Here is a 698,068-nt window from a genome sequence, read left to right as displayed (position 1 = left end):
CGGTCTCATACGTTCATGTCCCAGTGACCGCTGGTTCCTCCCGCTCGCTGGTTCGCGTCCCAGGAGGGGACGTACGTGTGGACTACAGCCGCCAAAACCAATGGGCCGATCTGGTCAGCTACGATGGAATAACGCGTTACCGAAACGATGGGCAAGGGTACCAGTTGCTCCCTCCCGGAGGTATGCTTCCATCTCAATCCTACTGAAAGCGGCCTGACTGGTTTCCACCCAAATCCGACCGTCAGCTTGCAGGTGCCGATCTCAATGCCCGGCGCACCTTAGCTTCGAACCCTTTGCCGTACTTGTCGATCAGTCTCAGTTGCGCGGTCTCATGCCGTTTGATGAACGGTGCAGCGGTTCGAACAACCTGGCGCTCTAGATCAGCGCAGGTCCGCTGCGGCCTCACTCGCGACACAGCGGTCTCAATGTCGCGGGCCGTGGACAGCGCGATGCGGCGTTGATCCTTCTGAAATGTAAGAACATCCTTTTGGAGCGCCTCGTAGACGATCTTTGTCCGAGCGTCCGGACGGCCGCTTGGTCGCCATTTTGGCTGAGTGGCATCGAGCCTCAACCCTACGCTCGATGAACCGATACTACACGAACGTGGACCCGGCACGTATCGCATGTTCTTGGTGAACGACACCCTCATCGCTCCCGCTGTACGTTTCCTACCGATAGGGTTCAGCGGACCTAGGCGAGCAATATCTCGCTCTATGCCAGGGAGCGTGTGCCCTCGGATCGTGAAGTACTTCGTACTCTCGACTAACTCGACGGCGTCACTCGACGTCGGTAGGCCGATCAGAAAGATGCCTGCGAGGATGCGACGAATCCACATTTCGAAACCATCCCTTCGTAGTATGCAGAGTATGAACTACTAGACGCCAGAGTTAATCCAAGAGGATCGCCCAAAATATTTACATGATGTCGTTCTGATGTCGTAGGGTCAGGGTCATTGTCCCTTAGCCACAGGCATGGGGGGCGCGCCTGAGATGCTCATCTCACCCATCCGGCAGCGGCGACCTGACTGAAAGCGGACCGGCAGCAAACCACCCAAAACCGTCGCAGTCTGCCGAGATCGTGTGGCTTCATGTATCGTGGCCGATGCGTCGACCGTGGCTGGCGACCTGTTCCATTAGATCGGCGATCGGGTCGGCCGGATCTACCGTTAAGGCGGCCTCTACGCTCGACAGCCTTGCATGGACGAACGGCGCCGCCTTATGTGCAGCGTCCACGCGCGTCGCCGTGTCGTTTGCTTCTTCGCGCATGACGGACAGCATGTAGTCTAGTGGCGTGATCCCGCCCGCAGCAACCGCGGCCACCTGCTCGGCCGTACGTTTGTTCTGAGTACCTGCGGGCCTGCCTGCGCCTGGTCGCCGACCACCTCGCATCACGACGCCCCGCGGCCCTTGTTACGGTTTAGCTCTTCCTCGATCGCTGCCAGACGCGGCCCTAGGTCGGCCGTTTCGATCGCCTTCCGCTGCGCTTCGATGATCGCGACAAGGCTTTGCGCCTCGGCCGGGGCTATCTCACCGGATGCGGTTGCCTCGATGATGCGGGCCAGCGCCGCCTTCACGCCTTCTGCCGTGTCGGCTGGGGGAAGGTCGAGGATTACGATGCGAGGCTCGGGTGCGGGCTTTGCATGGAGATACGGTGCAGCTTTCTCGGCCGCCCACTGGCGCACCTCGGGCGTGGCAGTCTCGTCTCGTAGCTTTTCGACCATGAACTGGATCGGCGACAGGCCGTCGCCCATCGCCTCCAGCAGCTCGGCCGTGCGCTTCCCACGGCTACCCGCCGGCCGCCCCGCGCCTTCCCTGGCACCACCCGCCGCCATCAGTTGCGGCCCGATACGGAAACGAGCGTCAGGGGGCACGGGGCCGTTTCCTGTCCGGGCGGCGCCGTGATCCGGCGCAGCATCAGGAGCATGTCATCCGACTGGCGCGGCGGGAGGCCGTTCGCTTCCAGCAGCTCGTCGACTGCATCATCCGATGTCGTCGCCTCGGCATAGGCACGTACCACAATGAGGCGGGCTGGCACCCTGCCGATGATGGCCTCGGCGCGGGCAATACGGGCGGTTATGCTAGACATGAGTTCCTCCCACGCTCCAACTTTCCATAGGCGGGATGGGCCAATAGGTAGGCGCTTTGGGGTCCATGAACCCCACGAGCACGACATCAAGCGGCCCAACCGTCACGCCAGAGAGGCGCGCGGCTTCGGCGATGTCCTCCGCCTGATGCCCGTCACGGGCGTAGCAGGTCCACCATGCCTCCCCATAGGCAGGTGGACGATCTTTGATACCCGATTGCTTCTCGGCACGGACCACACGGTTGGAAAGGCTGTTCATCGCGAACGCTCCACCGTCACCTCGAGCGGCTTGCGCCGGTCGTCTTGGCTCCCCTCCACCATCGCCACGTTGCCCCCTGTAGCCACAGCGCCCGATGTGGCAACCGAACGGCGATAGACTTGGCCGAGAAGGCGCAACGTGTCCTCTTCGCTCTTTCGCGTGGTCGGCTTCGATAGAAGGATCCTGGCTCGCCCCGGGTTGAGGAGCGCATCCGCTACAAGGTCGTCCACGGTCGCAATGCCGGCGGAGCGAAGATCCGCCACCGTCTTCGCGCCTACGGCACCGGCAAAGGCTGCGAGCGGGCCACCCGCCACAAAACCACCGACACCGCCGGCCGCGGTCGGGGCGTTCGATAGAAGCCGCGCGAGGATGCTCGGCTGCCCGTCGCCCTTGCCGGCCGAATAGAGGTTCTGGGTCGTATCGGATCCGCCGGGCATCTTCACGGACGATAGCGAGCGGTTGGCCTGCTGAAGATCCGTGGCGATGGCCTGCATGGTGGCAATCTCGTCGCCGCTGAAGCCTGCCGCCTGCAGCGCCGCGGCGTTCTTGCGCATGAACGTCTGGAACTGGTCGGCCTTGATCGTTCCCAGCCCCGACGTTCCGGCTTCCGTGTTCCCGACGAGTTGGAGGCGGATGTGGTCGGCAACCGCTTGCCGAAGTCCCTTCTGCGCTTCCTCATCCGAGCCGATCGCCGCTCGAAGCTGACGCATCCGGCCTGTGGCGTCCTGCGCACCGAAGATGCTGCCCACCGTGCGCGTCACGTCGCCAGGATCTTCGACCTGGAGAAGCCGACCGAGCGCGCCTTTGCTCATCTCAGCTTGTACGGCTTTCTGGCGTTTCACCACGTTGCCCATCGCGTCTGAGATACGGCCTGCGTCGGCGAGGGTGCGGTCCAACTCGGGGAACGAGCGCAGCGCGTCCGCATGGGCACGGCGCCACCGATCGACCTTGCCGGGGTCCAGCGTGCCATCCTCGCGCATGGCGACGGCCCGCAGGCGGTCTACGGCATAGTCCTGAAGGATCGGCAGGGCTTCGCCGTCCCCGACCGCACGACGGAACTGCGCAATCGCCTCGGCGCTGTCGGCACGTGGGTAGAAAATCCGGCCGGGAACCGTGCTGTTCGCGGTCGCATAGGGGCCGGTTGCGGTCGAACGCTGGCGGATCGGGCCGAGCGTGCGATTGTCGAAGGTCTCGGCACGGTTGCGGGTGGCGTCGCGCGCTACCGTTAGGCGACCGAGGGCGGCGTCGTCGAAGTTGGGGACAAGATCATCTCGCGATAATCGCGGATCGCGCGCAACATCTCGAGGTTGGCCTCGCGTTTGGCCTTCTGCTCGAGGTGAGCCAGAAACGGCAGGCGATCGACCTCCGCCATTTCCTGCAAAACCTCGTGGACCGTCTCCCCCGGCCGCTTGGAGCTCTGCTCGCTCTGCAATCCATCGTTCCTGTTCACGACGCAGCGCAGCTGCCAACGTGTTTTCTACCCGCATCTCGCCGCGGGCAACGGCGCCCTGTTCCTGCAGCGCCTTGTTGAGCGTCACCCGCTCGAGCTGCTGCTGGATCGCGTTGTTGGCCCGCGAGAGGCGAGCATAGGCGGGCGTCTCGCCGTTCGCCAGACGCTCGGCCCGCATCTCGCTCTTGATGCGGCTCTGAAGGTCCGTGACCTCGCGGAACGGCATGACCTCGCCGTATTGCTCGATCACGTCATAGATGGCCGCCTCCTCACCGCTCGGCGGCTTGGCCGACAGGGTGAGGTTGCCGCGCTCGCGTGCGGCCTGGCTGCGAATGCCGTCCGTCCCGATGACGAGTGAGCCGTCCGGATCGACCGCCGACCACAGCGCACGTTCCTCGGCCTTGGCACGGGCTCGCGCCGCCTCGAGGGAAGCCCGCACACGCTCGCCGGATGCCTCCGGCCCCGTTCCCTGCCCGATGCTTACCGCGCGGTCCTGCGCCCCCCTGCGGGCGTCTGCAATCGCTTGCTCGGCCGTGTCGTCGATCGACCGCAGGCGCGAGCGTAGGGCCTCGGCCACCTTCTCCGGAGCGCCGCCTTGCTGGAGACCGTCCAGAGCGCCAAGGCGCGCTTCGTTCTGGTCTGCGCGCCGCTGGGCGAAGGCTTCAGGCCGCTTCACCGCCGCGCCTCGCTCAAGCGCCAGCAAGCCCATGTCGCCCGTCACCTGACCTGTGGTCGGCTGGGAGCCGGGAACGAGCTCGTCAGGCATGTCGGCGAGCTGGTCGCGCGCGCCCTCAAGGTCGGATGCGCTGCGCTGGAGCCGCTGGGCTGCCAGCCGTTCGCGGCCCGCCTGCGTGGTCGGGGCGAGGTAGTCGCCGACCGCCCGCCCCGTCGTGCGCAGAAGCCCGGGGATGCCGCCCGCGGCTGCGAGCGTGCCACCGGCTGCGATACCGCCAGCGAGGCCCGACACGGGGTCGTAGGCATCCGGCGTCGCTTCCATGGCTGCCTGAGCGCCCGCGCCGCTGCCAGCGCCGACGATGGCATTCCCCGCCACCTCGCCCACGCTGCCCGATCCACCGAGGATGCGGGTTGCCATGGCTTCCGCCTGCGGGGCCACGATGCCGGCACGAGAGGCCGCACCGAGCGCGCCGACAGGGGCAACGGCATAGCCCGCACCCTGACCGGCCGCCCGTGCCAAGCGGTCGCCTGTATCGCGCGCAACCGTGTTCTGCGGGTCCAGCTCCGGACGGATCGCCCCCAAGGTCTCGGCGATGTGGCGCGAGCCGCCAAACGACGTGTCGGGGATCTGGTCCACCTCCGACCCGGTCGCCGCGTTGTATCCGCGGATGCCGATATTCATCGCGCCGCGCATCAGGTCCACCGGAGCGCCTGCCACGGTATAAAGGGCCTCGTTTGCGCCGGCCGCCGCATTCATCGCGGCGCCGCCGAACTGGCCCGCCTCGAGTGCGCTCGGCTGCGGCTCTTGCTCACGCTTGGCCGTAACCCCGATGGATGACGCGATTTCGTCCACCGTCCGGTTTTGATCCTCGGGCGACAGTTGCAGAAAGCTGTCATCCACGCGGACGCGGCGTCCCTCGATGTTGAGAACGGGCATTAGTCCTCCATGCTCCAAGAGACGCCGGCAGAGGATTTGCCGCCGCTGCGCCGTTCGCTGGTCGGGTTCGCAGTCACGGGCACATCGCCAAGCTGCGTCGCACTGCCAAGGCCGAGTTTCAGCGCCTCGAGGGCGCGAGTGCGCGCGGCTCGCTTCTGGGCGAGCACTTCCTTGCTGTCGCCCGGCTGCGGCAGGAACATCGGGGCGTAGATTTCAAATTCCTGGTTGGTGATGGCGGCGCCCGTGTCCTTGCGTAGGATCGCCGTCAGGAACTCGCGCCCCGCCTGGTTGCCGACCTGAAACTCTGGGCTGGTCAGATAATTGCCGCCGATCGGCACGCCGTTGGCGAACCGCTGCCCCGCGCTCGACAGGGCATCCTCGTTCTGGTCGATGGTCGGAAGGGCCGCACTGCCGCGCTGGTAGTAATTCAGGTCCTTGGATTGGCCTTCCGTCAGCTTCATGCCGGCGCCACCGATCTGCACCGTCCCGTCCGGGCCGATTGTGATGCCTTGGCTGTCCTTTGCCGCCTTCGAGCCACCCACGGGCACCATGGATCCCGTCGCCGGGTCCCAATAGCCGCGGCGTTCCTGCCCAGTCTCGTCATCATAGTAGGTTTGAAGCGTTGGCGGCTTGGCACCGACGCCGATGAACTTCGCGAACTCAGGATTGCTTTGGGCAAGCTGAAAATTGCGCTGATCGGCCGTCAGGTTATCGCCGCGTCCCTTCGCCAGCCGCTCGCGCAAGGCCATCTCGCGGTCGAACTGTTGCTGTTTCATCGCCATGCCGAACGCCTCGCCCACGTCGAGACCGGCATCCACCTGGTCGGCGATGTGCGGGTAATTCTGACGTAGGAACGCCTTCGTCTTGTTCTTCTCGGCCTTGGCCTCCTGAAGGCGAGCCGCACCCGTCAGGGCCTCGCCGACGCCTTCGAAGGCCCCGCGATCCGATCGGCGCGTGCCGTTGTTCGCCAGAAGCGCGAGACCCGCTTGCGTCAGGGGGTTCATCAGGCGGTCGTTGAACGTCTGCGGCGCCTGCGGAACGGCCGGTTCCCCCGACACGGCGGGATTGCGTGCCAGCGCCGCAGGGTCGCCACCGCCGAAGCCGAGGAAGTCTTGGATGCCGTCAAAAATGCCCATGGTTTCCATTCCCTCCAATCACCAGAAACCGCCTTTGCCGCTCTTCTCGGCCTTGCCGATGGCGTCTCTCGTGCTCTTGCTGATGCTGGGGCCGTTCTCGCGACTGCGACTGGCGAGTGAGCGATCCAGATCGGCGCGTTCGCGTGCAGTTGGGGCGTTGGGGCGATCCGGCAGCGAGTTGGCGTAGCCGTTACCGGCACGGCTCTGCGGCGAAGGCCCGATGAGGCCGCGATTGATGGCCCCGTTGGCGATGGCACCGCCGAGGAGGCCACCCACAGGACCCGCCACGGCACCGCCCAGGAGGCTACCGGCGACCACTGCGGCACGCTGGCCCCACGACTTCGATGCGGGCTGCGCGGGCTCGTTATAGGTCGCAGTGGGCGCGGTCTGAGGCGCGTAGCTGGTCGGTTGCGTCGGCTGGGCCGGGCGGGCGGTCGGGGTTGCGATGGCAACACGATCCGGAACCGCGGCAACGCGGGGCGCAGGGCCGACCGTGCGAGAGACGGTGATCGGTTCGGGCCGCTGCGCAAAGGTCGGCGCCGGTACGCGGTCGGGCAGGCCGCCTGCGGGTGATAGCGGGCTGGTGGTCGGGCTCACCTTGGACGCGCCTAGAAGGCCCTCGAGGGAAGGTCGCTCGAGGCTGCGGGGCGAGCCGACGCGGCCAGCAAAGCCGGACGACACGGGCGCCGGGCCGGTCGCCGTGCTGGTCGGCATGGTGGCGGCTGCGGCAGGGGTCACGCCCAACAGGCCAGCACGGGCCGAGACGGATGGGGCAGCCGGGGCGGGACGGTTATACCGATCGGCGACACTCGGTCCCCACTGGCGCGCGGGCTCCATCGGGCCGAGACGGTCGCGCAGGTTGGCTTCCTCCTGCGGCGTCGGGGCGAGCCCGGCCGTGACGCTCTGCGGAGCCACACGGGAGCCCTTGAGGCCTGGCTGTGTCTCTGCGTAGCGATCCAGCATGGACCGGGGCGCCTGCATGGGCATATGCCCGCCGAAGCGGGAGGGATCGGGCGCAGCTCGCGCCGAGGCCACGCCGTTGGCCACACCCGGCACCAACTCGCGCGGGGCAGGCGTCGGGGTCGGAACCATGCCCGTGACACGTCCACCACGCGGCGAGGGCTGATAGTCGGCCAGGAGGCCGCCACGGGGCGCCGCGGTCGGGGTCGGGACGTTGCTACCGAGCAAGCCGCCGCGAATGGCGCGCTGGGCACCCGTCTGCTGCGGCGCTGCGGCGTAGGCGGTCGCCGTTGTCGGCGCCTGCAAGCGGGACGGATCTACACGGGCATAGCCTCGCGCCGTGCCAATCGCCCGGTTCTTCGGATCGGTGAAATACTGGTGTCCGGTCGTGGCGGCGACCTTGCTAAGGCCCTTCGGAAGGTTCCGGGTCGCGCTGGGGGTCGCGTAGAACGTGCCCCGATGGATTGGCCCCTTTTCCTGCACCTCGCGCCATGCCTGTTCGGCGAGGTCGCGATAGGCGTTGACGCCCTTCGGAAGCGCCTTGCCATAGGCGTTGAACTCGCGACGGACGCCAACGACATCCTGCGGCGTCTGGCCGGTAAGGGCTGCGCGGTTCGCGATAACGGATGCGATACCGAGGAAGTCGTCATAACGCGCTTGGCGGGTGCCGCTGACGCCTTCGCCGAGCATCACGTCGATAACGGATCGGGCGGTCATGCGCGGCCCTCCGTGTTCGTGTAGGTGCCGACCTGAGCGCATCGCTGGGCGCACAAGGCCATCGCAGCCGCCGCGCCGAACGAGGCCGCAGCCGACCACAGAAGCTCCACGCGCACCTCATAGGGGGATTGCGACAAGGCCGCTTCCATCCCCTCGAGCGAGTAGGCGAGCGCCTTATCATCGGCCTCCCGGTGGATCTCCACGAGGTCGGCCATGGCCGTAGGCGACTGCGCCGCCGCTATCATGCCATCGATGTAATCGCGGATCTCGGGCGGGAACTCGACGGGGCCGAAGACGGTCCCTGCGCCACACATCTGCGAACCATCAACCCATGGGAGCCGGACACCCAGCATCAGGCAGCGCCCGGACAGGTGTTAGACGGGCGAAAATCGCCCTTGCGGAACACGCCGGGGAAGGTGCGGCCCATGCGGTCGAGCTTCTCGGCGACCGCGATGATCGCAAACTCGCCAGGCGCCATACCAGCACGGTTGGCAGCGTCGAACAGTTCCTCGCGGAACTCGCGATCGACGTTGGCACCGTTCAAGAACAGTCGGGCCGAAGGCATGATGTGGTCCTCCATCGTTGGGAAGACCACAGCACGAACTAGCCGCCGTGGGGACTATACATGTGTGACGGCAGGTGCCTCAGCACCTTATGCTGACAGGATGGGGCGTTGAGCAGCCGTGTCTGCTTGGCCTACTTCATGTTGGCGTCGAAGATCCGGTCGAACTCCCCCGTCGCCTTCGTCAGGTGCAGCCACTGGTCGACATAGGCCTTGAACGCGGTGTCGCCGCGCGGCAGCAGAAAGCCCATCTCGCCATACTGGAGCGGCTGGTCGGGGTTTACGGCGCAAAGACCGGGATGCAGCTTTTCCTGTAACTTCACCTCAACGGACTCGGCCACCATGACGTCCGCACGCTTCTCGGCAATCTCCTGCCAGATAACCCGGTTATCGGGAAAGAGCTGGATCTGCGCGTTGGCGAGGTTAGCGCGGGCGAACTTTTCGTTGGTGCCCCCGGGGTTCACGACGACGCGCGTCGTCGGCTGGTTGATCGCCTCGGTGGTCTGGTACTTCGAGACGTCCTCGCAGCGCACGATAGGCGCTTTGCCGTTGACCAGGTAACCCTCGCTGAAGAAGGCTTCGCGCTGGCGCGGCAGTGTGACCGAGATGCCGCTCATGGCGACGTCGCACTTGGACTTGAAGTCCGCCATCAGGTCCGACCACTTGGTCTGGATGAAGACGGCCTCAGCATCGAGCGACTTGGCGAGCGACCGGCCGAGGTCGATGTCGATACCAACAAAGTCGTTCGCGCCGTCGGGGCGGTAGGAGAACGGGCGGTAATCGCCTGTCGTACAAACGTTCAGCACCTTGCGCGTAACCACGTCGTCAAGACGAGACACCGGCTCGGCTGCAGAGGCGTAGGCTGACATGCACCCGATCGACCCTGCCAAGCCATACAGGATCGTCATTCTGATGCCTGCCATGTCCGTACCTCAAATTGCGGCAGCCCTTTGCTGCGGCTTACAGGGTAACGAGAGGAAGACCTGGGTCAACGCCATGGTTTGATATCCGCTTTCGATCTGTTCGAAACACAGCAGGCTCTCACACGCCTTCTCAGAAGCGGATATGCGCTATGGCACGGTACAGCTCTCACTACCGACGGCCGCCGGGGAAGGAGCCTCGATACAGCTTGGGGGAGGACAGGCGCTTGGTGGCGGAGCGCGACTACCAGTTCAGCCTTTATGCCGTGAACGTTATAGCTTCGAACGGGTTGACCGGGCGTCACGTCCTAGCAGTTCCCGTCGCGATCAGCGCGGTGTCCGTAACCGTTGGCGTCGTGTTGACTGAGGAAGACTCCCGCAAAGCCGACCTCGGCGACTTCGAGGATATCGCTTCGCTCGCGAACGCAGTGCAAGGCGGGTTCAAACGGTTTCGCACGTTTCCAGCCAACGAGTTGGGCCGCTTCGTTCTGTAGGGACGCAACCCAAACGCTAGCCGCGTACGTCGGTGTTCCAGCAAGCGGACGTCTAAGCACTCACAATCGAACTTCCATGCGGGTCGGTCCATGCCGTCGGTTGGCCATTCACCGACAACAGGAAGGCACCTTGCGTCGGAGCGTCTGCTGCTGTGAACCCGAGATGGGGCATGACGCCAGGAGCCTCGTTGCAGATCCAAATGTCCGATAAGGTGGACGCACGGTCGGCGAAGGTCCTGCGGTCCTCGTCGGCAGTGACGTAGGCGAGAACGGCTGTATGGAAGACGACCAGCGTAGCGTCCTGTGGTGCCTGTCGGCATAGGGCCTCGAACTCGGGACCCAGCAGGTCGCCTTGGACGAGCTTCGGCTCCTCCGCAGCTACGATGTCGAGCGCGAGACGAAGTCGGTTTCGGCGCTCGATCTGTTCGGGCCAGACGAGCGTTTCGAGCCATGCCGCCTCGTCCGGATCGGCAGCATCCAGCGGGTTGAGATCAAGCCCGGCTCGCCAAACGATCTGCGGTAGCGCTTTGGGGACCTCGATCGTTTCGCCTGCCGCACATGGGAAGACGGGATAGGGTTTTGTATGTTCCGCAGGCCGGAGACTCCGCGAGGGGTAGTCGTATCCGTAGCGGTCGGGGAACAAGCAAAGCCCGGCGGACGCTCCGACCTCTAGCAGTGCTAGGGGTTGCGGTAAGCTTGCCAGTATCGGCAGAAGCACGGCGCATCGCCCCGGTTCGTTGGTTTGGGTCGACCGTTCCAGCATTACGGACCGAACCGCATCGGAGCGATCCAGAAGACCCTTGCGGAACTCAGCATAGTTCGACGGAACGCCCAGGACGTGCCGATAGGCAGCGAAGAGAAGGTTAGGTTGCTGCTTGGATGTTGGCATGCCCGCGATTAGGGAGAGGACCGTCTCGTCCATCGCCACCCCCATGGCGAGGTGCTCATACAACGGAGACCTGCCGCTTGCCTCTCGAACCGCGAAACGCTGGTAGCGCGAGGACAGCTCGCTTCGATCTGCACCAACCATCATGGTCACAGGCCTCGTGCCGATCACTGAAGACGAAGGACAGTTCTAGCATCGGAACGCGAAAAGCGGACAGGCCGGAAACCACCCGGTCGAGCCGATTGACGCGGACGGAAGCGGACGCCTAGAAGCGGTCCATCCGCTATCGACCCCTTTCCGACATCCGCATGTCGAACGGCGCTTCTCGAATACGGACATTCCCGCCTTATCGTGCCGCTACCAGCCCAGCACCCAACACCAGCAGAACGGCACCCAACAGAGGCGCGGCGACCTGTTGAAGGTTGAAGCTGGGCGCCCGGGCAAGGTCGACGGCCAAGCCTATGATAAGTTGGCTTGCCACAAGGGTTGCGATGGTCGCAGTCGGCCCTAGGCGTTGATAGCCGTGGATGCTGGCGAAGACGAAGAACGAGCCAAGCAGGCCCGGCAGGACATGGAAGGGCCGGAACGCTCCGACCGCCTCGGCGATGCCCGCGAACCCGTCGCGGACAAGGAGGAGGGTCAGGAGCGCCGACAGGCCAACCGCGGAGTTCGTCGCGAGCACGACTACGATGCTCGACGCTGATCGCACCATGTTCGCCATCAGGAGGTTCTGCGCGACGAGCGCGCCTCCCGCGATGACGAGAAGGCCTATCACCGGGTTGATCACCTTACGTCCGGCTCGCCGGACCCGAGCGTAAGCTGAAGGAAGGCCAGGTCGAGCCAACGCCCGAACTTGGTGCCGACCTGCTTCAGGTGTCCCGTCTTCTCGAAGCCGAGCCTCTCATGGAGGCGGATGGAGGCTACGTTCTCTGCCTCGATGCCGGCGACCATGACATGCTTCCCACATCCGCGAGCCCGTTCCATCAGCACCGACATCATGGCAGCACCGACGCCCTTCCCACGCTGGTCGGATCGCACATAGACCGAATGCTCGACGGTATGCCGATACCCGTCCCAGGCCCGCCAATCACCGAACGAGGCGTAACCGGCGACCGCGCCGTCTCCGTCGATCGCGACGAGGACGGGATAGCCCACCTTGTTGCGGTCGCCGAGCCAAGCCATCCGGTTGGCCTCGTCGACCTCGGCCTCGTTCCAAATCGCCGTCGTGTTGAGCACGGCGTCGTTGTAGATCCGGGTGATGCCGGGAATGTCGGCGGGGGTGGCGTCGCGAATGTCCATCTTGCTCTCCTGTCGCTATGGTGACGATTATGTCTATCATAGTGGACGGATCAAGCAAGCTCGTTCAGTCGGCTTGTCTCATTTGGTGGACAGAACCGCCACAAGGTAGGTGCAGTCGGCGTTGCTCCCGTTGACGAAGGCGCAGTCAGCGGGCGGGCCGAGTTCGAGGCAGTCACCCGCAGACATATGGTGCTGGACTGTTCCTTCCACGAAGGTCAGCTTCCCCTCGAGCACGTGAATGAGTTGCCGTAGGAAGGCAAAGGCTGACCGAGGCATCGGAACCGTCTTGCCGGGCGGCAGCGTCACTCGAACAAGCTCCAAGGGCAGGTCCGAATGTGGCGAGACATGTCGCCGAACGTATCCTGTCTCGGGGTCTGTCCAGACGGGTTGGTCTGCCACCTTCAGAAGGCGACCTGTGTTGGTTTCGGCACGGGCGATCAGGGTCGAGATGGTCAACCCGAAGGCCCCCGAGAGTTTTCCCAACAGGTTAGCTGTCGGACTGCTCTCGCCCCGCTCGATTTTATGGATCATGGCACGGGAAACAGCGGCGCGCTGGGCGAGTTCGGTCAGCGACCAGCCTCGGTTCTCGCGCTCGAGCTTAATCCGGGAGCCTAGATTGGTGTCGATGTCAGCTACGTTCATAGCGACACTATATTAGACAACTGGACACATCGCCATATTGCAGTGCGATCCGCAGCGATGGTGTCAGCTATCGACCTTACGAGCCCAGAAGCGGACTGACTGTTTTCCACCCCGTCCGGTCTTCAGAAAGCATGGAAGCGGACATCTGAAAGCAGTCGGACGGGTTTCGACCCTTGATTGCCATTCCCACATGTCTTGCGGTTTCTCAGAAGCGGACGCAAAGCTGACGGAGGTGGCAGTCGTCTCGCAGGCGACGTTGGCGCAGGCTTCGCTACCCGCGATCGCCGGGGCGATGGACATCTACGCCGCGTCCCGGCGCATCCGCGGCAGCGGACGGATCGCTTTGGCGAGAGGGCGGAACCTGGGGCCGGCTACGAACATCGGCGGGAAAGGATCGAAGAGGATTCCGTTGTGGTGGGCTTCATGCCGCCCGAGGTCCGATGTTCCAGTCGCTTTCCCTTCTGCCCCTGCTCGCCATCTTCGCAGCAGCTGCCGGCGCCATCTGGATCGCGGGCGTCCAGCTTTCCAACACGACCGACATTCTCTCGCAGCGGTTCGGCTTGGGCCAGGCGCTGGGCGGGGTGATTCTGCTGGCGATCGCCACCAACCTGCCGGAGATCGCGATCACCGCCAGCGCCGCGGCGTCCGGCAATGTCGGCGTCGCGGTCGGCAACATCCTGGGGGGCATCGCGATCCAGACGGTCGTGCTGGTCGCGTTGGACGCCTTCGGGGTGAAGGAGAAGGTGCCGCTCACCTACAAGGCGGCGAGCTTGACGCTCGTCGTCGAGGGACTGCTGGTGGTCGCCGTTCTGATCGTTTCGATCATGGGAACGCAGTTGCCCGCATCGCTCATCTACGCCCGCATCGCGCCGGACGCCTTGGTGATCGCGCTTTTGTGGATCCTCGGCGTCTGGCTGATCGGACGGGCCCACAAGGGTCTGCCCTGGCACGACAGCGCGGGCGACGCACCGGACACCCAGGACCAGCCGAAGGGCCATTCGAAGCGCAAGACCGAGCAGGATGCGACAGCCAAGGGCAAGAGTACGGCACGCACCGTTGCGGTCTTCCTGATCGCGGCGGTTGCGACGCTTGCGGCGGGCGTCGTCCTGGAGCGTGCGGGCGACGGCATCGCCGACCATATCGGCATGAGCGGGGTTCTGTTCGGCGCAACGGTGCTGGCGGCCGCAACCTCGCTGCCAGAACTCTCGACGGGGCTGACCTCGGCGCGGGCCGGCGACTACCAACTGGCGATCAGCGACATCTTCGGCGGCAACGCCTTCCTGCCCGTGCTCTTTCTGCTGGCGACATTGATCTCCGGAACGGCGGTGCTGCCCCAGGCGCAGGCGACCGACATCTATCTCGCCGGGCTCGCGGTGCTGCTCACCAGCGTTTATCTCGCCGGCCTGATCTTCCGTCCCAAGCGGCGCGTTCTGGGCATGGGCATCGACTCGCTGGCGGTTCTGGTGCTCTACACCGTCGGGATCGCCGGATTGTTCGCAATCGCACTCCTGGGCGGGCAGTCCGGCAGCTAGGCGTCGAGGCAGATGCCCCATGCCGTCGCGACGGCGTTCCGCTATCGGCCTATCCGAACCGCCTGGATCACATGCGGCTGAGTGATCCATCTGTCGTGGTCGACCGTACCGGCGCGCGCCATCGGGTCCGACTGCTAAACCGAGATATCGAAGCGACGCGCGAGGCGATGCAGTCCGAGAAGGGCGAGGATGCCAGCCAGCCCCCAGAACGCCGTGCGGTGTCGGTCCGTGAACATCTGGATGCTGCGGGGCTTGGCGCGATCGTCAAAGCGTCCGTGCGAGCCGTAGTCGCCCTTCACAGGCTCAAACAGGTTGCTCGGGGCGTCAGCGGCCTTCGGCTCCTGCGTGAGCTGTCCGGAGTAGCCGCTTCGGGCGAGGTAGCGGTCCAAAAGCCCAGGCGCGATCCGGTTGGCGAGAATGGCCTGGACGGTCGGGTAGCCGACCCAGACGTTGCGCCGGTTGTGTTCGGCGGCAAAGCGGATCGCGCGCGCCGGAACCTCGGGCTCGAAGATCGGGGGCACGGGCTGGGGGCGACGGCCCATCTTGTTCAGAGCCCAGTCGAACTGCGGCGTGTTCACGGCCGGCAGATCCACCATGGTGATCCGCACGTTCAGCTTGTCGTGGATGATCTCGGACCGAAGCGAGTCCGTAAACCCGCGGATCGCAGCCTTAGCCCCGCAATAAACCGACTGAAGCGGGACGGAGCGGTAGGCCAGTGCCGACCCAACGTTCACGATCACACCCCGGTCGCGCGTGCGCATGCGCTTGAGAGCCGACATCATACCGTGGACCTGGCCAAGATAGGTGACCCGTGTTCCGCGCTCGACCTCTTCGGGCGTCAGCTTGGCGACCGGCGAGAACACGGTCGCCATGGCGACGTTGACCCAGACGTCGATGGGTCCGAGTTCGCGTTCCGTCCGCTCGGCGGCGGTCTCGACGGCCGCCGCGTCCGCAACGTCGGTTGGGATGGCGAGAGCGCGGACACCTTGTTCCCGTGCGTAGGCGGCGGCCCGCTCGAGCCGTTCGGGATCGCGCGACAGAAGGGCGACGTCGTAGCCCGCCCGGGCGAACTCGTCGGCCGTCGCCCGCCCTACACCGGCGCCCGCGCCTGTCACCACAACGATCTTGCTCAAGGTTCCATCCCCCACACCCGAAGTCGCCGATCAACTTGCCGTTCGACCGGATGCGGCAATGGTCGGCCGTCAAATTTAATGTCGCGCCCCGGTCGCCCCCTCGTTCATCCGACTGCTCGTCAGGCTGGCCGCACTCCCTGTACGCACGTGCTAGTCACGCTTCTGTTTGAGCGCATGCGTCGGGTGCTGGTCGTCCGCTTTCCCCGCGGTTGCGCCGATGGCGGACTAGATGCTTTCCATCCGGTTAAGCCGATCGGTGCTGGGGAAGCGGAAGGCCGGAATCAGTTCATCCGCTACCGACCCTTCTCTAACGTGAGCCAAACAAATCCCAACGTACGGAAAGCTGCCGTGCGATCAAAAGATCGGACAAACCGGCCCATCAGCATGCAACATTAAATTGCGCGACAGCATCTTGTGGGCTGTCTAGATCGCCACATGTCGGCCACGTTACATTCTCGTAAGGTTGGGGACATATGGAAAGCACTGCATTGTTGATCGGCTTCATCGTGATGTCGATCGGCTCGCTCGGCATCTACGCCACTGGCTCGAAGACCAGCGCGATCCGGCATCACACCCAGATCCATTCGCTGGTCCCGTTCATCGCTGGTCTGCCCCCTGAAAAGTGGTCCTCCCTGAAGTAGGCTTTCGAGCCGATGGAGGATGCCCAAATGGGACAGAAGAAGCACAAGCCGGAAGAGATCGTTGCCAAGCTGAGGCAGGTGGACGTTCTGCTGTCTCAGGGCCGCCCGGTAGCCGAGGCGATCCGCACGATCAGCGTGACGCCTTTCACGTATTATCGGTGGCGCAAGGAGTTTGGCGGGCTGAAGTCGGACCAGGTGAAGCGTCTGAGGGACCTGGAGAAGGAGAACGAGCGCCTGCGCAAGGCGGTCTCGGATCTAACGCTGGAGAAGCTGATCCTGAAAGAAGCTGCATCGGGAAACTGGTGAGCCCCTCTCGGCGCCGTCGCTGCATCGACCACGCCGTGCGCAAGTTCGGCGTGTCGGAGCGGCTGGCCTGCCGGGTTCTGGGGCAGCATCGATCGACACAGCGCAAGGCACCCAAGGGGCGAGCCGACGATGCGGCGCTGACGGCTGACGTCATTGAGTTGGCAACGCAGTATGGGCGCTACGGGTATCGCCGGATCGCCGCCCTGCTGCGCGACGCCGGATGGCTCGTGAACGTAAAGCGCGTCGAGCGGATCTGGCGGCAGGAAGGCCTGAGGGTGCCGGCCAGGCAGCCCAAGCGCGGACGGCTCTGGCTGAACGACGGATCCTGCGTTCGGCTTCGGCCAGAGTATGCCAACCATGTTTGGTCCTACGACTTCGTCGAGGGTCGAACCCATGACGGCCGTAAGTTCCGGATGCTGAACGTGATCGACGAGTTCACCCGGGAGTGCCTGTGCATCCGGATCGACCGGAAGCTGCGATCTACCGACGTCATCGACGTTCTGTCGGACCTCTTCATCCTCCGCGGCGTGCCGGGGCATGTTCGCTCCGACAACGGTCCCGAGTTCATCGCCAAAGCCGTTCGCGAGTGGATCGCGGCGGTCGGGGCCAGGACCGCGTTCATCGAGCCGGGCAGCCCCTGGGAGAACGGTTATTGCGAAAGCTTCAACTCCAAGCTCCGCGACGAACTCCTCAACGGCGAGATCTTCTACAGCCTAGCCGAAGCCCGGATCGTCATCGAGAGCTGGCGCTGCCACTACAACACCAAGCGACCGCACTCCTCGCTCGGCTACCGGCCACCCGCTCCAGCCACCGTGCCGTGGCCGGCTGCGCCACCCCAACCTGCTTCGCCGGCCACCTCTACCGTCGCCTGCAAGCCCACCATGCATTAGATTGAAACCGGGCCACCTAACCGGGGCAGGCCAACTAGCGGGCGATGGTTGGTCGGTCATGATCAACTACTCAGGCAACGAAGCGCCAGCATCGGCGCTGGTCGACAAGATCGGCACAGCGGGTGGGCAAGCCATCGCGGTCAAAGCCGACGTCAGCCGGCCGTCCGAGGTCGGCGCGTTGTTTGACGAGACGTCTCGCGCCTTCGGCGGCGTCGATGCCATCGTCAACAACGCGGGCATCATGAAGCTTTCTCCCCTCGCTCAGACAGAGGATGATCTCTTCGACCGACATGTCGCGATTAACCTGAAGGGCGTCTTCAACTGCCTGAGGGAAGGCGCGCGTCGCATACGCGAAGGCGGACGGATCGTGTCCTTCTCGTCCAGCGTCGTCGGCCTCTACCAACCGACTTACGGCGCTTATGCTGCCACCAAGGCGGGCGTCGAGGCGATGACCCACATTCTCGCGAAGGAACTGGGTCCCAAGAAGATCACGGTCAATGCGGTTGCCCCAGGGCCGGTCGCCACGAAGCTCTTCCTGGATGACAAGACCGAGGAGCAGATCGCGACGGTAGCCAAGATGATCCCGCTTGGTCGGCTGGCGGAACCCCAAGACATCGCTGCGGCCGTCGCCATGCTTTTAGGGCCAGACAGTCACTGGATCACGGGCCAGGTCATCCGTGCCAATGGCGGCGCGATCTGAGGGGGGACGAGACATGACACTGATCGCCCTTGTCACCGGCGCATCGAGCGGCTTCGGCCAAATGATCGCGCGCGACCTCGCTCAAGCAGGCCATACCGCCTATGCCTCGATGCGCGGCACAGCCGAGAAGAACGCCGGCAAGGTGAAGGAAAATGCTGCCTTCGCTAGAGAACACGGTGTCGACCTGCGGTCGATCGAACTCGATGTGCAAGACGAGGCGTCGGTCCGGGCGGCTGTAAAGGAAATCATCGACCGGCACGGTCGCATCGACGTGCTCGTGCACAACGCCGGCCATATGATGTACGGGCCGCTCGAAGCGTTCACGCCGGATCAATTGGCACAGCAGTACGACGTCAACGTGCTCGGCACGCAGCGCTTGAACCGTGCTGCGCTCCCGCACATGCGTGCAGCCGGTTCCGGGCTGGTTGTCTGGGTGTCGAGCACCAGCGTCGCCGGGGGAGTGCCGCCGTTGCTTGGACCCTATTTTGCAGCCAAGGCAGGGATGGATGCGTTGGCGGTTTGCTATGCGAAGGAACTCGCGCCACTTGGGATTGAGACCGCCATCGTTGTGCCTGGCGCGTTCACGTCAGGCACGAACCACTTTGCGAATGCTGGTCATCCCGACGACGCGTCGGTCGCCGGCGAGTACGATGTTGCACTGCCCGAGCGCTTTGCAGAACGGATCCAAGACGGACTTGCGAACACCGTCCCCGACGACGCTGATCCAAGTGCGGTAGGTCGGGCGGTGGTCGACATCGTCGCGGCACCGCAGGGTAAGCGTCCCTTGCGCACCTATGTGGATCCTGCCGACGACGGCGCGGCGGTAACTTTCCAGGTGATGGATCGAGTTCGCGAGCAGTTCCTGCACCGGATCGGATTTGCGGAACTGCTGCACCCAACGGTCGGGTAGATTGGTCGGGATCGCAGCCAGCGACATTGCCGTCCTCAATTGTCATCGGCGGACGTCGTCATGTCCGTCGATGATGTTCACTTGCTCGGCTGCCGACCCGAGAGCGGACTGAACTGGCAACCGCCTAACCCGCATCAGCACCAGCAGCCGCCAGCATATGACCTCAACCGCTCATGCTTTGTACCGCTTGAGCCAATGCGCGTAGGGCGAAGGAAGCGTCGCCTAAGGACGCCTGCTCAATTCCGAAGGCCATGACCGCGATGCTGTTGTGGATCGCAGAAGCCTGTTCGAGACCGACATGGTCGGGCGGACGCCGCTCAAGCGGCTTGGGCAGTCCGCGGACATCGCTCGGGCGGTCGCGTTCCTCGCCTCCGACGATGCCGCTTAGATCACCGGCGACCGCTTGGCGGCTTCGGGCGGGTTCACCGGCTGAGGCTCAGTTCTGCACCATTCGCATACGGCGATGTCTGCTTTCTTCCGGACACCGTTCCGAAGCGGACTGGCAGGTTTCCACCCATTAATGACGGCGAGCGATTTGCGATATCTACGAAAGCCGGCCACCAAAATCGCAGTGACACCTATCCACGCGGGTGGTACACACGACCTTGGAAAGCAGCGTGTAAGTTGTTGTTTTTGCTGGTCGGTACTCGGAAAAGGGGCAATCCTTTCCTGGCACCAATCCTCTCTCATACGATGAGATGCAGGAGTTTCCGCAGAGACGATGGCTTCCAAGCATCTTTTGGGGGTGCGCGAGAGCCAAGCGATTTGTCTGCCGACATTTCGATAAAACATCAGCGCTTCGCGAGCATGTCGCGACTGATCTCGTCGTCTCTCGCGGCCGACGTGGCGAGAGCATGACCAGGAATGCGATCGAGGTTGATCGTCTGCCTCCGGCAGCCTTCGCTGAATCAAGCTTGTCGCTGGATCCTTTGATATCTGATCGCTGGTAAAAGGTTGTGCGGTCGTTGGTGGGCTAACCCGTCCAGCATCACTTTGGACACCGTTGGAACCGCGTCGTTGAATCCGCAGGACTGGCTTGTCGGTAGCGCGGTCGACGGTGGCGAGATGCGCCGACCTTCGGCCAGATCTCAGTCCCTCGTGATGGCGGAGAGGATAACCGAGCGCTACGCCGTCTTGGCTTCGACATTCGAAGCGGCCAATCGTTGGGCCAATCGGATTGCGGCATGGAGCGCGCCCGGATCGGCGATGCCCTGGCCTGCGATGTCGAAGGCCGTCCCATGGGCGGGCGTCGTGAACACGGTGTCGAGACCGGCCGTGACCGTGACGCCGCGATTGAACCCCTTCAGCTTCGTCGCGATCTGACCCTGGTCGTGATACAGGGACACGACCCCGTCATACGCGCCGCCGAAGGCCTTCACATAGACGGTGTCGGCCGGAAACGGTCCCTCGCAGCCGATGCCGTCCTCCCGCGCGGCGGCCTCGACGGCCGGACGGATGACCTCGATCTCCTCCCGTCCAAACAGGCCGTTCTCGCCGCCGTGCGGGTTCAACGCCGCGACCGCGATGCGGGGGCGCTCGACGCCGGCCCGGCGCATCATCCGGTCGCACAGGCGAATGGCGTCGCGGATGGCAGGCCCCGTCACGCCGTCCAGCGCCTCGCGCAGCGAGACGTGCGAGGTGACGCGCGACATCCACCAGCCTTCCAGGACGTTCATCTCGCTGAAATAGGTCGTGTGGCCGAGGAGATGGGCGAACATCTTGTGCTCGTCGGGAAAGCGCCAGCCGCCGTCGAACATCGCCCGCTTGTTGAGCGGGGCGAACGATACCGCATCGACCTCACCACCTTGGGAAAGCTCCACCGCGCGCGCCAGGGTCTCGCCGGTCAGTCGTCCCGACTCCGCCGAGGCCAGTCCCTGCGGGAACAGGGCGGGGTCGGTATTGGCGAGGTCGAGGATCGGCACCGTGTTCTCGTCCTGCCAGTTTACCGCCTTCGGCGAGGGGACCGCCTCGAGGCGGACTGAAACGCCGGTCTGCGCGAAGGCACGGTCCATGACGCGCCGGTCGCCGACGACGACGAGGCGCGGGTCGCCCGGCCCCCGCGGATGGGCCAGGACCCTGGCGAGGATCTCGGGGCCGATGCCGGTGCAGTCGCCCGGCGTCACCGCGATCACGGGTTCGGTCATGTCGGCTTCCTTCAGCTGTCGGCCAGCGCGTCGAGAACCGCCTGCCCGCAGGCGCGCGTGTCGGCCGTGCCCTTGAGGTCGGCCGTCCGGGTCGCGGGGTCGGCGAGTGTCCGCTCCACGGCCCGAACGATCGCGCCCGCCGCCTCCGCGTGTCCGAGGTGCTCCAGCATCATCGCGCCGGTCCAGATCTGCCCGATCGGGTTGGCGATGCCGCGACCCGCGATGTCAGGGGCCGAGCCGTGGACCGGCTCGAAGAGCGAGGGAAAGCGGCGTTCGGGGTTGATGTTGGCGGAGGGCGCGATGCCGATCGTGCCGGTGCAGGCGGGCCCGAGGTCCGACAGGATGTCGCCGAAGAGGTTGGAGGCGACCACCACGTCGAAGCGGTCCGGCTGCAGCACGAAGCGCGCACACAGGATGTCGATATGGTCCTTGTCCCAGCGCACGTCCGGATACTGGACTGCCATCGCCTCCACCCGCTCGTCCCAGTAGGGCATGGTGATCGAGATGCCGTTGGACTTGGTGGCCGAGGTCAGGTGCCGCTTCGGTCGCGCCCTGGCCAGCTCAAAGGCGAAGCGCAGGATGCGGTCGACGCCGATACGGCTCATCACCGTTTCCTGCAGCACGATCTCGCGCTCGGTGCCGGGGAACATGCGCCCGCCGACCGAGGAATACTCCCCTTCGGTGTTCTCGCGCACGACCATGAAGTCGATGTCGCCGGGCTCGCGTCCCGCCAGAGGCGAGGGCACGCCCGGCATGAGGCGCACCGGGCGCAGGTTCACGTACTGGTCGAACTCGCGGCGAAACTGGAGGAGCGAGCCCCAGAGCGAGACGTGGTCCGGCACCTTGGCGGGCCAGCCGACCGCGCCGAAGAAGAGGGCGTCGTGCGAGCCGATGCGGCTTTTCCAGTCAGCCGGCAGCATCTGCCCGTGCGCGAGATAGTAGTCGCAGGAGGCGAAATCGAAATGGTCGAAGGCAAGGTCCAGCCGGAAGCGCCGGGCCGCGGCTTCGAGAACCCGCACGCCCTCCGGCATGACCTCGATGCCGATCCCGTCGCCCGGTATGACCGCGATGCGCTGCGTGCTCATGCCCGCCCTCCCGTCACGCGTTGTCGCCGAGGATCGCCGCCACGGCGGCCGCCGTGACGGCGTCGGTCGTCGCCTGCCCGCCAAGGTCGGGCGTATGCAGCGCGGCATCGGCGGTGATGCGCTCCACCGCACGCATGAGGCGCGCGGCGGCAGCCCCCTCGCCGATGTGCTCCAGCATCATCGCGGCCGACCAGAAGGTACCGACGGGGTTCGCGATCCCTTTCCCGGTGATGTCGAAGGCAGAGCCATGAATCGGCTCGAACATGGACGGGCTGCGCCGCTCGGGATCGAGATTGGCTGTGGGCGCGATTCCGATCGACCCCGCGAGCGCTGCCGCCAGATCCGACAGGATGTCGGCATGCAGATTCGTCGCGACGATCGTGTCAAGGCTCTGCGGCTTCATCACCATGCGCACCGTCATGGCGTCCACCAGCATCTTGTCGTGCGTGACGTCGGGAAAGTCCCGCGCCACCTCGGCGGCGATCTCGTCCCAGAGCACCATGCCGTGGCGTTGGGCGTTCGACTTGGTGACGATGGTCAGACGCTTGCGCGGACGTGCGCGCGCCGTCTCGAAGGCGAAGCGCATGATGCGCTTGACCCCCGCCCGCGTGAAGATCGAGACGTCGGTCGCCACCTCCTCCGGCAGGCCCCTGTGAGAGCGCCCCCCCTGCCCCGCATATTCGCCTTCCGAGTTCTCGCGCACGATCACCCAGTCGAGGTCACCGGGATCGAGCGCGCCGAGCGGCGAGCGGATTCCGGGCAGGACGCGCGTCGGCCGGACGTTGGCGTACTGGTCGAGCGGCTGGCAGATGGCGAGGCGCAGACCCCAGAGCGTCAGGTGGTCGGCGATGTCGGGTGCGCCGACCGCGCCGAAGAGGATGGCATCGAAGCGGCGAAGCTGGTCGGCCCCGTCGGCGGGCATGAAGGCCCCCGTCCGGCGGTAGCGCTCCGATCCCCAGTCGAAGGGCTGAAGGTCGAGCGCGAAGCCGCCGTCGCGTTGCGCCGAGGCTTCCAGGACACGACAACCGGCGGCCACGACCTCGATGCCGATGCCGTCGCCCGGTATGACGGCGATCCGGTGTTGGCGCATGCCCCTGTCTCCCTTTTGGCGCCGCAAGGCTCGCTTGCCACGGGCTATGCTGTCAACCATTATTGTTGACAATTTACAGATAGACGATCATGCCGTTCGACGGGAGGAACGGCGATGCAGCGAACGGGAAGCGTATCGGGTGCGACGGAGGCGTTGATGCCGGGGTTCCGCGTCGAGCGGATCGATACCGGCGGAGCCCTGATCCAGACGGCGATCGGCGGCGCCGGACCGCCGCTTCTCCTGATCCACGGCAACCCGTTGACCCATGTCAGCTGGCATCGCGTGGCGCCTCGGCTGGCCGAGCGCTTCACCGTCGTCGCGCCCGACCTTCGCGGCTACGGCGACTCGTCCAAACCCGACGGCGGCGAGGACCATGCAGCCTACTCGTTCCGCGCCATGGGCGAGGACATGGTCGCGGTAATGCGGCATCTCGGCTTCCGGCGTTTCGCGGTGGCAGGGCACGACCGGGGCGCGCGCGTCGCCTTCCGGATGGCGCTGGACGGTCCGGACCGCGTCCAGCGCATGGCCGCGCTCGACATCGTGCCGACCTACGAGCTTCTCTCGGCCGTCACGCTGGGCTGGGGGCTGGAGAGCTACCACTGGTTCTTCATGGCGCAGAAGGCGCCCTTCCCCGAGAAGCTGATCGGGGCGGACCTCGACTATTACATCCACTACAAGCTGAACAAGCGCGGCGTCGGACTCTCGATCTTCGATCCGCGCGCCTTCAGCGAATACGCCCGCTGCACGACCGCGGAGCAGATCCACGCGGTCTGCGAGGACTACCGGGCGACCGTGACGCTGGACTACGCGATGGACCGGGCCGACCGGGAGGCGGGGCGACGGATCCGCTGCCCCGTGCTGGCGCTCTGGGGCTCCAACAGCCATGTCGGCCGCCATCTGAGGCCCGACGAGGCCTGGGGACGCTGGGCGGACGACTATCGCGGCTTCGCGATCCCGACCGGACACTATCCGGCCGAGGAGCGGCCGGATCTCGTCGCGCCCGCCCTTCTCGACTTCTTCTCGGGCGGCGAGCCGCGGGGCCCTTAGGCCGCGGCCAGCACCTCCGCCTCGATGGCGCCGAGGATGCCGCGCGTCATGTCGGCGGTGCCCCCGGTACCGCGAATGTCGCGGGTGCGGGTCGACGGATCGGCCAAGGCCGCCTCGATGCCGCGCCCCATCAGCCGGGCCGCCTCCACGGCTTCCGGCACGCCCCGGTCGTGGCCGAGCCATTCCACCATCATGCGGGCGGACTCGATCATCGCGTAGGGGTTGGCGATGCCGCGTCCCGCGATGTCGGGCGCCGAGCCGTGCGTCGCCTGCGCCATCGCGATCTTGCCCTCGCCGATGCACAGGCCCGGCGCCATGCCGAGCCCGCCGACCAGCCCCGCCGCCTCGTCGGTCAGGATGTCGCCGAACATGTTGGTGGTGACGATGACGTCGAAGCTCTGGGGATCGCGGATCAGGCGCATGGCCATCGTGTCGACGATCACCTCGTCGCAGCGCACGTCCGGAAACTCCTCGGCCACGCGCCGGCACTCCTCCGCGAACATGCCGCAGCCGAGCTTGAATACCGTGTTCTTGTGCACGAAGGTCAGATGCCTCGCAGGGCGCTGGCGCGCGATCTCGAACGCGGCGCGCGCGACGCGCGCGGAGCCGCGCCGCGTGATCACGCGCACCGAGATCGTCATGTCCTCCGAGGGGCGGAACTCGCCCGAGCCGGCCACGACGTTGCGGTCCGGCTGGAAGCCCTCGTTGTTCTCGCGCACGATCACGAGGTCGACGTCGTCGTAGATCGCGCCGAGACCCGGAAAGCTCCTCGTCGGCCGCACGTTGGCGAAGAGGTCGAAGTGCTTGCGCAGGATCGGATGCGGATTGATCGCCCCTTCGACCTTCGGATAGGCCTGATGCCCGATCGGGCCGAGAATGAAGCCGTCGAGCTTCGACAGCGCGTCCAAGGTGCCGTCCGGCATGGTGGAGCCGTGCGTGTCGAGGGCGCGGCGGCCGATCGGCATGGGCCGCCAGTCGATCGCCAGGCCTGTACGCGCGGCGGCGGCACGAACGACCTCGACCGCGGCCGGCACGATCTCGTGGCCGATGTCGTCGCCGTCCAGGATGCCGATCGTCAGGTGATGGTCAGCCATGTCCGCTTCTCCGTCATGCCGCGCAGAGGCGCGCGATGGCCCCGGCGTCGCCCGTCCCGGCAAGCGCCCAACCGGCCTCGATGGCGCGGGCCGCGGTATCCGCCCCAACGACCGGTTCGGCCTGTCGCCGGAACTTCTCGGTGATCGCCTCGTCCGAAAGGGGCCGTTCGAGACTGCCGATCGCGTGCTCGACGTGAAGCTCGATCCGCTCGCCGTCCTCCAGCGTGACGGCGATCCGCACGGCGTCCTCCTCGATGCCCGGCTCGACCTTGGCCTGGACGCGGTCGCGAAGGGCGATGATCTCGGGATCGCGCGCCCGCTCGTCCGTGAAGGCCGTGGGCGTGCCGTCGCCGTGAAGCAGCGCGACGGCCGCCGCGTGGTAGACGCTGAACTTCGATTCCAGGCCGGTCTGCGGGGTCCGCTTGCCCGTCAGCTCCAGCACGAGATAGTGCGTGCCGAGCTCGACCGAGCGGATCCGCGTCACCCGTTCGCCCAGGCGCTCGCGCAGCTGCGAGCAGCCGTCGATTGCGGGATGGATGACGATGCCGCAGGCATAGGGCTTGTAGCTGTTGAGCTTGGCCTCCCAGCGCGTCCCCAGATCGTCGACGATCTCGCCGTAGTCCTGCTTGGTGGACAGGACGTTGGCCCAGCCGCGCGGCGCCTCGATGGCCTGGAGCGAGGAGTCGAAGTTGGCCTTGGCGAGAAAGGCCGCCGCCGCCCCGTTCTGCGCCGCGCGCCCGGGATGGAAGCTCTTGCACATCGTGCCGAACATCTCGCGAAAGCCCGACGACTGCGTCGCGGCGATCCCGTAGGCCCAGGTCATCTGCCGCTCGTCGAGGTCGAGAAGCCGGCCGACGGCTGCCGCCGCGCCGAAGACGCCCGTGGTTCCCGTGATGTGCCAGCCCCGGTCGTAGTGCTCGGGATACACGGCGTTGCCGATCCGGCACTCGACCTCGACGCCCGCCACCAGCGCGGCGAGGAAGGCCTCGCCCGTAACGGGCCGCGCCTCCGCGACCGCCAGGATCGCGGAGGCGACCGGGCCGGCGGGATGGATGATCGTCTTCAGATGCGTGTCGTCGTAGTCGAGGACATGGGACGAGATGCCGTTCATCAGCGCGGCGTGGAGCTCGTCGAGCCGCTCGGAGCGCCCGAGGACCTGGGCCCGCGCCGGCCCCGAGAAGGGGGCGAGCGCCGCGATCGCGCGGTCCACCGTCTCGTGCCGGGCGCCGCCCAGCGCGCAGCCCAGCCAGTTGACGAAGGTGCGCACGCCCTCGCGCCGCACCGCTTCGGGAATGTCGTCCGGGCGCAGGGCTACCGTCCAGGCGGCCAGGCGCCGGGTGATGTCGGTATCGGTCATGCAGAATCCTTGAGAACATGCGCGCGGCGCCGATCCGTCGGGCCGCCGCGCCGGCTTTGGCCGAATGTCAGTTAACGGTGACGAGGCGCCGGGCGAGTTCCGAGACGTCCGGCAGGTCTTCCAGGCGCCGGACGAGATCCACGATCTCGTCGGCGCGGGCCGCGCTCATCCCGGCGAACTCGGCGTTCTCGCGGAACTTGCCCGCGACCTCGTCGTAGCTCATCGGGAAGGCAGGCGAACCCTTGCCGAAGTCGGCGCGGCCCGAGATGCGACGGCCGTCCGCCAGGTCGATATCGATGATCGTGGTCATGAGGTGGTATCCGGCCGCCTCCGCCTCGTCGTCCACCACGAAGTCGACGCGCTCGATCATGCGCTTGACGTCCTCGCGCTCCACGGCCGCGTCGGTGAACTCGTTGAGGCCCGCCCGCCCGTCGAGCAGCAGGATCGCCATGCAGAACTCCATGGAGAACTTGGCCTGGAGCTCGTCCTTCGGGCGATGGTGGATCAGCGCATTCGGCATGTTGGAGTTGGTGCCGACGCGCACGTGCGCCACGTCCTCGGCGCGGATGCCGTGCTCGCGTATCAGCCTCAGCATCTCGGTCATGCCGGGATGGGTGAGCGAGCCGGACGGGTGCGGCTTGATCGACACGCCGGGGTCGAGGAAGGTCCAGGGACTGCCGAGCTTCCCGTGGATGGCGCCAAGATCGTAGCCGCCGCCCGCCGCCGAGAAGAAGCCGCGCGGCGCCTCGAGGATGCGGCCCGTCGCGGTCCAGCCGAGCTCGGCGAACTGTGCGGCCGCCACCCCGTTCTCGGCCGCCTTGCCGGCGTGGAAGGGCTTGGTCATCGTGCCGAAGTTCTCGCGCAGGCCCGCCGACTGCGAGCCGGCGATGGAGAGCGCGCGGCGCGTCGTCTCGACATCGAAGCGCGACAGGCTGGCGGCCGCAGACGCCGCCGCGAAGGGGCCGCAGGTCGCCGTCGCATGGAAGCCGGTCTGGTAATGGCGCGGGGCTATCGCCTCGGCGATCTTGCACTCGACCTCGACGCCGAGATGGTAGGCGAGCATGAAGTCACGACCCGAGGCACCCGTCACCTCCGCCATGGCGAAGGCGGCCGGCAGGGCCGGCGCGGTCGGATGGGTGAGGAGCCCGTAGACGCGGTCCTTGGCGACGGCCAGCTGCGTGTCGTCGTAGTCGTCGGCGTGGATGCCGACGCCGTTGGCGAAGGCGGCAAAGCGCGCGGCGACGCGGCGGCCGCCGCCGATCACGGTCGCCGGGCCGTCGGCAAGGCCTAGACTGTCGAGGTGGCGACGCACGAGCTCGCCGCTCTTGGCGACCGAGCCGGACAGGGCGAGGCCGAAGCCGTCGAGGATCGACTTCTTGCCGACCGCCAGAAGGTCGGCCGGCAGCGTCTCGAAGCGGGCGCCGACGACGAACTCGGCGACGTATTTCGTGAGCTCGACGTCGACCGGCATGGTCTGGTTCATGGCCTTCCCTCCCTGTGATGACGGGAAAGCCTTGCGAAATTACCTGTCGATTGTCAACAGTCTATGATTTTACGCGGCAGGCGGTCGCCCGCGTGGGCGCCCCTTCGGCTTGGCAAGCGGCTCCGCAGCCGTGGCGTCACCCGGCTGTCCGGCCTGGCGCGTGCGCACGATGCCGTTGAGGATGTGGCCCCGGGCCGCCTTCAACGCCGCCACCGGGTCGCGCCGCTCCAGCGCAACCACGATCGCACGATGTTCCTCGTTGGAGATGTGCAGGACGTCGGGGCTGGCGAGCGCCCGGTAGCGCTGGATATGAAGCTCGCGCACGAAGCTCTGATACAGAAGCTCCAGTCGCTTGTTGCCGGCCATCTGCGCGATGCGGCGATGGAACTCGAGGTTGACGGGGTAGTAGACGTGCACGTCGCCGAGCTCGACGATCGCGTCCATGCGGTCGGTCAGCGCCCGCAACTCGGCCAGGTTCTCGTCGGTGATGCGCTCGGCCAGCATCATGGCGATGCAGCCGAAGACGCCGGCGCGCGCCTCCGACAGGTCGAGGGCCTCGTCGTTGGTGAGCGCGCGGATGAAGAAGCCGCGGTTGGGGATGATCTCGATCAGGCCGATCGCGGCGAGCGCCGAGCAGGCCTCGCGGATCGGGCCGCGGCTGACGCCCAGGCGCTGCGACAGAGCGTTCTCGTTGACCCGCTCGTTGGGCTGCAGCTCGCCATCGATGATCATACGCTCGATCTCGGCCTGGACGACGTTGGCGAGAGAGCGGGTGCGCAGGAAGTCGATCGCCGCGAGGTGGGGCTGCTGGTTCAGGCTGTCCGACATCGGGCTGGGACCTGGCTTGGGAGACGGATGGCCGACTGGCCGGCCGTCCCGCATAGCAACATTCCGCGGCGCGCGCACCTCGCCCGGCACGGCCCTTCCGGCGGGACCGCGCGTCAGGCGCGCGGCCCCACGCGCTCGCCGCCCAGCACCGGTACCCGGTTCGCGACGAAGACCACCGTGAACGAGGCGATCAGGAGGATGATGCCGAGCACGCAGATCGCCCCGAGGTCTCCGCTCTCGTTGAGATCGTAGATGATTACCGAGACGAGCTTGGTGTTGGCGGTGGTGAGGAGGATCGTCGCCGACAACTCGCGGATCGTCCCGACGAAGACGAAGCACCACGCCGCGATCACGCTGGTGCGCAGGAGCGGTGCGGTGATGTCCCACAGCGTCCTCAGGCGCGAGGCGCCCATGATCCGCCCGGCCTCCTCCAGTTCGGGATGCACGCCCTGGAAGGCCGAGGACATCTGCTGGTAGCCGGCCGGCAGCTCGATCGTCATGAAGGCGATCAGCAGGATCCAGATCGTACCGTAGAGCTGGAAGGTCGGGTTGGCGTAGGCGAGAAACAGCGCGACGCCCAGAACGATGCCGGGAATGGCGACCGGCGCCGTGGCGAGCACGCCGAGATACTGGGCCCCCGGCAGCGAGCGGCGCGTCACGAGATAGGACACCACCAGCGCGATGGCGGTCACGACGGTCGCCGTCATAAAGCCGAGCAAGAACGTGTTGCGAAGGGCCAACTGCGTGGCGGAGAACTCGAACAGGACGAAGTTCCAGTGGCGAAGCGTGAGCGTTTCGAAGTTCAGCGCGTCGCCCACCGTGCCGGTGAAGGCCGTCTTTACGATCGCCGCATAGGGCAGGAAGATCGTCAGCGACAGGATCACGATCACGAAGGCGACGGCGACCGGCTTCCAGCGGCCGAGCTGGGTGACGCGCGGCGTGCCGCTCTTGCCACCGAGCACCGTGTAGCCACGGCGCCCGAGGATCGCCTTCTGGGCCCGCAGGAGCAGGATCGTGAGAAGCAGGAGCGGAATAGCCGCGGCGGCGGCGAGCCCCGGCTTGGGCGGAAACTGGAACAGGCTCCAGATCTTGGTGGTGATGACGTGGAAGCCGGCCGGCAGCGCCAGGATCGCGGGCGAGCCGAACATGGTGAGCGCCTGGAGGATGGCAATCAGCGTGCCCGCCAGCATGGCCGGCAGAACCATGGGAATGGTGACGCGGCGCAGCGTCGTCATGGCGCGGCCCCCGAGGATCGAGGAGGCATCCTCGAGGTCGGAGGGCACGCGGTCGAGCGCGTTGGCGACCAGCGTGAAGACGAACGGGAAGGTGAAGCAGGCGATCGCGAAGACGAGGCCGGAAAACGAGTAGATGTTGACGAGATAGGCGGAGGCCTCGAGCCCGAAGAGCCAGCGGTAGACGATGTTGACGAGGCCGCTGTTGGGCGCGGCGATGATCTCGTAGGCGATCGCGCCCAGAAACGGCGGCGTCACGAACGAGGCGGTCACGAGCGGCCGGATCCAGCGCCGGCCCGGCAGATCGGTGCGCGCGACGAGCCAGGCCATGGGTGTCGCGATCAGGCAGGCCAGTATGCCGACCGCCAGCGCCATGCCGATGGCGATGGCGTAGGAGCGCAGCATGGTCGGGTCGGTGACGAGCTGCGTGTAGTTGCCGAGCGTGAAGGTCGCCCGCCGCCCGCCCGTGCGGAACGAGTACCAGACCAGCCAGAAGAGCGGCAGGATGACGAGGACGCCGAGAAGAGCGGCGAGAAAGCCGAAGGTCGGCCAGGACAGATCGATCCCGCGGCGCGGACGCTCGGCGGTTTGCGTATCGGTGAGAACAGCCATCGTGCCCCTCGGGTCCGTTCGAAGATGGAGTTGGCGAGGCCGCGCGGCTCGAACCGCGGCCCCGAAGGCCCCGCCGGGTTCGGCGGGGCCTCGGCGGCGTCGAGAGGTCAGGTTCCGAAGTAGCGCTCGTAGTTCGACTTGATCGTGTCGATCTCGGGCTCCAGCGCCTCCGGGTCGCTTTCCAGGAGCTTGATGTCCTTGAGCGGCGTGCGGCCGGCCTTCTCGACGACCTCCGGATGGAAGGAGCGCAACCCGCCGAAGTCGCTGTTCAACTGCTGCGCCTCCTTGGAGAAGAGGAAGCTGTAGAAGAGCTTGGCGGCGTTGGGATGGGGCGCTTCGGCCAGCACCGCCGCGTTGCCGACGGCCAGCGGCGTGCCCTCGGCGGGGTAGACGATCTTGATCGGCACGCCCTCTTCCTGAAGGCGGAAGACGTTGTACTCGTTGCCGTCGATCTCGAGGGCGCGCTCGCCCTGCGCGAGCTTCTTGGGCGGCTCGGTCGAGGACTGGACCTGCATGACGTTCTGCGCGCCGAGCTTCTCGAACCACTCCCAGCCGAGCGCCTGGCTGAGGGCGTAGGTCGCGGTCATCACCGTGCCGCTGTAGCCCGGATGCGCCTTGACCATCTTGTCCTTGTACTTCGGATCTAGGAGGTCGGACCAGGTCTTGGGCGCGTCGGCCTCGGGCATGAGGTCGGTGCGGTAGGCCAGAACCGAGAGATGCGCGCGATAGGCGGCGAATTGCCCGTCCGGGTCCTTCTCCTCGGCCGGCCAGGACGTGGCGACCACCTCGGGCACCATCGGCTCGAGCCAGCCTTCGCGCTTGAAGTACTGGAAGTGGACCGCGTCCGACGTCTCGATCACGTCGGCATTGTAGATGCCGCTCGTGTATTCCTGGCCGATGCGCTGGAACACGCGCTCGGAGCCCGCCCGCTCCACCTGGACCTGGATCTCGGGATACCTCTCGCGGAAGAGGCCCGCGAGGCGCTCGGCGACCGCGACGTCGGTGGCGGTGTAGAAGACCACGCGGCCCTCGCCCTTGGCGGCGGCTTCGAGCTCGGGCGTGACCGTATAGGGCTCGGGTGCCTGGGCCTGCGCCAGGGGCGCCCACCCCACGGCGGCGACGAGCCCCGCCGCCAGAAGTTTCCAGTGGTTCAGCATGGTGTTCCTCCCTCGGTGTCCTGATGGGTGGACGGGTGCGGCTCTTGGTGCCCGCTTTCCGGCCGTGACGGTCTGCTCTTTGAAACTGACTTAGCGGGCCAGGGCGCGGCAGCGCTCGGGCGGGAAACGCACCCAGACCTGGTCGCCCGGCGGAACGGCGAAGTCGACCGGCGCAAAGGCGCGCACGGTCTCGCCGTCGCCGAGCGAGACGAGGTAGTCGCGGTGCGAGCCGAGATAGATCTGGCGCACGACGGTGGCCGGCGCGGTGTTGGTCTCGATGCCGTTCGGCTTGGTCCGGGACAGATGGATGTCGTGCTGGCGCACCGACACCGCGGTCTCGCCCTCGCCCGCGACCGTCCCGCTCCGGCACTGGAGCGCCAGTCCGTCGGGCCGGACCACGGTGGCGACGTCGCCCCGGCGTCCCTTCAGGATGTTCGTGCCTCCGATGAAGCGGGCGACGAACTCGGTTTCGGGACGCTCGTAGATGTCCTCGGGCGAGCCGGCCTGTTCGATCCGGCCGTCGTTCATCACCACGATCAGGTCGGCCGTGGTCATGGCCTCCGACTGGTCGTGGGTGACGTAGACGGTGGTGTAGCGGAACTCGTCGTGAAGACGCCGAATCTCGAAGCGCATCTCCTCGCGCAGGTTGGCGTCGAGATTCGACAGGGGCTCGTCGAGAAGAAGGATTTCCGGCTTGATCACCAGCGCGCGCGCCAGCGAGACGCGCTGCTGCTGCCCGCCCGACAATTCACCGGGATACCGGTCGGCGAGCTGCGACAGACGGGTCGCGGCCAGGATCTCGTCGACGCGCCGCCGGATCTCGTTCGCAGGCAGCTTGCGCAGCTTCAGGCCATAGGCGACGTTGCCGAACACCGTCATGTGCGGCCACAGGGCGTAGGACTGGAAGATCATGGACATGTTGCGGTCTTCGGGCGGCACGGTCGCCCCGGCCGACGAGACGATCTTGCCGCCGACGCGGATCTGCCCGCCGTTGGCCGGCACGAAGCCCGCGACGAGGCGCAGCGTTGTGGTCTTGCCGCAGCCCGACGGGCCCAGGAGGCACACGAGGTGGCCCCGCTCGACCGCGAGATCGATGCCCTTCACGGCTTGAAACGAACCGTAGTTCTTGGTCAGACCGTCGAGTTCCAGAAACGCCATCGTTCCTCCCCAATGGCATCCCGCGCTTCGGCGGGCACACTCGAACGCTAGAAGCCAATCTGCAGATTGTCAACAAAATGCAATTAGGCGGCTCGTTGACGTTCCCGTGTAACGTGCCACCGGACGAGCGGCGCGACGCAGAGATTGGTGATCACGGTCCGCGATAGCTGAAAGCAGGCGATCGGGGCGGCCAGGATACCGAGCGCCCCAGCCGAGGCGACCATCTCGCCAAGCCCGCCCGGCGCAGCGCTCAGGACCGACGACAAGGGATCGAGCCCGGTTCCCCAACCGACCAGCGGGACGAACAGGAAGAAGGATACCAGGAACAGGACCGTGCCGGACACAAGGCCCCCGAGCGCGATGCGCGGCAGGCGGCCCAAGCGGTCGAGGCGCAGCCGCAGCCCGAGCGTCGCGCCGATCGCGACCTCGGCGGGGGCGAGGACGATGTCGGGCACGGGCGGAATCCGCAGTCCCGTCGCAGCCACCGCCAGCACCAGAAGCATCGGCGTCAGGACGAAGGCGTTGATGACGCCGAGCCGTGTCGCGGCCCACGCGATCGCAAGCGAGGCCCCCAGAAGCGGCAGGAGCGCCGTCAGATCCGCCGCAACGAAGGGGTGAGCGGGCGCGGTGCCGTGCGCGGGATGGCCGGTCAGCGCCAGCCAGAGCGGGATGAGGGTGATCACGATCGCGACCCGGAGCGTATGCACGAGCGTCACAGCTTGCTCGTCTGCCGCGATCTCGCGGGCCAGCGTCGCCATCTCGGCCAGACCCGCCGGCAGGCAGCACAGGAGCGCGCTCGTCCGGTCCACACCCGCCAGACGCGCGGCGGGCCGAGCGATCAGCGCGCCGGCCAGATTGGCAAGAACCGCGACAAGGATCATCGTCGGCGCCATCCGCAGCAGCACGTCCAGCACCGAGGGGTCGAGCAGCGCCCCGATCGACAGACCTACCGCCATCTGTCCGGCGCGCCGGACGAGCCGCCCGCCCGGCATGACGGCCCAAAGGTTGGCAATGAGCGCCCCACCCGCCATGCCGCCGAGGATCAGGGCGAGCGGCAGGCCGAGGGCGCGAAACAGGAGCGCGGCCAGCGCCGCAGCCGCTCCGGTGACGACGGCGAGCGCGACGGTCCGGAGCACCCTCACGCGCGTCAGACCATCAGCGCCCCGCCGTTCACGTGCAGCGTCTGTCCGGTGACGTAGCGCATGTCGGGCCGCGTCAGCGTGGCGACGGCGGCCGCGACCTCGTCGGGCGTGCCGCGCCGGCCGAGCGGGTTGGTGCGCGCCGCGTGATGGGCGGGCTCAGCGCCTGCGCGGCGCGTCTCGATCAGCCCGGGCGCGACGGTGTTGACGGTGATGCCGGCGGGGGCGAGCTCATGCGCCAGCGCCTTGGCGAAGCCGGCAAGCCCTGCCTTGGCGGCGATCACGTGGGCCCGGTGGGCCGCGCCGGTGTGGCCCGTCAGGCCGCCGATCATGACGATCGAGGCGGCCGGACTGCGCTTGAGGGCCGGCAAGGCTGCCTTCACAAGAAGAAACACGCTGTCGAGCCCGAGGGCGAGGACCTGTCGCCACTCCCCGAAGCTCATCTCCTCGATCGTGGCCTCCGGTCGAACCGCCGCGTTGGCCACGACGACGTCGAGCCGGCCGAAGCGCTCCAGCGCCTGGTTCACCATGGTCTCGGCCATCGCAGGGTCCGTCAGGTCTCCCAGGGCGACCTCGGCCCGGCGGCCCATGTCCCGGACGAGGCGAGCCGTTTCCTCGACGCTCGTTCGATCGTTTGCGGCATGAACCAGGACGTCAGCGCCGTCGCGCGCGAGGCGCTCGGCGATAGCCCGTCCGATATTGCGCGAGGCGCCGGTCACGAGGGCGGCGCGTTCGCTGGCGGGTTCGGTCATGCGGCGGATCCTTGGTCGGCACGAAGCGCGGCGATCGCGGGAGCGCCGTCGACGAGGAGGCGGCGCACGCGGTCCAGCATCCGGTCCGGCTCGGCGATCCCGCCATAGGCGGCGTTGCGCAGGAACTTGCGTTCGACATCGGCGCGCGACAACGGCGCGTCGGCTCCGCCACGCATATGGTCCTGGCGCATCTCGCGCAGCGAACCGTCGGATAGCTCCAGTTCGACATGCCCCGTGAAGCGCGCGGGATAAGGGTCGGCGGGATCGATCTCGTAGCTCACGAGCGAGGCGACCCGCAGGAGGTCGGGGTCCCGGATCGCCTCTGGCGTGAAGTCCGGAAGGTCGGCGTGTCCGCGCACGAGCCCGAGCGCGACGCCGAACGGCACGCTGAACTTGGCGGCGTAATCGGTGGGTGGGCGGCGCTTGAGGGCAAGCGGCTCCCAGAGGCGGTGCACGTAGCCGTCGGACGTCCGGCAACGGATCGCGCGCACATCCCGCCAGTCCTGCCCTTCAGCGCGCAGCCGGGCGGCACAGTCGATATAGGGCTGGACCATGGTGCCGCAGGGATACGGCTTGAAGGTGATGCGCTCCGAAACCCAGCGTGTTCCGAGGTCTCCCAGAAGCTCGCCGACCAGAGGCTCGATCGAGGGTGCGAAGGCGTGGAAGAAGCCATGCTCGCCTTCAAGGACGCGGCGCGGACCGACGAAGCCGGCGCCCGCCATTCCTGCCGCGCGCAGGCCCGACTGTGCCGCCCAGCCGGCGTGCATGCGCTTGGTCCAGCTTCCGTCGCCGAGATACTCGATGATGCCCGACGCCGTGGATCCGGCAATGCCGAGGCCGCGCGCCAAAGCGGCGGCGTCCTGGCGCAGAGCGACCCCGACCGCGAAGGCGCTGGCGAGCGCCCCGAGCACGGCGGTCGGGTGAAACCCGGCGCGATGGATGGCTTTCGGCGCCGCCAGTCCGAGCCGACAGAGAAGCTCGGTTCCCGCCGCGATGCCGAGAAGGATGCGTTCGGGCGACAGACCGTCGCGCTCGGCCACGGCCAGAACGGCCGGCACGATCACGGCGCCCGAATGAACCGGGCCACCCTCGAACGTGTCGTCGAAGTCCTCGCCGTGCGCGGCCGTGCCGTTCAGGAGAGCGGCATCGGCGGCGGTGAGGCGCTGGGCGTGGCCGATGGCCGTCGAGTGCCCCGGCTCGGACGAGCGCAGGATCGCGCCGACATAGTCGCTCTGCCGCGCGGCGAGGCACAGGCCGGTCACGTCGACCAGAAGAAGATCGGCCTTCTCGCGCACCGCCTCGGGCAGGTCCGGGACGGAGAGCGTCGCGCCCCATTCTGCGATGAGCTGCGACAGGCTGCGCGCCTCGTCGATAGGAGCGGCATGGGCCAAGGTGGACATCAGGACAAGGTCTCCGCAGAGGCAGGCATGCGACGCGCGCGCCAGCCGTCGCGCAGGTCGCGGCCCAGCGAGAAGGCGACGAAGCCGAACGCCACCAGAAGCAGTCCGATCGCGATCGGATCCTCCAGGAAGATCCCGTGATCGCCGCCCGACAGAAGAAGCGAGCGCCGGTAGGAGGACTCCACCATGTGGCCGAGAACGACACCGAGGATCAGCGGCAGGAACGGGAAACCGGCGATGCGCATGAGGTAGCCGACCGCGCCCATGGCCAGCGCGAAGCCAACGTAGAACAGCGAGTGGTCCAGCGTGTAGACGCCCGACAGGATCAGGGCGAGGATGAAGGCCGCCAGAAACGGGCGCGGCCGGTTCACGAGCCAGACGCAGGCCGGCAGCAGCAGGATGCCGAAGGCGAGCTGGGCGACGATCGCGACGAACGAGCCGAGATACAGTCCGGTGACGACGTCGCCGTTCTGCTCGAACAAGCGCGGCCCCGGTAGGAGGCCGTGGATCAGGAAGCCGCCGAGCAGCACCGCCGTCGAGTTCGAGCTCGGGATGCCGAAGCTCAGAAGCGGGATCAGCGTCGTAGAGGCCACCGTGTTGTTGGCGGTCTCGGGTGCGGCGACGCCCTCCTCCGAGCCATGGCCGAAGAGCTTCGGGGTCTTCGACCAGCGCTTGGCCTCGTTGTAGGACATGAAGGCGGCGATCGAGCCGCCGCCGCCTGGCGTCAGCCCCTCGAACAGGCCCATGATGCAGCCGATGGCCTGCGAACGCTTCAGGCGGTTCATGACGGCACGCGTGGGAAGCCGCACGCGCACCTTCTCCTTGAGCTCGCCGAGATCGGGTGCGCCGGACTGGATCATCAGTTCCGACAGGGCGAACACGCCCACCATGACGAGCACCGGCTCGATGCCGTTGAGAAGGTCCGGGATGCCGAAGGTGAAGCGGTTGACGCCGGCGATCGGGTCGGCCCCGACGGTCGCGATCATCAGCCCGACGATCGCCGCAGCCAGTCCCTTCACCAGCGAGCCGCCGGACATGGAGGCGATGACGCTGAGGCCGAGGACGCCGAGACCGAAGTAGCTCGTCGGCTTGAAGGCGAGCGCGAGCCAGGACAGGGGCTCGGTCATCGTGACGAGCATGACGAGGCCGAACATCGAGCCGAGGAAGCCCGACCAGAGCGAGATGCCGAGCGCCTCGCCGGCCCGGCCCTGCCGCTTCATCTCGTAGCCGTCGATCACGGTCGCGGCGGCCGAGTTGGTGCCCGGCGTGCGGATCAGGATGGCGGGGATCGAGCCGCCGTACTCCGCGCCGATATAGACCGAGGCGAGGAGCACGATCGCCGTCATCGGCTCCATCGTGTAGGTGAACGGCAGCAGCAGGGCCATGGTGATCGAGGCCGAGATGCCCGGCAGCGCACCGCCGAGAATGCCCCAGACGAGACCGGCGATGGCCGCCGGTATCACCAGGGTCGTGGTGGAAAGCGTGAAGATCTCGGCGATCGTGTCCATGACCGCTCCCTAGAACAGGACGCCCATCGGCTGCGCGACGCCGAGGAGCCCGTTGAACAGAAGCCAGAAGCCGAGTCCGCCGCCGATCGCGACCGCGGGAACGCGCCAGTCGCGGGCGGCGCCCTCGAACAGGGCGATGGCGGCGATCGTGACTGAGATCGCCAGCGGATAGCCGAGGATCGGCAGGAGAACGAGGTAGGCGGCCCCGATCAGAAGGAACCCGAAGGCCCGTCGGATCGAGGCCGTGTAGTCGTCGCCGGTCTCCTCCTCGTCGTTGGCCAGCGCATCCGCACGCCGCACGCGCAGGCCGACCAAAGCCCGGACGACGAGCACGAACGCCAGAAAGGCCAGAAGCGCGGCCAGGTAGACCGGCAGGCCGCGCGGGCCGAACTCGTCGTCGAGCATCGATGAGGGTATCGTCTCGGCCGCCGCGAAATACGCCGCCGCCAGCGCCAGCAGCACCAGGCCGCTGATCAGATCCGCTTTCATGGCTGTGCCTTCCGCCCGAGGGCCCCGTTACTGGATCACGCCGGAGGCGCGAAGAAAGCCCGCGGTCTCGTCGGCGAAGCCGTCGACGAACTGCGGATAGCTGTCGTGGCCGATGAAGTTCGAGATCAGGCTCTCCTCCTCGTAGGCTCGGCGATACTCCGGATCGTCGAGCGTCGCCTTGGCCGCGCGATCCCAGATCGCGGCGACGTCCTCGGAGAGGCCCTTGGGCGCGGCCAGTCCCCGGAACTTCTGGAGAACGACGTCGTAGCCGCTCTCCTTCACGGTCGGCACGTCCGGAAACGCGGGAAGGCGCTCGGGATTGAACGTGGCGAGAAGCCGGATCTGGCCGCTCTCGATCTGCGATCGCAGCTCGGGAACCTCGCCGATGCCGATGTCGAGCGTGCCGTTGAGGACGTTGATCATCATGTCGCCGCCGCCCTCGTGGCTGACCACCGCGGCCTGGACGCCGGCGGCGGCCTTGAGCTGCTCCGCCGCCTGGCGCTCCAGCGAGGCCGGGTTGGCCGCGCCCCAGCGTCCGCGCTCGGTCCGGGCGTGCTCGATCACGTCGGCCAGCGTCTGATAGGGACTGGACGCGGCCGTGTAGACGACCTCGGAGTCGGTAAAGAAGTTCACGACCGGCTGGAGGTCCCGGAAGGTCGTCGCTGACGACGACAGGAGCGACGTGTATATGTAGGTCGGCGTCGTGGCGTAGAAGACGCTGCCGTCGGGGGGCGACGACGCCAGCCGCGCCATCGCCTTGGCGCCGCTGCCGCCCTGCACGTTCTCGACCACGAAGGTCGCATCGATCTGCCGCGACAGGTACTTCACGAGCTGGCGCAGAAACACGTCGCTGCCGCCGCCGGGGCTGGAATGCGTCACCAGCGTGACCGTGCGATGCGGATAGGGTTCGGCCCGTAGCGCGACCATTCCGGCGGCCATTTGAACGGCGACCAGCGCGCCGACGATCAGTTTGCGCATGCGACCCTCCCCTGACGCGATCTGCCGTCGCGTTCGAGCGAAAATGCGCTTCGACAAAGTTTATTGTCAAGTGTCGACTATTTACAAAAAATGCAGACCGGCGCAGGCTTCCGATGCCGAGAGCGTTGCTGCCGGACACACGGCCGGGATACGCTCGCGGCATCCGGAAACTGGACGGTCGGATCGCTCGCATGAACTCTGAACATCGTCGTATTGCTCGAACGCTCACGGGGTCCCTGCTCCTGGGCGCCGCCATGCTGGCGGGCCCGGCCGAGGCGCGCATCGTCCGTTTCGAGATCCTGGAGACCGTACCGGCCTTTGGCGGGCGCTCCTTCGGCGACGTCGGTTCCTACGAGCTCGTCCGCGCCCGGGCGATCGGTGAACTCGACCCGAAGCATCCCCGCAACGCGGTGATCGCCGACCTCGATCTCGCGCCGACCGAGGGCGACGGCATGGTTGGCTATTCCACCGAGGTCGAGATCCTGAGACCGGCGGATCCGGCCAAAGGCAACCATCGTCTGTTCTTCGAGGTCCTCAACCGCGGCAACAAGCTGGCCCCCGGCAACTACAACGACGCGCCCTCCGGCAACGACATGCGCAAGCCCGAGGCCGCCGGCAACGGTTTCCTGATGGAGCGAGGCTACACGATCGCCTGGGCGGGCTGGCAGAGCGGCAAGAACGTCGCGGACGGGAACGGCCGCATGAAGGCCGCCCTGCCGGAAGCCCGCGAGACGGGCGGAGTGGTGATCGCGGCACCTGTGATCATGTCGCAGATATTCAACAAGACGGAGGGCGGCGACATCCCGCTTCTGTTCGACGTGCGCGACCCCGAGGCGAGCGACACGCGGGTTCTCGTTCACAACCACGCGGGCGAGACGCCGATGGAGGTGCCGCGCGAGGCTTGGTCCTTTGCCGGTCCCCGCACCCTGCGGATCGATCGGCGTCACGCCTCGCTCGCGCGCTTCGATGCGGGCGCGCAGTACGATGTCGTTTATACGGCCGTGAACCCCGATGTCAGCGGCATCGGCTTTGCCGCCACGCGCGATGTCGCCTCGTTCCTGCGCAACGACGGGACGGCGTCCAATCCCGTCGCCGGGACGATCCGCTACGCCCTTTCGCACGGCACCTCGCAGAGCGGGCGCATGCTGAAGGGCTTCCTGCGTCTCGGCTTCAACGAGGACGAGGACGGGCGCATCGTCTTCGAAGGCGTCAACCCCAATGTGTCGGGCGCACATGCCATCGCGCTGAACGAGCGCTTCGGCGACGCCAACGCGACGGGGCGCGCCTACGAGCGCTTCGCCAACGCGGCGATCGAGTTTCCTTTCACCTACGGGACGCTGACCGACGCCGAAACGGGCGCGACGGACGGCATCCTGAAGGTCTGCAGCGCCAACGATACCTGTCCGAAGGTCTTCCATACCGACGGCGGCAACGAGGCCTGGGGCAAGGCTGCGATGCTGGTGACCACGGACGGACGGGGGCACGACATCGAACTGCCGGAGGACGTGCGCTACTACTACTACGCCAGCGTCGAGCACGATCCCAAGACGACGATCGACCGGGGCTACTGCCAGCAGCAGACCAACCCGAACCGCTGGCAACCGCTGGCGCGCGCCCTTCTCGTGGATCTCGATCTCTGGTCGACGGCGGGCGTCGCACCACCGGACAGCGCCTACGCACGGGTCGCCGACGGAACCCTGGCACCCACGCTGCCGCGCGAGGCGATCGGCTTCCCCGCCATCCCCGGCGTCAGCTACAACGGTACGATCAACCGGATCGGCGTGCAGGACCGAACGCAGCTGCCCTACACCTATCGCGAGGGCACCGGCTACACCGTCCTAGCGCCCCGGACGGACCGCGACGGCAACGACCTCGCCGGCATCCGCAGCGTGGATATCGCGGTTCCGCTGGGCACCCATACGGGCTGGGGCCTGCGCCGCGAGGGATTTGCCGCCGGCGAGGAATGCCAGCTCAACGGCCAGTTCATTCCCTTTGCCGCAACGCGCAGCGAGAAAGAGGCCTCGGGCGATCCACGCTTGTCGATCGAAGAGCGATACGCCAGTCCCGGAGCCTATGTGCGCGCCGTCGCAGAGGCGGCCGAGGATCTCGTCGACCGTCGCTTCCTGCTGCCGGAGGATGCCGACGGCCAGGTGGCGGCAGCGGCCCAGCGCATCGGCGGCGGACAGTTGCCGCGCCAAACCAAGGTCGGCCTGGCTCCCTGATGGGGCGAGCGCCGGCATCGGCGGCCATCGTCGCACCGCCATCGTTCAACGCCGGATCGGCCTCGATCCGGTGAAAAGATGCAAGCCGACGCGAACGGCGTGTCGGATGAGCGCCGCCGCGTTCAAGCCGAACGCTCAGGCCGATCGCCCGGTTCAGGTCGAGAACCCGGTAGGGGAATCTCGGCAGGAACCGGACGGGCGATCGATTCCATCAGAACGCTGGCGCACGCTCTCGTCCGGGCGCGAGCCCTCTCGTACGCGCAGGGCCGGATCGTCGGCGCGCAACGCCGCCGAGCCTCCGAGACCCCCTCGTGTGCGCTGCGCGTGCCGGTCGTTCGGGAACCGGTCGCCTCAACCAGCCGAGCGTTCGCGTCCCGCCTCCGTGAACGTTCGTGCCGTTCCCTTGCAGCTTCGCTTTGCGGCATAGAGCGCGTCGTCTGCATGCCGCAGAAGCCTCTCCCGGTCGCCTCCCGCCTCGCTCGACCACGCGATCCCGATCGTTCCGGTGACACGGGCGATCTGCCCCGCTTCGCTCACCACGATATGCAGATCGCGCAGCAGGCGCTCGACCATCGGCATGAGGTCGGCCCGACCGACCGACTGCGGCACGATCACGGCGAACTCGTCGCCCCCGAGCCGGGCGGGTAGGCCATTGTCGTGGCCAGACTGCCGCAGCCGGTCGGCCACGCGGCGCAGCACGTCGTCGCCGGCGGCATGCCCCAGCGCATCGTTGACGCCCTTGAAGCCGTCGAGATCGATCAGGAGAACGGCGAGTTCGCCGCCTCTGTCGCGCGCCTCGCGAAGGCGCTGGTCGAGCACCCGGTGAAACTCTGCCCGGTTCGCGAGTTGGGTGAGATCGTCGGTCCGCGCCTGACGACGCAGACGCTCTTCCAGGCCGTACCGCTCGGTGATGTCCTGAAGCATCCCGATCAACGCCACCGGCTGCCCCTTCGACAGCTCGATCTCGCAGGACACGCGCACGCGGCGCGGACGGCCCTTCGCCGTCACGAAGGCGGCGTCCATCTCGAACGGCTCACCCGTGTCGAGCGTGCGCTTCACGGTTTCCAGGAACAGGCTGCGATCAGGCTCGGGAAAGAAGCTCATGATCTCCGCGTTGGGCACGCCGCCGGCTGCGGGAAGCTCGTGAATCGCGAAGATGCCGTCGGACCAGGACGTGACGTTCGCGACGATATCGTAGCGCCAGGATCCCATCTCGGCCAGGCGCTCGGCCTGCTTGAACTGCCGACGCTCGCGCTCCAGGCGCTCGTTCGCCAGCCGCCGCTCCTCGGCGGCCTGGCTGGCGCGGACGGCCACGGCGCGCGCTTCCACCAGCGCCTCGGCAACGCACGCGAGTTCCGCCAGAACATCGATGTCGGCCGGCTGCGGCACTCGGGGCCGGTCATCGAGCACGCACAACGTTCCGATCGTCACGGGTTCGCCGTCCACCTGGCGAACCCGAACGGGCACACCCGCATAGAAGCGGATATGGGGCTCGCCCACGACAAACGGGTTGCCGGCGAAGCGCGGATCGAGCCTCGCGTCCGCGATCGTCAGCGGCTGCTCGCTCTCGAAGACCACCGTGCACAGGGCCGGCCCGCGTTCGGTCCACGGGGCCAGCGGCCCGCAGCGAGCCTTGAACCATTGGCGCTCGGGGTCGATCAGGGTCACCGACGACATGCTCGTGCCCAGCAAGCGCTGCGCCAGCCTGGCGAGCGCATCGAACTCGCGTTCGGGCGGTGTGTCGAGAAGGGCGATCTCAGCAAGGGCCTTCTGGCGAAGCGCCTCGCGCTGGCTGTCGGACATGGTGGGCGATCTCTCCGGCCAACCCCAGAACCGCCGCGGCGACGCGGCTTTCATCCCGGATAGCACGCGATGCTTAACGGACCCGTGCCGCGGGACACGGGGAAGCGGTCGCATACCACCGCGCCGGAGCCTTCGGCTCGACGGGAGGAGCGTTCCACGCCATACGCTGCGGCTGCGCCATTCCTCGCGACCTCCTGCCGGAAGACAAAGACCACACCCATGACCGCCACGCTTCTGTTCGACATGGACGGCACGATCGTCGAAACCGACCATCTGCATTTCGAGGCCATGCGCAGCGTCTTCCTGCCCCACGGCATCGACCTCGACTGGGAAACCTACCGGACGCGGATCATCGGCGTCGCCAACGTGGCGACGGCGGCCAGCTTCCTGCCGGATCTGTCTCCTGCGGCCGGCGCGGCGGTGCTGGATGCCAAGGAAGCGGCCTATCGCGCGCTGGTGCAAGACCTCGAAGCCGCGTCCGGCCTTCTTGCGCTCCTGGATTGGGCGGATCGGGCCGGCATCCGCTGCGCGGTGGTGACCAATGCGCCTCGCGCCAATGCCGAACTCGTGCTGCGCGCGCTGCGTCTGGAGGACCGCTTCGCGTGCCTCGTGATCGGCGATGAACTGGCGAACGCCAAGCCGCATCCGCTGCCCTACCTGACGGCGATCGAGGCGTTGGGCGGCGATCCCGCCCGCTCGGTCGCCTTCGAGGATTCCGCCGCCGGTGCCCGTTCGGCCCATGCGGCGGGGGTCGGCGTGGTGGGCCTTCTGACCTCGGTCGAGCCCGCAACGCTCCAGGCCGCCGGCGCGCGTGTTCTGGCGCGCGACTTCAACGATCCCGAACTTCTGGCCTATGTGCGCGAGCGCACCGGCGTTCTAACCGCCTGAAGCGGCGGGCGGCGCGCGGCGGTGGGCTCGAGCGCACCGCCGCCCGCCGCGAGGTCTCCTCTTGTGCTCGCGATCAGTACATCGGCATGCCACCGGTGACCGGGATCACGGCGCCCGACAGGTAGCTGCCCTCGGCCGAGGCGAGGAGCACGTAGGAGGGCGCCAGCTCCGCCGGCTGACCGGCGCGGCCGAGCGGCGTATTGTGCCCGAGCGTTTCCAGCGTGTCGGGATCCTTCGCGATCGGCTGGATCGGCGTCCAGACGGGACCGGGCGCGACCGCGTTCACGCGGATGCCCTTGGGCGCCAGGAGGTTCGACAAACCGATCGTCAGGCTCGATACGGCACCCTTCGTCGCCGCGTAGACGATCATGCTCGGCGTCGCCACCTTCGCCTGCACGCTGGTCGAGTTCACGATCGACGAGCCCGGCTTCATGTGCGGCACGGCCGCCTTGGCCAGGCGGATCATGGCGAAGACGTTGGCCTGGAATGCGCCTTCCATCTCCCGGTCGTCGATGTCGCCGAGATCCTCGTTTGTGGTCTGGGCCGCGGCGTTGTTGACGAGGATGTCGATCGCGCCGAATTCGGCGACCGTTCGCTCGACGAGCTGTCGGCAATGCTCGCGGTCCCGGATGTCGCCGGGCAACAGAAGGCAGCGCCGTCCGGCCTTCTCCACCCAGGATCGGGTGTCGTCGGCATCGACCTGCTCGTCGGGCAGATAGGAGATCGCGACGTCGGCGCCCTCGCGCGCATAGGCGATCGCGACCGCCTTGCCGATCCCGGAGTCCCCGCCCGTGATCAGCGCGACGCGCCCGTCCAGAAGTCCCTTGCCGTGGTAGCTCTCCTCGCCATGGTCCGGCTTGGTACGCATCGCGTCCTCGAGGCCGGGGCGCGGCTGCGTCGCCTCGCCGGGAAAGCGTGTGGGATGGAGGGTACGGGGATCGTCGGTCATGGATGCCGGTCCGTTGCAGGAGGATGCCATGCGAACGGAACCGGCGGGATTTGGCTCCCGAACGACCGGACGAGCGGCTCCGCGACGACCGGACGCGCAACCGACGCGCCCGGTCGTTCAGCCGTCCGGGGGTCGGCTAGGTCAGCTGCCCGCCATCGACGTTCAGGATCGCGCCGGTGATGTGGCGGGCGGCGGGGGCCGCCAGAAACGCAACGGCCGCCGCGACGTCCTCGGGGGCTCCGAAGCGGCCGAGCGGGCTGAGGCCACGCTGGAAGTCCGCGAAGGGGCCGTCGGCGGGGTTCATCTCCGTGTCCGTGGAACCCGGCTGCACGAGGTTCGCGGTGATGCCGCGTGGTCCGAGTTCGCGGGCCAGACCCCGCGTCAGCGTCTGCAGCGCCGACTTCGTCATGAAGTAGATCGTTCCGGTGTCGCCCACGATGCGATCGGCGCCGCCGGAGCCGATCGTCACGATCCGGCCGCCGTCGGGGAGGTGCGGGATGGCGGCCTGGCTCGCGAGAATGGCGCCCCGCACGTTGACCGCGAACAACGCGTCGATCGTCGCGACGTCGACATCCGCAATCGTCGCATAGGCGGCGATCGCGGCGTTGTTGACCAGGATGTCGAGACCACCGAGCGCGCCTGCGGCCTCGTCCACCGAGCGTCGCACCGCGGCCGGATCGGCGGCGTCGGCCTGGATCGCCACGGCCTTGCGGCCCTTGGCCTCGATGGCGCGCACGACCTCGGCCGCGCGATCGGCCGATTGGCCGAAGGTGATCGCCACGTCGGCTCCGCCATCGGCCAGCGCATGGGCGATGGCCGCCCCGATACCGCGGGAGCCGCCGGTCACGAGCGCCCGCTTGCCTGTCAGCTGAGTCATCGATTCGTCTTTCTGTAGTGATCGATGCACAATTCGGTATCGAGGTTGCCGAGACGCGTCAACAGAATTAAATAACGGTCGATGCAAAAAAGCCGTGACCCCGCGACCGGATGCGATGCCGCGCCCCGCCGGCGCGGGCGCCCGCGCGCCTTCGACCGCGATGCGGCTCTCGCAAAGGCCGTACGCCTGTTCTGGACGCGGGGTTTCGAGGCGACCTCGATCGCCGACCTGACCACGGAACTGGGCATCGGATCGCCCAGCCTGTATGCGGCCTTCGGCTCGAAGGAGGCGCTCTACGCCGAGGCGCTGCAGCGCTACGTCACCGACAACGAGGACTTCGTATGGGCCGGGTTCCGTGGCGCCCCCACGACACGCGAGGCGGTTCGTGCCTTTCTTTCGGACTCGGCCGCTGCCCTGACCGGTTGCGTCGCCGACATTCCGCGCGGCTGCATGGTGACGCTCTCGCAGGTCGGCAGCGAGGGATACGACGCGCTCGGCGGCCTCGTGCGGCACGCGAGAGCCCAGACCCTCGAGCGTCTCCTGGACCGCATCGACACCGGCATGGCGGCGGGAGAGATCCCGGCCTCGGTGGATCGCCGGGGGCTCGCGCGCTTCGTCCAGACCACGCAGGCCGGCATGTCGATCCTGGCGCGCGACGGCGCGACGGGACCGGAACTTCAGGCTGTCGCCGATATCGCCATGGAGGGTTGGGACGCCCGTGTGGCGGCGGCCGAGACCCGGACCTGATGGCGCCCCGCCGCGCACCAACCCCTGAGGCTTCCCGGCTGCCGGCATACCGGCGGCGCGTTCTTCGGTGATCGTTCGGCGGCGCGAGGCCGAAACGCGCGATAGGTTTCGGCCCGGGATCGAGCCGGAACGTCCCGCCATGGGAATGGAACGCAAACCCGGCACGAGCGACCTCGCGAAGCGACGTCGGCAGGGATGCCAGCCCGGTTCAAGGTCGCGACCGATCGGTCGGATCGAGCCAACACTGTGACAGTTCGTTGCAAGGACAACAACCAATCGACCGTGCCGGGGTTGCGCGCCATTCAGGAAAGGCGCACATACGAGGCGTCGATAGACGGCCGGAACTTTTGACCCCGCGTTGCTGTGTGCAGCGCCTGCTTCCAAACTTCTTTCTGAATACTCGATCTGCAACGGACGGCAACGCGTGCCAGCCGACGAGAACTTTCTTCCGAAAGGTGTCCCATGCCAACGGGAACCGTAAAATTCTTCAACCACGGCAAGGGTTTTGGCTTCATCGCGCCGGACGACGGCAGCAAGGACGCCTTCGTGCATATCAGCGCGATCGAGCGGTCCGGGCTGACCGGTCTGCAGGAGGGCGATAAGGTCAGCTTCGAACTGGTCGCAGACCGGCGCACCGGCAAGATGGCGGCCGAAAACCTCCAGTCGCTTTCCTGACCGCCTCGCGGAGCTCCGGCTTCGAGATGGCGAACCCCGCGTCCTGTCTCTCGCACGCCGGCCACGGATGGACCGGTGGGCAGGACGGATTCAAGGCGCGGACCTGACCGACCCGAGGCCCCGTTTCCGCGAGGAAGCGGGGCCTTCTTCGTATGTTGCCGTCGCGTTCGTCGCGGCGGCTCGACAAGGAACCGACGATGGACCGTTCGACGACATCGAAAAACGAGGCCGAGCGCCTTTTCCCGTCCCACGATCACCGGTCCGAGAAGGGCTCGGCCATGCGAACCATCGCCGCACAGACGGCGGCGACGCAGAGCAAGTCGGCACGGCTGAAGGCCCTGCGTCTGGCGCGCGATGCGACGATCGTCGTCGCGCCGGACACCAAGAAGCGCGCGGCGAAGCGCAAAACCGGCGCCTGACGAAACGGGCAACTCCCGCACCGTCAGGCGAGTCTCATGCCGTTGCGTTGAGACGCTTCGGCGTCAGGACTTGCGCTGTTGCCGCGCGGCGTATCGCGCGTCGCGCTTGGCCTTCTGCGCGGCCTGGTCTGCCAGGGCCTTCGCGATCAGGCGGTCCTGCTCCGAGGCGGCCGACTGCGCCGCCAGTTCCGCGGCGGCGACGCGCTCGGCCTCCTGCTCGGCCTTGAGCCGCGCCTGCTCTTCCGCACGCTGCTGCCGCTTGGCCGCCTCGCGCTCCTCGCGGGCCGCCACGACGGCGGCGCGCTCGGCGCGGCGGGCCTGAAGGGCGGGGTCGTTCTGCTTGGCCTTCGCCTTTTCCAACAAGGCCGCCTTGGCGTCCTTTGCGGCCTGACGCCGGTCGGTAAAGTCCGTGTCGATCTTCAATTTCTCGTCCTGATGTTGAGCGGGTCCGGACGCTATCGCATCCGAACCGAGTTCGCGAAAGAGGGCTTGAGCGGGAGACCGGGGCCGCCCGCTCGCGCGTCAGGCGTTGCGCGCCGTCATGTAGGTGTCCAGCTTGCGGCGCGAGGGTCCATAGCGCTTGATGATCGTCTTCGCCTCGCCGGGCGGAATACCGTACTTCTTGGCAAAGGCTTCCGGCTCGTAGGGTTCCTCGTTCGAGGCGCCCTTGCCCGGCTTGGCCGGGTTCTTGTTCTGGTTCGACATGGCAGCGAGTGCCTTTCTCCGCGTCAGTTCGCGGAAGGGGAGGAAGGGTCCGGCAGCGCCTCTCGATCCTCGTGCTGGCCGCCGTCCGCAGCGGTCTTGGCAGCCTTGGCGGCGGCCTTCTCCGCCTTCTTGGCGGCCTTCGCCTTGTCGCGCTCCTGGCGCTCGAAGTTGTAGTTCGGCGTACGCATCTGAATCGGTCCTTTCGTGCCGGAAACTGTCATATGGGTACGATCGCGCGGCTTTGCTCGCCGACGCGCCGACTTAGTGGTCGAGGGCGTCGACGCCTCTCATGCGCAGGGTCGCCAGATGTCGGCGCGCACGGACCATCATGAGCTCGGCTTCGAGCTTGTCGGGCGCGGGATAGAACTGCTCCGCACCGTCCACGGTCACGACGACATGCCAATGGCCCGAGATGCAGCGGATCGTGGTGGCAGGAGAGACCATGCGCGTCGCCTTGTCGGTGGGATCGGGCGACGGATCGCGGGACCACCGCTCTAGCCTGCCAGGCTTGCGCCAAACGACCGGCCTTTTGGAGGCGCGGCTGGTCCGTGTTCCGCTCGCCGACCGTCTTCACGCGTCCTTCACCAAGCTCGCGATAACGTCGAGGCTTCAGCAACAGGGACGCTCCAATGCCCAGGTTCGACGTCGATGCTCTGGTTCATCCGGCGTTCTCGATCGTGCTGGGTTCCGACGGCTCCTTTGTGTTTGCCAATATCAACGAGGCACTGTGCGCCTTGACCGGCCTGACCAAGGCGATGGTCGTCGGGCGCACGGCGACGGAATTCGCCTGCGCGGAGGATGCCGCTGAGTTCGAAGACAACTACCGGCGTTGCTTCGCATCCCGAAAGGTCGAGGAATACGAGGAAACCACGCAGATGCCGCACGGCCGGCGCTGGTGGCGCACGACGCTCACACCCGTTCTCGACGAGCAGGGCCGCATGGTCGAGATCCTGGGACTGTGCACCGACATCACGGCGCGCAAGCTGGCCGAGACCGAGTTGCACTCGGCAGCCTTCTCGGATCCCCTGACCGGCGTCGGCAACCGGCGTCGCTTCGACCGCGACCTCGATCATGCGATGGGACGGGCGGCGGCGACGCGCAAGCCGTTCTCGATCATCGTGGCCGATCTCGACCGGTTCAAGTCGATCAACGATCGCTTCGGCCACGGAACCGGGGACGAGGTCCTGCGCCAGGCGGCCCAGCGCCTGCGCCAGGGGATGCGGGAGAGCGACCAGTTGGCGCGGATCGGCGGCGACGAGTTCACCGCGATCGTGTCGGCGGCCACCACGGGCGCCGTCGCGGTGACCATGGAGCGGATCCAGCGCCAGTTCAGGACGACCCTAGCCTGCGGCGGCATCGCGGTGCCGCTGACCGTCAGTCTGGGGGCCGCGACATGGGCGGCCGGAATCAGCGCGACCGAGTTGCTCGCCGCGGCGGACGGCGCGATGTATGCGAGCAAGCGGCAGGCCGCGGGGTAGCGCGGGGCGCCCTGCCGGGCACGGCCTGCGCCGCGCCGATCATGCCCCTTCGAGGGCTGGGCCCTGGCCCGCCGTCAGGCCCGCTCCCACACCTCGCGCGCCGCGGGCAGGTCGGCGAGCGGTGCCTGCGGACGCGGCCCGATCTGTCCGATGATGTGACCCGCCGCGACCGCGCCCAGGCGGGCCGATCGCGCATGATTGAGGCCGGCCGTGTAGCTGCGCAGGAAGCCGGCCGCGAACAGATCGCCCGCCCCGGTGGTGTCCACCACCGGATCCACGCGGGTGGCCGGATAGCTGACCGCCTGCCCGCCCTCGACGACCGTGCAGCCCTGGGCGCCGCGCGTGACGATCGCGATGCGGCGCGCGTCGCGCCCGATGCGCGCGACGGCGTCGTCGAAGTCCTCGGTCTCGTAAAGCGCCAACGCCTCGGCCTCGTTCGAGAACACAATATCCACGGTTCCCGAGCGCATCAGTTCGAGGAACTCGCTCCGGTAGCGGTGGACACAGAAGGCGTCGGACAGGGTCATCGCGACCTCGCGGCCGTGCGCGTGCGCGAAGCCGGCGGCGCGCAGGATCGCATCCTTGGCGCGCGGCGGATCCCAGAGATAGCCCTCGAAATAGGTCACGCGGGCGCTGGCCACCGTGGCCTCGTCGACATCCTCGGGTCCGAGCTCGGTGCACGCCCCCAGATGGGTGTTCATGGAGCGCTCGCCATCGGGCGTCACGAGGATCATCGAGCGGGCCGTAGGCGGACCGCCGGCAGGTAGCGGCGGCGTGCGGTAGCCCACGCCCAGCGATCGGATGTCGTGCGTGAAGATCTGGCCCAGCTGGTCCTCGGCGACCTTGCCGATATAGGCGCCCGTGCCGCCCAGCGAGACAAGACCCGCCACCGTGTTGCCAGCCGAGCCGCCCGACATCTCGATCGCCGGCCCCATGGCATCGTAGATCGCCGAGGCCCGGGCCGCGTCCACCAGCGTCATCGCCCCCTTCTCGATCGCGTTGTCGGCCAGGAAGCCGTCGTCGGTCCGCGCCAGGATGTCGACGATCGCGTTGCCGATCGTCAGGAGGTCGATGGTGGGGTTCAAGAGCTGTGTCCCGATGAACGGTGAGGGTCGGACCGGCCGGCGGCCTGCGATCCCATTCGCTCTACAGGAGCAGGCCTGCGCATCAAACCCGAAACGCGACCGCTTGCCGTCGGGCGGGTCGCCTCCCACCTCCCGCCGTGACGACGATCGGAGGGTTTCCGGCTCATGATCTTGACGAGTGCCCTTGGGGCTCTTCGCGACCTGTTCAGGCCCGAGTTGCGGGGCGTCTTCTGGAAGGCGCTCGGCCTGACGGCCCTGGTGCTCGTCGCGCTGTGGTTCGCCGTGCGCTGGCTGTTCGCCAGCGAGATCATTCCCTTCTTCGCGCGGTTTTCGCCCGACATGCCGGCATGGATCGATAATGCCGAGGGGTTTGCGGCCTTTGCGGCAGGGCTGCTTCTTGCGTTGCTTCTCGCCTTCCTGATCGCGCCGGTCAGCGCGGTGATCGCGGGACTGTTTCTCGACGACGCGGCCGACGTCGTGGAGCGCGAGGCCGGCCTGCCGCCCGGCCGGGCGCTTCCCTTCGTGCGGGGCCTCACGCTGTCGGTGCGCTTCTTCGGCATCGTGATCCTCGGCAACCTCCTGGCCTTCGCCCTGCTTCTGGTGCCGGTGGTCAACCTCGGCGCCTTCTTCGTGATCAACGGCTATCTTCTGGGTCGCGAGTATTTCGAGTTCGCGGCGCTGCGCTACCACTCCGAGGAGGCCGTGCGGGCGCTGCGGGCCCGTCATGGCCCCCGGGTCTTCCTGGCGGGGCTTCTCCTGGCCGCCTTCCTGGCGGTGCCGATCCTCAACCTTCTCACGCCGCTGTTCGCCGCCTCGCTGATGGTCCGGCTGCACGGTCGCATCGCGCGGCGCGACCGGTTGGAACTGGCGCCACCAGGCGATACGGCTGCGCTCTTGCGGTCCGCTAGCCGCCCGGACGCTTTGCGCCCGGCGGCAGGGGCTGGGGGCCCGGCGGGGCATCGGGAAGCGTGACGAGCGAGGCGGGGATCTCGCACCATCGCTCGTCCGCGCGGCACAGATCGGCGATCACGCAGGACGGGCAGTCGGGCTTGCGGGCCTTGCACACGAAGCGTCCGTGCAGGATCAGCCAATGATGGGCGTGGCGCAGGAAGCCGTCCGGAATGATGCGCAGGAACCCCTCCTCCACCTGTTCCGGCGTCTTGCCCGGGGCGAGCTTCAACCGGTTGCCGAGGCGCAGGATATGGGTGTCGACCGCCAGCGTCTCGCGGCCGAAGGCGGTGTTCAGGATGACGCTGGCCGTCTTGCGGCCCACCCCCGGCAGCGCCTCGAGGCTCGCCCGGTCCTCCGGCACCTCGCCGCCATGCTGATCCCGCAGGATCTCCGACAGGCGCTGGACGTTGCGCGCCTTGGTGCGGAAGAAGCCGACGTTGCGGATGATGTCGCGGATCGTGTCCTCGCCGAGCGCGGCCATGGCGGCGGGGTTGTCCGCCCTGCGGAAGAGCTCGCGCGTGGCGCGGTTCACCCCCATGTCCGTCATCTGCGCCGACAGCACCACGGCGACCAGCAGCGTGAACGTGTTGCTGTGCTCCAGCTCCGAGGTCGGGTTCGGACGCTGCACGGCAAGGCGCCGGAAGATCTCCGCGATCGCGTCCGCGGTGTAGGGGATCGGCGGATGGGTCCGACGCGCCCGGCTGCCCGTCGCCTTTGCGGCCCTCGTGCCCGCCTTTCGGCCGGCGGAGGTCGCCTTTGCCGGCGCCTGTGCGGTGACCGCCGGGCTGCTACCCTTGGCCGCGCGTCGTCTCGGACCCTTGCGTTCGGGATCGGGGGGCGCTTGTGTCACGAAACCGCCTCCGGTCCTGGTCTGATGGGTCGGTGGCTATGAAGCGAATCTTGGCAAACGAGGCAAGGCCCGTGAACCCCGGCTTCCCCCCATCCGAGACGGCCGACGAGACCATGGCGGCGGACCGGCCGCTGTTCGAGGCGATGCTGACGCCCTACCGCTCGCTCGGCCGGCGCGGCTTCAACACGGTGATGCTGCTCGTCGGGCTCACGAGCCTCGCGTCGGGCATCGTCTTCGTGTCCAACGGCGCCTGGCCGATCATGGGCTTCTTCGGGCTCGACGTCCTGCTTCTGTGGCTGGCCTTCCGCGCGAGCTACCGTTCGGCGCGCGCGCGCGAGGAGGTGCGCGTGTCCCGCACCGAGCTTGCGATTCGCAAGATCTCGCCTGCCGGGCAGGTCCGCGAGGCGCGCTACAATCCGTTCTGGACGCGGTTCCACGTCGACCGGCACGAGGAGATCGGCGTGACGCGGATGGCCGTCACCGGACGGGGCCGCACCACCGAGATCGGCGCTTTTCTGAACCCGGTCGATCGGGAAAGCTTCGCGGAAGCGTTCGGGCAAGCGCTGGCCGAGGCCAAGCGCAGCTGAGAGCGGCGGGCGAGGTTGCTTCCGCTCGCCTTCCCCCACCGGATCTGCCAGAAGCGGCGCCATGACCGCGCGCGCCACCTTGCCCCTCGCCCATATCCTTCTCGCGCTGGCGGTGGTGGGCATCTGGGGCACCAACTTCGTGGTGATCCGCGTCGGCCTCGACCATTGGCCGCCCTTCCTGTTCGGCGCGCTGCGCTTCACGCTCGCCGCGCTGCCGCTCGTGTTCTTCGTGCCGCGCCCGCGCGTGCCCTGGCGGGTGCTGGCGGCCTACGGCGTCCTGATCGGCTCGGGTCAGTTCGCGCTCCTGCTCTTCGCCATGCAGGGCCATATCTCGCCCGGCCTCGCCTCGCTCGTGCTCCAGTGCCAGGTCTTCTTCACGATCGGGCTGGCGCTCGCGATCTCGGGCGAGCGGGTGCGCCTCTACCAGATCGGCGCGCTGCTTCTGGCGGCGTCCGGCATCGCGGTGATCGCGCGCCACACCGACGGCGCGACCACGCCGCTCGGCCTGTCGCTGTGTGTTCTCGGCGCGTTCTGCTGGGCCTGCGGCAACATCGTGGCCAAGCAGGCCCGTATCGCGAACCTCCTCCATTTTGTGGTCTGGTCGAGCCTGTTTTCGGCGCCGCCCCTCCTTGCGCTCGCGCTCGTGTTCGAGGGCCCGCGGATCGTCGGGTCGAGCCTCGTCACCGCCGACCTCGGCGACTGGGGCACGCTTCTCTGGCAGACGGTCGGCAACACGCTCTTCGGCTATTCGGCTTGGGGCTGGCTTCTGTCGCGACATCCGGCCGCCCTGGTCACGCCCATGGCGCTGCTCGTGCCGGTCTTCGGCATGGGTGCCTCGACGCTGCTGCTCGGCGAACCGTTGCAGCCGTGGAAGCTCGCGGCCGCCGGACTCGTCATGAGCGGCCTCGTGATCGGCTTGCTTCTGCCGCGCTTCGTGCCGGCGCGCGCCTGACGGAAAACGGGTGGCGGTCCGGCCTAGCGCCCGAGCATAGTGGCGCGACACCGTTCGCACCGAGGGCCGTGACCATGACGCTCCAGTTCACCGATCCGGCTGCCGGCACGCCGTTGGAGGCGCTCGCCCCGCAAGACGACTACGAGATCGTCCGCCGCACGCTGGAATTCACGTCCGAGCGCTATCGCCGGCAGCCGACGCTCGCCGAGACCGCGCGCGCGGTGCGTGTCGGCGAGGCCCATCTCGAGGCCGTGTTCCGCCGCTGGGCGGGTCTCAGCCCGAAGGCCTTCCTGCAGGCGGTGACGATCGACCACGCGCGACGCCTGCTCGGCCAGGGCCTGCCGCTCCTCGACGCCGCGCACGAGGTCGGTCTGAGCGGCCCCTCGCGCCTTCACGATCTGTTCGTGCGCTTCGAGGCGATGAGCCCGGGCGCGCACAAGGAACGCGGCGCCGGGCTGGAGATCACCTACGGCTTCGCCGACGGTCCCTTCGGGCGCACGCTCGTCTTGTGGACGGACCGGGGCCTGGCGGGCATCGGCTTCTCGGACAGCGAGCATGGCGGCGACGAGGGAGCGCTCCGCGACATGCTCGGCCGCTGGCCGGCCGCCCGAAGCCGGCGCGACGACACGGAGGCCAGGCTCTGGGTCGCGCGGGTCTTCGAGCCCGCGGCCTGGCGCGCCGAGGCACCGCTGCGCATCGTCCTGATCGGCACGAACTTCGAGGTCCGGGTCTGGGAGCGATTGCTGGCCGTGCCGCTTGGAGAGGCCACGACCTATGGACGGCTGGCCGCCGAGATCGGCAGCCCGAAGGCGGCGCGGGCCGTCGGCGCGGCGGTCGGGCGCAACCCGATCTCGTTCGTGGTGCCCTGCCACCGCGCCATGGGATCGACCGGCGCGCTGACCGGCTATCATTGGGGACTGACGCGCAAGCGCGCCATGCTCGGATGGGAGTTCGCGCTCGCGCGGCCGGCCGCTGCGACCCGCCCCTGATGCGCTACTGGAGGTAGCGCTCCGCGAGGCGCGCCCAGAGCGCGGCGCCCACGGTCAGCGAGGCGTCGGCAAAATCGTACTTCGCGTTGTGCAGCATGGCGGAATGGACGCCGTTGCCGAGCCGCAGGAACGAGCCCGGCTTGTGCTCCAGGAAGTAGGCGAAGTCCTCGCTGCCGGGGATCAGGGCGCAGGTCGACACGCTCGCCTCCCCGACCAGTTCGGTGGCGACCTCGCGGGCAAACGCCGTCTCGGCCTCCGCGTTCACCACGACGGGATAGCCGTGCTGGTAGTCGATCTCGACGCTCGCGCCGTAGCCCGCGGCATGCGACGTGGCGAGGTCGCGTATGCGCGTTTCCAGAAGCGTGCGCACGGCGGGATCGAACGAGCGCACGCTGAGAAGGAGGCGGGCCGTGTCGGGAATGACGTTGCTGGCCTCTCCGGCATGGATCGCGCCCACCGTGACGACCGCGGTCTGCGTCGGATCGACCGAGCGCGACACCACGGTCTGCAGCGCCATGACGAGCGAGCACGCGACCATCACGGGATCGATCGAGAGGTGGGGCCGCGAGGCGTGACCGCCCTTGCCGCGCACCGTGATCGCGACTGTGTCGCCAGCGGCCATGATCGGCCCGGCGCGCGTGAGGATATGCCCCTCCGGTGCGCCGGGATGGTTGTGGAGGCCGAAGATCGCGTCGAAGGGAAAGCGCTCGAGCAGCCCGTCCTCGATCATAGCGCGGGCGCCGCTGGGGTTCCCGCCCTCCTCGGCCGGCTGGAAGATGAGGTTCACGGTTCCCGAGAAGCGCCGCGTGCGAGCCAGGTATTCGGCCGCGCCGAGCAGCATGGTCGTATGGCCGTCGTGGCCGCAGGCATGCATGCGGCCGGGAACCCGGCTCGCGTAGGGAAGCCCGGTCTCCTCGGTGATCGGCAGGGCATCCATATCAGCGCGGATGGCGATGGAACGCTCGCCCGAGCCGCTGCGGAGCCGCGCGACGACACCGTGGCCGCCGATCCCGCGCACCACCTCGTAGCCCCACGCCTCGAGCTTGCCTGCCACGAAGGCCGCCGTTTCCCGCTCGTCGTAGGACAGCTCGGGATGGGCATGCAGATGACGGCGCGTAGCGGTGAGGTCGTCGCGTGCGGCCTCGAAGTCCTTGAGGCGGGCGAAATCGTTGGATCGGGACATGAAAGGCTTTCGAGGCGACGACCCCGCCCGCATGGCGGGGCGTCGGCAGGGATCAGATGAAACGACCGAGGAAGGCGCGGGTGCGGGGGTGCTGCGGGTTGCCGAGAACGGCCTCGGGCGGTCCCTCTTCCACGATATGGCCGCCGTCCATGAACACCACGCGGTCGGCCGCCTCGCGGGCGAAGCCGATCTCGTGGGTCACCACGATCATGGTCATGCCGCGACCGGCCAGATCGCGCATGGTGGCGAGCACCTCGCCGACGAGTTCGGGATCGAGCGCCGAGGTCGGCTCGTCGAACAGCATGAGGCGCGGGCGGATGGCGAGGGCGCGAGCGATCGCGACGCGCTGCTGCTGGCCGCCGGACAGTTGCGCGGGGTAGCTGTCGGCCTTGGCGCCCAGACCGACGCGATCCAGAAGCTCGCGGGCATGCCGGACGGCCTCGGCCCGGCGCTCGCCATGGACGCCGATCGGCGCCTCGATGATGTTTTCCAGCGCCGTCATGTGCGGGTAGAGGTTGAACTGCTGGAACACCATGCCGATCCGGCGGCGCTGCAGCGTGGTCGCCCGCTCGCTGAGCGCTTCGAGCCGGCCGCGATGCCAGCGGTAGCCGATCTGCTCGCCGTCCACCTCGATCGAGCCGCGATCGATGGCTTCAAGGTGGTTGAGGCAGCGCAGGAAGGTCGACTTGCCCGATCCCGAGGGTCCGAGGATCACCACGGTCTCGCCCGGCGCGACGTCAAGGTCGATGCCTTTCAAGACCTCCAGCCGGTCGAAGGCCTTGTGGACGTTGCGCGCGCGAACCACGGGTTCGACGGCGGCGGGGGACGCGGCGAGCGCGCTCATGGGCGGGTCTCCGCGATCGCGAGGGAGGGCGTGGTGGCGCTCGGCTCCGGCGCTGCGGCGCGGCGCGCGGCGCTGCGGCCGACGCCCCGGGCGTAGTAGCGCTCGATATAGCCCTGCCCGACGTTCAGCACCGAGGTGATCAGGAGATACCAGACCACGGCGACCAAGAGCATCGGCACGATCTCGAAGGTGCGGTTGTAGATCGACTGCACGGAGTAGAGGAGATCGGCCATCGCGATCACGCTGACGAGCGAGGTTGCCTTGATCATCGAGATCAGCTGGTTGCCGGTGGGCGGCACGATGGAGCGCATCGCCTGCGGGATGATGATGCGACGCAGGGCCCGGCCCTTCGTCATGCCGAAGGCGGCCGCCGTCTCGGCCTGACCCTTGTCCACCGACAGGAGGCCGCCCCGGATGATCTCCGCCATGTAGGCCGCCTCGTTCAACGCCAGGCCGACGATCGCCGCCGTGATCGGGGTGATCAGGTCGTTGGTGTCCCACGAGGCGAAGGTCGGGCCGAACGGGATCCCGATCGAGATCGTCGGGAACAGGGTCGAGAGGTTATACCAGAAGATCAGCTGGACCAGCAGCGGCGTGCCGCGGAAGAACCAGATGAAGAGCCCCGCGAAGCCCGTCGCCAGACGGTCGCCCGACAGGCGCATGACGGCCAGCGCGAGCCCAAGCGCCACGCCGATCAGCATCGCCACCACGGTCAGCCAGAGCGTGACGCTGAGCCCCTGCATGACGGTCGGATCGAAGAACCAGTGCGCGACCACTGGCCAGCCGAAATTCTCGTTGCGGGCGACCACCACCACGGCGTTGACGGCGATCAGCAGCACGAGCGCCCAAAGGGCGAGGCGGCCGACCGGGAACGGGCGGTGGGCTTGCGAGACGTCGCGCGACGAGGGGTCGGCCAGCGGCGGGGAGGAGACGCGGCGGCTCACTTCGGCAGGTCCCCGCCAAGGTTGATGCCGGGCTCCTTGATCATGTTGTTCTCCAGGCCCCACTTGGTCATGATCGCCGCATAGGTGCCGTCGGCCATCAGGACCTTGAGGGCATCCAGAAGAAGCGGCCCGAGCGGCGAACCCTTGGCGACCACGGCGCCCTGGTAGATGTCCTCGAAGCCGTTCGAGGCGCCGACCCCCGCCAGTTCCAGCTGGCCGTTGGCCTGGGATACGAAGTAGGTGAGCGGGGCCTGCGAGGAGAAGAAGGCATCGGCGCGCTTGGAGCGGACCGCCAGGATCGAGCTCGGTTGGTCGGTGTAGGACTGCACCTCTACCGGCTCCTTGCCGCCCTCCTGGCAGATACGGCTCTGCGCCTGGATCACGCGCTCGGCCGATCCGCCCGCCATCACCGAGATGCGCTGGCCGCAGGCGGTATCGAGCGAGACGATGCCCTTCGGATTGCCTTTCTGGACGCCGAAGACCACGAACTCCTGCACCCAGTCCACGAAGTCGTTGGCAGCCTGCCGGCTCTTGTAGTCGCCGGTCGGGCCGAAGGCGAACTGGTAGCGTCCCGAGTTGACGCCCGCCAGCAGGGCCGGCAGGCCGCCCACCGTCGCGTGATCGATCCGGACGCCCAGAAGCGCGCCGAGCGCTTCGGACAGGTCGGCGCTCGCCCCGGTCATCTCGGTGCCGGTGACGATCTCGTAGGGCGGAAACGACCCGTTGTTGACCGAGATCATCTTGCCCGCCGCCCGGATCTCCTCGGGCAGGCGCGCCCGCAGGGCCTCGTCGACCTTCGGCATGGGAACGGAGGCGGCGTCCTGGGCGACCGCTTGTCCGATCCAGAGGACAGACAGGAGGGCGGCTGAGGCGGCGATATGACGTGTCATGCGCGGAGGCTCCTGGTTTGGCGACGGGATGCGCCGAAGGACGGGGTGGTCGGGATGGGGCGCGCGATCAGGCCGCGGCGCGTTGCGGGGCGATCAGCTCGTCGCCGCCCGGGAAGAGCTCGGCCGGCGACAGGAGGCGCGGCAGGATGCCCTGCGCGTGAAGCTCGGCGGCGAAGTCCGCGATCATGGGCTCGTTGGCGGCAAGACCGCTCCGGTTCCAGTCGGCCGGCAGGTCGCGCGATGAGCGGCTCAGCTCCTCGATGATCCAGGGCGTCGTGTCGGCGTACTTGCGGCGCTTGGCGAGCCACACGCGCTGGGACTCGTCGACGAGCTCGCTGAGCTCCGCCGCGACCCACGGGTGCTCGGCAAGGACCTCGGCCTTGACGCCCAGGAGATGCATGCCCGGCACGTAGCCGACATCGTGGAAGTAGTCGCGCTCGGCGGAGCGATAGTCGGCGACCACCTGCCGGAAGCCCGAATGCGGTCCAAAGAAGCCGTCCGGCATGAAGGGCGTGAACACGGCATCGAGCTCGCCTTCCGCCAGAAGCTCCATCATCGGCCGCTCGCCGGGCGCCGCTTCGATCCGTCCCGGGCGGCCGAAGCCGTCGAGGCGATCGGTGATCGGGTGGGCTTGGGTGAGCCGCCCGGCGAACCAGCGCGCGTCCTCGACACCCACGCCCTCGCGGCGAAGGGCGGCGCGGGTCCAGGTGTTGCCCGAGTCGCGCCAGCCGGTGACGCCGATGCGCTTGCCGCCGAGCTCGGCCAGCGAGCGCAACGGGCTGTGCTCGCTCGTGATCACGCAGCGGTGCCGGAAGCCGCGCATCACGAAGTTCGGCAGGCCGACGACGCTCGCATCGCCCTCGAAGCGCATCTGCGCGTAGCGGCTGAACGACATCTCGGCCGCGTCGAAGGCCGGCTCGCGGCCAAGGTGGGAGACCAGCGTTCCCACGCGCTCGACAGCTAGATCGAGGCGCGGCGAACGCACGTCACCGAGCGCCAAGGGGGTCAGATAGTCCCAGTCGCGGACGGCGAGGCGGAGCGTGACGGGCATGCGCGTTCTTTCTTCGGCAAGGTCTTTCCTCAAGGGCTAAATGTTCGGATAATCCCTATCAAATCGAATTTAGTACCTGAACATTAATTCCGGATCGTTTGATGAGCAAAACGGCATCTGCCTCGTGGTTTGCGGAAAAGATCGGCAACCGCACCATGAAGGGCATCGCGCAGGAGACCCGTTCCCTGATCCGCGTCGGCACCCTGCCGGTGGGAACCAAGCTTCCGGCGATCCGCGACCTTGCCTTCGAGCTCGGCGTCAGCCCCGCCACGATCTCGGAAGCGTGGAGCGATCTGCGACGCCAGAAGATCATCACCGGGCGGGGGCGCAACGGAACGTTCGTCAGCGCCGACAGCGTCGTGGCCAAGCCGGAGCGGCTGGCGAGCGCCGGGCACTACGGTCCGGACGTTCTGGACCTCTCGGTGGCAAGCCCCGACACGGCGCTGCTGCCGTCGCTCGCCGGCGCGCTCGCGCACGGCGCACGCGCCGAGGGCCTGAACAGCTACGAGCGCAACCGCATCCTGCCGGAGCTCGAGGAAGCCGTCCGGGAAAGCTGGCCCTACGATCCCGGCGCCTTCCTGGTGACCAATGGCGGCTACAACGCGGTCTATACGCTTCTTCACGCCCTGGTGCGGCCGGGGTCGGCGGTGGCGATCGAGGACCCGACCGCCATGCGCCTTCTCGACATCCTCGAGGATCTCGGCGTGGAAATCCTGCCCGTCGCCTGCGATGCGCAAGGTCCCCTGCCCGCCTCGCTGGCGAACGCGCTCGCCCGCAAGCCCGCCGCCTTCCTGTTTCAGCCCCGCCTTCATTCCGTAACGGGCCGCACGGTCAGCCGCGAACGCCTCGATGTCCTGGCGGGCGTTCTGGCCGGCACCAGCACGCTGATCGTCGAGGACGACGGCGTCGGCGACATCTCGACGGCTCCGCGGCAGACGCTGGGCGCGCGGTTTCCGGACCGGGTGATCCACATCCTGTCCTATTCCAAGACGCTCGGTCCCGACCTGCGGCTCGCGGTCCTGTCGAGCTCGGCGGCGATCGTCGAGGAGATCCAGTCCTACCGCTCCTTCAGCTCCGGCTGGACGAGCCGCATCCTCCAGGGCGCGACGGCTTGGCTCCTGCGCGATCCAGAAACGGAGGCGTGCCTAGCGCGGGCGCGCGCGATTTATCGGGAGCGGCGCGAGCGCGTCGCCGCGGCCCTGGAACGGGGCGGCATCCGGATCGAGCCGGCGGGAGACGGCCTTTGCGTGTGGATGCCGGTCGCATCCGAATCCTATGCGCTCGTCACGCTGGCTGCGCGCGGCATCGCAGTTCATGCGGGTGCGAAGTTCTCGGTCGCCCCGACCCCGTTCGTACGCGTCGCGACGGCCCGGCTGGCGGCGAACCATGAGAGGGTCGCCGACGCCCTGCGCACGGCCGCTCGCAGTTGAGCGGGGAGCCCGAGCGCTAGGGCGCGCCGGACCCGGCCTCGTCCTGGAACTCCAGGATCACGGCATCCACCAGAAGCGCGTCGCCGGGCGCGACGCGGATGGTGCCGACCGTCGCCGACTTCCCGGCTCGCAGGACGTTCTCCATCTTCATGGCCTCCACCGTCGCCAGCGGCTGACCTGCGGCGACCCGCTGCCCTTCCGCCACGTGAAGCGCCGTGAGCGTACCGGGCATGGGGCAGATCAGAAAACGCGAGAGATCGGGTGCCGGGCGCTGGATCATGTGGCGGCGCAGGTCCGCGACCCTCGGCTCCAGAACCGAGACGCGATGGCTGGCGCCCCCGGTCGTCAGCCGCCAACGTCCGCGCTCCCGGGCGACCCGCACCGTCGTCGTCGTGTCGCCGGTCCGGGCCATGCACAGCGCGGATCCGATCTCCCAGTCGATGCGCAGGGGCAACTCCACGCCGTCGATCCGCACGGCATCCGTGTCGACCTCGACGGCATGGGCGACATCGCCGAGCGTCACGTGCCATTGCTTCGGCGCGGCAAGGCTTGGACCCAGCTGTCCGCTGATCAGGCGATCGCGCTGGTTGAGGCGCGTCTGGAGGACGGCCGCGACGCCGGCCAGATGCCGCACGCCCTCGCGCGAGACGGGCGCGCCTGCGAAACCGTCCGGGTATTCCTCCGCAATGAAGCCGGTGGTGAGACGTCCCTCGCGGAAGCGTTCGTGCCGCATGAGAGCCGCGAGGAAATCGATGTTGTTGCCGACGCCCTCCAGCTCGAACCGGTCCAGCGCATCGGCCTGCCGGTCGATCGCCACCTGCCGCGTCGCGCCATGGGTGACGAGCTTGGCGATCATCGGATCGTAGAAGGGCGAGACCTCGCTTCCTTCCGCGACGCCGTCATCGACGCGCACGCCCGCCGCGGACGCGGGCGGACGATAGCGCGTCAGGCGGCCGGTGGACGGCAGGAAGCCGCGATAGGGATCCTCGGCATAGACACGCGTCTCGATCGCCCAGCCGTCGAGCCGCACGTCGTCCTGTCCGAACGCCAGCGTCTCGCCGGCGGCCACGCGGATCATCTGCTCCACGAGGTCGAGGCCGGTGACGAACTCGGTGACGGGATGCTCGACCTGGAGGCGCGTGTTCATTTCCAGGAAGTAGAAGCTCGCCCCCGTCGGGTCGGCGCCCGACACGATCAGCTCCACCGTTCCGGCGGAATGGTAGCCGACGGCCTTGGCGAGCGCGACCGCCTGCTCGCCCATGGCGCGGCGCATGGCCGGTGATACGAAGGGTGACGGGGCCTCCTCCACCACCTTCTGATGACGGCGCTGGATCGAGCATTCCCGCTCGCCGAGGTGGAGCACCGTGCCGTGCCGGTCGCCCAGCACCTGGATCTCGATATGGCGCGGGCTCTCGATGAAGCGCTCGATGAAGACGCGGTCGTCGCCGAAGCTCGCCTGGCCCTCGCGGCGCACGGCATCGAAGCCTTCGCGCAGCTCCGCCTCGCTCCAGGCCAGGCGCATGCCCTTGCCGCCGCCGCCCGCCGAGGCCTTCATCATCACGGGATAGCCGATCTCGCTCGCGATGCGGGCTGCCTCGTCGGTGGTCTCGATCTCGCCGAGGTGGCCCGGCACGACGTTGACGCCGGCCGCGGCCGCCAGCTTCTTGGACTGGATCTTGTCGCCCATCGCCGCGATCGCGTCCGCCGAGGGACCGACGAAGACGATGCCGGCCGCCTCGCAGGCCCGCGCGAAGCTTTCGCGCTCCGACAGGAAGCCATAGCCGGGATGGATGGCATCGGCCCCCGTCTCCTTCGCCGCGGCCAGGATGAGGTCGGCCCGCAGATAGCTGTCGGCGGCGGGCGCGGGCCCGAGGCGCACCGCCTCGTCGGCCAGGAGGACGTGGGGCGCACCCGTGTCGGCGTCGGAATAGACCGCGACCGTCGCCAGCCCCATGCGCCGGGCGGTGCGCATGATGCGGCACGCGATCTCGCCCCGATTGGCGACCAGGATCTTCTGAAACACGACTGTCTCCGGATCTATTCGGCGGCGTCCTCGCCGACGGGGGGCATGTTGTGGCCGAGAAGGCGCAGCACCTCGGCCGCCGCATCCACGAGGTTGGTGCCGGGTCCGAAGATGGCCTGGACGCCGGCGCGGCGCAGCAGGTCGTAGTCCTGCGCCGGGATGACCCCACCGGCGATCACGCGGATATCGGCGCGCCCGGCCTGCGCCAGACAGCGGACGAGTTCGGGGATCAACGTCTTGTGGCCGGCCGCGAGCGACGACACGCCCACGATGTCGACCTCGCGCTCCACCGCCGTCGCGGCGGTCTCCGCCGGCGTCTGGAACAGGGGTCCCGAGACGATCTCGAAGCCGAGGTCGCCGAAGGCCGAGGCGACGAGGTTCGCACCCCGGTCATGCCCGTCCTGACCCATCTTGGCGATCAGGATGCGCGGTCGGCGACCCAGGCGTCGCTCCGTGGCGGCGACGGCGCCGGTCAGGCGCGTCCAGCGGGCATCCTCGCCGTAGGCGCCGCCGTAGACGCCCGCGACCGGGGCCGGTCGTGTATCGTAGCGTCCGAACACGTCCTCCATCGCCGACGAGATCTCGCCGAGCGTGCAGCGCGCGCGGGCTGCCTCGACCGCGAGCTCCAGGAGATTGCCGGTGCCGCTCGCCCCCTCGCGAAGGGCATCAAGCGCCCGGTTCGCGGCTTCCGGATCGCGTGCCGCCTTCACGGCCGCGATGCGCCGCACCTGCGCCTCGCGCACCGCGACGTTGTCGACGTCGAGGATCTCGATCGGCGCCTCGCCGTTCAAGCGAAACTTGTTGACCCCGACCACGACGTCCTCGCCCCGGTCGACCCGGGCGGCCCGCGCTGCCGACGCCGCCTCGATCATCGCCTTCGGCCAGCCGTCGGCAACGGCCCGGGACATGCCGCCCTCGCGCTCGATCCGCTGGATCAGCTTCCACGCGCCGTCCACGAGCGCCTTGGTCAGGCTCTCCACGTAGTAGGAGCCGCCCAGCGGGTCGACGACGCGGGTCATGCCCGTTTCCTCCTGGAGGACGAGCTGCGTGTTGCGGGCGATGCGCGCCGAATGGTCGGTCGGCAGCGCGATCGCCTCGTCGAGCGCGTTGGTATGAAGGGACTGCGTGCCGCCGAGCATCGCCGCCATCGCCTCGATCGTGGTGCGGATGACGTTGTTGGTCGGATCCTGCTCGGTGAGCGAGACGCCGGATGTCTGGCAGTGCGTGCGCAGCATCTTGGAGCGCTCGTCGCGCGCGCCGAGCGCGGTCATCGCGCGGTGCCACAGGATGCGGGCGGCGCGGAGCTTGGCGATCTCCATGAAGAAGTTCATGCCGATCGCGAAGAAGAACGACAGGCGCGGCGCGAAGCGGTCGATGTCGAGGCCCGACGCGATGCCGGAGCGCACGTATTCCATACCGTCGGCGATCGTGAAGGCGAGTTCCTGGAGCTGCGTCGCCCCGGCCTCCTGCATGTGGTAGCCCGAGATCGAGATCGAGTTGAAGCGCGGCATCTCGGCGGCCGTGTAGCGGAAGATGTCGGAGACGATCCGCATGGAGGGTTCGGGCGGGTAGATGTAGGTGTTGCGGACCATGAACTCCTTGAGGATGTCGTTCTGGATGGTCCCCTCGAGCCGGGCGCGCGGCACGCCCTGCTCCTCGCCCGCCACGATAAAGAAGGCGAGCACCGGGATCACCGCCCCGTTCATGGTCATCGACACCGACATCTCGCCGAGCGGGATGCCGTCGAAGAGGATGCGCATGTCCTCCACCGTGTCGATCGCCACCCCCGCCTTGCCGACGTCGCCCGTCACGCGCGGATGGTCGGAATCGTAGCCCCGGTGCGTGGCGAGGTCGAAGGCGACCGACAGTCCCTTTTGCCCCGCGGCGAGGTTGCGCCGGTAGAAGGCGTTCGACTCCTCGGCCGTCGAGAAGCCCGCATATTGCCGGATCGTCCAGGGGCGCCCGGCATACATCGTGGCCTTCACGCCGCGCCCAAACGGGGCGAAGCCCGGCAGGCCGGGGTCCCACCCCGCCGTGTCCTCGGCCGAGTAGAGCGGCTTGACGGCGATGCCCTCCGGGGTGTGCCAGGTCAGGTCGCGCTCCCCTGTCTCCTTGGCCGCGAGCGCCTTCCAGTCCTCAATGTCCGGCACGGGACGCCTCCATCAGTTCCACGAGCACGCCGCCCATCTCGCGCGGGTGCAGGAAGACGACCCGCGTGCCGTGCGCGCCGAGACGTGGCTCGCCCAGGGGGCGCGCGCCCATGGATGCGGCATCGCGGATCGCCGCGTCGAGATCAGCCACCTCGAAGCAGAGATGGTGCTGACCGCCGGCCGGATTGCGGTCCAGAAAGGCGGCGATCGGCGAGGCGTCGCCGAGCGGCTCGATGAGTTCGATCTGTGTGTTAGGCGCATCGACGAAGCAGACGCGCACCCCTTGCGCGGGCAGATCGAAGCTGGCCCCCACCGCGCTCGGTCCGAACAGGCGCGCGTAGTGTTCCCGGGCGCGCGCCACCGAGGGCGTCGCCACGCCCACATGGTTCAAGCGTTCGAACATCGCAGGGCCTCCCCTCCCCAGGCGGTTCATAGCGGAATGTTGTCGTGCTTCTTCCACGGGTTCTCGAGCCGCTTGCCGCGCAGCTTGCGCAGGGCCAGCGCAATGCGTCGACGCGTGGAATGAGGCATGATCACCTCGTCGATGAAGCCCATCGAGGCCGCGACGAACGGATTGGCGAAGCGCTCCTCGTATTCGCGCGTGCGCGCGGCGATCTTGTCCGGATCGCCCGCATCCTGGCGGAAGATGATCTCCACCGCGCCCTTGGCGCCCATCACCGCGATCTCGGCGGTGGGCCAGGCGTAGTTGAGGTCGCCGCGCAGGTGCTTGGAGGCCATCACGTCGTAGGCGCCGCCATAGGCCTTGCGGGTGATGACCGTGATCTTCGGCACCGTCGCCTCGGCATAGGCGAACAGAAGCTTCGCCCCGTGCTTGATGATGCCGTTGTGCTCCTGCGCGACGCCCGGCAGGAAGCCCGGCACGTCCACGAAGGTCACGATCGGGATCTCGAAGGCATCGCAGAAGCGCACGAAGCGCGCCGCCTTCTTGGAGGCGTTGATGTCGAGAACGCCGGCCAGAACCAGAGGCTGGTTGGCGACGAAACCGACCGTGCGTCCCTCGATGCGACCGAAGCCGATCACGATATTGGCGGCGTGGTCGGGCTGCAGCTCGAAGAAGTCGCCCTCGTCCGCGACCTTCACGATCAGCTCGCGCATGTCGTAGGGCTTGTTGGAGGCCGCCGGCACCAGCGTATCGAGCGAGGGCTCCAGCCGCTCGGCAGGATCGAGCGTCGGACGCTCGGGCACGCCGGAGCGGTTGCTGGCCGGCAGGAAGTCGAAGAAGTCGCGCGTGGCGAGCAGCGCCTCCACGTCGTTCTCCAGCGCCATGTCGGCGACGCCCGAGCGCGTGGAATGGGTGCCCGCCCCGCCGAGATCCTCCTGCGAGACCTTCTCGCCCGTGACCGTCTTCACGACGTCGGGCCCGGTCACGAACATGTAGGACGAGTGCCGCACCATGAAGATGAAATCGGTCATGGCCGGCGAGTACACCGCGCCACCGGCGCAAGGGCCCATCACGAGGCTGATCTGCGGCACCACGCCCGACGCCAGCGCGTTGCGCTGGAAGACCTCGGCATAGCCCCCGAGCGAGGCGACGCCCTCCTGGATGCGGGCGCCGCCGGAATCGTTGAGACCAATGACCGGCGCCCCGACCCGCATCGCCGTGTCCATGATCTTGCAGATCTTGCCCGCGTGGCGCTCCGACAGGGAGCCGCCGAAGACCGTGAAGTCCTGGCTGAAGACGAAGACCAGCCGGCCGTTGATCGTGCCCGATCCCGTCACCACGCCGTCGCCGGGTATGCGCTGCTCGGCCATGCCGAAGTCGGCGCAGTTGTGCTCGACATACATGTCGAGCTCCTCGAAGCTGTCCTCGTCGAGCAGGATCTCGAGGCGCTCGCGAGCCGTCAACCGACCCTTCGCATGCTGCGCCTCCACACGCCGCGTCCCGCCGCCCGCCCGCGCCTCGGCGCGCTTGGCCTCGAGTTTGGCGAGGATCTCGATCATGCCCGGCTCCCGCGACGATGCTCCCGGCATGGTTCTTTCAACACGGCGGCCGATATGCAAACGCCAATTTGCGGGAGGCGGCGCCGCATGGGTCGCGGGACCTGCGAGCGCGTCGCTCGGCCGATCCTCCTCCGCTTCGGCGTCCAGGCCGGGCGGGACGCGATCCGTAGCCGCCGAAGCGATCGCCTCAACGGCAGCCCGATCGTCACACGCTTTCTTCAGTCTACGCGCGCATGGTCGTCGCGGGTGCGCGGAACGAGGCTCATGGTGAATCCGCAGAGCGGCTACGAACACGTCGTCCGGCGGGTCACGCTGCCCGCGGCCGTGCTCGTGGGGCTCGCTCTTCTGTGCCTTCTGGCCATGCTGTGGCTGGTTGCGGGTTACCAGACCGCGGTCGCCCAGCAGGAACAAGCGCTGCTCGCCAGGGGCGCGCTGACGGTCCGTGGCGAGCAGATCGAGAAGGTCGCGCTCGACTACGGCACCTGGGACGAGGCGGTGGAGAGGCTCGTCGACCGTCCCGACCCCGAATGGGCCGACGAGAACATCGGCGCCTCGACCCTCGCCACCTACGGGCTCGACATGATCCTCGTCGTGACGCCCGGCGCCGAGGCCAGCTACGCGATGGTGCGCGGTGCGCTGACGGACCAGCCGGTCAACGAGATCCTGTCGGGCGGCTTCGACAGGCTCTTGAGCCAGCAGCAGCGTCGCGGCTCGCAGGGCTCGACCGTCGGACTGGTGCTCGCCGACGCACGCCCGGCGATCGCGGCGATCGTTCCGATCCGCCCGCAGGAGCCTGGTGCCGACGATGGGACGCCGCGCCACCATCTGGTGTTCGTGGACGCCATCGACGCGGCGCTGGTGGAAACCTTTGCCCATACCTATCGCCTGCCGAGGCTGCGGATCGCGGACAAGCCGTCCGGAACGGCTTCGGTGCCGCTCGTCACCGCCGACGGCCAAGAGGTTGGCGCCCTGGCGTGGGAGGGCGCCCGTCCCGGCGACCGGCTGCTGCAGATCGCCGTGCCCGCCTGGGCCGCGGTCGCGCTCGCGGTCGGCGCGCTGGCGGCGCTGTTCCTGCGCCAGACCCGCTCGGCAGCCCGCGCCATCGCCGACAGCGAACACCGAGCCTCGCACGACGCGCTGACGGGTCTGCCGAACCGCGTTCTCCTGTTCGAACGTCTCGACCGGGCGTCCCGAAACCTGGCCGAGGGTGGCGAGGGGTTTGCGGTGGCGTATCTCGACCTCGACGGGTTCAAGGCGGTCAACGACACGCTCGGCCATGAGGCCGGCGATCGGGTTCTGCGGGAGGTCGCCGGCCGTCTTCTGGCGGGCCTGGGTGCGCGAGACTTCGCGGCTCGGCTCGGCGGCGACGAGTTCGCGGCGATCCTGCCGGGCCTCGGCCGGCCAAACGAGGCTCTCGCCTTCGGCCGCCGGATCATCCAGGCGATCGAGCAACCCATCCCGCTCGGTGCGACAGGTTCGGCGCGCATCGGCGCAACGATCGGCGTGACCTTCGCACCGGCCGACGGCGCCGATCCGTTGACGCTCCTGCGCAACGCCGACGGAGCGCTCTACGCGGGCAAGCGCCAGGCCAAGGGCGAGGTCCGCTTCCACGCCGCGACGGTTCCGGATCGACGGAGCGCATGAGGAGTCGCGCATCCACCCCTTGAAGCTTGGCGAAAGCCTCGCATAGTCGCCCGAACGCGCCGTTTCCCGGAGACCCATCGTGACCGTCACGATCTACCACAACCCCGCCTGCGGCACCTCGCGCAACACGCTGGAGATGATCCGTCGGTCCGGCGAGGACCCGCAGGTCGTCGAATACCTGAAGACGCCACCCAGCCGGGACGTGCTGGCCGAACTCCTCGACATGATGGGGCTGCGTCCGCGCGACATCCTGCGCCAGAAGGGGACGCCCTATGCCGAGCTTGGGCTGGGCGACCCGAAGCTGTCGGACGAGGAAATCCTGGCGGCGATGGTGGAGCATCCGATCCTGATCGAGCGGCCGATCGTGGTAACCGGGAAGGGCGCTGCACTGTGCCGGCCATCGGAAACGGTGCTGGGGCTTCTCGACGAGCCGGTCGCGCAGTTCCGCAAGGAGGACGGCGAGGTCGTGACAACCGCCGGCCCGAACGGTTGAGGAAACGGCTCGGACAGCCGTTCCGGCTGGCGGCGCCCGCGTGGTGACGTCGTTTCCGCGCCCGATTTCGCGGCGCAAACCAGCCTGGGGCCCTTCCCTGACGGATCAAAGTCGAACACAAGAACGCGGGCGAGCGCGGCTGTCGCGGCTGTCGCGTCGGATATCCCTCTTATGACACCCCCCTCCCCGCCCGATGCGAATCGGAATGCCGTGGTCGGTCCCGCAATCACCGACCCCGAGCGGCTCGCCGCCCTCGAGGCGCTGGACATCCTGGACACGGCGCCCGAGGAAAGCTTCGACAGCATCGCGGCGATCGCGAGCGAGGTCTGCGCGACGCCGATCGCGCTGGTCAGCCTGGTCGATCGGGACCGGCAATGGTTCAAGGCGCGGGTCGGCTTCCAGCCCGACCAGACGACGCTCGACCGTTCCGTGTGCGCCCATACGCTGAACCAGCGCGAGGTTCTGGTGATCCCGGACCTGACGCTCGACCCTCGCACCGCCGCCAATCCGCTCGTCACGGGTCCCGAGGCGATCCGCTTCTATGCGGGCGCGCCGCTCGTGACCGACGACGGCCACTCGCTGGGCGCGCTGTGCGTCATCGACACGGTGGCCCGGCCCGACGGCCTGACGGCCCAGCAGACCCACGTGCTCCACCACCTGGCCCGCCAGGTCGTGACGCAGATCGAGATGCGGCGCCTGATCTCGCAGCGCGACGATCTCGTGCGGTATCTGCGGATCGCGCGCGACGACGCCGCCGAGGGGCGTCGTCGGCTCGTGTCCCTGTTCGACAACGCGCCGAGCTTCATGGCCCTCCAGCGCGGTCCGGAGCACATCTACGAGATGGTGAACGCCGCTTACCGCGAGGCCGTGGGCGGCCGGGATCTCATCGGCCTCACGGCGCGCGAGGCCCTACCCGACGCCGCCGAACAGGGTTACGCCGACCTTCTCGACCGCGTCTACCGGACCGGCGAGGCCGTCGCCATGAAGGCGGCGCCGTTCTCGTCGCAGCCCGACCCCACCCGGCCGGCAATCGAGCACTTCCTGGACTTCGTCCACCAGCCCTTCGTCGAGGAAGGCCACGTCACGGGCATCTTCACGGTCGGATACGACGTGACCGAGCACGTCCATCAGGTCCGCCGGCAGGCCGCGCTTGCCGATCTCGGGGAGCGGCTGCGCATGCTGAGCGAGCCCGAAGAGGTCACCCACGTCGCCGCCGAGATCATGGCCCGCGCCCTGAACGCCACGCGCGCGGGCATCGGCACGGTGGATCCCGAGCGCGAGACCGTGCTCATGCACCCGAACTGGTGCCGCGAGGACGCGGTCCCGGTGGAAGGGTCGTTCCGCTTCCGCGACTACGGCTCCTTTATCGACGAGCTGAAGCGCGGCCAGACCGTGATCGTCGAGGACGTCGCCACGGATCCGCGCACGAGCGCGAGCGCCCATGCTATGGCGGCGATCGGAATCCGCGTTCTCCTGAACTTCCCGGTGATCGAGCGCGGCCGCTTCGTGCTCGTCGCCTTCGTGCATTTCGCCGAGTTGCGCGCCCTTTCGCCCGAGGACCTTCTGTTCGTGGAGCAGGTGGCCGACCGCACCCAGACCGCGTTGTCCCGCATCCAGGCCGAGCAGCAGCAGCGCACGCTCAACCAGGAACTCGCGCACCGCATGAAGAACTCGCTGGCCATGGTCCAGGCGATCAGCTCTCAAACGCTGCGCCAGGCCACCAGCGTCGAGACGGCGCGCCATGCCATCGAGAGCCGCCTGGGAGCGCTGACCCGCGCGCAGGACATCCTGACGCGAACCTCCTGGGAGGAAGCCGATGCGGCCGACGTCGTGGCGGCGGCGATCGGTCCTCACCAGGGCGAGGAAAACCGGATCTCGCTCCACGGCGCGCGCTTTCGCCTGACCTCGCAGCAGGCGCTCGGCCTGTCGCTCGCGATCCACGAACTGGCGACCAACGCCGTCAAGTACGGTGCGCTCTCGAACGAGACGGGGCGCGTATCGGTCTCGTGGGGCGCCGAGGACGGGGCCTTCGCGTTTCGGTGGGTGGAGACCGGCGGGCCGCCCGTCGTGGCGCCCGACCGGCGCGGTTTCGGATCGAAGCTCCTGGAACGGGTGGTCGCGGCCAACTTCGACGGCACCGGACGTCTGGACTTCGCCCCGTCGGGCCTTTGCTTCGAGCTGGGACGCGGCAAGGCCGGCTCGAGCAGCTGACGCGCGGCCGCTGCCGTTCGTCCGACGCGCCAGTCACGGGTCAGCCAAGACGTTGCCGCGCCGGGACGGGACCATAGATGGGCTCTTCTGAACGCATGTCGGCCTTCGGGGGGTGTCTTGTTCTGGACGGATCATCAGCTCTCGCAACTCCACTCGGTTCTGGTCGCGCGGGAACTGCGCTCCGTGCTCGGCGCCAGTGGAACGGACGAGGCCATCGACCTTCTGGGACAGTCGCTGGAGGCTTCTTGGCCCGGCGGCGGCCATGATCTCGATCTGGCCTTGTGCACGACACGCTGCGCCCGCATCGTTCGGCGCGACGGACGCAGCGAGATGGCCTCCTGCGCATCGCGCTTCGGTCTTCCCTTCGGCCTCGCGGCGCGTCTGATGACGGGATGGTACGTCAGCCTCGATCCCGATGGGCGCGGCCTGCGCTACGCACCGCTACAACCGGGTGCCTCCCCGCGGCGCTGGAAGGCGGCGGCCGCGCAGAATCGTAGACGGGCGGCGAACGAACCGGGACTGGCTCCGGCGGCGTCTCGAGCGGTCTAGGAGTTCCCCCCCAAGGTTCTCGCGGCAGATCGGGACTCCTGCGGAACGGGCGGATCGAACACGCGTCGAACCGGCGGATGCGAGCGGCGGCCGAAGCGCCGGCGTCCGGTCGAGGCTGGCGCATTTTAGATGGGGCCGCAGTGCGGGACGCACCATGGCCCCACTCGCGGATCGGGTCGGCGACGAGGGCCATGTCGTGGGCACCGACATCGGCAGCCAGGGGCTGGTGACCTAGCACGAGCGCATGCGACACCACGGCCGCCTTCCGGCATTGGGCGAGCCGGCGTCGGCCCGGCGGCCGGATCGCCTTCGCTTGCTGATGCGCCGCAAGCGGGAACGCGATGGACCATGCGCCCGTGAAGGAAGCCGGACCGGCGCCCGGGGACGCACCGCATCTCGGCTTCGCCGATCCCGGTACGATCCAGGCAACCCTGCAGGCAGCCGGCTCCCGCCGGGTCGAGATCACACCCTCGGACGCTCAGAAATCCGGCGGCGGCGCGGCGTACACGCTCGCGGTCGTCACACGCGCCGGTAGGCTCGGCTGCATCCTGCGGGATCGCCCGGACCGGCGGCGCGATGCGGACGAGCGGGTGCGCGCCATGCTTCGGAAACGCGAGGCCGAGGGTCGCGTCAGCCTCGCGGCCGCGACCTGGATCGCGACCGCCGAGACCACCCAGCGCCGGCCGGACCGGACAGGAGCTGCCTTCCCGTGTCAGGCGCCGCAGCTGACCAGCATCTCGCTCCGCTCCCAGAGCAGCCGGGCCCGCTCCGGATCGATCGCATAGGATCGCACGCCGTCCCGGATGCCCTCCCCCTCGCGCGTCGCGGCGACGTGGCAGTCCTCGCAGTAGCGGCCGCCCACCTCGTCGGCATCGGCCACTACGGCGGCCCATACCGAGGTCGCCGCCCCTTGCGGGATCGTCTTGAACGCGAAGCGCGACTGACCCGTCGCCCGCGAGGCGGCATCCAGCTGGTCCACCAGGGCCGCCATGGCCTCCGACGTCAGGTGGCGACCGAGCTCGGTCTGGATGCCGCCGGGATGCACCGCCGTCGCGCGGATGCCGCTTGCGCGATGACGCCGGTCGAATTCCACCGCGAAGAGGGCGTTGGCGGTCTTCGACCGGCCATAGGCGATCCACGGATCGTAGGGGGTCCGCTCGAAGTTCGGGTCCTCGAGATCGACGTCGCTGAAGCGGTGGCCGGCCGAGGACAGCACGACGACGCGTCCGCCCTCGCGCATCAGGGGCACGATCCGGTTCACCAGGACGAAGTGGCCGAGGTGGTTCGTGCCGAACTGCGTCTCGAAACCGTCGGCCGTGCGCCCGAACGGCGGTGCCATGACGCCCGCATTGCAGATCACCGCGTCGAAGAGATCGCCCTCGGCGAGAAGACGCCCGGCGGTTTCGCGCACGCTTCGCAGATCCGCCAGATCCAGTGCGATCAGTCGAAAGGTCCCACCCCCTCGCGCGGCTGCATCCCGGACCTCCCCGGTCGCGTGCACGGCCTTGTCGAGGTCGCGGGCGGCACCCACGACATCGGCACCGCGCAGCGCCAGCGCCCGGGCGGTTTCGATCCCGAGGCCCGCCGAGACGCCGGTGACGAGGATGCGCCGGCCGCCGAGATCCACGTCGGCCAGGACTTCGTCGGTGGTGGAGGTCGCACCAAAGGAAGGGGTGGTCATAGCGGGCTCCTTGAGATGGGACAGCGAGGCGACGACGCTCCGTCCGCCTCGTCGCCCATATGGCGAGACGAGCCGTCGGCCCCGTGCTTGATCGGATCGAACTCTTGCCTATTCCTATCAGCGGGCTTGCAGGACCGCGCCGGATCGCCGATCCTCTCGACCATGCAGGACATCCTCGACCGCCTGATCCATCGCGCGCGGCGTCACGCCGACCCCACGCGCACGCAGACCGTGCTGCCGCGCGTCGGCCTTGCCGTCCGCACCGAGCCGGGGCCTCCCTCGACCGGCCTCTACCAGCCCATGGTCTGCGTCGTGCTGCAGGGCGCCAAGGAGGTGCTGATCGGGGAAACGGTGCTGCGCTACGACGCCGCGACCTCCTTTGTCGCCTCGCTCGACCTGCCCGCCAGCGGTCGCATCGTCGAGGCGACGCCGGACAAGCCCTATATCGGCGCCGGTCTGACGCTCGACCGCGAGGCGCTGGGCGCGATGCTCGCCGAGGCGCCGTCGCTGCCTCCTTGCGACCCGGCCGCCGGCTTCGGCGTCGCTCCCATCACGCGCGAGCTTCTGGAGGCCTGGGCCCTCCTGCTGGCGCTTCTCGATACGCCGGCCGACATTCCGTTTCTCGCCGCATCGCGCGAGCGGGAGGTGCTCTACCGGCTTCTGCAGGGGCCGCACGGCGCGATGCTGCGGCAGATCGGACGCGAGGACAGCCGCCTGTCGCGCGTGCGCCGATCGATCGAGTGGATCGCGCGCCACTACGACCGGCCCTTGCGGGTCGAGGCCCTGGCCGAGATCGCGGGCATGAGCGTCCCCTCGTTCCATCGCCACTTCAAGACGGTCACCGCGATGAGTCCGCTGCAGTACCAGAAGCGCCTGCGGCTCCAGGCCGCCCGTCGTCTTCTGGTCAGCCAGGGCGAGGCCGGCCGCGCCGCCTACGCGGTCGGCTACGAGAGCGCCTCGCAGTTCAGCCGCGAGTATCGGCGCCTGTTCGGCGCGCCGCCCGCGCGCGACGCGGCCCGGCTGCTGGCGGGAGGCGGCGAGCAGCCGGGCACCGCGATCTGAGCGCGACGACGCCTACCATGTCACGAGCGGCGCCTGTCGCAGCCAGCCGTCCGTCTCGACCTGATCGAGCACGAAGCGCGCGACGTCGTCGCGCGAGACCGATCCGCCATGGACGTCCGCCAGATCGGTCAATGCGCGCACCGAGCCGCGAGCGGGCTTGTTGTTGAGGATGCTCGGGCGCACCAGAACCCAGTCGAGACCGCTCGCCCGCACGATCGCCTCCTGCCGGTCCTTGTCCCGGTAGACGCGGCGCAGGAGCAACGGGACGATCACGCGGTCGAACAGCACGCCGCCGTGCCCCCGGCTGTCGCCCGCACCAAGCCCGGTGATCGCGATGAGCCGCGAGACGCCGGTTGTGGTCATCGCCCTGGTGAGCGCGCGCGTGGCCTCCGACAGGAGCGTGACCTCCCGGAACGGGCTGGCCGGGGTTCCGAGCGCGCTGACGACGCCGTCCTGACCCTCCAGAGCCCGGACGAGCGCGGCCTCGTCGCGCGCGTCGCCGACCACGATGCGCGCGCCGCCGGCGAGGTCCGCCGCCTTCTGGGGTGAGCGCACGAGCGCGGTGACCTCGAAGCCGCGCTCGATCGCTTGCGCGACGATGCGGCGCCCGGTTCCACCGGTCGCGCCGAGAACGAGAAGCTTGGGACGCGCGAGACGGCCCGGTTGCATAGGATTGTTTGGCATGCGGATCACTCCTGTTGATGGGCGCTGGGGCTGCCCGGTTTGGGTGGGATCAAAGCCGGCCTTCGGCCAGAAGCGAGCGCGTGCGCTCCAGCGTCGACACCAGCGCGGCGCGGTAACCCCGGTCGCCGTTCAGCATGGCCTGCTCGGCCGCCTCCTCGGGACCGTTCGGCGTCCGGTCGCGCAGGCCGAGATAGCCGTAGAAGCGCAGGTGCAGCGTACCGTCCGGGTCCTCGAACAGCTCGTTGACGATCGCCCCCTCGCGCGGGCCCCCGGCCTGGAAGAAGGTGACCTTCCGGTTCGGCTCGAAGGCGATGATCTCGCGAACATCGGTGCCGGCGATGGTCGCCTCGCGAACGAGATGGGTCGCGCTTTCCTCGACGACCTCGCAGCGGGTGCAGAAGCCGTCGGGCAGAAACAGCCGCGCATCGCGGGCCTTCAGAACCAGCCCGGCCCAGGCCTGGCCGCGCGTGAGCGGCACGGCGCCTTCCGGGTTCACGGGAACGGTGGCGGTTGCGTGGATCATGGGTCTCGTCCTTTCAAGCGGGCGGCGGATGGGCCGGTCGGCCACGCTGGCTGACGGGACGAAGATGTGCGATCCACTTTCGAGCCGACAGTCGGCATTTTGGGACCAACCGTCTCACAGGTGGAACACGTGGACCTTCTCGCCCTGTCGGACTTCAACCTCGTCGCGCGTCATGGCGGGTTCGGCCGCGCCGCGCGCGCATCCGGCCGGCCGAAGGCGACGCTTTCGCGCCGCGTGGGCGAGCTGGAAGCGGCGCTGGGCCTGCGCCTTCTGGAGCGGGGCGGGCGGGTGCTGGCGCTGACCGAGGAGGGGCGCGCCCTGTTCGAGCGGACCGGCGCGCTCCTGACCGAGATCGACGAGACGGCATCGGCCATCGCCTCGGGCGCGCAGCGCCCGCGCGGACGCCTGCGCATCAGCGCACCGCTGCTCTTCTCCCAGACGGCGATGGGCCCGCTCGCCAGCGCGTTCGCGCTGAAGCATCCCGACGTGCGGCTGGAGGTGACCACCGACGACCGGGCGGTGGACATGGTCGAGGAGGGCTACGACCTCGTGATCCGGGTGGATCCGGCGAGCGATGCGGGTCTCGTCGGCCGCGTCTTCCTGCGCGACCGGCTCGTGGTCGTGGCGGCACCCAACCTCGTGCCGCCGGCCGCGAACGCCGCCATGCCGGCTGTGCTGCGCGGAACGGCCGGCGGCCCTGCCTCCTGGCCGCTCAAGGGCGCGCGCCAGGCACTCGCGATCGACCCGGTGCTCCGCTTGTCCTCGCTGGTCATGGTGCGCGATGCGGTGAGGGCGGGCGTCGGGATCGGACGGCTTCCGGTCTCGCTGGTCAGCCGCGACATCGAGACCGGGCGGCTCGCGCTCTGGGGCGAGGCCGACGCCCCGGAGATCGCGCTTTGGGCGCTTTATCCCTCGCGGCGTCTGCTGAGCGCGAAGGTCTCGGCCTTTCTCGACCACCTGCGCGACGCGTTTCCGAACGGGCGTCCCGAGGAACTGGCGGCGTTGGCGGAGAGTTGAGGCGCGGCGCTAGAGCACGGCGCGACGCGGGGCATCCGCGCCCCGGCGCTTGCAGGTGGCGCTGGCCACGCGCTGCCCGAGCGTCAGCGCGGCCGCGAGCGCCGACTCGTCCGCGCCGTCCAGACCCGCGCGATCGAGAAGGCCCTGATCGTGGAGGCCCGCCAGAAGCCCCGCCATGAAGCTGTCGCCGGCCCCCACCGTATCGACCACCGTCGTCGGAATGGCATCGATCGAAAGCCGCCGTCCGCGCGCAAAACCGGCGACGCCGCGCTCGCCGAAGGTCACGGCGACCAGCGCCGCTCCCTGACCCAGCCAGCGTTCTGCGACCGCATCCGGAGCGAGGCCGGGATGCAGCCAGTCGAGATCGGCCGCGCTGATCTTGACGATATCGGCGCGTGCGAGGATCCGGGCCATGCGGTCGCGATAGGCCGCCTCGTCGACGACGAGCGAGGGCCGTATGTTCGGATCGAACGTGACGAGCCGCGCGCCGCGCGCCTCGCGGTGCAGAAGCGTCTCGTAGGCGGCGGCGGCCGGCTCGCGGATCAGCGAGATCGAACCGAAATGAAGGCAACCGACATCACGCAGAGCCGTCTCGTCCGGCACGTTCGTCCAGGCGCGGTCCGCGGCCTGCGCGTCGTAGAAGGCGTAATCCGGCTCGGCGGTGTCGAGGCTGACGAAGCCGAGCGTCGAGGGAGCCCGGCGCCGCTCGACCCAGCGCGTGTCGACGCCGCTCTCGCGCAGGCCCTCGACCAGCGTCTCGCCGAAGAAGTCGGCGGATATGCCGCCCAGAAAGCCGGTGGGCACATCGAGGCGGCCCAGCGCCCGAGCGACGTTGTAGGGCGAGCCGCCCGGGCAGGGACGGTAGCCCGCACCCTCCTCGCGCAGCGCGACCGGCACGAAGTCGATCAGCGCTTCGCCGCAGCACAGGATGGTCTTGGTCATGGCGGGCCGGTCCGGAGAAGCGATGGGCACGGGGGAAGCGAGCGCGGCGCGCTCAGCTCATGACGTTGCCGCCGTCGACATTGTAGCACTGGGCGACGATGTAGCCGGCGTCCGGACCGGCCAGGAACGCGGCCATGGCGGCCTGTTCGGCGGGCGTGCCGAAGCGACCGGCCGGCACGGCGGCGGCGACGCGCCGCTTCACCTCGCCCGGCGCAAGCCCCTCGGCCTCGCCGAGCTTGGCGTCCACCACGTCCCACATCGGCGTATCGACGACGCCCGGCGCGATGGCGTTGACGTTGATGCCGTGGCGGATGAGATCCAGCGCGCAGCTCTGCGTGATGCTGATCACCGCCGCCTTGGTCGCGCAGTAGGCGACGGACGGCCCCTCGCCGCGACGCCCGGCCTGCGAGGCGAAGTTGACGATGCGCCCGCCCCGGCCCTGCTCCACCATGCGACGCGCCACAGTCTGCGTCATGAAGATCAGGCCTTCGACGTTCACCGCGAAGACGCGCGCGGTGCGCTCGCGCGTCATCTCGAGGATCGGCTGCGCCTCGTAGATGCCGGCGGCGTTCACGAGGATGTCGATGCCGCCTGCCCAATCCACGGTCCGCGAGACCGTCGCCTCGATGCTCTCCGCCCTTGTGACGTCGAGCGCGAGGCCGAGGCCGTCCGGCCCGAAGGCTCCCGCGACGCGCGCGCAGGCGGCCTCGTCGAGGTCGGCGACGACGACCCGCGCGCCCTCCGCCGCGAAGCGCTCGCAGACCGCCCGGCCGATGCCGCTCGCACCGCCCGTGACGATGGCGACCCGGCCCGCAAGCTTGCCGTTGGAGCCGGCGCTCATCGGGCCGCCGCCTCTTCGAAGGCGCGCGCGGCCGCTGTGGTGTCGGGGTCGGCGAACAGCCCTTCCGCCACCGCGGTTCCGAAGGTGAAGGTATCGCAGCCCGCAGCGGCCAGCCGCGCCGCGTCGTCGGCGCTGCGAAGGCTCGCCACGAGAAGGCGCGTCCCGTCGCCGGCGGTGGCGAGGATCGCGCGCATCTCGCGCATCACGGCCACGCCGTCGCGGCCCGCGTCGTTGATGCGGCCGAAATACGGGGCGACGTAGTCCGCGCCGGCGGCCGCCGCCGTCAGCGCCTGGTGCGAGGCGTAGACCGCGGTCACCGTGGTGCGGATGCCGAACGCGTGCATCTCGCACACCGCGCGCATCCCGTTCTCGGTGACCGGCACCTTCACGACGACACGGGGATCGATCGCGGCGAGCGCCCGACCCGTCTCGACGAGCGCCCTGGTCTCCGTACCCCAGGCCTGCGCCTGCACCTCCTGGACGGGATAGCGCAGCACGGTTTCCACCAGCCCGGCAAGCACCGACAGATCCGAGCGCAGGCCGGACCGCTCCAAGATGGTCGGGTTCGTGGTGACACCGTGAAAGAGGCCCGTCGGCAGCCAGCGGGCATAGGCCTCGCGATCCGCCGTATCGAGAAACAGGCGCAGCCCTGTTCGGCTGGAGGGCAGGGCGCGATGGGCCATGGCGGTGTTCCGTCCGTGAAAGGGCACGCGGTCACAGGGACCGCAGGTGTAGACATCTGCCTTTTCGAATAGGCATATGTCAATCATCCCCGAGCCGAAGGCGAACGATGGCCCGACTTCGAAAACCTGCCGTTCCGCTGATCGCGGAGGACGCCACCATCCGCCTTCGCGCGGCCTGGCTCTACTACGATCGCAAGATGACGCAGCGCGAGATCGCCGAGGAGCTCGGCGTCGGGCGCACCACGGTCACGCGCCTTCTCGACGAGGCGCTGAAGCGGGCCGAGGTCCAGGTCTGGATCAACGAGGGCGGGCGCGAACGCACCGACCTCGCGCTGGAACTCGAGCGCCGATTCCAGCTCGACGAGGCGATCGTCGTGCCCCATGCGCCGAGCGAGGCGGATGCGGCGCGCTCGGTCGGGCTCGCGCTCGGCAAGTTCCTGTCGGAGGGTCTTCTCGACGGCCAGTCGATCGGCGTCGGATGGGGGCGCACGCTGACGGCGTCGCTGGCGAGCCTCAGGCCCGCCACCAATGCGAGGTCGCGCGTCGTGTCCCTGTGCGGCGGCGTGATCGAGGCGCCGGACGACAACCCGACCGACTTTTCCTGGCGCCTGGCCAGCCGCCTCGGCGCGAGCTGTCTTCTGTATCCCGCGCCGCTTCTCGTGGATTCGCCCGCGACGCGCCGGGCGTTGCGCGAGCGTTGCGGTCTCGATCGCGCCGAGCGCATCGCAGGCTCGCTCGACGTCGCCCTGTTCAGCGTCGGCGAGGTGGGCACGGCCTCCACGGCCCTGTCGCGCGCCGTCCTGCCCGCGAGCATCTACGCCGAACTCGTTGCGGCGGGCGGGACGTGCGATCTCATGTGCAACATCCTCGACGCGGAGGGCCGCACGCTCGACCATCCCGTCATGGACTGCGTGATGTCGGTCGACCTGGAGGCTCTGGCCCGGGCGGGGCATGTGGTGATCGCGACCGGCGGGCCGGGACGCGCGCCCGCGATCCGCGCCGCGATCCGCCGCGTCGGCTGCCATACGCTGGTGACCGACGAGGGCGCGGCCCTCGCGCTCCTGCAGGCGGACTAACGGTGCCCCTCCCCGAACCGCACCGGCGCTCCAACTCCCTCGCCGGTCCGCGGTTCGAGCGCCGGACGAAGAGGAGGATCGCATGATCGATAGTCGGGACCGACGGCATCTGGAACGCTGCGTCGAGCTGGCGGCCGAGGCCCTGGCGGCCGGAAACGAACCCTTCGGCTCGATCCTGGTGTCGGAGGACGGCGAAACGCTTCTGGAGGCGATCAACGAGGTCGGCGGCGGCGACGCCACGCGCCATCCCGAGTTCGCCATCGCGCGCTGGGCGGCGGGCGAACTCTCGCCGGATGAGCGGGCACGGGCCACCGTTTATACGTCGGGCGAGCATTGCCCGATGTGCTCAGCCGCCCACGCCTGGGCGGGTCTCGGCCGCATCGTCTACGCGTCGTCGGCCGCGCAGCTCACGGATTGGCAACGCGAATTCGGTGCGGCGCCCTCGCCGGTCGCCCCGTTGCAGATCCGGGACGTCGCGCCGGGCGTACCCGTGGAGGGACCGGTCGCGGATCTGGCGGAGCGGGTGCGCGACCTGCACCGCCGTTCCAGCGAGCGGCCCTGACGCCGGCGCGGCGCGTCATCCGAAGCGTTCGAGATCGCGCGCGGCGGTTTCCAGGATTTCGTTCGCGGCGCGGCGCGCGGCCGCGCCGTCGCGCATGCGCAACGCTTCTACCAAGCGCCCGTGCACCTCGACCGTATGGAGATGCGACTCGACCGAGCGGTTGGCGCGGTCCAGCGCCCGCGTCAGCGCGGCGTCGATCACGCCCGACAGCTGGATGAAGACGCGGTTGCCGCTGGCGCCAAGAAGGATGCGGTGGAACTCGGCGTCGGCCGCCGTGAAGGCGTCGTCGTCGCCGGGCTCGGCGTCGCGCATCGCCTCCCAGGCCGCGTGAAGCGCGGCGATGTCGGACAGGCTCGCGCGCCCGGCGGCAAGCTCCGCCGCAAAGGGCTCCACCGCGCGGCGGGCCTCCAGAACCGAAGCGAGCAATTCGGCGTCCACCACCGCGTCGCCCATCCAGTCGAGAAGGTCGGCGTCGAGGAGGTTCCAGTCCGCGCGGGGCCGAACCAGCGTTCCCGTGCGCGCGCGCGACCGCACCACGCCCTTCGACTCCAGCGTCTTCAGCGCCTCGCGCACCACGGTGCGGCTGATCGAGAACGCCGTGCACAGGTCCTGCTCGCGCGGCAGGGTCGAGCCCTCCGGATACTGCCCCTCGACGATCGCGCGGGCGAGCGCCGCGACGAAGTCGCGCCCGACACGGGGCCGCGGGCGGGCGGGCACAGATGCGGCGGTGGCAGGCGTCATGCGGCGGGTCCCGTCCTTGTCCCGTCGTTGTGGCCGATTTCTCCGTATCAGACAACGCGTACGATAAGTCATACATTACGATTGACTCGTCAGACACGGTAACGCTACGACTGGGATCGCGTCGAGGGAGAACGGGCGCGAACCATCCGGGAGGCAGGCATGAAGTTCTGGAAGCAGACGTTGTTCGCGGGCGCGGCCCTTCTGGTCGCCCTCGGATCGGCCAGCGCCGCCGACGTCAAGATCGGCTTCGTCGTGAAGCAGCCCGAGGAGCCGTGGTTCCAGGACGAGTGGCGCTTCGCGCAGCAGGCCGCCAAGGAGAAGGGCTTCACGCTCGTCGAGATCGGCGCCGAGGACGGTGAGAAGGTCCAGGCCGCGATCGACAATCTCGGTGCGCAAGGAGCGCAGGGCTTCATCATCTGCACGCCCGACGTCAAGCTCGGCCCCGGCATCGTCGCCAAGGCCGCCGCCAACGATCTGAAAGTGATGACGGTCGACGACCGGCTCGTCGACAACTCGGGCCAGCCGCTCGAGGACGTGCCCCACATGGGCATCTCGGCCACCAAGATCGGCGAGACGGTCGGTCAGGCGATCGCCGACGAGGCCAAGGCGCGCGGCTGGGACATGGCGAAGGTCGGCGCGATCAAGGTCTCCTACGACCAGCTCCCGACGGCGGTGGACCGAGTGGCGGGCGCGACCTCGGTGCTGGAGAAGAACGGACTACCCGCCGGCAACATCTTCAACGCCCCCCAGGCCAAGACCGACACCGAGGCCGCGCTGAACGCGGCGACGACGGTCGTCAACGCCCATCCCGAGATCCAGCACTGGGTCGCGGTGGGCCTCAACGACGAGGCGGTTCTGGGCGCGGTGCGCGCGACCGAGAGCGTCGGCATTCCGGCCGCCAACGTGATCGGGGTCGGCATCGGCGGCGCGGACTCGGCGATCAACGAGTTCAAGAAGCCGAGCGAGACGGGCTTCTTCGGGACCGTGATCATCAGCCCGAAGCGCCACGGCTACGAGACCGCCTCCAACATGTACGAGTGGATCGCCGACGGGAAGGAGCCCGAGAAGCTCATCCTGACCAGCGGCCAGCTCGCCAAGCGCGGCGACTACCAGGCCGTGCGCAAGGAGCTCGGCATCGAGTAGCGCCAAGCGATCCCGCGCGGCGGCGGACCCACGGGCCCGCCGTCTCCTTTCACCCGGGACGGACGGGCCGGATGTCTCTCGAGTTCAACGGGCTTTCCAAGTCCTATCCCGGCGTGCGCGCGCTGAAGGGCGTCGGCTTCTCGGTTCCCGCCGGTCACGTCCACGGCCTGATGGGCGAGAACGGCGCCGGCAAGTCGACGCTGATCCGCATCCTGTCGGGCGACACGCGCGCCGACGAGGGGCAGATTCGCATCGAGGGCGCGGAGCAGCGCTTCGGCTCGGCGCGCGACGCCTTCGATGCCGGCGTCGTCGTGGTGCACCAGGAGCTCCAGCTCGTTCCCAACCTGTCGGTCGCCGAGAACCTGAGGCTCGGCCGCACGCCCTCGCGCTTCGGCGTCGTTCGCTTCCGCACCCTGTTCGAGGAGGTCGCGCGCACGCTCCGCGAGATCGGCGTCGCGATCGACCCGGCTGCCAAGGTCTCCAGCCTCTCGATCGGCGAGCGGCAGATGGTGGAGATCGCGAAGGCCGTGATGATCGACGCGCGCGTGATCGCGCTCGACGAGCCGACCTCGTCGCTCTCCTCGCGCGAGAGCGAGATCCTGTTCCGCCTGATCGACCGGCTGCGCGCGGCCGGCAAGGTCATCCTCTACGTCTCGCACCGGCTCGACGAGATCTTCCGCCTCTGCGACGGCTGCACGGTGCTGCGCGACGGCGAGCTGGCCGCCCATCACGCGACCATGGAGGGCGTGACGCGCGAGCGCCTCGTGTCCGAGATGGTCGGGCGCGAGATCAGCGACATCTGGGGCTGGCGCCCCCGGCCCGCCGGAAAGGTCCGGCTGGGCGTCGAGGGCCTGTCGGGCGAGAAGCTGCCGGAGCCGCAGCGCTTCGAGGCGCGCGCCGGCGAGATCCTCGGCTTCTTCGGCCTGGTCGGTGCGGGGCGCTCGGAGCTGATGCGCCTCGTCTACGGTGCGGACACGGCCTCGGGCGGCACCGTCACCGTCGACGGCGCGCCCCTGCCCCTGTCCGATCCCCGCGCCTCGATCCGCGCGGGTCTCGTCCTGTGCCCCGAGGACCGCAAGGCCGACGGCATCGTGCAGGGACGCTCGGTGGCCGAGAACATCGCCATCTCCTCGCGCCGCCACCACTCGCCGCTCGGCATCGTAAGCCCCGCGCGCGAGGCCGAGACGGCGGACCGCTTCATCGCGAGCCTGCGCATCCGCACGCCCTCGCGCCGCCAGGACATCGTGAACCTGTCGGGCGGCAACCAGCAGAAGGTGATCCTCGCCCGCTGGCTGTCGGAGCCCGACGTGAAGGTGCTGATCGTCGACGAGCCTACGCGCGGCATCGACGTCGGCGCGAAGTCCGAGATCTACGAGATCCTTTACGCGCTGGCCGAGCGCGGCATCGCGGTGGTGGTCGTGTCGAGCGAGCTGCCCGAGGTGATCGGCATCTGCGACCGCGTCCTCGTCATGTGCGAGCGGCGCATCGCGGCCGAGTTCCAGCGCGGCGCCCTCACCGAAGCCGCGCTGCTGGCCGCCGCCCTGCCCGACCGCGACACGCCCCGCCAAGCCCAGACGAGCTGACCCATCATGACCACGACGATCAAACGCGTCCTTCTCGGCGAGCAGGGGCTGCTCGTCCTCTTCGTCCTCGCCTTCGCGCTCGTGTCGCTGACGGTTCCCAACTTCCTGACCGAGCGCAACATCCTCGGTCTGCTTCAGTCGGTGGTGACGATCGGCATCGTCGCCTGCACGATGATGTTCTGCCTCGCCTCGCGCGACTTCGACCTCTCGGTCGGCTCCATCGTCGCCTTCTCCGGCATGGTCGCAGTGATGGTCTCGAACGAGACGGGCTCGATCCCGCTCGGGCTCCTGGCCGCGCTCGCCGCCGGCGCCCTGGTCGGCCTCGTCAACGGCGTCGTGATCGCCAAGCTTCACATCAACGCGCTGATCACGACGCTCGCCACCATGCAGATCGTGCGCGGCCTAGCGCTGATCGCCTCGGACGGGCGGGCCGTCGGCATCAACGACCCCGCCTTCTACGCGCTGGCGCTGAGCCGCTTCCTGGGCGTCCCGACGCCGGTCTGGATCATGGCGATCCTGTTCGCGGTCTTCGCCTTCGTGCTCAACCGCACGGTGTTCGGGCGCAACACGCTCGCCATCGGCGGCAACCCCGAAGCCTCGCGGTTGGCGGGCGTCGACGTCGACTGGGGCCGCATCGGCATCTTCGCGCTGCAGGGCCTCGTCTGCGCGGTGGCGGGCATTCTCCTCGCCTCGCGCATCACCAGCGGTCAGCCCAACGCCGCGACGGGGCTGGAGCTCTCGGTGATCTCGGCCTGCGTGCTCGGCGGCGTGTCGCTGGCGGGCGGGCGCGCGACCATGAGCGGCGTGATCGTCGGCGTCCTGATCCTCGGCATCGCCGAGAACGTCATGAACCTCCTCAACATCCAGGCCTTCTACCAATACGTCGTGCGCGGCCTGATCCTCCTTCTGGCCGTGCTCCTCGACAACCTGCGCTCGCGCGCGCTCGGCCGGCGGTAGTCCACATGGGGACGCTCACGCTCGGTGCAGACGGGCTGGCGGCGCGTCTGTCGCCGCAAGGCGGCCGCGTCCTTTCGCTGGACTGGCACCGTGACGGACAGGCCGTTCCGCTTCTCCACCCCGATGAGCGGACCGGCCCCGGCACGCGCTCGACCTTCCCGCTCGTCCCCTTCGGCAATCGCCTTCCTGGCAACAGCTTCCGCTTCGGATCGCACGACTACACGTTCGCGCCCAACACCGAGGACCCGTCCTATCTCCACGGCGACGGATGGCTCGGCGCGTGGCAGGTCGAGGCGCTGGACGGCGCATGCGCCGAACTGGTCTTCCGGCACGACGGCTCGCCCTTTTGCTACGAGGCGCGCCAGAGCTTTCGCATCGCGGACGGCGCGTTTCACCTCGCGCTCGATGTGCGCAACACGAGCGAGCACCCGCTGCCCTTCGGCCTCGGCTGGCATCCCTTCTTTCCGCGCACGCCGGACACGCGGCTCGAGATGCGGGCGCAGGGCTTTCGCGAGGAGCGGTCCGGCCATCTGCCGGGCGATGCCGCCCCGCGGCCCGTCGACCTCGACTTCTCGGCCGCCGCGCCCTTGCCCGATCGCTGGGTCAACAACGGGCTCGAGGACTGGGACGGGCGGGCGCGCATCCTGTGGCCCGAGCGCGCGGCCGGCCTCGGTGTCGAGGCCGACCCGCTGTTTGCCCACGCTTTCCTGTTTCTCCCGGACCGGGCCCGCGCGCCGAACGCCGAGTGGTTCTGCGTGGAGCCCATGAGCCATCGCGCCGGTGCCCACCATCACGCCGACGGCGGCGGGCTCCTCACGCTCGCCCCCGGCGAAAGCCTGTCGGGCTCGATCCGCCTCTCGCCCTTCTCTCTGCCGCCGGGGAGCCCGAGCCGCCCATGAAGATCACCAAGCTTACGACCTTTATCGTTCCCCCGCGCTGGCTGTTCCTGAAGATCGAGACCGACGAGGGCATCACCGGCTGGGGCGAGCCGGTGGTGGAAGGGCGCGCGCTCACCACCGAGGCCGCCGTCCACGAGCTCGCCGACTATCTCGTCGGGCGCGACCCGATGCTGATCGAGGACCACTGGAACGTCCTCTACCGCGGCGGCTTCTATCGCGGCGGAGCGATCCACATGAGCGCTTTGGCCGGCATCGACCAGGCGCTCTGGGACATCAAGGGCAAGGCTCTCGGCCAGCCGGTCCACCAGCTTCTGGGCGGTCCGTGCCGCGACCGCATCAAGGTCTATTCCTGGGTCGGCGGCGACCGGCCGGCCGATGTCGCGCAGAACGCCCGCGAGGCGGTGGCGCGCGGCTTCAAGGCGCTGAAGATGAACGGCTGCGAGGAGCTCCAGATCGTCGACACGTTCGACAAGGTGGAGCGGGCGGTCGCGGCGGTCGCCGCCGTGCGCGAGGCGGTCGGCCCCCATATCGGCATCGGCGCGGACTTCCATGGCCGCGTCCACAAGCCGATGGCCAAGGTGCTGGCGCGCGAGCTCGAGCCCTACAGGCTGATGTTCATCGAGGAGCCGGTCCTGTCGGAGAACCGCGAGGCGCTGGCAGAGATCACCAAGCACTGCTCCGTGCCGATCGCGCTCGGCGAGCGGCTCTATTCGCGCTGGGACTTCAAGGGCGTGCTTCAGGACGGCTATGTCGACATCATCCAGCCCGACCTCAGCCATGCCGGCGGCATCACCGAGTGCCGCAAGATCGCGGCCATGGCCGAGGCCTACGACGTGGCGCTCGCGCCCCATTGCCCGCTCGGGCCGATCGCGCTCGCCGCCTGCCTCCAGATCGACGCCGTCAGCTACAACGCCTTCATCCAGGAACAGAGCCTCGGCATCCACTACAACCGGGGCAACGACCTCCTCGACTACGTCTCGAACCCGGAGGTCTTCGCCTACGAGGACGGCTTCGTCGCGATCCCGCAAGGTCCAGGCCTCGGCGTCGAGGTGAACGAGGAATACGTGGTACGGCGCGCGGCCGAGGGGCACCGCTGGCGCAACCCCGTCTGGCGTCATGCCGACGGTTCGTTCGCGGAGTGGTGATCGACATGGCGGGACGGCTTTCAGGCAAGCGCATCCTGGTGACGGGCGCTGCCCAAGGGATCGGCGCGGCGATCGCGACGGCCTTCGCGCGCGAGGGCGCGGCGCTCCTCCTCGTCGATCAGGACGAGGCGCTTCTCGCCGAGACCGCCACCGGGCTGCGGGCCGCCGGCGCCTCGCTCATCGACGTCGCGGCCGATATCACCGACGCGGACGCGATCAACCGGGCCGTGGACGAGGCGCGCGCGGCGATCGGCCCCCTCAACGCGCTCGTCAACAATGCCGGCATTAACGTCTTCGCCGAACCCCTCGCCTCCACCGACGCCGAATGGGACCGCTGCTTCGCGGTGAACCTCAAGGGCGCCTGGAACTGCTGCCGCGCCGTCCTGCCGGGCCTGATCGAGGCGGGCGGCGGCGCGATCCTCAACATTGCCTCGACGCACGCCTTCACGATCATCCCGCACACCTTCCCCTATCCGCTCGCCAAGCACGCGCTTCTGGGGATGACGAAGTCGCTCGGCCTCGAATATGCGGCACGCGGCGTGCGGGTGAACGCGCTCGCCCCCGGCTATGTCGCGACGCAGAAGGTTCTCGACTACTGGGCGTCCTTCGCCGACCCCGAGGCGGCCAGGGCGGCGACCCTCAGGCTGCATCCGGGCGGGCGCATCGCGACGCCGCAGGAGATCGCACTCGCCGCCGTGTTCATGATCTCCGACGAGTGCCCGTTCATGAACGCCACCTGCCTCACCGTCGACGGGGGTCTCAGCGTCCAGCAGCATCCCGCCTGACGTTGCGTCTTCCCGAGCGGAACGTCGTCTTAAGACTCCAGACGATACAATTCGTCGCGATTTTTGAAGACAAGCCGCCGGTCGGGACGACGTCATGAAACTCAGCATGAAGCTTATCGCCTGCGTCGGGGCGGGACTTGCGGTGACGCTGCTTCCGAGCGCCGCCTACCTGGCGAGCACCGCACGCGAGAACGCGGTGGCGAGCGCGCAGCGCACGATTCTCGGCGAGGCGACCAGCGCGGCCCGCGTCGTGGAGACCGAGCTGTATCAGTATGCCGGCGGCCTCGGCTCGGCCGCCATGCTGCTGGGCGAGCGTCACGCCGGCGGGGAGCTCGGCCGTCCCGAACTCCTCGCCTCGCTCAAGCGCAACCTCGAAGTTTTCCCGACTGCCTTCGGAAGCTGGTTCATCGAGAGCCCCAAGGCCTTCGACGGGCGCCAGGAGGACGTGCGCGACAACAAGGAACTCGGCGCCAACGCCAACGGCATCCTCGCCGCCTACTGGACGCGCGACAACGCCACGACCATGAGCTTCTCGACCTTCAAGGACGACTACCAGGCCGCGTGGTGGACGGCGTCCGCCAACTCCGGCAAGCTCGCCATCTCCCCGCCCTATGTCGAGAGCTCCACCGGACGCGGCGTCCTGATCTCGTCGCTTTCCGCGCCGCTCTCCTCGGCCGGCAAGATGATCGGCCTCATCGGGCTCGACGTCGATCTGGGTGGCCTGTCCTCGCGCCTCCTGGCGCTGAAGCCCTTCGACGTCGGCTCCGTCATGCTTCTGTCGGGCAAGGGCGACTGGATCAGCAACCCGGATGCCGGCCTTCGCGCCAAGCCCTATGGAGAGGGCCCGGGCCGTGCCGAGCTGCAGGCCGCCATCCAGTCCCGGACCGCCACCACCGCGCAAGGCTTGGTCGCCGCGGACGGGACGGTCTTCCAGCGCCTCTTCCTGCCCTTCGACATGGCCGCGCTGAACAGCAGCTGGATCATGGTCGTCGACGTACCGGAGGCGGCGATCGTCGGTCCGGCGGACCGGGAAGCCCTGACGATGTTCGCGGGCATCGCCGCCTGCCTCGTCGTGGTGGTGGCGCTTCTCGCCCTGTTCAGCCGGCGCGTGATCGCGCGGCCCTTGCGCAACGCCGTGGAGGCGGCGAACGCGATCAGCACGGGCGACCTGTCGCGCGAGATCGTGGCCAAGGGCGGCGACGAGGTGTCGGAGCTTCAGCGCGCCATGGCGTCGATGACCGCCAAGCTGCGCGAGATCGTGGCCGACGTGACCACCTCCGCCGATCTCGTGGCCTCGGGTGCCTCGCAGTCGGCCTTGACCGCCGAGCGCCTGTCGTCGGGCTCCACGGAGCAGGCGGCGGCCTCGGAACAGGCCTCCGCCGCGGTGGAGCAGATGACCGCCAACGTACGCCAGACGTCCGACAACGCGACCCAGACCGAGCGGATCGCCGGCGCGGCCTCGTTGAACGCCGAGCGTTCCGGCGAGGCCGTGGCGAAGTCGGTCGAGGCGATGCGCACAATCGCCGACAAGATCACGATCGTGCAGGAGATCGCCCGCCAGACCGACCTTCTCGCCCTGAACGCGGCGATCGAGGCGGCGCGGGCGGGTCCGCACGGCAAGGGGTTCGCCGTGGTGGCGAGCGAGGTGCGCAAGCTCGCCGAGCGCAGCCAGGCCGCGGCGAGCGAGATCGGCACCCTGTCCTCGCAGACGCTGCATGTGGCCGAAGAAGCCGGCGGACTTCTGCAGCAGCTCGTGCCCGACATCCGGCGCACGGCCGAGCTTGTGGCCGAGATCTCGGCGGCGTGCCGCGAGCAGTCGGTGGGCGCCGAGCAGATCAATCAGGCGATCCAGCAGCTCGATCAGGTGACGCAGGCCAATGCCGGCGCCGCCAACGAGATGTCGGCGACCGCCACGCAGCTCTCCGCCGAGGCGGCCCGCCTCACCGAGCGCGCGGGCTTCTTCCGGGTCGGAGCGACCGCTCGCGCCAAGCCCGTGCCGCAGGCAGCCGCGCGCGAAGCGACGGTCCGTGCGCTTCAGGACAAGGTCGCAGCCTTCGGCGAGCGGCACCGCCCGGCAGCACCGGCGCCCGCTCCGGCCGCGCCCGCCAAGGGCATTGCGCTGGACCTCGACGGGGACGGCGACTTCGAGCGGATGAGCGCCTGAGGCGGACGGGCCGGTCCGCCGCGCCCTAGTTCGCGGTCTCCCGCTCCCGCAGGAGACCTGACGCCATCAGGCGAAACGCCTCGTCGGCGCGCGGCAGGACGTCCCCAGGCTCCGGGCTCGCCGCGACCCAAAGCGCGGCGTTCAGCGCAGCGCCGTTCAGAAGCCGTGCGGCGGCCTCGACGTCGACCGGCCGCAACACCCCCTCCCCGACCAGCTTCGCCACGGCCTGCCGCGTCAGGTCGAGGCAGGTGTTCTGGCTCGGCCACTGCGAGGGATCGCCCAGAAAGGCCGGCCCGTCGAGCAGCACGATGCGCCGCACCTCGGGGTCGAGGGCCATGGCGATATAGGCCGACCCCTCCGCCAGAAGCGCCTGCCACGCATCGGGCGCCGAGACCGCCGCCTCGCGGGCCCGCGCGGCCATCTCGCCATCGATCTGGGCCACCACGGCGGCCAGCAGTCCGCGCTTGTCGCCGAAGTTGTGGTAGAGCGCGCCCCGCGTCAGCCCGGCGTCGGCCGTCAGCTCATCCATCGAGGCGGCGGCAAAGCCCCGCTCGCCGAAGGTCCGTCGCGCCGCCGCCAGAAGCCTGGCGCGGTTCGCTTCCATGGTTTCAGCACGCGGGCGCGGCGGCATGTCTTCGATCCCCATCGCATACGGACCGTATGTGAATTGACATACGGATCGTATCTGAGTAAATCACATACGTCCCGTATATCACAGTGCGGACCGATCAGAAGCACCGACGTCGCGTCGCCGCGATCCCGCCCGCACGCGACCGCTCGAAGGAGACTCCGTCATGACCCAGCGCAACGCGATCTTTCCGGCCGGCCGCCACGCTCTTTACGAAAAGCACGGCTACTCCGCCGCGATCCGCTCCGGCGATCTCCTGTTCGTCTCGGGCCAGGTCGGCAGCGGGATCGACGGCGAACCCGTCGTGGGCTTCGAGGCGCAGGTCGCACAGGCCTTTCGCAACCTCGAAGCGGTGCTCGCGGCCGCCGGCTGCAGCTTCGACGACGTGATCGACGTTTCGACCTTCCACACCGACCCGCAGACGCAGTTTCCGGCCATCATGGCCGCCAAGGGCAAGGCCTTCCCCCAGGCCCCCTACCCCACCTGGACCGCAGTCGGCGTGACCTGGCTGGCGGGCTTCGACTTCGAGATCAAGGTGATCGCCCGCATCCCCGCGACGAACTGAGCCGGGACGGCTTTTCGTCCTTACCTGAGGGCGGTCGTGTCGCACCGGGGCGGGCGGTCTTGACCGGGCCGCTCGCCGGGGTTCATCGATAGGCGGTCGCGTCCGGGAGCGGTATTCGCAAGACCTGGACGCGCGCGGTTCGGAGGGCGTCGCATGCGGGTCGTTGTCCTGGGCGCCGGCGTGATCGGCGTCACGTCGGCCTGGTATCTGTCGCGCGCGGGGCACGAGGTCGTGGTTCTCGACCGGCAGGACGGTCCCGCGCTGGAGACGAGCTTTGCCAACGCGGGCGAGGTGTCGTTCGGCTACTGCAGCCCATGGGCCGCGCCCGGCATCCCGCGCAAGGCGATCCAGTGGCTGATGATGGAGCATGCGCCGCTGGTCCTGCGGCCCAAGCTCGATCCGGCCATGCTGCGCTGGATGGCGCAGATGCTCCTCAACTGCACGGCCTCGGCCTATGCGCGCAACAAGAGCCGCATGCTGCGCCTGTCGGACTACAGCCGCCTGTGCCTCGCCGAGCTGCGACGCGACACCAACATCGTCTACGACCAGCGCATGAAGGGCACCCTTCAGCTCTTCCGCACGCAGGCGCAGCTCGACGCCTCGCTCAAGGACCAGAAGGCGCTTCGCGCCGACGGCATTCCCTTCGAAGTCCTCGACCGGGACGGCTGCATCCGCGCCGAGCCGGCGCTCGAACACACCAGCGCGACGTTCGTGGGCGGGCTCCAGACACCGCAGGACGAGACCGGCGACTGCTTCAAGTTCACCAACGCGCTGGCCGAGATGGCGCAGAACCGCGGCGTCGCCTTCCGCTGGGGGACGAGCGTGCGCCGCATCCGGGCCGAGAACGGGCGCGCGAGCGGCGTCGAGACCGAGACGGGCACGGTGGAGGCCGACGCGGTGGTGGCGGCCCTCGGTTCCCACTCGCCCCGGCTCGTCGCCGAGCACGGCGTGCGCCTGCCGGTCTACCCCGTGAAGGGCTACTCGCTGACGATCCCGATCGTGGACGAAGCGCGCGCGCCCGAGTCCACCGTGATGGACGAGACCTACAAGATCGCGATCACGCGGCTCGGCACGCGCATCCGCGTCGGGGGCATGGCGGAGATCTCGGGCTTCACCAACGACCGGCCCGAACGGCGGCGTCGCACGCTGGAGCATTCGGTCGGCGATCTGTTTCCGGGCGGCGATCTGTCCCGCGCCGCCTTCTGGTCGGGCCTTCGACCGATGACGCCGGACGGCACACCGGTGATTGGGGCGACGAAGCTCAAGGGCCTCTTCCTGAACACCGGCCACGGCACGCTCGGCTGGACCATGAGCTGCGGCTCGGGAAAGCTCCTGGCCGATCTCGTCTCGGCGCAGGCACCGGAGATCGACGCGCGCGATCTCGGCATGGCGCGCTACGCCCGCTGAAGTCGGGGCCGCGACCCGCGTCGCGGCCCCGCAGGCCTGCGCGTCAGAAGTCGAAGTTGTTGATGTCGGCCTTGGTGAAGACCTTCGGAGCGCCGAGCAGGATCTGGCTCTGATTGACGATCTGGAGGTCGCCGAGGCGGCCAGCCTTGAACGTCGTGTCGCCGGGCTTCAGCGTGCCGTCGGCCACCGCGCGCATCGCCATGCCCGCGGCGTAGCCGAGGTCCACCGTCGACCACAGGATGGTGGACTTGATGCAGCCGCCGTTGACGTAGGGCTTCATGGCGTTGGGTAGCGCCAGGCCCACGACCGAGACCTTGCCGCACAGATTGTTCTGCTGCACGGCTTCGGAGGCCGCCGGCGTCGCGACCGAGGTCATGCCGAGGATGCCCTTCAGCTCGTCGCCGTACTTGTTGATCAGGGTCTGGGACTGGTTGAAGGACAGGATGTTGTCCTCCTGCGCCTCGACCGTCTCCAGGAACTTCAGCTTGGGGTGGCACTTGGCGGCATAGCCGCTCATCTCCGAAATCCAGCGCGACTGGTTGGGCGTCGTGAAGGTGGAGGTGACGATGGCGAACGAGCCCTCCTCGCCGATCTCGGAGGCGAGCTGGTCGATCATCGCCTTGGCGACGCCGTTCGGCTCGGCCTGGTTGACGAACCACTGGCGGGCGTCGGGTTCGGCTTCCGCATCGTAGCCGACGACGTTGATGCCCGCTTCCAGCGCGCGCTTCAGCACCGGGGCGATCGCCACCGGGTCGTTGGCGGCAAACAGGATGCCGTCGACGCCGGACGTGATGTAGTTGTCGATGAAGGTGATCTGCTCGTCGATATTGGCCTTGGTCGGACCGTCGGTCGTGACGGTCATGGAGCCGATCTCCTTGGCCGCTTCCTGGATGCCGGCCGCGGTGGAGGCGAAGTAGCCGACGCCGACGAGCTTCGGGATGTCGACGACGCGCAGCGGCTTGCCCTTGCGGTCGGGCGCGTTGGTCGGCATGCCGCCGTTGTATTCGCCGGGCGAGACGGCCGCGACGGATGCGTCGCAGCTCAGCGGGTTGGCGGGCTGGTCGTCACCCCCTGTCCAGGCGGTCTGCGCCATGGCGGGTGCGGTGAGAAGGCTGGTTCCGACGAGGAATGCCAGAAGGGTGCGCATGCGGTTGTTTCCTCCCTGTTGATATGGATGGCTTCGGGCGGGCGGCCCCTTCCCAGGCCGCGCCCCGTCCTCAGTCGCTGGCGTAGCGGCTGAGGAAGTTCGAGATCAGCACGGCGGCGATCAGAACCGCGCCGATGATGACGATGGTGCCGTCGCCGCGCACGCCCGACAAGGCGAGGCCGTTCTTGAGCACCTGGACGAGACAGAGGCCGAGCAACGTGCCCACCACGAGGCCGCGCCCGCCGAAGATCGACGTGCCGCCGAGCACCACCGCCGTGATGACGTCGAGCTCGATCCCCGACCCCATGTCGGAGCGCGTGGTCGACACGCGGCTGACGAAGACGAGGGCAGCCAGCGCCGACACGAAGCCCGACGCCGAGTAGATCAGGAGCTTGGTGCGCGTGACGTCGATGCCGGAGAATTCAGCGCCCCGCTCGTTGTTGCCGATGGCGTAGGTCGCCCGGCCGAAGGCCGTGAAGCGCAGGACGAAGAAGCCGACGAGCGCGGCGACGAGAAGCAGCCAGAGCTGGGTCGGAATGCCGAGGACGCTGCCCTGCCCCAGCACGAAGAACCACGAAGGATAGCCGCGGATGGACTGCGCCTGGCTGATGCCCTCGGCCAAGCCCCGGTAGAGCGCGAGCGTCGCCAGGGTCGCGATCAGCGGCGGCACGCGAAAGCGCGTGATGATGACCCCGTTCACGAAGCCCGCCAGCGTTCCCACGACGAGGGACAGCCCCATGGCGAGCGGCAGCGGCAGGCCGAGCGTCTTCCAGAACACGCCCACCAGGATCGCGCACAGGCCGAGGATGGAGCCGACCGACAGGTCGATGCCGCCTGTCACGATGACGAAGGTCATCACCACCGCGATGAGCCCGACCTCGGTCATCAGCCGGCCTTGGTTCAAGAGGTTGGCGCCGGTGAAGAAGCGGTCGTTGTTGAAGGCGAGGATCGCGAGCGCGACCGCGAGGATGAGGGCGAGGAGCGTCTCGTGTCGCAGCATGGAGCGCAGGGTCATGGATCAGCTCCCCTTCAACCGGTGCGCCCGCGCCGCGCCATGTCGATCAGCACGGTGGCGAGGATCAGGATGCCCTGGACGGCGCGCAGCCAGTAGGCCGACACGTTGAGGAAGATCAGCGCCGAGCCGATCGCGGCGAACAGGATCGCGGCGAGCGCCGCGCCCGTCACGGTTCCGATGCCGCCCAGGATCGACACGCCGCCGACCACGGCCGCCGTGATGATCAGGAGCTCCAGCCCGTTCGGCACGGTGGACTGGATGACCTGGAGCTGCGTGGCGAAGAGGATGGCCGCGACGCCCGCGATGAGGCCGTGGATCGCGAAGACCTTCACGATCGTCCGCTTGTAGGGGATGCCCTCGGCCTCGGCCGCCTCGCCGTTGCCGCCCACCGCGTAGATCGAGCGCCCGAAGGCGGTGTTGCGCAGGAGAAAGGCGGCGATCGCCGTCATCACCACCATGAACCACACCGGCGAGGGCACGCCGAGAAGGCGGAACTGGGCAAGCTGGAACTCGGGCGGCAGGCCGGAGATCCAGGCGCCGCCGGTCGCCGTGATCAGGCCGCCGCGCAGGATCGAGAGAACGGCGAGCGTCGCGATGATCGAGGGAACCTTGAGATAGGCGATCAGCGCGCCGAGCCCGGCGTTCCAGAGCCCACCGATCAGCACCGGCAGAAGCCAGGCGACCCAGACCGGGTAGCCGTTGGTGACGAGCAGCCCCGAGATCGTGGCCAGCACGCCGATCAGCGCACCAACCGAGACGTCGATATGGCCGGAGATGATGACCATCGACATGCCGATCGCGGCCACCGCGACATAGGCGTTGCCGACGAAGATCGAAGTCAGGTTGTTGGGCGCGACGAAGCGCGGGTTGAGCCAACCGACCACGAGGAAGATCGCCAGGATCGCGAAGAGGAGCAGAAGTTCCTGTCCCGAGCCCGACAGGCGGCGCGCGAGCGTGGGCCCTCTCATGCCGCGTGCCCCGTCATCATGGCGGCGCCCACCGTCTCGGGCGTCGCCTCGGCCCGGTCGAGGACGGTCGAGACGCGCCCCCCGTTCATCACGAGCACGCGGTCGCTCATGCCGAGCACCTCGGGCAGCTCGCTCGATATCATGACGATGGCGAGCCCCTGGGCCGCGAGCTGGTTCATGAGCTTGTGGATCTCGGTCTTGGCGCCCACGTCCACGCCGCGCGTCGGCTCATCGAGAATCAGGATGCGCGGGTCGGTCGCCAGCCATTTGGCGATCACGACCTTCTGCTGGTTGCCGCCCGACAGCTGGGCGACGATCTGGCCGGGCCCGCGGGCGCGGATCGCGAAGCGGCGGATGGCGTCCTCGGCCAGTTCGCGCTCACGCGCCGTGTCCACGACGCTGCGCCGCGTGAGCCGGCCGAGGATCGCCATGGACACGTTCTCGCGGATCGATTGCGGGCGCACCAAGCCATGCTGAGCCCGATCCTCGGGCACGTAGGCGATGCGATGGTCGATCGCCTCGCGCACGCTGCCGACCGTGACAGGCTTGCCGTCGATCCGGATCTCGCCCGCGGTCGGAGGCGTCACGCCGAAGATCGTCTGCGCCAGCTCGGTGCGGCCCGAGCCGACGAGCCCGGCGATGCCGAGGATCTCGCTCGCCCGGACGCTGAACGAGACGTCGCGCACCTTGGCGCCGTGGGTCAGCCCGCGCACTTCGAGAACGGTATCGCCGACCGGCACCACCTCCTTGGGGAAGAGCTGGTCGATGTCGCGCCCGACCATCATCGACACGAGGCTCGCCTCGCTCACCTCGGCCGTCGGGCGCGTGTCGATGGTGCGCCCGTCTCGCAGCACCGTGACGCGATCCGAGATCTCGAAGATCTCGTTCATGCGGTGGCTGACATAGACGATGCCGACGCCTTGCGCGCGCAACGAGCGCACGACGTCGAGGAGGCGGCGCACGTCGGCCTCGGCGAGGGCTGCGGTCGGCTCGTCCATGATCAGGACGCGCGCGTCGCGCGACAGGGCACGCGCGATCTCGACGCGCTGCCGGTTGGCGACCGACAGGCGCGACACCGTCTCGTCGACGTCGAGGTCGGGGCAGTCGAGCCGGTCGAGAAGGGCTCTGGCGCGCCGCCGCATCTCGCTCCAGTCGAGAAGGTCGCCGGCGCGGCGCGGCGCATGGCCGAGAAAGATGTTCTCGGCCACCGTCATGGCGGGAAAGAGCAGGAGCTCCTGATGCACCACGGCGATGCCGGCCGTCTTGGCGTCGGCGGGGCTGGCGAGGCGCGTGGCCGTACCGTCGATCTCCACCGTGCCGCGGTTGGGCTGATGGGCGCCCGACATGATGCGGATCATCGTCGACTTGCCGGCGCCGTTCTCGCCCATCAAGGCATGAACCTCGCCGGGATAGAGGTCGAACTCGACGCCCTTGAGAACCGAGACGGGGCCGAAGGACTTCTCGATGCCCCGCAACGCGACCGAGGGGACGCGCTCAGACGGCAAGGAAGCCTCCGTCGATCGGCAGCGTCGTGCCCGCGATCATGGCGGCCGCATCGCTCAGAAGGAACAGGATCACCTCCGCGACATCAGCCGTCTCGGCGAAGCGGCCGACCGGCGTGCGGGCGAGCATCGGGCCGCCCTTCTCGGGCGCCTCCCAGGCGACGCGGGCGAGGTCGGTGAGCGTGATGCCGGGGGCGACCGAGTTGACGCGGATGCCGTGGGGTCCGAGCTCGTTCGCCATGACGCGCGTCAGCCCGTCCATCGCCCCCTTCGAGGCGCAGTAGGCGGCATGGTCGCGAAAGCCGAGAAACGACGAGATCGAGGAGACGTTGACGATGGCGCCCGGCTGACCGCGCCGCACGAGGTCGCGCGCGAAGACCTGCGAGACGATCGCCGCGGCGCGCACGTTCACGGCCTGGACGCGGTCGAAGCTCTCGTCGTTCATCTCGAGGAAGGGCTCGAGGATGTTGATGCCCGCGCAGTTGACGAGAAGATCGGCCGGCAGCGCCTCGCCCGCCGCGGCGCGCGTCGCGGCGGCATCGGCGAGGTCCACCGCGATGCCGCGTGCCCCGACCGCCTGCTCCAGCGCGGCAAGGTCCTCGGCCGAGCGCGACAGGGCGACGACGCGCGCCCCACGCTCAGCCAGAAGCTCGGCGGTGCGCCGGCCGATGCCCTTGCCCGCGCCCGTGACGATCGCGGTCCTGCCCTCGAAACTCATGCCATGCTCCTCCCTCGGTCGCTCCTCCCCAGAACCGTCCGCTGACGCGCGTCAGTCGGGCAGACGGTAGAAGCGCCGGGCGTTGATGCCGAAGATCTTCTCCATGGCCTCCGGCCCGAACCGGTGGCCGAGAAGCGTTCGGGCGGCGTTCGCGACCTCGCCGTAGCTTGCGGCGAGCGTCGCCACCGGCCAGTCCGAGCCGAAGAGCAGGCGATCCTCGCCAAAGCACGCCGCCACGTGGTCGACGTAAGGGGCGAGATCCTCCAGCGCCCAGTCGCCGCGCGCCTCGGTCACCATGCCCGACACCTTGCAGGAGACGTCGGGAAAGGCGGCCAGCGCGGCGATGTCGTCGCGCCAAGGATCGAGCGATCCGGTCGCGATCGCAGGCTTCGAGAGATGGTCCACCACCGCGCGCAGGCCGGGCGCTTGGCGAAGAGCCTCGGCGACGTGCGGCAGGTGGCGCGGAAAGGTCAAGATGTCGAAGGCGAGCCCGCTTTCGGCCACGCGCTTCAGGTTGTCGAGGACGCGCGGGCGCAGGATGAAGCGGTCGTCGTCGAGATCCTGCAGCATCGGCCGAAGACCGACGAAGAACGGGTTGCGACTGTAATGCGCAAGGCGCTCCGCGAAGTCGTCGGCCTCCATGTCGAGCCAGCCGACGACGCCCGCCACGAAGGGCGTTTGCGCCGCGATCTCGAGCATGAAGTCGGTCTCGGCCTCGGTGTCCGCCGCCTGCACGATGATCGTGCGCCCGATGCCGGCGCGCCGCAGGAGACGCTCGAGGTCCTCCGGCATGAAGTCGCGCAGGAGCGGCTTCACGTGGTCACCCATCCAGCCGTAGTCGCCGCGCGAAAGGCGCCAGAAGTGCTGGTGGCTGTCGATCGCGGTTGTCGGGACGGGCGTGCTCACGGGCGGCCCGCCGGCCGACTCGGGAATGCCGGCCGTCTTCCGGTCGGGGCAGACAAGAGATACGCGCGCTGCGGCATGGCATGTCCCTGGTGCGGCACCGACTCAACCCGGTGGAATGAGTCCCTCGTCCGCGAGGCTGGTCCAGAGCGCGTCCGGAATCAACTGCTCGAACCACGCGACGTTCTGCCGAACCTCCGCCGCGCTCCGGGCGCCGATCACGACGTTGGCCGCAGCCGGGTGTCGCAGCGGGAACTGGAGCGCGGCGGCGGCCAGGGGCACGACAAAGGCCGCACAGGCCCGCTCCAGCGCCTCGACTTTCGCCACGATCTCGGCGGGCGCGTCGACGTAGTTGTAGGTCCGGCGCCCCGCGGGGGAGGCGAGGATGCCGGAGTTGAAGACGCCGGCCATCACCACGGCGACGTCTCGCTCCAGCGCCTTGGGCAGGAGGGTCTTGGCGGCCGATCCGTCGAGCAGCGTGTAGCGGCCGGCGAGCAGGCAGACGTCGAGGTCGGCCTCCTCCATCGCCTCGACGATGGCTTGCGTCTCGTTGACGCCCAAACCGAAGCCCGCGATCAGGCCCGCCGCGCGCAGCTCCGCCAGCGCCCGGAAGCCGCCGCCCCGGGTGAGAGCGTTCCAGTGGTGGTCGTGAAGCGCGCCGTGGGTGACGCGGCCGATGTCGTGGACGAAGAGGATGTCGAGCCGGGACAGGCCCGTGCGCTGCCGCGAGTCGTCATAGGAGCGCAGGATCGCGTCGTAGGAGTAGTCGAAGACCTCGCGGAACGGGAGGCCGTTGTGCCAGCCGGAATCGAACTCGTTCCTGGGCGGCGGCGGCGGCAGCGTGCGCCCTGGCCGCTCGAAGGTCATCAGGCGTCCGACCTTGGTGGAGACGGCGAACGAGGACGGGTCTTCCTCGCGCAGCCGCTCGCCCGCGAGGTGCTCGCAGCGCCCGAGCCCGTACATGGGAGCGGTGTCGAAGTGGCGGATACCGGCCTCCCAAGCCGCGTCCAGCGCGGCGCACGCGTCGGCGAGCGCGACCGGAGCGTAGAGCCCGCCGAGCGGGGCGGTGCCCATGCCGAGCGCCGTCAGCTCGACGCCGGCGCGTTTCAACGGTCGCTTGTCGGATGCCTTCATCGGGTATGGCCCTGCGGATGGTGCGTTCGAACGGGAAGCCTCGGGCGATGCATCAGGCCGACTGGCGCAGAAGCTCGCGATACTCCTCGCGCGTCGGGATGCGCGGGTTGGTGCCGTGGCAATGGTCCTTCAGCGCCTCGCCCGAGACGCGGTCCATCATCGGCTCGGTGACGCCCATGGCCGAGAGGCCCGGCGGCAGGCCGATGTCGCGCGACAGATCGGCGATCACCCGGTCGGGCTCGCCGCCGAGGATTTCGGACAACACGCCCCATTTCGCGCCGATCGCCTCGCGGTTGAATCGCAGGACGGCCGGCATGAGCACGGCGTTCAGCGTGCCGTGATGAAGGTTGAGCTCACGCACCGCGCCGAGCGGATGGGTCAGCGCGTGGACGGCACCGAGCCCCTTCTGGAAGGCCATGGCGCCCTCCAGCGCGCACATCATCATCTCCCAGCGCGCCTTCGCGTTCGAGCCGTCGCGCACCGCCTCGCGGATCGCGCCGAAGCCGCGCTTCAACCCGTCGATCGCGATGGCGTCGGCCGGCGGGTTCACGGACGGCGCCATGAAGGTCTCAAGGCAGTGCGAAATGGCGTCCATTCCGGTAGCCGCCGTCAGAAAGGGCGGCAGGCCGTAGGTCAACTCGGGGTCGCAAAGCGCAACGGTGGGCAGCATGTGCGGCGAGACGATGCCGAGCTTGCGCCCTTCCGCCGTGATGATCACGGCGGCGCGCCCGACCTCCGACCCCGTACCGGACGTGGTCGGCACGGCGACGAGCGGGCATATGCGACCATGGATGCGCGCGGCGCCCCCTTCCACGGCCGTATATTGCACCAGCGGTCCCGCATGTCCGGTCAGGAGGCGAACCGCCTTGGCGAGGTCGATCGACGACCCCCCGCCCAAAGCCACGAGGCCGTCGCAGTTCTGGTCGCCATAGACGCGCAAGGCCGCTTCGGCGGCCGCCTCGGTCGGATTGGCGGGCGTCTCGGAAAACACCGCGGGGCGCCGGGTGAAGAGAGCGAGCACACGGTCCACGAGCCCGCTCGCCAAAAGGCCGCGATCGGTGACCAGGAGCGGACGCTCGACGCCGAGTCCGCCCAGGATGTCCGGCAGCTTGGCGATCGCGCCCTCGTCGAACTCGATGCGGGTCAGATAGGTGATCAGGGCCATGCAAGTACGCTTTCGGGTCATCAAGGGCACGCCCACCGGCGCAGGGCGTGCCCCTGCCGCGCCGGGGCGAGCGGGAGGAAAAGGTCGGTCGGAGGCAGGCGGCAGCGATCGCAACGAGGCGCCCGCGCGGTCGGCATTCCCAAGATTTTCGGTGATACGGCGTGCGACGGACAGGCAGCCCGATCTCGGCCTGTGTCGGCGGCCTCCCCTCCACCTCACGGCAACACGTATCGAATTGCTGGACGAATCGTCAACCGATGGATCGGTGCCCCCCCCCCAACCGGCCCGAACGCGTCGACCCCGACTCGCATCGATCGTGCAGCCATACTTGCCAGGACCAGCAGGCCAAGGAGCTTTGCCCGTTCAGCTCGAAGCCGACGCTGAGGGCCGGTGCCACGGCGTCCTGCGCACGCCGGTTCGCAAGGTCTTGGAGTAATAGGCCGATGAGAACCTCGTGGAGGCGTTTTCCAGATCGGGAGCCTGCGTTTCCCGGATCTCCCTTGAGGAGGTCGAAACGGATGGACCGATGCGGCGAGCGCCATCAACCGCCAACCCGAGGATCCGGACATCCGTGAACCTCGTCACGGCGCATCTCGACCGGATGCTGGAGTTGTCCGATCCCGCCTCCGCCGATCCGGCCGAGATGACCAGACAGGACGCCGCGTTCGTGCGCTCCGGCGCCGCCACGGCGGACAGGCGGAACGCGCCGCGACGATCCATCACGAGGCGTCGTACCCAGCAGTGAACATGACCGACGAGAAGGATGCTTCCTTGAAACGATGAGAAGGCCGGCGCCGGACCGTTCGCGGCATCCGCTCCCCAAGCCCTCTGGATGTCGGCAGGGCGAGCGATAGGCCTCGTCCGTTCGATCGGGGCCTCGCCTGCGACCCTTACGACTGCGGACACGCTCCGGGCCGGGCAGCCTCTCGGCCGCGCGACGAGCGCTCAGATCCCGTCGCCGCGATGGCGGATCGCGACGTCGATCGCCGCGTTCGGCACCTTGAGCCGTCGCCGGATCACGGCATAGGAGCATCCCTCGTCCAGCATCGAGACGATGAGATGCTGCTCGTGCGCACTGCGCCCGCCTCGCTCGCGCCGGACGCCGAACGGGCGGAGGGACAAGCCGAGGAGATGGCGGAGCATAGAGGACCTTCGTGGGTTCGCGAAGACGGCTCCATGCCTCAGGAGCATGACAGGCGGATGAAACCCCGGCCCGCTTTGGTCGCTCGGTCAGGACGCGCGCAACCGCCGCTCGCCCGCCTCCTGCAACAGGTCCGCAAGGCCGGTGCGCTGCGGATCGTGGGCGCACAGCATCAGGAGGTTCGCATGGCGGAAGCGCGGATCGCCCGTCACCTCGCGCCCCGCCCAGGGCGGCAGCGTCACGGTCTGCGTTTCGGACTGGAGTTCGACCTCCGCCCAGACCAGGCCTTCGAGTCGTCCCTGGAACACGTCCACCTCCCAGGCCTGCCCGGCATGCGGGACAAGGAAGCGGGTCTTCTCGATCACGGAGCCGCTGCAGACATGGGCAAGCATATGCTCGGCGTCGGCGACCGGGATCTCGTACTCGAATTCCGTGCGGCTGATGCCGGAGCGCGCGCCCTTGACGGTGAGCCAGGCGCGCTCGCCGTCGAGCCGTACGCGCACCTTGCCGTTGCTGCCCTGGCTGACCAGGCCGTCCCGCAAGGCCCGGCGGCCTGTCGCCCGCTCTCGCCAACCTTCGCCGGCGACCAGGAACTTGCGCTCGATTTCCAGATGCATGCCGTCTTCAATCCCGTGTCGACCGAAACGCTAGGACCGGTCCGCGTTCCTACCACGACAGCGGCCGCATGGGACCACCCTTCCCTGTGATCCCCAACCGCCCCGGCGGCAGAACGCCGGTCGCCGGGGGACGATCCCCGCACCGGACGAAAACGCTGGCCGTCATTGTGACGAAGGCGGACCGCGGATCCGGCGCGACGCTTCGGCTTGGCGACCGCGACGAAGTGGCTGAGGACATCCTTTTCTGGTTCCTCGGCGCGTTCGGCCGTCGTTCTCCGCCGTCTCCCGAGCACCCGAGCGCTGTGGCCCCCATCGCCGGACCCGGCGTCGCCGACCGATCCCGAACCTAAGGGTCGGCCGGGGAATGCCCCGCTCCGGCCGGGCGACGAAGCACGGGTTGGTGTGGCCCTCTCGGCCGGGCCGACGAGCTGGAAACCTTCACGTGTTCGTGCGCCCGTTGACAAAGGCCGATCGAATAAGACACCTTGCTAATACGTTTTAGCAATGTTGCAGCGCGACATGACCGACTTAACAACCCAGTCCGAGACGAAGCGAGCGCCCACCAGCGCCGATGTCGCTCGCCTGGCTGGCGTGTCGCAGACGACGGTCTCGCAGGTCCTGAACGGCAAGGCCGGGGTCGCCCGCATCGCCTCCGAAACGCGCGACAAGGTTCTCGAAGCCGCGCGCCAGCTCGGCTACACGCCGAACCACGCCGCCCGGTCGCTGCGCGAGCGCCGGACCAAGCTGATCGCGCTGATTCTGCCGACCATCGACAACCCCTACTTCTCGGATGTCGTGAACGCGGCGCAGGAAGCCGCCCGCGAGGCGGGATATGCCGTTGCCGTGATCCCGATCCGGGCGGGCGAGGAGTTCCGGGTCTCGACCTTTCTGCAGGGCGCGGCCTGCGACGGCATCATCGTGGCGGGCCACGACAACTGTTCCTCGCCCGAGCTCCAGATCCTGCGGGCGCGCGGTCTGGCGGTCGCCGTCCTGCAGGAGCGCAGCCCCGACCCGGCGATCAGCTCCGTCAGCGTCGATCTCGCGGAGGGCGGGTATCTCGCGACGCACCACCTGGCGGGGCTCGGCCACCGCCGCATCGGTCACATCACGGAACGGCTTCGGCCGGCGGCCGACGGGCGCAGCCGTATCGACGGCTACCGCCGCGCGCTGGCGGAGGCGGGCCTGTTCTTCGATCCGGCGCTTGTGGTGGTCACCGAAAACTCGATGGCGGGCGGGGCCGCAGGTCTCGACCGACTGCTGGAGGCGGACGGCGAGCCGGCGACGGCCGCCTTCGTGTACAACGACCAGCTTGCGGTCGGCGTCCTGGCGCGGCTGCGCGAGCGCGGCCAGCGCGTGCCGGAGGACTTCGCGGTGGTCGGCTTCGACGGCCTCGCCATCGGCGCCTTCACGGCGCCGCCCCTCACCACCGTCGACAGCCCGCGCGGCGCGCTCGGGCGCCTGGCCGCCGAGACGCTGATCCGCGCGATCGAGACCGGCGCGGACGTCGGCGAGACCCACCGACTGCCCGTGCGCCTCGAGGTGCGCGGCTCCTGCGGGGCGCGCGAACGCCCCGCGCCCTAAGGCAACAACGCACGACCCGCCGAGGGAAGCGGCGGGCCATGCCCCTTCATCTGAACGCTTCGGGAGGAAGCCCATGACCCAACGGATCGATCGACGCACCATCCTGAAATCCGGCCTCGCGCTGGGCGCGGGGTTCGCCACGGGCGGCCTGGCCCGGCCGGCCCTTGCGCAGAGCCGCGAGATGACGCTCGCGGTCTGGGGCAGCGACGCCGAGGTCGCCGCCTACAACGCGGTGATCGCCAAGTATCAGGCGGCCAACCCCGGCACGACGATCCGCCTCGACGTCATGCCCTTCGCCCAGTTCTACCAGCAGGTCGACACGCGGCTCGCGGGGCGCCAGGCGCCCGACCTCTTCCGCGTGACCTACCAGCAGGTCGGGCGCTATGCGACCGGCAAGGCCGCCGTCGACCTCAGCCCCTATCTGGACGCCAACACGGGCGATGCCTTCACGTCGGCCGTCTGGAGCGCGGTCTCGGTGGATGGAGCGCCCTTCGCGCTGCCCCACCACACCGACACGTTCGCCCTCTACTACAACGCCGACGCGCTGGATCAGGCGGGCATCGCGCTCCCGACCTCGATGGAGGACGCCTGGACTTGGGCGAAGTTCATCGAGAACGCCAAGCTCCTCAAGGAGCGGCAGGCGGGAAGCTATCCCTTCGCGATGAGCTGGCAGAACGGCGCCGTGCACCGCTGGCTGGTCTATCTCTACCAGCACGGCGGCCAGCTCCTGAACGACGACCTCTCGGCCTCCGCGATCCAGGAGGCTGCCGGCGTCGAGACGATCCGCTGGACGCAGAGCTGGTTCCAGGAGGGCCTCGTTCCGCCCTCGACGTCGCTGAAGAGCTCGGAGCGCATCCAGAACCTCTTCGTGAACGGCACCATCCCGATGATGCTGAACGGTAACTGGCAGATCCCCTTCGTCCAGCAGCAGGCGAGCCGCTTCAAGTGGGGCGTCACGTATCTTCCGCGCGACAAGGCGATGGCCGACGATCTCGGCGGCACCTGCGTCGCGGTCTCGCGCGACGCCAAGGACCCGGCGGCCGCGGCCGCCTTCCTGCGCTTCCTGACCGACGAGGCGAACATGCGCGACTTCGTGAACGAGGCGCAGTTCCTGCCGGTGCGCCGTTCGCTGGTGGATGCGGGCATCGACTACAAGCTGCGGCCCGACGAGATGCGCGTCTTCGTGGACATGACGAAGACCATTCCCGAGCATCTCGTGCGCACCGTGACGCTGCCGACCTGGGGCCGCTTCAACCCGCGCTTCGCCGACCAGCTCGACCTCGCCTTCACGTCGGGCCAGTCGCCCGAGGAGACGGCCGAGACCATCGCGGCCGACGTCGACCGCGTTCTCGTCGCCTGACGCGCCGCGCTCTCGCAACACCCCTCGGAGGCTCGTCCATGACGCAGGTCACCAGCATCGGCATGGAGCGGGCCGGGGTCCGCTCCACCGGGCGCCAGAGCGCCCGGTGGCAGCGCTTCAAGACGCGCGCGACGCCTTACGTCTTCATCGCGCCGAACCTCGTCCTGTTCAGCGTCTTCATCTTCTTTCCCCTGTTCTACGCCTTCTTCATCAGCTTCCACGAGTGGTCGCTGATCGACACGCCGCTCTACACCGGCACCGAGAACTACGAGCGGCTGCTCACCGACCGGCAGTTCTGGCAGGCGCTCGGCAACACGGTGCTCTACTCGCTCGCCACCGTGCCGACGAGCCTGGCGATCGGCCTGGCCGTGGCGATCGGGCTCAATCGCGAGCTCTTCGCCCGCACGCTTCTGCGCAGCGCCTTCTTCCTTCCGGTGGTCATCTCGAGCGTCGCGACGGCGGTGATCTCGGCCTGGCTGTTCAACGACAACTACGGCGTCATCAACGCCATCCTCGGCCATCTCGGCATCCGTCCCATCGCCTGGCTCTCCACCACGCAATGGGCCCTGCCCTCGATCATCATCACGACGCTCTGGACGCGCATCGGCTTCTGCATGGTGGTCTATCTCGCCGCGCTCCAGTCGATCTCGCCCAGCTACTACGAGGCCGCCCGCATCGACGGGGCGACGCGCTGGCAGCAGTTTCGCTACGTCACGTGGCCGCTCCTGCGCCCGACCACGTTTCTGCTCCTGATCCTCAACGTCATCCACTCCTTCCAGGTCTTCGACCTGATCTTCGTGATGACGGGCGGCGGGCCGGGTTTCTCCACGACGATGCTCGTCCAGTACATCTACCAAGCCGCCTTCGTGACCTCGGAGATGGGTTACGCCAGCGCCATGGGCGTCGTGCTCTTCGCCCTCGTGCTCGTGTTCACGCTGATCCAGTGGCGCGTGAACCGCCGCACCGAGCAGTTCATCTGAGGAGCGCGCCATGATCGTCTCGAACGCAAGTCCCCATACGCGCCGCATCGAGCGCTTCGGCCTCTGGCTCCTGCTCGCGGCCGGCGCCCTGGTCATGCTCTTCCCGGTCTACTGGATGTTCGCGACCGCGATCCGCCCGGCCGACCAGATCTTCTCGGGCGAGACCAGCCTTCTTCCCACGGGCTGGGTGTGGAGCAACTTCCGCGCCGCCCTCGACGCCATGCCCTTCCTCCACTGGGCCTGGAACTCCACCGTGATCGCGGTGGTCGCGGTCGCCATCACGGTAAGTCTCAACCTGCTGTGCGGCTACGCCTTTGCGAAGTTCCGCTTCGCGGGCCGCGACCTCCTCTTCATCGCGGTGATCAGCGCGCTGATGATCCCGATCCAGGTCATCATCGTCCCGCTCTTCCTGCTTCTGGCCGACATCAACCTCCTGAACAGCTACTGGGGCGTGATCCTGCCACGCGCGGCCGAGGCCTTCGGCATCTTCATGGTGCGCCAGTTCATGCTGGGCATTCCCGACGAGCTTCTGGAGGCGGCCCGCCTCGACGGGGCGAGCGAGTTCCAGATCTTCCGGCGCATCGTGCTGCCGCTGTCGAAGCCGATCATCGCGGTCCTGATCATCTTCACCTTCATGTGGCGCTGGAACGACTTCGTCCTGCCGCTGATCGTTCTGACCGACCAGGACATGTACACGGTGCAGCTCGGGCTGAACCTTCTCAAGGGCCAGTACAACGTCGATTGGACGAGCATCATGTCGATCGCGCTCCTCTCGCTCGTGCCCATGCTCGTGATCTTCGCCTTCTTCCAGCGCCAGCTCATCCAGGGCATCGCCGGCACCGGCCTGAAGTAACGCGTCCCCTTTTTCCGCATCGCATCCGAAGGAAATCAGCCATGTTCAAGGTCACCATGATCGGCGCCGGCAGCGTCGTCTTCGTGAAGAACCTCCTGACCGACATTCTCGACTTCGATCAGCTGCGCGAGGTCACGATCTCGCTCCACGACATCGACCCCGAGCGCCTCGAGACGGCCGGCATGATGGCGCGCTGGACCGCGGCGCAGTTCAAGGCGAACCCGCGGATCGAGCTGCATGCCGACCGGCGCGCAGCGCTGGAAGGCGCCGACTTCGTGATCAACATGGTCCAGATCGGCATGCACGAGGCGACGCTGATCGACTTCGACATCCCCCGCAAGTACGGGCTGAAGCAGACCATCGCCGACACGCTCGGCATCGGCGGCATCTTCCGCGGCCTGCGCACCATCCCCTTCATGACGGCGCTGGTGGCCGACATGCGCGAGCTTTGCCCGGATGCGCTGCTGCTCAACTACACCAACCCGATGAGCATCCTGACGCAGGCCGTCTACGAGGCGTATCCGGAGCAGAAGGTCGTCGGCCTCTGCCACAACATCCAAAACACCGCGCGCGACCTCGCCGGCTATCTCGGCGTGCCGGTGGACAGCCTCTCCTACGACTGCGCCGGCGTGAACCACATGTGCTGGTTCATGAAGCTGCGCATCGGCGCCGAGGACGCCTATCCCCGCCTGTGGGAGGCCTCGCGCGATCCCGAGATCGTGGCCAAGGACAAGGTGCGCTTCGAGCTGATGCGCGTCTTCGGGCGGTTCATCTCGGAATCCTCCGAGCACAACGCCGAATACACGCCCCACTTCCTGCGCTCGGACCGGGAGATCGAGCACTACGACGTGCCGGTGGACGAGTACGTGCGTCGCTCCGAGCGCAACCTGCGCCGCTACGCCGAGACGCGGCGCAAGCTGCTCGCCGGCGAGCCCTTCCCGATCGAGCGCTCGGTCGAGTACGGCTCGCTGATCATCCACGCCATGGTGACCGGCGAGGCGCGCGTGATCTATGGCAACGTGCGCAACACGAACCTCATCACCAACCTGCCCGAGAATGCCTGCGTCGAGGTGCCGATCCTTGTCGACCGCAACGGCCTGCGTCCGGTCCATGTCGGCGAGCTGCCGCCGGAACTGGCCGGCTACTGCGCGCCGCACGTCTTCGTGCAGGACCTCACCGTCAAGGCAGCGCTTGAGGGCGATGCCGAGCGCGTCCACCGCGCGGCCGTGCTCGATCGCAACACGGCGAGCGTCCTGTCGATCCGCGACATCCGCTCGATGGTGGACGAGATGATCGAGGCGCATGGCGATGCCATGCCCGCCGGCATCGCCCGCGCACGCCGCGCCGCGGCCGCCTGAGACGCCTCATCGACCCGGGCCGCCGCGATCGACGGCCCGGCACGGGAATCCAACGGGAGGAGAAACAACCATGGCCGACGTCGCGATCCGGGACGTGCGCAAATCCTACGGCGCGGTGGCGACGATCCACGGCGTGTCGGTCGATATCAACGACGGCGAGTTCGTGATCCTGGTGGGCCCGTCGGGCTGCGGGAAGTCGACGCTGCTGCGCATGCTGGCGGGGCTCGAGGAGATCACCGGAGGCGAGATGCGGATCGGCGGGCGCGTCGTCAACGACCTGCCGCCGAAGGACCGGGACATCGCCATGGTGTTCCAGAACTACGCGCTCTACCCGCACATGACGGTGGCCGAGAACATGGGCTTCTCGCTCATGCTGGCCAAACTCACGAAGGCGCAGATCCGCGAGAAGGTCGAGCGCGCGGCCAAGATCCTCAGCCTCGAGACGCTGCTCGACCGCTACCCCCGCCAGCTGTCCGGCGGCCAGCGCCAGCGCGTCGCCATGGGCCGGGCCATCGTGCGCGACCCGGCCGTGTTCCTGTTCGACGAGCCCCTGTCGAACCTCGACGCGAAACTTCGCGTCCAGATGCGCACCGAGATCAAGGCGCTGCACCAGACGCTCGGCACCACCACGGTCTACGTCACGCACGACCAGATCGAGGCCATGACCATGGCCGACAAGATCGTCGTGATGCGCGACGGGCGGATCGAGCAGGTCGGCGCGCCGCTCGACCTCTACGACCGCCCGGCCAACCTCTTCGTGGCCGGCTTCATCGGGTCTCCGGCCATGAATGTCGTCGAGGGACGGGTCGAGGGACCCGAGTTCGTCGCGCCCGGCCTTCGCCTCCCGCTTCCCCCACAGGCTGCAGCGCTCGGCAACCGCGAGGCGCGCTACGGCATCCGGCCCGAGCACTTCCGGCTCGCCGCCGACGGGCTGCCGGCGGAGATCGTGGTGGTGGAGCCGACGGGCTCCGAGACGCAGGTCGTGGCCAAGCTGGGCGAAGCCACCGTGTCCTGCGTCTTCCGCGAGCGCATCACGGCTCGCCCCGGCGAGCGCATCGCGATCGCGCCGGAGGTCGAGCGCGTCCACCTCTTCGACGCGGCGAACGGCGAGCGCCTCGCCGCGTGAGGCGGACCCGCTAGCGCTCGCCCCGAATGAAGGGCTGCATCAACGCCTGGGGCACACGGGCGCGGCGCGCGGTGATGCAGAGTGCGGCGATCGACAGGAGGTAGGGCATCATCAGGAAGACCTGATAGGGCACGGCCTTGCCGATCACGGTCTGCAGACGGAGCTGGTAGGCGTCGAACAGGGCGAAGAGCAGCGCGCCCAGCACCGCCCAACCCGGCCGCCAGGCCGCGAACACAACGAGCGCGATGGCGATCCAGCCGCGCCCCTGCACCATGGTCGGAAAGAAGCTGTTGAAGGCCGACAGGGTGAGGAAGGCCCCGCCCATCGCCATCAAGGCGCTGCCCACCACCACGGCGCCGATCCGAATCCCAACGGGATCGAGCCCCTGCGCCTCGGCGGCGTGCGGGTTCTCGCCGGTGAGGCGGATCGCCAGGCCGAGCGGGGTGCGCGCGAGCACCCAGGCCAGCACGAGCGCGAAAACCAGCGCCAGATAGGTCGGCGCGGTCTGCGAGAAGAGCGCGGGCCCTACGAACGGCAGGTCCGACAGGCCCGGCACGGCGATCGGCTGGAAGGGCTCGATCGTGGGCGGCGTCGCCTGCAGCGGCACGACGAGGCGGAAGACGTAGTAGCTGAGGCTGGAGGCGAACAAGGTGATGCCGAGGCCGGTGACGTGCTGCGACAGGCCGAGCGGTACGGTCATCAACGCATGCAGGAGCCCGAAGAGGGCGCCCGACAGGGCTGCGGCGAGAAGGCCGACCCACAGGTCCGCGCCGTTGAACACCGCGAGCCAGCCCACCATCGCCCCGAAGGTCATGATGCCCTCGATGCCGAGGTTGAGGACGCCCGCCCTCTCGCACAGGAGCGCGCCCAGCGTCGCGAAGACGAGCGGCGTCGCGATGCGCAGCACCGCGGCCCAGAGACCGGCCGAGGCGAGGATGTCGAGAGAAGCGCTCACCGGAGGCGGACCCGAAAGTTGACGAGAAGAAGGGCGACGAGCATGGCGAGAAGCGAGAGGGACACGGTGACGTCGGCGATGAAGCTCGGCACGCCGAGCGCCCGGCTCATGGAGTCGGCGCCGACGAACATCGCCGCCGCAAACAGCGCGGCCACGACGGCGCCGAGCGGCTGGAGATTGGCGAGCATGGCGACGACGATGCCGCTGTAGCCGTAGCCGGGCGACAGGTCGGTGGTGACGGTGCCGCGCACGCCCATCACCTCGACGGCGCCCGCCAGCCCCGCGAGCCCGCCCGACACAAGGGCGGCGAGAAGCAGCGTGCGCACGAGCGGAACGCCCGCAAAGCGCGCGGCGCCGGGGTTGAGGCCGGCGGCGCGGACCTCCAGTCCGAACACGGTCCGGCTCATCACGACGTGGACGAGGATCGCCGCCCCGAGCGCGACGACGAGGCCGAGATGGAGCCGCGAGCGGGCGAGGATCTTCGGCAGGGTGGCGTCGGCGGCCACCGGCACCGACTGCGGCCAGCCGAAGGCCATGGGATCGCGCAAGGGCCCCTCAATCAGCATGGAGACGAAGAGGATCACCACGAAGTTGAGGAGGAGCGTGGTGACGACCTCGTCGACGCCGAAGCGTAGGCGCAGGAGCAGCGGGCCGATCAGGAGCAGGGCGCCGGCCAGCGCCCCCGCCAGCATCAGCGCGGGGATCAGGACAGGCGCGGGGAGCCCGGCGAGAAGACCGCCGCTCGAGCCAAGCGCGGCGACCGCGATCGCGCCGAGATAGAGCTGCCCCTCCGCACCGATGTTCCAGATGCGCGCGCGAAACGCCACCGCGACGGCCAAACCGGTCAGGATCAGCGGGGCGGCGCGCGTCAGTGTCTCGGTCGCGGCGAGGCGCGAGCCGAAGGCGCCGAGCGCGATACGTCGATAGGCGTCGAGCACCGGCGCGCCGGCCAGCGCCAGGAGCAGGCCGGACAGGGCGAGCGCCAGGGCGACCGCGCCGATCGGGGCGAGGACGAGAAAGAGGACGGGGCGGTGTTCGCGGCGTTCGATGCGCATCAGGCCGCGCGCTCCCACTCGCCGGCCATCATGAGGCCGAGGGCGCGCGCATCCAGCGTGTCGGCCGGGACGCTGGGTCCCAAGCGTCCCTTGTGGATCGCCTGCACGCGATCGGAGAGCGCCAGCACCTCGTCGAGATCCTCGGAGATCAGGATCACGGCCGCGCCCTGTCGGCGGGCCTCCAGGATCTCGCCGTGGACGGCGGCGATCGCGCCCTCGTCGAGGCCGCGCGTCGGCTGGGCGGCGACCAGGAGGCGCGGCACCCGGTCGAGATTCCGGCCGAAGATGAGCTTCTGCATGTTGCCGCCCGACAGGAGGCGCGTGCGGCTGTCGGGCGTGCCGCCGCGCAGGTCGAAGCGCCGGATCAGTTCGTCCGCGAAACGCCGGGCGGCGCCCCGCCGCACGAAGCCAAGGCGCGAGAAGCGCGGCTCGCGCACGCGCTCCAACACCGCGTTCTCCCAGATCGGCAGGTCGCCCACCGCCCCGTCCGCGTTGCGGTCCTCCGGGATGCGGCCGACGCGGGCCTCCACCAGGGCGCGGGCACCCAGCCGTCCGGCGTCCTGCGCGAGAATGCGCAAGCTTCCCCGGTCGGGCGCGGCCAGCCCCGACAGGAGACGGGCGAGCGCCGCCTGCCCGTTGCCGGACACGCCGATGATGCCGAGCGTTTCGCCGGAGCGCACGGCGAAGGAGACGCCCGTGAGACGCCGCACGCCGCCGAGCGTCAGGTCGACGCCGCTCGCCTCGGCGACCACCGCGCCGACGTCCGCCCCCTCGCGCTTCGGCCGCGCGACGCGGCGTCCGACCATGAGCTCGGCGAGCTCATCCTTGGTGGTCTCGGCCGCACGCCGCTCGGCGACGACCCGGCCTGCCCGCAGCACGACGATGCGGTCGGCCGCGCCAAGGACCTCGCCGAGCTTGTGCGAGATGAAGATCAGCGACAGGCCCCCTGCCGCCATGCGGCGCAGCGTTGCAAAGAGCCGCTCGCCCTCGCCCTGAGTCAGGACGGCGGTCGGCTCGTCGAGGATCAGGACGCGCGCGTCGTTGTAGAGCCCTTTGAGGATCTCGACGCGCTGGCGCTCGCCCACCGAGAGGTCGGCGACGCGCGCATCGGGATCGACCGCAAGGCCGAAGCGCTCCGCCAAGTCCGCAAGCTTGCGGCGCGCCGCGCGCCGCGCGGAGCGCCAGGCAAGAAGCGGTTCGGTGCCCGCCACGACGTTTTCGAGAACCGTGAGATTGGGAGCCAGCGCGAAATGCTGATGCACCATGCCAACGCCGGCGCGGATCGCGGCGCGCGGGCGACCGGGCGGCAGTTCCTGCCCGTCCACCAGGACGCGGCCCGCATCCGGCATGTAATGGCCGAACAAGATGTTCATGAGCGTCGTCTTGCCGGCGCCGTTCTCGCCCAAGAGCGCCAGCACCTCACCTCGGCCGAGCTCGATCGAGACGTCCTCGTTGGCGAGCGTCGCGCCGAAGCGCTTGGTGATCCCTTCGAGGCGCAGGGCGGGAGTCGCGGTCATCGAAGGCTCGCCAAGGGGAAGCGGTGCGCGAAGGGCCGCTCGCGCGCAAGGGCGTCGGCCAGATCGAGAAGGCGAAGGTCGGAGCCGTTGGGGCCCATGATCTGCACGGGCAGCGGCAGACCGTCTCCGTCCGTCCCGAACGGCACCGTCGCGGCCGGCAGGCCGGCGACGTTGGCCAGCACTGCGCCCGGCGCGAAGCGCGTCATGCGGCGCCATTGCGCGTCGACGTCGGCGTCATCGGTCGGAAAGGCGCCGAGCGGCGGCGGGGCGCTCGCCAGCATCGGCAGGAGAAGCGCGTCGAAGCGCTCGAACAGGAGCGCCATGCGGCGGGCGATGCGCGCTCCGGCCTCGATCGCGCGCAGCACCTGCGCCCCGCCGATCCTGCGTCCCCGCTCGGCGGCGGCGGCCGAAAGCGGCTCGACCTCGTCTTCCCGAATGGCGAGCGCCTCGAAAAGCCCGGCGAGCGAGGCGCAGACGATGCGGTCGAAGACCGTGCCGGCCTCTCGGCTCGCCTCGTCGAGCGTCGTCGGCTCCAGCGTCTCGACCGCGTGGCCGGCGGCGAGCAGATGCCGTGCGGCCGCGTCGACGGCCGCCGCGCGCTCCGGCGCGACGCCCGGCGTCTGGACGAGTGCGATGCGCATCCGCGGCGTGGCATCCGCAAAGGCCACGTCCGGCATGGGCCCCAACGCCCGACCGCCGGCGGCCTGCAACGCGGTGCGAAGATCGCGCACGGAGCGCGCCACGACGAGCTCGGAGGCCAGGCCCGCCAGATGGTTGGCGAAATCGGGCCCTTCCGGCGTCGCGCCGCGCGAGGGCTTCAAGCCGACGAGGCCGCAGCAGGCGGCCGGCACGCGGATCGAGCCGCCCGCATCCGTCGCATGGGCGATCGGCACGATGCCGAGCGCGACGGCTGCCGCCGCACCGCCCGACGAGCCGCCAGCCGTGAGCCTCGGGTCGAGCGGGTTGCGCGCGGGCGGAAAGGCCTGCGGTTCGCTGCTCAGCGACAAGCCGAACTCGGGCACCGTGGTGCGGCCGAAGGGTACGAGGCCGGTCCCCCGCAGCCGCGCGGCGAAGTCGCTGTCCTCGGCGGATGCCGCAAGGCGCGCGGCGAGCGCGCGCGATCCCGCATGGACGGGGATGCCGGCAAACGGGCTGCCGAGGTCCTTTACGAGAAACGGTACGCCCGCGAACGGCATGGCATCGAGGGCGCTGGGGTCCTCGGCCCGCAGGCGGTCGAGCCGCTGCGCCGCCGCACGTCCCGCCGCCTCGTCAAGGAGGGTGATCGCGCCGAAGTCGGCCAGGCGCGCCGCAGCATCCAGCGCCGCCTCCATCGCCTCGACGGCCGAGATTCGTCCCTCGCGCACGGCAGACCCGAGCGCGGTGGCGTCGCCGCCGGCGAGGGACTCGTCGGCGGATAATGGCATCGCAGGAGACGGCATGGCTGGGCGGCAGGCGGTCAGCCCGGCTCGCTCATGTTCATCGGCACCTCGAACGTGCCCGCCTTGATCGCGGCGCGGCGCTCCTCCATCGGCCCGACCGCTTCGGTGGGCACCTGCGCGGTGTCGAACTGGATGTCGTTGCCGCCGGTCTTCATCAGGCTGAAGGGCGTGTAGTTCTTGCCGGTCGGCTGTCCGGCCGCCGCATCCGCGATCGCCGCGTCGAGAATCGGACGGAAGTTCCAGATGGCGTTGGCAAAGACCGTGCCGGGATAGCGCGGCGTGTAGTCGATCAGCGAGCCGACCGCCTTGACACCACGCTCCTTGGCCGCGTCCGCCGTGCCGATGCGCTCGCCGAACAGGATGTCGGCGCCGGCATCGATCTGGGCGAGGCCGGCTTCGCGCGCCTTGGGCGGGTCGAAGAAGGTGCCGATAAAGCCGACGAGATGCTTGGCGTCGGGCCGCACCGCCGTGACGCCCGCCTGGAAGCCGTTGATCAACATGTTGACCTCGGGAATCGGGATCGCGCCGACCGAGCCGAAGACGCCGCTCTGGCTCATCTTTCCGGCCAGCATGCCGGCGAGATAGGCCGCCTCGTGATTCCACGTGCCGAAGGTGCCGAAGTTCTCGCCCGCCGGCTCGCCCGACGAACCCATCAGGAACGCGGTGTCGGCGTATTCGCCCGCCACCTGGCGCGCCTCGCTCTCCACGGCATAGGACTCGCCGACGATGAGCTTGGCGCCGCCTTCGGCGTATTCGCGCATGGCACGGCCGTAGTCGGGCCCCCGCACGCCTTCCGAGAAGACGTACTCGATCTTTCCATCTTTGGCGGCGGCCAGCAGCGCCTGGTGAAGGCAGGAGTTCCAGGCGTTCTCGACCGGCGAGGCGTGGATGCCGGCAACCTTCAGCGGCGCCTGCGCGAAGGCGCGAGGCATGGCGAGCGCCAGGCCGACACCCGCCGATCCCAGAAGAAACCCGCGCCGTCCGATCGATCCCGTTGTCATCGCCATCTCAGCCCCTCGTCACACGCCCCCGGATGAAGGGCATGTGACGGATTGCCTTTAATCCTGTCAATCGGCAAGGCTGCCGGAGAAATGAACAGGAACAATCAGCCGGCGGCGTGCGGCACGTAGCTCGACGGGTCGACGACGCCCTCGCGGCCGGGGATCGACAGCCGGCTCGTCTGCGGCTCGGCGCGCGCCAGAACCTTGCCATCGCGCACAACGAGAAGGCGGCGCGCCTTGAGGCGGATCGCCTCGATCGGGTCGGCGGCCTGGAGCAGCACGAAGCTCGCCGGCGCGCCGACCGCGAGGCCGTAGCCCGCAAGGCCGATCGCACGCGCCCCGTTCACGGTCACCGCGTCGAAGGCCGCGCGAAGCCCCTCGCGCGAGGTCATCGGCGCGACGTGCACGGCCATGTGGGCGACCTCCAGCATGTCGCCGGAGCCGAGCGCGTACCAGGGGTCCATGACGCAGTCGTGCCCGAAGGCGACATTGACGCCCGCTGCCATGAGCTCGGGCACGCGCGTCATGCCGCGCCGCTTGGGGTAGGTGTCGTGGCGCCCCTGCAGCGTGATGTTGATCAAAGGGTTGGCGACGACGTGAAGCCCGGCCTCACCGATCAGCGCGATGAGCTTCGAGGCGTAGTAGTTGTCCATGGAGTGCATGGAGGTGAGGTGCGAGCCCACCACGCGCCCCTGCAGTCCGTGGCGCACGGTCTCGGCGGCAAGCGTTTCCACATGGCGCGAGAGCGGGTCGTCGCTCTCGTCGCAATGGAGGTCCACCGGCAGGCCCCGCTCGGCGGCGATCCGGCACAGCGCCTCCACGGACGCCGCGCCCTCAGTCATGGTGCGCTCGAAGTGCGGGATGCCGCCCACCACGTCGAGCCCCATGTCGAGCGAGCGCGCCAGAAGCGCCACCGCGCCGGGGCTGCGGTAGTAGCCGTCCTGCGGAAAGGCGACGAGCTGGAGGTCGAGATAGGGTCGCACGCGCTCGCGCAGCTCGATCATCGCCTCGGCCGTGCGGAGCGTCGGATCGCTGACGTCGACATGGCTGCGGATCGAGAGCAACCCTTGCGAGACCGCAAGATCGCAGTAGCGCAGCCCCCGCTCCACCATGGCCTCGACGGTGAGAAGCGGCTTCAGCTCACCCCAGAGCGCGATGCCCTCCAGAAGCGTGCCGGAGCGGTTCAGGCGCGGCAGGCCGAGCGAGAGCGTCGCGTCCATGTGGAAGTGCGGATCGACGAAGGGCGGCGACAGGAGGCGCCCCGCCGCCTCGACGCGTTCAGCCGCCTCGCCCTCGATCCGGGGCGCGATCGCCGCGATGCGCCCGCCCGATACCGCGACGTCCATGCCGGTGCGGCCATCGGGCAGCGTCGCGCCCGCAACCAGAAGATCGAACATCGCAGCCCCTTTTGCCCTCGATCGCCGTTCATCCCGATGACGGGACCGGCCTTTCCTTCGCGCGGAGGTGCACAGGACCGCGCCGGCAAGGTCAAGTCCCCTCGTCCGCCATCCCCTCAGACCACCGTTCCGTCCGGCTGATCGCAGCAACCGACGGACGCGTCGCCGTATGCCATCGGATCAAAATGTCGTGCCCGACCGTCTCGTTCGCTTCCGGACAGCCGAGAACCGGGCAATGACATTGTTCGAGCCTTGAGGGGCGCCATTCGCATACATTATAACATTGCGTGGTAGGTTTTGACGCGCCCCCCGGCGCGGGAGGAGGTGGCATGGCAGACCGCGAGTCGGACGATGACCTGTCGCCCTCGGGCGCGCTGCGCCAGCCGCTGCGTCTCGCGCTGGCCGACTCCATCGCCGACTCGATCGCCGAGGCGATCGCCACCAACAACCTGCGGCCGGGCGAGCGGATCATCGAGACGTCGTTCTCGGAGCGGCTCGGGGTCAGCCGCGTGCCGATCCGCGAGGCGCTGAAAGTGCTTCACGCGCAGGGCATCGTCACCGGGGGCAGTCATCGCGGCTACAAGGTCGCGACGTTCGACGCTCGTGTGACGCAACAGATCCTCGAGGCTCGTCTCCAGGTGGAGACGCTTCTCCTTCGCGATGCGCTCGCCAACTGGGCGGCGGGGCTGGAAGATCCGTCGGCGCTTCGAGGACCGATCGACGACATGCGGCGCGCCGCGCGCGTCGGCGACGTGCGGGCCTCGCTGCAGGCCGACCTCAACTTTCACCGCGTCTTTCGCAACGCCGCCCGCAATGCGATCGTCGGCACGCTTTGGGACACGATCGCGCGTCACGTGCTGATCGTCTTCAACTTCGAGCGCTATCGCGACAAGGATCTGCGCGCCGTGGTCCGGCAGCACGAGGCGTTTCGCGACTGGATGCTCGGGCGCATCGGCAAGCCGACCGACGAGGACGAGATCCGCAACGCGCTTGAGGACCACATGCTGATGATCGAGCGCGGCCGCCGGCGGCACGTCGCGCACTGATACCCACTCCATCCGGGCATCGAGATCGAGGGCGGACGCCTCGGCTGTTCAGCCGAGCGCCACCTCGCGCCGATGGACGCCCCCCTTCTGGGAGCGCGCGACGACGCGCACGCCCGCGCCCGGCCCCTCGGCCCGCACCAGCCATTCCATCGGCTTGGCGACGGCGCTCCACTGCTGGCCCCAGGGCGACCAGGGGTAGAGCCGCTCGTTGCGCCCGGCCAGATGCCCGAGCTCGACCTTGGCCGGGTTCATCACGACCTCGCCGCCCTCCACCTCCAGCGCCACCTCGACGGGCCTGGCCGCCTTGTTCGCGATCGCGACGTCGGACAGGTTGGTCGGCAGATAGCCGTGGTTCGCCACCACGGCGCGTATCTTGAAGAGATCGGCGCCGAGCGGCTCGACCTCCAGAGTGTCGATCTTCACGTGGGGGGCGGCGGCGGCGTGGCGCAGGTTGAACAGGGCGTTGGCCCGCGCGATGCCCTCCAGAAGCGCCGGCGGCGGGTTGCGGTAGCTCCAGATGTTGACCATGCCCCCGATCTCGATGGCCCCGAGCTGTGGATGGTGAAACGGGCGCCAGTCGCGCCAGGCCTTCTCGCCCATGTGCTCGCGCACATAAGCGTAGACCTTCTGCTGCACCTCCTCGTTGCGCGGGTAGAGGTTGTAGTAGCCGACCTTCTCGACGCCGGCCTCGCGCTCGAGGTCCCAGAGTTCGGTGCCGAACGAGATGATGCCCATCTCCTCGTAGGTCCAGTCCATCAGCCCGCCGCGCCGGACCTGGGTCTTGTCGGGCGTGAAGTCCTCGTAGATCGAGACCGTGGGATAGCCGGTTAGCTCGGTGCCGACGCGGCCGATCTCCTTGTAGAGCGTGATGTCGCGCGCGCTCATCGCACTGTCGGGCTTGGTCATCGAGGGGCGCATGATGATGCCCCCGTGCGTGTGGTAGGCGCACATCCCGCAAATGTTGGGATGATCCAGGATGAAGCGCGCCATGGCGGCCGCCTCGGGCTCCGACAGCGGATGCTCGCCCGCGCCGTATTCCTGCGGCGACCAGTTGGTCGGGAAGTTGCGGTTCATGTTGCCGTCGAACGGCTTCTCGATCGCGACGTTCGCGCCATCAAAGTCGCGGATCGTGCCTTCGGGGTAGAGGCGGAAATAGTCGCCGCCCTCCTCGCCGGGCGCGCGCTGCACCATGATGTCGGGATTGCGGGCGCTCTTCTTCCACTCGCCCTTGGGATCGGGCACGCGCATCCAGACCAGGAAGCCGTCGCCGTCGATGTCTTCCGGGATCAGCCCGGCATGGCGGTCGGCGCCCGGCATGAAGCGGCCGTTGCCGCACCAGTTGTAGTAGGGCGGCTGGAGCGAGAGCTCGGCGCCGTCCGGGTTGATGCGCGGCAGGACGTAGAAGACCTGGGTGTCGAGAAGGCGCGTGGCCTCCTCGTCCCGTCCGTAGTTCGTGAGTAGGTGCCAGATGGCGTAGAGCGCGGTCGCGCTGGTCGCGTGCTCCTCGGCGTGGATCTGGGCGTCGATGTAGTAGCCGGGCTTGTCCAGGGCGGGCCCGGTGTCGGGATTGGTCATCTCCATGACCCAGACCTCGCGCCCCCCGAACGAGCGCGCGAGCGAGCGCAGCGTCGCCAGCTTGGGGTAGCGGGCGGCCAGCGCCTGGAGACGCTCGGTCATCTCCTCGTAGCTGTAGTAGCGGTCGAAGCGGATATCGGGCTCGGCGGTCATGATGGGTCTCGGGGGCAGAGGTCAGGGGGCGGTGCGGATGCAGGCGCTGAACTGGCCTGGCGAGACGGGCCTCAGCTCCGGCACGATGCTGGCGCAGTCGGCGATCGCCTGCGGGCAGCGCGTGCGGAAGACGCAGCCCGACGGGGGCGAGATCGGGCTCGGTATGTCGCCGGTGAGGATCGTGCGCTGCGGGCGGCGGTCGGGGTCCGGCTGGGGCACGGCCGAGAGCAGCGCCTGCGTGTAGGGGTGGTTGGGCGCGGCATAGAGCGTGCGCGTCGGCGCGACCTCCATGATGCGGCCGAGATACATGACGATCACCCGGTCCGAGATGTGCTCCACGACGGCCAGATCGTGGGCGATGAAGAGCATGGTAAGGCCGAGCGCGTCCTTGAGGTCCTGCAGGAGGTTGATGACCTGCCCCTGGATCGACACGTCGAGCGCCGAGACCGGCTCGTCGGCGACGATGAAGTCGGGCTCGACGGCGAGCGCGCGCGCGATGCCGATGCGCTGGCGCTGGCCGCCGGAGAACTCGTGCGGGAAGCGGTCGAGATAGTCGGCGGATAGACCGACCTGTTCCAGGAGCTGGACGACGCGCCCCTCGCGCTCGCGCGCCGGCACGATGTCGTGAACCGAGAGCGCGTGGGCCAGCACCGTGCGGATCTTCTCTCGCGGGTTGAGGCTGGCATAGGGATCCTGGAACACGATCTGCATGCGCTTGCGCATGGCGCGCATCTGCGGCCGGCCGAGAAAGCCGAGATCGGTGCCCGCAAAGCTCACCGAGCCGGCGGTCGGCGTTTCCAGGCGCAGGATCGTGCGCCCGACCGTAGTCTTGCCGGAGCCCGACTCGCCCACGAGCCCGACGACCTCGCCCCGGTTCACCGTGAAAGACACGTCCTCCACCGCATGGACGTGGCGCTGCACCCGGTTGAGGACGCCGCCGCGGATCGGGAAGTACTTGCGCAGGCCCGCGACCACCAGAAGGGGATCGGGCGCCGCGTGCGGCGCGGGCTTCGCCAGCGCGCTCATGCTGCGGCCTCCGCCAGCTCGAGTTCGCGCCAGCGGAAGCAGCGAACGCTGCGCCCCTCCCCAGCCGCCTCCAACGGCGGCTCGCCTTCCGCGCAGCGGGCCAGGGCGTGGGCGCAGCGCGTGCGGAAGCGGCAGCCGGCCGGCAGGCGGCTCAGCGGCGGCACGTAGCCCGGAATCGTCTGGAGGCGGGAGCGCTCCGTCGACGCGCCGAGGCGCGGGATCGCGCGCATCAGGCCGGCCGTGTAGGGCATCAGGGGCCGCGAGAAGATCTCGCGCACCGAGCCGGTCTCGACCACCTGGCCCGCATACATCACCACCACGCGGTCGGCCATCTCGGCGACGACGCCGAGATCGTGCGTGATGAAGACGATCGCCATGCCGAGCCGCTCCTGCAGGCTGCGCATGAGGTCGAGGATCTGCGCCTGGATCGTCACGTCGAGGGCCGTGGTCGGCTCGTCGGCGATCAGGACGCTCGGCTCGCAGGCGAGCGCCATCGCGATCATGGCGCGCTGTCGCATGCCGCCCGACATCTCGTGAGGAAAGCTGTTCGCCCGGCGCTCGGGCTCGGGGATGCCGACGAGGCGCAGCATGTCGACGGCACGGGCGCGGGCCGCCGCGCGCGGCAGGCGCTGGTGCTCGCGCACGACCTCCGCGATCTGCTCGCCGACCGTGTGGACCGGGTTCAGCGAGGTCATCGGCTCCTGGAAGATCATGCCGATGTCGTTGCCGCGCACGCCCCGCATCTCGCGGTCGGACAGGTTCACGAGGTCGCGCCCGCGCAGGCGGATGCTGCCGCGCGAGATCCAGCCGACCTTCTTGGGCAGGAGGCGCATGATGGAAAGACTCGTCACCGACTTGCCGGAGCCCGACTCGCCGACGATCGCGACCGTCTCGCCGGCGCGAAGCGAGAAGCCGACCCCGTCCACGGCGCGGACCTCGCGCCCCTCCCCGATCGAGAAGCTGGTCTGGAGGTCGTCGACCTCGAGAAGCGGTGGCGCAAGGGCGGCGTCGGATCGGCTCAACGGAAGGCTCCCTGATGATCTGGCGTCAGATACTGGCCGCTCGCGGGAGCGGCGCATAGCTCGCCGGCGGCATAGACCGGCCGCCCGCCGAGAACGGTCGCCGCGACCCGGCCCCGAAAGCGGCGATCGGCGTAGAGGTGCGCGACGTCGCGCGCCTTGGTTCGCATCGCGCCGAGCGGGAAGCGCGTCTCGCCCGCAAGGTCCACCAGCGTCAGGTCGGCGTCGAAGCCCGGCTCGACGCGGCCCTTCGTGGGCAAGGCGAAGCGCCGGGCCGGCTCGGCACTCAAGAGCCGGGCGAGGTCGGGAAGCGAGAGCTGCCCCACGGCCACGGCGTCGAGCAGCGTCGGCACGAGGATTTCCAGGCCCGGCGTGCCCGGCGGGGCGCTGGTGAAATCGCCGTTCGCCCGTTCCTTGTCGGCGAGGCTGAAGGCGGCGTGATCGGTGGTGACGAAGCCGATCGTCCCGTCCCTCACCGCCTCCCACAGCGCCGCGCGGTCCGCGGCGGCGCGGATCGGCGGGTTGACGCGGCCGAAGACGCCGGCCCGCGCGACGTCCTCGTCGCCGGTGAACAGGAGGTAGTGCGGGCAGGTCTCGGCGGTGAAGTCCGAGGTCCCGCGAAAGGCGCGCAGGACCCGCACCGTCGCGGCCGACGTCACGTGGGCGATGTGGAGCTTTGCGCCCGCCTCCATGTTCATGGCGAGCAGCCGGGCAACGGCGACGCTCTCGCACAGCGTGGGACGCATGCGCTCGTGGGTTGCGGCGCCTCGCGGATCCAGCCCCTGCGTGGCCGCCGCGAAGTGATCCAGAAGCTGCGCGCTCTCGGCATGGACGATCACCGGCAGCCCGGTGCGCGCGCAGGCCCGCAGCGCCTCGAACTCCTCGCCCTCGTCCGGTCGGGCCAGGCCTGAGAACTCGGTCTCGCGGCCCGCCGGCATGGCGGTGGTGAAGATCTTGAAGGCGATCGCGCCGGCCTCCCGGATCGCCTCGATGCTTGCGTCGTCGAGGCGGCCGGGCGCGGCGATCATCGCGAAATGGGCGAGCGAGCGTCCCCGGAAGTGCTCGACGCGCGCCCGCACCCGCTCGCCGGAGTTGCAGCAGGGCTGCGTGATCGGCATCTCGAACAGCGCGGTGATGCCGCCCGCGACCGCGGCCGCCGTCTCGCTCTCCACCGTGCCGCGCTCGGGAAAGGCCGGCGCGCGCACGTGGACGTGGATGTCGATCGCGCCCGGCAGGACGTGGAGGCCGGCGGCATCGAGGGTCTCGCGAGCCTCCGCCGCCTCGCCCGGCGGGAGGAGCGCGGCGATGCGCCCGTCCCGGATCGCGACGTCGGCGGGCCGCACGCCCGCCTCGTCCACGACCTCGCCGCCGCGCACGAGCATGTCGAACGGCCCGCTCAATGGAGGCCGAGCTCGCGCAGGGCGGCGGCGACGCCGTCGAGATGGGTGAGGTGCATCGAGGCGAAGTTGGGCGCCAGCACCACGCCGTGGCCGCCCGCGCGATAGGTCGCGAGCACCGAGCGGTAGGCGATGTCGGGCGTGCACTGGGCGGTTTCCGCCCGCGTGCGCGGCGCGTCGACGCCGAGCCCCATATAGACCTTGGCCCGCCCCTCCACCCCGCGCAGCGCATCGGCGCACTGCCCGAAGACGTAGGTGTCGGGGTCCATGCCGGTCTCGATCAACCGCTCGAACGGAGCCTCCTGCAGTCCCAGCAGGCGGTACAGAACGGCGGTCGCCTCGCCCGGTTCGAAGTCGCGCAGGATCGTCTTGCGGAAGAAGCCGAGCTCCTTGGCAAAGACCTCGCCGGCCTGGTGCTGGTAGGTGATGGGCTTCACCCAGTCGGCGTAGAGCGTCTGCTCGGCCCAAGGCCACTGCGCCTTGCGGAAGATGTTGAAGTGGTTGCGGTTCCAGACGTTGAGCCCGAACGGCAGGGTCGGACGGCACCACTTCACGAGGCCGTAGAGTTCGCGGTCGAGGTCCTTGTTGCGCTCCAGCCAGAAGCGCTCCCAGATCAGGGCTTCGGGATGGGCGAGGAGCGTGCGCAGGAAGGTGACGAAGGTGCCGTCGGCAAAGCTCTTGCCGGCCGCCGCCTCCTGGCAGAAGTCGTAGAGGCGCAGGAGCGCCTCGCGGCAGCGTTCCGCGTCGACGCCGCGCTCCGCCGCTTCGCGCCGCGAGTGGGTGGAGAAGTCGCCCGGTGCCCCGCCCTGGATCAGCGTGTCGAGCGGCGAGTTGCGCTCGTTGCACCACATCAGGCCGTCGATCGGGTAGCGGCGCACCTGGTCCTCCACCATGGAGAGGATCCAGTTGCGGTAGCCGGGATGGCTGGTGGAGGGCTCGGCCCCGAGACGGCCGAAGAGGTCGACCTCCATCGCCTGCGGCAGGTTGGGAATGTCGACCGTGCCCGCCGAGCCGTGGCCGGAATACTTGAAGAAGGGCTCCATCAGCTCGACGAAGACCTTCATGCCGCGCCGGTGCGCCTCGGGCAGCACCATGGCGAGGATGTCGCGTCCCTCGAACTCGGGATCGCGCGTGCGGTAGTCCGCCATGAACGTGTCGCGATAATAGGCGGGATCGGGCTGGAAGTAGGCCCCGCCCCGCAGTGCGTAGGGCTCGGGCACGCCATGGTCGGGCCAGCCGTCCAGCGCGTGGCTGATCGAGCGGCCGGTCTTGAGGCCGAGCCACGATACGGTGCCCAGCATCAGGACGTTGACGCCGACGCGGGTCTGCAGCGTGTCGAGCACCGCATCCACGCCCTCGTCGAGGAACGAGATGGGGCTGACCTGGATGCCGACGAACTTCTCGGCCGGATCGGGACGCAGCGCGCTCATGCGGCCTGCGCCTTCAGGCTCTGAATGAAGTCTACCATACGCGCGATCGCCTCGCGGATGCGCTCGATCGGCTGGAGAAACGAGACGCGGACGTAGCGGTCGCTCTCGTCGCCGAAGAGCGCGCCCGGAAACAGGAGCACCCCCGTCTCGCGCAGCAGGCGCTCGCAGAAGACGGGGGCGGACAGGCCCGTCGAGGAGACGTTGGTGTAGAGGTAGAAGGCACCGCCGGGATGGCCGAACGAGAGGCCCATGCGCCGGAACGCCTCGGTCAGCGCCGCGCGCCGCTCGGCATAGGCCGCGATCATCGCCTTGATCGGCTCGGACGGACCTTGAAGGGCCGCGAGTGCGGCGTGCTGCGAGATCGTGCAGGCGTTGATCGAGAGCGTGTGGCGCGGCTCGGTCATCTTCGCGACGAAGTCGGCGGGCGCGGCAAGGTAGCCGACGCGCCAGCCCGTCATGGCATAGGTCTTCGAGAAGCCGTTCAGCGTGACCGTGCGCTCCCGCATTCCGGGCAGCGTCGCGATCGAGAGGTGCTCGTTCCCCTCGTAGATGATCTCAGCGTAGATCTCGTCGGAGACGACGATGAGGTCGTGCCGCTGCGCGATGGCGGCGATCTGCCGGATGGCGTCCGGCGGCGTCACCGCGCCGGTCGGATTGTTGGGCGAGACCAGCACGAACAGGCGGGTGCGCGGCGTGATGCGCCGCTCGATCTCGGCGGGGTCGAGCGCGAAGTCGTTCTCCTCAACGGTCGGCACCGGCACGGGCACGCCGCCCGCCAGCCGCACCGCGGTGTCGTAGGTCGTGAAGCGTGGCGAGGTGACGAGAACCTCGTCGCCCGGTGAGACGAGCCCGAGCATCAGAAGCGTGATGGACTCCTGGACGCCCGCCGTCACCACGATCTCGTCGGCACCGTAGCGGAGCCCGTAGAGCGTGGCCAAATGCTCGGCGATCGCCGCGCGCAACGCCGGCATCCCGGTGGGCGCGGTGTAGTGGTGCTGGTTCTCCCGAATCGCCCGGATCGCGGCCTCCGCGATATGGGGCGGGGTATGGAAGTCGGGGTCGCCCCGGCCCATGGCGATGACGTCGGGCTGCGTTGCCGCGATGGCGAGCATCTTGGTGCGGAAGGACTCGTCCTCCTCGCGGATGCGGGGAGCGATGCGGTCGAAGAGCGTGCTCATGGCGTTCAATGCATCCGCTGGCCGGCGATGAAGGTCATCGCGACGTTTCGCAAGGCGAAGAGGTCCTGGTCGGGCTTGCCCGGCACGACGATGAGGTCGGCGGCCTTGCCGGCCTCGAGCGTGCCGACCTCGTGATCCATGCGGCACACGCGCGCCCCGCGCTGCGTGATGGCGCGCAGCGCGTCCAGCGGCGAGCGGCAGACGCCGACGCGCACCATGAAGTCGAGCTCGGGCGCGATCTGGTCGTGCTCGACGGCGGGGCTTCCCGCATCCGTGCCGAAGGCGATCGGAACGCCCGCCTCGGCCGCCGCCTTGAGGCCGGCGAAGCGCTTGGGGTCGGCGACCGCCTTCTTGCGCTCATTGATCTTCCATTCGGGAATGGCGAACCGCCGCGCGATCGCCTCGTCGGCCTGCAGCACGAGGGCCGAGAAGGTGGTGACGATCGGCAGCTTGCGGTCGAGAAGCACCTGGATCGTCTCGTCCGACATGGAGCCGCCGTGCTCCACGCAGTCGATGCCGAACTCGGCGACGCGCCGGATACATGCGTCGTAGGTCGCGTGGGCGGTGATCGGCAGCTTGTTGCGGTGCGCCTCGTCGATCACCGCGTGAAGCTCCTCGTCGGTGAACTCCAGCGTGTCGTGGCAGGCCATGATCTTGATGAGGTCGGCGCCGCCGCGCACCTGCTCGCGCACGGCGCGGCGCATCTCGTCGGCGCCCGACGCCTCGCGGCAGACCCAGTAGGTATGACCGCCGGTCTGGATGATGCTGGCGCCCGACACCTTGAGCCGGGGGCCGGGCACGATGCCCTGCGCGACCGCCTGCTTGGTGAAAAGGTTGGCGTCGTGGACGCCGAGGTCGCGCACCAGCGTGACGCCCGCGCGCAAGCTCTTGATCATGTTGCCGGCCGCCTTGTAGGCGCGGATCTCCGGTGCGTCGTGCATCGACTGAAAGGACAGTTCGTGGATGCCGTCCCAGGACAGGTGGGCGTGGCTGTTCACGAGGCCCGGCATGATCGTCTGGCCGCCGGTGTCCTCGGGCTCGAGCCCGCCCGTGTCGCCGAGCCCCGAGCGCTCGCCGATCCGCGCGATGCGTCCGCCCCGGATCTCCACGAAGCCGTCCTCGATCACCGTGTCGTCGTGGCAGGGGATCACGCGTCCGAGGAGGATGCGGTCGGGCGCGTGGCGCTCGAACATCGGCTTGATGATCGTCTGGTAGTGCCAGCTGGCGGGTTCGGGCATGGGAGGGGGCCTTCGGGTTCGGATGGTACGGGATGAGAGGTCAGGCGAGCGCGACGACGCGGCGCTCGATCGGATGGGCTGCGAGGAAGCGGCTCGGCACCTCGGTGCCCGCCTCGCTCGCGATCAGCGTGTTGATGGTGCGGAAGCCGTCGCGGCCCGGCCGGTAGACGCCGGGCTCCGACGAGAAGACCATGGCGGGCTCGACCGGGGTCGGATCGCCCGGCGCGAGCCAGGGACCCTCGTGTCCCTCGACGCCCATGGCATGGCCGATGCGATGGCGGATCGCCTCGCCGAGCCCCGCCTCGCGCAAGGGCTCCATGGCGCGGCGGTTCACCTCATGGCACGGCGTTCCGGGCTTCAGCGCCTCCTGCGCGGCTCGGTCGCTTCGCTCCATGGCGTGCGCGACGCGCGCCTGCTCGGGCGTGAGATCGCCCAGAAACAGCGTCGCGCCGCTCTCGGCATGGTAGCCGCCGAGGCAGGCGCCGATCCCGGCGATCAGCGTTTCGCCGGCCTCCGGGCGCTTCAGCGAGGTGGCGCCGTGCGGCAGCGCCGCGCGCGGGCCGGAATGGACGGAGGCCGTGATCGCGAGCCGCGTCCCGGCAAAGCGCGCACCGTGCGATGCTTCCAGAGCTTGCCGCGCATGGCCCGTGCAGTCGGCGAGAAGGTCGAGTTCGGTCCCGCCGTCCCGGACGATCGCGCCGGCCTGCGCCAGAAGGCGTTCGAGGCAGAGGTCGGCAAAGCGCGCGGCCTCGCGCACCAGCGCCAGCTCCTCGGGCGTCTTGCGAGCGCGAAGGGGCGCGGCGAGGTCGACGAGGCGCAGCTCCCGCACCTCGCCCTCGCAGGCGCGCAGAAGGCTCGCATCCAGCGCGTCCACCGCGAGGCGCAGACCCGCAGCGCGCCGGCACATCCAGAGCTCGGCCGGCACCTCGCCGGGATATTCCTCGTAGGTCTCGACCCGGAAGAGCGCCGCTTGGGCCGCGTTCTCGCGCTCGAGGTCGGGCACGAGGAGTTCGCGGCGATCGGTATCCAGCCGCACGAGCACGCCCATGGGCCGCTCGTTGGCGTGGAAGTCCCAGCCCGTCAGGTAGCGCACGTTGCCGGGCCGCAGGAACAGGGCGGCGTCGAGCCGCTCGGCTGCGATGCGTGCGCGCAGGCGATCGAGAACGCCGCGCCGGAACGCATCCCCGAGCGGCTCCAGCGCAGCACTCACAGCCGCTCCTCGCGATAGGGGCCGATCTCCTCCAGTGTGGAGCCGACGCCGAGCTCGCGGCCAAGCGCCTTGAGATCGGCCAGCACCTCGTCGTCGAGCGGAACGCCGGCGCCCGACTTTCGCTCGACGCGCCGGGCCTCCTGCTCGCCCGGCAAGAGAACTTCCGTGAAGCCCGGACGCGTGGCACGGCTCTTCACCATGTCGGCGAAGCGGTCCATGCGCTCGCGAAACTCGGGCAGCGGCATGAACCATTCGATGTCGATCGCGGTGAGCGAGTGCGAGACGTCGAGGCGGCCCTGGTCGCTGTAGGGCATGAGGCCGAAGCCGCCGCCCCCGATCACGCCGGTCAGGACGTCGGTCATGAAGGCGAGGCCGTAGCCCTTGTACTCGCCGATCGCGAGGAGCGCGCCCTTCATGGCGGCGTCGGGGTCGTCGGTCTCATGGCCGTCGGGCGTCAGCGCCCAGTCGCGTGGCATGCGCTGTCCCTCGCGCGAGCGCCAGAGCATCATGCCCTTGCCCGCCGTCGTCAGCGCGAAGTCCATGACCACCGGAAAGCCGAGGCCGGTCGGGGCGGCGATGCCCCATGGATTGGTGCCGACCGCCCCCTCTCGCGCACCCCAGGGCGCCATCTCGGGCCCGGCATTGGTGATGGCGATGCCGATGCAGCCGGCTTCCTCCGCCTGGCAGGCGTGGACCGCCGACGAGCCGTAATGCGTCGAGTTGCGCACGATCACGGTGCCGATGCCGTTGGCCTTGGCCTTCCGGATTGCGAGCCGCATCGCCTTGGCGGCGGCCACGGTGCCGAGGCCGTTGTTGGCGTCGAGAAGGGCGAGCGAGGGCGCGTCCTTCACGGTGTCGAGCGGCGCGCGCGGGTTCACCAGCCCCTGGCCGATGCGCTCCTGGTAGCGGCGCAGGCGCCGGACGCCCTGCCCGTGGCCGGGATGGAAGCGCAGCTCGGAGAAGACGAGCGCGCCCGCGAAGATGGCGGCGTCCTCCGCCGTCAGGCCGAGCGCCTCGAACCCTTCTGCCATGAAGCGCTCGAGGCTCACGCGTTCGACCGTGGTCATCGTGATCGCCATGGCGGGTCAGGGCTCCAGGTCGAGAAGGGTGCTGATGTTGGTGCCGGCGGCCTCGAAGGCGCCGAGCCGCTCATTGGGGGCGGTGAGGAGGATCGTGAGGCCCGGCCCGTAGCCCGCGCGCGGTCCGTCGCCCTGCCCGACCACGCCGATGCCCATGGCGCCCCGCAGGTAGCCGTGGTTGTAGCGGCTGTCGGTGTCGGCCACCGCGACGACGTCGCCGAGCCGCAGATCGTTGAGGCCGAAGCGCTCCAGCTCCGCTTTGTCGCTCGACTGGATGTGGAGGCTTCCCCCTTCCGAGGTGAGACCCGCGCCCGCGCCGACCAGATGGGGCGGCACGATCGCCGTGACGCCGATCTCCAGCCGCCCGTCGTTGCCGACCCGCGTCGGCAGCGTCGACAGGAGGCGCGGCGACAGGCCCTTGAGCTGGATCTCCGGGTGATCGTCGAGCTTCAAGCCCGTGCCGAGCGCCCGCACCACGATCGCGTCGCCGACAGCCATCAGGAGCCGGCTCTCGCGCGGAAAATGGACGATCAGCTGCTCGGCGAAGCGGCCGGACTTGGCGGTGACGACGCCGCGCGTTCCCGCCGCCCGCCCCGTCATCACGACCGCCTCGTTGCCGACGCAGGCGAACACGTTGAGACCGCGGTTCTTCAGGTCGTCCGCGCCCCGGATCGAGACGCCGGGATGGATGCAGTCCGCCGCCCAGCCGAAGGCGCGGTCGCCCACCGACACGTTGTAGACGATGCCGCCGAAGGTCGGCAGCAGGAAGGGCCGCCCCTCGGCCGAGAGCCGGTAGGGCTCGGCCGGCAGGCCTGGAAAGCTCGGATGGACGATCTGGCCGCCCGCCGACACGCAGACGAGATCGGCCTCGTTGGTCCGCACGCTCATGCCTGTTCTCCGATGCCCAGGAGCGCGGCGATGTTGGCGCCCGGCTCGATGCGAAAATCGAGCTCGCCGCCCACCGCGCTCATCAGGGTGAGGATGCCGGGGCCATGGCCCGTCATCACCGAGTCGCCGTGGATGCAGAGCGCGATCGTGACCGCGCCCTCGCGATACGAGCGGCCGAAGCGATGGTCGGCGTGGCGGATGCCGATGAGGTCGCCGAGCCGCATCCGGTCGACGCCGAGCTCCGCCATCAGCGCGCGGTCGCCGCTCATGAGGTCCTGGTCGACATATTCGGAGTTGAGCTCGGCGCCCGAGCCCATGATGCGGATCGGCAGCTCCATGGCGACCGGCACGACCAGCGTCCCGTCGTCCCGTCGCTCCAGCCCCAACGCGTCGAGAAGGCGCGGGCTCGTCTTCTTCACGTCGATGCCCGGCAGATCGCGGAAGGCGAGGCCCCGGCCGTGGGCGCGGATCTGGATCGCGTCGCCGATGTTCAGCCGCTCCAGGACGTCGGGCTCGAAATCCACGAGAAGGCGTGCGTGTTCGCCGGTCACCGTGCCGACGGCGCCCTTGGCCAGCCCCGAGGTCACCACGGCCTCGTTGCCGATGCAGCTGAGATAATGGAGCGCGAAGTCGGCGCGCTCGTCGGGATGCGCGATCGAGACGCCGGGCTCGACGTGGTCGCCGGCCCATCCGAAGGCACGGTAGCCGACGCGGGCGTTGAAGGCGATGCCGAACATGCCGGGCAGCATCTCGCCCCGTCCGTCGGGATGATGGACGTAGCCGCCGGGCCTGAGCGAGGGCTGCGAGACGAAGCCACAGACCGCCATCTCCACCAGCGCGTCGCGGTTCGAGACAACGCCCCGCCCCGCCGTTTCGTCCGAACCACCGCTCGGAAAACTTGAGATCCCCTCGCTTGACAACGTCCCCGATCCCTCGTCACTATCACCGTCAGAATGTATACATTCAAACAGTGATCACACGCAGCCGAGGTCGTCAAGCGGTCTTGGCAAGGGATCGAAAAGGCTCCGGAAGCCCCGTGCAAGGGGCCTTCCGGGCCGGAAAAGAGCCGAGCCTTTCATGAGTTACGCCGAGCTGCTCGACACGATGGGACAGGTCAACGACCTGCTCAACGCCGAGTCCATCCTGAAGTGGGACGCCCGCACGATGATGCCGTCTGGCGGCACCGAGACGCGCGGCAAGCAGATCGCGACGCTCGCGGTCTTCGCCCGCGACCTCCTGGTCGCGGACCAGACGCGCCGGCTTCTGGACGGGGCGGAGCGCGAGACGGCGGGTGCGGGCGAGGACAGCGTCGAGCGCACGATCGTCGCCCAGGTGCGCGAGGCGGTGGACTACCATCTCGCCATTCCCGCCGACCTTCAGCGCCGCCGGGCGGAGCTTGGGACCATCGGTCAGCGCATCTGGGCGGAGGCGCGCGCCCGGTCCGACTTCCAGCTCTTCCTCCCGGTCCTGGAGGAGACGGTCGAGATCAACCGCGCCATGGCCGAGGCGATCGGCTACAGCGAGCACCCCTATGACGCGCTGATGCACCGCTTCGAGCCGGGCGAGACGGTCTCGACGCTCCGGCCGCTCTATGCGCGGTTGCGCGAGGTGCTGGTGCCGCTCGTGTCGGCGATCGCGCGCGTCGAGCCGCCGCGCTTCGACTTCCTGGAGCGTCATTATCCGGTGGAGAAGCAGCACGCCTTCGCGCTCAAGCTTGCCGAAAGCGTCGGCTACGACTTGGGGCGCGGCCGGCTCGACGAGACGGTGCATCCGTTCGAGGTGTCGTTCACGCGCAACGACGTGCGCATCACCACGCGCTTCTACCCCGACTACATGCCCGCCAGTCTCTTCGGCGCGTTGCACGAGGCGGGCCACGGCCTCTACGAGCAGGGCGTCGACGAGGCCTACACGCGCACGCCGCTCGCGACCGACCTCGTCGGCCTCTACGCGGTCGGCGGCGTCTCGTTCGGGGCGCACGAGTCGCAGTCGCGCCTGTGGGAGAACCATGTCGGGCGCTCGCGCCCCTTCTGGCAGCGCCACTTCCCGCAGGCCCAGGCGACCTATCCAGAGCAGCTCGGCGACGTGTCGGCGGAGGAGTTCTACCGCGCGGTGAACCGCTGCCGACCGGGTCTCATCCGGGTCGAGGCGGACGAGCTGACCTACGACCTCCACATCATGCTGCGCACCGAGATCGAGGCCGCGCTGATCGACGGCTCGCTGAAGCCTCGTGATCTGCCCGAAGCCTGGAACGCGGCCGTGAAGCGCGATCTCGGGCTCGACGTGCCGAGCGACCGGCTCGGCTGCCTCCAGGACGTCCACTGGTCGTCGGGCCAGATCGGCACGTTCTGCAACTACACGATCGGCAACGTCATGGCCGGCCAGCTCTTCGAGGCGGCGCAAGCGGACGGCGAGGTCGCGGCGGGTCTCGAGCGCGCCGACTACGAGCCGCTGCGCCGCTTCATGGGCGAGCACGTCCACCGGCACGGGCGGCGCTACGGGCGCGACGAGCTCCTGCGCCGCGCGACCGGCCGGGCGCTCGATCCCGAGCCGTACCTGCGGCACCTTTCCGCCAAGTATCGCGAACTCTATGCCCTGGGAGACGCCGCGTGAGCCTTGCCGACCGCCTCGCCCGCCGCGTCAAGCTGAAGGACGCCCATCTCGTCACGCGCATGGCCGACATTGCGGCCACGCTGCCCGACGTGATCCGGCTCGGCCGGGGCGACCCCGACCTCGACACGCCCGCCCATATCGTGAAGGCGGGCCAGGAGGCGCTCGGGCGCGGCGAGACGCATTATGGCCACCCGCTCGGCCTGCCACCCTTACGCGAGGCGATCGCCGACGACATCCGCCGACGCGGCGGGGCGGACTACGGCGCCGATCAGATCGTGGTGACGCCGGGCGGCCAGCACGCCATGTTCGTGATCGCCCTGGCGCTGCTCGATCCCGGCGACGAGATCGTCGTGCCCTGCCCCGGCTACAATCCCTACTCCCAGGCGGCCGAACTGGCCGATGCCACCGTCGTCTCCGTACCCATGACCATGGAGACGAACTTCACGCTGACGGCCGAGATGGTGCGCGCCCATCTGACGCCGCGCTCCAAGATCCTCGTCCTCATCAACCCCAACAACCCGACCGGCACCGTGACGCCGCCGGACGAGGTGGCCCGCATCGCGGAACTCGCGATCGAGCACGACCTCATCGTCGTCTCCGACGAAATCTACGCCCGCCTCACCTTCGGCAACCAGCGCGTCCAGCCGGTGGCGGCGCTGCCCGGCATGGCGGAGCGCACGATCACGCTGTCGGGCTTCTCGAAGGCCTATGCCATGACGGGCTGGCGCATCGGCTACTTCGCAGCGCCCCGTGCGCTCGTGCCGGCCATGAGCGAGATCAACCACGCCTTCGCGATCTCCACCGCCTCGGTCTCGCAGCACGCCGCGCTTGCCGCCCTCACCGGCCCGCAGGACTGCGTCGAGGACATGCGCCGCACCTATGACGAGCGGCGCCAGGCGCTGTGCGAGGGTCTGCGCTCGCTCGGCATCCCCTATGCCGAACCGCAGGGCGGCTTCTACGTCTATGCCGACGTGTCGGTGACGGGCCTGCCCGCCACGACCTTCTGCGAGCGGCTGCTGCGCGAGGGCCGCGTCCTGGTCTTTCCCGGCCAGATCTACGGCGACCACACCGACGACTTCGTGCGCATGTCGCTGACCCAGCCCGTGCCCCGCATCCGAGAGGCGGTCGCGCGCATGCGTGGCGTGATCGCCGCGATCCGATCCGAAACCCGAGCTCCGGCCGCCTGAAGAGGGTCCCTGAACGTGAAGTCCGACAATCCCAACGTCCGGTCGATCAAGCACATGGCGTTTGCCGTGCGCGACGCGGCCGAGGCCCTGAAGGCCTACGCGCAGTTCCTCCACGTGCCTGCCGACACGGTGCTCACGGACTACCCGAAGTCCAAGAACCGCGTCGCGCTCTTCAACCTGGGGGGCATCGAGTACCAGCTCTGCCAGTCGCTCGAGAAGGGCGGCCGCTTCGACCAGTGGATCGAGGAGCGCGGCGCGGAAGGGCTCCATCACATCTGCTACGAGGTCGATTCCATCGACGCGGCCCTCGACCATGCGCAGGCGCAAGGGGCCAGCCTTCGCCTGTGCAAGGCGTGCGGCGTGAAGGGCTCGCATCCCCATCCCGAGGGCTACGTCGCCTTTCTCGACAACGACGCCGGCGGCGTCGAGATCGAGTTCATGCAGGTCTACACCCCCGAAGAGCTCGAGAAGTACAATGCTTACAAAGGCATCTGACGCTCCCGCGCAGGCCCGCACCGTCACGGTCGGCACGGCCAGCGCCGCGCCCGGCGAGGTGGTGCGCGGCGTGATCCCCGTCACCGAGCTCGCTGGCGGCACCAAGGTCGAGATCCCGCTCGTCGTCGTCAACGGCGTGAAGCCCGGCCCCGTCTTCTGGGTCGATGGCGCGATCCATGGCGACGAGCCGGAGGGCCCGCTTGCCTGCCAGATCGCGCTTCGCGAGGTGGACCCGCAGCTGCTGGCTGGCACGCTGGTCATGGTGCCGGTGCTCAACGTTCTCGCCTTCGAGGCCGCCAACCGCGGCAACCCGGGCGACACCTTCTCCTTCGACATGAACCGCATCTATCCCGGCCGCGCCGACGGATACCTGTCGGAGCGCGTCGCCTGGGCGCATTCGCAGTGGATGAGCGAGGTCGCCGACTTCGAGATCTCGATCCACTCGGGCGGCGCCCACTCCTATCTCGCCAAGGCGATCTTCGTGGACGAGACGCCGGCCTCGGTGGAACTGGCGCTCGCCATGGGCGAGGGCTGGGGCAACATCATGTCGAACTTCCTGCCCAAGGGCTCGCCCATGGCGCAGATGAAGGCGATCGGCAAGACCGGCATCACCGTGGAGCTGGGCGGTCGCTCGGCCACCGGCCCGGAGGCCTTCGCCCATGTGGGACGCGAGCTCGCCAACTCAATCCTCAACATCCTCAGGCACTACAAGATGTATCCGGGCGAGGCCGTCTACCCCTCGCCCCGCTACAAGGGCCAGCAGGAGGCACTGCTCGCTCCCGCGTCCGGCATCTTCATCCCCGAGCCCGGCGCGAAGTTCCTGACGCTGATGAAGAAGGGCGATCCGATCGCCACGATCCGCAACGTCTTCGGCGACGAGATGGGCAAGCTCGTGGCCCCCGCCGACGGGCTGATCTTCGGCCTGCGCGCCTTGCCCAACGTCAACACGGGCGACTGGTGCTGCTTCTACTGCAAGGTCGAGGGAACGCGCGACTGATGGACGGGGCGGGCGGCACGGCACCTTCGATGCGCGACTTCGTCGGCTATGCCGACCGCCCGCCGAGCATACGTTGGCCGGGCGGGGCGGGCCTGGCCGTCAACTTCGTGCTCAACTACGAGGAGGGCGCGGAATATTCGCTCGACGACGGCGACGGTCGCTCCGAAACGGCGCTGATCGAGATCGCGCAGCCGCGCGTGCCGGTGGGCGAGCGCGATCTCGCCTCCGAGAGCATGTACGAATACGGCAGCCGCGTCGGCTTCTGGCGCCTCCACCGCATGTTCCGCGAGCGCGACCTGCCGCTCACGGTCTTCGCCGCGGCGCTCGCGCTGGAGCGCAACCCGCAGGTGGCGGCGGCGGTGCGCGAGAGCGGCTGGGACGTCGTCTGCCACGGGCGGCGGTGGATCGAGCACTATCTCATCGACGAGGCGGCCGAGCGCCGCGACATCGCCGAGGCCTTCGAGAGCGTCGCGCGCACGACCGGCCGACCGCCGGAAGGCTGGTACTGCCGCTACAGCCGCTCGCCCCGCACGCGCCGCCTCCTCGTCGAGCACGGCGGCTTCCGTTACGATTCCGACGCCTACAACGACGAGATCCCCTACTGGACCGAGGTGTCCGGCCAGCCCCACCTCGTCGTGCCCTACTCGCTTGTCACCAACGACGCGAAGTTCCTGCAAGGCGGCTGGGTGACGGGGCGCGACTACGGCGAGTTCCTGATCGAGAGCTTCGACACGCTGCTGGCCGACAGCCGCGAGGCGCCGCGCATGATGTCGGTGGGCCTCCACCCGCGTGTCGTCGGCCATCCCGGCCGCGCCTCGGGCCTGACGCTGTTTCTCGACCATGTGGCGCGCTCGCAAGGCGCCTGGGTCGCCCGGCGCGGCGAGATCGCCGCCCACTGGCGCGCCGCCGTGCCGCCTGTGCGAACAGCGGAAAGGGCCGCGTCGTGACGCGCGCCGTCGCCTGTGCGCCGCTGACGGCGGAGGCCTTCCGGCCCTTCGGCGCCCTGATCGCGCCGCCCGGCACGGTGGGCGAGCGTTGCCGCTTCGACGCGCTTCTGCATCCCGAGCCATCGGAGCAGGACCTCGCCCCCGTCTTCCATACCAACCTCGTCGCCCCGGTCGCGCTGCCGCACGAGATCGCGGTTCTGGAGCGCCACCCGCACGCGGCTCAAGGCTTCGTGCCGCTGGATGCGGGGCGCTTCCTCGTCGTGGTGGCGCCCTCGACCCCGAGCGGCAAGCCGGACCTGTCCGCCGTTCGCTCCTTCGTCGCGCCAAGCGGCGTCGGCGTCGTCTACGGACGCGGCGTCTGGCATGCCGGTGCCCGCGCCCTCGGTCGCGCGGCGAGCTTCGCCGTCCTGATGTGGCGCGGACGCGCCGACGACGACGTGTTCCTACCCGTTCCACCGATCCGCATCGAACCGGAGCCCGCCTTCGCATGAGCGGCACGCTGCTCCTCACCGGCGCGGGCGGCTTCGTCGGCGCGCATCTGGCGGAAGGTCTCGCCGCGCTCGGCTGGCGCGTGACCGCGCTCGATCGCGCCTTCGACGCCGCGACGCGTCGCCGCCTCGGCGCCGCGCGGCTCGTGGTGGGCGAGGTCTCGGCCGCCGCGATGGAGGGCGCCGGCCACGGCTTCGACGCGCTCATTCACGCCGCCGCCCTGACGACGCCCCCTGAGGCGCTCGGCCTGTCCGTCGCGGCCTTCGTTCGGCTCAACCTCGAGCCGCTCCTGTCGGCGGTCGAGTTCGCATCGCGCGGTGGAGCGCGGCGTCTCCTGTTTCTGTCGTCGTCCGGCGTCTTCGAGGCGGGAGGCGAGCCAAGCCGGCCGCTCGACGAGAGCGCGACGCCGGATGCCGCCCATCCCTACGGCGTCGCCAAGCGCATGGGCGAGCTGGCGATGGAGACGCTGCTGCCCGCCGGCGTGATGGGACTGACGCTGCGGCTCGGCCCCGTCTTCGGTCCCCACGAGGCGCCGCGCGAGAGCCGCGCGCGGCTGTCGCCGGTGACGACGTGGATCGCGGAGGCGTCCGCCGGTCGCTCCCCCTTGGTCGAGAACGCGCTGTCGCGGCGCGACTGGACGTTCGCGCCGGACCTTGCGCCCGCGATAGACCAGCTTCTCCGCGCCGAGACGACGGGCCTCCTGCACCTTACCTCGGGCGAGGCGATGGACGATGCCGCGCTCGCCGGACGCATCGCCCGCCATCACGGACTGGGCGCCCGGATCGCGGAGGCGCCACTTGCTCCTCCGCGCCGACCCATGGTCTCGCGGCGCGGCGAACTCGCGGACTTTGCCTGGACGCCGATCGAGACGGGCCTTGTCTCGCTTCTCCCGCGAAAGGCCGCCGCATGACCGGAGGGGTCCTTCGCATCGTCCTCGTCGGCCTCGGCGCGCGCTCGCGCTACTGGCTCGACGTCATCGAGGCCGACCCTGAGGCGTGCGTCGTCGCCCTGATGGACCCGGTTGCCGAGCGGCGGGAGGCGGCGGGTGCCCGCTGCCCGGGTGCTGCGCTTCTCGCCTCGCTGGACGAGATCGCCGGTATCGAGGCCGACGCGGTGCTGCTCGCGACCCCGCCCGGCGGACGCGCGGCGCAGATCGAGGCCGCCTGCCGCGCCGGTCTTGCGATCCTGGCCGAGAAGCCGCTCGCCGACACGCTGGCGGAGGCCGCGCGGCACGTGGCGACGGCCGAGGCGGCGGGCGTGCCGCTGATGGTCGGGCTGAACTTCCGCTTTCTCGCGGTGACGGAAGCCACGCGTCGGCTCTTCGCGTCCGAGGTGGGCCGGCCGGCCTTCTCGCGCTTCACCTACGAGCGCTGGCGCGACGGCCACCAGGCCCATCTCAACAAGTACCCGCTCGAGATGGCGCAGCCCATGCTGTGGGAGCAGTCGATCCACCATCTCGACCTTCTGCGCCACGTTTACGGCGCGGAGCCGGTGCGCATCTATGCCCGCACCTTCAACCCGCCCTGGTCGATGTACCGCGACGACGCCAACGTCTCGGCGCTGGTCACCTTCGGGAACGGGATCGAGGTGAACTACCAGGGCACCTGGGCCGCGAACTGGCGCCGCCCCGCCTTCGAGTGGCGCCACGAATGCGAGCGGGGCGTCGTGCTCCAGCGCGACCAGTTCGGCGAGCTCAGCTTCGCGCGGCGCGACGACGAGCGCGAAACCGCGGTTCCCCTGCCCCCCTACCGGCAGTGGATCGACGACGCGGCGGCCCTTCTCATCGCCTTTCGCCGCGCGCTCGCCGGCGAGACCGCGCTGCCCTGTTCGGGCGCCGACCACCTGCGCTCGCTGCGCATGGTGGAAGCCTGCATCCTGTCCTCGCGGAGCGGACAGGCGATCCCGATGGACGATCCCCGGCTCCTCCCGCCGGTGGCCGACCGCATGCCCCATGCCAACCCGACAGCTTGAGAAAGGACGCCGATCATGACCTCCCGCCGTCTCCTCCTGGCAGCGCTCGCTGCAGGCGCCCTGGTTGCGCCGCCGGGCGCCAGAGCCGCGCCCCCCGAAGACACGATCATCGTCGGCATCTCGGCCGACGCCTCGACCTTCGACCCGGCGGCGATCTCCTCGCGCGACAACTCCAACATCGCCAAGCACATCTTCGGGACGCTCTACGAGGTCGATCCCGAAGGCCAGATCGTGCCGCAGATGGCCGAATCCTATACCGAGGCGCCGGACGGCCTGTCCTACACCTACAAGCTGAAGTCCGGGCTCACCTGCGAGGACGGCGAGGCGCTGACGGCCGGGGATGCGGCCTATTCCTTCAACCGGGCGGCCGACCCGAAGAACGCCTTCACCGGCAACACGCCGGGCTTCGTGTTCACCTCGATCGACTTCAAGAGCGCGGAAGCGGTCTCCGACAGCGAGGTGAAGATCAACATCGGCACGAAGAACCCGGTGTCCTTCGGCCTGATCTCCGAGGTCTTCATCCACTGCAAGGATAGCTACGAGAAGATGAGTCTGGCCGACGCCGCGGCCAAGCCCGTCGCCTCCGGCCCGTATCGCCTCGCGGCCTGGGATCGCGGCAGCCAGGTGAAGCTGGAGCGCTGGAAGGACGGCGAGGCGAAGTTCAAGACCATCACCTGGCGCATCATCCCCGAAGCCTCGACCCGTTCGGCCGAGTTGATCGCCGGAAACGTCGACATCATTACCAACGTCGCGCCCGACCAGATCGGCGCCATCGACGCCTCAGGCGCCGCCGAGGTCAAGAAGGTCCAGGGCACGCGCCGCATCTATGCCGGCTTCAACCAGCGCGCCGACTTCGCCTCGACGCCGGGCGGCGCCGCCGTGCAGAAGCCGGAGGTGCGCCGCGCCCTGCAATACGCGATCGACGTGCCGGCGATCTGCCAGCAGCTTCTGAACTTCGAGTGCACGCGCGCTACCGGCCTCGTGAACCCGCCCAACGACAACAAGTCGCTGACGCCCTACCCCTACGACCCCGACACGGCCGAGAAGATGCTGGACGAGGCCGGCTATCCCAGGGGGGCCGACGGCACGCGCTTCGAGCTGAAGTTCCAGGCGCCGCGCGGCCGCTACCTCAACGACGCGAACGTCGCGCTCGCGATCGGCCAGTATCTCAGCGACATCGGCGTCAAGACCGAGGTCGAGCTCATGGAATGGGCCTCGGTCTACGTGCCTCTGATCTCCAAGCACGACGCCGGCCCGCTCTTCCTGCTCGGCTCTGGCGGTGGAACCTGGAGCCCGCTCTACGACATGACCGACCTCGCGACGCCGGAGTCGGGCACGAACTACACGAACTGGTCGGATCCGCGCTGGTACTCGGGTTGGCCCGAGATCGCCGCCGCCAAGACCGACGAGGAGCGGCGCCCGATCATCGATCGCATGCTCAAGGTCTTCTACGACGACGGCCCCTGGCTGCTTCTCTACTTCCAGCCCGACTTCTACGGCGTTTCCAAGCGCGTCGACTTCACGCCGCGGCGCGACGAGAAGCTCTACCTCTTCGACGTCGGCCTCGCGAAGTAGCCATCCTGTCCGCGCGGGGGATGGGGAGGTCCCCCGCGCGGTTCGACCAGCAGACGTCTCGACCCCTTCTGACCAAGGATTGACGACCGTGCGCAGCCTTCTTCCCGCATCCCTTCTGTTCCTCCCCCTCCTGGCGGCGCCCGTTTTCGCAGCCCCGCCCGACGACACGCTGGTGGTCGGCCTGTCGGCCGATGCCTCCTCGTTCGATCCCGCGCAGATCTCCTCGCGCGACAACGCCAACATCGCCAAGCACATCTTCGCGACGCTCTTCACCGTGAACTTCGAGGGCGAGATCAAGCCCTATCTCGCCGAGTCCACCGAGGTCAGCGCGGACGGGCGCGCCTACACGTTCACGATCAAGCCCGGCCTAACCTGCGAGGACGGCGAGCCGCTGACGGCGGACGACGTCGCCTATTCGTTCAACCGGCCGGCCGACAAGTCCAAAAACTTCACCGGCAACTCCGCCGGCTTCGTCTACACGACGCTCGGCTTCCGGTCGGCCGAGGCGCTGGACGAGCGACGCGTGCGCATCAACCTCGCCGCCAAGACGACGCTCGCGCTCGGCATGATGGCGCAGGTCTACGTCCACTGCCGCGACAGCTACGAAAAGATGACGCTCGACGAGGCGGCGATCCGCCCCGTCGCCTCGGGCTCCTATCGCCTCGCGCGCTGGGATCGCGGCTCGCAGATCGTGCTGGAGAAGCGCCAGGAGCCGGCGAACTTCTCGAAGATCGTCTGGCGCATCATCCCCGAGGCCTCGACGCGCACCGCCGAGCTGATCGCCGGCAACGTCGACCTCATCACCAACGTCGCGCCCGACCAGATCGGCGCGATCGACGGCTCGGGCACGGCGAGCGTCGCGAAGGTCAACGGCACGCGGCGCATGCAGGTCGGCTTCAACCTGTCGGAGGCGGCGAAGAGCCTGCCGGGCGGCCGGGAGATCCAGGACCCCAAGGTCCGCTGGGCCCTGCAATACGCCGTGGACGTTCCGGGCATCTGCACGCAGTTGCTCGGCACCGAGTGCCGCCGCGCGACGAGCCTCGTGAACCCGCCCAACGACGATCCGACGCTCCAGCCCGTGCCCTACGACCCGGACATGGCGGAAAAGCTCCTCGACGAGGCCGGCTATCCCAGGGGCGCCGATGGCGTGCGCTTCCGCACCACGCTTCAGGGTCCGCGCGGACGCTATCTCAACGACGCCAACGTCGTGCAGGCGATCGGCCAGTACCTCACCGACATCGGCGTCGAGACCGATGTGGAACTCCTGGAATGGGCCTCGGTCTACTCGCCCCTGCTGCGCGCCAAGAAGATGGCGCCGCTCTTCTTCCTCGGCCAGGGCGGCGTCACCTGGAACCCGCTCTACGACATGAGCCTTTTTGCGACCCCCGACGCCACGACCAACTACCAGAGCTGGAACGATCCGCGCTGGTACGCCGACTGGAAGGTCGCGCTGGAGGCCGATACGGTGGAGGCGGCGCGCCCGGCCATCAACCGCCTGCTGAAGCTCTTCTACGAGGAGGGACCCTGGCTGCAGCTCTACTTCCAGCCGGACTTCTACGGCGTGTCGCACCGCATCAGCTGGCAGCCCCGGCGCGACGAGGAGATCGACCTCTTCGAGGCGAGGCTGGCTCCGTGAGGGTCGCCCCTCGCCATGAGGGACGGGTCTGATGGGCACCTTCCTCCTTCGCCGCCTTCTCCAGAGCCTGATCGTGATCGTGGGCGTCACCGCGATCACCTTCGTGGCGCTCCAGATCGGCGGCGACCCGACCTATCTCTACGTCTCGGAGCGGGCGAGCGAGGCGGAGATCCAGCAGACCCGCGCCGCGCTCGGCTTCGACCGCCCGCTGCCCGAGCAGTACCTGTCCTTCGTCGGGCGCCTTGTGCAGGGCGACTTCGGCACCTCGCTCGCCTTCAAGCGCCCGGCGATCGAGCCGGTGCTGGAAGCGCTGCCCGCCACGATCGAGCTGACGCTCTTCGCGATGCTCTTCGCGATCGGGCTCGCCATCCCGCTCGGCGTCTTCGCCGCGCTCAATCGCGGCACCTCGGTGGACGGCTCGATCATGACGCTCGGCATGCTCGGCCAGTCCATTCCCTCCTTCTGGCTCGGCATCATGATGATCATGATCCTCGGCCTCCAGCTGCGCTGGTTCCCGATCTCGGGCCACGTGCCCTTCCTGATGCCGCTTCTGGAGGGACATGTCGTCGAGGCCTTCCGGCAGCTGCCGCAGGCGCTCTACTACCTCGTCATGCCGGGCGTGGCGGTGGGCTTCTACTCGCTGTCGCGCAACGCTCGGCTCGTTCGCTCCTCCATGCTGGAGGTGCTCGGCCAGGATTTCGTGCGTACCGCCCGCTCCAAGGGCCTCTCGGAATGGCGCGTCGTGGTGCATCACGCCTTGCGCAACGCCTGGCTGCCGGTGGTCACCATGGTGGGCCTCGAGTTCGGCTTTCTTCTCGGCGGCGTGGTCGTCGTGGAGATGGTCTTCTCCTGGCCCGGCATCGGGCGGCTCATCTTCAACGCCATCAACCAGCGCGACATTCCCGTGGTCCAGGCGGCCGTGATCGTGCTGGCCCTGGTGTTCATCACGCTGAACCTCGTGGTGGACCTCGTCTACGCCCGCATCGACCCGCGCGTGAAACTGTGAAGGGGTTCGCACCATGACCGTCGAGGCCCTTCCTCCGGCGACCATCGAGGCGCAGGCGCCCGCCCCCTCGCTCCTGCCCCCGCCGACGCGCCGGCAGGCGCTGCGGCGTGCCGTGCGCTCCATGGTCGGCGCCCGCTGGCCGCTGGTCGCCGTCGCGATCCTCGCCGTGGTGGTCTTCGCCGCCGTGTTCGGGCCGCAGGTCTCGCCCTTCGACCCGAACCGCCAGAACATCATGCTGCGCCTGGCCGACCCGATGACCGAGGCCCGGCGCGGCGGCACCTATCTCCTGGGCACCGACGGGCTCGGCCGGGATGTGCTTTCGCGGCTTCTCTACGGCGCGCGCATCTCGCTGCTGGTCGGCATCTGCGCGATCCTGGTGGGCGGCACGATCGGCACCGTCGCGGGGCTGCTGGCGGGCTATTTCGGCGGCTGGGTCGACGACGTCGTGATGCGGCTCGGCGATATCCAGCTTGCCTTTCCGTTCATCCTTCTCGCCATCATGTTCCTCGTGGTGCTGGGCCCCGGCGTCGTCAACATCATCATCGTGCTCGGCATCGGGCAGTGGGTGACCTATGCCCGCATCGTGCGGGCGCAGACGCTGTCCTTGCGCGAGAAGGAATATGTCGAGGCGGCGCGCGCGCTCGGCGACCGCACGGTCTCGGTGATCTTCCGCACGATCCTGCCCAACATCGTCGCCCCGCTCACGGTGATCGCCTCGTTCAACGTGGCAAGCGTCATCCTGTCGGAGGCCTGGCTGTCGTTTCTCGGCCTCGGCGTGCCGCCGTCGGTTCCCACCTGGGGCTCGATGCTGGCGGAAAGCCGCGACCAGCTTCTCGCCAACAAGTGGTGGCTCGCCTTCTATCCCGGCATGGCGATCGTCCTGACCGTGCTGTCCTTCAACATCCTCGGCGACTGGTTGCGGGACTTCCTCGACCCCCGCCTCAAGACCACCGGCTGACGGGAGACCCCATGCGCATCGGCATCATCGGCGCGAGCTTCGCACGCGCCGCCTATCTTCCCGCGCTCCGGCACGTCGAGGACGCCGAGATCGTCGCGATCGCGTCGGGCCGGCTGGAAAGCGCCACGGAAGCCGCCCGGGCCTTCGCGATCCCCCGCGCGACCGACGACTGGTGCGCCATGCTGGCCGAGGAGCGGCTCGACCTCGCGCTCATTGCCACGCCCGCCGACCTCCATGCGCCGATGACGCTGGAAGCGCTGGCGCGCGGCGCCCACGTCCTGTGCGAGAAGCCGACCGCACTGGACGCCGGCGAGGCCGAAGCCATGCTGGCGGCGCAGCGGGCGGCCGGGCGGCTCGGCATGATCGACCACGAGCTGCGCTTCAACCCCAACCGGCGCCACCTCGCCCGCCTCATCCGGGAGGGCGAGCTCGGCGAGATCCGTCACGTCAATATCAGCAACATCGGCTCGTCCTGGGCCGATCCCGCCAGCCGGCCGAAGAACGACTGGTGGTCGCTGAAGAGCCATGGCGGCGGCCGGCTCGGTGCCAACGGCTCCCATCAGGTCGACCTCCTGCGCTGGTGGCTCGGCCCCGTGCGCTCCGTGGTGGGCCAGGCGCTGACCGTCGTTCCCGATCGGGTCGACAAGCGGACGGGCGAGCCGTGGCGGGCCGATGCCGACGACCTCGCCCATCTCACGCTGGAAATGGCGAACGGCGCGCTCGCGCAGGTCTTCATGAGCGGCGTCGCGGCGTCCAACATGGGCAACCGGACCGAGGTCTTCGGCTCGCGCGGAACGGCGACGCTCGACAACGAGACCGAGCGCCTTCTGGTCTCGCGCGGCGGCGGGCCGTTCCAGGACGAGACGCAGGACGACCCCGACGCGGCGCTTCCCGGTCTCAACAAGGGTATCTGGAACGTGTCGGTGGTGGCGGCGCTGCGCGAGCTGACATCGGCGATCCGCGACGGCCGCCCGATGCGCGAGGGCGCGACGTTTGCGGACGGCGTGGCGAACCAGCGCGTTCTCGATGCCGTCCAGCGCTCCACCCGTGAGCGGCGATGGATCGACTTGGCCGAGGAGCCGCGATGAGCGCGACCCGACACGAGCCGCAGACGGTTCTCCTGACGGGCGCCGCACAAGGGCTGGGCGCCGCGATCGCGCGCGATCTGGCCGAAGCCGGTGCACGGCTCCTTCTGATCGACCGCGACGCGACGGGTCTCGAGACGGTCGCGCGCGACTGCGGACCCGAGACGCGCTTCGCGGTGGCCGACCTCTCGGACGCCGAGAGCACGCTGTGCGCCCTGCGCGCGTTCGGGGACGCGGTCGGCGAGATCGACACGCTGATCCACAACGCCGCGATCCTCAACCCGATCGCCTTCGAGCGTGAAACGCTGGAGGGCTTTCGGCGCACGCTCGATGTCGGCCTCCAGGCCGCCTTTCTCCTGACACAGGCCGTGTGGCCCGGCATGGCGCGGCGTGGCGGGGGCATGCTGGTCTACGTCTCGTCGCGCTCCGGCATCATGGGCTTCGGCGACGAGGCCGCCTATTGCGCCGCCAAGCACGGGTTGGAAGGCTTCTCGAAGTCGATGGCCGAGGCCGGCGCGCCGCACGGCATCGCCTCGGTCACGATCACGCCCGGAATGCCGATGCATACCCCCATGTCGGAGCGCAACTACGCGCCCGAGATGAAAGAGCGCTGGGTCGAGCCGGCGCGCCTCGTGCCGGCCTTCCGCCATCTCTCGGTTGAACGCCCGCAGGGGCTCAGCGGGCAGAGGCTCGACGCCTGGGCCATGTCGCAGGAGCTGGCGGGTGCGCCCTAGGCGCCGATCTCGGCCAGACGCCGTTCCTGCGCGGCAAGAAGGCGCTCGACGTCGGCGACGTCGGCCGTCGAGAGCGCCGGTCCAGGCGCGCGCAGCTTGGCCGAGCCGAGCACGCCGCGCTTGGCGAGCACGTACTTGCGCACGGCAAGGCCCAGCCCCTGCTGCTGCTCGTAGCGCGCGAGCGGCAGATAGGCCGCAAACAAGCGGTGCGCCGCCTCGCGCTCGCCAGCCTCGAACAGACGGCAGACGCCGACCATCATCTCCGGGAAGCAGAAGCCGGTCATCGCGCCGTCCGCGCCGCGCTCCATCTCCTCGGGCAGGAACAGGCCGCCATTGCCGCACAGGATCGAGATGCGGCGCATGCGGCCTGCATCGGAGGCGGCGCGCAGGGCGCCGATCTTGGCCAGACCCGGCCAGTCCTCGTGCTTCAGCATCACACAAGTCGGCACGTCGCGCACGATGCGCTCGATGACGCCGGGCGCGATCTGGACGTTGGTGGTGAGCGGATAGTCCTGCAGCACGAAGGGCGTGTCGCCCAGCGCCTCGCCCACCGAGCGGTAGAAGCCGTGGATCTGGTCGTCGGTGCGCAGCGTCCAGGGTGGCAGCACCATGACGCCGGCCGCGCCCGCCCCCATCACCGCGTCGGCCAGCTCGCGCATGGGGGCGAGACCCGGCGCCGACACGCCCACCACGACAGGCAGGCGACCCTGGAGGCGCTCGAGCACCCGCTCCACCACCTGGCGCGACTCGGCGGCGGTGAGCTTGGGCGCTTCGCCGAGCTGGCCGAGCACGGTCAGGCCGTCGACGCCGGCCTCCTCGTAGAAGTCCACCATCCGGTCGATCGAGGCGATGTCCACCTCGCCGGTATCGGTGAACGGCGTCACCGCGATCACGTAGACGCCCTTGGCCCGCTCGTTCAGTCCGACAGTCATTCGCCCCTCCAGTTTTATAATTGTATACAAATTACGAAGGGAGGCTCCGGTTGTCCAGCACGGATCGTCGGCGGACCGACGCCTACCAGATCCCGCCCGCATCCGGAACGGAACCGATGGCTAGGCGCGCGGGCGGGTCGGTGGATACCCGATCGAAGGCGCAGTCGAACAGCGTGTCGCTGCCGAGCGGCATGACGCGACACTGCGGACGCAGGGCCTCGGACAGGCGCGAGATGGGATCGAGCAGCAGACCGGGCGCGCCCGAGCCGATGACGATCGGCGCCACCGTGACGTGGAGCCGGTCCACCAAGCCCGCCTGAAGGAAGTGGCGGATCGTGGCCGCCCCGCCCTCGACGAGGATCGTGCGCAGCGACCGCCGGGCAAGGGCCGCCAGAAGCGCGCGCGGGCAGAGCCGGCCGTCGCCGTCGCGCGGCAGGCAGAGACTCGTTGGCTCGTCCACCGGCGTGCCCCCCTCGGCGCGCACGAGAATGGCGCCGCCCTCCCCGGACAAGCACTTGGCGCCGGGGGGAACACGTCCGCTCGGGTCGATCACGACGCGCACCGGCGAGGGTCCCTCGACCTCGCGCACGGTCAGGCGCGGATCGTCCGCCACCACGCATCCCGCGCCGACGATCACGGCGTCCGCCAGGGCGCGCAGGCGATGAAGATGGGCGAAGCCGTCCGCGCCGGAGATGGGAATGGCGTCGCCGTCCACCGTGGCCACCCGTCCGTCGAGGCTCTGGCCGACCTGCGCGACCACAAAGGAACGCCCATCCCGGCGCGCGATCGGCTCATAGAGCGTCCAGGCCGGATCCTGCCCGTGGTCGCGTTGCGGCGTCTCGCCTCGTCGAAGCGCAAGCAGGCCCCGCCATACGGCCTCGTCGACCCGGAATGAACTCGCGGTCACGAGGCGCCGTCCGCGCGCTGGCTCATCGCGCGCACGAAGCGTTCGCGAAACTCGCTCATCGGGAAGCTCGGTCCCCCGGCTTCGGGAACCATGCCGGCGCTCAGGCCCCAGCCGTCGACCCGGCGCAGCACAGCCGGGTCGGCGGACAGGATATGAAAGGGCACGTCGCGCGAGGCCCCGGGGCCCGTGACGATCTCGGCCGGCTGGTGGTCGCCGAGGACCACGGCGACGGCACCGCGACCGAAGCGCGCCATGAACGAGCCGACGGCCTCCAGCGCGTAGTCGATCGTCAGCGCGTAGTTACGACGAACCTTGGCGGGATCGCGCCACAACACATCGGGCGTCTCGCCGGAGCGGGCTTGAGCATCGAAGATGCGCCCGTCTCCGACCGCTTCCCAGGGCACCATGCGGGGGACCGGCGTCCAGGGCGCGTGGCTGGAGATCAGCGCCGCCTCGATCATCACGGGCTCGCGGGAGGCCGCCATCACGTCGCCGATCCGCCGGAGGGTGAATTGGTCGGGCATGGTCACCCAGTTGAACGGCGGTCCGCGATAGTCGAGCTCACGCGCGGCCAGAACCTCGTCGTAGCCGAACCACCGAGCCTCCGGCCACGGCATGGTGATCGCCGGCATCGCGGCGACGGTGCGCCACCCGGCAGACCGGAACAACTGGTTGAGGCTGTCGCGCCGGCTGCCGATCAAGCCGGCATAGCGGGCCTGATTGTCGACCCAAAGGCCCGACAGGAGGGTGCCGTGCGCGAGCCAGCTTTGCCCGCCTGACACGGGCGAGCTCATCCAGCCGCTGCGGGCGCCGATCCCGGCCTCTGTCAGCTCCGCCTCGACCGTCTGGAGCCGGCGCAGCGTAGGCCCGGCATAGTCCGGCGCCTCGACGACGCTGCGGCCGTAGGATTCCACGAACAGGACGAGGACGTCGTGCCCGGAAAGGGCCGAGAGCAGGCCAGCGGGTGGCCTGTCCTGAAGCGGATCGTCGCCCAGTTCATCCGCGAAGGCGGCCTGCGCGGCGAGCGAGCGGCGCACGTCGCTCGTCTTGGCGGCGAGATACGGCTCGAGAGCGGCCGAGAACGGCCATCGGGTCGCTCCCGCGGGCGCGGCGAGAAGCAGTGCCGAGGCCGCGACCCCCAGGCCGATTCCCCCGAAGCCGAGGCTCGCCCGGGTCCGCCGGCCCAGCCGGCGAAGGCCGGTCAGGCCCCAGGCGGCGAAAGCCAGCGCCAGGAGGAAGGCGAGAAGCGCCCCGCCGACCGCGAGCGCGGCCGCCGTCGGTCCGAGCGTGCCGGACAGGAGCTGCCAGCCGGCGGCCACGATCAGGCCGTCGGTGACCGGATCGAAGGGCCGCGAGAAGGCAAGAAGCGTTCCCCAATCCGCCAGCTTCAGGACCGCCACCGCAGCCGCCAGCGCGAGAAGCAGCGCCGCGAACAGCGCAAAGGCGCGACCGCGCAGGAGCGCCAGAAGACCGGCCGCCCAGAACCACTCTACCGGGACGCGTCCCCACTCCACTATGCCGGGACGCTCCGGCAAGGCCAGGGCCGCCAGAAGGATCGCCAGACCGATCAGGGCGCGGACAAGGGCTCCGGCGCTCGTGCGATGTTCCACGCCGGACGCGAACGGCATCGCGGTCTCGGCCCTCGCCTCGCGTTTCACCGCTCCGGCTCCTCCAGGCGGGCGTAGACGTCGCCCGACCGCGTGTTGCGCCCGGCCTCCTGCGCGAGCGCCGCACGAAACGCGGCCGCGGGCAGCCATTCGGCACGGCGATAGCGAAAGCTCTCGCCGACCACGAGATTGAACCGGTAGGTCCCGAGCGCGGCGAGGCGGTCGAGGCAGCGCTCGGCGATGTCGAGGGTTGCGGGCGTATACTCGAAGGCGAGCAAGCGGAGCGGGCGCGACAGGCCGGCCAGCACCTCGGCCTCATGACCCTCCACGTCGATCTTGCAGAAGGCCGGCTCGCCGTATTGCGCGATCAGCCGGTCAAGCGTCGTGACCTCCACCTCGACGCGCTCGGCCCATTCGACACCTCGAAACCCCCGGTCCTCGCCGACGCGCCGGCGCCAGTCGGCCGATAAGGTTGAGACGGTCGGATGGCGCGGCGCGATGGCGAGTTCCGCGCGTCCGGCCTCGGCCCCCACCGCGCGGCGGTCGAGCCGGATCGGACCGTTCGCGACGCGACGCTCCAGAAAGTCGGCCAAGCGCGGTTGCGGCTCAAAGGCGACGACGCGGGCACCGGCCCGCGCGAGGGCTTCGGAGCGGTTGCCCACATGGGCCCCGATGTCGAAGGCGAGGTCGCCCGGTCGCACGAGCGTGCGGCAGAAGCGCTCCAACGCGCGCCGTCTCCAGAACTGGCCGCGATAGATCAGGATCGAGCGCCAAAGGCCCAGCGTGGCCGGCCGGATGCCGAGGCGATGCAGGACGGTCGCGGTCATGCGGGCCGGCGCAGGAGCGCTGCGACGTCCACCGCAAAGGACCACGCGAGCATCGCCAGCGCGACGGCGGCCAGCGCGTTCGAGATGTCGGGGGATACGGCCGGCAGGAGCACGAGGCACAGAAGCGCGATCTGGAGAACGCAGACCGTCTTGCGCCGCAGCGACGGACCGAGCGGGCGTCGCAGCCGCGCGTCGGCGGCCGCCCACAGGCAGAAGCCGTAGCGCATCAGCCCGATCAGCATCACGAAGGCCCCGGCCTTCTCGCTCGCATAAGCCAGCGCGCAGAGAACGAGAATGAGATAGGCGTCGGTTTCCATGTCGAACCGCTCGCCGAACGACGACGCGAGGCCGGTGCGCCGGGCCAGCCAGCCATCCAGCCCGTCCAGCGACAGCGCGATCACCGTCGCGGCCGCCAGTCCCCAAAGAAGCGGCTCGCCGCCCGAGCCGTCCAGATGCTCGGACTCCCAGACGAAGGCGCCGATCAGTGCCGCCATGCCACCGCGCAGAACCGTGACCACGTTGGCCGGGCCGAAGCGGGAATGGGGATGGGCATCCAGGAAGCGCAGAACCAGAAACCCGATCGGCAGGAACAGGAACAGCGCCGCCGGCAGGAGCGGCCAGCCTGTCGCGAGGTTCGTCGCCAGCGCGGCGCTCGACAGCAAGACCAGCGCGGCGGTAGCCGACAGGGTTGCGAGCGCTCCCGCGAGCGGCGAGGCGCCGAGCCGCAGGGATGGAAGGGCAAGCGCGCCGCGTCGCACCGGCGCCTGATAAGGATCGGCGACCATGTCCCTTACCCGTGGTTGGCGGCGATGGCCGGCCAGTCGAGGAGGTGGCCGCCGCGCCGGGTCTTGGTCACGAGATAGTTCCGGTTCTCCGCCGTGATGGCACCCAGAACCGCCGTCCGGGCGCGCACCTCGATGCCGGCCGCTTCCAGGGCGGCGATCTTGGCGGGATTGTTGGTCAGCAACTCCACCGCGCCGATGCCGAGCGCGCGCAGCATGGACACCGCCGCGCCGTAGCGCCGTCCGTCCGCTTCGAAGCCGAGTTCGGCATCGGCGTCGATCGTGTCGAAACCGGCGTGCTGCAGCCCATAGGCCCGCATCTTCGCGGCCAGACCCGTCCCGCGCCCTTCCTGATCGAGATACAACAGGACGCCGCCGCCCCGCTGCGCGATGAGCTGTAGCCCCTCGCGCAACTGGTCGCCGCAGTCGCACTTCAGCGAGGCAAAGAGATCGCCGGTGATGCAGGAGGAATGGATGCGCACCGGAACGGGCCGTGAGACGTCGGGCTCGCCCACCACAATGGCGAGCTGGTCGCGCTGGGCAAGGCCGCCCCGAAAGATCACGAAGCGCGTTTCCGCGGTCACGTCGCGCAGCGGAACACGCGTGCGCGCGATCTCGCTGAAGCGGGCCTCATGTGCCATCGCCTCGCGCAACTCGTCCGCGCCGAGCGAAAGGCAGCCGGCGAAGGCCGGGTCGCCCGGCAGCGCCTGCCGGCACAGGAACGCGGGTAAGAGCAAGGCCAGGCTCGCGAGGTCGGCGAGGCACGACCATTCCGGCGCCGGCCGCCATTCGACGTCGCTCGCCGCCTTCGTGCCGTAGGCGAGGCGAGAAACGGTCTCGAAGTCCGCTGCGCCGATCGCGAGCGCCACGGGCCCCAGCGTCGACAGGCCGAGCGAGCGGGCGCGATACGCGGTCAGGTACAGGCTCACACGATCGGGGCCGGAGCCGCGAAAGCGGCGAAGGTCGTCCGGCGCAACGCAGTCCAGCGCCAGAACGGCAACGGTTCCGGTTTCGAATCGCAGGAGAACTGGCCGGCCGTATCGCAGCTCGGCGACCGCGCGCTCGCTGTTGATCTTCGCCGTCTCGCTGCGACGGTCGGCCCGGTCGAACAGGATGTCCGAACTGCCCTTCGCCATGAATCGTTACTCCTGCGACCCGAAACCCGCCGGGCCAAACCGATGGTTCGCTCAGCCAAGTTGTGACAGCTAGACGACGCAGACGGCTTATCCAGATAGCCAACTAAACGACTTCGCGAGCAGGAGACGCTCGGTCGCAGGACCGGGTCGAAAAAAGGAGCATGGGGATCACCGCCGCGCATAGCAGACACCAGGCGCCGCTGGTCGACGCCTCGGACCGGGCGACGGCGCTCTGGATCGTCGCGGCCGGACGCGCCGAGTTCCGCACCAGTGCACTCACGCCGCCCGATGCGGCGAACTGCCGGATCCGCAGCCTGTTCGGCGCGATCAGCCGGGGCACGGAACGGCTCGTCTTCGGTGGCCTCGTGCCGCCCTCGGAGCACGAGCGCATGCGTGCTCCGATGCAGGACGGAGACTTCCGGTTTCCGGTGAAATACGGCTACAGCCTCGTCGGTCGGGTGGAGACCGGCCCGGAGGCGCTGCAGGGCCGCGTGGCCTTCGTCCTGCATCCGCACCAGGATCACATCTTCGTGCCAGCCGATGCGGTGTACCTCGTGCCGGACGACGTGCCGCCCGAGCGGGCCGTGCTCGCCCCCTTCATGGAAACCGCGCTGAACACGGTATGGGACGCCCGGGTCGAGTCCGGCGACCGCGTGGCCGTGGTCGGTGCCGGGCTTGTCGGCTGCCTCGTCGCCTATCTGATGTCCCGTATTCCCGGCACTGAGGTCGCCCTCGTCGACCCGGACACGGCGCGCCGAACGCGTCTTGCCGGCTGGCCCTGCCCGGTCGAGGCGCCGGACGACTCTCCCACCGATCGCGACGTCGTGGTGCACGCGTCCGGTCACCCGTCCGGCGTCGCGGTGGCTCTGGGTTGCGCCGGCTTCGAAGCGCGGGTCGTGGAGGCGAGCTGGTTCGGCACCACGCCGGTGGAGATGTCGCTCGGCGGCGCCTTCCACGCGCGGCGCCTCAGCCTCGTCTCGTCGCAGGTCGGCCATGTCCCGGCGCACCGGCGAGCCCGATGGTCGACGCGCCGTCGCCTCGAAACGGCGCTCGCGCTTCTCGCCGATCCCGCGCTCGATCGGTTGTTCTCGGGTGAAACGATCTTCGGGCAACTCGACCGCGACTACGCCCGGATCCTCGCCGATCCGGGCACCCTGTGCCATCGCATCCGCTATCGCGCCTGACGAACGGGCCGTCGCACCCCTCCCCTCCCAGACACAAGGCCCAGAATGTACGCCGTCGAAGTTCGTGACCACATGATGATCGCCCACAGTCTGGCCCGGCCCGTCTTCGGACCAGCGCAAGGCATGCACGGGGCGACGTTCGTGGTGGATGCCGCCTTCTTCACCGCCGACGTCGACGAGGACGGCCTCGGCGTCGACATCGGCCTCGCGACGACGGTGCTGCGCGAGGTCATCGCGCCGCTGAACTACCAGAACCTCGACGAGCTTCCCGTCTTTCGGGGCCGCGTCACCACCACGGAAGTTCTGGCGCGCCATGTCTTCGACGCGCTGGCCGAGCGGATCGCGAAGGGCGACTTCGGCCCGGGCGGGCGGCGCATCGAGCGCGTGCGCGTGACCCTGCATGAGAGCCATGTTGCCCGTGCCTGGTACGAGGCTGCGCTTTGAGCCAGGGCGCGGGGCGGCGTCTCGTCTTCGCGATACCGGGCGATCTCTCGGCACCCAGCGGCGGCTACGGCTACGATCGCCGCATGATCGAGGCCCTGCGCGCGATGGGTTGGCAGGTCGATGTTCTCGGCCTTCCCGCATCGTTCCCGTTTCCGAGCGAGCAGGACCTCAGCCACAGCGCGGATCTCTTTGCCGCCTTGCCCGACGAAGCGCTTGTTCTTGCCGACGGGCTCGCCTTCGGTGCCCTCCCGGATCTCGCCGGCAAGGAGGCGCATCGCCTCCGGCTTGTCGCGCTCGTACATCATCCGCTCGCGCTCGAGGACGGGCTGCCGCCCGAGAGCGCCGGGCACCTTCGCTCGAGCGAGCGCGAGGCGCTTCGCCACGCGCGAGCCGTGGTCACCACCAGCACGACGACGGGCACGTGTCTGGTCGCCGAGTTCGGCGTTGCGGCGGACCGCATCCACGTCGCGCCGCCGGGCACGCGGGTCGCGGCAGACGGACCGTCGCGGACCGACGGCACGGCCGAGCCGCGGATCCTCTGCGTAGCGGCGCTGATCCCGCGCAAGGACCACGCCGTCTTGGTGGACGCGCTCGCCTCGCTGCGCGACCGGCCCTGGCGCTGCCGGATCGTTGGCAGCGATACGGCGGATCCGGACACCGCGCGCCGCGTGCGTGAGCGGATCGCGCAAGCTGGGCTCGCCGAGCGGATCGTCGTCGCGGGGGCGGTCGACGACATCGAGGCCGAGTACGAGAGCGCCGATGTCTTCGCGCTGCCGTCCCGCTTCGAGGGCTACGGGATGGCCTTTGCGGAAGCCATGGCCCACGGGCTTCCCGTGGTCGGCTGCGCGGGCGGCGCGGTGCCCGAGGTGGTGCCGGCCGAGGCCGGCTTCCTCGTGCCGCCGGGAGACAGGGAAGGCTTTGCGACGGTGCTGGCGCGGCTACTGGCGGATCCGTCCTTTCGCGCGCAGCGGTCGGCCGGCGCACGAGACGCCGCGCGAGCGCTGCCGACTTGGGCGGACTCCGCCGCCATTCTGTCGAGAACCCTGGAGTCGGTCCGATGAGCGGTTTCGACACGCGATGGCTGGACCTGCGCGAACCCGCCGACCACGCGGCCCGCGACCCGTTCCTGCTGGACGCGGCCGGCGCGTATCTCCTGGCGGGCGGCGAGGCACCGCTGGCGGTCGATCTCGGCTCGGGAACCGGCTCGACGCTGCGCGCCTTCGGCTCCCGCGCCAAAGCCACCCGCTGGCGCCTGGTGGACAACGATCCGCGCCTTCTGGAGGCGGCCGTCTCGCGTCTTCCCGATGGCGAAGCCGTGGAGCGCGTCGAGGCGGACCTGACGCATCTCGCCCCGGACGTGATCGACGGAGCCCGGCTGGTCACGGCCTCGGCGCTGTTCGACCTCGCCTCGCGCGGCTTCGTGAACGATCTTGCAGCGCGGCTCGGCGAGCGGCGGATCGCGCTGTACGCGGCGTTGAACTACGACGGTGGCATGCGCTGGGAGCCGCCGCATCCGGTGGATCGCGAGGTCGTTGCCGCCTTCAACCGGCACCAGACCGGCGACAAGGGTTTCGGTCCGGCTCTGGGGCCAGGTGCGATGGAGGCGCTGCGCGAGGCGTTCACCGAGCAGGGTTTCGACGTGCGCGTCGCCCCGAGCCCCTGGCGTCTTGCCGCCGAAGACGAGGCGCTTCACGCGCTGTTCGTCGACGGCGTGGTGTCGGCCGTCGCGCAAACCGACGAGGTCGCGTCATCGCGCCTCGACGACTGGGCGGCCCGGCGCCGCGAAACGCCGCCGCTCTGCAAGGTCGGCCACTGGGACGTCCTGGCGTTGCCGCGCTGAGTATCAGGCCGTCGCCTCGGCCCGCCGGCTGCGCCGAAAGCCCCAGCGCAGCACGACCAGCAAGCCCGGCGCGGCCCCGACAAGCGAGGCGAGACCGTAGACGAGACTGGCCGCGACCGCCTGATCGGCCCCCAGGCCTGCCACCGGCAGGATCGCGGCGGCAGCCCCCTCGCGCACGCCCCAGCCGCCCACCGACACCGGCAGGAGCATGGACAGAAGCACGAGCGGAACCAGAAGCACGACCGCCACGGGATCGAGCGGCGCGCCGACCGCCGCCCCCGCCAGCGCAAAGGCCGCGAGATAGCCGCCGACGACGACCAGCGAGCTGGCGATCTGCAGGATGGGCGCGCCGCGGCGGAGGAAGACCGCGGCCAGGGCCGGTCCAAGGGCACGCAGGCGCTCCGCGGCGCGTCCCCTTCGCGCCGAAAAGGCCAAACCGGCCAAGATCAAGAGAAGCAGGCCGCCCGGCGCGACGAGGCCCGGCCACCCTCCCGGCAGGCTGCGCCCGTAGACGAACGGTGCCAGGACAACGCCGCCGAGCGCCGCACCCAGGAGCACGACCTGCCCCGACAACCGCTCCAGCACCACCGCCTGAAGGGCGCGGCCCGTTCGGCTCTCGTCCTCGCCCTCACCTCCATGTCGCGAGCGCAGAACGCGCACCGCATCGCCCGCGACCCCGCCCGGCAGGATCTGGTTCAGGAGGCTGGCGAGATAATATTCCGCGACCGCCCGCCCGAGCGGAAGGTGCTGGCCAAGCCGCCGCGCGGTGAAGCGCCAGCGCAGGGCCGACACGACGACCTGGACCTGGACCGCGAGCACCGCCAGCGCGAAGGCGACGGGATTGAGGGTGGACAACAGGCGTGCGACGCCGCTCGCATCGACGAAGCGAACGGTCAGGACGAGCACGAGGAGGCCCGCGCCCGCTTGCGCGAGCGGCAGAAGCGGGTGCAGGCGCCGCAGCGCGCCGGTCGGGGTCGCAACTCGATTCACGTCGTCCTCGCCGAAGGCACCGGTCCCGTGCACTCGCCCATTCTTCGCAGGGCGTTATAGAGCGGCCGGTCTCGCCGTCGCCCGTCGCCCCACCAGTCGGCGACGAAGCCCGGGCGTCGCGTCCTATCGTCCCGCCTTGCGGCTCGGCCTTCTCGGGGGGCGGCAGCGCGACAACGGTACCCCATATGGTTCGGCATGACCCAGATCACCGTCTGGCACGATGGATCGTGCCCGCTGTGCCGCCGTGAGATCGCGTGGATCCGCCGCCTCGACCGGCGCGGCGCGATCCGCTTCGTCGACGCCGCCGCGGCGGAGCCCGCTGCATGCCCGATCGACAGGGCGGAACTCCTGGCCCGCTTCCATGCCGCGGAGGATGGCCGTCTTCTCAGCGGGGCTGCGGCCTTTGCCGCCATGTGGCGCGCCGTGCCCCTCCTGCGCCCGCTCGGCCTCCTGTTCCGCGCCCGCCTGCCGCTCGCGCTCCTCGAGCACCTGTATCGCGCGTTTCTGCGCTGTCGCCCGCGGCTGCAGCGGGCCGCGCGACGCTGGGAGCAACCATGAGACCGATACCCGACGATCCGAAACCGGGCCAGGAAAGCGTCTGGCACTATCCCAGGCCCGCGATCGCCGAGCGGACCGAGGCCCATGTCGTGATCGAGCATCGCGGGCTCACCATCGCCGACAGCCACCGCACCGTCCGCACGCTCGAGACCAGCCATCCGCCGAGCTACTACATCCCGGTCGCGGATATCGCCGAGGGTGTGCTGCGACGCGCGCCCGGACGATCCCTTTGCGAATGGAAGGGAGCGGCCGTTTATTGGGACGTCCTGGCGGGCGGAGACGTCCTCGCCGGTGTCGGCTGGAGCTACCCGGAGCCGACCGCCGCGTTCCGCATCCTGCGCGACCACGTCGCCTTCTATCCGCGCCCCTTCGATCGCTGTCTGGTGGATGGCGAGGTGGTCCGGCCGCAGCCCGGCGACTTCTACGGCGGATGGATCACGAGCCGCGTGGCCGGGCCCTTCAAGGGCGCCCCCGGCACCATGGGCTGGTAGGCCGGGACGATCGGCTATCTCGCGTCCGGTCGGGAACGAACAGGCCGCGCAAGAGATTGGCGTGCGATACGTCTTCCTTATCCGGCGGCCTTCGCGCCCCGGAGGCAACCAAGGCCTTCCCATGCTCAAGCCCCCGCTCCGCTACGATCCCGCCGTCGAGGTGACGGAGGGCGACGAGGATGAGACGGCCCAGGGGCTGATCGACGCCTTTCGCGGCATCGTGACGAAAACGCACGAGGATCTCGGGACCGCCCAGCGCGGCGTGCATGCCAAGAGCCACGCCCTTCTGGAAGGCGAGCTGCGGGTCCACGACGACCTCGCCGACGAACAGGCGCAGGGCATCTTCGAGCGCGGACGGCGCTATCCCGTCCTGGTCCGCATGTCCGCCATCCCCGGCGATCCGATCCGCGACAGCGTATCCCTGCCGCGCGGCTTCTCGATCAAGATCATCGGCGTCGACGGCGAGCGCCTGCCGGGATCGGAGGGCGAGACGACGCAGGATTTCCTGATGGCCACCGGCCCGGCCTTCCAGGCCGCGCGCCCCGAAGGATTCCTTGCCAACGTGCGGCTCCTGGCCAAGACCACCGACCGTGCCGAATGGGCCAAGGAGGCGCTGTCGAAGGTGCTCCAGCCGATCGAGCGGGCTTTGGAGGCCGTCCATCTGGAAAGCGCCACGTTGAAGGGCTTCGGCGGCTATCCCGCGACCAATCCGGTCGGCGACCGCTATTATACGCAGGCCCCGCTGCGCTTCGGCGACTACATCGCCAAGTTCGACATCGTGCCGGAGTCCGACACCTTTCGCGCGCTGACCGACCAGCCGATCGACGAGAGCCGGGGGGAGAACGCCATCCGCGAGAGCCTTCTCGACGTCTTCGCGCGCGAGGGGGGCGCCTGGACGCTGCGCGCGCAGCTCTGCCGCGACGCCGAGGCGAATCCGATCGAGGACGCCTCGATCCCGTGGCCAGAGGAGGACAACCCCTATATTCCGCTCGCCACGCTCTCGGTTCCCGCGCAGACGAGCTGGTCCGAAGCGCGAGCCGAGACGATCGACGGACGTACGGCGTTCCGCCCGTGGCACGGGGTCGAGGCACATCGGCCCCTGGGCGCGGTGATGCGGGCGCGACGGATCGTGTATCCCGCCGTCCAGGACCTTCGCAGCCGCCTGAACGGCTGCCCGCTGCACGAGCCGAGCCGCCTGCCCTCGCTCGACTGACCGTTACGCCAGGGGCCGCGCCGTTGCGGCCTCGGGCGGATGACCGAGCGCGTGCAGGACGCCGCGAAGCTCGGCGAGGCCCCGCATGCGACCCGTCGCAGGGTAGCCGGGCGTGACCTCCTTCGCGAGGTCGTCCAGCATGCGGTGTCCGTGGTCGGAGCGGAACACGATCGTCTCACCGCGACCGCGCCGGCGGTCTTCCGCCACGAGCTCGCGCAGCACCGCCACCATGTCGGTGTCGCCGTCGAGATGCGCCGACTCGTGGAACGTGCGCGGGTCCGCCTCGCGCCGCGTGTTGCGCAGGTGCGCGAAGTGGATGCGGCTCGAAAAGCGCCGCGCGATCGCCGGCAGGTCGTTCTCCGGCCGTACCCCGAGGCTGCCCGTGCACAGGCACATGCCGTTGGCCGCGGAGGGAACGGCGTCGAAGAGCGCGGCGTAATCCTCGGCGGTCGAGGCGACGCGCGGCAGGCCGAAGAGCGGCCGCGGCGGATCGTCGGGATGAAGCGTCAGCTTGACGCCGAGCGCCTCGGCGGCCGGCACGACCTCCTGAAGGAATTCCACGAGATGGCGACGCAGGCGAGCGGCGTCGACGCCCTGGTACTGGGCAAGCTTGTCGCGGAAGCCGGGAAGGGTCATGGGCTCGGTGGTCGAACCCGGCAGGGCGCTCGCGATGTTGCGCGTGAGGTCGGCGATCTCGCGCTCGTCCATCGCTTCGAAGCGGGTCCGCGCCCGCGCCCGCTCTCCGTCCGTGTAGTCGCGCTCGGCGCCCGGCCGCTCGAGGATGTGGAGTTCGAAGGCCGCGAAGGTCTCGATGTCGAAGCGCATCGCCGTCGCGCCGGTGTCGATCACGTGATCGAGTTCCGTGCGGCACCAGTCCACGACCGGCATGAAGTTGTAGCAGACCACGCCGATGCCGGCCTTCGCGACGCTCTCCAGGCTCGCGATCCAGGCCTCGATCTCCCGCTTCGCTTCCCCGCCCGTTCGCTTCACCGCATCGGGAATGGGGATGCTTTCCACCACGCTCCAGCGCAGCGGCAGGCGCCCGGGCGGTGTCGTCTCGATGAGGTCGCGCCGCGCCTCGACGTCCGCCTGCGTCCAGACCGCGCCGATCGGCACCTCGTGCAGCGCCGAGACGACGTCGGTCGCGCCGACCTGTCGCACCTCGTCCAGCGTCACCGGTGCCTGCGGTCCGAACCATCTCCAGCCTTGGCGCATGCGTCGTCGTCTCCTGTCCGGCGCGCGGCGCGCGGACCGTTTCAGCAAAAATACTGGGGGAAGCGTCCCTTCAGCTCGTCGACGTCGGGAATGACGGCGTCGAGGTGATGCATCATGGCGGCGCGTGCGCCCGGCCCGTCGCCTTGGGCGATGCGGGCACGGATCACCTCGTGCTCGCTGATCACGTGGTCCATGCGGCCAAGCACCGGCAGCGTCAGGCGGCGGGCACGGTCGATCTGAACCTTGGTCTGGGCCAGCAGAACCCAGATGCCGGGGTGCCCGCTGAGATCCGCGATCGCGGCGTGGAAGCCCTCGTCGGCCTCATGGAAGCCGTCGTTGTCGCCGGCGGCGGCCGCCGCCTTCTGGCGCGCGATCGCCGCGTCGATGCGGCTCATGCGGGCCGGCGCGCCGCGCTCGGCCGCCTTCTCGACCGTCACCCCCTCCAGCGCCTTTCGCACCAGAACCGCTTCGGGGATCGCGTTCACCGGCACGCGGGACACGAAGGTCCCGCTCTGGGGCCGCACGTCCACCAGTCCGATCTCGGCCAGCCGGATCAAGGCCTCGCGGACCGGCGTGCGGCTGACGCCGAAGCGCTCCACGAGCGACCGGTCCGCGAGCGCGGTTCCGGGCGGCAGCTTGAGGGCGACGATCTCGTTGCGCAGCGCGTCGAAGATCTGCGTCGCCGACGTCACGCGCCGCAGGACGATCGGTGCGGCGGGCGCCGCATCGTCGTCGGATCGGGATGCGCTGCGCGACATGACGGGTCCGTTATCGATCCTGTTTGACATTCTAATATACCAGTTGCTACATCGTGCCAAGGTCGCAGCCCGATGGGAAGATGGGGCGCAGGTCTTCGGGGAACTTCGCATGGCGCTTCATCCAGACCGGCTCCTGCCCATCGAGCCCGAGGCGCGAGGCATCGCGCGCCGCCTCTTTGCCGAGGTCGAGACGTTGCCGATCGTCTCGCCGCACGGCCATACCGAGCCGGCCTGGTATGCCGAGAACCCCCGCTTCCCCGACCCGGCCGCGCTCTTCGTCGTGCCCGACCACTACATCTTCCGCATGCTCTACAGTCAGGGCGTGCCGCTGGAGGCGCTCGGCGTCCCGCGCGCCGACGGCGGAGCGGTGGAAACCGACGGCCGCGCCATCTGGCGGCTCTTCGCCCGGCACTACCCCTTGTTTCGCGGCACGCCCTCGCGCCTCTGGTTCGAGCATTCCATGCAGGCCGTGTTCGGGATCGAGGATCGCCTGTCGGACGCGAACGCCGACGCGCTCTACGACCGTATCGCCGAGGCGCTCGCGAGCGACGCGATGCGTCCGCGCGAACTCATGGAGCGGTTCCGCATCGAGGTGATCGCGACCACGGACGCAGCCTCCGACGACCTTCGCCATCACGATGCGATCCGCCAAAGCGGCTGGAACGGCCGCATCCTGCCGACCTATCGTCCCGATGCGGTGGTGGATCCCGACAGGCCCGGCTTTGCGCAGGCGCTGGCCGGTTTTACCGCCCTGGCCGGCGAGCCCGACACCTGGGAGGGCTATCTCGCCGCGCATCGCGCGCGCCGGGCCTATTTCCGCGAGCGCGGGGCGACCGCGACCGACCACGGCCATCCGAGCGCGCGCACCGCCGACCTCGCACCGGCCGAGGCGGCCCGCCTCTTCGACCGGGTCCGCGCGGGCGCGGCGGATGTGGGCGAGCGCGAACTGTTCCGCGCCCAGATGCTCACAGAGATGGCGCGCATGAGCCGCGACGACGGGCTCGTCATGCAGATCCATCCCGGCTCGCGGCGCAATCACAACCCGCTCGTCTTCGAGCGCTTCGGCTTCGACAAGGGCGCCGACATCCCGGGGCCGACAGACTACGTCGAGGCGCTGCGTCCGCTCCTCGCAGCGGTGGGCAACGACCCCGGCGTCACCGTGATCCTCTTCACGCTGGACGAGACGGCCTATGGTCGCGAGCTTGCCCCGCTCGCCGGTCACTACCCCGCCCTGCGGCTCGGGCCGCCCTGGTGGTTCTTCGACAGCCCCGAAGGCATGCGGCGCTTCCGCGAGGTGGCCACCGAGACGGCGGGCTTCCGCAACACGGTCGGCTTCAACGACGATACGCGCGCCTTCCTGTCGATCCCCGCGCGGCACGACATGGCGCGGCGCGTCGACTGCGCCTACCTCGCCCGCCTCGTCGCCGACGGGCGGCTCGACGAGGACGAGGCGCACGAGACCGCGCACGAGCTCGCCTACGGCCTCGCCAAGCAGGCCTACCGACTCTGACCTCAAGGGAGCCGGCCCCTTTGCCGGTGCGATCTGGGAGGATTTGCCAATGACCATCACCCGCAGGCGCTTCATGACGACGACCGCGGCGACTGCTGCCGGCGTCACCGTCTTCGGCGGCCGCGCCTTCGCGGCGCTGCAGGCGCCCTCCAGCCCCGTCACGATCACGGTCGCGGACGTGGCGGGCAACCTCGCGCTCACGCAGGCGGCGATGGAGCGCTACACGGAGGCGAAGCCCGAATGGGCGAGCCGCATCGCCTTCACCAAGGCGCCCGCGCCCGAACTGCCCGGCAAGCTGCGGGCGCAGCAGGCGGCGGGGCGCGTCGATATCGACCTCGTGCTGACCGGCACCGACGCGCTCTCGGCCGGGCTCGACCAGGGCATCTGGACGGACCTGTCGCCCTACATGGCGGACCTGCCCAACCTCGAGAGCATCTACATTCCCCAGGCCTTCAAGATGCAGGGCATGGCGAAGAACCACGGCGTGGTGGTCTCCTACTACCCGTCCGGTCCCCTGATCGAGTACATGCCCGACCGCGTGCCGACCCCGCCCAAGACCGCGGACGAGCTCCTGGCCTGGACCAAGGCGAACCCCAACAAGTTCATCTACGCCCGCCCCGCCAACTCCGGCCCGGGCCGCACCTTCCTGATGGGGCTGCCCTACCTTCTGGGCGACAGCGACCCGCGCGATCCCGAGAAGGGCTGGGACAAGACCTGGGCCTACCTCGAGGCGCTGGGCCAGAACATCGAGTACTACGCGTCGGGCACGACGCAGACCATGCGCGAGTTCGGCGAGGGGACGCGCGACATCGTTGTGTCCACCACGGGCTGGGACATCAACCCGCGCGTGCTCGGCACCGTGCCGGCCGAGGCCGAGGTCGGAACGCTGCAGGGTTTCCATTGGGTGACCGACGCCCACTACATGGTGGTGCCGAAGGGCGTCGCGCCCGAGAAGCTCGCCGTCCTCCTCGACCTCATGAACTTCATGCTGACGCCCGAAAGCCAGGCCTACGCCTATGACGAGGGCTACTTCTATCCGGGCCCGGCGGTGAAGGATGTGCCCCTGTCCATGGCGCCCGAGTCGAGCCAGGCGGCGATCCAGGAGTTCGGCCGGCCGCAATACGACGAGTGGATCGCGGGCAATCCGATGGAGATTCCGCTCGACGCCGACAAGCTCGTCGCCGCCTTCCGCATCTGGGACGAGCGGATCGGCGCCAAGAAGGGCTGACGCTCTTCCCGTATCGCGGCGGCCCGCATTGACGCCGGCCGCCGCCCTTCCATGCCCGCCGCCCGGAGGCCGTTCGCGATGAATGCCCATTCCTCACCGACCCAGCCCGCCGGGCGGACCGCCTCGCCGCATGCCGACGGCGGCCGCCTGGAGCTCGTCGGCCTGCGCCGGGCCTTCGGCTCCTATACGGCGCTCGACGGGATCGATCTTGCGGTCGAGCGCGGCGAGTTCATTGCACTTCTCGGGCCGTCGGGCTGCGGCAAGTCGACGGCGCTCAACTGCATCGCGGGCCTTCTGCCGCTGACGGGCGGCGAGATCCGTCTCGACGGACGCCCGATCCACGAGCTGGAGCCCGAAAAGCGCGGCTTCGGCATGGTGTTCCAGAGCTACGCGCTGTTTCCGCACATGACGATTCGGAAGAACGTGGGCTTCGGTCTCGCCATGCAGGGCGTGCCGCGCGCCGAGGCCGACGCGCGGGTCGATGCCGCGCTCGACCTCGTTCGCCTGCGCTCCCAGGCCGACAAGCTGCCGGGGCAGCTCTCGGGCGGCCAGCAGCAGCGCGTGGCGATCGCCCGCGCGATCGTGATCCGCCCGCCCGTCGTCCTGATGGACGAGCCGCTCTCCAACCTCGACGCCAAGCTGCGCCTGGAGATGCGCGCCGAGATCCGCGCCATCCACGAGGCCATCGGCTCCACCACGATCTACGTCACGCACGACCAGGACGAGGCGTTGTCGCTGGCCGACCGCATCGTCGTCATGGCGAACGGCGTGATCCGGCAGGTCGGCGCGCCGGAGGACCTCTACGAGCGTCCCGCCCATGGCGACGTCGCCGACTTCATGGGCTTTCGCACGCGCATTCCCGCGCGCGTCCTCGATGCGGACGGCACGGTCGAGGCGGCGGGTGCGCGGCTGACGCTGCCGCCCGCGCGCGGGCATGCGCCGGGCTCGGCCATCTCGATTTCGGTGCGCCCGGAAGATCTGGTGGCCGGCACAGCGCAGGGCCTGCCGGCCGAGGTGCGCTCGATCGAATATCGCGGCCGTGCCTGGTTCGGATCGGCGGCGCTGGCCGACGGCACGCTGGTCTTCTTCCGCTCCGAGGGGCGTCTGGCGAGCGGACAGCGCGCGTCCTTGAGCTTCGATCCCGCGCGCACCCTCGTTTTTCCCGCCGAGGCCGCATGAGCCGCGCCGTTCTCGCATCGCCGCCTACGCGCGTCGCGCGGCCCTCGCTGCGGCTGCGTCTGGCGGCCCGGGGCATCGACGGCACGACGCTTCTCGTCCTTCCCGGTCTTGCGGCGGTGCTCGCGCTCTTCGTCTACCCCTTCCTCTACGGCGTCGTGGACTCGATCACGCCGGCGCAGGGCGCCTGGTACGAGAACTACCGGCGCTTCTTCTCCGACCCGTTCCTCTACGACACGATCGCCGCCACGCTCTGGCTGGCCCTGCCGGTCACGATCGTGAACCTTGCGCTCGCGGTGCCGATCGCCTTCCGCGTCCGGCTGATGCGCCGTCAGCGCCTTCTCACCACGCTCCTCGTGCTGCCGATCACGCTCGGCACGGTGCTGGTGGCCGAAGGGCTCCTGAACTTTCTCGGTCCGCGCGGCTGGTTCAACCAGTCCCTGATGCTGATCGGGCTGATCGACGCGCCGCTGCGTCTCACCAACAACTACTGGGGCGTCTTCGCCTCGCTGCTGATCACCGGCTTTCCGTTCGCCTTCCTGCTGACGCTGTCCTACGTCTCGGGCATCGACCCCGCGATCGAGCAGGCGGCGGCCACGCTCGGCGCCAACGCACGCCGGCGCTTCACGCGCATCTTCCTGCCGCTTCTGGTGCCGGGGCTCGCGGTCACCTTCTGCCTCGCCTTCGTGCAGGCTTTCGCGGTCTTCCCTTCGGCGGTGCTTCTTGGCGCACCGGCGGGTCCCACGCGCGTCATCTCGATCGCCGCCTATTCGGCGGCCTTCGAGCAGTACGACCATTCGCTGGGCTCGGCGATCGCCATCATCATGGGCCTCGTGCAGCTCGTCGTGGTCGTGGCCGTGCTCGGCCTGCGCGGCCTGTTCTATCGCGGCCCGGCCGGCGGAACGAAGGGGTGAGGCGATGATTCGCGATCAAGGCATCGGCTCCAAGCTCTGGCGCACCGCCGTCTGGGCGATCGTCGCCCTCTTCATCCTCAATCTCGCCGGCGTCATCGCCACCGTGGTGACGAACTCGTTTGCCACGCGCTGGCTCGGCACCTGGCTGCCGGTGGACTGGACGACGCGCTGGTACTTCTCGGCCTGGCGCGAGTTCCAGCTGACGGAGGTCCTCTCGGTCACCTTCCGCATCGTCTTCCTGGTCACGCTCCTGTCGGGCCTCATCGGCATCACCACGGCCTACGCGCTGGCGCGGCGCGACTTTCCCGGCAAGCGCTTCGCAATCCTCCTGTTCCTCCTGCCGCTTCTCGTTCCCCCGCTCACCTACGGCATCCCGCTCGCCACGCTTCTCTACCAGGTCGGCCTCGGGGGCACCTTCTGGGGCGTCGTGATCATCAACCTCGTGCCCTCGATCCCCTTCGTGGTGCTGGTGATGATTCCCTTCATCGAGCAGATCGACCCGCGCATCGAGGCGGCGGCCCGCGTCTTCGGCGCGGGCACGACGAGCCTCTTCACGCGCATCCTCCTGCCGCTTCTGCTGCCGGGCATGCTGGCGGCGCTGCTTCTCGTGCTGGTGCGCACGATCGCCATGTTCGAGCTGACCTTCCTGGTCGCCGGCCCGACCAGCCAGACGCTGGTGGTCTCGCTCTACTACGCGGTCTTCGCATCGGGCGTGCGCGCTTCGCAGTCGATCGACGCGATGGCGGTGGTGTACATGATCACGACCCTGTTCTGGCTCGTCCTGGCCCTGCGCTTCGTCAACCCGACGCAGATCGTGGCACGCGCCAAGCAGTCCCAGCCCGTGCATTGAGGCCTTGATGACCCGCCTGTCGAATACGACGCTCGACCGTCTTCCCGCCAAGGTGGCCAGACCGAGCTATGATCGCGCGAGCACCCGGATCGGCATCGTCCATCTCGGCCTCGGCGCGTTCCATCGCGCCCATCAGGCGGCCTACACGGACGCGGTTCTAGCCGGCGGCGACCTGGCCTGGGGCATCTGCGGGGTGTCGCTCCGCTCGCCCGAAACGCGCGACGCGCTCCAGCCGCAGGACGGGCTCTACACGCTTGCGGTCCGCGACGGCTCCGGCGACCGGTTCCAGATCGTCGGCGCGATCCTCGAGTCGCTGGTCGCGCCCGAGGACCCGGAGACCGTGCTCAAACGCATGAGCGCGCCCGAGACCCGCATCGTCTCGCTCACGGTCACCGAGAAGGGCTACTGCCACCTGCCTGCCACGGGGGAGCTCGACGAGGCGCATCCCGACATCCGCCACGACCTCGCGCAGCCCGAGCGCCCGAAAAGCGCGGTAGGCTTCCTGGTGGAAGCGCTGGCGCGCCGCCGTCGGGCCGGCATCGCGCCCTTCACGGTCCTGTCCTGCGACAACCTTCCGGCCAACGGGCAAACGGCAGGGCGTGTCGTGGCACGCTTTGCGGCGCTGCGCGATCCCGAGCTCGGCCGCTTCGTCCAATCCGAGGTCGCCTTCCCGTCCTCCATGGTGGACCGCATCGTGCCCGCCACCACCGACGCCGACCGCGCGCTCGTCGCCGAGGCGCTTGGGCAGGAGGACCGCTGGCCCGTCATGGCCGAGCCCTTCACGCAATGGGTGGTGGAGGACCGCTTCCCCGCGGGTCGACCGGCCTGGGACGCCACCTTCGTCGAGGAGGTCGAGCCCTTCGAGCTGATGAAGCTGCGTCTTCTCAACGGCTCGCATTCGACCTTAAGCTATCTCGGCTACCTCGCGGGCCACGAAACCGTCGCGGATGCGATGCGGGCGCCGGGCTTCGAGGCGCTCCTGCGGGGCTTGATGCGCGAGGAGGCCTCGCCGACGCTGCCGCCCCTGCCCGGCTTCGATCTCGCCGCCTATCGCGACCAGCTCATCGACCGGTTTCGGAACCCGGCTCTACGCCACCGCACCTGGCAGATCGCAATGGACGGCTCGCAGAAGCTGCCGCAGCGCCTGCTCGGCACGATCCGCGACCGGCTGGCCGCCGGGCAGCCCTTCGACCGTCTGGCGCTCGGCGTCGCGGCCTGGATGGTCTACGTGCGCGGCGCCGACGAGCGCGGCGAGGCGATCGACGTGCGCGACCCCCTGGCCCGGGATCTGGCGGAGGCGACGCGCGGGTGCCGCGAGGCAGCCGATCTCCTGGCGGCGTGCCTGCGCTTCGAAACCGTGTTCGGGCGCGACCTGCCGGCTTCGCCGGAATTCCGTGCGACGGTCGAGCGGGCGCTCGACGGACTTCTGCGCGACGGCGCGGCTCGGACCGTGGAACGCTTCGGAACGGTTTGACCGATCGCCGTCATGCCGAGCTCGGGGCATTCGGACCTTCGAGACCACAAAACCGGCTTTGCAACCATGGATTGCAATTTCGGTCCGATCTATTGTAGCGCGTGGAGCACCGCGACGCGGCAAGCCTGATCGGCTCGTGCCAACGCGTCGCTCCTCGGGACCCTGCCGATGCCGCCCGCCGCGATGCCAAGACCGATCTCACCGTCCCGCAGAGCCCTGTTGGCTTGGCTGATCGTGGCATCGCCCACCACCGCGGGGGCGATGTGCCTCGAAGTGCTTCCGCCGGCTTGCGCGTCCCGCGCAACCGGATTTGCCGCTCAGTTCGAGATCGACACCTGCCGCTAGGAGGTGACCGCCTTCCAGTCCGCGACCGCCGCGCTCGCGGACTGCCTTCAGGAAGCCGCCAACGAGGCCATCAGCACGGCGAACCGCGCGACCGACCGCTCCAACCAGACCGTGAAGGCGTTCAACGAACGTTTGCAGCGCAGCCGGACCGTGCCACAGGCGGACTGAGCGTCTCGCCGATTCAATCCTCACAGGACGAGCACGCCGCCCAGCGTGACGAGCGTGATGAACACCCAGCCGACGGCGCCCAGAGCCAGCGGTCGCAGGCCCTTGGCCCGCAGCTTGCCGATGTCCGTGCTCAGACCCATCGCGGCCAGCGCCATGGCGAGCAGAAACGAGGTCGCGGGCACGATCACCTCCCGTGCGCCCGCCGGCAGCGCGAAGAGGCTGTTGGCGACCACCATCGCGATGAAGCCGAACACGAACCAGGGCATGGGCGCGCGAGCGCCCGCCCCGCCCCGTCCGCGCGCGGCCATGGTCCCGATCAGGAGGATCATCGGCGCCAGGAGAAGGACGCGGCTGAGCTTGGCGACGGTGCCGAACTGCCCGGCCTCCTCCCCGCCCTGGAAGGCGGCGCCCACGACCTGCGCCACCTCGTGCACCGAGGCGCCCACCCACAGCCCGTAATGGGCGGCGTCCAGACCGAGTGCCGAGCCGGCGAGCGGCAGGAGCAGCATGGACAGCGTCCCGAACACCGTCACGCAGGCGATCGCATAGGCGACATCCTCGTCGCGCGCCCGCGTCACCGTGTTGGTCGCGATCACGGCCGACGCTCCGCAGATCGAGGTGCCCGCCGCGATCAGCTCCGCCAGCCCCCGCTCGACGCCGAGCAGGCGCCCGGCGAGCTTGATCGCCAAGAACGTGGAGACCAGCGAGACGACGATCAGCGCGAGCGCACCGAGCCCAAGATCGCCGATCTGCCGGACGGTCAGCTGCAGGCCGAGCAGCACGATCGCAAAGCGCAGGATGCGCCGCATCGAGAAGGCGACGCCGTCGGCACTGTTGGCGATGGGACCCACGACGTTGCGCAGCGTGATGCCGATCACCATGGCCACCACGAGCGGGCTGAGCGCCGGCATCTGCAGAAGGCGGGGAACGAGGATCGCGGCGGCGGCGACCGCACCGGTGAGCGCGACGCCTGGGAGAATGCGCGAAACGGACGCAAAGGCGTCGCCGGTGTGTCCGGCATGGGTCTGGATCGACATGGAAAGCCTGCCACCGAGCGGGGGAGCGTCGCAAGGCCAACACCTGCGGCGGATGGCCGACTATCGGCTTGTCCAGCACGTTTGATCCAATTAGTTCTTCTTGTCGGAACGATTTGTTCTTCCGAACGAAGCTTCATGACATTCGAGCAGCTCCGCATCTTCGTGGCCGTGGCCGAGCGCCTCCACGTGACCCAGGCCGCCAGCCATCTCAACCTGACCCAGTCGGCGGTCAGCGCCTCGATCGCGCAGCTCGAGGCGCAGCATGACGTGCGCCTCTTCGACCGGATCGGGCGCCGTATCGAGCTGACCGATGCGGGCCGCCTCTTCGTCCCGGAAGCACGTGCGCTTCTGGAGCGCATGGCGGAGACGCGTCATATCCTCGACGAGTTGGCCGACGAGGTGCGCGGCCAGATCCGCATCCATGCCAGCCAGACGGTCGCGAGTTACTGGCTGCCGCCGCACCTCCTGGCCCTTCGCACAGCCCACCCCGCGCTCGACATCGCGCTGACGCTCGCCAACACGACCACCGTCGCGGCCGCCGTCTCGGACGGATCGGCCGATGTCGGCTTCGTGGAAGGGAGCGTGCGCGAGGACAACCTTCTGCAGCGCGTCGTCGCGCGCGACGAGCTCGTGCTGGTGACAGGTCGTGCGCACCCGTGGGCCGAGGCCTCGGCGATCGAACCCTCGCGCTATGCCTCGCAGGGCTGGATCCTGCGCGAGCCGGGTTCGGGAACGCGGGCGGAGTTCGAGACGCATGCGCAGGCCGCCGGTGTCGCGCGTGAGGACTTGCGCGTCCTTCTGGAGCTTCCCTCCAACGAGGCGGTCTTGAGCGCGGTCGCGACGGGTCTGGGCGTCAGCGTCCTGTCGCGGCGCGCGGTGGCGAGCGCGGTCGCGGCGGGCGAGGTCGCAGCTTTGCCCGTGGACCACCCGCCCCGGCCGTTCACGGCGCTGACCCATCCCGAACGCCATAGAACGCGGGCCGTCGCGACCCTTCTGTCCCTGGTTTGCGCCTGAGACGTCCGGTCTATCCCGTCTCGCCAAGGGTCAGGGACCGATCCGTGAGCTGGCGCCAGATGTCTCGTTCGAGCCCACCCGTCGCGCCCAGCAGGCGGATCACCGTCACCTCCAGATCGCACGCGGGAAGGTGGTCCGACAGGTCGGCCAGCCGCCCCTCCTCGATCGCGCGCCGGGCCAGCGACATCGGCACCCAGGCGGGCGCGACGCCGGCCAGCGCCATCTCGCAGGAGGCGAAGGTCAGCGCCGTCTCGACCCGCGCCTCGAGCCGCAGGTCGCGGCGCAGCCGTGCCAGAACCGCCCGCTCCATGACCTGCCCCAGGAAGACGTCGGCGGGATAGCTGATGAAGGGCAGCTCTCCGGCTGCCAGGCGCTCTAGGAGCCACGCGACCCGGTCCGCCGCCAGAACCGGGACGAGCCGTTCGTCGCCGATCACCGCCGCCTCGACGAAGTCCGAGCGCACGGAATGGCTCGAACCCGGCAGCCGGTAGACGACCGCGATGTCGGCCTGGCGCGAGAAGAGCTGCGTCAGGCATTCGTCGAGGTTGGCGGACCGCAGGCGGAAGGAGGCGTCGGGCGCCGTGCGCTGCGCCCGCTCGATGATCAGCGACGTCATGGTCGCCGTCAGCGCGTGCTGGCTGACGATCATGATCCGGTTGGCCGAGAGCTTGGCACCCTGCTTGAGGTCACCGACGAGCTGGCGCAGGGCGTCCGTCAGCTCCTCGATCCGCGCGCGTTGCGCCTCGGTCGTCGGGCGCAGCTGCACGGGCTTGCGCGTACGGTCGAAGAGCTCGACGCCGACATGCTCCTCGATCTGCTGGATGCGCCGCGAAAAGGCCGACTGCGTCACGAAACGGCGCTCCGCCGCCTCGCTAAACGATCCCGTCTGCGCGACCGCCAGAATATCTTCGAGCCACTCCAGCCGCACGACCGCTCAATCCCTATGCAACATGCAGATCACGCATGTTTCATCCGCAAATTCGCATTTGTCGATCCGCTTTCGATCTGAAACAGTCTCCTTGTTCAAGTTTGGGATACGCGTCGCATGAACCTTGCCCGTTTTCCTCGCATCTTCCTGGCGCACCTGCCGACACCGCTCGAACGCATGGACCGCCTGAGTGAGGCGCTGGGCGGCCCCGAGATCTGGATCAAGCGCGACGACTGCACGGGCCTGTCGACCGGCGGCAACAAGACGCGCAAGCTCGAGTTCCTGATGGCCGAGGCGGTAGCGCAAGGGGCGGATCTCGTGATCACGCAAGGCGCCACGCAAAGCAACCACGCCCGCCAGACCGCCGCCTTCGCCGCCAAGCTCGGCATGGGCTGCCACATCCTCCTGGAGGACCGCACCGGCTCCAGGGACCCCAACTACAACCGCAACGGCAACGTCCTCCTCGACCACCTGCACGGTGCGACCACCGAGACGCGTCCCGGCGGTGCCGACATGGCGGCGGAGATGGACGCGGTCGCCGAGCGGCTGCGGGGAGAGGGCCGCCGCGTCTACGTCATTCCGGGCGGCGGCTCGAACCCGACCGGTGCGCTCGGCTACGTCAACTGCGCCTTCGAGCTCGTCGGCCAGCTCAACGACCGCGCGCTGCCGGTGGACCACCTCGTGACGGCGACGGGCAGCGCCGGCACCCATGCCGGGCTGATCACGGGCCTCAAGGCCATCAACGCGCAGATCCCGCTTCTCGGCTTCGGCGTGCGCGCGCCCAAGGAGCGCCAGGAGGCCAACGTCTTCGATCTCGCATGCCGCACGGCCGAGAAGCTCGGCTGTCCCGGCGTGGTCGCGCGCGAGGACGTGGTCGCCGACTGCGACTACGTGGGCGCGGGCTACGGCGTGCCGCGCGAGGACACGATCGAGGCGATCGCCCTGTTCGCGCAGCTGGAGGGCATCCTCCTCGATCCCGTGTATTCCGCGAAGGCCGCCGCCGGGCTGATCGACTACTGTCGCAAGGGCCGTTTCGCGAAGGGCGAGCGCGTCGTCTTCCTCCACACCGGAGGCTCGGCCGCCCTGTTTGGCTACGACGGAGCGCTGGACGCCATCCGTCCCGCCGCACCGGCGGCCTGAGAGGCTCGATGACCGCGCCCGTCCGTCGACCCGTCGGCATCCTGGGGGGCATGGGCCCCGAGGCGACGGTGCTTCTGATGCAGCGGGTGATCGCGGCCGTGCCCGCGCAGGACGACGCCGACCACGTTCCGCTTCTGGTCGACCAGAACCCGCAGGTGCCCTCGCGCATCCGCCACCTGATCGAGGGAACGGGCGAGGATCCCGGACCCGTGCTGGCCGCCATGGCGGCCCGCCTGCAAGCGGCCGGCGCGCAGGCCATCGCCATGCCCTGCAACACGGCCCATCACTTCGCGCCCGCGATCCGGCAGGCGATCTCCGTACCGTTCATCGACATGGTGGCGGAGGCGACGGCGATGGCGCGCGAGATGGCGGGCGCGGGCGGTCGCGTCGGCCTTCTCGCCTCGCCGGCGGTGCGCCGCACCCAGTTGTTCGAGCCGACCTTCGCCAAGGCCGAGCTGACCCCTGTCTATCTGGCGGACGACGACGCGCTTCTCGCGGTGATCCGCCGCGTGAAGGCGGACGGGCCGAGCCGGGCGGCGCGGGACGGGCTGGCGGAGGCCTCCGCACGCCTCGCCGGTGAGGGCGCCCGCATTCAGATGATCGCCTGCACCGAGTTTTCGCTGATCGCCGACGCGGTCGCGCCGGAGGCAGAGGCCTTCGACACGCTGGACTGCCTGATCCGCGCGATCGTCGGCTTCGCCGCGCCGGATGTGCGGGTCCGTAGCCCGAGGGGAGAGCCGACGTGACGACGGACACCACCGAGACCGCGCCCTGGCTCTGGGACGAGCCGACCTGGCGCGGGAAGGTCGACAAGGTGCGCGCCGGACGCTCGCTCGCCCCCGAGCGCTGGCCGAACGGGGCGCGCATGGCGTTCGCGGTCTCGTTCGATTCCGACCACGAGACCTTCGAGCTCAAGAACGGCGGCCGCTCGATCGGGCGCATGAGCCAGGGCCAGTATGGCGCGCGTCGGGGCGTGTGGCGGATCCTGAAGGTCCTCGAGCGACACGGCGTGTCCGCCTCCTTCTTCGTTCCCGCCGTCTCGGCGCTGATCAACCCGGACGAGATCCGCGCCGCGCGCGACGGCGGCCACGAGATCGGGATCCACAGTTGGATCCACGAGATGAACTCGGGCCTCGATCACGCGACGGAGCGCGATCTTGCCCTGCGCGCGGCCGACGTCCTGGAACGGCTGTCGGGCGTGCGGCCGGTCGGCATGCGCACGGCGTCCTGGGACTTCAGCCCCCATACGCTCGCCATCGTGCGCGAGATGGGCCTTCTCTACGATTCATCGCTGATGGCCGACGACGAGCCCTACGAGCTTCTGGAGAACGGCGAGCCGACGGGCGTCGTCGAGATTCCGGTGGAGTGGATCCGCGACGACGCCCCCTACATGGCGATGGATCGCGGCGGCGGGGCGCGGCCCTATGGCGGGCCCGCCATGGTGGCCGACATCCTGCGCCGCGAGCTCGACGTCGCCCATGCCGAGGGTGGCCTGTTCCAGATGACGCTCCACCCGCACCATGTCGGCCATCGCTCCCGGATCTTCATTCTGGAGGAAACCATTCTCCACGCCCGCGAGAAGGGAGACGTCTGGTTCTGCACCCATGCGGAGCTCGCGCGCTACTGTGCTGAAGAAGGCGGGCTCGCCCTCCCCTGATGCCGCGTCGCCTCCCGGACGCATCCCATCCGCCCTCCGCTCACCAGAAAGGTCGCACCGCATGAACCGCACGACACGAGGACTGGCCTTCGCAGCCGTTGCCGTCATGGCGCTGGTCGCGACCGGCGCGCAGGCGCAGACCAAGGACACGCTGACGATCGACCTGCCCGGCGAGGCCGCGACGCTCGATCCCCACCTCCAGTGGAACACCGAGAGCTACACGATCTACCGCAACATCTTCGACAACCTCCTGACGCGCGATGCCTCGGGCGAGATCGTGCCGCAGATCGCGACCAAGTGGACCTACGACGACGACACGACGCTGACCTTCACGATCCGCGACGACGTCACCTTCCAGGACGGCTCGAAGCTGACGGCCGAGGACGTCGCCTTCTCGGTGAACCGCATCATCGATCCGGCGCTGAAGAGCCCGCAGCTCTCGCAGTTCGACCAGATCCGGTCCGCCGAGGTGGTGGACCCCACCACCGTCCGCCTCACGACGAAGACGGCCTATCCCGCGCTTCTCGCCCAGCTCGTGAAGCTTTCGATCGTGCCCAAGAGCTATGTCGAGAAGGTCGGCGACCAGGAGTTCAACCTGAAGCCGCTCGGCAGCGGGCCTTACAAGCTCACCGAATGGCGGAAGGGCGTCGAGACCGACCTTGCGGCCTACGACAACTACTGGCGCGGCAAGCCGCCCTTCCCGCGCGTCGTGTTCCGCGCCGTGCCGGACGTGTCGACGCGCATCGCCGACCTTCAGACCGGCAAGGCCGACCTCGCCCGCGAGGTTCCGCCCGACCAGGCGGCCAGCCTCCAGAACGGCGCCGACACGCAGCTTCTCTCCGCGCCCACCGAGCGCGTCGGCTACCTCTACCTCAACGCCCAGGCCGGTCCAACCAAGGACGTGCGCGTGCGCCAGGCCATCGCCTATGCGATCGACCGGCAGGGCCTCGTGGACGCGCTGCTCGAGGGCTACGGCAAGCCCGTCAACATCGTCGGGGCCGAACCCGTCTTCGGCTACACGGCCGAGGTCGAGGGCTATCCCTACGATCCCGACAAGGCGATGGAGTTGATCAAGGCGGCCGGCGCCGAGGGCGCGACGGTCGAGTTCCTGACCTCGCCGTCCTACAACCGCGCCATGGTCGAGGCCATCCAGCAGATGCTGAGCGAGGTCGGCCTCAACGTCCAGATCTCCTCCAGCGACCAGGCGACCTTCCTGAAGCGGCGGCAGGGCGAGGCCGAGAATGCCGGCGGCATGGCGTTGGGCCTGTGGTCGTGCGCCTGCCAGGACGCCGACGGCATCATCTTCCCCCTGTTCCGCAGCGGCGGCATCTGGGCGAAGTACGAGAACTCGAGCTACAACGCGCTGGTCGACGAGGCGCGCAGCATCCTCGACAAGGACAAGCGCCTCGCCCTCTACCGCCAAGCCTACGAGATCCTGCGCGAGGACGTGCCGGGCATCGGCCTCTTCCAGGTCTATGCTCTCTACGGCGCGTCCAAGAAGCTCGAGTGGCAGCCCACAGCCAACGAGGCCATGTTCGTCATGGACATGAGCTGGAAGCAGTAGGCGGCGGCGCGCGACCATGCTGAGCTACGCCGTCCAGCGACTGATACAGGCGATCATCGCGATCTTCGGCGTGCTCACGATCGTCTTCGTCGTGATGCACCTGTCGGGCGACCCGACGCTGCTTCTGGTGCCCCAGGACGCCTCGGCCGAGATGATCGCCGAGCTGCGGCGCCAGCTCGGCTTCGACCGGCCGATCTCGGTCCAGTATCTCGACTATCTCGCGGGGCTCTTCCGGCTCGACTTCGGCCTGTCGGTCGTCCAGCGCGTGCCGGCGCTCGACATCGTCCTGTCGCGCCTGCCCTACACGATCCAGCTGGCGGCTGGCGCGCTTTGCATCGCGATCGGCGTCGGCATTCCCGCCGGCATCGTCATGGCGACCCGGCGCGGCACCGCGATCGAGCGGTTCCTCACTGCGGTTGTGGTGACGGGCCAGAGCGTGCCGACCTTCCTGTCGGGCATCCTCCTGATCTTCGTGTTCGGCGTCACCTTGCGCTGGCTGCCGACGTCGGGCTCGGCGGAATGGTCGGCCATGATCATGCCCTCCGTCGCGCTGGGCGCGCTCTCCATGTCGACGTTCGCGCGCATGACCCGTATCTCGATCGTCGACGAGCTCTCGAAGGACTACGTGCGCGCCGGGCGCGCGCGCGGCCTGTCGCAGCGGCAGGTCGTCCTGCGTCATGTCCTGCGCAACGCCGCGATTCCGGTGATCACGATCGCGGCGCTCGAGATCGGCAACCTTCTGGCCGGCGCGGTGATCGTCGAGACCGTGTTCGCCTGGCCCGGCATCGGACAGCTCGCCATCCAGTCCATCCAGTCGCGCGACTTCCTGGTCGTGCAGGTGATCGTGCTCCTGATCTCCTTCGTCTACGTCATGACCAGCGTTCTCGCGGATTTTGTCTATGTCGCGGTCGACCCGCGCATCCGGCTGGCGCGGTAGGGCGCCCGCATGACCGTCCCCGCCCTTGCCCTTCGCCGCCGCGCCCGACGCGTTCCCCTTTCGGTCGTCGCGGTCCTGGCGATTCTCGCCCTGATCGTCGCGCTGACGGTGCTCGCGCCCTACGTCGCGCCCTTCGATCCCAACCGGCAGACGCTTCTCGCACGCCTGAAGCCGCCGGGCTTTTCGTATCGCGGGGCGACCTACTGGCTCGGCACCGACGATCTCGGTCGCGACCTCCTGTCGAGGACGCTCACCGGCGCCGGCGTGTCGCTCGGCGTCGCGATCCTGTCGGTGGTCGTCTCGACGCTGGTCGGCGTCGCGCTCGGCATGCTGGCCGGTTGGTTCCGCGGCTGGACCGAGACCGTGATCATGCGCCTCGTCGACATCATGATGTCGATCCCCGCGATCCTTCTCGCGGTCCTGACTGTCGCGGTGCTGGGGCCCGGCTTCCTGAAGCTCGTGCTCGTGCTCGCCCTCACACGCTGGCCGCGCTACACGCGCGTCGCCTATGCGCAGACGCTGCAGGTGGCCAACCTGCCCTTCATCAAGGCCTCGGAGCTGGCGGGCGCGGGCGCGGGCCGCATCCTCTTCCGCCACGTCCTGCCCAACATCGCCGGGCCGATCCTGATCGTGATGACGGCCGAGTTCGGCCTGATGATCCTGTTCGAGTCGGGCCTCTCCTTCCTCGGCCTCGGCATCCAGCCGCCGTCCGCTAGCTGGGGCTCGATCATGAGCGTCGGGCGCCAGTACATCGAGCGCGCGCCCTGGATCGTCGCGGTTCCCGGCGTCTGCCTCTTCCTGCTCGTGTTTTCCGTCAACGTCGTGGGCGACTGGCTGCGTGACCAGCTCGACCCGCGCTCGCGAACCCGCTGAAGGACCGCCCGATGGAGTTCCAGAACAAGACGATGGTCGTGACCGGCGCCGCCGGCATCTTCGGCGGCTGGATCGCGCGCTACTTCGCCGAGCGCGGCGCCCGGCTCTGCCTCAGCGACGTGCGCATGGACGCATTGGAGAAGCGCGCCGCCGACCTCGAACTCGACGCTGCGACGACGCTGCTGCACGCGACCGAGCTCACCGACGACAGCTCCATGCTGGCGCTGGTCGGCCTCGTGCGCGAGGCGTGGGGCGCGCCCGACATCCTCGTCAACAATGCCGGCATCTACACCCGCTTCGACCTTCTCGACATGGCGTTCGAGGACTGGGACCGCGTGATGGGCATCAATCTGCGCGCGCCCTTCGTCCTGTCGCGCGAGATGGCCAAGCTCATGATCGCCGAGAAGCGCGCCGGCTCGATCATCAACATCTCATCGGGCGCGGCGCGCAAGATGAACCTGGGCTCGGTGCCCTACTGCCTTTCCAAGACCGCGCTGGAGCGCCTGTCCAAGGGCTTCGCGCTGGAGCTCGCCCATCACGGCATCCGCGTGAACGTGGTCGAACCGGGCTTTGCGCCGGGCAGCGAGGTCTCCGCCCTGAGCGAGGCCTATGTCGCCAACATGCTCGCCAACATCCCGCTCGGCCGCGCGAGCGGGCCGCAGGATGCCCCGTCCGCGATCGCCTATCTCTGCTCGGATGCCGCCGCCTTCATCACCGGCGCGGTGCTCAGCGTCGACGGCGGCAACTCGATCGGCACCTATCGCCGGCCCGAGCCGGCCGCGGCGACCTGATGGACGCGGGCGCGCGGGCGCAGACCGATCCGCTCCTGCGGGTCGAGGATCTCACCGTCGAGATCGGCGGCGCGAGCGTCGTGGACGGCGTGAGCTTTGCGGTGGAGGGCGGTCGGGTGCTGGCGCTCGTCGGCGAGTCCGGCTGCGGCAAGTCCCTCACCTCCTTTGCCATGCTCGGCCTGCTTCCACCCGCCGCGCGCCGCACCAAGGGGCGCATCCGGCTGGAGGAGACCGACCTGTCGGCCCTGTCGGAGCGCCAGTTCCGCCGCATCCGGGGGCGCGACATCTCGATCATCTTCCAGGAGCCCAGCGCCTCGCTCGACCCGTTGAGCACGGTCGGCTCGCAGGTCGCAGAGGCCTACCGGGCCCACCACAAGGTGTCGCTCAAGGAGGCCATGGCGGCGGCCCGCAGCATGCTCGCCGATGTCGGCATCCCCGATCCCGACCGGCGCCTCCACCAGTATCCGTTCGAGCTGTCCGGCGGCATGTGCCAGCGCATCATGATCTCGATCGCGCTGATCTGCGCCCCGCGCGTCCTCGTCGCCGACGAGCCGACCACCGCGCTCGACGTCACCATCCAGGCCCAGATCCTCGACCTCATGAAGCGGCTCGTCGCCGAGCGCGGGACGGCGGTCGTGATCATCACCCACGACATGGGCGTGGTGGCCGACATCGCCGACGACGTGGCGGTGATGTATGCCGGGCGCGTCGCCGAGATCGCGCCGGTGGATCGGCTCTTCGCGCGCCCCCAGCATCCCTATACCGCGCTGCTTCTGGCCAGCGTTCCCAAGCCCGGCCACCCGCCCAAGGCCGATCTCGCCACGATCGAGGGCATGGTGCCCGCCCCGCACGAGTTCGGCGCCGGCTGCCGCTTCACCGAGCGCTGCCCGCTCGCGGACCGGCGGTGCCGCGAGGAGCAGCCCCCGCTCTTCGAGCGCGGGACCCGCCATCGATCGGCCTGCTGGCACGCCGACCGCATCGCCGAGATCCGGGACATCGCCGCATGAGCGCGGCCGGCAACGTTCTCGACATGCAGGGCGTCGAGGTCCGCTTCGGCGGGCGCGCCTCGCTCCTGGGATCGGCCGGGCCGGTGGTGCGGGCCGTGAACGGCGTCGACCTCGCCATCCGCCGGGGCGAGACGGTCGCGCTGGTGGGCGAGTCGGGCTGCGGGAAGTCGACCCTGTCCAACGCCATCGTCGGCCTCCAGCCCGCGCAGGCCGGCACGATCCGTGTCGGCGGCGAGGAGGTGGTGGGGGCCAGCGCACGCCAGCTCCACGCCATCCGCCGACGCGTCCAGATGATCTTCCAGGACCCCGCGCTCTCGCTCGACCCGCGCTCCACGATCGGCGCGACCGTCGGCGAGCCGTTGCGCGTTCGGGGCATCGCCCGGGGACAGGCGCTGCGCGAGCGCGTCGGCGCGCTTCTCTCGCAGGTCGGCCTTCGGCCCGAGCACGCCGACCGCTATCCCCACCAGTTCTCCGGCGGCCAGCGCCAGCGCGTCGTGATCGCGCGCGCCCTGGCGCTCGAACCCGACCTCGTGATCTGCGACGAGCCGGTCTCGGCGCTCGACGTCTCGGTGCGCGCGCAGATCCTCAACCTTTTTACCGCGCTGCAGGCGCGGACCGGGGTCTCCTACCTCTTCGTCTCGCATGATCTCGGCGTCGTCCGGCACATTTGCGACCGCGTCGTGGTCATGTATCTCGGGCGCTTCGTCGAGATCGCGGAGCGCGACACGTTCTTCGCCGCGCCCAAGCACCCCTATACGCGCGCGCTGATGGCGGCGGTTCCCGAGGCCGATCCGGTCGTGCAGCGCGCCAAGCCGCGCTTTGCGCTGTCGGGCGAGCTGCCGAGCCCGACCGACATCCCGTCCGGCTGCGCCTTCCGCACGCGCTGCCCGCTCGCCAGCGAGATCTGCGCCAACGTGCGGCCCGAGCTGACGCCGCGCCCCGACGGCGCGCTCGTCGCCTGCCACCATGCCTGAGACTCCGACAGCCGTGACCCGTACCACGACAGAAACCATCGCCCTTCCCGGCCTCCGCGCACCGGCCGAGATCCGCGTCGACCGCTGGGGCATTCCCCATATCCGCGCGGACAGCGAGGCCGACCTCTTCCTCGCGCAGGGCTTCAACGCGGCGCGCGACCGGCTCTGGCAGATCGACCTGTGGCGCAAGCGGGGCCTCGGGCTTCTCGCCGCCGACTTCGGCCCCGGATACCTCGCGCAGGACCACGCGGCCCGCCACTTCCTCTACCGCGGCGACATGGACGCCGAATGGCGGAGCTATGCCGACGACACGAGAGCCATCTGCACGGCCTTTGCGGCCGGCGTGAACGCCTTCGTCGCCCTGTGCGGGCGAGAACCGCATCGTCTGCCCCCGGAATTCGCCACGTTCGGCACGAGGCCGCAGCGCTGGGAGCCCGCCGATGTCGTGCGCATCCGCTCGCACGCGCTGACGCGCAACGGCGTCTCGGAAATCCTGCGCGCCAACGTCAGCGCGATGGCGGGTGCCGAGACCGACCTCATGCGCTTCGAGATCGACCCGCCGGTGACCCCGCGCCTTGCGGGCGGCGTGACGGCCGCCGACGTGCCGCTCGAATGCATCCGCCTGTTCAAGCTGGCGACCGCGCCCGTCACCTTCGAGCGCGAGCGCCTCGACGCCACGCTCGCCGATGCCTGGGTCTGGACCGAGGTCACGGACCTCGGCGACATCGTCCGCCGCGCCGCCGAGGAAGGGTCCAACAACTGGGCCGTCCACCCGTCCCGCACGCGGAGCGGACGGCCGATCCTTGCCAGCGATCCGCACCGCGCCCACGCCGTGCCCTCCTTGCGCTACCTCGCCCATCTGGAGGCCCCGAGCCTCAACGTGATCGGCGCGGGCGAGCCGAGCGCTCCCGGCCTCTCGATCGGCCACAACGAGACGCTGGCCTTCGGCCTGACGATCTTCGGCGCCGACCAGGAGGACGTCTGCGTCTACGAGACGAAGGACGGCGATCCCGACCTCTACCGCTACGGCGACGGCTGGGAGCCGATCCAGCGCATCCGCGAGCGCTTCGCCGTGCGCGGGTGCGACGACCAGCACCTCGCCCTGTCCTTCACGCGCCACGGGCCGGTTCTGCACGAGGACGCAGGCCGCCGCCGCGCGGTGGCGCTGCGCACCGTCTGGCTCGTGCCGGGCTCGGCCGCCTATCTCGGCAGCCTCGCCTACATGCGTGAGCCGACGACCCGGGGCTTTGCCGCTTCGCTCGGCCATTGGGGCACCCCTTCCGTCAACCATGTCGCGGCCGATACGAGCGGCGACATCGGCTGGTTCACCGCCGGCTTCACGCCGCGCCGGCGCAACTGGCACGGCCTCCTGCCGGTGCCAGGCGACGGCACGCACGAATGGGACGGCTTCCTCGCGCCGGACGAGCTTCCCCGCGCACTGAACCCCGAGCGCGGCTTCGTGTTCTCGGCCAACGAGATGAACCTCCCGCCGGACCGCCCGGCGGATGCGCCCACCATCGGTCACGAATGGGCCGACGCGAGCCGTGCGCGGCGGATCGAGAGCGTCCTGCAGGCCGATCCGAGCCACACGCTGGAAGCCTCCATGGCGCTGCAGACCGACGTGCACTCGCGGCCCGCCGCCGTGCTCGTCCCCCTCCTCCGACAGATCGACGTCTCGGGGGAAGAGGTCGCCTCGGCGATCGCGCTCCTTGCGGACTGGGACCACCGGCTCGAGGCGGACAGCGCGCCGGCTGCCCTGTTCGAGGTCTGGTGGATGAAGCATCTGCGGCCCGCCGTTCTCGCGCGCGCCGCCCCCGACCCGGCGGTGCGCAAGCTCCTTCTACCGGGCGACTTCGACCGCATCCTCACCCACCTCCAGCGCGCCGAGCCGCTCTGGACGGCGCCCGAGCGCGACGCCCTGCTCCTTGTGACCCTTGCGGAAGCCTTTGCGGAGTGCCGGCGGCGCCTTGGCCCCGACTCCTCGCTCTGGCGCTGGGGCACGCTGCATCGCGCCCTGTTCGAGCACGAGGCGAGCGGCGTGAAGCCCGGCCCCGACACCAGCTGGGACGTCGGCCCCCTGCCGCTCGGCGGCAGCCGCTCGACGCCGATGCACGCCGCCTACCGGCTCGACGACTTCGTGGTGAACGCCGGCGCCTCGGTGCGGCTCGTCATGGATGTCGGGGATTGGGATGCGTCGGTCTGCATCAACGCGCCGGGCCAGTCCGGCGACCCCGCCTCGCCGCATTACGGCGACCTCGCGCCGCTCTGGGCCGAGGGCGCGTTCGTGCCGCTTCTCTACAGCCGCGCGCGCGTCGACGAGGCGACGCGCCACCTCGTCCACCTCGTTCCCGACGATGGGGGCGGCGCATGAGCCTCTCGGTCCAGGCCGCAACCGTCGACGAGGCCCGCCTTCTCGCAGACATCCACGCCTTCGTCGGGATCGAGACGCCGAGCCGCGACGCGGCCGCCGTGAACCGGCTGGCGGATCTCGTCGCCCGCAAGGCCGAAGGCTCCGGTCTTCTCGTGGAGCGGCGGCCGGGCACGATGGGGTTCGGCGACCATCTCGTCCTGCGCACGCCCCGCCCCGCTGGCGAGCGCGCACCGCGCGTCCTGATCCTCGCCCATATCGACACGGTGCACGCGGTGGGGACGCTGGCGGAACGCCTGCCCCTGCGCCGCGATGGCGACCGGCTCTACGGCCCCGGCGTCTACGACATGAAGAGCGGCGTCGCGATGGCGATCGAGGCCATGCGCCTCGCCACGGCGCACGGCCTGCCCCATCCGGTCGATCTTCTCATCGTATCCGACGAGGAGGTGGGATCGAAGAGCTCGCGCACCGCGATCGAGGAACTGGCCCAAGGAGCGCTCGCCGCGCTCGTGGCCGAACCGGCGCGCGACGGCGGCAAGATCGTCACGGCGCGCAAGGGCGTCGGCCTGTGCGACATCACGGTTCGGGGCCGCGCCGCCCATGCCGGGGTGCGCCCCGCCGACGGGCGCTCCGCGATCCGCGCCGCCGCGCGCCTCGTCCTCGACCTGGAAGCGATGAACGACGCCGCGCGCGGCATCACCATCACGGTCGGCACGATCCGGGGCGGCACGGGGCGCAATACGGTTCCCGACGAGTGCCGGCTCGAGGTCGACCTGCGCCTGCCCGACATGGCGTCGGCCGACGCCATCCTCGAGCGCATCCGCGCCCTGAAGCCCACCGATCCCGACATCCGCTACGAGATCGCGGCCGACCTCAACCGTCCGCCCTTCGCGGCCAGCCCCGCTGGCCTGCGGGTGTTCGGCGAAGCGGCCCGTATCGCGGATGAGCTCGGCTTCCCGCTGGAAGGGGTCGCGACGGGCGGCGGTTCGGACGGCAACTTCACCGCCGCCCTCGGCATCCCGACGCTCGACGGTCTGGGCGCCGACGGCGCGGGCGCCCATACGCTGGACGAGCATATCCTCGTGTCCAGCCTCGTGCCGCGAACCGCGTTGCTCGCCAACCTTCTCCTGCGGCTGCCGGGCACGGCCTGATCGACGGCTCCGCAGAGGGTCGTCGCTTCAGTCGCGCACGGGCGCGTGCGCGGAGCCCTGCGACGTCACGGAGCGCTCGATGCGCTCGCGGTCCAGAACGCCCGAGCGGCGCAGCTCGGCCTTCAGCTTGTCGATCGGCGGCGCGTAGAGAAAGCCGAACGACACGCAGTGATCGCGTCCCTCCACCGCATGGTGCAGCCGGTGCGCCTGAACGAGGCGTTTCGCATAGCCCTTGTGGGGAACGTACCGGAACGGCCAGCGCTGATGCACCAGCCCATCATGGGCGATGAAGTAGAGGAGGCCGTAGAGCGTGATCCCCCACGCGACCGCCAGAACCACCGGCGACAGGTAGTGGCCGAGAAAGAAGAGGCCGATCGCGAACACGCTGAACACGACCGCATAGAGGTCGTTCTTCTCGAACAGGCCCTCGGTCTCCTCGTGATGGGACTGATGCCAGCCCCAGCCGCTTTGCCCGTGCATGACGAACTTGTGCATGCCCCAGGCGAACCCTTCCATCGCGACCACGGTCGCCAGAACGATCAGGGCGTAGAGGAGCATGTCGAGGGTCATGGCAGCTCTGCTGTTGGGTCGTCGATCGGGACGAGTCCCGCCGGGCCACGATATGGCAAGGCTGGGCGCCCATGCCAAGCATAGTCCGCGCGCCCGATCCGCGCACGTACGGCCTCGCCGGCATCGCCCGATCGTGACCGCGCTTTCCGCGCAGCGCCTCATGCGCAGGTCGGAAGGATCTCCGGTTCGACAGGTCGTGCACCGGAAGGAGCGGCAATCGTAGCTGGGTGCGGTTGATCCGCATTCCAAACCGGTCCCGCGTCACCTATGCCTGAACGGGACGGTCGCCGGCTTCCGGATCGTCGACGCTTGCAGGATCGCGTATTGGCCCGTATCGCCGTTGTCTGCCCCGCCTTCTTCAGCCACCTGCGCGCCTTCGAGGCGCTCGGCGAGCAACTGGAGACGCTGGGGCACCATGTGGTCTTCCTGCTTCCCGAGGGGACCGAGCCGATGGTCCACAAGCCCGGCTTCGAGGTGGCGGGCGTCCCGCTGCCGCCCGGCTACGATCCCGAGGCGACCATCCGCCGCGCGGCGCGTCCGCGAGGGTTGCCCGGCATCCTGCGCACCGTCGGCGACAGCGCCGCCGTCACCGACGCCCTGTGCCGCCATGGGCCTGCGATCCTGCGCGAACGCGGGATCGACGCGATCGTCGCCGACGAGTTGGAGCCGGCCGGCGGCCTTCTCGCCCGCCACCTGCGCCTTCCCTTCGCGTCCATGGCGGCTGCGCTCCCGATCGAGCGCGATCCGTCCATGCCGCTCCCGTTCCTCGGCTGGTCGTACGACCCCACCGAGCGCGGCCTGGCGCGCAACCGCGGAGGCGAACTCGTGGGCGGCCTGTTGCTGGGCCGTCAGCGCCGGGTCATCCGCCGCTGGGCGCAGCACTTTCAGCTCGCCGAGATCCGCGACGACAGGGACTGCCTGTCGGACCGGCTCCGTTTGGCCCAGACCGTCGCGAGCTTCGATTTTCCCAGACCCGCGGATACGCTGCTGCGGCCGGTCGGGCCGATCCGCTCCACGACGCCCTCCCCCGGTCAGGCGTTCGGTGCCCCGCGCCAGTGCGATCGCCCCTTCGTGTTCGCCTCGCTCGGCACGCTCCAGGGCCACCGCTTCGAACTCTTCCGGTTGATCGCGGCGGCCTGCCGGGACCTTGGCGCGGAGCTCCTGATCGCCCACTGCGGCGGTCTCGATCCCGCGCAGGCCGCGCGTCTCGACGCCGACCATGTCGTCGACTTCGCCGACCAGATGGCGGCGCTCCGGCAGGCCGACATCTGCATCACGCATGGCGGCCTCAACACGGTTCTGGACGCCCTGGCGACACGAACGCCGATGCTGGCGCTGCCGATCGCGTTCGATCAGCCGGGCGTGGGCGCGCGCATCCGTCATCACCGGGTCGGCGAGACCCTTCCGGCCGGCCGGGCGACGCGGGCCGGCATCCGGACCCGGCTCGAACGCCTTCTCGCGGAACACGACGGCTTCGTGGCGGCCGCCGCGCCAATGCGCGGCGACATCGCGCGCGCGAACGGCGCCCGCAACGCCGCCGTTCTCATCGATGCGCTGGTTGCGCGGCGCTCCGATGCGGTTTCAGTGCCCGGCTTGGCCGCTGCCCCGCCGGTTGGCATAACGCCGCACGGCGCTGCTCTCGGCTAGATCTTGGCGTAGGTTGGCACTCATGGTTGACATCACCGCCGTGCGCGGCTCCGAACCCGACGTGTCGCGCGAACGTGGCGCGGCGAAGCGACCGGTGCTTCGTCCGTTCCAGGCCGCGATCGGGCTCACGCTCGCCATCGGCGTCCTGGTCTCGTGGATCGCGATCCATATCGGCACAGTGTTCCTCCTCGATCTCTCGTGGACCACGGCGCCGCTCGTCCCCGTGATCGTCGCGGTTCAATGCTGGCTGACCGTCGGCCTCTTCATCGTGGCCCACGACGCCATGCATGGATCGCTCGTGCCCGGCCATCGCCGGGTGAACGCGGGCATCGGCGCGTTTATCCTGACGATCTACGCCGGCTTCGCATGGCGCAAGGTGCGCAACGCGCACATGGCGCATCACGACGCCCCCGGCACCGCGGACGACCCGGACTTCTTCGTGGACGAGCCGGAGCGCTTCTGGCCCTGGTACCGCACCTTCTTCGCGCGCTACTTCGGACGGCGCTCGATCCTATTCGTCAGCACCGTGGTGACGGTGTACATCCTCCTGCTGGGAGCCCCGATCGCCAACGTCGTCCTGTTCTACGGAATGCCGTCGCTTTTGTCCTCGCTCCAGCTCTTCTACTTCGGGACGTTCCGGCCGCATCGGCATGAGGAGAGCGGCTTTGTGGATCGGCACAACGCGCGGTCCAACGAGTTCGGCTATCTCGCCTCGCTCGCCACGTGCTTCCATTTCGGCTACCACCACGAGCATCATGACCAGCCCTGGGTGCCCTGGTGGGGCCTGCCGGCCGAATGGCGGCGGAATGCGCAAGCGGCCGCCGACCGCCGCTAGGCGCGGAGGCGATCGTATCGAGGACGCCAACCGATGCGGCCTCGCCACCGACCCGGATCTGCCGCAGCGACGACGCGGGTGGGCCTGCCCATGGGCCTCGAAGGGTCCGGAACAAGCGTTCCTTGAGATGGGTCCGCCGTAAGCGGCGCTCGCAGTCGTTTCTTCGGCGCCCCGCCGGGCGTGTTGTGGGAACCGGAGACCGGAAAAGGCGGGATCGCGACGCGAACCGTTGGCCCCGCGGCTCGATGAATGCGCCCGCTACCGTGCGGGGGCGGCTTGCCCGTCGCGGCCACCATCGTCGCCGAGGCGCGAGAAGCTGTTGGCGAGAAGCGCGCCCGAGATGTTGTGCCAGACGCTGAAGATCGCGCTGGGCACGGCGGCGAGCGGCGAGAAGTGCGCGCTGGCCAGCGCGGCCCCCAGTCCGCTGTTCTGCATGCCGACCTCGATGCTGATCGCCTTGCGCTTGGCGAGCGACAGGCCGCAGGCGCGGGCCGCCAAGAACCCCAGCGCATAACCGATCCCGTTGTGCAGGATGACGACCGCGAAGATCAGAAGGCCGGAACCGGCGATGGCGGCCTGGTTGACCGCCACCACCGCCGCAACGATCAGGACGATTCCGGCGACGCTGACGAGCGGGAGCGCCGGTTCAGCGACCCGAACCAGCGAAGGCGCCAGCTTCTGAAGCGCAAAGCCGAGGGCCAGCGGCACCAGAATGACCTTCACGATGCTGAGGAACATGCTCATGGCATCGACCGGAAGATACTGGCTCGCAAAGAGCCAGACCAGGAACGGTGTGACGAGCGGTGCGAGCAGCGTGGTGACGCTCGTGCAGGCCAGGCTGAGCGCGACGTCCCCCTTGCCGAGATAGGTCATCACGTTGCTGGAGGTGCCGCCGGGACAGCAGCCGACGAGGATGACGCCCGCCGCCACCTCGGGTGGCATCGGAATGACGCGCGTCAGGAGCACCGCCACCAACGGCATGATCAGGAACTGTCCGAGCACCCCGACACCGACATCGAAGGGGCGGCGGGCGACCTCGCGGAAGTCGTCGAGCGACAGGGTCAGCCCCATGCCGAACATGATGATGCCGAGCAGCGTCACGATATAGGGCGCGACCGGGCTGAACACGGGCGGCAGGAAAAAGCCGAGCGCTGCGAACACGATCACCCAGATCGCAAACGTTCGTCCCACGAACGCCGACACCGTACCCACAACACCCATAAGGCGACCTTTCCATTTCGTTCGGCTGCAGTACCCGCCGGTACGCCAGCATGCAAGCCGTTCATCGGAGGCGCCCGCGTCGTTCCATACCTGTGCCGACGGAAAAGGCGTGCCGTCCGGGAACCCTGCCCCATGTGATGGACGCGCACCGCGTCACCGAACGCGGCTGTCGTGATGCCGTTAAGGACTTTTGGATGTCGCAAGCCTTCGCGCAGACGCCTGCGCCCCCTGCCGCAACCGCCGACCCGGCCGCGGTGGACGCGCTGGCCGCCACCGCGCCCCAGACCGTGGACCAGGCGGTGCGCGTCGATCCCGCCTTCGTCCTGTCGAAGATCGAGACCTGGGTCGTCGGCTTTCAGCGGCTTCTGCCCAACATCGTCGTGGCGGTTCTCCTGTTCGCGGTCGCGTTCGGCGTCGCCTGGGGCGTCGAGCGCGCGTTCCGGCGCTGGGCGGACCAGCACGAGCGCTCGAATCTTGGAGCCGTGCTCGGCTCGTTCGTCAAATGGATCATCATCCTCTTCGGGGGCCTGCTGGCGCTGACCATCGTCATCCCCTCGCTGAACCCGGGCGACCTGATCGCCGGGCTCGGCATCGGATCGGTCGCGATCGGCTTCGCCTTCAAGGACATCCTTCAGAACTGGCTGGCGGGGCTCCTGATCCTGATCCAGCGCCCGTTCGGGGTCGGCGATCAGATCGTGGTCAACGGCTACGAGGGCACCGTGGAATGGATCGAGACGCGGGCCACCATCATCGCCATGTACGACGGGCGGCGTGTGATCATCCCGAACGCCAACGTCTATTCCAACGCCGTGACCGTCAACACGGCGCGCCCGACGCGCCGCTCGCAGTACGATGTCGGCATCGGCTACGGCGACGACATCGATGGCGCTCGCCGGGCGATGCTGGAAGCGATCGCGAAGGTACCGGGGCTTGAAGCCGAGCCGGCGCCGGAGGTGCTGGTCTGGGATCTGGCCGGCTCTGCCGTGAACCTGCGCGTGCGCTGGTGGACGCAGTCGAAGCGCACCAACGTGGTGCACGTCCAGGCCGCCGTTCTCGAGGCCATCAAGGCCGCCCTCGACAGCGTCGGCATCGACATGCCCTACCCGACGCAGGTCGTCCTGTTCCACGACCAGACCGAGGAGACCGACGGCGTTCGCGGCGAGCAGCGCGAGGGCTGGCCGAGGCGGCCCGGGCGCGAGCCGCCCCGGCCCGTTCGCCTGGTCCGCTCGCCGCGTGGGGGCGATCCCTCCGACGGACCCGCGCGGCAAGGCGCGGTCGACGGTGGCGGAGGCCATCCGTGACCTCTCGCTGGTTCTGGCAGCTGCGGCGCCTGTCGCGCCGCATCTGGGTGCGCGCCACCCTGTTCTCGCTGGGCGGCGTCCTGACGGCTCTCGCCGCGACCGTGCTGAGCCCCTACATCCCGAGCGACCTGCCCACCAAGATCGGCTCGGACGCGGTCGACAACATCCTCGGCATCATCGCCTCGTCGATGCTGACAGTGACAACCTTCTCGCTGTCGACCATGGTGTCGGCCTATTCGGCCGCCACCTCGAACGTGACGCCGCGCGCCACGCGCCTCGTGATCGAGGACAAGACGACCCACAACGTCCTGTCGACCTTCATCGGCTCGTTCCTGTTCAGCCTCGTCGGCATCATCGCGTTGTCGACCGGGCTCTACGGCGACCGCGGCCGCGTCGTTCTCTTCGCAGTGACAATTCTCGTGATCGCAGCGATCGTGGTGACGCTGCTGCGCTGGATCGACCATCTGTCGAGCCTCGGGCGCGTGACGCAAACGACGGAGCGCGTGGAAGCGGTGGCGCTGGAGGCGATGCGCGAGCGTGCTCGCGAACCCTATCTCGGCGGCTCGCCGCTTCGGGATGGCTCGCAGATCCCCCGCTCGGCACGGCCCGTCTTCGCCGGCGAGGTCGGATACGTCCAGCATGTCGACGTCGGCGCCCTGTCGGCGTTGGCCGAGCAGGGCTCGGGCCGGATCTTTCTGCGCGCCATCCCCGGCGACCTGGTCGATCCCACCGCACCGATCGCCCTGATCGACGGGATGCAACCGAAGGACTCGCCGGCGCACGTGCGCGGCTGCTTCACGATCGGCGACATCCGCTCCTACGACCAGGACCCGCGCTTCGGCGCCTCGGTCCTGACCGAGATCGCCAGCCGCGCCCTGTCGCCGGGCATCAACGATCCCGGCACGGCGATCGACGTCGTCGGGCGGGCGGTTCGCCTTCTGACCGTCTGGGGCGAGCCGCCCGAGAGCGAGGGCGAGGTCGCGCATCCACGTGTCTTCGTGCCCCCGATCCTGATCGGCGACCTCTTCGACGACCTGTTCACTCCGATCGCGCGGGACGGCGCGTCGACGGTCGAGATCGGGGTGCGTCTCCAGAAGGCGTTTCGAACGTTGGCCCGCTACAAGCGCGAGGGTTTTGCCGAGAACGCCCGGCGCCACTCGCGCGAGGCCTTGGAGCGTGCGGAGGCCGGGCTCGCCATCGACGCCGACAAGCGGCGTTTGAGGGCGCTGGCCGACGAGGTCGGGGTCGCATAGCGCCTCGGCCGCTGCAAACCTTTCATGATGCCCGAGACCGAAAGTCCAAGCTTGACCACCTCAACACTGAACAAGCCCGTCTTCCTGATCTCCAGCGCGACCATCGTCGGGCTGGCCCTCTTCGGCGCCCTCCTGCCGCAGGATGCGACGCGCATCTTCTCGTCCGCGCAGGGCTTCGTGCTCGAGACCTTCGGCTGGCTCTACCTGCTTGCGGTCGGCATCTTCGTGTTCGCGGTCCTGTTTCTGGCGGTCAGCCGCTACGGCAACCTGAAGCTCGGACCCGACGACGCCGAGCCGGACTACCGCTACCTGTCCTGGCTGGCGATGCTGTTTGCGGCGGGCATGGGCATCGGGCTCATGTTCTACGCCGTGGCCGAGCCGATCCTGCACTACTCCGTTCCCCCGGAGGCGGCGCCCGGAAGCTTCGACGCGGCCCGGCAGGCGATGTCGATCGTCTTCTTTCACTGGGGCATCCACGCCTGGTCGATCTACGCGGTGGTCGGCCTGTCGCTCGCCTACTTCTCGTTTCGCTACAACCTGCCGCTCACGATTCGCGCCGGCCTCTACCCATTGATCCGGGACCGCATCCGCGGACCGATCGGCGACGCCGTCGATATCTTCGCGATCTGCGGGACGATGTTCGGCATCGCGACGTCGCTCGGCCTCGGCGTCCTCCAGATCAACGCCGGATTGAACTACCTCCTGGACGTGCCGCAGACCGCTCTCGTTCAGGTCGGGCTGATCGCCGTCGTGACGGTGCTCGCGACCTTGTCCGTCGTGTCGGGCCTCGATGTCGGCATCCGTCGCCTGTCGGAGGGCAACCTCCTGATCGCGATCGCCTTGATGCTGTTCGTCCTCGTCGTGGGGCCGACGGAGTTCATCTTTCGGGCCTTCGTGCAGAACGTCGGCACCTATCTCAGCGGCTTCGTCGAGCGCACCTTCAAGCTCTATGCCTACGAGCCTCGCGACTGGGTCAGCAACTGGACGCTGTTCTACTGGGCGTGGTGGATCTCGTGGTCGCCCTTCGTCGGCATGTTCATCGCTCGCATCTCGCGCGGGCGGACCGTCCGGGAGTTCGTGGTCGGCGTCCTGTTCGTGCCGTCGGCCTTCACGTTCTTCTGGATGACGGTGTTCGGCAACACCGCGATCTCGCTCGACATGGGCGTGGCCGCGGGCGCGATCTCGCGCACGGTTGGGTCCGACATCTCGATCGCCCTGTTCCAGTTCTTCGAATACCTTCCGCTCTCGGCGATCACCTCGACCCTCGGCGTTCTGCTTGTCGCGATCTTCTTCGTCACCTCGGCCGACTCCGGCTCGATGGTGGTGGACACGATCGCCGCGGGCGGCTCCACCGACACGCCGATCTGGCAGCGGATCTACTGGTGCGCCCTCGAGGGTGCCGTCGCCGCCGCCCTGCTTCTGGCCGGCGGCCTGACCGCGCTCCAGACCATGACGCTGATCAGCGCCCTGCCGTTCACGATCGTGCTCCTTCTCCTGGTGTTCGGTCTCCTGAAGGGCATGCGGGCGGACGTCGCCCGGCGCGACGAGCACCGCTACGCGCAGCCCGCCATCGCGGTGCGCTCCGCGAACTGGCAGACGCGGCTCGCGGGCATCCTTCACCAGCCCAGCGAGCGCGACATCGCGGGGTTCATCAAGCGCACGGCGCTCCCGGCCCTGCGCGAGGTCGAGCGCGAGCTCTCGCAAGGCGGGCTTTCCTGCGGCGTCGAGACAGCCGACGACGGGTCGGCGACGCTGACGGTGCGGGCGGAGGGAACACGCAACTTCGTCTACGGCATCGCACCGGTCAGCCACCCCGCCATGGTGTTCTCCGCAACCGACGCCTCGCGTCCGGACGCACGCCGCGAGCATGTCTGGGCGGCGCGCACGGTCTTCTCGGATGGCTCTCGCGGCTACGACGTGGCCGGCTTCTCGCGCGAGGACCTGATCGCCGACGTGCTCGCACAGTTCGAGCGCTACCGCGTTCTCACCAGCGCTCCCAGCACCGCGCTCTACGTCTCGTCGCCCGATCCGCAGCCCATTGCTTGAGGGTGTCGGGCGGCGTCGCCCGGCCCCAACGCCTCCGGGAAGACACCAGACTACCGGGCGGTGCAGCGGGGCGCGAAGGTCAGGACCGGCCACCGGTTGGCGCGAACGGCCTGCTGCCGGATCCATCCCGTGAAGCTGGACACCTTGGCCCGGCACCAGTTCCCGTCGGATGCGGTGGTGCATTCGTCGACCACCACGCAGGTCCCGGCCGGGATGGTCGCCAGCACCGAAGCGTCGGGACGCGCCTCCTCGCGGGCGTTCAGATCGACCAGAACCGCGACGCGGGCCGTCTCGTCGACGCCCGTCGCGACCGGAACCTGCCGATCCTCGGATCGGGCGCAGGACGCCGTATATCCGTAGTAGACGCAAGACGCGTCCGTGGCGGTCTGGGTCGGTGCAGCTGCCGCCCTGGACGCCAGCCGCTCGAAGACGACGGTCTTGCCTCCGGCCGCGGCGGTCGTCGCGCGCAACTCGATGCGACAGGCGCCTCGTCCGGCAGCGCGGGATCGAGGGTCTGCCATGCTCCGTTAAAGGCGGCCACGAAATCGGACTCGCTTTGAGCCAGCGCGGGCGACGCGCCCAACCCCAGCGCCGTCACCACAACACTGCCCCACCCCCGACGCATGCCGTGTCCCCTATTTGATCACGAGCCAAAGAGTGAACGCGTCGCCTTTCCACCGGGCACCCCTTCACGATATCCATTTTCTCGCGAACGGCTTGTCCGCGGTGCTCCTCAGCGAATTCCTGCCGTTCGGTGTCGGGTGTGGCTTTGCATGCCCAGCAGCATGCGGGCCTGACGTGCTGATAGACGGTATGTGTCAGACACCGACGCGAGGGTTCGGAAGCGCATCGCCCATCAAACCGCGATGAGTCAGGGGTCTGCCACCTGCCCGACATCACGCATGCTGTCTCGGAGACCGAGGCGTCGCAAGCCAACGCTTCGCATCGTCGCTGGCAGGAGTTCACGGTCGACGGGTCACGGCCGAGTAGTCCCCTCCTGATGAGCCAGATCGCGACCAAGCCTGCAAATGACACAAGCCCACGCTTACCCGATGTTTGAGTGCGGGAGGTATGCTCGCTCCTGGTCCTGATTTAGCCGCGCGTGGCGCTTGCGCGGTGTTCCGTCGATGAGTTCGGGCGAGCCAACCCGCCATGACCAAACTCTCCGGGTCTGAACGAGTTTGATATCGAGCGACGCGCGATCGCGCCTCGAGCCCCTCAGGCCCGCGGCAAGACAGGCCCTCGCCCGCCGTTACTCCGCGAGGGCTTGCCGGACCGCAGCGCCTGCCAGACGGGCGGTCGCCAGAAGCTGGTCGAGTCCGTGACCGTTGCGGGCCTTCGCGGACAGGCCGAACATCGTGGTTGCGACGAAATCGGTGATCCGGTCCGCCGCCTCCGGATGACGGACGGCCACGAAGGCCCGGATCGCTGCTTCGGCCTCGATATTATAAGCGCAGGCCGCCTCGCGGGCCTGGGCGTCGCGGCAGCGCATGCCTTCCACCACCAGGCATCCGGTCGCATCTCGATCGGCGGCATAGCGGCGCGCCGCCTCCTCCAGCACGGCCTCCAGGCCTTCGGCAACGGGGCGGTCGCGCCGCAGAAGCCGCGCGAAGGGAACGGCTCCGTCGGCGGCGTAACGCTCCAGAACCCGCTCGTAGAGGCCGAACTTGCTGCCGAAGGCGGCGTAGAAACTCGGCGGCCTGATGCCCAGCGCCTCGGTCACGTCCGCGACGCCCACGGCGTCGAAACCGCGTTCGTGGAAGAGCTTCCGCGCCATCTCCACCGCCGCATCGGGCTCGAAGCGGCGAGGCCGACCTCGCGTTCTATCCTTTTTTATAGTCGACATTACAAAAACATTGACCGCTGCTCTCGTCGCCCATTATGTAGCGACCATTAATTTAAACACCAGGAGGGATCCGGTCCATGTTCCACGGTCAATCCGTACTCGTGCTCGGCGGCAGCCGTGGCATCGGCGCCGCGATCGTTCGGCGTTTTGCAAAGGACGGCGCCGCCGTCACCTTCACCTATGCCGGCTCGCGCGAGGCGGCGGAGCGGCTGGCGAGCGAGACCGGCAGCCGGGCGGTTCACACCGACAGCGCCGACCGGGATGCCGTGATCGCGACCGTCCGCGACAGCGGGCCGCTCGACGTCCTCGTGGTCAACTCGGGGTTCGCCATCTTCGGCGACGCGCTGGACCAGGATCCCGACGAGATCGACCGGCTGTTCCGCGTCAACGTTCACGCTCCCTACCACGCCTCGGTCGAGGCGGCCCGGCGCATGCCGGAGGGCGGCCGAATCATCGTGATCGGATCCGTCAACGGCGACCGCATGCCAGTATCCGGCATGGCCTCCTACGCGCTCAGCAAGTCCGCCCTTCAGGGTCTGGCACGAGGCCTTGCGCGGGACTTCGGACCGCGCGGCATCACCGTCAACGTCGTGCAACCCGGACCGATCGACACCGACGCCAATCCGGCCGACGGCCCGATGCGCGACCTCATGCACAGCTTCATGGCGATCAAGCGCCACGGTCGTCCCGAGGAGGTGGCGGGCATGGTGGCCTGGCTCGCCGGTCCCGAGGCCGGCTTCGTGACCGGCGCGATGCACACGATCGACGGCGCCTTCGGCGCCTGACCCCATAGGCGCGGCGCTCAACCCTGCGCCGCCGCCCTCATCTGCTCCCGGAACCGTTCGTGCAGCATCGCCAGAAATGCGCGCACGGCCGGATTGGTGCGGCGGCTTGCCGGCCAGAGCGCCGTGATGTTGTCGCGCAGAACCCCGAAGCGCGGCAGAACCGGCACGAGTTCGCCACGAGCGACGTAAGGAGCCGTGACGAAGGTCGCGGCCATGCCGATGCCCCCTCCCGCGGCAAGCACCGATACCAGGGCCTCGCTGGCGTCGACCGACAGGCCGCCGCTGGGCGTGCGCTCCACCACGGCGTCCCCGATCCGGAAGGGCCATCTCAGGATCTGGCCGGTACTCTGGTATCGCAGCGTCACCGTCTCGTGCCCGGCGAGCTCGTCCGGGTGCCGGGGCGTTCCGCGCGCGGCGAGATAGCCGGGCGAGGCGAAGCAGCATAGCTGGTGCGGCGCGAGCTTGCGCGACAGCAGTCTCGTGTCGTCGAGTTCGCCGATGCGCACCGCGACATCGATCCCCTCCCCGACGATGTCGACCATGCGGTCGCTCAACCGCAGCTCGATCTCGACAGCCGGATGGCTGCGGCGGAAGGCGGGCAGCGCGGGCGCGATCACATGCAGCCCGACCGGCAGGGACGCCGCGATCCGAAGGGATCCGGCCGGCTCGGCACGCGCCGCCATCGCCGCCTGCTCGATCTCCTCGGCTTCCCGCAACAATCGAACCGCCCGCTCGTGCAGGCCGCGCCCTTCCGGTGTCAGAACCAGCGAACGCGTGGTCCGCGTGAAAAGCGGAACGCCGAGATGGGCCTCCAGCCGCGCGATGCTCTTGCTGACCGCGGACGGCGAGATCGCGAGCGCATGGGCGGCGGCGGTGAAGCTGCCCAGTGAACCCGCACGGGCGAAGGCCGCGAGCCCCGCTAGACGCTCGAGAGCAATTTGTTCCTTCATGGCAGAAGTGAACCGCCATCGAACCCCATAATCAAGGGCCGACCACCGGGCTAGCTTGCGCTCGTCATCCATTCCCAAACGGAGCGATCCATGAGCGGGATCATGAAAGCCGTTCGCCTGCATGCGTTCGGCGGCCCCGAGGTGCTGCGCTACGAAGATGCGCCGATGCCGAACGTGGCCGCCGGCGAGGTTCTGGTGCGTGTCCATGCGGCGGGTCTCAATCCGCCCGACTGGTACTTGCGCGAGGGCTACCGCGCACTGCCGCCGGAGTGGCAGCCGCACCCGGACTTTCCCCTGATCCTCGGCTCCGACGTTTCGGGCATCGTCGAGGATGTTGGCGAGGGCGTGAGCGACGTCGCGGTGGGAGACGCGGTCTATGCCATGGTCCGCTTCCCGGAAGCCGCGATGCGGGGCGGCCAGGCCTATGCCGAGTATGTCAGCGTGCCGGCGAGGGAACTGGCGCACAAGCCCGCCGCCATCGGCCACTTGGAGGCGGCAGCCGCGCCCATGTCGCTTCTCACCGCCTGGCAGTTCTTGATCGACCTCGGTCACGACGCGCCGAACCCGTTTCAGGACCATCCCCACGCACCCGTACCGCTCGCCGGCCGTACGGTGCTCGTCAACGGTGCGGGAGGGGGCGTCGGGCATCTCGCCGTGCAGCTCGCCCGATGGCAGGGCGCGCGGGTCATCGCGGTCGCCTCGGCCAAGAACGAGGCGCTCATGCGCGATCTCGGTGCCGAGGCGTTCATCGATTACGGCCGGACCCCACCCGAAGACGTTGTCCGCGACGTCGATCTCGTGCTCGACGCCGTCGGCGGACGGGGCGCGGCCCGCTTCCTGAAGACGCTGAAGCGGGGCGGCGCTCTGTTTCCCGTCTTTCCGCTCGGCTTCGACGCGCAGGACGAGGCGAAGCGGCTGGGCGTCACCGTCTCGTCGACGCAGGTCCGCTCCAGCGGTCGCCAACTCGCCGAGGCCGCTCGGCTGCTCGACGACGGCACCATCCGGATCGTGATCGACAGCGCCTTCCCGCTCGCCGAAGCAGCTCGCGCGCACGAGCGTGCCGAGCGTGGCGGCATCCAGGGCAAGATCGTTCTGGCTGCGGCGTGACAGATCGAAAGCAGGCCCCCGGGAACGACGCGATACTGATCGTCATCGGATACCTGCGTGTCGCGCCGGCGGATGCGCGGGCCTTTCTCGGCGACATGGCTGCCTTCGCACGGGAGACGCGAGCCCGTGACGGCTGCCTGTTCTTCGCCCTCGCGCCGGACGGGGAAGCGGAAGGGCGCATGCTCGTGATGGAGCGCTGGCGCGACCAGGCGGCACTCTCGGCTCATCTGGCCGCCGAGGGCACCGTCGCCTTTCTCGCTCGCTGGCAATCCCGCATGACCGGCGAGGTCGAGACGTTCGACGCCGCCAACCAACGCCCGCTTCCGGCCATTTGAGGCCGTGCGGGGCGGCGACGTCGACCCGCTAGCGTGCGGCCCGGTCGAAGGCGTCGCGCGCCGCCTCGACCCGGCGCAGGTTCGCCTCCGCCCAGATCCAGACGCCGCAGAAGGCCGCGCTCAGGCTCGCTCCCAGATCCGTCAGACGATAGTCGACGCGCGGCGGAACAACGGCATGGACGGTTCTCGTCACCATCCCGTCGCGCTCCATCTGCCGCAGCGTCTGCGTCAGCATCTTCTGACTGATCGCTCCGACGTGGCGGGACAGCTGGGTGAACCGCAGCTCGCCATGCTCGGCCAGAACCTCCAAGACGATCAAGGTCCACTTGTCGGCCACGCGCCCGATCAGGTCGTTCACGAGCGCCTCCACCTTCGGATCCGTCTCGGTGGGCGGGGTGGTCTCGGCGCCCCTCGGCAACTGGTGCGCGGTCATATCGTCAGACGGAAGGCCGGACATGCCAACGCTCTCCTTTGGGTGCGTAGGGATATTTCAGGTGCCGTCTTTCTGGCAAGCGCCCGATCCGCCAGTTGAGGGGCATCGAACCGAACCACAAGGAGCGATCCATGAAGCAGACCGGAAACACCCTTCTCGTCACCGGCGGCGGCTCCGGCATCGGGGAGGCGCTGGCCCAGCGCTTCCATGACCAGGGAAACACCGTGATCGTCGCGGGGCGGCGGCGGGACGCGCTGGAGCGCGCCTGTGCCGGGCGCGAGCGCCTTCACGCGATGGAGCTGGACATCGAGAGCGCCGACGGCGTCGCCGACTTCGCCAGCCGCGTGCTCGCCGAGCATCCGTCCCTCAACGTTCTCGTCAACAATGCCGGCATCATGCGCTTCGAGAGCCTGGACCGCTCGCGCGACCTCGCCGACGCGGAGGCGACCGTCACCACCAATCTCCTGGGGCCGATCCGGCTGACGAACGCGCTGATCGACCATCTCGTGACGCAGCCCGATGCCGCCATCGTCAACGTCACCTCGGGCCTGGCCTTCGTGCCGCTGGTCGCGACGCCCACCTACAACGCGACGAAGGCCGCCATCCATTCCTATACGATCGCGATGCGCGAGGCCCTGAAGGGGCGCGTCGAGGTGATCGAACTGGCCCCGCCCGCCGTCCAGACCGCGCTGACGCCCGGCCAGGAGAGCCGCGCCGGCTACATGCCGCTCGACAGCTTCATCGACGAGGTCATGACGCTGTTCGCCCGGCAGCCGACGCCGCAGGAGATCCTGGTGGAGCGGGTGGGTTTCCAGCGCTTCGCCGAGGCCGAGGGGCGCTTCGACGAGACGCTCGCCCGGCTCAACGAGATGGCCACCAAGGCCCGCGAAGGCTGAAGCGCGAGCCGGCCCGCCGGTGCCGCGCGGTTGTTGTCCGGCGACATCGCGACGGCGCCGGCGCTCACGCCCTTCCGGCATGGCGGGCGCTATGAGCCGGTTCGGCGCGTCGGCTTGGCAACGCGCGCGGCCGCCGCCAGCCGTGCGAAGCGCCGTTGTTCGTGCGCGTCGAACGCAAGCTGCGTTTGCCGGTGAAGCCCTACGGCCCGTCGGACGCGTTGCAGGGCGATCGCCTCCAGCTGGTCGCAGGAGGGTTGGGGCGGGATCGCGAGAAGCGACGCCTCGATCGCCCGGGCGTAGGCCTCGGCGATCTCGACATGGGCTTCCTCGTGAGCTCGTGCATAGGCGGCGAACCCGCTCCATTGACGGCGCAGCTCGGCATCCTCGCTCGATGTCGCCTCGCGCCACCGCGGCAAGGTGATCGCGGCGTTGACCCCGAACCGTACGCGCCGGAAACGGCAACCGTCACCGTCGCGGCTGGGCTTGAGATCCACGGGCCGAATGCGGATCCCGGCCATCGCAACGGCTTTGCCGCCGTCGGGTCCCTTGCGGCGAAGCTCGCGGTCGAGTTCGCGCGAGGTGGAGCCGGAGATGTCGTAGTAGCGTGTCGAGACCTGCGAGGTCGTCGTGCAGCCGCTCGCGAGGAGACCCGTCGCCACAAGCGCGGCGAGACGTATCCGCAAGCGCGTTGCCTCCTGGGCGCGTGGCGCCTCGTCTCGAAGCCGTTTCATACCGAACAAGACCACGCTCCGGGTTGAGGGGAACCGGAACGCAGATTGACAGCGCAGGACGGATTTCAATCCGCCGCGTGGCGCGACGCCGGAGCCCTGTTGCCGCAGGTCGCAGGCCGGAGCCCGGTGTCCGTGCCGCACCGATGCACGCCTGCGGCCGCCGCGTCGTGAACCGGATCGGCGCGCCCGGCTCGAGGCGCGGGCGGTGCCGACCGGCGGTGTTCGCCGTTCACGGCAAGACCCCTCATCCGCCCGCCAAGCAGGTCGGGCGACCGGTGTCACGGCGCCTCGTCGGCGATCGCGCAAAAGCGATACGACCTCCCTCAATCCTGCGCGGTGGGCCGAACGACGATGCTGCCGATCTCGACATCGGCGGGTTGCTCGAGCGCGAAGGCGATCGCTCTGGCCACGGCGTCCGGCGAGATGGCGAGTTCCCGTTTGCGACGGTTGATTGCGTCCCGGACGGCGGGATCGGTGATCGAGTCGTCCACGAAGGTCGTGTCGATGAAGCCCGGCGAGACCTCGGTGACGCGAAGGCCTGGCACGCATTCCTGCCGCAAGGCCTCGGTCGCCGTGCGCAGCGCGTTCTTGGTGGCCGCGTAGACGCCCATCGTGGGCACGATCTTCAAGCCGGCCGTCGAGACGACGTTGACGACATGGCCATTCCCCTGTGTCCTGAAGAGCGGAAGCGCCGCCGCGATCCCGTAGAGCGCCCCCTTCAGGTTGATGTCGATCATGGCTTCCCAATCCTCGACCCGCAGCGCGTCGAAGCGGGAGATGGGACCAACGCCGGCATTGTTGACGATCGCGTCCAGCCGACCGAACCGGTCGCGCGCGAGGCCGACGAGACCGTCGAGATCCGCTCTCCGGGTCACGTCGACCCTTTGGAAGGCGGCGTGTCCGCCCGCAGCCTCGATCTCAGCGGCGACCGCGGCGATCTCGGTTTCGCTGCGGGCTCCCAGAACGAGGCAGACCCCGCGGGACGCCAGATGCAGCGCGGTGGCCCGGCCGATGCCGCGTCCGGCCCCGGTTACGGCGACGATCCTGTTCGCGATGGTCATGGCGGTCTCCTTCGTGGTTGCAGGGAGAAGGCTATACCAGCGGCTCTGGCGGCCCTATGTTCGAATGACCGGTTTCTTGTCGCGATCCGCCACGATGATCGATCCCTTCTCCGATATCCTGTCGCTCCTGGGCACCCGAAGCGTGCGCGGCACGAGCCTCGATGCGTCCGGCGCCTGGGCCCTGGCCTTCGATGGACGCGCACGGCTGAAGTTCGTCGCGGTGACGCGCGGCGGATGCTGGCTGCTCGTGCCCGGCCGCGAACCGGAATGGATCGGCGAAGGCGACGTCGTTCTTCTCAGCGACACGCGCTACGCGGTGGCGAGCGATCCCGATCTCGAACCGGTCGACGGCATGGAACTCTTTGCCGGTCCGGACCGAAACGCCGTTAGGTTGGGAGATGGGTCGCAGACCGAGATGATCGGCGGCGGCAGCGGTTTTGCGGAAGGCTGCGCCCCGTTCGTACTCGAGGCCCTGCCCCGGTTCCTGCGGATCGACCGGGGCTCGCCCAGCGCGCAGGCGGTTGTTCGAACCCTGGCGTCGCTTCGGGCCGCCGTGCAGGACCAGAGCCTTGGAAGTTCGTTGATCGCGGCGCGTCTCGCCGACATCCTCGTGGTGGAGGCGGTTCGCGCCTTCGTGGCGGATGGTTTTGGCAACACGATCGGGTGGATCGCCGCCTTGGCGGATCCTCGGCTGGCCAGGGCGATCGCCCTGATGCACGGCGATGTGGCCCGTCGCTGGACCTCTCCCGTTTTGGCGCGCGAGGTCGGCATGTCGCGCTCCGCCTTCACGTCCCACTTCACGCGTCGCGTCGGACGCCCGCCGATGGACTACCTCACGCACTGGCGCATGGTTCTGGCGCGGCAGAAGCTGGCGGCGGGAACCAGCGTGGCCGATGTCGCGCAGGATGTCGGCTACGCGTCCCAGAGCGCGTTCACCCAGGCCTTCAAGCGCACCGTGGGCCGAACGCCGCGATCCGGCCCCTAGGGAACCGCGGCGTTCGCGAACCTCCGCGGATCTGTCTTTGGAGCGTCAGACGTCTTCGGCAGTCGTCCACGATTGTGGGAAAGAGGGTCGCGCCGTTCGAGCCGCTTGGGCGAAGCCAGATCTTGCCGTCCCTCTTGCGTCGCGACGGCCGGGCAACCGGGCGCGAGCGGAAACGCGGAGCCCTGCATTCGGGCATCCCCATCCCCTGCCGAACAAACAATTCCCGTCCAGCGTCCACGGCAGAATAATTTGTCTATTCAGTATGTAGATTGAGTGGTCAATTGATCCGCACATCAGACCTGCGGAGCCTCGTCATGCCCAAGACAGAATCCCATCCCGTCACCCTCGGTTTCAGGGCGCCGGACTTCTCGCTCCCTGGGCCGACGGGTCAGGAGGTCGCGCTGGCGGACTTCGCCGATCGCCCGGCGCTTCTGGTCGCCTTCATCTCCAATCGCTGCCCGTTCGTGCTCCTTTTGCGCGAAGCGTTCGCCACGTTTGCGAACGAGTATGCCGAAAAGGGGCTCGCGGTGATCGCGATCAACTCCAACGATCCCGTCGCCCATCCTGAGGAGGCGCTGGAGCGCCTGGGCATCGAGGCGCAGGAGCAGGGCTACCGCTTCCCCTACCTGAAGGATGCCTCCCAAGAGGTGGCGAAGGCTTACCAGGCCGCCTGCACGCCCGACCTCTTCCTGTTCGACGGCGAGCGGCGCCTTGTCTACCACGGCCAGTTCGACGACGCGCGTCCCGGCAACGGACGGTCCGTGACGGGAGCCGACCTTCGCGCCGCCGCCGACGCGGTGCTGCGCGGCAACCCGCCGCTGGCGCATCAGGTCCCCTCGATCGGATGCAACATCAAGTGGGCGGAGAACAACGCGCCCGCCTCGATCTCCGCCGCCGCCTGACCGCCGCACCGAAGCCGGGAGGGTTCCATGGCCGCCACATCGAAGGACCGATCGCTGCCCGACGGCGAGCGCCTCGCCTGCGACGTGCTCGTCGTGGGAGGTGGTCCGGCTGCCGCATGGGCCGCGGTCTCGGCCGCCGAGGCGGGCTCCCGCGTCGTTCTGGCCGACAAGGGCTATCTCGGCACGAGCGGGGCCACCGCGCCGTCCAACACGGGTGCCTGGTGCGTGCCGCCCGGCGACGCGCGCCAGGCGGCGGTCGAGGCGCGCTGGAAGCGCACGGCCGGGCTCGGCGACCGGCGCTGGATGCTGCGCTGCGTTGACCAGAGCTACGAGAACCTCACGCGGCTCGTGGAGTGGGGCTATCCATTCCCAAGCGACGAGGCCGGCAACCTCTATGTCGCGAACCTGCGCGGCCCCGACTACATGCGCTTCATGCGGCGCGAGGTGTCGCGGCGCGGCGTGCGCATCCTCGACCATCACCCGATCCTGGAGCTTCTGGGAGACGGCCACGCGGTGGCCGGCGCGCGCGGCCTTTCGCGGCGCAGCGGGGGAAGTTTCGAGGTTCGGGCGGGGGCGGTGGTTCTCGCCAGCGGCGGTTGCGCCTTTCTGGAGCGCATCCTGGGCGGCACCGGTCTCACGGGTGACGGTCTTTTGTTCGCGGCCGAGGCGGGCGCGACGCTGTCGGGGCTGGAGTTCACGGGCAAGTACACGCTCGCCCCGCACGGCTCGTCGCTCAACAAGGGTCTGCCCTTTCGCTGGGCGAGTTTCTACAACCCGGACGGCACGCCGCTGCGCGGGCCGGACGGAGAACCCGTCACCAACGGCATCGGCGCCGCCGAGCGGATGATCGCCGATGCGCTGCTGGCCGGCGAGGTCTTCGCCTGCCTCGATCTGGCCGACCCGTCGATCGAGGAGGCGCTGCGCCGGGGTCAGCCGAACTGCTTCACCCCCTATGAGCGCAGGGGCATCGACCCGTTCCGGGACCGGTTCCGGGTCGACCTCAAGTTCGAGGGCACGGTGCGGGGAACCGGCGGCATCCGGATCGCCTCGTCGGACTGCTCGGTCGGCATTCCCGGTCTGTTTGCGGCGGGCGATGCCGCAAGCCGCGAGAACGTGACGGGCGGCGTGTCGGGCGGCGGCGCCGTCAACGCGTCCTGGGCCATGGCGAGCGGATGGTGGGCCGGCCGGGGTGCGAGCCTGTCGGCCCGTCGCCCCGCCGCGCAGGCCACGCGCAGCCTTGATCCGCTCGGGCAGGCCGGTCTTCGCCCGCTCGGCGAGGCGCGGCCGGTCGATCTCGACCGGCTGGCGCAGCGGGTGCGGGCCGAGATCGCCCCGCTCGGGCGCAACTATCGCCGCGGAGCCGCGCCGCTGGCCGAGGGAAGGCATGCGGTGGAGGCCGCCTGGCGCGAGATCGCGGAGCATCTGCGACCCGAAAGCCGCGAGCGCCTGCGCGCCCGCGAGATGGCGGCCGTAACCGCGGTCACGCGCTGGACCCTGGCGGCCGCCGAGATGCGCACCGAGAGCCGCGGCGCGCATCGCCGCAGCGACCATCCCGAGACCGACCCGGCGCTGGCCCGGCGCATCGCGGTGGGTGGCCTCGACGCGGTGCGGGCGCAATGGGAGCCGCAACCCGAGACCCGCCTGGAGGAGGCCGCGTCATGATCGAGGTCGTGTCCGAGGACCGCTGCATCCGCTGCGATATCTGCGAGCGCGTTTGTCCCGCCTTCGTGTTCGATCGCGATGCGTCCGGCCTGCCCGTCATCGCCCGGCAGGACGACTGCCAGACATGCTTCCTGTGCGAGATCTACTGCCCGACCGACGCGCTCTTCGTCGCCGAGGCCGCCGACGGTCCGACCGGGATCACCGAGGCGGAGGTCGAGAGGCGCGGCCTGTTCGGAGCCTATGCCCGCGCGCTCGGCTGGAGCCGGGGCCGCGCAGGGGGCGCAGACCAGGACCCCACTCATCGGTTGCGCGCGGCGCAGAACTGAACCGTCAAGGACACCCGTCATGGACCGCATCGACGTCAGCGACCTTCGCAAGACCTTTCAGCTCAAGCCCGGCCAGAGCGTCACCGTGGACGGCCGGCGCAGCGATCGCGTCGATGTCCTTGGCGGCGTCGACCTCGCCATTCGCAAGGGCGAGTTCATCACGCTGGTCGGGCCGTCGGGCAGCGGCAAGTCGGTTCTGCTCGACGTGATCGCGGGCCTGACGGAAGCCTCGAGCGGTGTCGCGCGGATCGACGGCAGGGCGGTGACACGGCCCCACGCCGGAACGGCCTACGTGTTTCAGCAATATGCCCTTTTCCCGTGGCGCACGGCGATCGAGAACATCGAATACGCCATGGAGGTGCGCGGGCTCGGCCGCGTGGCGCGGCGGGACCGGGCGCGCGAGCTTCTCGACCTCTTCGGCCTCGGCGGCTTCGAGGACCGGTATCCGTCGCAGCTCTCGGGCGGGATGCAGCAGCGCGTGGCGATCGCCCGGGCGCTCGCCAACGACCCCGAAGTGCTCCTGATGGACGAGCCCTTCGCCGCGCTCGACGCCCAGACCCGCGATCTTCTCCAGGCCGAGCTCCTGCGCATCTGGGAGACGATCAAGACCACGGTCGTGTTTGTCACCCACTCCATCGACGAGGCCATCTTTCTGGCCGATCGGATCGTGGTGATGACCGCCCGGCCGGCGCGCGTGAAGGAGATCATCGAGATCGACCTGCCCCGTCCGCGCGCGATCGAGATCCGCAACGGCGACGCGTTCAACGGCTACCGCGCCCGCGTCTGGGACGCCCTGCGCGACGAGGTGCGCAAGGCGCAAGGGGACTGGTCCCTCGCCGCGCGGCTCGCGCATTGAAAGGAACCGCCTTCATGTCCCTGGTCTCGCTCAAGCCTGCCGTCTCCCCCTTTGTCGGCACGCGCCTGCGCTTTGCGCCGGCCACGTCGCGGCTGCGCCGCGCGGCGGGGCGGATCGGCCTTGGCCTACCCGCGATCGTCGCCTTCGCCCTTCTCTGGGAGGCGGCGCCACGGCTCGGCTGGATCAACGCCCTGTTCTTTCCCCCGCTCAGCCGCGTTCTGGCCGCGCTCGGCGAGATGATCGCCAACGGAACCATCGCGGAGCATATCGGCATCAGCCTTCAGCGCGCGGCGCTCGGCTTCCTGCTCGCGGTGGTCGTGGCGGTGCCGCTCGGGCTGGCGATGGGGCGCTACCAGGTCTTCGAGCGCATGAGCGACTTCCTGGTCCAGACGCTGCGCAACACCTCGCAGTTCGCCTTGATGCCGGTCTTCATCCTCGTTCTGGGCATCGGCGAGGCGTCCAAGGTCGCCATCACCTTCTATGCCGCCGTGTTCTTCCTTCTGGTCAACACGATCGTGGGCGTGAAGTCGGTGGATCCCCTGCTTCTGAAGGCCGCGCGCTCCATGGGCACGTCGGACTGGGACCTCTTCCGCAAGGTGATCCTACCCTCGGCCGTTCCCTCGATCGTGGCGGGTGCGCGGCTCGGCGTGAAGACGTCGCTGTTTTCGGTGATCGCGGCCGAGATGCTGGCCGCGCAGTCCGGCATCGGCTTCCTGATCCAGCATTCGTCGCTCATGCTGGAAACCGACCGCATGTATGCCGGCATCCTGACGCTGACGGCGACGGGCCTTGTGCTGAACTACCTCCTTGTCGCCCTCGAGGCGCGCGCCACGCGCTGGAAGAGCAGCGACGGCGCCGGTCCGGCCTGAACCGACCACGCAACATTACCCCCGCTTCCCCCTCCCCGCCCGGCCCGATGGTCCGGGCGGACCGAACCCGCACGCTCTGCAACAAGGACCCTGTGCCATGCCCATCGCATCCCTTCATCGCCGCGCCCTCCTGCGCCTGATGGCCCTGTCCCTTGCGCTCGGCGCGGCCGGCGCCGGGCCGGTCCTGGCGCAAGAAAGCAAGCCCGAGGTGATCCGCATCGGCTCCACCGCGCCCGGCCATCTCAAGTTCATCCTGTTCCGTAACCAGAAGCTCCTGGAGAAGGAGTTCGAGAAGGACGGGATCAAGGTCGAACTGACGACCTTCGACGGCGGCTCGGCGGCCTCGTTCGCGCTCGGCTCGGGTGCAATCGACGTCACCTATATCGGCAACAACCCCTCGCTGCGCCTCGGCGCGAGTGGAGCGGACGTGAAACTCGTCGGCCTGTCGAGCTGGGTTCCGTCCAACGAGACGCTGATCGTGGTGCGGCCCGACTCGACCGTCCGGACGCTCGCCGATCTCAAGGGCAAGCGCGTCGCCTACCTGTCGGGAACCGTGCGCCACTCGACCTTCGCCAAGGCCCTGGCGGCCGAAGGCGTCTCAATCAACGACGTCCAGAGCCTCAACATCGGCATCGAGAATTCCGGGCCGGCCCTGGTGCGCGGCGACGTCGACGCCGTCGTGGAAAGCACGGGACCGGCGCAGAAGCTCGTGGACGCCGGTCAGGCGCGCGTCCTCTTCGATGCCGCGACGTCAGGGAAGCCCGAGTGGGCGGTTCCGCACCTCATCAGCGTCAACGGGGCCTTCGCCCGCGCGTATCCGCGCATCGTCGAGCGGCTCCTCAAGGTCGACATCGAGGCCGCGCGCTGGGCCGACGCCCATCCCGACGAAACGGTCGCGATCTTCGTGAAGGAGACCGGCAACAGCGAGGGCGCGGTGCGCTCGACCTATGCCGAAGGCCGGTTCTATCAGAACCCTGAGATCAGTTCCCAAGCCGTCGATGCCTTGAAGGGCGAGGAGCGCTTCATGGCCGAGGCCGGCCTCCTGAAGGGCGAGGTCGACTACGACAGCTGGATCGACCGAAGCTTCTTCGAGGCGGCGAGCGCGCAGGCGACCGCGAGCAACTGACAGCCGTTCCCGGCTCCGTCGACGCGTCATAGCCGGCCCGGTCCGAACGGGCCGGCCCTGTCCACGGGGCCAAGGAAACGGTCGCGAAGCGGATAGGGGCACTGTCGCGGACCGGCGCGCGAGCGCGTCGTGCCGATTTCGTACAGGCGCGCGCAGGCGGGGCCGAAACAATGATCGGTCGCGGTCGGTTGGGCTCAAAGCCGGCACCTTTTTGAAACCGGCGAATCACCGGCGCGGCCCTGCCCTGCCGCCGCGCGGACGACCTCGCGCGTTTTTGTGTGAGGGCGCGCGAAACGCCATTCAGCTTCCGTGGGCGCGATGCTAGTTCTGGCGCGTCGGTCGGCTTCGCGGGGAGGCGAAGGCTGCCGGCGGGCAACTCCCGGATACAAGGCCACCAATGGCCGACCGGGGGCGGCGGGGCGACGCGCTCCGCCCTGCTCGGTCGAGATGCAACGGGAGGGAAACCAGGCAGCCAACCGCAGCCGTCGTCGCCGCTCTTCTTGCGGCCAGCACCCTGTCCGCCACGGCGCAGGAGGTGTCCGACGACATCGTCAAGATCGGCATCCTGAACGACCAGTCCGGCGTGTATGCCGACTTCGGCGGCCGCTGGAGCGTCGAGGCCGCCAAGATGGCGGTCGAGGACGCGGGCGGCAAGGTGCTCGGCAAGGAGGTCCAGGTCGTCTCCGCCGATCACCAGAACAAGCCGGACATCGCCTCCAACATCGCTCGGCAATGGTACGACACCGAGCAGGTCGACGCGATCATGGAACTGACCACCTCGTCGGTCGCGCTCGCGGTCCAAGGCCTGTCGCGCGAGAAGCAGAAGATCAACATCGTCACCGGCGCGGCCACCACGGACCTGACCGGCAAGCAGTGCAGCCCCTACGGCTTCCACTGGGCCTACGACACCCATGCGCTTGCGGTCGGCACGGGCGGCGCCCTGGTGAAGGCCGGCGGCGACACGTGGTTCTTTCTGACCGCAGACTACGCCTTCGGCTATTCGCTCGAGGAGCAGACGTCGAACTTTGTGAAGGCGAGCGGCGGGCAGGTGCTGGGCTCCGTCCGCCACCCGCTGTCGAACACGGACTATTCCTCGTTCCTGCTGCAGGCGCAGTCCTCGGGTGCCAAGGTGATCGGCATGGCCAACGCCGGGCTCGACACGGCGAACGCGGTGAAGCAGGCGGCCGAGTTCGGCATCGTCCAGGGCGGACAGCGCCTCGCGGCCCTCCTGTTCACGCTCGCCGAGGTTCATGGGCTCGGGCTCGAGGCCGCCCAGGGCCTGTCGCTGACGGAAGGCTTCTACTGGGATCGGGACGACGCGTCGCGCGCCTTCGCGCAGCGCTTCTTCGAGCGCACGCAGCGCATGCCGAACATGATCCAGGTCGGCACCTACTCGGCGGTCGCCCAATACCTCAAGGCGATCGAGAAGGCGGGCACCGACGCCACCGAACCGGTCGCCGCCGCGCTGCACGAGATGCCGGTCAACGACGTCCTCACCCAGAACGGGCGTGTCGGCCAGAACGGGCGCATGATCTACGACATGTACCTTCTGGAGGTGAAGAAGCCTTCCGAAAGCACCAAGCCCTGGGACTACTTCAAGGTCCTGGCCACGGTGCCGGGAGACCAAGCCTACCTGGATCCGGCGCAGAGCGGCTGTTCGTTGGTGAGCCAGTAGCCGCAGCGGTTCGCTCGGTTATGGCCATGCCGCAGACGGCAAGCCCATCCGACACCTTGGTCGCCGGCGGGATCGTTCTGTCCTGCCGGGGACTGAGGCGCGACTTCGGCGGCTTCACCGCCGTGAAGGACGTCGATCTCGACATCCGCCACGGCGAGATCCATGCGTTGATCGGCCCGAACGGCGCCGGCAAGACCACGGTCTTCAACCTCCTCACGAAGTTCCTTCAGCCGACGGCGGGTACGATCACCCTCTTGGGCCACGACATCACGCGCCTGAAGCCGGCCGCGGTCGCGCGCATGGGTCTGGTGCGCTCGTTCCAGATCTCGGCGACCTTTCCGCATCTCACGGTCTTGGAAAACGTGCGCGTCGCCCTGCAGCGGCAGGCCGGACTGGCCACCCAGTTCTGGCGTCCCGCCAGCGCACTCGACCGCCTGAATGCCCGGGCGATGGAACTGATCGGGGCGGTCGGTCTCGCCGACGCCCGGGACCAGCCGGCCGCCGATCTGTCCTATGGCCGCAAGCGCGTTTTGGAGATCGCGACGACGCTCGCCTTGGAGCCGCGCGTGCTTCTTCTCGACGAGCCGATGGCCGGCATGGGCGCCGAGGACGTCGACGTGGTCGCCGGCATCATCCGCGACGCGGCGCGCCACCATGCCGTGCTCATGGTGGAGCACAATCTCAAGGTCGTCGCCGATCTTTGCGACCGGGTGACCGTGCTTCAGCGAGGCGAGATCCTGGCGGCCGGCGACTACCGGACGGTGGCCGGCGACGAGCGCGTGCGCACCGCCTATATGGGAACCGACGCCCATGCCTGAGACCCTCGAGCCGCTGCTCCATGTGCGCGGCCTACAGGCCTGGTACGGGGAAAGCCATGCGCTGCACGGCGTCGACTTCGACGTCTTCCCCGGCGAGACCGTCACGCTGGTCGGGCGCAACGGCGTCGGAAAGACGACGACGCTGCGCGCCATCATGGGCATCCTGCGCAAGCGCACCGGCACGATCCGCTTTCGCGGCGCCGACGTGACCCGCGTTCCCCTTCACAGGATCGCCCATCACGGCATCGGCTTCGTGCCGGAAGAGCGCGGCATCTTCGCCAGCCTCTCGGTGGAGGAGAACCTCCTGCTTCCGCCGGCGGTCGCACCCGGCGGCATGACCGTGGACGAGATCTACGACCTCTTCCCCAACCTTCAGGAGCGCCGCCGCAGCGCGGGCACGCAGCTCTCGGGCGGCGAGCAGCAGATGCTGGCCATCGCGCGGGTTCTGCGCTCCGGCGTTTCCCTGCTGTTGCTCGACGAGCCGACGGAAGGGTTGGCGCCGGTGATCGTCCAGCGCATCGGCGAGGTGCTGCGGATCCTGAAGGGCCGCGGCATGACGGTTCTTCTCGTGGAGCAGAACGTCCGCTTCGCCGCCAAGGTGGCGGATCGCTTCTACCTCATGGACCACGGCCGCGTCCTGGACGGCTTCCCGGTCGCGGAACTGGCGGAGCGCAACCGGCAGATGACCGAAACGCTGGGGGTTTGACCGCGCGATGACGATGGTTTTCGGCATTCCGATCCAGGCCTTTCTCGGTCAGCTCCTCGTCGGGCTCATCAACGGCTCGTTCTATGCGATGCTCAGTCTCGGCCTCGCGGTGATCTTCGGGCTCCTGCGCATCATCAACTTCGCCCACGGCGCGCAGTACATGCTCGGGGCCTTCGCGGGCTTTCTGCTTCTGTCGGTCGCCGGCATCGGCTTCTGGCCGGCGCTGGTGCTCGCGCCGCTCCTGGTCGGCCTGCTCGGCATCGCGGTCGAGCGCCTGGCGCTGCGGCGGCTCTACGACCTCGACCCGCTCTACGGTCTCCTGTTCACCTTCGGCCTCGCGCTCGTGATCGAGGGTGGGTTCCGCTACCTCTACGGCTCGTCCGGCCAGCCCTACGCGCCGCCCCCGCAACTGGCCGGCGGCACCAACCTCGGCTTCATGTTCCTGCCGAACTACCGCGGCTTCATCGTGGTCGTCTCGCTCGTGGTCTGCCTGGGCACCTGGCTCCTGATCGAGCGCACGCGGCTCGGCGCCTATCTACGGGCCGCGACCGAGAACCCGGTCCTGGTGCGCGCCTTCGGCATCAACGTGCCGCTGCTCCTACTGCTGACCTATGGCTTCGGCTCGGCGCTGGCGGGACTGGCGGGCATCCTGGCCGCGCCGGTCTATCAGGTCAGTCCCCTGATGGGCTCCAACATCATCATCGTCGTCTTCGCCGTGGTGGTGGTCGGCGGCATGGGCTCGATCGGCGGGGCCATCGTCACCGGCTATCTCCTCGGCCTGTGCGAGGGGCTCACCAAGGTCTTCTACCCGGAAGCGTCCAGCATCGTCATCTTCGCCATCATGGCGGTGGTGGTGCTGGTGCGCCCGGCGGGTCTGTTCGGAAAGGTGGCCTGATGGTGGTCGACACCACGCTCGCTCTGCCGGCGCGTCGACCCGCTGCGGCGCTTCGAACCGTCGCGTTGCTCGCGGCGCTCGGCCTTCTCGCGGTCGCGCCGTTCGTGTTCTACCCGATCTTCCTCATGAAGATCCTGTGCTTCGCCCTGTTCGCCGCGGCGTTCAACCTTCTTCTCGGCTACACGGGTCTTCTGTCGTTCGGGCACGCGGCCTTCTTCGGGGGCGCGGCCTATGTCACGGCCCACGCGGTGAAGGTCTGGGGACTGTCGCCGGAGCTTGGCGTGCTCGCCGGCGCGCTTGCGGCCGGCGTTCTGGGCCTTGCGATGGGCTACCTCGCCATCCGGCGGCAGGGCATCTACTTCGCCATGGTCACGCTGGCCTTGTCGCAGATGGTGTTCTTCGTCTGCCTGCAGGCGCCCTTCACCGGCGGCGAGGACGGATTGCAGGGCGTGCCGCGCGGTCGCCTCTTCGGCCTCGTCGATCTCGGCGATCCCGTGGCGATGTACTTCTTCGTGCTGGCGGTTTTCCTGTTCGGGATCTTTGCGGTCTATCGCATCGTCCATTCCCCGTTCGGCACGATCCTGCGATCGATCCGCGAGAACGAGAACCGGGCGATCTCGCTCGGCTACTCGGTGGGCGCCTACAAGCTGGCCGCCTTCACTATGTCGGCGGCGCTGGCGGGACTGGCCGGCGGCACCAAGGCGCTGGTGTTCCAGTTCGCCACCCTGACCGACGTCACCTGGCAGATGTCGGGCGAGGTCATCCTGATGTCGCTGCTCGGCGGGATCGGCACGATGCTGGGACCGGTCGTCGGGGCTGGGCTCGTCGTGGTCATCCAGAACAGCTTCGCGACCTCGGCCTTTCCGATCACGGTGATCACGGGCCTGATCTTCATGGCCTGCGTCCTCCTGTTCCGGCGCGGCCTCGTCGGCGAGTTCCTGGCGTCGCGGATCGCACGCCGCCTGGGGCTCGGCCATGGCTGAGCGCTGGCACGGCGAGTACGACTTCGTCGTGGTCGGCGGCGGCACGGCCGGCTGCGCGCTCGCCAACCGCTTGTCGGCGGATCCGGCGGTGACCGTGCTGCTCCTGGAGGCCGGCCGGCGCGACAACCATCCCTGGATCCATATCCCGGTCGGATACCTGTTCTGCATCGGCAACCCGCGCACCGACTGGTGCTTCTCCACGGACGCGGAGAGCGGGCTGAACGGCCGCACGCTCAACTATCCGCGCGGCAAGGTGCTCGGCGGCTGCTCCTCGATCAACGGCATGATCTACATGCGCGGCCAGTCGGCGGACTACGACGGATGGCGGCAGATGGGCTGCACCGGCTGGGGCTGGGACGACGTCCTGCCCTTCTTCAAGCGCTCCGAGGACTACCATGCTGGCGCGGACGAGATGCACGGCGTCGGGGGCGAATGGCGGGTCGAGGCGCAGCGGTTGCACTGGGATATCCTGGATGCGTTCCGGGCCGCGGCGGAAACGGTCGGCATCCCGCGAACGCAGGACTTCAACCGGGGCGACAACGAGGGCTCGTCCTATTTCAAGGTGAACCAGCGACGGGGCGTGCGCTGGAACGCGGTGAAGGCCTTCCTGCGTCCCGTCCGCCACCGGCGGAACCTCCATGTGCGCACCGGAGCGCACGTCCGCCGTCTCGTGATCGAGGAGGGCGCGGCGGTGGGCGTCGAGTTCGAGTTGGAGGGTGCCCCCCTGCAGACCGTGCGGGCGCGCCGCGAAACGGTGCTGTGCGCGGGCGCTATCAACTCGCCCCATATCCTCGAGCTGTCCGGCATCGGACGTGGCGAGGCGCTGCACGCGGCCGGCCTGTCCGTCACGGTCGAGCGCCGCGAGGTCGGCGAGAACCTTCAGGACCACCTGCAGCTGCGCTGTGCCTACAAGGTCACCGGCGTGCGGACCCTGAACGAGCGGGCGAGTTCGCTTCTCGGCAAGTCCGCGATCGCGCTCGAATACGCCGTCCGACGATCGGGGCCGATGTCGATGGCGCCGAGCCAGCTCGGCGTGTTCACGCGATCCGACCCCTCGTTCGAGACGCCCAACCTTCAGTATCACGTCCAACCGCTCAGCCTGAACCGGTTCGGCGAGCCCGTGGACGCCTTTCCGGCCTTCACCGCCAGCGTGTGCAACCTGCGACCCGAAAGCCGCGGCAGCGTCCATGCCCGCTCGCCCGACCATCGCGCGCAGCCGGCAATCCGCCCGAACTACCTCGCAGCCGTTCGCGACCGGCAGGTCGCGGCCGATGCGATCCGCCTGACGCGCCGCATCGCGGCGGCCGAACCGCTGCGCCGCTACCAGCCCGAGGAGTTCCGGCCGGGTCCCGCCTTCCAGACGGAGGAGGAACTCGTCGAGGCGGCGGGCGCCATCGGCACCACCATCTTCCACCCGGCCGGGACCTGCCGCATGGGGGCGGACGAGGCCTCGGTCGTGGATCCGCAGCTTCGCGTGCGCGGCGTGCGCCGCCTGCGCGTGGCGGACGCCTCGGTCATGCCGCGCATCGTGTCCGGCAACACCAACTCGCCGACGCTGATGATCGCCGAAAAGGCCGCGGCGATGATCCGCCAGGCCTGGCCGTGACCGCAGCGGAAAAGGAAACAGCATCATGAAGCCGCAACGCGTCGCCCTGGTTGGTCTCGGCAACATGGGCAGGCCGATGGCCGTCAATCTGGCGAAGGCAGGCCACGACGTCATGGGATTCGACCTGTCGGATGCAGCGCGCCGGCAGGCAGCCGATGCGGGCATCGCCGTGGCCGCCTCGCTCCGCGAGGCGGGTCAGGGCGCGGAAACCCTGATCACGATGCTGCCAGCCGGCTCCCACGTCCTGTCGGTATGGCAGGACGCCTTTACCCATCTGTCACCGGGCGCCCTGATGGTGGACTGCTCGACGATCGACGTGGCCAGCGCTCGCGCCGCGCACGAGCTTGCCGCGATGCATGGGAATCCATCGCTCGACGCACCGGTTTCGGGGGGCACGAAGGGGGCGGCTGCGGCGACGCTGACCTTCATGGTGGGCGGCCGGGTTGAAGCCTTCGAGCGGGCGCGCCCGGTGCTGGACGCCCTCGGGGCACGAGCCGTCCATTGCGGCGAGGCTGGCGCGGGTCAGGTCGCCAAGATGTGCAACAACATGATCCTCGGCGTGTCCATGATCGCGGTCGCCGAAGCGTTCGTCCTGGCCGAGCAGCATGGCCTCTCGGCGCAAGCCCTGTTCGACGTGGCCGCGACCTCGTCCGGTCAGTGCTGGTCGCTGACGAGCTACTGCCCCGTGCCCGGCCCCGTACCGGCCTCGCCCGCCAACCACGCGTATCGGCCCGGCTTCGCGACGGCGCTGATGCTGAAGGATCTGCGCCTTGCCAAGGAGGCTGCCCGGACCGCCGGCGCCGCGACGCCGCTCGGCGCCCATGCCGAGGCGATCTATGCCGCCTTCGACGCCGAAGGCGGTGGCGGCGACGACTTCTCGGCGGTCATCAGGCATCTGCGGCGCCAGATGACCTGACGCGGCGCCTCCGGGCCGCGCCGTACGAGCCGGGCGTCGCCGGGTCCGGTCACGCCGTCCGCGGCGCGCCGGCGGCTTCACAACAACCTGTAGTGCGCGGCGCGCGCGATCATCTGCGCCCGGTTGCGGGCGTCGAGCTTTCGCGCCGCCGCGTTGAGATGCATCGTCACGGTCGGAACCGAGCGGTGGATGCGCGCCGAGATATCCTTGGCCGAAAGACCCTCGGCCGAGAAGCGCAGGCATTCCCGCTCGCGCGGCGTGAGGTGTACGGCGCGCGAGCGCCGCTCCGCCTCGCCGAACAGCGGCTCGATCGCCGCGTGCACGGCGTGGGCCAGCAACGTGAAGCGGGGCAGGATTTCGGCACCGTCGCGGTCGAAGTCGTCCTGCGCGTCGTAGCGGATCCCAGTGAAGGTGGCGCAATCGCCGGCCCGCAGATGGATCGGCACGGTCAGGCCGCAGGTGATCGCGGTGTCGTGGACATAGGAGACGACCGGCTCGTGGCGTGCGTCGAGCGCCCGGTTGAGCACCGTGCGGCCGTTCTTGCGGTAACTCCAGACGAAGGGACGCGGGCTGTTGAGCGCCAGATGCTGCACCGGATCGATCTGGTAGAAGCCGCTCGCCGACCAGAGATCCACCATGTCGAGCGGCACGTCGCGCATGCCGAAGAAGGAGGGTGTGATGAGCTCGCCGTCGTGCGTGTAGGCGACCGGCGCGTAGTCGTAGATCAGGGCGCCGAGGCCGAGCGCGGACATGACGGCATGCGCGACGTCGAGCTTCGCCGCGATCGTCGGCGCCTCGTCCAGCGCCGTCTCCAACTCCCAGGCATCGAAGGCCATCCGTGGCCGCCTCAATCATTGCCGAACATTGAGGCATGTTCACATCTTGTGCGGCGACGAGCAAGCGGGCAGTCTCCGACCCTATCAGTTTTGATAGCTTTCGCACGACCGAAACGGCGTCCTAGTCTCGAACAAGGGCAACCAGCGCAGGCGACGAGCGGGCATGTGGCGTGAGATCGAACCGGACGAGGTCCGGCGCGTCGAGGTCGAGGGTGGCAGCGTCGTCACCTATTCCTTCGGTTCGGGCGAGGAGACCGTTCTTCTCCTGAACGGCGGGCCGGGCCTGCCCTGCGACTACCTGCGCGATTCCCATTCCTGCCTCGTCGACCACGGTTACCGCGTGGTCGCCTTCGACCAGCTCGGAACCGGACGCTCGGACCGGCCGACCGATCCCGCGCTGTGGACCATCACCCGCTATGTCGGCGAGGTGGAGGCCGTGCGGCAGGCCCTCGATCTCGGCCCCGTCCACCTCGTCGGCCAGTCCTGGGGCGGCTGGCTCTCCGTCGAATACGCGCTGACCCACCCGGAGGCGCTGCGCACGCTGGTGCTCGAGAACACGGCGGCCGACATTCCCCATCTCGTCGCCGAACTCGGCCGCCTGCGCGAGGCGCTCGGCTCCGAGACGGTCGCCATGATGCAGCGCCACGAGGCGGAGGGGACGCTCAACCATCCCGAGTACCAGGCGGCGATCACGGTCCTGAACTACCGGCACGTCTGCCGCCTCGCCGAATGGCCAGCCCCGGTGCGCCGCTCGTTGGGCGACTGGAACATGGGTCCCTACGAGACGATCCAGGGTCCGAACGAGTTCACCTATACCGGCAACCTGAAGGACTGGAACCGCATCCCCGACATGCATCGGATCACGGTTCCCACCCTGATCACGGTCGGCCAGCACGACGAACTGACGCCGGCCTGCGCCATGCGCATGAAGCTCGCCTTGCCCGACGCCGAACTGCGTGTCTTCCCCAATTCCAGCCACATGCCCTTCTTCGAGGAGCCGGCCGCGTTCTTCCCCGTGCTGGTCGACTTCCTCGCCCGGCGCGGCGGGCGAAGCCGAGCCGCCGACCTTGCGGGAGCCACCTGAGCCCGCCCGATGCATCGCTATCGCTTCGTCCTGTCGCGCCCCTTCCAGTTGATCCCGGTCCTGATCGGCATCAGCCTCGTCACCTTCGTGCTCGTCCGCTCGATCCCCGGCGATCCGGCGCGGCTGATCCTCGGCACGCGGGCGACGCCGCAGGCGCTGGAGCGCGTGCGCGCACAGTTCGGCTTGGATGAGCCGCTCTGGCTCCAGTACCTTTATTTCCTGCGCAATCTCGGGCGCGGCGAGATGGGGCGCTCGATCCTCTACAAGGTCGACGTCCTCGGCCTGATCCTCCAGCGCATCGAGCCGACGCTGGTGCTGGTGGCGGGATCGGTGGCGCTGTCGCTCCTGATCTGCGTGCCGCTCGCCACGATCGCCGCGCGGCGGCAGGGCTCGGCCACCGACAGCGGCGTGCGGCTCGCCTCGACGCTCGGCCTCGGCCTGCCGAACTTCTGGCTGGCGATCATGCTGATCATCCTCTTCTCGGTGACGCTCGGCTGGTTTCCGGTGTCGGGCTACGGCAACACGATCGCCGAGAAGCTGCACCACATGGCCCTGCCCTGGCTCACCGTCGCGCTCTCGCTGTCGGCCGTCCTCACGCGGCAGCTGCGCGCCTCGCTGATCGCCGAGATGCGGTCCGACGTCGCGCTGGCGGCCTGCGCGCGCGGCCTGCCCGAGGCGGTGATCTTCCGGCGCCACGTCCTGCCCAACTCGATCCTACCGACGCTCAACCTCCTGGCGGTCAACATCGGCTGGCTGATCGGGGGCACCGTCGTGGTGGAGCAGGTCTTCGCCATCCCCGGCATGGGTCAGCTCCTGGTCCGGGCGATCTTCTCGCGGGACTACATGGTGGTGCAGGGCGTCGCGATGGTCTTCGCGCTGGCCACCGTCCTCGTGAACTTCCTCGCCGACGTCCTGACCGTGACGGCCGACCCGCGGGTGCGCCTGTGAGCGTCGTCCCCGTCCCGGCCCCCTTGCTCGTTCCCGCCCGGACGCGCCGCGGCGCAGGGACGCCGCTGCCGCTCGTCGCGGGCCTCGCGCTGCTGGCGGGCTTTCTTCTCCTCGCGCTCCTCGCCCCGCTCGTCGCGCCCTACGATCCGATCTTCCAGGATGCCGCCGCGCGTCTTGCCCCGCCCTCGCTCGCCCATCCCTTCGGCACCGACAACTACGGCCGCGACATCCTCTCGCGCATCATCTGGGGCACGCGGATCGACCTGCAGCTCGCCGTCTTCGGGGTGGTCTTCCCGTTCCTCATCGGCACGGTGGTCGGCACCGTGTCCGGCTATTTCGGCGGACTGGTGGACAACATCTTCATGCGCGTCGTCGACGTCGTCCTCGCCTTTCCGTTCCTCGTCCTGATGCTGTCGGTGATCACCATTCTCGGACCAGGTCTCCAGAGCTTCTTCATCGCGATGGCGCTGGTCGGCTGGGTGTCCTATGCGCGGCTCGTGCGGGCGCAGATCCTCGTCCTGAAGAGCAGCGACTTCGCGCTCGCCGCCCGCTCGCTCGGCTTCGGCCATGCCCGCATCATGTTCCGCCACCTCCTGCCCAACGCGCTGACCGCGTCGGTGGTCTTCGCCATGTCGGACTGCGTGCTCGTGCTCCTGTCAGGCGCGGCGATCAGCTATCTCGGCCTCGGCGTGCAGCCGCCCGCCGCCGAATGGGGGATCATGGTGGCCGAGGGGCAGGCCTTTCTCGCGCGCGCCTGGTGGATCTCCGCCTTTCCGGGCCTTGCGATCGTGCTTCTCGCCTTCAGCTTCAGCCTCGTCGCCGACGGGCTCGGCGACGTCCTCGGGCGGCGCGCATGAGCGGGGCGGGTTCGCATGCGCTGGAGGTCGAAGGCCTCACCGTCACCGCGTCCGGCCCGCTGGGCGAGCGCCGGATCGTCGATGACCTCTCCTTCCAGCTCGCGCGCGGCGAGATCCTCGGGCTCGTCGGCGAGAGCGGCTCGGGCAAGACGGTCGCCTGCCGCGCCCTGATGCGGCTCCTGCCGCCGGCGCTCGCCGTATCGGCCGATGCGATCCGCCTGAAGGGCCGCGAGGTCGCCAATCTGTCCGATGCGCAGTTCGCGCCGCTGCGGGGCCGCGAGATCGGCATGGTCTTCCAGAACCCGGCGAGCCACCTCGATCCGGTGATGCGGATCGGCGAGCAGATCGCCGAGACCGTGCGCCTGACGCGCGGCCTCGGCCGACGCGACGCGCGCCTGGAAAGCGTCGAACTCCTTCGGCAGGTGGGCATCCCCGACCCCGAGCAGCGCGCAGGGGCCTTCCCGCACGAGTTTTCCGGCGGCATGCGCCAGCGCGCGATGATCGCGGTCGCTCTCGCCTCGGATCCCGACATCCTTATCGCCGACGAGCCGACCACGGCGCTCGACGTGACCGTCCAGGCCCAGATCCTGCGCCTCCTTCTCGACCTTCGCGACCGGCGCGGCCTCGCGATCGTCTTCATCACCCACGATCTCGGGGTGGTGTCGCAGCTCTGCGATCGCATCGCCGTGCTCTATGCCGGCCGGCTCTGCGAGATCGGGCCGAAGCGCGACATCCTGATGCGGCCGCGCCATCCCTATACGGCCGGCCTCGTGGCGTGCCAGCCGGCGCAGAGCACCGGCGCAAGGCGACTTCGCACCATCGAGGGTCAGCCGCCGGGCGCCGGCGAGATGCCGTCCGGATGCCGGTTCCATCCCCGCTGCCCTCGCGCGGGCGAGGACTGCGGCACGCGCCAGCCGCCGCTCGTCGCCATGGGTGCGGAGCGCCGCGCGGCATGCCATCATCCCCTCGGGCACGGCATCCTGGAGGGCACGGCATGAGCCAGCCCGACATCATCCTCGAAGCCGACGATGTCGTCGTTCGCTTCCCCGGCCCCGGCGCGGGGCTCCTCGGCCTCCAGCGGCGCAGCGTCCAGGCGGTGAACGGCGTCTCGCTTCAGGTCCGGCGCGGCGAGACGATCGGGATCGTGGGCGAATCGGGATCGGGCAAGTCGACGCTCGGCCGCGCGCTTCTCGGCCTCGAGCCGATCTCGGGCGGCCACGTCCTGCTCGACGGACTGGCGGTCTCGGACGGTCGGCGGGCTGACCTGAGGATGCTGCGCCGACGCACCGCCATGGTGTTCCAGGACCCGGCGAACTCGCTCAACCCGCGGCTTACCGTCGGCGAGACGCTGGCCGAGGTCCTGCGCGTCCACGGCAAGGCGCCACGCGGCGGAACGGCGCCTCGCATCGCCGAGCTTTTAGCGATGGTCGGCCTCGATCCGGCGCTGGCAGGCCGGCGCCCGGCCGCGCTCTCGGGCGGTCAGTGCCAGCGCGTCGGCATCGCCCGGGCGCTCGCCGTCGAGCCCAGCCTCGTCGTCGCCGACGAATGCGTCGCCGCGCTCGACGTCTCGATCCAGGGACAGGTGATCAACCTCTTCCTCGACCTGAAAGAACGGATCGGGCTGACGCTGATCTTCATCGCGCATGATCTGGCCATCGTGCGCCGGCTCTGCGACCGGGTGGCTGTCATGTATCTCGGCCGGATCGTCGAGGAAGGTCCGACCGAGAGCGTGTTCCGCGAGCCGCGCCACCCTTACACGGCGGCCCTGATCGCCTCGATCCCCGAGATCGACCCCGACATCGCGCTGCCGCTGGCGCCGATGGGCGGCGAGCCGCCGAGCCCGCTCGCCCCTCCGCCCGGCTGCCCGTTCCATCCGCGCTGCCCCTATGCTGAGGATCGCTGCCGCACCGGCCCGGCGCCCGCCCTTCGCCGCGTCGACGACCACGGCTGGGCCTGCATCCTCGAGCCCGGCACCCTCCCGGCGCCGGTCCGCGAACCGCCGACCTCCCCTCCCCTAACGACCCGCGAGGCTTTTCCATGTCCCGACCCCGCATGACCCGCCTTCTGGCCGCGACGGCGCTCGCCGCCCTGTCGCTTACCGCCTCGATCGCGGAGGCCGCCGGCGTCCTCACGATCGGCCGGCGCGAGGACTCCACGACCTTCGACCCGATCGCCTCGGCGCAGAACGTCGACAACTGGGTCTATTCCAACGTCTTCGACGTGCTGGTGCGCGTCGACAAGACCGGTACCAAGCTGGAGCCGGGCCTTGCGGAAAGCTGGACCGTCTCGGACGACAAGCTGACCTACACGTTCAAGCTGCGGGACGCGAAGTTCTCGGACGGCTCGCCCGTCACCGCCGAGGACGCGGCCTTCTCGCTCTTGCGCATCCGCGACGATCCGACCTCGCTCTGGTCGTCGAGCTATTCGATCGTCGACACGGCGACGGCCAGCGACCCGCGCACGCTCGTCGTCAAGCTGAAGGAGCCGTCGGTCCCCTTCCTTGCCTCGCTGGCGCTGCCCAACGTCTCGGTCCTGCCGAAGGCCGTGGTGGAGGCCAAGGGCGAGGAGTTCGCCTCCGCGCCGATCGGGTCCGGCGCCTTCTCGGTCAAGGAGTGGGTCCGCGGCGACCGCGTGATCCTCGAGAAGAACCCGAACTACTGGGAGGCCGACAAGGTCAGCCTCGACGGCGTCGAATGGATCTCGGTGCCCGACGACAACACGCGCATGCTGAACGTGCAGGCGGGACAGCTCGACGCGGCGATCTTCGTGCCCTTCTCGCGCGTCGAGCAGCTGAAGCAGGACCCACAGCTCAAGGTCTCGCTCGACACGTCGACCCGCGAGGACGCGCTGCTCATCAACCACGAGAAGGGCAAGCTCGGCGAGATCGCGGTGCGCCAGGCGCTGGACATGGCGATCGACAAGCAGGCGATCGTCGACGCCGTCACCTTCGGCATCGGCGAGGTGGCCAATTCCTACATCCCGAAGGGCGCGCTGTACTATTACGCCGACAACCTGCGCCGCCCCTACGATCCGGAGCGCGCCAAGGCGATGCTGGCGGAGGCGGGCGCTTCCGACCTTGCCCTCGACTACAACGTCAAGGCCGGCGACGAGGTGGACGAGCAGATCGCCGTCCTGATGCAGCAGCAGCTGTCCAAGGCGGGCGTCACCGTCAACATCAACAAGGTCGACGCCGCCTCGCAGTGGGACATGTTCATCAACGGCGATTTCGACGTCGCCGTCGGCTACTGGACCAACGACGTCCTCGACCCCGACCAGAAGACCACCTTCGTGCTCGGCCACGACACGAACATGAACTACATGACGCGCTACAGGAACGACATGGTGAAGGACCTCGTCGCGAAGGCACGCACCGAAGCCGACCCCGCCAAGCGCGAGGCGATGTATGTCGAGCTGCAGAAGATCGCCAAGGACGAGGTCAACTGGATCGACCTCTACTACAGCCCCTACATCAACGTGACGCGCGCCAACATCGACGGCTTCTACCAGAACCCGCTCGGCCGCTTCTGGCTGGAGGACGTGCGCAAGAACTGAGATGATATGGCGGGCTCCGTCGGCTTCCTGTCGGCGGAGCTTGGGATGGTGTCATGACGCAGCAACCGGCGTTTCCATCGGTCACCGAACTGGGGCGCGCCCTTCGCCAGGGCACCACGACGTCGGCGGCGGTCGTGCGCGAGGCGCTCGAGCGCATCGAGGCGCTCGACGGGCGCCTCAACGCCTTCGCCGACGCGATGGCCGAGGCCGCGCTCGCCGAGGCGGAGCAACGCGATGCCGAGCGTCGAGCCGGCCGCGTCCGTGGCCCGCTTCACGGCATCCCGGTCGCGATCAAGGACATCATCGACGTCGCAGGCACGCCGACCGGTTGGGGCACGCGTGCCCACCCGCCGCGGATCGCCGCGCGCGATGCCGAGCTTGTTCGGCGCCTGCGCGAGGCGGGCGCCGTCATCCTCGGCAAGACGAACTGCCTCGAATACGCCTACGGCGTCGCCCACCCGGCGGTCGGGCAGACCAACAATCCGCTCGATCCCTCGCGCACGGCCGGCGGCTCCAGCGGCGGCTCGGCCGCGGCCGTGGCGGCGGGCATCGTGCCGCTCAGCATCGGAACCGACACGGGCGGCTCGATTCGAATTCCGGCGAGCTACTGCGGCATCGTCGGCCTGAAGCCGAGCCTCGGGCTGGTTTCGCTCGACGGCGTCTTTCCGCTCTCCCCGACGCTCGACCACGCGGGGCCGCTGGCGCGGTCGGTAGCCGATGCCGCACTCGCGCTTGCCTGCCTCACCGGCCGGCCCATCACGCTGCATCCGGTTCCCCTGCAAGGCCTGCGGATCGGCCTCGTGCGCCACCATTTCGAGGCGCCCGTGGTTTCAAGCGGTGTCCGCGCCTCCGTCGATCAAGTGCTCGCTCGTCTGGAGGAAGCCGGGGCGACCCTGACGCAGATCGACCTCCCCGGCATCCGGGAGGTCAACCAGGCACTGGTCGAGGTCCTGCTACCGGAAGCCGCGCTCGTTCATGCCGAACGGCATGCCGCCAATGCCGCAGGCTATGCGCCCGGCACGCGTGCCCAAATCGAGGCAGGATTCGCCTCGCGCGGCATCGACTACCTGCGCGCCCTGACGCTGCGCCGCGCGATCACGCTCGAGGCGGACCGCTGCTTCGACCGGGTCGATGTCCTCGTCTCGCCGAGCGTTCCCTTTGTCGCGCCTGCCGAAGACCCGCCGTTCGTCGAGGGCGAGGAAGGCGAGCTGTTGGCCAGCGGCCTGGCCAACATGACGGGCCAACCGAGCATCAGCCTTGGCTGCGGATGGAGCGAGCAGCTGCCGGTCGGGCTCCAGCTGACGGGCCGCACCGGTTGCGACGCGCGCCTTCTCTCCATCGCCTCGGCGATCGAGACCATCGGTTGAACCGGTCGGTCCCGATCGCTGCCCTCCTGTCCGCGATGACGGCTTCGGCGGCCGGCGGTTGCCGCCCTGACGCGATCCGTCACGCCATACGGTTCTGCCTCACCGATGGAGCTGCAGCACGAGGGCGTCGCGCGCGCCGACGCGCACCTGCAGTTGTGCCCCGCTACCGGCGCCGGCATGGCACGCCAGCAGCGAGGCCTGCGCCACCGGCAGCGGCCATGCGACCGTCGCCTGGCTGGCATCGACGCCGCTCAGGCAAAGTTCGGCGTCCTGTTCCTCGCGGGTGGAGTTGACGACCCATAGGAAGGACCGGCCGTCGGCGTCTCGGTGCAGTCGCGCCTGGAGCGCCGGGTTCGACGAGGCGACCTGCGGCCGGCGGCCGGCTTCCTCAAGCAGCGCGGCAAAGAAGGCCCGGTTGGCCTCGCCGCCCTGATGGAAGTAGCCGATGCCCGGGTGCGTGCCCACCAGGAGCGTGCGTCCCCGCCCGAAGCGGTTCTCGACGGCGGCGATCCGGCCATCCTCGAAGCGGCCGCGCACCGTGCCGGTGGTGGGGCGATAGCTTTGGAGGAAGCCGCCGCCCTGGATCGCGCGCCCGTCGACCTCGAGCCGGATGCGGTCGCCGATATCGGGCATGAACTCGACCTCGTCTTCCACGGCGCCGAAGACCGCGTCGAGGCCGTTATTCGGCTGGCGCGTTCCTACCTTGCCGCGATCGCCGAAATAGCCGGGCGTCGCTTCCGAGACGAGCGTGCCGCCCGCCTCGACCCAGCGCGCGAGGCGCCCGGCATGCTCGGCCGTCAGCATGATCGGATAGGGCGCATAGATGACGTCGTGGTCGTCGAGATGGTCGATATGCAGCCAGTCGGCCTGGATGTTGCTGTCGAAGAAGGCGCGATAGGCGCCCCACATGGCGTCCCGGTAGGTGCTGGGGCAGTGGTCGTGGTTGAGAAGGTAGTCCCAGGCCTGCGCCTCGGGCACGACGAGAAGACCGACGTCGCCCCGCACGGGGCGAGCCGCGAACAGGGCCCGACGCTCGGGCGCGTTGGCCCATTTCGCCAGGCTCGAGGCCATATCGGAGCGCGGCGTGCGCGAGCCGTCCATGCCGTAGGAGCCGAAGGCGCCGAAGAGCGGTCCGTCGAGCAGCGGGCGGTAGCGCAGGTTGAGGACGCCCGTGGCGCCGGCCGCGAACGAGGTCATCGTGAGAAGGCGGATGTCCTCGGGCTCCATCACCCGGCCGTCCTCCTTGTCGCGCCCCACGACCTGCGGCTGCATCCAGAGCGGTCCGCCGGGACGCTCGGCGTGCCACCAGGGCTTGCCGCGGCTGGCGGCGCGCGTGAGGTCGGGACCGAAGAAGTTCTGCCACGGCTTGAAGCCACGACGGCTCGGCACCCAGGTCAGGCCGTAGAGCTCGACCTTGGAGGCCGCAAGCCAGTCGTCGGACCCGTTGGCCGCCATGTTGGGGATGGCGCCGCCCACGCCGTGCGCCGCAATCAGACAATCCGCGTCGACGGCGCGGATCGTGTCGATCTTGAACTGCATCTGCCCGTAGTAGGTCTCGCGCTTGAAGGCGAGCCAGTCGAGGTTCTGCGGATAGGCCGCCACCTCCACAGGTGGGTCGACATCCTCCCATTCCGCATAGGAGTAGCGGTACCAGGCCTCGGCCAGCGCATCGAGCGAGCCGTATTTCGCCTCCAGCCAAAGGCGGAAGTCGGCCTTCATGGCGGGCGAATAGTCGACGTCCGAGGCGTAGTTGACCTCGTTCCAGACGTCGTATCCCAGCAGCCCGGGATGCCCCTTGTAACGGGTGGCGAGCGCATGGAGGAAGGCGCCCACCCGCTCGCGCACTTGCGCGTCGTTCATCGACAGGGCGCCCGCCCCGCCGCCGTTATTGGCAAAACCCCCGGTCGCGGCGCTGACGCCCATGTTGGACGATAGCGGGCGGCCATCGGCGCGGATTTGACGGGCATGGGCAAAGCGCCGGTAGGCCCAGTCAGGCACCGCATGGCTGATCTCGGCAATGATCGTGCGGATGCCGTGCCGGGCGGCCAGATCCATCTGCCGGTCGTAGTCGTCCCAGTCGTAGACGCCCGGCCGGCGCTCGATCGCGCTCCACATGAACCAGTGCCGGAAGACGTTCAGACCATCGGCGGCAGCCGTTGCGTAGTCGCACTCCCAGTCCTCGCGCGGCGGGTTGGACTTGCGGAAGTAGACGGCGCCGAAGGGCACCTGGGGCAGCGTGTCGAGGGGCATGGAACGGGTCCTTCGGGACAGTCGGGAGCGTTCGGGCGACGCGCGGCGGCGCCCGTCGTGGGACGATCGCAGGCACAGACGGCGGCGGAGCTAGCTGCCGGCCGGCGCCTGCAGCGTGCGGATCAGGGCGGAATGGTCCTTGTCGCCGTCGCCGCGCTCGATCGCGCTGGTCATGAGCTGCGCGGTAGAGGCGGTGTTGGGCAGAGCGATATCGAGCGCGCGAGCGCCGTCCATGGCGAGCCCCATGTCCTTGCGATGGAGCCGGATGCGAAAGCCGGGATCGAAGGTCTCCCGGATCATGCGCTCGCCATGCAGCTCCAGGACGCGCGAGGACGCAAAGCCCCCCATCAGAGCCTCGCGCACCTTGGCGGGGTCGGCCCCGGCCGCGCGCGCGAAGGTCAGCGCCTCGGCGACCGCGGCGATGTTGAGCCCGACGATGATCTGGTTGGCGACCTTGGCGGTCTGGCCGTCGCCCACGCCGCCGACATGGGTGATGGTCTTGCCCATCTGCTCGAACAGCGGACGGGCCCGCGCAAAACCCGCCTCGCTGCCGCCCGCCATGATCGTGAGCGCGGCGTTCCGGGCGCCGACCTCGCCGCCCGACACGGGCGCGTCGACATAGGTGCCGCCGCCCGCCTCGATGCGCTCGGCAAAGCCCTTGGTCGCGATCGGCGAGATCGAGCTCATGTCGATGACGAGCGCGCCGGGCTGCAGCGCGGAGGCGACGCCGTGCTCGCCGAACAGCACCGTCTCGACGTCGGGCGTGTCGGGCAGCATCAGGATCACCGCCTCGGCACCCGCAGCCGCCGCCGCCGCGCTGTCGGCGGCCCTTCCCCCGGCCTCCACCAGGAAGCGCGAGGCCTCCTTGACGCGGTGGAGCGCCAGCTCGTGTCCGGCCGCCAGGAGATGGCCCGCCATGGGGCGTCCCATGACACCGAGGCCGATAAAGGCGATCCTCATGCCGCCACTCCCTCGCGCCATGCGTTCATCCAGGACAGGCCCGCCGTGGTGGTCGTGGCCGGCTTGTATTCGCAGCCCACCCAGCCCCGGTATCCCAGCCGGTCCAGCGCGGCGAGGACGAAGGCGTAGTTGATCTCGCCCGTGCCGGGCTCGTGCCGGCCCGGATTGTCGGCGACCTGCACGTGGCCGATCCGGTCGAACAGGCGCTCGAGCGTGGCGACGAGGTCCCCCTGCATGACCTGCGTGTGGTAGACGTCGTACTGAAGGCGCAGGTTGGCCGAGCCCACCCGGTCCATGATGAGCTCGGCATGGTCGGTCGTGGACACGAAGAAGCCGGGGATGTCGCGCAGGTTGATCGGCTCCATCACCAAGGCGATGCCGGCGTCGCGAAGGCGCGGCGCGGCATAGCCGAGGTTCTCGACCAGCGTGTCTTCCAGGCGGTCGCGGTCGGCACCCGCCGGTGCGATGCCGGCGAGGCAGTTGACGGTCGGGCAGTGCAGATCGCGGGCGTAGCGGATCGCCGTGTCGACGCCTTGCCGGAACTCCTCGACCCGGTCCGGCAGGCAGCCGATGCCGCGCTCGCCGCCCGCCCAGTCGCCAGCCGGCAGGTTGAACAAGGCCTGCGTCAGCCCGTGGCGCTGCAGCCGGTCGCGGATCTCGGCGGCGGGCATTTCGTAGGGCGAGACGTATTCCACGGCGCGGAAGCCGTCGCGCGCGGCCGCCTCGAAGCGGTCCAGAAACGGCAGCTCGGCATAGAGAAAGGACAGGTTGGCGGCAAATCGGGGCATGGTTCTCGCGGTCTCAAGCGGTGAAGCGCGTGCGGTGGAGCATGCGCTTGCGGCGGGGATCGGGGCTCGGCACGGCCGAGATGAGGCTTTGCGTGTAGGGCTGACGGGGACGAGTGCAGATCTCGTCGGCGGGCCCGATCTCGACGAGCTTGCCCCGGTGCATGACGCCGACGCGGTCGCAGAAGTACCGGACCACCGAGATGTCGTGCGAGATGAAGAGGAAGGAGAGGTCGAGCCGGCGCTGGATGTCGAGAAGAAGGTCGAGGATCTGCGCGCGGATCGACACGTCAAGCGCGGCGGTCGCCTCGTCGGCGATCACGACCTTGGGCTCCAGCGCCAGCGCGCGGGCGATGCCGATGCGCTGGCGCTGGCCGCCGGAAAAGGCGTGCGGATAGCGCTCGGCCGCCGCCGGATCGAGACCGACGAGCTCCAGAAGCTCGGCGACGCGCCGCTCGATGCGCTGCCGGTCCCAGCCGCCCGCCACCCGCAACGGGTCTCCGACGATCTGGCGCACGTTCATGCGCGGGTTGAGCGAGGCGAAGGGGTCCTGGAACACGAGGCGCACGTCGCGGTGGAATCGGCGAAGCCCCCGTTTGTCGAGCGCCGTCACGTCGGTCTCGCCGCCCGCGCCGCGATAGATGACCTGCCCCGCGCTCGGCTCGGTGATGCGCAGGATCAGGCGCCCGAGCGTCGTCTTGCCCGATCCGCTCTCGCCGACGATGCCGAGATTCTCGCCCGGCATCAGGTCGAAGCTGACGTCGTCCACCGCCTTGACGGGGTTGGCTGCCGCGCTTCCCCACCAGCTCGCCGCCGCGCCATAGGACTTGCCGAGACCGCGTACCGAGAGAACCGGCTCGCGCTCCTTCGCCGGTCCGCGACGCCCGTCCACCTCACGGCTGGTCTCCAGCCGCACCGTGGCGTCGAGTAGCCGGCGCGTGTAGCTGTGCCCGGCATCGTGAAAGATGTCGTCGACGTCGCCCGTCTCGACGATCCGGCCGAAGCGCATGACCGCCACCTCGTCGGCGACTTCGGCGACCACGCCCATGTCGTGGGTGATCAGCAGCATCGCCATGCCGCGCGCGACCTGGATGCGCTTCACAAGGTCGAGGATCTCGGCCTGCGTGGTGACGTCCAGCGCCGTGGTGGGCTCGTCCGCGATCAGGACGTCGGGATCGGCAGCCAGGGCCATGGCGATCATGGCGCGCTGGCGCATGCCGCCGGAGAACTCGAACGTGTAGCGGTCGATCATGCGTCCGGGATCGGGGATCTCGACCTGGCGGAGGAGCTCGACCGCGCGCTCGCGGCCCTCGCGCTTCGACACGCGCCGATGGAGCCGCACGGCCTCCACGATCTGCGAGCCGATCGTGTGGACCGGCGAGAGCGAGCTCATCGGCTCCTGGAAGATGAGGCCGATACGTCCGCCCCGGATGGCGAGAAGCTCGGGGCTGCGCTCGGTGAGCTGCGCGATGTCGATCTCGCCCCCGCCCTGCCGGGGCAGGAGGATGCGCCCGGACGTGATCGCGGCGTTGCGGTCGAGGATGCGCAGGAGGCTGCGCGCGGTGACCGACTTGCCCGACCCGCTCTCGCCCACCAGCGCCAGCGTCTGGCCGGCGACGAGGCGGAAGCTCACGTCGCGCACGGCGTGGAGGATCTGGTTGCGCAGGCGGAAGTCGAGGCTGAGCCGTTCGACGCGCAGCACCGAGCCGTCGTCGAGAACGGGGTGACCGGTTTGCGAGGCGGCGCCTGTGATCATCATGGCCTTCACGTCTCGTAGGGATCGGCTGCGTCGCGCAGGCCGTCGCCCAGGAAGTTGTAGGACAGGACCGTCACCACGACGGCGAGCGCGGGCCAGACGAGAAGCCAAGGTGCGCCAGCGATGGTGCGCACGTTCTGTGCGTCTTGCAGAAGGACGCCCCAGGAGACCACCGGCGCCTTGAGGCCGATGCCGAGGAAGCTGAGCGCCGTTTCGGCGACGATCATGGTGGGCAGCGCGAGCGTGACGACGGCGAGGATGTGGCTCGTCAGCGAGGGGAGGATGTGGCGGAAGATGAGGCGCCGCTCGTTCGACCCGTCGAGCCGAGCGGCGACCACGAAGTCCTCGCCGCGCAGGGCGAAGAAGCGACCGCGCACCTCGCGCGCCAGACCCGTCCAGCCGAACAGGGATACGATCAGCGTGATCACGAAGTAGACGGTCAGCGGCGACCAGGTGAGCGGGATCGCGGCCGCCAGCCCCAGCCAGAGCGGGATCGTCGGCATGGACGAGATGACCTCGATCAAACGGCCGATCGCGAGATCCACCGTGCCGCCGTAGAAGCCGGCGAGCGCGCCCAGCGTGACGCCGAGAACGAGGCTGATGCACACGCCCACCACGCCGATCGACATGGACACGCGCGTTCCGTAGATCAGCCGGCTCAGGAGGTCGCGGCCGAGCTTGTCTGTGCCGAGCAGGTACATCGTGTCGGTGGAGCGCAGCGGCCCGACGAGATGCCGGTCGAGCGGGATGAGGTTCCACAGGCGGTAGGCCGGGCCCTTCACGAAGAAGCCGATCGGCACGATCTTGGCGGGGTCCGCCACGTAGGAGCGGCGCAGCGAGGCGCGGTCGACGCTCATCGTGTAGCCCGCGACGTGCGGCTGGAAGCGGCTGCCGCCATCGGGCTCGGGAACGAACCAGCCGAGCGACTGGGGCGGGGCGTTGGTGTATTGCGGCCGCGCCGTATGGGGCAGCCCCGGCGCCAGGAACTCGGCGAAGATCGCGACCAACAGCAGGAACAGGATCACGAAGCCGGCGCCGACCGCGAGGCGGTTGCGCGCGAAGCGCTGCCGGATCAGCGTCCACTGGCCGGCGACGGCCGCCTCGTCCGCGCCGCCGCGCGGCTTGATGGTGGTGACGGCGGGCGCGGTCTCGGCCGGGCCCTGAACGAAGACGTGCTCGGCCATCAGTTGAACCGGATCCGGGGGTCGAGAAGGGCGAGAAGGATGTCGGACACGAGCATGCCGACCAGCGTCAGAACGCCCATCAGGAGGATGAAGCTGCCGGCGAGGTACATGTCCTGGCTGATGAGGGCCCGCAGGAGCAGCGGTCCCGCGGTCGGCAGGTTCAGGACGATCGCGGTGATCGTGACGCCCGACACGAGCTCCGGCAGGACCCAGCCGATCGCCGACACGAACGGGTTGAGCGCGACGCGCACGGGGTATTTCAGGACGGCCCGGCGCTCGGGCAGGCCCTTGGCGCGCGCAGTCACGACATAGGGCTTGTTCAGCTCGTCGGTGAGGTTGGCTCGCAGGATGCGGATCAGCGCCGCCGTGCCGCTGGTGCCGATCACGACGATCGGAATCCACAGGTGCAGCGCGAGGTCGCCCGCCTTGGCCCAGCTCCAGGGCGCGTCGACATATTCGGGCGAGTACAGGCCGCCGACGCTCTGCCCGAAGTAGCGGTAGCTCATGTACATCAGCGTCAGGGCGAGGATGAAGTTGGGCACCGCCAGGCCGATGAAGCCGAGAAAGGTGAAGGCATAGTCGCCCACCGAATGGCGGCGCATGGCCGAATAGATGCCGATCGGCAGCGACACCGCCCAGACGAACAGGAGCGAGGCCAGCGAGATCGCGAGCGTCGAGCCCATGCGCTCCCAGATCAGGTCCGCCACCGGCCGGTTCCACTCGAACGAGAAGCCGAAGTCGCCGCGAAGCAGGATCCCCGAGATCCACTTCCAGTACTGGACGAGCACCGGATCGTTGAAGCCGTAGATCTCGCGCAGCCGGTCGACCTGCGCGGGATCGACGTTGGCGCCCGACTCCTGCATCGAGGCGATCATCGAGGTGACGTAGTCGCCCGGCGGCAGCTGGATGATCAGGAAGGCGATCACCGACATGCCGATCAGCGTCGGGATCATGTAGAGGATGCGCTTGACGACGTAGGCGCCCATGCCCGCCTCCCCTCAGGCCCAGGTCAGATGGACGGCTTCGAGTTCGCGAAAGCCCGGCACCTCGATCCGGACGCGTCCGCCCTCCGGCACGGCCTCGAGCGCCTGGCCGCCGACCAGCGCGCGGACCTCCGCCACGTGGCGACCCTCGGGCACCGCGACAGACAGCGTCTGCGGCCCGACCGGATAGGCGTGGCGGATCGGTCCCTTCATCATCATCGGGTTGGTGAGGTTGTGAAGGAGGACGAGGAGCCCGTCCGCCTCCTCGCGCACGGCGATGTCGAGCATCGCCTCGACCTCGACCTCGACGTCGCAGCGCTTGCCCAGCGCCCAGCGCACGGCATTGGCGATCAGGCGCCCATGGTCGGCGGCCAGCACCTCCCAGAAGATCGCGCCGATGTTCCAGGGGATGAAGACCGTGCGCCCGCCGCCCGGGTGGGTGCGTGCCACCACCGCCGCGCCGCGCGGCGCCTCGCGCGGGTAGACCTCCTCCATCGGCAGGTCCGGAAAGTCGGGCACGTAGAGGAACGGCGTCTCCACCCCCTCGCCCACCGGCTCGACCGCCATGAGATGCGTGCCGCCGATGATGCGCGCGGCGCCCTCGAAGCCCGCCGAGATCAGATGAGACCCGTTGATCGCGACATAGGTGTTCTTGACGGGACCGCGCGTTGTCTGCGTCCGGCGCACGCCGAGGAGCGGGCCCAGCGCCAGCTCGGCGCGCGGCTGGTTGTCGGGCGTGCGGGTTCCGCTTTCGAAGGCCGCGACGACGCTGCCGCCGCGCGCCACGTAGTCCTCCAGGAGGCGCACCTGATCGTCGCCGAGACAGGCGGCGTTGGCGAGGATCACGACGCGGAAGCGGTCGAGTTCGGCCGCCGTCATGCGCTGGTCGGAGATCATCTCGAAGGGCAGTCTGGCCTCGAACAAGGCCATGTAGACGCCGAAGTCGTCGGCCTCGGCGCTCTTGCGCGTGTCGAGGCCGTGGTGGCGCAGCGTGGTGGCCGGGTCGAGGATGGCGATCTCGGCCGTCGGCCGCATCCGCGAGGCGACCGGCTCCAGCGCGGCGTGGAGCGCGAAGCTCTGCGACACCGGCTCGATCCAGCGCGTGTCCGGCACGACGCCGTTGAACTTGGTGAACCAGGGCAGGAGCCCCTGCGTCGTGCCGTTGTCGATCCAGGCGCGCATCTCGGGCCCGGTGGTCACCGAGTCCTTCCAGCGATGCTCCTCCTCGGGACCGATCGAGGTGATCAGGACGGTGGGGCGCTCGGGAAAGGCGCCGCGGATGCGCTTGCCGTTGCGCCCCGCCATCCAGACCGGCTCGGTGCCCCGCCGCCCCTGGTCGTCGATGCACAGGAACGGGCAGTAGCGCTCGATCATGCCGAGGTCGAACTCGGTGAGCGAGACCGAGCCCATGTTGGGAATGAAGCTCGTATGGGGCTTGATCGCCTTCATGATCTCGTCCCACTCGACGACGAGGCGGCTGAGAACGCCGCGCCGCCAGCCGGTCCAGGCGAGCCAGGCGGGGTCCTCGACGCTGGTGGTCAGCGGCAGCTCGTGGCCGGTCTCCTTCCGGAAGCTCAGGCGGCAGCTGTCGCAGTAGCAGACGCCATGCCCCTGCCAGCGGTTGGCGAAGATCGCGTCGATATCGTAGCGCGCCGTGATCTCCTGGACGATCTTCGGCATGAAGACGTGGTTGTAGCCGGAATAGGCGCAGGTCACCCAGACGTCGGGATAGGCCCAGTGGCGGCGCGGACGCCCCTTCGCATCCACCGCGATCCACTCGGGATGCGCGTCGGCGGCGTCCTGGTGGATGGCGTGCGGATCGACGCGCGCCATGACGTGCATGTCGAGGCCGCGCGCCCCTTCCACCAGCGCGCCGAACGGGTCGCCGTCGCCGATGAAGCGGCTGACGTAGTGGAGCGGGATCTCGGAAGGGTAGTAGGCGATATAGCCGCCGGCCGAGAGGCAGACCGCGTTGGACTGCGTGCGCTTGAACGTCTCGATCCAGAAGGCGGGATCGAAGCGCACGGGATCGTCCTCGGCCAGCGTCAGCTGCGTCCAGCGCGTGGCGGAGCGGTACCAGTCCTTCGTGCGCAGGGTCGAGGAGGCTTGGATCCGGCTGTGCAGCATGAGGGGTCTCGCGGGATGGCGGGCAAGGTCGGGGCGTTCGCCGCAGGCAACGAGGCTTGCGGCGTGGGCGAAGGCATCGGGAAAGCCCTTGCTTCAGGCCTTGAAGAACTGCTCCGGCCGGGCCGGGCCGGGCGTCGGCCAGCCGAAGGAGTTGGGCATCTCGGGCGGCAGGTTGCGCACGTCCTTGCGCACGATGCCGTAGCCGTCGGCCGGCAGGCTGACGCCAAAGGTGAAGAACAGGTCGGCGGCGTTCTCGAGGATCTTGGCCATGATCTCGGTCTGGCGCGCGGGATCGCCCGTCGCGGTCAGGTCGCGATAGAGCTGCTGCTGCGCCTTGACCGCCTCGGGAGGCTCGACCGCGCCGTCGCTGGTGGGCTGCGTGAAGTAGAGCGACCAGCCCGGCGCGTAGAAGCAGTTGTTGTTGACGGGCACATAGAAGCGCGCGTCGAGCATGGCGGCGATACCGGAATTGGCGCCGAACTGGTGGGCCGTGGCATCATAGCTGCGGCCGCGCCGAACGCGCGTTTCCCAGAGCGAGCGGTCCATGGTGCGCATCTGCGCGTCGATGCCGACCGCCTGGAACATCGGGATCGCGAGCTCGAACATGTCGATGAAGGTCGTGCGCGTCTGGTCGATCTCGAAGATGATCGACAGGCGCCGCCCCGTCTCGTCGAGCCGGTAGTTGTCGCCGTCGCGGTTCGGGACGATCGCGTCCAGCATCGCGTTGGCCTTGTCGGGGTCGTACTGCGTCCACTGGGTCGCGAGGCGCTCGTTGTAGAGCGGGTCGCCGGGCCGGATCGAGGGTTGGGCGGGCGCGCCCTCGCCGATGAACACGGCATCGATCATCGCCTGCCGGTCGATCGCGATCGACAGGGCTTGGCGGAACTCCAGCTTGTTGAACAGGGCGTTCCGCACCGGGTCCTGGTGGTTCAGGTTGAGCTGGAAGGCCATCACGTTGGCGGCGGTCTCCTTCAGCGTATAGAGACCGTATCCCCCGCTCTCCTGCCCGTCGAAGATGACGGGCTTGTTGGCGGGCGTCGCGATGTACTGGTCCATGATGTCGATCTCGCCCTGCAGGGCCTTCAGGAGAAGGACCTCCGGGTCGGCGACCATCTGGTAGACGATGCGGTCGAAGTAGGGCAGCTGCGTGCCCGCCGTGTCGACTTTGAAGTAGAACGGGTTGCGAACCGCGACGGCCTGCTCGGTATTGGTGCCCGGCGCCTCCAGGAAGACCCAGGCGTTCAGCGTCGGCCGGTTGCCGTTCTGGTAGAAGGTGTTGTCGTCGGCCATGCCGATCTCGCGCTGGAACAGGGCGATCCAGCTCTCCAGACCCTGCTCCCGGGCGAGCTTGTCGGCGTCCGGATTGTAGCGGATGTGGAAGCGCTCGAGATAATGCTTCGGGGTCCGCGTCAGCTGGTCCTGCTGCGCCCAGGCGAGCTGCTGCACGAACAAGCCGTTGGGCGAGGCGAAGCGCACCTTGAACGTCGCCTCGTCCACGATCTCGAGCGTCGCCGGCTTACCGTCGGCAAACCACCAGGAATTGCTGCCGAGGTTGGCCTGGGGATCGGTGAAATAGGCGTCGTACCAGAAGCGCACGTCCTCGGTCGTGAAGGGCTGGCCGTCCGACCACTTGTGGCCGCGCCGCAGGTTGAACGTGTACTCGGTCGCGTCCGCATTCACGGACCAGGACTGCGCGACGTTCTCGGTGAGGCCGGACCAATCGGGGTTGAAGCGCACGAGCGGCTCGTAGCCCTGGTAGCGCACGAGCATCGAGTAGGAGCCACCGCCCACCAGCGCGTGGCGCCAGTCGCCGCCCTGGCGTCCGACCTCGCTGAGCGGGGTGATCACGAGCGGCACCTGCGGCAGGCGTTGCGCGAGCGCGGGCAACTCTCCCGACGCGATGCGCGCCTCGAGAAAGGCGGAGTCGGCGGATCCTTGCGCCCATGCGCCGCGCGGCAGGGCGATGGCCCCCGCCAGGGCCAGTCCGGACGCGATGAAGCCTCTGCGGTCGATCCCCACGGTGGCATTCCTCCCTAACAGCCTTATGGCTTCGTTATTAACAGCAAGGTTGCAACCGTCGTTTTGTTAGGTAAAGCGTTATGTTGCCGTTATGAGGATCGCGCGTTCCTGCGACTGCGGCGGGAGGCTCGACCGCATGCCGAAGATCACGCTGGGCACGATCGCCCAAGCGACCGGGCTTTCGAAATTCGCGGTCTCCCGAGCCCTGTCGGGCAAGGATGGCGTCAGCGCGGAAACGCGCCTGCGCGTGCGACGCGTGGCGGATGAGATGGGCTACGTGCAACCCGTCGCGCAGGACGAGACGCCGGTCGTCGGCGTGGTCTTCAACAATGCGGAGATCATCAACTCCGAGCTTCACCTGCGCATCCAGGGCGGCGTGCAGGCCGAGGCCGCGCGGCGGGGATACGAGGTGCGCAACTGCTGGTCCTCGGACCGGCGCGAGATCCTCGCCTTCGCGCGCAGCTGCCGGGGCATCGCGCTGGTCGGACGGCACGAGCGCGACACGATCCTGGCGGTCGGCGCCCTGGGTTTGCCGGTCGCGCGAAGCGGATGGGTGGAGCCGCTGGACCCGTTCGACGTCGTGTCGGGCACCGATCACGAGGCGGGATCGGCGGTGGCCCACTATCTCCTGGGCCTGGGGCACCGGACCATCGCCTATGTCCACGGCACGCCCGGCTACCGAGGCCGCGTGGAGCGCTTCTACGGACTTCGCGAGGTTCTGGAGCGCCATCCCGACGTCGCCTTTCGCGAGATGACGTTTCAGTCCGAGACGCGATTCCTGGAGCACCTGGAACTCGCGCATGCGGACTGCTTCTATCCGACCGCCTTCTTCTGCGCGCATGACGGCATGGCGCTCACCGTGATGTCGGAGCTTCTGCGGCTTGGCCTGCGCATCCCCGAGGACGCGTCCGTGGTCGGCTTCGGCGACTATTCCGCGGCGACCCAGATCTGGCCGCCGATGACGACGGTCCGGGTCCAGGGCTACGAGATCGGGGCCGGCCTCGTGCGCATGCTGGACGACCGCCTCAACGGGAGGCTGCCCGCCGACATCCCGTTCCGCCTGCAGGTCGCCTCGACGCTTGTGATACGCGACTCCGCAGGGCCGGCAGCCCACCGGGCGCGCGGGTAGAGCGGCCCCGCGCCATCTCTTTCCCCATCGGTCCGGGTGGCGTGCGCCCGTCCGGCAGCCCGGTGCACCATGGTTTCAACCAAGAGCTTGTGCGGTCGAGTGGGAGGCGTTCGGGGGAGCGGGTTGGGCTGGCGCCGGACGTGGTCGTGTGGCCGCCAACCCTAGGTGGCGATCGCTGCGGCAACCGCCCAGAGGCGCGCGTCTCTGGAGCCGTCTCGCTGCATCGGATCGTCCCGACCCTTCGTCCCGGAACGGTCCGGTCGCGCAGGCGCTGCTGGAGGAAGGCTCGGTGCCTCCCGTGCCGCTCAGGCCGCATTCTCCTCCTCGATCGCCAGATCGCGCAGGAGACCGTGAACCTCGTCGCCCGTGAGGTGTGCCGGGTCGAAGCCGCTGGATGCGCCGATCGCGCCGTAGCGACCGGCGTCGCGCTCCGAGGCGCCGACGAAGCCCATCGCCCAGTTCGGAAAGCTTCGCGCTTCGATCCGATCCAGCGCCAGAAGCGATACGTCGCCGTGACGCTCGTCCTGCTGGATGCGCTCGAAGGCGGCTTCGACGGCGCTCAAGGGACCCTCCAGCACCTGTGCGAAGCAGCCGGTATTGAAGAGCAGCGCGCCCGTGATCCCGTCGCGCCGGTTGTTTTCCTGACTCTTGGCCAGAATGTCGCTGATCTCCCGGTCGAGATCGGCGTCCGAGCGACCGACGTGGTTTCGGCTGTAGTAGACGAGACGGTGCAGGGCGGCGCTCATGCGGCGGTATCCTCGAGTGCGGTAACGGGATCGGGTCGCGTCAGGAAGTCGCCAATCTGCTCCGCGGCCATGGGCCGTCCGGTCAGGTATCCCTGGACATGCGTACAGCGCTCGCCGCGGATGCGGGCGAGCTGTTCGGCGGTCTCGACGCCCTCCGCCGTGATGGCCATGCCGAGGCTGGTGCCCAGTCCCGCCACCGCGCGCAGGATCGCCTCGCTGTCGGCGCTCGCGCCCGCCACGAAGGACCGGTCGATCTTGATCTTGTTGAACGGGAACTTCTGCAGGTAGCTCAGCGACGAGTAGCCCGTGCCGAAGTCGTCCATGGAGATCATCACGCCCAGGTCGCGCAGGGCGTTCAGCGTCCGGATGACGCTGTCGGTGTTGTCGAGCAGCGCGCCTTCGGTGATCTCGAGCTCCAGGCGTCGGGGCGGCAGGTTTGCCCGCTCCAGGGCCGCCTTGACGGTTTCGAGCAGCGTGTCGGCCTTGAACTGGAGCGGCGACACGTTGACCGCGACGGTTCGCTCGCCCGGCCAGGTGGCGGCCTGCAGGCAGGCCGTGCGAAGGACCCATTCGCCGATCTTGACGATCAGCCCGTTCTCTTCGGCCAGCGGAATGAAGGCGAGCGGCGGAACGTTACCGCGGACCGGGTGGCGCCAGCGCAGAAGCGCCTCGAAACCGATCACCTCGTCGCTCGCGAGATCCAGGAACGGCTGGTAGTGAAGCTCGAACTGCTTGAGTGCGAGCGCACGCCGCAGATCGATCTCCATCTCGCGGCGCTCGTGCAGAAGCGTATCCATGCCGGGCTGGAAGAGCCGGGAGCGGCCCCGTCCCGCCCGCTTGGCCTCGTAGAGCGCCAGGTCGCCGTTGCGCAGGACGTCCCGCGCCTGGCTCAGATCCCCCCGCAAGGCGGTTCCGACGCTAGCCCCGATGTTCACCGTATGGCCGTCCAGCACGTAGGTGCGACCGACGAGATCCACGAGCCGAGCCGCCAGCCTCTCGGCGTCGGCCGGCGTGCGCGCCCCGTGCTGCAGGACGACGAACTCGTCGCCGCCGAGGCGCGCCACCACGTCGCCCTTTCGGCAGGCGCTCACGATGCGATCGGCCACCTTGCGCAGGAGGCGGTCGCCGACCGCATGGCCGAGCGTGTCGTTGACGATCTTGAAGCGGTCGAGATCCAGGCAGTGGATCGCAAAGGGCGCCGCATCGGCCTCCTGCGACAGCATCGCGGTCAGGTACGTCAGGACGGTGCGGCGCTTGCTCAATCCCGTCAGGTCGTCGATGTCCGGGCGCTCGACGGCGAGAGCGTCATGCGATGCCGCCGCGCGCAGCATGACCACATATTCCCCTTCTCCCATCGGGAGAAAGCGGCTCTCGAAGGCGGTTGCGGCCTGCGTGACAAGGACCCTTGGCGTCCCGTCGCGCGTGCCGTGCTCGCCCCGCTCGCAGTCGGGAAAGAGATCGTGCAGCGCGGAACCGACGATCCCGCCACCGAAGGCGGCCTCGGCCGCTGCGTTCGCGTACAGGATCGTGCCGTCGGGCCCCAGCGACAGAACCGGATCAGCCAGAACCTGGAGGATGCGTTCGAAAGAGGGGGAGGCCGCGCCGGGCGGCGACCGAGAAGCGAGCGAGGGAAGCATCGTCGACTCACATGGAAGAGACTGACGATACTCTGGGTCCCATACGTTAATACCGCGAAACACGGACAGGAATCGTCACCACAACATCGCGGTCGCAGCCAATCATTCTCCGAGAAGCGGCGTTTGTTGGGATCAACATCAATAACGAAGCGTCAATGCGGTGAATCCAAACCGATCCGTCCCGCGACACGCGACCAACCGTAGCGGCCTATGCTTCGATGCGCTCGCGGCAGGAACCATTGCTCGTTCGCTTCTTTCCCATGGTCTGCGAGGCGGACGGTGCGATGCGTCCGCGCACTCGGCACGTCCGAGAGATCGAGGGGCCTGATCATGAGCGAACAAACCCTGTCCCGCCGCACCGTCCTCGGCGGCGCGGTGCTGGGCGCCGCAGCGGCGACGTTGACCGGGCCGGCCACCGCGCAGTCCGCCCCGGCCGGCGCGGCCGACGGCGCCCCCCACCTCAGCGATCCGCGCTCGAAGTACACGAGCGAGCCGTTCCCCGAACAGAAGCAGCCTTGGCCGGGCCTTCAGTCGCAGATGACGCCGGTGCCGGACTGCGGCGAGACCAGCTATCGCGGCTCGGGCCGGCTTGCGGGTCGACGCGCACTGGTGACGGGCGGCGACAGCGGCATCGGCCGGGCCGCGGCGATCGCCTTCGCGCGCGAGGGCGCGGACGTCGCGATCAACTACCATCCCGACGAGGAGCCGGACGCGCAGGACGTGGTCCGTCTCATTCAGGAGGCAGGTCGAAAGGCCGTGGCCCTTCCCGCCGACATCCGCACGCTGGAAGCCTGCGAGGGCGTGGTGCACCGCGCGGTGGAGGCGCTCGGCGGCCTGGACCTCCTGGTCAACAACGCCGCCTATCAGCAGTCGAAGGAGGATATCCTCGAGATCTCCGACGAGCAGTTCGTGCGGACCTACGAGACCAACGTCTTTCACGTCTTTCGCTTCTCGAAGGCGGCCATCCCGAGCCTTCCGCCCGGCGCCTCGATCATCAACACGATCTCGGTCAACTCCTATGACCCGGGCGAGGAACTGATCGACTACGCGTCCACCAAGGCGGCGATCCTGAACCTGACCAAGGGCATGGCCAAGCAGCTCGCCAAGCGCGGCATCCGCGTCAATGCGGTCGCACCTGGCCCGGTCTGGACCCCGTTGCAGGTGGCGGGCGGACAGATCGAGGGCACGATGGGCGAGTTCGGCCAGGACACGCCGCTCGGGCGTGCCGGTCAGCCGGCCGAGCTCGCCTCGCTCTACGTCACGCTGGCGGCCGACGATGCGAGCTTCTCGACCGGCACGGTGGTGGGCGCTCATGGCGGCAAGGGAAGCCCCTGAGGTCGGATCGCACGCCGGCACCAGACCCGGGAAAGGCGGAGCGCGTTGATGAGCGGACCCGCAACCGCGAGAACGTCGTCATGTCCCGCCGCTTCTGGAAAATCGTGTTGTCCGCCGTCTTCGTCGCGGCGGCCGCCCTTTATGCCTACGGCTGGTTCACGCCGGACACGCCGACGGAACTGGCCCGTACGGGACGCTGCGAGGAGTACCGGCGAGCCGGCGAGCGGCTCGAGGCGGGCCTGGACAGCGAAACGGCGGCCGATCCGGGAGAGGTCGAGATGGTGCTGGCCGAATGCGAGCGGATGGGTCGCTGACCCGGACGCTCAACCCTTGAGCTTGCGGGCGGACCGGTCGAGCGCGGCGAGCAGTTCGAGCGTATCCTCGTCGACGAGGCCGTCGAGATGATCGAGTTCCGTGCTCGAGGCCTCGCCCGGACCGGCAATCGGCAGGCTCGAAGCAGGATCGAAGAAGTAGGCCGGCTCGACCGCGAAGAACGCGCTCAGTCGCAGAAGCACCGCCGCGGAGGGAAGCGTCTCCCCGGTCTCGATCGCGCGCAGGCTCTCCGGCGTCACTCCGATGCAGGCCGCCAGTTCTCCGCAACCCAGCGCGTGTGCCTCCCGAAGCGAGCGCAGACCGCGTGCGACCGCGCCCGGACCATTCCCCTCATTCATCGCTTTTCGATACCAGCTGAACCGTGGATCGTTCCTATCATCGCCTTGCGGCGGCTATAAGTCCGCAACGGCCTTTCCCAGACGCCGCGTCTCCGGCGCCGCGGCGAGCTTGGGCGTGAAGCCCTCGAAGTAGGTTTGCAGCTCGCCCGAGGCGCGCAGCAGGTCGACGATCTCGTCGGGATGCAACGCGGTGTTGCCGAACCAGGGATACTTCTCGCGCGAGAAGCATTCCACCAGCCAATCCACGAAGACGCGGTGCCGCGCCGTCTTGATGACCTCGGGGTGGATGGCAAGCCAGACCTCCACGCCCAACTTCATGTCGAGATTCACGGGTACCAGATCGGCCCCAATCGCGATTGCGTAGTTCGGCAGCATGCCGATCCCCGCCCCCTTGGCCACCGCCCAATAGTGCGCGCTCGAGAAGTTGGTGCGCAGCGGCACCATCTTGCGGGCGATCTCCTCGCCGAAGAGCGGCGCGAGCCGATAGCCGGCGAATTGCTCGGTTTCCTGTTCGACGACGCGATGGTTCGCCAGGTCGGCGAGCGAGGTCGGCAACCCGTGCGCCTCGACATAGGAGCGGCCGGCGAACATCGAGAGATGCACGAAGCCGAGACGCTTCTTGATGAGGTCCGGCGCGGTCGGCTCGGTGAGCTGGATCGAGATGTCGGCCTCAAGGCGCAGCACGTCGACCGAGCGCAGCGCGCATTCGAGGTTGAGGTTGATGTCGCGGCCCTCGCCCCGAAGGAAGTCCACAAGCTGCGGGATGATCCAGAACGTGCCGATCCCCTCGGTGACGGCGAGATGGATCGCGCCCGACATCGTATCGCTGGTGGACTGGGCGACGCGGCACATGTCGGCGACCGAGCGCTGCACGTCGCGCGCGGCGGCGACCAGGCGCCGCCCCTCGTTGGTGAGGCGCGTGCCCTCCGCTTCCCGGTAGAACAGGCGGAAGCCGAGCTGGTCCTCCAAACGCTCGATCGTGGCACGCAGCGTGTTGATCCCCTTGCCGAGCTCTGCGGACGCCTGCCGGAAGCTGCGGCTGTCGGCGACGGCCAGAAAGACCTTGACGCTGTCCCAGTCCACGTTCTGGGGGAGGTGTTCCATTGGCTGAACGCCCTGTGTTCGGATTGGGAAAATCCACGACGGCTTCGGTTCGATAGCTTCAACGGCGTCCAGGAAGCCAAAGGGGACGCCGATGTCGACGGTCTATCAGGAAAACTTACATTCCGATCCTTGCCACACGGTCCCGCCGGTCGCGGCGCCGCGCTTCGATACGTTCGATCCCCAGGGCGAGCGGACCGGGATTGCGGTCGTCCACGGCCTGGACGACTTCCTCAAGATCGCCGCGATCCGCTCGGCTGTTTTTCTCGGCGAACAGACCTTCCCCTTCTCGGAGCAGTTCGACGGCAACGACTTCGCCGCGACCCATCTCCTCTACAGCGTTCGGGGCGAGCCGGCCGGCTGTATGCGCATCCGCTTCTTCGGTGACTTCGCGAAGATGGAACGCCTTGCCGTGCGCAAGGAATACCGCCGCTCGACGATCGCCTTCGACCTGGTTCGCGCGAGCGTCGACCTGTGCCGGGCCAAAGGATACCGCAAGTTGTACGGCCATGCCAAGGAGGAGCTCCTGCCCTTCTGGAAGCGCTTCGGCTTCCGGATGAAGGACAACGGCGCCCCGTTCGACCTGGCAGGCTATGCCGTGCTCGAGATGATCGACGAGATCGAGCCCGCCGAGGACGCGGTCGCGATCGGGGGCGATCCGTACCTCACCGTGCGCGCCGAGGGTCAGTGGCACAAGCCCGGCGTGTTCGAGACCTCGAACGGCATGGCGCGCGCATGACCCAGTTCGAGGAACGCGAGGTCGACCGCCTGCTGGTCGCCGTTGCGGCTTGCCGAGACCAGGCGGACGAACTGCGCCTGTGCTTCGCCAAGCGCCTCCTGGACATGTGCCTTCTGGAGATCGCGATGATGGGCAACGCCCTGCCGCGCGAGAGCGAGCTGAGCCCAGCTGAGACCCTGAACGCCCTCCTTTCCACCAAGCTGCGCCTGACCTGGATCCGGGACAACAAGGCGGTGATCACGTCGTGAGCGTCTGCGCCATATCGATAACCGAAGCCGTCCGGCCGGCGGACGATCCGTTCGTGCTGGGCCTCGTGACGATCGACGCCCGCACCGGCGCGCTCGATGCCGATATGGGCTTCCTCCGCTTCTGCCACGGTTCGAACAGTGCGCGGCCCCTGAACAACGTCGACGATCTCCTGCAGATGGTGGTGCCCGAGGAACGCCTTACCGTTCAAACGCGGATGCTGGGCGCCGAACCCGGCGCTCGGGATCTCACGTGCCGCCTGCAGGGAGCACTCGGCGGCCCTGCCACGATCCGCTTCATCGTCTCGCGACGCACCGAAGCCGAGGCCTCGAACGGGACGGCGACCTATGTCGCGGTGATGATGCCGGAGCCGACCGCGACGGCCTCGCCTCTGGAGCGTATCGCGCTTCTTCTGATTGAGGCGGAGGGCTTGGCGCGAGGCATTGGAAACAGTCTCCTGTCCAAGCTCATCCGGGCCGTTCTTCTGCAGGTCGGCCTGGATGCCGGCCACGGCCTCCTGGGATCGCGCGGGGCGGCGAACGACACCGCAAAGCACTGATCGTACCGTATCGGGCTTCGCCCCGGCATCCCGTGCGGGGCCCCGGAGGAAGTCAGCGTCCGGCATCGCCATGGCTGCGCTTCGGAGGCACGGTTGACTTTTCGGTCGATCGATCCCGACAAGGGGCATCCTCCAAGAACCGGCTGCGCCGGATCGTCCCGCCCGAATGGAGCCGTCATGGCAGACCTCCGGTCCCACCGCCTCGCCCGTCGCCTCGTCCTGGGGCTCGCCGTGGTGGTGATCGCGCTCGCCGTCGTCGGCTCCGTGCTGATCGCGCTCGAGTTCCTACGCCAGCCCTGAGAGGCCTTATTGCGAGCCTTGGCCGCGCATCGATGCAGCGCACCATAGGCGATTCAGGTTTGATCAAGGCGACGGCGCGACACTTCTCCCAACAAAAACAAGGGAGAACGCACATGCTCGACACCTGTGGCGCCGGTTACTCCGAGACGATCCGCCTGACGCGCGACGAGGCGGTCCGCCTGGAAGGCCGGGAAGCAGCTCGGCGGCGCGTGAACCGACACGACAACCCTTATCGCTCGCGCAGCGCCGACGGCATCTCCTGGCACGCCGGGTACGATGCCGAGATGGCCGGCGAACGGCGCTGAGGCGCGCCGCGGGTCCTTCCGCTCAGGCGCGCTCCCCGCGCCGCCCGCCCGCCAGCGTGATGATCGCCACGATGATGATGCCGGTCAGGAGCAGGCGCAGGCCCGCGCCGACACCGAACGTGTTGAGCATGGTCACGAGCAGGTAGAGGAAGAGCGAGGCGCCCCACAAGCCCGCGACGTTGGACCGTCCGCCCGAGACCGACGAGCCGCCCACCACCACCACCGCGATCGACGCCAGGAGGTATTCCTCGCCCATGTTGAGCGAGGAGCCGCCCGAGAAGCCCGACAGGACGGCGCCGCACAACCCCGCCAGAGCCGCCGACAGGACGTAGGTGAGGAAGCGCACCCGGTCGACCCGGATGCCCGCAAGTCCCGCGGCGCGGCTGTTCTGCCCGATCGCCGAGACCGAGCGTCCGTAGACCGTCCGGTGGAGCAGCACCGCCATCAGGGCGGACAGGATGAGCGTCGCGATGGCCAGATAGGGCACGCCGAGGATCCGACCGGTCGCAAAGGCGGCAAAGCCTTCGGGCGGGCGCACGCGCAGGCCGCGCCCGTAGCTGATCGCGGTGGACTGGACGAGGAAGCTTGCCGAGAGCGTCGCGATGATCGGCGGAATCGAAAGAAGACGGATCAGGGCGTAGTTGAAGCAGCCGACGGCAACGCCGACGCCGAGCGCGCTCGCCAGACCCAGCGCGATGCGCGCATCGCTTTCGCCCATCACCACCATCGAGACCGTGCCCGCCAGCGCGATCGTGGCGGGAATCGACAGGTCGACGTTGCCGGGACCGGCGGTGATCACGAACATCTGGCCCAGGCCGACGATCACGTACATCGTCGCGAACGTCAGCGCGGTGGACAGGATCTGCCCCGCTCCGACGCCGCCCGTGAAGGTGAGCGTCGCGGCGAGGATCAGTGCGGCCCCAATGAACGAGAAGGCCCATGGGGCGGAGCCGATCGCACGCGGGCGGGCCGTGCTCATGCCATCCTCCGCTCGGTCTGGTTGACCAGCGCGCGCAAGGCCAGGACCACGATCAGGATCGCCCCCTGCGCGCCGATCTGCCAGTCCGGCGAGATGCGCAGGAACGACAGAAGCGAGCCGGCGAGCGTCAGCGTCAGCGCGCCGATCACGGCGCCGACGGGCGATACGCGCCCACCCGTGAACTCGCCGCCGCCCAGGATCACGCCTGCGATCGAGAGCAGCGTGTAGCGCAGCGCGATGTTGGCGTCGGCGGACGTCGTGAGGCCGACGAGGCAGAGACCCGACAGGACGCCGAAGAAGCCGGCGAGCGCATACATCGCGACCTTGACGCGCAGGAGCGACCAGCCTGCGCGCCGGAGCGCCTGCGGATTGCCGCCCGCCCCTCGCAGCACGACGCCCGCGGACGAGCGCACGAGAAAGAGATGAACCAGAAGCGCCAGTGCCGCGCTCGCCAGGATCGCGAAGGGCACGACGGGCGTCTTCAGCTTCACGAGGCCCGACAGCCAGGCGGGCGCCGAGCCGCCCGGCGAGGGCAGGAGGAGGACCGCCAGCCCCAGCCAGACGAAGCTCATGCCGAGCGTCACCACGATCGAGGGCAGGTCGCGCCAGTGGATCAGCGCGCCGAGCCCCGCATACACCGCTATGAGCGCGAGAAGCACGCCGGTGCCCAGCAGAGGCGTTGCGGGCAGGAGCGTCGCGCCGACGCAGGCAACCAGGCTGACAAAGGCGCCGATCGACAGGTCGAGGTCGTTCACGGTGATCACGCAGAGCTGCGCGATCGTGGCGAGCGCGATCGGCAGCGCGAGGTTGAGCATCAGGTTGAGGCCGAGATAGCTCATCGCGCGCGGCTGGATCAGGAAGATCACCGCGAGGATCAGAACCAGCGAGACTGGCGGCAGGAGCGCGCGCAGCAGACGGGGGCTCATGCGGCCTCGGCAAACGAGGACTGGAGGATGCGTTGTTCCGACAGTTCGGCGCGCGACAGGTCCGCCACGATGCGCCCCGAACGGAAGACGTAGATGTGGTCGCAGCTCTTCAGCTCGTCGAACTCCGTGGTGTACCAGATGAAGGTTCGACCCTTCTGCGCCTCGGCGCGGATCAGCGAGTAGACCTCCTGCTTGGTGCCGATGTCGACGCCGCGCATGGGGTCGTCCATCAGGACGATCTCGGCGTCCGACGCGAGGGCGCGGGCAAACAGCGCCTTCTGCTGGTTGCCGCCCGACAGGGTCAGGATGTTCTCGCCCATGGCCGGCGTGCGGATCGCGATGCGCTGGCGCCAGCTCTCCTCGAGCGCCCTCGCCTTCGCACCGTCGATGAGGCCGAAGCGCGTGAGCTGGGCGAGCGAGCGAATCGTGACGTTCTCGCCGATCGACCAGAGCGGAAAGACGCCGTCGCTCTGCCGGTCGCCGGCCACGAACGCGGTGCGGGCCGCGACGCGCGCCCAGCGGGAGCGGTGGTACGCGGCGTTCTGCAGGAGCACGAGAAGCGCCGTCTGCCCATGACCGGCCAACCCGGCCAGGCCCACGATCTCGCCGCGCCGCGCTTCGAGCCGCACCGGGCCGCCCTTGGGCGTTCCGGCCTCGGCGACGACGGGCGCGGCGCTGCGCCCGGCCGCCGACCCGGCGACCTCCTCGTCCCCGCCGCCCGCCACGTGGCCCATGCTCTCCACGAGGCTGTGGCGCGTGAAGTCGGCGGCCGCGCGTAGGTCCACCACCCGCCCGTCGCTCATCACCGCGATGCGGTCGCAGGCCGACAGGATCTCGCCCAGGATGTGCGAGATCAGGATGATCGTACCCCCGCCCTCGACGAAGCGGCGCACATAGGCGAGAAGCTGCGCGGCGACGCTCGCATCCAGCGAGGAGGTCGGCTCGTCGAGGATCACGAACCGCAGCCTTTCCCCGGCCGCAAACACGCTCGCGATCTCCACCATCTGGCGCTGACCGAGCGACAGGTCCGAGACGAGGTCGTCGGACCCGATGCCGTGGCCGGGGAAGATCGCGTCGAGACGGTCGCCGATGAGCCGCGCCGCCCGCCCCCGCCAGCCGAAGCCGCGCAGCGAGGGCTGGCGAACCCGGGTATTCTCGAGAACCGAGAGGTTCGGGCAGAGCGAGAGTTCCTGAAAGACGCAGCTGATGCCGGCCTCGCTCGCCCGCGCCACGCTGTGGCGTCCGGCCCCGTCCGCGCCGTCGATCTCGAGTTGCCCCTCGTCGGGCCGCAGGTTGCCGGCCAGAACCTGCATCAGCGTCGACTTGCCGGCTCCGTTATGGCCGGCCAGTCCGAGACACTCGCCGGCCCGAAGGTCGAGGTCGACCCCGTCCAGCGCCCGGACGGCACCGAAGCTCTTGCGCACGCCCCGAAGGCGGACGATGGGCGGCGAGGTCGCGGACATGCAAGTCGGTCTTTCAGGAAGGGGTCTTGGCGACGCCCCGGACGCCTCGTCGGCGTCCGGGGCCCATGCATCGGATCGGCGCCCTATTTCGCCGAGCCTGCGATCACCGTCTTGGCATCGTCCTGCGAGTACTCGACGTTGGCCACGCCGCCGGCCTCGGTGGTCTCGAGCGACTTCTCGAGGCCGGCCTGGTCGATCGACAGGAAGGGCACCACGAGATCCTTGGGCACCTCCTGCCCGTCGAGGATCTGCTGGGCGACCCAGAAGGCCAGCGTCGAGACGCCCGGCGCGATCGAGACCGACATGGTCTCGTAGTTCGACGCGTCCTTCTGCGCCTTCCACCAGCGCAGTTCGTCCTCGCGGTTGCCGAGGATGATGGTGGGCGTCGGGCGTCCGGCGGCCTTGAAGGCCTCGGCCGCGCCGAAGCCGTCGCCGCCCTGCGTCACGACACCGACCACCTCGGGCAGGCTCGGCAGCACGCCGGCGACCGACTTCTGCGCGACGGTCTGCGTCCAGTCGCCCTGGACCGCCGAGACGATCTTGAACTTCGGGTGCGCTTCGACGCCCTTGGCGATGCCCTCGTGAATCTCGGTATCAACCGAGGTTCCCGCCAGACCCCGAATTTCGAGAAGGTTGCCGCCGTCGGGATAGCGCCCGGCGAGGTAGTCGAGTTGTCCTTCGCCCATCTTGCGGAAGTCCACCGCCACGCGCCAAGCGCAGGGCTCGGTGACGATGCCGTCGAAGGAGACCACGACGATACCCGCGTCGCACGCCTCCTTGACCGCGCCGTTGAGGGCGGTCGGCGAGGCGGCGTTGACGACGATGGCGCTGTAGCCCTGCAGGATCATGTTCTGGATCTGCGCGGCCTGCTCGGTCGCCTGGTTCTCGGCCGTGGTGAAGGCGTCGGCGCTCTTCACCAGTCCGTCGGCCACCGCCTTGTCGGTGATCTTTTTCCAGCTCGCGAGCATGGCCTGGCGCCAGGAGTTGCCGGCGTAGTTGTTCGATAGGGCGATGGTCTTGTCGCTCGTGTCGGCCGCGGCCGGACCGGAGGCCGACAAGGCCAGCGCGGCGGCCGACAGGGTGATGGCGATGGCGGTCTTCACGGTGTTCCTCCCCAGGATGAACCGACTGCTCCAGCCGGCGGTCGCCGCAGCGATCCTCCCGCCGCGTCGACGCTCATGTGTGGCAGGTGGTTGCCCGCTGTCCAAGTCCCGATCCGCAAATCTTTGACGCGAAATCACTGATCGTGCGCCCGGCGCAATCGGTTGCCGAGAAGCGGATCGCGCGTCTCCTTGCTCACGCGCCCGCCCCGGTCACGGTGGGTCCGGACGAGAGGCCGCCGCCACGAGGCGCTTCCGGCCGCGCTCGGGAATGCTATGACCGGCGCGCCCAGAAGCGGAAGGCCCTCCGGATGAACCACCCCGCCCCGTCCACCCGCCTGCCGCTCGACGTTCTCGGCGTCACGCACGGCTTCGGCAGGACGCCCGTTCTGGTGGACGTGTCGTTTCGTGTTCGCGCCGGCGGGGTCGCCGCACTGGTCGGACATTCGGGATCCGGGAAGACGACGCTCCTGCGCATTCTGGCCGGCATCGAGCGTCCCGTGAGCGGCCGGGTGGAGGCCGGAGGCCGAATTCTGTCGGGGCCCGGTGCCTTCGTGGAGCCGGAGGACCGGGGGATCGGCTTCCTGTTCCAGGACTATGCGCTGTTTCCCCATCTTAGCGTCACCGACAACGTTCTGTTCGGCCTCCGCCGCCAGGAACAGGCGGCTGCGCGGCGCCGGGCGGGAGACATGCTGGCGCGCCTGCGCATCGAACACCTCGCGGAGCGGTTCCCGCATATGCTGTCGGGCGGCGAGCAGCAGCGCGTCGCGCTGGCCCGCGCCCTTGCGCCCCGTCCCGGCATCATGCTCCTGGACGAGCCCTTCTCGAACCTCGACCGCGCCTTGCGCGACGGTGTGCGCTCCGAAACGCTCGCGCTCCTGCGCGAACTCGGCACCACGGTCGTGATGGTGACGCACGATCCGGAGGAGGCCCTGTCGGCCGGCGAGCACGTGGTGCTGCTGCGCGCGGGACGCGTGGTCCAGGCCGGTACGCCGACGGAGCTCTTCGAGCAGCCTGTGGATGCCCATGCGGCGGAGTTCTTCGCCAGTTCCAATCGCATCCGGGGGATCAGCCGGGACGGCCGGCTCGCGACACCGCTCGGCACGTTTCCGGCGCCCGGTCTTGCCGACGGCGTGCAGGCCGTGGCCCACGTGCGGCCTCATGTGTTGCGCCTGTCCGCCTCGGGCGAAGGCGTCGAGGGACGCGTGACGGGGCGCCGGCTTCTGGGCGAGGTCGAGGAACTGAGCGTCGCGGTGCCGGGACTCGCGCCGGACCTGCGCGTTCGCTCCACGGAGCGCAGCCGACTGACCGTGGATTCCACTGTAAAGATCACGGCCTGCGTCGAACAAGTCTTCGTGTTCGCCGACGATAGCGCATCCTAGAAGCATTCCAGACAGCAACACGCCAGCAGCGACGGACCCGCAGCAAACGCTTGCCAAGCAACCTCTTTCGGTCGGGCTCGCGACCGCGGAGCCGAAACCTGCGAACATGTCGGCCGGTACTTGTGCGCCCCACGGCTTCCACTTGGTCCCGACCGATAAGTTGACCATACGCCTCATCTATGAGCATGGCGCCTGCCGATCCAGGACGCGATCGGTGAACGGAAAGGGTGGGGTTGCGATGGGCATGCAGACATACGGAAGCGCGCTGATTGGTCTGGCGCTCCTCGGGGGCGCGACGGGCGGCGCCGCAGCGGCCGAGCTCAACCTCTACACCACCCGCGAGCCGGGTCTCGTGCAGCCGTTGATCGACGCCTTCACGAAGGCAAGCGGTACCCAGGTCAACACGATCTTCCTGAAGGAGGGCCTGGCCGAGCGCGTGACCGCGGAAGGCGACCGCTCGCCGGCCGACCTTCTGATGACCGTGGACGCGGGCGTGCTCGTGGATCTCGTCGAGCGTGGCCTGACGCAGCCCGTCCGGTCCGCCACGCTGGATGCCGCCATTCCCGAGACGCTGCGCGACGACGACGGCCACTGGTACGCCCTGTCGATGCGCGCCCGCGCGCTTTATGCCGCCAAGGATCTCGACCTCGCGTCGATCACCTACGAGGATCTCGCCGATCCGAAGTGGAAGAACCGCATCTGCATCCGTTCGGGGCTGCATCCCTACAACGTCGCGCTGACGGGCTCGTTTATCGCCCATCACGGGGCGGCCGAGGCCGAGACGTGGCTGACCGGCCTCAAGGCCAACCTCGCCCGGCCGGCCGGCGGCGGCGACCGGGACGTGGCGCGCGACATCACCGGAGGCCTGTGCGACATCGGCGTCGCCAACTCCTACTATGTCGGCTTGATGCGCAGCGGCAAGGGCGGCCCCGAGCAGCAGGCATGGGCCGAGGGCATCAAGATGATCCTGCCGACGTTCCGGGACGGCGGCACGCAGGTCAACATCACGGGGGGCGCCGTCGCCCGCCATGCGCCCAACCGCGACGAAGCCGTGCGCTTTCTCGAATACCTGGTTTCCGACGAGGCGCAGGCGATCTACGCCCGCGCGAACTTCGAGTATCCCGTCAACGCCAAGGCGAGCGTCGATCCGCTGGTCGGCGAGTACGGCGTGCTGAAGCCCGACACGATCGACATCGTGGAGGGCGTCGCGTTCCGCAAGCAGGCAAGCGAGCTCACCGAGAAGGTCGGGTTCGACGGCTGATGCGGCAGGCAAGGGCCGGGACCGTGCGTCCCGGCCGCTTCGGTCGATGACCCCGTCCCGCCCCTTCGCCGTCCGGCTCTCCGGCCCGACCGGCTGGCGGCTCGCGTCGTTCCTGGTCGCGGGGCTCCTTTGCCTGCCGGTCTGCGCGCTGGCGCTCGTGGCGACCGGTGGAGGCGGCGACCTGTGGCCGCATCTCGTAAGCGCCGTCCTGCCCGGCGTCGCCTTCAAAACCCTTGCGCTCCTGGCCGGTGTGGGCGTCACCGTCGGCGTTTTGGGAACCGGAACCGCCTGGCTCGTCACGGCCTACGACTTTCCCGGTCGCCGCGTCCTGGAATGGGCGTTGCTGCTGCCGCTGGCCGTTCCGACCTATGTCGTCGCCTACAGCTATCTCGACATCCTTCACCCGGTGGGCGACGTGCAGCGCATCGTGCGCGGTCTGCTCGGCTACGGCAGCCCGCGCGAGTTCCGCCTGCCCGACATCCGCTCGCTGCCCGGTGCGGTGCTCCTGCTCGGCCTCGTGCTCTACCCCTACGTCTACCTCACGACGCGCGCGTTGTTCCTGACCCAGGCGGCCAGCCTCGTCGAGGCGTCGCGCACGCTCGGCCTGTCGCGCGGGCAGGTCTTCGGGCGTGTCGCCGTGCCGCTCGCGCGCCCAGCGATCGCGGTCGGCATGAGCCTGGCCCTGATGGAGACGCTGAACGACATCGGCGCCTCGCAGTTTCTGGGCGTCCAGACGCTGACGGTCTCCGTCTACTCCACCTGGGTGAACCGCAACGATCTGGCGGGTGCCGCTCAGCTCTCGCTCGCGATGCTGGCCGTGGTGATGCTTCTGGTATGGGCGGAGCGCCACGCGAGACGGCGGCAGCGCTTCGCCGCGGCGGCGCAGAAGCCGCGAGCGATGCAACCGGTGCGGCTCGTGGGCGCGTCGGCCGCGGGTGCGGCACTGGCCTGCGCGCTGCCGGTGCTGCTCGGCTTCGCGGCGCCGGCCGCCTATCTCCTGTCGGAAGCGGTCAAGCGCGTCCGCTTTGCGGGCGTGTCCCCCCGCATTCTGGCGGAGGTCGGGAACACGGTCGCGGTTTCGCTCGCGGCGACGCTCGCGATCGTCGGCTGCGGCCTGCTGTTCGGCTATGTGGGACGCAGTTATCCCGGGCGCCGGTCGGCTCTGGCGGCGCGTCTCGCCAGCCTGGGCTATGCCGTGCCCGGCACCATTCTGGCGATCGGCCTTCTCGTGCCGGTCGGTGCCTTCGACCGTCTGGCCGCCCGCATGGTCGAGCAGGCGACGGGGGTCTCGCCGGGCCTCGTTCTGCTCGGATCGGGAGCGGCGCTTGTTCTGGCCTACACGGTCCGCTTCGCGGCCATCGCGGTCGGCGGCATCGAGGCGGGTCTCGGACGAGTCTCGCCGTCGCTGGATGGGGCGGCACGCGTTTTGGGCCACGGTTCGGCCGCCGCCTTCCGCCGGATCCACCTGCCGCTGACCCGCACGGCGATCGCATCCGCAGGGCTGCTCGTCTTCGTCGACTGCATGAAGGAGCTGCCCGCCACGCTGCTTCTGCGTCCCCTGAACTTCGAGACGCTGGCGACCCATCTGTATGGCGAGGCGGCCCGTGGAACCTACGAGGAAGCGGCCGTCGCCGCGCTCGTGATCGTCGGGGTCGGCATGCTGCCGGTCGCCGTCCTCGCCCGGCTCGGGTCCGCACGCGCCGCACCGAAACCGACGGTTCCTTAGCGGCGACCCATAATTTTATCGCACCATATGATCTTATCGCCAAGTTTATCCCGGATAATGCCAGGGTCGACCAACTTGGAGTGGATCAGCATGAGCCTTCGCGAGATCGCGGCGGAATACGAGGCCGGACGCATCAGCGCCGAGGAAGCGCTGGAACTGGCGGGATGCGTCTCGCTGGTGGCGATGTACCAGCTTCTGGACGAGGAATCCGCTCACACAAACCAAAGCGAGCAACCGCTGGCCCGATCGGCCTGAGGGTCGATGCCTGGTGTGGGAACGGGATCTGGCGGGTGGTGGAACTAGCTGGCGGCCGCGAGCGGGCGCTGCGGCTGCTCCATATGGAGAAACGATCCGTCGAACTGGCCGAACCGGACCAGCCCGTCCCAGTCGAGGACGACGACGCGTCCCTTCTCCATCCGGATGAGGTTCTGGGCCCGCAGGGCCTGCGCCGCCTTGTTGATGCTGACGACGGTCAGACCGAGCACCTCGCCGATCAGTTCCTGCGACATCGGGAAGTCGAACCCGCCGTCGATCACGAGGTCCACTGCCGCATGCCGCAACTGCATCTCGCACAGGAAATGGGCGAGCCGGGCCTCGGCCCCCAGCTGGGCGTTGCGGAAGATCGCGGCACGGAAGAGAGCGGCGTCGATCAGGCTTTCGCGCCAGAGCGCGGCGGCCAGGTGAGCCGAGGCATCGCACAGTCGGCGCAGGTCGTCGTGGGTGACAAAGGCGATGCGCGCGGCGCTGACGGTCTCGATGTCGTGATCCATGCTCCGGATATGGAGGCTCTGCAGGTCCGGCATGTCGCCGGGAATATGCACCGACAGGATCTGACGCTGACCGTCGGCTCCGTATTGCGAGCGAACGACGATGCCGCGGACGATCAGGCAGGAGTGCGTGGGCCGGTCGCCCTCGCGGATGAACGCATGGCGGGCCGCCATCTCCTCGGTTCGCCACGGCACGCCCGTGAGGAGTTCGTGTTCGCTGCGGCCGAACGGCAGATGGGCCGACAAACGAAGCGCCAGCAGGCCTTGAGCATTGTCGTTCACAGGTTTCATGGGATGGTCCTGAGATCGCTGCCGGCCGCCGGGTTGCTTAGCCAACTCCCATTATCGGGCAACGAGCCGTTCTGTCGAGACGCCTGCCTCGAAAGGCGCATACGGCCGCAGGGGAACGGCCTTGGCAGTTGCGCGATGCGGGAACGGCCGGTCAGTCGACCGCCTCCGGCCCAATCCCGACGATCTCGGCCTCGGCGCCGTTGATCTTGAAGCGGTCGCCCTCCTCCTTGCCGATCAACTGGCGGGCGAGCGGCGAAAGATAGGAGACGAGACCGCGTGCGGGATCCGCCTCGTCGATGCCGACGATGCGATACCGCTGGATCGGACCGCCCGCTCGCCGCAGCGCGACGTCGTGGCCGAACTGAACGGTCTCGCCCTCCGGGTCGGGCGTGGCGACCTGCGCGGTGGAGCGGCGCGCACGCCAGTAGCGCAGATCGCGGTTGAGCATGGCCATCGCGATCTTGTCGCCCGCGGCACGGGCCTCCTCCAGCGCGGCCTCGTGGGTCGACAGCGCCTCCTCGATCAGGGCCAGTCCCCGTGCCGTCACGAAGTTGGGATCCGTCCCGAGGTCGCGCTCGGGCAGCGCCTCGACCTGGTCCTCGTTCGGTTCCTTCACGAAGGCTACGCTCATGGTGCCCTCCTCGCGGCACGCGGGTTCCGGGTCTTCGCCCGATGGTTCGTCATATAGGAAGCCGGACCTCGATGACCCGTTCGTCCGTCGCGGTCACGAATGCCGGAGAATCAACCAGGCCGTGCCGAGCGCGGCGCCGATCCATACCGCGACGATCGCCACGAGGCCGGCCCGGCTGCGCGGCCGCCCGTCGCGTCGCAGCGCTTCGGCTCGGAACTCGGCCATCAGCGGTTCGGGAATCAGTCGGATCGCGATGAGAATGCCGAACGGAACGATCAGGAGGTCGTCGAGAAGCCCGAGAATGGGGATAACATCCGGGATGAGATCGATCGGCGACAGCGCGTAGGCGGCGACCGAGCCGGCGACGAGTTTGGCGATCCAGGGCGTGCGGGCATCGCGCGCCGCCAACCACAAGGCGACGACGTCGCGCTTGACCTGGTGCGCCCAGAGGCGCGCTCGTGCGATCCGCTCGTTCATGTGCGCCCCCGTGGCTCGGGATCACGGCGCAGACCTTGCGGGCGTTCGCCCGGTCGGCCCGGCACCTCGTCTGCCCCGGCTACTCCTCCTCGGGGTCGCGAACCTTGGTCTCGGCACTGATGCTGAGACGCTGGTAGACGCCGAGGCCCACGATCAGCAGGCAGCCCGACACCAGGAGCATGGTTGGATAGACCATGAGGCGCGGGTCTTCCTTGCCGGCCTCGAACACGGTGACCAGCGCTTCCAGAAGCACGGCGATGATGATCGTGGAGATGAACTTCGTGAGGCTGCGACGCGCCTCGCCGGCGTTTCGCATCTCGCGTCCCCGGATCGCCTCCTCTTCGAGGAGATACTTGCCGACGTCGAACACGGCGATCGCGATCACGGTGTAGCCGACCGCCTCGAGCGCCGTCGCGCCGATGTTGCGCTCGGCGGTGCGGAAGCTGTCCCAGACGCCCGAGCCGGCATAGACGATCAGGGCACAGGCCAGGATCATCAGGACCGCGCTCGCCAGCCCGAAGGCGATCCGTGTGACGACGTCGAATGCTCGCATGCTGTTTCCCTCGCGCCCGCGCTAAGATTGCTCACCCACCGCCATACGCAAGAGGCCGCAGGACCCACGGCGGTCCTGCGGCCTCTCCTGCTCCGCGCCCTCGACGCATGGACTCCGGCGCGCGGATAGGAAGGGTTGGCTGGATGCCGCTAGCGCGCCACGCTGCGCTCGGCCTGATGCCGCTCGCAGGCCGCCCGCCGGTCGGCTTCGATCTCGTGCGAGGCCCGCGCCCAGAACTCGAACTCGCGGCCATAGGGTCGCCCGGCTTCCTCCCACAGGAAGTAGGCGCGCTCCCGGACGATCGGCGTCAGATCGCCGTCGCTCGGCTCATGCATGTGTTCTCCTCCGCAGATCGACGGTCAGGCCGATCCGCACGGCTGCCCGTCTCGATCCCGGTCCGGTCCCGACCCACGCGTCAGGCCGGAACGAAGACATAATAACCGGTCTCGCGCAGGACCTCGCGGAAGGTCGAGCGCTCGGCCGCGGGCAGAAGGTTGGCGATATCGGCGACCTTGCCGTCGAAGACCCATCCCGAGCCGTGCAGAAAGGACGGCAGGACACCGCCGTCCGGCACCGCACAGACCGAGACGATCTCGCCGCTCCGGCGAAACAGGTTCAGGATGTCGGCGCCGAACCGAACCACGTGACCCGCGCCGGCCGCCGCTAGCGCTTCACGGCGTCGCGCACCGCGTCCTTGGCCTCGCCGGCCTTGCCCTGAATCTTGCCGGCGGTCTTCTCGGCCGTGCCCTCGGCCTCCACGCGGTCGTTGCCGGTCACCTTGCCGAGCGCCTCCTTGACGGAGCCGACGACCTGCTTCTTGGCGCCTTCGATGCGGTCCTTGTCCATGCTGATCTCCCAAGCCTCAAAGGGGTTGTCCGGTCGGCTGGCCTCTGCGCGGCCCGCCCTCGCCTGCTGAAACATGTGGTGCGGGCCGGTGGCTTCCGAAGAGGCGGGTGCATCAGAACACCTGACGTGCACGCTTCTTTTTTGCGAAAAGTATCTCCGAGGTCACATTCCCTCTCGCCCTTACTTTCGGCGAGCCGGCCCACGTCGCTCGGGCTCGGTGCCCACGATGCCGCGTTCGCGCGCCCAGACGATCGCCTCGCTCCGTCGGTGGACGCCGATCTTGGCGTAGATGCGCTGGACGTGATTGCGCACCGTGTTGCGCGACAGGAAGAGCTTCTCGGAGATCTCGAAGTCGTCGAGCCCTTGCGACACGAGGCCGAGAACCTGCCGCTCCTTGGCGGTGAGGTCGACGAGACTGGAGCGGCTCTGCCCCGCCGGCTGAGGCGATCGCATGTTGGCGAGCTTTTCCATGACGCTGCGGCTCAGCCAGGACGTGTCGGCCAGGGCCTCCTCGATCGCCTTGACGAGTTCGAGTTCCGAGGTCTTGCGGACCGTGATGTCCTGGAACACGTCGAGCACGCAGACCTCGCCCCCGATCCGGACGGTCTCGGCCGATACGAGGCAGTCGATGATCGCGCCCTCCTTCGTCTTGAGCTTGGCCTCGTAGCCGCGGAAGCTGCCGGTCTCGACGAGCTCGCGCTCCTGGCGCCGCCTCGTGGCGGCCGTGTCCCAGAGTTCGATCTCGGCGGTCGAGCGTCCGACGACCTCCTCGATCGTCCAGCCCGTTTCCTTCAGGAAGGCTTCGTTGACGTCGAGAATGCGAAAGCCGTCGAGCGTCGAGATCTTCATGGGGACCGGCGCCAGGCGGAAGGTCTTGGCGAACTTCTCCTCGCTGTTGCGCAGGGCGATCTCGGCTTTCCGCCGCGGCTCGAGATCGGCGAAGGTGAACAGCATGCAGCGCTCGTCCCCCATCTCGATCGGCTGGCCGGCCGTGATCACGAGCTTGGTCTCGGCGCCCGGCAGTGCCAGGGAGGCTTCCATCTGCGGCACGGTCTCCCAAGCCGCGAGGCGCTCCTTGCCGATCTCGCGCTTGTCGGCTCCCGCCATCACGTCGAGCTCATAGACGGAGCGGCCGACCACGCCCTCGCGCGCGTAGCCCGTCATGTCGAGGAAGCCCTGGTTCACGCGGATGAAGCGCAGGTCCGAGATGCGGCAGATGAGGGCGGGCGCGGGGTTGGCGTTGAAGGCGCTCTCGAAGCGCTCGATCGCCTGCATCTCGTCGGTCGCGTCGGTGACGATCAGGACGAGGCAGTCGGGCGCCCCGTCCGCATCGGTGAGTACGAGCGAGCGCACGCGGTGCACCCATTCCGGCTCCGCGACGCCCGCGCGCGCGACCTCCACCACGACGTCGGCGAACATCTCGCCGGCCACCACGCGATCGGACGGGTAGGCGCCCTCGTCGAGCACGTGATGGTTGCGGTAGCGCAACTGGTACCGCCGGCGGTACTCGTCGACATCCCGCCCGAGGTCGGCGATCTCGCGCGCCCCGTGCATGGTGAGCGCCGCCCGGTTCGCCCAGGCGATCGTCTGGTCCGGATCGATCAGGATCACGCCCTCGGTCAGGCCGGCGATGATCTGTTGAAGCTGCTGGCGCTCGACCTTCTGTCCGGCGAGTCTGTCAGCCATTGCTTGCACTCCGTTCAGGGGTGAGCGTCACGGTTCGGGCAGGCTCTCCAAGTCGCCTCCGGTCCCGGCCAGCCGAGCACCGGACGCGAGTTCGCCGGCCTTCGCCGGGAGTTCGATCGCCCGGACGCCGTTGGCGCGGCGCCCGTCTCCGGTCACCATCACGCCGTGGCGCAGGAACGTCGCCTCCAGACTCTGCCGGTCGTCCTCCCCGATCGGCCGATCGCGCTCGAACTCGAAGATACGCGAGATCGGCACGCCGGACCGCGTGGAAAGGTATCGTGCGGTCCAGGCAAGGAAACCCCGGGCCGCCCGGCAGGTCCGGCCGTCGATCAAGACGGGTCCGCCGCCGCAGCGGAGAAAGGGTCGTAGGTGCCCCGGCCGTGTTCGGTCCAGACGGTCTGATGGTCGAAGCCGTCCATCCAATGGGTCCAGTCCTCGCTGTTGAGATCGTGCGGGTTGTCGGTGCGCGGCCGGCCCTCGCGTGCGGCCTGGGCGCCCGCACGGATCACCGGAGCGCAGGCGGGCATGGGTGCGTGATCGGTTGGAATCGTCGTCGTCATGAAAGGCCGCGCTCCTGATGAGGGTTGGGGACGGGTCCACGTTGCGTCTGCCCGATCGCAGCCAGCGCATCCCGCTCGCGATCGCCCGGCCAACGGTCCGACAGACAGCGTCCACACGGGCGCACGGCCGATCGATCGCGCACCAAATAGGCGCCCGGAAAGCGTCTGGTTAGACGCATCAGCACCAGTTCGGTTGGTGCAGAATGCTCTTTGCGGCCTCGCTTCGCGACGTCGCCGAAGCCTTGTCCCTGGAACGAACCAGGGGTCCGGTGCGGTGCCAACTCGGCATTTCCAGCGGTGGACGCGGCCCGCCTTTCCCATATGTCGCGTTTCAACCGCCCGACCGGGGCGGACGAGAACACGGGAATGATCCGATGAAAGCCATGGTAGTGCGCGCGCCCGGCGGCCTCGAGCGCATCGAGCGCGAAGACAGGCCCGACCCCGGCCAACCCGGACGCGGCGCGATCCGCGTCGCGCTGCATGGTGGTTCCATCAACTACCACGACCTGTCGGTCGCCAAGGGCCTGATGAAGGCGGACGACCGGCGCGTGCTCCTTGCCGACGGCGCGGGACTGGTGGAAGCCGTCGGCGAAGGCGTCACGGAGTTTCGGACCGGCGACATGGTGGTGTCGTGCTTCTTTCCGGACTGGCAGGCAGGTCCAGCCCGCGTCGGCGACTTCGCCCGCACGCCGGGCGACGGCATCGACGGCTTCGCGCAGGAAACCGTGGTTCTGCCCGCCACCGCCTTCACCCATGCGCCGAGGGGTTACGACGCGGTGGAGGCGGCCGCGATCACCACGGCCGGCCTCACCGCCTGGCGCGCGCTGGTGAGCGACGGCGCGCTCAAGGCTGGCGATACGGTTCTCCTACTAGGCACCGGCGGCGTATCGATCTGGGCGCTGCAGATCGCCCGCCTGTTCGGGGCGCGCGTCGCGATCACGTCATCGTCCGACGCGAAGCTGGAGCGGGCGAAGGCGATGGGCGCCGAGTTCACGCTGAACTACAAGGCCGAGCCAGAATGGGGCCGGCGCATCCGCGACTGGACGGGTGGGGCGGGCGTCGATCACGTGGTCGAGGTCGGCGGGCCAGGAACGCTTGCCCAGTCCATCGAGGCCGTGCGGATCGGCGGCCATATCTCGCTGATCGGCGTTCTCACCGGCTTCTCGGGCGAGATCCCGACCGGCGCCTTCATGACCAAGCAGGCCCGGCTTCAAGGCCTGATCGTCGGCAGCCGCCAGCAGCAGCAGGACTTCGTCAGAGCATTGGAGGCCAACGACGTTCGCCCGGTGATCGACCGCCGCTTCGCGCTCGACGATCTCGCCGACGCCTTCCGCTACGAGGAGGGCGCCGGGCATTTCGGCAAGATCGGCGTGGAGTGGTGATCCGCTCCACGCCCTGAGGCGGGTCTCAGGCGAGGCGCGCCTTCGCCCCCTCGGCCAGCGTGCCGAGGATCATGGCGCATGACGTCGCGCCGGCATCCAGAACACCGCGCGAGCGCTCGCCGAGCCGGCTCGCGCGGCCGACCTTGGCGACGAGGTCGACCGTGGAGTCGCGGCCCCGCTCGGCCGCCGCCACCAGCGCGTCGAGCGCGTCGGCGAAGGACCGGCCTTCGCCGGTCGCAGCATCGAAGGCGTCCACCGCCGGCACGAACGTGTCGAGCAGCGTCTTGTCGCCGACCTGGGCGGAGCCGATCGACTGCACGCCCTCCAGCCCCTTGTGCAGCATGGCCGAGAACAGGGCGGCATCGATCGCGTCCTGGCCCTCGATGGCTTCGGCGAACTCGGTGAAGGTCATGCCGTAGAGCGGCCCCATGGACCCGCCGATCTCGCCCATCAGGACGTCGCCGAGCTGCGCCATGGCCTGCGACAGCGTCGCGTCCTGACCGGCGAGGCGCTCGGCCGCCATGCCGAAGCCCTTGGCCATGTTCACGCCATGATCGCCGTCGCCGATCTTGCCGTCGATCTCCGAGAGATAGGCCCGGTTCTCGACGATCCGCGCGGCCATCGCCTCGACGATCGCGCCGCCCCCGGCATTGGGAAAGCTCTGCATCGGTCCCGTCTCCCTCAACCCGCGAAGCCGGGCGCGCGCGCCTCGGCGTCCAGAAGCCGCTTCAGCTCGTCGTCGAGCGCCACGACGGTGAGCGTCGCGCCGACCATCTCGAGCGAGGTGAAGTAGTTGCCGACATAGGTGCGGTGAATCGTGAGGCCGCGCGCGCGGATCTCCTCCTCGATCGTGTCGTTCAGGATGTAGAGTTCGTTCAGCGGCGTCGCGCCGAGGCCGGAGACGAGCACGGCCACCTCGGTTCCCGAGGCCAGGTCGTGGTCGTCGAGCACGATGCGCGCCATGTCGCGGGCGACCTCGGCCGCCGTCTTCAGCGGCTCCACGCGGATGCCGGGCTCGCCGTGGTGGCCGATGCCGACCTCCATCGTGCCGGGTTCGATCTGGAAGTTCGGATGACCGACGGCCGGCAGCGTGCAGGGGCCGAGACCCACCCCGATCGAGCGGCAGCTGTCGATCGCCTTCTGGGCGGTGGCGCGCACCTCCTCGAGGTTCGCCCCTTCCGCCGCCTTGGCGCCGCCGATCTTCCACATGAAGATTTCGCCCGCGACGCCCCGGCGCTTCTCGCGCTCGGCTGCGGGCGCCGAGCAGACGTCGTCGTTGGCGACTACGACCGCGACCTCGATCCCGTCCTTGGCTGCGAGCTTCTGCGCCATCTTCACGTTCATGTTGTCGCCGGCGTAGTTGCCGTAGAGGCAGACGACGCCCGCCCCGCCGCTCGCCTCCTTGATGGCGTCGTGGAAGCTTTTCGCGGTCGGCGAGGAGAAGAGCTCACCCACCGCCACCGCGTCCACCAGCCCGCGGCCGGTGTAGCCGATGAAGGCCGGCTCGTGGCCCGAGCCGCCGCCCGTCACGACGCCGACGCGTCCCGCCTTCGGCGCAGCCGTCGAGACCACGACGCGCCGGTTCCGCTCCGACAGGCGCACGAGGTCGGAATGGGCCTTCACGAAGCCGCGGACGGTGTCGTCGACCACCTGATCGGGGTCGTTGATGAAGCGCTGCATGGGACTGGGGTCCGTTCAGAAAAGGGGCTTTGGGGGGATCAGAGGATCGTGTAGCCGCCGTCGACCACGAGGTCGGCGCCGTTGATCATGGCGGCGGCGTCGGAGGCGAGGAACAGGGCCGCGGCCGCGATCTCGTTGGGGAAGGCGAAGCGGCCGGTCGGGATGCGCTTCTTGGCCGCCTCGCCCTTCTCGCCCGCCCAGGCGGCCTTGCCGAGTTCGGTGAGGACGACGGTCGGCGAGATCGTGTTGGCGGTGATGCCGTGGCGACCCCATTCGGCGGCGAGCGTCTTGGTGAGGCCGATCACGCCGAACTTCGAGGCGCAGTAGGCGACGTGCTCCTCGATCGCGACCGTGCCGGCCTGCGAGGCGAGATTGACGATGCGCCCGCCTCGACCAGCCGCGATCATGCGGCGGCCGGCGGCCTGGCTCACGAGGAAGGTGCCCTTGAGGTTGATCGCGATGGTGCGGTCCCACTGGTCGAGCGTCAGCGCCTCGGCGGGGGCCAGCGCCACGATGCCCGCGCTGTTCACCACGATGTCGAGCTGCCCGAAGGCATCCGCCGCCGCGCCGACCGCCTCCTCGACGGAAGCGGGGTCGGCGACGTCGCAGCGAAAGGCGCGCGCGTCATGCAAGGTCGCGGCGGTCGCCTCGGCGGCCTGGAGATTGTTGTCGAGCAGCGCGACGCGCGCGCCCTTGGCACTCAGCGCCTGCGCGATGGCCTGGCCGATCCCCGAGCCGCCGCCGGTCACGAGGGCGACCTTGGCTGCCAGCGAGAAGTCGAGATCGATGGAAGGGGCGGCGTCGCTCAACGGGAGGCTCCGGGCAAGAATGGGAACGGCTAAGGGGTGCGGCAGCCGGGTCGCCCGGCCGCCGCAAGGTCATGCTACTGGCGCGACTTCAGGAGTTCGTCGGCGTTGGCGGTCGTGACCGGGGTCCAGGGCACGAGGTAGGTCTTGGCCTTGCCGTCTTCCCAGCCCATCGAGGGGTACTGCTTCCAGATCGCCGACTGGGGCTGGTAGTCGGGCTTCACAGCCTTGATCGCGATGTCGAGCGCGCCTTGCGCCTGTGCGTTCGCGTCCTGCAGGATCGAGGCCATCTCGCCCGCCTTCACGGCGTTGATCGCATCCGTCACGCCGTCGACACCCGCGATCGCGAAGTCCGAGACGTTGAGGCCGGCGGCCTTGATCGCCTCGATCGCGCCCAGCGCCATCTCGTCGTTCTGGCCGATCACGCCGTTGATCTGGCCGGGATGCGAGGTCAGCCAGTTCTCCATCAGGGTCTGGGCCTCGGCGCGCGACCAGTTGCCGGTCTGCTGCTCCAGGACCTTGACGTCCGGGCAGGCGGCCAGCGCCTTCTGGTTGCCCTCGAGGCGCTGGATCTGACCGCTCTGGCCGATCGGACCCTCGATGATCACGACGTTGCCCTTGCAGCCCATCTTGTCGAGCACGGCCTTGGCCTCGAGCTCGCCCGCCTCGACGTCGTTGGAGCCGACATAGGAGGTGAGGACGTCGGAGTTGACGCGGGCGTTCGAGCCAACCACCGGGATGCCGGCGTCGACCGCCGCCTGCACGGGCGCCGCGCCCGCCTCGATGTCCATCGGCACGAAGATGATCGCGTTATACTTCTGCGTGATCATCGTGTTGAACTGCTCCTGCTGGACCAGCGCGTCGTAGCGGCCGTCGAACACGGTCACCTCGACCTCGCCGCTCTGCACGGCGGGGTGCTTCTGGAGCGCGGCGGTCCAGATCTGCATGAACTCGGCGTTGAGGCCGTAGACGGTCGCGCCGATCTTCAGCTTCTCCTGCGCGAGAACCGGCGCCGACAGCGCGGTCGCGAGCCCGAGGGCGAGCAGCAAGGTCTTCATGTGAGGTATCCTCCCTGTGGAACCGTCGGGGCGGCCCGGAATGGCGCACGCCCCCCCCTTCGGCCCGGCGGCGGCCGGGCGAAACTCTCCGATGCGTCAGGCCGCGTGGCTGCGCTTCTGGTCCAGCATCACCGCGCCCACGATCAGGGCTCCCTTCAGGATCTGCTGGTAGTAGGACTGGATGCCCATGAGATCGAGGCCGTTGTTCATGACGCCGATGATGAGGGCCCCGATCAGCGTGCCGGTGACGCGCCCGACGCCGCCCGACAGCGAGGTGCCCCCGATCACGACCGCCGCGATCGCGTCGAGCTCGTAGGCGACGCCCGCCTGCGGCAGGGCCGAGCCGGTGCGCGCCGACAGGATCATGCCGGCCAGGCCCGAGAGCGCCCCCGAGATCACGTAGACCAGGAAGCGGATGCGGGCGACGTTGATGCCGGACGTCTTGGCGGCGTGCGGGTTGCCGCCCACCGCGTAGATGTAGCGGCCGAAGCGGGTGGACGAGAGCAGCCACCAGGAGGCGGCGAAGACCACCGCCAGGATCACGACGGGCATGGGCACGCCGAGGATGTTGCCGGTGCCGATCCAGCGGAAGTCGGGGACGAGGCCCGGCACGGGCCGTCCGCCGCCGTAGATCAGGGTCATGCCGCGCGCCGCCGACAGCATGCCGAGCGTCGCCACGAAGGCGGGGACGTTGAAGCGCGAGACGATCGCGCCGACGATCGCGCCGCTGACGACGCCGACGCCGATGCCGATGGCCAGCGCCAGCACCACGGGATAGGGCCCGCCCGCCACGCTCGCGTTCGCCGTGGTGGTAACGAAGCTCGCGCTGACGATGCCCGCCAGCGCCACCACCGAGCCGACCGACAGGTCGATGCCGCGCGTCAGGATGACGAAGGTCATGCCGATGGCGAGGATGCCGTTGATCGACGTCTGCAGGAGGACGTTGGAGATGTTGCCGGCGGTCAGGAAGTAGGGGCTGGCGACCGACAGGACTCCGACCAGGATCAGGAAGGCGATGAAGATGCCGTATTCCTGGATCAGGAGGCGACGGCGCTCGGCGCCCAGCGCCGGGTCGGCGGCTTTCGCGTTGATGTCGGTCACGTGGCGGTTCCCTATTCCGGCGGGCGCGGCGCGTCGTTTGAGGTTCAGGTCGAGAGGTGGACGAGCGACTGCGCGCTCGCCTCGCCACGCGCGAGGATGCCGGCCGAGCGCCCTCCGCGCATCACCATGACGCGGTCCGACAGGCCGAGAACCTCGTCGATCTCCGAGGAGATCATGGCCACGGTTCCGCCTTCGGCGGCGAACTCGCAGATGATGCGGTAGATCTCGCGCTTGGCCCCGACATCGACGCCGCGCGTCGGCTCGTCGAGGAGGAGGACGCGAGGCTTGCGCAGGAACCACTTGCCGAGCACGACCTTCTGCTGGTTTCCGCCCGACAGGCCCGACACCGGCATCGTGTCGCGCGCCGCCTTGATGCGGAAGCGCTCGATCATGGTCCGGCTCGCCTCGGCCTCCTCGCGCCCGCGCATGGCGAAGGCGGGGCTCATCTCGGGCAGGCTTGCCAGCGCGATGTTGCCGCGCACCGTGTCGTGGAGGTTCAGCCCGCTGTTCTTGCGGTCCTCGGTGACGAAGGCGAGACCTTCCGCCATCGCGTCCGCCGGGCGGCGCACGGTGACCGGCGCGCCGTCCAGTGCGATGCGCCCCTGCGCCTTCGGGTCGAGGCCGAACAGCGCGTCGAAGATCTCGGTGCGCCCCGAACCCATCAGGCCGTAGATGCCGAAGATCTCGCCCTTGCGCACGGAAAACGAGATGTCGTCGATGCGGCCCGGGCTGCTGAGGCCGTCCACCGAGAGCCCGACGGTCTCGCTCGGCGTGTTGGTCTTGATGTACTCTTCGCCGAGCTCGCGCCCGACGATCATGCGAATGAGGCCGGGACGGTCGGTCTCGGTGAGCTTGCCGCTCGCGACATAGGCGCCATCGCGGAACACGGTGTAGCTGTCGGCGATCTGGAAGATCTCGGACAGGCGGTGCGAGACGTAGACGATCCCGCGCCCCTGCCCCTTCAGCCGCTCGATCGCGGCGAAGAGGTGCTGCGCCTCGCGCTCGCCGATGGCCGAGGTCGGCTCATCCATGAAGATGACCTCGGCGTCGTGGCTCAGCGCCTTGGCGATCTCGACGAGCTGCATCTGGGCGACCGACAGCGTCGCCATGGCTTGGCGCGGGTCGATCGCAAAGCCCAGCTCGTCGAGCAACGCCTGGGCCCGCCGGTTCATGGCCCGGAAGTCGATGCCGCCGAAACGGCGCGAGGGCTCGCGGCCGAGGAAGATGTTCTCGGCGACGCTCATGTGCGGAACCGGGCTCAGCTCCTGCTCGATGATCGCGATGCCGGCCTTCAGGGCATCGGCGGGACTGGAGAAATCGACCGGCTGGCCGTTGCGCCAGATCGTGCCGCCGTCGCGCTTCTGTATGCCCATGACGATCGTGAGGAAGGTGGACTTGCCCGCGCCGTTGCCGCCGCACAGGGCGTGCACCGAGCCGGCCTCCAGCTCGAAGCGGCCGTCGCGCAGCGCGGCGACGCCGCCGAAGGACTTGCGCAGCCCTTCCACCTTCAGAAGCGGGGTTGTCATGGCATGTCCTCCCGGAGCCCGAACCGTGAGCCCCCGCCGACTGATTCCCTCCCGGATGCCGACTTCGACAATATTCGATTGACGTCGGAATATGTCAATCGGCTAATCTGCAGCTTGAACAGATGGTCGGCGGGTGGTCCGCTTGCCGAATCGCCAGGCCGCTCCGACACTCGCGCGATGACCCGACTGACCGCCGATCTGCTCGTCGACATTCTGCGCACCGTCGCGCTGCGCCTCGACGAGGCACGCGACGCGCTCGGCGAACTCGATGGGGCGATCGGCGACGCCGATCACGGACGCACCATGTCCGAGGGCTTCGCGGCGGTTGCCCGCGACACGCAGGCCGCGGCCTCGCGCGGCGTCGCGGCGGCGGAGCTGCTGGCGATCGCCGCCCGCTCGTTTCTGGATGCGGTCGGGGCGACGGCCGGCCCGCTCTATGCCGGCGGGCTGGCGGAAGCGGGACGACGCCTGGCAGGTCGGGATGAACTCGACGACCGGGCGCTGATCGATCTGCTGGCTGGCCTGGCGGATGGCATCGCGCGGCGCGGCGGCGCAGCGCCCGGCGACAAGACCATGATGGACGCGTTCGGCCCGGCGGTGCGGGCGGCGAGCGCCGCGCTCAACGAGGGATCGGGCGTTCAGGACGCGCTGGCGGCCGCCTCGCTGGCCGCGGCGGACGGGCGCGAAGCGACGCGGGCCATGACGGCCTCGAAGGGCCGCGCGGCGCGTCTGGGCACGCGAAGCCTCGGGCACGTGGATCCGGGCGCGGCCTCCGCGGCCATCCTGGTCGAGGCGATGCGCGAGGCGCACGCGGCGATCGTCCGCCGGAGCGGGACGCGCTGATGGCCCGCCCCTCCGGACGCCCTGCGGGCGAGCAACCGGTGATCCCGCTGCGCTTCGGCGACGACGCGCTGCTGTGGGCCTCGTGGCTCTACCACGAAGAGAACATGACGCAGGGCGACATCGCCGCCGAGATGGGCATCTCGCGCGCGTCCGTGAACAGCTACCTGGCGGAAGCGCGTGCGCGCGGCCTCGTGACGGTCGAGATCGAGCCGCGCCAGTTCCGCGCGCTGACGCTGGCCGGGGCGCTGCGCGAGCGCTTCGGGCTGGAGGACTGCCTCGTCGTGCCGACCACGGGCGGCGAGCGCTCGCTGATCGCGCGCCTCGGCGCGGCCGGCGCTCAGACCCTCGCACGCCTCGTGCGCTCGGGCGACACGACCGCCGTGACCTGGGGGCGCACCGTCCTGGCGCTAGCCGAAGCGCTGCGCCTGCCGGGCCTGACCGACCTGCGCGTCGTGCAGGCGACCGGTGGCACCACCGCCAAGATCCCGTGGACGCCGGAGGCCTGCGCCTCGCGCCTGGCCGAGGCGATGGGGGCGCGCTGCATTCCGTTGTCGGCCCCGGCCATCGTGTCGAGCGCGGCCATGCGCGACATGCTGCTCGCCGAAACCGTGCTCGCCGAGCAGATGACCGTTCTGGCGGAGGCCAACCGCATCGTCTTCGGCATCTCCTCGCTGCGTCCCGAGAGCACGATCCATACGAGCGGCTTCTTCGAGGGCATCGAGCATCATCACTACGAGGAGCGGGCGATCGGCTCGATCGCGGGACGCTTCATCTCGGCCTCGGGCGACGTGGTGGGGGGTCCGCTCGACGGACGCACGATCGGCCTCGACCTCGCGGCGCTGCGCGCCATTCCCCAGCGCGTGGCCGTGGTGGGCGGGTCCGACAAGGTGCCGGCGGTGCTCGGCGCCCTGCGTGGCGGTTACGCCAGCGTTCTCGTGACCGACGCGGTGACGGGTTGGGGCGTCCTGGCCGCCGACGGCTGGACCGAGCCGCCGCGGCGCGAGGCGCTGGCCGCCGCGCCGCGTGCCCTGCCCCTTCGCACTCAGACCAAGAAGCTCCTGAACGATCCCCGTCAGGCGGTGGACGAGGCGCTCGAAGGCGCCTTCGCCGCCCACCGCGACCTGATCGCCCCGGTCCCGCGAGCGCCCCGCGCCGTGCGAGCCGTTCACGGACCGCGCCCCGGGAAGGTCGGAGTCCTGATCGGCGGCGGTGCGGGCCACGAGCCGGCCTTCTGGGGCTATGTCGGCGCGGGCCTGGCTGATGCGGCGGCGGTGGGCAACGTCTTCGCCGCCCCGCCGCCGGCCCCGATCCTGGCCGCGATGCGCGCCATCGACGGAGGCGCCGGCGTTCTGTGCGTCTACGGCAACTTCTCCGGCGACGTGATGAACTTCGACATGGCCGCCGAGGAGGCGGCCGAGGCCGGCATCGCGGTTCGCTCCGTGGTGACCACCGACGACGTCGCCTCGGCGCCCGCCGACGCGATCGGCTCGCGGCGCGGGGTCGCGGGCAACGTCTTCGTGTTCAAGGTGGCGGGCGCCGCGGCCGACCGGATGATGTCGCTCGCCGAATGCGAGGCCGTGACGCGGCGCGCGGCCGCCCGCACCGTTTCGATGGGCGTCGCGCTGGAGCGGGGCTCCATGCCCGAGACGCGGCGACCGAGCTTCGCGCTGGGCCCCGGTGACATGGAGATCGGCGTCGGCGTCCACGGCGAGCCCGGCGTCTCGCGCGAGGCGTTGGCCAGCGCCGACGCGGTCGCCGACCTTCTGGTGGACCGCCTCTTCGACGAGATGCGCCTCCGTGAGCGCGACCGGGTCGCGGTTCTCGTGAACTCGCTCGGCGGAACCCCGGCCATGGAGCTCTACGTCGTTCACCGCCGCGTCGCGCAACGCCTTCGGGCGCGCCGCGTCGAGGTCGTCTCCTCGCTTGTCGGCCCCTACTATACCTCGCTCGACATGGCCGGCGTCTCGTTGTCGTTGATTCACCTCGACGACGAGCTCGCCGACCTTCTGGCCCATCCGTGCCGGAGCGCGGCCTTGAGCGTGCCGTGAGGCGGCGCGAAAAACATGACACCCGCAATCTTGTTTGCCGCGACCGGTCACGCTAGGGAGCCGTTCGCCCGCCCACCCTCCGTTTGAGGTTCGCCCCTTGGCTTTCCCGTCGACGTTTCTGGCCGCCTCGAGCCTCGCGCTCGTCCTTCTCGCGGCGGTCCGGCCTGCCTCGGCGGAAGCGACACGCTACCCCCTGACGATCGAGAACTGCGGCATCGAGGTCACCTTCCAGAAGGCGCCGGAGCGAGCGGTCGGCCTCGGCCAGAACAGCGCCGAGATCCTGCTTCTTCTGGGCCTGGCGGACCGTATGGTGGGTACGGCCTTCTGGCCGAGCCAGGTCCTGCCCGAGCTCGCCGAGGCCAATGCGAAGGTCAAGCTCCTGACCGTCGAGTTCCCGACCTTCGAGTCGATCCTGGCGGAAAACCCGGACTTCGTGGCCGCCGCCCTGCCCACGCTGCTCGGCCCCGACAGCAAGGTCGCCAAGCGCGAGGACTTCGAGCGCGTGGGCGTGCCGACCTACCTGTCGCCCAGCACGTGTCTGGCCAAGCGGGAGGGCACCGACGCCTACGGCGCACGCGAACGGCTCTGGAACACGAGCGACCTCTACGCGGAGATCGACGAACTGGCGCGGATCTTCGACGTCCAGGATCGCGGACGCGCGTTGATCGCGGACTTCAAGTCGCGCGAGGACGCCCTGCGGGCCGCCTCGCCGGCCGGCGGCGAGAAGAAGCTCTCCTACCTGTTCTGGTTCTCCAGCCCCTCCCCGTCCGCCGATGCCTATCTCGGCGGCAAGAACGGCGCCTCGGGCTTCATCGCCGATATCCTGGGCGGCACCAATGCGATCCAGACCGAGGCGGAATGGCCGGCGCTCGGCTGGGAAAGCATCATCGCCGCCGCGCCCGACGTGATCGTCGTGGCGAGCCTCGATCGCAACCGCTGGGCGCTCGACAAGCCGGCCGCCAAGATCGAGTTCCTCAACACCGATCCCGCGACCAGCCAGATGCCGGCGGTGCGCAACAAGGCGATCGTGGTGATGGACGGGCAGGCCATGAACCCGACCGTGCGCACGATCTACGGCGCCGAGCAGGTGGCCGAGCAGTTGAAGGCGCTCGGTCTGCGCCAGTGAGCCTTGGGGCCGGCCCGCTGCGGGGCGCGGCGACGCTCGCCGGCCTCCTTCTCGTCTCGCTCGGCGCGGTCGGCCTCGTCATCGGGGTGAGCGTCGGCATCGGCGACCTGCCGATCCCGCTTTCGACGACCGGGCTCGCGGTCACCAACCGCCTCGGCTGGACCACGGCCGAGCTCAACCGTATCCACGAGACGGTGATCTGGGACTACCGCCTCAGCCGGGCGCTGGTCGCCGCCTTCTGTGGCGCGGGCCTTGCCATGTCGGGCGCGATCATGCAGGCGCTGCTGCGCAATCCGCTGGCCGAGCCCTACGTTCTCGGCATCTCGGCGGGCGCTTCGACCGGCGCGGTCGCGGTGGTGATCCTCGGGATCGGCGCGGGCGCGGTCTCGCTCTCGGCCGGGGCGTTCCTGGGCGCGTTCGCCTCGTTCTTCTTCGTGGCGCTTCTGTCGAGCGGGACGCGCGGCGGGGCGGACCGCACGATTCTGGCCGGCGTCGCCGCTTCGCAGCTCTTCAACGCCGCGACCTCCTATGTCGTCACCACCTCGGGCAACGCGCAGCAGGCCCGCGATGTCATGTTCTGGCTGCTCGGCAGCTTCGGCGGCGTGCGCTGGCCCGAGTTCGCGCTGGTCTCGGCGGTGATGGGCCTCGGCCTCGCGCTCTGCCTCTTCTTTGCCCGCGTTCTCGATGCCTTCGCCTTCGGCGACGAGGCGGCCGCCGCGCTCGGCGTCGATGTCGGACGCGCACGGCTCGGCTTCTTCGCGATCACCGCCGTGATGACCGCGACGGTGGTCAGCATGGTCGGGTCGATCGGCTTCGTCGGCCTTGTCGTGCCTCACGCCGCGCGCTTCGTCGTGGGCCCGGTCCACGGGCGCCTCCTGCCGGCCTGTGCGGTGGCGGGCGCGATCTTCATGGTTCTCGCCGACATCGCCTCGCGCGTCCTGATCCCACAGCAGGTGCTGCCCATCGGCGTCGTGACCGCGCTGGTCGGCGTGCCGGTCTTTGCCGCGATTCTCTTCCGCCTGCAGCGGGCGCCATGAGCATCCGAGCCAAAGGCATCTCGTGGCGGGCCGGAAAGCGCCAGATCCTCGATCGTGTGTCGCTCGAGGCCGAGCCCGGCCGGGTGCTCGGCCTGATCGGGCCCAACGGTTCGGGCAAGACCTCGCTCCTTCGCATCCTGGCGGGGTTGCGCCGCCCGGATGCGGGCCAAGTCGAGGTGGACGGCGAGGACCTGCGCGCGCTTGGACGGCGTCGCCTCGCCCGGCGCATCGCCTTCGTCGAGCAGCACGGGGCGACCAACGCGGACCTGCGGGTTTGCGACGTCGTGAAGCTCGGCCGCTTCCCGCATCGCTCGCCCTTTTCGGGCTGGACGGGCGCCGACGAGGCGGCGGTCGCGGACGCGCTGGCCCGCACCGGCCTGACGGACAGGCGCTTCGACCGGTGGCAGAACCTTTCGGGCGGCGAGCGGCAGCGTGTCCATATCGCGCGCGCGCTCGCCCAGACGCCGAGCGAGCTGATCCTCGACGAGCCGACGAACCACCTCGACGTCCACCACCAGATCGGCCTCCTGCAGCTCGTCGCCGGGCTCGACGTGACCTGCATCGTCTCGCTGCACGACTTGAACCATGCCGCCCTGTTCTGCGACCGGGTGGTGGTCCTGAGCCGGGGCCGGGTCGTGGCCAGCGGGCCGCCCGCCGAGACGCTGACCGAGACGCTGCTGCGCGAGGTCTTCGCGGTGGACGCCCGCGTTGCGACCTCGCCCCATCATGGGCGGCCCCACATCCATTTCCTGCCCTTCGCCAAGGGCGAGATCGAAACCTAGAGGCACCCCGATGCTGAGCTTCACCCCCCGCTTCGTGTCGTTCGACTGCTACGGGACCTTGATCCACTTCGGCATGGCGGCCCTCGCGCGCGAACTCTTCGCCGCGCGCATCCCGGCCGGGCGGATGGATCGCTTCCTTGCCGACTTCAAGGCCTTTCGCCTCGACGAGGTGTTGGGCCCCTTCAAGCCGTATCGCGAGGTGATCGGCGACGCCCTGGCGCGCACGGCACGGCTTCACGGCATCGCGACCGACGAGCACGATCTCGACGCGCTCTACCGCGCCATCCCGACCTGGGGGCCGCACCCTGACGTTGTGCCGGCGCTCGCCCGCATCGCCCAGGCGATCCCCGTTGTGGGTCTGACCAACTCGATGGCGGACCTCATTCCCCCCTCGATCGCGGCGATGCAGGCGCCCTTCCACCGCGTCGTCACGGCCGAGGAAGCCGGCGCCTACAAGCCACGCCGCCAAGCCTTCGACTACATGCTGGACACGCTCGGCGCGCGACCCGAAGAGGTGGTGCACTGTTCCTCATCGCATCGCTACGACCTGATGACGGCCTCGGATCTGCGCATGGGCGCACGCGTGCTCGTGGAGCGCGGCCATGAGCCGCCGGCCACCGGCTATGCCACCCACACGGTGAACGGCATCGACGGCCTCGCCAGACTTCTGGGTCTGGCCTGATCCGAGCGGGCGAGGATCAGCTCGCGATCCGCTCGCCCGTGCCCGTATCGAACAGAAGAATGCGCTCGCGCCGGAAGCGCAACGCGATCCGGTCGCCTGGCTGCGCGGCGACGCGGTCGCGAAAGACGCCCACCGCGTCCGCGTTGCCGAGGCGACAGAAGACCTGTGTCTCCGATCCGGTCGGCTCCACAACGGCGACCGTGGCCTCGGCATCGCCGCCGCTCCCGTCCGACAGCTCCATGTGCTCCGGGCGGATGCCGTAGGTGACGCGTCGGCCGGGCTGGAGACCGACGGCGCCCTCGGGCAGCGGCAGGCGCGTGCCGTCCGCTATGCGGAAGGCGGGTGCCCCGTCACCCGACGCCACCTCGCCGGCGAAGAGGTTCATGGCGGGCGAGCCGATGAAGCCGGCGACGAAGAGGTTGGCCGGACGGTCGTAGAGGTCGAGCGGCGCGCCGACCTGCTCGACCCGTCCGCCGTTCATCACCACGATCCGGTCGGCCATGGTCATGGCCTCGATCTGGTCGTGCGTGACGTAGACCATGGTGGTCTTGAGGCGCTGGTGGAGTGCCTTGATCTCGGTGCGCATCTGGACGCGCAGCTTGGCGTCGAGGTTCGAGAGCGGCTCGTCGAACAGGAACACGGCCGGGTCGCGCACGATGGCGCGGCCCATCGCGACGCGCTGGCGCTGGCCGCCCGAGAGCTCGCGCGGGTAGCGATCGAGCAGCGTCTCGAGGTCGAGGATCGCGGCGGCGCGCCGCACGGCCTCGTCCTTCTGCGCCTTCGCCGCGCCGGCAAGGCGCAGGGAGAAGGCCATGTTCTCGGCCACCGTCATGTGCGGGTAGAGCGCGTAGTTCTGGAACACCATGGCGATATCGCGCTCCTTGGGCGCGAGATCGTTGACCACGCGATTTCCGATCGCGATGTCGCCGTCGGTCACCTCCTCGAGCCCGGCGATCATGCGCAGCAGCGTCGACTTCCCGCAGCCCGACGGGCCGACCAGGATCACGAACTCGCCGTCGCGGATGTCGACGTTGACGTCGTGAAGGACGGGGTGGTGGCCGTAGCTCTTGCCCACATCCCGGAGCGCGATCGATGCCATCGAGGTCAACCCTTTACAGCGCCGGCGGTGAGGCCGGCGACGATGTGCTTCTGGGCGGCGAAGAAGACGATCACGGTGGGGGCGATCGTCAGCGTGATGAAGGCGAGCACGAGCTGCCAGTCGGTCGAGAACTCGCCCTGGTAGATCATGATGCCGAGCGGCCAGGGGAACTTGTCCTGGCTGTTCAGCATGATGAGCGGCATGATGTAGTTGTTCCAGCTGTTCACGAAGGAGACGATCGCGACGGTGGCCAGGATCGGGCGCGACAGCGGCAGCGTGACGAACCAGAAGAAGCGGATATAGCCCGAGCCGTCCACGAAGGCGGCGTCGAAGAGCTCGCGCGGCACGTTGCGGAAGAAGTTGCGGAACAGGAGGATGCTCATGCCGAGCCCGAAGGCGACCTGCGGCAGCACCACGCCGAGATAGGTGTCGAGAAGGCCGAGGTCGCGGATGCGGATGAAGAGCGGCAGGATGGCGGTGGCGATCGGGAACATCAGCCCGACCAGGAAGTAGTTCATCAGGAAGGCCGCCCCGAAGAAGCGGATATGGGCGAGCGCGAAGGCCGCCATGGCCGCGACCGAGACGGTGAGGACGACGGTGAGCGAGGCGATCAGGAACGAGTTGCCGAGCATGCGCCAGTAGCGACCCGAGGACAGGATGTCCCAGTAGTTCGCCCATTGCCATTCGGCCGGCAGGCCGAACGGGTTGACGCGCAGGTCGCCGAGACTCTTGAAGCCGCCGACCGCGGTGGTGAGCAGAGGCACCAGCACCACCGCCGCCATCAGGAACAGGCTGGCGTAGAGATAAAGACCGCCCACGAAGCCCGGCCGGCGCCGGCTCGCCTGATAGGTCGGTTCGGAGAGCGCGGCGTCAGTCATGGCGCATGAAGATCCGTCGGTAGCCGAAGGCGAGGGTGACACAGATCACGAAGAGCACGACGCCCACCGCGCTGCCGAAGCCGACCTGCATGCGCGTCACGCCGTAGGTGTAGAGGAAGGTGACCATGGTCTGCGTCGAGTTGGACGGGCCGCCGCCGGTAAGCGGCATGATCATGTCGAAGAGCTGCAGCGAGCCGATCACCGAGAAGAAGACCGACAGGCGGATGGTCGGCGAGAGCAGCGGCAGGGTCACGAAGCGGAAGCGCTGCCAGGGCGTCGCGCCGTCGAGGTCGGCCGCCTCGTAGAGCGACTTGTCGATCGACTGGAGCCCGGCGATGAAGAGCATCATGTGGAAGCCGAAATACTTCCACACGACCACCGCGAGCACGGCGTAGATCGCGTAGTCGCGGTCGGCGAGGACATAAGGCGTGGCAAAGCCGAGAAGGCTCGCGACCGAGGCGACGAGACCGTAGTCGCCATCGTAGATGAAGCGCCAGATGAGGCCGGCCGCCACGTCCGCGAGCACGTAAGGCAGGAAGAAGACGAGGCGGAAGGCGGTGGCGCCGGGAATGCGGTGCGACACGAGCGTCGCCAGCCACAGCGCCAGCGGCAGCTGCAGAAGAAGCGACACCACGATGATCAGGACGTTGTTGGTGATCGCGGTGCGGAAGGCACCGTTGCGCCAGAGCACCTCGAAGTTGCGGGTGCCCACGAAGTTCTCAGGCGAGCCGTAGCCACTCCAGTTGAACAGCGAGTACCAGGCCGCCTCGCCCATCGGCAGGATCACGAAGAGCGTGAACAGAAGCAGCGCCGGCGGCAGGAACAGCACCAGCACCGGCACGACGCCGCCGATGTTGCGGTAGCGCGCGCCTTTCGGGCGCCGCTTGACGGGGCTCAACGGGTTGGCCGCACGCGGCAGCGCTCCGGTCACGTCGGTCATGGCGCCTCCTGGGTGGATCCGGGATCGAAGGCGGGGACGGGCCAGCCCCTCCCCGCCGGGCAGGCTGCTACTGCAGCTCGAAGGCGTCCTGGATCTCCTGCGCGGCCTCTTCAGGTTCCATCTGGCCCGACACGACCTCGACGGTCACGTCGTTCACCACGCGCCCGACCGAGGGGCCGAGGTCCTGGTCGAGGAAGAGCTGGTGGAAGGGCGAGCGGGCGAGCTGCTCGGCGAAACCCTTGACGATCGGATCGGTGAGCGAGGCCTGGGCGCCGGCCGCGGCGGGGATCAGCATGCCGTTCTCGGCCATGGTCTTCTCGGCCGCCTCGCTCGTGAACCAGCGGGCGAAGTCGATGGCTTCCGGCTTCGCGTTGCGCGACACGGCCCAGCAGTTGACGCCGCCGAAGGTCGCCTCGGGCGCGCCGGCTCCCCCGTCCACGACGGGGAAGGCGAAGGTGCCGAGCTGGTCGCGGGGGATGCCCTTGCCGTCGGCGGCCGCCTTGGCCTGGCGGTTGGCGGAATCGTCGAAGGTCAGGAGCATGGCGGCGCGACCATCGCCGAACAGGGCGAGCGTGTCCTGCCAGCGCGTGCCGAGATACCCCGCCTGGAAGGGCTCCGCCGCGCCGAGTTCCTTCAACTTGGCGAAGGCCTGGACGAAGGGCTCGGCGGTGAAGCCACCGTTCTCGCCGGCCTTGGCCGCCGTGAAGGCGGGCTCGCCGCCGAGGCGCAGCGCGAGATAGGACCAGTAGAAGTGCAGCGGCCACTTGTCGCCACCCCCGCCCGCGATCGGCGTCACGCCGGCGGCCTTGAGCTTGCCGACCGCGCCCATGAAGTCGTCCCAGGTGCGGATCGCCGTGCCGTCGACGCCGGCCTTCTCGAACAAGGCCTTGTTGTAGAAGAAGCCGACCATGGACATCTTGAGCGGCACGCAGAGCGCCTGGTCGTCGATCGTGACGCCGTCCACCGCGGCCGGCAGATAGCTCTTGGCCCAGGCGCCCCCGTCGGCTTGCATGGGTGCTGTGAGATCCTGCACCGCGCCGGCCTCGCGCTGCGCCTTCAGGACGCCGCCGGTCCAGCTATAGAAGAGATCAGGCGCGTCGTTGCTCTGAAGAAGCGTCGGCAGCTTGGCCTTGAAGGCCTCGTTCTCCAGGAACTGCAGTTCCACCGTGACGCCGGGATGCTCGTTCTGGTACGTATCGGCGAGCTGGCGCCAGATCGCCGCATAGGCGGGGTTGGCCTCGACGTGCATGAGGCGCACCGTGGTCTGCGCCTGCGCGCCCGCCGCCAAAAGCAGCGTCGCCCCGGCAAGAGCGGTCGCGGTGAGACAGCGCGCCAAGCGCGAACGGATGCCCTTCGTCATGCCATTTCCTCCCATCGCCGGCGCGGTGTTTTTTCGCCTTGCGGATTAAATAGGGCGCGTTGAGCTACGCATGTCAAGAGCTTCCACGCCGCATGCGCCGAGGTTGAACGGTCGCCCGCACCGAAGTTTGGGCGTTGACAGGCGGGACGCGAGCCCTCTTATTTCCGCGATCCGAAATTAATCATGGTTCGGCATGAAGACCGGCGATCCCGAACTGATGCGGGAGATCAACCGCTTCCGCATCCTCGACCTCGTGCGCCGGCACGGGATGATCTCGCGCGTCGAGATCGCGGCGCGCGCCGAGCTCTCGCCCACCACCGTCTCGGCCATCACCGGCGCTCTCATCGAGGACGGCATCATCCAGCCGGTCTCGCTCGGCGGCATCCACGAGCCGGCGCGCGGCCGCCCCCGCGTCATGCTGCAGCTGAACCCGGACGCGGCGCGCGTGGTGGGTCTGGCCCTCGGGCCGCAGGGGATCGTGGCGGCGGTCACGAACTTCCGGGGCGACGTTCTCGCCAGCCTCCAGCTGCCCTTGCGCGTGCGGCGCCAGCCCGTGCCGGTCGTCGCGGACCTTGCCGAGGATGCGGTGCGCCGCGTCGTCGTGGAGGCCGGCCTGACGCTGGACGAGGTCAGCAACGTCTGCGCCACCCTGCCCGGCATCGTCGAGACCAAGACCGGGCTCGTGCGACGAACGCCGCTTTTTGCCGAGGGCGACGTCCTGTTCGGCGAGGCTCTGTCGACGCGCCTCGGCGTGCCAGTCGCGGTGGAGAGCGACGCCGCCGCGCTCGCGCTCGCCGAGCACTGGTTCGGCAACTGCCGCGAGATCGACGACTTCGCTCTGATCCTCCTCGACCAGGCGATCGGGCTCGGCATCCTCCACGACGGGCAGCTTTTCCGCGGCGCGCACGGCCTCAGCCACGACATCGGCGGCCTCGTGATCGGGACGAACCCGGGCGGCCACCTCGTGCGGCTCCTCGACGTCGCCTCGGAAGGGGCGGTGCTCGCCGAGCTCGATCTCGATCCGGCCTCGCGCGACGCCGCCCGCGCCGGCTTCGGCCTGCGCCACGTGCTCGACCGGATGGGCTGCGGCGAGGCGGGCGTCCTCGGCGCGGTGGAGCGGGCCGGACGGGCGGTCGGCATCAGCGCCGCCAACGTCGCGACGCTCTTCGCCCCGCCCCGCATCCTCCTCACCGGCTCGCTCCTGCAGCTGGGGGCGGCGCTGGAGCGCGAGATCGCCCGCACCTTCTCGGACGTCCTCGCCGAGCCGCTCGTCGGCGTCACGGAACTCGTCTTCCAGCCGCCGGGCGAGCCGGAGCGCCTCGGGCGCGGCGCGGCGGCCGTGGCGCTGCGCGACCTCTACGGCTCGCCCTTCAACACCACGGGACCGGCGCGCCCGCTCGCCCGGCCCTGACACAACGCGAAACGATCTCGGGAGGATCACCCCACCATGCGACCCGTCGGCATCGGCATCATCGGATGCGGTAACATCAGCGCGGCCTACCTGAAGGCCGCGCGCGGCTTCCCCGTCCTCGACATCCGCGCTGTAGCCGATCAGCGGCGCGAGGCGGCAGAAATGCGCGGCGCCGAGTTCGGCATTCCTGCAAGAAGCGTCGAGGACCTCCTCGCCGATCCCGCGATCGAGATCGTCCTCAACCTCACGATCCCCGCCGCGCATGTCGAGGTCGGCTTGCGGATCCTCGCCGCGGGCAAGCACGCCTACGGCGAGAAGCCGCTCGGCATCGATTATCGCGACGCCACGCGCCTGACGGCGGAGGCGGACCGTCGGGGCCTGCGCCTCGGCTCGGCGCCCGATACGTTCCTTGGCGGCGCGCACCAGGCCGCGCGGCGCTTCGTGGACGAGGGACATCTCGGCCAGATGGTCGGGGGCACGGCCTTCATGATGGGCCCGGGCCACGAGCGCTGGCACCCCGATCCCGACTTCTACTACAAGCCGGGCGGCGGGCCGATGCTGGATATGGGCCCCTACTACATCACCGACCTCGTGAACCTTCTGGGTCCCGTCTCGCGCGTCGTCGGCCTGTCGCCCGAGCCGCGCCGCGAGCGCACGATCACGAGCGAGCCGCGCCGCGGCCAGTTGATCCAGGTCGAGGTGCCCACCCACGTCGCGGGCGCGCTGCAGTTCGCGAGCGGCGCCGTGGTCACCATGGTGATGAGCTTCGACGTCGCCGGCCACAAGCATCTGCCGCTCGAGGTCTACGGTACGGAAGGCTCGCTCACCGTGCCCGATCCCAACCACTTCGGCGGCGCGCCGCTGTTCCTGCGCAAGGGCGGCGAATGGGAGGAGGTCGCGGTCACCGAGCCCTTCGCGGACGGCAACTACCGCTCGATCGGCTTGGCCGACATGGCGAGCGCGATCCGCCGAAACCGGCCGCACCGGGCGAGCGGCGCGCTGGCGCTCCACGTCCTCGAGGTCATGGAGGCCTTCGCGCGCTCTGCCGAGACGGGCGCGGCGATCACGATCGAGACACGGCCCGAACGGCCGGCGCCGCTGAGCGCCGACCCTTCGCTGACAGGCATACTGGAGGAGACAATCTGATGAAGCAGGCACTCATCGTCTGGGGCGGCTGGAGCGGGCACGAGCCCGAGCAGTGCGCGGCTGTCTTGGGCGACATGCTGCGCGAGGAGGGCTTCACGGTGTTCAGCGAGAACACGACCGAGGCCTTCGCCGATCCCTCGATCCACGACCTGTCGCTGATCGTCCCGTTGATCACCATGGCCAAGATCGAGAAGGAGGAGCTGACCAACCTCACCGCCGCCGTGCGGGGCGGGGTGGGCCTCGGCGGCTACCACGGCGGCATGGGCGACGCCTTCCGCGACCAGCCCGAATACCAGTTCATGGTGGGCGGGCAGTGGGTCGCCCATCCCGGCAACATCATCGACTACACGGTCGACGTCACGCGGCCGGACGATCCGGTGATGGAGGGGATCGCGAGCTTCCCCTACCGCTCCGAGCAGTACTACATGCATGTCGACCCCTCGAACGAGGTGCTGGCCACCACGCGCTTCACGGGCGAGCACGCCGAGTGGATCGACGGCGTGGTGATGCCGGTGGTGTGGAAGCGCCGCTACGGACAGGGGCGCGTCTTCTACTCCTCGCTCGGCCACGTCGCCTCGGAGTTCCAGGTGCCGCAGATGCGCACCATCCTGCAACGCGGACTGGTCTGGGCCGCGCGCTGACCGCAGCCGGACGGGGGTGGACCCGACCCGCCCCCGTCCGGCGTCAGCCCCGCCATTCCCTGCGAAGAAGGGCGTACTGCATCGTGTTCTCGTAGACCGGCCGCCCCTTGGCGTCGTCGACGAAGGACACGAACTCCAGAAACACGCCCTCGCGGCGCATGCAGAGCCGCTCGCACAGGCGCTGCGAGGCAACGTTGTGGTCTTCGACATAGGCGTAGAGACGCCGCGCGCCGCGCTCCTCGAACAGGTGCCGCACCAGCGCTTGGGCCGCCTCGGAGGCGTAGCCGGCCCCGGCGAAGGCGGCGTCGAAGTTCCAGCCGATGCTGAACGTGTCGGGCGGCTCGGGCACCGCGAAGAGGTCGCCGATCAGCTGGTCGGTGTCGCGCAGCGCGACAGCGATCGCCTCGTCGTTCGCCGCGCGCCGCTCCGCCTCCGCGTGCGCGGCATCAAGGTCGGGTAGGCGCAGCGAGGCGAAGCACGTCGATCGCGGCTCGCGCAGATAGGCGAGAAGCCCGGCCGCGTCCTCGCGCCGGAAGCGGCGCAGGATCAGTCGCTCCGTCCGGATCGGCTCCATTTTGCCTCGCTCCCCGTGCCTGTCGGCCGGAGCCCGTAGCGCACGTCCCCGACCGGCGACAAGCGACGGTCGCTTCATCGCTACCACGTGCCCGAGACGCGAAATTCCAGGCGCTCCTCGCGGCCCGTCGTGCCGGTGCGGCTGCGGTGTTCGATGCGCGCGGTCCAGTCCTTGGCCACATCCACCAGAAGCGCGGGCGTGACGCTGCGCGTGCGCTCCACCGCGTTCGTGCCCGGCACGCGGCGCCGCTCGCCCTCCCACCGGATCTGTGGGCGAAGGCGAAGGCCGCCGAGGTCGATGCTGCGCTCGAGGCGCAGGCCCGAGACGAGCGCGCCATAGGGGTCCCGGCCGCGCTCGCGGGTGATCTCGGCTCGTCCGTAGGGGTTCACCAGCCAACCCGAGACGCGACGCTCGACGCCGAAGCGTGCCGTGCCGAAGGCTGCGCCCCCATCCCCACCGGTCGGCGCCATCGTGCCGGCGCTGAGGTCCAGGAACGAGGACGCAAGGAGCTGGAGCGAGCCGTAGGCGGCGACCCCGGCCAAGTCGGCCTCGCGCTCGCCGAAGCGGCGCTGGTCGATGCTGGCCGCGACGCCTGCGATACGCCCGCCCCGGCCGATCCCGTCGAAGCCCGCCGTCAGCGACAGGTCGCTTTCGCCGACCCGGCCGCCCGGCGCAAGCGTGACCGAGCCGCGGCTCCAGCTGCCCTCGGCGTCCGTCGCCAAGCCATCGCTGCGCAGGTGCATCTCGCGCCGGGGCGCGGCGCGCGGATCGAAGAGGGTGCGTCCGAAGCGCTCGTCCGCCGGATCGGGCGTCAGCCTGTCCCAGCTTTCCATGCGCTGCTCGTCGTCGCCGGCCTCCAGTCGCAGGTCGATGTCGAGGCGCGGCGGATCGACTTCGGGGTCGCGGATGCGCTCCAGACGCTCGCCGAGGCGCTCGGCGGCGGCGCGCGCAGCGTCGGCGGCGGGCGAGGCGCCCGCGTCCCCGCCGAAGAGGAGGGCCGGAAGCGCAAGAACAAGCGAGCGGAACCCAAAACGGCGCCTCCCGCGCCGGGCCCGTGCTGCGGGGTGGGACAAAGGATCCCTCCATCCAGACAGAACAAGCGCTCTTTTCGCACCGCAATATGACGGGAAGCTGACCTTACGGGTTCGCCTCTGGCGCGCGTCGGCGCGAGGTTGTGCGCTCGCGCAGGGCGTCCAGCGCGTCGGCGTTGAGGCGGCCCCAGCGGTAGAGCATCTCGACCGGCTCGACGAAGCGCGTGCCCAGCGCCGTCAGCCGGTACTCGACCGCCGGCGGAACGGTGCCCGCGACGTGGCGCGTCACGAGCCCGCTCGCCTCCATCTCGCGCAGCGTCTGCGTCAGCATCTTCTTGGAGATGCCGGGCAGCGAGCGCTGCAGGACGCCGGTGCGCGCCGCGCCTGCATGCCGCGCATGGAGCGTGTGGAGCACCATGCTCGTCCACTTGGTGGCAAAGAGTTCGAGAACGCGGCGCGGCGCGCAGTCCTCGCGCCACGCCTCGTCGGGCGTTCCGGGTCGCATGCGTGGATACCTCCGGGTGCCTATGTCCCCATTCGGTTCCGTCTAGCCGCCGGCGTCCGGGCTGCCTAGCTCGGGCGGAACGCGAACCCATACACAACCGAGCCCAGACGGAGACGGACAGCATGACCAAGACAGCCCTCGTGGTGGGTGCCAGCGGCATCGTGGGCAGCGCGACCGCCGCGCTTCTCAACGAACAGGGCTGGCGGGTGCTGGGTCTGGCCCGACGCCCCGCCAGCCAGAACGGCATCCTGCCGGTGGCGGCCGACCTGCAGGATGCCGCGGCCACAACAAAGGCGCTGCGCGACGTGCGGCCCGATGCCGTGTTCATCACGACCTGGGCCCGGCAGGCGACGGAAGCCGAGAACATCCGCGTCAACGCCGGCATGGTGCGCCACCTTCTCGACGCGCTGCGGCTTGGTGGCACGACGCGCCACGTGGCGCTGGTGACGGGCCTCAAGCACTATCTCGGACCCTTCGAGGCCTACGGAAAGGGCGAGCTGCCCAAGACGCCGTTCCGCGAGACGCAGGGCCGCCTGCCGGTCGACAACTTCTACTACGCGCAGGAGGACGAGGTCTTCGCGGCAGCCACGCGCGACGGCTTCCGCTGGAGCGTCCACCGCCCACACACCGTGATCGGCCAGGCGGTCGGCAACGCCATGAACATGGGCACGACGCTGGCGGTCTACGCCACGCTCTGCCGCGAGACGGGGCGCCCGTTCCGCTTTCCGGGTTCGGAAGCGCAGTGGGAGAGCCTCACCGACATGACGGATGCGCGCCAGCTCGCCCGCCAGCTCCTGTGGGCGACGCAAACGCCGGCGGCCGCCAACGAAGCCTTCAACATCGTCAACGGCGACGTCTTCCGCTGGAACTGGATGTGGGGCCGCATCGCCGAGTGGTTCGGGATCGAGGCCGCCCCCTTCGACGGCACGGTGCGCCCGCTCGAGGACCAGATGCGGGACGACGCGCCGGTCTGGCGCCGCATCGCGACACGCGAGGGTCTGGCGGAGCCCGATCTGTCGCGCCTCGCCTCGCCCTGGCACACGGATGCCGATCTCGGCCGTCCCTTCGAGGTCGTGACCGACATGGGCAAGAGCCGCCGGCTCGGCTTTCTCGACTACCAGCCCACCGACGACAGCTTCTTCGACCTCTTCGCCAAGCTGCGCACAGACCGCCTCATCCCCTGACGGGCGAGGCACCTCACCACACAACGGGATGGGGGCGTCCCGTTCCGACGTCGACGAAGCCCTCCGGCGCGAGCGGCGAGGGTGCGACGAGCACCCAACGCCAGGGCGCGCAGGTCAGCGTCGCAAAGGCCAGGCGCTCGGGAAAGCCCGGGCTCCAGCGCGGCGAGAAGGTCGGCTCGTACATCCAGTCGATCGTCTCGGCCGCTTGGTAGAGAGCCTGCATCTCCCGGTCGAGCTCTTCCGGCGGGCGCGCCGTCATCAGGCCGCCGACCTCGTAGCGCACCCGCGCCAGCACCTCGCCGTCCCGCACCAGGGCCCAGCCGCCGCCCATCTCGCGCAACGTGTTGACGGCAAGCGCCATGGCCTCGTCGCAGGAGCCGACGGTCCAGATGTTGTGCTTGTCGTGGCCCATCGAGCAGGCGAGCGCGGTGCCCGGCGTGCGCGGGCCGGTGCCGAGCCAGAACATCTTCGCGGTTCGCCCCTCGCCCGAGAAGCGGTCGACGATCGCGAACTTCGTGATGTTGCGCGCGGCGTCGCGCTGGACGTGGCCGTCGGCGACGGGCAGTTCGGCCGTGATGAACGCGTCCGACCAGTGGAAGGGCCGCAGAAGCGCGGCCTGCATCGTCGCGCGACCCGGCTCGGCGTGAATCGCGAAGTCGGCCGCCGTGATCTCGCGGTCGATGCGCACCGTCCGGCGCGTCCAGTCCGGCCACGCGATCTCGGGAACGGCCACGGTCATGCGGCCGTCCCGTGCGACCTCGCGCCCGTCCGCCCAGACCGAGGCGATGATGAAGCTTTCGACATCGGACAGAAGCACCATGTCGGCGTAGCGCCCCGGCGCGATCGCGCCGACCCAAGGGGTCAGGCGCATGTGGCGCGCCGGGTTGATCGTGACGAGCTGGACGGCGATCTCGGGCGCGAGGCCGTTCCGGATGGCGAGGCGCACGTTGTGGTCGGTCGCCCCGATGCGCATCGTGTCGGAGGCCGAGCGGTCGTCGGTGCAGAGCGCGATCTGGCTCCAGTCGGCGAGGCCGTCGGCGACGAGCGCCTGGATGATCTCGGGCAGCGAATGGGGGCGCAGCTCTAGGAACAGGCCACGCCGCAACTTGTCGCGGACCTCGTCCGGCGTCCAGGCCTCGTGGTCCGAGGCCATGCCGGCGGCCGCGAACGCGTTGATCTCGGGCGCGCCGCGCATGCCCGCGGCATGGCCCTCCACGACGCCGCGCGCCTCGAAGGTCGCCCGGATCATGCCCCAGAGCCGCTCGTGCGAGGGGTTGGCGGCGTCCCAGACGGCGGGCCAGTCCATCACCTCGTCGAGGCCGGGAACCAGCAGCGTGTCGCGCAGGAAATCGCGCTGCTCCTCGTAGCCGTAATGGCCGCCGCCCCACTCGTAGGCGGTGGGCGGCACGGCCGAGCCGGGCAGCGGGAAGATCTTGGCGGGGCTCCCGGCACGGCGCGCGGCAAGCCAGAAGTCGAGGTTGCGCGCGCCGTCGACGTTCGAGAACTCGTGGCTCGCCTCGCAGGTCCAGGTGCAGCCGAAGGGCAGGACGAGGGCCGCCTCGCGGTCGGGCGTCAGGTGGCTCGACTCGATATGCTTGTGCACCTCGCCGAAGCCCGGCACCGCATGACGGTCGGGCTCGTGGACACGCTCGGCCGCTTCGCCGGGCCAGGAGCCGGCACCGCCGACATAGGCGATGCGCCGGGCGCGGATGACGATCTCCTGGTCGGCATGCCAGCGCCGCGTGTGCACGTCGAGCAGCCGACCGACCCGCAGGACGCGGTCAGCCGGACGCTTGCCCAGCGCCACCAGCGCGAGATCCTGTCGGATGCGCACCTCGTCGGACGCGTGGATGAGGAGATCGTCGGGCAGTTCGGGCGGCTGGGTCATGGGAAAGGCTTCTAGCCGCCCCGCAACGCCGCGCACAATAACGCGACAGGCTTGTCCTTTGCGGAAAAAATACGCTAGTCCGTTCGCGGCCCTGACCGTTTCCCCACCCATTCCGGAGACCCGCCATGATCCGCACGCCCCTTCGCCTGGCCCTAGCCGCTTCCGCGGCCCTGGCGCTCACCGCCGGCGCGGCGCAGGCGAAGACGCTGACGATCTCCTGGTGGGGCTTCAACGGCGAGAAGCTGGATCAGATCGTGATCCAGCCCTTCAAACAGCAGTGCGGCTGCGACGTCGTGTTCGAGACCGGCAACAACGCCGACCGCCTTGCCAAGATCCGCATTCGCGGCGGTGCGGGCGTCGATGTCGCCTACTTCTCCGACTCCTTCTCCCAGATCGGCGTCACGGAAGGGCTGTTTCAGGAGATCGACCCCGCCAAGGTTCCCAACATCGCGGGCCTCTACGACATCGCCAAGGCGCCTCAGGGTCCCTATGGTCCGGCCTACACGATCGGGCGCGTCGGCATCGTCACCGACACGGCGCGCGTCACGACGCCGGTGACCTCGTGGGATGACCTGTGGCGCGAGGACATGGCGGCCAGCCTGACGCTGCCCGGCATCACCACGACCGCCGGCCCGATGGTGGTCCTGAAGGCAGGCGACCATGCCGGCGAGAACGCGTTCGACAATCCGGACGCCGCGTTCGAGGCGGTGGACGCACTCAAGCCCAACGTCGTGAAGACCTACAACACCGGCTCCGAGATGATCAATCTCTTCTCCACCGGCGAGGTCTCGGCCGCGGTCGCGCAGGACTTCACGCTCGGCCAGATCCAGGCCGCCGTCCCGACCGCCGCCTGGGCGGACCTCAAGGAAGGCGCGATCGCCACCGTCAACACGGTGAACATTCCCAAGGGCGCGGCCGAGCCGGAGCTCGCGCTCCAGTACATCAACTTCATCCTCTCGCCCGAGGTGCAGCAGAAGCTCGCCGAGCAGGGGGTGGACGCGCCCGCCGCCAAGGCCGTCGAGCTGACGCCGGAGCAGGCGCGCCTCTGGACCTACGGCGCCGACGTCGTCGCGAAGCTCCAGGTGCTGGACTACGCCAAGCTGAACGCGGCCAAGAACGACTGGATCGACCGCTGGAACGAGATCTTCGGCGGCTGAGACCCATTCCATGAAGCGCTTCAGCGGCTGGCTTCTCGCCTCGCCCGGAACCCTGTTTCTGGTCGCGATCCTCGTCGTCCCGGTGCTCCTGACGCTCCTTGCGACGCTGACGGGGCCGGACGGGCCGCTCGCGCCCTACCTCGCCTTCTTCTCGAGCGGCTACCGGCGGCGGGTCGTGTGGCGCACGCTGCAGGTGGCCGGCATCACCACGCTGATCTCGCTCGTGATCGGCTTCCTCGCCGCCTATGCCGTGTCGCGCTGCCCGCCCTGGCTGAAGTCGGCGCTGGTGGTGGCAGCGGTGTTTCCGCTGCTCACCGGCGTCGTCGTGCGCTCGTTCGCCTGGCTCATCATCCTCGGCAAGAACGGCATCCTGAACGACACGCTCCTGCGCCTCGGCCTCCTGGAGCGTCCGCTCAGCCTTCTCTACACGCAAGGGTCGGTGATCGCGGCGATGGTCTACCTCTTCGTGCCGCTGATGATCCTCACCATGGTGGGCGTCTTCGAGCAGATCCCCGACGACGTCGTGCAGGCTTCCGCCTCGCTCGGCGCCACGCCGCTCTCGACCTTCTTCGGGGTCACGCTGCCGCTCGCCGTGCCGGGCCTCATCGTCGGCGCCGTTCTCGTCTTCACAGGCTCCTTCACCGCCTACGCGACGCCGCAGCTGCTCGGCGGCGAGCAGCAGATGATGATGGGAACGCTGATGTACCAGCAGGCCATGGTGCGCTTCGACTGGACCGCGGCCTCGACCATCGCGGCGATCATGCTGGTGATTACGCTTCTCGCCGTTCTCCTGATGACGCGCCTGGCCCGGCGCCTTAATCCGGCGGCGGTGTGAGCCGATGACCCGCCGCGTCCACCCGGTTCTCGCCGTCTTCACGGCGCTGGTCTTCCTGTTCCTGCTCGGGCCCCTGGTCATTGTGGTGGGCGCCTCGCTCAGCGACACCACCTACCTCACCTTCCCGCCGCAGGGCCTCTCCCTGCGCTGGTTCGAGAACATCTTCGCGATCGCGGCCTTCCGGCGCACGATCGTCACCAGCCTGCAGATCGCGTTTCTCGCGACCGCCCTGGCGCTCCTGATCGGCGTGCCGGCGGCCTATGCGATGAACCGCTACCGTATCGCCCTGCCCTCGTGGCTCTCGACGCTCTTCGTCCTGCCGGTGCTCGTCCCCGAGCTCGTGCTCGGCTTCTCCCTCCTGCGCAGCCTCGCGGTGGGGCTGGAAGCGCCGATCTTCCTGTCGCTGCTTCTGGGGCACACGCTGCTCGTCCTGCCCTATATCGTGAGGATCGTGGGGGCGAGCCTTGCGTCCTTCGACTTCGCGATCGAGGAGGCGGCGATCAGCCTCGGCACGCCGCCGCTGAAGGCCTTCGGAACGATCGTCCTGCCGAACGTGCGGCCCGCCGTCATGGCGGCCTTCATCCTCGCCTTCATCACCTCGATCAACGACGTGTCGATCTCGATCTTCCTGACGGGGCCGGGCATCTCCACCCTGCCGATCCAGATCCTTGCCCATGTCGAGCAGTTCTTCGACCCGACGATCGCCTCGGTCTCGGTTCTGCTGATGGCGCTCACCGTCGCCGTCATGGCCGTGGTGGAGCGCACGCTCGGCCTCACCGTCCTCGCCAAGTAAGGGTTTTCGTCTTGGCTCAGCCGCTGTCCATCCGGAACGTCTCGGCGCGCTACGGCGCGACCACCGTCCTCAAGGACCTCTCGCTGGAGGTGGCCGAGGGCGAGCTCGTCTCGCTGCTCGGCGCCTCGGGCTGCGGCAAGACCACGACGCTGCGTCTCGTCGCGGGCTTCCTCGAGCCGAGCGCCGGCGAGATCCGGCTGGGTGCGCGCGACCTCACGCGCCTGCCCGCGCACCGGCGCGACATCGGCCTCGTGTTCCAGAACTACGCCCTGTTTCCCCATCTCGACGTCGCCTCCAACGTCAGCTACGGCCTGAAGCAGCGCGGCGTCGACAAGGCGGAGCGAGAGCGGCGCACATCGGCCATGCTGGAGCGCGTCGGCCTTTCCGCCTTTGCCGGCCGGATGCCGGCCGCCTTGTCGGGCGGTCAGAAGCAGCGCGTCGCGCTCGCCCGCGCGCTCGTGATCGAGCCGCCGCTCCTGATGTTCGACGAGCCACTCTCCAACCTCGATGCCAAGCTGCGTGTCGACATGCGCGTCGAGATCCGCGCCCTGCAGCGCGCCAACGGCACCACGGCCCTCTACGTCACGCACGACCAGGAGGAGGCCTTCTCGATTTCGGATCGCGTGGCCATCATGCGCGACGGGCGCATCCTCCAGCTCGACCGGCCGGAGGTGCTCTACAGCCGGCCGGTGGACAGCTTCGTCGCCCGCTTCGTCGGCTTCGAGAACCTCGTGCCCATGACGGTTCACGAGCGACGCGAGCGCGACGTCGTGGCCCGCACCGCCGACGGCGGCACGCTTCGTCTCGACCCCGAGCGCCTAGGCGCGATCCCGGACCGCTTCGTGCTCGCCACCCGCCCCGAAGGGCTCGGCGTCGAGACCGGCGAGGGCGAGGGCCTGCCCGCCGATCTCGGGCTGCGCACGTATCTTGGCCGCGCCTACCAGTACCAGTGCGGCACGGCGGCCGGGCCGCTGCTCGCGAACGGCGCGCTCGACCGTCCGCTCGAACCCGGCACCCGCGCCCGCCTCGTGCCGCGTCTCGAGCAGTGCGCCATCCTGCCGGCGAGCGCGTGAGCACAACGCTCCTTCACGATGCCCGCATCCTCACGATGGATGCGGCGGGCCGCGAGATCGAGCGCGGCTGGCTGCTGGTCGAGGGCGACACGATCCGCGCGCTCGGGTCCGGCGAGGCGCCGCCGCGGACGGAGGCCGAGCGCGTCGACTGCGCGGGCGATCTCGTCATGCCGGGCTTCGTCAACGCCCATGCCCATCTCGCCATGACCCTGTTCCGGGGTCTGGCCGAGGACATCGACGACCGACTCTACCGCTACATCCTGCCCCTGGAGCGCCGCTTCGTGACCGCCGAGGTGGTGCGCGCGGGAACGGCGCTGGCGGCGGCCGAGAGCATTCGGGGCGGCGTCACAACGCTCGCCGACATGTACTATTTCGAGACGCAGGTCGGACGCGTCCTCGCCCACGCCGGCCTTCGCGGCGTGGTGGGGCAGACCATCGCCGACTTCGCCGCCCCCGACCATGCCGACATGGAGGCGGGCTGGCGGCGCGTCGCCGACCTCGTCGCCGAGTTCGAAGAGCATCCGCTCGTCACCCCCTCGCTCGCCCCCCACGCGCCCTACTCCACAGGGCTTGCGACCCTGGAGCGCGTCGTGCGGTGGAGCGCCGACCATCCGGCGCTGCCCGTCCAGATGCATCTGGCCGAGAGCGATCTCGAAGTGCGCTGGGCGCGCGAGAACCACGACGCCACGCCGGTCCGGGCGATTGCGCCGACCGGCGTGCTCCGGGCCAACCTCCTCGGCGCCCACGTCATCCATGTGGACGAGCGCGACGTCGCGCTCCTGGCCGAGAACGGCGTGCGCGCGGCCACCAACCCGCGCTCCAACGGCAAGGCGGGGCGCGGCATCGCGCCGGTGGAGCGACTGCGCGCCGCCGGCATCCCGGTCGGCATCGGCACGGACGGACCGATGAGCGGCAACACGCTCGATCTCTTCGCACAGCTCGCGCCCGTCTCGATGTTCGCCAAGCTTCTGGCGGGCTCGCGCCGGCCGCTGCCGGCCCGCGACGTCGTTCGCATGGCCACCGTCGAGGGCGCCCGCGCGCTCGGACTGGAGGCGAGGATCGGCTCGCTGGAGCCGGGCAAACAGGCCGACCTCCTACGGGTCGACCTCTCGGCCGCGCGCCTCCAGCCGATCTACGACACGCACGCCGCGCTGGTCTTCGCAGCCACGCCGGCCGACATCCGCGCGACCATGGTCGCGGGCCGCTGGCTGATGCGCGACCGCGTGGTGGAAACGGTGGACGAGGCGAAGGCCGTCGCCGACGCGCGGCAGATCGCCCTCGCCTTCGGGGCCGAGATGCGGCGCATCGACGAGGGGACTGCGCCGTGACCCCCCGTCCGGTCCTCGTCGACACCGACCCCGGCCTCGACGATGCGCTGGCGATCCTTCTGGTGCTGGCCCATCCCGGCTTCGCGCTGCGCGGCGTCACCACGCTTGCCGGCAATATCGGCCTCGAGCGCACCTCGGCCAATGCCGGGGCGCTTCTGGCGCTGGCCGGCCGGCACGACGTGCCGCTCCATGCCGGCGCCGCCGCACCCTCGGTGCGGGCGGGCATCGACGAGGCGGCGATCCACGGCGCGGACGGGCTCGGGGGCGTCGCGCTGCCGGCCCCCGTTCCTGCGCGCACGGGATCGGCCGCCCGTTTCCTGGCCGAAACGCTGCGCACCGAGGCGGCGGGCACGATCGACCTTCTCTGCCTCGGGCCGCTCACCAACCTCGCACGTCTGCTCGAAGAGGCACCCGACGCCGCGCGACGCATCGGACGGGTCGTCGCCATGGGCGGGACGATCCGCGAACCCGGCAATGTCGGTCCGATGTCGGAGTTCAACCTCGCCTACGACCCGGAGGCCGCCGACGCGGTGCTGCGCGCCGGTCTCGACCTGACGCTCGTGCCGCTCGACGCCACGCGCCGCGTGCGGGCCTCGCGCGACACGGTGCGCGATCTCCTGGCGCTGTCCTCGCCGCTGGCCCGCAAGGCCGGCGAGATCGTGGAGGCCTACTTTCGCGATGCGGCGACGCGCGAAAGCCGCCCGTTGCACGACCCCTGCGTCCCGCTTCAGCTGCTGCGCCCCGACCTGTTTCCGGCGGAAACGCTGCATCTGCGCGTGGATCGTTCGGACGGGCCCGAGGCCGGTCGCCTCCACGTCGATCCGACCGGAGCACCCGCCAACGTCGCGCTCGGTGCGGACGGCGAGGCGGCGCTCGCCCTCTTCGTGCAGAGCCTTCGCTAGGCCGGCAGCTCGCGCTCCACCAGCGCGGTCCAGAAGCGCGCACCGGTGAGGAGCGCCGCGTCGTTGAAGTCGTAGGCCGAGTTGTGGTGCAGTGCCCCGTCCACCGCCGGGCCGTTGCCGAGCCAGACGTAGGCTGCGGGAACGCGGCCGAAGAAGGCGAAATCGTCGCCGGCGGTGGACGGCGGGAACGCGGTGCGCACGCGTCCGCCGGTCGCAGCCCTGGCGGCTTCCAGCGCCGATGCCGTCGCCTCGGGCTCGTTCACCACGGGCGGGATGCGGCGGATGAATCGGTAGTCGGCCGCAATGCCGAAGGTCATGGCCACGCCCTGCGCCAGTTGACCGATCTCGGCCTCCAGCTGGTCGCGAACCCCGGCCTCGTAGGCGCGCGCCGTTCCCCCGATCCGCACCTCGTCGGGAATGACGTTGAGCGCCGCGAAGTTTCCCGCCTCCAGCGCGCAGGCGCTGACCACGGCCGGCTGGAGCGGGTCGACGCGGCGCGCGACGATCGTGTGAAGGGCACTAAGGAACTGCGCGGCCGCCGTCACCGCGTCGCGCCCGAGATGGGGCTTGGCGCCATGCGTGCCGACGCCCCGGAAGGTGACGGTCCAGCTGTCGGAGGAGGCGAGCTGCGGCCCGGCCACCACCGCCATCTCGTCGGTCTCCAGACCCGGCATGTTGTGAAGGCCAAAGGCGCGCGCCACGGGAAAGCGCTTGAACAAGCCATCCTCGACCATCGCCTTGGCGCCGCCCCGTCCCTCTTCGGCGGGCTGGAACACGAAGTGCACCGTGCCGGAGAAGCGGCGCGTTCGGGCGAGATGCCGGGCGGCCGCAAGCAGCATCGCGGTATGCCCGTCGTGGCCGCAGGCATGCATGCGGTTCTCGGCGGTGGAACGCCAGGGCGGCGTGCCGACCTCGGGCATGGCGAGCGCGTCCATGTCGGCTCGCAGCATGATGGCCCGCGTCCCCTCGCCCGCCTGCAGGGTGCCGACGAGGCCGGTCCGCCCGAGGCCGCGCGTCACCGTGATCCCCGCCTCCTCCAGCTGCGCCGCGACGATCGCACTCGTGCGATGTTCCTCGAAGCCGAGCTCGGGATGGGCATGGAGATCGCGCCGGAGCGCGGTCATCGCCTCGATCTCGAAGCCGTCCCGGTCGCCGCCGTCCATCATGACTGGTTCCTTCCGCGCCTGTTCGCTAATTCCTTGCAGCCGTTCCCCAGCCGGAGAGCAAGCCCTGTCCGCACCGCCATCCATTCCCGATCCGCATGAATTCTGGCAGGAACTCCACCCGCCCGGCACGTTCGAGGCCGCGCCGTCCAGCGGCCATCGCGGCGCCTATCCCGCAAGCCTTCCCGACGGGCGGCAAATCCTCCTGCCGATCCGCGTGCTGCCGGGCGACGGCTCCAGGGCGGTCGCCTCGCTGATCGTGAACCAGGCGAGCTTCGCGGTCGAGGACGCGCTGGCGGACGCGGTGGCCGACCTTGCAAGGCCTCTTGCGCCCGAGGTCGTGGTGGGCGTTCCGACGCTCGGCCTCCCGCTGGCGAACGGGGTCGCGCGCCGGCTCGGCCACGCGCGGATGGTGGCGCTCGGGACCTCGCGCAAGTTCTGGTACGACGAGAAGCTCAGCCAGCCGCTGCGCTCGATCACCAGCCCCGGCGCCGGCAAGACGCTCTACCTCGACCCGCGTATGCTGCCGCTGATCGAGGGCCGGCGCGTCCTCCTGATCGACGACGTCCTCAGCACCGGTGCCTCGATCGGCTCGGCCCTGCGCCTTCTGGAGGCGGCGGGCTGCCGGCCGGTCGCGGTCGGGGCGGCCATGCTGCAGGGCGAGCTCTGGCGCGACGTCCTGGAAAGCGTGGCGCCCGGCCTGCGGGTGGTCGCCGCGCTGCGCTCGCCGCGCCTCGCACGCCGAACCGACGGCCGCTACGAGCCGGCAGCCTGACGGGCGGTGCGTTCCCAAGCCGATCGGGATCCCGGCTGCGCCGATGCGTCACCGGCCTTGCAGGAGAACCTTTCCCTTGCGTCCGGGCCTGCGGGTGGCCGCGAGGGCGTCGGCGTAGCGATCGAGCGGGATGATGGCCTCGACCGGAAGCGTGAGCCGGCCCTCTGACGCCTCGGCGACGAGTTCCTCCAGGAGACCGCCGATCGTCTCCGGCGACAAGCCCGACTGGGCGGCCCAGAAGCCGCGCACCGTGATCTGCTGAAAGATCGCGACCGATGGATCGAGGCGGATCGGTTCTCCGCTCAGCGCGCCGAAGATGACGATCTCGCCGCCCTCCGCGACCAGCCGCGCCAGTTGCGCCGGGCCGTCGCCACCGATCGAGTCCAGTCCCGCGCGGACCCGGCCGTCGCCGATCAGATCGCGGGCGCGGGTATCCCAGTCGGGCTACTCGGTCGACACGACACGGGTGATGCCGACGGCGGCCAGCTCATCGACCGCGGCATCGCGGCGAACGAGACCGAGAACGTTGATGCCCTGCTCTGCGGCGAAGCGCGACACGAGACGTCCCACCGCGCCGTTGGCGCTGTTCTGAACCAGCCAGTCGCCGCGCCCGAGCCCCAGTGTCGCCAGCAGCATCCGGGCGCTGAGCGGCATCGCGATGAGCTGGCAGGCGGTCTCGTCGGCGATCGCATCCGGCACGGGGCGCGCCTGCCGGGCATCCACCAGATAGCGGTCCGCCCAGGTCTGGCGCGCGCCGCCGGTGACGCGTTGGCCGACCCGAAGGTGATCCACGCCGTCGCCGAGCGCCTCCACGATGCCGAGCGCCTCGGTGCCCCCGACCGCCGGAAGCGGCGGCTTGTGACCGTAGGTCCCCGCGATCGTCATCAGGTCGTGGTTGTGGATCGGGGACAGGACCATGCGCAGCCGCGCCTCGCCCGGCCCGGGAGCCGGCGGTTCGCGCTCGGACAGGCTCAACACCTCGGCGGGGTCGCCGAAACGGTCGAAGACGAGGCTGCGCATGATGCAAGGTCCCAGTTCGGATGTGCGATGCCCCACAACTAGGTCGCAACCACCGATCGGGGATCCGCTGCCGCGACGGCACGGCTCGTGCGTGACGAAGCGGTCGGCGGAGCGGTCGCGCGCCGGACCCTGCACATGTCCTGTTCGTGCCTCGCAGGCGGGCTAGCGTACGATCTCCGGCGAGAGAGGCTCGATCCGCACCGTATCCCCCTCGCGCGAGCTCTGGAGCGCCGCGAGGCCGCAGAGCACGGACATGGCGCCCGCGCGCGAGCCCGCGCGCTGGCGGAGGCGGTCGTTGGAGCCGGGGCGGAAGATCATGTCGCGCATGCGGTTGTCGCCGCCGTAGTGCCCGCCGGGCTCATGCGGCACCCAGATGCGCTCCACCCCGCCGCCGAAGCTCTTGACGAGCAGGATCTCGTCGGCCGGCGGCTCGCTCCAGGGCTGCTTCTCGTACTGCCGCATCTCGATGCGGCCGCGATGGCCGTTGAAGGCGATATGGTGGCCCTCGATCGGCATGTAGGTGTTGAGTGAGTAGGAGACCTGGACGCCGCTGGCGTAGCGGATCGCCGCGGTCATCGTGTCGGGGATGTCGATATCCTCGCGGAAGACGCAGGCGTCGCGATGGTAGCCGTCGACGCTCGACGGGTCTTCATAGAGCGTGTCGAGGAACGGGTCGGCGGCAAGGTCCATGTAGTAGTCGCACGCGTCCTTGTGCGGGCAGGTGCGGCAGCGCTCGCCCCGGAACGGGCCGTTGCGGCCGTAATGGAGAAGCTGGCCGAAGCCCTTCACCTCGGCCGGATCGGAGTCGAGGTACCAGTTCAGAAGGTCGAAATGGTGGGTCGCCTTGTGGACGAAGAGCGAGCCCGAATGGCGCGTGAAGGCGTGCCAGCGCCGGAAGTAGTCGGCCCCGTGCCGGTTATCGAGGTACCAGTGGAAGTCCACCGAGGTGACCTCGCCGATCGCGCCCTCCTCGATCAGCTCCTTGATGCGCGCGGCGGTCGGCGAGAAGCGGTAGTTGAAGGAGACGTCGACGCGCCGGCCGGTGCGCTGCTCCGCCTCGCGGATGCGCGCGACCTTCTCGCGCGTCGTCGCCATGGGCTTCTCGGAGATGACGTCGGCTCCCGCCTCCAGTGCGCGCACCACGATATCGTCGTGCGTGTCGTCGGGCGTGCAGACGATCACGAGCTCGGGCCGCAGCTCCGAGAGCATGCGGTCGACATCGTCGTAGAGCGGCGCATCCGACCCGATCATCGCGCGCGCCCGCTCGGCGCGCATGAGGTTCAGGTCGCAGATGCCGACGAGTTCCACGAACTCGCTCCACCCGTCGAGGAGCTCGCGTCCCCACATGGTGGTGCCGCGATTGCCCGTGCCGACCAGCGCGTAGCGCGTGCGCTTCCTGCCCATGTCCATGCCCTTGCGCCCTCTCAGCAAACCGTCCGGTAACGCTCGACGCAGGTGCGCACCACCTCGCCGATCGGCCGCGTGCCCCATCGCGTCGAGAAGATCTCGACCTCCTGCGGTCCATGGAAGCCCGCCGTCTCGATCAGGGCGCGGAAGCGCCTGAGGTCGATCACCCCGTCGCCCATCATGCCGCGGTCGTTGAGCGGGTCCGTGGTGGGCACCAGCCAGTCGCAGACATGGTGGGCGAGAATGCGCCCGCCCCGGCCCGCCCGCTCGATCTGCGCTTCCAGCTCGGGGTCCCACCAGACATGGTAGACGTCGATCGCGACGCCGACGCCGCTCCCGAGCTCGTCGCACAGGTCGAGCGACTGCTTGAGCGTGTTGATGCAGGCGCGGTCCGCCGCGTAGGTGGGGTGGAGCGGCTCGATCGCCAGCGGCACGCCGGCAGCGCGCGCATAGGGCAGAAGCTCGGCCATGCCGTCCGCGACCATGGCGCGCGCGCCCGGCAGATCGCGCGAGCCCGGCGGCAGGCCGCCCACCACCATCACGAGGCACGCGGCGCCGAGCGCGGCCGCCTCGTCCACGGCGCGCCGGTTCGCCTCGAGCGCGGCAAGCCGACCCTGAGCATCGGCGGCGGGAAAGAAGCCGCCCCGGCAGTGGCCGGTGACGCGCAGCCCGTTGAGCGCGACGATGCGCGTGGCCTCCGCCAGGTCACCGACATATTCGCGCCAGGGCGAGATGGCGGTGACGCCCTCCGCAAGGCACGCGTCGACGATCGCGCCGAAGCTGCCGCCCTGGCGCAGGGTCGCGAAGTTGATGGACAGCCCCTCGACGCTCATGCGACGCCCCGCAGCTCGAGAAAGCGGCCCATGCGCCGCGCGGCGAGATCGGGCTCGGCGAGCGCGCCCGCCCGGTCGGCGAGGCGGAAGAGCTCCGAAAAGTGCAGCGTCGAGCGCGCGCTCTCCTGCCCGCCCACCATGGTGAAGTGGCTCTGCAGCCCGTTCAGCCAGGCCAGGAAGACGACGCCCGTCTTGTAGAAGCGGGTGGGCGCGCGGAAGATGTGGCGCGACAGGGCGACCGTCGGCTCCAGCGTGTCGTGAAACTCGTTGAGAGAGCCGCGGCTGAGGCTGGCCAGCGCCTGCGAGGCGGCGGGCGCGATGGCGTCGAAGATGCCGAGCAGGGCGTCGGAATGGCCCTCCTCGTCGCCCGCGATGAGCTCGGCATAGTTGAAGTCGTCGCCCGTATACATGCGCACGCCCGCCGGCAGCCGGCGGCGCATGGCGATCTCCTTGTCCTTCGACAGGAGCGAGATCTTGATGCCGTCGATCTTCGCCGCGTTCGCCTCGATCATCGCGAGGCACGTGTCCATGGCTCGGCCATGGTCGCGCGAGCCCCAGTACCCCTCCAGCGCGGGATCGAACATCTCGCCGAGCCAATGGATGATGACGGGGCTTCGCACGCCGGAGAGAACGCGGCCATAGACCTCGAGGTAGTCGTCGGGGCTCCGCGCGGCGGCCGCGAGCGCCCGGCTCGCCATCAGGATGACGCGCCCGCCCTCGCCTTCCACGAAGCCGGTCTGCGCCTCGTAGGCGGCCGCGATGTCGCCCGGCGACAGCGCGGGATCGGGCGCCAGATGGTCGGTGCCGGCCCCGCAGGCGATCAGGGCATCGTCGCGCGAGCGCGCCTCCTTGAGCGAGCGGCGGATCAGCTCCTGCGCGTCCGGCCAGGACAGACCCATGCCACGCTGGGCCGTGTCCATCGCCTCGGCGACGCCGAGGCCGAGGTCCCAGAGCCGGTGGCGGAATCGCAGCGTCGCCTCCCAGTCGATCGCCGGCTCGAGCCAGGGGTCGGAGGGCGCGAGCGGATCGGCGACGACGTGGGCGGCGGCATAGGCGACGCGGTTGAAGTCCGCGGCGCTGCGGCGCTCGAGCGGAACAGGCGTGCCGGCGAGACGGTAGGGCTCGACGCGTCCCGCGTCGGTGGGAAGGCGGATCTCGGTCACGGGAGCGCCCCTCAGGCCGCCATCTGCCGACGGGCGAGCGAGGGCACGTCGAGCCAGCGCCGCTCGCGCCAGGACCGAAGGCCCAGCTCGGCGAGCTGGACGCCCTTCACGCCTTCCATCAAGCCGTAGGACCAGGGCGCCCCTTCCGCCAAGTGGCGCACGAACATCTCCCACTGCGCCTTGAAACCGTTGTCGTAGCTGACCGTATCGGGCACCTCGTCCCAGGTCCGGTAGAAGTCGATCGTCTGCGGCTGGTCGGGATTCCAGACGGGCTTGGGCGTGTTGACGCGATGCTGGGTCCAGCACTTCGTGAGCCCCGCCACCGCCGAGCCGTGCGTGCCGTCGACCTGGAAGGTCACGAGGTCGTCGCGGCGCACGCGCACGGTCCAGGATGAGTTGATCTGGGCGATCACACCGCCTTCCAGCTCGAAGGTCGCATAGGCCGCGTCGTCGGCGTCCGCCTGGTAGCGCTGGCCGCGCTCGTCGGTGCGGCTCGGGATGTGCGTCGCGCCCAGGCAGGAGACGGCGCGCACCTCGCCGAAGAGGTTGTCGAGCACGTAGCGCCAGTGGCAGAGCATGTCGAGGATGATGCCGCCGCCGTCCTTGGCGCGGTAGTTCCAGGACGGCCGCTGGGCGGGCTGGAGGTCGCCCTCGAAGACCCAGTAGCCGAACTCGCCGCGCACCGACAGGATCTGCCCGAAGAAGCCGGCGTCGCGCAGCATGGCGAGCTTGCGCAGGCCCGGCAGGAAGAGCTTGTCCTGCACCACGCCGTGGCGCACGCCGGAACGCTCGGCGAGCTCGGCCACGGCGAGCGCCTCCTCCATCGTGTCGGCGATGGGCTTCTCGCAGTAGACGTCCTTGCCCGCCTCGATCGCCTTGGCGATGAGGCCGGCGCGCATCTGCGTCGTGCCGGCGTCGAAGAACAGCGTGTCGTCGGGGTTGCGGAGCGCGGCGTCGACGTCGGTGGTCCAGCGCTCGACGCCGTGGCGGCGCGCGATCTCCTCGATCTTCGCACCGTTGCGGCCGACCAGGATGGGATCGAGCGAGACGCGCTCGCCGGTGGATAGCTGGACGCCGCCCTGGTCGCGGATCGCGAGCACCGAGCGCACCAGATGCTGGTTGTAGCCCATGCGGCCCGTGATGCCGTGCATGATGACGCCGATGCGCTTCATCGCTGATCCTCCCTGGCGATCGATCGCCGGGATCCGACGTCGAACTTGTAACCGTTTGGTTATTTGTTGGGCGCAGGCGGGCGTCTTGTCAACCGGCCTTACGATGTCGATCGGACATGTTTGTCAGGCGCGAACCGAGGCGAGCACGGTCGCCACGATATGGTCGCCCCACCGGTCGAGCTCGCCCCTGGCCTGCAGGTCGCGCCGGAAGATGGCGGACAGCGTGTAGCGGTTGGAGCGGTGGAACCATGAGAGCGAGGCGATGGTCATGTAGACCGTGACCGGGTCGAGGTCCGGCTTGAAGACGCCGCGCTCGGCCCCGCGCGCCAGGACGCCCGCCAGTTCCGAGATGAAGTTCGAGTGCATCTCCGCGATGCCTGGCGCCTGCCGGAGATAGCGGGCGTGATTGAGATTTTCCGTCGAAAGGATGCTCAGGAATTCCGGGTGGTCGAGGTAGTAGTGCCACGTGAAGAGCGCCAGTTCGCGCAGGCCCTCCTCGGGCTCGCGGCGCGCGAGGTCCAGCCGTCGCTCGGCCTGGCGGATATGCCGGTAGGTCTCCTCCAGAACGGCGAGGTAGAGCCCGTCCTTGTCGCCGAAGTAGTGGTAGATCATCCGCTTGTTGGTCGCCGCGCGGCGCGCCACGACATCGACGCGCGCGCCCGCCAGCCCCTTCTCGGCGATCTCGCGCCGTGCCGCCTCCAGGATCGCGGCGCGGGTCTTCTCCGGATTGCGCGCGAGGCGCTGCGCGCGCGAGGCGGCGGGCGGCTTGTGGTCGAATTTCGTTTCGGCTTGATCGACGTCGCCCAACCGGCGCCCTCCTGCTTGACATCGCCTTGGATCGATGCGCACCCTTGTAACCAATCAGTTATAAGCCGGCAACAAAGCCGGTGCGCAACCAACGAAAACCGGTGCGCCGTGCCCCGCAAAGCGGGGCCGCCAAGGGAGGAATGCGATGATCCAGTCCGTGACGCGGCGTGCCCTCCTGCAGGGCGGTGCGGCTTCGCTCTCGCTCCTTGCGCTGGGTGGAGGCCGCGCGCTCGCGCAGGACAGCCGCCTGCGCTTCCTGTGGTGGGGCAGTCAGGAGCGCGCCGACCGCACGCAGGTCGCGATCGGCGCCTACAAGAGCGTCGCGCCGGGCACGCAGATCGTCGGCGAGTTCGCCGGCTGGTCGGACTACTGGCCGCGCCTCGCCACGCAGGTCGCGGGCCGCAACGCGCCCGACCTCATCCAGATGGACTACCGCTACATCTTCGAATACGCGCGGCGCGGCGCCCTGATGCCGCTGGATGAGGCGGTCGGCGGCGCGCTGGCGATCAACGACTTCGGCCAGGCCAACATCGACTCGGGCCGTGTCGACGGCAAGCTCTACGGCGTGAACCTCGGGGTCAACTCCTCCTCGATCTGCTTCAACGCCAAGATGTGGGAGGATGCCAAGGCTGAGCCGCCCGCCCCCGGCCAAACGTGGGACCAGATCACCGAGAGCGCCAAGCGCTTTGCCGCCAACCGCGCTCGACCCGGCGTCTTCGCGCTGGCCGACGGTGGCGGCACGGAGCCGGCCTTAGAGCTGTGGCTGCGCCAGCGCGGCAAGGCGCTCTACACGAACGATGCCAAGCTCGGCTACGACGCGGCCGACGCCGCGGCCTGGTTCCAGTTGTGGGCCGACCTGCGCGAGGCCAAGGCCTGCGTGCCCGCCGACGTCCAGGCGCTCGACCAGCTCAACATCGAGTCCAACGCGCTCACCACCGGCAAGGCGGCCACCGCCTTCATGCACTCCAACCAGTTCGTGGGCTACCAGAAGCTCAATAAGGCGAAGCTGACGCTCGGTCCCTATCCGCGCCTGTCGGCCGAAGCGCCGTCCGGCCACTACCTCAAGCCATCGATGCTGATCAGCCTTTCGGCCAACGCGCCCAAGGATCCGGCGCTGGCCTTCGCCAACTTCCTGGTGGCCAACCCCGAGGGCGTGAAGGCGCTCGGCGTCGAGCGCGGCGTGCCGGCCTCCGAGTCCATGCGCGCCGTCCTGACGCCGAGCCTCAGCGAGACCGACCGCGCGATGGTGGACTATATCGCGCTGATCACGCCGGAGGCGGGCCCGCTTCCGCCCTCGCCGCCGCCGGGCGCGGGCGAACTCGCCTTCGTGCTCAAGCGGCTCAACGAGGAGGTCGGCTTCGAGCGGACGGCGCCGGAGGCGGCCGGCGAGGCTCTCGTCAACGAAGCGAACGCCATCCTCCAGCGGGGCTGAGCGGTGAGCGTCCAGACCGGGGAAGCCGGCCTGCCGAGCGCATCCGTGCCCCGTGCGCCGGCGTCCGTCAGCGCGCGGGCCCGCCGGCTCTCGGGCAACGGGGCGGCCTATCTCTTTCTTCTGCCTTGGCTCGTCGGCTTCTTTGGCCTGACGCTCGGTCCGGCGCTGGCCTCGCTCTACCTCTCCTTCACCGACTACGACCTCATCCGCTCGCCCAACTGGGTGGGTGCTGCGAACTACGTGCGTATCGCGACCGCCGACCCGAAGTTCGCGGCCGCAATGCAGGTGACCTTCCTCTACGTCGCGCTGTCGGTGCCGCTGAAGCTCGTTTTCGCGCTGCTCGTCGCGATGGCCTTCAACCGGGGCCTCAAGGGCCTCACGGTCTACCGCGCGATCTTCTACCTGCCCTCGCTGCTCGGCTCTTCGGTCGCCATCGCCGTGCTGTGGCGCCAGCTCTTCGCCTCCGACGGGCTCGTGAACCTCGCGCTCTGGAAACTCTTCGGCATCGAGGGGCCAAGCTGGGTCTCGAACCCCGACTACGCCCTCTACACGCTGGTCGTGCTGGCTGTCTGGCAGTTCGGCTCGCCCATGATCATCTTCCTCGCCGGGCTTCGCCAGATCCCCGCCGACATGTACGAGGCGGCCGAGATCGACGGCGCCTCCAAGACGCGACAGTTCTTCCGCATCACGCTGCCGCTCCTGACGCCCGTGATCTTCTTCAACGCGGTGATCCAGACGATCGACGCGTTCAAGGCCTTCACGCCGGCCTTCGTGATCTCGGAAGGCACGGGCGGGCCGATCAACTCGACGCTCTTCTACACGCTCTACCTCTACCAGGAGGCCTTCGGCTTCCTGCGGATGGGCTACGCCTCGGCGCTGGCCTGGATCCTCGTCCTGATCGTCGCCCTGTTCACGGCCTTCTCGTTCCTGTCGGCTCGCTACTGGGTGCACTATGACGACTGACGCCGCCCCGCTCCGTGCCCTGCCTCCGCCCAAGCCCGTCCGCCGCCGCTTGGCGCTCCAGTCGGTTCTGATCCACGCGGCGCTGATCGCCGCCTCGCTCCTGATGCTCTATCCCATCCTGTGGATGGTGTCGGGCTCGGTGCGCCCGGCGGACGAACTCTTCGGCACCACCTCGCTCATCCCCTCGGCGGTGGACGTCTCGTCCTACGTGCGCGGCTGGACCGGGCTGCAGGTGAGCTTCGGCCGGTTCTTCTGGAACTCGCTCGTGATCTCGGTCTTCGCCACGCTCGGCAACGTGGTGGGCTGCTCGCTCGCCGCCTTTGCGTTCGCGCGGCTGCGCTTTGCGGGCCGAGACTTCTGGTTCGCGCTGATGCTGGGCACGTTGATGCTGCCCTACCACGTCGTCCTGATTCCCCAGTACATCATGTTCCTGGAGATGGGCTGGGTGAACACGGCGCTGCCGCTCATCGTGCCGAAGTACCTGGCGACCGATGCGTTCTTCATCTTCCTGATGGTGCAGTTCTTCCGCGGCATCCCGCGCGAGCTGGATGAGGCGGCGATCATGGACGGCTGCTCGCCCTGGCGGATCTACTGGCGCATCATGCTGCCGCTGTCGCTGCCCGTTCTCGCCACCGCCGCGATCTTCTCCTTCATCTGGACTTGGGACGATTTCTTCGGGCCGCTGATCTACCTCAACGACATCGACACCTACACGGTGCAGCTGGGCCTGCGCTCCTTCGTGGACTCGACCGGCGCTTCGGACTGGTCGTCGCTCTTCGCCATGTCCAACCTGTCGCTCATCCCCGTCTTCCTGTTCTTTCTCTTCTTCCAGCGCCTCTTGATCGAGGGCATCGCCACCACCGGCATGAAGCGCTGAGCCACGGGACCGCCATGACCATCCGCTTCGCCGTGATCGGCATCAACCACGACCACATCAACGGACAGGTCGGCTGCCTCCTGGCCGAGGGCGCCGAGTTCGCGGGCTTTTGCGCTGCCGAGGACGACCTCGCCGCCCCGTTCGCCGCGCGCTACGGGCAGGCACGGAGGGTGGACGACCCGCGCTGGATCCTGGACGACCCCTCGATCGACCTCGTGGTGAGTGCCGCCGTGCCGGCCGACCGCGCCGCGATCGCCGAGAGCGCGATGCGGGCCGGCAAGGACGTGATGCTCGACAAGCCGGGCATGACCACGATGGACCAGCTGGAAACGCTGCGCCGGACGCAGCGCGAGACCGGCCGCATCCTGTCGATCCTGTATTCCGAGCACTTCGAGAACCGCGCGACCGTCAAGGCGGGCGAGCTCGTGCGCGCGGGCGCGATAGGACAGGTCGTCTCCACCGCCGGCTTCGGGCCGCACCGCATGCGCCCCGCCGGCCGCCCCGGCTGGTTCTTCCAGCGCGAGCGCTACGGGGGCATCCTCGTCGACATCGCCTCGCACCAGTTCGAGCAGTTCCTGTTCTTCGCCGATGCAGAGGAGGCCGAGATCCTGTCGGCGCGCGTCGCCAACCGGGGACACCGCGAGCATCCAGGCGTGCAGGACACGGGCGACGCGCACCTGGCGACGCGCGACGTCAACGGCTTCATCCGCGTCGACTGGTTCACCCCCGAGGGCCTGCCGGTCTGGGGCGACGGGCGCCTCTTCATCACCGGCACCGAAGGCATGATCGAGCTGCGCAAGTATGTCGACGTCGCGGGGCGCCCCGGCGGGGACCACCTCTTCCTGACGGATGCCAAGGGCGTCCGGCATGTCGACTGTTCGGCCGAGCCCCTGCCCTACGGGCGCCAGCTCATCGCCGACATCCGCGACCGCACCGAGACCGCCATGCCGCAGGCGCGCTGCTTCAAGGCCATGGAGCTGGCGCTTCGGGCGCAAGCGATGGCGGAAGGAGCCCGCGCATGAGCCGGCGCTACCGGGTCGCCGTGGTCGGCTGCGGCATCGGCCGCTCGCATATCGAGGAGGGCTACCAGCCCAACGCCGCGCTGTTCGAGGTGGCCGCGCTCTGCGACCTCGACCCGGCGCGCCTCGGGTCGGTCGGCGACGCGTTCGGCGTCGAGGAGCGCGTCGCCGACTTCGACGCGCTGCTCGCGCGTCCCGACATCGACATCCTCGACATCTGCACGCCGCCCGCGCTCCACCGCGAGATGATCCTGAAGGCGCTCAATGCGGGCAAGCACGTCGTCTGCGAGAAGCCGCTGGTCGGCTCGCTCAAGGAGGTGGACGAGATCATCGAGGCCGAGACCCGCGCGCGCGGACGCCTCATGCCGATCTTCCAGTATCGCTACGGCGACGGGGCGATGCAGGCCAAGCGCATCATCGAGGCGGGCATCGCCGGCAAGCCCTATGCGGGCGTCGCCGAGACCTTCTGGCGGCGCACCGCCGAGTATTACGACAATCCCTGGCGCGGTCGCTGGCGCACCGAGCTCGGCGGCGTCCTGATGACCCACGCCATCCACATCCACGACCTCGCGACCTTCCTTCTCGGCCCGGTCGCCCGCGTCTTCGCGCGCACCGCCACGCGCGTGAACGCGATCGAGGTGGAGGACTGCGTGTCGGCCTCCTGGCTGATGGAGAACGGGGCGCTCCTCTCGGCCACCGCCACGCTCGGCAGCGTGGACGAGGTCAGCCGCCTGCGCCTCCACTTCGAGAACGTGACCTTCGAGAGCGCCCACACGGCGTATTCGCCGGGCGACGGTCCCTGGACCGTGCTTCCGGCCGACGACGAGACCGCGCGGCGGATCGAGGACGCGCTGGCGGGCTGGGAGCCGGTCGGTCGCCGCTTCCAGGGGCAGATGAAGGCCTTCCACGCCGCGCTGGACGCCGGTGGCCCGCCGCCCGTGACGAGCCTCGACGCGCGGCGCTCGCTGGAGCTCGTGACCGCGATCTACGAGTCGGCGGGAACGGGCCGCGACGTGGCGCTGCCGCTGGGAGCCGACCATCCGAAATACGCGAGCTGGCGCCCGGACGGGACTTGAGGGAGAGACACATGGCGACCAGCATCACGCTCGACCGCGTGGAGAAGAGCTTCGGCGGGCTGCAGGTCATCCACGGCATCGACCTCCAGATCGAGCCGGGCGAGTTCACGGTGTTCGTCGGACCGTCGGGCTGCGGAAAATCGACCCTTCTGCGCATGATCGCGGGGTTGGAGGAGATCACGGGCGGCGAGCTGCGGATCGACGGGACACGCATGAACGAGGTGCCGGCCTCCAAGCGCGGCATCGCCATGGTGTTCCAGAGCTACGCGCTCTACCCGCACATGAGCGTCTATAAGAACCTTGCCTTCGGGCTCGAGACGGCAGGCTACAAGAAGGCCGAGATCCGCGAACGCGTCCAGCGCGCGGCCAACATCCTGCAGATCAACCCGCTGCTGCAGCGCCGGCCGAAGGCGCTCTCGGGCGGCCAGCGCCAGCGCGTCGCCATCGGACGCGCCATCGTGCGCGAGCCCAAGATCTTCCTGTTCGACGAGCCGCTCTCGAACCTGGACGCCGAGCTGCGCGTCCAGATGCGCGTCGAGATCGCCGGCCTCCACCAGACGCTCGGCAACACGATGATCTACGTGACGCACGACCAGGTCGAGGCGATGACCATGGCCGACAAGATCGTGGTCCTGAAGGAGGGTCGCATCATGCAGGCCGGGCGTCCGCTCGACCTCTACAACCGGCCCGCCAACCGCTTCGTCGCCGGCTTCATCGGCAGCCCCAAGATGAACTTCCTGAAGGCGCGCCTGCTGCAGGACGATCCCTCGCGGCGCACGATCGACGTCTCGGGCCTCAAGCTGACGCTGGAGGCGCCGGTCGAGGCGCGGGCGGGCGAGGAGCTGACCTTCGGCGTGCGGCCGGAACACCTGCGCGCGGGCGATGGCCGGGCCGGTCTGGGTTCGGCGCGCGTCCAGCTCGTCGAGCACCTGGGCGGCTCCACTGTCGTCTATGCCGCCATGCCCAACGGCGAGACCTCGACCGTCGTCCTCGACGGCCAGCAGCCGATCCGCTCGGGCGAGACGATCCCCCTCGCCTTCGATCCGGCCAAGGCGCACCTTTTCGGCAGCGACGGTCGGCGCATCTGACGCAACCCGTCTCGTCGCCGACCGTTTGCGGGCGAAAGCCAGCAGCGGAGTGCGAGACGATGGTACCTTCGATCCTGATGGGCGTGGCGGCCGGCGCCCGCTCCCTGACGCCGTTGGCGGTCTCGGCCTGGCTCGCGCGGCGCGGCGAGCTGCCGAACCGGGGCCGGCTCGCGCGGCTTCTGGGCGGCGACGCGGCGGTCGCGGGCGCGACGCTCCTGGCGGTCGGTGAGATCCTCGGCGACAAGATGCGCACGGCGCCCGATCGCATCGTCCTGCCCGGCATGGCGGCGCGCCTCGCGACCGGTGCGGTGGCCGGCGCGGCGCTGGCGCCCCGGCGCACGCAGGATCTGGGCGCGATCCTCGGTGCCGTGACCGCGCTGGCCAGCGCCCACATCACGTTTCGGGCCCGAATGCGCGCGATGCGCGAGGTCGGGCAGCGCCCGAGCGGCGCGGCCGAGGACGCGCTGGTCCTGGCGCTGGCGCTCGGGGCGGCGGCGCTGGCGCGCCGTCGCCGCTAGCGGTCGCTCAGACCTCCATGTCGTTGCGACGCGAGGCGAAGCGCAGCGCCACCAGCGTGCAGATCGCGCCCGACAGGAGATAGGCGCCGGCCGCCAGAAGGCCGAACTGCGAGGCGAGAACGAGGCCGGCCAAAGGGGCGAGTCCCGCGCCGAAGATCCACGCGAGGTCCGAGGTGAGGGCCGAGCCGGTGTAGCGGTAGTGCGGCTGGAAGTTCGAGGCGACCGCACCCGAGGACTGGCCGAAGCTCAGGCCCAGAAGCGCGAAGCCCGACAGCATGAAGAAGGCCTCGCCCGCCAGTCCCGCGTCGAGAAGCTGCGGCGCGAAGCCGCTGAACACCGCGATCGCGACCGCGCAGACCTGCAGGAGACGCGCCCGGCCGAACCGGTCCGACAGGTTGCCCGAGACCATGATGGCGATCGTGAACACCACCGCGCCCGCGCTTTCCAGAAGCAGGAAGCGCGACGGCGCCTCGCGCGTGTAGAGGAACACCCAGGAAAGCGGGAACACGGTCACCATGTGGAACAGCGCGAAGCTGGCGAGCGGCGCGAAGGCGCCCGCCAGAACCGTGCGCCCTTGAGCGCGCAGCGTCTCGCGGATGCGCACGGGCTTCAGCTCGCGCTCGTCGTAGAGGCGCGTGTATTCCGGCGTCACCACGATGCGCAGGCGCGCGAAGAGGGCCACGACGTTGATCGCGAAGGCCACGAAGAAGGGGTAGCGCCAGCCCCAGTCGTAGAAGTCGGCCGCCGACAGGTTGCCGACGAAGAAGGCGAACAGGAGGCTCGCGACCAGGAGCCCGATCGGTGCGCCGAGCTGCGGGATCATGGCGTACCAGCCGCGCTTCTCCTTGGGCGCGTTGAGCGCGAGGAGCGGCGCTAGGCCGTCCCAGGTGCCGGCCACCGCGATGCCCTGCAGGACGCGCAAGGTGGTCAGGACCACCGCGGCCCAAAGACCGATGCGCTCGTAGCTCGGCAGGAAGCCGATCGCCACCGTCGAGGTGCCGAGCATGAACAGCGCCAGCGTGAGCTTGGCGCTGCGCCCGTAGGTCCGGTCGATGGCGTTGAAGATCGAGGTGCCGAGCGGGCGCGCGGCAAAGGCCAGGGCGAAGATCGCGAAGGAGTAGAGCGTGCCGGTGACCGGGTCGACGAACGGGAAGACCAGGCGCGGGAACACGATCACCGAGGCGATCGCGTAGACGAAGAAGTCGAAGAATTCCGACGTGCGCCCGATGATCACGCCGATCGCGATGTCGCCGGAGCGCACATCGCCGTGATGGCGTGCGTTGATGAGCCGGGCGTCCCGCTCGGCCGAAGCTTCAGTGTGCGTCATATCATCCATCGCGGTCGGAGCCCGGACGCGCCGGGTCGCGAAAAACGGTACCTTTTCCCACATAGCTTATCACGCGGGTGGATCGACCCGTGGCATTGGGCAAATTGTCCAATGTCGCAGCGCAGCAAGGAGGTTTAGCGCGCCCCCATGACCCAAGCTCGCCACAGATCCGTCTGGAAGCGCCTCGGCGCTCCTCTCGCTGGCCTTCTCCTGCTGCCGCTGGCCGGCTGCAACATGGTCGTCATGGCGCCGGCCGGTGACGTCGCCGCCCAGCAGCGCGACCTGATCCTGATCTCGACCGGCCTGATGCTCCTCGTGATCATTCCGGTCATGGTGCTGACCGTCCTGTTCGCCTGGCGCTACCGCGCCGCCAACAAGGACGCGGCCTACGATCCCGACTGGGACCACTCGACGCGCCTCGAACTGGTAATCTGGGCGATCCCGCTCCTGATCGTCATCGCGCTCGGCGCCTTCACCTGGATGGGCACCCATCTTCTCGACCCCTACCGCCCGCTCGGGCGCGTGGCGGCCGACCGGCCGATCGAGGCGAACGTCGAGCCGCTTGAGGTCGAGGTCGTGGCGCTCGACTGGAAGTGGCTCTTCATCCTGCCGCAATACGGCATCGCGACGGTCAACGACCTCGCGGCGCCGGTGGACCGGCCGATCCGCTTCAAGCTGACCGCGTCCACGGTGATGAACGCCTTCTACGTGCCGACGCTCGCCGGCATGATCTACGCCATGCCCGGCATGGAAACGACGCTGCACGGCGTGATCAACCACCCCGGCACCTATGACGGCTTCTCCTCGCACTACAGCGGGGCGGGCTTCTCGAAGATGCGCTTCAAGTTCCACGGGGTCGACCAGGCCGGCTTCGACACCTGGGTGAACGAGGCGCGCACGAGCGGCCAGACGCTCGACCGCACGACCTATCTGGAGCTCGCCGAGCCGAGCGAGGGCGTTCCGGTCATGCGCTATGCCGGTGTCGACCCCGCGCTCTTCGACGCGGTGGTCAACCTGTGCGCTGAGCCGGGTCGCATGTGCATGAGCGAGATGATGGCGATCGACGCGCGCGGCGGCCTCGGGCTTGCCAGCCTCAACGCCACGCTTCCGCTCGTCGACCGGACCGGAGCGCCGCGCGGCGCCACCGTGCTCGGTCCCGCACCCCGCTTCGTCGCCTCGATCTGCACCGAGGAAGAAGCTCTCGCCGCGCTGCGTGACCGCCCGAAGGACGAGGTGCGCGACCGCTTCACCGCGATCCTAGGCCTCGGCCTTCCCAGACCGCTCTCCGCGCTGGGCAACGAACCCGTCATCAGCCGCGCCGACGCGCCGCTCGACCTCCTCAGCTCGCTGTGATTCCCTGCCATGGCTCTTGAAACCTCCCCTCCCGTCAGCCCGATCTTCGGGCGCCTGACGCTTCAGGCCTTCCCGCTCCACGAGCCCATCGTGGTGGGCGCCTTCGCCGGCACCGCGCTGATCGGCGCCGCTGTCCTGTTCCTGATCACCAAGTACAAGCTCTGGGGCTACCTCTGGAAGGAGTGGTTCACGAGCGTCGATCACAAGAAGATCGGCATCATGTACATGGTGCTCGGCCTCGTGATGTTCCTGCGCGGCTTCTCCGACGCCATCATGATGCGCGCCCAGCAGGCGATCGCCTTCAACGGCTCGGAAGGCTACCTGAACGCCCATCACTACGACCAGATCTTCACGGCCCATGGCGTGATCATGATCTTCTTCGTGGCGATGCCTTTCGTCACGGGTCTCATGAACTACGTCGTGCCGCTGCAGATCGGCGCGCGCGACGTCTCGTTCCCGTTCCTCAACAACTTCTCGTTCTGGATGACCGCGGCGGGCGCCATCGTCATCATGATGTCGCTGTTCGTCGGCGAGTTCGCCCAGACCGGCTGGCTCGCCTTCCCGCCGCTCTCGGGCATCGAGTCCAGTCCGTATGTCGGGGTGGACTACTATCTCTGGGCGCTGCAGGTGGCGGGCGTCGGCACGACCTTGTCGGGCATCAACCTGATCTGCACGATCATCAAGATGCGCGCGCCCGGCATGACCATGATGAAGATGCCGATCTTCTGCTGGACGTCGCTGTGCACGAACATCCTGATCGTGGCGTCCTTCCCGGTCCTGACCGCCGTCCTGACCCTTCTGACGCTCGACCGCTACGTGGGAACGAACTTCTTCACGAGCGATCTGGGCGGCAACTCCATGATGTACGTGAACCTCATCTGGATCTGGGGCCACCCGGAGGTCTACATCCTGATCCTGCCGCTGTTCGGCGTCTTCTCGGAGGTCACCTCGACCTTCTCGTCCAAGCGCCTCTTCGGCTACACCTCGATGGTCTACGCCACCGTCGTGATCACGATCCTCGCCTACCTCGTGTGGCTCCACCACTTCTTCACGATGGGTTCGGGCGCGAGCGTGAACTCGTTCTTCGGCATCACGACGATGATCATCTCGATCCCGACGGGCGCCAAGATCTTCAACTGGCTGTTCACCATGTATCGCGGGCGCGTGCGCTTCGACCTGCCGATGATGTGGACCATCGCCTTTATGCTCACCTTCGTGGTGGGCGGCATGACGGGCGTTCTCCTGGCGGTGCCGCCGGCCGACTTCGTGCTGCACAACTCGCTGTTCCTGGTGGCGCACTTCCACAACGTCATCATCGGCGGCGTCCTGTTCGGCGTGTTCGCGGCGATCAACTACTGGTGGCCGAAGGCCTTCGGCTACAAGCTCGACACGTTCTGGGGACACGTCTCGTTCTGGTGCTGGACGGTCGGCTTCTGGGTCGCCTTCATGCCGCTCTACGTGCTCGGCCTGATGGGCGTGACGCGGCGCATGCGCGTCTTCGACGACCCCTCGCTCCAGATCTGGTTCGTCGTCGCGGCGGTGGGCGCGCTTCTGATCGCGGCGGGCATCGGCGCCCTTCTCGTGCAGATCGCGGTCTCGATCTGGCGCCGCGACGCGCTTCGCGACACCACGGGCGACCCGTGGGGCGGGCGCACGCTGGAATGGGCGACCTCCTCGCCGCCGCCGGACTACAACTTCGCCTTCACGCCCGTTGTGCATGACGGCGACGCCTTTGCGGACATGAAGGCTCGCGGCTACCAGCGTCCGCTGGACGGCTACCGGCCGATCCACATGCCCTCGAACACGGCCACGGGCGTCGTCCTGTCGGTGCTCAGCGTCGCCTTTGCCTTCGCCATGATCTGGTACATCTGGTGGCTGGCCGCGCTCAGCTTCGTCGCCATCGTCGGCGCGGCGATCGTCCACACGTTCAACTACCACCGGGACTACCACATCCCGGCCGACGTGGTGTCGCGCACCGAGGCGCAGCGGACCGACCTCCTGGCGGCGGGAGCGCGCGCATGAGTTCGGCGACCGTAACCACCGTCGACGCCAAGGGCGAGGTGGCCTTCCACCTCGTCGAGGAGCCGCATCACGAGGAGGGTCACTCCACGCTGCTCGGCTTCTGGATCTACCTGATGAGCGACTGCCTCATCTTCGCGATCCTGTTCGCCACCTTCGGCGTGATCGGCGGCAACTACGCCGCCGGTCCCGGCCCGAGGGATCTGTTCGATCTGGAACTCGTCGCCCTCAACACGGCGATGCTGCTCTTCTCGTCGATCACCTACGGCTTCGCGATGCTCGAGATGGCGCGCGGCCGCAAGAACGCGACGCTCGCTTGGCTGGGCATCACGGGCGTTTTCGGCGCCGCCTTCCTCGGCATCGAGCTCTACGAGTTCCACCACCTGATCGAGATCGGCGCCACGCCGCAGCGCTCGGGCTTCCTGTCGGCCTTCTTCGCGCTGGTCGGCACCCACGGCCTTCACGTGTTCTTCGGCTCGATCTGGCTGGTGACGCTGATGGTGCAGGTCTCCCGAAAGGGCCTGATCCCGGCCAACCAGCGTCGCCTCATGTGCCTGTCCATGTTCTGGCACTTCCTGGACGTCATCTGGATCGGCGTCTTCACCTTCGTTTATCTTCTGGGGATGCTGCGATGAGCGCTCCGGCCAACGACACCAAGATCGCGCAAGAGCACCGCGCCGCCAACGAGCACGACGGCGACGCCGCACACGGCTCGCTGAAGGGCTACATGACGGGCTTCGTCCTGTCGGTGCTTTTGACCGCAGTGCCCTTCTATCTCGTGATGGAGCGCCCGCTCGAGAGCACGGCCTGGATCGGCTTCCTGGTGGTGGCCTTCGCGGCCGTCCAGGTCGTGGTCCACATGATCTTCTTCCTCCACATGAACGCCCGCGCCGAGGAAGGCTGGACCTTCATGGCTCTGATGTTCACGCTGGTCGTGGTGGTGATCACGCTGAGCGGCACGTTGTGGGTCATGTACAACCTCAACACCAACATGATGCCGGGCGACATGCACGACATGAGCCAGATGCCGTGAACGGGCGGGCGGCGGGCGGCCGCGCCAAGCGGTTCGCGCTCGCCGCCCTGATGCTCGTTCTGGTCGCCGTGCTGACGGCGTTGGGCCTGTGGCAGGTCGAGCGCCGCGCCTGGAAGCTCGACCTGATCGCTCGGGTCGAGGCCCGCGTCGAGGCCGAGCCGGCCGCGCCCCCCTCGCCCGAGGCCTGGTCCACGTCCTCGCCCGCCGAGGCCGAGTACCGCAACGTCCGCCTCGAGGGTCGCTTCGAGTCGGTCCGGCCGGCGCTGGTTCAGGCGGTGACCGAGCGCGGCGGCGGCGACTGGGTCCTGGCGCCCTTCCGCACGCGCGAAGGCTTCGCGGTGCTCGTCAATCGCGGCTTCGTGCCGGTCGGCACCTCGGCCGAGGCCATCGCCCCGCCGCCGGAGGGCGACACGACGGTGACCGGCCTCCTGCGGCTGACCGAGCCCGAGGGCGGTTTCCTCCAGAGCAACGATCCGGCCGCCGACCGCTGGTACTCGCGCGACGTCGCGGCGATCGGCGCCTCGCGCGGCGTCTCGGGTCTGGCCCCCTACTTCGTGGACGCGCGCACGGGAGCCGAGGGCGTGCCGTCGGGCTCGGCCGCGGTTCGACCGGTCGGCGGCCTGACGGTCCTGCGCTTTCCCAACAACCACCTGGTCTACGCGCTGACCTGGTTCGGCATGGCGGCGCTGGCGCTGGTGGGCCTTGTTCTGGTTCTGCGCTCGGACCGCCGGACGGCGTCGGAGCCGCCAGCATGACCGCCTCCGACGCCGTTCGGGGCCGCGACGCGCCGGTGGTGGCGCCGATCCGCGAGAGCGCCAACCGACAGAACCTCCTTCTTCTCACCCAGCTGCGCTGGATCGCGGCGCTGGGTCAGGTCGCGACGATCCTCGCCGTGCGCTTCGCGATCGGCATCGACCTGCCGCTCGCCCCCATGGCCGTGGTGATCGCGACGCTGCTGCTCGTCAACGCGGCGAGCGTCCGCAGCGTGCGCGGCGGGCGACCGGTCTCGAACGGCGAACTCTTCCTGCAGCTTCTTCTCGACGTCGCGGCGCTCACGATCCAGCTGTCGCTCAGCGGGGGCGCCGACAATCCGTTCGTGATCCTGTTTCTCCTGCAGGTGATCCTGGGTGCGGTGCTGCTGGAAGCCTGGTCCGCCTGGACCCTCGTCGCGATCACAGGCACGGCCTTTCTCGGCCTGATGCACGACCGGATCGCTCTAGCCGCGTCGCCGGACCTCTACGCGAAGGGCATCCTCCCTTTCCATGTCCAGGGCACGTTCATCGGCTTTCTTCTCGCCGCCGGGCTGCTGGTCTTCTTCGTGGACAAGATCAACCGCAACCTGCGCCTGCGCGACCGGCGGCTCGGCGACCTCGCGCGCCAGGCGGCGGAAGAGGAGCACATCGTGCGCATGGGCCTGCTCGCGTCGGGGGCCGCGCATGAGCTCGGCACACCGCTCGCCACGCTCGCCGTGATCCTCAACGACTGGCGACACCTGCCCACCTTCCGCGACGACCCCGTGACCGCGCAGGAGATGGAGGACATGCAGGCCCAGCTCGACCGCTGCAAGTCGATCGTGACCGGCATTCTCCTGTCGGCCGGCGAGGCGCGGGGCGAGCACATCGTCTCCACCAGCGCGAGCCACTTCGTGGACGAGCTCGTCGCCGAGTGGCGCGCCTTCCGCTCGCCGCGCCGGCTCGACTATCTCAACCTCTTTCGGCCCGATGAGCGCATCCTGTCCGATCCGGCGCTGAAGCAGGTGATCGCCAGCCTCTTCGACAACGCCTTCGAGGCCTCGCCCAACTGGATGCGCGTCACCGTGCGCCGCGAGGAGGAACGACTCGTGCTCGACGTCGAGGACGCGGGTCCGGGCTTTTCCGAGACCATGCTCGCCGAGTTCGGCAAGCCCTACCGCTCCAGCAAGAACCGCGCGGGCTCGGGCCTCGGCCTGTTTCTGGTGGTCAACGTCGTGCGCAAGCTCGGCGGAACAGTGGAGGCCGGCAACCGGCCGGACGGCGGCGCGCGGGTGACGCTGGCCCTGCCCCTCGATCGGCTGCGCGCGGAGGACCCCGATGGACGACGCTAACACCTCGCTCCTGATCGTCGAGGACGACCCGACCTTCTCGCGCACGTTGAAGCGCTCCTTCGAGCGGCGCGACTACACGGTCCGCGTCTGCGCCGGCGTCGGCGAGATGCGCGCGGCGATCGAGGCCGAGACACCGGACTACGCGGTGGTGGACCTGAAGCTCGGCGACGGTTCGGGCCTCGAGTGCGTGAAAATCCTTCATGAGCACGACGCCGACATGCGCATCGTGGTGCTGACCGGCTACGCCAGCATCGCGACCGCCGTCGAGGCCGTGAAGCTCGGCGCCTGTCATTACCTCGCCAAGCCCTCCAATACCGACGACATCGAGGCCGCCTTCGCGCGCGCGGAAGGCTCGACCGACATTCCGCTCGGCACGCGCGCGACCTCGATCAAGACGCTGGAATGGGAGCGCATTCACGAGGTCCTGGCCGAGGTCGACTTCAACATCTCGGAGGCCGCGCGGCGCCTCGGCATGCACCGGCGGACCCTGGCGCGCAAACTCGGCAAGAGCCGCGTCTCCTGAGCGGTCCCACGGCTTGGGTGAGCGCTCGCCCAAGCGTCAGCGCTCGCCCAAGCGTCAGCGCTCGCCGAAGCGTCAGCGCTCGCGCAGCGACTCCTCGATGTTCCGCGTGACCGGCGCGACGAGATACTGCAGCACCGTGCGCCCCTCCGTCGGGATCACGACCTGTGCGTCCATGCCGGCGACAAGGCGCGGGCGGAGGTCGGCCGGAAGGCTGGCGGCGTCCATCGTCACCTCCACCGCATAGGCGGGCGGCTGGCTCGGATCGCTTCCCGCCACCGTGTCGCGCGACACGAAGCTCAGCCTCCCCGTCAGCTTCTCGGCGCGGTAGCGCGTCAGCGCCCCGGCATGGATCTCCACCGCCATGCCCTCGTGGATGCGGTCGATGTCGCCGGGCGTGACGCGGGCGCGGATGCGCATGTCCTCGCCCTCGGGCACGACGTCGAGGATCGGCTCGCCGCCGCGCACCACGCCGCCCACCGTGAAGACGCGGCTGCCCTGGACCGTGCCGGCCACCGGCGAGCGGATCGCCGAGCGCGCCAGCATGTCGAGCGCGACCTGCCGTTCCTGACGGAAGGCCGCGATCTGGCGCCCGACCTCGATCAGCGCGCCGGACGCCTCCTGCCGGTAGTCCTTGCGCAGGGCCTCGCGTTTCAGGGCGATCTCGGCCAGGCGGTCCTCGCCCTTGACCTTGTCGTTGCGGCTCTTGCGCACGGTCGCGTCGAACTGCGCCTTCTGGCGCTCCAGCGTCGTGACGCGGCTCAGCGCGACGAGGCCCTTCTCGTAGAGGGGCCGCACGCTCTTCAGCTCCTTGGCGAGGCTCGCCAGCTGCTCGCTCGCCCCTTGCGCGTCGAGCTGCACCTGCGCGATCTCGTTGCGCACCTGCTTGGCCTGCGCATCGAGAAGCTCGAGCGATCCCGCGAGCACCTGCCGGCGGCTTTCGAAGTCGCGATGGTTGTCGTCGATCGCGCTGCCCTCGAGGCCCCGCATCAGCGTCACGGCCTCTTCGGGAAGCACCATGTAGTCGGCCATGTCGCGCTGGGCGACGAGCCGGGCCTCGGTGGCGAGCGCACCGGCGAGCCCCTTGGCGGCGGCTGCGGCGGCCGCTTCCGAGCGCGTCGTGTCGAGCCGCAGAAGAAGCTGATCGGCCTCCACCCGGTCGCCGTCGTGCACCAGGATCTCGGCGACGATGCCGCCCTCCAGGTGCTGCACGGTCTGGCGGTGCGACTCCACCGCGAAGGTGCCGTTGGTGACCACCGCCGAGTTGATGCGCGCGAACGCGGCCCAACCGCCGCACAGGCCGACCGACAGCGAGAGCACGAGATAGCCGGCCTTGAGCGAGCGCCGCCAGTCGGCGTTGGGTGGGGGCGCAGGTGTGAAGGCGGTACCCGAAGCGGGTGCGAGCGCGGCGCTCATCCGCCCGTTCCCGTACGCGGCAGGTCGAGCACCGCGGGCTGGGGCGCTGCGGCCTCGCGCAGGCGCGGCAGGCGGCTGAAGATGCGCTCGCGCGCGCCGATCGCCTGCACGACGCCCTCGTTCAGGACGAGAAGGTCGTCGCAGTAGCCGAGCAGGCTGATGCGGTGCGAGACGACGATCACCGCCGAGCCCGCGTCGCGCATGCGCTGAAGCGTGCGGCCGAGCACCTGCTCGGCGCCGGCGTCGAGGTTGGAGTTGGGTTCGTCGAGAACGAGAAGACGTGGCGTGCCGTAGACCGCGCGGGCCAGTGCCACGCGCTGGCGCTGGCCGCCCGACAGCGTGTGGCCGCCCGGGCCGCCGAGGCGCGTCGCGTAGCCCTCGGGCAGGCCTCGCACGATGTCGTGGATACCCGCCATGTCCACGGCTGCGAGGACGCTGTCGGCGGTCGCGGCCGGGTCGAAGCGGCTGATGTTCTCGGCCAGCGTGCCCGGCAGGAACTCCACGTCCTGCGGCACGTAGCCGACATGGCGCCCGAGCTCGTCGGCGTCCCAATGCGCGAGATCCTGCTCGCCGAAGACGACCGTTCCGCGCCGGGGCCGCCAGATGCCGGTGAGAAGACGCGACAGGCAGCTCTTGCCCGCCCCGCTCGGTCCCACGATGCCCAGGATGCGGCCGGGCGCGAGCGTGAAGGACACGTCGTTGATCACCGGGCGCTCCATGCCCGGCGGGCCGCCGACGAGGCGGGTGACCGCGAGCGTCCCGGAGGGCGCAGGCAGGGACAGGGGCTTGGGCGCCGCCTCGATGCCGCGCAGAAGCGCGTCTAGCCGCCCCGCCGCCATTCGGAACGACTGGATCTGGCTCCAGTTGCCGATGAGATGCTGCAGCGGCCCCTGCGCGCGCATCATGATCATCAAGACCACGAACAGCACCGACAGGTGGATCTGGTCCACGAGAAAGAGCGTGCCGCCAAGGCCGTAGACGATGATCATCTGCCCGTTCTGGACCATGCGCGGCACGAGGCCGATCGCGCTGGCCCGCGCCTGAGCGAGCCCGCGCCATCCGAGCCCGTCGCGATGCAGGGCGTACCAGCGCTCGGTGAGGGCCGGCAGCATGCCCATGGCGCGCACGGTCTCGGCGTTGCGCGAGACGGCGAGGCCGAACTCGTTGGCCTCGAGGTCGAGGCGGCCCGCCGAGGCGAGATGCCCCGAGACCCAGTAATGCGTCGCGACCGACATGGCGGCGGAGAAGGCCAGGAGGCCGAGGATCAGGAAGCCGAAGGCGGCGTTCACGAAGAACATCGCCACCACGAAGAGCGGCGACCAGAAGGCGTCGATCGCCGCCGACAGCGAGGGTCCACCCAGGAAGCGGCGCACGGTCTGGAGGTCCTGAAGCGCCTGGGCGGAGGAGCCGCCGTCAGGCGTTCGTCCGCGATTGAACGCATCGAAGCAGGTGCGCGTCAGGCGCGCGTCGATCTCGGCGCCCATGCGCTCCAGCACCTGCGCGCGGATCGACTCCATCAGCGTGTAGGTCGCCGTCACGATCACCGCGATCGCGACCAGCGTCAGGAGCGTCGAGGCGTTGCGGCTGGTCCCGACGCGCTCGATGATGCTCATGGGGATCAGCGACATCGCCATGAACAGGAACGGCAGAAAGAAGCCGAAGGCGAGAAGGTTGAGATAGCCCGACGAGAGCGAGCGCAGGATGGCCAGAAGCGGCGACGACAGGACGGGCTTCACGCGGCACACCCCGCCCCGTCGGCGCACGGCCGGGTGCGTCGAGACCCTTCGGCCCCGCCCACCCTGCCCATCCCGGCTTTCCGGGGCTCGCGCATGCCCGCTCCTTTTTCCCGGCGGTTCCCGATCCCGAGGACGCCGCGGCTTTCGGGATCGAACCGCTGCGCCGCCTCGTTGAGGGACCGGGCCGATGCCGGTTCGAGCGGGTAAAATTGCACACGGGGAGTAAAGCTCTGTTTAAGCAGGCCGATACGCGTGCAACCGCCGCCGCGCGCCGACTGTCGCATCGCCGGACGGGTGCGATCGCCGGCGCGGCGCTTCTGGCGAGCGGGGGAGCCGGCGCGCAGGCCGGCGAGCCGGCGCTGCGGCTGACGGTGGAGCCGCAGGAGAGCGTTCTCTTCAGCCACGGGCGCGATGCCTGCGAGCCCTGGGATATTCCCGACACGCCGACCCGCGCCTTTCGCGACGCCGCCGGCACGATCCACGTCTTCCAGAGCCACCACCGGGCGCGCGCCCTGACCGGCCGGAGCTTCGGCGCGCTCGCGCATAGCTGCCGCGTGGCGTATCAGGCCGCCGGGCTCGACGACCCCGCCTCGTTCAGCAACCGGAGCTGGATCGCCGCCACCTACACGCACGACGGGCGGACCGTCCACGCCGTGCTGCACGACGAGTATCGCGGGCATCTGGCGGGGCGCTGCGATACGAGCGAGGCCGACGCCTGCTGGTACAACACGTTGACGGCGGCTGTCTCGCACGACGGAGGCGCGCGTTTCGAGCCGGCCGAGCCGCGCCTAGTCGCAGCCCTTCCCCAGCGCGCGGACGAGACGCGCGGGAGGCGCGCGGGCTTCTTCGAGCCCACCAACATCGTCCCCGTCACGGGCGGCTTCGCGATGATGGCGAACGTCGTGGCACCCGAGCCCCAGCGGTCCGGCAACTGCCTGCTGCGCACCGACGATCTCGCGGATGCCTCGCGCTGGCGCGCCTGGCACGACGGGGCGTACCGGACGCGGATCGCCGACCCGTATCGCGAGGATGCGGACCCGGCCGCCCACCTCTGCGACCCGATCGATCCCACGCACCTGCCCTGGCCGGTCACGAGCCTCGTGCGCCACGAGCGGTCGGGGCAATGGATCGCCACCATGAAGGGACGGCGCGCCGACGCGCACGGGCGCGAGCGGACCGGGGTCTTCGTGTCGACCAGCGTCGACCTTCTCCACTGGCAGGGGCCGACCCTCGTCCTCGAGGCTCCGCTCATGGGCAGCGGGCAGCCTTGCGCGCCGGACCAGCCGATCGGCTATCCCGCGCTGATCGACCCGGAGAGCGCGGACCGGAACTTCGCGACCGTCGGCGACCGGCCGATGCTCACCTTCGTGCGCAGCCGCCTCGAGGGCTGCCGGATCGGCACCGACCGCGACGTCGCGATGCGTCCCGTCCGGATCGAGCCGGCGGACTGAGCGAGACTCACATGCGGGTCTGCACGCCGTTGCGCTCGATGAAGCTCTTCATGCGGTCGTAGCGCTCGGGGAAGAGTTGCTGAAAGCGCGCGAAGCGCGCGGGCGCCAGGGCGTCGGCGAGCGTCTGGCGCTCGAACTCGGCGGGCGAGTAGATCGGCAGGTCGAAGGTCTCGGCGAGTTCGCGCGAGCGCGTGTCGTAGGAGAAGAGGACGCCCGGCACGCCGGTCGCCACCGCCGGCAGGACCGCATGGACGCGGTAGCCGAGCGCCGCGTCGAACTGCGGCGCGTAGACGTCGTAGTCGCCGGGCGCCCCGACATAATAGAGGCGGCTCTCGTAGAGCGCCTTGAGGCGCGCGCCGGTCACCTCGTCGAACCAGTTCTCGGCGACGAGCTTGGCGGTGGCGCGCTCCATGTGGCGCGGCGAGCGGAAGAAGAAAGCCTTCTCCTCGGGCTCGCCGTGGCAGGAAAGATAGAGGTCGCTCGACAGGTCGAGCTTGGCGATGATGCGCTTCTGCGTGGCGATAAAGGCGGCAGGGTCGACCGCATAGGTCGAGCCGACCTCGCGCCGCAGCGAGAAGGTGACGCGGCGCGGCCCGCCCGGCGCATGGCGCAGCGTCATGTCGCGGTCGCGCGCGCGAAAGATCGAGGGGCAGCCGACGATCTCGAGGTTGTGGATACCGTTGCGGTGGAGGGTCTCAGCCGAGAAGGCGCCGCGCACGCCGATCTGCGTGCGCTCGGCGATCATCTGCCAGAGGCGGCGCCCCTCGGGCGGCAGCGCGATCGGGCGCTCGGTCTCGGCCTGCGCGCCGACCCCGATGCACAAGACCGGCAGGTCCAACGCCTCGACCCAGGCCGGGAAATGGCCCCAGTCCATCGCCTCGTGGATGTAGTTGGAGCCGCGCAGGAGGATGAAGTCGCACCGCTCCTTGACGCGCCGGACGCCCTCCTCGGTCACCGGCTCGTCGATGTTGAGCGAGAGGCCTTCCGAATAGTCCACGACGCGCAGCGTAGAGTCGTACACGCAGATGTCGCCGGTGTTGTAGTAGTCCTCGAGCGTGCGGCTGAACGGCGTGTCGAACCAGACCGCCTCGTGGTTGTTGAGCCGCCGGCCGGAATACTTCACCAGGGCTGCGCGCATGACGAAGGCCTTCTTTGCTTGACGTTGAGGCGCGATGATCGCGCGCAATGATTAAGAACCGGGGACACGGGCGGGAGATCGCTCAGGCGACGCTCCAAAGGCCGGGCTCGGTCGCCGGCCGGCGGCGGCGGTGCGGGTCGGGCCCGTGCAGGATGCGCATCGCCTCCGGCACGCAGACCGTGGCCATGTCGTAGCGGCGCAGCACGGTCTCGCGCGCAAGACGCCCGCGCTCGGCATGGGCCGCCGGGTCGGCCAGAACGTCGGCGACGCGCCGCGCCAGCTCGTTCTTGTCGTGGAAGGGCACGAGAATGCCGTTGCGCCCGTCGATCACCTCGCGCACCGGCGGCGTGTCGGAAGCGATCACCACGCAGCCCGCCGCCATGGCCTCGAGGCACGACCAGGACAGAACAAAGGGATAGGTCAGGTAGACGTGGGCGCGCGACACGCGCAGGACGTCGAGATAGCGCGCGAACGGCAGGTGTCCGAGAAAGTGGATGCGCGACAGGTCGATCTCGCCCGCCACCTCGCGCAGGAAGATCTGGTGCCAGGTCTCGCTTCCGGGCGGCCGCTGGCCATAGGACACGCCGAAGCCGCCGACGACGAGAACGCGCGCGCCGGGGCGCCGGCGCAGGATCTCGGGCAGCGCCCGCATGAAGACGTGGTAGCCGCGCAGCGGCTCGAGGTTGCGCGCGACAAAGGTCACGGTTTCCTCGCCGGCCCGGATCGTGGTGCCGTCGTCGAGCCGCAGGACGGCCTTCGGGTCGGGCGAGACGAGCCGCGTGTCGACGCCCTCGTGAACGGTCCGGATCTTGTCGCGCCACTCGCGCGGGAAGGTCGAGCGCTGCCAGCTGGTGGGCGAGATCGCGAGGTCGCAGTCGCTGAGCGCCAGGAGGCTGGCGGCGTTTCGCGCGTGAAGCCCGACCAGTCCGTCGAGCCCGAGACCGGGGAACTCGGGATCGAAGTTCACGTCGGAATCGTGGGAGCGGTAGAAATACTCGCCGTAGGAGACAAGGCGCGCCTCGGGAAAGGCCGCCCGTAGCGGCAGGGCCTCGCCCCAGCCCGAATGGGCCACCACGACGTCGGGACTGAAGCCCGAGGCGCGCAGCATGGTGCAGACATAGAGCGTCTGCTCGGCGCGCCGCGCCTCGCCGTCGAAGCGGCGGGCGAAGGGGTGGGTCGAGGCGAGCGAGGCGGCCGGCAGCGTGTAGCGGTGCAGCGTGACGCCGGGCAAGGGGCGCGAACCCTCCGCGCCGATCGCCCGCACCTCGTTGGCCGGGTCGGAGCCCAGATGCGTCGCGACGTGCCGGAACTGGGCCGGGAAGTTGTTGTGAACGAAGAGGTACTTCATGCCGCGGCGGCCGCCGGCGCGGCCTCCTCCTCGGCGGGCGGCGACGGGGGAGCGAACTCGGTCCAGTCCGCGACCGAGGCGAGGTCGAAGAGGCCGCTTCCGTCGAGCGCGAAGTTCATGGCCGCCAGGTTCGCCAGGACGATGTCGGCCGCGGAGCCCGGCGCGGCGGCTGGTACCGCCGGAACGGCCATCCGCTCGGCCTCGACCAGCGGCAGGCGCTCGGGCGACAAGTGCCGCCGCGAGAAGAGGATCGCGCCGGCCAGATCCAGCGGCAGGAAGGAGCGGCCCGCCAGCGCCGCCACGGCGCCCTCGTCGAGCGCGGCGAGACGCGCGGCGTCGACCACGAGGTCGGGCGCAGGCCGGCCCTCGGGGTCGCGCAAGGGCACGAGGACGTTGGAGATGCGCAGGAGATCGAGAGCGGCCGACAGCTTCACCGCGCCGGCGCGCGTCATCAGAAGCGTGTTGCGCACCGCTTCCATCTCGGGCGACAGCGCGCCGGTCGCCGGGTCGGCGCAGACCGGCATGCCCCAGGGTCCGACAAGCGCCGCCTCGGCCACGAAGCTGATCGCGTCGATCGGCCGTCCGCCCTGCCGGTTCGACAGGACGAAGGGATAGGTGCGCAGGGCCAGCGGTCGGTAGCCGGCCCGCCAGCGCCCTTCCCCGTCCACCGCCGCGCGCGCGAGAAAGCCCGGATGCACCACGGCGCCGAGACGCGGCATGCCGCCGAGGAGGCGGACGGTGAGCGGCAGGTGGTGGGCTGTCAGGTGGAACTCGGTGTCGTTGACCGGAATCCAGCTCAAGCCCGCCGCGAAGCCGAAGTGCTCGGCGGGACGGAAGCGGGCCTCGGCGACCGAGGCGAGCGGCTGCAGCGTCATGGCGCTCATGCCCGCGCACTCTCGCGCGCCACCGCCTCGCGCGCGGCGGCCAGGAGCGTCGCCGCGCGAAACAAGGACAGGCGGTGGAGCGACAGGATCCGGGCGGCGGCCAGGCCGAAGCGGGCGAGAACCGGCTGAAGACGCGGCGTATCAAAGGCGGAGGCCCGGACCACCGCCAGGCCCTCGACGTCGCAGTGCCGCCCGTGGCCCAGATCGAAGCGCAGCGGCCAGGGCTCCAGCAGCCCGAGTTCGCCCAGCATGCGTCCGATCGCCGATGTGCGGCCGAGGTCGCGCTCGAAGATCGAGAGCGCCCGAAGGCGCAGTTCGGCCGCACTGGTGAGGCGACCGTCGCTCGCGGTGATCGGCGCGCCGGCGTCGCTCGGAAGGTCCGCCCCCGCAACGTCGAGAAGGCACGGATTGTCGCCGTCCAGGGCGGGAGCGGCCGGCAGCACGAAGGGATAGGCCTGAAGCAGGAGCGGCAGCACGGCCAGGCGATCCTGCGTGCCGGCCGCAAAGCCCGACCCGTCCTCCTGGAGGCTGCGCAGGCAGCTCAAACGCGGCCCCTCCTCGCCGCTCTGCCAGACCAGCGGAAAGACCGGCGCGAGGCGCTCCGCTTCGGCGAGGACAACCGGCACGAGCGCGGCGCGGCGCGGCAGGGGATAGCTGAAGGGCGAATAGATGCGCGCCGCCATGCGCTGCCCCGTCAGCGGTTCGGCACGCTCCGAGATCACGGCCGCTCCTCCGGCCGGCAGGGCACGAAGGCGGTGAAGGGCGTGGACGCGTCGCCGCCGCGAAAGCCGATCGCCGCGTCGAGATCGGCCAGCAGCAGCGTGCGGCCACCAAAGGCGTATTCGACGCCCGCTCCCGGCTCGGCCTCGCCATCCGCGAGATGCGAGCCTTCCACAAGGTCGAGGTGATGGGGACCGGGCGCCCACAGGCCGATCACGGGCGGCGAGAACGGAAAGCTCGCGCGCACCTCGCGGCGGATCGCGGCGAGATCGGCGGGCCTCACGTCCTCGCGGATCTCGCAGTCGATCGCGGTGTGAACGTGGAACTCGATGAGGTCGGCCGCCTCCAGCGCGACCTCGTCGCAGACCGAGGCGACGTCCCGCCCGCGCCGCTCGATCTGCAACTGAAGCGGATGGGCGCCGAAGCGCGCAAGGCCACGCAGCGCGTCGTGACGGCGCTGGTCGAGCCAGCCGCGCGCCAGCATCCAGGACAGGGCGGCGGGGTCGCGGCCCTGCCGGCGACGATCCGCGCCCATCGCCTCGCGCGGGCTCAGCGCGCAGGCACCCTGCTTCAGGAGAAGCGTTCCGCCCTCCAGGCGCACGTCGAGGACGCGCGGGTCCTGGTCGGAGCGCAGCGCGACCGGGAAGCCGAAGCCGACGCAGCCGTCGCCGAGACCGGCATCGGCCAGATCCTGCCGGAAGACGTCGACCCGCCCACCGCCGACACAGGTTTCGTCGTGGAAGGCCAGCACGCGCGCCCCGGCGAGCGGTACGCGGTCGCTGTGGATCCAGCCCTCGACGCGCGCGCGGGTCGCCAGATCGATATGGCCCCGAATCACTCGGCCGCCTCGAGAACGGGAGCCCGGCGCGCCGGAGCCCGAGCGAGGGCCGGCGCGCGGGCAAACGCGGCGCAATACTGGCGCGCCATCTCGGCCGCCGTGATCACGGGCGGCAAGCCGGCGCGCAGCACGGCGGCGTTGCGCGGATCGGCGGCCAGGCGCATGGCCCGCAGGAGGTCGGCCGCGTCGCCGAGGCGGAAGTGGAGGCCCGACACGCCGTCGGGCACCTTCTCGGCCATGCCGCCGATACCGGTGCAGATCACCGGCGCGCCGGCCCCGTAGGCCTCCTGAATGACGACCGGCGAGTTCTCCCACCATTTCGAGGGGATCACGACATAGTCGCACTCGCTCATCAGGCGATGGACCGAGCGGTTGTCGTAGGCCCCGGCATAGGTGAGGAAGGGATGCCGCTTGAGGCTCGCCTCGAAGCGCTCGGTGAACTCGGGCGTCTGGCCGATCAGGTTGCCGTGGATGCGCAGGCGCACGGTGGCCGAAAGCGCCTTGTCCTCGGCGATGAGGTCGGCGGCGTCGAGAAGGACGTCGACGCCCTTGAACGGGTTGATCTGCCCGAAGAAGCCGAAGGTCCAGGTCTTGCCCTGCTTGAGGGGCCGGTCGGGCGTGCCCGGCGCGAGCAGCCCGTTCTCGATCACGCTCATGCGCGCCATGTCGAGGCCGAAGGCGCGGAAGCGCTCGGCCAGGAACCGGCTCGGCGACACGAAGCCGTCGAAGTCGCCGAAGCTGTCGAGCATGGTCTCCCGGCGCATCGCGAACTGCGTGCGCATGAGCTCGGGGAAGCAGGTCCCGCAGCTCTCGTTGGAGGCGCCCTCGCACAGGATGCGGGCCTGGCGGGTGATCATCTGCCCGTGGTTGTGGCAGATGGCCAGGAACTCGTGGATCGTCAGGAAGGTGCGCATGCCCGGCATCGCCTTGACGGCGCGCAAGGCCCCCAGACCCAGATGGTAGAAGTGGTGGAAGTTGGCGAGCTCCACCCCCTCGCGGGCGAGGATCGCGACGAGCTGGTCGGCCACGCTGCGCGGCGCCAGATGGTAGAAGTGGTCGTAGCGCTCCGCGTCGTGGAAGACCGCGAACTCGTGCTCGTCGGCAAAGGCGAGGCGATGGCGCGTGGTGGAGGCGCAGGCGCCCACGTAGATCGCATCGACCCCGATCTCGCGCAGGCCCCGGAACAAGGCATAGGCGGAGATCTCGGCTCCGCCCTTCGAGAGCGAGGGATGGCTGTGCGAGATCACGGCGACCTTGGGTGCGCGCGGCGCGGGCGCCCGGTTCTGTCGTTGGCGGTCGGCGAAGATCACGGCTCCCCCCTTCCTCGCCCGGCCAGAAGGTCGCGGTCGATCAGGTCGGCCAGGCGCGAGGCGGCGGGGCGCTCCAGGCGCAGGGCGCAAGCCAACAGGGTGCGGTCGCGCGCGGGGTCGCGCGGCAGGCCGTTGTCGGCGAGAAGGCCCCGCGTCAGCGCCGGCGCATGGGCCGCGAAGGCGAGATAGCTGTCGGCGCTCCAGCCGAAGCAGGCCGCGCCCAGCGCCCCGTCCACCCGGTCCGGCCGCCCGGCGTCGTCGAGGACCTCGAGACGGTCGATGCCGTGGCCGCGACGACCAAGGCTCGACTCCGCCGCGCGCCAGCCCGCGGCGGACAGGACCAGGCCGCGCCCCACGTGAACGAAGCGCTCCGCGCCGAGCCGCGCCAGAAGAAACGGCAGTTCGGGCAGGATGTCGTGACCGTGCAGCACCGCGGCGAAGGAGAGCGGCTGCTCCACCTCGTCGCGCAGGTCCTCGAAGCGTGCGAGCGCCTCGGCTCGCGCCCGACCCGCATCCGCGACGAGGCAGACGCCGATCGCGGGATCCACGTCGGGCAGGTGCCGCGCCAGACGGTCGAAGGCGAGGTTGAGGTTGCCCGCCTCGCCCGGCAGCCGCAGGACGACGAGGCGCGGGCTCGGCGCTTCGGCCAGGAGCGCCGGCTCGCGCACGGCCGACCGCAGGTTGCGGCGCTGGGCGACGAGAAAGGCGTCCCAGAAGCTTTCGTGGCGGATCGAGGGAAAGAGGCGCAGCACCTCGTCGCCGTCCGCGACCGGGTCGAGGCGACGCAGGAGCTTGGGCTCGACGCGCAGCACCGCGCCCGCGCCGTCCTCGTGAACGACGCGCAGGAGCGGAGCACCGCTCGCATCCGCCGGCAGCGCGCCCAGGAGCGCCGCCGAGAAGCCGGCGCGCGCCGTCACACCGCCTGCGCCGAAGACCGACGCCAGGTCGGGCCGCGGCCGGAAGCTTGCGGAGGCCTCGTCGGCGGTCAGAACGCAGTCGCCGACGCGCATCTGGAAGGTCTCGATCCGCTTGGCCGGGCTCACCGCCCAGCCCTCCGCCAGACATCCGAAGCCCGGCACCATCAGGAGACGGTCGACGCCGGCTTCCACCGCCAGCCCGCTGGCGGCGGCCGCTCCGCCAATCCAGTTCGCACCCGAATGAAGGACGCTGGCGAGCGCCTCCGCCTCGCCGCCGACCGCCAGCGGCTGGGCCTGCGCGAAGGCGGCCAGAAAGGCGTCGGCGCGCAGGACGCGGGTTCCCGCCGACACGCGCAGATGAAGCTGGCCGGACGGGCCGAGATACACGAAGCCGTCGCGCAGGACCGGTGGCGGCATCCAGCCGCTATCGAGCAGTCCGACGACGCCGACACAGGTGGAGTTGAGGTCCGCCCGCTCGTAGTGCAGAACCGCGCCGCCGGCCGGCAGCTTCTCGCGGTCTACGACGACGGCGGAGAAGTCCGTCTCCGTGCGCCGCTTCATCCAGCCGACGAACCAGACCTGCCCCTCGCCGGCGGGATAGATCGCCTCGATCTGCCCGGCCTCGCCGTCCGACAGCGGTCGCAGCGGACGCTCCCGCAGGGCGAGCGCCTCGGCGCGCAGCCCCGCGAGCCGACGCAGGAGACGGTCGCCGCGCGTGCCTTCGCGCCCGGCATCGGCGGGCCGAAGCGAGCGAAGCGTCGTCTCGCGCCAGCTGTGCACCAGTTCGCCGACGGTCGGATCGCGTCCGGCGGGCGGCATGAGCCGCGTATCCGTGCCCGCGATGCGGATGCCGACGCGCAGGGAGCGGCGGCGGGCCGACAAGCGAGCGAGCCGCGCGAAGACGTCGGTGGCGAACTGGAAGCCGGCGCGCGTTTCGAAGCCCAGGCGCCGGTCGAGAACCGGATGGGGCGACGCGCTGGCCCCCAATACGAGCGCGTCGTCGCCGACCGTCAGCTCGAGCTCGGTCGCCGCGCGCGGCGCGTCCGGCGACAGGACCCAGCCGCGCATGCCCTCAACCGGATCGATCGCCTCGATGCGACCGCACCAGCGGCTCTCGCCGGCTTCGGCAAGCTCGCTGGGCGCGTAGGCTGACGGGGCGAGGACCTGGAGCATCGATGGGGTTCGGCACGCGGATCAAGGGCACCCCGGCGCGAGGCGCCGGGCCGCAGGAACTCAGGACAGGGCCGGCTCGGCCGACAGGATCTCGACCGAGGCGCCGGCGGCCATCTGCAGCTCGGCCCTGGCGCGCACGTCGAGGATCAGGAGGTGGTCGGGGGTCAGAGGGTAGTCGGTGACGGGCGCGTCGGCGACGTCCTCGACGTGGGTCCCCTCGGCCACGCGCAACGACGCGCGGGTTTCCGTGTGAAGCGCCACGACCTTCAGGACCGGACCGGCGGCGATCTCGGCCAGCGCCGTCTGGAACTCCGCCGGCGAGCGCACCGTGCGCGACGACAGGCGCACATCGGTGCCGGCATAGGATTCCAGAAGCGCGGCGGCGATCACGCCGCTCTTCTCGGCCACCACCGCTTCCTCGCCGGCATTGCGGCGCAGGAGGCCGCGCTCGTAGACACCGAACGACCAGAGAATGCGCAGGAAGTCGAAGTCGCCCTGCCCGATGCGGCCATGCTTGAGCGCCCATTTCAGGGCAGCGAGCCGCGCGCGGACCTCGGCGCGGGGCAGGCCCGCGACGCCCGTCGTCTCGCCGGCGACGCGCGCGCCGGTCTGCAGAAGCATGGCATCGCTGCCCTCGAGCTTCAGGACCACCTGCCCGACACGCTCGGGCAGCACCGAGATCGGAAAGCTGAAGCCCAGGTGTCCGTCGCCGATGCCGGCATCGGCCAGATCGCCACGAAACGTGTTCACCTTGCCGGCGCCGACGCACTGGTCGCCCTGGAAGGCCAGAAGCGTGTGCTCGCGGATACGGCCGTCCGACGTGTGGATCCATCCCTGGATCGTATCGGGGGTGGCGAGCTCGATGCTTCCGCGGATCATCTTCCCTAACCTCTCGGACGAAATTTGCATCAAGATTACGCCCGATGTCTTACACATCCGTAACGCTGCGATACGATCTCGTCATGACCACTCGCCACGCCATCGCAAGTCGGGGCGAAGCTGAGCGACGAAAGAGTTCGTTATCTTTAGCAAATCCATGCATCAACCAACGGCCTTTAAGCTGTCGTTTGCCTCGCTGCGCTCGAAATATCTCATTAACTTGAAGATCTTCCGCTCTTCGTTTCTTCTGCATGAGACGAAATGCGGGGACCATTGGGCGTGGACGCGAGCGAGCGACGTGCGATCTTGAAAGTGGAGCGGGGTCTGTCCTCGCTGACCTATCGCGCCGATGCGGGGTCGCTCGGCGACGGGCCGGTCGCGGAGGTCGTCGCGGTCTCGCCGGGTCTGCGTCTCGTGTCGGCGCCAGGCGAGCCGGACGCGCTTCTTCGCACGCCGGGGCGCGTCCTCGTGATCGCGGCCGATCAGCCGGGCACGATCGAGGTGGTCCTGCGCGCGGCGCGAGCCGGCGCCACGCTCGCCGCGACGCTGGAGCTGACGCGCATGGGCGCCGAGGCCGAGCCGTCGCCCGAGCCTCGTCTGCGGCCGAGCCTTGCGGAAGGCGGCGTCGAGTTCCTGCTTCGCGCCCACGTTTCCCTGCGCGGCGACCTGGCGGCGCCTCGCGGTCATTGGATCTGCGGTCCCGATGCGCCGGGTCGCATCGAGGGCCTGGAGATGCGGGCGGTGGGCGAGGACCTGCCGATCGAATACCAGGTGGCCGTGGCGGGACGCGGCGCGGGCTGGTCGAACTGGACGCCGGCCGGCGCCTATGCCGGCACGCGCGGCAAGGCGCTCCCGCTGATCGGCCTTCGCGCCCGGCTCACGGCGGCGGCGGCTCCCGGCCTGGCGCTCCGTGCGGACGGCGCCTTTCTGGGCGCCTCGCTCGTCACGCGGCGCGGCCGCGACGTCGAGCTCCTGGGTCCCACGCCGCTCGACCCGCTGGTCGGCCTGCGCCTCGATTTCGTCTCCGCGCTGGAGCCGGTCGCCGGATCGCCCTCGATGCCTCCGGTTCGCCAGCCGAGCCGCCTGCGCGTGTTCCGCCGGCCCCAGCCGGAGCGGGAGGCCGCCTGAGCGACCATCGGACTCCCGCGCGGCGATCTCTCCACGACCCGGCACGCCCCGAGGTCGTGAATGGCTGAGATCTATACCGCCTCGGAGTCCGCGAGCCTCGGAGCGCTCTCGCCCGAGGCGAGCGAGCATATCAACAGCGTGCTGGCCGAGCTCGGCCTCGGCGGCAGTCAGGCCGTCGCGATCCAGACCGACAGCGCGGGCCTATCGGTGGCGCCCGGCGTCGACGCGGTGGTGGCGATCCCCTCGGCCGGCGAGACCAGCGTCGTTTCGGTGAGCGACGAACCGGTGGCCGTGATCCTGGCCGGCGGCGGCTCGGCGCGCATCGAGGGCGTCGGCGACGTCACCGTCCATGCCAGCGACGCCGGCAACGCGATCGAGTTGGGCGCCGGCAACGCGACGGTCTGGGGCGGTGCGGGCGCCGACAGCCTGTCGGGCGGAACGGCGGGGGGCAACCATGCGCTGTATGCGGTCGGCGCCGGCGACACGCTGGCGGGCGGCTCGGGTTCCGACACGCTCTGGGGCAGCGAGACCGGCGGTTCGCTGCTGCTTGGCGGCGCGAACGGGGGAACGGAGATCCGCGCCGGTGCGGGCGGCGGCGACACGATCCGCTCGAGCGGCGCGCAGGACACGATCTACGGCGGCCATGCCACGATCTACGCCTCGGGTCATTCCGCGCAGGTCCATGCCGACGGCGACACCGTGCATTCCAGCGGCGACGGGACCACGATCGACGGATCGGCCTCGGCACAGGCCCTGCACGTCGACAGCGTCGGGCGCTTCGCCACGATCCTGGGCGGTGCGGGCAACGACACGATCATGCTGCACGACGCACCGGGCGCCCACGTCGCGACGGGAGCGGGCAACGACCACCTCGCCGCCTCGATGCAGGGACAGGCGACCCTCGACGGCGGCGCGGGCGACGACAGCTTCCTGCTCTACGGCGCCACGGACAGCGTGATCGGCGGCGACGGTTCGGACCATTTCGCGATCCTCGGCCATGGCACGGGCTACGACACGCTGGACGGCGGGGCCGGCGACGACACCGCCTGGTTCCGGGACCGCGACCACACCAGCGCGCAGATCAACCATTCCGGCCTGTCGACCTTCGTTTCGTTCGACGACGGCTACTCGGCCTCGCTCACCGGCATCGAGCACCTCCAGTTCCGCGACACCGTTCTGTCGTCCTGATCGCGGACGCCGGCTGCCGTCCCGCGTGGGCTCGGTGCCCGCTGCGACTTTGCGCCCGCTTAACCTTTGCGCGCCATGATCGGGGCGTCCCGTCACACCCGAGCCGCCATGTCCGCCCTGCCCGAGCCCGCCGGAACCCGCGACAGGCGCGCCGAAGCTCTGGCTGCCCGCTCGGCAGGCGACCATCTGCAGGCGCTGGCGCTGTTTCGCGAGGCCGGCGACCGCTGGAGCCGCAACGATGCGGGCCTGGAGCTTCTCGCGCTCGGGCGCGTCGACGAAGCCGAGCGCGAGGCGGTGCTGCTCCTGCGCGAGGCGGCCGACTTCGCCCCGGCGCACCGAACGCTCGCGCTCGTGGCACGGCGGCAGGGACGGCACGAGGAGGCGTTGCAGCGCTTTCGGGCCGCTGCGGTCCGCGCGCCGGACGACCTCTGGAGTCGCCAGGACGCCGCCGCAGAGCTGCGCGCGTTGGGTCGGCTCGACGAGGCGGAGGAAGCGCTGCGCGGGCTGGCGTCGGCGACGCCGCTGCCTCACGCCGTGCGCGAGCTCGGACGCGCGGCGCGCATGCGCGGCGACGGCGAGGCCGCCTTGGCGGCGTTTCGCGTCGCATCCGAGCTTCGGCCCGACGACCCCTGGTTCGAACTGGATCGCGCAGAAGCGCTGGTCGCGCTCGGTCGCGCCGACGAGGCGTGCGAAAGGCTGGCAACGCTGGCCGGGCGGCAGCCGCGCTTTGCGGGCGCGCCGCGCCTTCTGGCCCGCATCGCACGCGACAACGGCGACGGCGCGGGCGAGATCGCGTATTGGCGGCGCGCTGCCGCGATCGATCCGGCCCATTCCCTGGATCTTGCGGACGCTCTGCTTCGATCGAACGAGCTCGCGGAAGCGGTTACGCTGGCCGCGCGTCATCTCGTAGGCCATCCCCGCGCGCTGCGTGCGCTGCAGATCCTGGTGCGCGCGGCCCAAGAGGCGGGCGACCTCGACCTGGCTCTCGCCCATGCCCGAGCGGGCTGGGCCCGCGGCCATGGGCCGTTGCAGGCGGGCCTGGAACTCGCCGCCACGCTGCGCGCGGCGAGCCGCATCGCAGAAGCCGAGGCCCTGTATCTCGATCTGGCCGGGCGCGAGGACGCTCCGCCCGAGGCTTTCGTGGAACTCGCGCTCCTGGAGCGCCGCAGCCGGGGAATCGAGGCGGCGCGGACGCGACTGGCCTCGGCGCTGAAGCGGGCACCGGGCCATCCGCGCGCGCTTCTGTGCCTGGGCGACCTCCTGCGCGAGACCGGCGAGATGGCGGAGGCCGAGGAGGCCTACCGGTCGGCGCTTCTGGCGCGACCCGGTTTCGGCTGGGCGCTGGCGGGACGGGCGCAACTCGCCGAGGCGCGCGGCGATAGGGCAAACGCCGACGCGCTGTGGCGCGAGGCGATCGAGGCCGAGCCGGCGGAAAGCTGGTTCGCAGTCGCCTTCGCCGCGCGGCAGCGCGAGCGTGGCGCCTTTCGCGAGGCCCTGGCGCTTCTTGCGACAGTTCCGGACAGCTCGCCGCGCGCGCCCGAGGCGGCGCTGGGTCGAGCTCATGTCCTGCGCGCGCAAGGCGACGGACCCGGCGCGCTCCTCGCCTTCGAGGCGGCCGCGCAACGCTGGCCGCAACAGGCGGAAGCCTGGGTCGAGGCGAGCGAGGCGGCGCTGCGCCTGGGCCAGGCCGATCGCGCCCTGCACCTCCTGACGGGCGGCGAGACGGCGTGTCCGGATCACCCGGCATTCCCGGAAGCGCAGGCGCGCCACGCCGTGTCGCGTGACGATCTCGGCGCGGCCGAGCGCTACCTGGAGCGAGCCGAAGTGCTGGACGGTGGGCGGATCTGGCCGCAGATCGCGCGCGCGCGGCTGGCGGCGGCCGGGGGTCGCCCGGCCGAGGCGCGGGCGCGCTTGGCCGCGATCCGGCGCCGCTTCGGTCCGCGCGCCGAGACCGAACTCGCGCAAAGCGAGATCGAGCGCCAGTGCGGCCGTCCGGAGCGCGCGGAAGCGCGGCTGCGGGCCGCCCGGCGCCGTCATCCCGGCCACCCGCTCCTGGCGGCCCAGGCCGTGCTCACCCTGGTGGAGGCGGGCCGTCTCACCGCCGCCGCAGCCCTGTTGCCGCTGCTACCCGGCGCCACGCCGGCGGAGTGCGGGCGCCGTCACTTCGCCGCCGCGCAACTGGCCGCGGCGCATTGGGACTTTCCGCGTGCGATCAGGGAGGGCGAGGCCGCCGTGCGCCTCCTGCCCACCGACGGCTGGGTGCGAAACCGCCTCGCCCATGCCGCGCTTCTCGCGCTCGATACGGAGCGCGCGACCTCGGTCCTGGCCGACCTCGCCGCGCTGGAAGCGGGCGCCAACGCCCTGCGCGGCCAGTCCGCCAACCCGTCGCAAACCCATTACGGGCAGCTTCTCGACGAGTTCCGGCTCGATGCGGACGCGCTATCGGCCCTTCGCGACGCGCTGGTCCGGCCCGGCCAGGAACGCCTGGCCGCGATCGACGCGGTCGTCCGCGCCTTTCCCGACAGCACGGCGCCCGCCATCCTGCGCTTCATCGAGGCGCGCCGCGCCGGCGCGCTTCCGGCCATGCTCGGCTCCGGCGACGGGGGCGTGCCGCGCCGGATCCACCAGTTCTGGACCGATCCCGAACCGCCTGCGGACGTATCGGCCTACATGGAAAGCTGGCGTCGGCGAAATCCCGGCTTCAGCCACCGGCTCTGGGACGACGCTTCCGCGCGGCGCTTCATCGATCAGGAGGCTGCACCCGAGGTGGGCCTGGCTTTCGGGCGCGCACGCGAGCCCGCCATGCGGGCCGACATCTTCCGCCTCGCCCTTCTCGCACGCGAAGGCGGCGTGTGGGCGGATGCCGACGACCGGTGCCGGCGGGGCATCATGCCCCTTCTCGAGCGTGGTGCGGGTCTGATCTGCTATCAGGAGGATCTCGGCTCGCTCGGCAACAACTGGCTCGCGGCCCGGCCGAACCATCCGGTGGTCGTCGAGGCGCTCCGCGCGGCGGCCGCGGCGGTGAACCGGGGCGATAGCGACATCCTTTGGCTCGCCGCGGGCCCCGGCCTCCTAACACGCATCGCCGCCGGCGTCGTGGCCGCCGGGAACCCGGATCTGGTTGTCCTGGATCGGGCCGCGTTTCTCGACCACGTCGCGATCCATTGTCTGGCCGCCTACAAGAGCAGCGACCGGCACTGGAGCCGCACGGCGTTTGGCGGGCGTCGCCGCCCGCGGGGCTGACCTCTAGGCGGCGCGGTCGGACGCTTGCGATCCGAACAGGGCGTGGGCACGCGCTTCCAGACGCCGACGAGTGGCAAGCGGAACCTGGCGGCGCGACTTCGCACGCGGCAACGCCATCTCGGCGACCGGGGCGAAGTCTCCCGTTTCGCGCTCCGCCGCGTTGTCGAACGGCAGGTCTTGCAGGTTGTCGACGAAGCTCTCGGCCGGCACGCCCTCGGCTAGAAGCAGCGTGTGCCGGTCGAGCTCCACGTGAAGATAAAGAAGCGGATCCGGCCCCAACGGCTCGCGCAGGACGCCGACCCCGTCCACAAGGGCCGCGGCATGGATCAGCACGCCGTCGAGGCCGATCGCGTGGTGGGGCGAAACAAGAAGGTCGCGGCGCGGCAGGCTCTCGCCCAGAGTGCCGGCGCGAATGCGGATCGGTTGCACGCGCAAGGGGTCGAGGCCACGGACAGCCAGCGTTTGGCGCCCGATCCAGCGCACGCGCTCCACCGCGCCGTCCGCCGTCACGACGAGGTCGCCGGGCTCGAGATCCTCGACCGGGCGCTCGCCGCCCGGCGTTGCCAGCCGCGTGCCGGGCCGGAAGCAGACCGGCGCGGCCATCTCGATCGGGACGGGTCCGTCGGCCAGCGTGGCGACGAGGCTCGGCGCGGGCGACGAGCCGCCGACACCGAGGCCGTCACTCGTGCCGCTGACGCCTGATCCACCGCCGCCCGACCCGAACGCCGCAGGCGAGCCCGCGCCGGTGTCGCTCGCGCCCGTGGCGCTGGCGATCGCCTCGGTGGCGGCGCCGGATGGCGACGACGATGCGGACCCGGACGACGACGATTCGCCCGACGCCGTCGTGTCCGAGCTTGCCTCGCCGGACGCTTCGCCGCCGCCGCCCGATCCCTCGCCGCCGGAACCGGAGCTTGGGTTCGAAGCCGCCGCGCCCTCGCCGGACGCACCGGCCGCTTCGCCGCGCGAACCGGATGCCTCGCCGCCGCGCCCGGCCGCGGCGGCGGCACCGTTCCCGCCTGCGGCCGCGGAGCCGCCCGCCGCGGACAGCGACGCGCCGCTCGGCATCGCACCGCCAGGAGCTAAGTTGACCGCAGGGCCGGCCCCGCCCGCGCCGACAGGCCCCCCCGCGCGCAGCCCGGATACGGCCTGCGCACCGTTCGCGCCGCTTCCACCCGCTGCCGCAGAGGCCGCCTCGCCGCCAGCCGACGGGGAACCATCGCTGCTTCCGGTTTCGTTCCGCGCCTCGCCCACGCCGTCGTCGGCCCGCCCGGAGCGCGTCTCGGCGCTTGAACGCGCCGTTGCGGCGGAGGCGGCAGGCGTTGCGGCCGTGGCCGCGATGCTGCCCGACATGGCGACGCTCGCGGCCGCCGAGCCGGCGCCCGACGCGGGCGATCCCGAGGAGCCGGAACGCTCGCGCCCCGCGCCGCCCTCGTCGTGCGGGGAAATGTCCTCGTCGGGATGGCTCATGGCGGTCTCTGGGCGGCGGGCGCGAAAGCAAGGCTGCGGGACGAGCGTGGTGCAGCGCGCGTCCGTCCGCAAGCGGAAGCTCGCGACAGGGCAAGCAAAGCGTGAAGAGCAAGGCCGCCGGTCAGCCCCCCGCCAGCCGCCGATGCGATAGGTACCGCTTGCGCACGACCATGGCGCCAGACCCGAGGGAGCGGACGTTCGAAGCGGCGCTATGGATTGGACCGAACTCCTGCGCGCCGATCCGATCCTGGCCGATCCCGCGCGGCACGCCGAAGCGCTGATCCGCAACGCCTCGCGCCTCCTGCGTGAAAGCCGGCCCGATGCGGCCGCCCGCCTTCTCGACCGCCGGCTGCGCATCGCGCCGCCTCCCGCACCGGCCGAACGCGCGTTGGCCGCCTTGGCGTCGAGCCTTGCGGGCCGACGCCTCGACGCGGAACGGGCGCTCAGCGGCGCGCTGGCCGCCGACCCGCTGGACCCGGCCGTGGGCCTCGCCGCCCTGCGGCTCGCGCCGGGCGACAGCGAGCGACGCGAGGCGGCCCGCCGCCTTCTGGCGGGTCCGGCAACGCCCGACGACGCGCGCTTGGCGGCGTTGTCGGCGCTGTTTGCGACCGGTCAGGATGCCGTGGCTGAGCTTGCGCTTCGCGACGCGGAGCTGTCGGGATGGGTGGCCTGGCGCGGCGAGGCACGGCCGGTCCTCGCCCTACTCCATCAGGACGGGGAAACCCACCACCTCCTGCACGCCGAGCCGGGACCGACCTTCGCACCCGCTGGCAGCGCGTTGGCCCTTGTCGCGGGCCGCATCGGCCGGCCGCTGTCCGGCTTCGAGCTTCGGCACGGCAGGACGATCCTCGACAAGGGGACCGTCAGCGCACGAAGCCGGCACGGTGCCCCGTTGCCCGTCGCCTGTGCCCCGTCGGCCACGCCCGCGCCGCGCCCGCTGCGCATCGTGATGCCGGTCTTCGGCGACCCCGACAGCGCGGCGGACGCCCTTGGCGCGGCGATCCGCGAAGCGCGGCGTCTTGCGGACGCGGCTCTTGTCGTGGTGGACGATGCCTCGCCGGACCCGGCGCTGCGGGCGCTTGTCGAGGCGCTGGCCGAACGCGGTCTGATCGAGCTGCGGCGCACCGCCGTCAACCTCGGCTTCACGGGCGCCGTGGCGCTCGGTCTGGACGGGATCGGGGAGCGCGACGCGCTGATCCTCAACAGCGATGCGATCCTGCCGCGCGGCGCGCTGGAGAGGCTTCGAAGCGCCGTCTACGCCGCCGCCGATATCGGCAGCGCGACGCCGCTCTCCAATAACGGCGAGTGGACCAGCCTGCCGCGTCTCGGGGCGCCGGGCCCCCTTCCCGCGACGGAGGAATCAAGCCGGCTCGACGAAGCGGCACGTCGCGCGGCGACGCCGCCGGTGGACCTGCCGAACGGCATCGGCTTTGCGCTCTACCTGCGCCATGACGCGCTTCGGGCCGCCGGCGGCTTCTCCGCCGTCTACGAGCGCGGCTATTTCGAGGATGCCGAGCTGACGCTGCGCCTGCGCGCCGCCGGTTTCCGCAACGTCGCGGCGGCGGATCTCTTCGTCGCCCATCATGGCTCGCGTTCCTTCGGCGCCGACAAGGGACCGCTCGTCGCGCGCAACCTGCGGCACCTCCGGCGGCGCTTCCCGGACCTGCGCGAGGAGTCGGCCGCCTTCCGCCGAGCCGACCCGCTGGCGCCCGCGCGCGCCGCCGTCGAGCGCGAGGCGCCGCCGGGCGGTTATCCGATCCTGGTCGTGGCGCCCGCCGGCAGTGCGCTGGCCGCCGAGCGCCTGGCCCGCCACGAGGCGGCGGGGCGCGCCGCCGTTCTCCTCTCGTGGCGCCGTGTCGGTACCTTGCTGAGAGCCGAGTTGCGCGGCACCGGCCTGGCGGCGCCCCAGTCCCTCGCCTTCGAGCTGCCGCGTGAGGTCGCGGCGTTGCAGCGCTGGCTTCGCGCGCTCGATCCCGAGCGCCTGGAGCTCGGCGGTGGGCCGCCGCCCGAGCCCCTGGCGGAGACCGTGACCGCGATCCCGAGCGCCGTCACGCTTCTGGCCGGCGACCTGGTCGGCCATGGCGGAGCGGACCTGCCCCTGCTGGACGGGTTCGAGGCGTGGCACGAGCGCCTCGGCGACCGTTGGCTCGAGGTCGTCGCCTCCGATCGCGCCACGCTGGCCGCGCTGGGGCAACGGCTGCGGGGACAACCGGATGCCGCGCGCATCGAGCTCGATCTGGCCAAGGCCGTCGCGCCGCCGCGGCCAACAAGCCACCGCACGCCCCCCGTTCTGGCGCTCGTGATGGGCGTTCCCTCGCCGCGCTCGCATGCCTTCGCGCTGCGCCTGGGAGCCGCCCTGCGCCTGCGGCTGGGTTCCGCGGCGTGTTGCGCGATATTGGGACCGAGCGCCGACGACCTGGCGCTGATCCGCGCAGGCATGGATGCGCAGGGCGCGGTGACCCCGGAGGAATTCCCCGACCGCCTGCGTGCGGCGGGCGCGCGAGCGCTTCTTCTGCCGCCCGCCGACCCGTCGCTCGCCTTGTTCGATCGGCTTGCCGCCGAAACGGCGCTGCCCGCCGCGCGCCTCGACTGGAGCGAGGGCGCCGAAGTCCCGTCCGACCCATCCCTACTCGTGCCGAGGAACCAAGGTGAACCCGATATCGTCCGCGCCGTCGTCGATTGGTTCGCTGGTCGCCTCGCGCCGTAGGCGCCGGGCCGGCGGCGCGCCCGACCCCGAGTTGAGCCTGGCCGGAGACCTTCGGCTCGCGGTCGCGCGCACGGGCGAGTTCCTGATCGAGGGCCACGCCGCCGATCCGCTCGATCCCGAGCGTCGCTTCGTGGTGGAACTCGTCCTCGACGGCGTCGCAAGCACCATCGCGCGCGCCGACCTGTTCGTGCCGGGTCTGGCCTTGGCCGGCGCGGACGGTCCGGCGGTCGGCGACGGGTGCTACGGCTTCGTCTTCGCGCTGGACGGCGCGCAGCTTCCCCACGTCGCCGTCGCCGAGGTGCGCCTGGCCAACGGCGCCCCGCTGCCCGGCTCGCCGATCCGCCTCCACGAGGGTGAGCCTTTCGTTCCCGCGGATCGCCCCTGGGGCTTGGCCCGCTGGCGGGGCGGGCTTGAGATCGAGGGCTGGGTTTCCCGAGAGGCCGCGCCCTTTCCGGCGCGCGTCGAGGCACGGATCGACGACGAGACGGTGGCCGTCGCGCGCGCCGACCGATGGCGGAGTGTCGAGCGCGGCGGGGACCTTCAAGCCGAGCCGGGCTTTCGCCTGCGCCTTCCCGAGGAATGGGCCGATGGACGGCTGCACGAGGTGGAGATCCGGGTCGCCGGCCGTCCCCTGCCCGGCGCACCTCTCCCGATCCTCGCCGCTCCCGACGGCCTTGCCGCCTTCTTCGAGGGCCGAGCGGAAACCGACGCAGAGCGGCCTCGTGCCGAACGGTTCGATCGCTGGTTCCCCCGTTCGGTGCCGTTCGCGGAGTTTGCACGATGGGAGGCGCGCTTCCCGCCCGCCGTGCCGGAGCTCCCGGCACAGATGCGGATCGCGGTCGCGGTGATCGGCGAGGATGGGGCAGAGGAGACGCTTCAGGCCCCCGACCTCCTGCCGCGTGCCGACTGGATCGGCGCCGTCCTGCCCGAACGCGAGGGACGCTTCGAACCGGGCGACCTTCTTCACTTCCTGCGCGACGAGGGCGCGAACTGCGAACTCCTGGTCGTGATGCGCGCGGGAACGCTCGCGCGGCCGGGCGGAGCCGAACGCCTTCTCTCCGCCCTTGTCACGGACCCGGACGCGGCCCTCGCCTATGGCGACGCGTTTCTCGTGCTCGCCGACGGGAGCGAGGCGCCGCTGGCGCTCACCGCGCCCGACCGGGAGCGGATGCTGGAACAGGGGGCCGTGGGCAACGCGCTCGCCCTTCGCCGAGCCGGCGCCATCCAGGCGCTGGAGCAGGGCAGCGCCACGCTCGACGACCTGTTTCTGTCCCCGCTCGAGGGCGCTTCGAGCCGAAACACCCATCGGCACGTTCCCGGCTTCGGCTTCGCGCTGCCGCTCTTCGGCGCGGGGGCAGCGGATCAGCTCGCGTCGGCCGCGCGCCGCATCCTGGCGCGGGAGGACACCGCGGCCGATGTCGAGCCGCGCGCGGACACGACGCTGCCGGCGGTGCGCATCCGCCGCGCGGTCGCGATGGACGCGACCATCGTTCTCGACCTCGGCCATGGCGATGCCGCTGTGCTGGAGCGAGCGCTGGACGCGCTGGAAGCCTCGCGCCGGGTCGCGCGCGTCGCCCTGTCCGTCTCGGCCTGCGCCCTCGACGAGGCGAGCGCCCGGAGCCTGCGGCTCGGCGGCGTCGCGGTGGAATGCGCGCCGGCGGGCGTGTCGTCCGCACGCCGGCTCGCCGGCGCGCTGATGCGGGCGGAAACCGAGGCCGTGTGCCTCCTCGACGCGCGGCTGCGTCCGCTGGACGACGCGTGGCTTGCCGAGCTCCTCGGGCGTCTCGGCGACCCCGGGACCGGTCTCGTCGCCCCGCTCATCACGGACCGCGAGGGCTTCGTTCTCCAGGCCGGCCTGCGCCTGTCGCTCGGGCGTGCGCCGGAGCCGCGCGGATGGGGGTGCGGTGCGCAGGATCCGGGACCCGGCGACGTCCTGCGCGTCGCCCATCAGGTGGCGGCGATCCTGCCGGAGGCCTTTGCGACACGGCGCGCCGACTTCACGGCGCTGGGCGGGTTCGACCCGGTCCTGTTTCCGTGTCGCTTCGGCGCGGCCGACTACGCGCTGAAGCTTCAGGCCCTGGGGCGACGCATCGTCGTGTCGCCCGACGCACGGTTCTGGCGCGAGGGCGCGGGGGTGTCGCCTTCGCCGCTGGAGCGCGCGGCGCAGATGCGCGAAGCGGCGCGGCTGGAGGCGCGCTGGGCTCATGCGGCGGCGTGCGATCCGTTCTGCAACCCGCTTGTCGCGGGCGATGGCGATGCGCTGGCCTGGCCGCCCGGCGATCCGGCGCCGCGCTCGGGCGCGATGCGCCCGCCCCGGCCCGTTCCGCCGGGCTGGTGAGGCGTCACACGGCGCGCGCCGTCGGCAGACGCATGCGGCGGCGGAACTCGGCCGGCGTGCAGCCGAACTGGGCGCGGAACGAGCGGTGGAACTGCGACACCGAGCCGAAGCCCGTCTCGAAGGCGATCGCCGCCAGATCCTTCTTGGTGGACAGGACGAGGCTCTGCGCCGCCATCAGGCGGTGGCGTCCGATATAGGCCTGGATCGTCAGCCCGAGCGCGGTGCGAAAGCGCGTCATGGCGTAGTTCGGATGGAGCGCGACGGCCTCGGCGACGTCCGTCACCGAGATCGGCCGATGGGCGTTGTCGGCCACGAAGCCCATCATCTCCAGGACCTTGCGCGGCATGACGCCGGCCGCCGGCCGCGCCCGCGCATGCTCTCCCGCCAGAAGGTCGCGCCATCCCGACACGTCGAGCCAGCGCAGGATCAGGAGCACCTCGGCGGCCAGCAGCTCGCCGATGCCCGGCGGCGCCGGCGCGCGCACGCCCTCGACGAGGCGCTGGAAGCGCGATGCCTCGAAGCGCTCCGGATCGGCCGCGACCAGGAGCCCGCCGGCCAGCGCCGCCGCGCGCAGGGGCTCGGAAAGCGGCGCGGCCAGAAACATCTCCAGCGGCAGGTAGATGCAGACGTAGCGCGAGCCCGGCTCCACCGCAGTCGTGCGATGGGCGATCGCGCCCCAGAACAGGGCGAAGTCTCCGGCGCGGATCGTCGCCTCGCGTCCGCCGTGGAGGTAGGTCGCCGCCCCTTCCAGCATGAAGTTCAGCTCGATCTGGCTGTGCGCGTGCGCGGCCGACATGACGTAGACGTCCTGGCCGGTCGAGACGATGAAGTCGTGCCCGGGCACCACGAAGCTGTCGAGCGGCAGAAAGGTCGGGGCATCCGGTTCCCGCGCCGCCGCGTCGTCCCCCCTCATTCGCCATCTCCCCCGCCCGCGATCGCCGCGCACCGAAAACCTTAGGATCTGCGATATCTATCGCGTCCCTCGCGACGACAGGCAAGCTTGGGCTGCTACGATCCGGCTTCCAGGAATGCCGGACGCGACACGATCCGGCGACCGATCGGGACGGAACCCATGCGTTGCCAGGCACTTGCGGCGGCTCGCCTCGCTGCGCCCTTGCGGCCTCGCCTTCTTCCGCCCGCCAACGCGACAAGGGAGGATGACATGACGCAATCTCTGGGACCTGTCCGGCGCGCGGCCCTTGCCGGCGCCGCCCTTCTGGCGACGGCGGCCAGTCCCGCCCTCGCCCAGGCTCCTGCGGTCTCGGGAGAGATCACGATCTGGAGCTGGAACGTCGCGGCCGAGGCGCTGCGTGCCGTGGTGCCCGCCTTCAACCAGCGCTACCCCGATGTGAAGGTCACCGTCGAGGACCTCGGCAACCAGCCCGTCTACGACCGGGGCCTGGCGGCCTGCGCGGCCGGCGGCGCCGGCATGCCCGACGTCTACACGGTGGAGAACCACGAGTCCGAGGTGTTCTGGGCCCGCTTCCCGGACTGCTTCCGCGACATCAAGGCGATGGCGCCCGACCAGCCGGCGCTGCTCCAGCGCTTTCCCGCCTTCAAGCTCGCCGACCTCACGATCGGCGAGAAGGTCTATGCCGTGCCCTGGGACTCGGGGCCGACTGCCGTCTTCTACCGGCGCGACATGTACGAGAAGGCCGGCGTCGACCCGGCCGCGATCCAGACATGGGACGACTTCGTGGCAGCCGGCCAGAAGGTGGTTGCGGCCAACGGCGAGGGCGTCAAGTTCGCCTCCACCAACGCCGACTCCTCCTGGTTCCGCATGCTCGCCAACCAGAACGGCTGCGCCTACTTCGACGAGGCGGGCGAGAACGTGACCATCAACCAGCCGGGCTGCGTCAGCGCGCTGGAAACCGTCGGCAAGATAGCCAAGGCCGGCTTGTTCCAGGCCGCCGACTGGGGCGAGTCGCTCCAGGCGATCAACGGCAACAAGCTGGCGAGCGCCGTCTACGGCGGCTGGTACGAGGGCTCGGTGCGCGCCGCCGCCCCCGACCAGAGCGGCAAGTGGGGCGTCTACCTCATGCCCGCGCAGGAGCCGGGCGGCAACCGCGCCGCCAACATCGGCGGCTCCTCGCTTGCCATCCCCGCCGCCTCGAAGAACCCGGAGGCCGCGCTCGCCTTCGTGAACTTCGCGCTCGGCCAGCCCGCCGAGCAGATCGCGCAGTTGAAGAGCAGCGGCCTCGTGCCGACGCTGCCCGAGGCCGTCGACGACCCGTTCGTGAAGGAGCCCCAGCCCTACTGGGGCGGCCAGCCCATCTGGCAGACCATCATCGGCACGCTTCCCGACATCAAGCCGGCGCGCGGCACGCAGTACTTCGCCGAGGCCGACAACGTCTTCATGACGGTCTACACCGACTTCCTGAACGGCCAGGGCGAGGCCAAGGCGGTGCTCGACCAAGCCGCCGACGAGATCTCGGGCGCGACCGGCCTGCCGATCAAGGATTAGCGCTTCCGCCCGCCCGGCGTTTTCGCCGGGCGGGCCGCCTGCCCCTCGCCCGTCGTCTCTCCGCCAGGATCGGCCACAGCCCATGCGCAGCGGCACGCTCACACCCTACCAGTTCCTCGCGCCCTACCTCCTCGTCTTCGCGGTCTTCTGGTGCTGGCCGCTCGTGGAGTCGGTGATCCTGTCGTTCCAGAACACACGGGTGAACCCCTGGGTGTTCGACCTCGACATCAACTGGCGGCGCCTCTGGCTCGACCGGCAGTTCCACAACGCGCTCGGGAACACGCTCTTCGTACTCGTGGTACAGGTGCCGGTCATGCTGGCGCTGGCGACCGCCCTGGCGCTCGCGCTCGACGCGCCGTACCTGCGCGGACGCGCCCTCTTCCGCTTCGCCTTCTTCGCGCCGGTGGTGGTCAGCGAGGTCGCCTATTCCGTGGTCTTCCGCCTCCTGTTCAACGGCCAGTTCGGCGCCGTGAACGCAGGGCTGGAGGCGATCGGCCTGCCGCGCCTCGACTGGCTCTACCGCGACGGTCCGGCCATGGCGGTCGTGATCCTGGCCGTCACCTGGCGCTGGACCGGCTACAACGCGATCATCCTCCTGGCCGGCCTCCAGTCCATCCCGAAGGAGCTCTACGAGGCCGCGCGCATGGACGGGGCGAGCGCCTGGTCCCGCTTCCTCCACGTCACCCTGCCCCAGCTCGCCCCCGTGATCGTGTTCTGCCTCGTCCTGTCGGTGATCGGCACGATGCAGCTCTTCGCCGAACCCTGGCTGATCACGGGCCAGAGCAACCGGGGGCCAGGCCAGGGAACCGAGATGCTGGGAACCTATCTCTACAAGCAGGGCTTTGCGAACCTCAACTTCGGCTATGCCTCGACGATCGCCTACACGATCGCGCTGATGGCCGGACTGATCGCCGCGCTCAACATCCTCATCGTCGGAAGGCGCGCGCGATGAGCGGCGCCATCCAGGCCCGGGCCCGGCGGCGCGACGGGTGGATCTCGCTGGCGCTCCTGCCGCTGGCCCTTCTCTGGCTCGCGCCGCTTTATCTCATGGGCGTCTACGCCTCGCAGTCGGACGCCGCGATCTTCTCGGCCTCGACACCGCTCCTGCCGGGTGGCGAGCTCTTCGCCAACGTCGCGCGCGTCACGCAGATGGTCGGCTTCGACCGCGCGCTCCTGAACTCGGTGGTGGTCGCGGTGGTCTATGCCGCGCTCTCGACCCTTCTCACCGCGATGGCGGGCTACGCCTTCGCGCGCTACGACTTCGTCGGCAAGCGGCCGCTCTTCGGGCTGCTGGTGGCCACCCTCACCGTCCCCTATGCGGTAGTGATCATTCCGCAATACGTCCTGGTGGCGCGCGACCTCGGGCTCGCCAACACCTACGCGGCGGTGATCGTGCCCCCGCTCTTCAACGCGCTCGGCGTCCTGTTCATGCGGCAGACCTTCGTGTCGCTGCCGCAGGAGATCCTGGACGCGGCGCGGATGGACGGCGCGGGCGAGTTCCGCATCTTCTTCCTGGTCGCCCTGCCGCTCGTGCGCCCCTCGCTCGCCGCGCTCGTGATCATCCTCTTCCTCGCCTCGTGGAACAACTACCTCTGGCCGCTCTTGGTCGCGACCGAAGCGCAGGCGCGCACCGCGCCGGTCGCGCTCGGCGGCATCCTCTCGGCCTCGTCCGGCATCCCGCCCTGGGGCGCGATCATGGCCGGGGCGAGCGTCCTGACCCTGCCCATGATCGCCGTCTTCCTCTTCCTCCAGCGCCACTTCGTGTCCGGCATCACCGCCGGCGCCGTGAAATGACGCGCCCGAACGCCGTGGAAACCAGCCCCATGTCCGACACCGCCACGCCCCTTCGCTGGGGCATCATCGGCACGGGCGCGATCGCCAGGGTCTTCTTCGACGCGATCGAACAGAGCCGCGCCGGACAGCTCGCGGCGGTCGCGACGCGCGGCGCGCCGTCGCCGGAGATCGAGGCGCGCTTTCCCGGCGCGCGCATCGTCTCGGGATACGACGCGCTTCTCGCCGATCCCGCGATCGACGCGGTCTATATCGCAACGCCCCATCCGACCCATGTCACGCTGGCGATCCGCGCCGCGGAGACGGGCAAGCACGCGCTGGTCGAGAAGCCGCTCGGCGTGAACGCGGCCGAGGCCGAGGCGGCGATCCATGCCGCACGACGCGCCGGGACCTTTCTAGGCGAAGGCTTCATGTACCGCTTCCACCCGCAGGTGGCGCGGCTGCGCGAGCTGATCGAGCAACGCGAGGTCGGCGAGATCGGCCTGATGCGCGCAAGCTTCGGCTTTCGCGCCGAACTGCCGGAGACGCACCGGCTGCTGGCCGACCAGCATGCCGGCGGCGGCATCCTCGATGTCGGGGGCTACGCGATGTCGATGGCGCGCCTCGTCGCGGGCGCGCGGGAGGGCGCGGACTTCGCCGACCCCGTCACGGTCGCGGGCGCCGGGCGGCTCGGGCCGACGGGCGCGGACCTCGTCGCCTCGGCGAGCCTCCTGTTCGCCAACGGGCTCGTGGCGGAGGTCAGCTGCTCCGTCGCGCTCGCACAGGAGAACCGCGTCGAGCTGCAGGGCACGCACGGCCGCATCCTCCTTCTCAACCCGTGGATGGCGGGCGGCAAGTCGGCGGACGAGGCCATGATCGTGGTGGAGCCTACGGGTGGCGCGGCACGGCGCATCGTCGTGGAGCACGGGCAGAATACCTACGCGCGCGAGATCGACGCGGTGGCGGACGCCGTCCGCGCGGGCCGCTCCGAGTTCGCGTCGCCCGGACCGACCCATGCCGACACGCTCGGCAACATGCACGCGCTCGACCGCTGGCGCGCCTCGATCGGCCTCACCTATTCCTTCGAGCGCCTGGAGACGGGCCGTCCGCCCTTGTCCGGGCGTCCGCTCAAACAGGCGAGCCGCCGGTCGATGCCCGAGCGCCGGATGCCGGGCGTCGGGCGCCCCGTCTCGGCGGTCGCGCTCGGCACCGCGAGCTTCACCGGCGCGACCCAGGCCTTCGCGGTCATGGACGCGTATTTCGAGGCGGGCGGCGCGCTGTTCGACACGTCGTTCTGGTACGGCGCGAACGGCTTGGCGGACCGGCACCTCGGCGCCTGGATGGCGTCGCGCGGCGTGCGGGACGCCGTCTCGCTGATCGCCAAGGGCGCCCACACGCCGCTCTGCTACCCCGATGTGATCGGCCGCCAGCTCGACGCCTCGCTGGAGCGCCTGCGCACGGGGCGCACCGAGATCTACATGATGCATCGCGACAACGAGGACGTGCCGGTGGGCGAGTTCGTGGACGCGATCGCGCGCGAGATCGCGGCCGGGCGGATCGGAGCCTACGGCTTTTCGAACTGGAGCCTCGGCCGCTTCGACGAGGCGCGCGCCTATGCGGAGGGCAACGGCCTGCCGCTGCCGACCGCGCTCTCCAACAACTTCAGCCTCGCCGAGATGCTCCACCCCGTCTGGGCGGGCTGCGTGTCGGTTTCCGACGACGCGTCCAAGGCGTGGCTCGCCGACGGACGCGTCGGCGTCTACGCCTGGTCGAGCCAGGCGCGCGGCTTCTTCACGGAGCGCTCCGGCCCCGAGCGGCGCGACGACCCGGAGCTCGTCCGCTCCTGGTACGGGGCACGCAACTTCGAGCGCAAGCGCCGCGCCGAGGAGATCGGCCGCCGCACCGGGCGCAGCGCGACGCAGGTCGCGCTCGCCTACACGCTGCACCAGCCCTTTCCCGTCGTGCCGCTGATCGGCCCGCTCACGGTCGCCGAACTCGACGACTCGCTCCAGGCCCTCGACCTCGCGCTCACCCCCGACGACGTGCGCTGGCTCGAAGCCTGACCCGACCCATGCCCGAAAGCCTTGCCATGACGAAGCGTACCCTTGGCGTCTGCTACTATCCCGAACACTGGCCGGAAGCGTGGTGGGCCGACGACGCACGGCGCATGGCGGCGCTGGGTCTCACCTTCGTGCGGATCGGCGAATTCGCCTGGAGCCGGCTGGAGCCGCGACGCGGCACCTTCGAGTTCGACTGGCTGGAGCGGGCGATCGATACGCTTCATGCCGCCGGCCTGCGCGTCGTTCTCGGCACGCCGACCGCGACCCCGCCGAAATGGCTCGTCGACGAGATGCCGGACATGCTGCCGGTCTCGGCGGAAGGGCGTGTGCGCGGCTTCGGCTCGCGCCGGCACTACGACTTCAGCCACGCGGGCTATCGGCGCGAGTGCGCGCGCATCGTCGAGGCGCTGGCCCGGCGCTTCGGCGCGCACGAGGGCGTCGCCGCCTGGCAGACCGACAACGAATACGCCTGCCACGACACGACGCTCTCCTACTCGCAGGCCGCGCTCAACGGTTTCCGCGACTGGCTGGGCGCCCGGTACCAGTCGCCCGACGCGCTGAACCGCGCCTGGGGCAACGTCTTCTGGTCGATGGAGTATGCGAGTTTCAACGAGATCGAGCTGCCGAACGCGGCGCTGACCGAGCCTGCGCCCGCCCATGTCATGGACTTCCGGCGCTACGCCTCCGAGCAGATCGTGCGCTTTAACCGGTTGCAGGCCGATATCATCCGGCGCCACGCGCCCGGGCGCGACGTGATCCACAACTTCATGGGCCGCACGCTCGGCTTCGACCACTTCGACCTCGGCCGCGACCTCGACGTATCGAGCTGGGATTCGTACCCGCTCGGCTTTCTCGACCAGTGGGCCGACAGGCCGGCGGAGTTCAAGCGGCGCTTCCTGCGCGCGGGCGACCCCGACATCCAGGCCTTTCATCACGACCTCTACCGCGCGACGTCCGGCGGGCGCTGGTGGATCATGGAGCAGCAGCCCGGCCCCGTGAACTGGGCGCCGCACAACCCGGCCCCGCGCGAGGGCATGGTGCGTCTGTGGACGCATGAGGCCTTCGCCCACGGGGCCGAGGTCGTCAGCTACTTCCGCTGGCGGCAGGCGCCGTTCGCGCAGGAGCAGAACCACGCGGGCCTGCTTCGGCCCGACAGCGAGCCCGCGCCGGGCTTTGCGGAGGCGGAGACGGTGGCGCGCGAGATCGCCGCGCTCGATCTGCCGGAGGCGACCCAGGCCCCGGTCGCGATCGTCTTCGACTACCCCTCCGCCTGGGCCTGGGAGACGCAGCCGCAGGGGCGAAGCTTCACCTACTTCCGCCTCGTGCACGAGCTCTACCGGAGCCTGCGCCGCCTCGGCCTCTCGGTGGACTTCGTGGAGGCGGCGAACCCCGACCTGTCCGGCTACAGGCTCGTGCTGGTGCCGGGGCTCTTCTCGTGGAACGAGCGGCTGCGCGCGGCGGTCGCAAGTGCCGAGGGCGAGGTCGTCGTCGGCCCGCGCTCGGGCTCGCGCGACCCGAACTTCGCGATCCCGACGTCGCTGCCGCCCGGCCTGCCCGGCCCCCTCGCCGCCTTGAAGGTCGCGCGCGTCGAGAGCCTGCCGCCCGGCGCGAGCGTTCCCGTCGCGGGCGAGAGCGGCGCCTTCGGCACGTGGCGCGAGTTCCTGGTCGGCACCGGAGACTTCGACGTCCGCCTTCGCACGGAGGACGGCGAACCGGCGCTGGTCGGCTCGGGCACGCTCTCCTACCTCGCCGCCTGGCCGGACGCCGACCTCGCGGTCTCGATCCTACGGGGCGCGGCCGAGCGGGCCGGTCTGCCGGTGCTCGATCTGCCGCCGGGCCTGCGCGTGCGGCACTCGGGCGGGCTCGTCCATTGCTTCAACTACGACGAGGCGCCGGTCCATCTGCCGGATCACGGCCTGTCCGGCGAGCCGGTTCTCGGCACGCACGATCTGCCGCCGTCGGGCGTCGCAATCCTGCGCGAGGGGTGAGCGGCGGGCGCGCGCCGAAAGACACCTCGTCGTGAAGGCCCTTGCGCACGAGAAGCGGGGCCAACACCTCCTCCCGCATGCTCCGCATGCTCCGCACGCTCGCCCTTCTCCCGCTCCTCCTCGTCCCAGCGCTGCCGGCGCTCGCGCAGGCGCCGGCCGCTCCGCCCGCGGTGGTGCGGCCCGACGCCTTCGCGGGCGCGGTCGAGCGGGCCCGCACCCTTCCCGCGCTTCAGACGCTGCTCGTCTCGGTGAACGGGCAGACGCTGGTGGACGAGGGATTTGGCGGCGTGCGCACGGACCGCGCCCACAACATCAAGTCGGCCTCGAAGTCCGTGGTCTCGGCGCTGGTCGGCATCGCGATCGACAAGGGGCTGATCCGTGGCCCCGACCAGCCGATCGCCGACTTCCTGCGCGCCGACTTTCCCGCCGAGCCCGACCCGCGCCTCGAGCGCGTGACGGTGGGCCAGCTTCTGTCGATGCAGGCCGGGTTGGAGCGCACCTCGGGCGGCAACTACGGCGCCTGGATTTCGTCGCGCAACTGGGTCCGCGACGCGCTGGCTCGACCCTTCGTCGACGAGCCGGGCGGGCGGATGCTCTACTCCACCGGCTCGACGCACCTTCTCTCGGCGATCCTCCAGCGCGCCTCCGGTCGCTCTGCGCTGGCGCTCTCGCGCGAATGGCTCGGCCCCGCCGGGATCCGCGTCAGCGACTGGGAGCGCGATCCGCAAGGGGTCTATCTCGGCGGCAACCAGATGGCGATGGCGCCACGCTCGCTGCTCGCCTTCGGCGAACTCTACCGGCGCGGCGGCACGGCTGCGGACGGGACGCGCGTCGTCTCGCGCGACTGGATCACCGAGAGCTGGACGCCGCGCACCACCTCGGCCTTCCATTCCGGGCGCTACGGCTACGGCTGGTTCATCGACCGCTTCGCCGGCCACGAGGTGCGCTACGGCTGGGGCTACGGCGGGCAGATGATCTATGTCGTGCCCGATCTCGGCCTTACGGTCGCCGTGACCTCCGACGAGTCGGCGCCTTCTGCGCGCAACGGCTACGTCCAGGAGCTGCACCGCTTGCTTGCCGAGGCCATAATCCCCGCGGTCGCCGGTACGCCGCCGGCGGGCGGCTGAGCCGATCGACAAAACGGCGCACGCTTGGAAACAAGGTCGCACGCCACCATTTAAGGGTTTCGCAAGGAGATCCTGATGGCAACCTACAAGAAGACCCAAGAGGCCGTCGCGGCGCTGACGCCCGAGCAGTACCGGGTGACCCAGCAGAACGGCACCGAGCGTCCCGGCACCGGCCCGCTTCTCGACAACAAGGCACCGGGCATCTACGTCGACATCGTGTCGGGCGAGCCGCTGTTCGCCTCGGCCGACAAGTTCGACTCCCATTGCGGCTGGCCGAGCTTCACCAAGCCCATCGAGCCCGCCAACGTCGCCGAGCTGCGCGACACGACCTACGGCATGGTCCGCACCGAGGTGCGCTCGACGCACGGCGACAGCCATCTCGGCCACGTCTTCGACGACGGCCCGCGTGACCGCGGGGGCCTGCGCTACTGCATCAACTCCGCCTCGCTCCGCTTCGTCCCGCGCGAGCGCATGGAAGCCGAGGGTTACGGAGAATACCTGTCTCAAGTGGAGGAAGTCGCATGAGCACCGAGCGCGCCGTTCTGGCCGGAGGTTGTTTCTGGGGCATGCAGGATCTGATCCGCCGTATGCCGGGCGTCGTGTCGACGCGCGTCGGCTACTCCGGCGGCGAGGTTCCCAACGCCACCTACCGCAACCACGGCAACCATGCCGAGGCGATCGAGATCCTGTTCGATCCCGCCAAGCTCAGCTACCGCCAGCTTCTGGAGTTCTTCTTCCAGATCCACGATCCCACGACCCCCAACCGGCAGGGCAACGACCGGGGCCCGAGCTACCGCTCGGCGATCTACTTCGAGAACGACGAGCAGCGCCGGGTCGCCGAGGACACGATCGCCGACGTCAACGCCTCGGGCCTGTGGCCCGGCAAGGTCGTGACGGAGTTGGAGCCGGTCGGCGACTTCTGGGAAGCCGAGCCCGAGCACCAGGACTACCTCGAGCGCATCCCGAACGGCTACACCTGCCACTTCGTGCGGCCGAACTGGCGCCTGCCGCGCCGCGAGCAGGCGGCCTGATCCGGGCAAGCATCGCCGTTCACCCATCACCGACACCCCGCCTCGCGCGGGGTGTTTTCGTTTGCGAGGATCGCAAGCAACAAAAAGCCCGCTCGGGGGAGGACCGAGCGGGCTCAAAGGTTGCGGGTCGTTTGGGAGGAGGATGACCCGCGCCCTTTTTGTGCCACCACGCTCCTCGCCGCACCAGCACCGCGAATGCATGGCTGCCATGCGCCCCTCAAACGGCGGACGACAGGTCCGCGCGAGTCTCGCGTGATCTCGGCGGCAACCAGCCGAGCGGACAGGCCACCCGACCTGCCATGCCCGTGATGGGATCGCCGGTTCCCGGCCGGCGTTTGGGAGGGGAGATGCGCCCCCATGGCTCGCGCCATCGCAGCCGACGACGGTCCCCTGATCGAGCCGTCGTATCTGCGAGGGTGGCCACCTCGACCAGCGCGAGCGCTTCACAAACCGGCGAACGAGCGGGTTCGGCCGGCGACGAAGGTGAGGTGGACCACCAGCCGCTTCCATCGATGGCGCGGCCCGGGCACGGAGGAGACCGCGTTTCCCGGCATCCACCTCGCCTTTTGCCGGTGGGCCTTCGTTCGCCCTGGGGCCAAGACGCTTGACGTCGAAGCCGGATTGGTCGCAATCTCGCTTCCGAGCGCGGGCGTAGTTCAGCGGTAGAACGCCAGCTTCCCAAGCTGGATGTCGTGGGTTCGATCCCCATCGCCCGCTCCAATTCTCGATCGCATGACGACGCTCTTCCGCCCGCCTCCCTTCGAAGGGCGCGTCCGCTTCGCTTTCGCGTCGGGCATCTCGATGCGCCTGAACCGTCAGGCTTAAGCAATTCTTTCCAAATCTGTTGCCCGACCGGCGCGTTGGCGTAGTCTCCCAAGATGTTGCGGCGTGACCTAAGGGGAGGATGATGGCAAAGCTGACGACGTTCGAGCGTCTCTACCGTGCGGCGACCAAGTATCTTCCGCCGCGCTACGCCGCGCGGATCGATCACATGCGACCCGCCTACCGGGCGTCCTGGGGCGGCCCCTTGAACGGACAGGTCCAGCGGCAGGCACTGGTTCGACAGATCTTCCGCGTCATCGACTTCGACGAGGTCATCGAGACCGGGACCTTTCGCGGCACGACCACGGAGTTCTTCGGCTACCTGTCGGGCCTGCCGGTGCACTCGATGGAGACCGTGGAGCGGTTCCATGCCTATGCCGTCCAGCGATGCGAGACGCTGCCCAACGTTGAGATCGCGCACGAGGACTCGCGGACGGCCCTGCGCCGCCTGGCGGCCCGACCGGACAACCGGCGCACCTTTTTCTACCTCGATGCCCATTGGCAGGAGGACGTGCCGCGGCACGAGGAGCTGCGGATCATCCACGCGCGCTGGAGCGAGGCCGTGGTGATGATCGACGACTTCGAGGTTCCTGGCGACGAGGGCTATGGCGTTGCGCTTTATGGCGGACACCGGCTGACGGCGGAGTATCTGCCCGCCCTGCCGGGTTGGCGGCGCTTCTATCCCTCGACCCACTCCGACGCCGAGACCGGCGCGCGGCGCGGCTGCATCGTCCTGGCGACCGAGGCGCTCGCGCGCCGCCTCGATGCCGTCCCGCTTCTCGTGCCGGTCGACCGGCCCGCGGTCGCGGCGGCCTGACAGCAGCGCGCGGTCAGGACGCGGCGGCGAGGGTCCGCACGAAGCGGATCGTACGCGGATCGGCCGCCTGGCGGAACAAGCGGTCGGGGGAGCCCTCCTCGACGACGACGCCGTCCTGCAGGAAGGCGACATGGTGGGCCATGCGGTCGGCCAGGCGCAGGTCGTGGGTCGCGATCAGCATGGTCGTCCCCTCGCCCGCCAGCGCGCCGAGAACCTCGACGACCTCGGCGGCGAGCTCGGGGTCGAGCGCGGAGGTCGGCTCGTCGCACAGGAGAAGTTTCGGCGAGGCGGCCAGAGCGCGGGCGATCGCCACGCGCTGCTGCTGGCCGCCGGAGAGCATCGCGGGATAGCTGTCCGCCTTTTCGGCGAGCCCGACCTTGCCGAGCAGCTCGCTCGCCCGCGCCCGTGCCGTCTCCGGCGTCCATCCGAGCACGACCACCAGCCCCTCCATGACGTTGCCGAGCGCCGTGCGATGGGGAAAGAGCTGGAAGTTCTGGAACACCATGCCGGTGGAGCGCCGGATCGCCAGAACCTGACGACTGTCGAGACGGCGACCGGGCTCGAAGCGGATCGGAGGACCGTCGAGCTCCAGCTGACCCCGATCGGGAACCTCCAGGAGGTTCAGGCAGCGCAGAAGCGTCGACTTGCCCGAGCCCGACGGTCCGATCAGCGCCGTGACCGCACCCTTTCGCACTTCCAGGTCGATGCCGCGCAGGACCTCGTTCGTGCCGAAGCGCTTGTGGATACCCGAGACGCGGATCATGCGCGCGCCTCCGCGAACGCGCCGGTGCCCGAGAAGCGGCGCTCGAGGCGCGACTGAAGGGCGGACAGGACCGACGAGATGGCGAGGTAGAAGAGCGCGGCCTCGATATAGAGGATGAGCGGCTCGTAGGTCACGGCGACGATGCGCTGGGCCTGCTGGAAGAGTTCGGGCACCGTGATCGCGGCGGCGAGCGATGTGTCCTTCACGAGCGAGATGAAGGAGTTCGACAAGGGCGGGATGGCGACGCGCACGGCCTGGGGCACCACGGTGCGCCGCAACGCCTGGGCGCGCGTCATGCCGATGGCGTAGGACGCCTCCCATTGGCCCTTCGGGATCGACGACAGCGCGGCGCGGATGATCTCGGACGTGTAGGCGCCGACGCTGAGCGAGAAGCCGATCAGGGCCGCGGGAAAGGCGTCGATCAGGATGCCGGCGCTCGGCAGGCCGTAGAAGATCACGAAGAGCTGGACCAGAAGCGGCGTGCCGCGAATGAACCAGACATAGAAGCGCGCGATCGCCGCAACGGGCGCGGGCGCGAAGAGCCGCGCCACCGCCGTCAGGAAGCCGAGCGCGATGCCGCAGACGAACGACAGGATCGCCAGCGGGATGGTGAAGACGAGCCCGGCGCGCAGGAGCGGCCAGGCCGAGTTGAGCATGAGCTCCAGAAAGGGCGGCAAGGTCCGGCGTATCCCTCGGGCGGGCGACGGCTTCGGCCGCCGCCTCAAATGTTGGGTCCCGCCGCGATCAGCGCGAGACGTCGGCGCCGAAGTAGGTCTGCGAGATACGCTCGTAGGTACCGTCCGCCTTGATCTCCGCCAGGGCCTTGTTGATCGCCGCGACGAGATCGGGATTGTTCCGCTGGACGATGATGCCGGAAGCGGCCGCCTCGTCCTGCGAGGCGACCGCCTCGACCGGCGCATCGGGCTTCTGCTTGCGGAAGTCGAGGAACGACAGGTTGTCGTTGATCGTGGCATCGGCACGCCCGGTCAGCACGAGTTGGATCGACTGGTCGAAGCCATCGGTGCCCACCAGCGTGGCGCCGGCGCCTTCCGCGATGCGCCCGTAGTTCGACGTCAGCGACTGCGCCGCGCGCTTGCCCTTGAGGTCGGCGAAGTTCTTGATGTCCTCGTTGCCCTGCTTCACGATTAGCACGGCACGCGAGACGATATAGGGATCGGAGAAGTCGAAGCGCGCCTTGCGCTCCTCCGTGATGCCGACCTGGTTGATCACCGCGTCGTAGCGATCGGCGGCAAGGCCGGCGATCAGACCGTCCCACTTGCCCTCCACGAACACCGGCTCGACGCCGAGACGCTTGGCGACCTCGCGCCCGATCTCGACGTCGAAGCCGACCAGTGCGCCCGAGGCGTCGTGATAGGTGAAGGGCGCGTAGGTGCCCTCCGTGCCGATGCGCAGCGCCTTGGCCGACTGGATGTCCTGAAGGCTGCCGGCCATGGCGGGGCCCGCAAGGGTGGCAAGGGCGACGGCGGCAAGAAGGGCGAGACGCTTCATGGGAGGCTTTCCGGCTCGTTGAATGGCCGGACACTTGGGACAGCGCCCGCCGATCCTCAAGGAACGGCTTGGCGCCGAACCGCCGATGGCGGAACGTTTTTTCCCATGCCCATCCGGCGCAAGCCGCTCTCCAGCGAGACCGGCCCTCTCAAGAGCCGTCAGCAGTTGGCCGCGATGCCGGCCGCGTCGTTGGCGCCGCGCGCGGTCTGGCAGGCAGCGCCGCGTGCCAGGTCGTTGAGACCGTTGCGCGTGGCGTCGAGCGCCCGCGAGCCGGCCTCCTGGGCCCGCTCCAGCGTCGGCGCGGCGGCGTCGCGCACGTCGCGCGCGGCCGCGGACGCCGCATCGCCCACCTCGCGGCCCGCATCGCGAAGGGCCTCGCCGGCCTCGCGCGCCTCGTCGGCCGTGGTGCGCTGGACCGGGGCGGTCGTCGTCGCCGCGGTGCCGGCGGCGGGCGCGGTGCTCGTCTCGTCGGTGCAGCCTGCGAGAAGGGCGAGCGTCAGGAGAAGGGGCGCAATCGGGCGCATGGTGCGTGTCCGTTGATGGAAAGCGAAGGGTCGCCCCTAGATGGTGAGCCGTTCGGAGGTGACGAGGGGGCGGCCCGCCCGCGTCGATCACGAGGGCTTGCACGACGGCCCGCCGCATCCGCCCACCCTTCCGCGCGCCCGCAACCCGCGAAAAGGCCGAGGCAGGCGAACCCTTTTGGCTGTCGGATGTTGAGGGAGCCAACCATTCGAGGCGAGAAGGATCCGATGTCCGTGTCGAGGAATGCCCTATCGCAGACCCGGTCGATCGAGATCGTTCACGAGGGGCGCGCGCTGCGCGGCACGCGGTACGGACCCGACGAGCCCCGGGCTCACATCCTGTTCGCCCATGGCTTTTCCGCTAACCGCATGGGTTCGGGCCGGATGATCGTGGACTTCGCCCGCCGGCTCGCCGCGCGCGGCTTCGCGCTTTCGGCCTTCGACCGAGCCGGCCACGGCGAAAGCGACGGCGCCTTCTTCGATGTCGCCGTGCCCGACGAGATCGCCCAGCTGTCCGCCATGGTGGACAGCGTTCCGGGACCGTTGCATCTGGTGGGTCATTCGCTGGGCGGCATGGAACTGGCGACGCTGGCCGGCCGCAGGCCGGAGACGGTCGCGAGCCTGACGCTCTGGGCGCCGGCCGCCGCCAGCGCCGACGAGGTCGCACGGGGAGAGATCCTCGGCCGCCCCATGGGGCGAATCGATGACGACCATCCGTTCGACGTCGAGGGACAGGCGCTGGGCCCCGCCTTCGCGGCGGGCTTCCAAAACTACGATCCCTTCCAGGGCCTCGATGCGTATGCCGGGCCGGTTCACCTCCATCACGGCGAAAGCGACGCGGTGGTCCCGCCGCGCTATTCGCATCGCTATGCCGAGATCTGGCCGCAGGCCGAGCTGACGCTTTATCCCGGCGCCGATCACGGCTGGTCGCAGCTGGATACGCGCCGCGCCCTGATGGCCCACAGCGTGCGGCAGATCGAGGCGGCAACGCGCTAGCGGGTCGTGCCGGCTTCAGCGAACTCTGCGGCTCCGGCAGGTCCAGGGGGACCGGCTATGCCGTCTTTTGCCGATGCGAGCGACGGCTTGCAGAAAGGTTCGGGGGACAGCGACGGGTCGCAATCTCCTTGACGACCAGCGACCCCGCGGCACCCTGCCCCGGGTCGCCGGGCGCAGACGGTTCACCTTTCCCGCGTATGAAGAGGCCCTGCTCTCGTCCCGCCCGGGCCGGGTGCCCCGATCGCTCGGCGGAGGTCGCTTGGACTATCTCCTTCTGAAATACATCCATGTGCTGGGCGCGATCGTGATCCTGGGAACGGGAACGGGGATCGCCTTCTTCATGCTGATGGCGCACCGCACGCAGGACGCGGCCTTTGTGGCCCGGACCGCAGGCGTGGTCGTGGTGGCCGACCTCCTGTTCACGGCCAGCGCCGTCGCGATCCAGCCGGTCACCGGGTATCTTCTGGCGGACATGATGGGCGTTCCGCTTGGGAGCGGCTGGCTCGGCCTGGCGCTCGCGCTCTACGTCGTGGCCGGCGCCTTCTGGCTTCCGGTCGTCTGGATCCAGATGCGGATGCGCGATCTGGCCCGATCGGCCGCGGCCTCGGGTCAGGCGCTCCCGCAAGCCTACCATCGCCTCTACCGGATCTGGTTCCTTTGCGGCTTTCCCGGGTTCGGCTCGGTGATGGCCATCCTGTGGCTCATGATCGCGCGGCCCGCCCTATGACCGACACGGAGCGCAAACCCACGGTGGCGATCCTCGGCGCCTCGGGCCTGATCGGCGAAGCGCTTTGCGGGTTTCTGGCAGCTCAGGGCTACGCACCCATTCCGGTGGCGCGGCGCTTTACGCCCGTTCAGCAGGAGGCGTGGCGGGGCCGTCTGCTGCGCTGCCCGCTGGTGGAGGCCGACGAAACCAGCTTGCGCCGGTCGCTCGCCGCGACACGGGCGGACGTCGTCATCAATTGCGTCGGCGTCCTCCAGGACGCGCCGGGCCTGTCGGCATCCGATGCCAATCGCGGCTTCGTGGAGCGACTGGTGAACGCTCTGGCGGATTGGGACGGACCCTCTCCGCTCCTGGTGCATGTGTCGATCCCGGGTCATACCGACGAGGACCGGACGGACTTCAGTCTCGCCAAGCGGGCCGCCGAGGCGGCGATCCGACGCTCGGGCTTGTCCTATGTCATCCTGCGACCCGGTTTCGTCGTCACGGAGGCGGCCTATGGCGGCAGCGCCCTGATGCGGTCGCTGGCCGTTCTGCCGTTCGGTCTTCCCCGGAACTTGGCGGATCGCCCCTTCGCCGTCACCGACGCCCGGGATATCGGTCGGACGGCGGTCGTCCTGCTCGAGGCGTGGCGCGCAGGACGCCGCGATTGGCAGGCGAGCTGGGATGTCATGGACGACGGCGGGACCCGCGTCGGCGATGTCGTTTCCGCGCTCACGGCTCGTCTGGCCGGACCGACCCGCAGGCTCCGGGTCCCGAACGCGATGCTGACCCTGGCCGGCTTCGCCGGCGACGGAGCCGCGCGCCTGGGCTGGCGTCCGCCCGTCCGCTCCACGGCGATCGCGGAGATGCGGCGCGGCGTCGCCGGCGACGCGACCGCCTGGCGGGAGGCGACCGGCCTGACGGCAGAACCGGGCGCCGCGGTTCTGCAGGCGGTCGCGGCCACGGTGCAGGAGCGTTGGTTCGCGCGCCTCTACATGCTGAAGGCTCTCGTCCTCGGCGTTCTTGTCGTCTTCTGGATCGTGTCCGGCGCCATCGCGCTCTCGGTCGCCTTCGATGCGGCCGTGCGCATCCTCACCGACCACGGCTTCGCCGCGCCGTTCGCAAGGGCCGTCACGGTCGCGACCAGCCTCATGGACATCTCGATCGGCGTCCTGATCGCCAACCGGCGAACCTGCCGCCTCGGCCTGGCTGCCGGCATCGCGCTGTCGGTCTGCTACATGATCAGCGCCGCCGTCCTGACGCCGGACATGTGGATCGAGCCGCTTGGAGCGCTCGTGAAGACGGGACCGGCCATCGTCCTGATGATGGTGGGGCTGGCTCTTCTGGAAGACCGGTAGCCGATCGGCACGACGCACCCTTGCGAGCCGGGCGTTCGCCCGGCTGGGGGCATCGCGTTCCGGCGAGACAGCGGTCCCGCAGATCGCGACGCGATCACGAAAGGGTTCCGGCGGGTCAACGGATCGGAAACCATCGCTCCCTAGCCTCGGCGTCCATGACACGCCGCCCGACGCTTCTTCTGCCGCTTCTCGCCGTGCTCGCGCTGTCGGGATGCGCCTCGGCACCCCGCAACACGGCCAACAGCTGCGCGATCTTCGAGCAGCGCTCCGGTCTCGTGACGAACTGGCGGCGCGATGTGACGCGCGCGTCCAACGAGTTCGGCGTGCCCGTCGCGGTGCTGATGGCGACGATCCAGGCCGAGTCGAACTTCGAGCCACGCGCCCGTCCGCCGCGTCGCTGGATCCTCGGCTTCATTCCCGGCAAGCGCCCGTCCACAGCCTATGGCTTCGCTCAGGCGCTCGACGGCACCTGGGCGGAGTACCAGCGCCGGACGGGCCGCACCGGCGCACGCCGCGACCGCTTCTCCGACGCGGTTCACTTCATCGGCTGGTATCATGCCGACAGCCATCGGCGGCTCGGCATCGACCGAGGGGACGCCTACCGCCTCTACCTCGCCTACCATTCCGGCCATGCCGGCTTCGAGCGGCGGGTTTGGGAGGGGCGGCCCGAGGCGCTGCGCGGCGCCAGACGGGCCGCCGACATGGCCCGCCGCTACGCGGCGCAGTTGCCGCGCTGCTGAGCCGCGCTTGGCATTCCGGCGCACCCGGTGTTCTCTCTCCGGGAGAGCGGCCGGGCCCCGGCCCGCAGGGGAGGACGAGCATGGCCGAGACCGAGCGACGCCTGACGGCGAAGGACTTTCCGCCCGAGATTCTGGAGCTGTACGACGGCTACGCCCACGGGCGCGTCACCAAGCGCGAGTTTCTGGACCGCGCCGCCAAGTTCGCGGTGGGCGGGCTGACGGCGGCCGCGATCCTTTCCGCGATGAGCCCGAACTACGCGCTGGCGACACAGGTCGAGTTCACCGACCCCGATATCGTGCCGGAATACGTCACCTACCCCTCGTCCGACGGCCACGGCGAGGTGCGCGCCTATCAGGTTCGCCCGGCCAAGGCGGCGGGCAAGGTGCCGGGCGTCGTGGTCGTGCACGAGAACCGGGGACTCAACCCCTATATCGAGGACGTCGCGCGGCGCGTCGCCAAGGCCGGCTTCGTGGCGCTGGCCCCGGACGGCCTGTCGTCGGTGGGGGGCTATCCCGGCAACGATGAGCGGGGGCGCGAGCTGCAGTCGCAGGTCGACCCGGAGAAGCTCATGAACGACTTCCTGGCCGCGGTCGACTTTCTCGCCGCGCACGAGGCGACGACGGGCAAGGTCGGCATCACGGGCTTCTGCTACGGCGGGGGCGTCGCCAACATGGCGGCCGTCGCGCGGCCCGATCTGGCGGCGGCCGTTCCCTTCTACGGACGCCAGCCGCGCGCCGAGGACGTGCCGCGCATCCGGGCGCCGCTCCTGATCCACTATGCCGAGCTCGACACGCGCATCAACGAGGGTTGGCCGGCCTACGAGGCGGCGCTCAAGGCGAACAGCAAGACCTACGAGGCCTACGTCTATCCTGGCGTAAACCACGGCTTCCACAACGACTCGACGCCGCGCTACGACGAGGCGGCGGCGAACCTCGCCTGGGACCGCACGATCGACTGGTTCCGCCGCTACCTCGCCTGAGCGGGCATCAGACCCGCTCGATCGCCGCCGCGATGCCCTGGCCGACGCCGACGCACATGGTGGCGAGCGCGCGGCGCCGGCCCGTCAGGGCCAGTTCCAGCGCCGCCGTGCCGATGATGCGCGCGCCCGACATGCCGAGCGGATGGCCGAGCGCGATGGCCCCACCGTTCGGGTTCACGCGCGCGTCGTCGTCCGAGATCCCGAGCTCGCGCAGCGTCGCGAGGCCCTGCGATGCGAAGGCCTCGTTGAGTTCGATTACGTCGAAGTCGGCGGGCGTCAGCGCGAGCCGTCGCATGAGCTTCTGCGAGGCGGGCGCGGGGCCGATGCCCATGATGCGCGGGGGAACGCCGGCCGCCGCCCCACCCAGCACGCGGGCGATCGGCTCGAGCCCGTGCCGCCTTGCCGCCGCCTCGCTCGCCACGACGAGCGCCGCCGCTCCGTCGTTGACGCCCGACGCGTTGCCGGCCGTCACCGTGCCGCCCTCGCGGAACGGGGTGGGCAGCCTGGCCAGCGCCTCGATCGTCGTGGCGCGGGGGTGCTCGTCCGTGTCCACCACCTTCGGGTCGCCCTTGCGCTGGGGGATGACGACCGGAACGATCTCGCGGGCCAACCGCCCGTTCGCCTGGGCGGCCGCGGCCTTCTCCTGCGAGCGCAGGGCGAAGCGGTCCTGATCCTCGCGGCTGACCCGGAAGTCCTCGGCGACGTTCTCGCCGGTCTCGGGCATGGAATCCACGCCGTACTGCCGCTTCATCATGGGGTTCACGAAGCGCCAGCCGATGGTCGTGTCGTGGATCTCGGCATGGCGCGAGAAGGCGCTCTCCGCCTTCGGCATGACGAAGGGCGCGCGGCTCATCGACTCCACGCCCCCCGCGATCACGAGATCCGCCTCGCCGGCCCGGATCATGCGCGCGGCCGTCAGCACCGCGTCGAGGCCCGAGCCGCAAAGGCGGTTGATCGTGGTGCCGGGCACGCCGGCCGGCAGGCCGGCCAGAAGCAGCGACATGCGCGCGACGTTGCGGTTGTCCTCGCCCGCCTGGTTGGCGCAGCCGAAGACGACGTCGTCCACCGCCTCCCAATCCACGGAAGCGTGCCGTTCCATCAGGGCTTTCAGCGGCACGGCGCCGAGATCGTCCGCCCGGACGGCGGAGAGCGCGCCGCCGAAGCGGCCGATCGGCGTGCGCACGAAGCTGCAGAGAAAGGCATCCGCCATGGTCAGAGCTCCGGGGCGACGAGGTCGCCGATCCCGTCGGGCAGCACGAGTTCCGCGCCGGTCCGCGCCTGCAGCTCGTCCACGCCAAGCGTGGGCAGCTTCTCGCGCAAGATGAAGCGCCCGCCCTCGATATCGACGACCGCGAGGCTCGTATAGACGCGCGTGACGCAGGCGACGCCCGTCAGCGGCAGCGAGCAGCGCTTCACCAGCTTCGGCTTGCCGTCGCGCGTCACATGGTCGGTGAGGACGGCGACGCGCTTGGCGCCATGCACGAGGTCCATCGCCCCGCCGACCGCCGGAACGCCCTTCGGGCCGGTCGACCAGTTGGCGAGGTCCCCCGTCTCGGCCACCTCGTAGGCGCCGAGGATCGCCACATCGAGATGCCCGCCGCGCACCATGGCGAACGAGTCGGCATGGTGGAAGAAGGCCGTGCCGGGCTTCTCGGTGACCGCCTTCTTGCCGGCGTTGATGAGGTCCCAGTCCTCCGCGCCCTCGGGCGGCGCCTCGCCGAAGCCGAGGATGCCGTTCTCGGTATGGAAGATCGCCTCGCGGCCGGGCGGCTGGAAGCGCGCCACCATCTCGGGCAGGCCGATGCCGAGGTTGACGTAGGCGCCGTCCGCGATGTCCTGCGCGGCCCGCCAGGCCATTTGAGCATTCGACAGACGCGCGCTCATGCGGCGACCTCCGGGTAGCGCGCGCCCGCGCGGTTCAGCAGCTCCTCCTGCGCGGGATCGGGCACCTCGACGACGCCCGCCACGAAGATGCCGGGCGTGACCACATGCTCGGGGTCGATCGCGCCGGGCTCGACGATCCGCGAGACCTGCACGATCGTGCGCGCGGCGGCCATGCACATGAGAGGGCCGAAGTTGCGGGCGGCCTTGCGGAACACGAGGTTGCCGAGCCGGTCGCCCGCCTCCGCCTTGACCAGCGCCACATCGGCCTTGAGCCAGCGCTCCTGGACGTAGGTGCGCCCGTCGAACTCGGCCGTCGGCTTGCCCACGGCCAGATCCGTGCCGTAGGCGGTGGGCGTGTAGAAGGCGGGAATGCCGGCGCCGCCGGCCCGGATGCGCTCGGCGAGCGTGCCCTGCGGCACCAGCTCCAGCTCGATCTCGCCGCGCTGGTAGCGCTCCGTGAAGACGCGCGGGTCGGCCGAGCGCGGAAAGGAACAGACGAGCTTTGCGACCATGCCCTGCTCGATCAGGGCGGCAAGGCCCACGTGGCCGTTGCCGGCATTGTTGTTGACCACCGTCAGGCCCGTCGGCGAACCGGTCGCGAGGAACCGGTCGATCAGGGCGTGGACCAGCTCGATCGGCGCGCCCGAGCCGCCGAAGCCGCCGATCATCACCGTGGCGCCGTCCGCGATTGCGGCCACCGCCTCGCTCAAACTCTCGATCGTCTTGTCCAACGTCTCGCCTCCCGCAGCTCGCCCTCGGGTCCCGATCTAGCCCGTTGATGCCCTGTCTTCACGCGCAAACGGAACGCTGGCCGCGTTTGTGCGCGCGGTGTAGACAGGTGTTCGCATGGCGAACAATCGCGACCATATCGAGTCCCTGGCCAAGGGCCTGCGCGTGCTCGAGGCCTTCGGCGCTGAGCGACCGCGCCTGTCGGTCAGCGAGGCGGCGGCGATCGCCGGGCTCGACCGGGCCGGTGCGCGGCGCTGCCTCCTGACCCTGCACGACCTCGGCTACGCCGACTACGACGGAAAATACTTCTCGCCGACGCCCCGTGTCCTGCGCCTCGGCCTCGGCGCACTGGCCGCGCTGCCGCTTCCCCAGATCGTCCAGCCCTGGCTCGACCAGCTTTCGGAGCGGATCGGCCAGTCCACCTCGGTCTCGGTCCTCGACGAGACCGAGATTGTCTACCTCGCGCGCGCCGCGCAGCGCCGGCTCATGCCGGTCGGGCTGATGCCGGGCTCGCGCCTGCCGGCGCACTGCACCTCGATGGGACGAGTGCTTCTGGCGAGCCTGCCGGAAGCGGAGGCGCGCGCCCTCGTCGAACGCTCCGACCTTTCGCCCCGCACGCCGCGCAGCCTGACGGCGCCGGACGAGATCATGGCGCGGGTGGGCGAGGCGCGTCGGCTCGGCTACGCCGTGATCGACCAGGAGGTGGCGATGGGTCTTCGGGCGCTCGCCGTGCCGCTCCACTCGGCGCACGGGCGCGTCGTCGCCGCGCTCAACACCGGGTTCGCGGCGGGCGACGGGCACCCGGACGACGCGGTGGCGCAGACTCTGCCGGAACTCCTGCGGGTGCAGGACGGCCTACGGCGCGTCCTGCGCTAGATCGCCTGGAACCGCGCGCCATCGACGAGGTCGGTCGCGATGCGCAGCGCGGCGCCGGCGGCTTCCGCCATCTGCGGCAGCACCATCCATTCCAGCGTCCAGGCCGCGCCAGAGCGCTCGTTCTCGTGAATCAGCGACTGGGCGAGCAGCCCAAGCAGCCCGGCGTTGAGACGGCCGAGCGCCACCAGCGCCTCCGCGCCCACCGGGTTGCTCTTGTGTGCCATGGCGGACGACCCACCGCCGCTCGCGAGGCGGATCGCCCCGCGATCGGTCTGGGTGAGAAGCGCGAGATCCTGCCCGACCTTGCCGAGCGTGCCGGCCAGAAGCGCGAAGAGCTGCGCCACGTCGAGGATCGGCGTGCGGTCGCTGTGCCAGGGTGCGGCATCGAGCAGGTCAAGGCGCCGGGCGAGGTCTGCGCGCAGCTCCCGGACGCGCGGCCCGAAGCTGTCGCCCGTGCCGACCGGGCCGCCGAGCTGGATGGGAAGGCGCGACGCCCGCTCGTCTAGGCGCCGCGCGGCCTCGGCCAGCGGGGTGCGCCAGGTCGCGATCTTGTCGGCGGCCGTGAAGGGCAACGCGGCCTGCATGCGCGTCTGCGCCATGACGGCGACCGACCCGTCACGCTCCGCAAGCCCGTCGAGCGCGCCGAGAAGGGTGTCGAGGTGCGTGCGCAACTCCCCGAACACCGCCTGGATCCGCAGCATCAGCCCGGTGTCGACGACATCTTGGCTGGTCGCGCCTTGATGAACGAAGGCATCATGCGGCACGCCGACCGCCGCGCGCAGCGCCCGCACGAGGGCGGGCACGGGCACCCCGTCGCGCGCCATGCCTTGGCGGATATCCTCCGCCGCCCATGGCCAGCGCAAAGCATCCGCCGTACGACCGATGGCGCTCGCCGCCTCCGCCGGGGCGAGCCCGAGCGCGGCCTGCGCGGCGGCGAGCTCGCGCTCGAAGCGGAGCATGGCCGCAAGCTCGGCGTCGGCCGCGAAATGCCGCGCGATCGCGGGATCGCCGGTCAGGCTCTCGACCAGCGGCCGGTTCATGGGCGTCATCGGCCCTCCTTCTCGAGCCATCGGGCTCACATGTCGAGGAACACGGTCTCGCGCTCGCCCTGGAGCCGGATGTCGAAGCGGAACGCGGCGAGCCCGTCGCGCTCGGAGCGTTCCGCAATGAGGGTGGCGCGGCGGTCCGGCTCCGGAATGCGGTTCAGGAGCGGGTCGGCGGCATTCGCCTCCTCCTCGTCGGAGAAGTAGAGGCGCGTGTGGAGGCCGACGTTGATGCCGCGCGCCACGATCCAGACCGTGATGTGCGGCGCTTGGAGGCGCCCGTCGGGATAGGGCACGCGGCCCGGTCGGATCGTCTCGAAGCGGAAGCTTCCGTCCTCGGCCGAGAGCGGCTGGCGGCCCCAGCCCGCGAAATGCGGGTCGGCCTGCCCGCGGGTCTCGGCGGGCGAGGGGTGGAACCCGGCAGCGTCGGCCTGCCAGATCTCGACCAGCGCGTCGCGCACCGGCGCGCCCGCCCCGTCGGTGACGCGGCCCTCGACGAGGATGCGCTCGCCGCGGGTGTCCGGCCCGACCAGCACGAGGCCGAGATCGTTTCGCCAGACGCCGGTGATCTCCACCCAGTTCGGGTTGGTGCCGATATGGACGTAGGGACCGGCCGTCTGCGACGGGGACTCGGGAAGGTAGTCGAGCGGCAGCGTCATCCGTTTCCCTCCGGCCGGTTCTCGAACATCGTGGCCCGGCGGCCGCGCAGGACGATGTCGAAGCGATAGGCGAGCGCGTCCATCGGGATCGTCGCGCGCCGGTCGAGGAGCGCGACGAGCTGCTCGATCGCGGACGCGTCGGGGATCGTGCGGACGATCGGGCACTGCCAGATCATCGGATCGCCCTCGAAGTACATCTGCGTGACGAGGCGCTGCGCGAAGGCGTGACCGAAGACCGAGAAGTGGATGTGCGCCGGGCGCCAGTCGTTGACGCCGTTCGGCCAGGGGTAGGCGCCCGGCTTCACCGTGCGGAAGGCGTAGCCGCCCTCGTCGTCCGTGATGCAGCGCCCGCAGCCGCCGAAGTTCGGGTCGAGCGCTGCGAGGTAGCTCTCCTTCCTGTGGCGGTAGCGTCCGCCCGCATTGGCCTGCCAGAACTCCACCAGCGCGCCGCGCACGGGGCGGCGCGCCTCGTCCAGCACCCGGCCCGAGACGACGATGCGCTGGCCGATCGCCTCGCCGCCGTCCTTTGCGAAGTTGCGGATGAGGTCGTTGTCGAGCGGCCCGATCATGTCGTGGCCGAAGACCGGGCCGGTCTCCTCCGACAAGGTGGTCGGCAGCGACAGGAGCGCGTGGCGCGGCGCGCGCAGGATCGAGGTCTTGTAGGCGGGGGTGAGCGCCGGCGGATGGCGCTCCCGGTCGCGCTGGAAGTAGCTCATCGCCCGCTCTCCCCGGTCACGTCCCGCATCGTGCCCTCGGCCGCCATCTCGGCAAAGGTGCGCTTGGCGATCTTGATCGCGTGGTTGGCTGCCGGCACGCCGGCATAGACCGCGACATGCATCAGCGCTTCGGCCACGTCCGTCTCGCTCGCGCCGGTGTTGCGCGTGGCGCGCACGTGCAGGGCGACCTCGTCGTCCTGGCCAAGCGCGGCGAGCAGCGCGATCGTGACGAGCGAGCGCTCGCGCAAGGTGAGGCGGTCGCCCGCCCAGAGCGTGCCCCAGGCGCCCTCCGTGATGAAGCGCTGGAACGGCGCGTCGAAGGGTGTGGTCGCCTTTTCGGCGCGCTCGACATGCGCCGCGCCGAGCACGCGGCGACGCACCGCCATGCCGGCCTCGAAGCGCGGGGTCTCGGAGGTCGTGTCGCTCACGGGTGGCTCCTTTCGAAATGCAAGGCCAGGAGCCTGGCCGTCTCGGCCGGTTGCTCCGCCGGGGGAAGGTGACCGGCGCCTGCGACGACCTCGAAGCGGCTTGCTGCGATGCGGTCCGCCGTCGCGCGCACGAGGTCGGGCGGGGTGGACTGGTCCTCGTCGCCGACGAGAACGAGGGTCGGTGCCCGGATCGCGGCAAGGCGCTCCGTCAGGTCGGCGTCGCGAATGGCCGCGCAGGTCGCCGCGTAGCCGGCCGACGGCGTCCGGGCGAGCATGTTGCGCCAACCGGCCGCTGCGTCGGGCTCGCGGGACAGGTAGCCGGCGGAAAACCAGCGGCGGATCACGCCGTCCGCGATCGCGGCCGTGCCGCCCGCCTCGACCGCGGCGATGCGCTCGTTCCACATCGCGGGCTCGCCGATGCGCGCGGCCGTGTCGAGAAGCGCGAGCGCCGCCACACGGGCCGGCGCACGCGCGGCGATCTCCTGTGCGACGAGACCGCCGACCGAGAGTCCGACCAGGTGGACGCGGCCCCAACCCAGATGGTCGAGAAGCCCGAGCGTGTCGTCCGCCAGCCCGCTGATCGCGTAGGGGCCGGCGGGCGCATCCGACAGGCCGTGCCCGCGCATGTCGGCCAGAAGGCATTCGAAGCGGTCGGCCAGCCGTTCCACCACGGCGTCCCAGATTCGCATGTCGGTTCCCAGCGAGTTGAGGAACGCGACGCGCGGTCCCGCACCCTTGATCCGGTAGTGAACCAACCGTTGTTCGACGCGCGCGAACGTCATTCCTTCGTCCTCCTTGCCCCGACCTGCGTAGGGGACGAGGATCGCTCATGTAAATTGACGTTTCGGGCCGAACTCATAACCGGGAGGTTCAGATGGTAGCGCTCGACCCCGCCGTTCGCTTGCGGCACCTTGCGACCTTCGTGGCGGTCGCGCGTGTCGGATCGGTGTCGCGCGCCGCCGAGCGGCTGCACGTCACGCAGCCCGCCGTGTCGAAGACGCTACGCGAGCTGGAAACGCTGCTGGGCGCCGCGCTCTTCGATCGGGCGCACCGCACCGTGACCCTGACGAGCTTCGGCCTGCTCTTCCTGCGTCACGCGGAGGCGGGACTGGAAGCCTTCGACGAGGGCGCGCGGGCGCTCAAGGCGGCACGCGATCCGGCCTCGCTGCCGCTGCGCATCGGTGCGCTGCCGACCGTCTCGGCGCGCCTGATGCCGATGGCCATGCAGCGGTTTCTCGCCGAGGGCGTCGGCGCGGTGCCGCGCGTCGTGACGGGACCCAACGACTACCTGCTGGCGCAGCTGCGAGAGGGCCAGCTCGACGTCGTGATCGGTCGCATGGCCGACCCGGAGGCGATGGACGGCTTCCTGTTCGAGCCGCTCTACTCCGAGCCGCTGTGCCTGGCGGTGCGCCCGAACCACCCGCTTCTCGCCGCACCGGCCTTCCGTCCGGCGGCGATCGCAACCGCTCTCGTGCTCGTGCCGCCGCCGGGCTCGGTGATCCGCTCGGTGGTGGACCGCTTCCTCCTGTCGGCGGGCATCCCGGCGCCCCTGCGGGTCGTGGAGACCGTGTCGCTCGCCTTCGGGCGCGCCTTTCTTCTGGATACGGACGCGGTGTGGATCATCTCGGAAGGGGTCGTGGCGCGCGATCTGGCCGAGGGCACGCTGCGGCGCCTGCCGCTCGACATGGCGACGACGCGCGGCGCGGTCGGCGTGACGCGCCGCGCGCGCGTCGCGCTTCCCGCCTCGGCCGAGATCTTCCTGGCCAACCTCCATGAGAGCGCCCGCATCGTGATGGGCCCCGCCTGAGGCGGGTTCAGTGCAGCGAGCCGACCCCGACATAGCGTTCCACCAGCGAGGGTTCGAAGGCCGCCGCGCGCCCATGCCAAGCGAGCCGGCCGCGTTCCAGGACAAGGATCGTATCGGCAAAGGCGAGCGCCGACTCGACGCGCTGCTCGACGAGAAGGATCGTCATGTCGCCACGCGCCGCAAGCGCGCCGAAGGCCGTCATCAGCTCCTCGCACACGATCGGCGCCAGGCCCTCGAGCGGTTCGTCGAGGAGCAGGACGCCGGGTCGTCCGAGGATGGCGCGGGCGGTCGCCAGCATCTGCTGCTCGCCGCCGGAGAGCTGATGCCCGAGATTGCGCCGCCGCTCCCGCAGACGGGGGAAGAGCGCGTAGGCCTCCTCGACGGCGCCGCGCTCGCGCCCCTTCAGGCCGACCAGCAAATTCTCCTCGACCGTGAGCGAGCGGAAGACGTCGCGCCCCTGCGGCACGTAGCCGAGCCCGCCCAGCGCGCGGCGCGAGGTGGGCAGCGATTCCATCGCGTCCTGGCCGACGCGGATGCGCCCCGACCGTTGGCGCGTCAGGCCCATGAGGCTGGCGAGAAGCGTCGTCTTGCCCATGCCGTTGCGCCCGAGGATCGCGAGACGCTCGCCGGCCGCCACGCGGAACGACACGTCCTCCAGGATCACGGTCGGGCCGTAGCCGGCGACGAGCCGGTCCACCTCAACCTCCAGCGCGGGCATCGGCATAGCTCCCGAGATAGGCCTCGCGCACGCCCCGGTCCGAGGCGACGGCCGAGGCGGGGCCGGCGAAGATCACCCGCCCCGCCGCCAGCACGACGACCTCGCGCGCGAAGCGGAACACGAGGTCCATGTCGTGGTCGATCATCAGGACGGCGAGCTCGGCCGGAAGCTCGGCCAGCGCCTCCTCGATCAGCCGCGTCTCGTTCTGCGGCACGCCGGCGGCGGGCTCGTCGAGAAGCAGAACGCGCGGGCGCAGCGCCAGGGCGATCGCGAGTTCGACGAGGCGCTGCTGGCCATAGGCGATCTCGGCCACCGGGCGGCGGCCAATCTCGGCCAGGCGCAGGCCGGCGAGCAGCGCATCGATCTCCGTTGTCAGCGCGGGGTCGCGCTCGTAGTGGCCGAACATGCGACCCGAGCGGTTCTCGCGCTGCAGGATCGCGAGCGCCAGATGGTCGCGCGGGCTGAGGTCGGGAAAGAGCCGCGTCACCTGGAAGGAGCGCACGAGGCCGGCGCGCACGCGCTCCACGGTCGGCGCTCGCGTCACGTCGCGACCGTCAAGCGTCACGGTTCCCGCATCCGGCAGAAGCTGTCCGGTGACGAGGTTGATCAGCGTGGTCTTGCCGGCCCCGTTCGGCCCGATCAGCGCGGTGCGCGCGCCCGGCTCCAGCGCCAGGTCGACGCCATCCGTGACCGCAAGGCCACCGAACCGCTTGCGGAGCCCCCGGATCTCCAGAAGCGCGCTCACGGGCGCCGCCCTCGCGCGGCGAGCGAGCCGTAGAGGCCGCGCGGGGCGAAGAGCACGACCGCGACGAGGAGCGCGCCGACCAGCGTCAGCCAGTGAAACGGATTGGCGGCCGAGACGACATGCTCGAACCACAGGAACACGAAGGTGCCGACCAGCGCGCCCCAGATCGTGCCGACGCCGCCCAGCGCCAGCATGACCAACGCCTCGGCCGAACTCGTGAAGGACAGGGAGTCGAGACCGACGACGCGCGTCGAGACGGCGGCCAGCGCCCCGCCGAGGCCGGCCACCACGCCCGACACGACATACAGGCGCAGGAGCACCGGATAGACCGGCGACCCCATGGCCCGGACGCGCACCGGGTCCTGCCGGATGCCCTGCACGAGGAGACCGAAGGGCGAGCGCACGAGACGGCGCAACACGAAGACCGTCAGGACCAGGACGGCGAGCGCGAGCCAGAAACCGGTGCGCCCGAACAGGTCGAAGCGGTAGAGCCCGAAGAGCGGGCTGGGGCGGATGCCCGAGAGCCCGTCCGAGCCGCCGGTCCAGCCGCTCGCCTTGTTGGCGATCTCGACGGACAGCTGCACCACGGCGATCGAGAGCACGAGCTGCGGCAGGCCGTGCGCGCGCAGGATCACCGCGCCCGAGACGAGGCCCGCCAGCGCACCGCAGACCGCGCCAACGAGGAGAAGGAGCAGCGGGTCGCCGACGCCGAAATGCACCGACGCGATGCCCGCCCCGTAGGCGCCCGCCCCGAACAGCGCGGCGTGGCCGAGCGTCGCGACGCCGCCGTAGCCCGTCACGAGGTCGAGCGAGAGCGCCAGCAACGCCAGCGCGATCAGGCCTGTCAGGAACGACAGGCTGGTGGGAAACAGCCAGTAGCAGGCCACGCCCGCGAGAAGCACGACCAGCGTGCCCGCGCAGTCGGCGAGAAGCCCGGTGCCGGGCCTCTCCCGACCGCCGGAGCCAAGGCGCGGCAGCGTCAGGCTCATGCGGCGCGCCCCATCAGGCCGCGCGGAAAGACGAGGATCACCGCGATCACGGCGAGGTAGAAGAAGAACTCGCCGAAGTCCGGCATGAGATAGCGGCCCGTCGTGTCCACCGCACCCAGGAGAAGGCTTGCCAGAAGCGCACCGGGGATCGAGCCCGCGCCGCCGACGCAGACCACCACGAGAAAGGTCACCATGTAGCGCAGCGCGTAGTAGGGCTCGATCGGCAGGAGTTCGGCACCGATGACGCCGCCGAGCGCGGCCAGGCCCGTGGCGAGCGCGAAACTCACCGCATAGACGCGCTCGGTGCGCACGCCCAAGGCGGCCGCCATGGAGGCGTTGTCGACACTCGCCCGCAGGCGCACGCCGAAGCTCGTGCGCTCCACCAGGAGCCAGAGCGCGGCGGCGATCGCAAGGCCGCTGAGGATCGCGAAGATCCGGTGGGCCGAAACGGTGCGGAAGCCGAGGTCCACCGGCGCGCGCAGCGTATCGGGCAGCGGAATCGTCTTCAGCGTCGGCCCGAGCAGCCAGTTGGCGATGCCGATGATCAGGAAGGTGATGCCGATCGTCATCAGGACCTGCGTCAGCTCCGGCCGGCCGTAGATCGGCCGATACAGGAAGCGCTCCAGCGGCAGGGCGAGCGCCACGGTGAAGAGAACGGCGCCCACGAGCATCAGCGGAAAGGGCACGCCCATCGACGTCCCGAGCCACGAGGCGGCATAGCCGCCGACCATCGCGAAGGCCCCGTGCGCGAGGTTCACCACGCGCATCAGCCCCATGGTCAGCGACAGGCCGATCGAGATCACGAAGAGCACCATGCCGTAGGCCAGCGCATCCACCGCGATCGACAGCACGAGCTGCATGTCCCCTCCCCGTGCTCGGGCGCGTCCTACTTCGTCCAGCCGAGATCGGGCGTGTCGGCGAAGCTCTGGATCTCGCGGTTCTCGAAGCCGTCGCCCGCCTTGGCCACCTCGCGCAGGTAGATGGTCTGGGTGGGCGAGCGCGTCTCGGGATCGATCGTGACGGGACCGCGCGGGCTCTCGAAGCGCATCCCCTTCACCGCCTCGACTGCGGCCGCCGCGTCCTGCTCGCCGCCGGTCGCCTCGATCATCTTCGCGATGACGCGCATGCCGTCGAAGGCGCCGACCGCGGGGAAGGTCAGGAGCTTGGGGTCGCCGATCGCCTTTCCGGCCGCCTCGACGAAGCTCTTGTTCTCCGGGCTGTCGTGGGCGACCGAGTAGTGGAAGGTCGTGAGGAACCCTTCCACGCTCGCGCCCAGCGCCGGCAGGTCGGACTCCTGCGTCAGGTCGCCGGTGGACAGGAAGGTGACGCCCGCCCCCTTGAGCCCGTTGTCGTTGTAGGCGCGCGCGAAGGCGAGCGTCGGCGGCCCGGAGGGCAGGAACGCGAACAGCGCGTCGGCGCCGCTCGCACGCACCCGCTGCATGATCGGCGAGAAGTCGTTGGCGGCGAGCGGCATGCGGATCTTCTCGACGATCTGGCCGCCCTTGGCCTCGAACGCGGTCGAGAAGGCGCCTTCCGCGTCGGCGCCCGGCCCGTAGTCGCTGACCACAGTGACGACGCGCTTCAGGCCCCGCTCGGCCGCGACGGCGGCCATGGGCGCCGAGGTCTGCGGCAGCGTGAACGAGGTCCGCACGATCAGCGGCGACTGCTTGGTGATGGCGGAGGTCGCGGCGTTGAAGATGACGAGCGGCGTGTTGGCCTCTTCCAGAAGCGGAGCGATGGCGAGCGCGTCGGGCGTGAAGTAGACGCCGGCGAGATACTGGACGCCGTCCGAGACCACGAGTTCCTGGGCGAGCGTGCGGGCGCGCGCCGGATCAGCCGCCGGAAGGTCGCGGTAGACGACCTCGATCTCGTCGTCGCCGACCGCCTGGCCGTTGAGTGCCATCCAGGCGTCGATGCCGGCCTGGAAGTTTCGCCCCTGGTTGGCGAAGGGCCCCGAGAAGGGGCCGATCACGCCGACCTTGATCGTGTCGGCGATGGCGCCTGTCGTGAGAAGCGCGAGGGCGGATGCGGCCAGGAGGCCGAGCGGCAGGCGTGTCACGGTACGGAATCCTCCCAGAAACCCCAGACGGCGTCCCGAATCGGGCCCTGCTCGCCCGCCTCGCGCCGTTCTCCGACGATCAGGTAACCGCCGGCAGGTCGCGCCGTCTAATCACCTTCGCCCGCTCTAGCATAACCCTCGGGTCATGGGTGAGTGCCGAGCGAATCGTCGGCGAGATGACGGAAGGCGAGCGGCGCGGTGCCGACCCGCGCCCGGAAGAAGCGGCTGAAATAGGCGGCGTCGCGAAACCCGAGGCGGTAGGCGACCTGTGCGACCGGCAGGGCGGTATAGGCCAGGAGCCGCTTGGCCTCGACCAGTCGCCGGTCATGGATGAGGCGTGCGGGCGAGCGGCCGGTGACGCGCCGGCAGGCCCGCGTCAGATGCGAGGGCGAAACGCCGATCTCGCGCGCGTAGCGGCTCAAGGACCCGGCCTCGGCATAGCTTGCCTCCACACGTGCGAGGAAGCGGCGCACGATCGGCACCAGCGGCTCGCCGCTTCCCTCCTCCCCCGCATCCGCACGGCGCGCCACCCACAGGGCGAGAAGGGCGGCACGGGCCGAAAGGGCGGCCTCGCGCCCGGCGGCGAGATCCCCGTAGTCGCGCAGAAGCGTTTGGGCGAGAAAGCGCGCCTCGTCCCAGTCGCCGCCCGGCAGCGCGGCGTCCAGCGTGAGGAACCGGCCGAGGCGCCCTAGAACGGCCGGCGCGAGCGCCAGGCCGTTCTCCAGGATCGCGCTCGGCACGCTCACCACGATCCCGACCGTATGCGGGGTGAAGTCGTAGGCGTGAACCACCAGCGGCGGAACCCAGGCGAGCGCGGGCGCGACGAGTTCCAGGCGTCGGCCCTCGGCGCTGGCGCTCGCGCGCCCTTCCGTCACGAGCAGCGCCTGGAAGAGATGGGAATGGCGATGGGGGGCGATGCGCCAGCCGAGCCCCGACGAGCGACTGGAGATCGTCTCAGCGTGGACGCCCGCCCGCAGACGCTGCCCCTCGGCCTCGCCATAGAGGGCATAGACCGGGATCGGAAGCAGGTCGGAACGCACGGAACACATGGGAAGGCCGCCAAGGATCGAATTGTCCAAGTCTTTGCTTGAAACCGCCTGTACGGCAAGGCGCAACGCGTCGCTAGGATCCAAACCCGACACGCGGCGCGGGAGGCGCGAGCCGCAACGGATGCGAGGAGGCGGTCAGCTGTGCGAACGCAGGTCGCGATCATCGGCAGCGGTCCGGCGGGACTTCTGCTCGGCCAGCTTTTGGGACGGGCCGGGATCGACACGATCATCCTGGAGCGCGCGACGCGCGAGCACGTCCTGTCTCGCATCCGCGCGGGCGTCTTGGAGCGCGGAACGGTGCGCCTTCTGGAAGAAGCCGGCGTCGGCGAGCGGCTGCATCGCGAGGGCCTCGTCCATACCGGCGTCGAACTCGCCTTCGACGGCGACCGCCTGCGCCTCGACCTCGAGGATCTGACGGGCGGGGCGAGCGTGACGGTCTACGGACAGACCGAGGTCACGCGCGACCTGATGGAAGCGCGCGAGCGGGCCGGTTGGTTGACGGTCTTCGAGGCGCAGGACGTCGAGATCCACGACGTCGAGACCCCGCGCCCTTCCGTTTCCTTCACGGCGCAGGACGGACGGCGCACCCTCGCCTGCGACTTCGTGGCGGCCTGCGACGGGTTTCATGGGATCGGCCGCCGCACCGTGCCGGAGAGGGTGCTGCGGTGCTTCGAGCGCGTATACCCCTTCGGCTGGCTCGGCCTTCTGACGGATGCGCCGCCGGCGACCCATGAACTCGTCTACGCCAACCACGCGCGCGGCTTCGCGCTCCTGTCGATGCGCTCGCCCACGCGCTCGCGCTACTACGTCCAGGTGCCCCTGGAGACGCGCGTGGAGGAATGGAGCGACGAGCGCTTCTTTACGGAACTGCGCCGGCGACTTCCCGACGCCATTGCCGACGGACTTCCCACCACGCCGTCGATCGAGAAGAGCGTCGCGCCGCTGCGCTCCTTCGTGGCCGAGCCGATGCGCTTCGGCTCGCTGTTCCTGGCCGGCGACGCGGCGCACATCGTGCCCCCCACCGGAGCCAAAGGGCTGAACCTGGCCGCCGGCGACGTCCACTACCTTTCGAACGGTCTGATCGAGCATTACCGGGAGCGGAGCGACGCCGGGCTCGACCGCTACTCCGAGCGCGCCCTGGCCCGCGTATGGAAGGCCGAGCGCTTCTCGTGGTGGATGACGTCGATGCTGCACCGCTTCCCCGAGATGGACGCCTTTGCCGAGCGCATGCAGCGCGCCGAGTTCGACCATGTGGTGAGCGTGCGGAGCGCGGCGGCGAACGTGGCGGACAACTATGTCGGCCTGCCCTTCTGACGACGCGGGACGACGGGCGGCTTTCCAGGACGGCCGGTGCGCGTCAAAGCTCGGCACCTGATGCGAACGGGAGGAACGGCATGGATATCAGCCTGATCATCGCGGGCCGCGACGAGGCGGCCGCCGGCGGGGCGACCTTCGAGCGCGAGGATCCCGTGACGGGTGCGGTCGCGACGCGCGCCGCATCGGCCCGCAAGGCCGACGTCGACCGGGCGGTCGAGGCGGCCGCGCAAGCCTTTCCGGCCTGGTCGCGCACGGGCCCGACCGAGCGGCGCCTGATCCTGAACCGCGCGGCGGACCTCCTGGAGACGAAGACCGCGCGGTTCATCGAGGTGGCACGCGCCGAGACCGGCGCGACCTCGCCCTGGATCGGGTTCAACGTCATGCTGGGCGCCCGCATCCTGCGCGAGGCAGCCAGCATGACGACGCAGATCAAGGGTGAGGTCGTGCCCTCCGACAAGCCGGGGACGCTGAGCCTGGCGTTCCGCCAGCCGGTCGGCGTCCTGGTCGGCATGGCGCCCTGGAACGCACCGGTGATCCTTGCCGTGCGGGCGTTCGCCATGCCGCTCGCCTGCGGCAACACGGTGGTGCTCAAGGCCTCCGAGACCTGTCCCCATACGCACCGCATGATCGTCGAGACGCTGCACGAGGCCGGCCTGCCGGCAGGCGTCCTGAACCTCGTCACCCACGCCGCCGCCGACGCGCCGGAGGTGGTCGAGGCGCTGGTGGCGCACCCCCGCGTCAAGCGCATCAACTTCACCGGATCGACGCGCGTCGGCCGCATCATCGCGATGGAGGCGGCCAAGCACCTGAAGCCCGTGCTGCTCGAGCTCGGCGGTAAGGCGCCGCTGGTCGTGCTCGACGACGCCGACCTCGAGGCGGCCGTGAACGCGGCCGCGTTCGGCGCCTTTCTGAACCAGGGCCAGATTTGCATGTCGACCGAGCGCATCATCGTCGACGAGCGCGTGGCCGACCGCTTCGTCGAGCTCTTCGCCGCCAAGGCCGCCACGCTCCCCTTCGGCGATCCGCGCGAGCCGGTGGTGCTCGGCGCGGTGGTCTCGCGCCGGGCGGCCGAGGCGGTGGGAGAGCTGGTGGAGGACGCCGTGCGGGCGGGCGCCCGCGTGGTAGCGGGCGGCGAAGGTGCCGGCACGATCCTGCCTGCGACCGTGGTGGACGGCGTGACGCCGCAGATGCGGCTCTTTCGCGAGGAGAGCTTCGGCCCGGTGGTGTGCGTCGTGCGCGCCCGCGACGCCGACCACGCGGTGGAGCTGGCCAACGACACCGAGTACGGCCTGTCGGCCGCCGTGTTCGGTCGCGACGTCTCGCGGGCGATGGAGGTCGCGCGGCGGATCGAGAGCGGCATCTGCCACATCAACGGCCCGACGGTGGGCGACGAAGCGCAGATGCCCTTCGGCGGGACCAAGGCGTCGGGATACGGACGGTTCGGCGGAACCGCCGCGATCGCGGAGTTCACCGAGTTGCGCTGGATCACGGTCGAGGACCCGAACCAGCACTACCCGTTCTGAGGCGCGGCGATCAAAGGTCCGTGGCGTCGGGGGGCGTGTCGCCCTCCAGGGCCCCGTCGCCCGGGGGCGGCGCGACCGGATCCGGCCCTTTCAGCATCGTGCCGTTCACGGTGACCGAGCCGTCCGCCATGGCCTCCACGATCCATTCGAGGCGCCCGTCGTCGCGCGGGCGCCCGATGCCCTTGGCGAACTGGATCACGCCCACCGCCTGGTAGAGCTCGGGCTGCGTGGCGGCCGCGGCCTGCAGGGTCGTGAGGGCCTGGTCGAGGCCGCCGACATCCACCGCGATCCGGGCCTCCGGCTTGGAATCCTGGACCGTGAACGCGCCGCTGAAGGCGATGTCGTAGTCCCGGGCGCGGATCGAACCCGGCTTCAGGACGCTGCGCATGTTTTCGAGGTTGAAGGCGGCGGTGACGCGGGCCTGCGCCTCGGGCGACAGGGGCGGATCCTGCCGGAAATCGACCTCGCGCAGCGCCAGATCGGCGGGCGCCGCCAGGTCGAGGCCCGATATGGCGAAACCGAACGTCAGCTCGTCCGGCAGGAGCGTGGCGGACCAGGACGGCAGGAAGGCGCTCGCAACGTCGATCCCCGACAGGGCCATGTCGATGTCGAAACCGGCATCGCGTCCGATCCCGGAGAAGCGCAGATCCTGCCGCGCCTGCCCGATCGTGAGGTCGCCGTAGAGCGAGGAGACGTGGAACGCCTCGGCCGACGTGGAACCGGTCAGGCCAGCCCACAGCGGCAGAACCTCGCGCAGGGCGGTCTTGAGCTCGGCGCCGAAGGGACCGGCCAGGGCGCCCTTGGGATCGGCTTCGAGCGCGGCGGCGTTGCGCAGCACCAGGGCGTAGAGATCGCGGATCGCGACCGTGCGCACGCCCTCGGCGCGCCCCTCGCTCCGCACCCCGGTCGCGGCCACGTCGAAGCCGAACGAGGAGAACGGCGTCCCCTCGCCCTGCGGGACCTGGACCGTGGTTGTCTGCTGGAACCCGTCGTAGCTCTGCCGGAACTCGACGTCCGCCCCGCCCGCCGCATTCGCGCGGGCGCTCGTCGTGAACGAGGTGGACCGGATCGCGGCAACGGAGCTCGACAGGGCATCGCGCTGTTCGTTGCGCGTGCCTTCGGCCCGCAGTTCACCCTGCGAGAAGGCGGCGAGTGCCGGCGAGAAGACGCCCCGGAAGCTTTGGCTATCCTGCCGGTAGAGAAAGGTCTGCGTTCGTCCCTCGACCGTGGGTGCGGCCTCGACCTCGATCGCGTCGTCGCTGGAAACGTCCCAGTCGCCGTCGGGCCGCTCCGCGAGCCGGTAGCGCAACGGACGGAATTGCACCGCCGATCCGGCAAGATCGGTGAGAAGCGGCGCGGGGTCGATCACGAGGCGCTGGCCGGTCGAATCGGCCTCGAGGCGCAGGAGGCCGCGCTCGAAGGGAACGGCCGTGAGGTAGGTCTCCAGCGTCCGGCGCAACGCGGCGACGGCTTCCGGCACCTTGGCCGCCTCGCTGCCCGCCGAGGCGACCGCGGCCGGCGTTTGTGCCGGCGCCGGGGCCGGCGCGAGAAGCGTCAAAGCGAAAGCCGATACGAGCCGATGCCGAACCATCGCAAAACTCCCGGTTGCCTCGGCTCCGACCTATACGCGAAGGAGCGGGCGCCCCCAAGCCCGTCCCGGCGGCCTTGGGGCCGCCGGAACCGGTTCGCGGATCTTAGTTCAGCTGGCTCGGGGAGTAGTAGCCCGAATCGATGACCACCTTCTGGAGGTTGTCCTTGGTCACCAGAACCGGAGTGAGGAGCTGCGAGGGCACCACCTTGGCACCGTTCTCGTAGGTCGTCGTGTCGTTGACGGCAGGCTCGCGGCCGTTGCCGATCGCGTCGATCATGTCGACCGTCGTGTTGGCGAGCTCGCGCGTGTCCTTGAACACCGTCGAGGTCTGCTGGCCGGCCAGGATAGCCTTCACCGAGGGCAGATCCGCGTCCTGGCCCGAGATCACGGGCATGGGCTTGTCGCCCGAACCGTATCCGACCGCGGTGAGCGCCGAGATGATGCCGATCGCCAGGCTGTCGTTGGGCGACAGGATCGCATCGACCTTCTTGTCGCCGTAGTAGGACGACAGGAGGTTGTCCATGCGGGCCTGGGCGATCGCCGGATCCCAGCGCAGCGTGCCGATGCGCTCCATGCCCTTCTCGCCCGAGACGAGAACGAGCTTGCCCGAGTCGATATAGGGCTGCAGCACGCTCATCGCGCCGTTGTAGAAGAAGGTCGCGTTGTTGTCGTCGGGCGAGCCGCCGAACAACTCGATGTTGAACGGACCCTTGCCGTCCTTGAGGCCGAGCGCGTCGGCGATCGAGGTGCCCTGCAGCACGCCGACCTTATAGTTGTCGAAGGTCGTGTAGTAGTCGACGTTCGGTGAGTTGCGGATCAGGCGGTCGTAGGCGATGACCTTGATCCCCTTGTCGTGCGCCTGCTGCAGAACATCGGTCAGCGTCGTGCCGTCGATCGAGGCGATCACCAGGACCTTCACGCCAGCCGACACCATGTTCTCGGCCTGGCTGAGCTGGGTCGGGATGTCGTCCTCGGCATACTGCAGGTCGGTCTGGTAGCCGCGATCCTTCAGCGACTTCACGATGTTGTCGCCGTCCTGGATCCAGCGCTGCGACGACTTCGTGGGCATGAGCACGCCGACCGTACCCTTGTCCTGCGCCTGGGCGGAAGCCCCGGCCAGCATGAGACCGAGGGCCGCGCCCGCGAGCAGCATGTATCTGCGATTCATGTGATCCTCCCCGGCCCCCAACGGCCTACGGGTGACATACGTACCTCACGTCTCGCGACTTAAACAAGGGGTGGTCCCCGGCCGCCCCCAGACGGCGCGCACGTGTCGCGGTTCGCGCTTTCGGCCAGGTCGTTTGCCGGCGCTGCGGGGCACCTGCCCCTTCATATCGGTTCGATCGCTCAACTCGGAAGCCGCGACTTAACGCAACGACAACCGGAATGCGGTTAGACATCGAGGCGCAACGGGGAGCTTTGGCTGGTGGCGAAGAACGCGGGACGCGCTGGAATGCTTCGCCGGACCGCGAGCTTGGTTTCGGGTGGGCTCCTGCACTTCCGGAACTGCAACAGCGGCAACGTCGCCGTGGTGGTCGGCCTGTGCCTCGTGCCGCTTCTCCTGGGCGTCGGTGCGGCGGTCGATACGGCGCGGGTCCACAATGCCCAGACCAAGGTCCAGGCCGATCTCGACTTCGCGCTGATCGCGGCCGTCAACGAGATCGGCACCGAGGACAAGGCCCGAATCTCGGCCAAGCTCGAGGACTGGTTCCGCAGCCAGCAGACCGCCGACGAGGGCGTCTTCACGATCGAGGACGTGCGCGTCGACCTCGATCAGGACACCGTGAAGGCGACCGTCACCGGAAGCGTGCCGACGACGCTGATGGGGCTGGCGGGATACGAGTCGATGCTGGTCGAGGTCACGAGCAGCGCGCTCGGCGCCGACAAACCCCATATGCAGATCCTCTTCGCGCTCGACAAGTCGGCGTCCATGCTCCTGGCGGCGACGCCCGAGGGCCAGGCGAAGATGATCAGCGACGTCGGCTGCGCCTTTGCGTGTCATGTCGACGAGGGTGGCACGGAGGGAACGGGCTACAGGACGCGCTACGACTACAGCCGGGCCCACGACATCCTGCTCCGCGTGGACGTCGCGCGGCAGGCCCTGTCCGATTCGCTCGGCGTGATCGAAGCGGCCGATCCGGCCAACGAGCGCATCAAGGTCGGTCTCTTCAAGATCGGGACCCACGCCGAAAAGGTCCTGGAGCCGACCTTGACGTTTCCGGTCGTGCGCCAGCGCCTGGCGCAGGACGCCTACGGGATGACCGGCAGCACGTCCGACGAGATCACCGACTTTCAGGAATCGCTGCAGGGCCTGACGGGTGCGGTGGGCGCCAGCGGTGACGGAAAGCTGCCGGACAGTCCGGAAAAGCTCGTCCTGCTGGTCACCGACGGGGTTCATTCCCAGCGGGCCTGGGTCCACGGGGACACCGACAAGACCTCGCCCTTGAACCCGAAATGGTGTGCCGGCCTGAAGTCGGCCGGCGTGACGGTCGCCGTGCTCTACACCGAATACCTGCCGATGCCCCGGGACTGGGGCTACAACGCCACGGTCGGCTCCACGATGGACGCGGCCAACTGGAAGGTGAACTGGAACGGCGACCGGCGTGCCGGCATCCCCGGCTCCATCACGCGCCACGACTACATTCCCTACGCGCTCAAGGACTGCGCCTCCTCCGAAGACCTGTTCCTGTCGGCCGCCTCGGAGAGCGAGATCCGCAAGGGCATTCGGGACCTTCTGCGCAGCTTCCTGTCCGCGCCGCGCCTGACCCAGTAGGAGCGGCGCCGATGACCTTCCCTCCCCCGCCGCATGCCGAAACCCGGACGACGAGGCGTTGGACCTGGCTTCCCGATCGCTTCCGCCGCGATCGCTCGGGCGCCACCGCGATCGAGTTCGCCCTGGTCGCGATGCCGCTCTTCCTGACGATCTTCGTGATCCTGGAATGCGCCCTGCATTACTTCGTGGGCACCAGCCTCGACATGGCGGTGCAGCGCACCTCGCGTCAGATCCGCACCGGACAGGTGCAGGCGCTGGCCCTCGATCAGGCCGCCTTCAAGTCCGCCGTCTGCCACGAGATGAAGGACCTCTTCGGCTGCCGCGAGAAGCTGCGCCTCAAGGTCGACGTCGTCGCCGATGTCGGCGACCCGACGGAAAGCGATCCGACCGACCGGGATGGAAACCTCGTCGTGGAGGACAGCTTCAACACGGGCCGCAGCGGCGACGTCCTCCTCGTCCAGGCCTTTCTTCCCTGGCCGGCCTTCGCGCGCCTCGTATCGCTTTCGGGCGAGCGGACCAGCGAAGGGGACTACATCCTGCGATCCTCGACCTTGTTTCGAAACGAGCCCTTCTGATGCCGCGACGCGCCGCTTCCCTCGCGCGGGCCCTTCGGCGGTGCCCGTCGCGCTTCGCACGGGCCGAGCGGGGCGTGGCGGCGATCGAGTTCGCCCTTCTGTTTCCGCTTCTCCTGATGATCGTCGCCGCGTCGGTGGACATCAGCGAGGCGCTCTACGCGCGGCGAAAGACGATCCAGATCGCGGCCAATCTCGCCGGCTTCGTGGCCGACCAGAACCAGTGGTCCGGCCGCGAGGTCGACGACCTGATCGGGGCGGCGCGCTTCATCATCCGCCCCTTTCCGGCCCGGGATCTCGCGGTCACCGTGTCGGTGCTGCGGGTCGGCGAGGACGGCAGCGTCAAGGTGTCGGCCTCGCGCGCCATTGGCGGCGAACCCCTGCGCGCGGGCGACGCGCCCCCGATTCCGGTGCCCGCCGCGATCCGCAAGCCCGACGTCGATCTCGTTCTGGCGCAGGTCGACTACAGCCTTGAGACGCCCTTCTCGACGCTCTGGCCGGTGATCGCGGTCCACGACCGCTTCGAGTTCTCCCAGCATTACTTCGCTCGCCCCCGCCGGAGCGACAAGGTGACGATCGACTGAGCGGCGCGCAGCGATCGGTCTTCAGGGCTTGCCGAGGACCTTGCGACGCGCGGCCGCCTTTCGGTTGGCCCGCTCGATCCGCGCGTCCTTGTCCTGCTCGGCCTGGAGGCGCGCGGCGCGCAGCCGCTCCGTCTTCTCGCGCGCGGTCTCGCCCGGCTTGGCTCCCGCATTCCGGTCGTCGGTCATCGTCGTCCCCTTGTCGGCAACCCGTTGCGCCGCGTCTGCGGGCATCGCGCAGGTTCCAGCGCTTCGCAAGCCCGTCGCGGGCTGCGGGTGCTCCCGGCGCCGGCCCGGCGCGGAGCCGGCCGTTTCTCGGCCCGACGAGTTGACGCCCCTCCCAGTCGCACCACCTTCCGACGACCGACGGAGGGGGGACGAATGAGCATCGATGCAGGCGCGAGGGGCGGCTCGGCCGCAGACCTCTTTCCGACCCATGTGCATGGGCGGCCCGAGGTTCGCGAGTTGCCGCCCGCTCCGCTCGACACCCGGCGCCTGATCGGACCGGGCATCGTGGCGGCCGGCGTCGGGCTCTCGTCGGGCGAGTTCATCCTGTATCCCTACATCGCGAGCCAGGTCGGCCTGATGTTCGTCTGGGCGGCGCTGGTGGGCGTCGTCACGCAGTTCTTCCTGAACATGGAGATCGAGCGCTACACGCTGGCCACCGGCGAGACCGTGCTCACCGGCTTCAGCCGCTTCTGGCGCCACTGGGGTCTGGTCTTCGCGATCATGACCTACTTCGCCAACCTTTGGCCCGGTTGGGCGACCTCCTCGGCCACGCTCCTGTCCTATATCGTCGGCGGCGAGCCGCGCTGGATCGCGATCGGGATGCTTCTGGCCATCGGTCTCATCCTGACGCTGGCGCCGGTCGTCTACGTGATGCTCGAGCGGCTGCAGATGGTGAAGGTTGCGGCCGTCGGGGTTCTCATCCTGATCGCCGGCATCTTCGTGATCACGGCCGAGGACTGGGCGGCGCTGCCGCAGATCGCGACAACCGCCTGGATCCCGACCGAACTCGGCTTCGCGCTGCTTCTGGGCGCGCTGGCCTTTGCGGGCGCGGGCGGCGGGCAGAACCTGTGCCAGTCCAACTGGATCCGCGACAAGGGCTTCGGCATGGGCTCCTACGTCCCCCGGATCACCAGCCCCATCACCGGCGCGCCCGAGGCCATGCCCTCGACCGGCTTCGTCTTCGAACCGACGCCCGGCAACATGGATCGCTGGCGGCGCTGGTGGCGCTTCGCCAACTGGGAACAGGCGCTCACCTTCGTCCTGATCACCTTCGTCACTATCACCTTCACCTCGCTTCTGGCCTACTCCACCGTGTTCGGCGAGGAAGGGCTCGCCAACTCGGTGGCCTTCGTGCAGCGCGAGGGTCAGGTGCTGGGCGAGCGCGTCGGCCCGTGGTTCGGCGCCCTGTTCTGGTTCATCGGCGCCTTTTCGCTCTTTGGTGCGGCCACCGGCATCGTCGACTACACGAGCCGTTTGGCAGCCGATGTCCTGCGCACCTCCTATCTGCGCGGCGCCAACGAGAGCCGGCTCTACTTCGGTCTCGTCTGGGGTCTCGTGGCGGTGGGCATCCTGGTTCTGCTCGGAGGGCTGACGCAGCCGCTCGTTCTTCTCGTGATCTCGGCCTGCACGGGCGGAACGATGATGTTCATCTACTCGGGCCTGCTGATCCGGCTGAACCGGCGCCTTCTGGTTCCTGCGATCCGACCGAGCGGCTTCCGCGTGGCGACGCTGATCTGGGCCTTTCTCCTGTTCGGCATCCTGTCGGTCCTGACGATCGGTCAGCAGCTGCCGAAGCTCTGGGGTGCCGGCTAGGGTTCGGCCCGGCGCCGCGCCACAGCCGAGCGAAGGGCCGCAGTTCCGCTGCGGCCCTTCGCTCGTTCGGGAGCGGTCGGCGCGCGTGCATGGCTGCTTCCCGCTCGGCTCCGCTGGAAAGCGACGCGTCCCGCGCCACCCTTGGCCTCGACGCACGTTGCAGCACGAGACGCGGGACGCGGGTCCCGCCTTCGAGCCTTTCCGGGGAGTCCCTCATGGCCATGACGATCGCCGACCTTCTGGTGGAAACCCTCGGCTCGGCCGGCGTGAAACGCATCTGGGGCGTCACGGGCGACAGCCTCAACGCCATCAACGACAGCCTGCGCCGCCACGGCGGCATCGAGTGGATGCATGTGCGCCACGAGGAGGCGGGGGCGTTCGCCGCCGGCGCGGAGGCCGCGATCACCGGCGAGCTCGCCGTCTGCGCGGGCTCCTGCGGCCCCGGCAACGTCCATCTCATCAACGGCTTGTTCGACTGCCACCGCTCGCGCGTGCCCGTGCTCGCCATTGCCGCGCACATCCCCTCCTCCGAGATCGGCCTCACCTACTTCCAGGAAACCCATCCGACCGAGACCTTCCGCGAGTGCAGCCACTTCGTGGAGCTCGTCACCAACCCCGAGCAGATGCCCGAGGTCCTGACGCGGGCCATGCGCGCGGCCGTGGTGCAGCGCGGCGTCGCGGTGATCGTCCTGCCGGGCGACGTCGCGCTGAAGGAGGCACCCGAGGATGCCAAGGCGCACTGGCCCCGGGTCTCGGCCCCGCGCCTCGTGCCGGCCGCCGCCGACATCGACCGGCTCGCCGCCCTTCTCAACGGCTCGGAGCGGGTGACGCTTCTGTGCGGAGCGGGCGTCGAGGGCGCCCATCGCGAGGTCGTGGCGCTCGCCGACGCGCTGCAGGCACCGATCGTCCACGCCTATCGCGGCAAGGAGTGGATCGAGTGGGACAACCCGTTCGACGTCGGCATGACCGGGCTCATCGGCTTCTCGTCGGGCTATCATGCGATGATGGAGTGCGACACGCTCCTCATGCTCGGCACCGACTTTCCCTACCGCAACTTCTATCCGACCGACGCGCAGATCGCCCAGGTCGACCGCGACCCGCAGGCGATCGGCCGGCGCGCGCCCATCGACATCGGCATCGTCGCCGACGTGCGCGAGGCGGCCGAGGCGCTCGCGCCCCGCATCGCGCCGGGACGCTCCAGCCGCTTCCTCGACAAGGCGCGCGCGCACTACCGCGACGCGCGAAAGGGCCTCGACGACCTCGCCACCGCGCGTGGCCCCGGCGAGCCGTTGCATCCCCAGTACGTCACGAAGCTCGTCGACGAGATGGCGGCCGGCGACGCGGTCTTCACGGCCGATGTCGGAACGCCCGCCGTCTGGGCGGCGCGCTACATCCACACCAACGGCCGGCGCCGCCTCATCGGCTCGTTCAACCATGGCTCCATGGCCAATGCCATGCCGCAGGCGCTCGGCATCCAGGCCGCCCTGCCCGGCCGGCAGGTGGTCTCGCTCTCGGGCGACGGCGGCTTCGCCATGCTGATGGGCGACCTCCTGACGACGCGCCAGCACGACCTGCCGATCAAGATCGTCGTCTTCAACAACGGCTCGCTCGGCTTCGTCGAGATGGAGATGAAGGCGGCGGGCTACGTCGACACCAACGTCGCGCTGACCAACCCGGACTTCGCGGCGCTGGCCCGCAGCGCCGGGCTGCTCGGCCTCAAGGTCACGCAGTCCGACGAGCTGCGCCCCGCGCTGGAGGAGGCCTTCCGCCATCCCGGCCCGGCGCTCGTGGACGTGCACGTCGCGCGCCAGGAGCTCAGCCTGCCGCCCAAGATCAAGGCCGAGCAGATGAAGGGCTTCAGCCTCTACATGCTGCGCGCGGTGATGAGCGGGCGGGGCGACGAGGTTCTGGAGCTCGCGCGAACCAACGTGCTTCGCTAGCCGGGCCCAGACAGGCGCGGGAACCCGGACTTGCGATCGAGCGTCTTTCCTTGAAACCCGAGGAGAACGCCATGACCCCATCGCGCGACAACCCCATTCTTCCCGAAGCGGTCGGCGAGGACGGCTTCATCGCCGACAATCAGGACAAGGCCCCGGCCGGTCGCCCCCAGCATGACCGGGACGACGACGTGTCGGCCGAGCAGGGACGCGTCATGAGCGAGGACGAACGCCTGGACGAGGCGCTGGAGGAGACGTTTCCGACCTCCGATCCGATCGCGCCGAGCCGCATCGACGGTCCGGGAAACTAGCGCGCGATCAATCTCGTGCGGCGGCCCGTGGACGTCGATCCGGGCCGCGCTATCCTCCCGTGAAACCGGGAGGATTGTGATGAGGCGGTGGATTCTGTTGGCACTGGCGGCGACCGGGCTTTCGGGCTGCGTCACCGAGGATCCGGGCTACTACGACGGCGGTCTCTACCGCCCCGGCCCGGTGATCGTCGAGGACTACCGCGGCTACGACCGCTATCCCGGCCCGCGCGTCTACCGCGACTATCCCGACTACCGCGACTATCGCGGACGGTACGACCGGCCCTATCGCCGCCCGCGTGCCGAGCGCTACGACCGCTACGACAACCCGGTGCTCTACGACCGGCGCGACCCGCGACGCTACGACGACCGCCGACCGTTCGACCGACCCGTCGCGGCCCGGCCCCGGCCCAACCGCCCGCCGGTGGTCGCCGACGTTCCGGTGCGTCCGGCGCCCACCGAGGTGGTGCGGACGGATCTTCCCGACCAGCCGCGCTATCGCCAGTTGCGCGAGCGACAGGCCTTGGAGCGGCAGGGCGCGGGACCCCGCCCCTACATCCCCCCGGTACCGGTCGACTGAGAACTTCCGAGCCGCATGACGTTTTTGCAACCCCGGATTGCGAAAGACGTCGCCTGCGTTGGTGGATCGGCGGGCCGCACGCCTTGTAGGTTGCGCCCCTGCCCGGCGGCCCCCTGAACGGGGCCGCAGCCCGGTCCGCCTGATGCGAGGGATGCCTTGGAACTGGTCCGCCTGTTCGACAACTCATCGCATGGCGGCTTCGCGCTCTCTCCCGACATCGACAGGGTCCTGAAGGTCGTCCGCACCCACCTGCGGATGGACGTGTCGTTCGTCTCGCGGTTCGAGGGAAGGGAGCGGGTGATCGGTCGCGTCGACGCGGAAGCCGCGGCGCCGATCGCGCCCGGCGATCGCGGTCATGAGAGCGAGACCTATTGCGGGCATATCGTGAGCGGCCAGCTGCCGGAGCTGATCCGCGATACGGCGCAGGTTCCCGGAACCGCGTGTCTGTCGGCCACCGGCGAACTCGGGATCGGCGCCCATGTCGGCGTGCCGCTCGTCCTGTCGGATGGCAGTGTCTACGGCACGTTCTGCTGCTTTCGCTACACGCCCGACCTCACGCTGAGCGAGCGCGACGTCGAGACCATGCGTGCCTTTGCGGATCTTATCGCCCATCGTATCGAGCGCGAGGAGGAGGAGCGGCGCGAGAGCGAGGCGAAGCGCCGGCGCATCAACGAGGTCCTGGCGGCCGGGGGCCCGGCGATCGTCTACCAGCCGATCGTGATGCTGGACGACCTGCGCGTGGTGGGCGCCGAGGCCCTCGCGCGCTTCTCGCAGGAGCCGCGCCGTACGCCCGATCGCTGGTTCGGCGAGGCGGCCGAGGTCGGCCTCGGCACGGAGCTGGAGCTTGCCGCGATCCGCAACGCCATCGAGGGGTTCCGCCCCTTCTGGCGCGAATGGCCGTTCCAGTTGGGCGTCAACTGCAGCGCCCAGGTGGTCACCGATGGCGGCCTGGAGGCGATCTTGCGCGAGGCACCGAGCGACCGCATCGTTCTGGAACTCACCGAGCACGACAAGGTCGAGGACTACTGGCTCCTGAACGAGGCGCTGGATCCGCTTCGTGCGCTGGGCGTGCGCATCGCGGTGGACGACGCGGGGTCGGGCTATGCCAGCATGCGCCACATCCTCACCACCCGTCCCAACATCATCAAGCTCGACATCAGCCTGACCAAGGACATCGACCGCGATCCCATGCGGCGTGCGCTGATTGCGGCCTTGAACACGTTTGCGGACGGGTTCGACGGTCGCCTGGTGGCGGAAGGGGTGGAAACCGAACGCGAACTCGAAACCCTGCGCGAACTGAAGGTCCAGGCCGCGCAGGGCTATCATATCGGCCGCCCGATGGCGGCCGGGGAGTTCCGCCGCTTCCTGGCCCAGCGCTAGGCGGCTCGCCCCTAGTTCGAGGCCGGCTGCTCGATGCGCCAGAGCGACGTCGGCAGGCTGGCCGGGGCGTCCGGCTTGAAGAAGCTCATGTCCTGGATGCGTGAGGTGGTCACGTAGACCGTCCCGTCTGGGCCTTCCGACATCGTGTCCGGCCAGCGCAGCTGCCGGTCCTGGACGAGGATCTCCGGCCGGGAGTCGGCGCCGGCCTCCACGTCGCGGATCTTCACCGCATCGTCCTGTGGCGCGGTCACGTACATTCGCCCGCTATCGCGCCCGATCCAGAGCCCGTCGGCGACCCCGTTCTCGCCCCAGGCCTCCACGGCGCCCGAAACGTCCCGCCCGGCCAGTCCATCGCCGAGCAGGGCGGTCGTCGCGATGCGGTAGAGCTTGGTGCCCTTGATCGCCTGCCAGTAGAGATACCGACCGTCCTTCGACAGCGCGATGCCGTCGGCCGAGAACTCGACGCCGCGTCCATCGGGCCGGCGGAGCGGCTGGCCGTCGGCCTCTACCACGAGACCCTTCTCGACCTGCGTGGAGGGGTCGCCGTCCAGGACGCGCACCGCCTGTCCGCTTTCGAGATCCACCACGAGAAGCGCGCCCTTCGCGCCCGAATCCGTGATGAAGGCGTGGCGCCCGTCGGCGGTGAAGCGCACGTCGTTGAGGTAGGAGCCTTGCGGGGCCGCGGTCTCGTCGAAGCGGATCGTCTGGACCACCGTGTTGGTGGCGAGGTCGATGCCGACGAGCTTCGCTCCGCTGGGCACGAGAAGCGCCTGGGCGGGCGCGCTCGCGTCCAGCACCCAGAGCCGGTTCTGCCCATCCGCCACGACGCTCTGGACGCAGACGAAGTGCTCGCCGGCGGCCAGCTCGTCCTTTCGGGCGTTGCGCCAGCTGTTCCACGCATCGTCCGGGTAGGCCTTGATCGAGCCGTCCTTGCCGACCTCCGCGACCGAGACCGGGGAGTCTTCGGTCCAGCGCGGGAAGTTCACGAAGATGCGGTTGTCGGCGGAGACCGTGACGCCCGTCACCTGATGGGGGAAGTCGGCGACCTTCACGACCGAGGCCGCAGGTTGACGCGCGGTCGCGTCCTGGGCCGAGGCCCAACCGCTCGAGACAAGGAGGGCCGCGCCCGCAAGCAGGGCGACCAGGCGGCGATCGGACATGAGGATCCTCGTGGCTTGAAGGCAGTCGCGCGACCAACACCGGGGCCCACCGGTTGGTTTCGGACCCGACGCAGCGGGGTCCCCAGCAAAACCGTAGGCGACCAAACGTCTCCCGCACGGCGCCTGCCACGAATCCGCCGCGAGCCGGGCGCGCCATGAAGCGGCCGACCCGTTTCCGAAAGAACCCGCCCATGACCCCGAGCCGTCGCAGCGCCCTGTTCGGCCTCGCGCTCCTGCCGCTTCTGCCGCGCCTCGCGCTGGCCCAGGCAACCACGTCCCCTGCCCTGCCCGAGCCGCCCGACCTCGGCCCCGACTATCGCGCGGCCCGATCGAGCTTTCGAACCCATCTTCTGCGGCGTGGACCGGCGCCCGACCAGGGCGATGCCCTGAGCGCCCCACCGGGCGCCGAGGGCCTGACCTATCGCTCGAACGGGCGCGACCTCGTCGCCTGGGCGAGTCCCGCCGGCAACCCGACCGGCCTCAGGCCGGCGGTTCTCGTTCTGCATGGCGGCAACGCCATCTGGCACGGACACTGGACGGATCTCGCCGCTCCGTTCGTCGCGGCGGGCTATCATGCGCTGATGCCCACCCTGCGCGGCGAGAACGGGCAACCGGGCGACTTTTCGGCGTTCTACGACGAGACCGACGACGTCCTGGCGGCGGCCGAGGCGTTGCGCGCAAGGCCGGGAGTCGATCCGGCGCGTGTCTTCGTCAGCGGCCACTCGGTCGGCGGAACGCTGACCCTTCTCGCCGCGCTTGCGGGGACCTTCCGGGGCGCGGCCGCGCTGTCGCCGGCGCCCGACACGCGCCTCTTCTTTCAACGCTTCGCCCAGGACGTCCGCTTCGACGCCTCCGATCCGCGCGAGGTCGAGATGCGCTCCGCCGTGTGCTTCGCGTCGGGTTTCCGCTGCCCGGTCCTGATGTCCCACGGCGACCGCGAGACGCGCTCCAGCGCATCGATCGACCTGACCGTCGCGCGCGCCCGGGCGGCCGGTCTGCGCGCCGAACACCGAGTCGTTGCGGGCGACCACATGGGCTCGATCCCAGCCGGCATCGCGGAGGGCCTGCGCTTCTTCGCGTCGCTGTGAGGGAGCGGCTTGCCTGCCGGCCATCTCGCAGTGCACAAGGCCAGGCGACACGGGGGCGATCGGAGCGGGCGACATGACGGTTCTGGTGACGGGCGGCGCGGGCTACATCGGCAGCCACATGGTCTGGGAGCTTCTGGATGCCGGCGAGGAGGTCGTCGTGCTCGACCGTCTGTCGTCGGGCTTCGAGTGGGCGGTGGCGCCGGAAGCGACGCTCGTGGTGGGCGACGTCGGCGACGGCGAGCTCGCCGCCCGCGTCATCGCCGAGCACGGCGTTACCGAGATCATCCACTTCGCCGGCTCGATCGTGGTGCCGGAATCGGTGGCCGACCCGCTCGGCTACTATCTCAACAACACAGTGGCCTCGCGCGCGCTGATCGAGAGCGCGGTGCGCGGCGGCGTGAAGCATTTCATCTTCTCGTCCACCGCCGCCGTCTACGGATCGCCGAAGTCGATGCCGGTGACCGAGGATCAGCCGCCCGCACCGGAATCGCCCTATGGCACGTCGAAGTGGATGACGGAGCTGATGCTGCGCGACACCGCGGCCGCCCATCCGCTCACCTTCGCGGCGCTGCGCTACTTCAACGTGGCCGGGGCCGACCCGAAGGGCCGGACCGGCCAGTCCACAAAGGGCGCGACCCATCTCGTCAAGGTCGCGAGCGAGACCGCACTCGGCAAGCGTCCTTATCTGGAAGTGTTCGGCACCGACTACGACACGCCGGACGGCACGTGCGTGCGCGACTACATCCATGTCAGCGATCTTGCCAAGGCCCATGCCAAGGCGCTCGGCTACCTCAGGGCTGGCGGCCCCTCGATCGTCGCCAACTGCGGCTACGGCCACGGCTACTCGGTGCTGGAGGTGCTGGAAACGGTTCGCCGGGTGGTCGGCGCCGACTTCGAGGTGCGGCGCTCGGGCCGGCGCGCGGGCGACGCCACCGCGATCGTGGCCGATGCGACCACCGCTCGCACGCGCTTCGGCTGGGAGCCGGAGCACGACGACCTCGAGGAGATCGTCGGTCATGCGCTGGCCTGGGAGCGAAGCCTGGCCACGCGCAACGCGCGCTAGCGGACCCGCCCGTCGGCAGGCGCCGCCGAGGCCACCGTCATCGGCCGCCATCGCGTGAAGCGATCGGTCGGGGGCGGAGCGGTCGGCATCTCCAGCCGCAGGTTGTAGCGCTCGACGTCGCCCGCCTCGCGCCAGAAGCGCAACCGGGTGCCCGCGAGGTCCTGGCTGAACGTCCGACGCGCGGTCACGGCTTCCGCGACCTCTGGCGGCAGGTTCCAGCGCAGCCCGTCGAACACCGTGCGCAGCATCGCCAGCGCCTCGCGAGCCGCCTCGTCGCCCTTGGCGGGGTCGCGGATGTTGAGCTTCAGCCGGATCTCGCGAAGGCTGCCCTCGGCATTCCCTCGCAGCATCAGAAAGGCATTGCCGGCGCGGCTCTCCCCCTCGGTTTCGCCGAAGCGCCGCTCGCCCATGCACTCGCCCAGCTCGGGGCCGATCTGGCTGTCGGTCCACCCACTCATGGCCCAGCCGCTCCCGGCCAGCGCCGCGCAAAGGTCCTGTGGCGTCACGTCGCTCGGAATACGCAGCAGGGGCCTGGGCGCGGCCGCCAGATCACGAGTCCAGACAAGGGCGGGCGCCGCGCTGCGCGCGGGCTGGGGCGGCGGCGGGGCGACCGGCAGGATCACCGGCGCGGCGACGACCTGCACCGGGTCTTGGTTGCCGGGTGCCGGATCCGGCTCCACGAAAACCAGCGCGCTGACCGCCGCGATGCCCAGCATCGCCAACGGCACCAACGCCCGCAGGCCCATCCAAAAGGCGGTCTCAAGGCCGGGATCGCGGGGATGCGGCATGTCAGGTTTGCGGACGCGCGGTCATGAGCCGAGAAAGCACCGCCAAACGTGACGAAACCGTGGAGGACACGTCACCGGGCGCGTGAATATCGTGCCCAGAGATCGGGCCTGCGCTCGCGCGTCAGCCGTTCGGACTCGGCCTGCCGCCAGCGCTCCACCGCGCCGTGATGGCCCGACGTCAGAACGGGCGGGATCGCCATCCCCTCCCACACCGCCGGGCGCGTGTAGTGCGGATGCTCCAGAAGGTCGCCCTCGAAGCTCTCGGTCTCTCCCGAACCGCTGTTGCCCATGACGCCGGGCAGGAGGCGCACCACCGCGTCGAGAAGCACGAGCGCCGCGATCTCGCCGCCCGACAGGACGACGTCGCCGATCGACACCTCGCGCAGGGACCGGCGCTCGATCACGCGCTCGTCGACGCCCTCGAAACGGCCGCACACGAGAACGACGCCGGGCCCGGCGGAAAGTTCGCGCACGAGGGGCTGGCGCAGCGGCTCTCCGCGCGGGCTGAGGAGAATTCGGGGGCGCTCGTCGCCGGCCGGGCTCGCATGGTCGATCGCGCGCGCAAGCACGTCGGCGCGCAGCACCATGCCGGGCGAACCGCCGGCTGGCGTGTCGTCCACGACGCGGTGCCGGCCCTCGCCGAACTCGCGGATCGCGACCGTCTCCAGGTCCCAATCGCCGCGCTCCAGCGCGCGGCCCGCGAGCGAGATGCCCATGGGTCCGGGAAACATCTCGGGGTAGAGCGTCAGGACCGACGCGCGAAAGGCCGTGCTCAGCTGAAGGGCTCCTCGGAGGCGACCTCGACGATCTTCAGGCGCTGCTCGACGACGGTGACGCCCTTCAGCGTCTCGCGCCAGGCGGCGATATGCGCCGTCTGGCCGTGGGCGGCCAGCGTCTCGCGGCTGTCCCACTCCTCGTAGATCCGGACGAGGCCGGGCTCGGTCAGGTCGTCGGCGAAGGCGTAGATGTGGCAGCCTTCCTCGGCGCGCGTCGCGGCGATCGTGGCGCGCGCGGCCTCGCGTACCGTGTCGAGATCGGCGGGCGACAGGCGCAGGAAACCCGAGACGATGATCATGGAGGATGCTCCGGCTGCTTCAGGAAAACCAGCTTCGGGGTTAGGCGAGGCCGCCCGCGCTGTCCAGCGGCGCTTTCTAGTCCTCGTCGCCCTCGCGAGCCTCCACGGCGTCGCGAAGGCCGGCGGCCACGGGCTCGACCAGGACGAAGCCAAGGTCGAGGTCGACCTCCGGCACGGCGGCTTCCGTGAAGGGGATCATGACGCTGGGCTTCTCGCCGTCGCCGATCTCCAGGATGTCGCCGCCGCCGAAATCGTGGACGGCTAGGATCTCGCCGATCACCTCGCCGGTCGTCAGCCGCACGTCGAGACCGACGAGGTCGGCCTGGTAGAACTCGTCCTCTCCCTCTTCCGGCAGGACCGAGCGGTCCACGAAGAGCTCGCGCCCGTTCAGGAGCTCGGCGGCGTTTCGGTCCGCGACCTCGCGGAAGCGCACCACCACGACGTTCTTTTGCACGCGGGCCGAGACCACGGTGAAGCGGTTGCCCTTAGCATCCGTCAGCGGTCCGTAGGCGCCGACATCCTCGGGGTCGGCCGTGAAGGAGCGCACGCGCACCTCGCCGCGCACGCCATGCGCCCCGCCGACGGTGGCCAGAAGCACGGGATCGGCGAGCGGGGAAGCATTGTTCACGACGGCGACAAACCTTGGCAGGAAGGGAACGACGATCCGGCCTTGTGCGGCGTCGCGCCTCTGCGGTCAACCGACCGCCGCCAGCCTCGTGCGTGGTGCGCCGGCCTCCATCTGGGGCAGGACGTGGCGGCCGAAGGCTTCGATGAAGCGCTCCTGCTCGCGACCGACCTGATGCACGATGATCTCCGCAAAGCCCATGGCGGCGAGTTCGGCAAGCCAGGCCGCCTGCCGCCCGAGGTCGGACGAGACGCGCACGCAGGTGCCCACGTCCTCCGGCCGCACGAAGCGCGAGGCGGTATCGAACTCCTGGGGCGAGCGCAGGTCCCAGTTGACGTCACCCTCCAGCATGTTGGCGGCCCACTGGTCGTGGGCGTCGGCCAGCGCCGCCGCCTCGTTCCGGTTCCAGCAGACCTTGGTCTGGAGGAAGACCGGCTTGTTCTCGCCCCCGCCCTCGCGGAAGGCCTCCACCACGGGGCGCAGCTTGCCGGGCTCGATGCCGACCGTCACCAGTCCGTCGGCCCAGGCGGCCACGCGCCGCGCCGTGTCGGCGGTCACGGCCCCGCCGACCAGAAGCGGTGCGCGTTCGGGCCGCGACCAAAGCTTGGCCTCCACCACGGTGACCAGACCGCGATGGGTCACGGTCTCGCCCTCGAAGAGCGCGCGGATCACGGCCGCGCATTCGGCCAGGCGCTCGGTGCGGGTGGCCTTGTCGGGCCAAGTGAGGCCGGTGACGCCCTCGTTGAGAAGCTGCCCGGAGCCGAGCGCGAGCCAGAGGCGCTCGGGAAACATCTCCGCCAGCGTCGCCGCCGACTGCGCCAGCACCGCCGGATGGTGGCGGTAGCCGGGCGCGGTGATGATGCCGAACGGGAGTTGGGTCGAGGCGAGCGCCGCCCCCAGCCAGGACCAGGCATGGCCGCTATGACCCTGCCGCTCGCTCCAGGGCTGGAAGTGCTCCGACGACATGGCGCACTCGAAACCGGCCGCCTCGGCCTGCCGGACGTAGCCGAGCAGCGCGGACGGGGCGAACTGCTCGTGGGAGACGTGGTAGCCGAAACGGGTCATGCCGGATCCTTCGGTGCGCTGACGGGGCGCCGCCGAAAGACCAGAGGCAGCTAAGGGTTCCCCCGATGCGTCGACCTGCGGCCATACGCGCGGGGGACGCCCCCCGCCTCCCCTCTAGTGCGCGGCGCCACCAGGCGCGATCGCATCCAGCCGCGCGACCGCCTCGGACGGCAGCGGCAGATCGCCAGCGGCGAGGTTCTCGCGAAGATGCGCCACCGACGAGGTACCGGGAATAAGAAGGATGTTGGGCGCGCGCTGAAGGAGCCAGGCGAGCGCGACCTGCATGGGCGTGGCCTGGAGCGAGGCCGCGACCGCGTTCAGCTCCTCCGACTGGAGCGGCGAGAAGCCGCCGAGCGGGAAGAAGGGCACGTAGGCGATGCCGTCGCGCGCCAGCTCGTCGATCAGCGCGTCGTCGCCGCGATGGGCGAGGTTGTACTGGTTCTGCACGCAGACGATCGGAACGATCTCCCGTGCCTCGGCAACCTGCTTGGACGATACGTTGCTGACGCCGACATGACGCACCAATCCTTCGCGGCGAAGGTCGGCCATGACGCGCATCTCGCGCTCGACCGAGCTGTCGTCGGGGTTATGGCCGTCGCCGAAGAAGCGCATGTTGACGACCTCCAGCGTGTCGAGCCCGAGGTTGCGAAGGTTGTCCTCGACGGCGCGCCGCAGCTCGTCCTCGGACGCCGCCGGCAGCCACGAGGCGTCCGCGCCGCGCCGCGCCCCGATCTTGGTGACGATCACGAGGTCGCGGTTGTAGGGCGACAGCGCCTCGCGGATCAGCTGGTTGGTGACGTGCGGTCCGTAGAAGTCGCTGGTGTCGATATGGTCGACGCCGGCCTCGACCGCCGCACGCAGGACGGCGAGCGCCGCCTCGCGGTCCTTGGGCGGACCGAAGACGCCGGGACCGGCGAGCTGCATGGCGCCGTAGCCGAGGCGGCGGACCGGGCGGTCGCCGAGGGGAAAGCTGTCGTGGGAAACGGTGGAAGACATGGAAGCGTCGCGTCCTTCGCTTGCGGTGTGAGCGATAGATACGCGAGACGTAGGCGTTCGATTAGCCGGCCCGATCCGTACGGGCCGTGCGCGGAGGCGCACAATGACGGGTGAACTCGCCGATCTCGACATCTTCGTCGCCGTGGCGCGCGCCAAGGGCTTTCGCGAAGCCGCACGGTTGCGTGGGTCGAGCGCCTCCGCCCTCAGCGAGGCGGTGCGCCGCCTGGAAGGAACGCTCGGCGTGCGCCTTCTTCATCGCACCACGCGCAGCGTCGCGCCGACCGAGGCGGGCGCGCGGCTGCTCGCCCGGCTGGAGCCGGCGCTGCGCGAGGTCGGCGAGGCGCTGGACATCGTCAACACGTTCCGCGACCGGCCGGCGGGCACGCTTCGCCTCAACGTGCCGGTGGTGGCGGCCCGCATCATCCTGCCGCGGATCGCGGCGCCGTTTCTCCAGCGCTATCCCGAGATCCGGCTCGAGATCACCGCCGAGGACACGTTCGTGGACCTGCCGGCCGCGGGCTGCGACGCGGGCATCCGCTACGGCGAGCGGCTCGATGGGGACATGATCGCGGTGCCGATCGGTCCGCGCCGCCAGCGCACGGCGACGGGCGCCGCGCCGGGCTATCTCGCGCGCTGCGGCACGCCGCGCCATCCGCGCGACCTCCTCGCTCACCACTGCCTGACCGGGCGCTTCACGAGCGGCGTCCTGGCCCCATGGGAGTTCACTCAGGACGGCGAGACGATCGCCATCGAGCCGCGCGGCCCGCTGGTGGTGAGCACCGGCACCGCGATGGATCTGGCGATCAGCTCGGCGGTCGCGGGGCTCGGCGTCGTGCATCTCTTCGAGGAGTGGCTCCAGCCGCTGTTCGACCGGGGCGAGCTGGTGCCGATCCTCGAGGACTGGTGGGACGCCTTCCCCGGGCCCTTTCTCTACTATCCCGGACGCCGGCTCGTGCCCGCGCCCCTGCGCGCCTTTCTCGACTTCGTTCGCGAGACGAACGAGGGGGACTGACAAGCAAAAGGGGCCGGGCGCCTCTCGGCACCCGGCCCCGACCTGCGCGAACGCGGTTCGGCTTACTCGGCGTCGCCGGCCGCAGCCTTCTCGGCCGCCGCACGGGCGTCTTCCTCGCGCTGCTTGCGCTCGGCCTCGCGCTCCTGCGCCTTCTTGCCCGGCAGGCCCTTGGTCGGGTTCTGCTTGGCATCGCGCTTGGCGAGACCCGCCTGGTCGAGGAAGCGCAGGACGCGGTCGGTCGGCTGCGCGCCCTGGCCGAGCCAGTGCGTGATGCGCTCGTTCTTGAGCGTCACGCGCTCGGCGTCCTTGGGCAGCATCGGGTTCCAGGCGCCGACCGTCTCGACGAAGCGGCCGTCGCGAGGCGAGCGGGCGTCGGCGACGACGATGTGGTAGTAGGGGCGCTTCTTGGAGCCGGCACGGGCCAGGCGCATCTTCAGGGGCATCTTAGGTCTTCCTTCTCGTGTTGCTATCCCGGCACCGTCCGAGCGTGCCGTGGGTCTTGGGGTTCGGGGCGTGTCGCCCCTCGTTACTTCTTCTTGCCCGGCAGGCCGGGAAGTCCTGGAAAGCCGCCGCCGGGAAGGCCGGGCAATCCCTTGGCAAGGCCCGGCGGCAAGCCAGGCGGAAGCCCGCCGCCGCCAAGGCCGCCGAGACCGCCCTTGCCCATGGCCTTGGCCATCTCCTCCAGCTGCTTGGGGTCCATCTTGGAGAGGTCGGGCATGCCGCCCATGCCTCCGCCCGGCAGGCCCATCTTGGAGCCCAGCCCGCCCATCAGCTTGCCCATGAGGCCGGCGCCCTTGCCGCCCTTGCCGCCCATGGCCTTCATCATGTCGGCCATCTGGCGATGCATCTTGAGCAGCTTGTTGATGTCGGCGGAATCGGTGCCGGAGCCGGCCGCGATGCGCTTCTTGCGCGAGTGCTTGAGCGCGTCGGGATTGGAGCGCTCCCACTTCGTCATGGAGGAGATGATGGCCAGCTGGCGCTTCAGGAGCTTGTCGTCGAGCCCGGCCGCCGAGATCTGGTCCTTCATCTTCGCCATGCCGGGCATCATGCCCATCAGCCCGCCCATGCCGCCCATGCGCTGCATCTGGCGCAGCTGGTCGGCGAGATCGTCGAGGTCGAACTTGCCCGACTGCATCTTCTTGGCCATCGCCGCCGCCTTTTCGGCGTCGATGGTCTCGGCAGCGCGCTCGACGAGGCTGACGATGTCGCCCATGCCGAGGATTCGGTCGGCGATGCGGCCGGGATGGAACTCCTCCAGCGCATCCATCTTCTCGCCGACGCCGATCAGCTTGATCGGCTTGCCGGTGACGGCGCGCATCGAGAGCGCAGCGCCGCCGCGGCCGTCGCCGTCGACGCGGGTCAGGACAATGCCGGAGATGCCGACGCGCTCGTCGAAGGAGCGCGCGAGGTTCACGGCGTCCTGGCCGGTCAGCGAATCGGCGACGAGCAGGATCTCGTGCGGGTTCGAGCGCTGCTTGATCTCGGCCATCTCGGCCATCAGCGGCTCGTCGATATGCGTGCGGCCGGCCGTGTCGAGGATCAGGACGTCGTAGCCGCCGAGCTTGGCGGCCTGGGCGGCGCGGGACGCGATCTCGACGGGGCCCTGGCCGGCGATGATGGGCAGCGTCTGGACACCGGTCTGCTCGCCGAGCACGCGCAGCTGCTCCTGCGCGGCCGGGCGGCGCGTGTCGAGCGAGGCCATCAGGACGCGCTTCTTCTGGCGCTCCGTCAGGCGCTTGGCGAGCTTGCCGGTGGTGGTGGTCTTGCCCGAGCCCTGGAGGCCGACCATCATGATCGTGACCGGGGCCGGCGCGTTGAGGTCGACGGCCACCTGCTCGGATCCGAGCGTCTCGACCAGCTCGTCGTGGACGATCTTGACGACCATCTGGCCGGGCTTGATCGACTTGACGATCTGGGCACCGACCGCCTTCTCGCGCACGCGGTCCGTGAACGAGCGCACGACCTCCAAGGCGACGTCCGCTTCCAGAAGCGCCCGGCGGACCTCGCGCAGCGCGCTCGCGACGTCGGCATCCGACAGCGCGCCGCGGCCCGTGAGGCCGTTCAGGATGGACCCGAGGCGGTCCTGAAGGGAATCGAACATCGGCTTCCTTTCCATTCTCGAAGCACGTTCCGAGAATGGTGGCGGGTCGCGCCCATTCCAAGCACCAGCCAACGGATCATCGCATCCGCGGGCGACACTCGCTGGCGGATGGGGACCTCCACGCGGCTCCCAGAGGAAGGGACGTGGTCGGTGGCTCGCGGACGGAACGGTCGCAAGAATGCGGGCATGAAGACGAGATCGTGGAAAAAGTCAACCACGGCCGGCGCGGCGGTCCGGAAAGGTGGCGCTTTTTTAAGGCCGACGCTGTACATCGGATGCAAGGGGCGAAGAGCCTCGCTTCGAACCGCCGTCTGGCCCACGACCGATGACCGTCATCACGTTCCCACCCGAGCGCCGCAGCGCCCGTCCCGATTCAGGGACCGGGTCGCCTTCCGCTGCGCGCGGTGGCGGGCGGCGCGACGATGCCTGGTGCGACGAACGCGCCCGGCTGCGTCTGCTGGCGGCGCTCCAGCGCTCGCTTCTGGAAGGTCTTCTGGCCGACCGATCCGCGGCAACCGCGGTGCTCCGCGCCTTTCGGTAAGCCTGCCCTTGGTAGCTGGAGCGGGGCGTTCGGCGCCGGCGGATGATGCTTCGAGTGCCTTGCGAAATCGCCGCGTCGTGATATGAGAACGATCGTTCGCTCTCACTCCCGAGTCGCCGGTTGTCCTTGTCCGTCCTCCCCGAAGCCGAGGCCCCCAGCGGTCTGGAGGCGCGTCGCCGCCAGATCCTGAACGCCGCGCGTCTTTGCTTCAGCCGCTGGGGCTTTCACGGCGCCTCGATGGGCCAGATCTGCGCCGAAGCGCGCATGAGCCCTGGCGCGCTCTACCGCTACTTCCCGTCCAAGGACGCGATCATCGAGGCGATCGCCAACGAGGAGCGTCTTGGTGCCCAGGCCTGCATGGCCGAGATGGAGGGCGAGGGTCCCCTGGCGGAGCGGATCGTGCGCACCTGCGTCAGCTATCTGGAAGCGGCTCGCGATCCCGAGACCGGCGGCCTGATGGTCGAGATCTGCTCCGAATCGCTTCGCAACACCGCGGTCGGCCAGCGTTTCGCCGAGATCGAGGCGACCGTGCGCGGCGCGATCCGCGCGGCGATCATGGGCGGCATGCGGACCGGCGAGGTCGATCCCGCGATCGATGTCGACAAGGTCGTCACGATCCTCTTCGGCCTGGGCGACGGCCTTCTGATGCGCCTGCAGATGGACCGGCACGTCCGGCCCGCCGAACTCCAGCCGTATCTCCTGCGCATCATGAACGTTCTTCTCAAGGAGCCCGCGCAATGACGCCCGCCTCCCGACTTTCGCGCGCCGCGTGGCTCGCGCTTCTCGTCTCGGCCGCAGCTCCCGCGATCGCCGAGGGTCCCGTCGCAGCCCCTCCCCCGCCGGACGCGCCGAGCATCTCGGTGGTGAAGGCGCGCACCGGCGAGCTCGTCGCCAGCACGGTCGTGACCGGCACGCTGACGCCGCGCGAGACCGTGACGGTGGGCGCCGACGTCGAGGGTCTGCGCATCGAGGAACTCTTCGCGGACGAGGGTGACCGGGTCGCGAAGGGCCAGGTGCTGGCGCGCCTTGCGACCGACATCGTGGACGTCGACATCGCACAGGCGGAGGCGAAGCTCGCACGCGCCGAAGCCGCGATTACCCAGTCGCGGGCCCTCGTCGACGAGGCGCAGTCCGCACAGGTGGAGGCCGCCGCCGCGCTGGAGCGCGCCCGGTCGCTTTCGGGCAAGGGCATCGTCGGGCAGGACATCCTGGATGCGCGCGTCTCGGCGGCGGCCGCCGCCAACGCCCGCCTCGCCTCGGCCCAGCAGGGCATCGCGCTCGCCGAAGCGGACCGGGCCAGCGCCGAGGCCGAGCGCCGCGAGTTCCTGTTGCGGCGCTCCAAGGCCGAGATCAAGGCGCCGACCGACGGGCTGGTGCTGCAGCGGGAGGCCCGGCTGGGTGCGATCGTGTCGAGCGCGGGCGGCGCCCTGTTCGAGCTGGCCCGCGGCGGCGAGATCGAGCTCGACGCCGCCGTCAGCGAAACGGCGCTGGGTCGCCTCCAGCCCGGTCAGCCGGCCACGGTCTCGCTGGGCGGCGCGGCCACGGTCGAGGGCCGCGTGCGCCTCGTCTCGCCGCGCGTCGACCGCGCGACGCGCCTCGGCTCGGTGCGCGTCACGCTTGACCCCTCGCCGCTCCTGCGCTCGGGCGCCTTCGCCCGCGCCTCGATCGAGACCGCGCGGGCCGATGGGCTCGTCGTGCCGCGCAGCGCCGTGGTCAGCACCGGCACGCGCGACACGATCCAGGTCGTGCGCGAGGGCCGTATCGAGACGCGTGAGGTCAAGCTGGGCGTCCAGTCGGGCGCCGACGTCGAGGTGACCGAGGGCCTTGCGGCGGGCGACGAGGTGGTGGCCACGGCCGGCACCTTCGTACGCGACGGCGACGCGGTGCGTCCGATCCCGGCCGAGGCGGTGGAAACGGCGGAGGCCGCGCGATGAACTTCAACATCTCGGGCTGGGCGATCCGCAACCCGGTTCCCTCGATCCTTCTGTTCGTGGTGCTGGTGGTGCTGGGGCTCGTGTCCTTCGCGAGCCTGCCGATCACGCGCTTTCCCAACATCGACGTGCCGATCATCTCGGTCACGGTGACCGAGAGCGGGGCTGCGCCCGCCGAGCTGGAAACGCAGGTCACCAAGCGCGTCGAGGACGCGGTGGCCGGCGTCTCGGGCCTCAAGCACGTCACGTCCACGATCACCGACGGCCAGTCGGTGACGGCGGCCGAGTTTCGCCTGGAGATCAACACCGACCGCGCGCTGAACGACGTCAAGGACGCGATCGCCAAGATCCGCGCCGACCTGCCGCGCACGATCGACGAGCCGATCGTCCAGCGCATCGAGGTCGAGAACCAGTCGATCGTGACCTATGCGGCGAGCGCTCCGGCGATGACGCCCGAGCAGCTCTCCTGGTATGTCGACGATACGGTGATCCGGGCGCTTCAGGGCCTGCGCGGCGTCGGCCGCGTCGAGCGCATGGGCGGCGTCGACCGCGAGATCCAGGTGCGCCTCGATCCCGACCGGCTCGCAGCGCTCGGCATCACGGCGGCGACCGTCAACGCGCAGCTGCGCCTCACCAACGTCGATCGTTCGGGCGGGCGCGGCGAGTTCGGCGGCCAGGAGCAGGCGATCCGCACCCTGTCCTCGGCCGGCACCGTCCGGGCGCTGGCCGAGTCGCGCATCGCCCTGCCGGGCGGGCGCCAGGTCCGCCTCGACGAACTCGGCACGGTCGAGGACACCGTGGAGGAGCCGCGCTCCTTCGCGCGCCTCGACGGCCAGCCCGTGGTCGCCGTGTCGGTCTACCGCGCCAAGGGCTTCAGCGACACGGGCGTCGCCGACCTCGTATCGGCGCGCATCGACGAGCTGGTGACGGCGCGGCCCGACGTGCGCCTGTCGCGCATCGACGACAGCGTGACCTACACCTACGGCAACTACGAGTCGGCCATGGAAACGCTCGCGGAAGGGGCGTTCCTGGCGGTCGTCGTCGTGCTGCTCTTCCTGCGCGACTGGCGCGCGACGGCGGTGGCGGCGATCACGCTGCCGCTCGCCGCCATCCCCGCCTTCTGGGCGATGTCGATGCTCGGCTTCTCGCTGAACCTCGTCTCGCTTCTCGCGATCACGCTCGTCACCGGCATCCTGGTGGACGACGCCATCGTCGAGATCGAGAACATCGAGCGCCACATGGGCATGGGCAAGCCGCCCTATCGCGCTTCGGTGGAGGCGGCCGACGAGATCGGCCTCGCCGTGATCGCGATCACCATGACCATCATCGCGGTGTTCGCGCCGGTCTCCTTCATGGGCGGCATTCCCGGCCAGTACTTCAAGCAGTTCGGCCTGACGGTCGCGGTGGCCGTGTTCTTCTCGCTGCTCGTCGCCCGCCTCATCACGCCGATGCTGGCGGCCTACTTCTTTCGGCCGCACCGCCATCACGGCCCCGGCTTCCGGCGTCTCGCCTGGCGCTATCTTCTCACGCTCGGTCCGCTCGCAGGGCTTGCCTGCGGCGCGCTCTTCGCGCTCGCCATCCTGCCGAACTCGCCCGGCACGCCGGGCCCATTGCGGGAGCTGGCGGGTCGCCTGCCGCCGGTGGACCTTCAGACCGCCGCCGAATGGTCGCGCGCCCTTCTTGTCGGGGCCGGCGTCCTCGTCGTGCTTCTCGCCTACCTCAACAAGCCGCACGCGGCGGAGCGCCGCGACGGCCCCCTGATGCGCGCCTATACCGGCTTTCTCGCCGGAACCGTGCGCTTCCGCTGGCTGACGCTGGCCGCCGGCATCGGGCTCTTCGTCCTATCGCTTCAGGCCATCCCCCTCCTGCCGACCGGCTTCATCCCGAAGGAGGACGCCTCGCGCATCGTGGCCTCGCTGGAGCTGCCGCCCGGCACCACGCTGGAGACGACGCGGCGCATCACCGACGAGGCCGCCCGCAGCATCCGCGAGCTGCCCGAGGTGCGCTCGGTGCTGGTGATCGGCGGCTCCTCGCCCACCGGCACGCTCGAGGTGCGCCGTGCGGCGATGACGATCAACCTGACGCGCAAGTTCGAGCGCGAGCGCTCGCAGCAGGATCTGGAGCCGGTGGTCACCGCACGGCTGGCCGCGATCCCGGATCTGCGCTCCTACTTCGTCAACGACCGGGGCGAGCGCGACCTGTCGGTCGGCCTGCTCGGGCAGGACGGCGACAAGGTGTCGGACGCGGCCTCGCGCCTCGAATCCGAGATGCGGCGCGACCCGATCTTCTCGAACCCGACCGCCATGGCCTCGTTCGCGCGGCCCGAGATCCGCATCGTGCCACGTCTCGACGAGGCGGCCGACCTCGGCATCGCGCCGGACGCCATCTCCGAGACGGTGCGCGTGGCGACCATCGGCGACGTCGGGGCGAACCTTGCCAAGTTCAACGTCGGCACGCGCCAGGTGCCGATCCGCGTCCAGATCGAGGAGCGGGCGCGGCGGGATCTGGCGAGCGTTCGCGACCTTCGCGTTTCCACGGCCTCCGGCGGCTCGGTGCCGCTGGAAACGGTGGCCGCGATCGACTTCGGCCAGGGCCCGTCCACGATCGAGCGCTACGACCGCGAGCGCCTCGTCAAGGTCGGCACCGCCATGGCGCCGGGCCACGAGATCGGCGAGGGCACGGCGCGCATCATGGCGGGCGAGACGGTGCGCGACCTGCCGGCCGGCGTGCGCATCCAGCCGGTCGGCGACGCCGAGATCCAGGGCGAGATCTTCACCGGCTTCGCCATGGCCATGGGCGCCGGCATCATGATGGTGCTGGTCGTCCTGATCCTCCTGTTCGGCTCGGTGTTCCTGCCGATCACGATCCTGGCGTCCCTTCCCTTGTCGGTCGGCGGCGTGGTGGGCGCGCTGCTGCTCACCCAGAACGCCGTCTCCATGCCGGTCGTGATCGGCATCCTGATGCTGATGGGCATCGTCACCAAGAACGCCATCATGCTGGTGGACTTCGCGGTGGAACAGGAGCGGCACGGCATGTCGCAGCGCGAAGCCGTGGTGGATGCGGGCCGCAAGCGCGCCCGGCCCATCATCATGACGACGCTCGCCATGGCCGCCGGCATGGTGCCCGCCGCGATGGCCACCGGCGAGGGCGGCGAGTTCCGCGCGCCGATGGCGATCGCGGTGATCGGCGGTCTCCTGGTCTCGACCGTCCTGTCGCTCGTTTTCATCCCGAGCCTCTACACGATCATGAACGACCTCGGACACCTGGTCGGGCGCTTGTTCAGCCGCTTCATGAAGCCGAACCGCGCCGACGGCACGGCGGACGAGGCACCCGCGCCGGCCCAGCCGGTCTGGACGCCGGATCCGTCCATCTCCTGGAAGCGCGTCACCGAGTTCGGCCCGCACGCCAACGACGGCGGGGGCATGGTGCGGCCCGCCGCCGAGTAGGGCCAATCAAAGAAGCGAGGCGCCGATCAGTCCGGCGTCTGCGCCCAGCACCGAGCGCACCACGAGCGGCTCGGCGGTGCGCCGCAGGATGCGGGCCCGTACGGCCTCGTCCAGCGCCGCCACGAGGCGATCGGAGTTGGACAGGCCGCCGGCCACCGGCACGGCGCCGGCGCCCGTCAGGTTCACCACCATGGCGAGCGGTCCCGACACGAGGTCGAGATAGAGCTCCACCGCCTCGGTTGCCGCGCGCTCGCCCCGGTCCCAGGCCTCGACCACGGCCAGGCTCGTGCGCCGCGCACCGTTCAGGAAGCTGTCGAGCCGCTCGAGCCCCCGCGCGCTGCCCACCGCATCGAGGCATCCGGCCTGCCCGCAGCCGCAAGCGAACGGCTCCAGCGCGCGTGTCCCCACGAGCCGCCGGCCCATGATCGGCCCGTGGCCCCATTCGCCTGAGACGCCCCCCGCCCCTTCCACAATGCGCCCGTCCACCACGAGACCGCCGCCGACGCCGCTTCCCAGGATCACGCCGAAGACGATGCGCGCGCCCTGCGCCGCGCCCCGGCTCGCCTCGGCGAGCACGAAGCAGTCCGCATCGTTGGCGACGCGCACGGGCCGGCCGAGCTCAGCCTCCAGCTCGGCGCCGAGGCGCCGGCCGGAGATGCAGGGAATGTTGGCCACCGTCGCGACGCCGCTCTCGGGATCGGCGACGCCCGCAATCGAAAGGCAGAGGGGGACGGTGGCGGGCGCCGCACCGCAAAGCTCGGCGAGGCTCGCCGCAAAGGCCGGCCAGTCGCCGGTGGCGGTGGCGACGCGCCGCTCGCCAACGAGGGCGCCGGTCGCATTGACACTCGCGAACTTGATGAAGGAGCCGCCGATATCGGCGCACAGGCGGCGGGCGGAAGCGGGTTGCGTCATGTCGGGGCTTCGGGCAAGGGCGGCGGATCGGGCGAGACGAAATCCGTCCTAGCGGGAAGCGCCCGCCCGTGCCATCCGCGAGGCCCCTCGATGCGCCGCCCCCTTCTGGAAATCTGCGTCGACACGCCGGAAGGCCTGGCGGCGGCGCTGCGCGGCGGGGCGGACCGGATCGAGCTCTGCTCGAGCCTGGCGCTCGGCGGCCTGACGCCGACGCCCGGCCTGATCGCGCTGGCCGCGCGCGCCGACGTGCCGGTCTACGCCATGATCCGTTCGCGCTCCGGCTCGTTCCGGTACTCGGCAGCCGAGCTCGACGCCATGCGCCTGGAGATCGAGGCCGTGCGCCGCGCGGGGCTGGCGGGCGTCGTGTTCGGCGCGAACCACGCCGACGGCCGGCTCGACCGCGATGCTCTATCCGCGCTTCTGGCCGCGTCCGACGGGCTCGGTCGGACGTTGCATCGCGCCTTCGACCTCGCGCCTGATCTCGGCGAGGCGCTGGAGACGGCCGTCTCGCTCGGCTTCGAGCGCGTCCTCACCTCGGGCGGGGCGTTGCGCGCGCCGGACGCCGTGCCGATGCTCGCCCGGCTCGTACAGCAGGCGGCGGGACGGATCGCCGTCATGCCGGGTAGCGGCGTTCGCGCGGGCAACGCGGCGGCCCTCCTTCGCGAGACCAGGGCGTCCGAGATCCACGCCTCGGGCCGCCGACCCCTCCCCTCCGATCCCGAGATGGCGCGCTGGGGCTTCGACGTCGCCGAGCCGGCCGATACGTCCGAGGACGAGGTGCGACGCCTTCGTGCGGCGATCGACGCGCCCTAGGCCTCCACCGTCAGGGCCTCGGGCGCGGCGTCCGTGGTCGCGGCGGGCGCAGGCCGCGGCACCAGAAGCGCCAAGCCGAGCGTCGCCAGCGCGATCAGGAAGACACCGAGGAAGGTGAGGTGCAGCGAGTCGCCCAGCGCCAGGCGCGCCGCCCCTTCGGTGGCGAGCGTTCCCGCCTGCTCCAGAAGGCGGCGGATCTCCTCGAAGCCGCCCGCCGGGCCGCCGCCGGTGGCAAGCGACAGGCTGAACACCGCGCCCAGCGCGCTTGCGCCCAGCGTCGAACCGAGGTTCCGCGCGAACACGTTGGAGGCGGTCGCCGCGCCCCGCTCGCTCCAGCCGACGCTGCCCTGGATCATCACGATCGCGGTGGTGTTCAAAAAGCCCATGCCGAGGCCCATCACCACCGAGCCGAGCGCCGGCACGAGCGGCGACATGCCGGGGCTGAGGACGAGAAAGGCGATCGCGCCGACCGGGAGGAGGACGGCGCCGAAGACCAGCGTCGGGCGCAGGCCGAAGCGCTTGAAGTTGCGTGCGGCGATGGTCGCGCCGACCGGCCAGCCGAGCACCATCGCGGTCAGCGTGAACCCCGCCACCAGTGCCGACTGTCCGAGAACGCCCTGCACGTACATGGGAAGGAAGGTGGTGAGACCGATCACCGACATGCCGCTGAAGAGGGTCGCGGCGTTGACGGTGAGGATCGAGCGGCGCGACCAGAGGCGCATGTCCATCATCGGGTCGGCGGCCCGGCGCTCCTGCGCGAAGAACAGGACCAGCGCCAGCCCGAACACGGCGGCCGAGATGCCGGCGACCGTCCAGTCCTGCGTGCCGCCTTCCGTCAGCGCTACCATGAGCGCGGCGACGCTGAGGGCGAAGAGCCCGGCGCCGAGCGCGTCGACGCGCCGGCGCTCGTGCACCATGTCCTCGCGCAGGAACAGGAAGAAGCCGGCCGCCGCCAGGACACCGATCGGCAGGTTGATCCAGAACACCCAGGCCCAGCTGAGGTTGGCGACGATGAGACCGCCCGCGAACGGGCCGACCACCGAGGACACGCCCCAGACGCTGGCGAGGAACCCCTGGATCTTGGCACGCTCCTCCATCGTGTAGAGGTCGCCGATCACGGTCAGAGCGACAGGCTGGATCGCGCCCGCCCCCAGGCCCTGAATGAAGCGGAAGGCGATGAGGCTCGTCATCGACCAAGCCAAGCCGCACAGGACGGAGCCGACCAAGAACACGAAGATTCCAAACAGCAGCACGGGCTTGCGGCCGAACGTGTCGGCGAGCTTGCCGAAGACCACGGTGGTCGCGGTCTGCGTCAGAAGGAAGGACGAGAAGACCCAGGCATAGAGCTGGAGGTCGCCAAGCTGGCCGGCGATCTGCGGCATGGCGGTCGAGACGATGGTCGCCTCGATGGCGATCATGGCCATGGACGCCATCACGGCGGCCAGGATCAGCGGCCGGCGGCGGACGGTGGATTCGGCATTCATGCGGACGGAACCGATCGATCGGGCCGCGACGGGCGCGGCAACGGCGTCGCCATCGCCGGCCGCGTGCCGGACGACGGGGATCGTCAGGGGCGCAAACTAATGCGCTTCCCGGTCGGGGAAAAGACGGGACGGCCGATGAAGCGTCAGCGCGACGACGCGGCGTCCGCCAGAAGCGAGGACGCCGCCTCGCGCTGTGTCGCGGGAAGCGTGCCGAAAACGAGCGCTGCGACAAGGCCGAAGGCGGCGAGCGTCAGCGCACCGTCGCGCCAGCGGCGCACCGTCTCGCGGCGCGGGCGAGGTGCACGGCGGCGCAGAACGGTGTCGGAGGCAGGATCGATCGACGTCATGACGCCCATCCTACGACCCGCACGCCGCTGCTGCGAGAAACGCGAGGCCGGCCTAGACCGCTGCGCGCGCAACGCGCATCGCGCGCGCAGCGATGATTGGAGCAAACTCGTCTCAGGCCGCGGTGGGCCGCGCCAGGGACGCGAGGAAGTCGCGCGCCGCCGCGGCGTCCATCTGCGTCAGCCCGTGGCCGGCGGGAACGGTGCGATGCAGGACGCGCGCGCCCGCCGTCTCGAGTTGCCGCGCCAGGCGCTCGCCCTCGCCCGCCGGCATGATCGGGTCCATCGCACCGGACAGGACGAGCACGGGCACGCCAGCGAGGTCGGCGGTGGGCGGCTCGCGCAGCGGCACCATGGGGCGGATCAGCACCGCGCCCGACACGGTGCCGGGATGAAGGAGCATGAGAGCCGCCGCGATGTTGGCGCCGTTGGAAAAGCCGAGCGCGACCGGCGCTGGGAGACCGTAGGCCTCGCGCGCCTCCGCCACGAAGGCTTGGAGTTCGCCCGCGCGCAGGCGCACGTCCGCCTCGTCGAATACGCCCTCCGCCAGGCGACGGAAGAAGCGCGGCATGCCGTTCTCAAGCACCCGTCCGCGCGGCGACAGGAGCGCCGCACCCGGCGCGACCATCTCGCCGAGCGGCAGAAGGTCGGTCTCGTCGCCGCCCGTCCCATGCAGAAGAAGAAGCGGGGCGTGGCTGCCACGGCCGGCTTGGAAGCGGTGGATGTGGGAGAGCTCGATCATGGGTCTCGTCCGTCTTGGGAATCGAACCGGACGGGCGGACCCGTCCGGCGATGTCATCGCATCCTATGCGGCGCGGCGCCCGTCCAGCCCGAGATCGGGCAGCACCGCCTCGATCTCGGCGCGGTGCGCTTCATAGGGCGCGGGAAGCTTCAGGCTCGTGCCGAGGCTCTCCAGCGGCTCGTCCACCGCGAAGCCGGGAATATCGGTCGCGATCTCGAACAGGACGTGGCCGGGCTCGCGGAAGTAGACCGAGCGGAAGTAGTTGCGATCCTTCTGCTCGGTGGTGGCGATGCCGTGGTTCTCGGCGAGCCTGCGCACCATCGCGGCTTCCGCCGCGTCGTCGGCGGCCCGGAAGGCGATATGGTGGACGCTGCCCGCGCCCGGCCGGGGCTTCAGGAAGCCGCCGACGGCGCGGATGTCGACCACCCCGCCGACGCCGAGGTCCGGCACCGCGAAGCGGGTCGTCGAGCCCTCGCGGCCGATCTCGCGGAAGCCGAAGACGTCGGTGAGGATCGCACCCGTCGCGCCGACCTCCTCCAGGAGGAGGCTGACGGAGTGGAAGCCGCGGATCGCGTGCTCGGACGGAACCGCGCCGTCGCTCCAGCCGGGCTCGCGTTCGGCGCCCGGCACCGCCACCAGGGCCATGCGCATCCCGTCACCATCCTGGAACGAGAGGACGGTCTCGCCGAAGCGGCGCACGATCGCCTGATGCTCGACGCCGGTCTCCAAGAAGCGGTGCGTCCAGTAGCCGATCGAGCCCTCCGGCACGCGAAACACGGTCTCCTGCGTTTCCCCGACGCCGAGCCGGCCGGGGGCCGCGTTCTCCCAGGGGAAGAAGGTCAGGACCGTGCCCGGCGCGCCGGCGCCGTCGCCGTAGTAGAGGTGGTGCGTCGAGGGATCGTCGAAGTTCACGGTGCGCTTGACGAGCCGCAGCCCGAGAACGCGCGTGTAGAAGTCGACGTTGTGCGCCGCCGAGCGGGCGATCGCCGTGACGTGGTGCAAGCCCTGGGACATGACGCTTCTCCGTGTGGTGCGAGCCGCATCGGCATCGCCTGACCCGAAAGCTATGCGCAATGACCGGCTATTTGAATGCGGGTGGCGATTGCGTTTTCGCAATGGCATGATTGCCGCGTTCAACGCGGTGGAACGTGTCATGGCCAGTCCGATCGATGCCCTCTCCTGGGACGACCTGCGCCTGATCCGGGCGGTCGCGACGGAGGGCACGCTTCCGGGCGCGGCCCGTGCCCTGCGGCTCGACCATTCCACGGTGTTCCGCCGGTTGCGGCAGGCGGAGGCGGCCGCCGGGCTCGCCCTGTTCGAGCGCGACCGGCAGCGCCTCGTGCCGACGCTGGCGGGGGCCGAACTCACCGCGCTGGCGCTTCGGCTCGGCCAGGAGATCGACGCCGCCTCGCTTCGCATGGCGGGCGCCGAGCCGGCGTTGGAGGGCGAGATCCGCCTCACCACCAACGACTCGCTGCTGCTTCACCTCCTGACGCCCGCCTTTGCGGGTTTCCGCCGGCGCCATCCGCGCATCCGCCTCGACGTCCTGATCGCCAACCAGGCGCTGAACCTGTCGCGGCGCGACGCCGATGTCGCGGTGCGCGCCACGGACCGGCCGCCCGACACGCTGGTGGGCCGCAAGGTGGCGCGCATCGCCTGGGCGCTCTACGGCGCGCGGGACGGGAGCGGCGACACGGGGGGCGACTGGGTGGCGCTCGGCGAGACGATGGGAGCGCTGAAGGTGGTGCGCCGGGCGGTGGAGAGGGTGCCGGAAGCGCGGCTCGCGTACCGCGTCGATTCGGTGCTGGCGCTGGCGGCGGCGGTGGAGGCGGGCCTCGGCGTCGGCCACCTCCCCTGCTTCGTCGCCGACGTGCGTCCGGGCCTCAGACGCCTCGGCGCGCCCGAGCCGGAGTTCGCGACCGACCTCTGGCTTCTGACCCATGCGGACCTGCGCCGTGCGCCGCGCGTGCGCGCCCTGCTCGACGATCTGGCGACCGCCATGAGCGAGCGCCGCGCCCTGATCGAGGGCGAGGAGCCGCAGCCGGCGGCGCCTTGAGCGGACGCGAAAAGGCCGGGCGCTGGGGCCCGGCCTCTTCATGCTCGATCGGGAGACGCGTTACTCGGCGGGCACCGGGACCGGCGCGTGCGCGTCGTACTCGGGGGCCGGGCCGTGGCCGGCGAGCGCGGCGTGAAGCTGCGCCTCGTCGAGTTCGCCCTCCCAGCGCGCCACGACCAGCGTCGCCACCGCGTTGCCGACGAGGTTGGTGAGCGCGCGGCACTCCGACATGAAGCGGTCGACGCCTAGAATCAGCGCCATGCCGGCGACGGGCACGGTCGGCACCACCGAGAGCGTGGCCGCCAGCGTGATGAAGCCCGCGCCCGTGATGCCGGCCGCGCCCTTGGACGAGAGCATGGCGACGAGGAGAAGCAGGATCTGCTGGCCCCAGGTGAGCTCGGTGTTGGTGGCCTGCGCGATGAACAGCGCGGCCAGCGTCATGTAGATGTTGGTGCCGTCGAGGTTGAACGAGTAGCCGGTCGGGATCACGAGGCCGACCACCGACTTCTTGGCGCCGGCGCGCTCCATCTTCTCCATCAGCGTCGGCAGCGCCGCCTCCGAGGACGAGGTGCCGAGCACCAGGAGGAGTTCCTCCTTGATGTAGCGCAGGAGCGCGAAGATCGAGAAGCCGTTGTAGCGGCAGACCGCGCCGAGCACCACGATCACGAAGAGCAGCGAGGTCAGGTAGAAGGTGCCTACCAGCATGGCGAGGTTGGCGATCGAGCCGACGCCGTACTTGCCGATCGTGAAGGCCATGGCGCCGAAGGCGCCGACCGGGGCGGCCTTCATCAGGATGGCGACGAGACGGAACATCGGGGCCGCCACCGCCTGCAGGAAGTCCTGCACCGGCTGGCCGCGCTCGCCGACCATGCCGAGCGCGATGCCGAACAGGACCGAGAAGAACAGGACCTGCAGGATGTCGCCGGACGCGAAGGCGCCCACGATCGTGGTCGGGATGATGTTCTGGAGGAAGCCGACCAGCGTCTGGTCGTGGGCCTTGGTGGCGTAGTCGGCCACCGCCTTGCCGTCCAGCGAGGCGGGGTCGATGTTGAGGCCGGCGCCGGGATGCACGACGTTGGCGACCACGAGGCCGACGATCAGCGCCAGCGTCGAGAAGGTCAGGAAGTAGGCCATCGCCTTGCCGGCGACGCGGCCGACCTTCTTGAGGTCGCTCATGCCGGCGATGCCGGTGACGATGGTCAGGAAGATCACCGGGGCGATGATCATCTTCACGAGCTTGATGAAGGCGTCGCCGAGCGGCTTCATCGCCTCGCCGTAGGACGGGTAGAAGTGGCCGAGCGCGATGCCGATGGCGATGGCGACGAGCACCTGAACGTAGAGCTGCGCGTAGAGCGGCTTGCGCCGCGGCGGCTCGGCGGTGGCGTGGATGGGCATGCTGGCGGCCATGGTCTTCCTCCCTTTGCGGTTCTTGGAGCCGGCATGCCGGCACGAGCCGTCCGGCGAGGCGGACGCGGGCTCTGATGGACCGTGTTGCAAACGGCGTGCCAGTTGGTTCCCGCAGGGTAGATATGCCGAATTGCCGGGACTCCCAACGGAGCGGAGACAGACAGACGCGCCCGCTTGTGTGGCCAGCCGCTCGACAGTTCGGACCGTTGTGCGATAATCCACACAGATGATATCTCCTCCCATCGCGCTCGCAACCGCTCGCCTGCGAGCGCTTCCGGCTCGCCGGATCGTCGCGTCCGTGATGCTGGTTGCCGTCGGGGCCCTTTTGACAGAGGGCGCGGGGCGCTTGGCGGAGCGTCGCGCGGTCGCGGCGGTGGTCGAGGAAGGGCGCGCCGCCTGGCCGCTGGCGTCGGCCGCGCTGCTGGCCGAGATCGATCGCCAGCGCACCGTGCCGGTGGTGCTCGCGCAGGAAGGCAGCATTCGTGCCAGCCTGCGCCTGCCGCTCGCCGGCAACCTCTCGGCCGTGAACGAGAAGCTCCGCCTTCTGGCCGAGCAGACGCAGGCGCAAGTCATCTATCTCCTGAACCGGGACGGCCGAGCGGTGGCCGCGAGCAACTACCGCGAGCCCGACAGTTTCGTCGGCTCGGACTACCGCTTCCGCCGCTACTACGCGCAGGCGATCGCAAACGGCTCGGCCCAGCAGTACGCGCTCGGCACGGTGAGCGGGCGCCCCGGCGTTTATCTCTCGCAGCGGGTCGACGAGGGCGACACGCCGCTCGGCGTCGTGGTCGCCAAGGTCGAGCTCGACAACGTCGAGGCCGCCTGGGGGCGCACCACTCGGCCGACCTTCGTCACGGACGCGCGCGGCGTGGTTCTGGCCACGAGCGTTCCGGCCTGGCGCTTTCACACCGTCGCGCCGCTTTCGGCACCGGAGGCGGACGCCGCGCGCGACGATCTCCAGTTCCCCGATGCCGACCTGTCTCCCCTGCCCGGCGCCGAGCGCCTCGCGGACGGGACATGGCGCCTGCGCGCCGTCGCCGAAGCGGGCCGCTTCGCCGAGACCGTCGCCCCGCTCGATCGGGGACCCGAGAGCTGGCGGCTGCACATCCTGTCGCCGCTCGACGGCGCGCGCCGTGCGGCCGGCATTCCGGCGCGGCTCGTCACGGCGCTGACGCTGCTTCTGCTGGCGCTTGCCGCCTTTCTTCTGGCCCGGAGACGGCGGCGCGAACAGGAAAAGCGCGACGCGCTCGCCCGCACCGCGCAGGCGCTGGAAGCGGCGGTCGCCGCACGCACCGCCGAGCTCACCCGCGCCAACGGCCAGCTGGAGCGCGAGATGCGCGAGCGCGCCGAGGCACAGGACCGCATCATTCGCCTGCGCGACGACCTCGCCCAAGCCAACCGTCTGGCGACGCTCGGCCAGATCACGGCGGGCGTCGCGCACGAGATCAACCAGCCGCTTGCCGCGATCCGCGCCTATGCCGAGAATGCCCGGCGCTTCCTGGAGCGCGCGCAGAGCGAGACCGCGCGCGAGAACCTCGGCCACATCGTCGGCCTGACCGAGCGCGTCGGCTCGATCACCGACACGCTGCGCTCGATCGCCCGCCGGCCGGCTGGCGGCCGGTCGCGGGTCGAACTGCGCGAGGCGGTGGACGGTGCGATGCTGATGCTCTCGACGCGCCTCGCCGAGCAGCGCATCGAGGTCGTGCCTCCGGATGCGACAGGGTCGTTCGCGGTGGAGGCGGACCGGCTGCGGCTCGAGCAGGTTCTGGTCAATCTCCTGCGCAACGCGATGGACGCCCTGCGCGGGCATCCCGCGCCGCGCATCGCGATCACGCTCGGGCGGGGCGACGGCCGGGTGCGCCTTGGCGTGAGCGACAACGGACCGGGCCTGTCGCCGGAGCAGATGGACCGCCTCTTCACCCCCTTCTCCACCACAAAGCCAGACGGTCTCGGCCTCGGTCTCGTGATCTCGCAGGACATCGTGTCCGAGTTCGGCGGCCAATTGTCGGCCGGTCCTGCGCCCGGCGGCGGTGCCGCGTTCCTGATCGAGCTGCCGGAGGCCGGACGCCCATGAGCGATGCGATGGAAACCCGGGTCCTGTTCGTGGACGACGAGGCGCACTTGCGCGCGGCCACGCTTCAGACGCTCGCGTTGGCCGGGTTGGTGGCGATGGGCGCCGCATCCGCCGCCGAGGCGCTGGAGCGGGTCGCGGAGTCCGAGCCGACCGTGGTCGTCACCGACATCCGCATGCCCGGCACCGATGGCATGGCGCTGTTCCGTCGCCTTCACGCGCTCGACCCCGACCTGCCGGTGATCCTCGTCACGGGCCATGGCGACGTCGAGCTGGCCGTGGGCGCGCTGAAGGAAGGGGCCTACGACTTCATCGCCAAGCCGTTCGCCGCCGACCGGCTGGTGGAGAGCGTGCGCCGCGCGGCCGAGAAGCGCGGCCTCGTTCTCGAGAACCGCCGGCTGCGCGAAGCCGCCGCGGCAGTGGACGAGGACCTGCCCCTGATCGGAGAGACGCCGGTGATCCAGCGCCTGCGCCGGACGCTGCGCCAGATCGCCGACACGCAGGTCGATGTCCTGGTGGAGGGCGAGACGGGATCGGGCAAGGAGGTCGTCGCCTCGCTGCTGCATGCCTGGAGCCGGCGGGGGTCGCACCCGTTCGTGGCGTTGAACTGCGGCGCGCTGCCCGAAAGTGTGATCGAGAGCGAGCTCTTCGGCTACGAGGCGGGCGCCTTCACGGGCGCGGCCAAGCGGCGCGTCGGGCGCATCGAGCATGCGAGCGGGGGCACGCTGTTTCTCGACGAGATCGAATCCATGCCGCCGGCCCTTCAGGTTCGCCTGCTCCGGGTTCTGGAAACGCGCAGCGTCGAGCCGCTCGGCACCAACGAGCGGCGCGAGCTGGACCTTCGCGTGGTGGCCGCCGCCAAGGTCGACCTCGGCGATCCCGCGCAGCGCGGCGCCTTTCGCGAGGACCTCTACTACCGGCTCAACGTCGTGACGCTGCGCATCCCGCCCTTGCGCGAGCGGCGCGCCGACATCCCTCTCCTCTTCCACCACTTCCTCGCCCGCGCCGCGCGGCGCTTCGCGCGTCCCGTGCCCGAGGTCGGCGCGAGCGTGCGGCGAACGCTCGCCGAGCACGACTGGCCCGGCAACGTGCGCGAACTCTCGCATTATGCCGAGCGCGTCGCCCTCGGCCTCGACGAGGAAGCCGAGAGCGCGGAGCCCGCTCTGGACGTCGGCGGCTCGCTCGCGGAGCGGGTGGAGCGCTTCGAGGGCGAGGCGATCCGCGAGACGCTGCGCCGGCACCGGGGCGAGGTGCGCGCCTCGCTGGAGGCACTCGGCCTGCCGCGCAAGACCTTCTACGACAAGCTCCAGCGCCACGGCATCGACCGCCGCTCCTTCGAGGCGTGACGCTCACACGCCCTTGATCGCGGGGGCAAGAGCCCAACCTTGAACCGGTTCGGGCGCCGTCGGCGGCTCGTCCGCCTTCCGGAGATGCCCATCATGACGAGCGCGCGATTTCTGAGCGGCGAGGGCGAGATGGCGGACCGCATGCGCTCGGCCGACTGGACAGCGACGCCGTTGGGCCCGCCGGCCGGATGGCCGAGGCCGCTCAAGACCATGGTCTCCCTGATGCTCGCCTCGCGCCAGCCGATGTTTCTCGCCTGGGGACGCGAGAACGGGATCATGCTCTACAACGATCCCTATATCGCCCTCCTCCAGAGCAAGCATCCGACCGCCTTCGGGCAGCGCTTCCGCGAAACCTGGGGCGAGATCTGGGACGAGATCGGACCGTTGGTGGACCGCGTCTTCGCCGGCGGATCCGTCCACTACGACGATATCGCCCTGCAGGTGGAGCGCAACGGCCGTCTCGAGGAGGCGCATTTCGCCTTCTCCTACACGCCGGTCTACGGCGATGACGGTGAGGTGGCGGGCCTGTTCGGCGCCTGCAACGAGACGACCTCGCAGATCCTGGCCGAGCGCGCCAAGATGGAGGCGCTGCAGGCCGCCGAGGAGGCGAACCTCGCCAAGTCGCAGTTCCTCGCCAACATGAGCCACGAGCTGCGCACGCCGCTCTCCGCCATCATCGGCTACAGCGAGATGCTGATCGAGGAGGCCGAGGAGGGTGCGGTGGCGGGTGACCTCGTGCGCGACATCCGCAAGATCGAGAGCAACGCGCGCCATCTTCTCGGCCTGATCAACGACGTGCTCGACCTCTCGAAGGTCGAGAGCGGCAAGATGGATCTGTATGCGGAGACCTTCGACGTCGCCGAGATCGTCGCGGACGTCGCAGCCACGGCCCGGGCCCTGGCCGAGAAGAAGGACAACCGGCTGGAGATCGAGCTGGCCGGCGAGGTCGGCACCATGCACAGCGACATCACCAAGCTGCGCCAAGTGCTCCTGAACCTCCTCAGCAACGCCGCCAAGTTCACGCAAGCGGGCACGATCACGTTGCGCGCCGAGCGCCTGGGCGGCACGCTCGTCTTTTCGGTCTCCGATACCGGGATCGGCATGACGCCCGAGCAGCTGGAGCGCTTGTTCCAGCGCTTTGCGCAGGCCGACGCCTCCACCACGCGCCGCTTCGGGGGAACGGGTCTCGGCCTGTCGCTGACCAAGGCGTTCAGCGAGATGCTGGGCGGTCACGTCTCGGTCGAGAGCCGACCCGGCGAGGGCAGCACCTTCCGGCTCACGGTCCCCGCACAGCTGCCGGACACCACCGACCGCGACGCGGCGCCCGGAGCCGCCCAGCTGCCGCAGGGCACCGACACCGCGGGCCGCCATACGGTTCTCGTGATCGACGACGACACGGCGCAGCGCGAGCTGATGACGCGCTTCCTGGCGCGCGAGGGCTTTGCCGCGATCACCGCGCCGGACGGGCAGACGGGCTTGGCCATGGCCAAGGAGATGCGCCCGCGCGCCATCCTCCTCGACGTCATGATGCCCGGCATGGACGGGTGGACCGTGCTCGCGCGCCTCAAGGCCGATCCCGAGCTCGCCGAGATCCCCGTGATCATGGTGACCTTCGTCAGCGAGCGGGCGCTCGCCTCCTCGCTCGGAGCCTCGGACTACGTCGCCAAACCGGTGCAATGGGACAGCTTCCGGCTCGTCATGGACCGGTTTCGCGAGGAGGCCGGCGACGTCCTGGTGGTGGACGACGACGAGGACGCGCGCGAGCGGCTGCGGCATGCGCTGGAGCGCGACGGTTGGAGCGTGTCGGAGGCCGGCAACGGCCGCGAGGCGCTGGACCGCGTCGAAGCGGCGCGCCCGCGCGTCATCCTGCTCGACCTCACCATGCCGGTGATGGACGGCTTCAGCTTCCTGGACGCCCTGCGCAGCCGTCCCGAGCACCGCGACATTCCCGTGATCGTCCTGTCGGCCCGCAGCCTGACGCGCGAGGAGCGCACGCGCCTGGAGGGGGCCGACCGCGTGATGACCAAGGGCCTGGTCAGCTTGAGCGAGGTCGCCTCGAACGTCCGGGCGGTAACGCAGTAGGCGGGGTCGCGCAGCCGATTTTACGCCGCCGGCGCGCGGCGGGTGAGCGCCCCGACTCCGGCGTCCAAACGCTCGGGTCGGCCGATCAGGAAGCCTTGCGCCATATCGCATCCGATCATCCGGACAAGCTCCAGCTGCGCCGGCGTCTCGACGCCTTCCGCCAGGATCTCAATCCGCATGTCGCGCGCGATCTGGGTCATGCCGCGCAGCACCGCCAGCGAGTGACGGTCGGTGTCGGCGGTGGACACGAAGGCGGGGTCGATCTTGATGCGGTCGAGCGGAATGTCGCGCAGATGCGCGAGCGACGAGTTGCCGGTGCCGAAATCGTCCATCGCCACGCGGACGCCCAACCGCCGGATGGCCTGAAGGATGCCGGAGACCTGGGCCCCATCCTCCACGACCGCCGTCTCCGTGATGTCGATCTCGAGGCGCGAGGCCGGCAGTCCGCTGCGGTTGAGCGCCTGCGTGAGATGGGCGAGGAAGACCGGCGAGCGCAGTTGCACCGCCGAGACGTTCACGCACACGCTCGCCCCGTCGCCCCAGAACGCGGCCTGGCGGCAGGCCTCGTCGAGGACCCAGCGCCCGATCTCGATCATCTGGTCGGTTTCCTCGGCCAGCGGGATGAAGCGCGCCGGCTCGATCACGCCCTGCAGCGGATGCTCCCAGCGCAGCAGGGCCTCGCGACCGACCACCTGGTTCTCGCCGAGCGCCAGGATCGGCTGGTAGACGAGATGGAACTGGCCGCGCTCGGCGGCGGTACGCAGGTCGTTCTCGAGCATCTGCTGCTCGGCCACCGCTTCCAGCATGCCGGTCCGATAGCTGGACACGCGTCCCCGGCCACGCCGCTTGCTCTCGTAGAGGGCGATGTCGGCCCGCTGCATCAGCTCCGTCGCGTCACGCGCGTCGGCCGAGCCGCAGAGCCCGATGCTGCACCCGATCGAGACGCTGAACCCATCGACCACGAAGGGCCGCGCGACGGCTTCGACGATGCGCGTCGCGATCTCGACGGCGCGCCCCGGCTCCTCGTGCAGGAGAACCGCCAGTTCGTCGCCGCCCAGCCGCGCGACGAAGCCGTCCGCGCCGACAACCGTCACGAGGCGCTGCGAGACCTGCACCAGAAGCGCGTCGCCCGCCCCATGGCCGTAGGTGTCGTTGACGGCCTTGAACCGATCGAGATCCACCATGAGGAGCTGGAAGCGCTGCTTGGGGTGGAAGTTCTCCTCCATGCGCTGCTGCAACGCGCGCCGGTTGGCAAGCCGGGTCAACGGGTCCTGGAACACGAGCTCGGCGATGCGCCGCTGCGCTTCCCTGTCCTTCGTGACGTCGTCGAAGGTCATCACCACGCCGCCCGTCGCCACCGGTCGAAGCTCGATCTCCATGGTGCGGCCGGTGTCCATCACGTAGTCGAAGACCGTCTGATGGGTTCCGCTCATCCAGTCTTCGGCCCGGCTGCAGGCAAGCCTTCGCCGCTCGGGCGTCCAGCCCTTCGCGTCGCCGATCGCGCCGATCAGCTCGCCCGGCGACATGCCGAGGCGAAAGATGGCGGCATCGACCTCGAAGATCTCGGCGTAGCGCTGATTGAAGAGCTGCAGGCGGCTGAGCTCGTCGAAGTACAGAAGCCCGTTCGACATGTTCTCGAGCGCGGTCGACAGGATCGCCGAATGGGCGCGTTCCTGCGCGTCGAATCGCTTGGCAGCGAGAATCGTGACGAAGGCCCCGAGAAACAGCACCGCCGCGCCGATCGCGGTGAAGAGGCTGAGAAGGATGCCGTGGTCCGCGCTCGCCGGCACATCGCCGGTTGCGGTCAGCGTCGTGCCGGCCAGCGAGACGAAGTGAACGCCGGTCACCGCCAACGTGAACAACGCGCAGGTCTGCCAGCGTGAGCGCCCGATCGCGGGCCGGCCGCGTGCGAGCGCCAGGCAGGCCGCACCCAGCGTGGCGGCGGCGAGGCCCGTGGCGATCGGCGTCTCGTGCAGGCACCCCTCGATCGCGGCCATGCCGGTCTGGTGCATCGCCCCGATGCCGAGCCCAGCCACGGCGCCGAGCCCGGCGCGCGCGGCCGGGCGCTCGACACGGACCGACAGGGCGAGCGGCACGCCGACCGCCACGATCGCCGCCAGCGCCGACAGGAGCGTGGTCGCCCCGTCGAAGCCGAGCAGCAGATCAGGCCGGTAGCCCAGCATCGCGATGAAATGCGTGGTCCAGACCGTGACGCCCGCGACCAGAGCCAGCCCCGGCAGCCAGAGCCGCTGGTAGCGTGCGCGTGTCCCGCCGGCCGTGCGCATGATGTCGGCCAGAAGCCAGCCGCCGACGAGGCAGATGGCGAGCGCGGCCGCGACGAAACCAAAGGAATGGTCGGCGGCCAGGGAGATGAGCGGGGCAATCATGACGGCTGAAGGCTAAACGAGCGAGGTAACCAAGCCCTTCAAAAGCGTGGTTGACCAAAGGTAAGCCCGCTCGATGATCGGTCGGCCTTATTCTTGCGCAGATCGGATTTCCCGTCCGGCACCAAGCGGCGTAGTATGGGCGCGAACGGTCGGGCACGGCAGGACGAGCTTCGAGAATCCGCAGATGCTGAATGCGCCCTTTCCGGCAGATCGACGCGAGACCGCGCGCGGACCGCGAATCCTTATCTACAGCCACGACACGTTCGGGCTCGGCCACATTCGGCGCTGCCGTGCCATCGCCAATCGCCTGGCTCCTGGCCTGGAGCAGGCCTCGATCGTGATCATCTCGGGCTCGCCGATGATCGGCAGCTTCGAGTTCGGCGACGGCATCGACTTCGTGCGCGTTCCCGGCGTCGTGAAGCTGCCGGACGGCAGCTACTCGACCTCCAGCCTCGCGCTCGACCTCGAGGAAACCGTGGCCATGCGCTCGGCCGTGATCATGGCCACGGCGCGCAGCCTCCAGCCCGACATCCTGATCGTCGACAAGGAGCCGACGGGCTTTCGGGACGAGCTTCTCGACACGCTCGCCTACCTGCGCGCGGCCGGCACGCGCATCGTGCTCGGCCTGCGCGACATCCTGGACGAGCCCGAGGTGATCGTGCCGGAATGGCGCCGCAAGGGGGCGCTCACGGCGCTGGAGCGCTTCTACGACGAGATCTGGATCTACGGCCTGCGCGAGATCCACGAGCCGCTCGCGCCCTTCGACCTGTCCGACGCGGTCGCCCAACGCATCAACTACACCGGCTACATCCGCCGCGAGCTGCCGCCTCGGCCTCAGACCACACGCTACCCGCGCCTGACGCGCGAGCCCTTTGCGCTGGTGACCACCGGCGGCGGGGGCGACGGCGAGGAACTGATCGATTGGGTGATCTCGGCCTACGAGGCGGACAGCGACATTCCGCTCGGCGCGCTGCTGGTGTTCGGTCCCTTTATCCCGCGCTCGCGCCGCGCGGCCTTCATCGAGCGCATCGCGCAGCTGCCGCGCGTCGACGCGATCACCTTCGACACCAAGATCGAGTATTTGATGCAGCGATCCGAGGGCGTGATCGCGATGGGCGGCTACAACACGTTCTGCGAGATCCTGTCGTTCGACAAGCGGGCGCTGATCGTTCCGCGCCGCACGCCGCGCCTCGAGCAGACGATTCGGGCCGAGCGGGCCGCCGAGCTCGGGCTCGTCGCCATGCTGGACGGCGCCATGCTGGAGCCGGGCGGACGGCGCGATCCTCGGGTCATGGCCGAGGCGATCCGCGCTCTGGCCCGCCAGCCCCTGCCCTCGGCCAGCTTCCCGCCGGGACTGCTCGACGGCCTCGACCGGATCGAGGCGGCGACGCACGCCCTGCTGCAACGCGAGCGGCCGCGCGCCGGCTTGAGCGCCGTGCGCGCATGAGGGCCGAGACCGATGCCACGCTGCCGGCCCCGCCCGTGCGACGCCTGCCGATCGTGGTGAAAGGCTATCCGCGCCTGTCGGAAACCTTCATCGCGCAGGAAATCCTGGCCTTGGAGCAGGCGGGCTTTGCGGTGGAGATCTGGTCGCTGCGCGAGCCGACCGACGGGACGCTTCACGAGTTGCACCGGCGTATCCGGGCGCCCGTGCGCTACCTGCCGGAATACCTCTACCGCGCGCCGCTGCGCGTCCTGCGCGGCCTCCTCCATGCGTGCCGCCTGCCGGGCCGGGGTGCGCTTCTGCGGGCGGCGCTGCGCGACGTCAGGCGCGATCCCACGCCCAACCGCATGCGCCGCCTCGGCCAGGCGCTGGTTCTGGCGCGCGAGCTCGACCCCGCGCTCGTCCACATCTACGTCCACTTCCTCCACACGCCGGCCTCGGTGGCGCGCTACGCGGCGCTCCTGCGCGGCGGGACGTTCAGCTTCTCGGCGCATGCCAAGGACATCTGGACCACCACGGACTGGGAGAAGCGCGAGAAGATCGCGGCCAGCCGGTTCGGCGTGACCTGCACGCGCGAGGGCTTCGAAGAGCTGCGGCGCCTGTCGCCCGCCGACGACCCCGAGCGCGTGCGCCTGGCCTATCACGGGCTCGACCTCGACCGCTTTCCCGCTCCGCCCGAGCGCGCAAGCGGACGGGACGGACGCGATCCGGCCGATCCCGTGCGGATCGTGACGGTCGGCCGCATGGTCGCCAAGAAGGGGTTCGGCGATCTGTTGGACGCCCTGGCGCGTCTTCCTTCCGATCAGCACTGGCGTCTCGTCCACATCGGTTCGGGCGAGCTCAAGGCGGCGTTGAAGGCGCAGGCGGACAGGCTCGGGCTGCGGGATCGCATCGAGTGGCGCGGCTCGCAGCCGCAGGACGCGGTGATCGCGGCGCTGCGCGAGGCCGATCTCTTTGTGCTCGCCTGCCGCGAAGGGGATGCGGGCGACCGCGACGGGCTGCCCAACGTCCTGATGGAGGCGGCCTCCCAGCGGCTCGCCATCGTGTCGACGCGCTATGCCGGCGTGCCCGAATTCGTCACCGACGGCGAGAACGGCCGGCTCGTCTCGCCCGCCGACCCGGCGGCCCTGGCGCGGGCGCTCCGCGAGACGATCGCCGATCCCGCACTGCGCGAGCATCTGGGCCGCGCCGCCTTCGAGCGCCTCCAGCGCGACTTCTCGCTCGACACCGGCATCGCGACGCTGACCCGCCTTCTCGACGAGAGCCTGACGGCCCTCCCTCCCGTCAGGCCTTGACGACGCGGGCAAGATCGAGCCCGCGCTTGGCGAAGGCGTTGCGCGTGTCGAGGCCGAGCCGCATGTGCTGCGCGACCAGCGCGTAGTCCACGTCGTCGTGGTCGGTGGCGACGAGCACGGCATCGAAGCCGGCCAGCGCCTCCGGCGTCAGGTCGACCGAGCGTCGGCCCGCCAGCTGCACGTGCTCGCGCGTCGGCCCGATCTCCGGCACATGCGGGTCGTGGTAGCTCGTGCGAGCGCCGCGATCCTCCAGGATCTCGATCAGGCGGAACGAGGCGCTCTCGCGCGTGTCCTCGACGTTGCGCTTGTAGGCGACGCCGAGCACGAGGACGTGCGCCCCGTTGAGCCCGCGCCGGAAGCGCCGGTCGAGCGCCTCGGCCAGACGGTCCACCACATGGCGGGGCATGGCGGTGTTGATCTCGCCGGCCAGCTCGATGAAGCGCGTCGGCACCTCGAACTCGCGCGCCTTCCAGGCGAGGTAGAAGGGGTCGATCGGGATGCAGTGCCCGCCCAGGCCCGGTCCCGGCTGGAAGGGCATGAAGCCGAAGGGCTTGGTGGCGGCCGCCGCGATCACGTCCCAGACGTCGATGCCCATCGCGTCGTAGACGACCTTCAGCTCGTTCACGAGCGCGATGTTGACGGAGCGGAAGATGTTCTCGGTGAGCTTCACGGCTTCCGCCACGGACGGGCTGGAGACCGGGACGGTGGAGGCCATGGCCGCGCCGTAGAGCGCGACGGCGAGCTGCAGCGCATGCGCGCCGTCGCCGCCCACGATCTTGGGAATGTCGCGCGTGCCGTAGTCCGGGTTGCCGGGGTCCTCGCGCTCGGGCGAGAAGGCGAGGAAGAAGGTCTCGCCCGAGCGCTCGCCGCCCCGCTCCAAGATCGGCTTCACCACCTCGAGCGTCGTGCCGGGCCAGGTGGTGGATTCCAGCACGACGAGCTGGCCGGGGCGCAACGCTTCCGCGATCTGGCGGCTTGCGCGTTCCACGAAGGCCAGGTCGGGCTCGCGCTGGCGCGTGAGCGGAGTCGGCACGCAGATCAGGACGGCGTCCGCCTCGCCGAGCCGCGCGAAGTCCGCCGTCGCCTCGAACCGGTTCTCGGCCAGAGCCTCTTGGAGCGCATCGGACGCGATGTGGCGGATGCCGCTCTCGCCCCGGTTCAGGAGCGCGACGCGGCGCTGGTCGATGTCGAAGCCGAGCACCGGAAAGCCCGCGCGGCATAGCGCCAGCGCGAGCGGCAGGCCGACATAGCCGAGCCCGATGATGCCGACACGCGCGGTGCGCCCCTCGATCCGCGCCAGCAGATTGGCGGCATGCGGGTTTGTCGGGGACTCGCTCATCGCGGCGCCTCCTCGTGTGCGGGTGGGAGGGCGAAGGCGGCGTGGGCGTTCACGAACCGCGCGCCGGGATGGGCGCCGAGGTAGGCGAGAAGCTGCTCGACGAAGCGCCAGACCGCCGGGTCGTGGACGAGATGGTGGGTGAGAAGACCGACCGGCTCGTCGCGGGCGAGGTCGCGCGCGAGGCGCTCCAGCGTTTCCGCCTCGTCGGCCAGTCCCCGCCCGCCGTGCCACAGGATCGGATCGCAATGGGCGTTGGCGACGGCGAGTCCGTCGCGCGTGGCGCCGGACCGTGCGCCGAAGGTCGAAAGGCCGCGATAGCCGACGGCAGCCAGCTCTGGCACGAGCGCCGCGTCGATGCGGTTCCAGGGCGGCACGAGAACCGGCAGCACGCGATCGCCGAGGAGTTGGCGGAGTGCGGCAAGGCCCTCGCCGAGCTCGCGAAGAATATCGGCGGGGGGGCGATAGCCGAGCTCCCGCCGCTTCTCGCCCGCCGGCGCATGGTTGAGATGGGCGATGCCGTGGACAAGGATCGCCGCGTCCTCGCCCTGGAGCCGTTGCGCGAGCGCGTCGGTTGCAAGGCGTGGGCTGACGGCGAGGGCCAACGGCACGCCGAGATGGCGGCGGAGGGCGAGAAGCCTGTCCAGCGCCTCGGTCGGCTCGGCCGCGTCGTCGTCGCGCCACCAGAGCGCGGCCGGCCGCCGGGTCGCTGCCCTTTCGTCCAGAACCCGGCCGAGCGCGGCCCAGCCTTGCGCGATCCGACGCGCCCGCCTGGCCGCCTCCTCGACCAGCAGGACGCTGCGCGCGACGCCGTTCGTGTTCACCGGCACGCCGGCACCTTGCGGGAGCGCGCGAGCCGCCTCCACCGCGCCGTGCAGCGCCTCGGGCGACAGTTCGGCGGCGGGCAGCAGCACCGCGCGGCCCGCGGCAGCCAGCCCTTCGGCACGCAGACGCTGTTCCTGCTCCGACCCCTCCTCGAACGGCACCAGCACGGCCGGCGTTCCCGCGCCCGCCAGGTCGAGAACCGTGTTGTATCCGCTCTGGCTGACCGACACGGAGGCGTGCGCCAGCAGATCGCGGAAGTCGGGCCTCGCCCGATCCACCACGAGGCGGGAATGGGCAGCGCCCGCCAGCTCCCGGAAGTCCGCCTCCGGCACGCCGTGGCCGACGAGAATGCGCCAGCGCCCCGAACCGTCGAGGCGCGAGGCGACGACCGCGGCGCGAAACAACGTCAGGCCGGCGATGCCTCCCCCGCCCGAGACCACGATCTCCTCCCCGCGCCTCGCGCTCGCCGGCGCGGCGTCGCCGCTGACGTAGCCCGTATAGAGAAGCCGCGGACGCAACCCCTCGCCCACCGGCCAGGAGCGCTCCAACGGAACCGCGGCCGGGTCGCCGTGAACGAGGACACCATCGAAGCGCTCCACGACGATGCGCTCGGCCTGGAGCGCCTTGTCCGGCCGGGAGGGCGGGTTCAGGATGTCCCGCACCGAGGCGAGAAGCGCCGGGCGCTCGGGCCGTGCCCAGACGGCCGAGACCAGCGCCTCGAACTCGCCCGCGAGCGATCGGCGACCGAACGGATAGGTTTCCGTCATCACGACGTCCGGATGGACGCGCCGGAAGGCGGCGAGCAGCGCTTCGCGCCGGTACGCGCGCAGCGCGTCGTCCAGCATCCGGCCGTCCTCGCCCCACAGCGTTCGGAAGTCGGCGTCGCGACAGTGGACGGGCGGCAGCTGCACGAGTTCGACGCCCGCAAGGTCCAGGTTCGGCACCGGCCGTCCGCCGCTTGCCACGCACACGTCATGGCCCGCCGCAGCCAGGCCCCGCCCGAGAAGCGCGGCGCGGGCGAGATGACCGACCCCCAGAAGATGGGTCACCGCGATCAGGACGCGCATACGGGGCTCCGCGAAAGAAGCGGCGCGAGCGTCTGCGACAGGCGACGCGCGGCGGCGTCGAAGCCGTGGACGCTCTCGGATCGCTCGCGCGCCCCGGCTCCCAGGCGGCGAAGCCGGGCGCGGTCGAGCGCAAGGTGCTCCAGCGCGAGGGCATAGGCGTCCGCATCGCCGGCATCGACCAGAAGGCCCGAGACGCCGTCCTCCACCACCTCGGGCACGCCCCCATAGCGCATGGCGAGCGCTGGTCGACCGTACCGGGCAGCTTCCAGGTAGGTCATGCCGAAGGCCTCGTTGACGCCCGGCCAGGCGAGCAGGTCGGCCTCCCTGACCAGCGCGGCGAGCCGGTCGGGCTCGGTGACGAGCCCATGGAAGCGCACGCGTTCGGCCAGCGGCGCGAACGCCGCCTCCACCTCGCCGCGCGCCGCGCCGTCGCCGGCCACGTCCAGCACCCAGTCGCATGGCGCGCGCCCGAGCGCGTCGGCGAGGATGCGATAGGAGCTGAACTTGTCGCCCGGCCGCATCATGGCGACCGTCACGAGACGCAACGGCCCGTTCTCGGACAAGGGCGCGGGGTCGCTTGGGCCGGTCTCCCCGACAAAGGGCGCAAGGCGCACGATGCCGTTTCCGCCGCCGCGGAGCCGGCGCAGCCCCTCCTCGTCACGCCGGTTGAGAACGAGATGCAGGTCCGCGGCGCGCACCGCGTCCGCGGCCCGGCGGTGAAACAGGTCGAACGGGCCGCCCGCCCGCTTGTCCGCATGCGAGGCCTCGACGAGGACATAGGGAATGGCGAGCCGGCGCGAGACGACGGGACCGATGAGGTCGGGCGCCTTGTAGTAGCTGTGGTAGGTCAACCAGAGGCGGGGTCGCCGCGCCTCGGGAAGCGGCTCCAGCGCGCCGTAGACCCGCTCGGCCTCGTCGGCGCCGGCCGCCAGAAGCGCGTTCTGCGCCGTGCCATCGCCGGAAAAGGAGCGAAACCGGCTCGCCAACTTCGGCGCCAGGCCCGCCCGCTCGAGCGCCGCGAGCAGCAGCCGCGCCACCGTGCGGTCGCCCGAGGGCACGGGATCGTCCGGCGACTTCAGGGGCGCGTAGAAGCTGAGGGGCGGGCGAAGCGCCGGTGGATCGGATGGCATCGCTGGGAGCCGCGAGGTCCTCGAGAAGATTCGCCCCCGGCCTAACGCGGCCCCTGCCGGGCCGCAAGCGTCGCGCCCCCGCTCGGCTCCCGCTTGACGCGGCAGACGCTTCCTGCGCTCCTCCCGCTCTTACGTCTTCCTGCCTTCGGAGCGGTGCCGAGCGTTCATGGCCACCTCCCTTTATCGCTACGTCTGGCGCCACACGCGCCGGGAACAGATCTGGATGCTGGTGGTGGTGCTCCTGTCCATCATCCCGCTCTTCCTGTCGTTGAACCTGCCCAAGCTCATCATCAACGGCCCGATCCAGGGCGAGGGCTTCGAGGGCGCGGGCGCGAGCGTGCGCTACTTCACCCTGACGCTCCCGCTGCCGGGCTTTCTCGGCGGCTCCGACCATCTCGTGCTTCTCGACGGCACGTCCCTGGAGCGGATGGAGGCGTTGTTCGTCCTGTCCACGCTGTTTCTGTTCTTCGTGATCGTGAACGGCGCCTTCAAGTTCTACCTCAACACCTACAAGGGGCGGCTCGGCGAGCGCATGCTGCGGCGCATGCGCTACGAGATGGTGGACCGCGTGCTGCGCTTCCCGATCCGCCAGTTCCGGCGCGTGCGGCCTGCCGAGGTCGCCTCGATGATCAAGGACGAGCTGGAGCCGATCGGCGGCTTCATCGGCGACGCCTTCGTCCAGCCGCTCTACCTCATGAGTCAGATCCTGACCGCGATGGTGTTCATCTTCCTGCAGAGCTGGACGCTCGGGGCCATCGCGCTCGGCGTGACGCTGTTCCAGGCGGTGCTGATCCCGCGCATGCGCCGCCGGCTCCTGGTGCTCGGGCGCGAGCGGCAGCTCACGGCGCGGCGCCTTGCCGGCACGGTCGGCGAGATCATCGAGTCGATGCCGACCATCCGCACCAACGACACGTCGAACATCGTGCGGGCGCGCATCTCCGAGCAGCTCGGGCGGATCTTCCTGATCCGCTTCGACATCTACCAGTGGAAGTTCTTCGTCAAGTTCCTGAACAACTTCCTGTCCCAGGCGACGCCCTTCATCTTCTACATGTTCGGCGGCTACTTCGCGATCAAGGGCGAGATCGATATCGGCGAGCTGGTGGCGGTGATCGCGGCCTATCGCGAGCTGCCCTCGCCACTCAAGGACCTGATCGACTGGGACCTGATGCGGCTCGACGTCGACGTGAAATACGAGCAGGTCGCCCAGCAGTTCGAGATCGGCGGCCTCGTCGACCCGGCCGTGCAGGCGGCGGGCGCTGCCGGCGTCGCCCGGCTCGCGGGCGGCTTCCGCCTCCTCGACACGACGATCCGCGACGACACGGGCGCGGTGCTGGCCAGCGGCGTGACGCTGGACCTGCCGCTGCGCGAGCGCGTGGCCGCGATCGGCCCGCTCGGCGAGGGCGCGGAAAGCGTCGCCGAGGCGCTGGTGGGCCTGGCGCCTCCGGCGAGCGGCGAGATCGAGCTGGCCGGCCGACCGCTCGGCGCATGGCCCGAATCGGTGACCGGCCGCCGTCTCGCCTATGCGGAGGCCGCTCCCTACTATCCGCAGTCGACGCTGCGCGAGGCCCTGCTCTATCCCCTGATGCACTATCCCGCGCCCGGCATGCATCCGCCCGAAACGCGCCTGGAGGCCCAGATGCGGCGCGAGGCGGCTGCCTCGGGCAACACGACGCTGGACGCACGCGAGGACTGGGTGGACCGCTCGGTCCTGCCCGCCAGCCCCGATCGCGAGATCGCGCTGATCGAAGAGGCGATCGCGATCGTGGACCTCAAGCGCGACATGCGGCGCCTGGGTCTGGCCGGACGCGTGCCTGCGGCCTACGAGGCCGAGGCCGGCGAGCGGGTGCTGGCCGCGCGAACGCTGTTGGCCGCGCGGCTCGCCGAGGAGGGTCTGAGCGGCGCTGTGGAGCGCTTCGATCCCGGCAGCTTCCTGCGCCACGCGACGATCCTGGAGAACATCGTGTTCGGCGCCTCGCGCGAGGACGAGGCCGCCGCGACCCGCCTTCTCGTGCGCTCCGACGCGCGGCGCGTTCTTCAGCAGACCGGGCTCGGCGACACGCTGGCCGAGATGGGCCTCCAGATCGCCACCACGCTGGTCGAGCTGTTCGGCGAGATCGGCTCCGACAATCCGCTTCTGCGCCGCATGGACATCATCCGCCCCGACGAGATCGACTTCTACCGCCAGCTCGTGATGCGGATGGGCACGCCGGACGGCCCGATCGAGACCGGCGAGGATCGGGGCTCGCTGATCCGCCTCGCCCTCTCCTATATCGAGCCGCGCTACCGCCTCGGTCTCGTGGACGACGCCCTGCGCGCCCGCATCGTCGAGGCCCGGAGCCTGTTTCGCGAGATCGCCTCGCCGCTCGTGCGCGAGAGCGTGGTGTTCCACGATCCCGATCGCTTCAACCCGGCCGCGACGCTGCAGGACAACATCGTCTTCGGGCGCGTGGCGGACGCCACGCCCAAGGCCTCGGCGCGGATCGACGAGATCCTGGGCGAGACGATCGGGGCGTCTGGCCTGGGCGCCGTGGTGCTGCGCACCGCCTTCGAGTTCGACCTGGGCGCGGGCGCCAAGCGCCTCAGCCTCGGCCAGCAGCAGAAGCTGACGCTGGCGCGCGCGCTTCTCAAGGCGCCCGACTACCTCGTCGCGAACCGATGCCTGTCGGCGCTCGACGCCGATACGCAGGCCCGAATCGTCGCGGCCGTCCTGAAGCGGGCGGCCGACCCCGCGCGGCCCTTCGGCCTGTTCTGGGTCGCCTCGGCGCCGGGTCAGGGCGAACCTTTCGACCGCATCGTGCGTTTTGAACGCGGACGGGTCGCGGGCGACAGTCTTGCGGAGCCGCTAGACCCCGTCCTATCGTCACCAGCGGACGCGCGATGACGGCCGGAGGCGGCCGGTCGCGACGGAGCCTTGAGCAGCCATGAGCCTTCTTGCGGACGAGGTCGAAATCCTGCGGCGCGTGCCCCTGTTCCAGGGCATCGAGCCGAGCCGGCTGAAGCTGATCGCCTTCACCTCGCAGGCGATGCGCTTCTCGGTCGGCGACACGCTGTTCCACCAGGGTGACATGGGCGACAGCGCCTATCTCATCCTGTCGGGCGAGGTGGCGGTCCTGGCCAGCTCGCCAATCGGCGACATCGAGCTGGCGCGCTTCGGGCGCAACGACATCGTGGGCGAGATCGGCATCCTGTGCGACATCCCCCGCACCGCCAGCGTGCGCGCCCTGACCGACGCCTCGACGCTGCGCATCGGCAAGGAATGCCTGTCCGACATGCTGGACGCCTTCCCCTCCATGGCGCGCGTGATGTTGCGCGAGATGGCGATGCGGTTGAACCGGACCTCCTCCGAGCTCGTGGCGGCTCGCGCGGCGGCGGCTCTGGCTACGTGACGCACGCGCCGGCGGGTCTGCGACTCGAGATCTGGGGCGCGCGCGGTACGCTTCCCGTGGCGCCCGACGATCCCTCACGCTTCGGCGCCAAGACCTGTTGCGTCTCGGCGGAGGCGGGCGATCGGGTGCTGATCTTCGACGCGGGAACCGGCATCGTGCCGCTCGGCAACCGGCTGCACGCCGAGAAGCGGCGCGAGATCGACCTCTTTCTCGGCCATGCGCACTACGACCACGTGATGGGGCTGCCCTACTTCGCGCCCTTCTACGATCCGAGCTGCCGCGTCCGCATCCACGCCGGGCACATGCAGGATGGCAAGACGTGCCGCGAGCTGCTGGTGGACTTTCTCCGCCCCCCGTTTCATCCGGTCGGCCTCGAGAAGTTCAAGGCCGAGATCGACTACGTGACCTTTCATCCGGGCGACCGTCTGGCGCCGGCGCCAGGCGTCGCGATCGAGACCGCGCCCTTGCGCCATCCCAACGGCGCGGTCGCCTATCGGGTGGAGACCGGCCATCGCTCGATCGTCTATGCGACCGACCACGAACACCTGCCGGGAACGCGCGACGAGACGCTGGAGCGCTTCCTCGCCGGCGCCGATCTCCTGGTCTACGACACCACCTACACCGACGCGGAAATGCCGCTTTTCAAAGGGTATGGACATTCCTCCGTTGAGGAGGGGATTCGCCTCTGCCGCCGGTCCGGCATCGAGCGGCTCGTCCTGTTCCATCATTCCCACAAGCGGTCCGATGCCGACCTGGCGCGGATCGAAGCGCAGGCGCAGGCCGACTTTCCCGGTGCCGTCGCCGGCCGTCCGGGCCTCTGCTTCGATCTGGCACCCGTGGCGGACCGCTTGCCGGCCTAGAGGCTGTCATGGTTCTGAACACGTCCAAGATCCTGGAGGTCGGCGACTGGCTCCTGCGTCAGGCGCTGGCCGAGAAGCCGCCCGAGGTCATGCTGGAGGCGCTCGCCCGCAAGCTCAACCACGTCGGCATTCCGATCGACCGCTGCCGCATGGCCTGGTCGACCCTCCATCCCCTGTTCGAGGCCGAGACGGTGCTGTGGACGGCCGATCGCGGCATCTCCACCAACCGCTTCCCGCATCAGGAGGAGGACACCGACGAGTGGCTGCGCAGTCCCATCAAGTGGATGCTGGACCACAGCGAGACGTTCATGCGCGCGCGGCTCGAGGGCCACGGCCCCTTGCCCTTCGATCTCTACGAGGAGCTGCGGGCCGACGGCTACACGGATCTCATCGGCCTGCGCACCGAGATGTTCACGGAGCGCTCCGTCCTGCCGCTGCGCGCCGACGATCTCGGCCTCTACGTGACCTGGGCGACGCGCGCGCCGGGCGGCTTCCACGACACGGTCGTGGAAACGCTGCGCCAGCTGCAGCGCTACATGGCGCTCCTGTGCAAGCTCAACATCTACCCGCGCCTGATCACGAGCGTCGCCGACACCTATCTCGGCCCGACGATCGCCCATGAGGTCTTGAGCGGCCGCATACGCCTTGGCAGCGGCAGCCAGGTCCGGGCGCTGGTGTGGTTTTCGGACCTGCGCGACTCGACGGGGCTGGCCGAAGACCTCGGCGAGGATCGCTACCTCGCGCTTCTCAACGACTACTTCGACTGCGCAGGCCGGGCGGCGGTGGAGGCCGGCGGCGAGATCCTGGCCTTCATCGGCGATGCGGTGCTCGCCATCTTCCCGATCCGCGAGGGCGAGACGTCGGAGAGCGAGGCGAGCGACCGGGCGGTGGGGGCGGCTCGTGCGGCGCGCGCCGCCTGCCAGATCGTCAACCGGCGCCGCGAGGCCGCCGGCGAGGTGCCGTTCGAGTTCGGGGTGGCCATGTGCATCGGCGACGTGCGCCTTGGCAACATCGGCATCCGCCAGCGCCTGAGCTTCTCGGTGATCGGTCCCTCGGTCAACGAGGCTGAGCGCATCGAGAAGGAAACCAAGCGCCTCGGCATCCCGGTGCTGGCGACCGACGAGGTCGCCTCCTGCGACCCGGCCCAATGGCAACCGATCGGCCGCTTCACGCTGCGCGGCACCCACCACGAGACGGCGCTCTACAGCCTGCGCCTCGACGACGCGGGAGCTCAGTCCGACAGGGGGTCGAGCGCGTCGCGCAATCCGTCGCCCAGGAACGAGAAGGCGAGCACCGTCGCCATGACCGGCACCATGGGCAGCAGCAGCCAGGGGTAGAGAACCACCGCCTCGATGTTCTGCGCCTCGGTCAGAAGCACGCCCCAGCTCGTGATCGGCGCGCGCAAACCGAGGCCGAGGAAGCTCAGCGCCGTTTCGGCCAGGATCATGGTCGGGATGGCGAGCGCGGCGGATACCACGATGTGGCTCATGAAGTTCGGCAGAAGGTGGCGCGAGATGATGCGTGCGGGGCCTGCGCCCATCATCTCGGCAGCGGCCACGAAGTCCTCCTCGCGCAAGGACAGGAGCTTGGAGCGCACCGCCCGCGCCAGGCCCGGCCATTCCAGGAAGGCCAGGATCGCGGTGATCAGGAAGTAGACGAGAAGCGGGTCGAGCGTCACCGGCAGCGCCGCCGAGAGCGCCAGCCAGATCGGCAGGTGCGGCAGCGAGCGCAGGATTTCCGTCGCGCGCCCGAGCCAGAAGTCGGCCCAGCCCCCGAGATATCCGGCCAGGCCCCCGAACAGGAGGCCCAGCACCATGGTGAGCGTGACGCCGACAAGGCCGATCGTCAGCGAGATGCGCGCGCCGTGAACGAGGCGCGAGAACATGTCGCGCCCGAGCCGGTCCGAACCCAGAAGAAAGGCGGTGCCGCCCTCCGGCGCGCAGTAGAGGTGACGGTCGCCCGCCCAGATCCCCCAGAAGCGGTAGGGCTCACCCCGGCAGAAGAAGCGCAGCGGCATCGGCCTGGAGCGATCCTCGCGGTAGCGACGCTGCAGGGTGTCCATGTCCAGCGTGCCCTCGCGCGCATAGACAAAGGGGCCGAGGAAGCGCCCCTCGTGGACGAGATGGACGCGCTGCGGCGGCATGAAGATGTGGCGCGTATCGCGCGTGGCGACGCCGGCCGGCGCGACGAACTCGGCCGTGGCCGCCACGAGATAGGCCAGCACGAGGAAGACGAGCGACGCGACCGCCAGCCGGTGCCGTCGCAGTCGCCACCAGAAGAGGCGACGCTGGGAGGCCCGCGCATAGGCCGTGCTGACGCTCGTATGCTCGCCCGCCAGACGCTCGGGATCGAAGGGCTTCTCGGAAACCCAGTGGGGCAGCGCCTCGCTCACGGGGCGCGCTGCCCGGTGAGGCGCACGCGCGGGTCGATCAGCGCCAGCGCGAGGTCGGAGACGAGCATGCCCACCACCGTCAGGATCGCCAGGAACATCAGGAACGAGCCGGCCAGATACATGTCCTGGCTGCGCAGCGAGGACAGGAGCATCGGCCCGGTGGTCGGCAGCGACATGATCACGGAGATGATCACCGAGCCCGACACGATCTGCGGCAGCAGGTCGCCGATGTCGGAGACGAAGGGGTTGAGTGCCGAGCGCAGCGCGTATTTACGCAGGACGAACCCGTCCGACAGCCCGCGCGCGGTGGCGGCCACGACATAGGGGCGCCGCAGCTCGTCGAGGAGGTTGGCGCGCAGGCGCTGGATCATCGCCGCGGTTCCCGACAGGCCGATCACCACCACCGGCACCACGAGGTGGGCCAGCACCGAGCCGACCTTGGCCGCCGACCAGTCGGCTTCCGCATAGGTGGGATCCATCAGCCCGCCGATCGAGATGCCGAACAGCCAGTTGGAAAGATACAGGAGCACGAGGGCGAGCAGGAAGTTCGGCGTCGCCAGCCCGAGATAGCCCGCCAGCGTCAGCGAGCGGTCGGCGGCGCTGTGCTTGCGCCGCGCGACGAAGAGCCCGAGCGGAAAGGCCACGAGATACACGAAGAGAACCGTCGCGAAGTTCAGGACGAGCGTCAGGAACACGCGGTCGCCGATCACGTCCGAGACGGGCGCTGCGTATTCGAACGAGTAGCCGAAGTCGCCTTGCACGAAGCCCGAGATCCAGTGGAGGTACTGGACGGGCAGCGGCTGGTCGAGGCCGTACTGCTCGCGCAGGAAGGCGACCTTCTCCTCGGCCTGCGTCTCGCCTTCGGCGCGAAGCTCGCCGATGTAGTTGGTGAGGTAATCGCCGGGCGGAAGCTGGATGATCGCGAAGATCAGGACGCTCGCGACCAGAAGCGTCGAGACCATCGTGCCGAGGCGGAACAGGAGGTAGCGCAGCATGATGGCCTATCGCGTTCCCACGGCCAGCGTCGTCGGATCGGCGAGAAAGAACGTGTCGGGGCGATAGGAGCCGAAATACGCACCCGGCTCGAAGTTCCAGCGCCCGGTGCGCGGCAGGTTGTGAAGGCGCCGCGCGGCGACGATGATCTGGTCCACGTCGGCCACGATGCCGATGCGGGGGACCTCGTCGGCGTCGAGCCGAAGCATCTCCTGCCAGACCTGTTGCTTCTCAGCCGGGTCGAGCGTCCGGCGCCAGCTTTGGTTCAGGGCCATCTGGCGGGCGGCGAAGGCGAGCGAGGGCGCCTCGCCGAGCTTGCCGCCGCTCTCGTGGTGGAGGCCCCAAGCCGGCCAGGAGGGTTGCGAGGAGTCGGTCGGGGCGAGCGCCGCCGGGCTGTCCTCGGCGCGCGCGGCGCCGTTCTCGAGCCCGGTTCCCACGGTCATCAGCGGCGAGCCGGCCGACAGGCGCGAGGCGAGCGAGTCGCGCTCCACCGCCTTGAACAGCATGCGCACGCCGATGCGACGCCAGTCCTCGGCGATGAGCTGCAGGACGTCGGTCTGCTCGCCGTCCTCGCCCGCGAACTCCACCACGAGGTCGAGCGGGCGCCCGTTCGCCATCCGCCGCGTTCCCGCCCCGTCGCGCGCCGTCAGGCCGAGCCCGTCGAGAAGGCGGTTGGCCTCGTCCGGGTCGAAGCGCGCCCAGCGCGTGGCGAGATCCGGCTCGAAGAGCGGCGAGGCCGGCAGAACCGTGTCACCGGCCGGGCGCGCCAGGCCGTAGTAGATCGCCTGCGCGATGTCCTCGCGGTTGATCCCGAGCGAAAGGGCGCGGCGGAAGTCGGCGGCCTGCAGCAGCGCGCGCCAGTCGGCATCTGCGGTGTTGAGGTCGGGAAACAAGACCATGCGCGAGCCCCGACCGCTCGGCCAGCGCAGGACATCGTAGTCGGAGCGCTCCTCGGCGGCCTTCACGAAGGCGTAGTTGCCGAGCGTCAGAGCCGTGGTCTGGAGATCGGTCTGGCCCGACGACGTCATGGCGGGGATGAGACCGGCGCTCGCGATCCCCATCGACACCTCGTCGATATAGGGCAGCTGCCGCCCCTCGCCGTCGACGCGGTGGAAGAAGGGGTTGCGGCGAAACAGGAAGCGATCGGCGGGCGGGCGCGTCGCCAGCACCCAGGGCTGGAGAGAGGGCAGGTCGGGGTCGGTGTTCTTGTAGCTCTGGTCGTGCTTGAAGTGCAGCGCCTGCCAGTTGCGCTGTCCCTCGTCCTTGATGCGCTGCTCCAGCGCCGCCGCGTCGGCGTAGCGCGCGTGGAACTGCCGGAGGTAGTGGGCAGGCCGGAAGATCTCGAGCGGCAGCGAGGCGGCGAGCGAGGGCAGGAAGTCCGGGTTCGGCGCGGCCCATTCGTAGCGGATCGTCTCGGCATCCGGGAAGGTGACCGTCGGGCCTTGGCCGTCCACCAGAAGCTGACGCGGCAGGCCGTTCTTGCCGAGTTTGGGATCGTTGGCGACGTCCTCCCAGTAGTAGCGGAAGTCCTCGGCGGTGAAGGGCTCGCCATCCGACCAGCGATGGCCGGGCCGCAGATGGAAGGTGAAGACGCGTCCCTCTTCGACGTCGACGCTGCGTGCGACGTCGGGCTCGATGTGCCCCTCGGGCGTGTAGCCGACGAGACGGGCATAGCCGAACACCACCATGCGGCGCGTGTCGCGCGCCTGCGTCTCGATGAGGCGCAGCGTCCCGCCGTAGCGGCCGGGCTCGCGGTTCATGGCGGCCAGATCGGTGCGCAGCGGCTCGGCGGGCAGGCGTTCTCGCATCGGCGGCAGCGCACCGCTCGCGACGTCGCCAGCCAGAAGCGGCGGCTCGGGCGGGACCTGCGCCAAGGTCAGGCTGGGCGCGAGAAGTCCGGCGAGAAGCGCCAGGGCCGGCAGCAGGCAGGACATCCTGTTCGCATGTCCCGGCAGGGGTGGCCGGAAGCGGGTCGGGCGCGGCCGGGACCGCATGGAACTCACGGCTCGCATGGCGCCAGAACTCCCGCAAGCGGGCGCGCGCCGAGGTCGCGCCGCCCGTCCTCAAAGGCCTGGACGAGGTGTCCGCCGCCCAGATCGATCAGGTCCGGCTCTCCCGTCCCGTCGCGCGCCACGAAGGGCCAGCCCCAGGCTGCGCGGTCGCGGGCGCGGCCGGGCTCGAAGGCCGAAAAGTCGATGGGTCGCGCGGGGTCGGGCTCGGGGATCGAGGCGATCAGACGCCGCGTATAGGGATGAACGGCGCCCGAGAACAGCGTCTCTCGCGGCGCGACCTCGACCACGCGCCCCTCCGCCATGACCACGATGCGGTCGGCCAGATAATCCACGACGGCCAGGTTATGCGACACGAAGAGGTAGGTCAGGCCCAGCTCGCGCCGCAGGTCCTGCAGGAGGTTCAGGACCTGCGCCTGCACCGAGACGTCGAGCGCGGAGACCGGCTCGTCGAAGAGGATCAGCTCGGGTTCGAGCGCCAACGCGCGCGCGATGCCGATGCGCTGGCGCTGGCCGCCCGAGAAGCCGTGGGGAAAGCGTGAAAGATGCGTCTCGGGCAGGCCGACGAGGGCCAAAAGCTCGCGCGCCCGCTCGCGCCGCGAGCGCGACGTTCCGATGCCGTGGATCTCCAGGGGCTCGGTCAGGATGCGCTCGACGCTCATGCGCGGGTCGAACGCGAGATAGGGGTTCTGAAAGACGTATTGGACGCGCCGCCGCCAGTTCTTCAGCGCAGGGCCTCGCAGCGCCAGAACGTCCTCCATCGCGCCGTTCGCGCCCCGCATCGCCAGGCTTCCCCGGTCCGGACTCTCGTCGCGCCCCAGGATGCGCGACAACGTCGTCTTGCCGGAGCCGCTTTCGCCGACCAGTCCCAGGCACTCGCCGCGCCGGATCACGAGGTCGACGGCGCGCAGGGCATGGTGCGGCGGACCGCCCCCGAAGCCGTGCGAGCGGAAGGTGCGGTCGAGGCCGCGCGCCTCCAGAAGCACCTCGCCCTCGAGCCCGTCCCCGCCCCTTCGCCGGAAGCCCGCGACGGCATCGGCGACCTTGATCTCGCGCAGCGGCCGAAGACGCTCGCCGCGCGAGCCGCCAAGGCGCGGCACCGAGCGCATCAAGGCCTTGAGATAGGGATGACGCGGATCGCGAAAGAGGTCCGGCACCGAGCCGCTCTCCATCGCCGCGCCGTGGTGCATCACCACCATCTCGTCGGCCATGGTCGCGACCACACCCAGATCGTGGGAGATCAGGAGAAGCGCGGTCCCGTGCTCGGCCTGGATGCGGCGCAGAAGGCGCAGGATCTCGGCCTGGACGGTGACGTCGAGCGCCGTCGTCGGCTCGTCGGCGATGATCAGCGCCGGCCGGCACACGATCGCGATCGCGATCATGGCACGCTGGCAGAGCCCGCCCGACAGCTGGAAGCTGTAGGCGGAAGCGGCCCGACCCGGGTCCGGAAAGCCGGTCTCGCGCAGCGCCTCCAGCGTCGCGGCGCGCACGCCTGCGGCGTCGAGCTCCGGGCGATGGCGGCGCAGGACGTCGCCGATCTGCTCGCCGATCGTATGCATGGGCGAGAGCGCGGCGGTGGGCTCCTGGAAGACCATGGCGATCCGGTCGCCGCGAATGGCCTGGAAGGCCGGCGCGTTGCGCGGCAACGCGGCCAGGTCGACCGGCGCGCCGCTCCCCTTCGGATCCCGGAACAGGATGCGCCCGGTGAGACGATGCGCCACGCCCGGCAAGAGGCCGAGAATCGTCTGCGCTGTCACCGACTTGCCGGATCCCGACTCGCCGATCAGCGCCAGCGTGCGACCGGGTCTCACCGCGAAGGACAGGTCGTCCACCGCGCGAAGCCGCCCTTCCAGCGTGCGGAACTCGATCGACAGGTTCTCGACGGCCAGAAGCGGGGGCATGCAACCCTTGAAAGCCAGGCAGGTGCCGAACGGACGGCCCGGCACGTCCCATCATGGCAGACGCCGCCCCCGTCAGGGAAGCTTCAAGTCGAGAAGCAGCGTCTCGTTGTACAGAAGATCGACGTCGCGCGCCTCGACGCCGTTCGCGGCGCGAAACCAGCGCGCGAGCGGAATGGGCTCCGGCCGGCCGCCCGCCCCGGACGACGGAAGGAAGCGACGGTCCACCGCAAGCACGCCCTCCTCGACCAAGAGGTCGGCCAGGGCCTGCGCGTGGTTCGCCAGCATCGCCGCGTCGCCGCAATGCAGGAGGTCGTGGTGCAACACGTCCTCGCCCTTGCGCTTCACGTGAAGAAGGACGAGCGCCGCCGCCGCTTCGTCCGCCGCGGCGACGACGGCAGATCGCAGGCCGAGCCCCTCGTGGTCGGACAGGCGTTGCCGGGCGTCGGCATCCAGAAGCGCAGGGTCGGACAGGAGGCGCAGCGGCGCGACGCGACGCGGGCTGCGGGGCGAGAACACCTCGCGCTGCTCGTCCAGCACCTGGAAGCCGAGCGCGCGGATGCGCCGTCCCGTGGCGCGGCGGGCGGTCAGGGTCACGTAGGTCGTGTCGGCGCGTTCCATGCCGGCCCGCAGCAGCGCCTCGCCGATGCCGGTGCCCCGATACGCGCGTTCGAGATACCAGGCACCGAGGTCGCAGAAGAGGCGCGGACCAAGACGCGTCGCTCGCCGGCTGTAGATCGTGGCCATGAAGCCGACGATGCGCCCCGTGTCCTCCACGAGCCAACCGCGCTCCAGCTCGGCCGGGCGCCAGGGATCGTCGAGGACGCGTCGCCAGCGCTCCGGCGCGATCTTCGGATTCATGAGGCGGTGAAGAAGGTCGGCGACGGGCTCGATGTCGCCGACGCCGGCCGGACGGACGACGGGCTCAGCCACGGGCGACCTCGAGGCCAAAGACCTCGGCCGCGGAAACCGGCCGGGCGTGGCGCAGGAGATGGGTGAGGAAGCGCTCCAGAAAGTCCCAGGTCGCCTCGTCATGGTCGAGGTGATGGGTGAGAAGACCGAAGCAGGCGGCCCGGTCCTTGGTTGGGTGTTCCAGCCAGAGACGCGTCTCGGCCAGGAGCTTCGCCTCGCCCGCGAAATGCGCGCCGCCCTTCCAGCGCAGGACATCGAGATGCGCATGGGCGACCCGGACGTCGCCATCGCGGCGCTCCGCGTCCGCGCCAAACGCGCTGAGACCGCGAAAGCCGAGGTCCGGCAGCGCCTCGGCGATGCGCGGCTCGATCCGGTTCCAGGGCGGCACCATCACGGGATGAAAGCGCGGACCGAAGGCCGCCTGCAACGTTTCGCGACCCATCGCCAGGTCGCGAACGAGGTCCGGCGTTTCGCGATCGCCGCCGAGTTCCACGGCCCGGCCGCCGGGGAGCGCCGCGTTGCGATGGGCAAAGCCGTGCTGGAGCACCGCGATCTCGCCCCCTGCGTCACGCAACGCCCCGGCGAGCCGGGGGTCGAGACCGGCCGGGATCACGGCCAGCGCAAGGGGCGCCCCGAACCGTTCGGCAAGCGCGACGAGGCGTGCGAGCGCGGGCGTCCAGCGAACGGCGTCGTCGTCGCGCCACCACAGGCGCAACCGCCCGTTCGCGCGCGCGCGCTTCTCCAAGGCCTCGTCCAGCGCGGCCCAAGCCTCGTCCATGCCGCGCTCGCGTCCTTCACATACCATCACCCCTCATGGCAGACGGCTACCGGTTCCATCAACCCGAGGAGACGGGGAGTGCCCTTGCATCCCGGCACGAGGCGACGACATGAGGCCGGACGGTTGAAAACCGGGCCTCGTCCGCGTCGATCCTTGCGCCGTTGTTGCAGGGTTCGGCAAAGTATGGCTCCTGCCGCAGAAGCCAATCCCGGGAACGGTCGATGAAATCCGTGTCGCAGCCCTCCGGCCTCGCCGAGACGTCCCGCCAGCGCCCGCAACGCATGGGCGACTTGGCGACGCTGCCCGTCTTCTTCGACCTCAAGGGCCAGCGCGTCGTCATGAGCGGCGGATCCGACGCCGCGGCCTGGAAGGCGGAACTCCTGGCAGCATCCGGCGCGTTGGTCGACCTGTACGGCCCGGCCGACGAGATCGGCGAGGAGATGCGCACCGTCCTCGCCCTGCCCTTTCCCGATGGCCGGATCCGCCACCATGACCGCTCCTGGAGCCTCGACGTCTTCGCGGGCGCCGCGCTGGCCGTCGCCGACTGCGAGAGCGACAGCGAGGCCCAAGCCTTCTTCTGCGCCGCGCGGGCGGCTGGCGTGCCGGTCAACGTCATCGACAAGCCGCGCTTCTGCCAGTTCCGCTTCGGGACGATCGTCAACCGCTCGCCGGTGGTGGTCGGCATCTCGACCGATGGCGCCGCGCCGATCCTCGGCCAGGCGATCCGCCGCCGCATCGAGACGCTGTTGCCCGCCACCCTCACCGGCTGGGCGCGCATGGCGGCGCGCGTGCGGGCCGAGGTGATGGATCGTCTGGCGCCCGGTCCCGCGCGCCGCACCTTCTGGGAGCGCTTCTCGGACGACGCCTTCACGCGCCGCCTTCCGGATGCGGAGGCGGAAGCCGACGCGCGCCGTTTCGTGCAGGACCTCGCCAACCGCCCGCAGGCCGGCGGGCGCGTGACGCTGGTGGGGGCCGGGCCGGGCGATGCGGAGCTTCTGACGCTGAAGGCCGTGCGCGCGCTCCAGGCCGCCGACGTGATCCTGTTCGACGACCTCGTGTCGGACGACATCCTGGAGCTTGCCCGGCGCGAGGCCAAGCGCATGCTGGTCGGCAAGCGCGCCGCGCGCGAGAGCTGCCGCCAGGAGGACATCAACCGCCTGATGGTGCAGTTCGCGCAGGCAGGCAAGCACGTGGTGCGCCTGAAGTCGGGCGACGTCTCGGTGTTCGGGCGCTCGGGCGAGGAGATCGCCGAACTGCGCGCGAAAGGCATCCCGGTCGCGATCGTGCCCGGCATCACCGCCGCCTCGGCGCTGGCGGCCGGCTTCGGCGTCTCGCTGACCCACCGTGACCGCGCCCAGTCCGTGCGCTTCGTGACGGGCCATTCGCAGAAGGGCGACCTGCCGGAGCAGACCGACTGGCGGGCGCTTGCCGACGACCACGCCACCACGATCTTCTACATGGGCGGACGCATGGCGCCGCGCATCGCCGCCGAGTTGATGGCTCACGGCCTGCCGCCGGAAACGCCGGTGGCGGTCGCAGCCTCGATCTCGCGGCCCGACGAGACGCGCGCGGTGGGTCGCCTGGATGAACTCGGCGCGATCGTCGCGCGGATCGGCGTCGACCGTCCGATCCTGATCGGCGTCGGCCGGGTGTTCGGCGACGTCGAGGCCGCGGCTCTCGTCGGGCACGGCGAAATCGACCGGGGCGAGGCACCGAGCTCGCGCCTGTCGGATCGCGCGGCCGGCTGAAGCACGGCGCGGCGACGTCCGGTCAGCCGAGCCCCCAGTCAGCCGAGCGCGCGGCCCGCCGCCAGAAGTCGCTGGAGACCCGACTCCACGGTCGGCAGATCGAACCCCTCGTCCAGCGAGACCGCTAGGAGGGCGGAGCCGTCGCGCGTCACGCCCGTATGGAGGAACTGGCCCGTGGTCGGATCCGGCCCGGCCATCTGCAGAAGGCGCTCCTCGCCGGCGTCGCCGAGCTGGACGTTGCGCGCCAGGCTCATCACCACCCGCTCCGACCCTTCCGCCGCGGTGAAGGTGACCAGTCCGGACTGACGGAAGGCGAAGGAATAGCTGCCGTCGGGCGAGGCCGGAAGCGGCAGGCCGAGCTGCGCGGCAAAGGCCGCGATCGTGTCCCGGCTGGCGGTCGACAGCGTCATGCCGCGCCCCGCTGCGACTCGGCCTGCCACGCCGCCTCTTCGGCGTTCACCAGTTCCTCGTTCATGGCCCCGAGCGCCGCGCTCTGCTGAAGGCGGGCCTGAGGCGAGGGCATGATCTCGTCGGACAGCTGGCGGTGCATGTCGTGCAGGCCGTTGGCGAAGGCGACCTGCGTGGAAAGCGCGCATTGCGCATAGGGTTGGAGGAGCTGCCGCGCATCGCCGGAACTGGCGGACGGGCGCGAGGCGTAGGAGAGCATCAGGCCCGCGATGTCCAGCGCGGCTCCCGACTGGCACGTCCGGCACTTCACGACAGGCTTCATCGCCTCCTGGCGGCTCTCGCGCGCACGGCAAGCCGGACACTTGGTCTTGGAATAGTCGGTTGGCTGGTCGTTGGGCTGCAGAAGCCGATCGGTGGTTCGCGCGAGATCCTCGGCCATCTCCAGCGTGGTCGACATCTTCTTCAGCTTGCCGAGTTCGGTGAGAAGCCCGTGCAGGTGCACCGGATCGGCCGAGGGGCCGGTGGCGGCCAGATCCCGACCCGCCGCCTCCATGAAGGACGCGACGATCTCGTCGAAGTTCTTGAGCGGGTCGAAGGCGCGGAACGCGTCGAACAGGCGGCCCATGTCGGGCGTCTCGCGGGCCATCTGCCGGTAGGCGTCGCGAAACAGGGCCGGGTCGGTCTCCATCGTCGCGCTGGCGCGCGCGGCGACCTCGGCGGCCGCAAAGCCCGCCCGTACGTCACGGCCCAGGTCGCCGCGTCCGTAGGCGGCATGCGCCTGGTCGAGCAGAGCCTGGAAGGCCTCGTCCGCGCCGCTTGCGGCGAAGAAGTCGCGCGCGATCTCCAGCGCGGCGAACTGGTGGGTCGAGTCGGGATCGAAGCGCTGCAGGAGACGCAGCACGTCCTCGGCGGTGGCCGATCCGCCGCCGCCTCCGCCTCCGCCCCCTTGCAGGAACTCCTGCATGCGGGTCAGATCTTCCACAAGACCCTGCAGCTCGCTCTCGCGCGGCATGTCGGGCAGCTTATCGTAGTAGTCGGCGATGCGCGCGATGGCCTCGAGGTTGGCACCCTGACCCTGCCGCACCTGGCGCTGTCCAAGCGTCTTCTTGTCGGCGCGATGCGCCACCGACATGCCGATCTCCTCCTTGGCGTCTTCAAGCTTGGAGGCTTCCGAAGACGTCTCGACCACCTCGCCGCGATAGTTGCCCTGCACGGCCCGCATGACCTCCGCGCCGACCGGCGAGGTCGCGCTGAGTGCGGCGACGTTCTGGCGGGTGGTCTCGATGGCTCCGGCCATGGCTTTGTCTCCTGAAAGGCGGCCTCGACACGAAAAAGGCCGGCGCAGGGCACCGGCCTCATCCTATCAGGCGACGTCACCGCGGCGCGAGCGCCCGATCCCGGGGCACTGTGCCGAACGAGACCATCAGGCCACGTTGCGGGCGATCGACTTCAGCGTGTCGGCGACCGACTTCAACATGTTGGTGCGCAGGTTCGAGACCGCCGACCAGGTGTTCATCGCCATCTGCATGGCGAACATCTTCTCGGTATCGGACAGGTTGGCGTTCTTCTCGATCGCCCGGATGTCGTCCTCGATCTTCGACATCTGGTCGCCGAGTTCCTTCTGGCGCCAGATCAGGTCGAAGCCGTCACGGTTGACATACTTGCCGTCGGTCGCGAGATCCGCGCCGGTCCGGGGCTGACGGTAGAGATCCGCGGTCGCGCCCGCGCCCCAGGTGGCGGTATTGCTCATCGATCCATTCCCCCAAAGAAAGAAGATCGGCGGGGCTCTTGAACATCCGGCGTCGATCGTGCGCTCATCGCTACCATGACAACCCTGGCGTGATCAAGCGCCCGTGCCAGCTGTTGCAACCTTGCGTAAGTACCGGGCGCGGCACCGGCCTGCATCTTCGCTCTCACGTCTTGGCGAAGATGGTCGAGGCGCTCCGCGTGACGACGTGCCTCTGCGGAACCTTCCGGTCCCAACAGCCGCTCGGCCAGGTCGTTCATCGCCACCGGCGACGCATCGTCGGACATCACAGGCCCTCCTCCAGCCAGAGCGCCTCGAGGCGCGGTCGGTTGACGATCAGGATCGCACGATCGCGCACCGCAATCCATCCGGACCGCTCCCAGGACTTCAACGCCCGGTTGACGTTGGAGCGGGCACCCCGCGCCATCATGCCGAGGTCGCTCTGGGTGACGAAGGCGCCCACCATCGGCACCTGGCGGCCCTCGAAGGGCACGGTCGAGCCGAGGTCGTCGCACAGGCGCAGCAACGCCTGCGACAAACGCCCGTTCAGCGTCTTCAGACCGAGCGAGCGCGTGAGCGCGATATAGGAGCGGTAGCGGCGGGCCACGGTGCGACCGAGCGCGAGTGCCATCTCGCCGCCCTGCGCATCGAGATCGCGAAGCTCAGCCGCAGGCACGCGGAACACCGAGGACGTGCCGACGGTCGTCGCCATGTCATGATGCGTGCCGCCCGCAAAGACGCCGAGCTCGCCGAAGCTGTCGCCCGGCGGCAGGATCGCGAACAGGACCGCCGAGCCGTCCTCCAGAAGGTAGGACAAGCGAACGTGGCCCGAGCGAACGAAGTACAGATGGTCTGCGGCGTCGTCCTGAAGGTAGATGAACTCGTTGGGCCCATAGAGGCGCACGCTGCCGATCTGCGAGAGGCGCGAGGCGACGACGGGCGACAGGGCGGAAAATTCCGAGCCCTGCCGGAAGCCGATCCGCTCGCGCGCGGTGCCGGGCGGGCGAGAAACGTTCACGAGCCCAACGGGCGCATCGCCCGTCGCGCATGCGAACGCCAGTTCGGCTTCTCTCCCATGGGCGCTTCGAAGTCCCCACCCGTTCGCGGCCGCTTACCCGCCGCTGCGGCTTTACCTTAAGTCATTTTGCGCGCCAAGCGTGCAATCCATGCTAGTGAGCGACCGGGGAACCGCGTATAGGTTTCCTGAACGTGACGATCCGTATCCCCACCCGCCCGGCGGGTCGCGACATGATGTCGTGGAAAGAGGGACTGCGAGACGGGGGGCTTCATGACCGACGCGGCCGGCGATCCCATTATCCTCAAGATCCTGACCGGCGTTCAGTCGGGCGTGGACGTCTTTCTGGTGGACGGCGAGTACCTCCTCGGATCGGGCGACGACGACGACATCCAGATCTTCGACGTCAGCCTCCTGCCCGGCCACGTGAAGCTGCGCGTCGGGAACGGCAAGGTCACGCTGGCGGGCGGCGCGGGTGCCGCGCGCACCCAGACCGGCGTCCAGCTCGCCGCCGACGGGGAGCCCGTGGAACTCGAACCGCTCGACGTCGTATGGGTCGGCACGACGCGCTTCACCACGGGGCTCGCGAGCGCGAACTGGTCCTCGCTCGGCGAGGGCGAGACGCCGACTCCCGTGAAGGTCCGGCGTCCGGGCCTGCGCCTTCGGCGCGGTCGCGCGACCGATGGCGGGCAGCCCACCGAGCGGCGTCCCGCCGCGATACGTTGGGGTCTCCCGATCGCAGCCGGCATCGCCGTGGTGGCGATCGGCGCGGCGGCCGTGTCCACGATGGGCGTCGGTCCGGGCGCGGCCGGTGCCCAGCCGCAAAGCCGGCCGACGCTCGAGCGCGTGGAGACCGCGTTGCGCGCCCTGCCGTTCGCGCGCGACGTTGCGGCCCGCCAGGAGGTCGACGGCGCGGTGTTCGTGACCGGCTTCGTCGAGACGCCGGCGGAGCGGCGCGCCGTCCTGCAGGACGTGCGCACCGCCGACGAGGCGGCGCGCGTGCGCGTCGGCGTCCTGGAGTCGATGCGCGCCGAGATCGCGCAACTCCTGAAAAGCGAGGCGGCCGGCGTCGACTTCACGCTGTCGAACCGCGCCGAGGCGACGCTGACCGGTACCGTGCTCGACCCCGCCGAGGCGCAGCGCATCACGGGGCTCGTGGAAAGCAGCATCATCGGCCTGCAGAAGGTCTCGTCCGAGATCCGCACGCGCGACACGCTGCTGGTCGACATCCAAACCCTGGCGGATCGATCCGGGATCGCGCCGCTGACCCTTCTGCGCCTCGACGGCTCGCTCGCCGAGATCAGCGGCGTGCTTCCGTCCGAGAAGGTGGATAGCTGGGTCGGTTTCCTGCAAGCCTATTCCAGTCAGTACGCCAAGCTCATCGCCCTGCGTTCGCTCGTGCAGCTCCAGAACCCCGACGGCTCGCTGCGTCCCGCGCCCGGCGGCCCGGCGCTGGTCCTGGGTGATGCTCCCCTGGCGGCCGGCGACGTGCGCATGGATCCCGACCGGCTGGTTGCCGGCGATTACAGGCTGGAAGACGTCTTCGCCAACCGGGCCGCGGCGGTGCCGGACGCCGCGACCCTGGCGCAACCCGCCAGCGGACGCCCGCTCGACCTCGCCTCGGTGATCGAAGGCGGCGGCCCCGTCGAGCCCGGCCGCGCCGTGCGCCGCATCGGCACGCCGTTCCTGGAAGACGCGTCCAACGCAGGCGGCGCACAGACGGCCGCCGCACGGGCCGTTTCCGCTGACGCGATCGCGGAGCAGTCCGCCACCGCCGCGTCGCAGGCCACCCCGCGCCTCGTCGCCGCCGAACCCACGGATCCCGGTCAGATCAACAACAAGGCGGTGCGCGACCTGATCGGCGCCTGGAGCTCCAAGGGCATGCCCGGTGTCGGCGACGGCCCGCGCATCGGCCGCGCGCTGGAAGCGCTGCGCCTCGCCCGCCCCGAGACGACGCTCGAGGAGCGCTATGCGCCGATCCAGCGGCGCGAGGATGCCGAACCGCGATCGGCCTGCTGGCGCGGCGCCGAGATCACCACCGAGAACGTGTCCGGCGTCCTGTTCTGGCTCGACCTCCTATCGGTGAGTTCCGACCTGACACTGCAGAGCGTGGCGGTGGAAACGCGGCCGCTGGTCTTGGAGGCGGCGCTGAACCCGAGCCGCGTCGACGACTGCGCGTCGCGCGCCGGGCTGTCGGTCGATTCGGTCTACCTCGACGAGGTGACGCGCAACCCCGACTTCGTGAACTTCATCACGCGGGACCTGGCGCGCTACGACCTCGACATCGCCGGTGCGAACCTCGGCAGCGTCAACCGCTTCGTGCAGCTGCGCGGCGGGCGCAAGCTCCACGAGGGCGCCGCCCCCGACCGCAACAGCCGCATCGCCAGCGTCGGCGAACTCGGCGTCGCGGTCGCGCGCGGCGAGGACGTCTCGGCTGTGATCTTCGGCACGAACGTCAACTGGATCGTGCGGTAGGAACCGGTCGGCCGGGAAGCCATGCCCGCGCTTCGGGTCCCCGCACGGGTGGTCCCGCACGCCATCCGGTGGGTATCCGACCGGCGCCCTGCCCCGCTTCGCAGCACGAGGTCCTATGACGAACACACTCGCCGACCTGATGAACGAGATCGGACCGCTCGACGACGCGATCGATTCCGTCACGGTTCTTGGGGACGCTCGCTGGATCGTCCGCTTTCCGGAACTGGACGTCGAGATCGAGGCGGACGAGGCGACGGGGCGCGTCATGCTGTCCACGGTGCTCGCGCCGGCGCCCGCCGACCGCCGGGGTGATGTCTACGAGACGCTTCTGCTCTACAACCTCGCCTGGCGCGAGACGGGCGGCGTGCGCATGGCGCTAAACGGCGCGGACGGGCCGGTCGTGCAGATCGCCGACGTGCCGATGCAGGATCTGAGCGCGCGCCTCCTGGTGACCGTGGCGCGCAACCTCGTGCGACGCGGCGCGATCTGGACGCAGTTCCTGCTCGGGCGCGTTCCGCCCGCGGCCCCCGCACGTCCTTCCCCGCCCGACCCGTCCGAGATCGCGCACTTCCTGCGCCTTTGACCGCCCGCCCCTTCGAACCGCCCCTCAACGCAAGGTGTTTCCTATGAGCCAGATTCGCAGCGGCGCGACGCTCAACGTCTCGACCAGCACCATACAGGAAGCCCAGAACTTCCTGTCCAAAGCCGCGGATGATCGCAAGAATATCTATGGCCGGCAGGACAGCAGGACCGGAGAGATCACGCTCTACGCCAAGTCCGGCACTTCGACGCGCCATCTCATCCGCGACAAGACCAGCCAGGCCATGGCCGGCCTGCGGGGCCAGACCGGCGCCTCAGCCTCGCACTTCACCACGAAGCAGGCGCTCGGGCGCGAGGGCGTCCAAAAGCTTCTCGAGCGCGCGCTGCAGCCCGGGACGATGGGCGGATCGTCGACCCTTCCCCAGCGCGGCATCGATGAACTCTTCAAGGCGCTGACCGCGCATGTCGAGGGCAACGGCTCGGCGCTGCGGGCGGCTGATCTAGCGGCCTCGATGCCGACGCTCGACCGTCTGGCCGTGGTGCGCGGCGCCGCCCAGACCCTTCACGCCGCAGCCTCGGAGCCCAAAGGCGCAAGGATCTCCGACATCGGTGCTGCAGCGATCCGGGAGGGGGCCGACGCGCTACGCGCTGCGCTTGTCGCCGGTCGCCAGCCCACGGGGGCCGATCTGGCGGACGCGCTAAGGGGCGGCTTCGCCGCGCAGCATCCCGACCGGGCCGACCAGATGTCCTTGATGCTGCGCTCGCGCGGAGACCTGAAGGAGGGCGTCGCGAGCGAGGTCCGGGCCGAACTAGACCGCATCATGCCCGGCCATGGTTTGACGGCCGACCAGATCGGCGCGCTGGCCAACGAGGCGGTTGACATCGTCGGCGCCGAGGCGTGCGGCGTACGGGCGGTACCCGGAAGCGAGACGCAGGTCAAAGGCCCGAGGTTTCGGGACAACAACGGCGTTGAACAGGACATAACGTTCACGATCCCAGCGTTCACGCAGGGCGACAAGACCTTTTCGCCGCAGAACTACGTCACGGCCGGCGGCTTCGGCCATATCCTGACCATGCGGGAGCCGGGCGGCGCCCAGCTCATCATGAAGGTTCCGATCGTTCGCAACGAGAACTCGGACCAGACGCTGTCGCCGACGCCCGAGCACATGAACAAGGCCCGGCAGGCCGCGCGCACGGAGATCGAGAACCACCTACGCGCGGAGGGCAGCGGGCACGACAACGTCCTTCGGATGGTCGGCGCGATGGAGTTGCCGGACGGCAACATCGGCATCCTCCTCGAATATGCAGACGGTGGGTCGGTGGACGACCTTCAGAACGCCATGAACGACCCGAGCATCCGTGCGAGCCCAGGCATGAACGTGCAGAGCGGACAGGTCAGCGACGCCGACGTCGAGACCATGACGCTGACGGTGGCTCACGAGATGCTTCTTGGGCTGCACCACCTTCACGAAACGCAGAACGTGACGAGCACGGACAGCAAGCACGCCAACACGCTTCTGGTAAGCCAGGGCACAGCCGACAACGGCCTGCCCATCATGGCCGTCAAGCTCAGCGACTTCGGAACGCTGGCGCCGGGCAGCCGGTCGGTACCGCTCTCGCAGGCCAACCCCATCGACTCCCCCGCCTACATGGCACCCGAGTTCGATGTCGCCCAAACGCAGTTGAGGCGCGAACAGGGGACGCAGCAACGTGATCTCAAGAACGACATCCTGCCCCATCTCGACGGACGCATCCAGAATCAAGAGGGTGACATGCTGTTCGACGCGATCGGAGAGGCGGCGGGTCGCAACGCCAGCACCGCCACGATCAGCGAGAAGGTGGACATATGGGGGACCGGCGTTTCCCTGGTCAACATGATGAGTGGTCAGAACGTCGATCCGAACGCGCTGGCCGCCTTCGCCGGATCGCCGGCCGACGCGATCCAGCCCGGCGTAAACGGTGCGGTGGCGCCGGGCGCCCTGTTCACGTCGTTTGCCGCCAGCCCAGCGACGATCAACTTCATGAACGATTTGATGCGCGGCTCGCCGGACCAGCGGCTCGACGCCTTCGCCGCACTGAGGCACCCGGCGCTCCGTCAGGCCGGCGTCGTCAGCAACGAGAGCAAGGTGCTGATCGGCACCGTCAACGAGATGCGCAACGCGCTGCGTTCGAACGATCCGAACCGCATCGCGCAGGCGCGGGCCAACGTCGATCTGGCGCGCGCGGAACTTGATGCCAAGCGTCAGGCCATAGCCCAGCCCTTCGTCCCGCCCGCCTTCCGTACTTCGGTCAGCCTACCCGCACCGCCGCTCGCAGCCAGCAATCCACCGTCCCCCCTTGGGGTGCCGGCCAACCCGGCACCCCAAGGGAATAGCCTGCGACGCGAGATAGACGATCTGATCTCCGCCGTGCGTTCGGGCGACAAGCAGTCGATCTCGGCTGCCTCGCTGGCTCTCAGCGAAGGCATCGACCTTCACAAGGGTCCGGTGCCGGCCATCCCCACAGGGCAATCGTAGGGCTGTAGGGGTGGATCTCCTGCCGCGCTGCCGGGCGCGGCGGCCTCTTGTCCCCGGAACCGAACGGCCGCCGCCGCGACGCCCATCGCTCGCGCTGGATTGAGCAAACAGGTCCAGCGCGATCGACTCCCGGTTGGCAGTCGGCGCCTTCACCCTCAGGGCTTCACCACGATCGCCTCGCGCGGCACGCCCCCGCCGTCCACCTGCGCCGAGCGCAGGAGGCGGGTGATGTTCTCGAGTTCGTTCGAGGTGCGCGTGACGCGCGGCGTGATGAGCACGAGGAGCTCGTTACGCCGGGCTTCCTTGGTCTTCTGACGGAACAGGTTGCCGATCACCGGCAGGTCGGCGGCCACCGGCACATCGGTGCGGGAATTCTCGACGCGGTCCTGGATCAGTCCACCGAGCAGCACCGTGCGTCCCGACTGGACGAGGATCTGGCTCTGAAGGTCGCGCGTCGCGATGGTGGGCGTCAGGTCCTGCGACTGGCTGCTGCCGACCGGGGTCGAAACGGACTGGCTGATCTGCAGGTCGACCGAGTTGTTGGCGTGGATCTGAGGGGTGATCTCCATCACGACGCCCGTGTCCACGACCTGGATCTCGCGCGTGACCGTGATGTTGCCGAGGTTGTTGGAGGACTGGGTGGCGGTGGCGAACGGGATCTGGTCGCCGATCACGAGACGCGCCGTGCGCTTGTTGAGAACGGTGAGGTAGGGCGAGGACACGACCTTGACGTTGGTCACCTCGCGCAGCGCCGTCAGCACGGCGTTGACGCTGATGTTGCCGATCGTGCCCGAGAAACCGACGATCCCGCCGTTGGTCGGGGACACGGCGGAGGGGATGCCCGAGCCCGCCCCGATGCCGTTGGACTCGAGGAAGAACTGGACGCCGCGCTCCAGCCGGTCGTTGAGACCCACCTCGATCACGGTCGCTTCGATCACGACCTGCGCTTCGGGCACGTCGAGCGCCTGAACGATCTCGCGGATCTGGTTGTAGATGCGGTAGCTCGAGTAGACGAGCAGCGTGTTGGTGCGCGTGTCGGGAACGATGCGGATCTCTCCGGCGGTCGGCTGCGCGACCTGGGGGGTAGTTCCCTGCGAGACCCCGCCGCCCTGGATCGCGGCCCCCTCGCCGGCTTCCACGTCCTGGCCGGCGGCGACGCGCCCCCCGGTCGTTCCGTCCCCCTGCACCACGCCGCTTGGTCCGGGCGAGACGCCGATGGCCGGCGGAGGCGCCAGCGTCGTGCCGGTTCCCGTGTCGAGATCGCCATCGGACAACGGCCCCTCGCCCGCGCCCGGCAGACGCGCACGCGGAAAGAGCCGGCTGTTGGGGCTGGAGCGCTTCACGTCGGTAAGCGCGGCGCGTTGCTCGGCGCGGTTGCTGCCGGCCGGCGTCTCGACGCCGGAACCGAAGACGCGGCTCACCTGAGGCGCGATCTCCTCGGCGCGAAGATGCGTGAGGGGAATGACGCGCAGGGACGAGACGTCGGTGGTGGAACGATCGAGCTGCTGCACCAGGAGGCGGAGGCCGTTCATCTGCTGCGGGTCGGGCGTTCCCACGAGCAGCGCGCGCTGCGCCTCGAGCGGCAGAACCGTGACCGGCGGCTCGTCGCCGCGGATCGTCGAAGCGTAGAAGGCGGTCACCCGCTCGGCGATGGCGGTCGGCTCGCTCTGGCTGAGCGGCAGGATCGCCACCGTGCCGTCGCCGACCGCCGACTGCGAGATGGTGCGCAGGAGGCGCTCCACGCCGTCCGCGTCGTCGGGCGAGGCGCGTAGCACCACGGTGTTGGGCGAGGACGAGGTCTGAAGCACGACGCCGCCCGGCACCAGGGCGTTGCCGAGCTGGACGACCTGCGCGGCATTGCCCTTGCCGAGCTTGACGATGCGCGTCACGTCCTCGCCCGCCGCACCGATCGCGGCGTTCGCGACGAGACCCTGGATCACGGCCGCCGAGCCGACATGGTAGACGCCGTTGATGTTGCGGATCACGAGGTCGTTGCGGGCCAGGAGGTCGCGCACGACGTCGATGACGCGGCTCTTGGGGATCGGGGTCTCGGTGCGGAAGGTGATCGTGCCGGGAAGGTTGTCGGGCGCCACGTAGTTCAGACCCAGGGCGCCGCCCAGCAACTGCTGCAGGACGAAGTTGACGCTGGCGTTCTGGAAGTCGACGGTGATGCGCTCGTTGGGATCGAAGCCGGTCGTGTTGCTGGTCTTGAGCTCGTTAAGGTCCTGGGTGAGCTGGACGGTGTTGGGCGCGTACTCGACGCGCTGCGGTCCGACAAAGCCGGTGAAAGGCTGCGCCGTGCGCGCGACGCCCGCGGCGTTGATCGCGCGCACGTCCACCACGGGGCCACGCCGTTCCGGCGCGCCGTTCTCTAGGCGCGGCTGGCCGCTCGGCCCGGCCACGTCCTCGACGGCGCCAAGGCCCGATCCGTTGCATCCTGTCAGAGCGAGAAGCGCAAGGCCGGAGACGGCGGTCAGGACGCGGCCTGGGGCGGCGGGGTGAGGAGGTATCGGGGCAGTCTTCACAGGTCCGTCACCTCCGCCAGAGAAATACGAGTCTGGCGGAAGGGGGATGCGGGACCCGATCCTTGCCGGAACGTCGAAACTTTCTATCAGAGCGCGAGCAGCTCGTACCAGCATCTCGCGCCCCGTCATCAACAAGGATGACGTAGCGTTGCACGGGTGCCGCATGTTTTCTGCGGGTCGAGCGCAAGCAAGTCACGGCCGTTATGCTGCGCTGCGGAAGTCAAGACACTCTCTTGTCTGTTCGATGATCTCCACCGTCCATATCGATCACGCCGTGCGGCAGACGCTGGCGATAGAGCGTGTCCTCGTGCCGGGAAACCCAGGCCAGAACCTCGGCCACCGCGTCGAACAGCTCGTCGGGAACGGGCTCGTAGAGGTCGGCGTCGGCATAGAGCGCGCGCGCCAGCGTGACGTTTCGGAACACCGGAACGCCCGCCTCCTCGGCCTCGCGGCGCAGAAACGCGGCGATCGCGTTCTGTCCCTTGGCGGTCACGGTCGGCAACGGCGTTTCGCCCGCCTTGTAGTGCAGCACGACCGCGAAATGGGTCGGGTTCACGACCAGGGCCGTCCCCTTTCGTGCCGCCGCGCCACCGTCGCTCATGGCAAGTTCGTGGGCGAGCTGCTTGCGCTTGCCCTTGATGTGCGGGTCGCCCTCGCTTTCCTTGTACTCCCGCTTCACCTCGTCCTTCGACATCATCAGGCTCTTGGTGTGGGAATGCTTCTGGTAGGCGAAGTCGGCGGCTGCCACGATGATGAAGGCCACCGCCGAATAGGCGAGCGTTTGGAACAGGATCGTCGAGGTGACGTCGGCGATGCAGGGGATGCCGCATTCGAGCGAGTTCATGAAGGGCCCGATCGCCCCGCGCAGGACGATGAAGAGGAGCACCGACAGGAAGACGATCTTGAGGATCGATTTCAGGAGGTCGATCACCTGCTTCATCGAGAAGATGCGCTTGAAGCCGGCGGCGGGGCTGATCTTGTCGAGGCTCGGCGAGATGCTCTGGAACGAGAAGAGCGAGCCGAACTGGACGTAGTTCGCCGCGATGCCCGCCAGGATCACGACGCCGAGTGCGGGCAGGAGCAGAAAGGCACTCTCGCGGAAGGCGTAGAAGACCGCCGGCAATGCGACCGTGCGAAAGTCGCCGGTGGCGAGCTGCGCCATCTGGTCGAACATGCCGACGAAGGCTTCCGTGATGTTGCCCCACTGCACCCAGACATAGGCGACGACGGCGAGCAGCGAGATCGTGGTGACGACCTCCTGGGAGCGCGCGACCTGCCCCTTCTCACGGGCGTCGCGCTCCTTCTTGGGTGTCGGGAGTTCGGTCTTCTCGCCGCCCTCGCTCATGGGACGACCTCCTGCGGTGGGGGAACGGAAGGAGCTGCCGGTGGTCCGGCCGGCACCTCGATCGGTCGGGCGCGCGGCTCCGTCGGCCGCGTCTCGCCCTCCGCCGGCACGGGAGCCGAACCGGAGAACTGCATCACCGCGTAGAAGCGGTCGATATAGGGACGGAAGGTTCCCAGCTGCTCGACGCCGTAGGGAAGCAGGCGCGAGAAGTAGAAGATCAGGATCAGGATCGCGAGCGCGCTCTTGATCGGCATGGCGAGAATGAAGACCTGCACCTGCGGGGCAAAGCGACTGACCATGGCGAGCGCGAACTCGGCCAGGAACATGACCGCTACCACGGGCCCTGCGATGATCACCATGATGCGCAGCGCGTTGTCGGCGACCGCGAGGGCCAGCGTCGGGAATTCGGGACTGAGGATCGGCACGCCGCGCGTGGCCGGCCAGAGCTCGTAGCTCTGGTAGAGGAGCCCGAGGATCGGCAGCATCGCGCCGGTCGTATAGACGTAGGTCAGGAAGGCTTGGGAGAAGAGGATGCCGAGCGGCGAGGTCTCGTGCCCCTGCAGCGGGTCGATCGAGGCCGCGATCGCCGCGCCCCGCTGGTTGTCGATGAAGGCGCCCGCCGACTGAACGGCCCAGAAGATCCAGCCCACGATGTAGCCGAGCACGAAGCCGATCGCGTATTCCTTGACGATCAGCAGCGCGAACGAGGGAACGGTCCGGTCGAAGGCATCGACATAGGCGTAGTTGATGGGAACCGCGATCACCGAGAGCGAGAGGATCGCGGCGGTCTTGGGCAGGCGCGGCACGGCGGTATCGGCCAGGAGCTGCGAGACCTGCAGAAAGGCGTAGATGCGCGGCAGCGTCAGGATCAGCGCGATGATCTCGCGGTCGAACAGCGAGAAGTAGAGCCGGGCGATATCTGCGACGCCGTTCATGGCCGGCCCGTCATGTCATGCTCGGGAAGCCGTCGAAGAGCTTGATCGAGAAGTTCACCATCTCGGAGCCGAGCAGACCGGCCATGGCCGCGATCGTCGCCGCCACCGCGATCAGCTTGATCGCGAAGGAGACGGTCTGCTCCTGGATCTGCGTGAGCGCCTGGAGAAGGCTGATGAGGATGCCCACCACGGACGCCACGATGATCGGCGGCATGGAGAGCACCATGACGAGGAGCATGGCCTCCTGGATCTGCTGCAGCGCGACGTCAGGGGTCATCGGCCGGTCTCCGCGAGGTCAGACATAGCTCTTCACGAGGCCGAGGATCAGGCGCGACCAGCCGTCGATCATGACGAACAGGAAGAGCTTGAAGGGAAGCGAGATGGTGAGCGGGCTCACCATCATCATGCCCATCGCGAGCAGGATGTTGGAGACGATCAGGTCGATCGCGATGAAGGGCAGGTAGAGAAGGAAGCCGATCTCGAAGGCCTCGCGCAGCTGGGTCACCGTGAACGAGGGCAGGACCACGGCCATGCTGGTCTCGGTGAGCTGGCTCGCGAGCTCGGGTGGCCAGAGCGAGCGGGCAGCCTCCAGGAAAAACATCTTCTCGCGCATCGAGGCGTGGCGGTTCAGGAACTCGGTGAGCGGTCCCGAGCCTGCGTCGTAGGCCGCGCGGATGCCGGCGGCCGAGCCCATGTCGAGGCTCGGCTGGGCCGACAGGATGTTGAACGTCTCCACCGCCACGGGCGCCATGATGTAGCCCGACAGGATGATCGCGAGCGCGTTCAGCGCCATGTTGGGCGGGATGTTCTGCACGCCGATGGCGTTGCGTACGAGCAGGAACACGACCGACAGCTTGATGAAGCTCGTCGCCACCACCGCCAGGAAGGGAAACAGCGCGGCCGCCGCGACGATGAAGATGAGGTTGAGCGGATCGATCACGCGGGTGCGGCCTTGCCAGTCAGCGGGTGGGCGCGGCCAGGCGCGTGATGCGCACGCCGATGCGGTCGTCGATCCGCACGATGTCGCCGGTGCCCACCGCATCGCCGTTGATGCGGATCGTGACCGCGACGCCCGGCTCGGTGGAGGGCGGCGAAAGCGGCACCACGGTTCCGCGGGTCCAGCTCTGGAGCGTCGAGAAGGGCACGGCGACGCGGCCGAGGTCGAAGTCGACGCCGAGCGTCAGGTCCTCGATCGACAGGCTTTCGGGTGTGGCCCCGTCGTCGGCGGGCTGGTCGGACATGGCGGGATCTTCCTGGTGCTGGGCGGCTTCAAGACCGTCGAACAGGGTGCGCGGACGCTGGCGCGGGATGGGAAGCGCGCCGGACGAGGTCCAGCCGCCTTCCGCTTGCGTGAACACGAAGCGGAACTGACCGGCGCGCAGATGGAGCTGGTCGGCCGGAAGGGCCGGCAGGACCGCGACGTCACCCGGCTCGATGCGGCGCAGCTCATGCAGCGTGAGATCGATCCGGCCCGCCGTCAGGTCGACCGGCACCTCCAAGGTCCCGGCAAGCGGCCCCGACGACACGGGACCGTCGGCGGACCTAGCGAGAAGGCGCAGGAGATCGCCCCGCCGCATCCCGACATGGGCGGCGACCTCCGAGGACGCGACCCCGTGGAGCGTCACCGCGAGCCATTCGAGCCCCGGCTCGCCCAGCGCCGACAACGGACCGTCGTCACCGATCCGGGGAAGCGTCTCGACGTCCAGACCGCTTGCCCGTCCAAGCGATCCCAGCATGCCGAGCACGATCGCGCCGCGCAGCTCGGCCGGCAGGGCGCCGAGGTCAGCCGCATCGAGTTCGACGCCCGTGATCTCGCGAAACGGAAACGCGCGCGCGCAGACCAACGCCATGCCGCCGCCCAGCGCTGTGGACAGATGAAGGCGCACGCACCAGCTTTGCGGCGGCGGCGCATCCGTCAGGTCGTAGCGCAGCCGGACGCCGCCGCTGCCCAGCGGCCTCGCCTCTCCGGCCTGCGCCACAAAGCGGTTCCACAGGAGGAGACCGCCGTCGCCGTCGGCGGGCGCCAGGAACTGGTCGGGTCGATACAGCGTCACGAGCGCTGGCCGGGCTGTGCGAACAGATCGAAGACGCTGGGGCGGGACGGCACGCCATCCGCTGCGTCCCGCTCCGCCGCGCCGGCAGCCTCTTCCAGAACGCGTACCATGCGCTTGGGGAAGCGCTGGCCGAGACGCTCGGCCAGCGCCTGGGCGGCCGCAAGAAACAGCGCGTCCTGGGTTTCGTCGGGATGGCGGCTCAGCGTCACGTCGAGCCGTCCGTCCTGCAACGTCAGCGAGACGCCGGTGACCACACCGGCGGCTTCGCCGGGACGCAGCGCCTCGAAGCTCAAGGTAAGCGGGCGTCCCGGGACGGGCGACAGCTCGGCTCGCAGCGCGCCTTCCACCATGCGGGCGATGCGCTCGCTCTGTGCCAACGCGTCGGCCCGCCGCTCCGCCGATCCATCGACGAGGGCAGGCAACGCGGCGACGGTGCGTCCGGGTTCAACGACCGCCACGAGGCGGGGATCGAGCGCGGGAGCGCTGTCGCCGTTCGAGTTCGCATCGGCACGCTTCAGGCTCTCTCCGAAGCGGCGCAGGCGATCGCCCTCCTCGCCCCCGCTTCGTCCGTCGCCCAAACCGGTGCCGGACTGGAGGTTCTCGCCGGTCGTGTGGAAGCGCTTCAGGCCGCCCGTCAGATCGCGCTCGCCGTCGCGCCGGTGCGCCTCGGCGCTCTCGCGGCGCTCCGTCGCCGCCGTATCAAATCCCGTGATGCGGGTCATGGGCGGCTCCTCAGGACACCGGCTTGCGGGGACGCGAGAACATGTCCTCGATCTCGATCTCCTCGGCCATGGCCCGTTCGGCGTCGCGCGCCTGAACGAGGTCGTCGGTGAGGATCGTGTACTTGTCGCGCACCTTCACGGCCGCCTGGTAGACGCCGCTCTGCGTCTCGGCCTCGTCGCGCAGGCGCGCCTCGACGTGGACGGCGCGCTCGCGCGTGTCGGTCAGCACCGTGTGCTCGCGCACGAGCGCGACCACGCGCCCGTGCGTCGCGTCGATCTCGGCCAGATCCACCACGCGGCCGAGGATGTCGGCAAAGATCGCGTCCTCGCGCGTCTCCATCGTGCGCTGGCTCTCGGCGACGGCGGCCTCGGCCTGCCGGGTCTCTTCTTCCGCTTCCCTCACCGCGGCACGGCGGCGCTGCAGTTCGCGGAACGCCTGGTCCTGCTTGAGATCCTTGACCCGCAGGAGCACCTTCATCTGCCCGATCATGGCGATCCCCCGATCATCGTGGCGCTCCGGTCATCGCGTCACCGCCGAGAGCTTGTCGAGAACGCTCTGGAAGCTGTCGAACTCGTCGGTCGCCTGCTGCAGGAAGGCGTTGATGTGCTTGTACTTGGAGATCGCCAGGTCGGCGTCGGGGTCGGCGCCGCGCTTGTACTCGCCCACCTTCACCAGGAGCTCCACGTCGGCATAGGTCGCGAGCCACTGGTTGATGCGGCTCGCCATCTGGCGGTGCTCGCGCGTCGTCACCGCGTTCATGACGCGGCTCTTGGAGGCCAGCACGTCGATCGCGGGATAATGGTTGGCCGAGGCCAGCTTGCGCGACAGGATGATGTGGCCGTCGAGGATCGAGCGCGTCTCGTCGGCCACCGGCTCGTTCATGTCGTCGCCCTCGACCAGCACGGTGTAGAGCGCGGTGATCGAGCCCTTGTCGTTCATGCCGACCCGCTCCATCAGCTTGGGCAGGTTGGCGAAGACCGACGGCGGGAAGCCGCGCCGCGTCGGCGGCTCGCCGGCGGCCAGCCCGATCTCGCGCTGGGCGCGCGCGAAGCGCGTGACGGAGTCCATCAGGAACAGGACGCGCTGGCCCTGGTCGCGGAAGTATTCGGCGATGGCGGTGGCGGTGAAGGCCGCCTTGGCGCGCTCCATCGAACTCTTGTCGGAGGTCGCCACCACGATCACGGACTTGGCGAGGCCGTCCGGCCCAAGGTCGTGCTCGATGAACTCGCGCACCTCGCGGCCGCGCTCGCCGATCAGCGCGAGCACCGTGACGTCGACGTCGGCGCCCTTGACCAGCATGGAGAGAAGCGTCGACTTGCCGCCGCCGGCGGCGGCGAAGATGCCCATGCGCTGCCCCTCGCCGCAGGTGAGGATGCCGTCGAGGGCCCGGAGCCCCAGCGGCAGCGGCTTGTCGATGACGCGCCGCTTCATGGGATCGGGCGGGTCCTGATAGACCGGATAGTAGGCGAGCGGCTGGAAGGGCGTGTCGAGCCCGTCCACGAAGTTGCCCATGCCGTCGAGGACGCGTCCCTTGAGGCCGGGACCGACGCCGATCTGCTGGACGCGGCCCGTGCGGTGGACCTCGGTCTGCGGGCTGACGCCTTGCGTCTCGCCGATCGGCGACAGCAGCGCCTCCTCGTCGAGGAAGCCGACGCACTCGGCATACAGGCGCGTGCCAGCGCGCCGGTTCACGAGTTCCACGATCTCTCCGACCTGGATCTCGGCGACCGCCGCGTGGATGATCGTTCCGACCACCTTGCGCACGCGGCCCGTCACGCCGAAGGGCTGGAAGCGGGCGATCTCGGTCGCGATGCGTGCGGGCGTCGCCCCGATCCGGCGCGCGATGCGCTCGCGGCGCTCGGCGGCGAGTTCCGCCATGCCGGTCAGCTCGGCGCGGATCATCGCGCCTCCTCCCGAGCCTGCGCGCGCAGCGCACCAACGCCGCGCAACGCCCGCTCGAGGTCGCCCACCGCACGGCCGAGATCGCCTTCAACGCGCCCGATCGCGGTTTCCACCACGACGTTGGGGCTTTGCAGCGTGTCGTCCCCCAGGACGTCGACGAGCTGCAGCTCGGGAAACTCGGCACGAACGCGCTCGGCCACGGCGCGAAGCTCGCCGAGCTGCGCGCGCGAAACGCGTAGCTCGGCCTTCTTCTCGCGCCGCATCTGCGCGAGCGCCGCCCGCATCATGGACTCGGCCTTGGCGCGCTCGTCGAACTCGGCCACGAGCTTGCGCACGCCCTGCATCACGAGATCCGCCAGTTCGCCCTCGACCTCATCGAGCCGCTGGTCGAGCGTCAGGCTCTCGGCCAGAAGTCGTTCCGTCGCCTCCAGACGCGCCGCCGCCAGCCCGTCCTCGTAGCCGCGCCGCCGCTCGGCCTCGAAGGCATCCGCTGCCGACGCCTCGATCGCGGCCGCGCGCTGCTCGGCGGCGGCGACAAGGGCGACCGCCGTCTCCAGCGTCTCGACGTCAGCCCGGCGCAGAAGATGGGCGCCCGAGGCGAGACGGAAGCCGAACTCGGCTAGCCGATAAGTGCCGACCACGACGGGACCCTCCGGCGCACGAGCTTGACGAGATGCTGCTCCAAGGCTTCGGGCAGCGGCGGGGCCAGGTCGAGATCGAGGCCGTGGCGGGCGGCGGCGAGCGCCGCGAGCGCCGGATCGGCGTTGCGCGTGCAGGCCAGAAGAATGCCCGAACCGTGTTCCACGACCGCGCGCGCCCCGTCCGCCTCGTCCGGGCCGCAGGCGCGGTCCCAGAACGGGTCGCCGGCGTCCAGAAAGGCGAGCGAGGGGTGCAGGGTCGGAACCTCCTGCGTGGCGGCGTTGTAGTTTTCCGCCCCCAGGAGCGTCCGGACGCGCGCACGATCGGCCCGCAGCGCCAGGCGCAGGATGCGCCGGTGCCAGACCGCCGCCGAAACAAGGCGCGAGACCTCGGCGACTTCGGCGCGCGGGGCCGTGGCGATCAGAAGCGCGAACCGCCCTCCGGCGCGGTGGGCGACGTGCGCCAGACGCGCGCCGTCAAGGCCGGGAACCGCCCGACGGCGCGCAACGGCGTGCGCGAGCGGAGCGGCGAAGTCGGGATGGCGGGCAAGCGCGAGAACATCGACGCCCGCCATCGGCCCCCAGTAGCCCGGCAGTGGGTCGGCGTCGTCGAGCGGATGGGCCAGCGAGGCGGCCAGACGGCAGCCGAAGTGGAACAGGCGCGCCTGCGTCCGCTCGTCCCCCCACGGACCCGCCTGAAGCTCTTCCCCCTCCCGCTCCGCCATCTATCGCCTCAGGACGGCTCCAACAGCGCGGTGCCGGGCTCGACACCGGTCTTGGCGCGGGCGCGGCGCGGACGCTTGCGAAGGTAGTAGACGAAGCCGGCCACGCAGCCCGCGAGCGCAAGGCCGCCGACGCCGAGGATGCCGTAGGCGATCGTCCAGAACCGACCGGCATCGGCCTGCCGGATCGACAGGCCCGGCAGGATCTCGACCATGCGCTCGTCCACCTGCAGGGGCTGCACCTCGGTCGGCGCCGCCTCGGTGAGGACGACCGTGACGGCGGCGTAGTCGAGCCCCTCGATCGCGCTCGACACGAGACGGCGGATCTGCGGCACGAAGAACTCGAGATCGACGTTGGGCTCGTGCTTGATGAAGACCGCCGCCGAGGAGGGGCGCACGGGCTGACCGAGCTGGGGCTCTTCGGGCAACACGACATGGACGCGCGCCGACACCACGCCGTCGATCTGCGACAGGGTCTGCGCGACCTCCTCGCCGAGCGCGTAGATGTAGCGCACGCGCTCCTCGAAGGGCGACGAGATGATGCCGGACTTCTGGAACACCTGCCCGATCGAGGTGCGCGTATTGCGCGGAAAGCCCTTGTCGTTGAGCAGCGCGATGGCGCGCAGCATGTCGTCCTTCTCGACAAGTACGGTGAAGCCCTCGCCGATGGCCTGCTTGTCGGCCGAGATGCCGTTCGCCATCATCACGGCGAGCATCTGGTTGGCCTCGTACTCGGTGAGATTGGTGTAGAGGTCGGTCTTGCAGCCCGCGAGCAGGAGCAGCGCGCCGAGCGCGAGCCCGGTCGCCGCGCGGGCGGTCTGGCGTCCCCGCACCCTTACTGACCCTTCATCAGCGTGTCGAAGACCTGGGTGGTCTTGCCGGTGAGCTTCGAGGAGAGATCCACGAGAAGCGTGAAGTTGGTCAGCTCGAGCTGCATCTGCATGAGCGAGCCGGCATCGGTGCTGCCGCGGCTCATCACGTCGCTGACGCGGCCCTCGCTCCGGTCGAAGACACCGCGCAGCTTCTGCATGCCCTCGAGGATCATGTCGCCGCTGGCGGGCGGCGGAACGGCGCCCGGCACGCCTTGCAGCCCGAAACCCTGACGCGCCCGGTCAAGAGCGCCGGCCGCGTCGACCTGCCCCGTAGCCGCCACCGGAGGTTGCGAAACCACGGGCGCCGGCGCGGTTGCGGCCACGGCGCCGTTCTGGCGCTGCATCGCGTCCTCGAAGAGCTGCACGCGGTCGGCAGCCGGCACCGGGGCCGTCGTCGAGGCGAGCGGCGTCGGGGTCGCGACCGCGGCCGTGGAAACAACCGGAAGCACCATGGGTCGAACCCTCTCCGTGGGAAGACAACGAGCGGCCTGACCCGTCCCGCGTCTGAAGTGACCTTACGAAATGCACGCGATCATTGCAAAGCCAAATCGCGGCCGTTAGGGCGCCGGCAAAATCCGACCAGTGGGAAGCGTTACGATTGCGCGTCGTCCAGCGTCGCCTGCGCCAGGATCCGGAACGCGGGCTCGCGCGCGCGGGCCGCCACGTCTCGCAGGAGGCGCTCGGCCTCGTCCCGCTCGCCGGCCTTGAGAAGCGCCAGACCGAGATAGGCGGAGGCGGCATCCGAGGGCGGCATCGCGCGAAAGTGACGCACGGCCGGACCGACCTCGCCGGCCGCCAGCGCCACCAGTCCGATCCCGATCGCGCCCGCCTCCTCGGCCGGGCGAGCGGCGAGCGCGCCCTCGAAGATGTCGCGCGCCTCGCCGAAGCGTCCGGCCGTCAAAGCCAGAAAGCCGATCTCGACGAGAAGCCGCGTGTCGTCGGCATCGAGCAGGGGATCGGCGTGAGGGTCGAGCATGGCGATCATCCGGGTTCGATGGAAGGTCTTAGCGCGGGCCGAGCTGCATCAGAAGCAGGACGCGCTGGGCGCCGCGCAGATCGTCGCTAGCCCCCTCTTCGGTGCGGGCAATACGCGCCGCGGCCGACAGGAGGCGCTGGGCGTCGGCCAAATTGCCCGCCTCAAGCGCCGCCAGTCCGGCCACCGCGCAGGCACGGGGCGTGCGCTCGCCGCGGTCGAGGCAAAAACGCGCGAACGCGCCCGCATCCTCGAGATCGGGACGACCCAGCGCGAGCACCGCCAAGCCGAGCGCGCCCTCGCCGGCGCGCGCCGGATCCTCCATCAGCGCGCGCAGGATTGCGGCTGCCTCGCCCGCGCGCCCATCCGTTTGCGCAGCCCGCGCCTGAAGCCAGCCACCCACCGGAACCGTATCGGCGCCGTCCAGCGTCTCCACCAGCCGGTCCGCGCGCGCGAGAAGTTGCGCGGATGCGGCCTCGGCTGCCGGCGCCGGGGCGCCGGGCTCGGGCGGCAGACGCAGGAAGGCCTCCCGATAGGACTGCTGCAAGCGCTTCTCCTTCTGCGATCGCGGCGATGAGCGGCCCGGTCTGTAGCGTGTCCGCAAGCGCGCGTGACCATCAACCGGCCACAGCTGTATCATACGTCACACCGTCCAACGTGATTTGGCGTCACACGTCCTCAACATCCGACCAGCAAGGGCCCGGACGATGGCATGACCTCCTTCCTGCTCCCGCCTGCCGGCCCGGCGCCCACACGGGTCGAGGCGTCGGCTTCCGTCGAGCCGGCCGCCGACGGCGTGGGCGCGGTCGAGCGGAGCTTGGATGAAGGCGCGCCCGATCTCGATCCGGTCCTGCGCGAGATCGCCCGCGTCGCCGCCGAGCTTGCTGCCCAGCCGCTCGTGCGCGACGACGCGGCGGCGCTCTACATCCTCGAACGCATGGCGCATGCCGGCGACATCGAACAGTTCGAGGCGCTGGCGGACGCGTTGCAGCGGCACCTGGCCGCGCCGCGGGCGGCGGACGCCGCGCCGCGCTCTGCGCCGCCGGCCCCCTCGCGCGTGTTCCTGAAACTCTAGACGCAACCCCACGACCATCCGGAGACGCAGATGTCCAAGATCGCCATTCCGCCGTCCCAGGGCTGGGGCTCCTTCTTCAGCACGGTCGAGACCTATCCGAAGGCGGATCCCGCCGGGGACCAGCCCGTCAGCGAAGGCAGGGTCCAGCCGATTCCGGAGATTTCGCGCGCCGACGGCGCGACCTTCCTGAGCTGGGACAAGGCCAGCCAGGAGTTCTACCTGCGAACCTTCAGGGCACCAGACTACGAGATGTCGCTGGACGTGCAGGAGAGCGGAAAGCCTTCGGTCCGGTACGATGTCCGGCTGCTCAACGGCGACGTGCAGTCCAAGCCGCGGGGCGTGCCCAGCAGCGCCTGGGCGAGCGCGCCGGCCGGCACGGTCTCGAAGGTTCCCGCGATCGACACGCTCACGGCGGCCGAGTTCAAGACCTGGCAAAAGGATGCGCAGGCCGCCTATATCGACCTCGTGAGCCGGACAAGCGTACCCGGCATCGCGCTCTCGACCGGAACCGCCAACCAGTACGAAGAATTCCTGATCGTCGACCGGGACGCGAAGGGTGGCGGCGGCAAGCTCGTCAGCCGCACGGCCACCGGTCTCGGGCTGCAGCCGACCGCGGGCATGGAGCTGGATCTGGGCGGCGGCAGGCCAACCGGCAGCAATCCGAAGGGAGCTGTCGACGGCCAGATCGACATTCCCTACTACCACCTGCCCGGCTCCGCCTCGGGCAACACCGGCGCGCTGATCAGCGCGGGCGCCGAGCAGCTCTTTCCCGGCATCGACGGCATCACCACGAAGCTGCCGGCCAGCACGCGCCCCGCGGAGATGAGCACCGATCCCACCACCATCGCGGACGTGCGCCTCTTTCTGGAGGGCGCCGACGGCAAGGGCGGCTTCAACAGCTGGCATACGGCCTACCAAGTCGAGTACGTGAACCGGTGGGGCGTGGGGGCGACGCGGCCCAAGACGCTGGAGATCCCCAAGTCGACCACCAACGCGGCGGGCCAGCTTACCACCATCCCCCTGATGACGGCCGTGCTCTCGGCCGGCGACCCGCCCCGCCTCTACCGTGTCGAGGCGATCACCAAGCAGGACTTCGCGCTGATGCCGAAGGCCGACCAAACGGCGGTGGCGGCGACGGTCTTCTTCCTGAAGTACAAGCAGACCGAGCTGAACCTCACCACCGACGCCACGGATGCCAAGGCGCAGCTCACGGCCCTGCGCACCAACCTGAACGATAACCTCTTCAAGACCACCGGCACCAACCCGACGGGCGCTGACGTACGCCAGGTCTTTCTGGACCAGTTGGCCATGCTGGAAACCAAGATCAACGGCAGTGCGGTCCACTCCAAGGGCGAGATCAACGACGCCGTGAAGGCGCTGAGCGAGCGCGCCACCCGTCTCAGCACCTTCTTCGACGCCCGGAACAAGGCGGAAGGCAAGTCGCCGAATGTTAATCTGAAAGTTGACGCCGGCTTCCTCACCACGCAGTTCAAGACCAATGTCATGAGCCTGGACGGCGGCGCGACGGTGCGCAGCGGCTTCGACGTCATGTTCCAGCAGGAGAAAACGATCCGCGATATCGCGCGCTCGCGCGAGGTCGCCGCGACCGGGACGATGCTGGCTGCGGACGGCAGCCGCCTTCCGGTCACAACGGACCCGAGCCTGTCGAACGGCGTGCGCGTCCTGACGAGCGGCACCGGCAAGCGCCTGGACGCGCCGACCCTGATCTACCTGTTTCAGGACAGCTACAACCGGCAGCTCCAGGCCGAGGTCGCGATCGAGACGGAATACGTCAAGCAGGTGAACGCCCTCCTGAAGGCCTACGCCGTGATGCAGGACACGGTGAACCGGACGCTGGGTGCGTTCGACAAGACCAAGGACGACGACGGCAAGGACATCGAGAAGGCGCTCGAAGGTTTCCCGTACGCATACTACTACGATGAGCTGACGGATCAGCGGGAGATCGACGCCCGCACGGCCATCCTGATGTTCGACAGCGCGGGGTTCGGCGCAGAGCATCCGGTGGAGACGCTTCAGAAGATCAATCGTCCCACGCAGCAGCTCTTCAGCGGCGCAACGCCGACCGCGGGCGGCGAAGCGGTTCTAGCGTCCGACACCCACCAGCAGTGGACGACCTACGGCACGCGCCTGTCGGATGCGGTGACGCAGCTCAACCAGGAGAGCCAGACGCGGATGAACGACATCAACAACATGGACAAGCAGCGCAACCGGCACTACGAACTGGCCAATAGCGCCCTCGCCAAGATGAATGACGCGCTGCAGGGCATCCTGCGCGCCTCCGCCTGAACCCCCGCTCCAAGGTCCGGCTCCGCCCATGCGCATCAAGCCGCTCGATGTCGGCGTCGAAACGGTCACGCTGTGGCAGGTCGACGACGAGGTGCATCTTCCGCAGGAGGCTCGGGTCGGCCCGCGCTTCCTGCCGGAATACCGCGCGCTCGACTCGATCCTCAACCGGCCCTCGCTCGATGAGCGCCTGCCCGAGCTGCTCCAGCCCACCGCGCTCGACCCCGAGTTGCTCCAGCCCGCGACACTGGCGGACACGCGCGCCGCTACGCAAGCCCTGATGCGCGAGGCCGCCGGCCTGCCCGGCCAGCCGCCCGAGGCGCGCGCCGCCTTCGCGGCCGCCGCCGAGCTTCTGTCGGCCGACACCGCGATGGACGCCGAGGTGCGCGGCGCCCTCGCCATGCTCCTGCGCGGATGAGCGAGGGCCCGCCCGAAGGCCCGTCCCCGCCCGCCGGTCCCGTTTCGCCCCCGCTTTCGACGCGCCAGCGCGACTTCCTGCTCCTTAACATCTTCGTGCAGATCCAGCACGGCTACCGCGAGCGTGCGGGGGTGCTGGCCGAGGCGCTGCACCACCTGGGCGACCGGGGACCGGACGTCCTGCTGGCACGCGCCGTTCTCCACTTCCTCGGCGGGCGCTGGCAGCCGACGCTATCCTGTCTCGACGAGCTTGATCGCATCGCGCCCACCGAGCGTTTTGGCTTCTATCGGCTAACCGAGCGCCAGCGCATGCGCCGCTACCTGCGTTCACGCTGCCTGTTCGAGCTGAACGACACCACGCGAGCGCGCGACGCGCTAGAGAGCTACCTGCGACACGGTGCGAGCGCCGAAGACGAGGGAGACGGCGAAGGACATTAGGGCGATGTCGCCGTCGGGCGTTCGATGGGCACCGTCATCTTCGCGCAGGTGTCATCTTCAACACACCCGCCCGGCCCGCATCCGGTTACCTGTGTAGCGACTGGAACCGGCGAGGCGTCGCGATGAGCATCCTGAGAGGCTACTTTCCCGAAAGCGGCGAGGCGCAGAACGTCCTGGAGGCGGCCAACGCCTCGTTGGCCGAGGCCCTGGCCGGCGGCGACCTGGACGAGCGCACCGCCAGCGTCGTGGAGCACCTGAAGGCCGGCCTGACGCCGCGCAACATCCTCGGTCTCACCGAGGCCCATCTCGACGCCCTCGTGATGCAGGCGAGCCAGTTCATGGCCTATGGCCAGCTCGAAAAGGCGCGCGACATCCTGCTTCAGGCGCACCAGCTCGATCCTCTCTATGCCAAGGCGCTGTTCGCGATCGGCACCACCTACCAGATGGAGGGTGACCTGCGCCGGGCTGCCCACTTCTTCATGCACTTCCTGGCGCTCGACGCCACCAACGGCGACGGCTACCTGCGCCTTGGCGAGTGCCTGATGGCGGCCGGTGAACTCCCGGAGGCGCGCGATGCGCTGGGCGCTGCCAAGGCCTTCGCGCTGGAGGGCAAGGGTCGGCCCGAGACCGTCGCGCAGGCCGACCGCCTCCTTGCCGTCCTCGATGCGCCTCCCCCGCTGTCCTGAACCCCACCTGTTCGCCCGCCCCCTTCACCGTCCTTCGAGAGCCACGCCATGACCAATGTCAGCAACCAGGTTTCCCCCTCCCGGATCGACACGAGCGCGATCGACAGCATGCGCGATGTTGCGCGCACCGGCACGCAGACGCCCGTGGGCAGCGGTATCAACGGCGGCGACGGCACCCTGCCCCCGCCGACGCCTGAGGCCGCGCTGGCGGAGTTCAATTCCGTGATGGCGGCCATGGGCATCACCATGTCCACCAAATCGTCGGAGATCCTGATCGCCGAGGTCGCGGTGTCGATGCGCGACACGCAGAGCGCCAACGAGAAGGGCAAGATCGAGCTCGATCAGAAGACCATGAAGGGGCTTCTGGCCGACCAGCAAGCCAAGATCGAGGAGGCCGAGCGCAAGCAGGCCGAGGCCAACGAGAAGAAGGAAAGCGCCAGCACGGCCGACAAGATCAAGCTCGCCTTCGAGTGGCTCGGCGCGGCGATCGCGGTGGCGGTGGCGGTGGTGATGATCGCGACCGGCGTCGGTGCGGTCGTGGGCGCCCTGCTGCTGGCCGCCGCCCTGACCGCGATCGTCATGGCGATCGACTCCACTATGAAGATGACCGACGAGAACGGGCTCGGCATGGTGGGCCAGGGCGAGATGGCGCGCGGCCAGTCGCTCAAGGACGCCAAGAAGGCGGACATGATCTTCGGCATCACCATGGCGGTGGCGGGCGCGGTGTTCTCAATCGCGGGCGGCGGCGCGGGCGTGGCCAACGCGGCCAAGCAGGCGGTCCAGGCGGGCGTCCAGGCCGGGCGCATCGTCTACGACATCACCGGCAGCGCTCTCCAAGCCACCAAGGCCGCGCTCAGCGTCTCCAAGGACGTCTTCATGGCCTCGCTCAAGGCCGGCCAGGCTAGCTTGGAGCTTTCGATGAAGATCACGCAGAAGGCGCTCGACGCAGCGCAGGACGTTACCGCGCTCGGCACCAGCGCTTCCAACGTCGCTAGCAGCATCCAGCGCAACCAGGCCTCGATCGCGGAAGCGGGCGTCAAGCGCGCGGAGGGCGAGGCCAAGGAGATCGACGCCCTGATGATGCAGATCAACGACATGCTGGATCAGGCTTTCGCTCGGCTCTTCGCCGCCGGCAACCAGTTCTCGCAGATGATGGACTCCATCATGGAGGCCAAGCAGGACCGCGCGGCCACCCTCACCAACTTCAAGTTCAGAGCCTGAGACGTCCGCGTCGAGCCCGACCGCCCGAACTCTCTTTTCCGAATCGGATCATCCATCGCCATGACGAACATCTCCGGCACCAACAACTTCTTCGTAAACATCCAACCAGGCCAGACCGGCGGGAACCAACCGGTTGGCGGCAAGTCGACCGACGGCACGGCTGGTCAGACCGGGGCGGGCAACATCTCGGGCGCACGCGAGATGCCCAACTCGGAGAGCACCTCCACCTCCGTCGCGCCCACCTACACCCCGCCCAACCCTAAGCTGGACGATCCGACCGGCACCGAAGCACGGCTGGAGAACGCCCGCAGAGCCCTGATGGAAAGCAACAACGCGGCTGCAGGTTCGGGTGCGCCGAGCGGCGGGGCCACGACCAAGGAGCTTTTCCGTCTCATGATCGAGACCCAGGCCAACCAGCGCACTGCCGCGCTGCAAAGCCGCACCCTCGGCTACGAACAGGCCCAGGCCCACTCCCTGGCCCAGGCAGCCGAGATGACCAACGCGGCCGACGACATGGAAGCGGGCGCAGAGAAGGCCATGATCATCAGCGCGGTGGTCGGCGGTGTCGGTATGGCCATGTCGGCCGGCTCGGCGATCGCGCAAGGGCGACAGGTCACCAAGATGGCCCAGACCGCCCGGATGGGCGCGGCCGACGAGGTGCTCGACACCACGTCCAACCTGGGACAGAAGTTCGCGGTCGACACCAAGCGCTTCGACGTCACGGCCTCGGTCGGCAGCCTCGGCCAGACGGTCGGCGGCATCGGCTCCGCGCAGGCGAACGCTCAGGACAGCACCTCGCAGGCCGACGCCAAGCGTCACGAGGCCAAGGGTTCCGAGGAGGCCGCCCAGTCGAGCGCGGCCCAGCAGCGCGCCGACATGGCCAAGGAAGTCCAGCAGGCCATGTCCGAGATGATCAACCAGATCATCAACCAACTGAAGGAGATGCAGGAAGCCAAAGTTGACGCGATGCGGGCGATCACGCGCGGCTGACGCATCGCCGGCGCAGGAGAACGACGGGCATGGCGGACGGCGTCTTCGAGGCGACCATACGGCAATTCTTCACCAAGCATGAACTCGGCGCGCCGCGCTTCGACCAGACCGGCATCGTCCGGCTCCAAATCGGCGACCTAGCTGTCAACCTATCGAGCGATGGGCACCGGGGCGTGATCGTACAGGGCCGGATCGGCCTCCTGTCGCGCGAGCGCAGCCGGCGTGCGGCGCAGTTGCGCGACGTGCTGCGGTCCAATACCGGGCTTCTGCTCGTCAACGCCGCTGGAACCTTCATCTCGTCGGGTCCGGGCGCGGGAACCGAGAGCCTGATGGCTCGAGCCCTTCATCGAGCCGACGGCCCTCCGGGGGGCGCCAGCCTGGACGAGGCAATCGAGGATGTGCTGGCGTTGATGAGTCACCATGCCCCGATCCTGGAGCGCTGGGACGGTCCGGCGGCGGGCGAGGCACTAAGGCGTGGCAGTGCGCCCGAACCCGAGGAAGCGATCATCTTTCGCCTCTGACGGCCCCGCGTTGAGACGCAGGGAACAGTTGGCGCGCGGGCGCGCCGGGCGGAGCCCCTTGAATTGGTGAAAGCCTTGCGCAAGGCTCACTTCGCTCGGGGGCGTCATGAGAAGGACGGTGTGGGGGACATGAGCATGACGATGGTAGCCGAGCCGAGGGATCGGGATGGCACGATTGAGGGCGGGAGTTGGGAGGACGCGATTCTGCGTGGCGATCTGCGGCAGACGCTGGGCCTCAAGACGCAGGACCTGGTCTTTGGCCTCCGCATCGCGCATGCGCACCAGGAGCGGGGCGACCTTGCGGGGGCGTTGCGCCTATTCGGCGCATTGGTCCTTTGCGATCCGACCGATCCGCAGTTCCAGCACGGTCTGGCGCAGTGCGGTCTGGCGGCAGGTCATTTCGCCTTGGCCGTGCAGGCGGCCTCCGCGATGATCGCGAGCGATCCGCGCTCGCCGGCGGGCTTCCTGATCTCGGGTCTTGGCTGCGCCGGGCTGGGCGAACGCGAGGCGGCGCGTGAGGACCTGGACCATGCGGCGCAGCTCGCCCGAGAGATGGGCGACGTCACGGTCCTCAAGAGCGCAGAGCGCGCGCTGGCCGCGCTGGCGGACCGGACGGCGTTGGATTAATCGGAGAAAACAAGGCGGGATATCCGGCATGTCGCTCGATGCTACTGGAACCGGAACGGCAGGGCGTGTGGGGGGGATCGTCCAGGAAGGCCGTGCCCTGCAGAGCTCCTCGCTTGGTGCCGTCTTTGCGCTCGACGCGGCCGAAAGCGCGCTGCTTCTTGAGCTCGTCGGCGAGACCCTGCGGGCGGAGGGTATCGAACCATCGACAATTCTTTCCGCGCTTGCGCGCGGACAGGGCATCGGCGCATCGCTCGGCCTGTCAGCGAACAGTCTGGAAGTTCTTTACGCGCGGGCACACGGGTGGTTCCATATCGATCGGCTAGATCGTGCCGAGGCGTTGTTTCGCGTTCTATGCATCGCCGATGGATCGGTTGCCGACTACTGGATCGGGCACGGCGTCTGCCTTCGGGCACGCGACGACGTCGCAGGTGCGCTGATCGCCTTCCAGATGGCGGCCGTGCTGCGTCCGGACTGGGCCGTATGCCAGTTCCACCTCGCCTCGCTTGCGGTCCGACGGCGTGACGCCGCCGCGACCGCCGTTGCGCTGAACAGGTTCGAAGCGCTCGCCAACGTCGACACGCCGTCCGCCATGCGCACGGAGGCCAAGCGCCTGCGCGCGGCGATCGATCTGGGGCGGGACGCTTGATCCATCTCATCCCGGCAGAGGAGCTACGCGCTCTGTATCAGCTCATCGGCCGTAACATCGCCGGCGAGCTTCCTCTTCCTTTCGAGCCGGCGGCTCGCATTCGGACCCGCCCCGAAACACCCGGCGCGGACGTCGCCGCGCCCGGCAGACCGAGACCAACGGATGCGGACACAGAGCACGACGTGCCGTCCGCGGATGTCTCGATCACTCCCGTTCCGCCGAAATCTGCGGCACTCATGTTGGTCGGTCTGCGCGCGCCGCTCGCCGCAGCCGCCGACATCTCCTCGCCCGAACGCCCCAGCATGCCGGACGGCCGCATCCCCGCGTGGCCGATCGCAACGGCCATGCAACACGAAGGGGCGCCGATGCTCCCACCCGGCCCGCATCGGGCGCAAGGCGCCGGGAGTCCTGCATCGCACCCCCGGACCGCAGCGGACGCGCCCGGTGCCGCGCTGTCGATGGAGCGTGCCGTTGGTTGGAGCGATAAGACGTCGCCGGCAGATGGGACGTTGAGGGACGGGACGCATCGCAGCGCTCTTGGGCGTGTCGCTGGCGCGTCTTCCAGGGGTGAGGCGCTTCCCGGCGAGGTGGTCGCCGACAGCGCATCCCTCGCCACTCGCCGCCCCGGCGAAACGCATCTCACCTTCCTTCAGGTCCAACAGGCCGAGATGACCAGTGGCGAGGGAGGTATAGCCTCAGTGCTTGCGCAAGACGCGTCACCGGCGGCGGGCGAACGCGACGAGATGCGCTGGTTGAGCGCGATCGTTAGCGCCGTTGCGACCGGCGAGTCCTGGACGGCGGAGGCCATGAGAGATGCGGGCGGCCGCGCCGAGCAGCAGAGTGAGCGTGCCGGGGTCATCGCGTCGTTCATCCTGAACGCTGCCATGCTTCCCGGCTGGCCGCCCCCCCGGCCCTTCGAACCGGTCGCGGACGCCCGGCAGGTCACCGCGCTCGGACTGATCCTGTCCGAGCTGAGCCCCGAGGAGAGCGATCTTGGCGAGCGCCTCTTGCGCCTCCTGCGCAACCCCGCACTTTTGGAGCGGCTTCTACGCCGCCTCCTGCCCGCGTCCCGCCGCGCGCGTCTCCTCGCTGCGTTGACGCTTGTGCTGACACGGCTCGCCGCCCTGCTGGAGTTGATCGAGCAGATGACGGCCGAGGCCGACGACGATGCCTTGCGCGGCGGCAGCCGCACCCACCTGCGTTTGCGGTGACCTCCCGTCTTCCGCAACCCCATGGTCCTGAACGGCACAGCGGCCGGCGAGCGACCTGTTCTATCATATCCCGTCACGCTTCGCCCGAAGACCCAGGACGCCCATGTCATCGATCTCGTCGGTCACGACAGCCCTTCCCCCCTACCTTCGCGGCGCCGAGACCACGGCACCGATAGCGAACGCGAGAACCGGCGACAGCGCCGCATCGGCACTTCCCGATGCGACCTCGATCGCCGATCTCTTCTCCTCGCTGGGCCTGTCTGGCATGCGGGCGCCGGGCTCGGCCGGCGCTTCGAGCATCGCGATCGCCGAGGTCATGCTCGCCCTCGACCGGACAATGGGCGAGGCGCGCGGCCGGCGCGCGGTGTTGCAGGCGGCTGCTGCAGGCGTGGCGGCAGGTGCATTCAATCCGCTGCTATTCTTTCAGCGCGTAGAAGAAACGCGGCTCACGGTGACCGCCCGGGAAACCGAAAAGGGCACCAAGGAAACACGCCGCGGCGAGCTTCAAGGCGACGCCGACACGCTCGACGGGCAGATCGCTTCACAGACGCAGGCCGTGGAGGATGCCGAGCAAGCGCTGGCCAGCGCCGGCTCCGACGAGGCCAAGGCGACCGCGCGCACCGCGTTGAATGCGGCGCGCACCACGCTCGGCACTCTTCAAGGCGCGCGCAGCGAGATTACGGGTCAAATCTCCGCGATCGACGGGGAGATCGCAGCGCTCGCGACGGAGATTCACAGCCTACGGCAGAGCATCGCCACAGATTTGGCGGCGGGAGATCAGTTGGTGGCGCTGTCGCAGCTCGTTGCCATCGCGATCACGTCCGTTGGCCGCAATCAGGCCAACGCGCGCGATATCGATGCCGCTGGGGAAGCCCTACGGCTGGACGCTCTATTCGCCGCCGTGCTGGAGACTGCCGAGACGAGCAACGAACCGAGCGAGGGAACGCAAGCGGACCGCGACGGCGAGGCTGCGGCACAGAAGCGCACGGAGGTCCTGGCTGCGGCCCTGCGCAACGCGATTGTGGACCTTCTCACTGCGCTGAGCGACATCGATCCCGACGCCATCGCCCATCCGCCAGAGCAGACCGGTCGCTCGCGTCTGCGTTTCGAGGCGTAAGGACGGTCGGCATCGGCCGGTGGATGCAGCGTCTATCACAAAAGCGGGCGCTTGACTTAGGGTAACGTCCTTGCGAGTCAACCTGATTGACGGTTCGCGCGTAGCGCGCGCGCATCGGGACCCGAACATGACGGGTTCTCGTCTGGAGACCTGCGCATGACACGCTTCCTTCAGGTCCTGTCCAAGCGCAACGACCTGCTGCTCGCCTTCCTGCTCGTCTGCATCGTCTTCATGATGATCCTGCCGCTCCCGGTTGTGATCATCGACATCCTGATCGCGATCAACCTGTCGCTCTCGGCGATCCTCCTGATGGTCGCGATCTACCTCAAGGATGTCACGCAGCTCTCCGCCTTCCCTTCGATCCTCCTGATCACCACGCTGTTCCGTCTGGCGCTGGCGATCTCCACGACGCGCCTCATCCTGCTCCAGGCCAATGCCGGCCACATCGTCGAGACCTTCGGCAAGTTCGTCGTGGGCGGCAACCTGATCGTCGGCATCGTGATCTTCCTGATCCTGACGATCGTGAACTTCATGGTGATCACTAAGGGCTCGGAGCGCGTGGCCGAGGTGTCGGCGCGCTTCTCGCTCGACGCCATGCCCGGCAAGCAGATGTCGATCGACTCGGACATGCGCGCCGGCCAGATCGAGATGGACGAGGCCAAGCGCCGCCGCAACAAGCTGGAGAAGGAATCCCAGCTCTACGGCGCCATGGACGGCGCCATGAAGTTCGTGAAGGGCGATGCCATCGCGGGCCTCATCATCATCGCCGTCAACATGATCGGCGGCATCGCCATCGGCACGATGCAGCGCGGCATGGCGGCGGGCGACGCGGCCCATCTCTACACCCTGCTCACCATCGGCGACGGCCTGATCCAGCAGATTCCCGCGCTCTTCGTCTCGATCACCGCCGGCTTCATCGTCACGCGCGTCGCCTCGGAGGAGAACGACAACCTCGGCTCCGACATCGCGAGCCAGCTCGTCTCCGAGCCGAAGGCCCTGATGATCACGAGCGCGATCATGCTGATCTTCGCGGTGATCCCGGGCTTCCCCGCGCTGGTCTTCCTGGGTCTGGCCGTTGTGACGGGCGGCGGCGGCTTCCTGGCCATGCGCATGGCCAAGTCCGCCGCCCAGCCCCAGCGCTCGGGCGAGATGCCCGCGCTGGCCGCGGCCCTTGCGCCCCAGGGCAAGGCGCCCTCGCTGCCCGACGACGACGATGGCCTGCCCGTCGAGCCCGTGAACTTCGCGCTCACTGTGCCGCTGATCGTCGACATCGCCGCCTCGGTGCGTAACTCGATCCGGCCCGACAAGCTTGACCGCGAGGTCGCGCGCGTGCGCCGCGCCCTGTACTTCGACCTCGGCGTGCCCTTCCCCGGCATCAACCTGCGGCTCAACGAGAACCTCAAGGACGGCGAGTACCGCATCCTCGTCAACGAGATTCCCGTGGCGGCGGGCGCCTCGCGTCCCGGCTGGTTCATCGTGCGCGAGACCGAGACGAACCTTCGCATGTTCAACGTGCCGTTCGAGCGGGGCGAGGACTTCCTGCCGAACACGCCGAGCCTCTGGGTGCAGATGAAGCACCTGCCGCTTCTGGAGAAGGCGGGCATCCAGACGATGACCCTCTCCAACATGCTGACCTTCCATCTCGCGCACATCCTGAAGGCGCACGCGGCCGAGTTCATCGGCGTCCAGGAAACCATGTTCCTGATGAACCAGATGCAGAAGAACTTCGGCGAGCTGGTGCGCGAGGCCACGCGCCTCCTGCCGGTCACCACGATCACCGACGTCCTACAGCGTCTCGTCTCGGAGGAGATCTCGATCCGCGACATGCGCACGATCCTCGAGGCGCTCGTCACCTGGGGCCAGCGCGAGAAGGACCCGATCGTCCTGTCGGAGCACGTGCGCGGCGCGCTGTCGCGCTACATCACCCACAAGTTCTCGGGCGGCCAGAACGTCATCCCGGCCTTCCTCCTGTCCAAGGAGATCGAGGACGCGGTGCGCGGCGCGGTGCGCCAGACGAGCGGCGCCTCCTATCTCGCGCTCTCGCCCGACATCCACCGCGAGATGATCACGGCCATGAAGCAGGTGGTCGGCACGCCCGGCGGGCGCGCCATGTCGCCCGTGATCCTGACGCCGATGGATATCCGCCGTTTCATGCGCAAGATCGTGGAGCGCGACTTCCCGAGCCTGGCGGTCCTCAGCTACCAGGAGCTCTCGCCGTCCGCCAACATCCAGCCGCTGGAGCGCATCAAGCTCGGCCATGCCGGCGCGCAGCTGACCGCGGCCTGATCCCGTGACCGCGACCGGCGGCGCCCTGCGCCGCACGGCGGGCCTGCGGCCTGCCCCGCTTCTGGCCGGCGCGCTTCTCGTCGCGCTCGCGCTCCAGGCGCTCGTTGCGTCCGAGGGTGCGCCGCTGCCCGTGCGTGCGCTTCTCCCCCTCTGCGGCCTCGCGGCGCTCGGTGGCGCGCTCACCGGACGCGGCGCGCTCCTGCGTTGGGGCGCGCGGGGCGCCGGTCTTCTTGCCGCCCTCGTCCCGCTGGCCTTCGTCGGCGGTGCGCCGCTCCCCGAACTGGCCGCGCGCCTGCCGGTCTGGCCGCAGATCCTCGTGCTGCTTCTGGCCGGGCGCATCCTGTCGCTCGACGCCGAGACCCGCTTCCGCCTGTTCTGGAACGCGCCCTTGCGCGAGGGCGCGGCCCCGCGCACCCAGTCCACCACCGCTGCGCTCTGCCTGGGCGCTGCGCTGACGCTCTTCTTCTACAGCCTCGTGGGACGCGTGGCGCCAGGCGCCGCGCTCGATCCCCTCGGCGTCACGCTGCGCGCCTTTGCGGGACCGACCTATGTCCACGTCGCGATCATCGCTTTGTTCTTCGTGCTTCTGGCCGCCCTTCTCGACGCTGCGCTCGCGCACCTGACCGATCGCACGCTTCTGAGCCTCGCGCGCCGCCGCCTGGCCACCGGCGGTCCGTCGCCGCGCCTGTCGCCCGCCGAGGTCGCGGGCGTCGTGCGCACGCTGCCGGGGCGCCCGGCGGAAAGTCGCACCTCGGCCTATCTGCTGGAGGCCTGCGCCCTGCCCGGCGCGCGAACGGAGCGCGAGACGCTGGAGGGTTTCCATGCCGCCTCGCGCCGTTTCCTGCGCGCGCTTCTCGCCTTCCTACCGCTTCTAGGCTTCGTGGGCACCGTGATCGGCCTTGCCGTCGCGATCGGAAGTCTCGGCACGAGCGGCCCGGACGCCTCGGCCGTCGACATCGGTTCGAGCCTTGCCGGTCTCTCGATCCAGTTCGAAACGACGCTTCTGGGATTGGCGACGGGCCTCGTCGCCTCGCTGCTCATGGCAATCCTGGAACGCCGCGAGGCGGAGCTGCGCCACCAGTGCCAGCGGCTGATCGAGGTGTTGGTGCGCCGCGATGGATAAGGAGGACGCAGAGGGCGAGGACGCGGCGATCCGCTCGGTGCCGCTGGCCGACCTCTTCCTCGCGCTCGGCGCCTCGTTTCTCTTCGCCCTGTTTTTCGCCAAGCCCGAGCTGCAGCTGACCCGGGCCGCGCCCGCCGACCCGCTCGCGGCGCTCCTCCACGGCGCGGTGACGCTGGGAGGCGCCGAGCCGCTCGTGATCCTGGCGGGGCCCGAGGGCGCCCGTCTGGCCGAAGGCCACGCCGCGCCGACGCCTTTGGCCGCGTTGCGCCCGGGCGCTCAAATCCTCGAGGCCATCCGTGCGGGCGTTGCCAGCGGGCGAACCGCACTGGTCGCGATCGAGCCGGGCGGCGAGGAGGCCGCGTTCCTGCTCGACCCGCTTCTGGCCAGCACGCTGGCAGAACCCGTCAGGCAGCTGCGGCTCGACGCGTCCTGCGGCTTCCGGCGGGGCGCACCGCGCGCCGGCGCCGACTGCCTCGCAGCGCTCGGCGGGGGCTGACCGGCGATGCTGCGCTTCGAGTTCGCGGTGGTGGCGGATCTCACCGCCAACGTCCTGTCGGTCTGCCTCGTCGTTTTCTTGACGCTTCTGCCGCTCACCGCCGCGCCGCGCCAGCCGGCCGCGCCCTCCGCGGCCGAGCGTCTCCTGCGCATCACCGAGCGTCGGCCGCTCACCGGGCCCGACATGGTCCGCCTGCTGCACGAGCGCAGCGCACCGGACGCACCGGCCTCGCTCGATCTCTTCGCCGACCGCATCGAGCTGCGCGGAGCGGGCGCCGCGCCTCGGGCCCTGTCCCCCGATCAGCTCGACGGCGATACGACCCCGCTGCGGCTCTTCGTACTCGACCCTGCGCTCTATCCCGCCGTCCTCAACGTGCTCGGGCAAGCGGGCCGGATCGACGCCGAGATGTCGGTGCCCGACGCCCTGCGCGACCCCGCCCGCCCGCGTCTCGACTGGTCCGGCGACTTCCGCCGGCTCGACGCCGACGCCCTCGATCGCGCCGCCTTCGAGCGCGAGCTCGCCCGCATCCTCGACGCCGCCCCGCCGCGCGTCGGCCGGGGCAATGAGGCAGCGGCGGCGGGCGCTGGCGCGGCGGGCCTTGCGGCGCGGATCGGCGACCGTCTGGCCGCGATTGTCGATCTCGGCCTTCGCGTCGGCCTCCCGCTCGGCGCGATCGCCTGGCTTTTCGCCGCCGAGATCCGCCGCCGACGTCGCGCGCTGGCTGTGCCGTTCGGCATGGAAGCGGAGCGCGCGTCGCGGTAAGGTCGCCTTATACAGGGATGAACGGAGAGGAGAGACATCATGGTGGGAGCGGTCGGGGGCAGCGTTGCGCAGCCCATCGTCTCGAACCGGATCGAGGAGCGCCTCGGCGATCCCCTGGAGCTGGGTCCCGCGACCCGAGCCCAGCGCTCCGACGAGACCAAGGCCGAGGTGAAGTCCGACAAGGCCGTCTCGGACTTCGGTGACTACCTCAACCAGTCGAGCGTCATGCTCCTGTCGCGTGCGCAGGAGTCGAACCGCTTCGACCCGGTCGAGGAGATCGGCCGCAACAGCGTCTACGGGATGCCGGCCGACAAGCAGCAGATCTGAAGCCGGCATCGCGGTCCGGGGACGTTCTCCGGGGCGCTCGGGAACGCGGGGGGCGATCCGGTGGTTTGTCGAGCGGGCCTTCCTGAAACGGCAGGCCGCCTCGATTCGGCGTCCCAGGCAGATCCGCTCCATGTCCTCTTCCCTCCCCGTTCTCGTGATCGGCGCCGGTGCCGGCGGCCTCGGCGCGGCGCGCACGCTCCACGATGCGGGCGTCCCGGTGCTGGTAATCGAGGCGCGGGACCGCATCGGCGGACGCGCGCATACCGTGCTCTCGCCCCGGGGCGATCCGATCGACCACGGCTGCGGCTGGCTCCATTCGGCGACCGAGAACCCGATGGTCGCCATCGCGCAGCGCGAGGGCTTCACGATCGACCGCTCGACGCCGCCGTGGCAGCGCCGCTCCGCGACGCCGGGCTTCGGGGAAGCGGACCAGGCGGCCTTCGGGGCGGCGATCGACCGGTTCGACGAGCGGCTCGTCGAGGCGCGCGGAGACGCGGACCGTCCGGCGTCCGCCATGCTGGAGCCGGGCAACCGGTGGAACCCGCTGATCGATGCGGTGAGCACCTGGTACAGCGGCGCCGAACTCGACCTCGTCTCGGCCGTGGATCTCGATCGCTACGATGACAACGGCCGGAACTGGCGTGTGCGCGAGGGCTACGGTCGGCTCGTGGAAACGCTGGCCCGCGACCTCGACATCCGTCTTGGCGTGCGCGCCGAGACGGTGCGTCACGACGGCCGGACGGTCCTGGTCGAGACGAGCGCGGGAACGATCGAGGCCTCCGCCGTGGTGGTGGCGCTGCCGAGTGCGGTCCTGGCCGCCGGCGCGCTCCGCTTCCATCCGGCGCTGCCCGACAAGATCGAGGCGGCCGATGCGTTGCCGCTGGGCCTGGCCGACAAGCTTTATTTCCAGCTGGAGGACGCGGACCGCTTCGAGAGCGATCGCGCCGTCTTCGGTCGAACCGATACGCGTCGCACCGCGTCCTATACCCTGCGCCCCTATGGCTTGGCGCAGGTCGAATGCTACTTCGGCGGCGCGCTCGCGCAGGATCTCGAGCGGGACGGCGAGCCGGGCTTCGTCGAGTTCGCACTCGACGAGCTATCGGCGCTCTACGGATCCGACATGCGCCGTCGTCTTACGGCCCTCCCGATGACGCTCTGGGGACGCGAGCCCGAAAGCCTCGGCTCCTATTCCTATGCGCGTCCGGGCATGGCCCTGATGCGCGAGCGGCTCGGCGAGCCGGTCGACGAGCGGCTGTTCTTCGCCGGCGAGGCCGTGTCGCCGACGCATTATTCCACGGCGCATGGCGCCTATCTCACGGGGATCGAGGCCGCGCGGCGGATCGTTGCCGCGCGGCATGGCGAGATCGCGGCCTGAGATCGGGGGAGCGTTCGGGGCCCGAACGCTCGCCGCTTTCCGGTCCGGGGCGCCGTGTCCCGCGCGAGGGTCGACGTCGTCCCTTGCCCGGAACGCGCGTCAGGCCGCCTTGAGGCCGTGCTCGGGCTCGCTGGCCTCTTCCATGGCGCGCATATAGGTCTCGAGCAGCGTCTCGTGCTCGTCGCGCTCGTCCTGGTTCTGCTTGCGCAGCTTGATGATCTCGCGAAGGATCTTGACGTCGTAGCCCTCGCCCTTGGCCTCGGCGAAGACCTCCTTCTTGCCTTCGGTCAGCTCCGAGATCTCGATCTCGAGCTGCTCGATACGCTCCACGAAGGACCGGATGCGCCCGCCCGCCATGCCGACCGTATCCATTTCCATAGCCGTCTCCTGAACTGCCTCTGTCTGGCAGGGGTGGTTATCGAGCGGAACGGTCAATGCTCCGTTAAACTGACCGCGACGCTTGGCGACCTTCCCGGGCCGGACGTGGTCGGCCATGAGGCGTCGACAGACCGTCCCCGGGGAAGGGCGATGTCGAGCCACGAGGGGACTGCCGCCGCATGAAGAGACCGATCACGTTCTTCGTTCACCACCAGGGACGGGGACATGCCAACCGCACCATGGCGATCGCCGCCGAGTTCTCGCGCGACCGTCCCGTCAGCGTTCTCACCGCCGGTCCTCACCTCTTCGACGGGTTCGAGCGCGATATCGAGATCGTAGCGCTGCCCAACATGATCGGCGCGGGGGTGCCGACCGAGCGTCTCTACGCCGAGCCGACGCCGCAGGTCATGCATTGCGTGCCCCTGGGCCTGCGCGAGATGCGCGCGACCATGCGCGCCATCCTCGACCATCTCGACGAGCGCGAGACCGGCCTCTTCGTGGTGGACGTCTCGGCCGAGATCGCGCTCCTGTCGCGCATCGCCAGCGTTCCCGCGGTCCAGATCCGCATGCACGGCGACCGCTCCGATATCGGCCATGTCGGGTCCTACGAGGCGAGCGTCGGCATGCTCGCCCCCTTCGACGAGCGCATGGAGCAGGACGACTATCCCGCCCACCTGCGCGCCAAGACCTTCTACTCCGGGGGGCTTTGCACGACGCGCGAGCCGGTAGTGGAAAAGGCGGACGCGCGCCGCAAGCTCGGCCTCGACCCCACGGCCGAGATCGTCGTGGTGGTGACGGGCGGCGGCGGCTCGGGCACCCCTTACGCGCCGCTGACGGTGGCCGCGCGCGCCGCGCCCGACACGCTCTTCCTGACCCTCGGGCCGACCCATCGCGAGGGCCACGAGACCGATTTCTCGAACCTTCGCGAGCTCGGCTGGGTGCGCGGGGTGACCGACTATCTGGCGGCTGCCGACATCGTGGTGGCCTCGGCCGGCGACAACACGGTTCACGAGATCGCGCGCGTCGGACGTCCGCTCGCCGTCATGCCGGAATGGCGCTACTTCGGCGAACAGACGCGCAAGGCGGAAGCCCTGGTGCGGCTGGGCGCCGCGGTCACGCGTCCTGCCTGGCCGGGCGATCTCGCCGGCTGGCAGTCGCTTCTCGAGGACGCGCGGCGCCTTGATACGGACGCGATCCGCCCGCTCTACGCGCCGGAGGCAGCGGCGCGGGCCGCGGGCTGGCTCGAGGGACTGACCGACGAGCTCTGGGCGGGTGCGACCTCGGACGCACGGCCGGCCATCGCCGCCGTCGGCTGATCGACGATCAGCTGAACAGCTGCTCGCCGCCCCGGCGCGAGGCGTGGACCTCGGCCTCGCTCGGGCGGCGCAGCACCTCGATCGCAACCGCTTCCGGCGACCAGCGGACGAACTCGGCGTCCCGGAACTGGCCGAGCCAGTAATCCATGCACCAGCGTCCGTGCTTGCCGTGAAAGCGCCGGGCGTTGGCGAGGATCGAGTCGAACTGGTGGAGCGGAGGCACGTGCACGGGGTGATGCTGGTGGTAGGCTCGGGCGCCTGCGGTCCAGAACACCGGCACGCCGGCCTGGCCGAGCCGCGCGGCGAAGTCGGTCTCCTCTGCGCCGTAGCCCGTGAAGCGCTCGTCCATGCCGCCAAGCGACAGATAGCGGTCGCGCCGCAGCGCGAAGGACAAGCCCCAGAGCTCGCCATGGTCGCGCTCCTCGCGCACGCCCTCGGAAGGGATCGGCGGCTTGGCCGGATGGACGCGGCCGTCGCGGTCGAGCGCTCCGTAGTCGAGCGGTCCATCCGCCACCGCCCCCGCCGGCAGGTAAAGAACCTCGCCCAGAAGCAGCGCGTCGCGCTCCCGCATCTCGCTCTCGTAGCGCTCGACCAGCGTTGCCGACGGAATGCAGTCGACGTCCAGGAAGATCAGCGTTTCGCCCCGAGCCGTATCGGCCGCTCGGTTGCGGGCGGCCGCCAGCGGCATCGGATCGCCGTCGGCGCGCACGTGCCGCACCGGGACGTCGTCCAGATGCGGCAGGTCCGCGGCGGGGTCCTCGCCCATCCAGCAGATCACGACCTCGTCGGGCCGGCGCGTTTGTTGCGCGAGGCCCTTCAGGAGGTTGCGCAGATGCGCGTGCCGCCCGCGCAGAAGCGTCAGTACGGAGACGGCCATGACACAAGCGCCTTCGTTGCGGGAAGCGCCTTGCCGGAGGGAAGCGCCTTCGCGGACGGGAGCGCCTTGGCGCGGAAGTGGGCGACGCCCTCGATGATGCCGCGCGCATGGGTGGCCCGCGCGACATAGCTGTGGCCGAGGCCCGGCAGTTCCGGCAGGCCGTCCGAGAAGTTGCCGACGATGATCGCCTGGGGGATGGCGCGCAGCATCTCGATGTCGTTGCCCGAGTCGCCCGCCACGAACACGGCGTCGCGACCGAGCCCGTAGAGCCGGCGCACCCAGTTCACCGCCGTCCCCTTGGAAGCGCGCAGCGGCAGGATGTCGAGATAGCGCCCATGGCTGTGGATCACCGAGCAGCGCAGCCCCGCCCGCTCCAGCCGCGCGTGGACGCGCGCCGCCGTTTCCGGGTCGCCGTCCGAGAAGTAGGACAGCTTGTGGCGTCGCTGCTCCAGCGCCGCCTGGGGCCGGATGCCGGCCATGTCCCGCAGCGTTTGGGCGACGCGCTCGCGCTCCCAGCCGCGCGAGACCAGCGCTTCCCAGGACCGATCGGCGCGGTAGGTCGTGCCGTTCGCGTCGAGATGGTAGATCTCCGAGCCGACCGAGGTGATCATGACCTGCGGCCGCGGAGCCTCCTGCTGTTCCAGGATCGCCATGGCCGAGTGGAACGAGCGGCCGGTCGCGACCCCGAAGGCCAGCCCGTCCTGCTTCTCGCGCCAGCCGTTGAAGGAGCGGATGCCGTCCTCGCAACCGACCAGCGTGTTGTCGATGTCGCAGACGAGAAGCTGTTCGGGCCGCTCCGCCGGCGCCTGCGGCGCCTTCGGCGGTGCCTTCAGCGAGCGCAGAAGCTCGCCGTAGCGCCGGGCATGGCGCGGCCAGTCGTAGGCCGCGACGGCCCTTGCGCCGGCCGCCGAATACCGATCCCAAAGGGCGGGGTCGCGCAGGATGGCCAGGCACGCGCCCGCGATCGCCGCCGGCTCGCGCGGGTCCACCAGCTCGCCGTTGCGGCACATCTCGATGATGTCGTTCGGCCCGCCGCTGTCGGTGGCGACCAGCGGCAGGCCGGCCGCCGAGGCTTCGAGCAGCGTCAGGCCGAAGGGCTCGTTCAAGGCCGGGTTGACGAAGAGGCCGCGCCGCTGGCGCGCATAGGCGTAGATCGCCGCGACCTCCTCGGGCCGGTGGGTCTTGGGATAGGCGACATGGCCGTAGAGGTCGTACTGGTCGACGAGGCGCAGCATCTCCTCGACCTCGCCCCGCATCTCGGTATCCAGCGCGTCGAGCCCGGCTCGGTTGCCGGCCATCACGACGAGGTTGGCGCGTGCACGCAGTTCGGCGGACTCGCCGAAGGCCCGCACCAGCGCCGGCAGGTTCTTCTTGCGCACCGGCCTGGCGAGCGCCAGGATCACCGGCTTGGCGGGATCGATCAGGAAGCGCCCGATCTCCTGCTCGAGGCGTCGCGAGCCTGCGGCGCCGCCGAAGCCGTCGAGGTCGCTGCCCGGCGGAATCACGCGGATGCGGCCCGGATCGTAGGCCGCGTAGTCGGCGTACTGCACCTCGGCCTCGTCGCGCGAGGAGGCGACGACAAGGCTGGCGCGACCGAGCGCGGCCTCCTCGATCGCGATGCGGCGCTCCAGCGCGTCGTCCCCTTCGCCCATCACCGCGCGCTTCACGCGGCCGAGCGAATGGGCGGTGAAGACGAAGGGTATGCCGAGACGCTCCTCGATCACGGCCGCCACCGTGCCGGCATCGGCATAATGGGCGTGGATCATGTCGGGACGCTCGTCCTGCTGCTCGATCCACCGCACGAGGGCCTCGGCGAAGCTCGGCGTCTCGCGCCAGAGCTCCTCCTTGGGCAGGTAGGCCGGATCGGCGGTCGCCAGGCGCAGGATCGTGACGGCGTCCGAAACGCGTTCTTCGCCGGCCTCGTAGCCGGGACCGGGCGCACCGCTGAAGGCGCGCGTCGCCATGACGACGCGCCGCGCCTCGCCGCCCGACACGCATGCGTTGACGAGGTCGAGGAGATACCGGATATGCCCTCCGGTATCGGCGGTGATCCCGTAGTCCACCGTTCCGGCGCGCAGGCACCCCTGCAAGGCGATGTGAAGCACGTACATCGGCGCCCGTTCCCCTCGAACTTGGATCCGCGGACTCGGGCCTGCGGAACAACACTGAACCGTTGGGACCCTCGGATGCTTCGAATCGCTCAAGTCGCGCCTAACATTTTTCCGGTCCCGCCCCTCGACCACGGCGGCACGGAAAGAATCGTGCAAGATCTTTCGGTCGCCTTGAGAGACTTGGGGGTGGAGGTAACGCTGTTTGCCCCGTCGGACAGTGCGACAGAATTGAACCCTGTGGGTAACTTACCGAGCCTGCACGCGCTTGAGACTCGATATGGCTCGGTTCCTCCTTCGATTCCGGCGGTTCTCGAGGCGGCTCAGATGGAAGGACTTCGCTGCCGGCTGGCCGAGTTCGACATCGTTCATTGCCACGGCGAGTTCATGCACGCGGTGATGCTGGGCGAGCGACGGCCGCGCAGCCTGACGACGATCCATTGGCGCGTCGACGAACTCGACCGCGAGCTCTTCTTCGCCGCCTTTCCGGACCTGCCGGTCGCCGCCATCTCGCGCTCGCAGGAGAGCGGCATCCCTCCGGCCAATCGAGCCGGCGTCGTTCACCACGGCATCGCCGAGAACCGCTACGCGCCGGGCGCGGGAGACGGCGGCTACCTCGCCTTCGTGGGTCGGATGACCGACCAGAAACGACCCGACACCGCGATCCGCGTGGCCCAGGCCGCCGGGCGCCCGATCCGGTTGGCCGGCACGGTGGATGTCGGCAACCCGCGCTACTTCGATACCTACGTGCGCCCGCTCCTGTCCGACGAGGCCGTGTATGTCGGCCCGCTCGGCGACCGCGGGAAGGGTGATCTCCTGCAGGGCGCGGAAGCGCTCCTGTTTCCAGTGGACTGGCCCGAGCCCTTCGGCCTCGTGATGATCGAGGCCATGGCCTGCGGCACGCCGGTGATCGCCTGGAACAAGGGTTCGGTGCCCGAGGTCGTGGAGAACGGGGTGACGGGCTTCGTGGTGGCGTCCGAGGCGGAGGCCGTGGACGCGATCGCCCGGGCCCGGCAGCTCGACCGCCACGCCATCCGCCGCCGCTTCGAGACGCGCTTCACGGCGCGCCGCATGGCCGAGGACTACCTCGCCATCTACCAGCGCCTTGCGGCCGGGGGCGCAGGCTGATGCGAACCGCGCTGATCGCCTGGGACTACCCGCCCTCGCCGAGCGGCTTGTCGACCGCCGCGCGCGAGATCGCCGAAAGCCTAGCAGCCGCCGGCGCCGAGGTCACCGTCTTCACCACCGACCGTACGGGCGCGTCGCAGGAGGGCCCGATCCGCATCCTCGGCTGTTCGGTCAGCCCTTCGAGCCGACTGGGCGGCCTGCGCCGTTGGGCGGCCGCCGGGCACCTGGCCGCGCCGCTGGCGATTCGCCGAGCGGTTCTGCGCGAGCATCGGCGGCAACCCTTTGCGGTGGTCGAGGCGACGAACTGGTATGCGCCGGCGGTTCTTCTCGCTCGCCATGTACCGCTGGTGACGCGCAACTCGACGCCGGCCGCCTATTCCCGCGCGCCGGGCGGCTCGCTCCGCGACCGGCTCGACGGGCGCTTCGCCGACCGGCTGGAGCGCGCGCAGGCACGCGGGTCGATCGGCCTTCTGTCCAACACGGCCGACCATGCGCGCCGCGTCGCCGCCGAATACGGCCTCGACCCCGCCGTTCCCCATGCCGTGGCCGGTCTCAGCCTTCCGCCCGCGATGCTCCGGCGAGGACGCGAGGCGGGCTATCCCGAAGGCGAGGGACCGGTCCGCGCGCTGTTCGTCGGCCGCGCCGAGCACCGCAAGGGCTTCGACATGATTCTCGGTGCAACCGCCCGTCTCGACGCGGAAGCCCGGTCCGGCGCCCTGCCCCCGTTCCGCATCGCCTTGGCCGGCGTGCCGCCGGAGGATCTGCCCGGCGATCTCGCCCCGTCCACGCGCGAGCGCCTCGAGCCGCTCGGGCGCGTGCCGGAGGAACGGCTGGCCCAACTCTACGAGGACGCCCACCTCGTGCTCGCTCCCTCGCGCTACGAGAGCTTCGGCCTCGTCTACCAGGAGGCGATCGCCTTCGGCCGCCCGATCGTGGCCTGCACCGTGGATGCGAGCGGTTCGCTGTTCGTGGGCGACACGGGCTCCGGGCCGCTGGCGCGCACCGACACGAGCGAGGCGCTGGCCGATGCGATGCGCCCGCTTCTCGCCGAGCCGGGCGAGCGGCGGCGCCTACGCGCGAACGCCCTGCGCGCGGCCGGCCGCTTCACGCGCGAGACGCTGGGAACCGAGACGCTCGCGCTGTACCGAGCGGCGCTGGAGCGTCAGGGCCGGAAGGGCTGAAGCAGCGATCCGCGCTCGAAGAGGCGGCCCTCGCCGGGCGCGATCTCCTCGTAGCGCTGCGAGCGCCGTTCCACATGCTCGCGGCTCAGCTGGTGGCGGATCGCCCCGCTCAGCGCGATCGTGGTCTGCGCCCAGCCGTCGACGACGGGCCGCTCGTGGACGCGGCCCGCGAACCGTACCTCGCGCCGGTTCAAGCGATACTGGACGTCCGGCCAGAGATCGGCACGCGCGCCGTCCACGAAGTTCTTGCGCGGCAGGCCGATCGAGCGGACGCCCTCCCCCGCGGCCTCCGGCAGGGCGCGAAGAAGACGGCGAACGCCGCGCCCGATCGTCTCGTCGGCGTCGAGCTGCAGGACGAAGGGATAACGGGCCATGACCTGCGCGGCGTTGCGCTGCGCGGAGAAGTCGTCGCCGAGCGGGCGGTAGCGTAGCCGCACGATGCCGTCGTCGCGTGCCTCCCCCTCGCCGTCCACCAGAACGACGACGTCGTCGGTCCAGTCGGCATGAAAGGGGACCCCGGCCAGAACCGCTGCCAGCTCGCCCGCCCGACACAGGATCGCGAGGCTGGCCTGGAAACAGGCCGCGTCCGGGAAGTCGCCGAGATCGGCGTCGGCGGCCTCGATCCCATGCGGCCGCACGAGAGCGTCCCGGCCAGCCGCATCCAGGGCCCGGACGAGCCTGGCGCGCCGGGAAGCGGCGATGCGCAGGGTGTAGAGCGAGAGCGCGAAGGGATCGTCGGAACGACTCCAGAAACGATCCTGCAGAAGCCGGGTCGCCAGCTCGGCCTCGAAGTCGGCGGCATTCGCGCCCTCGGCGCGAAGCGTTCCGCAGGACTGGCACTCGGCCTCGAAGCGGCGCCACGAGCCGTCGCCGTAGCGCAGGCGGCGCTGCGTGGGCGCCCACCAGCGCGCACCGCAGACCGGACACCGCTCGCCGCCTAAGCTTTCCGCCATCCCGTGCCGTCCTTCCCTCCGGCCGCCGCAGGGCCACCTTGTTCCCACGCGCTGGTGACAGGCGCAGCCTTCAGACGCAACCGAGGGGACGGCGCGCATGGACCAGATTTCCCGGCCGACCGATCGATCGGCCAGCCCGACGTCGCGCATCGACGAGGCGGCGCAGCGCATCGCGTCGGCGGCCCGCGTGGAGGACGCGCCGGAAGCCGGCGTCGCCGTGCTGCGCGAGGCCGGGCTCCTCCATCTTGCGGCCGAGGAAACCGCGGACGGCTATCGCTACGAGCTGCCCTGGCGTCTGGCGCTGCGCCTTCTGGCACGGATCGGCGGGGCCGATCTCAGCCTCGGCCGTCTGTTGGAGGGTCATCTCAATGCCCTGCAGCTCGTCGCGCTCTATGCCGACGCCGCGCAGAAGCAGCGGGTCCTCGCCGCGGTGCGGGCGGGAACGCTTCTGGGCGTCTGGGGCGCCGACACCGAGCCGCGCTTTGCGGTCTCGGGCGCGGGCGAGTTGCGGCTGACCGGCGCCAAGCGCTACGCCTCGGGCCTCGGCCTCGTCGGTCTGGCGCTGGTTCCCTACGAGGACGAAGCCCGCGTCTCCCACCTCCTTCTCGTGCCGGTCGACGATCCGGCGCGCCAGGACGCGGGTGCCTGGCACATGAGCGGCATGCGCGCCTCGCGCTCGGGGACCTACCGCTTCGAGGACCTGCGGGTGGACGAGACGGCCGCGCGCGTCGGCCGTCCCGGCGACTACCGGCGCGAGCCCTTCTTCGTGGGCGGCATCTGGCGCTGCGCCGCCGCCCAGCTCGGCGCCGTGGAACGCCTGGTCGAGATCCTCGTCGCCGAGCTGACGGCCAGCGACCGTCTCCAGCACCCCCTGCAGTCGGCCCGGGTCGGCCAGGCGATCATGGCCGCGCGCGACGCCCGGCTGAATGTCGAGGCGGCGGCGGAAGCGGTGGAGACCGGGTCTCTCGACGCGGAGCTTGCGGTGTCGCTCGCCGCCCTTTCGCGGTTGCGCGTCGAGACGGCGGGGCTCGAGGTCATGCAGCTGGTCGAGCGCGGGCTCGGCCTGTCCTCCTTCCATGCGGACCATCCGGCCGAGCGCGTTATGCGCGATCTGGCGGTGTATCTGCGTCAGGCCAATCCGGACGCGCTGCTTCTGGACCAGGCGCGCCGCCTGAGCCGGCGTCTACCGGACCTCTTCCGCTGATGCGCTACGGTGAATGGGTCGAGCGCCAGAACGGAGCACCCTTGGCGGATCCGCTCGATCTCGTCGGACCCGGCGGCCTCGTCGTGATCGCGCCCCATCCCGACGACGAGAGCATCGGGGCCTCGACGATGATCGCGGCAACGGCCGCCTCCGATCGCTCGCTCGGCCTCGTCGCCGTGACCGACGGCGAGGGATCGCATCGCGGATCGCCGTCCTGGTCCGCCCCGCGCATTGCGGAGCGACGGCGCGCGGAGCAGGCGGCGGCGATGGGCGAGCTCGGCGCGGACCGCGCACGAGTGCTGCGCCTCGCGCTTCCCGATGGTGGCTCGCGCTGGGCGGACGGGTTCGACGGGGCGGCGCGCCGGGTCGCGGAGTTCTGCGCCGAGCTCGGCGCGACGGCGCTGCTGACGACGCCCGTCTTCGATCCCCACCCCGACCACGAGGCGGCCGCCGAACTGGGTGCCCGTGTCCAGGCGCTCCTGCCGCAGATTCGCCTTCTCCTTTATCCCGTCTGGTCGCTGCGCCACGGGAACGACGACGATGTGCCGGCGGACGCGCTCCACCCCTTTCGCCTCGCCGCGCCGCTGGACGCCAAGCGGCGCGCGATCGCCCGGCACGAGACGCAGAACGGCGGGGTGATTCACGACGACCCGACACGCTTCGCCCTGCCGGACTGGTTTCTGGCGCATCACCTGTCCGGATCGGAATCCGTCTTCTGGTCCCCGATGCCGGGCTCGCCACCCGGGGCGGAGCATTTCAGCCGCCTGTACCGGGGCGGGCGCGACTTCTGGGGCGTGCGCGACCAGCCCTACGAGGTCGCCAAGCGCGAGGCGGCGGCAGCGTTCCTCGGTGACTGGCGGGGCGCGCGGGGACAGGAGCTGGGATGCGGCGAAGGCTTCCTCGCCGCTCGCCTTCTCGGCGCAGGCGCGGTGCGCGAGATGCTCGGCATCGATCTCGACCCGACGATCATCGAGCGCGCGAACCAGACCCACGGCTCGCTTCCCGGCGCGCGCTTCCGGCAAGGACGGATGCCGGACGACTTCCCGGACGACCCTTTCGACCTCCTGGTCGTGTCGGAGATGCTGTATTTTCTGAACGAACCCGAGATCGCGGATCTCGTGGAGCGCATGTCCCGCCGCGCCCGGCCCGGGGCGCGCTGCCTTCTCGTGAACTATCTCGGTCCCACCGAGACGCCGCTCGGCGGCGATGCCGCGGCCGACTTCCTGCGCGCGAGCGCGTCCGGACGCTGGCGCCCCCTCAGGTCGGAACGCCGACCGGACGGATTTCGCCTCGACCTTCTGGAGCGGTGCGCCTGAGCCTGTCGCGCAACGCGACGAGCCCGGGGTGAAGGCGCGCGAGTTCGGAGCGTCGCAACCGGGGACGGCGGAGCCTGGGGCTGGCGTCCTCGGCGCGCAGCCAGACATCGCCGGACCGTGCGTCGCGCAGCGCCTCGATCTCGCCCGGCGGCATTTCAAGCTCGTGGAGAAGCAGGACGCGCGCCGCCGCGTCCGCTTCGCGAAAGGCGCGGCGCATGCGAACGCGCAGCTCCAGCTGTTCCGCCGGCTCCAATGCCTCGTCCACGAGCGGATCGCTTTCGCGACGCGAGCGAGCCAGTTCGTCCGACAGTCCGCCCCGCGCACGCCCGTCGAGCCGAGGCGAGGTCCAGACCAGCGGGTCGCCCGCAAAGCGCACGCGCAGGCCGCGGGCACGGACGCGGCGCAGGAGTTCCCGGTCCTCGCCCGAGGCCACGTCGGGAAGGCCGCCGGCGTGCTCGTACGCGCCCGCCCGCAGGCCGAAGTTGGCGCCGCCGATATTGCCGTGATGGGGCCAGGGGTTGTCGGGGTCGGGATCGATCAGCGCCTCGGCCTCGCGGCTGGCGGCGCGCGACTCGCGCAGGATTCGCTCGGCCTCCGGATCGCCTTCGGGTAGAAGCGCGGCCTCTTCGGGCACGAAGCCGATGCCCCCGCACACGAGATCGAAGCCTTGCGCAAAGAACGCCGCGTAGCTGGCGCGCCAGAGCGGGCGCACCAGCGTGTCGGCATCGAGCGACAGAAGGTGGGCCTGCGGGCTCAGCGCCGCGGCGCAATCCAGCGCGAGGCGGCGCGCGAGCGGGGCGGAACCGTTCGCACCGCGCCAGGACAAATCGATCAGGAGAAAGGGCCGCCGCCGCGTGGCGAGGTATCGGCGGGCGAGATCGGCGCTGCGGTCGCGCGAGTTGTTGACGGCGACCACCACGGCGTCGCCGGATCCGAGCTCGCCGTCCAGCGCCTCCAGCGTGCGGCCGAGGCGCTCCTCCTCGTTCATGGCGGGGATGGCCACCACCATGGGTGCGCGCAGCATGTCGCCGCCGCGCAGGAGCGAGACCTGGGCGACCAGCGGATGGTCGCCCAGGCGATCAGGATGGAAGCGGGGCGGCGCGCCGCCCCGTTCCGCCGCTTCCCTCACGCGGACGGCTGGGTCAGGACACCGTCGACCCGGCGCCACAGGCGCTCCGGATTCGCGTTCTGCAGAGCCGGCGGCAGGAGGTCGTCGGGCATGTCCTGGTAGCAGACCGGACGCAGGAAGCGCTCGATCGCCTTGGAGCCGACCGAGGTCGAGCGCCCGTCGGCGGTGGCCGGGAACGGTCCGCCATGAACCATAGCATGACCGACCTCGACGCCCGTGCCGAACCCGTTGACGAGGATGCGTCCGGCCTTGCGCTCCAGAAGCGGCAGGAGCGGACGCACGGCCTCGTGGTCGCCGGCCTCGATATGGAGGGCCGCCGTAAGCTGGCCTTCCAGGCGCTCGGCGACGCGGCGCATCTCGGCCTCGTCGCGGCAGCGCACGAGCAGCGACGAGGCGCCGAACACCTCCTCCTGCAGCATCGGGTCGGCCAGGAAGCCCTCGGCGTCCACCGCGAAGAAGGCTGCCTGGCCCCGAAGCTTGCCGCCTTCCTGGCCGCGGGCCACGGTCTCGACACCCGCATGGCCGGTCAGTTGAGCGACGCCGCGCTCGAAGGCCTCGTGGATGCCGGGCGTCAGCATCACGCTGGCCGGAAGCGCCGCGAGCGCTTCGCCGGTCGCCCGCACGAAGCGGTCCAGCGCGGGACCCTCGACCGCGATCACGAGGCCCGGGTTGGTGCAGAACTGGCCGGCGCCAAGCACCAGCGACGCGGCAAAGCCCTTGGCGATGGTCTCGGCGCGCGCCTCGAGCGCCTGCGGGAAGAGGAAGACCGGATTAATCGAGCTCATCTCGGCATAGACTGGGATCGGCTCGGGCCGCGAGGCCGCGATCTTCATGAGCGCCGTTCCGCCGCCGCGCGAGCCGGTGAAGCCGACGGCCTTGATGCGGTGGTCGGCGACGAGGCCCTGGCCGATCCGGCGGCTCGAATCGAACAGGAGCGAGAAGACGCCCTCCGGCATGTCGCAGCGCTGGGCCGCCGCCAGCACGGCGCGTCCCACCAGCTCCGACGTTCCGGGATGGGCCGAGTGGGCCTTGGCGACCACCGGGCAGCCGGCGGCCAGCGCCGAGGCGGTGTCGCCGCCCGCCACCGAGAAGGCGAGCGGGAAGTTGGAGGCGCCGAACACGGCGACCGGCCCGATCGGAACGTTGCGCAGGCGCAGGTCGACGCGCGGCAGCGGCTGGCGCTCCGGCATCGGGGGATCGACGCGCGCATCGAGATAGCCGCCGTCGCGCAGGACCGAGGCGAAGAGGCGCAACTGGCCCATCGTGCGGCCGCGCTCGCCCTCGATTCGTCCGCGCGGCAGGCCGCTCTCGGCGCAGCAGCGCTCGATCAGCTCGTCGCCCAGCGCCAGGATCTCCTCGGCGATCGCCTCCAGGAAGGCGGCACGACGCTCGGCAGGCAGGGCGCGATAGGGATCGAAGGCCTCGTCGGCCAGCTGGCAGGCACGCTCGAGATCGGCCTGCGTGGCGCCGCCGAAGGCGGGCTGCAGCTTCTCGCCGGTCGCCGCCTCGACGCCGTAGATCGAGCCTTCCGCTCCGCGCGCGATCTGGCGACCGATGATCTGTTCGCCCTGGATGGTCATGGCGCAGGTCCTTCCGTGTTGCAACGGTGTGACGCGCGGCCGCGTCCGGGCCGCCGTTGATGGCCCTTCCGATACAGCGAACGCCCGCGCGTGGAAACCGCCGAACCGGGCCCAGGGTCGAAATTGTCCGAGGAATGGAGCCGCGCAACTGCGTCCCGGGGGCAACGCTGTTCCCCGCTCGCGACACCACCCCCTTGAACACGGCGCGCAAAGGCCACCTAAACCGCTCCGATGGACCTGATCTCGCTCCCCACGCCCCTTCCGTCTTCCCCATCCGGCGGTGCCGCCTTGCCCTGGCGGGAGGCGCTGCCGGGCCTGCGGATCCTGCGGCGCGGGCTGGAGCCGGTACGCGCCATCCAGATCTACGGGCAGCGATGCTCGGGAACCAACGCGCTCGCCCGTCTCGTGGAGCGCAACCTCGGACCCGACCTCTTCTTCGAGCGCTACGGCTTCAAGCACTGGTTCGTGCCCGATCAGGTCCTGTTCGGCGCCGACGTTCTGGTCGTGGTGATCGCGCGCGATGCGTTCGACTGGTTGCGCAGTCTCCATCGCCAGCCGTGGCACGTTCACCCCGACATCAAGCGCCTGGACTTCTCGGGCTTCATCCGGTCCGAGTGGCACAGCGTCTGGGACGATCACGTCGGGGGCATCGACGAGCGGCACCCGATGCGGGCTCGCGAGATGCTGCACGAGCGCGATCCGCTGACCGGATCGCGCTTCGCCGGCCCGCTGGCCAAGCGTCGCGCCAAGCTGGCGCACTGGGCAGGGCTCGAGGAACGCGCGCCCAACCTCGCTCTCCTGTCCTACGAGACGCTGCGGCGCGCGCCCGAGCAGGTCGTGCGCCATCTGGGGGTGGCCGCGGGCCTTGAGCCGGCCGTGCCGTTCCAGCCGGTGGACTCCTACAAGGGGCAAGAGATCCGCCCCTTCCGCCCGACCCCCTACGATCCCTTCCGCGACGAAGACCTCGCCTGGATCGAGGCACGCCTCGATCCGGATCTGGAGGGTCTCTACGGCCTGCCGCACGTCTTCGCGGGCCGCCCGTCATGAACCGCTTCGGTCGCGGCACGCTCGCGGGTCTGGCCGGCGGCTTCGCGGTGCTGATCCTTCTGGTGGCGGCCACGGCCTGGCTCGTTCTCCGCACGCAGGAGGCGGGTCGGCTCGCCAGCCATTCGCTCCAGGTCGAACTCGCCGCCAACGAGGTGCGCACCCTCACCGAGCGGGCCGAGACCACGCAGCGCGGCTTCCTGCTCGACCCGGACGAGACCTTCCTGCAGGCCTTCGAGAACACCGCGGCCGAACTCGAGCCGGCGCTCGACAGGCTTCGGCTGCTTGTGGCGGACAACCTCAACCAGATGGGTCGCGTCGAGACGCTGCAGGCTGCGGCGCGGGCTCACATCGACTTCCTGCGCGGCGAGATCGCGGAGCGGCGCGCCCAGCCCTCGCTTCCACCGAACTTCAGCCTCGCGCGCAATCTGCCGCCCGTGAGCCAGGTGCGCAACGAGATCGCGACGCTGATCGAGCGCGAACGGGGCCTCTTGGCGGAGCGCACGGCACGCGAAACCGTGAACCTGCGCTGGTCGGTGGCGGTGATCGCGCTCGCCCTGCCGGCTCTCCTGGCGCTGGCGGGGGCCACGATCTGGCTGACGCGACGCAACGTGCAGGCGCTGGGCGAGACGAGCGAGCGTCTGCGCCTTCTCAACGACGACCTGGAGGGGGCGGTCGAGGAACGCACAGCCGAACTCGTGCGCGCCAACGAGGAGATCCAGCGCTTCGCCTATATCGTCAGCCACGACCTGCGCTCGCCGCTCGTGAACATCATGGGCTTCACGGGCGAGCTTGAGGCTGCCACCGGCGCGCTCGGCGAGATGGTTCGCCGCGTGGAAGCCGAGGCACCGGACCTCATGAACGAGGAGGCCCGGCTGGCCGCGTCCGAGGACCTGCCGGAGGCGATCGGCTTCATCCGCGCCTCGACCGCCAAGATGGATCGCCTGATCAACGCGATCCTGCGCCTGTCGCGCGAGGGGCGACGCACCATCAACCCGGAGCCGATCGACATGGGCGAGCTCGTGCGCGGCGTGGAGGCCAGTCTTCAGCATCGTCTCGGCGAGACGGGCGCGCGCGTCGAGATCGGACCGTTGCCGACCGTGGTCAGCGACCGGGTCGGCGTCGAGCAGATCGTCTCCAATCTCATGGAGAATGCGGTCAAGTATCTGAAGCCGGGACGCCCCGGCCTCATCCGCGTGCGCGGCCATGTGGAGGGCGAGCGCGCCGTATTCGAGTTCGAGGACAACGGCCGCGGCATCGACCCCAAGGATCACGAACGCATCTTCGACCTCTTCCGACGCTCGGGCATGCAGGACCAGCCGGGCGAAGGCATCGGCCTTGCCCATGTGCGCGCCCAGGCCTACCGGTTGGGTGGAACCGTGAGTTGCCGGTCGGCTCTTGACGAAGGTGCGACCTTTCGCCTTTCCATGAGGCGAATCTCTCCGTCCGGCGAAGCATCGAGGCCGTCATGAGCGCACAGCAATCCGTGACGATCGTCATGGTCGAAGACGACGAGGGCCACGCCCGGCTGATCGAGAAGAACATCCGGCGCGCCGGCGTGAACAACGCGATTCGCCACTTCACGGACGGCACGAGCGCGCTGCACTACCTGTTCGAGGCCGCGGACGGGCCGGCGCGCGGACATCCGGTCCTGGTGCTGCTCGATCTCAACCTGCCCGACATGAGCGGCATCGACATCCTGCAGCGCATGAAGAGCGAAGCCAGCGCCCTGCGCCGCACGCCGGTCGTCGTGCTCACCACCACCGACGACAAGGTCGAGATCCAGCGCTGCTACGATCTGGGCGCCAACGTCTACATCACCAAGCCCGTGAACTACGAGAGCTTCGCCCAGGCGATCCGACAGCTCGGCCTGTTCCTGTCGGTCATGCAGATGCCGGCGGTCGATGCCTGACGATACGGCGTGGCCCGCCGCGCGCATCCTCTTTATCGACGACGACGAGGGACTGCGCGAGCTCGTGCGGCGCGCGCTCGGACGTCGCGGCTACGAGATCGTGGGCGCGGGCGGCGGCCTGGAGGGCTTGAGCCGCCTCGACGACGACCCGTCCTTCGATCTCGTGGCGGTGGATCACTACATGCCGGGCCTCGACGGTCTCGAGACGCTGGAGCGCATCCGCGAACGGCCTGACGCCCCTCCGGTGGTCTACGTCACGGGCTCCGACGAGAGCCGCGTCGCGGTGGCGGCCCTCAAGGCGGGCGCTGCCGACTATGTTGTGAAGGCGCTCGGCGACGATTTCTTTGATCTCCTCGCCTCCTCGTTCCGTCAGGTCCTCGACCGCGCGGCGCTGGTGCGGGCGCGCGACGAGGCCGAGGCGCTTCTGCGCGTCAGCCACGAGCGCCTGGAGGCCCTTCTCAAGGAAGCCAACCACCGCGTCGCCAACAGTCTCGCCATCGTCTCCGCCTTCGTGCGCATGCAGGCCGGCGAGACCGACAATGCGGAAACGCGCGCCGCTCTGCGCGATACCCAGCAGCGCATCGGCGCCATTATCCAGGTTCACCGCCGCCTCTACCGCTCCGACGACATCGGCACCGTGGACATGGCGGACTATCTCGAGGCGCTCGCCGCCGAGCTCGAGGCGACGTGGTCGACCCCCACGTCGGTCCGGGCGATCCGCGTTGATTGCGCGCCGTTCCGCCTCGCCACGGACCGCGCGGTCTCGGTGGGCGTGATCGTTGCCGAACTTGTCGGCAACGCCTGTAAGTACGCCTACGGACCGGAGGAGGCCGGCGAGGTGCGCATTCGCGCCGAAACCGACGGGACCCGCTTTCGCCTGACGGTCGAGGACGATGGCGGTGGCCCCGCAGCCGCGGCCGGGCGCGGCTGCGGCACCGGGATGGGAAGCAAACTGATTCGCGCCATGGCCCACGCTCTGGGCACGGAACCGCAGGTCGAAAGCGAACGGGGTTACAAGGTTATGTTGGACGCCGTTCTTTAAGGCAAGGTTATGGATCGCAACAAACGTTGTTCTATGTCATGGTCCTCACGTCGCGACTGTGACACCGATGCCTCCTTGGAGTTGCCATGACCGATAAGTCCTCGTTTCGGCTGGACGAGCAACTCTGCTTCGCGGTGTATTCCACGGCGCATGCGTTCAATCGCCTCTACAAGCCCAAGCTCGACGCCCTGGGAATCACCTACCCGCAGTTCCTGGTGCTCAGCATCCTGTGGCGCTCCGAGCCCCAGACGGTCGGCAGCCTCGGAGAGCTGCTGCTTCTCGACTCCAGCACGTTGACGCCGCTCCTGAAGCGCCTCGAGGCGGCGGGCTTCGTGCGCCGCACGCGCTCGACCCGCGACGAGCGCGTGGTGGACGTGACGCTGACCCCCGAGGGCCAGTCGCTGCGCGACCGGGCGTGGGCGATCCCGCCCGAGATCGCGGAAGCGACCGGCGAGAGCATGACCGAGCTCGGGCGCTTGCGGCAGGCGATCCTGCGCGTTCGCGATTCGCTGAACGCCTCCAGCATCGGTTGACGCCTGCCTCGGCGGGCCGCCCTCGCGACCGGGGATGACGTGTCCCGTCCGGGCGAGCCGTCGAGGAACGCAGCGGCGCTACTCCATCCCGGCCCGCTGGGCCGGCGCCGCTCCCGCACGAGCGAGCGGGCATGCTGGGTGCTATCCAAGGCCCGCAACAGGCACTAGAAGGCGCGGCCAGACAACGCGCCGCTCACCCCTTCGGGAGGACCTTCCTTGACCGCTCTGTCCCAAGCGACCCTTCGCGACCTGTCCTGCCGCACGCCCGGCTACGACCGCAGCCGGATGGGCGGCGGGATCGTTCACTTCGGCGTCGGCAACTTCCACCGCGCCCACCAGTGCGTCTATCTCGACGACCTGTTCGAGGCGGGCGGCGACCTGTCCTGGGGCATCACGGGCGTCAGCGTGCGGGCCGAGGACGGAGCGGCATTCGCCGACATGCAGGCGCAGGACGGCCTGTTCACCGTGACCGAGGTGGACGAGGGACACCGCCAGACACGGGTGGTGGGATCGATCCATCGCCTCGTCGATCCGGGCGAGCGTCCGGGCATCTTGCGCGCGCTCGCCGACCCGCAGACGCGCATCGTCTCGCTCACGATCACCGAGGGCGGCTACTACCTGTCGGGCGACCACCCGAACCTCGATCATCCCGATCTTCTGGCCGATGCCGCCAATCTCGCCGAGGCGCGCACCGTGTTCGGCCTGATCCTCGCCGCCATCGCCGACCGTCACGCGTCGGGCGCGCCGCCGGTCACGGTCCTGTGCTGCGACAACCTTCCCCACAACGGCGACCTGACGCGCCGCCTCGTGCACGGGTTGGCCGAACGGGTCGACGCGGGACTGGCGGCCCATGTCGCGCAGGCGATCCGCTTTCCGAACTCCATGGTGGACCGCATCACGCCCGCCACCAACCGTGCGCAGATCGAGAGCCTGGCGGCGGACGGTATCGAGGATCGTCGACCGGTCTTCTGCGAGCCGTTCATGCAATGGGTGATCGAGGACACGTTCTCGTCGGGCCGCCCGGAACTCGAGCGCGTCGGCGTCACGTTCGTCGAGGATGTGACGCCCTACGAACTGATGAAGCTGCGCATCCTCAATGCGGGCCACGCCACGATCGCCTATCCCGCGGCGCTGATCGGGCTGACCTACGCCCACGAGGCGATGCGCGACGATCTCGTGTCGCGCTTCTTCCGCGACGTCGAGGAGGGCTTCCTCCTGCCGGCCTCGCCGGAGATTCGGGGCGTCAGCCGCGAGGACTATCTGGCGAGCGTCACCCATCGCTTCGCCAACCCGGCGATCGGCGACACGATCCGTCGCCTGTGCCTCGACGGCTCCAACCGGCAGCCGAAGTTCGTCCTGCCGGCGGTGCGCGAACTCCTGGCGCAGGGGCGGGACGTATCGGGTCTCGCGCTCGTCAGCGCTCTCTGGTGCCGCTACTGCGCGGGCACGTTGGAGGACGGCTCCGTGGTGGAGCCGAACGATCCGAACTGGGATCTCCTGAACCGCACGGCGCTGGAGGCGCGCGACAACCCGTCCCGCTTCCTGGAACTGCGCGACGTCTTCGGTGACCTTGGATCCGATCCGGTCTACGCGCCGCTCTTCTCGGGCTTCGTGCGATCGCTCTGGGAGCACGGCGTCGCCCCGACGATCGAGGCTTATCTGCGCGTTCGCCAGAACGCGCGCTGATCTAAGTCCGGCCGGGCACCGGGCGGCGTCGAGGCCGCCCGTGTTCGAACGGGGCCCCTGCCGGATGTTCAACCCCTATGCTCCTCGCAGGTCCCGCCCGACGCAGCAACCTCGCGTGCGATTCCTCGCGGCACGAGATGTCGAACCTCGGGATGCGGCATTTGACGGAAAAACTTGAGGATTGCCGACATCCATCGGGAACCATGCCCGCATGACAGGCTTTGGCGCAGATGACCAGGACGCGCCAACCCTCATCGAACAAAAAGCGGTGGACCTGCAGGCGCTTAGGCATCAGACAAGTGCGTCGCGAGCGGGCGTCTACCCTCCCCCTTCGCCCGCTGACGCGCCTGCGCCCAGGACCCGCATCGTCCTATCCCGACCGCGCCACCTCATGACGCTCTTGCATCTGTCCTATGTCAGCCGGCTGGCTCCCGAAACCAGCATGGCGGACCTTCTCGACCAGATCGGACACTTCCGTGCCAAGAACCTGGCGGCCGGCGTCAGCGGCTGCATCGCCTTCGAGGGCGACCGGATCATGCAGATCCTGGAGGGACCGGAAGCAGCCGTGAACGAGCTGTTCCGGATCATCTGCAACGACCCGCGCCACGTCGAGGTGATCGAACTCGAGCGCAAGCCGATCGAGGCGGTGAGCTTCCGGGATTGGGGAATGGTACGCCGGCCCATCGCCGACGTCGTGTTTCTGTCCCAGCTGACCTGAGCGGCGGGACCGGGCGCCGTTCGACAGCCTAGCCGGAACGCCGGTCGGGACCGACGCCTCAGGGCAGCAGGATCGCGGCTGCGACCGTACCAACGGCCCCCAGCAAAGCCAGCGCCGTAACGTTCACGAACAGGGCAACCATGGTCTCGATGCGCATTGCAGGGGTTCCTCTTCCCGACTGGCGAGAGGCATAGCGTCGTCACGTTTCGGCCATGTTTCAACGTCGACCGCCCGACGGCGTTCCCCAGGAATTTCCTTAAAATTTCGTTAAGTTTGCCGCGGCGGACCTCAGGGGGACGGTCGCCGGAACCCTTCGGCGGCGCGTACCAGGTCGGCCGCGTAGGCGCTCTCGACCCGGCCTCTTGCCAGAGCGTCCGCCCCGAGTTCCTCGACCGCCTCGCCGCCGCGCATGACGAGCGCACGCTCGCACATGTGGTCCACCACCGCGAGGTCGTGACTGACGAACAGGAACGTCAGGTCGCGCTCGCGCCGCAAGCGCGCCAGAAGGTTCAGGACCTCGGCCTGGATCGAGACGTCGAGCGCCGAGGTCGGCTCGTCCAGAAGGAGGATCGGGGGATCGAGGATCAGCGCGCGCGCGATGGCCACGCGCTGGCGCTGTCCGCCCGAGAGCTGGTGCGGCAGGCGGAAGCGGAAGGACGCGGGCAGGCCCACGTCCTCCATCGCCGAGACGACGCGCCGGTCGCGGTCGTCCAGGCCGTGGATCGCGAGCGGCTCGGACAGGATGCGGTCGAGCGTATGGCGGGGATGGAGCGATCCGTAGGGGTCCTGGAACACCATCTGGACGCGCGCGGCGAAGGCGCGCCCGCGCACGCCCTTGATCTCCTCGCCGTCGATCAGGATGCGGCCGCCCGTGACCGGTGCGAGGCCGCAGATCGCGCGCAGGATCGTCGACTTGCCCGAGCCCGATTCGCCCACCAGGCCGAAGGACGCGCCGGCGGGAACCTCGAGCGAGACGCCGCGCACGGCTTGGACGCGCGAGCGGCCCGTGCCGAAGCTGACCGACAGGTCCTCGATCGCGATGCGTGGGATGGCGTTCATGCGGTGGCCCACGCGGTCTGGCGCTGCAGGACGGGCAGGTCGGCTTGGCCGCCGCCGATGCGCGGGAGGCAGGCGAGAAGCCCCTGCGTGTAGGGATGCCGCGCCTCGTGGAGACGGCCGGCCTCGATCTCCTCGACGATGCGCCCGGCATACATGACGAGCACGCGGTCGCAGAAGGTCGAGACGAGGCGCAGGTCGTGGCTGATGAACAGGAGGCCCATGCCCCGATCGCGCACGAGCCGGTCGAGGATGGCGAGGACGTCGAGCTGGACCGTGACGTCGAGCGCCGAGGTCGGCTCGTCGGCGATCAGGATCTCGGGCTCGGGGATCAGCATCATGGCGATCATGACGCGCTGGCCCATGCCACCGGAAAGCTCGTGCGGATAGGCGGCGAGCACACGCTCGGGATCTCGGATCGAGACCTCGCGCAGCATCTCCACCATGCGCCGTCGCCGTTCCGCGCGCCCGAGACGCCCATGGGCGTCCAGCGCCTCGCCGAGTTGGCGCTCGACGCGCATCACGGGGTTCAGCGAGTATTTCGGGTCCTGCAGGATCATGGCGATGCGCCGCCCGCGCACCGCGCGCATCCCGAGCTCGGAAAGCGTTGCGAGATCGGTGCCGCCCAGCATCATGCGGTCGACCGCGACGCGGCCGGGCGGCCGCACGAGCCGCAGGAGCGCGCGGCCCGTGACCGTCTTGCCGGAGCCCGACTCGCCGACGATGCCGACCCGCTCGCGCCCGAGCGCGAAGGAGACACCCCGCACGGCCTCGACGGGGCCGCGCCGCGTGTCGAACGCGATGCGCAGGTTCTCGACTTGAAGAAGCGGCTCGCTCAACGCTTGGCGCTCCGCGGGTCGAGGACGTCGCGCAGGCTGTCGCCGATGAGGTTGAAGCCGAGGCTCACGAGGAGGATGGCGATGCCGGGAATGGTCGGGACCCACCAGTGGCTGAGGAGGAACTGTTGCCCGGTCGAGATCATGGCGCCCCATTCGGCGAGCGGGGGCTGCGCGCCAAGGCCGAGGAAGCCGAGGCCGGCGGCGGTCAGGATGATGCCCGCCATGTCGAGGGTCACGCGCACGATGACCGACGGCAGGCACAGGGGCACGACGTGGCCGAGCACGATGCGTGGCGTGCCCGCGCCCGCCAGCCGCGCGGCGGCGATGAAGTCGGAGCGGCGCACGGTCAGCGTCTCGGCGCGCGCGACGCGCGCATAGGGCGGCCAGGCGGTGAGCGCGATGGCGAGGATGGCGTTGAGGATGCCGGGGCCGAGCGCGGCCACGAAGGCGAGCGCGAGGATCAGGCGGGGAAAGGCGAGGAAGATGTCGGTCGCGCGCATCAGGATGCGATCCGTCCAGCCGCCGAGCGTGCCGGACACCGTTCCGACGAGCAGGCCGAAGACCGGCGCGGTGACGGCCACGAGCGCCACGACCTGGAGCGTGACGCGCGAGCCGTAGACGAGACGGCTCCAGATGTCGCGGCCGAGCTCGTCCGTCCCCAGCCAGTGCCCGTTCGCGCCGGGGGGCTGAAGGCGCAGGGCGAGGTTCTGCGCGTTCGGGTCGTGGGTCGCCAGCCAGGGCGCCAGAAGCGCCATGAGGACGAGCACGGCGACGATCAAGAGGCCCGCGACCGCGAGCGGGTTGGCGAGAAGCTCGCGCCAGGCGTGGGTGGCCGAGACGAGTCGGGCTTGGAGGCGCGAGCGCGGCGTGTCGGTGGTGAGCCAGGCGCGCAGGCCGCCGGCGGAGGGCGTGGGGGCCAGGCTCATCGGGCCCTCGGATCGACCATCGTGTAGACGAGGTCGGACAGGATGTTGAGAAGGATGAAGGCGCAGCCGATCACGAGCGTGCCGCCGAGCACAGCGTTGAGGTCGGCGGCGAACAGCGCCTGCGTGATGTAGAGCCCGAGACCCGGCCAGGCGAACACGGTCTCGGTGAGGACCGAGCCCTCCAGCAGCGCGGCGTAGCTCAGCGCGATCACGGTGATGAGCGGCACGGCGGCGTTGCCGAGCGCATGAACCCAGACCACGCGCCGCTCCGAAACGCCCTTCACGCGGGCCGTGGTGACGTATTCCTGGCCGAGCTGCTCCAGCATGAAGGAGCGCGTCATGCGGCTGATATAGGCCATGGAATAGGCGGCGAGCACGGCCACCGGCAGGACGAGGTGCGACAGGGCGTTGCGGAACACGTCCCAGGCGCCCGACAGGGCCGAGTCGACGAGGATCGAACCGGTGCGCGGCGTCACGTCGAACTCGTAGGAAAGCTCGAAGGCCACGTCCAGCCGGCCCGGCCCGCCGGTCCAGCCGAGATGCCCGTAGAAGAAGAGAAGCGCGACGAGGCCCAGCCAGAAGACCGGCATGGAGTAGCCCAGCAGCCCGACGACGCGCAGGATATGGTCCGGCCATCGTCCCTGGTTCACCGCGCCCAAGACACCGGCGGGAACGCCGAGAAGGACGCCGAGGAGCGTCGCCAAGGTGGCCAGCTCGATCGTCGCGGGAAAGACGCGCAGCACGTCGTCGAGGACGGGCTGCGAGGTCGTGACCGAGTGCCCGAAGTCGCCCTGCGCCACCTCGCCGAGGTAGCGCACGAACTGCACGGGAATGGGCTGGTCAAGCCCGAGCTCGGTCCGGGCGGCGGCGTACTGGGCGGCGGTCGCCCGCTCACCCACCACCGCCAGAACAGGGTCGATCGGCACGAGGCGCGCGATCGCGAAGGTGACGAGAACGAGGCCGAACAGGGTGACGAGGAGGCTGAACAGGGTCTTGAGGAGACGCGAGGCGATGCGCCCCGCGTGCCCTCCCCCGGTTCGCTCCCCGGCGACCTGTTCCGCGGCGAGCTCGTCGCCCGGCAGGATCGTCATCCGGGATGCCTTACTGCGCGGCCTTGGTCACCTGGTAATAGAAGGCCGAGGACACAGCGCCGCCGCCGGTAAAGCCCTCGACGCCCTTGCCCATCGCGTTCTGGGCGATCTGCTGGAACAGCATCACGAAGGGCGAGGAGTCGCGGCTGATTTGCTGCATCCGGTGATAAAGCTCGACGCGCTTGGCCTCGTCCTGCTCCACCACGGACTGGGCGACGAGCGGCGTCGTCTCCGTGGCGGCATAGGCGTTGCGCCATGCCAGGTTGCCGACGAGGTTGCCCTCGTCCGAGTTGTTCTCGTTGGAGGCGAAGACCGAGGCGTTGGTGTTGGGATCGGGATAGTCCGGCCCCCAGGCCTCCAGCGTCAGTTGCGCGTTGCGGGCGCGGTAGACCGAGAGCACCTCCGAGCCGGTCGCCGCCTTGATCGACACGCGGATGCCGGCCTGGCCGAGCGTGTTCTGGAGCGACTGGGCGATGGCGAGACGCTGCTGGTCGTTGCGCACCAGGATCTCGACGTCGAAGCCGTCGGGGTAGCCGGCGGCGCTCAGCATCTCCTTGGCCTTGGCGACGTCGAGCTTGAACGGATGGTCGTCCACCGCGCCGAGGAAGCCGACCGGCAGGAAGTTCTGCTGCTGGACGACCTGTCCCTTCAGGAAGGACGAGGCCATGCCGTCGTAGTCGACGAGCGACTTGATGGCCTGCATGACGCCAGGCTTGGCAAGCGGCTCGTACTTCTGGTTGCCCGAGAGGTAGTAGATGCGTCCGCGCGGCTCGTCGACGACCTTGAGCGCGGCGTTGCCCTGAACGGCGGCGACGTCCTCGGGCGTCAGGTTGCGCGCGATGTCGACGTCGCCGCGCTCCAGGAGAAGGCGCTGGGTCGCGGGCTCCGGCACATGGCGCACGAAGACGCGCTTCATGGCGGTCGCCTCGGGCCAGTTCGGGTTGGCCTCGAGCAGCACGGACTCGTTGGGCTTCCAGGCGCGCAGCACGTAGGGACCCGAGCCCGCCGAGTGGGTCTTCAGCCACTCGTTGCCCATGTCGCCGCCGCTCTCGTTCTCCATCACGGTCTTCATGTCGACGATCGAGGCGACGTCGGCGGTGAGCGCGTTGTAGAGGAAGGTCGGGGCGTAGGGCTTGTCGGTCTGGATCTCGACGGTCGTGTCGTCGACCTTGCGGATGGTCTGGTCCGCGTTGTCCTTGGTCAGGCCGAACTGCGAGATGATGAAGCTCGGCGTCTTGTCGAGCTTCACGACGCGGCGCAGCGAGAAGACGACGTCGTCGGCCGTCACGGGATTGCCGGAGGCGAACCGCTGGTTCGGCGCGATCTTGAAGGTGAAGACGCGTCCGTCGCCGCCCACGCTCCAGCTCGCCGCGACGCCCGGCGTGGGCTTCAGGGTCTTGGGATCGAGCTCGACCAGCTTGCGGTAGATATTGTTGATCGCGTCGCCGCCCGAGAATTCGAAGCTTTCGGCGGGATCCAGCACCTTCAGGTCGTCGATCGTGTTGGCGATCACCAGCGTGTCGGCCGGGGTGGCGGCGAGCGCGGGGGCCGAGAGGCCGGCGAGGATGATCGTGCCGGCCAGAAGCCGCGTGGTGAACGAGCGGATGTGGAGCAAGATGGAAACCCTTTCCCGAGCGGCACGGCCTGAAAGCCGGCGCACCGCGCGCCGGACTTTGGAAAGGCTATGGGAAGCCCAAGAAAGGGGCAAGCCTCATTGCGCGTCAGCTGTGGACGTCTCATGGAAGGTTCGGCGAAGGACGTCCATCCAGTTGCGCCAGGCGATGCGCTCGAGCAGCGCGTCGCCGTAGCCCGCCTGCGACAGGTGCTCGAAGAGACGCGGGAGGCCGGCGGACGAGCCGATGGCCTTGGGAATCGTCGCGCCGTCGAAGTCGGAGCCGAGCGCCACGCCCCCCTCGCCCAGATGCTCGAGCATCGCGTCGAGGTGGCGGCGCATGGTGTCGAGCGGCGTGTCGGCGTCCATGTGCCCGTCCTCGCGCAGGAAGGCGGTGGCGAAGTTAAGGCCCACCAGCCCGCGTGAGCGCGCGACCGCGTCGAGCTGCCGGTCGGTGAGGTTGCGGCTCACCGTGCACAGGCGGTGGACGTTGGAATGGGTGGCGACGAGCGGGGCGTCGGAGAGCTTCGCCACCTCCCAGAAGCCCGCCTCGTTGAGATGCGACAGGTCGAGGAGGATCCCGAGTTCGTTGCAGCGCTTGACCAGCCTCCGGCCGGCCTCGGTGAGGCCCGGCCCGGTGTCGGGCGAGGAGGGAAAGCGCATCGGCACGCCGTGGCCGAAGTGGTTGTGCCGGCTCCACACCATGCCGATCGAGCGCAGGCCCGCGGCGTGGAGCACGTCGAGCATCCGCAGATCCGGGTCGATCGCCTCGGCGCCCTCGATGTGGAGCATGGCGGCCAGGCTCCCGCGCGCCATCACCGCCTCGATCTCGGCGACGGTCCGGCAGACCGCGAGGCGCCCGCCCGACGCGCGCTCCAGACGCAGGAGGATCGAGATCATCGAGACGGTACTGTCGAGCCCGAAGGGATGGGCGAGCGGCGCCGGGAGGGCTAAGTCGTAGGGCGCGCGGCGCATCGGATCGGGCGCACCGCCCGAGCCGCCCCAGGGCGAGGGCGGAAAGACCGCGAAGAGCCCGCCGGCCAGCCCGCCCGCGCGCGCCTTTTCGAGATCGATATGGGCGTCCGACCCTCCCTCCAGAAACTGCCGGAACGCCTCTCCCGTCTCGTCGAGATGGATGCGCAGGAGGATGTCGTTGTGGCCGTCGAAGACTTGCATGGGAGGGCTCCGCCAAGGGGACGGTCGCCTTGAAGCGCCTCCCGGCGCCCGCGTCAAACGGTGCCGGTGGCTGAACGAACGCGGCGGCCGATCGTTGGACCGGCGGACCAGACGCATCCAGGAGAGCTATCATGAGCCGCATTCCGACCGACCGCTTCGACAACCAGCAGGACCAGGCCGACAACCAGGACCGCGACGCCGACCAAGCCGCGCAACAGTCGCAGGAGGACGAGTTGCAGGAGGCACTGCGCCGGATCCCGGACGGCGGCGCGGAGACCGACGCGGGTCGCTGAAGCGGATCGCATCATGCCGCACGGGCGCGGGGGATCGGATCGACGCGTCCGTGCGTTGGCACCCTGACAGTCAGGGGACCCGCAGCATGAGCATCTTTTCCGGCCTGCAACCGCCCGAGGCCTTTGCCGAGGCCGCACTGGCGCTCGGCCCCGCGCCGCTGGTCGCCTGCCACAACGACGCCGACGGGCTGTCGGCCGGCGCGATCCTCGTGAAGACGTTGCAGCGCCTCGGCACCGAGCCGTCGACGCGCATCGTCGGCAAGGGCGAGAACGCCTATTCCGACGCATTCCTGGACGAGCTGCGCGGCCGGGCGATGACGGGCCTCGTCGTCACCGACCTCGGCGTGTCGAGCCGCCTGCCCGACCTTGGGCTCCCCACCGTTCTGATCGACCATCATGTGCCGACCGGCGTGCCGACCCATGCCTGCGTCGTGTCGGGGATCGAGGACGACCCGATCCCGACCTCGTCGCTTCTCGCCTATCGCTGCGCGAAGGCGATCGGCGTCGAGACGGGCGACCTCCTGTGGCTCGCCGCGATCGGCCTGATCGGCGACATGGCGGACGAGGACGGCTTCCCCGAGATGGAGGAGGCGCGAGCCTTGGGCATCACGGCGCTGCGCAAGGCCGTCTCGCTCGTCAACGCTCCGCGCCGCACGGCAAGCGGCGACGCCTCCGCCGCCCTGGGCCTGCTTCTCAAGGCGGACGGCGCCAAGGCCGTCCTGTCGGGCGCGCATGCGGAGACCGCGGCGCTTCTCCAGGCCAAGGAGGAGGTCAAGGCAGCGCTCGATGCGGCGCGCAAGATCGGCCCCAAGGTCTCGGCCGAGGTGGCGCTGATCCCCTTCTCGTCGCCCTGCCAGATCCATCCGCTGGTCGCCCAGGCCTGGCGCACGCGCATCAGGGACCGCATCGTGATCGCGGCCAACTTCGGCTATCGCGAGGGCTGGGTGCATTTTGCCGCCCGCACGGGCGAGGATCGCGATCTCATCGCGTTTCTGGCCGAGCACCGGCCGCCCGGCGCAGGCGAGGAATACGGCAACGGCCATCGTCTGGCCTCCGGCGGCGCCCTGCGCCTGGCCGACTGGAACCACTTCGTCCATGCGATCGGCTTCGGACCCGAGCTGGAGGCCGCGGCATGAAGCTCGTCACCCCCGCCCCCTCGCGCCTCGGCTTTCCCGTCAAGGTGATGGCGCGCGACGACCTGAAGAGCAACGACGCGCGCCGGGCGGCAAGCGAGCCGCACCTCACCGTGTCGCTCGGCTATCTCGACGCCATCCTCGATCACCTCGATAAGCACGACATCCGCATGTACCGCATGTCGTCGGACATCGCGCCCTACGCGACCCATCCCGACATGCCGCAGTTCCACTCGATGGTGCAGGACTCGAAGGCCGAGCTGGCCAGCTTCGGCGCCAAGGCGCGGCGCCTCGGCATCCGCCTTTCCTTCCACCCCTCGCAGTTCATCGTCCTCAACAGCCCCGACCCCAAGCTCGTCCAGAAGTCGATCGCCGACCTCGTGTCTCAGGCCGAGATGCTGGATCTCATGGAGCAGCCGCCCGAGGCCGTGCTGGTGATTCATGTCGGCGGCACCTACGGCGACGTGCCCGCCTCGCGCGAGCGCTGGGTCGAGACGTGGCACACGCTGCCCGAGCCCGTTCGACGCCGCCTCGTTCTAGAACACGACGACCTGCGCTTTTCGGCCGCCGACGTCCTGTGGATCCACGATCGCACGGGCGTGCGCTGCATCTTCGACTACCAGCACCACTGGTGCCTCAATCCCGGCCAGGTGCCGGTGCGCGACACGCTGGCCGCCATCCTCAGGACCTGGCCGGACGACCAGCAGCCGAAGATCCACTTCTCCTCGCCCCGCACCGAGCTGCGCGAGCAGGTGCGCGTCGACAAGAAGACCAAGAAGAAGACGGTCCGCCACGTCGCGCCGGTCTTCACGGGCCATGCCGACTTCTGCAACCCGTTCGAGTTCGCGACCTTCATGCGCGAGGCGGAAGGGCTCCGGTTCGACGTCATGCTGGAGGCCAAGGCCAAGGACCTCGCGCTCCTGCGCCTGCGGCCCGACCTCCTGCGCTATGCGCCGGACGTCGCCGCCCGGTTCGGCCTCGAGCCATCCGAAGCGCCCGCGTTGGAGGCCGAGGAGGACGAGGTGCTGGACGAGGTCGAGGTCACCGGTGGCGCGTGAGCGCTCGCCGGCGGCGCGTGAGCGCTCGCCGGCGGCGCGCGGGGCGGCGTCAGGGTTTCACGCGGAACCAGGCGAAACCGTAGGGGCCGAGCTCGGGCGACTGTTCGCCAAGGAGCGCGGCCCCCTCCTCGATCAGCGGATGGAGCTTCGTGCGGGCGACGCCCTTCGGCCACGTGATGCGGACCGGCGCGTCGGAGAGGTTGTGCAGCGTGACGACCTCGCCGCCGCGCCAGCGCGAGCGCAGACCCAGCACCGCTGAGGTGCCGAGGTCGAGCGGCTCGGCCCGAGCCCAGCCGATCTCCACCGCCTCGCGCCGCGCGCGGATCAGGCGGCGCACGGTGGACAGGAGCGAGGCCGGATCGAGGCGCTGCGCCTCGGCGTTGGTGCGCTCGAAGCCGAGCGGATCGCCGGTGACGGGCGGGCGCACGCACGCCTTGCGGTCCGCTGCCGAGAAGCCGCCGTTCGCCGTGCCGTCCCACTGCATGGGCGTGCGCACGGGATGGCGCTCGGGCAGTTCCAGGTCCTCGCCCATGCCGATCTCGTCGCCGTACCAGATCACCGGCGTGCCCGGCAGCGCCAGCATGATCGAAAAGGCCATGGCAAGACGGGCCGGGTCGCCGCCGAGCATGGGCGCCAGACGCCGCCTGAGGCCCCGCTCGTAGAGCTGCATGTCCTTCTCGGGACCGAAGGCGGCGAAGACCTCCTCGCGCTCGTCGTCTTCGAGGCGCCCGAGGTCGATCTCGTCGTGGTTGCGCAGGAAGGTCGCCCATTGCGCCACCGCCGGTATCTCGGGAAGCGCCTCGAGAAAGTCCGCGACCGGCGCCGCGTCCTTGCGGGCCAGACCCAGGAAGAGCTTCTGGTTCAGGGGGAAGTTGAAGATCACGTGGAGCCGGTCTCCGGTGCCGAAATAGCTGTCCGCCTCCCGCATCTCGATGTTGGCCTCGGCCAGCAGGATCGCCTCGGCCCGCCGCCAGGAGGCGAAGGTCTGCAGCTCCGACAGGTAGCGGTGCGGCTCCCACCCCGAATGGGCCTCCGACAGGTCCTCCAGCATGAAGGGCACGGCGTCCATGCGAAAGCCCGACACGCCGAGCGCCAGCCAGTAGCCGACGATGCGCTCGATCTCCTCGCGCACGGCCGGGTTGGCGATGTTGAGATCGGCCTGATGCTTGTAGAAGCGGTGGAAGTAGTACTCCCGGCGCGTCCGGTCGTAGGTCCAGGTCGACTCCTGCACGCCGGGAAAGATGACGCCCTTCTCCGCGTCGGCGGGCTTCTCCTTCCGCCAGACGTACCAGTCCTCGTATTTCGGATGGCGCTGGGCGCTCAGCTCGAACCAAGGATGGTCGATCGAGGAATGGTTCACCACGAGGTCGACCAGGACGCGCAGACCCCGCTCGTGCGCGGCGTGCGTGAACTCCACGAAGTCGCCGAGCGTGCCGTAGCGCGGGTCGACGCCGTAATAGTCGGCGACGTCGTAGCCGTTGTCCTTGTTGGGACTGGGGTAGAAGGGCAGGAGCCAGATGCAGGTCGCCCCCAGCGCCTCGATATGGTCGAGCCGCGAGATCAGCCCCTGGAAGTCGCCGATGCCGTCGCCGTCGGAGTCCTGAAAGGTCTCGACGTCCACGCAGTAGATCACGGCGTTCTTGTACCAGAGGTTCAGCATCGGGCGCTCCGCTTGGGGTTGCGGCTCCAGATAGGGCGGCCGAAGCGGAGCGCCGCAGATGAATCACCCGTGCGCGGAGGTTGCGGTGCGAAGCGACCGTCAGGGGAGTTGACAGAATCGTGCTCTCGGCTTTTGTATGAGTTATTCCCGCTCAAACGTGCGGGTGGTCGCCGGCGCTTCGTGAACGTGCCGGCCGGGGCCTCGGGAGGGCCGCCCGGTCGGTGAACGTCGGCTTTTCGGGAGGTCTTCATCTCATGCGCATTCGCTCCACGCTCGCCGGCCTCGCGCTCGCGACCCTTCTCGCCTCGCCGGTGCTTGCCCAGAGCGGCATGACGGTCGGCTTCTCGCAGGTCGGCTCGGAGTCCGGCTGGCGCGCCGCCGAGACCTCGGTCACGCGCGAGGAGGCCAAGAAGCGCGGCATCGACCTGAAGTTCGCCGACGCGCAGCAGAAGCAGGAGAACCAGATCAAGGCGATCCGCTCCTTCGTGGCGCAGGGCGTGGACGCGATCCTGCTCGCGCCGGTCGTCGCCACGGGCTGGGACCAGGTTCTGGAAGAGGCCAAGGACGCCGACATCCCGGTGGTCCTGCTCGACCGCAACATCGAGACCAAGGACGACTCGCTCTACCTGACGGCCGTGACCTCGGACCAGGTCCACGAGGGCAAGGTGGCGGGCGACTACCTCGTCGGCCAAGTCGGCTCCAAGCCCTGCAAGGTCGTCGAGCTCCAGGGCACCACGGGCTCCTCGCCCGCCATCGCCCGCAAGAAGGGCTTCGAGGAGGCGATCGCCGGCAAGAGCAACATCACCCTCGCCCGGTCGCAGACCGGCGACTTCACCCGCACCAAGGGTAAGGAAGTGATGGAGAGCTTCATCAAGGCCGAGAACGGCGGCAAGGACATCTGCGCGGTCTACGCCCACAACGACGACATGGCGGTGGGCGCCATCCAGGCCATCAAGGAAGCCGGCCTGAAGCCCGGCACCGACATCATGGTGGTCTCGATCGACGCCGTGCCCGACATCTTCCAGGCGATGGCGAACGGCGAGGCCAACGCCACGGTCGAGCTGACGCCCAACATGGCGGGCCCCGCCTTCGACGCGCTGGAAGCCTACAAGAAGGACGGCAAGGAGCCGCCGAAGTGGATCCAGACGGAATCCAAGCTCTACACGCAGGCCGACGACCCGAAGGGCGTCATGGAAGCCAAGAAGGGCATGGGCTACTGAGCCATCGGCCGTCCTGACCGATCCGTTCCGCCGGGCCGGGAGCCATGCTCCCGGCCCGGCGGAACTGCCTCTGCCTCTGCCCTCGGGCGAGGCGCCCTTTGTTCTCAGGTGCCCGCCATGTCCCCACCGCTTCTTGCGATCCGCGGCCTGACCAAGGCGTTCGTCGGCATCCGCGCTCTCGACGGAGTCGACCTGACCCTTCGCGCTGGCGAGATCCACGCGCTGCTCGGCGAGAACGGCGCAGGCAAGTCCACCCTCATCAAGACGCTGACCGGCATCTACCGGCGCGACGGCGGCACGGCGCAGCTCGAGGGCCGCGACATCGACCCCGCCGACAGCCGCGAGGCGCAGTCGCTCGGCATCGGCACCGTCTATCAGGAGGTCAACCTCCTGCCGAACCTCTCGGTCGCCGAAAACCTCTACCTCGGCCGTCAGCCGACCTGGGCGGGGCTGACGCGCACCGACCTGATGCGCCGGCAGGCCAAAGCGCTGCTCGCCGAGCACGGACTCGGCCATATCGACCCGGGTGCCACGCTCGGCACGCTGTCGGTCGCGATCCAGCAGCTGGTCGCGATCGTGCGGGCCGTGGACGTGTCGGGCAAGGTGCTGATCCTCGACGAGCCGACCGCGAGCCTCGACGCCGCCGAGGTGGAAACGCTGTTCACGGCCATGCGCGCGCTGCGCGACCGGGGCCTGGCCATCCTCTTCGTCACCCACTTCCTCGACCAGGTCTTCGCGGTCTGCGACCGGGCCACCGTCCTGCGCAACGGCAAGCTCGTCGGCGAGCGCGCGATCACCCAGACCTCAACCGCCGAGATCGTATCCCTGATGCTGGGCCGCGAGCTGCGCGAGGCCGTCGCCCACGCGCCCGCCGGCCCGGCCGAGGCGCGCACCGGCGAGCCGCGCGTGCGCTTCGAGCGCTACGGCCGCCGTCGCGAGATCGAGCCCTTCGACCTGTCGGTCCATCCCGGCGAGGCGGTGGGCGTCGCGGGCCTCTTGGGCTCGGGCCGCACCGAGACCGCGCGCCTCGTGTTCGGCGCCATGCGCGCCGACGAGGGCCGCGCCTTCGTGGACGGCAAGCCGGTGCGCATCCAGAACCCGCGCACCGCCATTCGCCTCGGCTTCGGCTACTGCCCCGAGGAGCGCAAGGTCGAGGGCATCGTCGGCGACCTGTCGGTGCGCGAGAACATCATCCTCGCGCTCCAGGCCCGCCAGGGCTGGCGCAAGCCGCTGCCCATGCGCGAGCAGGTGCGCATCGCCGAGCGCTTCGTGAAGGCGCTCGACATCCGCACCACCGACATCGAGAAGCCGATCCGGCTGCTCTCGGGCGGCAACCAGCAGAAGGCGATCCTCGCCCGCTGGCTCGCCACCGAGCCGAGCTTCCTGATCCTCGACGAGCCGACGCGCGGCATCGACGTCGGCGCCCATGCCGAGATCGTGCGCCTGATCGAAGACCTCTGCCGCGACGGCATGGCCATGCTCGTCATCTCCTCGGAGCTCGAGGAGATCGCGGTCTATTCCGACCGCGTGCGCGTCCTGCGCGACCGCCGCCACGTCGGCGACATCGAGGGCGCCGCCGTCTCGCCCGACGCGATCATGGGCCTGATCGCATCCGGCTCCTCGAAGGAGGCCGCATGACGCTCCGCCGCGCCGCGCCCCAGATCGGGGCGCTCCTCCTCGTTCTTCTCGCCAACTGGATCGTCTTTCCCGGCTTCTTCGACCTCGCCACGCGCGACGGCCGTCTTTACGGCCCGCTGATCGACGTCCTGAACCGCGGCGCGCCGGTGATGCTGCTCGCCGTCGGCATGACGCTGGTGATCGCGACCAAGGGCGTCGATCTGTCGGTGGGCGCCACCATGGCGATCGCCGGCGCGGTCGCCGCGACCCTCACCGTCGCGGGATACCCGCCGGCCGTCGTTCTCGTGGCGGCCCTCGGCGTCGGCCTCGCGTGCGGTCTGTGGAACGGCTTTCTCGTCGCCGTGCTCGACATCCAGCCCATCATCGCGACGCTGATCCTGATGGTGGCGGGGCGCGGCATCGCGCAGCTCGTGACCTCCGGCACCATCGTCACCTTCAACGATCCCGTGCTCTTCTTCATCGGCAGCGGCGCCTTTCTCGGTTTGCCCATGCCGGTCTGGATCGCGCTGATCGTGGCCTTCGGGGCGACGCTCCTCGTGCGGCGCACCGCGCTGGGGCTTCTGATTGAGGCGGTCGGCATCAACCGCCGCGCCTCGGCGCTGGCGGGGGTCGACGCCAAGGCGACCGTCGCGCTGGCCTACGTCGCGTCCGGCCTCTGCGCCTCGGTCGCCGGCGTCATCGCCGCCGCCGACATCCGCGGCGCCGACGCCAACAATGCCGGCCTCTGGCTCGAGCTCGACGCCATCCTCGCCGTCGTGATCGGCGGCACCTCGCTCATGGGCGGGCGCTTCTCGATCCTCCTGTCCTTGGTCGGCGCGCTCGTGATCCAGGCTATGAACACCGGCATCCTCCTGTCGGGCTTCCCGCCGGAGATGAACCTCATCCTGAAGGCCGCCCTGATCGCGCTGATCCTGATCGTACAGTCGCCGGCCGTGGGCGGGCTCACCCAGTTCCTGCGCCGTTCGCGTCGCCGGGACGCGCCCACCACGACGCCGCCGGCTGCCCAGGCGCCCGCCGCCGGAGCCCGCATCCGATGAACGCCCGCTTCCTGCCCCTTCTCGTCACGCTCGGCGTCTTCGCGCTCGCCTTCGCGCTGTCCTCGCTCCAGTTCCCGGCGATCCTGTCGACGCGCGTCGTCGCCAACCTCCTCACCGACAACGCCTTTCTCGGTATCATCGCGGTCGGCATGACCTTCGTGATCCTGTCGGGCGGCATCGACCTGTCGGTCGGCTCGGTGGTCGCCTTCACCGGCGTCTTTCTTGCCGTGACCATGCGCGACGGTTACCCGCCCTACGCCATGATCGCCGCAATCCTCGTGATCGCGACCTTGTTCGGCGCGCTTATGGGCGCGATGATCCACTACCTCCAGACGCCGCCCTTCATCGTGACGCTGGCCGGCATGTTCCTGGCGCGCGGCGGTTGCTACCTCCTCACCACCGAGGCCGTGCCGATCTCGAACCCCGCCTTCGATGCGCTGCAGTCCATCTACTGGCGCATGCCCGGTGGCGGGCGCCTCAGCTTCGTCGCCATGGTGATGCTCGCGGTCTTCGCGCTCGGCATCCTCGTTGCCCACCGCACGCGCTTCGGCACCTACGTCTACGCGCTCGGCGGCGACCGCAACTCGGCCGAGCTCATGGGCGTGCCCGTCGCCCGCACCACCATCGGCATCTACGCCCTGTCGAGCCTTCTGGCGGGCGTCGCCGGCGTCGTCTTCGCCCTCTACACCTCGTCCGGCTACTCGCTCGCGACCGTCGGCGTCGAGCTCGACGCCATCGCCGCCGTCGTGATCGGGGGAACGCTGCTGACCGGTGGCGTCGGCTTCGTCGCCGGCACCTTCGTCGGCATCCTCATCTCCGGCCTGATCCAGACCTACATCGTCTTCGACGGCACCCTTTCGTCCTGGTGGACCAAGATCGCCATCGGCATCCTCCTGTTCGGCTTCATCGCCCTCCAGCGCGGGCTGACGAAGCGCACCGCGCTGGCGCAGGCGGCGTAGCGACGGCCGAGTCCTGGCGGGGCGACTGCCCCGATCCCCGTCCGGGAAGGAATTCCCGGACCCTTCTTTTCATTGGTGACATGTCCCAACGAAAGGGGCGCAGGGGAATCATTCCCGTCCCGTGGACGGGCGAGACCCGTGGCTCGCCCAGGCCGGGGTCGAGGGGCGGAGCCCCCGTCCTGGCCTCAGGCGGCCGCCGCCTCCGTGCCCATGCCGGCGAAGCGGGCGGCACCGGTGCCGGCGCGGCGGCCGAACACGGCGCCCGACGTCAGGCCGGAGCCGCCGGGATAGCCGTTGAAGAAGACGCCGCCGACGAGTTCGCCGCAGGCGTAGAGGCCGGGGATCTCATGGCCCTCGGCATGGACCACGCCGCCGGTCTCGCCGACCTGAAGGCCACCATAGGTGAAGGTGATGCCGCCGGTGACCGGGTAGGCCTTGAAGGGTCCCTGGTCGAGGCGCTGGGCCCAGTTGGACTTCGGGAGTGCGAGACCCTTGGTGCCGCGTCCGTCCTTGACGGTCGGATCGAAGGGCACGCTGTCGTCGACCGCCGCGTTGTAGATCGCAAGGGTCTGGCGGAGCTTCGCCTTGTCCTCGACGCCGTCGAGCTTCTCGATCAGGGCGTCCAGCGTTTCGGCCTCCACGAAGTGGGCGTCGTGGAAACGGTACTCGGCGTAGAGGAGCGGATCGACCTTGGCGTCGAAGATCTGCCAGGCGACGTGGCCGGGCTGTTCCAGGACGGCGCGACCGAACTGCGCGTAGGTGTAGTTGCGGAAGTCGCGGCCCTCGTCGACGAAGCGCTCGCCGCGCGCGTTCACCATGACGCCGAGGAAGTAGCAGATCTTCCGGTAGTGCTTGCGCTCGTCGTGGGGCAGATCGAGGTTGCCGTATTCGGGCGTGTGGAGGTCCATGGGCGTCGCGTGGCCGTTCTCGTAGAGCCCGTGCGGCTCGGCCCCTTGCGCGAAGGCCAGTTGAAGGCCGATGCCGGTGTTGAAGGGCGTGCCGCGCACGCGGGCGGCCGCCATGTTCTCGCCCATGTAGCGCCGGCGCATCTCGCGGTTGGCCTCGAAGCCGCCCGAGCCGAGCACCACCGCGCCGGCCCGTATCTCGCCGGTCTCGCCGGACGCGGTCTCGAAGCGGACGCCGCGCACCGTGTTGCCCTCGGTGAGAAGGTCGGTGACAGCATGCTCGTAGCGGATCTCGCCGCCCAAGCGCAGGAAGGCGGTCAGCTCCGCCTCCACGAGACCGACGCCCTCGTGCTGTGCGGCCAAGGTCAAACCGCCCCAGAACACGAAGCGTCCGTCCTTCTCGAAGCTCTGGCGCGCGTAGATCGGCTCGAACTTGACGTCGTGCGAGGCGAGCCAGCGCAGCGCGTCGTAGGAGCCCTCGATCAGGGCCTGCTGCTCGCGGCTGAGCGGCCGCCCGTCGTTGAAGCCGAGAAGGTCGGCGCCGAACGTCTCGGCCGTGTAGCTGCCGAAGTCCGTGCGTTCGAGGCGCGGGTCGGCGGGGTCGCGCAGGAGCGGGATCAGGTCGCCGTTGCCGCGGTAGACGAAGCGCATGGCGCCGGCGGTGTACTTCGAGTTGCCGCCCGCCATGTCGGCCGGGGCCTTTTCAAGGACCAGCACCCGCGCTCCGGACTCGCGCGCGGCGATCGCCGCGCAAAGCGCCGCGTTGCCGGAGCCCACCACCACCACGTCCACCCGATCGTCATGCATGTCCATCTCCCGATTTCGCCAAGGCTTCGGTATTGCATACAAAAGGATGCAATGACATACAATAGCGTCGAGTGGTCGGTCCGGGAGGCCGGCCGACACCCGCGCCCTTCCGCGGCGCGCCTCTGGGAGGAGACCCCGATGCCCTTCACGATCCATCGCCGCCGCTTCGGCCGCCTGGCGGCCGCCGCCCTCGTCCTGTCGCTCGGTTCGGCTCCGGCGGCACTGGCGCAGGCCCCCGCCAGCCTGACGCTGGTGGCCCCGGCCGCGCCGGGCGGCGGTTGGGACCAGACCGCGCGCGCCATGCAGGCCGCGCTGGAGGGAGCGGACGTCGTGCCGAGCGTCCAGGTCGTGAACGTGACGGGCGCGGGTGGCACGATCGGGCTGGCGCGCTTCGTGGCCGAAAGTTCGGCGAGCCCCGACACCATCCTCGTGAGCGGCCTCATCATGGTGGGCGGCGTGTTGACCAACAAGTCGGCCGTGACGCTGGACCAGGTCACGCCGCTCGCGCGCCTGACCGGCGAATGGGAGATGATCGCCGTGCCCGCCGCCTCGCCGATCCAGTCGATCGGACAGCTCGTGGAGCAGCTGAAGGCCGATCCCGGCGCCGTGTCCTGGGGCGGCGGCTCGGCAGGCGGGACGGACCACATGCTGGTCGGTCTCGTCGCGCAGGCGGCCGGCGTCGATCCCACGAGCGTCAACTACATCGCCCATTCCGGTGGCGGCGAGTCGCTCGCCTCGATCATGGGCGGCTTCGTGACGGCGGGCATCAACGGCGTCGCCGAGTTCGCGCCGCAGATCGAGTCCGGCGCGCTGCGCCCGCTCGCCGTCTCGTCCGACGAGCGCCTCCCCGCCTATCCCGACGTGCCGACGCTCAAGGAGTCGGGCCTCGACGTGTCGCTTCTCAACTGGCGCGGCCTAATGGTGGGCGCGAACGTGCCGGAGGCAGAGCGAACCGCGCTGGCGCAGGCGGTGGACGCGATGGCCAAGAGCCCGGCTTGGCAGGACGAACTCACCAAGCGGGGCTGGGTCGACATGTACCAGCCGCAGGCCGAGTTCGCCCCCTTCCTCGACGCCGAGCAGCAGAAGGTCGCCGAGACGCTGCGCGCGATCGGCCTGACGCAGTAGCGTCTAGCCTTCGCGCATCACGACGAGCCGCGCGCGCAGCGCGCCACGGATGTGGGCGCGCGCCGCAACCTCCGCCGCGTCCGCGTCGCGCCGGGCGATCGCCTCCACCACAAGGCGATGCTCGGCCGCCGCCGCATCCGGGCGCGTCGGCACCGAAAAGGTCGTGCGGCCGAGAAGCGGCAGCGCGTCCTTGAGCTCCTCGAGGCTGGCATCGAGGTAGCGGTTGCGCGCGACCCGGGCGATCGCATCGTGCAGCGCGTGGTTGGCGCGGGCCCGTGCGTCTTCCGTTGCGGCCTCCTCGAACAGCGCTTCGAGGTCGCGCAACGTCTCGATCTCCATCTCCGAGGCCTGGCGCGAAGCGAGACGCGCGGCCGCCCCTTCCAGGATCTCTCGCATCACGTAGAGCTCCATCACCTCGGCGGCGTCGAGCCGGCGAACCAGGAGGCCGCGCCCGCCCGCCGGCTCCACGAAGCGCTTGGCGAGCAACCGGTTGAAGCTCTCGCGCACGGGCGTGCGGCTGACCGAGAGGCGGCGCGCGATCTCCTCCTCGCGCAGGCGATCGCCCGGCTTGAGACGCCCGTCGTGCAACGCGTCGCGCAGGGCCCGGTACACGGCCTCGCCGAGCGGCAGGGCGGGATCGAGGCGCCAGCCGGCGGCCTCGCCGCCCTCTCCTGCCGCGGCCTCGCTCATTCCCCGGCCGAGAACGCGGCGAACGCGGCCATGTTGAGGATGTCGGTGTCGCGCGCGCCGAGGTTGACGATCTGCACCGCCTTGTCGAAGCCGATCAGGACCGGACCGATCACGGTCGAGCCGCCGAGCTCCTGCACCATCTTCGTGCCGATCGAGGCGGAGTGGAAGGCGGGCATGACGAGGACGTTGGCGGGGCCGGTGAGGCGGCAGAAGGGGTAGAGCGCCATCAGCTCCGGATTGAGCGCGACGTCGGCCGCCATCTCGCCGTCGAACTCGAAGTCCGCGCCCTGCCGCTCCAGGATCTGCACCGCCTCGCGCACGCGCTCGGAGCGCTCGGACGGCGGGTGGCCGAACGTGGAGTGGGCGAGGAAGGCGACGCGCGGCTCGTGGCCGAGGCGCTTGGCGAAGCCGGCGGCCTGGCGCGCGATCTGGGCGAGCTCGTCGGCGGACGGCATGGCGTGGACGGCGGTGTCGGCCACGAAGGTCGTGCGCCCCTTGGCGATCACGATCGAGACGCCCATCACGCTCTCGCCGGCGCGCTCGTCGAAGACGTGGCGCACGTCCTCCAGCACGACGGAGTAGTTGCGCGTGAGGCCCGACACCATGGCGTCGGCGTCGCCCAGCGCGACCATCGCGGCGGCGAAGTGGTTGCGGTCGGTGTTGATCAGGCGGTGGCAGTCGCGCTGCAGGTAGCCATGGCGCTGCAGGCGCTTGTAGAGATACTCGGAGTAGCGGTCGTTGCGCGTCGAAAGGCGCGCGTTGACGATCTCCAGCCCCTCGCGCAGCTCGACGCCGGCCTCGCGCGCGGCCTCGCGCACGGCATCCTCGCGCCCGACGAGAACGGCCCGGCCGAGCCCCTGCGCGACATAGGAGGCGGCGGCGCGGATCACCTGCGCCTCCTCGCCTTCCGCGAACACCACGCGGCGCGGGCGCTGGCGCAGCTGCGCGAAGAGGTTCTGGAACGTGCCGGCCGTCGGGTCGCGCCGCGAGGCGAGCTGGTTGCGGTAGCGGTCCCAGTCCGCGATCTCGGCCCGCGCCACGCCCGACTCCATCGCAGCGCGCGCCACCGCCTCGGGCACGTGGGTGATGAGGCGCGGATCGAAGGGCGCGGGGATGATGTAGTCGCGTCCGAAGCGGGGTCGCCCCGCGCCCTTGTAGGCCGAGGCGACGGCGTCCGGCACGTCCTCGCGGGCAAGGTCGGCCAGCGCCTGGGCCGCCGCGATCTTCATGGCGTCGTTGATCTGCGTGGCGCGCACGTCCAGCGCGCCGCGGAAGATGTAGGGGAAGCCGAGGACGTTGTTGACCTGGTTGGGATAGTCCGAGCGCCCCGTCGCCACGATCGCGTCGTCGCGGATGGCGTGGGCCTCCTCCGGCGTGATCTCGGGATCGGGGTTGGCCATGGCGAAGATGATCGGGTTGGGCGCCATGGAGCGCACCATCTCGGCCGAGAGCGCGCCCTTGGCCGAGACGCCGAAGAAGACGTCGGCCCCCGCCATCGCGTCGGCCAGCGTGCGCGCGTCGGTGCGCGCGGCATGGGCCGACTTCCACTGGTTCATGCCTTCCGTGCGCCCCTGAAAGATGACCCCTTTCGTGTCGCACAGGATGACGTTGTCGTGCGGCACGCCCATGGCCTTCACGAGCTCGATGCAGGCGATGCCGGCCGCGCCCGCCCCGTTGCACACGAGCTTGATGTCGCGGATGTCGCGGCCCGTCAGGTGCAGGGCGTTGATGATGCCGGCGGCCGCGATGATGGCGGTGCCGTGCTGGTCGTCGTGGAAGACCGGGATGTCCATCAGCTCGCGCAGGCGCTGCTCGATGATGAAGCACTCGGGGGCCTTGATGTCCTCGAGGTTGATGCCGCCGAACGAGGGGCCGAGATAGCGCACGGCCTCGATGAACGTGTCAGGGTCCTCGGTGTCGAGCTCGAGGTCGATGGAATCGACGTCGGCGAAGCGCTTGAAGAGGACGGCCTTGCCCTCCATCACGGGCTTGGAGGCGAGCGCGCCCAAGTTTCCGAGCCCGAGGATCGCGGTGCCGTTCGAGATCACGGCCACCATGTTGCCGCGCGTCGTGTAGTCGAAGGCCTTGGCGGGGTCCTCCGCGATGGCGAGCACCGGCACGGCGACGCCCGGCGAATACGCCAGCGACAGGTCGCGCTGGGTCGCCATCGGCTTGGTCGGCTGGACTTCCAGCTTGCCCGGACGCCCTTCGGCATGGAAGGCGAGCGCCTCGGCGGGTGTGAAGCGGATGCCGCTCCTGCGCTTCTCGTCGGCCATCCGATTCCTCCCTGCGATCCGCGGACGCCTCCCGTCCGGCCCACCCTGTTTCGGCGGGCTGGGCCCCCGCGTCAACCTTACAACCCTTGGTGGACAAGTCGGCCGATCTGCCCGCAAGACTGCATTTCATAATTGTACCGTACTATGATTCTCCCTTAGTCCTTCGATTTCCCCTCGGCCGGTCGGTGCCGTCCCGCCTCCCGTTCGCACCGTGCTTCGAGACCTCAAGGAAGAATGTTCTGAAAGCCAAGCCTGCGTTCGCAACCCGACCAGCCCTACCGGTTGCCGTTGTTATTCCGTTCTACAACGGCTCCGACACGATCGAGCGCGCTGTGCGCAGCGTGCTGGAGCAGAGTGCGGCGCCGGCGGAGTTCGTCGTGGTGGACGACGGCTCGCGTGCCGAAGAGGGCGCCGCGCTCGACGCGCTTGCCGAGCGTCTGGGCTTCCGGGTTCTGCACACGCAGAATGGCGGCCAGGGCGCCGCGCGCAATGCCGGCGTCGCATCGACCACCGCCCCCTACATCTGCTTTCTCGACCAGGACGACTTCTTTCTCGGGCACCATATCCGCGACCTCAGCCGCGCCGTTCCCCGCAACGATCCCCATTTCGGCTGGGTCTATGGGGAGCTTTTCGAGGCCGAGGGAGACGGGTCGGTGGTGCGCACGAGCATCGTGACCCATCACGCCCGGCATCCCAAGACGGACGTGATCGACCTGATCAAGGGCGACATGTTCGTGCTTCCCTCGGCGGCCCTCGTTTCCCGCGAGGCCTTCGAGGCGGTCGGCGGCTTCGACCCGCAGTTCACGGGTTACGAGGACGACGACCTGTTTTTGCGCATCTTTCGAGCCGGCTACACGAACCATTTCACGCCCAAGGCCGTCACGGTCTGGTGCATCCATTCCGAGAGCACGTCCTACAGCCCCAAGATGGCGCTCTCGCGCTTTCGCTACTTCCGCAAGCTCGTCGGCATGTTCCCCGACGACGAGGCCAAGGGCCGCTTCTTCGTTCGCGACATGATCATCCCCCGCTTCCAGGAGATCTTCCTCAGCGAGGCGATCGAGGCCGCGACGAGGCGGGAGGGCAAATACGCCGCGAACCGCGAGACCTACCTGCGACTGGCGGCGGACTACGTCGCCATCATTCGGGACCAGCCCACCGTGTCGGGCTTCTTCAAGTGGCGCCTGGGGCTTCATCTGCGCGCCCTCGACAGTCGGCATGCCCGGCGGATCTACCACCTGCGCCCGACCGTCACGCGGTTGCGCGCGGCCATCAGGGGCCTGACCCGTCCGTCTCGCTAGACGGAGGACGGATACGAACAGCATGACGCATGCCATCTCCCCAACGCCGGGCACGCGGCGCGTTCTGTCGATCGACTTCTGGCGCGGGCTCGCGCTTCTGACGATCTTCGTGAACCACATGCCCGGCAACGCCTTCGAGCGCTTCACGCATCGCAACGTCGGCTTCTCGGATGCGACCGAGGTGTTCGTGCTCCTGGCGGGCGTGGCGGTGGCGTTCGTGTACCTGCCGCTGTTCCGGGCCGGGCGCGGCATGGCCGGAGCCTTCCGCATCCTGCAGCGCGCCTTCCAGCTCTACATGGCGCAGATCGTGCTCGTGATCCTCAGCGCGGCGGTGATCGCGCGCACGGTGGCCATCACAGGCGACCTGCGCTTCTACGAGATGCTGAGTCTCGACGTCCTGATCAACGACACGGTCGAGAGCCTGATGGGGCTGGCGACGCTCGGCCTCCAGCCGGCCTATCTCAACATCCTGCCGGTCTACATCGCGCTTCTGGCGGCGGCGCCGGTCTTCCTTGTCGTGCGCGTGCGCCTCGGGCGCATGGCGCTGCTCTTGGCGTCCGGAAGCTTGTATCTCGCAGCCCAGCTTCTCTGGCTGAACGTTCCGACCTATCCTGTGGGCGGCTGGTGGTTTCTGAACCCCTTCACCTGGCAGTTCCTGTTCGTGGTCGGCATCCTGGTGGGCGAACGGATCGCGACCGGAGAGCCTCGCGGCGCGCCCATGCTCCTCGATGCGGCCGCCCTCGTCTATGTGCTTGTCTCCGCTGTCTGGATCGTCAGCGGCTTCCGGCCCAGCTGGAACCCGTCCTGGCTGCCGCGCTTCGCGTTCGAGTTCGACAAGACCTACCTGACCCTGCCGCGCCTCCTCCACGTTCTCGCGCTGGCGCTCGTCGTCTCGCGCCTGCCGCTGGAGGGGTGGCTCGCGCGCAGCCGCGCGGCCCGCCCCTTCGTGGTGCTCGGGCGTCATTCGCTTTCGGTCTTCTCGCTGGGAACGATCCTCGCCATCCTAGGGCAGATGATCCGCACCCAGACCGGAAACGACGTCGCGGCGGACGGCGTTCTGGTGGGCGGCGGCATCCTTATCCAGTTGTGTCTTGCGGGAGTCCTCGAATGGCAGCGATCGCGAAGCCCCTCCTCTTCGCCGGCCTCGTCGCCGGCGCGGTAGCGGCGGCCCTCGCGCTCGGCGGCAACGGCGCGGCGAAGGCGCCCGCGCCGTCCGTCGCGCAGCCGGCCATCGCGCAAACCGTCGCGGCTCCGGCGGTCGGCTCGGCCTGCCAGGTCCCCGACCAGTTCCTGCGCCTGACCGGCGGGCTCGACCGCACCGAGACGCTGATCACCGACCGGCGTCCCGTTCGCGTCGTGATGATGGACGCGAGCGCGACCGCCCATCGCGTTCTTGAGGCGGCGCTGGAGCGTCGCATCCCGGGCGCGCGCTTCGAGATCGCCGCCGTCTCCTCGGCAGGTCTCGCGGTCGAGGACGGGCAAAGCATCCGGCGCATCCTCCAGCAGGTGAAGCCCGACCTCGTGGTCTGGCCGGTGGGCGTGCGCGACGCGTTGGCCTCCAGCGACGTCGGCGCCTTCGGAGACGCGCTCGACGCGACGCTCGCCTGGAGCGAGGCGGCGGGCGCCGACCTTCTTCTGGTGGACCCGCCCTTCGTGCCGCGTGTCCAGCACGAAAGCCTCTATGCCCCTTACGTCAGCGAGATCGCCGCGATCGGGCAGGAGGAGCAGGTGCCCGTGCTGCGCCGCTACGCGGCGATGCGCTACCTGTCCGAGGACGCCCCGCGCATCCTGTCGGTGGCCGACCAACGTCCCTGCGCGCTGGATCTCATGGCCGAGGCGATCTCGCGCGTCGTGCGTTGAAGACGCGCTACTCGGCCGCGGCCGGCAGGGTGCCGGGATGGGGCTCCGCCGTTGCGGGCGACCCGGCACCCCGCGCGCGCCGCCGGCCCCATCCCCGCAGCCAGCCGCCGAGCCGCTCGACCTGAACGAAGACCACGGGCGTGATGAAGAGCGTCAGCACCTGGCTGACCAGCAGCCCGCCCACCACCGCGACGCCGAGCGGCTGACGCAGCTCCGACGAAGCCCCCGTGCCCATGGCGATCGGCAGCGCGCCGATCAGGGCGCAGAAGGTCGTCATCATGATCGGGCGGAAGCGACGCACCGCCGCCTCGCGGATCGCCTCGCCCGCGCTCAGATGGCCTTCGCGGCGCAGCTCCAGCGCCACGTCGATCATCATGATCGCGTTCTTCTTCACGATGCCGATCAGCATCAGAAGGCCGATCACCGCGATGATCGACAGATCGAAGCCGAGCAGCTCCAGCGACAGGAGCGCCCCGAGCGCGGCCGAGGGCAGCCCCGACAGGATGGTCAGGGGATGAAGGAAGCTCTCGTAGAGGATCCCGAGCACGATGTAGATCGTGAGTACCGCCGCCCCGATCAGGAGGCCGAGATTGCCGGTCGCCTGCTGGAAGACCTGCGCCGTGCCGCCATAGGTCGTGAACACGGTGGCCGGCAGGCCGATCTCGCTCTCGATCGCGGTGACGCGGGCCGTGGCGGTGCCGAGCGACACGCCGGCAGGCAGGTTGAAGGAGAGCGTCACCGACGTCAGCTGCCCCGTCTGGTTGACCGTGACCGGACCGCTCGCGCGCTCCACCTGGGCAAAGCTCGCCAGCGGCACGAGCTGGCCGCCCGATCCCGCCACGCGGATCGCGCTGAGCGCGTTCTCGTCCCAGCCGAAGTCCTCGCGATACTCGAGGATCACGTCGTAGCTGTTGCCGGTGGACTGGATCTGCGTGACGGCGAGCGTGCCGAAACCGGCCTCGAGCGCGGTGCGAAGGTCGCTGGCCGAGATGCCGAGCGCATCGGCCCGGTCGCGGTCCACGACGATGCGGGCCTGGAGGCCGTCGTCCTGAAGGTCGGTCGCGACATCCGTGAACGTCGCGCGGTCGGCGCGCAGCTTGTCCTCGATCCGGCCCGACCAGTCGCGCGCGGCGGCCGCATCCAGCGACTGCACCACGAGCTGGTACTGGCTCTGCGAGGAGCGACCGCCGAAGCGCAGGCTCTGCACCGGCGTCGGGAACGAGCGCAGGCCCGGAATCTGCGCAAGCTCGCGGCGCAGCGAGGCGAGCGTGCGCTCCAGCGGCGGGCGCTCGGCCTTGTCGCGCAGCTGCACGAACATGTTGCCGCTGTTGGTGGCCGAGCCGCCGGGACCGCCGCCGAGCGTCGAGGTGACGTGGAGAACCGCCGGGTCGGCCGCGACCGCGGCGGCCGCCTGGCTCTGCAGCGCCGACATGGCATCATAGGAGATGTCCTGGCGTCCCTGCGTCGAGATCGTGAGCAGCCCCGTATCCTCCTGCGGAAAGAAGGAGCGCGGCAGGTCCGCCATCAGCCAGGCCGAGGCGCCGAACGACAGAAGAAAGATCGCGATCACGAAGCCTTGTCGCCGCAGGCACCAGCCGACCGCGCGGCCATAGCCGGCCGTCACGCGGTCGAAGCCCTGCGCGAAGCGGAAGGCAAGGCCGCGCGTCGGCGGTCCCGAATGAGGGAGGCGCGCGGCGAGCATCGGCGTGAGCGTCAGGGACACGACGGCCGAGGCGAGGATCGCCAGCGTCACCACCATGCCGAACTCGAGAAGCACGCGCCCCACCACGCCGCCCATCAGGAGGATCGGCAGAAACACGGCGACCAGCGACAGCGACATGGACACGATCGTGCCCGCGACCTCGCCCGAGCCCTGGAGCGCGCCCTGCATCGGCGTCGCGCCCTCCTCGGTATGGCGCACGATGTTCTCCAGCATCACGATGGCATCGTCCACCACGAGCCCGACCGACAGGGTCAAGGCCAGCAGCGACAGGTTGTCCACGGAATAGCCGAGCGCGTACATCGCCGCGAAGGTCGCGACCAGCGACAACGGCACGGCGGCGGCCGGCACCAGCGTCGCCGCGACACGCCCGAGGAACAGGTAGATCACGAGGATCACCAGAGCGATCGTCAGCATCAAGGTGAACTGGACGTCCTCCACCGCTGCCGAGATCGAGCGCGAGGCGTCGTTGGTGACCTCGACATGCATGGAGGCCGGCAGGCTCGCCTCGATCTCCGGCAGCTTGGCGCGGATGGCGTCCACCACCTCCACGGTGTTGGCGCCGGGCTGGCGCTGGACGGCGAGCACGATTGCGGGCTGCCCGTCGAGCCAGGAGCCCTGACGCGTGTTGGACACGCTGTCGGTGACGGTGGCGACGTCGCCGAGCCGCACGACCTGGCCGTTCGGGCGCGCGATCACGAGCGTGCGGAACTCGTCGGCCTCGGTGCGCTGCGTCGGCGCGTCGACGGTGAGGGTCTGCGTCGGCGTCTGGAGCGTGCCGACCGGCGTCTGGTCGTTGGCGGCGCGCAGCGCCGTGGCGACCTGATTCATAGAGAGCGAGCGCCCGGCGAGTTGCACGGGGTCGACGCCGACCCGGACCGCAAAGGTCTTGGAGCCGTAGACCTGCGCCTGCGCGACGCCCGAGACCGTGGAAAGCGCGGGCGAGACCACGTTCTCGGCGAGGTCGTCGACCTTCGTGAGCGGCGCGCCGTCGGACACGAGCGCCAGCAGCAGGACCGGCGCGTCGGCCGGGTTGGCCTTGCGGTAGCTCGGCGGCGTCGTGAGGTTGTCGGGCAGCTGGCGCGTGGTGCGCGCGATCGCAGCCTGCACGTCGGCGGCCGCCGCGTCGATGTCGCGCGACAGGTCGAACTGCAGCGTGATCGAGGTGTTGCCGAGCGAGGACCGGGCCGAGATCGTGTCGATGCCCGCGATCGTCTCGAACTGCTTGATGAGCGGTGTCGCGACCGCGCTCGCCATCGTATCGGGCGAGGCGCCGGCGAGCTGCGCCGAGACGCTGATCGTCGGGAAGTCGGCCTGCGGCAGGGCGGCGACCGGCAGGAGCCGGTAGGCGGCCAGTCCCGCGATCATCACGGCGAGCGACAGGAGGATGGTCGCGACGGGCCGACGGATAAAGAGCGTCGAGTTCACGACTTATCCTCCGCCGGCTTGTCGGCTGTCGCCACGGGGCCGCCGTCCGCCGGCTGGGGCGCGGCCTCCTTCACCTCGACGCGCGCGCCAGCCCGCAGACCGCCCTGCCCTTCGGTGACGACGCGCTCGCCCGCCTTGAGGCCGGCCGAGAGCCCCGCCTCGTCGCCGACCCTCAGGGCCAAGGTGACGGGACGCACCTCGACCGTGTTGTCGGCGCCCACCACGTAGACCGCGGAGCCGTCCTCGCGCGGCTCGACCGCGACCCCCGGCACCAGCACGAGCCCGCTCTCGACGCCGGCCTGGGCGCGCACGGCGATCGACTGGCCGGGCACGAGCGCGCCGTCGTCGTTGCCAAGGCGCGCGCGCAGGCGGATCGTGCCGGACTCCTGGTCGATGGCGTTGTCGATGAACACCACCGGGCCGGTCCGGGCAGGCGTGCTGTCGCCGGGCGGGTCGATGGTCGCCTGAAGCGTACCGGCCTTCAGCGAGGCCTGAAGGAGGTCGAGGTCGTTCTCGGGCAGCGAGAACTCGGCCAGGACGGGCGAGACCTGCGTCAGCGTCGCGATCGCGGTGCCCGGCGTCACGAGCGTGCCGAGCGAGGGCGAGATAACGCCGAGCCGCCCGTTGAAGGGCGCGCGCACCTGCGTCTTGTCGAGGGCCACCTGATCGGCAGCGAGCGCGGCGCGGTCCACCGCGACCGTGGCGGTCGCGCTGCGCACCGCCGTGCGGGCGTCGTCGCCCGCCTGGCTGGTGGCCGCGCCCGACGCGACGAGGCGCTCGATCCGGGCCAGCGAGTCGTTGGCGGCGTCCAGCGTCGCCTGGTCGCGGGCCACCGCCGCCTCGTCCTTGGCGACCAGCGCCCCGGCGGAGCGGTCGTCGAGCCGGGCCACGAGGTCACCCGCCTTGACGACGGCGCCGTCGCCGACAGCGATCTCGGCGACCGTGCCGGCCGTCTCGCTGGTCAGCACCGTCGAGGCGACGGGCCGCACCCAGCCGATCGAGTCGCGCAGGATCGGCAGCGAGCCGTCCGCGGCGGTGGCGACCGCCACGGTGACGAGGCCGCCCTGCGAACGGCCACGTCCACCGCCGCCCTTGCCACCGGAGCCGCCCTGCCCGCCATCCTGCGCCGGCAGATACGCGGACAAGGCGGGCGGCAGGTAGGGCACCAGACGATCCCGCTCCACGACAGCGGCGACGATCAGGACCACAAGGGTGAGAATGAACCAGCGGCGCATGCGGCTCGATCCTTGCGGATCGCGCGACGGCGCGACCACTTCACCTGAATGTTATGGTCGCGTGATCGCCTGGGAAAGCGATGGTCGCCTTAAATTATCGCAATGCAACGACCTCAAGCCGCCGCCCGCTCCGTTGGCACGTAGTTGAGGACCGGCCCGAGCCAGCGCTCGACCTCGGCCACCGCCATGCCCTTACGCCGCGCGTAGTCCTCGACCTGGTCGCGCTCCACTTTGGCGACGCCGAAATAGTAGCTCGCGGGATGCGAGAGGTAGAGGCCCGACACCGAGGAGCCCGGCCACATGGCGTAAGACTCGGTGAGCTCGACGCCCGCCGCGTTTTGCGCGTCGAGCAATCCGAACAGCGTCACCTTCTCGGTGTGGTCGGGTTGGGCGGGATAGCCGGGCGCGGGACGGATGCCGTCGTACGGCTCGCCGATGAGGTCCTCGGGCGCGAAGCGCTCGTCGGTCGCGTATCCCCAGAGCTCGCGCCGCACCACCTCGTGCATCCGTTCCGCAAAGGCTTCGGCCAGACGGTCGGCTAGGGCTTTGACGAGGATCGCCGCGTAGTCGTCGTTCGCCTTGGCGAAGCGGTTGCTGATCGCCTCCTCCTGCGGGCCCGCCGTCACGACGAAGCCGCCGAGATAGTCGGCGAGCCCCGTCTCCAGCGGCGCCACGAAGTCGGCAAGCGCGGCGTTCGGCCGATCGGTCCGCTTGGCGATCTGCTGGCGCAGCGTGAAGAAGGTCGCAAGCTCCTCGTCTCGCGCCTCGTCGGCAAAGAGGCGGATGTCGTCGCCGACCGCGTTCGCCGGCCAGAAGCCGACCACCGCGCGCGGGTTGAACCACCGCTCCTCGACGATCTGCTTCAGCATGGCTTGCGCGTCGGCGAAGAGCTGGCGCGCGGCCTCGCCCTGTTTCTCGTCCTCGAGGATCGCGGGATAGCGGCCCTTCAGCTCCCAGGTCTGGAAAAAGGGCGTCCAGTCGATGTAGCGCGTGAGCTCGGCAAGATCCCACGTTTCGAAGACGCGGGTGCCGAGGAAGCTCGGGCGCGGCGGCCGGTAGTCCGTCCAATCGATCGCGACGCCGTTGGCGCGCGCCTCGACAAGCGGCATGCGCCGCTTCTCGGCCTCGGAGCGGGCATGCGCCTCGGCGACCTTCCGGTACTCGGCACGGATGCCGTCCGCGTAGCTCTCCCGCGTCTCGGGCGAGAGCAGCGCGGACACGACGCCCACGGCGCGGCTGGCGTCGGTCACGTAGACCGTCTGGCCCCGATGATAGCGCGGGTCGATCTTCACGGCCGTATGCACGCGGCTCGTCGTGGCGCCGCCGATGAGGAGCGGGATGTCGAGCCCCTCGCGCTCCATCTCGGCCGCCACGTGCACCATCTCGTCGAGCGAGGGCGTGATCAGCCCGGACAGGCCGATCACGTCGACCTGCCGCTCTCGCGCCGTTTGGAGGATCTTGGCGGCCGGCACCATGACGCCGAGGTCGATCACCTCGTAGTTGTTGCAGCCGAGCACGACGCCGACGATGTTCTTGCCGATGTCGTGCACGTCGCCCTTCACGGTCGCCATCAGGATACGGCCGGCGGTGGAGCGCTCCGAGCCCCCGTTCAGCCGCTTCTCCTCCTCCATGAAGGGCAGGAGATGGGCGACCGCCTGCTTCATGACGCGCGCGGACTTCACCACCTGCGGCAGGAACATCTTGCCCGAGCCGAAGAGGTCGCCGACCGTGTTCATGCCCGCCATGAGCGGACCCTCGATCACGTGGAGCGGACGCTCGGACCGGAGGCGGGCCTCTTCCGTGTCGGCCTCGATGAACTCGGTGATGCCGTTGACGAGAGCATGGGCCAGGCGCGCCTCGACCGGACCCTCGCGCCACGAGAGATCCTTGGCCTTCGCCTCGCGCCCGCCCTGGCCCTTGGTGCGCTCGGCGAGCTCCAGCAAGCGCTCGGTCGGCGACTGGCCGCCTCGGCCGGGACGGTCGAGCACGACGTCCTCACAGGCCTCACGCAGCTCGGGGTCGATCGCGTCGTAGACCGCCAGCTGGCCCGCGTTGACGATGCCCATGTCCATGCCCGCCTGGATGGCGTGGTAGAGGAACACGGCGTGCATGGCCTCGCGCACGGGCTCGTTGCCGCGGAACGAGAAGGACAGGTTCGACACGCCGCCCGATACATGGGCATGCGGAAGCTGTTCGCGGATGAAGCGCGCGGCCTCGATAAAGGCGACGCCGTAGCCGTCGTGCTCCTCGATGCCGGTCGCGACCGCGAAGACGTTGGGGTCGAAGACGATGTCCTCGGGCGGAAAACCGTCGGCGACGAGAAGATCGTAGGCGCGCCGGCAGATCGCCTGCTTACGCTCCAGCGTGTCGGCCTGGCCCTCCTCGTCGAAGGCCATGACGACCACGGCCGCGCCGTAGAGGCGGCACAGGCGCGCGTGCTCGAGGAAGCTCTCCACCCCCTCCTTCATGGAGATCGAGTTGACGATCGGCTTGCCCTGGACGCACTGGAGCCCGGCCTCGATCACCTCCCACTTCGACGAGTCGATCATCACCGGCACGCGGGCGATGTCGGGCTCGGCGGCGACGAGGTTCAGGAAGTCGACCATCGCCTTGCGCGAGTCGATCAGGCCCTCGTCCATGTTGACGTCGATCACCACAGCGCCGTTCGCCACCTGCTCGCGCGCGACCTCGAGCGCGGCCGGGTAGTCGCCGGCCGTGACGAGCTTGCGGAATCGGGCCGAGCCCGTGACGTTGGTGCGCTCGCCGACGTTCACGAAGGGTATGTCGCTCGTCAGCGCGAAGGGCTCGAGGCCCGACAGGCGCATCACGGGATGGAGCTTGGGAACCTCACGCGTCCGCAGGCCCGCGACGGCGTCGGCGATCGCGCGGATGTGCTCAGGGGTAGACCCGCAGCAGCCGCCCACCACGTTGATCAGGCCCTCTTCAGCAAAGCCGCGCACCTGCCGCGCCATCGCGTCCGGCGTCTCGTCGTACTGGCCGAACTCATTGGGCAGACCCGCGTTGGGATAGGCGCAAAGGAACGTGTCGGCGACGCCGGACAGCTCGGCGAGATGCGGGCGCATGGCCTCGGCGCCGAGCGCGCAGTTCAGGCCGATCGTGAACGGCTTGGCGTGGCGCACGGAGTGCCAGAAGGCGGTCGGCGTCTGGCCCGACAGGGTGCGGCCCGACAGGTCGGTGATCGTCCCCGAGATCATCACGGGCAGGCGGATGCGCGCCTCCGCAAACACCTCTTCGGCGGCGAAGATCGCGGCCTTGGCGTTCAGCGTGTCGAAGATCGTCTCGATCAGGACGATGTCGGAGCCGCCGTCGACGAGGCCCCGGATCTGCTGGGCATAGGCCTCGCGCAGCTGATCGAACGTGACGGCGCGAAAGCCGGGATCGTTGACGTCGGGCGAGATCGAGGCCGTCCGGTTCGTCGGGCCGACCGCGCCCGCCACGAAGCGCCGGCGCCCGTCCGCCTCCTCCGCGCGGATGGCGGCGCGGCGGGCGACCGCCGCCCCCTCCCGGTTCATCTCGTAGACCACCGCCTCCATCTGGTAGTCGGCCTGCGCGATCGTGGTGCCCGAGAACGTGTTGGTCTCGACGATGTCGGCGCCCGCCATGAGATAGGCGAAGTGGATGTCCTCGATGGCACGCGGCTGGGTCAGGACGAGAAGGTCGTTGTTGCCCTGAAGATGGCACGCGCAGTCACCGAAGCGGTCGCCTCGGAAATGCTCCTCGCCCAGACCCAACCCTTGAATCTGCGTGCCCATCGCGCCGTCGAGGATGAGGATGCGCTCGCGCGCCGCCTTGCGCAGCGCGGTCATCGGATCGTCGCGGTGGCTCGCGCGCGGGGCGAACAGGGTCTCGGAAGCGCTCGACATGGCGGACTCGCAAGGCTGACCGGCGTCCCGGCGGGCAGCCGTCCGAGACATATAAGGATGTCCTTATATGATACGGCAAGGCTTGGCGAGCGAGGGCATGGCGCTCGCGAGGCCGCGCCTTAGATGCGCCGGGGCTGGCGCGCGGGGCGGCCGGCGGCGGATCACGGGAGCGGACGGGCGAGATGGTGGACTGGTCGTGGCGGGCCCTGCGCCGGAACACCCTGACGACGCCCGTTCTCCTGCGCTCGATCCCGGTCGGTGTCGTGATCGCGGCGGGCGTGCTCGCCACGGGCTGGACGCACCGGCTGCTCGCCGACCACCAGGATCTGGTTGTCCATACCTTCCAGGCGATCGACAACACCAAGGACGTCCTGATCGGGCTCGACGATGCGGAAACGGGCCAGCGCGGATACCTCCTCAGCGGCGACCGGCGTTATCTCGAACCCTACGACAAGGCGCTGGGACGCTTGTGGCGCCTGCGCGGCGAGCTGCGCTCGCACATTTCCGACAACGCCGCGCAGGTCGCGCGCGTGACCGCGCTCGACACGCTGGTGGACACGAAGCTGGCGGAGCTCAAGGACTCCATCGCGCTCCACGACACACAAGGGTTCCAGGCCGCGCGCGATCGCGAGATCGCCATGATGGAGCGCGCCACGATGGACCGCATCCGCGCCGTGATCGGCGAGATCACGCGCGGCGAGACCACGCTGCTGGCCGAGCGGCAGAGCGAGGTCGACCGGGACGAGCGGCGCATCCGCTGGGTGGCGGTCGCGATCGCCCTCGCCTCGTTTCTGACGCGGGCCGGCGTCGAGATCTATCTGGCGCGGCGCGAGCGCCGGCGGGACGCGCAGGAGGGGGCTCCGCCGGCTCTCGCGTCCTCTAGCCTCGCGCTTCGACGAGCCGATCAAGGAAGCGCGCGACGCCGTCGTCCTGGTTTGTGGTGGTGACGAGGCGCGCGGCCGCACGCACCGCGTCCGGCGCCTGACCCATCGCGACACCGATCCCGGCTCGGCGCAGCATCGGCACGTCGTTCGCCATGTCGCCGATCGCGGCCGTGTGGGCGAGGTCGACGCCGGCGGCGCGCGCCAGGAAGCTGACGCCGTCGCCCTTGTTGGCGGCGGGCGCGGTGACGTCCAGGAAGTAGTGCTGCGATCGGATCACGTTGGCCGCCGCCCCGAGCGCGGCGCCGACGGAGGCTTCCAGCCCGGCCACGAGATCGAAGCGCTCCGACACGCCGACGACCTTGTCGGCGCGTGCGAGAAAGGGCGCGAAGTCGGGAACGACGCTCGGGTCGAGCCGGGCGGCGCGGCGCTCGCGGTCGTCGTAGGGCGTCGGCTGGCCGCGCGTCAGCCATCGTCCGTCGGCGAACAGCCAGACCGGAACGCCGGCCTCGTCCAGCATCTCGACGGTGCGGCGCGCGGCCGCCTCGTCCAGCCGGTGGGCCTCGATCACCTCGCCGCCCGGGCGGAACAGCGTGCCGCCGTTGAAGGCGCCGACCGCCGTCTCGATGCCGAGCCGCTCCACGAGTTCGCCCAGGCCGCTCGCCGGCCGCGCGCTGATCAGCGTGAAGAGGATGCCCGCCGCTTCCGCCCGGCGCACGGCCCGAAGCGTGGCCTCGCTCAGGGACTTGTCGTCGCGCACCAGCGTGCCGTCGATGTCGGACACGACGAGGCGGACGGCGGCCAGTTCCTCGCGGCTCGGCTCCGGGCGGCGGGGTTCCGGCGTCATTATTGCGGGATCTCGACGTGCCCGCCGAAGCCGTAGCGCATGGCCGACAGCATCTTGTCGCCGAAGGTCGCCATCTGGCGCGAGCGATAGCGGGCATAAAGGGCGGCCGACAGGACGTTCACCGGCACGGCCTCCTCCATGGCGGCCTCCAGCGTCCAGCGGCCCTCGCCCGAGTCGGCGACGTTACCCGAGAAATGGTCGAGGTTCCGGTCGCCCGCCAGGGCGATCGCGGTGAGGTCGAGGAGCCAGGACGAGATCACCGAACCGCGACGCCAGACCTCCGCGATGTCGGGAAGGTTCAGGTCGAAGCGCTCGTCCTCGGGCAGGAGATGCGAGTTCTTGGTCTTCAGGATATCGAAGCCCTCGGCATAGGCCTGCATGAGGCCGTACTCGATGCCGTTGTGGACCATCTTCACGAAGTGGCCGGCACCCGCCGGACCCGCGTGGATGTAGCCGCGCTCGGCGCGCGTGTCCTCGGCGTGGCGTCCGCGCGTGCGCTCGATGTCGCCGGCGCCGGGCGCGAGCGCGTCGAAGATCGGGTCGAGTTCGCGCACCGTCGCGTCGGGTCCGCCGATCATCATGCAGTAGCCGCGCTCCAGCCCCCACACGCCGCCCGAGGTCCCCACGTCGATGTAGTGGATGCCCTTTTCGGACAGCTCCTTCGCGCGGCGGATGTCGTCCTTGTAGAAGGTGTTGCCGCCATCGATGATGACGTCGCCTTCCGAGGCGAGGCCGGCGAGATCCCGGATCGCGGTCTCGGTCGGCTCGCCCGCCGGCAGCATGACCCAGAAGACGCGGCGTCCCGAGAAGCCGGATGCCAGTTCCTCCAGCGAGCCGGCGCCCCGGGCGCCTTCGCCGCTCAGCGCCGAAACGGTCTCGGCGGACCGGTCGTAAACCAGGCACTCGTGCCCGTGGCTCATCAGGCGGCGTGCGATGTTGCCGCCCATCCGGCCGAGGCCGATGATCGCGATCTGCATGGGGGAGGTCCTTGCGATGGCAGTCGTGGAAAGCAACCGGCGCCCTCGAAGGGGCGCCGGCCGGGTGGTGGATGTCTTAGGAGCGGCCCGCGGCCAACTGTTCGCGGGCGAGTTTCAGGACGTTGTCGACCGTGAAGCCGAACTTCTCCTGCAGCTTGGCGATCGGGGCCGACGCGCCGAAGGTCGTCATGACGACCTTGGCACCCTTGGCGCCGCTGTAGCGGTCCCAGCCGAGCGAGCCGCCCTGCTCCACCGCCACGCGCGCCATGACGTCGGGCGGCAGGACCTCGTCGCGATACGCCTGATCCTGCTTCTCGAAGAGGTGCCAGGAGGGCATGGACACGACGCGCGACTTCACGCCTTCGGCCAGGAGCTTCTCGTGCGCCTCGACGCAGAGCGAGATCTCCGAGCCCGTGCCGATCAGGATCACGTCCGGGCGCTCGTTCGCCGAACCCGCCAGGATGTAGGCGCCGCGCTTGAGACCGGAGGCCGCCGCATACTTCGAGCGGTCGAGCGTCGGCAACGGCTGGCGCGACAGGATCAGGGCCGCCGGCTCGTGGGTCTGCTCCATCGCCACGCGCCAGGCTTCCGCCGTCTCGTTGGCGTCCGCCGGGCGGATGGTGTTGAGGCCCGGAATGGCGCGCAGGCTCATCATCTGCTCGATGGGCTGGTGCGTGGGACCATCCTCGCCGACGCCGATCGAGTCATGGGTGAACACCCAGATCACCGGCAGCTCCATGATCGCCGACAGGCGCACGGGCGCGCGCATGTAGTCGGAGAACACGAGGAAGGTGGAGGCGTAGGCCTTGAGGTAGGTCAGCGCCATGCCGTTCGCGATCGCGCCCATGGCGTGCTCGCGGATGCCGAAATGAAGGTTCCGGCCGCCGTAGTTGTCGGCGCCGAACGAGCCGACGTCGCCGTTGATCATCGTCTTGTTGGACGGGGCGAGATCGGCCGAGCCGCCCACCAGATAGGGCACGGTGGAGGCGATCGCGTTCAGCACCTTGCCGCCCGCATCGCGCGAGGCCACGCCCTTGGCGTCGGCCTCGAAGGTCGGGATCGCCTCGTCCCAGCCCTCGATCAGCTTGCCGCGACGCATGGCGTCGACCTCGGCGGCGAGCGCGGGATGGGCCGCGCGGTAGCGCTCGAAGTCGGCCTCCCACTTCTCGCGGGCGGCGCGCCCGCGCTCCTCGACCGCGGCGCGGAAGCCCTCCTGGACGCCGTCCGGCACCAGGAAGCTTTCGTTCTCGGGCCAGCCGTAGAACTTCTTGGCGCCCACCACGTCCTCGGCGTTGAACGCCTCGCCGTGCGCCTTGGCGGTGCCCTGCTGCTTTTGGAGGCCGTAGCCGATGATCGTGTCGACGACGATCAGCGTCGGGCGGTCGTCGGTTTGTCGGAACTCGGCCACCGCCTTGCGGATGGCATCGAGGTCGTTGCCGTCGGAGACGTGCAGCGTCTTCCAGCCGTAGGCGCGGAAGCGCTCGGCTACGTCCTCGGAGAAGGCGAGGTCGGTGTGGCCCTCGATCGAGACGCGGTTGTTGTCGTAGATCCAGCAGAGATTCGAGAGCTTCAGGTGGCCGGCGAGCGAGGCGGCCTCGGAGGAGACGCCCTCCATCATGTCGCCGTCGCCGCACAGGACGATCACATCGTGGTCGAAGATCGTGGCTTCCGGCTTGTTGTAGCGGGCGGCGAGATAGCGCTCGGCGAGCGCCATGCCGACCGAGTTGCCGCAGCCCTGGCCGAGCGGACCGGTGGTGGTCTCGACGCCGGTGGTCATCCGGTACTCGGGATGCCCCGGGGTCTTCGAGGACAGCTGGCGGAACTGCTTGATATCGTCGAGCGAGACGGCGGGCTTGCCGGTCTTGTTTCCATCGGCGTCGATCTCCTCGATGCCGGCGAGATGCAGCACCGAGTAGAGCAGCATCGAGCCGTGGCCGACCGACAGGACGAAGCGGTCCCGGTTCGGCCAGTCGGGCTGGGCCGGATCCGTGCGCAGGAACTCGGTCCAGACCGTGTAGGCGACGGGGGCGAGGCCGAGCGGCGCGCCCACGTGGCCGGAATGGGCCTTCAGGACGGCGTCCATGGACAGGGTGCGGATCGTGTCGATCGCGGCCTGGGCCATGTCGTTGCCGCCGCCGGGCTCGGTGGTCGATCGGATCGCGCTCATGCGGCCATGTCCTTTCGCGTCAAAGGAGCCCAGCAAGCCGGCACGGAAGTGGCGCAGCCGATGGGGTCCGTCGCAGATGTGCCCTCAAGGGTGGGGCGCCCGGCGCCCAAGTCGATGGGGCCGCGCGCGTGAAAGCATGGGTGGCTCCCGCGCCGCAAGCGCCGGAGACGCGCCGCTCAGGCGGCGCGGCCGAGAAAACGCCCGTCCGCCGCGTCCAGAAGCCGGCGGATGCGCGTGACCTCCTGCGTCTCGTCCGGCGCGCAGTTCGCATAGGTCAGCTTTTCGCCCGCGCGAATCGGCTGCGTGACGCGTCCGCCCTCGGCCAGGCCGATCGGCAGCGCTTGCGCCGCGCGCGCGTCCTCCCAGGTCATGGCGAAGCCGCGATACTCGGTTTCGCCGATGCGCCCCAGGCGCTCGCCGGGCGCAAGGTCGCGCTTGGCCACCGCCGCGCATTCGGCGACGGGGCGGTCCAGCGGCTCCATGTGCGGCACGCCGCGCATCACGGCGTGGACCGCCGAGAGCGGCACCTCGAGCGAGGTCAGGTGGAAGGGCCGGATCAGCGCGAAGCAGGGGCCGGGCCCGACCTTGAGGTCGGCAATGCGCTCCAGGACGCGCGGATGCTTCGGCTTCACGATGCAGAAGACGCCGGGCGCGACGCCCCGGCCGATCGTGTAGTCGACGACGCCCGAGCGCGAGAGGATGCCGCCGTCGGCCTTGGTGCACAGGACCTGCGCGAGGTCGTCGATCGTGGCGTTCGGACCGTGCATGCCCGGCTTGTCGGGCACGAGCCCGGTGGCGTTGGCGATCGCCACCATCTCGACCATGGTCTTGGTGCCGTCCACGAACTCCACCAGCATGCGGGCGTTCATGTTGCGGCGCGCGGCCTCGGCCTCGTAGTCGGCGGGCACGGCCGAGAAGTCGAGCGCGTTGTTCTTGCCCTTGCCGGCCGCCACGATCTCGAGGCCGAGAGACTGGGCGAGGCCGATCAGCTCCAGCGTCGCGTGCGGCTCGTCGCCGGCCGCCCCCGTGTAGACGACGCCCGCCGCCCGCGCCTCGGCCGCCAGATGGCGACCGATCGTGATGTCGGCCTCGACGTTCATCATCACGACATGGCGCCCATAGCGGATCGCCTCCAGCGCCAGCACCGTTCCGACGCTGGGGGATCCGGTGGCGTCGATCACCGCATCGACGCGGCCCGCCGCGCAGAAGGTGCGGAAATCCTCCACGATCGCGACCCGGCCCGTCTCGATCGCCCGGTTCACGCCGTCCGTGTCGCGCACGCGCACCGATTCGTCCGGCCCGTAGCCGGCGAAGGCGAGCACCGCCTCGGCATGGTCGGGGCGCGAGGTCGAGAGCGCGCCGAGCCGCACGCCCGGCATGAGGCGCAGCTGCACCATGAGATCGGTGCCCATCTGGCCCGCGCCCGCCACGCCGATCGTGACCGGTCCGCTCCGCTCCGCATGGGCCACCAGTTCCGCCGCCAGTCCGACCCGCGCGATCTCGTGCATTCCGTCTTCTCCCGTGGCGCCCGCTCCGCGAGCGGGCCGCGCCAGACGCATAGCCGCGGGGACCCATAGGCGGCAACCAAGGCTCGCCGTGGTCGCGGCGCGTTTGAGAATTTGCCGCGGTGGCTCTAGTCTGCGCCGCAGATGCCGGCGCGGGCCGGGGCGAGAGACGGCCGGCGCATGCGCATGCTCCTGGTGGAGGACAACGAGGGCCTGGGCGAGGCGGTGAACCACCACCTTCGGGTCTCGGGCCATTCCGTGGAATGGGTCCGCACGGGCGAGGACGCCTGGGAGGCGCTGTCGCTGGAGCCGTTCGACGCGGTGATCCTCGACCTGACGCTGCCCGGCCGCGACGGCTTGTCGGTGATCGCGCAGATGCGGCGCGAGCGCGTCGGCACCCCGGTTCTCGTGGTCACGGCCCGCTCCGAGATCGACGACAAGATCAGCCTCCTCGACCAGGGCGCCGACGACTACCTCGTGAAGCCCTTCGACCTGCGCGAGCTCGACGCGCGGCTGCGCGCGCTTCTGCGCCGGCAGGCGGGGCAGACGACCAGCCTCGCGCGCTTCGGCGACCTCAGCCTCGACGCGGCAGGGCGGCTCGTGCGGGTCGGCGAGGCGACGGTGGATCTCGGCCGACGCGAGTTCCGCCTGCTCGAGATCCTTCTGTCGCGGCCCGGCGTCGTGGTGCAGAAGGAGAGCCTGATGACGCAACTCTTCTCGTTCGACGAGCCGGTCTCGACCAACGCGCTGGAACTCTACGTCTCACGCCTTCGCCGCAAGCTGGAGGGCTCGCGCGTCGAGATCGTGACCGTGCGCGGCACCGGCTACGTCGCGCGGGTGCCGCCGGCGACATGAGGCTCCCTCCGCGTCCCGTCTCGATCCGCCGCCGCATCCTCGTGGCGGCGTCCGCGCTGCTTCTCCTGGCCGCGCTGCTTCTGGTCGCCTTTATCCGCGACTATGCCGAGCGCGCCTCCGACCGCGCGTTCGACCGCCTTCTGGCGGCCTCGGCGCTCACGATCGCGGGCGCCGTCCAGATCGAGGGCGGCGGCGTCACCGTGGAGCTGCCGCTCGCCTCGTTCGCGATGTTCTCGGGCGAGGATCGCGTCTTCTACGCGGTGGACGCCCCCGACGGGCGTAACGTCACCGGCTATCCGGACCTGTCGGCGGGCCTCGCGCCGGCCGGCGACTCCGATCCGGTCTTCGCGGACGGCCGGTTCGGGGGCGAGCGCGTGCGCATCGCGACCGTCGGCCGGCTCGTGTCCACGGCTGGCGGCACGGGATGGGTGACGATCCGCGTGGCCGAGACCGCGGTGGAGCGGGCCGCGCTCGCCGCCGAGATCCGGAACCGCGCGCTCCTGCCGGTGGCGGCGATGACGCTTCTGGCGCTCGCGCTTCTCTGGTTCGGCATCGGCCGGGCCTTCGCTCCGCTCAACGTCCTCGAGGCGCACCTGCGCGGCCGCGAGCCCGACCAGCTGGCTCCGATCGACCTGCCGGTTCCCCAGGAGGTGCGTCAGCTCGTGCTGGCGCTGAACGGCTTCATGGGGCGTCTCGCCTCGGCGCGCGAACGCCTGGAGGGACTCGTGGCCGACGCCGCGCATCAGGTGCGCACGCCCCTGGCCTCGCTGCGCGCCCAGGCCGAGATGGCGCGCGGCGAGCGGGACGCGGCGCTTCTGCGCGCCCAGGTCGCCCGCATCCACGACGGGGCCGTGCAGGCAAGCGACCTCGTCTCGCAACTCCTGATGGACGCCACCATCACCCATCGCCTGGAGGTGCGGCCGAGCGAGCCGACCTCGCTCGCGCAGATCGTCGACGAGGTGATCGGCCGGCTCGACCCCGCGAGCGAGGACCGCGTCGCGCTGGACATCGCGCCCGAGCTGATGGGGATCGGCATCGGGTCGGACCGCGTGGCGCTGCGGGAGATGCTGCGCAACCTCGTCGACAACGCGCTTCGCTACAGCGACGGAGCGGTGCTGATCACGGCCGCCGCCATCGGCGAGCAGCTGGAGATCGACGTCCTCGACCGGGGACCGGGCGTTCCGGACGAGGAAAAGGAGGCCGTGTTCGAGCGGTTCCGGCGCGGCACCACGTCGGGCGGGCGTCATGGGTCGGGCCTCGGGCTTGCGATCGTGCGGCGCGTCGCGCAGGCGCAGGGCGGCGAGGTGCGGCTGGAGGATCGCGCGGGCGGCGGGTTGCGCGTGCGCCTCGCCCTGCCGCTGCGGGCCGCGCCCGTTCCGGCCCGCCCGGCACGCGCGCCGGGCCTTGCAACGGTTGTCCTGGTTCTCGCGGCGCTTCTTCTGGCGTCGCCCGCGCTCGCGCGCACCGCCACCGCCTATCCCGCGCCCGACGGCTCGCAAACCACGCGCCTGTCGATTCTGGGCGCCACCGACACGGCGCTCTTCTCCGCCCTCGTGCGCGGCTTCCAGGAGACGCGACCCGACGTTTCGGTGGACTACGTGGAGGACGAGACCCGGCCGATCTTCGAGGAGCTCGTGGCAGGACGGACGCCCGTGCCCGATCTCGTGATGAGCTCGGCCTCCGACCTCCAGGTCAAGCTCGTCAACGACGGTTTCGCACGGCGCCTGTCGCCCCCGCACGCCGTTCTCCTGCCGGAATGGGCGCAGTGGCGCTCGTCGGTCTTCGGCGTCAGCTTCGAGCCCGCCGTGATCGTCTACAATCCCGATCTCGTGTCGCCGGCCGAGGTGCCGCGCACGCACCTGGCGCTCGCCGAACTCCTGGAAACCGAGGGCCCGCGCTTTGCCGGGCGCATCGCGACCTACGACGTCGCGCGCTCGGGCGTCGGCTACATGCTCGCCTCGCAGGATGCGGCGATCTCCTCGTACTTCTGGCGCCTGGCCAGCGCCTTCGGCCGCGTGGGCGCGCGCGTCAGCGGCGCGAGCCCCGAGATCCTCGACCGGATCGAGAGCGGCGAGATCGCGATCGGCTACAACGTGCTCGGATCCTACGCCTTCGCGCGCCAGGCGGCGGGCGCGCGCATCGGCATCGCGGTGCCGGACGACTACGTCCTCGTGCTCAGCCGCTCGCTGCTCGTGCCCCGGGATGCCCGACGGGCGGACCTGGCCGAAAGCTTCGTCGACTTCGCCTTCTCGCCCGCCGGCCAGCGCATCCTGGCCGGCCCGGCGGCGCTCGGCTCGGTGGTTGCAGGCACCGAAGGCCCCTGGACGGCGGAGCGCATCACCGCGCTCGGGCGGGGCGCGGTGCAGCCGATCGCGCTCGGCCCCTCGCTCCTGGTCGGGCTCGACCGGCAGCGCCGCGACCGGTTTCTGGAGACATGGCGCGAGATCGTCTCGCCCGAGTCCGCGGGACGTGCCATGGTGGCTCCCTGACCGATCAGGGGCGTGACAGGTTTTTGACAGGAAGGCGGGATAGCTTGCCGACCGACCGGGGGCTTGGGAGGGCTCGGCCGCGCATGCCATCGGCATCCGGCAACGGTGGGTCCGCTTCTTGTGCCGGCCTCTCGTCTTTCACCTCCAGGCCCCTTCCAGACCATGCCGGCGCCCGGTCGAAGCGCCCCGGCGCACCAGGGAGGACTACTGACATGAAGACTGCATTCTGGGGTGGCCTCGTGGCCGCATGCCTGTCGTCGGCCGTGGCCTTCGCGCAGACCCCGTCCTACGAGATCATCGCGCCCGCCTCGCCCGGCGGCGGCTGGGACCAGACCGCCCGCGCCATGCAGGCGACGCTTCAGGATGCCAAGATCGCCGGCAACGTCCAGGTCGTGAACGTCCCGGGCGCCGGCGGCACGATCGGCCTCGCCCAGTTCGTGTCCTCGAAGTCCGGCAAGCCCGACTCGCTGCTCGTCGGCGGCTACGTCATGGTGGGCGCCATCCTCACCAACCGCTCGCCCGTGACCCTCGACCAGGTGACCCCGATCGCGCGCCTCACCGGCGAGGACGAGGCGATCGTCGTCCCGGCCTCCTCGCCCTACCAGACCATCGCCGATCTCGTGAACGCCATGAAGGCCGATCCCGGCGCGGTGGCGATCGCCGGCGGCTCGGCGGGCGGCACCGACCATATCGCGGCCGGCCTTCTGGCGCAGACCGCGGGCGTCGACCCCAAGCTCATCAACTATATCGCCTTCTCGGGTGGCGGCGAGGCGCTGGCCGCGATCCTCGGCCAGCAGGTCGCCGCCGGCATTTCCGGCTACGGCGAGTTCGAATCCCAGGTGAAGGCCGGAACGCTGCGCCTTCTCGCCACCACCGGCGAAACGCGCGTTCCGGGCTCCGAGGCGCCGACCCTCAAGGAAGCCGGCCTCGACATGACGCTGCAGAACTGGCGCATGGTCGCCGCCGCTCCGGGCATCTCGGACGAGCAGAAGGCGCAGATCACCGCCGACATGGAGAAGATGTCGAACTCGCCCGAGTGGAAGGCCGTGCTCGAGCGCAACAACTGGCAGAACACGTTCCTGGCCGGCGACGCCTTCCAGACCGAGCTGAAGAAGAACATCGCCGACACCAAGGAGGTCCTCACCGCGATCGGTCTGGTTCAGTGACCCATCCGGTCTCCACGCAAGACGAGCGCCGCCCCGACCGGGCGGCGCTTCTGATCGGGGTGGCGCTCGGCATCCTCGGCGCGCTCGTGCTCCTGGATGCCCAGAGCGTGCGCGGCGGCGCCTACGCCCGCATCGGCCCTGCGACCTTCCCGACGGTGATCGGCGCCTTTCTCGTGATCCTCTCCGTGTGGACGATGATCTCGGCCTGGCGCGGCCGTTTTCCCGAGCGCGAGCCGAGCGACACAGCCCCCGTGGTCTGGATCGTGGCGGGCCTGGCGTTGCAGCTCCTCCTGCTGCACCCCGCCGGCTTCTCGATCGCCACCGGCATCCTGTTCGCGCTCACCGCACGCGCCTTCGGCAAGCGGAAGCTCTGGATCTCGTTGCCTGCGGGCATCCTCTTCTCGCTCGCGATCTGGCTCCTGTTCACGCAGGTTCTGCGCCTGGCCCTGCCGGCCGGCCCGCTCGAGCAACTCTTCACCTGACCTGCGGCCCCGGCGCCGGCCGGAGCCTCCACCACGCCTGAACGCCGCCGCCGGGTCCCGCCCGGCACCAGACGGCCGCCGCGACGGGACCCGCCGATGGATACGTTCGCCCTTCTGGGCCAGGGGCTCCTCACCGCCCTCCAGCCCGCCTACCTCCTCTACGCCCTGATCGGCGTGACGCTCGGCACGGCCGTCGGCGTCCTGCCGGGCATCGGCCCGGCGCTGACCGTCGCGCTCCTTCTGCCGGTCACCTACCAGCTCGACGCCACGGGCTCGCTGATCATGTTCGCGGGCATCTACTACGGCGGCATGTACGGCGGATCGACGACCTCGATCCTCCTGAACACGCCGGGCGAATCGGCCTCGATCATCACGGCGCTGGAGGGCAACAAGATGGCCCGCAAGGGCCGCGGCGGACCGGCGCTGGCGACCGCCGCGATCGGTTCCTTCGTGGCGGGTCTGATCGCGACGCTGGGACTGGCCTTCCTCGCCCCCGTGATCGTGCGCTTCGCGCTCTCGTTCGGCCCGGCGGAATATTTCGCGCTGATGATCCTCGCCTTCGTCACGGTCTCGGCGGCCTTCGGCGACTCGGCGCTGCGCGGCCTCACCTCGCTCGCGCTCGGCCTGACGCTCGGGCTCGTCGGCATCGACCTTCAGACCGGCCAGGCGCGCCTCACCTTCAACCCGCTTCTTCAGACCCTGCGCGACTGGGCCGGCGATCCCGCCTCCTCGCTCGCCGGCCTGTGGGCGAGCCTGGCGTCCGGCCTCGGCGCGCTCTCGGCCAACCTTCTCGACGGCATCGAGGTGACGACGCTGGCGGTCGCTCTGTTCGCGATCGGCGAGGCGCTGGTGGTCGCGGCCACCGCCTCGCGCACGCCCGACACGATTGAGGCCGTGAAGGGCTCGCTCTGGATGACGAAGGAGGACTGGCGCCGGTCCTGGAAACCCTGGCTGCGGGGCACCGCGGTGGGCTTCCCGATCGGCGCCATGCCGGCCGGCGGCGCCGAGATCGGCACCTTCCTCTCCTACTCCATGGAAAAGAGCCTGACCAAGCACCCCGAGGAGTTCGGCAACGGCGCGATCGAAGGCGTGGCGGGTCCCGAGGCCGCCAACAACGCGTCGGCCGCTGGCACGCTGGTGCCGCTCCTGACGCTCGGTCTGCCGACCTCCGCGACCGCGGCCATCATGCTCGCCGCCTTCCAGCAGTTCGGCCTCCAGCCGGGACCGCTCCTGTTCGTCACCTCGCCGCAGCTCGTCTGGGGCCTCGTCGCCAGCCTTCTGGTCGCCAACCTGATGCTGGTGGTCCTGAACCTGCCGCTGGTCGGGCTCTGGGTGCGCCTGCTGACGATCCCGCGTCCCTGGCTCTACGCCGGCATCCTGGTCTTCGCGACGCTCGGCTGTATCGGCGCGAACCCCTCGGCCGTCGAGCTCGGCATGCTTCTGGCCTTCGGCCTGCTCGGCTACATGCTGCGCCGCTTCGGCTACCCGATCGCCCCGGTGGTGGTGGGCCTGATCCTCGGCCCCATGGCCGAGCAGCAGCTGCGCCGCGCGCTCGCCATCAGCCAGGGCGATCCGAGCGTGCTCGTGACCTCGCCGCTGGCGCTGGCGCTTCTCACGATCGCGCTTCTGGCGCTGGTCGTGCCGATGATCCTGCGCCTGCGCGGCCGCGGCAACGTGCTGGCGGCCATGGCGTCCGACGAAGACTGACGATCGCGTTCGAAACGAGCCATGCGAAAAGGGGCGGCCCGCCGGATGCGGACCGCCCCTTCTGTATCCTGGCTCCCTACCGACCCGGCGTACCGGGCCGTCAGGCTTTAGCGCTGGATGCCGTAGTACTTGTCGGCGTCGATGCCGACGCGCTTCAGGGCATCGCGGCTCGGGCGGCGACCGGCTTCCGCAGCGGCGGCGCAAGCGGCCGCTGCGCCGAACAGGTCGGTCAGGGCGCGGACGCGGCTGCCAAGGGTGCGGTTGCGGGCGGTCATCGAAGTTCTCCAGGGTTCAAGTGTTCGTCTCGTCGTCCACCCCAAGATGGTCTTGCGCGGCCGGAAGTTGCAGACGGTGGAATCGCCCGGCAGCCATGCGCGGATCGCATAACGCGCCGCCGCAGCGCCGCGAGTGGTCTGCGGTTCGATTGGAGCATCGATCACGGTTTCGGGAACCGAACCAACGGATGACCGTTGGCCGCAATTGATCTTGCGCCAGCCCGTCGCGGAGCCCGTTCTTGGATATCGTCACCTCGCAGATGCTGCGTCGCGCCCTGCCGCTGTTCACCGCGCTGGCGGTCAGCGTCCTGATCCTGACGGTAGGCTCGATCCTGTATCTCGGGCGCGAGATCTTCGTGCCCTTCGCGCTGGGCATTCTCCTGTCCTTCATCCTGGCGCCGATCGTCATCGCCCTGCAGAAGCGCCGCGTGCCGCGCATTCTCGCGGTCAGCATCGCGATGGTGACGGCCACGGCCCTGATCCTTGCGCTTGGTTTTGCGATCGCGATGCAGATCAGTGCGCTGGTCGGAGAGATCCCGACCTACCGCATCACGGTGCAACAGAAGATCGAGGCGCTCTCGCAGTCGGCGCAGGCGAGCGGCGACGGTCCCTGGAGCCGGGCCGTCCGGTCGCTGGAGGGCATGGCCGAGGACTTTCAGAACCTGGGAGCTCCCGCGACAAGCGCGGCGGCCGGCGCCGCGCCCGCAGTGCAGGCAGCCCCCCAGCCCATTCCGGTCGTGGTCCAGAACCAGGACTCGATCCTGTCCACGGCGACAACCGTGATCACGCCGCTCCTCAGCCCGCTCGCGACCTTCGGCATCGTGATCGTTTTCGCGATCTTCATTCTCCTCCAGAAGGAGGATCTGCGGAACCGTTTCATCCGCCTGGCGGGAACCGACGACCTCCAGCAGACGACGGCTGCGATCGACGACGCGGCCCATCGCCTGTCGCGACTCCTCTTGTTCCAGCTGGGCGTCAACGCCCTGTTCGGCGTCGTGACCGCGACCGGCCTCTGGTTTCTCGGCGTCCCCTCGCCGATCCTCTGGGGCATCCTCGGCGGCGTCCTGCGCTTCATCCCCTATGTCGGCGGCTTCGTGGGCGCAGGGCTCCCGATGCTGCTCGCCTTCGCGGTGGATCCCGGCTGGTCCATGATCATCTGGACGGCAATCCTCTACATTGGCGCCGAGGCGCTCCTGTCGAACGTCGTCGAGCCCGTTCTCTACGGCCACTCCACGGGCCTCTCGCCCGTGGCGATCCTCCTGGCCGCGACCGTCTGGACCCTTTTGTGGGGTGCGGTCGGCCTGATCCTCGCCACCCCGCTCACGATCTGCCTCGTGGTGCTGGGCCGCCACGTGCCGCGTCTGGAGTTCATCGACGTCATGCTGGGCGACCGGCCTGCGCTGATGCCGCCGCAGATCTTTTACCAGCGCATGCTGGCGGGCGCCCCCGAGGAGGCCGCCGAACAGGCGCGCGAGTTCCTGCGCGAGCGTGAGCTCGCCACCTACTACGACGAGGTCGCGCTGGAGGGATTGCGCATCGCCCACGAGGATGTCGCGCGTTTCGCGGTGAAGGAGGACCGGCTGGACACGCTGCGCGCCTCGACGCTGCGGCTGGTCGACAGCCTCAAGGGCGTCGGCGTGGCAGGCGTGTCCGCCCGTCGGCGCGCGGGAGCCGCCAAGCATCTGACGGCGGAGGCGGCCGCTGCCGTCGATGCCGCCGGTCCCGACCAGGCGGCGACGCGCATCGTCCAGCGGCGCGAGGATCTGGCGCCCGAATGGCAGGGCGAGACGCCCGTGATCTGCCTGTCGGGCGCCAACGCGCTGGACGAGGCGGTGACCGCGATGCTCGCCCAGGTGCTCAATCGGCATGGGCTGGGAACACGGCACGTGTCGCTCGCCGAGATGCGCAGAAACCCGCCCTCGCGCGAGGATGCGCAGGACGTCGCCCTCGTCTGCCTGTCGTTCATCGAGCCGCTGTCGACGGTTCATCTGCGCCAGGCCGTGCGACAGGTTCATCGCGTCGCGCCCAAGGCCCGCATCATGGTGGGCATCTGGCGGCAGCGCGATCCCGCCATGCTGCAGGACCTCAAGCGGCGGGTCCATGCGGATGCGCTGGTGACGACGCTGAACTCCGCGCTCGCCGCCGCGCTGGAACTCTCGAAGGGCAGGCCGAGCGTTCCCGTGCGCGAGGAACCCAAGCGCAAGGCGCCTCCGGAAGAGGCGACAAGGGTGGAGGCCGCCGCGCCCGTGCCCGCCTGACGGGAGCCCGGAACCCAGCCTTGCCCGTTTGGCGCGCTTGCGCTATAGGCCGCGCAGCCCGTCGCGGACACCCTTGGAGGCAGCGCGGGCGGGAAGCGGGCTCGGTCGAGCGCCGCTTTTCGTCGTTTCGGCCTCGCCGGGACGACCGCTCCGTATCCAAACACACGAGGACTTCGCCATGAGCGAGAGCTACACGGTCAAGGCCGAGGCGCGCGAGAAGGTCGGCAAGGGGGCCGCCAGACACCTGCGCCGCAACGGTCGCGTACCCGCCGTCATCTACGGCGACAAGCAGGAGCCCCTGCCCATCTCGGTCCCCTACAAGGAGACCTTCCTTCGCCTGCACGGCGGCGGCTTCCTGACCACGATCGCCACGATCGACGTCGGCGGCCGGCAGATCAAGGTGCTGCCGAAGGACTATCAGCTCGATGTCGTCAAGGACACGCTGACCCACGTCGACTACCTGCGCGTCTCGGACCGCACGGTGGTGACGGTGCGCGTGCCCGTTCACTTCGAGAACGAGGACGCGGCGCCCGGCATCAAGAGCAACGACGGCGTGCTCAACGTCGTGCACCACGACATCGAGATCGAGTGCCCGGCGCAGTCGATTCCGGACGGCTTCACGGTGGACCTCACGGGCCTCGAGATCGGCGGCGCGGTGCATGCGTCCGACCTCAAGCTTCCGCGCGGCGTCAAGCTGACATCGGACGAGGACTTCGTGGTCGCCACGATCGTTCCGCCGATGGCCGAGGAAGTCGACGAGCTCGACGCCGAGACGCCCGAGACCGAGGTCATCGAGCAGACCGACGCGACCGCCGAGGACGAGCCGAAGGCCGGCAACTGATCCAACGCGCGGCGGGCGGATCCCCTTCCGCCCGCCCGTCATCGCGAGGAGGCGGCACCCCATGCTTCTCTTGGTCGGCCTTGGCAATCCGGGCCCCGAGTATCGCGGTCACCGCCACAACATCGGCTTCATGGCGCTCGACGAGATCCAGCGCCTGCCCGGCTTCACGCCATGGACCAAGAAGTTCCAGGGCGAGACGAGCGAGGGCGAGGTCGCCGGTCGGCGCGTCCTTCTCCTGAAGCCCCAGACCTTCATGAACGACAGCGGCCGCTCGGTTCAGGCGGCGGCCAGCTTCCGCAAGATTCCGGTGTCCGATGTCGTGGTCTTCCACGACGAGCTCGATTTGCCCCCCGGCAAGGTGCGCGTGAAGACCGGCGGCGGCGCGGGCGGCCACAACGGCCTGCGCTCGATCGACCAGCATCTGGGTCGGGACTACCGGCGCGTGCGCCTCGGCATCGGCCATCCCGGCTCCAAGGAGCGCGTCACGGGCCATGTGCTCGGCGACTTCGCGAAAAGCGACCAGGCCTGGCTCGACGACCTCCTGCGCTCGGTGGTCCAGCATCTCGGCGCGCTGGTTGCAGGCGAGGACGCCCAGTTCATGAACCGCGTCGCACTCGACACCGGCGCCTCGGCCGAGCCGGAGGGCGCCAAGGGCTCGTCGGCCCCGCCGAAGGCCCGCGCCCAGAGCCACATCCGCCAGGCGCGCGGCGCCAAGCCCGCCCTTCCCGCGACGGGCCCCATGGCGGGCATGTTGAAGCGCCTCTTCGGTCAGGACTGACGCGTCTCGTCCGGCCGCCACCCCTTCTCGATTTTTCAGGAATACGTCCCATGGGCTTTCGCTGCGGCATCGTCGGCCTCCCCAACGTCGGCAAGTCGACCCTCTTCAACGCCCTGACCAAGACCGCCGCTGCGCAGGCCGCGAACTACCCGTTCTGCACGATCGAGCCCAATACCGGCGACGTCGGCGTGCCCGACGCGCGCCTCAAGGACATTGCGGCGATCGCCAAGTCCGCGCAGATCGTGCCGACGCGCATCACCTTCGTCGACATCGCCGGCCTTGTGCGCGGCGCCTCCAAGGGCGAGGGCCTCGGCAACCAGTTCCTCGCCAACATCCGCGAGGTGGACGCGATCGTCCATGTCCTGCGCTGCTTCGAGGACGACGACATCACCCATGTCGAGGGTCGCATCGATCCGGTGGCGGATGCCGAGACGGTGGAAACCGAGCTGATGCTCGCCGATCTCGAATCGATCGAGCGCCGCATCGTCGCCACGCGCAAGAAGGCCGCGTCCAAGGACAAGGAGTCGATGGCGCAGCTTCCCGTGATGGAGGCGGTGCTCGCCAAGCTCCAGAACGGCGAGCCGGCGCGCACGCTCCTCGCCGGCTTCGACGCCGAGGAGGCGCGCGAGCTGCGCGGCCTGAACCTTCTCACCTCGAAGCCCGTTCTCTACGTCTGCAACGTCGCCGAGGCGGATGCCGCAACCGGCAACCGCTATTCCGAGGCGGTCGCCGCGATGGCAGCCAGGCAGGGCGCCCGCTCGGTCGTGATCTCGGCGGCGATCGAGGCCGAGATCGCGCAGCTGCCCGAGGGCGAGGTCGGCGAATACCTGGAGGCCATGGGTCTCGACGAGCCGGGCCTCGACCGGCTGATCCGCGCCGGCTACGAACTGCTCAACCTCATCACCTACTTCACCGCAGGCCCGAAGGAGACACGCGCCTGGACCGTCAGGCGCGGCGCCAAGGCGCCCCAGGCGGCGGGCGTCATCCACACCGACTTCGAGAAGGGCTTCATCCGGGCCCAGACGATCGCGCTCGCCGACTACGTCTCGCTCGGCGGCGAGGTGGCGGCCAAGGAGGCCGGCCGTGCGCGCGACGAGGGCAAGGAATACGTCGTCCAGGACGGCGACGTCATGATGTTCAAGTTCAACGTCTGACGGCTGCTGACCGGCACGCTCCCTCCCCTATCTCTCGGGCGCGAGGAGGCGCGCATGCTGGCATTCGAGGACTTCACGCCGGGACGGGTCTTTCCGCTCGGGCCCTACGAGGTACGCCGCGACGAGGTCGTCGAGTTCGCGCGGCAGTTCGATCCGCAGCCGTTTCACCTCGACGAGGCCGCTGCCGAGGCCTCGCTCCTGGGCGGCCTGTCGGCGTCGGGCTGGCATACCTGCGCGATGATGATGCGCATGATGTGCGACAGCTTCGTCAACCGCTCCACCTCGCAGGGCTCGCCGGGCGTCGAAAGCGTGCGCTGGCTACGCCCCGTGCGGGCCGGTGACACGCTTCGGGGCGAAGCGGTGGTGCTGGAGGCACGAGCGTCCCGCTCGCGTCCCGGACTGGGCCTTTGCCGCCTGCGCAACACGCTTCTCGACGGGTCCGGCGAACGCGTTCTCGTAAGCGACTACGCGGTGATGCTTCTCATGCGGGGAGAGGCGGCATGACGGCCTTCGAGGACATCGAGACCGACCGCTGGCAGGATCTCGGCACGCATCGGTTCGAGGCCGCGGATATCGTCGAATTTGCCCGCCGCTACGACCCGCAGCCGTTTCACCTCGACGCCGAGGCGGCCAAGCGCAGCGTGCTCGGCGGTCTCTGCGCCTCCGGCTGGCATACCGCGGCGGTGTTCATGCGCCTCAACATCGACCATCAACAGCGCGAGGCAGCTCGTCTGTCGGCTGCCGGGCGTGCGGTTCCGGTGTTCGGTCCGTCGCCCGGCGTTGCGGACCTCAAGTGGACGAGCCCGGTACGGCCGGGCGACGTGGTTCGCTACCGCCAGCGCGTGACCGCCAAGCGCCGGAGCGCGTCTCGGCCCGGCTGGGGACTGCTGACAACCGAGGTCGAGGCCGTGCGCGAGCCCGATGGCGAGCGCGTCTTCTCGATGGGGGCGACGGTGATGGTGCGCACCGACGAGGCTTGAGGCCTATCGCGCTCAGGCGTGCTGCTCGACAGCCAGCGCCGTGCCGGGCTGGCCGTGATCCGCGACGGCGCGTGTGTTGCGCGCCAGGATCCGGTTCGTCGCCCGAACGCGGTTTCGCCCGGCGCGCTTCGCCTCGTAGAGCGCCTGGTCGGCGCTGCGGGCGAGTTCGTCCCACGTGTCCCCGGAATCGAGCGCCAAGGCGACGCCGAAGCTGGCGGTCAGGCGCAGCGCAGCAGCCTGTCCGGGTATCGATACGCTCAAGGCTTCGAACGCGGCGCGTAGCGTTTCCATGCGCGCCAGCACGTCTCTCGCTGCGTCTCCTGTCAGAACCAGAGCGAACTCCTCGCCGCCGTAGCGGGCGGCGACCTGGTCGGGCCCGGCCGCCTCTCGCAGAACCCGCCCGACGCTTCGCAGGACATGGTCGCCGGCCGCATGCCCGTGTCGGTCGTTGACCTGTTTGAAATGGTCGATGTCGACCAGAACGAAAGCGCGATCCGCGCCGGCCAGGCGGGCCGACAGAGCTTCGTAGAAGCCGCGGCGATTCAGGAGGCCGGTCAGCTCGTCGGTGCTGGCGAGGCACGCGAGCCGCTCCGACAGGGCCATGCGCTCGCGCTCCAGGAGCTCGCGCTCGTTGTCGCGTCGGCGCAGCGTCTCCAGGGCGCGGGAGAGATCGACCAGCTGGGGTACGTCTCCGGTATAGGGCTCGAAGCGCGTCGGATCGCGCTCGCGGATCGCCAGGATCTGGGCACGAAACGTCAGGAGGGGTCGGAATACCTGACGGTACGCGAAGGCGGTCAACCCGACCAGCGTCGCGACCACGAGGGCGCTGAGAGCAAGCGTCGCCGCCATGATCCAGAAGGCGTGAGACTGGTGCTCGGTCGCGTCGTCGACCATCTTGCGCAGGAACAGGTCGCGAAGGGTCGTGACCGGTCCGATCGTCGGCTCGTAGACGGCCCGCACGTCGTCCGCCGAAAGCGTCGCGTTGGGGCGCAGCGCCTGACGCTCGATGAGGCGCGTCAGGTAGGGGAAGCCGCGTCCGAAGTATTCGCCCCGGATGAGGTTCAGCTGCCGGTTCATCACCTCCTCGCCGCGATCGAGGACGAGTTGCGTGGAGCCGAGGTCCCAGAGCGCGAGGATGCGCTGCTGCGTGCGTTGCGCGGCGGCCAGGAGGTCGGGCCGCAGCACCTCCCGCTTGGCGAGCGTCGGCAGGACCTCGGAGGGGAGCCGCTGGGCGGCCTGCTCCAGCGAGGCGAGGAGCCGCACGAGGTTGACGTCGCCGGCGATCTGCGGGTCGGCCCGGACCACGCGGCGCGCCAGTCGCGCGACGGCCGGCTCGGCGGTCTCGCCGACCGCGATGAGTTCGCGGATCACCGACAGCTGCTCGCCGAGAATTCGCTTGTCGGGAGGCTGGCGGATCAGAAGGTCGATACGAGCCCGGTCGCTGGCGAGCTTCGCCAGCAGGAATTCGAAGTTGAACGGGAAGGTTTCGCCGACGGCGTCGCGCAGGCGCTCCACGGCCCAGTCGCTTCGGCCGCGTGCCAGGAGCATGCGCTGGTAGGAGGGATCGCTCACGCCCCCGCCGGCCAGGGCCGCCTCGCTCGGCGCCCGCTCGGCGGCCAGCGCCGTGAACGCGTTGAAGGCGACCGCGAAGTCGCGGAGGCGATGGAGGCTGTCGTCCGCCACCCGGCTCTGCCGCCAGGCCGCGATGAGCGCCGTGCCGCTCAGCACGAGCATCGCGACCACCAGGATGGCGGCACCCATGCGAAACAGGAGCAGGGCGTTGGGTCGGCGCATGGCGGTCCGTGGCGGATCAGGACCTCGATGATGCCGAGCAACGCGTGAAGAAAAGGTTCGTCTCCGACACGCGTCCGCCCGGAACGAAAAAGAGGCCCGGAGGGCCTCTTTTCGGTGTGCGTCTTCGGGCGGACGGATCCGCGGTCAGTGCGGCGTCGAGGCCCAGACCCGGTTCTTGACGAGGTAGAGCATGATCGCGAAGCCGATCAGGAAGATCATGACCACGAAGCCGGTCGCCTTGCGCTCCACGAGATGCGGCTCGGCGGTCCACATCAGGAAGGCGGTGACGTCGCGCGAGTACTGCTCCACCGTGGTCGGCGCGCCGTCGTCGTAGCTGACGGCCCCTTCCGAAAGCGGCGCAGGCATGGCGAGCGCGGGACCCGAGATGAAGTGCGGATTGTAGTAGGTGCCCGGCTGGACCGTGACGTTCTCGGGCACGGGCTCGCCGTAGCCGGTGAGAAGGGCGTGGATGTAGTCCGGCCCCGCCTCGGCATATTGCGTGAAGATATCGAACACGAAGTTCGGGAAGCCGCGCTCGACGGCCCGCGCCTTGGCGATCAGCGACAGGTCCGGCGGATGGGCCCCGCCGAGCGCCGCCGCGGCCGCTTCCGGGTTCGGATAGGGCGAGGGCAGGCGATCGGACGGGATGCCCGGACGCTGGAAGCTCTCGCCCTGCGCGTTCGGCGCGGGATCGGTGATCTGGTATTCGGCGGCCAGCGCCCGGACCTGGTCCTCGCTGTAGCCAAGCGCCTCGAGGTTGCGGAACGAGACGAGGTTCATCGAGTGGCAGGTCGAGCAGACCTCCTTGTAGACCTTCAGGCCGCGCTGCAGCTGCCCGAGGTCCCAGTGGCCGAACGGACCGGCGAAGCTCCAGTCGACATAGGCCGGCTTCTTGAGCGGATAGTGCGGCGTCGCGTGCTCGCCGCCATGCTCGGAAGCGCCGCCGACCGCCGCTTCCGCACCCTTGGCGCTTTCGGGTGCCGAGCCGGGCGCCGCGCCCTCGATGGGAGCGGGCGAGATGCCGGCCTCCGCGGCGCTGGGTGCGGCCTCTCCCTGCGCGAAGGCGGGAGCCGACAGGCCGGCGAGCACGACGCCCGCCGCCAGAAGGGCCGAATGAAGACGGTTCATGATGGGGTCCTTGCGGGTCTTCATCAGCCTTTGGTTTCCGGTGAGGCCGCCGCTCCGGCGGGCAGGCCATGCGCCGCGCCGTGCTTCTTGAGCACCGCCTCGGTGATCGAGTTCGGCAGCTTGCGCGGCGTCTCGATGAGGCCGAGCACCGGCAGAACGATCAGGAAGTGGGCGAAGTAGTAGATCGTGCCGATCAGCGACAGCGTCGGGTAGATGCCTTCCGCCGGACGCGAGCCGAGCCAGCCGAGCACAACGGCGTTCACCGCGAAGATCCAGAAGAAGATCTTGTAGATCGGACGGTAGTTCGTCGAGCGCACGCGGCTGGTGTCGAGCCAGGGCAGGAAGAACAGGATGATGATCGAGCCGAACATCACCAGGACGCCGCCGAGCTTCGAATCGATCGGACCGATGTTGAAGGTGATCGCGCGCAGCATCGCGTAGAAGGGCAGGAAGTACCATTCCGGGACGATGTGGGCCGGCGTCTGCAGCGGGTTGGCCGGAATGTAGTTGTCCGGATGGCCGAGGTAGTTCGGCAGGTAGAAGACGAAGTACGAGAACAGCGCCAGGAACACCACCATGGCGAAGCCGTCCTTGATGGTGGCATGCGGCGTGAACGGCACGGTGTCCTTGGACGACTTGATCTCGACGCCCGTCGGGTTGGTCTGACCCGTCACGTGCAGCGCCCAGATATGGAGGATCACGACGCCCGCGATCATGAAGGGCAGGAGGTAGTGCAGCGAGAAGAAGCGGTTGAGCGTCGCGTTGTCGACGGCGAAGCCGCCGAGCAGCAGCGTCTGGATCGCCTGGCCGACGCCGGGGAAGGCGGTAAAGAAGCCGGTGATCACGGTCGCGCCCCAGAAGGACATCTGGCCCCAGGGCAGGACGTAGCCCATGAAGGCGGTCGCCATCATGAGAAGGAAGATGATGACGCCCAGGATCCACAGGACCTCGCGCGGCGCCTTGTAGGAGCCGTAGTACAGGCCGCGGAAGATGTGGAGGTAGACGGCGATAAAGAAGAACGAGGCGCCGTTGGCGTGCATGTAGCGCAGGAGCCAGCCCCAGTTCACGTCGCGCATGATCTGCTCGACCGACTGGAAGGCGAGGCCCGAATTGGCCGCGTAGTGCATGGCGAGCACGACGCCGGTCAGGATCTGCGCCGCGAGGAACAGCGCGAGGATGCCGCCGAACGTGTAGGCGTAGTTCAGGTTGCGCGGCACCGGGAAGGCGACGAACGAATCGTAGAGGAGGCGCGGCAGGGGCAGGCGCGCGTCCAGCCAGCGCATGATGCCGGGCGACGGGACGTAGGAGGAATGACCGCTCATGGGTTGAACTCCGTCAGCCGATTCGGATCGTGGTGGGGGTAGCGAAGGTGTAGAGCGGCACAGCCATGTTCTCGGGCGCCGGTCCCTGGCGGATGCGGCCGGCCGTGTCGTAGGCCGAGCCGTGGCAGGGGCAGTACCAGCCGTCGTAGTCGCCCGACTGGCCGAGCGGCACGCAGCCCAGATGCGTGCACACGCCGACCATCACGAGCCACTGCTCCTGGCCGGGCGCCGCGCGGTTCGCGTCGGTGGCCTGCGCGTCGGCGGGAAGGTTGGCGTTGCGCGCGACCGGGTCCTTGAGGGCGCCGAGATCGACGTTCTTGCCCTCCTCGACCTCCTGCGCCGTGCGGTGGCGGATGAAGATCGGCTTGCCGCGCCACTTGGCGGTGATCGACTGGCCTTCGGCGACCTGGCTGACGTCGACGTCGACCTGGGCGAGCGCCAGCGTCGCGGCGTCCGGGTTCATCTGGTCGATGAAGGGCCAGGCGAGCGCCGCCGCGCCCACGACGCCAGCCGCGCCCGTCGCGATGTAGAGAAAGTCGCGGCGGGTGGGTTCGGTGGTCTCTTCGACGGTCACGGGACTTGCTGCTCCATCCAGACGGCGGCCAAATGGGACGGGCCGCCGGTTCGGCCGGCTGGAGCGGACAGATGCGCGGGAAAACGCATCTGCGGCACCCCCTCGTCGCCGGGCTCGGTTTTCGAGCGGATTTCTTAGGCGCGGGCCTAGAACTTGTCCAGATCAGCCCTCCAACCGACGCCACTATGTCGCTTGTGCGGCGAACGGGTCACAAGCTTCGCAAGAGATCCGGAGCCGGAGCGGCCGGGTCGAGCATCATTCGGCGGCGCTGCGCTCCCCCTCCCCCTCGCCTTCCGCATCGATGAAGCCGCCGACCTGGCGGTGCCAGAGCCGGCTGTAGAGCCCCTGGCGCTCCAGAAGCTCGGCGTGGCTGCCCTCCTCCACGATGCGCCCCCGGTCGAGTACGACGAGCCGGTCGAGCGCGGCGATCGTCGACAGGCGGTGGGCGACCGCGATCACGGTCTTGCCCTCCATCAGGCGGTAGAGGTTCTCCTGGATCGCCGCCTCGACCTCGGAATCGAGTGCCGAGGTCGCCTCGTCGAGCAGCAGGATCGGCGCGTCCTTCAGCATCACGCGGGCGATGGCGATACGCTGGCGCTGGCCGCCCGACAGCTTCACGCCGCGCTCGCCGACTTCCGCATCGAGCCCCTGCGCGCCCGACCGGTCCGCCAGCGCCTCGATGAAGCCGCGCGCCTCGGCCCGATCGATCGCACGGGCGAGATCCGCCTCGGACGCGTCGGGCCGGCCGTAGAGGATGTTCTCGCGAATCGTGCGGTGAAGCAGCGAGGTGTCCTGCGTGACGACGCCGATCTGACGGCGCAGCGAGCTTTGCGTGACGCCCGACACGTCCTGCCCGTCGATCGTGATGCGGCCGCCCTCGACGTCGTGGAAGCGCAGGAGAAGGTTGAGGAGCGTCGACTTGCCGGCGCCCGATCGCCCGACAAGGCCGATCTTCTCGCCGGGCCGGATCGTGAGCGTCACGCCGTCCACCACCGGGCCGGCGGCGCGGTTGGGCGCGGCCAGCGCGTAGGAGAAGCGCACGTCCTCGAACCGGATCTCGCCCTGCGCGACGCGAAGCTCCGCCGCGTTCGGCCGGTCGGCGAGAAGCACGGGCTGCGTGAAGCTCGCCATGCCGTCGCGGATCGTGCCGATGTTCTCGAAGAGCTCCGAGACCTCCCACATGATCCACTGGCTCATGCCGTTGAGGCGCAGGACGAGGCCGATGCCGAGCGCGACCGCGCCCACGCTCACCGCTTCCTGCGTCCAGAGCGCGATGCCGATCGCGCCGACGCTGAAGAGCAGCACCGAGTTCAGCGTGTAGAGGCCGGTGAAGAAGAGGTTGATGAGCCGGCCCTGGCCATAGACCGTGACGAGGAACTCGCGCATCGAGGCGCGCGCGTGGGTGGCCTCGCGCTGCGTGTGGGCGAAGAGCTTCACCGTGCCGATGTTCGCGTAGCTGTCGACGATGCGTCCGGTCATCAGCGCACGCGCATCGGCCTGGGCGGAGGCGACGCGCATGAGGCGGGGCACGAAGACGCGCAGCATGGTCACGTAGACGCCGAGCCAAGCGACGAACGGGATCACGAGGCGCCAGTCGGCCGCCGAGACCATGACCACGATGCCGGTGAAGTAGACCGCGACGTAGAGCATGACGCCGATCGACTTCATCACCGTCTCGCGCACCGCGAGCGCGGTCTGCATCAGCTTGGTGGCGATGCGCCCGGCGAACTCGTCCTGGAAGAAGCCGAGCGACTGGTCGAGAAGCCAGGTGTGGACGCTCCACCGGAAGCGCATCGGAAAGTTGGCGAAGATCGCCTGGAACGAGATCAGCGAGGCGAGAAAGGTGAGAACCGGCAACCCGACGAGGACGACCGCCGCGATCAGAGCCAGCCGCCCGGCCTCCTCCTGCAGGAAGGTCGCGCGGTCGGCCGCCGATAGCCAATCGACGATCTGGCCCAGAAACGCGAAGAGCGAGACCTCGGTGACCGACACGAGCACGGTCGCCACGGCGTAGAGCAGGAGCAGCGGCCAGACCGGCCGTGCGTAATGCCAGACGAACGGCCAGAGGCGACGCGGCGGCTGGGGCTGGCTGTCGGGGAACGGATCGACGAGCCGTTCAAAAAAGGAAAACATCGGCGGAGCCATCCGGCGGGTTCGGGCGACGGCCGGCGACGGGGCAGCAGACGCGAAAGGATCGGTCGTCCCTGTTATAGGACGAAGGCGCGCCGTTTCACGACGAACTGCCGCTTCCCATGCCGGCCTCTTCCCTCACCCACGAGCCTCTTCACCCATGAGCGTTTCGCCCGCCGATTTCTCGATCGTTCTCTACCAGCCCGACATCGCAGGCAATACCGGGACGATCCTACGCATGGGCGCCTGCCTCGGCATCGGGATCGAGATCATCGAGCCGGCCGGCTTTGACGCCAGCGACCGAAACCTGCGTCGTGCCGGCATGGACTACCTGGAACTCGCGCAACTCACGCGCCACGTCGACTTCGAGAGCTTCGAGCGCACGCGGCAATCGGCCGGGCGGCGCCTCGTGCTGCTCACGACGCGCGGCGACACGGCTCTCGGTGCGGCGCGCTTCCGGCCCGGCGACGCGATCCTGTTCGGCCGCGAGAGTGCGGGCGTGCCGGACCACGTCCACGATCGGGCGGACCTGCGCCTGCGCATCCCCATGCGGGAGGGCGCGCGCTCGCTGAACCTGGCCGTCAGCGCCGCGATCGCGGCCGGCGAGGCGTTGCGCCAGTTGCGCGCGGACTGGCGCGCGAGCGACGCCGGATAGCCGGATGCGGCAAAGACGGTGGACATCGGCCCTCGCGCACCGCTCGTAAGGCTGCCCGCGCTTTTCAAGCCCGCCCGCCGCTGCTACGCGCGTTAACAGGCAGGACGCAAAGCCTTGAGCCCTTTCGGGGGAGAAACGGGAGCGATGGAACGCCCACAACAGCCGCAGGGACTGCCCGAGAACCTCGACGAGAAGAAGGAACTCGCGCGCATCTGGTTCGAGGCGCTGCGCGACCGTCTTTGCGACGCCTTCGAGGCGCTGGAGGATGAGTTCGGCGACTCGGCGGTGCCCGCGGGTCGTTTCGAGCGCACGCCCTGGACGCGCGAAAGCGGTGGCGGCGGCACCATGGCGATGATGCGCGGCCGCGTCTTCGAGAAGGCGGGCATCCACGTCTCCACCGTGCACGGCGAACTGGCCGAGGACTTCGCCGCGCAGATCCCCGGTGCGGCCGGCGCGGACCGGTCCTTCTGGGCGTCCGGCGTGTCGTTGATCGCCCACCCGCTGAATCCCAACGTGCCCGCCGTCCACATGAACACGCGCATGGTGGTCACCACCGGGCAATGGTTCGGAGGAGGCGCCGATCTCACGCCGGTTCTCGATCGGCGGCGGACCGACGAGGATCCCGACACCCGGGCCTTCCATCGCGCGCTGCGGTTCGTGTGCGAGCGTCATGGCGCGGTGGCGGACTACGAGCGCTTCAAGACGTGGTGCGACGAGTACTTCTTCCTGCCGCACCGGAACGAGCCGCGCGGCGTCGGCGGCATCTTCTACGACTGGCTCCATTCGCCTGAGGAGCAGGGCGGCTGGGACGCGGACTTCGCCTTCACGAAGGACGTCGGCAAGGCCTTCCTCGTGGTCTACCCGCATCTCGTGCGGCAGAACGCCGGCCTGTCCTGGACCGACGCGGACCGCGAGGAACAACTCGTGCGACGCGGTCGCTACGTCGAGTACAATCTCCTCTACGACCGTGGCACGTTGTTCGGTCTCAAGACCGGGGGCAACGTCCACTCGATCCTGAGCTCCATGCCGCCGACCGTGCGCTGGCCCTGACCGGGCTCGCGCCGTTCATCGCTGCGTAACTTTTTCGTTGGGCGGCTCGGCAAAGCCCTGGCAGGGGCATGTGTCGCACCCACATCTCTCTTGTGCGGGACGACCCGTCTGCTAAGACTACGATCACACCAAAACACGGACGGAAACGTTTCGTGCGCCCTCCGGCCCCGCCGCCGGATGGCTCGTCGCTTCGCGCCGATCGGGCCGGGAGACGCAAGACGGCGGGCAGGCAGTGCAGTCGACCCATTTTCCGCGAGCGGGCCTGTCGGCCACGGCCGAGAGCTGCTGCGAGGCTACCAGGGAGGTTGTCATGTACGAGTTGAATTGCGCCGGCGTGATTCCGGGCTGCGACCGGGTGATCCGCGCCGAATCCGAGGCCGAAGTGATCCGCAGAGCCGTGATCCAGGCCAAGCAGCTGGGCGTCGAGACGATCACGCCGCGCATGATGGATGCCTTTCGCCATGGGCTCCACGTCACCCCGGACATGACCCGGCACTAAGCCGCGCCTCTCGATCCTTCGTTTTTGCGGGCCGCCCTTGAGCGGCCCGTCTCGTTTCAGCCGGCCGCCGGATCGAGGCGCGCCAGCAGCGCCTCGCGTCCGAGCGCGAAGCCGCTCTCGGCCCAGACGCGGCGCAGTTGATCGAGCTGACGCCCGAGTTCCGGCCCCGCCGCGATCCCCCGCGCCATCAGATCGTTGCCCGACACCGGAAACGGCGGCGGATCGAAGCGCTCGGCCTGCGCGAGGCGCGCGGCCGTGCGCGAAAGGCTTGCAAGCATCGCTGCATCGCCCTCCGCCTTGGGCCGCGCGAGCGCGAGCCGCAGCGCGAGACGGTCGGCCAGCGCCTGGCGGTCGCCAAACAGGAGGCGCGCCGCGAACGCGCCCTCGCTTTCCTCCTCGGCCGGTTCCTCGGCCTGGGCGAAGCGCACGAGCCGGTCGCGCTCCGTGTTGGAGAGCTTCAGGCGACGCGCGAGTTCCGTCAGGCGGACCGGATCGGGGGGGACGATCGCCTCCAGGCGCCGCAGCGGGTCGGCCGGCCAGCCGAGCGCGCCTTCCGCCTGCACCAGCGGATGGATCGCGTCGATGCCCCAGCGCTCGCTTTCCGGCAGAACCGCCGACAGGACGCCGCTCTGCCGCATCCAGAGCAGCGCGCGGGATGGGTCGGGAGCCGCCAGGAGCTTGCGAAGCTCGGCCCAGACCCGCTCCGCGCTCAAGGGTTCGAGGTCGCCCTTGGCGCGGGCCGAGGCGCGCAGGGCATCGGCGTCGGGCCGCCCCGAGCCGTACCAGGCGAAGAAACGAAAGAAGCGCAGGACCCGCAGGCGGTCCTCGGCGATGCGCTGCGTGGCATCGCCGATGAATCGCAGCGTGCCCGATGCGATGTCGGCGAGGCCGCCGACGAAGTCCAGCACCTCGCCGTCCGCATCGCAGTAGAGCGCGTTGATCGTGAAGTCGCGCCGCTCGGCATCGTGCTGCCAGGATCGGCCGAAGCGCACCACGGCGTGGCGTCCGTCGGTCTCGACGTCCTCGCGCAGCGTCGTCACCTCGTAGGGCCGGCCGTCCGGCGTGACGGCGGTCACCGTGCCGTGCTCGATGCCGGTCGGAACCGCGCGAAGGCCCGCCGCCTCGACGCGCCGCGCGGTCTCGTCCGGCGGGGTGGTGGTAGCGACGTCGACATCGGTGATGGCTCGCCCCATCAGCGTGTTGCGCACCGCGCCGCCCACCACGCGCGCCGCCTCGCCTTCGGCCGAGAGGGCGAGGAGAAGCCGCTGCAGCCACGGCTCGCGCAGCCAGTCCGCCTCGATGCGTGTCATTCGGGATAAAGCCTTTCAAAGAGCCCGCGCAGGATGCCGGCGGTCACGCCCCAGATGTGACGCTCCGCAAAGGGCATCACGTAGAAGTGGCGCATATGCCCGCGCCAGAACCGGCTGTCACGCCGGTGGTTGGCGGGATCCATCAGGAAGCGGAGCGGCACCTCGAAGATGTCGGCGACCTCGGTGTCGTTGAGGCGCGGCGTGAAGCCGGGATCGACCCGGCCCACCACGGGATGGATGCGAAAGCCCGACGTGGTCCGGTAGCGCGGCAGGACGCCCAGAAGATCGACCTCGGCGGATCGCAGGCCGATCTCCTCCCAGGCCTCGCGCAGCGCCGCCGCCGCCGGCCCCGCATCGTCCGGGTCGATGCCTCCGCCCGGAAAGCTGATCTGTCCCGCATGCTGGCGAAGGTTGGCCGCGCGCGTCGTGAGAAGCACCTGCAGCCCGGCCGGGCGATCGACGATCGGCACGAGCACGGCCGCCTCGCGGGGAACGGCGGCAAGCCAGCTTTCCGCGCCCTCCGGGTTCAATCGATGATCGCCGTCCTCGTGGTCGGCCGGCGGCAGCGCGTCGGCGAGCCGACGAACGCGTTCGCGCAGATCGTCGTCGTCCGCGGGATGCCCGGCTTCGCTCACGCCGGCTCCAGCGCAAACCAGCCGCCGCCCGACGCCAGACCCGCCCCCTCGCCGCGTTCCTCGACGAGTTCGGCCAGATCCAGCGCCAGGGCGCGCGTCAGTCGCGCCCACAGGCCGCCGCGAACCAGAAGGCGCGGACGAAACCCCATCGGCCCGTCCTCGAGCCGCAGGGGATGCTCCGGCCCGGCCTCCACCACGTCGCCGGCATTCGTGCGGAACACGAGACGGCGCTCCGCGGCCGTCCCCGCGACGCTCATCTCGACCGCGAGAAAGGGCAGGTCCACCACAGCAATCGCGAGACGCTCGCCCGGCGTGACGAGCGCGTAGGTCCCGTCCGCCTCGCGGCGCAGCACGGACGACAGGAGCGCAACCAGTTCGGGCCGCCGGATCTCGGCGCCCTCGTGGATCCAACGCCCGTCGGCTTCGATGCGAAGGTCCATCGTGCCGCAGGAGGGTGGGTTCCAGCGCTCCACCGGCGGCGCGTCGCGTCCCGCGCGAGCCGCGCGGGAGACGAGCGCCTCCAGCGACACGCCGGCGGGAGCGGGTGCGACCTCTTGCGGCATGGGCGAATCCCTTGGATGCGACGCGAGGGGCCGCAAGCGCCTTGGCGCCCGGCAGCCCCGGCCTTCCGTCTTATTTCGGCCAGTCTTGAGCGTCACGAAATAGTTGCGCCTCGTCCGCTTGCCAGGACGGCGGCGCCCCGATCCAATGAGCCCGTCCCGCTTCCCGAGGCTCCCGGCGCGTTGCGATCCCCTTCGCCCGCGCCCCCGAACCCCAAGGACAGACCCAAGAGATGACGACGCTCGCCCAGCCCCATGCCGCGCAGGACCCCGCCCACATGGTGGCCGAGGCGGAGCGCGCGCTCCACGACATCGCCGAGGCGCGCGCCATGGTCGGGCGCGTGATCTTCGGCCAGGAGAGCGTCGTGGAGCAGACGCTGGTCGCGATCCTGGCCGGGGGACACGCGCTCCTCGTCGGCGTGCCGGGCCTGGCCAAGACCAAGCTTGTGGAGACGCTCGGCACCGTTCTCGGCCTCGACGCGCGGCGCGTCCAGTTCACGCCCGACCTCATGCCCTCCGACATCGTGGGCACCGAGGTCATGGACCAGGACGCGACGGGGCGCCGCTCCTTCCGCTTCGTGCGCGGTCCCGTCTTCGCCCAGCTCCTGATGGCCGACGAGATCAACCGCGCGAGCCCGCGCACCCAGTCGGCGCTTCTCCAGTCGATGCAGGAGTACCACGTGACCGTAGCCGGCGAGCGGCACGACCTGCCTGCGCCCTTCCACGTGCTCGCCACCCAGAACCCCCTGGAGCAGGAGGGCACCTATCCCCTGCCCGAGGCGCAGCTTGACCGCTTCCTCCTCCAGGTCGACGTGCACTACCCCTCGCTCGACGCCGAGCGGCGCATCCTTCTCGCCACCACGGGCGTCGCGGAGGACCGCGCCACCGGCGTCGTCTCGGCCGAGCGCCTGCGCGAGATCCAGGCATTGGTGCGCCGCATGCCGGTTCCCGAGCGCGTGGTGGAGGCGATCCTGTCCCTCGTGCGCTCCGCCCGCCCCGGACATGGCTCCAAGGAGGCCGACGCGCATGTCGCCTGGGGCCCCGGCCCCCGTGCCTCCCAGGCCTTCATGACCTGCGTGCGTGCCCGCGCGCTCTACGAGGGACGCCTCGCCCCCTCGATCGACGACGTGCGCGCGCTGGCCGAACCGATCCTGCAGCATCGCATGGCGCTGAACTTCTCGGCCCGCGCCGAAGGCGTCGGCGTGCGCGACGTGGTGGCGGCGCTGGCGCGCGCGGCGGGCTGAGCGCGATGCCGGTCGGCGAGATCCAAACCGCCGAGGCGGGCGCCGGCGCGCTTCTGGACGCGCGCGGGCAGGCCGCCCTCCTGCCCGACCTCCTGGTCGAGGCGCGGCGCGTGGTCGCGACCGTCACCAGCGGCTGGCACGGTCGCCGCCGCCGGGGACCGGGCGAGAACTTCTGGCAGTTCCGCCCCTTCGTCGACGGCGAGGCGGTGAGCCGGATCGACTGGCGCCGCTCGGCGCGCGACGACAGCGTGTATCTGCGCGACCGCGAATGGGAGGCCGCCCAGACCGTCTGGCTCTGGGCCGACCCCTCGCCCTCCATGCTCTACCGTTCGCGCCAGGCGAGCGCCTCCAAGGAGGGTCGTGCGCTGGTGCTGGTCCTGGCGCTAGCCGAGCTTCTGGCGCGCTCGGGCGAGCGCATCGGCTATCCCGGCGTCATGGACCCGGTCTCGGCCCGCAACAGCGCCGAGCGCGTGGCAGCGAACCTCGCTTCCGCGCGCCCCGACGGCGGCTTTCCACCGACGGGCCGCATGCGCCGCTTCAGCGAGGCGGTGCTGGTGGGCGACTTTCTGGATCCGATGGAGGCGTTGACCGAGCGGATCGACGCGATGGCGGGCGCGGGCGTGCGCGGCCATCTCGTGCAGGTCTGCGACCCGGCCGAGCTCGCCTTTCCCTACCATGGCCGCACCGAATTTCGCGATCCCGAGTCCGGCGCGAAGCTCACGGCGGGCCGGGCCGAGGCTCTGCGTGAGGAGTACCAGCGCTTGTTCGACGCCCGCCGCCTGTTCCTGGCCGACCATTGCCGCCGGCTCGGCTGGAGCCACGTCTTCCACGTCACCGATCGGCCGGCCTCCGAACCCCTGATCGCGCTCCACGCCCGGCTCGGCGGCCTGCCCGCACAGGGCGGAGCCCGCGCCTGATGGGGGCCCTGTCCTTCGGCGCGCCGCTGGTGCTGGTCGGCCTTCTGGCGCTTCCGGCGATCTGGTGGCTCCTGCGCCTCACGCCGCCGCGCCCGCAGACCGAGGCCTTTCCGCCGCTGCGCATCCTGGAGCGCGTCCTGAAGCGCGAGGAGACGCCCGCGCGCTCGCCCTGGTGGCTGACCGTGCTGCGCCTTCTCCTGGCGCTTCTCGTGATCCTGGCGCTCGCCGCCCCGATCCTCAACCCGCGCGAGGACGCGCTGGCCGCCGGCGAGGGGCCGGTGGTGGTGATGCTCGACAACGGATGGGCCGGTGCCGAGCGCTTCGCGGAACGCCGCGAGGCGGCAGCCGGCCTCATCCGCGAGGCGGGCCAGCGCGGACGCCCCGTATCGCTCCTCCTCACCGCCGAAGGCGCCGACAACGACCCCGCGCCCGTGGAGGCCGCGACCGCGCTGGAGCGCCTCCAGGCGGCCGAACCGCGTCCCGTGCCGACGCGCCGCGAGGCGGCCGCGGAGCGCCTGGCCGCCCTGCCGGCCTTGGAGGGCGCGAGCCTCGCGCTCCTTACCGACGGGCTCGACACCAGCGACACCGCCGCCGCCACGGAGCGGTTGCGGTCCTTGAACCTGACGGGCGCCCTTCTCTACCGGGCCGGGCTGGAGAGCACCGTCGGATTGACCGCGGCCGCGAACGGCACGGAGGCGCTCACCGTCTCGGGCATCCGGCCGGAGGGTTCGGTTGCGGCCCCGCTCAGCGTACCCCTGCGCGCGCTCGACCGGCAGGAGCGCGAGATCGGCCGCGCGGATCTCGTCTTCGCCGCCGGATCCACCGCGGGCGAGGCGCGGTTCGCGGTTCCCGTGGAGTTGCGCAACGACATCGCGCGGATCGAGCGGGAGGGTCTGGGCAACGCGGCGGGCGTGCGGCTCGTCGACGACAGCTTCCGCCGCCGCAAGGTCGGGCTCGTGTCCGGCGAGGCGGCCGACATCGCGCAGCCGCTCCTGTCGCCGCTCTACTACATCACCCGCGCGCTCGAGCCCTATGCCGATCTCGCGCGCGCCCAGAGCGCGGACTTAGCCACCGCCATCCCGCAACTCGTCGCGGAGCGCCCGTCGATCATCGTGCTCGCCGATATCGGCGTCATGCCGGAGGCCGCGACCGAGGCGCTCGACACCTTTGTCGAGAACGGCGGCACGCTGGTGCGCTTTGCCGGCCCGCGCCTGGCCGCCTCGACGGCCGAAGACACGCTGGTGCCCGTTCGCCTGCGCGGCGGCGAACGGCAGCTCGGCGGCGCCCTCTCTTGGTCGGAGCCGCAGCGCCTCGCGCCCATGACGGCGGGAACGCCCTTTGCCGGCATCGCCGTGCCAGCCGACGTGACCGTGTCGCGCCAGATCCTCGCCGAGCCCTCGGCGGAGCTGGCCTCGCGCACATGGGCGAGCCTTGCCGACGGTACGCCGATCGTCACCGCCGCCGCGCGTGGCGCCGGCACGATCGTCCTCTTCCACACCACGGCCGAGGCGACCTGGTCGAACCTGCCGATCTCCGGTGCCTTCGTGGACATGCTTCGCCGCGTCGTGACCCTGTCGCGCGGCGGCGTCGGTGCCTCGGGCGATGCGCCCCAGACCCTACCCCCCTACCGCGTCATGGACGGCACGGGCCGGCTCGTCGCGCCCGGACCGGAGGTGCGTCCGATCGAGATCGCGGCCGGCGCGCCCGCGCCCGCCGCCAGCCTCGAGAACCCGCCCGGCCTCTACGGCACGGCGGACGGCTACAGCGCCCTGAACCTTCTGGCGTCGGATGCCGTGCTTCGTCCCCTCCCCCCGCTCGACCTCGGCGTCCCGCTCACGGAGCGGGCCTATGGCCTCGGCGACGCCACCGACCTCACGCCCTGGCTGTTTGCGGGCGCGATCCTCCTCTTCGCGCTCGACGCTCTGGCGCTTCTCTGGATGAACGGGGGCGCGGGCCGCCTCCGCGCGCGGCTGCGGCGCGGCGGCGCGGCCACCGCCCTGCCGACCGTCCTTCTGGCCGCGGTTCTCGTTCTTCACGCGGGCAGCGTCCTAGCGCAGGCTCCGCCCGCGCCCCCCACGGCTGCCGATCCGGGCGCGGCGACGCGGGGGCTGGAGGGCATCGACGCCGAGGCCGCGATCCGCGCGACCGAGACGACCCACCTCGCCTATGTCGAGACCGGCGAGGAGGCGACCGATCGCATCTCGCGCCAGGGTCTGTCGGGCCTGTCGCAGTACATCGCCTCGAAGACGGCGCTGGAGCCCGGCGAGCCGGCAGCGGTCGACATCGCGCGCGACGAGCTGTCCTTCTATCCCATCCTCTACTGGCCGGTTCACGCCTCGGCGCCCATGCCGAGCCCGGAGGCGATCAGCCGGGTCGATGCCTACATGAAGGGCGGCGGCACGGTGCTCTTCGACGTCGAGGGCGATGCGATGGGCGACCTCGCGGGCACCACGGTCTCGGCTGGCCAGCGACGCCTGCGCGACATTCTCGCCGATCTCGACATCCCGCCGCTCGAGCCCGTGCCGCGCGACCACGTGCTGACCAAGGCCTTCTACATCATGGACTCGTTTCCGGGCCGCCATTCCGGCTCGGACCTCTGGGTGGAGTCGCTGCAGCGGCAGGCCGACGCCGAGGCGCGGCCGGCCAGCGCGGGCGACGGCGTCTCATCGATCATGATCACGTCCAACGACTTCGCCTCGGCCTGGGCGGTGGACGATACCGGTCTCTTCGTCTTCCCGACCGATTCCGCCGACCCGTCGCAGCGCGAGTGGAGCTACCGGGCGGGCGTCAACATCGTGATGTACGTGCTCACCGGCAACTACAAGGCCGACCAGGTTCACGTGCCCGCCCTGCTGGAACGGCTGGGACAGTGAGGATCGCCCGATGACCTGGTCCGTGAGCTTCTCGCCCTTCTTTTCCTGGACCGTGATCGCGCTTCTCGCGGTTCCGGCGGTGCTGCTGGCGCTGGCTCTCGTGGTCTCGCGCCTGCGCGGCAGCCTGGTGCGCGTCGGCGCGATCTGCGCTCTCCTGCTGGCGCTTCTCAACCCCGTGGTGCTGCGCGAGGAGCGCGATCCGCTCAAAAGCGTCGTCGCGCTCGTCGTCGACCGCTCGCAGAGCCAGTCGATCGGCGACCGCACGGCGCAGACCGACGAGGCCGCCGAGGCGCTGCGCACGTCGCTGGCGGCGCACCCGGAGTTCGAGGTGCGCACCGTCGAGGCGCGCTCCGCCGGCGAGGGCGATGCGACCACCGCGCTGTTCGGTGCGCTCCAGGGCGCGCTGCGCGACGTCGCGCCGGCCCGGGTGGCGGGCGCCGTCATGGTCACCGACGGACAGGTGCACGACATTCCGGACAACGCCGCCGTGATCGGCTTCCAGGCGCCCGTCCACGCGCTCGTGACGGGCCGGGCGGACGAGTTCGACCGGCGGCTCGATGTCGTGACCGCGCCGCGCTTCGGCCTCGTGGACCAGCCGCAATCGCTGTCGTTCCGCGTCGTGGAGGAAGGTCCCCGCGCGTCCGCCAACCCGGTCGACGTGCAGGTCTTCCTGAACGGCGACCTGATCCAGCGCCTCCAGGCGGTGCCGGGGCGCGAGACCGCGATCTCGGTCACCCTGCCGCGCGCCGGCAAGAACATCGTGGAGATGGCGGCGGCCGTGGCGAACGGCGAGATCACGCCCGTCAACAACCGCGCCATCGCCGTCATCGACGGCATCCGCGAAAACCTGCGCGTGCTTCTTGTGTCGGGCGAGCCGCACGCGGGCGAGCGCACGTGGCGCAACCTCCTGAAGTCCGACGCGGCGGTGGATCTCGTCCATTTCACGATCCTGCGCCCGCCCGAGAAGCAGGACGGCACGCCGATCAACGAGCTGTCGCTGATCGCCTTTCCGACGCGCGAGCTCTTCGTCGAGAAGATCGACGACTTCGACCTCATCATCTTCGACCGCTACCAGCGGCGCGGCGTCCTGCCGACGCTCTACTACGACTACATCGCGCAATACGTGGAGAACGGCGGGGCGATGCTGATCGCGAGCGGACCGGAGTTCGCGGGGCCGGACTCGGTCGCCAACTCGCCGCTCGCCGCCGTTCTGCCCGCCATGCCGACCGGTGCGGTGGACCAGCGGGCCTTCCGCCCGACGCTCTCCGAGCTCGGCCGCAAGCACCCCGTCACGCGCGACCTGCCGGGTTCCAACGCCTCGCCGCCTGCCTGGAGCCCCTGGTTCCGATCGGTCGACATCGACAGCCCGCGCGGCGAGACCGTGATGACGGGCCCGGACGGCAAGCCGCTTCTCGTGCTCAACCGCGCCGGCGAGGGACGCGTCGCGCTGCTCCTGTCGGACCAGGGCTGGCTCTGGTCGCGCGGCTTCGAGGGCGGCGGCCCGCACGTGCCCCTGTTCCGCCGCCTGGCCCACTGGCTGATGAAGGAGCCTGAACTCGAGGAGGAAGCGCTCGACGCCGAAGGCGCGGACGGCCAGCTGACCGTCGTGCGCCGCACGATCGGCGACGATCCGGGGCCCGCGACCGTGGTGACGCCGACCGGGCGCGCCGTGCCCCTGGCCCTCGCGCAGGGCGAGCCCGGCGAATGGCGTGGCTCGCTAGCCGCCGACGAGCTCGGCCTTTATCAGGTTGCGAACGGCGAGCTGCGCGCGCTCGCCAATGTCGGCCCGGTGAACCCGCGCGAGTATCGCGAGGCGATCTCCACCACGACCAAGCTCGAACCGATCGCGGAAAGCACGGGCGGCTCGGTGCGGCGCCTTGCAACGGCGTCGGGAGGCCTGGAGCTCCCTCGCATCGTTCCGGTGGGCGCCCGCGCCGATGCCGAGGGCCGCGACTGGATCGGCCTTCGCACGACCGAGGAGACGGTTCTGCGGGGCGTCGACCGCACGCCGCTCTTCGCGGGCTTCCTAGGCCTTGCCGTCCTTCTGCTGGCGCTCTCGGCGACGTGGTACCGCGAGGGACGATGACGCGGCCTCAGCGGCGCGGCAGCACCGCGCCGCTCGCGCCCTGCAGCGCGCCGGGAACGAGTTCCAGGCCGAGGATGCGCCGCTCGTCGACGGGACCGGGCATGCGCACGCTGCCGACCGGAAGAGGCCGGTAGCCGAGCGGCTCGTAGTAGGCCCGGTCACCCACCAGGAAGATCGCCCGCTCGCCCGCTTCCGCGGCTCGCCGGGCGGCGCGCGCCATGAGCTCGCGTCCGATGCCGCGTTTCTTGAACAAGGGGCGCACCGCGAGCGGTCCGAGCATCAGAACCGGCGTCTCGCCGATCCGCACCCGCGTTTGGCGGACCGAGCCCACCACGTCCCCGTGCAGGAACGCGACCAGCGACAGCGACGGGTCGTGCGGCTGCTGCTCGCGCACGCGTTCGGCCGCGCGCACGAAGCGGCCCGGCCCGAAGGCCTCGGCCGCGATACTCTCGATCGCGGCGGCGTGGATGGCGGACTCGGAGGCGTAAAGGACGTCGAGGTCCTGTTGGAGCGACAGCATGGGGGCCTTGCGGGATCGAAAAGGGTTCGCGGCGATGGCCCCGGACCCCGCGCTCGAGCGATGCGGTGGTCCCTTAGGGCCGGGTCGGGCAGATCTCGCGTCGTCGTCGCAGCATGGCCGCCCCGTTTCTCGTCACGATCCGGATGCCTTCGAGGCCCGGTCGGTCGGCGCTCTTACCATCGCGGGATGCGAGCGTCCACCGGCCAACCGCTGTTGACGATCCGTCGCGCGGCGGACGGGAACGACGGGTGCGCCTTTTGGGTATGAAGACCAAGACGGCGCGACAAGGAGACGACGCATGGGACTTCTGGTGAACGGCGAATGGCGCGACCAGTGGTACGACACCGAGAAGACCGGCGGCTCCTTCGAGCGCACCACGACGAGCTTTCGCCGCTGGGTGACCGCCGACGGCAGTCCCGGCCCGAACGGGCAGCCCGGCGTCCGCGCCGAGGCCGGGCGCTTCCACCTCTACGTCTCGCTCGCCTGCCCCTGGGCGCACCGAACGCTGATCGCGCGCCGACTGAAGGGACTGGAGGACGCGGTCACGCTCTCGGTCGTGGACTGGTTCATGGGCGAGGAGGGATGGACCTTCTCCGACCGGCCCGGCGCGATCCCCGACAGCGTGAACGGCGCCTCGAAGCTCTTCGAGATCTATCTCAAGGCGGACCCGCGCTATACCGGCCGCGTCACCGTGCCGGTGCTCTGGGACAAGCAGGAGAACACGATCGTCTCCAACGAGTCGGCCGAGATCCTGCGCATGTTCAACCGCTCCTTCGAGGGAATCGCGGACGCCCGCGCGCCGGACCTCTACCCCGATGACCTCGCCGGGGAGATCGACGCGGTGAACCAGCGCATCTACGACACCGTCAACAACGGGGTCTACAAGTGCGGCTTCGCCACGACGCAGGAGGCCTACGAGAAGCCCTTCTGGCCGCTGTTCGAGACGCTGGACTGGCTGGAGGAGCGCGTGTCGACGCGGCGCTGGCTGATGGGCGAGCGCATCACCGAGGCGGACTGGCGGCTGTTCACGACGCTGGTGCGCTTCGACGCCGTGTATCACGGACACTTCAAGTGCAACCTGCGCCGGATCGCGGACTACCCGAACCTGCAGGATTATCTGCGCGCGCTGTACCAGTGGCCCGGCATCGCCGAGACGGTCGACTTCCGGCACATCAAGGGGCACTACTACGAGAGCCACAAGACCATCAATCCGACCGGGATCGTGCCGCTCGGGCCCGAGCTGACCCTCGACGCGCCGCACGGCCGCGATCGGCTGCAGCGCGCGGCCTGACCCCGCTACCACTCCGGCGGATAGGGGCCGCCGGCGCCGATCTCGGCCAGGCGCCGGAGGGTCGCCGGCGTCGCGTCCGCCGGAAGGCGGTCCGGGGAAAAGAAGGCGCCTTCGGCGATCTCGCGGTCGGGCGCGCGCGGCGCGCTCTGTTGCACGCCCCCGGCCCGGTAGAGAAGCACGTGGTCGCGTGCCTCCAGCTGGTTCACGAAGACGCCCAGAAGCTCCGGCGCCTCGGGCAGCTCGAGGTTTCCCTCCTCGCGCGCCTCGCGCCGCACGGCGTCGCCGGCCGCCTCGCCCGGATCGACGGCGCCGCCCGGAAGATACCAGCCGCGCATGTAGGTGTGCCGCACCAGAAAGACCCGGCCCGCGGCATCGAAGGCCGCAAGCCGGACGCCCAGCGTCACCGGCCGCGTCGCCAGCGCGTAGGCGCGCCGGACGGGTCGCAGCGCCCTTTGAAGATGCCGGTTCATCCGGAGGCTCTTCCCGATCGCGGCCGGCCGGCTAGTTCACAGCGCATGTTCCGTCTCGCCCATCTTTCCGACATCCATCTCGGCCCCCTGCCCGAGCTGTCCTATCGCGAACTCGCCTCCAAGCGCATCACCGGCTACATCAACTGGCAGCGCAACCGGAAGCAGGCGATGTTCGGGAACACGCTCCTGAACCTCGTCGCCGACATGCGGACGCAGCGCCCCGACCATGTCGCGGTGACGGGCGACCTCGTGAACCTGGCCACGCGCAAGGAGATCGAGGGAGCGCGGCTCTGGCTGGAGAACCTCGGCGATCCAGCCTGGGTGTCGGTCGTGCCCGGCAACCACGACGCCTACGTGCCCGGCGCCCTCAAGCGCGCGCTCGCCGCCTGGCGTCCCTGGTCGGTCGGCGACGGCGGCGGCACGGCCGGTCACCCGCGCTTTCCGTATCTGCGCGTGCGCGGGCCCGTCGCGATCGTCGGCACCTCGTCCGCCGAGGCGACCGCCCCCTTCTTCGCAACCGGCACGTTCAAGCGCGGTCAGGCACTCGCCACCGCTCGCCTTCTGGAACAAGCGCGCGAGCGCGGCCTGTTTCGCGTCCTGATGATCCACCATCCCCCGATCGCGGGCGCCGCCGCCTGGTCGAAACGGCTGATCGGCAAGCAATACTTCTCGAAGGTCATCCACGATGTCGGGGCCGAGCTGGTCCTGCACGGCCACACGCATCTCGACACGCTCTACTGGCTCACGGGCCCGGGCGGCGACAAGGTGCCGGTGGTGGGCGTGCCCTCGGCCAGCCAGGCCGCAGGCGGCGACAAGCCGGCCTCGCGCTACAACCTTTTCGAGATCGAGGGCGAGCCGGGAAACTGGAGCCTGACGCAGCGCGAGCGCGGCCTCAGCCCCGACAGCGCCGGCATCGGATGGGTGCGCGAGCGCCAGCTCCTTTCGAACGGAACCGCGGTGGACGCCCGGCCCCGGTCGGACGCGCGCGAGGCCGGCCCAGCGGACGCGCCTCTCGCGGTCGAGCCGTAGCGACGCGTCGGCGCTTGCGGTGAGGGCCGCGAGCGTCCTAAGCGACGGGTCGCCCCATCGCCGAGACGCCCCGCCCATGTCCCGCCTGCCACCGCCCGCCCCGCTTCTGGCCGGGCTCCTTGCCGCCTTTGTCGGCTTCGTGTCGTCCTTCTCGGTCGTGTTGGCGGGCCTGACGGCGGCCGGCGCAAGCCCGGCCGAGGCGGCCTCGGGCCTGATGGCGCTGTCGGTCGGCGTCGGCCTCTCGTGTCTTCTCATGTCGCTCGGCACGCGCATGCCGATCGCTGCCGCCTGGTCGACCCCGGGCGGCGCGCTTCTGGCTGGCGCGGCCATGCCGGTCGGCGGCTTTCCGGCGGCGGTCGGCGCCTTTCTTCTCGCCGGTGCCCTGGTGGTCCTGACGGGCGCGATCCGGCCGCTCGGGAGGCTGATCGCCCGCATTCCCGGTCCCCTCGCAGCCGCGATGCTGGCCGGCGTCCTCCTGCCGATCTGCCTCGCACCGGTTCGTGCGGCGGCGCAGGAGCCTTTGGGCGTTCTCGCGATCGCCGGCACGTGGTTCGTGGTCGGGCGCTTCAACCGCCTTCTGGCGGTGCCGGCGGCCGCGGCCGTGACGCTGGCGCTTCTCGCCACGCACGCGGCGCCCGCCGCGACGATCCTGCCCGCCGCCCTCGCGCTGCCGGTCCTCGTCGTGCCGCAGTTCGACTGGAGCGCGCTTGTGGGGATCGGGCTGCCGCTCTTCGTGGTGACCATGGCCTCGCAGAACGTGCCGGGTCTCGCCGTCCTGAAGGTGTACGGCTACCAGCCGGCGCCCGGACCGCTCTTTGCCGCGACCGGCCTCGCGACGCTTCTGGTCGCCCCCTTCGGCGGCCATGCCGTGAACCTGGCCGCGCTCACGCAGGCGATCTGCGCGGGCGACGAGGCGGGCGCCGACCCCGCCATGCGCTGGTGGGCGGGCGTGTCATCGGGCATCGCCTATGTGGCCTTCGGCCTCGGGGCGGGACTGGTGGCAAGCTTTGCGGCGCGCGATCCTCTCCTCGTCCAGGCTCTGGCGGGGCTGGCGCTGATCGGGGCGCTGACGGCGGCGGCCGGGGCGATGATGGAGAAGGTGGAGCTGCGCGAGGCCGCCGTGCTCTGCTTCCTCGTGACGGGCTCGGGTACGGCCTTCAGTGGCATCAGCGCCCCGTTCTGGGGCCTTCTGGCGGGCGGGCTGGTGCTCGGTGCCCGGCAGATGAGACGGTCCTGACGACGCCGCTCAGACGATCGGCGTGCCGCGCAACGAGGCCAAGACCAGAAGCGCGCCGGCGCCCGCCACGATGCCGATCAGGAGCCAGGACAGGGCGATCACGAGGTCGGTCGAGCGCGGCCGGGGCATGAGGCGCAGCGGCTCGGCCAAGGCCGTCGGCGGCGGAACCAGGCGCGGCTCGGAGAGGCCGCGTCCGCTGCCGGCGTCGTTCACGGCCAGTGCCTTGTCGCGCTCCACGATGCGCTCGGCCACGTAGTCCGTGACCCGCTCCACGAGGACGTGCGGATCGGAGGACTCCGCGAGCGTGACGCGCCCGAGCCGCGTGTCGCGCACGAAACGATAGGTGCGACGGTCGCGGGCCATCAGGACCTGCGCCGTGCCGTCGATCCAGAAGCGCGGCTGGGTTCCGCCGGTCAGGTTGAACTCGAAGAGGTCGTCCTCGGGCGGCACCGCGTCGCTGATCGGCTGCAGCGCCTCGGCGAAGATTTCGAGCCGCGCACGGTCGGCCTCGCGGATGTCCACCACGATATCGGTGCGCTGGGCGCTGTTGATGCGTGCCGCACGCACGGCTTCCGCCAGACGCTTGGTGCCTGTGGTCAGCTGCAGCGCTTGTCTCGCCTCGGCCATGGGAGCCAACCCTCATCTCGCGCCGTCCGGGCACCAGCCGTCATGGCCGTGCCCCCGGGCGCCGGATCGATCCGGTGTAGCGGCGGGAGCTTATCCCAAACCGGTGGCGGGGCGGGAGCCCGCCCGGCCACCCGTTTGCCCGGAGCCTGTCCGGCGATTCTGAACCGCCGGTCAGACTTCGGGCTTCTGGTTTCGACGCACGATCCGACGCCGGGGCGACCCCGCTCCGGCTGGACATGCTCTAGGCGGGCAACAGGTTGTTGGCCGCCGCGACGATGGCCCGCAGGCTCGCCGTGGTGGCGTTCTGGTCGACGCCCGCCCCGAACACGCGCCCGCCCGGATGCTCGATCTCCATGTAGGCGATCGCACTGGCGTTGGAGCCGCGCTGGAGCGAATGCTCGGAATAGTCGGCCACGCTCAGCTCGACGCCCAGATGCCGGGCCAAGGCGTCGATGAAACCGTCGATCGCACCCGTGCCGCGCCCCTCGATCGCGATCTCGCGGCTTCCGTCGCGGATCGTTGCCGACACCGTGCGCCGCGCCGGCCCGGCCACGGGCCGGGTCTCGTGATCGACATAGGCCAGGCGCGCGCCGGGCTGCTCCACGTAGCGCTCCATGAAGCGGTCGTAGATGCGCTTGACGGGCAGCTCGCGCCCTTCCTCGTCGGTGATGCGCTGGATGTCCTCGCGAAACTCGATCTGCAGGTTGCGCGGCAGGTTCAGCCCGTAGTCGGCCTGGAGCACGTAGGCGATGCCGCCCTTGCCGCTCTGCGAGTTGATGCGGATGATCGCCTCGTAGGAACGGCCGACGTCCTTGGGGTCGATCGGCAGGTAGGGCACTTCCCAGGTCGGCTTGTTGGCGACCTTCGCCGCCTTCATGCCCTTGTTGATCGCGTCCTGGTGCGAGCCGGAGAACGCGGTGTAGACGAGCTCGCCGACATAGGGATGGCGCTCGGGAACGGCGAGCTGGTTGCAGTGCTCGTAGACGTCCTTGATCCGGTTGATGTCGGTGATGTCGAGGCCGGGATCGACGCCCTGCGTCAGCATGTTGAGGGCGAGCGTCACGAGATCGACGTTGCCGGTGCGCTCGCCGTTGCCGAACAGCGTGCCCTCGACTCGGTCGGCGCCCGCCATGAGGCCGAGCTCGGTCGCCGCCACCGCCGTGCCGCGGTCGTTGTGCGGGTGCAACGACAGGATGATGCAGTCGCGGTTGTCGAGGTTGCGGCTCATCCACTCGATCTGGTCGGCGTGAATGTTGGGCGTCGACATCTCGACGGTGGCCGGCAGGTTCAGGATCAGCCGGTTCTCCGGCGTCGGACGCACGACCTCGGCGACCGCGTTGCAGATCTCCAGCGCAAAGTCGAGCTCGGTCCCGGTGAAGCTTTCCGGCGAATACTCGAAGCGGAAGCCGCCGCCGGCCTTCGCCGCCATGTCGGTGATCATCTTGGCCGCGTCCACCGCAATCGCCTTGATGCCGGCGCGGTCCTTGCCGAACACGACGCGGCGCTGCAGCTCGGACGTCGAGTTGTAGAAGTGGACGATCGGGTGCTTCGCGCCCTCGAGGCTCTCGAAGGTGCGCGTGATCAGCTCGGGCCGGCACTGGACGAGGACCTGCAGCGAGGTGTCGGCGGTGACGCCCCCCTCCTCGACGCACCAGCGCACGAAGTCGAAGTCGGTCTGCGAGGCGGAAGGAAAGCCGATCTCGATCTCGCGGAAGCGCATGTGCTGCAGGAGGCGGAACATGCGTTCCTTGCGCTCCTGACCCATCGGATCGACAAGCGCCTGGTTGCCGTCGCGCAGGTCCACCGAGCACCAGATCGGCGCGGTCTCGATGCGACGCGAGGGCCACTGCCGGTCGGGCAGATCAACGGGAGGGTAGGGTTCGTAGCGATTCGCGGCGCGCGCCATGGGCGCGGCGGAACGGGTGTCGGCGGCATTCGACATGAGGAGGCTCTCTTCGGGGCGATCGGCGGCGCTCGGGGCCAAGCCTATCGCAGGGCGACAAGGTTCTGTGAAGCCGAAGAGACTGTGGGAGCGTAGCGACGCGTCCCGGCTCGACCGCCGGGCGCCCCTTCGATCAACAGGCCCGGCGGTCGCCAGTAAGCGCGAGAAGGGCAAGCGGCGCCCGCGCCCGAAGGGCGAGGTTCGGCGCGACGGGGCGCGCGAGCGGGCGTGACAACAGAGTCATGCGTCCTTGTCCCCGATCGGTGACGACTTGGCAAGCGGGAAAGCGCCGAGCATCCCGGACGTGGCCAGAAGCAAGGCCGACGATCGAACCACCAACCCGTGCGGGACGCAGCGACGTTTAGCCCGGATTGGAGACCGTCAGCCCCCGCACCCAGGGCCGGGTTGCCGCCACGCGCTCGGCCGGACCGCCGGGCCGCGTCTCGAAGATGCGCGACGGCTCGCGTGCGGACGGCTCGCGCGCGTAGGTCTCGGTGCCGGAGCCGTAGCTGCGTGTCTCGCTGACGCTGCTTGTTACGACCGGAACGTGGGTGCCGAAGGCCACGGAGTTGGCGGCTGCGTCGGCGCGCATCTCCGTGAAGTGGTCGGATCCGGGAACGAGCCCGTCGGCCAGGACGGGGCCTGCCGCAAACAGGGCGACGAGGCTCAAGGCGGGAACGGAAAACCGCATGGCGCATGCTCCTTGGGTTCGGCGAAGAAGCGTCGAGGCATCAACGCCAGAAGGACCCGGCGTCTTGCGACGACGGGCCCTGCCGGAATGGATCGTCCGATATCCGGACGATGGGTCTTAGCGCTGGAAGACCGAGGTCGCCTCGCGATCCGCATTGCCCTCGGTGTAGTAGTCCGAGCCGGGGACGATGCCCGGGTTCGTCGCGACGTTGGCGGTCGGGTAGCCGAAGGCGCGGGTCTGGTTGATGCCGACCGCGCGGTTCTGCGGGGTGCCGTCGATCACGCTGTTGGCGTTCGCGTCCGCCTGGGCCTCGACGAAGTAGTCCGAACCCGGAACGATGCTCGGACGCGACTCGACGCGGTTCACGCGGCCGGCGGCATCGCCGCGGATCACGGAGTTCACGTTCGCGGAAGCCGAGGCGTCACGATAGTAGTCGGAACCGGGGACGACGCCCGGAACGGTCTGAGCGGCGGTCTGGGCCGATGCGGCGCCGGTCAGGGCTGCGAAGGAAACAAGCGCGGCGGAAGCGAGGATCTTGAAGGTCATTGTTCTTCTCTTTTGAGCTTGGGGGCGCTGGAAGGAGACCGCGACGGGGCTGGGGAGGCAGCCGGTGGCGTCTCGCGCCGTTCGATGACCCTGAAATGGTGCGATCGATCATTTGGTTCGATACGCAATCAGCGAACAGTGCGTCGCAGCACTCACGCAAGCGTTTGGGAACCAACGAAGATTGCCACAATTGCGAACGAGCGACGACGCTTTTGCGAAGGTCGGCGGCGGCTGCGCTCGAGGCGGCCCCGGTGCCTAGAGCACCGGAACGCCCACCTGCTTCGCCTCGGCCTCCGGCTCGACATGGATCAGAACACGCGCCTCGGCGAAGGCCTCCTGCAGCGCATCCTCGATCCGGTCGCAGATGACGTGGGCATCGCCCACGCTCATCGCGCTCGGCACCACCATATGGAACTCGATGAAGACGGCACGCCCCGCCAGGCGCGAGCGCACGTCGTGCACTTCCAGAGCGCCCTCCGCCGTGCCGGAGATGATCTCGCGCACGCGCGCGTCGTCACCGGGCTCCAGCGCCTGATCCATGAGGCCCGACAGGGACTTGGCAACGACCTTCCAGCCCTCGCGCAGGATGTTGAGCGCGACCAGGGCGGCGAGTGCGGGGTCCAGGACCGACCACCCGGTCGCGCCGGCAACCGCCAGCCCCACCAGGACGCCCACCGAGGTGACGACGTCGGCCATGATGTGGCGGCCGTCGGCGTCGAGGGCGGGCGAGCGGTGTTCCCGTCCGAGGCGGAGCAGGTAGCTCGCCCAGCCGAGGTTGATCACCGTGGCGACGCCGTTGATGGCGATACCGAGCACGGGGGCTTCCAGGCCGCGCGGCGTCTGGAAGGCGCCCCAGGCCTCACGCAGGATCAAAAGCGCGGCGAGAACGATCAGGACGCCTTCCACCACGGCGGAGAAGTATTCCGCCTTGGTGTGGCCGAAGGGGTGATCGTCGTCGGCGGGCTTGTAGGAGAGGCTGACCGCCCAGAAGGCGACCAGACCCGCCACGACGTTGACGATGGATTCCAGCGCGTCCGAGAACAGAGCGACAGATCCCGTCACGGCATAGGCCGCGTACTTGATGCCGAGCACCAGGCAGGCGACGACCACCGTCAAAGCCGCCGTGCGACGCACCAGCCGACCGGGCTCCTCGCCCGCGATGAAGGTTGCCGCCGCCATGGCTCAGGCTTCCGAGCCGCTGGCGCGAGCGCGGCGGGGCAGATGCGCCACCACGTTCTCGATCATGCGCATGCCCGCGTCTCCTCCCAGACTCATGATGGACTCGGGATGGAACTGCACCGCCGCCACCGGCTCCGACGTATGCTCGAAGGCCATGACCACGCCGTCCTCGGTCTCGGCGGTCACCTCGAACTCTCGCGGAAGCCGCACCGGATCGGCGAAGATCGAGTGGTAGCGCCCGACGGTGACCTCGCTCGGAAGCCCGGAGAAGATGACGCCGGGGTTCGACACGCGAACGCGCGAGGGCTTGCCGTGCACCGGCACGTGGAGCGTGCGCAGCGTGCCGCCGTAGCTTTCGGCCAGCGCCTGAAGCCCGAGGCAGACGCCGAAGATCGGCGTGCCGCCCTCGCGGGCCATCGCGATCGTGTTGCGGCAGTCGAAGTCGTCGGGTTTGCCGGGACCGGGCGAGAGCACCACGAGGTCGGGCGCGACGCGATCGAAGATCTCGCGCGGCACGGGCGTGCGCACGGTGGTGACCTCCGCGCCGGTCTGGCGGAAGTAGTTGGCGAGCGTGTGGACGAACGAATCCTCGTGGTCGACGAGGAGGATGCGCACGCCCTCGCCGACCCGCGCGCTCGAGCGGTCACCGGGTCCCGTGTTGGGAATGCCGGCCTCGCGCACCGCCGCGATCATGGCGGAGGCCTTGAGTTCGGTCTCGGCCTCCTCCTCTTCCGGGTTGGAATCGTAGAGAAGCGTCGCGCCCGCCCGCACCTCGGCGATGCCCCCGTTCAGGCGGATCGTGCGCAGCGTCAGGCCCGTGTTCATGTCGCCGTTGAAGTGGAGCATGCCGACCGCGCCGCCGTACCAGGCGCGCGGGCTCCGCTCGTTCTCCTCGATGAAGCGCATGGCCCAGAGCTTGGGCGCGCCCGTCACCGTCACCGCCCAGGCGTGGCTGAGGAACGCGTCCAGCGCGTCCAGCCCCTCGCGCAGGCGGCCCTCGATATGATCGACCGTGTGGATCAGGCGCGAATACATCTCGATCTGGCGCCGGCCGATGACGCGCACCGAACCCGGCTCGCAGACGCGGCTCTTATCGTTGCGGTCGACGTCCGAGCACATGGTGAGCTCCGACTCGTCCTTCTTGGAGTTGAGGAGCTTCAGGATCTGCTCGCTGTCGGAGATCGCGTCCGTGCCGCGCCGGATCGTGCCCGAGATCGGGCAGGTCTCGACGCGGCGTCCCGACACGCGCACGAACATCTCCGGCGACGCGCCGATCAGGAACTCGTTGCTCCCGAGGTTGATGAAGAACGAGTAGGGCGAGGGATTGATGCCCTTCAAGCGGCGCGAGATCTCGGACGGCCGCTTGGCGGTCGGCTCGAAGAAGGTCTGGCCCGGCACGACCTCGAAGAGGTCGCCGCGCATAAACTTCTCCTTGGCGCGGCGAACGAGGCTCGCATACTCGCCGGGCTGATGGTCGCCGCGCGGGGGTACGGTCTCGGCCGCGCGAAACGGCACCTCCTCGCCACCGCCGGCGAGGCCCTGCGTGGACACCCCGCCCCGCTCGAACTCGTAGACCTCGACATAGGCCCGCGCCGCGTAGTGATCCACCATCAGGATCTCGTCGGGCAGGTAGAGAACGAGGTCGCGGGTCGTGTCGGCGCGCTTCAACCTTTCCTTCACGGGGTCGAACTGGAAGGCGAGGTCGTAGCCGAAGGCGCCGTAGAGGCCGAGATCGCCGTCCTCGCCCGACCGGAACAGGGCGATCACCGCACGCAGCACCGAGAAGACGCTCGGCATGCGCGAGCGCTCTTCTTCCGTGAAGGCTCCCGCCGGCTCCCGGATCACGAGATCGAGGCACGCCCCGTTTCGCGACGCTTGCGCGATATCGGCGTGGCCGCCCAGAGCCTCTTCCACGAAGCGCAGCAGCACGTCGCCGCGCGGGTTCAGCGCTTCGACCCGCACCTTGCGGCCAGAGGAGACGATCTGGAGCGGGGGATCGGCGATCGCCGTGTCCCAGCGCGTGTAGCGGCCGGGATACTCGTAGTTCGACGAGAAGACGCAGCCGCGCCGCGTGTCGAGGCGATCGACATAGGGTTCGATCGCGCCCTCGTAGGCGACGTCGCGGCGCGTGCGGGTCACGGTGACGCCGCCCTCGGTCACGTAGCGGTGCGGGGGGACGGAGGGGGTGTCGGAGGTCATGGACGCCTTCTTCTCAACAAGCCCCGGACCGTCCGCGCGGCCCTTTCCGGAACGAAAAAAGCCGCCTTAGGTGGGGCGGCCTCGGGTTCGTTCGAACGCGCGTGTTCGCGAGGGCCGCTCAGGAGCGGGTCCACCACCAACGGTTCTGCATCGTCGCGTTCGTCATGGGGCGAGAGGTAACGCAAGCCGATTTTCGCCGCAACGGGAAACCGGCCCGAGATGCAACATGCCAACGCCTCGCAGATGCGTCAGCGCCCGGCGCCGTTGGAGGATGCTACGCACCGGGAACAGGGATCGTATCGGGCAAGCCAAGGACAGTCCGCGAGGAGGATCGAGCGACCCGGACTGATGGTCCGGGTCGCTCTGGCCGGCCGCTTGCAGGACGGCACAAGTCTTTGTCCTTGCTCCGTACCCCCCTTAGCGCTTGGCCTCGGCGAGAAGCGCGTCGTCGATCGACGCCGCCCGCGCGAGCGCGGGGCGGTCCGCGATGCGCACCGCATAGCGCTCGAAGGCCGGACGGCGCTCGATCGAGCTGAAGCGAAGGCCGAAGAGGATCTGCGAGCCCAGCACCACGTCGGCCGCCGTGAAGCGGTCGCCGGCGGCGAAGGGCATCTCGGTCAGCATGGTCTCCAGCGCGTCCATCGTGCGTGCGAAGGTGCCGTAGCCGACCATGCGCGCCTTTTCGGGCGACACCTCGACGCCGAGCGCCCGGTTCGAGATCGCGGCTTCCAGCGGCCCGGCCGCGAAGAAGGCCGCGCGATAATAGCGCCCGCGCGCGCCGGGCGCCGGCGCAAGGCCCACTTCCGGAAAGCGGTCGGCCAGGTGCAGGCAGATCGCGGCGGTCTCGGTGACGACCTGGCCGTCGTCGACGAGCACCGGCACCTTGCCCATCGGGTTGAGGCGCAGATGCTCGGGCGCGCCCATCGCGCCCTCGTAGTCGAGAAGAACCGCGCGATAGGACGCGCCGACCTCCTCCAGCATCCAGCGGGCCGTGCGCCCGCGCGACATCGGGTTGGTGTAGAGAACGAGCTCGCTCATGGACGGGCATCCTTATGCGGTGAACGCCCCCTCCTCCCACGCCCGCGTGACGAGCGGAAGGCACGGCGTCTAGAACAGACCCTCGACCCGCCCCTCCTCGTCCAGCCGGATGCTCTCGGCCGCCGGCACGCGCGGCAGGCCCGGCATCGTGAGGACATCGCCGCAGATCGCCACCACGAAGCCCGCGCCCGCCGACAGGCGCACCTCGCGCACATGCACCGCATGCCCCTCCGGCGCGCCGAGAAGCGACGGGTCGGTGGAGAAGGAATACGGGGTCTTGGCCATGCAGACCGGCAGATCTGCGAAGCCGGCCTCCGCATAGCGATCGAGCGTGCGCAGGACGGGCGGATCGATGCTCACCGCCGCGCCCCGGTAGATGCGGCGCACCACGGCCTCGATCTTCTCGCGAAGCGGCAGCGCGTCGCCGTAGAGCGGGTGGAAGCGCGCCGTGCCGCCGTCGGCGAGCGCGGCGACCTTCTCGGCGAGTTCCACGATGCCGGCCGAGCCTTCCGCCCAATGCCGGCACAGGACCGCCTCGACGCCGGAAGCCGCCGCGGCCTCGCGCACGGCCCCGATCTCGGCCTGGGTGTCCGAGGTGAAGTGGTTGATCGCGACGATCACCGGCACGCCGAAGCCGAGGCAGTTCTCCACGTGGCGGCGCAGGTTCGCCGCGCCCCGGCGCACCGCGTCCACGTCCTCGCGGCCGAGCTCGGCGCGCGCGACCCCGCCGTTCATCTTGAGGGCGCGCACCGTGGCTACGACGACGGTCGCATCGGGCTTGAGGCCGGCCTGACGGCACTTGATGTCGAAGAACTTCTCGGCTCCGAGATCGGCGCCGAAGCCCGCTTCCGTCACGACATAGTCGGCGAGCCGCAGCGCGGCTCTCGTGGCGGCGACCGAGTTGCAGCCGTGCGCGATGTTGGCGAAGGGCCCCCCATGCACGAAGGCCGGCGTGTTCTCCAGCGTCTGCACGAGGTTCGGCATCATCGCGTCGCGCAGCAGCGCGGCCATGGCACCGTCGGCCTTGAGATCGCGCGCCGTGACGAAGGATCGATCGGCGCGCTCGGCGACCACGATGCGCCCGAGGCGCGCCTCCAGGTCTTCCAGGTCGCGGGCAAGGCACAGGATCGCCATGACCTCGGAGGCGACCGTGATGTCGAAGCCCGACTCGCGCGGCAGGCCGTTGGCGGGGCCGCCGAGCGACTGGACGATGTCGCGCAGCGCCCGGTCGTTCATGTCGACGACGCGCCGCCACAGGACGCGGCGCGGATCGATCCCCAGCGCGTTGCCCCAGTGGATGTGGTTGTCGACCATGGCGGCGAGGAGGTTGTGTGCCGCCGTGATGGCGTGGAAGTCGCCGGTGAAGTGGAGATTGATGTCCTCCATCGGCACGACCTGCGCGTAGCCGCCGCCGGCCGCCCCGCCCTTCTGGCCGAAGCAGGGGCCGAGCGAGGGCTCGCGCAGCGCGATCGCGACGCGCTTGCCGATGCGGGAGAGGCCGTCGCCGAGACCGACCGTCGTCGTGGTCTTGCCCTCGCCCGCCGGCGTCGGGTTGATCGCGGTGACGAGGATCAGCCGCCCCGCCGGCCGGTCCTCGATCGACCGGAGAAAGGCGCCGTCGATCTTGGCCTTGTCGCGGCCGTAGGGGATCACGGCCTCTTCGGGGATGGCGAGGCGGCTCGCCACCTGCGTGATCGGCGCCTTGCGGGCCTGGCGGGCGATGGCGATGTCGGACAGGGGTGCGGACAAGGGCGGCGTTCCGTGCGGGGAATCGGTCTGGTCGGCCGGCACCATAGGGGCACCGGCCGCACAGGCAAGCCGCCAGACGACGTCAGTTCCGGGCAGGCCCTGCGATCAGCGCCGCGTTGCCGCCGGCCGCCGCCGTGTTGGTGGAGACGACCTGTTCGCGCACGAAGCGCGCGAGATAGTTCGGCCCGCCCGCCTTCGGTCCCGTTCCCGACAGGCCCGAGCCGCCGAAGGGCTGGGAGCCGACGATCGCGCCGATCATGTTGCGGTTGACGTAGACGTTGCCGACGGCGAGCCGCTCGGCCACGAAGCGCTGCGTCGCCTCGATGCGCGAGTGGACGCCGAGCGTCAGGCCGTAGCCGGTTCGCTCGATGGCCTGCGCGACCTGTTCCAGCTCGCCGGCGCGCCAGCGCACGACGTGGAGGATCGGCCCGAACACCTCGCCCGGCAGCTTCTCAGGTCCCGAGAGCTCGACGATCGCGGGCGAAACGAAGTGTCCGCCCTGCGGCAGCGAGGCGGGAAGCTCGGCCTCGTAGAGAATCTTTCCGCCGCCGGCGCGCATGGCGTCCATATGGTCGCGCAGCATGCGCTCCTGCGCCCCGTCGATCACCGGGCCGACGTCGGTCGCGATGTCGGCGGGGTCGCCGATCGCAAGCTCGCGCACCGCGCCCCGGATCATCTCGAGCATGCGGTCGGCGACGTCCTCCTGCACGAACAGAAGGCGCAGCGCCGAGCAGCGCTGGCCGGCCGAGCGGAAGGCCGAGCGCACCACGTCGTCGGCGACCTGCTCGGGCAACGCGGTCGCGTCCACGATCATGGCGTTGACGCCGCCGGTCTCGGCGATCAGCGGCGCGATCGCGGTGTTGCGGGCGGCGAGCGCCCGGTTGATCGCAAACGCCGTCTCGGTGGAGCCGGTGAAGGCGACGAGCGCGGTGGCGGGGTGCGAGACGAGGCTCGCTCCGACATCCCCCTCGCCGGGCGCCAGCCACAGCGATTCCTCCGCAAAGCCCGCCTCGTGGAGGATGCGCAGGGCGAAGGCGGCAATCAGCGGCGTCTGCTCGGCGGGCTTGGCGACCACCACGTTGCCGCCGGCGAGCGCGGCCGCGACCTGGCCGAGGAAGATCGCGAGCGGAAAGTTCCAGGGGCTGATGCAGAGCGCCACGCCGCGCGAGCGGTAGAGGAGACGGTTCTCCTCGCCGGTCGGGCCGGGCAGCGCGACCGGCGCCCCTAGAACGCGCTCGGCCTCGTCGGCGTAGAAGCGCAGGAAGTCCACGGCCTCGCGCACCTCGGCGATCGCATCGTCCAGCGTCTTGCCGGCCTCGCGCAGGAGAAGCTGCAGCGCCTCGCCCTCGTGCGCCTCCAGCGCGTCGGCGGCCCGCCGCAGCTTGCCGGCGCGCTCGCGCGCCGGCACGGTCTCGCTCGCGCGAACCGCCTTCGCGGCGCGGTCCATGAGGGCGCGGGCGCCACCGGAAGTCAGCTCGCGCACCGTGCCGACCACGGCGCCATCGCTCGGCGAGCGGACCTCGCTCGCGGGCTTGGTCTCCAGTCCCACGGCGGGCGCCGCCTGCCAGCTGCCGCTCGGCGCGCGGTCGCGCGAGCGCAGGAGCGCGGCCAGAGCGCGGCGGTCGCCGAACTCCACGCCGTGCGAGTTGCGCCGCGCGCCGAAAAGCTTCTCGGGCGCGACGACGCTGGCGGGCGCCAGTCCGCCCGCGCTCCGCAGCTCGACGGCGGGCGGCGTCAGGAGTTCGTCCACCGGGACGCGCGCGTCGCCGACCTTGGCGACGAAGGACGAGTTGGCGCCGTTCTCGAGGAGGCGCCGCACGAGATAGGCGAGAAGGTCGCGGTAGCCGCCGACCGGCGCGTAGATGCGGCAGCCGACCTCACCCTTCGTGTCGCGCGCCACCGCCTCGTAGAGTGACTCGCCCATGCCGTGGAGGCGCTGGAACTCGAAGCCCGAGCGGTCGGCGCCCGCCATCTCGAGGATGGTCGCGACGGTGAGCGCGTTGTGGGTGGCGAACTGCGGGAAGATGCGGGCGCGACGCGCCAGCATCTCGTGGGCGACCGCGAGGTAGTTGAGATCGGTCGCGGGCTTCGAGACGTGGACCGGGAAGCCGGCGAGGCCCTTCTCCTGCGCGAGCTTGATCTCGGTGTCCCAGTAGGCGCCCTTCACGAGGCGCACCATCATGCGGATGCCGCACTCTTGCGCCAGCGCATCGACATGCTCGATCACGGCCAGCGTGCGCTTGCCGTAGGCCTGGACGGCGAGGCCGAAGCCGGTCCAGCCGCGGAAGTCGAGAGCGCGCACGGTCGCATCGATGACGTCGAGCGACAGCTCCAGCCGCTCGGCCTCTTCCGCGTCCACGGTGAAGTTGAGATCAAAGCTCTGCGCTTGCCGCGCGAGGTCGGCCAGCACCGGCACGAGCTCGCGCAGCACGGCCTCGCGGTGGGTCGGGTGATAGCGCGGATGAAGCGCGGACAGCTTCACCGAGATGCCGGGGCGCTCGGGTAGCGCCTTGTTGCCGGCCTGCCGGCCGATCGTCTCGATCGCATCGGCATAGGAGCGGCGGTAACGCTCGGCGTCGTCGCGGGTGCGCGCGCCCTCGCCCAGCATGTCGTAGGAGTAGCGATAGCCGCGGCGCTCGGCGGCGCGGGCGCGCTCCAGCGCGTCCTCGATCGTCTCGCCCAGCACGAACTGGCGGCCGAGGAAGCGCATAGCCTGGCGGGTCGCGGTGCGCACGGCCGGCGCGCCGACGCGCTTGACCAGCGACTGGAGGACGCCGGTCGGCGTTTCGCCGGGGCGGATGATGCGCGAGGACAGGCCGAGCGCCCAGGCCGAGGCCGTCATCAGCATGCCGTCGCCCACCGGCTCGCGGTCGGCCCAGTCGCCGGCGCCGATCTTGTCCTCGATCAGGCGGTCCTGCGTGGCCGAATCGGGCACGCGCAGGAGCGCCTCGGCCAGAACCATCAGCGCCAGGCCCTCGCGCGTCGACAGGCCGAACTCGCGCATGAAGTCCTCGACCGCGCCCACGCCCCCGGACGAGGAGCGGATCGCCTCGACATAGGACCGTGCCCGGGCGGCCACCTTCTCCTCGGGCGGCGTGAAGCGCTCGGCGCGCTCCAGCAGCGCCTTCACGACCTCGGCGTCGGCGGGCGCATAAGGGGCGGAGAAGGGGGCAAGGCTCATGGGGCTGGCTCCGGACGACCTGGAATGGGGCGCCCGGAGAATAGCGCGAAACCATGCTTTCGTTCCCTTCGAACTTCGCGCAAGAAACACCGGAAGACGTCAGGCGAGAGGGTTTCAGCGATGGAAGACGAGGCAATCGACGCGAAGGACCGCCAGATCCTGCGCTGCCTGCAGGACGATGCGCGGCTGTCCATGGTGGATCTGGCGACGCGCGTCCACCTGTCGGCGACGGCGGTGGCGGCGCGCGTGCGGCGCCTGACCGAGGAGGGCTTCATCCTCGGCCATCATGCGCGGCTCGACCCGGCCCGCCTCGGGCGGGGCCTGATCGTCTTCGTCGAGGTCAAGCTCGACCGCACCAGCGAGGACGTGTTCCATGCCTTCGGCGAGGCGGCCAAACGCCTCGACGACATCACCGAATGCCACATGGTGGCGGGCGGCTTCGACTACCTCCTGAAGGCGCGCGTCGCTGACATGACGGCCTATCGCGTCTTCCTCGCGACCGCCCTGTCGGAACTGCCGGGCATCCGCGAGACCCACACCTACGCGGTGATGGAGGAGGTCAAGAACACGAGCGCCCTCCCCCTTTGAACGTCAGGCCGCGGCCGGCGGCGTGGCGGCGAGGCGCCTGCGGATGCTGTCCACGTCGGAGCGGGGCGTCGCGGCGAAGAGCTTGCGCGTGTAGTCGTGGCGCGGATGGGCGAAGACCTCGTCGCGCGAGCCCGCCTCCACCACCTCGCCGTAGTACATCACCATCACCTCGTCGGCGATGTAGCGCACGACCGAGAGGTCGTGGCTGATGAAGACGTAGGTGAGCTGCAGCTCGTCCTGCAGGTCGGCCAGGAGGTTCAGGATCTGCGCCTGGACCGAGAGGTCGAGCGCCGAGACCGGCTCGTCGAGCACGAGGAGCGAGGGGTTCAGCATGAGCGCCCGCGCGATCGCGACGCGCTGGCGCTGGCCGCCCGAGAACATGTGGGGATAGCGGTTGTAGTGCTCGGGTCCCAGGCCGACCTTGACCAGCATTGCCATCGCCCGGTCGCGGCGCTCGGCCGACGGCACGTCGGTGTTCAGAAGCAGCGGCTCGGTCAGGACCTCGCCGATCTTCTGGCGCGGGTTGAGCGAGCCGTAGGGGTTCTGGAACACGATCTGCACCTTGCGGCGCATCGCGCTGGTCACGGACTGCGAGGCATCCATGCGCTCGCCGTCGATGTAGAGTTCGCCGGCCGTCGGCGCGTCGATCAGGGTCAGGATGCGCGCGAGCGTGGACTTGCCGCAGCCCGACTCGCCGACGATCGCCAGCGTCTGGCCGCGCTCAACCTTGAAGGAGACGCCCTTCACCGCCTGAACGGTCTTCGGCTTGCCGAACAGGCCGCCGCCGACATGGTAGTCGCGGCGGATGCCGCGGGCCTCGAGAACCGGTGTCAGGGCGTTCATAGGGCGGCTCCCGCCGAGGCCGCCTCGCGGGCCAGGACCTCGCCGACGGTCGGCAGGCGGTCGCCGGTCGCGTTCTCGGGCAGGGCCGAGAGCAGCGCGCGCGTATAGGGGTTCTTGGGGTGCTCGAAGAGGTCGAGGACGTTCGCCTCCTCCATCTTGCGACCCTTGTACTGGACGACCACGCGATGCGCCGTCTCGGCGACGACGCCCATGTCGTGGGTGATCATGATGAGACCCATGCCGTGGCTCTGCTGGAGGCCGACCAGAAGATCGAGGATCTGCTTCTGAATGGTCACGTCGAGCGCCGTGGTCGGCTCGTCGGCGATGAGGAGCTGCGGGTTGCAGGCGATGCCCATGGCGATCATGACGCGCTGGCACTGGCCGCCCGACATCTGATGCGGGTAGCTCGACAGGCGCGCGGCGGGATCAGGGATGCCGACCTGCGTCAGGAGTTCCACCGCGCGGTCGCGCCGCTCCCGGCGCCCGAGGCCGAGATGAACGCGCAGGGTCTCGGTCAGCTGGTAGCCGACCGTGAAGCATGGGTTGAGGCTCGCCATGGGCTCCTGGAAGATCATGGCGATGTCCTTGCCCACAATCCGCCGGCGCTCCTTGGCCGAGATCGCGCGAAGGTCGCGGCCCTCGAAGTCGATGAGGTCGGCGGTGACGGTCGCGGTGGCCGGAAGCAGGCCCATCACGGCCAGCATGCCAACCGACTTGCCCGAGCCCGACTCGCCCACGATCGCGAGCACCTCGCCCCGGTCGACATGGAGGTCCAGCCCGTCCACGGCCTTGAAGGGACCGCTTGCGGTATCAAAGGCAACCGTCAGGTTGCGGATGGTGAGAAGCGCCATCGGCTCAGCTCCTGCGAAGCTTCGGGTCGAGCGCGTCGCGCAGGCCGTCGCCGACGAGGTTGATGGCGAGCACCGTCACGAGGATGGCGAGACCCGGAAAGGTGACGACCCACCAGGCGCGCAGGACGAACTCGCGCGCCTCGGCCAGCATCGTGCCCCATTCGGGCGTCGGCGGCTGGGCGCCGAGGCCGAGGAAGCCGAGCGCCGCCGCATCCAGGATCGCGTTGGAGAAGGATAGCGTCGCCTGGACGATCAGGGGGCCGAGGCAGTTCGGCAGGATCGTCTTGAACATCAGGCGGATCGGCCCCGCCCCCACCACGCGCGCGGCGGTGACGTATTCGCGCTCCTTCTCGGCCATCACCGAGGCGCGCGTCAGGCGCACGAAGTGCGGCTGGAGCACGAGCGCGATGGCGATCATCGCGTTGACGAGGCCGGGCCCCAGGATCGCCACCAGCACCAGCGCCAGAAGCAGCGAGGGAAACGCGAGGATCACGTCCATCACGCGCATGATGACCGTGTCGACCCAGCCCCGGAAGTAGCCGGCGACGAGGCCGATCACGATGCCGGTCGAGACGGCCAGGATCACGACGAACGTGCCGATGAAGAGCGAGTACTGCGCACCGAACAGGAGGCGCGAGAGGATGTCGCGGCCGACCGCATCGGTGCCGAGCGGGTAGCTCCAGGAGCCGCCCGTCTGGAAGACGGGCGGCAGGAGGAGCGCCGAGCGGTTCTGCGCGACCGGATCGTGCGGCGCGATGAGCGGCGCGAGGATCGCGGTCGCGACGACCAGCGCGAACACCACGAGGCCCGCGACCGCGCCCTTGTTGGCGGAGAAGTAGAACCAAAACTCGCGCAGCATCTGGCGGCGGATGCCGCGCTCGGGGGGGCGCTGCGGAATGAGGGAGCCGACGCCCTCGGCCGCCTCCTGGGCTTGGATATGGGACATGGGAAGAACCTTTCCGGCGCTAGCGGGCGCGAACGCGCGGGTTGATCAGGCCGTAGAGGAGGTCGACCACGAGGTTCACCACCATCACGACGATGGCGATCAGGAGCAGTCCGCCCTGGACGACGGGGTAGTCGCGGCGGAACACGGAATCCACCATCCACTTGCCGATGCCCGGCCAGGAGAAAATCGTCTCGGTGAGGATCGCGCCCGCCATCATGACGCCGATCTGGAGGCCGATCGTGGTGACCACCGGGATCAGCGCGTTGCGCAGGGCGTGAACGCCGATCACGCGATTGAGCGGCAGGCCCTTGGCACGGGCCGTGCGCACGTAGTCCTCGCCGAGCACCTCCAGCATGGCCGAGCGCGTCTGGCGCGCGATCACGGCGAGCGGGATCGTGGCGAGCACGACGCTCGGCAGGATGAGGTGCGAGAAGGCCGAGGCGAAGGCGCCCCGCTGACCCGAGATGAGGCTGTCGATCAGCATGAAGCCGGTGACGGGCTGGAAGAAATAGATCAGCGAGATCCGGCCCGAGACGGGCGTCCAGCCGAGAATGCCGGAGAAGAGGATGATCAGAAGGAGGCCCCACCAGAAGATCGGCATGGAGTAGCCGACGAGCGCCGCGCCCATCACGCCCTGGTCGACCCAGGAGCCGCGCTTGACGGCGGCCAGAACGCCCACCGGCACGCCGATCAGCACCGCGATCAGGATCGCGACGAGCGAGAGTTCGACGGTGGCGGGAAAGAGCGTCAGGAACTCGGTCAAGACCGGGCGCCGCGTCACGATCGAGGTGCCGAAGTCGCCTTGGAACAGGCCGGTCAGGTAGTGCCAGAACTGGATCGGCAACGGCCGGTCGTAGCCGAGCATCGCGGTCAGCTGGGCGTGGCGCTCGGGCGTGACGCCGCGCTCGCCCGCCATCAGCGTCACCGGATCGCCCGGCAGGAGGCGGATGAAGGAGAAGGCGACGATCGCCACCCCGACGAAGGTCGGCACGAGGATGCCGAGGCGGGAAACGAGAAAGCGCAGCATGGGCTGGGGTTCGGTCCGGTCAGGGGTCGGCGACGGCGGATCGGACGCGTCGCGGAACCTTCAGAAAAACAGGAAGGGACGGCACGAGGCCGCCCCTTCCCTTGAGGTCAGGTCGTGAAGACTACTCGGTGATGTCGACGCCGTCGAACGTGTAGTCGCCGAGCGGCGACTGAACGAAGCCGGTGACGTTCTTGCGCATGGGAACGTAGACCACCGAATGGGCGACGGTCGCCCAAGGAGCCTGCTCCTTGAAGATGACCTGCGCCTGCTCGTAGAGCTTGGCGCGCTCCTCCTGCGTGGACTTGGTCTTGGCTTCCAGGATCAGCTTGTTGAAGTCCTGGTTGCACCACTGCGCGCGGTTGGCGCCGCCCACCGCATCGCAGCCGAGCAGCACGGCCAGGAAGTTGTCCGGGTCGCCGTTGTCGCCGGTCCAGCCGAGCAGCACCGCGCCGTCGCGCTTCACGTCCTTGGAGCGCTCGAGATACTCGCCCCACTCGTAGGTGACGATCTCGGCCTTGACGCCGACCTTGGCGAAGTCGGCCTGGATCAGCTCGGCCATGCGCGCGGCGTTCGGGTTGTAGGGACGCGAGACGGGCATGGCCCAGATCTTCATCGACAGGTCTTTGACACCGGCGGCCTCGAGCGCCTTCTTGGCGGCCTCGGGGTCGTAGGCATCGTCCTTGAGCTGCGCGTTGTAGCTCCACATGGTCGGCGGGATCGGCGCGACCGCCTTCTGTCCGGCGCCCTGATAGACGGCCTGGATGATCGCGTCCTTGTCGATCGCCATGTTGAGGGCCTTACGGACCTCGGGCTTGTCGAAGGGGGCCTGCTGCGTGTTGTAGGCGAGGAAGCCGATGTTGAGGCCTTCCTGCTCGGACACGGTCAGGTCGGCGTTCTGCTGCAGCGAGGGCACGTCGGCCGGGTTCGGGTAGGCCATCAGGTGGCACTCGCCGGCCAGGAGGCGCTGCTGGCGCACCGAGGCGTCCTTGGTGATCGCAAACACGAGGTCGTCGATCGGCTGCTTGCCGCCCCAGTAGTCGGCGAAGGCCTGGTAGCGGATCACGGCGTCGGGCTGGTAGGCCACGAACTGGAACGGACCGGTGCCGATCGGGGACTGGTTGAAGGCCGCCTGGTTGCCGCTCTCGGTCAGCTTGTCGGCGTATTCCTTCGAGACGATCGAGGCGAAGGGCATGGCGACGTTCGCGATGAACGGCGCGTAGGGCTCGTTCAGCGTGAAGCGAACCGTCATGTCGTCGACCTTCTCGACGGACTTCACGATGTCGGGCATCGACATCGAGGCGTAGTACTCCCACGAGGCACCGGCGACATACTGGTGCCAGGGGTTCTGCGCGTTGCCCTGACGATCGAACGAGAACACGACGTCGTCGGCGTTCATGTCACGCGTCGGGGTGAAGTCGGCGTTGGAGTGGAACTTCACGCCCTTGCGCAGGTAGAAGGTGTACTGCAGGCCGTCCTGCGAGATCTCCCAGCGCTCGGCCAGGCCCGGCTCGGTCTCGGTCGTGCCCTTCTTGAACTCGGCCAGGCGGTTGTAGACCGGGTGGGCCGAGGCGTCGAAGGTCGTGCCGGCGGTGTAGAGGCCGGGGTCGAACCCTTCCGGCGAGCCTTCCGAGCAGAACACGAACGTCTTGGCGCTCGCGGCGCCGCTCAGCGCCAGCACCATAGCGGTGGCTGCCAGAAGCTTCTTCGTCAGACCCATGAATGCGCTCTCCCATGAACGGCTTGGCCGCGGCTGCATCGCCGCCGAGCCTTGCTTTTCGTTCATGGGACAGTTCTTACGCAAGATTAATTTTTGGTCGTTCACTCGAAAACGATATCGGGTGCCTTGCCCTCGTTGGCGTTTGCGGCCTCCAGCGCCTCGAGAACCCCACGCCCGATCAGGCGGTAGGCGCGCGCATGCGGCCCGTCGGGCGCCGCGGCCACGACCGGTTGGCCGCTGTCGGAGCTCTCGCGGATCGCCATCTCAAGCGGTACCTCGCCGAGGAACGGCACGCCCAGCCGCTCGGCCTCGGCGCGCGCCCCGCCGTGGCCGAAGATGTCGTAGCGCACGCCGGTATCGGGGGCGACGAAGTAGCTCATGTTCTCGACGATGCCGAGCACCGGCACGTCGACACGGCGGAACATGGCCAGACCCCGGCGCGCGTCGATGAGAGCGAGGTCCTGCGGCGTCGACACGATCACTGCGCCCGCCAGCGGCACGGCCTGCGCCATGGTGAGCTGCGCGTCGCCCGTGCCCGGCGGCATGTCCACCACGAGCACGTCGAGCGGCTCCCAGGCGACCTCGCGCAGCATCTGCGTCAGCGCCGACATGACCATCGGCCCGCGCCAGATCATGGGGGTCTCCTCCTCCACGAGGAAGCCCATCGACATGGCCTTCAGCCCATAGGCCTCGAGCGGGATCATGGTGCGCCCGTTCGCGGTCTCGGGCCGGCCCGACAGCTTCAGAAGGCGGGGGACGGAGGGGCCGTAGATGTCGGCGTCCAGCAGCCCGACCTTCAGGCCTTCCGCCTGAAGGGCCAGCGCAAGGTTCACGGCCGTGGTGGACTTGCCGACACCGCCCTTCCCGCTCGCCACCGCGATGATGCGCTCGACGCCGGGAATGCCGGGCTTCTGCGCCGGCGGCCGGGGCGGCGGGGGCGCGGCGGCAGCGGCGGCGCCCGGTCGAGGCCGGGGATGGCGATGGGGATGGGGCGCGGCGGGGGCCGCCGGGGGGCGCGGCTGCGGACGAGCGCTGAGGCCCGGCCCCTGTCGCTCGGCGGTCAGCGCCACCATCGCCGACGCGATGCCCTCGATCGCGGCCACGCGCTCCTCGGCCACGCGCCGGAAACTTTCGAACCGCTCCGCCGCGCTGGCGGGAACGCTCAGCGAGAAGAAGGCCTTGCCGTCCGCCACGAAGATCTCCGACACCATGCCGCGCGAGACGACGTCGGCGCCGCCGTCGGGCGCGGGAATCTCGCCGAGAACGTCTAGGATGCGGGACTTCAGGTCCTGGTTCATGGCACGGATCCTTCGCGGCTCGTCTTGCCGGACCCTTCGGGCGGCGGCCGGTCGTCGGACAACGGGATAGACCATCCCGGCCGGGAATGGGAGAAGCGGCGGCGCGTCGACGCATGGAGGCTCCGATGACCGAACCCGCAGTTCGCGATCCCTACCTCGCACCCGACGAGACGGCACGACGGCAGGCCCGGCAGCTGGCGCGTTCGGCAGGCCACGGTGCCCTGTCGTGCCTCGAACCGGAAACCGGGGATCCGCTCGTATCGCGTGTCGCGCTCGGGCATCTGCCGGGCGGCCAGCCACTGCTTCTCGTATCCGATCTCTCGCCGCACACCCGCGCCCTTGCGGTCGACGGGCGATGCGCGCTGATGGTGGGCGAGCTGGGCGCCGGCGACCCGCTCAGCCATCCCCGCCTGATGATCAAGGCGCGGGCCCACGCGCTGTCGCGCGATGCTCCCGATGCCGCGCTGGCTCGGGCCCGCTTCCTCGCGCGCCATCCGAAGGCGGAACTCTACGTGGACTTTCCCGACTTCCGCTTCCTGCGTCTCGACATCGTCTCGGCGCTTTTCAACGCGGGCTTCGCAAGGGCCTACAGGATGACACCCGGCGACGTCAGCGAAACGGTGCCCGACGATCTCCAGGGGGTCGAGGCACGCGTTCGCACGCACATGAACGACGACCATGCGGAGGCGATCGACGCCATCCTGAAACAGCACGGCGCGGAAGGATCGGGCTGGCGCATCGCGACGATCGATCCGCTCGGCTTCGAGGCCGTGAACGGCGAGCGCGCGCGGCGTGTTGAATTCCGGCGCCGCGTGGACGCCTCCAGCGACTACCGGCTGGCCTTCGTCGAACTGGTGCGCGCGAGCGAGGGCTGACGCCTCAAGGCTTGTAGCCGGCGGGACAGTCGGCGCGGAAGCGACGCCCGGCGGCATTAGCAAAGATGCAGCGACCCGCCTCGTTGGCGGACTGGCCGATCAGTTGGTCGCCGGGATGGGCGACGATAACCGGCAGCGTTCCCGGCGCATAGGCCGCGATCCCGCCTTCGCCCAACCCGAACACGGCAGGAAGAACATCGGACCGGCAGCCGGACACAAAGGTCAGGGTCGCCAGAAGTACGCAGGCGCGTGGCAGGAAACGAAACAAGACGCGACCTTCCGATCTGGAACCCGAAAAAAGCCGCCGCCCTTCATGCGGAAGGGCGGCGGCTCGCCTGAACCGGGCGTGTGGAGCCCGTGCGGGCCTCAGTAGCCCTGGGGGCAGGCCGCGTAGTAGCGCTGGCCGCGACCATCACGGTAGACGCACTCGCCGGGACGGTTCGTGGCCGCACCCAGCAGCGCGCCGCCGGCGCCGCCCACCGCAGCGCCGATTAGGGCGCCGCGCGCATTGCCGCTGATGCCGGCGCCGATGGCCGCGCCGCCCAGCGCGCCGATGCCGGCCGGAATGGCGACGTTGCGGTCGACAGACTGGCAGCCGGAAAGGGCCAGGGTTCCGGCGGCCACCGCGGCCACGATCATGGATCTCATCGCTTGCTTCTTTCCTGGAATGAATGTCCCCGACGATTCATAGCGCGTCGGGGCGGCGCGTCCAGCAAGAGCCGGGGCGTATCGAGGCTCCGGCCGCCTAGCGCGAGGCGACGAGGTTGCTCTCGGGCGTCACGGCGACCTGTAGCGTGCCGGCACGCGTGATCGTCCAATCCACCGTCGCCGAACCGTCCAGAAGAGCGGCATCGACGCTCTGGCACGTGCCGACGACCTTGGCGTCGAAGGTCGACGACAGGCGCATCTGCAGGGGGAGGTCGCGCTGGCAGGCTTCGGCGGATTGGTAGATCGGGGTCGGCACGGGGATCTCGGTGCAGGTTGCCGCATCGGGCGAACAACCGACGAGAAGCATGAAGGCGGCAAGCTGTTCCATCGGGCGATCCTTTCGCGAGAACAACGGGCCGAATTGGCCTTGGGATGTTTCGCTATCAACGTCGCCCTAGCTAAATCGATCCCGTATCCGTCTGATTTCCTTGTTGTTGCGCCAAGGTTTCGAGGTCGCGGCTCAAGTCGGCCTTACGCGTCGATCGGCTCGAACTGGTTTCCCGGAACGCTCAACCGGTAGCGCAGCCCGTCGGGATGATATTCGAGCTGCGCCGCGCCGCCGACCGAGTTCGGGACGATGCGCTCGAGCGTCGACGTCCCGAAGCGTGCGTCGTGATCGGCGCGAACCAGGGGCCCGCGCGACTCCTGCCATTCCAGCACCAGAACCGGCGTTTCGGTGGATCGGTCGATCCGCGAGCGGATCGCGACCCGCCCGCCAGAGGTCGAAAGCGAGCCGTAGGAGGCTGCGTTCACCGCAAGCTCGTGCAGCGCCAGCCCGACATGCAGCGCCGCGGTCGGCGATAGGTAGACGTCGGTTCCCTCGAAACCGATCTGCTCCATGCCGTCCGGTGCGTAGCGCTCCACCTGCGTGGTCACGAGGTTGACCAGGTCGGCGCCGCGCCAGTCGGTGTCGGTGACGATGTCCTGCGAGGTGGCGAGCGACTGGATGCGGCCGCGAAAGCGCACGAGGAACTCGGGAACCGTTACCGAATGGCGAGCGGTCTGGCTCGCCAGGCTCTGGATGATGGCCAGAAGGTTCTTGGAGCGGTGCGAGACCTCTCGAAGAAGCGTCTTCAGCGTATCCTCGCGTCGCTTCTGGTCGGTGATCTCAAGCGAGGTGCCGATGATGCCGATGATCTGACCGGCGTCGTCGCGGTCGACATCGACCCGCACGTCGAACCAGCGCACCTGGCTGCCCGACAGGATCGGCAACTCGAAGCGCGCCGGCTTGTGACTGCGCAGCACCTCGGTCTTGATGGCCGTCGCCTTCTCGGCTGCGGTGCCGGGAAGGAAGTCGTGGTCGGCATCGCCGTTCCGGGCGCTCGCGAGCCAGGAGCCTTCCGCATTGAACAGCCAGAGGTAACGCAGGTCGAGATCCTGCGCGAAGAGGGCCATTTCCGTATTGGTGAGGGCCCGAAGCGCCTTGTAGGCTACCATGACGGCCGGGGACCGCAGACCTGAACGGCCGCTTCACCGGGCAACGGCGAGGGCGCGGGCGACAAGTCGATCCCGGCGAGACGGTGGAAGGACGATCCGGCGAACATGGTGATCAAAGACCTTTCCTCTCGCGAAGAGGAACGCGCGACAGACTGCGGGCCGAGTCGAAACCGCTAGCGAGATCACCAACGACGCTTCGGGCCGGCAAGTTCCGAACGGACGGGACGACGGCCACCACGGGCCGCCGCATCCCGCATCATTCCGTCGGAGCGTCAGGCGGCCTCGCGCTCGGCCTCGAAGAACAGCGCCTGGCTGATCAGCGCCTTCACCATGTCGGGGTTGAAGGGCTTGGTGACCAGGAAGGTCGGCTCGGGCCGCTCGCCCGTGAGCAGTCGCTCCGGGAACGCGGTGATGAAGATCACGGGAACCGAGACCTTGGCGAGGATGTCGTTCACCGCATCGATGCCCGAGGAGCCGTCGGCGAGCTGGATGTCGGCCAGCACCATGCCGGGCTTCTGCTGCTCGAACAGCGCGATCGCCTCCTTGTGGGTGCGGGCGATGCCGGTGACACCGTGGCCGAGGCTCTCGACCATCTGCTCGATGTCCATCGCGATCAGAGGCTCGTCCTCGATGATCATGATGTTGGTGGAAACCTGGCGCCCGATATCGGAGCTCGCCTGATCGATGAGCTCCGAGAAGTCGCTCTCGCCGACGCCGAGGATCGAGGCGGCCTCTTCCGTCGTGAAGCCCTCAACGGCCACGAGAAGGAAGGCCTGGCGCGGCAGGGGAGAGATGCCGCGCAGGTTGCGCGAGGCCTTTTCCTCCCAAGCGGATACCGGGGTGTCCTCACGCACGTTCACCTCGACCGACTGCCAAAGCGAGGAGAACAGCTTGTAGAGCGAGATGCGGGGGCTTTCGCGCGTGTCGAAGAGGCTGGGCTCGGCGATCAAGGCCTCAAGCACCGCCGCCACATACGCATCGCCCGATGCCTGCGAACCGCTCAAAGCACGCGCATAGCGACGGAGATAGGGGATATGCGGCGCTATGCGCGAGGACATCGACATGAACTCACCCTTCGTGAAACCCTGAAGGCACCGTCTCGAGCAGCACCGGAACCCGCAAGGTCCAGCGGCATCGAAACGACACCGACCCCGCGTGGTCGGGCGAGGTCGCTCGGTGCGACTAGATAAGACACCCGGCGCCGAGCGCTAGTGGTTTGCTGTCGCTTGCACAAACATTCTGCCGCGCGACACCTCGGCGCAAAGGCGGCGGCACGAGGCGTCACCCGGCGGCGCCGCGCAAGCTCCGACCTTGCGATTTCGAATCGTTCCCACATGTACCCTTCCTGCAGCCCGGCGTTCGCGGACCGGAAGGTTGCGCCGTATCGGCACCGTGCCGAGCCACGGCGCGAGGTTGGCTGGCGAGAGGTGGAATGGAAGACCGCAAGAACCAGATGGAAGCCGACGCGCGGGACGCGGGCGAGACGATGGAGGGATCAGCCGCCACGCCCGCCACGGAACCGGCGTCCGAGGGTGATCCGTCCGGCCTCGGCACGAGTTCGGCCATCGGCCGGCGTCTCAAGGCCTACTACGACGACGTCGCCAGCGAGCCCGTGCCCGACCGTTTTCTCATGTTGCTCGACGCGCTCGACAAGGCCGAGTCCGAGCCGTCCGGCCAGACCTCCCCTTCTCGAAACGAGAGGTGACGGGCCATGACACAGGACGTCGAGTTCCGCCGCGAACTCATCTCCATCATTCCCAACCTGCGCGCCTTCGCAGCGTCCCTGGCCGGCTCCTTTGACCGGGCGGACGACCTCGTGCAGGAGACCCTGGTCAAGGCCTGGGACAAGCAGCACACGTTCCAGCCGGGGACCAACCTCAAGGCGTGGCTCTTCACGATCCTGCGCAACGAGTTCTACACGCAGATGCGCAAGAAGGGTCGCGAGGTGCAGGACGTGGACGGCATCCACGCCATGCAGCTGGCCGGCCACCCGGAGCAGCAGGGTCACCTCGATCTGCAGGACTTCCGCAAGGCTCTGGAACAGCTGCCCGACGATCAACGCGAGGCACTGATCCTGATCGGTGCATCGGGCTTCTCCTATGAGGAAGCGGCCGACATCTGCAAATGCGCGGTCGGCACGATCAAGAGCCGCGTCTCGCGGGCGCGCACGCGGATGGCCGACCTCCTGGGCATCGAGGGGGACGGCGAGTTCGGACCCGACTCGATCTCGTCGCAGATCATCGGCGTCGCACCGGCCGCCTAGCCAGAGTTGCTTTCTACGCCTGCCCGGAACCACTCCCGGGCGGGCGCATTCATCCCACCGCCTGCGCGGCATCCCGCCACGCCTGTTTTTGTAACGCGTTTCCGTTCCCGAAAGGATTCCATCATGTCCTCGACGTCCCCGCATAACGATCAGTCGTCCGGTTTTGGCGCCGATGCGGCGAAGGGCGAGGTGAACGATCGCCTGAACCAGGCGAAGGACGACGCGCGCGCCGCCGGCGACGAGTTCCGGGCGAACGCCCGGCAGACCCGCGAGGACCTGGAAGCGCAGGCCGCGCGCCTGCGCGAGGATCTGGCCGGCGTCACCGACTCGCTGCGCAACCTGGCCGGCAGCGGCGCCGAGAGCGCCCGTCGCCAGGCCTACGCGCTGCGCAACGACGTGCGCGATGCGGGCGAGCGCTACATCCGCCAGGCGCAGGAAACGGCGAGCGAGTTCGAGGAGCAAATCTCCGAGCGCGTGCGGGCCGAGCCCATCAAGAGCGTTCTGATCGCGGCAGCCGTCGGCTACGTCTACGCTCGCCTGTTCCGCTAAATGCTCACGCAGCTAATCACCAAGATCTTCACCGGCGAGGCGGGGTTGTTCATCACCCGCCTTCGCGCGGTGGCGGCGATCTACGCGGTGATGGCGGCGCTCGCCGTAGGGCTGGCCTTCTTCCTGCTCCTGGCGATCTTCATCTTCACGGCGCAGCGGCTCGGGCCCATCACGGCCTCGCTTCTGTTCGCCTTCGTCTGGCTGCTCCTGCTGCTGGCCGCCTATGTGGCGCTGGTGATGGCGCGCCGTCCGCCCAAGCAGCGGGCGAACGACCGTCTGCAGCGCGACATCGCCTCGGTCGCCTCCGTGGCCGCGATCTCGAACCTGCCGATGATCGTGCGCAGCCTTCGCCGGCGGCGCTCGCTTCTCCTGGTTCCGATTGCCGCCTTCGGCGCCTGGGGCATCGCACGCGGCCTTCGCGGCGCACGATCCTGGCGCGGCTGACCGGCCGTCAGCCGCCCTCGCCGACCATCCGGACCGCCGCGCTTTTCCCGAGCGCGGCGGTCTTTTCATATGCGCATTCGCGCCGGCGTCGGGATCATTTCGCGGTGTCGGGAGTTGTGTGCCCAAGTGCCCGCCGCCTCTTCGATGCCGGGCCGTCGCGCCGCTTCGGCGCATCGAGACACGAGGAACCTCGGCCATGTCCAACATCAATGCACAAAAGGCAAAACAGGGCCGCTCGGGCCGCAACGTGCTCGTGATCCTCGTGGCGGCGCTCGCGCTGTGCCTCGTCGTGTTTGCGGGCCTCGGCATCTACGGCAGCGTCCTGCCCGACCAGAACATCAACGGTGTGCAGAACTCCGACGCCAGCGGCGCGCCTGCGACGCCAAGCTCCACGCCGCAGACAACCGTGACGCCGGGTCAAAGCAACAGCCCGAGCGGCTCCAACACGACGGCGAACTAACGAGCGCCAGCCCGACCGGCTCGCCGTTTCACGCGGGATCCGCCGATCGCGGGTCCCGTTTCCGTTTCAACGGGATGCCCTTGCGGCGTTCCCTTCCCTGGTGGAGGTTTTCATGTCCGACCTTCGTGATACCCGCGTCCCGCTCGACGAGGAGATCGTGTCCGATCCGGCGCTGCACGACCGCACGGTTCTGGCTTACGACAGCGAGGTCGGCGACGATGACGATCCGCCGGGCATCGCACAGCCCCTCACCCAGGCCGAGATCGACGACGTCCTCAACGACCCGGCCATGACGATCGAGGAGAAGCAGGCGACGCTGCAGCGCTATGCCGACCAGATCGGCACGCGCGACGACATCGACCGGGGCGGCGACTTTCATCCGCTCGAAACCCAGATCGCCGAGGCGCTGGCGATGCTGGCCGAAGGCGGCCACGCCTATGGCGATGCCGAATCGGTCGGCATGGATCCCGATTCTCGATCCGACGCTCGTTCGCCCGACGAGATCGAGCGCGACGCGCTCTGAGCGCTGCGCCGATCCCGGTGATCCAACCCCTGTCCGGTGGCTTCGCAGCCACCGGACAGATTTATGGACCGCCCGGCCTATCCGGACGCGGTAAGATCTTTAGCCCTTCGCGGCTTGCGAGCTCAGCGGATCGGAGCCTCGTCCGGCACCAGGACCCGGAGGCCACGCGGACGGATGCGCACCTCCGACACCTCGTCGAGGTCGTGCAACTCGCCGTCCATCACCGCCCGGTCGTGCCGCTTGCGTCCGTGGTAGCGGATGCGGATCACGTCGGCCTCCGCCACGCTGAGCGACTGGCTCGCCTTCCAGGCGCCGCGCATCATGTCGATCGTCAGCTTCAGCACCGCCGCGCGGTCCGTGGACCGCATGAGGTAGATGCCGAGGCGCCCGCCCTGGGGATCGTCGGCATAGGGCAGGTGCCCGTCCCCGTAGATGTTGTTGGAGATGGCGACGGCGGGCGTGCGCACGTTCTCGCTGCGTCCGTCGATCTCGATCGACAGATCGACGACGGGCAGCGCGCGCACCGCCGCGCCGACCGCCTTCACGCTCGCCCACATCTTGCCGATGCGCGACCCGTAGTCGAGCTTCTCGCGCGTGCGCACCATGCGGGCGTGAACCCCCACCGCGAACTGATGCACGAAGTAGCGGTCGTTGACGCTGGCGATGTCGACCTCGACCACGCGACCCGTTGCGAGAGCCCGCACCGCCTCCTCCAGCGCCAGCGGTATATGGAGCGAGCGCGCGAAGAGATTCATGGTGCCAGCCGGCAGGAGCCCGAGCGCGATGCGCCCGCCCGCCACGGCACCGGCCGCACCCGAGACCGTGCCGTCCCCGCCGCCCACCATGAGGACATCCAGATCGGAGCGGCCGGACTGGCGCCCGATCGCCGCCTCGACCTCGCCGCCACCGACCTCTTCCACCTCGATCCCATGCCCATGAAGGGTGAACTCGTCCCGGATCAGGGCCGCCAGAAGATCGAGATCGTGGGTTCGCAGCGTGCCGCCGTCTCGGTTCAGGATCGCGTGGACGTTCATGGGGGTCGAAGGCCTCCGGCAGCCCAACGCCGCCGGGACGCCATATGGAGCGACCGGCCTTCGCCGGCGAGGCGCGAGCGCGCAGGAACCGGGCGGCGTTCGAGCCGTTGGAGGCCGCAAGCGGGCCGCGCCCCGTGTTCCTCCGTTTGTCCTGTATCGAGGCCCTCCCATGCTTGAATGGATCATCATCCTCCTGGTCGTCGCGGCCATCGCCAGCCTGCTCGGCTTTCGGGGCGTCGCCGGCGTGTCGGCGGGCATCGCGAAGGTCCTGATCCTGATCGTGCTGGTGGGCTTCTTGCTTCTGCTTTTCTTCGGCGTGATCGTCTTCGCCTGACCGCTCCGGGGGCCTTCCCAAGCCTCGCGAAAGCGTCAACCCAACTGGGGAACCCTTTTGAAAGGATTGGGTTGAGGCAGCGATGGACGCGCTCAGCCGCCGTGTCCGAGCCGCATGATCCGATGAGACCGAAACAGCTGAAAGGGTTCCACAGATGATCCGCAAGCTTCTTGCCACGACGGCGATCGCCGGCGTCCTCGCGACCGCCGCCGCCGCGCAGACCACCGCCCCCGCCACCACGACCGAGCCGGCCGCGAACGGCTCGATGGGCACGAGCGGCACCATGGCGCCCGGCGGTGCCATGGGCACCAACGGCGCCGCCATGAACAACGGTGCGATGTCCACGGGTCAGACCGCGGATCAGAGCGCACCCGCCGCCAACATCGCGTATGTCCAGTCGCAGGGCGCCGACCAGTACATGGCGACCGATATCCGCGGCATGACCCTGTATTCGGGCGACGCGGCCGACGCACAGTCCGCCGGCGAGATCGAGAACCTGGTGATCGGTGAGGACGGCGCGGTCGTGGCGGCCGTGGTCGACACGGGCAACTTCCTGGGCGACCAGTCGCGCACGATCGCCATCCCCTTCGACCAGATCCGCTGGACCCAGGGCGAGAACAACGCGCCGCGTGCGGTCCTGACCGCCTCGCGCGACCAGCTGATGTCGGCGCCCGCCTTCGAGATGAACGAGACCGCCGCCAACAACGCGGCCGCCACCGGCAACACGATGGCTCCGGCCGCGACCGGCGGCATGGCCCCGGCCGGCACCATGGCGCCGGGCGGCGCGATGGGCTCCACCGCGGCGACCGGCGGCGCGACGACCCCGGCCACCACGCCCTCCACGGACATGGCCGCGGCCACCACGGCTCCGGCCACGACCGGCTCCAGCGCCGGGACCGGCGAGTATCTCGCCACGCTCGGTCCGAACCAGTACCTGTCGGCCAACCTGATCGGCGAAAACGTCTACAACGGCCATGACACGTCGTCCGAGAACATCGGCGAGATCAACGACCTCGTGGTCGCCTCGTCGGGCCGCGTGGAAGCCGTTCTGATCGGCGTCGGCGGCTTCCTGGGCATCGGCGAGAAGGATGTCGGCGTTCCGTTCGATGCGGTCTCGATGATGCGCGGCGAGAACAACGAGCCGCACCTGATGCTGGCGGCGAACCGGGATCAGCTGACCAACGCGCCGGCCTTCGAGAGCTCCGAGCGCGTGGCCGACGCCGGCACCAACGCGAACATGAGCGGCGCCGGCATGGGCGCGGGCGGCACGACGCTCGACACCGCCTCGGCCACGGCCCCGAACACCACGACCGGCAACGGCATGGCGGCGGGCACGACGGCGGCAGCCGGTGCTGCGGCGACGGGTGCGGCTGCGACCGGCGCGATGGGCACCGACGCGACCGCGACGGCGTCCACGAACAACGCCGATAACGGCTCCCTGACCCCGGTCACGGGCGCCGAGTTGACCGCCGACAACCTGATCGGAACGGCGGTCAGCGGCCCCGACAACGCCCGCATCGGTTCGATCGGCGACATCGCCCTGACGCCGGAAGGTCAGGTCGACGCGGTGATCGTGGATGTCGGCGGCTTCCTCGGCATCGGCGCCAAGCCGGTTGCCGTTGCCATGGACAACCTCCAGTTCATGCGCGACTCGGGCGGCAAGCTCACGCTGACCACCCAGTTCACGCAGGACCAGCTGCGCAACGCGCCGGAGTTCAACCGCGACACCTACGCAGAGAACCGCGACCAGATGCGCGTCGCCAACCCGGGCGACATCCCGGCCGGTAGCGCCGCACAGCAGTAAGTGCAGATATCACGCTTGCGTGATGCCTGAACGAAGGGGCCCGCCACCGGCGGGCCCTTTTTCGTTGCGAGGAATACAGGAAGCAAAACTTACGAAGATTTATGCCGAGGTGCCCGGCCGTCTGGTCTAACCTCACCCTCATGCCGCGATCCGCCGGCCCGATGTCGACCCTGAGCCCCATAGGTCCCCATGGCCCTTCTTCGGCAGATCGCCGCCACGCTTCTCGTTCTCCTCGGCGGCCTCGCCCTTTGGACGTGGTTGTCGCCGGTGCCCGGCCGGTACCTGTTGAGCGAGAACTCGCCGTTGCCCGCCTTCGCCCGGCCACTGGTCGCCTCGCTGTCGAGCGCCGACGACCCGGCGAAGGTGGGGGCAACCCCGCAGGACGGACGCCGGGGCGCCGCGCCCCTCGTGGTGACGGATGCCGCGGTTCCTAGCGTGACGCGCGATCGCCTGCGTGCCGTGGGAACCGCGGAAGCGCAAAGGACCGTGGCCGTGCGTCCCGACGTCACCGGCATCGTGGCCGCGATCGAGGTCCGCTCGGGTGACGCGGTGGAAGCGGGACAGGTCCTCATGCGCCTCCAGAGCGACGCCGAGCGCGTGGCGGTGGACCGCGCCCGCATCGCGCTCGCCGCCGCCGAGGACCAGGTTCGCCGCTATCGCTCGCTAGCCAATTCCTCCACCGTCACCTCGGTCCAGATCGAGGAGGTGGCCCGAGCCCGCGACGCCGCCGCCCTCGATCTCCAGTCGGCCGAGATCGCGCTCGCCAAGCGTGAGGTGCGCGCGCCGATCGCGGGGCGCATCGGCATTCTCGACCTCGACGTCGGTGCGCTGGTCGACGGCTCCACGACGCTTGCGACCGTCGACGATCGTTCGCGCCTTCGCATCGTCTTTTCGACACCCGAGGCCTTCGTGGCCCAGCTCGCTGTCGGACAGGCGGTCTCGGTCGAGCCTTCCGCGCGCAACGGCCGTGCCTTCCAGGGCGCGATCAGCGCCATCGACAGCCGCCTCGACCAGGCCAGCCGCACGCTGCGCACCGAAGCCACGGTCGAGAACACGGACGATACGCTGCGGCCCGGCCAGTCCTTCTCGGTGGAGATCGCGTTCCGGGGCGAAAGCTTCCTGTCGGTCGACCCGCTCGCCATCCAGTGGGAACGTGCGGGTCCCTTCGTATGGACCGTGGCGGAGGAGCGGGCGGCCAAGAAGCCGGTTCGCATCATCGAGCGCAACGTCGACCGCGTTCTGGTCGCCTCGGAAACGCTGCGCGAGGGTGATGCCGTGGTGACGGAAGGCGTGCAGCAGCTGCGCGAGAACGCGCCCGTGCGTGTCCAGACGCTGCCGGACCTTCCGGAAACGCCAGCCCTCCCGCCGTCCGGCGTGCCCTCGGCCTCGGCGCCGAGCGATGCGGCCCCGGTGGGCGACCGCCGCGCGGAGGCCCGGTCTTGAGCGGGTCGCCGGGGTCCGATCACAAGCCCGACGGTCTGACCGCCCTCACCTCGCTCTTCATCCGCCGCCCGGTCTTCACGATCGTCATCAACCTCCTTGTGATCGTGGCGGGCCTGGCGGCCTTCAACGCGATCGAGGTGCGCGAGCTTCCCAATGTCGACCGGCCGGTGATCTCGGTCACCACGACCTTCGAGGGCGCGAGCCCGGAGGTGGTGGACCGGCAGCTGACCAGCGAGATCGAGAGCGCTGTGGCGCGCGTGCCCGGCATCGCGTCGATCTCCTCCTCGTCGCGCTTCGGCCAAAGCCGCGTGACGCTGGAATTCTCCTCCTCGACCGATCTCAACGTTGCGGCTTCCGATGTGCGCGACGCGGTGGCCGGCGTCGCCAACCGGCTGCCGGAGGACGCCGACGAGTCGCGCATCGTGAAGGCCGACGCCGATGCCGACGCGATCATGCGCCTGGCGGTTCTGTCCGAGTCGCTGCCGATCGAGGAGCTGACGACGCTGGTGGACGACCGCATCGCCGACCGCATCGCGGCGGTGGAGGGCGTGGCCGACGTGGAACTCTCGGGCGAGCGCGAGCGCCTCGTCTATGTCGACGTGCGGCCCGACGAACTGGCCACGCGCGGCCTGACGCTCGGCGACGTCTCGACCGCCCTCAGCAACGCCTCGTTCGACCGGCCGGCGGGCTCGCTGGAGTCGCCGACGCAGAACCTCGTCGTGCGGGCCGACGCGAGCCTGGCCACGCCCGAGGCCTTCGGAGCCGTGGTGCTGAACGGCCAGACCCGCCTGCGCGACGTGGCGAGCGTGCGCTTCGGCCCCGACGAGGCGGCCTCGAAGCTGCGCGTCAACGGCGAGACCGGCATCGGCCTCGGCGTGATCCGGCAGGCGGGCTCCTCCACGATCGCCATCTCGGAAGGGGTGCGCGCGGCGGTCGCCGAGCTCAACGCTTCGCTGCCGGGCGACACGCGCCTCGTGGTCACCTCCGACGACGCCACATTCATCGAGGGCTCGATCCACGAGGTGGAGCTGACGCTGGGGCTGGCGGTCCTGATCGTCGTGGCGGTGATCTACCTCTTCCTTCTCAACGCGCGCGCCACGATCATCCCGACCCTCACGATCCCGATCGCGCTGGTGGGCGTCCTAGCCGCGATCTATCTCGTGGGCTTCTCGCTCAACATCATCACGCTGCTCGCCCTCGTGCTCGCCACGGGCATGGTGGTGGACGACGCGATCATCGTGCTCGAGAACATCATCCGGCGCCGCGACATGGGATGTTCCGTCAAGGCGGCGGCGGTGCTGGGCACGCGCGAGGTCTTCTTCGCGGTGATCTCCACCACCGCGACACTCGCGGCCGTCTTCATCCCGATCTCGTTCCTGCCGGGCGTGGCGGGCGGCCTGTTCCGCGAGTTCGGCTTCGTGCTCGCCATCTCGGTGACGCTGTCGGCCTTTATCGCCCTGACGCTGTGCCCGATGCTGGCCTCCCTGATGCTGCGTGAGCATGAGCCGCGCCAGGGGCCGGCCAAGCGCTTCGTGAACCGGATCGGCGCCCGGCTCGGCGGCCTCTATGCCTTTCTTCTGCGCCGCGCCCTCGACAATCCGCTGCCCGTCATGGTGGCCTCGCTTCTCTTTGCCGCCGGGGCGGTCGCGGTCTACACGACCCTGCCCCAGCAGCTGACGCCAAGCGAGGACCGGGGCCAGGTGCTGATGAGCATCAGCGCACCCCAGAGCGCCAGCCTCGACTATACCGACGCGCAGATGCGCCGCGTCGAGGAGATCGTCCTGCCCTATGTCGCGAGCGGCGAGGCGACCAGCGTCTTCGCGCGCGTCGGCACGGGATCCAGCAACTCCGCCTTCATGGTGATGACGCTGGCCGGCTGGGGCGACCGCGAGCGCAGGCAGCAAGAGATCGCCACCGAGCTCAATGCCGCCTTCCGCAACATTCCCGGCGTCCAGGCCCGGGCCATCCAGCCCAACTCGCTCGGCATCCGCGGCGGCGGGCGCGGCCTCCAGTTCGCGATCGCGGGGCCCAACTACGAACGCCTGACCGACAGCGCCGAGGCGTTGGAAGAGGCAATGAACGCCGACGGCCGCTGGGGTCGCGTCCAGCTCGCCTTCGACACGACCCAGCCCCAGCTCTCGGTCCGGATCGACCGGACAAAGGCCTCGGATCTCGGCATCGACATCGACGCGCTGGCGGGCGCGATGCAGTCGCTGCTCGACGGGCGCGAGATCGCCACGACCTATGTGGGCGACCGTTCCGTGCCGATCCACGTCGTCTCCACCGCCGCGCCGATCAACGACCCGACCGATCTCGCCAACATCTTCCTGCGCACCACCGACGGTCGCTTCGTTCCCATGAGCTCGATCGCGACCATCGAGGAACAGGCGATCGCCCCCTCGCTGGCGCGCGAGAACCAGTCGCGTTCCGTGGCGCTCTCGGCCGATCTCGTGCCGGGCTACTCGATCTCGCAGGGGTGGGCCGACGTCCAGCGCTTCGCGGCCGAGCGCCTGCCCGACGAGATGCGGCTCGTGCCGCTCGCCGAGGCCGCGACGCTGGAGGAGACCTCGGGCGGCTTGGCGGTCGTGTTCGTGTTCGCGATCGTCGTGGTATTTCTGGTGCTCGCCGCGCAGTTCGAAAGTTTCGTGTCGGCCTTGATCATCATCGCCACCGTGCCGCTCGGCGTCGCCTGCGCGATCTATGCGATGGACTTTTTCGGCGAGACCCTGAACCTCTACTCGCAGATCGGCCTCGTGCTCTTGGTCGGCATCATGGCCAAGAACGGCATCCTGATCGTGGAGTTCGCCAACCAATTGCGCGACGAGGGTCGCTCGGTGCGCCAGGCGATCGAGGAGGCCTCGACGATCCGCCTGCGGCCCGTGATGATGACCATGATCGCGACCATCGTCGGCGGCGTGCCGCTCGTCTTCTCGGCGGGCGCGGGCGCTGAGGCGCGCGTGACGCTGGGCTACGTGATCGTGGGCGGTTTGGGCTTGGCCACGCTCGCGACCCTGTTCCTGACGCCGGTGGTCTATCTTCTTCTCGCGCGCTTCTCGAAACCCGTCGGCGCGCGCGAGGCCGAGCTGAACCGCGATCTCGCGGCGGCCGGCCGGATGGGTCGCGCCGAGCCGGCGGAATAAGGCCTCAGAGCCCTCGCTCCCACTCGGCCCGCCCGCGCACCGGGCGGGCGCGGACGTGATCGGGCTCGACATCGGCGCGCAGCGTCTCGGGCAGCGTGTGCGGGTCCCAGCCCAGTCGCTCCCACCAGCGGCGCACCCGGCCACGCCAGTCGGCGGGTCTCGACCGGCCCGTCCTCGAAGACCCGATCGCGGAACGGGAACGGTGATCGTCGAACGTGGTCATGGGAGCCTCGAAGCGCCGGGTTGTTGCGTTTTTTGGACCCGATCCGCGCTTGCGGATCCAATCGAACCTCCGGCAGGATGCATAAGGAGATTTGATGCATCATGGCCCGCGTGCTTCCCCCGCTTTCAGCCCTTCGCGCCTTCGAGGCCGCCGCGCGGCATCTGAGTTTCACGCGTGCCGCTGCGGAGCTCGGCATGACGCAGGCCGCGGTGAGCTACCAGATCAGGGTGCTGGAGGAGCGGGTCGGCACGCCGCTGTTCCTGCGGGGTGCCCGGCAGGTCGTGCTGACCGACGCGGGACGCCGGCTCGGCACCGATGCGAGCGGCGCCTTCGACCTGATCTCCGCCTCGTTCGAGGCGGTGCGGAGCGGAACCTCTGGGGTTCTCACCATCAGCGTCATCCCGACCTTCGCGACGCTCTGGCTGGCCCGCCATCTCTACGCCTTCCAGCTGGCCCATCCCGACATCGCGGTCCGACTCCAGTCGAACCGCGTTTTCGGGTGTTTCTTCTTTGAGGCTGTGGTTCTCGCGCTTTGGGTCGGGGTGCGGCTTTCGCCGGGGCTCGTTCTCCTTCTGCTGGTGCGTGCGGCGTTTCCGCTGGTGCTTCTTCCTCGCGTCGAGGTGCTTGTGGGGCTTCTGCTGCGTGAGCGGGGTGACGTTGTTCGTTCTGCTCTGCTCGGCTCGCGGGCTGCGTTGTGGCAGGAGTGGTTCGCGTTGGCTGGGGTTGGGCGCGCTGTCTTCGGGGTTGTGCTTGTTCTGTCGCTTTTGGGGCTGGTCCTTGGGGTCGTCGGCGTCCTTGCGGGCGGCGGAGTTTTGATGGTGCCGCCCTTCTTCTGTCGCGGGTACGTCGCGGCGGTCCGTGTGGGGCGGGCCTTCGATGTCTTGTTCCTGCGCGGTCTGGGCTTGTGTGTGTGGTGTGGGCCGGGTGGGGGTAAGGTGCCGCAGGTCGGGGTGTTTGGGGTGTTTTTGGTGTTGCTGTTCCGGGCGCTCTCCGGTTGGCGGTGGTGATCGTCTCTGCGCCGCGCATGGTTTGTCGTCCCGTTCTGGGCCTTGGCGGCGTGCGGGTTATGTTGTTCGGTAGGTCGCTTGTGGCTTTGGTCGAGCTCGGGGTTTCGGCTGGCTATTTGTTCGTTGTTGTGGGGTGGGCCTGCTCCTTGAGGTGGCCTCTGGTCCGTATTGGCTCCGGTCGGGTCGGGCCCGCTGGCGGCGAGTTGTTCCTTCAGCTGGGCGGGCTTCTCCGCTACGTTTGTGCGGTGGTTGGCTTGGGGGCGGTGTTGGGGGTGGGGGGGTATGTTCTGGCTGGTCTGGGCCCGGTCGTCGAGTTGCTGCGCGTCGGGGGCGTGTTGGTGGTTCTCGGGCTCGACGGCGTGGGGCGCGCCGGCGGCGTGTTGGTGGGCGTTGTGTGTGGTTGCGCGCTGGGCGGCGTGTTGGTGCCTGTGCTCGACCTGCTGGTTTTCGCGGGGGGTGCGATGGCTCTCGTCGTGCTCACGGTGGTTTGGCTGGTGGCGGAGATGGGGCGGCTGTTCTTGGGGGTGGTCCTGCTCGGGGGCGTCGGGCGGTTGCTGGCGGGTGGGGTGTGTGGCGGGGTGTGGCTGGGCCTGGGTCGCGTGCGGCTCGTCGCGTTGGGTTTCGGGGGCTTTGGGGCGTGGGGGGTTGCGGTGGTGTTGGGGTGTTCGCGCGTGCTGGTGTATCTGATCGTGCGGGTCGTGTGCGTGGCGCTCTGTCTTTTGTGCTGGGTTGCTGCGCTGCGGCTGTGCAACGTGCTTTTTCTGGCCTTCGTCCGCTCTTTGCTCGCGGTCGGGCGCGGGGCTCGGCGGCAGTTTTGCCGGGTGTGTTTGGTGGCCTGTTGGGTGCGGGAGTGTTGTGTGTTCGTGATTGGGGCCACGGGGGTCCCGACGGGTTGGGGTGGGCGTACGCTGGTCGCCCTCTTTTCGGCGCGTCTCGCGCTTGTCGGTGGTTTGTGCCTCGTTGGTGGGTCGGGCGGTGGCCGGAGGCCGTTCGTGGGCATCCTGCTCTGCTCGCTTGCTCGGGTCTCTGGTTTCTTGTGGGGGGTGCTGCCCTTTGAGCTCGTGTTTTTGTCGGCGGAGCGGGTCTTGCTTCGGGGGGCCCTGTGGTTTTCTTTGGCCCTGCGCGTCGTTCGGTGGGTTCCTTTCATGGTGCGGGTCTCGCGTTGGGCGGTGTCGTGTTGTCTCAGGGACTTGGTGTTGTGGCCGTCGCGGTTTCGGCGGCCGGTGGGGTCGGTGTCGGGCGGCGGGTGCTCGCGCGTGTTGGTGGCGGCGCCGTTGGCGTCTGCCTCCCCTGTCCTCGTTTTTTCCGGGGCGTCGCACGTCCTCTCCATGTCGTCGTTGTGTCTTTTGTGTTCCGTGGTCGCGATCTCTTCGGTCAGGTTTTTGCTGGTCCGCTCGGCGCGCGCCTTCGTGGGGCGTTCGGTGCTTTCCACCTTGTGGCCGTGTGCGGGTGGGCGGTGGGTTGGGTCTGCGTGCGGCTCTACCGGCGTGCGGTCGCGGCGGCGGGGGGTGTGGAGGGCGTGGCGCTCCGCCGCCCGGCGCGTGGGGGCCTTGTCCAGGCTTTCGGCGTGGTCGGGGGGGTGGGGGCCTCGCTGGCCTTCCGCGAAGTTTTTCTTGCGGTTGAGGTTGGCTCTGTCGACGGTGCGGCGCGTGCTGTCGCGCTTTTCGGGCGCGCTCCGTTCTTTGGGGTTGGGGCTTGCCTGCCGCTTGCTGTTCATGCGTTCCCGCCTGCGCTTCTCGTCCTTCGCCGGGCGGGGTTCTGTGGTTTGGGTGGCGCTCGGGGGCTGGGCGTCGTGGTGGCTGGACGTGGGGCTGCTGTTGTTCGGGGTGGCATGATTCTGGCGGTCGTGCAGGTGGCTGTCGGTGCGCTGCGCTTTGGTTGCGTGGTGGTCTTTGCTGCGGTTGTTGTGGTTGTGTTCCTGGGTGTGGTTGTTGCTGCTGTGGTTGCCGGATTGTTCTCTTCGTTCGGTGGCGGTGTGGTCGCTCGGATCTCGTCTTGGGCCTGCTCTTCTGCGGTTCTTTGGTTTGTGTCTGCCTGTTGATCGTGCTTTTCGGTGGTGGTTGGCTGTGTCTTTCGTTGTGGACTTGGCTCTTTGTGCTGAGTTCGTTGTGCGCCGTTTTTCTGCTGCGTGTCAGGGCTTCGCGGGTGTTGGTGCTCGGGGCGATTTGGTGGCTGGTGCTGCCGCCGTCGCGGCGCTCGGCCTCGGTGGCGTCGTGGGGGCCTGTGGGGTGTTCGCTCTCTCGGGCGTCTGCGCTGGTTCGCTGGTTGGTGCTGGTGTTGTGGGGGCTGGAGATTCGGGTGTGGCTGCGGGCGGTGTGGTGCTTGTTTGCCGCGGTTGGGCTGGGGGTCGGGGTTAGTATGGGCCTGTGTTCTGGCCTCGTGGAGGTTGTCTCCGTCGCGCTGTGGCTGAATGGCTTTGGGTTGGTCGCCCTCCCGCGGTTGCGTTCGGTTTCCGCCTATACTCCCCTCTCCTGGTTCTGCTTCAGGGTGCTGGTGTTCCGTTTGGGGCGTCTGTTCGGCCTGCCGTGCTTTTGCGTCTGGGTGTTGGGTTGGTCGGGTCTTTTGTGCGTCCTGGGGAGGTTGGATCTTCTGGCGTTGTTGTTTGCGCTGTCCGGCTTCTTGTCGCCGCTGGCGCTGGTGCAGGTGCGTTGGCCTCTGCGCTCGGGGTTCTCGATGTTTGGGCCTCGGGTCGGCGTGCGTGGCACGTTTGTCGGCGTCTGGGTGCTTGGTTTTGGTCTGCTGGAGTTGACGGTTTTTGCCGTCGTGGTGGTGGTGGTTGTGCTGGTCTTGGGGGTTGTGGTCGTGTGGTTTTGCTTTGTGTGCGGCGTCGTTATCTCTGTGGGGTTGTCCCGGGTGCTTTTGGTGTGGGTGGTTTTTTTGGGTTGGGTGGTTTTCTTGCGTGGGCAGTTGGATCTGGGCGTGGTTGTGTTGTTTCCTGCCTTGCTGGGCTTCGGGCGTTGGGTTTGGGTCTTGGGGGCTGCTGTTGTTTCGCTTTTTTGCTCGGTCGTTTTTTCCGTTGGGGTCTGGGCCTGGGGGGTTGTCATCGGGGTTTGTCTGCTGCCGCTGCCTGTGCTGGCTTGGGCTTTTGTCTCTGCGGCTTCGCTGGTGTCGGGTGTCGGGGTGTGGTTCTTGATCCTGCTGGACGTCCTCGGTCTCCTGAGGTGGGGTCGGCAGGGATCGGTTGCGGGGCCCCGGGTGCGCGGGGGCCTTTCTTGGCGGTTGTCGTGTTGTCGGTCTTGCTGCTTTGGGCGGTCTTGGTGGGCCTGCCGATTTCGTTCGCGTTGATGGTGATGGCGGGGGCCCTGCTGTTGCTCGTCGGTGTGTTCGCCTGGGCGCTCGTCGTGCTTCAGCTGGTGATTGGGGGCGCGATCTTTCGGCTTCTGGCGGTTCGCTTGTTCGTTGTTGGGGGGGCGGCCGTGAGCGCCGGTTGTTTGTCGTTTCGTCTCGTGGCGTTGGGGCTGTCGTTGGTGGGTGTTTTCGGGGGGGGGCTTGGGTCCGTCGCGGTCTTCTGCGTGCTGCTGGTTGCCTCGGTGTGGGGGTCGGGGGTGGCGGTTATTGTGTCCGTTGCCTGGATGCTTTTGGTCTTCATGGGGCTTTGCGGTTGCGTTTTCTGCCGCTCGTTGGGGCTGGTGGCGTGGGGCGGGGTCGTTGCGTCGGTCTTGTCACCGTGGCTGGGCTCCATCGTCTTTTGTGTGATCTTGTGGGTGTCGTTGTCGGGGCTGTTGGTGCCGGGTATCGTGCGGGGCGTTGTGCTCGGCCTGTGGGTTGCGGTCGCTTGGTGGATCGTGTCGGGCCGGGGGGAGTTGAGGTTGTTGGGGCGTGGGTCCTGGGGGGTGGGCGGTCGGGTCTTCCTCTCTGGGTTTGTGGTGCTTGGCCTCCCGTTGCTCGTCGTCGGGGGGGTGTCGTGGGTTGTGTTGCCGGCTGCGTTGGCGGTGGTGTTGGCCGCGGTGTTCGCGGTATTGTTGGGTGCTTTCGTGTCGCGGTTGTTGATGGTGGCTACGTTGTCCGGGGGTGTGCTGATTGCTGTGCTCATGAGGGGTGCGGTGTTTTTTTTTTTCGGGTCGGCGGCCTTTTGGGCGTGGTTCCTCGCGGTCGCCCAGCTCGCGTGCGGGTTTTCGGGGCTGCTTGCGGGTTTGGGGCCTTCGTCCGTGTTTCTGGTGGCGGTGGTCATGCTGTTGGTTGTGCTTGTCGGGGCTTGGTTGGACTTCCTTCCTTTCATCTTGCTCGTGAGTTCGGTTTTTCTGGCGATGGTCCTGCTGTCTGGCTTCGTTCCGTTCTCCTTTGTGGTTTTTTTTGTCATTTTTACGGGGCTGGGGTTGGTGATTGCGCCGGTGGGCCGTGTGGTGCTGGTTGTGTCTGTGGTCGGTGAGGTGGTTTTGTTTGTGGCGGTCGCGGGTGTGTGGGCTTTCCTTGTGTCGCTCTTCGTGGTTCTTGTGCTGGTGGTGCTGTTCGCGTCGCTTGTGATGGTTGCTGTCCGGTTGTTTCAGTAGTTTCCGGTCTGGGCGTGGTGGTGGCGCTTTTGGGGCGCCGCCTCTGGTGGGTGGCCCGTTTTGTTTTCTCTTTCTGGCCATGTTTGGGTTGTGGCTCTGATGGAGGGGCTTTTGATCCAGTCGGGCCATGATGCCCCGGTCGTGGGGGCGGAGGGGGTCGGCGTCTGGGTGTGGCTGTTTGCGGTTCTGTTGAAGGCGCATTGCCGGGCTGTCTGCCTCGGGTCTTGGTCTTTCTTGGATTTGCACGGCTTTGCGGTTGTCTGGGATTACAGCTTGTCGCGCGCTTTTGTGGTGTTTGGCGGCTTTCTGCTCGTGGTTTATCCCTTGTCGTCTCTGCTGTTCTTGGCTGAGTCGTTCCTGTTCGGGGGGTTCACGTATTGTTTCCTGTCGCGTCTTCTGGCGTCGGGATGCGTTTGCTTTTCGTCGGTCCCTCCGGCGGGGGTCGGGTTCGGGGTCGTTGCCTGGGTCAGGTATGCGTGGGGCGGTTGGTTCTTGTTCTGCCTGCTGGGCTTGTGGGGGGTGAGCGGGCGCTGCGATGGGGGGCGCGCGCTGCTGGCGTTTGGTTTGCGTGGGTTCGCGGGGGTGCGGGTCTTGGTGGCGTGGGTCCTGGCGGGCGGGGTGCGTTTGACTGGCGGGGTGTTGGCCGTCGTGCGGGTGGGTGTGGCGTGGGGGGTGGGTTTTCTGGAGCCGCGCGGTTTGGGCGCGCCGTTGCCGCGCGGGCTCTTGCGTGTCGGCAGCTTGTGGGGGGCGTTGGCGGCAGGGGGGTTTGTGTCTGTCCTGTGCGTCAGGGTGGGTGGGCGGACGGTGGGCTGGGCGCCGCTCTGCGGGGCTGTCGCTTTGGGGTGCGGCTGCGTTCTGCCGCGTTTTCCGTGATCGGTGTTCGGCCATTTCCGCTGACGGGTCCTGTGGTGTCGGCGCTCCTTGCTTCGGTGCGCGGGCTGGCTAGCTTGTTCTTCCTGTAGGTTCGTGGGGCGGTCGTGGGGCTGTAGGGGTTTTGGTTGTGTGCGGTCGGTTTGATGCGGGGTCTCGGGCCCTGCTTGTTGGTTTGGGGGTCTGGTTGAGCTCGCGGTGCCTTCTGCTGTTGCGGGGGGGCGTGGGGTTTTGGTGTGGGTTGGGGGTGTTTCGGTGTCTCGTGTGGATGCCGCGGGGTGTGGCGGGGTTTCCGGCCCCGCGCGCCTGCCGGGCGTTCTGGGCTTCGCCGGGCGCGGCCGGGTGGTCGGTTGTGGTGCCGGGTCGAGCTTGTTTGGACGCTGCGGGTGGGTCTGGTGCTGCGGCGCGGTGTCGCTGCGTTGGTCCAGCTGGTGTTTGCGGCGCGTCGACGGGGGGGTGGTTGCTCGGCGGCCCGGACGCTTGGGCTTTGCGGTTGGGGTCGCGCTTCGGCTGCTTGCGTTCACCGTCTGGGTGCCGGTGTTGGCGGGGTTGCGGTTCGGCTGGTCTGGTCCGTCGGGCGGGGTGCTGTTGGTCGGGTGGGCCGGCGGCTTCGTTTGGTTGTGGGGGTCGGTGGCGGGTTGCGTGCCCCCGGTTCGCGTGTTTGGGAGGTGCTGGCGCGGGGGCTCGGGCGTGTTTGGTATCGGGCCGGGCTGGTCGCACGTGCTGGGCGATTGGCAACCGTTGGCGCCGGGTTTTGGCGGGCTCGGTGTTTGGTGGTTGGTCTCGGTGTTGGGGGTTAGCGCGCGTCGTCGTCCCATTGCCTCTCTGTGCGCCCTGTTGCGTCCGTTCGGGCCTTTGTGCTCTTTGGTTTGTTCGGAGCTTGAGTTGGGGTCGGTTCGGCAGGCGTCGTTGTCGCTTTTGTTCGCGTTCTTGTTGTCTGGCTCGTTGTTGCTCGCGGTTGACATGATGGCGGTGTTGGGGCTGCTCGGCGCGGTCGGCTCGCTCGTGGGTGTGGTGTCGCTGCGCCGGTTGTGGCCGCGGACGTTTTCGCCGGTGTGCTCGCGCACCGTGTGTTCGTGGGCTTGGGGGATCGCGCGGGGGTCGTCGATGTGGGCGATGGTTCTGTCGGGGTTTTCGACGTGGCGCGCTTTGTTTTCTGGTGGGGGTTCTGGGTCTTGGGTGCGCTGTGGCCGGCGGCGCTGTTGCTGGGGGTCTGTGCCTGTTGCTGCTGCGGGACGGGGGCATCTCGGTGTCTTTCGCGTTTGTGGGTGGTCGGCTTGTCTTCTCGGGCCGGCGGCTGCTCGTTTTGGGGCGGGTGTGCTTGTGCGGGCGCCCCCGCGGGTGTCGTTTTGTTCCCTGTCGGTCGCTCTCTATGTTTTCTTTGGCTTGCGCTGGTTGGTTGGCTGGGGCCTGCGGCCTGCGGGTTTTGATGGGGGGTTCGCCGCCGCCTCTCTTGCGGAGTCTGTCTCTCGGCGTGTCCTTGTCCGGCCTGTGGCGGGGGTTTGGGGCGGGGGTGCTGGGGTCGGCGGGGTGAGGGACTGGATGGTCCGGCCCCTGTTGTCCGTGGCGTCGTCGCCTTGCGCTGTTTGTCGCGTCGTTGGGCTGTGTTTGGGCGGGGTGTTCTCGTTGGGGTTGCTGCTTGGGCGGCTTTCTCTGCTTGTTGGCTGTCTCCGTCTTTTTGTTTCGTGCGTTGGATGGGCCGTGTGGCGTTTGTGTTATGGTCGGCTGTCGCGGCTCGTGGGCGTTGTGGGTTTTGTGGCAGGGTGGGGTGGGGCGTGGGTGCGTGTGGTTCCCGGGTCTTGTTGGCTTGGGGTTTGTGGGGGTCTGGTTCGCGGCCGGGCCGTGTTGCGCGTGTTGTCGCGTCGGGGTGCGGCTTGGTGGTGGAGGTCCGTCGGGGGTTGCGCGCCGCTCTTGGTCTTCGTTTGTGGCGGCGCGGGTGTTGGTTCCGGCAGGCTTGGTCGCGACCGGGCGCTGTCTCTGGGAGCTGGGGGTGTGTTGTGCGTTCTCTAGCTTGGGCCTGGGTTTGGTTTGCTGGGGTTCGTTGTGCGGTTGTTCGCTGGCTGCCGCGCCGTTCTTGGCTGGCGTGGACTGTAGGGCCTTGCGGTCTGGGGGGTGGGTGGTCCCGACGACGGGCTGCGGTTGTCGGCGGCGTCGTGGGGCCTGTCGGTCTGGGGCGGGTGTGCGCCGTTCTGGTGTCGCGCGCTGCGCGCGGTTTGGTTGCCTTTCGGCTGGTGGTTCGGTTGGGGTCGGCCCGGTTGGCCTTGTCGGCCTGGGTTGGGAGCGTCTCGCTGGACTGGTCTCCTTCGGTTGGGTTGAGGCTGAGGCTGTTGTCCGCGCGGTGATGGTCTCTTCTGCTTTTCGGCGCCCTGGCTTGCGGGAAGTGCCCGCCGTCCTAGATCCTGTTGTTCTTTGTGGTGGGTTTGGGGGGCGGGTTGATCGGGTACGGGTTGTACCCGGCGGGTTGGGCGGTCTTTGTCTGCTGCTTCGTCTTCTCTCGCCTTGCCTCTGCGGGGGTTTTCGTTTTGGTTGGCCACGTTCTGTCGGACGCGGGTGACGTGTTCGGCGTTGTTGTTTGCTCGCGGGTTCCGGTTTTTTCGGGCTGTGTGATCGCGTTCTGCTTTCTCTGTGTCCTGGTGGTGTATTGCCGCTCGGGGTCGGCTGCTCGGTTGTTCGGCGTTCGCTCGTGTCGGGTGGCGGCGCGGTCGAGCAGGGTGTTGGCGGCTGCGGACTTGTCGTGTCTTAGGCTCTGGCCTGTCTGGCGGTTTTTTGCGCCTTGCGCGGCTGTTTGGCCCGGCTGGTGGGTCGCTCTGGGGTGCTGTGGCTGGTCGGGCGGTTCGTGGTCGCTGGTCGGGGCGGGTTTTTGACGGTGCTCGGGCGTTTCGTGTGCTGGGCGGTCGTCCGGTCCGGTTGGCGAGGGCAGTTCCTTTCGGGGCGTTTGTTTTGGATTTGGTGGGGTTGGCGTGTCTGGTCGTCGTTTGTGGGGTTTTTGTTGTCGTTGCCGCGGCGGTCGCCGCTGCGCGCCACGCTTGGGTTTGGGGGCCAGGGCTCGGGCTCGTCGTGGGCGTGGTCGGGCGCCGTGCGCAGGGTGTGGGTAGTCGTGGCTGGGCGGGCCGGGCGGTTGCGCTCTCGGCGGGCGTGTGGCATGGTGCGTGCGGTTGTCTCGGCGTGGGTGCTGGCCGCCGTGGTTCGGTGGCGGGGTGGGCCCTTGGCAGGGTGGGGCCGGTCGTGGTGGTTTTGCGCCGGTCCTTTGGGGGCGCGCGCGTTTGCGGCTTCGGGGCGGGGCTGTCTTTGTCTGTCCGCCTGCCGGTTGCTTGTGGTTTCGACGGGTGCTGGCGTTGGCCGCTGGGGTCGGGGGGTGCGGTGGTGGGTGGGGGCTCGGTTGCGCCGGTTTTTGGGCCCGTGGTGGTGGCCGTGGCGGCCTGGGGGTCCCGAGGGGGGTGCGGGGTTGTGCTGGGTCTGGTGTGCCCGGCCTGGGTTGATCGGTGTTGCTGGGCGGTTGGTCGGCGGCTGCGGTTGGGCCCGTGGGTTCGCGTCGGGGGGGGGCTGCGTCGTGGAGGCCGCGAGCCGCTGGCGGTCGCGTTGCGTGGTGCCGACTAGCGGGTTCGTTTGGTGTGGTGCCGGGGTTTCCGGGTGATGTCCGGCGCGGTTCGGGGGTGCGGTTCGTTGGATCCGCTGCCCGTGTATTGGCCGTCGTTGGGCCTGGCGCGGCGTGGGCTGTGCCCTTTTCGGGGGCGGCCGGAGCTGGCGCGGGTTTCGGTGCGCGTGCACTTTCGTCCGTCTTGGCTCGGTGGATGGCGTGGGAGGCGGGGGTTGCGGTGGGTGGGGGGGGGGTGGTGATGTCTTGCGGGGTGGCTTCTGTTGGGCGTTTCGGTGGGTTGGGTGGTGGGTATGTGGTGGGATCGAGGTGGGTTGTGATCAGCTGCTGCTTTTGGGGGATTGTCAGTCGGTCGATTGTCGGGGTGCTGTGGGGGTCTTCTCGCTTGTGCATGGTGCGTGGGTTGGGCCGGTCGAATGGTTCCGTGAGGCGGTCCGCCGTGTCGGCGGGCGTGGTCCCGTCGTTGTTGTGGTCGTCGGGGCTGTTGGCGGGGCGGCTGCTCGGCTGGATTGTGGGTCGTCTGCTTGTCGAGCGGGGGCTGTTGCGGGTGGGGCTAGCGCTTTGGATGGGGGTGGGCCTGTGTTGCGTTGGGCGTTTGGTGGGGGGCTGCGGGCGGGTGGGCGTCTCTGGGCTTGAGGGCTTTGCGTCTGTCTTGTGGTTGTTTTTGTCGCGGTTGTTTACGGCGTCGTGCGCTTGGTCTTCGCTTGCCGCCCCCATGGGGTGGGGGCTCGAGGCGCAGGGGCGGTGTGCGGGGGTGTCGGTCTGTTGGTGGCGGGTGTCGTTGGGTGTTCCGGGGTCTGCGGTTGGTTCGTGCTGCGGTGCCCCTGGTATGTCGGGTGAGCTGCTGTTTTAGCTTGCAATTTCGGTGCTGGTGGGTTTTTTTGTGCCCTCGGTTCCCCTCTTTGGGCGTTAGTTGTCTCTGTTGGTTCTTGTCTGTTGTTGTGTGCCCTCATGGCGGTGGGGAGGCGTGTTGTGTTCGCTGTTTGGTCTGGTTCGGGCGAGGCGTCGGTTTGGGGCCGGTCGTGTTGGTCGGTGCGCCAGGCTTCTGGTTCTCCCGCTTGCTCTCCGGTTCCTCAGTCGTGTTCGTGGTCGTGGTCGCCGCCTCTGTTGTCGGGCTCGTCGTCGCGGCGCGGGTCGCGGCCGGGGAATGTGTTGCGGGGCGCGCGGTCTGCATCGGCTCGCGTGTGGACGGTCTGGCCGTGGGTGCCGTTGCGTCGTTGGGCGTGGTTGGGGGGCGGCGCGCGCCCTTGGGGTTGGTCGGTTGGGGCGGCGGGGGGATGGTTTGGGGTGTGTGGTGGATGCTCTCTTGCTGGGCTGGCATGGTCGTCTGGGGCGTGTGGGTCCTGGTGTTTTCGGGGCCGCGGCTCGCGGTCGCTTGGCCGAGGTTCGTGGCCGGGTGGGGCGCCGTGTGCGTTGTTTTCTGTTGGGTGCTGCGTTGGGGTTGTCCGGGCCGTCGCGGCGGGGCTGGATGGAGTTTTCGGGTTGCGTGGCCTGGTCGAGGGTCGGTTTGAGCTCGGCTTGCGCCGGGTCTTCTGTTGCGGGGCGTTTGGTGGGGGGGCGGGTGGGCGGCGTGGGGGTCGGGCTTTGGCCGTGGTTTGGTTTGGTTGTGTCTTCGTCGTCGTTGCCGTCAGTTTGTGCGGCTCTGTCGCTGCCGTCGCCTGTCTGGCGTTTATGGTCTTCGCTGTGTCCTTCCTCGCCGGTTGTTGTCTCGGTGTTGGTGTTGTCCGGGGTTGGGTCGGTCGCGGGGGGTTTTTTGCGCCTGTCTTTGCTTTTGGGGGTCGCTTTGATTTGCGCTTGGTTGTCCCGCTCGTGCGAGTGTTCTTCGGCCGCGGTTCGGTTTGGTGTTGGATGCATGCCCTGGTGCTCGGGTTGGTGGTTGGGGGCTAGCTGGTTGTCGTGGTCGTCGTTCTTGTCGGGCTGTTGGGCTCGTCCGGTTTGGTTGGGGCGACCCTCGTTTTGTCGGGTGGCGGGTGCCGGCACCGGTTGGTCGTCGCCGGTTCGGCCAAGCTCGCGCATGCGGCTCTGCTGGTGGGGGTGCGGGGGTTCGCGGGCGTCTTTCTGGCCTATGTCGGGGGCGTGGGGTTTGCTGCTTTCTTTGGGTCTCGGTTCGACGGTGGCTGGGGGTCCGAAGATGGTGGGGTTTGCGGGGCGGTGTTGTGCAGTCTTTGTTCTGGGCTGGGCTTCGTTGTGGGTGGCGGGTCGGCGGCTGGGTGGTGGGTCGTTGTGGTTCGATGGGTTCTGGTTGATGCGTTCGTGGTGCTCCCAGACGGGTTGCGTGAGCTGGTCGCTGTTGGTGGATGTTGACGCTTTGGGTTGGTGTGCCTTTTGTGTTGGGGTGGCGCGGTCCTTCTTGTGGGCTCTTCGGCGCTTCGGTCTTCAAAGGGGTGGGTTGCTGTGGCGCGGCGGCCGTTGGTTTTGGTTTTGGTCGGGCGGCTCGGGGGCGGGGTTGTTGGGGTGGTGGGGCGGGATTGTCTGCTCGGGTTGCTTCGGGTTTTGTGTTGGGCGTGGGGTGGTTTGTTCGGGTTGCTCGCGCTTCGGTTCGTATATGGGTGCGTGCTTGGCTCTGTGCCGTGGTTCTTTTGGTGTTCCTTTGGGGAGAGCGTGTTGGTTGTTTTTTGTGCTCTGTGCTGCGTGTTGTTGGTGTTTGGTGTGCTTGTTGGTCTTGGCTTCGGCTCGTTTCGTCGTTTGGACGGTTTGTTGTGGTCTTCTGCGGGTTTTGTCGGCGCCTTTGGCGCCTTGCTCCGCCGGTGCGCTGTCCTCTTTTGTGGGGTGGCCGTTGCGTTGTGGGACTGGCTCTTGGCGTTGGCGGGTGTTTTGCTTGTGGTCTTGGTTTGTTCGGGCTTCGGCGAGGTGCGGGGCTTGGCCGTTGCGTCTGCGGTGGGGGTGCCGGTCGGCGTCTTCTTCCTGATCTCTGCGGCGGCTGGCTGCTGGATGTGGTCGGAAGGCTTTGCGCTGCTCGTGTGTGTGGTCGGCGGTGTGCGGTGCGGCTGCGAGGTTGCGCAGGTGCGGTCCCGGGTCGTGCGGGTGTTGGTTGGTTCCGTGCGCGGTGTGGCGTTCATCTTGTTCTGGTCTCGGGGCCCCGGGGCTGACCTCCTTTATGCGGTCGAGGGGCTGGCGGGGGCGCTGGATTTGTTGGTTGAGGGTTCGCTGGTGGGTCTTTCGCGTCTCTCTTTGTTGGGCTAGCGCCTGGGCGTCTTGTTGGCGTGGGCTCTGGTCGAGCAGTTCCGCGCTGCGTTCGTTTCCGTGGTGCTGGTCGCGTTCGGGGGCGTCCGTGACTCTCTGGGTCGTGCGGCCGGGGGGGTGTTGTTTTGGGTGTTCGCCGGGCGGGTCGACGGTTGGGTTCGGTTGTCCGATTCGGTGGTGCTTTTGGGGGGGTTGGAGTTGGTTGTGCTTCAGGCGGGCTTGACGGTGTTGGTGGACGCGACGGTCGTGGGCGTGGAGGTGTTGGCCGTTCTCGATGCTGCTTTGTGGGTTTGGGTCGGGGAGCATCGCTTGGGGGTCGGGCTTGGCGTCGCTGTCCCGTAGGCGAACAGCGCGGCTGTGGGCTTGGTCCTGACGGATTCGGAGTTCGGGCTTTCTGTCGCCGTTTGCGGTTTCGGTGGTGCCGCGGTCCTGTCGTAGGCTGATGTGGTTCTGTTGCGTGTTGTGCGACTGATGCTGTCCGCGGATGTGTGGCCGGCGCTGGTAGGGGCCCGGTTTGCCGTGTTCTCCCTGCCGTTTTTTTGGCTTGAGTCCGGTCGGCTCCTTTGTGTGGCGGTGTTTGTGTGTTTGTGCGAGCCTGATGGTGGCTTGGTTTGGCCTTTGGGGTTTGTTGTGCTGGTGGCGGCTGCTGATTTGCTCGTTCCCTTTGGGGTATGGGTTCTGTTTACGGCTTTGCGGGAGTTCGTTGGATTGCCGGGGGTTTTGGTTGTGGTGGACGTGTTGCGGGTCCAGTTCGTGGATCTGGAGCTGGTTGTGCTGCTGTTCTTTCTGGTTTCGGTTCTGGGTCTCAAGGGCGTGCGGCTGGAGGTTGCGCTCTCCTCGGTCGTCCTCCTTCTGGACGTCGTGCGGGCGCTGGATACTTTGCTGCGTCTGGGGGCGTTGGTCGTGCGCATCGGTCTTTCTGCTTTTGGTATCTTTTAGTTCTCGGTTGGCTTCCTGTTCTCGTTGGTCTTGGGCCGGGTGGTGGTGGGCTCGTTGTTTCTGTGGGGCTTGTCGGTGGGGCCGTGCAGTGGGGTGTTCTTCTCGGTGGTTTTTGTGGGTTGGGTGTTGCGCGTGGTGCTGACGGCGGTGGGTGTCTATCGCCTGGTGTGGGCTGTCTTCTTGTGCGGCTGGGGGTGTCTGCTGTTTGCTTTCTTCTTCTTCGGTGGGGCTGTTGCTGTTCCTCTTTTGGCTTTTATGGGCGGTCCGCCGCTTTGTTTTCGCTCGGCGGTCGCTTTCGTTCGGCGGTTTCGGCCTGGTGGGCGTTGGCCGTTCGGGGGGTTGCTGGGCTGTCTGATGCCGTTTTCGTCGTCGCTGGCGTTGCGGCTCTGTGGGCTCTCTCCGGCGCGGTTTCTGCGCGCGGTTGGGTATTGTGCTGGCTTCGTCGCGTGTTTGGTTGCGGTGTGCGTTTCGTCGCGGAGGCTGCAGGTGGCTTGATAGTTGTTGTGGCGGAGGGTTGTATCGGGGCGGTAGGACTGCCTTTCGTGCGCTGGGGCGGGTGTGGTTGGTTGCGCCGTGTTGGCTGTTATCTTCTGGTCGGCTTCTGGTCCTGTTTGTGCCTGCTGTTGTTGCGGGCGGGCTGGTGCCTCTTGGAGCGCGTGCCGGAGTTCGGCGGTGGTCGCGGGGCTCCTGCTTTCGTTTCGTTGTGAAGGGGAGCGTGGCATCGCTTGGCGGTTTGTCGACTTTGTGGCGGGCGCTTGGAGGAGTGTTGTGGGCTCGGTGCTTCATCTTTCCTCCTGGGCTGGTTCTGGGTTGGTGATTGTCCGTGTTTGTTTCTGCTGCGTTTGTGCTGAGCGCGGCCGTTCGGTTTTGGGCTCTCGTGCGTTGCCCCGGAGTGGTCGGTTTTGGGCCGACCGCGGCGGTGGGCGTTTCGGACGTGGACGGTGGGGAGTTGTCGTTCCGCTTTCGACCCTTTGCAGCCTATGCATGCAAATGGTTGCGTCCCCATAAGCTGACGTTCAGAGTTCGTCCCTATGTTCGCACCATGCTCTCGGCACGAAAATCGTATGGACCCTTCTTCGTTCTGATCTGGTCGAGCCTCCTGGCTTGGTCGGTAACGACATGCAGCGTTCAGCGCAGCGCCGCGGAGACGGAACTTCGGCACACGCCGGAGTATCAGTGCCTCGATGAGCAATCGTTCCGGCAGCCCTATGTCCGTTGGACCGCAATCCGCAATTTGAAGTCGATCAACTCAACATATCCGGTCGCTCGCCTTCAGAACCGCGAAGGCGCCAAATGCATCCCAGACGGCGCTTCGGTCTCATACGTTCATGTCCCAGTGACCGCTGGTTCCTCCCGCTCGCTGGTTCGCGTCCCAGGAGGGGACGTACGTGTGGACTACAGCCGCCAAGACCAATGGGCCGATCTGGTCAGCTACGATGGAAGCACGCGTTACCGAAACGATGGGCAAGGGTACCAGTTGCTCCCTCCCGGAGGTCTGCTTCCATCTCAATCTTACTGAAAGCGGCCTGACGGGTTTCCACCCCGTCGAGCCGATCGGTATCGAAGGAGCGGACGCCCATGAGGGGTCCGAGCGCTTTCGACCCTTTTGAGACCCTGGTCTCGTTTCCAGCCCGGACGCATAACGGACGTTCATCACGCTAGGGTTCAAGACCCTTACCCGGAGCGTCCGCCATGCTTCAACCAACCGTCCCCGTTTCAGTCACAAGCCCAGCGCACCAGTCCGCAATACGGCTCCTGTGCATGGTCCACGAGTTGCATCGGGTGGGATACCAGCATGTTCGTTTCTCGTCGGGCATGTCCCCGAGCGGCATGCATTGGCGTTGCTCGATCACTCATGCCGGCAACATGAGCGATGATGGGATGCGCGTTGTGGACTACCTCTTAAACGAAGACGTCGCCTCCTACTCGACGGGTTCACAGGACCAATTTTTCGATTGGCCGGACGTACCAGGGCGCTCGGCAAAGGAGCTGGCCACGTTGTTCGTGGAGCGCTTCCCGCGCATTGTGCAGATAGGCAAAGGCCGCGACTGGGCCTATGCAGGTTGGCTGACGGAGGTCATCGGCCGCGCCGAACGGGGTGGGTTATCCAGCCTGCCCGTGTTCTTCGCAGACTACCCCCTGGATATCGATCCGATCCATATGCCTCCGCCTGTGCGAACGCGAACTCGCTGGCAGAGGGCATGGGCAGCAGTGCGCTGTACGCGACGAAACTGAAGCTGCTCCATCGCCAACTCCCGCCCCTTCCACGACTTAGACGCATCAGGAACGGATCTCCGCTAGCGGACGTTTGAGACGTGGACTACAGCGACGAAGCTCTCTGCCGGCCTTCCGCTTCATCCGTCAGCCACTGGCGGAACTTCCGAACGGCACTGCGTTCGCCGTCCCGCATTTCGATCTCGTAGCAGCCCAACTCAACCGGCTCGAACCCTGCCAGCGCCACGAGCGCACCACCCTGCAACTCGGCTTGGGTCAGAAGCGAGGACGCCAGGACCATTCCCACGCCGGCCACGGCACCGCGGATAGCAGCGTCGTCGGTGTCGAACGCATGGCCGATCCTTACCATGTCTACGTCGATCCGCTGCGACCGGCACCACAGCGTCCAGTCCCAATCGTCCGGCGTGCAACGAAGTGCCGGGATGGCGGCGATGTCGCTGCGGCTCTGGTAGATGGCCAGGGCAGGCAGTCGCGGCGCGACCATCGGTAGGACGAGATCGGGCATCAGTCGCTCACCGGCGCCGGTCTCACCCTGACGGCGGTAGCGGATCGACACGTCCCACTGTCCGCTCTCGCTCGATGGCTCAACGCCCGCAATCGTCTCCACCTTTACCCGAAGCCGAGGATGGCGTGCTGCAAGGCGGCCCAAGGACGGGATCAGCCACCGCACCGCGAGCGACGACGACGCTTGCACCCGGACCTCGTTGGCATCCCGATGCAGTCCTTCCGCCGCCGCTTCGAGCATCGCAAGCGCCGTGGCCGCCTGTTCGAGGAACGATCGACCTTCGTCCGTCGGTCGCAACGCGTTGGCGTGGCGCTCGAACAGAGCGACTCCGAGTTCGACCTCCAGCTTGCGGACCTGATGGCTGACGGCGCTCGCGCTGACCCCCAGTTCGGCAGCGGCCCTCGTTAGGCTAGCATGCCGGAATGCTAGGATCGCAGCGCGGACGCCGCTGAGGGAGGGGGTACGTCGCGCCAGCACTCAAATCCTTCATGCAGCCCGCAAAAGACGAGTTTGCGAAATGGCGTGCCGGCGGACAAGAGCAGGGTCGCCGTACCGCACCGACCTGAGATCCATCGCCTTGCGCCTGCCGATCCGCTCCAACACCAAGGCCATCCTATGGGTACTGACCGGAACGGCCCTGTTCTCGATCCTGTTCGCGTCGGGCAAGTTCGCAGGCGAGAGCGCCTCAGTCTTTCAGGTCATGTTCCTGCGCTATGTTGGAGGCTTCGCTGCACTCGCTGTCGTCGCGGGCTTGCAACGAAAAGGCTGGGCAAGCCTTCGAAGCCGTCAACCTCTTCTCCACGGCATCCGCGCTCTGTTCGGCGTATCGGGCGGTCTCTCGATCGTCTACGCCTCGGCCGCCATGCCGATCATTGATGCCACCGCGATCGGACTCCTCTATGTCGTGTTCGTGGTTCCGCTCGGCGTTGTGGTTCTGCGGGAGGCCGTGAACGCGCACCACCTATGGGGCATTCTCCTGTCGTCCTTGGGAGCAGCGACCGTTGTCGCATCGCGGGGCGCGTTCCAAGCGTTCGACACCGCCTACCTATGGCCTGCACTCGTCGCTGTTCCGGGGGCTCTGCTTCTCGCCTTCGAGGGGTTGATGATCCGCATGCTTGCAGTGCGCGAGGACCCGCTTGTCGTGCTCGTCCACGTGAACGTGTTCGGCCTTTTCCTGCTGTTGCTTCCCGCATGGTGGACATGGCAACCGACCGCGGCTCTCAGCCTTGCCCCGTTCCTGCTCCTTGGGCCGCTGGTGGTGACCGCGCAATACTGCATCGTGCGCGGCTACGCCCTCGCACCGCTCGCGGTGGTCGGACCGGTCGACTATGCTTGGCTCGTCTTCGCCGCCCTGATCGGTCTGGCGTTCTTCGGCGAGATGCCGACAGCGGGTGTCGTCGTAGGATCGCTCGTCATCGCAGCGGGCGGCGCCGCTCTTGCGAAAGCGGACGAGCATAGGTGAATGACCCAAGGTCCGCTTCCACTGCCCTGGCTCTCGAAAGCCGCCCAACCGGTTCCCACCCGGTCGCGCCGATCGTCCTGGGGAAGCGGACGCCCGAAAGCCGTTCATCCGCTTTCGACCCTTCATTGCCGGTCCGAAGCCTCAAGCGCCGCCCCGAAAGCAGTCATTCGATGGAGATTTCCATCGTCAGAAGCGCACTCCCGACACCGTCGCAATAAAGGCGCGCAGGTCGGCCAGCATCAGTTCCGGCTCTTCGAGCGCTGCGAAATGGCCGCCTCGCGGCATGTCAGTCCAGTGCACGATGTTGAAGGTCTTTTCCGCGAACGAGCGCGGCGGTCGTAAGAACACCGGATCGGGGAAGGCCGCAAAGCCGGTTGGCACCTGAATGCGGGTGCCGGCCGGAAGCGTCATCGATCCCTCAAGTCGGCTGCCGTAGTAGATCCAGGTTGCCGTCACGAACGATGCCGGCGCGATGTAGAGCATGATGTTGGTGAGGAGTTCCTCCTCGGAAAACTTGCTCCAGATGTCGGGGGCGCCATTGGCGGTTAGTGGGAGATCGGCCCACTTGCCGAACTTCTCGAGGATCCAGCCCGCCGCTCCGACCGGGCTGTCGGCCATCGCGACGCCGAGCGTCTGCGGACGGGTTGCCTGCGCGTGAAAGTAGGCACTCTCCTGATCGGCGATCGCGGCCCGCCTGGCGGTGAAGGACTTCTCCTCGTCGGTGGTCGGAGCGGCATCCCTCGCACACACGGTCATCATGTTGATATGGACACCGAGCAGAGCATCTGGCCGATCATGCGCTGCCCAGGCTGCGATACCGTGCCCCCAATCGCCCCCTTGGACGAAATACCGTGCGTCGCCGAACAGTTGGATCATCAGCCCGTGCACGAGCGCAGCAGCCCGCCGCATGCCGATCGGGCGCGCGATCGGGTTGGAGAACGCGAAGCCAGGTAGCGAGGTGACGACAACATCGTGCCCGTCCGCTGCAAGCGGCTCCAACAGCCGTTCGAACTCGAGATACGAGCCCGGCCAGCCATGGAGAAGCAGAATGGGCGGCTTGGAGCCATCGCCTTTCACATGAACGAAGTGGAGGTGCTCGCCTTCCACATCGGTCATGAAGTTGGGGAGTGCGTTGAGGCGTCGTTCGACCGCACGCCAGTCGTAGCGGTCTCGCCAATACGCCACGAGCCGCTTGAGGTCATCAACGCCGACCCCTGTCGACCACCCACCCGCATCAGGCAGCTGGCTCCAGTCATATGCCTCCACCTTGGCTTTGATCGTGGCGAGCCGTTCGTCAGAGATGTCGATCGTGTAGGGTGAGATCATCATGTTCTCCGCTTGAGCAGGGATGCGGTTCGAGGACGGGAAAACCGGGCAACCTGCCATCCGTGTCGTCGATGGATATTCTCAGGTCCGACGGCCGCTCGGCATAGTGCTCGGTACGTCGCCGAGGTTGAAGTCGACCCTTTCAAGATCTCAACCGCTCGCCCGTAACGTCCCCAGTGCGGACGTTCAGATGCCTCCGTTGTCTCGATGGGCGGCCGTTGCGCAGGTCATCGAGACGTTGGTAGCCCGAGCGTCAGATGGTCTGGCCCCCTGACACTTCGATGCGCTGACCGGTCACCCAACGGTTATCGGGTCCAAGAAGGCTAGCCACCATCGGGCCGATATCGTCGGGCAGACCGACGCGACCGAGCGCCGTCATGTTGGCAAAGGCCGTGTTGTAGTCGGGCGTGTCGCGCACCGCTCCGCCGAGAAAATCGGTCTCGATCGCGCCGGGGGCGACGGTGTTAGCGGTGATGCCACGGGCACCCAGTTCCTTGGCCATGTAGACCGTCAGAACCTCGACGGCTCCCTTAGCGGCCGAGTAGGCCGAGAAGCCAGGGAAGGAAACGCGGGTTAGACCGGACGAGAAGTTCACGATGCGCCCGCCGTCCGACAGCACGGGCAGAAGCGCCTGCGTCAGGAAGAAGACGCCTTTGACGTGAACGGCGAAGAGCTTGTCGAACTGCTCTTCGGTGGTGGACGCAAAATCCGCCATCTCGCCATGACCGGCATTGTTGACGAGATGGTCGAGCGTGTCGCGACCCCATGTGCTGCGCAAGGCGTTCTGAAGCACCCCCACGAAGGCTGGAAGCGAGGCGACGTCACCGGTGTCGAGTTGAAGTGCCACCGCCTTGCGACCGAGCGTCTCGATCTCGGCAACGACCGCCTGCGCGTCCGCTTCATTGCTACGGTAGGTGAGAACGACGTCGCCGCCATGGCGTGCGATGCTGATCGCCGTGTTGCGCCCAAGGCCGCGGCTGCCGCCTGTGACAAGGGAGATCGTGGTCATGGATGTCTCCGGGTTGGTTGGGCCTTCCTTGTGCCGCATCCGCCTCGATCCGCATTGCGCAATCGTCCGCAAAACTTGCTTGATTGTCCAATCCGATTGGCGTCGTCCCATTCGATGTCTACGGTGGGCCCATGCATGACACGCTTCTCGACCATGCCCGCCGCTTCGCCGACGCCCACGCCGATGCGCACGGCGTGGCCGCAACATCAGTGAATGGTTTGGCGGTCCTTCGCGAAACGGGTCCGACCATGCTGCAATATGCGGTGTCTAAGCCGTTGGTCGCGCTGATCTTGCAGGGCAACAAGCGCGTGACGATGGGAAGCCAAGTGTTCGACTTCGGAGCAGGCGAGTCCCTCGTCGTCTCCAGCGATGTCCCGACCGTCAGCCAGATCACAGCCGCCACCCCGGTCTTGCCCTACTACTCTCTGGTTCTCGAACTCGACCCGACGATCATTGCAGGTCTGGTCAGCCAGATGGGACCGGCACCGTTCGCAGCCCATGATCCGGTCCGGGTCGATCCAACAGGCGACGACCTTGCCGACGCAGCCTGTCGGCTGCTCCGCTTGCTCGATAAGCCGGACAGCCTTTCGATTTTAGGGCCGCAGCTCAGTCGCGAGATGCACTACTGGCTTCTCAAGGGTCAACATGGAAGTGCGATCAGGGCGCTTGGCGTCAGCGACAGCCACGCCCGACGGATCGGGCGAGCCGTTGAGCTCCTGCGATCACACTATGCCGAGACCATCAAGGTCGAAACTTTGGCGAACGCCGCCAACATGAGCCTATCCGCGTTCCACGAGCACTTCCGTGCCATCACCTCGTTGTCGCCGCTCCAGTTCCAGAAGCAGCTTCGGCTCATCGAAGCACGACGCCGCATGCTGGCGGAAGGGCAGGCTGTCGCGGATGCGGCCTATGGTGTGGGCTACGAGAGCGTGCCGCAGTTCACCCGAGAGTATGGTCGCCTGTTTGGACAACCACCGGCACGGGACATTCGCCTCGCACGCTTGCAGGTGGACGCGGCAGCCTGACATTAGCGCCGCCTCTTCCAGCGATGCGCAACGGATGCGCAGTTCGTGGAAGGCAGCTTACGAAGCTAGTGGCCCCGAAGCGGACTGGCAGGAAACCACCCGGTCGCGCCGGTCGACGCCACTGAAGCGGACGCCTCAAACCCGTCCATCCGCTTTCATATCACTGCGGATGCGGCAGATCGGACCTTTGGGACCGAGTTCGACATGCATCTCGCGAACCTGCGAACGTTCCGGGTTTTTCTTTCCTTCACAGCGGAACGCGCGCCGCCCTACAGGCGCAAGCGTTGGAGCGCGTACGAATAAGCATCTTTTTGCAACGACCGAACCTAAAGACGTTTTGCAGGCACCTCGTCGATCTGCCGCGCGGTTGACGTCCGGATGAACTATGTCCGGTCGTGAAGCCCTCGGCCGAAACCGAAGGTCACCGCGATCCCTATCGCCCGATGATTGCTGCCGATTGCCCGCCCGGACCAGACGCCCGGCGCGGTTCATTGACCGGACACCACATCATACACGACAAGGGCACAGGCAGAGGCGAAGGAAGCCTAATCGGTCAGATACGCCGGCGGCCCGTCACGAGCTGATAGACCACGACGATCACAGCGACGACCAGGAGAAGGTGGATGAGACCTCCAGCGACATGGAAGACAAATCCCCCGAGTACCCAAAGAATGACGAGGATAAGGGCGATCGTCCACAACATGAAGTTTTTCTCGCTGATCGGTACACTACGCTCACAAAAACGAGATGAAGCGGTGAAGTGTTCCCACTTGTGGCCATTTCCGAATGTGTTCTCTAGCCGCCTCAAAGGCACAGCCCGCTTCGGCCTCGGCAACGACGCGTGCCCACGATGAAGTGGTCGGCTTCTGCACTGTGCGCCGCGGGCGAACTCGCCCCGGCCGGGCAAGGGCCAAGGCATGATAGCAGATGGCCTTGAGGGGGAGGATTCCCAAAGCTACCGGGTCGTTGCCCGAGAGGGTTACGCCGATCGCCAGCAAGGACGCGAGCGTCCGGAAGCGGTCTGACCGCTATCGACCCATTATTGCCGTCCGCTTCGGCTGCGCGCTTTTCCGGAAGCGGACATCGCGAACCAAATGTGCAAGCTGATCAACGTTCTCTCGCACCATGAGACATCGACGCGTTCACACCACCGCGTTCATTTGTTTTGTTGGGTGGTACTTGCTGCTAAGGCCGATGCAGGACGTCCTGCCACTCAGGGTGGCGGTCGATCTGCGCCTTCGCGAAGGGACAGAGCGGGATGAGAGCTGTGCCGTCTCGGCGAGCGTCCTCCACAGCCTGGCGTACCAGCCGCTCTCCAATTTTGCGACCCCGCAGAGCCGCAGGAACCTCGGTGTGGTCGATGATGAGCAGTCGCTGCCCCGCCCGGCTGTAGGTCATCTCCGCTTCGACACTGTCGACCACGATCCGGTAGCGGCCTTTGGCAGCTCCGTCTTCACGCATCACCTGCCCGTCCTCTGGTGAACGGAAGTTCCCGGACTTCTCAGCGTCCGCCGCACGCACCTGCCGCGGCTGGCCGGGTGCGCACTCCAGAAGGTCACGGTCCCAGCCTCCGAGGTCAGCGGCAGCGTCGTAGGTCGAGACTAGGAAGGCCATCAGCGCCTCGTTGGGATCGGCGGCCAAGCGGACAGCGTCGTAGGGCAGGACAAACTCCGACAGGCTTTCGTGCCAGAAGGCTCCCTCCGGCCGAACCGGTGCGGCACGGAAGCCGTTCGGGGCAGGATACGCGTAGGCATAGAAGGCGGGGTAGTCGATCCCGCCGCCGCCGGGCCAGAAGCCCGCCGAGTGGACCTCGCGGTCGTAGGCTTCCTGCGCGACATCGTCCGGCAGGGCCGGGATGCCCGCGGGATGAAGCGGGGCGGGGCGTCCCGAGAAGCGCGTGACGGCGAGGTCGAGCGCGCCCCAGAACAGATGAACCGGACTGCTCTTGCCCAGGAACGAGGTCCTGAACGTCTTGAAGACGCGGTCGCTCGCCATCAGGGCCCGGTGGAAACGCCCGACGGCGTCGCGGTCATAGGGGCGCTCGCGATGGTCGTCCGCGAACGGTACTGGGAACGAAACCTCGTTGGGCTGGCCATGGAACGTCGGCGTTCCGCCCAGGGCGGCGATCAGTCGGGCGAATTCCTCGTGGAAGGTCGCGACGGTCATCGGCCGAAGGTCGAGCGAGGCCTCGCGACCGTCTCCGTTGAAACCCACCACCCGGTGTCCGTGACAGTCGATCAGAATCTCGATCCCGGACCCGTCCGGGATCGTGGACGTGGTCAACCCGCGCGGCGTCACGTAGAACGTCGCGTTCCAGGAGTGGTTGAGCCAGGGAGAATGCGCGAGGCGGTATTTTCCGACGATCTGCAGGTAGAGATGCAGCGCGGAGCACGTCTCGCGCCAGCCGAGGTAGTCGAGTTCCGGCCACCGATCGCTCATGTCGTTTCCGCTTCCCTTCGTCTGGCATGACAAGACGACGATCTCGCATCGTCGTCTCGAAAGACATCCAGATCCCTCGTCACCCCGGCAGGAGGATATGCTCGTCGCGGTCGCCGACCGGCAGATCGAAGCGGCCCACGCCCCATCGTTCGGCCCGCCATTCCGCCTTGGCCTCTTCCAGCCGCTCCCGAGACGAGGCGACGAAGTTCCACCAGATGTATCGCGGGCCCGGCAGCGTCGCCCCGCCGAGGATCATCAGCCGCGCGCCCTGCGGACCGGCCGAGACCGTGATCCGGTCGCCGGGGCGGAAGACCATCATCTGTCCTGCCCCATACTCCTGCCCGGCGATCGTGATGGAGCCCGAGACGATGTAGAGGCCGCGATCCTCGTGGTCGTCGGGCAGGGGCACCCGGCTCGCCGCGTCGAGGCGTACATCCGCGTAGAAGGTCTGCGAGAGCATCCTTGCCGGTGCGGTCTCACCGTAGGCCGTGCCGAGGATCAGGCGGACCGACACGCCGCCGTCCCGGATCACGGGCAGCGTGTCCTTGCCGTGATGCTCGAACGTCGGCGCGGCGTCCTCGTGGTCTTCGGGCAGCGCCAGCCAGGTCTGGATGCCGAAGAGCCCGTTCGGACCGCTTCGGGAGGCCGCCGAGGTGCGCTCGGAATGCGTGACGCCGCGTCCCGCGACCATCCAGTTCAGGGCGCCCGGCCGGATGATCTGGTCGGCGCCGGTGCTGTCGCGATGGTGGAAGTCGCCGCGGAACAGGTAGGTCACGGTGCCGAGGCCGATATGGGGATGCGGGCGCACGTCGACGCCCTGTCCCGTAAGGAATTCCGCGGGTCCCGCCTGGTCGAAGAAGATGAATGGTCCGACCATCTGGCGCTTCGGGGCCGGCAGCGCGCGCCGGACCTCGAAGCCGCCGAGATCGCGCGAGCGCGGAACGATCAGGGTCTCGATCACGTCCGAGCCCACCTCGTCGGGACACCCGGGCTCCATGACAGGGTTCCAGCTCATGGTTCCGTCTCCTCGTTCGATGCGGATCGGTCGTCCAACCGCACACCCGCTCTACGGAGCGGAATCATCCGGCACTAGTTGCGACCCTTGATAGGCTGTGTCGCAAGATGGGGAACGTTCAGGAGGGTCGACGCTGCGGGAGCCGGACCGCTAAGAGCATCGACGCCCGAGAAGCGCGGATCGAGGGCGAACAGCTCGATCAGCAGTTCGGTGAGGGCCCGGACGTTGCGCGAAGGGAACTGCCCGGGCGGGCGCACGACGTAGGCGCCCGCCGATTGGGGCGGGTAGTCGGTCATGATAGCAACGAGGGCGTTGGCAGCGAAATAGTCGTAGAGGATGCAGTCCGGGAGCCAAGCGATGCCGAGGCCGGCCGCAGCCGCAATGGCGAGCGCCGTACCGTTGTCGGCCTTGAAACGCCCCTGCGGCTGAATGGAGACGACAGTGTCGCCGTCCATGAACTGCCAGGTTTCAGTACTCTGCATCAAGGCCTGGTAGCCGACGATCTCTTCCGGCGTCTTCGGCGAACCATGCGTTTCGATGTATCGCGGGCTGGCCACAAGCTTGCCATGGATCGTGGCGACACGCCTCGCGACCAGATTGGAGTCGGGAAGATTGCCGATCCGGATGGCGCAATCAAAACCTTCCGCCAGCAAGTCGACGTATCGATCGGCGTAGGTCGTATGGATCTGCAGGTCCGGGTGGCGTCTTCCCATCTCCGACAACAGGGGTGCGAAATGAGTTGGGCCGAAGGTGAGCGGCGCCGCGATCCGCAGAAGGCCGCGCAGCTCTCCGTCAGGCGATATCGCCTCGCGACCAGCCTCGACCTCGGCGCTCACTCTCGCCGCATAATCCCGGAACGTCGACCCAGCTTCCGTCAGCGCGGCACCGCGCGTGGTCCGGGTGAACAGTTGGACGCCGAGCTCGGCTTCGAGCCGTGCGAGCCGTCGGCTGACTATGGACTTCGAGAGCCCGAGACGCCGCGCCGCTGCGGTGACCCCGCCGGCACTCGCCAGCTCCACAAAGGTCCTGAGATCGTCCGTATCCATTCCAGCGTTCCCCGTTCGGCGACACAGACCGCCGGAGACGGGTACTACCTCTTCGCGGACCAGAAAACAGTTAGCGCCTTGCCTCGACGCAGCAGCAACCTAGCCGACGTCGCGGCATCGTGACCCCACACTGATTCAAGGATGCCTGCATGACCTTGCGCAACGGCCTCGCCTCGCTCCTTCGTCCCGAAGATTCCGTTCTTGTGCTGATCGATCACCAGCCCTACCAGTTGACGAACCTGAACAGCCACGACCCCCATGCGGCAGTGAACGCCGCGACGGCCTTGGCCAAATCCGCGAAGGTCTTCAACGTGCCGACGATCGTGACGAGCGTGATCGCGGATCGCGGCGGCAGGATCTTTCCGCAGATCACCGATGTCTTCCCCGGCCAGGAGGTCATTGACAGGACGTTCATCAACACTTGGGAGGACCCTAAGGTCGTAGATGCGGTGAAGGCGACAGGTCGCAAGCAGTTGATCATCGCGGGGCTTTGGACGGAGATCTGCGTCGCCATGCCGGCGATCCAAGCTCTGGGAGAGGGTTGGGATGTGACAGTGGTCACCGACGCTTCCGGAGGAACTTCGGTCGAGGCACACGAAGTCGCGATCCAGCGCATGATCGCGGCCGGCGCGAACGTGATGACTTGGATGGCGCTAGCGGCCGAGTGGCAGCGCGACTGGGCACGGGTCGAGACCGCGACGGCGCTGAATGAAGTCATGCTACAGCATGCCGCTGGCAGCGGTATCGCCTATCTCTGGGAGCAACAGCTTCTCAACACACCAGTCGGCCCAACTGGGCAGTCTTCGCAGTAACGGAAAGAGGTGACTGGATAAGGTCGGGACTTACGCTTCATAAGTGGACGCGAGGGTTCTCCTTACATTCAGGACTCGTCTGATTTTCTGTAGATAACCCTTCAACAACCGTCCGTTTTCCGACATTATTTGCTTGGAAGCGGACGGTCCCCTTTCCACCCCTTATCGCCATCAGCACGCGACCACCGCTACGTTGTGATCGCACGTTTTTCGGTCGATCAGCGGAGCATGGGTAGCGTTGCCACCACCCATGCGCGACGCCCGTCCCGTTAGTTCGAGCGACGCTCCGCCTCCGTGTAGGGTACCGCCAAGTCGAATACCTCGTCGGGCGGCAGGCAGTTCATGGCATTCACCGCAACCCGCACACGCTGCCCCAGGCGCTCCCGGCCCTTCGCGGTCGTCGTGATGACGTAGCCATCCTTGCCGGCGCGGCGAACACGCAGCCACTCGCGAAGCTTCGGTTCGACGTGGAAGATCATGTCGAACAAGCGACCGAACGGGATCGGCTCGGGCTCGGCCACCCCCTCGATCCCGAGCGGGAGCAGACCCGCCAATCCAACGGCGCACAGGTGCACGAACTGCACGAGCGGGAGACCATGGCGGGGTGCCTCGTCGTCGTTGAGAGCATGCCAAGCCACGTTGTTGAAGCCGTCCCACACGAAGAGGTGCATGTGCTCGGGTGCCGCGCCGGTACGAACAGCCAGGCAGAAGTCAGCGATCGTGTTGCGCGCTTCGTCGTCGAGCGGGATGCGAGGCTCCTGCAGGTCGAGGTGGCTCAACAACCAAGCGAGAAGATCGCTGGCCTCAGTTATCGCGGCGATGTCCGCATGGTCGCCGGTGTCAGCCATCGGATCATCCGAGCGCTGCAACCGGCTAGCGTGCGAGAATGAGGAGGTTGGGTTCGAAGAGCGCATCGGTTCATCTCCATAAGACGCGATGCGATCCGAGCCGGGCACGGGCTGCACCCGGCTCGTCGCCCCACCCTTTACCGAGCGTCTCCGCAAGAGCTTTTAGTCATTGAAGCGATCGCTTCAGAACGATTTAAAATCTAAGTGCAACTGACCGCCGGGGAGCCGTGCGATTTTCTGACGTTCGGTCTTTAGGTGGGACGGCAGCTGTAAGCTCTGTCTTTCTGGAAGCCGACGTTCCGCTTTCGGCCCGAATTCCCAGATCCCCATCCTATCGTTACTTGGTCGGCAAAGCATGAATTGGCGCATTTTCCAACACGCATGCCAACTTGGAATACGCCGTTGCGACGTGCGCGCTCGTTCCACGAACGGCATGTTTACCATGTGGCGGCCGTAGCAAAGGTGCGGGTCAAGCAACAGGACTTGATGTGAATAAGGTCTCCGCTCCGCTGACTTCTCGATAGACCGCGGACGCATTTCGTGGAGTCGCGGTCAAAGCCGGAACGACAATCCATGATGGAACCGAGCGTCCAGTCAGAACCAGAATAGCCGCCGCCGCCGCGACGGCACCCTGCCGGAATGGATTCTGCGCGGCAACACCGCACAGAATCCGTCCCTCACCGAGGGCCGCAGCTGCGGCTGCGCCGAGATCGACGGTCGTCATGGCTGGCGGCCTTTTGCAGGCGGAGAGAACGGGCAGAGCTGCGACCGCCGGCTCGTCCCAGACGATAAAGACGCCATCCGGCTCCGGCTCCTTCTCGAGGTAAGTCGCGATCACCTCGACCGCCCGGGCCGGCGTCTCGAACTTCAAGTGTGCGAGGCGGATATCGGGGCGTTCGCATCGCATCCACTTGTCGAACCCGATCTCACGTTGAGCCGTCGCGAAGAAGTCGACGCTGTAGGCGGCAACGCATACACGGCCTCCCGGCGGCACATGCGGCGACAGAAGCTCCGCTGCAATCTGGCCGAGTCGGAAGTTGTCGCAGGAAACGGCACTTGCGTAATCGCTCTCCGGCAGGAGTCCGGAGGGAACGTTGTCCAGAAGGATCAGACGGACGCCCGAGGTTGCCAAGCGGCGGAACGCATCGGTCACCACCGTGCCGCCGACCGGGATCGCGATTACCGCATCCGGCCGCGCCGCGATCAAACGGTCGATCGCCGCGACCTGAGCGGACGGGCTGAATTCGCAGTCGATGATGTCTGAAATCTTCGCCCCGGCTTCCGCAAGAGAGGCCTCGATACCGGCGATCTGGCGTCGCGACCAGTCGGACGCTCGCGTGTGCAGAAGAAGCGCCACCTCAAAGGCGTGCGACCGCGCCTCCTCGCGCACGCTCTGCGTCAGCGCGGCAAGCTCCGGTCCGGCGGCGCGCTCGCCGTGAGGGCCGAGGCCAGCGGCCGACGATGATGTTGCCGCGTCCGCCCGTGTCATCAAGCCTCTCCCGCTCCACGGATCTTGTCCAGCTCGAGACTAGAGGAGCGTTTGCGGCTTGGGAACGTCGGGTTCACGCTGCACCTGCAGCGGCTTGCAGGAAGGTGAGGACCTTGGGATGGGCAAGGGGAGTCCCGCTCGTGATCCAGGCCTCCAGGAAGTGCGAGGCGAAGAGCTCCTCTGCGACAACCGTCGCTGCGCCGACGAGGCCTGCCGAACGGCCCATGCGCGAGCGCAGGATGGACAGGTCGCGGCTCGCGAGCGGTTGTGCATGGCGATAAACCGCCTCGCGGATCGCCGCGAGGCAGATATCGCCGGTCTGGGCAAGGTCGCCCCCGATCACGAGGGTCGCGGGGTTGAAGATGTTGACCAAGCCTGCAAGCGTCGTGCCAACGAGGCGCCCGGCCTGCGCCAGAATGTCGGCCGAGAACGGATCGCCGAGCCGCGAAGCGGTACCGATGTCGTCGACCGTCACGGCGCCCGAGCGCGCCAGGATGGCCGCAAGGGCGGGGCTTTGTCCCTCGCTTGCCGCCCGCTCGCCCTCGCGCGCGATCGCCTCGCAACCAGCGACGGTCTGCAGGCAGCCGACGTTGCCGCAGCCGCAGACGAGCATGCTGCCTTCGCCCATGTAGACGTGGCCCATCTGGCCGGCGATCCCCTGCGCCCCGCGCAGAAGCTGGCCGCCGGACACAAGGCCGGTCGAGATCGACGGGCCAAGGTCGACGAAAATCAGATCGAAGGCGCGCTCGGGCGGGAGGGCCGTGATCTCTCCCATCGTTGCCGTCTGGACGGCGCTTCGTGCAAAAACCGGTGCACCGAAGCGGACGGCGAGCCGTTCGACGAGGCGCGACTCGTTCCAGTCCGGTGATGTCGCGAAGCGCGGCACGGCAAGCTGCACCTCCTGTTCGAAGTCGACCGTTCCCGGCGCCCCCAGTCCGATCCCCCAAAGCGGTGCTCCCCCCTTGCCGAGGGCCCAGGCGAAAAGCGTTTCCAGGCGTTCGAGCAGCGATGGGCTCGGCAGGTCCGGCGCCACATCCTCGTAGTGCTCGAGGAGGAGCCGTCCCGAAAGGTCGGCGAGACCGATGCCGACCGTGCTGCCATCCATGTTGGCAACCAGGAGCCGACCAGCCTCTGCCCTGAACCGCAGAAGCTTCGGCGCCCGTCCGCCGATGGAGCGGCCGACGCCGTTTTCCTCGACGAGGCCGAAGGCGGATAAGGTCGCCAGGCGGTCCACGATGACCGCGCGCCCGAGATGGGTCTCGCGCTCGAGGTCAAGCCGTGTCGCCGGGCCAGCGTTCCTCAATGTGCCCAGGATCGACACGAGGCTCTGCCGTTCGGCCTCGAGCGCGCGCACGCGTTCGGCGCCAAGCGAGACCGGCTCGCCGCGGCTCACAGATGCCCCTACATCGCTGGCGCGTCGGCTGGCCAATTGTGTCTCCTTTGCGTGCGACCATGCCCGAACCGACGATAGGGCCGCAACTGCATTTCAGTGGCATTCGGCAGATCGCCATTGACTTCTGCTTTTTATCAGCATTAGTTGTGTTTCTGACATCGAAAGTGTCGGCAAACGTCGGGGAGGGCGGATTGGCCGGTTGGAAGATGGCGTATCACGCCAATTGCTGGGGTCCGCTCGGCGGGGACGCCGTGGGCGTGACGTCGATCGGACGGCTCGCCTACCGCACGTTCGGCGATATGGACCGCGCGGCACGGGAGATCGCTGCAGCCGGTTACAAGGGCATTGAGTTCTTCGACGGCAACGTGCTTGACGGGGGGGCGGACGACTTCGCCTCGCTCCGTCGCACGCTGGCCGAGACCGGCCTCGCGCTCGTCGCTGTCTATAGTGGCGGCAACTTCATCTTCGCCGACGTGCTGGAGGAGGAGCTTGCGCGGATCGGGAAGGCGGCGGACGCCGCGCAGGCGCTTGGGGCGGAGCATCTCGTCGTCGGCGGCGGCGCGCGCCGTTTATCGGGCGCACGGAGCGGCGACTACGACGCCCTCGCCGCAGCGCTCGACAAGGTGGTCGCGATCGCCGAGGCGCGCGGCCTCAAGGCCCAGTACCATCCCCATCTCTCGACCATCGTGGAAACGCCCGCGGAAGTCGCGCGGATCTTCGAAAAGACCGCGATCGGCTTCTGTCCCGATACGGCGCATCTGGCCGCCGCCGGCGGCGATCCGGCGGCGCTGGTGACAGGGCACGCCGCGCGCATCACCTACGTCCACCTCAAGGGCTGGCGGCGCGATCCCTTCGCCTTCGTTCCGGTCGGCGAGGGCGACTGCGACAACGGCGCGGTGATCAGGGCGCTGAAGGCGATCGGTTACGACGGCTGGATCTGCAACGAACTCGACGCTTGGCCCGATCCCGCCGCGGGAGCGCGGGACAGCCTACGCTTCGTCGAGGCCGAGGCCGCCAAGGCCTGAAGACATGCGGCGATGCCCCAAGGCGCGCCGAACACTCTGGGAGGAGACCCAACACCATGCGCATCACGACCGTTCTGCGCCCGGCCGCGCTCGCCGCCGCGCTTCTTCTGTCCGCCGCGCCGGCAGTTCTTGCGGCGGATCCCGCGCAGGCGCTCGCCGAGATCGGCCGGTCCGTCATGAGCCTCGGGCCGAACGGCGAGAAGCCGGAGCCTGCCTCCGCCGTCTCGCTGAGCGAGGAGGAGCTTACCCGGATCAAGGCCATGAACGCCAAGGCCGCGATCGTCATGCACTATGCCGGCAACGACTGGAGCCAGGCTCAGATCGAGGGTCTGAAGGCGCAGTTCGACAAGATGGGCATCGCCGTGGTGGCGACCACCGACGCAGGCTTCAAGCCCGACAAGCAGGTCGCCGACCTCGAGACCGTGATGGCGCAGAAGCCGAACGTCATCGTCTCGATCCCGACCGACCCGACCGCGACGGCCGCGGCCTACAAGGCGGCGGCGGATGCGGGCGTGAAGCTCGTCTTCATGGACAACGTGCCGGCCGGCTTCAAGGCGGGCAGCGACTACATCGCCTCCGTCTCGGCCGACAACTACGGCAACGGGGTGGCGACCGCCCACCTGCTGGCCCAGGCGCTGGGCGGCAAGGGCGACGTCGGGCTCGTCTTTCATGCCGCCGACTTCTTCGTGACCAAGCAGCGCTACGATGCCGTGAAGAAGACGCTCGCCGAGAACTATCCCGACATCAAGGTCGTCGCCGAGCAGGGCATCGGCGGACCGGACTTTGCCGGCGATGCGGAAAAGGCGGCGGGCGCCATGCTCGTCTCCAACCCGACCATCAAGGGCATCTGGGCGGTCTGGGACGTACCGGCCGAGGGCGTCGTCAACGCCGCTCTGAACAACGGCCGCGACGATCTCGTGATCGTCAACTGCGACCTTGGCGAGAACGTCGCGATCAACATGGCGAGCGAGGGCAACATCAAGGGCCTCTCCGCGCAGCGCCCCTACGACCAGGGCGTGACCGAGGCGATGCTGGCTGGCTACGGTCTCCTGAACAAGCCGGCGCCGGCCTATGTCGCCCTGCCGGCGCTTCCCGTCACCAAGGCGAACCTCGCCGAGGCCTGGGACCAAGTCTACCACAAGCCCGTCACCGACAAGATTAAGCAGAGCATGGAGTAGCGCCGATCGCCGTCGCCCTTCGCCCGGTTCCGGGTGAAGGGCGGCGCATACCGTCGCGCCTGTTCCCCTCGAGGTTTCACCATGAGCCATGCCTTGCCCGAGGCCGTGCGCATGCGCGGCGTCTCCAAGCATTTCGGCGGCGTGCGCGCGCTGGAGGGCGTCGATCTCGACATCCGGCCGGGCGAGGTGCACGCGCTCCTCGGCGAGAACGGAGCCGGCAAGTCCACGATCCTCAAGATCCTGCGCGGCGTGCAGCCGCCGAGCGCCGGCACCGTCGAGATCGGCGGCACGGCGATGAAGGGCTTCACGCCCGAGGTCGCCCGCCGTCTCGGCGTCTCCATGGCCTTTCAGGAGATGAGCCTCGTTCCCACTCTCACCGTCGCGCAGAACGTCTTCCTGAACCGCGAGATCAAGGCTGGCGCCTTGATCGACGACCGCGCTGCGATCGAGGAAGCGCGCCGTCTCTTCGCCCGCATGGGCGTCGCGGTCGATCCGCTCGCCAAGGTCGCCGACATCCCGGCCGGCCACCGCCAGCTCACCGAGATCGTCAAGGCGACGTCGCAGCCCTGCAAGGTTCTCGTCCTCGACGAGCCCACGACCGCGCTCTCCGGCAACGAGGTGGAGCGCCTCTTCGACTACGTCCGCCAGTTGAAGGCTGAAGGCGTCGCCGTGGTCTACGTCTCGCACCGCATGGACGAGATCTTCCGCATCGCGGACCGTGCGAGCGTCCTGCGCGACGGGCGCCACGTCGTCACCGGGCCGATGGCCGACTTCACCCTCGACAGCCTCATCGCCCACATCATCGGTCGCCGCTCTCGCGGCTTCTCCGATGTCGTGCGCGAGACGGCGACAGTCGGCGAGACCATTCTGGAGGCGCAGGGCCTCGTCGGGGAGCACAAGCCCGCAGGGGTCGACCTGACGCTGCGCCGCGGCGAGGTCGTCGGCATCGCCGGCCTTCTCGGTAGCGGCCGCTCCTCGCTCGCGCGCGTTCTTGCCGGCGTCGCGCCGCTGCGGGGTGGCGAGATCCGCGTGAAGGGGCGGGCCGTCACGATAAACAAGCCTGCCGATGCCATCGCCGCCGGCATTGCGCTCGTGCCCGAGGACCGTTCGCGCCAAGGCTTCGTCGCCTTCCACAGCGTCGAAAGCAACATCGCCCTTCCGAACCTCTCGCGCCTCTCCGACGGCGGCTTCGTGGACGGGTCGAAGTCGGCACGGCTGGCGGACGAGTCGATCGCACGCCTGCGCATCAAGACGGACGGCTGCCGGGCACCAGTGCGCTCCTTGTCCGGCGGCAACGCGCAGAAGGTCGTGATCGCCAAGTGGCTCGCGACCGAGCCCGACATCCTCATCCTGGACGAGCCGACCGCAGGCATCGACATCGGCTCGAAGTCCGAAATCGTGACGCTGATCCGCGGCCTCGCCAAGGCCGGCAAGGCGATCCTCGTCCTGTCCTCCGAATTGCAGGAGCTGCTGGCCGCCTGCGACCGCATCCTCGTGATGTCGGACGGGCGCATCGCCCGCGAGATCGACCGCCAGGCGCTGGATCCAGGTCCCGGCGGCAGCGAGGCCGACGCGCTCGGTCAGGCCGAGCAGACCCTGAACACCTTCATGCAGCAAGCCCGATCCGAGGCACGCACAGGGACGGCCCGATGAGCAACCCGACGACATCTGCGCCGCGCAAGACCCTGTCCGCGCTCTCGAACTGGCGCGACTACATCATCTATATCGGCTTCGTCGCGATCTTCCTCGTCTTTGCCGTGACGCTCGGAGACCGGGGTTTCCTTGACCCCAACAACCTCCTCAACATCGTCCGCCAGACGGCGATCATCGCGATCGTAGCCGTGGCCATGACCTTCGTTCTCGGAGCCGCCGAAATCGACCTGTCGGTCGGCGCGGTCGCGGGGCTGGCCTCGGTCACGACTGCCATGGGCATCGACCAGTTCGGCATTCCGGGCGGCATCCTCTTCGGCCTCGGCACGGGCATCGTGTGCGGCGCGGCGAACGGCTGGCTGACGACGGTGGTCGGCATCCCCTCGTTTCTCACGACGCTGGCCATGATGGGCATAGCCCGCGGCGTCGCCATGTGGATTTCCGGCACGGCGGCGATCCCGATCCTGTCGAAGACCTACGTGTCCGTCTTCGGTGCCGGCAATCTCGGACCGGTGCCGAGCCTCCTCATATGGGTCGCCGCCATCGGCCTTCTCGGCCACGTCGTCCTCAGGCGCACGACCTTCGGGCGGCGGGTGCTGGCGACCGGCGGCAACGAGACCTCGGCGCGCTATTCGGGCGTCGATACGGCCTCAATCAAGTTCAAGGTCCTGCTCTTCTCCTCGCTTGCGGCGGCGCTGGCCGGCATGCTCTATGCCGGACGCCTGCGCTCCGGCCGGTTCCAGTTCGGCGAGGGCGACGAACTCTCGGTGATCGCCGCAGCGGTTCTGGGCGGCACCAGCCTCTTCGGCGGGGCCGGTACGGTGATCGGCTCGATCATGGGGGCCCTGATGATCGGCCTCATCAACAACGGCCTCGTGCTCATGGGGCTCGAATTCTCCCAGCAGCTCATCGCCCGTGGGGCAATCATCATCCTCGCCGTCGCGATCAGCCAGGCGCGGCGACGCTGATCCGAAGGATGGACCCGATGACCAACACATTCTTCGACGCGCACGGCCGCGCGACGATTGAGGCCGCGATGGCCCGCATCATCCCCTCTGACGACGGGTTGCCCGGCGCGCGCGAGGCCGGCTGCATCGACTTCGTCGAGCGATACCTTTCCGGCCTCGACTACATCTTCGCAAAGCCCGATGGTTCGGGCTTCGAGGTTCTGGAAGGGCGATCGGCCGACGCGTGGAGGCAGCGCATCGAGATCATGCGCGGCAAGTATGCCGACGGCATCCGTGAGCTCGACGCCCGCGCGAGCGCACGCTTCGCCACGGTTTTCAAGGACCTTTCTCCCGCGGACCAGGACGAGATCCTGCGCGCGCTCGAGGCCGGGGCGGCGCATGATCCGACGACGCTGACCGTTTCGGACGGTCTTGCTGGCCCCCTTGGGGAGCCGGCCCTGCAACAGACTTCGACTGAGACCGACCTCGACTTTTTCCCGCTCCTCGTCGCCCATACGCGCCAAGGCTTCTACGCCGATCCGATCTACGGTGGGAACCGGGACCAGGTCGGCTGGCAGGTGATCGGCTTTCCCGGCCCCGCCTCGCTCAGAGAGGTGCACGAGGGCCGCTACACGACGCTGCAATGGTTCGCCGAGGGCGAGGCCGAGAAGGTCAAGGAGTTCCACGATGGTCTCTAAGGGCAAGCCGGCGCGCACCGACGCCGTGATCATCGGCGCGGGCGCTTCGGGCGCGGCCGCCGCTAAGGTTCTATGCGAGGCGGGCGTCAAAGTCGTCGCGCTCGAGAGGGGGCCTTGGCGACGCAAGGAAAGCTTCGGCGGTGACGAGCTCGCCAACATCAACCGCTACAATCTCTGGCCCGACCCGCTTCTCAATCCGCGCACCTGGCGTGAGACCGCCGCCGATAAGGCGCGCGTCGACCTCTTCTGTCCCGTGCCGCAGATGGTGGGCGGCGGTACCGTCCACTGGCAGGGCTGGCTGCCGCGCTTCACGCCCAACGACTTTCGCATGCGCACGGTCGCGGGCGACCTGCCTGGCGCCTCGCTCGCCGATTGGCCGATCACCTATGACGAGCTCGAGCCCTACTACCAGAAGGTCGAGTGGGCCTTCGGCGTATCCGGCGAGGCCGGCGCCAACCGCTTCGAGGGACCGCGCTCGGGGGGGTATCCTTGCCCGCCCATGCCCATGTCCCGCTATGCACAGAAGTTCCACGAGGGCTGTGCGGCGCTCGGGTGGAACGCCTTTCCGACGCCTCAAGCCGCGTTGTCGCGCCCCTTCGCCGGCCGCAAGGCAACTGTCGTTAGTGCCTTCGCCCAGCAGCATGGGGACCCGACCGGTACCCGCTCCTCGGCTCTAAACGTCTTCGTCCCGGATGCGGTGGCGACGGGCAACTACGAGCTTCGACCCGACTCCTATGTTCGCGAGCTGGTGCTCGACGGAACGGGCAAGATCCGGTCCGCCGTCTATGAGGATGCGGACGGAGCGGTCTTCGAGCAGGAGGCAGATCTCTTCATTCTCGCCTGCGGCGCGGTGGAGACGGCACGCTTGATGCTGCTTTCCCGATCGGGCCGCTTCCCGAACGGACTTGCCAACGGGTCCGATCTCGTCGGTCGCAACGTGACCTTCCATGAGTATTCCGCCGCGGTCGGCACCTATACCGATCCCGTCTATGCCTGGGCGGGTGGAGGCTACGTCAGCGCTTCCACGTTCGAGCACTACGAGCATGATGAAACGCGTGGCTTCATCTCAGGAGGGCACATCGCAGTCGCCGGCGTCGGCATTCCGCTGCCGATCAACTGGCGCCTGCCGGGCGCCCCCGCTTGGGGTGCCGAGGCGAAGCGCATCGACCGCGAGCAGTTCAGCCATTCGCTCGCGGTGGCCATGGTTCTGCACGACATGCCCCAGCACGACAACCGCATCGATCTCGACGAAGAGGTCACGGACGCCTGGGGTCTGCCGGTGGCGCGCGTCACCCTGAAGGCCCACGAGAACGACCTCAAGCAGGGGCGCTATCTCATCGACCGGGGGGCGGACATCCTGGAGGCGAGCGGAGCGACCTCCGTCACGAAGGTCTATGCCGACCGTGTCACCGGCAACTGCTCGCATCAGCATGGCACGGCGCGCATGGGCGACGACCCGGACACGTCCGTTCTCGACCGCTGGTGCCGGGCGCACGAAGTGGAAAATCTCTACGCGGTCGACGGCTCGCCCTTCCCTACGGGTACCGGCGCCAACCCAACACTTACCATCATGGCCAATGCTTGGCGCGTCGCCGATCGGATCGTTGCCCAGCGGGGATACAGCAATGTTTAGATCGCCGTTGCCGATATGAAATATGGCGAGCGTAGCAAACATATACTACAGACCGAGGGGGATACAGGGGACTAACAACCGCGCCGATCGAGTATTGGTGGTTGGCGATCTCATGCGAGGTGATCGGACTCAGTTGTCGTCGTTTGCGGGATGGCAGCTTCCTGCACGATTGAGCTGAAAGCTGCCCGTCTGCTTTCGGCCCAGCTCCGCCGTCGCTCGGCATCGAACTATGGGTATCGCTCAGACGCGCTGGAGCGCGATATCCATAGGGTCAACGAGCTGACGCTCGCTGTCCTCTTCTTCGTCTGAGATCGCCCCAAGCGTCGGCGCCCGGACCTGTCAAGGGGCAAGCGCTGTGCGCGTCGGATCGGCCCTTGCCCTCACGCGGCAAAATCGGTCTTCACCGCTTCGCGTCGAACCTTCCGATTTTGCCGCCCGCCGACCCCTGGACGGTTCCGTGCGCTGCCATTCGGGGGTCTGCGCCCCCTCCCTTCGCTCCGGGGAATGTCAGGAGGCCATTCACCGGCACGAGAGCCCGGGGCCTCGCCCACAGGCGATAAGAGGGAACAACCATGGCTCGCATGAGGACGAAGTCCGGCTCCAGCCGCGGCATCGACACCAACCGCAGCGACGTCTACGGACGCATCACCGACAAGATCGTGGCACAGCTCGAAGAGGGGGTGCGTCCTTGGATAGAGCATCTCGTGGTATCGGCAAATTCAGCGATGGCCTTTGCAGCAGCGCCGACGCATCTGCCACGATCGAAGGTAGGTCCGCTCATTAGACGGCGCGTTGCGGCATGTCGCCGACTTCTGCCTTGACGGGAGCGCTGCAACATGGCGGGAGCCTCAATTGAACTCGCGCGATGTTGCCGCAGTTCTACCCTCCGAAAACCATCGCATACGAAGGCGTTCATGTCGGTCTGGTAAGATCGACGACCCGCAGGTGCCGAGGTCGTTAAACCGGCATTGGGGCGAAGGGAGCGTATGGCCACAACGACCGGGCCGGTGGATAGGTCAGTTGCGACCGGTCGCCCGGTCATCCTCGGTCGGTTGCTTGACGACTACCCCATTCAGGATCGTCTTCCAAACCGTGCGAACAAGGATCTTTCCATCGATGTCCTTACCGCGGCGGTGCCATTCGAGCATCATTCCGTCGTGCATTGCGATGATCACGGAAGCGAACTCGGAGGACGGAAGGCTCGGCGCGAACTCGCCTGTGCTCTTGCCCTCCCTGACGATTTCCTCGAGCTTCCCACGGATCCGCTCGTAGATCTGGTAAACTCGCTTGTCGGCAAGCTCTGTCGAGTTTCGACCCTCAATCGACATCTTGATAAGGCAGAGCAGCTCGTACGGTCTGCTGATCCCTTGCTGCGAGGTAAAACGGAAAAACGCGGCGATTTTCTCAGCCGCTGTCGTCTGCAACGTGTCCAGGTGCTCGATGAGCGTGTCGACGATTTCCATCTCGGCGCGATCAAGAATGTTGAGCAAGAGGTTTTCCTTGGAGTCGAAGTAGAAGAAGATCGCTCCCTTCGTTAGTCCGGCTCCATCCGCGATCTCCTGAAGCGTCGAGGCGTGATAACCTTTCTCGACGATCAGACGGACGGCGGACGCGGTCAGACGTCGAACGGACTCTTCCCGAAGCAGCGTCTTTTTGTTCTCACTCCGCGCACGTCTAGTCGTTATGCTCATCCAACCTCGCTTTTCGCCGGACCCTGCGGACCGAGGAGCCGATCTTCGTCGAACGAAATGCCGGTACTACAGCGGTGGCCAGCTGAGGCCATCGGCACTGGACGTCGCGGCTCGTGCCAGCTTGATCTCTTCCGGTTCCAGCCCTAGCTCGCGCAGCACCATTTCCGTCTCGTCCTGCATAGGCTTCCCGAGACCATTCGACAAACTACTGGTAATCTTTGGAGCCATCGCAACCCCATCGGACTGAAGGAACGGATGACGTTGCGTGTTCTGGGGATGCGTGCGCGCTTCGTCCGGGTCAATGACTGGCGTTACGCATGCATCGACTTTCCTGAACCGCTCCGTCCACTCGTCTCTACTTCGAGACGCGAAGGCAGTCTCGAACCGAGACGTCATTTCCTGCCACGTTCCCCGATCGAGATGCGCGGGCACGGGATCGTCGAAGCCGAGACCCGTCCAGAGTTGTACGAAGAACTTCGGTTCGAGTGCTCCTACTGCGACGAACTTGCCGTCGGCGCACTCGTAGCACCGGTAGTACGGCGCATTCCCTGCGACGAGACCATCACCGCGTGCCTTAAGGACAGACTGACCCCAGTCCTGAAAGTGCATGGTCATCAGTGACAAGCAACCGTCCACCATTGAGGCGTCGATATATCCACCTGTACCCGAACGCTGACGTGCGTGCAGTGCGCCAAGAATGCCGATCGCCGCGAACAGGCTGCCGCCGGCGAAATCTGCCAGGAGGTTCAAGGGTACCGCGGGAACCCCGTTCATTGGACCGAAGGCGCCGATCGCACCGGACATCGCGACATAGTTGATATCGTGACCTGCCCTGTCTGACATCGGGCCGGTCTGACCGTAGCCGGTTATGGAGCAGTAGACGAGACTAGGGTTGAGTGCGGAAAGCGTTTCGTAATCGATACCGAGGCGCTTGGTCACGCCTGGGCGATAGCCTTCGATGACGACGTCGGCTTCGCTAGCCAGCAGAAGGAAGGCCTTGCGTCCTGCCGCACTTTTCAGATCCAGACCGATTAGGCGTTTCCCACGCGACAAAGACGCTATCGGAAGGCTACCTGCACCACCGCCGACCACGGTGACGTCGGCACCCATGTCCGCCAGAAGCATGGAACAGTAGGGGCCTGGTGCGAGGCGCGAAAGATCCAGGATGCGTACGCCGGATAGGCAACCGACAGTCCCGTCCGGAAGGGACGTTTCGTTCTGCGTGGTCATGACTGAAACTTCCAATCTTCAGGCGCGGAACGCACGCGCGAATAGCGCTTCGTAATCGCTACCGCTTACCGGCCGGCCGTTGGTCGCGGTCGAATGGTCGGCGAGCGAGCGCTTGACCATGAGTGGCACGACGTCGCGCGGCACGCCCATCTCGGCGAGGCTCTTCGGCATGTCGAGATCGGCGTTCAGTTCTACGATCGCATCAGCGATCTCGACATTCTCCGCAAGACCCATGGCTTTGGCCAGGGCAGTGTACTTGGACTCGTTGCCCTGCTTCGTGAAGCGGAGGACGGCCGGAAGGATAACGGCGTTCAACGTCCCATGGTGAAGTCGCAACTCCTTCAAGCCGCCCAAGGCATGGCTCATGCCATGGACGGCGCCCAGCCCCTTCTGGAAGGTCATTCCACCTTCAAGAGATGCCATCATCATGCCCTCTCGTGCCTCGATGTCGCTGCCGTCCCGATAGGCCCGACGAAGGTAGCGCATGGCACGTGCGAGCCCATCCAGCGCGATCGCCTCGGCGGGAGCATTGACGCGTGGTGACAGGTAGGTCTCGATACAGTGCGTTACCGCATCCATTCCGGTTGCCGCGGTAAGGCCGCTGGGCAGCTTCAAGGTCAGGTTCGGATCGCAGATCGCAACCGACGGGATCATGTACGGCGAGATGAAGCCGAGCTTGCGTCCGTCCTCGAGCGTGATGAGGGCGGCACGCCCGACTTCGCTGCCGGTGCCCGAGGTTGTTGGAATTGCGATTACCGGAGGCTTGTCCGCGCGGATCCGTGGAAGTCCACCAAGGATCGCGGCATACTGTTCCAGCGGTTCTGCGTGCGTGACGAGAAGGGAGACCGCCTTGGCAAGGTCGAGGGGAGAACCACCGCCGACTGCAACGACGCTGTCGCATCCGCTCGCGCGATAGAGATCGCGGGCAGCGAGAACGGCGTTCTCCGTCGGGTTGCCTGGTGTTTCGTCGTAGATGACGGGGGCGTCGAGTTCTCCGCCTTCGAGCACGGCATCCAGAATGCCGGCCGCGATCACGCCCTTGTCGGTGATGATCAGGGGACGCGTGACCCTTAGAAGAGCCAACTCTTCGGCCAGTAGCTGCACCGCACCCCGCTCGAACTGGATGCGCGTCAGATAGGTGATAAGGCTCATGCCGCCTGTTCCGCTTTCGCGTAGACCTGCTTGGCGATGATCAGTCGCTGGATCTCGTTCACGCCTTCGTAGATTTGCGTGATCTTCGCATCGCGCATCATGCGCTCGATCGGGAAATCCGAGACATAGCCCGAGCCGCCGTGCAGCTGCAGAGCATCGATCGTCGTCGCCATCGCCGTGTCGGAACAGAATAGCTTGGCCATCGAAGCGAGTGAACGCGCGTCCGCTTCGCCCGCGTCGATCGCGGACGCCGCCCGGTACAGGATGGAACGTCCGGCTTCGATCTGGGTCGCCATGTCGGCGATCTTGCCGCGGATCATCTGGAAGCGAGAGATCGGCTCGCCGAACTGATGGCGCTCACCGGTGTACTTCAGAGCCTGATCTAACGCTCCCTGCGCGATACCGAGAGCCTGTGCCGCAATGAGAACACGCGTCCAGGTCAGCGACTCCGAGATGTATGCATACCCTTTGCCTTCCTCACCGATCAGGCGATGACCAGGTATGCAACAATCCTCGAAGACGACATCGGCGGTTGGGCTCCCCTTGATGCCCATCTTCTCTTCCCTGCGCCCGAAGGACAGGCCAGGATCGTCCTTGTGCACGGCAAAGAGCGAAAGGCTCTTCTCACCGGTTCGAACGAGTACCGTGTACCAGTCCGACCGGGTGGCATTCGTAATCCAGCGTTTTTGCCCGTTTAGCACCCATTCGTCTCCACGACGCTCGGCGCGGGTCTTGAGACCGAAGAGATCAGAACCACCTGCGGGCTCCGTGAGACAGATCGAAGCGACGACATCGCCCTCGACCGCTGGGCGGATGACCTCCTCGCGAAGTGGCTCGGAACCATATTTGTCGATCGGAACGAGGCCGGCCCAAATCACCATCAGTGTCAGGGAGGACGTCGCGCAGACGCGACCGAGTTCCTCCAGGACAATCGACTGGGCGAGAACGTCACCTTCCTGACCGCCGACATTCTCTCTGAAGGCGAGGGCGACGAGGTCGAGCCCCTTGAAGGCGGCGAGCGACTCTTCAGGAAAGCGCATGTCGCGGTCGTAGGCAGCGGCGTGTGGCAGTACCTTCTGCTCTGCCAGGCGACGAACGTTTGACCTGAACTCTTCGTAGGCGGAGTGATCGCTCATGGTGTGATGTCCTTTCGATGATACGGCGTCCTGCGACGCGCGGCATGCCGAATGCTAGAGGGGGCGCCGGGTGAGCTTCGCGAGGACGCCGACGATACCCTTGCGAAACAGAAGAACGCACAGGACGAAGATGCCGCCCTGGATGATCGTGACCCATGCACCGAGCTCGGCGAGGTAGTTCTGCATAGACACTATGAGGGCCGCGCCGATCAGCGGACCGAAGATCGTGCCCACGCCGCCGAGAAGCGTCATGAGGACGACTTCGCCGGACATTTGCCATGCGACATCCGTCAGGGAAGCAAGCTGAAAGACCAGCGCCTTCAGACCACCGGCGACACCGGCCAGGGTCGACGAGAGAACGAAGCAGAGTAGCTTGTATCGCTCGGCACGATAGCCGAGCGATATCGCCCTGTTCTCGTTGTCGCGGATAGCCTTTAGCACCTGACCGAACGGAGAATGGATCGCTCGGTAGATGAGGACGAGGCAGGCGAACGTGACGGCAGCGACGAAGTAGTAGAACGGGAGATCGGCGGAGATGTCGAAGAACCCGAATAAGGCGCCGCGCGGAACGCGCTGGATGCCGTCCTCACCTCCTGTGAAAGGCGCCTGGAGAGCGAAGAAGAAGATCATCTGGGCAAACGCCAGCGTGACCATTGCGAAGTAGATGCCCTGGCGCCGGATCGAAATAGAACCGATGACGAGCCCGAGAAGTGCCGCAACGGCAGCTCCAAGAAGAACCGATACCTCCGCACTTGTTCCCCAACGCGTGGAGACGTGTGCGCTGACATAGGCCGCCATTCCGAAGAACGCTGCGTGTCCGAAGGAGAGGAGGCCACCGAACCCGAGCAGAAGATTGAAGGCGGAGGCAAACAGAGCGAAGCACAGGATCTTCATCAGGAAGACCGGGTACACGACGAGTGGCGCGGCGAGCAGAAGGACGCCCAATACCGCGAAAAGGGCAAGATGTAAGCGCCGGTCTGCGTATCGTGACTGCAGTAGCGGAACGGACATGGCGGTCGTGGCATCGACACTCATGATCAGTGTTCCCGTCCAAACAGGCCAGCCGGCTTCAATAGAAGAACGACCGCCATGATCACGAAGACGACGGTGGACGCTGCCTCCGGGTAAAAAACTTTGGTCACTCCCTCGACCAACCCGAGACCAAACCCCGTTATGACGGCTCCCAGAATCGAACCCATGCCTCCTATGACGACGACGGCGAATACGACAATGATGATGTTGGCGCCCATGATCGGATTGACCGAGTAGATCGGTGCGGCAAGAACCCCGGCGAAGGCCGCGAGCGCGACACCGAAACCGTAGGTCAGCGTCACCATGACCGGGACGTTGATGCCAAAGGACATCACCAGCGAGGGGTTCTCGGTAGCCGCGCGTAGATAGGCGCCAAGACGGGTCTTCTCGATGACGATCCAGGTGCCGATGCAAACGGCGAGCGAGGCGAGGATGACCCATCCGCGATAGAGCGGAAGGAACATGAAGCCAAGATTGATGCCGCCAGTCAGAAGGGGAGGCGCGGCGTACGGAATACCGGAAGAGCCGTAAGCGTTGCGAAACACTCCTTCGATCATCAGCGCCAGCCCGAAGGTCAGAAGCAGACCGTAGAGGTGATCCAGGTCATGGAGTCTGGCTATGAGGGTTCGTTCAACGACGATCCCGACGACCCCGATCCCGAGTGGAGCGAGCACGAGCGCCCACCAGTACCCGAGACCGAAGTAGTTCAGGAGCATCCACGCCAGGAATGCGCCAGCCATATAGAAAGCGCCGTGCGCGAAGTTGATGATATTCAGGAGACCGAAGATGATCGCCAGTCCGAGGCTTAGAATCGCATAAAAAGCCCCGTTGATAAGTCCGAGGAGCAGCTGTCCGAGAAGAGCCGCCAGGGGAATTCCGAAAATTGTCGTCACTGGAAGATCCGGATTCAGGTCGGCTTGGACAGCGAGCCGGAGCATCCGGCTCGCTTCGGCCTGCAGCGTCTATTTCGAAAGGAGAGGGCAGCCGCCGTCCTCGATCGGACGGAAGGCTTCCTCGGCTGGAATGGTCGCCACCGTCTCGTAGTAGTCCCAGGGACCGGAGGACTGCTGAGGAGTCTTGACCCGGAACAGATACATGTCGTGAATCTTGCGACCATCCTCACGTAGCCGTCCGGCGCCGAAGACGACGTCCTGCGTCGGCATTTCTTTCATCTTAGCAACGATCGTTGCCGTGTCCTTGGAGCGGGTGGCGTCCACAGCCTTTAGGTAATGCATCATTGCCGAATACATTCCCGCGTGGGACATCGTCGGCATCGTTCCCCCGAACCGCTCTGCGAAGCGCCTAGACCACGCACGCGTCTCGTCGTTGTGATCCCAGTAGAAGGATTCCGTCAGCACAAGGCCCTGCGCCGACTGCAGGCCGAGTGCGTGAACGTCTGAAATGAAGATGAGCAGGCCCGCGAGCGTCTGACCGGACTGCGTGATGCCAAACTCCGATGCCTGTTTGATCGAGTTGATCGTGTCGGCACCGGCGTTGGCAAGGCCGATAACCTTCGCGCCGGAACTCTGAGCCTGTAGCAGGAACGAGGAAAAGTCCTGGCCGGGGAAAGGATGGCGGATGGCACCGAGGACCGTCCCGCCCGCTTCCGTAACGATCGCCGAGGTGTCCCGTTCGAGGGAATGTCCGAATGCGTAGTCTGCTGTGAGAAAGTACCAGGTGTCGAGGCCCTGCTCGACGAGTGCGGAGCCGGTACCGTGAGCAAGCGACCAAGTGTCGTAAGCCCAATGGAAGGTCGACGGAGCGCACTTAGTGCCGGTGAGATCGGAAGAGCCACCGCCAGTGACGATGACGAGCTTGTTGTTCTGGCGTCCGAGGTCGCTTACGGCGAAGGCTGCAGACGAGGTTGGCAGATCCATGATTATGTCGACGCCGTCCTGATCGAACCAGCGTCGAGCAATGGAGGATGCGATGTCCGCTTTGTTCTGATGGTCGGCGCCGACGATCTCGACGTTGATGCCCTTCTCGGCGGCGCCGAAGTCGTCGATCGCCATCTGGGCGGCAATATCCGATCCGGGGCCAGATAAATCAGCGTAGGTGCCGGACCGGTCGTTCAGGACGCCAACCTTGATATCGATCGTGTCCTGCGCGAGGGCGGTGGAGTGCCACAGCGCTGCCAGGGCAGCGCCAACGATGACAAAGTTCCTGTTCATGCAGTCTCTCCCTTTTAATCCCGCGTCTTCGGGCGCGGTAACCGGTTTGTGCGCGAAAATTTCGTTAGACGCCGAGGTAGGCGTTCAGCTTCTCCAGGCTGGCGGACAAGTCGCCGTCTGCGATTTCGTCGACTACTCTTCCGTGTTCGATGACGAAGTGGCGTTCGGCGACGGACCTTGCGAAATGGAAGTTTTGTTCGACGAGGACGATTGTGTAGCTGAGGTCCTTCAGGCGCTTGATGGTTCGTCCGATCTGCTCGACGATAACCGGAGCCAGACCCTCGGTCGGCTCGTCGAGAAGGAGGAGGCGGGACCCCGTCCGTAGGATCCGTGCGATCGCGAGCATCTGCTGCTCGCCGCCCGACAACTTGGTTCCCTGGCTCGTCAATCGGTTGCGAAGGTTCGGAAACAGATCGAAGATCTCGTCGATATGCAGGCCGCCTTCCTTGATGACTGGGGGGAGCATCAGATTCTCGCGGACGTCGAGGCTGGAAAAGATTCCGCGATCTTCAGGACAGTGCGCGATACCTAGCCGTGCGATGCGCCGGGGCGACAGGCCGATCGTCTCGTTCCCTTCGAAACGTATGGAACCCGAACGCTTGGCGATCAGCCCCATGATCGCCTTCAGTGTCGTCGTCTTGCCAGCGCCGTTACGCCCGAGAAGCGTCACGACTTCACCCTGTCGAACGGCGAAGCTCAGGCGATGAAGGACGTCGCTTTCGCCGTACCCTGCCTCAAGTCCAGATACCTCGAGGAGAGGCTGGTCGATGGCTTCCTGCCGTTGAGCTTCCCGCGGTGGCGTCTCAGGCATGAACGGTTCCCATGTACGCTTCACGTACGCGCGGATCGGCAGAGACCGTCGCGTAGTCGCCCTCGGCAAGAATTCGTCCCTGAGCGAGAACAGTGATGGCGTCGCATAGTTCGGAAACGACCGAGAGATTGTGCTCGACCATCAGGACGGTGCGTTCCCGCGCAGCTTGCCGGATCAGGTTGCTGATCCGTTCGATGTCTCCGGACGCCATCCCCGCCATCGGTTCGTCAAGGAGCAGCATTTCCGGCTCCAGGGCGAGCGTCGTCGCGATCTCCAGTGCACGCTTGCGACCGTAGGAGAGTTCCGAAGCGTATAGATGCCGGAACTCTGAAAGGCCGACCGCGTCGACGAGTTCGAGAGCACGCGCGTCATGCGCCCGAAGAACGGTTTCGGAGCGCCAGAAGTCAAACGATGAGCCGCGCAGGCGCTGCAGTGCGACCCGTACGTTTTCCAAGACAGAAAGGTCAGGAAAGACCGCGGAGATCTGGAACGAACGGACCAGACCCTTCAAAGCGATATCCGCAGGCGGTAGGCTCGTTATGTCCTCGTCGTTATAGAGGATGGACCCCTTCGTCGGCGTCAAGAACTTGGTCAGGAGGTTGAAGCAGGTCGTCTTGCCCGCGCCGTTCGGCCCGATAAGCGCGTGAATAGAGCCCCGTCTCACCATGAGGTCGACGCCGTCGACCGCCACGAAACCTCGGAATTCCTTGGTCAGTCCGCTCGCAGCAAGGATGATGTTACTCGTCATCTGAGGCGCCTAGATCAAGGTTTTCAGGCGGCCAGTCAGAACACCAAGACTTTCGAGGAGGAAGTAGTCGCCCCAGATCAACTCGCTGTCGATCGCAGTGCCGCTCTTCGGATCGAAGCATCCCTTGGTCAGGATGCCCGCGGGAACGCCGTCTGTCGATCCCGCTGGCGTCAGGTAGTCCGAAACGAGGGCGTCCACGCTTAGACGGGCGGCGTTCTCGTAGCGCTTCCTTTTCTGTTCGTCGTCAACAAGCCTTGCGAGCTTGAGCATTGCAGCCGCGGCAATCGCCGTACCTGAGGTGTCCCGCATGGTCTGCGGCGTGACAGGCGCACTGAAGTCCCAGTAGGCGACCCCGTCGGACGGAACATGATCCAACCACCAGTCGGTGGTTCGTTCCGCAAGGTCGAGCAGCCGCTTCTCGTCGCTCCTGAAGCCTGCACAAAGGGTGTATCCAAGCATTGCCCAAGCCTGCGCCCGGGTCCAGACGGAATCGTCGGCGTAACCTTTATGCGTGTACCGGCGGATGAGGTTCCCGTTGTTTGGGTCGAAGCTCGCGGACTGGATAACTGAAGCGTCCGCTAGGACGCAGTAGTCGGCCGTTCGGTAAGCATGTTCGATCGCGACACGCGCTAACTCGTCATCTCCAGTCTCGCGAGACGCCCACAAGAGAAGCGGCGACGCCGTCAGTCCGTCGACGTTCGCCTCGGACGCACCAACCGTATGAGCCTCTTCGGCGGTCGAGCCGAGCGGCAGGATGCGCGCCGTCTCGTCGAAGGTCGCAGCAAGGGACTGCGCACAATCAATCGCCAGCTCCCTGGCACGATCACTGCCGAACAGTTCCGCTCCCGTAACCGCCGAGTAATAAAATAGAAAGCCGCGAAACACCGTATCGGAGTGTACCCGCCCATCGAGTTTCGCAAGCCACTCCTCGGCCTTCGCGCCGAACCAGTGGTCGCTCGAGTAGGCTGCCGCAAGCCAGAGTTCGCCGACCCAGAAGCCTCCCGTCCAGAACCCGTTCGGTGTCGTCGTCCAGCGCCCGGTACGCGTATCGCCGTGATGTGGAAACCCGTCCAGGCCAGAGTTCGCAACGTTGCGAACCCGAGCCAACATAGCATCGATCGCCAACTCTAGATCGACTGTGGAAGGTGCGCCCATCATTTTCTCCTACGTCGTACGGACTAGAAAATACTATCCGGATGGTATGTCAACATGAAGCTCGGTTTTTTCGAGAATGGGGTTCGCATGGAACGCTATCTACTGGCGCGTAGGGCGCACGTGCAGGAGGCCGCTGGAAGTGAGGTCATCGATCTCGAGATCGGAGAAACCGAGGGAAGACAGAATCTCGACGCTGTTTTCGCCTACGTCGGCCGGTGGGAAGCGCATCGTCGGTGGCGTCCTTGACAACTTGACCGGATTCCCGGCTAGACGAACAGGCCCGTACCCAGCGATCTCGACTTCCCAGAGGGCTTCGTTTGTCGTGGCTTGCTGATGGGAAAGGGCGTCCTCGAGCGTATTGATGGGAGCACAAAGGACGTTCTGTTGAGAAAGGCGGTCGACGCATTCCGCGGTGCTGAACGTCTTGACGATTGGGCTGAGGTGGTCTTCGAGGGCTGCTAGGTTCTCGACCTGAAGTCGATAAGTCGCGAACTCCGCTCTTGTGCTGATATCGGGCTGGTCGAAGGCTTCGCAGATGCCCTTAGCTGGATTGTCGCGAAAGAGCGTCAGGACACACAGCCAGCCGTCCGACGTGCGGAACATCATTGAGTACTGTATCCAGCTCGTTCGCGTGCGATGCATGGCTAGGCTGGCTGTCTCGAGAACCTGAACGGCCAGCGCGTTGTCGAAGAGCGAAGTTGAAACCATCTGACCTTCGCCGGACCTCCCGCGCTCGAGAAGAGCGGCGAGAATGCCTTGCGTCAGGGAAGACGCCGTCAGGTAGTCGATCATAGGCGAGTTTACGAGTTGAGGGGGCGCGTCATCGTCGCGTCCGCTGCGCGCAAGGCCGCTGAACGACTGTGCGAGCATGTCCTGCCCTGGCAGACTCGCCATCGGTCCCTCGCTTCCAAATGCAGACCCTGCAGCATAGATCAGCCGCGGGTTTCGACTGCGAAGCGTTTCATAATCGAGGCCCAGGCGTTCCATGACGCCAGGGCGGAAATTGTGCAGCAGTACGTCCGCCGTATCGATTAGCCGAAGCAGTGCAGCGCGACCCTTCTCCGACTTGATGTCAAGTGAAAGGGTCCGCTTGTTACGGCAGAGAGCTGCGTAGTAGCAACTCATCTTCCCAGTTCCGAACCCGATGGGATCGAGGGTGCGCAGGATCTCGCCGGGAGGCAGTCGCTCGACTTTGATGACGTCGGCACCGAGGTCGCCGAGCATCTGTCCGGCCAACGGCACCTGCATGACCATGCCGAGCTCGACGACTTGGATGCCCTTAAGGGCGGAGGTGTCGCGCCCCGGCGCTCCGGCGGTCTTCGAACTCATTCTTGTTGCCACCTCGTAATGGGATACTATACGGATGGTATGTCATGTGTGTTTCGCTGACAACGTTTAATTGGGTAGGCTGGGCTTCCTGCTGGGACCCTCCCCAGCTCTCAGACCGTGAGAGGTTCGATGGTTCATCCCCTCCTAAAGGATGCGACGAACTGGACGCTGCGATGTCTCGCGGAGCATCGACTGTTAGAGACCCCTGAACGGCCCTTCCTTCACGTAATCGAAGGACCGACGCAGACGTACGGCGAGTTCATATCCTGCAGTGCCGCGCTCGCGAACTTTCTCCTCGGGCGCGGCGTGGCGAAGGGTTCCTGCGTAGCGATGTTCTGTCGACCGGGGCTTGCTCCCCTGCAAGGTTGGCTGGCCGCCGGACTGATCGGAGCGATCGACGTCACGATTAATCCAGCGTTCAGGGGAGAGGTTCTTGCATATCCGTTGCGTACGACACGCCCGACAGTGGTTATCGTTGATGTCGATTTGCTACCTGTCCTGATGTCGCTCGGTCCGGAACTCGACTCGGTCACCGATGTAATCGTCGTCGGCGCCGTATCTGGCTCTCCGTTGGCGGCATTTGGGTCCGCGATAGTCGTTCACGTCTTCGACGACGCCTTGGAAACCCGAGCAGATTTACCGGAGGCGACGATCGCGCCCGGCGATCCGTCCACGGTGATGTTTACTTCGGGAACGACCGGACCTTCGAAAGCGGCTCTGCTCCCGAATGGACAGGTGATCCTGATCGCCCAGCAGGCTCTCGGTGCGATTGGTCTCACCGACGACGATACGTACTACTGCGCCCACCCTCTCAACCACATAGCCGGCAAGTTCATGGGCGTCCTCGCTACGTTCCTAGCTGGTGGACAACTAGTGCTCGACCAGCGCTTCAATGCCTCGACATGGTTGATGCAGGTACGCAGGCATGGCGTGACGGCGAGCATCGCCCACGGTCCGATGATCGAAATGATCTTCAAGACACCACCGACAGAGTTCGACCGCTCGCATAGGCTTGCTCGGCTGATGTGTTGTCCCTTGCCGAAAGGGATCGGTCCTGCCTTCGAAGAACGTTTCGGCCTTCGGGGCGTCGAGATGTGGGGAATGACCGAAATCGGCTGTCCGCTCTGGACCGACCTCGAGACCCGACATCCGCAGGGAAGCTGCGGACGTCTCCTCGACGAATGGTATGAACTGGACGTCGTCGATCCCCTCACGGACGAAACGGTTGGAAGCGGACGGACGGGGGAGTTCGTCGTCCGTCCGAAACAACCATTCACGACGATGCTCGGGTACCTCGGTCGACCCGACGCAACGGTGGAGGCTTGGAGAAACCTTTGGTTTCACACAGGGGACGCGGGTTACCGAGACGACGAAGGTTACTACTACTTCGTCGATCGCATCCGCGACCGCATTCGCCGCCGGGCTGAAAATATCTCCTCCTTCGATATCGAGATGGCAGCACTTAAATTCCCCGGTGTCGCGGAGGTTGCTGCGGTTGGTGTTCCCTCAGGTATGGAAGGCGACGACGACATCATGCTGAACGTCGTTCTCGCGAAAGGGGAGAGCCTAAATGAGGTCGCGCTGATCCGGTTCATGCTCGAGGCTCTGCCTCATTTCATGGTACCTCGCTACATCGAGCTACACGACGCACTCCCTCGAACGCCGACGAACAAGGTGCGCAAACGTGAACTCGCCGCGATGGGTGTGCGCGACACCACGTGGGATCGTCACAAGGCCGGAATCTCGTTGAAGAAACTCTAGACGTGATGCGATCGTACAAAGCGGTGTTAGCCAAGCGCCAACCGACGATGCCTTCTGATCCGCCCCCATTGAGATGGTCCGCCCTGCAGTATGGGTTTTAGAATCTGAAGGAGGACGGACATGGCAAGACGACCCAAGCCCGAAGAGATTGTCGCGAAGCTTCGGCCGGTTGATAGTCTAGTGTCGCAAGGATGCACGGTAGCGGATGCGGTCCGCTCGATCTGTCAAACGTCGTTGGAACGGGACCCCGAGTCGGCGTGCAAAAGAGGGCTGACTCATCTTCGGTGCAGTTTGACGATGAAAATGGCGGTTTCCGTTGGGGATCGCTGCCATGTCGTGCCGCCTTTTACTCTCAACCGTTGCCCCGGCCGGGCTTCCGTGCACCGACCCAGCACTACATGACAGGGGTCGTGTTTCTCGCCTGGCTTAACGGGTTTCAGGATCACTTCATCATGCTGGGTGGCCACCACGCGCTGCGTCCGTTGCCCTATGTCATCGAAGCCTTCCGATTGGCCGATCAGGCGGGACTCTTGCGCGATCCCTATCTCGTCGTGAGACGGATCGGGCGGCTGCTGGCCGTCTACGGCACGGAATGAGGGACTCAGCGAACGATCATTCCGCGCTCGCGCTAAATACGGCGAGCTTTAGTCACAACCTCGACGGGCGTGGAGCCGGGTGGTCCACCGAGCGGGTGATCGATGCCTGCTCTGCCCAAGGGTTCGGCGGCATCGTGTTCTGGCGGCGCGAGATAGGGACGCGGGCGATCGAGATCGGTGATCATGTTCGAGGCGCTGGCATGCAGGTGGTCGGGCTTTGCCGCACGCCGTTCCTCGTGGGCGTCGGCACGCCCAAGAATCTTGAAGGCGAGATCGTCGCCTCGATCGAAATGGCCGCGGCGTTAGGGGCACCTGTCGTCACGATCGTGACCGGAGGGACCGAGCCCGGCACGAAAGGTCTTGGCCCAACCTGGGATCGTTTCGCCGACCGTCTCTCGCATGACTGCGAGCGCGCGGCGAGTTGCGGCGTCAAACTCGGCCTCGAGCCTTTGAACACGATGTTCGGCGGCAACCGTACCTGTCTGTTCAGCGTGGCAGACGCATTCGAGCTTTGTCGCGGCGCCGACGCCCCGAACCTCGGAATCGCGGTGGATGTCTATCACGTATGGTGGGACTCGCGTCTATCTCGAAGCCTCTCCGACGCCGGTGATCTGATCTCCGGCTACCATCTCTGTGACTGGCTGGCGGACACTAGCAGCATGCTACTCGACCGCGGAATGATGGGTGACGGGGTGGTCGACCTGCGCGACATCCGAGACGCGGTCGAAAACGCAGGTTACCGGGGCCTTTGCGAGGTCGAGGTCTTCTCATCCGATGATTGGTAGCAGCGCGATCCCAACGAGGTTCTCGACGTGATGGTCGAGCGGTTCAGGACCGTCTGTTGAAAAGGAGAAGTTCATGAAGATCCTGGTCTGCGTGAAGCGTGTCGTGGACTACAACGTTCGCGTCCGCGTGAAGGGCGACGGGACAGGGGTGGACCTTGCGAACGTCAAGATGAGCATGAACCCGTTCGACGAGATCGCCGTGGAAGAGGCCGTCCGCCTCAAGGAGAAGGGTGGGGTCGACGAGATCGTCGCCGTCTCGATCGGGGTGCAACAAGCGCAGGAAACCATCCGCACGGCGCTCGCCATGGGCGCGGACCGGGGCATCCTGGTGAAGGCGGAGGGCCGCGTCGAGCCGTTGTCGGTTGCCAAGATCCTGCGTGGTGTGGTGGAGGCCGAGCGGCCCGACCTCGTGATCCTCGGCAAGCAGGCGATCGACGACGACGCCAACCAGACCGGCCAGATGCTCGCCGGTTTGCTGGGCTGGGCGCAGGGGACCTTCGCCTCGAAGCTCGAGGTCGCGGACGGCGAGGCGAGCGTCGTGCGCGAGGTGGACGGGGGCCTTCAGACGGTGGCGCTCAAGCTTCCCTGCATCGTCACCACGGACCTGCGCCTGAACGAGCCGCGCTATGCGAGCTTGCCCAACATCATGAAGGCCAAAAAGAAGCCGCTGGAGGACAAGTCGGCCGCTGACTACGGCGTCGACACCAGCCCGCGCCACGAGGTGGTCTCGGTCACCGAGCCCAAGGGCCGGCAGGCGGGCGTGACGCTCGGCTCCGTGGACGAGCTCGTCTCGGCGCTCAAGGGCGCTGGGCTCGTTTGAGCGCGCTGGCTGGTTTGATCGGATAGGGAAGGAACAGGATCCATGACCACGCTTCTGATCGCCGAGCACGACAACCGGACGCTGTCGGGCGAGACCGCGAAGGCGCTGACGGCTGCCAAGGCGCTGGGCGCCAAGGTTCATGTGCTCGTGGCCGGCGAGGGCGCTTCCGCCGTGGCCAGCCAGGCCGCCGGGCTGGACGGCGTTGCCAAGGTCCTCCTGGCCGACGGTGCGGCTCTGGCCCATCACCTCGCCGAGCCGCTGGCCGCGCTGATCGCCGAACTCGCCAAGAGCTACGACGCGGTGGTGGGACCAGCCACCGCCTCGATCAAGAACGCCCTGCCGCGCGCCGCAGCCCTTCTCGACGTCATGCAGGTGTCGGACGTCTCGGCGGTGATCGCGCCCGACACGTTCGAGCGTCCGATCTATGCCGGCAGCGCGGTGGAGCGCGTGCGCTCATCCGACAAGATCAAGGTGTTGACGGTGCGCACCTCGGCGTTTGTTGCGGCTGGCGAGGCGGGGTCGCCCGCCCCCATCGAACAGGTGGCCGCCGCCGCCGACCCGGCCGTGTCGCGCTTCGTGTCGGACGAGGTCTCCCATTCCGAGCGGCCCGATCTGACCGGCGCCAAGATCGTGGTCTCGGGCGGGCGGGCGCTGGGGTCGAAGGAGCGCTTCGACGAGGTGATGCTGCCGCTCGCCGACAAGCTCGGTGCGGCGGTGGGGGCGTCCAGAGCGGCGGTGGACGCGGGCTACGCGCCCAACGACTGGCAGGTGGGGCAGACCGGCAAGGTGGTGGCGCCCGATCTGTATGTGGCCTGCGGCATCTCAGGCGCGATCCAGCATCTGGCCGGCATGAAGGACTCCAAGGTCATCGTCGCCATAAACAAGGATGGCGACGCGCCCATCTTGGCAGTCGCCGACTACGCGCTCGTTGGCGACGTGTTCACACTCGTGCCGGAACTGACGGGGAAGCTGTGACGACCATAACCGCCCCCGACGCACCCGAGCGCGAGCCCTTGCCCGAGCGCGAGTCGATGGAGTTCGACGTGGTGATCGTGGGCGCAGGCCCGGCGGGCTTGGCTGCGGCGATCCGATGCAAGCAGGTGAACCCGGACCTCTCCGTCGTGGTGCTGGAGAAGGGCGCGGAGGTCGGCGCGCACATCCTGTCGGGCTGCGTGCTCGACCCGTCCTCGCTTGACGCGCTTCTGCCGGACTGGCGCTCGGACGAGAGCGCGCCGATCCGCCAGCCCGTTACCAAGGACCGCTTCTTCCTCTACGGGCCGGAAGGAGCGGTGCGCCTGCCCAACGCCCTGATGCCCAAGCTCATGAGCAACCACGGCAACTTCGTGGTGTCGCTCAGCGAGGTGTGCCGCTGGCTGGGGAGCCAAGCGGAAGCGCTCGGCGTCGAGATCTATCCGGGCTTCGCGGCCTCCGAGCTGATCCTAGACGAGGAGGATCGCGTGGTGGGCGTGGCCACCGGCGACATGGGGATCACGCGCGGCGGCGAGCCAGGACCCGCTTACCAGCGCGGCATGGCGCTGATGGGCAAGTACGTGCTGATCGGCGAGGGCGTGCGCGGCTCGCTCGCGAAAGACCTTGTGGACCGCTACGGGCTGGCGCAGAACGCCGAGCCTCAGAAATACGGGCTCGGCATCAAGGAGCTGTGGGAGATCGAGCCTGCCAAGGCGATGCCGGGTCTCGTGCAGCACTCGTTCGGCTGGCCGCTCGACCTTTCGACCGGCGGCGGCTCGTTCCTGTATCACCTGGAGGGCAACCGCGTTTACGTCGGCTTCGTGGTGCACCTCAACTACAAGAACCCGTACCTGTCGCCCTTCGAGGAGTTCCAGCGCTTCAAGACGCATCCCGACATCGCGGAACTGCTGCGCGGCGGCAAGCGCATCGCCTACGGCGCACGCGCGATCACGGAAGGCGGTTGGCAGTCGGTGCCGAACCTCGTGTTCCCCGGCGGTGCCTTAATCGGCTGCGCGGCGGGCTTCGTGAACGTGCCGCGCATCAAGGGCGTCCACAACGCGATCACCAGCGGGATGATGGCGGCGGAAGCGGCCTCCGCCGCGATTGGGGAAGGGCGCTCGGCGGATCGTCTACAGCCCTACGAGGACGGCTGGCGCGCCTCCGCCATCGGCCGGGACCTCCAGCCCGTGTGCAACGTCAAGCCGCTCTGGTCGCGGTTCGGAACGGGGCTCGGCGTGGCGCTGGGCGGCATCGACATGTGGTGCAACCAGCTTCTGGGATTCTCGCTCTTCGGCACGATGGGGCATGGGGTGACGGATGCCGAAGCGACCGATCCGGCCGACAAGCACCGGCCGATCGCGTACGCCAAGCCCGACGGGGTGCTGACCTTCGACCGGACATCGTCGGTGTTCCTATCCAACACCAACCACGAGGAAGACCAGCCGGTGCATCTCCAAGTGCGCGACTTGAGCCTCCAGAAGCGATCCGAGCACGACGTTTACGCCGGGCTGTCCCAGCGCTACTGCCCGGCCGCCGTGTACGAGTGGGACGAGAGCGACCCGAATGATCCGCGCTTCGTGATCAACGCGCAGAACTGCGTCCACTGCAAGACGTGCTCGATCAAGGACCCCAACGGCAACATCCGCTGGGTGCCCCCGCAGGGCGGCGAGGGACCGGTCTACGCGAGCATGTGAGGGGCTTTTGACTTTTGGCCTGCCCCAGTTATGTGGCCCGGTTCAAATCCAATGTATGGTGGGCTTTGACCTGCTACCCGTTTCTGGACCACTCGGCCGGTCGTCATCCAGCTTCGACCGGCGGCGGTGGGCCATGTGCCGCTGATCGGTTCACCAGCGATATCGGCGGTTTGTTGCCGATGGCGCTATGGGGTCGCACCTCGTTGTGGTCTCTACGCCAAGCCTCGCATTTGGCACCGCATCGTCGAGGCTCATGAACCAGTGCTGGTTCAGACACTCTGCCCGGAACTTGCCGTTGAACGACTCGATGAAGGCGTTGTCCGTCGGCTTTCCGGGCCGGGAGAAGTCGAGCACGACACCGCGGGTATAGGCCCACAGGTCCAACTCGCGCGAGTCGAACTCGCTTCCCTGGTCGACGCGGATCGATGCGGGATAGCCCACCTCACCGCAGACGCGTTCGAGCACGCCCACGACGTCGGAAGCCCGGAAGCTGAAGCGCGGCACCACCGCCGGCGAGAACCGACTGAAGGTGTCCACAACAGTCAGGATCCGCCGCTTCGGTCCCGTCGCAAGCTGGTCATGGACGAAGTCCATGGCCCATACCTCGTTCGAGCAGGACACCATGCAGCGGCCTTCCCGCAGCTTCACCTTCACCCGGCGCTTGGGTGGTTTGTGCCGCATTTGCAGACCCATCTCCTTGTAAAGACGATAGATCCGTTTGGCGTTCACGTCCCAGCCCTCCCGGCGAAGCAGCACGTGAATACGACGATAGCCGTATTGCACGCGCGTCTCGGCGATCTCCTTCACTCGCTTCTTCAGATCGGCCTGATCGGCGCGGCGCCCACGATAGTGGTAGCCCGATCGCGCCGTCCGAAGCACACCACAGGCCCGCCGAATGCTGACCTGCCACGTGCTCCTGACGTCGTCGACGAGCTGCCGGCGCCGGTCAGGCCTCACAGTTTTCGCGAGACGACATCCTGCAGCATCGCCTTGTCGAGGCTGAGGTCAGCGACCAGCCGCTTCAGCTCGGCGTTCTCCTCCTCGAGCTGGCGCAGTCGCCGCATCTCCGACGGCATGAGACCCGCGCACTTCTTGCGCCAGGCGTAGAACGTCGCCTCGCTGCCACCGGTCTTGCGGCACACCTCGCCAACGCTCGTTCCGTCCTCAGCCTGCTTCAGCATGAACGCGATCTGCGCCTCGGAAAACTTCGACCTCTTCATTCCAAGCTCCTCTTCCTGGCCCTTCTTCATAACTGGAATCTTCCAGCTCGAAATGGTCCAGGAAACGGGCAGCAGCTCAGCTTGGCGGACACGGTTGAAGTGGCCGGCGAAGCGGGTTGGGGTGGCGCTTTCGGCCACGGCACGGCGGCGAGTGCTGGCGGTCGACAACTGAGCGCGGAGTGCGGTCGTTTGGTGTTGTAGTGTTGACGCCAACCTTCGAGGACGATCTCGGCCTCGCGCAGGCTGTAGAAGATTTCGCCGTTCAGCAGTTCATCGCGTAGTTTGGAGTTGAAGCTTTCGCAGTACCTGTTCTCCCAGGGTGATCCTGGCTCGATGAACGCGGTTCTTGCGCCAAGCGCTGTGATCCATTCGCACACCGCCCTGGCTACGAACTTCGTTCAGTTGTTGGATTGCACGTGGCCTGGCACGCCGTGCCAGATGAAGGGGTCGGACAGAACGTCGATGACGTCGGTCGCTTTCAGCTTAAAGCCTACCCGGCTCGCCAGGTACTCGCTGGGCTTGAGATCCCCCCTTCGCGCCGCACCGGCCGCTTTTGGGTGCGCCCGCACGTTGGTGCCGTCCAGAAACACCATGCCGAGCCGCAGGCCGCGCTCCGGAACGAGGTTTAGCAGCTGTTCCCAGGCATCGGCCCGAGCTCAACGCATGAACACCTGCGCCGCCCGCCACCGCGGTCCCAGTTCGGCTGGGATGGCTCGCCATTTGGTGCCGTTCCGATGCCGCCTCAGGATCGCGCTCAGCGTCCGGCGCAGATCCTGCGGTGGCGTCTTGCCGATCGGTCGGCACGCTTCGACCAACGGCTCCAGCACCGCCCACTGCTCGTCGCTCAGCATCGCTGCTCTCTGTTCGGAGACGCAAACGACCATTACACTCAAACGTTCAAGCAATGACAAGCCATTAGCATTCGACCATCTTATCCGATCTGCGAGACGGAAAAAACAAACGGAATATCTGAAAGGCGCGAGGTGCTGAAAAATCATTGTTCATGCGCTTGAGCATCGTCCGGGTCAGAAGTTTTGACGTGTTTTGTTGATATTTCTGCTACGAGAATTGGCTGGTCACGGAAGGGTGAGTGTCCGCATTCCGGAAGGATCACCGCGTTGGCGCTTGGAATAACAGCTGTGATGCGGTCGATCTGATCGATACTGAAGTAGACGTCATCCCGGCCGTGTATCAACAGGGTCGGTGTACGCACCTGCAGAAGCTGCGTCTCAATCGACCAGTCCTGGAAGCGCGGGTCCAGCCAGATACCGACCCAATTCTTGAAGACGGTGTCTGGATCGTCGTGATGGCGTGCGAGCCGCTTGCGCAGATCGCCGCTCGCAAACCGCTCGCGCATCTGCTCGATGGCCTTCAGCGCTCCGATCTCGACGCTGACATGCGGGGCTTCCAGAACGAGACTTTTGACACGGTCCGGCGCCCTGGCCGCTACAAGAAGGGCGATCGCCGTCCCGTCGCTGTGGCCGTGAAGATGGGCGCGGTCGATCCCCAACCGCGCCATGAGGGCCAGGGTCTGGTCCGCCGCCCGGTCCAGAAAGTCCACCCCGGGCGGTTCGGGTAATGGATCGGATCGCCCGAAGCCCTGGCGCGACCAGGCGATCACAGGGTGGCCGGATGCAGCTGCGAGGCGCTCGGGAAAAGTACCCCAGAGCGAAACGGAGCCGAGTGCCTCGTGCAAGAGCAGGATTGGTGCCCCGACGCCTGCGACCTCGCGCAGTTCGATAGCCGTTCCGTCGATCTCGATGAAGGTAGCGTCTGAAGCCATGGTTCTCCGCTCGGGCTTGGCCATGGCTTCGAGCCAGGGCGGACGGCTACATTCGCTCCAGGTTGCCGCGCGTTTCGGACGTGAGCAGGGCGCCCAGAAGATAGACCAGCGTGACGGCGACCGTGAAGATGGCCAGCGTCATCGGGATTCCGGACGGGCCGCCCGCGGCAAGGGACACGAAGGTCGGCAGGATCCCTCCCAGCGCAAAACCGATGTTCCACGACAGGCCCGTTCCGGTCGCGCGGATGGCGGTGGGAAAGCGCTCGTTCAGGTAGATCAGGAGCGGACCGTAGCTGGCGTTCGCCAGGAAGGAGAGCGCGAACCCGCACAGGGCGATGGTCCACAGTCCGGTGGTGCTTCCCATCAGCAGGAACAGGAGCGGGAACGCGACGAGCCGCACCACGCCCATCCAGATGAAGGCGGGCCGACGGCCGATGCGCTGGCTGAGTTCGCCGCCCCCGCAGGCGCCTAGCGCCGCGCCGACATTGGCCAGGATCAGCATGATCGAGGCGGACGATCCGGGGACCCCATTCACGACGTTGTAGAAGGTCGGAAGGTAGCCGGAGGTCAGATAGTAGGCCGAACCGCCACCGAAGGACAGAAGCAGTGTCAGAAGGAAGCCGTTGAGCTGCGGGCGGGAGAACAGGGTGCGGACCGGCGAGGCGTCCCTCTGCGCCGTCGCGTTCTTGAGCGCCTTCTTGGCTTGAAGCTGCTTGAACAGCGGCGACTCTTCGAGGTTGCGGAAGATGACGAGGCCGACCACCGAGGTCAGGAGGCCCGAGAAGAACATCACGCGCCAGCCGGTTTCCGCGAACGCGTCACCGGGGAACATGAGCGAGACCACGAAGAACACCAGCGAAGCCAGAAGGCCGCCGATGGCCGAGCCGCCGCCGCCGACCGCCCCAGACATGAAGCCGCGCCAGCGCTCGGGCACCGTTTCCGTACCGATCGTGTGGGACGACGCGACGACGCCGCCAACGAAGATGCCTTGTACGAGGCGGAAGAACAGGAACAGCGCGGTAGCGAACCAGCCTATCTGCCCCACCGTCGGCAGGAGTCCGAAGATCGCGGTCGAGAAGCCGACGCCTGTGACGGCGACCATCAGCGCTCGCTTGCGACCGAACCGGTCTGCGTAGGACCCGAAGATCGCGGAGCCCAGCGGACGCACCAGAAGTGTGACGGCGAAGGACGCGTAGGCGCCGGCCAAGGACAGCATCGGCTGTTCGGACGGGAAGAACAGTCGCCCGACGACCGGGGCGACGTAGAGCAGAATGAAGAGGTCGAAGAGGTCGAGTCCCCACCCGAACAGTGACGCGGACGCCGCCGTGATGGTCTGCCGTCGGGTGGGTGTCGCGACGGCGGGTTGGTCCGCCTGTTCGAGGGTTGTCATGATCGGGTTCCTCCACGTTTGTGCCGGTCTTGACCGCCGGCGTCGATGAAATCGGGCATGCCTATCCCGGCCCGGCGGCGAGCCAGGGACGAAATGTCTGCCATGTCGGTGCCGCCGAGGGTCGAAAGCCGTGTCGGCTTCGCCGCCTCAGACCCCCTTGAAGGTCGGCCGGCGCTTGGCGTGGAAGGCCTCAACGCCTTCCCGGAAGTCGTCCGACATCCGAAGGCGCGAATAGTTCAGACCCTCCAGCTCGATCGCAGTGGAGAGAAGCGCGTCGTCGCTGTCGTTCAGGAGCTTCTTGGCGGTGCGCTGGGCAAGCGGCGAGAAGCTGCGCAACTCGTCCACGAGCGCCGCGACGGCTGCCTCCAGGGCATCGTCCGGGTGGCATTCGGTGGCGATGCCCCAGTCCAGGGCCTGGCTCCCGGAAATGCGCTTGGAGCGCATCACGATGTCCTTGGTGCGTGTGACGCCGACGATCTTCTGGAGACGCGCCGATCCGCCGGAGCCCGGGATCTGGCCGAGCTTCTGCTCGGGTAGGGAGTATAGCGTCGTCTCGGACGCCAGACGGAAGTCGCAGGCGAGCGAGAGTTCAAAGCCGACGCCGAAGCAGTAGCCCCGGTTCATTGCGATCACCGGCTTCTCGCAGCGTGCCGGTGCGGCCACGTTCCAGGCGAGCTTGGAGACGTGCTCGGGACTGGCTTCCAGGAAGCCCTTGATGTCTCCGCCCGAGGAGAAATGCGCGCCTGCGCCCGACAGGACGATGACACGCACACGCGCATCCGCATCGAGCGCCTCGAAGACGAGACGCAGTTGGTCGCGTGCCGCCATGGACACGACGTTGTAGGGCGGGCGGTCGAGCACGATGTCGGCCCGCTCGGCAGACGGATCGATCGCGACCCTGAAGCCGTCGAGCGACTGAAGCGCCGGATGGTCGAAGCGATGAGGTTCGCTCATGGGGATGATCCTTTGGGGAGATGTCAGGAGGCGACGCGCGTCTCGACCAATGTTTCGGGCTCGTATTCCCCGGCTACGAGCAGGCGTCGCAGCAGCTTGCCGACCGGGCTCTTGGGAATGGCGTTCACGAAGACGTAGGCGCGAGGACGCCGGAAGTTGGCGAGGCCGGATCGCTTGCAGTGCTCGTCGAGTTCGGCTTCGCCGACCGCGCCTGAGCGTTTCACGAAGGCGGTAACAACCTTGCCCCAGCGCTCGTCCGGCAGACCGACCACGGCAACTTCGTCGACGGCGGGATGAAGCGATAGGCAGCTCTCGATCTCGACCGGCGAAACGTTCTCGCCGCCGGTGATGATCATGTCGTCGGTGCGTCCGGTGACGAAGAGGTCGCCCTCCTCGTCGAGAAAGCCGGTGTCGCCCGTGAAGTACCAGCCGTCGCGGATCGCCTTCGCGTCGGCTTCGGGACGCTTCCAGTAACCCTCGAAGCTCTCGTCGCCCTTCAGAAGCACGGCGATCTCGCCTTCTTCGCGCGAGCCGGCGCGCCGCGACGCGTCGCGCTCTCCGAGCTTCACGACCCGGACCATCTGGTTGATGCCGGCACGGCCGGCCGAACCGGGCTTGGCGGGCGCGTTCTGGTCGATCGTGAACGTGTAGACCTCGGACGAGCCGTAGTGGTTGACGAAGAGGTCCGGCTGGAAGCTCTCACTCAAGCGGCGCATGAGGCCGTCGGTCATGGAGGCGCCGGCAAAGCCCAGCTTGGTGACGCTGCGCACGCGGTCCGACGAGAAGGCGGGATGGTGGACGATGTCGTGGTAGAGGGTCGGGACGAGGTAGAGATTGGTGATCCCGTTGTCCTCGATCGCGCGCAGCGCTCCTTCCACGTCGAAGCGCGGAAGGCAGACGAACGCGCCGCCGATCAGCGACGTGGCCAGAAGCGAGCGAACGCCCATCGTGTGATAGAGCGGCATGACGCCGAGCGTTCGTTCGCTGTGCCGATAAAGGTTCTGGGCGACATGGGCGAGCGCTCCGGCGCGCTCGGCATGGTGGCGCCGCGGCACGCCCTTGGGTCGCGATGTGGTGCCCGAGGTGTAGAGCATCAGCGACCAGTCCTGCGCCGACGCGCACGGTTCGAAGGCCTCGGCGCTCCCCGCCATCAGTGCGGCAAGGCTCGAACCGCAGTCCTCCTCCTCGACGGGTAGCCGGATCACGTCCAGCGCTCGCACGCTGCCCTTCACGGCATCGTGGGACACCGGTTCGCAAACGAGGACCCGCGCCTCGGAGTCCTCTAGCGCATAGTCGACCTCGTCGCTCTTGGCCCGCCAATTAAGGGGGGTGACGACGAGGCCCGCGAACTGGCAGGCCCAGTGCAGGGTCGCGTTCTCCCAGCGGTTCTGGAGGAGGGTCAGGACGCGGTCACCTGGTCGCAGGCCGAGATCCGTCAGCCCCTGCGCCAACGCGGCGATGCGCGGGAGCCATTGGGCATAGGTGAGCCGCGTCGCGCCATCGACGATCGCCAGCGCATCCGGATCGCGCTCGACGCTCGCCAAAAAACTGGTTCCCAGGTCAAGCATGCGTTACCTCCCTTCGTGCCTGGTTGAGCCGGTCCCGCGCGTCCAACGCCGCGCGCATGATGGGCGTGTAGCCGGTGCAGCGGCACAAGTGGCCCGACAGGTGATCGCGGATCTCCGCCTCATCCGCGTCGGGCCGGTTCCGGAACAGGAGATCCAACGTGACGAGGATGCCCGCCGTGCAGAAGCCGCACTGGAGCCCGTGGTGACGGCGGAACGCGTCCTGCAGCACGGACAGGGTGCCGGCCTGCGGCTCCAGCCCCTCGACCGTACGGACCTCCTGGCCGTCGATCTGGCCCGCCAGAACGAGGCAGGCGCGGACGGGCTCGCCGTCGATCTCCACCGTGCAGGCGCCGCAGACGCCGTGCTCGCAGCCGACATGGGTGCCGGTCGCGCCCAGCCCGTGTCGCAGGACATCCGTCAGAAGGGTGCGTGGCTCCGCCAACGCCTCGACGGGCCGCCCGTTCAAGGTGAAACGGACGGGGCGGCGTTCGGCTTTGGTCAGCTTCGGCATCTTACCGCCTCCTCGATGGCTTCGCGGCCAAGACGGCGCACAAGTTCGCGCCGGTAGCGCGGGGTGGCATGGAGGTCCTCGCGCGCGTCGAGCGACCAGGCGAAGTCGTTCAACGCGTCCTCCAGGTCGCCGCTTTCGGGATCGGGCAGGTCTCGAAGCGCCGGCACGTCGCTCACCCCGCCGACCGCCAGGCGAACGCCCTCCGGACCGGCCACCGCCGCCACGGCGACCACGGCGTAATCGCCGTGGCGGCGGGCCACCTCGCGGAAGCCGAAGCCCTCGCCGGGCCGGCGCAGCGGAAAGGATGCCGCCTCGAGCATCTCGCCGGGCTGCATCGCCGTCGCCATCATGCCGAGAAAGAAGTCCCGCGCGGCGACGGTTCTGCGCGCCTTCTTCGTGCGCAGATGGATCTCGCCTCCCAAGGCGATCAGCACCAGGGGAAGCTCGGCGCTCGGATCGGCATGCGCCAGCGATCCGCACACCGTTCCGCGCGACCGGGTTTGGACGTGGCCAACGTAGGGAATGGCGGCGGCCAAAAGCGGAAGCCGGTCGGCCAGATCCGGCCGCCGTGCGAGCTCGACCTGCCGCACGCCCGCACCGATGCGAAGGGCGCCCTTGACGAGGTCGGCGGCGCGCAGTTCCGCAAGGCCCATGATGTCGATCAGCACGCCGGGCCGCGCTAGGCGCATGTTCAGCATCGGAACGAAGCTCTGGCCGCCGGCCAGAACGCGTCCGTCCTCGCCCGCCTGTGCGAGGGTGTCGAGCGCTTCGGTCAGCGTTTCGGCCCGCACGAGATCGAAAGGCGCCGGCTTCATGCACCCCTCCCGAGCAGGCGGCGAAGTCGCGCAAGGAGGCCGGGTGCCGTGTCCGCTCCACCCCCGACATGAGCGGCGAGCGATTTGAAGAACTGGCCGATCACGACGCGCGCCGCGCCGTCCAGTAGGCGGCCACCGACCGAGGCGACCTTGCCGCCGATCACGGCCTCGTAGCTGTAGTGCAGCGTGGTCCGATCCGGCGCGGTCTGCGCCAGAGTGATCCGTCCCGAGCCTCGGCCGAAGCCGAGCGCGCCGTCCGTTCCGCCAGACAGCGTGACCGCCTCTGGCTCGGCGAGGTCCGAAAGCTCGATCTCGGCGCGGTATCGTCCCTTCACCGGACCGACGCCGAGCGTGACATCGGCCAGGAAGCGCGTGGGCGAGACCTTGCGCACGTCGTGAGCGCCAGGAATCACCGCTTGGAGCGTCCTGGGATCGAGCAGCATGTCCCAGACCGCCTGTCGGGGCGCCAACACCTCGGCCGATCCTTCGCCTGTCAGCTTGCGCTCGCCCGGTTTGGCGGGCGCGGCGACCGATTTCGTGGACGCTTCGCGGGAGGGCTTCTCCTCCGATGCCAGACGATCCGCCAGACGCGCCGGCACGAGCGGCAGCGTCACCTCGTCGAAGCCGCAGGCGTCCGCCACCGCGTTGGCGAGGCAGACCGGGGTCGACATGCAATTCCCCTCGCCGACCCCCTTGGCGCCGAGCGGGGTGAAGGGCGAAGGGCTCTCGTAATGGAGGATGACCGGCTCAGGCACCTCCATCACGGTCGGGATCAGATAGTCGGCTAGCGTCCCGGACAGGAAGCTGCCGTCCGGGCCATAGGCATACTCCTCGAGCAGAGCCGCGCCGACCGCGTGGGCGAAACCGCCCGTCACCTGCCCCGCCACCATGCCGGGATGCAGGATGCGGCCGCAATCGTGCATCGTCACGTATTTGTCGATGCGCACCGCGCCGGTCAGCCGGTCCACCTCGACGCCGCAGAAGTCGAAGATGAAGCCGTGGCAGAGCGAGGAGTTCACCGCGTCCTCGTCGTCCGGCGCGATCAACTGCTCCGGGGTCCAGAAAACGGTTTCGCGGATCGTCTGGTCGACGTCGTCCGGCAGCGTGCCCGGGGCCCAATGCGTCGCGGCGGCCACGCGCGCGAAGGATACGGCGTTTTCCGGGTTGCCCCGCGCCTGAGCGCGGCCGTTCACAAGTTCTACTTCGTCCGCCGCCACGTTGAGTTGTCCAGCGGCGACGCGCTTCAGTTTGACCGCGATCCGGTCGGCGGCGAGCTTGGCTGCCCCTGCGACGGCCGGCGCGAAGCGACTCGAATAGTTGCCCGAGGCGATGGACCAGGCGTCGCGCGCCGTGTCGACGTCGGCGAGAACGCGGATGGCGTCGGGCTCGAGGCCCAGGACGTCGGCGACGACCTGAGCCAGCACCGTGCGATGCCCCTGTCCCTGCGGCACGGAGGCTACCTTGACGGACACGGCGCCGAGCGGATCGATCGAGATCGTCGCGGTGGCCTGGGCTCCGTTCTTCGGACCGGCCTTGTGGCGTGCGGCCGGCGACAGAACGGCGGTGATGTAGCCCATGTTGGACACGCTCGGCTCGACGGCGGCCGTGTAGCCGATGCCGTAGAGCCGGCCCTCCTCACGCGCCGCCCGCCGGGTTTCCAAAAGGTCCGCCAGCTGGCCCTCGTCGATCGCGCGGGCCATCGCCGCCTGGTAGTCGCCGCTGTCCAGAAGGGCGCCGGTCGCCGTCCGGTAGGGGAAGGAGCCTGCCGGCACGAGATTGCGCCCGATCACGTCCAGGGGATCGAGCCGGAGTTCCACGGCGATCCGCTGCATCAGCCGCTCGAGCGCGAAATACATCTGCGGCCCGCCGAAGCCCCGGTTCAGGCCGGTCGGGGTCTTGTTGGTCAGCACGATCCGGTTGCGGATCGCGACATGGCGGATGGCGTAGGCGCCCGTCATGTTACCGTGCATGCGGTAGAGGGTGGCCGGCTCGGGTGCGCGCAGATGCGCACCACAGTCCTCCAGTTGATCCCAGCGCAGCGCCGTGACCCGTCCGTCCGACTCGACGGCCGCCTCCAGGGTGGTGACGCGGTTCGTCGCCGACACGGACGCCGACAGATGCTCGAGCCGGTCCTCGATCCACTTCACCGGCCGGTCGGCGAGGCGGGCGGCCAGCGCCATGAGGATCATATAAGGAAAGACGCCCTGCTTGATGCCGAACGATCCGCCGGAATCGGGCGGCGTGCGCAGGCGCATCCGGTTGCCCGGCACGTTCAGGGCACGTGCGACGACGGCGTGGATCGAGAACGGACCCTGGAAGTTGGCCGTGACGTCATAGGCATCCTCACCCGGATCGTAGGATGCGACGACGCCGTAGGTCTCGATCGGCGTGCCTGAGTTGCGAGGATAGCTGACGGTGACCGCCACGCGGCGGGACGCCGCCGCGAACGCCGCATCCGGCTCGCCGTAGCGAAACAGGCGCTCGTTGATGACGTTGCCGCCCAAGGACGGATGAAGCGTCGGCGCGTCCGGCTCCGCCGCCGTGCGTGGATCAACCACCACCGGCAGAATTTCGTATTCGACCTTGATGAGATCAACGGCGTCTTCGGCGATGTAGCGATCGGCGGCCACGACCACGGCGACCGGCTCGCCGACATAGCGCACCCGGTCCACGGCGATCGGCCAAGCCTCGACATCGGCCTTCACTCCGACGGTCATGGCGCGGGATAGCCGACGCACCTCGTCCGCCGTGAGGACACAAGCGACGCCCGGCAGGGCGAGGGCCGCCGATGCGTCGACGCGCTTGATCGCGGCATGGGCATGAGGCGAGCGAAGGACGGCGGCGTGCAGCGTTCCAGGCGCGATCGGCAAGTCGTCCACGTAGCGGCCGCGGCCCGTCAGCAGCGCGGCGTCCTCGACCCGCGGCACCGAACGTCCCGTCCAGCCGCCCGATGGCGGAATGGCGGTCATCTCTTGGTATCCTCCCGAGGCACCCGCTCGTCGGGGATGCCGTATGAGAGGCGAGCCTAGGGGGGACGGTAGGGTGCCACGATCCCACCCGGTCTCACGGCTTACCGAGGAGTCTCAAAATCAGACGGGCTTTCGCGTCACGGCACGAAATCCCGACGGCGACGACCCTGCATGGTCGTGAAAGAAACGCGAGAAATGCGCGGGAACGGAGAAGCCGAGGCTTTCGCTGATCGCAGACAGGTGCGCCTCGCTGCCCGAAACAGCTTGGACAGCCCGCTCCAATCGCGCGGCGTTGAGATAGACCCGGGGCGAAACGCCCATAGAAGCTTCAAACAAGCGAAAGAACTGCGCACGCGAAACATGAGTCGCAGCAATCAGATCATCGATCTGGCGTATTGCGCCTGGGTCCGCATCGATCTGGGCGGCGACCGTGCGGATACGGTGATCGACGCTCGGCCCTCTCGCCAGATTTCTGAGCGACACCGCTGTTTCGCGCCATGGCGTGAAGCGCTCGATCACCGCGATCATCAGATCCGACAAGAACGTCTCGTGAAGGGTCTGCGCCGCCGGCTCGGTGACCATAGCTCGGGCCATGTCGTCGGTGAGCGCCCGAATGCGAGGCGTGATGGCGCCGGTGGCCTGAGCGAAGAAGCCGGGTCTGCCGCTCGCGGTCCAGTTCGGCCTGAATTCCGCGAGCCATCGCGGCTCGATGTAGAGTGCAAGGATGATCGTCGGCGGGCGGCGTGGGTCATGCGCATAGGCATGTGGTTCCCACGCGTTAACGAGGACGGCACTTTCGTTCGTCAAAGGAACGAGATCGTCGCGCACCGAGAATTGTGTATCCGCACCCTCGACCTTCAATAGGACGTGGCAATGAGGATGAGCGTGACGCACGAGGGGACGATTCATGTCCAACAGCGCGACGCGGCCAAATTTCCCTTGAGCAATTCTAAGGGCGCTCGACATCAGGAAATCGTACGACATTCACGTTCGAATGGCATGCCCCACCGCTCGTCAACTCAGTTTGCCAGCCAATCGATTGGGCTCAAATGACCCTGATAGCGCCGTCTGTAGAACGGCAGCTTTTGATGTGATCACTCCTGAAACTGCCCGTCCGCTTTCGGCCCGACCCTTCTGGGGAAGCATCCGGCGGCACGCTCTCTGTCGCACAATCCTATCGGCCGTTCTAGCCATGGGAGAACGACAATGGGACATACGACATTCGATCCGACTGGTAGTGGACGCAAAGCATGGAACGCAGGCCGCATGGTCGGTGCCAAGCGCGCGCTGAAGGCGCCACAAGTTTGGGCCATCCGCTTCTGGCTCGACCATGAGGGACGGTTGCGGGACCGCGCTCTTTTCGATCTCGCCATCGACAGCAAGCTGCGAGGCTGCGACGTCGTAAAGGTCAAGATCGGAGACCTGGTCTCAGGCGGACGCATCCGGGCACGCGCAATCGTGGTCCAGCGCAAAACGAAGCGTCCCGTCCAGTTCGAACTGTTGGATGCTGCACGGGCAAGCCTACAAACATGGCTGGAGCGTCGCGGCGGTACGGTCGACGACTATGCCTTCCCGAGCCGCGTCGACCGCGCGACGCATCTGAGCACCCGGCAGTATGCCCGGCTCGTCGACGAGTGGGTGACGGCGATCGGCTTGCGGAAGGAGGACTACGGCACGCACTCGCTGCGTCGGACAAAGGCGTCGATCATCTATAAGGCGACCGGCAACCTGCGAGCGGTCCAGATTTTGCTCGGCGACACGAAGATCGAGAGCACGGTCCGCTATCTCGGTGTCGATGTTGAGGACGCCTTGACGTTGGCTGAGGGTACCGAAGTGTAGCCTTCGACTACGCCGGTTCAGGCTGGTGCGGAACGGCCGCTTTCAGGACTCGACGGCGGCCGTTCCAACTGCTGGACTGGGTGGAAACCTGCCTGTCCGCTTTTCGAGCGCAGGGTTGAGAAGCGGACATAGTTGGTGGCCGGATCGATCGGGGAACGGTACGTTCAGCCTCATGATCCGCAGGGACAACGCCGGCGTGCCTTGCTCGATCGCGGTAACAGTCGGCGATCACGGTCCTGCCGAGCCTTTGGTTCTCAGAGGACGAGATCGGCGACCTGTAGGCCGGGTGAGAGAAGGCGATCAGGCGGCTATCGATCACGGATGTTCGGAAGCTGCCACGAGCGGAATGGGGACCATGATCGGCCAAGCCTTTTTGGCAAGACACTTCGAAACGCTCCTATCCGATCCATCGTCCGCATCGGCGATCTATCTGTGTGGCAAGGGCGTGGACGTGCCGATCGGCCTCACATCCGCAGGGCGTGTCCATGACGACCCCGCGATGACGTTGGACACGCCGTTCCGCGTTGCCAGCAACACCAAGACGTTCACGGCCGCGACCGTTCTACGACTTGCCGAGGCGGGAAAGCTCTGCCTCGACGATGCGATCAGCGATCACCTCGATAGGGCGACATACCAGTGCCTTCAGTCCGCAGGATTCTGCTGCGAGCGGATCACGATCCGCCACCTTCTCGCCCACTCGTCCGGCTTGGCCGACCACACCGACGATCCGAACTATCTCGCAGCCGCGTTCGAGGACCCTTCGCGTGCATGGACGCGGATGGAGCAAGTCCAGATCGGCGCATCGCTTGCCAAGCCGATCGGGGAGCCGGGCGCTGTCTATCACTACTCCGATACGGGCTACGTCCTCTTGCGCGAGGTGATCGAGCGGGTGAGCGGTCGCTCGTTGGCTGCGACGGTCCGTGACGAGTTGGGTTTCGAGCGGCACGGGCTGCGTGCGACCTGGTGGGAAGGCGCGGAGGTCCCGCACGTCGATGCCGAACCCCGTCGCCGCCAGTTCGTTCATGGCCGCGACGTGACCGATCTGCACCCAAGTGTGGATGCCTACGGTGGCGGCGGACTGGTCGTGTCGGTTCGCGACTTAGGGGGTCTGACCGCGGCCCTGTTCGAAGGCAGGGTTCTGCGGCAGGAGACGACCTTGGCCGAGATGCTCGCGCCGACAGGGGCCGAACGCGACGACGGGTATCGCCTTGGCGTGATGGCGATCTGCGCAGGCGGTTTCGAAGTGTATGGCCATGTCGGCTACTGGGGAACGGCAGCCCTCTACGTTCCAGCCTTGGGCATCGCGCTGGGGGGCTTTGTGGCGGAACGGGATCGGCGGCCGGACCTCATCGCCTCGATGCTCGGCTTCGTGGTCGCGCTCGGCGAGGCGACCGACGTCGCCTGCGCGTTCTGACGACCGGTTTCGAGCGTTTCCCGAAACGCCCTAAGTGTCCCAAGTGGATCGGAAGCACATGGGCCGCTTCCGGGCGTCCGCTTTCATGACTGCCGGAGACCTGACGGGGTGGAAAGCTTCCGGTCCGCTTACGGTTCAACTCGCCGCCAAAGCCGCCGTTGCAGCAACGATCGGACATGCCGGTCGATACGGGTATCGCCGGGTTGGCGCGAAGCCTGAAGGCTGTGCTCAATTCGTCAGGTCCCGGTCCCAAGGCGGGGTCGGTCCGAACCGGTCGACCAGAAAGTCGATGAAGGCGCGGACCTTGGCGGGAGGGCGGCGGTTGGCGGCGTAGACCGCGTAGACGCCAGGCAGCTCCAGCAAGGGACGATCGAGGATGACCCTGCAAAGCTTGCCGGACCGGATGGCGTCGCCGACCAGGAAGGTTGGCTCGTAGACGAGCCCCTGTCCGGCCAGAGCTGCTGCGACCAGCACGTCGCCGTTGTTGGCGCGTAGGTTGCCTTGGATGGGAACGGCGTGGCTGCCGTCCGTCTCGAACGCCCAGCTTCGGGGACCGAGCGTGCTCGACAGCGTGTAACCGAGGCAGTTGTGAGTGCTGAGGTCCGCGACTGTCCGGGGCGTGCCGTGCGTGCGCAGATACTCCGGTGAGGCGGCCAGAAGCAGGTGGCAAGGCGCCAGCCTGCGGGCGACGAGCGACTGGTCCCGGATACGCCCGATCCGGATAGCGAGGTCCCACCCTTCCTCGACGAGGTCGATGGTCCGGTCGTTCAGCCCGAGATCGACGACAAGGGAGGGATTGAGCTCGGCGAAGGCCGGAAGCAGCGGGGCGAGAGCACGCACGCCGAACGACACGGGCGCGTTAACACGCAGGACACCCGTCACCTCGACGCGCTCGGCCATGGCCGCGGCATCCGCTTCCTCGACTTCGGCGAGGATACGCTCGGCGCTTTCGAGGTAGCGGCGACCCGCCTCCGTCAACGTGATGCGACGTGTCGTGCGATGGAGGACCTTGACGCCGAGCCGTTCCTCTAAGGCCGCCATGTGCTTGGTGGCCATGGTCTGCGACATGCCGAGCGAGCGAGCCGCGCCGGACAGGCTGCCGAGTGCGGCCACGCGAGCGAAGACCTGTAGTCCCGTGAACTTGTCCAGCATCAACTCACTCCTCGAGTGTGAGCTGTTATGCATCGTAGCCGGATTATCGAACAAGTTGGCACGGGGCACATAGAGCAGGTCAAACGCTGGAGTTCCGGACATGATCGACACCCGCACAGCACCCTATGCCGCCACACTTCTGCGCGTTGCGCTGGGGATCCTGTTCCTCGCCCATGCTGGCCTGAAGGTCTTCGTCTTCACGCCAGCCGGCACGGCCCAGTTCTTCCAAAGCCTCGGCCTTCCCGGCCCGCTCGCCTATCTCGTCATCGTCGTCGAGATCGTGGGCGCCGTCGCCTTGATCGCCGGCGTGTACAGCCGGCTCGCCGCCTTGGCGCTCATCCCGATCCTGCTGGGTGCCATTGCCACCGTTCACGGCCCGGCCGGCTTCTTCTTCACCAACCCGAACGGCGGATGGGAATTTCTCGCGCTTTGGATCGTCGGACTGCTTGGGGTCGCTCTCCTGGGCGAGGGCGCCTACGCCCTTCGCCTGACCCCGTCCACCCTTCGCAGCACCGCGACGCATTGACGACCAACGCCTGCCTCTCCGTCCCGAGGAGCCCGTCATGACCACCGCCACACAGACGCGCCCGATCGCCTCGATCGATCCCGTGCTGACAGCAGACCCGCACAGGATCTCGAAGATCACGCTCGTCGTGCACGACCTCGACCGCGTCGCCGACTTCTACCGCAAGGTCATCGGCCTGGAGGACACGGGGCGCGCCGGGAACACGGTGGGCCTTGGGGTGAACGGCAAGACGCTCCTCGAGCTGCGTCACGAGCCTTCCGCCAGGCTTCGCTCGCCGCGGGAGGCCGGGCTCTTCCATGTAGCCTTTCTGCTGCCCGAGCGGGCCGACCTCGGGGCATGGGTGAACTTCGTCGCGAGACAGTCCATCCCCGTCCAGGGGGCGGCCGACCACCTGGTGAGCGAGGCGCTCTACCTCGCCGATCCCGAAGGCAACGGGATCGAGATCTACGTCGATCGCCCGAGTTCACAGTGGTCCTGGGATGGCGACACGATCCGCATGTCGTCCGATCCCATCGACATGCAGGATCTGATGCGCTCGGGCGCCGGTAGGGCATGGTCCGGGTTCCCAGACGGCGGCATCGTCGGGCACGTCCATCTCCAGGTCGGCGACCTCGTCCGTGCTGAGGGTTTCTACGGCGATCTCCTCGGCTTCGATCTGACGAACCGCTACCCCGGCGCCCATTTCTTCGGGACGGGCGGATACCACCACCAGCTCGCCGCCAACATCTGGAATAGCCGCGGCGCGCTGCCCCGGACCGACCTGTCGACGGGTCTGTCGCATGTCGAGATCGAGACGGCCCGCGATGTCCTTGAGGCGACCCGGGGACGCTTGGCCGATCGGATGGATGTCGACGAGCCATCGCGCCTGACGGTTCGCGACCCCTGGAACACCGCGATCACTCTCACCGCCGGCTGAAGCCCGGGACGGCTTCCGCATGCGCCACGGGTTTCGAATGCGCGGGGCGTGTCCGACCGAGCCGACCCAGGCCTTGGGCGCTGACGCTACGGTCTGTTGCCGGGACCCTAGAGGTCCCGGTCCAGTCGACCTGAATCACCACCAACGACCATCACCATCACGGAGAATCGTCATGACCATCGGCATCACCGGAGCCACCGGCCAGCTCGGCCGCCTCGTCGTTCGAAGCCTTCAGGCCAAGTCTGGCGCCGAGCCGATCGTCGCGCTGGTGCGCTCGCCCGAGAAGGCCAGGGAGTTGGGCGTCGAGGCCCGCGTCTTCGAATATGCCCGTCCCGACACGCTCGCTCCGGCTCTTGCGGGGATCGACACGCTGCTCCTGATCTCGTCGAGCGAAGTCGGACAGCGCGAGGCGCAGCATCGCAACGTGATCGAGGCCGCCAAGACGGCGGGCGTCAAGCGCATCGTCTATACCAGCCTGCTGCATGCCGATCGCTCGCCCATCAGCCTCGGCACGGAGCACCGTGCGACCGAGGCGCTGCTGGCGTCCTCCGGCATTCCTGCGACGATCCTGCGCAACGGATGGTACACGGAGAACTACACCGCCTCGATCCCCCCAGCGCTCGCGAACGGCGCGTTCGTCGGCAGCGCCGGAGAGGGCCGACTGTCGCTTGCGACACGTGCCGACTACGCGGAAGCGGCGGCAACCGTGCTGACCAGCGAGGGCCACGAGGGCCGAACCTATGAGCTGGCCGGCGACGACGCGGTGACGCTTGCGGACCTCGCCGCGGAGATCTCGCGCCAGACCGGCCGTGACATTCCCTACCGCAACCTGTCCCAGGCCGAGTATGCCGGCATCCTGAAGCAGGCCGGCTTGCCGGAGATGTTCGCGGAAGGACTGGCCGCCTGGGACGTGGACGCCTCGAACGACGCCCTGTTCGATCACGGTCGCCAACTCTCGAAGCTGATCGGCCGCCCGACCACGCCGCTCGCCGATGCGGTCCGCGCACAGCTCGCCGCATAGCCATGAACATCGACCTGAGCAGCAGAACCGCTGTCGTCACGGGCTCGACCGGAGGCATTGGCTTCGCCATCGCCGCCGGCCTGGCCCGGGCAGGCGCCGACGTCACCATCGTCGGACGCTCGCAGACAAGCGTCGACGCCGCCCTGGCGAAGCTGGGCGGCGCCACGGACCGGGCCCGCATCCGCGGTGTCGCCGCGGATGCGGGCACCGCAAAAGGCTGCGCCGTCCTGGTCGCGGCCGTTCCGGAGGCCGACATCCTCGTGAACAATCTCGGCATCTACGGCGCCCGCGACTTCTTCGACATCTCTGACGCCGAGTGGGAGGAGGTCCTCTCGGTCAACGTCATGAGCGGCGTGCGCCTTGCTCGCCACTATGCCAAGGGCATGCGAGACCGCGGATGGGGCCGCATCCAGTTCGTGTCGAGCGAGTCGGCGCTGAACATCCCGGTGGAGATGGTCCACTACGGCGTCAGCAAGGCGGCGGTCCAGGGTGTCTCGCGGGGCCTTGCCAAGGTTCTGGCCGGCAGTGGCGTCACCGTCAACAGCATCCTTCCCGGTCCCACGCGCACGGAAGGCGCGGTCGAGATGCTGCGGGCCCTTGCCACCGAGCGCGGCGTCGAGGCGGACGAGATGGAGGCGCTGTTCCTGCAGGAGAACCGTCCCTCCAACCTCCTCGGACGCTTTGCGGACCCGGACGAGGTGGCGGCGATGAGCGTCTACCTCGCGTCAGCGCAGGCCAGCGCCACGACGGGCTCGGCCCTGCGGGTGGACGGCGGGACCGTGGAAAGCATCGCCTGAGCACCAGACGAAGCAGGAAACGGGGAAGCGACCCATGCTCATGAACGGAAAGTGGGTTGCCGACTGGCAGCCAGTTCAGGCCAAGGACGAGAAGGGCGGCTTCGTCCGCCAGACGTCCAGCTTCCGCAACTGGATCACACCGGACGGCAGCCCCGGACCGACGGGCGAAGGCGGCTTCGAGGTGGAGGCTGGCCGCTACCATCTCTACGTCGCGCTGATCTGCCCGTGGGCGTCCCGGACGTTGATCGGTCGCAAGCTGAAGAAGCTCGACGACGTGGTGAGCGTCTCGGTGCTCGATCCGGAGCTCTCGGACGAAGGCTGGCGCTTCGGTGAAGAGCAGGACCCCGTGAACGGCGCGATCTACCTTCACGAGATCTACACCCGTGCCGACCCGGCCGTTTCGGGACGAGCCACAGTGCCGGTTCTCTGGGACAAGAAGAGCGGCACGATCGTCAGCAACGAGTCCGCGGAGATCCTGCGGATGATGAACTCGGGCTTTGGCGACCTCGCCGACGCTTCGATCGATCTGTACCCGACGCAACTGCGTGAGCAGATCGATGCTCTGAACGACGAGATCTACCCCAAGCTCAACAACGGCGTGTATCGCGCCGGCTTCGCGACCACACAGGTCGCCTACGACGAGGCCGTCGTCGACGTGTTCGACATGCTGGACGTCCTAGAGAGACGGCTCGCCGACGGTCGCAGCTTCCTGTTCGGCGACGAAGTGACCGAGGCGGACGTGCGCCTCTTCGTGACGCTGGTGCGCTTCGACGCAGCCTATCATGGGCTCTTCAAGTGCAACGTCCGTCGCATCGCCGACTATCCCAGCCTGAGCCGCTACCTGACGAGCTTCCTCGGTCTACCCGGCGTCCGGGAGACGGTCAGTCTCGATCACATCAAGCGCGGATACTATTCGGTCAAGGCTCTCAACCCGACTGGCATCGTGCCGATCGGTCCTGAGCTGCCCTGGGCAGCCTGAGGGGTGTCCCAGAGTTCCCGAAGCGCGGCCACGGGTGCTCCTCGCAACCGCAGCACTGCTGCGACCGACCGTTCAGTTGGGAGGGGTCGTAGCCAATCAACGGGACGAAACCCGATCGGTCAGTCAGGATCGGGACGCTTCCGGATCCGTGGAGATTGCGGATCCGGTCGTCGAGACTGCCTCTTCCCAGCTAGGGTAGTTCAGCCGCGGCACGAAAGAAGGATGGATCGAAGCGAACGGCAGCTTCGGGAACGGAGAAAGTAGGTTGGCAGCGTCTGAAAAGGGTCGATAGCGGTCAGACCGCTTCCGGACGCTCGCGTCCTTGCTGGCGATCGGCGTAACCCTCTCGGGCAACGGCCCGGCAGCTTTGGGTGGAAAGCGGTCTGTCCGCTTCCGAGATCGATCGCGTGGGAAGCGGACAGTAGCGACCTGCCGGTATCCCACGCATCGTCATTTGTTCAATTGCCTTCCGAACTGAGCGACCCAGCAAGAGCATCCCGCCTGCTGTCAGCAAAGTCAGGTCGAGACGCGGCCGGGGCCCGGTTCGGTCCTGCGCGGGTATCGAACTTTCCGTCCGACTTCAGAAGCCCTCGAGCACGACCTTGCCCCGCGCCCTGCCGCTCTCGAGGAGGGCGTGTGCCTGACGCAGGTTCGCGGCGTTGATAGGCGTCAGCGTGCTCGTTGCGGTGGTGCGGATGCGGCCCTCGTCCGCAAGCTGCGCGACTTGGCCGAGGATCCGACCCTGTTCGCCCATGTCGGCCGTCTGGAAGATCGAGCGGGTGAACATCAGCTCCCAGTGGATCGAGACAGCTTTGCGCTTGAACGGGGTGACGTCGAGGGCGTCGGGATCGTCGATGAGGCCGAAGCGGCCCTGCGGAGCGATGAGTTCGACGATCTCGGATAGGTGTCGGGTCGTCTCGGTCGTCGAGAAGACGAAGGCGGGGGCGCCGATTTCGAGGGCCGCGACCTGTTCGGCCAAGGGCCGGGAATGGTCGATCACGTGGTGGGCTCCGAGCTCGCGCACCCAGGCTTCGGTCTCGGGCCGCGATGCGGTCGCGATGACGGTGAGCTGGGTGAGCGCACGGGCGAGCTGGATGGCGATCGAACCGACGCCACCGGCGCCGCCGACGATCAGGACTGCGTTCGCTGCGCCGGGGACCGGCCTGGCAACGTCGATCCGGTCGAACAGCATCTCCCAGGCGGTGAGGGCCGTCAGCGGCAGGGCGGCGGCCTCGGCATCCGACAGCGATGCCGGCTTTGACCCGACGATGCGCTCGTCGACGAGATGGAACTCGCTGTTGCTCCCCGGGCGGGCGATCGAACCGGCGTAGAACACCTCATCGCCGGGCTTGAAGCCGACAACCTCGTCGCCGACTTCGACGACCTGCCCGACCGCGTCCCAGCCTAGCACCTTCCAACCGTCAACGGTCGGCCGCGCGCTGCTGCGGACCTTGGTGTCGACCGGGTTCACCGAGACGGCCCTGACCGCGACGAGGAGATCGCGCCCGGTCGGAACGGGCCGGGGGAGTTCGATGTCCTCCAGCGCGTCCGGTCGATCGATCGCTCCGGGCGTCTTGTAGCCGATGGCCTTCATGATGCGTGCTCCTGCTGCCGCTTCGCTTGTTGAGACGGGCAGAACTTGGCTGTAGGCTCATGCGATCTCAATACGCACAAACGCAGCCCATAGTGTCGAAAAGGATACCGTCATGGCGAAGGCCAGGTTCTCGCGGTTCGATTGCAGTCCTGGCTGTTCGGTGGAAGCGGCTGTCGGCTTGATCGACGGCAAGTGGAAGTCGGTGATCCTGTTTCACCTTCTGTCAGGCACGCTCCGCTTTGGCGAGATCCGAAGGCAGATCGCGAACGTGACGCCGCGCATGCTGACCAACCAGCTCCGGGAGCTGGAGGAGGACGGATTGGTGCAGCGAAAGGTCTATGCCCAGGTGCCACCGAAGGTCGAGTACAGCCTCTCGCCACTCGGGCGGACGATGGAGCCAATCCTCCTCGCTTTGAAGGGATGGGGCGACGCCAATCTCGGCCTCTACGGCAAGCCGAAGCACGCCTCGCCCGCGGAAGGGGTGGCGAACGAAAAGGGCGAGGAGGGACGCCAAGCCGCCTGAGCGGGAGGACCGCTTGCGGGTGCGCACAGACGGGCTGCAAATATTTGCGGAGGAGCGATAGCGGACGGACTGCTTCGACACGTCCGTTTCCCCCGGGCGCCGATCGCCTCAGAAGGGTGGAAAGCTCCCAATCCGCTCTCGTAATGAAGCTAGCAATAAGCTGCCATTCGAGATCGTGAGGGGCTTTCCCGCAAAAGATGGTGAAGCGGAAAAGCTCAAGCGTTGAGGTCGGTGATGACCTCGCCGATCAGCGACCTCAGCCAGCGGTGCGCTGGGTCATGTCTATAACGAACGTGCCAAGCCATCTCGACGGGGAAGCTGCCGAGGTCGACCGGGGCCGGCAGGATCTTCAGCCGAGGCTCCTGCATCAGCCGCTTGCAGATGAGCGAGGGTAGGGTGGCGCAATAGTCGGTCACCGCCACCATCTCGGCGACCGCGAAGAAGTTGGTCACGGAGATCGCTACGTCGCGCTTCAGTTGCTGCTGGGCCAGCGCCTGGAACAGCCCCGCACGCATCCGTCCTGGCGGCACGATGTTGACGTGCTTCATTGTCTCGAACTGCTCACGCGTCAAGGCATCGGCGACGTTCGGATGGTCGGCGCGTACGGCGCATGCGAACCCTTCGTCCATCAGGTGCTGAACGACGAGGTTGTCGGGCGGGTCGACGATGCGACCCAATACGAGGGCCGTCGTTCCGGAAACGACACCCGTTTCGGCGAGATCGTTGCCGTACGGCGTCAGGTGGAGCCGGATGCCGGGCGCAACCTTCTGCAGCCGCGCCACAACAGCGGGGACGAGGACGAACTCGGCATAGCCGTTCGGCGCGATGGTGAAGAGCCGTTCCGCCTGCTTTGGATCGAAGGCTTGTTGGCCAAGGACCACATCGTCGAGCTGCGCGAGCGCCTCGGTGATCCGTGGCGCGAGTTCGAGCGCGACCGGCGTCGGCTGGACGCCGTAGCGCTCACGGACGAACAACTGATCCTGAAGCATGAGACGGAGGCGGGACAGGGCGTTGGACGGCGCCGGCTGGGTCATGCCCAAGCGCCCGGCCGCCCGTGTGACGCTGCGCTCCTCCATCAAGGCGATGAATATCGGCAGCAGGTTCAGGTCATAGCGCATGCAGTCATCATGTAGGCCGCATATCTCAAATCAATAATATAAATTTCTCGAATATTGCGGCCGTGCCCATCTCCCTCCCATCGGCGACGGACGCCGCGAACATGAAGGCTCAGATGCGCATCAACGTGGCGATCGCTGAGGCGGAGCCACGATCCGGCGCAAGCTGAAATCCGACTCGAAGGGAACATGGCAATGACCAAGGGCATCGAAGACAAGGTCGTCCTCATCACCGGCGGCAGCACCGGCATCGGCGCTGAGACCGCCCGACTTCTTGCTGAACGGGGTGCGAAGGTCGCCATCGCTGCACGACGCAAGGACAAGCTCGATGAGGTCGTGGCGGAGATCGTCGCGAACGGCGGCACGGCACGTGCCTACGCGCTCGACGTCACCGACAAGTCGGCAATCCAGTCCGTCGTCGCCGCGATCGTAGCTCACTTCGGCCGTCTCGACGTGCTGATCAACAACGCCGGTCTGATGCCGATTCGTCCGATGGCCGAGGTCAACACGGACGAGTGGGACCAGATGATCGACGTCAACCTGAGGGGCACGCTCTACGGCATCGCCGCAGTTCTTCCCGGCTTCCTCGATCAGGGCAGCGGTCACATCATCAACCTGAGCTCGGTTGCGGGGATCAAGGTCTTCGCACCGGGTGGCACGGTCTACTCCGGCACCAAGTTCGCCGTCAGCGCGATCAGCGAGGGTCTGCGCCAGGAGGTAGGCGAGAAGGTCCGCGTCACGTCGATCGAGCCCGGAGCGGTCGAAAGCGACCTGAAGTTCACGACTTCGGGCACGGCTGCCGAGACGGTCCTCGACTTCTACAAACAGGCGATCCCAGCAGCGTCGGTGGCGCGCGCCATCGCGTTCGCTGTCGAACAGCCCGAGGACGTCGACATCAATGCAATCGTCATCCGGCCGACCGCTCAACAGTTTTGAACACCAAGAGGAGGCGGGGCGGAGTGTGCCCCGCCTTCGTCACGTCCGCTGTCACAACCGTCGGGGACTGTTGAAGAAGGCCTGACGTTCGCCCTGCTCGTCCCGAAAGGGAACGGCTAGCGAGAACGTCGATACCAGACCACGACGTAGCCCGGGCCGGGCCCAAATCTTCCCAAAACGTGTTCCCGAATGCCTCTTTCCGAAATGGCCAAGCGACGATGGAGATACGAGACCTTTTCCACGCGTTGGAATGACCGCTTTCGGAAATCCGCTTGGTGCCTCGGAAGGGCAATGAAGGGTCGATAGCGGATGGACCGCTTCAGCATCTCCGCCTCCCCTGGTCTGCCCCCTGAAAAGTGGTCCTCCCTGAAGTAGGCTTTCGAGCCGATGGAGGATGCCCAAATGGGACAGAAGAAGCACAAGCCGGAAGAG

The 698,068-nt window shown here is 69.1% G+C and carries 635 protein-coding genes, 1 tRNA gene and 6 pseudogenes; 318 read left to right on the top strand and 324 right to left on the bottom strand.

Annotated features, from left to right (window positions below; translation table 11 throughout):
* Positions 1 to 241 precede the first annotated feature (241 nt).
* From BLQ76_RS22770 to BLQ76_RS07645, 11 genes are all read right to left on the bottom strand, one after another.
* Entirely contained in the window at positions 242 to 835 is a 594-nt protein-coding gene (locus tag BLQ76_RS22770) for a DUF922 domain-containing protein (protein WP_090671280.1), read from the bottom strand.
* Positions 836 to 1,085: 250 nt separating this feature from the next.
* Positions 1,086 to 1,277, bottom strand: a complete 192-nt coding sequence (locus tag BLQ76_RS22335; RefSeq protein WP_183193157.1) for a hypothetical protein — start codon at positions 1,275 to 1,277, stop codon at positions 1,086 to 1,088.
* Positions 1,278 to 1,387: 110 nt separating this feature from the next.
* Positions 1,388 to 1,750, bottom strand: a complete 363-nt coding sequence (locus BLQ76_RS07680; RefSeq protein WP_090671277.1) for a hypothetical protein — start codon at positions 1,748 to 1,750, stop codon at positions 1,388 to 1,390.
* A gap of 80 nt (positions 1,751 to 1,830) precedes the next feature.
* Positions 1,831 to 2,085 carry a hypothetical protein gene (locus BLQ76_RS07675; protein WP_090671274.1) on the bottom strand — a complete coding sequence of 85 codons (255 nt, stop codon included), beginning with the start codon at positions 2,083 to 2,085 and terminating at the stop codon, positions 1,831 to 1,833.
* Positions 2,078 to 2,341, bottom strand: a complete 264-nt coding sequence (locus tag BLQ76_RS21670) for a hypothetical protein (protein WP_139183956.1) — start codon at positions 2,339 to 2,341, stop codon at positions 2,078 to 2,080. The genes BLQ76_RS07675 and BLQ76_RS21670 overlap by 8 nt, the downstream gene beginning before the upstream one ends.
* A complete protein-coding gene (locus BLQ76_RS07670; protein ID WP_090671272.1) occupies positions 2,338 to 5,403 on the bottom strand; it encodes a hypothetical protein in 3,066 nt (1,021 codons plus the stop codon). The genes BLQ76_RS21670 and BLQ76_RS07670 overlap by 4 nt, the downstream gene beginning before the upstream one ends.
* Positions 5,403 to 6,548, bottom strand: a complete 1,146-nt coding sequence (locus BLQ76_RS07665; RefSeq protein ID WP_090671270.1) for a hypothetical protein — start codon at positions 6,546 to 6,548, stop codon at positions 5,403 to 5,405. The genes BLQ76_RS07670 and BLQ76_RS07665 overlap by 1 nt, the downstream gene beginning before the upstream one ends.
* 9 nt (positions 6,549 to 6,557) lie before the next feature.
* Complete coding sequence (locus tag BLQ76_RS07660) at positions 6,558 to 8,216, bottom strand: hypothetical protein (RefSeq protein ID WP_090671267.1); 1,659 nt, start codon at positions 8,214 to 8,216, stop codon at positions 6,558 to 6,560.
* Positions 8,213 to 8,530 (bottom strand): hypothetical protein, encoded by a 318-nt coding sequence (locus BLQ76_RS07655; protein WP_090671264.1) that lies wholly within the window; start codon positions 8,528 to 8,530, stop codon positions 8,213 to 8,215. The genes BLQ76_RS07660 and BLQ76_RS07655 overlap by 4 nt, the downstream gene beginning before the upstream one ends.
* A 38-nt stretch (positions 8,531 to 8,568) precedes the next feature.
* Entirely contained in the window at positions 8,569 to 8,796 is a 228-nt protein-coding gene (locus tag BLQ76_RS07650) for a hypothetical protein (RefSeq protein WP_139183954.1), read from the bottom strand.
* A 116-nt stretch (positions 8,797 to 8,912) separates the two neighbouring features.
* Positions 8,913 to 9,647 carry a transporter substrate-binding domain-containing protein gene (locus BLQ76_RS07645; protein WP_244519515.1) on the bottom strand — a complete coding sequence of 245 codons (735 nt, stop codon included), beginning with the start codon at positions 9,645 to 9,647 and terminating at the stop codon, positions 8,913 to 8,915.
* A 281-nt stretch (positions 9,648 to 9,928) separates the two neighbouring features.
* Here BLQ76_RS07645 and BLQ76_RS07640 point away from each other — a divergent pair, with 281 nt between their 5' ends.
* Positions 9,929 to 10,192 carry a hypothetical protein gene (locus BLQ76_RS07640; RefSeq protein ID WP_244519514.1) on the top strand — a complete coding sequence of 88 codons (264 nt, stop codon included), beginning with the start codon at positions 9,929 to 9,931 and terminating at the stop codon, positions 10,190 to 10,192.
* A 52-nt stretch (positions 10,193 to 10,244) separates the two neighbouring features.
* On the opposite strand, the gene BLQ76_RS07635 is transcribed toward BLQ76_RS07640, so the two are convergent.
* The 4 genes from BLQ76_RS07635 to BLQ76_RS07620 form a co-directional block, all read right to left on the bottom strand.
* Positions 10,245 to 11,225 (bottom strand): DUF2332 domain-containing protein, encoded by a 981-nt coding sequence (locus BLQ76_RS07635; RefSeq protein WP_244519524.1) that lies wholly within the window; start codon positions 11,223 to 11,225, stop codon positions 10,245 to 10,247.
* Between the two features lie 199 nt (positions 11,226 to 11,424).
* Positions 11,425 to 11,853 carry a DMT family transporter gene (locus tag BLQ76_RS07630; RefSeq protein ID WP_244519513.1) on the bottom strand — a complete coding sequence of 143 codons (429 nt, stop codon included), beginning with the start codon at positions 11,851 to 11,853 and terminating at the stop codon, positions 11,425 to 11,427.
* A gap of 8 nt (positions 11,854 to 11,861) precedes the next feature.
* Positions 11,862 to 12,377 (bottom strand): GNAT family N-acetyltransferase, encoded by a 516-nt coding sequence (locus BLQ76_RS07625; protein WP_090671240.1) that lies wholly within the window; start codon positions 12,375 to 12,377, stop codon positions 11,862 to 11,864.
* Between the two features lie 78 nt (positions 12,378 to 12,455).
* Positions 12,456 to 13,019, bottom strand: a complete 564-nt coding sequence (locus tag BLQ76_RS07620) for a helix-turn-helix domain-containing protein (protein WP_090671237.1) — start codon at positions 13,017 to 13,019, stop codon at positions 12,456 to 12,458.
* A gap of 440 nt (positions 13,020 to 13,459) precedes the next feature.
* Between BLQ76_RS07620 and BLQ76_RS07615 the strand changes: the two genes are divergently transcribed.
* Positions 13,460 to 14,551, top strand: a complete 1,092-nt coding sequence (locus tag BLQ76_RS07615) for a sodium:calcium antiporter (RefSeq protein WP_090671234.1) — start codon at positions 13,460 to 13,462, stop codon at positions 14,549 to 14,551.
* A gap of 134 nt (positions 14,552 to 14,685) precedes the next feature.
* On the opposite strand, the gene BLQ76_RS07610 is transcribed toward BLQ76_RS07615, so the two are convergent.
* Positions 14,686 to 15,684, bottom strand: a complete 999-nt coding sequence (locus BLQ76_RS07610; RefSeq protein ID WP_090671232.1) for an SDR family oxidoreductase — start codon at positions 15,682 to 15,684, stop codon at positions 14,686 to 14,688.
* Positions 15,685 to 16,157: 473 nt separating this feature from the next.
* Here BLQ76_RS07610 and BLQ76_RS22045 point away from each other — a divergent pair, with 473 nt between their 5' ends.
* The 4 genes from BLQ76_RS22045 (at position 16,158) to BLQ76_RS07595 (ending at position 19,131) form a co-directional block, all read left to right on the top strand.
* Positions 16,158 to 16,325: a G protein-coupled receptor family protein gene (locus BLQ76_RS22045; RefSeq protein ID WP_183193158.1), complete on the top strand. Its 168-nt coding sequence runs from the start codon at positions 16,158 to 16,160 to the stop codon at positions 16,323 to 16,325.
* Positions 16,326 to 16,352: 27 nt separating this feature from the next.
* Positions 16,353 to 17,521, top strand: a protein-coding gene (locus BLQ76_RS07605; protein WP_090671230.1) for an IS3 family transposase whose coding sequence is annotated in 2 segments (ribosomal slippage) — positions 16,353 to 16,617 and positions 16,617 to 17,521 — 1,170 coding nt in all. Because the reading frame shifts where the segments join, the coding sequence is not laid out codon by codon here.
* A gap of 1 nt (position 17,522) precedes the next feature.
* A complete protein-coding gene (locus tag BLQ76_RS07600; protein ID WP_342028242.1) occupies positions 17,523 to 18,221 on the top strand; it encodes an SDR family oxidoreductase in 699 nt (232 codons plus the stop codon).
* Between the two features lie 13 nt (positions 18,222 to 18,234).
* The gene (locus BLQ76_RS07595; RefSeq protein WP_090671225.1) at positions 18,235 to 19,131 is read left to right on the top strand and encodes an SDR family oxidoreductase; all 897 of its coding nucleotides are present in this window, start codon (positions 18,235 to 18,237) and stop codon (positions 19,129 to 19,131) included.
* A 1,124-nt stretch (positions 19,132 to 20,255) separates the two neighbouring features.
* Here the strand turns inward: BLQ76_RS07595 and BLQ76_RS07590 are convergent.
* From BLQ76_RS07590 to BLQ76_RS07580, 3 genes are read right to left on the bottom strand one after another with little or no spacing between them, the layout of a single operon-like run.
* Entirely contained in the window at positions 20,256 to 21,275 is a 1,020-nt protein-coding gene (locus BLQ76_RS07590; protein WP_090671222.1) for a PdxA family dehydrogenase, read from the bottom strand.
* An 11-nt stretch (positions 21,276 to 21,286) separates the two neighbouring features.
* Positions 21,287 to 22,360: a tartrate dehydrogenase gene (locus BLQ76_RS07585; RefSeq protein ID WP_090671219.1), complete on the bottom strand. Its 1,074-nt coding sequence runs from the start codon at positions 22,358 to 22,360 to the stop codon at positions 21,287 to 21,289.
* Positions 22,361 to 22,373: 13 nt separating this feature from the next.
* Positions 22,374 to 23,450, bottom strand: coding sequence for a tartrate dehydrogenase (locus tag BLQ76_RS07580; protein ID WP_090671216.1), 1,077 nt, complete (start codon positions 23,448 to 23,450; stop codon positions 22,374 to 22,376).
* 156 nt (positions 23,451 to 23,606) lie between these two features.
* Here BLQ76_RS07580 and BLQ76_RS07575 point away from each other — a divergent pair, with 156 nt between their 5' ends.
* Positions 23,607 to 24,497, top strand: a complete 891-nt coding sequence (locus BLQ76_RS07575; RefSeq protein WP_244519512.1) for an alpha/beta fold hydrolase — start codon at positions 23,607 to 23,609, stop codon at positions 24,495 to 24,497.
* Here BLQ76_RS07575 and BLQ76_RS07570 read toward each other — a convergent pair.
* The 13 genes from BLQ76_RS07570 to BLQ76_RS07510 all read right to left on the bottom strand — a co-directional run bounded on the left by BLQ76_RS07570 (position 24,494) and on the right by BLQ76_RS07510 (position 39,684).
* Positions 24,494 to 25,591, bottom strand: coding sequence for an isocitrate/isopropylmalate dehydrogenase family protein (locus tag BLQ76_RS07570; RefSeq protein ID WP_090671209.1), 1,098 nt, complete (start codon positions 25,589 to 25,591; stop codon positions 24,494 to 24,496). The two genes, BLQ76_RS07575 and BLQ76_RS07570, sit on opposite strands and share 4 nt — an antisense overlap.
* A 13-nt stretch (positions 25,592 to 25,604) precedes the next feature.
* Positions 25,605 to 26,948: an MmgE/PrpD family protein gene (locus tag BLQ76_RS07565; RefSeq protein ID WP_090671207.1), complete on the bottom strand. Its 1,344-nt coding sequence runs from the start codon at positions 26,946 to 26,948 to the stop codon at positions 25,605 to 25,607.
* Positions 26,949 to 27,015: 67 nt separating this feature from the next.
* Entirely contained in the window at positions 27,016 to 28,431 is a 1,416-nt protein-coding gene (locus tag BLQ76_RS07560; RefSeq protein ID WP_090671205.1) for an MmgE/PrpD family protein, read from the bottom strand.
* Positions 28,432 to 28,500: 69 nt separating this feature from the next.
* A complete protein-coding gene (locus BLQ76_RS07555) occupies positions 28,501 to 29,259 on the bottom strand; it encodes an FCD domain-containing protein (RefSeq protein ID WP_170842508.1) in 759 nt (252 codons plus the stop codon).
* Between the two features lie 113 nt (positions 29,260 to 29,372).
* Positions 29,373 to 31,103, bottom strand: a complete 1,731-nt coding sequence (locus tag BLQ76_RS07550) for an ABC transporter permease (protein ID WP_090671199.1) — start codon at positions 31,101 to 31,103, stop codon at positions 29,373 to 29,375.
* Between the two features lie 107 nt (positions 31,104 to 31,210).
* Positions 31,211 to 32,260 (bottom strand): extracellular solute-binding protein, encoded by a 1,050-nt coding sequence (locus tag BLQ76_RS07545; RefSeq protein WP_090671197.1) that lies wholly within the window; start codon positions 32,258 to 32,260, stop codon positions 31,211 to 31,213.
* Between the two features lie 90 nt (positions 32,261 to 32,350).
* Positions 32,351 to 33,418 carry an ABC transporter ATP-binding protein gene (locus BLQ76_RS07540; RefSeq protein ID WP_090671194.1) on the bottom strand — a complete coding sequence of 356 codons (1,068 nt, stop codon included), beginning with the start codon at positions 33,416 to 33,418 and terminating at the stop codon, positions 32,351 to 32,353.
* Positions 33,419 to 33,501: 83 nt separating this feature from the next.
* A complete protein-coding gene (locus tag BLQ76_RS07535; protein ID WP_090671191.1) occupies positions 33,502 to 34,554 on the bottom strand; it encodes an AbrB family transcriptional regulator in 1,053 nt (350 codons plus the stop codon).
* 11 nt (positions 34,555 to 34,565) lie between these two features.
* Positions 34,566 to 35,309 carry an SDR family oxidoreductase gene (locus BLQ76_RS07530; protein WP_090671188.1) on the bottom strand — a complete coding sequence of 248 codons (744 nt, stop codon included), beginning with the start codon at positions 35,307 to 35,309 and terminating at the stop codon, positions 34,566 to 34,568.
* On the bottom strand, positions 35,306 to 36,709 hold the full coding sequence (locus tag BLQ76_RS07525) for an MmgE/PrpD family protein (RefSeq protein ID WP_090671186.1): 1,404 nt from the start codon (positions 36,707 to 36,709) through the stop codon (positions 35,306 to 35,308). The genes BLQ76_RS07530 and BLQ76_RS07525 overlap by 4 nt, the downstream gene beginning before the upstream one ends.
* Positions 36,709 to 38,217 carry a tripartite tricarboxylate transporter permease gene (locus tag BLQ76_RS07520; protein ID WP_090671182.1) on the bottom strand — a complete coding sequence of 503 codons (1,509 nt, stop codon included), beginning with the start codon at positions 38,215 to 38,217 and terminating at the stop codon, positions 36,709 to 36,711. The genes BLQ76_RS07525 and BLQ76_RS07520 overlap by 1 nt, the downstream gene beginning before the upstream one ends.
* A gap of 9 nt (positions 38,218 to 38,226) precedes the next feature.
* Positions 38,227 to 38,706, bottom strand: coding sequence for a tripartite tricarboxylate transporter TctB family protein (locus BLQ76_RS07515; protein WP_090671180.1), 480 nt, complete (start codon positions 38,704 to 38,706; stop codon positions 38,227 to 38,229).
* 27 nt (positions 38,707 to 38,733) lie between these two features.
* On the bottom strand, positions 38,734 to 39,684 hold the full coding sequence (locus BLQ76_RS07510; RefSeq protein WP_090671176.1) for a Bug family tripartite tricarboxylate transporter substrate binding protein: 951 nt from the start codon (positions 39,682 to 39,684) through the stop codon (positions 38,734 to 38,736).
* Between the two features lie 191 nt (positions 39,685 to 39,875).
* On the opposite strand from BLQ76_RS07510, the gene BLQ76_RS07505 reads away from it, so the two are divergent.
* Positions 39,876 to 41,906, top strand: a complete 2,031-nt coding sequence (locus BLQ76_RS07505) for an alpha/beta hydrolase domain-containing protein (protein WP_139183952.1) — start codon at positions 39,876 to 39,878, stop codon at positions 41,904 to 41,906.
* Between the two features lie 351 nt (positions 41,907 to 42,257).
* On the opposite strand, the gene BLQ76_RS07500 is transcribed toward BLQ76_RS07505, so the two are convergent.
* Complete coding sequence (locus BLQ76_RS07500) at positions 42,258 to 43,709, bottom strand: sensor domain-containing diguanylate cyclase (RefSeq protein ID WP_090671170.1); 1,452 nt, start codon at positions 43,707 to 43,709, stop codon at positions 42,258 to 42,260.
* A gap of 219 nt (positions 43,710 to 43,928) precedes the next feature.
* On the opposite strand from BLQ76_RS07500, the gene BLQ76_RS07495 reads away from it, so the two are divergent.
* Positions 43,929 to 44,597, top strand: a complete 669-nt coding sequence (locus tag BLQ76_RS07495; protein ID WP_090671167.1) for an HAD family hydrolase — start codon at positions 43,929 to 43,931, stop codon at positions 44,595 to 44,597.
* Between the two features lie 73 nt (positions 44,598 to 44,670).
* On the opposite strand, the gene BLQ76_RS07490 is transcribed toward BLQ76_RS07495, so the two are convergent.
* Together BLQ76_RS07490 and BLQ76_RS07485 are read right to left on the bottom strand one after the other, a co-directional pair.
* Positions 44,671 to 45,546, bottom strand: coding sequence for an SDR family oxidoreductase (locus BLQ76_RS07490; protein WP_090671163.1), 876 nt, complete (start codon positions 45,544 to 45,546; stop codon positions 44,671 to 44,673).
* Positions 45,547 to 45,682: 136 nt separating this feature from the next.
* On the bottom strand, positions 45,683 to 46,423 hold the full coding sequence (locus BLQ76_RS07485) for an SDR family NAD(P)-dependent oxidoreductase (RefSeq protein WP_090671160.1): 741 nt from the start codon (positions 46,421 to 46,423) through the stop codon (positions 45,683 to 45,685).
* An 81-nt stretch (positions 46,424 to 46,504) separates the two neighbouring features.
* On the opposite strand from BLQ76_RS07485, the gene BLQ76_RS07480 reads away from it, so the two are divergent.
* From BLQ76_RS07480 to BLQ76_RS07470, 3 genes are all read left to right on the top strand, one after another.
* Entirely contained in the window at positions 46,505 to 47,170 is a 666-nt protein-coding gene (locus BLQ76_RS07480) for a TetR/AcrR family transcriptional regulator (protein WP_090671157.1), read from the top strand.
* Between the two features lie 462 nt (positions 47,171 to 47,632).
* Positions 47,633 to 47,845: a cold-shock protein gene (locus BLQ76_RS07475; protein WP_090671154.1), complete on the top strand. Its 213-nt coding sequence runs from the start codon at positions 47,633 to 47,635 to the stop codon at positions 47,843 to 47,845.
* Positions 47,846 to 48,042: 197 nt separating this feature from the next.
* Positions 48,043 to 48,264: a hypothetical protein gene (locus tag BLQ76_RS07470; RefSeq protein ID WP_139183951.1), complete on the top strand. Its 222-nt coding sequence runs from the start codon at positions 48,043 to 48,045 to the stop codon at positions 48,262 to 48,264.
* Positions 48,265 to 48,327: 63 nt separating this feature from the next.
* Here BLQ76_RS07470 and BLQ76_RS07465 read toward each other — a convergent pair whose 3' ends face one another.
* The 4 genes from BLQ76_RS07465 to BLQ76_RS07455 form a co-directional block, all read right to left on the bottom strand.
* Positions 48,328 to 48,687, bottom strand: coding sequence for a DUF6481 family protein (locus BLQ76_RS07465; protein WP_090671149.1), 360 nt, complete (start codon positions 48,685 to 48,687; stop codon positions 48,328 to 48,330).
* 99 nt (positions 48,688 to 48,786) lie between these two features.
* Positions 48,787 to 48,969: a DUF3606 domain-containing protein gene (locus BLQ76_RS07460; protein WP_090671146.1), complete on the bottom strand. Its 183-nt coding sequence runs from the start codon at positions 48,967 to 48,969 to the stop codon at positions 48,787 to 48,789.
* A 23-nt stretch (positions 48,970 to 48,992) separates the two neighbouring features.
* Positions 48,993 to 49,157: a hypothetical protein gene (locus BLQ76_RS22040; protein WP_170842506.1), complete on the bottom strand. Its 165-nt coding sequence runs from the start codon at positions 49,155 to 49,157 to the stop codon at positions 48,993 to 48,995.
* 73 nt (positions 49,158 to 49,230) lie between these two features.
* Positions 49,231 to 49,413: a hypothetical protein gene (locus BLQ76_RS07455; RefSeq protein WP_090671145.1), complete on the bottom strand. Its 183-nt coding sequence runs from the start codon at positions 49,411 to 49,413 to the stop codon at positions 49,231 to 49,233.
* Between the two features lie 185 nt (positions 49,414 to 49,598).
* On the opposite strand from BLQ76_RS07455, the gene BLQ76_RS07450 reads away from it, so the two are divergent.
* Positions 49,599 to 50,447, top strand: coding sequence for a sensor domain-containing diguanylate cyclase (locus BLQ76_RS07450; protein ID WP_090671141.1), 849 nt, complete (start codon positions 49,599 to 49,601; stop codon positions 50,445 to 50,447).
* Positions 50,448 to 50,521: 74 nt separating this feature from the next.
* Here BLQ76_RS07450 and BLQ76_RS07445 read toward each other — a convergent pair whose 3' ends face one another.
* Complete coding sequence (locus BLQ76_RS07445; protein WP_244519511.1) at positions 50,522 to 51,532, bottom strand: adenosine kinase; 1,011 nt, start codon at positions 51,530 to 51,532, stop codon at positions 50,522 to 50,524.
* A gap of 165 nt (positions 51,533 to 51,697) precedes the next feature.
* Here BLQ76_RS07445 and BLQ76_RS07440 point away from each other — a divergent pair, with 165 nt between their 5' ends.
* Positions 51,698 to 52,504, top strand: coding sequence for a sulfate transporter family protein (locus BLQ76_RS07440; protein WP_090671137.1), 807 nt, complete (start codon positions 51,698 to 51,700; stop codon positions 52,502 to 52,504).
* On the opposite strand, the gene nth is transcribed toward BLQ76_RS07440, so the two are convergent.
* Positions 52,437 to 53,333 carry an endonuclease III gene (gene nth / locus BLQ76_RS07435; RefSeq protein WP_090671133.1) on the bottom strand — a complete coding sequence of 299 codons (897 nt, stop codon included), beginning with the start codon at positions 53,331 to 53,333 and terminating at the stop codon, positions 52,437 to 52,439. The two genes, BLQ76_RS07440 and nth, sit on opposite strands and share 68 nt — an antisense overlap.
* 113 nt (positions 53,334 to 53,446) lie before the next feature.
* Here nth and BLQ76_RS07430 point away from each other — a divergent pair, with 113 nt between their 5' ends.
* The 3 genes from BLQ76_RS07430 to BLQ76_RS07420 all read left to right on the top strand — a co-directional run bounded on the left by BLQ76_RS07430 (position 53,447) and on the right by BLQ76_RS07420 (position 55,861).
* Complete coding sequence (locus BLQ76_RS07430; RefSeq protein WP_090671454.1) at positions 53,447 to 53,920, top strand: DUF2244 domain-containing protein; 474 nt, start codon at positions 53,447 to 53,449, stop codon at positions 53,918 to 53,920.
* Positions 53,921 to 53,981: 61 nt separating this feature from the next.
* Entirely contained in the window at positions 53,982 to 54,872 is an 891-nt protein-coding gene (locus BLQ76_RS07425) for an EamA family transporter (protein WP_090671130.1), read from the top strand.
* Positions 54,873 to 54,946: 74 nt separating this feature from the next.
* Entirely contained in the window at positions 54,947 to 55,861 is a 915-nt protein-coding gene (locus BLQ76_RS07420) for a bifunctional helix-turn-helix domain-containing protein/methylated-DNA--[protein]-cysteine S-methyltransferase (protein ID WP_090671127.1), read from the top strand.
* Between the two features lie 4 nt (positions 55,862 to 55,865).
* On the opposite strand, the gene BLQ76_RS07415 is transcribed toward BLQ76_RS07420, so the two are convergent.
* The 5 genes from BLQ76_RS07415 to BLQ76_RS07395 all read right to left on the bottom strand — a co-directional run bounded on the left by BLQ76_RS07415 (position 55,866) and on the right by BLQ76_RS07395 (position 60,773).
* The gene (locus tag BLQ76_RS07415; protein ID WP_090671124.1) at positions 55,866 to 57,044 is read right to left on the bottom strand and encodes a M20 aminoacylase family protein; all 1,179 of its coding nucleotides are present in this window, start codon (positions 57,042 to 57,044) and stop codon (positions 55,866 to 55,868) included.
* Positions 57,045 to 57,096: 52 nt separating this feature from the next.
* Positions 57,097 to 57,888 carry an amino acid ABC transporter ATP-binding protein gene (locus BLQ76_RS07410; RefSeq protein WP_090671122.1) on the bottom strand — a complete coding sequence of 264 codons (792 nt, stop codon included), beginning with the start codon at positions 57,886 to 57,888 and terminating at the stop codon, positions 57,097 to 57,099.
* Positions 57,885 to 58,832, bottom strand: a complete 948-nt coding sequence (locus tag BLQ76_RS07405) for an amino acid ABC transporter permease (RefSeq protein WP_090671119.1) — start codon at positions 58,830 to 58,832, stop codon at positions 57,885 to 57,887. The genes BLQ76_RS07410 and BLQ76_RS07405 overlap by 4 nt, the downstream gene beginning before the upstream one ends.
* On the bottom strand, positions 58,829 to 59,722 hold the full coding sequence (locus tag BLQ76_RS07400; protein ID WP_090671116.1) for an ABC transporter substrate-binding protein: 894 nt from the start codon (positions 59,720 to 59,722) through the stop codon (positions 58,829 to 58,831). Before BLQ76_RS07400 ends, BLQ76_RS07405 begins: the two co-directional genes overlap by 4 nt.
* A gap of 67 nt (positions 59,723 to 59,789) precedes the next feature.
* The gene (locus BLQ76_RS07395; RefSeq protein ID WP_090671114.1) at positions 59,790 to 60,773 is read right to left on the bottom strand and encodes a substrate-binding domain-containing protein; all 984 of its coding nucleotides are present in this window, start codon (positions 60,771 to 60,773) and stop codon (positions 59,790 to 59,792) included.
* A 101-nt stretch (positions 60,774 to 60,874) separates the two neighbouring features.
* Between BLQ76_RS07395 and BLQ76_RS07390 the strand changes: the two genes are divergently transcribed.
* Positions 60,875 to 62,203 carry an aminotransferase-like domain-containing protein gene (locus tag BLQ76_RS07390; RefSeq protein ID WP_090671112.1) on the top strand — a complete coding sequence of 443 codons (1,329 nt, stop codon included), beginning with the start codon at positions 60,875 to 60,877 and terminating at the stop codon, positions 62,201 to 62,203.
* A gap of 16 nt (positions 62,204 to 62,219) precedes the next feature.
* On the opposite strand, the gene BLQ76_RS07385 is transcribed toward BLQ76_RS07390, so the two are convergent.
* The 4 genes from BLQ76_RS07385 to BLQ76_RS07370 are packed head-to-tail and all read right to left on the bottom strand — an operon-like array spanning position 62,220 to position 68,338.
* On the bottom strand, positions 62,220 to 64,226 hold the full coding sequence (locus BLQ76_RS07385; RefSeq protein ID WP_090671110.1) for an acetyl-CoA carboxylase biotin carboxylase subunit: 2,007 nt from the start codon (positions 64,224 to 64,226) through the stop codon (positions 62,220 to 62,222).
* A 14-nt stretch (positions 64,227 to 64,240) separates the two neighbouring features.
* Positions 64,241 to 66,376, bottom strand: a complete 2,136-nt coding sequence (gene scpA, locus BLQ76_RS07380; RefSeq protein ID WP_090671107.1) for a methylmalonyl-CoA mutase — start codon at positions 66,374 to 66,376, stop codon at positions 64,241 to 64,243.
* On the bottom strand, positions 66,363 to 66,779 hold the full coding sequence (gene mce, locus BLQ76_RS07375) for a methylmalonyl-CoA epimerase (protein ID WP_090671104.1): 417 nt from the start codon (positions 66,777 to 66,779) through the stop codon (positions 66,363 to 66,365). The genes scpA and mce overlap by 14 nt, the downstream gene beginning before the upstream one ends.
* 26 nt (positions 66,780 to 66,805) lie before the next feature.
* The gene (locus BLQ76_RS07370; protein ID WP_090671451.1) at positions 66,806 to 68,338 is read right to left on the bottom strand and encodes an acyl-CoA carboxylase subunit beta; all 1,533 of its coding nucleotides are present in this window, start codon (positions 68,336 to 68,338) and stop codon (positions 66,806 to 66,808) included.
* 87 nt (positions 68,339 to 68,425) lie between these two features.
* On the opposite strand from BLQ76_RS07370, the gene BLQ76_RS22665 reads away from it, so the two are divergent.
* The 5 genes from BLQ76_RS22665 to BLQ76_RS07345 all read left to right on the top strand — a co-directional run bounded on the left by BLQ76_RS22665 (position 68,426) and on the right by BLQ76_RS07345 (position 74,020).
* On the top strand, positions 68,426 to 69,982 hold the full coding sequence (locus tag BLQ76_RS22665; RefSeq protein WP_280140053.1) for a diguanylate cyclase domain-containing protein: 1,557 nt from the start codon (positions 68,426 to 68,428) through the stop codon (positions 69,980 to 69,982).
* A 79-nt stretch (positions 69,983 to 70,061) separates the two neighbouring features.
* Positions 70,062 to 70,475, top strand: coding sequence for an arsenate reductase (glutaredoxin) (gene arsC / locus BLQ76_RS07360; protein ID WP_090671100.1), 414 nt, complete (start codon positions 70,062 to 70,064; stop codon positions 70,473 to 70,475).
* A gap of 171 nt (positions 70,476 to 70,646) precedes the next feature.
* Positions 70,647 to 72,686: a GAF domain-containing protein gene (locus BLQ76_RS07355; RefSeq protein ID WP_090671097.1), complete on the top strand. Its 2,040-nt coding sequence runs from the start codon at positions 70,647 to 70,649 to the stop codon at positions 72,684 to 72,686.
* A 117-nt stretch (positions 72,687 to 72,803) separates the two neighbouring features.
* A complete protein-coding gene (locus BLQ76_RS07350) occupies positions 72,804 to 73,235 on the top strand; it encodes a hypothetical protein (RefSeq protein ID WP_090671094.1) in 432 nt (143 codons plus the stop codon).
* A gap of 341 nt (positions 73,236 to 73,576) precedes the next feature.
* Complete coding sequence (locus tag BLQ76_RS07345; protein ID WP_090671092.1) at positions 73,577 to 74,020, top strand: hypothetical protein; 444 nt, start codon at positions 73,577 to 73,579, stop codon at positions 74,018 to 74,020.
* On the opposite strand, the gene BLQ76_RS07340 is transcribed toward BLQ76_RS07345, so the two are convergent.
* Positions 73,948 to 74,916 carry an SDR family NAD(P)-dependent oxidoreductase gene (locus BLQ76_RS07340; RefSeq protein WP_090671090.1) on the bottom strand — a complete coding sequence of 323 codons (969 nt, stop codon included), beginning with the start codon at positions 74,914 to 74,916 and terminating at the stop codon, positions 73,948 to 73,950. The genes BLQ76_RS07345 and BLQ76_RS07340 overlap by 73 nt on opposite strands.
* Before the next feature lie 162 nt (positions 74,917 to 75,078).
* Between BLQ76_RS07340 and BLQ76_RS07335 the strand changes: the two genes are divergently transcribed.
* Positions 75,079 to 75,978 carry an AraC family transcriptional regulator gene (locus BLQ76_RS07335; protein ID WP_090671448.1) on the top strand — a complete coding sequence of 300 codons (900 nt, stop codon included), beginning with the start codon at positions 75,079 to 75,081 and terminating at the stop codon, positions 75,976 to 75,978.
* A gap of 12 nt (positions 75,979 to 75,990) precedes the next feature.
* Here BLQ76_RS07335 and BLQ76_RS07330 read toward each other — a convergent pair whose 3' ends face one another.
* Both BLQ76_RS07330 and BLQ76_RS07325 read right to left on the bottom strand, forming a co-directional pair.
* Positions 75,991 to 76,662: an NAD(P)-dependent oxidoreductase gene (locus BLQ76_RS07330; RefSeq protein ID WP_090671087.1), complete on the bottom strand. Its 672-nt coding sequence runs from the start codon at positions 76,660 to 76,662 to the stop codon at positions 75,991 to 75,993.
* Positions 76,663 to 76,711: 49 nt separating this feature from the next.
* Complete coding sequence (locus BLQ76_RS07325) at positions 76,712 to 77,185, bottom strand: AtaL-like protein (RefSeq protein WP_090671084.1); 474 nt, start codon at positions 77,183 to 77,185, stop codon at positions 76,712 to 76,714.
* Positions 77,186 to 77,314: 129 nt separating this feature from the next.
* Here BLQ76_RS07325 and BLQ76_RS07320 point away from each other — a divergent pair, with 129 nt between their 5' ends.
* Positions 77,315 to 78,202 carry a LysR family transcriptional regulator gene (locus tag BLQ76_RS07320; RefSeq protein ID WP_090671082.1) on the top strand — a complete coding sequence of 296 codons (888 nt, stop codon included), beginning with the start codon at positions 77,315 to 77,317 and terminating at the stop codon, positions 78,200 to 78,202.
* Positions 78,203 to 78,211: 9 nt separating this feature from the next.
* On the opposite strand, the gene BLQ76_RS07315 is transcribed toward BLQ76_RS07320, so the two are convergent.
* The 3 genes from BLQ76_RS07315 to BLQ76_RS07305 are packed head-to-tail and all read right to left on the bottom strand — an operon-like array spanning position 78,212 to position 80,668.
* A complete protein-coding gene (locus BLQ76_RS07315; RefSeq protein WP_090671079.1) occupies positions 78,212 to 79,144 on the bottom strand; it encodes a carbohydrate kinase family protein in 933 nt (310 codons plus the stop codon).
* Between the two features lie 52 nt (positions 79,145 to 79,196).
* Positions 79,197 to 79,985 (bottom strand): L-iditol 2-dehydrogenase, encoded by a 789-nt coding sequence (locus tag BLQ76_RS07310; protein WP_090671076.1) that lies wholly within the window; start codon positions 79,983 to 79,985, stop codon positions 79,197 to 79,199.
* Positions 79,982 to 80,668: a transaldolase family protein gene (locus BLQ76_RS07305; RefSeq protein ID WP_090671074.1), complete on the bottom strand. Its 687-nt coding sequence runs from the start codon at positions 80,666 to 80,668 to the stop codon at positions 79,982 to 79,984. Before BLQ76_RS07305 ends, BLQ76_RS07310 begins: the two co-directional genes overlap by 4 nt.
* A 107-nt stretch (positions 80,669 to 80,775) precedes the next feature.
* On the opposite strand from BLQ76_RS07305, the gene BLQ76_RS07300 reads away from it, so the two are divergent.
* Positions 80,776 to 81,744: a sugar-binding transcriptional regulator gene (locus tag BLQ76_RS07300; protein ID WP_090671071.1), complete on the top strand. Its 969-nt coding sequence runs from the start codon at positions 80,776 to 80,778 to the stop codon at positions 81,742 to 81,744.
* A gap of 82 nt (positions 81,745 to 81,826) precedes the next feature.
* Positions 81,827 to 82,306: a nucleoside deaminase gene (locus BLQ76_RS07295; protein ID WP_090671068.1), complete on the top strand. Its 480-nt coding sequence runs from the start codon at positions 81,827 to 81,829 to the stop codon at positions 82,304 to 82,306.
* A 15-nt stretch (positions 82,307 to 82,321) separates the two neighbouring features.
* On the opposite strand, the gene BLQ76_RS07290 is transcribed toward BLQ76_RS07295, so the two are convergent.
* Positions 82,322 to 83,047 carry a FadR/GntR family transcriptional regulator gene (locus BLQ76_RS07290; protein ID WP_090671064.1) on the bottom strand — a complete coding sequence of 242 codons (726 nt, stop codon included), beginning with the start codon at positions 83,045 to 83,047 and terminating at the stop codon, positions 82,322 to 82,324.
* A 159-nt stretch (positions 83,048 to 83,206) separates the two neighbouring features.
* Between BLQ76_RS07290 and BLQ76_RS07285 the strand changes: the two genes are divergently transcribed.
* From BLQ76_RS07285 to BLQ76_RS07255, 7 genes are all read left to right on the top strand, one after another.
* Positions 83,207 to 84,190: an arabinose ABC transporter substrate-binding protein gene (locus BLQ76_RS07285; protein WP_090671058.1), complete on the top strand. Its 984-nt coding sequence runs from the start codon at positions 83,207 to 83,209 to the stop codon at positions 84,188 to 84,190.
* Positions 84,191 to 84,261: 71 nt separating this feature from the next.
* Positions 84,262 to 85,773 carry an L-arabinose ABC transporter ATP-binding protein AraG gene (araG, locus tag BLQ76_RS07280; protein WP_090671055.1) on the top strand — a complete coding sequence of 504 codons (1,512 nt, stop codon included), beginning with the start codon at positions 84,262 to 84,264 and terminating at the stop codon, positions 85,771 to 85,773.
* A gap of 6 nt (positions 85,774 to 85,779) precedes the next feature.
* On the top strand, positions 85,780 to 86,730 hold the full coding sequence (gene araH / locus BLQ76_RS07275; protein ID WP_090671052.1) for an L-arabinose ABC transporter permease AraH: 951 nt from the start codon (positions 85,780 to 85,782) through the stop codon (positions 86,728 to 86,730).
* Positions 86,731 to 86,735: 5 nt separating this feature from the next.
* Positions 86,736 to 87,629 carry an aldose 1-epimerase gene (locus BLQ76_RS07270; protein WP_090671049.1) on the top strand — a complete coding sequence of 298 codons (894 nt, stop codon included), beginning with the start codon at positions 86,736 to 86,738 and terminating at the stop codon, positions 87,627 to 87,629.
* Complete coding sequence (gene dgoD / locus BLQ76_RS07265) at positions 87,626 to 88,774, top strand: galactonate dehydratase (RefSeq protein WP_090671046.1); 1,149 nt, start codon at positions 87,626 to 87,628, stop codon at positions 88,772 to 88,774. The genes BLQ76_RS07270 and dgoD overlap by 4 nt, the downstream gene beginning before the upstream one ends.
* Positions 88,775 to 88,779: 5 nt before the next feature.
* Positions 88,780 to 89,559, top strand: a complete 780-nt coding sequence (locus BLQ76_RS07260) for an SDR family oxidoreductase (RefSeq protein ID WP_090671446.1) — start codon at positions 88,780 to 88,782, stop codon at positions 89,557 to 89,559.
* 106 nt (positions 89,560 to 89,665) lie between these two features.
* A complete protein-coding gene (locus BLQ76_RS07255) occupies positions 89,666 to 91,723 on the top strand; it encodes a methyl-accepting chemotaxis protein (protein WP_244519510.1) in 2,058 nt (685 codons plus the stop codon).
* A gap of 25 nt (positions 91,724 to 91,748) precedes the next feature.
* Here the strand turns inward: BLQ76_RS07255 and BLQ76_RS07250 are convergent, their stop codons facing one another.
* Positions 91,749 to 92,354 (bottom strand): TetR/AcrR family transcriptional regulator, encoded by a 606-nt coding sequence (locus BLQ76_RS07250; RefSeq protein WP_244519509.1) that lies wholly within the window; start codon positions 92,352 to 92,354, stop codon positions 91,749 to 91,751.
* Positions 92,355 to 92,517: 163 nt separating this feature from the next.
* Between BLQ76_RS07250 and BLQ76_RS07245 the strand changes: the two genes are divergently transcribed.
* Both BLQ76_RS07245 and BLQ76_RS07240 read left to right on the top strand, forming a co-directional pair.
* A complete protein-coding gene (locus tag BLQ76_RS07245) occupies positions 92,518 to 92,916 on the top strand; it encodes a RidA family protein (protein WP_090671043.1) in 399 nt (132 codons plus the stop codon).
* 153 nt (positions 92,917 to 93,069) lie between these two features.
* Complete coding sequence (locus BLQ76_RS07240; RefSeq protein WP_090671040.1) at positions 93,070 to 94,323, top strand: D-amino acid dehydrogenase; 1,254 nt, start codon at positions 93,070 to 93,072, stop codon at positions 94,321 to 94,323.
* A gap of 43 nt (positions 94,324 to 94,366) precedes the next feature.
* Here BLQ76_RS07240 and BLQ76_RS07235 read toward each other — a convergent pair whose 3' ends face one another.
* From BLQ76_RS07235 to BLQ76_RS07200, 8 genes are all read right to left on the bottom strand, one after another.
* On the bottom strand, positions 94,367 to 95,470 hold the full coding sequence (locus tag BLQ76_RS07235) for an autoinducer 2 ABC transporter substrate-binding protein (protein ID WP_090671037.1): 1,104 nt from the start codon (positions 95,468 to 95,470) through the stop codon (positions 94,367 to 94,369).
* 70 nt (positions 95,471 to 95,540) lie between these two features.
* Positions 95,541 to 96,485: an ABC transporter permease gene (locus tag BLQ76_RS07230; RefSeq protein ID WP_090671032.1), complete on the bottom strand. Its 945-nt coding sequence runs from the start codon at positions 96,483 to 96,485 to the stop codon at positions 95,541 to 95,543.
* A 14-nt stretch (positions 96,486 to 96,499) separates the two neighbouring features.
* The gene (locus tag BLQ76_RS07225; protein WP_090671028.1) at positions 96,500 to 97,453 is read right to left on the bottom strand and encodes an ABC transporter permease; all 954 of its coding nucleotides are present in this window, start codon (positions 97,451 to 97,453) and stop codon (positions 96,500 to 96,502) included.
* On the bottom strand, positions 97,450 to 98,958 hold the full coding sequence (locus tag BLQ76_RS07220; RefSeq protein ID WP_090671025.1) for a sugar ABC transporter ATP-binding protein: 1,509 nt from the start codon (positions 98,956 to 98,958) through the stop codon (positions 97,450 to 97,452). The genes BLQ76_RS07225 and BLQ76_RS07220 overlap by 4 nt, the downstream gene beginning before the upstream one ends.
* A complete protein-coding gene (locus BLQ76_RS07215) occupies positions 98,948 to 99,673 on the bottom strand; it encodes an SDR family oxidoreductase (protein ID WP_090671023.1) in 726 nt (241 codons plus the stop codon). Before BLQ76_RS07215 ends, BLQ76_RS07220 begins: the two co-directional genes overlap by 11 nt.
* A 51-nt stretch (positions 99,674 to 99,724) precedes the next feature.
* Entirely contained in the window at positions 99,725 to 100,579 is an 855-nt protein-coding gene (locus BLQ76_RS07210) for an amidohydrolase family protein (RefSeq protein WP_090671021.1), read from the bottom strand.
* Between the two features lie 102 nt (positions 100,580 to 100,681).
* Positions 100,682 to 101,710: an aldo/keto reductase gene (locus BLQ76_RS07205; RefSeq protein ID WP_090671018.1), complete on the bottom strand. Its 1,029-nt coding sequence runs from the start codon at positions 101,708 to 101,710 to the stop codon at positions 100,682 to 100,684.
* A 52-nt stretch (positions 101,711 to 101,762) separates the two neighbouring features.
* Positions 101,763 to 102,875, bottom strand: coding sequence for an iron-containing alcohol dehydrogenase (locus tag BLQ76_RS07200; protein ID WP_090671015.1), 1,113 nt, complete (start codon positions 102,873 to 102,875; stop codon positions 101,763 to 101,765).
* A 571-nt stretch (positions 102,876 to 103,446) separates the two neighbouring features.
* Here BLQ76_RS07200 and BLQ76_RS22030 point away from each other — a divergent pair.
* On the top strand, positions 103,447 to 103,620 hold the full coding sequence (locus BLQ76_RS22030) for a hypothetical protein (RefSeq protein ID WP_170842505.1): 174 nt from the start codon (positions 103,447 to 103,449) through the stop codon (positions 103,618 to 103,620).
* 200 nt (positions 103,621 to 103,820) lie between these two features.
* Here the strand turns inward: BLQ76_RS22030 and BLQ76_RS07195 are convergent, their stop codons facing one another.
* Both BLQ76_RS07195 and BLQ76_RS07190 read right to left on the bottom strand, forming a co-directional pair.
* The gene (locus BLQ76_RS07195; protein ID WP_090671012.1) at positions 103,821 to 104,018 is read right to left on the bottom strand and encodes a hypothetical protein; all 198 of its coding nucleotides are present in this window, start codon (positions 104,016 to 104,018) and stop codon (positions 103,821 to 103,823) included.
* Positions 104,019 to 104,105: 87 nt separating this feature from the next.
* Positions 104,106 to 104,633, bottom strand: a complete 528-nt coding sequence (locus tag BLQ76_RS07190) for a CYTH domain-containing protein (RefSeq protein ID WP_090671010.1) — start codon at positions 104,631 to 104,633, stop codon at positions 104,106 to 104,108.
* 519 nt (positions 104,634 to 105,152) lie between these two features.
* On the opposite strand from BLQ76_RS07190, the gene BLQ76_RS07180 reads away from it, so the two are divergent.
* The 6 genes from BLQ76_RS07180 to BLQ76_RS07155 all read left to right on the top strand — a co-directional run bounded on the left by BLQ76_RS07180 (position 105,153) and on the right by BLQ76_RS07155 (position 111,891).
* Positions 105,153 to 106,214 carry a LacI family DNA-binding transcriptional regulator gene (locus BLQ76_RS07180; RefSeq protein ID WP_170842504.1) on the top strand — a complete coding sequence of 354 codons (1,062 nt, stop codon included), beginning with the start codon at positions 105,153 to 105,155 and terminating at the stop codon, positions 106,212 to 106,214.
* 73 nt (positions 106,215 to 106,287) lie between these two features.
* Positions 106,288 to 107,574 carry an ABC transporter substrate-binding protein gene (locus BLQ76_RS07175; protein ID WP_090671002.1) on the top strand — a complete coding sequence of 429 codons (1,287 nt, stop codon included), beginning with the start codon at positions 106,288 to 106,290 and terminating at the stop codon, positions 107,572 to 107,574.
* 38 nt (positions 107,575 to 107,612) lie between these two features.
* Positions 107,613 to 108,554, top strand: a complete 942-nt coding sequence (locus BLQ76_RS07170; protein WP_210184149.1) for a carbohydrate ABC transporter permease — start codon at positions 107,613 to 107,615, stop codon at positions 108,552 to 108,554.
* A gap of 10 nt (positions 108,555 to 108,564) precedes the next feature.
* On the top strand, positions 108,565 to 109,407 hold the full coding sequence (locus tag BLQ76_RS07165) for a carbohydrate ABC transporter permease (RefSeq protein ID WP_090670998.1): 843 nt from the start codon (positions 108,565 to 108,567) through the stop codon (positions 109,405 to 109,407).
* A 41-nt stretch (positions 109,408 to 109,448) separates the two neighbouring features.
* Complete coding sequence (gene melA / locus BLQ76_RS07160; RefSeq protein ID WP_090670995.1) at positions 109,449 to 110,765, top strand: alpha-glucosidase/alpha-galactosidase; 1,317 nt, start codon at positions 109,449 to 109,451, stop codon at positions 110,763 to 110,765.
* Between the two features lie 70 nt (positions 110,766 to 110,835).
* Entirely contained in the window at positions 110,836 to 111,891 is a 1,056-nt protein-coding gene (locus BLQ76_RS07155) for an ABC transporter ATP-binding protein (RefSeq protein WP_090670992.1), read from the top strand.
* Positions 111,892 to 111,901: 10 nt separating this feature from the next.
* On the opposite strand, the gene BLQ76_RS07150 is transcribed toward BLQ76_RS07155, so the two are convergent.
* The 6 genes from BLQ76_RS07150 to BLQ76_RS07125 all read right to left on the bottom strand — a co-directional run bounded on the left by BLQ76_RS07150 (position 111,902) and on the right by BLQ76_RS07125 (position 119,255).
* Positions 111,902 to 112,846, bottom strand: coding sequence for an ABC transporter permease (locus BLQ76_RS07150; RefSeq protein ID WP_090670989.1), 945 nt, complete (start codon positions 112,844 to 112,846; stop codon positions 111,902 to 111,904).
* Positions 112,843 to 113,901: an ABC transporter permease gene (locus BLQ76_RS07145; protein WP_090671434.1), complete on the bottom strand. Its 1,059-nt coding sequence runs from the start codon at positions 113,899 to 113,901 to the stop codon at positions 112,843 to 112,845. The genes BLQ76_RS07150 and BLQ76_RS07145 overlap by 4 nt, the downstream gene beginning before the upstream one ends.
* On the bottom strand, positions 113,901 to 115,418 hold the full coding sequence (locus BLQ76_RS07140) for an ABC transporter ATP-binding protein (protein WP_090670986.1): 1,518 nt from the start codon (positions 115,416 to 115,418) through the stop codon (positions 113,901 to 113,903). Before BLQ76_RS07140 ends, BLQ76_RS07145 begins: the two co-directional genes overlap by 1 nt.
* Positions 115,415 to 116,842, bottom strand: coding sequence for an amidase (locus tag BLQ76_RS07135; RefSeq protein ID WP_090670982.1), 1,428 nt, complete (start codon positions 116,840 to 116,842; stop codon positions 115,415 to 115,417). The genes BLQ76_RS07140 and BLQ76_RS07135 overlap by 4 nt, the downstream gene beginning before the upstream one ends.
* Before the next feature lie 32 nt (positions 116,843 to 116,874).
* Positions 116,875 to 117,858: a BMP family protein gene (locus BLQ76_RS07130; RefSeq protein ID WP_090671432.1), complete on the bottom strand. Its 984-nt coding sequence runs from the start codon at positions 117,856 to 117,858 to the stop codon at positions 116,875 to 116,877.
* Positions 117,859 to 117,962: 104 nt separating this feature from the next.
* Complete coding sequence (locus BLQ76_RS07125; protein ID WP_090670980.1) at positions 117,963 to 119,255, bottom strand: amidohydrolase family protein; 1,293 nt, start codon at positions 119,253 to 119,255, stop codon at positions 117,963 to 117,965.
* A gap of 329 nt (positions 119,256 to 119,584) precedes the next feature.
* Here BLQ76_RS07125 and BLQ76_RS07120 point away from each other — a divergent pair, with 329 nt between their 5' ends.
* The gene (locus BLQ76_RS07120) at positions 119,585 to 120,301 is read left to right on the top strand and encodes a GntR family transcriptional regulator (RefSeq protein ID WP_090670977.1); all 717 of its coding nucleotides are present in this window, start codon (positions 119,585 to 119,587) and stop codon (positions 120,299 to 120,301) included.
* A 48-nt stretch (positions 120,302 to 120,349) separates the two neighbouring features.
* Here the strand turns inward: BLQ76_RS07120 and BLQ76_RS07115 are convergent, their stop codons facing one another.
* The 11 genes from BLQ76_RS07115 to BLQ76_RS07065 are packed head-to-tail and all read right to left on the bottom strand — an operon-like array spanning position 120,350 to position 133,414.
* Positions 120,350 to 122,029 (bottom strand): M14 family metallopeptidase, encoded by a 1,680-nt coding sequence (locus BLQ76_RS07115; protein WP_090670975.1) that lies wholly within the window; start codon positions 122,027 to 122,029, stop codon positions 120,350 to 120,352.
* A gap of 21 nt (positions 122,030 to 122,050) precedes the next feature.
* Positions 122,051 to 123,055 (bottom strand): ABC transporter ATP-binding protein, encoded by a 1,005-nt coding sequence (locus tag BLQ76_RS07110; protein ID WP_090670972.1) that lies wholly within the window; start codon positions 123,053 to 123,055, stop codon positions 122,051 to 122,053.
* The gene (locus tag BLQ76_RS07105) at positions 123,052 to 124,077 is read right to left on the bottom strand and encodes an ABC transporter ATP-binding protein (protein WP_280140052.1); all 1,026 of its coding nucleotides are present in this window, start codon (positions 124,075 to 124,077) and stop codon (positions 123,052 to 123,054) included. The genes BLQ76_RS07110 and BLQ76_RS07105 overlap by 4 nt, the downstream gene beginning before the upstream one ends.
* Positions 124,074 to 125,474 (bottom strand): dihydroorotase, encoded by a 1,401-nt coding sequence (locus BLQ76_RS07100; protein WP_210184148.1) that lies wholly within the window; start codon positions 125,472 to 125,474, stop codon positions 124,074 to 124,076. The genes BLQ76_RS07105 and BLQ76_RS07100 overlap by 4 nt, the downstream gene beginning before the upstream one ends.
* Positions 125,471 to 126,901: an alpha-amylase family protein gene (locus BLQ76_RS07095; RefSeq protein ID WP_090670969.1), complete on the bottom strand. Its 1,431-nt coding sequence runs from the start codon at positions 126,899 to 126,901 to the stop codon at positions 125,471 to 125,473. The genes BLQ76_RS07100 and BLQ76_RS07095 overlap by 4 nt, the downstream gene beginning before the upstream one ends.
* Positions 126,898 to 128,079: a pyridoxal phosphate-dependent aminotransferase gene (locus BLQ76_RS07090; RefSeq protein WP_090670967.1), complete on the bottom strand. Its 1,182-nt coding sequence runs from the start codon at positions 128,077 to 128,079 to the stop codon at positions 126,898 to 126,900. Before BLQ76_RS07090 ends, BLQ76_RS07095 begins: the two co-directional genes overlap by 4 nt.
* Before the next feature lie 5 nt (positions 128,080 to 128,084).
* Positions 128,085 to 129,317, bottom strand: a complete 1,233-nt coding sequence (locus BLQ76_RS07085; protein WP_090670964.1) for an amidohydrolase family protein — start codon at positions 129,315 to 129,317, stop codon at positions 128,085 to 128,087.
* A gap of 40 nt (positions 129,318 to 129,357) precedes the next feature.
* Positions 129,358 to 130,527 (bottom strand): M24 family metallopeptidase, encoded by a 1,170-nt coding sequence (locus tag BLQ76_RS07080; RefSeq protein ID WP_090670961.1) that lies wholly within the window; start codon positions 130,525 to 130,527, stop codon positions 129,358 to 129,360.
* Positions 130,524 to 131,606, bottom strand: a complete 1,083-nt coding sequence (locus tag BLQ76_RS07075; RefSeq protein ID WP_090670958.1) for an Ldh family oxidoreductase — start codon at positions 131,604 to 131,606, stop codon at positions 130,524 to 130,526. The genes BLQ76_RS07080 and BLQ76_RS07075 overlap by 4 nt, the downstream gene beginning before the upstream one ends.
* A 6-nt stretch (positions 131,607 to 131,612) precedes the next feature.
* Positions 131,613 to 132,494, bottom strand: a complete 882-nt coding sequence (locus BLQ76_RS07070) for a DUF4438 family protein (RefSeq protein ID WP_090670956.1) — start codon at positions 132,492 to 132,494, stop codon at positions 131,613 to 131,615.
* Positions 132,491 to 133,414, bottom strand: coding sequence for a DUF4438 domain-containing protein (locus BLQ76_RS07065; RefSeq protein ID WP_244519508.1), 924 nt, complete (start codon positions 133,412 to 133,414; stop codon positions 132,491 to 132,493). Before BLQ76_RS07065 ends, BLQ76_RS07070 begins: the two co-directional genes overlap by 4 nt.
* A gap of 157 nt (positions 133,415 to 133,571) precedes the next feature.
* Between BLQ76_RS07065 and BLQ76_RS07060 the strand changes: the two genes are divergently transcribed.
* The 14 genes from BLQ76_RS07060 to BLQ76_RS06995 all read left to right on the top strand — a co-directional run bounded on the left by BLQ76_RS07060 (position 133,572) and on the right by BLQ76_RS06995 (position 148,184).
* A complete protein-coding gene (locus BLQ76_RS07060) occupies positions 133,572 to 135,104 on the top strand; it encodes a carboxypeptidase M32 (protein WP_090670950.1) in 1,533 nt (510 codons plus the stop codon).
* On the top strand, positions 135,101 to 136,291 hold the full coding sequence (locus BLQ76_RS07055) for a pyridoxal phosphate-dependent aminotransferase (RefSeq protein ID WP_244519507.1): 1,191 nt from the start codon (positions 135,101 to 135,103) through the stop codon (positions 136,289 to 136,291). The genes BLQ76_RS07060 and BLQ76_RS07055 overlap by 4 nt, the downstream gene beginning before the upstream one ends.
* A 15-nt stretch (positions 136,292 to 136,306) precedes the next feature.
* Entirely contained in the window at positions 136,307 to 136,786 is a 480-nt protein-coding gene (locus tag BLQ76_RS07050) for a VOC family protein (protein ID WP_244519506.1), read from the top strand.
* Complete coding sequence (locus tag BLQ76_RS07045) at positions 136,767 to 137,783, top strand: succinylglutamate desuccinylase/aspartoacylase family protein (RefSeq protein ID WP_090670945.1); 1,017 nt, start codon at positions 136,767 to 136,769, stop codon at positions 137,781 to 137,783. The genes BLQ76_RS07050 and BLQ76_RS07045 overlap by 20 nt, the downstream gene beginning before the upstream one ends.
* Positions 137,783 to 138,730, top strand: coding sequence for a polysaccharide deacetylase family protein (locus BLQ76_RS07040; RefSeq protein WP_244519505.1), 948 nt, complete (start codon positions 137,783 to 137,785; stop codon positions 138,728 to 138,730). Before BLQ76_RS07045 ends, BLQ76_RS07040 begins: the two co-directional genes overlap by 1 nt.
* Positions 138,727 to 139,221 carry an ureidoglycolate lyase gene (locus tag BLQ76_RS07035; RefSeq protein WP_170842503.1) on the top strand — a complete coding sequence of 165 codons (495 nt, stop codon included), beginning with the start codon at positions 138,727 to 138,729 and terminating at the stop codon, positions 139,219 to 139,221. The genes BLQ76_RS07040 and BLQ76_RS07035 overlap by 4 nt, the downstream gene beginning before the upstream one ends.
* Positions 139,218 to 140,129 carry an NAD-dependent epimerase/dehydratase family protein gene (locus BLQ76_RS07030; protein ID WP_090670942.1) on the top strand — a complete coding sequence of 304 codons (912 nt, stop codon included), beginning with the start codon at positions 139,218 to 139,220 and terminating at the stop codon, positions 140,127 to 140,129. The genes BLQ76_RS07035 and BLQ76_RS07030 overlap by 4 nt, the downstream gene beginning before the upstream one ends.
* The gene (locus tag BLQ76_RS07025; protein WP_090670939.1) at positions 140,126 to 141,190 is read left to right on the top strand and encodes a Gfo/Idh/MocA family protein; all 1,065 of its coding nucleotides are present in this window, start codon (positions 140,126 to 140,128) and stop codon (positions 141,188 to 141,190) included. Before BLQ76_RS07030 ends, BLQ76_RS07025 begins: the two co-directional genes overlap by 4 nt.
* Positions 141,191 to 141,205: 15 nt before the next feature.
* Entirely contained in the window at positions 141,206 to 142,765 is a 1,560-nt protein-coding gene (locus tag BLQ76_RS07020; RefSeq protein ID WP_090670935.1) for an ABC transporter substrate-binding protein, read from the top strand.
* 88 nt (positions 142,766 to 142,853) lie between these two features.
* Positions 142,854 to 144,401, top strand: a complete 1,548-nt coding sequence (locus BLQ76_RS07015; RefSeq protein ID WP_244519504.1) for an ABC transporter substrate-binding protein — start codon at positions 142,854 to 142,856, stop codon at positions 144,399 to 144,401.
* Between the two features lie 31 nt (positions 144,402 to 144,432).
* Positions 144,433 to 145,407 carry an ABC transporter permease gene (locus tag BLQ76_RS07010; protein ID WP_090670929.1) on the top strand — a complete coding sequence of 325 codons (975 nt, stop codon included), beginning with the start codon at positions 144,433 to 144,435 and terminating at the stop codon, positions 145,405 to 145,407.
* A 13-nt stretch (positions 145,408 to 145,420) separates the two neighbouring features.
* Positions 145,421 to 146,365 carry an ABC transporter permease gene (locus tag BLQ76_RS07005; protein ID WP_244519503.1) on the top strand — a complete coding sequence of 315 codons (945 nt, stop codon included), beginning with the start codon at positions 145,421 to 145,423 and terminating at the stop codon, positions 146,363 to 146,365.
* 11 nt (positions 146,366 to 146,376) lie between these two features.
* The gene (locus BLQ76_RS07000; RefSeq protein WP_090670927.1) at positions 146,377 to 147,453 is read left to right on the top strand and encodes a Gfo/Idh/MocA family protein; all 1,077 of its coding nucleotides are present in this window, start codon (positions 146,377 to 146,379) and stop codon (positions 147,451 to 147,453) included.
* Positions 147,450 to 148,184 (top strand): SDR family NAD(P)-dependent oxidoreductase, encoded by a 735-nt coding sequence (locus BLQ76_RS06995; protein WP_090670923.1) that lies wholly within the window; start codon positions 147,450 to 147,452, stop codon positions 148,182 to 148,184. The genes BLQ76_RS07000 and BLQ76_RS06995 overlap by 4 nt, the downstream gene beginning before the upstream one ends.
* Here BLQ76_RS06995 and BLQ76_RS06990 read toward each other — a convergent pair.
* The 6 genes from BLQ76_RS06990 to ribA form a co-directional block, all read right to left on the bottom strand.
* A complete protein-coding gene (locus BLQ76_RS06990; RefSeq protein WP_090670919.1) occupies positions 148,181 to 149,116 on the bottom strand; it encodes a dihydrodipicolinate synthase family protein in 936 nt (311 codons plus the stop codon). The genes BLQ76_RS06995 and BLQ76_RS06990 overlap by 4 nt on opposite strands.
* 82 nt (positions 149,117 to 149,198) lie before the next feature.
* The gene (locus tag BLQ76_RS06985) at positions 149,199 to 150,023 is read right to left on the bottom strand and encodes a RibD family protein (RefSeq protein WP_244519502.1); all 825 of its coding nucleotides are present in this window, start codon (positions 150,021 to 150,023) and stop codon (positions 149,199 to 149,201) included.
* The gene (locus tag BLQ76_RS06980) at positions 150,020 to 151,681 is read right to left on the bottom strand and encodes an alkaline phosphatase family protein (protein WP_090670916.1); all 1,662 of its coding nucleotides are present in this window, start codon (positions 151,679 to 151,681) and stop codon (positions 150,020 to 150,022) included. Before BLQ76_RS06980 ends, BLQ76_RS06985 begins: the two co-directional genes overlap by 4 nt.
* Positions 151,678 to 152,457: an FkbM family methyltransferase gene (locus BLQ76_RS06975; protein WP_090670913.1), complete on the bottom strand. Its 780-nt coding sequence runs from the start codon at positions 152,455 to 152,457 to the stop codon at positions 151,678 to 151,680. The genes BLQ76_RS06980 and BLQ76_RS06975 overlap by 4 nt, the downstream gene beginning before the upstream one ends.
* Positions 152,454 to 153,242 carry a CDP-alcohol phosphatidyltransferase family protein gene (locus tag BLQ76_RS06970; RefSeq protein WP_090670910.1) on the bottom strand — a complete coding sequence of 263 codons (789 nt, stop codon included), beginning with the start codon at positions 153,240 to 153,242 and terminating at the stop codon, positions 152,454 to 152,456. Before BLQ76_RS06970 ends, BLQ76_RS06975 begins: the two co-directional genes overlap by 4 nt.
* A gap of 5 nt (positions 153,243 to 153,247) precedes the next feature.
* Positions 153,248 to 154,375 carry a GTP cyclohydrolase II RibA gene (ribA, locus tag BLQ76_RS06965; RefSeq protein ID WP_090670907.1) on the bottom strand — a complete coding sequence of 376 codons (1,128 nt, stop codon included), beginning with the start codon at positions 154,373 to 154,375 and terminating at the stop codon, positions 153,248 to 153,250.
* A 161-nt stretch (positions 154,376 to 154,536) separates the two neighbouring features.
* On the opposite strand from ribA, the gene BLQ76_RS06960 reads away from it, so the two are divergent.
* Genes BLQ76_RS06960 through BLQ76_RS06945 form a run of 4 tightly spaced genes read left to right on the top strand, consistent with a single transcriptional unit; the run spans position 154,537 to position 157,843 of the window.
* The gene (locus BLQ76_RS06960; RefSeq protein WP_090670904.1) at positions 154,537 to 155,559 is read left to right on the top strand and encodes a zinc-dependent alcohol dehydrogenase; all 1,023 of its coding nucleotides are present in this window, start codon (positions 154,537 to 154,539) and stop codon (positions 155,557 to 155,559) included.
* A 45-nt stretch (positions 155,560 to 155,604) separates the two neighbouring features.
* Entirely contained in the window at positions 155,605 to 156,003 is a 399-nt protein-coding gene (locus BLQ76_RS06955) for a 6-pyruvoyl trahydropterin synthase family protein (RefSeq protein ID WP_090670901.1), read from the top strand.
* Positions 156,000 to 157,064 carry a glycosyltransferase family 4 protein gene (locus tag BLQ76_RS06950; protein WP_244519501.1) on the top strand — a complete coding sequence of 355 codons (1,065 nt, stop codon included), beginning with the start codon at positions 156,000 to 156,002 and terminating at the stop codon, positions 157,062 to 157,064. The genes BLQ76_RS06955 and BLQ76_RS06950 overlap by 4 nt, the downstream gene beginning before the upstream one ends.
* Entirely contained in the window at positions 157,061 to 157,843 is a 783-nt protein-coding gene (locus BLQ76_RS06945; RefSeq protein WP_090670898.1) for a class I SAM-dependent methyltransferase, read from the top strand. Before BLQ76_RS06950 ends, BLQ76_RS06945 begins: the two co-directional genes overlap by 4 nt.
* 3 nt (positions 157,844 to 157,846) lie before the next feature.
* On the opposite strand, the gene BLQ76_RS06940 is transcribed toward BLQ76_RS06945, so the two are convergent.
* Positions 157,847 to 158,833, bottom strand: coding sequence for a lysylphosphatidylglycerol synthase transmembrane domain-containing protein (locus tag BLQ76_RS06940; protein ID WP_244519500.1), 987 nt, complete (start codon positions 158,831 to 158,833; stop codon positions 157,847 to 157,849).
* 195 nt (positions 158,834 to 159,028) lie between these two features.
* Here BLQ76_RS06940 and BLQ76_RS06935 point away from each other — a divergent pair, with 195 nt between their 5' ends.
* The 3 genes from BLQ76_RS06935 to BLQ76_RS06925 all read left to right on the top strand — a co-directional run bounded on the left by BLQ76_RS06935 (position 159,029) and on the right by BLQ76_RS06925 (position 161,095).
* Positions 159,029 to 159,391 (top strand): thiol-disulfide oxidoreductase DCC family protein, encoded by a 363-nt coding sequence (locus BLQ76_RS06935; RefSeq protein WP_090670895.1) that lies wholly within the window; start codon positions 159,029 to 159,031, stop codon positions 159,389 to 159,391.
* The gene (locus tag BLQ76_RS06930) at positions 159,388 to 159,882 is read left to right on the top strand and encodes a DUF427 domain-containing protein (protein WP_090670892.1); all 495 of its coding nucleotides are present in this window, start codon (positions 159,388 to 159,390) and stop codon (positions 159,880 to 159,882) included. Before BLQ76_RS06935 ends, BLQ76_RS06930 begins: the two co-directional genes overlap by 4 nt.
* Positions 159,883 to 160,003: 121 nt before the next feature.
* Positions 160,004 to 161,095: a catalase family protein gene (locus tag BLQ76_RS06925; protein WP_090670889.1), complete on the top strand. Its 1,092-nt coding sequence runs from the start codon at positions 160,004 to 160,006 to the stop codon at positions 161,093 to 161,095.
* Positions 161,096 to 161,098: 3 nt separating this feature from the next.
* On the opposite strand, the gene uxuA is transcribed toward BLQ76_RS06925, so the two are convergent.
* Positions 161,099 to 162,310 carry a mannonate dehydratase gene (gene uxuA, locus BLQ76_RS06920; RefSeq protein ID WP_090670886.1) on the bottom strand — a complete coding sequence of 404 codons (1,212 nt, stop codon included), beginning with the start codon at positions 162,308 to 162,310 and terminating at the stop codon, positions 161,099 to 161,101.
* A gap of 41 nt (positions 162,311 to 162,351) precedes the next feature.
* Positions 162,352 to 163,068 (bottom strand): GntR family transcriptional regulator, encoded by a 717-nt coding sequence (locus BLQ76_RS06915; RefSeq protein WP_090670883.1) that lies wholly within the window; start codon positions 163,066 to 163,068, stop codon positions 162,352 to 162,354.
* A 109-nt stretch (positions 163,069 to 163,177) separates the two neighbouring features.
* On the opposite strand from BLQ76_RS06915, the gene uxaC reads away from it, so the two are divergent.
* The 7 genes from uxaC (at position 163,178) to BLQ76_RS22025 (ending at position 170,733) form a co-directional block, all read left to right on the top strand.
* On the top strand, positions 163,178 to 164,578 hold the full coding sequence (uxaC, locus tag BLQ76_RS06910; protein WP_090670880.1) for a glucuronate isomerase: 1,401 nt from the start codon (positions 163,178 to 163,180) through the stop codon (positions 164,576 to 164,578).
* Between the two features lie 49 nt (positions 164,579 to 164,627).
* The gene (locus tag BLQ76_RS06905) at positions 164,628 to 165,806 is read left to right on the top strand and encodes an ABC transporter substrate-binding protein (RefSeq protein WP_090670877.1); all 1,179 of its coding nucleotides are present in this window, start codon (positions 164,628 to 164,630) and stop codon (positions 165,804 to 165,806) included.
* Between the two features lie 78 nt (positions 165,807 to 165,884).
* The gene (locus tag BLQ76_RS06900; protein ID WP_090670874.1) at positions 165,885 to 166,985 is read left to right on the top strand and encodes an ABC transporter ATP-binding protein; all 1,101 of its coding nucleotides are present in this window, start codon (positions 165,885 to 165,887) and stop codon (positions 166,983 to 166,985) included.
* Positions 166,982 to 167,896 (top strand): ABC transporter permease, encoded by a 915-nt coding sequence (locus BLQ76_RS06895; RefSeq protein ID WP_090670871.1) that lies wholly within the window; start codon positions 166,982 to 166,984, stop codon positions 167,894 to 167,896. The genes BLQ76_RS06900 and BLQ76_RS06895 overlap by 4 nt, the downstream gene beginning before the upstream one ends.
* A gap of 4 nt (positions 167,897 to 167,900) precedes the next feature.
* On the top strand, positions 167,901 to 168,746 hold the full coding sequence (locus tag BLQ76_RS06890; RefSeq protein ID WP_090670869.1) for an ABC transporter permease: 846 nt from the start codon (positions 167,901 to 167,903) through the stop codon (positions 168,744 to 168,746).
* 7 nt (positions 168,747 to 168,753) lie between these two features.
* Entirely contained in the window at positions 168,754 to 170,220 is a 1,467-nt protein-coding gene (locus tag BLQ76_RS06885) for a mannitol dehydrogenase family protein (RefSeq protein ID WP_090670866.1), read from the top strand.
* A gap of 348 nt (positions 170,221 to 170,568) precedes the next feature.
* Positions 170,569 to 170,733 carry a hypothetical protein gene (locus BLQ76_RS22025; RefSeq protein ID WP_170842502.1) on the top strand — a complete coding sequence of 55 codons (165 nt, stop codon included), beginning with the start codon at positions 170,569 to 170,571 and terminating at the stop codon, positions 170,731 to 170,733.
* Positions 170,734 to 170,753: 20 nt separating this feature from the next.
* On the opposite strand, the gene BLQ76_RS06880 is transcribed toward BLQ76_RS22025, so the two are convergent.
* Positions 170,754 to 171,770 carry a YeiH family protein gene (locus tag BLQ76_RS06880; protein ID WP_090670863.1) on the bottom strand — a complete coding sequence of 339 codons (1,017 nt, stop codon included), beginning with the start codon at positions 171,768 to 171,770 and terminating at the stop codon, positions 170,754 to 170,756.
* Positions 171,771 to 171,905: 135 nt separating this feature from the next.
* Between BLQ76_RS06880 and BLQ76_RS06875 the strand changes: the two genes are divergently transcribed.
* The gene (locus BLQ76_RS06875) at positions 171,906 to 172,784 is read left to right on the top strand and encodes a LysR family transcriptional regulator (protein ID WP_090670860.1); all 879 of its coding nucleotides are present in this window, start codon (positions 171,906 to 171,908) and stop codon (positions 172,782 to 172,784) included.
* Between the two features lie 10 nt (positions 172,785 to 172,794).
* On the opposite strand, the gene BLQ76_RS06870 is transcribed toward BLQ76_RS06875, so the two are convergent.
* Complete coding sequence (locus BLQ76_RS06870) at positions 172,795 to 173,712, bottom strand: LysR family transcriptional regulator (RefSeq protein WP_090670857.1); 918 nt, start codon at positions 173,710 to 173,712, stop codon at positions 172,795 to 172,797.
* Between the two features lie 117 nt (positions 173,713 to 173,829).
* Between BLQ76_RS06870 and cuyA the strand changes: the two genes are divergently transcribed.
* The 11 genes from cuyA (at position 173,830) to BLQ76_RS06815 (ending at position 186,174) form a co-directional block, all read left to right on the top strand.
* The gene (gene cuyA, locus BLQ76_RS06865) at positions 173,830 to 174,852 is read left to right on the top strand and encodes a D-cysteate sulfo-lyase (RefSeq protein WP_090670853.1); all 1,023 of its coding nucleotides are present in this window, start codon (positions 173,830 to 173,832) and stop codon (positions 174,850 to 174,852) included.
* 8 nt (positions 174,853 to 174,860) lie between these two features.
* Positions 174,861 to 175,598: a cysteate racemase gene (gene cuyB, locus BLQ76_RS06860; RefSeq protein ID WP_090670850.1), complete on the top strand. Its 738-nt coding sequence runs from the start codon at positions 174,861 to 174,863 to the stop codon at positions 175,596 to 175,598.
* Entirely contained in the window at positions 175,595 to 176,509 is a 915-nt protein-coding gene (locus BLQ76_RS06855) for a polysaccharide deacetylase family protein (protein WP_090670848.1), read from the top strand. The genes cuyB and BLQ76_RS06855 overlap by 4 nt, the downstream gene beginning before the upstream one ends.
* Before the next feature lie 61 nt (positions 176,510 to 176,570).
* Positions 176,571 to 178,073: an ABC transporter substrate-binding protein gene (locus tag BLQ76_RS06850; RefSeq protein WP_090670845.1), complete on the top strand. Its 1,503-nt coding sequence runs from the start codon at positions 176,571 to 176,573 to the stop codon at positions 178,071 to 178,073.
* A 16-nt stretch (positions 178,074 to 178,089) separates the two neighbouring features.
* A complete protein-coding gene (locus tag BLQ76_RS06845) occupies positions 178,090 to 179,010 on the top strand; it encodes an ABC transporter permease (protein ID WP_090670841.1) in 921 nt (306 codons plus the stop codon).
* A gap of 9 nt (positions 179,011 to 179,019) precedes the next feature.
* Positions 179,020 to 179,883 (top strand): ABC transporter permease, encoded by an 864-nt coding sequence (locus BLQ76_RS06840; RefSeq protein ID WP_090670838.1) that lies wholly within the window; start codon positions 179,020 to 179,022, stop codon positions 179,881 to 179,883.
* Between the two features lie 11 nt (positions 179,884 to 179,894).
* Positions 179,895 to 180,674: an SDR family NAD(P)-dependent oxidoreductase gene (locus BLQ76_RS06835; RefSeq protein ID WP_090670835.1), complete on the top strand. Its 780-nt coding sequence runs from the start codon at positions 179,895 to 179,897 to the stop codon at positions 180,672 to 180,674.
* Positions 180,674 to 181,681 (top strand): ABC transporter ATP-binding protein, encoded by a 1,008-nt coding sequence (locus tag BLQ76_RS06830; RefSeq protein WP_090670832.1) that lies wholly within the window; start codon positions 180,674 to 180,676, stop codon positions 181,679 to 181,681. Before BLQ76_RS06835 ends, BLQ76_RS06830 begins: the two co-directional genes overlap by 1 nt.
* The gene (locus BLQ76_RS06825) at positions 181,678 to 182,655 is read left to right on the top strand and encodes an ABC transporter ATP-binding protein (protein WP_090670829.1); all 978 of its coding nucleotides are present in this window, start codon (positions 181,678 to 181,680) and stop codon (positions 182,653 to 182,655) included. Before BLQ76_RS06830 ends, BLQ76_RS06825 begins: the two co-directional genes overlap by 4 nt.
* 13 nt (positions 182,656 to 182,668) lie before the next feature.
* Complete coding sequence (locus tag BLQ76_RS06820; RefSeq protein WP_244519499.1) at positions 182,669 to 185,026, top strand: penicillin acylase family protein; 2,358 nt, start codon at positions 182,669 to 182,671, stop codon at positions 185,024 to 185,026.
* Positions 185,023 to 186,174: a M20 family metallopeptidase gene (locus BLQ76_RS06815; RefSeq protein WP_090670823.1), complete on the top strand. Its 1,152-nt coding sequence runs from the start codon at positions 185,023 to 185,025 to the stop codon at positions 186,172 to 186,174. The genes BLQ76_RS06820 and BLQ76_RS06815 overlap by 4 nt, the downstream gene beginning before the upstream one ends.
* Positions 186,175 to 186,201: 27 nt before the next feature.
* Here the strand turns inward: BLQ76_RS06815 and BLQ76_RS06810 are convergent, their stop codons facing one another.
* Entirely contained in the window at positions 186,202 to 186,744 is a 543-nt protein-coding gene (locus BLQ76_RS06810; protein ID WP_090670819.1) for a sterol desaturase family protein, read from the bottom strand.
* Between the two features lie 324 nt (positions 186,745 to 187,068).
* On the opposite strand from BLQ76_RS06810, the gene BLQ76_RS06805 reads away from it, so the two are divergent.
* The gene (locus BLQ76_RS06805) at positions 187,069 to 188,391 is read left to right on the top strand and encodes a glycosyltransferase (RefSeq protein WP_090670816.1); all 1,323 of its coding nucleotides are present in this window, start codon (positions 187,069 to 187,071) and stop codon (positions 188,389 to 188,391) included.
* Positions 188,392 to 188,413: 22 nt separating this feature from the next.
* Positions 188,414 to 189,226 carry a fatty acid desaturase gene (locus tag BLQ76_RS06800; protein ID WP_090670813.1) on the top strand — a complete coding sequence of 271 codons (813 nt, stop codon included), beginning with the start codon at positions 188,414 to 188,416 and terminating at the stop codon, positions 189,224 to 189,226.
* A 258-nt stretch (positions 189,227 to 189,484) separates the two neighbouring features.
* On the opposite strand, the gene BLQ76_RS06795 is transcribed toward BLQ76_RS06800, so the two are convergent.
* Positions 189,485 to 190,447, bottom strand: coding sequence for a bile acid:sodium symporter family protein (locus tag BLQ76_RS06795; RefSeq protein WP_090670811.1), 963 nt, complete (start codon positions 190,445 to 190,447; stop codon positions 189,485 to 189,487).
* 194 nt (positions 190,448 to 190,641) lie between these two features.
* Here BLQ76_RS06795 and BLQ76_RS06790 point away from each other — a divergent pair, with 194 nt between their 5' ends.
* Genes BLQ76_RS06790 through BLQ76_RS06780 form a run of 3 tightly spaced genes read left to right on the top strand, consistent with a single transcriptional unit; the run spans position 190,642 to position 195,047 of the window.
* Positions 190,642 to 191,748 (top strand): mechanosensitive ion channel family protein, encoded by a 1,107-nt coding sequence (locus BLQ76_RS06790; protein ID WP_090671401.1) that lies wholly within the window; start codon positions 190,642 to 190,644, stop codon positions 191,746 to 191,748.
* Positions 191,745 to 193,001 carry a DUF2254 domain-containing protein gene (locus BLQ76_RS06785; RefSeq protein WP_090670808.1) on the top strand — a complete coding sequence of 419 codons (1,257 nt, stop codon included), beginning with the start codon at positions 191,745 to 191,747 and terminating at the stop codon, positions 192,999 to 193,001. The genes BLQ76_RS06790 and BLQ76_RS06785 overlap by 4 nt, the downstream gene beginning before the upstream one ends.
* Before the next feature lie 27 nt (positions 193,002 to 193,028).
* A complete protein-coding gene (locus BLQ76_RS06780; RefSeq protein WP_090671398.1) occupies positions 193,029 to 195,047 on the top strand; it encodes a BCCT family transporter in 2,019 nt (672 codons plus the stop codon).
* A gap of 50 nt (positions 195,048 to 195,097) precedes the next feature.
* Here the strand turns inward: BLQ76_RS06780 and BLQ76_RS06775 are convergent, their stop codons facing one another.
* Both BLQ76_RS06775 and BLQ76_RS06770 read right to left on the bottom strand, forming a co-directional pair.
* Entirely contained in the window at positions 195,098 to 195,517 is a 420-nt protein-coding gene (locus BLQ76_RS06775) for an SH3 domain-containing protein (RefSeq protein WP_170842501.1), read from the bottom strand.
* Between the two features lie 782 nt (positions 195,518 to 196,299).
* Positions 196,300 to 196,824, bottom strand: coding sequence for a TetR/AcrR family transcriptional regulator (locus BLQ76_RS06770; protein ID WP_244519498.1), 525 nt, complete (start codon positions 196,822 to 196,824; stop codon positions 196,300 to 196,302).
* A 146-nt stretch (positions 196,825 to 196,970) separates the two neighbouring features.
* On the opposite strand from BLQ76_RS06770, the gene bdcA reads away from it, so the two are divergent.
* Positions 196,971 to 197,678: an SDR family oxidoreductase gene (gene bdcA / locus BLQ76_RS06765; RefSeq protein ID WP_090670799.1), complete on the top strand. Its 708-nt coding sequence runs from the start codon at positions 196,971 to 196,973 to the stop codon at positions 197,676 to 197,678.
* Between the two features lie 17 nt (positions 197,679 to 197,695).
* Here bdcA and BLQ76_RS06760 read toward each other — a convergent pair whose 3' ends face one another.
* Positions 197,696 to 198,628 carry a LysR family transcriptional regulator gene (locus tag BLQ76_RS06760; RefSeq protein WP_090670797.1) on the bottom strand — a complete coding sequence of 311 codons (933 nt, stop codon included), beginning with the start codon at positions 198,626 to 198,628 and terminating at the stop codon, positions 197,696 to 197,698.
* Positions 198,629 to 198,718: 90 nt separating this feature from the next.
* Between BLQ76_RS06760 and BLQ76_RS06755 the strand changes: the two genes are divergently transcribed.
* Entirely contained in the window at positions 198,719 to 199,735 is a 1,017-nt protein-coding gene (locus BLQ76_RS06755; RefSeq protein ID WP_090670794.1) for an NADP-dependent oxidoreductase, read from the top strand.
* Positions 199,732 to 200,070, top strand: coding sequence for a putative quinol monooxygenase (locus BLQ76_RS06750; RefSeq protein ID WP_210285820.1), 339 nt, complete (start codon positions 199,732 to 199,734; stop codon positions 200,068 to 200,070). Before BLQ76_RS06755 ends, BLQ76_RS06750 begins: the two co-directional genes overlap by 4 nt.
* Before the next feature lie 28 nt (positions 200,071 to 200,098).
* Here BLQ76_RS06750 and BLQ76_RS06745 read toward each other — a convergent pair whose 3' ends face one another.
* Entirely contained in the window at positions 200,099 to 200,503 is a 405-nt protein-coding gene (locus tag BLQ76_RS06745; RefSeq protein WP_210184154.1) for a winged helix-turn-helix transcriptional regulator, read from the bottom strand.
* 131 nt (positions 200,504 to 200,634) lie between these two features.
* Here BLQ76_RS06745 and BLQ76_RS06740 point away from each other — a divergent pair, with 131 nt between their 5' ends.
* Entirely contained in the window at positions 200,635 to 201,399 is a 765-nt protein-coding gene (locus BLQ76_RS06740; protein ID WP_090670787.1) for an SDR family oxidoreductase, read from the top strand.
* A gap of 89 nt (positions 201,400 to 201,488) precedes the next feature.
* Here the strand turns inward: BLQ76_RS06740 and BLQ76_RS06735 are convergent, their stop codons facing one another.
* Positions 201,489 to 202,082 (bottom strand): DUF922 domain-containing protein, encoded by a 594-nt coding sequence (locus tag BLQ76_RS06735; protein WP_170842500.1) that lies wholly within the window; start codon positions 202,080 to 202,082, stop codon positions 201,489 to 201,491.
* A gap of 371 nt (positions 202,083 to 202,453) precedes the next feature.
* Positions 202,454 to 203,191, bottom strand: coding sequence for an SDR family oxidoreductase (locus BLQ76_RS06730; RefSeq protein ID WP_090670782.1), 738 nt, complete (start codon positions 203,189 to 203,191; stop codon positions 202,454 to 202,456).
* A 94-nt stretch (positions 203,192 to 203,285) separates the two neighbouring features.
* On the opposite strand from BLQ76_RS06730, the gene BLQ76_RS06725 reads away from it, so the two are divergent.
* From BLQ76_RS06725 to mmsB, 14 genes are all read left to right on the top strand, one after another.
* The gene (locus tag BLQ76_RS06725; protein ID WP_170842499.1) at positions 203,286 to 204,176 is read left to right on the top strand and encodes an AraC family transcriptional regulator; all 891 of its coding nucleotides are present in this window, start codon (positions 203,286 to 203,288) and stop codon (positions 204,174 to 204,176) included.
* 314 nt (positions 204,177 to 204,490) lie between these two features.
* Positions 204,491 to 205,078, top strand: a complete 588-nt coding sequence (locus BLQ76_RS06720; protein WP_090670776.1) for a thioredoxin family protein — start codon at positions 204,491 to 204,493, stop codon at positions 205,076 to 205,078.
* A 27-nt stretch (positions 205,079 to 205,105) separates the two neighbouring features.
* A complete protein-coding gene (locus BLQ76_RS06715; protein WP_090670773.1) occupies positions 205,106 to 206,740 on the top strand; it encodes an FAD-binding protein in 1,635 nt (544 codons plus the stop codon).
* Positions 206,737 to 207,066, top strand: coding sequence for a 4Fe-4S dicluster domain-containing protein (locus tag BLQ76_RS06710; RefSeq protein ID WP_090670770.1), 330 nt, complete (start codon positions 206,737 to 206,739; stop codon positions 207,064 to 207,066). Before BLQ76_RS06715 ends, BLQ76_RS06710 begins: the two co-directional genes overlap by 4 nt.
* A gap of 19 nt (positions 207,067 to 207,085) precedes the next feature.
* Positions 207,086 to 207,922, top strand: a complete 837-nt coding sequence (locus BLQ76_RS06705; RefSeq protein WP_090670768.1) for an ABC transporter ATP-binding protein — start codon at positions 207,086 to 207,088, stop codon at positions 207,920 to 207,922.
* Between the two features lie 14 nt (positions 207,923 to 207,936).
* Positions 207,937 to 208,791 carry an ABC transporter permease gene (locus BLQ76_RS06700; RefSeq protein ID WP_090670765.1) on the top strand — a complete coding sequence of 285 codons (855 nt, stop codon included), beginning with the start codon at positions 207,937 to 207,939 and terminating at the stop codon, positions 208,789 to 208,791.
* 97 nt (positions 208,792 to 208,888) lie between these two features.
* The gene (locus BLQ76_RS06695) at positions 208,889 to 209,917 is read left to right on the top strand and encodes an aliphatic sulfonate ABC transporter substrate-binding protein (RefSeq protein WP_090670762.1); all 1,029 of its coding nucleotides are present in this window, start codon (positions 208,889 to 208,891) and stop codon (positions 209,915 to 209,917) included.
* Between the two features lie 397 nt (positions 209,918 to 210,314).
* Complete coding sequence (locus tag BLQ76_RS06690; RefSeq protein ID WP_090670759.1) at positions 210,315 to 211,592, top strand: ABC transporter substrate-binding protein; 1,278 nt, start codon at positions 210,315 to 210,317, stop codon at positions 211,590 to 211,592.
* Positions 211,593 to 211,618: 26 nt separating this feature from the next.
* Positions 211,619 to 212,410, top strand: coding sequence for an ABC transporter ATP-binding protein (locus BLQ76_RS06685; RefSeq protein WP_090671393.1), 792 nt, complete (start codon positions 211,619 to 211,621; stop codon positions 212,408 to 212,410).
* Positions 212,403 to 213,116: an ABC transporter ATP-binding protein gene (locus BLQ76_RS06680; protein WP_090670756.1), complete on the top strand. Its 714-nt coding sequence runs from the start codon at positions 212,403 to 212,405 to the stop codon at positions 213,114 to 213,116. Before BLQ76_RS06685 ends, BLQ76_RS06680 begins: the two co-directional genes overlap by 8 nt.
* Before the next feature lie 7 nt (positions 213,117 to 213,123).
* Positions 213,124 to 214,011 carry a branched-chain amino acid ABC transporter permease gene (locus BLQ76_RS06675; protein ID WP_090670753.1) on the top strand — a complete coding sequence of 296 codons (888 nt, stop codon included), beginning with the start codon at positions 213,124 to 213,126 and terminating at the stop codon, positions 214,009 to 214,011.
* Positions 214,012 to 214,013: 2 nt separating this feature from the next.
* Entirely contained in the window at positions 214,014 to 214,994 is a 981-nt protein-coding gene (locus BLQ76_RS06670; RefSeq protein ID WP_210184153.1) for a branched-chain amino acid ABC transporter permease, read from the top strand.
* Positions 214,987 to 216,600, top strand: a complete 1,614-nt coding sequence (locus BLQ76_RS06665) for a GMC family oxidoreductase (protein ID WP_090670748.1) — start codon at positions 214,987 to 214,989, stop codon at positions 216,598 to 216,600. The genes BLQ76_RS06670 and BLQ76_RS06665 overlap by 8 nt, the downstream gene beginning before the upstream one ends.
* Before the next feature lie 25 nt (positions 216,601 to 216,625).
* Positions 216,626 to 217,516, top strand: a complete 891-nt coding sequence (mmsB, locus tag BLQ76_RS06660; protein WP_090670745.1) for a 3-hydroxyisobutyrate dehydrogenase — start codon at positions 216,626 to 216,628, stop codon at positions 217,514 to 217,516.
* A 77-nt stretch (positions 217,517 to 217,593) separates the two neighbouring features.
* Here mmsB and BLQ76_RS06655 read toward each other — a convergent pair whose 3' ends face one another.
* Positions 217,594 to 218,352: a LuxR family transcriptional regulator gene (locus BLQ76_RS06655; RefSeq protein ID WP_090670742.1), complete on the bottom strand. Its 759-nt coding sequence runs from the start codon at positions 218,350 to 218,352 to the stop codon at positions 217,594 to 217,596.
* Positions 218,353 to 218,515: 163 nt separating this feature from the next.
* Between BLQ76_RS06655 and BLQ76_RS06650 the strand changes: the two genes are divergently transcribed.
* The 6 genes and pseudogenes from BLQ76_RS06650 to BLQ76_RS06620 all read left to right on the top strand — a co-directional run bounded on the left by BLQ76_RS06650 (position 218,516) and on the right by BLQ76_RS06620 (position 226,160).
* Positions 218,516 to 219,436 carry a proline iminopeptidase-family hydrolase gene (locus tag BLQ76_RS06650; protein WP_090670739.1) on the top strand — a complete coding sequence of 307 codons (921 nt, stop codon included), beginning with the start codon at positions 218,516 to 218,518 and terminating at the stop codon, positions 219,434 to 219,436.
* A gap of 9 nt (positions 219,437 to 219,445) precedes the next feature.
* Positions 219,446 to 220,384 (top strand): ABC transporter permease, encoded by a 939-nt coding sequence (locus tag BLQ76_RS06645; protein ID WP_090670736.1) that lies wholly within the window; start codon positions 219,446 to 219,448, stop codon positions 220,382 to 220,384.
* 23 nt (positions 220,385 to 220,407) lie between these two features.
* Positions 220,408 to 221,241: an ABC transporter permease gene (locus BLQ76_RS06640; RefSeq protein ID WP_090670733.1), complete on the top strand. Its 834-nt coding sequence runs from the start codon at positions 220,408 to 220,410 to the stop codon at positions 221,239 to 221,241.
* Positions 221,238 to 223,297, top strand: a pseudogene (locus tag BLQ76_RS22765) (dipeptide ABC transporter ATP-binding protein). The gene BLQ76_RS06640 and the pseudogene BLQ76_RS22765 overlap by 4 nt, the downstream one beginning before the upstream one ends.
* The gene (locus tag BLQ76_RS06625) at positions 223,279 to 224,793 is read left to right on the top strand and encodes an ABC transporter substrate-binding protein (RefSeq protein WP_425285137.1); all 1,515 of its coding nucleotides are present in this window, start codon (positions 223,279 to 223,281) and stop codon (positions 224,791 to 224,793) included. The pseudogene BLQ76_RS22765 and the gene BLQ76_RS06625 overlap by 19 nt, the downstream one beginning before the upstream one ends.
* Positions 224,794 to 224,846: 53 nt before the next feature.
* The gene (locus BLQ76_RS06620; protein WP_090670720.1) at positions 224,847 to 226,160 is read left to right on the top strand and encodes an amidase; all 1,314 of its coding nucleotides are present in this window, start codon (positions 224,847 to 224,849) and stop codon (positions 226,158 to 226,160) included.
* 99 nt (positions 226,161 to 226,259) lie between these two features.
* On the opposite strand, the gene BLQ76_RS06615 is transcribed toward BLQ76_RS06620, so the two are convergent.
* From BLQ76_RS06615 to BLQ76_RS06580, 8 genes are all read right to left on the bottom strand, one after another.
* On the bottom strand, positions 226,260 to 228,410 hold the full coding sequence (locus BLQ76_RS06615) for a beta-galactosidase (RefSeq protein ID WP_090670717.1): 2,151 nt from the start codon (positions 228,408 to 228,410) through the stop codon (positions 226,260 to 226,262).
* Positions 228,411 to 228,500: 90 nt separating this feature from the next.
* Positions 228,501 to 229,370: a 2-hydroxy-3-oxopropionate reductase gene (locus BLQ76_RS06610; RefSeq protein ID WP_090670715.1), complete on the bottom strand. Its 870-nt coding sequence runs from the start codon at positions 229,368 to 229,370 to the stop codon at positions 228,501 to 228,503.
* A complete protein-coding gene (hyi, locus tag BLQ76_RS06605; protein WP_090670712.1) occupies positions 229,367 to 230,158 on the bottom strand; it encodes a hydroxypyruvate isomerase in 792 nt (263 codons plus the stop codon). Before hyi ends, BLQ76_RS06610 begins: the two co-directional genes overlap by 4 nt.
* 13 nt (positions 230,159 to 230,171) lie before the next feature.
* On the bottom strand, positions 230,172 to 231,914 hold the full coding sequence (locus BLQ76_RS06600; RefSeq protein ID WP_244519497.1) for an ABC transporter ATP-binding protein: 1,743 nt from the start codon (positions 231,912 to 231,914) through the stop codon (positions 230,172 to 230,174).
* 5 nt (positions 231,915 to 231,919) lie between these two features.
* Complete coding sequence (locus BLQ76_RS06595) at positions 231,920 to 233,095, bottom strand: ABC transporter permease (protein ID WP_090670709.1); 1,176 nt, start codon at positions 233,093 to 233,095, stop codon at positions 231,920 to 231,922.
* Entirely contained in the window at positions 233,095 to 234,081 is a 987-nt protein-coding gene (locus tag BLQ76_RS06590) for an ABC transporter permease (RefSeq protein WP_090670706.1), read from the bottom strand. The genes BLQ76_RS06595 and BLQ76_RS06590 overlap by 1 nt, the downstream gene beginning before the upstream one ends.
* Before the next feature lie 12 nt (positions 234,082 to 234,093).
* On the bottom strand, positions 234,094 to 236,205 hold the full coding sequence (locus BLQ76_RS06585) for a family 10 glycosylhydrolase (protein ID WP_090670703.1): 2,112 nt from the start codon (positions 236,203 to 236,205) through the stop codon (positions 234,094 to 234,096).
* A 93-nt stretch (positions 236,206 to 236,298) separates the two neighbouring features.
* Positions 236,299 to 238,224, bottom strand: coding sequence for an ABC transporter substrate-binding protein (locus tag BLQ76_RS06580; protein ID WP_244519496.1), 1,926 nt, complete (start codon positions 238,222 to 238,224; stop codon positions 236,299 to 236,301).
* A 136-nt stretch (positions 238,225 to 238,360) separates the two neighbouring features.
* Between BLQ76_RS06580 and BLQ76_RS06575 the strand changes: the two genes are divergently transcribed.
* Positions 238,361 to 239,353, top strand: a complete 993-nt coding sequence (locus BLQ76_RS06575) for a LacI family DNA-binding transcriptional regulator (RefSeq protein WP_090670700.1) — start codon at positions 238,361 to 238,363, stop codon at positions 239,351 to 239,353.
* A 305-nt stretch (positions 239,354 to 239,658) separates the two neighbouring features.
* Here the strand turns inward: BLQ76_RS06575 and BLQ76_RS06570 are convergent, their stop codons facing one another.
* On the bottom strand, positions 239,659 to 240,099 hold the full coding sequence (locus tag BLQ76_RS06570) for a BLUF domain-containing protein (RefSeq protein ID WP_090670698.1): 441 nt from the start codon (positions 240,097 to 240,099) through the stop codon (positions 239,659 to 239,661).
* Complete coding sequence (locus tag BLQ76_RS06565) at positions 240,096 to 241,736, bottom strand: EAL domain-containing protein (protein WP_090670692.1); 1,641 nt, start codon at positions 241,734 to 241,736, stop codon at positions 240,096 to 240,098. The genes BLQ76_RS06570 and BLQ76_RS06565 overlap by 4 nt, the downstream gene beginning before the upstream one ends.
* 330 nt (positions 241,737 to 242,066) lie before the next feature.
* Between BLQ76_RS06565 and BLQ76_RS06560 the strand changes: the two genes are divergently transcribed.
* Positions 242,067 to 243,071, top strand: coding sequence for an SDR family oxidoreductase (locus tag BLQ76_RS06560; protein WP_090670689.1), 1,005 nt, complete (start codon positions 242,067 to 242,069; stop codon positions 243,069 to 243,071).
* Positions 243,072 to 243,151: 80 nt separating this feature from the next.
* The gene (locus BLQ76_RS06555; RefSeq protein ID WP_090670686.1) at positions 243,152 to 243,385 is read left to right on the top strand and encodes a hypothetical protein; all 234 of its coding nucleotides are present in this window, start codon (positions 243,152 to 243,154) and stop codon (positions 243,383 to 243,385) included.
* Between the two features lie 9 nt (positions 243,386 to 243,394).
* On the opposite strand, the gene BLQ76_RS06550 is transcribed toward BLQ76_RS06555, so the two are convergent.
* Together BLQ76_RS06550 and BLQ76_RS06545 are read right to left on the bottom strand one after the other, a co-directional pair.
* A complete protein-coding gene (locus tag BLQ76_RS06550) occupies positions 243,395 to 243,742 on the bottom strand; it encodes a helix-turn-helix transcriptional regulator (protein ID WP_090670683.1) in 348 nt (115 codons plus the stop codon).
* A 54-nt stretch (positions 243,743 to 243,796) separates the two neighbouring features.
* Positions 243,797 to 244,846: a LysR family transcriptional regulator gene (locus BLQ76_RS06545; protein WP_090670680.1), complete on the bottom strand. Its 1,050-nt coding sequence runs from the start codon at positions 244,844 to 244,846 to the stop codon at positions 243,797 to 243,799.
* Positions 244,847 to 244,937: 91 nt separating this feature from the next.
* Between BLQ76_RS06545 and BLQ76_RS06540 the strand changes: the two genes are divergently transcribed.
* The 5 genes from BLQ76_RS06540 (at position 244,938) to BLQ76_RS06525 (ending at position 246,992) form a co-directional block, all read left to right on the top strand.
* Complete coding sequence (locus BLQ76_RS06540) at positions 244,938 to 245,582, top strand: GNAT family N-acetyltransferase (protein ID WP_090670677.1); 645 nt, start codon at positions 244,938 to 244,940, stop codon at positions 245,580 to 245,582.
* Positions 245,579 to 245,830 carry a hypothetical protein gene (locus BLQ76_RS06535; RefSeq protein WP_090670675.1) on the top strand — a complete coding sequence of 84 codons (252 nt, stop codon included), beginning with the start codon at positions 245,579 to 245,581 and terminating at the stop codon, positions 245,828 to 245,830. The genes BLQ76_RS06540 and BLQ76_RS06535 overlap by 4 nt, the downstream gene beginning before the upstream one ends.
* A 53-nt stretch (positions 245,831 to 245,883) precedes the next feature.
* Complete coding sequence (locus BLQ76_RS06530; protein ID WP_139183947.1) at positions 245,884 to 246,387, top strand: hypothetical protein; 504 nt, start codon at positions 245,884 to 245,886, stop codon at positions 246,385 to 246,387.
* A gap of 177 nt (positions 246,388 to 246,564) precedes the next feature.
* The gene (locus BLQ76_RS22660) at positions 246,565 to 246,687 is read left to right on the top strand and encodes a hypothetical protein (RefSeq protein WP_280140051.1); all 123 of its coding nucleotides are present in this window, start codon (positions 246,565 to 246,567) and stop codon (positions 246,685 to 246,687) included.
* 113 nt (positions 246,688 to 246,800) lie between these two features.
* Positions 246,801 to 246,992, top strand: coding sequence for a hypothetical protein (locus BLQ76_RS06525; RefSeq protein ID WP_090670670.1), 192 nt, complete (start codon positions 246,801 to 246,803; stop codon positions 246,990 to 246,992).
* A 22-nt stretch (positions 246,993 to 247,014) separates the two neighbouring features.
* On the opposite strand, the gene BLQ76_RS06520 is transcribed toward BLQ76_RS06525, so the two are convergent.
* The 4 genes from BLQ76_RS06520 to BLQ76_RS06505 all read right to left on the bottom strand — a co-directional run bounded on the left by BLQ76_RS06520 (position 247,015) and on the right by BLQ76_RS06505 (position 251,445).
* Positions 247,015 to 247,971, bottom strand: a complete 957-nt coding sequence (locus BLQ76_RS06520) for an ABC transporter permease (protein WP_090670668.1) — start codon at positions 247,969 to 247,971, stop codon at positions 247,015 to 247,017.
* Positions 247,968 to 248,897, bottom strand: coding sequence for an ABC transporter permease (locus tag BLQ76_RS06515; RefSeq protein ID WP_090670666.1), 930 nt, complete (start codon positions 248,895 to 248,897; stop codon positions 247,968 to 247,970). The genes BLQ76_RS06520 and BLQ76_RS06515 overlap by 4 nt, the downstream gene beginning before the upstream one ends.
* The gene (locus BLQ76_RS06510; RefSeq protein ID WP_090670663.1) at positions 248,894 to 250,360 is read right to left on the bottom strand and encodes a sugar ABC transporter ATP-binding protein; all 1,467 of its coding nucleotides are present in this window, start codon (positions 250,358 to 250,360) and stop codon (positions 248,894 to 248,896) included. The genes BLQ76_RS06515 and BLQ76_RS06510 overlap by 4 nt, the downstream gene beginning before the upstream one ends.
* 83 nt (positions 250,361 to 250,443) lie before the next feature.
* Entirely contained in the window at positions 250,444 to 251,445 is a 1,002-nt protein-coding gene (locus BLQ76_RS06505) for an ABC transporter substrate-binding protein (protein ID WP_244519520.1), read from the bottom strand.
* A 326-nt stretch (positions 251,446 to 251,771) separates the two neighbouring features.
* Between BLQ76_RS06505 and BLQ76_RS06500 the strand changes: the two genes are divergently transcribed.
* From BLQ76_RS06500 to BLQ76_RS22020, 4 genes are all read left to right on the top strand, one after another.
* A complete protein-coding gene (locus BLQ76_RS06500) occupies positions 251,772 to 252,842 on the top strand; it encodes an ABC transporter ATP-binding protein (protein ID WP_090670660.1) in 1,071 nt (356 codons plus the stop codon).
* 244 nt (positions 252,843 to 253,086) lie between these two features.
* A complete protein-coding gene (locus tag BLQ76_RS06495; protein WP_090671381.1) occupies positions 253,087 to 254,103 on the top strand; it encodes an extracellular solute-binding protein in 1,017 nt (338 codons plus the stop codon).
* 46 nt (positions 254,104 to 254,149) lie between these two features.
* Positions 254,150 to 255,829: an ABC transporter permease gene (locus tag BLQ76_RS06490; protein ID WP_090670657.1), complete on the top strand. Its 1,680-nt coding sequence runs from the start codon at positions 254,150 to 254,152 to the stop codon at positions 255,827 to 255,829.
* A gap of 90 nt (positions 255,830 to 255,919) precedes the next feature.
* Complete coding sequence (locus BLQ76_RS22020) at positions 255,920 to 256,084, top strand: hypothetical protein (protein ID WP_170842496.1); 165 nt, start codon at positions 255,920 to 255,922, stop codon at positions 256,082 to 256,084.
* A 44-nt stretch (positions 256,085 to 256,128) separates the two neighbouring features.
* Here the strand turns inward: BLQ76_RS22020 and BLQ76_RS06485 are convergent, their stop codons facing one another.
* The 10 genes from BLQ76_RS06485 to BLQ76_RS06440 all read right to left on the bottom strand — a co-directional run bounded on the left by BLQ76_RS06485 (position 256,129) and on the right by BLQ76_RS06440 (position 261,640).
* On the bottom strand, positions 256,129 to 256,887 hold the full coding sequence (locus BLQ76_RS06485) for a Crp/Fnr family transcriptional regulator (RefSeq protein WP_090670654.1): 759 nt from the start codon (positions 256,885 to 256,887) through the stop codon (positions 256,129 to 256,131).
* 151 nt (positions 256,888 to 257,038) lie between these two features.
* Positions 257,039 to 257,518 (bottom strand): GreA/GreB family elongation factor, encoded by a 480-nt coding sequence (locus BLQ76_RS06480; protein WP_090670652.1) that lies wholly within the window; start codon positions 257,516 to 257,518, stop codon positions 257,039 to 257,041.
* Between the two features lie 93 nt (positions 257,519 to 257,611).
* Positions 257,612 to 257,995, bottom strand: coding sequence for a YkvA family protein (locus BLQ76_RS06475; protein WP_090670650.1), 384 nt, complete (start codon positions 257,993 to 257,995; stop codon positions 257,612 to 257,614).
* A 79-nt stretch (positions 257,996 to 258,074) separates the two neighbouring features.
* Positions 258,075 to 258,548 (bottom strand): GNAT family acetyltransferase, encoded by a 474-nt coding sequence (locus tag BLQ76_RS06470; RefSeq protein WP_090670647.1) that lies wholly within the window; start codon positions 258,546 to 258,548, stop codon positions 258,075 to 258,077.
* A gap of 149 nt (positions 258,549 to 258,697) precedes the next feature.
* Complete coding sequence (locus BLQ76_RS06465; protein ID WP_090670644.1) at positions 258,698 to 258,883, bottom strand: DUF2934 domain-containing protein; 186 nt, start codon at positions 258,881 to 258,883, stop codon at positions 258,698 to 258,700.
* Between the two features lie 80 nt (positions 258,884 to 258,963).
* A complete protein-coding gene (locus BLQ76_RS06460) occupies positions 258,964 to 259,191 on the bottom strand; it encodes a hypothetical protein (protein ID WP_090670641.1) in 228 nt (75 codons plus the stop codon).
* A gap of 20 nt (positions 259,192 to 259,211) precedes the next feature.
* Positions 259,212 to 259,394 carry a CsbD family protein gene (locus tag BLQ76_RS06455; protein WP_090671378.1) on the bottom strand — a complete coding sequence of 61 codons (183 nt, stop codon included), beginning with the start codon at positions 259,392 to 259,394 and terminating at the stop codon, positions 259,212 to 259,214.
* 180 nt (positions 259,395 to 259,574) lie between these two features.
* Positions 259,575 to 261,080 carry a helix-turn-helix transcriptional regulator gene (locus BLQ76_RS06450; protein WP_090670638.1) on the bottom strand — a complete coding sequence of 502 codons (1,506 nt, stop codon included), beginning with the start codon at positions 261,078 to 261,080 and terminating at the stop codon, positions 259,575 to 259,577.
* A 27-nt stretch (positions 261,081 to 261,107) separates the two neighbouring features.
* Positions 261,108 to 261,413: a hypothetical protein gene (locus BLQ76_RS06445; protein ID WP_139183946.1), complete on the bottom strand. Its 306-nt coding sequence runs from the start codon at positions 261,411 to 261,413 to the stop codon at positions 261,108 to 261,110.
* The gene (locus tag BLQ76_RS06440; RefSeq protein WP_090670632.1) at positions 261,410 to 261,640 is read right to left on the bottom strand and encodes a hypothetical protein; all 231 of its coding nucleotides are present in this window, start codon (positions 261,638 to 261,640) and stop codon (positions 261,410 to 261,412) included. The genes BLQ76_RS06445 and BLQ76_RS06440 overlap by 4 nt, the downstream gene beginning before the upstream one ends.
* Before the next feature lie 374 nt (positions 261,641 to 262,014).
* Between BLQ76_RS06440 and BLQ76_RS06435 the strand changes: the two genes are divergently transcribed.
* Positions 262,015 to 263,022, top strand: a complete 1,008-nt coding sequence (locus tag BLQ76_RS06435; RefSeq protein WP_090670629.1) for a zinc-dependent alcohol dehydrogenase family protein — start codon at positions 262,015 to 262,017, stop codon at positions 263,020 to 263,022.
* A 25-nt stretch (positions 263,023 to 263,047) separates the two neighbouring features.
* Here BLQ76_RS06435 and dhaL (BLQ76_RS06430) read toward each other — a convergent pair whose 3' ends face one another.
* The 6 genes from dhaL (BLQ76_RS06430) to BLQ76_RS06405 all read right to left on the bottom strand — a co-directional run bounded on the left by dhaL (BLQ76_RS06430) (position 263,048) and on the right by BLQ76_RS06405 (position 269,193).
* Positions 263,048 to 263,689 (bottom strand): dihydroxyacetone kinase subunit DhaL, encoded by a 642-nt coding sequence (dhaL, locus tag BLQ76_RS06430; RefSeq protein ID WP_090670626.1) that lies wholly within the window; start codon positions 263,687 to 263,689, stop codon positions 263,048 to 263,050.
* Between the two features lie 14 nt (positions 263,690 to 263,703).
* A complete protein-coding gene (locus tag BLQ76_RS06425) occupies positions 263,704 to 264,702 on the bottom strand; it encodes a dihydroxyacetone kinase subunit DhaK (protein WP_090670623.1) in 999 nt (332 codons plus the stop codon).
* 38 nt (positions 264,703 to 264,740) lie between these two features.
* Positions 264,741 to 265,511, bottom strand: coding sequence for a GolD/DthD family dehydrogenase (locus BLQ76_RS06420; RefSeq protein ID WP_090670620.1), 771 nt, complete (start codon positions 265,509 to 265,511; stop codon positions 264,741 to 264,743).
* A gap of 74 nt (positions 265,512 to 265,585) precedes the next feature.
* Positions 265,586 to 266,566, bottom strand: coding sequence for a substrate-binding domain-containing protein (locus BLQ76_RS06415; RefSeq protein WP_090670618.1), 981 nt, complete (start codon positions 266,564 to 266,566; stop codon positions 265,586 to 265,588).
* Positions 266,567 to 266,662: 96 nt separating this feature from the next.
* The gene (locus BLQ76_RS06410) at positions 266,663 to 267,667 is read right to left on the bottom strand and encodes an ABC transporter permease (protein WP_090670614.1); all 1,005 of its coding nucleotides are present in this window, start codon (positions 267,665 to 267,667) and stop codon (positions 266,663 to 266,665) included.
* A gap of 44 nt (positions 267,668 to 267,711) precedes the next feature.
* Positions 267,712 to 269,193, bottom strand: a complete 1,482-nt coding sequence (locus BLQ76_RS06405; RefSeq protein WP_090670613.1) for a sugar ABC transporter ATP-binding protein — start codon at positions 269,191 to 269,193, stop codon at positions 267,712 to 267,714.
* 177 nt (positions 269,194 to 269,370) lie between these two features.
* Here BLQ76_RS06405 and dhaL (BLQ76_RS06400) point away from each other — a divergent pair, with 177 nt between their 5' ends.
* The 6 genes from dhaL (BLQ76_RS06400) (at position 269,371) to BLQ76_RS06375 (ending at position 275,711) form a co-directional block, all read left to right on the top strand.
* Positions 269,371 to 270,036 carry a dihydroxyacetone kinase subunit DhaL gene (gene dhaL, locus BLQ76_RS06400; RefSeq protein ID WP_090670610.1) on the top strand — a complete coding sequence of 222 codons (666 nt, stop codon included), beginning with the start codon at positions 269,371 to 269,373 and terminating at the stop codon, positions 270,034 to 270,036.
* Complete coding sequence (locus BLQ76_RS06395; RefSeq protein WP_090670607.1) at positions 270,036 to 272,084, top strand: bifunctional sugar-binding transcriptional regulator/dihydroxyacetone kinase subunit DhaK; 2,049 nt, start codon at positions 270,036 to 270,038, stop codon at positions 272,082 to 272,084. The genes dhaL (BLQ76_RS06400) and BLQ76_RS06395 overlap by 1 nt, the downstream gene beginning before the upstream one ends.
* A gap of 97 nt (positions 272,085 to 272,181) precedes the next feature.
* Positions 272,182 to 273,210, top strand: a complete 1,029-nt coding sequence (locus tag BLQ76_RS06390) for an ABC transporter substrate-binding protein (RefSeq protein ID WP_090670604.1) — start codon at positions 272,182 to 272,184, stop codon at positions 273,208 to 273,210.
* A 17-nt stretch (positions 273,211 to 273,227) separates the two neighbouring features.
* Positions 273,228 to 274,247, top strand: a complete 1,020-nt coding sequence (locus tag BLQ76_RS06385) for a FecCD family ABC transporter permease (RefSeq protein WP_210285836.1) — start codon at positions 273,228 to 273,230, stop codon at positions 274,245 to 274,247.
* Positions 274,244 to 275,029, top strand: a complete 786-nt coding sequence (locus BLQ76_RS06380) for an ABC transporter ATP-binding protein (RefSeq protein WP_090670598.1) — start codon at positions 274,244 to 274,246, stop codon at positions 275,027 to 275,029. The genes BLQ76_RS06385 and BLQ76_RS06380 overlap by 4 nt, the downstream gene beginning before the upstream one ends.
* 10 nt (positions 275,030 to 275,039) lie before the next feature.
* Positions 275,040 to 275,711, top strand: a complete 672-nt coding sequence (locus BLQ76_RS06375) for a haloacid dehalogenase type II (protein WP_090670595.1) — start codon at positions 275,040 to 275,042, stop codon at positions 275,709 to 275,711.
* A 16-nt stretch (positions 275,712 to 275,727) separates the two neighbouring features.
* Here BLQ76_RS06375 and BLQ76_RS06370 read toward each other — a convergent pair whose 3' ends face one another.
* From BLQ76_RS06370 to BLQ76_RS06355, 4 genes are all read right to left on the bottom strand, one after another.
* Positions 275,728 to 276,810: an ABC transporter ATP-binding protein gene (locus BLQ76_RS06370; RefSeq protein WP_090670592.1), complete on the bottom strand. Its 1,083-nt coding sequence runs from the start codon at positions 276,808 to 276,810 to the stop codon at positions 275,728 to 275,730.
* A gap of 5 nt (positions 276,811 to 276,815) precedes the next feature.
* The gene (locus tag BLQ76_RS06365) at positions 276,816 to 277,592 is read right to left on the bottom strand and encodes a carbohydrate ABC transporter permease (protein ID WP_244493754.1); all 777 of its coding nucleotides are present in this window, start codon (positions 277,590 to 277,592) and stop codon (positions 276,816 to 276,818) included.
* A gap of 88 nt (positions 277,593 to 277,680) precedes the next feature.
* On the bottom strand, positions 277,681 to 278,628 hold the full coding sequence (locus tag BLQ76_RS06360) for a carbohydrate ABC transporter permease (protein ID WP_090670587.1): 948 nt from the start codon (positions 278,626 to 278,628) through the stop codon (positions 277,681 to 277,683).
* Between the two features lie 67 nt (positions 278,629 to 278,695).
* Positions 278,696 to 279,988 (bottom strand): extracellular solute-binding protein, encoded by a 1,293-nt coding sequence (locus BLQ76_RS06355; RefSeq protein WP_090670584.1) that lies wholly within the window; start codon positions 279,986 to 279,988, stop codon positions 278,696 to 278,698.
* Between the two features lie 193 nt (positions 279,989 to 280,181).
* Here BLQ76_RS06355 and BLQ76_RS06350 point away from each other — a divergent pair, with 193 nt between their 5' ends.
* Genes BLQ76_RS06350 through BLQ76_RS06340 form a run of 3 tightly spaced genes read left to right on the top strand, consistent with a single transcriptional unit; the run spans position 280,182 to position 283,186 of the window.
* Positions 280,182 to 281,399, top strand: a complete 1,218-nt coding sequence (locus BLQ76_RS06350) for an ROK family transcriptional regulator (protein ID WP_090670582.1) — start codon at positions 280,182 to 280,184, stop codon at positions 281,397 to 281,399.
* Between the two features lie 36 nt (positions 281,400 to 281,435).
* A complete protein-coding gene (locus BLQ76_RS06345; RefSeq protein ID WP_090670579.1) occupies positions 281,436 to 282,545 on the top strand; it encodes a Gfo/Idh/MocA family protein in 1,110 nt (369 codons plus the stop codon).
* Positions 282,545 to 283,186, top strand: a complete 642-nt coding sequence (locus BLQ76_RS06340) for a ThuA domain-containing protein (RefSeq protein WP_090670576.1) — start codon at positions 282,545 to 282,547, stop codon at positions 283,184 to 283,186. The genes BLQ76_RS06345 and BLQ76_RS06340 overlap by 1 nt, the downstream gene beginning before the upstream one ends.
* Positions 283,187 to 283,229: 43 nt before the next feature.
* Here the strand turns inward: BLQ76_RS06340 and BLQ76_RS06335 are convergent, their stop codons facing one another.
* The 3 genes from BLQ76_RS06335 to BLQ76_RS06325 all read right to left on the bottom strand — a co-directional run bounded on the left by BLQ76_RS06335 (position 283,230) and on the right by BLQ76_RS06325 (position 285,296).
* On the bottom strand, positions 283,230 to 283,760 hold the full coding sequence (locus tag BLQ76_RS06335; protein ID WP_090670573.1) for a GNAT family N-acetyltransferase: 531 nt from the start codon (positions 283,758 to 283,760) through the stop codon (positions 283,230 to 283,232).
* An 80-nt stretch (positions 283,761 to 283,840) separates the two neighbouring features.
* A complete protein-coding gene (locus BLQ76_RS06330; RefSeq protein WP_090670566.1) occupies positions 283,841 to 284,833 on the bottom strand; it encodes a hypothetical protein in 993 nt (330 codons plus the stop codon).
* A gap of 64 nt (positions 284,834 to 284,897) precedes the next feature.
* Positions 284,898 to 285,296 carry a winged helix-turn-helix transcriptional regulator gene (locus tag BLQ76_RS06325; RefSeq protein WP_090670563.1) on the bottom strand — a complete coding sequence of 133 codons (399 nt, stop codon included), beginning with the start codon at positions 285,294 to 285,296 and terminating at the stop codon, positions 284,898 to 284,900.
* Between the two features lie 122 nt (positions 285,297 to 285,418).
* Between BLQ76_RS06325 and BLQ76_RS06320 the strand changes: the two genes are divergently transcribed.
* On the top strand, positions 285,419 to 286,480 hold the full coding sequence (locus tag BLQ76_RS06320) for an SDR family oxidoreductase (protein WP_090670560.1): 1,062 nt from the start codon (positions 285,419 to 285,421) through the stop codon (positions 286,478 to 286,480).
* 13 nt (positions 286,481 to 286,493) lie between these two features.
* Here the strand turns inward: BLQ76_RS06320 and BLQ76_RS06315 are convergent, their stop codons facing one another.
* Complete coding sequence (locus BLQ76_RS06315; protein ID WP_090670557.1) at positions 286,494 to 288,368, bottom strand: adenine deaminase; 1,875 nt, start codon at positions 288,366 to 288,368, stop codon at positions 286,494 to 286,496.
* A gap of 125 nt (positions 288,369 to 288,493) precedes the next feature.
* Between BLQ76_RS06315 and BLQ76_RS06310 the strand changes: the two genes are divergently transcribed.
* The 6 genes from BLQ76_RS06310 to BLQ76_RS06285 are packed head-to-tail and all read left to right on the top strand — an operon-like array spanning position 288,494 to position 294,456.
* Positions 288,494 to 289,525, top strand: coding sequence for an ABC transporter substrate-binding protein (locus BLQ76_RS06310; protein WP_090670554.1), 1,032 nt, complete (start codon positions 288,494 to 288,496; stop codon positions 289,523 to 289,525).
* Positions 289,526 to 289,535: 10 nt separating this feature from the next.
* A complete protein-coding gene (locus tag BLQ76_RS06305; protein WP_090670550.1) occupies positions 289,536 to 290,360 on the top strand; it encodes an ABC transporter permease in 825 nt (274 codons plus the stop codon).
* Positions 290,361 to 290,364: 4 nt separating this feature from the next.
* Complete coding sequence (locus BLQ76_RS06300) at positions 290,365 to 291,153, top strand: ABC transporter permease (RefSeq protein WP_090670548.1); 789 nt, start codon at positions 290,365 to 290,367, stop codon at positions 291,151 to 291,153.
* Positions 291,154 to 291,164: 11 nt separating this feature from the next.
* Positions 291,165 to 292,226 carry an ABC transporter ATP-binding protein gene (locus BLQ76_RS06295; RefSeq protein WP_090670545.1) on the top strand — a complete coding sequence of 354 codons (1,062 nt, stop codon included), beginning with the start codon at positions 291,165 to 291,167 and terminating at the stop codon, positions 292,224 to 292,226.
* On the top strand, positions 292,223 to 293,554 hold the full coding sequence (locus BLQ76_RS06290; protein WP_244519495.1) for an amidohydrolase family protein: 1,332 nt from the start codon (positions 292,223 to 292,225) through the stop codon (positions 293,552 to 293,554). The genes BLQ76_RS06295 and BLQ76_RS06290 overlap by 4 nt, the downstream gene beginning before the upstream one ends.
* Complete coding sequence (locus BLQ76_RS06285; RefSeq protein WP_090670542.1) at positions 293,551 to 294,456, top strand: nucleoside hydrolase; 906 nt, start codon at positions 293,551 to 293,553, stop codon at positions 294,454 to 294,456. The genes BLQ76_RS06290 and BLQ76_RS06285 overlap by 4 nt, the downstream gene beginning before the upstream one ends.
* Here BLQ76_RS06285 and BLQ76_RS06280 read toward each other — a convergent pair.
* Positions 294,453 to 295,619: a M20 aminoacylase family protein gene (locus BLQ76_RS06280; protein ID WP_090670540.1), complete on the bottom strand. Its 1,167-nt coding sequence runs from the start codon at positions 295,617 to 295,619 to the stop codon at positions 294,453 to 294,455. The two genes, BLQ76_RS06285 and BLQ76_RS06280, sit on opposite strands and share 4 nt — an antisense overlap.
* 31 nt (positions 295,620 to 295,650) lie before the next feature.
* Here BLQ76_RS06280 and BLQ76_RS06275 point away from each other — a divergent pair, with 31 nt between their 5' ends.
* Positions 295,651 to 296,394, top strand: a complete 744-nt coding sequence (locus tag BLQ76_RS06275; RefSeq protein ID WP_425285141.1) for a phosphoribosyltransferase — start codon at positions 295,651 to 295,653, stop codon at positions 296,392 to 296,394.
* A 48-nt stretch (positions 296,395 to 296,442) separates the two neighbouring features.
* On the opposite strand, the pseudogene BLQ76_RS22485 reads toward BLQ76_RS06275, so the two are convergent.
* The 7 genes and pseudogenes from BLQ76_RS22485 to BLQ76_RS06245 form a co-directional block, all read right to left on the bottom strand.
* A pseudogene (locus tag BLQ76_RS22485) lies at positions 296,443 to 296,823 on the bottom strand (zinc-binding dehydrogenase); the annotation flags it as partial.
* Positions 296,824 to 296,838: 15 nt separating this feature from the next.
* Positions 296,839 to 297,414: an alcohol dehydrogenase catalytic domain-containing protein gene (locus tag BLQ76_RS22480; RefSeq protein WP_244519494.1), complete on the bottom strand. Its 576-nt coding sequence runs from the start codon at positions 297,412 to 297,414 to the stop codon at positions 296,839 to 296,841.
* A gap of 162 nt (positions 297,415 to 297,576) precedes the next feature.
* Positions 297,577 to 298,818 carry a Gfo/Idh/MocA family protein gene (locus tag BLQ76_RS06265; RefSeq protein ID WP_170842510.1) on the bottom strand — a complete coding sequence of 414 codons (1,242 nt, stop codon included), beginning with the start codon at positions 298,816 to 298,818 and terminating at the stop codon, positions 297,577 to 297,579.
* Positions 298,819 to 298,838: 20 nt separating this feature from the next.
* Positions 298,839 to 299,654, bottom strand: a complete 816-nt coding sequence (locus BLQ76_RS06260; RefSeq protein WP_090670531.1) for a sugar phosphate isomerase/epimerase family protein — start codon at positions 299,652 to 299,654, stop codon at positions 298,839 to 298,841.
* Positions 299,651 to 300,817, bottom strand: a complete 1,167-nt coding sequence (locus BLQ76_RS06255; protein WP_090670527.1) for a dihydrodipicolinate synthase family protein — start codon at positions 300,815 to 300,817, stop codon at positions 299,651 to 299,653. The genes BLQ76_RS06260 and BLQ76_RS06255 overlap by 4 nt, the downstream gene beginning before the upstream one ends.
* A gap of 11 nt (positions 300,818 to 300,828) precedes the next feature.
* Positions 300,829 to 301,989 carry a Gfo/Idh/MocA family protein gene (locus tag BLQ76_RS06250; protein ID WP_090670524.1) on the bottom strand — a complete coding sequence of 387 codons (1,161 nt, stop codon included), beginning with the start codon at positions 301,987 to 301,989 and terminating at the stop codon, positions 300,829 to 300,831.
* Positions 301,990 to 302,112: 123 nt separating this feature from the next.
* Entirely contained in the window at positions 302,113 to 302,796 is a 684-nt protein-coding gene (locus tag BLQ76_RS06245) for a TetR/AcrR family transcriptional regulator (protein ID WP_090670522.1), read from the bottom strand.
* Positions 302,797 to 302,941: 145 nt separating this feature from the next.
* On the opposite strand from BLQ76_RS06245, the gene BLQ76_RS06240 reads away from it, so the two are divergent.
* Genes BLQ76_RS06240 through BLQ76_RS06210 form a run of 7 tightly spaced genes read left to right on the top strand, consistent with a single transcriptional unit; the run spans position 302,942 to position 309,769 of the window.
* A complete protein-coding gene (locus BLQ76_RS06240; RefSeq protein WP_090670519.1) occupies positions 302,942 to 304,228 on the top strand; it encodes an ABC transporter substrate-binding protein in 1,287 nt (428 codons plus the stop codon).
* Between the two features lie 45 nt (positions 304,229 to 304,273).
* Positions 304,274 to 305,191 carry a carbohydrate ABC transporter permease gene (locus tag BLQ76_RS06235; RefSeq protein ID WP_090671373.1) on the top strand — a complete coding sequence of 306 codons (918 nt, stop codon included), beginning with the start codon at positions 304,274 to 304,276 and terminating at the stop codon, positions 305,189 to 305,191.
* Positions 305,181 to 306,068, top strand: coding sequence for a carbohydrate ABC transporter permease (locus BLQ76_RS06230; RefSeq protein WP_090670517.1), 888 nt, complete (start codon positions 305,181 to 305,183; stop codon positions 306,066 to 306,068). The genes BLQ76_RS06235 and BLQ76_RS06230 overlap by 11 nt, the downstream gene beginning before the upstream one ends.
* Positions 306,069 to 306,082: 14 nt before the next feature.
* Entirely contained in the window at positions 306,083 to 307,090 is a 1,008-nt protein-coding gene (locus BLQ76_RS06225) for a Gfo/Idh/MocA family protein (protein WP_090670515.1), read from the top strand.
* On the top strand, positions 307,087 to 308,163 hold the full coding sequence (locus tag BLQ76_RS06220) for a Gfo/Idh/MocA family protein (protein WP_090670512.1): 1,077 nt from the start codon (positions 307,087 to 307,089) through the stop codon (positions 308,161 to 308,163). Before BLQ76_RS06225 ends, BLQ76_RS06220 begins: the two co-directional genes overlap by 4 nt.
* Positions 308,164 to 308,174: 11 nt before the next feature.
* Positions 308,175 to 309,251, top strand: coding sequence for an ABC transporter ATP-binding protein (locus tag BLQ76_RS06215; protein WP_090670509.1), 1,077 nt, complete (start codon positions 308,175 to 308,177; stop codon positions 309,249 to 309,251).
* Positions 309,252 to 309,310: 59 nt separating this feature from the next.
* The gene (locus BLQ76_RS06210; protein WP_090670506.1) at positions 309,311 to 309,769 is read left to right on the top strand and encodes a DUF4126 domain-containing protein; all 459 of its coding nucleotides are present in this window, start codon (positions 309,311 to 309,313) and stop codon (positions 309,767 to 309,769) included.
* A gap of 7 nt (positions 309,770 to 309,776) precedes the next feature.
* On the opposite strand, the gene BLQ76_RS06205 is transcribed toward BLQ76_RS06210, so the two are convergent.
* Positions 309,777 to 311,096 (bottom strand): MFS transporter, encoded by a 1,320-nt coding sequence (locus BLQ76_RS06205; RefSeq protein ID WP_090670503.1) that lies wholly within the window; start codon positions 311,094 to 311,096, stop codon positions 309,777 to 309,779.
* A 147-nt stretch (positions 311,097 to 311,243) separates the two neighbouring features.
* Between BLQ76_RS06205 and cyoA the strand changes: the two genes are divergently transcribed.
* The 7 genes from cyoA to BLQ76_RS06170 are packed head-to-tail and all read left to right on the top strand — an operon-like array spanning position 311,244 to position 318,107.
* Entirely contained in the window at positions 311,244 to 312,449 is a 1,206-nt protein-coding gene (cyoA, locus tag BLQ76_RS06200) for a ubiquinol oxidase subunit II (RefSeq protein ID WP_090670500.1), read from the top strand.
* Between the two features lie 9 nt (positions 312,450 to 312,458).
* Complete coding sequence (gene cyoB, locus BLQ76_RS06195) at positions 312,459 to 314,471, top strand: cytochrome o ubiquinol oxidase subunit I (RefSeq protein WP_090670497.1); 2,013 nt, start codon at positions 312,459 to 312,461, stop codon at positions 314,469 to 314,471.
* A complete protein-coding gene (cyoC, locus tag BLQ76_RS06190) occupies positions 314,468 to 315,103 on the top strand; it encodes a cytochrome o ubiquinol oxidase subunit III (RefSeq protein ID WP_090670494.1) in 636 nt (211 codons plus the stop codon). The genes cyoB and cyoC overlap by 4 nt, the downstream gene beginning before the upstream one ends.
* Entirely contained in the window at positions 315,100 to 315,501 is a 402-nt protein-coding gene (gene cyoD, locus BLQ76_RS06185; RefSeq protein ID WP_090670492.1) for a cytochrome o ubiquinol oxidase subunit IV, read from the top strand. The genes cyoC and cyoD overlap by 4 nt, the downstream gene beginning before the upstream one ends.
* Positions 315,498 to 316,256: an SURF1 family protein gene (locus BLQ76_RS06180; RefSeq protein WP_483073308.1), complete on the top strand. Its 759-nt coding sequence runs from the start codon at positions 315,498 to 315,500 to the stop codon at positions 316,254 to 316,256. Before cyoD ends, BLQ76_RS06180 begins: the two co-directional genes overlap by 4 nt.
* The gene (locus BLQ76_RS06175) at positions 316,253 to 317,584 is read left to right on the top strand and encodes an ATP-binding protein (protein WP_090670489.1); all 1,332 of its coding nucleotides are present in this window, start codon (positions 316,253 to 316,255) and stop codon (positions 317,582 to 317,584) included. Before BLQ76_RS06180 ends, BLQ76_RS06175 begins: the two co-directional genes overlap by 4 nt.
* Complete coding sequence (locus BLQ76_RS06170; protein ID WP_090670486.1) at positions 317,571 to 318,107, top strand: response regulator transcription factor; 537 nt, start codon at positions 317,571 to 317,573, stop codon at positions 318,105 to 318,107. Before BLQ76_RS06175 ends, BLQ76_RS06170 begins: the two co-directional genes overlap by 14 nt.
* Positions 318,108 to 318,179: 72 nt before the next feature.
* Here the strand turns inward: BLQ76_RS06170 and BLQ76_RS06165 are convergent, their stop codons facing one another.
* Positions 318,180 to 319,520, bottom strand: coding sequence for an HlyD family type I secretion periplasmic adaptor subunit (locus BLQ76_RS06165; RefSeq protein ID WP_090670483.1), 1,341 nt, complete (start codon positions 319,518 to 319,520; stop codon positions 318,180 to 318,182).
* A complete protein-coding gene (locus BLQ76_RS06160; protein WP_139183945.1) occupies positions 319,517 to 321,256 on the bottom strand; it encodes a type I secretion system permease/ATPase in 1,740 nt (579 codons plus the stop codon). The genes BLQ76_RS06165 and BLQ76_RS06160 overlap by 4 nt, the downstream gene beginning before the upstream one ends.
* Positions 321,257 to 321,465: 209 nt before the next feature.
* Here BLQ76_RS06160 and BLQ76_RS06155 point away from each other — a divergent pair, with 209 nt between their 5' ends.
* On the top strand, positions 321,466 to 322,707 hold the full coding sequence (locus BLQ76_RS06155; RefSeq protein ID WP_090670477.1) for a hypothetical protein: 1,242 nt from the start codon (positions 321,466 to 321,468) through the stop codon (positions 322,705 to 322,707).
* Between the two features lie 7 nt (positions 322,708 to 322,714).
* On the opposite strand, the gene BLQ76_RS06150 is transcribed toward BLQ76_RS06155, so the two are convergent.
* From BLQ76_RS06150 to BLQ76_RS06120, 8 genes are all read right to left on the bottom strand, one after another.
* The gene (locus BLQ76_RS06150) at positions 322,715 to 323,845 is read right to left on the bottom strand and encodes a polysaccharide pyruvyl transferase family protein (RefSeq protein WP_139183944.1); all 1,131 of its coding nucleotides are present in this window, start codon (positions 323,843 to 323,845) and stop codon (positions 322,715 to 322,717) included.
* 82 nt (positions 323,846 to 323,927) lie between these two features.
* Complete coding sequence (locus tag BLQ76_RS06145; protein WP_090670472.1) at positions 323,928 to 325,193, bottom strand: glycosyltransferase; 1,266 nt, start codon at positions 325,191 to 325,193, stop codon at positions 323,928 to 323,930.
* Positions 325,190 to 326,077, bottom strand: coding sequence for a SapC family protein (locus tag BLQ76_RS06140; protein ID WP_090670470.1), 888 nt, complete (start codon positions 326,075 to 326,077; stop codon positions 325,190 to 325,192). The genes BLQ76_RS06145 and BLQ76_RS06140 overlap by 4 nt, the downstream gene beginning before the upstream one ends.
* On the bottom strand, positions 326,074 to 326,799 hold the full coding sequence (locus tag BLQ76_RS06135; RefSeq protein ID WP_090670468.1) for a SapC family protein: 726 nt from the start codon (positions 326,797 to 326,799) through the stop codon (positions 326,074 to 326,076). Before BLQ76_RS06135 ends, BLQ76_RS06140 begins: the two co-directional genes overlap by 4 nt.
* Entirely contained in the window at positions 326,796 to 327,635 is an 840-nt protein-coding gene (locus BLQ76_RS06130; protein WP_090670466.1) for a hypothetical protein, read from the bottom strand. Before BLQ76_RS06130 ends, BLQ76_RS06135 begins: the two co-directional genes overlap by 4 nt.
* Positions 327,632 to 328,945, bottom strand: a complete 1,314-nt coding sequence (locus tag BLQ76_RS22475) for a glycosyltransferase family 4 protein (protein ID WP_139183943.1) — start codon at positions 328,943 to 328,945, stop codon at positions 327,632 to 327,634. The genes BLQ76_RS06130 and BLQ76_RS22475 overlap by 4 nt, the downstream gene beginning before the upstream one ends.
* The gene (locus BLQ76_RS22470) at positions 328,942 to 331,035 is read right to left on the bottom strand and encodes a hypothetical protein (protein WP_139183942.1); all 2,094 of its coding nucleotides are present in this window, start codon (positions 331,033 to 331,035) and stop codon (positions 328,942 to 328,944) included. Before BLQ76_RS22470 ends, BLQ76_RS22475 begins: the two co-directional genes overlap by 4 nt.
* 60 nt (positions 331,036 to 331,095) lie before the next feature.
* Entirely contained in the window at positions 331,096 to 331,914 is an 819-nt protein-coding gene (locus tag BLQ76_RS06120) for a hypothetical protein (RefSeq protein WP_090670464.1), read from the bottom strand.
* Between the two features lie 279 nt (positions 331,915 to 332,193).
* Here BLQ76_RS06120 and BLQ76_RS06115 point away from each other — a divergent pair, with 279 nt between their 5' ends.
* The 3 genes from BLQ76_RS06115 (at position 332,194) to BLQ76_RS06105 (ending at position 337,473) form a co-directional block, all read left to right on the top strand.
* A complete protein-coding gene (locus BLQ76_RS06115) occupies positions 332,194 to 333,042 on the top strand; it encodes a hypothetical protein (protein ID WP_183193129.1) in 849 nt (282 codons plus the stop codon).
* A 60-nt stretch (positions 333,043 to 333,102) separates the two neighbouring features.
* Complete coding sequence (locus tag BLQ76_RS06110) at positions 333,103 to 334,230, top strand: calcium-binding protein (protein WP_090670459.1); 1,128 nt, start codon at positions 333,103 to 333,105, stop codon at positions 334,228 to 334,230.
* Between the two features lie 108 nt (positions 334,231 to 334,338).
* On the top strand, positions 334,339 to 337,473 hold the full coding sequence (locus BLQ76_RS06105) for a tetratricopeptide repeat protein (RefSeq protein ID WP_170842495.1): 3,135 nt from the start codon (positions 334,339 to 334,341) through the stop codon (positions 337,471 to 337,473).
* Positions 337,474 to 337,476: 3 nt separating this feature from the next.
* Here the strand turns inward: BLQ76_RS06105 and BLQ76_RS06100 are convergent, their stop codons facing one another.
* Positions 337,477 to 338,940: a Hint domain-containing protein gene (locus BLQ76_RS06100; protein WP_090670455.1), complete on the bottom strand. Its 1,464-nt coding sequence runs from the start codon at positions 338,938 to 338,940 to the stop codon at positions 337,477 to 337,479.
* 211 nt (positions 338,941 to 339,151) lie between these two features.
* Here BLQ76_RS06100 and BLQ76_RS06095 point away from each other — a divergent pair, with 211 nt between their 5' ends.
* Positions 339,152 to 341,647, top strand: coding sequence for a glycosyltransferase (locus BLQ76_RS06095; protein WP_090670452.1), 2,496 nt, complete (start codon positions 339,152 to 339,154; stop codon positions 341,645 to 341,647).
* Positions 341,589 to 343,985, top strand: coding sequence for a glycosyltransferase family protein (locus BLQ76_RS06090; RefSeq protein ID WP_090670450.1), 2,397 nt, complete (start codon positions 341,589 to 341,591; stop codon positions 343,983 to 343,985). The genes BLQ76_RS06095 and BLQ76_RS06090 overlap by 59 nt, the downstream gene beginning before the upstream one ends.
* 4 nt (positions 343,986 to 343,989) lie before the next feature.
* Here the strand turns inward: BLQ76_RS06090 and BLQ76_RS06085 are convergent, their stop codons facing one another.
* Entirely contained in the window at positions 343,990 to 344,898 is a 909-nt protein-coding gene (locus BLQ76_RS06085) for an AraC family transcriptional regulator (RefSeq protein WP_090670447.1), read from the bottom strand.
* A gap of 249 nt (positions 344,899 to 345,147) precedes the next feature.
* Here BLQ76_RS06085 and BLQ76_RS06080 point away from each other — a divergent pair, with 249 nt between their 5' ends.
* From BLQ76_RS06080 to BLQ76_RS06035, 10 genes are all read left to right on the top strand, one after another.
* Positions 345,148 to 346,449: an ABC transporter substrate-binding protein gene (locus BLQ76_RS06080; RefSeq protein ID WP_090670445.1), complete on the top strand. Its 1,302-nt coding sequence runs from the start codon at positions 345,148 to 345,150 to the stop codon at positions 346,447 to 346,449.
* 82 nt (positions 346,450 to 346,531) lie between these two features.
* On the top strand, positions 346,532 to 347,401 hold the full coding sequence (locus BLQ76_RS06075; protein ID WP_090670442.1) for a carbohydrate ABC transporter permease: 870 nt from the start codon (positions 346,532 to 346,534) through the stop codon (positions 347,399 to 347,401).
* Complete coding sequence (locus BLQ76_RS06070; protein ID WP_090670439.1) at positions 347,398 to 348,243, top strand: carbohydrate ABC transporter permease; 846 nt, start codon at positions 347,398 to 347,400, stop codon at positions 348,241 to 348,243. Before BLQ76_RS06075 ends, BLQ76_RS06070 begins: the two co-directional genes overlap by 4 nt.
* A gap of 29 nt (positions 348,244 to 348,272) precedes the next feature.
* Positions 348,273 to 350,282, top strand: a complete 2,010-nt coding sequence (locus BLQ76_RS06065) for an aldo/keto reductase (protein ID WP_090670436.1) — start codon at positions 348,273 to 348,275, stop codon at positions 350,280 to 350,282.
* A 26-nt stretch (positions 350,283 to 350,308) separates the two neighbouring features.
* Positions 350,309 to 352,267, top strand: a complete 1,959-nt coding sequence (locus tag BLQ76_RS06060; RefSeq protein WP_090671365.1) for a beta-galactosidase — start codon at positions 350,309 to 350,311, stop codon at positions 352,265 to 352,267.
* 77 nt (positions 352,268 to 352,344) lie between these two features.
* Positions 352,345 to 353,394, top strand: coding sequence for a serine hydrolase domain-containing protein (locus BLQ76_RS06055; protein ID WP_090670433.1), 1,050 nt, complete (start codon positions 352,345 to 352,347; stop codon positions 353,392 to 353,394).
* Between the two features lie 75 nt (positions 353,395 to 353,469).
* Entirely contained in the window at positions 353,470 to 353,919 is a 450-nt protein-coding gene (msrB, locus tag BLQ76_RS06050; protein WP_090670430.1) for a peptide-methionine (R)-S-oxide reductase MsrB, read from the top strand.
* Positions 353,916 to 354,425, top strand: a complete 510-nt coding sequence (gene msrA, locus BLQ76_RS06045; RefSeq protein ID WP_090670427.1) for a peptide-methionine (S)-S-oxide reductase MsrA — start codon at positions 353,916 to 353,918, stop codon at positions 354,423 to 354,425. Before msrB ends, msrA begins: the two co-directional genes overlap by 4 nt.
* A gap of 645 nt (positions 354,426 to 355,070) precedes the next feature.
* Positions 355,071 to 355,145, top strand: a tRNA-Gly gene (locus BLQ76_RS06040).
* Positions 355,146 to 355,332: 187 nt separating this feature from the next.
* On the top strand, positions 355,333 to 356,064 hold the full coding sequence (locus tag BLQ76_RS06035; protein ID WP_090670424.1) for a hypothetical protein: 732 nt from the start codon (positions 355,333 to 355,335) through the stop codon (positions 356,062 to 356,064).
* A 13-nt stretch (positions 356,065 to 356,077) separates the two neighbouring features.
* On the opposite strand, the gene BLQ76_RS06030 is transcribed toward BLQ76_RS06035, so the two are convergent.
* The 4 genes from BLQ76_RS06030 to BLQ76_RS06015 all read right to left on the bottom strand — a co-directional run bounded on the left by BLQ76_RS06030 (position 356,078) and on the right by BLQ76_RS06015 (position 358,860).
* A complete protein-coding gene (locus tag BLQ76_RS06030) occupies positions 356,078 to 356,827 on the bottom strand; it encodes an amino acid ABC transporter ATP-binding protein (RefSeq protein ID WP_090670421.1) in 750 nt (249 codons plus the stop codon).
* Positions 356,824 to 357,504 (bottom strand): amino acid ABC transporter permease, encoded by a 681-nt coding sequence (locus BLQ76_RS06025; protein ID WP_090670418.1) that lies wholly within the window; start codon positions 357,502 to 357,504, stop codon positions 356,824 to 356,826. The genes BLQ76_RS06030 and BLQ76_RS06025 overlap by 4 nt, the downstream gene beginning before the upstream one ends.
* Before the next feature lie 67 nt (positions 357,505 to 357,571).
* Positions 357,572 to 358,336, bottom strand: a complete 765-nt coding sequence (locus BLQ76_RS06020; protein ID WP_090670414.1) for an amino acid ABC transporter substrate-binding protein — start codon at positions 358,334 to 358,336, stop codon at positions 357,572 to 357,574.
* 158 nt (positions 358,337 to 358,494) lie between these two features.
* The gene (locus tag BLQ76_RS06015; RefSeq protein WP_090670411.1) at positions 358,495 to 358,860 is read right to left on the bottom strand and encodes a hypothetical protein; all 366 of its coding nucleotides are present in this window, start codon (positions 358,858 to 358,860) and stop codon (positions 358,495 to 358,497) included.
* A 225-nt stretch (positions 358,861 to 359,085) separates the two neighbouring features.
* Here BLQ76_RS06015 and BLQ76_RS06010 point away from each other — a divergent pair, with 225 nt between their 5' ends.
* The 5 genes from BLQ76_RS06010 (at position 359,086) to yghX (ending at position 363,634) form a co-directional block, all read left to right on the top strand.
* The gene (locus tag BLQ76_RS06010) at positions 359,086 to 359,853 is read left to right on the top strand and encodes an alpha/beta hydrolase (protein ID WP_170842494.1); all 768 of its coding nucleotides are present in this window, start codon (positions 359,086 to 359,088) and stop codon (positions 359,851 to 359,853) included.
* A gap of 259 nt (positions 359,854 to 360,112) precedes the next feature.
* The gene (locus tag BLQ76_RS06005) at positions 360,113 to 360,580 is read left to right on the top strand and encodes a DUF2269 family protein (protein WP_090670405.1); all 468 of its coding nucleotides are present in this window, start codon (positions 360,113 to 360,115) and stop codon (positions 360,578 to 360,580) included.
* Positions 360,577 to 361,914: an SDR family oxidoreductase gene (locus tag BLQ76_RS06000; RefSeq protein WP_090670402.1), complete on the top strand. Its 1,338-nt coding sequence runs from the start codon at positions 360,577 to 360,579 to the stop codon at positions 361,912 to 361,914. Before BLQ76_RS06005 ends, BLQ76_RS06000 begins: the two co-directional genes overlap by 4 nt.
* Positions 361,915 to 362,069: 155 nt before the next feature.
* A complete protein-coding gene (locus tag BLQ76_RS05995) occupies positions 362,070 to 362,654 on the top strand; it encodes a transglycosylase SLT domain-containing protein (RefSeq protein WP_090670399.1) in 585 nt (194 codons plus the stop codon).
* Positions 362,655 to 362,734: 80 nt separating this feature from the next.
* Positions 362,735 to 363,634 carry a YghX family hydrolase gene (yghX, locus tag BLQ76_RS05990; protein ID WP_090670396.1) on the top strand — a complete coding sequence of 300 codons (900 nt, stop codon included), beginning with the start codon at positions 362,735 to 362,737 and terminating at the stop codon, positions 363,632 to 363,634.
* Positions 363,635 to 363,641: 7 nt separating this feature from the next.
* On the opposite strand, the gene pcaF is transcribed toward yghX, so the two are convergent.
* From pcaF to BLQ76_RS05975, 3 genes are read right to left on the bottom strand one after another with little or no spacing between them, the layout of a single operon-like run.
* Positions 363,642 to 364,844 (bottom strand): 3-oxoadipyl-CoA thiolase, encoded by a 1,203-nt coding sequence (gene pcaF / locus BLQ76_RS05985; protein ID WP_090670394.1) that lies wholly within the window; start codon positions 364,842 to 364,844, stop codon positions 363,642 to 363,644.
* A 2-nt stretch (positions 364,845 to 364,846) separates the two neighbouring features.
* A complete protein-coding gene (locus tag BLQ76_RS05980; protein WP_090670391.1) occupies positions 364,847 to 365,518 on the bottom strand; it encodes a 3-oxoacid CoA-transferase subunit B in 672 nt (223 codons plus the stop codon).
* Positions 365,515 to 366,249 carry a 3-oxoacid CoA-transferase subunit A gene (locus BLQ76_RS05975; protein ID WP_090670388.1) on the bottom strand — a complete coding sequence of 245 codons (735 nt, stop codon included), beginning with the start codon at positions 366,247 to 366,249 and terminating at the stop codon, positions 365,515 to 365,517. Before BLQ76_RS05975 ends, BLQ76_RS05980 begins: the two co-directional genes overlap by 4 nt.
* A 115-nt stretch (positions 366,250 to 366,364) precedes the next feature.
* Between BLQ76_RS05975 and BLQ76_RS05970 the strand changes: the two genes are divergently transcribed.
* Positions 366,365 to 367,123, top strand: coding sequence for an IclR family transcriptional regulator domain-containing protein (locus BLQ76_RS05970; protein WP_090670385.1), 759 nt, complete (start codon positions 366,365 to 366,367; stop codon positions 367,121 to 367,123).
* On the opposite strand, the gene BLQ76_RS05965 is transcribed toward BLQ76_RS05970, so the two are convergent.
* From BLQ76_RS05965 to pcaD, 5 genes are read right to left on the bottom strand one after another with little or no spacing between them, the layout of a single operon-like run.
* The gene (locus BLQ76_RS05965) at positions 367,120 to 368,172 is read right to left on the bottom strand and encodes a 3-carboxy-cis,cis-muconate cycloisomerase (protein ID WP_090670382.1); all 1,053 of its coding nucleotides are present in this window, start codon (positions 368,170 to 368,172) and stop codon (positions 367,120 to 367,122) included. The two genes, BLQ76_RS05970 and BLQ76_RS05965, sit on opposite strands and share 4 nt — an antisense overlap.
* A 26-nt stretch (positions 368,173 to 368,198) precedes the next feature.
* Positions 368,199 to 368,825 (bottom strand): protocatechuate 3,4-dioxygenase subunit alpha, encoded by a 627-nt coding sequence (gene pcaG, locus BLQ76_RS05960; protein ID WP_090670380.1) that lies wholly within the window; start codon positions 368,823 to 368,825, stop codon positions 368,199 to 368,201.
* The gene (gene pcaH / locus BLQ76_RS05955) at positions 368,822 to 369,541 is read right to left on the bottom strand and encodes a protocatechuate 3,4-dioxygenase subunit beta (protein ID WP_090670377.1); all 720 of its coding nucleotides are present in this window, start codon (positions 369,539 to 369,541) and stop codon (positions 368,822 to 368,824) included. Before pcaH ends, pcaG begins: the two co-directional genes overlap by 4 nt.
* Positions 369,538 to 369,969, bottom strand: coding sequence for a 4-carboxymuconolactone decarboxylase (gene pcaC, locus BLQ76_RS05950; protein ID WP_210184147.1), 432 nt, complete (start codon positions 369,967 to 369,969; stop codon positions 369,538 to 369,540). Before pcaC ends, pcaH begins: the two co-directional genes overlap by 4 nt.
* The gene (gene pcaD / locus BLQ76_RS05945; RefSeq protein ID WP_090670374.1) at positions 369,966 to 370,751 is read right to left on the bottom strand and encodes a 3-oxoadipate enol-lactonase; all 786 of its coding nucleotides are present in this window, start codon (positions 370,749 to 370,751) and stop codon (positions 369,966 to 369,968) included. The genes pcaC and pcaD overlap by 4 nt, the downstream gene beginning before the upstream one ends.
* Before the next feature lie 92 nt (positions 370,752 to 370,843).
* Here pcaD and pcaQ point away from each other — a divergent pair, with 92 nt between their 5' ends.
* Positions 370,844 to 371,776: a pca operon transcription factor PcaQ gene (gene pcaQ, locus BLQ76_RS05940; protein ID WP_090670371.1), complete on the top strand. Its 933-nt coding sequence runs from the start codon at positions 370,844 to 370,846 to the stop codon at positions 371,774 to 371,776.
* 7 nt (positions 371,777 to 371,783) lie between these two features.
* Here the strand turns inward: pcaQ and BLQ76_RS05935 are convergent, their stop codons facing one another.
* The 6 genes from BLQ76_RS05935 to BLQ76_RS05910 form a co-directional block, all read right to left on the bottom strand.
* Positions 371,784 to 372,494 (bottom strand): ABC transporter ATP-binding protein, encoded by a 711-nt coding sequence (locus BLQ76_RS05935; protein ID WP_090670369.1) that lies wholly within the window; start codon positions 372,492 to 372,494, stop codon positions 371,784 to 371,786.
* Entirely contained in the window at positions 372,475 to 373,239 is a 765-nt protein-coding gene (locus BLQ76_RS05930; RefSeq protein ID WP_090670366.1) for an ABC transporter ATP-binding protein, read from the bottom strand. The genes BLQ76_RS05935 and BLQ76_RS05930 overlap by 20 nt, the downstream gene beginning before the upstream one ends.
* The gene (locus BLQ76_RS05925; RefSeq protein WP_090670363.1) at positions 373,236 to 374,228 is read right to left on the bottom strand and encodes a branched-chain amino acid ABC transporter permease; all 993 of its coding nucleotides are present in this window, start codon (positions 374,226 to 374,228) and stop codon (positions 373,236 to 373,238) included. The genes BLQ76_RS05930 and BLQ76_RS05925 overlap by 4 nt, the downstream gene beginning before the upstream one ends.
* Complete coding sequence (locus BLQ76_RS05920) at positions 374,225 to 375,088, bottom strand: branched-chain amino acid ABC transporter permease (protein ID WP_090670360.1); 864 nt, start codon at positions 375,086 to 375,088, stop codon at positions 374,225 to 374,227. The genes BLQ76_RS05925 and BLQ76_RS05920 overlap by 4 nt, the downstream gene beginning before the upstream one ends.
* A 26-nt stretch (positions 375,089 to 375,114) precedes the next feature.
* Positions 375,115 to 376,287, bottom strand: coding sequence for an ABC transporter substrate-binding protein (locus BLQ76_RS05915; RefSeq protein WP_090670357.1), 1,173 nt, complete (start codon positions 376,285 to 376,287; stop codon positions 375,115 to 375,117).
* A gap of 143 nt (positions 376,288 to 376,430) precedes the next feature.
* Positions 376,431 to 377,336, bottom strand: a complete 906-nt coding sequence (locus tag BLQ76_RS05910) for a helix-turn-helix domain-containing protein (RefSeq protein ID WP_090670354.1) — start codon at positions 377,334 to 377,336, stop codon at positions 376,431 to 376,433.
* A gap of 141 nt (positions 377,337 to 377,477) precedes the next feature.
* On the opposite strand from BLQ76_RS05910, the gene pobA reads away from it, so the two are divergent.
* Both pobA and BLQ76_RS05900 read left to right on the top strand, forming a co-directional pair.
* On the top strand, positions 377,478 to 378,650 hold the full coding sequence (pobA, locus tag BLQ76_RS05905; protein ID WP_090670351.1) for a 4-hydroxybenzoate 3-monooxygenase: 1,173 nt from the start codon (positions 377,478 to 377,480) through the stop codon (positions 378,648 to 378,650).
* Positions 378,651 to 378,730: 80 nt separating this feature from the next.
* Positions 378,731 to 380,176, top strand: coding sequence for an aldehyde dehydrogenase (locus BLQ76_RS05900; RefSeq protein ID WP_090670348.1), 1,446 nt, complete (start codon positions 378,731 to 378,733; stop codon positions 380,174 to 380,176).
* Positions 380,177 to 380,186: 10 nt separating this feature from the next.
* On the opposite strand, the gene BLQ76_RS05895 is transcribed toward BLQ76_RS05900, so the two are convergent.
* Both BLQ76_RS05895 and chvE read right to left on the bottom strand, forming a co-directional pair.
* The gene (locus BLQ76_RS05895; RefSeq protein ID WP_090670345.1) at positions 380,187 to 381,767 is read right to left on the bottom strand and encodes a hypothetical protein; all 1,581 of its coding nucleotides are present in this window, start codon (positions 381,765 to 381,767) and stop codon (positions 380,187 to 380,189) included.
* Between the two features lie 103 nt (positions 381,768 to 381,870).
* Entirely contained in the window at positions 381,871 to 382,935 is a 1,065-nt protein-coding gene (gene chvE, locus BLQ76_RS05890; RefSeq protein ID WP_090670342.1) for a multiple monosaccharide ABC transporter substrate-binding protein, read from the bottom strand.
* Positions 382,936 to 383,220: 285 nt separating this feature from the next.
* Between chvE and BLQ76_RS05885 the strand changes: the two genes are divergently transcribed.
* From BLQ76_RS05885 to BLQ76_RS22010, 3 genes are read left to right on the top strand one after another with little or no spacing between them, the layout of a single operon-like run.
* Entirely contained in the window at positions 383,221 to 384,540 is a 1,320-nt protein-coding gene (locus BLQ76_RS05885) for a TadE/TadG family type IV pilus assembly protein (protein WP_090670338.1), read from the top strand.
* An 11-nt stretch (positions 384,541 to 384,551) separates the two neighbouring features.
* Positions 384,552 to 385,115, top strand: a complete 564-nt coding sequence (locus BLQ76_RS22015; protein ID WP_170842493.1) for a TadE/TadG family type IV pilus assembly protein — start codon at positions 384,552 to 384,554, stop codon at positions 385,113 to 385,115.
* A complete protein-coding gene (locus tag BLQ76_RS22010; protein ID WP_170842492.1) occupies positions 385,115 to 385,696 on the top strand; it encodes a TadE/TadG family type IV pilus assembly protein in 582 nt (193 codons plus the stop codon). The genes BLQ76_RS22015 and BLQ76_RS22010 overlap by 1 nt, the downstream gene beginning before the upstream one ends.
* A gap of 21 nt (positions 385,697 to 385,717) precedes the next feature.
* Here BLQ76_RS22010 and BLQ76_RS05870 read toward each other — a convergent pair whose 3' ends face one another.
* Complete coding sequence (locus BLQ76_RS05870; protein WP_090670333.1) at positions 385,718 to 385,927, bottom strand: hypothetical protein; 210 nt, start codon at positions 385,925 to 385,927, stop codon at positions 385,718 to 385,720.
* Between the two features lie 147 nt (positions 385,928 to 386,074).
* Between BLQ76_RS05870 and BLQ76_RS05865 the strand changes: the two genes are divergently transcribed.
* From BLQ76_RS05865 to BLQ76_RS05845, 5 genes are all read left to right on the top strand, one after another.
* The gene (locus BLQ76_RS05865) at positions 386,075 to 387,514 is read left to right on the top strand and encodes an Nramp family divalent metal transporter (RefSeq protein ID WP_090670331.1); all 1,440 of its coding nucleotides are present in this window, start codon (positions 386,075 to 386,077) and stop codon (positions 387,512 to 387,514) included.
* Positions 387,515 to 387,729: 215 nt separating this feature from the next.
* On the top strand, positions 387,730 to 389,454 hold the full coding sequence (gene poxB / locus BLQ76_RS05860) for a ubiquinone-dependent pyruvate dehydrogenase (protein ID WP_090670329.1): 1,725 nt from the start codon (positions 387,730 to 387,732) through the stop codon (positions 389,452 to 389,454).
* A 71-nt stretch (positions 389,455 to 389,525) separates the two neighbouring features.
* Positions 389,526 to 389,762 (top strand): hypothetical protein, encoded by a 237-nt coding sequence (locus BLQ76_RS05855; RefSeq protein ID WP_090670327.1) that lies wholly within the window; start codon positions 389,526 to 389,528, stop codon positions 389,760 to 389,762.
* Between the two features lie 79 nt (positions 389,763 to 389,841).
* Complete coding sequence (locus BLQ76_RS05850; protein WP_090670325.1) at positions 389,842 to 390,339, top strand: hypothetical protein; 498 nt, start codon at positions 389,842 to 389,844, stop codon at positions 390,337 to 390,339.
* 156 nt (positions 390,340 to 390,495) lie between these two features.
* Positions 390,496 to 391,719: a sensor domain-containing phosphodiesterase gene (locus BLQ76_RS05845; RefSeq protein ID WP_090670323.1), complete on the top strand. Its 1,224-nt coding sequence runs from the start codon at positions 390,496 to 390,498 to the stop codon at positions 391,717 to 391,719.
* A gap of 11 nt (positions 391,720 to 391,730) precedes the next feature.
* Here the strand turns inward: BLQ76_RS05845 and BLQ76_RS05840 are convergent, their stop codons facing one another.
* Entirely contained in the window at positions 391,731 to 392,879 is a 1,149-nt protein-coding gene (locus BLQ76_RS05840; RefSeq protein ID WP_090670322.1) for an L-dopachrome tautomerase-related protein, read from the bottom strand.
* 191 nt (positions 392,880 to 393,070) lie between these two features.
* Here BLQ76_RS05840 and BLQ76_RS05835 point away from each other — a divergent pair, with 191 nt between their 5' ends.
* Together BLQ76_RS05835 and galE are read left to right on the top strand one after the other, a co-directional pair.
* On the top strand, positions 393,071 to 393,967 hold the full coding sequence (locus BLQ76_RS05835) for an alpha/beta hydrolase family protein (protein ID WP_090670320.1): 897 nt from the start codon (positions 393,071 to 393,073) through the stop codon (positions 393,965 to 393,967).
* Between the two features lie 73 nt (positions 393,968 to 394,040).
* Positions 394,041 to 395,030, top strand: coding sequence for a UDP-glucose 4-epimerase GalE (gene galE / locus BLQ76_RS05830; protein ID WP_090670318.1), 990 nt, complete (start codon positions 394,041 to 394,043; stop codon positions 395,028 to 395,030).
* On the opposite strand, the gene BLQ76_RS05825 is transcribed toward galE, so the two are convergent.
* The 6 genes from BLQ76_RS05825 to BLQ76_RS05800 form a co-directional block, all read right to left on the bottom strand.
* Positions 395,027 to 395,818: a DUF6030 family protein gene (locus BLQ76_RS05825; RefSeq protein ID WP_090670315.1), complete on the bottom strand. Its 792-nt coding sequence runs from the start codon at positions 395,816 to 395,818 to the stop codon at positions 395,027 to 395,029. The genes galE and BLQ76_RS05825 overlap by 4 nt on opposite strands.
* Before the next feature lie 71 nt (positions 395,819 to 395,889).
* Positions 395,890 to 396,594, bottom strand: coding sequence for a tRNA (guanosine(37)-N1)-methyltransferase TrmD (gene trmD / locus BLQ76_RS05820; RefSeq protein ID WP_280140055.1), 705 nt, complete (start codon positions 396,592 to 396,594; stop codon positions 395,890 to 395,892).
* Entirely contained in the window at positions 396,591 to 396,893 is a 303-nt protein-coding gene (locus BLQ76_RS22325) for a putative quinol monooxygenase (RefSeq protein WP_090670311.1), read from the bottom strand. The genes trmD and BLQ76_RS22325 overlap by 4 nt, the downstream gene beginning before the upstream one ends.
* Before the next feature lie 76 nt (positions 396,894 to 396,969).
* Complete coding sequence (gene rimM / locus BLQ76_RS05810; protein ID WP_090670309.1) at positions 396,970 to 397,521, bottom strand: ribosome maturation factor RimM; 552 nt, start codon at positions 397,519 to 397,521, stop codon at positions 396,970 to 396,972.
* Positions 397,522 to 397,587: 66 nt separating this feature from the next.
* On the bottom strand, positions 397,588 to 398,583 hold the full coding sequence (locus BLQ76_RS05805; protein WP_090670307.1) for a TIGR03885 family FMN-dependent LLM class oxidoreductase: 996 nt from the start codon (positions 398,581 to 398,583) through the stop codon (positions 397,588 to 397,590).
* Positions 398,584 to 398,697: 114 nt separating this feature from the next.
* Positions 398,698 to 399,579 (bottom strand): aldo/keto reductase family oxidoreductase, encoded by an 882-nt coding sequence (locus BLQ76_RS05800; RefSeq protein ID WP_090670305.1) that lies wholly within the window; start codon positions 399,577 to 399,579, stop codon positions 398,698 to 398,700.
* Between the two features lie 103 nt (positions 399,580 to 399,682).
* On the opposite strand from BLQ76_RS05800, the gene BLQ76_RS05795 reads away from it, so the two are divergent.
* A complete protein-coding gene (locus tag BLQ76_RS05795; RefSeq protein ID WP_090670303.1) occupies positions 399,683 to 400,591 on the top strand; it encodes a LysR family transcriptional regulator in 909 nt (302 codons plus the stop codon).
* Between the two features lie 62 nt (positions 400,592 to 400,653).
* Here BLQ76_RS05795 and rpsP read toward each other — a convergent pair whose 3' ends face one another.
* The gene (rpsP, locus tag BLQ76_RS05790) at positions 400,654 to 401,034 is read right to left on the bottom strand and encodes a 30S ribosomal protein S16 (RefSeq protein WP_090670301.1); all 381 of its coding nucleotides are present in this window, start codon (positions 401,032 to 401,034) and stop codon (positions 400,654 to 400,656) included.
* Positions 401,035 to 401,117: 83 nt separating this feature from the next.
* The gene (gene ffh, locus BLQ76_RS05785; protein WP_090670299.1) at positions 401,118 to 402,692 is read right to left on the bottom strand and encodes a signal recognition particle protein; all 1,575 of its coding nucleotides are present in this window, start codon (positions 402,690 to 402,692) and stop codon (positions 401,118 to 401,120) included.
* A gap of 667 nt (positions 402,693 to 403,359) precedes the next feature.
* Between ffh and BLQ76_RS05775 the strand changes: the two genes are divergently transcribed.
* The 3 genes from BLQ76_RS05775 to BLQ76_RS05765 are packed head-to-tail and all read left to right on the top strand — an operon-like array spanning position 403,360 to position 408,610.
* Positions 403,360 to 403,974 carry a TetR/AcrR family transcriptional regulator gene (locus BLQ76_RS05775; RefSeq protein ID WP_244519492.1) on the top strand — a complete coding sequence of 205 codons (615 nt, stop codon included), beginning with the start codon at positions 403,360 to 403,362 and terminating at the stop codon, positions 403,972 to 403,974.
* Positions 403,971 to 405,167: an efflux RND transporter periplasmic adaptor subunit gene (locus tag BLQ76_RS05770; RefSeq protein ID WP_090670295.1), complete on the top strand. Its 1,197-nt coding sequence runs from the start codon at positions 403,971 to 403,973 to the stop codon at positions 405,165 to 405,167. The genes BLQ76_RS05775 and BLQ76_RS05770 overlap by 4 nt, the downstream gene beginning before the upstream one ends.
* The gene (locus tag BLQ76_RS05765) at positions 405,164 to 408,610 is read left to right on the top strand and encodes an efflux RND transporter permease subunit (protein WP_090670292.1); all 3,447 of its coding nucleotides are present in this window, start codon (positions 405,164 to 405,166) and stop codon (positions 408,608 to 408,610) included. The genes BLQ76_RS05770 and BLQ76_RS05765 overlap by 4 nt, the downstream gene beginning before the upstream one ends.
* A gap of 6 nt (positions 408,611 to 408,616) precedes the next feature.
* Here the strand turns inward: BLQ76_RS05765 and BLQ76_RS05760 are convergent, their stop codons facing one another.
* Positions 408,617 to 409,522 carry an ROK family protein gene (locus BLQ76_RS05760; protein ID WP_090670290.1) on the bottom strand — a complete coding sequence of 302 codons (906 nt, stop codon included), beginning with the start codon at positions 409,520 to 409,522 and terminating at the stop codon, positions 408,617 to 408,619.
* 90 nt (positions 409,523 to 409,612) lie between these two features.
* On the opposite strand from BLQ76_RS05760, the gene BLQ76_RS05755 reads away from it, so the two are divergent.
* Entirely contained in the window at positions 409,613 to 410,335 is a 723-nt protein-coding gene (locus tag BLQ76_RS05755; RefSeq protein ID WP_090670288.1) for a copper homeostasis protein CutC, read from the top strand.
* Here the strand turns inward: BLQ76_RS05755 and BLQ76_RS05750 are convergent.
* The 4 genes from BLQ76_RS05750 to BLQ76_RS05735 form a co-directional block, all read right to left on the bottom strand.
* A complete protein-coding gene (locus BLQ76_RS05750) occupies positions 410,332 to 411,819 on the bottom strand; it encodes an MDR family MFS transporter (RefSeq protein WP_090670286.1) in 1,488 nt (495 codons plus the stop codon). The two genes, BLQ76_RS05755 and BLQ76_RS05750, sit on opposite strands and share 4 nt — an antisense overlap.
* 143 nt (positions 411,820 to 411,962) lie before the next feature.
* Positions 411,963 to 412,166: a hypothetical protein gene (locus BLQ76_RS05745; RefSeq protein WP_090670284.1), complete on the bottom strand. Its 204-nt coding sequence runs from the start codon at positions 412,164 to 412,166 to the stop codon at positions 411,963 to 411,965.
* Between the two features lie 112 nt (positions 412,167 to 412,278).
* Positions 412,279 to 412,905, bottom strand: a complete 627-nt coding sequence (locus tag BLQ76_RS05740) for an alpha/beta hydrolase (protein ID WP_090670282.1) — start codon at positions 412,903 to 412,905, stop codon at positions 412,279 to 412,281.
* Positions 412,906 to 412,968: 63 nt separating this feature from the next.
* Positions 412,969 to 413,919 carry a ring-cleaving dioxygenase gene (locus tag BLQ76_RS05735; protein ID WP_090670280.1) on the bottom strand — a complete coding sequence of 317 codons (951 nt, stop codon included), beginning with the start codon at positions 413,917 to 413,919 and terminating at the stop codon, positions 412,969 to 412,971.
* Positions 413,920 to 414,058: 139 nt separating this feature from the next.
* Between BLQ76_RS05735 and BLQ76_RS05730 the strand changes: the two genes are divergently transcribed.
* Positions 414,059 to 414,961 carry a LysR family transcriptional regulator gene (locus BLQ76_RS05730; RefSeq protein ID WP_090671357.1) on the top strand — a complete coding sequence of 301 codons (903 nt, stop codon included), beginning with the start codon at positions 414,059 to 414,061 and terminating at the stop codon, positions 414,959 to 414,961.
* A gap of 60 nt (positions 414,962 to 415,021) precedes the next feature.
* On the opposite strand, the gene BLQ76_RS05725 is transcribed toward BLQ76_RS05730, so the two are convergent.
* Positions 415,022 to 416,368 (bottom strand): dicarboxylate/amino acid:cation symporter, encoded by a 1,347-nt coding sequence (locus tag BLQ76_RS05725; RefSeq protein WP_425285136.1) that lies wholly within the window; start codon positions 416,366 to 416,368, stop codon positions 415,022 to 415,024.
* Positions 416,369 to 416,594: 226 nt separating this feature from the next.
* On the opposite strand from BLQ76_RS05725, the gene BLQ76_RS05720 reads away from it, so the two are divergent.
* The 3 genes from BLQ76_RS05720 to BLQ76_RS05710 all read left to right on the top strand — a co-directional run bounded on the left by BLQ76_RS05720 (position 416,595) and on the right by BLQ76_RS05710 (position 421,867).
* On the top strand, positions 416,595 to 418,442 hold the full coding sequence (locus tag BLQ76_RS05720; RefSeq protein WP_090670278.1) for a sensor histidine kinase: 1,848 nt from the start codon (positions 416,595 to 416,597) through the stop codon (positions 418,440 to 418,442).
* Positions 418,439 to 419,785, top strand: a complete 1,347-nt coding sequence (locus BLQ76_RS05715) for a sigma-54-dependent transcriptional regulator (RefSeq protein WP_090670276.1) — start codon at positions 418,439 to 418,441, stop codon at positions 419,783 to 419,785. Before BLQ76_RS05720 ends, BLQ76_RS05715 begins: the two co-directional genes overlap by 4 nt.
* Before the next feature lie 93 nt (positions 419,786 to 419,878).
* On the top strand, positions 419,879 to 421,867 hold the full coding sequence (locus BLQ76_RS05710; protein ID WP_244519491.1) for a hybrid sensor histidine kinase/response regulator: 1,989 nt from the start codon (positions 419,879 to 419,881) through the stop codon (positions 421,865 to 421,867).
* Positions 421,868 to 421,887: 20 nt separating this feature from the next.
* Here the strand turns inward: BLQ76_RS05710 and BLQ76_RS05705 are convergent, their stop codons facing one another.
* Entirely contained in the window at positions 421,888 to 424,254 is a 2,367-nt protein-coding gene (locus BLQ76_RS05705; protein WP_090670274.1) for a bifunctional diguanylate cyclase/phosphodiesterase, read from the bottom strand.
* A gap of 184 nt (positions 424,255 to 424,438) precedes the next feature.
* On the opposite strand from BLQ76_RS05705, the gene BLQ76_RS05700 reads away from it, so the two are divergent.
* Together BLQ76_RS05700 and BLQ76_RS05695 are read left to right on the top strand one after the other, a co-directional pair.
* Positions 424,439 to 425,701: a glycosyltransferase family protein gene (locus tag BLQ76_RS05700; RefSeq protein WP_090670272.1), complete on the top strand. Its 1,263-nt coding sequence runs from the start codon at positions 424,439 to 424,441 to the stop codon at positions 425,699 to 425,701.
* The gene (locus BLQ76_RS05695) at positions 425,698 to 426,993 is read left to right on the top strand and encodes a glycosyltransferase family 4 protein (RefSeq protein ID WP_090670270.1); all 1,296 of its coding nucleotides are present in this window, start codon (positions 425,698 to 425,700) and stop codon (positions 426,991 to 426,993) included. The genes BLQ76_RS05700 and BLQ76_RS05695 overlap by 4 nt, the downstream gene beginning before the upstream one ends.
* On the opposite strand, the gene BLQ76_RS05690 is transcribed toward BLQ76_RS05695, so the two are convergent.
* Genes BLQ76_RS05690 through BLQ76_RS05680 form a run of 3 tightly spaced genes read right to left on the bottom strand, consistent with a single transcriptional unit; the run spans position 426,983 to position 431,351 of the window.
* On the bottom strand, positions 426,983 to 428,332 hold the full coding sequence (locus BLQ76_RS05690) for a nucleotide sugar dehydrogenase (protein WP_090670268.1): 1,350 nt from the start codon (positions 428,330 to 428,332) through the stop codon (positions 426,983 to 426,985). The genes BLQ76_RS05695 and BLQ76_RS05690 overlap by 11 nt on opposite strands.
* Positions 428,329 to 430,221, bottom strand: a complete 1,893-nt coding sequence (locus tag BLQ76_RS05685; protein ID WP_090670266.1) for a glycosyltransferase — start codon at positions 430,219 to 430,221, stop codon at positions 428,329 to 428,331. Before BLQ76_RS05685 ends, BLQ76_RS05690 begins: the two co-directional genes overlap by 4 nt.
* Entirely contained in the window at positions 430,209 to 431,351 is a 1,143-nt protein-coding gene (locus BLQ76_RS05680) for a glycosyltransferase family 4 protein (RefSeq protein WP_090670264.1), read from the bottom strand. Before BLQ76_RS05680 ends, BLQ76_RS05685 begins: the two co-directional genes overlap by 13 nt.
* A 166-nt stretch (positions 431,352 to 431,517) precedes the next feature.
* Between BLQ76_RS05680 and BLQ76_RS05675 the strand changes: the two genes are divergently transcribed.
* From BLQ76_RS05675 to BLQ76_RS05660, 4 genes are read left to right on the top strand one after another with little or no spacing between them, the layout of a single operon-like run.
* Complete coding sequence (locus BLQ76_RS05675) at positions 431,518 to 434,232, top strand: ABC transporter transmembrane domain-containing protein (protein ID WP_090670262.1); 2,715 nt, start codon at positions 431,518 to 431,520, stop codon at positions 434,230 to 434,232.
* 40 nt (positions 434,233 to 434,272) lie between these two features.
* Positions 434,273 to 434,737 carry a cyclic nucleotide-binding domain-containing protein gene (locus BLQ76_RS05670; protein ID WP_090670260.1) on the top strand — a complete coding sequence of 155 codons (465 nt, stop codon included), beginning with the start codon at positions 434,273 to 434,275 and terminating at the stop codon, positions 434,735 to 434,737.
* On the top strand, positions 434,734 to 435,597 hold the full coding sequence (locus BLQ76_RS05665; protein WP_090670258.1) for an MBL fold metallo-hydrolase: 864 nt from the start codon (positions 434,734 to 434,736) through the stop codon (positions 435,595 to 435,597). Before BLQ76_RS05670 ends, BLQ76_RS05665 begins: the two co-directional genes overlap by 4 nt.
* 8 nt (positions 435,598 to 435,605) lie before the next feature.
* Positions 435,606 to 436,934 carry an adenylate/guanylate cyclase domain-containing protein gene (locus BLQ76_RS05660; RefSeq protein ID WP_090670256.1) on the top strand — a complete coding sequence of 443 codons (1,329 nt, stop codon included), beginning with the start codon at positions 435,606 to 435,608 and terminating at the stop codon, positions 436,932 to 436,934.
* Here the strand turns inward: BLQ76_RS05660 and BLQ76_RS05655 are convergent.
* The 6 genes from BLQ76_RS05655 to BLQ76_RS22005 form a co-directional block, all read right to left on the bottom strand.
* The gene (locus BLQ76_RS05655; RefSeq protein WP_090670254.1) at positions 436,829 to 437,989 is read right to left on the bottom strand and encodes an ABC transporter permease; all 1,161 of its coding nucleotides are present in this window, start codon (positions 437,987 to 437,989) and stop codon (positions 436,829 to 436,831) included. The two genes, BLQ76_RS05660 and BLQ76_RS05655, sit on opposite strands and share 106 nt — an antisense overlap.
* A complete protein-coding gene (locus BLQ76_RS05650) occupies positions 437,986 to 438,984 on the bottom strand; it encodes an ABC transporter permease (RefSeq protein WP_090670252.1) in 999 nt (332 codons plus the stop codon). Before BLQ76_RS05650 ends, BLQ76_RS05655 begins: the two co-directional genes overlap by 4 nt.
* Positions 438,985 to 438,990: 6 nt before the next feature.
* A complete protein-coding gene (locus BLQ76_RS05645; protein WP_170842489.1) occupies positions 438,991 to 440,916 on the bottom strand; it encodes an ABC transporter substrate-binding protein in 1,926 nt (641 codons plus the stop codon).
* Between the two features lie 65 nt (positions 440,917 to 440,981).
* Positions 440,982 to 442,892: a dipeptide ABC transporter ATP-binding protein gene (locus BLQ76_RS05640; RefSeq protein WP_090671347.1), complete on the bottom strand. Its 1,911-nt coding sequence runs from the start codon at positions 442,890 to 442,892 to the stop codon at positions 440,982 to 440,984.
* Between the two features lie 72 nt (positions 442,893 to 442,964).
* Complete coding sequence (locus tag BLQ76_RS05635) at positions 442,965 to 443,822, bottom strand: GNAT family N-acetyltransferase (RefSeq protein ID WP_090670248.1); 858 nt, start codon at positions 443,820 to 443,822, stop codon at positions 442,965 to 442,967.
* The gene (locus BLQ76_RS22005) at positions 443,815 to 444,579 is read right to left on the bottom strand and encodes a polysaccharide deacetylase family protein (protein ID WP_090670245.1); all 765 of its coding nucleotides are present in this window, start codon (positions 444,577 to 444,579) and stop codon (positions 443,815 to 443,817) included. The genes BLQ76_RS05635 and BLQ76_RS22005 overlap by 8 nt, the downstream gene beginning before the upstream one ends.
* Positions 444,580 to 444,800: 221 nt before the next feature.
* Between BLQ76_RS22005 and cysG the strand changes: the two genes are divergently transcribed.
* Positions 444,801 to 446,327 carry a siroheme synthase CysG gene (cysG, locus tag BLQ76_RS05625; RefSeq protein ID WP_244519490.1) on the top strand — a complete coding sequence of 509 codons (1,527 nt, stop codon included), beginning with the start codon at positions 444,801 to 444,803 and terminating at the stop codon, positions 446,325 to 446,327.
* Positions 446,328 to 446,365: 38 nt separating this feature from the next.
* Here cysG and BLQ76_RS05620 read toward each other — a convergent pair whose 3' ends face one another.
* The 5 genes from BLQ76_RS05620 to BLQ76_RS05605 all read right to left on the bottom strand — a co-directional run bounded on the left by BLQ76_RS05620 (position 446,366) and on the right by BLQ76_RS05605 (position 449,500).
* Positions 446,366 to 446,737, bottom strand: a complete 372-nt coding sequence (locus tag BLQ76_RS05620) for a type III secretion system chaperone family protein (protein ID WP_139183938.1) — start codon at positions 446,735 to 446,737, stop codon at positions 446,366 to 446,368.
* Positions 446,734 to 448,032: an HrpJ domain-containing protein gene (locus BLQ76_RS05615; RefSeq protein WP_090670240.1), complete on the bottom strand. Its 1,299-nt coding sequence runs from the start codon at positions 448,030 to 448,032 to the stop codon at positions 446,734 to 446,736. The genes BLQ76_RS05620 and BLQ76_RS05615 overlap by 4 nt, the downstream gene beginning before the upstream one ends.
* 126 nt (positions 448,033 to 448,158) lie before the next feature.
* Positions 448,159 to 448,485, bottom strand: a complete 327-nt coding sequence (locus BLQ76_RS05610) for an EscF/YscF/HrpA family type III secretion system needle major subunit (RefSeq protein ID WP_090670237.1) — start codon at positions 448,483 to 448,485, stop codon at positions 448,159 to 448,161.
* On the bottom strand, positions 448,482 to 448,769 hold the full coding sequence (locus BLQ76_RS21645) for an EscE/YscE/SsaE family type III secretion system needle protein co-chaperone (RefSeq protein WP_170842488.1): 288 nt from the start codon (positions 448,767 to 448,769) through the stop codon (positions 448,482 to 448,484). The genes BLQ76_RS05610 and BLQ76_RS21645 overlap by 4 nt, the downstream gene beginning before the upstream one ends.
* Positions 448,769 to 449,500, bottom strand: a complete 732-nt coding sequence (locus tag BLQ76_RS05605; protein WP_090670234.1) for a Crp/Fnr family transcriptional regulator — start codon at positions 449,498 to 449,500, stop codon at positions 448,769 to 448,771. The genes BLQ76_RS21645 and BLQ76_RS05605 overlap by 1 nt, the downstream gene beginning before the upstream one ends.
* Before the next feature lie 270 nt (positions 449,501 to 449,770).
* Here BLQ76_RS05605 and BLQ76_RS05600 point away from each other — a divergent pair, with 270 nt between their 5' ends.
* From BLQ76_RS05600 to BLQ76_RS05590, 3 genes are all read left to right on the top strand, one after another.
* Positions 449,771 to 451,972 carry a BON domain-containing protein gene (locus BLQ76_RS05600; protein WP_090670231.1) on the top strand — a complete coding sequence of 734 codons (2,202 nt, stop codon included), beginning with the start codon at positions 449,771 to 449,773 and terminating at the stop codon, positions 451,970 to 451,972.
* 115 nt (positions 451,973 to 452,087) lie between these two features.
* The gene (locus BLQ76_RS05595) at positions 452,088 to 452,555 is read left to right on the top strand and encodes a type III secretion system chaperone (protein ID WP_090670228.1); all 468 of its coding nucleotides are present in this window, start codon (positions 452,088 to 452,090) and stop codon (positions 452,553 to 452,555) included.
* Between the two features lie 43 nt (positions 452,556 to 452,598).
* Entirely contained in the window at positions 452,599 to 455,028 is a 2,430-nt protein-coding gene (locus tag BLQ76_RS05590) for a protein kinase domain-containing protein (RefSeq protein ID WP_090670225.1), read from the top strand.
* Between the two features lie 155 nt (positions 455,029 to 455,183).
* On the opposite strand, the gene BLQ76_RS05585 is transcribed toward BLQ76_RS05590, so the two are convergent.
* From BLQ76_RS05585 to BLQ76_RS05515, 15 genes are all read right to left on the bottom strand, one after another.
* Complete coding sequence (locus BLQ76_RS05585; RefSeq protein ID WP_170842487.1) at positions 455,184 to 457,553, bottom strand: secretin N-terminal domain-containing protein; 2,370 nt, start codon at positions 457,551 to 457,553, stop codon at positions 455,184 to 455,186.
* 220 nt (positions 457,554 to 457,773) lie between these two features.
* Positions 457,774 to 458,898: a type III secretion system export apparatus subunit SctU gene (gene sctU, locus BLQ76_RS05580; protein WP_090670219.1), complete on the bottom strand. Its 1,125-nt coding sequence runs from the start codon at positions 458,896 to 458,898 to the stop codon at positions 457,774 to 457,776.
* Positions 458,895 to 459,833 (bottom strand): type III secretion system export apparatus subunit SctT, encoded by a 939-nt coding sequence (sctT, locus tag BLQ76_RS05575; RefSeq protein ID WP_090670217.1) that lies wholly within the window; start codon positions 459,831 to 459,833, stop codon positions 458,895 to 458,897. Before sctT ends, sctU begins: the two co-directional genes overlap by 4 nt.
* A gap of 10 nt (positions 459,834 to 459,843) precedes the next feature.
* The gene (gene sctS / locus BLQ76_RS05570; protein ID WP_090670214.1) at positions 459,844 to 460,110 is read right to left on the bottom strand and encodes a type III secretion system export apparatus subunit SctS; all 267 of its coding nucleotides are present in this window, start codon (positions 460,108 to 460,110) and stop codon (positions 459,844 to 459,846) included.
* Between the two features lie 18 nt (positions 460,111 to 460,128).
* Positions 460,129 to 460,770: a type III secretion system export apparatus subunit SctR gene (sctR, locus tag BLQ76_RS05565; protein WP_280140054.1), complete on the bottom strand. Its 642-nt coding sequence runs from the start codon at positions 460,768 to 460,770 to the stop codon at positions 460,129 to 460,131.
* Between the two features lie 22 nt (positions 460,771 to 460,792).
* Positions 460,793 to 461,887, bottom strand: a complete 1,095-nt coding sequence (locus BLQ76_RS05560; RefSeq protein ID WP_090670209.1) for a FliM/FliN family flagellar motor switch protein — start codon at positions 461,885 to 461,887, stop codon at positions 460,793 to 460,795.
* A complete protein-coding gene (locus tag BLQ76_RS05555; protein WP_090670207.1) occupies positions 461,884 to 462,609 on the bottom strand; it encodes a hypothetical protein in 726 nt (241 codons plus the stop codon). The genes BLQ76_RS05560 and BLQ76_RS05555 overlap by 4 nt, the downstream gene beginning before the upstream one ends.
* 10 nt (positions 462,610 to 462,619) lie before the next feature.
* On the bottom strand, positions 462,620 to 463,099 hold the full coding sequence (gene sctO, locus BLQ76_RS05550; protein WP_090670204.1) for a type III secretion system stalk subunit SctO: 480 nt from the start codon (positions 463,097 to 463,099) through the stop codon (positions 462,620 to 462,622).
* A gap of 30 nt (positions 463,100 to 463,129) precedes the next feature.
* A complete protein-coding gene (gene sctN / locus BLQ76_RS05545; RefSeq protein WP_244519488.1) occupies positions 463,130 to 464,512 on the bottom strand; it encodes a type III secretion system ATPase SctN in 1,383 nt (460 codons plus the stop codon).
* The gene (locus BLQ76_RS22000; RefSeq protein ID WP_090670201.1) at positions 464,509 to 465,153 is read right to left on the bottom strand and encodes a hypothetical protein; all 645 of its coding nucleotides are present in this window, start codon (positions 465,151 to 465,153) and stop codon (positions 464,509 to 464,511) included. Before BLQ76_RS22000 ends, sctN begins: the two co-directional genes overlap by 4 nt.
* Positions 465,132 to 465,875 carry a hypothetical protein gene (locus BLQ76_RS21995; protein ID WP_090670198.1) on the bottom strand — a complete coding sequence of 248 codons (744 nt, stop codon included), beginning with the start codon at positions 465,873 to 465,875 and terminating at the stop codon, positions 465,132 to 465,134. The genes BLQ76_RS22000 and BLQ76_RS21995 overlap by 22 nt, the downstream gene beginning before the upstream one ends.
* A gap of 8 nt (positions 465,876 to 465,883) precedes the next feature.
* On the bottom strand, positions 465,884 to 466,705 hold the full coding sequence (sctJ, locus tag BLQ76_RS05530; RefSeq protein ID WP_090670195.1) for a type III secretion system inner membrane ring lipoprotein SctJ: 822 nt from the start codon (positions 466,703 to 466,705) through the stop codon (positions 465,884 to 465,886).
* 2 nt (positions 466,706 to 466,707) lie between these two features.
* Positions 466,708 to 467,196, bottom strand: a complete 489-nt coding sequence (gene sctI, locus BLQ76_RS05525; protein WP_090670192.1) for a type III secretion system inner rod subunit SctI — start codon at positions 467,194 to 467,196, stop codon at positions 466,708 to 466,710.
* A gap of 140 nt (positions 467,197 to 467,336) precedes the next feature.
* Complete coding sequence (locus BLQ76_RS05520; RefSeq protein WP_139183935.1) at positions 467,337 to 467,720, bottom strand: tetratricopeptide repeat protein; 384 nt, start codon at positions 467,718 to 467,720, stop codon at positions 467,337 to 467,339.
* A gap of 28 nt (positions 467,721 to 467,748) precedes the next feature.
* On the bottom strand, positions 467,749 to 468,264 hold the full coding sequence (locus BLQ76_RS05515; RefSeq protein ID WP_090670186.1) for a hypothetical protein: 516 nt from the start codon (positions 468,262 to 468,264) through the stop codon (positions 467,749 to 467,751).
* Positions 468,265 to 468,429: 165 nt separating this feature from the next.
* Here BLQ76_RS05515 and BLQ76_RS05510 point away from each other — a divergent pair, with 165 nt between their 5' ends.
* The 11 genes from BLQ76_RS05510 to BLQ76_RS21630 all read left to right on the top strand — a co-directional run bounded on the left by BLQ76_RS05510 (position 468,430) and on the right by BLQ76_RS21630 (position 477,853).
* Positions 468,430 to 468,792 (top strand): hypothetical protein, encoded by a 363-nt coding sequence (locus tag BLQ76_RS05510; protein WP_090670183.1) that lies wholly within the window; start codon positions 468,430 to 468,432, stop codon positions 468,790 to 468,792.
* Between the two features lie 30 nt (positions 468,793 to 468,822).
* Entirely contained in the window at positions 468,823 to 471,099 is a 2,277-nt protein-coding gene (locus BLQ76_RS05505; protein WP_090670180.1) for a hypothetical protein, read from the top strand.
* Positions 471,100 to 471,127: 28 nt separating this feature from the next.
* A complete protein-coding gene (sctX, locus tag BLQ76_RS21990; RefSeq protein WP_090670177.1) occupies positions 471,128 to 471,514 on the top strand; it encodes a type III secretion apparatus assembly protein SctX in 387 nt (128 codons plus the stop codon).
* Positions 471,511 to 471,951 (top strand): hypothetical protein, encoded by a 441-nt coding sequence (locus BLQ76_RS05495; protein WP_090670174.1) that lies wholly within the window; start codon positions 471,511 to 471,513, stop codon positions 471,949 to 471,951. The genes sctX and BLQ76_RS05495 overlap by 4 nt, the downstream gene beginning before the upstream one ends.
* Before the next feature lie 122 nt (positions 471,952 to 472,073).
* Positions 472,074 to 472,637 (top strand): tetratricopeptide repeat protein, encoded by a 564-nt coding sequence (locus BLQ76_RS05490; RefSeq protein WP_090670171.1) that lies wholly within the window; start codon positions 472,074 to 472,076, stop codon positions 472,635 to 472,637.
* A 48-nt stretch (positions 472,638 to 472,685) separates the two neighbouring features.
* Complete coding sequence (gene sctE, locus BLQ76_RS05485) at positions 472,686 to 473,858, top strand: type III secretion system translocon subunit SseC family protein (RefSeq protein WP_090670169.1); 1,173 nt, start codon at positions 472,686 to 472,688, stop codon at positions 473,856 to 473,858.
* A 60-nt stretch (positions 473,859 to 473,918) separates the two neighbouring features.
* Complete coding sequence (locus tag BLQ76_RS05480) at positions 473,919 to 474,848, top strand: hypothetical protein (protein ID WP_090670166.1); 930 nt, start codon at positions 473,919 to 473,921, stop codon at positions 474,846 to 474,848.
* A 29-nt stretch (positions 474,849 to 474,877) separates the two neighbouring features.
* Positions 474,878 to 475,369, top strand: coding sequence for a hypothetical protein (locus tag BLQ76_RS05475; protein WP_090670163.1), 492 nt, complete (start codon positions 474,878 to 474,880; stop codon positions 475,367 to 475,369).
* Positions 475,370 to 475,498: 129 nt separating this feature from the next.
* Positions 475,499 to 475,996: a hypothetical protein gene (locus BLQ76_RS05470; RefSeq protein ID WP_090670161.1), complete on the top strand. Its 498-nt coding sequence runs from the start codon at positions 475,499 to 475,501 to the stop codon at positions 475,994 to 475,996.
* 28 nt (positions 475,997 to 476,024) lie between these two features.
* Positions 476,025 to 476,642 (top strand): hypothetical protein, encoded by a 618-nt coding sequence (locus BLQ76_RS05465; RefSeq protein ID WP_139183934.1) that lies wholly within the window; start codon positions 476,025 to 476,027, stop codon positions 476,640 to 476,642.
* A gap of 752 nt (positions 476,643 to 477,394) precedes the next feature.
* Positions 477,395 to 477,853 (top strand): hypothetical protein, encoded by a 459-nt coding sequence (locus BLQ76_RS21630; protein WP_139183933.1) that lies wholly within the window; start codon positions 477,395 to 477,397, stop codon positions 477,851 to 477,853.
* A 141-nt stretch (positions 477,854 to 477,994) separates the two neighbouring features.
* Here the strand turns inward: BLQ76_RS21630 and BLQ76_RS21985 are convergent, their stop codons facing one another.
* Entirely contained in the window at positions 477,995 to 478,171 is a 177-nt protein-coding gene (locus BLQ76_RS21985; protein ID WP_170842486.1) for a hypothetical protein, read from the bottom strand.
* Here BLQ76_RS21985 and BLQ76_RS05455 point away from each other — a divergent pair.
* The 7 genes from BLQ76_RS05455 to BLQ76_RS05425 all read left to right on the top strand — a co-directional run bounded on the left by BLQ76_RS05455 (position 478,170) and on the right by BLQ76_RS05425 (position 485,339).
* Complete coding sequence (locus BLQ76_RS05455) at positions 478,170 to 478,970, top strand: hypothetical protein (RefSeq protein ID WP_139183932.1); 801 nt, start codon at positions 478,170 to 478,172, stop codon at positions 478,968 to 478,970. The two genes, BLQ76_RS21985 and BLQ76_RS05455, sit on opposite strands and share 2 nt — an antisense overlap.
* Before the next feature lie 156 nt (positions 478,971 to 479,126).
* Positions 479,127 to 481,256, top strand: coding sequence for a type III secretion system export apparatus subunit SctV (gene sctV, locus BLQ76_RS05450; RefSeq protein WP_090670149.1), 2,130 nt, complete (start codon positions 479,127 to 479,129; stop codon positions 481,254 to 481,256).
* 4 nt (positions 481,257 to 481,260) lie between these two features.
* The gene (locus BLQ76_RS05445; RefSeq protein ID WP_090670146.1) at positions 481,261 to 482,379 is read left to right on the top strand and encodes a MotA/TolQ/ExbB proton channel family protein; all 1,119 of its coding nucleotides are present in this window, start codon (positions 481,261 to 481,263) and stop codon (positions 482,377 to 482,379) included.
* Positions 482,372 to 482,875 carry a hypothetical protein gene (locus BLQ76_RS05440; protein ID WP_090670143.1) on the top strand — a complete coding sequence of 168 codons (504 nt, stop codon included), beginning with the start codon at positions 482,372 to 482,374 and terminating at the stop codon, positions 482,873 to 482,875. Before BLQ76_RS05445 ends, BLQ76_RS05440 begins: the two co-directional genes overlap by 8 nt.
* A 6-nt stretch (positions 482,876 to 482,881) precedes the next feature.
* Complete coding sequence (locus BLQ76_RS05435) at positions 482,882 to 483,637, top strand: hypothetical protein (RefSeq protein ID WP_090670141.1); 756 nt, start codon at positions 482,882 to 482,884, stop codon at positions 483,635 to 483,637.
* A gap of 39 nt (positions 483,638 to 483,676) precedes the next feature.
* The gene (locus tag BLQ76_RS05430) at positions 483,677 to 483,964 is read left to right on the top strand and encodes a hypothetical protein (RefSeq protein WP_090670139.1); all 288 of its coding nucleotides are present in this window, start codon (positions 483,677 to 483,679) and stop codon (positions 483,962 to 483,964) included.
* Between the two features lie 130 nt (positions 483,965 to 484,094).
* Positions 484,095 to 485,339 carry a flavin monoamine oxidase family protein gene (locus BLQ76_RS05425; protein WP_090670136.1) on the top strand — a complete coding sequence of 415 codons (1,245 nt, stop codon included), beginning with the start codon at positions 484,095 to 484,097 and terminating at the stop codon, positions 485,337 to 485,339.
* Between the two features lie 99 nt (positions 485,340 to 485,438).
* On the opposite strand, the gene BLQ76_RS05420 is transcribed toward BLQ76_RS05425, so the two are convergent.
* Complete coding sequence (locus tag BLQ76_RS05420) at positions 485,439 to 485,711, bottom strand: DUF2312 domain-containing protein (protein ID WP_090671339.1); 273 nt, start codon at positions 485,709 to 485,711, stop codon at positions 485,439 to 485,441.
* A gap of 185 nt (positions 485,712 to 485,896) precedes the next feature.
* On the opposite strand from BLQ76_RS05420, the gene BLQ76_RS05415 reads away from it, so the two are divergent.
* Positions 485,897 to 487,033, top strand: a complete 1,137-nt coding sequence (locus tag BLQ76_RS05415) for a glycosyltransferase (protein ID WP_090670133.1) — start codon at positions 485,897 to 485,899, stop codon at positions 487,031 to 487,033.
* 7 nt (positions 487,034 to 487,040) lie between these two features.
* On the opposite strand, the gene BLQ76_RS05410 is transcribed toward BLQ76_RS05415, so the two are convergent.
* Together BLQ76_RS05410 and BLQ76_RS05405 are read right to left on the bottom strand one after the other, a co-directional pair.
* A complete protein-coding gene (locus tag BLQ76_RS05410) occupies positions 487,041 to 487,910 on the bottom strand; it encodes a glycosyltransferase family 2 protein (protein WP_090670130.1) in 870 nt (289 codons plus the stop codon).
* Complete coding sequence (locus BLQ76_RS05405) at positions 487,892 to 490,021, bottom strand: HAD-IIB family hydrolase (RefSeq protein WP_090670127.1); 2,130 nt, start codon at positions 490,019 to 490,021, stop codon at positions 487,892 to 487,894. Before BLQ76_RS05405 ends, BLQ76_RS05410 begins: the two co-directional genes overlap by 19 nt.
* Here BLQ76_RS05405 and BLQ76_RS05400 point away from each other — a divergent pair.
* The gene (locus tag BLQ76_RS05400; protein ID WP_342028239.1) at positions 489,938 to 491,146 is read left to right on the top strand and encodes a glycosyltransferase family 4 protein; all 1,209 of its coding nucleotides are present in this window, start codon (positions 489,938 to 489,940) and stop codon (positions 491,144 to 491,146) included. The genes BLQ76_RS05405 and BLQ76_RS05400 overlap by 84 nt on opposite strands.
* Positions 491,146 to 492,327: a glycosyltransferase family 4 protein gene (locus BLQ76_RS05395; RefSeq protein WP_090670121.1), complete on the top strand. Its 1,182-nt coding sequence runs from the start codon at positions 491,146 to 491,148 to the stop codon at positions 492,325 to 492,327. Before BLQ76_RS05400 ends, BLQ76_RS05395 begins: the two co-directional genes overlap by 1 nt.
* Here BLQ76_RS05395 and BLQ76_RS05390 read toward each other — a convergent pair.
* Entirely contained in the window at positions 492,309 to 493,280 is a 972-nt protein-coding gene (locus BLQ76_RS05390) for a glycosyltransferase family protein (RefSeq protein ID WP_090670119.1), read from the bottom strand. The genes BLQ76_RS05395 and BLQ76_RS05390 overlap by 19 nt on opposite strands.
* A 97-nt stretch (positions 493,281 to 493,377) precedes the next feature.
* Between BLQ76_RS05390 and BLQ76_RS05385 the strand changes: the two genes are divergently transcribed.
* Positions 493,378 to 494,484: an acyl-CoA dehydrogenase family protein gene (locus tag BLQ76_RS05385; RefSeq protein ID WP_090670116.1), complete on the top strand. Its 1,107-nt coding sequence runs from the start codon at positions 493,378 to 493,380 to the stop codon at positions 494,482 to 494,484.
* Positions 494,484 to 495,800: a bifunctional PIG-L family deacetylase/class I SAM-dependent methyltransferase gene (locus BLQ76_RS05380; RefSeq protein WP_090670113.1), complete on the top strand. Its 1,317-nt coding sequence runs from the start codon at positions 494,484 to 494,486 to the stop codon at positions 495,798 to 495,800. Before BLQ76_RS05385 ends, BLQ76_RS05380 begins: the two co-directional genes overlap by 1 nt.
* Here BLQ76_RS05380 and BLQ76_RS05375 read toward each other — a convergent pair.
* Complete coding sequence (locus tag BLQ76_RS05375; protein WP_090670111.1) at positions 495,742 to 496,929, bottom strand: glycosyltransferase family 2 protein; 1,188 nt, start codon at positions 496,927 to 496,929, stop codon at positions 495,742 to 495,744. The two genes, BLQ76_RS05380 and BLQ76_RS05375, sit on opposite strands and share 59 nt — an antisense overlap.
* Positions 496,926 to 498,509 carry an aldehyde dehydrogenase (NADP(+)) gene (locus BLQ76_RS05370; protein WP_090670108.1) on the bottom strand — a complete coding sequence of 528 codons (1,584 nt, stop codon included), beginning with the start codon at positions 498,507 to 498,509 and terminating at the stop codon, positions 496,926 to 496,928. The genes BLQ76_RS05375 and BLQ76_RS05370 overlap by 4 nt, the downstream gene beginning before the upstream one ends.
* A 231-nt stretch (positions 498,510 to 498,740) precedes the next feature.
* Here BLQ76_RS05370 and BLQ76_RS05365 point away from each other — a divergent pair, with 231 nt between their 5' ends.
* The 7 genes from BLQ76_RS05365 to BLQ76_RS21980 all read left to right on the top strand — a co-directional run bounded on the left by BLQ76_RS05365 (position 498,741) and on the right by BLQ76_RS21980 (position 505,444).
* Positions 498,741 to 499,556 carry a hypothetical protein gene (locus BLQ76_RS05365; protein ID WP_090670105.1) on the top strand — a complete coding sequence of 272 codons (816 nt, stop codon included), beginning with the start codon at positions 498,741 to 498,743 and terminating at the stop codon, positions 499,554 to 499,556.
* The gene (locus BLQ76_RS05360) at positions 499,553 to 501,025 is read left to right on the top strand and encodes a sensor histidine kinase (RefSeq protein WP_090670102.1); all 1,473 of its coding nucleotides are present in this window, start codon (positions 499,553 to 499,555) and stop codon (positions 501,023 to 501,025) included. The genes BLQ76_RS05365 and BLQ76_RS05360 overlap by 4 nt, the downstream gene beginning before the upstream one ends.
* The gene (locus BLQ76_RS05355; protein WP_090670099.1) at positions 501,022 to 501,465 is read left to right on the top strand and encodes a response regulator; all 444 of its coding nucleotides are present in this window, start codon (positions 501,022 to 501,024) and stop codon (positions 501,463 to 501,465) included. The genes BLQ76_RS05360 and BLQ76_RS05355 overlap by 4 nt, the downstream gene beginning before the upstream one ends.
* Positions 501,458 to 502,507: a sensor histidine kinase gene (locus BLQ76_RS05350; RefSeq protein WP_090670096.1), complete on the top strand. Its 1,050-nt coding sequence runs from the start codon at positions 501,458 to 501,460 to the stop codon at positions 502,505 to 502,507. Before BLQ76_RS05355 ends, BLQ76_RS05350 begins: the two co-directional genes overlap by 8 nt.
* Before the next feature lie 86 nt (positions 502,508 to 502,593).
* Positions 502,594 to 503,040, top strand: a complete 447-nt coding sequence (locus BLQ76_RS05345) for a MarR family winged helix-turn-helix transcriptional regulator (protein WP_090670093.1) — start codon at positions 502,594 to 502,596, stop codon at positions 503,038 to 503,040.
* 216 nt (positions 503,041 to 503,256) lie between these two features.
* Positions 503,257 to 504,726, top strand: a complete 1,470-nt coding sequence (locus BLQ76_RS05340; protein WP_244519487.1) for a mannitol dehydrogenase family protein — start codon at positions 503,257 to 503,259, stop codon at positions 504,724 to 504,726.
* Between the two features lie 391 nt (positions 504,727 to 505,117).
* Positions 505,118 to 505,444: a BLUF domain-containing protein gene (locus BLQ76_RS21980; RefSeq protein ID WP_170842485.1), complete on the top strand. Its 327-nt coding sequence runs from the start codon at positions 505,118 to 505,120 to the stop codon at positions 505,442 to 505,444.
* Between the two features lie 288 nt (positions 505,445 to 505,732).
* Here the strand turns inward: BLQ76_RS21980 and BLQ76_RS05330 are convergent, their stop codons facing one another.
* The 6 genes from BLQ76_RS05330 to BLQ76_RS05305 form a co-directional block, all read right to left on the bottom strand.
* A complete protein-coding gene (locus tag BLQ76_RS05330; RefSeq protein ID WP_090671334.1) occupies positions 505,733 to 506,503 on the bottom strand; it encodes an ABC transporter ATP-binding protein in 771 nt (256 codons plus the stop codon).
* Positions 506,500 to 507,339 (bottom strand): ABC transporter ATP-binding protein, encoded by an 840-nt coding sequence (locus BLQ76_RS05325; RefSeq protein ID WP_090670088.1) that lies wholly within the window; start codon positions 507,337 to 507,339, stop codon positions 506,500 to 506,502. Before BLQ76_RS05325 ends, BLQ76_RS05330 begins: the two co-directional genes overlap by 4 nt.
* Positions 507,336 to 508,265, bottom strand: a complete 930-nt coding sequence (locus BLQ76_RS05320) for an ABC transporter permease (RefSeq protein ID WP_090670085.1) — start codon at positions 508,263 to 508,265, stop codon at positions 507,336 to 507,338. Before BLQ76_RS05320 ends, BLQ76_RS05325 begins: the two co-directional genes overlap by 4 nt.
* Complete coding sequence (locus BLQ76_RS05315; protein ID WP_090670082.1) at positions 508,262 to 509,356, bottom strand: ABC transporter permease; 1,095 nt, start codon at positions 509,354 to 509,356, stop codon at positions 508,262 to 508,264. Before BLQ76_RS05315 ends, BLQ76_RS05320 begins: the two co-directional genes overlap by 4 nt.
* Before the next feature lie 10 nt (positions 509,357 to 509,366).
* A complete protein-coding gene (locus BLQ76_RS05310; protein ID WP_210285821.1) occupies positions 509,367 to 510,971 on the bottom strand; it encodes an ABC transporter substrate-binding protein in 1,605 nt (534 codons plus the stop codon).
* A gap of 96 nt (positions 510,972 to 511,067) precedes the next feature.
* A complete protein-coding gene (locus BLQ76_RS05305; RefSeq protein ID WP_090670079.1) occupies positions 511,068 to 512,144 on the bottom strand; it encodes a dipeptidase in 1,077 nt (358 codons plus the stop codon).
* A 131-nt stretch (positions 512,145 to 512,275) separates the two neighbouring features.
* On the opposite strand from BLQ76_RS05305, the gene BLQ76_RS21975 reads away from it, so the two are divergent.
* The 3 genes from BLQ76_RS21975 (at position 512,276) to uvsE (ending at position 514,628) form a co-directional block, all read left to right on the top strand.
* Entirely contained in the window at positions 512,276 to 512,437 is a 162-nt protein-coding gene (locus BLQ76_RS21975; RefSeq protein WP_170842484.1) for a hypothetical protein, read from the top strand.
* A gap of 86 nt (positions 512,438 to 512,523) precedes the next feature.
* A complete protein-coding gene (locus BLQ76_RS05300; protein WP_090670076.1) occupies positions 512,524 to 513,573 on the top strand; it encodes a single-stranded-DNA-specific exonuclease RecJ family protein in 1,050 nt (349 codons plus the stop codon).
* A complete protein-coding gene (gene uvsE, locus BLQ76_RS05295) occupies positions 513,570 to 514,628 on the top strand; it encodes a UV DNA damage repair endonuclease UvsE (protein WP_090670073.1) in 1,059 nt (352 codons plus the stop codon). Before BLQ76_RS05300 ends, uvsE begins: the two co-directional genes overlap by 4 nt.
* Before the next feature lie 49 nt (positions 514,629 to 514,677).
* On the opposite strand, the gene BLQ76_RS05290 is transcribed toward uvsE, so the two are convergent.
* Positions 514,678 to 516,288 (bottom strand): alpha-amylase family protein, encoded by a 1,611-nt coding sequence (locus BLQ76_RS05290; RefSeq protein WP_090670070.1) that lies wholly within the window; start codon positions 516,286 to 516,288, stop codon positions 514,678 to 514,680.
* A gap of 254 nt (positions 516,289 to 516,542) precedes the next feature.
* Here BLQ76_RS05290 and ytfQ point away from each other — a divergent pair, with 254 nt between their 5' ends.
* The 4 genes from ytfQ (at position 516,543) to yjfF (ending at position 521,142) form a co-directional block, all read left to right on the top strand.
* Positions 516,543 to 517,508: a galactofuranose ABC transporter, galactofuranose-binding protein YtfQ gene (ytfQ, locus tag BLQ76_RS05285; RefSeq protein ID WP_090671331.1), complete on the top strand. Its 966-nt coding sequence runs from the start codon at positions 516,543 to 516,545 to the stop codon at positions 517,506 to 517,508.
* A gap of 117 nt (positions 517,509 to 517,625) precedes the next feature.
* Positions 517,626 to 519,146 carry a sugar ABC transporter ATP-binding protein gene (locus BLQ76_RS05280; protein WP_090670067.1) on the top strand — a complete coding sequence of 507 codons (1,521 nt, stop codon included), beginning with the start codon at positions 517,626 to 517,628 and terminating at the stop codon, positions 519,144 to 519,146.
* Entirely contained in the window at positions 519,143 to 520,183 is a 1,041-nt protein-coding gene (locus tag BLQ76_RS05275) for an ABC transporter permease (protein ID WP_090670064.1), read from the top strand. Before BLQ76_RS05280 ends, BLQ76_RS05275 begins: the two co-directional genes overlap by 4 nt.
* The gene (gene yjfF, locus BLQ76_RS05270) at positions 520,180 to 521,142 is read left to right on the top strand and encodes a galactofuranose ABC transporter, permease protein YjfF (protein WP_090670062.1); all 963 of its coding nucleotides are present in this window, start codon (positions 520,180 to 520,182) and stop codon (positions 521,140 to 521,142) included. The genes BLQ76_RS05275 and yjfF overlap by 4 nt, the downstream gene beginning before the upstream one ends.
* A gap of 185 nt (positions 521,143 to 521,327) precedes the next feature.
* Here yjfF and tcuA read toward each other — a convergent pair whose 3' ends face one another.
* Positions 521,328 to 522,854 (bottom strand): FAD-dependent tricarballylate dehydrogenase TcuA, encoded by a 1,527-nt coding sequence (gene tcuA / locus BLQ76_RS05265; protein WP_090671328.1) that lies wholly within the window; start codon positions 522,852 to 522,854, stop codon positions 521,328 to 521,330.
* Positions 522,855 to 522,992: 138 nt separating this feature from the next.
* Between tcuA and BLQ76_RS05260 the strand changes: the two genes are divergently transcribed.
* Positions 522,993 to 523,979 (top strand): tripartite tricarboxylate transporter substrate binding protein, encoded by a 987-nt coding sequence (locus BLQ76_RS05260; RefSeq protein ID WP_090670060.1) that lies wholly within the window; start codon positions 522,993 to 522,995, stop codon positions 523,977 to 523,979.
* 3 nt (positions 523,980 to 523,982) lie between these two features.
* On the opposite strand, the gene BLQ76_RS05255 is transcribed toward BLQ76_RS05260, so the two are convergent.
* Together BLQ76_RS05255 and BLQ76_RS05250 are read right to left on the bottom strand one after the other, a co-directional pair.
* A complete protein-coding gene (locus BLQ76_RS05255) occupies positions 523,983 to 524,669 on the bottom strand; it encodes a GntR family transcriptional regulator (protein WP_090670057.1) in 687 nt (228 codons plus the stop codon).
* Complete coding sequence (locus BLQ76_RS05250; RefSeq protein WP_090670054.1) at positions 524,666 to 526,945, bottom strand: NADP-dependent malic enzyme; 2,280 nt, start codon at positions 526,943 to 526,945, stop codon at positions 524,666 to 524,668. Before BLQ76_RS05250 ends, BLQ76_RS05255 begins: the two co-directional genes overlap by 4 nt.
* A gap of 89 nt (positions 526,946 to 527,034) precedes the next feature.
* Between BLQ76_RS05250 and BLQ76_RS05245 the strand changes: the two genes are divergently transcribed.
* Genes BLQ76_RS05245 through BLQ76_RS05235 form a run of 3 tightly spaced genes read left to right on the top strand, consistent with a single transcriptional unit; the run spans position 527,035 to position 530,103 of the window.
* Positions 527,035 to 528,243: a glycosyltransferase family 2 protein gene (locus tag BLQ76_RS05245; RefSeq protein WP_342028238.1), complete on the top strand. Its 1,209-nt coding sequence runs from the start codon at positions 527,035 to 527,037 to the stop codon at positions 528,241 to 528,243.
* Positions 528,244 to 528,265: 22 nt separating this feature from the next.
* Positions 528,266 to 529,405 (top strand): OpgC family protein, encoded by a 1,140-nt coding sequence (locus BLQ76_RS05240; protein ID WP_090670052.1) that lies wholly within the window; start codon positions 528,266 to 528,268, stop codon positions 529,403 to 529,405.
* Positions 529,351 to 530,103: an SGNH/GDSL hydrolase family protein gene (locus BLQ76_RS05235; protein ID WP_090670049.1), complete on the top strand. Its 753-nt coding sequence runs from the start codon at positions 529,351 to 529,353 to the stop codon at positions 530,101 to 530,103. The genes BLQ76_RS05240 and BLQ76_RS05235 overlap by 55 nt, the downstream gene beginning before the upstream one ends.
* A gap of 7 nt (positions 530,104 to 530,110) precedes the next feature.
* Here BLQ76_RS05235 and BLQ76_RS05230 read toward each other — a convergent pair whose 3' ends face one another.
* The 3 genes from BLQ76_RS05230 to metH all read right to left on the bottom strand — a co-directional run bounded on the left by BLQ76_RS05230 (position 530,111) and on the right by metH (position 538,370).
* Positions 530,111 to 533,191: an efflux RND transporter permease subunit gene (locus BLQ76_RS05230; RefSeq protein WP_244519516.1), complete on the bottom strand. Its 3,081-nt coding sequence runs from the start codon at positions 533,189 to 533,191 to the stop codon at positions 530,111 to 530,113.
* A gap of 56 nt (positions 533,192 to 533,247) precedes the next feature.
* Positions 533,248 to 534,486, bottom strand: a complete 1,239-nt coding sequence (locus BLQ76_RS05225; protein WP_090670043.1) for an efflux RND transporter periplasmic adaptor subunit — start codon at positions 534,484 to 534,486, stop codon at positions 533,248 to 533,250.
* Positions 534,487 to 534,599: 113 nt separating this feature from the next.
* The gene (gene metH / locus BLQ76_RS05220; RefSeq protein ID WP_090670040.1) at positions 534,600 to 538,370 is read right to left on the bottom strand and encodes a methionine synthase; all 3,771 of its coding nucleotides are present in this window, start codon (positions 538,368 to 538,370) and stop codon (positions 534,600 to 534,602) included.
* A 182-nt stretch (positions 538,371 to 538,552) separates the two neighbouring features.
* Between metH and BLQ76_RS05215 the strand changes: the two genes are divergently transcribed.
* Positions 538,553 to 539,317 carry a CHASE3 domain-containing protein gene (locus tag BLQ76_RS05215; protein ID WP_090670037.1) on the top strand — a complete coding sequence of 255 codons (765 nt, stop codon included), beginning with the start codon at positions 538,553 to 538,555 and terminating at the stop codon, positions 539,315 to 539,317.
* On the opposite strand, the gene BLQ76_RS05210 is transcribed toward BLQ76_RS05215, so the two are convergent.
* The 4 genes from BLQ76_RS05210 to BLQ76_RS05195 form a co-directional block, all read right to left on the bottom strand.
* Positions 539,250 to 540,098 (bottom strand): Cof-type HAD-IIB family hydrolase, encoded by an 849-nt coding sequence (locus BLQ76_RS05210; protein ID WP_090670034.1) that lies wholly within the window; start codon positions 540,096 to 540,098, stop codon positions 539,250 to 539,252. The genes BLQ76_RS05215 and BLQ76_RS05210 overlap by 68 nt on opposite strands.
* Positions 540,098 to 541,075 carry a phosphogluconate dehydrogenase (NAD(+)-dependent, decarboxylating) gene (gene gnd / locus BLQ76_RS05205; RefSeq protein ID WP_090670031.1) on the bottom strand — a complete coding sequence of 326 codons (978 nt, stop codon included), beginning with the start codon at positions 541,073 to 541,075 and terminating at the stop codon, positions 540,098 to 540,100. Before gnd ends, BLQ76_RS05210 begins: the two co-directional genes overlap by 1 nt.
* Before the next feature lie 76 nt (positions 541,076 to 541,151).
* Positions 541,152 to 543,242: a transketolase gene (tkt, locus tag BLQ76_RS05200; protein ID WP_090670028.1), complete on the bottom strand. Its 2,091-nt coding sequence runs from the start codon at positions 543,240 to 543,242 to the stop codon at positions 541,152 to 541,154.
* A 176-nt stretch (positions 543,243 to 543,418) separates the two neighbouring features.
* The gene (locus tag BLQ76_RS05195; RefSeq protein WP_090670024.1) at positions 543,419 to 544,750 is read right to left on the bottom strand and encodes an NAD(P)H-dependent oxidoreductase; all 1,332 of its coding nucleotides are present in this window, start codon (positions 544,748 to 544,750) and stop codon (positions 543,419 to 543,421) included.
* A gap of 177 nt (positions 544,751 to 544,927) precedes the next feature.
* Between BLQ76_RS05195 and BLQ76_RS05190 the strand changes: the two genes are divergently transcribed.
* From BLQ76_RS05190 to BLQ76_RS05170, 5 genes are all read left to right on the top strand, one after another.
* Positions 544,928 to 545,602 carry a response regulator transcription factor gene (locus BLQ76_RS05190; protein WP_090670021.1) on the top strand — a complete coding sequence of 225 codons (675 nt, stop codon included), beginning with the start codon at positions 544,928 to 544,930 and terminating at the stop codon, positions 545,600 to 545,602.
* Positions 545,599 to 548,091, top strand: a complete 2,493-nt coding sequence (locus tag BLQ76_RS05185; RefSeq protein WP_090670018.1) for a sensor histidine kinase — start codon at positions 545,599 to 545,601, stop codon at positions 548,089 to 548,091. The genes BLQ76_RS05190 and BLQ76_RS05185 overlap by 4 nt, the downstream gene beginning before the upstream one ends.
* Before the next feature lie 212 nt (positions 548,092 to 548,303).
* Positions 548,304 to 549,257, top strand: coding sequence for a Bug family tripartite tricarboxylate transporter substrate binding protein (locus BLQ76_RS05180; RefSeq protein WP_090670015.1), 954 nt, complete (start codon positions 548,304 to 548,306; stop codon positions 549,255 to 549,257).
* Complete coding sequence (locus tag BLQ76_RS05175; RefSeq protein WP_090670012.1) at positions 549,254 to 549,739, top strand: tripartite tricarboxylate transporter TctB family protein; 486 nt, start codon at positions 549,254 to 549,256, stop codon at positions 549,737 to 549,739. Before BLQ76_RS05180 ends, BLQ76_RS05175 begins: the two co-directional genes overlap by 4 nt.
* A gap of 96 nt (positions 549,740 to 549,835) precedes the next feature.
* Positions 549,836 to 551,446: a tripartite tricarboxylate transporter permease gene (locus BLQ76_RS05170; protein WP_090670011.1), complete on the top strand. Its 1,611-nt coding sequence runs from the start codon at positions 549,836 to 549,838 to the stop codon at positions 551,444 to 551,446.
* Positions 551,447 to 551,553: 107 nt separating this feature from the next.
* Here BLQ76_RS05170 and BLQ76_RS21970 read toward each other — a convergent pair whose 3' ends face one another.
* The gene (locus tag BLQ76_RS21970) at positions 551,554 to 551,721 is read right to left on the bottom strand and encodes a hypothetical protein (protein ID WP_170842483.1); all 168 of its coding nucleotides are present in this window, start codon (positions 551,719 to 551,721) and stop codon (positions 551,554 to 551,556) included.
* A gap of 239 nt (positions 551,722 to 551,960) precedes the next feature.
* Between BLQ76_RS21970 and BLQ76_RS05165 the strand changes: the two genes are divergently transcribed.
* The 6 genes from BLQ76_RS05165 to BLQ76_RS05140 all read left to right on the top strand — a co-directional run bounded on the left by BLQ76_RS05165 (position 551,961) and on the right by BLQ76_RS05140 (position 557,732).
* Positions 551,961 to 553,979 carry an AI-2E family transporter gene (locus tag BLQ76_RS05165; protein ID WP_244519485.1) on the top strand — a complete coding sequence of 673 codons (2,019 nt, stop codon included), beginning with the start codon at positions 551,961 to 551,963 and terminating at the stop codon, positions 553,977 to 553,979.
* A 178-nt stretch (positions 553,980 to 554,157) separates the two neighbouring features.
* On the top strand, positions 554,158 to 554,820 hold the full coding sequence (locus tag BLQ76_RS05160; protein ID WP_090670009.1) for a 50S ribosomal protein L25/general stress protein Ctc: 663 nt from the start codon (positions 554,158 to 554,160) through the stop codon (positions 554,818 to 554,820).
* Between the two features lie 61 nt (positions 554,821 to 554,881).
* Complete coding sequence (gene pth / locus BLQ76_RS05155; RefSeq protein ID WP_090670006.1) at positions 554,882 to 555,598, top strand: aminoacyl-tRNA hydrolase; 717 nt, start codon at positions 554,882 to 554,884, stop codon at positions 555,596 to 555,598.
* A 50-nt stretch (positions 555,599 to 555,648) separates the two neighbouring features.
* On the top strand, positions 555,649 to 556,752 hold the full coding sequence (ychF, locus tag BLQ76_RS05150; protein ID WP_090670001.1) for a redox-regulated ATPase YchF: 1,104 nt from the start codon (positions 555,649 to 555,651) through the stop codon (positions 556,750 to 556,752).
* Between the two features lie 54 nt (positions 556,753 to 556,806).
* Entirely contained in the window at positions 556,807 to 557,256 is a 450-nt protein-coding gene (locus BLQ76_RS05145; RefSeq protein ID WP_090669997.1) for a MaoC family dehydratase, read from the top strand.
* Entirely contained in the window at positions 557,253 to 557,732 is a 480-nt protein-coding gene (locus BLQ76_RS05140) for a MaoC family dehydratase (RefSeq protein ID WP_090669994.1), read from the top strand. The genes BLQ76_RS05145 and BLQ76_RS05140 overlap by 4 nt, the downstream gene beginning before the upstream one ends.
* A 12-nt stretch (positions 557,733 to 557,744) precedes the next feature.
* On the opposite strand, the gene BLQ76_RS05135 is transcribed toward BLQ76_RS05140, so the two are convergent.
* The 5 genes from BLQ76_RS05135 to BLQ76_RS05115 all read right to left on the bottom strand — a co-directional run bounded on the left by BLQ76_RS05135 (position 557,745) and on the right by BLQ76_RS05115 (position 564,683).
* Positions 557,745 to 559,526: a GGDEF domain-containing protein gene (locus tag BLQ76_RS05135; protein ID WP_090669991.1), complete on the bottom strand. Its 1,782-nt coding sequence runs from the start codon at positions 559,524 to 559,526 to the stop codon at positions 557,745 to 557,747.
* Positions 559,527 to 559,670: 144 nt separating this feature from the next.
* Entirely contained in the window at positions 559,671 to 560,654 is a 984-nt protein-coding gene (locus BLQ76_RS05130) for a cytochrome c1 (protein ID WP_425285139.1), read from the bottom strand.
* Positions 560,655 to 560,677: 23 nt separating this feature from the next.
* Positions 560,678 to 561,976, bottom strand: a complete 1,299-nt coding sequence (locus tag BLQ76_RS05125) for a cytochrome b (protein ID WP_090669988.1) — start codon at positions 561,974 to 561,976, stop codon at positions 560,678 to 560,680.
* Positions 561,977 to 561,989: 13 nt separating this feature from the next.
* Positions 561,990 to 562,550, bottom strand: a complete 561-nt coding sequence (gene petA / locus BLQ76_RS05120; RefSeq protein ID WP_090669986.1) for a ubiquinol-cytochrome c reductase iron-sulfur subunit — start codon at positions 562,548 to 562,550, stop codon at positions 561,990 to 561,992.
* 255 nt (positions 562,551 to 562,805) lie between these two features.
* Positions 562,806 to 564,683 carry an ABC transporter ATP-binding protein gene (locus tag BLQ76_RS05115; RefSeq protein ID WP_090671316.1) on the bottom strand — a complete coding sequence of 626 codons (1,878 nt, stop codon included), beginning with the start codon at positions 564,681 to 564,683 and terminating at the stop codon, positions 562,806 to 562,808.
* A gap of 157 nt (positions 564,684 to 564,840) precedes the next feature.
* On the opposite strand from BLQ76_RS05115, the gene BLQ76_RS05110 reads away from it, so the two are divergent.
* From BLQ76_RS05110 to BLQ76_RS05100, 3 genes are all read left to right on the top strand, one after another.
* On the top strand, positions 564,841 to 565,335 hold the full coding sequence (locus BLQ76_RS05110; protein WP_090669983.1) for a tRNA (cytidine(34)-2'-O)-methyltransferase: 495 nt from the start codon (positions 564,841 to 564,843) through the stop codon (positions 565,333 to 565,335).
* 144 nt (positions 565,336 to 565,479) lie between these two features.
* The gene (gene hemF / locus BLQ76_RS05105) at positions 565,480 to 566,385 is read left to right on the top strand and encodes an oxygen-dependent coproporphyrinogen oxidase (protein ID WP_090669980.1); all 906 of its coding nucleotides are present in this window, start codon (positions 565,480 to 565,482) and stop codon (positions 566,383 to 566,385) included.
* A gap of 310 nt (positions 566,386 to 566,695) precedes the next feature.
* Positions 566,696 to 566,884 (top strand): DUF1059 domain-containing protein, encoded by a 189-nt coding sequence (locus BLQ76_RS05100; RefSeq protein ID WP_090669978.1) that lies wholly within the window; start codon positions 566,696 to 566,698, stop codon positions 566,882 to 566,884.
* Positions 566,885 to 566,940: 56 nt separating this feature from the next.
* Here the strand turns inward: BLQ76_RS05100 and BLQ76_RS05095 are convergent, their stop codons facing one another.
* Genes BLQ76_RS05095 through BLQ76_RS05085 form a run of 3 tightly spaced genes read right to left on the bottom strand, consistent with a single transcriptional unit; the run spans position 566,941 to position 569,392 of the window.
* On the bottom strand, positions 566,941 to 568,194 hold the full coding sequence (locus BLQ76_RS05095; protein ID WP_090669973.1) for a CCA tRNA nucleotidyltransferase: 1,254 nt from the start codon (positions 568,192 to 568,194) through the stop codon (positions 566,941 to 566,943).
* Positions 568,191 to 568,829, bottom strand: coding sequence for a CoA pyrophosphatase (locus tag BLQ76_RS05090; RefSeq protein ID WP_170842482.1), 639 nt, complete (start codon positions 568,827 to 568,829; stop codon positions 568,191 to 568,193). The genes BLQ76_RS05095 and BLQ76_RS05090 overlap by 4 nt, the downstream gene beginning before the upstream one ends.
* Entirely contained in the window at positions 568,826 to 569,392 is a 567-nt protein-coding gene (locus tag BLQ76_RS05085; RefSeq protein ID WP_170842481.1) for a DUF1285 domain-containing protein, read from the bottom strand. The genes BLQ76_RS05090 and BLQ76_RS05085 overlap by 4 nt, the downstream gene beginning before the upstream one ends.
* Positions 569,393 to 569,622: 230 nt before the next feature.
* On the opposite strand from BLQ76_RS05085, the gene BLQ76_RS05080 reads away from it, so the two are divergent.
* From BLQ76_RS05080 to BLQ76_RS05065, 4 genes are read left to right on the top strand one after another with little or no spacing between them, the layout of a single operon-like run.
* Positions 569,623 to 570,633, top strand: coding sequence for an AAA family ATPase (locus BLQ76_RS05080; protein WP_170842480.1), 1,011 nt, complete (start codon positions 569,623 to 569,625; stop codon positions 570,631 to 570,633).
* Between the two features lie 5 nt (positions 570,634 to 570,638).
* Positions 570,639 to 571,550 (top strand): DUF58 domain-containing protein, encoded by a 912-nt coding sequence (locus BLQ76_RS05075; protein ID WP_090669970.1) that lies wholly within the window; start codon positions 570,639 to 570,641, stop codon positions 571,548 to 571,550.
* On the top strand, positions 571,550 to 574,423 hold the full coding sequence (locus BLQ76_RS05070; protein ID WP_090669967.1) for a DUF4159 domain-containing protein: 2,874 nt from the start codon (positions 571,550 to 571,552) through the stop codon (positions 574,421 to 574,423). Before BLQ76_RS05075 ends, BLQ76_RS05070 begins: the two co-directional genes overlap by 1 nt.
* A gap of 10 nt (positions 574,424 to 574,433) precedes the next feature.
* Positions 574,434 to 576,509 (top strand): hypothetical protein, encoded by a 2,076-nt coding sequence (locus BLQ76_RS05065; protein WP_090669964.1) that lies wholly within the window; start codon positions 574,434 to 574,436, stop codon positions 576,507 to 576,509.
* 7 nt (positions 576,510 to 576,516) lie between these two features.
* On the opposite strand, the gene BLQ76_RS05060 is transcribed toward BLQ76_RS05065, so the two are convergent.
* Positions 576,517 to 577,029 carry a GNAT family N-acetyltransferase gene (locus BLQ76_RS05060; protein WP_090669961.1) on the bottom strand — a complete coding sequence of 171 codons (513 nt, stop codon included), beginning with the start codon at positions 577,027 to 577,029 and terminating at the stop codon, positions 576,517 to 576,519.
* A 298-nt stretch (positions 577,030 to 577,327) separates the two neighbouring features.
* Here BLQ76_RS05060 and BLQ76_RS05055 point away from each other — a divergent pair, with 298 nt between their 5' ends.
* Positions 577,328 to 578,320 carry a glutathione S-transferase family protein gene (locus BLQ76_RS05055; RefSeq protein ID WP_090669958.1) on the top strand — a complete coding sequence of 331 codons (993 nt, stop codon included), beginning with the start codon at positions 577,328 to 577,330 and terminating at the stop codon, positions 578,318 to 578,320.
* 5 nt (positions 578,321 to 578,325) lie between these two features.
* Here the strand turns inward: BLQ76_RS05055 and BLQ76_RS05050 are convergent, their stop codons facing one another.
* Positions 578,326 to 578,790, bottom strand: coding sequence for an NUDIX domain-containing protein (locus BLQ76_RS05050; protein WP_090669956.1), 465 nt, complete (start codon positions 578,788 to 578,790; stop codon positions 578,326 to 578,328).
* A gap of 45 nt (positions 578,791 to 578,835) precedes the next feature.
* On the opposite strand from BLQ76_RS05050, the gene BLQ76_RS05045 reads away from it, so the two are divergent.
* Positions 578,836 to 579,819, top strand: a complete 984-nt coding sequence (locus BLQ76_RS05045; protein ID WP_090669953.1) for a metallophosphoesterase family protein — start codon at positions 578,836 to 578,838, stop codon at positions 579,817 to 579,819.
* 76 nt (positions 579,820 to 579,895) lie between these two features.
* A complete protein-coding gene (locus tag BLQ76_RS05040) occupies positions 579,896 to 581,056 on the top strand; it encodes a benzoate/H(+) symporter BenE family transporter (RefSeq protein ID WP_090669950.1) in 1,161 nt (386 codons plus the stop codon).
* A gap of 9 nt (positions 581,057 to 581,065) precedes the next feature.
* On the opposite strand, the gene BLQ76_RS05035 is transcribed toward BLQ76_RS05040, so the two are convergent.
* The 9 genes from BLQ76_RS05035 to putA all read right to left on the bottom strand — a co-directional run bounded on the left by BLQ76_RS05035 (position 581,066) and on the right by putA (position 594,208).
* A complete protein-coding gene (locus BLQ76_RS05035) occupies positions 581,066 to 581,683 on the bottom strand; it encodes a hypothetical protein (RefSeq protein ID WP_090669947.1) in 618 nt (205 codons plus the stop codon).
* Between the two features lie 241 nt (positions 581,684 to 581,924).
* A complete protein-coding gene (leuA, locus tag BLQ76_RS05030; protein WP_244519483.1) occupies positions 581,925 to 583,625 on the bottom strand; it encodes a 2-isopropylmalate synthase in 1,701 nt (566 codons plus the stop codon).
* A gap of 361 nt (positions 583,626 to 583,986) precedes the next feature.
* Entirely contained in the window at positions 583,987 to 584,316 is a 330-nt protein-coding gene (locus BLQ76_RS05025; protein WP_090669943.1) for a hypothetical protein, read from the bottom strand.
* A 117-nt stretch (positions 584,317 to 584,433) separates the two neighbouring features.
* Complete coding sequence (locus BLQ76_RS05020) at positions 584,434 to 584,862, bottom strand: hypothetical protein (RefSeq protein WP_090669940.1); 429 nt, start codon at positions 584,860 to 584,862, stop codon at positions 584,434 to 584,436.
* Positions 584,863 to 585,117: 255 nt separating this feature from the next.
* Positions 585,118 to 586,041 carry a cation diffusion facilitator family transporter gene (locus BLQ76_RS05015; protein ID WP_090669937.1) on the bottom strand — a complete coding sequence of 308 codons (924 nt, stop codon included), beginning with the start codon at positions 586,039 to 586,041 and terminating at the stop codon, positions 585,118 to 585,120.
* Positions 586,042 to 586,044: 3 nt separating this feature from the next.
* A complete protein-coding gene (locus tag BLQ76_RS05010; RefSeq protein ID WP_090669934.1) occupies positions 586,045 to 588,240 on the bottom strand; it encodes an anthranilate synthase in 2,196 nt (731 codons plus the stop codon).
* A 417-nt stretch (positions 588,241 to 588,657) separates the two neighbouring features.
* Positions 588,658 to 589,278: a glutathione S-transferase family protein gene (locus tag BLQ76_RS05005; RefSeq protein ID WP_090669931.1), complete on the bottom strand. Its 621-nt coding sequence runs from the start codon at positions 589,276 to 589,278 to the stop codon at positions 588,658 to 588,660.
* A 69-nt stretch (positions 589,279 to 589,347) separates the two neighbouring features.
* Positions 589,348 to 591,072 carry a formate--tetrahydrofolate ligase gene (locus BLQ76_RS05000; protein WP_090669928.1) on the bottom strand — a complete coding sequence of 575 codons (1,725 nt, stop codon included), beginning with the start codon at positions 591,070 to 591,072 and terminating at the stop codon, positions 589,348 to 589,350.
* Positions 591,073 to 591,109: 37 nt separating this feature from the next.
* Positions 591,110 to 594,208 (bottom strand): bifunctional proline dehydrogenase/L-glutamate gamma-semialdehyde dehydrogenase PutA, encoded by a 3,099-nt coding sequence (gene putA, locus BLQ76_RS04995; RefSeq protein ID WP_090669925.1) that lies wholly within the window; start codon positions 594,206 to 594,208, stop codon positions 591,110 to 591,112.
* A gap of 120 nt (positions 594,209 to 594,328) precedes the next feature.
* On the opposite strand from putA, the gene BLQ76_RS04990 reads away from it, so the two are divergent.
* Positions 594,329 to 594,796, top strand: coding sequence for an Lrp/AsnC ligand binding domain-containing protein (locus BLQ76_RS04990; RefSeq protein ID WP_090669922.1), 468 nt, complete (start codon positions 594,329 to 594,331; stop codon positions 594,794 to 594,796).
* Between the two features lie 3 nt (positions 594,797 to 594,799).
* Here the strand turns inward: BLQ76_RS04990 and BLQ76_RS04985 are convergent, their stop codons facing one another.
* From BLQ76_RS04985 to BLQ76_RS04960, 6 genes are all read right to left on the bottom strand, one after another.
* Positions 594,800 to 595,639 (bottom strand): dipeptide ABC transporter ATP-binding protein, encoded by an 840-nt coding sequence (locus BLQ76_RS04985; protein WP_090669919.1) that lies wholly within the window; start codon positions 595,637 to 595,639, stop codon positions 594,800 to 594,802.
* Positions 595,636 to 596,490, bottom strand: a complete 855-nt coding sequence (locus tag BLQ76_RS04980) for an ABC transporter ATP-binding protein (protein WP_090669916.1) — start codon at positions 596,488 to 596,490, stop codon at positions 595,636 to 595,638. The genes BLQ76_RS04985 and BLQ76_RS04980 overlap by 4 nt, the downstream gene beginning before the upstream one ends.
* A 4-nt stretch (positions 596,491 to 596,494) precedes the next feature.
* A complete protein-coding gene (locus BLQ76_RS04975) occupies positions 596,495 to 597,436 on the bottom strand; it encodes an ABC transporter permease subunit (protein WP_090669912.1) in 942 nt (313 codons plus the stop codon).
* A gap of 19 nt (positions 597,437 to 597,455) precedes the next feature.
* A complete protein-coding gene (locus tag BLQ76_RS04970) occupies positions 597,456 to 598,463 on the bottom strand; it encodes an ABC transporter permease subunit (RefSeq protein ID WP_090669909.1) in 1,008 nt (335 codons plus the stop codon).
* A 121-nt stretch (positions 598,464 to 598,584) separates the two neighbouring features.
* Positions 598,585 to 600,180: an ABC transporter substrate-binding protein gene (locus BLQ76_RS04965; RefSeq protein ID WP_090669906.1), complete on the bottom strand. Its 1,596-nt coding sequence runs from the start codon at positions 600,178 to 600,180 to the stop codon at positions 598,585 to 598,587.
* 101 nt (positions 600,181 to 600,281) lie between these two features.
* Positions 600,282 to 601,478 (bottom strand): Mrp/NBP35 family ATP-binding protein, encoded by a 1,197-nt coding sequence (locus tag BLQ76_RS04960; RefSeq protein ID WP_090669903.1) that lies wholly within the window; start codon positions 601,476 to 601,478, stop codon positions 600,282 to 600,284.
* A 125-nt stretch (positions 601,479 to 601,603) separates the two neighbouring features.
* Between BLQ76_RS04960 and BLQ76_RS04955 the strand changes: the two genes are divergently transcribed.
* On the top strand, positions 601,604 to 602,353 hold the full coding sequence (locus BLQ76_RS04955; RefSeq protein ID WP_244519481.1) for a HugZ family pyridoxamine 5'-phosphate oxidase: 750 nt from the start codon (positions 601,604 to 601,606) through the stop codon (positions 602,351 to 602,353).
* Between the two features lie 4 nt (positions 602,354 to 602,357).
* On the opposite strand, the gene BLQ76_RS04950 is transcribed toward BLQ76_RS04955, so the two are convergent.
* The 5 genes from BLQ76_RS04950 to BLQ76_RS04930 form a co-directional block, all read right to left on the bottom strand.
* Positions 602,358 to 602,621, bottom strand: coding sequence for a hypothetical protein (locus BLQ76_RS04950; RefSeq protein ID WP_090669901.1), 264 nt, complete (start codon positions 602,619 to 602,621; stop codon positions 602,358 to 602,360).
* Between the two features lie 98 nt (positions 602,622 to 602,719).
* A complete protein-coding gene (locus tag BLQ76_RS04945) occupies positions 602,720 to 603,001 on the bottom strand; it encodes a glycine zipper domain-containing protein (RefSeq protein ID WP_090669898.1) in 282 nt (93 codons plus the stop codon).
* Positions 603,002 to 603,098: 97 nt separating this feature from the next.
* Positions 603,099 to 603,389: a hypothetical protein gene (locus tag BLQ76_RS04940; protein ID WP_090669896.1), complete on the bottom strand. Its 291-nt coding sequence runs from the start codon at positions 603,387 to 603,389 to the stop codon at positions 603,099 to 603,101.
* Between the two features lie 143 nt (positions 603,390 to 603,532).
* Positions 603,533 to 604,498 carry a PAS domain-containing sensor histidine kinase gene (locus BLQ76_RS04935; protein WP_090669893.1) on the bottom strand — a complete coding sequence of 322 codons (966 nt, stop codon included), beginning with the start codon at positions 604,496 to 604,498 and terminating at the stop codon, positions 603,533 to 603,535.
* A 272-nt stretch (positions 604,499 to 604,770) separates the two neighbouring features.
* Positions 604,771 to 605,562, bottom strand: a complete 792-nt coding sequence (locus BLQ76_RS04930) for a response regulator (protein WP_090669890.1) — start codon at positions 605,560 to 605,562, stop codon at positions 604,771 to 604,773.
* Between the two features lie 368 nt (positions 605,563 to 605,930).
* Here BLQ76_RS04930 and BLQ76_RS04925 point away from each other — a divergent pair, with 368 nt between their 5' ends.
* The 6 genes from BLQ76_RS04925 (at position 605,931) to BLQ76_RS04900 (ending at position 608,737) form a co-directional block, all read left to right on the top strand.
* Positions 605,931 to 606,203: a NepR family anti-sigma factor gene (locus BLQ76_RS04925; RefSeq protein WP_244519480.1), complete on the top strand. Its 273-nt coding sequence runs from the start codon at positions 605,931 to 605,933 to the stop codon at positions 606,201 to 606,203.
* Positions 606,204 to 606,209: 6 nt separating this feature from the next.
* The gene (locus tag BLQ76_RS04920) at positions 606,210 to 606,761 is read left to right on the top strand and encodes a sigma-70 family RNA polymerase sigma factor (protein WP_062012561.1); all 552 of its coding nucleotides are present in this window, start codon (positions 606,210 to 606,212) and stop codon (positions 606,759 to 606,761) included.
* A gap of 123 nt (positions 606,762 to 606,884) precedes the next feature.
* Positions 606,885 to 607,310 (top strand): ElaB/YgaM/YqjD family protein, encoded by a 426-nt coding sequence (locus BLQ76_RS04915; protein WP_090669887.1) that lies wholly within the window; start codon positions 606,885 to 606,887, stop codon positions 607,308 to 607,310.
* A complete protein-coding gene (locus BLQ76_RS04910) occupies positions 607,311 to 607,754 on the top strand; it encodes a hypothetical protein (protein WP_090669884.1) in 444 nt (147 codons plus the stop codon).
* Positions 607,755 to 607,950: 196 nt separating this feature from the next.
* Positions 607,951 to 608,214 (top strand): hypothetical protein, encoded by a 264-nt coding sequence (locus BLQ76_RS04905; protein ID WP_090669881.1) that lies wholly within the window; start codon positions 607,951 to 607,953, stop codon positions 608,212 to 608,214.
* 112 nt (positions 608,215 to 608,326) lie between these two features.
* The gene (locus BLQ76_RS04900; RefSeq protein WP_244519479.1) at positions 608,327 to 608,737 is read left to right on the top strand and encodes a hypothetical protein; all 411 of its coding nucleotides are present in this window, start codon (positions 608,327 to 608,329) and stop codon (positions 608,735 to 608,737) included.
* 122 nt (positions 608,738 to 608,859) lie between these two features.
* Here BLQ76_RS04900 and BLQ76_RS04895 read toward each other — a convergent pair whose 3' ends face one another.
* Entirely contained in the window at positions 608,860 to 609,771 is a 912-nt protein-coding gene (locus tag BLQ76_RS04895; RefSeq protein ID WP_090669879.1) for a diacylglycerol/lipid kinase family protein, read from the bottom strand.
* 169 nt (positions 609,772 to 609,940) lie between these two features.
* Between BLQ76_RS04895 and BLQ76_RS04890 the strand changes: the two genes are divergently transcribed.
* From BLQ76_RS04890 to BLQ76_RS04875, 4 genes are all read left to right on the top strand, one after another.
* On the top strand, positions 609,941 to 610,105 hold the full coding sequence (locus tag BLQ76_RS04890) for a DUF1328 domain-containing protein (RefSeq protein ID WP_082666109.1): 165 nt from the start codon (positions 609,941 to 609,943) through the stop codon (positions 610,103 to 610,105).
* A 154-nt stretch (positions 610,106 to 610,259) separates the two neighbouring features.
* A complete protein-coding gene (locus tag BLQ76_RS04885) occupies positions 610,260 to 611,909 on the top strand; it encodes a PRC-barrel domain-containing protein (protein WP_090669876.1) in 1,650 nt (549 codons plus the stop codon).
* 189 nt (positions 611,910 to 612,098) lie between these two features.
* On the top strand, positions 612,099 to 613,352 hold the full coding sequence (locus BLQ76_RS04880) for an efflux RND transporter periplasmic adaptor subunit (protein ID WP_090669874.1): 1,254 nt from the start codon (positions 612,099 to 612,101) through the stop codon (positions 613,350 to 613,352).
* Positions 613,349 to 616,492: an efflux RND transporter permease subunit gene (locus BLQ76_RS04875; RefSeq protein WP_090669872.1), complete on the top strand. Its 3,144-nt coding sequence runs from the start codon at positions 613,349 to 613,351 to the stop codon at positions 616,490 to 616,492. Before BLQ76_RS04880 ends, BLQ76_RS04875 begins: the two co-directional genes overlap by 4 nt.
* Before the next feature lie 4 nt (positions 616,493 to 616,496).
* On the opposite strand, the gene BLQ76_RS04870 is transcribed toward BLQ76_RS04875, so the two are convergent.
* Complete coding sequence (locus BLQ76_RS04870) at positions 616,497 to 616,715, bottom strand: hypothetical protein (protein WP_090669869.1); 219 nt, start codon at positions 616,713 to 616,715, stop codon at positions 616,497 to 616,499.
* Between the two features lie 101 nt (positions 616,716 to 616,816).
* Between BLQ76_RS04870 and BLQ76_RS22655 the strand changes: the two genes are divergently transcribed.
* From BLQ76_RS22655 to BLQ76_RS04825, 8 genes and pseudogenes are all read left to right on the top strand, one after another.
* The gene (locus BLQ76_RS22655; protein ID WP_090669867.1) at positions 616,817 to 617,722 is read left to right on the top strand and encodes a LysR family transcriptional regulator; all 906 of its coding nucleotides are present in this window, start codon (positions 616,817 to 616,819) and stop codon (positions 617,720 to 617,722) included.
* A gap of 1,102 nt (positions 617,723 to 618,824) precedes the next feature.
* Positions 618,825 to 619,406, top strand: a pseudogene (locus BLQ76_RS22760) (type 2 periplasmic-binding domain-containing protein); the annotation flags it as partial.
* A 147-nt stretch (positions 619,407 to 619,553) separates the two neighbouring features.
* On the top strand, positions 619,554 to 619,763 hold the full coding sequence (locus BLQ76_RS22455) for a hypothetical protein (RefSeq protein ID WP_244519477.1): 210 nt from the start codon (positions 619,554 to 619,556) through the stop codon (positions 619,761 to 619,763).
* On the top strand, positions 619,718 to 621,007 hold the full coding sequence (locus BLQ76_RS21965) for a hypothetical protein (protein ID WP_170842478.1): 1,290 nt from the start codon (positions 619,718 to 619,720) through the stop codon (positions 621,005 to 621,007). The genes BLQ76_RS22455 and BLQ76_RS21965 overlap by 46 nt, the downstream gene beginning before the upstream one ends.
* The gene (locus BLQ76_RS21960; protein ID WP_170842477.1) at positions 620,950 to 622,212 is read left to right on the top strand and encodes a TRAP transporter large permease subunit; all 1,263 of its coding nucleotides are present in this window, start codon (positions 620,950 to 620,952) and stop codon (positions 622,210 to 622,212) included. Before BLQ76_RS21965 ends, BLQ76_RS21960 begins: the two co-directional genes overlap by 58 nt.
* 7,066 nt (positions 622,213 to 629,278) lie before the next feature.
* The gene (locus tag BLQ76_RS04840; protein WP_139183930.1) at positions 629,279 to 629,860 is read left to right on the top strand and encodes a hypothetical protein; all 582 of its coding nucleotides are present in this window, start codon (positions 629,279 to 629,281) and stop codon (positions 629,858 to 629,860) included.
* A gap of 471 nt (positions 629,861 to 630,331) precedes the next feature.
* The gene (locus BLQ76_RS04830; protein WP_090669849.1) at positions 630,332 to 630,799 is read left to right on the top strand and encodes a hypothetical protein; all 468 of its coding nucleotides are present in this window, start codon (positions 630,332 to 630,334) and stop codon (positions 630,797 to 630,799) included.
* A 1,761-nt stretch (positions 630,800 to 632,560) separates the two neighbouring features.
* Entirely contained in the window at positions 632,561 to 633,034 is a 474-nt protein-coding gene (locus BLQ76_RS04825; RefSeq protein WP_139183929.1) for a hypothetical protein, read from the top strand.
* A gap of 85 nt (positions 633,035 to 633,119) precedes the next feature.
* Here the strand turns inward: BLQ76_RS04825 and BLQ76_RS04820 are convergent, their stop codons facing one another.
* On the bottom strand, positions 633,120 to 634,016 hold the full coding sequence (locus BLQ76_RS04820; protein ID WP_090669843.1) for a LysR substrate-binding domain-containing protein: 897 nt from the start codon (positions 634,014 to 634,016) through the stop codon (positions 633,120 to 633,122).
* Between the two features lie 100 nt (positions 634,017 to 634,116).
* On the opposite strand from BLQ76_RS04820, the gene BLQ76_RS04815 reads away from it, so the two are divergent.
* Positions 634,117 to 635,001, top strand: coding sequence for a DMT family transporter (locus BLQ76_RS04815; RefSeq protein WP_170842476.1), 885 nt, complete (start codon positions 634,117 to 634,119; stop codon positions 634,999 to 635,001).
* A 186-nt stretch (positions 635,002 to 635,187) separates the two neighbouring features.
* Here the strand turns inward: BLQ76_RS04815 and BLQ76_RS04810 are convergent, their stop codons facing one another.
* Together BLQ76_RS04810 and BLQ76_RS04805 are read right to left on the bottom strand one after the other, a co-directional pair.
* Positions 635,188 to 636,327: an epoxide hydrolase family protein gene (locus BLQ76_RS04810; protein ID WP_090671294.1), complete on the bottom strand. Its 1,140-nt coding sequence runs from the start codon at positions 636,325 to 636,327 to the stop codon at positions 635,188 to 635,190.
* A gap of 253 nt (positions 636,328 to 636,580) precedes the next feature.
* Positions 636,581 to 637,336: an SDR family NAD(P)-dependent oxidoreductase gene (locus BLQ76_RS04805; protein WP_090669837.1), complete on the bottom strand. Its 756-nt coding sequence runs from the start codon at positions 637,334 to 637,336 to the stop codon at positions 636,581 to 636,583.
* A 131-nt stretch (positions 637,337 to 637,467) separates the two neighbouring features.
* Here BLQ76_RS04805 and BLQ76_RS04800 point away from each other — a divergent pair, with 131 nt between their 5' ends.
* Positions 637,468 to 638,361: an AraC family transcriptional regulator gene (locus BLQ76_RS04800; protein ID WP_090669833.1), complete on the top strand. Its 894-nt coding sequence runs from the start codon at positions 637,468 to 637,470 to the stop codon at positions 638,359 to 638,361.
* Positions 638,362 to 638,914: 553 nt separating this feature from the next.
* Here the strand turns inward: BLQ76_RS04800 and BLQ76_RS21625 are convergent.
* The 4 genes from BLQ76_RS21625 to BLQ76_RS04785 form a co-directional block, all read right to left on the bottom strand.
* The gene (locus tag BLQ76_RS21625) at positions 638,915 to 639,064 is read right to left on the bottom strand and encodes a lmo0937 family membrane protein (protein ID WP_139183928.1); all 150 of its coding nucleotides are present in this window, start codon (positions 639,062 to 639,064) and stop codon (positions 638,915 to 638,917) included.
* Positions 639,065 to 639,546: 482 nt separating this feature from the next.
* Positions 639,547 to 640,800 carry a DUF5996 family protein gene (locus BLQ76_RS04795; protein WP_090669830.1) on the bottom strand — a complete coding sequence of 418 codons (1,254 nt, stop codon included), beginning with the start codon at positions 640,798 to 640,800 and terminating at the stop codon, positions 639,547 to 639,549.
* A 79-nt stretch (positions 640,801 to 640,879) separates the two neighbouring features.
* Positions 640,880 to 641,815: a pirin family protein gene (locus BLQ76_RS04790; RefSeq protein ID WP_090669827.1), complete on the bottom strand. Its 936-nt coding sequence runs from the start codon at positions 641,813 to 641,815 to the stop codon at positions 640,880 to 640,882.
* Positions 641,816 to 641,889: 74 nt separating this feature from the next.
* Positions 641,890 to 642,861: a LysR family transcriptional regulator gene (locus BLQ76_RS04785; RefSeq protein WP_090669824.1), complete on the bottom strand. Its 972-nt coding sequence runs from the start codon at positions 642,859 to 642,861 to the stop codon at positions 641,890 to 641,892.
* Positions 642,862 to 643,010: 149 nt separating this feature from the next.
* On the opposite strand from BLQ76_RS04785, the gene BLQ76_RS04780 reads away from it, so the two are divergent.
* Positions 643,011 to 643,673 (top strand): hydrolase, encoded by a 663-nt coding sequence (locus tag BLQ76_RS04780; RefSeq protein ID WP_090669821.1) that lies wholly within the window; start codon positions 643,011 to 643,013, stop codon positions 643,671 to 643,673.
* A gap of 269 nt (positions 643,674 to 643,942) precedes the next feature.
* Here BLQ76_RS04780 and BLQ76_RS04775 read toward each other — a convergent pair whose 3' ends face one another.
* The 3 genes from BLQ76_RS04775 to BLQ76_RS04765 form a co-directional block, all read right to left on the bottom strand.
* Positions 643,943 to 644,521, bottom strand: coding sequence for a hypothetical protein (locus BLQ76_RS04775; protein ID WP_090669818.1), 579 nt, complete (start codon positions 644,519 to 644,521; stop codon positions 643,943 to 643,945).
* Between the two features lie 469 nt (positions 644,522 to 644,990).
* The gene (locus BLQ76_RS04770) at positions 644,991 to 646,010 is read right to left on the bottom strand and encodes a substrate-binding domain-containing protein (RefSeq protein ID WP_090669815.1); all 1,020 of its coding nucleotides are present in this window, start codon (positions 646,008 to 646,010) and stop codon (positions 644,991 to 644,993) included.
* Between the two features lie 73 nt (positions 646,011 to 646,083).
* A complete protein-coding gene (locus tag BLQ76_RS04765; protein ID WP_139183927.1) occupies positions 646,084 to 647,439 on the bottom strand; it encodes an ROK family protein in 1,356 nt (451 codons plus the stop codon).
* 155 nt (positions 647,440 to 647,594) lie between these two features.
* On the opposite strand from BLQ76_RS04765, the gene BLQ76_RS04760 reads away from it, so the two are divergent.
* The 6 genes from BLQ76_RS04760 (at position 647,595) to BLQ76_RS04735 (ending at position 654,534) form a co-directional block, all read left to right on the top strand.
* Positions 647,595 to 648,428 (top strand): sugar phosphate isomerase/epimerase family protein, encoded by an 834-nt coding sequence (locus tag BLQ76_RS04760; RefSeq protein WP_090669809.1) that lies wholly within the window; start codon positions 647,595 to 647,597, stop codon positions 648,426 to 648,428.
* A gap of 56 nt (positions 648,429 to 648,484) precedes the next feature.
* Positions 648,485 to 649,606, top strand: coding sequence for a substrate-binding domain-containing protein (locus BLQ76_RS04755; RefSeq protein WP_090669808.1), 1,122 nt, complete (start codon positions 648,485 to 648,487; stop codon positions 649,604 to 649,606).
* A gap of 81 nt (positions 649,607 to 649,687) precedes the next feature.
* Positions 649,688 to 651,259: a sugar ABC transporter ATP-binding protein gene (locus BLQ76_RS04750; RefSeq protein WP_090669803.1), complete on the top strand. Its 1,572-nt coding sequence runs from the start codon at positions 649,688 to 649,690 to the stop codon at positions 651,257 to 651,259.
* Complete coding sequence (locus tag BLQ76_RS04745) at positions 651,256 to 652,224, top strand: ABC transporter permease (protein ID WP_090669800.1); 969 nt, start codon at positions 651,256 to 651,258, stop codon at positions 652,222 to 652,224. The genes BLQ76_RS04750 and BLQ76_RS04745 overlap by 4 nt, the downstream gene beginning before the upstream one ends.
* 17 nt (positions 652,225 to 652,241) lie before the next feature.
* On the top strand, positions 652,242 to 652,901 hold the full coding sequence (locus BLQ76_RS04740; RefSeq protein WP_170842475.1) for a gluconate 2-dehydrogenase subunit 3 family protein: 660 nt from the start codon (positions 652,242 to 652,244) through the stop codon (positions 652,899 to 652,901).
* On the top strand, positions 652,891 to 654,534 hold the full coding sequence (locus tag BLQ76_RS04735; protein ID WP_090669793.1) for a GMC family oxidoreductase: 1,644 nt from the start codon (positions 652,891 to 652,893) through the stop codon (positions 654,532 to 654,534). Before BLQ76_RS04740 ends, BLQ76_RS04735 begins: the two co-directional genes overlap by 11 nt.
* 1,016 nt (positions 654,535 to 655,550) lie before the next feature.
* Here the strand turns inward: BLQ76_RS04735 and BLQ76_RS04730 are convergent.
* The 11 genes from BLQ76_RS04730 to BLQ76_RS04680 all read right to left on the bottom strand — a co-directional run bounded on the left by BLQ76_RS04730 (position 655,551) and on the right by BLQ76_RS04680 (position 666,989).
* Complete coding sequence (locus BLQ76_RS04730; protein ID WP_090669790.1) at positions 655,551 to 656,225, bottom strand: TetR/AcrR family transcriptional regulator; 675 nt, start codon at positions 656,223 to 656,225, stop codon at positions 655,551 to 655,553.
* A gap of 66 nt (positions 656,226 to 656,291) precedes the next feature.
* On the bottom strand, positions 656,292 to 657,455 hold the full coding sequence (locus tag BLQ76_RS04725; RefSeq protein ID WP_090669786.1) for a CaiB/BaiF CoA transferase family protein: 1,164 nt from the start codon (positions 657,453 to 657,455) through the stop codon (positions 656,292 to 656,294).
* A gap of 18 nt (positions 657,456 to 657,473) precedes the next feature.
* The gene (locus BLQ76_RS04720; RefSeq protein ID WP_090669784.1) at positions 657,474 to 658,607 is read right to left on the bottom strand and encodes an iron-containing alcohol dehydrogenase; all 1,134 of its coding nucleotides are present in this window, start codon (positions 658,605 to 658,607) and stop codon (positions 657,474 to 657,476) included.
* Positions 658,604 to 659,743, bottom strand: a complete 1,140-nt coding sequence (locus BLQ76_RS04715; protein ID WP_090669781.1) for an acyl-CoA dehydrogenase family protein — start codon at positions 659,741 to 659,743, stop codon at positions 658,604 to 658,606. Before BLQ76_RS04715 ends, BLQ76_RS04720 begins: the two co-directional genes overlap by 4 nt.
* A gap of 54 nt (positions 659,744 to 659,797) precedes the next feature.
* Entirely contained in the window at positions 659,798 to 660,778 is a 981-nt protein-coding gene (locus BLQ76_RS04710; RefSeq protein WP_090669778.1) for a branched-chain amino acid ABC transporter permease, read from the bottom strand.
* A 2-nt stretch (positions 660,779 to 660,780) separates the two neighbouring features.
* Positions 660,781 to 661,668, bottom strand: coding sequence for a branched-chain amino acid ABC transporter permease (locus BLQ76_RS04705; protein ID WP_090671292.1), 888 nt, complete (start codon positions 661,666 to 661,668; stop codon positions 660,781 to 660,783).
* A 69-nt stretch (positions 661,669 to 661,737) separates the two neighbouring features.
* A complete protein-coding gene (locus BLQ76_RS04700; RefSeq protein WP_090669776.1) occupies positions 661,738 to 662,946 on the bottom strand; it encodes an ABC transporter substrate-binding protein in 1,209 nt (402 codons plus the stop codon).
* A gap of 64 nt (positions 662,947 to 663,010) precedes the next feature.
* Complete coding sequence (locus BLQ76_RS04695) at positions 663,011 to 663,757, bottom strand: ABC transporter ATP-binding protein (protein ID WP_090669773.1); 747 nt, start codon at positions 663,755 to 663,757, stop codon at positions 663,011 to 663,013.
* The gene (locus BLQ76_RS04690; RefSeq protein ID WP_090669770.1) at positions 663,750 to 664,505 is read right to left on the bottom strand and encodes an ABC transporter ATP-binding protein; all 756 of its coding nucleotides are present in this window, start codon (positions 664,503 to 664,505) and stop codon (positions 663,750 to 663,752) included. The genes BLQ76_RS04695 and BLQ76_RS04690 overlap by 8 nt, the downstream gene beginning before the upstream one ends.
* Positions 664,506 to 664,514: 9 nt before the next feature.
* Positions 664,515 to 665,660, bottom strand: a complete 1,146-nt coding sequence (locus tag BLQ76_RS04685; protein ID WP_210184145.1) for a glycoside hydrolase family 88 protein — start codon at positions 665,658 to 665,660, stop codon at positions 664,515 to 664,517.
* 99 nt (positions 665,661 to 665,759) lie between these two features.
* A complete protein-coding gene (locus BLQ76_RS04680) occupies positions 665,760 to 666,989 on the bottom strand; it encodes a CaiB/BaiF CoA transferase family protein (RefSeq protein WP_090669767.1) in 1,230 nt (409 codons plus the stop codon).
* A 129-nt stretch (positions 666,990 to 667,118) separates the two neighbouring features.
* On the opposite strand from BLQ76_RS04680, the gene BLQ76_RS04675 reads away from it, so the two are divergent.
* The 6 genes from BLQ76_RS04675 (at position 667,119) to BLQ76_RS04650 (ending at position 673,614) form a co-directional block, all read left to right on the top strand.
* On the top strand, positions 667,119 to 668,750 hold the full coding sequence (locus BLQ76_RS04675; RefSeq protein WP_090669764.1) for an AMP-binding protein: 1,632 nt from the start codon (positions 667,119 to 667,121) through the stop codon (positions 668,748 to 668,750).
* 191 nt (positions 668,751 to 668,941) lie between these two features.
* Positions 668,942 to 669,346 carry a DUF993 family protein gene (locus tag BLQ76_RS22650; protein ID WP_090669761.1) on the top strand — a complete coding sequence of 135 codons (405 nt, stop codon included), beginning with the start codon at positions 668,942 to 668,944 and terminating at the stop codon, positions 669,344 to 669,346.
* Positions 669,343 to 670,131, top strand: a complete 789-nt coding sequence (locus tag BLQ76_RS04665; RefSeq protein ID WP_090669758.1) for a sugar phosphate isomerase/epimerase family protein — start codon at positions 669,343 to 669,345, stop codon at positions 670,129 to 670,131. The genes BLQ76_RS22650 and BLQ76_RS04665 overlap by 4 nt, the downstream gene beginning before the upstream one ends.
* A gap of 73 nt (positions 670,132 to 670,204) precedes the next feature.
* Complete coding sequence (locus BLQ76_RS04660; protein WP_090669755.1) at positions 670,205 to 670,951, top strand: electron transfer flavoprotein subunit beta/FixA family protein; 747 nt, start codon at positions 670,205 to 670,207, stop codon at positions 670,949 to 670,951.
* 42 nt (positions 670,952 to 670,993) lie between these two features.
* A complete protein-coding gene (locus BLQ76_RS04655; protein WP_090669752.1) occupies positions 670,994 to 671,926 on the top strand; it encodes an electron transfer flavoprotein subunit alpha/FixB family protein in 933 nt (310 codons plus the stop codon).
* Between the two features lie 56 nt (positions 671,927 to 671,982).
* Positions 671,983 to 673,614, top strand: coding sequence for an electron transfer flavoprotein-ubiquinone oxidoreductase (locus tag BLQ76_RS04650; protein WP_090671285.1), 1,632 nt, complete (start codon positions 671,983 to 671,985; stop codon positions 673,612 to 673,614).
* A gap of 103 nt (positions 673,615 to 673,717) precedes the next feature.
* Here the strand turns inward: BLQ76_RS04650 and BLQ76_RS04645 are convergent.
* The 11 genes and pseudogenes from BLQ76_RS04645 to BLQ76_RS04595 all read right to left on the bottom strand — a co-directional run bounded on the left by BLQ76_RS04645 (position 673,718) and on the right by BLQ76_RS04595 (position 685,790).
* Positions 673,718 to 674,834: pseudogene (locus BLQ76_RS04645) on the bottom strand (IS3 family transposase).
* A gap of 26 nt (positions 674,835 to 674,860) precedes the next feature.
* Positions 674,861 to 675,346 (bottom strand): annotated as a pseudogene (locus tag BLQ76_RS04640) (integrase core domain-containing protein); the annotation flags it as partial.
* A 15-nt stretch (positions 675,347 to 675,361) separates the two neighbouring features.
* Positions 675,362 to 675,685, bottom strand: a pseudogene (locus BLQ76_RS04635) (transposase); the annotation flags it as partial.
* Between the two features lie 143 nt (positions 675,686 to 675,828).
* The gene (locus tag BLQ76_RS04630; protein ID WP_170842474.1) at positions 675,829 to 676,617 is read right to left on the bottom strand and encodes an alpha/beta fold hydrolase; all 789 of its coding nucleotides are present in this window, start codon (positions 676,615 to 676,617) and stop codon (positions 675,829 to 675,831) included.
* Between the two features lie 46 nt (positions 676,618 to 676,663).
* Positions 676,664 to 678,007, bottom strand: coding sequence for an MFS transporter (locus BLQ76_RS04625; RefSeq protein ID WP_090669743.1), 1,344 nt, complete (start codon positions 678,005 to 678,007; stop codon positions 676,664 to 676,666).
* Positions 678,008 to 678,154: 147 nt separating this feature from the next.
* A complete protein-coding gene (locus BLQ76_RS04620) occupies positions 678,155 to 678,961 on the bottom strand; it encodes an enoyl-CoA hydratase/isomerase family protein (protein ID WP_090669740.1) in 807 nt (268 codons plus the stop codon).
* A gap of 23 nt (positions 678,962 to 678,984) precedes the next feature.
* On the bottom strand, positions 678,985 to 680,529 hold the full coding sequence (locus tag BLQ76_RS04615; RefSeq protein ID WP_090669737.1) for an AMP-binding protein: 1,545 nt from the start codon (positions 680,527 to 680,529) through the stop codon (positions 678,985 to 678,987).
* A complete protein-coding gene (locus tag BLQ76_RS04610; RefSeq protein WP_090669733.1) occupies positions 680,522 to 681,040 on the bottom strand; it encodes a (2Fe-2S)-binding protein in 519 nt (172 codons plus the stop codon). The genes BLQ76_RS04615 and BLQ76_RS04610 overlap by 8 nt, the downstream gene beginning before the upstream one ends.
* Positions 681,028 to 681,855 carry an FAD binding domain-containing protein gene (locus BLQ76_RS04605; RefSeq protein ID WP_090669730.1) on the bottom strand — a complete coding sequence of 276 codons (828 nt, stop codon included), beginning with the start codon at positions 681,853 to 681,855 and terminating at the stop codon, positions 681,028 to 681,030. Before BLQ76_RS04605 ends, BLQ76_RS04610 begins: the two co-directional genes overlap by 13 nt.
* Positions 681,852 to 684,824, bottom strand: a complete 2,973-nt coding sequence (locus BLQ76_RS04600) for a xanthine dehydrogenase family protein molybdopterin-binding subunit (RefSeq protein WP_090669728.1) — start codon at positions 684,822 to 684,824, stop codon at positions 681,852 to 681,854. Before BLQ76_RS04600 ends, BLQ76_RS04605 begins: the two co-directional genes overlap by 4 nt.
* A gap of 120 nt (positions 684,825 to 684,944) precedes the next feature.
* Entirely contained in the window at positions 684,945 to 685,790 is an 846-nt protein-coding gene (locus tag BLQ76_RS04595) for a helix-turn-helix transcriptional regulator (RefSeq protein WP_090671283.1), read from the bottom strand.
* Positions 685,791 to 686,030: 240 nt separating this feature from the next.
* Between BLQ76_RS04595 and BLQ76_RS04590 the strand changes: the two genes are divergently transcribed.
* On the top strand, positions 686,031 to 686,663 hold the full coding sequence (locus BLQ76_RS04590; RefSeq protein ID WP_090669725.1) for a tyrosine-type recombinase/integrase: 633 nt from the start codon (positions 686,031 to 686,033) through the stop codon (positions 686,661 to 686,663).
* A gap of 499 nt (positions 686,664 to 687,162) precedes the next feature.
* Positions 687,163 to 688,077, top strand: a complete 915-nt coding sequence (locus BLQ76_RS04585; protein ID WP_170842473.1) for a serine hydrolase domain-containing protein — start codon at positions 687,163 to 687,165, stop codon at positions 688,075 to 688,077.
* Positions 688,078 to 688,305: 228 nt separating this feature from the next.
* On the opposite strand, the gene BLQ76_RS04580 is transcribed toward BLQ76_RS04585, so the two are convergent.
* Positions 688,306 to 689,229 carry a LysR family transcriptional regulator gene (locus BLQ76_RS04580; protein WP_090669719.1) on the bottom strand — a complete coding sequence of 308 codons (924 nt, stop codon included), beginning with the start codon at positions 689,227 to 689,229 and terminating at the stop codon, positions 688,306 to 688,308.
* A gap of 100 nt (positions 689,230 to 689,329) precedes the next feature.
* Between BLQ76_RS04580 and BLQ76_RS04575 the strand changes: the two genes are divergently transcribed.
* The 5 genes from BLQ76_RS04575 to BLQ76_RS04555 all read left to right on the top strand — a co-directional run bounded on the left by BLQ76_RS04575 (position 689,330) and on the right by BLQ76_RS04555 (position 693,468).
* Complete coding sequence (locus BLQ76_RS04575; RefSeq protein ID WP_090669716.1) at positions 689,330 to 689,755, top strand: DoxX family protein; 426 nt, start codon at positions 689,330 to 689,332, stop codon at positions 689,753 to 689,755.
* 37 nt (positions 689,756 to 689,792) lie between these two features.
* Positions 689,793 to 690,671, top strand: a complete 879-nt coding sequence (locus BLQ76_RS04570) for a VOC family protein (RefSeq protein ID WP_090669713.1) — start codon at positions 689,793 to 689,795, stop codon at positions 690,669 to 690,671.
* Positions 690,672 to 690,843: 172 nt separating this feature from the next.
* Positions 690,844 to 691,692: an SDR family oxidoreductase gene (locus BLQ76_RS04565; protein ID WP_090669710.1), complete on the top strand. Its 849-nt coding sequence runs from the start codon at positions 690,844 to 690,846 to the stop codon at positions 691,690 to 691,692.
* A 2-nt stretch (positions 691,693 to 691,694) separates the two neighbouring features.
* Positions 691,695 to 692,489, top strand: a complete 795-nt coding sequence (locus BLQ76_RS04560; protein WP_090669707.1) for an SDR family NAD(P)-dependent oxidoreductase — start codon at positions 691,695 to 691,697, stop codon at positions 692,487 to 692,489.
* Positions 692,490 to 692,523: 34 nt separating this feature from the next.
* The gene (locus BLQ76_RS04555) at positions 692,524 to 693,468 is read left to right on the top strand and encodes a glutathione S-transferase family protein (protein ID WP_090669704.1); all 945 of its coding nucleotides are present in this window, start codon (positions 692,524 to 692,526) and stop codon (positions 693,466 to 693,468) included.
* A 580-nt stretch (positions 693,469 to 694,048) separates the two neighbouring features.
* On the opposite strand, the gene BLQ76_RS04550 is transcribed toward BLQ76_RS04555, so the two are convergent.
* Positions 694,049 to 695,062 carry a zinc-binding alcohol dehydrogenase family protein gene (locus tag BLQ76_RS04550; RefSeq protein WP_090669701.1) on the bottom strand — a complete coding sequence of 338 codons (1,014 nt, stop codon included), beginning with the start codon at positions 695,060 to 695,062 and terminating at the stop codon, positions 694,049 to 694,051.
* Between the two features lie 112 nt (positions 695,063 to 695,174).
* On the opposite strand from BLQ76_RS04550, the gene BLQ76_RS04545 reads away from it, so the two are divergent.
* On the top strand, positions 695,175 to 695,585 hold the full coding sequence (locus BLQ76_RS04545; RefSeq protein WP_090669698.1) for a winged helix-turn-helix transcriptional regulator: 411 nt from the start codon (positions 695,175 to 695,177) through the stop codon (positions 695,583 to 695,585).
* A gap of 215 nt (positions 695,586 to 695,800) precedes the next feature.
* Here the strand turns inward: BLQ76_RS04545 and BLQ76_RS04540 are convergent, their stop codons facing one another.
* A complete protein-coding gene (locus tag BLQ76_RS04540) occupies positions 695,801 to 696,703 on the bottom strand; it encodes a LysR family transcriptional regulator (RefSeq protein ID WP_090669695.1) in 903 nt (300 codons plus the stop codon).
* Positions 696,704 to 696,895: 192 nt separating this feature from the next.
* Between BLQ76_RS04540 and BLQ76_RS04535 the strand changes: the two genes are divergently transcribed.
* Positions 696,896 to 697,636, top strand: coding sequence for an SDR family oxidoreductase (locus BLQ76_RS04535; RefSeq protein ID WP_090669693.1), 741 nt, complete (start codon positions 696,896 to 696,898; stop codon positions 697,634 to 697,636).
* Positions 697,637 to 698,068 lie beyond the last annotated feature (432 nt).

This window comes from Aureimonas jatrophae, assembly GCF_900104035.1.
GTDB classification, from domain to species: domain Bacteria; phylum Pseudomonadota; class Alphaproteobacteria; order Rhizobiales; family Rhizobiaceae; genus Aureimonas; species Aureimonas jatrophae.
The sequence above is the reverse complement of the archived record's forward strand: the minus strand, read 5'-3'. Positions and strand labels throughout refer to the sequence as shown.

What these genes read in the sequence shown, in the direction of transcription:
- BLQ76_RS22770 (WP_090671280.1), bottom strand. Translation starts at nt 835, where the DNA reads ATGTGGATTCGTCGCATCCTCGCAGGCATCTTTCTGATCGGCCTACCG.
- BLQ76_RS22335 (WP_183193157.1), bottom strand. Translation starts at nt 1,277, where the DNA reads ATGCTGTCCGTCATGCGCGAAGAAGCAAACGACACGGCGACGCGCGTG.
- BLQ76_RS07680 (WP_090671277.1), bottom strand. Translation starts at nt 1,750, where the DNA reads ATGGGCGACGGCCTGTCGCCGATCCAGTTCATGGTCGAAAAGCTACGA.
- BLQ76_RS07675 (WP_090671274.1), bottom strand. Translation starts at nt 2,085, where the DNA reads ATGTCTAGCATAACCGCCCGTATTGCCCGCGCCGAGGCCATCATCGGC.
- BLQ76_RS21670 (WP_139183956.1), bottom strand. Translation starts at nt 2,341, where the DNA reads ATGAACAGCCTTTCCAACCGTGTGGTCCGTGCCGAGAAGCAATCGGGT.
- BLQ76_RS07670 (WP_090671272.1), bottom strand. Translation starts at nt 5,403, where the DNA reads ATGCCCGTTCTCAACATCGAGGGACGCCGCGTCCGCGTGGATGACAGC.
- BLQ76_RS07665 (WP_090671270.1), bottom strand. Translation starts at nt 6,548, where the DNA reads ATGGAAACCATGGGCATTTTTGACGGCATCCAAGACTTCCTCGGCTTC.
- BLQ76_RS07660 (WP_090671267.1), bottom strand. Translation starts at nt 8,216, where the DNA reads ATGACCGCCCGATCCGTTATCGACGTGATGCTCGGCGAAGGCGTCAGC.
- BLQ76_RS07655 (WP_090671264.1), bottom strand. Translation starts at nt 8,530, where the DNA reads ATGTGTGGCGCAGGGACCGTCTTCGGCCCCGTCGAGTTCCCGCCCGAG.
- BLQ76_RS07650 (WP_139183954.1), bottom strand. Translation starts at nt 8,796, where the DNA reads ATGGAGGACCACATCATGCCTTCGGCCCGACTGTTCTTGAACGGTGCC.
- BLQ76_RS07645 (WP_244519515.1), bottom strand. Translation starts at nt 9,647, where the DNA reads ATGTCAGCCTACGCCTCTGCAGCCGAGCCGGTGTCTCGTCTTGACGAC.
- BLQ76_RS07635 (WP_244519524.1), bottom strand. Translation starts at nt 11,225, where the DNA reads ATGATGGTTGGTGCAGATCGAAGCGAGCTGTCCTCGCGCTACCAGCGT.
- BLQ76_RS07625 (WP_090671240.1), bottom strand. Translation starts at nt 12,377, where the DNA reads ATGGACATTCGCGACGCCACCCCCGCCGACATTCCCGGCATCACCCGG.
- BLQ76_RS07620 (WP_090671237.1), bottom strand. Translation starts at nt 13,019, where the DNA reads ATGAACGTAGCTGACATCGACACCAATCTAGGCTCCCGGATTAAGCTC.
- BLQ76_RS07615 (WP_090671234.1), top strand. Translation starts at nt 13,460, where the DNA reads ATGTTCCAGTCGCTTTCCCTTCTGCCCCTGCTCGCCATCTTCGCAGCA.
- BLQ76_RS22045 (WP_183193158.1), top strand. Translation starts at nt 16,158, where the DNA reads ATGGAAAGCACTGCATTGTTGATCGGCTTCATCGTGATGTCGATCGGC.
- BLQ76_RS07595 (WP_090671225.1), top strand. Translation starts at nt 18,235, where the DNA reads ATGACACTGATCGCCCTTGTCACCGGCGCATCGAGCGGCTTCGGCCAA.
- BLQ76_RS07590 (WP_090671222.1), bottom strand. Translation starts at nt 21,275, where the DNA reads ATGACCGAACCCGTGATCGCGGTGACGCCGGGCGACTGCACCGGCATC.
- BLQ76_RS07585 (WP_090671219.1), bottom strand. Translation starts at nt 22,360, where the DNA reads ATGAGCACGCAGCGCATCGCGGTCATACCGGGCGACGGGATCGGCATC.
- BLQ76_RS07580 (WP_090671216.1), bottom strand. Translation starts at nt 23,450, where the DNA reads ATGCGCCAACACCGGATCGCCGTCATACCGGGCGACGGCATCGGCATC.
- BLQ76_RS07575 (WP_244519512.1), top strand. Translation starts at nt 23,607, where the DNA reads ATGCCGGGGTTCCGCGTCGAGCGGATCGATACCGGCGGAGCCCTGATC.
- BLQ76_RS07570 (WP_090671209.1), bottom strand. Translation starts at nt 25,591, where the DNA reads ATGGCTGACCATCACCTGACGATCGGCATCCTGGACGGCGACGACATC.
- BLQ76_RS07565 (WP_090671207.1), bottom strand. Translation starts at nt 26,948, where the DNA reads ATGACCGATACCGACATCACCCGGCGCCTGGCCGCCTGGACGGTAGCC.
- BLQ76_RS07560 (WP_090671205.1), bottom strand. Translation starts at nt 28,431, where the DNA reads ATGAACCAGACCATGCCGGTCGACGTCGAGCTCACGAAATACGTCGCC.
- BLQ76_RS07555 (WP_170842508.1), bottom strand. Translation starts at nt 29,259, where the DNA reads ATGTCGGACAGCCTGAACCAGCAGCCCCACCTCGCGGCGATCGACTTC.
- BLQ76_RS07550 (WP_090671199.1), bottom strand. Translation starts at nt 31,103, where the DNA reads ATGGCTGTTCTCACCGATACGCAAACCGCCGAGCGTCCGCGCCGCGGG.
- BLQ76_RS07545 (WP_090671197.1), bottom strand. Translation starts at nt 32,260, where the DNA reads ATGCTGAACCACTGGAAACTTCTGGCGGCGGGGCTCGTCGCCGCCGTG.
- BLQ76_RS07540 (WP_090671194.1), bottom strand. Translation starts at nt 33,418, where the DNA reads ATGGCGTTTCTGGAACTCGACGGTCTGACCAAGAACTACGGTTCGTTT.
- BLQ76_RS07530 (WP_090671188.1), bottom strand. Translation starts at nt 35,309, where the DNA reads ATGACCGAACCCGCCAGCGAACGCGCCGCCCTCGTGACCGGCGCCTCG.
- BLQ76_RS07525 (WP_090671186.1), bottom strand. Translation starts at nt 36,709, where the DNA reads ATGTCCACCTTGGCCCATGCCGCTCCTATCGACGAGGCGCGCAGCCTG.
- BLQ76_RS07520 (WP_090671182.1), bottom strand. Translation starts at nt 38,217, where the DNA reads ATGGACACGATCGCCGAGATCTTCACGCTTTCCACCACGACCCTGGTG.
- BLQ76_RS07515 (WP_090671180.1), bottom strand. Translation starts at nt 38,706, where the DNA reads ATGAAAGCGGATCTGATCAGCGGCCTGGTGCTGCTGGCGCTGGCGGCG.
- BLQ76_RS07510 (WP_090671176.1), bottom strand. Translation starts at nt 39,684, where the DNA reads ATGCGCAAACTGATCGTCGGCGCGCTGGTCGCCGTTCAAATGGCCGCC.
- BLQ76_RS07505 (WP_139183952.1), top strand. Translation starts at nt 39,876, where the DNA reads ATGAACTCTGAACATCGTCGTATTGCTCGAACGCTCACGGGGTCCCTG.
- BLQ76_RS07500 (WP_090671170.1), bottom strand. Translation starts at nt 43,709, where the DNA reads ATGTCCGACAGCCAGCGCGAGGCGCTTCGCCAGAAGGCCCTTGCTGAG.
- BLQ76_RS07495 (WP_090671167.1), top strand. Translation starts at nt 43,929, where the DNA reads ATGACCGCCACGCTTCTGTTCGACATGGACGGCACGATCGTCGAAACC.
- BLQ76_RS07490 (WP_090671163.1), bottom strand. Translation starts at nt 45,546, where the DNA reads ATGACCGACGATCCCCGTACCCTCCATCCCACACGCTTTCCCGGCGAG.
- BLQ76_RS07485 (WP_090671160.1), bottom strand. Translation starts at nt 46,423, where the DNA reads ATGACTCAGCTGACAGGCAAGCGGGCGCTCGTGACCGGCGGCTCCCGC.
- BLQ76_RS07480 (WP_090671157.1), top strand. Translation starts at nt 46,505, where the DNA reads ATGCAAAAAAGCCGTGACCCCGCGACCGGATGCGATGCCGCGCCCCGC.
- BLQ76_RS07475 (WP_090671154.1), top strand. Translation starts at nt 47,633, where the DNA reads ATGCCAACGGGAACCGTAAAATTCTTCAACCACGGCAAGGGTTTTGGC.
- BLQ76_RS07470 (WP_139183951.1), top strand. Translation starts at nt 48,043, where the DNA reads ATGGACCGTTCGACGACATCGAAAAACGAGGCCGAGCGCCTTTTCCCG.
- BLQ76_RS07460 (WP_090671146.1), bottom strand. Translation starts at nt 48,969, where the DNA reads ATGTCGAACCAGAACAAGAACCCGGCCAAGCCGGGCAAGGGCGCCTCG.
- BLQ76_RS22040 (WP_170842506.1), bottom strand. Translation starts at nt 49,157, where the DNA reads ATGCGTACGCCGAACTACAACTTCGAGCGCCAGGAGCGCGACAAGGCG.
- BLQ76_RS07455 (WP_090671145.1), bottom strand. Translation starts at nt 49,413, where the DNA reads ATGGTCTCTCCTGCCACCACGATCCGCTGCATCTCGGGCCATTGGCAT.
- BLQ76_RS07450 (WP_090671141.1), top strand. Translation starts at nt 49,599, where the DNA reads ATGCCCAGGTTCGACGTCGATGCTCTGGTTCATCCGGCGTTCTCGATC.
- BLQ76_RS07440 (WP_090671137.1), top strand. Translation starts at nt 51,698, where the DNA reads ATGATCTTGACGAGTGCCCTTGGGGCTCTTCGCGACCTGTTCAGGCCC.
- BLQ76_RS07430 (WP_090671454.1), top strand. Translation starts at nt 53,447, where the DNA reads ATGGCGGCGGACCGGCCGCTGTTCGAGGCGATGCTGACGCCCTACCGC.
- BLQ76_RS07425 (WP_090671130.1), top strand. Translation starts at nt 53,982, where the DNA reads ATGACCGCGCGCGCCACCTTGCCCCTCGCCCATATCCTTCTCGCGCTG.
- BLQ76_RS07420 (WP_090671127.1), top strand. Translation starts at nt 54,947, where the DNA reads ATGACGCTCCAGTTCACCGATCCGGCTGCCGGCACGCCGTTGGAGGCG.
- BLQ76_RS07415 (WP_090671124.1), bottom strand. Translation starts at nt 57,044, where the DNA reads ATGTCCCGATCCAACGATTTCGCCCGCCTCAAGGACTTCGAGGCCGCA.
- BLQ76_RS07410 (WP_090671122.1), bottom strand. Translation starts at nt 57,888, where the DNA reads ATGAGCGCGCTCGCCGCGTCCCCCGCCGCCGTCGAACCCGTGGTTCGC.
- BLQ76_RS07400 (WP_090671116.1), bottom strand. Translation starts at nt 59,722, where the DNA reads ATGACACGTCATATCGCCGCCTCAGCCGCCCTCCTGTCTGTCCTCTGG.
- BLQ76_RS07395 (WP_090671114.1), bottom strand. Translation starts at nt 60,773, where the DNA reads ATGCCCGTCACGCTCCGCCTCGCCGTCCGCGACTGGGACTATCTGACC.
- BLQ76_RS07390 (WP_090671112.1), top strand. Translation starts at nt 60,875, where the DNA reads ATGAGCAAAACGGCATCTGCCTCGTGGTTTGCGGAAAAGATCGGCAAC.
- mce (WP_090671104.1), bottom strand. Translation starts at nt 66,779, where the DNA reads ATGTTCGAACGCTTGAACCATGTGGGCGTGGCGACGCCCTCGGTGGCG.
- BLQ76_RS07370 (WP_090671451.1), bottom strand. Translation starts at nt 68,338, where the DNA reads ATGATCGAGATCCTCGCCAAACTCGAGGCCAAGCGCGCCGAGGCGCGG.
- BLQ76_RS22665 (WP_280140053.1), top strand. Translation starts at nt 68,426, where the DNA reads ATGGGTCGCGGGACCTGCGAGCGCGTCGCTCGGCCGATCCTCCTCCGC.
- BLQ76_RS07355 (WP_090671097.1), top strand. Translation starts at nt 70,647, where the DNA reads ATGACACCCCCCTCCCCGCCCGATGCGAATCGGAATGCCGTGGTCGGT.
- BLQ76_RS07345 (WP_090671092.1), top strand. Translation starts at nt 73,577, where the DNA reads ATGGACCATGCGCCCGTGAAGGAAGCCGGACCGGCGCCCGGGGACGCA.
- BLQ76_RS07340 (WP_090671090.1), bottom strand. Translation starts at nt 74,916, where the DNA reads ATGACCACCCCTTCCTTTGGTGCGACCTCCACCACCGACGAAGTCCTG.
- BLQ76_RS07335 (WP_090671448.1), top strand. Translation starts at nt 75,079, where the DNA reads ATGCAGGACATCCTCGACCGCCTGATCCATCGCGCGCGGCGTCACGCC.
- BLQ76_RS07330 (WP_090671087.1), bottom strand. Translation starts at nt 76,662, where the DNA reads ATGCCAAACAATCCTATGCAACCGGGCCGTCTCGCGCGTCCCAAGCTT.
- BLQ76_RS07325 (WP_090671084.1), bottom strand. Translation starts at nt 77,185, where the DNA reads ATGATCCACGCAACCGCCACCGTTCCCGTGAACCCGGAAGGCGCCGTG.
- BLQ76_RS07315 (WP_090671079.1), bottom strand. Translation starts at nt 79,144, where the DNA reads ATGACCAAGACCATCCTGTGCTGCGGCGAAGCGCTGATCGACTTCGTG.
- BLQ76_RS07310 (WP_090671076.1), bottom strand. Translation starts at nt 79,985, where the DNA reads ATGAGCGCCGGCTCCAACGGCAAGCTTGCGGGCCGGGTCGCCATCGTC.
- BLQ76_RS07305 (WP_090671074.1), bottom strand. Translation starts at nt 80,668, where the DNA reads ATGGCCCATCGCGCCCTGCCCTCCAGCCGAACAGGGCTGCGCCTGTTT.
- BLQ76_RS07300 (WP_090671071.1), top strand. Translation starts at nt 80,776, where the DNA reads ATGGCCCGACTTCGAAAACCTGCCGTTCCGCTGATCGCGGAGGACGCC.
- BLQ76_RS07295 (WP_090671068.1), top strand. Translation starts at nt 81,827, where the DNA reads ATGATCGATAGTCGGGACCGACGGCATCTGGAACGCTGCGTCGAGCTG.
- BLQ76_RS07290 (WP_090671064.1), bottom strand. Translation starts at nt 83,047, where the DNA reads ATGACGCCTGCCACCGCCGCATCTGTGCCCGCCCGCCCGCGGCCCCGT.
- BLQ76_RS07285 (WP_090671058.1), top strand. Translation starts at nt 83,207, where the DNA reads ATGAAGTTCTGGAAGCAGACGTTGTTCGCGGGCGCGGCCCTTCTGGTC.
- araG (WP_090671055.1), top strand. Translation starts at nt 84,262, where the DNA reads ATGTCTCTCGAGTTCAACGGGCTTTCCAAGTCCTATCCCGGCGTGCGC.
- araH (WP_090671052.1), top strand. Translation starts at nt 85,780, where the DNA reads ATGACCACGACGATCAAACGCGTCCTTCTCGGCGAGCAGGGGCTGCTC.
- BLQ76_RS07270 (WP_090671049.1), top strand. Translation starts at nt 86,736, where the DNA reads ATGGGGACGCTCACGCTCGGTGCAGACGGGCTGGCGGCGCGTCTGTCG.
- dgoD (WP_090671046.1), top strand. Translation starts at nt 87,626, where the DNA reads ATGAAGATCACCAAGCTTACGACCTTTATCGTTCCCCCGCGCTGGCTG.
- BLQ76_RS07260 (WP_090671446.1), top strand. Translation starts at nt 88,780, where the DNA reads ATGGCGGGACGGCTTTCAGGCAAGCGCATCCTGGTGACGGGCGCTGCC.
- BLQ76_RS07255 (WP_244519510.1), top strand. Translation starts at nt 89,666, where the DNA reads ATGAAGCTTATCGCCTGCGTCGGGGCGGGACTTGCGGTGACGCTGCTT.
- BLQ76_RS07250 (WP_244519509.1), bottom strand. Translation starts at nt 92,354, where the DNA reads ATGCCGCCGCGCCCGCGTGCTGAAACCATGGAAGCGAACCGCGCCAGG.
- BLQ76_RS07245 (WP_090671043.1), top strand. Translation starts at nt 92,518, where the DNA reads ATGACCCAGCGCAACGCGATCTTTCCGGCCGGCCGCCACGCTCTTTAC.
- BLQ76_RS07240 (WP_090671040.1), top strand. Translation starts at nt 93,070, where the DNA reads ATGCGGGTCGTTGTCCTGGGCGCCGGCGTGATCGGCGTCACGTCGGCC.
- BLQ76_RS07235 (WP_090671037.1), bottom strand. Translation starts at nt 95,470, where the DNA reads ATGCGCACCCTTCTGGCATTCCTCGTCGGAACCAGCCTTCTCACCGCA.
- BLQ76_RS07230 (WP_090671032.1), bottom strand. Translation starts at nt 96,485, where the DNA reads ATGACCCTGCGCTCCATGCTGCGACACGAGACGCTCCTCGCCCTCATC.
- BLQ76_RS07225 (WP_090671028.1), bottom strand. Translation starts at nt 97,453, where the DNA reads ATGAGAGGGCCCACGCTCGCGCGCCGCCTGTCGGGCTCGGGACAGGAA.
- BLQ76_RS07215 (WP_090671023.1), bottom strand. Translation starts at nt 99,673, where the DNA reads ATGAGTTTCGAGGGCAGGACCGCGATCGTCACGGGCGCGGGCAAGGGC.
- BLQ76_RS07205 (WP_090671018.1), bottom strand. Translation starts at nt 101,710, where the DNA reads ATGAAGGCATCCGACAAGCGACCGTTGAAACGCGCCGGCGTCGAGCTG.
- BLQ76_RS07200 (WP_090671015.1), bottom strand. Translation starts at nt 102,875, where the DNA reads ATGGCCCTGATCACCTATCTGACCCGCATCGAGTTCGACGAGGGCGCG.
- BLQ76_RS07195 (WP_090671012.1), bottom strand. Translation starts at nt 104,018, where the DNA reads ATGCTCCGCCATCTCCTCGGCTTGTCCCTCCGCCCGTTCGGCGTCCGG.
- BLQ76_RS07190 (WP_090671010.1), bottom strand. Translation starts at nt 104,633, where the DNA reads ATGCATCTGGAAATCGAGCGCAAGTTCCTGGTCGCCGGCGAAGGTTGG.
- BLQ76_RS07180 (WP_170842504.1), top strand. Translation starts at nt 105,153, where the DNA reads ATGACCGACTTAACAACCCAGTCCGAGACGAAGCGAGCGCCCACCAGC.
- BLQ76_RS07175 (WP_090671002.1), top strand. Translation starts at nt 106,288, where the DNA reads ATGACCCAACGGATCGATCGACGCACCATCCTGAAATCCGGCCTCGCG.
- BLQ76_RS07170 (WP_210184149.1), top strand. Translation starts at nt 107,613, where the DNA reads ATGACGCAGGTCACCAGCATCGGCATGGAGCGGGCCGGGGTCCGCTCC.
- BLQ76_RS07165 (WP_090670998.1), top strand. Translation starts at nt 108,565, where the DNA reads ATGATCGTCTCGAACGCAAGTCCCCATACGCGCCGCATCGAGCGCTTC.
- melA (WP_090670995.1), top strand. Translation starts at nt 109,449, where the DNA reads ATGTTCAAGGTCACCATGATCGGCGCCGGCAGCGTCGTCTTCGTGAAG.
- BLQ76_RS07155 (WP_090670992.1), top strand. Translation starts at nt 110,836, where the DNA reads ATGGCCGACGTCGCGATCCGGGACGTGCGCAAATCCTACGGCGCGGTG.
- BLQ76_RS07145 (WP_090671434.1), bottom strand. Translation starts at nt 113,901, where the DNA reads ATGCGCATCGAACGCCGCGAACACCGCCCCGTCCTCTTTCTCGTCCTC.
- BLQ76_RS07140 (WP_090670986.1), bottom strand. Translation starts at nt 115,418, where the DNA reads ATGACCGCGACTCCCGCCCTGCGCCTCGAAGGGATCACCAAGCGCTTC.
- BLQ76_RS07135 (WP_090670982.1), bottom strand. Translation starts at nt 116,842, where the DNA reads ATGCCATTATCCGCCGACGAGTCCCTCGCCGGCGGCGACGCCACCGCG.
- BLQ76_RS07130 (WP_090671432.1), bottom strand. Translation starts at nt 117,858, where the DNA reads ATGACAACGGGATCGATCGGACGGCGCGGGTTTCTTCTGGGATCGGCG.
- BLQ76_RS07125 (WP_090670980.1), bottom strand. Translation starts at nt 119,255, where the DNA reads ATGTTCGATCTTCTGGTTGCGGGCGCGACGCTGCCCGATGGCCGCACC.
- BLQ76_RS07120 (WP_090670977.1), top strand. Translation starts at nt 119,585, where the DNA reads ATGGCAGACCGCGAGTCGGACGATGACCTGTCGCCCTCGGGCGCGCTG.
- BLQ76_RS07115 (WP_090670975.1), bottom strand. Translation starts at nt 122,029, where the DNA reads ATGACCGCCGAGCCCGATATCCGCTTCGACCGCTACTACAGCTACGAG.
- BLQ76_RS07110 (WP_090670972.1), bottom strand. Translation starts at nt 123,055, where the DNA reads ATGAGCGCGCTGGCGAAGCCCGCGCCGCACGCGGCGCCCGATCCCCTT.
- BLQ76_RS07095 (WP_090670969.1), bottom strand. Translation starts at nt 126,901, where the DNA reads ATGAGCGCGCTGCGTCCCGATCCGGCCGAGAAGTTCGTCGGCATCCAG.
- BLQ76_RS07090 (WP_090670967.1), bottom strand. Translation starts at nt 128,079, where the DNA reads ATGAGCACGCTCTTCGACCGCATCGCTCCCCGCATCCGCGAGGAGGAC.
- BLQ76_RS07085 (WP_090670964.1), bottom strand. Translation starts at nt 129,317, where the DNA reads ATGCCCGAACCCGCCAGCTGGCACTACCAGACGATCATCAAGCCGATG.
- BLQ76_RS07075 (WP_090670958.1), bottom strand. Translation starts at nt 131,606, where the DNA reads ATGGCGATCACGATGACCACGGTCGAACGCGTGAGCCTCGAGCGCTTC.
- BLQ76_RS07070 (WP_090670956.1), bottom strand. Translation starts at nt 132,494, where the DNA reads ATGAGCGTGCGGACCAACGAGGCCGATCTCGTCTGCGTGTCGGCGGGC.
- BLQ76_RS07060 (WP_090670950.1), top strand. Translation starts at nt 133,572, where the DNA reads ATGAGTTACGCCGAGCTGCTCGACACGATGGGACAGGTCAACGACCTG.
- BLQ76_RS07045 (WP_090670945.1), top strand. Translation starts at nt 136,767, where the DNA reads ATGCTTACAAAGGCATCTGACGCTCCCGCGCAGGCCCGCACCGTCACG.
- BLQ76_RS07040 (WP_244519505.1), top strand. Translation starts at nt 137,783, where the DNA reads ATGGACGGGGCGGGCGGCACGGCACCTTCGATGCGCGACTTCGTCGGC.
- BLQ76_RS07030 (WP_090670942.1), top strand. Translation starts at nt 139,218, where the DNA reads ATGAGCGGCACGCTGCTCCTCACCGGCGCGGGCGGCTTCGTCGGCGCG.
- BLQ76_RS07025 (WP_090670939.1), top strand. Translation starts at nt 140,126, where the DNA reads ATGACCGGAGGGGTCCTTCGCATCGTCCTCGTCGGCCTCGGCGCGCGC.
- BLQ76_RS07020 (WP_090670935.1), top strand. Translation starts at nt 141,206, where the DNA reads ATGACCTCCCGCCGTCTCCTCCTGGCAGCGCTCGCTGCAGGCGCCCTG.
- BLQ76_RS07010 (WP_090670929.1), top strand. Translation starts at nt 144,433, where the DNA reads ATGGGCACCTTCCTCCTTCGCCGCCTTCTCCAGAGCCTGATCGTGATC.
- BLQ76_RS07005 (WP_244519503.1), top strand. Translation starts at nt 145,421, where the DNA reads ATGACCGTCGAGGCCCTTCCTCCGGCGACCATCGAGGCGCAGGCGCCC.
- BLQ76_RS07000 (WP_090670927.1), top strand. Translation starts at nt 146,377, where the DNA reads ATGCGCATCGGCATCATCGGCGCGAGCTTCGCACGCGCCGCCTATCTT.
- BLQ76_RS06995 (WP_090670923.1), top strand. Translation starts at nt 147,450, where the DNA reads ATGAGCGCGACCCGACACGAGCCGCAGACGGTTCTCCTGACGGGCGCC.
- BLQ76_RS06990 (WP_090670919.1), bottom strand. Translation starts at nt 149,116, where the DNA reads ATGACTGTCGGACTGAACGAGCGGGCCAAGGGCGTCTACGTGATCGCG.
- BLQ76_RS06975 (WP_090670913.1), bottom strand. Translation starts at nt 152,457, where the DNA reads ATGACCGCGACCGTCCTGCATCGCCTCGGCATCCGGCCGGCCACGCTG.
- BLQ76_RS06970 (WP_090670910.1), bottom strand. Translation starts at nt 153,242, where the DNA reads ATGGTCGCCGATCCTTATCAGGCGCCGGTGCGACGCGGCGCGCTTGCC.
- ribA (WP_090670907.1), bottom strand. Translation starts at nt 154,375, where the DNA reads ATGGCGAAGGGCAGTTCGGACATCCTGTTCGACCGGGCCGACCGTCGC.
- BLQ76_RS06960 (WP_090670904.1), top strand. Translation starts at nt 154,537, where the DNA reads ATGGGGATCACCGCCGCGCATAGCAGACACCAGGCGCCGCTGGTCGAC.
- BLQ76_RS06955 (WP_090670901.1), top strand. Translation starts at nt 155,605, where the DNA reads ATGTACGCCGTCGAAGTTCGTGACCACATGATGATCGCCCACAGTCTG.
- BLQ76_RS06945 (WP_090670898.1), top strand. Translation starts at nt 157,061, where the DNA reads ATGAGCGGTTTCGACACGCGATGGCTGGACCTGCGCGAACCCGCCGAC.
- BLQ76_RS06935 (WP_090670895.1), top strand. Translation starts at nt 159,029, where the DNA reads ATGACCCAGATCACCGTCTGGCACGATGGATCGTGCCCGCTGTGCCGC.
- BLQ76_RS06930 (WP_090670892.1), top strand. Translation starts at nt 159,388, where the DNA reads ATGAGACCGATACCCGACGATCCGAAACCGGGCCAGGAAAGCGTCTGG.
- BLQ76_RS06925 (WP_090670889.1), top strand. Translation starts at nt 160,004, where the DNA reads ATGCTCAAGCCCCCGCTCCGCTACGATCCCGCCGTCGAGGTGACGGAG.
- uxuA (WP_090670886.1), bottom strand. Translation starts at nt 162,310, where the DNA reads ATGCGCCAAGGCTGGAGATGGTTCGGACCGCAGGCACCGGTGACGCTG.
- BLQ76_RS06915 (WP_090670883.1), bottom strand. Translation starts at nt 163,068, where the DNA reads ATGTCGCGCAGCGCATCCCGATCCGACGACGATGCGGCGCCCGCCGCA.
- uxaC (WP_090670880.1), top strand. Translation starts at nt 163,178, where the DNA reads ATGGCGCTTCATCCAGACCGGCTCCTGCCCATCGAGCCCGAGGCGCGA.
- BLQ76_RS06905 (WP_090670877.1), top strand. Translation starts at nt 164,628, where the DNA reads ATGACCATCACCCGCAGGCGCTTCATGACGACGACCGCGGCGACTGCT.
- BLQ76_RS06900 (WP_090670874.1), top strand. Translation starts at nt 165,885, where the DNA reads ATGAATGCCCATTCCTCACCGACCCAGCCCGCCGGGCGGACCGCCTCG.
- BLQ76_RS06895 (WP_090670871.1), top strand. Translation starts at nt 166,982, where the DNA reads ATGAGCCGCGCCGTTCTCGCATCGCCGCCTACGCGCGTCGCGCGGCCC.
- BLQ76_RS06890 (WP_090670869.1), top strand. Translation starts at nt 167,901, where the DNA reads ATGATTCGCGATCAAGGCATCGGCTCCAAGCTCTGGCGCACCGCCGTC.
- BLQ76_RS06885 (WP_090670866.1), top strand. Translation starts at nt 168,754, where the DNA reads ATGACCCGCCTGTCGAATACGACGCTCGACCGTCTTCCCGCCAAGGTG.
- BLQ76_RS06880 (WP_090670863.1), bottom strand. Translation starts at nt 171,770, where the DNA reads ATGTCGATCCAGACCCATGCCGGACACACCGGCGACGCCTTTGCGTCC.
- BLQ76_RS06875 (WP_090670860.1), top strand. Translation starts at nt 171,906, where the DNA reads ATGACATTCGAGCAGCTCCGCATCTTCGTGGCCGTGGCCGAGCGCCTC.
- cuyA (WP_090670853.1), top strand. Translation starts at nt 173,830, where the DNA reads ATGAACCTTGCCCGTTTTCCTCGCATCTTCCTGGCGCACCTGCCGACA.
- cuyB (WP_090670850.1), top strand. Translation starts at nt 174,861, where the DNA reads ATGACCGCGCCCGTCCGTCGACCCGTCGGCATCCTGGGGGGCATGGGC.
- BLQ76_RS06850 (WP_090670845.1), top strand. Translation starts at nt 176,571, where the DNA reads ATGAACCGCACGACACGAGGACTGGCCTTCGCAGCCGTTGCCGTCATG.
- BLQ76_RS06845 (WP_090670841.1), top strand. Translation starts at nt 178,090, where the DNA reads ATGCTGAGCTACGCCGTCCAGCGACTGATACAGGCGATCATCGCGATC.
- BLQ76_RS06840 (WP_090670838.1), top strand. Translation starts at nt 179,020, where the DNA reads ATGACCGTCCCCGCCCTTGCCCTTCGCCGCCGCGCCCGACGCGTTCCC.
- BLQ76_RS06835 (WP_090670835.1), top strand. Translation starts at nt 179,895, where the DNA reads ATGGAGTTCCAGAACAAGACGATGGTCGTGACCGGCGCCGCCGGCATC.
- BLQ76_RS06830 (WP_090670832.1), top strand. Translation starts at nt 180,674, where the DNA reads ATGGACGCGGGCGCGCGGGCGCAGACCGATCCGCTCCTGCGGGTCGAG.
- BLQ76_RS06825 (WP_090670829.1), top strand. Translation starts at nt 181,678, where the DNA reads ATGAGCGCGGCCGGCAACGTTCTCGACATGCAGGGCGTCGAGGTCCGC.
- BLQ76_RS06815 (WP_090670823.1), top strand. Translation starts at nt 185,023, where the DNA reads ATGAGCCTCTCGGTCCAGGCCGCAACCGTCGACGAGGCCCGCCTTCTC.
- BLQ76_RS06810 (WP_090670819.1), bottom strand. Translation starts at nt 186,744, where the DNA reads ATGACCCTCGACATGCTCCTCTACGCCCTGATCGTTCTGGCGACCGTG.
- BLQ76_RS06800 (WP_090670813.1), top strand. Translation starts at nt 188,414, where the DNA reads ATGGTTGACATCACCGCCGTGCGCGGCTCCGAACCCGACGTGTCGCGC.
- BLQ76_RS06795 (WP_090670811.1), bottom strand. Translation starts at nt 190,447, where the DNA reads ATGGGTGTTGTGGGTACGGTGTCGGCGTTCGTGGGACGAACGTTTGCG.
- BLQ76_RS06790 (WP_090671401.1), top strand. Translation starts at nt 190,642, where the DNA reads ATGTCGCAAGCCTTCGCGCAGACGCCTGCGCCCCCTGCCGCAACCGCC.
- BLQ76_RS06780 (WP_090671398.1), top strand. Translation starts at nt 193,029, where the DNA reads ATGCCCGAGACCGAAAGTCCAAGCTTGACCACCTCAACACTGAACAAG.
- BLQ76_RS06770 (WP_244519498.1), bottom strand. Translation starts at nt 196,824, where the DNA reads ATGGCGCGGAAGCTCTTCCACGAACGCGGTTTCGACGCCGTGGGCGTC.
- bdcA (WP_090670799.1), top strand. Translation starts at nt 196,971, where the DNA reads ATGTTCCACGGTCAATCCGTACTCGTGCTCGGCGGCAGCCGTGGCATC.
- BLQ76_RS06760 (WP_090670797.1), bottom strand. Translation starts at nt 198,628, where the DNA reads ATGAAGGAACAAATTGCTCTCGAGCGTCTAGCGGGGCTCGCGGCCTTC.
- BLQ76_RS06755 (WP_090670794.1), top strand. Translation starts at nt 198,719, where the DNA reads ATGAGCGGGATCATGAAAGCCGTTCGCCTGCATGCGTTCGGCGGCCCC.
- BLQ76_RS06745 (WP_210184154.1), bottom strand. Translation starts at nt 200,503, where the DNA reads ATGACCGCGCACCAGTTGCCGAGGGGCGCCGAGACCACCCCGCCCACC.
- BLQ76_RS06740 (WP_090670787.1), top strand. Translation starts at nt 200,635, where the DNA reads ATGAAGCAGACCGGAAACACCCTTCTCGTCACCGGCGGCGGCTCCGGC.
- BLQ76_RS06730 (WP_090670782.1), bottom strand. Translation starts at nt 203,191, where the DNA reads ATGACCATCGCGAACAGGATCGTCGCCGTAACCGGGGCCGGACGCGGC.
- BLQ76_RS06725 (WP_170842499.1), top strand. Translation starts at nt 203,286, where the DNA reads ATGATCGATCCCTTCTCCGATATCCTGTCGCTCCTGGGCACCCGAAGC.
- BLQ76_RS06720 (WP_090670776.1), top strand. Translation starts at nt 204,491, where the DNA reads ATGCCCAAGACAGAATCCCATCCCGTCACCCTCGGTTTCAGGGCGCCG.
- BLQ76_RS06715 (WP_090670773.1), top strand. Translation starts at nt 205,106, where the DNA reads ATGGCCGCCACATCGAAGGACCGATCGCTGCCCGACGGCGAGCGCCTC.
- BLQ76_RS06710 (WP_090670770.1), top strand. Translation starts at nt 206,737, where the DNA reads ATGATCGAGGTCGTGTCCGAGGACCGCTGCATCCGCTGCGATATCTGC.
- BLQ76_RS06705 (WP_090670768.1), top strand. Translation starts at nt 207,086, where the DNA reads ATGGACCGCATCGACGTCAGCGACCTTCGCAAGACCTTTCAGCTCAAG.
- BLQ76_RS06700 (WP_090670765.1), top strand. Translation starts at nt 207,937, where the DNA reads ATGTCCCTGGTCTCGCTCAAGCCTGCCGTCTCCCCCTTTGTCGGCACG.
- BLQ76_RS06695 (WP_090670762.1), top strand. Translation starts at nt 208,889, where the DNA reads ATGCCCATCGCATCCCTTCATCGCCGCGCCCTCCTGCGCCTGATGGCC.
- BLQ76_RS06690 (WP_090670759.1), top strand. Translation starts at nt 210,315, where the DNA reads ATGGCCGACCGGGGGCGGCGGGGCGACGCGCTCCGCCCTGCTCGGTCG.
- BLQ76_RS06685 (WP_090671393.1), top strand. Translation starts at nt 211,619, where the DNA reads ATGCCGCAGACGGCAAGCCCATCCGACACCTTGGTCGCCGGCGGGATC.
- BLQ76_RS06680 (WP_090670756.1), top strand. Translation starts at nt 212,403, where the DNA reads ATGCCTGAGACCCTCGAGCCGCTGCTCCATGTGCGCGGCCTACAGGCC.
- BLQ76_RS06675 (WP_090670753.1), top strand. Translation starts at nt 213,124, where the DNA reads ATGACGATGGTTTTCGGCATTCCGATCCAGGCCTTTCTCGGTCAGCTC.
- BLQ76_RS06665 (WP_090670748.1), top strand. Translation starts at nt 214,987, where the DNA reads ATGGCTGAGCGCTGGCACGGCGAGTACGACTTCGTCGTGGTCGGCGGC.
- mmsB (WP_090670745.1), top strand. Translation starts at nt 216,626, where the DNA reads ATGAAGCCGCAACGCGTCGCCCTGGTTGGTCTCGGCAACATGGGCAGG.
- BLQ76_RS06655 (WP_090670742.1), bottom strand. Translation starts at nt 218,352, where the DNA reads ATGGCCTTCGATGCCTGGGAGTTGGAGACGGCGCTGGACGAGGCGCCG.
- BLQ76_RS06650 (WP_090670739.1), top strand. Translation starts at nt 218,516, where the DNA reads ATGTGGCGTGAGATCGAACCGGACGAGGTCCGGCGCGTCGAGGTCGAG.
- BLQ76_RS06645 (WP_090670736.1), top strand. Translation starts at nt 219,446, where the DNA reads ATGCATCGCTATCGCTTCGTCCTGTCGCGCCCCTTCCAGTTGATCCCG.
- BLQ76_RS06625 (WP_425285137.1), top strand. Translation starts at nt 223,279, where the DNA reads ATGTCCCGACCCCGCATGACCCGCCTTCTGGCCGCGACGGCGCTCGCC.
- BLQ76_RS06620 (WP_090670720.1), top strand. Translation starts at nt 224,847, where the DNA reads ATGACGCAGCAACCGGCGTTTCCATCGGTCACCGAACTGGGGCGCGCC.
- BLQ76_RS06615 (WP_090670717.1), bottom strand. Translation starts at nt 228,410, where the DNA reads ATGCCCCTCGACACGCTGCCCCAGGTGCCCTTCGGCGCCGTCTACTTC.
- BLQ76_RS06610 (WP_090670715.1), bottom strand. Translation starts at nt 229,370, where the DNA reads ATGAGGATCGCCTTTATCGGCCTCGGTGTCATGGGACGCCCCATGGCG.
- hyi (WP_090670712.1), bottom strand. Translation starts at nt 230,158, where the DNA reads ATGCCCCGATTTGCCGCCAACCTGTCCTTTCTCTATGCCGAGCTGCCG.
- BLQ76_RS06600 (WP_244519497.1), bottom strand. Translation starts at nt 231,914, where the DNA reads ATGATGATCACAGGCGCCGCCTCGCAAACCGGTCACCCCGTTCTCGAC.
- BLQ76_RS06595 (WP_090670709.1), bottom strand. Translation starts at nt 233,095, where the DNA reads ATGGCCGAGCACGTCTTCGTTCAGGGCCCGGCCGAGACCGCGCCCGCC.
- BLQ76_RS06590 (WP_090670706.1), bottom strand. Translation starts at nt 234,081, where the DNA reads ATGGGCGCCTACGTCGTCAAGCGCATCCTCTACATGATCCCGACGCTG.
- BLQ76_RS06585 (WP_090670703.1), bottom strand. Translation starts at nt 236,205, where the DNA reads ATGCTGCACAGCCGGATCCAAGCCTCCTCGACCCTGCGCACGAAGGAC.
- BLQ76_RS06575 (WP_090670700.1), top strand. Translation starts at nt 238,361, where the DNA reads ATGCCGAAGATCACGCTGGGCACGATCGCCCAAGCGACCGGGCTTTCG.
- BLQ76_RS06570 (WP_090670698.1), bottom strand. Translation starts at nt 240,099, where the DNA reads ATGAGCGCCGCCCTGCACCGTCTCGTCTACTACAGCCGAAACCACGTC.
- BLQ76_RS06565 (WP_090670692.1), bottom strand. Translation starts at nt 241,736, where the DNA reads ATGCTTCCCTCGCTCGCTTCTCGGTCGCCGCCCGGCGCGGCCTCCCCC.
- BLQ76_RS06560 (WP_090670689.1), top strand. Translation starts at nt 242,067, where the DNA reads ATGAGCGAACAAACCCTGTCCCGCCGCACCGTCCTCGGCGGCGCGGTG.
- BLQ76_RS06555 (WP_090670686.1), top strand. Translation starts at nt 243,152, where the DNA reads ATGTCCCGCCGCTTCTGGAAAATCGTGTTGTCCGCCGTCTTCGTCGCG.
- BLQ76_RS06550 (WP_090670683.1), bottom strand. Translation starts at nt 243,742, where the DNA reads ATGAATGAGGGGAATGGTCCGGGCGCGGTCGCACGCGGTCTGCGCTCG.
- BLQ76_RS06545 (WP_090670680.1), bottom strand. Translation starts at nt 244,846, where the DNA reads ATGGAACACCTCCCCCAGAACGTGGACTGGGACAGCGTCAAGGTCTTT.
- BLQ76_RS06540 (WP_090670677.1), top strand. Translation starts at nt 244,938, where the DNA reads ATGTCGACGGTCTATCAGGAAAACTTACATTCCGATCCTTGCCACACG.
- BLQ76_RS06535 (WP_090670675.1), top strand. Translation starts at nt 245,579, where the DNA reads ATGACCCAGTTCGAGGAACGCGAGGTCGACCGCCTGCTGGTCGCCGTT.
- BLQ76_RS22660 (WP_280140051.1), top strand. Translation starts at nt 246,565, where the DNA reads ATGGCAGACCTCCGGTCCCACCGCCTCGCCCGTCGCCTCGTCCTGGGG.
- BLQ76_RS06525 (WP_090670670.1), top strand. Translation starts at nt 246,801, where the DNA reads ATGCTCGACACCTGTGGCGCCGGTTACTCCGAGACGATCCGCCTGACG.
- BLQ76_RS06520 (WP_090670668.1), bottom strand. Translation starts at nt 247,971, where the DNA reads ATGAGCACGGCCCGCCCGCGTGCGATCGGCTCCGCCCCATGGGCCTTC.
- BLQ76_RS06515 (WP_090670666.1), bottom strand. Translation starts at nt 248,897, where the DNA reads ATGAGCCCCCGTCTGCTGCGCGCGCTCCTGCCGCCAGTCTCGCTGGTT.
- BLQ76_RS06510 (WP_090670663.1), bottom strand. Translation starts at nt 250,360, where the DNA reads ATGTCCGCGACCTCGCCGCCCATCGTCCGCCTTCGGGGCGTGCGCAAG.
- BLQ76_RS06500 (WP_090670660.1), top strand. Translation starts at nt 251,772, where the DNA reads ATGAACCACCCCGCCCCGTCCACCCGCCTGCCGCTCGACGTTCTCGGC.
- BLQ76_RS06495 (WP_090671381.1), top strand. Translation starts at nt 253,087, where the DNA reads ATGCAGACATACGGAAGCGCGCTGATTGGTCTGGCGCTCCTCGGGGGC.
- BLQ76_RS06490 (WP_090670657.1), top strand. Translation starts at nt 254,150, where the DNA reads ATGACCCCGTCCCGCCCCTTCGCCGTCCGGCTCTCCGGCCCGACCGGC.
- BLQ76_RS22020 (WP_170842496.1), top strand. Translation starts at nt 255,920, where the DNA reads ATGAGCCTTCGCGAGATCGCGGCGGAATACGAGGCCGGACGCATCAGC.
- BLQ76_RS06485 (WP_090670654.1), bottom strand. Translation starts at nt 256,887, where the DNA reads ATGAAACCTGTGAACGACAATGCTCAAGGCCTGCTGGCGCTTCGTTTG.
- BLQ76_RS06480 (WP_090670652.1), bottom strand. Translation starts at nt 257,518, where the DNA reads ATGAGCGTAGCCTTCGTGAAGGAACCGAACGAGGACCAGGTCGAGGCG.
- BLQ76_RS06475 (WP_090670650.1), bottom strand. Translation starts at nt 257,995, where the DNA reads ATGAACGAGCGGATCGCACGAGCGCGCCTCTGGGCGCACCAGGTCAAG.
- BLQ76_RS06470 (WP_090670647.1), bottom strand. Translation starts at nt 258,548, where the DNA reads ATGCGAGCATTCGACGTCGTCACACGGATCGCCTTCGGGCTGGCGAGC.
- BLQ76_RS06465 (WP_090670644.1), bottom strand. Translation starts at nt 258,883, where the DNA reads ATGCATGAGCCGAGCGACGGCGATCTGACGCCGATCGTCCGGGAGCGC.
- BLQ76_RS06455 (WP_090671378.1), bottom strand. Translation starts at nt 259,394, where the DNA reads ATGGACAAGGACCGCATCGAAGGCGCCAAGAAGCAGGTCGTCGGCTCC.
- BLQ76_RS06450 (WP_090670638.1), bottom strand. Translation starts at nt 261,080, where the DNA reads ATGGCTGACAGACTCGCCGGACAGAAGGTCGAGCGCCAGCAGCTTCAA.
- BLQ76_RS06440 (WP_090670632.1), bottom strand. Translation starts at nt 261,640, where the DNA reads ATGACGACGACGATTCCAACCGATCACGCACCCATGCCCGCCTGCGCT.
- BLQ76_RS06435 (WP_090670629.1), top strand. Translation starts at nt 262,015, where the DNA reads ATGAAAGCCATGGTAGTGCGCGCGCCCGGCGGCCTCGAGCGCATCGAG.
- dhaL (WP_090670626.1), bottom strand. Translation starts at nt 263,689, where the DNA reads ATGCAGAGCTTTCCCAATGCCGGGGGCGGCGCGATCGTCGAGGCGATG.
- BLQ76_RS06425 (WP_090670623.1), bottom strand. Translation starts at nt 264,702, where the DNA reads ATGCAGCGCTTCATCAACGACCCCGATCAGGTGGTCGACGACACCGTC.
- BLQ76_RS06415 (WP_090670618.1), bottom strand. Translation starts at nt 266,566, where the DNA reads ATGAAGACCTTGCTGCTCGCCCTCGGGCTCGCGACCGCGCTGTCGGCG.
- BLQ76_RS06405 (WP_090670613.1), bottom strand. Translation starts at nt 269,193, where the DNA reads ATGACAACCCCGCTTCTGAAGGTGGAAGGGCTGCGCAAGTCCTTCGGC.
- dhaL (WP_090670610.1), top strand. Translation starts at nt 269,371, where the DNA reads ATGACCCGACTGACCGCCGATCTGCTCGTCGACATTCTGCGCACCGTC.
- BLQ76_RS06395 (WP_090670607.1), top strand. Translation starts at nt 270,036, where the DNA reads ATGGCCCGCCCCTCCGGACGCCCTGCGGGCGAGCAACCGGTGATCCCG.
- BLQ76_RS06380 (WP_090670598.1), top strand. Translation starts at nt 274,244, where the DNA reads ATGAGCATCCGAGCCAAAGGCATCTCGTGGCGGGCCGGAAAGCGCCAG.
- BLQ76_RS06375 (WP_090670595.1), top strand. Translation starts at nt 275,040, where the DNA reads ATGCTGAGCTTCACCCCCCGCTTCGTGTCGTTCGACTGCTACGGGACC.
- BLQ76_RS06370 (WP_090670592.1), bottom strand. Translation starts at nt 276,810, where the DNA reads ATGGCATCGATCGCGCTCCGGGATGTGGGCAAGAGCTACGGCCACCAC.
- BLQ76_RS06365 (WP_244493754.1), bottom strand. Translation starts at nt 277,592, where the DNA reads ATGGCGGCGGTGGTGCTGGTGCCTCTGCTCACCACCGCGGTCGGCGGC.
- BLQ76_RS06360 (WP_090670587.1), bottom strand. Translation starts at nt 278,628, where the DNA reads ATGACCGACGTGACCGGAGCGCTGCCGCGTGCGGCCAACCCGTTGAGC.
- BLQ76_RS06355 (WP_090670584.1), bottom strand. Translation starts at nt 279,988, where the DNA reads ATGACGAAGGGCATCCGTTCGCGCTTGGCGCGCTGTCTCACCGCGACC.
- BLQ76_RS06350 (WP_090670582.1), top strand. Translation starts at nt 280,182, where the DNA reads ATGAAGACCGGCGATCCCGAACTGATGCGGGAGATCAACCGCTTCCGC.
- BLQ76_RS06345 (WP_090670579.1), top strand. Translation starts at nt 281,436, where the DNA reads ATGCGACCCGTCGGCATCGGCATCATCGGATGCGGTAACATCAGCGCG.
- BLQ76_RS06340 (WP_090670576.1), top strand. Translation starts at nt 282,545, where the DNA reads ATGAAGCAGGCACTCATCGTCTGGGGCGGCTGGAGCGGGCACGAGCCC.
- BLQ76_RS06335 (WP_090670573.1), bottom strand. Translation starts at nt 283,760, where the DNA reads ATGGAGCCGATCCGGACGGAGCGACTGATCCTGCGCCGCTTCCGGCGC.
- BLQ76_RS06325 (WP_090670563.1), bottom strand. Translation starts at nt 285,296, where the DNA reads ATGCGACCCGGAACGCCCGACGAGGCGTGGCGCGAGGACTGCGCGCCG.
- BLQ76_RS06320 (WP_090670560.1), top strand. Translation starts at nt 285,419, where the DNA reads ATGACCAAGACAGCCCTCGTGGTGGGTGCCAGCGGCATCGTGGGCAGC.
- BLQ76_RS06315 (WP_090670557.1), bottom strand. Translation starts at nt 288,368, where the DNA reads ATGACCCAGCCGCCCGAACTGCCCGACGATCTCCTCATCCACGCGTCC.
- BLQ76_RS06310 (WP_090670554.1), top strand. Translation starts at nt 288,494, where the DNA reads ATGATCCGCACGCCCCTTCGCCTGGCCCTAGCCGCTTCCGCGGCCCTG.
- BLQ76_RS06305 (WP_090670550.1), top strand. Translation starts at nt 289,536, where the DNA reads ATGAAGCGCTTCAGCGGCTGGCTTCTCGCCTCGCCCGGAACCCTGTTT.
- BLQ76_RS06300 (WP_090670548.1), top strand. Translation starts at nt 290,365, where the DNA reads ATGACCCGCCGCGTCCACCCGGTTCTCGCCGTCTTCACGGCGCTGGTC.
- BLQ76_RS06280 (WP_090670540.1), bottom strand. Translation starts at nt 295,619, where the DNA reads ATGGACGGCGGCGACCGGGACGGCTTCGAGATCGAGGCGATGACCGCG.
- BLQ76_RS22480 (WP_244519494.1), bottom strand. Translation starts at nt 297,414, where the DNA reads ATGCGCAGCCTCGTCTTCGACCGTTTCGGCGACCCCGCCGAGGTGTTG.
- BLQ76_RS06265 (WP_170842510.1), bottom strand. Translation starts at nt 298,818, where the DNA reads ATGGGCAGGAAGCGCACGCGCTACGCGCTGGTCGGCACGGGCAATCGC.
- BLQ76_RS06260 (WP_090670531.1), bottom strand. Translation starts at nt 299,654, where the DNA reads ATGAGCGTCGAGGGGCTGTCCATCAACTTCGCGACCCTGCGCCAGGGC.
- BLQ76_RS06250 (WP_090670524.1), bottom strand. Translation starts at nt 301,989, where the DNA reads ATGAAGCGCATCGGCGTCATCATGCACGGCATCACGGGCCGCATGGGC.
- BLQ76_RS06240 (WP_090670519.1), top strand. Translation starts at nt 302,942, where the DNA reads ATGATCCAGTCCGTGACGCGGCGTGCCCTCCTGCAGGGCGGTGCGGCT.
- BLQ76_RS06230 (WP_090670517.1), top strand. Translation starts at nt 305,181, where the DNA reads ATGACGACTGACGCCGCCCCGCTCCGTGCCCTGCCTCCGCCCAAGCCC.
- BLQ76_RS06225 (WP_090670515.1), top strand. Translation starts at nt 306,083, where the DNA reads ATGACCATCCGCTTCGCCGTGATCGGCATCAACCACGACCACATCAAC.
- BLQ76_RS06220 (WP_090670512.1), top strand. Translation starts at nt 307,087, where the DNA reads ATGAGCCGGCGCTACCGGGTCGCCGTGGTCGGCTGCGGCATCGGCCGC.
- BLQ76_RS06215 (WP_090670509.1), top strand. Translation starts at nt 308,175, where the DNA reads ATGGCGACCAGCATCACGCTCGACCGCGTGGAGAAGAGCTTCGGCGGG.
- BLQ76_RS06210 (WP_090670506.1), top strand. Translation starts at nt 309,311, where the DNA reads ATGGTACCTTCGATCCTGATGGGCGTGGCGGCCGGCGCCCGCTCCCTG.
- BLQ76_RS06205 (WP_090670503.1), bottom strand. Translation starts at nt 311,096, where the DNA reads ATGACGCACACTGAAGCTTCGGCCGAGCGGGACGCCCGGCTCATCAAC.
- cyoA (WP_090670500.1), top strand. Translation starts at nt 311,244, where the DNA reads ATGACCCAAGCTCGCCACAGATCCGTCTGGAAGCGCCTCGGCGCTCCT.
- cyoB (WP_090670497.1), top strand. Translation starts at nt 312,459, where the DNA reads ATGGCTCTTGAAACCTCCCCTCCCGTCAGCCCGATCTTCGGGCGCCTG.
- cyoC (WP_090670494.1), top strand. Translation starts at nt 314,468, where the DNA reads ATGAGTTCGGCGACCGTAACCACCGTCGACGCCAAGGGCGAGGTGGCC.
- cyoD (WP_090670492.1), top strand. Translation starts at nt 315,100, where the DNA reads ATGAGCGCTCCGGCCAACGACACCAAGATCGCGCAAGAGCACCGCGCC.
- BLQ76_RS06175 (WP_090670489.1), top strand. Translation starts at nt 316,253, where the DNA reads ATGACCGCCTCCGACGCCGTTCGGGGCCGCGACGCGCCGGTGGTGGCG.
- BLQ76_RS06170 (WP_090670486.1), top strand. Translation starts at nt 317,571, where the DNA reads ATGGACGACGCTAACACCTCGCTCCTGATCGTCGAGGACGACCCGACC.
- BLQ76_RS06165 (WP_090670483.1), bottom strand. Translation starts at nt 319,520, where the DNA reads ATGAGCGCCGCGCTCGCACCCGCTTCGGGTACCGCCTTCACACCTGCG.
- BLQ76_RS06150 (WP_139183944.1), bottom strand. Translation starts at nt 323,845, where the DNA reads ATGCGCGCAGCCCTGGTGAAGTATTCCGGCCGGCGGCTCAACAACCAC.
- BLQ76_RS06145 (WP_090670472.1), bottom strand. Translation starts at nt 325,193, where the DNA reads ATGAAGTACCTCTTCGTTCACAACAACTTCCCGGCCCAGTTCCGGCAC.
- BLQ76_RS06140 (WP_090670470.1), bottom strand. Translation starts at nt 326,077, where the DNA reads ATGAGCGCCATGACGCTGCAGCCGCTCGCCTCGGTCGCCGAGGCCCGC.
- BLQ76_RS22470 (WP_139183942.1), bottom strand. Translation starts at nt 331,035, where the DNA reads ATGCTCCAGGTCCTCGCCCCGTCAGCCTACGCGCCCAGCGAGCTTGCC.
- BLQ76_RS06120 (WP_090670464.1), bottom strand. Translation starts at nt 331,914, where the DNA reads ATGATCCGCGGAAGCATCGAGCTCGCCACCCCCGATACGATCCAGGGA.
- BLQ76_RS06110 (WP_090670459.1), top strand. Translation starts at nt 333,103, where the DNA reads ATGGCTGAGATCTATACCGCCTCGGAGTCCGCGAGCCTCGGAGCGCTC.
- BLQ76_RS06105 (WP_170842495.1), top strand. Translation starts at nt 334,339, where the DNA reads ATGTCCGCCCTGCCCGAGCCCGCCGGAACCCGCGACAGGCGCGCCGAA.
- BLQ76_RS06100 (WP_090670455.1), bottom strand. Translation starts at nt 338,940, where the DNA reads ATGAGCCATCCCGACGAGGACATTTCCCCGCACGACGAGGGCGGCGCG.
- BLQ76_RS06095 (WP_090670452.1), top strand. Translation starts at nt 339,152, where the DNA reads ATGGATTGGACCGAACTCCTGCGCGCCGATCCGATCCTGGCCGATCCC.
- BLQ76_RS06085 (WP_090670447.1), bottom strand. Translation starts at nt 344,898, where the DNA reads ATGAGGGGGGACGACGCGGCGGCGCGGGAACCGGATGCCCCGACCTTT.
- BLQ76_RS06080 (WP_090670445.1), top strand. Translation starts at nt 345,148, where the DNA reads ATGACGCAATCTCTGGGACCTGTCCGGCGCGCGGCCCTTGCCGGCGCC.
- BLQ76_RS06075 (WP_090670442.1), top strand. Translation starts at nt 346,532, where the DNA reads ATGCGCAGCGGCACGCTCACACCCTACCAGTTCCTCGCGCCCTACCTC.
- BLQ76_RS06070 (WP_090670439.1), top strand. Translation starts at nt 347,398, where the DNA reads ATGAGCGGCGCCATCCAGGCCCGGGCCCGGCGGCGCGACGGGTGGATC.
- BLQ76_RS06065 (WP_090670436.1), top strand. Translation starts at nt 348,273, where the DNA reads ATGTCCGACACCGCCACGCCCCTTCGCTGGGGCATCATCGGCACGGGC.
- BLQ76_RS06060 (WP_090671365.1), top strand. Translation starts at nt 350,309, where the DNA reads ATGACGAAGCGTACCCTTGGCGTCTGCTACTATCCCGAACACTGGCCG.
- BLQ76_RS06055 (WP_090670433.1), top strand. Translation starts at nt 352,345, where the DNA reads ATGCTCCGCATGCTCCGCACGCTCGCCCTTCTCCCGCTCCTCCTCGTC.
- msrB (WP_090670430.1), top strand. Translation starts at nt 353,470, where the DNA reads ATGGCAACCTACAAGAAGACCCAAGAGGCCGTCGCGGCGCTGACGCCC.
- msrA (WP_090670427.1), top strand. Translation starts at nt 353,916, where the DNA reads ATGAGCACCGAGCGCGCCGTTCTGGCCGGAGGTTGTTTCTGGGGCATG.
- BLQ76_RS06035 (WP_090670424.1), top strand. Translation starts at nt 355,333, where the DNA reads ATGGCAAAGCTGACGACGTTCGAGCGTCTCTACCGTGCGGCGACCAAG.
- BLQ76_RS06030 (WP_090670421.1), bottom strand. Translation starts at nt 356,827, where the DNA reads ATGATCCGCGTCTCGGGTATCCACAAGCGCTTCGGCACGAACGAGGTC.
- BLQ76_RS06020 (WP_090670414.1), bottom strand. Translation starts at nt 358,336, where the DNA reads ATGAAGCGTCTCGCCCTTCTTGCCGCCGTCGCCCTTGCCACCCTTGCG.
- BLQ76_RS06015 (WP_090670411.1), bottom strand. Translation starts at nt 358,860, where the DNA reads ATGCGCCCGATTGCGCCCCTTCTCCTGACGCTCGCCCTTCTCGCAGGC.
- BLQ76_RS06010 (WP_170842494.1), top strand. Translation starts at nt 359,086, where the DNA reads ATGTCCGTGTCGAGGAATGCCCTATCGCAGACCCGGTCGATCGAGATC.
- BLQ76_RS06000 (WP_090670402.1), top strand. Translation starts at nt 360,577, where the DNA reads ATGACCGACACGGAGCGCAAACCCACGGTGGCGATCCTCGGCGCCTCG.
- BLQ76_RS05995 (WP_090670399.1), top strand. Translation starts at nt 362,070, where the DNA reads ATGACACGCCGCCCGACGCTTCTTCTGCCGCTTCTCGCCGTGCTCGCG.
- yghX (WP_090670396.1), top strand. Translation starts at nt 362,735, where the DNA reads ATGGCCGAGACCGAGCGACGCCTGACGGCGAAGGACTTTCCGCCCGAG.
- pcaF (WP_090670394.1), bottom strand. Translation starts at nt 364,844, where the DNA reads ATGGCGGATGCCTTTCTCTGCAGCTTCGTGCGCACGCCGATCGGCCGC.
- BLQ76_RS05980 (WP_090670391.1), bottom strand. Translation starts at nt 365,518, where the DNA reads ATGAGCGCGCGTCTGTCGAATGCTCAAATGGCCTGGCGGGCCGCGCAG.
- BLQ76_RS05970 (WP_090670385.1), top strand. Translation starts at nt 366,365, where the DNA reads ATGGCGAACAATCGCGACCATATCGAGTCCCTGGCCAAGGGCCTGCGC.
- BLQ76_RS05965 (WP_090670382.1), bottom strand. Translation starts at nt 368,172, where the DNA reads ATGACGCCCATGAACCGGCCGCTGGTCGAGAGCCTGACCGGCGATCCC.
- pcaG (WP_090670380.1), bottom strand. Translation starts at nt 368,825, where the DNA reads ATGACGCTGCCGCTCGACTACCTTCCCGAGTCCCCGTCGCAGACGGCC.
- pcaH (WP_090670377.1), bottom strand. Translation starts at nt 369,541, where the DNA reads ATGAGCTACTTCCAGCGCGACCGGGAGCGCCATCCGCCGGCGCTCACC.
- pcaD (WP_090670374.1), bottom strand. Translation starts at nt 370,751, where the DNA reads ATGACGTTCGCGCGCGTCGAACAACGGTTGGTTCACTACCGGATCAAG.
- pcaQ (WP_090670371.1), top strand. Translation starts at nt 370,844, where the DNA reads ATGGTAGCGCTCGACCCCGCCGTTCGCTTGCGGCACCTTGCGACCTTC.
- BLQ76_RS05935 (WP_090670369.1), bottom strand. Translation starts at nt 372,494, where the DNA reads ATGCCCGCGCTGGAGGTTGAGGTGGACCGGCTCGTCGCCGGCTACGGC.
- BLQ76_RS05925 (WP_090670363.1), bottom strand. Translation starts at nt 374,228, where the DNA reads ATGAGCCTGACGCTGCCGCGCCTTGGCTCCGGCGGTCGGGAGAGGCCC.
- BLQ76_RS05920 (WP_090670360.1), bottom strand. Translation starts at nt 375,088, where the DNA reads ATGCAGCTCGTGCTGTCGATCGCGGTGGATGCGCTGGCCTACGGCATG.
- BLQ76_RS05910 (WP_090670354.1), bottom strand. Translation starts at nt 377,336, where the DNA reads ATGTGTTCCGTGCGTTCCGACCTGCTTCCGATCCCGGTCTATGCCCTC.
- BLQ76_RS05900 (WP_090670348.1), top strand. Translation starts at nt 378,731, where the DNA reads ATGGATATCAGCCTGATCATCGCGGGCCGCGACGAGGCGGCCGCCGGC.
- BLQ76_RS05895 (WP_090670345.1), bottom strand. Translation starts at nt 381,767, where the DNA reads ATGGTTCGGCATCGGCTCGTATCGGCTTTCGCTTTGACGCTTCTCGCG.
- chvE (WP_090670342.1), bottom strand. Translation starts at nt 382,935, where the DNA reads ATGAATCGCAGATACATGCTGCTCGCGGGCGCGGCCCTCGGTCTCATG.
- BLQ76_RS05885 (WP_090670338.1), top strand. Translation starts at nt 383,221, where the DNA reads ATGCTTCGCCGGACCGCGAGCTTGGTTTCGGGTGGGCTCCTGCACTTC.
- BLQ76_RS22015 (WP_170842493.1), top strand. Translation starts at nt 384,552, where the DNA reads ATGACCTTCCCTCCCCCGCCGCATGCCGAAACCCGGACGACGAGGCGT.
- BLQ76_RS22010 (WP_170842492.1), top strand. Translation starts at nt 385,115, where the DNA reads ATGCCGCGACGCGCCGCTTCCCTCGCGCGGGCCCTTCGGCGGTGCCCG.
- BLQ76_RS05870 (WP_090670333.1), bottom strand. Translation starts at nt 385,927, where the DNA reads ATGCCCGCAGACGCGGCGCAACGGGTTGCCGACAAGGGGACGACGATG.
- BLQ76_RS05865 (WP_090670331.1), top strand. Translation starts at nt 386,075, where the DNA reads ATGAGCATCGATGCAGGCGCGAGGGGCGGCTCGGCCGCAGACCTCTTT.
- poxB (WP_090670329.1), top strand. Translation starts at nt 387,730, where the DNA reads ATGGCCATGACGATCGCCGACCTTCTGGTGGAAACCCTCGGCTCGGCC.
- BLQ76_RS05855 (WP_090670327.1), top strand. Translation starts at nt 389,526, where the DNA reads ATGACCCCATCGCGCGACAACCCCATTCTTCCCGAAGCGGTCGGCGAG.
- BLQ76_RS05850 (WP_090670325.1), top strand. Translation starts at nt 389,842, where the DNA reads ATGAGGCGGTGGATTCTGTTGGCACTGGCGGCGACCGGGCTTTCGGGC.
- BLQ76_RS05840 (WP_090670322.1), bottom strand. Translation starts at nt 392,879, where the DNA reads ATGTCCGATCGCCGCCTGGTCGCCCTGCTTGCGGGCGCGGCCCTCCTT.
- BLQ76_RS05835 (WP_090670320.1), top strand. Translation starts at nt 393,071, where the DNA reads ATGACCCCGAGCCGTCGCAGCGCCCTGTTCGGCCTCGCGCTCCTGCCG.
- galE (WP_090670318.1), top strand. Translation starts at nt 394,041, where the DNA reads ATGACGGTTCTGGTGACGGGCGGCGCGGGCTACATCGGCAGCCACATG.
- BLQ76_RS05825 (WP_090670315.1), bottom strand. Translation starts at nt 395,818, where the DNA reads ATGCCGCATCCCCGCGATCCCGGCCTTGAGACCGCCTTTTGGATGGGC.
- BLQ76_RS22325 (WP_090670311.1), bottom strand. Translation starts at nt 396,893, where the DNA reads ATGATCATCGTCTCGGGTTTCCTGCGCCTGTCGCCCGCCGATCTCGAC.
- BLQ76_RS05805 (WP_090670307.1), bottom strand. Translation starts at nt 398,583, where the DNA reads ATGACCCGTTTCGGCTACCACGTCTCCCACGAGCAGTTCGCCCCGTCC.
- BLQ76_RS05800 (WP_090670305.1), bottom strand. Translation starts at nt 399,579, where the DNA reads ATGTCTTCCACCGTTTCCCACGACAGCTTTCCCCTCGGCGACCGCCCG.
- BLQ76_RS05795 (WP_090670303.1), top strand. Translation starts at nt 399,683, where the DNA reads ATGACGGGTGAACTCGCCGATCTCGACATCTTCGTCGCCGTGGCGCGC.
- rpsP (WP_090670301.1), bottom strand. Translation starts at nt 401,034, where the DNA reads ATGCCCCTGAAGATGCGCCTGGCCCGTGCCGGCTCCAAGAAGCGCCCC.
- ffh (WP_090670299.1), bottom strand. Translation starts at nt 402,692, where the DNA reads ATGTTCGATTCCCTTCAGGACCGCCTCGGGTCCATCCTGAACGGCCTC.
- BLQ76_RS05770 (WP_090670295.1), top strand. Translation starts at nt 403,971, where the DNA reads ATGACGCCCGCCTCCCGACTTTCGCGCGCCGCGTGGCTCGCGCTTCTC.
- BLQ76_RS05765 (WP_090670292.1), top strand. Translation starts at nt 405,164, where the DNA reads ATGAACTTCAACATCTCGGGCTGGGCGATCCGCAACCCGGTTCCCTCG.
- BLQ76_RS05760 (WP_090670290.1), bottom strand. Translation starts at nt 409,522, where the DNA reads ATGACGCAACCCGCTTCCGCCCGCCGCCTGTGCGCCGATATCGGCGGC.
- BLQ76_RS05755 (WP_090670288.1), top strand. Translation starts at nt 409,613, where the DNA reads ATGCGCCGCCCCCTTCTGGAAATCTGCGTCGACACGCCGGAAGGCCTG.
- BLQ76_RS05750 (WP_090670286.1), bottom strand. Translation starts at nt 411,819, where the DNA reads ATGAATGCCGAATCCACCGTCCGCCGCCGGCCGCTGATCCTGGCCGCC.
- BLQ76_RS05745 (WP_090670284.1), bottom strand. Translation starts at nt 412,166, where the DNA reads ATGACGTCGATCGATCCTGCCTCCGACACCGTTCTGCGCCGCCGTGCA.
- BLQ76_RS05740 (WP_090670282.1), bottom strand. Translation starts at nt 412,905, where the DNA reads ATGATCGAGCTCTCCCACATCCACCGCTTCCAAGCCGGCCGTGGCAGC.
- BLQ76_RS05735 (WP_090670280.1), bottom strand. Translation starts at nt 413,919, where the DNA reads ATGTCCCAGGGCTTGCACCACGTCACGGCGATCGCCCGCTCGGCGGCG.
- BLQ76_RS05730 (WP_090671357.1), top strand. Translation starts at nt 414,059, where the DNA reads ATGGCCAGTCCGATCGATGCCCTCTCCTGGGACGACCTGCGCCTGATC.
- BLQ76_RS05725 (WP_425285136.1), bottom strand. Translation starts at nt 416,368, where the DNA reads ATGGCCGCCAGCATGCCCATCCACGCCACCGCCGAGCCGCCGCGGCGC.
- BLQ76_RS05720 (WP_090670278.1), top strand. Translation starts at nt 416,595, where the DNA reads ATGATATCTCCTCCCATCGCGCTCGCAACCGCTCGCCTGCGAGCGCTT.
- BLQ76_RS05715 (WP_090670276.1), top strand. Translation starts at nt 418,439, where the DNA reads ATGAGCGATGCGATGGAAACCCGGGTCCTGTTCGTGGACGACGAGGCG.
- BLQ76_RS05710 (WP_244519491.1), top strand. Translation starts at nt 419,879, where the DNA reads ATGACGAGCGCGCGATTTCTGAGCGGCGAGGGCGAGATGGCGGACCGC.
- BLQ76_RS05705 (WP_090670274.1), bottom strand. Translation starts at nt 424,254, where the DNA reads ATGATTGCCCCGCTCATCTCCCTGGCCGCCGACCATTCCTTTGGTTTC.
- BLQ76_RS05700 (WP_090670272.1), top strand. Translation starts at nt 424,439, where the DNA reads ATGCTGAATGCGCCCTTTCCGGCAGATCGACGCGAGACCGCGCGCGGA.
- BLQ76_RS05695 (WP_090670270.1), top strand. Translation starts at nt 425,698, where the DNA reads ATGAGGGCCGAGACCGATGCCACGCTGCCGGCCCCGCCCGTGCGACGC.
- BLQ76_RS05690 (WP_090670268.1), bottom strand. Translation starts at nt 428,332, where the DNA reads ATGAGCGAGTCCCCGACAAACCCGCATGCCGCCAATCTGCTGGCGCGG.
- BLQ76_RS05685 (WP_090670266.1), bottom strand. Translation starts at nt 430,221, where the DNA reads ATGCGCGTCCTGATCGCGGTGACCCATCTTCTGGGGGTCGGTCATCTC.
- BLQ76_RS05680 (WP_090670264.1), bottom strand. Translation starts at nt 431,351, where the DNA reads ATGCCATCCGATCCACCGGCGCTTCGCCCGCCCCTCAGCTTCTACGCG.
- BLQ76_RS05675 (WP_090670262.1), top strand. Translation starts at nt 431,518, where the DNA reads ATGGCCACCTCCCTTTATCGCTACGTCTGGCGCCACACGCGCCGGGAA.
- BLQ76_RS05670 (WP_090670260.1), top strand. Translation starts at nt 434,273, where the DNA reads ATGAGCCTTCTTGCGGACGAGGTCGAAATCCTGCGGCGCGTGCCCCTG.
- BLQ76_RS05660 (WP_090670256.1), top strand. Translation starts at nt 435,606, where the DNA reads ATGGTTCTGAACACGTCCAAGATCCTGGAGGTCGGCGACTGGCTCCTG.
- BLQ76_RS05650 (WP_090670252.1), bottom strand. Translation starts at nt 438,984, where the DNA reads ATGCTGCGCTACCTCCTGTTCCGCCTCGGCACGATGGTCTCGACGCTT.
- BLQ76_RS05645 (WP_170842489.1), bottom strand. Translation starts at nt 440,916, where the DNA reads ATGTCCTGCCTGCTGCCGGCCCTGGCGCTTCTCGCCGGACTTCTCGCG.
- BLQ76_RS05640 (WP_090671347.1), bottom strand. Translation starts at nt 442,892, where the DNA reads ATGCCCCCGCTTCTGGCCGTCGAGAACCTGTCGATCGAGTTCCGCACG.
- BLQ76_RS22005 (WP_090670245.1), bottom strand. Translation starts at nt 444,579, where the DNA reads ATGGACGAGGCTTGGGCCGCGCTGGACGAGGCCTTGGAGAAGCGCGCG.
- cysG (WP_244519490.1), top strand. Translation starts at nt 444,801, where the DNA reads ATGAAATCCGTGTCGCAGCCCTCCGGCCTCGCCGAGACGTCCCGCCAG.
- BLQ76_RS05620 (WP_139183938.1), bottom strand. Translation starts at nt 446,737, where the DNA reads ATGACGCTGTCGACCGCCAGCCGGGACACGATCGCGGCCTTTGCCGCG.
- BLQ76_RS05615 (WP_090670240.1), bottom strand. Translation starts at nt 448,032, where the DNA reads ATGGCCGGAGCCATCGAGACCACCCGCCAGAACGTCGCCGCACTCAGC.
- BLQ76_RS05610 (WP_090670237.1), bottom strand. Translation starts at nt 448,485, where the DNA reads ATGAGCAATACCGCCACCTGGGGCGCGGGCGCGACCGCGGATCTCTAC.
- BLQ76_RS21645 (WP_170842488.1), bottom strand. Translation starts at nt 448,769, where the DNA reads ATGTCCGACGATGCGTCGCCGGTGGCGATGAACGACCTGGCCGAGCGG.
- BLQ76_RS05600 (WP_090670231.1), top strand. Translation starts at nt 449,771, where the DNA reads ATGACCGACGCGGCCGGCGATCCCATTATCCTCAAGATCCTGACCGGC.
- BLQ76_RS05595 (WP_090670228.1), top strand. Translation starts at nt 452,088, where the DNA reads ATGACGAACACACTCGCCGACCTGATGAACGAGATCGGACCGCTCGAC.
- BLQ76_RS05590 (WP_090670225.1), top strand. Translation starts at nt 452,599, where the DNA reads ATGAGCCAGATTCGCAGCGGCGCGACGCTCAACGTCTCGACCAGCACC.
- sctU (WP_090670219.1), bottom strand. Translation starts at nt 458,898, where the DNA reads ATGAGCGAGGGCGGCGAGAAGACCGAACTCCCGACACCCAAGAAGGAG.
- sctT (WP_090670217.1), bottom strand. Translation starts at nt 459,833, where the DNA reads ATGAACGGCGTCGCAGATATCGCCCGGCTCTACTTCTCGCTGTTCGAC.
- sctS (WP_090670214.1), bottom strand. Translation starts at nt 460,110, where the DNA reads ATGACCCCTGACGTCGCGCTGCAGCAGATCCAGGAGGCCATGCTCCTC.
- BLQ76_RS05555 (WP_090670207.1), bottom strand. Translation starts at nt 462,609, where the DNA reads ATGACCCGCATCACGGGATTTGATACGGCGGCGACGGAGCGCCGCGAG.
- sctO (WP_090670204.1), bottom strand. Translation starts at nt 463,099, where the DNA reads ATGATCGGGCAGATGAAGGTGCTCCTGCGGGTCAAGGATCTCAAGCAG.
- sctN (WP_244519488.1), bottom strand. Translation starts at nt 464,512, where the DNA reads ATGATCCGCGCCGAGCTGACCGGCATGGCGGAACTCGCCGCCGAGCGC.
- BLQ76_RS21995 (WP_090670198.1), bottom strand. Translation starts at nt 465,875, where the DNA reads ATGGCGGAGCGGGAGGGGGAAGAGCTTCAGGCGGGTCCGTGGGGGGAC.
- sctI (WP_090670192.1), bottom strand. Translation starts at nt 467,196, where the DNA reads ATGGTGCTTCCGGTTGTTTCCACGGCCGCGGTCGCGACCCCGACGCCG.
- BLQ76_RS05520 (WP_139183935.1), bottom strand. Translation starts at nt 467,720, where the DNA reads ATGCTCGACCCTCACGCCGATCCCCTGCTCGATGCCGACGACACGCGG.
- BLQ76_RS05510 (WP_090670183.1), top strand. Translation starts at nt 468,430, where the DNA reads ATGACCTCCTTCCTGCTCCCGCCTGCCGGCCCGGCGCCCACACGGGTC.
- BLQ76_RS05505 (WP_090670180.1), top strand. Translation starts at nt 468,823, where the DNA reads ATGTCCAAGATCGCCATTCCGCCGTCCCAGGGCTGGGGCTCCTTCTTC.
- sctX (WP_090670177.1), top strand. Translation starts at nt 471,128, where the DNA reads ATGCGCATCAAGCCGCTCGATGTCGGCGTCGAAACGGTCACGCTGTGG.
- BLQ76_RS05495 (WP_090670174.1), top strand. Translation starts at nt 471,511, where the DNA reads ATGAGCGAGGGCCCGCCCGAAGGCCCGTCCCCGCCCGCCGGTCCCGTT.
- BLQ76_RS05490 (WP_090670171.1), top strand. Translation starts at nt 472,074, where the DNA reads ATGAGCATCCTGAGAGGCTACTTTCCCGAAAGCGGCGAGGCGCAGAAC.
- sctE (WP_090670169.1), top strand. Translation starts at nt 472,686, where the DNA reads ATGACCAATGTCAGCAACCAGGTTTCCCCCTCCCGGATCGACACGAGC.
- BLQ76_RS05480 (WP_090670166.1), top strand. Translation starts at nt 473,919, where the DNA reads ATGACGAACATCTCCGGCACCAACAACTTCTTCGTAAACATCCAACCA.
- BLQ76_RS05475 (WP_090670163.1), top strand. Translation starts at nt 474,878, where the DNA reads ATGGCGGACGGCGTCTTCGAGGCGACCATACGGCAATTCTTCACCAAG.
- BLQ76_RS05470 (WP_090670161.1), top strand. Translation starts at nt 475,499, where the DNA reads ATGAGCATGACGATGGTAGCCGAGCCGAGGGATCGGGATGGCACGATT.
- BLQ76_RS05465 (WP_139183934.1), top strand. Translation starts at nt 476,025, where the DNA reads ATGTCGCTCGATGCTACTGGAACCGGAACGGCAGGGCGTGTGGGGGGG.
- BLQ76_RS05455 (WP_139183932.1), top strand. Translation starts at nt 478,170, where the DNA reads ATGCTCGCCCTCGACCGGACAATGGGCGAGGCGCGCGGCCGGCGCGCG.
- BLQ76_RS21985 (WP_170842486.1), bottom strand. Translation starts at nt 478,171, where the DNA reads ATGACCTCGGCGATCGCGATGCTCGAAGCGCCGGCCGAGCCCGGCGCC.
- sctV (WP_090670149.1), top strand. Translation starts at nt 479,127, where the DNA reads ATGACACGCTTCCTTCAGGTCCTGTCCAAGCGCAACGACCTGCTGCTC.
- BLQ76_RS05440 (WP_090670143.1), top strand. Translation starts at nt 482,372, where the DNA reads ATGGATAAGGAGGACGCAGAGGGCGAGGACGCGGCGATCCGCTCGGTG.
- BLQ76_RS05435 (WP_090670141.1), top strand. Translation starts at nt 482,882, where the DNA reads ATGCTGCGCTTCGAGTTCGCGGTGGTGGCGGATCTCACCGCCAACGTC.
- BLQ76_RS05430 (WP_090670139.1), top strand. Translation starts at nt 483,677, where the DNA reads ATGGTGGGAGCGGTCGGGGGCAGCGTTGCGCAGCCCATCGTCTCGAAC.
- BLQ76_RS05425 (WP_090670136.1), top strand. Translation starts at nt 484,095, where the DNA reads ATGTCCTCTTCCCTCCCCGTTCTCGTGATCGGCGCCGGTGCCGGCGGC.
- BLQ76_RS05420 (WP_090671339.1), bottom strand. Translation starts at nt 485,711, where the DNA reads ATGGATACGGTCGGCATGGCGGGCGGGCGCATCCGGTCCTTCGTGGAG.
- BLQ76_RS05415 (WP_090670133.1), top strand. Translation starts at nt 485,897, where the DNA reads ATGAAGAGACCGATCACGTTCTTCGTTCACCACCAGGGACGGGGACAT.
- BLQ76_RS05410 (WP_090670130.1), bottom strand. Translation starts at nt 487,910, where the DNA reads ATGGCCGTCTCCGTACTGACGCTTCTGCGCGGGCGGCACGCGCATCTG.
- BLQ76_RS05400 (WP_342028239.1), top strand. Translation starts at nt 489,938, where the DNA reads ATGCCCTCCGGTATCGGCGGTGATCCCGTAGTCCACCGTTCCGGCGCG.
- BLQ76_RS05405 (WP_090670127.1), bottom strand. Translation starts at nt 490,021, where the DNA reads ATGTACGTGCTTCACATCGCCTTGCAGGGGTGCCTGCGCGCCGGAACG.
- BLQ76_RS05395 (WP_090670121.1), top strand. Translation starts at nt 491,146, where the DNA reads ATGCGAACCGCGCTGATCGCCTGGGACTACCCGCCCTCGCCGAGCGGC.
- BLQ76_RS05390 (WP_090670119.1), bottom strand. Translation starts at nt 493,280, where the DNA reads ATGGCGGAAAGCTTAGGCGGCGAGCGGTGTCCGGTCTGCGGTGCGCGC.
- BLQ76_RS05385 (WP_090670116.1), top strand. Translation starts at nt 493,378, where the DNA reads ATGGACCAGATTTCCCGGCCGACCGATCGATCGGCCAGCCCGACGTCG.
- BLQ76_RS05380 (WP_090670113.1), top strand. Translation starts at nt 494,484, where the DNA reads ATGCGCTACGGTGAATGGGTCGAGCGCCAGAACGGAGCACCCTTGGCG.
- BLQ76_RS05370 (WP_090670108.1), bottom strand. Translation starts at nt 498,509, where the DNA reads ATGACCATCCAGGGCGAACAGATCATCGGTCGCCAGATCGCGCGCGGA.
- BLQ76_RS05365 (WP_090670105.1), top strand. Translation starts at nt 498,741, where the DNA reads ATGGACCTGATCTCGCTCCCCACGCCCCTTCCGTCTTCCCCATCCGGC.
- BLQ76_RS05360 (WP_090670102.1), top strand. Translation starts at nt 499,553, where the DNA reads ATGAACCGCTTCGGTCGCGGCACGCTCGCGGGTCTGGCCGGCGGCTTC.
- BLQ76_RS05355 (WP_090670099.1), top strand. Translation starts at nt 501,022, where the DNA reads ATGAGCGCACAGCAATCCGTGACGATCGTCATGGTCGAAGACGACGAG.
- BLQ76_RS05350 (WP_090670096.1), top strand. Translation starts at nt 501,458, where the DNA reads ATGCCTGACGATACGGCGTGGCCCGCCGCGCGCATCCTCTTTATCGAC.
- BLQ76_RS05345 (WP_090670093.1), top strand. Translation starts at nt 502,594, where the DNA reads ATGACCGATAAGTCCTCGTTTCGGCTGGACGAGCAACTCTGCTTCGCG.
- BLQ76_RS21980 (WP_170842485.1), top strand. Translation starts at nt 505,118, where the DNA reads ATGACGCTCTTGCATCTGTCCTATGTCAGCCGGCTGGCTCCCGAAACC.
- BLQ76_RS05330 (WP_090671334.1), bottom strand. Translation starts at nt 506,503, where the DNA reads ATGAACGCCATCCCACGCATCGCGATCGAGGACCTGTCGGTCAGCTTC.
- BLQ76_RS05320 (WP_090670085.1), bottom strand. Translation starts at nt 508,265, where the DNA reads ATGAGCCTGGCCCCCACGCCCTCCGCCGGCGGCCTGCGCGCCTGGCTC.
- BLQ76_RS05315 (WP_090670082.1), bottom strand. Translation starts at nt 509,356, where the DNA reads ATGACGATCCTGCCGGGCGACGAGCTCGCCGCGGAACAGGTCGCCGGG.
- BLQ76_RS05305 (WP_090670079.1), bottom strand. Translation starts at nt 512,144, where the DNA reads ATGCAAGTCTTCGACGGCCACAACGACATCCTCCTGCGCATCCATCTC.
- BLQ76_RS21975 (WP_170842484.1), top strand. Translation starts at nt 512,276, where the DNA reads ATGAGCCGCATTCCGACCGACCGCTTCGACAACCAGCAGGACCAGGCC.
- BLQ76_RS05300 (WP_090670076.1), top strand. Translation starts at nt 512,524, where the DNA reads ATGAGCATCTTTTCCGGCCTGCAACCGCCCGAGGCCTTTGCCGAGGCC.
- uvsE (WP_090670073.1), top strand. Translation starts at nt 513,570, where the DNA reads ATGAAGCTCGTCACCCCCGCCCCCTCGCGCCTCGGCTTTCCCGTCAAG.
- BLQ76_RS05290 (WP_090670070.1), bottom strand. Translation starts at nt 516,288, where the DNA reads ATGCTGAACCTCTGGTACAAGAACGCCGTGATCTACTGCGTGGACGTC.
- ytfQ (WP_090671331.1), top strand. Translation starts at nt 516,543, where the DNA reads ATGCGCATTCGCTCCACGCTCGCCGGCCTCGCGCTCGCGACCCTTCTC.
- BLQ76_RS05280 (WP_090670067.1), top strand. Translation starts at nt 517,626, where the DNA reads ATGTCCCCACCGCTTCTTGCGATCCGCGGCCTGACCAAGGCGTTCGTC.
- BLQ76_RS05275 (WP_090670064.1), top strand. Translation starts at nt 519,143, where the DNA reads ATGACGCTCCGCCGCGCCGCGCCCCAGATCGGGGCGCTCCTCCTCGTT.
- yjfF (WP_090670062.1), top strand. Translation starts at nt 520,180, where the DNA reads ATGAACGCCCGCTTCCTGCCCCTTCTCGTCACGCTCGGCGTCTTCGCG.
- tcuA (WP_090671328.1), bottom strand. Translation starts at nt 522,854, where the DNA reads ATGCATGACGATCGGGTGGACGTGGTGGTGGTGGGCTCCGGCAACGCG.
- BLQ76_RS05260 (WP_090670060.1), top strand. Translation starts at nt 522,993, where the DNA reads ATGCCCTTCACGATCCATCGCCGCCGCTTCGGCCGCCTGGCGGCCGCC.
- BLQ76_RS05255 (WP_090670057.1), bottom strand. Translation starts at nt 524,669, where the DNA reads ATGAGCGAGGCCGCGGCAGGAGAGGGCGGCGAGGCCGCCGGCTGGCGC.
- BLQ76_RS05250 (WP_090670054.1), bottom strand. Translation starts at nt 526,945, where the DNA reads ATGGCCGACGAGAAGCGCAGGAGCGGCATCCGCTTCACACCCGCCGAG.
- BLQ76_RS05240 (WP_090670052.1), top strand. Translation starts at nt 528,266, where the DNA reads ATGACGCATGCCATCTCCCCAACGCCGGGCACGCGGCGCGTTCTGTCG.
- BLQ76_RS05235 (WP_090670049.1), top strand. Translation starts at nt 529,351, where the DNA reads ATGGCAGCGATCGCGAAGCCCCTCCTCTTCGCCGGCCTCGTCGCCGGC.
- BLQ76_RS05230 (WP_244519516.1), bottom strand. Translation starts at nt 533,191, where the DNA reads ATGATCGCGGGACTGGCCGCCTACCGGCTCCTGCCGGTCGCCGCCCTG.
- BLQ76_RS05225 (WP_090670043.1), bottom strand. Translation starts at nt 534,486, where the DNA reads ATGCGCCGCTGGTTCATTCTCACCCTTGTGGTCCTGATCGTCGCCGCT.
- metH (WP_090670040.1), bottom strand. Translation starts at nt 538,370, where the DNA reads ATGTCGAGCGCTTCCGAGACCCTGTTCGCCCCGCGCGCGAGCCACCGC.
- BLQ76_RS05215 (WP_090670037.1), top strand. Translation starts at nt 538,553, where the DNA reads ATGGTGGACTGGTCGTGGCGGGCCCTGCGCCGGAACACCCTGACGACG.
- BLQ76_RS05210 (WP_090670034.1), bottom strand. Translation starts at nt 540,098, where the DNA reads ATGACGCCGGAACCCCGCCGCCCGGAGCCGAGCCGCGAGGAACTGGCC.
- gnd (WP_090670031.1), bottom strand. Translation starts at nt 541,075, where the DNA reads ATGCAGATCGCGATCATCGGCCTCGGCCGGATGGGCGGCAACATCGCA.
- tkt (WP_090670028.1), bottom strand. Translation starts at nt 543,242, where the DNA reads ATGAGCGCGATCCGATCGACCACCGAGCCCGGCGGCGGCAACGACATG.
- BLQ76_RS05195 (WP_090670024.1), bottom strand. Translation starts at nt 544,750, where the DNA reads ATGCACGAGATCGCGCGGGTCGGACTGGCGGCGGAACTGGTGGCCCAT.
- BLQ76_RS05190 (WP_090670021.1), top strand. Translation starts at nt 544,928, where the DNA reads ATGCGCATGCTCCTGGTGGAGGACAACGAGGGCCTGGGCGAGGCGGTG.
- BLQ76_RS05185 (WP_090670018.1), top strand. Translation starts at nt 545,599, where the DNA reads ATGAGGCTCCCTCCGCGTCCCGTCTCGATCCGCCGCCGCATCCTCGTG.
- BLQ76_RS05180 (WP_090670015.1), top strand. Translation starts at nt 548,304, where the DNA reads ATGAAGACTGCATTCTGGGGTGGCCTCGTGGCCGCATGCCTGTCGTCG.
- BLQ76_RS05170 (WP_090670011.1), top strand. Translation starts at nt 549,836, where the DNA reads ATGGATACGTTCGCCCTTCTGGGCCAGGGGCTCCTCACCGCCCTCCAG.
- BLQ76_RS21970 (WP_170842483.1), bottom strand. Translation starts at nt 551,721, where the DNA reads ATGACCGCCCGCAACCGCACCCTTGGCAGCCGCGTCCGCGCCCTGACC.
- BLQ76_RS05160 (WP_090670009.1), top strand. Translation starts at nt 554,158, where the DNA reads ATGAGCGAGAGCTACACGGTCAAGGCCGAGGCGCGCGAGAAGGTCGGC.
- pth (WP_090670006.1), top strand. Translation starts at nt 554,882, where the DNA reads ATGCTTCTCTTGGTCGGCCTTGGCAATCCGGGCCCCGAGTATCGCGGT.
- ychF (WP_090670001.1), top strand. Translation starts at nt 555,649, where the DNA reads ATGGGCTTTCGCTGCGGCATCGTCGGCCTCCCCAACGTCGGCAAGTCG.
- BLQ76_RS05145 (WP_090669997.1), top strand. Translation starts at nt 556,807, where the DNA reads ATGCTGGCATTCGAGGACTTCACGCCGGGACGGGTCTTTCCGCTCGGG.
- BLQ76_RS05140 (WP_090669994.1), top strand. Translation starts at nt 557,253, where the DNA reads ATGACGGCCTTCGAGGACATCGAGACCGACCGCTGGCAGGATCTCGGC.
- BLQ76_RS05135 (WP_090669991.1), bottom strand. Translation starts at nt 559,526, where the DNA reads ATGCGCCGACCCAACGCCCTGCTCCTGTTTCGCATGGGTGCCGCCATC.
- BLQ76_RS05130 (WP_425285139.1), bottom strand. Translation starts at nt 560,654, where the DNA reads ATGAACCGTCTTCATTCGGCCCTTCTGGCGGCGGGCGTCGTGCTCGCC.
- BLQ76_RS05125 (WP_090669988.1), bottom strand. Translation starts at nt 561,976, where the DNA reads ATGAGCGGTCATTCCTCCTACGTCCCGTCGCCCGGCATCATGCGCTGG.
- BLQ76_RS05115 (WP_090671316.1), bottom strand. Translation starts at nt 564,683, where the DNA reads ATGTTTTCCTTTTTTGAACGGCTCGTCGATCCGTTCCCCGACAGCCAG.
- BLQ76_RS05110 (WP_090669983.1), top strand. Translation starts at nt 564,841, where the DNA reads ATGAGCGTTTCGCCCGCCGATTTCTCGATCGTTCTCTACCAGCCCGAC.
- hemF (WP_090669980.1), top strand. Translation starts at nt 565,480, where the DNA reads ATGGAACGCCCACAACAGCCGCAGGGACTGCCCGAGAACCTCGACGAG.
- BLQ76_RS05100 (WP_090669978.1), top strand. Translation starts at nt 566,696, where the DNA reads ATGTACGAGTTGAATTGCGCCGGCGTGATTCCGGGCTGCGACCGGGTG.
- BLQ76_RS05095 (WP_090669973.1), bottom strand. Translation starts at nt 568,194, where the DNA reads ATGACACGCATCGAGGCGGACTGGCTGCGCGAGCCGTGGCTGCAGCGG.
- BLQ76_RS05085 (WP_170842481.1), bottom strand. Translation starts at nt 569,392, where the DNA reads ATGCCGCAAGAGGTCGCACCCGCTCCCGCCGGCGTGTCGCTGGAGGCG.
- BLQ76_RS05080 (WP_170842480.1), top strand. Translation starts at nt 569,623, where the DNA reads ATGACGACGCTCGCCCAGCCCCATGCCGCGCAGGACCCCGCCCACATG.
- BLQ76_RS05075 (WP_090669970.1), top strand. Translation starts at nt 570,639, where the DNA reads ATGCCGGTCGGCGAGATCCAAACCGCCGAGGCGGGCGCCGGCGCGCTT.
- BLQ76_RS05070 (WP_090669967.1), top strand. Translation starts at nt 571,550, where the DNA reads ATGGGGGCCCTGTCCTTCGGCGCGCCGCTGGTGCTGGTCGGCCTTCTG.
- BLQ76_RS05065 (WP_090669964.1), top strand. Translation starts at nt 574,434, where the DNA reads ATGACCTGGTCCGTGAGCTTCTCGCCCTTCTTTTCCTGGACCGTGATC.
- BLQ76_RS05060 (WP_090669961.1), bottom strand. Translation starts at nt 577,029, where the DNA reads ATGCTGTCGCTCCAACAGGACCTCGACGTCCTTTACGCCTCCGAGTCC.
- BLQ76_RS05055 (WP_090669958.1), top strand. Translation starts at nt 577,328, where the DNA reads ATGGGACTTCTGGTGAACGGCGAATGGCGCGACCAGTGGTACGACACC.
- BLQ76_RS05050 (WP_090669956.1), bottom strand. Translation starts at nt 578,790, where the DNA reads ATGAACCGGCATCTTCAAAGGGCGCTGCGACCCGTCCGGCGCGCCTAC.
- BLQ76_RS05045 (WP_090669953.1), top strand. Translation starts at nt 578,836, where the DNA reads ATGTTCCGTCTCGCCCATCTTTCCGACATCCATCTCGGCCCCCTGCCC.
- BLQ76_RS05040 (WP_090669950.1), top strand. Translation starts at nt 579,896, where the DNA reads ATGTCCCGCCTGCCACCGCCCGCCCCGCTTCTGGCCGGGCTCCTTGCC.
- BLQ76_RS05035 (WP_090669947.1), bottom strand. Translation starts at nt 581,683, where the DNA reads ATGGCCGAGGCGAGACAAGCGCTGCAGCTGACCACAGGCACCAAGCGT.
- leuA (WP_244519483.1), bottom strand. Translation starts at nt 583,625, where the DNA reads ATGTCGAATGCCGCCGACACCCGTTCCGCCGCGCCCATGGCGCGCGCC.
- BLQ76_RS05025 (WP_090669943.1), bottom strand. Translation starts at nt 584,316, where the DNA reads ATGCGGTTTTCCGTTCCCGCCTTGAGCCTCGTCGCCCTGTTTGCGGCA.
- BLQ76_RS05020 (WP_090669940.1), bottom strand. Translation starts at nt 584,862, where the DNA reads ATGACCTTCAAGATCCTCGCTTCCGCCGCGCTTGTTTCCTTCGCAGCC.
- BLQ76_RS05015 (WP_090669937.1), bottom strand. Translation starts at nt 586,041, where the DNA reads ATGGCGGCGGCAACCTTCATCGCGGGCGAGGAGCCCGGTCGGCTGGTG.
- BLQ76_RS05010 (WP_090669934.1), bottom strand. Translation starts at nt 588,240, where the DNA reads ATGACCTCCGACACCCCCTCCGTCCCCCCGCACCGCTACGTGACCGAG.
- BLQ76_RS05005 (WP_090669931.1), bottom strand. Translation starts at nt 589,278, where the DNA reads ATGAGCGAGCTCGTTCTCTACACCAACCCGATGTCGCGCGGGCGCACG.
- BLQ76_RS05000 (WP_090669928.1), bottom strand. Translation starts at nt 591,072, where the DNA reads ATGGTGCCGGCCGACCAGACCGATTCCCCGCACGGAACGCCGCCCTTG.
- putA (WP_090669925.1), bottom strand. Translation starts at nt 594,208, where the DNA reads ATGAGCCTTGCCCCCTTCTCCGCCCCTTATGCGCCCGCCGACGCCGAG.
- BLQ76_RS04990 (WP_090669922.1), top strand. Translation starts at nt 594,329, where the DNA reads ATGGAAGACGAGGCAATCGACGCGAAGGACCGCCAGATCCTGCGCTGC.
- BLQ76_RS04985 (WP_090669919.1), bottom strand. Translation starts at nt 595,639, where the DNA reads ATGAACGCCCTGACACCGGTTCTCGAGGCCCGCGGCATCCGCCGCGAC.
- BLQ76_RS04980 (WP_090669916.1), bottom strand. Translation starts at nt 596,490, where the DNA reads ATGGCGCTTCTCACCATCCGCAACCTGACGGTTGCCTTTGATACCGCA.
- BLQ76_RS04975 (WP_090669912.1), bottom strand. Translation starts at nt 597,436, where the DNA reads ATGTCCCATATCCAAGCCCAGGAGGCGGCCGAGGGCGTCGGCTCCCTC.
- BLQ76_RS04970 (WP_090669909.1), bottom strand. Translation starts at nt 598,463, where the DNA reads ATGCTGCGCTTTCTCGTTTCCCGCCTCGGCATCCTCGTGCCGACCTTC.
- BLQ76_RS04965 (WP_090669906.1), bottom strand. Translation starts at nt 600,180, where the DNA reads ATGGGTCTGACGAAGAAGCTTCTGGCAGCCACCGCTATGGTGCTGGCG.
- BLQ76_RS04960 (WP_090669903.1), bottom strand. Translation starts at nt 601,478, where the DNA reads ATGAACCAGGACCTGAAGTCCCGCATCCTAGACGTTCTCGGCGAGATT.
- BLQ76_RS04955 (WP_244519481.1), top strand. Translation starts at nt 601,604, where the DNA reads ATGACCGAACCCGCAGTTCGCGATCCCTACCTCGCACCCGACGAGACG.
- BLQ76_RS04945 (WP_090669898.1), bottom strand. Translation starts at nt 603,001, where the DNA reads ATGAGATCCATGATCGTGGCCGCGGTGGCCGCCGGAACCCTGGCCCTT.
- BLQ76_RS04940 (WP_090669896.1), bottom strand. Translation starts at nt 603,389, where the DNA reads ATGGAACAGCTTGCCGCCTTCATGCTTCTCGTCGGTTGTTCGCCCGAT.
- BLQ76_RS04935 (WP_090669893.1), bottom strand. Translation starts at nt 604,498, where the DNA reads ATGGTAGCCTACAAGGCGCTTCGGGCCCTCACCAATACGGAAATGGCC.
- BLQ76_RS04930 (WP_090669890.1), bottom strand. Translation starts at nt 605,562, where the DNA reads ATGTCGATGTCCTCGCGCATAGCGCCGCATATCCCCTATCTCCGTCGC.
- BLQ76_RS04925 (WP_244519480.1), top strand. Translation starts at nt 605,931, where the DNA reads ATGGAAGACCGCAAGAACCAGATGGAAGCCGACGCGCGGGACGCGGGC.
- BLQ76_RS04920 (WP_062012561.1), top strand. Translation starts at nt 606,210, where the DNA reads ATGACACAGGACGTCGAGTTCCGCCGCGAACTCATCTCCATCATTCCC.
- BLQ76_RS04915 (WP_090669887.1), top strand. Translation starts at nt 606,885, where the DNA reads ATGTCCTCGACGTCCCCGCATAACGATCAGTCGTCCGGTTTTGGCGCC.
- BLQ76_RS04910 (WP_090669884.1), top strand. Translation starts at nt 607,311, where the DNA reads ATGCTCACGCAGCTAATCACCAAGATCTTCACCGGCGAGGCGGGGTTG.
- BLQ76_RS04905 (WP_090669881.1), top strand. Translation starts at nt 607,951, where the DNA reads ATGTCCAACATCAATGCACAAAAGGCAAAACAGGGCCGCTCGGGCCGC.
- BLQ76_RS04900 (WP_244519479.1), top strand. Translation starts at nt 608,327, where the DNA reads ATGTCCGACCTTCGTGATACCCGCGTCCCGCTCGACGAGGAGATCGTG.
- BLQ76_RS04895 (WP_090669879.1), bottom strand. Translation starts at nt 609,771, where the DNA reads ATGAACGTCCACGCGATCCTGAACCGAGACGGCGGCACGCTGCGAACC.
- BLQ76_RS04890 (WP_082666109.1), top strand. Translation starts at nt 609,941, where the DNA reads ATGCTTGAATGGATCATCATCCTCCTGGTCGTCGCGGCCATCGCCAGC.
- BLQ76_RS04885 (WP_090669876.1), top strand. Translation starts at nt 610,260, where the DNA reads ATGATCCGCAAGCTTCTTGCCACGACGGCGATCGCCGGCGTCCTCGCG.
- BLQ76_RS04880 (WP_090669874.1), top strand. Translation starts at nt 612,099, where the DNA reads ATGGCCCTTCTTCGGCAGATCGCCGCCACGCTTCTCGTTCTCCTCGGC.
- BLQ76_RS04870 (WP_090669869.1), bottom strand. Translation starts at nt 616,715, where the DNA reads ATGACCACGTTCGACGATCACCGTTCCCGTTCCGCGATCGGGTCTTCG.
- BLQ76_RS22655 (WP_090669867.1), top strand. Translation starts at nt 616,817, where the DNA reads ATGGCCCGCGTGCTTCCCCCGCTTTCAGCCCTTCGCGCCTTCGAGGCC.
- BLQ76_RS22455 (WP_244519477.1), top strand. Translation starts at nt 619,554, where the DNA reads ATGATTCTGGCGGTCGTGCAGGTGGCTGTCGGTGCGCTGCGCTTTGGT.
- BLQ76_RS04830 (WP_090669849.1), top strand. Translation starts at nt 630,332, where the DNA reads ATGCTGTCCGCGGATGTGTGGCCGGCGCTGGTAGGGGCCCGGTTTGCC.
- BLQ76_RS04825 (WP_139183929.1), top strand. Translation starts at nt 632,561, where the DNA reads ATGGTCCACGAGTTGCATCGGGTGGGATACCAGCATGTTCGTTTCTCG.
- BLQ76_RS04810 (WP_090671294.1), bottom strand. Translation starts at nt 636,327, where the DNA reads ATGATCTCACCCTACACGATCGACATCTCTGACGAACGGCTCGCCACG.
- BLQ76_RS04805 (WP_090669837.1), bottom strand. Translation starts at nt 637,336, where the DNA reads ATGACCACGATCTCCCTTGTCACAGGCGGCAGCCGCGGCCTTGGGCGC.
- BLQ76_RS04800 (WP_090669833.1), top strand. Translation starts at nt 637,468, where the DNA reads ATGCATGACACGCTTCTCGACCATGCCCGCCGCTTCGCCGACGCCCAC.
- BLQ76_RS21625 (WP_139183928.1), bottom strand. Translation starts at nt 639,064, where the DNA reads ATGTTGTGGACGATCGCCCTTATCCTCGTCATTCTTTGGGTACTCGGG.
- BLQ76_RS04795 (WP_090669830.1), bottom strand. Translation starts at nt 640,800, where the DNA reads ATGAGCGATCGGTGGCCGGAACTCGACTACCTCGGCTGGCGCGAGACG.
- BLQ76_RS04790 (WP_090669827.1), bottom strand. Translation starts at nt 641,815, where the DNA reads ATGAGCTGGAACCCTGTCATGGAGCCCGGGTGTCCCGACGAGGTGGGC.
- BLQ76_RS04785 (WP_090669824.1), bottom strand. Translation starts at nt 642,861, where the DNA reads ATGGATACGGACGATCTCAGGACCTTTGTGGAGCTGGCGAGTGCCGGC.
- BLQ76_RS04780 (WP_090669821.1), top strand. Translation starts at nt 643,011, where the DNA reads ATGACCTTGCGCAACGGCCTCGCCTCGCTCCTTCGTCCCGAAGATTCC.
- BLQ76_RS04775 (WP_090669818.1), bottom strand. Translation starts at nt 644,521, where the DNA reads ATGGCTGACACCGGCGACCATGCGGACATCGCCGCGATAACTGAGGCC.
- BLQ76_RS04770 (WP_090669815.1), bottom strand. Translation starts at nt 646,010, where the DNA reads ATGACACGGGCGGACGCGGCAACATCATCGTCGGCCGCTGGCCTCGGC.
- BLQ76_RS04755 (WP_090669808.1), top strand. Translation starts at nt 648,485, where the DNA reads ATGCGCATCACGACCGTTCTGCGCCCGGCCGCGCTCGCCGCCGCGCTT.
- BLQ76_RS04750 (WP_090669803.1), top strand. Translation starts at nt 649,688, where the DNA reads ATGAGCCATGCCTTGCCCGAGGCCGTGCGCATGCGCGGCGTCTCCAAG.
- BLQ76_RS04745 (WP_090669800.1), top strand. Translation starts at nt 651,256, where the DNA reads ATGAGCAACCCGACGACATCTGCGCCGCGCAAGACCCTGTCCGCGCTC.
- BLQ76_RS04740 (WP_170842475.1), top strand. Translation starts at nt 652,242, where the DNA reads ATGACCAACACATTCTTCGACGCGCACGGCCGCGCGACGATTGAGGCC.
- BLQ76_RS04735 (WP_090669793.1), top strand. Translation starts at nt 652,891, where the DNA reads ATGGTCTCTAAGGGCAAGCCGGCGCGCACCGACGCCGTGATCATCGGC.
- BLQ76_RS04730 (WP_090669790.1), bottom strand. Translation starts at nt 656,225, where the DNA reads ATGAGCATAACGACTAGACGTGCGCGGAGTGAGAACAAAAAGACGCTG.
- BLQ76_RS04725 (WP_090669786.1), bottom strand. Translation starts at nt 657,455, where the DNA reads ATGACCACGCAGAACGAAACGTCCCTTCCGGACGGGACTGTCGGTTGC.
- BLQ76_RS04720 (WP_090669784.1), bottom strand. Translation starts at nt 658,607, where the DNA reads ATGAGCCTTATCACCTATCTGACGCGCATCCAGTTCGAGCGGGGTGCG.
- BLQ76_RS04715 (WP_090669781.1), bottom strand. Translation starts at nt 659,743, where the DNA reads ATGAGCGATCACTCCGCCTACGAAGAGTTCAGGTCAAACGTTCGTCGC.
- BLQ76_RS04710 (WP_090669778.1), bottom strand. Translation starts at nt 660,778, where the DNA reads ATGAGTGTCGATGCCACGACCGCCATGTCCGTTCCGCTACTGCAGTCA.
- BLQ76_RS04700 (WP_090669776.1), bottom strand. Translation starts at nt 662,946, where the DNA reads ATGAACAGGAACTTTGTCATCGTTGGCGCTGCCCTGGCAGCGCTGTGG.
- BLQ76_RS04695 (WP_090669773.1), bottom strand. Translation starts at nt 663,757, where the DNA reads ATGCCTGAGACGCCACCGCGGGAAGCTCAACGGCAGGAAGCCATCGAC.
- BLQ76_RS04690 (WP_090669770.1), bottom strand. Translation starts at nt 664,505, where the DNA reads ATGACGAGTAACATCATCCTTGCTGCGAGCGGACTGACCAAGGAATTC.
- BLQ76_RS04685 (WP_210184145.1), bottom strand. Translation starts at nt 665,660, where the DNA reads ATGGGCGCACCTTCCACAGTCGATCTAGAGTTGGCGATCGATGCTATG.
- BLQ76_RS04680 (WP_090669767.1), bottom strand. Translation starts at nt 666,989, where the DNA reads ATGAGTTCGAAGACCGCCGGAGCGCCGGGGCGCGACACCTCCGCCCTT.
- BLQ76_RS04675 (WP_090669764.1), top strand. Translation starts at nt 667,119, where the DNA reads ATGGTTCATCCCCTCCTAAAGGATGCGACGAACTGGACGCTGCGATGT.
- BLQ76_RS22650 (WP_090669761.1), top strand. Translation starts at nt 668,942, where the DNA reads ATGCACGGTAGCGGATGCGGTCCGCTCGATCTGTCAAACGTCGTTGGA.
- BLQ76_RS04665 (WP_090669758.1), top strand. Translation starts at nt 669,343, where the DNA reads ATGAGGGACTCAGCGAACGATCATTCCGCGCTCGCGCTAAATACGGCG.
- BLQ76_RS04660 (WP_090669755.1), top strand. Translation starts at nt 670,205, where the DNA reads ATGAAGATCCTGGTCTGCGTGAAGCGTGTCGTGGACTACAACGTTCGC.
- BLQ76_RS04655 (WP_090669752.1), top strand. Translation starts at nt 670,994, where the DNA reads ATGACCACGCTTCTGATCGCCGAGCACGACAACCGGACGCTGTCGGGC.
- BLQ76_RS04650 (WP_090671285.1), top strand. Translation starts at nt 671,983, where the DNA reads ATGGAGTTCGACGTGGTGATCGTGGGCGCAGGCCCGGCGGGCTTGGCT.
- BLQ76_RS04630 (WP_170842474.1), bottom strand. Translation starts at nt 676,617, where the DNA reads ATGGCTTCAGACGCTACCTTCATCGAGATCGACGGAACGGCTATCGAA.
- BLQ76_RS04625 (WP_090669743.1), bottom strand. Translation starts at nt 678,007, where the DNA reads ATGACAACCCTCGAACAGGCGGACCAACCCGCCGTCGCGACACCCACC.
- BLQ76_RS04620 (WP_090669740.1), bottom strand. Translation starts at nt 678,961, where the DNA reads ATGAGCGAACCTCATCGCTTCGACCATCCGGCGCTTCAGTCGCTCGAC.
- BLQ76_RS04615 (WP_090669737.1), bottom strand. Translation starts at nt 680,529, where the DNA reads ATGCTTGACCTGGGAACCAGTTTTTTGGCGAGCGTCGAGCGCGATCCG.
- BLQ76_RS04610 (WP_090669733.1), bottom strand. Translation starts at nt 681,040, where the DNA reads ATGCCGAAGCTGACCAAAGCCGAACGCCGCCCCGTCCGTTTCACCTTG.
- BLQ76_RS04605 (WP_090669730.1), bottom strand. Translation starts at nt 681,855, where the DNA reads ATGAAGCCGGCGCCTTTCGATCTCGTGCGGGCCGAAACGCTGACCGAA.
- BLQ76_RS04600 (WP_090669728.1), bottom strand. Translation starts at nt 684,824, where the DNA reads ATGACCGCCATTCCGCCATCGGGCGGCTGGACGGGACGTTCGGTGCCG.
- BLQ76_RS04595 (WP_090671283.1), bottom strand. Translation starts at nt 685,790, where the DNA reads ATGTCGAGCGCCCTTAGAATTGCTCAAGGGAAATTTGGCCGCGTCGCG.
- BLQ76_RS04590 (WP_090669725.1), top strand. Translation starts at nt 686,031, where the DNA reads ATGGGACATACGACATTCGATCCGACTGGTAGTGGACGCAAAGCATGG.
- BLQ76_RS04585 (WP_170842473.1), top strand. Translation starts at nt 687,163, where the DNA reads ATGACGTTGGACACGCCGTTCCGCGTTGCCAGCAACACCAAGACGTTC.
- BLQ76_RS04580 (WP_090669719.1), bottom strand. Translation starts at nt 689,229, where the DNA reads ATGCTGGACAAGTTCACGGGACTACAGGTCTTCGCTCGCGTGGCCGCA.
- BLQ76_RS04575 (WP_090669716.1), top strand. Translation starts at nt 689,330, where the DNA reads ATGATCGACACCCGCACAGCACCCTATGCCGCCACACTTCTGCGCGTT.
- BLQ76_RS04570 (WP_090669713.1), top strand. Translation starts at nt 689,793, where the DNA reads ATGACCACCGCCACACAGACGCGCCCGATCGCCTCGATCGATCCCGTG.
- BLQ76_RS04565 (WP_090669710.1), top strand. Translation starts at nt 690,844, where the DNA reads ATGACCATCGGCATCACCGGAGCCACCGGCCAGCTCGGCCGCCTCGTC.
- BLQ76_RS04560 (WP_090669707.1), top strand. Translation starts at nt 691,695, where the DNA reads ATGAACATCGACCTGAGCAGCAGAACCGCTGTCGTCACGGGCTCGACC.
- BLQ76_RS04555 (WP_090669704.1), top strand. Translation starts at nt 692,524, where the DNA reads ATGCTCATGAACGGAAAGTGGGTTGCCGACTGGCAGCCAGTTCAGGCC.
- BLQ76_RS04550 (WP_090669701.1), bottom strand. Translation starts at nt 695,062, where the DNA reads ATGAAGGCCATCGGCTACAAGACGCCCGGAGCGATCGATCGACCGGAC.
- BLQ76_RS04545 (WP_090669698.1), top strand. Translation starts at nt 695,175, where the DNA reads ATGGCGAAGGCCAGGTTCTCGCGGTTCGATTGCAGTCCTGGCTGTTCG.
- BLQ76_RS04540 (WP_090669695.1), bottom strand. Translation starts at nt 696,703, where the DNA reads ATGCGCTATGACCTGAACCTGCTGCCGATATTCATCGCCTTGATGGAG.
- BLQ76_RS04535 (WP_090669693.1), top strand. Translation starts at nt 696,896, where the DNA reads ATGACCAAGGGCATCGAAGACAAGGTCGTCCTCATCACCGGCGGCAGC.